General features: G+C 62.0%; 688 protein-coding genes, 8 tRNA genes, 15 pseudogenes and 1 riboswitch (1 of these 712 cut by a window edge). Of the genes and pseudogenes, 352 read left to right on the top strand and 359 right to left on the bottom strand.

Features of this window, described 5'->3' with window-relative positions:
* The 30 genes from HNQ71_RS20080 to HNQ71_RS19935 form a co-directional block, all read left to right on the top strand.
* Positions 1 to 858, top strand: an 858-nt coding sequence (locus HNQ71_RS20080; protein WP_184874356.1) for an elongation factor Tu, incomplete at its 5' end; no start/stop codon positions are given.
* Between the two features lie 69 nt (positions 859 to 927).
* A complete protein-coding gene (gene rpsJ / locus HNQ71_RS20075) occupies positions 928 to 1,236 on the top strand; it encodes a 30S ribosomal protein S10 (RefSeq protein ID WP_010909272.1) in 309 nt (102 codons plus the stop codon).
* A 61-nt stretch (positions 1,237 to 1,297) separates the two neighbouring features.
* A complete protein-coding gene (gene rplC / locus HNQ71_RS20070; protein WP_184874355.1) occupies positions 1,298 to 2,026 on the top strand; it encodes a 50S ribosomal protein L3 in 729 nt (242 codons plus the stop codon).
* Entirely contained in the window at positions 2,026 to 2,646 is a 621-nt protein-coding gene (rplD, locus tag HNQ71_RS20065) for a 50S ribosomal protein L4 (protein WP_006333366.1), read from the top strand. Before rplC ends, rplD begins: the two co-directional genes overlap by 1 nt.
* Positions 2,643 to 2,936: a 50S ribosomal protein L23 gene (locus HNQ71_RS20060; protein ID WP_010909275.1), complete on the top strand. Its 294-nt coding sequence runs from the start codon at positions 2,643 to 2,645 to the stop codon at positions 2,934 to 2,936. Before rplD ends, HNQ71_RS20060 begins: the two co-directional genes overlap by 4 nt.
* 22 nt (positions 2,937 to 2,958) lie before the next feature.
* Positions 2,959 to 3,792: a 50S ribosomal protein L2 gene (rplB, locus tag HNQ71_RS20055; RefSeq protein ID WP_184874354.1), complete on the top strand. Its 834-nt coding sequence runs from the start codon at positions 2,959 to 2,961 to the stop codon at positions 3,790 to 3,792.
* A 16-nt stretch (positions 3,793 to 3,808) separates the two neighbouring features.
* A complete protein-coding gene (gene rpsS, locus HNQ71_RS20050; RefSeq protein WP_006205463.1) occupies positions 3,809 to 4,087 on the top strand; it encodes a 30S ribosomal protein S19 in 279 nt (92 codons plus the stop codon).
* 2 nt (positions 4,088 to 4,089) lie between these two features.
* Positions 4,090 to 4,479, top strand: a complete 390-nt coding sequence (rplV, locus tag HNQ71_RS20045; protein WP_006205462.1) for a 50S ribosomal protein L22 — start codon at positions 4,090 to 4,092, stop codon at positions 4,477 to 4,479.
* Positions 4,479 to 5,204, top strand: a complete 726-nt coding sequence (gene rpsC / locus HNQ71_RS20040; protein ID WP_013895697.1) for a 30S ribosomal protein S3 — start codon at positions 4,479 to 4,481, stop codon at positions 5,202 to 5,204. The genes rplV and rpsC overlap by 1 nt, the downstream gene beginning before the upstream one ends.
* A 27-nt stretch (positions 5,205 to 5,231) precedes the next feature.
* Positions 5,232 to 5,645 (top strand): 50S ribosomal protein L16, encoded by a 414-nt coding sequence (gene rplP / locus HNQ71_RS20035; RefSeq protein WP_013531427.1) that lies wholly within the window; start codon positions 5,232 to 5,234, stop codon positions 5,643 to 5,645.
* A gap of 13 nt (positions 5,646 to 5,658) precedes the next feature.
* Positions 5,659 to 5,859: a 50S ribosomal protein L29 gene (gene rpmC, locus HNQ71_RS20030; RefSeq protein ID WP_006205459.1), complete on the top strand. Its 201-nt coding sequence runs from the start codon at positions 5,659 to 5,661 to the stop codon at positions 5,857 to 5,859.
* An 11-nt stretch (positions 5,860 to 5,870) separates the two neighbouring features.
* Positions 5,871 to 6,110 (top strand): 30S ribosomal protein S17, encoded by a 240-nt coding sequence (gene rpsQ, locus HNQ71_RS20025; protein WP_010909280.1) that lies wholly within the window; start codon positions 5,871 to 5,873, stop codon positions 6,108 to 6,110.
* Positions 6,111 to 6,182: 72 nt separating this feature from the next.
* Positions 6,183 to 6,551 carry a 50S ribosomal protein L14 gene (rplN, locus tag HNQ71_RS20020; protein ID WP_006205457.1) on the top strand — a complete coding sequence of 123 codons (369 nt, stop codon included), beginning with the start codon at positions 6,183 to 6,185 and terminating at the stop codon, positions 6,549 to 6,551.
* Between the two features lie 12 nt (positions 6,552 to 6,563).
* Positions 6,564 to 6,878, top strand: a complete 315-nt coding sequence (rplX, locus tag HNQ71_RS20015) for a 50S ribosomal protein L24 (RefSeq protein WP_006205456.1) — start codon at positions 6,564 to 6,566, stop codon at positions 6,876 to 6,878.
* Positions 6,871 to 7,470 carry a 50S ribosomal protein L5 gene (gene rplE / locus HNQ71_RS20010; RefSeq protein WP_111548980.1) on the top strand — a complete coding sequence of 200 codons (600 nt, stop codon included), beginning with the start codon at positions 6,871 to 6,873 and terminating at the stop codon, positions 7,468 to 7,470. Before rplX ends, rplE begins: the two co-directional genes overlap by 8 nt.
* 27 nt (positions 7,471 to 7,497) lie before the next feature.
* Entirely contained in the window at positions 7,498 to 7,803 is a 306-nt protein-coding gene (gene rpsN, locus HNQ71_RS20005; RefSeq protein ID WP_013895695.1) for a 30S ribosomal protein S14, read from the top strand.
* Between the two features lie 12 nt (positions 7,804 to 7,815).
* On the top strand, positions 7,816 to 8,214 hold the full coding sequence (rpsH, locus tag HNQ71_RS20000) for a 30S ribosomal protein S8 (protein ID WP_006205453.1): 399 nt from the start codon (positions 7,816 to 7,818) through the stop codon (positions 8,212 to 8,214).
* A 90-nt stretch (positions 8,215 to 8,304) separates the two neighbouring features.
* Positions 8,305 to 8,838, top strand: a complete 534-nt coding sequence (gene rplF, locus HNQ71_RS19995; RefSeq protein WP_095089683.1) for a 50S ribosomal protein L6 — start codon at positions 8,305 to 8,307, stop codon at positions 8,836 to 8,838.
* A 140-nt stretch (positions 8,839 to 8,978) separates the two neighbouring features.
* Complete coding sequence (gene rplR, locus HNQ71_RS19990; protein ID WP_023757972.1) at positions 8,979 to 9,338, top strand: 50S ribosomal protein L18; 360 nt, start codon at positions 8,979 to 8,981, stop codon at positions 9,336 to 9,338.
* Between the two features lie 81 nt (positions 9,339 to 9,419).
* Entirely contained in the window at positions 9,420 to 9,983 is a 564-nt protein-coding gene (gene rpsE / locus HNQ71_RS19985) for a 30S ribosomal protein S5 (protein WP_006333394.1), read from the top strand.
* Positions 9,984 to 10,007: 24 nt separating this feature from the next.
* Positions 10,008 to 10,205, top strand: a complete 198-nt coding sequence (gene rpmD / locus HNQ71_RS19980; protein WP_023736690.1) for a 50S ribosomal protein L30 — start codon at positions 10,008 to 10,010, stop codon at positions 10,203 to 10,205.
* Between the two features lie 22 nt (positions 10,206 to 10,227).
* The gene (rplO, locus tag HNQ71_RS19975; RefSeq protein WP_184874353.1) at positions 10,228 to 10,701 is read left to right on the top strand and encodes a 50S ribosomal protein L15; all 474 of its coding nucleotides are present in this window, start codon (positions 10,228 to 10,230) and stop codon (positions 10,699 to 10,701) included.
* A 184-nt stretch (positions 10,702 to 10,885) separates the two neighbouring features.
* Positions 10,886 to 12,226: a preprotein translocase subunit SecY gene (gene secY / locus HNQ71_RS19970; protein WP_126069209.1), complete on the top strand. Its 1,341-nt coding sequence runs from the start codon at positions 10,886 to 10,888 to the stop codon at positions 12,224 to 12,226.
* Complete coding sequence (locus HNQ71_RS19965) at positions 12,223 to 12,819, top strand: adenylate kinase (RefSeq protein ID WP_095089687.1); 597 nt, start codon at positions 12,223 to 12,225, stop codon at positions 12,817 to 12,819. The genes secY and HNQ71_RS19965 overlap by 4 nt, the downstream gene beginning before the upstream one ends.
* 192 nt (positions 12,820 to 13,011) lie before the next feature.
* Positions 13,012 to 13,380: a 30S ribosomal protein S13 gene (rpsM, locus tag HNQ71_RS19960; protein ID WP_006205445.1), complete on the top strand. Its 369-nt coding sequence runs from the start codon at positions 13,012 to 13,014 to the stop codon at positions 13,378 to 13,380.
* 125 nt (positions 13,381 to 13,505) lie between these two features.
* Positions 13,506 to 13,895, top strand: coding sequence for a 30S ribosomal protein S11 (rpsK, locus tag HNQ71_RS19955; protein WP_006205444.1), 390 nt, complete (start codon positions 13,506 to 13,508; stop codon positions 13,893 to 13,895).
* A gap of 104 nt (positions 13,896 to 13,999) precedes the next feature.
* A complete protein-coding gene (locus tag HNQ71_RS19950; RefSeq protein ID WP_013531438.1) occupies positions 14,000 to 15,010 on the top strand; it encodes a DNA-directed RNA polymerase subunit alpha in 1,011 nt (336 codons plus the stop codon).
* Between the two features lie 37 nt (positions 15,011 to 15,047).
* Positions 15,048 to 15,479 carry a 50S ribosomal protein L17 gene (rplQ, locus tag HNQ71_RS19945; RefSeq protein ID WP_056588614.1) on the top strand — a complete coding sequence of 144 codons (432 nt, stop codon included), beginning with the start codon at positions 15,048 to 15,050 and terminating at the stop codon, positions 15,477 to 15,479.
* A 198-nt stretch (positions 15,480 to 15,677) separates the two neighbouring features.
* Positions 15,678 to 17,165: a DegQ family serine endoprotease gene (locus tag HNQ71_RS19940; RefSeq protein WP_184874352.1), complete on the top strand. Its 1,488-nt coding sequence runs from the start codon at positions 15,678 to 15,680 to the stop codon at positions 17,163 to 17,165.
* 42 nt (positions 17,166 to 17,207) lie between these two features.
* Positions 17,208 to 18,515: a replication-associated recombination protein A gene (locus HNQ71_RS19935; RefSeq protein ID WP_095089693.1), complete on the top strand. Its 1,308-nt coding sequence runs from the start codon at positions 17,208 to 17,210 to the stop codon at positions 18,513 to 18,515.
* Between the two features lie 24 nt (positions 18,516 to 18,539).
* Here HNQ71_RS19935 and HNQ71_RS19930 read toward each other — a convergent pair whose 3' ends face one another.
* Positions 18,540 to 18,878, bottom strand: coding sequence for a hypothetical protein (locus HNQ71_RS19930; RefSeq protein WP_184874410.1), 339 nt, complete (start codon positions 18,876 to 18,878; stop codon positions 18,540 to 18,542).
* Here HNQ71_RS19930 and HNQ71_RS35700 point away from each other — a divergent pair.
* The 8 genes from HNQ71_RS35700 (at position 18,842) to HNQ71_RS19890 (ending at position 27,428) form a co-directional block, all read left to right on the top strand.
* Positions 18,842 to 19,066 (top strand): DUF930 domain-containing protein, encoded by a 225-nt coding sequence (locus HNQ71_RS35700; RefSeq protein WP_343068196.1) that lies wholly within the window; start codon positions 18,842 to 18,844, stop codon positions 19,064 to 19,066. The genes HNQ71_RS19930 and HNQ71_RS35700 overlap by 37 nt on opposite strands.
* A gap of 227 nt (positions 19,067 to 19,293) precedes the next feature.
* On the top strand, positions 19,294 to 20,124 hold the full coding sequence (locus HNQ71_RS19920; RefSeq protein WP_184874351.1) for an aspartyl/asparaginyl beta-hydroxylase domain-containing protein: 831 nt from the start codon (positions 19,294 to 19,296) through the stop codon (positions 20,122 to 20,124).
* A gap of 284 nt (positions 20,125 to 20,408) precedes the next feature.
* The gene (locus HNQ71_RS19915) at positions 20,409 to 22,067 is read left to right on the top strand and encodes a hypothetical protein (RefSeq protein ID WP_184874350.1); all 1,659 of its coding nucleotides are present in this window, start codon (positions 20,409 to 20,411) and stop codon (positions 22,065 to 22,067) included.
* A 140-nt stretch (positions 22,068 to 22,207) separates the two neighbouring features.
* On the top strand, positions 22,208 to 22,582 hold the full coding sequence (gene crcB, locus HNQ71_RS19910; RefSeq protein ID WP_184874349.1) for a fluoride efflux transporter CrcB: 375 nt from the start codon (positions 22,208 to 22,210) through the stop codon (positions 22,580 to 22,582).
* Positions 22,583 to 22,644: 62 nt separating this feature from the next.
* A complete protein-coding gene (locus tag HNQ71_RS19905) occupies positions 22,645 to 23,625 on the top strand; it encodes an RluA family pseudouridine synthase (RefSeq protein WP_109672261.1) in 981 nt (326 codons plus the stop codon).
* A gap of 47 nt (positions 23,626 to 23,672) precedes the next feature.
* Positions 23,673 to 24,545: a DMT family transporter gene (locus HNQ71_RS19900; protein ID WP_184874407.1), complete on the top strand. Its 873-nt coding sequence runs from the start codon at positions 23,673 to 23,675 to the stop codon at positions 24,543 to 24,545.
* 11 nt (positions 24,546 to 24,556) lie between these two features.
* The gene (locus HNQ71_RS19895; protein ID WP_184874348.1) at positions 24,557 to 25,348 is read left to right on the top strand and encodes an ATP12 family chaperone protein; all 792 of its coding nucleotides are present in this window, start codon (positions 24,557 to 24,559) and stop codon (positions 25,346 to 25,348) included.
* 190 nt (positions 25,349 to 25,538) lie between these two features.
* Positions 25,539 to 27,428 carry an MFS transporter gene (locus tag HNQ71_RS19890; protein WP_184874406.1) on the top strand — a complete coding sequence of 630 codons (1,890 nt, stop codon included), beginning with the start codon at positions 25,539 to 25,541 and terminating at the stop codon, positions 27,426 to 27,428.
* Between the two features lie 83 nt (positions 27,429 to 27,511).
* On the opposite strand, the gene HNQ71_RS19885 is transcribed toward HNQ71_RS19890, so the two are convergent.
* Positions 27,512 to 27,709: a DUF2735 domain-containing protein gene (locus HNQ71_RS19885; protein WP_184874347.1), complete on the bottom strand. Its 198-nt coding sequence runs from the start codon at positions 27,707 to 27,709 to the stop codon at positions 27,512 to 27,514.
* A gap of 316 nt (positions 27,710 to 28,025) precedes the next feature.
* Here HNQ71_RS19885 and HNQ71_RS19880 point away from each other — a divergent pair, with 316 nt between their 5' ends.
* Positions 28,026 to 29,066, top strand: coding sequence for a glutamine synthetase beta-grasp domain-containing protein (locus HNQ71_RS19880; RefSeq protein WP_184874346.1), 1,041 nt, complete (start codon positions 28,026 to 28,028; stop codon positions 29,064 to 29,066).
* 892 nt (positions 29,067 to 29,958) lie between these two features.
* On the opposite strand, the gene glnA is transcribed toward HNQ71_RS19880, so the two are convergent.
* Both glnA and HNQ71_RS19870 read right to left on the bottom strand, forming a co-directional pair.
* On the bottom strand, positions 29,959 to 31,368 hold the full coding sequence (glnA, locus tag HNQ71_RS19875) for a type I glutamate--ammonia ligase (RefSeq protein ID WP_111548994.1): 1,410 nt from the start codon (positions 31,366 to 31,368) through the stop codon (positions 29,959 to 29,961).
* Between the two features lie 66 nt (positions 31,369 to 31,434).
* Positions 31,435 to 31,773 (bottom strand): P-II family nitrogen regulator, encoded by a 339-nt coding sequence (locus HNQ71_RS19870; protein WP_006205430.1) that lies wholly within the window; start codon positions 31,771 to 31,773, stop codon positions 31,435 to 31,437.
* A gap of 359 nt (positions 31,774 to 32,132) precedes the next feature.
* Between HNQ71_RS19870 and HNQ71_RS19865 the strand changes: the two genes are divergently transcribed.
* Together HNQ71_RS19865 and HNQ71_RS19860 are read left to right on the top strand one after the other, a co-directional pair.
* The gene (locus tag HNQ71_RS19865; RefSeq protein ID WP_184874345.1) at positions 32,133 to 33,665 is read left to right on the top strand and encodes an NAD(P)H-hydrate dehydratase; all 1,533 of its coding nucleotides are present in this window, start codon (positions 32,133 to 32,135) and stop codon (positions 33,663 to 33,665) included.
* 8 nt (positions 33,666 to 33,673) lie between these two features.
* Positions 33,674 to 35,665 carry a hypothetical protein gene (locus tag HNQ71_RS19860; protein WP_246461654.1) on the top strand — a complete coding sequence of 664 codons (1,992 nt, stop codon included), beginning with the start codon at positions 33,674 to 33,676 and terminating at the stop codon, positions 35,663 to 35,665.
* Between the two features lie 32 nt (positions 35,666 to 35,697).
* Here HNQ71_RS19860 and HNQ71_RS19855 read toward each other — a convergent pair whose 3' ends face one another.
* Entirely contained in the window at positions 35,698 to 37,230 is a 1,533-nt protein-coding gene (locus HNQ71_RS19855) for an acyl-CoA carboxylase subunit beta (RefSeq protein WP_184874343.1), read from the bottom strand.
* Positions 37,231 to 37,638: 408 nt separating this feature from the next.
* Between HNQ71_RS19855 and HNQ71_RS19850 the strand changes: the two genes are divergently transcribed.
* Complete coding sequence (locus HNQ71_RS19850; RefSeq protein WP_184874342.1) at positions 37,639 to 39,060, top strand: DEAD/DEAH box helicase; 1,422 nt, start codon at positions 37,639 to 37,641, stop codon at positions 39,058 to 39,060.
* A gap of 105 nt (positions 39,061 to 39,165) precedes the next feature.
* Here HNQ71_RS19850 and HNQ71_RS19845 read toward each other — a convergent pair whose 3' ends face one another.
* Both HNQ71_RS19845 and HNQ71_RS19840 read right to left on the bottom strand, forming a co-directional pair.
* A complete protein-coding gene (locus HNQ71_RS19845; protein ID WP_184874341.1) occupies positions 39,166 to 40,140 on the bottom strand; it encodes an alpha/beta hydrolase in 975 nt (324 codons plus the stop codon).
* Between the two features lie 98 nt (positions 40,141 to 40,238).
* Positions 40,239 to 41,060, bottom strand: coding sequence for an SDR family oxidoreductase (locus HNQ71_RS19840; protein WP_184874340.1), 822 nt, complete (start codon positions 41,058 to 41,060; stop codon positions 40,239 to 40,241).
* Positions 41,061 to 41,286: 226 nt separating this feature from the next.
* On the opposite strand from HNQ71_RS19840, the gene HNQ71_RS19835 reads away from it, so the two are divergent.
* The 6 genes from HNQ71_RS19835 (at position 41,287) to HNQ71_RS19810 (ending at position 45,408) form a co-directional block, all read left to right on the top strand.
* Positions 41,287 to 42,321: a cysteine synthase A gene (locus HNQ71_RS19835; protein ID WP_184874339.1), complete on the top strand. Its 1,035-nt coding sequence runs from the start codon at positions 41,287 to 41,289 to the stop codon at positions 42,319 to 42,321.
* Entirely contained in the window at positions 42,321 to 43,064 is a 744-nt protein-coding gene (locus tag HNQ71_RS19830) for an alanyl-tRNA editing protein (RefSeq protein ID WP_184874338.1), read from the top strand. Before HNQ71_RS19835 ends, HNQ71_RS19830 begins: the two co-directional genes overlap by 1 nt.
* A 139-nt stretch (positions 43,065 to 43,203) precedes the next feature.
* Positions 43,204 to 44,055: a 3-mercaptopyruvate sulfurtransferase gene (gene sseA, locus HNQ71_RS19825; RefSeq protein WP_184874337.1), complete on the top strand. Its 852-nt coding sequence runs from the start codon at positions 43,204 to 43,206 to the stop codon at positions 44,053 to 44,055.
* A gap of 5 nt (positions 44,056 to 44,060) precedes the next feature.
* The gene (locus HNQ71_RS19820) at positions 44,061 to 44,624 is read left to right on the top strand and encodes a GNAT family N-acetyltransferase (protein ID WP_184874336.1); all 564 of its coding nucleotides are present in this window, start codon (positions 44,061 to 44,063) and stop codon (positions 44,622 to 44,624) included.
* A 100-nt stretch (positions 44,625 to 44,724) separates the two neighbouring features.
* Positions 44,725 to 45,192: a DUF1203 domain-containing protein gene (locus HNQ71_RS19815; protein WP_184874335.1), complete on the top strand. Its 468-nt coding sequence runs from the start codon at positions 44,725 to 44,727 to the stop codon at positions 45,190 to 45,192.
* Between the two features lie 63 nt (positions 45,193 to 45,255).
* The gene (locus HNQ71_RS19810; RefSeq protein WP_184874334.1) at positions 45,256 to 45,408 is read left to right on the top strand and encodes a hypothetical protein; all 153 of its coding nucleotides are present in this window, start codon (positions 45,256 to 45,258) and stop codon (positions 45,406 to 45,408) included.
* Positions 45,409 to 45,432: 24 nt separating this feature from the next.
* Here HNQ71_RS19810 and ald read toward each other — a convergent pair whose 3' ends face one another.
* A complete protein-coding gene (gene ald, locus HNQ71_RS19805) occupies positions 45,433 to 46,548 on the bottom strand; it encodes an alanine dehydrogenase (protein WP_181061911.1) in 1,116 nt (371 codons plus the stop codon).
* A 156-nt stretch (positions 46,549 to 46,704) separates the two neighbouring features.
* On the opposite strand from ald, the gene HNQ71_RS19800 reads away from it, so the two are divergent.
* Positions 46,705 to 47,178 carry an Lrp/AsnC family transcriptional regulator gene (locus HNQ71_RS19800; RefSeq protein WP_013531467.1) on the top strand — a complete coding sequence of 158 codons (474 nt, stop codon included), beginning with the start codon at positions 46,705 to 46,707 and terminating at the stop codon, positions 47,176 to 47,178.
* On the opposite strand, the gene HNQ71_RS19795 is transcribed toward HNQ71_RS19800, so the two are convergent.
* Positions 47,175 to 47,591 (bottom strand): hypothetical protein, encoded by a 417-nt coding sequence (locus tag HNQ71_RS19795; RefSeq protein ID WP_184874333.1) that lies wholly within the window; start codon positions 47,589 to 47,591, stop codon positions 47,175 to 47,177. The two genes, HNQ71_RS19800 and HNQ71_RS19795, sit on opposite strands and share 4 nt — an antisense overlap.
* A 172-nt stretch (positions 47,592 to 47,763) precedes the next feature.
* The gene (locus HNQ71_RS19790; protein ID WP_184874332.1) at positions 47,764 to 48,414 is read right to left on the bottom strand and encodes a 5-formyltetrahydrofolate cyclo-ligase; all 651 of its coding nucleotides are present in this window, start codon (positions 48,412 to 48,414) and stop codon (positions 47,764 to 47,766) included.
* A 166-nt stretch (positions 48,415 to 48,580) separates the two neighbouring features.
* Between HNQ71_RS19790 and HNQ71_RS19785 the strand changes: the two genes are divergently transcribed.
* Positions 48,581 to 49,846, top strand: a complete 1,266-nt coding sequence (locus HNQ71_RS19785; protein WP_184874331.1) for an NAD(P)/FAD-dependent oxidoreductase — start codon at positions 48,581 to 48,583, stop codon at positions 49,844 to 49,846.
* Positions 49,847 to 49,994: 148 nt separating this feature from the next.
* A complete protein-coding gene (locus HNQ71_RS19780) occupies positions 49,995 to 51,974 on the top strand; it encodes a bifunctional 2',3'-cyclic-nucleotide 2'-phosphodiesterase/3'-nucleotidase (RefSeq protein WP_184874330.1) in 1,980 nt (659 codons plus the stop codon).
* Between the two features lie 44 nt (positions 51,975 to 52,018).
* Here the strand turns inward: HNQ71_RS19780 and HNQ71_RS19775 are convergent, their stop codons facing one another.
* Positions 52,019 to 53,275 (bottom strand): SAM-dependent methyltransferase, encoded by a 1,257-nt coding sequence (locus tag HNQ71_RS19775; RefSeq protein ID WP_184874329.1) that lies wholly within the window; start codon positions 53,273 to 53,275, stop codon positions 52,019 to 52,021.
* Positions 53,276 to 53,621: 346 nt separating this feature from the next.
* On the opposite strand from HNQ71_RS19775, the gene HNQ71_RS35540 reads away from it, so the two are divergent.
* The 6 genes from HNQ71_RS35540 to HNQ71_RS19750 all read left to right on the top strand — a co-directional run bounded on the left by HNQ71_RS35540 (position 53,622) and on the right by HNQ71_RS19750 (position 56,783).
* A complete protein-coding gene (locus tag HNQ71_RS35540) occupies positions 53,622 to 53,756 on the top strand; it encodes a hypothetical protein (protein WP_281391389.1) in 135 nt (44 codons plus the stop codon).
* Between the two features lie 186 nt (positions 53,757 to 53,942).
* Positions 53,943 to 54,233: a Dabb family protein gene (locus tag HNQ71_RS19770; protein ID WP_184874328.1), complete on the top strand. Its 291-nt coding sequence runs from the start codon at positions 53,943 to 53,945 to the stop codon at positions 54,231 to 54,233.
* A 44-nt stretch (positions 54,234 to 54,277) separates the two neighbouring features.
* Entirely contained in the window at positions 54,278 to 55,168 is an 891-nt protein-coding gene (locus tag HNQ71_RS19765) for a VOC family protein (protein ID WP_184874327.1), read from the top strand.
* The gene (kdsA, locus tag HNQ71_RS19760; protein ID WP_184874326.1) at positions 55,165 to 56,010 is read left to right on the top strand and encodes a 3-deoxy-8-phosphooctulonate synthase; all 846 of its coding nucleotides are present in this window, start codon (positions 55,165 to 55,167) and stop codon (positions 56,008 to 56,010) included. The genes HNQ71_RS19765 and kdsA overlap by 4 nt, the downstream gene beginning before the upstream one ends.
* A gap of 121 nt (positions 56,011 to 56,131) precedes the next feature.
* The gene (locus tag HNQ71_RS19755; RefSeq protein ID WP_019858016.1) at positions 56,132 to 56,335 is read left to right on the top strand and encodes a dodecin family protein; all 204 of its coding nucleotides are present in this window, start codon (positions 56,132 to 56,134) and stop codon (positions 56,333 to 56,335) included.
* Positions 56,336 to 56,417: 82 nt separating this feature from the next.
* Positions 56,418 to 56,783, top strand: coding sequence for a PRC-barrel domain-containing protein (locus HNQ71_RS19750; protein ID WP_184874325.1), 366 nt, complete (start codon positions 56,418 to 56,420; stop codon positions 56,781 to 56,783).
* A 55-nt stretch (positions 56,784 to 56,838) separates the two neighbouring features.
* On the opposite strand, the gene HNQ71_RS35535 is transcribed toward HNQ71_RS19750, so the two are convergent.
* Positions 56,839 to 56,964 (bottom strand): hypothetical protein, encoded by a 126-nt coding sequence (locus tag HNQ71_RS35535; RefSeq protein ID WP_095091814.1) that lies wholly within the window; start codon positions 56,962 to 56,964, stop codon positions 56,839 to 56,841.
* 287 nt (positions 56,965 to 57,251) lie between these two features.
* Here HNQ71_RS35535 and eno point away from each other — a divergent pair, with 287 nt between their 5' ends.
* The 11 genes from eno (at position 57,252) to HNQ71_RS19695 (ending at position 67,594) form a co-directional block, all read left to right on the top strand.
* The gene (eno, locus tag HNQ71_RS19745) at positions 57,252 to 58,526 is read left to right on the top strand and encodes a phosphopyruvate hydratase (RefSeq protein ID WP_184874324.1); all 1,275 of its coding nucleotides are present in this window, start codon (positions 57,252 to 57,254) and stop codon (positions 58,524 to 58,526) included.
* A 163-nt stretch (positions 58,527 to 58,689) separates the two neighbouring features.
* Positions 58,690 to 59,013, top strand: a complete 324-nt coding sequence (locus HNQ71_RS19740; protein WP_184874323.1) for an FtsB family cell division protein — start codon at positions 58,690 to 58,692, stop codon at positions 59,011 to 59,013.
* Positions 59,014 to 59,207: 194 nt separating this feature from the next.
* The gene (gene pdhA, locus HNQ71_RS19735; protein ID WP_184874322.1) at positions 59,208 to 60,245 is read left to right on the top strand and encodes a pyruvate dehydrogenase (acetyl-transferring) E1 component subunit alpha; all 1,038 of its coding nucleotides are present in this window, start codon (positions 59,208 to 59,210) and stop codon (positions 60,243 to 60,245) included.
* 15 nt (positions 60,246 to 60,260) lie between these two features.
* Positions 60,261 to 61,646, top strand: coding sequence for a pyruvate dehydrogenase complex E1 component subunit beta (locus tag HNQ71_RS19730; protein ID WP_184874321.1), 1,386 nt, complete (start codon positions 60,261 to 60,263; stop codon positions 61,644 to 61,646).
* An 18-nt stretch (positions 61,647 to 61,664) separates the two neighbouring features.
* The gene (locus HNQ71_RS19725; RefSeq protein WP_184874320.1) at positions 61,665 to 63,035 is read left to right on the top strand and encodes a pyruvate dehydrogenase complex dihydrolipoamide acetyltransferase; all 1,371 of its coding nucleotides are present in this window, start codon (positions 61,665 to 61,667) and stop codon (positions 63,033 to 63,035) included.
* 14 nt (positions 63,036 to 63,049) lie between these two features.
* Complete coding sequence (locus HNQ71_RS19720; RefSeq protein WP_184874319.1) at positions 63,050 to 63,472, top strand: hypothetical protein; 423 nt, start codon at positions 63,050 to 63,052, stop codon at positions 63,470 to 63,472.
* Entirely contained in the window at positions 63,469 to 64,107 is a 639-nt protein-coding gene (locus HNQ71_RS19715) for an SGNH/GDSL hydrolase family protein (RefSeq protein ID WP_184874405.1), read from the top strand. The genes HNQ71_RS19720 and HNQ71_RS19715 overlap by 4 nt, the downstream gene beginning before the upstream one ends.
* Positions 64,108 to 64,123: 16 nt before the next feature.
* The gene (gene lpdA, locus HNQ71_RS19710; protein WP_184874318.1) at positions 64,124 to 65,569 is read left to right on the top strand and encodes a dihydrolipoyl dehydrogenase; all 1,446 of its coding nucleotides are present in this window, start codon (positions 64,124 to 64,126) and stop codon (positions 65,567 to 65,569) included.
* A gap of 90 nt (positions 65,570 to 65,659) precedes the next feature.
* Positions 65,660 to 65,917: a GlsB/YeaQ/YmgE family stress response membrane protein gene (locus tag HNQ71_RS19705; protein ID WP_095091622.1), complete on the top strand. Its 258-nt coding sequence runs from the start codon at positions 65,660 to 65,662 to the stop codon at positions 65,915 to 65,917.
* Between the two features lie 138 nt (positions 65,918 to 66,055).
* Positions 66,056 to 67,021 (top strand): lipoyl synthase, encoded by a 966-nt coding sequence (gene lipA, locus HNQ71_RS19700; protein ID WP_111549044.1) that lies wholly within the window; start codon positions 66,056 to 66,058, stop codon positions 67,019 to 67,021.
* A 114-nt stretch (positions 67,022 to 67,135) separates the two neighbouring features.
* Complete coding sequence (locus tag HNQ71_RS19695) at positions 67,136 to 67,594, top strand: type II toxin-antitoxin system RatA family toxin (RefSeq protein WP_184874317.1); 459 nt, start codon at positions 67,136 to 67,138, stop codon at positions 67,592 to 67,594.
* A 77-nt stretch (positions 67,595 to 67,671) separates the two neighbouring features.
* Here HNQ71_RS19695 and HNQ71_RS19690 read toward each other — a convergent pair whose 3' ends face one another.
* Together HNQ71_RS19690 and HNQ71_RS19685 are read right to left on the bottom strand one after the other, a co-directional pair.
* A complete protein-coding gene (locus tag HNQ71_RS19690) occupies positions 67,672 to 68,160 on the bottom strand; it encodes a CinA family protein (RefSeq protein ID WP_184874316.1) in 489 nt (162 codons plus the stop codon).
* Entirely contained in the window at positions 68,157 to 69,386 is a 1,230-nt protein-coding gene (locus tag HNQ71_RS19685) for a bifunctional 2-C-methyl-D-erythritol 4-phosphate cytidylyltransferase/2-C-methyl-D-erythritol 2,4-cyclodiphosphate synthase (protein WP_184874315.1), read from the bottom strand. The genes HNQ71_RS19690 and HNQ71_RS19685 overlap by 4 nt, the downstream gene beginning before the upstream one ends.
* Positions 69,387 to 69,629: 243 nt before the next feature.
* Between HNQ71_RS19685 and dusB the strand changes: the two genes are divergently transcribed.
* From dusB to hflX, 8 genes are all read left to right on the top strand, one after another.
* Positions 69,630 to 70,658: a tRNA dihydrouridine synthase DusB gene (gene dusB / locus HNQ71_RS19680; RefSeq protein ID WP_184874314.1), complete on the top strand. Its 1,029-nt coding sequence runs from the start codon at positions 69,630 to 69,632 to the stop codon at positions 70,656 to 70,658.
* Positions 70,655 to 71,797, top strand: a complete 1,143-nt coding sequence (locus tag HNQ71_RS19675) for a two-component system sensor histidine kinase NtrB (RefSeq protein ID WP_184874313.1) — start codon at positions 70,655 to 70,657, stop codon at positions 71,795 to 71,797. Before dusB ends, HNQ71_RS19675 begins: the two co-directional genes overlap by 4 nt.
* Positions 71,794 to 73,254 carry a nitrogen regulation protein NR(I) gene (gene ntrC, locus HNQ71_RS19670; RefSeq protein WP_184874312.1) on the top strand — a complete coding sequence of 487 codons (1,461 nt, stop codon included), beginning with the start codon at positions 71,794 to 71,796 and terminating at the stop codon, positions 73,252 to 73,254. The genes HNQ71_RS19675 and ntrC overlap by 4 nt, the downstream gene beginning before the upstream one ends.
* Positions 73,255 to 73,383: 129 nt before the next feature.
* Positions 73,384 to 75,669 carry a sensor histidine kinase NtrY-like gene (locus tag HNQ71_RS19665; RefSeq protein ID WP_184874311.1) on the top strand — a complete coding sequence of 762 codons (2,286 nt, stop codon included), beginning with the start codon at positions 73,384 to 73,386 and terminating at the stop codon, positions 75,667 to 75,669.
* Entirely contained in the window at positions 75,659 to 77,020 is a 1,362-nt protein-coding gene (ntrX, locus tag HNQ71_RS19660; protein WP_095091615.1) for a nitrogen assimilation response regulator NtrX, read from the top strand. The genes HNQ71_RS19665 and ntrX overlap by 11 nt, the downstream gene beginning before the upstream one ends.
* Positions 77,021 to 77,121: 101 nt before the next feature.
* Positions 77,122 to 77,985 carry a D-amino-acid transaminase gene (locus HNQ71_RS19655; RefSeq protein ID WP_184874310.1) on the top strand — a complete coding sequence of 288 codons (864 nt, stop codon included), beginning with the start codon at positions 77,122 to 77,124 and terminating at the stop codon, positions 77,983 to 77,985.
* 145 nt (positions 77,986 to 78,130) lie between these two features.
* Positions 78,131 to 78,376 carry an RNA chaperone Hfq gene (hfq, locus tag HNQ71_RS19650; RefSeq protein WP_006202172.1) on the top strand — a complete coding sequence of 82 codons (246 nt, stop codon included), beginning with the start codon at positions 78,131 to 78,133 and terminating at the stop codon, positions 78,374 to 78,376.
* Positions 78,377 to 79,768: a GTPase HflX gene (gene hflX, locus HNQ71_RS19645; RefSeq protein ID WP_184874309.1), complete on the top strand. Its 1,392-nt coding sequence runs from the start codon at positions 78,377 to 78,379 to the stop codon at positions 79,766 to 79,768. It begins immediately after the preceding gene.
* A gap of 6 nt (positions 79,769 to 79,774) precedes the next feature.
* Here hflX and mazG read toward each other — a convergent pair whose 3' ends face one another.
* Both mazG and HNQ71_RS19635 read right to left on the bottom strand, forming a co-directional pair.
* Positions 79,775 to 80,599 (bottom strand): nucleoside triphosphate pyrophosphohydrolase, encoded by an 825-nt coding sequence (gene mazG, locus HNQ71_RS19640; RefSeq protein ID WP_184874308.1) that lies wholly within the window; start codon positions 80,597 to 80,599, stop codon positions 79,775 to 79,777.
* A gap of 90 nt (positions 80,600 to 80,689) precedes the next feature.
* Positions 80,690 to 81,874: an amino acid aminotransferase gene (locus HNQ71_RS19635; protein WP_184874307.1), complete on the bottom strand. Its 1,185-nt coding sequence runs from the start codon at positions 81,872 to 81,874 to the stop codon at positions 80,690 to 80,692.
* A gap of 162 nt (positions 81,875 to 82,036) precedes the next feature.
* Here HNQ71_RS19635 and HNQ71_RS19630 point away from each other — a divergent pair, with 162 nt between their 5' ends.
* The 7 genes from HNQ71_RS19630 (at position 82,037) to HNQ71_RS19600 (ending at position 88,029) form a co-directional block, all read left to right on the top strand.
* Positions 82,037 to 83,197: a TIGR03364 family FAD-dependent oxidoreductase gene (locus HNQ71_RS19630; RefSeq protein WP_184874306.1), complete on the top strand. Its 1,161-nt coding sequence runs from the start codon at positions 82,037 to 82,039 to the stop codon at positions 83,195 to 83,197.
* Positions 83,194 to 84,009 (top strand): phosphonoacetaldehyde hydrolase, encoded by an 816-nt coding sequence (gene phnX / locus HNQ71_RS19625; protein ID WP_184874305.1) that lies wholly within the window; start codon positions 83,194 to 83,196, stop codon positions 84,007 to 84,009. Before HNQ71_RS19630 ends, phnX begins: the two co-directional genes overlap by 4 nt.
* 221 nt (positions 84,010 to 84,230) lie before the next feature.
* The gene (locus tag HNQ71_RS19620) at positions 84,231 to 84,761 is read left to right on the top strand and encodes a sigma-70 family RNA polymerase sigma factor (RefSeq protein WP_425492248.1); all 531 of its coding nucleotides are present in this window, start codon (positions 84,231 to 84,233) and stop codon (positions 84,759 to 84,761) included.
* Positions 84,761 to 85,534 (top strand): anti-sigma factor family protein, encoded by a 774-nt coding sequence (locus HNQ71_RS19615; protein WP_184874303.1) that lies wholly within the window; start codon positions 84,761 to 84,763, stop codon positions 85,532 to 85,534. Before HNQ71_RS19620 ends, HNQ71_RS19615 begins: the two co-directional genes overlap by 1 nt.
* Before the next feature lie 22 nt (positions 85,535 to 85,556).
* Complete coding sequence (locus HNQ71_RS19610) at positions 85,557 to 86,273, top strand: Bax inhibitor-1/YccA family protein (RefSeq protein ID WP_184874302.1); 717 nt, start codon at positions 85,557 to 85,559, stop codon at positions 86,271 to 86,273.
* Positions 86,274 to 86,447: 174 nt separating this feature from the next.
* The gene (locus HNQ71_RS19605) at positions 86,448 to 87,320 is read left to right on the top strand and encodes an aldose 1-epimerase family protein (RefSeq protein WP_184874301.1); all 873 of its coding nucleotides are present in this window, start codon (positions 86,448 to 86,450) and stop codon (positions 87,318 to 87,320) included.
* Positions 87,321 to 87,375: 55 nt separating this feature from the next.
* Positions 87,376 to 88,029, top strand: coding sequence for a glutathione S-transferase family protein (locus HNQ71_RS19600; RefSeq protein ID WP_184874299.1), 654 nt, complete (start codon positions 87,376 to 87,378; stop codon positions 88,027 to 88,029).
* Positions 88,030 to 88,059: 30 nt separating this feature from the next.
* Here HNQ71_RS19600 and HNQ71_RS19595 read toward each other — a convergent pair whose 3' ends face one another.
* Complete coding sequence (locus HNQ71_RS19595; RefSeq protein WP_184874297.1) at positions 88,060 to 88,968, bottom strand: agmatinase; 909 nt, start codon at positions 88,966 to 88,968, stop codon at positions 88,060 to 88,062.
* Positions 88,969 to 89,245: 277 nt separating this feature from the next.
* On the opposite strand from HNQ71_RS19595, the gene HNQ71_RS19590 reads away from it, so the two are divergent.
* Complete coding sequence (locus HNQ71_RS19590) at positions 89,246 to 91,396, top strand: mechanosensitive ion channel family protein (protein ID WP_484502680.1); 2,151 nt, start codon at positions 89,246 to 89,248, stop codon at positions 91,394 to 91,396.
* A gap of 404 nt (positions 91,397 to 91,800) precedes the next feature.
* On the opposite strand, the gene HNQ71_RS19585 is transcribed toward HNQ71_RS19590, so the two are convergent.
* The 7 genes from HNQ71_RS19585 to HNQ71_RS19555 all read right to left on the bottom strand — a co-directional run bounded on the left by HNQ71_RS19585 (position 91,801) and on the right by HNQ71_RS19555 (position 99,431).
* Positions 91,801 to 92,616 (bottom strand): MBL fold metallo-hydrolase, encoded by an 816-nt coding sequence (locus HNQ71_RS19585; protein ID WP_184874294.1) that lies wholly within the window; start codon positions 92,614 to 92,616, stop codon positions 91,801 to 91,803.
* A gap of 3 nt (positions 92,617 to 92,619) precedes the next feature.
* Positions 92,620 to 93,432, bottom strand: a complete 813-nt coding sequence (locus HNQ71_RS19580; RefSeq protein ID WP_184874293.1) for a TatD family hydrolase — start codon at positions 93,430 to 93,432, stop codon at positions 92,620 to 92,622.
* Positions 93,432 to 94,985: a methionine--tRNA ligase gene (gene metG / locus HNQ71_RS19575; protein ID WP_184874292.1), complete on the bottom strand. Its 1,554-nt coding sequence runs from the start codon at positions 94,983 to 94,985 to the stop codon at positions 93,432 to 93,434. Before metG ends, HNQ71_RS19580 begins: the two co-directional genes overlap by 1 nt.
* A 138-nt stretch (positions 94,986 to 95,123) precedes the next feature.
* Positions 95,124 to 96,179, bottom strand: coding sequence for a DNA polymerase III subunit delta' (locus HNQ71_RS19570; protein ID WP_184874291.1), 1,056 nt, complete (start codon positions 96,177 to 96,179; stop codon positions 95,124 to 95,126).
* Positions 96,176 to 96,850 (bottom strand): dTMP kinase, encoded by a 675-nt coding sequence (tmk, locus tag HNQ71_RS19565; protein WP_184874290.1) that lies wholly within the window; start codon positions 96,848 to 96,850, stop codon positions 96,176 to 96,178. The genes HNQ71_RS19570 and tmk overlap by 4 nt, the downstream gene beginning before the upstream one ends.
* A gap of 81 nt (positions 96,851 to 96,931) precedes the next feature.
* The gene (locus tag HNQ71_RS19560) at positions 96,932 to 98,098 is read right to left on the bottom strand and encodes a D-alanyl-D-alanine carboxypeptidase family protein (protein WP_184874289.1); all 1,167 of its coding nucleotides are present in this window, start codon (positions 98,096 to 98,098) and stop codon (positions 96,932 to 96,934) included.
* Between the two features lie 103 nt (positions 98,099 to 98,201).
* Positions 98,202 to 99,431 (bottom strand): septal ring lytic transglycosylase RlpA family protein, encoded by a 1,230-nt coding sequence (locus tag HNQ71_RS19555; protein WP_184874288.1) that lies wholly within the window; start codon positions 99,429 to 99,431, stop codon positions 98,202 to 98,204.
* A 1,098-nt stretch (positions 99,432 to 100,529) separates the two neighbouring features.
* On the opposite strand from HNQ71_RS19555, the gene HNQ71_RS19550 reads away from it, so the two are divergent.
* Positions 100,530 to 100,826 (top strand): adenylate cyclase, encoded by a 297-nt coding sequence (locus HNQ71_RS19550; protein WP_184874287.1) that lies wholly within the window; start codon positions 100,530 to 100,532, stop codon positions 100,824 to 100,826.
* Between the two features lie 474 nt (positions 100,827 to 101,300).
* Here the strand turns inward: HNQ71_RS19550 and HNQ71_RS19545 are convergent, their stop codons facing one another.
* Positions 101,301 to 102,254 (bottom strand): DUF4238 domain-containing protein, encoded by a 954-nt coding sequence (locus tag HNQ71_RS19545; RefSeq protein ID WP_184874286.1) that lies wholly within the window; start codon positions 102,252 to 102,254, stop codon positions 101,301 to 101,303.
* A 160-nt stretch (positions 102,255 to 102,414) separates the two neighbouring features.
* On the opposite strand from HNQ71_RS19545, the gene HNQ71_RS35695 reads away from it, so the two are divergent.
* The 4 genes from HNQ71_RS35695 (at position 102,415) to HNQ71_RS19525 (ending at position 106,473) form a co-directional block, all read left to right on the top strand.
* Positions 102,415 to 102,540 carry a hypothetical protein gene (locus HNQ71_RS35695; protein WP_343068187.1) on the top strand — a complete coding sequence of 42 codons (126 nt, stop codon included), beginning with the start codon at positions 102,415 to 102,417 and terminating at the stop codon, positions 102,538 to 102,540.
* 137 nt (positions 102,541 to 102,677) lie between these two features.
* Positions 102,678 to 103,133, top strand: a complete 456-nt coding sequence (locus HNQ71_RS19535; RefSeq protein ID WP_184874285.1) for a Ros/MucR family transcriptional regulator — start codon at positions 102,678 to 102,680, stop codon at positions 103,131 to 103,133.
* A gap of 577 nt (positions 103,134 to 103,710) precedes the next feature.
* Positions 103,711 to 103,911 (top strand): hypothetical protein, encoded by a 201-nt coding sequence (locus HNQ71_RS19530; protein ID WP_184874284.1) that lies wholly within the window; start codon positions 103,711 to 103,713, stop codon positions 103,909 to 103,911.
* Between the two features lie 2,313 nt (positions 103,912 to 106,224).
* Complete coding sequence (locus HNQ71_RS19525; RefSeq protein ID WP_184874283.1) at positions 106,225 to 106,473, top strand: DUF982 domain-containing protein; 249 nt, start codon at positions 106,225 to 106,227, stop codon at positions 106,471 to 106,473.
* Between the two features lie 564 nt (positions 106,474 to 107,037).
* On the opposite strand, the gene HNQ71_RS19520 is transcribed toward HNQ71_RS19525, so the two are convergent.
* Both HNQ71_RS19520 and HNQ71_RS19515 read right to left on the bottom strand, forming a co-directional pair.
* Positions 107,038 to 107,190: a hypothetical protein gene (locus HNQ71_RS19520; RefSeq protein ID WP_184874282.1), complete on the bottom strand. Its 153-nt coding sequence runs from the start codon at positions 107,188 to 107,190 to the stop codon at positions 107,038 to 107,040.
* A 185-nt stretch (positions 107,191 to 107,375) separates the two neighbouring features.
* Positions 107,376 to 107,771: a hypothetical protein gene (locus tag HNQ71_RS19515; protein ID WP_184874281.1), complete on the bottom strand. Its 396-nt coding sequence runs from the start codon at positions 107,769 to 107,771 to the stop codon at positions 107,376 to 107,378.
* 448 nt (positions 107,772 to 108,219) lie between these two features.
* On the opposite strand from HNQ71_RS19515, the gene HNQ71_RS19510 reads away from it, so the two are divergent.
* On the top strand, positions 108,220 to 109,593 hold the full coding sequence (locus HNQ71_RS19510; protein WP_210266332.1) for an alpha/beta fold hydrolase: 1,374 nt from the start codon (positions 108,220 to 108,222) through the stop codon (positions 109,591 to 109,593).
* Positions 109,594 to 109,804: 211 nt separating this feature from the next.
* Positions 109,805 to 110,566, top strand: coding sequence for an IS5 family transposase (locus HNQ71_RS19505; RefSeq protein WP_184874280.1), 762 nt, complete (start codon positions 109,805 to 109,807; stop codon positions 110,564 to 110,566).
* A gap of 571 nt (positions 110,567 to 111,137) precedes the next feature.
* Here the strand turns inward: HNQ71_RS19505 and HNQ71_RS19500 are convergent.
* On the bottom strand, positions 111,138 to 111,338 hold the full coding sequence (locus tag HNQ71_RS19500; RefSeq protein ID WP_184874279.1) for a DUF768 domain-containing protein: 201 nt from the start codon (positions 111,336 to 111,338) through the stop codon (positions 111,138 to 111,140).
* Positions 111,339 to 111,522: 184 nt separating this feature from the next.
* On the opposite strand from HNQ71_RS19500, the gene HNQ71_RS35530 reads away from it, so the two are divergent.
* Entirely contained in the window at positions 111,523 to 111,651 is a 129-nt protein-coding gene (locus HNQ71_RS35530) for a hypothetical protein (RefSeq protein WP_281391388.1), read from the top strand.
* Here HNQ71_RS35530 and HNQ71_RS19495 read toward each other — a convergent pair.
* From HNQ71_RS19495 to HNQ71_RS19460, 9 genes and pseudogenes are all read right to left on the bottom strand, one after another.
* On the bottom strand, positions 111,641 to 112,633 hold the full coding sequence (locus HNQ71_RS19495; protein WP_246461650.1) for an AraC family transcriptional regulator: 993 nt from the start codon (positions 112,631 to 112,633) through the stop codon (positions 111,641 to 111,643). The genes HNQ71_RS35530 and HNQ71_RS19495 overlap by 11 nt on opposite strands.
* A 1,035-nt stretch (positions 112,634 to 113,668) precedes the next feature.
* Positions 113,669 to 114,642 (bottom strand): annotated as a pseudogene (locus HNQ71_RS19490) (SphA family protein).
* Between the two features lie 51 nt (positions 114,643 to 114,693).
* Positions 114,694 to 116,148 (bottom strand): arylsulfatase, encoded by a 1,455-nt coding sequence (locus HNQ71_RS19485; protein WP_184874277.1) that lies wholly within the window; start codon positions 116,146 to 116,148, stop codon positions 114,694 to 114,696.
* Positions 116,149 to 116,267: 119 nt separating this feature from the next.
* The gene (locus HNQ71_RS19480; RefSeq protein ID WP_184874276.1) at positions 116,268 to 117,773 is read right to left on the bottom strand and encodes a DUF1254 domain-containing protein; all 1,506 of its coding nucleotides are present in this window, start codon (positions 117,771 to 117,773) and stop codon (positions 116,268 to 116,270) included.
* Between the two features lie 90 nt (positions 117,774 to 117,863).
* Positions 117,864 to 118,880 (bottom strand): HupE/UreJ family protein, encoded by a 1,017-nt coding sequence (locus HNQ71_RS19475; RefSeq protein WP_343068186.1) that lies wholly within the window; start codon positions 118,878 to 118,880, stop codon positions 117,864 to 117,866.
* Positions 118,877 to 119,737 carry a peptidyl-prolyl cis-trans isomerase gene (locus tag HNQ71_RS34920; protein ID WP_343068185.1) on the bottom strand — a complete coding sequence of 287 codons (861 nt, stop codon included), beginning with the start codon at positions 119,735 to 119,737 and terminating at the stop codon, positions 118,877 to 118,879. The genes HNQ71_RS19475 and HNQ71_RS34920 overlap by 4 nt, the downstream gene beginning before the upstream one ends.
* A gap of 12 nt (positions 119,738 to 119,749) precedes the next feature.
* Positions 119,750 to 121,657, bottom strand: coding sequence for a DUF3604 domain-containing protein (locus HNQ71_RS19470; protein WP_184874274.1), 1,908 nt, complete (start codon positions 121,655 to 121,657; stop codon positions 119,750 to 119,752).
* A 151-nt stretch (positions 121,658 to 121,808) separates the two neighbouring features.
* Positions 121,809 to 122,171, bottom strand: a pseudogene (locus HNQ71_RS19465) (hypothetical protein); the annotation flags it as partial.
* Positions 122,144 to 122,806, bottom strand: a pseudogene (locus HNQ71_RS19460) (transporter); the annotation flags it as partial. The pseudogenes HNQ71_RS19460 and HNQ71_RS19465, both read right to left, overlap by 28 nt.
* 195 nt (positions 122,807 to 123,001) lie before the next feature.
* Between HNQ71_RS19460 and HNQ71_RS19455 the strand changes: the two are divergent.
* On the top strand, positions 123,002 to 124,045 hold the full coding sequence (locus tag HNQ71_RS19455) for a helix-turn-helix domain-containing protein (RefSeq protein ID WP_210333943.1): 1,044 nt from the start codon (positions 123,002 to 123,004) through the stop codon (positions 124,043 to 124,045).
* Positions 124,046 to 124,485: 440 nt separating this feature from the next.
* Here the strand turns inward: HNQ71_RS19455 and HNQ71_RS19450 are convergent.
* Positions 124,486 to 125,374: pseudogene (locus tag HNQ71_RS19450) on the bottom strand (LysR family transcriptional regulator).
* Positions 125,375 to 125,582: 208 nt separating this feature from the next.
* On the opposite strand from HNQ71_RS19450, the gene HNQ71_RS19445 reads away from it, so the two are divergent.
* The 3 genes and pseudogenes from HNQ71_RS19445 to HNQ71_RS19435 form a co-directional block, all read left to right on the top strand.
* Positions 125,583 to 126,587: an EamA family transporter gene (locus HNQ71_RS19445; RefSeq protein ID WP_184874272.1), complete on the top strand. Its 1,005-nt coding sequence runs from the start codon at positions 125,583 to 125,585 to the stop codon at positions 126,585 to 126,587.
* A gap of 4 nt (positions 126,588 to 126,591) precedes the next feature.
* Entirely contained in the window at positions 126,592 to 127,314 is a 723-nt protein-coding gene (locus tag HNQ71_RS19440) for a haloacid dehalogenase type II (RefSeq protein WP_184874271.1), read from the top strand.
* A 321-nt stretch (positions 127,315 to 127,635) separates the two neighbouring features.
* Positions 127,636 to 127,740 (top strand): annotated as a pseudogene (locus tag HNQ71_RS19435) (transposase); the annotation flags it as partial.
* A gap of 100 nt (positions 127,741 to 127,840) precedes the next feature.
* Here HNQ71_RS19435 and HNQ71_RS19430 read toward each other — a convergent pair.
* Positions 127,841 to 128,407 (bottom strand): recombinase family protein, encoded by a 567-nt coding sequence (locus HNQ71_RS19430; protein WP_184874270.1) that lies wholly within the window; start codon positions 128,405 to 128,407, stop codon positions 127,841 to 127,843.
* Between the two features lie 402 nt (positions 128,408 to 128,809).
* Complete coding sequence (locus tag HNQ71_RS19425; RefSeq protein ID WP_183450390.1) at positions 128,810 to 129,085, bottom strand: hypothetical protein; 276 nt, start codon at positions 129,083 to 129,085, stop codon at positions 128,810 to 128,812.
* 89 nt (positions 129,086 to 129,174) lie between these two features.
* Between HNQ71_RS19425 and HNQ71_RS19420 the strand changes: the two genes are divergently transcribed.
* Together HNQ71_RS19420 and HNQ71_RS19415 are read left to right on the top strand one after the other, a co-directional pair.
* Positions 129,175 to 130,836: a winged helix-turn-helix domain-containing tetratricopeptide repeat protein gene (locus HNQ71_RS19420; RefSeq protein ID WP_184874269.1), complete on the top strand. Its 1,662-nt coding sequence runs from the start codon at positions 129,175 to 129,177 to the stop codon at positions 130,834 to 130,836.
* A gap of 568 nt (positions 130,837 to 131,404) precedes the next feature.
* Complete coding sequence (locus HNQ71_RS19415) at positions 131,405 to 133,357, top strand: tetratricopeptide repeat protein (protein ID WP_184874268.1); 1,953 nt, start codon at positions 131,405 to 131,407, stop codon at positions 133,355 to 133,357.
* 604 nt (positions 133,358 to 133,961) lie between these two features.
* Here the strand turns inward: HNQ71_RS19415 and HNQ71_RS19410 are convergent.
* Positions 133,962 to 135,344 carry an adenylate/guanylate cyclase domain-containing protein gene (locus HNQ71_RS19410; protein WP_184874267.1) on the bottom strand — a complete coding sequence of 461 codons (1,383 nt, stop codon included), beginning with the start codon at positions 135,342 to 135,344 and terminating at the stop codon, positions 133,962 to 133,964.
* A 1,360-nt stretch (positions 135,345 to 136,704) separates the two neighbouring features.
* Here HNQ71_RS19410 and HNQ71_RS19405 point away from each other — a divergent pair.
* Positions 136,705 to 137,751: a DUF4274 domain-containing protein gene (locus HNQ71_RS19405; RefSeq protein WP_184874266.1), complete on the top strand. Its 1,047-nt coding sequence runs from the start codon at positions 136,705 to 136,707 to the stop codon at positions 137,749 to 137,751.
* A 1,673-nt stretch (positions 137,752 to 139,424) separates the two neighbouring features.
* On the opposite strand, the gene HNQ71_RS19400 is transcribed toward HNQ71_RS19405, so the two are convergent.
* From HNQ71_RS19400 to HNQ71_RS34635, 3 genes are all read right to left on the bottom strand, one after another.
* Entirely contained in the window at positions 139,425 to 140,810 is a 1,386-nt protein-coding gene (locus HNQ71_RS19400; RefSeq protein ID WP_246461646.1) for an adenylate/guanylate cyclase domain-containing protein, read from the bottom strand.
* 176 nt (positions 140,811 to 140,986) lie between these two features.
* On the bottom strand, positions 140,987 to 141,598 hold the full coding sequence (locus HNQ71_RS19395) for a hypothetical protein (RefSeq protein ID WP_184874265.1): 612 nt from the start codon (positions 141,596 to 141,598) through the stop codon (positions 140,987 to 140,989).
* Between the two features lie 265 nt (positions 141,599 to 141,863).
* Positions 141,864 to 142,067 carry a hypothetical protein gene (locus HNQ71_RS34635; RefSeq protein ID WP_210333942.1) on the bottom strand — a complete coding sequence of 68 codons (204 nt, stop codon included), beginning with the start codon at positions 142,065 to 142,067 and terminating at the stop codon, positions 141,864 to 141,866.
* A 145-nt stretch (positions 142,068 to 142,212) separates the two neighbouring features.
* Between HNQ71_RS34635 and HNQ71_RS19390 the strand changes: the two genes are divergently transcribed.
* The 3 genes from HNQ71_RS19390 to HNQ71_RS19380 all read left to right on the top strand — a co-directional run bounded on the left by HNQ71_RS19390 (position 142,213) and on the right by HNQ71_RS19380 (position 143,581).
* On the top strand, positions 142,213 to 142,677 hold the full coding sequence (locus HNQ71_RS19390; RefSeq protein ID WP_184874264.1) for a hypothetical protein: 465 nt from the start codon (positions 142,213 to 142,215) through the stop codon (positions 142,675 to 142,677).
* A 305-nt stretch (positions 142,678 to 142,982) separates the two neighbouring features.
* The gene (locus HNQ71_RS19385) at positions 142,983 to 143,183 is read left to right on the top strand and encodes a hypothetical protein (RefSeq protein ID WP_184874263.1); all 201 of its coding nucleotides are present in this window, start codon (positions 142,983 to 142,985) and stop codon (positions 143,181 to 143,183) included.
* Between the two features lie 146 nt (positions 143,184 to 143,329).
* Positions 143,330 to 143,581, top strand: coding sequence for a hypothetical protein (locus tag HNQ71_RS19380; protein ID WP_184874262.1), 252 nt, complete (start codon positions 143,330 to 143,332; stop codon positions 143,579 to 143,581).
* A 154-nt stretch (positions 143,582 to 143,735) separates the two neighbouring features.
* Here the strand turns inward: HNQ71_RS19380 and HNQ71_RS19375 are convergent, their stop codons facing one another.
* Complete coding sequence (locus tag HNQ71_RS19375; RefSeq protein ID WP_184874261.1) at positions 143,736 to 144,578, bottom strand: YdaU family protein; 843 nt, start codon at positions 144,576 to 144,578, stop codon at positions 143,736 to 143,738.
* 82 nt (positions 144,579 to 144,660) lie between these two features.
* On the opposite strand from HNQ71_RS19375, the gene HNQ71_RS19370 reads away from it, so the two are divergent.
* From HNQ71_RS19370 to HNQ71_RS19355, 4 genes are all read left to right on the top strand, one after another.
* Positions 144,661 to 144,918, top strand: a complete 258-nt coding sequence (locus HNQ71_RS19370; RefSeq protein ID WP_184874260.1) for a hypothetical protein — start codon at positions 144,661 to 144,663, stop codon at positions 144,916 to 144,918.
* A gap of 239 nt (positions 144,919 to 145,157) precedes the next feature.
* Positions 145,158 to 145,661 (top strand): hypothetical protein, encoded by a 504-nt coding sequence (locus tag HNQ71_RS19365; protein ID WP_184874259.1) that lies wholly within the window; start codon positions 145,158 to 145,160, stop codon positions 145,659 to 145,661.
* Positions 145,658 to 146,863 carry a tyrosine-type recombinase/integrase gene (locus HNQ71_RS19360; RefSeq protein WP_184874258.1) on the top strand — a complete coding sequence of 402 codons (1,206 nt, stop codon included), beginning with the start codon at positions 145,658 to 145,660 and terminating at the stop codon, positions 146,861 to 146,863. The genes HNQ71_RS19365 and HNQ71_RS19360 overlap by 4 nt, the downstream gene beginning before the upstream one ends.
* 73 nt (positions 146,864 to 146,936) lie before the next feature.
* A tRNA-Ser gene (locus HNQ71_RS19355) sits at positions 146,937 to 147,026 on the top strand.
* 71 nt (positions 147,027 to 147,097) lie between these two features.
* Here HNQ71_RS19355 and HNQ71_RS19350 read toward each other — a convergent pair.
* Positions 147,098 to 147,466, bottom strand: a complete 369-nt coding sequence (locus HNQ71_RS19350; protein ID WP_184874257.1) for a hypothetical protein — start codon at positions 147,464 to 147,466, stop codon at positions 147,098 to 147,100.
* 874 nt (positions 147,467 to 148,340) lie between these two features.
* Here HNQ71_RS19350 and HNQ71_RS19345 point away from each other — a divergent pair.
* From HNQ71_RS19345 to HNQ71_RS19310, 8 genes are all read left to right on the top strand, one after another.
* A complete protein-coding gene (locus HNQ71_RS19345) occupies positions 148,341 to 148,559 on the top strand; it encodes a hypothetical protein (RefSeq protein WP_184874256.1) in 219 nt (72 codons plus the stop codon).
* An 86-nt stretch (positions 148,560 to 148,645) separates the two neighbouring features.
* Positions 148,646 to 151,339 (top strand): M10 family metallopeptidase C-terminal domain-containing protein, encoded by a 2,694-nt coding sequence (locus tag HNQ71_RS19340; RefSeq protein WP_184874255.1) that lies wholly within the window; start codon positions 148,646 to 148,648, stop codon positions 151,337 to 151,339.
* A gap of 181 nt (positions 151,340 to 151,520) precedes the next feature.
* Positions 151,521 to 154,154, top strand: a complete 2,634-nt coding sequence (locus HNQ71_RS19335) for a matrixin family metalloprotease (RefSeq protein WP_343068181.1) — start codon at positions 151,521 to 151,523, stop codon at positions 154,152 to 154,154.
* Positions 154,155 to 154,351: 197 nt separating this feature from the next.
* Complete coding sequence (locus HNQ71_RS19330) at positions 154,352 to 155,863, top strand: CAP domain-containing protein (protein WP_184874253.1); 1,512 nt, start codon at positions 154,352 to 154,354, stop codon at positions 155,861 to 155,863.
* Entirely contained in the window at positions 155,749 to 156,444 is a 696-nt protein-coding gene (locus HNQ71_RS19325) for a calcium-binding protein (RefSeq protein ID WP_184874252.1), read from the top strand. Before HNQ71_RS19330 ends, HNQ71_RS19325 begins: the two co-directional genes overlap by 115 nt.
* Before the next feature lie 167 nt (positions 156,445 to 156,611).
* Positions 156,612 to 158,102, top strand: a complete 1,491-nt coding sequence (locus HNQ71_RS19320) for a beta strand repeat-containing protein (protein WP_184874251.1) — start codon at positions 156,612 to 156,614, stop codon at positions 158,100 to 158,102.
* A gap of 17 nt (positions 158,103 to 158,119) precedes the next feature.
* Positions 158,120 to 159,913, top strand: coding sequence for a type I secretion system permease/ATPase (locus HNQ71_RS19315; RefSeq protein ID WP_425492244.1), 1,794 nt, complete (start codon positions 158,120 to 158,122; stop codon positions 159,911 to 159,913).
* Positions 159,913 to 161,277, top strand: coding sequence for an HlyD family type I secretion periplasmic adaptor subunit (locus HNQ71_RS19310; protein WP_184874249.1), 1,365 nt, complete (start codon positions 159,913 to 159,915; stop codon positions 161,275 to 161,277). The genes HNQ71_RS19315 and HNQ71_RS19310 overlap by 1 nt, the downstream gene beginning before the upstream one ends.
* A gap of 41 nt (positions 161,278 to 161,318) precedes the next feature.
* On the opposite strand, the gene HNQ71_RS19305 is transcribed toward HNQ71_RS19310, so the two are convergent.
* The 3 genes from HNQ71_RS19305 to HNQ71_RS19295 are packed head-to-tail and all read right to left on the bottom strand — an operon-like array spanning position 161,319 to position 164,769.
* Positions 161,319 to 161,972 carry a class I SAM-dependent methyltransferase gene (locus HNQ71_RS19305; protein ID WP_184874248.1) on the bottom strand — a complete coding sequence of 218 codons (654 nt, stop codon included), beginning with the start codon at positions 161,970 to 161,972 and terminating at the stop codon, positions 161,319 to 161,321.
* On the bottom strand, positions 161,969 to 163,996 hold the full coding sequence (locus tag HNQ71_RS19300) for a glycosyltransferase (protein WP_184874247.1): 2,028 nt from the start codon (positions 163,994 to 163,996) through the stop codon (positions 161,969 to 161,971). Before HNQ71_RS19300 ends, HNQ71_RS19305 begins: the two co-directional genes overlap by 4 nt.
* Before the next feature lie 14 nt (positions 163,997 to 164,010).
* A complete protein-coding gene (locus HNQ71_RS19295) occupies positions 164,011 to 164,769 on the bottom strand; it encodes a TylF/MycF/NovP-related O-methyltransferase (protein ID WP_184874246.1) in 759 nt (252 codons plus the stop codon).
* Between the two features lie 170 nt (positions 164,770 to 164,939).
* On the opposite strand from HNQ71_RS19295, the gene HNQ71_RS19290 reads away from it, so the two are divergent.
* The 7 genes from HNQ71_RS19290 to HNQ71_RS19260 all read left to right on the top strand — a co-directional run bounded on the left by HNQ71_RS19290 (position 164,940) and on the right by HNQ71_RS19260 (position 171,756).
* Positions 164,940 to 165,836 (top strand): class I SAM-dependent methyltransferase, encoded by an 897-nt coding sequence (locus HNQ71_RS19290; RefSeq protein ID WP_184874245.1) that lies wholly within the window; start codon positions 164,940 to 164,942, stop codon positions 165,834 to 165,836.
* Positions 165,837 to 165,896: 60 nt separating this feature from the next.
* Positions 165,897 to 166,700 carry a sterol desaturase family protein gene (locus HNQ71_RS19285; RefSeq protein ID WP_184874244.1) on the top strand — a complete coding sequence of 268 codons (804 nt, stop codon included), beginning with the start codon at positions 165,897 to 165,899 and terminating at the stop codon, positions 166,698 to 166,700.
* Between the two features lie 357 nt (positions 166,701 to 167,057).
* Complete coding sequence (locus tag HNQ71_RS19280) at positions 167,058 to 167,756, top strand: DUF2161 domain-containing phosphodiesterase (protein WP_184874243.1); 699 nt, start codon at positions 167,058 to 167,060, stop codon at positions 167,754 to 167,756.
* A 56-nt stretch (positions 167,757 to 167,812) separates the two neighbouring features.
* Positions 167,813 to 168,241, top strand: coding sequence for a DUF930 domain-containing protein (locus HNQ71_RS19275; protein ID WP_184874242.1), 429 nt, complete (start codon positions 167,813 to 167,815; stop codon positions 168,239 to 168,241).
* Between the two features lie 187 nt (positions 168,242 to 168,428).
* A complete protein-coding gene (locus HNQ71_RS19270) occupies positions 168,429 to 169,088 on the top strand; it encodes a TerC family protein (RefSeq protein ID WP_184874241.1) in 660 nt (219 codons plus the stop codon).
* A 146-nt stretch (positions 169,089 to 169,234) separates the two neighbouring features.
* A complete protein-coding gene (gene rimO / locus HNQ71_RS19265) occupies positions 169,235 to 170,548 on the top strand; it encodes a 30S ribosomal protein S12 methylthiotransferase RimO (RefSeq protein WP_184874240.1) in 1,314 nt (437 codons plus the stop codon).
* A gap of 86 nt (positions 170,549 to 170,634) precedes the next feature.
* Positions 170,635 to 171,756, top strand: a complete 1,122-nt coding sequence (locus HNQ71_RS19260) for an acyltransferase family protein (RefSeq protein WP_184874239.1) — start codon at positions 170,635 to 170,637, stop codon at positions 171,754 to 171,756.
* 48 nt (positions 171,757 to 171,804) lie between these two features.
* Here the strand turns inward: HNQ71_RS19260 and HNQ71_RS19255 are convergent, their stop codons facing one another.
* From HNQ71_RS19255 to HNQ71_RS19220, 8 genes are all read right to left on the bottom strand, one after another.
* Entirely contained in the window at positions 171,805 to 172,872 is a 1,068-nt protein-coding gene (locus HNQ71_RS19255) for a BMP family ABC transporter substrate-binding protein (RefSeq protein WP_184874238.1), read from the bottom strand.
* A gap of 50 nt (positions 172,873 to 172,922) precedes the next feature.
* On the bottom strand, positions 172,923 to 173,843 hold the full coding sequence (locus HNQ71_RS19250; RefSeq protein ID WP_184874237.1) for an ABC transporter permease: 921 nt from the start codon (positions 173,841 to 173,843) through the stop codon (positions 172,923 to 172,925).
* Complete coding sequence (locus HNQ71_RS19245) at positions 173,843 to 174,973, bottom strand: ABC transporter permease (protein ID WP_184874236.1); 1,131 nt, start codon at positions 174,971 to 174,973, stop codon at positions 173,843 to 173,845. The genes HNQ71_RS19250 and HNQ71_RS19245 overlap by 1 nt, the downstream gene beginning before the upstream one ends.
* Positions 174,970 to 176,547 carry an ABC transporter ATP-binding protein gene (locus HNQ71_RS19240; protein WP_184874235.1) on the bottom strand — a complete coding sequence of 526 codons (1,578 nt, stop codon included), beginning with the start codon at positions 176,545 to 176,547 and terminating at the stop codon, positions 174,970 to 174,972. The genes HNQ71_RS19245 and HNQ71_RS19240 overlap by 4 nt, the downstream gene beginning before the upstream one ends.
* Before the next feature lie 133 nt (positions 176,548 to 176,680).
* Positions 176,681 to 177,661 (bottom strand): quinone oxidoreductase family protein, encoded by a 981-nt coding sequence (locus HNQ71_RS19235; RefSeq protein ID WP_184874234.1) that lies wholly within the window; start codon positions 177,659 to 177,661, stop codon positions 176,681 to 176,683.
* 22 nt (positions 177,662 to 177,683) lie between these two features.
* Complete coding sequence (pcsA, locus tag HNQ71_RS19230) at positions 177,684 to 178,505, bottom strand: phosphatidylcholine synthase (protein ID WP_184874233.1); 822 nt, start codon at positions 178,503 to 178,505, stop codon at positions 177,684 to 177,686.
* On the bottom strand, positions 178,502 to 179,116 hold the full coding sequence (locus tag HNQ71_RS19225; RefSeq protein ID WP_184874232.1) for a DUF1326 domain-containing protein: 615 nt from the start codon (positions 179,114 to 179,116) through the stop codon (positions 178,502 to 178,504). Before HNQ71_RS19225 ends, pcsA begins: the two co-directional genes overlap by 4 nt.
* A gap of 14 nt (positions 179,117 to 179,130) precedes the next feature.
* Entirely contained in the window at positions 179,131 to 180,027 is an 897-nt protein-coding gene (locus HNQ71_RS19220; RefSeq protein ID WP_246461644.1) for a DUF2182 domain-containing protein, read from the bottom strand.
* Between the two features lie 113 nt (positions 180,028 to 180,140).
* Between HNQ71_RS19220 and HNQ71_RS19215 the strand changes: the two genes are divergently transcribed.
* Together HNQ71_RS19215 and hspQ are read left to right on the top strand one after the other, a co-directional pair.
* Positions 180,141 to 181,349, top strand: coding sequence for a UbiH/UbiF family hydroxylase (locus HNQ71_RS19215; protein ID WP_184874230.1), 1,209 nt, complete (start codon positions 180,141 to 180,143; stop codon positions 181,347 to 181,349).
* Positions 181,350 to 181,527: 178 nt separating this feature from the next.
* Positions 181,528 to 181,851, top strand: a complete 324-nt coding sequence (hspQ, locus tag HNQ71_RS19210; RefSeq protein ID WP_167392389.1) for a heat shock protein HspQ — start codon at positions 181,528 to 181,530, stop codon at positions 181,849 to 181,851.
* Between the two features lie 73 nt (positions 181,852 to 181,924).
* On the opposite strand, the gene HNQ71_RS19205 is transcribed toward hspQ, so the two are convergent.
* Positions 181,925 to 182,554 (bottom strand): invasion associated locus B family protein, encoded by a 630-nt coding sequence (locus HNQ71_RS19205; protein WP_095091562.1) that lies wholly within the window; start codon positions 182,552 to 182,554, stop codon positions 181,925 to 181,927.
* A 232-nt stretch (positions 182,555 to 182,786) separates the two neighbouring features.
* Here HNQ71_RS19205 and HNQ71_RS19200 point away from each other — a divergent pair, with 232 nt between their 5' ends.
* Entirely contained in the window at positions 182,787 to 184,607 is a 1,821-nt protein-coding gene (locus HNQ71_RS19200) for an extracellular solute-binding protein (protein WP_184874229.1), read from the top strand.
* Between the two features lie 18 nt (positions 184,608 to 184,625).
* Positions 184,626 to 185,306: a DsbA family oxidoreductase gene (locus HNQ71_RS19195; RefSeq protein ID WP_184874228.1), complete on the top strand. Its 681-nt coding sequence runs from the start codon at positions 184,626 to 184,628 to the stop codon at positions 185,304 to 185,306.
* A 36-nt stretch (positions 185,307 to 185,342) separates the two neighbouring features.
* Here the strand turns inward: HNQ71_RS19195 and HNQ71_RS19190 are convergent, their stop codons facing one another.
* Positions 185,343 to 185,771, bottom strand: a complete 429-nt coding sequence (locus HNQ71_RS19190) for a hypothetical protein (RefSeq protein ID WP_184874227.1) — start codon at positions 185,769 to 185,771, stop codon at positions 185,343 to 185,345.
* Positions 185,772 to 186,370: 599 nt separating this feature from the next.
* Here HNQ71_RS19190 and HNQ71_RS19185 point away from each other — a divergent pair.
* Positions 186,371 to 188,263, top strand: coding sequence for an ABC transporter ATP-binding protein/permease (locus HNQ71_RS19185; protein WP_184874226.1), 1,893 nt, complete (start codon positions 186,371 to 186,373; stop codon positions 188,261 to 188,263).
* A gap of 270 nt (positions 188,264 to 188,533) precedes the next feature.
* Entirely contained in the window at positions 188,534 to 189,898 is a 1,365-nt protein-coding gene (gene mgtE / locus HNQ71_RS19180; protein WP_184874225.1) for a magnesium transporter, read from the top strand.
* A gap of 67 nt (positions 189,899 to 189,965) precedes the next feature.
* On the opposite strand, the gene gor is transcribed toward mgtE, so the two are convergent.
* The 3 genes from gor to rpiA form a co-directional block, all read right to left on the bottom strand.
* Complete coding sequence (gene gor / locus HNQ71_RS19175; protein WP_184874224.1) at positions 189,966 to 191,357, bottom strand: glutathione-disulfide reductase; 1,392 nt, start codon at positions 191,355 to 191,357, stop codon at positions 189,966 to 189,968.
* A 114-nt stretch (positions 191,358 to 191,471) separates the two neighbouring features.
* Positions 191,472 to 192,080 (bottom strand): DUF2059 domain-containing protein, encoded by a 609-nt coding sequence (locus HNQ71_RS19170; protein WP_184874223.1) that lies wholly within the window; start codon positions 192,078 to 192,080, stop codon positions 191,472 to 191,474.
* Positions 192,067 to 192,798, bottom strand: coding sequence for a ribose-5-phosphate isomerase RpiA (gene rpiA, locus HNQ71_RS19165; protein WP_184874222.1), 732 nt, complete (start codon positions 192,796 to 192,798; stop codon positions 192,067 to 192,069). The genes HNQ71_RS19170 and rpiA overlap by 14 nt, the downstream gene beginning before the upstream one ends.
* A 367-nt stretch (positions 192,799 to 193,165) precedes the next feature.
* On the opposite strand from rpiA, the gene HNQ71_RS19160 reads away from it, so the two are divergent.
* The 3 genes from HNQ71_RS19160 to HNQ71_RS19150 all read left to right on the top strand — a co-directional run bounded on the left by HNQ71_RS19160 (position 193,166) and on the right by HNQ71_RS19150 (position 195,152).
* On the top strand, positions 193,166 to 193,849 hold the full coding sequence (locus HNQ71_RS19160) for a phosphoglycolate phosphatase (protein ID WP_184874221.1): 684 nt from the start codon (positions 193,166 to 193,168) through the stop codon (positions 193,847 to 193,849).
* 138 nt (positions 193,850 to 193,987) lie between these two features.
* Positions 193,988 to 194,062, top strand: a tRNA-Val gene (locus HNQ71_RS19155).
* Positions 194,063 to 194,474: 412 nt separating this feature from the next.
* A complete protein-coding gene (locus HNQ71_RS19150) occupies positions 194,475 to 195,152 on the top strand; it encodes a peroxiredoxin-like family protein (protein WP_184874220.1) in 678 nt (225 codons plus the stop codon).
* Positions 195,153 to 195,801: 649 nt separating this feature from the next.
* On the opposite strand, the gene HNQ71_RS34915 is transcribed toward HNQ71_RS19150, so the two are convergent.
* The gene (locus HNQ71_RS34915) at positions 195,802 to 196,137 is read right to left on the bottom strand and encodes a hypothetical protein (protein WP_246461643.1); all 336 of its coding nucleotides are present in this window, start codon (positions 196,135 to 196,137) and stop codon (positions 195,802 to 195,804) included.
* Between HNQ71_RS34915 and HNQ71_RS34910 the strand changes: the two are divergent.
* The 6 genes and pseudogenes from HNQ71_RS34910 to HNQ71_RS19120 all read left to right on the top strand — a co-directional run.
* Positions 196,137 to 196,427, top strand: a pseudogene (locus HNQ71_RS34910) (winged helix-turn-helix domain-containing protein); the annotation flags it as partial. The gene HNQ71_RS34915 and the pseudogene HNQ71_RS34910 sit on opposite strands and share 1 nt — an antisense overlap.
* A gap of 104 nt (positions 196,428 to 196,531) precedes the next feature.
* On the top strand, positions 196,532 to 197,365 hold the full coding sequence (locus HNQ71_RS34905; protein WP_246461682.1) for a hypothetical protein: 834 nt from the start codon (positions 196,532 to 196,534) through the stop codon (positions 197,363 to 197,365).
* Positions 197,316 to 197,654 carry a tetratricopeptide repeat protein gene (locus tag HNQ71_RS35525; protein WP_281391386.1) on the top strand — a complete coding sequence of 113 codons (339 nt, stop codon included), beginning with the start codon at positions 197,316 to 197,318 and terminating at the stop codon, positions 197,652 to 197,654. Before HNQ71_RS34905 ends, HNQ71_RS35525 begins: the two co-directional genes overlap by 50 nt.
* 186 nt (positions 197,655 to 197,840) lie before the next feature.
* The gene (locus HNQ71_RS19130; RefSeq protein WP_184874218.1) at positions 197,841 to 198,098 is read left to right on the top strand and encodes a PepSY domain-containing protein; all 258 of its coding nucleotides are present in this window, start codon (positions 197,841 to 197,843) and stop codon (positions 198,096 to 198,098) included.
* Between the two features lie 158 nt (positions 198,099 to 198,256).
* Complete coding sequence (locus HNQ71_RS19125) at positions 198,257 to 198,997, top strand: lysozyme inhibitor LprI family protein (protein WP_184874217.1); 741 nt, start codon at positions 198,257 to 198,259, stop codon at positions 198,995 to 198,997.
* A gap of 153 nt (positions 198,998 to 199,150) precedes the next feature.
* Positions 199,151 to 199,627, top strand: a complete 477-nt coding sequence (locus tag HNQ71_RS19120) for a hypothetical protein (protein ID WP_184874216.1) — start codon at positions 199,151 to 199,153, stop codon at positions 199,625 to 199,627.
* A 123-nt stretch (positions 199,628 to 199,750) separates the two neighbouring features.
* On the opposite strand, the gene HNQ71_RS19115 is transcribed toward HNQ71_RS19120, so the two are convergent.
* Together HNQ71_RS19115 and HNQ71_RS19110 are read right to left on the bottom strand one after the other, a co-directional pair.
* Positions 199,751 to 201,631, bottom strand: a complete 1,881-nt coding sequence (locus tag HNQ71_RS19115; RefSeq protein ID WP_184874215.1) for a L,D-transpeptidase family protein — start codon at positions 201,629 to 201,631, stop codon at positions 199,751 to 199,753.
* Between the two features lie 213 nt (positions 201,632 to 201,844).
* A pseudogene (locus HNQ71_RS19110) lies at positions 201,845 to 202,426 on the bottom strand (SDR family oxidoreductase); the annotation flags it as partial.
* Between HNQ71_RS19110 and HNQ71_RS19105 the strand changes: the two are divergent.
* Together HNQ71_RS19105 and HNQ71_RS19100 are read left to right on the top strand one after the other, a co-directional pair.
* Positions 202,425 to 202,718 (top strand): hypothetical protein, encoded by a 294-nt coding sequence (locus HNQ71_RS19105; RefSeq protein ID WP_425492243.1) that lies wholly within the window; start codon positions 202,425 to 202,427, stop codon positions 202,716 to 202,718. The pseudogene HNQ71_RS19110 and the gene HNQ71_RS19105 sit on opposite strands and share 2 nt — an antisense overlap.
* 67 nt (positions 202,719 to 202,785) lie before the next feature.
* Entirely contained in the window at positions 202,786 to 203,181 is a 396-nt protein-coding gene (locus tag HNQ71_RS19100) for a rhodanese-like domain-containing protein (protein ID WP_184874214.1), read from the top strand.
* A 13-nt stretch (positions 203,182 to 203,194) separates the two neighbouring features.
* On the opposite strand, the gene HNQ71_RS19095 is transcribed toward HNQ71_RS19100, so the two are convergent.
* Positions 203,195 to 204,106 (bottom strand): alpha/beta hydrolase, encoded by a 912-nt coding sequence (locus HNQ71_RS19095; protein WP_184874213.1) that lies wholly within the window; start codon positions 204,104 to 204,106, stop codon positions 203,195 to 203,197.
* Positions 204,107 to 204,153: 47 nt separating this feature from the next.
* Here HNQ71_RS19095 and HNQ71_RS19090 point away from each other — a divergent pair, with 47 nt between their 5' ends.
* Positions 204,154 to 204,606 carry a MarR family winged helix-turn-helix transcriptional regulator gene (locus tag HNQ71_RS19090; RefSeq protein WP_184874212.1) on the top strand — a complete coding sequence of 151 codons (453 nt, stop codon included), beginning with the start codon at positions 204,154 to 204,156 and terminating at the stop codon, positions 204,604 to 204,606.
* 18 nt (positions 204,607 to 204,624) lie between these two features.
* Here HNQ71_RS19090 and HNQ71_RS19085 read toward each other — a convergent pair whose 3' ends face one another.
* Both HNQ71_RS19085 and HNQ71_RS19080 read right to left on the bottom strand, forming a co-directional pair.
* Positions 204,625 to 205,236, bottom strand: coding sequence for a pyridoxamine 5'-phosphate oxidase family protein (locus tag HNQ71_RS19085; RefSeq protein WP_184874211.1), 612 nt, complete (start codon positions 205,234 to 205,236; stop codon positions 204,625 to 204,627).
* A gap of 66 nt (positions 205,237 to 205,302) precedes the next feature.
* Entirely contained in the window at positions 205,303 to 205,656 is a 354-nt protein-coding gene (locus HNQ71_RS19080; RefSeq protein WP_095091538.1) for a gamma-butyrobetaine hydroxylase family protein, read from the bottom strand.
* Between the two features lie 199 nt (positions 205,657 to 205,855).
* Here HNQ71_RS19080 and moaA point away from each other — a divergent pair, with 199 nt between their 5' ends.
* From moaA to HNQ71_RS19015, 13 genes are all read left to right on the top strand, one after another.
* Positions 205,856 to 206,851 carry a GTP 3',8-cyclase MoaA gene (gene moaA, locus HNQ71_RS19075; RefSeq protein ID WP_184874210.1) on the top strand — a complete coding sequence of 332 codons (996 nt, stop codon included), beginning with the start codon at positions 205,856 to 205,858 and terminating at the stop codon, positions 206,849 to 206,851.
* 56 nt (positions 206,852 to 206,907) lie between these two features.
* Positions 206,908 to 207,381 carry a hypothetical protein gene (locus tag HNQ71_RS19070; protein ID WP_184874209.1) on the top strand — a complete coding sequence of 158 codons (474 nt, stop codon included), beginning with the start codon at positions 206,908 to 206,910 and terminating at the stop codon, positions 207,379 to 207,381.
* A 118-nt stretch (positions 207,382 to 207,499) separates the two neighbouring features.
* Entirely contained in the window at positions 207,500 to 207,859 is a 360-nt protein-coding gene (locus HNQ71_RS19065) for a hypothetical protein (protein ID WP_184874208.1), read from the top strand.
* Positions 207,860 to 207,991: 132 nt separating this feature from the next.
* Positions 207,992 to 208,912, top strand: coding sequence for a DMT family transporter (locus HNQ71_RS19060; protein WP_184874207.1), 921 nt, complete (start codon positions 207,992 to 207,994; stop codon positions 208,910 to 208,912).
* A gap of 56 nt (positions 208,913 to 208,968) precedes the next feature.
* Positions 208,969 to 209,601, top strand: a complete 633-nt coding sequence (gene mobA, locus HNQ71_RS19055; RefSeq protein WP_184874206.1) for a molybdenum cofactor guanylyltransferase MobA — start codon at positions 208,969 to 208,971, stop codon at positions 209,599 to 209,601.
* Positions 209,598 to 210,107, top strand: coding sequence for a molybdopterin-guanine dinucleotide biosynthesis protein B (mobB, locus tag HNQ71_RS19050; protein WP_184874205.1), 510 nt, complete (start codon positions 209,598 to 209,600; stop codon positions 210,105 to 210,107). Before mobA ends, mobB begins: the two co-directional genes overlap by 4 nt.
* 157 nt (positions 210,108 to 210,264) lie before the next feature.
* A complete protein-coding gene (locus tag HNQ71_RS19045; RefSeq protein ID WP_184874204.1) occupies positions 210,265 to 211,050 on the top strand; it encodes an ABC transporter substrate-binding protein in 786 nt (261 codons plus the stop codon).
* 75 nt (positions 211,051 to 211,125) lie between these two features.
* Positions 211,126 to 211,845: an ABC transporter permease gene (locus HNQ71_RS19040; RefSeq protein WP_095091530.1), complete on the top strand. Its 720-nt coding sequence runs from the start codon at positions 211,126 to 211,128 to the stop codon at positions 211,843 to 211,845.
* On the top strand, positions 211,842 to 212,711 hold the full coding sequence (locus HNQ71_RS19035; RefSeq protein WP_184874203.1) for an ABC transporter permease: 870 nt from the start codon (positions 211,842 to 211,844) through the stop codon (positions 212,709 to 212,711). Before HNQ71_RS19040 ends, HNQ71_RS19035 begins: the two co-directional genes overlap by 4 nt.
* 209 nt (positions 212,712 to 212,920) lie before the next feature.
* The gene (locus tag HNQ71_RS19030; RefSeq protein ID WP_184874202.1) at positions 212,921 to 213,790 is read left to right on the top strand and encodes an NAD(P)-dependent oxidoreductase; all 870 of its coding nucleotides are present in this window, start codon (positions 212,921 to 212,923) and stop codon (positions 213,788 to 213,790) included.
* A 9-nt stretch (positions 213,791 to 213,799) separates the two neighbouring features.
* A complete protein-coding gene (locus HNQ71_RS19025; protein ID WP_184874201.1) occupies positions 213,800 to 214,504 on the top strand; it encodes a DNA alkylation repair protein in 705 nt (234 codons plus the stop codon).
* A complete protein-coding gene (locus HNQ71_RS19020; RefSeq protein WP_184874200.1) occupies positions 214,464 to 215,045 on the top strand; it encodes a GNAT family N-acetyltransferase in 582 nt (193 codons plus the stop codon). The genes HNQ71_RS19025 and HNQ71_RS19020 overlap by 41 nt, the downstream gene beginning before the upstream one ends.
* A 45-nt stretch (positions 215,046 to 215,090) precedes the next feature.
* Positions 215,091 to 215,660: a DUF3299 domain-containing protein gene (locus HNQ71_RS19015; RefSeq protein WP_184874199.1), complete on the top strand. Its 570-nt coding sequence runs from the start codon at positions 215,091 to 215,093 to the stop codon at positions 215,658 to 215,660.
* 14 nt (positions 215,661 to 215,674) lie between these two features.
* On the opposite strand, the gene HNQ71_RS19010 is transcribed toward HNQ71_RS19015, so the two are convergent.
* The 4 genes from HNQ71_RS19010 to HNQ71_RS18995 form a co-directional block, all read right to left on the bottom strand.
* Positions 215,675 to 216,166, bottom strand: coding sequence for an Lrp/AsnC family transcriptional regulator (locus HNQ71_RS19010; RefSeq protein WP_006205209.1), 492 nt, complete (start codon positions 216,164 to 216,166; stop codon positions 215,675 to 215,677).
* Positions 216,167 to 216,375: 209 nt separating this feature from the next.
* Positions 216,376 to 217,101 (bottom strand): uracil-DNA glycosylase family protein, encoded by a 726-nt coding sequence (locus tag HNQ71_RS19005; protein WP_184874198.1) that lies wholly within the window; start codon positions 217,099 to 217,101, stop codon positions 216,376 to 216,378.
* Positions 217,041 to 217,652: a glutathione S-transferase gene (locus HNQ71_RS19000; protein ID WP_184874197.1), complete on the bottom strand. Its 612-nt coding sequence runs from the start codon at positions 217,650 to 217,652 to the stop codon at positions 217,041 to 217,043. The genes HNQ71_RS19005 and HNQ71_RS19000 overlap by 61 nt, the downstream gene beginning before the upstream one ends.
* A gap of 51 nt (positions 217,653 to 217,703) precedes the next feature.
* On the bottom strand, positions 217,704 to 218,324 hold the full coding sequence (locus HNQ71_RS18995) for a thermonuclease family protein (protein WP_184874196.1): 621 nt from the start codon (positions 218,322 to 218,324) through the stop codon (positions 217,704 to 217,706).
* A gap of 74 nt (positions 218,325 to 218,398) precedes the next feature.
* On the opposite strand from HNQ71_RS18995, the gene HNQ71_RS18990 reads away from it, so the two are divergent.
* Entirely contained in the window at positions 218,399 to 219,919 is a 1,521-nt protein-coding gene (locus tag HNQ71_RS18990; RefSeq protein ID WP_184874195.1) for a sensor histidine kinase, read from the top strand.
* 25 nt (positions 219,920 to 219,944) lie between these two features.
* On the opposite strand, the gene HNQ71_RS18985 is transcribed toward HNQ71_RS18990, so the two are convergent.
* Positions 219,945 to 220,943 (bottom strand): nicotinate-nucleotide--dimethylbenzimidazole phosphoribosyltransferase, encoded by a 999-nt coding sequence (locus HNQ71_RS18985; protein ID WP_184874194.1) that lies wholly within the window; start codon positions 220,941 to 220,943, stop codon positions 219,945 to 219,947.
* A gap of 198 nt (positions 220,944 to 221,141) precedes the next feature.
* Between HNQ71_RS18985 and HNQ71_RS18980 the strand changes: the two genes are divergently transcribed.
* Complete coding sequence (locus HNQ71_RS18980; RefSeq protein ID WP_184874402.1) at positions 221,142 to 221,375, top strand: DUF1289 domain-containing protein; 234 nt, start codon at positions 221,142 to 221,144, stop codon at positions 221,373 to 221,375.
* A 13-nt stretch (positions 221,376 to 221,388) separates the two neighbouring features.
* Complete coding sequence (locus HNQ71_RS18975; RefSeq protein WP_184874193.1) at positions 221,389 to 222,093, top strand: TIGR02281 family clan AA aspartic protease; 705 nt, start codon at positions 221,389 to 221,391, stop codon at positions 222,091 to 222,093.
* Between the two features lie 16 nt (positions 222,094 to 222,109).
* Here the strand turns inward: HNQ71_RS18975 and dusA are convergent, their stop codons facing one another.
* The 7 genes from dusA to HNQ71_RS18940 form a co-directional block, all read right to left on the bottom strand.
* Positions 222,110 to 223,108: a tRNA dihydrouridine(20/20a) synthase DusA gene (gene dusA / locus HNQ71_RS18970; RefSeq protein ID WP_184874192.1), complete on the bottom strand. Its 999-nt coding sequence runs from the start codon at positions 223,106 to 223,108 to the stop codon at positions 222,110 to 222,112.
* Positions 223,109 to 223,413: 305 nt separating this feature from the next.
* Complete coding sequence (locus tag HNQ71_RS18965; RefSeq protein ID WP_184874191.1) at positions 223,414 to 223,833, bottom strand: Ohr family peroxiredoxin; 420 nt, start codon at positions 223,831 to 223,833, stop codon at positions 223,414 to 223,416.
* A 54-nt stretch (positions 223,834 to 223,887) separates the two neighbouring features.
* On the bottom strand, positions 223,888 to 224,925 hold the full coding sequence (locus tag HNQ71_RS18960) for an alpha/beta fold hydrolase (RefSeq protein ID WP_184874401.1): 1,038 nt from the start codon (positions 224,923 to 224,925) through the stop codon (positions 223,888 to 223,890).
* Positions 224,926 to 224,953: 28 nt separating this feature from the next.
* On the bottom strand, positions 224,954 to 226,072 hold the full coding sequence (locus tag HNQ71_RS18955) for a redoxin domain-containing protein (RefSeq protein WP_184874190.1): 1,119 nt from the start codon (positions 226,070 to 226,072) through the stop codon (positions 224,954 to 224,956).
* 71 nt (positions 226,073 to 226,143) lie between these two features.
* Positions 226,144 to 226,815, bottom strand: a complete 672-nt coding sequence (locus HNQ71_RS18950) for a VOC family protein (protein ID WP_184874189.1) — start codon at positions 226,813 to 226,815, stop codon at positions 226,144 to 226,146.
* 55 nt (positions 226,816 to 226,870) lie between these two features.
* The gene (locus HNQ71_RS18945) at positions 226,871 to 228,187 is read right to left on the bottom strand and encodes an epoxide hydrolase family protein (RefSeq protein WP_184874188.1); all 1,317 of its coding nucleotides are present in this window, start codon (positions 228,185 to 228,187) and stop codon (positions 226,871 to 226,873) included.
* 86 nt (positions 228,188 to 228,273) lie between these two features.
* Positions 228,274 to 229,635, bottom strand: a complete 1,362-nt coding sequence (locus HNQ71_RS18940; RefSeq protein ID WP_184874187.1) for an epoxide hydrolase family protein — start codon at positions 229,633 to 229,635, stop codon at positions 228,274 to 228,276.
* Between the two features lie 224 nt (positions 229,636 to 229,859).
* On the opposite strand from HNQ71_RS18940, the gene HNQ71_RS18935 reads away from it, so the two are divergent.
* A complete protein-coding gene (locus HNQ71_RS18935; RefSeq protein WP_184874186.1) occupies positions 229,860 to 232,715 on the top strand; it encodes an ATP-binding protein in 2,856 nt (951 codons plus the stop codon).
* A gap of 65 nt (positions 232,716 to 232,780) precedes the next feature.
* On the opposite strand, the gene HNQ71_RS18930 is transcribed toward HNQ71_RS18935, so the two are convergent.
* Positions 232,781 to 233,143, bottom strand: coding sequence for a hypothetical protein (locus HNQ71_RS18930; protein WP_246461639.1), 363 nt, complete (start codon positions 233,141 to 233,143; stop codon positions 232,781 to 232,783).
* A gap of 262 nt (positions 233,144 to 233,405) precedes the next feature.
* On the opposite strand from HNQ71_RS18930, the gene HNQ71_RS18925 reads away from it, so the two are divergent.
* A complete protein-coding gene (locus HNQ71_RS18925; RefSeq protein ID WP_184874184.1) occupies positions 233,406 to 233,765 on the top strand; it encodes a YybH family protein in 360 nt (119 codons plus the stop codon).
* Between the two features lie 124 nt (positions 233,766 to 233,889).
* Here the strand turns inward: HNQ71_RS18925 and HNQ71_RS18920 are convergent, their stop codons facing one another.
* Positions 233,890 to 234,291, bottom strand: a complete 402-nt coding sequence (locus HNQ71_RS18920; protein WP_425492242.1) for a DUF982 domain-containing protein — start codon at positions 234,289 to 234,291, stop codon at positions 233,890 to 233,892.
* Positions 234,292 to 234,485: 194 nt separating this feature from the next.
* Here HNQ71_RS18920 and HNQ71_RS18915 point away from each other — a divergent pair, with 194 nt between their 5' ends.
* Positions 234,486 to 235,943, top strand: a complete 1,458-nt coding sequence (locus HNQ71_RS18915) for an NCS1 family nucleobase:cation symporter-1 (RefSeq protein ID WP_184874183.1) — start codon at positions 234,486 to 234,488, stop codon at positions 235,941 to 235,943.
* Positions 235,944 to 235,981: 38 nt separating this feature from the next.
* Here HNQ71_RS18915 and HNQ71_RS18910 read toward each other — a convergent pair whose 3' ends face one another.
* The 5 genes from HNQ71_RS18910 to tpiA all read right to left on the bottom strand — a co-directional run bounded on the left by HNQ71_RS18910 (position 235,982) and on the right by tpiA (position 241,165).
* Positions 235,982 to 236,521 (bottom strand): DUF1697 domain-containing protein, encoded by a 540-nt coding sequence (locus HNQ71_RS18910; protein ID WP_184874182.1) that lies wholly within the window; start codon positions 236,519 to 236,521, stop codon positions 235,982 to 235,984.
* Positions 236,522 to 236,541: 20 nt separating this feature from the next.
* Positions 236,542 to 238,170 (bottom strand): CTP synthase, encoded by a 1,629-nt coding sequence (gene pyrG / locus HNQ71_RS18905; protein WP_184874181.1) that lies wholly within the window; start codon positions 238,168 to 238,170, stop codon positions 236,542 to 236,544.
* A gap of 250 nt (positions 238,171 to 238,420) precedes the next feature.
* Complete coding sequence (locus tag HNQ71_RS18900) at positions 238,421 to 239,539, bottom strand: L,D-transpeptidase (protein WP_184874180.1); 1,119 nt, start codon at positions 239,537 to 239,539, stop codon at positions 238,421 to 238,423.
* Positions 239,540 to 239,750: 211 nt separating this feature from the next.
* On the bottom strand, positions 239,751 to 240,227 hold the full coding sequence (gene secG, locus HNQ71_RS18895; protein WP_184874179.1) for a preprotein translocase subunit SecG: 477 nt from the start codon (positions 240,225 to 240,227) through the stop codon (positions 239,751 to 239,753).
* 170 nt (positions 240,228 to 240,397) lie between these two features.
* Complete coding sequence (gene tpiA, locus HNQ71_RS18890) at positions 240,398 to 241,165, bottom strand: triose-phosphate isomerase (protein ID WP_184874178.1); 768 nt, start codon at positions 241,163 to 241,165, stop codon at positions 240,398 to 240,400.
* A gap of 144 nt (positions 241,166 to 241,309) precedes the next feature.
* Between tpiA and HNQ71_RS18885 the strand changes: the two genes are divergently transcribed.
* The 5 genes from HNQ71_RS18885 to HNQ71_RS18865 are packed head-to-tail and all read left to right on the top strand — an operon-like array spanning position 241,310 to position 246,715.
* Entirely contained in the window at positions 241,310 to 243,202 is a 1,893-nt protein-coding gene (locus HNQ71_RS18885) for a SurA N-terminal domain-containing protein (RefSeq protein WP_184874177.1), read from the top strand.
* Positions 243,199 to 244,209, top strand: coding sequence for an anthranilate phosphoribosyltransferase (gene trpD, locus HNQ71_RS18880; RefSeq protein ID WP_184874176.1), 1,011 nt, complete (start codon positions 243,199 to 243,201; stop codon positions 244,207 to 244,209). The genes HNQ71_RS18885 and trpD overlap by 4 nt, the downstream gene beginning before the upstream one ends.
* A gap of 3 nt (positions 244,210 to 244,212) precedes the next feature.
* On the top strand, positions 244,213 to 245,025 hold the full coding sequence (trpC, locus tag HNQ71_RS18875; protein WP_184874175.1) for an indole-3-glycerol phosphate synthase TrpC: 813 nt from the start codon (positions 244,213 to 244,215) through the stop codon (positions 245,023 to 245,025).
* Between the two features lie 2 nt (positions 245,026 to 245,027).
* Complete coding sequence (gene moaC / locus HNQ71_RS18870; protein ID WP_184874174.1) at positions 245,028 to 245,510, top strand: cyclic pyranopterin monophosphate synthase MoaC; 483 nt, start codon at positions 245,028 to 245,030, stop codon at positions 245,508 to 245,510.
* The gene (locus HNQ71_RS18865) at positions 245,510 to 246,715 is read left to right on the top strand and encodes a molybdopterin molybdotransferase MoeA (protein ID WP_184874173.1); all 1,206 of its coding nucleotides are present in this window, start codon (positions 245,510 to 245,512) and stop codon (positions 246,713 to 246,715) included. The genes moaC and HNQ71_RS18865 overlap by 1 nt, the downstream gene beginning before the upstream one ends.
* Positions 246,716 to 246,762: 47 nt before the next feature.
* Here the strand turns inward: HNQ71_RS18865 and HNQ71_RS18860 are convergent, their stop codons facing one another.
* A complete protein-coding gene (locus HNQ71_RS18860) occupies positions 246,763 to 247,593 on the bottom strand; it encodes an alpha/beta hydrolase (RefSeq protein ID WP_184874172.1) in 831 nt (276 codons plus the stop codon).
* Between the two features lie 313 nt (positions 247,594 to 247,906).
* On the opposite strand from HNQ71_RS18860, the gene HNQ71_RS18855 reads away from it, so the two are divergent.
* Together HNQ71_RS18855 and kynA are read left to right on the top strand one after the other, a co-directional pair.
* Positions 247,907 to 249,532 carry an AMP-binding protein gene (locus HNQ71_RS18855; RefSeq protein WP_184874171.1) on the top strand — a complete coding sequence of 542 codons (1,626 nt, stop codon included), beginning with the start codon at positions 247,907 to 247,909 and terminating at the stop codon, positions 249,530 to 249,532.
* Positions 249,529 to 250,365, top strand: coding sequence for a tryptophan 2,3-dioxygenase (gene kynA / locus HNQ71_RS18850; RefSeq protein ID WP_246461637.1), 837 nt, complete (start codon positions 249,529 to 249,531; stop codon positions 250,363 to 250,365). The genes HNQ71_RS18855 and kynA overlap by 4 nt, the downstream gene beginning before the upstream one ends.
* A 4-nt stretch (positions 250,366 to 250,369) precedes the next feature.
* Here kynA and kynU read toward each other — a convergent pair whose 3' ends face one another.
* Complete coding sequence (gene kynU / locus HNQ71_RS18845; RefSeq protein ID WP_184874170.1) at positions 250,370 to 251,617, bottom strand: kynureninase; 1,248 nt, start codon at positions 251,615 to 251,617, stop codon at positions 250,370 to 250,372.
* Positions 251,618 to 251,775: 158 nt separating this feature from the next.
* On the opposite strand from kynU, the gene HNQ71_RS18840 reads away from it, so the two are divergent.
* Positions 251,776 to 252,513 (top strand): GntR family transcriptional regulator, encoded by a 738-nt coding sequence (locus HNQ71_RS18840; RefSeq protein WP_184874169.1) that lies wholly within the window; start codon positions 251,776 to 251,778, stop codon positions 252,511 to 252,513.
* 371 nt (positions 252,514 to 252,884) lie between these two features.
* The gene (gene lexA, locus HNQ71_RS18835; RefSeq protein WP_095081425.1) at positions 252,885 to 253,622 is read left to right on the top strand and encodes a transcriptional repressor LexA; all 738 of its coding nucleotides are present in this window, start codon (positions 252,885 to 252,887) and stop codon (positions 253,620 to 253,622) included.
* On the opposite strand, the gene HNQ71_RS18830 is transcribed toward lexA, so the two are convergent.
* Complete coding sequence (locus tag HNQ71_RS18830; RefSeq protein ID WP_184874168.1) at positions 253,616 to 256,075, bottom strand: ComEC/Rec2 family competence protein; 2,460 nt, start codon at positions 256,073 to 256,075, stop codon at positions 253,616 to 253,618. The genes lexA and HNQ71_RS18830 overlap by 7 nt on opposite strands.
* Before the next feature lie 102 nt (positions 256,076 to 256,177).
* Here HNQ71_RS18830 and gltX (HNQ71_RS18825) point away from each other — a divergent pair, with 102 nt between their 5' ends.
* Both gltX (HNQ71_RS18825) and gltA read left to right on the top strand, forming a co-directional pair.
* Positions 256,178 to 257,602 (top strand): glutamate--tRNA ligase, encoded by a 1,425-nt coding sequence (gene gltX / locus HNQ71_RS18825; protein ID WP_184874167.1) that lies wholly within the window; start codon positions 256,178 to 256,180, stop codon positions 257,600 to 257,602.
* A gap of 183 nt (positions 257,603 to 257,785) precedes the next feature.
* Positions 257,786 to 259,114, top strand: coding sequence for a citrate synthase (gene gltA / locus HNQ71_RS18820; protein WP_136617811.1), 1,329 nt, complete (start codon positions 257,786 to 257,788; stop codon positions 259,112 to 259,114).
* 30 nt (positions 259,115 to 259,144) lie between these two features.
* Here gltA and lpxB read toward each other — a convergent pair whose 3' ends face one another.
* The 13 genes from lpxB to HNQ71_RS18755 form a co-directional block, all read right to left on the bottom strand.
* On the bottom strand, positions 259,145 to 260,320 hold the full coding sequence (gene lpxB, locus HNQ71_RS18815) for a lipid-A-disaccharide synthase (RefSeq protein ID WP_184874166.1): 1,176 nt from the start codon (positions 260,318 to 260,320) through the stop codon (positions 259,145 to 259,147).
* Positions 260,313 to 261,230, bottom strand: coding sequence for an LpxI family protein (locus tag HNQ71_RS18810; RefSeq protein ID WP_184874165.1), 918 nt, complete (start codon positions 261,228 to 261,230; stop codon positions 260,313 to 260,315). The genes lpxB and HNQ71_RS18810 overlap by 8 nt, the downstream gene beginning before the upstream one ends.
* Positions 261,202 to 262,035 carry an acyl-ACP--UDP-N-acetylglucosamine O-acyltransferase gene (gene lpxA, locus HNQ71_RS18805; protein ID WP_184874164.1) on the bottom strand — a complete coding sequence of 278 codons (834 nt, stop codon included), beginning with the start codon at positions 262,033 to 262,035 and terminating at the stop codon, positions 261,202 to 261,204. The genes HNQ71_RS18810 and lpxA overlap by 29 nt, the downstream gene beginning before the upstream one ends.
* A 13-nt stretch (positions 262,036 to 262,048) precedes the next feature.
* Positions 262,049 to 262,516: a 3-hydroxyacyl-ACP dehydratase FabZ gene (gene fabZ / locus HNQ71_RS18800; RefSeq protein ID WP_184874163.1), complete on the bottom strand. Its 468-nt coding sequence runs from the start codon at positions 262,514 to 262,516 to the stop codon at positions 262,049 to 262,051.
* Entirely contained in the window at positions 262,509 to 263,567 is a 1,059-nt protein-coding gene (gene lpxD, locus HNQ71_RS18795; protein ID WP_184874162.1) for a UDP-3-O-(3-hydroxymyristoyl)glucosamine N-acyltransferase, read from the bottom strand. Before lpxD ends, fabZ begins: the two co-directional genes overlap by 8 nt.
* A gap of 75 nt (positions 263,568 to 263,642) precedes the next feature.
* Entirely contained in the window at positions 263,643 to 266,009 is a 2,367-nt protein-coding gene (gene bamA / locus HNQ71_RS18790; RefSeq protein ID WP_184874161.1) for an outer membrane protein assembly factor BamA, read from the bottom strand.
* Between the two features lie 217 nt (positions 266,010 to 266,226).
* Positions 266,227 to 267,369 (bottom strand): RIP metalloprotease RseP, encoded by a 1,143-nt coding sequence (rseP, locus tag HNQ71_RS18785; protein WP_184874160.1) that lies wholly within the window; start codon positions 267,367 to 267,369, stop codon positions 266,227 to 266,229.
* A gap of 104 nt (positions 267,370 to 267,473) precedes the next feature.
* Positions 267,474 to 268,289 (bottom strand): phosphatidate cytidylyltransferase, encoded by an 816-nt coding sequence (locus HNQ71_RS18780; RefSeq protein WP_184874159.1) that lies wholly within the window; start codon positions 268,287 to 268,289, stop codon positions 267,474 to 267,476.
* Entirely contained in the window at positions 268,286 to 269,020 is a 735-nt protein-coding gene (locus tag HNQ71_RS18775; protein ID WP_184874158.1) for an isoprenyl transferase, read from the bottom strand. The genes HNQ71_RS18780 and HNQ71_RS18775 overlap by 4 nt, the downstream gene beginning before the upstream one ends.
* Positions 269,021 to 269,054: 34 nt before the next feature.
* Positions 269,055 to 269,609: a ribosome recycling factor gene (frr, locus tag HNQ71_RS18770; protein WP_015317784.1), complete on the bottom strand. Its 555-nt coding sequence runs from the start codon at positions 269,607 to 269,609 to the stop codon at positions 269,055 to 269,057.
* Between the two features lie 109 nt (positions 269,610 to 269,718).
* A complete protein-coding gene (pyrH, locus tag HNQ71_RS18765) occupies positions 269,719 to 270,441 on the bottom strand; it encodes a UMP kinase (RefSeq protein ID WP_013895365.1) in 723 nt (240 codons plus the stop codon).
* Positions 270,442 to 270,603: 162 nt separating this feature from the next.
* Positions 270,604 to 271,710, bottom strand: a complete 1,107-nt coding sequence (locus HNQ71_RS18760; RefSeq protein ID WP_184874157.1) for an aldo/keto reductase — start codon at positions 271,708 to 271,710, stop codon at positions 270,604 to 270,606.
* 19 nt (positions 271,711 to 271,729) lie between these two features.
* Entirely contained in the window at positions 271,730 to 272,266 is a 537-nt protein-coding gene (locus HNQ71_RS18755) for a nuclear transport factor 2 family protein (protein ID WP_184874156.1), read from the bottom strand.
* 115 nt (positions 272,267 to 272,381) lie between these two features.
* Between HNQ71_RS18755 and HNQ71_RS18750 the strand changes: the two genes are divergently transcribed.
* Entirely contained in the window at positions 272,382 to 273,302 is a 921-nt protein-coding gene (locus HNQ71_RS18750; protein WP_184874155.1) for a LysR family transcriptional regulator, read from the top strand.
* Positions 273,303 to 273,333: 31 nt separating this feature from the next.
* Here the strand turns inward: HNQ71_RS18750 and tsf are convergent, their stop codons facing one another.
* The 6 genes from tsf to HNQ71_RS18720 form a co-directional block, all read right to left on the bottom strand.
* Positions 273,334 to 274,257, bottom strand: a complete 924-nt coding sequence (tsf, locus tag HNQ71_RS18745) for a translation elongation factor Ts (protein ID WP_184874154.1) — start codon at positions 274,255 to 274,257, stop codon at positions 273,334 to 273,336.
* A gap of 109 nt (positions 274,258 to 274,366) precedes the next feature.
* Positions 274,367 to 275,149 (bottom strand): 30S ribosomal protein S2, encoded by a 783-nt coding sequence (gene rpsB / locus HNQ71_RS18740; RefSeq protein WP_184874153.1) that lies wholly within the window; start codon positions 275,147 to 275,149, stop codon positions 274,367 to 274,369.
* Positions 275,150 to 275,325: 176 nt separating this feature from the next.
* Positions 275,326 to 275,937, bottom strand: a complete 612-nt coding sequence (locus HNQ71_RS18735) for a LysE family translocator (RefSeq protein ID WP_184874152.1) — start codon at positions 275,935 to 275,937, stop codon at positions 275,326 to 275,328.
* Positions 275,934 to 276,212: a DUF4031 domain-containing protein gene (locus tag HNQ71_RS18730; protein WP_184874151.1), complete on the bottom strand. Its 279-nt coding sequence runs from the start codon at positions 276,210 to 276,212 to the stop codon at positions 275,934 to 275,936. The genes HNQ71_RS18735 and HNQ71_RS18730 overlap by 4 nt, the downstream gene beginning before the upstream one ends.
* A gap of 84 nt (positions 276,213 to 276,296) precedes the next feature.
* A complete protein-coding gene (locus HNQ71_RS18725) occupies positions 276,297 to 277,595 on the bottom strand; it encodes a lysophospholipid acyltransferase family protein (protein WP_184874150.1) in 1,299 nt (432 codons plus the stop codon).
* Between the two features lie 119 nt (positions 277,596 to 277,714).
* Positions 277,715 to 278,542 carry a cell envelope integrity EipB family protein gene (locus HNQ71_RS18720; RefSeq protein ID WP_184874149.1) on the bottom strand — a complete coding sequence of 276 codons (828 nt, stop codon included), beginning with the start codon at positions 278,540 to 278,542 and terminating at the stop codon, positions 277,715 to 277,717.
* Between the two features lie 139 nt (positions 278,543 to 278,681).
* Between HNQ71_RS18720 and HNQ71_RS18715 the strand changes: the two genes are divergently transcribed.
* From HNQ71_RS18715 to HNQ71_RS18700, 4 genes are all read left to right on the top strand, one after another.
* Positions 278,682 to 279,146 carry a RidA family protein gene (locus tag HNQ71_RS18715; protein ID WP_184874148.1) on the top strand — a complete coding sequence of 155 codons (465 nt, stop codon included), beginning with the start codon at positions 278,682 to 278,684 and terminating at the stop codon, positions 279,144 to 279,146.
* A gap of 14 nt (positions 279,147 to 279,160) precedes the next feature.
* Entirely contained in the window at positions 279,161 to 279,889 is a 729-nt protein-coding gene (locus HNQ71_RS18710) for a glycerophosphodiester phosphodiesterase (protein ID WP_184874147.1), read from the top strand.
* A 55-nt stretch (positions 279,890 to 279,944) separates the two neighbouring features.
* Complete coding sequence (locus HNQ71_RS18705) at positions 279,945 to 281,159, top strand: GNAT family N-acetyltransferase (RefSeq protein ID WP_184874146.1); 1,215 nt, start codon at positions 279,945 to 279,947, stop codon at positions 281,157 to 281,159.
* 99 nt (positions 281,160 to 281,258) lie between these two features.
* On the top strand, positions 281,259 to 281,690 hold the full coding sequence (locus tag HNQ71_RS18700; protein ID WP_184874145.1) for an HIT family protein: 432 nt from the start codon (positions 281,259 to 281,261) through the stop codon (positions 281,688 to 281,690).
* 149 nt (positions 281,691 to 281,839) lie between these two features.
* On the opposite strand, the gene clpA is transcribed toward HNQ71_RS18700, so the two are convergent.
* The 3 genes from clpA to HNQ71_RS18685 form a co-directional block, all read right to left on the bottom strand.
* Positions 281,840 to 284,308 (bottom strand): ATP-dependent Clp protease ATP-binding subunit ClpA, encoded by a 2,469-nt coding sequence (clpA, locus tag HNQ71_RS18695; protein ID WP_184874144.1) that lies wholly within the window; start codon positions 284,306 to 284,308, stop codon positions 281,840 to 281,842.
* 6 nt (positions 284,309 to 284,314) lie between these two features.
* Positions 284,315 to 284,644 (bottom strand): ATP-dependent Clp protease adapter ClpS, encoded by a 330-nt coding sequence (clpS, locus tag HNQ71_RS18690; RefSeq protein WP_010909565.1) that lies wholly within the window; start codon positions 284,642 to 284,644, stop codon positions 284,315 to 284,317.
* 278 nt (positions 284,645 to 284,922) lie between these two features.
* Complete coding sequence (locus tag HNQ71_RS18685; RefSeq protein ID WP_184874143.1) at positions 284,923 to 285,252, bottom strand: phasin family protein; 330 nt, start codon at positions 285,250 to 285,252, stop codon at positions 284,923 to 284,925.
* A 284-nt stretch (positions 285,253 to 285,536) separates the two neighbouring features.
* Between HNQ71_RS18685 and HNQ71_RS18680 the strand changes: the two genes are divergently transcribed.
* Positions 285,537 to 286,991, top strand: a complete 1,455-nt coding sequence (locus HNQ71_RS18680; protein WP_184874142.1) for an SPOR domain-containing protein — start codon at positions 285,537 to 285,539, stop codon at positions 286,989 to 286,991.
* Positions 286,992 to 287,038: 47 nt separating this feature from the next.
* On the opposite strand, the gene HNQ71_RS18675 is transcribed toward HNQ71_RS18680, so the two are convergent.
* The 4 genes from HNQ71_RS18675 to HNQ71_RS18660 form a co-directional block, all read right to left on the bottom strand.
* Complete coding sequence (locus HNQ71_RS18675) at positions 287,039 to 287,737, bottom strand: DnaJ domain-containing protein (RefSeq protein WP_184874141.1); 699 nt, start codon at positions 287,735 to 287,737, stop codon at positions 287,039 to 287,041.
* On the bottom strand, positions 287,737 to 288,468 hold the full coding sequence (locus tag HNQ71_RS18670) for a vWA domain-containing protein (protein ID WP_184874140.1): 732 nt from the start codon (positions 288,466 to 288,468) through the stop codon (positions 287,737 to 287,739). Before HNQ71_RS18670 ends, HNQ71_RS18675 begins: the two co-directional genes overlap by 1 nt.
* Positions 288,469 to 288,579: 111 nt before the next feature.
* Positions 288,580 to 289,017 (bottom strand): DUF1489 family protein, encoded by a 438-nt coding sequence (locus HNQ71_RS18665; RefSeq protein WP_184874139.1) that lies wholly within the window; start codon positions 289,015 to 289,017, stop codon positions 288,580 to 288,582.
* Between the two features lie 217 nt (positions 289,018 to 289,234).
* Positions 289,235 to 290,638 (bottom strand): L-serine ammonia-lyase, encoded by a 1,404-nt coding sequence (locus HNQ71_RS18660; protein ID WP_184874138.1) that lies wholly within the window; start codon positions 290,636 to 290,638, stop codon positions 289,235 to 289,237.
* Between the two features lie 181 nt (positions 290,639 to 290,819).
* On the opposite strand from HNQ71_RS18660, the gene HNQ71_RS18655 reads away from it, so the two are divergent.
* Complete coding sequence (locus tag HNQ71_RS18655) at positions 290,820 to 291,539, top strand: DUF599 domain-containing protein (protein ID WP_184874137.1); 720 nt, start codon at positions 290,820 to 290,822, stop codon at positions 291,537 to 291,539.
* Here the strand turns inward: HNQ71_RS18655 and HNQ71_RS18650 are convergent.
* The 6 genes from HNQ71_RS18650 to HNQ71_RS18625 all read right to left on the bottom strand — a co-directional run bounded on the left by HNQ71_RS18650 (position 291,512) and on the right by HNQ71_RS18625 (position 295,928).
* Positions 291,512 to 292,309: a YdcF family protein gene (locus HNQ71_RS18650; RefSeq protein WP_184874136.1), complete on the bottom strand. Its 798-nt coding sequence runs from the start codon at positions 292,307 to 292,309 to the stop codon at positions 291,512 to 291,514. The genes HNQ71_RS18655 and HNQ71_RS18650 overlap by 28 nt on opposite strands.
* Positions 292,310 to 292,338: 29 nt before the next feature.
* Positions 292,339 to 293,904, bottom strand: a complete 1,566-nt coding sequence (locus tag HNQ71_RS18645) for an amidase (protein ID WP_184874135.1) — start codon at positions 293,902 to 293,904, stop codon at positions 292,339 to 292,341.
* Positions 293,904 to 294,359 (bottom strand): GNAT family N-acetyltransferase, encoded by a 456-nt coding sequence (locus tag HNQ71_RS18640; protein WP_184874134.1) that lies wholly within the window; start codon positions 294,357 to 294,359, stop codon positions 293,904 to 293,906. Before HNQ71_RS18640 ends, HNQ71_RS18645 begins: the two co-directional genes overlap by 1 nt.
* Positions 294,360 to 294,366: 7 nt before the next feature.
* Positions 294,367 to 294,654, bottom strand: a complete 288-nt coding sequence (gene gatC, locus HNQ71_RS18635; RefSeq protein ID WP_095200136.1) for an Asp-tRNA(Asn)/Glu-tRNA(Gln) amidotransferase subunit GatC — start codon at positions 294,652 to 294,654, stop codon at positions 294,367 to 294,369.
* 125 nt (positions 294,655 to 294,779) lie between these two features.
* Complete coding sequence (locus HNQ71_RS18630; RefSeq protein ID WP_184874133.1) at positions 294,780 to 295,196, bottom strand: hypothetical protein; 417 nt, start codon at positions 295,194 to 295,196, stop codon at positions 294,780 to 294,782.
* Positions 295,197 to 295,220: 24 nt separating this feature from the next.
* A complete protein-coding gene (locus HNQ71_RS18625) occupies positions 295,221 to 295,928 on the bottom strand; it encodes a metal-dependent hydrolase (RefSeq protein ID WP_184874132.1) in 708 nt (235 codons plus the stop codon).
* 123 nt (positions 295,929 to 296,051) lie between these two features.
* On the opposite strand from HNQ71_RS18625, the gene ruvX reads away from it, so the two are divergent.
* Positions 296,052 to 296,558, top strand: a complete 507-nt coding sequence (gene ruvX / locus HNQ71_RS18620) for a Holliday junction resolvase RuvX (protein ID WP_184874131.1) — start codon at positions 296,052 to 296,054, stop codon at positions 296,556 to 296,558.
* On the opposite strand, the gene HNQ71_RS18615 is transcribed toward ruvX, so the two are convergent.
* From HNQ71_RS18615 to HNQ71_RS18605, 3 genes are all read right to left on the bottom strand, one after another.
* Positions 296,476 to 296,817 carry a DUF6105 family protein gene (locus HNQ71_RS18615; protein ID WP_184874130.1) on the bottom strand — a complete coding sequence of 114 codons (342 nt, stop codon included), beginning with the start codon at positions 296,815 to 296,817 and terminating at the stop codon, positions 296,476 to 296,478. The two genes, ruvX and HNQ71_RS18615, sit on opposite strands and share 83 nt — an antisense overlap.
* Complete coding sequence (locus HNQ71_RS18610) at positions 296,817 to 297,371, bottom strand: hypothetical protein (protein WP_184874129.1); 555 nt, start codon at positions 297,369 to 297,371, stop codon at positions 296,817 to 296,819. Before HNQ71_RS18610 ends, HNQ71_RS18615 begins: the two co-directional genes overlap by 1 nt.
* A gap of 197 nt (positions 297,372 to 297,568) precedes the next feature.
* Positions 297,569 to 299,197, bottom strand: coding sequence for an acyl-CoA dehydrogenase family protein (locus HNQ71_RS18605; protein ID WP_184874128.1), 1,629 nt, complete (start codon positions 299,195 to 299,197; stop codon positions 297,569 to 297,571).
* A gap of 177 nt (positions 299,198 to 299,374) precedes the next feature.
* Between HNQ71_RS18605 and HNQ71_RS18600 the strand changes: the two genes are divergently transcribed.
* Genes HNQ71_RS18600 through dprA form a run of 4 tightly spaced genes read left to right on the top strand, consistent with a single transcriptional unit; the run spans position 299,375 to position 303,413 of the window.
* Positions 299,375 to 300,355, top strand: coding sequence for an aspartate carbamoyltransferase catalytic subunit (locus HNQ71_RS18600; protein WP_184874127.1), 981 nt, complete (start codon positions 299,375 to 299,377; stop codon positions 300,353 to 300,355).
* Complete coding sequence (locus HNQ71_RS18595; protein WP_184874126.1) at positions 300,352 to 301,638, top strand: dihydroorotase; 1,287 nt, start codon at positions 300,352 to 300,354, stop codon at positions 301,636 to 301,638. Before HNQ71_RS18600 ends, HNQ71_RS18595 begins: the two co-directional genes overlap by 4 nt.
* A 57-nt stretch (positions 301,639 to 301,695) precedes the next feature.
* Positions 301,696 to 302,283, top strand: coding sequence for a glycerol-3-phosphate 1-O-acyltransferase PlsY (gene plsY / locus HNQ71_RS18590; protein ID WP_184874125.1), 588 nt, complete (start codon positions 301,696 to 301,698; stop codon positions 302,281 to 302,283).
* Positions 302,280 to 303,413 carry a DNA-processing protein DprA gene (gene dprA / locus HNQ71_RS18585; protein ID WP_184874124.1) on the top strand — a complete coding sequence of 378 codons (1,134 nt, stop codon included), beginning with the start codon at positions 302,280 to 302,282 and terminating at the stop codon, positions 303,411 to 303,413. Before plsY ends, dprA begins: the two co-directional genes overlap by 4 nt.
* 54 nt (positions 303,414 to 303,467) lie before the next feature.
* On the opposite strand, the gene HNQ71_RS18580 is transcribed toward dprA, so the two are convergent.
* On the bottom strand, positions 303,468 to 304,166 hold the full coding sequence (locus HNQ71_RS18580; protein ID WP_184874123.1) for a Stf0 family sulfotransferase: 699 nt from the start codon (positions 304,164 to 304,166) through the stop codon (positions 303,468 to 303,470).
* Positions 304,167 to 304,168: 2 nt separating this feature from the next.
* Complete coding sequence (locus HNQ71_RS18575) at positions 304,169 to 305,686, bottom strand: glycosyltransferase (protein ID WP_246461633.1); 1,518 nt, start codon at positions 305,684 to 305,686, stop codon at positions 304,169 to 304,171.
* A 205-nt stretch (positions 305,687 to 305,891) separates the two neighbouring features.
* On the opposite strand from HNQ71_RS18575, the gene HNQ71_RS18570 reads away from it, so the two are divergent.
* Positions 305,892 to 306,674: a hypothetical protein gene (locus tag HNQ71_RS18570; RefSeq protein WP_246461631.1), complete on the top strand. Its 783-nt coding sequence runs from the start codon at positions 305,892 to 305,894 to the stop codon at positions 306,672 to 306,674.
* A 577-nt stretch (positions 306,675 to 307,251) separates the two neighbouring features.
* On the opposite strand, the gene HNQ71_RS18565 is transcribed toward HNQ71_RS18570, so the two are convergent.
* Positions 307,252 to 307,782, bottom strand: coding sequence for a hypothetical protein (locus tag HNQ71_RS18565; RefSeq protein WP_184874121.1), 531 nt, complete (start codon positions 307,780 to 307,782; stop codon positions 307,252 to 307,254).
* A 252-nt stretch (positions 307,783 to 308,034) separates the two neighbouring features.
* Between HNQ71_RS18565 and HNQ71_RS18560 the strand changes: the two genes are divergently transcribed.
* The 5 genes from HNQ71_RS18560 to HNQ71_RS18540 all read left to right on the top strand — a co-directional run bounded on the left by HNQ71_RS18560 (position 308,035) and on the right by HNQ71_RS18540 (position 310,891).
* Positions 308,035 to 308,328, top strand: a complete 294-nt coding sequence (locus HNQ71_RS18560; RefSeq protein ID WP_184874119.1) for a hypothetical protein — start codon at positions 308,035 to 308,037, stop codon at positions 308,326 to 308,328.
* Positions 308,329 to 308,842: 514 nt separating this feature from the next.
* Entirely contained in the window at positions 308,843 to 309,019 is a 177-nt protein-coding gene (locus HNQ71_RS18555) for a hypothetical protein (protein WP_184874116.1), read from the top strand.
* A gap of 86 nt (positions 309,020 to 309,105) precedes the next feature.
* Positions 309,106 to 309,321 (top strand): hypothetical protein, encoded by a 216-nt coding sequence (locus tag HNQ71_RS18550; protein WP_184874114.1) that lies wholly within the window; start codon positions 309,106 to 309,108, stop codon positions 309,319 to 309,321.
* A gap of 42 nt (positions 309,322 to 309,363) precedes the next feature.
* Positions 309,364 to 309,585 carry a phosphoheptose isomerase family protein gene (locus HNQ71_RS18545; RefSeq protein WP_184874112.1) on the top strand — a complete coding sequence of 74 codons (222 nt, stop codon included), beginning with the start codon at positions 309,364 to 309,366 and terminating at the stop codon, positions 309,583 to 309,585.
* 883 nt (positions 309,586 to 310,468) lie between these two features.
* A complete protein-coding gene (locus tag HNQ71_RS18540; protein ID WP_184874111.1) occupies positions 310,469 to 310,891 on the top strand; it encodes a hypothetical protein in 423 nt (140 codons plus the stop codon).
* 83 nt (positions 310,892 to 310,974) lie between these two features.
* Here the strand turns inward: HNQ71_RS18540 and HNQ71_RS18535 are convergent, their stop codons facing one another.
* The 3 genes from HNQ71_RS18535 to HNQ71_RS18525 all read right to left on the bottom strand — a co-directional run bounded on the left by HNQ71_RS18535 (position 310,975) and on the right by HNQ71_RS18525 (position 312,890).
* The gene (locus HNQ71_RS18535; protein ID WP_246461672.1) at positions 310,975 to 311,187 is read right to left on the bottom strand and encodes a hypothetical protein; all 213 of its coding nucleotides are present in this window, start codon (positions 311,185 to 311,187) and stop codon (positions 310,975 to 310,977) included.
* 933 nt (positions 311,188 to 312,120) lie between these two features.
* Entirely contained in the window at positions 312,121 to 312,423 is a 303-nt protein-coding gene (locus HNQ71_RS18530) for a hypothetical protein (protein ID WP_184874109.1), read from the bottom strand.
* 391 nt (positions 312,424 to 312,814) lie between these two features.
* Positions 312,815 to 312,890 (bottom strand) — tRNA-Lys (locus HNQ71_RS18525).
* 304 nt (positions 312,891 to 313,194) lie between these two features.
* Here HNQ71_RS18525 and HNQ71_RS18520 point away from each other — a divergent pair.
* Entirely contained in the window at positions 313,195 to 313,701 is a 507-nt protein-coding gene (locus HNQ71_RS18520; protein ID WP_184874108.1) for a BA14K family protein, read from the top strand.
* Between the two features lie 142 nt (positions 313,702 to 313,843).
* On the opposite strand, the gene glpK is transcribed toward HNQ71_RS18520, so the two are convergent.
* From glpK to HNQ71_RS18445, 15 genes are all read right to left on the bottom strand, one after another.
* The gene (gene glpK / locus HNQ71_RS18515) at positions 313,844 to 315,337 is read right to left on the bottom strand and encodes a glycerol kinase GlpK (protein ID WP_184874106.1); all 1,494 of its coding nucleotides are present in this window, start codon (positions 315,335 to 315,337) and stop codon (positions 313,844 to 313,846) included.
* A gap of 93 nt (positions 315,338 to 315,430) precedes the next feature.
* Positions 315,431 to 317,158, bottom strand: a complete 1,728-nt coding sequence (locus HNQ71_RS18510; RefSeq protein WP_184874104.1) for an ABC transporter substrate-binding protein — start codon at positions 317,156 to 317,158, stop codon at positions 315,431 to 315,433.
* 78 nt (positions 317,159 to 317,236) lie between these two features.
* The gene (locus HNQ71_RS18505) at positions 317,237 to 317,524 is read right to left on the bottom strand and encodes a DUF2160 domain-containing protein (protein ID WP_095085033.1); all 288 of its coding nucleotides are present in this window, start codon (positions 317,522 to 317,524) and stop codon (positions 317,237 to 317,239) included.
* 2 nt (positions 317,525 to 317,526) lie between these two features.
* The gene (locus HNQ71_RS18500; RefSeq protein WP_184874100.1) at positions 317,527 to 318,441 is read right to left on the bottom strand and encodes a carbohydrate ABC transporter permease; all 915 of its coding nucleotides are present in this window, start codon (positions 318,439 to 318,441) and stop codon (positions 317,527 to 317,529) included.
* A gap of 1 nt (position 318,442) precedes the next feature.
* A complete protein-coding gene (locus tag HNQ71_RS18495) occupies positions 318,443 to 319,309 on the bottom strand; it encodes a carbohydrate ABC transporter permease (protein WP_184874097.1) in 867 nt (288 codons plus the stop codon).
* A complete protein-coding gene (locus tag HNQ71_RS18490; RefSeq protein ID WP_184874095.1) occupies positions 319,310 to 320,377 on the bottom strand; it encodes an ABC transporter ATP-binding protein in 1,068 nt (355 codons plus the stop codon). It abuts the gene before it with no gap.
* A 9-nt stretch (positions 320,378 to 320,386) separates the two neighbouring features.
* Positions 320,387 to 321,466: an ABC transporter ATP-binding protein gene (locus HNQ71_RS18485; RefSeq protein WP_184874093.1), complete on the bottom strand. Its 1,080-nt coding sequence runs from the start codon at positions 321,464 to 321,466 to the stop codon at positions 320,387 to 320,389.
* Positions 321,467 to 321,508: 42 nt separating this feature from the next.
* Positions 321,509 to 323,029, bottom strand: coding sequence for a glycerol-3-phosphate dehydrogenase (glpD, locus tag HNQ71_RS18480; RefSeq protein ID WP_184874091.1), 1,521 nt, complete (start codon positions 323,027 to 323,029; stop codon positions 321,509 to 321,511).
* Positions 323,030 to 323,155: 126 nt separating this feature from the next.
* Positions 323,156 to 323,923, bottom strand: coding sequence for a DeoR/GlpR family DNA-binding transcription regulator (locus HNQ71_RS18475; RefSeq protein WP_095085039.1), 768 nt, complete (start codon positions 323,921 to 323,923; stop codon positions 323,156 to 323,158).
* A 127-nt stretch (positions 323,924 to 324,050) separates the two neighbouring features.
* Positions 324,051 to 325,463, bottom strand: a complete 1,413-nt coding sequence (locus HNQ71_RS18470; protein WP_184874089.1) for a pyridoxal phosphate-dependent decarboxylase family protein — start codon at positions 325,461 to 325,463, stop codon at positions 324,051 to 324,053.
* Positions 325,464 to 325,573: 110 nt separating this feature from the next.
* A complete protein-coding gene (locus tag HNQ71_RS18465; protein ID WP_184874087.1) occupies positions 325,574 to 326,305 on the bottom strand; it encodes a proteasome-type protease in 732 nt (243 codons plus the stop codon).
* Between the two features lie 157 nt (positions 326,306 to 326,462).
* On the bottom strand, positions 326,463 to 327,257 hold the full coding sequence (locus HNQ71_RS18460) for a transglutaminase family protein (protein ID WP_184874085.1): 795 nt from the start codon (positions 327,255 to 327,257) through the stop codon (positions 326,463 to 326,465).
* A gap of 52 nt (positions 327,258 to 327,309) precedes the next feature.
* A complete protein-coding gene (locus HNQ71_RS18455; RefSeq protein ID WP_095085042.1) occupies positions 327,310 to 328,251 on the bottom strand; it encodes an alpha-E domain-containing protein in 942 nt (313 codons plus the stop codon).
* Positions 328,252 to 328,272: 21 nt separating this feature from the next.
* A complete protein-coding gene (locus tag HNQ71_RS18450; RefSeq protein WP_184874084.1) occupies positions 328,273 to 329,685 on the bottom strand; it encodes a circularly permuted type 2 ATP-grasp protein in 1,413 nt (470 codons plus the stop codon).
* A 270-nt stretch (positions 329,686 to 329,955) separates the two neighbouring features.
* Positions 329,956 to 330,192, bottom strand: a complete 237-nt coding sequence (locus HNQ71_RS18445; protein ID WP_184874082.1) for an Lrp/AsnC ligand binding domain-containing protein — start codon at positions 330,190 to 330,192, stop codon at positions 329,956 to 329,958.
* Positions 330,193 to 330,434: 242 nt separating this feature from the next.
* On the opposite strand from HNQ71_RS18445, the gene HNQ71_RS18440 reads away from it, so the two are divergent.
* Positions 330,435 to 330,854 (top strand): DUF4864 domain-containing protein, encoded by a 420-nt coding sequence (locus HNQ71_RS18440; protein WP_184874396.1) that lies wholly within the window; start codon positions 330,435 to 330,437, stop codon positions 330,852 to 330,854.
* Between the two features lie 11 nt (positions 330,855 to 330,865).
* On the opposite strand, the gene HNQ71_RS18435 is transcribed toward HNQ71_RS18440, so the two are convergent.
* The 8 genes from HNQ71_RS18435 to coaD all read right to left on the bottom strand — a co-directional run bounded on the left by HNQ71_RS18435 (position 330,866) and on the right by coaD (position 336,247).
* Positions 330,866 to 331,591 (bottom strand): SDR family NAD(P)-dependent oxidoreductase, encoded by a 726-nt coding sequence (locus tag HNQ71_RS18435; protein WP_184874080.1) that lies wholly within the window; start codon positions 331,589 to 331,591, stop codon positions 330,866 to 330,868.
* A gap of 65 nt (positions 331,592 to 331,656) precedes the next feature.
* Positions 331,657 to 332,787: a tRNA guanosine(34) transglycosylase Tgt gene (gene tgt / locus HNQ71_RS18430; RefSeq protein ID WP_184874078.1), complete on the bottom strand. Its 1,131-nt coding sequence runs from the start codon at positions 332,785 to 332,787 to the stop codon at positions 331,657 to 331,659.
* Positions 332,780 to 333,049, bottom strand: a complete 270-nt coding sequence (locus tag HNQ71_RS18425) for a hypothetical protein (protein ID WP_184874076.1) — start codon at positions 333,047 to 333,049, stop codon at positions 332,780 to 332,782. The genes tgt and HNQ71_RS18425 overlap by 8 nt, the downstream gene beginning before the upstream one ends.
* Entirely contained in the window at positions 333,039 to 334,127 is a 1,089-nt protein-coding gene (gene queA / locus HNQ71_RS18420; RefSeq protein ID WP_184874074.1) for a tRNA preQ1(34) S-adenosylmethionine ribosyltransferase-isomerase QueA, read from the bottom strand. Before queA ends, HNQ71_RS18425 begins: the two co-directional genes overlap by 11 nt.
* Positions 334,127 to 334,576, bottom strand: coding sequence for a DMT family transporter (locus HNQ71_RS18415; protein WP_184874072.1), 450 nt, complete (start codon positions 334,574 to 334,576; stop codon positions 334,127 to 334,129). Before HNQ71_RS18415 ends, queA begins: the two co-directional genes overlap by 1 nt.
* A 12-nt stretch (positions 334,577 to 334,588) precedes the next feature.
* Positions 334,589 to 335,101 carry a peptidylprolyl isomerase gene (locus tag HNQ71_RS18410; RefSeq protein ID WP_095085051.1) on the bottom strand — a complete coding sequence of 171 codons (513 nt, stop codon included), beginning with the start codon at positions 335,099 to 335,101 and terminating at the stop codon, positions 334,589 to 334,591.
* 41 nt (positions 335,102 to 335,142) lie between these two features.
* The gene (locus tag HNQ71_RS18405) at positions 335,143 to 335,730 is read right to left on the bottom strand and encodes a peptidylprolyl isomerase (protein ID WP_184874070.1); all 588 of its coding nucleotides are present in this window, start codon (positions 335,728 to 335,730) and stop codon (positions 335,143 to 335,145) included.
* Positions 335,731 to 335,746: 16 nt separating this feature from the next.
* Positions 335,747 to 336,247: a pantetheine-phosphate adenylyltransferase gene (gene coaD / locus HNQ71_RS18400; RefSeq protein ID WP_184874069.1), complete on the bottom strand. Its 501-nt coding sequence runs from the start codon at positions 336,245 to 336,247 to the stop codon at positions 335,747 to 335,749.
* Between the two features lie 194 nt (positions 336,248 to 336,441).
* Here coaD and HNQ71_RS18395 point away from each other — a divergent pair, with 194 nt between their 5' ends.
* Positions 336,442 to 336,594 carry a hypothetical protein gene (locus tag HNQ71_RS18395; protein WP_095085054.1) on the top strand — a complete coding sequence of 51 codons (153 nt, stop codon included), beginning with the start codon at positions 336,442 to 336,444 and terminating at the stop codon, positions 336,592 to 336,594.
* Positions 336,595 to 336,651: 57 nt separating this feature from the next.
* On the opposite strand, the gene gyrA is transcribed toward HNQ71_RS18395, so the two are convergent.
* Entirely contained in the window at positions 336,652 to 339,456 is a 2,805-nt protein-coding gene (gene gyrA, locus HNQ71_RS18390; RefSeq protein WP_184874067.1) for a DNA gyrase subunit A, read from the bottom strand.
* Between the two features lie 211 nt (positions 339,457 to 339,667).
* On the opposite strand from gyrA, the gene HNQ71_RS18385 reads away from it, so the two are divergent.
* Positions 339,668 to 341,368: a SulP family inorganic anion transporter gene (locus tag HNQ71_RS18385; protein WP_184874065.1), complete on the top strand. Its 1,701-nt coding sequence runs from the start codon at positions 339,668 to 339,670 to the stop codon at positions 341,366 to 341,368.
* Entirely contained in the window at positions 341,365 to 341,985 is a 621-nt protein-coding gene (locus tag HNQ71_RS18380) for a ParB-like protein (protein ID WP_184874063.1), read from the top strand. Before HNQ71_RS18385 ends, HNQ71_RS18380 begins: the two co-directional genes overlap by 4 nt.
* Here HNQ71_RS18380 and HNQ71_RS18375 read toward each other — a convergent pair.
* Positions 341,949 to 342,848 (bottom strand): helix-turn-helix transcriptional regulator, encoded by a 900-nt coding sequence (locus HNQ71_RS18375; protein ID WP_184874061.1) that lies wholly within the window; start codon positions 342,846 to 342,848, stop codon positions 341,949 to 341,951. The two genes, HNQ71_RS18380 and HNQ71_RS18375, sit on opposite strands and share 37 nt — an antisense overlap.
* Positions 342,849 to 342,934: 86 nt before the next feature.
* Here HNQ71_RS18375 and HNQ71_RS18370 point away from each other — a divergent pair, with 86 nt between their 5' ends.
* The 3 genes from HNQ71_RS18370 (at position 342,935) to HNQ71_RS18360 (ending at position 344,674) form a co-directional block, all read left to right on the top strand.
* Positions 342,935 to 343,471, top strand: a complete 537-nt coding sequence (locus tag HNQ71_RS18370; RefSeq protein ID WP_184874059.1) for a hypothetical protein — start codon at positions 342,935 to 342,937, stop codon at positions 343,469 to 343,471.
* A gap of 32 nt (positions 343,472 to 343,503) precedes the next feature.
* Entirely contained in the window at positions 343,504 to 343,881 is a 378-nt protein-coding gene (locus HNQ71_RS18365; RefSeq protein WP_184874057.1) for a VOC family protein, read from the top strand.
* A gap of 163 nt (positions 343,882 to 344,044) precedes the next feature.
* Complete coding sequence (locus tag HNQ71_RS18360) at positions 344,045 to 344,674, top strand: MarC family protein (RefSeq protein ID WP_184874056.1); 630 nt, start codon at positions 344,045 to 344,047, stop codon at positions 344,672 to 344,674.
* Between the two features lie 26 nt (positions 344,675 to 344,700).
* Here HNQ71_RS18360 and HNQ71_RS18355 read toward each other — a convergent pair whose 3' ends face one another.
* The 3 genes from HNQ71_RS18355 to HNQ71_RS18345 are packed head-to-tail and all read right to left on the bottom strand — an operon-like array spanning position 344,701 to position 346,134.
* The gene (locus HNQ71_RS18355) at positions 344,701 to 345,126 is read right to left on the bottom strand and encodes an OsmC family protein (RefSeq protein WP_184874054.1); all 426 of its coding nucleotides are present in this window, start codon (positions 345,124 to 345,126) and stop codon (positions 344,701 to 344,703) included.
* 48 nt (positions 345,127 to 345,174) lie between these two features.
* Positions 345,175 to 345,588 (bottom strand): DUF2306 domain-containing protein, encoded by a 414-nt coding sequence (locus HNQ71_RS18350; RefSeq protein WP_184874052.1) that lies wholly within the window; start codon positions 345,586 to 345,588, stop codon positions 345,175 to 345,177.
* A 27-nt stretch (positions 345,589 to 345,615) separates the two neighbouring features.
* Positions 345,616 to 346,134 (bottom strand): single-stranded DNA-binding protein, encoded by a 519-nt coding sequence (locus HNQ71_RS18345; RefSeq protein ID WP_184874050.1) that lies wholly within the window; start codon positions 346,132 to 346,134, stop codon positions 345,616 to 345,618.
* A 274-nt stretch (positions 346,135 to 346,408) separates the two neighbouring features.
* On the opposite strand from HNQ71_RS18345, the gene HNQ71_RS18340 reads away from it, so the two are divergent.
* The 9 genes from HNQ71_RS18340 (at position 346,409) to HNQ71_RS18300 (ending at position 354,900) form a co-directional block, all read left to right on the top strand.
* Positions 346,409 to 346,735: a cupin domain-containing protein gene (locus HNQ71_RS18340; protein ID WP_246461629.1), complete on the top strand. Its 327-nt coding sequence runs from the start codon at positions 346,409 to 346,411 to the stop codon at positions 346,733 to 346,735.
* Between the two features lie 45 nt (positions 346,736 to 346,780).
* Positions 346,781 to 347,095: an ArsR/SmtB family transcription factor gene (locus tag HNQ71_RS18335; RefSeq protein WP_184874045.1), complete on the top strand. Its 315-nt coding sequence runs from the start codon at positions 346,781 to 346,783 to the stop codon at positions 347,093 to 347,095.
* Positions 347,092 to 347,610, top strand: a complete 519-nt coding sequence (locus HNQ71_RS18330) for an SRPBCC family protein (RefSeq protein ID WP_184874044.1) — start codon at positions 347,092 to 347,094, stop codon at positions 347,608 to 347,610. The genes HNQ71_RS18335 and HNQ71_RS18330 overlap by 4 nt, the downstream gene beginning before the upstream one ends.
* Positions 347,611 to 347,635: 25 nt before the next feature.
* Entirely contained in the window at positions 347,636 to 348,241 is a 606-nt protein-coding gene (locus HNQ71_RS18325; protein WP_184874042.1) for an ATP-dependent Clp protease proteolytic subunit, read from the top strand.
* 79 nt (positions 348,242 to 348,320) lie between these two features.
* A complete protein-coding gene (locus HNQ71_RS18320; RefSeq protein ID WP_184874041.1) occupies positions 348,321 to 348,623 on the top strand; it encodes a hypothetical protein in 303 nt (100 codons plus the stop codon).
* 695 nt (positions 348,624 to 349,318) lie between these two features.
* The gene (uvrA, locus tag HNQ71_RS18315; RefSeq protein ID WP_184874039.1) at positions 349,319 to 352,240 is read left to right on the top strand and encodes an excinuclease ABC subunit UvrA; all 2,922 of its coding nucleotides are present in this window, start codon (positions 349,319 to 349,321) and stop codon (positions 352,238 to 352,240) included.
* A 33-nt stretch (positions 352,241 to 352,273) separates the two neighbouring features.
* Positions 352,274 to 352,744, top strand: a complete 471-nt coding sequence (locus HNQ71_RS18310; RefSeq protein ID WP_184874037.1) for a GNAT family N-acetyltransferase — start codon at positions 352,274 to 352,276, stop codon at positions 352,742 to 352,744.
* Between the two features lie 24 nt (positions 352,745 to 352,768).
* Positions 352,769 to 353,575: a DUF72 domain-containing protein gene (locus HNQ71_RS18305; protein ID WP_184874035.1), complete on the top strand. Its 807-nt coding sequence runs from the start codon at positions 352,769 to 352,771 to the stop codon at positions 353,573 to 353,575.
* A 176-nt stretch (positions 353,576 to 353,751) separates the two neighbouring features.
* Positions 353,752 to 354,900: a GGDEF domain-containing protein gene (locus tag HNQ71_RS18300; RefSeq protein WP_184874395.1), complete on the top strand. Its 1,149-nt coding sequence runs from the start codon at positions 353,752 to 353,754 to the stop codon at positions 354,898 to 354,900.
* A 92-nt stretch (positions 354,901 to 354,992) separates the two neighbouring features.
* Here HNQ71_RS18300 and HNQ71_RS18295 read toward each other — a convergent pair whose 3' ends face one another.
* From HNQ71_RS18295 to urtA, 6 genes are all read right to left on the bottom strand, one after another.
* A complete protein-coding gene (locus HNQ71_RS18295) occupies positions 354,993 to 355,169 on the bottom strand; it encodes a hypothetical protein (protein ID WP_184874033.1) in 177 nt (58 codons plus the stop codon).
* Positions 355,170 to 355,546: 377 nt separating this feature from the next.
* On the bottom strand, positions 355,547 to 356,242 hold the full coding sequence (urtE, locus tag HNQ71_RS18290) for an urea ABC transporter ATP-binding subunit UrtE (RefSeq protein WP_184874031.1): 696 nt from the start codon (positions 356,240 to 356,242) through the stop codon (positions 355,547 to 355,549).
* Positions 356,243 to 356,311: 69 nt separating this feature from the next.
* Positions 356,312 to 357,058, bottom strand: coding sequence for an urea ABC transporter ATP-binding protein UrtD (urtD, locus tag HNQ71_RS18285; protein WP_184874029.1), 747 nt, complete (start codon positions 357,056 to 357,058; stop codon positions 356,312 to 356,314).
* A gap of 6 nt (positions 357,059 to 357,064) precedes the next feature.
* Complete coding sequence (urtC, locus tag HNQ71_RS18280; protein WP_184874027.1) at positions 357,065 to 358,297, bottom strand: urea ABC transporter permease subunit UrtC; 1,233 nt, start codon at positions 358,295 to 358,297, stop codon at positions 357,065 to 357,067.
* A complete protein-coding gene (gene urtB, locus HNQ71_RS18275; protein ID WP_184874026.1) occupies positions 358,294 to 359,910 on the bottom strand; it encodes an urea ABC transporter permease subunit UrtB in 1,617 nt (538 codons plus the stop codon). Before urtB ends, urtC begins: the two co-directional genes overlap by 4 nt.
* Positions 359,911 to 360,027: 117 nt before the next feature.
* Entirely contained in the window at positions 360,028 to 361,338 is a 1,311-nt protein-coding gene (urtA, locus tag HNQ71_RS18270) for an urea ABC transporter substrate-binding protein (RefSeq protein WP_184874024.1), read from the bottom strand.
* A gap of 313 nt (positions 361,339 to 361,651) precedes the next feature.
* Here urtA and HNQ71_RS18265 point away from each other — a divergent pair, with 313 nt between their 5' ends.
* From HNQ71_RS18265 to HNQ71_RS34885, 3 genes are all read left to right on the top strand, one after another.
* Positions 361,652 to 362,059: a hypothetical protein gene (locus HNQ71_RS18265; RefSeq protein WP_184874022.1), complete on the top strand. Its 408-nt coding sequence runs from the start codon at positions 361,652 to 361,654 to the stop codon at positions 362,057 to 362,059.
* 121 nt (positions 362,060 to 362,180) lie between these two features.
* Positions 362,181 to 363,350 (top strand): PhoX family protein, encoded by a 1,170-nt coding sequence (locus HNQ71_RS34890; protein ID WP_246461627.1) that lies wholly within the window; start codon positions 362,181 to 362,183, stop codon positions 363,348 to 363,350.
* Positions 363,311 to 364,096 carry a PhoX family protein gene (locus HNQ71_RS34885; protein WP_425492241.1) on the top strand — a complete coding sequence of 262 codons (786 nt, stop codon included), beginning with the start codon at positions 363,311 to 363,313 and terminating at the stop codon, positions 364,094 to 364,096. The genes HNQ71_RS34890 and HNQ71_RS34885 overlap by 40 nt, the downstream gene beginning before the upstream one ends.
* 103 nt (positions 364,097 to 364,199) lie before the next feature.
* Here HNQ71_RS34885 and HNQ71_RS18255 read toward each other — a convergent pair whose 3' ends face one another.
* The 3 genes from HNQ71_RS18255 to HNQ71_RS18245 form a co-directional block, all read right to left on the bottom strand.
* Positions 364,200 to 365,771, bottom strand: coding sequence for a GMC family oxidoreductase (locus HNQ71_RS18255; RefSeq protein WP_184874020.1), 1,572 nt, complete (start codon positions 365,769 to 365,771; stop codon positions 364,200 to 364,202).
* A gap of 47 nt (positions 365,772 to 365,818) precedes the next feature.
* Positions 365,819 to 366,349: a gluconate 2-dehydrogenase subunit 3 family protein gene (locus tag HNQ71_RS18250; protein WP_184874018.1), complete on the bottom strand. Its 531-nt coding sequence runs from the start codon at positions 366,347 to 366,349 to the stop codon at positions 365,819 to 365,821.
* A gap of 170 nt (positions 366,350 to 366,519) precedes the next feature.
* Positions 366,520 to 366,915: a VOC family protein gene (locus HNQ71_RS18245; protein WP_184874016.1), complete on the bottom strand. Its 396-nt coding sequence runs from the start codon at positions 366,913 to 366,915 to the stop codon at positions 366,520 to 366,522.
* Between the two features lie 230 nt (positions 366,916 to 367,145).
* Here HNQ71_RS18245 and HNQ71_RS18240 point away from each other — a divergent pair, with 230 nt between their 5' ends.
* On the top strand, positions 367,146 to 367,451 hold the full coding sequence (locus tag HNQ71_RS18240; protein WP_184874394.1) for a ribbon-helix-helix domain-containing protein: 306 nt from the start codon (positions 367,146 to 367,148) through the stop codon (positions 367,449 to 367,451).
* Here HNQ71_RS18240 and HNQ71_RS18235 read toward each other — a convergent pair.
* Together HNQ71_RS18235 and cckA are read right to left on the bottom strand one after the other, a co-directional pair.
* Positions 367,448 to 368,158 carry a purine-nucleoside phosphorylase gene (locus tag HNQ71_RS18235; protein WP_184874014.1) on the bottom strand — a complete coding sequence of 237 codons (711 nt, stop codon included), beginning with the start codon at positions 368,156 to 368,158 and terminating at the stop codon, positions 367,448 to 367,450. The two genes, HNQ71_RS18240 and HNQ71_RS18235, sit on opposite strands and share 4 nt — an antisense overlap.
* Positions 368,159 to 368,246: 88 nt before the next feature.
* Positions 368,247 to 370,820 carry a cell cycle histidine kinase CckA gene (cckA, locus tag HNQ71_RS18230; protein WP_184874012.1) on the bottom strand — a complete coding sequence of 858 codons (2,574 nt, stop codon included), beginning with the start codon at positions 370,818 to 370,820 and terminating at the stop codon, positions 368,247 to 368,249.
* Between the two features lie 222 nt (positions 370,821 to 371,042).
* Between cckA and HNQ71_RS18225 the strand changes: the two genes are divergently transcribed.
* Complete coding sequence (locus HNQ71_RS18225; RefSeq protein WP_184874010.1) at positions 371,043 to 371,801, top strand: flagellar biosynthetic protein FliO; 759 nt, start codon at positions 371,043 to 371,045, stop codon at positions 371,799 to 371,801.
* 136 nt (positions 371,802 to 371,937) lie between these two features.
* On the opposite strand, the gene dksA is transcribed toward HNQ71_RS18225, so the two are convergent.
* Positions 371,938 to 372,354: an RNA polymerase-binding protein DksA gene (gene dksA / locus HNQ71_RS18220; protein WP_184874008.1), complete on the bottom strand. Its 417-nt coding sequence runs from the start codon at positions 372,352 to 372,354 to the stop codon at positions 371,938 to 371,940.
* Between the two features lie 338 nt (positions 372,355 to 372,692).
* Here dksA and HNQ71_RS18215 point away from each other — a divergent pair, with 338 nt between their 5' ends.
* The 4 genes from HNQ71_RS18215 (at position 372,693) to HNQ71_RS18200 (ending at position 376,522) form a co-directional block, all read left to right on the top strand.
* Positions 372,693 to 373,196, top strand: coding sequence for a histidine phosphatase family protein (locus tag HNQ71_RS18215; RefSeq protein WP_184874006.1), 504 nt, complete (start codon positions 372,693 to 372,695; stop codon positions 373,194 to 373,196).
* Between the two features lie 63 nt (positions 373,197 to 373,259).
* Entirely contained in the window at positions 373,260 to 374,738 is a 1,479-nt protein-coding gene (locus tag HNQ71_RS18210) for a YcjX family GTP-binding protein (RefSeq protein WP_184874005.1), read from the top strand.
* Positions 374,735 to 375,832 carry a YcjF family protein gene (locus HNQ71_RS18205; RefSeq protein WP_184874003.1) on the top strand — a complete coding sequence of 366 codons (1,098 nt, stop codon included), beginning with the start codon at positions 374,735 to 374,737 and terminating at the stop codon, positions 375,830 to 375,832. Before HNQ71_RS18210 ends, HNQ71_RS18205 begins: the two co-directional genes overlap by 4 nt.
* A 135-nt stretch (positions 375,833 to 375,967) precedes the next feature.
* Positions 375,968 to 376,522: a hypothetical protein gene (locus HNQ71_RS18200; protein WP_184874001.1), complete on the top strand. Its 555-nt coding sequence runs from the start codon at positions 375,968 to 375,970 to the stop codon at positions 376,520 to 376,522.
* 68 nt (positions 376,523 to 376,590) lie between these two features.
* Here HNQ71_RS18200 and HNQ71_RS18195 read toward each other — a convergent pair whose 3' ends face one another.
* The gene (locus tag HNQ71_RS18195; protein ID WP_095085087.1) at positions 376,591 to 376,857 is read right to left on the bottom strand and encodes a hypothetical protein; all 267 of its coding nucleotides are present in this window, start codon (positions 376,855 to 376,857) and stop codon (positions 376,591 to 376,593) included.
* Positions 376,858 to 377,103: 246 nt separating this feature from the next.
* On the opposite strand from HNQ71_RS18195, the gene HNQ71_RS18190 reads away from it, so the two are divergent.
* Together HNQ71_RS18190 and HNQ71_RS18185 are read left to right on the top strand one after the other, a co-directional pair.
* On the top strand, positions 377,104 to 378,939 hold the full coding sequence (locus HNQ71_RS18190; RefSeq protein ID WP_184873999.1) for a monovalent cation:proton antiporter-2 (CPA2) family protein: 1,836 nt from the start codon (positions 377,104 to 377,106) through the stop codon (positions 378,937 to 378,939).
* Positions 378,940 to 378,954: 15 nt separating this feature from the next.
* Positions 378,955 to 379,500, top strand: a complete 546-nt coding sequence (locus HNQ71_RS18185) for a DUF924 family protein (RefSeq protein WP_184873997.1) — start codon at positions 378,955 to 378,957, stop codon at positions 379,498 to 379,500.
* Between the two features lie 28 nt (positions 379,501 to 379,528).
* Here the strand turns inward: HNQ71_RS18185 and folK are convergent, their stop codons facing one another.
* The 3 genes from folK to folP are packed head-to-tail and all read right to left on the bottom strand — an operon-like array spanning position 379,529 to position 381,239.
* On the bottom strand, positions 379,529 to 380,041 hold the full coding sequence (folK, locus tag HNQ71_RS18180) for a 2-amino-4-hydroxy-6-hydroxymethyldihydropteridine diphosphokinase (RefSeq protein ID WP_184873995.1): 513 nt from the start codon (positions 380,039 to 380,041) through the stop codon (positions 379,529 to 379,531).
* Entirely contained in the window at positions 380,025 to 380,384 is a 360-nt protein-coding gene (gene folB, locus HNQ71_RS18175) for a dihydroneopterin aldolase (RefSeq protein WP_184873993.1), read from the bottom strand. Before folB ends, folK begins: the two co-directional genes overlap by 17 nt.
* A 3-nt stretch (positions 380,385 to 380,387) precedes the next feature.
* Entirely contained in the window at positions 380,388 to 381,239 is an 852-nt protein-coding gene (folP, locus tag HNQ71_RS18170; RefSeq protein WP_184873991.1) for a dihydropteroate synthase, read from the bottom strand.
* A gap of 117 nt (positions 381,240 to 381,356) precedes the next feature.
* Between folP and HNQ71_RS18165 the strand changes: the two genes are divergently transcribed.
* Together HNQ71_RS18165 and HNQ71_RS18160 are read left to right on the top strand one after the other, a co-directional pair.
* Entirely contained in the window at positions 381,357 to 381,995 is a 639-nt protein-coding gene (locus HNQ71_RS18165; protein WP_246461625.1) for a DUF922 domain-containing Zn-dependent protease, read from the top strand.
* A 210-nt stretch (positions 381,996 to 382,205) separates the two neighbouring features.
* On the top strand, positions 382,206 to 383,684 hold the full coding sequence (locus HNQ71_RS18160; RefSeq protein WP_184873989.1) for an MDR family MFS transporter: 1,479 nt from the start codon (positions 382,206 to 382,208) through the stop codon (positions 383,682 to 383,684).
* Positions 383,685 to 383,717: 33 nt separating this feature from the next.
* Here the strand turns inward: HNQ71_RS18160 and HNQ71_RS18155 are convergent, their stop codons facing one another.
* The 3 genes from HNQ71_RS18155 to HNQ71_RS18145 all read right to left on the bottom strand — a co-directional run bounded on the left by HNQ71_RS18155 (position 383,718) and on the right by HNQ71_RS18145 (position 385,654).
* Positions 383,718 to 384,746, bottom strand: a complete 1,029-nt coding sequence (locus tag HNQ71_RS18155; protein ID WP_184873987.1) for an NAD(P)/FAD-dependent oxidoreductase — start codon at positions 384,744 to 384,746, stop codon at positions 383,718 to 383,720.
* An 84-nt stretch (positions 384,747 to 384,830) separates the two neighbouring features.
* Positions 384,831 to 385,151, bottom strand: a complete 321-nt coding sequence (locus tag HNQ71_RS18150) for a 2Fe-2S iron-sulfur cluster-binding protein (RefSeq protein ID WP_095085095.1) — start codon at positions 385,149 to 385,151, stop codon at positions 384,831 to 384,833.
* A gap of 134 nt (positions 385,152 to 385,285) precedes the next feature.
* Positions 385,286 to 385,654: an Hpt domain-containing protein gene (locus tag HNQ71_RS18145; RefSeq protein ID WP_184873985.1), complete on the bottom strand. Its 369-nt coding sequence runs from the start codon at positions 385,652 to 385,654 to the stop codon at positions 385,286 to 385,288.
* Between the two features lie 272 nt (positions 385,655 to 385,926).
* Between HNQ71_RS18145 and HNQ71_RS18140 the strand changes: the two genes are divergently transcribed.
* Positions 385,927 to 392,409 (top strand): kinesin, encoded by a 6,483-nt coding sequence (locus tag HNQ71_RS18140; RefSeq protein ID WP_184873983.1) that lies wholly within the window; start codon positions 385,927 to 385,929, stop codon positions 392,407 to 392,409.
* A gap of 160 nt (positions 392,410 to 392,569) precedes the next feature.
* Here the strand turns inward: HNQ71_RS18140 and HNQ71_RS18135 are convergent, their stop codons facing one another.
* From HNQ71_RS18135 to HNQ71_RS18120, 4 genes are all read right to left on the bottom strand, one after another.
* Positions 392,570 to 393,178, bottom strand: a complete 609-nt coding sequence (locus HNQ71_RS18135) for an ABC-type transport auxiliary lipoprotein family protein (RefSeq protein WP_425492240.1) — start codon at positions 393,176 to 393,178, stop codon at positions 392,570 to 392,572.
* A gap of 79 nt (positions 393,179 to 393,257) precedes the next feature.
* Positions 393,258 to 394,631, bottom strand: coding sequence for an MlaD family protein (locus tag HNQ71_RS18130; RefSeq protein ID WP_184873979.1), 1,374 nt, complete (start codon positions 394,629 to 394,631; stop codon positions 393,258 to 393,260).
* Positions 394,632 to 394,645: 14 nt separating this feature from the next.
* On the bottom strand, positions 394,646 to 395,461 hold the full coding sequence (locus HNQ71_RS18125) for an ABC transporter ATP-binding protein (RefSeq protein ID WP_184873977.1): 816 nt from the start codon (positions 395,459 to 395,461) through the stop codon (positions 394,646 to 394,648).
* A gap of 1 nt (position 395,462) precedes the next feature.
* Positions 395,463 to 396,650, bottom strand: a complete 1,188-nt coding sequence (locus HNQ71_RS18120) for an ABC transporter permease (protein WP_184873975.1) — start codon at positions 396,648 to 396,650, stop codon at positions 395,463 to 395,465.
* 78 nt (positions 396,651 to 396,728) lie between these two features.
* On the opposite strand from HNQ71_RS18120, the gene dgcA reads away from it, so the two are divergent.
* A complete protein-coding gene (gene dgcA, locus HNQ71_RS18115; protein WP_184873973.1) occupies positions 396,729 to 397,712 on the top strand; it encodes an N-acetyl-D-Glu racemase DgcA in 984 nt (327 codons plus the stop codon).
* Here the strand turns inward: dgcA and HNQ71_RS18110 are convergent.
* The gene (locus HNQ71_RS18110; protein ID WP_184873971.1) at positions 397,683 to 398,897 is read right to left on the bottom strand and encodes an MFS transporter; all 1,215 of its coding nucleotides are present in this window, start codon (positions 398,895 to 398,897) and stop codon (positions 397,683 to 397,685) included. The genes dgcA and HNQ71_RS18110 overlap by 30 nt on opposite strands.
* Before the next feature lie 126 nt (positions 398,898 to 399,023).
* A complete protein-coding gene (locus HNQ71_RS18105) occupies positions 399,024 to 399,839 on the bottom strand; it encodes a UDP-2,3-diacylglucosamine diphosphatase (protein WP_095085153.1) in 816 nt (271 codons plus the stop codon).
* A 120-nt stretch (positions 399,840 to 399,959) separates the two neighbouring features.
* Here HNQ71_RS18105 and HNQ71_RS18100 point away from each other — a divergent pair, with 120 nt between their 5' ends.
* Both HNQ71_RS18100 and HNQ71_RS18095 read left to right on the top strand, forming a co-directional pair.
* Positions 399,960 to 400,739 (top strand): SDR family oxidoreductase, encoded by a 780-nt coding sequence (locus tag HNQ71_RS18100; RefSeq protein ID WP_184873969.1) that lies wholly within the window; start codon positions 399,960 to 399,962, stop codon positions 400,737 to 400,739.
* 175 nt (positions 400,740 to 400,914) lie between these two features.
* A complete protein-coding gene (locus tag HNQ71_RS18095; protein WP_184873968.1) occupies positions 400,915 to 403,239 on the top strand; it encodes an NADP-dependent malic enzyme in 2,325 nt (774 codons plus the stop codon).
* Here HNQ71_RS18095 and HNQ71_RS18090 read toward each other — a convergent pair whose 3' ends face one another.
* Positions 403,240 to 403,824, bottom strand: a complete 585-nt coding sequence (locus HNQ71_RS18090) for a DUF1287 domain-containing protein (RefSeq protein WP_184873966.1) — start codon at positions 403,822 to 403,824, stop codon at positions 403,240 to 403,242. It lies immediately after the preceding gene.
* 203 nt (positions 403,825 to 404,027) lie between these two features.
* Between HNQ71_RS18090 and HNQ71_RS18085 the strand changes: the two genes are divergently transcribed.
* Positions 404,028 to 405,233, top strand: coding sequence for a DUF2865 domain-containing protein (locus HNQ71_RS18085; protein ID WP_184873964.1), 1,206 nt, complete (start codon positions 404,028 to 404,030; stop codon positions 405,231 to 405,233).
* Here HNQ71_RS18085 and gltX (HNQ71_RS18080) read toward each other — a convergent pair.
* The 6 genes from gltX (HNQ71_RS18080) to HNQ71_RS18055 form a co-directional block, all read right to left on the bottom strand.
* Positions 405,151 to 406,524 carry a glutamate--tRNA ligase gene (gene gltX / locus HNQ71_RS18080; protein WP_184873963.1) on the bottom strand — a complete coding sequence of 458 codons (1,374 nt, stop codon included), beginning with the start codon at positions 406,522 to 406,524 and terminating at the stop codon, positions 405,151 to 405,153. The genes HNQ71_RS18085 and gltX (HNQ71_RS18080) overlap by 83 nt on opposite strands.
* A gap of 268 nt (positions 406,525 to 406,792) precedes the next feature.
* Positions 406,793 to 407,974, bottom strand: a complete 1,182-nt coding sequence (locus HNQ71_RS18075; protein WP_184873961.1) for a hypothetical protein — start codon at positions 407,972 to 407,974, stop codon at positions 406,793 to 406,795.
* 253 nt (positions 407,975 to 408,227) lie between these two features.
* Positions 408,228 to 410,033 carry an ABC transporter ATP-binding protein gene (locus HNQ71_RS18070; RefSeq protein WP_184873959.1) on the bottom strand — a complete coding sequence of 602 codons (1,806 nt, stop codon included), beginning with the start codon at positions 410,031 to 410,033 and terminating at the stop codon, positions 408,228 to 408,230.
* 393 nt (positions 410,034 to 410,426) lie between these two features.
* Positions 410,427 to 410,837, bottom strand: coding sequence for a GNAT family N-acetyltransferase (locus HNQ71_RS18065; protein ID WP_184873957.1), 411 nt, complete (start codon positions 410,835 to 410,837; stop codon positions 410,427 to 410,429).
* Between the two features lie 51 nt (positions 410,838 to 410,888).
* Positions 410,889 to 412,565: an NAD+ synthase gene (locus HNQ71_RS18060; RefSeq protein WP_184873956.1), complete on the bottom strand. Its 1,677-nt coding sequence runs from the start codon at positions 412,563 to 412,565 to the stop codon at positions 410,889 to 410,891.
* Positions 412,566 to 412,687: 122 nt separating this feature from the next.
* Positions 412,688 to 413,404, bottom strand: coding sequence for a DNA-3-methyladenine glycosylase I (locus HNQ71_RS18055; RefSeq protein ID WP_184873954.1), 717 nt, complete (start codon positions 413,402 to 413,404; stop codon positions 412,688 to 412,690).
* A gap of 192 nt (positions 413,405 to 413,596) precedes the next feature.
* On the opposite strand from HNQ71_RS18055, the gene HNQ71_RS18050 reads away from it, so the two are divergent.
* Together HNQ71_RS18050 and HNQ71_RS18045 are read left to right on the top strand one after the other, a co-directional pair.
* Entirely contained in the window at positions 413,597 to 414,160 is a 564-nt protein-coding gene (locus HNQ71_RS18050) for a DUF1003 domain-containing protein (RefSeq protein WP_184873952.1), read from the top strand.
* A complete protein-coding gene (locus HNQ71_RS18045) occupies positions 414,157 to 414,744 on the top strand; it encodes a DedA family protein (protein ID WP_184873950.1) in 588 nt (195 codons plus the stop codon). Before HNQ71_RS18050 ends, HNQ71_RS18045 begins: the two co-directional genes overlap by 4 nt.
* A 58-nt stretch (positions 414,745 to 414,802) precedes the next feature.
* Here the strand turns inward: HNQ71_RS18045 and HNQ71_RS18040 are convergent, their stop codons facing one another.
* From HNQ71_RS18040 to HNQ71_RS18030, 3 genes are all read right to left on the bottom strand, one after another.
* Positions 414,803 to 415,390: a hemerythrin domain-containing protein gene (locus HNQ71_RS18040; protein ID WP_184873948.1), complete on the bottom strand. Its 588-nt coding sequence runs from the start codon at positions 415,388 to 415,390 to the stop codon at positions 414,803 to 414,805.
* 40 nt (positions 415,391 to 415,430) lie between these two features.
* Complete coding sequence (locus tag HNQ71_RS18035) at positions 415,431 to 415,790, bottom strand: diacylglycerol kinase (protein WP_184873946.1); 360 nt, start codon at positions 415,788 to 415,790, stop codon at positions 415,431 to 415,433.
* 81 nt (positions 415,791 to 415,871) lie between these two features.
* The gene (locus tag HNQ71_RS18030) at positions 415,872 to 416,288 is read right to left on the bottom strand and encodes a GFA family protein (RefSeq protein WP_184873945.1); all 417 of its coding nucleotides are present in this window, start codon (positions 416,286 to 416,288) and stop codon (positions 415,872 to 415,874) included.
* On the opposite strand from HNQ71_RS18030, the gene HNQ71_RS18025 reads away from it, so the two are divergent.
* Both HNQ71_RS18025 and HNQ71_RS18020 read left to right on the top strand, forming a co-directional pair.
* Entirely contained in the window at positions 416,278 to 416,544 is a 267-nt protein-coding gene (locus tag HNQ71_RS18025; protein ID WP_184873943.1) for a hypothetical protein, read from the top strand. The two genes, HNQ71_RS18030 and HNQ71_RS18025, sit on opposite strands and share 11 nt — an antisense overlap.
* Positions 416,545 to 416,710: 166 nt before the next feature.
* Complete coding sequence (locus tag HNQ71_RS18020) at positions 416,711 to 417,781, top strand: GGDEF domain-containing protein (protein WP_184873941.1); 1,071 nt, start codon at positions 416,711 to 416,713, stop codon at positions 417,779 to 417,781.
* Positions 417,782 to 417,897: 116 nt separating this feature from the next.
* Here the strand turns inward: HNQ71_RS18020 and HNQ71_RS18015 are convergent, their stop codons facing one another.
* Positions 417,898 to 419,271: a class II 3-deoxy-7-phosphoheptulonate synthase gene (locus tag HNQ71_RS18015; RefSeq protein WP_184873933.1), complete on the bottom strand. Its 1,374-nt coding sequence runs from the start codon at positions 419,269 to 419,271 to the stop codon at positions 417,898 to 417,900.
* Here HNQ71_RS18015 and HNQ71_RS18010 point away from each other — a divergent pair.
* Entirely contained in the window at positions 419,228 to 419,491 is a 264-nt protein-coding gene (locus HNQ71_RS18010) for a hypothetical protein (RefSeq protein ID WP_184874409.1), read from the top strand. The genes HNQ71_RS18015 and HNQ71_RS18010 overlap by 44 nt on opposite strands.
* On the opposite strand, the gene mfd is transcribed toward HNQ71_RS18010, so the two are convergent.
* Together mfd and HNQ71_RS18000 are read right to left on the bottom strand one after the other, a co-directional pair.
* Positions 419,488 to 422,979: a transcription-repair coupling factor gene (gene mfd / locus HNQ71_RS18005; protein ID WP_184873931.1), complete on the bottom strand. Its 3,492-nt coding sequence runs from the start codon at positions 422,977 to 422,979 to the stop codon at positions 419,488 to 419,490. The two genes, HNQ71_RS18010 and mfd, sit on opposite strands and share 4 nt — an antisense overlap.
* A 71-nt stretch (positions 422,980 to 423,050) precedes the next feature.
* On the bottom strand, positions 423,051 to 423,338 hold the full coding sequence (locus HNQ71_RS18000; protein WP_184873929.1) for a succinate dehydrogenase assembly factor 2: 288 nt from the start codon (positions 423,336 to 423,338) through the stop codon (positions 423,051 to 423,053).
* 92 nt (positions 423,339 to 423,430) lie between these two features.
* On the opposite strand from HNQ71_RS18000, the gene recG reads away from it, so the two are divergent.
* Positions 423,431 to 425,539, top strand: a complete 2,109-nt coding sequence (gene recG / locus HNQ71_RS17995) for an ATP-dependent DNA helicase RecG (protein WP_184873927.1) — start codon at positions 423,431 to 423,433, stop codon at positions 425,537 to 425,539.
* On the opposite strand, the gene HNQ71_RS17990 is transcribed toward recG, so the two are convergent.
* From HNQ71_RS17990 to HNQ71_RS17975, 4 genes are all read right to left on the bottom strand, one after another.
* Positions 425,491 to 426,243: a DUF502 domain-containing protein gene (locus tag HNQ71_RS17990; protein WP_095085130.1), complete on the bottom strand. Its 753-nt coding sequence runs from the start codon at positions 426,241 to 426,243 to the stop codon at positions 425,491 to 425,493. The genes recG and HNQ71_RS17990 overlap by 49 nt on opposite strands.
* 163 nt (positions 426,244 to 426,406) lie before the next feature.
* A complete protein-coding gene (glmS, locus tag HNQ71_RS17985; RefSeq protein WP_184873925.1) occupies positions 426,407 to 428,230 on the bottom strand; it encodes a glutamine--fructose-6-phosphate transaminase (isomerizing) in 1,824 nt (607 codons plus the stop codon).
* A 175-nt stretch (positions 428,231 to 428,405) separates the two neighbouring features.
* Entirely contained in the window at positions 428,406 to 429,764 is a 1,359-nt protein-coding gene (gene glmU, locus HNQ71_RS17980) for a bifunctional UDP-N-acetylglucosamine diphosphorylase/glucosamine-1-phosphate N-acetyltransferase GlmU (RefSeq protein ID WP_184873924.1), read from the bottom strand.
* A gap of 151 nt (positions 429,765 to 429,915) precedes the next feature.
* Positions 429,916 to 430,662 carry a cytochrome c biogenesis CcdA family protein gene (locus HNQ71_RS17975; RefSeq protein ID WP_184873922.1) on the bottom strand — a complete coding sequence of 249 codons (747 nt, stop codon included), beginning with the start codon at positions 430,660 to 430,662 and terminating at the stop codon, positions 429,916 to 429,918.
* Between the two features lie 176 nt (positions 430,663 to 430,838).
* Between HNQ71_RS17975 and HNQ71_RS17970 the strand changes: the two genes are divergently transcribed.
* The 8 genes from HNQ71_RS17970 to rpmG all read left to right on the top strand — a co-directional run bounded on the left by HNQ71_RS17970 (position 430,839) and on the right by rpmG (position 439,900).
* Complete coding sequence (locus HNQ71_RS17970) at positions 430,839 to 431,216, top strand: COG4315 family predicted lipoprotein (RefSeq protein WP_184873920.1); 378 nt, start codon at positions 430,839 to 430,841, stop codon at positions 431,214 to 431,216.
* A 365-nt stretch (positions 431,217 to 431,581) separates the two neighbouring features.
* Positions 431,582 to 434,218 carry a type I DNA topoisomerase gene (gene topA, locus HNQ71_RS17965; RefSeq protein ID WP_184873918.1) on the top strand — a complete coding sequence of 879 codons (2,637 nt, stop codon included), beginning with the start codon at positions 431,582 to 431,584 and terminating at the stop codon, positions 434,216 to 434,218.
* 3 nt (positions 434,219 to 434,221) lie between these two features.
* Positions 434,222 to 436,528, top strand: a complete 2,307-nt coding sequence (gene rnr / locus HNQ71_RS17960; protein WP_184873916.1) for a ribonuclease R — start codon at positions 434,222 to 434,224, stop codon at positions 436,526 to 436,528.
* Complete coding sequence (locus tag HNQ71_RS17955) at positions 436,528 to 436,974, top strand: DUF983 domain-containing protein (RefSeq protein ID WP_425492239.1); 447 nt, start codon at positions 436,528 to 436,530, stop codon at positions 436,972 to 436,974. Before rnr ends, HNQ71_RS17955 begins: the two co-directional genes overlap by 1 nt.
* Before the next feature lie 86 nt (positions 436,975 to 437,060).
* Positions 437,061 to 437,801 (top strand): NUDIX hydrolase, encoded by a 741-nt coding sequence (locus HNQ71_RS17950; protein WP_184873915.1) that lies wholly within the window; start codon positions 437,061 to 437,063, stop codon positions 437,799 to 437,801.
* Between the two features lie 24 nt (positions 437,802 to 437,825).
* Positions 437,826 to 439,004, top strand: a complete 1,179-nt coding sequence (locus HNQ71_RS17945) for an MFS transporter (protein ID WP_184873913.1) — start codon at positions 437,826 to 437,828, stop codon at positions 439,002 to 439,004.
* Between the two features lie 118 nt (positions 439,005 to 439,122).
* Positions 439,123 to 439,578 (top strand): YqfO family protein, encoded by a 456-nt coding sequence (locus HNQ71_RS17940; protein ID WP_184873911.1) that lies wholly within the window; start codon positions 439,123 to 439,125, stop codon positions 439,576 to 439,578.
* 154 nt (positions 439,579 to 439,732) lie between these two features.
* Positions 439,733 to 439,900 carry a 50S ribosomal protein L33 gene (gene rpmG / locus HNQ71_RS17935; RefSeq protein ID WP_006201775.1) on the top strand — a complete coding sequence of 56 codons (168 nt, stop codon included), beginning with the start codon at positions 439,733 to 439,735 and terminating at the stop codon, positions 439,898 to 439,900.
* A gap of 108 nt (positions 439,901 to 440,008) precedes the next feature.
* Here rpmG and HNQ71_RS34880 read toward each other — a convergent pair whose 3' ends face one another.
* The 11 genes and pseudogenes from HNQ71_RS34880 to HNQ71_RS17885 all read right to left on the bottom strand — a co-directional run bounded on the left by HNQ71_RS34880 (position 440,009) and on the right by HNQ71_RS17885 (position 450,925).
* On the bottom strand, positions 440,009 to 440,341 hold the full coding sequence (locus HNQ71_RS34880; protein ID WP_246461622.1) for a type 1 glutamine amidotransferase family protein: 333 nt from the start codon (positions 440,339 to 440,341) through the stop codon (positions 440,009 to 440,011).
* 56 nt (positions 440,342 to 440,397) lie between these two features.
* Positions 440,398 to 440,670, bottom strand: coding sequence for a type 1 glutamine amidotransferase family protein (locus HNQ71_RS34875; RefSeq protein ID WP_246461620.1), 273 nt, complete (start codon positions 440,668 to 440,670; stop codon positions 440,398 to 440,400).
* Between the two features lie 52 nt (positions 440,671 to 440,722).
* The gene (locus HNQ71_RS17925; RefSeq protein WP_184873909.1) at positions 440,723 to 441,790 is read right to left on the bottom strand and encodes an ABC transporter ATP-binding protein; all 1,068 of its coding nucleotides are present in this window, start codon (positions 441,788 to 441,790) and stop codon (positions 440,723 to 440,725) included.
* Between the two features lie 4 nt (positions 441,791 to 441,794).
* Positions 441,795 to 442,643, bottom strand: a complete 849-nt coding sequence (locus HNQ71_RS17920) for a carbohydrate ABC transporter permease (RefSeq protein WP_184873906.1) — start codon at positions 442,641 to 442,643, stop codon at positions 441,795 to 441,797.
* Positions 442,643 to 443,566 carry a carbohydrate ABC transporter permease gene (locus HNQ71_RS17915; RefSeq protein ID WP_184873904.1) on the bottom strand — a complete coding sequence of 308 codons (924 nt, stop codon included), beginning with the start codon at positions 443,564 to 443,566 and terminating at the stop codon, positions 442,643 to 442,645. The genes HNQ71_RS17920 and HNQ71_RS17915 overlap by 1 nt, the downstream gene beginning before the upstream one ends.
* A 179-nt stretch (positions 443,567 to 443,745) precedes the next feature.
* Entirely contained in the window at positions 443,746 to 445,023 is a 1,278-nt protein-coding gene (locus HNQ71_RS17910; protein ID WP_184873902.1) for an ABC transporter substrate-binding protein, read from the bottom strand.
* Between the two features lie 29 nt (positions 445,024 to 445,052).
* Positions 445,053 to 446,240 carry a PLP-dependent transferase gene (locus HNQ71_RS17905; protein ID WP_184873900.1) on the bottom strand — a complete coding sequence of 396 codons (1,188 nt, stop codon included), beginning with the start codon at positions 446,238 to 446,240 and terminating at the stop codon, positions 445,053 to 445,055.
* Entirely contained in the window at positions 446,237 to 446,971 is a 735-nt protein-coding gene (locus HNQ71_RS17900; protein ID WP_111546382.1) for a FadR/GntR family transcriptional regulator, read from the bottom strand. The genes HNQ71_RS17905 and HNQ71_RS17900 overlap by 4 nt, the downstream gene beginning before the upstream one ends.
* A gap of 142 nt (positions 446,972 to 447,113) precedes the next feature.
* Positions 447,114 to 448,590: pseudogene (locus HNQ71_RS17895) on the bottom strand (FAD-dependent monooxygenase).
* Between the two features lie 556 nt (positions 448,591 to 449,146).
* Entirely contained in the window at positions 449,147 to 450,520 is a 1,374-nt protein-coding gene (locus HNQ71_RS17890; protein WP_184873898.1) for a PleD family two-component system response regulator, read from the bottom strand.
* A gap of 33 nt (positions 450,521 to 450,553) precedes the next feature.
* Positions 450,554 to 450,925, bottom strand: coding sequence for a response regulator (locus HNQ71_RS17885; protein ID WP_095088146.1), 372 nt, complete (start codon positions 450,923 to 450,925; stop codon positions 450,554 to 450,556).
* Positions 450,926 to 451,150: 225 nt separating this feature from the next.
* Here HNQ71_RS17885 and HNQ71_RS17880 point away from each other — a divergent pair, with 225 nt between their 5' ends.
* Together HNQ71_RS17880 and HNQ71_RS17875 are read left to right on the top strand one after the other, a co-directional pair.
* On the top strand, positions 451,151 to 451,450 hold the full coding sequence (locus HNQ71_RS17880) for a DUF3572 domain-containing protein (RefSeq protein ID WP_184873897.1): 300 nt from the start codon (positions 451,151 to 451,153) through the stop codon (positions 451,448 to 451,450).
* Complete coding sequence (locus HNQ71_RS17875) at positions 451,447 to 452,100, top strand: hypothetical protein (RefSeq protein ID WP_184873896.1); 654 nt, start codon at positions 451,447 to 451,449, stop codon at positions 452,098 to 452,100. The genes HNQ71_RS17880 and HNQ71_RS17875 overlap by 4 nt, the downstream gene beginning before the upstream one ends.
* A gap of 74 nt (positions 452,101 to 452,174) precedes the next feature.
* On the opposite strand, the gene HNQ71_RS17870 is transcribed toward HNQ71_RS17875, so the two are convergent.
* The gene (locus tag HNQ71_RS17870; protein WP_184873894.1) at positions 452,175 to 453,701 is read right to left on the bottom strand and encodes a hypothetical protein; all 1,527 of its coding nucleotides are present in this window, start codon (positions 453,699 to 453,701) and stop codon (positions 452,175 to 452,177) included.
* A gap of 206 nt (positions 453,702 to 453,907) precedes the next feature.
* Positions 453,908 to 454,483: a GNAT family N-acetyltransferase gene (locus HNQ71_RS17865; protein ID WP_184873893.1), complete on the bottom strand. Its 576-nt coding sequence runs from the start codon at positions 454,481 to 454,483 to the stop codon at positions 453,908 to 453,910.
* 65 nt (positions 454,484 to 454,548) lie between these two features.
* Between HNQ71_RS17865 and HNQ71_RS17860 the strand changes: the two are divergent.
* Positions 454,549 to 455,874 (top strand): annotated as a pseudogene (locus HNQ71_RS17860) (DNA polymerase IV).
* Between the two features lie 132 nt (positions 455,875 to 456,006).
* On the opposite strand, the gene HNQ71_RS17855 reads toward HNQ71_RS17860, so the two are convergent.
* Positions 456,007 to 456,513, bottom strand: coding sequence for a hypothetical protein (locus HNQ71_RS17855; protein WP_184873891.1), 507 nt, complete (start codon positions 456,511 to 456,513; stop codon positions 456,007 to 456,009).
* A 201-nt stretch (positions 456,514 to 456,714) separates the two neighbouring features.
* On the opposite strand from HNQ71_RS17855, the gene HNQ71_RS17850 reads away from it, so the two are divergent.
* Entirely contained in the window at positions 456,715 to 457,596 is an 882-nt protein-coding gene (locus HNQ71_RS17850; protein ID WP_184873889.1) for a DMT family transporter, read from the top strand.
* 131 nt (positions 457,597 to 457,727) lie between these two features.
* Positions 457,728 to 458,195, top strand: coding sequence for a hypothetical protein (locus tag HNQ71_RS17845; protein ID WP_184873888.1), 468 nt, complete (start codon positions 457,728 to 457,730; stop codon positions 458,193 to 458,195).
* Positions 458,196 to 458,237: 42 nt separating this feature from the next.
* On the opposite strand, the gene HNQ71_RS17840 is transcribed toward HNQ71_RS17845, so the two are convergent.
* The 3 genes from HNQ71_RS17840 to HNQ71_RS17830 form a co-directional block, all read right to left on the bottom strand.
* Complete coding sequence (locus HNQ71_RS17840; RefSeq protein WP_343068180.1) at positions 458,238 to 459,026, bottom strand: potassium channel family protein; 789 nt, start codon at positions 459,024 to 459,026, stop codon at positions 458,238 to 458,240.
* A 67-nt stretch (positions 459,027 to 459,093) separates the two neighbouring features.
* Positions 459,094 to 462,588, bottom strand: a complete 3,495-nt coding sequence (gene dnaE / locus HNQ71_RS17835) for a DNA polymerase III subunit alpha (RefSeq protein ID WP_184874390.1) — start codon at positions 462,586 to 462,588, stop codon at positions 459,094 to 459,096.
* Positions 462,589 to 462,787: 199 nt separating this feature from the next.
* Positions 462,788 to 464,800 carry an acetyl-CoA carboxylase biotin carboxylase subunit gene (locus HNQ71_RS17830; protein WP_184873887.1) on the bottom strand — a complete coding sequence of 671 codons (2,013 nt, stop codon included), beginning with the start codon at positions 464,798 to 464,800 and terminating at the stop codon, positions 462,788 to 462,790.
* Positions 464,801 to 464,996: 196 nt separating this feature from the next.
* Here HNQ71_RS17830 and HNQ71_RS17825 point away from each other — a divergent pair, with 196 nt between their 5' ends.
* From HNQ71_RS17825 to HNQ71_RS17800, 6 genes are all read left to right on the top strand, one after another.
* Complete coding sequence (locus tag HNQ71_RS17825) at positions 464,997 to 466,124, top strand: S-(hydroxymethyl)glutathione dehydrogenase/class III alcohol dehydrogenase (protein ID WP_184873886.1); 1,128 nt, start codon at positions 464,997 to 464,999, stop codon at positions 466,122 to 466,124.
* A gap of 67 nt (positions 466,125 to 466,191) precedes the next feature.
* Complete coding sequence (gene gfa / locus HNQ71_RS17820; RefSeq protein WP_184873885.1) at positions 466,192 to 466,761, top strand: S-(hydroxymethyl)glutathione synthase; 570 nt, start codon at positions 466,192 to 466,194, stop codon at positions 466,759 to 466,761.
* A gap of 67 nt (positions 466,762 to 466,828) precedes the next feature.
* Positions 466,829 to 467,296, top strand: a complete 468-nt coding sequence (locus HNQ71_RS17815) for a YaiI/YqxD family protein (RefSeq protein WP_184873884.1) — start codon at positions 466,829 to 466,831, stop codon at positions 467,294 to 467,296.
* 26 nt (positions 467,297 to 467,322) lie between these two features.
* Positions 467,323 to 468,000: a DUF1345 domain-containing protein gene (locus HNQ71_RS17810; protein ID WP_184873883.1), complete on the top strand. Its 678-nt coding sequence runs from the start codon at positions 467,323 to 467,325 to the stop codon at positions 467,998 to 468,000.
* Between the two features lie 97 nt (positions 468,001 to 468,097).
* Positions 468,098 to 468,979, top strand: coding sequence for a cytochrome b/b6 domain-containing protein (locus tag HNQ71_RS17805; RefSeq protein ID WP_184873882.1), 882 nt, complete (start codon positions 468,098 to 468,100; stop codon positions 468,977 to 468,979).
* 1 nt (position 468,980) lies between these two features.
* Positions 468,981 to 469,772: a molybdopterin-binding protein gene (locus HNQ71_RS17800; protein ID WP_184873881.1), complete on the top strand. Its 792-nt coding sequence runs from the start codon at positions 468,981 to 468,983 to the stop codon at positions 469,770 to 469,772.
* A gap of 57 nt (positions 469,773 to 469,829) precedes the next feature.
* Here HNQ71_RS17800 and HNQ71_RS17795 read toward each other — a convergent pair whose 3' ends face one another.
* Positions 469,830 to 470,831 (bottom strand): hypothetical protein, encoded by a 1,002-nt coding sequence (locus HNQ71_RS17795; RefSeq protein ID WP_184873879.1) that lies wholly within the window; start codon positions 470,829 to 470,831, stop codon positions 469,830 to 469,832.
* 238 nt (positions 470,832 to 471,069) lie between these two features.
* A riboswitch (glycine riboswitch) is annotated at positions 471,070 to 471,156 on the top strand.
* 149 nt (positions 471,157 to 471,305) lie between these two features.
* Between HNQ71_RS17795 and gcvT the strand changes: the two genes are divergently transcribed.
* The 3 genes from gcvT to gcvP are packed head-to-tail and all read left to right on the top strand — an operon-like array spanning position 471,306 to position 475,608.
* On the top strand, positions 471,306 to 472,406 hold the full coding sequence (gcvT, locus tag HNQ71_RS17790) for a glycine cleavage system aminomethyltransferase GcvT (protein ID WP_184873876.1): 1,101 nt from the start codon (positions 471,306 to 471,308) through the stop codon (positions 472,404 to 472,406).
* A gap of 5 nt (positions 472,407 to 472,411) precedes the next feature.
* On the top strand, positions 472,412 to 472,780 hold the full coding sequence (gcvH, locus tag HNQ71_RS17785) for a glycine cleavage system protein GcvH (protein WP_184873874.1): 369 nt from the start codon (positions 472,412 to 472,414) through the stop codon (positions 472,778 to 472,780).
* Between the two features lie 17 nt (positions 472,781 to 472,797).
* Positions 472,798 to 475,608, top strand: coding sequence for an aminomethyl-transferring glycine dehydrogenase (gcvP, locus tag HNQ71_RS17780; protein ID WP_184873872.1), 2,811 nt, complete (start codon positions 472,798 to 472,800; stop codon positions 475,606 to 475,608).
* Here gcvP and HNQ71_RS17775 read toward each other — a convergent pair whose 3' ends face one another.
* The 9 genes from HNQ71_RS17775 to cpaB form a co-directional block, all read right to left on the bottom strand.
* Positions 475,609 to 476,784, bottom strand: a complete 1,176-nt coding sequence (locus HNQ71_RS17775; RefSeq protein WP_184873870.1) for a GGDEF domain-containing protein — start codon at positions 476,782 to 476,784, stop codon at positions 475,609 to 475,611.
* A gap of 184 nt (positions 476,785 to 476,968) precedes the next feature.
* On the bottom strand, positions 476,969 to 477,439 hold the full coding sequence (locus tag HNQ71_RS17770) for a tetratricopeptide repeat protein (RefSeq protein WP_184873868.1): 471 nt from the start codon (positions 477,437 to 477,439) through the stop codon (positions 476,969 to 476,971).
* 198 nt (positions 477,440 to 477,637) lie between these two features.
* Positions 477,638 to 478,603, bottom strand: coding sequence for a type II secretion system F family protein (locus HNQ71_RS17765; protein ID WP_184873866.1), 966 nt, complete (start codon positions 478,601 to 478,603; stop codon positions 477,638 to 477,640).
* Between the two features lies 1 nt (position 478,604).
* The gene (locus HNQ71_RS35690) at positions 478,605 to 479,570 is read right to left on the bottom strand and encodes a type II secretion system F family protein (protein ID WP_184873864.1); all 966 of its coding nucleotides are present in this window, start codon (positions 479,568 to 479,570) and stop codon (positions 478,605 to 478,607) included.
* A 3-nt stretch (positions 479,571 to 479,573) separates the two neighbouring features.
* Entirely contained in the window at positions 479,574 to 480,995 is a 1,422-nt protein-coding gene (locus HNQ71_RS17755; protein ID WP_184873862.1) for a TadA family conjugal transfer-associated ATPase, read from the bottom strand.
* Complete coding sequence (locus HNQ71_RS17750; RefSeq protein WP_184873860.1) at positions 480,992 to 482,206, bottom strand: CpaE/TadZ family protein; 1,215 nt, start codon at positions 482,204 to 482,206, stop codon at positions 480,992 to 480,994. The genes HNQ71_RS17755 and HNQ71_RS17750 overlap by 4 nt, the downstream gene beginning before the upstream one ends.
* A 32-nt stretch (positions 482,207 to 482,238) precedes the next feature.
* Positions 482,239 to 482,508 (bottom strand): hypothetical protein, encoded by a 270-nt coding sequence (locus tag HNQ71_RS17745; RefSeq protein WP_184873858.1) that lies wholly within the window; start codon positions 482,506 to 482,508, stop codon positions 482,239 to 482,241.
* A 4-nt stretch (positions 482,509 to 482,512) separates the two neighbouring features.
* Complete coding sequence (locus HNQ71_RS17740) at positions 482,513 to 483,931, bottom strand: type II and III secretion system protein family protein (RefSeq protein WP_425492247.1); 1,419 nt, start codon at positions 483,929 to 483,931, stop codon at positions 482,513 to 482,515.
* Between the two features lie 59 nt (positions 483,932 to 483,990).
* Positions 483,991 to 484,926 (bottom strand): Flp pilus assembly protein CpaB, encoded by a 936-nt coding sequence (cpaB, locus tag HNQ71_RS17735; RefSeq protein WP_343068179.1) that lies wholly within the window; start codon positions 484,924 to 484,926, stop codon positions 483,991 to 483,993.
* Between the two features lie 237 nt (positions 484,927 to 485,163).
* Between cpaB and parE the strand changes: the two genes are divergently transcribed.
* Positions 485,164 to 487,218, top strand: coding sequence for a DNA topoisomerase IV subunit B (parE, locus tag HNQ71_RS17730; RefSeq protein ID WP_184873854.1), 2,055 nt, complete (start codon positions 485,164 to 485,166; stop codon positions 487,216 to 487,218).
* Between the two features lie 44 nt (positions 487,219 to 487,262).
* Positions 487,263 to 489,329 carry an FUSC family protein gene (locus tag HNQ71_RS17725; RefSeq protein ID WP_184873852.1) on the top strand — a complete coding sequence of 689 codons (2,067 nt, stop codon included), beginning with the start codon at positions 487,263 to 487,265 and terminating at the stop codon, positions 489,327 to 489,329.
* On the opposite strand, the gene HNQ71_RS17720 is transcribed toward HNQ71_RS17725, so the two are convergent.
* Positions 489,326 to 490,447 (bottom strand): DUF2336 domain-containing protein, encoded by a 1,122-nt coding sequence (locus HNQ71_RS17720; RefSeq protein ID WP_184873850.1) that lies wholly within the window; start codon positions 490,445 to 490,447, stop codon positions 489,326 to 489,328. The genes HNQ71_RS17725 and HNQ71_RS17720 overlap by 4 nt on opposite strands.
* 152 nt (positions 490,448 to 490,599) lie before the next feature.
* Between HNQ71_RS17720 and HNQ71_RS17715 the strand changes: the two genes are divergently transcribed.
* Positions 490,600 to 491,052, top strand: coding sequence for a MaoC family dehydratase (locus HNQ71_RS17715; RefSeq protein ID WP_184873848.1), 453 nt, complete (start codon positions 490,600 to 490,602; stop codon positions 491,050 to 491,052).
* A pseudogene (locus HNQ71_RS17710) lies at positions 491,052 to 491,940 on the top strand (HpcH/HpaI aldolase/citrate lyase family protein). The gene HNQ71_RS17715 and the pseudogene HNQ71_RS17710 overlap by 1 nt, the downstream one beginning before the upstream one ends.
* A gap of 64 nt (positions 491,941 to 492,004) precedes the next feature.
* On the opposite strand, the gene HNQ71_RS17705 reads toward HNQ71_RS17710, so the two are convergent.
* Complete coding sequence (locus HNQ71_RS17705) at positions 492,005 to 492,679, bottom strand: methyltransferase family protein (RefSeq protein ID WP_184873847.1); 675 nt, start codon at positions 492,677 to 492,679, stop codon at positions 492,005 to 492,007.
* Between the two features lie 138 nt (positions 492,680 to 492,817).
* On the opposite strand from HNQ71_RS17705, the gene HNQ71_RS17700 reads away from it, so the two are divergent.
* Positions 492,818 to 493,534 carry a TetR/AcrR family transcriptional regulator gene (locus tag HNQ71_RS17700; protein ID WP_184873845.1) on the top strand — a complete coding sequence of 239 codons (717 nt, stop codon included), beginning with the start codon at positions 492,818 to 492,820 and terminating at the stop codon, positions 493,532 to 493,534.
* A 17-nt stretch (positions 493,535 to 493,551) separates the two neighbouring features.
* Here the strand turns inward: HNQ71_RS17700 and HNQ71_RS17695 are convergent, their stop codons facing one another.
* Together HNQ71_RS17695 and HNQ71_RS17690 are read right to left on the bottom strand one after the other, a co-directional pair.
* A complete protein-coding gene (locus HNQ71_RS17695) occupies positions 493,552 to 494,160 on the bottom strand; it encodes a flavin reductase family protein (protein ID WP_184873843.1) in 609 nt (202 codons plus the stop codon).
* Positions 494,161 to 494,745, bottom strand: a complete 585-nt coding sequence (locus HNQ71_RS17690; protein WP_184873842.1) for a nitroreductase family protein — start codon at positions 494,743 to 494,745, stop codon at positions 494,161 to 494,163.
* 158 nt (positions 494,746 to 494,903) lie between these two features.
* On the opposite strand from HNQ71_RS17690, the gene HNQ71_RS17685 reads away from it, so the two are divergent.
* Positions 494,904 to 495,869, top strand: coding sequence for a hypothetical protein (locus tag HNQ71_RS17685; protein ID WP_184873841.1), 966 nt, complete (start codon positions 494,904 to 494,906; stop codon positions 495,867 to 495,869).
* A 24-nt stretch (positions 495,870 to 495,893) separates the two neighbouring features.
* Here the strand turns inward: HNQ71_RS17685 and HNQ71_RS17680 are convergent, their stop codons facing one another.
* Together HNQ71_RS17680 and thrS are read right to left on the bottom strand one after the other, a co-directional pair.
* Complete coding sequence (locus HNQ71_RS17680; RefSeq protein ID WP_184873840.1) at positions 495,894 to 496,832, bottom strand: lysophospholipid acyltransferase family protein; 939 nt, start codon at positions 496,830 to 496,832, stop codon at positions 495,894 to 495,896.
* A gap of 84 nt (positions 496,833 to 496,916) precedes the next feature.
* Entirely contained in the window at positions 496,917 to 498,893 is a 1,977-nt protein-coding gene (thrS, locus tag HNQ71_RS17675) for a threonine--tRNA ligase (protein WP_184873838.1), read from the bottom strand.
* 248 nt (positions 498,894 to 499,141) lie between these two features.
* Between thrS and HNQ71_RS17670 the strand changes: the two genes are divergently transcribed.
* Positions 499,142 to 499,990 carry an SAM-dependent methyltransferase gene (locus tag HNQ71_RS17670; RefSeq protein ID WP_184873836.1) on the top strand — a complete coding sequence of 283 codons (849 nt, stop codon included), beginning with the start codon at positions 499,142 to 499,144 and terminating at the stop codon, positions 499,988 to 499,990.
* Here HNQ71_RS17670 and HNQ71_RS35685 read toward each other — a convergent pair.
* The 3 genes and pseudogenes from HNQ71_RS35685 to HNQ71_RS17660 form a co-directional block, all read right to left on the bottom strand.
* Positions 499,965 to 500,187: pseudogene (locus HNQ71_RS35685) on the bottom strand (class D beta-lactamase); the annotation flags it as partial. The gene HNQ71_RS17670 and the pseudogene HNQ71_RS35685 overlap by 26 nt on opposite strands.
* 135 nt (positions 500,188 to 500,322) lie before the next feature.
* Positions 500,323 to 500,691, bottom strand: a complete 369-nt coding sequence (gene yidD / locus HNQ71_RS17665; protein ID WP_184873834.1) for a membrane protein insertion efficiency factor YidD — start codon at positions 500,689 to 500,691, stop codon at positions 500,323 to 500,325.
* A gap of 162 nt (positions 500,692 to 500,853) precedes the next feature.
* On the bottom strand, positions 500,854 to 501,012 hold the full coding sequence (locus HNQ71_RS17660) for a hypothetical protein (protein ID WP_184873832.1): 159 nt from the start codon (positions 501,010 to 501,012) through the stop codon (positions 500,854 to 500,856).
* Positions 501,013 to 501,104: 92 nt separating this feature from the next.
* On the opposite strand from HNQ71_RS17660, the gene HNQ71_RS17655 reads away from it, so the two are divergent.
* Positions 501,105 to 502,001 carry a LysR substrate-binding domain-containing protein gene (locus tag HNQ71_RS17655; RefSeq protein ID WP_184873830.1) on the top strand — a complete coding sequence of 299 codons (897 nt, stop codon included), beginning with the start codon at positions 501,105 to 501,107 and terminating at the stop codon, positions 501,999 to 502,001.
* Between the two features lie 6 nt (positions 502,002 to 502,007).
* On the opposite strand, the gene HNQ71_RS17650 is transcribed toward HNQ71_RS17655, so the two are convergent.
* Positions 502,008 to 502,454, bottom strand: coding sequence for an iron-sulfur cluster assembly scaffold protein (locus HNQ71_RS17650; RefSeq protein WP_095087848.1), 447 nt, complete (start codon positions 502,452 to 502,454; stop codon positions 502,008 to 502,010).
* Positions 502,455 to 502,692: 238 nt separating this feature from the next.
* Here HNQ71_RS17650 and folE point away from each other — a divergent pair, with 238 nt between their 5' ends.
* From folE to HNQ71_RS17635, 3 genes are all read left to right on the top strand, one after another.
* Positions 502,693 to 503,328: a GTP cyclohydrolase I FolE gene (gene folE / locus HNQ71_RS17645; RefSeq protein WP_095087846.1), complete on the top strand. Its 636-nt coding sequence runs from the start codon at positions 502,693 to 502,695 to the stop codon at positions 503,326 to 503,328.
* Between the two features lie 34 nt (positions 503,329 to 503,362).
* On the top strand, positions 503,363 to 503,824 hold the full coding sequence (gene hisI, locus HNQ71_RS17640) for a phosphoribosyl-AMP cyclohydrolase (protein WP_184873827.1): 462 nt from the start codon (positions 503,363 to 503,365) through the stop codon (positions 503,822 to 503,824).
* Positions 503,825 to 503,905: 81 nt separating this feature from the next.
* A complete protein-coding gene (locus HNQ71_RS17635; RefSeq protein WP_425492238.1) occupies positions 503,906 to 504,880 on the top strand; it encodes a patatin family protein in 975 nt (324 codons plus the stop codon).
* Between the two features lie 110 nt (positions 504,881 to 504,990).
* Here the strand turns inward: HNQ71_RS17635 and recJ are convergent, their stop codons facing one another.
* The 8 genes from recJ to HNQ71_RS17595 form a co-directional block, all read right to left on the bottom strand.
* Positions 504,991 to 506,775 (bottom strand): single-stranded-DNA-specific exonuclease RecJ, encoded by a 1,785-nt coding sequence (gene recJ / locus HNQ71_RS17630; protein ID WP_184873825.1) that lies wholly within the window; start codon positions 506,773 to 506,775, stop codon positions 504,991 to 504,993.
* A gap of 153 nt (positions 506,776 to 506,928) precedes the next feature.
* Positions 506,929 to 507,153: a DUF6434 domain-containing protein gene (locus tag HNQ71_RS17625; protein ID WP_184873822.1), complete on the bottom strand. Its 225-nt coding sequence runs from the start codon at positions 507,151 to 507,153 to the stop codon at positions 506,929 to 506,931.
* Positions 507,154 to 507,249: 96 nt separating this feature from the next.
* Positions 507,250 to 508,233, bottom strand: a complete 984-nt coding sequence (glpX, locus tag HNQ71_RS17620; protein WP_184873820.1) for a class II fructose-bisphosphatase — start codon at positions 508,231 to 508,233, stop codon at positions 507,250 to 507,252.
* Between the two features lie 305 nt (positions 508,234 to 508,538).
* A complete protein-coding gene (locus tag HNQ71_RS17615; protein WP_184873818.1) occupies positions 508,539 to 508,706 on the bottom strand; it encodes a Thivi_2564 family membrane protein in 168 nt (55 codons plus the stop codon).
* 69 nt (positions 508,707 to 508,775) lie between these two features.
* The gene (locus tag HNQ71_RS17610; protein WP_184873816.1) at positions 508,776 to 509,132 is read right to left on the bottom strand and encodes a hypothetical protein; all 357 of its coding nucleotides are present in this window, start codon (positions 509,130 to 509,132) and stop codon (positions 508,776 to 508,778) included.
* Between the two features lie 136 nt (positions 509,133 to 509,268).
* On the bottom strand, positions 509,269 to 510,582 hold the full coding sequence (locus HNQ71_RS17605; RefSeq protein WP_184873815.1) for a homoserine dehydrogenase: 1,314 nt from the start codon (positions 510,580 to 510,582) through the stop codon (positions 509,269 to 509,271).
* Between the two features lie 47 nt (positions 510,583 to 510,629).
* A complete protein-coding gene (locus tag HNQ71_RS17600; protein WP_184873813.1) occupies positions 510,630 to 511,847 on the bottom strand; it encodes an LL-diaminopimelate aminotransferase in 1,218 nt (405 codons plus the stop codon).
* Positions 511,848 to 511,905: 58 nt separating this feature from the next.
* Entirely contained in the window at positions 511,906 to 512,283 is a 378-nt protein-coding gene (locus HNQ71_RS17595; protein ID WP_184873812.1) for a hypothetical protein, read from the bottom strand.
* 98 nt (positions 512,284 to 512,381) lie between these two features.
* On the opposite strand from HNQ71_RS17595, the gene phaC reads away from it, so the two are divergent.
* The 3 genes from phaC (at position 512,382) to HNQ71_RS17580 (ending at position 515,932) form a co-directional block, all read left to right on the top strand.
* On the top strand, positions 512,382 to 514,217 hold the full coding sequence (phaC, locus tag HNQ71_RS17590) for a class I poly(R)-hydroxyalkanoic acid synthase (RefSeq protein WP_184873810.1): 1,836 nt from the start codon (positions 512,382 to 512,384) through the stop codon (positions 514,215 to 514,217).
* 213 nt (positions 514,218 to 514,430) lie between these two features.
* The gene (locus tag HNQ71_RS17585; RefSeq protein WP_184873808.1) at positions 514,431 to 515,681 is read left to right on the top strand and encodes a YcbK family protein; all 1,251 of its coding nucleotides are present in this window, start codon (positions 514,431 to 514,433) and stop codon (positions 515,679 to 515,681) included.
* 176 nt (positions 515,682 to 515,857) lie between these two features.
* A tRNA-Glu gene (locus HNQ71_RS17580) sits at positions 515,858 to 515,932 on the top strand.
* Between the two features lie 124 nt (positions 515,933 to 516,056).
* Here the strand turns inward: HNQ71_RS17580 and HNQ71_RS17575 are convergent.
* From HNQ71_RS17575 to HNQ71_RS17545, 7 genes are all read right to left on the bottom strand, one after another.
* On the bottom strand, positions 516,057 to 516,461 hold the full coding sequence (locus tag HNQ71_RS17575) for a TadE/TadG family type IV pilus assembly protein (RefSeq protein ID WP_184873806.1): 405 nt from the start codon (positions 516,459 to 516,461) through the stop codon (positions 516,057 to 516,059).
* Entirely contained in the window at positions 516,451 to 516,876 is a 426-nt protein-coding gene (locus tag HNQ71_RS17570; RefSeq protein WP_246461618.1) for a TadE/TadG family type IV pilus assembly protein, read from the bottom strand. Before HNQ71_RS17570 ends, HNQ71_RS17575 begins: the two co-directional genes overlap by 11 nt.
* Positions 516,877 to 516,896: 20 nt before the next feature.
* Positions 516,897 to 518,126, bottom strand: coding sequence for a pilus assembly protein TadG-related protein (locus HNQ71_RS17565; protein ID WP_184873802.1), 1,230 nt, complete (start codon positions 518,124 to 518,126; stop codon positions 516,897 to 516,899).
* Between the two features lie 224 nt (positions 518,127 to 518,350).
* Positions 518,351 to 518,749 (bottom strand): DUF6074 family protein, encoded by a 399-nt coding sequence (locus HNQ71_RS17560; RefSeq protein WP_246461617.1) that lies wholly within the window; start codon positions 518,747 to 518,749, stop codon positions 518,351 to 518,353.
* Positions 518,750 to 518,801: 52 nt separating this feature from the next.
* Positions 518,802 to 519,098, bottom strand: coding sequence for a DUF982 domain-containing protein (locus HNQ71_RS17555; RefSeq protein WP_184873800.1), 297 nt, complete (start codon positions 519,096 to 519,098; stop codon positions 518,802 to 518,804).
* 135 nt (positions 519,099 to 519,233) lie between these two features.
* The gene (locus tag HNQ71_RS17550) at positions 519,234 to 519,473 is read right to left on the bottom strand and encodes a hypothetical protein (RefSeq protein ID WP_184873798.1); all 240 of its coding nucleotides are present in this window, start codon (positions 519,471 to 519,473) and stop codon (positions 519,234 to 519,236) included.
* A gap of 112 nt (positions 519,474 to 519,585) precedes the next feature.
* Positions 519,586 to 520,008 carry a hypothetical protein gene (locus HNQ71_RS17545; RefSeq protein ID WP_184873797.1) on the bottom strand — a complete coding sequence of 141 codons (423 nt, stop codon included), beginning with the start codon at positions 520,006 to 520,008 and terminating at the stop codon, positions 519,586 to 519,588.
* Positions 520,009 to 520,351: 343 nt separating this feature from the next.
* On the opposite strand from HNQ71_RS17545, the gene map reads away from it, so the two are divergent.
* Positions 520,352 to 521,179 (top strand): type I methionyl aminopeptidase, encoded by an 828-nt coding sequence (gene map / locus HNQ71_RS17540; protein ID WP_184873795.1) that lies wholly within the window; start codon positions 520,352 to 520,354, stop codon positions 521,177 to 521,179.
* A 59-nt stretch (positions 521,180 to 521,238) separates the two neighbouring features.
* Here map and HNQ71_RS17535 read toward each other — a convergent pair whose 3' ends face one another.
* On the bottom strand, positions 521,239 to 521,853 hold the full coding sequence (locus HNQ71_RS17535; protein ID WP_184873794.1) for a TetR/AcrR family transcriptional regulator: 615 nt from the start codon (positions 521,851 to 521,853) through the stop codon (positions 521,239 to 521,241).
* A 154-nt stretch (positions 521,854 to 522,007) separates the two neighbouring features.
* Here HNQ71_RS17535 and HNQ71_RS17530 point away from each other — a divergent pair, with 154 nt between their 5' ends.
* From HNQ71_RS17530 to radC, 3 genes are all read left to right on the top strand, one after another.
* A complete protein-coding gene (locus tag HNQ71_RS17530; protein WP_246461615.1) occupies positions 522,008 to 522,874 on the top strand; it encodes an MBL fold metallo-hydrolase in 867 nt (288 codons plus the stop codon).
* A gap of 50 nt (positions 522,875 to 522,924) precedes the next feature.
* Positions 522,925 to 523,452 carry a hypothetical protein gene (locus tag HNQ71_RS17525; protein WP_184873792.1) on the top strand — a complete coding sequence of 176 codons (528 nt, stop codon included), beginning with the start codon at positions 522,925 to 522,927 and terminating at the stop codon, positions 523,450 to 523,452.
* A gap of 134 nt (positions 523,453 to 523,586) precedes the next feature.
* Entirely contained in the window at positions 523,587 to 524,357 is a 771-nt protein-coding gene (radC, locus tag HNQ71_RS17520; protein ID WP_184873790.1) for a RadC family protein, read from the top strand.
* 108 nt (positions 524,358 to 524,465) lie between these two features.
* On the opposite strand, the gene HNQ71_RS17515 is transcribed toward radC, so the two are convergent.
* From HNQ71_RS17515 to HNQ71_RS17500, 4 genes are all read right to left on the bottom strand, one after another.
* A complete protein-coding gene (locus HNQ71_RS17515) occupies positions 524,466 to 524,846 on the bottom strand; it encodes a cupin domain-containing protein (RefSeq protein ID WP_184873788.1) in 381 nt (126 codons plus the stop codon).
* 7 nt (positions 524,847 to 524,853) lie between these two features.
* A complete protein-coding gene (locus HNQ71_RS17510) occupies positions 524,854 to 526,341 on the bottom strand; it encodes a 4-hydroxyphenylacetate 3-hydroxylase family protein (RefSeq protein ID WP_184873787.1) in 1,488 nt (495 codons plus the stop codon).
* A gap of 14 nt (positions 526,342 to 526,355) precedes the next feature.
* On the bottom strand, positions 526,356 to 526,886 hold the full coding sequence (locus HNQ71_RS17505; RefSeq protein ID WP_184873785.1) for a flavin reductase family protein: 531 nt from the start codon (positions 526,884 to 526,886) through the stop codon (positions 526,356 to 526,358).
* A gap of 131 nt (positions 526,887 to 527,017) precedes the next feature.
* Positions 527,018 to 527,740, bottom strand: a complete 723-nt coding sequence (locus HNQ71_RS17500; protein WP_184873783.1) for a GntR family transcriptional regulator — start codon at positions 527,738 to 527,740, stop codon at positions 527,018 to 527,020.
* Positions 527,741 to 528,051: 311 nt separating this feature from the next.
* Here HNQ71_RS17500 and HNQ71_RS17495 point away from each other — a divergent pair.
* Positions 528,052 to 528,201: pseudogene (locus HNQ71_RS17495) on the top strand (JAB domain-containing protein); the annotation flags it as partial.
* Between the two features lie 428 nt (positions 528,202 to 528,629).
* Positions 528,630 to 529,337, top strand: a complete 708-nt coding sequence (locus HNQ71_RS17490; protein WP_343068193.1) for a hypothetical protein — start codon at positions 528,630 to 528,632, stop codon at positions 529,335 to 529,337.
* An 80-nt stretch (positions 529,338 to 529,417) separates the two neighbouring features.
* On the opposite strand, the gene HNQ71_RS17485 is transcribed toward HNQ71_RS17490, so the two are convergent.
* Both HNQ71_RS17485 and HNQ71_RS17480 read right to left on the bottom strand, forming a co-directional pair.
* Positions 529,418 to 530,278: an NmrA family NAD(P)-binding protein gene (locus tag HNQ71_RS17485; RefSeq protein ID WP_184873779.1), complete on the bottom strand. Its 861-nt coding sequence runs from the start codon at positions 530,276 to 530,278 to the stop codon at positions 529,418 to 529,420.
* Between the two features lie 38 nt (positions 530,279 to 530,316).
* Positions 530,317 to 531,603 carry a serine hydrolase domain-containing protein gene (locus tag HNQ71_RS17480; protein ID WP_184873777.1) on the bottom strand — a complete coding sequence of 429 codons (1,287 nt, stop codon included), beginning with the start codon at positions 531,601 to 531,603 and terminating at the stop codon, positions 530,317 to 530,319.
* A gap of 192 nt (positions 531,604 to 531,795) precedes the next feature.
* Between HNQ71_RS17480 and HNQ71_RS17475 the strand changes: the two genes are divergently transcribed.
* From HNQ71_RS17475 to HNQ71_RS17445, 7 genes are all read left to right on the top strand, one after another.
* Positions 531,796 to 532,698: a LysR family transcriptional regulator gene (locus HNQ71_RS17475; RefSeq protein ID WP_184873776.1), complete on the top strand. Its 903-nt coding sequence runs from the start codon at positions 531,796 to 531,798 to the stop codon at positions 532,696 to 532,698.
* A gap of 312 nt (positions 532,699 to 533,010) precedes the next feature.
* On the top strand, positions 533,011 to 533,895 hold the full coding sequence (locus tag HNQ71_RS17470; RefSeq protein ID WP_184873775.1) for a cytochrome c oxidase subunit II: 885 nt from the start codon (positions 533,011 to 533,013) through the stop codon (positions 533,893 to 533,895).
* A 21-nt stretch (positions 533,896 to 533,916) separates the two neighbouring features.
* Entirely contained in the window at positions 533,917 to 535,686 is a 1,770-nt protein-coding gene (ctaD, locus tag HNQ71_RS17465; RefSeq protein WP_184873774.1) for a cytochrome c oxidase subunit I, read from the top strand.
* Positions 535,683 to 536,387 carry a cytochrome c oxidase subunit 3 gene (locus tag HNQ71_RS17460; RefSeq protein ID WP_184873773.1) on the top strand — a complete coding sequence of 235 codons (705 nt, stop codon included), beginning with the start codon at positions 535,683 to 535,685 and terminating at the stop codon, positions 536,385 to 536,387. Before ctaD ends, HNQ71_RS17460 begins: the two co-directional genes overlap by 4 nt.
* 13 nt (positions 536,388 to 536,400) lie before the next feature.
* Positions 536,401 to 537,120 carry a heme-copper oxidase subunit III family protein gene (locus HNQ71_RS17455; protein WP_184873772.1) on the top strand — a complete coding sequence of 240 codons (720 nt, stop codon included), beginning with the start codon at positions 536,401 to 536,403 and terminating at the stop codon, positions 537,118 to 537,120.
* 9 nt (positions 537,121 to 537,129) lie between these two features.
* The gene (locus HNQ71_RS17450; protein ID WP_095087730.1) at positions 537,130 to 537,531 is read left to right on the top strand and encodes a cytochrome C oxidase subunit IV family protein; all 402 of its coding nucleotides are present in this window, start codon (positions 537,130 to 537,132) and stop codon (positions 537,529 to 537,531) included.
* A gap of 43 nt (positions 537,532 to 537,574) precedes the next feature.
* Positions 537,575 to 538,048: an aminoacyl-tRNA deacylase gene (locus tag HNQ71_RS17445; protein ID WP_184873771.1), complete on the top strand. Its 474-nt coding sequence runs from the start codon at positions 537,575 to 537,577 to the stop codon at positions 538,046 to 538,048.
* A gap of 57 nt (positions 538,049 to 538,105) precedes the next feature.
* On the opposite strand, the gene HNQ71_RS17440 is transcribed toward HNQ71_RS17445, so the two are convergent.
* The 5 genes from HNQ71_RS17440 to tig form a co-directional block, all read right to left on the bottom strand.
* Complete coding sequence (locus HNQ71_RS17440) at positions 538,106 to 538,918, bottom strand: DUF2189 domain-containing protein (protein ID WP_184873770.1); 813 nt, start codon at positions 538,916 to 538,918, stop codon at positions 538,106 to 538,108.
* Between the two features lie 397 nt (positions 538,919 to 539,315).
* On the bottom strand, positions 539,316 to 540,251 hold the full coding sequence (locus tag HNQ71_RS17435; RefSeq protein ID WP_184873769.1) for a heme o synthase: 936 nt from the start codon (positions 540,249 to 540,251) through the stop codon (positions 539,316 to 539,318).
* Positions 540,252 to 540,317: 66 nt separating this feature from the next.
* Positions 540,318 to 540,698 (bottom strand): c-type cytochrome, encoded by a 381-nt coding sequence (locus HNQ71_RS17430; RefSeq protein ID WP_184873768.1) that lies wholly within the window; start codon positions 540,696 to 540,698, stop codon positions 540,318 to 540,320.
* Positions 540,699 to 540,891: 193 nt separating this feature from the next.
* Positions 540,892 to 541,416: a hypothetical protein gene (locus HNQ71_RS17425; protein WP_184873767.1), complete on the bottom strand. Its 525-nt coding sequence runs from the start codon at positions 541,414 to 541,416 to the stop codon at positions 540,892 to 540,894.
* A 163-nt stretch (positions 541,417 to 541,579) separates the two neighbouring features.
* Complete coding sequence (tig, locus tag HNQ71_RS17420) at positions 541,580 to 543,055, bottom strand: trigger factor (RefSeq protein ID WP_184873766.1); 1,476 nt, start codon at positions 543,053 to 543,055, stop codon at positions 541,580 to 541,582.
* A 374-nt stretch (positions 543,056 to 543,429) separates the two neighbouring features.
* Here tig and HNQ71_RS17415 point away from each other — a divergent pair.
* Positions 543,430 to 543,514, top strand: a tRNA-Leu gene (locus HNQ71_RS17415).
* 99 nt (positions 543,515 to 543,613) lie between these two features.
* Here HNQ71_RS17415 and HNQ71_RS17410 read toward each other — a convergent pair.
* The 4 genes from HNQ71_RS17410 to HNQ71_RS17395 all read right to left on the bottom strand — a co-directional run bounded on the left by HNQ71_RS17410 (position 543,614) and on the right by HNQ71_RS17395 (position 547,548).
* Entirely contained in the window at positions 543,614 to 544,024 is a 411-nt protein-coding gene (locus tag HNQ71_RS17410; RefSeq protein ID WP_184873765.1) for a Rid family hydrolase, read from the bottom strand.
* Between the two features lie 308 nt (positions 544,025 to 544,332).
* A complete protein-coding gene (locus HNQ71_RS17405) occupies positions 544,333 to 545,781 on the bottom strand; it encodes an aromatic amino acid lyase (protein ID WP_184873764.1) in 1,449 nt (482 codons plus the stop codon).
* A gap of 67 nt (positions 545,782 to 545,848) precedes the next feature.
* On the bottom strand, positions 545,849 to 546,433 hold the full coding sequence (locus HNQ71_RS17400; protein ID WP_184873763.1) for a GDYXXLXY domain-containing protein: 585 nt from the start codon (positions 546,431 to 546,433) through the stop codon (positions 545,849 to 545,851).
* Entirely contained in the window at positions 546,430 to 547,548 is a 1,119-nt protein-coding gene (locus tag HNQ71_RS17395) for a DUF2157 domain-containing protein (RefSeq protein ID WP_184873762.1), read from the bottom strand. The genes HNQ71_RS17400 and HNQ71_RS17395 overlap by 4 nt, the downstream gene beginning before the upstream one ends.
* A 238-nt stretch (positions 547,549 to 547,786) precedes the next feature.
* Here HNQ71_RS17395 and HNQ71_RS17390 point away from each other — a divergent pair, with 238 nt between their 5' ends.
* From HNQ71_RS17390 to trmFO, 3 genes are all read left to right on the top strand, one after another.
* A complete protein-coding gene (locus HNQ71_RS17390) occupies positions 547,787 to 547,927 on the top strand; it encodes a DUF1127 domain-containing protein (protein ID WP_013531315.1) in 141 nt (46 codons plus the stop codon).
* 49 nt (positions 547,928 to 547,976) lie between these two features.
* Positions 547,977 to 548,117, top strand: coding sequence for a DUF1127 domain-containing protein (locus HNQ71_RS17385; RefSeq protein WP_019858543.1), 141 nt, complete (start codon positions 547,977 to 547,979; stop codon positions 548,115 to 548,117).
* Positions 548,118 to 548,501: 384 nt separating this feature from the next.
* Complete coding sequence (gene trmFO, locus HNQ71_RS17380) at positions 548,502 to 549,911, top strand: methylenetetrahydrofolate--tRNA-(uracil(54)-C(5))-methyltransferase (FADH(2)-oxidizing) TrmFO (RefSeq protein WP_184873761.1); 1,410 nt, start codon at positions 548,502 to 548,504, stop codon at positions 549,909 to 549,911.
* 14 nt (positions 549,912 to 549,925) lie between these two features.
* Here the strand turns inward: trmFO and HNQ71_RS17375 are convergent, their stop codons facing one another.
* From HNQ71_RS17375 to yajC, 7 genes are all read right to left on the bottom strand, one after another.
* Positions 549,926 to 551,266 carry an SGNH/GDSL hydrolase family protein gene (locus HNQ71_RS17375; RefSeq protein WP_184873760.1) on the bottom strand — a complete coding sequence of 447 codons (1,341 nt, stop codon included), beginning with the start codon at positions 551,264 to 551,266 and terminating at the stop codon, positions 549,926 to 549,928.
* A gap of 117 nt (positions 551,267 to 551,383) precedes the next feature.
* Positions 551,384 to 552,334, bottom strand: coding sequence for a sterol desaturase family protein (locus HNQ71_RS17370; RefSeq protein WP_184873759.1), 951 nt, complete (start codon positions 552,332 to 552,334; stop codon positions 551,384 to 551,386).
* Positions 552,334 to 552,768 (bottom strand): hypothetical protein, encoded by a 435-nt coding sequence (locus HNQ71_RS17365; RefSeq protein WP_184873758.1) that lies wholly within the window; start codon positions 552,766 to 552,768, stop codon positions 552,334 to 552,336. The genes HNQ71_RS17370 and HNQ71_RS17365 overlap by 1 nt, the downstream gene beginning before the upstream one ends.
* An 82-nt stretch (positions 552,769 to 552,850) precedes the next feature.
* Complete coding sequence (locus tag HNQ71_RS17360; RefSeq protein ID WP_184873757.1) at positions 552,851 to 553,696, bottom strand: phytoene/squalene synthase family protein; 846 nt, start codon at positions 553,694 to 553,696, stop codon at positions 552,851 to 552,853.
* A gap of 1 nt (position 553,697) precedes the next feature.
* Positions 553,698 to 554,090, bottom strand: coding sequence for an MTH938/NDUFAF3 family protein (locus HNQ71_RS17355; RefSeq protein WP_184873756.1), 393 nt, complete (start codon positions 554,088 to 554,090; stop codon positions 553,698 to 553,700).
* A gap of 28 nt (positions 554,091 to 554,118) precedes the next feature.
* Positions 554,119 to 556,668 (bottom strand): protein translocase subunit SecDF, encoded by a 2,550-nt coding sequence (gene secDF / locus HNQ71_RS17350; protein WP_184873755.1) that lies wholly within the window; start codon positions 556,666 to 556,668, stop codon positions 554,119 to 554,121.
* Positions 556,669 to 556,719: 51 nt separating this feature from the next.
* Entirely contained in the window at positions 556,720 to 557,058 is a 339-nt protein-coding gene (yajC, locus tag HNQ71_RS17345; protein ID WP_008876289.1) for a preprotein translocase subunit YajC, read from the bottom strand.
* Positions 557,059 to 557,341: 283 nt separating this feature from the next.
* Between yajC and HNQ71_RS17340 the strand changes: the two genes are divergently transcribed.
* Complete coding sequence (locus tag HNQ71_RS17340) at positions 557,342 to 558,217, top strand: ATP-binding protein (RefSeq protein ID WP_184873754.1); 876 nt, start codon at positions 557,342 to 557,344, stop codon at positions 558,215 to 558,217.
* 118 nt (positions 558,218 to 558,335) lie between these two features.
* Here the strand turns inward: HNQ71_RS17340 and HNQ71_RS17335 are convergent, their stop codons facing one another.
* From HNQ71_RS17335 to serS, 4 genes are all read right to left on the bottom strand, one after another.
* Positions 558,336 to 559,853, bottom strand: a complete 1,518-nt coding sequence (locus HNQ71_RS17335; protein WP_184873753.1) for a peptidoglycan DD-metalloendopeptidase family protein — start codon at positions 559,851 to 559,853, stop codon at positions 558,336 to 558,338.
* A gap of 227 nt (positions 559,854 to 560,080) precedes the next feature.
* Positions 560,081 to 560,740: a protein-L-isoaspartate(D-aspartate) O-methyltransferase gene (locus HNQ71_RS17330; protein ID WP_184873752.1), complete on the bottom strand. Its 660-nt coding sequence runs from the start codon at positions 560,738 to 560,740 to the stop codon at positions 560,081 to 560,083.
* Complete coding sequence (gene surE / locus HNQ71_RS17325) at positions 560,737 to 561,495, bottom strand: 5'/3'-nucleotidase SurE (RefSeq protein ID WP_184873751.1); 759 nt, start codon at positions 561,493 to 561,495, stop codon at positions 560,737 to 560,739. Before surE ends, HNQ71_RS17330 begins: the two co-directional genes overlap by 4 nt.
* Positions 561,495 to 562,799: a serine--tRNA ligase gene (gene serS / locus HNQ71_RS17320; RefSeq protein ID WP_184873750.1), complete on the bottom strand. Its 1,305-nt coding sequence runs from the start codon at positions 562,797 to 562,799 to the stop codon at positions 561,495 to 561,497. The genes surE and serS overlap by 1 nt, the downstream gene beginning before the upstream one ends.
* Positions 562,800 to 562,821: 22 nt before the next feature.
* Between serS and HNQ71_RS17315 the strand changes: the two genes are divergently transcribed.
* Positions 562,822 to 563,085 (top strand): hypothetical protein, encoded by a 264-nt coding sequence (locus HNQ71_RS17315; protein WP_184873749.1) that lies wholly within the window; start codon positions 562,822 to 562,824, stop codon positions 563,083 to 563,085.
* A 64-nt stretch (positions 563,086 to 563,149) separates the two neighbouring features.
* On the opposite strand, the gene tatC is transcribed toward HNQ71_RS17315, so the two are convergent.
* The 9 genes from tatC to HNQ71_RS17270 all read right to left on the bottom strand — a co-directional run bounded on the left by tatC (position 563,150) and on the right by HNQ71_RS17270 (position 574,552).
* On the bottom strand, positions 563,150 to 564,001 hold the full coding sequence (gene tatC / locus HNQ71_RS17310; RefSeq protein WP_184873748.1) for a twin-arginine translocase subunit TatC: 852 nt from the start codon (positions 563,999 to 564,001) through the stop codon (positions 563,150 to 563,152).
* Positions 563,998 to 564,795, bottom strand: coding sequence for a Sec-independent protein translocase protein TatB (gene tatB / locus HNQ71_RS17305; RefSeq protein ID WP_184873747.1), 798 nt, complete (start codon positions 564,793 to 564,795; stop codon positions 563,998 to 564,000). The genes tatC and tatB overlap by 4 nt, the downstream gene beginning before the upstream one ends.
* A gap of 29 nt (positions 564,796 to 564,824) precedes the next feature.
* Positions 564,825 to 565,046, bottom strand: a complete 222-nt coding sequence (locus HNQ71_RS17300; protein WP_095087696.1) for a twin-arginine translocase TatA/TatE family subunit — start codon at positions 565,044 to 565,046, stop codon at positions 564,825 to 564,827.
* 169 nt (positions 565,047 to 565,215) lie between these two features.
* The gene (gene scpB, locus HNQ71_RS17295) at positions 565,216 to 565,980 is read right to left on the bottom strand and encodes an SMC-Scp complex subunit ScpB (protein WP_184873746.1); all 765 of its coding nucleotides are present in this window, start codon (positions 565,978 to 565,980) and stop codon (positions 565,216 to 565,218) included.
* A complete protein-coding gene (locus HNQ71_RS17290; RefSeq protein WP_184874385.1) occupies positions 565,977 to 566,777 on the bottom strand; it encodes a segregation and condensation protein A in 801 nt (266 codons plus the stop codon). The genes scpB and HNQ71_RS17290 overlap by 4 nt, the downstream gene beginning before the upstream one ends.
* A gap of 59 nt (positions 566,778 to 566,836) precedes the next feature.
* Positions 566,837 to 567,856 carry a beta-N-acetylhexosaminidase gene (nagZ, locus tag HNQ71_RS17285; RefSeq protein WP_184873745.1) on the bottom strand — a complete coding sequence of 340 codons (1,020 nt, stop codon included), beginning with the start codon at positions 567,854 to 567,856 and terminating at the stop codon, positions 566,837 to 566,839.
* A 131-nt stretch (positions 567,857 to 567,987) separates the two neighbouring features.
* Positions 567,988 to 571,413, bottom strand: coding sequence for an SPOR domain-containing protein (locus HNQ71_RS17280; RefSeq protein WP_184873744.1), 3,426 nt, complete (start codon positions 571,411 to 571,413; stop codon positions 567,988 to 567,990).
* A gap of 103 nt (positions 571,414 to 571,516) precedes the next feature.
* Entirely contained in the window at positions 571,517 to 573,274 is a 1,758-nt protein-coding gene (gene argS / locus HNQ71_RS17275) for an arginine--tRNA ligase (RefSeq protein ID WP_184873743.1), read from the bottom strand.
* Positions 573,275 to 573,337: 63 nt separating this feature from the next.
* Positions 573,338 to 574,552: a deoxyguanosinetriphosphate triphosphohydrolase gene (locus tag HNQ71_RS17270; RefSeq protein WP_184873742.1), complete on the bottom strand. Its 1,215-nt coding sequence runs from the start codon at positions 574,550 to 574,552 to the stop codon at positions 573,338 to 573,340.
* Positions 574,553 to 574,628: 76 nt separating this feature from the next.
* Here HNQ71_RS17270 and erpA point away from each other — a divergent pair, with 76 nt between their 5' ends.
* The 4 genes from erpA to HNQ71_RS17250 all read left to right on the top strand — a co-directional run bounded on the left by erpA (position 574,629) and on the right by HNQ71_RS17250 (position 576,594).
* A complete protein-coding gene (erpA, locus tag HNQ71_RS17265; RefSeq protein WP_027024881.1) occupies positions 574,629 to 574,976 on the top strand; it encodes an iron-sulfur cluster insertion protein ErpA in 348 nt (115 codons plus the stop codon).
* A 2-nt stretch (positions 574,977 to 574,978) separates the two neighbouring features.
* The gene (locus tag HNQ71_RS17260; protein ID WP_184873741.1) at positions 574,979 to 575,374 is read left to right on the top strand and encodes a VOC family protein; all 396 of its coding nucleotides are present in this window, start codon (positions 574,979 to 574,981) and stop codon (positions 575,372 to 575,374) included.
* Positions 575,375 to 575,391: 17 nt separating this feature from the next.
* Positions 575,392 to 576,186, top strand: coding sequence for an exodeoxyribonuclease III (xth, locus tag HNQ71_RS17255; protein WP_184873740.1), 795 nt, complete (start codon positions 575,392 to 575,394; stop codon positions 576,184 to 576,186).
* A gap of 90 nt (positions 576,187 to 576,276) precedes the next feature.
* Positions 576,277 to 576,594 (top strand): hypothetical protein, encoded by a 318-nt coding sequence (locus HNQ71_RS17250; RefSeq protein ID WP_184873739.1) that lies wholly within the window; start codon positions 576,277 to 576,279, stop codon positions 576,592 to 576,594.
* Positions 576,595 to 576,636: 42 nt separating this feature from the next.
* Here the strand turns inward: HNQ71_RS17250 and HNQ71_RS17245 are convergent, their stop codons facing one another.
* The 4 genes from HNQ71_RS17245 to HNQ71_RS17230 form a co-directional block, all read right to left on the bottom strand.
* The gene (locus HNQ71_RS17245; protein WP_184873738.1) at positions 576,637 to 577,476 is read right to left on the bottom strand and encodes a tetratricopeptide repeat protein; all 840 of its coding nucleotides are present in this window, start codon (positions 577,474 to 577,476) and stop codon (positions 576,637 to 576,639) included.
* Positions 577,463 to 579,187 carry a dihydroxy-acid dehydratase gene (gene ilvD, locus HNQ71_RS17240; protein ID WP_184873737.1) on the bottom strand — a complete coding sequence of 575 codons (1,725 nt, stop codon included), beginning with the start codon at positions 579,185 to 579,187 and terminating at the stop codon, positions 577,463 to 577,465. The genes HNQ71_RS17245 and ilvD overlap by 14 nt, the downstream gene beginning before the upstream one ends.
* A gap of 289 nt (positions 579,188 to 579,476) precedes the next feature.
* Positions 579,477 to 580,754 (bottom strand): OmpP1/FadL family transporter, encoded by a 1,278-nt coding sequence (locus tag HNQ71_RS17235; RefSeq protein WP_184873736.1) that lies wholly within the window; start codon positions 580,752 to 580,754, stop codon positions 579,477 to 579,479.
* Between the two features lie 357 nt (positions 580,755 to 581,111).
* Positions 581,112 to 583,895: a valine--tRNA ligase gene (locus tag HNQ71_RS17230; RefSeq protein WP_184873735.1), complete on the bottom strand. Its 2,784-nt coding sequence runs from the start codon at positions 583,893 to 583,895 to the stop codon at positions 581,112 to 581,114.
* A gap of 307 nt (positions 583,896 to 584,202) precedes the next feature.
* Here HNQ71_RS17230 and HNQ71_RS17225 point away from each other — a divergent pair, with 307 nt between their 5' ends.
* On the top strand, positions 584,203 to 584,835 hold the full coding sequence (locus HNQ71_RS17225) for a bleomycin resistance protein (protein ID WP_184873734.1): 633 nt from the start codon (positions 584,203 to 584,205) through the stop codon (positions 584,833 to 584,835).
* 59 nt (positions 584,836 to 584,894) lie between these two features.
* Here HNQ71_RS17225 and HNQ71_RS17220 read toward each other — a convergent pair whose 3' ends face one another.
* The 4 genes from HNQ71_RS17220 to HNQ71_RS17205 form a co-directional block, all read right to left on the bottom strand.
* Entirely contained in the window at positions 584,895 to 585,749 is an 855-nt protein-coding gene (locus HNQ71_RS17220; RefSeq protein ID WP_184873733.1) for a PopZ family protein, read from the bottom strand.
* 215 nt (positions 585,750 to 585,964) lie between these two features.
* Positions 585,965 to 587,356 carry a TolC family outer membrane protein gene (locus HNQ71_RS17215; protein WP_184873732.1) on the bottom strand — a complete coding sequence of 464 codons (1,392 nt, stop codon included), beginning with the start codon at positions 587,354 to 587,356 and terminating at the stop codon, positions 585,965 to 585,967.
* A 180-nt stretch (positions 587,357 to 587,536) separates the two neighbouring features.
* On the bottom strand, positions 587,537 to 588,205 hold the full coding sequence (locus tag HNQ71_RS17210; RefSeq protein WP_184873731.1) for a protein-L-isoaspartate O-methyltransferase family protein: 669 nt from the start codon (positions 588,203 to 588,205) through the stop codon (positions 587,537 to 587,539).
* Positions 588,206 to 588,294: 89 nt separating this feature from the next.
* A tRNA-Cys gene (locus HNQ71_RS17205) sits at positions 588,295 to 588,368 on the bottom strand.
* Between the two features lie 225 nt (positions 588,369 to 588,593).
* On the opposite strand from HNQ71_RS17205, the gene HNQ71_RS17200 reads away from it, so the two are divergent.
* Positions 588,594 to 588,800 (top strand): hypothetical protein, encoded by a 207-nt coding sequence (locus tag HNQ71_RS17200; RefSeq protein WP_184873730.1) that lies wholly within the window; start codon positions 588,594 to 588,596, stop codon positions 588,798 to 588,800.
* An 18-nt stretch (positions 588,801 to 588,818) separates the two neighbouring features.
* Here HNQ71_RS17200 and HNQ71_RS17195 read toward each other — a convergent pair whose 3' ends face one another.
* Entirely contained in the window at positions 588,819 to 589,076 is a 258-nt protein-coding gene (locus tag HNQ71_RS17195; protein WP_184873729.1) for a hypothetical protein, read from the bottom strand.
* 224 nt (positions 589,077 to 589,300) lie between these two features.
* On the opposite strand from HNQ71_RS17195, the gene HNQ71_RS17190 reads away from it, so the two are divergent.
* A tRNA-Asn gene (locus tag HNQ71_RS17190) sits at positions 589,301 to 589,375 on the top strand.
* Positions 589,376 to 590,283: 908 nt separating this feature from the next.
* On the opposite strand, the gene HNQ71_RS17185 is transcribed toward HNQ71_RS17190, so the two are convergent.
* The 4 genes from HNQ71_RS17185 to HNQ71_RS17170 form a co-directional block, all read right to left on the bottom strand.
* Positions 590,284 to 590,508, bottom strand: coding sequence for a hypothetical protein (locus HNQ71_RS17185; RefSeq protein WP_184873728.1), 225 nt, complete (start codon positions 590,506 to 590,508; stop codon positions 590,284 to 590,286).
* 88 nt (positions 590,509 to 590,596) lie between these two features.
* Positions 590,597 to 590,761, bottom strand: coding sequence for a hypothetical protein (locus HNQ71_RS17180; RefSeq protein WP_184873727.1), 165 nt, complete (start codon positions 590,759 to 590,761; stop codon positions 590,597 to 590,599).
* A 2-nt stretch (positions 590,762 to 590,763) separates the two neighbouring features.
* Positions 590,764 to 591,057 carry a hypothetical protein gene (locus HNQ71_RS17175; protein ID WP_184873726.1) on the bottom strand — a complete coding sequence of 98 codons (294 nt, stop codon included), beginning with the start codon at positions 591,055 to 591,057 and terminating at the stop codon, positions 590,764 to 590,766.
* Between the two features lie 38 nt (positions 591,058 to 591,095).
* Positions 591,096 to 591,572: a hypothetical protein gene (locus tag HNQ71_RS17170; protein WP_184873725.1), complete on the bottom strand. Its 477-nt coding sequence runs from the start codon at positions 591,570 to 591,572 to the stop codon at positions 591,096 to 591,098.
* Between the two features lie 523 nt (positions 591,573 to 592,095).
* Between HNQ71_RS17170 and HNQ71_RS17160 the strand changes: the two genes are divergently transcribed.
* The 6 genes from HNQ71_RS17160 (at position 592,096) to HNQ71_RS17135 (ending at position 596,220) form a co-directional block, all read left to right on the top strand.
* The gene (locus HNQ71_RS17160; RefSeq protein ID WP_184873723.1) at positions 592,096 to 592,323 is read left to right on the top strand and encodes a hypothetical protein; all 228 of its coding nucleotides are present in this window, start codon (positions 592,096 to 592,098) and stop codon (positions 592,321 to 592,323) included.
* Positions 592,324 to 592,488: 165 nt separating this feature from the next.
* Positions 592,489 to 592,968 (top strand): cytochrome C, encoded by a 480-nt coding sequence (locus HNQ71_RS17155; protein ID WP_184873719.1) that lies wholly within the window; start codon positions 592,489 to 592,491, stop codon positions 592,966 to 592,968.
* Positions 592,969 to 593,670: 702 nt separating this feature from the next.
* Entirely contained in the window at positions 593,671 to 593,844 is a 174-nt protein-coding gene (locus HNQ71_RS17150; protein WP_184873722.1) for a hypothetical protein, read from the top strand.
* Between the two features lie 165 nt (positions 593,845 to 594,009).
* Positions 594,010 to 594,156 (top strand): hypothetical protein, encoded by a 147-nt coding sequence (locus HNQ71_RS17145; protein ID WP_184873721.1) that lies wholly within the window; start codon positions 594,010 to 594,012, stop codon positions 594,154 to 594,156.
* Positions 594,157 to 594,495: 339 nt separating this feature from the next.
* Complete coding sequence (locus HNQ71_RS17140; RefSeq protein WP_184873720.1) at positions 594,496 to 594,756, top strand: hypothetical protein; 261 nt, start codon at positions 594,496 to 594,498, stop codon at positions 594,754 to 594,756.
* 984 nt (positions 594,757 to 595,740) lie between these two features.
* Positions 595,741 to 596,220: a cytochrome C gene (locus HNQ71_RS17135; RefSeq protein ID WP_184873719.1), complete on the top strand. Its 480-nt coding sequence runs from the start codon at positions 595,741 to 595,743 to the stop codon at positions 596,218 to 596,220.
* Positions 596,221 to 596,286: 66 nt separating this feature from the next.
* On the opposite strand, the gene HNQ71_RS35830 is transcribed toward HNQ71_RS17135, so the two are convergent.
* The 5 genes from HNQ71_RS35830 to HNQ71_RS17115 form a co-directional block, all read right to left on the bottom strand.
* Positions 596,287 to 596,748, bottom strand: a complete 462-nt coding sequence (locus HNQ71_RS35830; RefSeq protein ID WP_184873718.1) for a thermonuclease family protein — start codon at positions 596,746 to 596,748, stop codon at positions 596,287 to 596,289.
* Between the two features lie 121 nt (positions 596,749 to 596,869).
* Positions 596,870 to 597,016 (bottom strand): hypothetical protein, encoded by a 147-nt coding sequence (locus HNQ71_RS17125; protein WP_184874408.1) that lies wholly within the window; start codon positions 597,014 to 597,016, stop codon positions 596,870 to 596,872.
* A gap of 74 nt (positions 597,017 to 597,090) precedes the next feature.
* Positions 597,091 to 597,312: a hypothetical protein gene (locus HNQ71_RS17120; RefSeq protein WP_184873717.1), complete on the bottom strand. Its 222-nt coding sequence runs from the start codon at positions 597,310 to 597,312 to the stop codon at positions 597,091 to 597,093.
* A 777-nt stretch (positions 597,313 to 598,089) separates the two neighbouring features.
* Entirely contained in the window at positions 598,090 to 598,212 is a 123-nt protein-coding gene (locus HNQ71_RS35510) for a hypothetical protein (protein ID WP_281391384.1), read from the bottom strand.
* A 327-nt stretch (positions 598,213 to 598,539) separates the two neighbouring features.
* The gene (locus HNQ71_RS17115) at positions 598,540 to 599,136 is read right to left on the bottom strand and encodes a c-type cytochrome (RefSeq protein ID WP_184873716.1); all 597 of its coding nucleotides are present in this window, start codon (positions 599,134 to 599,136) and stop codon (positions 598,540 to 598,542) included.
* 366 nt (positions 599,137 to 599,502) lie between these two features.
* Between HNQ71_RS17115 and HNQ71_RS17110 the strand changes: the two genes are divergently transcribed.
* Together HNQ71_RS17110 and HNQ71_RS17105 are read left to right on the top strand one after the other, a co-directional pair.
* Entirely contained in the window at positions 599,503 to 600,699 is a 1,197-nt protein-coding gene (locus HNQ71_RS17110; protein ID WP_184873715.1) for an acyltransferase family protein, read from the top strand.
* Between the two features lie 1,559 nt (positions 600,700 to 602,258).
* Complete coding sequence (locus HNQ71_RS17105; RefSeq protein ID WP_184873714.1) at positions 602,259 to 602,450, top strand: hypothetical protein; 192 nt, start codon at positions 602,259 to 602,261, stop codon at positions 602,448 to 602,450.
* Between the two features lie 119 nt (positions 602,451 to 602,569).
* Here the strand turns inward: HNQ71_RS17105 and HNQ71_RS17100 are convergent, their stop codons facing one another.
* Positions 602,570 to 602,794 (bottom strand): hypothetical protein, encoded by a 225-nt coding sequence (locus HNQ71_RS17100; RefSeq protein WP_184873713.1) that lies wholly within the window; start codon positions 602,792 to 602,794, stop codon positions 602,570 to 602,572.
* Between the two features lie 214 nt (positions 602,795 to 603,008).
* On the opposite strand from HNQ71_RS17100, the gene HNQ71_RS17095 reads away from it, so the two are divergent.
* From HNQ71_RS17095 to HNQ71_RS17085, 3 genes are all read left to right on the top strand, one after another.
* Positions 603,009 to 603,920, top strand: coding sequence for an ankyrin repeat domain-containing protein (locus HNQ71_RS17095; protein ID WP_184873712.1), 912 nt, complete (start codon positions 603,009 to 603,011; stop codon positions 603,918 to 603,920).
* 187 nt (positions 603,921 to 604,107) lie between these two features.
* Complete coding sequence (locus HNQ71_RS17090; RefSeq protein WP_167392195.1) at positions 604,108 to 604,275, top strand: hypothetical protein; 168 nt, start codon at positions 604,108 to 604,110, stop codon at positions 604,273 to 604,275.
* A 536-nt stretch (positions 604,276 to 604,811) separates the two neighbouring features.
* Positions 604,812 to 604,886 (top strand) — tRNA-Gly (locus tag HNQ71_RS17085).
* Positions 604,887 to 604,932: 46 nt separating this feature from the next.
* On the opposite strand, the gene HNQ71_RS17080 is transcribed toward HNQ71_RS17085, so the two are convergent.
* Entirely contained in the window at positions 604,933 to 605,154 is a 222-nt protein-coding gene (locus HNQ71_RS17080) for a hypothetical protein (protein WP_184873711.1), read from the bottom strand.
* A 447-nt stretch (positions 605,155 to 605,601) separates the two neighbouring features.
* Here HNQ71_RS17080 and HNQ71_RS17070 point away from each other — a divergent pair, with 447 nt between their 5' ends.
* Positions 605,602 to 605,895 (top strand): hypothetical protein, encoded by a 294-nt coding sequence (locus HNQ71_RS17070; protein ID WP_210333938.1) that lies wholly within the window; start codon positions 605,602 to 605,604, stop codon positions 605,893 to 605,895.
* A 104-nt stretch (positions 605,896 to 605,999) separates the two neighbouring features.
* Here the strand turns inward: HNQ71_RS17070 and HNQ71_RS17065 are convergent, their stop codons facing one another.
* From HNQ71_RS17065 to HNQ71_RS17050, 4 genes are all read right to left on the bottom strand, one after another.
* Complete coding sequence (locus tag HNQ71_RS17065; protein WP_425492246.1) at positions 606,000 to 607,022, bottom strand: zinc-binding alcohol dehydrogenase family protein; 1,023 nt, start codon at positions 607,020 to 607,022, stop codon at positions 606,000 to 606,002.
* 103 nt (positions 607,023 to 607,125) lie between these two features.
* Complete coding sequence (locus HNQ71_RS17060) at positions 607,126 to 608,040, bottom strand: sugar ABC transporter substrate-binding protein (RefSeq protein ID WP_184873708.1); 915 nt, start codon at positions 608,038 to 608,040, stop codon at positions 607,126 to 607,128.
* A gap of 93 nt (positions 608,041 to 608,133) precedes the next feature.
* Complete coding sequence (locus HNQ71_RS17055; protein WP_184873707.1) at positions 608,134 to 608,919, bottom strand: ATP-binding cassette domain-containing protein; 786 nt, start codon at positions 608,917 to 608,919, stop codon at positions 608,134 to 608,136.
* The gene (locus HNQ71_RS17050) at positions 608,916 to 609,968 is read right to left on the bottom strand and encodes an ABC transporter permease (protein ID WP_246461611.1); all 1,053 of its coding nucleotides are present in this window, start codon (positions 609,966 to 609,968) and stop codon (positions 608,916 to 608,918) included. The genes HNQ71_RS17055 and HNQ71_RS17050 overlap by 4 nt, the downstream gene beginning before the upstream one ends.
* A 165-nt stretch (positions 609,969 to 610,133) precedes the next feature.
* On the opposite strand from HNQ71_RS17050, the gene HNQ71_RS17045 reads away from it, so the two are divergent.
* Entirely contained in the window at positions 610,134 to 611,045 is a 912-nt protein-coding gene (locus tag HNQ71_RS17045; RefSeq protein WP_184873706.1) for a GntR family transcriptional regulator, read from the top strand.
* 26 nt (positions 611,046 to 611,071) lie between these two features.
* Here the strand turns inward: HNQ71_RS17045 and HNQ71_RS17040 are convergent, their stop codons facing one another.
* From HNQ71_RS17040 to HNQ71_RS17020, 5 genes are all read right to left on the bottom strand, one after another.
* Entirely contained in the window at positions 611,072 to 612,127 is a 1,056-nt protein-coding gene (locus tag HNQ71_RS17040) for an ABC transporter ATP-binding protein (protein ID WP_184873705.1), read from the bottom strand.
* Between the two features lie 26 nt (positions 612,128 to 612,153).
* Complete coding sequence (locus tag HNQ71_RS17035; RefSeq protein WP_343068192.1) at positions 612,154 to 612,894, bottom strand: RraA family protein; 741 nt, start codon at positions 612,892 to 612,894, stop codon at positions 612,154 to 612,156.
* Between the two features lie 122 nt (positions 612,895 to 613,016).
* Positions 613,017 to 613,892: a carbohydrate ABC transporter permease gene (locus HNQ71_RS17030; RefSeq protein ID WP_184873703.1), complete on the bottom strand. Its 876-nt coding sequence runs from the start codon at positions 613,890 to 613,892 to the stop codon at positions 613,017 to 613,019.
* Positions 613,892 to 614,815: a carbohydrate ABC transporter permease gene (locus HNQ71_RS17025; RefSeq protein ID WP_184873702.1), complete on the bottom strand. Its 924-nt coding sequence runs from the start codon at positions 614,813 to 614,815 to the stop codon at positions 613,892 to 613,894. Before HNQ71_RS17025 ends, HNQ71_RS17030 begins: the two co-directional genes overlap by 1 nt.
* A 2-nt stretch (positions 614,816 to 614,817) precedes the next feature.
* Positions 614,818 to 616,098 carry an ABC transporter substrate-binding protein gene (locus HNQ71_RS17020; protein WP_184873701.1) on the bottom strand — a complete coding sequence of 427 codons (1,281 nt, stop codon included), beginning with the start codon at positions 616,096 to 616,098 and terminating at the stop codon, positions 614,818 to 614,820.
* A 492-nt stretch (positions 616,099 to 616,590) separates the two neighbouring features.
* Here HNQ71_RS17020 and HNQ71_RS17015 point away from each other — a divergent pair, with 492 nt between their 5' ends.
* A complete protein-coding gene (locus HNQ71_RS17015; RefSeq protein ID WP_246461609.1) occupies positions 616,591 to 617,292 on the top strand; it encodes a FadR/GntR family transcriptional regulator in 702 nt (233 codons plus the stop codon).
* 166 nt (positions 617,293 to 617,458) lie between these two features.
* Here the strand turns inward: HNQ71_RS17015 and HNQ71_RS17010 are convergent, their stop codons facing one another.
* Complete coding sequence (locus HNQ71_RS17010; RefSeq protein ID WP_184873699.1) at positions 617,459 to 618,499, bottom strand: aldo/keto reductase; 1,041 nt, start codon at positions 618,497 to 618,499, stop codon at positions 617,459 to 617,461.
* Positions 618,500 to 618,757: 258 nt separating this feature from the next.
* On the opposite strand from HNQ71_RS17010, the gene HNQ71_RS17005 reads away from it, so the two are divergent.
* Positions 618,758 to 619,915, top strand: a complete 1,158-nt coding sequence (locus HNQ71_RS17005; RefSeq protein WP_184873698.1) for a mandelate racemase/muconate lactonizing enzyme family protein — start codon at positions 618,758 to 618,760, stop codon at positions 619,913 to 619,915.
* A gap of 90 nt (positions 619,916 to 620,005) precedes the next feature.
* Complete coding sequence (locus HNQ71_RS17000; RefSeq protein ID WP_184873697.1) at positions 620,006 to 620,902, top strand: NAD-dependent epimerase/dehydratase family protein; 897 nt, start codon at positions 620,006 to 620,008, stop codon at positions 620,900 to 620,902.
* 63 nt (positions 620,903 to 620,965) lie between these two features.
* Here HNQ71_RS17000 and HNQ71_RS16995 read toward each other — a convergent pair whose 3' ends face one another.
* The 3 genes and pseudogenes from HNQ71_RS16995 to HNQ71_RS16985 form a co-directional block, all read right to left on the bottom strand.
* Positions 620,966 to 621,559, bottom strand: coding sequence for a DJ-1/PfpI family protein (locus HNQ71_RS16995; protein ID WP_095087573.1), 594 nt, complete (start codon positions 621,557 to 621,559; stop codon positions 620,966 to 620,968).
* 71 nt (positions 621,560 to 621,630) lie between these two features.
* Positions 621,631 to 622,095 (bottom strand): annotated as a pseudogene (locus HNQ71_RS16990) (substrate-binding domain-containing protein); the annotation flags it as partial.
* 146 nt (positions 622,096 to 622,241) lie between these two features.
* On the bottom strand, positions 622,242 to 622,940 hold the full coding sequence (locus HNQ71_RS16985) for a GntR family transcriptional regulator (RefSeq protein ID WP_184873696.1): 699 nt from the start codon (positions 622,938 to 622,940) through the stop codon (positions 622,242 to 622,244).
* 264 nt (positions 622,941 to 623,204) lie between these two features.
* Here HNQ71_RS16985 and HNQ71_RS16980 point away from each other — a divergent pair, with 264 nt between their 5' ends.
* From HNQ71_RS16980 to HNQ71_RS16970, 3 genes are read left to right on the top strand one after another with little or no spacing between them, the layout of a single operon-like run.
* Positions 623,205 to 624,452: an iron-containing alcohol dehydrogenase gene (locus tag HNQ71_RS16980; RefSeq protein ID WP_184873695.1), complete on the top strand. Its 1,248-nt coding sequence runs from the start codon at positions 623,205 to 623,207 to the stop codon at positions 624,450 to 624,452.
* Positions 624,449 to 625,936 (top strand): NAD-dependent succinate-semialdehyde dehydrogenase, encoded by a 1,488-nt coding sequence (locus HNQ71_RS16975; protein ID WP_184873694.1) that lies wholly within the window; start codon positions 624,449 to 624,451, stop codon positions 625,934 to 625,936. The genes HNQ71_RS16980 and HNQ71_RS16975 overlap by 4 nt, the downstream gene beginning before the upstream one ends.
* Positions 625,937 to 625,945: 9 nt before the next feature.
* Complete coding sequence (locus HNQ71_RS16970) at positions 625,946 to 626,761, top strand: alpha/beta hydrolase (RefSeq protein ID WP_184873693.1); 816 nt, start codon at positions 625,946 to 625,948, stop codon at positions 626,759 to 626,761.
* Positions 626,762 to 626,779: 18 nt separating this feature from the next.
* Here HNQ71_RS16970 and HNQ71_RS16965 read toward each other — a convergent pair whose 3' ends face one another.
* A complete protein-coding gene (locus HNQ71_RS16965; protein ID WP_184873692.1) occupies positions 626,780 to 627,670 on the bottom strand; it encodes an NAD-dependent epimerase/dehydratase family protein in 891 nt (296 codons plus the stop codon).
* A 51-nt stretch (positions 627,671 to 627,721) separates the two neighbouring features.
* Here HNQ71_RS16965 and HNQ71_RS16960 point away from each other — a divergent pair, with 51 nt between their 5' ends.
* The gene (locus HNQ71_RS16960) at positions 627,722 to 628,597 is read left to right on the top strand and encodes an AraC family transcriptional regulator (protein ID WP_343068178.1); all 876 of its coding nucleotides are present in this window, start codon (positions 627,722 to 627,724) and stop codon (positions 628,595 to 628,597) included.
* 18 nt (positions 628,598 to 628,615) lie between these two features.
* On the opposite strand, the gene HNQ71_RS16955 is transcribed toward HNQ71_RS16960, so the two are convergent.
* Positions 628,616 to 629,317: a GntR family transcriptional regulator gene (locus tag HNQ71_RS16955; protein WP_343068177.1), complete on the bottom strand. Its 702-nt coding sequence runs from the start codon at positions 629,315 to 629,317 to the stop codon at positions 628,616 to 628,618.
* Between the two features lie 67 nt (positions 629,318 to 629,384).
* Here HNQ71_RS16955 and HNQ71_RS16950 point away from each other — a divergent pair, with 67 nt between their 5' ends.
* The 3 genes from HNQ71_RS16950 (at position 629,385) to HNQ71_RS16940 (ending at position 631,415) form a co-directional block, all read left to right on the top strand.
* Positions 629,385 to 630,521 carry a mandelate racemase/muconate lactonizing enzyme family protein gene (locus HNQ71_RS16950; protein WP_184873690.1) on the top strand — a complete coding sequence of 379 codons (1,137 nt, stop codon included), beginning with the start codon at positions 629,385 to 629,387 and terminating at the stop codon, positions 630,519 to 630,521.
* Between the two features lie 187 nt (positions 630,522 to 630,708).
* The gene (locus HNQ71_RS16945; protein WP_184873689.1) at positions 630,709 to 631,029 is read left to right on the top strand and encodes a hypothetical protein; all 321 of its coding nucleotides are present in this window, start codon (positions 630,709 to 630,711) and stop codon (positions 631,027 to 631,029) included.
* Positions 631,026 to 631,415 (top strand): VOC family protein, encoded by a 390-nt coding sequence (locus tag HNQ71_RS16940; protein WP_184873688.1) that lies wholly within the window; start codon positions 631,026 to 631,028, stop codon positions 631,413 to 631,415. Before HNQ71_RS16945 ends, HNQ71_RS16940 begins: the two co-directional genes overlap by 4 nt.
* A 314-nt stretch (positions 631,416 to 631,729) precedes the next feature.
* Here the strand turns inward: HNQ71_RS16940 and HNQ71_RS16935 are convergent, their stop codons facing one another.
* The 4 genes from HNQ71_RS16935 to HNQ71_RS16920 all read right to left on the bottom strand — a co-directional run bounded on the left by HNQ71_RS16935 (position 631,730) and on the right by HNQ71_RS16920 (position 636,318).
* Entirely contained in the window at positions 631,730 to 632,926 is a 1,197-nt protein-coding gene (locus HNQ71_RS16935) for a mandelate racemase/muconate lactonizing enzyme family protein (RefSeq protein ID WP_184873687.1), read from the bottom strand.
* Between the two features lie 38 nt (positions 632,927 to 632,964).
* Complete coding sequence (locus tag HNQ71_RS16930) at positions 632,965 to 634,323, bottom strand: mandelate racemase/muconate lactonizing enzyme family protein (protein ID WP_184873686.1); 1,359 nt, start codon at positions 634,321 to 634,323, stop codon at positions 632,965 to 632,967.
* A 63-nt stretch (positions 634,324 to 634,386) separates the two neighbouring features.
* Positions 634,387 to 635,553, bottom strand: coding sequence for a mandelate racemase/muconate lactonizing enzyme family protein (locus HNQ71_RS16925; protein WP_184873685.1), 1,167 nt, complete (start codon positions 635,551 to 635,553; stop codon positions 634,387 to 634,389).
* A 54-nt stretch (positions 635,554 to 635,607) separates the two neighbouring features.
* Positions 635,608 to 636,318 carry a GntR family transcriptional regulator gene (locus tag HNQ71_RS16920; protein WP_184873684.1) on the bottom strand — a complete coding sequence of 237 codons (711 nt, stop codon included), beginning with the start codon at positions 636,316 to 636,318 and terminating at the stop codon, positions 635,608 to 635,610.
* Positions 636,319 to 636,533: 215 nt separating this feature from the next.
* Between HNQ71_RS16920 and HNQ71_RS16915 the strand changes: the two genes are divergently transcribed.
* The 6 genes from HNQ71_RS16915 (at position 636,534) to HNQ71_RS16890 (ending at position 643,014) form a co-directional block, all read left to right on the top strand.
* The gene (locus HNQ71_RS16915) at positions 636,534 to 638,012 is read left to right on the top strand and encodes an ABC transporter substrate-binding protein (RefSeq protein ID WP_184873683.1); all 1,479 of its coding nucleotides are present in this window, start codon (positions 636,534 to 636,536) and stop codon (positions 638,010 to 638,012) included.
* 79 nt (positions 638,013 to 638,091) lie between these two features.
* Positions 638,092 to 639,051 (top strand): ABC transporter permease subunit, encoded by a 960-nt coding sequence (locus HNQ71_RS16910; protein WP_184873682.1) that lies wholly within the window; start codon positions 638,092 to 638,094, stop codon positions 639,049 to 639,051.
* Entirely contained in the window at positions 639,048 to 639,938 is an 891-nt protein-coding gene (locus HNQ71_RS16905) for a carbohydrate ABC transporter permease (RefSeq protein ID WP_184873681.1), read from the top strand. The genes HNQ71_RS16910 and HNQ71_RS16905 overlap by 4 nt, the downstream gene beginning before the upstream one ends.
* Before the next feature lie 10 nt (positions 639,939 to 639,948).
* Positions 639,949 to 641,046: an ABC transporter ATP-binding protein gene (locus HNQ71_RS16900; RefSeq protein ID WP_184873680.1), complete on the top strand. Its 1,098-nt coding sequence runs from the start codon at positions 639,949 to 639,951 to the stop codon at positions 641,044 to 641,046.
* Positions 641,047 to 641,079: 33 nt separating this feature from the next.
* A complete protein-coding gene (locus tag HNQ71_RS16895; RefSeq protein WP_184873679.1) occupies positions 641,080 to 642,243 on the top strand; it encodes a mandelate racemase/muconate lactonizing enzyme family protein in 1,164 nt (387 codons plus the stop codon).
* Between the two features lie 21 nt (positions 642,244 to 642,264).
* Positions 642,265 to 643,014, top strand: coding sequence for a ribonuclease activity regulator RraA (locus HNQ71_RS16890; protein WP_184873678.1), 750 nt, complete (start codon positions 642,265 to 642,267; stop codon positions 643,012 to 643,014).
* A 109-nt stretch (positions 643,015 to 643,123) separates the two neighbouring features.
* On the opposite strand, the gene HNQ71_RS16885 is transcribed toward HNQ71_RS16890, so the two are convergent.
* Positions 643,124 to 643,501, bottom strand: coding sequence for a hypothetical protein (locus HNQ71_RS16885; RefSeq protein ID WP_184873677.1), 378 nt, complete (start codon positions 643,499 to 643,501; stop codon positions 643,124 to 643,126).
* A 356-nt stretch (positions 643,502 to 643,857) separates the two neighbouring features.
* On the opposite strand from HNQ71_RS16885, the gene HNQ71_RS16880 reads away from it, so the two are divergent.
* Together HNQ71_RS16880 and HNQ71_RS16875 are read left to right on the top strand one after the other, a co-directional pair.
* The gene (locus HNQ71_RS16880) at positions 643,858 to 644,613 is read left to right on the top strand and encodes a PA3715 family protein (RefSeq protein ID WP_246461607.1); all 756 of its coding nucleotides are present in this window, start codon (positions 643,858 to 643,860) and stop codon (positions 644,611 to 644,613) included.
* Between the two features lie 78 nt (positions 644,614 to 644,691).
* The gene (locus tag HNQ71_RS16875) at positions 644,692 to 645,123 is read left to right on the top strand and encodes a cupin domain-containing protein (protein WP_184873676.1); all 432 of its coding nucleotides are present in this window, start codon (positions 644,692 to 644,694) and stop codon (positions 645,121 to 645,123) included.
* Between the two features lie 78 nt (positions 645,124 to 645,201).
* Here HNQ71_RS16875 and HNQ71_RS16870 read toward each other — a convergent pair.
* Positions 645,202 to 645,657, bottom strand: a pseudogene (locus HNQ71_RS16870) (carboxymuconolactone decarboxylase family protein).
* A gap of 250 nt (positions 645,658 to 645,907) precedes the next feature.
* Here HNQ71_RS16870 and HNQ71_RS16865 point away from each other — a divergent pair.
* From HNQ71_RS16865 to HNQ71_RS16855, 3 genes are all read left to right on the top strand, one after another.
* Positions 645,908 to 646,666, top strand: a complete 759-nt coding sequence (locus HNQ71_RS16865) for a copper homeostasis protein CutC (RefSeq protein WP_246461606.1) — start codon at positions 645,908 to 645,910, stop codon at positions 646,664 to 646,666.
* Positions 646,663 to 647,160 carry a GNAT family N-acetyltransferase gene (locus HNQ71_RS16860; protein ID WP_184873674.1) on the top strand — a complete coding sequence of 166 codons (498 nt, stop codon included), beginning with the start codon at positions 646,663 to 646,665 and terminating at the stop codon, positions 647,158 to 647,160. Before HNQ71_RS16865 ends, HNQ71_RS16860 begins: the two co-directional genes overlap by 4 nt.
* Before the next feature lie 114 nt (positions 647,161 to 647,274).
* Positions 647,275 to 647,760: an SRPBCC family protein gene (locus tag HNQ71_RS16855; RefSeq protein WP_184873673.1), complete on the top strand. Its 486-nt coding sequence runs from the start codon at positions 647,275 to 647,277 to the stop codon at positions 647,758 to 647,760.
* 19 nt (positions 647,761 to 647,779) lie between these two features.
* Here the strand turns inward: HNQ71_RS16855 and HNQ71_RS16850 are convergent, their stop codons facing one another.
* From HNQ71_RS16850 to HNQ71_RS16835, 4 genes are all read right to left on the bottom strand, one after another.
* Complete coding sequence (locus HNQ71_RS16850) at positions 647,780 to 648,802, bottom strand: acyltransferase family protein (protein WP_184873672.1); 1,023 nt, start codon at positions 648,800 to 648,802, stop codon at positions 647,780 to 647,782.
* Between the two features lie 180 nt (positions 648,803 to 648,982).
* Positions 648,983 to 649,780, bottom strand: coding sequence for an FAD binding domain-containing protein (locus HNQ71_RS16845; RefSeq protein WP_184873671.1), 798 nt, complete (start codon positions 649,778 to 649,780; stop codon positions 648,983 to 648,985).
* Positions 649,781 to 649,792: 12 nt separating this feature from the next.
* Positions 649,793 to 652,144, bottom strand: a complete 2,352-nt coding sequence (locus HNQ71_RS16840) for a xanthine dehydrogenase family protein molybdopterin-binding subunit (protein WP_184873670.1) — start codon at positions 652,142 to 652,144, stop codon at positions 649,793 to 649,795.
* Between the two features lie 126 nt (positions 652,145 to 652,270).
* Positions 652,271 to 652,771 carry a (2Fe-2S)-binding protein gene (locus HNQ71_RS16835; protein ID WP_184873669.1) on the bottom strand — a complete coding sequence of 167 codons (501 nt, stop codon included), beginning with the start codon at positions 652,769 to 652,771 and terminating at the stop codon, positions 652,271 to 652,273.
* A 248-nt stretch (positions 652,772 to 653,019) separates the two neighbouring features.
* Here HNQ71_RS16835 and HNQ71_RS16830 point away from each other — a divergent pair, with 248 nt between their 5' ends.
* Positions 653,020 to 654,204: an FIST signal transduction protein gene (locus HNQ71_RS16830; protein ID WP_184873668.1), complete on the top strand. Its 1,185-nt coding sequence runs from the start codon at positions 653,020 to 653,022 to the stop codon at positions 654,202 to 654,204.
* Position 654,205: 1 nt separating this feature from the next.
* A complete protein-coding gene (locus HNQ71_RS16825) occupies positions 654,206 to 655,546 on the top strand; it encodes a hybrid sensor histidine kinase/response regulator (protein WP_184873667.1) in 1,341 nt (446 codons plus the stop codon).
* A gap of 632 nt (positions 655,547 to 656,178) precedes the next feature.
* Here the strand turns inward: HNQ71_RS16825 and HNQ71_RS16820 are convergent.
* Positions 656,179 to 656,862 (bottom strand): response regulator, encoded by a 684-nt coding sequence (locus HNQ71_RS16820; RefSeq protein ID WP_184873666.1) that lies wholly within the window; start codon positions 656,860 to 656,862, stop codon positions 656,179 to 656,181.
* Between the two features lie 173 nt (positions 656,863 to 657,035).
* Between HNQ71_RS16820 and HNQ71_RS16815 the strand changes: the two genes are divergently transcribed.
* From HNQ71_RS16815 to HNQ71_RS16805, 3 genes are all read left to right on the top strand, one after another.
* Complete coding sequence (locus HNQ71_RS16815) at positions 657,036 to 657,731, top strand: fumarylacetoacetate hydrolase family protein (protein ID WP_184873665.1); 696 nt, start codon at positions 657,036 to 657,038, stop codon at positions 657,729 to 657,731.
* 4 nt (positions 657,732 to 657,735) lie between these two features.
* On the top strand, positions 657,736 to 658,386 hold the full coding sequence (gene maiA, locus HNQ71_RS16810) for a maleylacetoacetate isomerase (protein ID WP_184873664.1): 651 nt from the start codon (positions 657,736 to 657,738) through the stop codon (positions 658,384 to 658,386).
* A gap of 103 nt (positions 658,387 to 658,489) precedes the next feature.
* Positions 658,490 to 659,530, top strand: coding sequence for a zinc-dependent alcohol dehydrogenase family protein (locus HNQ71_RS16805; protein WP_184873663.1), 1,041 nt, complete (start codon positions 658,490 to 658,492; stop codon positions 659,528 to 659,530).
* 23 nt (positions 659,531 to 659,553) lie between these two features.
* Here the strand turns inward: HNQ71_RS16805 and HNQ71_RS16800 are convergent, their stop codons facing one another.
* A complete protein-coding gene (locus HNQ71_RS16800) occupies positions 659,554 to 660,417 on the bottom strand; it encodes a DMT family transporter (protein WP_184873662.1) in 864 nt (287 codons plus the stop codon).
* A gap of 106 nt (positions 660,418 to 660,523) precedes the next feature.
* Between HNQ71_RS16800 and HNQ71_RS16795 the strand changes: the two genes are divergently transcribed.
* Positions 660,524 to 661,927, top strand: coding sequence for an aminotransferase-like domain-containing protein (locus tag HNQ71_RS16795; protein ID WP_184873661.1), 1,404 nt, complete (start codon positions 660,524 to 660,526; stop codon positions 661,925 to 661,927).
* Between the two features lie 13 nt (positions 661,928 to 661,940).
* Here the strand turns inward: HNQ71_RS16795 and HNQ71_RS16790 are convergent, their stop codons facing one another.
* On the bottom strand, positions 661,941 to 662,831 hold the full coding sequence (locus HNQ71_RS16790; RefSeq protein WP_184873660.1) for a LysR family transcriptional regulator: 891 nt from the start codon (positions 662,829 to 662,831) through the stop codon (positions 661,941 to 661,943).
* A 131-nt stretch (positions 662,832 to 662,962) separates the two neighbouring features.
* On the opposite strand from HNQ71_RS16790, the gene HNQ71_RS16785 reads away from it, so the two are divergent.
* A complete protein-coding gene (locus HNQ71_RS16785) occupies positions 662,963 to 664,402 on the top strand; it encodes an MFS transporter (protein WP_184873659.1) in 1,440 nt (479 codons plus the stop codon).
* A gap of 23 nt (positions 664,403 to 664,425) precedes the next feature.
* Here the strand turns inward: HNQ71_RS16785 and HNQ71_RS16780 are convergent, their stop codons facing one another.
* The 3 genes from HNQ71_RS16780 to HNQ71_RS16770 form a co-directional block, all read right to left on the bottom strand.
* Entirely contained in the window at positions 664,426 to 664,923 is a 498-nt protein-coding gene (locus HNQ71_RS16780; protein WP_184873658.1) for a MaoC family dehydratase, read from the bottom strand.
* Between the two features lie 191 nt (positions 664,924 to 665,114).
* Positions 665,115 to 665,543 (bottom strand): phasin family protein, encoded by a 429-nt coding sequence (locus HNQ71_RS16775; RefSeq protein ID WP_184873657.1) that lies wholly within the window; start codon positions 665,541 to 665,543, stop codon positions 665,115 to 665,117.
* 109 nt (positions 665,544 to 665,652) lie between these two features.
* Entirely contained in the window at positions 665,653 to 666,948 is a 1,296-nt protein-coding gene (locus tag HNQ71_RS16770) for a DUF445 domain-containing protein (RefSeq protein WP_184873656.1), read from the bottom strand.
* Between the two features lie 276 nt (positions 666,949 to 667,224).
* Here HNQ71_RS16770 and rirA point away from each other — a divergent pair, with 276 nt between their 5' ends.
* Positions 667,225 to 667,689 carry an iron-responsive transcriptional regulator RirA gene (gene rirA / locus HNQ71_RS16765; RefSeq protein WP_184873655.1) on the top strand — a complete coding sequence of 155 codons (465 nt, stop codon included), beginning with the start codon at positions 667,225 to 667,227 and terminating at the stop codon, positions 667,687 to 667,689.
* Positions 667,690 to 667,842: 153 nt separating this feature from the next.
* Here rirA and HNQ71_RS16760 read toward each other — a convergent pair whose 3' ends face one another.
* The 5 genes from HNQ71_RS16760 to hemP are packed head-to-tail and all read right to left on the bottom strand — an operon-like array spanning position 667,843 to position 671,976.
* Entirely contained in the window at positions 667,843 to 668,634 is a 792-nt protein-coding gene (locus HNQ71_RS16760; protein ID WP_184873654.1) for a heme ABC transporter ATP-binding protein, read from the bottom strand.
* A 16-nt stretch (positions 668,635 to 668,650) separates the two neighbouring features.
* Entirely contained in the window at positions 668,651 to 669,754 is a 1,104-nt protein-coding gene (locus HNQ71_RS16755) for a FecCD family ABC transporter permease (protein ID WP_184874381.1), read from the bottom strand.
* A gap of 11 nt (positions 669,755 to 669,765) precedes the next feature.
* Positions 669,766 to 670,680, bottom strand: a complete 915-nt coding sequence (locus HNQ71_RS16750; RefSeq protein ID WP_425492237.1) for a heme/hemin ABC transporter substrate-binding protein — start codon at positions 670,678 to 670,680, stop codon at positions 669,766 to 669,768.
* A gap of 5 nt (positions 670,681 to 670,685) precedes the next feature.
* On the bottom strand, positions 670,686 to 671,747 hold the full coding sequence (locus tag HNQ71_RS16745; protein WP_184873652.1) for a hemin-degrading factor: 1,062 nt from the start codon (positions 671,745 to 671,747) through the stop codon (positions 670,686 to 670,688).
* Positions 671,748 to 671,769: 22 nt separating this feature from the next.
* The gene (hemP, locus tag HNQ71_RS16740) at positions 671,770 to 671,976 is read right to left on the bottom strand and encodes a hemin uptake protein HemP (RefSeq protein ID WP_184873651.1); all 207 of its coding nucleotides are present in this window, start codon (positions 671,974 to 671,976) and stop codon (positions 671,770 to 671,772) included.
* A gap of 200 nt (positions 671,977 to 672,176) precedes the next feature.
* Here hemP and HNQ71_RS16735 point away from each other — a divergent pair, with 200 nt between their 5' ends.
* The 5 genes from HNQ71_RS16735 to HNQ71_RS16715 all read left to right on the top strand — a co-directional run bounded on the left by HNQ71_RS16735 (position 672,177) and on the right by HNQ71_RS16715 (position 676,695).
* The gene (locus HNQ71_RS16735; RefSeq protein ID WP_184873650.1) at positions 672,177 to 674,381 is read left to right on the top strand and encodes a TonB-dependent hemoglobin/transferrin/lactoferrin family receptor; all 2,205 of its coding nucleotides are present in this window, start codon (positions 672,177 to 672,179) and stop codon (positions 674,379 to 674,381) included.
* Between the two features lie 5 nt (positions 674,382 to 674,386).
* Positions 674,387 to 674,830 (top strand): hypothetical protein, encoded by a 444-nt coding sequence (locus HNQ71_RS16730; protein WP_184873649.1) that lies wholly within the window; start codon positions 674,387 to 674,389, stop codon positions 674,828 to 674,830.
* Position 674,831: 1 nt separating this feature from the next.
* Entirely contained in the window at positions 674,832 to 675,941 is a 1,110-nt protein-coding gene (locus HNQ71_RS16725) for a TonB family protein (RefSeq protein WP_343068176.1), read from the top strand.
* 66 nt (positions 675,942 to 676,007) lie between these two features.
* The gene (gene hmuQ / locus HNQ71_RS16720; RefSeq protein WP_184873648.1) at positions 676,008 to 676,322 is read left to right on the top strand and encodes a heme-degrading protein HmuQ; all 315 of its coding nucleotides are present in this window, start codon (positions 676,008 to 676,010) and stop codon (positions 676,320 to 676,322) included.
* A 1-nt stretch (position 676,323) separates the two neighbouring features.
* Positions 676,324 to 676,695 carry a bleomycin resistance protein gene (locus tag HNQ71_RS16715; RefSeq protein ID WP_184873647.1) on the top strand — a complete coding sequence of 124 codons (372 nt, stop codon included), beginning with the start codon at positions 676,324 to 676,326 and terminating at the stop codon, positions 676,693 to 676,695.
* A gap of 14 nt (positions 676,696 to 676,709) precedes the next feature.
* On the opposite strand, the gene putA is transcribed toward HNQ71_RS16715, so the two are convergent.
* Complete coding sequence (putA, locus tag HNQ71_RS16710) at positions 676,710 to 680,318, bottom strand: bifunctional proline dehydrogenase/L-glutamate gamma-semialdehyde dehydrogenase PutA (protein ID WP_184873646.1); 3,609 nt, start codon at positions 680,316 to 680,318, stop codon at positions 676,710 to 676,712.
* Between the two features lie 162 nt (positions 680,319 to 680,480).
* On the opposite strand from putA, the gene HNQ71_RS16705 reads away from it, so the two are divergent.
* Positions 680,481 to 680,933 carry an Lrp/AsnC family transcriptional regulator gene (locus HNQ71_RS16705; protein ID WP_056596145.1) on the top strand — a complete coding sequence of 151 codons (453 nt, stop codon included), beginning with the start codon at positions 680,481 to 680,483 and terminating at the stop codon, positions 680,931 to 680,933.
* A gap of 1 nt (position 680,934) precedes the next feature.
* On the opposite strand, the gene HNQ71_RS16700 is transcribed toward HNQ71_RS16705, so the two are convergent.
* Positions 680,935 to 682,134: a cytochrome-c peroxidase gene (locus HNQ71_RS16700; RefSeq protein ID WP_184873645.1), complete on the bottom strand. Its 1,200-nt coding sequence runs from the start codon at positions 682,132 to 682,134 to the stop codon at positions 680,935 to 680,937.
* Positions 682,135 to 682,141: 7 nt separating this feature from the next.
* Positions 682,142 to 682,591 (bottom strand): FixH family protein, encoded by a 450-nt coding sequence (locus tag HNQ71_RS16695; RefSeq protein ID WP_095088046.1) that lies wholly within the window; start codon positions 682,589 to 682,591, stop codon positions 682,142 to 682,144.
* Positions 682,592 to 682,742: 151 nt separating this feature from the next.
* On the opposite strand from HNQ71_RS16695, the gene HNQ71_RS16690 reads away from it, so the two are divergent.
* The gene (locus tag HNQ71_RS16690) at positions 682,743 to 683,666 is read left to right on the top strand and encodes a sugar kinase (RefSeq protein WP_184873644.1); all 924 of its coding nucleotides are present in this window, start codon (positions 682,743 to 682,745) and stop codon (positions 683,664 to 683,666) included.
* A 9-nt stretch (positions 683,667 to 683,675) separates the two neighbouring features.
* Here the strand turns inward: HNQ71_RS16690 and HNQ71_RS16685 are convergent, their stop codons facing one another.
* From HNQ71_RS16685 to HNQ71_RS16675, 3 genes are all read right to left on the bottom strand, one after another.
* Positions 683,676 to 684,692: an aldose epimerase family protein gene (locus HNQ71_RS16685; protein WP_184873643.1), complete on the bottom strand. Its 1,017-nt coding sequence runs from the start codon at positions 684,690 to 684,692 to the stop codon at positions 683,676 to 683,678.
* A 97-nt stretch (positions 684,693 to 684,789) separates the two neighbouring features.
* A complete protein-coding gene (locus HNQ71_RS16680; RefSeq protein WP_184873642.1) occupies positions 684,790 to 686,247 on the bottom strand; it encodes an NAD-dependent succinate-semialdehyde dehydrogenase in 1,458 nt (485 codons plus the stop codon).
* Positions 686,248 to 686,474: 227 nt separating this feature from the next.
* Positions 686,475 to 687,422 (bottom strand): AEC family transporter, encoded by a 948-nt coding sequence (locus tag HNQ71_RS16675; protein ID WP_184873641.1) that lies wholly within the window; start codon positions 687,420 to 687,422, stop codon positions 686,475 to 686,477.
* A 425-nt stretch (positions 687,423 to 687,847) separates the two neighbouring features.
* On the opposite strand from HNQ71_RS16675, the gene HNQ71_RS16670 reads away from it, so the two are divergent.
* From HNQ71_RS16670 to HNQ71_RS16640, 7 genes are all read left to right on the top strand, one after another.
* Complete coding sequence (locus tag HNQ71_RS16670) at positions 687,848 to 688,228, top strand: DUF2934 domain-containing protein (RefSeq protein WP_184873640.1); 381 nt, start codon at positions 687,848 to 687,850, stop codon at positions 688,226 to 688,228.
* A gap of 252 nt (positions 688,229 to 688,480) precedes the next feature.
* A complete protein-coding gene (locus HNQ71_RS16665) occupies positions 688,481 to 688,927 on the top strand; it encodes a Ros/MucR family transcriptional regulator (RefSeq protein WP_184873639.1) in 447 nt (148 codons plus the stop codon).
* Between the two features lie 228 nt (positions 688,928 to 689,155).
* Entirely contained in the window at positions 689,156 to 689,689 is a 534-nt protein-coding gene (locus tag HNQ71_RS16660; RefSeq protein WP_184873638.1) for a BA14K family protein, read from the top strand.
* Positions 689,690 to 690,045: 356 nt separating this feature from the next.
* Positions 690,046 to 690,234, top strand: a complete 189-nt coding sequence (locus tag HNQ71_RS16655) for a hypothetical protein (protein WP_184873637.1) — start codon at positions 690,046 to 690,048, stop codon at positions 690,232 to 690,234.
* 488 nt (positions 690,235 to 690,722) lie between these two features.
* The gene (locus tag HNQ71_RS16650) at positions 690,723 to 691,025 is read left to right on the top strand and encodes a hypothetical protein (protein WP_184873636.1); all 303 of its coding nucleotides are present in this window, start codon (positions 690,723 to 690,725) and stop codon (positions 691,023 to 691,025) included.
* A gap of 243 nt (positions 691,026 to 691,268) precedes the next feature.
* On the top strand, positions 691,269 to 691,445 hold the full coding sequence (locus HNQ71_RS16645) for a Flp family type IVb pilin (RefSeq protein WP_184873635.1): 177 nt from the start codon (positions 691,269 to 691,271) through the stop codon (positions 691,443 to 691,445).
* 1,952 nt (positions 691,446 to 693,397) lie between these two features.
* Positions 693,398 to 693,742, top strand: a complete 345-nt coding sequence (locus tag HNQ71_RS16640) for a hypothetical protein (RefSeq protein WP_184873634.1) — start codon at positions 693,398 to 693,400, stop codon at positions 693,740 to 693,742.
* A 490-nt stretch (positions 693,743 to 694,232) separates the two neighbouring features.
* On the opposite strand, the gene HNQ71_RS16635 is transcribed toward HNQ71_RS16640, so the two are convergent.
* Positions 694,233 to 695,048 carry an ATP-dependent DNA ligase gene (locus tag HNQ71_RS16635; RefSeq protein WP_184873633.1) on the bottom strand — a complete coding sequence of 272 codons (816 nt, stop codon included), beginning with the start codon at positions 695,046 to 695,048 and terminating at the stop codon, positions 694,233 to 694,235.
* 143 nt (positions 695,049 to 695,191) lie between these two features.
* Here HNQ71_RS16635 and HNQ71_RS16630 point away from each other — a divergent pair, with 143 nt between their 5' ends.
* Positions 695,192 to 695,599, top strand: coding sequence for a nuclear transport factor 2 family protein (locus HNQ71_RS16630; protein ID WP_184873632.1), 408 nt, complete (start codon positions 695,192 to 695,194; stop codon positions 695,597 to 695,599).
* Between the two features lie 16 nt (positions 695,600 to 695,615).
* Here HNQ71_RS16630 and HNQ71_RS16625 read toward each other — a convergent pair whose 3' ends face one another.
* The gene (locus HNQ71_RS16625; protein WP_184873631.1) at positions 695,616 to 695,837 is read right to left on the bottom strand and encodes a DUF768 domain-containing protein; all 222 of its coding nucleotides are present in this window, start codon (positions 695,835 to 695,837) and stop codon (positions 695,616 to 695,618) included.
* Positions 695,838 to 697,207: 1,370 nt separating this feature from the next.
* Between HNQ71_RS16625 and HNQ71_RS16620 the strand changes: the two genes are divergently transcribed.
* Both HNQ71_RS16620 and HNQ71_RS16615 read left to right on the top strand, forming a co-directional pair.
* The gene (locus tag HNQ71_RS16620) at positions 697,208 to 697,507 is read left to right on the top strand and encodes a hypothetical protein (protein WP_184873630.1); all 300 of its coding nucleotides are present in this window, start codon (positions 697,208 to 697,210) and stop codon (positions 697,505 to 697,507) included.
* A gap of 37 nt (positions 697,508 to 697,544) precedes the next feature.
* Positions 697,545 to 697,820, top strand: coding sequence for a hypothetical protein (locus HNQ71_RS16615; RefSeq protein ID WP_184873629.1), 276 nt, complete (start codon positions 697,545 to 697,547; stop codon positions 697,818 to 697,820).
* 95 nt (positions 697,821 to 697,915) lie between these two features.
* On the opposite strand, the gene HNQ71_RS16610 is transcribed toward HNQ71_RS16615, so the two are convergent.
* Together HNQ71_RS16610 and HNQ71_RS16605 are read right to left on the bottom strand one after the other, a co-directional pair.
* Positions 697,916 to 698,077 carry a hypothetical protein gene (locus tag HNQ71_RS16610; protein WP_184873628.1) on the bottom strand — a complete coding sequence of 54 codons (162 nt, stop codon included), beginning with the start codon at positions 698,075 to 698,077 and terminating at the stop codon, positions 697,916 to 697,918.
* 516 nt (positions 698,078 to 698,593) lie between these two features.
* Positions 698,594 to 698,710: pseudogene (locus HNQ71_RS16605) on the bottom strand (transposase); the annotation flags it as partial.
* A 311-nt stretch (positions 698,711 to 699,021) separates the two neighbouring features.
* Here HNQ71_RS16605 and HNQ71_RS16600 point away from each other — a divergent pair.
* The gene (locus HNQ71_RS16600) at positions 699,022 to 699,324 is read left to right on the top strand and encodes a cupredoxin domain-containing protein (RefSeq protein ID WP_184873627.1); all 303 of its coding nucleotides are present in this window, start codon (positions 699,022 to 699,024) and stop codon (positions 699,322 to 699,324) included.
* A 148-nt stretch (positions 699,325 to 699,472) separates the two neighbouring features.
* Positions 699,473 to 699,973: a cupredoxin domain-containing protein gene (locus tag HNQ71_RS16595; RefSeq protein WP_184873626.1), complete on the top strand. Its 501-nt coding sequence runs from the start codon at positions 699,473 to 699,475 to the stop codon at positions 699,971 to 699,973.
* A gap of 115 nt (positions 699,974 to 700,088) precedes the next feature.
* Here the strand turns inward: HNQ71_RS16595 and HNQ71_RS16590 are convergent, their stop codons facing one another.
* Complete coding sequence (locus HNQ71_RS16590) at positions 700,089 to 700,310, bottom strand: DUF768 domain-containing protein (RefSeq protein WP_184873625.1); 222 nt, start codon at positions 700,308 to 700,310, stop codon at positions 700,089 to 700,091.
* Between the two features lie 288 nt (positions 700,311 to 700,598).
* Between HNQ71_RS16590 and HNQ71_RS16585 the strand changes: the two genes are divergently transcribed.
* Positions 700,599 to 701,225 (top strand): DUF2062 domain-containing protein, encoded by a 627-nt coding sequence (locus tag HNQ71_RS16585; RefSeq protein WP_184873624.1) that lies wholly within the window; start codon positions 700,599 to 700,601, stop codon positions 701,223 to 701,225.
* 101 nt (positions 701,226 to 701,326) lie between these two features.
* Here the strand turns inward: HNQ71_RS16585 and HNQ71_RS16580 are convergent, their stop codons facing one another.
* The 3 genes in view from HNQ71_RS16580 to HNQ71_RS16570 are tightly spaced (each overlapping or abutting the next) and all read right to left on the bottom strand, a layout consistent with a single transcriptional unit that may run on beyond the window.
* Entirely contained in the window at positions 701,327 to 702,580 is a 1,254-nt protein-coding gene (locus HNQ71_RS16580) for a response regulator (protein ID WP_184873623.1), read from the bottom strand.
* The gene (locus HNQ71_RS16575) at positions 702,577 to 702,966 is read right to left on the bottom strand and encodes a response regulator (RefSeq protein ID WP_184873622.1); all 390 of its coding nucleotides are present in this window, start codon (positions 702,964 to 702,966) and stop codon (positions 702,577 to 702,579) included. Before HNQ71_RS16575 ends, HNQ71_RS16580 begins: the two co-directional genes overlap by 4 nt.
* Positions 702,963 to 703,624: the 3' portion of a GAF domain-containing protein gene (locus tag HNQ71_RS16570; RefSeq protein ID WP_184873621.1), read on the bottom strand. The gene runs 3,985 nt beyond the window's last position; the window shows 662 of its 4,647 coding nt (coding positions 3,986-4,647); its start codon lies off the right edge, out of view; it ends in the stop codon at positions 702,963 to 702,965. Before HNQ71_RS16570 ends, HNQ71_RS16575 begins: the two co-directional genes overlap by 4 nt.

The raw sequence follows: 703,624 nt of genomic DNA, 5'->3' as shown, positions 1-703,624 counted from the left end.
CCGATGCCGCAGACCCGCGAGCACATCCTGCTTGCCCGTCAGGTCGGCGTGCCGTCGATCGTGGTGTTCCTCAACAAGGTCGACCAGGTCGATGATGCCGAGCTGCTCGAACTGGTCGAGCTCGAGGTTCGCGAGCTTCTGACCAAGAACGAGTTCCCCGGCGACGACATTCCGATCGTCAAGGGCTCGGCTCTGGCTGCTCTGGAAGACTCGGACAAGAAGATCGGCGAGGACGCGATCCGCGAGCTGATGGCTGCGGTCGACGCCTACATCCCGACGCCGGTTCGTCCGCTCGACAAGCCGTTCCTGATGCCGATCGAAGACGTGTTCTCGATCTCGGGCCGTGGCACGGTTGTGACCGGTCGCGTCGAGCGCGGCGTGGTCAAGGTCGGCGAGGAACTCGAGATCATCGGCATCCGTCCGACGACCAAGACGACCTGCACCGGTGTCGAGATGTTCCGCAAGCTGCTCGACCAGGGCCAGGCCGGCGACAACATCGGCGCGCTGCTGCGCGGCGTTGATCGTGAAGGCGTCGAGCGCGGCCAGGTTCTGGCCAAGCCCGGCACGGTGAAGCCGCACAAGAAGTTCGTGGCCGAAGCCTACATCCTGACCAAGGACGAAGGTGGCCGTCACACGCCGTTCTTCACCAACTACCGTCCGCAGTTCTATTTCCGCACGACGGACGTGACCGGCATCGTGTCGCTGCCGGAAGGCACCGAGATGGTGATGCCGGGCGACAACATCACGGTCGATGTCGAGCTGATCGTGCCGATCGCCATGGAAGAGAAGCTGCGCTTCGCCATCCGTGAAGGCGGCCGCACCGTCGGTGCCGGCATCGTCGTCACCATCAAAGAGTAATTTGGACTTAAACCGATCTGTCGCGGGCGCAGGAGTTGCCCGCGCCGCGCCAGAACAAGGAAGTGACGCATGAACGGACAGAATATCCGCATCCGCCTGAAGGCGTTTGATCACCGCGTGCTCGACGCCTCGACGAAGGAAATCGTGTCGACGGCCAAGCGCACCGGTGCCAACGTCCGCGGCCCCATTCCGCTGCCGACGCGGATCGAGAAGTTTACGGTCAACCGGTCGCCTCACGTCGACAAGAAGAGCCGCGAGCAGTTCGAGATGCGCACGCACAAGCGTCTGCTCGACATCGTCGATCCGACCCCGCAGACGGTCGATGCTTTGATGAAGCTCGATCTGGCCGCCGGTGTGGACGTCGAGATCAAGCTCTAAGGGAATGAGAGCGCGGTAAGGGGCGGTGCCCCTGGCCCGGAACTCTAAAGGAATTGAACCGATGCGTTCAGGTGTGATTGCAAAGAAGGTGGGAATGACCCGCATCTACAACGATGCCGGGGAACATGTTCCCGTCACCGTTCTCCAGATGGAGAACTGTCAGGTCGTGGCGCAGCGCACGCAGGAGAAGAATGGCTACACTGCCGTTCAGCTCGGCGTTGGCCTTGCCAAGGTGAAGAACACGTCGAAGGCGCTGCGCGGCCATTTCGCGACCGCTTCCGTCGAGCCGAAGGCGAAGGTCGCCGAGTTCCGCGTCTCCGCCGACAACATGATCGATGTCGGCGCCGAGATCACCGTCGAGCATTTCGTCCCCGGCCAGAAGGTCGATGTGACGGGCACGACGATCGGCAAGGGTTTTCAGGGCGTCATCAAGCGCCACCACATGGGTGGTGGCCGTGCGACGCACGGCAACTCGGTCTCGCACCGTACGCACGGTTCGACCGGCCAGCGCCAGGACCCGGGCAAGGTGTTCAAGGGCAAGCATATGGCTGGCCACATGGGCGACACCCGCGTCACCACGCAGAATGTCGAGATCGTTTCGACCGACGCCGACCGCGGCCTGATCCTGATCCGCGGTGCGGTTCCCGGATCGAAGGGCGCCTGGATCCTGGTCCGCGACGCGGCCAAGGTGGCACTGCCGGCCAATGCGCCGAAGCCCGCCGCGATCCGCCCAGTTGCAGCAGGGAGTGCTGCTAAGAACGAGGCTCCGGCCACAGAGGGAGCGGAATAATGGATCTCAAGATCACAACGCTTGGCGGCAAGGACGCCGGCAAGGTGGAACTCTCCGAGGAGATTTTCGGCCTTGATCCGCGCGAGGACATCCTGCAGCGCGTCGTGCGCTGGCAGCTCGCCAAGAAGCAGCAGGGCACGCACAAGGCCAAGGGCCGCGCCGAGATCGCGCGCACCGGCGCCAAGATGTACAAGCAGAAGGGTACGGGCCGCGCCCGTCACCATTCCGCACGCGCTCCGCAGTTCCGCGGCGGCGGCAAGGCCCACGGCCCGGTCGTTCGCAGCCATGAGCACGAACTGCCGAAGAAGGTTCGCGCGCTTGGCCTCAAGCATGCTCTCTCGGCCAAGGCCAAGAGCGCGTCGATCATCATCATCGACGAGCTGAAGCTGACCGAGGCCAAGACCAAGGCGCTGATCGCGAATTTCGCGACGCTGGGCCTGACCAACGCTTTGGTGATCGGCGGTGCCGAGCTTGACAAGAACTTCAAGCTGGCGGCGACGAACATCCCCAACATCGACGTGCTGCCCATCCAGGGCATCAACGTCTACGACATTCTGCGCCGCGGCACGCTGGTCCTTTCGAAGGCCGCCGTCGAGGCTCTCGAGGAGCGCTTTAAATGACCGACCTTCGTCATTACGACGTGATCGTCTCGCCGGCGATCACCGAAAAGTCGACCATGGCCTCCGAGCAGAACCAGGTCGTCTTCAACGTCGCCAAGAAGGCGTCGAAGCCGGAAATCAAGGCCGCCGTCGAAGCGCTGTTCGGCGTCAAGGTGATGGCCGTGAACACGCTTGTCCGCAAGGGCAAGATCAAGCGCTTCCGCGGCACGATCGGCCGCCAGAGCGACGTCAAGAAGGCGATTGTGACGCTGGCCGACGGCCAGTCGATCGACGTCGCGACGGGTCTCTGAGCAAGGCCGCGAGGACAGAACAATGGCACTGAAAAAATTCAACCCGGTAACGCCGAGCACCCGCCAGCTGGTCATCGTCGATCGCTCGGGCCTCTACAAGGGCAAGCCCGTAAAGGGTCTGACCGAGGGCCTGACCAAATCGGGCGGCCGCAACAACTACGGTCGCATCACCGCCCGCTTCATCGGTGGCGGCCACAAGCGTTCGTACCGCATCATCGACTTCAAGCGCCGCAAGTTCGACGTTGTCGGCACGGTCGAGCGCATCGAATACGATCCGAACCGCACCGCCTTCATCGCGCTGATCAAGTACGACGATGGCGAGTTGTCCTACATCATCGCGCCGCAGCGTTTGGCTCCCGGCGACAAGATCGTGTCCGGTGAATCCGTCGACGTGAAGCCGGGCAATGCGATGCCGCTGGCCTCCATGCCGGTCGGCACCATCGTCCACAACATCGAGCTGAAGCCGGGCAAGGGCGCCCAGGTTGCCCGTTCGGCAGGTGGTTATGGCCAGCTGGTCGGTCGCGACCAGGGCATGGCGATCCTGCGTCTCAACTCGGGCGAGCAGCGTGTCGTGCACGGCTCCTGCATGGCCACCGTCGGTGCCGTGTCCAATCCGGACCACGGCAACATCAATGACGGCAAGGCTGGTCGTACGGTTTGGCGTGGCAAGCGTCCGCACAATCGCGGCGTGACCATGAACCCGGTCGACCATCCGCACGGCGGCGGCGAAGGCCGCACCTCGGGTGGCCGCCATCCGGTTTCGCCCTGGGGCAAGCCGACCAAGGGCAAGAAGACGCGGTCCAACAAGGCGACCGACAAGTTCATCCTGCGCTCGCGCCATCAGCGCAAGAGCTAAGAAGAGGTAACGCCAAGTGACTCGTTCTATTTGGAAAGGCCCCTTCATCGACGGCTACCTTCTCAAGAAGGTGGACAAGGTTCGTGAAGGTGGTCGCAATGAGGTGATCAAGATGTGGAGCCGTCGCTCCACCATCCTGCCGCAGTTCGTCGGCTTCACCTTCGGTGTCTACAACGGCCAGAAGCATGTTCCCGTCTCGGTGAACGAGGACATGGTCGGTCACAAGTTCGGTGAATTCGCTCCGACCCGGACCTATTACGGTCACGGCGCGGATAAGAAGGCGAAGAGGAAATAATCATGGGCAAGGCCAAAGCTCCGCGCAGGCTTGCTGACAACGAAGCGCGCGCCGTATTGCGCACTATCCGTATCAGCCCGCAGAAGCTGAACCTCGTTGCCGCGCTGATCCGCGGCAAGAAGGTCGCGACAGCGCTTTCCGATCTCGAATTCTCGGCCAAGCGGATTTCCGGCACGGTCAAGAAGACGCTGGAATCGGCAATCGCCAACGCGGAAAACAACCACGACCTCGACGTCGATGCACTGATCGTGGCGGAAGCCTATGTCGGCAAGTCGATCGTCATGAAGCGGTTCCATGCCCGTGGCCGTGGTCGCGCCAGCCGTATCGAGAAGCCGTTCTCGCACCTCACGATCGTCGTTCGTGAAGTCGAAGAAAAAGGGGAGGCCGCATAATGGGCCAGAAAGTCAATCCGATCGGTCTTCGCCTCGGCATCAACCGCACCTGGGATTCGCGCTGGTTCGCGAACACCGGTGAGTACGGCAAGCTGCTGCATGAGGACATCAAGATCCGCAAGTATCTTGAGAAGGAACTCAAGCAGGCCGCGATCTCGAAGGTCGTCATCGAGCGTCCGCACAAGAAGTGCCGCGTCACCATCCACGCCGCACGCCCGGGTCTGATCATCGGCAAGAAGGGCGCCGACATCGAGAAGCTTCGCAAGAAGCTGATGGAGATGACGAAGTCCGAGACGCACCTCAACATCGTTGAAGTGCGCAAGCCGGAAATCGACGCGACCCTGGTTGCCCAGTCGATCGCCCAGCAGCTCGAGCGTCGTATCGCGTTCCGTCGCGCCATGAAGCGCGCCGTGCAGTCGGCGATGCGCCTCGGTGCCGAAGGCATCCGCATCAACTGCGCCGGCCGTCTTGGCGGTGCTGAGATTGCGCGCATGGAATGGTACCGCGAAGGCCGCGTGCCGCTGCATACGTTGCGCGCCGATGTCGACTACGGCACGGCCGAGGCGAACACGGCGTACGGCATCTGCGGCGTCAAGGTCTGGGTGTTCAAGGGCGAGATCCTCGAGCACGACCCGATGGCTTCGGAGCGTCGTGCGACCGAGGGTGATGCTGCACATGGCGGTGGTGGTGATCGCGAACGCGGTCGTCGTCGCGAAAACGCCTGAGACATTTAGGAATTTGGAGTTAGAACGATGCTGCAGCCAAAGCGCACAAAGTTCCGCAAGCAGTTCAAGGGCCGTATCCATGGTACCGCAAAGGGCGGCACCAATCTGGATTTCGGTGGTTTCGGGCTGAAGGCGCTTGAGCCGAACCGCGTCACCGCACGTGAGATCGAGGCGGCCCGCCGCGCGATTACCCGTGAAATGAAGCGCGCCGGTCGCGTCTGGATCCGTATTTTCCCGGACGTGCCGGTCACTTCGAAGCCGACCGAAGTCCGCATGGGCAAGGGCAAGGGCGCGGTCGACTACTGGGCGGCGCGCGTCAAGCCGGGCCGCATCATGTTCGAGATCGACGGCGTCAATGAAGAAACCGCCCGTGAGGCACTGCGTCTCGGCGCGGCCAAGCTCTCGGTCAAGACGCGCTTCGTGCAGCGCATCGCAGAATAAGGACGGGCTGATCATGAAAGCCGAAGACATCCGGACCAAGACCCAGGACCAGCTGACCGACGACCTGGCCAGCCTGAAGAAGGAGCAGTTCAACCTGCGCTTCCAGAAGGCCACCGGCCAGCTCGAGAAGACCGCGCGCGTGAGACAGGTCCGTAAGGACATTGCGCGTATCAAGACCATCGCTGCGGAAAAGTCCGCGGCTAAGAAGGCTTAAGGACGAAAACCATGCCAAAGCGCATTCTGCAGGGCACCGTCGTCAGCGACAAGAACGAGAAGACGGTTGTCGTCAAGGTCGAACGGCGCTTCACGCATCCCGTGATGAAGAAGACCGTGCGCATGACCAAGAAGTACAAGGCGCACGACGAGAACAACGCCCACAAGGTTGGCGATCAGGTGTTCATCCAGGAATCGAAGCCGATTTCCAAGGATAAGCGCTGGATCGTCGTGTCTTCGGACCAGGCGTAAACAAACGAATTTTGGACAGACCGGGGAGGGGCTTAGGGCCCGTCCCGTTAGAAAAGAAGAAGGCGGCCAGTCATGATTCAGATGCAAACAAACCTCGACGTCGCGGATAATTCCGGCGCCCGTCGTGTCATGTGCATCAAGGTGCTGGGCGGCTCGAAGCGGAAATACGCTTCCGTGGGCGACATCATCGTGGTGTCGATCAAGGAAGCCATCCCGCGCGGCCGCGTGAAGAAGGGCGATGTGATGAAGGCGGTCGTGGTTCGCACGGCCAAGGACATCCGCCGCCCGGACGGCAGCGTGATCCGTTTCGACAAGAACGCAGCCGTTCTCGTCGACAACAAGAAAGAGCCGATCGGCACGCGTATCTTCGGACCGGTTCCGCGCGAACTCCGCGCCAAGAACCACATGAAGATCATCTCGCTCGCGCCAGAAGTGCTGTAAGGAGCCGGACCAATGCAAAAAATTAGAAAAGGCGACAAGGTCGTCGTGCTGGCCGGCAAGGACAAGGGCCGTTCGGGCGAAGTCCTCTCGGTTCAGCCGAAGGATGACACCGCGCTGGTGCGCGGCGTCAACATGATCCGTCGTCACCAGAAGCAGTCCCAGTCCCAAGAGGGCGGGATCATCACCAAGGAAGCGCCGATCCAGCTGTCGAACATCGCGCTGGCCGACCCCAAGGATGGCAAGCCGACCCGCGTCGGCTTCATCTTCCAGAAGGACGGCAAGAAGGTGCGCGTCGCCAAGCGCTCGGGAGAAGTCATCAATGGCTAAGGCTCAAACCACGAAGCCCAAGGCTGAAAGCAAGCAGTCCAAGGCTCAGAACACGCCGCGCCTCAAGCAGGTCTACAACGAGACCATCCGCAAGGCGCTGCAGGAGCAGTTCGGCTACGAGAACGAGATGCAGGTTCCCCGCATCGACAAGATCGTGCTGAACATGGGCGTTGGCGAAGCGACCGGCGACTCGAAGAAGCCTTCGATCGCTGCCGAGGACCTTGCGATGATCGCCGGCCAGAAGGCTGTAGTCACCCGCGCCCGCAACTCCATCGCCGGCTTCAAGGTCCGCGAGAAGATGCCGATCGGCGCCAAGGTCACGCTGCGCAAGGAACGCATGTACGAGTTCCTCGACCGCCTCGTGAACATCGCACTGCCACGCGTCCGCGACTTCCGCGGACTCAATCCGAAGAGCTTCGATGGCCGTGGCAACTATGCCATGGGCATCAAGGAACACATCGTGTTCCCGGAGATCAACTACGACAAGGTTGATCAGATCTGGGGCATGGACGTCATCGTTTGTACGACTGCGAAGACGGACGACGAAGCCAGGGCATTGCTCAAGGCTTTCAACTTCCCCTTCCGCCAGTAACGGCAGCGAGAAAAGGAAAAATCTGAAATGGCAAAGACCAGCTCAGTCGAGAAGAACAACAGGCGCCGCAAGCTTGCCGACCAGTACGGTCCCAAGCGCGCTGCGCTGAAGGCGATCATCATGGATCAGTCCAAGCCGATGGAAGAGCGCTTCCGCGCTCAGCTCAAGCTTGCCGCCATGCCGCGCAACTCGGCCAAGATCCGCATCCGCAACCGCTGCGAAGTCACCGGCCGTCCGCGCGCCTACTATCGCAAGCTCAAAGTATCGCGCATCGCGCTCCGTGATCTCGGCAACAACGGCCAGATCCCGGGCCTGGTCAAGTCGAGCTGGTAAGGAGGACATAACATGTCATTGAGCGATCCTCTCGGCGATATGCTGACCCGCATCCGCAACGCCTACGGCCGCAAGAAGTCGAGCGTCTCGACGCCGGCCTCGCGCCTGCGTACCCGCGTCCTCGACGTGCTGAAGGCTGAAGGCTATATCCGCGATTACAGCCAGACAGACTTCGACAACGGCAAGTCCGAAATCGAGATCGAGCTGAAGTATTTCGACGGCGCGCCGGTCGTGCGCGAAATAGCCCGCGTCTCGAAGCCTGGTCGCCGCGTCTATGTTTCGGCCAAGTCGATTCCGCACGTCGCCAACGGCCTCGGCATCGCCATCCTTTCGACACCGAAGGGCGTGATGGCCGACCACGAAGCGCGTGAACAGAACGTCGGTGGTGAAATCCTCTGCCAGATCTTCTGATCTGGCGTGATCGGAAAAATTGGAATCCGGTCTTCGGGGTCATGCCCGAAGACAGAGACCTGAAACAAGAGAAGTGACGAGGACAACAAAATGTCTCGTATTGGAAAGAAACCCGTTTCGCTGCCGCAGGGCGTGACCGCGACCGTCAACGGCCAGACCGTGACGGCGAAGGGCCCCAAGGGCGAGCTGAAGTTCGTGGTGAACGAAGAAGTGCTGGTCAAGATGGAAGGCAGCGAGATCGCTGTCCAGCCGCGCGACCAGACCAAGACGGCGCGCTCCAAGTGGGGCATGTCGCGCACGCAGATCGTGAACATCCTGCAGGGTGTGAAGGACGGCTTCGAGAAGAAGCTCGAGATCACCGGCGTCGGCTATCGCGCCGCCATGCAGGGCAAGAACCTGCAGCTGGCACTTGGCTTCAGCCATGACGTCGTCTACGAGACGCCGGCCGGTATCACGATCGCTGTGCCGAAGCCGACGGAAATCACCGTGACCGGCATCGACAAGCAGCAGGTCGGCCAGGTTGCCGCCGAGATCCGCGAATACCGCGGTCCCGAGCCCTACAAGGGCAAGGGCGTCCGCTACGCTGGCGAGAAGATCGTCCGCAAGGAAGGCAAGAAGAAGTAGTGGGCTTGGGCCCGAAAAGTTGCAGACTTTTCGGAAAGGACCAAGCCAAAGAAGTGTAACGCCGCGGGGAGCGGTCGCGGGAGGCGTTTTCGCCTACCGCATATGGCGGCCCCCGTTTTTTGAAGGCAAGGAAGACTATCATGGGTACCAAGGAATCCACGCAGCGCCGTGCGCAGCGCGTCCGTCGTCAGATCAAGAAGGTCGCCGGCGAGCGTCCGCGTCTGTCGGTTCACCGCACGTCGAAGAACATCTATGTGCAGGTCATCGACGACGCCAAGGGCCACACCATCGTCGCTGCCTCGACGCTCGAGAAGGACCTCAAGGGTTCGCTCAAGACCGGCGCCGACACTGCCGCTGCCGCCGCGATCGGCAAGCTGATCGCCGAGCGCGCCACCAAGGCCGGCGTCAAGGAAGTCGTCTTCGACCGCGGCGCCTACATCTATCACGGCCGCGTCAAGGCGCTCGCCGAGGCTGCCCGTGAAGGCGGCTTGAGCTTCTAAAGAACTTTCGCCCCCGGTGACCCACAGAGGCGCCGGATCTTATCAGCAACCGTGCTTCCGGAAAAAAACAAGGAACAGGATATGGCACAGGAACGTAGGGATGGCGGCCGCGGCCGCGATCGTGAGGAACGCGATGACGGCATGGTGGACAAGCTCGTCCACATCAACCGCGTCGCCAAGGTCGTCAAGGGCGGCCGTCGCTTTGGTTTTGCAGCACTCGTCGTCGTCGGCGACCAGAAGGGCCGCGTGGGCTTTGGTCACGGCAAGGCGCGCGAAGTGCCGGAAGCTATCCGCAAGGCAACTGAATCGGCCAAGCGCGACATGATCTTCGTGCCGCTGCGCTCGGGTCGTACGCTGCACCACGACGTCGAAGGACGCTGGGGCGCCGGACGTGTTCTGCTGCGCGCTGCCAAGCAAGGTACCGGCATCATCGCCGGTGGCCCGATGCGCGCCGTCTTCGAGACGCTCGGCATGCATGACGTGGTTGCCAAGTCGATGGGTTCGTCGAACCCCTACAACATGGTTCGCGCCACCTTCGACGCGCTGAAGAGCCAGATGCATCCCAAGGATGTGGCTGCTGCTCGTGGCATCAAGTATTCGACCCTTCAGGCCCGCCGCGGCACCGCCGTTGCGGCTGAAGAATAGTCGATCTGACCAGGGATTTTGACCATGGCCAAGAAAGCAACAAAGACCGTCACCGTTGAGCAGATCGGCTCGCCGATCCGCCGCCCGAAGGAACAGCGCGCGACGCTGGTCGGGCTCGGCCTCAACAAGATGCACAAGCAGCGCACGCTGGAAGATACGCCCTCCGTGCGCGGCATGATCGCTGCCGTCCAGCATCTCGTCCGCGTCGTGGACGAGGGCTGAGCCAGAGCGCAGGAGAACCCAGATGAAACTCAACGATCTGCGTGACAAGGACGGCGCGACGCACTCCAAGAAGCGTCTCGGCCGCGGCATCGGCTCCGGCTCCGGCAAGACGGCCGGTCGCGGCGTCAAGGGCCAGAAGGCGCGCTCCGGCGTCGCCATCAACGGCTTCGAGGGTGGCCAGATGCCGCTCTACAGGCGTCTGCCGAAGCGTGGCTTCAACAACATCTTCGCCAAGAGCTTCACCGTCGTCTCGCTGGCCCGTATCCAGGTGGCCATCGACGCCAAGAAGCTCGACGCCAAGGCAACCGTGACGGCTGAATCGCTGGTCGCTGCCGGCGTCATTCGCCGCCTCAAGGACGGCGTGCGCATCCTCTCGGACGGCGAGATCAAGGCGAAGCTCGCCTTCGACGTCGCCGGCGCCTCCAAGGCCGCGATCGAGAAGATCGAGAAGGCCGGCGGCTCGGTCAAGTTGCCGGAAAAGGCAGCTGCCGAGTAACGGCAATTTGAAGCGCGAGCGGGATCCGTTTTTGCTCACGATTGCGCTTTGATCTGCTCAATTAGGCGGCCGCGTCAACGCGGCCGCTTGCATGTTTAGAGCCCGGAGCTTATCTCGTGAGCTTCGGTGAAACGCGCCGCCTGACCTCAAGGGCCATCAAGCGTTACCAAGCGGAGAATCAGGCATGGCTTCGGCTGCTGAACAACTAGCCTCGAATCTGAATTTCTCGGCCTTCGCCAAAGCGGAGGACCTGAAGAAACGCATCTGGTTCACCATCGGCGCGTTGCTCGTCTATCGCCTCGGCACCTATATTCCGCTTCCCGGTATCAATCCCGACGCCTTCGCCCAGGCCTTCTCGTCGCAGAGCAAGGGCGTGCTCGGCATGTTCAACATGTTCGCCGGCGGCGCCGTGCAGCGCATGGCGATCTTTGCGCTTGGCATCATGCCGTACATCTCCGCCTCCATCATCATGCAGCTGATGACGTCGGTTATCCCGTCGCTGGAAGCGCTGAAGAAGGAAGGCGAACAGGGCCGCAAGGTCATCAACCAGTACACGCGCTACGGCACCGTGCTGCTTGCGCTGGTTCAGGCCTATGGCATTTCGGTCGGCCTGGAGGGTGGCAACGGCATCGTCAGCGATCCCGGCATGTTCTTCCGTATCTCGACCGTCGTCACGCTGGTCGGCGGCACCATGTTCCTGATGTGGCTGGGCGAACAGATCACCGCCCGCGGCATCGGCAACGGCATCTCGCTGATCATCTTCTCCGGCATCGTCGCCGGCCTGCCGCATGCCATCTCCGGCACGCTGGAGCTTGGCCGCACCGGCGCGCTGTCGACCGGCCTCATCCTGGCGATCATCGTTCTGGCCATCGTCGTCATCGCCTTGATCGTGTTCTTCGAGCGCGCCCAGCGCCGCTTGCTGATCCAGTATCCGAAGCGCCAGGTCGGCAACCGCATGTTCCAGGGCGATACCTCGCATCTGCCGCTGAAGCTCAACACGTCGGGCGTCATTCCGCCGATCTTCGCCTCGTCGCTGCTGTTGCTGCCGGCCACCGTCGCCGGCTTCTCGCAGACGACCAACATGCCGGCCTGGGCAAGCACCGTCCTGGCGTCGCTCGGCCACGGCCAGCCGCTCTACATGGCTTTCTACGCGGCGATGATCGTGTTCTTCGCCTTCTTCTACACTGCGATTGTCTTCAACCCGAAGGACACCGCCGACCAGCTCAAGAAGCATTCGGGCTTCATCCCGGGCTATCGTCCGGGCGAGCGCACCGCCGATTACATCGATTACGTTCTCACCCGCATCACCGTCGTCGGCGCCATCTATCTGGTGCTGGTGTGCCTGCTGCCGGAGTTCCTGATCTCGGCGACTGGCGTACCATTCTACCTTGGTGGCACATCGCTTCTGATCGTGGTCAGTGTCACGCTCGATACGGTTGCGCAGATTCAGGGCCACCTGATCGCGCACCAGTATGAAGGCCTGATCAAGAAGTCGAAGCTGCGCGGGGGGAAGAAAGCCAGATGAGGTTGATATTGCTTGGGCCGCCAGGGGCGGGCAAGGGGACACAAGCACAAAGACTGGTAGAAAAACACGGCATACCCCAGCTCTCGACGGGCGACATGCTGCGTGCTGCAGTCCAGGCTGGCACCGAAGTCGGCAAACGCGCCAAGGCGGTGATGGATGCCGGTGAACTGGTTTCCGACGCCATCGTCAACGCCATCGTCGCCGAACGCATCGATCAGCCGGATTGCGCGAAGGGGTTCATCCTCGACGGATATCCGCGAACCCTGGTGCAGGCGGACGCGGTAGAGCAAATGCTTTCGGACCGCTCGCAGGGCCTCGATGCGGTCATTGAACTTGTCGTCGACGACAAGGCGCTGGTTGGTCGTATCGTCAAGCGCGCCAACGAGGCGCAGGCCGCCGGCCAGCCCGTGCGCAAGGACGACAATCCGACCGTGTTCGAGGAGCGTCTGAGGGAATACTACAAGAAGACGGCGCCGCTGATTGGCTACTATTATGCCAAGGGCACGCTCCGCAGCGTCGACGGCATGGCCGATATTGATGCCGTGACGGGACAGATCGAAGCGGTGCTCAGGGACGCAACGCGGGGAATTTAAACGATTGCACTTGACGGGAGCGGTTCGCTGCGGTATGGCGGCCCGTCTTCCTATCAGGCATCGGTTTTGCTTGTCCGCAAGGGCAAGGCAGCCGCTTTGAACTGGAAACTCCCGCATGGGCCGGCCTCCACCGGACGCGGGGCAACTTAAGATAGCGCCGGTTCGTCCGGCCCACATGGAGAAGAGAAGAATATGGCTCGTATAGCCGGCGTCAACATTCCGACCAACAAGCGCGTCGTCATTGCGCTTCAGTACATTCACGGCATTGGCAAGAAGTTCGCCCAGGAGATCGTCGACAAGGTCGGCATCCCGGCCGAGCGTCGCGTCAACCAGCTCACCGACGCGGAAGTGCTGCAGATCCGCGAAACCATCGACCGCGACTATCAGGTCGAGGGCGACCTGCGCCGCGAAGTCTCGATGAACATCAAGCGGCTGATGGACCTCGGCTGCTACCGCGGCCTGCGTCACCGCCGCTCGCTGCCGGTTCGCGGCCAGCGCACGCATACCAATGCGCGCACCCGCAAGGGCCCGGCCAAGTCGATCGCCGGCAAGAAGAAGTAATTGAGCGAATAGCGATTGGTTCGTAGCGAATAGGTTTCTACCCACTATTCGCTACGCCCTACTCGCTTTTGCAAGGTGGAGCCGCTGGCATTACGGCGGTGTAGAGATCAACTGAAAGGACTATCATGGCCAAGGAAGCCGCTCGTGTTCGCCGCCGCGAACGCAAGAACATCTCGTCGGGCGTCGCCCACGTCAATTCGACCTTCAACAACACGATGATCACCATCACCGACGCACAGGGCAATTCGATTGCCTGGTCGTCGGCCGGTGCCCAGGGCTTCAAGGGTTCGCGCAAGTCGACCCCGTTCGCTGCCCAGATGGCTGCCGAGGACGTTGCCAAGAAGGCCCAGGAACACGGCATGCGCATGCTCGAAGTCGAGGTCTGCGGACCCGGCTCCGGTCGTGAATCGGCACTGCGCGCCCTGCAGGCGGCCGGCTTCACCATCACCTCGATCCGTGATGTGACGCCGATCCCGCACAATGGCTGCCGCCCGCGCAAGAAGCGCCGCGTCTAAAAAATTACCGAACGCCGCGCGAGCGCCCTTTGGGGTGCTCCTCCACGGCATTCCAGGTCGCCCGCCACGATTGGATGGTGGCGGGTCAACGGAAGGAAAGCATCATGATCCAGAAAAATTGGCAGGAACTGATCAAGCCGAACAAGATCGAGTTCTCGTCGAAGAAGAAGACGCTGACCACGCTGGTCGCCGAGCCGCTTGAGCGTGGCTTTGGCCTGACGCTCGGCAACGCGCTGCGCCGCGTGCTTCTGTCTTCGCTGCGCGGTGCGGCTGTTACCGCCGTGCAGATCGACGGCGTTCTGCATGAATTCTCGTCCATCGCCGGCGTGCGCGAGGACGTGACCGACATCGTCTTGAACATCAAGGAAATCGCCATCCGCATGGAAGGCGATGGCCCCAAGCGCATGGTCGTGCGCAAGCAGGGACCGGGTGCGGTTCTCGCCGGCGACATCCAGACGGTTGGCGATGTCGAAATCCTCAACCCCGACCACGTCATCTGCACGCTGGACGAAGGCGCTGAAATCCGCATGGAATTCACCGTCGACACCGGCAAGGGCTACGTGCCGGCCGACCGCAACCGCGCCGAAGACGCGCCGATCGGCCTGATCCCCGTCGACAGCCTGTATTCGCCGGTCAAGAAGGTCTCCTACAAGGTCGAGAACACCCGCGAGGGCCAGGTCCTCGACTATGACAAGCTGACCATGACCATCGAGACCGACGGTTCGATCACTGGCGAGGACGCGGTGGCTTTCGCTGCCCGCATCCTGCAAGACCAACTCGGCCTGTTCGTCAACTTCGACGAGCCGCAGAAGGAAGTCGCCGCCGAAGCCGTCACCGAGCTCGCCTTCAACCCGGCGCTGCTCAAGAAGGTCGACGAGCTCGAGCTTTCGGTGCGTTCGGCCAACTGCCTGAAGAACGACAACATCGTCTATATCGGCGACCTGATCCAGAAGACCGAAGCCGAGATGCTGCGCACCCCGAACTTCGGCCGCAAGTCGCTGAACGAGATCAAGGAAGTCCTGGCGGCAATGGGCCTGCACCTCGGCATGGAAGTGCCGGACTGGCCGCCGGAAAACATCGAAGACCTCGCCAAGCGTTACGAAGATCAATATTGAGGCGTTGCCTCTGAACCCGCAATGAAGGAGAAGAGCCATGCGCCACGGATTTAAGGGCCGCCGGTTCGCCCGCAGCATAAGCCACCGCAAGTCGATGTTCGCGAACCTGGCGGTGTCGCTGCTCGAGCACGAGCAGATCGTCACCACCCTGCCGAAGGCGAAGGATTTGCGTCCGATCGTCGAGAAGTTGGTGACGCTCGGCAAGCGCGGCGACCTGCACGCCCGCCGCCAGGTGATCGCGCAGATCGGCAATGAAGGCGTCGTCAAGCGCCTGTTCGATACCATCGCCCCGCGCTACGCCACCCGCAATGGCGGCTATCTGCGCATCATGAAGGCGGGCTTCCGTCACGGCGATAATGCCGCCATGGCGGTCATCGAGTTCGTCGATCGCGACACCTCGGCCAAGGGCGCCGGCGACCGCGCTCGCATCGAAGCCGAAGGCACCGACGCGGACGCCGCAGCCGCGTAAGGCTTGGTTTCCGGAATGAATTCGAAGGGGCCTGCGGGCCCCTTTTTGTTTTCTGAAAGCAGGAGATTGCAGTCAAAGCGGATCTTCAGGCCGGAACCGAGGCTCTTTGGCCAAAATAATCGGATTTCAGCGGCTTAGCCTTTCATTTTGCACAATCGTCGGGACAATGCCCCCGAACTCGCCTTGGAGGATTCGTGAATGCGCGCCAACCGACTGTCCCTTGTCCTGCTCTTCGCCATGATGGCGTTCGCAGCCGCACCGGTGGTCAGGCAGGCATTGGCCGAAGAGACCAAGACCGATCCCGGCCTGTCCGACGTGCTGACCGACCTCTTGCATGGCGTCGAAGGCGAGAACTCTACATCCGGCCCCGACAAGCGCGTGCCGTTCGGCCGCGAGGAGGTGCAGCTGTCGTTCGCACCGCTGGTCAAGCAGACGGCGCCGGCCGTGGTCAATGTCTATGCTTCGCAGACCGCCAAGGTGACGTCGCCTTTCGACGGTGATCCGTTCTTCGAGGAATTCTTCGGCCGCTCGCAGCCGCGCGCCCAGTCCTCGCTCGGCTCCGGCGTGCTGGTCGATCCGACCGGCATCGTGGTCACCAATTACCACGTCATCAAGGATGCCGACCAGGTCAAGGTGGCGACCGCGGACGGTCGTGAGTTCGACAGCAAGGTGATGCTGAAGGACGAGACACTCGACCTTGCGGTGCTCAAGATCACCTCGGACAAGCCGTTTCCGGTCATCGCCATCGGCGATTCCGACGCGCTCGAGGTCGGCGATCTAGTACTGGCCATCGGCAATCCCTTCGGTGTCGGCCAGACCACCACCAGCGGCATCGTTTCGGCACTTGCCCGCAGCCATATTGGCGTCGCCGATTCAAGCTTCTTCATCCAGACCGACGCCGCCATCAACCCCGGCAATTCCGGCGGTGCGCTGATCAACATGGGCGGCCAGCTGGTCGGCATCAACACGGCTATCTACAGCCGCAGCGGCGGCTCGATCGGCATCGGCTTTGCCATCCCCGCAAACATGGTGCGCGCCTTCGCCGATGCGGCCAAGGCCGGGCTCGATTTCTTCGAACGGCCCTATATCGGCGCCGAGTTCGAAGCGGTGACGCCGCAGATTGCCGAGTCGCTCGGCATGGAGAAGCCGACAGGTGCTTTGGTCTCGTCGGTCGAGGCGACCGGACCGGCGGCCAAGGCGGGCCTCAAGCCCGGCGACGTCGTGCTGCAGCTCAATGGCAAGCCGGTCGAGAGCATCGAAGCGCTGGATTACCGGATGGCGACGCTGTCGATCGGCACCACCGCCAATTTCGCGGTTCTGACCAAAGGCCAGCAGGCGGCGATGGACATCGCGCTGGAGCGCGCTCCCGAGGGCATGAAGGCGGCTGAAGTGACGCTGCACGGCCGCAGCCCGTTCTCGGGCGCCAAGGTCGCCGAACTGTCGCCCCGGCTCGCCCAGAAGCTTGGTCTGCGCACCGACATCAAGGGCGTGACCGTGGTCGACATCAACCGCGACTCGCCGGCCGCCGATTTCGGCTTCCAGCCGGGTGACATCGTGCGCGAAGTGAACGGCACCACCATCGATACCGCGGCGACACTGGAGCAGGCCGCCCAGGCGGATACGCGCTGGTGGCGCTTTACCGTCGAGCGCGGCGGGCAGATACTGCGTCAGGTGTTGCGTTATTAAAGCACGTCCCTTCGGGTTCATGCTCCAACCAAAAAGAAGTGCATGGCCGATCTGTTCAGCGTCGATGAACCGGAAAAGGCGTCGCCCGGGCGGCCGCTCGCCGACAGGCTGCGGCCGAAAAACCTCGGCGAGGTCGTCGGCCAGGAGCATCTGACCGGCCCTGATGGCGCGCTGACCCGGCTGATTGGTTCCGGCTCACTTGGCTCGATGATCTTCTGGGGACCGCCCGGCACCGGCAAGACCACTGTAGCGCGGTTGCTTGCCGGCGAAACCAGTCTTGCCTTCGAGCAGATATCGGCGGTGTTCTCCGGCGTCGCCGACCTGAAAAAAGTGTTCGAAGCCGCCAAGCTGCGCCGCACCAACGGTCGCCAGACCTTGTTGTTCGTTGACGAGATCCATCGCTTCAACCGCGCCCAGCAGGATTCTTTTCTTCCTGTCATGGAGGACGGGACTGTCGTGCTGGTCGGTGCCACCACCGAAAACCCGTCCTTCGAACTGAACGCGGCTCTGTTGTCGCGCGCGCGTGTGCTGGTCTTCCACTCATTGGGCGAGGAAAGCATCGCCAAGCTGATGGCGCGAGCCGAGGAGACCGAGGGCAGGGCGCTGCCGCTCGACGACGAGGCGAGGGCGATGCTCATCCGCATGAGTGATGGCGACGGCCGTGCCTCGCTGACGCTTGCTGAAGAGGTGTGGCGGGCTGCAAAGCCAGGCGAGATCTTCAACCCCGAAGGTCTGCAGCGCATCGTCCAGCGCCGCGCGCCGATCTACGACAAGGGCCAGGACGGCCACTACAATCTGATCTCGGCGCTGCACAAATCGGTGCGCGGTTCAGACCCCGACGCCGCGCTCTATTATCTGGCACGCATGTTCGATGCCGGCGAGGATCCGCTCTATCTCGGCCGCCGGCTGGTGCGCATGGCGATGGAAGACATCGGCCTTGCCGACCCGCAGGCGCTTGTCGTCGCCAATGCCGCCAAGGACGCCTACGACTACCTCGGCTCGCCCGAGGGCGAACTCGCCTTTGCCGAGGCCACCGTCTATCTCGCCACCGCGCCCAAATCCAATGCCGTCTACACCGCCTTCAAGGCAGCCACGCGTGCGGCGAAGGAGCATGGCTCGTTGCTGCCGCCGAAGCACATCCTCAACGCGCCGACCAAGCTGATGAAAGAGGAGGATTACGGCGCCGGCTATCGCTACGACCACGACGAGCCGGATGCCTTTTCGGGCCAGGACTATTTTCCCGAGAAGATGGGCCGGCAGACCTTTTATGATCCGCCTGAGCGCGGCTTCGAGCGCGACATCCGAAAGCGGCTCGACTATTGGGCGAAGCTGCGCAAAGAGCGGGAATAGTAGGCTTGCGTGGCCCGGTCGTCGTCACGCTTCCAAACCAGGCTCCGCTTCGGTCGTTCTGCACACGCTGCTGGCTGCGACGCTGGCCCTGATGCCGTTGCCGAAGCGGCCCAAGCGGCTCGAGGAGGAGCGGGTGTCGGTCGACATCCTGACGCCGCAACAGTTCGAGGCGGCGACCAGGCCACCGCCTGCTCCCGTGACGCCGGCACTGCCCAAAGCGCCTGCAGCGGTGCCTCCGCCCACTTCGAGCCCGCCCAGACCGCAACCGCCCGCCACAGCGGCCATGATCCGGCCGACCGAAATGCTGTCGGCCAAGACGCTGGCCGATCCGCGCAGCCGGCAGGCGCGCGCCGATCTCGCCACCTTCGCTTCCGACGAGCGCATGGTTCAACTGTGCAATCTCGAAGCTGGATCAGATTCGCAAATGGCGCACGGATTTCAAGCCGGAGCGGGTCGTGCCCTACGCAACGGCGGAGGAAAAAATCACTGGAACCACCATCGCCGCGAATGGCGCGGCTGGCTGGGGACGGCGAAAGCGTCGTCGGCTTTGAATTCCTGGTTGGCGATCTGGTCCCCAAGGAAAAATGGGACGAGCTTGGCCTGCCGGCGGTGCATTGACCGAAATCCGGCAGGCTTCACAAGGCAGCCAGCCGGCCGCGATACCGCGGCCGTTGTGTGGTGACCCAAAAAACCTTATCAAGGCGCACGGCCGGGCGGTGGTCGTTGCCATGATTTTGGCACCTCATTCGCAACAGGATCGCGCTTCGCGCGTGGAAAAATGACAAGAACCCTTCGCAAAACCCTTCGCAAATTCGCCATTGCCATCCCGCTTCTCGCCCTTGGCTTTTACTTCATCCCGATCCTGACGTCGGTCTTTATCGTGCTCGGCCTCATCGATGTCCTGCGCAACGACCGCAAGGACCTGTCGCTGTTCTCAGGCTATTTCCTCGGCAACGGCCTGTTCACCTGGCTGCTTTCGCCTTTCAACCTGCTGGTCGATCTCTTGTGCTACCGCAATCCCGGCGTCTGGAAACTGGAGCAGTTCCCCGCTGACTATCAGCGCGAGGTCAATGAGGTCCTGGACATCTTCAAGGCGCGCAAGGACGAGATCATCGCCGACATCGACGCCAATTTCGGTGCCGGCCGGCGCGGCATGTATGTCTATCAGTGGTACGGCAAGCACAAGATCGACAACGTCGCCGAGTTCAACAAGGATTTCAAATACATCAAGACCATCGCCGTCTCCGTCTTCAGCAAGCGCGAATCGACCTCATGGCATTTCGGCCCACTGCGGCTCAGCCTGCGCATTCTCTACAATCTGATCCCGGTGAAGTCGGAGATTTTCGTCGAATGCGGCAACGTCAAGAACTACTGGTATGACAATCCGCTGTTCATTTTCGACGACACGCTGCTGCATCGCTCGGTCAACGAATATGATGGTCGTCGCTACTGCGTGTTCATGGACATTATCAGACCATCTCCGGTTCCCGGGCTGATCGCAGGCATGCTCGCCGTCGTCTCGGTGAGTGTCGAGCGCATCAACTCGATGTTCTACAAGAACTGGAAGATGATCGGTTCGACCAAGCCGAAGAAGGTCGGGACGACCTGAGTCTAAAATCGTCAATGCTGCCGGCCCTGCCGGCGGCATTGAGGCGCTTTTAACGCGCCACTCATCCAATGCCCCGTGCATCGCTGTTCCGCCCCGTGTCTTTTGAGGGCGTTCTGAATGCTTGCGATGGCCATGCGTTCAAGTATACATCCCGCCAAGCTCTCGACAGTTCCTGACACGAATCGCGTGGGGTTCCTGATTGCCGGAACGGCTTCCTTGCTGCATCGGCGGGAGTCCCGGTTTGCCTCGACAGTCCTGTCTCTTCCCTTCCTTGGCGGCCTCAAGTGACGAAGAACGAAACCCTCGGATTCTGGCTAAAAATCTACATATGTACCGCGTTGTTGGGCGTTGCTTTCGCCGCGATATACGTATGGCTTGAGGAGCCCGTCTACTATTGGGATTTTGCCGCTTATTTCAATGGATTTGACCAGTATGGCTCGCTCCTGGCCGAGAGCCCGATCGAGTGGCTGAGCCAATTGAGGGCCTCTGTCGCGAGGGATGACTACAGTGCGGCAATTCTGGTGCCGCTTATGCCGTTTCACATGTTTTTCGGCGGTTCAAGGCTTTCCTATATCGCTGGAATAGTCATCGTTTACCTGGTCCCGACCGCCCTTTTTATGGGACGAATGAGCTACCTGGAGGCGGTCTCCGACACTCCATCGCCCCGAAGCTGGTTTGTCGTGTGGTTCGCGGCCTTTCTCTACACGCCGTTCTGGTCGGCGACGCTTCGTGGGTTGCCGGATATTGCCGGCTGCCTCGCGCTTTCTGCGGCAACTTATTTTCTCTGGAAATCGAAGCTCCTGACCCGCGAACCGGTGATCAACGGAATACGCATCGGCATATGCCTGTGGTTGGCGTTCATGCTGCGCCGTTGGTATGCATTTGCTGTCATAGGGATCGCAATTTCTGCAGCCTTCTTTTGTTTGTTGCAGGTCGCAAAAGACCGCGACTTCGCGGCATTCCGCAACGCTGTGTTAGGGGGCGTGTGCGCGCTTTTTGTCATTGCCGGAGCCGCGTTGGCCTTCCAGCAACCCCTGATCCTCAAGATTCTGGGAACCAGCTACGGTGACCTTTACAGCGGATACAAAACCAACTTCGTTTCGCAGATCGACCAGGTAGGATCGCGGCTCAGCTATGTGAACTGGCTGTTGATCGTAGTGGGCCTTTATATCTCCATCATACGCCGCAACAGTTTCGCTTTGTTCTGTGCTCTTGCCTCGGTACTCACCTTCCTCATCTTCACCCGGACGCAGGATCCGGATCGTCATCATTCGATGCCAATGTTTCTATGGCTCTTTCCTGCATATGCCCAGGCAATCGTCGCGATCGTTTCGATGCCGGCGCTGAAATCTCGATGGTCAACCGTCCTCATAGCCGTCGTCGCCGGGTTCGCGTATTTGGGTACTTTTTTCCCAATCGGCCGCCAGTTGCTGTCACCGATCGGCTATGTTTTTGCCAGGGAGGATACGCTTCCTCTTCACCTCGACAACCTTCCCGAATACAGGCGCCTCATCGACGATCTTGTTAGGGAAATACGGCCCGAGGACCGCTTCTCGGTGTTTGCCTCAGGCGCGGTCATGAATAGCTCGCTGTTGTTTGAAATGGATATGGACCTTTACCCTCGTGTCGGATGGTCTTGCCAGGTTGATAGTCGCGATCAATTCGCACCGGAAGCGTTGAAATCGAGATATGTCGTCGTAACCGACCCTCCTGTTACCCATTTGCAATCGGGTGCGCAGATCTGCGTCACGATACCGGATCAGGATATTGTCGAAGGGAAAGGTATCGGCGCCGCCTATGAGCGCATTGCGACATATCAGCTGTCCGGCGGCGTCAAGGGCTACCTCTATGAACAGCTGCGCCCGGTCAGCAAAACGGAACTCGATGCCCTTTACAGCGAGTTCAGGAAAAAATACCCAGGCTGGACAACGCCTGAGTGGTGACGATCAGGTTGACACGCTCTGACCAACTCGACGATGGCCGCGAAAGGCGGTTCGCGCTCGATTGTCTGCGCGGTCCCAACCGCATCGTCTTCACCTTCAGGGGATTGACCATGCCGCTGTGGTGGAGGCAGTAAACGGCTATGTTCAACCTGCTTCTCGTTGTGGTCGGCGGCGGCATCGGCGCCGGCATACGTCATCTCACCAATATGGGCGCGCTGCGTCTTGTCGGCCCCAACTATCCGTGGGGGACGATGGTCATCAACATCATCGGCTCGTTCGCCATGGGCCTGTTCATCGCCACCTTGGCGCGCCGCGGCGGATCGAATGAACTCAGACTGTTCGTCGCCACCGGCATCTTTGGCGGCTTCACCACCTTTTCGGCGTTCTCGCTCGATTTCGCGACCCTGTGGGAGCGAGGAGCCACGCTGCCGGCCTTTGGATATGCCCTTGCCAGCGTCATTGGCGCCATTATCGCCCTGTTTGTGGGACTTTGGCTCGCAAGAACCGTTTCATAGTGTTATTGCCGCGCCGAGAGCGGGCCGAACCCTGCTCGGGAAACGGATAAGCGAACAAAAATATGGCAGGCGTTGAACAGATCACCGTGGAGGCCGGCGAGGCGGGCATGCGGCTCGACCGCTGGTTCAAGACCCATTTCCCTGGCCTTGGCTTCGGCCATCTGCAAAAGCTGTTGCGCTCCGGCCAGATCCGTGTCGATGGCGGCCGGGTCAAGGCCGACACCCGGGTAGAGCCCGGCCAGATGGTGCGCGTTCCTCCGCTCGAGGTGGACAAGAAGGGCGAGAGCGCGCTGACCGGTCACTCTATCCGCAACCAGGGCGATGCCGACGTCCTGGCGAAAATGCTGATCCATGAAGATCCCAAGGTTTTCGTCTTCAACAAGCCGGCGGGCCTTGCGGTGCAGGGCGGATCGGGCGTTACGCGCAATGTCGACGACATGCTGGAAGCCTGGCGCAACCAGAAGGGCGAGAAGCCGCGGCTGGTCCACCGCCTCGACCGCGACACTTCGGGCGTGCTGGTCGTCGCCCGCACCCGGCTTGCCGCCATGAAGCTGTCGGAAGCGTTTCGCGCCCGCGAGACCAAGAAGACCTATTGGGCGCTGGTCAAGGGCGTGCCGCCAAAGCGCGAGGACAAGATCTCGACCTGGCTGATCAAGGAGCCGACGCCCGATGGCGATCGCGTGCGTGTTGCCGCGCATGGCGAAAAGGGCGCCGACCACGCCGTCTCCTACTACCGCATCATCGAGCAGGCGGCGCAGACGATGACATGGCTGGAAATGGAGCCCTACACCGGCCGCACGCACCAGCTTCGCGTTCACGCTGCCTATATTGGCTGCCCGATCCTCGGCGACCCGAAATATTTCGAGGCCGACACCAATTGGGACTTCCCCGGCGGCATTCAAAACCGCCTGCATCTGCATGCGCGCCGCATCATCATTCCACACCCGGACAAGGGCGTCATCGATGTCACCGCGCCGATGCCGCCGCATATGCGCCAGAGCTGGAACCTGATCGGCTTCGACGACGCCAGCGCGGAGGACTGATCGTGAGCGGCGCGACCGATACGCTCGACCGGCGCGACACGGTCGACATGGCCGCCGCCGCAATCATGGTCGGCCTGACCTTCTCCTGGGGGCTGAACTACGTTGCCGCCAAGATCTCCTACGCCGGTTACGATCCAGTCTTCCTGTCGATCGCGCGCTCGATCATCGGCGGCCTGTGTGTCTTCGCCTGGTGCCGCTGGCGCGGCATTGCGCTTTTCACGCGCGATGGAACATTGCCCGCCGGCATCGCGGTTGGCGTGCTGTTCGGCATCGAGTTCCTCTGCCTCTATGTCGGCCTGGAGCACACGACCGTCGCCCGCAACACGCTGCTGGTCAACACAATGCCGTTCTGGATGTTGGTCGGCGGCCACTTCCTGATCGGCGAGCAGATCACTTTGCGCAAGTTCCTTGGCCTGCTGCTGGCCTTTGCCGGCCTTACCGCGGTCTTTTCCGACAAGCTTGGCGGCGGCGGGGACATGCTGTTCGGCGATCTCCTGAGCCTTGGCTCCGGATTTTTCTGGGCCTTGACCAACATCCTCATCAAGCGGTCGAAGCTGGTTGAGGCGAGTGCCGAGAAGCTGCTGCTTTATCAACTCGCCGGTGCGGCAGTCGTCGGCATATTGGTGCTGCCGCTCGCCGGTTCGCCCATTCGCGACCCTGCCGTGCTGCCGACGTTGGCTCTGCTTTTCCAGGCGGTCTACATCGTTGCCTTCACCTACGTGCTTTGGTTCTGGCTGCTGAGGCGCTATCCGGCTTCAGGCCTGTCCAGCTTCACCTTCCTGTCGCCGGTTTTCGGCGTGCTGTGCGGCGCCATGTTCTTGAATGAGCCGCTGACCATGCGCATTTTCCTGGCACTTGGCCTGATTGCCGCCGGCCTGATCATCGTCAACAGGCCGTCGCGCAAGCTGGTGCCGGTTTGAGAGAGACTTCTATGCGTGATATCCTCAACGACCTCGAAGCGGGCAAGCTGCTTTCCGATCCCGATCCGGTGCGCCGCGCCCAGATCCAGATGAAGACGCCTCTGCCGAAGCGTTTCTACAAGACCGTCTCGGTGGCACCGGTGGAAGACGGCTTTGCCGTGCATCTCGACGGCAAGCCGGTGCGAACGCCGGGCAAGGCCGTGCTGACACTGCCGACCGAGGCGGCGGCTGCACTCGTCGCCGACGAATTCGCCGCACAAGGCGAAACCGTCAACCCGGTGACGATGCCGGTGATGCGCCTCGTCAACACCGCTATCGACGGTGTCGCCAGCGATCCGCAGGCGGTGCTGGAAGACATACTGCGCTTTGCCTCGTCCGATCTGCTCTGCTACCGCGCCGACGCGCCGCAAGGCTTGGTGGAGCGGCAGAACGAACGTTGGGATCCGGTCCTTGATTGGGCGCGCGGCAGCCTTGGGGCTCGCTTCAACCTCGCCGAGGGCATCATCCATGTCGAGCAGCCGCGCGAGGCGATCGCCGTGCTGGGAAGTCATCTTGCCCAGCGTGCCAAACCGCTGCGGCTCGCCGCCATCCATGTGATGACCTCGCTGACCGGTTCGGCGCTGCTGGCGCTGGCCGTCGATTTCGGCGAACTCGACGCCGAGGCGGCCTGGGCCGCCGGCCATGTCGACGAGGACTGGCAGATCGAGCATTGGGGACAGGACGCCGAAGCAGTCGCGCGCCGCTCGGCCCGCAAGCGCGACATGATGGCTGCCGCCAACCTACTGGAAGCTCTCAAGGCCTGACGGCTGCACCGCTCGCCGATTTATCCCGCAGCGCACCTAATACCAAAGTCATAATCCCAAAGACGCCCTGACGTTGGCGCGCGCTTTCTGTCATTTTTTCCGTGATCGCAGTGCATGAGTCCGTGTTCGGAGGAGAACGCGGACAATGAGGCACAGCATCGAGGAAAAGGTCTCACGGGAGGACAATTCTATGGCAATGGCATCGACCGCCGGCGGAACCAGCCGCGGCATGACGCGGGAGGAAAAGAAGGTCATCTTCGCTTCCTCGCTGGGTACCGTTTTCGAATGGTATGATTTCTATCTTTACGGCTCGCTCGCGGTGTTCATTGGTTCGACCTTTTTCAGTCCAACCATTCCGGAAGCGACGCGCAATATCTTCGCGCTGCTGGCGTTCGCCGCCGGCTTCCTGGTGCGCCCGTTCGGTGCGCTGCTGTTCGGCCGCATCGGCGACCTTGTCGGCCGCAAATATACGTTCCTCGTCACCATGACGATCATGGGCCTGTCGACCTTCCTGGTCGGCCTGCTGCCCGGATATGCGACTTTGGGCATCGCGGCTCCCGTCATCCTGATCATCCTGCGCATGTTGCAGGGCCTGGCTCTCGGTGGCGAATATGGTGGCGCGGCCACCTATGTCGCCGAGCATGCGCCTGATGACCGGCGCGGTTTCTACACGTCATGGATCCAGACGACGGCGACACTCGGCCTTTTCCTGTCGCTGATCGTCATCCTGATCGTGCAGGCGTCACTGACCAAGGAAAGCTACGCCGCCTGGGGTTGGCGCATTCCTTTCATCGTTTCCTTCCTGCTGCTTGCCGTTTCAATCTGGATCCGGCTGTCTCTCTCCGAGTCTCCGACCTTCCAGAAGATGAAGGACGAAGGCAAGGGTTCCAAGGCGCCGCTGTCGGAAGCCTTTGGCCAGTGGAAGAATGCCAAGATCGCGATCCTGGCGCTGCTCGGCCTTACCGCCGGTCAGGCCGTGGTCTGGTACAATGGCCAGTTCTACGCGCTGTTCTTCCTGCAGAACGTGCTCAAGGTCGAAGCGCAATCGGTCAACATCATGATCGCCATTGCGCTCGCCTTCGGCTCGATCTTCTTCGTCGTCTTCGGCTGGCTATCCGACAAGATCGGCCGCAAGCCGATCATCATGGCGGGCCTTGCCTTGGCGATCGTCTGCACCTTCCCGCTGTTCAAGGCATTGACCTGGGCCGCCAATCCGGCACTCGCCAAGGCCCAGCAGAACACGCGAGCGACGGTGACCGCCGCACCCGGCGACTGCAGGTTCCAGTTCAATCCGGTCGGCACGGCGAAGTTCACGACATCCTGCGACATCGCGACCTCGTTCCTGACCAAGAACTCGGTTCCCTATGACGTGGTGTCGACGGCCGCGGCCGGGACGGCCGCGTCGGTCAAGATCGGCAACGAGACGGTGGAATCCTACGATGCCATCGCCGCTGGCGATCAGGCGAAAGCCAAGGACTCCGCCTTCATCAAGGCCGTCAACATGTCGCTGCGGGACGGCGGCTATCCGCTGAAGCGCGCGGCGATCAAGATCCCGGACCAGAAGCTTGACGCGTTTGTCGCCGCCAACCCGGAGCTGAAGCTCGATGCCGCCGCGATCCGCGCCGGCGACAAGGCGACGGTCCCGACCGACCAGGCGATCAAGGACAAGCTGCTGACGGTCGACGAGGCAGCGGGTGCGCCCGAGGTTACCGTCTACAACATACCGGGCGGCGGCGCCTTCGCCATGTTCGCCGATCCGGCGGGGATCAACTGGCCGATGACGATCGGCATCCTGTTCATCCTGGTGCTGTTCGTAACCATGGTCTACGGCCCGATAGCCGCGATCCTGGTCGAGATGTTCCCGACCCGTATTCGCTACACCGGCATGTCGTTGCCCTATCACATCGGCAATGGCTGGTTCGGTGGCCTGCTGCCGGCGACCGTGTTCGCACTCAGTGCCTACAGGGGCGATATCTACTTTGGTCTGTGGTACCCGGTGGTCATCGCCGCGATGTCGCTGGTCATCGGCATGATCTTCGTCAGGGACACGCTGGGAACCGATCTGAATACCAAGCAGTAGCCGACCGCTCGGTAGCCAACAGAAAACCCGGCGCGAGCGATCGCGCCGGGTTTTTCAATGTCGACATGCGATGAGCACAGGGCCTAGCTTTGCCGGTCCTGCTTCGCGTCCTCGATCGCCGCCTCGTGATACCAGCCGTCGCCGAAATCCGCCCGGACACCGCGCAGCGAGGCAAGCTCTGCCGCAAACTTAGCCTTGCCGCTCAAATTTGAGGCAGAGACGCGCACTGCCGCCGGGAACATCAGAATTTTGGCCGACGGACGCGTGGAAATGATTTCCATTGTCGGGCTCCTTTCTTCTGCCGAACCTTGTCGATTCAACTTATCTCGAAGATAAGGTCTGCAATCAAGTTAGGCAATATGCCTACGAAAAGATCAGTATTTGCCTATTATTTGTGCGAATTGTGATTGTGATTGATCGCAACGCATTGCTTAGGCGGCTTGCCAACTTCAATCGACTGCGGCGTCAATTTTGCCGCACCCTCCAGGCCGAGAGTGGCACACGAATTGCATTTTAGTGATCCGGCAGGCCGGCTGCTGGTGGCAGACGCATGTCGACGCCGTCCAGTGTTCGGTGATCAAGCAACGAGAGGCTAGAATGACGAAATACAAGCTCGAGTACATTTGGCTCGATGGATACACCCCGGTCCCCAATCTTCGCGGCAAGACGCAGATCAAGGAGTTCGCCGAATTCCCGACGCTCGAGCAGCTTCCGCTGTGGGGCTTTGACGGCTCGTCGACGCAGCAGGCCGAAGGCCACAGCTCCGATTGCGTGCTCAAGCCGGTCGCGGTCTATCCGGATCCAGCTCGCACCAACGGCGTGCTCGTCATGTGCGAAGTCATGATGCCCGACGGCGTCACGCCGCATGCCTCCAACAAGCGCGCCACCATCCTCGACGACGAGGGCGCCTGGTTCGGTTTCGAGCAGGAATATTTCTTCTACAAGGACGGCCGTCCGCTGGGCTTCCCGGAAAGCGGCTATCCCGCGCCGCAGGGCCCGTACTACACCGGCGTCGGCTATTCCAATGTCGGCTCCGTCGCGCGCCAGATCGTCGAAGAGCATCTCGACCTCTGCCTTGCGGCCGGCATCAACCACGAAGGCATCAACGCCGAAGTGGCCAAGGGCCAGTGGGAATTCCAGATTTTCGGCAAAGGCTCCAAGAAGGCCGCCGACCAGATGTGGATGGCCCGCTACCTGATGCAGCGCCTGACCGAGAAATACGGCATCGACATCGAATACCATTGCAAGCCGCTCGGCGACACCGACTGGAACGGTTCTGGCATGCACGCCAACTTCTCGACCGCCTACATGCGCGAAGTCGGCGGCAAGGCCTATTTCGAAGCGCTGATGGCGGCCTTCGACAAGAACCTGATGGATCACATCGCCGTCTATGGTCCGGACAACGACAAGCGTTTGACCGGCAAGCATGAGACCGCGCCGTGGAACAGGTTCAGCTACGGCATCGCCGATCGCGGTGCTTCGATCCGCGTCCCGCATTCCTTCATCAAGAACGACTACAAGGGTTATCTGGAAGACCGCCGTCCGAATTCGCAGGGCGACCCCTACCAGATCGCCTCGCAGATCCTGAAGACGATCGCCTCGGTGCCGGCGAGCGCCGAGGTTTCAGCCGCCGCGTAAGCGTTTCGACATGGATGACAAGAGCCTCGGCGTTCGCGCCGGGGCTTTTTTGTTGCAGCTGCTGGATCGGGTGACGGGAATGGCGCGGCGTCTGATCTCAGCCGGGGACGATGCCGCGCGCTTTCAGTGCCGAGACGACCTTCGCATGGGGCAGGGCAGGCGTGTACGCGCCGCGCCAATATCGCATGCCGTAGTTCCCGCCCCCGGCCGTCCTCGCCCTCCTGGCGCTGATCTATGTCGCTTATCGGAACTACCTGGACGGCCTAGGCCGGAGTTCTCTTTGTGGCGATGCTCTCACCGAACAAAAGCCCCCAAAAAAAGTCAGGCGGAAAGACCACTAAGAGGGCCGTCGAGGCGGGTTGATCCAGGCTGGCGCGCGCTTCCCGCAAGGCCGCGTCGCGGGCCACGAAAACGCTGAAAAGCCCTGGAAAACCGCCTGTTTTGGTGGCTCTCGCCTGCTGGCACGCCATTGCACAAGCCTCCGTTCAAACCTCAAAATCGGCGATCTCCACCCCAGCGAGCGGCGTTGACAGATTGCAGTGCAGCATGCGTATTCGAAGCGCTTGGGGTTACGTCACGCGATGCTGTTCGGACGGGCGGGGTTTTCTTGAACGGCGGCATAGGCGTGGGCGCCGGACGAGCGGTCACTGTAGCCTGAGGCAGTGCGCCGCTCGCTCCTGGCTTTCATGTTCACCATCGACCGAACAGTTTCTGCTTGCCGATGAAACGCGGGCTGAGCAACCAGACATTCACACGCACCGAAAAGCTCAATGGCAAGGTGCGTCCATCGTGATGGATGCGGACCTGTCGGCATGCGCGGGGCCCATCGGAGCGCAGCAAAAAGCCCTTGAAAGAGGGAACTCTTTCAAGGGCTTGAATAGACTATCGAATCTTAGACCGAATAGTACATGTCGTACTCGACCGGATGCGGGGTCATTTCGAAGCGCATCACCTCGGCCATCTTCAACTCGATGTAGCTGTCGATCTGATCGTCGTCGAAGACGCCGCCGGCTTTCAGGAAGCCGCGATCCTTGTCGAGGCTCTGCAGCGCTTCGCGCAGCGAACCGCAGACGGTCGGGATCTTCTTCAGCTCCTTCGGCGGCAGGTCGTAAAGATCCTTGTCCATCGGCTGGCCGGGATGGATCTTGTTCTTGATGCCGTCGAGACCGGCCATCAGCATGGCGGCGAAAGCGAGGTAGGGGTTCGCGCCCGGATCGGGGAAGCGGACCTCGACGCGCTTGGACTTGGGCGACGAGCCGAACGGGATGCGACAGGAAGCCGAGCGGTTGCGCGCCGAATAGGCGAGCAGCACCGGCGCTTCATAACCCGGCACCAGACGCTTGTACGAGTTGGTCAGCGGGTTGGTGAACGCGTTGATCGCCTTGGCGTGCTTGATGATGCCACCAATGTAGAACAGGCAGCTTTCCGACAGGCCGGCATATTCATTGCCGGCGAAGGTCGGCTTGCCGTTCTTCCAGATCGACTGGTGGACGTGCATGCCCGAACCGTTGTCGCCGAAGATCGGCTTCGGCATGAAGGTAGCCGTCTTGCCATAGGCGTTGGCGACCTGGTGCACGACATACTTGTAGATCAGCATCTTGTCGGCGTTGCGAACAAGCGTATCGAACTTGATGCCGAGTTCGTGCTGGGCGGCCGCCACTTCGTGATGGTGCTTTTCGACCCGCACGCCCATTTCGGCGAGCACGGTCAGCATCTCGGAACGCATATCCTGCGCGGAATCGATCGGCGGCACCGGGAAATAGCCGCCCTTGATGCGCGGACGGTGGCCGAGATTGCCGGTCTCGTAGTCGGTGTCGTCGTTCGACGGCAGTTCGGTGGAATCGAGCTTGAAGCCGGTGTTGTAAGGGTCTGCCTTGTACTTCACATCGTCGAAGACGAAGAATTCGGCTTCCGGGCCGACGAAGATCTGGTCGCCGATGCCTTCCGACTTCATGTAGGCCTCGGCCTTCTTGGCCGTGCCACGCGGATCGCGGTTATAGGATTCGCCCGAAACCGGATCGAGGATGTCGCACAGGATGACCATGGTCGACTGCGCGAAGAACGGGTCCATGTGGACCGTGTCCGGATCGGGCATCAGCACCATGTCGGACTCGTTGATGGCCTTCCAGCCGGCAATCGAAGAGCCGTCGAACATGACGCCATCAGCGAACATGTCTTCCTCGACCTCGATGACATCCATCGTCACGTGTTGCAGCTTGCCCTTCGGGTCGGTGAAGCGCAGGTCGACGAATTTCACGTCGTTGTCCTTGATCTGCTTCATGATGTCTTTGGCTGTCGTCATGTCATGTATCCCTGTTTGATGACGTTTTTTGATGATGACGGTTTTCAGGCGGATGGCCGGGTCGGATCAGACCGCGTCCATGCCGGTTTCGCCAGTGCGGATTCGCACGACTTCCTCGATGTTGGAGACGAAGATCTTGCCGTCGCCGATACGGCCTGTCTGGGCCGCCTTGCGGATGGCTTCGATCGCGCCTTCGACCGCGTCGTCGCCAAGCACGACCTCGATCTTCACCTTGGGCAGAAAATCGACGACATATTCGGCGCCGCGGTAGAGCTCGGTATGGCCTTTCTGGCGCCCGAAGCCTTTGGCCTCGGTGACAGTGATGCCTTGCAGTCCGGCCTCCTGAAGCGCTTCCTTCACTTCGTCCAGCTTGAATGGCTTGATGATCGCTTCGATCTTTTTCATGTAAAAGGTGGCCTCCACTGCCAAAAAAACGGGTTGTGAACCCCCGCTTGCGCCTCCATCAAGCACGAACTGTGCCAATTGGACGGATTTAAAGCGGTCTCATACGATTTCAAAGCCGCGCCGCACCGGGAAGCAAATTCGCGTCATTCACTGCATCAGGTGCGGCACGGGCTGCTGGGGCCGACAGGGCGCCAGCATGTGCATCCGCATAATATTTAGGCATACCGCTCATTCGGCGGGCAGTTTTGTGCCTGCGATGCCTTCATCCCAACGATATGGCCGCAAATTTCGCCAACTCCCCTTTGTTTGCTTCGGATCGAAAATTGGACAATGCTTGATCGAATGCGGATCGGCAATCCATGAGCAACCAACTTCTTTCCCCGGCCGAAATGAGCGAGGCCGATCGGCTGGCGATTGCCGCCGGTCCAACCGACGGTATCGGCCTGATGCAGCGTGCCGGCGAAGCAGTCGCGGCCGTGGTGCTCAACCGCTATCCGGCGGCGACGCACGTCCATGTGCTGTGCGGCCCCGGCAACAATGGCGGCGATGGTTATGTCGTAGCTCGCATCCTGGCCGGCAGCGGCGTCGGCACGACGATCTGGGCGAGCGGCGCGCCGAGGCCGCAAAGCGATGCGGCGCTCGCTGCCGCGCAATGCCCGGTCAAGCCTCGTCCACTGTCGGATTTTGCCGCCGAGGCCGGCTCGATCGTGGTCGACGCGCTGTACGGGGCAGGGCTGTCCAAGCCGCTGTCCGGCGATGCCGGCAAAGCCGTCGACACGGCGACAGCTCTGCGCCTGCCTGTGGTCGCGGTCGACCTGCCGTCGGGTGTCTCAGGAGCCAGCGGCGCAATATTGGGCAGCGCGTTTCGCGCCGAGGTCACCGTCACCTTCGCGCGCAAAAAGCCTGGCCACCTGCTGCTCCCCGGACGCGAGCAATGCGGTGAAATCGTGCTCGCCGATATCGGCATCGACGACGGCGTCGTCGCCCAGCTCGCCGTGTCGACCTTTGAGAATGTGACGGACTTGTGGTTACGGGAATTTCCCGTGCCGGCGGTGGACGCACACAAATACAAGCGCGGCCATGTCGGCGTCTTTTCGGGCGGTCCGAGCGCCACCGGCGCGGCGCGGCTGTCGGCACTTGCCGCCGCGAGAAGCGGGGCAGGGGCGGTCACCGTTCTGTCGCCGGCCAATGCCATGCAGGTAAACGCCGCGCATCTCACCTCGATCATGCTACGCAAGGCCGATGACAGCGTCGACATCGCCTCGTTCATCGGCGAACGCCGGCCGTCGGCCTTTGTTCTCGGGCCTGGTTTTGGCGTCGGCGAAAAGACGCGGCAATTTGCACTCGCGCTGCTCAGCCCTGCCCAGCCAGGGGATACGTCAAGCCGGATTGACGGCCTCGTGTTCGACGCCGACGCGATCACCTCTTTTCGCGAGGCGCCCGACGCCTTGTTCGAAGCTTCTCGCCAACCGGTCGCTCCGGCTCTGGTGATGACACCGCACGAAGGGGAGTTCGCCAGGCTGTTTCCCGGCATCGCCGATGACGTTGCCACATCCAAACTAGACAAGGCCCGCGCAGCCGCCGTGCGTGCCAATGCTGTCATCGTCTACAAGGGCGCCGATACGGTCATCGCCGCTCCTGACGGCAGGGCGGCGATCAATGCCAATGGCGCGCCGTGGCTCGCCACCGCAGGGTCGGGCGACGTGCTGTCCGGCGTCACCGCCGGGCTGCTTGCGCAAGGCATGCCGGCGTTCGAAGCGGCCTGCGCAGGGGTATGGATCCATGCAGAAGCCGGCAGTCGGTTCGGGCCGGGGCTGATCGCCGAGGATTTGCCGCTGGCGTTGGTGCCGGTGCTGCGTGAACTTGTCGAAGCACGTACGGCCGCTCGATGAGCCGCGCCTTGGCTCTGCTCGTCGCCACACTCTTTGCTGTCTTCGTGGCGTCGGCAACGCGCGCGGAAGGTCCTGTGACGATCGTCGATGATCCGGCGGTGCTCGCCGCACTCGATGCCAAGGGCTACGGCTTTGCCGATATTTTTGGCGCGGCGGGCGCGGGCGACCTGAGAGCTCTCTACGCCAAGGCGCCGGCCTATCACGCTGTCGTCGACACTGTGGCGGCGGATGTCGCCGCGCTGCGCGCCGAGATGAAGGCCGGCGGACGTCCGCTCTACGAGGTCGCCGACGGCAATGTCGGCCGCATCATGGACATGCGCTGGCTGAAGACTGACGCCGCGCGCTTCCGGCTGGTCGGCGTCGTCAACCGGCTCGACCGTCGCGACTTTGCGGTGTTGCTGGGTGACAAGGGCTGCGGCGAGGTGCGCTTCATCTACCGCTTGGCTTACAGTTTCCGCAAAAATGGAAAGCTGCTGGCGTCGCGCCTGCCGTTCAATTTCAACGCCGTCTACAGCGCGACGCCCGATGCCGACGGCGGCTGCGTCGGCGTTGCCGGACGCTGGACGCCACAGCTTGACGAGACCGTCGATGTTGGCTGGTTGACCGGCGGACCGCTGGAGAAAGCCGGGCTGACCTTCAAGCAACTGGAACTCAACGCACAGGTGGTGCGCTTTCCCTCCGGCCAGGAAACCGAGTTCGGCGGCCAGGCCGCTTATCTCATGCGGATATTCGGCATCGAGGGCGTCGCCGTCAGCGAGAAGCCGCTGGAGAACACGCCCGACACCGCACGGCTCGCGCAAGATGCGGCACTGAAGGCAAGGCTCGCCGCCTATGTCAGCGCCAATCTGCGGGCCGTCGACGAAGGCGTCTACGAAATCCCCGACGAATTCCTGGCCAGGAAGGTCATCTCGTGGTCGACCTTCGGCAGTGCGCGGCAGGCCAACCACCCGTTCACGCCGCTGCTCAAGCCCGGGGAATTCGCATCGCTCGACTATTCCAGGCTGACACTGCTGCGGACGCCAGAAGCGCTGGTCGAGCGGCTCGACAATGGCGCCTGCCAGGGTTGCCATCAGGCTGGTTCCACCGCCGGTTTCCATTTCATCGGCCTCGACGACAACACCACCTCGCCGCTCAACCGTATCGAGGTCGGCATTTCGCCGCATCTTCATGCCGAGATTCCACGCCGCCAGGCCTGGCTGCGCGCCACGGCGCAAGGCAAGGAGCCGAACCGCTTCCGCCCGCTCTCCTTTGCACCGCCGGCTGCCTGGACGGACGCCGGCGCGGTCGACTACGCGCCGGCAGGGATGGCAATGCCGTGCCTGATGCCGGAAGATGCCGCTCGCTTCGGCAAGACCTGGCAGTGCGGCGGCGGCACCGTCTGCACGCCGCTGGCCACCGCATCGGGCGTGCGAACGAAACTGGCGCAGTGCCTGCTGCCCAAGGACAGCCCCAACATGTTTTCCGGCCATCCCTGCCTGACTGGCTCGATCGCCAGCAACGCCACGCAGCCTTTCAACGACCGCTACAGCATATCAGGCCAGTTCGCGGCCTTCGCGCCGGATGTCTCGCGCAACGCCTACACCTGCCGTCCGCCCAAAATCGGCGTGCCTGGCGGCATCGCTTATCGCGGCTGCGACGACAGGGACGGCGCCTTCGCGGCCTTCAAATCCGGCAAGCCGATGCCGAACGAGATCTGCGGGCTGGTCGGCGGCAAGAAATTCGACATCTGCGTGGCCACCAACAATTTCGACCAATGTCTTGGCGGGGCCGTTAGCCGCGGCAACCGGCCGGCCTGTTCGGCCGATCATTTCTGCCGCGAGGACTATATGTGCCAATCGCTGCCGCCCGATACGCCTGGTATCGGCAAGATCAGGGGCATCGGTTTCTGTTCGCCGACCTACTTCATCTTCCAGATGCGCATCGACAACCACACGACGCCTTGGGGCAGTTCCGTCCGTGCCACCATGGGAGCAGGATTTGGCGCGGCGGAAGAGGAGTAGCTGCTATGTTGCGACCGCGCGACATCAGCGCCTCACAGCGGAATGTTGTCGTGCTTCTTCCAGGGGTTCTGCATGTCCTTGTTGCGCAGCATCCGAAGCGCGCGCGCGATGCGGCGACGGGTCGAGTGCGGCATGATCACCTCATCGACATAGCCGCGCTCGGCGGCGACGAAGGGCGACAGGAAGCGATCTTCGTAAGCCTTTGTATGGGCTGCGATCTTCTCAGCATCGCCGATGTCCTTGCGATAGATGATCTCGACCGCGCCCCTGGCGCCCATCACGGCGATCTGCGCTGTCGGCCAGGCATAGTTCATGTCGCCACGCAGATGCTTTGACGCCATCACGTCATAGGCGCCGCCATAGGCCTTGCGGGTGATGACGGTGATCTTCGGCACGGTCGCCTCGGCATAGGCGAACAGGAGTTTTGCGCCGTGCTTGATCAGGCCACCATATTCCTGCGCCGTGCCGGGCAGGAAGCCGGGAACATCGACGAAGGTGACGATCGGGATCGAAAAGCAGTCGCAGAAGCGTACGAAACGAGCCGCCTTGCGGCTTGCGTCGGAATCGAGCACGCCGGCCAGCACCATCGGCTGGTTAGCGACGAAGCCGACGGTGCGGCCCTCGACCCGTCCGAACCCGGTGACGATGTTTTTCGCAAAGTTCTGCTGGATCTCGAAGAAATCGCCTTCGTCGGCGACCTTCAGGATCAACTCCTTGATGTCGTAGGGTTTGTTGGCGTTGTCGGGAATCAGCCGGTCGAGCGACTGATCGTGGTCGCTGACCGACTGGTAGCATTCGATCTCCGGCAACTCCGATGTGTTGGAGGCGGGCAGCAGGTCGACCAGCCGGCGCATCTGCAGCAGCGCCTCGACGTCATTGTCGTAGGCGCCGTCGGCGATCGAGGATTTCGTCGTGTGCACGGAGGCACCGCCGAGGCTCTCGGCGGTCACCGTCTCGTTGGTGACGGTCTTCACCACATCCGGACCAGTGACGAACATGTAGGAGGTGTCGCGCACCATGAAGATGAAGTCGGTCATCGCCGGCGAATAGACATCGCCGCCGGCGCAAGGACCCATGATCAGCGAAATCTGCGGAATGACACCGGAGGCAAGCACGTTGCGCTGAAAGATCTCGGCATAGCCGCCCAGTGCCGCCACCCCTTCCTGGATGCGCGCGCCGCCGGCGTCATAGAGGCCGATGATCGGCGCGCGGTTGCGCAGCGCCATCTCCTGCACCTTGATGACCTTCTCGGCATGCGCTTCCGACAGCGAGCCACCGAACACGGTGAAGTCCTTGGCGAACAGGTAAACCGGGCGGCCGTTGACGGTGCCCCAGCCGGTGACGACGCCGTCGCCGGCGATCTTGGTCTTTTCCATGCCGAAATCGGTCGAGCGGTGCTCGACATACATGTCGAATTCCTCGAACGAGCCCTCGTCGAGAAACACCTCGATGCGCTCACGCGCGGTGAGCTTGCCTTTCTTGTGCTGTGCATCGATGCGGGCCTGGCCGCCACCCATGCGGGCGATGTCGCGGCGACGCTCGAGTTCCTTCAGCACGTCCTTCATCGGTTACCTCCCAAGCCAGTGGCATTTCGTGGTAATCGTGCCGGCAAGGGAGCGCAAGCACCGCTTGCGCCATGGTTTTGTTGCGCTGCAGCATGACGCCCCTTGCATTTGGCCGCGAACTGGGCCATATGCGGCGACATAGGCGCTTGGGCCGGGACAATCCGGCCTTCTCGACAAATGAGACTGGTTGCGTCTGTTTTCCCTCTTTCCGGTATATCGGCCCATCTTTCCGGTACATCACAAAGCGGCGAAAAAGCCCCGTGGCATGATGCCTGCGGGCACGACAGCGCAGCCGAGTGGACGAAACCGTCCGCCCGCCTTGTCGTTCCATGACAATTTATCCGACGGCAGGTTGCGCCCTGCCGCCATTGATGTTTGCGGCCAGAGGCCGCGTGAAAGAAGAATATTTTGACCAACGAAAACACTTTGCTGGGTAAAGAAACTGGGGAACTCTCCGGTTTCGCAGCACTTGGAATCACCGGTGCGCTGCTCAAGGCGACCCATGCCGCCGGCTTCACCGATCCGAAGCCGATCCAGGCGCAGGCGATCCCGCCGCAGATGGAAGGCCGTGACATTTTCGGCATCGCCCAGACCGGTTCCGGCAAGACCGCGGCCTTCGCGCTGCCCATCCTGTCGAAGATCATCGCTCTCGGCACCAAGCGCCGGCCGAAGACGGCGCGTGCGCTGATCCTGGCGCCGACGCGCGAACTTGCCGTGCAGATCGAGGACACCATCAAGATCCTCGCCAAGGGCGCGCATGTCTCGACCGCACTCGTGCTGGGCGGTGTCTCGCGCTTCAGCCAGGTGAAGAAGGTTGCGCCCGGCGTCGACATCCTGATCGCAACGCCCGGTCGGTTGACTGATCTGGTGCGCGAAGGCGACCTCATGCTTGCCGACACCAAATGGCTGGTGCTGGACGAGGGCGACCGCATGCTCGACATGGGCTTCATCAATGACGTCAAGCGCATCGCCAAGGCGACCGCGCCCGACCGTCAGACGGTGCTGTTCTCCGCGACCATGCCCAATGAAATCGCCGAGCTGGCCAAGGGTCTGCTGAAGAACCCGATCCGTGTCGAAGTTGCGCCGCAAAGCACTGCGGCCGCCGAGATTGTGCAGGGTGTCGTCTTTGCCCGCACCAAGCAGAAGCGCCAGGTGCTGTCGACGATGCTCGCCGACGAGGCGATGAAGTCCGTCATCATCTTCTCGCGCACCAAGCACGGTGCCGACCGGGTGACCAAGGACCTCGAGCGCGACGGCTTCAAGGCCGCCGTTATCCACGGCAACAAGTCGCAGAACGCCCGTCAGAAGGCGCTGAACGATTTCCGTGAGGGCTCGGTGCGCATTCTTGTGGCGACCGACATTGCGGCGCGCGGCATCGATGTGCCCGGCATCAGCCATGTCGTGAATTTCGACCTGCCGGACGAAGCCGAAAGCTATGTCCACCGCATCGGCCGCACCGGCCGCAACGGCATGGACGGCATCGCCATCACGCTGTGCGATCCTTCGGAGAACAGCAAGCTGCGTCAAGTCGAACGCATAATCCGCACCAAGCTGCCGATCGTTGCCGACCATCTCGGCAGCCCAGATCCGCAGCGCAATCCGGCTGAAAAGAACGAGCGCTTCGAGCCCGCCAATGACCGCAACGACCGCAATGGTCGTCGCGACGGCAGGCGGCCGGGTGGCGAGAACAAGGGCAACGGCTTCGGCAACAAGCGCTTCGGAGACAAGCCGGCCTTCGCTGGCGAGCGCAAGCCGGAAGGCGCCAAGCCTTTCAAGGGCAACAACAAGCGCCGCTTCGGCGGCAAGCGTCCGGCGGCGCGGGCTGCGTAAGCCAGACCGCGTTGTAATCGGCCAACCTTGGGCTGGCTGATTGCCGTAACTGACAAAGAAAGGGCGGCTGAAGCGATGCCTCGGTCGCCCTTTCTCGTCAGGAGGCTACTTGGCCACCGCCTCGACCCAGACGGCAATCCTTTGCGCCAGATAGGCCGTGGTCGAAGGCGAAAGCGCGTCGCCGGCGATGACGTGGTGGTCGGTATCGCCAGTGTCGTCGACCGGAACCAGTTCATGCGGAGCGCCCCAGCGCCCGGCGATTTCGCGGGTGCGATCCTCGCGCACCACCCTGTCGGAATCCGAGAAGATGAACAGTGCCGGTATGGTCGCCTTCGCCACCGGCGCTGCGTAGGCGAGCTCCGTCAGCGCCGCCATCGGCAGTGTCGCGGCCATCGGATATTTGTGCGTCCAGAATTTCTCGTGCAGGGCGTTGCGGGTCGGAAAGCTGCGTTCCTTGCCGCCGACGAGCTCGGCAATCTGCTTGCCCCAGGGCATGGTCAGCAGTTCGGCGCCGGACGCCCTGACGCCGAAATTCGGCGAGATGAACGCGATCGCCGCCACCCCGTCCGATGCGCCCGGCTGCGTTGCCGCCCACGTCGCCAGCGAGCCGCCTGTCGAGGTCGAGATGACGACCACCTTGTCGCCGATCGCCCTGCCTATGGCGAGCGCCTCCTCATAATCGTTGATCCACGCATTGACGCTGCCTTGCGTCATCGCCGCGCCGTCCTGCCCGTGACCGGTAAGGCGGGTGTAGAACAGGTTGGCGTCGAGCTGGTCGGCCACCTCGTCCGGCAGCGGCCGGACCTCGCCCTTCGATGCGGAAAAACCGTGGATATAGACGATCGACAGTGGCGTCCGGGCATGCACCATCGGATTGGCCCAGACGATCTCCTTTTCCAGCCCGTCACGGATTCCCGGTATGGCGGCCTCTGTCTTGGCCACATAGGCCTGCGGATCGTCGCCGATCACCGAGGGGTCGAAACGGATTGTGATGTCGACGGGTACGCGCGGGCCAAGCACGAAAGCCAGTGAGAGGACAACGACAAGGCCCAGCACAGCAAGCACGATCCGTCGCCCCATCGCAGACTCCACGCAACAATTTTTCAACTTATGGCGGCGGCCACTATCAGGCAACGCCCCGCCCGGAGAGGGAGCCTGGCAATCTCGATGGCGTTGTTTTAATCGCTTTGGGGCTTGCGGTCGTAGTGCAGCGGCCGCGCCTTCCAACTGGTCATCAGGCCGATCACCCCTCTGCACAGCGGCCTCGGCAGCAGGCTGAGCAGTTTCAGGGGCCAGCTCAGCCGGCGTGGGAAGGTGACTTCGAAACCGCCGGACTTGATGCCCCGCGCCATGCGGCGCGTCGCGCGGCTGACCGGCATCAGCCCCGGCATCGGCAGCATGTTCTTCTCGGTCAGAGCGGTGTCGATGAAGCCCGGGTTGATCACCTGGACACGCACATTCATCTTATCGAAGTCATATTTCAGCGACTCGGCCAGAATGTTGATCGCCGCCTTGGTGCCGCCATAGGCGGCCGTGGTCGGCCAGCCGAAATAGGCGGTGACCGAGCCGACCAGCACGACGTGGCCGCGCGCCCGCACGCGCATGCGCTGGATGACCGGCACCAGGCCGTTGATGATGCCGAAATAGTTGACATCGAAGGACCGGCGAAAGTCGTTGACGACTAGATTTTCACCCGGCGTCGCAATGTAGTTCCCGGCATTGAAGACGGCGAGCACGATGGGCCCGAGTTCCTTCTCGATCGCGGCGACCGTTCTTGCCATGCGCGGCTCGTCGGTGACATCACAGGGAAAGGCAGTCACGCTGCCCGGCATCTGCGCGGTCTCGACGACAAGCGTGTCGATCGGGTCATCGTCGAGCGCCGTCACCGCGACGGCATAACCCTGGGCCGCAAGATCCCTGGCCAGCGAACGGCCGATACCGCTGCTGCCGCCCGTGATCCAGGCGACGCCGTGCTTCGGATTGGCCCGATAGAGTGTCATGCTGCGCCCTGTCGACTTGCTCGTACCTTGCTCTAGCGATGAAGAAATCGAATGAAAAGAGTGCTTTCATCACAGTGAGGAAATGAACTGTGGGGCATGAAGGCGATATTGAGAAGCGCCGGCGCGATAACAATGCCGCAAATGCGACTGGTCCAGACAAATTCTTGCCTTGAAACCGAAGCTTCGGGTTTCTACGGTTTCGGCACAGCTGCACAAGGAATCCTGAATGCCCCGTTCTGTGATCGACGCGATCGGCAACACGCCTCTGATCCGCCTCAACAAAGCGTCTGAACAAACCGGTTGCGAGATCCTGGGCAAGGCCGAGTTCATGAATCCGGGCCAGTCGGTCAAGGATCGCGCCGGCCTGTTCATCATCCGCGACGCCGAGCAACGCGGGCTGCTGAGGCCCGGCGGTGTGATAGTCGAGGGAACGGCCGGCAACACTGGTATCGGGTTGACACTGGTCGCCAAGGCGCTGGGATACCGCACCGTCATCGTCATTCCCGACACGCAGAGCCAGGAAAAGAAGGACACCATCAAACTGCTCGGCGCGGAACTGATCGAGGTGCCTGCGGTGCCGTACAAGAACCCCAACAATTACGTGAAATTGTCGGGGCGGTTGGCCGAGCAAATGGCGCGCACCGAGCCGAACGGCGCCATCTGGGCCAACCAGTTCGACAATGTCGCCAACCGTGACGGCCATATCCGCACCACGGCGGAGGAAATCTGGAACCAGACCGGCGGCAAGGTCGATGGCTTTGTCTCGGCGGTCGGTTCGGGTGGAACGCTGGCCGGCGTCGCCTTCGGATTGAGGGCCAGGCGCAAGGACATCAAGATCGCGCTCGCCGATCCGCTGGGGGCCGCGCTCTACAGTTTCTACACCAGCGGTGAGTTGAAGTCCGAAGGCAGTTCGATCACCGAAGGCATCGGGCAGGGGCGCATCACCGCCAATCTCGATGGCTTCACGCCGGATTTTTCGTTCCAGATCCCGGACGAGGATGCGCTGCCGATCGTCTTCGACTTGATCCAGGAAGAAGGCCTTTGCGTCGGCGGCTCGACCGGCATCAACATAGCCGGCGCGATCCGGCTGGCGCGCGAACTAGGCCCCGGCCACACCATCGTGACCGTTCTTTGCGACTATGGCACGCGCTATCAATCGAAACTGTTCAACCCGGAATTCCTGCGCGAGAAGAACCTGCCGATACCGGGCTGGATGGAGCAGCGGAGCACGATTTCGGTGCCGTTCGAAAAGGTCGCGTGATGGCGCACAGGACCGAAGCGCTGTTTCGCGACGACGCCTATCTGCGCACCGCGGACGCGACAATCATTGCCGTCAACGACCGCTGCGGCATCATTCTCGACCGGACGATCTTCTACGCCACATCGGGCGGTCAGCCGGGCGATATCGGTTACCTCGAGCGCGCCGACGGCAGCCGCATCGCCATCGCCGCCACCATTACGGGCGAAACCAAGGACGAGATCATCCATGTGCCAGCACTGGAGCAGAGGGTTCCAGAGGTCGGTGAACGCTTGAGCCTGGCGATCGACTGGGAGCGCCGGCATCTTTTGATGCGCATGCACGCGGCCTGCCACCTGCTCACTGTGGTCTGCCCGTTCCCGATCACTGGTGCGTCCGTTTCCGAGGATGACAGCCGCGTCGATTTCGATATTCCCGACGCCAGCTTCACAAGGGAAGACGTAACGGCGAGCCTGATGGACCTGGTGCGCGCCGACCACCCGATCTTCACCAGGTTGATCAGCGACGAGGATCTGGCCGCCAACCCCGGCCTGGTGAAATCCAAGAATGTCCGCCCGCCGGTTGGCACCGGCAAGATCCGCCTGGTCTGCATCGGTGACAACGCTTCGGTCGACAGCCAACCCTGCGGCGGCACCCATGTCAAAAGCACCGGCGAGGTCGGCGAAATCCATATCGGCAAGATCGAGAAGAAGGGCCGTGAAAACAGACGCTTCCGCATCCGCTTCGGCCCGATGCCGGCGACCTGATGCATGTCGCCCAAAAGCGGCCCGGTTTTGGGTCGACGACATGCATAAAAACAAAGACATAAAGCGTGTCACTTGAATCCGCCTCAACGCGACGCACTTTAATCGGACAATCACCGCCAGACGGCGAGCAGGAGATAAAATGGCCGAGGACAGTCCTTTCACCGTCGACGCGGATTGGCTGCAGCAGCGCCTCGGCGAGCCGGGCCTGACAATCATCGACGCATCCTGGTATCTCCCGGCACAAAAGCGCGATGCGCGCGGCGAATACGGCGCGGCCCACATTCCGGGCGCACGGTTTCTGGATCAGGACGCGGTTTCGGACCCGGATTCGCCGCTGCCGCATACGCTGCCGTCACCGCAGCATTTTGCCCAATATGTCGGGTCGATGGGCGTTTCGGCCGACGACACCATCGTCATCTACGATGGTCCGGGCTTCTTCTCGGCGCCTCGGGCGTGGTGGATGTTCCGGGTGATGGGCGTCTTCCAGACCTATATTCTTGACGGCGGCTTCGATGGCTGGAAAGCGGCGGGCCGGCCGGTGACGGCCGAACCGACCAAGATCGCGGCAAGTGTGTTTCATGCCGATTTCGACGCCGGTCGCGTTGCCAGCCTCGCCGACATGCGCCGGATCGTCGATACGGGGGAAAGCCAGATCGCCGACGCCCGTGGACCGGGCCGCTTTGCCGGCACGGAGCCCGAACCGCGCGCCGGTATCCGCTCCGGCCATATGCCTGGCGCGCGCAATCTGCCCTACTCGGCGCTGTCGGAAAACGGCGAGCTCTTGTCGAAGGACCGCTTGCGCAAGGTGATCGAGGCGGCCGGCATCGATCTGTCGAAACCCGTCATCACCTCGTGTGGTTCCGGCATTACAGCCGCGGTGGCGACGCTGGCGCTGGAAACGCTTGGCCATACCGACAACAGGCTCTACGACGGCTCATGGACGGAATGGGGTGGGCTCTCCGACACGCCCGTCGTGACCGGCAAGGAATGAAGACGATGGAAAACGGCGCGTTGGAAGACATCGATGTCACGGTGACGTTCCTCGAGATGCACGTGCCGCCGGCCTATTCGCCGCCGGTGCCCTACAACCGCCAGGTTGCGCTGCTGAAGACCAAGGACATTCCCCTGCATTTCTACCGCTATTTGATGGACCGGGTGGGGCGCAAATGGCACTGGGTCAATGTGCTGAGGCTCGATGACGAGGAGCTCTCGGCCGGCATCCACCGCGAGGACCGCGACATCAGGGTGCTCTACCTCGACGGCGCACCAGCCGGCTTCTTCGACCTCAAGCCGCATCTGCCGGAAGAAGTCGAGCTCGCCTATTTCGGCATGATGGAGCATGCGACCGGGCAAGGCATCGGCCGCTGGTTCCTGGGGGCGGCGATCGCAGCGGCGTGGTCGTACGGGCCGAAGCGGGTGACAGTGCAGACCTGTACGCTCGATCATCCGGCGGCTTTGCCGCTCTACCAGAAGCTCGGCTTTGCGCCGGTGGCGCAAAAGAAGGAAATCGTGCATCCGCTGCCTTTCGGGGAACGTGCCGCCAGCGTCATGCGGCCCTGACATCAGCAAAAATCCGAAGCATCCGCCAACGCGCAGGAATCGGGTGGGAAGCGTGGACTTGAAGGCATAATTTCCGGTCGACAACACCGGAGATCCTACCATGACCATCCAGTTCAAGGCCTTGCCGACCGAAGATGTCAGGGCACTGCAGCGCGGCGGCCCGGATGCCTACGGCCACACGCCCGAGCGCAAGATTTCCGACGGCGACGGCATGCCTTGCCGGCACTGTCTGAAGAACATCGCTGCTGGCGACGCTTACCTCGTCTTGGCCTACCGGCCATTCCCGGAGCTTCAGCCCTATGCCGAAACCGGGCCGATCTTCCTGCATGCCGACGAATGCGACCGCGCCGCCGAGAGCGAGGTGCTACCCGAGATTCTCGAAAGCCCTGACTACATCGTGCGCGGCTACGGCAGGGATGATCGTATCGTCTACGGCAGCGGCGGTGTCATCCCGACCGCAGCGATCACGGCGCGAGCCGAAACCTTGTTCGAACGCGACGATATCGCCTACGTGCATGTCCGCTCGGCGCGCAACAATTGCTACCAGTGCCGCATCGAGCGCTCCTGAAGTATTAGAACCGCCGGGAGGAGGCTTGTCGTACTCCCGTCGCATAGTCGCGCTAGAAAGCCATTGTCGATCGATTTGCCGACCGCGGATGAACCGGCGGCAAATCTCGATATCGAGGAAGCGGGGCTTTGGCTCCGCTTTTTTGTTGCCTCGGCCTTCGCTCAAGAAAACCCTCGCGCCCAAGAAAAAACCCGCCGGCATGAACCGGCGGGCTGACGGAGGAGTTCTGAAGAAGTAGAATCAGGCCGCGAGAACGGCCTTCGGCTCAACCAGTTCGTAGCCGAGTGCCTCGGCGACCGCACGGTTGGTGATCTTGCCCTTGTGGACATTGAGGCCGTTGCGCAGATGGTGGTCGTCGACCAGCGCCTTCAGGCCCTTGTCGGCAAGCTGCAGGCCATAATGAAGCGTCGCGTTGTTGAGCGCGTGGGCCGACGTGACCGGCACCGCGCCCGGCATGTTGGCGACGCAGTAGTGGATGACGCCATCCACCTCGTAAGTCGGCTCGGCATGGGTGGTGGCGTGCGAGGTCTCGAAGCAGCCGCCCTGATCGATGGCGACGTCGACCAGCACAGATCCCTTCTTCATGCCGGACAGCATTTCGCGCGTGACCAGCTTCGGCGCCGCGGCGCCGGGGATCAACACCGCGCCGACAACGATGTCGGCCGAAAAGCACTCTTCCTCGAGCGCCTCGACAGTCGAGTAACGGGTGTGCACGCGGCCGGTGAAGAGGTCGTCGAGCTGGCGCAGGCGCGGGATCGAGCGATCGATGATGGTGACGTCGGCGCCAAGCCCCACCGCCATCCTGGCAGCATGCAGGCCGACGACGCCGCCGCCGAGAACAGTGACCTTGCCTGGCAGCACGCCGGGCACGCCGCCGAGCAGCACGCCGCGGCCGCCATTGGCCTTCTGCAGTGCCGTGGCTCCGGCCTGGATCGACAGCCGTCCGGCGACTTCCGACATCGGCGCCAGCAGCGGCAGGCCGCCACGATCGTCGGTCACGGTCTCGTAGGCGATTGCCGTCACGCCGGAAGCGAGCAGGCCCTTGGTCTGCTCCGGATCCGGAGCCAGGTGGAGATAGGTGTACAGGATCTGGCCGTCGCGAAGCTGCGCCCATTCGTTGGGCTGCGGTTCCTTGACCTTGACGATCATGTCTGACTTGGCGAACACGTCGGCAGCCGTCTTGGCGATCGTGGCACCTGCGGCGCGGTAGGCGTTGTCATCGGCGCCGATGCCGGCGCCGGCGCCGGTCTCGACCAGCACTTCATGGCCGTGGGCGACATATTCGCGGACCGAGCCCGGCGTGAGGCCGACGCGATATTCGTGGTTCTTGATTTCCTTGGGGCAGCCGACGCGCATTTTCTTCTCCTGATCCGGCCCTTTTGGGCTCGTTCCCTGTATGGGTGGAGTGAACCACGAATCGCTGCGCAGGTGTTTGCGAATGCGCTTGCGCGAACGGGCGGTTTTCGATAATCGTTGCGCAAAATGCTGGGATATTCGCAGGATTCACGAAAAATGCCGCTCGACAGGATCGATATCGCCATTCTCGAGGCTTTGCAGAAGGATGGCCGGATACCGAATGCTGCGCTGGCCGAGAAGGTTGGCCTGTCGCAGTCGGCGTGTTCGCGCCGGCTCGACAATCTGGAGAAATCCGGAACCATTCGCGGCTACCACGCCCGGCTTTCCAATGCCGCACTGGGCCACCAGATGACGGCGATCGTGCATATCTCGCTGTCGGGACAGTTCGAAAAGACGCTGTCGGATTTCGAGGCGGCCATCAAGCGCTGCCCCAATGTGCTGTCCTGCCATCTGATGTCGGGCGAATATGATTATATTCTGCGCATCGCGGCCAAGGATCTCGTCGACTACGAGCGCATCCACAAGGAATGGCTATCGGCGATGCCGCATGTGACCAAGATCAACTCGTCGTTCGCCTTGCGTGAGATTGTCGACCGCACGGCGATGGGCATGAAGCCGGAAATGGCTTAACGCCAAAGGCACACCCGGACATCCTTCCCAACATAGCATGCGCCTTCGCGGCGAAGTTCTCCCCAATCTCCCGGTTCACCGTGAGTTGCGCGAATGTCCGAGTTTCCATAGCCTTCCCAAAGATCACCGTCCTTGTATATAACTACCCAGTAATCTTTGGACATTTCACCAGCCCCACTATTCGTATCAGGATAGTCAATGCCTGCAAAAACTTGCCGAGGCCCCTGGATATTGAAATCGCCGCCCTTCTCGATTTGATAGGAGCATCTTCCGGATATGCGAGTCTGACCGCTGACAACAAGCAGGCAGCGGCCCCATTTATAACCGCTCGGTAGACGATGCTTTGGTTGCGCATGCAAAGGTGAAACGGAAAACGCAATTGCAAGGGCAGCCGCTATGGTTCGTCCGATCATCTTATCATCCGTTGTGAAGCAGCCGATTGAAGCGCGTTGGTCCGTACCTGAGGTATTCTTACGTCCGGTGATCCCGGCCAACTGGCCTCGCTGCTGTCGTGTCCGCGTTTCGAGGGTGAATCATATTCGCGGCGGAACAGAAATCCAGCCGGTCTCATTCTCAGACAGGCTCTCAGGCCTCGGTGACGATCCGATCCATCGGGATGTCGTGCGGCTGCGGGTAGATGGTGGCGATGCGCTGCTGCTCGTAGCCGACGCCGATGACCAGCGGCTCGAACGGCATCGCGGCCAGCGTACGGTCGAAGAAGCCGCCGCCGTAGCCCAGCCGGTAGTTTCTAGGATCGATGCCGACGATCGGCGAGATGACGATGTCGGGCAGCACCGGGTCGCCCCCGGCCGGGATCGGGATGTTCCAGACACCTTTTTCCAGCCGGTCGCCCGGCGCGTACGCGCGAAAGATCAGCGGCTGCCCTTTCTCGACAACGACGGGCAGGGCGGTGCGGCCGCCGCGCGCATTGACGGAAGCCATCCATGGGCGCAGGTCCGGCTCACCGCGAAACGGCCAGTAGAGACTGACCATGCGGCCGGCGATCTCGCCGACGATCGCGTCGAGACCTTGCGCAATGCGCTGCGACATCACCGTTCGCGCGTCGGCCGAAACGGCGAGACGCGCGGCGATCAGGCGTTCGCGCTCGGCCTTACGCCAGCGCCGGACGTCGGACCAGTCGGTTAGTGGGATCTGAAACGCGGGATCGAGTTCATGCATGAAGCAGGGAGGAGAGGCATATTGCGCCGGACCTTGGTCGTCATGATCGTTAGGCATGCTTTACCTCATCGCGTATTTGATCACGCTATACCTCGTAACACGATACGACATGTGCGTTCACGACATAGAACGACGAGTCTCAGGCACCACCCCTTTCGTTGCTGCGATGCACAAAAGTACCTACATCTAGGCTAGGCAATCTTGCCCGTTAGCGGTGGATGAGATGAACCAGGCCAGCCATCATGTCGTTGTTGTCGGCGCGGGTTTCGGCGGTCTCGAATTCACCCGAGCGCTTGCCGGTGCGCCGGTTCGCATCACCATGATCGACAAGCGCAACCATCACCTCTTCCAGCCGCTACTCTACCAGGTGGCGACCACGGCGCTGGCGACGTCCGAGATTGCCTGGCCGGTTCGCCACCTCCTGCGCAAGCGCAAGGATGTGACGACGCTGCTCGCCAATGTCGTCGGCGTCGACCGCGCCGGCAAACGCGTGCTGCTCGAAGATGGCAGTGCGGTCGCCTACGACACGCTGCTGCTCGCCACTGGTGCGCGCCACGCCTATTTCGGCCACGATGAATGGGAACCTTTCGCACCCGGCCTGAAGACGCTGGAGGATGCCACCACGATTCGGCGGCGTATTCTGCTGGCCTTCGAGCAGGCCGAGCGGGAGACCGATCCCGCCAAGCGCCAGGCGTTGCTGACCATTGCGATCGTCGGTGGCGGACCGACCGGCGTCGAGCTTGCCGGCACCATCGTTGAACTGGCCCATGACACGCTGCGCGGTGAATTCCGCAACATCGATACACGGCAAACGCGCGTCGTGCTGATCGAGGCCAGCGACCGAATTCTGGCCAATTTCGCACCGAAACTTTCCGACTATGCGACGAAGGCGCTCGAGCGGCTCGGTGTGACCATCGAACTCGGCAGGGCTGTTACGCGGTGCGACGCCGAAGGCGTCGTCTTCGGCGACAAGCATTTGTCGGCAGGCACAATCCTGTGGGCGGCTGGTGTCGCCGCCTCGCCAGCCGCCGAGTGGCTCGGCGCGGCGGCGGACCGGGCGGGCATGGTACTCGTTGAGCCTGACTTGAGCGTGCCGGGCAGCCCGGAGATTTTCGTCGTCGGCGATGCCGCGCATGTCCTGCGGCCAGACGGGCGGCCCGTTCCCGGCGTGGCGCCGGCCGCCAAGCAGCAGGGCCGACATGTTGCCGCGACGCTGAAGGCGCGGCTTGCCGGCGACACCAGCCCACGGCCGTTCCGCTATCGGCATGACGGCGACCTCGCCACGATCGGCAAGCGCGCCGCCGTGATCGATTTCGGCTGGATCAAGCTGACCGGCTGGGCCGCCTGGTGGCTGTGGGGCATAGCCCACATCTATTTCCTGATCGGCTTTCGCAACCGGCTTGCGGTTTCACTGAGCTGGCTATGGATCTACGCGACGGGCCAGCGCAGCGCGCGGCTGATCACCCAGGGCGACGACGACAAGGGCTGACTTCTTCTCCCCAGACCGTTCATCCGCACGTCATCTGTTGCTGATCGAGTGGCGGCGTTATGCGCTCGACTTCTTGAATGGACTCGGATGGGTTTCAGCGCCAAGTTCGCTTCGGCGCAGGGCTTGTCACGTTGTCGAAGGAAAAAACATGTCCCGACTGCTCCATCCCGTCTCCCGCCGCGATCTGCTTGGCGGTGCCGCCGCCGCAGGAGCGTTGATCATGCTGCATCCGTTCTCCGCCCGCGCCCAGGCCAACCAGGCCCATCTTCGGATCATGGAAACCACCGACATACACGTGAACGTGCTGCCCTACGATTACTACGCCGACAAAGCGAACGACACGATGGGCCTGTCGCGCACGGCTTCGCTGATCGATGCAGTGCGCAAGGAAGCCGTCAATTCGATGCTGATCGACAATGGCGACCTGCTGCAGGGCAATCCGATGGGCGATTACATCGCCTATGAGAGGGGCATGAAGGACGGCGACCGGCATCCGATCATGAAGGCCATGAACCTGCTCGGCTACGAATGCTCGACGCTGGGCAACCACGAGTTCAACTACGGCCTGTCGTTCATGGACAAGGTGCTGGCCGGCGCCAGTTTCCCCTTCGTCTGCGCCAATTTGATCCGTGGCACCGAGCTTGCAGCGAACCCGCGCGACGATAAGCTCTATCTCAAGCCCTATGTCATCCTCGACAAGAAGATCAAGGACGGGTCAGGCGCCGAGCAGCCGATCAGGATCGGCATCATCGGCTTCGTGCCGCCGCAGATCATGGTCTGGGATCTCAAGAATCTGGAGGGCAACGTCAAGACTCGCGACATCGTCGAGGCGGCCAAGGCCTGGGTGCCACAGATGAAGGAGGAAGGCGCCGACATCGTGATTGCGCTCTCGCATTCGGGCATCGACGTGAAGCAGGGCGACATGATGGAAAACGCATCGTTCTTCGTCGCCGGTGTCGACGGCATCGATGCGGTGTTCACCGGTCACCAACATCTGGTCTTCCCCGGCAAGAAGGATTTCCAGTCGCTGGACGGCGTCGACACGCAAAAAGGTACGCTGCAGGGCAAGCCCGCCGTGATGGGCGGCTTCTGGGGCTCGCATATGGGGCTGATCGACCTGATGCTGGAGCGCGACGGGTCGAAATGGAAGGTCGTTTCCGCCACTTCCGAGGCGCGGCCGATCTTCGAACGCGTCGACAACAAGGCCAAGCCGATCGTCCCCGACGACAAGCGCATCATCGCGGCACTCGAACAGGACCACCAGGCGACGCTGGCCTATGTGCGCCGTCCCGTCGGCAAGACCTCGGCGCCGCTCTATTCCTATTTCGCCCTGGTCGCCGACGATCCGTCGGTGCAGGTCGTCAGCCAGGCGCAGACCTGGTACCTCAAGGACATTCTCAAGAACACGCAGTGGAAGGACGTGCCGCTGCTGTCGGCCGCCGCACCCTTCAAGGCCGGCGGACGCAGCGGCGCCGACTACTATACCGACGTGCCGGCAGGCGACATCGCCATCAAGAACGTCGCCGACCTCTACCTCTACCCGAACACCGTGCGGGCCGTCGAAATCACCGGCGCGCAGGTCAAGGAATGGCTGGAAATGTCGGCCGGCATCTTCAATCGGATCGAACCGGGCAAGGCCGACCAGGCCCTCATCAACACCGACTTCCCGTCCTACAATTTCGACGTCATCGACGGCGTCACCTACAAGATAGACCTGTCGCAGCCGCCGAAATACGATGCCAAGGGCGGACTGGCGAATGCCAGCGCCAATCGCATCGTCGACTTGATGTTTGCTGGCAAGCCAATTGATTCCAAGCAGAAATTCGTCGTTGCAACCAACAACTACCGGGCCGGCGGTGGCGGTAATTTTCCGGACATCAATGCCTCTAAGGTCATTTACGAGGCGCCGGACACCAATCGCGACGTCATCGTTCGCTATATCGTCAGCGAGGGCACGATCAATCCGTCGGCGGACGGCAACTGGTCGTTCGCGCCGCTGCCTGAAACCAGCGTCGTGTTCGAAACCGGCGCCGGGGCCAAGGATTTCATTGCCGAGGTGAAGTCGCTGAAGATCGAGCCGGCGGGTGAGGGCGAAGCGGGATTTGCGAAATACCGCATCCTGCTCTGACTGTTGCCTACAGGCTAGAGTGCGCGCCGCTACGGCAGCGTGGACTACGCCTCGTAAACCACCTGGCGAACGTCGATGTAACTGGCGCGGAAGCCGGCCTCGCAATAATGCAGGTAGAATTCCCAGAGCTTCTTGAAGCGGTCGTCGAAGCCGAGCGGGACGATCTTTTCCCATGATGCCCAGAACCGCTGGCGCCATTCGGCGAGCGTGCGCGCATAGTCGTCCGGAAACACACGCTCGCGCAGATGGGCAAGGCCATGATCGTTGCCGAGTGCCTTCAGGATCGACGGCGTCGGCAGCATGCCGCCCGGAAAAACATAGCGCTGGATGAAATCCGGTCTTGCACGATAGGTGTCGTAGGCGGCTTCGTTGATGGTGATGATCTGCAGGCCTGCGGTGCCGCCAGGCTTCAGGCAGGCCTTCATCTTGCCGAAGAACACCGGCCAGTACTTCTCGCCGACCGCCTCGAACATCTCGATCGAGGCGATGCGGTCATAGGTGCCGGTTTCGTCGCGATAGTCCTGCAGCTTGATGTCGACCTTGTCGGAAAGCCCGGCCTTGGCGAGGCGAGCCTTGGCGAAGTCGTGCTGCTCGCGGCTGATCGTCAGGCCGGTCACGCGGCAGCCGATCTCGCGAGCCGCGAATTCGGCAAAGCCGCCCCAGCCGCAGCCGATCTCCAGCACGTGATCCTTCGGTCCGATCCCGGTATCCTTGGCCAGTGCGCGATATTTGGCGGCCTGGGCGCTTTCGAGGTCGTTGGCGCCGGTGGCATAGAGTGCCGAGGAATAGGTCATGCTCGGATCGAGCCATTCCTTGTAGAAGGCATTGCCAAGGTCGTAGTGCGCCGAAATATTGCGCTTCGAGCCGGTGCGCGTGTTCTCGTTGAACCAGTGTCTGATGCGCTGGACGGTGTTGATGAGCCAGCTGGCGCCGCCGGCAACGCGTTCGCCGATGGCCGAATTGACCACGAACAGCTCCAGGAAGCTGGTGACGTCGGGGCTTTCCCAATCGCCGTCCATATAGGATTCGGCAACGCCGATCGTGCCGCCGGAAAAGGCGCGGCCGGGCAAGCGCCAGTTCTTGAGCACCAGTTCGGCGTCCGGGCCAGGTCCCTTGCCGCCGACCAGCACGGCGCGTCCGTCCGGCATCCGGACCTTCAGCGATCCGCGCGGCAGGTTCATCGCCGCCGACAGCACCATGCGCGCCTTCGCCGGCAAGCCCTTGACGATCTCGGCGAAATTGAATTCGTCCAGCCTGACCGCGTCGCCCGACGCCAGACCATGATGTTCCTTGTGTGCCATCTCACGCCCCTGGGCTTCCGCGGTGTCGGCGCAAATTGCCGAGCCCCGGTTCTCGCGGTTCATTCGCCAGGTTCGAACGCCAGTGCCTGATTCCGGCAGCTGACCGGTTCGGCGACAGGCGGGCTCGAACGAAAGCGCGTGCCCTTTAATCAGAGCTTCAGCGCTTCCCAGTGAATCCCTGCGACAATCTTCCACGTGAGGAGGGGGGACATCAAGAGGCAGGCTGCAAGCCGGGCTGTGCCAAGTGGAGGGCGATCGCTGGCGTGGATCCAACTTTTACACAGCAAAGGCCGAACGCGCCTAAAACGCCTATGGTTGCAACCGTGCCTGTGCGATAGCTTTAGCCATGCGTTATGTAATCGTCATCGCCGCCGTCACCTTTTTCCTGATCTGGGATGGGCTCTACAATCAGGGCCGGTACCTCGACACCGCGGTAAGGGGTGTCACGCACGTCGTGCGATCCGTCACCGGCGAGAGCTAGCGCCCAATCTCCATCACCGGCTGCCGCGACATCCTTGTCGATTGACGCGGCCGTCCTGACGTCACAAAAGACCCCGGCACTTAATGCATGTCGCCCAAAAGCGGCTCCGGTCTTGGGGCAGCGACATGCGTAAAGGCAAAGACCTGAAGCGCGTCGCCTGACGCGCTTTCGATCGAGGAGGCGGGGTTGATCCGGCATATCGTTTTCTTCAGCGCGCGGCGTAAGGAGGATGTGGAGACCGTGCGCACCGGCCTGCAGGCGCTCGGCGACATTCCCCATTCCAGCGTTTTCGAGGTGACCATCAACACCAAGGTCGACCCGCTCTCGGACGAGATCGATGTGGTCGTCTATGCCGAGTTCGCCGATGACGCGGCGTTGGCCGCCTACAAGGCGCACCCGCTCTATGCGCAGACGACCCGCAAGGTCAAACCGTTGCGCGAGCTGCGTTATTCCGCCGATGTCGTGGCCGGCGCCTGATTGAGGCTTGAACCGGTTTGCGGAATGATGCACATCGCGCCTGCATGAACCGAACAACAGCCGCCGGCACTCACCCGCTCGATCATCTGGTGCTGCCGACACAGAACCTCGATGTGGCACGAGCACGGCTCACCGCGCTCGGCTTCGTGGTTGCCCCGACCGGCATTCACCCCTTTGGGACCGAAAACTGTTGTGTCTTCCTCGCCGACGGCACCTATCTCGAGCCGCTCGCGGTCGGCGACGAACAGGCCGCGACGGCGGCCATTGCCGAGGGCAATGTTTTCGTCGCGCGCGACCGTATCTATCGCAACAGGCACGGCGACGAGGGATTTTCGGCTGTGGTCCTGGGCACCAGCAACGCAGATGCCGACCAGGCGCGCTATGTCGAAGCCGGCATCTCCGCGGGAAACATGCTGAGCTTTTCGCGCGCTTTCACCGACACGGCTGGCAAAAGCGACATCGCATCGTTCAAGCTCGCCTTTGCATCCGAAAGCAAGGCTACGGATGCTTTCCTGTTTGCCTGCGAGCGGGTCAACGCGCCCAAAGTGGACCGCGCGGCCTTGCACGCGCACGCCAACAGCGCCACGGGAATTGTCGAGATCGTGGCCGTCAGCGACCGGCCTGCCGAGCAGCATCGGCTGATTTCCTTGGCGGTGGGCGATCCGGCCGCCGGCGCGCAAGGCGGCGCGTTTCACTTGCCGAATGCAACCTTGAGCGTGCTTGCCCCTGGTTCCTTCACCACACGCTTTGGCTTGCCTGCCTGCGCGCCGACAGACCTTCGCTTCGCAGCAGTGGTCTTTTCGGTCCGCAGCGCCGATATCACCTCGAGGCTGCTTGCAGCCAACTCCGTCAAACACGATATAGCGGGCAATGATATTGTCGTGCAGCCGGCATCCGGACAGGGCGCGGCTTTCATCTTCCGGGAGATCCAATGAGCAAGCCCCTGGCGCCCAATTCGTCGGTAACCGTCGGCAATGTCGTCTTCGACAACAACGCGGCCTTGTCGCTGGTCGCTGGCCCTTGCCAGTTTGAATCGCGCCAGCATGCCTTCGACATGGCCGGCGCGCTGAAGGAACTGACCGGCAAGCTCGGAATAGGCCTCGTCTACAAGACCAGCTACGACAAAGCCAACCGCACCTCGCTGTCGGCGACACGCGGCGCAGGCATGGAAGCGGCACTTCCCGTTTTCGACGAACTGCGCAAGGAATTTTCGCTGCCGGTGCTGACCGATGTCCACACCGAGGAACAGTGCGCGATCGTCGCGCCGCACGTCGATGTCCTCCAGATTCCGGCCTTCCTCTCGCGCCAGACCGACATGCTGGTCGCCGCCGCCAGGACCGGCAAGGTGATCAACGTGAAGAAGGGACAGTTCCTGGCTCCGTGGGACATGAAGAACGTGGTTGCCAAGATCACCGGTTCCGGCAACGCCAATGTTTTGACCACGGAGCGCGGTGCGTCGTTCGGCTACAACACGCTGGTCTCCGACATGCGCGCTCTGCCTATCATGGCCGAGATCGGCGCGCCGGTGATCTTCGACGCCACGCATTCGGTTCAGCAGCCGGGCGGGCAAGGCGGCTCCACGGGTGGCGAGCGCCGTTTTGTCGAAACGCTGGCCCGAGCGGCTGTCGCCGTCGGCGTTGCCGGCGTGTTCATCGAGACCCACCAGGATCCGGATAATTCGACTTCTTCCGATGGCCCGAACATGGTGCCGCTGAAGGATATGCCTGCACTGCTGGAAAGACTGATGGCGTTCGATCGTATCGCCAAGGGTCACTGAAGCGTCCCACGGACGTTCCAGCGTCGGCAACCGACAATGGCCCCATGGCCCCGGCGCTTGTGGAAGACATAAGCCGGCTGTACGCTCGCCTCGCAAATGAGCGTTTTGGCAGGAGGAAGCCATGTCTGTCGCCCGCGTCACCGAAATCACCTCATCGTCGAAGAAGAGCTTTCAGGACGCCATCGAGAAGGGGATTGCGCGTGCCGCAAAGACGTTGAAGAACGTCGAAGGCGCCTGGATCCAGGACCAGAAGATCGTCGTCGAGGACGGCAAGATCGCTGCCTATCGCGTCAACATGAAGGTCACATTCATCCTCGCGGAGTAACCGGCTGCCGCCGAAAAAGTCGGGAACTTTCGCCCGCGCCCTCATTGTCAGAGCATGGATCAACGACAAAGAGGAGCACATCATGACAACCCAGACAGGCCACACCGAAGCCATTGCCGCTTCGCGCGTGATCGGCACGTCAGTCTACAACACCGAGGGCAGGAGCATTGGCAGCATCGAGGACATCATGCTCGACAAGACCTCGAACGGCATCATGTTCGCGGTGATCGGTTTCGGCGGTTTTCTCGGCATCGGCGAGAAGTATCACGCCATTCCGTGGGCCAGCCTCGACTATGACGAGGAGAAGGGTGGCTATGTCGTTCCGTTCTCCAAGGAACAGCTGAAGGCAGCACCCGCCTATTCGATCAATGAACTGGCCGGCGCAGATGGCGAGACGGCGCGCGACGCGTCCTACGATTATTACAAGGTCACGCCTTACTGGCATTGACGCCTGGAAACAAAAGGCCCCGTTCAGACGGGGCCTTTTGGATTCGATGCTGCGCCTATTCGCTGACATGCAAGGCCGGTAGCGGCCCTGCTGCCTTGGGTGGCGATTGCTGATTGTCGCACGACGTCAGAAACGCCGCCGCGATCAGGAACAGACTCACGATACCACTCAACTGGGACATGGCGAAACTCCTCCTGTTTCGCCCCGCGCACCCGCACCATAGCCGGAACTACATCCGCCGCACATGACTTATGATGACAGCGATTTGCGCTTCGTGAATCGTCTGATGCATGTCGCCACAAAGTAGCTCCTGCTTTTGGGAGAACGGCATGCGCCGCCTGACTCCGTTCAGGCGCGACGCGCTTTAGGCTGACGCGGCGGCAATAATTGCGAGCGGGCCGATTGCCTTTTGCAGCACTTTGGCTAAGACGTGCGCGACCCTTCTTCAGATCAATCGAGGACATCGCAATGACCGCCATCATCGACATTGTTGGGCGTGAAATCCTGGACAGCCGTGGAAATCCGACCGTCGAGGTCGATGTCGTTCTTGAAGATGGCTCGATGGGCCGCGCGGCGGTGCCGTCGGGCGCCTCGACGGGCGCCCACGAGGCTGTCGAACTGCGCGACGGCGGCGCCCGCTATCTCGGCAAAGGCGTGCTCAAGGCCGTCGAAGCCGTGAACGGCGAGCTGTTCGAGGCCATCGGCGGCATGGAAGCCGAAAACCAGATCCACATCGACCAGACTATGATCGAGCTCGACGGTACGCCCAACAAGAGCCGGCTCGGCGCCAACGCCATCCTCGGTGTCTCGCTGGCGGTGGCCAAGGCCGCGGCCGATGCCGCCGGCCTGCCGCTCTACCGTTATGTCGGCGGCACCAAGGCACACGTCCTGCCGGTGCCGATGATGAACATCATCAATGGCGGCGCCCATGCCGACAACCCGATCGACTTCCAGGAATTCATGATCCTGCCGATCGGCGCGCCGACATTGCGCGAAGGCGTTCGCTGGGGTTCGGAAATCTTCCACACGCTGCGCAAGAAGCTGAAGGATGCCGGCCACAACACCAATGTCGGCGACGAGGGCGGCTTTGCCCCGAACCTGAAGAGCGCGCCGGTGGCGCTCGACTTCATCATGGAATCGATCGAGAAGGCCGGCTTCAAGCCCGGCGAAGAGATCGCGCTCGGCCTCGACTGCGCCGCGACCGAGTTCTTCAAGGACGGCAACTACGTCTACGAGGGCGAGAAGAAGACCCGCGACCCCAAGGCCCAGGCCAAGTACCTGGCCAAGCTCGCCGCCGACTATCCGATCATCTCGATCGAGGACGGCCTTGCCGAGGACGACTGGGAAGGCTGGAAGTATCTCACCGACCTGATCGGCAAGAAGACCCAACTGGTCGGCGACGATCTGTTCGTCACCAACACGGCACGGCTGCGTGACGGCATCCGCATGGGCGTCGCCAATTCGATCCTGGTCAAGGTCAACCAGATCGGCTCGCTGACGGAAACGCTCGACGCCGTCGAGACCGCGCACAAGGCCGGCTACACCGCTGTCATGTCGCACCGCTCGGGCGAAACCGAGGATTCGACCATCGCCGATCTCGCCGTTGCCACCAATTGCGGACAGATCAAGACCGGCTCTCTGTCACGCTCGGACCGCATGGCCAAATACAACCAACTGATCCGCATCGAGGAAGAGCTCGGCAAGCAGGCGAGCTACGCCGGCAAGTCGGTGGTCAAGGGCTGATCCGCAGACACCCAGGCATGGGATGTCGATGAAATGGCGGGAGCATTTCCGCACTTTTTCATTTCGGGTCTCGCGCAGCCGGTCATCCGTAACCGTCCGTTAAGCACAATCGAGCGAAAAAGATGGGGAGCCGTAGGAGTTCGCGGCCGCGAGGACTTGGATCATGTGGACGCGTCAGCACAAGCAGAGAAACACCGGCCGGCTGATCATTCCTTCGCTCTGCGTGGCGTTCCTGGCCTATTTCGGCTTTCATGCCTACCACGGGGAATTCGGCATCAATTCGAAATATCAGCTGGAAGCCCAGACGGTTGCGCTGCAAGGTCAGCTCGACGCGATCAAGGCACGCCGGATGGAGCTCGAACGGCGCGTTCGGCTCATGCATGAAGGGTCGATCGAGAAGGACATGCTCGACGAGCAGGCGCGCAAGGCGCTCAATCTGTCCCAGGCCGACGAAATCACCATCATGTTGCCGGTCTCGGCGAAGTAACCGGTTTTCAGTTAATAGCCAATATTTTCAATGATTTTAATCGCTTAGACGCATGTGAGCTATGCAATTTCGGCATGGCGTAACGCTCTAGCGCGTGTTAGCCTCCCCAAAATCGGTGGGGAGGAGCTGATCTCCCCAGGGCGGATTTGATCCTGCCCTAATGTCCGCAAAGAGACGCCAACAGGGAGTGATGCATGGCCACCGCAGCCAGAAAAGCGCCTGCCAAATCCAAATCCGACGGCAAAATGGGGCTTTCGGCCCCCAAGCCTGCAGAATTCACCAAGGATGAAGAGCTCGCCGCCTACCGGCACATGCTGCTTATCCGCCGTTTCGAGGAAAAGGCCGGCCAGCTTTACGGCATGGGCTTCATCGGCGGCTTTTGCCATCTCTATATCGGCCAGGAAGCGGTCGTCACCGGCATGAAGATGGCGCTGATCCAAGGCGACCAGATGATCACCGCCTATCGCGACCACGGCCACATGCTGGCGATGGAGCTTTCACCGCGCGGCGTCATGGCTGAATTGACCGGGCGTCGTGGCGGCCTGTCCAGGGGCAAGGGCGGCTCCATGCACATGTTCTCCAAGGAGAAGCATTTCTATGGTGGCCACGGGATCGTCGGCGCGCAGGTGTCGCTCGGCACCGGCCTCGCCTTTGCCAATCGCTACCGCGACAACAACAACGTGTCGCTGACCTATTTCGGCGATGGTGCGGCCAATCAGGGCCAGGTCTATGAAAGCTTCAACATGGCCTCGCTGTGGAAGCTGCCGGTGATCTACATCATCGAGAACAACCGCTATGCCATGGGCACCTCGGTCTCGCGCTCGTCGGCGGAGACGGACTTTTCCCATCGCGGCGCCTCGTTCAAGATTCCCGGCCTCCAGGTCGACGGCATGGATGTCCGCGCCGTCAAGGCTGCTGGTGATCTGGCCACCGAATGGTGCCGCGCCGGCAACGGCCCGCTGATCCTCGAAATGCAGACCTATCGCTATCGCGGCCACTCGATGTCCGACCCTGCGAAGTACCGTTCCAAGGAAGAAGTGCAGAAGATGCGCTCCGAGCATGACCCGATCGAACAGGTCAAGGCGCGGCTGATCGAGAAGAAATGGGCGACCGAGGACGAATTGAAGACCGTTGACAAGGAGGTTCGCGACATCGTCGCGGACGCCGCCGAATTTGCCCAGAACGACGCGGAGCCGGATCCGTCCGAGCTCTGGACCGATATCGTATTGTAACGGGAGGGCAAGGACATGCCGATCGAAATTCTCATGCCCGCTCTCTCGCCAACCATGGAAGAGGGCAATCTTTCCAAGTGGTTGAAGAACGAGGGCGACAAGGTCGTCGCCGGTGACGTCATCGCCGAGATCGAAACCGACAAGGCGACGATGGAAGTCGAAGCCGTCGATGAAGGCACGCTTGCCAAGATCGTGGTTCCTGCCGGCACCGAAGGCGTCAAGGTCAATGCAGTGATCGCCGTGCTCGCGGTTGACGGCGAAGACGTCGACAAGGCTGGCGAAGGCATCGGCGAAGAGCCCCCCAAGGCTGAAACAGCGGCGCCTGCGCCGGCGGCAGCTAAAAGCGAGGCCTCAGCACCGGTCGCAGCCGCCCCGAGGACGGAAATCGCCGCCGATCCGGATATTCCGGCCGGGACGGAAATGGTCTCGACCACGGTGCGTGAAGCGCTGCGTGATGCGATGGCCGAGGAAATGCGCCGCGACGGCGATGTCTTCGTCATGGGCGAGGAGGTTGCCGAATACCAGGGTGCCTACAAGATCACGCAGGGACTGCTGCAGGAGTTCGGGCCGCGGCGCGTCGTCGACACGCCGATCACCGAGCATGGCTTTGCCGGCGTCGGCGTCGGCGCGGCGATGGCCGGCTTGAAGCCGATCGTCGAGTTCATGACCTTCAACTTCGCCATGCAGGCGATCGACCAGATCATCAACTCGGCTGCCAAGACGCTCTATATGTCGGGTGGCCAGATGGGCGCGCCGATTGTGTTCCGTGGACCGAATGGCGCCGCCGCTCGCGTCGCAGCCCAGCATTCGCAGTGCTATGCCGCCTGGTACAGCCACATTCCCGGCCTCAAGGTCGTGATGCCCTACACCGCTGCCGACGCCAAGGGCCTGCTCAAGGCTGCGATCCGCGATCCCAACCCGGTTATCTTCCTCGAGAACGAAATCCTCTACGGTCATTCCTTCGACGTGCCGAAGCTGGATGATTTCGTGCTGCCGATCGGCAAGGCGCGCATCCACAAGACCGGCAAGGACGTCACCATCGTCTCTTTCGGCATCGGCATGACCTATGCGATCAAGGCTGAAGCCGAGCTGCGCGGCATGGGCATCGATGCCGAGATCATCGACCTCAGGACCATCCGCCCGCTCGACCTCGACACGGTCATAGCCTCGGTCAAGAAGACCAACCGGCTGATCGTCGTTGAAGAGGGATATCCGCAGAGCTCGGTCGGCGATCACATCGCCAACCAGGTGTCGCAGCGTGCCTTCGATTTCCTTGACGCCCCGGTCATCACCATTGCCGGCAAAGACGTGCCGATGCCCTATGCGGCGAACCTCGAAAAGCTGGCGTTGCCGAATGTCGGCGAGGTCATCGAGGCGGTCAAAGCCGTCACGTATCGCTGAACCGGGCGGGAGGACAAAATGCCAATCAACATCACCATGCCGGCCCTGTCGCCCACGATGGAAGAGGGCAATCTGTCAAAGTGGTTGGTCAAGGAGGGCGACAAGGTTTCGCCCGGCGATGTCATTGCTGAGATTGAGACCGACAAGGCAACTATGGAAGTCGAAGCTGTCGACGAGGGTACGGTTGCAAAGCTCGTCGTTCTGGCCGGCACCGAGGGCGTCAAGGTCAATGCGCTGATCGCCGTGCTCGCTGCCGAAGGCGAGGACGCCGGCGCCGCTGCGAACAGCGCTGCTGCGCCAGCGAAAGCGGAAGCGCCGAAAACGGAGGCTCCGAAGGCGGAAGCACCGAAGGCTGAGGCGCCAAAGGCCGAGCCTGCGGCCGCATCCAAGGCAGTAGCGGCTCCGGTCGCCAACGGCCGTGCCGCTGGCGAGCGCACCTTTGCGTCGCCGCTCGCGCGCCGCATCGCCAGAGAAGCCGGTGTCGATGTGTCTGCCGTGACCGGCACCGGCCCGCATGGCCGGGTGGTGAAAGCCGATGTCGATGCGGCGATTGCCGGTGGCGGCGTCAAGCCTGCCGCCAAGGCAGCGCCCGGAGGCGCTCTGGCGGCTCCGGCTGCTGCTGCCGCGCCGGTTAAGGCGATGTCGGACGAGCAGGTGCTGAAACTGTTCGAGCAAGGCTCCTACGAACTCGTCCCGCATGACAATATGCGCAAGACGATCGCGCGCCGCCTGGTCGAGGCCAAGACCACAATCCCGCATTTCTACCTGACGCTCGACTGCGAACTCGACGCACTCTTGGCATTGCGCACGCAGATCAATGCGGCAGCGCCGGTTAAGAAGACCGAGAAGGGTGATGCACCGGCCTACAAGCTGTCGGTCAACGACATGGTGATCAAGGCGATGGCGCTGGCGCTGAAGGCGGTGCCGGATGCTAATGCGTCGTGGACCGAAAGCGCCATGGTCAAGCACAAGCATGCCGATGTCGGCGTTGCGGTGTCGATACCGGGCGGCCTGATCACGCCGATCATCCGCAAGGCGGACGAAAAGACGTTGTCCACCATCTCCAACGAGATGAAGGACCTGGCCAGCCGCGCCCGCAGCCGCAAGCTGAAGCCGGAAGAATATCAGGGCGGCACCACGGCGGTGTCCAACCTCGGCATGTTCGGCATCAAGGACTTTGCCGCCGTCATCAACCCGCCGCATGCGACAATCCTGGCGGTCGGCGCCGGCGAGGAGCGGGCGGTGGTCAAGAATGGCGAGATCAAGATCGCTACCGTGATGTCGGTGACGCTGTCGACCGACCATCGCGCCGTCGACGGAGCGCTGGGGGCCGAATTGCTGGTCGCCTTCAAACGCCTGATCGAGAACCCGATGAGCATGCTGGTCTAGGAAGGGAAAGGGCGGTGCGGACATTCTTCACCAGCCTTTTCGCTTTCATTCTTTCCGGTTTGGCCGGCGGGCTGGTCGCGCAGTGGTTGGCCATCGCCACTGGCGCCGAGGAAGAATACATCCTCGTTTTCATGTTCTCGGTGCTGGTGACCTTCATGGGTACCTTCGTCTTCTTCGTGGCGCAGTTCATGACGGATCCGGTTGCGGCGGTGGCCAGGACGGGTAAGTGGCTGCTGATCGTGTTTGCGGTGTTGCTTGCCCTGCTGGTCGCGCTGATCCTCTATGCCGACAGCGGTGCCGCGGTGGTGAGGAAGGACATTCCCATGGTGGTCGGATTTGGCCTGCCGGGGCTGGTGACCGTCGTTGTGCAATGGATGTTCGTGCGCTGGCGGGTGAGACGCGGTTTGACCAAGGCACAGGTGGGTGTGGGTGCATGAAGACAGTTCTGTGCTACGGCGATTCGCTGACCTGGGGACACGACCCGGAGACTTTGGGTCGACATGAACATGAAGACCAGTGGCCAACCACGCTGGCGAAAGCGCTCGGACCGAGCTTCCACGTTATTGCCGAGGGACTGGGCGGTCGCACCACGGCCTATGACGACTTCTTGTCGGGCGCGGACCGAAACGGCGCGCGGATATTGCCGACGATCCTGAGCACGCATTCGCCGGTCGATCTGATCGTCATCATGCTTGGCTCCAACGACATGAAGCCATCGATTCATGGCAGTGCAGTCATAGCTTCCTATGGCATGCGACGCCTCGTCGAAATCGTGCGGGGGCACGCCTATCCATTCGGCGGTGCCGCCCCCAAGATTATTCTGGTAGCGCCGCCGCATATCGTGGAAACCCGCAAGGCGGACTACGCCGAAATGTTGGGAACGGGTGCAATCGAGTCGCCCAAGCTCGCCGGCTTTTATCAAACCGCCGCCAACGAGATGGGCTGCGGCTTTTTTGATGCTGCGAGCGTCGCTAGATGTACACCGCTCGACGGCGTCCACCTCGATGCCGAAAACACGCGCAACATCGGCACGGCGCTAGCGCCGGTCGTGCGCGGCATGCTGGAATTGTGAATCAGGGAGAAAAACCGTGGCTGAGAACTACGACGTCATCATCATCGGCTCCGGCCCGGGAGGCTATGTCACGGCGGTGCGTTCCGCCCAGCTTGGCTTCAAGACGGCGATCGTCGAGCGCGAGCATCTCGGCGGCATCTGCCTCAACTGGGGCTGCATCCCGACCAAGGCGCTGCTGCGCTCGGCCGAGATCATGCACTATTCGGATCACCTGAAGGATTATGGGCTGAAGCTCGACGGCAAGGTCAGCGTCGACACGTCGGCCGTGGTCGACCGTTCGCGAAAAGTCTCGCTGCGGCTCAATGGCGGCGTTGCCTTCCTGATGAAGAAGAACAAGGTCGACGTCATCTGGGGCGAGGCCAAGCTCTCGAAACCGGGTGAGATCATCGTGTCCAAGACGGCCAAGACGCCAATGGAGCCACAGCCGCCGGTGCCGAAAGGCGTCAAGGGCGAGGGCACCTACACCGCCAAGCACATCATTCTGGCGACCGGCGCCCGGCCGCGCGCACTGCCCGGCATCGAGCCCGATGGCAAGCTGATCTGGACCTATTTCGAGGCGATGGTGCCGAAGGAGATGCCGAAATCGCTGCTGGTCATGGGTTCAGGCGCCATCGGCATCGAATTCGCCTCCTTCTACCGCACCATGGGGGCCGAAGTTACGGTTGTCGAACTGCTGCCGGCGGTGATGCCGGTCGAGGACGCCGAAGTCTCGAAATTCGCGCAGAAACAGTTCGAGAAGCAAGGCATGAAGATCATCCTCGAGGCCAAGGTGACCAAGGTCGAGAAGGGCGCGAACTCGGTCACCGCTCATGTCGAGATGAAGGACGGCAAGGTCGAGAAGATCACCGCCGACCGCATGATCTCGGCTGTCGGCGTGCAGGGCAACATCGAGAGCCTCGGGCTCGAGGCGCTCGGCGTGAAGACCGAACGCGGCTGCATCGTCGTCGACGGCTACGGCAAGACCAATGTGCCCGGTATCTATGCCATCGGCGATGTCGCCGGCCCGCCGATGCTTGCCCACAAGGCCGAGCATGAGGGCGTGGTGTGCGTCGAAAAGATTGCCAACTTTCCCGGCGTGCATGCCATCGACAAACTCAAGATTCCCGGCTGCACCTACTGCAATCCGCAGGTCGCCTCCGTCGGCCTGACGGAAGCCAAGGCCAAGGCCGAGGGCAAGGACATCCGCGTCGGACGTTTCCAGTTCGCCGCCAACGGCAAGGCGATTGCGCTCGGCGAGGACCAGGGCTTCGTCAAGACCATCTTCGACAAGAAGACCGGTCAGCTGCTCGGCGCGCATATGGTTGGCGCCGAAGTGACCGAGTTGATCCAGGGCTTCGTCGTGGCGATGAACCTGGAGACGACCGAGGAAGAACTGATGCACACCATCTTCCCGCATCCGACGCTCTCGGAGATGATGAAGGAAAGCGTGCTCGACGCGTATGGCCGGGCGCTGAACGCGTGATAAATCGAGCGTGCGGGTGATCGATGGAACCCGGCGGCAAGGATGTTCGTTTGCGGATGCATTTTCACCCATCACACAAGGAGAGCGCATATGCACTTGAATGGCGTCGGTTGGATAGCAGCTATCATTATCGGCGGCCTGGCAGGCTGGCTCGCCGAAATGGTCATGAAGAGCAACACCGGGATCTTCATGAATATTGTTCTGGGCATCGTCGGCGCGATCGTGCTGAACGCCATCCTGCAGGCGCTCAACGTCGGTGTCTTCGGCATCGGCTGGACCGCCTATCTGATCACCGGCTTTATCGGCGCCTGCCTGCTGATCTGGGTCGGACGCCTGGTGCGCCGCTAACATCGCCGAAGTGCTGCTATGCGAAAAAGGCTGCCGCGGCATGCACTGCGGCGGCCTTTTGCTTTGAGTTAAAAAGTCTTAGATGACGTTATGACAGCGAACGCCGGACTGGCGGTCGCCAATGAACCAGGTTTCCAGATGGTCACTGTCCTCGATACGATTGCCAATGCACCGCGCTTGCGGCACCCCGAAAAGGCGCACAAGCCCGATCAGGACGTGCTGCGCAAGCCCGACTGGATACGCGTCAAGGCGCCTGTCTCGAAGGGTTATGCCGAGACCCGCGAGATCGTGAAGTCGCACAAGCTGGTGACCGTCTGCGAAGAGGCCGGCTGCCCCAACATCGGCGAGTGCTGGGAGAAGAAGCACGCCACCTTCATGATCATGGGCGAGATCTGCACACGCGCCTGCGCGTTCTGCAACGTCGCCACCGGCATTCCGACCGCACTCGATGCCGATGAACCGGCCCGCGTCGCGCACGCGGTCAAGCAGATGGGCCTGACCCACGTCGTCATCACCTCGGTCGACCGCGACGATCTCGCCGATGGCGGTGCGCAGCATTTTGCCGAGGTCATCCGCGCCATCAGGGCGGCGACGCCGTTGACGACGATCGAAATCCTGACGCCCGATTTCCTGCGCAAGGAAGGCGCGCTGGAGATCGTCGTGGCGGCCAAGCCCGACGTCTTCAACCATAATCTCGAGACCGTGCCGTCGAACTATCTGACGGTTCGTCCGGGCGCTCGTTATTTCCATTCGATCCGGCTGTTGCAGCGGGTCAAGGAACTCGACCCGTCGATCTTCACCAAGTCCGGCATCATGGTGGGTCTGGGCGAAGAGCGGAACGAAATCCTGCAATTGATGGACGATCTGCGCTCGGCCAATGTCGACTTCATGACCATCGGCCAGTATCTGCAGCCGTCGAAGAAGCACCATCCGGTGATCCGCTTCGTCACGCCGGAGGAGTTCAAGTCCTTCGAGACGATCGGCCGGACCAAGGGTTTTCTGCTGGTGGCGTCGAGCCCGCTGACGCGCTCGTCGCACCACGCCGGCGACGATTTCGCTAGGCTGCGTGCGGCGCGGGAAGCGCTTCTTAAGAAATCGCTCTAATGCATGTCGCCCAAAAGTGACCTCGGCTTTGGGAGAACGACATGCATAACAACAAGGAATCCAAAGCGCGCCGCATGAATCAGTTTCAACGCAACGCGTTTTAGAGCCGGTTTCATGCCGAAATTCGAAGCCACCCGCCGGGTCGCCCATACGCCGCAACAGATGTTCGCACTGGTTGCCGATATCGAAACCTATCCGCAGTTCCTGCCGCTTTGCGAAGCGCTGACGGTGCGCTCGCGCAAGGAGCGGGACGGACGCACTGTTCTCGTCGCCGACATGAGCATCGGCTACAAGGCGATCCGCGAAACCTTCACCACGCAAGTGCTGCTGAAACCTGACGAGAACACCATCGACGTGAAGTACATCGATGGCCCGTTCAAATATCTGAGCAATGTCTGGCGCTTCGAACCCGATGGCGGCGGCTGTACTGTCCGCTTCTTCATCGACTACGAGTTCAAGAGCCGCATTCTGGGAGCGGTGATGGGCACCATGTTCGATCGCGCCTTCCGCATGTTCGCCGAGGCTTTCGAGAAGCGCGCCGACGTCATCTACGGTGTTGCATCCTCGGCCTGATGCATGTCGCCCAAACGTGCGCAGCGGTTTGGGAACAACGACAGGCATAACTAACAAGGGTTAAAGCGCGTCGCGCCTTAGGTCTGGCCGAGCGCACGCAGTCCCAGTTCCAGCGCATGCCCAACTGTTTCACGGCGGATGAAATCGCGACCCTTGTCGGCAAACAGCCGGCGCTCGGCGGTCACGGTCCCGCCGTCCAGGCCGACGCCGAACCAGACCAGGCCGACAGGCTTTTCCACCGAGCCGCCGCCGGGCCCGGCGATGCCGGTGACCGCGAGGGTCAGCTTGGCGCGCGAGCGGGCGAGGGCGCCCTTTGCCATTTCAATCGCCGTCTCGCGTGAAACCGCGCCATGCTCTTCAAGCGTTGTGGGGGAAACACCGAGCATGTCCATCTTGGCTTCATTCGAATAGGTGATGAAGCCGCGATCGACCACGGCGGACGAGCCGGCAATGTCGGTGAGCGCTGCGATGATCATGCCGCCGGTGCAGCTTTCCGCCGTTGCCAGCATGATGCCGCGCTGCTCACAGGCCTGAAGCAGCGCGTTTGCCAGCTCGTTGTTGGTCATTCCGGCACCTCGCCGGGAAACACCACGCTGGCGGTGGCGATGGCCGCTATGCCTTCCTCGCGGCCGACAAAGCCGAGCTTTTCGTTGGTTGTCGCCTTGATCGAGACCCGATCAGGCGAAATTGCCAGCATCTGTGACAGGGCCGCCGTCATCGCCTCGCGATGCGGGCCGACGCGGGGCGCCTCGCAGATCAGCGTGATGTCGGCGTTGGCGATGCGGCCGCCACGCTCGCGCACAAGTTTCGCCGCATGCTCGACGAAGATGCGCGAGGCGGCGCCTTTCCATTGCGGATCGGACGGCGGGAAATGCGTGCCGATGTCGCCGGCGCCACAGGTCGCCAGCAGCGCATCGGTCAAGGCATGCAGGCCGACATCGGCGTCGGAGTGGCCCGACAGTTTCTTGTCGTGCAGAATGGCGACGCCGCACAGGGTGACGTGGTCACCAGGTTCGAAGGCGTGCACGTCGTAGCCATTGCCGGTTCTGATGTCGGGGAAGCGCGCACGTTCGCCGGAAAGCCGCTGGTCCGCCATTGTAATATCCCGTGCCCAGGTGAGTTTGACATTGTCCGGTGAACCCGGAACGATCTTTACCGGAATATGCGCCCATTCGGCGATCGCGGCGTCGTCGGTGAAGTCCATTTTTCCCAGGTGATGGGCTTTCTCATGCGCGGCAAGAATGGGCCAGAACGGAAAGCCCTGTGGCGTTTGCGCCGCGTGAAGTCCATTGCGGGAAACGGTTTCTCCCACGACGCCAGTGGCCGACTCGCGCTTCAACGTATCGGCGACGGGCAGGGCGGGCAGCGCGCCCTCACGCTCGCCGATGGCGTCGATGGTGCGGTCGATCAACTCCGCATCGACAAACGGGCGGACGGCGTCGTGGATCAGAACCCGGCCCGGCGCGTGGCCTCTCAGTGCAAGCAGTCCGAGCCGCACGGAAGCCTGCCTGGTCGCCCCGCCCATGATGGCGATGACCCGCTCGGTGTTGGCGCCTGCCGCCTGCCGGAACAGCTCGTGATCGTCGGCATGGATGGCGACAACAACTTCGCTGATCCGCGGGTGGGCCAGGAAAATCTCAATCGTGTGGGCAATGACAGCGTGGCCGCCAATGCTTTGATACTGCTTGGGTCCGTTGGCCTGCCCGGCACGCGCGCCGCGACCGGCGGCGACAATCACCACGGCGACCTTGGCATCCGCACTCGAAGCGTGATTTTCACTTGCGTCAGTCATGCCGATTGGCTTAGCGCACGATCCCGAAAAGTGTAATCGGTTTTCGGAAAAGATCGTGCGCCAAACATGAACATCCAAAGCGTCCTTTGCGCGTCCCGAAAGGCCCCTGGCGCTTTGGTCGCGGCCACTGTCGAAGGCCAGCATTTTCCCAATTGCGCCTTAATGTGACGTCATTCCGCGTTGCACATTGCGCCGGTTCTGGCTAGAGAATGTGCAAAGAATGAATATGCTTGGTTTTTGTGCATGCCTGATTTGACCAAATTGGCCACGCCACTCGACGTCGGCGGCGTGCAAATCCGCAATCGCGTGTTCCTGGCGCCGATGTCGGGCATCACCGATGAGCCGTTCCGGCAGCGGGCCCACGCGCATGGCGCCGGTCTTGTCGTATCCGAAATGGTGGCCAGCGGCGAGCTTGCCAAAGGCAGGGCCGGCTGCGACCTGCGCATTCGTCATTCCGGCCTGCCGGTTCATATGGTGCAGCTTGCCGGCCGCGAGGCGGCGCACATGGCGGAAGGCGCGCGGATCGCCGCTGGCGAGGGCGCCGACATCATCGACATCAACATGGGCTGCCCGGCCAAGAAGGTCACCGGGGGCTATGCCGGCTCGGCATTGATGCTGGATCTCGACCACGCGCTGACGTTGATCGACGCCGTGGTTGGCGCGGTCAAGGTGCCGGTCACGGTCAAGATGCGGCTGGGCTGGGACGAAGGCGCGCTCAACGCCCCTATGCTGGCGCGCCGCGCCGAACAGGCCGGCGTCAGGATGGTGACGGTTCATGGCCGCACGCGCTGCCAGTTCTATAAGGGCAAGGCCGACTGGCGCGCCATTGCGCGCGTGAAGAAGGCCGTGTCGATCCCGGTCGTCGCCAATGGCGATGTGTCTTCGCCGGCGGAAGCAGCTGCCATCCTCGATCAATCCGGTGCCGATGCCGTGATGATCGGCCGCGCGCATTACGGTGCGCCTTGGATCGCCGGCAGCATCGCGGCGGCCGCGACGGGCGAGGCAGCAGCCAAGGTGCCCCAGAACCGGATGGCGCTGGCCGACTATGTCGTGGCTCACTACGAGGACATGCTGGCGCTCTATGGCGTCGAAAGTGGCCTGCGCCAGGCGCGCAAGCATCTTGGCTGGTATCTCGACCGTCATGCCGGCGGTGTCGCCGACGACAGCCGAAAGGCCCTACTGACCGCATTCGAACCGGCGCGCGTCATCGCCTTGCTGCGCGCTGTGTTTTCGCGCGATCCGCAACCCTTGAACCTGCGGAGCGCCGCATGAACGCCACCGCTGGCCAGGGTGCGAAAATGGCGGATGCCGCACAGATCGTGCTCAACACCATCCGTCGCCCGGTGATCATGATCAGTGAGCAAGGGTTCATCACCTACGCCAATGCCGATGCCGAGGACTTTTTCCGCTCAAGCGCGACCATGCTCGCCCGCAACACGCTGTCGAAACTCATTCCCTTCGGCAGCCCCCTGCTGACGCTGGTCGATCAGGTGCGCGAACGCCTCGCTCCAGTCAACGAGTACCGGGTCGACGTGTCGTCGCCGCGCCTCGGCATCGAGAAGGTCGTCGATCTCTATGTCGCGCCGGTGCCGGAATTTCCGGGCTCCGTCGTGGTGATGTTCCAGGAGCGGTCGATGGCCGACAAGATCGACCGGCAGATGACGCACCGCGGCGCCGCGCGCTCGGTGACCGGCCTGGCGGCGATGCTTGCCCATGAGATCAAGAACCCGCTGTCCGGGATCCGCGGTGCTGCCCAGTTGCTCGAACTGTCGGCTTCCGACGAGGACCGCGCGCTGACGCGGCTGATCACCGACGAGACCGATCGCATCGTGTCGCTGGTCGACCGCATGGAGGTGTTTTCCGACGAGCGGCCGATCGATCGCTACCCCGTCAACATCCATGTCGTGCTCGACCATGTGAAGGCGATTGCCAAGAACGGTTTTGCCAAGAGAATCAAGATAATGGAGGATTATGATCCTTCATTGCCTCCAGTGTTTGCCAACCGCGACCAGCTCATCCAGGTGTTCCTAAACCTGGTCAAGAACGCCGCCGAGGCGATCGGCAGCGACCCGCAGGGCGAGGTCGTGCTGTCGACCGCATTCCGGCCGGGCATCCGCGTTTCCGTTCCGGGCACGCAGGATCGCGTATCGCTGCCGCTGGAGTTCTGCGTGCGCGACAACGGCTCAGGCGTCTCGGAAGACATCCTGCCGATCCTGTTCGATCCCTTCATCACCACCAAGCCGAACGGCTCGGGCCTGGGGCTGGCGCTGGTCGCCAAGATCGTCGGCGAGCATGGCGGCATCATCGAGTGCGAATCGACGCCGCGCGGGACAACTTTCCGCATCCTGATGCCGGCCTGGAAAGAAGTGCCATACGGCGCCGATGAAGACGGCGAAGGAGACCGCAAATGACCGTTCGCGGCAATATTCTCGTCGCCGACGACGATGCGGCGATCCGCACCGTCCTCAACCAGGCGCTTTCGCGTGTCGGTCACGACGTGCGAGTCACCTCCAACGCTTCGACATTGTGGCGCTGGGTGGCGGCGGGCGAGGGCGATCTGGTTATCACCGATGTGGTGATGCCGGACGAGAACGCCTTCGACATGCTGCCGCGCATCAAGAAGGCGCGGCCGGAGCTGCCCGTCATCGTCATGAGCGCCCAGAACACCTTCATGACGGCGATCCGTGCATCCGAAACCGGCGCTTACGAATACCTGCCGAAGCCATTCGACCTGACCGAACTGCTCAACATCGTCAACCGGGCGCTTTCCGAGCCGCGGCGGCCGAAGATCGATGCGCGGCCGGAAGAGCAACCTGACGCGATGCCGCTGGTCGGCCGTTCGGCTGCCATGCAGGATATCTACCGCATGCTGGCGCGCATGATGCAGACCGACCTGACGGTGATGATCTCAGGCGAATCCGGCACCGGCAAGGAACTGGTGGCGCGTGCACTGCATGAGTATGGTCGCCGCCGTGGCGGCCCGTTCGTCGCCATCAACATGGCGGCGATCCCGCGTGACCTGATCGAATCGGAACTGTTCGGCCACGAGAAGGGCGCCTTCACCGGCGCGCAGAACCGCTCCACCGGCCGCTTTGAGCAGGCCGAGGGCGGCACGCTGTTCCTCGACGAGATCGGCGACATGCCGATGGAGGCGCAGACGCGGCTGCTGCGCGTCCTGCAGCAGGGCGAGTACACGACCGTCGGCGGACGCACGCCGATCAAGACCGATGTGCGCATCGTCGCCGCCACCAACAAGGATCTGCGTACGCTGATCAACCAGGGGCTTTTCCGGGAGGACCTTTTCTATCGCCTCAACGTCGTGCCGCTCAGGCTGCCAGCGCTGCGCGAGCGCTCCGAGGACGTGCCCGACCTCGTCCGGCACTTCTTCAAGCTCGGCGAGATGGAAGGCTTGCAGACCAAGCGCATTTCGTCGGGCGGTATCGAACTGATGAAGCGCTACCCGTGGCCGGGCAACGTCCGCGAACTGGAAAACCTCGTCCGCAGGCTCGCCGCGCTCTATTCGCAGGACGAGATTTCGGCCGAGATCATCGAGGCGGAGCTCAAGACCGGCGAGCGCCCGGTGGTGCCGGGCGGGGGCAACCTCATTCCCGACGACCTGTCCATCGGCCAGGCGGTCGAGCATTTCCTGCAGCGCTATTTCGCCTCGTTCGCCGGCGATTTGCCGCCTGCCGGTCTCTACCAGCGCATTCTGTCCGAGGTCGAATATCCGCTGGTCCTGGCCTCGATGACGGCAACCCGCGGCAACCAGATCAAGGCCGCCGAATTGCTGGGCTTGAACCGCAACACTCTGCGCAAGAAGATTCGCGACCTCGGCGTCAACGTCTACAAATCATCGCGACAGCCCTGAGCCCTGATACGAGCCCAAGTTCTTTTCAGGGGACCATCTCGCGAAAGATTTCCGTCTCGGTCGCACTTGTTGCATAATCGCCACAATGCGTTGCATACATCCGACGCAATGATGGCTTTAGACGGCGACATGGCTCCGCAGGCTCCGACACTCAACCAACCGCTTTTCAGCGAACCCGGCGCACGCGACGGGCGCAGGCTGCTTGCGCTGCCCGGCGTGGTCGCGGTCGGCGGCGCGCTGGTAACGGCAGCGATTTCGTTCACCATCCTTGTCGGCGCCACGCCGATCACGCCCAACGAGTCGACGACGCTCGCATTGATCGCCCTCAATGCCGTCTTCGTCCTGTTCCTCATCGCGCTGGTCGGACGCGAAGTGCACCGCATCCTGATGGCGCGCCGGCACGGCAAGGCTGCCTCGCGGCTGCATGTGCGCATCGTCGCCATGTTTGCCCTGGTCGCCGCAATTCCCGCCATCATGGTGGCGATCATCGCCTCGATCACGCTCGACATCGGCCTCGACCGCTGGTTCGAGATCCGCACCAAGACGATCGTCAATTCCTCATTGTCGATCGCCGATGCCTATGTCCAGGAAAACGCCCGCAACCTGCAGGGCACGACACTGTCGATGGCCTATGACCTCGACGCGTCAAGGACGCTCTATGGCCTTGATCGGACTGGCTTTCTCGACCTGATGAACAAGGAAGCCGTGGGCCGGTCGCTGGCCCATGCAGCGCTGATTAAACCCGACGGCTCTTTCGTCATGAGCGCCAAGACCGACACCGATTTCGCCATGCCCGAGCCGCCGGAAGGCGCCGTGGCCAGCGCCTCCGACGGCAAGCCGGTGCTGATCGAGCCGAAAACGCGCAACATCATGGGCGCCATCGTCAAGCTGCGCGAGATCGATGGGCTCTATCTCTACACCATTCGCCTCGTCGATCCCGAAGTGATCAAGGCGCGGCAGATCGTCAGATCCAACACCGACGAATATCGCGGGCTGGAAGACAACAGGCGCACCTCGCAGGTGGCCTTCGCGCTGCCCTATCTGTCGCTGACGCTCATCATCATCCTGTCCGCGATCTGGACCGGCATTGCCGTCGCCGACCGCCTTGTGCGGCCGATCCGCCAGCTCATCGGCGCCGCCGACGAGGTGGCGACCGGCAACCTCGACGTCGCGGTTCCCGTCAGGCCGTCGGACGGCGATGTCGCCTCGCTCGGCGACACGTTCAACAAGATGCTTCTCGAACTGAAATCACAGCGCAACGAGATCCTGTCCGCCAAGGACCTGATCGACGAACGGCGCCGTTTCTCCGAAGCGGTGTTGGCCGGTGTCACCGCCGGCGTCATCGGCGTCGACCCTTATGGCATCGTCACCATCGTCAACCGCTCGGCCGAGGCGATGCTGGCCATATCCGCCAACGCGGCGCTTGGACAGAACCTCTCCGCAGTGCTGCCGCATGTCGGCCGCGTCTTCGAGATCGGCCGCAAGTCCGGCAAACCGGTCTACCGCGAGCAGGTGACCTTCTACCGTGCCGGTGCCGAGCGGACCTTCAACGTGCAGATCACCATCGAGGCCGGCGACGACGGCGCGGAGGAAAAATCCTATGTCGTGACGGTCGACGACATCACCGATCTGGTTCAGGCGCAGCGCTCCTCCGCCTGGGCGGACGTGGCGCGGCGCATCGCGCATGAGATCAAGAACCCGCTGACGCCGATCCAGCTGTCGGCCGAGCGCATCAAGCGTCGCTACGGCAAGGTCATCACCGAGGACCGCGAGGTTTTCGACCAGTGCACCGACACCATCATCCGGCAGGTCGAGGATATCGGCCGCATGGTCGACGAGTTCTCGGCGTTTGCCCGCATGCCGAAGCCCGAAATGAAGGCCATCGACCTGCGTGAATCGCTGCGCGAGGCCTCGTTCCTGGTCGAGGTCAGCCGCTCCGACATCACCTTCGAACGGGTATTCGGCAGCGAGCCGCTCAAGGGCACGTTCGACAGCCGGCTGATGGCGCAGGCTTTCGGCAATGTGATCAAGAACGCCGCCGAAGCGATCGACGGGCTGGAACAGAAGGATGGCTCGCACGGCATAATCCGGATTCAAGCCGGCCGCCAGAATGGCGCGATTCGCATCGACGTCATCGACAATGGCAAAGGGCTGCCGCGCGAGAATCGCCAACGGCTGCTCGAGCCCTATATGACCACACGCGAGAAGGGCACCGGGCTCGGTCTCGCTATCGTCAAGAAGATAGTGGAGGACCATGGTGGCAGACTGGAACTTCATGATGCGCCCGAGGATTTCCACGGCGGGCGCGGCGCGATGATCAGCATCATCTTGCCACCTGTTGCGGTCGCGCTTCCGCGTGGCGAAAGCAGGACGGAAAACGAACGAGAAACTGAAAAGGTCGGTAATGGCGTCTGATATTCTCATCGTCGATGACGAGGAAGACATCCGTGAACTCGTCGCAGGCATCCTGAGCGACGAAGGTCACGAAACCCGCACGGCATTCGATGCCGATAGCGCATTGGCGGCGATCGCCGACCGGGCGCCGCGGCTGATTTTCCTCGACATCTGGCTGCAGGGCTCGCGGCTGGACGGCCTGGCGCTGCTCGACGAGATCAAGACGATGCACCCGACCTTGCCGGTGGTGATGATCTCCGGTCACGGCAACATCGAAACGGCCGTCTCCGCCATTCGTCGCGGCGCCTATGACTTCATCGAAAAACCGTTCAAGGCCGACAGGCTGATCCTCATTGCCGAGCGTGCGCTCGAAACCTCGAAATTGCGGCGCGAGGTTTCCGACCTCAAGCTGCGCAGCGGCGAAACCTTCGATCTGATCGGCATGTCGTCGGCGATGAGCCAGCTGCGCCAGACCATCGAGCGCGTCGCACCGACCAACAGCCGCGTCATGATCATCGGTCCGTCAGGCTCGGGCAAGGAACTGGCCGCGCGCGCCATCCACACGCTGTCGGCACGCAAGGGCGCGCCATTCGTGACATTGAGCGCCGCCAACATCACGCCCGAACGCATGGAGATCGAGCTGTTCGGCACCGAATCGAACGGTGTCGAGCGCAAGGTCGGCGCGCTCGAGGAGGCCCATCGCGGCATCCTCTACATCGACGAAGTGGCCGACATGCCGCGCGAGACGCAGAACAAGATCCTGCGCGTGCTGGTCGAGCAGCAGTTCGAGCGGGTAGGTGGCACTAAGCGGGTCAAGGTCGACGTCCGTATCATTTCCTCGACCTCGCAGAACCTCGAAGCGATGATCGCCGATGGGCGTTTCCGCGAGGATCTTTATCATCGCCTGGCGGTGGTTCCGGTCATGGTGCCGGGACTGGCCGAGCGGCGCGAGGACATTCCTTACCTTGTCGACAATTTCATGAAGCAGATCGCCCGTCAGGCCGGCATCAAGCCGCGCCGCATCGGCGATGACGCGCTGGCCGTGCTGCAGGCGCACAACTGGCCGGGCAACGTCCGCCAGCTGCGCAACAATGTCGAGCGCCTGATGATCCTGGCGCGCGGCGATGACGTCGATGCGCCGATCACCGCCGACCTGTTGCCGTCCGAGATCGGCGATGTCATGCCGCGCACGCCGAATCAATCCGACCAGCACATCATGGCGCTGCCGCTGCGCGAGGCGCGCGAACAGTTCGAGAAGGACTATCTGATCGCCCAGATCAACCGCTTTGGCGGCAACATCTCGAAAACCGCCGAGTTCATCGGCATGGAGCGCTCCGCTTTGCACCGCAAGTTGAAGTCGCTGGGCGTCTGACCGGCGCGACGTCCGGTCGGCCGCTCTTGGGCCAACCATTTGCCGGTTACGGCAGCGGCGGAATCGCATAAGAAAGCCCGAGAATTATCCAGGGGTCGCCAATGCCGCGCATTGCCTATGTCAACGGGCGCTACGTCGCTCACGCGGACGCTGCCGTGCATATCGAGGACCGCGGCTATCAGTTCGCCGATGGTGTCTACGAGGTGTGCGAGGTGGCGCGTGGCTTCATCGTCGACATGCCGCGCCATCTGGCCCGGTTGAACCGCTCGCTGACCGAACTGTCGATTGCCTGGCCGGTGACGCGCGGTGTCCTGCCGCTCATCCTGCGCGAGGTGGTCAACCGCAATCATGTCGCCAACGGCCTGGTCTATGTCCAGGTCACGCGCGGCGTCGCCATCCGAGACTTTGTCTTCCCGTCGGCGGACACCAAGTCGTCCCTGGTGGTCACAGCCAGGAAAGCCGATCCTGCCGCCGGAGCAAAGCGGGCTGAAACCGGCATTGCGGTCATAACCGTGCCGGAGAATCGCTGGGACCGGGTCGATATCAAGAGCGTCGGCCTGCTGCCTAACGTGCTTGCCAAGCAGAAGGCCAAGGAAGCCGGTGCGCAGGAGGCATGGTTCGTCGACGGCGACGGCACGGTCAAGGAAGGCGGCTCGTCGAATGCCTGGATCGTCACTAGGGATGGCGTTCTGGTCACCAGGCCGGCCGAGCACGGCATCCTGCGGGGCATCACCCGCACGACCATGTTCGAGGTGGCGGCCAGCCTCGGCCTGAAGATCGAGGAGCGTGGTTTTTCCGTCGCCGAGGCCAAGGCAGCGCGTGAGGCGTTCATCAGTTCCGCGACGACAATTGCCATGCCGGTGGTGGCCATCGATGGCGATCCGGTTGCCAATGGACACCCCGGCTCAGTAACACTTTCCTTGCGTCAGGCCTTTTTTGACATTGCGGAAAAAAGTCCAGCCTGATAACCGCACAGGTGGAATGAACATCAATTAATCTCGTTCTGCTTGTCGTTACTGACGACAAGACGGTGTTTGCGCGCTTGACATGTGCCCGTTAATTTGGCGCATTGGCTTGCAAACCGAAGGGGATCGGCGAAAGACAAGAACAATGGCGGAACGATCGCAAAACCTTCAGGACCTGTTCCTGAATTCAGTTCGCAAGAGCAAGAACCCGCTCACCATCTTCCTCATCAACGGCGTGAAGCTGACCGGCGTGGTCACTTCGTTCGACAATTTCTGTGTCCTGCTGCGCCGGGACGGTCATTCCCAGCTCGTCTACAAGCACGCCATTTCCACGATCATGCCGAGCCAGCCGGTTCAGATGTTCGATGGCGAGGAAAGCCAGGGCGCCTGATTGGCACGTGAGAGAGACGCGGACGCACCAGTTCGCGGAAAACCAGCACATCATCCCGGGACGGAAGCCAAGGGCCCGACCCGGGCCGTTGTCATCGTGCCGGTGCTTACCCGCCAGCCGCGCGGCGATGACGATACCAACCGTCCGCGGCTGACGCGTTCGGCCGACGCTCGTCATGACGAGGCCGTCGGCCTTGCCCGCGCCATCAACCTGGACCTGATCCACACGGCGGTCGTGACCGTCAACGATCCGCGCCCGGCGACGTTGCTCGGCAGCGGCAAAGTCGCCGAGTTCGCCGAAATCGTCAAAGAGGGTCATGCGGAAGTGGTCATCGTCGACCATCCGCTGACCCCGGTGCAGCAGCGCAATCTCGAAAAGGAACTGAATGCCAAAGTGCTGGACCGCACCGGGCTGATCCTTGAGATCTTTGGCGAGCGCGCGCGCACCAAGGAAGGCACGCTGCAGGTCGAGCTTGCCCATCTCAATTACCAGAAGGGCCGTCTTGTGCGCAGCTGGACCCACCTCGAGCGCCAGCGCGGCGGCGCCGGCTTCCTCGGTGGTCCCGGTGAAACGCAGATCGAATCGGACCGGCGCGTGCTTCAGGACAAGATCATCAAGCTGAAGCACGAACTGGAAACCGTGCGCCGCACCCGCGACCTGCACCGCGCCAAGCGCAAGAAGGTGCCGTTTCCGGTGGTGGCCATCGTCGGCTACACCAATGCCGGCAAGTCGACCTTGTTCAACCGGCTGACCGGAGCCGGCGTGCTGGCTCAGGACATGCTGTTCGCCACTCTCGACCCGACGCTGCGCCGCGTGCGCCTGCCGCATGGCACGCCGATCATCCTTTCCGACACCGTCGGTTTCATCTCGGACTTGCCGACGCATCTGATCGCCGCTTTCCGCGCCACTCTGGAAGAGGTGGTGGAGGCCGACCTCGTCATCCACCTGCGCGACATTTCCGATCCCGACACAGCCGCGCAGGCCGAGGATGTCGAGCGCATCCTCGCCGACCTCGGTGTCGACGCCGGCGACGCCAAGCGGGTCATCGAAGTGTGGAACAAGATCGACAGGCTCGACGAAGGCAACCGGAACCGGCTTCTTGCCGATGGCGCCGACGCCAGCAAGGCACCGCCGGTTGCGGTGTCGGCGGTGACCGGCGAGGGCATCGATGCGCTGAAGGCGATCATCGAAACGCGCATGGCGGGCGAGCTCGAAGACCTGACGGTGACGATCGAGCCGGCACAGTTCGGTCTTGTCGACTGGCTCTACCGCAATGGCGACGTCGTTTCGCGAACCGACAATGACAACGGCAGCGCCACCATCTCGCTCAAGGCGACGCAAAGCGCCCGCGACGAGATCGAAAGCAGATTGCGCGCCAAAACCAAAGGGTAACGTCGCTTACTTCGCGGTTTTTGCTTGCTGCCAGAGCGCTTCCATCTCGGCTAGGGTCGCCTTGTCCAGCGTGTTGCCGGATTTCTCCAGCGCCTGCTCGACATAGTGGAAGCGTGAGCGGAACTTCTCATTGGTGCCGCTCAGCGCGGCTTCCGAATCGAGCTTGAGGTGCCTGCCGAGATTGACGACGGCAAACAGCATGTCGCCGAATTCGTCCTTGATCGATGTGGTGTCGCCCTTGGCCAGCGCCTCGCGCAACTCGCCGATCTCTTCCTCGATCTTGTCGAGGATAGGCGCTGCCTCGCTCCAGTCGAAGCCGACGCGGGCGGCTTTCTCCTGCAGTTTCAGCGCTCGCGTCAGCGCGGGCAGGGCGACGGGAATACTGTCCAGAAACCCCTTGCCATTGTCCTCGGGGTCGAGACCGCGGGCGAGGCGGGCACTTCGTTTCTCCCCCTTTTCCTCGGCCTTGATCTTTTCCCACATGCCCTTGGCCATGCCGGCGCTGCGGGCCTTCTCGTCGCCGAAGACATGCGGGTGGCGACGGATCATCTTCGTCGTGATGGCCTGGACCACATCGCCGAAGGCAAATTCACCGGCCTCCTCGGCCATTTGCGCGTGGTAGACGACCTGCAGCAGAAGGTCGCCGAGTTCGTCGCGCAGATCGTCGAGGTCACCGCGCGCGATGGCATCCGCCACCTCATAGGCCTCCTCGATCGTATAGGGCGCGATGGTCGAGAAATCCTGCTCGATGTCCCATGGACAACCAGTCTTCGGCGCACGCAGCGCTGCCATGATCTCGATCAGGCGTGAAATGTCTTTCGATGGCGTCATGCGACCGATGCTATCGCGCTGCCGCTCGCACGGCCAACGCTGTCGGCCGGCAAGGAAGCCTTGTCCACAGGCGCTGGATGTCCAGCCCTGTCAATCAAGAACGGAAACGATCGCCTTGGCCAGTTCGTCCATCCCGTCCTCGGGCAGACCGGCGACGTTGATGCGGCTGTCGCCGACCATGTAGATACCGTGCTCGGCGCGCAGCCGCTCGACCTGCGCCTCCGTGAGGCCAAGGCGGGAGAACATGCCCCGGTGGCTGGCTACGAAATCGAAGCGGTCGGAATTGGACTGCCGGCGCAGCGCCTCGGCGAACTGCACCCGCAGCCTGAGCATGCGCAGCCGCATCTCCTCGAGTTCGGCCTCCCAGTCCGCGCGCAACGCAGCGTCTTCCAGCACGATGCGCACTGCGGCGGCACCGTGATCCGGCGGCATCGAATACATGGCGCGCGCCGCCGACAGCATTTGACCCATCGCCAGATCGGCTTGGGCTCCGTCCTTGGCCAGGATCATCGCCGCGCCGACGCGGTCGCGGTAGACGGCGAAGTTCTTCGAGCAACTCGACGCGACGACCATTTCCGGAACCTTCGCGGCCAGCAGGCGCAAGCCGAGAGCATCGGCCTCGAGGCCATCGCCAAAGCCCTGATAGGCGATGTCGACAAACGGCAGCAGGCCACGCTCGACGACCAGATCGGCAACGGCCGCCCATTGGGCGCTGTCCAGATTGGCGCCGGTCGGGTTGTGGCAGCAGCCATGCAGCAGCACTACGTCGCCGCTCTTTGCCGTCCGCAGCGCTGCCAGCATGTCGTCGAAGCGAACGGCACCCGAAGCCGCATCGAAATAGGGGTATTCGCGGATCTGCAGGCCAGCGGCGCGCATCACCGGCATGTGGTTCGGCCAGGTCGGGTCCGAAAGCCAGGTCGTCGCGTCCGAACGCGTCCGCTTCAGCAGTTCCGCCACCAGGCGCAGTGCGCCCGAGCCGCCGGGCGCCTGTGCGGCGCGGATGCGCGTCATGTCGGCGCCTGGACCGAAGGCAAGCTTGGCCATCACCACGTTGAAGCCGACATCGCCGGCCAGGCCGAGATAGGTCTTGGTGTCCTGGCCCTGCAGCAGGCGCTTTTCGGCCTCGCGCACGGCACGCATGACCGGCGTCTTGCCATTGCGATCCTTGTAGACGCCGACACCGAGATCGACCTTGTCGGGACGCGGATCGGCGCGATAGAGGCCGATCAAGGCAAGGATCTTGTCGGCGGGGGCGGGCTGCAGATCTTCAAACATTGGCAATGGTTCCATTGGCGCGGCGGAGTGATACGCAAATCGGACGTATTTCGCCAGCGCTTTAGTTGCGCCACCCCGAGACGCGGATTCTGCAGCTGCGTCGTACACGCTCCTGTCATATGGACAGAGTTTGATGAGAGACCTTTGATCCGCGTGGGGAAAATGACAAGCAGACACCAACAGTTCGACCTCGCCATCGTTGGCGCCGGCATTGTCGGTCTCGCCCATGCGCTCGCCGCCATCCGTCGCGGTCTCAGCGTCGTCGTCATAGACCGCGACGCTCAGGCCAACGGCGCTTCGGTGCGTAATTTCGGCTTTGTTACGGTCAGTGGTCAGGAACGCGGCCAGGTATGGCGACGTGCCATGCGATCTCGCGACATCTGGCTGGAACTGGCCGCGCCCGCCGGCATCAAAGTCATCCAGCGCGGCGTGGTCGTCGTCGCGCGCCGCCCGGAAGCGCGCTCGGTGGTCGAGGCGTTTCTTCAAACCGAGATGGGCGAGGGTTGTCTGCTGCTCGAACCCGATGCGCTTCGTCGCGACCATCCCGAACTGGCGGGCCGGAATTTTGCCGGCGGGCTGTGGAGCCCGCACGATGTGCGTGTCGAATCTCGCCAGGCCATCCCGCAGCTGGCAACCTTCCTCGCCGAAAAGCACGGCGTCGAATTCCGGCGCGAGACGGCGGTGCGCTCGATCGAGCCGCCCGAGATCGAGACCAGCCGGGGCCCGGTTTTCGCCGACAAGGTGATCGTCTGCCCCGGCGACGATCTGGCCACGCTTTACCCCGATCGCATCGCGCTATACGGCGTCACCCGCTGCAAATTGCAGATGATGCGCCTTGCCGATCCCGGCTTCCGGTTGCCGGCAGCGGTGATGTCGGATCTTGGGCTGGCGCGTTACAGCGGTTACGCCGCTTTGCCAGAAGCCGCCGCGTTGCGAAGCCGGCTGGAAGTAGAGCAACGCGACGCGCTCGACAACGGCGTGCATCTGATCGTCGTCCAGAGTGCCGATGGCACGCTCGTGGTGGGCGATTCCCACCATTATGCGACAACGCCCGATCCGTTCGCCTCGGGGCGTGTCGACGACCTCATCCTCGAGGAGTTCAGCGCCGTCTTTGGTGGCCCGCCGCCGCCCGTGCTGGAACGCTGGACCGGCATCTATGCCTCGGCAACCGGCCAAACGATGTTCGCCGACGCGCCTCGGGAGGGCGTGCGGCTGGTCATGATCACCAGCGGCACCGGCGCCAGCACCTCGTTCGCGATCGCCGAAGAGGTGGTCGACGAGCTTTTCGGTTCAACCACGGCGGACGCCAGGAAGATCGCATGATGCCCACCCATGGTTTGCTTCGCGCCATCGTGCTCGACTGGGCCGGCACCGTTGTCGATCACGGTTCGCTGGCGCCGATGGGTGTCTTTGTCGAGGCCTTCGCCGAATTCGGCGTGGCGATCAGCGTCGATGAGGCGAGGGGGCCGATGGGAATGGCCAAGCGCCCGCATATCGCAGCACTGCTGGCACAGCCCAGGATCGCCGCCGCCTGGACGGAGCAGCACGGGCATGCGCCGACGGAGGCCGATATCGACGCCATCTATCAGGTATTCGTGCCGAAGAACCGGGCCGTGGCGGCGCGGTTCTCGGATGTCATTCCCGGTGTTGTCGATGTGGTCAAGGCGTTGCGGAAGCGCGGCCTCAAGATCGGCACGACAACCGGCTACACGCGCGACATCATGGCGGAGATACTGCCGGTTGCTGCCGCGCAGGGCTTTTCGCCGGATTGCCTGGTCTGCACCGGCGATACGGCCGACGGCAGGCCGACGCCGTTCATGCTCTGGAAAGCGCTGACCGAACTCGGCGTCTATCCGCCGTGGCTGTGTGTCAAGGTCGATGACACCGAGGTCGGTATCGGCGAGGGGATCAATGCGGGCGCGTGGACCGTCGGCGTGGCGGTGACCGGCAATGTCTTTGGTCACACGCTGGCGGAGACGCAGGCTATGGCTGCGGATGTGTTCAGGGTGAAACGGGCCGCGGCATCGGCCAAACTCACGGCCGCCGGCGCGCATTTCGTTGTCAACGGCGTTGCCGATCTGATGCCCGTGATCGCCGCCATTGAAGGCAAGCTGCGGCGCGGCGAAAGGCCCTGATCGTTCACTCGGCCCAGTGTCACCTGCACAACGCAAGACAGGCGGCACCCCAAGGCGCGCGGCCCTTCAAATGGAATTGGGCTTGTGAACCTATCGCAGGTGGGTGTTGCGCGCCTGCGGGGTAACTGCACCGAGGGCAGTTGCGAACGATGTCCTCCAGAGATCCGCGAAAATATTGGCGCGGCAGGGATTAGGATCCCCACATGCTCCGTAAACAGGGCATGAAACGGTCGATGCCGCGTTTTGACATCATAGGGCAGCTCGGGTCGCTGCGCCGCTACGCGCGCTCGCTGACGCGTGACAGCTCGGACGCCGAGGATCTCGTGCATGACGCCCTGGTGCGCGCCTATGAGCGGCGCGCCACTTTCCGCTCTAGCGGTAATTTGCGCGCATGGCTGCTGTCGATCGTGCACAACACATTCATCGACAAAATGCGCTCCCGCAAATCCGAGGCCGCTCGCCTCGAACAGGCCGGATATCTTGCCGAGGGCAGCACACCGCCGCCGCAGGAACACTCCGTGCGCCTGGCGCAGGTGCGCGAAGCCTTTTTCAGCCTGCCGGAAGAACAGCGCTCGGCCCTGCATCTCGTCGCCATCGAAGGGCTTTCCTATCAACAGGCGGCCGATGCGAGCAGCGTGCCGCTGGGAACGCTGATGTCGCGCATCGGCAGGGCGCGTGCCGCACTGCGCGAGATGGAGGACGCGGCGCCCTCGAAGACGAAAAACCACCTCAGGATCGTTGGAGGACCGTGATGACTGGAACTGTCGATCCCGTGGCCGATGCCGACCTCGACGCCTATGTCGACGACCAGCTCGATGTCACCCGCCGCATTGAGGTCGAGGCGTTTTTGTCCACCCGTCCGGAGGCGGCGGCGCGCGTGATGTCGGACTTGCGGACCCGCGACGAGCTGCGCGTGGCGCTTGCCGGGTCCAGGGGCATGGCGCGGCCGGCGACCGCCGACGCCGCGCGGCGGCTGGAGAGGGGGCTTTTCCGCGGCCGCATCTTCGGTGTGCTGCAGCGCGCGGCGGCAGTGGCCGCTTTCGTCGCCGCCGGCTGGCTGGCAAACGGCATTATCGGGCCGATGTCGGTGACCAAGGTCGTCGCCTCGCCGCAGCCGCCCGCCTATGTCGACGAGGCGGTGCGGGCCCATAGAACGACGCTGGTGCGCGAGACCATGCCTTCGCAGCCCGAGGCACCCAACTACAATGCCGGCGAGATCCGCGCCGCCACCGCCATCGTCATGCCGTCGCTGCCCAAGGGCTGGAAGGTCCGCGACGTGCAGATCTATCCGTCGCGCTTCGGTCCGAGCGTCGAGATGGCTGTCGAGACGAAAGAGATGGGGCTGGTCTCGCTGTTTGCGATCCGGCCGGGAAATTTCGATGTCGTCAAGCCGACTGTCGCGCCTTCGGGCGACATCTCATCGGCCTATTTCCAGATCGGCGAGGTCGCCTATGCGGTGGTCGGACGAAGCGAGGTCCACGACCTCGACCGCGCTGCCGAGACGCTCGCCAAAACGCTTTACTGACCGATCCACAAGGAGAAGCCAAATGAATACCCCCAATCTGGGATACCGAGTCGGCGCCGGTGCCCAAACCGGAGCCGTCTATGACGAGGGCCTGCGCCAGCATATGCTGCGCGTCTACAACTACATGGGCGTTGGCCTCGTGGTCACCGGCCTGGTCGCCCTCATGATCTCGTCGACGCCGGCGCTCTACGTGCCGATCTTTTCCAGCCCGCTGAAATGGGTGGTGATGCTGGCGCCGCTGGCCTTTGTCATGTTGTTCTCGTTCAAGATGCAGACCATGTCGGCGGCCAGCGCCCAGGCGATGTTCTGGGCCTTCTGCGCGGTCATGGGCCTGTCGCTGGCCTCGGTGTTCCTGGTCTTCACCGGAACCAGCATCGCACGCACCTTCTTCATCGCGGCCACCATGTTCGGCGCCACCAGCCTCTACGGCTACACGACCAGACGTGACCTGACCCAGTTCTCGTCGTTCCTGATCATGGGCCTGATCGGCGTGGTGATCGCCAGCATCGTCAACATCTTCCTGGGTTCGACCGCTCTGCAGTTTGCCATCTCGGTGATCGGTATCGCCGTGTTCATCGGCCTGACCGCCTGGGACACGCAGACGATCAAGGAGCAGTATGCCGAGAATTTCGACGCGGAATCGCGCCAGAAGCTGGCTGTCTTCGGTGCTTTCTCGCTCTATCTGAACTTCATCAACATCTTCCAGCTGCTGCTGAACTTCACCGGCGAACGCGAGTAGCCGGGGCAGGGCTGGCAAGTGTCGCCGCCACCAGAACTGGACACTGAGACATGGCCGGAGGGGAGATCCTCCGGCCAACAATCGACCCGGCAAGGCCGACCACAGCTTGAGTCCGCAAGGGCTTTTGCTAAGTTGCCCGCGGCATCCGCCTGAACACCGGCCGCGCGAGGACATATGGCACAAGACAGCCAAACGCTTCAGGGCGACGGCATCTCGGCGACCGTCGTCGCGCAGGGCGCCGAACTGGTTTCGCTGCAAGGCGCAGACGGATTTGAGTTCCTGTGGCAGGCCGGGCCGGCCTGGCGGCGGCATTCGCCGGTGCTGTTTCCGATCGTCGGCCGGCTGAACGGAGATCAACTGCGCCATCGCGGCCAGAGCTATCCGATGACGCAGCACGGATTCGCGCGCGACAAGCCGTTTGCCTGGGCGCAGAGCGGGCCACGATCCTGCACGCTGGTTCTCACCGACGACGCCGATACCCGCGCGCACTATCCATTCGCCTTCCGCCTCGCCGTGACCTACACGCTGGACCGCCGGCAGCTAGGCGTGAGCTTCGACATCACCAACACCGGCGAAGAGCCGATGCCGGCGTCCATCGGGGCGCATCCTGCATTCAACTGGCCGTTGCTGCCGGATCTGGCCAAGACGGATTACCAACTGACTTTCGCCGCTGCCGAGCCTGCTCCGATCCGTCGCCTGAAAGACGGCCTGCTGCTCAAAACGCCGCAGCCGACGCCTGTCGAAGGCAACATACTCGCTCTCTCAGAGCGGCTGTTCGACGAGGACGCGGTCATTCTCGACCAGCCGGCTAGCACCAGCGTGCGTTATGCCGCCGGGCGTGGTCCGGCGATCGAGGTAGCGTGGCAGGGATTTCAGGAATTGGGCGTCTGGTCAAAGCCGGGCGGCGCACCGTTCCTTTGCATCGAGCCCTGGCACGGCATCGCAAGTCCGGTGGGCTTCGACGGCGATTTTGTCGACAAGCCGGGCCTGATGCTGGTCGCGCCGGGCGCGAGGCGCGTGCTCAGCTATCAGATCCGGCTGCTGTGACACCTGTCAACGACAGATCAGCCAAAGCGTTGGCCAGCCACACCGGAGGTGGCCAATGAAGCTTTACTTCAGCCGCAATCCCAATCCTCGGCTCGCCGTCGCGGTGGCCCGCTATCTCGATGCGAATGTCGAATTTGAATTCGCCTCGCCATTCGCCCCGGGGCAGGCAGAGAAATATCGATTGCTAAACCCCAATCTCTCTTTGCCCATACTTGTGGAAGACAGCGGAAAAAGCCTTTGGGAGGCAGACGCCATAGCCTGCCGGCTCTCGCGCGACGTGCATTCGGATTTCTGGCGCACCGGCGATGACGAGCCCGAGATGATCCGGTGGCTGAGTTGGGGCAAGGAGCACTTCGCATTCGCTTGCGACACGGTGCATTTCGAACGTGGCACCAAACAGCGGTACGGCATAGGCCCGATTGATCAGCAACGGGTGGAGGAGGGGCTGACACATTTCCGCACGGCCGCGGCAATACTCGAGACAGAGCTTTTCGCACGGGAATGGCTGGTCGGAAATTCGGTTTCCTATGCCGACTTCCGCATGGCGACCTTTCTGCCATTCAACGACGCCGCCAGACTGCCGCTCGGTGACTATCCCTCTGTCGGCCGCTGGTATCGTAGGCTTGAAGAGATCGAGGCCTGGCGCGATCCCTTTAAGGGATTGGACGCGCCAGCATTGCCGCCGGTCCCACGAACGGCGGCAGATTAGCGGGCACGTGCTCCGAGAAGAAACCGGCTTTCAAACCTGCCGGGCGATGGTGCCGACCACATTGACGAGAAGGCGTGCGGCGGTCAGAGCCGACACGCCATCGATATCGGTGGGAGGATAGAATTCGACAAGATCGAATCCTGCGATCCTGGCCCGCCTGCCGAGGCCGGCGATCAGGTCGATCACCTGCGTGTAGGTGAGGCCGCCGGGCGTACGCGCCGCCACGCCCGGCATGATGCTGGGATCGAGGGCGTCGCAGTCGAGCGTGACAACAACCCGCGATCCTTCCGGAATATGCCGCAGCGCGGCTTCGACACCCTGGGCGTGAATTTCGCGGGCGGTCACGAAGCGGCTGCCATAGCGCCGCGCTGCTTCGAACTCGGTTATGCCTGCGCTGCCAACGCTGCGAAGGCCGACCTGCACCAGGCCGGCGACATGCGGCATCTCGCTCGCGCGGCGCATCGGGCTCGAATAGCCGTGACGCTCGCCAGACACCTCGTCGCGCCAATCGATATGGGCGTCGATCTGCAGGATCCAGACCGGTCCGTGATCCGCAAAGCCGGCGAGGAAGGGAAAGGTCACGGAACAGTCGCCGCCCAGCAGGATCGGTACGGCCGGCAATGCCAGGACCTCGCGCGTCTTCGCCTCGATCCGGGTCCGGTTGCCGGCATTGTCATGCAAAATGGTCGGGATGTCGCCAGTGTCGATGCAGCAGCGCTGCTTGCCGTCGAACAGCGGGCCGCCGAGATCGAAATCCCAGTGCTCTACGAGCGCGGCATCGCCCTGGCTCGCGGCGCGGATGGCATCGGCGGCCAAGGCATGGCCGCTGCTGTCCTTGCCGGGATAGGTGCTGCCGTGACCGGCACCGAAGATCACCGCACCGGGAACGCGGCCATCGGCGAGGCGATCGGGAAAGCCGAGAAAGGGAGATGTGGTCATTTGCTCTTGATAACGGTCTTGTTGAAATTTTGTCGACTGCGGATGTATCAGGTTGGCGAAGCTCTTGGGAGCGAAACGCGCCACCCCAGTTGAATCGCGAAATTGCCTCACCTGGAGCGGGACTGGCGATTGATGGCCGAGTTCCCTTGGAACTCCGCTTCGCCGGACAATTCCGGCCCTGTTCGGGCGTATTGCATCGCTACATTATTTTGTTCGTGAGGCAGTATGTTGTGGGCATAGTGAAAGTGAGTCCATCGGGGGTCAGCAGATGAGTGTGATGGTTTTCCGGGCTGGCAGAACCGGCGTGCTGTTTGCAGTGCTGATGGCGTCCCTGATAGCATTCACTGCGATCGCCCGGGCGCAGGCGACCTCGGCGCCACCCCCTCCACCTGAAAAAGTCGAGCAGTTGCTGAAATTGCTGAACGATCCCGAAGTCAAGGCGTGGATCGCCGATAAGGGCGCGGCACCCGCGGCCGATTCGGCAATGCCAATGGGCGCTTCCGCCACTGACTTCATGGTCTGGTCCAACGCTATTCGCGAGCATTTGCGAGGCATTGGCAATGCGGTACCTGAGGTCCCCGACGAGATTTCCGGCGCAAGTTCGACAATAATGACCGAGATTCACGGGCGAGGACCGGGAGCGATCCTCGTCCTGTTCGCGGCCTTTGTGGCGCTTGGGCTAGGTGCCGAGTTCATCTTCCGCCGTATCGTCGGCAGGGCCCACCGCCGCAACCCAGCTCAAAGCGCGGAATCGGACGCACCCGCCCGACATCATGTGATCGCCCGAACGTTGTTCGTCGCCATCGCGCCGCTCGTCGTGTTCGCAATGGCCAGTGTCGGCGCCTTCTTGGCGTTTACCTGGCCACCACTGCTTTCTGCGCTGGTGCTGCCTTTGCTGGTCGCTGTCATCGCCTGGCGCGTGATCATGCGGATCACGTCAGTTATTCTCGGCACGGCGGACGGCAATTTGAACCTTGGAGACCAGCCGAAGGTCCGGCTCATTCCGATGGACGATGTCACCGCGGCTTTCTGGCGCCGCCGCGTCGCGTTGTTTGCTGGCGTATTCTTCCTTGGATGGGCGCTCGCAGGCGAGATGAACATCCTCCACTTCACGCCGAACGTCAGGAATCTCATCGTCTACATACTCGGTCTCGGTCTCCTCGCGGTGTCGATCGAATCCGTATGGCGGCGGCCGGCGGCGATCGGGCCTTCCAAGATTTATCGGCTCAAGGAATGGCTGCTGACATTCTTCCTTTGCATGCTCTGGCTCTTGTGGGTCGTGGGGATGAGCACGCTTTTGTGGATTGGCATCTATGGCTTGATCCTCCCACCAATCCTGAGATCCACCAGTTCAATCACCAAGTCGTTTTTCGCCAGCTCCGACGAGACGACGAAGTCGAACAATGCCATCTTCGAAGTGCTCGTTGAGCGTGGGGCGAGGGCGATCGTCATCGGGCTCGCTGTCGCCTGGCTTGCGACCGTCGTGCGTTTGCGCGCCAGCGGAATGATGGGCGACGAAAGTGTAGACCGCATCGTCCGAGGTGTATTGAGCGGCATCGTGGTGCTGCTCGCCGCCGATCTCATCTGGCAACTTGTGAAGGGTCTCATTGGCGGTCGCATCGACCGTGCCCGCACGGAGGGCGGCGATGAGGCAGCGCTCGCCCGCAGCGGGCGGCTTTTGACGCTGCTGCCGATCCTGAAAAATTTTCTCGCCGCACTCATTGCCGCCATTGCGGTCATGATGGTTCTTGCCGGCCTTGGCGTCGAGATTGGTCCATTGATCGCGGGCGCGGGCATCTTCGGCGTTGCCATTGGCTTCGGATCGCAGTCGCTGGTGAAGGACGTCATCAGCGGTGTGTTCTACATGACTGACGATGCGTTTCGCGTCGGGGAGTATATCCAGAGCGGCACCTACAAGGGCACGGTCGAGTCCTTCAGCATTCGCTCGGTCAAGCTGCGCCATCACCGCGGCCCGATCTTCACAGTTCCATTCGGCTCGTTGGGCGCCGTCCAGAACATGAGCCGCGACTGGGTGATCGATAAGTTCTTCATTTCCGTCAACTACGACACGGACATTGCCAAGGTGAAAAAGCTGGTCAAGGGGGTCGGCGCCGAACTGCTGGCAGATGAGGAATTCGGTCCGCAGATCATCGAGACCTTGAAGATGAAGGGCGTCGAGGCTTTCGGCGATTATGGCATCAACCTCAGTTTCGCGATGACGACCAAGCCGGGACATCAATTCACGATCCGTCGCCGGGCCTACGTCATGATCCGCGAAGCGTTCGCGGCCAACGGGGTCGAGTTCGCCTCGCCCACAGTGCAGGTCGCCGCCGGCAATGACGATCATGCGGCAAGTGCGGCTGCTGCAAGGGATGCGGTGGTACGCAAACAGGTTGCGGAAGCCAAGGCGAAGGAAGGCGAGGAATAAGAGTCGGCCGGCGGAACGGCCTGCATCGCCTGGTCAGTTGACCGGCGGCGTTCTCATTGCGCTGCGGCCAATTGCTCTGGCTTTGTGCCATACCGCACATCAGAAAGTCGCATAAGATAGATTATGGAACTAGCGCATATGACGGCAGACGAAGATTATCCCGCATTATCAGCTGCTTGGCACCCATCTGCATCAGCTGCTTGGCACCCATCTGCCTAGCAAATAGATGGTGGCGGTCACACCAACCCGCGACCTCAAGATCTCTTCGATTGAATAGCTCGGGCATCCTGTCTATCGCCGCAAGTCGATCCAGCACGCTCGGCAGGTGAAATCCGCATTGACCAGGCGATTTGGCCATGCGTCGAAATTCCGGTGCGGCCAGCGATGAAGGGTTGGCCTCATCACTATGAATCATATGGGATTTCTATCACCATGCCGTCATAGGCTGGCTCGACGTTGGCTGGTGTCTCGGCCATCACCGTGGCGTAGTCGAGCGGCACATGCATATGCGTCAGCACGGAGCGTCTAGGCGCCAGCCGCTCGATCCATTCAAGCGCCTCGCCAAGCGACAGATGGCTGGGATGAGTCCGGTACTGCAACGCGTCGATGATCAGCACGTCGAGGTCGCGCAGCAGTTCGGCCGTGGTCTCCGGAAAATCACTGATATCAGGGCAATAGGCGAGCGTGCCAATGCGGAAACCAAGCGATATGATGTCGCCATGCACCTGCGGCAGCGGCTCGAGGGTGAGGGCACCCCCCTCTCCTTTGATAACCACCGGCTTGGCGTGATCGATGATATGAGCGTCGACGATCGGCGGATAGGAACTGCCCGACGGCGTCTCGAAACAATAGCCGAATGCCTGCCGCAGGCGCAGCATTGTCGGCTGGTCGGCATGGATATCGATCAGCTGGCGCTGTTCGAGGACGAAACCGCGCAGGTCATCGATGCCGTGGATATGGTCGGCATGCGGGTGCGTATAGACGACCGCATCTATGCGCGTGACGGAGGCCATCAGCATCTGCTGGCGGAAATCCGGTCCGGTGTCGATGACGACGCTGGTGCGGCCGCCATTCATGGCAATTCGCTCGACCAGGACCGCGGCGCGCGTGCGTCGGTTCCTGGGGTTATCCGGGTCGCAATTGCCCCAGTCGCCGGTGATGCGCGGCGTACCTGGCGACGAGCCGCAGCCGAGAATGGTGAGGCGCAGCCGGTCGGTCATCGTTCAGGCGCTTTGCTCGGCCCAAGCAGTTTGCTCGGGAGGTCGCGGCATCTTGGCAAACAGACGGAAGAAATTGTTCGTCGTCAGATCAGCGATTTGAGCCTCGCTGACGCCGATCGTCTCCGCCAGCACCTTGGCCGTGTGCGCGACATAGGCCGGCTCGTTGCGCTTGCCGCGAAACGGCACGGGCGCCAGATAGGGTGCGTCGGTTTCGACCAGCAGCCTGTCGTGCGGCACATCGGCGGCAATGGCGCGCAACTCGGCTGAATTCTTGAAGGTCAGGATACCCGAGATCGACACATAGCCACCGAGCGCGACGCCGATTTCGGCCAGCCGGCGTCCGGACGAAAAACAGTGCAGGATGAAGGGGAAGGCGCCCTTCCCTGTTTCGTCCTCGAGGATGGCTGCCATATCGTCATCGGCATCGCGCGAATGGATGACCAGCGGCAGTCCCGTTTCTCGCGCTGCGGTGATGTGGGCGCGAAACCCTTGCGCCTGGGTATCGCGCGGCGCCTTGTCGTAGAAGTAATCCAGCCCTGCCTCGCCGATGGCCACCACCTTCGGATGAGCTGACAGGCGCACTAGGTCCGCGGCGGTGACGTCGAGTTCCTCGGCTGCGTTATGCGGGTGGGTGCCGACTGAACAAAACACTTCGTCGAAAGTTTCCGCGATTTCAAGGATTTGCTGAAACCGCTTCACGCGCGTCGAGATCGTCACCATGCGGCCGATACCGGCCGCCTTGGCGCGGGCGACAATGGCCGCCCGCTCTTCGGCGAAGTCTGGAAAATCCAGATGGCAATGGCTGTCGACGAGCATCAGGCGTTCGCATCCGGCTGTTCGACGTAACGCGGAAACACGCCTTCCGGTACGGGCAAGGCTACTCCCGACACAAGCGCGTGGTCCGCCGCGACATGCACGAAATTCCGGCTGTCCGCCGGCACCGCCAGCAGGTCGAGCAGTTTGTTGGCCGATCCCGGAATGAAGGGTTGGCACAACAGCGCCACGCGCCGCACGATTTCGGCGGTCGTCCACAGCACGGTTTCCATGCGCGCCGGATCGCTCTTCTTCAGCGCCCATGGCGCCTGGCCCGCGAAGTAACGATCGGCTTCCGCCACCACGCCGAAGATCGCCGCGAGCGCAAGATGGATGCCTTGCTCTGCCATGGTCTTGCGCGCCACGGCGAGCGCGGCACTTGCCTGATCGAGGATCGCGTTGTCCTCGTCCGCCAGGGTGCCGCGTTGCGGCACCACGCCGCCGCAGTTCTTGGCGATCATCGACAGCGAGCGCTGCGCCAGATTGCCGAGGCCATTGGCAAGATCGGCGTTGGTGCGGTTGACGATTGCTTCATGGCTGTAGCTGCCGTCCTGGCCGAACGGCACCTCGCGCAGGAAGAAGTAGCGCACCTGGTCCAGGCCGTAGTGCTCGATCATGGTGAACGGGTCGATGACGTTGCCGACCGATTTCGACATCTTCTCGCCGCGGTTGAACAGGAAGCCGTGGCCGAAGACACGTTTCGGCAGCGGGATGCCGGCAGACATCAGGAAGGCCGGCCAATACACCGCATGAAAGCGGACAATGTCCTTGCCGATTATGTGCGCATCCGCAGGCCAGAAATGCCAATCGTCAGCATTTGCATTGGGATAGCCGACACCGGTGATGTAATTGGTCAAGGCGTCGACCCACACATACATCACGTGCTTCTCGTCGCCCGGCACCGGCACACCCCAGTCAAAGGTGGTGCGCGAGATCGACAGATCCTTGAGGCCGGATTTGACGAAGCTCATCACCTCGTTGCGACGCTCGGCCGGGCCGACGAAGTCTGGCTGGCTTTCATAGAGCGCGATGAGCTTGTCCTGATAGGCCGAGAGGCGGAAGAAGTAACTCTCTTCCTCGACCCATTCGACGGGCGTTCCCTGTGGCCCGTAGCGGACATTGTCGGGACGGACCTCCGTCTCCTCCTCGCCGTAATAGGCTTCGTCGCGCACCGAGTACCACCCGGCATAGCCGCCCTTGTAGATGTCGCCATTGGCGGCCATTGCCTTCCAGATCGCCTGCGAGGACGCGTAATGCCGCTCTTCCGTGGTACGGATGAAATCGTCATTGGAGGCATTGAGCGCCTCCGCCATGCGCTTGAACTCGGCCGAATTGCGATCGGCCAGTTCACGCGGCGAAATGCCTTCGCGCTTGGCGGTCTGCAGCATCTTGATGCCGTGTTCGTCGGTTCCGGTGAGGAAAAAAACTTGCTTGCCGTCGAGCCGCTGGAAGCGGGCAAGCGCATCGGTTGCGATCAGTTCGTAGGCATGGCCGATATGCGGCTTGCCGTTCGGATAGGAAATCGCCGTCGTGATGTAGAACTTGTCGCGTGACATGAATGAACCGTCATGAATGTCTGAATGGAAAGGCGTGGCGGTGGATATCGCATCGGGGCGGCGATTGCCATCCCGGGGCCAATGCATGCCGCCCAAAAGTGGCCCCGGTTTTGGGGCACGGCATGCATGGAGAAACCGTCACATTCGCATTGCAGAATTCAGGCGGTCGATCATGGTCAAGGCGTGCTGCTTCTTGTCGAGATTGTAGGTGTCGGTCTCAGATATAGCGTCCAGCGCCTCATGCCAAGTGTCCGACAGTGTTTTGGCCCGTGCGAGGTCGCCCGCCAGCGCTGCTTGGCTTGCCGCATCCGACAACAGCTCCAGCGCCCGGCGGTTGAAGATGTCGAACTGGATCGCCTGGTCGCGTCCGGCGACAGCCTCGGCAAGGCGAAACGCGCCGCCGACATCGTTCTTTCTTGCCGTCACCAGCGCGTCCAGCGTCGAGGCTATCTCCAGCCCGCCATATTGCGTCAACAAGATCGCGCTGCGCGCGCTGCCCCCTGCCCGCTCGGCCAGCGCCGCGCGCGCGGCAGGATCGTCCGGCGGCGGCGGTTCGGCGGTTTCAAGCACCGCCATCAGGTCATCGGCATCGAGCGGCGTCAGTCGCACCACCTGGCAGCGCGACCGGATCGTCGGCAGCAAGCTGCCCGGCGCATGGACGATCAGGATGAACAGCGTTCGTGCCGGCGGCTCTTCGAGATTCTTCAGCAAGGCATTGGCGGCATTGGTGTTCATGTCGTCGGCCGGGTCCACGATCACGACCCGGTAGCTGCCGTCATGCGAGGTCAGCGACAGGAAGCGGCTGACTTTGCGGATCTCGTCGACGGTGACGACGGTCTTGAAGCTCTTGGTCTTGTCGTTAGGCGGACGGGTCAGGTGCAGCACCGAAGGATGCGCGCCGGTGGCTATCTGGCGAAACAGCGACGAGGCCGGATCGGGAATGGCAAGGCTTTCCGGCGCCTGTGCGAAGTCCGGGTGCTTCAAGAGATGATGCGCAAGATGGAAGGCAAGCGTCGCCTTACCGATGCCGACCGGCCCGGAGAAGATCAGCGCATGCGGCAGCTTCCCCGCACGATAGGCGGCGGTGAGCATTCCAGTTGCCTGCCGGTGTCCGACCAGACGCGGTGTCTCGGAGGGCTCGGGCACGCCATCCAGCGTGTCGTGCTGCTCGGGAGCGATGCGCTCGAAGATCATGCCGGCGTTGCCTGCCTGTTTCGCGAAGGCGTTCTTGCCTCCAGCGCCGCGAACGCGGCGGCGGTAACGACATTCTCGACTGTATCGGGATCGGCGGCGGCGTTAACGACGATACAACGTTGCGGCTCGGCCGCCGCGATTGCCAGAAAAGCCTCGCGGCGGGCCTGATGGATTGCCAGCGTCTCCTTTTCGAAGCGGTCGGCGATCGCTTCGGTGCCACGCCGCAACGTCGCGCGCCTGAGACCCTCCGCCGGATCGATGTCGAAGATCAGCGTCATGTCCGGCATCATGCCGTTGATGGCGACCTGCTCCAGCGTCTCCATGAACGCCGGGTCGATACCGCCGGTAACGCCCTGGTAGACCCGGGAGGAATCCAGGAAGCGGTCGCAAAGCACGATGGAACCACGCTCGACCGCCGGCCGGATGACCTGCTCGACATGGTCGGAGCGCGCGGCGGCAAACAGCAGCGCCTCCATCTTCGGCCCGAATGGTTCGGCAGCGCCTGAAAGCAGCACATGCCTGACCGCTTCGGCGCCAGGCGAGCCGCCAGGTTCACGGGTGAGGAGGACATCATATCCCTTGGCGCGCATCTTTCTGGCCAGCCGCTCGATCTGCGTTGACTTGCCTGCTCCTTCGCCGCCTTCGAAGGTGATGAAAAATCCGCGCGCCAATCGAAAAGCCTTTGCCATGCTTGCGGGTGGTTATAGGGCCTTAGATAGTCCGCGTCGGGGCAAACGTCTATGCCGTCCGAGCTAACGCAGCCAGCCGATCGCCAGTTCCTTGACGGCATCGAGCGCGCGCTGCGGCAACGTGCCGACGCCGATCGACTCGGCGGCAAAAAGCGGCGTCTCCTGGCTGAGCGTGTCGCCGATCCAGACGCGAAGCGCGCCGACCGGCTGCCCTTCCTCCACCGGCGCGGCAACCGGGCCTGTGTAGACGATCTTGGCCGTCAGCTTGTCGCGGTTGGTGATCGGCAGGAAGATGGCGATCGGACCCTTGGCCTTCAGCGTCACCCCGGATTTCACGCCGCCAAAAACCTGGGCTTCGCCGACCACCTCGTCCTTGGCGAAGATTTCGGTCTTCTCGAAAGAGCGAACACCCCAGTCGAGCAGTTTTCGCGCCTCTTCGGCACGCTCCTTGTCGCTGGCCAGCCCGCTCATCGCCGCGATCACCCGCGTGCCGTTGTGGTTGACCGAACCGACGATGCCGAAGCCTGACGTCTCGCTTGCGCCGACCGCCAGGCCGTCGGCGCCGATGTCCATCGCCAGAAGCGGATTGCGGTTCCGCTGCGAAATCTTGTTCCAGGTAAAATCCTTCTGGCCATAGTAGCGATAGAAATCCGGATAATCGCGCCACAGATGCACGGCCAGCAGCGCCAACTCGCGCACCGTCGTCTGCTGGCCGTCCGCCGGCAGGCCGGTCGAATTGACGAAGGTCGATGTCTTCAGCCCGATCTGACGGGCGCGTTCGGTCATCTGCGCGGCAAAATTGTCCTCAGAGCCGGCCATGCCTTCGGCAATGACAATACAGCCGTCATTGGCCGCCTGCACCGTTACGCCCTGAATGAGATCCTCGAGCCGGATCGACGATTTGAGCTTGGCAAACATCGTCGAAGTTCCCGAAGGCGCACCACCTTTGCGCCAGGCGTTTTCGCTGACCACGAATGTATCGTCGAGCTTCAGGCGTCCGGACTTTATGGCGTTGAAAACCACTTCCATGGTCATCAGCTTGGCCATCGAAGCCGGTGGTATCGGCTTGTCGGCATCTTTCGAAAACAGCACCGTCCCGGTCTCGGCGTCGATCATGAAGACCTGTGCGGCCTTGGTCTCGAAAAGCTGCGCACTGGCTGGAGCCAGGGAAAGCAATAGCAGGCAAGAAAACAGAAGCCCGGTGAAAGGCTGGAGCAAGCGAAATTGCATGAAATTCGACCCGTTGGCCGGCACGTCCGGCAAGCCCGCGAAAAGTATCAGGCTTTTTCCGCGGCGGATCAACCGCGCAGTGGAAATCCGACCTCGCTTCCGCTCAGTTGCGCACAGCCAGCGCATCCGGCGCGCCATGCGACCAGGCTGCCTGCAGCAAATCATCCAGATTGCGGTGGCCATCGGGATAGAGATTGACCGAATACCAATCCTCGCCATCGAGTTCTGAACGCTGGATCTCGATCTTGCCGAATGCGGCAAGCTGAGCGGCAACGCGCTTGGCCTCCGCCGCATCCTCGAACGAACCCGCCGCGACGTAGTCGGTGGGCGAACCGGCCGACGGCGACTGACGCTTCCACGATTGAAGCAGGTCGGCCGGTGACATGCCGTCGCCGCCCAGCGCTGCAAAGGCGTTGGAGGCACGCTCCACCCGCTCGTCCGCATAGGAGAGCGAGGCCACGGCAAAAGGCGATTGCGGCGGCAGGTTGATCTCCGGGCGCTCCGGCACGATCGGGCCGAAATCCGGCAATGCCAGATCGCCATAGGCCTGCGACTCCGCCGGCATGACCGGCTGAGCCGTCCCTGAATCAGTCAACTGGCCCGGAAACGGTACGGCGGCGGCACCAACGGGAAGACTCGGCGACGGCCCGTTCATGGCAACCATGACGCCGGTCGGCAGTCCATCCGACGGATCCGGCGCCCTGTTGCCGGGATGGTAGGAGGCCATCAGATACTGGTCGTCATCGCCGTCGAGCGGTGCGCGGCCGACATATTCGACCTTCACCTGAGCGGTGCCGATATTGGCATAATCAAGCATTTGGGCGGCGCGCTCCGACACATCGATGATGCGGCCTTCGTGATAGGGGCCGCGATCATTGACGCGCACGATGACCGAGCTGCCGGTCTTGAGATTGGTGACGCGGGCATAGCTTGGCAGCGGCATGGTCGGATGTGCCGCCGTCAGGTGCGTCATGTCGTAGACTTCGCCATTGGCGGTAAGCCGGCCGTGGAAGGCGTCGCCATACCAGGAGGCCAGACCGACCTTGGCGTAGTGCTTGTCTTCCTTGGGATAATACCACCTGCCCCGGACCTGATAGGGCTTGCCGAGCTGGTCTCGGCCGCCGCCACGCTGCAGCCGCCCGCCCATGAAGGCCACACGCGGGCTTGCCTTCACGCCATATTCGGATTCGGAGAAATATTCCTTGGAGCGGGTCTTTTTGTAGACCATCGCTTTCGGCTCAGGCGACGCGCAAGCCGCCAGCAAAGCAGCCGATGCCGCCAACAACGCGACTGTAGCAACGCGACGAAGACGCGGGTGCGTCACAGCCTGCATGTTTTCAGATGTCCCCTACAGTCTCGATGAAAGACGCCGCTATTTTAACCGTCGCAGGTGCCAGTGCACTCGCTCGACAATGCCAACGACACCGTGAACCCCGATCCTTTGTGCGCAGGAATTGTTTATCACGGTATTAATTGATTATGGCCGGAACCGGGCAATATTGTGGCACGTGCCTTGGCAGCCGGCCGACGCTTTGCACACAGTCAGGATGGCAATACGCTTTTAGCTTGTGGCGTTGCGACCTTCATAGGCTCTGGCGCGCTGGGCCTTTTTGCTTCAAAGCTTCGAGATGATCGAAAAAGGCGGTCTGTTGATTGGCGCTGCGCGACCAGCACCCTCGCCGCGGCTCTCGTTTACGCGAGTGGAGTTAGTAAAATCGAACGCCGGCCATTCAAAAAGCCCGCCACCAGAGGCAGCGGGCTTGTGCCATGTGCCTAGCGCCTCATACCTGTGATTACGCCTCAGTACCTATAATAGTGCCTGTGGTGGTAGTGGTGCCTGTGGTGGTGTCGGTAGTAGTGTCTGTAGTGATGTCGGTAATGGTGGTGGTAGTAGTATCGGTGCGGGTAGTAATGCCGGTGGTATCGGTAATACGGGCGATATGGCACTGAGTAGTACGGGTCGTCGTAGTAATAGGGGCGATAGTAGGGGCGATAGTAGCCACCATAATAACCGCCGTGATAGCCCCCGAAGAAGGGCGGGAACAGAAATTGCGCCTGCGTCGGGGACGGGACGGCGGCTGTAGTGGCAAACGCGAGCACGGATGCGAATATCAGCTTCCTCACGGTTACCTCCAACGGTGCGATGGTTCGATCGTGAATAACGAGAATACCGGCCGACTTGTTCCTTCCGAGACCCGCGGCCCACAACAAAAGGCCGCCACCCTGAGGCTTTGCGCCGGCTCAAGCCACCCTGAGGCTTTGCGCCGGCTCAAAGTGAACCAGAGAAGAAATCGGCCACCGTGAGGCAGCAACATCACGAGTTCGCGATCCTGCGGATGAGCGGTGTTTCCAAAAGCGTTTAGTTAGTTCGCCGGGTGCTCCCAAGACTCCGAGCGCCCCAACAATCAAAAAACGCTTTGGGAGAACAACGATGAAACATCGCCTCTTTCCGACAATGCTGGGCTTGCTCGTAGCCTGCGCCGGCACGGCTTTTGCTGCCAATGTCCACACCGTAACCGGTTCGCCAGGCCAGCCCAGCCAAACGATTGGAACCACTGCAACAGGAAGCGCCACCCCTGGCCACGCCAGTTCTGCTCCGGGCTCAGCCTTCAACCAAGAGGGCAATGCGGGAACACGCTACGCGGGCGAGCAACCGCAGAACTCAAACAATCCGAAGAGCGTATCTCAATACGACGTGGCTGGCTTCCAGCAGTCCCACAACCATTAAGTGAACGGCCTGGCCGCGCAAACGACAGCCCGCTGCCTCACGGTGGCGGGCTATCCCTTTGTGCTTGGCTCGGCGAACCGCCGAACGAATTGAGAAGCGCGATCACCTCGTACTGGTCGAACTCCCGGCCGATTGCTTCTTTACGCTCGCGGCGGTGGTTGACGCGGCCCTCAATGCCGAACTACAGGAATGAAGCGCGAGCCAGTCGGAACGCCCTCGGTGCCAATCCGGTGCCAACAGGCCAAAAGCGGCGGGGCAGCGTAAAGCCTAAGTGATTGAAAAATCACGATGGAGGAATGGCCGAGCGGTTTAAGGCACCGGTCTTGAAATTCGGTCGCTGCCGTCCCTCGCCTTCCCGCCTGATACCTTCAAATCCTTGTCTGTCAACGCGTTGCGCCGCTTGGGCGTGCCTATTGTGCTAGGCTGTCCCGCCTCATACCGTAGCGTTGCGTTGCAAAAATCGTAGCAACTCGTTCACTGGCTGTTCTGGCTGCCTTCCGTGCCTTTTTTCACGCCGGCATATGAGGCAAGTGACCGCGTCAGCGCCGCAGACCTGGAAGCGATCAAATTGCTCTTTGCTGCGGCTGCTTGATTTTGATATCGCACCGCAGCCCCGTCAGAAACCGATCGAAAAATCGTTTCCCCACCTCTTCCTGTCCACACCAGAGAAACGTCTGAGGAGATGGGAAACCACATCTCGACAGTCGGGTCCGAAAGCGCGGCTTTGCCGGGATGATTGAGTTTGTAAGCGGGAAAGCTCGATATGATGAACGCCTTCTTCGGATTGGAGATTGTCACGATGTTGAGGTTCATTGCCTCGATTGTCGCGACAATGGACAGGTTACCTCTTGCAATTACATCGCCGCGCACGTTTTGGAGCATTCGACGCCAGGTCTCATCCTTGCCGAAGTATTCTCTTTCGTGGTCGTCCAATGGGCGATATCGATCCTCGTACTCACGAAGAGCCTTCTCGCCATCCATCCGGAACGTTGCTAGGCTGGAGAACTGCCTAAAATTGTCCGGCACACGCTTCCACTGGTAGTAGGTATAGATCGCGAGGAGCTGACGTTCGTTTGAATGAAGCGCGGCTCCTCGGTTCTGTTTCGCCATCTCCACGATGCGCGCTATCAACGGCGCCACAATGCTCTCAAGATGGGCAAAAGCGAGCTCAAGGTCGACGTTTTTAGATAGGTCTTTGTCAATCGTGGTGTAAAGCTGTCGTTCAAAGCAAACTTTGGAAGGTGGATTGTTGAAAACGCCTCGATCAGGAGTTCGGCGATCGAACACGTGCAAAACGCCGGCATCGTCAACGAAGTTTCGGAGAAGAAACTGCGGCACGAAATGATGGTCGGCTGGCAGGTTGTTCTTGGCCATATCACGGTAGTAGCAGGCGAACAAAAAGCCCGCCACCGTGAGGCAGCAGGCCAAGAGCTACCACCGCGAATACCCGCCTTTTGATATCCGGATCTTCTTCCTCCTCCGGCTCGTACGGTTGAGGCCGACAGCTTCACGACGCTCTCCCTCGATGCGCCAATGGGAGGCACCGACCTTAGGCGAATCGAAGTGCTGGAGGCTTTGAGAGGGAAAAATGCTTACCACCGGAAACCAGTTGAAAGCAGCTCGCGCGTTGATTGGCATCGAGCAGAAGGACATTGCCAAGCTTGTTGGCATCAACGTCAACACCATTCGCAGGCTGCCGGTACTGGTCCGATAGCCGGCAGATCTCAGAACGTTCAAGCCGTGCAGCGTGCTCTAGAGGGGCCTGAACCATGGCAGGCCGGGCGTTAGGTTGCGCACGTAAGGGCGCTCTAATAAAGAGGTTGTTTGTCAGCTAAAATGAGGGATCGACAAATGACCAACGACACGGACAACCACGCCGCCGCACTAGCCGAGCTGACTGCGGAAGTTGTTTCTGCATACGTGAGCAATAACCCGTTGCCGGCCGCTTCGCTGCCAGATCTGATCGCCTCCGTGCATCTGTCACTCTCGGGTCTAACTACGCCAGCAGCAACACCAGTTGAGCCACTGGTGCCAGCGGTCAATCCGAAGCGGTCAGTGTTTCCTGATTACATCATCAGCCTAGAAGACGGCCGCAAATTCAAGTCGATGAAACGCCACCTTGGTTTGCTCGGCATGACACCAGACCAGTACCGCGCCAAGTGGAGCTTGCCGCGTGATTATCCAATGGTTGCGCCATCCTATTCCAACCGCAGATCGGCTCTAGCGAAGGCTAGTGGCCTTGGCCGCAAGGCTGAGCCTGCCGCGCCAGCCAAGAAGGCGGCTGCGAAGCGGACTGCGAAGGCTTAGTTTGCGAGGCGTGCGATATGCGCGAAAGGGAGGGGCTTTGCCTGGATGGTCGATCTAAGGGAAACGCTCAAGGCCGAGGCCGCAGAATTAGCTTCCACAGAGGAACGGAAGGCCGGGAAACTACGGCGCAAACTTGCCGGCCTCGATGAAACTAGGGCAAAACTGAAACCCGAACTCGACAACACTGCCTCTGCTGCTGCCCGTGTGCATAGATATCAGCCCGTCATTGGTGAGACGCCACAATGCCCTGGCTGTTGGATATTGCGAGCAAAGTACTCGCCCATGGTCGGCCAAGGGAGCGGTGGCGATTTGTTCAAGTGCCCCGAATGCGGCCATGAGGTGCCTTTGAAGCCCTAAAGCCACCGGGAACAACGAAAAGCCCGCCACCGTGAGGCAGCGGGCCATTGTTTAGTGTGCGGAATGATTACAGCCCTTGCCCGCCCGATATGAAGCCGGGGAAGTCGTAATCGCCGGAATCGGCCTCCCGCTCTTCCTGAAGCTCCCGGTCGTCCAAGCCCTCGCCGTCTTGGTAGCCGCGTCCATGACCAGTCCAGCCTAGATCGGGCTCGCCTTCCGGGTGGATCCAACTGTTAGTTTCGACCTTGGCGGCGAGACGCTGGTCGACGTGCTCTATCCAGCCGAGTTCGTATTCGTCGGGCTCGCGGTCGTGCGGCTCGTCAAGCAGTCGCCGCCATGTTCGTTTTCCGCTTCGCGCTCGTCATGGCTTGGGAGCGTGGCGCGGGAGCCCGCCCAATCGGCCTGTGAGTTGTTGCCGTAACGCGAGACCGTCAACTCCCCGCTGCGTCCCCACGGGCTCTTCCGTGACGTAGGATGTCGTTCGCATTGAACGGCTGGCAGCGGCCCTCGTGGAGCATCTGTCTCTATCCGGCGATCAGGTCGACACCCTCATTCGCTGAAATCGTTAAGCGCGCCCTTGCGCGGGTCGAGGTTTGCGTACGCGACGCCTCTTCCGCCTGTCCGGTTGGGTTGAGCATGTCGGCTTGGATATCGCGCCCTGAAGGAGAAGGGCGAAACGATAGACCCTCGAGGGAACAGGTCGGTAGAGCGCACGCGAAAGTGCGTCCGCAGTCCGCTGGCCAAGTTCAAGCATGACATTGTCGTATGTGTCGGAAACCCGGCAATTGGGGCAAGATAAGAGGTCGGACCCTTGCGGCTCACTGACGCTGCTAAGGGGCACCCTGCATGAATTGCAGACAAGCTTAGGAGCGTTTTCGATCATCTAGAGAGAGACGTCTCGCTGTTTTGATCCGCGATGCAATTACGGTGCCAGGCGGGATTGACCCATTGCGGGACAAATCTCCAGCAGGCCCCGCCAGCGCGTGTTCTTGCCGGCCGCTACGCAGCCGAAAGCGCCTTGCGCGCGGCCTGCGCAAACACGGTCCGGGCGTCGGCAAGGATACCGCCAACACCGTCAACGCTACCCAGAATGCCGGCGAGTGAGTTGCCACCGCCGCGAACTAGCCTGGCGGGAGCCAGCTCTGCCCAAAGTAAAACGGCCGCCATGATTGGGCGGCCTTTTCTTTTTCAGGCCGAAACACGGACGGCGTCGGAAAAATCTAGAGGGATGCTAATGTTCCCTCAAGTCGGTCCAACCCCCCGCTTTGTCCATGGTGGTTTGGCGAGTTTGTTGTTTACCTGCTGCGACGTGGTTTGGTGGCGGCCAGCTTGTCTCTCTCGCCCTCTCCAGCTCCAACAATCTGATGTAGTAGGTATCAAAGGCCTCGCTGTTCTTCCGCTCCTTTCTCAGGAGATAAGGATACGACAGCGTAAAGGCCAAAATCGTGATTAAGCAGATCGGGCCCGCCATGTGGTAGCTGCCTGCAAGCCAATAGAAAAGCGCAATCACGCTGCCGGCTAGCGCCGCCCCCGCCACACTCCCCCAGATAGGATCAAATCTTGGCGGCGGCGCTACGGTGTCTGCCCGTCGCCTGGCCTCGAAACTAACGTGTGCAGCATCCAATCTGACAATTCCCGTTTATCGACGCAAATGGCCGGCGCAGGGGTTGCTTGGGGAAGCGAAGCCGCACCGGCCACTTTTGCGAGAAAGCCCCCGCGCTGATAAATGTATATTGTATTAGAGGTCGCGCAATTAAGACTGAAGTCCCTCGTATAATGGCCCTAAAGACCCACGTAATGAGCCAACCGCTTGCAGTCAAAGAACACCGGCCGGCGGTCGCGGATCGTTAAAATTGTCTGCAACCATCCAGCCCACCGTTCATTGTAGCAAATGGCGGTCGATTTCTTAGGAATGTAGCCGCTCGCATCGAAAGCCCGCCGCCGGGTCGCACCCGTGGCGGGTTTTTTCGGTAACAATACTGGCAAAAATAGCCGGCAATGCTGCCGGATCATTGCAACGCCGACCACTTTCGCGTTTCGAAAACGGTGACCGCTGCCTAACGGTGGCGGGCCTCTTCAAGGCACGAGAGCGCGAAGTACCCACACTCATGGCACTTGAACAAATTCTGGTCTTGTCTCCCGTGGTCAACCATGGGCTCCTGCCTTGCTCGCCATATCCAGCAGCGCGGGCATTGAGGCGTATCGTCAATAAGGGGCTGATACGTATCTAAGTGGGCACACGCGGCGACCTTGTCGTCCAGATCGGATTCCAGTTTTGCCTTGGCCTCATCGTGCAGGTCCAGCCTTCGCCTTAGGTCTCCGGCCTTCTTCTTCTCGTCGAAAGCCAACCGTTCGGCGTCGCGCGTGAGGATTTCCCTGAAGCGGAACATTGCTGATGGAGTGCAAATGACGCACGCGGAATGCAAGATGGCCCTAATGAGGTACACCCGAATGAGGTACCGCGAGCCTCACGGTGGCGGGCTTTTCAGTTTAATTCGCACACGGCCATTTGAATTGCGGCGCGGACCCATGCTGATTACCTGCCCGGCATGAACAAGATGAAGCTCACGATCTGGATCGTGCTGGCGGTGCTGATCATGGTCGGCATATATCTGTTTTTACAAGCGGACGCGCCCGATTGGTCATCGCGCATTTGATTGCCGCTACCCAGCCGTAGGGGCCGCTCCGATACGGGACCTCAGGAACCCATTGTTGTTGGGGCCGTTGACCGTGTATGACCCAACAATTTGGCGGGGTGCCTATCAAAGGCATCCGTGGTGTTCGCGTCGTTCATACCGTTCTGGAAATGTGCGATATCCTTACGGACGGCGATTGGCCATCTGGCGGACCTAAGTTCCTCGCCGCTCTGGCCGCCCTGGTAGAGGAACGCGTCGGCCGATGCAGCCCGAAACAGGTTCGAATCGCATTCATTAGCGCGGCGCTGGAAGCCGACGTGCTACCTGAAGCATTCATGAAGAATTGAAGTCACTTCCCGCGCTACCGGCATGGGCGCCTACTTGCTGTTGCGCTGAGATGGCCGCTGCCGTGCCCCAGGCAGCGGGCCTTTGACCAAGCCGGACAAGGATTTTGGGAGAACACATCCGGCCGGCATTTCCAACGAGGGTGCGAAATTTTGTTCCCGCGCCGATCGTATAAATTAGCCTGCGCTATTTTGGCTCTTGTATTTTAGCTAGAATGAATGCGTGTGGGTTGTGAAAGCAGGGGCTTCATGACCACAGACCTATTCCTCGCGGGCATCGCGTCATTGGCTATGCTCGTTCCGCGCTACTTCATCCTCAAGTGACTGTGCCTCCGGCTCTTACGTCCGCAGGTACCCAAGCCAGCCATCAGGCCGATTATTTGGCAAAGCGGCCCGCTGCTCTCCTACAGCAGCGGGCCGTCACTGGCCGGAAAGGAGCGCTAGCGGGGGAAGCCAGCATACCGGCCGCCCCGCAATTATTGCGCCTTAGTGGGGGGCTGTAAGGTCAAAAGAGAACACCTAGTAGCGCGACTAGCCCCTTTGGGTGGGCCGCCCGCCACTCCGCTCTTACTTCCGCTTCGGAGTGATCTCTTCGACCCGCACCTTGTCGCCGATCTCCTTCGCTAGGGCGAACGCCTTGTCCTTGGTCGTTAGAATGGTGCGCCAGTGCGGCTTCTCAAAGACGCTCACGACGTAGGTTGTCACAGGCTTGTCGGTCATCTTAAACGGCACCCCATCCGTAGAGTAGTGGCCGGTGCGGCTGGGCTATTTAGGGATGCTGGCGGGCCGCACCGGCCACTGCGGGATCGGGCGTGTTGGGATGGTCCCCCGCATTGCTAAAGCTATAAGCATATTAGCAACTGCGCAACTAAGCCTATTGGTCGGTCCGGTCATGGATCCCGGTCTTAGCCTGCTGCAGCGCCCGCAGAGTCCCTTGTCGCGCTCGAAATCGGACGTAGTCCCTTGGCTTCTTGGCGGCAATCCAAGAATTCACGATCGCTGATTTCACCCTGTGGCACCAACCCCAGCAGCTTTCCACTTTCCTTCGCGCTGAAATTGTTAGCCATCAGTTTCTTGTAGAGCACCAGCATCTCTGCGGGGACTGCGAAGCCACGCCGAAAGTCTGCCGCGGCTTTCGGGGTGCGGGTGATGCCCAACTGGCTGGCCGTAGCCTTAACAGAAGCCACGCTACAGTTAAGCCGTGTGGCTATAACTTTCGGGCTCTCGTTGTTTGCATACCCTTCCTTGATTGCAATCCGCCGTTCTGTCATTCCAACGCGCTGACGAACGCTTCTATCCATCTGATTTCTCCGAACTTTCCAGGAGATACAACAACCGTAGAGATAGGCTGTTCCACGCCACGGGCTTGGATAAGACCATTGCGTTTTGCCGATCAGACTTAAGTCCAACGTGCCCAGCGCTCTTCCTGCAACTAGGCCGTGAACCCATAAATCTGCCAGCGCACGGCTTGCCAGAGTCCGCTATGCCTCGATAGCGACCAAATTCTGCAGCGCAGCTAAATGACGCGAAGGGCCACGAGCCGACATCACGACCGCAGTCCGGTCCAAACCCTCAACCGATTGCCGAGGGCTAGCAATTGCTGGTTCCAGCCCGCCCTGATCGTTGCGGCAGGCAATTTGAGCAGGCATCGCGGCAGTGTCCATGGTCCTGATAGCCGAAACAGCGTAAACTGTTGACCGCTTATCGTGGAGGCGCTCCGTGTCTACCAAGCGCGTGGTACGGCAGCTCATGGCGGTCGTCGCGGCCGATGTCGCCGGCTACAGTCGGCTGATGGCCGCCGACGAGGAAGGCACGCTCGCGGATATGAAATCGCATCGGCGCGCCCTTATCGATCCCAAGATTAGACAGCATCGCGGACGGATCGTGAAGACCACCGGCGACGGCATGCTCCTGGAGTTCGCGAGCGTTGTCGACGCGGTGCGCTGTGCCGTCGACGTCCAGCGCGGGATGATCGCGCGCAATGAGACCGTGGCACAAGAGAAGCGCATCGAGTTCCGCATCGGCATAAATGTCGGCGACATCATCATCGATGACGGCGATATTTATGGCGATGGCGTCAACGTGGCGGCCCGCCTGGAAGGAATTGCCGAGCCCGGCGGCATCTTCATTTCCCGTCAAGTGTTCGATCAGGTCGACGGAAAACTTGCGCTCAGAGTTCGGAAACTGGGTTCCCGGAATCTGAAAAACATCGCCAAGCCAGTCGAGGTATTTGCGATCGATCAAATGGGACGATCGGACGAGGCGCCTGAACGCGACCGCGCGGAGCAGCCCATCCAGAAGGTCAAATATTGCCGGGCACCTGACGGTGTGCGTCTCGCCTATGCGATCTCCGGCAGCGGGCCGATACTGGTGAAGTCGGCAAACTGGATGAATCACCTTGAATACGATTGGGAAAGCCCGATCTGGCGACATGTCTTTCGCGGGTTGTCGCGTGACCACACGCTGATCCGTTATGACGCAAGAGGCAACGGCATGTCCGACTGGGACGTCGATGAGCTCTCGCTTGACGCCTGGGTGAGCGACCTTGAAACGATTGTCGACGCGGCCGGCGTCCAGCGTTTCCCGCTTCTCGGAATGTCCCAGGGCTGCGCCATTTCGGTTGCGTATGCCGTGCGGTATCCGGAACGCGTGTCGCACCTTGTTCTCTATGGCGGGTTCGCGCTTGGCGGCAAGAAGCGCGCTCCGGCCGAAAAAGAACGGCGCAATGCGATGACGACTTTGATGCGCCTCGGATGGGGCGCGGACAATCCGAGCTTCCGGCAAATGTTTACCGGGCTATTCATCCCGGGGGGAACTCACGAGCAGGCGGATATTTTCAACGAGCTGCAACGTAGGACGACCTCTCCCGAGTGCGCTGCCAGATATTTCGATGTTGTGGGCGATTTCGATATCACCCATCGTCTCGCCGACGTGAAGGTGCCGACACTTGTCATGCATGCGCGGGGCGATCTCATGGTTCCAATCGAAGCCGGCCGCCAACTGGCCGCTGGGATTCCCGGCGCCCGCTTCATCGCCTTCGAGGGCCAGAACCATCTGTTTCTGGAGCATGAGCCGGCTTCCGACCGATTTTTCGAAGAGATCAGACTTTTCCTGAGCGGCTGAGAATCGGTGGCGGAGAGGATGTTACGCTCAAAGTGGATTGTCCGGATTGAGTCAATCGCGACTGGGGCGAGCCGGCAGCGGTCCGGTCGCGTCCGCTGCGCCGCCGAAAGCGGAAGTCAATTCAGAGCATTAGCGACATGGTGACGGGAGCATTGCCGGTTGATGGCGCTGCCCAAGACGTGATTCAAGCTCCGAACCGGAGCCTCGAATCATGCGCTACGAACTCAGCGACTACGAATGGACCGCCATCAAACCTATGCTGCCGGACAAACCGCGTGGTGTTCGGCGTGTAAATGACCGTCGCGTGCTCAATGGCATCTTTTGGGTCCTGCGTTCAGGTGCGCCATGGCGCGACCTGCCGGAGAACTACGGTCCCCGCACCACCTGTTACAATCGCTTCGTTCGGTGGCGACGGGCTGGCGTCTGGGACCACATCATGGACGCACTGGCTGCCGGTCATGACGCGGCGGTGCAAATGATCGACACCTCCATCGTGCGCGTGCATCAGCACGGAGCCTGTATCGCGGACAACAATCAGGAAGATATGGGTCGCTCACGGGGTGGCCTGACCAGCAAGATTCACGCGGTGGTGGACACCAATGGCCTGCCGGTCCATCTCGCCCTTACGCCCGGTGAGGCGCATGACAACCGGCTGTGTTCGGTTCTGCTCAGCGCATTGCTTCCCAAGACGATGCTGCTCGCGGATCGCGGCTACGACGCCGACTGGATCAGGGAGCTTGCCCGCCAGCAAGGAGCATGGGCGAACATTCCGCCGAAACGAAATCGCAAAGACCCGATCTGCTTCAGTGCGTATCTGTATCGCGCACGCAATTTGATCGAACGGTTCTTCAACAAGATCAAGCAATGTCGGCGTGTCGCGACCCGATACGACAAACTCGCAGCCAACTATCTTGCGTTCGTCAAACTCGCATCAATCCGAATTTGGCTACGTGCTAATGAGTCCACGCCCTAGAAGACCCGCCAGGAGGTCGAGGGTGGCTCGCGTGACCATTCACGCCGCACGCTTCTCGCCTTCGCTCTGTCTCGTTTCGGGAACAAAAATCTTGGCCCGGTTTTTCACTGAATAGATTGCCGGTGCCCTTTCCTCCCACCGGACCTGATCGGGGATCAGGAAGTAAACTTTCGCCGGGCTTGAGGGAATTGGGGTTCCTCGCCCGGCGAGTTTCTTTCAATGCAGCACCGTGCGCCAGCGCGGCTTTTCGAAAACGCTCACAACGTAGGTCGTTACGCGCTTGTCGGTCATCCGCTCTTCACCGGTCCTGTTCCGAACCATTGACTGAATGTAGCGGAGCCGAAGTTATCAACGAGTGTTGTCCTTTCACGCCGCAGTTGCGACTGAAGTCCCATGAGGATGCGCAAAGGTCCCACTCGCGAAACATTAGTAAATCCTAATCATTGAAGGAAACCGACGAGCAAAGTCCCCTCTGTCGGAAGGGTGCCCGCCATCATTTGGGCGATTGGGCGATATGGCGGGCACCCTACTGCGAAGAGCAATAGCGGCAGGGACAGAGACTGGTGTTCCACTAGCGCAACCCCTGCATGATGAATTTGTAGATCGTGCCAATTTCCTCATCAATCTCCTGGCCGGGAATGTCTTGGGTTTCCGCCGCCCGTTTTGCGTCAACAGCCATGTCGATCACCAGTAGCACCGGATCGAGTATCGGATCGTCGGGTAGGTGCTCCGATATCCAATGGTAGAGAAAATCGCTACCGCGCTTGCTCACTCCTCCCGAAAATCCTGCAGCGAAGCGTGCCGCAAATCCTCTTCGCCGCGCAAGTGTTTTACACGGCCGATCAGCCCCGGCTTGACCCATTGTGCGTCGCCGACCGCCTCATCCCTTCGGTGCGGTGCCTGCGTGGTCCTGAACGCGCTCCCAGAGACGTTCGCGCATCTCGCGGTTGAGCGTGATGAGCCGAGCCGACATAGCGGCCTGTGCCTCGCTCGGCCATCAGGGCAAAGGCGGGCTTGCCAAGCTCGCGCTCGACGCCAGCAGATCGAATTCGGCCGATTGCGGGCGCTTCGCCTTCAGCCGTTGATTGAGGCGCAGCCGCGATCGCGACCTCGTCGCTGCTCCGAAGGGCTTTTCCCAGTCCATCGACGGCACGCGTGGGTGAATGCGCTTTGCTGGCGAAAGCCAAGCAGCCAGGCGATTTGAGAGATTTGCAGTTTTGGTTCTTCGAGATAGCGTAGGGCGAGATCACGCCGCAGTTCGTCCAGTATTTCTCGAAAGCTCAACCCTGCTGCAGCCAAACGGCGGGCGAATGTCCTTTCGCTGAGCCCAAGCTGCTCGGCGACCGCTTTCGCCTGCGCTTCGGCGTGAGGCAACAAAGGCGCAATGGCGTTCTCCACAACCGTTCGGAAAGGGCTCACATTGGCCGCGCGAAGCGCCATGGCCTCCTCGCAGCTCTTGAGCATCAGCTCGTGCAGAAATGGGTCAGCTCCAACCATAGGGAGGTCCATTGATGCAGCGTCGAAACTCAGTCCGTCTGCATGGGCGTCGAACTCGACCTCGCAACTCAACAGCTTTCGTATCCGCGGCAGATGGTCTGACCTATGGTGGACGAAACTCACTGCAATCGGAACGAGCATTCGCCCGACCAGCAGCCGGCAAAGTCGCAGCACGACCAGAGTGAAGAACTCCATCTGATGCCGGTCCAGGTGCCGCGGCACCCCCGTATAAGAAAGACCCACTCGGCAGACGGTGCCGGTGTGAATCCGTGCGACCAGCCCCTCATTACCGACGCAAATGTACCGCTCAAGCCGCCTGAGAGCGTCGCCGAGCTGGTTCGATGAAGCAGCTACATAGTAAAGCAAGCTCAATTCGCGCAAGTCGACCTTCTCGGCTAGGCTGAACCCGAAAAAATCGTCTCCGACTTCGTGTGCGGCCAATTCAAGAAATTCAATTTGGGAAACGACACTGATCCGGTCGCGCCGATCAAGCGCCGCCGCAGACAGGCCTGCCCGCGCTAGCAACCGCGCGGGATCGATATTGCGTCGCTCAAGCTCTGTAGAGGCCAAGCGTGCGGCCAAACCTGCTGCAGTTGGTATCGCTGCCAGTCTTCGAACGGCCGTTGCACACTGTTCGACCACTGGCGCACACCTTTTCGGACCCGCTCGATCCTCACATTATGAACCTTGGCAGCTAAGCGCAAATACTTGTCACAGCGCCGCAAGATCGACTCAGACGAATCATCGATAGGAACGATCCGCAGGAAAAAGATCCAGCCGCAGTCGCTGAACGGCCGGCGGGAACTGGGACGTGTTTTCGCAGACCTGTTCCTGCGACTGACGGCAGGACACCTGCGGCGAGGAGGCGGCGGCGCAAGGGGATCTAACTTTGCGCCGCTGTCCTCCGAGCCGGTTAAAGCATGAAGAAATTGGCCGGGACGCGAGGTCAGACGGCGCCCAGGCGGTCGAACGGGCTATCCGCACTTAAGGATCTGCGCCTTGGCACCAATCAGCAAGATTTTGGCGTCGCGACGCAACTGGCTATGCCGCAACGTTCCCATCTAGCTGTTCATTCGAGCCAACCGAACCCAATCTTCATAGAGCTGTGACAAACTAAAATGTCAGATAGATTTCGGTTGGACGTCGCCCTCTACGTCGCACATGCGGCGCGCGTGGGACGCAAGGTCACTTATGGTGAGCTGAGTGCCAAGTTTGGCGACCTGCCAAACGGCTGGGGGTCAATCCTTGCGGTAATAGCCAGCCGGCTGCGCAAACGTGGCTGCCCGCTATTGCCTGTGCTGGTGGTTGCTGTGGACACAGGGCTGCCGTGCGAAACAATTTATCGCCAGTTTGGGCTGGAGGGTGTGGCGGCGACGCGCAGAGAACAGCAGAAGTGCTACGATTTCAACTGGTCTGAGTTCTTTTTCGGCCGGATCTCGACGGTAAGTTGGTTCATGCTCGCTAGGAACCGGGGCCTACTGCCGAAGCACCGACCTATCCGAACCCACCGACCCCCCGAGCCGCGGCAGCGCGTTCTTCGGCCTCAAGGTGGCCAACCCGAGACTTGAGCCATGATTTGCTCCGCCGCTTTCCTGCGCCCACTCGCTACTCGATCTTCTTCGGCGCCGTCGGCGACAGGGCGAAGCCGGCCCAGAAGTTCCACCCCTCGGGCCGATTTTGGGCCCCGAACTCCCAGTAGGCTTTCACGTTGAGCGCGCCCTGCATCTTGTCGCCGACGGGAAACAGGTAGCCGACCTGCGGGCCGATGCCGGCGACGCGCGACTTGAAGTCGCCGAGCGTCGCTGCGCTGCCGCTGTCGCCGGTGATCTGCTGGTAGTAGTAGCCGGCCGCCCGACGAAGAACTGCTCGTTGAGAAACTGCGCGGCGCCCCAGTCGATGTGCATGTCGACGCCGCTTTGATAGTCGGTGTCGGGGTTCTCGAGATTGTAGGTGAAGCCGAGCACCGCGGAGGCTTCGCGGCCGGTTGCCGGATTGAAGTAAGTGTAGCCGCCGCCGACATCGATTGCACCGTGCCCGATCCCGAGATTGGCGAGGCGCCCCGCCTCATAGGAGCCGACCGGAATGTCGCCAGCGACATAGGTCATGTAGTTATGAACACCGCTGTTCCACTTCAGTGTCGCGGTCGGATAAAGATCGCCGAAGGCGGTAAGCCGATCCGTTGCGCTGCCCGACAGCGTATTGCCGTTCGGTCCCGTCAGCACCGCATCGACCGAAGCCTCGTTGCGCCCCCCGACCGCCATCATGCTCAGTGTCAATTGCCCGTCGATCACGGGGGCTGCAAATGTGTAGGACGGCCCGAAGAGCACGAGGTTAGCGTTGGCATCCAGGCCGGCGTCGATCCGACCGCCGCGCGAGAACTGCTGGTCAGCACCGGCGGCAAGCGATGCATGATAATAGACCGCAGCCCAGGACCAGCCTGGCTCCGTTGGGATTGCGGCGAAGCTACCGTACTGGCCGGGCAACCAGAAGCTGATCCCGCCTTCGTCGGCGAACGCCGGTCCGGCGGGAGGCAAGGCGCTCAGCCCCAGGCCGACAGCAAGAAACCGATTGCGGAGCATAATCCCCCTCCAATGTTGCCAGGCGGCGGAACATCGCCGCTTGGTCGGCAATTAGTTGCCAAATTCCGTCAGGTTGACAGGCTTGGGATTGGGATATTTCTCCAGCGTCTTCAGATAGTCGCCGATCACCTTCAAATAGGGGCCGATCACCCAGGCGCTGGTGCCAAAAACGTTGTTCTCCTCACGCGGGTCCGCCTCGATGTTGAAGAGCGCGGGGAAGCCATTCCCCTCCTGGCGGATGCCCAGGAGGCCGTACATGGCCGGATTGCCGGACGAAGGGGCGAACTGTTTCGGGTAGATCCGATAGTTGCGCCAGCGCACCGCCGCGACCTCCGTGCCGATGAAGCTGAGCAAGCTCTCGCGGTTGGACTTCGGCTGCTTGCCGGTGAAGAACCCTCCCTGGTCCACGCCGTCTATGGGCCGGTCCGTCGGGATCTTTGCGCCGATGATTCCGGCAAGTGTCGGGAACCAGTCATGGACCGAGACCATCTCGTTGCTCGCGCGCGGCGCGATGTGTCCCGGCCACTTAATCATGCCGATGGTGCGGATCGAGCCTTCCAGAGCATCACCGAGTTCGCCGCGGAACGGACCGTTGGAACCAGCGCGTGTCTCGGACGGGCCTGACGTCGGCGCCGCCGCGTTGTCCGAGAGCCAAAGGACGATGGTGTTGTCCTCGACGCCCGCGGCCTTGATGGCGTCCAGCACCTGGCCGCTGCGGTAATCAAGTTCCATGATCGCGTCACCATAGACACCGATGCGCGACTTGCCCGCGAACTCAGGTGCCGTATGGAGCGGGTAGTGGGTGTTCGTGAAGCCCACGTACATGAAGAAAGGCTGCTTCGCTTTCGCTTCCCGCTCGATAAAGTCCACCGATGCCTTCGCGATATCCGCTTCGACTCGCGCGCGGTACTCGAGGGTGTAGGGCCGCACCTTCTTCAGGTTGCCGTTCGCTTCGGACTCCCAGATATACGGCTCGGTGGCGGCGATGGCGGCTTCCGGCATCCCGGCGCGCTGCATGCTGTCGCGATACAAGATGCCGTCGGTCGTTTCCAGCACGCCCACGTGGTACTCGTCGAAGCCCTGTCGAGTGGGCCAACTGATCTCGCTCGCCCCGAGATGCCACTTGCCGGCGGCGGCGGTGGCGTAACCCTGGCTCTTGAACAGCTCACCGAGGGTCACTTCGCCGGGCTGGAGGGTGTTCGGCGTGCCCCCGATGATGACCGTGCTGAGACCCACCCGCTGCGAATAGCGCCCGGTCATGAGCGCCGTGCGCGAGGGCGTGCAGGCCGGCTCCACCAGATATTGCGTCAGGCGCAGACCCTGGCTTGCCAGTTCATCGATGCGAGGGGTTGGCATTCCCCTGATCTCGCCGGCGCCATAGGCGCCGATGTCGCCGTAGCCGACATTGTCACCGAGCATGATGACGACGTTCGGCTTGGACGGCTCCTGAGCCATGGCACCACTGGCGGCTGTCGCCAGCAGTGCGGCAAGCAATATCCGTTTCATGCACCTTCTCCCCTAACGGCGTGAAACCTGCGCGGAAGTCTGGCGCACGGCGCGCCAGACTTAGTGGCGGTCCACATCATTGCGCGGATCGCTCTGTCGGCGAAGTATTCAACCCGTCGTCACTTCACCAACTCGATGTCCGGCAGCTTCCATGTGCCGTCGTACAAGCCTTCCTTGGGGCTGTAGAACCGCATCATCGGGTAGAAGCCTTTGCCGGGGAGGGTCTCGACCCAGTTGGCTTCCAAGCCGGCGGGGGCGCTTCCGGCAGGTCCGAAGTAAAGGTCGATCGAGCCGTCCGCATTGGTCTTGAGCTTGTCGAGGCCCGAGCGGGCCGAGTCGTTGCCCGGGTTCTTGATCATGGAGCGGGTCGCGGTGTCGTAGAGCGTCAGCGACCAGAACGCCTCGGCCGGCGGGTTCGCGGGCACGTGCAGGTGATAGGACTTTCCGCCGTCGAGGCGGTTGCCGTCCTTGTCCTTGAACGCCTGGACGTAGTTTCCGCCAGGACCGGCCTTCATGACACCCAGCGCGGGTGTGGTATAGATCGCGCCGTAGGTGTAGTGCAGCCGTTCATCGATCTGGCCGTACGTATCGGTCTTCTGAACGGGATTCACCTGGAACACCCAGTGCCATCTCGTTCCTGGAAACGGCTCGACTCCGAGACCTTCCCCGACCTGGTGGAACCGGTCGGGCCCTTCAAACAGCATCACGCGGCCCATAGCATCTCCCGTCCGGGCGGCTTCTTCGAGGATGGCCTTTTGCCGAGCGTCCGGCTTGAACTCCTTGCCCTTCTCGATGCCCAGCGGCTTGAGCATAGCCAGGTAAAACAGGTCACGTTCCTGGACAGGATTGTTGTTGATGTATCCCGAAAGACGCTCCCAGAACGCCAATCCCCCGGGCGGAATCGTGTTGGAGTCCTTCCCCGACATGGAGAAGAATTTGTTCGGCTTGGGATTGCTGCTGTCGCTCAGCGGATAGACCTTGACCTGCTTGACGTTGGCGACGGCGGCGTCCTTGTCGTCGTTCTGAACGATGCCGCGAATCATGATGTTGTGGTTGTTCGTCGTTGCCTGAACGACGAAATAGCCGGCCTGCGGAGCGTCGCCCTTGTAGCCGGGCGGGAGCAGGAGAAACTTCCCGCCTTTCCCGCGGTCGGGCCCGGGCAGGCCGACGTCGGTGAGCGATCTCTGCCAGAAGTCGTCGATGATGCCGACGATCGCGCCGGGCGGGATCTCGACGACGACCGGTCCCGACTTTCCAAGGTCAACGTTGGTCAACCCGTAAATTGTGGTGTCGTTGGCGGTGAGCCAGACGGCTTTCGGGTCGGCAAAGTTGTCGGCGATGACGAAGTCGTTGAGATCAGCGCCGAGATCGCGCAGGCTACCGATGCGGATGGACTCGAACGAAACCGCCGGATAGGCCCACAAATAGGCCTGCACGGCGCGCTGGTAGTCGAGCTCGTCGAAGACTTTCTTCGTGGTCTCCTCAGTTGGAAACCCGTGCTCGAAATTCAGTTTCCCAATGCGCGTGTCGACGCTGTCGGAAGTCGTCTGTGCGTACACGCCTGTGAGGCTCAACGCACCGAAAACTGCGGCGACGATGAGGCCTCCTGTGAAGCGATTCATCATTGCGATACTCCTCCCATGGATCGTTGCCCGTCGCTGTTTTTCACCAGCTCGAAATCGCCTGGCCTTCAGATGAGCTCATTACTCATCGGCTTATGCCCAAAAGCTGCTGACTCGCTCGACCAGCCAGAACGAAGCGACGCCGCCGATGCAGTACGCCGCGGCAAGCCGAGGCCATGCCGCAGACCAGTTCGCCTCCGGTCGGACGCGAGCAAGCCAGATGCGGCGCAGGATCACGAACAACGTCATGACCACGGCGATAAAGAGGAGCTGCCCGAGTTCGACCCCCAGGTTGAAGAATAGCAGCGCAACTGGAATGGCGTGGCCCGGCAAGCCGACCTCACTCAGCGCGCCGGCAAAGCCGAATCCGTGCAGCAGCCCGAATGCAAACGCGACGAGCCAGGGAAGCCGGGCGGTGAGGCTTTCCCTGCCGTTCGTCGAATTCACGATCTCCACAGCGACGAGTGCAATGCTGAGCGCAATCGCCGCCTCGACCGGTGGGCCCGGAACGTGGACGAAGCCGAGCGTCGCTGCCGCAAGCGTGATGCTGTGCGCGACTGTGAAGGCCGTGACGGTGAGGCCGACGCGCTTCCAGCCCCGCACCAGAATGAGCAGCGCCAGGACGAAGAGCAGATGGTCGACGCCGCTGAGGATGTGCTCCACGCCCAGCCCGAGGTAGGTGGCGGCCACCTGCACGAGCCCGGTCGACGAGGGCACCTCGAACGAGGGGCGGTCCGACGTGAGCCGCGTCGTGCTGGTTTCCCCACTCAGCCTTTCTATGCGCACCAACACATCCGTCCGGCTCGCAGGAAGGCCGTCGATCGCGATGGTCTGGCCGGCGAAGCCGGTGGGATCGCGTACCGTCCACCGTTCGACGTAGGCATCGTCCAGGAATACGCTCTCGCGCGGCGCGGCTTCGACCGCGCTCTGAGGCAACCTCGGGTAGATGGCAAGCCGGAGCTCGCCCATAGCCGGCGCCTTCCAGAGGACGGAATAGACATCCGGTGCGCTCTCGGTTATCGCGAGATAGGCAGGCCGCAGGTCATGCGCTTGCACCGGTCCGGCGACCAGGGTCAGCAGAAGCCAAACGGCAGCGAGCAGACGGGTCACTTTGCCACCTCGGCAAGCTTTGCTGCGCCGACTTCCTCCGGTGCGGCCTCGACCTTGATGACGTATCGGGACCGAAGCTTCTCGTAGAATGCGTCGTTGGCGACGACCTTGCGGGCGTGAAGCCATTCCCGCCGCGCTGCGTCGCGGACCTCCTTAAACGGAGGGTCGCGCGCCTCGACGCGTTCGCTGACGCGAACGAGATGCATACCGTAGACCGAGGTCACCGGCCCTTCCCAACGGCCGCGGCCGCCGTGGTCGATCCAGCCTGCGAAGCCGTCGCCGAACGTCTTTGCAACGTCGGATATCGCGACATCGCGGAAGTCGAAGCCCGCCATGAACTGATCGCCGACCTGCGATGCGTCTGCCGTCCCGGCATTCAGTGCCTTGATCAGGCGGTCAAGCTCCGCGGCGCTCGGGCTGCTCTTGGTGCTCGTCTGGAAATAGATGTGGCTGAAGGAGACGTGTGGCTCGGCATGGAACCAGGCTGGATGGTCGGCCACGAAGGTTTTCAGTTCGGCGTCGGTCGGTTCGGCCTGGGCAGTCAGGTCAGCAACGAACTCCATCTTCTGCCGCATGCGGCGGCGGATGATGGCATCGTCGCGGTCGAGGCCCATCGAGATGGCTTCACGGTAGAGGACTTCATCGCGGATGTAGTCCTGGACCAATGCTTCCCGTTCCCCGACCGTTGGCGGCCGCTGCCAGGTCCGGCTGAAGATCGCCTCCAGGCTGGCAATCTGGCCGGCGCTGACGATGATCTCGCCCTGCGCCGGCCCGTTGTCGGCGGCCAGTCGGAACACGCCGAACAGGACCGCGCCGATGACGAGGAAATGCAGAAGAGGTTCGCGCAGGAGCTTCACGGTGCTCACCCATCAGCCCGGCGTGTACCAGATCGGCGAGGTGTAGGCGCGCTCCTGCCCGAACATCGGCACGCCGTCAGGCATCTTGACGCCAAAGCGCACGGCGTCATAGGCAGTCCACCGCGGCGTCGGGATCTCGAGCACGCGGGCATAATAGACCGCTCGCAGAGCCGGATCGAAATCCGGGTCAGTCCATGTCTTGATCAGCTCGGAAGCGCCGATCGTATTTGTCCAGGTGGCCGTCGCCACGTCGACCGTGTTGCCGACCGGCGGCAGTTTGCCGTCGGTGCCGGGCACGCGCTTGTCCGACCACACCACGTCGTAGACCTTCTCCTGGCGAGCGCCAGCCGCGTCGACCCACCCCTTGACGATCTGGATGCGGTCGAGATTGCCGCCAAGCGGGTCCTTAAGTGCCGCGACGAGGAAGCTCGGCGACTTGCCGGCGGGTGCCGCGCGGAGGTCGCCGCCCATCGGCACACCCTTGCTGTAGCCCGCGAAAGCCGGACTGCGCGATTGCGCGTCGGCCTCGGTGAAGTCCCAGCCGCCGAAGAAGCGCACCAGCATGCGCGGGCCGGTCGTCCCATAGACCTCCTTGCGGCGCAGGGCGTCCCAGAGCGCCTCGCGCGTGTTGTCGGTCGCCCATACGCCGGCATAGCCGGAAGCGACCTGTTGCCAACCCATGAGGAACACGTCGCCATTGCGCATGAACTCGTGGGTCGCACGGTGCGGGCTCGGCTCCGCGCCGCTGTGCTTGCCGAAGAAGTTCTCCTCCTCGGCGGTGGAGAGCGAGGTGTGGCTGTCGGTTGAGCCGATCATGCCGAACTTGTACGGGTTGACCCCGAGCTTCGCATCAAGCTGGAGGCCGGTTTGCAGCGCGGTACGGGCATATTCGCTCTGCAGCATCTCGGGCTTCTTCACCTCGCTGAGGTTGAGGTTGCCCTTGTCCCACAACTCGTAGCCGGCGAACTCGTCGTTCGGCGACAAATAGGGATGTGCCTCGCCGTCGCCCTTTATCTGCGTCACCTCGTAGAGCGGTTCCCAGCGGGCGCGGGTCTCCGCATAGTCTTTGGACAGAGGCTGGCCGGTGGCGGGATTGGTCTCCGTCGGGAACATCCAGCCGTTTGAGAGATTGCCGTTGTGCGAGATGGCCAGCACCCGCCCGCCGGTCTTGTCCTCGTAAGCCGCGAGATGCTTCCACAGATCCTCCGGAGTGGTGCTGCCGGCAGGGGGATAGGTCGTGAACGGAAGGGTCTGCTTTGCCTGCTCCGCGCCGTCGCGATAGATTACGACACGATGGAGATTGTTGCCGGGCGGCACCTGCGAGGTCCATTCGTAACCGATGAAGGCGGTGAAATGTCCCGGCTCATTGTATTTTTCCGCCGCGGCAATGATCTGATCCCAGGTAGAGCGGTAACCGTCGGATCCCGGCAGGAACTGCAGCGCCGGGGGAAATGTGCCGCGCGAGAAATTGTCGATAATCTCGAGCGCCGCCTTGACGCCATCTTCGCCGCCTTTTTGCACAAGATCGTACCAGCGACGGCCGGTCGGGTCAGCGAGCATTTTCGGGTCGCCGGCAAAGAGGGCGGGGAAGAAGCCCATATTATCGGAATGGTCGGTGATGGCGAGAAAGTCCAGCGGCCGCGAGAGCTTCACGCGCTGGCCGCTAGACGAAGTCAGTTCCTCGCCGCGCGCGAAACGGTAGGCTTCCTCGAAGCCGAGCCGGTTGCCGAAGGCGCCGGCGTCCATCGATGCGCTGGTGTGAAGATGCGTGTCGCCCCAGAATACGCGGCTCGGAAAGTTGCGGCCTGCATAAGGCGAATAGCCAGGCGGCTTGCTGGGAGCAACTGTAGAAGAATCGATCGTACCGATGTCGGTGATCGTCTGGGCGGCTGCGGGTGAGACGGCAAGTGCGGTCGCCATCGCCAAAGCGTAGCTCAGGCGCGCATGTGGGCGATCTTTGCGCTTGGCAACAACTGCCGATAAACCTTCCATGCACACGGTTCGGGGAATCAGAGCTGAGGCAAGTTTCATGGCGATATCCTCCCTGGTTCGTTGGATGCAGATTCTGGATCTAAAAACGCATGACCAGTCCCATTATCGGTCCTTGCTGGACGACGTCGAAGACGAAGCCGTCATTGCGGTAGTTGACGCCGAGCGCGCGGTAGCCGGCGACCCCCGAAAACCGTTCGTTGAACCGGTAGCCCAGTGCGGCTGCGACATCCCAGTCGACATTGGCGCCGCCCGCACCAACCATGCCCCAGCCCGTCAGATAGATTTCGGGCGTGAGCGAGTAGTTCGCGCGAACGCCAACCAGCCCATCCACCCAGGTCTTTCCGTCGCTGCCGGAGGCGCCGTCAAGGATGCCGCCATGGAAGTCGAGGTCTGTCTTTACCGACCAGACCCTCATGGCACCGACCAAATCGAGACGTCCGGCGCCTCCCAATTGTAGGTGCTCTCGGTGTTCAGCGTGAAGGTCCAGGCGTCCTTGGTCGTGTAGGAGATGAAGGGCTGCAGGAAGCTGGAGTTGATGTCGCTGCGATCGCTGTCGCCGGCAAACGACCAGATGTGGTTGGCCAGCATGCCGACCGTCCAGCCATCGAATTGCTTCAGGACGACGGCTGTCGGTCCAGCTCCCCATTTTCGACCGCCAAGCAATTCGTCGGTCGCGGTGGGCAACAGGAAGACCGGGCCGACGCCCCAGATGATCCCGCTTGCGGTGGGCTTGGACGGCGAGAAGAACAGGCTTTCGGATATGTCGCCGAGGCCGAACTGGTCGCCAGATGGTCCTGCAATGTCATGCTGCCAGGCGATCGGCACGATGGTGCGCGATATCAGGTTCCAATCGTCGTTCAGCGTGAACGGGATAACCGGCTGGACATTGACATAGGCCTTTTCGCCATCGTTCGGCCCATAGCCGCTATCGTAGTTGAATTGGAACGGCACGCTGATCAGCGAAGCGATCGGGTTGGACAGCTTTTTGGCAAGGTCCTGGGTATTGTCCTCAGCCCAGGCCCCGGTGCCGAAGAGCAGTGCCGGGAGCAGGGCCGCTAGGTGACGACTGCGCGACAGGTATCCCAAGCTAACCTCCGTTTGACGCGGATCCCGATTGCGATGATCAAAACGGTTCGATACTGGCTCCTCGATCCACCCAAGACCATGGGTTGACCTTACGGTACGCCCCGCCAAGAGGGGCCGCTATCGGAATCCTGCAGCGGCGTGCCCCCGCAGATGCCGTTGCGGTAGTCGACCCAGATGAAGTCTGATATGACAGATTGGGATGATCCCGCGGAGGGGATGCGGATGGCGGGGCCGATCGGTCGAGACAATCGTCGGATAGAGATCCTGGCTTCCGTCAAGGCCCGCTATGCGGACTTCGACATGATGGCCGCGAGCGCGATCGGCTGGGATCAGAAATACGACCATATCGGCCGCGGTCGCTTCGAAGGCAGCTTGAGCATGGTCGTCCTCAACACGCTGCAGATCGGACGAGAACGCTGGAAACCGGGAATCATGCAGCGCGGCAGCGCGCCGGCGCGTTGCTGGTTCGTTGGCCTTCCGATCGTCGCGGAAGGATCGCTGCATGTGCGGGGGCGCCTAATTGCGAGCGGTCAGCCAGTCCTGGCCGGGCCGTGTGACGACATTGCTTTCACAGCAAACGGCCACACCGACCTGGCCCAGGTGGTGATTCCGGTCGACCAGATCGAGCACTGGATGCAGATTCGCAGAGGCGCTCCTGGTCTCGACAGGAAGTATCTGGACCGCCCGTTCAAGATGGCCGAGTTGGAGATCGTCCGCCGCGGGACCGCCGTGGCAAGACTTCTGCGGTCACTGCTAAACGGCGCTGATGGCGCCATCGTGCCGGATGCCTTGACGGCCATCGAAGGCCAGATTGTCGATGTTGTCCTCGGCATGGTGCCCTCAATCGATGTCGCGGAACCGCTGCACCGGCGGGCGCTTGTTGCGATGAAGCTGAGGGACATGCTTCTGGGCCATGTCGAGGCACCGGTGAACATCAGCGCAATGTGCGAAGCATTGGGAGTTAAAGAACGCACGCTTTTCGTGGCCTGCGTCGAGGCCTTTGGTCGTCCGCCCAAGGCCATGTTGCTCGAACTGCGTCTCAACGCCGCGCGCCGGGCTCTCACCCATCCTTCCTCCGAGTGGACGGTTACAGATGTGGCGTCACGGTTTGGCTTCTGGCATTTCGGCGAGTTCGCTGCCGAGTACAGGCGGCAGTTCGGCGAACTGCCCTCGGCCACGCTCGCCAGGACGCTGGGTACAAGCCAGGCGTTCGCCGCAACGCGGCACTAAATCCTTGCCCTGGTTCCCGGAGGTGCCCGCGATCTCCGAAATGAGTCGGATAGCATCCTTGGGCGGCGAATTTCCGTATGTGGGTCACGTCACGACGACACTCGCACCGACTTGAAGGTCCGCTAATGAAGATCCGAGGCCCGAAGCCGCCAGTCAGGTTTCCGCGCCATTGCAGTCATTCCCGAATTGCGTCCGATCAGCCGCTCCTAGCTAGCGCGAATTGATCGAGGCGCGATCAGCCGTATGTGATGGACCGCAAGATGGCAAAGCGGACGGCATAACGCTGGATGCAAAGGTCGGCTTTTCGCGCCAGAAGCGGCCCTTGCTTTGAGGGCGGCGGAATGCCGCGTAACCTTATTGGAAGAGCGGGCGAAACGGCCATCTATGGACGAACCGCCGGCGAGCAGCCGAAGGATTGACGTGCTCGCAGCGCGGCGCGCTCAGACGGCGATTTGAAGCGTCCCGTAACGCTTTACCTCAGCCTCGATCTCCCTGACCAGCGTCTCTAGCGCGGGGTTCCTGAGGGTGCGCGCGCGCCTGATGACATAAGCCAGGTCTGGAGGCTTGGGGAATTTGTTGTCGACAATCTCCATGTCGGGCTGCAGGTACCGCTGACTCAAGAGTGCCACGCCGAGCCCCGCTGTCACGCCTGCAATGATTCCGGCTGCGCTGGAGCATTCGAATACGGTCTCCAACACCGTATCCTCGTCCTGCCCGACGTCGATGCCCCAGCGCCGGTAAAAGCAATTTTCATCAAAGGAAAGAAATGGGACCGGCTTCCCGCTCGACAGAACCAGATCGCGGGATTTCACCCAATGCAGCGTCTCGCGGAACAGGAGGATGTCGGCGGGGCGGACCTCGTGCTGGAATACCTGGATGATGGCGGCATCAAGGGCTCCCTGGCTGAGCTGCTCCTGCAGCACGAGGCTCATGCGCACCCGAGTTCGGACGCTCACCTCCGGGTAGAGCCGGCGAAACCGGCCAAGAATGCGAGAAAGGTCCGTGCAGGTCGTATCCTCGGTCATTCCCAGCGCGATCTTGCCTTGCAAAGACCTTTTCGACAGGCTCAGGACCGCCTCGTCATGGATGCCCAGAATGCGCCGCGCATAGCCAAGCAGATCCTGTCCGGCCGTGGTGAACATCGGTGCATTTGCTTTCCGGGTGAGGATTTCGCAGTCGAGACTCGTTTCGAGTCTCTTGATCTTGTGGCTGACGGCCGACTGCGACAGGCCGAGAATTTCGGCCGCGCGCGTCACGCCGCCGTGCTTCTCGATCGACCAGTGCGCGCAAGGCGTCGACATCCAAGCGGCGGCTCATCAATCCGGCCATGACAATCCTCGCTCGAAACTAAAGAGACACGCCAATTTCTGATCCTCCGACGCCTTTCAGGCAAGCAAGTATGGCGATTTTTCTGACCGCGTCATGATCGGATCGAAATTTGTCATGTGCAAACCCCCGCTGGTACCTTCAATGGTCTGAGCCAACGTCGGCCATGCTCCGCTTCGGGGTCACGGGCCGGCTTGAATAAAGAGATTTCATGACGCTCCTGCAAACCAAGATCCATCGCCTCGTATGGCCAACAATGGCGACGGCGCTGGTCGTAAGCTGGAGTTCTGGTTTCGTCGGCATCCGCTACGCGAGCGAGAACGCCGATGTCATGCTGGTGCTGTTCTGGCGGAACTTGATGTCTGGATTGATCCTCCTGCCATTTGCTCTCCTGATCGGACCGCGCGTCAACGCCCGTGCCCTGCTCCAGCAGATTGTCTTCGGCGTGGCGACGATGTTCCTCTATCTGGGCGGATTCGCGCTTGCCATCGGCCAGCGCGTGCCGACTGGCCTTGTCGCGCTGATTTCCGATCTTGTGCCTCTCGCCATCGCCGCCTTGTCGCAGCCGGTTCTGGGTCACCGATTGACCGGGAGACAATGGATCGGAACGGCTCTCGGAGTGACGGGCGTGCTCCTCGTGTCGGTGGACAGCCTGACCCTCGGGACGGCTCCGGCCTGGGCGTATATGTTGACAGTCGCTTCCATGATGGTTCTGGCGCTGGCAACGGTGGTTCAGAAGCGGATGGGGACGATCAATATGCCCATCCATCAGAGCCTGTGCATCCAATGCTTGACGGCGGCGATCCTTTTCGCCGCTTGCGCCGGATGGAATGGCGGGCTGATGCCGCCCCTCGATGCCCGTTTCAGGTTCGGCATCGCCTGGCTGGTACTGTTTTCGACCTTCTTCTGCTACGGCACCTATTATGCAAGCCTGCGCCTCTACACGGCCTCACAGGTCAGCAGCGTGATCTATCTCAGCCCACCGGTGACGATGCTCTGGGGCTGGTCGATGTTCGGCGAGCCGCTTTCGAAGGCGATGCTGGTTGGCCTTGCGGTGACACTGTCCGGCGTCTGGTTCATCTCGTCGGGCAGCGCGCGTCGAAGGAGTTTCAGCTCCGTCAGCATCATGTCGGCTAATCGCCGGGGCGAAATCGACCTCATGATTGATGACGATCCACGTCAGCGTCGCTTCGCCCATGGACATCAAACGAGGTAGTTTCATGAAACTCACAGAATTCAAAGCCCTGACCTTCGACTGCTACGGCACCCTGATCGATTGGGAGTCCGGCATGATCGACGGCCTTAAGCCGCTGACTGAAAGGGCTGCCCGCAGCTTAAGCCGGAACGAGATTCTCGAGGCGCACGCCCGGCACGAATCCAGTCAGCAGAAATGGACGCCGGGGAAACGCTACCGCGACCTCCTGCCGATCGTTTACAAGCGACTTGCGGAGGAGTGGGGTGTCGTCGTCACTCGAGAGGAATGCGTGGCGTATGGCGAAAGCGTGAGGGATTGGCCGGCTTTTGCCGACTCCACGGAAGCCTTGCGGTATCTCAAAAAGCACTACAAGCTGATCATCCTCTCCAACGTCGACAACGAAAGCTTCTCGTTCAGCAACAAGAAGCTCGGCGTAGACTTCGACGCGATCTATACGGCGGAAGATATCGGCTCCTACAAGCCTTCCGACCGGAACTTCGACTATATGCTCGAAAAGCTCGGGACAATTGGGCTCGAGAAGCAACAGATCCTGCACACGGCGGAAAGCCTGTTCCACGATCACGCTCCCGCAAACCGCCTCGGCCTGACATCGTGCTGGATCTATCGCCGGCATGCGGATCAGGGCTTCGGCGCCACGATGAACCCCGGCGATGTACCGACGGTGGATTTTCGCTTCGACAGCATGGCTGACCTCGCGAAGGCGCACGCTGAAGAAATACGGGGCTGATGTTCGAACCGCCAAGCAGCCTATTGCGTGACACCGTCCGCCCGAACCGATCTGGAAGAAGACAGTCGCGGACCGATGGTTGCCAAGGTCCACTTCGGGAGTCTTTCAACGCAATTCGTCGAAAGCAGCCCGCCGGCTTCCGGGAAGCAGACGCTCGGAAGCAGCCACTATCTGCGGCCGATAGGCCGGCCAGGGAACTGGTGTTCCTTTAATCCTGGCCTGGGGATCGTGAAGGTAGGGTGATCTGAGCCCCGGAAACTGGACTGTTCAGATTTGGAGTTTTCCGCCGTAATTTCCTGGCTGGGAGAGGAGCGGAAGACGATGAAGGCATCGAAGTTTTCGGACGCGCAGAAGGCGTTCATTCTGAAGCAGGGAGCGTGTGGGATTCCGGTGGCGGAGATCTGCCGGCGTGCCGGGATCAGCCAGGAAATTACGGCGGAAAACTCCAAATCTGAACAGTCCAGTTTCCGGGGCTCAGATCAACGACCAGCCGAAGGATGTCCGCGCCACACTTGCATACCGAGGGCTACCTGAGGCCAGCAGCCGCAAGCGCTCGGTAGACTGACCCTCGCCCGATGCCGAGGGACGCGGCGATCTCTGACACGGACTTCTGCTGCTGGAACAAGACGACCGCCTCACCGGCCTTTGCTCGCGCCGTCGGCTTCCGCCCTTTGTATTTCTTCTCTGCCTTCGCCTTGGCGATGCCTTCCTTCTGTCGCTCTCTCATCAGGTCCCGCTCGAACTCGGCGAAAGCGGCGAACATGTTTAGCATCAGCCGACCGTAGGCTCCGGTCGTGTCCAGCGTCTCCTTGCCAAATTGCAGCACCTTCAGCCCGACGCCGCGTCCATGCAGGCCATCGACGAGTTCGCCCAAGGTGCGTGTATTGCGTGCCAGGCGGTCAATCTTCGTGACCACCAGCGTGTCGCCCTTGCGCAGGAACTTCAGAGCACGGTCCAGTTCCTTCCGATCCCCAAGAGCCGACACCTGCTCTGAAAAGACATCCTCGCAACCGTCGGCCTTAAGATCACGGACCTGTGCCTCCAACCCCGCCACCTGTTCTTCCGTTGAAGTTCTCGCGTAACCGACCTGCATCCGACCCTCCGTGTCCAATAGCACCTAGACTTTTGAGTCAGATGTGCCCAAAAGTCAATACCAACCTTATTGGACGGCACATGAGCTGCGTTTCCGAACGTCCGATAGACCCTGCCCATGTGGACAGCATGTCAATGGATTGTAGGATTGCGCAGGGCGTCCCGCCTACGCCGCCGTACCCATAAAACGAGCGGCCGGCTCAGGATCATCGTAGGATTGCACTGAACGACGGCATTTGAGGCTGTGCAGCCATGACTTCTTTGGGCCGGAAGCGGATCGGCAGCTTTGGGCTGCGCATCTTCAAGAGCGGACCTTCGCGTCTCTTGCGGTTCTTCGCTGGGGCCGCCTCAACTCGTGCCAAACATTCGCGCCACCCCCGCAAAACGCCTCGGTCATTCGTACTCAGTATGATGCCAGCGTCGCCTCTGTTTGCGCACAATATACGAAAGAAATAAAAGCAGGCGGATCCGGCGGAAGGAATTCCTTCTGATGTTTCCATGCGAGACAGAGGGCGTATGTATCGAAGGGTTTGTGTTCTCGCCGTTCTTCAATACCGCCATTTACAAATGTAAGAGAAATAACATGCGCGGTTGCATTCTCAATTTGGGAGTCCGCTTTTGCAGCAGTTTGCGCTGTCAAAAGGAGAGCGAGCGCGATGATGAACCTGGTCGGTTTCATGTCAGCCTCCTGCCGAACCCAGTGCCGCCAGGATCGCTTGGTTGCGGCGACCGAATGGGCTAGGTTAGGGAGCGCGCCATGAGGGTGAAATGTCCCGAAAGGCTCCTGAAATTGACCCGAAATCTGCCGAAACGATCGCGTTTGGCGGTTTTGTTTTCCTGACCAGATTCAACGAACTCCGAACGGTTGAAGGCAAAGCGATCGATCTCCGCAGCCAGTCCGCCGAGGTGCTCTCCGTGCTCGCGGCGCGACCGGGCGAGATCGTGTCCAAGGATGCGCTGATGCAGGCGGTTTGGCCCGATACCTTCGTGACCGACGACAGCCTTACCCAATGCATTGCCGATATCCGCCGCGCATTGGCGGACGACGCGCATGCGATCGTGGAAACCCTCCCCAGGAGAGGCTACCGGCTGAATGCCCATCCATCGGACGCAACGGACCTAAACGCCGCGGCCGTCATGGGACGAGCCAAGACGCGACGCGGGGTCATCCTTACTGCGATCGTCCTCGTCGCGGCAGCGATCGGCACATACTACGGCGCGGAAGCATGGCGAGCCACTCCGGTTCGTTCGGACGACATGCCGAGGATTGCGATCCTTCCCTTCGACGACATGAGTGCCGGTGCGGACAAGGGATATCTCAGCGATGCCGTTGCCGAGGGAATCATCACCGAGCTTGCGCGGAGCAAGACTTATGCCGTCATCGCCCGGAACTCGAGTTTCAGGTATCGCGGGAAGCCCACCGACACCAGGCAGATCGGAGATGAACTCGGGGTCGACTACCTGCTTGAGGGCAGCCAGCAGAAGATCGGAGACCGGCTGAAAGTGACGGCCCAATTGCTGAGTGCGCATGACGGATCGCATGTCTGGGCCAACACCTACAACCGCGAGATCGGCGATCTTTTCGTCGTCCAGGAGGAAATCATCCGCACGCTTGCGGAACGGGTCGGGCGCAGGATCGAGCGCCCTCTGCCACAGAGCGGTTCTGCCAGGGTCAGTGCGCTCCACTATCACCTGATGGGGATCGCCGAGATTCGAGAGAATTTCTCGGCTGCGAGGAACGAGCTGTTTCGGCAGATGGAGCTCAAGGCGATCGAAGAGGATCCGAACTCGCAGTTCGGCTATATCGGGCTGGCTTGGTCCTATCGCAACGATGCGATGTTCGGCTGGAACGAGCAGGACCGTGACGAGGCGTTGAACCGCGCGGCTGAATACGCCGACGAGGCCATCGTGCTCGGTCCTGATGACGCTGAAGCGCATAATATCCGCGCCAGCATCCACACCGAAGCCGGCGAGGTGGAGCAGGCCCTTGCGCAGTTCGATCAGGCAATCGCCCTGAACCCGAGCAACTCGGATATCCTGGTCCGCAGCACGGATCTGCTACTCTATGTTGGTCGTACAGACGAAGCGATCGATCGCATCAGGCAGGCCATGGGCATCGATCCTTTCTACCCGGACGACTTCAACTGGCAGATGGGCTGGGCGCTCTGGGAAAAGAACGATTGCGGGGCCGCGCTGGCCGCTATGCGGAAAATGTCCACAATCCCGATCGGCGCGCATCGAATGCTTGCTGGAATCCAAGCATGTCTGGGAAACAAGCGCGAGGCAAAGGAAGCACTTGCGGTTTTCCTCCAGAACACTCCCAGTGAATCCATCAGTAAAGAACGCAGGGAGTGGGGCAAGATTTGGACCGCACCCGGAAGCCTCGACCGCTGGATCGAACACATGCGGTTCGCTGGGTTGCCGGAGTGATCATCCTTCACAGGAATATTGGGTGCGGGGTGTCGGGAATTGCCGCGACTACGACTTGCCGCATGGCCATCCGCGATGTCCGCTTCTGAGCGAAGACAAATTTGCGTTAATGGCCGACATGAGGCGCAAAGCTGCCGTTCCTTCCGTGCGCGAAACTTACGGATCCGGGTCAAAAGGCGATCTTTGCCGGGGGGCGATCCATGCTGATGGTGTGCCCAATTAAACGAGCGATAAAGGGCCGAAATGGATTTTGCGACCCCATTGTCATACCGGAGCGTGGGTTAGAGCGGCCTCAAATCAATGAGGCGTCGAGACAGCTACTCAGCAACAGCATGAAGAAGCAGGCGGCGATCATCACGGCGAAGAGAGACACTCAACCCCCGAGCATTCGAGGACCGAGAGCATCGATGCAGTACTGCCATGTCCGCAATGCCCCAGCGAACGGACGTGGGGCGGATATTTCAGAAACGACGCGTATGACCCATCTCGGAAGTCGGGCCGGATAGACTCTAGGCCAGGGTACCAATACAATCCCAATTGCCCGGCTTTCTGAAAGTATTCAACCCACATGGCCGAGACTCGAACCCAACGCCGCCTTGCTGCAATTTTGGCAGCCGATGTTGTTGGTTATTCCCGCCTGATGGAACGCGATGAGGCTGGCACACTAGCCGCATTGAAATCACGTCGGCAGGCCGTGTTGTCTCCATTGGTCGTCCAGCACAATGGTCGCGTAGTCAAACTTATGGGCGACGGTGTGCTTGTCGAGTTCGCCAGTGCAGTTGATGCGGTACAATGCGCGGTTGAACTACAAAAGGGATTCACTGCTGCTAACGAAGGCATTCCCGAAGCCTCGCACATCGTCCTGCGTATCGGCATCAATCTGGGCGACGTGATCGTCGAGGGCAGTGATCTCTATGGCGACGGTGTCAACGTGGCCGCCCGGCTGGAGGGACTGGCTGAGCCCGGCGGCATCTACGTCTCCGCCACCGTGCACGATCATGTCACAGGCAAGCTGGCGTTGGCGTTCGACGATCTGGGCGAGCACACACTCAAGAACATCGCGAAGCCAGTGCGGGTTTATCGCGCCGGAACAGGCGGGACCGGCAGACGTGCGGCGCAACCGGCGACTGCACTTTCGGAGAAGCCATCGATTGCGGTCCTGCCCTTTGCGAATATGAGCGGCGATCCCGAGCAGGAGTACTTTTCCGACGGTATCACCGAGGACATTATCACCGACCTTTCGAAAGCGTCCGGACTCTCCGTCGTCGCGCGCAATACCGTCTTTACCTTCAAGGGCAAGGCGGTATTGATCGAGGAGGTGGCGAAGAAGCTGAATGTCGCCTACGTCCTGGAAGGAAGTGTACGCAAGGCTGGAGGGCGAGTGCGTATCACGGCTCAGCTAATCAATGGTCGTGGCGGTGACCATATCTGGGCCGAGCGGTATGACCGGACGCTGGACGATATCTTTGCCCTTCAGGACGAGATATCCAAAAGCATTGTCGACGTGCTCAAAGTGAAGCTGTTGCCCGAAGAACTGGCGACAATTACAAACCGCTCGACCGACAACCCAGAGGCTTACGAGACGCTGTTGATGGGCAGGTCGTTCCTCAATAGGGGAGTCGAGACCAAGTTTATCAAGACAGCGCAGCGACTGTTTGCCAGAGCTGTTGAAATTGACCCAAATTATGCGCGCGCTTATGCCGCTTTGGCTGATTGCGAGTGGCTTCTGTTGACCTGCAACGATCCCGATGCCAGCTTCGAGGCGGTTCTTTCCAACAGTACACGGGCGCTGGAACTTGAGCCAGGTCTCGCCGATGCCCACGCATCACGTGGCGGGGCCTTTTTCGTAAATGGCCGGTATGCCGAGGCGGAAGTGGAGTTCGAGCGAGCTTTAGAGTTAGACGCCAGTTCTTCCGATACCTATTTCTCTTACGGCCGGAATTGTTTCATTCAAGGTCAATACGAGAAAGCTGCCGCGCTGTACCAGCGTGCCGTATCGTTGTCACCCGATGACTATCGGGTCTGGACCAATCTAAATATGGTCTATGTTTCACTTGGCCGCAGCGACGACGCCAAGGAAGCTGCAAGGCAAGGTGTGCTGGGAGTGGAAAAGGAAGTCAAAGCGCATCCCGACAATGCCACCGCGCTATGTTACGGCGCCTCAATGCTGGCGGAAATTGGCGAGATTGAACGCGCGCTGTCGTGGGTCTCCCGTGCTGAAATGTTCGCCGGAGACAACATTGCGGTTCAGTACAACATAGGCTGTTTTTATGCGAGGCTGGGCAAGGCGGAACAGGCTATCGATTGCCTGGAACGTCAGCTAACTGCATCACATGCCTACCTCATTTTGCGCATGCCTTGGATGCGTCAGGATAGCGACCTCGACTCGCTCCGCGCTCATCCCCGTTATGTCGCGCTCGTCAATCGGATGGAGGCCCAAATAGCCGCGACTGGGGCTCGAATATCAGCAGGCCACGAGGAGAGTGAAGCAATAACCCTGAATATGAAGCCCGGAAAATGAGCTGATTGAGCGCAGGTCCGTTCCTGGCCCTGCTGCAACATGATAAGGGGCGCAGAATAGGGCTGCTGAGGGCCAGGGAGCCGACGTCGAACCGGGTCAGTTTTGCCCGGATACCAGCTGTGGGCGTTGGCATGGCTGGCCGAAACAAGACATACCCAGGCTAAATACCGCAGAAACCGACCCATGGTTTTGCCCCTCATGCTCAGCCTATAGCATATTAGTGGGAACTATGTTTGGCTGAGGTCGCATAGCTCGGCGCAGAGGTCCGACCAAAACCCGCCGCAATCACGGTATCCGCAACCCGGTGGGTCACCCATGTTGACATTGTGGCTAATTAAACGGCGCGCCGCCATCGCGGCGAAAGCGGCCCGATAGGCACAAAGCAGCTTCGCCCCTAAGGTAGATCCGGAATGAGCGCAATTGGGGCCGTTTGCGGACCGGCTGCTTCAGGCGGCAAATCTTCAGGGCCGGACATTACGGTCGCCGTGAGCATTGTCGTGACCTGACCCGATGCTGCCGTTCAGTCTCACGATCAGGAAGTCCTAGAATGTGAGAAAAGGCGACATGGGATCGCGACGGAAAACTGAAATATCGGAACGTCGCTTCACTCGAGCCCGATCCACACAAAGCCGTCCTGCTTTCGGCAGGGGTATACGATCAGTTTTGCGCGGTTTTTCGAAATGTCACCGGCGAATTCATAGCCCGGCGCAGTACCATCCTGCTGCAGCTGCGCCCACCCCCTGATTTCGCCGGTGGACAGGTCGAAACAACTCTGATGCCAGCGGCAGACCAGGCCAAGATCTGCGGTGATCGTGCTCTCCGTGTGTGGGAGCTTCAGCTTTTCGGCCTCAGTGGAACTTCGGCGTTCGTAGAGCGGCAGATGAAGATGCGGGCAAGCATTGTTGAAGGCGCAATAGTTGTCGGATCCGCGAACGACGACGATATCGTAATCTTCAAAATCGAGAATCCGACGTTCGTAGGGCCGAAGCTCGTCTTCGGCAAAAGCGCGAACCCACCTCCTGCCGCCGTGACGGATGGTTTCGCGAAGCCCCTTGGAATTCAGTTCGGCGTCAATTTCGGGCTTCAGCCTGACTATTTCAAACAGGCTTGTGCGCTCGGCGGTACCGCGAAGGCGTACCCTGACGAAGTCGCCGATTTCCACCTTGTCGGCGATCTGATCGCGGAGGGCCTCGGATATTAGCAATCGCGTACCGGCATCTTTATTGGCGGCCTCGACCCGGCTGGCCAGATTTACAACGTCGCCGATGGCCGTCAGACGTTCGTGTCCGGCGAAACCCAATGTGCCGATGACGGCTTCGCCATAGTTGAGGCCGATACGAATATCGAAATCGATGCCATACATCGAGGCAAAGAAAGGCTTCAGACGATCGACCGTGGCGAGGGTCTGAAGTGCGGCGTTCACGGCGCGGAGCGGGGCGTCTGGCTGGTCGTCGATACCGAATATTGCCATGAGCCCATCGCCGATCAGTTTGTCAATGAAACCGCCATTCTGCTCGATGACGTCCCCGACTTGGGCGAAGTAACGATTGAGCAGATACATCACGTCGTAGGGGGAAAGCCGCTCCGACAGCGCGGTGAAATCGACAATATCACTGAAGAAGACCGCAACATGCCTTGCTTCGCCGCAACGCGTCGCGGCAGAAGTGCCCAGCTGGCTAGTGATCATCATGTCGGTTTCGTCTAGCACCAGGCGTCGGACGCGAAGCTCGCCTTCCGGCCTGAGCTGACAGGCCAGCCGAACCTCATCGGCCAATCTCAACCGGTTCGCCATCAGGGTTTCGTCCGGATTCCGGTCCGGGCAAGCCTCAATGCCGTCGAGAACCCAAACGCGGCATGTCGAGCATTTCGCCCTGCCGCCGCATGCATGGGCGAACGGCACGCCCGATCTGAGAGCCGCCTCGAGCAAGGTCTCATCCGCGGCCACGTCGAAATCCACTCTGTCGGGTAAAGCGGTTACTTTGGTCATATCACCGAACACAGGTCCGTCGCGTTAACTGGCTTGTCAGTGTAGCACCAATCGGCTCAGGCAATAGAATCGTGCAAAATTCGAGTACCAACGAAGCCGAAATGGTTTCGTTGCGGGGACCGGACCACAAGACCGCTTGCATCGGCAGCGAGCGCTTGCCGAGCGGACAACGAGGGTTCATCACGGCGCGGATCGTGGTGGTGACGCTGCAGAGCAGAAACCGGCTTCGTCGAGATGCGACAACCAGGCAGCAACGATGTACGCCAACTATCAGCGCGCGAAGCAGACCATCTCGCTCTAATCGTCGAACTTTCGTCAATGGCGCAACCGCGACCTCCAGCGGGGTCGCCGGCAATGTCTGCTTTTCAGGCGGTGGCAAAGCCGACCTCAACGACCGACATAGGGCGCAAAGCAGCCACGGCACCTACGACGAATAAATTGCCGGCGGGCGCTTGTCCTGCGGCCTCTAACGACTGACGGCGAGCAGCCTGTCCGCCGCCCCAGCAAAAGCGCGCAGTGTCGCCTGCTCCTGTGCTACTGCCTTTTCGTAGAGCCTGTTATATGTCCGCCAATGCATTCCTCGAGGCTTGTCCGCAAGTCGTAGCGGGACGCTTGCGGTTCCTCCAAGGCGTTGCCGCAATTTCCGTGCCTTAGAGAGACATCGAAAGCGAGGATCTTCGCTCTGGGAGCGATAACTGAGATCCAAACACACACGGCAGCGAAAGCCGTTACCGTCGTAAAGAACTGCGCATCTACGATTGCAGGACGGGCAAATGAACCAGCGCCGCTCACCGCCGAAATGTTGTTCCGTGGAATCAAGCGCGATGACCTCGTGCACGTGCCGCCACTCCTGGGCCGGTCCTCGACGATGATAGGTCAACTCCAGGCTGCCTTCCTCCACGAAAATCCCGATCGAACCGGAAGGACGGCCGCCGACATTCCAGGTCAACTCCCCTCCGCTTCTACGGCCAGCAGCTGGCAGAGACCGCTGATGGACGGTTGTGCATTCCGGCTTTGACGGGTAGCGAGCCCGGCCGGGCAAGCACCGCCCTGATATCGATCGACCCCAAGACTGGAATGGCGGATGTCGCGAAGCTCTGTGGCTATCGGAACCATTGTTGGATCAGTCCCAAAGGTAGCCTTGCTCTTACCCCCGAGTTCACCTGCCTCCCGGTTAGAAGCGAACCGACAGGGCTGCTGAGCGCGCTCGGCTTCGGTTCCCGTAAGCGTTACTATGGCCTGCCGATGCAGCTTTGGAACGCGCAACGCGACGGCAGGTGACGACGATTGAGATTGCCCGTGTCCAGAAAACCATACGCGCGGTTGTCCAAGGGTCTCGCTAAAGGTAATCTACGCCGGCATGGATGACTATATCAGCAAGATTGTTCAGCTTCGCCCATTAATGACCCAAGCTCGAGTCGACGAGACATTTCCGCGCGAGAAGTGGTCCGAACACAGTCGTGGCGGAAAGTTCGGCGTGCAGTTCGGCTTCGGGCAAAGCGCGAACAACGATCCCAGCGGAATCGCCAGCGACCACATCGTGGAAAAGATCGACTTCAGATCCCCCTTTCCGGGTTCTATCAGCCTCTACGGCTTCGTAATCGGGATGGCTCGATCGGACGCCGACAGCGAGATCGCCAGACTCGGGCTTGCCACGATGGAGATCACCCATCCCGATGTCAGGTATCTCAGCGGCAACACGGATGACGGGTTTGAAATCATGTTGATGTTCAGGAAAGACTCGCTCGAGCAACTGACCATCTGCCAACCCGGTCATTCGAGGATCATGGACGCCCGGCAGGCGTTCTGGAAGGAGCGGTCGGAGAAGGAACAAAAGCGACGCGAACTCGCCAGCGCCTGGAAATATATAAGCGCCGACGACGACGCCATGCTCCTGACCTGGGCGAAACATTGCCAGCCATGGGACGACTACTCGCCAAGCGAATTCGTGCGCTATGCAAACTGGCTGCGCCAAGCCGATCCCGATCAACGCCATGTAGCGGCGCTGAACTGGAATTGGGATTACGGCCTGGCGCCGCTGCTCTGGATCACCCGGCGCGGAGACTGCGATCTGGCGACGGCCTTGCACGTCTTCTTTGGCACTAGCCCGGAGTTTTATCTGCAGTTCGAAGGCGACCGGTCTCGCGTTGCGGAGAAACAATCAGATTTGACGACATTCGACATGATGATGGACATCAAAGCTCGGATGGAACGCGGCTTCTATCAGCGCTCGGCGATCCAGTTCGACTTGTCACGGAACCTCGAGATCATCAGCCGGTACAAGCCAACACTCGGCCAGCTGGCCGCGGTCCTTCCGGCCAACCTTCCGACAAGCGGTGCCGGACGCCGCATCGCGCACGAAAACCGGTTCGGAGGCTTAGACATCCCAGCGTTCGGGATCAACTGATCAGCGTCGACGCGTCTCCCGGTGCGACTCTCGGCCTTGGACGACCGATCGTAAGTGGCCCCGAGCAGTTTGACTGAGCCCAAAGAGTTTTCCGTTCGAGGCAGCGGGGGTGCACTAGCTGCAACGCGAATGCCCCGCCGGCAAAACGGACAACTTGCATGTCCGGAACTGGCGCTACCGCGACCTCCAGCTTGGTCGCCGGATTGTCTGCTTTCATGCGGCTTCAGAGCTCACCTTAACGGCCGACATGAGGCGCAAAGCAGCCACGGTACCTCTGCCACCACGACGCGTAGGCCGAAGGTCCGACACCTTGAACCGGTTACTCTACTCGTCCATCAGGTTACGACCAATGAATCCGACAAGGGAGATTGGACCCGCTGGTCTTGGCGGATCCCAGGCCGACCCGACTTCATCTGCCAACCGCCGCATAGACTCTGCCCACCCTGTCAACTTGGCTGTCCATTCGGGCGTCATGCGCCGGTCAATTGCCCATCCCTCGAAAACGTCGGCCAAGTGGATCATATGACGATACCCGAGCTCCTCTCGTAGGTCCTCCGACCAGCGTACCTCGGAAGCTTCTTCAAAAATCCGGCGATGCTTGGCCTCTTCCATTCTATTCACTGCGAGAAGGTTGTTTGCAGCCCGGCGAAGCTCTATTCTTTTCTCCGAGCTCAGTCCTTCAGCCGAATCAGCGCGGCCCTCGAGCGTTCGAGCCAGTGCAATCCTTTGCTGCGGAGTCAGACGGGGCATCGTTTAACTTTCGCGCGATTCGGGCGCCAAAACCACTTCTACAAATCGAGGATTGCCGGTGTCGCTCGATTGAACTCTTGCTAGAGAAACCGCTCCAACGGCGCTAGTCCCAGAAGTACAACTATGCCTCGAGCGAGCACGAATCATTTGGGAAGTGTGAAGCAATATCCCTCACAGGTAATTTTGCCCAAGTCTGATTCTGGGACGCGCACCGGACGGAAAACGTGGACAACAGCGGGCTTATGGTCCGCGTCAACGTACACTCTCCACCCGTTTGCATAACCCTTCTGGGACCCATGACTATTGGCGCAATCAAAGTCGACGGTTGTTTTTTCACAACTGCCCCCGAAGCAGATAGTGGCGTGGGGTGGCGGCCCATCAGCTGACGCGGACTGATCGCGCTGGCCTGCCGTCCCCGCAGACACATGTCTCATCGAGGGCGCGGTACCGCGGTGGGGAGCATCGGCCTTTACGGGGCGAATTCCCTGGTCGGTGCGCGTTCAAGGGCACTTCCTCGCCAACTGCCCTGTCAATTCGCTTCCAACCGTGACCCCCTTTTCGCGTCCAATCGCGACCCCTCTGGGTGCCCAGGTTTGGGCTTATCCGGGTAGTGCATAGGAGGGACCCGCGCCCGAAGCGCAGCGCCCTCGGCGTTGCGCGGAGCGGAGGGCGTGGGAGGTTCCTGTGCACCCACGCGGGTAAGCCCGGGAGGGGGTCCGGCGGGCCATTCGGTTAACCTGGGGAATCAAACGGCCGCCAGTTATACTGGCGGCCGTCCCTTTTTTTGGATCGTCGCCCCCAGCCCGATCACCAAGTCACGAAATGACGCTTTGGCCGGACCTTCTAGGTACGAGCAGAGATCGAGATTGGATGGTGCATAGTGAATAACCGTAGCCACCAACCGCGTCTCCGAAGTCTGCGGCTTATTCAACGACGGCGAAAAGCGACCATTCACCAGGCACCCCCTTTAACGAGTACATGCCTTGGTCAATGAACCCGATCCCCGAGCCGACAACCAGGTCTTTGACCGTATTGGACACCAGGATACTGCCCGGCGACGCATTGCTGCAGATGCGTGACGCAACATGCACCGCGAGCCCACTCAGATCGGTCTCGCGCCGCTCGCATTCACCGGTATGCAGTCCAGCGCGCATGGTGAGGCCGAGACGCGACAGTTCCTGTATGATTGCCCGCGCGCACTGGATAGCCCGGGTTGGCCCGGTGAAAGCCAAAACGAAGCCATCGCCCGTGCGGTTGACTTCCTGGCCACCGAAGTTCTTCAGCTCTCGTCGCACGACACCGTCATGCGCTTGCAGAGTCTCCTTCCATTTGAGGTCTCCGATTGCCGCGAGCTTTTCGGTTGATCCAACAATATCGGTCACGAGCACGGTCAGGAGGACCCGCTCGGAGGGCGGACTATTTCGGGTTCCAGTCAGGAACTCCTGCACTTCACCTACCAGTCGTTCCTGGTCACCCCACCACGGTAAGTGATCGTCGCCGGGAAGCACGACCAACTTGGCGCCTGGAATATGATCGGCAAGATATTGGGCTTCGGGGACAGAATGCCAGCGGTCTCCGCTGCGATGCAGCACTAGAGTAGGCACCTGAACACTCGGCAAAACACCGCGTATATCGACTTCAAAACTCAGATCGTTGAGCGCTCGAACTGCACCCGGACTTGCGGAATAGCGAAGATAGGCGCCGAACCATGAGCGCGCCGCCTCATCCTTTGCCATGCTCGGCGCAGCCTGGTCGAGCTCAAAAGGCTCACCCCAATTCTCTTCCATGAGCGTGTTCCACGCGTCACGATCCTCTAGCGTTATGCCCCACGGATAGTCAGGCGCCCAGCTTTGCCTAGCATAGCTCCCGCAGAGAATAAGCGCGGCTGTACGTTCGGGATGAGTTGCGGCGAACATTGCCGCCATGTAGCCCCCCTCGGACACGCCAAGGAGGGCTGCCCGTTCCGACCCGGCAGCATCCATGACCGCCCGGATATCATCCACTCGCTCTTCGATCGTCGCGGGCCCGACATCTCGATCGGATAGACCCATGCCCCGACGATCGAACCTGATCAAGCGCGAGAAATTGGCGAGACGCCTGAAGAACCGCGCATAGTCGGGACTTTCCCATGCATACTCCAAATGGGAGACCCAACCTTGCGCATAGACAAGATCGATTGGCCCGTCACCAAGGACCTGATAGGCGATCGATAGATTGCCGCACTTCGCGTACTGGGTGCGTGGAGCCATGGCGGTTCGAATCCCGGAAACGAAGCCAATCTCAACCGTGGACTGGAGATATGCGATCAAGCACCGTTGAGCCTGCTTCGGACGCCACAATCAGGCCACCAATGGTAGCACGTGGCCAAGTTCCTAACCTTAGCAATCTGCATGCGGTTCATGCGTGCGTGAATTGAGGACTGGAAGGGCGAAGGCAGACATGCTGCGTTGATCCGCAACGAACGAATGCTACGCGAGGGTCCCGCTCAACGACTGACGGCATTCAGCTTGAGGGCTATCTCTGAGAAAGCGCGCAGCGTCGCCTGCTCCAAAGCCACCCCCTTTTCGTAGAGCGTATTGTATGTCCGCCAGTGCATTCCCGTCGGCTTGTCTAGAAGTTGGAGCGGGGTGTTTGCGGCGGCTCCCCCAAGGCGCTGTCGCAATTTCCGGGCTCTGGAAAGACACCGATAGCGATGATCTTCGCTCTGGGAGCGATAGGCGAGGTTCAGACACAAGCGGCAGCGAAATTCCTCGCCAGCGTAGAGCACTGCGCATCGTCGATCGCAGCAAGGGCAGATAAACCAACGTCGCTCACCGCCGAAATATTGATCCGCGGAATCAAGAGCGATGACCTCGAGCACGCGCTGCCACTCTTGGGCTGGCCCTAGACGGCGATAGGTCAATTCCAAGCTGTCTTCGCGCGTGAAAATATCGATCGAACGAAAAGGTCGACCGCCGACAGTCCACTCCAAATTCCCTCGGCGCCCGGGCGACAGCAGCCCGCCCTTGCTCAAATCCGAGATGCGAAGATCCAGCAGATCCTCGCACTTGCGGCGGGCTCCTGTTCGCCAGCGATTTCCCGATCCTGCGCCGCCCATGCGAGCCTCCGATTTTCCCGAAATAGTGTGCGAACTTCATACAAATCTAAGCATGCATTTTAGGTGAAAAGCTCTGACATCCAGGCGGCAAATCGGACCAGCTCAGCTCTGCTGGAAGACCCTTGCCACCTGCATGCTCGCCTGCAAAACCTTCTCCGCACTTCGGCCCACCTAAGCAGAACATCGAAGAGCTCTTCGTCTCGGCAGAAGGGAGGCAGAGGGCTGGCAGACACTCATTCCAATTTAATCAGTCAATGCCGGCCGCCTAGCGCTCGTCGAGGATGCGCTCTCGCCATTCCTCCCAGGCAGCTTCGCGCTCGGGATCACGAGGATCGGCCCAGTAACCGGCGTTCAGCAAGTCGAGGTAGGCTGGCGACATCTCCGTGGTAACGCGCACCGATGAATGCGGCCTGGCATGGCGCCGCGGCGCCTTCCTCGGTCCGTTCGACGGTTTGCCGTGCAGGCCCATTTCGGCTCCTAACGTTCATAAGTCCCAAACTAATTCTGCGCGAAACCCCGAAGCGGTTTTAGGGGTAAGGCCGCTAGAGATGCATATACCCCCTGCCGCCTTGAGGACTTGCCTGACCACTGCCAAGCGGTCGATAGTTCCTCGCATGATCGACAAGCATGACCTACCGCTGCCACCCGGATTTGCTAAAGGCATCGAAGAGACTTCGAACGATTTGACACGGCGGAAACGACGAGAGCTGGTGGTCCTTTGCTGCGTGGTCATAGCAGTCGGTCTGCTTTGCAGTTGGCGGGCCGGCAACTTCGGACCGTTCGCCCGATCAGGAGCGGCATTGACTGCTCTCAGCATTCTGCATGCCTGGCGAGCGTCGGCTTGGGCAAAGATGATGCGTGGCGGCGTTAGCGAGGCCGTTGTGGATATTTTCACGACCGTCGAGCGGCAGCGAGTATCGGGCCCCGAAGCAGATGATGAAGCCAGAGCCACGGCGCTCAAGCGCGTATCACGGGTGGTTCCGGTGATGATTGAAGCTGGGCAATATCGGTTCTTGCGCGAGCACCTTTTGGTCAGCGCTATCGGAACGCTGATCTGGGGATTCGGCGATCTGCTTTGAGGGCAAGACGCCATCGGAACCAAAGCTGTCGGCGCCGGTTGTCTTCGTGAAGGGACCAGAGGACCGATGGAATCGGTGAAATGGTCGAAATCTTTAGCTTTGAACTGGCGAAGGCCAGACAGCGTGTAAAGCGCACCGAACGCTCCCTGGACCGAGCAAACGGGCAACTGGACGACGACTGCGGCGTTGGTCTCAGCCTTGCGCTGTGCGCCAGGATCCGGGCTGACCAGGCTCGAGTGATCGACGCACGAGAGCGCTTTCGGAAGGTCGCTCCCCCTGTCCCGCATTACTGAGGATTTGGCGCCATGATGTTGTTCGAACCACTCAACTCTGACGGGCACAAGCGCAGCGTGATTTACCATGCCGCTCGGTTGACGATGATCCACGTACGAATGCTGAAGCGCTTCGATAAGGTCGACGAAGCGGCCGACAAGGTCCAGGCAGCAGCGGAAACATTCGCCGACACTGTCCGGCCCGCCGGAAGCACTGAGACGCTCGGCATGTGATCCCGTCCCCGCGATGGCGAGGCATGCGCTCATGGCAACCACCCGGCGACCACGTGTGACAGGCTGTAGCCAACTGTGACGGAACCTACACAGCCGGGAGATGTTTCACCTGCCTGTAGCTCAAACCAGCACAGCGAGGTTGTCCCGTGATCCCGAACCCGAACTTTGACGCGATTGCAGATGCCGAGGAGCGCATCCACTGCGCCGAACTCGCACTGCAGCGCACTGAAGAGATGCTGGCCGAAAACATCGCACTCCGCCGCAAGATGCGATGTCTGGTCGATACCGCAAACCGGGAGATCAATCCCCCAGCAATAAAGGGCGTCGCGCGGCTTGAACCAGGCCGCCGTCTCATTCGCTACCTTTCTGGCCAGCGCCGCCAATACTCCCGCTCATAGGCGCTCGCCACGACGTCGAGCGTGTTCGAATGCGCCTCACGGTGAATGGCTGCATGCTCGGCCATGAATTTGCATCCGCTCGATAGCCTCGGTCGCGCTGTCGAGCCCTTGGTCGAGTCAGACCACACCACCACGGATTGATAGGCGTGGCGGCTCATGAGATCGCCCTTTCGATGTCGGGCCAATCGAGTTCGCCGCGGAGCATCTTGTCGACGCATGGGTTGAATGCGGCGTCCATCGGAAGGATGCCTTGAGCGTCAAGCCACTGCCCTGCCTCTAGCTTCGATGAGACCTTGGGTATCTTCTCTCGCGCGTGCGGGTGTGCGTGTGTAAGCACTTCCTTTTCATAAGCAGAGTTCTTCATCTGGGGTTGGAGGCCATTGGCGTCTGCATTGGCTGTGTCATTGGCAGAAGGCATGGCACTGCCATCTTTGGTTATGGCAACGCCATTGGCTGTGCCATTGCGGTTGCCATTGGCTTTGCCATCGACACCCCAGCGGCCGAGAGCGCCTTTCTTGCCGGCGGCGGACTTCTTTTCACGCTGACCCGCTGCCAATGCGCGATGGTGTTCGAGCTTCTCGTGCGTCCATCGCGGCCCGAATAGGGGTTCAATCATCGCCCGAATGGCGAGCCATCTCTCGAGCGAAAGTCGCGTGATCCTGGACAGGCGCTCGTCGTCATCGGCCACCGCACCATGCTGCCACAGCGCCATCTTCAACAGCGCATAGGCGCCATATTCTTCGGTCGACAAGTGGCTTGTCTCTGCCAGTTCGTCGCCGGGAAAGACTGGCATCCAGGGTAGCGTCGTCATGCGGCCCGAGTCCTCCGCAATGTGGTTTCGCGGATGACGACGACGGCCTGGTGAGGGGTCAAGCCGAAACGACGCTGCGATGCGGGGACGATCGGCCTCGGCGCCGTAGTTGGCGGTGTAGAATTCAATGGCCTGATCGATAATAGCCGAATGCTCATGCTCGTGCGGGGAGAGGTCGGGAGTCATGCTCGCAGCCCTCCAATCTTGAAGGGACGCTTCATCCGCTCCGCCGTTTCGATCGCATCGGCGGCGGTGAGAGGACGGGACAATGCCGCATGATGAAATCTACGGTGAATTTGTGGGTGCGTTCGTGGAGAACTATTCCCTCCTCAACTATCACCTCAGAACAGATGAGAACCTTCTGCTCGAGTTCGGCGAGGGCTATATCGAGCGCGGGGGCAGTCATGCAGCCGCCCTCCCCGCTGTCGAGCGGAGGCCGAGCTTTTCGGCAATTGGCGCTACCACCGCCAGCTTCCGCCCGCCGATCTCGACGGTTGGGATGTCACCGCGTCGGGCGGCATCGTAGGAAGCATTTCGCGCAAGCCCATAAAACAGCTTGCCCGCGTCTGGGATTGAGACTGTCGCCCTAGCAAGGGCCTCTTCGAGTGTCATCGCTCTTGAACCTTGTGCTGAGTTATCGGCGCTGGTTGTGCCGATTTGCACTCTAAGTTCACAAAACGTTCCGCGCAAGCGCTACTTGTGCTTGTTGTGCCGATTTTGTTGGTGTATTGGGTTACAGTCAGGGATAGGAAGGGACGATCTGAAATGGTCAAAAAGCCGCGCGAAAATCGGATTCCGATGATGATGTCGGACGAGGAACTGAAAGCGATCGATGACTGGAGATATAAGAATCGGATTGCGACCCGTTCCGATGCGATTCGGCGGCTGGCGCAGACGTCCCTTCGGATCGATGCTCCGATTGAGACGATTTACCGGCGAACGAAAGAACTCCACCGTGTGCTTCTGAGCCGCAAGGACATCACCATTTCGCTGGTAAAAGCAGACAATGTCGATTGGGAGAGGATCGCGAAGATAGATCTCGCTACTACCGGAGAACTCATCAAACACGTATCCGAACTGAATATGGCTGTGCATGCCATGACATCTGAGGTGATGAAGATGCGAGACGCCGGCGAGGTTCCCGCTCTGAAAGCCGAAGCTGAGAAAATCAAGGCTGATGCGGCCGAGCGCACCAAGATGTTCCGGATGATGATGAAGGCATCGGAGGCCGGAATTTCACTGGATGATGATGAGGATGATCAGCCATGAAGGGTCACATCCGCGAACGCAGCCCCGGCCATTGGGCAATCGTCCTCGATGTCGGCGAGATCGACCCGAAGACGGGCAAGAAGAAACGCAAGTGGCACAGTTTCAGCGGGACGAAGCGGGAGGCGCAAAAGGAATGCTCGCGCCTCATCACCGCGCTCGACCAAGGGTCTTACGTCGAGCCGACCAAGCAGACCGTCGCCGAGTTTCTTGATGAATGGCTGACCTTCATCAAGCCATCGGTCGCGCCGAAGACCCACGAGCGGTACGCCGAGATATGTCGCAAGGGACTCGCGCCTCTCATCGGCAACGTGATGCTGTCCAAGCTGAAGACCGACCGTATAGACGTGGCCTTCACCACGGCGTTGACGGCGCCGCGTGTCGATCACCGCATCAAGAAGGACAGCGACCAGCGCGAGCCGCTCCCGCCGCTGGCGCCCCGCACGGTCCACCACTACCGCCGCGTGCTCGTGAAGGCCTTGGGCCAAGCCGTGACCTGGGAGCGGTTGTCACGCAATCCAGCCACGGCGACAACGTCGCCCAAGGTCGAGCGACAGAAGATGCTCGCCTACGATGTCAGCCAGACAGCGACGCTGCTTGAGACCCTTCGGCCGACGAGGATGTTTATCCCGATACTGTTGGCTGTGACCTGCGGCCTGCGTCGCGGCGAGATCCTTGCCCTTCGCTGGCGCCATCTGGAACTCGGAGACAATCGCCGACAGATGTCGATCGAGGAAAGCGCGGAACAGACCGACGACGGTGTGAGATACAAGGAACCGAAATCAGGGAGGGCGCGGACCGTGGCGCTGTCTGCCAGCACTGTGGCAGAGCTGAAGGCGCACCGGGTGCGGCAAGCTGAGGAACAGCTTCGCCTTGGTCTACGACCCGACGGAAACAGCTTCGTCGTGGCCCAAGTCGACGGCCAGCCGCTGCAACCCCGCTCCCTCACGCATGAGTGGGTGCGAGTGCTCGGCAAAACCTCCCTGCCCCGCATCCGATTTCACGACCTTCGGCATACGCATGCCACGCAAATGCTTTCGGCTGGCGTTCATCCGAAGATAGCAAGCGAGCGCTTGGGCCATTCGAACATCGGGATAACGCTAGACCTATATTCGCACGTCATGCCAGGAATGCAGGCGGATGCAGCGGAGCAAGTTGACGTCGCGTTGCAGGCCGCTATAAGCAGCGAACGACAAGGCAAATAGTTGCAAAGTGCGTAGCAAGCGGCTTTTTCGGGCCATTTGCAAAGAGACAAAAGCGCAATGATTGCAATCAGTTGGAGGAATGGCCGAGCGGTTTAAGGCACCGGTCTTGAAAACCGGCGTGGGTGCAAGCTCACCGTGGGTTCGAATCCCACTTCCTCCGCCAGGCTACCAATAAAATTAATTGGTTAAGTGCCATTTGGTAGATTGTCATAACCCCTGCCTTAACCACGTATGTCACCCCGGCCATGGTCTTTGTTGCGCAGCGCCGATCTCGGTATGCGGCGCAAAGAAACAGCGTGTGTCGCCCTTCCTGAAACTTCCCTGATCCAGGTTGAGAAATTCCGAGTGATAGATGCAGCGGTGGTACTGCCAATCATGGCTATGTTGCACGCGACGAAGCGGGATGAACTCGCCAGTGGGAAGATAGAGATAGCCGCCCGGCATTTCTCTGACTTCAGAGTCCGGGATCGCTGCGCACTCTGACCCTGCGCAGCAGTCGAAGCCTGTGACGGGGTCCTTCTTCCCGGTATACCATTCGTGAGCCATGGCCTCAGTCGAAACGACGGCCAAGACCGGGACGAGAATTTTGACTGATCTGCGCATTTGTCCCCCGCGCGATCCAGCTTTGGCAGTCGGCGCCATCCAGACGCAAAAGAAATGGCCGGCGGGGTGCTTGGGGTTGTTAAGCGAGCCGCACCGGCCATTGCGGGATTAAGTATTCGGGTTGTCCCCGCACCGCCTAAGTTATAGGCATATTAGCGGTAGCTCAACTAAGACTGAAGTCCCAAGAGCGCCCCTCACTGCGGGCTGGATTCATAAGGGGTAGCCGCCCCCCAGCTTGCCAGTAAGGCCCCACTTCCAAGCGAGGTAGCCTTCCATTTGCTGGCTGGGTGTCGTTCCGTCGTTTTAACTCGAGAAAACCGCCTCGGCTATCCAGCCGTTCATGTAGAAAAATGACCCGTCGCTCTGCTTTATCGAGTAGCCAAGTTTGGGCCACGTGGAGAAGCCGCGGTGTTCGAGGCCGACTGTCGGCGGTGAATTGTCGGACTTGGAGTGGATGCGATGTCCAGTCGTCGCATGACGACTGGCGCAGTCCGGGCAGCTACCTAAAGCAGTCCAGCCCGATGCCAAGAGAGTTGCACCCATGTCAACAGAGCAACGTGGTACATACGGAATTCAATCAGGAATTTTAGCTGGTCCTCAAGAACAGCGTTGAATACAGGCGTGACCGTGACATAGAGTACCAATCTAGGGGCTGGGGTACAGGATTTCGGAAACAAATATTCCGCAATGACCTGTCGGCGCGAAGCCGCGCAAAGCGATTGTATATTTTGGAAGGTGGTTGTGGCCGATCATGATGGCGACAGGCATGGGTGGCTGTCACCAAGCTGAGAATTGGACGGCCGCCTAGTCAAAGACAGACCGGTCGCGGCAAAGGCTTATGACTCGAAACTTCCTCTGCATAGGAGCTATCGTGGTGGCATCCATTATCGGACCTCTGCCAGCACAATCCTATCCTCGAAATCCGCAGCGCCCGATGAATGCCAAAACCTGCGAGCAGGCGCTGGCGCGTCTGCACGAAGCACGCCTTGGAAGCCCGATCATTTCGGCAGCGGAAAATCGGGAAGTCCTTCGGAGGGCACTCGAAGTGGCAGAACGGCTATGCGGCAAGGACAAAGTGAACGATGGCAAATAGGCCAGCCGGACATGCGGGTTGTGAGCCTCGTGCTCCGTTATCGATAATAAGCGGCGCGGCCGCAGAAAACGCAGAGGGGGAAGGCAATGCCAAACGTCACCGAAACAACGGATGCGGCATCATCCATCGCTACGAGCTACACCCTGGCGGTCGGCCAGACAGCGACTGGCCATTTGTCTTCGGCCGGCGACCATGATTGGTACCGGGTGCACCTTGTGGCGGGGCAGACCTACACTTTCGCCGAAGTCGGTGAAGGTGCGCGTGTCAGTCCGACCGTCGGCGACAATGTCGAGGATACGTTCATGGCTCTCATGAACGCATCCGGAACATTGGTTGCGTCAAACGATGACGTCATTCCGGGCCAGTACCGCTATTCGACGATCACCTACACGGCCTTGACCACGGGCGATTACTTCATCAATGCCGGCGCATATAACGATGATTACGTGGGGCAATATGGTGTTTCCGTAGTGAGCGGAACCCGGGCCAGCTACGACGAATTGATGGGGGCCGGCGCGATCCTGAGGCCCGGAAGCAGCTGGAGCACAGCGCCCGGGCAGCCGGTGAACGTGACATGGGCTGTGCGAATGACGGACGTCAATTGCACTGACTCGCAAGGGGATGCTGCCCCCTTCAGCCCGTTGAGTTCCGCGGAAATCGCTGCCGTCAAGTCCGTGCTTGCCATGTATTCGTCGGTCTGCGGCGTGACGTTCACGCAAGTCAACCCCGCTGGCACCAGCAACAACGCGACGATGCTGTTTGGAAACTACACATCGACGGCGGACCCTGCCGGAGCCTACGCAGTTTACCCGGGAACGACGGCGCCAGGCGACATTTCCGGAGACGTGCATTTGAACACCGACGCCGTCGCCACGGGAAATCTGCCGATCGGCTCTTACGACTACCAGACCATTCTGCACGAAACAGGCCACGCGCTCGGCCTTTCACATCCGGGCGAATACAATGCCGGGTCCCATCCCACCTACGGCAACGATGCCCAGTTCATCCAGGACAGTAACCAATACAGCGTGATGAGCTATTTCGACGAGACCAACACCGGCGCATCCGACTACAATGACTACCCCGACACGCTGATGTTGTACGACATTCTGGCTGTTCAGCAGCTCTACGGCGCCAATATGACGACGCGTACGGGCAATACCGTCTACGGTTTTGGTTCCAATGCGGGCAACGTGTACAACTTCGCCCTGAACCCCTCGCCGGCAATCTGCATTTGGGACGCTGGTGGTGTCGATACGCTGGATGCGTCCGGGTTCGGCCAAGCCCAAACCATCAATCTGGCCGCAGGCAGTTTCTCCGACATCGGCGGCGGCCACCGCAATGTTTCAATTGCCTTCGGCGCGTCAATCGAGAACGCCGTTGGCGGTTCCGGCATTGACACGCTGATCGGCAATTCCGGCAACAACGTGCTGGACGGCAAGGGCGGCGGCGACACGATGCGCGGCGGCGTCGGCAACGACACCTACTACGTCGACAATGCCGGCGACCATGTCATCGAGGCCAATGGCCAAGGCACCGACAATGTCCAGGCCTATGTCAGCTTCAACCTCTCCGGGCAGGCGCTGGAGAACCTGGCGCTGCGCAGCGCGGCTTCGATCAATGGCACCGGCAATTCCGCTGCCAACATCATCACCGGCAATTCCGGCAACAACGTCATCGATGGGCTCGCCGGCGCTGACACGATGAGCGGCAGCACCGGCAACGACACGTACTATGTCGACAATGCCGGCGATCATGTCACCGAGCTGAACGGCCAGGGCACCGACGGCGTCTTCAGCTCCGTCTCCTTCAACCTGTCGGGACAGGAACTGGAGAAGCTGACGCTGACCGGCGCGGGCAACATCGACGGCACTGGCAATTCCGCCGCCAACATCATCAACGGCAATTCCGGCAACAACATCATCGATGGGCTCGGCGGCGCCGACACCATGAGTGGCAGCACCGGCAACGACACCTATTACGTCGACAATGCCGGCGACCATGTCGTCGAGCTCAACGGCCAGGGCACCGACGGCGTCTTCAGCTCTGTCTCCTTCAACCTGTCGGGACAGGAACTGGAGAAGCTGACGCTGACCGGCTCAGGGAATATCAACGGCACCGGCAATTCGATCGCCAACATCATCACCGGCAACAGCGGCAACAACATCATCGACGGCCTTGCCGGTGCCGACACGATGAGTGGTGCACAAGGCAACGACACCTACTACGTCGACAATGCTGGTGATCATGTCGTCGAGCTCAACGGCCAGGGCACCGACAATGTGCAGGCCTATGTCTCCTTCAATCTTTCCGGACAGGAGCTGGAGAACCTGGCACTGAGAAGCACCGGCAACATCAACGGCATCGGCAACTCGACCGCCAACATCATCTCCGGCAATTCGGGCGCCAATGTCATCAACGGTCTCGGCGGGAACGACACCTTGAGCGGCAGCACCGGCAACGACAGTTTCGTCTTCACTACGGCGCTGAATGCTTCCACCAATGTCGACCACATCACCGACTTCTCGGTCGCCGACGACACCATTCAGGTCGACAACGCCATCTTCGCGGCGCTTGGCGGCAACGGTACGCTAACGGCGGACCAGTTTGCCGCCAACGCGTTGGGCGCCGCCACCAATGCTGACCAGCACATCATCTACGAGACGGACACCGGCTGGCTCTATTATGACAGCGACGGCAGTGCGGTTGGCAGCTCAACCCATTTCGCCACGCTTACCGCCAACCTCGCGCTGACAAACGCCGATTTCGTCGTGGTGTGAAGGTAGGAGCGGTTCATCGTTTCACTGAACGCAAAACCGCTCTTTCTCTTTGTTTGACACAATTCCGGACAGGAAACTGTTTCACACTTTTCCTGGAATTTCTCCGAGCGTAGCGGACACCGTTGTCTATGATCCATACTGTCGCCGAATATTATCGTCCAACAACCGCGGGGGGTGCGCGATGACTTTGACAAATGTGACCGTGACACAGGCTCGGAATGGGCTTGTTGACGTGGACGGTGCGAAGTGGTCCGGCTCGACGATCACTTACTCAATTCCAGGCGCCGGTTCACTCTGGGAGACAGATTATGGGTCGGGAGAGCCTTTCGACGCTCAGTCTGGACCTTTCGACAGCACCCAGGCGGCGAGCTTTCGGACCGCGTTGTCTCTTTGGGACGCGTTGATCGCGCCTTCGATAACTGAGGTATCGGACGCAATCCCCGGGAAAATCCGCGTCGCATTCACCGACGTCACAGCGCGCGAGGGCTCAGGCACAGCCGCCTATGCCTATGGCCCGCCCCTCCCCGGCAACACGGCAATGGCTGTCAACGGCGACATCTGGGTCGACGAGACCTATAAGTCATCCAGTTTCGCCCAGGATACCTCTGATTTCCAGATTCTCATCCACGAATCCGGGCATGCCCTGGGACTGAAACACCCCTTCGAGGCGCCGACGGTGCCAGCGGGGTACGACAGCAGAACCTACACGGTGATGAGCTACACCTCGGAAGACTATTTCTTCACTTGGTCAGACGGCGGCGGCGGGGGCATCGCTTACAGCGTGGAGGGAACGTCGTCCTTTACGCCAATGGTGCTCGATATCATGGCGATTCAGTCCCATTACGGCGCAGATTCGACCACTGCCACCGGTAATACCGTCTACACCTTTACCGACAATGGCTTGAATGGCAGGCAGGCGATCTACGATGCTGGCGGCACGGACACCCTAGACCTAACCGCGCTTTCACGAGGTTCGACCGTCGATTTGCGCCCCGGCGCCTATTCGGACCTCGATTACTACAATGTCGAGAATCAGATTGCTGACCTCACCGCGCAATTTGGTGGCTTTGGGGACTTTATTCGAAACACCCTGACTGATCCGACCACCCCGGCCTATGAATGGGAGCGAAATCTGGGCCTTGCGTTCTCGACAACGATCGAAAACGTCATCGGCAGCGCACATGCCGATACCGTCGTCGGGAATAATGCTGCCAATGTGATCGACGGCCGCGGTGGCGCCGACATCATGCAAGGCGGCATCGGCAACGACACCTACTATGTCGACAATGCCGGCGACCTTGTCATCGAGGCCAATGGCCAGGGCACCGACAATGTGCAGGCCTATGTCAGCTTCAATCTGTCGGGACAGGAGCTGGAGAACTTGGCGCTGCGCAGCGCGGCTTCGATCAACGGCACCGGCAATTCCGCTGCCAACATCATCAACGGCAATTCCGGCAACAACGTCATCGATGGGCTCGCCGGCGCCGATACGATGAGCGGCAGCACCGGCAACGATACCTATTACGTCGACAATGCCGGCGACCATGTCATCGAGGCGAATGGCGGCGGCATCGACAATGTCCAGGCCTACGTCTCCTTCAACCTCTCCGGCCAGGAGCTTGAGAACCTGGCGCTGCGCAGCGCGGCTTCGATCAACGGCACCGGCAACTCCATCGCCAACATCATCAACGGCAACAGCGGCAACAACATCATCAACGGCCTCGGCGGTGCCGACACGATGAGCGGCAGCACCGGCAACGACACCTATTATGTCGACAATGCCGGTGATCACGTGATCGAGCTCAACGGCCAGGGCATCGACAATGTCCAGGCCTATGTCAGCTTCAATCTTTCCGGACAGGAGCTGGAGAACCTAGCGTTGCGCAGCTCGGCTTCGATCAACGGCACCGGCAATTCAGCTGGCAACATCATCACCGGCAATACCGGCAACAACATCATCGACGGCCTCGGCGGTGCCGACACGATGAGCGGCGCGCAAGGCAACGACACCTACTACGTCGACAATGTCGGCGATCATGTCATCGAGCTCAACGGCCAGGGCACCGACAATGTGCAGGCCTATGTCAGCTTCAACCTCTCCGGCCAGGAGCTGGAGAACTTGGCGCTGCGCAGCTCGGCTTCCATCAACGGCACCGGCAATTCGACTGCCAACATCATCACCGGCAACACCGGTGACAACATCATCGACGGCCTTGCAGGCGCCGACACGATGAGCGGCGCACAAGGCAACGACACCTACTATGTTGACAATGCCGGCGACCACGTCATCGAGCTCAACGGCCAGGGCATCGACAATGTCCAGGCCTATGTCTCGTTCAATCTTTCCGGTCAGGAGCTTGAGAGTCTGGCGCTGAGAAGCACTGGCAACATCAACGGCACCGGCAACTCCATTGCCAATGTCATCACCGGCAATTCCGGCAACAACATCATCGACGGCCTCCTCGGCAACGACACGCTGTCCGGCAGCATCGGCCAGGATACCTTCGTCTTTACCACAGCGCTCAACGCCTCGACCAACGTCGACCGCATCACCGATTTCTCGGTGGTCGACGACACCATCCAGCTCGACAATGGGATCTTTGCAGCGCTTGGCGGCAACGGCACGCTGACGGCCGACCAGTTCGTCAAGAATACCACCGGCCTTGCCGGCGACGGCAACGACCACATCATCTATGAGACGGATACCGGCTGGCTCTACTATGACAGCGACGGCAGCGCCGCTGGCGGCTCAACCCACTTCGCCACGCTGACCGCCAATCTGGCGCTCACCAACGCCGATTTCGCCGTGGTCTGACCCGCTCGAATGTAGAGCTCCCCACGCAATCGCAGGCGCCCGATTACGGCGCCTGCGATTGCGTGGGCGTATCTCCTGTGCAACCCGTTCAAGCTTTGAATGGCACGGCTTTTGAGCAGGTTTTCTTCCAGCCGGCTGGTGTTTCGGCAGCATGTTGCCTAAAAATAATACTCGCCCAATACTGGATGGGATAAGTCATGGCCAATCAGAGTGCTGTCGAGCAGGCAATCCTGGAACTGATCAATCGCGCGCGGCTCGATCCCGCCGCTGAAGCCGCCCGATACGGCATAAGCCTCAATGAGGGGGTCCCGGCCAACGAGACCATCTCCACCGCGATGAAGCAGCCGCTGGCGATGAACGACACGCTGCTCGGCGTGGCGCGGGCTCATAGCCAGGACATGATCGACAACGACTACTTTTCGCACACTGATCTGAGCGGCCACGATCCATTCGCCCGGATAACGGCCGCTGGCTATGACTGGAATACTGCAGGTGAAAACATCGCGTACAGCGCTACTTCCGGTACTCTCACACCGGAGATGTCTCTGCAGCTCCATCAACTTCTGTTTGTCGATGCGAACTACCCTGGCCGCGGCCACCGGGTCAATTTGATGGATCCGGACTATCAGGAGGTCGGTGTCGGCCAGGCCCAGGGCATCTATCAAGGCCTCAACGCGACGATGCTGACCGAAGATTTCGGCCGCCCAGGCGCCAACCACCAGTTTCTCACCGGTGTCGCCTTCAACGATACCGTGACCGCCGACCAGTTCTATTCGATCGGCGAAGGCCGCGGCAACATAACTGTCTCCGTCAGCGGCGGACCGAACACGGCCAGCGGCAGTGCCGGCGGCTATTCCGAGGAACTGACGGCCGGTCTCAAGACCATCACGTTCGCCGGCGGCGACCAGGTGACGCCGGTGGTTCTCACAGCGACGATCGCTGCCGGCTTCAACGCCAAGATCGACCTGATGGGCCAGTCGACCATCCGCACGTCGGTATCCGTGACGGCGGTCAACGGCATTTCATCTATAGTCGGGCTGGGCACGAATGCCTTGACGCTGATCGGCGCCGACGGCACCCAAGCCATATATGGTTCCTCGGGCGGCGACCACTTGGATGGCAAGGCCGGCAACGACACGCTGGATGGCAAGGCAGGTGCCGACACCATGTATGGCGGGGCCGGTGACGACACATACTTCGTCGACAATGCCGGCGATATCGTCAGTGAAAGCACCGCCGGCGCCAACGGCTCGGATATCGTCAATGGCTATATTTCGATCAACCTTAGTGACGGCAACCATTTCACGGGCAACATCGAGAACGTCGCACTGCGCAGCGCGGCCTCGATCAACGCCACCGGCAACAGCCTGGCCAACGCGATGAACGGCAATTCGGGCGTCAACACGCTCATCGGCCTCGGCGGCAACGATACGCTGGACGGCAAGGAAGGCGCCGACACCATGCAAGGCGGGGCCGGTAACGACACCTATTACGTCGACAATGTCGGCGACCATGTCGTCGAGCTCACGGCCAGGGCACCGACAATGTCCAGGCCTATGTCAGCTTCAATCTTTCCGGCCAGGAGCTGGAGAACTTGGCGCTGCGGAGCTCGGCCTCCATCAACGGCACCGGCAATTCGACCGCCAACATCATCACTGGCAACAGTGGCAACAACGTCATCGACGGCCTCGGCGGCGCCGACACGATGAGTGGCAGCACCGGCAACGACACCTACTATGTCGACAATGCCGGCGACCACGTGATCGAGCTCAATGGCCAGGGCACCGACAATGTCCAGGCCTACGTCTCGTTCAACCTGTCGGGACAGGAGCTGGAGAATCTGGCGCTGCGCAGCTCGGCTTCGATCAACGGCACCGGCAATTCGACTGCCAACATCATCACCGGCAATTCCGGCAACAACATTATCGACGGCCTGCTCGGCAACGACACTCTGTCCGGCAGCACCGGCAACGATACCTTCGTCTTCACAACGGCGCTGAACGCCTCCACCAACGTCGACCGCATCACCGACTTCTCGGTGGTCGAGGATACCATCCAGGTCGACAATGCGATCTTTGCAGCGCTTGGCGGCAACGGCACACTGACGGCCGACCAGTTCGTCAAGAACACCACCGGCCTTGCCGCCGACGGCACCGACCACATCATCTACGAGACGGACACCGGCTGGCTCTATTATGACAGCAACGGCAGCGCGGCGGGTGGCTCGACCCATTTCGCCACGCTGGCCGCCAACCTGGCGCTGACCAATGCCGATTTTGTCGTGGTGTAAGGAAGTCATGCCGGCCGAAGCGGACCTTGCCGCCGCCGCCAAAGTGCATCGCAACAATTCCATCCCGAACCCTCGCCGGCTAACTGCAAGTAAGAACGGTCAGTTGTACTGTTTCAGGAAACCTCGTAAGTTTAGGTGGGGTTGTTAATCTTGGGTGGGAGAACGTCATGGCTGTGGTCAGCGGTGGTACGGTTTTTGGACTGAATTTCGATACGCTGCAGGTGGGAGCACTGCTCGACTACGACTTCGAGGACGCCCAGCCTCTCTATGCAAGGTTTTTTGACGACGCGTCGAATTACACACTCTTTCAGGGCTCTGGATTCACTTATAACGCCGGCGTCCCTACCGGTGGAACCGTCACATCCGTCCAATATGTGGTTGCTGGCAGCACGGTGCTGCAGATCACGGGCCTGAACGTAGCGGCCACCGATGTTGTGGGCTTCGTCATGAGCAATGACACGATGGGTCTGCTCAATCTTGCGCTGAGTGGCAATGACACGCTGAACGGAACGCCGCTGCACGACGTGCTCTATGGGTTCGGCGGCGCCGACACCATCAATGGCGGCGCCGGCGCCGACACGATGAGCGGTGGCACCGGCAACGACACCTACTGGGTCGACAATGCCGGCGACGTTGTCCTCGAGGCCAATGGCCAGGGCACCGATACAGTCAACAGCACGATTTCCTTCAATCTCTCCGGTCAGGAGCTGGAGAACCTGACGCTTCGAGGCGCGGCCTCGATCAACGGCATCGGCAATTCCATTGCCAACATCATCACCGGCAATTCAGGCAGCAACATCATCAACGGCCTTGCCGGTGCCGACACCATGAGCGGCGCGCAAGGCAACGACACCTATTATGTCGACAATGCCGGCGACCATGTCATCGAGGCCAATGGCGGCGGCACCGACAATGTGCAGGCCTATGTCAGCTTCAACCTGTCGGGACAGGAACTGGAGACCCTGGCGCTGCGCGGCGCGGCCTCGATCAACGGCACCGGTAATTCTGCTGCCAACATCATCACCGGCAACAGCGGCAACAACATCATCAACGGCCTTGCCGGTGCCGACACCATGAGTGGTGCTCAAGGCAACGATACCTATTACGTCGACAATGCCGGCGATCATGTCATCGAGGCCAACGGCGGCGGCACCGACAATGTCCAGGCCTATGTCAGCTTCAATCTTTCCGGCCAGGAGCTGGAGAACCTGGCGCTGCGCAGCGCGGCTTCCATCAATGGCACAGGCAACTCGACCGCCAACATCATCACCGGCAATTCAGGCAACAACATCATCAACGGCCTCCTCGGCAACGACATGCTGTCCGGCAGCACCGGGCATGACACCTTCGTCTTCACCACGGCGCTGAACGCCTCTGCCAATGTCGACCGCATCACCGACTTCTCGGTGGTCGACGACACCATCCAGGTCGATAACGCCATCTTCGCGGCGCTTGGCGGCAACGGCACGCTGACAGCGGAACAGTTCGTTAAGAACACCACCGGCCTTGCGGGTGACGGCAACGATCATATCATCTATGAGACGGATACCGGCTGGCTCACCTATGACAGCAACGGCAGTGCAGCGGGTGGTTCCACCCATTTCGCCACACTTGCCGCAAACCTGGCGCTGACCAACGCCGATTTCGTCGTAGTCTGAACATTAAGCGGGGGCACGTGGCAATTCAGATACAGAACCGCGGCGGCTCCCGTCCTGCGCCAGCGGGATTGTCCGCGCCCAGCCGTGCGCTAAGGTCGTGCGCCGCGGCACTGGTTTGCGTTGCCGTTTTCTCGGGGATGATCAACCTGCTTGGTCTGACCGGCTCGCTCTACATGCTTCAGGTCTATGACCGCGTCCTGCCTTCGCACAGCATTCCGACCCTGACAGTGCTCTCGATCGCCATGGCGGGACTTTATATCGCCTATGGTCTGCTTGATCTCCTGCGGCTCAGGCTGCTGGCGCGGATCGGCAGGCGTTTCGACACCAGCCTGCAACCCGCTGTCTTTGCTCTCTCGGTCTCGCTCCCTCTCAGGTCCGGTCAGGAAGGCACACGGCTTCAGCCGATCGGCGATCTCGACCAGATACGCAGCTTCATCTCGGGATCGGGCCCGACAGCCTTCTTCGATCTGCCCTGGCTGCCCTTCTACCTGGTCGGCATCTTTTTCCTCCATCCGCTGCTGGGGGCGCTTGCGACCGCCGGCGCGATCGTGAGCGTCTTGCTGACCCTGGTTGCCGAAGGCTTAAGCCGAGGGCCCGCCAAACGGGCGATGGAATCGTCCATTTCCCGCAAGCAGCTTTCCGATGCCGGACGCCGGAACGCGGAGGTGGTTCGTGCACTTGGCATGGGACCTCGCATCAGCGGTCTCTGGCAGGACCGGAGCGAAGCCTATCTTGCCAATCAGTTGCGAATTTCCGATGTCGTCGGCGCGACCGGGACCGTCTCGCGGACGTGGCGAATGATCCTGCAATCGCTGATGCTCGGACTTGGGGCTTACCTGGTGATCGAAGGCGAGGCATCGCCTGGCATCATGATCGCGACGTCGATCATGCTCGCCAGGGCACTGTCGCCCGTCGATCTCGTCATCGCCAACTGGCGCCCCTGGGTTTCCACCAGACAGAGCTATGGCCGGCTCAAACAGATGCTGCGCAACGCCGACGCACAAGAAGCGCCTCTTACGCTTCCACGGCCTCGGGAGACACTGTCGGTCGAGGCGGTCTCGGTCGGTGCTCCCGGCCAGCAAAAACCAATCATCCAGAATGTGGCGTTCTCCTTGCAGGCGGGAGCCGGGCTGGGCATCATCGGAGCAAGCGCGTCAGGCAAGTCCACGCTGGCGCGTGCGCTCGTCGGTGCATGGACCCCTCTCCGCGGCACTGTGCGTCTTGATGCGGCCGCACTCGATCAATTCGATGAAGAAGCGCTTGGACGCGACGTCGGCTACCTGCCGCAGGACATCGAACTGTTTGAGGGCACCGTTGCCGAGAACATCAACCGCTTCAACGCCAACGCGAGCGCGGATGCGGTTGTTGCGGCGGCCGAAGCTGCCGGGGTCAAACAGATGATCCTCCGGCTGAGCGACGGTTTCCAGACGCGCATCGGCGAAGGCGGCTCAGCACTTTCCGGAGGTCAGCGCCAGATGGTCGGTCTGGCGAGGGCATTGTATGGTGATCCCTTCCTCGTCGTTCTCGACGAGCCGAATTCCAATCTGGACGGCGAAGGCGACATCGCCCTGGGCGCAGCCATAAAGGGCGTACGCGACCGAGGTGGCATCGTCGTCGTCATCGCACATCGGCCCGCAGCACTGGCGAATATCGATACGGTTCTGGTCATGGCCGGCGGAACGGTACAGGCGATGGGACCGCGGGACGAAGTGCTGGCGAAGATGACGCGCCCAGCCAATGTGCGGCCGGAACAGGCCCCGGGCGGCGAACGCGCACCAACCGTCGTCACCTTGCATGACAGGCGGCCATGATGAGCCTCGCACCCACGCAAACGGCCGACCTGACGCGTTCGCACGCACCAACCCTGCCCGCATTGCAACGCTCGTCGATGCGTGGTGACGGAGTTCGATGGACCATTGGATCCGGCCTCGTCGTTGTCGCGGCACTTGTTGGCGGCATCGGCATCTGGGCGGGGACCACTTCCCTTGCCGGTGCGGTCATCGCCAGCGGAACGGTGGTGGTGGAATCGAATGTGAAGAAGGTGCAGGAGCAGACTGGCGGTACCGTCCGCGAAATCCTTGTGCGAAATGGCGACAAGGTTACGGCCGGCCAGGTCCTGGTTCGCTTCGACGACACGGTGGCACGCGCAAATCTCGGCATCATTGGCCAGCAGCTGGACCGCGCGCGGCTGCAGATGACCCGCCTGGAGGCGGAGACCATTGGCCGCGACGAGATGATCATCCCGGACGATCTGTCCGCCCGCGCCAGCGATCCCGCAATGGCGATCCTCATTGCGGGTGAAAACGCGCTGCATCGAAGCAACATGACGCTTCTGGAAAGCCAGAAGGCGCAGCTTGGAACCCGCAACGATCAGTATCGCGAACAGATCGAAGGCCTCAAGGCCCAGCGCGACGCGGCCCTGGAAGCTCTCGACCTGGCGACCAACGACCTCGTCATCATCCAGGATCTCTACGCCAAGAGGTTCGCATCGCTGGATCGCCTGACCGCTCTGAAAACGCAGACGATCCAGCAAAAGGGCGAGGCCGGAAGGCTCCTGGCCGCGATCGCCGAAGTGGAAGGGCGCATCAGCGAGAACGCGCTGGCCAGTATCCAGCTCGACAACGACTTCCGCAAAAGCGCCAACGCCGACCTGCGCGAGGCCGAAGGCAAAGAGGCCGAACTGGTCGAGCGCAAGCAGGTGGCCATGGACCAGCTGGACCATATGACGATAAAGGCCCCGCAATCAGGCGTCGTGCAGGAACTTGCGATCCACACGGTTGGCGGCGTTGTCGCGTCTGGCGAGACAATGATGCTGATCGTGCCTCAGACGGACGATCTGGTGATCGATGCCCAGGTTCCGCCCTTGCGCATCGATGATGTCAGCCTTGGCCAGGCGGTCGTCATCCGCTTCTCGGCCTTCGACCGCAACACCACGCCGGAGTGTCATGGAACGGTCGATCGGATCTCCCCCGATCTGGTCAAGGACACAGCCAACCGGACGGCCTATTACGAGGCCCGCATCAACATTACAGACGAGGCGGTCTGCCTGAAAACGGCAACCCGGCTCATTCCGGGCATGCCTGCAGAATTGCACATCCAGACCGGTGACCGCACTGTCTGGTCTTATCTGATGAAACCCATCACCGATCAGCTTTCCCGAGCCTTCAGGGAATAATTGCCCTCAAGATCGCAGGCGGCGAGACCTTCGAGCGGATTCTACCCCTGCCCTGTCAAGAGCGACTGACGTCTGCCCTGCGGCCGTTTTTCAAAGACGACAATGCTGTCATAGACGCAGATCGAGTCTGTTGCATGGGTGAAGGCGTTCGGCGGCAAGGCGCCGCGCGCGTGATGCGCGTTGATCTCGTCGAGCTTTCCCTTGGCGAATTCCATGAACGATCCTGGCTTGCGCAGCCCTCCGCCATAGTCATCCCAATAGCTCGTATGCGTGTCCTCGACGAAATAGACGCCGTTCGGCTGCACATGATGGTAGAGATGCTCGAAGGTCGCAATGACATGATCCATCATGTGGCTGCCATCATCGATGACGATGTCGATGGGGCCATATTTCTCGACGATCCGGTCGAGCAGTCGAGGGTCGTCCTGGCTTCCAATGAAAACCTCGACCCCTTCGGACTCGTGAGCCTTGCATGCGGGATCGATGTCTACTCCGACGATTCGCGCGCCCTCGCCGAAATAAGCACGCCACATCTCGAGCGATCCGCCCTTGTAGACGCCGATCTCAACGACGACCGGCCTCCGGTTTCTGAACCGTTCGAAGTGGCGCTCGTAGACGTCGAAATAGTGCAGCCACTTGTAAAGCTCCTTGCCGCTGTTGTTCAAAAAGTACTGATGCAGGAACCCGCCCATCATAGCCTCTTCATCAGCTTCGCAATTTGCCGCCGCCAGCCGCCTTGATCGTGGTTGCCACCCCCTTTGCCGACGAGGTTGGCCCTGATCCGTGCAAGCACCGGCTCCCATTCGTTTGCAACCAGGCCAAGCGCTTCGCCAAGGTTTGCCTCGATCTCGGCAAACTCCATGTTTGCAAAACGTTGACCGGCGTCGACGATCCATGAACGATCGTATCTGCCCTTGCCGAAGCCGGATATGACGGTGAGCCCGGTCCAGGGCGTGGCAATGGTGAACACGTCGAGATCGGGGCGCAGCGTCTTGAGCGCAGGAACCAGTTTCCAGACGTCGCCAGTGTGGAATTGCGTCGTCGGCGGAACCCTTTGCGTCGCGTCGTCCAGGGCGGCGGTGTCGTGCACGAGCAGAACCGAGCCGGCGTCGCAGTAGCGTTCAAGGTTGGCAAAGTCGCGCAGCACCTGGTCGAAAGTGTGCAGACCGTCGATGAACCCGACACCGACCGGGCGGCCGGCAAGCAGGTCGTCCGCTCCACCGCGATCGAAGAAGGCGTCACTCGTCTCCGGAAAAATGTGCGTTTGCGCGCCGAGCGCCAGCGTGGCGCGTGGATTGGGATCGATGCCTATTGCGAGGGTTGGTGCCTTCACCTTGGAAAGCGATACGCCGTCAAAGACGCCTATCTCCACCACCACGGCTGGCTTCAGTTCCGCGTAGAGACGCTCCAGCCAGTCGTAATAGGAGGGCCCCGACATCCGGATGCTGGCCAGGCCGGCATGGGCACCCACGCTATCGGCGGCAAGTGCCAATGCGTTGCGGTATTGAATGTCGGCGGTTTCGTTCTCGCCGATGACACGGTGCGCATCGCCGATCGCCGTGAAATAGGCGGCATCGCGATGCTCATTGTACCGCGAAAGAAGGCCGGCGGATAAAAGCACGCGCGACGTTGCCAGCTCGGCGGGTGCATGGCTGCTTGCCATTCGGGCGACATCTGCCGCCGCCTTGTAATTCCCGCGCTCCAACTCGACCTTGGCCAACTCGACGAGTGCGGCGGCGGCCTGGTTGGTCGGCGCGGATTCTTCCGACGGCTTCAATTGCGCCCTGAAGCCCGCGGCCGTGGCTGGCCCGGCGCCGTGTGGAGACACAATCAGGGCGCGGGCAAGGTGCGGCGCAAGCGCTGGAGGCAGCGATCCCACGAACGCCGAGGGGGCGTGAAAGCTAAAGTGCTCGCGACCCCTCAACGCGTCCCTTTCGGCCTTCCAGAGGAGCCAGTGTTTGGGCTGCTCGACGGTTGCGTTGGTGGCGACACCCCCGTGCAACTGGTGAAATGTAGCCTCCCCCAGAGTGAGGATGAGCTTTGCCTGCGGCATCTCCATCGCACGTTCCAGCGTGTCGATGTTGACGAAGCCGCCTCCCGGATAGGTGAACCGCTCATCCATTCCGCCGATCGCCTGCCAGCTCTCCCGGCTCATGAACAGGGCATTGGCTTCGGATATCGGCGTGAACCACGGATCGACCGACGACTCGTCCATCGTCCCGATCTCGAACAGCCGATACCCATCTTCCGGCCATCGGATCGATTGCAAAAGCGAATCCTCGATGGCCTTCGTATAGCCATTGCTACGGGCATTCACCTGGGTGTCGCTGCCAAGATACCAGCCAGGCGCGGCCACGACTGCCGTCGGAGCCATGCCCAGGCCGACGCGAGCGAAATGCACCAACCCGGGCGTCACGATCCGCGCGCCGTCGATCATCACGCCGATGTTGTCACCCCTCGCCTCCCTTATCCCGCGATTGACGGCAGCCGCGGGCGAAGGCAATGCGTCATCGATGCGCAGCAGGCGAAAGTTCGGCCCATAGTCCGCAACCAGCCCCTCGCCAACGACCGGTGACGATCCGTTGTCGACGACGATGACCTCGTAGTCATCCGTCGTCACGTCTTGCTGGTAGGGCGTTGCGAGCGAAAGCAAGGTTCGCGGCAGTTCTCGGGGAATGTTGTAGGCGACAACAACGACGGACAGGGTGTTCGTTTTCATCGCGATTCCGTGGCTCAGTTGTCAGCCATTGGCTTCTGCCACCAACCGCCCGTCCAGTCTATCTCGTGGATCTCGGCTTTGATGCCGTTGCGAGTGCGGTAGTCGTCGACCGCTTGCCGGCATGGCCCAAACGCCATGTCATCGATGATCGCGAACCCGCCGGGCGACAGCCTTGGATAAATCGCTTCGAGGCTGTCCATCGTCGACTCGTACATATCGCCGTCCAGTCGAATCAGGGCGAATGGACCGGCTTTCAGGCCAGGCAAGGTGTCCCCGAACAGGCCTTTGACGAAGACCACCTGGTCGTCCAGGAGGTCATAGGCGGCAAAGTTGGATTCGACCTGTGCCTGATCAATCGCAAGCTGCCGGTACTCGTGCAGCCTGTCACCCAAGTCAGCCGGAAAATTCTCGGGGTCCGGCGGTGGCAAACCGTCGAACGAGTCCGCGACATACACCTTCCTGTCCGTGATCCCGTTGGCGGCCAGCACGCCTCTCATGAGGATGCAGCAGCCACCGCGCCAGACGCCGGTCTCGATCAAATCCCCGGGCACGTTCTCATTGATGACTCGCTGGACGAGGTCGCGCACATTTGTCAGGCGCCTGACGCCCGCCATCGAGTGCGCAACCGTCGGCCAATCGCGACCCACGAGGCGATCCTCGCGATTAAAGGGGGTCGACTCTCCGATTTTCGAGGGATCGATCACCTGCGAACCAGAGCCGTAGATCGTGTTGGCGATGATCTTGATCAGGAGATCAGTATAGAGGCGGTTCATCGTCGACCTTTCAAGGCGCGCAACAGTTCCATGGCGAAATACGCTGTTGCGGATATCCAGCCGAAGTGCAACAGGATTTGCGCGATCCAACCCGTCGCGCCATGCAAGTGAGCGGCGAATAATTGTCCAATGGGAGCCCCTGAATGCTAACCGCCAATCAAGCGATGGGCATGATCGAGACGCTCGACATTGCTGTTTTCCAGGTCGATACCGGAAGCACGCTCAGTGACCGCACAAGTTTCCTGCGCGTGCAGAACTTCGCGCGATCGACGCTCGGCCGCTACGTCTATCTCGAGGTTGGTTCGGATATCGGCGGCAGCCTGTTGCCGCATTTGATCGATCCGGCCTGCGAGGCGGTGATATCGGTCGATCTGCGGCCGGCGACCCAGCCCGACGAACGTGCCGAGGTTTTTCACTACCCTGACAACACGGCGGCCCGGATGGTTGCCTTGCTGTCGGACAAGCTTCCGCCCGACGCAATGGCCAAGCTGACCACCATTGATAGCGACGTTTCCGATGTGCCGCCCCAGTCGATCGAGCCCAAGGCGACGCTCGCGCTGATCGACGCGGAGCACACCAACACGGCCTGTTTTTCGGACTTTGTCGGCGTTCTCGGGCTGATGAAGCCGGACTGCATCATTTCCTTCCACGACGCCAACCTGATCGCGGATGCCATTGTCAATGCGGAGCGCTTTCTCGATCATCTCGGCATCGAGCATGAGACGGCGTTCCTTCCCGACACCGTGGCAGTCATGGGCCTCGGCAGGCTCGCATCCGCGGTCCGGGATCAGCTCCAGCCTCATGCCTTGGACCGGGAGACGTCCCTGGACCGCTGGCAACGGCAGCTGTGGTCTCACATAGCCAGCGTGCACTCGCGGCAAAACGATGCCGAGCTGGAGCACCTGCGCTCGGACAATTCGCGGCTGGTCGAGGAGGTTGAACGTGCGCGACAGACGACCCGGGACGCGCAGGCTCGCGAGGATGCCATAACCTCCAGCACGACCTGGCGCGCATCCGCCCCGGTAAGGGCGGTGGTCGATTGCATCAAACGCGGCTTAGCGCGCTAAACTAGCGAATCACCGGCTTTCCGCGGGTGACACGAAAGCCAGGGCGATAGAGGCGGGTGAATGGATATCTTTGGTATCAAGGCGCTGTTGATCTGCGCGCTGATCTTCATTCCGTTCGAACATCTGTTTGCCGAGCGGCCGCAAAAGATCCTCCGCGATGGCTTTGCCGTCGATGTGATCTACCTGCTGTTCAACAGCTTCATCGTAAAGGCAGCCGTCGTCTTGATGGCCGCCGGTGTCCTCGGCCTCGCGGCAATGCTTGTCCCGCAATCGATAACGCAAGCCGTCGGCGGCCAGCCCGTCTGGCTACAGGTTGCGGAAATCATCCTGATCACCGATCTCGGCGTCTACTGGGCACATCGCGCCTTCCACAAAATCCCTGCGCTTTGGAAGTTCCATGCCATTCACCACGGCATCAAGGAGTTGGACTGGCTCGGTGCTTTCCACTCTCACCCGGTCGACATCATAGTCACGAAGGCAATATCACTGATGCCGGTCTTCTTCCTTGGTTTCTCGGAAGCCTCGATCGCCATCTTTTCGATCATCTATTTTTGGCACACGATGCTGGTCCATTCGAACATACGGATTTCGTTCGGCCCCTTGAAGTGGCTGATCGCCAGCCCGCAGTTCCATCGCTGGCACCATGCCAATCAGCGCGAAGCCTATGACAAGAACTTCGCCGGGCAGTTGCCCTTCCTCGACGTGATGTTCGGCACCTACAATGCCACCGGCGACAAGGTGCCGGAGAAGTACGGCGTCGATGATCCGGTCCCTTCGACCTACTTTGGCCAGGTCGGCTATCCGCTCCAGCCCCGCAGGCAGCGATCGAATCCAACAGCATCGAGCACCGAAGCGGAAGGCTGACGTCGCAAGGCATCGCGACAGGTTTGCTTCCACCTTCGCGAGCGCCGGTATGGTTCTTTGAAAAAGAAAACCCCACCGGCAGGGACCAGAGGGGTCATCTTGGGAGGACGCGCGTCACGCTGCGTTCGTCAATCGCGCATTGGTTAATTATCGCGCGATTGCGACACTGATGCGACACAAGCGCATCAGTCGTCTCTAATATTCCGGACGGCGGCCTCACTTTTTCATGATCAAAGGCTGCGGTGCCGGGCTCGCAGGCTTCCATGTCCTCAATGGAGAGCCGTTCGGCAAAGGAGACTGTCTCCTGCTGTGCGCCGGCAGGAAGGCTTTTTGCGCCGAATCGGCTAAACCTTGGCTATGAACGAGACCTCACTTTATGCGCCGGTGAAGCGGTTCCTCGAAGGCCTCGACTTCGTCGTCAAGGGCGAGATCGGTGGCTGCGACATCGTCGCGTTGCGCGACGGAGAGCCGCCCATCGTCGTCATCTGCGAGCTGAAGCTCCAGTTCAATCTTGAACTCGTGCTGCAGGGCGTGGACCGCGCGACGGCCTGCGACGAGGTGTGGCTGGCCGCGCGCATGTCGGCTCGGGGAAAGGGACGCGAAGGCGATGCGCGGTTTCGCAATCTCTGCCGCCGGCTTGGCTTCGGCCTGCTTGGCGTGACCGCGAGCGACCGGGTCGAGGTGCTTCTCAGTCCGATCGCCGTGGCGCCGCGCAAGAATGCGCGCCGGCGCTCTCGCCTGGTCGACGAGCACCAGCGCCGTCGCGGCGATCCCGTTGCGGGAGGAGGATCGCGCAATCCGATCATGACCGCCTATCGCCAAAGCGCGCTTGCCTGCGCCGCCGCCATGGCGGATGGACCCAAGCGCCCACGTGATCTGAAGGCGCTGACGCCGATCGCGCCAAAAATTCTGCGGCACAATGTCTATGGCTGGTTCGCGCGCGTCGATCGCGGCCTCTACGATCTCACGGATGCCGGCCGTGCCTCGTTGGTCCGTTGGCCGCAGCCGTCGCATGATGAATCTCGACACGCAATTTTGAACGCAACGGCCATTTGATTGAAGTCGCCTGGGGGGTTCGGGGCCCTCCCCTTGGTTGATTTTTCCGACAAAATATGATGCTTGTCCCACCCATGAAGAAGCTCTGCATGATGGGCCTGGCGTCCGTGACACTGGGTTTTGCGTCCGTGACACTGGGTTTCCCGGTCAACGCAATGGACAACGCTTTGCGCGCCGGCCTGTTGAAACTCGATCCCCAAACCCGTCTTGAACAGCGTTGTGACGCTGAGGTGCTCGACCGGATCACCCATGACGATCGCAAGTTCAAGGCGGATCGCGTCGTCGCCTACGCCTTCGCGACTCCAGAGATGGGCGCCGATGCGATCAGAAGTCCGGGTGCTGCGTTTCGCAGCAAAGGGCAATGGTACCGGCTGAAATTCAAGTGCCAGACGGCGCCCGACCATATGGAAGTCCTGCAACTCCGCTATCGGATCGGCGACGAGATTCCGGAAGCCGATTGGGCAAAGTATAATCTCTACGATTGATTTGCGGTCGGGCGCGGTGGTTCTGCCGGGCTACCCGCGAGCGCCCCGGATTCCTCAACGCGGCCTCAGTGCAAAGACAGTTTGATCACGCCATCGTGAGTGATCGCTTGACGCCAAGGGACCGCCAAGTTAGGGCCGTCCTGGATAATCGACGAACACTCGGCAAATCAGCAAGGGCTTCTGGTCGATGGACATTTTCAGCGCTGCCAGCCTGACCGCCCTGCTCCAGGTCATCGCCATCGACCTCGTGCTGGCTGGCGACAACGCGATCGTCATCGGCCTTGCCGCTGCTGGCCTGCCGGCCGAACAACGCAAGAAGGCGATCCTCATCGGTGTGCTGGCGGCAACGGTGCTGCGCATCGGTTTTGCCGCGGTTACCGTCAAGCTGCTGGCGATCGTCGGCCTGCTGCTGGCCGGCGGCATCTTGCTGCTGTGGGTCTGCTGGAAGATGTACCGCGAGCTGCGCACGTCCCATGCCGACGAGCTCGAAGCGACCGAGGCGCTGTCGAACTCCGATCTCAACAGCGACAGGATGGTGGCCGGCAAGACGAAGCGCAAGACGCTCGGCCAGGCGGCATTGCAGATCGTCGTCGCCGACGTGTCGATGTCGCTCGACAACGTTCTGGCGGTCGCGGGTGCCGCGCGCGATCATTTTCCGGTGCTGGTCATCGGCCTCGTGCTATCGATCGCGCTGATGGGGCTTGCCGCGACTTTCATTGCCAAGCTGCTGCATCGCCACCGCTGGATCGCCTATATCGGCCTGCTGATCATTCTCTATGTGGCCGTGGACATGGTCTATCGTGGTGCGGTGGAAGTCTGGCCGCATGTAAACAACGTGGTCAGCTAGGCCGCCTGCCGGCTGCTTCTTCGATCCGGAAAGCAATGTCGCGAGCGCAATCGCCGTGCGTTTTGCCGCATCGAAGGCGTGCCCATACCAATGCCGCAATAAGTGTGGTACTGCGCCGGCAATCCTGAAAAGCCCGGAAACCCTATATGTCCGCTCCTCGCGTGAGTTTTGTCAGTCTTGGATGTCCGAAAGCCCTTGTGGATTCGGAACGCATCATCACGCGCCTGCGCGCCGAGGGATATGAGATCGCGCGCAAGCATGACGGTGCCGACCTTGTCGTGGTCAACACTTGCGGTTTTCTCGATTCCGCCCGCGACGAGTCACTCAATGCCATTGGCTCGGCGCTGTCGGAAAACGGCAGGGTCATCGTCACCGGCTGCCTTGGTGCGGAGCCGGACGTCATTCGCGAGAGGCACCCTAATGTGCTGGCGATCACTGGGCCGCAGGCCTATGAGAGCGTGATGGCCGCCGTGCATGAGGCGGCGCCCCCGTCGCACGATCCCTATATCGACCTGCTGCCGCCGCAAGGCGTCAAGCTGACCCCGCGCCACTACGCCTATCTCAAGATTTCCGAAGGCTGCAATAACCGCTGCACCTTCTGCATCATCCCGGCGCTGCGTGGTGATCTCGTCTCGCGGCCCGCGGCCGATGTGCTGCGCGAGGCCGAGAAACTGGCCAAGGCCGGCGTCAAGGAGATCCTCGTCATCTCGCAGGACACCAGCGCCTACGGCATCGACATCAAGTACCAGACCAGCATGTTCGGCGACCGCGAAGTGCGGGCGAAATTCCTCGATCTTTCCGAGGAACTGGGCAAGCTCGGCATCTGGGTGCGCATGCACTACGTCTACCCCTATCCGCATGTCGCCGACGTCATCCCGCTGATGGCCGACGGCAAGATCCTTCCTTATCTGGACATCCCGTTCCAGCATGCGTCGCCGCAGGTGCTGAAGAACATGCGCCGGCCCGCCCATGGCGAAAAGACCCTCGAGCGCATCCGCGGCTGGCGCGAGGTCTGCCCGGATCTCGCCATCCGCTCGACCTTCATCGTCGGCTTTCCCGGCGAAACGGATGATGATTTCGAGATGCTGCTCGACTGGCTCGACGAGGCCAAGATCGACCGCGCCGGCTGCTTCAAATACGAGCCGGTCCGCGGCGCCCGCTCCAATGACCTTGGTCTCGAACAGGTCCCGCAGGAGATCAAGGAAGCACGCTGGCACCGCTTCATGCAGCGCCAGCAGAAGATTTCGGCAACGCAGCTTGCCAAGAAGGTCGGCAAGCGCCTGCCGGTGCTGATCGATGAGGCGCACGGCACGTCGGCAAAGGGCCGCACCAAATACGACGCGCCCGAGATCGACGGCTCGGTGCATATCCAGTCGCGCCGTCCGCTGCGCGCCGGCGACATCGTCACCGTCAAGATCGACCGCGCCGATGCCTATGACCTCTTCGGTTCGGCGGTCTGACGCGGCCCGTATTTACTACACCTGGCGATAGTTCGGCCCGCTTAGTCCGTTCAGCCGCGATCCGCAGTATGGTTTCCAGACCGTAAATGCGGAAATTTGGATGGGACGTTAGACCTGCCAGGCGGGATTACATCGCGACGCTGGACCTGCTCAGGCTGGCGGCGGCGCGGGCCGTCGTGCTGTTTCACTATTTCTTTCACGGCGCGGCCGCCGAAGGCTTCCTTGGCGAGGGATATCCACAAGCCGCGCCGTTCGGCATCCATGGCTATCTGGGCGTCAATCTGTTCTTTCTGATCAGCGGGTTCGTCATTGCCCGGTCGGCGGAAAACCGGCACGGGGACCAGTTCGCGATTGCACGCTTCGTTCGCCTCTATCCCGGTTTCATGATTTGCATGACGATCACTTTCGCGATTGTCTTGCTTGCCGGCACACCGCTGCTTCCGGCCTCTTTCGCCCAGTATGCCGCCAATCTGTCGATGTTCGCGCCAGCCTTCGGCCAGCCCTTCGTGGATGGCGTCTACTGGTCGATCGTTCTTGAACTGGTTTTCTACGGTTGTGTGACGCTGGCCCTGTTCACCGGGCTCTTCCAGAGACGCAAGCTGGAATTGATCTTCGTCTGGCTGGCGATCTCGGCCTTGAACGAAGTCTTCCTCGGCAGCGGCGCGGCGAGGCTGCTGTTCATCACCGAGTTCGCGCCGTTCTTCGCCGCCGGTGTGCTGGTCCACCACCTCCACGCACATGGCCGTTCCCCGCCCGCCTTGCTGCTGCTCGCGGCGTCGTTCCTGATCTCATGCGGCACACTGTCCGTGACGCAGCACTGGATGCAGGACCGCTATGGCATTGCCGTTTCGTCGGCCAATCTCGTCGTCGCCAATGTCGTCATGCACGCGACCTTGATCGGCGCGGTTTTGTTGCGTCATCGTGTGCGATCCTCGGCGCTTACCCCGGCGCTGGGCGGGCTGGCCTACCCGCTCTATCTCCTGCACCAGAACATCGGCTATCTCGCCATCAATGCCGCAACTCCCCTGGTCGGCAAATGGTTCGCCGCCTTTGGCTGCATCGCTCTCATGCTCATTGTTTCGTGGGCGATCTGGAGCACCTGCGAACGACCGGCTCAGCGGCTGCTCAGGATTTGGCTGGGCCGCGCGGTCGATGTCGGATTGGCGAGGTTTCGTCCCACCCAGGGCGCGACGCAACCCGCCGAATGAAAAAGGGCGCCCTGCGGCGCCCCTCTCCTATTTGGTATCTCGCACCGCTTACTGCGGCAGCTTGTCGTCGACGCCCTTCACGTAGAAGTTCATGCCGAGCAGCGTACCGTCATCGGCGACCTCGCCATCCTTCAGCCACGGCGTACCGTCCTGCTTGGCGACCGGTCCGGTGAAGGGGTTCCAGCCGCCGGCGATCTTCTTTGCGGTGGCTTCCGCCATCGCCTTCACGTCGTCGGGCATGTTGGTGAAAGGCGCGAGCTTGACCGCCCCGTCCTTGATGCCGAGCCAGACATTGTCCGGCTTCCAAGTGCCGTCGAGGGCCGCCTGGACCCGGCTGATGTAGTACGGACCCCATTCGTCGGTGAGCGAGGTCAGCGCCGCGTTCGGCGCAAACTTGATCATGTCCGAGGACTGGCCGAAGCCGTGCAGCTTGCGCTCCTCGGCCACCTGCAGGGCGGCGGTAGAATCGGTATGCTGGACGATGATGTCGGCGCCCTGGTCGAACAGCGCCTTGGCGGCGTCGGCTTCCTTGCCAGGATCGAACCACGAATTCACCCAGACGATCTTGGCCTTGAAGTTCGGGTTGATCGACTGTGCGCCGAGCATGAACGAATTGATGCCCATCACCACTTCGGGGATCGGGAAGGAAACGATGTAGCCGGCAACGCCAGCCTTCGATTCCTTGGCGGCGATCTGGCCGAGCACATAGCGGCCTTCATAGAAACGCGCATTGTAGATGCCGAGATTGTCACCGGTCTTGTAGCCGGTTGCGTGCTCGAACATCACCTTCGGGAATTTCTTGGCGACCTTCACTTCCGGGTCCATGAAGCCGAAGGAAGTGCCGAAGATGATCTTGCAGCCTTCGCGCGCCAGTCGCTCGAAAGCACGGTCGGCATCGGGGCCTTCGGAGACGTTTTCGAGATAAGCGGTTTCGACCTTGTCGCCGAGCGCCTTCTCCACCTCGAGACGACCCTGGTCGTGCTGGTAGGAATAGCCGAAATCACCGATCGGGCCGGTGTAGACCCAGCAAGCCTTCAATTTGTCGGCTGCCTCTGCGGACGCCGCCAGCGAAACTGCCGCTGTCGTGGTCATCAGGGCAATAAGCAGTTTTTTCATTGTGTTACCTCTCTGTGTTAAGCCTTGGAGCTTCCCGTTTGTTTTTATTGTCAACGATCCGGAACGAATGGCTGCCCCAAGGAAGCCGGTGTGTTCATCATCGTCAGACGCTTGTTGCGCGAGATTAGAACGAGAACCACGACGGTTGCCAGATAGGGTAGCGAAGAAAGAAACTGTGACGGCACTGGAATGCCAAAAGCCTGTGCATGAAGCTGGCCGATCCACACCGCGCCGAAGATGTAGGCGCCGGCCAGCACCCGCCATGGCCGCCACGACGCGAACACCACCAGCGCCAGCGCGATCCAGCCGCGACCGGCGGTCATGTTCTCGACCCATTGCGGCGTGTAGACCAGCGACAGATGGCCACCGGCGAGACCCGCACAGGCGCCGCCGAAGATCACGGCGAGATAGCGATAGCGGATGACCTGGATGCCCAGCGCATGGGCCGACGTATGGCTGTCGCCGATCGAGCGCAGCGTCAGTCCGGTACGTGTCTTGAACAGGAACCACATGACGGCCGCGGTCAGCGCAATCGAGATGTAGAAGATCGGATCCTGCCCGAACAGAAGCCTGCCGACGACGGGGATCGAGGTCAGGCCGGGAATCTCGAGGTTAGGCAACCGTTCGCCGGGCTGGCCGACAAAACTCGTTCCCATCATGCCGGAAAGGCCGAGGCCGAGCAGCGTCAGCGACAGGCCGGTCGCCACCTGGTTGGTGGCCAGCGACAGCGTCATCACGGCAAACAGCAACGAGAACACCGCACCCATGGCGATCGCCGCCAGCAGGCCGATCCAGGGTGATCCGGTGAGATAGCTGGCGCCGAAGCCGCCGACGGCGCCCATGATCATCATGCCTTCGACGCCAAGATTGAGCACGCCGGAGCGCTCGACCACCAGTTCGCCGATCGCGGCGATCAACAGCGGCGTTGCCGCCGTGGCGATGGTCAGAAGGATGTTTATGGTGATGTCCATCAACGGGCTTCCTTCAACTTTGGCGCGGCTTCGAGTTTCGCAGCGCTTTCCGGTTTGGTCAGCGCCAGGCCGATCAGGCGAATGCGGTAGTGAATGAGTGTGTCGCAGCCGAGCACGAAGAACAGCAGCATACCCTGGAACACCCGCGCCACCTTGTCGGAGATGCCGAGCGCGCTTTGCACCGCTTCACCGCCGAGATAGGTCAGCGCCAGCACCAGGCCGGCGGCGACGATGCCGAGTGGATTGAGGCGGCCAAGGAAGGCCACGATGATGGCGGTGAAGCCGTAACCGGGCGAAATGACAGGCTGCAGCTGGCCGATGGCGCCCGAGACTTCCGAGATGCCGGCAAGGCCCGCCAAGGCACCCGACAGCAGGAAGGCGAAGAACACCATGCGGTTGAGGCCGAAGCCGGCGAAGCGCCCTGCCCGCGGGCTTGAGCCCAGCACGCGGACTTCAAAACCCTTCAGCATGCGGCTCATCAGGATCCACACCAGCACCGCGGCGACCAGCGCGAAGACAAATCCCCAGTTTGCCCGTCCGGCATCCGGCATCAGTTCCGGCAGGACGGCCGAGTCGTTGAACTGAATGGTCTGCGGGAAACCATGGCCCTGCGGGTCGCGCCATGGTCCGCGCACCAGCCAGTCGAGGAAGAGCTGGGCGACATAGACCAGCATCAGGCTGGTCAGGATCTCGTTGGTGCCGAAGCGCGTCTTGAGCAGAGCCGGGATCGCCGCATAGGCGGCACCGCCGACCATGCCGAGCAGCAGCATCAGCGGCAGCACCAGCGGGCTTTCGAACTGCGGAAACAGCACCGGAATGATCGAGCCGACAATGCCGCCAAGGATGAACTGGCCTTCGGCGCCGATGTTCCAGATGTTGGCCTTGTAGCAGACCGACAGGCCGACAGCGATCAGGATCAGCGGCGCCGCCTTGATCGCCAGTTCATGCAGCTGCCAGACCTGGCTGACCGGCTCGATGAAATAGATCCGGAAAGCGGTCAACGGATTGACGCCGAGCAACGCGAACATGATGGCGCCGGCGATGATTGTCAGCGCGAAGGCGAGGAATGGCGACAGGGCCGAGAACAACGCGGAGCGCTGCGGGCGTTTGACGAGTTCGAGGCGCATCATGCCGTCTCCAGCGTATGTTCGGCGTGGCCGGGCTCGGCGCCGCCCATCAGCAAGCCGACCTTCTCGAAGGTCGCTTCGGCGATCGGCAACGGCTTGGACAGCTCGCCATTGTGCATGACCGCGATCGCATCCGATATCTCGAACAGCTCGTCGAGATCCTGGCTGATCACCAGCACCGCCGAGCCGCTGCGCGACAATTCGATCAACGCCTGGCGGATGTGGGCAGCGGCACCCGCGTCGACGCCCCAGGTCGGCTGGTTGACCACCATGACGCTTGGCCGGCGATCGAGTTCACGGCCGACGATGAATTTCTGCAAATTGCCGCCCGAAAGTGCCGCGGCCTCCGGATCCGGCGCGCTCTTGCGCACATCCATCGCCACGATGATGCGTTGGGCGGCGCTGTAGATGGCGGCGCTCTTGACCATTCCGCCGGCGCCGACAAACGCCTTGCCGTCGGTGGCGTGGCGCGACAGCAGCAGGTTCTCGGAAAGCTTCATGCGCGGCGCGGCACCGTGGCCGAGGCGCTCTTCCGGCACGAAGGCAGCGCCCAGCAACCGGCGTCCGGTGATGGTGAGGCCACCCGCATCCTTGCCACGGATGCGTACGGAAGCAGCATCCTGCTGCAAGACCTCGCCCGAGACGGATTCGAAGAATTCGCCCTGGCCGTTGCCGGCGACACCGGCAATGCCGATCACCTCGCCGGCGCGGACGTTCAGGCTGATGCCCTTGAGCGGTATGGAGAACGGCGTTGCCGGCTTGCGGGTGAGGTTGCGGATTTCGAGCAGCGGCTGCGCCTTGTCGATCCCCTCGACCGGCGCACGCACCACGGCCTGCACTTCGTTGCCGACCATCATGCGGGCCAGCGACGAGGCTGTTTCCTCACGCGGATTGCAGTGGCCGACCACCTTGCCATGCCGCAACACGGTGGCGCGGTCGCAGATGCGTTTGACCTCTTCAAGCCGGTGCGAAATATAGAGGATGGATTTGCCTTCCGAGCGCAGACGCTCGAGCGTCTCGAACAGCTTGTCGGCCTCCTGCGGCGTCAGCACCGAGGTCGGCTCGTCCAGGATGATGAGCTGCGGCGTTTGCAGAAGGCAGCGGATGATTTCGATGCGCTGGCGTTCGCCGACCGACAGGTCGCCGACCAGCGATTCCGGATCGAGCGGCAGGCCGTAGCTGTAGGAAAGCGCCCTCGCCTTTGCCGCGATGCTGCTGATCGGTGAACCGTCATCCAGCGACAGCGCGATGTTCTCGGCCGCGGTCAGCGCCTCGAACAGCGAGAAGTGCTGGAACACCATGCCGATGCCGAGCTTTTTCGCCGCGCCCGGGCTGGAAATCCTGACCGCCTGGCCGTTCCAGAAAATCTCGCCGGAATTGGGCTCCAGCGAACCGAACAGCATCTTGACCAGCGTCGACTTGCCGGCGCCGTTTTCGCCGAGCAAGGCGTGGATTTCACCCCTAGCGATGTCGAGATCGATGTGATCGCACGCCGTCAGGGTGCCGAATATCTTGGTAAGACCACGGACCTCGAGCAGGTTCGTGCCGTCCTGATTTGCACTCACAGTGCCTCCCATCTGGTTAGCCAGATATGTTCTGTGTTCCCGCAAGCATGGTAGGCGCGGCCTGCTCTCATCGGAAAGCGGCACACGTCTTGAAAGAGCTTCAAGAATTTCAGCGGAAATTCAAGGGATAGCAAGGCACAAGGGACTAAGGGATGAGAATGGTGGTCCCTTTTGTCCTGCGGCCCTCGAGGTCGGAATGCGCCTTGCCGGCGTCCTTGAGCGCGTAACGCTGGTTGATCTTGATCTCGATGGCGCCACTGAGCACGACCTCGAACAGGGCCGCGGCGGAGGCCTCGAGGTCCTCGCGTTTCGCATTGTAGACGAACAAGGTCGGCCTTGTGGCGAACAGCGAGCCCTTCTGGGCCAGCAATGACATGCTGAACGGCGGGATCGATCCCGAGGACTGGCCGAAGCTGACGAACATGCCGAGCGGCTTGAGGCAGTCGAGCGACGCCGGAAACGTGTCGTTGCCGACCGAATCGTAGACGACGTCGCATTTCCCGCCACCGGTGAGAGCGGCGACGCCGGCAACGAAATCCTGCTCCTTGTAGTTGATGACGTGATCGAAGCCGTGCGCCTTGGCGAGCTCGATCTTGTCGGCCGAGCTGGCCGTGCCGATGACGGTCGCGCCGAGATATCTAGCCCATTGCCCGAGGATCAGCCCGACGCCGCCGGCCGCGGCATGAAACAGGATCGTGTCGCCTGCCTTCACCTTGAAGGTGCGCCGCAGCAGATACTCGGCGGTCATGCCCTTCAGCATCATCGCGGCCGCCTGTTCGTCGCTGATGCCGTCCGGCACCTTGACCACGTAGCCGGCCGCAATGACGCGTTGCTCGGCGTAGGCGCCGCCGACATTCGTCGCATAGGCAATGCGGTCGCCCGGCTTCAGCCAGTCGACGTCCTGGCCGACTTCCAGCACCACGCCGGCAGCCTCGCTGCCCGGAACCAGTGGAAAGCCGCCAGGCGGCGGATAAAGGCCGGTGCGGTGATAGACATCGATGAAATTGAGGCCGATCGCTGTATGCCGGATCAGGATCTGCCCTGATCCCGGACGGCCGGGATCGGTGTCCTCATAGGTCAGGACTTCCGGGCCACCATTGGCGTGGATGCGGATCGCTTTGGACATGGGCTGAACTTCCTTGGACTGATCAGGCTTTTTTGGCACCGAGATTTGGAAAGAACTGCATGACGCCCCCGATGCAGGCAAGGTAGAGCCCAGTAATGCTGATGCCGATCTTGGTGAAGGTGCTGACCTGTTCGCCCAGCACGCCGATCTGATCGTAGAAGGCAGCGAGTGCCGCCTGCGCCAGCGCCAGCGCGCCGAAAGCGCACCACAAAAGCGTCATCGCGAGATTGATGCGTCGCAGCCGCACCACCCGCACCGGATGGATGAAATTGATCGGCACGAAAGTCAGAATGCCGGCCACCACCACCACCGCGAACGAAACCCATTGTCCCGGCTCGATGACGAACAACGTGAACACCACCATGTTCCAGACTACGGGGAATCCCTTGAAGAAATTCTCCTTCGTCTTCATGCCGGTGTCGGCATAGTAGATGGCGCTGGAGACGACGATGATCGCCGCCGACAGGAATGACAATCCCTCGCCCATGAAGCCGCGCTGGTAAAGCGCGAAGGCCGGGATCAGGACGTAGGTCACATAGTCGATGATGTTGTCGAGCATTTCGCCCGACCAGGTCGGCAGGATTTCCTTGACCTCGAGCTTTCTGGCGATCGGCCCGTCGATGCCGTCGACGAACAATGCCAGCCCCAGCCACCAGAACATCGCGGTCCAGCGCTGTTCGCTCGCCGCCACCAGCGACAGGAAGGCCAGGAACGAGCCCGAGGCGGTCAGCAGATGGACGGAGAACGCCCTCGCTTGCGGCCAGGTGACTTTCTTCTTCGGCCGCGGAATCCGATCCGTCAACTTCTTGGCCGTGTTCTTCCTGGCCGTTGTGTTTTTGCTCACGGGCCCCGCCAATCCAGCTTGCAGATCTCGGCCGAACGGCCGGCAAAATTCCAGTTTCGGCCGAAAGCCCGCATCTTGCTCTTGTCGGACCTGGCAACGATGATTTCAGGCGCGATCCAGTATTCCGAATTGCTGATCACCGTATCCTTGTCTCGGTCCTTACCGGGGATCGGCGTGACCGCCCCGTCGATGATCTTCGGTATCTGGAAGATGCGTGTCCTATCACGCGTCTCATAGGTGATCGGCACTTGTTCGACACCGAGGAATTTGCCGACAAGTATGGAGAGCAACGATGTGGTCCCACCCGCCTTGCCGGTGATAATCTTGGTCAGCGCCTTGACCGCATAGACCGAGGCGCGCTTGTCGATGAACAGGCCAGCGGTCCAGTTGCCGCGGCTCATATAGCCGGGGATTTCCATGATCAGTCCGAGATTGAGCCCCGACAGGTCGACCTCGCCGAAATGGCCGGCGTCGATGCGGAAGCCGGCCCAGGTCTGGCAATAGCCTTCGGTCGGCGGATGACTGCCGAGCGACAGCACGCAAGGGCAAAAAACCGTGCAATTGCAGGAGAGTACGAGCTCTCCCTTCATTGCCCAGCTCTGGTCTGACATCGATTTCCCCCCACTCATCGCGAGACTACTAGCAGCGCTGCTGCCCAGACAAGCAGTATCGCACCGGCCAGCCGGGTTGGAACCCTGCTCGCCGTCTGTTTTTCGATCAGGGTGAACAGCCCGATCAACGCCATCCAGAAGACGTTCATCACCCCAACGGCGAACATCACCAGCATCAACGCCCAGCAGCAGCCGAGGCACCACAAGCCTTGCGCGAGGCCAAGCCGGAAGACGCGGATGGGCCTCGCGCTCCAGTTCGCGAACAGGATCGAGAACGGGTTCCTGCATTTCTTCAGGCAGGCTTCCTTCAGGCCGCTGAATTGGTAGAGGCCCGCAATCAGCAGAGCGAGCGCGCCGGCAATACCGACGACGGGGTCGAGCATCCCGCTGGGCAAGGCGGATGCATGAATGGCCAAGGTCAGCACCGCGAATATCATCGAGGCAGCGAGCCAGACACCAAGGTAACCGGCAACCAGCACCAGTGGATGGACGACCGGCTCGCCCTTGATGCGAGCCGTATCGGCGATCTCGCAATAGGTGCGGATCATCGGTGCGGCCGAAGGCAGCATGGTGGCGATCGCCATCAGGAACCACATCAGGATGAGTGCGCCGGCTTTGAGGCCGAGGCTTCCGTCGAGCGGCGTCGGCGACAGGCAGAGCGCGAAGAACCGCTCCAGGAAATCCGGCAGCGGCAATCTCGGCAGGCCGCGCAGAAGCGCGTCGCCAGGGGCGCTGACGCCGGCAATCCGCCCTTCGGCGCTGCGGATTGCCATCGCGGCAAGCAACAGCCAGGCAAGCAGGATACATGCGCCGACAATGACGTTCACCGTCACGCGGGGGCTGCGGGCTATGTTCGCAATGGCGCGGCCGGCGCGGTCGAGATGGCTGAAATCGTCTTGCTGGCCGGTCATGACATCCGAATGAGCCGAATCGCCGCGTTGATCAAGCGGCATGAATTGACCTATATGCTGGATCGACTGGCAGGTCGGGTGGGCTGCCTCGCATTGCTAGCCGGAAGCCGATCTTGGAGCATCGAGAAACTGCGCGGATACTGGTTGCTGGCACGGGGCCGGCAGGGCTGATCGCGGCGCTCGCTTTCGCCGACGCCGGTTTCCCGGTGACGCTTGTCGGGCCCGAAGCTTCTGCCCCCGATGGCCGCACGACGGCCCTGATGAACCCCGCTCTGCAAGTGCTTGCGCGGCTGGGCGTGCTCGAAGACATCAAGCCCAAGGCGGCGCCCTTGAAGGTGATGCGTATCGTCGACGCGACCAGCCGGTTGATCCGCAGCCCCGTCGTCACCTTCCGCGCCAGCGAGATCGACGAAGACCAGTTCGGGCTGAACCTGCCCAACAGCGTCCTCAATCCCGCGCTCGCCAGCACCGTTGCCACGCATGCCGGCATCGACTGGCGACGGTCGATGGTGGCAAACTGGCATCTCGATGCCGAATATGCCCGTGCCGTCCTGACCGACGGCAGCACGGTAGACGCTTCCCTGGCGGTCGCCGCCGACGGACGGTTGTCACCGGCGCGGCAGGCGGCCGGCATCTCGACCTCGGCTCGCTCCTACCCGCAGGCAGCTCTTGTCCTCAATTTCCGTCACAGCGGCGATCATGCCTTCACCTCGACCGAATTCCACACCGAGACCGGTCCGTTCACGCAGGTTCCGCTGCCCGGCAATCGCTCGAGCCTGGTCTGGGTGGTGAAGCCTGAGACCGCAACGGAACTCGCCGCGTTGGACGATGCGACGCTTTCCGTGCGCGTCGAACGGCAGATGCAGTCGATGCTGGGCCGAGTGACGGTCGAGCCGGGCCGGCAGATCTATCCGCTTTCGGCGGTTACGCCGCTGCGTTTCGCGCGGGAGCGTGTGGCGCTCGTCGGCGAAGCCGCCCACGTGTTTCCGCCGATCGGTGCGCAAGGCCTCAATCTCGGTATCAGGGATATCGACGATCTGGTTGGTATCGCTGGAGAAAATCGCACCGACCCCGGCGCCGCCAAGGCCCTTGCAGCCTACGATTTCAAACGCCGCCCCGATATTCTGGCGCGCAGCAGTGCGGTCAATCTGCTCAACATGTCGCTGCTTTCCGACATGCTGCCGGCGCAGATGGCCCGTGTTGCCGGGCTCGGCGTGCTCGGTGGTTTCGCGCCGCTTCGCGCCTTTTTCATGCGCGAAGGGCTTCGTCCCGGCAGCGGCTTCGCAGCGCTGGCCGGCGGCCTGCGAAAGCCGGCGCGCTGATAGCGATCTTCCGAGCATTCCGCCAATCCGCGCCCTCGGCGAATGTCGACATCGGCGGCATGCGGCAAAACCTTTTCGCCGCGTCCTGCGTAGCTTCAAGGCGCGACCAAAACGCTTCGGGATTGAATTGATGCCCAGTGTGCGCCAAATAAGTCTAAGGAATTCAGTGGTGAGTACGATGAAAACAGCCAAATTCGCGATCGGACAGGTGGTTCGCCACCGGCTGTTTCCCTTCAGGGGCATCATTTTCGACGTCGATCCCCAGTTCGCCAACACCGACGAATGGTACGAAGCGATCCCCGCCGACGTGCGGCCGCGCAAGGATCAACCCTTCTATCACCTGCTCGCCGAGAATTCGGAAACCGAATACATCGCCTATGTGTCTGAGCAGAACCTGCTCGAGGATCAGTCGGGCGAGCCGGTCCGGCATCCGCAGATCAAGGAGATGTTCGACAAGAGGCCGGACGGGCGCTACGAGCCGAAACGGCAGTCGAGGCATTGACCCACCAAACGACAGACGCAAAAAAAGCGGGGCATGCCCCCGCTTTTTTATTAGGCCGAAAAGAATCGGCTGATCAGTTGGCGGTCTTCGCCTTGTCCTGCTCTTCCTTGAGCTTCTTGGCGAAATCCTGGTTGTTCTTGGCGACGAAGTCCTGGAGCTTCTTCTGCCGGTCTTCGATATCGGACTGCTGCAGCGGCGGGCCGTCATAGGCGCCGCTGAAACCCTGCAGGGCGATCTTGATCGGGTTCTGCTGGTTCTGGAAATTGACCGACGTCAGCGTGATCGCCTGGCCCTTCTTGAAGGCACCGACGAGCTGGTCGGTGAGCGGAACTTCGGCCACGCAACGATCCGGGAAGCAAATGACGTAATCAAGCTTCACGGCCTTGCCGGTATCGATCTGCAGGCCAATGCCGGGAGGCACCAGACGGCCGGTCGGCACCGTCACCTGGAACACCTTGCGGTTCACCTTGCCCTTCAGCTCGATCAGGCTGACGCCGGTGATCAGCTGGCCGTTGCCGGCCGTGGTGATGTTCTGGACGTTGCAGATGTCGACGTCTTCCTGCTTGGTGCAAGCCTTGAACCAGCCTTGCGGAATCTGCTGTTGCTGCTGTGCGGAAGCAGCGGGAAGCCCTGCGCCCAGAAAGCCGACCACGCCAGCGGCCATGACCGACAGGCGGTACGCGTTGCTGTTCAGGCTCGTCATGTCGTGCACTTCCTCTCAAATGATCCCGGGACCGGCTTCTTCGCGCCGTGTGGTCCAGCTACCTGTTGCCAAAATGAGGCAACAGAATGACTTCGGGGGGCGTGTTACACTGCAAGCGATGTCGAATCCAGCCCGCCACTTGTAATTCTTGATGACGCCATTGGCCGGCACGCAGTTGCCTCATGCTAGGGTGCGCACCGAATCATCAAGCCGACCCAGTAAGGAGACGGTCATGGGCCGCGTTCTTGTTTGGCTGATCACCGCGATATCGTTTCTCGCCCTTTCGCATCAGCCGGCCGCGTCGGAGCCGAAGCACGCCATCGCCATGCAGGGCGAACCGGCTTTGCCGCCCGACTACACGCATTTCGACTACGTCAATCCGGACGCGCCGAAGGGTGGCTCGATCACCTATTGCGTCGTCGGCAGCTTCGACAATCTCAATCCGTTCATCCTCAAGAGCCTGCGCACGACAGCGCGCGGCATGATGGACCAGAATTACGGCAATCTCGTCTTTGAGCCGCTGATGCAGCGCAACTACGATGAGCCCTTCAGCCTGTATGGCTTGCTCGCAGACACCGCCGACATGGATCCCGAGCGCAAGAGCATCGAGTTCCATCTCAACCCAAAGGCCAAATGGTCCGACGGCCAGCCGGTGACGCCGGAGGATGTGCTGTTCACCTACGATGTCTATACCGACAAGGGCCGCCCACCCTACAGCGCCCGGATGAGCCTGATCGCCAAGCTCGAAAAGACGGGTGACCACAGCGTGCGCTTCACTTTCAACGACAAGGCCAATCGTGAGACGCCCCTGATCATCGCGCTGACGCCGATCATACCCAAGCATGCCTTCGACAAGGAGACGTTCGACAAGACGACGCTGAAGCCATTGATCGGCAGTGGCCCCTACACCGTTGCGCAGGTACAACCTGGCCAACGCATCGTTTTCAAGCGCAACCCGGACTATTGGGGCAAGGACGTCCCGGCCAAGCGCGGCTTCGACAATTACGACCAGATCACCATCGAGTATTTCCTCAACGCCAACGCCAAGCTCGAAGCGTTCAAGAAGGGCCTTTGCGCCATCGACGACGACGGCGATCCGGTCAAGCGCGAGCGCGACCTCGATTTTCCGGCCTTCCACAAGGGCGACGTGGTCGCCGAAACCTTCGACACCGGCATTCCGCCGGTGGTGACCGGTTTCCTGTTCAACATGCGGCTGCAGAAGTTCGCCAACCCGGTGGTGCGGCGTGCACTCGGCATGCTCTACGACTTCGAATGGGCCAACAAGAACCTGTTCGGCGGCAAATACGCGCGCGCGATGAGTTATTGGCAGAATTCCGAGCTTTCCGCGCTCGGTCATCCGGCTGACGACAGGGAAAAGGCGCTTCTGGCCCCCTACCCCGGCCGTGTGCCGGCCGATGTGATGGATGGCACGTACCGGCCACCGGTCACCGATGGTTCAGGGCAGGATCGCAAGGTGCTGAAAGCGGCCTTCGATCTCTTGAAAAGCATCGGTTATCACGTGCAGGACGGGACCATGCTCGATCCCGATGGCAAACCGTTTGGCTTCGAGATTCTGGTTGCTTCGCAGGATGAGGAGCGGCTTGCCGGCATCTATCAGCGCACCCTGGAGAAGATCGGCATCGACGTCACCATTCGCAGCCTCGACGGCGACCAGATCCAGTCGCGCAAGCAGCGCTTCGATTTCGAGGCGCTGATCGGATCGAGCGGTTTCAACAATTCGCTGTCGCCCGGCATAGAACAGCTTGGACGCTGGGGATCCGAAGCGGCCAAGGCCGAAGGCTCGTTCAATCTGGCCGGCGTCGCCGATCCGGCGGTTGATGCGGCGATCGACGCGATGCTGCGCGCACGTTCAAAGGAAGACTATGTCGCGGCCGTCAGGGTTCTCGACCGGCTGCTGATCTCCGGCAACTACATGGTGCCGACGCAGTACAACACGCAGCAATGGATTGCGTACTGGAACTACCTGGAACATCCGCAAAAGACGCCCATATTTGGGTATCAACTGCCAAGCTGGTGGCGCAAGCCGAACTGAGGATTTCGGGAGATCGAGATGAGTGAGCTGAACGCCGTCACCGTCGACGTGGTGTCCGATGTCGTTTGTCCATGGTGCTTCATCGGCCAGAAGCGGCTCGACAAGGCGATATCAGCTGTCGGCGATACCGAGGTGCATGTCCGCTGGCGCCCGTTCCAGCTCGATCCGACCATTCCGCCGCAAGGCGAGGATCGCCGCGAATATATGCTGGCCAAGTTCGGCAGCGACGAGCGCATCCGCGAAATCCATGCCCGCATCGAGCCGCTGGGTGAAGCCGAAGGCATCTCGTTTGAGTTCGACGCCATCAAGGTGGCGCCGAACACGCTCGATGCGCACCGCCTGATCCGCTGGGCGGGTGCCGCCGGCGAAGCCGAGCAGAACCGGCTGGTGCGCCGCCTGTTCCAGCTGAATTTCGAGGAAGGCGTCAACATCGGCGACCATGCCGTGCTGGTCGAAGCCGCGCGCGAGGCCGGCATGGACGCATCCGTGGTGGCGACGCTTTTGCCGACCGAGGCCGACGTCGAGGAGGTTCGCACCGAGATCGCCACCGCGTCGCGCATGGGCATAACAGGCGTGCCGTGCTTCCTGCTCGAAGGCAAATACGCGGTCATGGGCGCACAGGACGCCGATACTCTGGCCGATGCCATCCGTCAGGTGGCCGCTGCCAAGGCGCGCGGCGAATTGGAAAAGGTTGGCTGAGACCGGCTATCTGCCCTTATGCGGCGAGAGCCGGCGTCACTTCACGGTCACCTTGGCCTTGCTGATGAAAAATCCATGGCCATTCGTGGCCGTGCAGGTCAGTCCCTTGGTCGACGATTCGCACGAGAATGGCCCTGCGCTCCAGCTTTTGCCGTAAGCGAGCTTGGTGGCATCGCTACAGCATGACTGCTCTCCGGGGCTCTTGATCAAAGTCGCCGGCCCCTTGGGTCCCAGGATGATGGTGACATAGCTCGGCGCGACGCGGGAGCAGCTGAGTTCCGGGCCGCCGTCCTGCGGCTCATAGGTGCTGGTGCCGCCCTTCGGGGTGTAGATGCAGCCAATGTTGCCGGACGGCGTGTTGAACTCGATCTGGCCTTCCGTGCCCGCCGGGATGTTCTGCTCGGCGGCCTGCGCCAGGGGGTGCCAGGCAAGGAGGACCAGGGTTGCGGCTGCGCGTACATGCATTGGGAAGCTTCCTTGTTGGAGAACCGGACATGCATGGGTGCCGACAGTGCCCGGCAAGGTTCAATCCTGAACGAAGCAATTGTCAAACGCGGTTCCTGACCTGACCCTACAGGGTCGGATGTGCCCGCCGGCGCCGCTGCCGCAACGACCGTTTCCAGTCACTTTTCAGCCTCTGGTCAGGTCACGAACGGAAGATTTTCCGTAGATTCGGTCAGTCCGCAGTCAGGAAATTTACCAGTCCATTAGATTTTCGAGTTCACAAACCCGTGTGAAAACCTTCCCTAAGGGAAACTTCACCGATGGCCCGCCCGCGTCCATCAACAATTTGAAATCAATAGCGATATTCCATTTTTCCCGATCGGTTTGGCGGCGTTTCGGTTCGGCAATCTGTTGCCTCATGGCAACGGTCCGCCGGGGTAATCCCTTTGGCCAGCTTTAAAAATTAATAGAAAATGATCAATTGGTGTTACCATCCGTAACAAAACAAAAAAGGTTTGGGCGGGATCGTGATTCGGGTCGGTAGACCAACGCAAGAGTCAGTACCGGAAAAAACACCTCGCGATGCCGCACGGCCATCGCTTCTGACGCCGGTATCGTCGATGCGTACCTTCTGGGGGCTGATGCGGGCCTACTGGGTCTCGGACCGGTGGAAGGAAGCCTGGACACTGACGCTGGTGATCGCGCTGCTGACGGCGCTGTCGAGCAAGGCCGGTGTCTGGTTCGCCGAAGCCTCCGGCGAGTTGGTCAACTCGATCGCCTTCTTCCACGACGCCGCCAACACCACGCCGCTTCGCACGCTGTTGGTCAACGCCGGCATCCTCGTGCTGCTGGTCCTGCTCAAGGACGCCGGCTTTACCGGCATCCGCAATCTTGTCTCGGCGACCTTGCACCGCAAATGGCGCGGTTGGCTGGACAGCCGCTTCAACGAAGCATTGCTGGACAACAATCATACGCATTTTCATGCCCAGCATGCGTCGACCGGCAGCGGCGCACCGGCGCCTGACAACATCGACCAGCGCGTCCAGGAATCCATCAAGGACATGACCGGCGGCGCCATCGGGCTCGCCATGGGCGTCCTGGGCGTCGCCACCTCGCTCTATTTCGTCGGCCAGAAGCTGCTGGAAAACTCCGTCGAGGTGAAGGGACTGGAGTTCCTCGAAAGCTACGGCAGCGCCGTCCTCGCCTTCCTGGCCGTCGCCACCTATGTGCCGCTGAACACCTGGATCGCTGTCAAGCTCGGCGGCCTGCTCGAGCGCCTCAACGTCAGGATGCAGCAGGCCGAAGGAACCTATCGCGGCGAGCTGACGACGTTCCTGCGCCGCAGCTTCCATGTCGCGGCGTCCCAGGGCGAAGGCGTGCAGAGGACCATGCATGGCCGGCTCTATGTCGACATCGACGGCACATGGACGCGGCTGAACATCGTCAACACCGTCTACATGTCGTTCGAGCTGATCTACAATTTCATCGGCGCCCGCATCGTCGCCTACGGGCCCGGCCTGGTACCGTTCATCCACAACGGCCTCGATCTCAAGGGCTACATAACCGGGTCGGAGCTGGTCAATTCGCTAATCGGTCAATGTTCGTGGTTCATCCACGTCATGCCGGCCATCGCCACGCTGCGCGCCAACAGCCAGCGCGTCACCGAACTGGCCAACGCGATCGAGAACGTCCAGCATCCGCAGGAGTTCTACAGCCAGACCGGCCGCTCCGACTTCCGTTACGCCGCCCAGAACCCGGTTTTCGGCTTGACCATCCAGAAGCTCGAACTGGCGCATCAGGGCGAGGACGCCACGCCGTTCCTCAGTGCCGCCAATCTGCGCTTCCGGCGCGGCGAATGGACGTTCCTGAAAGGCGAATCCGGTTGCGGCAAGACTTCGCTGATCAAGGCGATCAACGGCCTGTGGCCCTATGGCCGCGGCACCATCGTCTTTCCCGAAGGGGTGAAGAGTTTCTATGCCGCCCAGGAGGTCAAGCTGCAGCCGGTGTCGCTGAAACAGCTGGTCTGCCTGCCGGGCTCCGAGCACGACCATGGCGACGCGCAGGTCGCGGCGGCCCTGTACAAGGCCGGCCTTGGCGACTTCATCTCGCACATGGCCGACGAAAGCCGCGAAGGCAAAAGCTGGGATCAGGTTCTGTCGGGCGGCCAGAAGCAGAAGCTGGTGGTGGCGCGCATCGTGCTGCAGCAGCCGGGGCTGCTGTTCCTCGACGAGGCGACCGGCGCGCTCGACCCCGAGGGCAAGATCGCCTTCCACCAGGCCATCAAGGACAACTGCCCCGATGTGACCGTGATCAGCGTCATGCACGAGGCGGTGGCGCCAAGATCGCTGACCGGCAGCGAATTCTACCACAGCATCGTCGCGATCGCCGACGGCGTCGCCACCAAGAAGCCCCTGGTTCCGACCCTGCCTGTCGAACTCACCACGATTCTTGTCCAGCCAAGGCCGGTCGAGGACAAATGGCTGCGCTTCTCGCGCCGGCTGAAGCAGAAGTAGCCACGCTTTGATCTCGCTGCCGCTCTGTGTGGCTGCCAGTGATCACAGTCTCGCGAGGGGTGCCATCCGGCACCTTTTTTCGTTCCCACCGCGATTGACTCGGCAAGGCGCGCACCTATGTTGCGCCGGCTTGCCGATAGTCAAACGCGAACCCGCAAGCGGAAAGGTCACAGCGCCATGCCTGGCGACAGTCACAGTCGAACGCAACAGCCGTCCGCCTAGACGTGACCTCTAATGGTTCATGTCCTGCCGGATGGCAAGGAGTGAGCCATGAACGAATTTACCCCCGTAGCGAGCGACGAGGCCGTCGCGATCGCCCGTATCCTAGCCAACGATCACGTCGCCGACATTGTCGAGGCCCTGAACAGAGAGCCGCGAGAAAGCGCGACCGAACTGCTTTGTGAAGTGACGTTCGAGCGGCTGGTCGAGATATTCGACCAGCCTGAGTTCGACCGCGCGCCAGAACTCATGGAGGCGCTGCCGCGCGCCAAGGCGGGCAAGCTGCTCACCGCCATGTCGGAAGACCGTGCCGCCGACATCCTGCGCGAGCTGGACGAGCCGGCCCGTTCCGAGCTGCTCGGCGGCCTTGCGCCGCCGCTGCGCGCCACGCTGCTTGCCATTCTGGGCTATCCCGAAGGCAGCGCCGCATCGATCATGACGACGGAGTTCGTCAGCGTGCCCTCGGACTGGACCGTGGGCCGCACGCTCGACTACATCCGCAAGGTCGAGCGGACGCGCGAAACCGTCTACGCGATCTACATCGTCGACCCGCAAACGCACCTCCTGATGCGGTCGACGGGCCTGCGCCGGCTGATCACCGGGGAGCCGGAGGACTCGATCATGACCGTGGCGCCGGATCGCGCGCCGGTGACGGTCAGCCCGCTGACCGATCGCGAAACCCTGGCGCAAACGATCTCGAAATACGACCTGCTAGCTGTCCCGGTCGTCGACCACGGCAAGATCCTCGGCATCGTCACCATCGACGACATCATCGACGCGATGATCGAGGAGACGACCGAGGACGTGCACCGTTTCGGCGGCATGGAGGCGCTCGATGAGCCGTACATGAAGATGAGCTTCCTCGCCATGATCAAGAAGCGGGGCGGCTGGCTGTGTGCGCTGTTCATCTCAGAGATGCTGACGGCCAACGCCATGCAGAGCTATGAGGGCGAGCTGGAAAAGGCGATCGTTCTGACGCTGTTCATCCCGCTGATCATGAGCTCGGGTGGCAATTCCGGCTCGCAGGCGACCTCGCTGGTCATCCGGGCGCTGGCGCTGCGCGAAATCGGCCTTCGCGACTGGTGGCGGGTGGCGCTGCGCGAGCTCCCCACCGGCCTCGTGCTCGGCGGCATGCTCGGCGTGGTCGGTATCGGCCGCATCGCGCTCTGGCAATATATGGGCTTCTACGACTACGGGCCGCATTGGCCGCTGATCGCCACGACGGTCGGCGCCGCACTAGTCGGCATCGTCACCTTCGGCTCACTGTCGGGGTCCATGCTGCCGTTCGCCCTGAAACGCATCGGCTTCGATCCGGCCAGCGCGTCGGCCCCGTTCGTCGCCACGCTGGTCGATGTCACCGGGCTGGTGATCTATTTCTCGGTGGCGCTGGTGATCCTGCGCGGCACGCTGCTGTAGCAGTTCCTAATTTCCACCGTGGCAAGACCCTTGCCACGGTGGAAAGCTACATCCCGGCATGTGCCGGTCAATCCACCCGCACGCCGTCCTTCACGCGATAGGTCGGCTTGTACATGGTGACGAGTTCTTCCGCGGCGGTCGGATGCACCGCCATCGTGCGGTCGAAATCGTCCTTGGTCAGCCCGGCCTTCAGCGGAATGCCGAGAAGCTGCGCCATCTCGCCGGCATCCGGTCCCAGTATGTGCGCGCCGAGCACCCGCTTCGAAGCGCCGTCGACCACCAGCTTTATCAGCATCTTCTCGTCGCGGCCGGACAGCGTATGCCGCATCGGCCGGAACGTGGCGCGGTAGATCTCGATGTCGGGGAAGCGTTTGACCGCATCATCCTCCGACAGGCCGACCGTGCCGACTTCGGGCTGTGAAAAGACGGCGGTCGCGATCGTGTCGTGGTCGGGCGCCGTTGGATTTCCCTTGAAGGCGGTTTCGATGAAACACATCGCCTCGTGGATCGCCACCGGCGTCAGCTGCACGCGGTTGGTGACGTCGCCGATCGCCCAGATGTTGTCGATGTTGGTGCGCGAGTATTTGTCGACAGCGATCGCACCGGTCTTGGTCATCTCCAGCCCGATGCCTTCCAGGCCCATATTCTCGGTGTTGGGGATGCGGCCGATGGCCAGCATCACCTGGTCGACCGTCAGCACCTTGCCGCCGGTGACGAGTGCGTCGAGCCGGCCGTCCGGCCGTTTGCGGATCCATTCGGACACAGAATGGCAGAGGATCCTTATCCCCTTCTTTTCCATCGTCTCGTGCAGCATGCGCCGCAGGTCCATGTCGAAGCGGCTGAGGATCTCCTTGCCGCGATAAACGAGCGTGGTGTCGACGCCGAGGCCGTGGAAGATGTTGGCGAACTCGACGGCGATGTAGCCGCCGCCCTCGATCATGATCGCCTTGGGCAGTTGCTTGAGATCGAAAGCCTCGTTGGAGAAGATGCAGTGTTCATGGCCGGGCAGCGCCGGATGCGGCGCCGGGCGGCCGCCGGTGGCGATCAGGATCTGGTCGGCGGTGACGGTGCGATCCTCGCCCAGGAGATGCACGACATGCGGATCGACGATCATGGCGCGCGAGTGAAAGGCCTCGCCGCCGGCGCCCTCGACATTCCTCTGGTAGATCGCCCCCAGCCGGCTGATCTCGCGATCCTTGTTGGCGACCAGCGTCTGCCAGTCGAAACTCGCCTCCGGCACCGTCCAGCCATAGCCGGCGGCATCGGCGAAATGCTCGGGAAATTGCGAGGCGTAGACATAGAGCTTTTTCGGCACGCAGCCCCTGATGACGCAGGTGCCGCCATAGCGGTATTCCTCGGCGATGCCGACGCGCTTGCCAAGTGCCGCCGCGACGCGCGCCGCCCTCACCCCGCCCGAGCCGCCGCCGATGACGAAAAGATCGTAGTCGTAACCGGCCATCGGCGGCTCCTCAAGCTTCAGAAATCCAGTGACAGGTAGGCCGCCAGGCAGCAAAAGAAAAGCCCGGGCAAGCCGGGCTTCATCAATGGCCGCAAGGCCGTTAGAAACGCGCGATCAGTTCTGCGTGTCGTCGGCCGGAGCCGAACCGTCGGCGGGTGCGGCGCCATCGGCAGGCGCGGCTGCGTCCGCGGGCGCTGCGGCAGGGGCTGCCGGCGCCTTGGTCTTGGCGGCTGCGGCCAGCGTTTCGCCAACCTGCTGGGCGAGATCGCGGGCGAGGCCGTTCTGCCAGATGTCGGCTGCCTTGACCAGTTCGCGGGTCACCGCGGGGCCGCTATCGAGCAGCTTCTTGCCCGAATCGGAACTGTAGAAGGCGGCAATATCGGTCAGTTCCTTTTCGGAGAACACTTTTGCGTAGGCGAGTGCGGCTTCCTTCTCGAGGTCGGCGCGGCGCGAGGCCAGCGCCAGCGCCTTCTCGCTGATGGTCTTGCCGATCAGCTCCTGCATGTCCGGGTTCTTCTGGATGAGCTGCGATTCGAGCGCGGCAGCCGCCTGCGGCAGGATGTTGTCGAACGGGTCGGTCGCGTGGATCGCCGCGACCGCCGCGCGGGCGGCCTTCAAATGCGAGTCCGTGACATCCTGCGAAAACGCCGGCGAAGAGAAGGCGAAAACGGCCGTAGCCGCCAGAACGGCGCAAAGGCTGCGAACCCGGTTATGCAACATCATGATCGGTAGAACTCCCTGGTTTTCGGGCGGCATGGACAGTTTGGATACCGTCGCCGCCGGCGATGATGGCCGCTGACGCCAGCCCGATGAAAAGACCATGCTCGACCACGCCCGGAATGGCGTGGAGAGCATTCGAAAGCGCTCTTGTATCCGGAATGCGGCCAAAAGATGCATCGAGGATAAAATGGCCGCCGTCTGTAACAAAAGCCTGCCCCCCCGTCATCCTCAATGTGACCGGGCCGGAAAGGCCGAGTTTTTCAGCCGCCGCGCCGATCGTAATTTCGGTTGCGCGCAGGCCGAACTGGTTGACTTCGATCGGCAGTGGAAAACGGCCGAGCGTCTCGACCATCTTCGACTGGTCGGCAATGACGATCATGCGCTGGGAAGCCGCGGCAACGATCTTCTCGCGCAGCAACGCGCCGCCGCCGCCCTTGATCAAGGTCAGTTCCGGGTCGACCTCGTCGGCGCCGTCGACGGTGAGGTCGAGCTGCGGCGTTTCTTCCAGCGTCGACAGCGGCACGCCAAGCTCGCGGCAGAGCGACGCGGTGCGCTCCGAAGTCGGCACGCCGATGATCGTCATGCCGGTGGCGACCTTCTCGGCAAGCAGCCGCACGAACTCTTCGGCGGTGGTGCCGGTGCCGATGCCGAGCCGCATGCCATCGCTCACATAGGCGAGCGCTGCCCGCGCGGCTTCGACCTTCAATTGTCTTGCATCCATGCCGCTTGTTGCCCCGGAAATTCGCTGCTGGGCTCCTAGCATTTTTGCCGGTCGGGTCAAAGCCTTTGGCAGCGGCGTACTCCCCTGGTGACGAGCAGCATCGATGTTCTGGCAACGCGCGGTCAGGGGCAATGCGTCAGGGATCTCCGATAGGAATTTTTTCTTGACCTGGTGAAGGAAGCTATGCTACATTTCCATCCATGGTGCTGATTTGCGCCAACGACCCGCCGCCATGGCGGGTTTTTCATGTCTGGCGACAAGCCGCTAAATTCCTGGTCCGACGGGCCTGCTTGCCCCACCCGGCTTGCCTTGACGCGCCGCAGCCGCTATCGCCTGCCACTTGCATGAACTTGGCCCAGGACTGACCATGACTCGCCCGATCATCGTGTTCGACCTCGACGGTACGCTGGTCGATACAGCGCCGGATCTGCTCGACAGCCTGAACCACAGCCTCGCCGCCAGCCACATCGCGGCCGTCGACGAAGCCGGCTTCAGGCGCTTTGTCGGTCACGGCGGCCGCGTGATGATCGAACGGGCGCATGCCGCCCAGCAGCGATCGCTCGATGTCGAAGAGCACGACCGGCTGCTGAAACTCTTCCTCGACCACTACACCCTCAACATCCCCGGCAAATCGCGCCCCTATCCCGGCGTCGTCGAGGCGATCGCGCGCTTCGAGAACGCCGGCTATCTGCTGGCCATCTGCACCAACAAATACGAAGCCAACTCGCTGGCGCTGATCGAGGCGCTCGGCCTGACGAAGCATTTCGCGGCAATCGCCGGACAGGACACGTTCGCTTTCCGCAAGCCCGACCCGCGCCATCTGATCGAGACCATCAAGCTGGCCGGCGGCGACCCGGATCGCGCGCTGATGGTCGGCGATTCGCAGACCGACATCGACACCGCCAAGGCCGCCGGCATTCCTGTGGTGGCAGTTGATTTCGGCTACACTGACCGCCATGTGCGCGAATTCGAACCCTCGGCGGTGATCTCGCATTTCGACGCCCTGACGCTCGATCTGGCGCAAAGGCTGATCGCCGCCGCGGCGAACTGACCGGAAAGCAGCCGACGTCACTTCGGAGACGGGTCCAAAGGACAACAATCCGATCCTTGCCGGAACGCCTGACACCGCCTTGACTTCCCGCACCCGCCTCCCTTATATCGCGGCTCGCTTGGCCTTCGGGCAACGAGCGGGCGATTAGCTCAGCGGGAGAGCACACCCTTCACACGGGTGGGGTCGCAGGTTCAATCCCTGCATCGCCCACCAAAATCCCTAGGACAGTCAGCAGCTTACTAACGTGTTGGCCAAAATCGTCGATCTAGGCCTTTTTCGTTTCGCCACTAAGTCGCCAATTCGACGATTGTTTTCGACACCGGCGTCGGGAACTCAGCAAGCTGGCTTCGCCTCTTTCACGGCGGTATTCCGTCCCGAAGGCCCGAAATGCTCCGCTCGTTGGTAGGCTCCAACCTGTAATCGATTCCTTGAATGCCAGCCGTTTGCTTCTGCGCGCCAGGAGTGAGGCTCCGCAAGGCGCAGCCTTCGGTAGCGCCTCAACGTCCGCCCATTCCTGTGCTATATTGCAATTTCGACACGCTCAGGAAGTGTGTGCCGAACACGGGCTGGAGCCGAAGTACCGCCGCGCTTTCGTTACTGGATTGAGCCGCGAGGAGGATCAAGCATGTCTGACCGCGCCGACATAGGCCCTCTGCAACTGGGCGAACGAGCGCCCAATTTCGTACTCGACGCAATTACTCGCGAGGGCAAGATAGCTATCGACGATTTCCGCGGCGAAAAGCCAGTGCTGGTTGGGCTGTATCGAGGTCTGCATTGTCCGTTTTGCAGGCGTCATATCGCGACGGTTTCGCTGCTCACACCAGCCCTTAACGCAAAGGGCATCGAAAGCCTCACGGTGGTGAACACGCCCATCGAGCGGGCGCGCCTTTATCTCCGGTACCATCCGATGGTTGGTTTGCTTGCTGCATCCGATCCGGAGCGCGTTTCACACCGCGCCTTTGGATTGCCCAACATGCAAATAGTAACCGAGGGCGAGAGCGCATTGCCGCACAAGGTCTCGATGAGCGATGTGAACGCGATGCGGCTCAACGTGCCGGGCGAAATGCCTGAGCCGATGGATCCGTTTGCCACGCTCGAATATCTGAACAAAAAAGACAATTACGATATCACTGAAGCCGACGAGCAAATGATGGCGACCGGCGTGGGCCAGCTCACCGGCCAGTTCCTGCTCGACCGCAACGGCGTCGTTCGCTGGACGTTCTCCGAGGTTTTCGATGGCGGATTGGGCGCCCACCCGAACTCTGAGGCGATGATGTCGGTCGCGTCGCATATTGGTCAGTAGCAGCGCGGTTGCGGACATCGGCTGCACGGATAGCAGGTGTTATGCAAACCGTTAGTTCGAGCCGGGGGTCGCCACGCTTCGGCGAGGTGCCAGCGGCAGCCTCCCGCTGGCCGCGAGCCGGTGAAAAAGGTGCTGGAGCGGAGCGCCTGATCACGCGACAAAGGCGCTGTCAGCCGCATCCCAGTGGGCAAGTGTGGCCTTAAGTCGCAACAACTAGCCTCCGAAAGCAGCGCTTCGGGCTTCATTGATGCTGCGATCAACACCATATGGTGATCCACAGCCCTCCAAAACGAGAAAAGCTCGCCCCGAAGCTGTCGCACTGCGGCGGTCAGCCGGCAATGGCTTATGAACCAGGAACCTGAAAACCATGCCTGAAAATACCAGACTAACTTCGAGAGACGTCCCCCTTATTCAGCTGGGCGTCTATCAGTGCCGCTTCCCAGTGAGCGAAGACGCGTCGGTACCCGGCGGTTACCGTTTTTGTGCTGGGCCAACTTCGCCGGATCGCGTCTATTGCGATCATCACCACAGCATCGTGACCGCCGTCGACCCTCGTCGAACCCGTTCAGGTCTCCACCCCGCTCAACGACGCGCCGCGTAAGTTAAGCAGGCGGCCTCCCCCGACCGCAAGCGCGACAACGGGAGAGATTCAGCAGAATTTCAGAAATCTTCCGGTACGCGACCGTTCCTTGGCCTCATTGTTCCGAAGAACGAACCGGATGAGGTCGAACATGTCGCTGAATGAGAACACGCGCCAAGCCGCCCGGCAGGAACTGCTGGAATTTGCATCCAGCGTCATGGTTGGGTCCCCTTGTGCGCCGATGCCTGGAACAATGTTCGAAATGCTGGAGATCATCGCGATGGAGAGGCGGATGACTTCCAGCCAAGGCGAAGGCAGGTCAAATTCCTCTGATCCCTTGACGTCCGAGCCGATTGAGACCCCAATCAGGCTGCGTGTGGTCGAGCTGGTCAGATCGGCATTCAATGTCGCAAGAGAACGGTGGGCACATACTGGCACTTGGCAGTTGCGAGCTTGATCTTGCCCGCGGGCTGCTCGTCCGCGATGGAAAACCTGTTGCCCTGCGCTGCAAGGCGTTTGATCTGTTAACTTATCTCAGCAGGAATGTTGGGCGTGTCGCGACCAAGTCTGAACTGATGTCAGCGGTATGGCCCGATGTCTTCGTGACCGAGGACTCACTGACGCAGGCGGTCAGGGAGTTGCGAAAGGCGCTGCAGGACGAAAGCCAAACCATTATCCGCACGGTTGCCAAACGCGGCTACGTCCTCTCCCCCCCGATACGCCAAAGCAAGAGCGCTCTGGACAGCCGAGCGTTGCGGTACTGCGTTTCAGCAATGAAGGTGCGCCGGACGACGCCCCTTTGGTCGATGGTTTCGCCGAGGACATTGTCAATGCTTTGGCTCGCTTTGGAACGGTCGTTGTGCAGGCGCGCAATTCCGGATTTGCATTTGTCTCGGATTCCGCTTCCGATTGGCGTGCCGTTGGCGACAGCCTTGGCGCAACCTATCTGGTCCGCGGCAGGGCTACGACCCGCACAGGCGGCATGCGGGTCACCGTCAGTCTCATGACCGCTTCGACGGGTGAAGTCCTCTGGAGCGATACCTTTTCTGCTTCTGGCGGCCAGATCTTCGAGATGCAGGAAGAAATCGCCAGTCGTGTGGTGAACCGGCTGGTCGCTCGGCTCGACGACGCGGGTGTCAAGCAGGCAACCCCGAAGCCTCCCGATAGCCTGGCCGCATATGAGCTTCTCTTGCGTGGACTGGCTCGGCTGCGCGGCTATGGCGATGACGACAATCAGGCCGCGCGCGATCTCTTTCAGGCTGCGGTCGACAAGGACCCGACCTACGCTTTGGCGCATTCCTACGCCGCGCTCGCCGATCTCATTATCGGTGGCTATGCCGAGGCATCCCCGGCGTTGCTTGCTTCATTGATCGACCGCGCGGAGTGTGCGGTGACCCTGGCGCCGGAAGAGCCACGCTGCCATCGCGTGCTTGCCCAGGCTTTGATCTCTGCCCGTCGGTTCGAAGCGGCCGAACATCACCTTCAACGCGCGTTCGACCTCAATCCATACGACGCCGATACGATTGCGCAAATGGGGTACTTGCTCACGATGAGAGGCAGGCCGCTCGAAGCACTCGCGGCGATTGACAGCGCGATACGGATCAACCCGATCCATCCTGATTGGTACCTATGATCGCGCCATCGCCCAATACTCAGCTGGAGATTACAAGGCCGCGCTTGTCAGCATGTCCAAGGTCCCCCCGAGGACCCCCTGGCGACTGGCAAGGCTGGCGGGGTGTCACGCTCAACTCGGCGAACTGAAGGAAGCTCAGCGCATTATGGCAGAGGTCAAGCGGATAGCGCCTGATTACTCGCCACTTGAGTTTGCACAAACCGGAATCGCCTTCGAACACGCGAGTGATGCTGAACACCTCATTGCCGGCGTCGCCAAGGCACTCGCAGCCTATGAGGACCAAGGCTAGGGCCGCCATCCGGGCCGACGTGGACGCCAACAAGAAATCCATCGATGCTGTGGTAACTGCTGGGCTGTAGCGTTCAGGTTCCAGCGCCCTGGCTTTCAATCGGTGAACTCAATTGCCCGCACTTCAGCGGCGGAACAAACCGGCATGGCAGCGAGTTTCTGTCCAAGGAAAACTTGAGGGAAAGCCATGTCCAGATTTCTGCTGGCGACGAGCGTCGCCGTTCTTCTCGCCGGCGGGCCGGCCTTTGCCGCGGATGAGCCCCCGCTGCCGCCGCCCAACGCCAAGAAACTGTCGGAGATCCTCGCCAAGGTCGAACAGCGCGATGGCTTTCGCTATGTGAAGGAAGTCGACTGGGACAGCGGCGCCTACGTCGTCACCTACTACACGTCCGACAAGGCCAAGGTCGAAATCACCTACGATCCCGTGACCGCCGAGCCCAAATAGGTTCTCCGGCGGGCGCTCATATCCGACGGGAATGAGCCGGCCAGTTCCGTGCATTCTCATTGGCCAGTGGTTTGCCCAAAATTGTCCATCCTTGAGGTATGACATGCATGCTAGGGCGTGGGCTGCGCCTTGGGCAATGCTCGGCTTGGGGGGCAATCATGCGATCTTCCGTTCGAATCCGTCTTCTGGCCGTGCTCGCCACCATCCTGGCCGGCGGCATCGTTGGGACCGCTCCTGCGCGGGCTGACGGACCATCCTTCGATTGCGGCAAGGCAACCCTGCCGGCGGAAAAGGCGATCTGCGCCGATCCGCAGCTGTCGGCCATCGATCTGCTGGTCTCCAAGGCGTTCAAGGGTTTCGAGCCGGCGTTCGGCGGCGACAAGCGCAAGATCGCCCGCGGGTTGAATGCCGACCGCAATGCCTGCAAGAGCGACACCGCTTGCATCGTCAGCGCGCTGAACAACGCGCTGCAAACCTATGGCGCCGCGCCGCCATGGGTGCAAGACTACAACATCGCGCTGATCGGCAAGAAGGCGCTGGAGGCCGCAGCGCGAAACCCGAAAGAGACGGACAAGCCGCTGCCCTCGGCAATCGGCCGATGCGCGTCCACCCATATCAAGACGCTGACCACGCGACTTGGCGACGATCCGCTGGAAACCGCCAACCCGGATGGTGGCAGCGCCGCGACATTCACCAATGACGGCGGCGCCGTCTCCTATGATCGCGACCCTGGCCTGGCCGCCTCGAAGGTCGGCGACGCAGCCGTCATGTGTCTGATCTCCATTCCCAGGGATTGCCCCAAGGGCGATGAGCGCGGCCGCGTCTACTACGGCATCGATCTCGCGATCAAAGCGTCGTGGGCGCTGCCGGACTCTGAGCATATGTGCGGCGGCGCCTGAGCTGCGGCGCCGACTTCGGCAATTGGTGGTCTCCGCCACAAGTCGAGCTTGTCATTGGTCTGAAGCGATTACCCTGCGCCATCCGCCTTCCCCTTGCGTCAGTCTCGCTTTGATGGCTGACTGCGGCTTATAGGCGCCGCATGGGGGGTGGGCATGGCGACGGCGAAGCACGTGCTGAAGCGTATATTGATGATGTTGGCCGGCTACCTTGTGTCGGTGCTGGTCGGCTTGATCGCCGTCGTGGCGATCTACGCCGCGCTCAGTGCCCTGCCCAACGCGTCCGCCTATTTCGACGTCATGGGCGTCTCGCCGATCGCCGTCCTAGTGGTTCCGCCGCTCGGCATGTTCGTCTATTTCCTGACCATTGTCGTGACCGCACTGCAAACGCTCATCTTCGCGCTGATTGCCGAACTCTTCTCGTTGCGCAATGTCCTGCTGCACATGCTTTTCGGCGCCGCGGCGGCCGCCGGCGGTTTCTTCCTGATCTGGCCAAGTTCAGCGGAGGACATGGACCCCGAGCGCTGGGCCGACATCGGCATCATCGCCGCTGCCGGCCTTGTCGCCGGATTGGTCTATTGGCTGATCGCTGGACGCGACGCGGGTTTCCGCCGCCCCCTGTTTGAGCGTTGATGCCTGTCGCCCAAAAGCGCGCAACGGTTTTGGGACAACGACATGCATAAAAACAAAGCCTTAAAGCGCCTCGGCTGAACCTGTTTCAGCCGACGCGCTTTGGAAGCCGAGAAAGGTCGCTGCTCAACTCGACGGCGAGCGCACCGCCTCGGTGGCGTCCAACGCCTGCTTCAGCCGCGTATCGCGATCGTAGATGTCGCCGAAATATTCGACCTTGCCGGACATATCAGGCCAGGCGGTGAAATAGGCGACGTAGACCGGGATCTTGCGCGTCACGTCCTCGGTCGAGTGTCCGTGCTTCAGCTTCTCGGCGATATCGTCGACCGAGGTGCCCAGCACGGCGGCCGCCATGCCGCGCGGATCCTGCAGCCGCACGCAGCCATGGCTGAGCGCGCGCATATCCTGCTTGAAGAACGATTTCTGCGGCGTGTCGTGCATGTAGATCGCGTGCTTGTTGGGGAACAGGATCTTCAGCTCGCCCAGCGCATTGGCCTCGCTTGGCTGCTGGCGCACGCTATAGGGAATGTTGGCGCCATACGCGCCCCAGTCGACCGCCGACGAAGGGATGCGCTTGCCGCGCGAATCGGTGACCTCGTAACCGGCCCGGTCGAGATAGCCGGGATCGCTACGCAGCCTGGGCAGCATCTCGTTGACGATGATCGACTGCGGCACGCCCCAATAGGGATGGAAGTCGACCTGCTTGATCTGGTTGTAGAAGAAGGCGGTCTGGTTGGTGGTCCGGCCGATGACCGCACGCGTCTTCAGCTTTTCCTCGCCATTGTCGATGTAGCTCGCGGTGAAGGCCGGCTGGTTGATGAAGACACGTGGGCTGCCGAGATCGGAAGGCAGCCAGCGCAGTTCTTCCAGCGCCACCTCGACCTTCAGCAGCCTGTCGGCCTTGGACGTTCCGGCCAGCGTTGCGACGGTGCGCGGTCCGATGACGCCGTCGCCCTTCATGCCGGCTTTCTTCTGCACGGCCTCGATCACCGGAACCAGTTCCGGGACATAGACTTCGCTGGTGGCCAGCCTGGAAAGGATCTCGCCATAGGCGCCACCCGTCTCATCATCGAGATTGCGGGCGATCAGGGTCAGCAGCTTCGGCAGTTCGGGGCTGGTTTCGCCCGGCTTCAGCAGCAGCTTCGGGTCGACGACGATCTCGTTCTCGGCGCTGGCCTGCAACGCTTCCAATTCGACGCGCAACGCCTGGTATTCCGCATTCTGCGGATGACGCGATTCGAGATAGGTGCGCACCTCTTGGGTATGCGCCAGCGTTTTCAATACGCCTTGCAGGTCGAGCGGCTTTGCCGGGAAATCATAGTAGCCGGTCATGCGATTGGGCTCGACGCGGCCGTTCTGGGCATCATGGGCATAGCGCAGCACGCGTGCCGAGAGCGCCATCTCGAAGCGGACGAGCTCTTTCATCTGTGCATTGGCGTCGGCCGGCGAGGCGTTGGCGGCAGGCACGTTGACCGTGTAGTCGGCCGGCTCAAGGCCGTAGCTCGCTGCCTCCCCCAGCACCCGCACCGCATCCTGCGCGCGGCTGTTAAGGCCAGTGCCGGTCACCCAGATGAAATCCGGATTGGCCGAGTAATAGGCGATCAGCGCCTTGGCGATATCGGGCTCGGCATAGAGCTCGTAGTCGCTCAAGCCGGCAATGGCGTCGTGGAAGGCAGCCCCCGTGGCCGACGGCACGAAAGCGGCGTCCTGCGCCGCCGCCGGCTGTGGAGCCGCGGCCAGCGCCGAAAAGTCGATGCGCACCAGCCGATCGGCCTTGTAGGTGTAGTAGGACGGGCTGCTGATTTTTACGCCGCCGCCGCCACCCGGCACTTTCGGCTTGTGCTTGGGCGGCGCGGGTGGAAACTCACCTTGCGGCTCATGCCTGACGCCACCTCCGAAAAGCATTTCGAAGAGCCCTTGCGCGCCTGCCTGTGGCACACCGAAGGCCAGCGTTGCCGAGATCGCCACCAGCGGCATCACGGTTGCCTTGTTTCGGAGGAATTTCATGAATCACCCGCCCGGCTGTAACCGGTTCCCGTTCCGCACCGTTAAGACGATCTCGCTCACCGCATGGCGGATGTAAGGCGCGACTATACTGATTCATACTGATTTCGTTAAGCTTCCATAAATTTTGGAACGCTTGTTGCAGAACGGTTTCACAACATCGTGACGGCCGGAGCGAGGTGTCTCCGCTCCGGCCGGCGGGAAATCCCCCGGGAATCAGGCGTTGGCGCCGCCGTCGATGGTCAGCGCCGCGCCGGTGACGAATCGGCCTTCCGGCCCCGCGAGCCAGGCGACCATGCCGGCAATGTCCTCGGCTTTGCCAAAGCGCGGCGTTGCCATCTTCTGGCGCTGGTGTTCGGCATGCGGGCCATCGGCCGGATTCATGTCGGTGTCGGTCGAACCGGGGTGGACGACATTGGCGGTGATGCCGCGCGCGCCAAGGTCGCGCGCCAGCGCCTTGGTCAGGCCGACGAGTGCCGCCTTGCTGGCCGAATAGGCGCCCAGACTTGTGTCGGTCACCCGCTCGGCAAGATTGCTGCCGATCGAGATGATCCTGCCGCCCTCGCCCATATGCACTGCCGCCGCCTTCGAAGCGATGAACGGGGCTCTGAGATTGACCGACATGGTCTCGTCGAAATCGGCGAGCGACAGGGTGTCGATGGGTGCGGCGCGCCAGATGCCGGCGCTGTTGACCAGGATGTCGAGCCGGCCAAATGCGGTCGCTGCGTCATCGACGGCCTTGTCTATGGCCGCGGCGTCGCGGTTGTCGGCCTTGATGGCGATGGCGCGGCCGCCCTTGATAACGCTCGGCGCGCTGCACCAGGACTCCAGCCGCGGCGCCATCTGCGACGACCTGCGCCGTCGTCGCGCCGAGAATCATGCCGCCCTGCGCAAGCGTCTCGAACGCGGCGTTGCCGAGGGCGAACTGCCGGTTGGGTTCGACTGTGGCGCTGCCGCCACCTTCTACGCCACGGTTCAGCACGGCATGTCGATCCAGGCCCGCGACGGCGCCTCGCATTCGGATCTTCTGGCAACCGTGGCCGGCGCGATGGCGGCGTGGCAGACGATGGCCGGCACGGACAGAGCGTGACAAATGCCGGCCGTTGTGCTGCAAATCCACACACACCAGCCAAATGCGCGGTCGGGAGGACAAGCCTGTGAAAAAAGGGTATCGCGAACTGCTGGACGAGGCGAATGCCGAGATCGAGGTGGTGTCGCCGGAGGAAGCAGCCGGGCTGCTTGACGATGAAGACACCATCTTCGTCGACCTGCGCGATCCGCGCGAGGTCGAACGCGACGGCAGGATCCCCGGCGCCAAGCATGTCACCCGCGGCATGCTGGAATTCTGGATCGACCCCGAGAGCCCCTATCACAAGCCGTTCTTCGCTTCGGGGAAGAGCTTCGTCTTTTTCTGCGCCGGCGGCTGGCGCTCGGCGCTGGCCACCAAGACGGCGCAGGATATGGGGCTTTCGCCGGTCAAGCACATCCTCGGCGGCTACACCGCCTGGAAGGCTGCCGGACTGCCGGTCGAACCCGGCGGGAAGAAGAAATAGCCTCGATTGCCGTTTAGTGCAGCAGCGACGGCTCGTGATGCTCGCCGACGAAGCCGACCGCACGTCCGACCACGCCCTTGTCCGCAAGAATGCGACGGTGCCCCAGCCCGTCGGCCCAGTGGAGCCGCACATGGCCGCCGGCGCCGGCATAGCGTGTTGCATGGTCGGCCGGAACTTCACGGTCGTCCGGTGCGTGGATGACCAGGGTCGGCACCGGCGCATCGGCGAGCTGGCGGTCGCCGGTGAATTCGTGCAGCGGCCGGCCGGAAAGATGTTCGACACGGTCCGCCATGGCGGCCTGCGAGCGCGGGCCGACGTTGAGCATGCGGCTGAAGTCGGCGAAGATCGCCGGCAGGGAACTGGGCGCTGCGATCAGCACCAGGCGTTCGGCCACCAGCGGCGGGATGTTCTTGACCGAGCCGGCGAGAGCATTGGCCGCGACGGCGCCGCCGAAGGAATGACCGACAACAGCCACGAATGGGCCGAACCATTCGCCGGCGACCCGCACCGCATCCACGGCATTGACCATGTTCAGCCGTCGGCCCTGCGACTGGCCGTGGCCAGGCAGGTCAAGCGAAACCACCCTGTAGCCGGCCGCGCGATAGCCTTCGATCAGCGCACGCATATATTCGGTGCGCGAACGCCAGCCATGCACGACAAGCACCGTGCCGGCCGCCGCCCTGCCCGGCTCCGGCCGGAATTCGTGCACCATGACGCAGCCGGTCGCTGTCTTCAGCCGATGATGGCGTGCCTCGGACATGAACGCGGCCGCACGGTCGACGGCGCGGCGCTCGCCATCGCTGAGCGCCTTCACATTCGGCGTGCGGCAGAACAGTTCGAAAGCCGCGCGTCCGGTCAGGCGCGGCGCAATACGCTCAGCTGCACCAAACACCCGCCGGATGACCTTCAGCCCGATTGATGCCATAGTTAGAATCCATCCATACGTTCAAGCATGAACATAATAGTTCAAAGATGAACAATAAACAAGAGTTACCTTGGGACAACCCGCGTTTTCGCAACTGGGTGGCGGTGGCGCGCGCCTGCCATGTGCTTGAACGCACGCTTGCGACAAAACTGGCGCCGCTCGACCTGAAGCCGGCGCAGCTCGACGTGCTGATGAACCTCTACCGTCACCCAGGCATGTCGCAGCACGACCTTGCCCGCAAGCTGCTCGTCGGCCGCTCCAACATCACCATGCTCCTGCCGCAGCTGGAGGCGCGCGGCCTGCTGCGCCGCGAAGGCGACGAGAAGGACAAGCGCATCCTGCGGCTCGCCTTGACCGAAGCCGGCGAGGCGCTGCTGATGCAGGCGCTGAAAGTGCACATGGCGCTCATCGAGAAGGCCATGAGCCAGTCGACACCGGAACAATGCGACATGATCGGCGAGCAGATGCGCAAGATCTATGAGGTGCTGAAAGACGCCTAGCCCTTTCAGCTAGGAAAACTACCACATCGTCTTCTTCGCCCGCTCCGGCCATTCCTTGTCGTAGGTCTCGCCGTCGATATTCTTGTGGCTGGTGATTTCCAGGATCTGTCCGGGCGTCGGCAGCGACTTCGGGTCGACATGCCTCGCCGGGTTCCACAGCTCGGAGCGGACAATGGCGCGGGCGCATTGGAAATAGACCGAATCGATCTCGACGACGGTGACCGAGCGCGCCGCCTTGCCGTCGACGGTGAATGACGCGCACAGCGCTGTATCCGTCGTGATATGGGCCCGGCCGTTGATGCGAAGCGTCGTGCCGGAACCCGGCACGAGAAACAAAAGACCGACGCGTGGGTCGCGGATGATGTTTTTCAGCGAATCGGCGCGGTTGTTGCCGCGACGGTCCGGCATCATCAGCGTTTTCGGATCGACGATGCGCTCGAAGCCGGCGAGATCGCCGCGCGGCGAACAGTCCAGCCCCTCCGGTCCACTGGTCGCCAGCGCGACGAAGGGCGAGGCCTCGATGAAGGCTGCGTATTCGGGAATGACGCGGTCGAGTTCCTTGACCAGCGAAGCCTCGCCCGGAACGCCATAGAGCGCCTCGAGCTGCTCGACCGTGGTGATGACCGACATTGTCTTCGTCTCCAAACCTTTGCCGGCGCTACCCCACATCGATGACGTTTTGACGACAGCGACGGCCTAGCGGTCCCGGCTCAGGCCCTTTTCCGCAAGCTCGGCGAGATAGGCATTCCAGCGCTCATCCTTCTCGTGGCCCAGCGTGTGCAGGTAATTCCAGGTGAAGATGCCGGTGTCGTGGAAATCATCGAAGGTGATGCGCACCGCATAATTGCCGACCGGCTCGATCTTCAGGATCGCCACATTGCGCTTGCCGGGAACCGTGACCCGCTGGTCTGGCGAATGGCCCTGCACTTCGGCCGATGGCGAAGCGACACGCAACAGCTCCGCCGGCAGTTCGAACGGCCGATGATCGGGAAAGGTGACGGACAGCAGTTTGCGGTCCTTCGAGACCCTGAGTTCCCTGGGTGCGGTCATGGTGTTCGATCCCGTGGCAATCCCCCTTCCCTACGCTGCTTCTCCGGAAGGGAAAAGGCCGTTTGAGGTGAGCCGACATGCGATGTCGGCCAGGGAATGTTACCAAAGATCGAGAAGCGGTATCTTGAATGACAGGCCGGATCGTATCACATAGCGGTATATAACGATGCCGCTCACGGCCACGGGAATTGCTTGAAGCATGGACATGATCGATCCTTTTGGGCGCACCATCAGCTATCTCAGGGTGTCGGTGACCGACCGCTGCGACTTCCGCTGCACCTATTGCATGGCCGAGGACATGGCCTTCTTGCCGAAGAAGGACCTGCTGTCGCTGGAAGAACTCGACCGGCTGTGCACGGTGTTCATCGAAAAAGGTGTCAGGAAATTGCGCCTCACCGGCGGCGAACCGCTGGTTCGCAAGAACATCATGCACCTCGTGCGCCAGCTGTCGCGGCATCTCAACAGCGGCGCGCTGGAAGAATTGACGCTGACCACCAACGGCTCGCAGCTGTCGCGCTTCGCCGCCGAGCTCGCCGATTGCGGCGTCAAGCGCATCAACGTCTCGCTCGACACGCTCGATGCCGACAAGTTCCACAAGATCACCCGCTGGGGCCATCTCGACAAGGTCATGCAAGGCATCGATGCGGCACTTGCGGCCGGGCTGAAGGTCAAGCTCAACACGGTGGCACTGCGGGATTTCAACGACGCCGAACTGCCAGACATGATGCGTTGGGCGCATGGCCGCGGCATGGACCTGACGGTCATCGAAACCATGCCGATGGGCGAGATCGACGGCGACCGCACCGACCAGTACCTGCCGCTGTCGCTACTGCGCGCGTCGCTGGAACGCCAGTTCACGTTGACCGACATTCCCTTCAAGACCGGCGGCCCGGCCCGCTACGTGCATGTCGCCGAGACCGGCGGACGGCTCGGCTTCATCACACCGATGACGCATAATTTCTGCGAGAGCTGCAACCGCGTCCGGCTGACCTGCACCGGCACGCTCTATATGTGCCTCGGCCAGGAGGATGCCGCCGACCTGCGCGCGCCCTTGCGTGCGTCCGAGGGCAATGAGCTGGTTGCCGAAGCCATCGACGAAGCGATCGGTCGCAAGCCGAAGGGCCATGATTTCATCATCGACCGCCGCACCAGCCGCCCCTCCGTTTCGCGGCACATGAGCGTCACCGGCGGCTGATCTTTTCGCGAAATTGATGCAGGATCGCCTCCGGGTCATTGGCTTCGAGGCAGGATATGCTGAGTCGTTCCTCATTTCTGGCGGCTGTCGCGACGATTGCCGCGACCAACGCCGTTGCCGCGCCATTCACTTACACCAATGAGCGCTTCGGCACCGTCTGCACCTTTCCCGACGACATCTTCACCGACCGCCAGCCCGAGCCGGACAATGGCGACGGCCAGGAATGGCTGAGTGCCGACGGCGCCAGCCTGATCTGCTCGGGCATCCTCAACATCGACGACGACACGCCGAAGCGTTTCGTGGCGGCCGAGAAGGCCAGCGGTGAACCCGGCTACAAGGTCACCTACAGCAAGGCTGGCAAGGACTGGGCGGTGCTGTCGGGCTTGAAGGATGGAAAGATCTTCTACGAGCGACGCCTGTTCGGCCGGGATGGCGTCATCCGCACGGTCTGGGTCGATTACCCACCGGCGCTGAAGTCGAAATACGATCCGCTGGTCGGCGCCATCGCCAGCAGTCTCAAGGGACCATGAGCATTTTCGGCCACACCGCCGACAAATCTCCGTACGCGAATGTCCGCCTGATTTACCGGTGGCGTTTTCCCGCTTAGCCTCCGTCTCGTAGCGGTCTTTCGCTCTGGGGGAATATACCATGCGCAAACTTCTTCTTTCGTTCGCATTGCTTGGCCTCACGGCCTTTCCCGCTACGGCCCAGTCGATTGGCGGCACCTATACCGTCGCCGGCACCAATTTCGACGGCTCTGCCTATGATGGCGAAGCCACCATCACGCTGACCAGCGGGACGACCTGCGCGATCCATTGGGAGACGGGCGGCTCGTCCTCCGACGGTATCTGCATGCGCAACGACGACGCCTTCTCGGCCGGCTATGTGATGGGCAAGGACATCGGCCTTGTCGTCTACAAGGTCGAGGATGACGGGTCGCTGCACGGCCTGTGGACGATCGCCGGCAAGGAAGGCAACGGCACCGAAATTCTGACGCCGAAGAAATGAAGAAATAAGGTCTGCCGCGTTGCGGGCGATCGATCTTCTGGGCTACGGCCAAGCCCGTGGCCCAGCCCTTTGCTGTTGCTGTTTCATGCCCGGCTGGTACAGGCTTGCTGCAAAGCAGAACCGGTAGTCGTCTTGCCCCTTTCTCCAAACCTTCGCGGCGCGTTGTTCATGGTGGTGGCGATGGCCGGCTTCACCCTCAACGACGCCATCACCAAATACTCGTCGCAATCGATGAACATGGCGCAAGTCATGCTGATCAGGGGAGCGTTTGCGACCCTGTTCGTCGGCACGCTTGCCTGGCAGCGCGGTGCCCTCGTCCGGCTACGCTCGATGCTCGAGCCAATGGTGGCGCTGCGCGTCCTCGGCGAAGCCGGCGGCACGGTGACGTTTCTGATCGCGCTCGCCCATTTGCCGATCGCCAGTGTCTCGGCTGTCCTCCAGGCGCTGCCGCTGGCGGTGACGATGGGCGCGGCGCTGGTCTTCAATGAGGGTGTCGGCTGGCGGCGCTGGCTGGCCATCGCCATCGGATTTGCCGGTGTGCTGGTCATCGTGCGGCCAGGTTTCGAAGGGTTCAGCGTCTACTCGCTGGTGGCGCTGGCCTGCGTTGCCTGTTGTGCGGTGCGCGATCTTGCCACCAAGCGGATTCCCAAGGCCATTCCGACGCTGCTGGTGTCGACCGCCACCGCGCTTGCCATGACAATCCTGGGAGCCGCGTTGCTTTCACCGATGGGGGGCTGGACTCCGATGACGGGGAACAGCACAGCCTTGTTGGCGCTGGCCGCGGTGCTGGTGCTCATCGGCTACCAGTTCATCATCATGGCGATGCGGGCGGGCGACATCTCCTTCATCGCGCCGTTCCGCTACACGGCCCTGATCTGGTCGATCCTGCTTGGTCTGTTCGTCTTCGCCGACATTCCAGATCTGCCGATGATCGTCGGGGCCACGATCATCATCGGCTCCGGCCTCTATGCGCTTTACCGCGAGCGGGTCGTCGGCCGGCGCAAGATCGTCGCCGAAAGCACCGGGCCAAGCATGGTCCCGGATGGAATCTAGCCGAACATCCTGAAGGTTCTTGTGATTTCCGACGGCTGGCGTACAGGCTCGGTGGCATGAAGCGAGATGTTGCAGGGATCATTCTGGCCGGCGGCCAGTCCAGACGAATGGGCGGTGGCGACAAGAGCCTGTTGCCGCTTGGCGGCGGTCGCGTGCTTGACCAGGTCGTGTTGCGCTTTGGCCCGCAGATCGAACCCCTGGTGCTCAGCGCCAACGGTGATCCGTCGCGGTTCTCGCGCTTTGGGCTGCCAGTGCTTGCAGACACGGTGATGGGCTTTGCCGGACCGCTTGCCGGAATCCTGACCGGCCTCGAATGGGCAGCCGCCAAGACGGCTTGCAAGGCGATCGTCACCGCTGCCGGCGACACGCCCTTCCTGCCGCTTGACCTTGTCGAACGGCTGGCGGCAGCAACCGATCAGCGTCCCGGTTCGATTGCCGTCGCTTGCTCGGCCGGCAAGCGGCATCCGACCTTCGCGCTGTGGCCGACGGACTGCCGCGATGCCTTGCGGCACTTTCTGGTCGATGAGGATATCAGGCGGGTTTCGGCCTTCATCGAACGGCATGAATTTGTCGAGGTGGAATTCCCGGATCCGCAATCCGCGGGCCAACCGGTCGACCCTTTCTTCAACATCAACGTGCCCGACGATCTTGTTCAGGCAGAACGTCTGTTGCGGAGCATGAAATCATGAACAGACGCGTCTTCGGCATCACCGGCTGGAAGAATTCCGGCAAGACGACATTGACCGAAAGGCTGGTCACCGAACTCGTCCGGCGTGGCTGGAAGGTGTCGACGGTGAAACACGCCCATCATGACTTCGACATCGACAAACCGGGCGCCGACAGCTTCCGCCACCGGCAGGCCGGCGCCACCGAAGTCGCGATCGTATCCGGCAATCGTTGGGCGCTGATGCACGAACTGCGCGGTGAGGATGAGCCGAAACTGGAGGCGATTCTGTCACGGCTTGCACCGTGCGATCTGGTGCTGGTCGAAGGCTACAAGCGCGAAGCCCACCGCAAGATCGAAACCCGCCGGCTGGACGCGAAGGACCGTACGCCGCTTTCGGCAACGGATCCGAACATCGTCGCCGTCGCCGCCGATTTTGCGGCCGAAGGCGAGCCGCTGCCGGTGTTCGATCTCGACGACGTGGGATCAATAGCCGACTTCATCGAGCGGGCCACCGGGCTCGTTGCTTGAGAGCTAACGCAGCGGCAGAATAGTCTTGCCCATTTTTGTGGTTTTGCAGTTGCTTTTTTCTTGGAAAGAGTGGGAGTATCGCGCCAGCGGGCGGTCAAAAGCACCGCCCCACAGAGCCGTTAGGAACGACGGCCGGGACAATAAAGAGAGGACTATCATGCGTATTGCACTGCGTATCGCGCTTGCCGCATCGGCTGCGCTGCTGACGCTCGGCGTAGCCCAGGCCCAGGAAAAGACCCTGAGGATCGGCACCGAAGGCGCCTACCCACCCTTCAACAACCTCACCGCCGATGGCCAGCTCGTCGGTTTCGACATCGACATCGCCAAGGCGCTTTGTGACCAGATGAAGGTCAAGTGCACCTTCGTCGCCCAGGATTGGGACGGCATCATTCCAGCCCTCCAGGCCGGCAAGTTCGACGCCATCGTCGCCTCGATGTCGATCACGCCCGAGCGCAAGGAGAAGGTCGACTTCACCAACAAATATTACAACACGCCGTCGGCCCTGGCCGTGCCTAAGGACAGCACGCTGAAAGGCGTGACCAAGGCAGATCTCGCTGGCAAGACCATCGGTGTCGCCACCACCACCACGCATTTCAACTATGCCTCGAAGACCTACACCGACAGCACCGTCAAGGGCTATCCGAGCAGCCCCGAGGAGCAGGCAGATCTTGCCAATGGTCGTCTCGACGCCATCGAGGACGATATTGTTGTGCTTCAGCAGTGGCTGGATTCGCCTGATGGCGCATGCTGCAAGATTCTCGGCCAGCCGTCGCCGCAACCGGTCGACATCTTCGGACCCGGCGCCGGCATTGCCGTGCGCAAGGGCGAGACCGATCTCGTCAACAAGTTCAATGCGGCCATTGATGCTATTCGCGCCAACGGAAAGTACAAGGAAATCAACGACAAGTACTTCAAGTTCGACGTCTTCGGCGCCGAATCCTGATAATATGACAAAGGCGGCGGGGGTCTCCCGCCGCCTTCCGGTCTTCTGTGATCGCCGTGGAGACAAGACCAGTCAATGCCAGCCCAGAGCTTATGGACACTTCTCAGTTGGGGACCCGATGGCTGGCTTGATGATATCGCTTATGGCGCCCTGGTTACCGTCGCGCTCGCACTCGCCACGCTGCCGATCGGGCTGACAATCGGCTTTTTCATTGCATACGCCAAACAGTCCGAAGAACCCTCGCTGCGCCTCGCCGCCAACATCTACACCACTGTCTTCCGCGGCCTGCCGGAACTGGTGACGCTTTTCCTGTTTTTCTTCGGCGTGCCAATTCTGCTGCAGCATCTCATCCGGTATTTCCGGCCCGACGCGACCATCGACGTCAACGGCTTCGTCGCCGGCATGATCGTGCTTTCCCTGATCTTCTCGTCCTATGCCAGCGAAGTTTTCCTGTCGGCATTCCGCGCCATACCGAAAGGCCAGTATGAGGGCGGCTATGCCATTGGCCTTTCCAACTGGTTGACCATGCGCAAGGTGATCTTGCCGCAACTGCTTCGCATCGCCTTCCCCGGACTTGAGAACTGCTGGCTCAGTCTGCTCAAGGACACGTCGCTCGTGTCGGTCGTCGGTCTCGCCGAGACTTTGCGCAACGCCGGTGTGGCGGCTCGCGTCACCAAGCACTCGTTCCTGTTTTACAGCGTGGCGGCGCTGGTCTTTCTCGGCCTGGCCATCGTCTCGTCCTTCGCCACCAGCGCCATCCTGCGCTCGCTCGGCCGGCGGGAGGCACAACGATGAGCGCTACAGCGACCATGGTCGAGCGGCCACCGCCACGGGCGCGGGGCTGGCCGCGTCCCCGCGTCGCGGGCTACGCGCTCGTCTGCCTGTGGATAGCCTTCGGGCTGGGCATAGTTGCCTATCTCGTCCTTGCCTGGAATCCGGCCTTCTTTGCCAAATATGCGCCGGCCTATCTGAGAGGGCTTGGGGTCACCCTGTCGCTGGTCGCCATAGCGATGGTGCTTGGTGCGATACTGTCGCTCCCCGTCGCCTACGGCCGTATGTCCAGCAACCGGATCCTGTCCGGCCTCGCCTATTGCTATGTCTACTTTTTCCGTGGCACGCCGTTGCTGGTCCAGACTTTTCTCGTCTATTACGGCGTTGGCTCTTTCCGCCCGCAACTCAGCGAATTCGGCATCTTCCTTCCCGTGTTTAGCGATGGGCTGACTCTCGCCCGATTCACGCTTTGGGATTTTTTCAAGGACGCCTTCAATTGCGGCGTCTTTGCCTTTGCGCTCAACACCGCCGCGTACCAAGCCGAAATCCTGCGCGGCGCCATCGAGAGCGTGCCCAAGGGCCAATGGGAAGGTGCTGCATCCCTTGGCCTGCACAAATTGCAGACGTTGCGCAAGATCATCCTGCCGCAGGCCTTGATTGTCGCCTTGCGGCCTTACGGCAACGAACTCATCTTGATGATCAAGGCTTCGGCCATCGTCGCCATCATTACGGTCTACGACCTGATGGGTAACGCAAAGCTCGCCTTCGCCAACTCCTTCGACATTCAGGCCTATATCTGGGTCGCCGTCGTCTACCTCGTCATGGTCGAGATATTGCGTCATGGCATTGAATGGATCGAACGCCGGATCACCATTCATCTGAAGCGCTGACTGAATCCACACTGGCTGTACCAGTCGATCAGCCCACAGGCGTCTTGACGTGAGCGCAGAGCCTAATGCATGTGCCCAAAAGTGGCCCCGGTCTTGGGGCAACGACATGCATGAAACCAAGACCTAAAGCGCGTCGCCTGAATCCGTTTCAACGAGACGCGCTTTAGAGCTTTCGAAGCAAATTTCGTTTCCGTCTGAAGGGTAAAATCATGGCATCTGTGGCATTTCTCGGTCTTGGCGTGATGGGTTATCCGATGGCCGGGCACCTCAGGAACAAGCGTGGCCATGACGTCACCGTCTACAACCGCACCAAGGCCAAGGCAGAGCAATGGGTTGGCCAGCATGGCGGCAGCCTCGCACTGACGCCGGCGGATGCGGCCGAGGGCAAGGATTTCGTCTTCTCTTGCGTCGGCAACGATGACGATCTGCGTTCGGTGACGATAGGTCCCGAAGGTGCCTTCAAATCGATGAAGAAAGGCTCGGTCTTCATCGACAACACGACGGCCTCGGCCGAGGTCGCGCGCGAACTGGCGGCGGCCGCGCAGGCCGGTGGCTTTTCGTTTCTCGATGCGCCGGTCTCCGGCGGCCAGGCAGGCGCCGAGAACGGCGTGCTGACTGTCATGGTCGGCGGTGAGCAGGAAGCTTTCGACAGGGCCAGGCCCGTCATCGATGCCTATGCCCGCATGGTCGGCTTGATGGGATCGGCAGGTGCTGGCCAACTCACCAAGATGATCAACCAGATCACCATCGCCGGCCTCGTCCAGGGTCTGGCCGAAGGCATCCATTTCGGCAAGAAGGCCGGGCTCGACATCGAGAAGGTGATCGAGGTGATTTCCAAGGGTGCGGCCGGTTCCTGGCAGATGGAGAACCGGCACAAGACGATGAATGCCGGCAAATATGATTTCGGCTTCGCCGTCGATTGGATGCGCAAGGACCTTGGCATCTGCCTGACCGAGGCCGACCGCAACGGCGCCAAACTGCCGGTTACCGCACTTGTCGACCAGTTCTACAAGGATGTGCAGGCGATGGGCGGCAAGCGCTGGGATACGTCCTCGCTGCTGGCGCGCCTGGAAAAATAAGGGTTCGCGATGGCCGAGCTTTCGCCCCAATCCACTGCCGAAGAAATCGTCGCGCATCTGCGCTCGATCGGCTCGGAGGAAAATCGCCTCGGCATGCTGCGCTACGGCATCAAGATCGAACGTGCGCTCGGCATCTCGCACGGCGTGCAGCGGCAGATTGCCAAAAAAATCAAGCGCAACCATGAGCGCGCTTTCGCGCTTTGGCAGACAGGGATCATGGAGGCGCAGTTCGTCGCTTCCGTCACGGCCGACCCGAAGCGGTTTTCTGCAGCGGATGCAAGGCAATGGGCGTCGAGTTTCGACTCCTGGGATATCGTCGACGGCGTCTCCGATCTCTTCGTCGACACGGACGCCTGGAAAGAACTGATCGGTGATTTCGCGGCAGATGAACGGGAATTCGTTCGACGCACGGCTTTTGCCATGATGGCTTGGTCAGTCGTCCACCGGAAGAAAGAGCCGGAGGCGACCTTTCTCGCCTTCCTGCCGATCATCGAAGCGCATGCCACCGACGGCCGAAACTTCGTGAAGAAGGGCGTCAACTGGGCCCTTCGCTCGATCGGCAAGCGATCGATGGATATGCACGGTGCTGCCCTTGCTGTCGCCGAAAGGCTCGCGCAATCGACCGACAAGACGGCGCGCTGGATCGGCAAGGATGCTGTGAAGGAACTGTCGGATGCCAGGACGCTCGAGCGCCTCGCCGCCAGGAAAGCGTGACGGACCTGAAATCCACTTCACGGAAGTGACGCGCTCGCCGCGCGCCGATTTCGAAAACCTGTTCGAACGGCCGGGCGCCCCGAAATATTGCTGGTGCATGGCCTGGCGCCATCTGCCCAGCCGCGAGCATGTCGAGAGCGACCAGAAAAAGCGGGCCATGATGGCGCTCGTCGACGCCGGCACGCCGGTCGGCATCCTCGCCCTGATTGACGGCAAGACCGTCGGTTGGTGCTCGGTCGCGCCACGCCGGACCTATCGCAGGCTGTCACGCCAACAGGACGACAGCGAGACCGATATCTGGTCGATCGTTTGTTTTTACGTGCCAAGGGCCTTGCGTGGCGGCGGGTTGGCTGCCGCACTGCTCGACGCGGCCATCGAACACGCCTTCGCCAAAGGGGCCAGAACGATCGAGGCCTATCCGGTCGATCAGGCATCGCCGTGCTACAGCTTCATGGGCCTTCGCAACATGTTTGTGGCGCGCGGGTTCCACGAGATCGGCATGGCCGGTTCTCGCAGACATGTGATGCGGCTCGAGCGTTGACGTCATTGGCAACGGCGTCTCTACTCGGGTCCAAAGGAAGCGGCCATGAGCAACCACATCAGATCAACCATAGCGCTCGCAGTGTCGTTTGTGTCCGTGGCCGCCGCCAGCGCTTCGGCCGAGACCGCATACATTTTCTGGAAGGACCTGCGCCCGGCAACGCAGACCGCAGCCGAAAACGTCGGGCTGCCGATGATCGCGGCAAAATTGCCCGACCATGGCGAGACGCTGTCCCTGAACCTGCAGGACAAGACCATCCAGTTGGCAGGCTATGCATTGCCCGTCGATCGCGACGGCGACCTTGTCTATCAGTTCCTGCTGGTGCCGTGGACGGGCGCCTGCAGCCACATGCCGACACCGCCGCCCAACCAGATCGTGCTGGTTACGCCGGCTCATCCCTACAAGATGTCGGAGGCCTATCAGCCGGTTGCCGTCACCGGCGCGCTTAAGCCGGACATGGAGAAAAGTCAGCTCTTCATTCTCGATGGCGTCAGCGTCATCCAGTCAGGTTACGCCGTGCGCAAGGCCGATGTGGTGAGCGTCGACAGCGTGCCGGACACGATCACGCTGCCGGTGAACTCGCCCTGGAGTTTCCTCAACAAGAAAAAGAACTGAGAGCCCCGGTCAACTCAAGCGGCGTTGGCGCCCGATTCCTTGTCCAGCACCATGTAGTCGAGCGGGATCTCGGTCGTGTACTTGATCTGCTCCATGGCGAAGGACGACGACACGTCGCGGATCTCGATCTTGGCGATCAGCCGTTTGTAGAAGGCGTCGTAGGCGGCGATGTCGGGCACCACGACGCGCAAGAGATAGTCGACATCGCCGCTCATGCGGTAGAACTCGACCACTTCGGGAAATTCCTGGATGACCTCGGAAAACCGCCGCAGCCATTCATGGCTGTGCGAATTGGTGCGGATCGACACGAAGACGGTGACGCGCACATTGACCTTTTCATGGTCGAGGATGGCGACCCGCCGCTTGATGACGCCCTCTTCCTCAAGCTTCTGGATGCGCCGCCAGCAAGGTGTCGTCGACAGCCCGACTTTCTTGGCGACGTCGGCGACCGCGAGTGTCGCGTCCTCCTGCAAGAGGCGGAGAATTTTTCTGTCGAGGCGGTCCATTTTTTGCTCCTGATGCATGTCGCCCAAAAGTGCGCAGCGGTTTTGGGGTAACGATATGCGGAAAACAAGAATTCACAGCGCGTCACGGCTTCCCGTCAGCCGTAGTGCGCTTTGGGGAATAGATTGGCTATATTCCGCCTTATCATGGCCTTTCACAAGAAAGAAATTCTGCCGATCGGGCAAAAAGCGAGTGATTTCTTGCTGAAAGTTCAATCGAGGCGATAGCGGATTTCCGATCTCAGGAACGGCAGCAAATCCATTTCAAACCATGGATTCTTCTTCAGCCAGCCGGTGTTGCGCCACGAAGGATGCGGCAGCGGCAGCACCTTACGGCCGCCGGGCTGATCCCAGATGGCACGCCAGTCCATTACCGTTTCGGTCAACGAGGGTCGGCGAGCGGCACCCATGTGCCAGGACTGCGCATAGATGCCGATCGTCAGCACCAGATCGATCCGCGGCATCAAGGCCATCAAGGGCGCGCGCCATGCCGGCGCGCATTCGCGCCTTGGCGGCAAGTCTCCCCCCTTTGCATCCTGGCCGGGAAAGCAAAAGCCCATCGGCACGATGGCGAACTTGTCGATGTCGTAGAATTCCTCGCTTGTCACCCCGAGCCAGCTGCGCAAGCGGTCGCCGGAGGCGTCTGTGAACGGCATGCCTGTGATATGCACCTTGGTTCCCGGCGCCTGGCTGGCGATCAGGATGCGGGCGCTGGACGATGGTCGCAACACCGGTCGCGGTTCGTGCGGCAGTGGCTTGCCGATCGGATTTTCGACGCAGATGCGGCAAGCGCGAATCGTCGCGGCGAAGCTTTCGAGAGCATCTTCGTCGACCATGATCTCGTCCGAAAACCGGCTTCCACTTTTCGGGATCATGGTCAGGCGGAGGCGCTCGGCCGGCTGGAAACTGCCTGATGCCAGCGCAACACATTGGCGCATTCGTCCGGCACCTTGATGCGCGCCGGCTTCATGAAGTCGACAGCGATCAGGCCGGTGATGTCGGCAATCGAATAGCTGTCACCGGCGATGAACTCCCGGCTGCCCAGCTCATCGTCCAGCAGCCTGAGGAACGCCACGGCCTTGGGCTTGTTGGCCTCGCCCCATTCGGGAATCTGCGGAATCTCCCATTCTTTCATGGCTGGATGGATGTGACGGAAGGCCTGTGCGACGCAGCCGAGCAGATTGAATTCCATCCGTCTCTGCCACATCTCGACCTGTGCCTCGCCGAGCGCGCCGTGCCCGAACAGGGCCGGCTCTGGCTGCAGCTCCTCGAAATACCGGCAGATGGCGACGGATTCGGTGAGGATGGTGCCGTCGTCGAGTTCAAGCACCGGTAGACGTTGCAAAGGGTTGCGCGAACTGACCGACTGCTTCCTGTGCTCCAGCGCGCCCATGTCGATGGGCACCAGCGGAACAGTAATGCCCTTCTCGGCTAGGAAAACGCGGACCCGCCTCGGATTGGGTGCGCGGCCACCGTTGAACAACTTCATTCCCATCCTCCCGGTTTCCCAACAACCATAGATTTCAGCCCCTTACGGGCTTTACCAGAACCGAAAAATCTCGCGCACGGCGTCGCCGATCGACGCCAGCGTGCCGTGCTTTCTCTCGACGACTTCGCCGTGATGGCTGTCGCGCCAGTCCTGCGGCCGGTCGAACGTACCCGCCCAGATTCCGACCCTTGCCGCACGGGCTATCGCCTCCTCGCTCTCGAAGCCGCCAAACGCAACCGCCCAGCCCGCCTCCACCTGCGCACGGTTGAGGTCCATGCCGCCGGCGGTGCAGTCGCCAAGCAATCGGCCGTAACGGTCTCGCTGCCAGCCGGTACAGGAGACGGGCCTGCCGGCGATCAGCCGCACCAGTGCCTGGCGCGCCAGCGTGCCGCAGGGATAGTCGGCGCCATTCCTACGGCAGGTCTGCGTATATTCCGGAGCATCGATGCCGCGCATGCGGATGCGCTCGGCGCCAAGCGTGATGGAATCGCCATCGTTGACGATTGCCGCACCTTCCGCCTTGCGTGTCTCCACCCTGTCGAGACGAGCCGCCAGCAGGATCAGCAACCCGAGAATGATGACGGTAAGCCCGTAATCCATCAGACGGCGCCACAGGCTTCGGGGCGGCGCAGCGTATCCTCGGCGCGGCCTCGTGCCCCAGGAACGGCTCATATGGCAAACGGTTGGTTAATCATTCGAACGTAGCTTAACACTTGGAAACCGCTGCTCGCATAAATTGAAGTTTCATGCCCTTGCAACGCTCGAACACAGCGGACAAGTTCATTGTGGACCGCCGGAAACCTCATCGCAACAGCGATGTCGCGCGCGCGGTGCGCAAGACGCGCGACCGTCTTTCGCAGCAGGCCGGCAATCCCGATTTTGACCGCGAACTCCTGAAGCTCCACGCCCGCGCGATGACAAGCGGCGCCATCGCCATCCCGCTGCTCGTCCTGGCGATCGCGGCAGCCGGCAGATTTGCCGGCGTCGGCAACGAGATCGGCCTCTGGGCGCTGTTCACGCTCGCCTGCTACACCATCGTCACATTCCTGGCGCGGCGCATCGAGCGCACCGAAGCTTCCGTGCTCAACCCTCTGCAAACACAAAGAGAATTGCTGATCGGCCATTTCCTTTGCGGTCTCGGCTGGGGGTGGTTCGTCTGGCTTGGCTGCAGCACTTGCCTGCCCGACCAGTTCCAAGTTGTCAAAGCGGTGGTGCTGCTGGTCGCCATGGCAGCCACCGCTGTCATGACCTCCTCCCTGGGCGGCGCCTTGCTGGCGACCTTTGCGGTTCCGGTGGCGCTCTATGCCTATGCCGGTGTCAAGCCGTGGATGCCGGTCGGGGCGATCATGGCGGGACTGCTGGTCGTGTCGTTGCCCTTCTTCGCCTATGTCGCCCGCCACCTCAACCGCGCGTCCCTGATGCTGTTATCCTTCCGCTCCGAAAAGGATGCGCTGGTCGCCGAACTGGAGACGGCGAAATCGATGTCCGACGAAGCACGGCGGCGGGCGGAAGACGCCAATCTGGCGAAGTCGCGGTTCCTCGCTTCGATGAGCCACGAATTGCGCACGCCGCTCAATGCCATTCTCGGCTTCTCCGAGGTGATGTCCAACGAGGTGCTCGGACCGATGAGCAACCCGACCTATCGCGACTACGCCCATGACGTGCACGAGTCCGGCCAGCACCTGCTCGACCTGATCAACGAGATCCTCGACCTGTCGCGCATCGAGGCCGGCCGCTACCAGCTCAACGAGGAGCCGGTGATGCTGCTCAACATCGTCGAGGATTGCTGTCACATGATGGAATTGAGGGCGCGCAACAAGGATATCCGCATTGTCCAGGATTTCGAGCATGAGTTGCTGCGCCTGTTCGCCGACGAGCGGGCGGTGCGGCAGATCACGCTCAACCTTCTGTCGAACGCCATCAAGTTCACCGCCACCGGCGGCGAAATCCGCGTTCGCGTCGGCTGGACGGCGGGTGGCGGACAGTACATTTCGGTCAAGGACAATGGTCCCGGCATCCCCGAAGACGAAATCCCGGTGGTGCTCTCGGCCTTCGGCCAGGGCTCGATCGCGATCAAGAGCGCCGAGCAAGGCACCGGACTCGGCCTGCCGATCGTGCAAGGCCTGCTCGCAATGCATGGCGGCACGTTCGAACTGCATTCCAAGCTGCGCGAAGGCACCGAGGCGATCGCCATCTTCCCGCTGAGCCGGGTGATGGAAGAACTGCCGGCGCTGCCGACCGCGGCGGTGGCGGCGCGGCGGCGCTAGCAGACTTCGCTCGTGTGTCTGGCGTCTAACCCCGCACAGCCGCCGCCATGCCCGAACTGGTCAGCGCCGCTGCTTTGACCAGGCCTGCGGCAAGAGCGGCCCCTGCCCCCTCGCCATGGCCGATGCCCAGATCGAGCAACGGGCGAAGACCGAGGCGCTCGGCGGCCCTGGCATGCGCGGGGTCTGGCGACAGGCTGGCAAGAAGGCAGTGGTCGAGTGCCGTGGGGTTGGCGGCATGCAGCACCGCTGCAGCCGCCGTTGCCGCAAATCCGTCGAGCAGCACCGGTATCTTCTGCATCCGTGCGGCGAGGATGGCGCCGGCGATCGCCGCGAACTCGCGGCCGCCGACCCGGCGCAGCGCCTCCAACGGGTCGCCGAGATGGCCGCCGTGAAAGGCCAGTGCCGCATCGACCACTTGCGCCTTGCGTGCCTGCATCGCCGCCCCGGCGCCGGATCCCGGGCCGACCCAGTCGGCGCCCTTGCCTCCGAACAGCGCCGCAAACAGGGCCGCGGCGACAGTGGAGTTGCCGACGCCGAGATCGCCGAGGCAAAGCAGGTCGGTGCCGCCGGCGATCGCTTCCATGCCGAAGGCCATGGTGGCGGCGCAACCGCGCTCGTCCAATGCGTCATCCTCGGTGATGTCGGCGGTCGGGATGTGCAGGGCGAGATCGAAAACCTTCAGCCCGAGATCATTGGCAATGCAGATCTGGTTGATGGCAGCACCTCCGGCGGCACAAAGCTCGACCGCGTTGGCGGTCGCCGCCACCGGCCGTGGCGAAATGCCATGTCGGGTGACGCCATGGTTGCCGGCAAAGACCGCCATCAACGGCCTTGTCACGGCGGGCGGAGCCCGCCCGCTCCAGGCGGCCAGCCAGGCGGCGATGTCCTCGATGCGGCCAAGCGAGTTGACGGGCTTGTCGGCCTTGGCAAACAGCGTGCGCACACGGGCTTCGGCTGTCGTGTCGGCCGCCGGCAAGTTGGCCAGCAGGTTGCGAAAATCGTCGAAAGGCAGCGCGCTGGTCATGTCGTCGGCAATCATTCCCTGGAGTTGGTGAGCGGCATAGCCGCCTTGCGTGGTTGGCACAACCTCCTGGATCGTGCTCGTGCATTTGCCGCAAAGATCGCCGCGAAGGCGCAATTGCGAGGGCTTGCATTGGCTTTGCGGTTGCACCATGTGGAGATGGAACAAGGGATTCCGGACGGAAACCCTCAAGAGAAAGACATGACGGTCATCGAATCCCCTTGCATCCTGGTCTGTTCGATCGACATGAAAACCGGCTTCTGTTTCGGTTGCGGCCGCACGCGCGAGGAAATCGGCGCCTGGATCGAAATGACGCCCGAAACGCGCCGCTCCGTCATGGCTGAATTGCCTGCCCGGCTGGAAGCGGTCGAGCGCCGGCCGCGGCGGGAAACACGCCGTGCTCGCATGACGCGCGAACGCGACGCGCTTTCGTGAGGCGACCACACAGATGAACCGGCTGTTCTGGATACTGATTGCCGCGATCGGGATGGGAGCAGTCCTGCTCATGCTCAACGATTCCGGCGGCAGCACGCTTGGCGTCGAGAACTACGATTTCGGCCGGCTGATCTGGCTTGGCGCCTTCGGCGCGCTGGTCGGCGCCGGCCTGCTTCGCTCAGGCAGGCCCTTGGGCGCCATGGCCCGCAACCTCGGCGCCTGGGCGGCCATCGCGCTCGCGCTTATCGCCGGCTACCAGTATCGTTACGAACTGCAGGATGTCGCCAGTCGGGTCACCGCAGGCCTTGTTCCCGGCAGCCCGCTGGCTCTGGGCGTCGAGGACGGCCACGCCACGGTGACACTCGACAAGGCGGACAACGGCCATTTCGAAGCCCGCATCCTGGTCAACGGCAATCCAGTGCGAGCCGTGGTCGATACCGGCGCGACCAGCACCGTGCTGACGTCCGAGGACGCCCAGGCAGCTGGATTCAATCCAGCGGCGCTCAACTACACAATACCGGTCTCGACCGCCAACGGCATGGCGCGCGCCGCGGCCGTCAAGACCGATCAGCTGGCGATCGGCGGCATCGTGCGCAAGGACATGCCGGTGATGATCGCAGCACCCGGCATGCTCAGCCAGAGCCTGCTTGGCATGAACTTCATCGGCTCGTTGTCGGGCTTCGATGTGCGCGGCGACCGCATGATCCTCAGGGATTGACCCCGACCCGAACGCGTCAGGCCGCTTCGGCCGCCGCTCCACCGAACTCGACGGCTGCGAAGGCCGTCTTCAGCACGTCCGGTCCGGCGCCGGGCCGGGTCGCATCGGTGGACAGGATCTGGCGGTAGCGGCGCGCGCCGGGCAAGCCATGGAACAGTCCGACCATATGGCGGGTGACATGGCCAAGCCGCCCGCCCTGTTCGATATGGTGGGCCGCGTACTCTGCCATGGCATCGATCACCGCGGCGAAATCGAACGCGTCGGACTTGACGCCGTAGAAGGCGGTGTCGACGCCGGCCAGAATGCCAGGCGTGTGGTAGGCGGCGCGGCCAAGCATGGCGCCGTCGACGTGGTCGAGATGAGCCCGCGCCTCCTCGATCGACTGAATGCCGCCGTTGATGCCAATGAATTCGTTTCGTTTTCTGGCCTTAAGCCGATAGACGCGGCCATAGTCCAGCGGCGGGATGTCACGGTTTTCCTTGGGGCTCAGCCCTTCCAGCCACGCCTTGCGCGCATGCACCCACAGCGCGTCGGCGCAGGCTTCGAAGACACCGTCCGCCAGCGTATCGAGCGCCGGCTCGGGGTCTTGCTCGTCGACGCCGATGCGGCATTTGACAGTGACGGGAATCGCCACCGCCGCTTTCATCGCGGCGACGCAGTCGGCGACGAGGTCAGGCACTTTCATCAGGCAGGCGCCGAAGGCGCCCGACTGGACGCGGTCGGACGGGCAGCCGACATTGAGGTTGATCTCGTCATAGCCAATGGCTTCGCCGATGCGCGCCGCCTCTGCGAGTTTTCCGGGATTCGAGCCGCCGAGCTGCAAGGCGACCGGATGCTCCGCCGCATCGAAGCCGAGCAGCCGCTCGCGCGCGCCGTGGATGACCGCGTCGGCCACCACCATCTCGGTGTAAAGCAGCGCACGGCTGGTCAGTTGGCGATGGAAGAACCGGCAATGCCGATCCGTCCAATCCATCATGGGTGCAATAGCCAGTCTATGATCTTGATTTTTCAGCATTTTTTCTTTAACGTCAAATCGTTCGCCGAGACGACGCACGGCGCTGGGCAACCGAAACCGAGCGCCAAATCGATCGCGGTTAGACGCCGACTAAGTCCCGTATAGCGCGCCTGAAAGCGTTCGGCGAACTCATCGACCTTCATATCGACGACATGTGCGATGTAGGCAAGTCCCCTCGCCGCTCCAAGGCCGCACCCCTCGATATGCTCCAAAGACATCCGGGAAGTGCAATATCGCAGCCCTTGATCGCACGCTAATCGCTCACTTCGATCCAAACCCTTTTCAGATAGTGTCGGTTGGTCAGGTCAGACGATCCTCGTCATGACATCGATGTTGCCCCGTGTCGCTCTGGAGTAAGGACAAATCTCGTGCGCTTCATCCACCAGAATTTGTACGACATCACGCTCCAGATCCGGCACCGCAATATCCAGCTGGACGCTGAGAAAGTGGCCGTTTTCTCCGTGGTTCAGATTCACCTCGGCCTCGATGCTCACCCCTGCAGGCAGCGCGATTTTTCGTTCGTGGGCCGCAGATGCGATTGCGCTTGCGAAGCTGGCCGACCAGCCGGCCGCGAGCAACTGCTCCGGATTGGTGCCTATGCGCGCCGATCCGGGCGCCGAAAGCCAGATGTCCAGAAGGCCGTCGGAACTGCGCGAGGCGCCATTTTCACGGCCGCCCGTAGTTGCGGTCCTGGCCGTGTAGACAACCCTTGCGATGCGGCTCATGGGCATTCTTTTTGCTGGCAGCGGTAACCGCCGGGGCGGTTACCGCGAACTCGATCAGGCGTCGACCTCGACAACGGCATCAACGAAGGCCTGCGGTGCTTCCTGGGGCAGGTTGTGTCCGATGCCTCCGGTGACAACCCGATGCGCGTATCTCCCTGAGAACATCTTGGCGTATGCGCTGGCGTCCGGATGCGGCGCCCCATTGGCGTCGCCCTCGAGCGTGACCGTCGGCACGCCGATGACCGGTGCCTGCGCGAGTCGCTCCTCAAACGCGTCGTAGTGCTTCTCGCCGGCGGCCAGTCCGAGCCGCCAGCGATAGTTGTGGACCACAATTGCCACGTGATCGGGATTGTCCAAGGCAGCAGCGCTGCGCTCGAATGTGGCATCGTCGAAATTCCACTGGGGGGACGCGAGTTGCCAGATCAGCCTGGCGAAATCCCGTGTGTATTTCTCGTAGCCAGCGCGGCCGCGATCGGTGGCCAAGTAAAATTGATACCACCATTGCAACTCGTCCTTGGGTGGCAGCGGCAGCTTGCCGGCTTGCTGGTTGCCGATGAGGTATCCGCTCACCGAGACCATCGCCTTGCAACGTTCAGGCCATAGCGCGGCAATGATGTTCGCGGTCCGGGCGCCCCAGTCGCAGCCTCCCATCGTCGCTTTTTCGATGCCCAGTGCGTCCATCAGGGCGACAATGTCGGCGGCGATCGCCGACTGCTGGCCGTTGCGCATCGAATCGTCCGACAGGAAACGCGTTGGCCCGTAGCCGCGCAGGTACGGAACGATCACGCGGTGGCCTTTCGCCGCCAGCCGAGGCGCGACATTGGCATAGGTGTGGATGTCATACGGCCAGCCATGCAGCAGGATGACGGGTGGGCCGTCGGCGGGTCCAAGCTCGGCATAGCCGACGCTCAGCACGCCGGCATCGATCTGCTTCAAGGGCCCGAAGGACGCTGCCACGGGCTCTCCGGTCGCCTCTTGCGCTTGTGCCGGGCCCATCAGGCCGAACTGAGTGGCGGCGAGAGCCATCGCGGTGGCGCCAAAGAACCGTCGGCGTTCTTGGTCGATCTCATCAGGGGTATTGAGCGAATGCATTTGAGAACCTCTTTCCTTGTCCGGACGATCAGCCAAACGTGAAGGCAAAGACCTCCACGCCCGAGTCGAGAAACTCGATCTCGAACTGGCGATCGACGATGGGTTTCGATTGTCGAATCAGCTGGTACAGGCGCTGCTCTGTCACTGCACCTTCGCCCTTTTCATTGACGTCGATGCCGTGAGCCGAGCCTGGTGGCTGTCCGTCGATCAGCACGCGAAATCTCACGGACGTTCCCGGCGATGCCGGACCCATGACCAGATGAAGGTCGCGTGCGTGGAAATGGTAGACGATGCGGCCGTCGGACTTGTTCAGTACGGCTTTTTCTTTCCTTACCGTCCAATCGCCAGACAGCCCCCACTCATTCAGGCGTAATCGCGCCGGCAATTCGTAGGCATGCGGCTCGTCCAAGACTAGCTCGCCGCTGGACGCAAAGTTCTGGGTGCGTTCATATCCGGAATAGTTTTCAGGAGAGTTGAGGCTCTCCCAATCGGCCGCCGCTTCGATGCCGCGGGCATCTACCGACACAGGCTCACGATCGAATCCACCAGCGCCAGCCTCGGCCAGCAATTCCTGGATGACCATTTCCGATTGTTGGTATGACCCCTCGCCAAAATGATGATACCGGACACGTCCCTGCGAATCGATGAAATAGAGTGCCGGCCAATACTGGTTGCTGAAGGCCCGCCATATGAGATGGTCGTTGTCGACGCCGACCGGATAATCGATCCGCAGGTCTTTCGCCGCCCGGTGCACGTTGTTCAGGTCTTTTTCGAATGCGAACTCCGGCGCGTGGATTCCGATCACCACCAAACCATGCTTCCGGTATTTCTCGTCCCAGGCCTGGACGTAGGGAAGCGTGCGCAGCCAATTGATGCAGGTGTAAGTCCAGAAATCGACGAGGACGACCTTGCCATGCAAAGCCGACGCCGTCAGCGGCGGTGAATTTATCCACTCTTGCGCCCCTTCGAGCGAAGCAAGCTCCGATTTTTCCTCAAGCCGGTAGGTAGAGAGTTCGTGGAGAAACGGAACCCGCATTGGTGTGGAGATTATGGACTGCGCCATATTCGTGCCCCCTAGAAAACCGGCAATCGGAGCCCCGATTGCCATTGCGAGCGCCGCGGCGAACAGCAGCTTGGTTGCTTTCATCAACGACGCCTTCTAGTTCGATCGATGTCGTCGCGCGAACGGTTCGAATGCGCACTGCGCGCCCAACCGCTTCACAGCGGAAGTTCGTTGCCAGCCTGCTCAGCCACCATGTATTCCGCGTACCAGTCCGGCCAGTTCTCATCGCGCTGGCCGCCTGTCCGCTGCTCGTGCTCGCCATGAGCCACAGAGGCACGCCGAAGCGCGGCTGCGAGCTCGGCCGACGAGACAAATGTGGCGCCGCCACCGTCGACGCGGCCTGGCGCTCGCGCAGTGACCTCCTGCAAGAGCCAGTTGTTTCCGGCCGGATCGCTGAAGGAAGCCCACGAGGCGTAGCTGCGTCTTTCCGGATCGGGCCCGCTGACGCGCCCTTTGTCACCGGCATAATGGTACACTTCGCTTACGTCGACCCCACGATCGGCGAGTTCGGCGCGTGCTGCCTCGATGTCCGACACGACGAGTTCACCAGCGGTTTCGAGGATGTCGAGCTCGATACGAGCATAAGGACCCGGTGCAACGCCTGAGCCGAAGACAACCGAACACTGGGAGCCAGGCGGCGTAAACTGGATGATATGAAATTCGTCGCCTACGAGGTCGGCGTCCAGCCGCCAACCCAAGCCTGCATAGAACAGCTTGGCGCGGTCGACATCGGAAACTGGAATGACTACGACCTCGAGCTTCATATCGTGGGGTCGCGGCTTTTGCGTCTCGACTGCGGTGTTGCTGCGGGTGGTGGCAATCGCCATGTCTGCGTCCTCCGTTGAGTTTGATGGGAATGCTTGGTGTGCCCCTCCGGTCAGTTCAGTTTCTTTGCCGCAGCGACCTGAAGGCAGCGCGCAACTCGGCGGAGAAGAGCTCCGGCTGCTCCCACGCGGCGAAGTGGCCGCCCTTGTCGACCTCATGGAAGTAGATCAGGTTGGGATAGGCGCGCCGGGCCCACGTCTCGGGGGCCCGATAGCCTTCCCCCGGAAAGACCGTGATGGCGACCGGCAGCTTGACTTCGTTGGTCTTTTCAGGGTCGGCAAAAACGGGACTGCGCCCGCCGCCGTACTCCCAGTAAATTCGCCCGGACGAGGTGGCGGTGTTCGTCAACCAGTACAGAGTTATGTCGTCCAGCACTTCGTCCGGCGACTTTTCAGGGTCGCTATCGTCGTAGGTCCAGCCTGAAAAGCCCGGATGCCCGAGCATCCATGCTGCGAGCCCCGCAGGGGAATCATTGATGGCGTAACCTATCGTCTGCGGTCGGGTGCCCATCATCGTGGCGTAGGATCTATTCCCCATCTTGGCGGCCATGCTGAGCGCGTCGAATGCCGTGCGCTCCTTACCCGTCAGGCCTGCCGGCACTGGTCCGCCGGTGGCGAGCACAGCAGCTATCTCAGGTGGTACGACAGCCGGCAGGTTGACATGGATGCCAAGAAGTCCTGCAGGGGCCAGGCGGCCCATCGCATTCGACACGGGGGAGCCCCAGTCGCCGCCTTGGGCGACGTATTTTGTGTAGCCGAGGCGCTTCATCAGCTCTGCCCAGGCGCGCGCAATGCGCTCTGTATTCCAGCCGGTCTCAGTCGGCTTGCCGGAGAAGCCGAAACCCGGCAACGACGGCAATACGAGGTCGAACGCGTCCTCAGGGCTGCCGCCATCCGCGGTGGGATCGGTGAGCGGACCGACCGTTTTGAGCAGTTCCAGCACCGAGCCAGGCCAGCCATGCGTCATGATCAGCGGCAGCGCATGGGGATGTTTCGAGCGAACGTGGATGAAGTAAATGTCCACGCCGTCGATCGTGGTCATGAACTGAGGCAGGGAATTCAGCTTCGCTTCCGCTGTCCGCCAGTCGTAGGCCCTGCCCCAATACTCGACGAGCGGCCTGATCTTCGCGAGCTGAATGCCCTGCGACTGGTCACCGACGGTCTCCCGGTCGGGCCACCGTGTTGCTGCAATACGACCGCGAAGGTCGTCGAGCGCCGTTTGCGGCACCTGAATTTTGAAGGGCCGGATCGAGCGATCCTCGACCGGATTTGCGAAGGCGGGCGCGGAGAGGGTGCAAAGCCCTAACACCAGCGCAGCGGTAGCGAGCGCGGTGCATGCCGCAACTGCGGCAAGCGTCTTGATGAGAGGGTTCATTGCAGTCGCTCCCTTCGGAAGTTCGCTATGCAGGAGTCGCAGGCGGAAGATGGCCCACGTCCGGCGCGCCGTCCCCCGCCAACACGTCAGGTCTGGATCGTCTTGAATGTTGCGCGCACCTCATCGGTGAAGGTCTTCGGCTGTTCCCAGGCAGCGAAATGGCAACCCTTGTCTGTGCGCCCGTAATGCAGAAGCTTCGGGAACGCGCGTTCAGTCCAGCTCTTCGGCGCTGTGTAGATTTCGCTGGGGTTCGCAGTGGCTCCGACAGGAATTGTGATGCCCTTGGCGTCGAAGAAGCCGGCCTTCGCCGTTTGCGTGTGTTCCCAATAGAGACGTGCCGACGAGATCGCCGTGTGGGTCAGCCAATAGAACGTGATGTTGTCGAGGATGTCGTCGCGGGTAAGGCCCTCCGGCTCTCCGTCGAAGGAGCGGGCGATCAACGCATAGCTATCCGCATCGTGATCGAGGATCCACGCCGCCAGGCCGGCCGGTGAATCGACGATCCCGTAGAGCGTTTGCGGACGAAGCGCCATTTCGTTGGCGTAGCCCAGGCCGTTCTTGTAGAAAAACGCCACCTGCTCGTAGGCGCGCTTCTCGTCGGGGCCGAGATCGGCAGGGGGCGGGCCGCCAGAGGCAAGCGCCTTCACGATCTCGGGCGGAATGGTCCCCGGCATGTTTGTGTGGATGGCGGCCAGCTCGGGAGGTGCGATCAGAGCCATCTGTTCGGTGATAAGTGCTCCCCAATCGCCGCCCTGCGCGACGTACCGGTCGTAGCCGAGGCGCTTCATCAGCACGATCCACGCCCGCGCGATGCGCGCTGAATCCCAACCGGTTTCGGTGGGCTTGCCGGAAAAGCCGTAGCCCGGCATCGACGGGATCACCACGTCGAACGCGTCGGCCTCGGCACCGCCGTGCGCAGTGGGATTGGTGAACGGATCGATGATCTTCAGGAGTTCGATGACCGAACCGGGCCAGCCATGTGTGATGATGATAGGCAGGGCGCCCTGATGCTTGGATTTCACGTGGATGAAGTGGATGTCGAGGCCGTCGATCTCGGTGACGAAATTGGGCAGCGCCTTCAACCGCGCCTCGCATTTGCTCCAATCATATTCCGTTCCCCAGTAGTGCATGAGCTTCTGCATCGTGGCGAGTTGCACGCCCTGCGTTGGCCCTACCGTCGCCGGGGTCGACCAGATCCGCCGGGAGGCCTCGTCGGAGACGAGCTCGCGCTCCGGCCAGCGCGTAGCGACGATGCGCCGGCGAAGCTCGGTGAGCTCTTCCTGCGGGAAGCTAACGGTGAAGGGGCGGATGCCATCGTTGGTTGATGCGGCGGCCTTTTGTGACGGGAGCAGGCTCGCGGCGCCCGCGGCGGCGATGCCGACCGCGGCAGTGCCCAAAAGTCGCCGGCGATCCTGGTCGATTGTTTCGGAGGTTCTGGTCGTGTCCATGGGACTCTCCTGGGGTTGATGGATGCGATCTGCACTGCTTGACGTACCCCCGGGAGATGGGATTAGCCCGTTATGTGTCGTGAGCTCTTGTTAGTCGCTGCCCGCCTGCCGCTTTTTTGAGCAGATAGGAGGCGCCAGACAGTGGAGACTCCCTATGGTGCGGGAGCGCGCCTTGACTTAAACTGAGGCGCTGGGTGCAGGCGGCTCCCAAAAGAAGAGACGCCATGACGATAACGGCAAGTCAGGCCAAAGACAGGTTGTCGTTTGGCCCTTTCTGTTTGGCTGCGGGTGAAAGGCTCCTGACAAGAGAAGGCGCTCCCGTAGAGCTGGGCTCGCGCGCCCTTGAAATTCTCATCGTCCTGACTTCCGCGCCGAATGAAGTCGTCAGCAAGAAGGATCTGATGTCGCGGGTCTGGCCCGATGTGGTTGTCGAGGAAGGCAGCCTGCGGTTCCACATGACAGGGCTGCGCAAGGCGCTGGGCGATGGAAAGCATGGCGCGCGTTACATCGCGACGCTTCCGGGGCGCGGCTATTGCTTCGTTGCACCGGTCTCGCGATTAAGCAGCCCACACGACGAAGCCCCATTTATCGCCGCCGGGTTTCCGCATGCGAATCTTCCAAACCGCTTGAGCAGAATGGTCGGGCGGGATGAGGACGTTCTCAAGCTGTCGGCGCAGCTGAATGCTTCGCGGTTCGTCACCATCGTTGGCGCCGGCGGTGTCGGCAAAACCACCGTTGCGATCGCAGTCGGGCATCATCTGATCGACGCATTTTATGGGGCAGTTCTGTTCGTCGATCTGGGAATGATCGGTGATCCCGGTCTGGTGGCGACAGCCGTCGCCTCGATGCTTGGGCTATCCGTTCAAACAGAAGATGCCACGCCCAACCTGATCGCTTACTTGCGCAACAAGCGGATTCTCTTGATCCTCGATACCTGTGAGCATCTCTTGGATGCGGTGGCGCCTTTGGCAGCAAGCATCGTCGATGCGGCGTCACAGGTCCACATTCTGGCGACGAGCCGCGAGGTGCTTCGGGTTGAGGGTGAGCATATCTATCGATTGGATGCGCTTGCCTATCCGCCCGACGAACCTGGACTAACGGCGGCCATTGTCCAGACCTTCCCGGCCACCCAACTGTTCGTCGAACGAGCGGTGGCAGGCGGCGCTCGTTTGGACGTCAGCGATGCGGAGGCCCTGCTCATCGCGAGCATCTGTCGAAAGCTCGACGGAGTGGCGCTCTCCATCGAACTGGCGGCCAGGCGCGTCGAATCCTATGGGCTGCAACAGACCGCCGCACTTCTTGATCAACGCCTGACACTGCTGTGGCTCGGTTCGCGGACCGCGCCGCCGCGTCAGCAGACCCTCCAAGCGACACTGGACTGGAGTTTTGGGCTCTTGACCGACCTTGAGCGCATGGTGTTGCGCAGGCTCGCTGTGTTCGTCGGTCATTTCACGCTCGATGCCGCACTGGAGGTGGTGACGAGCGCGACCCTCGATCGATCGACCGTCCTGGGCGCCATGGACAGTCTCGTCGCCAAATCGATTGTAGCGACGCGTCCGGTCGGAGCGATGATACGCTACCGGCTCCTCGATACCACGCGCGCCTACGTTCTCGATATCCGGATCGATGACGCGGAGGCTGCCGATCTGTCAGTGCGCCACGCCGCCTACTATCGGAGATGGCTGGAGCAGACAGGGATCGGATGGCCAAAACTGGCGACCGGTGAGGAACGGGCTCCTCACTTCGCCGCCATCAACAATGTCCGAGCTGCCCTGGAATGGTGCTTCGGCAACAACGGAAACGCCGACATCGGCATGGGACTCGCCATCGCTGCCGCGCCGGTTTTCCTGGCGATGTCCTTGTTGCCGGAGTGTCATCGCTGGTCTGAAAGAGCAATACTGGCTTCCGACGGTGCCGCCCTTGGCGGACTTGACGAGATGCATCTTCAGGCCGCTCTCGGCGTATCCTTCATGTTCATGCGGGGAGGACGCGACAGGGCGCGCGTAGCCCTGCAGAGAAGCCTGGCGATCGCCGAGGAGCGCGGCGATCCGCTGGATCAGGTGCGTCTGTTAGGTCCGCTCAACATGTTCCATCTGCGGACGGGCAATTTCGTAACCGCGCTCGAAATTGCAAGACGTTGTTCAGCCACAGCCGCCGGTCTGGAGGATTCGGTCGCGATCGCACTTGCGCATTCGATCCTGGGTATCTCGCTTCACTTGCGAGGCGACCTCGCGGCGGCGCGCGCAGAGCTGGAGGCGGCGCTCGACCGTGGGCCGCGCTCTCAGCGGACCACAACGATCTATCTGGGCTTCGAAGGCAAAATCCTGGCTAGGGCAATTCTGGCGAGGAACCTTTGGCTGCAAGGCCATCCGGATCAAGCCATGGCGCATGCTCGGCAGGCCGTCGAAGAGGCTGCCGCCATGGATCATTCTCTAACGCTGGCGATCGCGTTGATCTGGGCGACATCCGTCTTCCTGTGGACGGGCGACCTGAAGAGCGCCGAGGCGTACATCGACATGCTCATCGCCCGCGCGGAATCCCATTCCATGACCCCTTACCTGCTGGTCGGTCGGGGATTCAAAAGCGAAGTCGCGATCCGTCAAGGCGATGCAAGAGGCGGTGTCGAGGGCCTGCAGACTTCTCTTCAGAAGCTGCACGCGGCACCTTACGAATTGCTCACGACTCCGCTCAACCTCTCTCTGGTCAGGGGATTGTCCACAATCGGTCAGGTCGATGAAGCAATTGCGCTGATCGACGAGTCGCTTGGCCTCGTCGAAAAGAACGGCGACCAACTGTACCTCCCGGAGTTGCTGCGGATGAAGGGAAACCTCCTTCTCCAGTCGCAACGCAACCGCGACGAAGCTGCCGCCTACCTCATGCAGGCACTGGAGTTGAGCCGCAGTCAGCACGCGCGGGCATGGGAGTTGCGAACCGCAATCGACATGACCACGCTGATGACCGGGCGCGGAGAGATCAACAGCGCTCGCGAGCTCTTGCAACCGGTTGCGGCGCATTTTGTGGAGGGCCTGAATACGGCGGATGTTAAGGCTGCCGAACACCTGCTGGCGACGCTAAGCTAGAACTTTCTATGCCACCGCCGCCCCCACTGGCGTCGTCCGCTGTCCGCGTCTGCGGGACGATCGTATCATCCCTCCCACATCGTCGATCGGAGAAGTGCCTGCATATGCTCGGCCAGGTCGAGTTCGCCGCGCGCCTCGATCTCTAAAAGAAATCGGGACTTGGCCAGGCGATCGCCTTCCTTGACCGCAGCATAGGCGCAGATGGCCAGTAACGCCCTCTCCTCCTCCCGGCCGGCCTTGACGAGGTGGCGGCTACCCCAGTCCGTTTCGTGCAGGGCTTTGCTAAAGGACGCATATGCTGCCTTGTGCGCCCCAATCAGCACTTGCAGATCGTTGGACGGTTCCCGATCTCGGCCCAGCGGCTCTGTGCCGAGAGCCTTTGCAGCAGCCGTCGAGGCGACGACTGCGCTGCCGGAGTGGAAGAGCAAGGCGCGGCGATTGATCCTGGACGTGGTGAATTCCCCCCTTTGCTTGGTCGCACCGTAACACGACGGTTCGCGCATTCATGTCAGGATGGATAGCCCACCCCCGGAAGAGTTCCAGGCAGACATCCCGCCCCCACGATTGGGGCCTCCCTCAACTGCCGAGCCTCGTCAGTCAACAACTGCGCTGATCCAGAAAATTCCTTCTCCTGCCACGGATGGGAGCTTTTGCGGTAAGGTTCCGGCTGGATGACGCGCGGAGGCCAGCATGGACGACACAGCAGACAGAAAACCTGTCTACGATCCCCAGCAACTGGAGCCGTTGCTGATTTCGCGGCAGCACGCAGGCGACGTCGACGGCATGACGGCTCTGTTCGAACCCGATGCCGTGATCGACTGTGGTGGCGGAAATCTGCTGTGCGGCGAGCAGGCCATCCGCAGCTACTATGCCGAGATCGTCGCGTCCGGACGGAAGTTTGCCGTGGGCGAGCAGCGGCCGGCGCTCATTTGCGGCGACCTTGCCCTCACATCGACCCGACTTCCCGATGGCGACGTGACCAGCGAGGTTGCCCGGAGGCAAAGCGATGGCAGCTGGCTTTGGGTGATCGACCGATATTCCGTCACCTGAAGCACCTGAGACAAGCGCCTGATCGGGAGGAATTTTCGACGCCAAGCATTCTCGGAGCGCGTCTCAAACTCGACCCGCGCCGCAGCGGCGCGAGACCCCGCATCAACCGTCAATCAACAGGCGCTTACCGCCGCAACGCGTATACCTTTGCCATGCTTTCGCTGGCTGCCGGCAACATCATGTCATCGTCGAGAAGGCGCGTAATGCGGGCAAAGCCTGTAAACGCTTTCCTTGCTTCCTCGGGCGACATCTGGCCCGACAAGGCGGCCGAGCAGCAATTCAGCGCGCACTGATAGACCGGACCGCGCCGTCCCGTCGGCCATTTTCTCAAGAACACCATGGCCTCGGCAACACTATCGATTTCTTCTACAGGATGTCCCTGCCCGCGCGAAATGCGCACGGGCGAAAAGAAGTGCAGATAATCCATCATTTCCTCCCGGTCGACCGCTGCACGATCGAACCTTATGAAACGCGCCATCCTCAGGTTGGTTCCGTGTAAAGAACCGGAATTATAAAAAATCGCCATATGCCGAAATTCGAATCATTCGACCGGCAAACGCAAAACGGCCCACCATCGCGCCCCGTCGATAATCGCAGTCCTCATTGAATATCTTTAAGGCCAAAGCCGGCAAATAGGTTGCTTGTCCGTTCCCCAGCGTCAGGCTTACCCTGCATTCGGCCAACGCGTGAGGGCGCGTGCTGCAAAAGGGGACCATTGCAATGACAATACAGGGTGCTTCACCTGATCTGTACAACGAGGATCTGGCTCCGGCCAAAATTCGAAACTGGGGACCATTCTCGATCTTCAACGTCTGGACGTCGGACGTTCACAGCCTCTGGGGCTACTACCTGGCTGCCAGCCTGTTCCTGTTCTGTGGCGGCTTCGTCAACTTCATCATCGCCATCGGCATCGGTTCGCTGATCATCTACGCGCTGATGAACATGGTCGGCTATGCCGGCGTGAAGACTGGCGTGCCCTATCCCGTGCTTGCCCGCGCCTCATTCGGCATCTGGGGCGCCAACATACCGGCGCTGGTGCGCGCCATCGTCGCCTGCTTCTGGTACGGCGCGCAGACGGCGGCCGCCTCCGGCGCCATCGTGGCACTCTTGATCCGCTCGCAATGGTTCGCCGATTTCAACGCCAACTCGCATTTCCTCGGTCATTCCGGCCTGGAGGTGATCTGCTTCGTCGTCATCTGGGCGCTGCAGCTTCTGATCATCCAGCGCGGCATGGAGACGGTGCGCCGCTTCCAGGATTGGGCGGGTCCGGCGGTCTGGGTGATGATGCTGATCCTGGCAATTTACCTCTGCGTCAAATCCGGAACCTTCGCCTTCACCAGCGACATCCCGATGGACGTGCTGTTGGAGAAGACCAAGGATGCCGGCGTGCCAGGCACGCCGGGCTCGTGGACCGCGCTGTTTGCGGTGGCCGCGATCTGGGTGACCTATTTTTCGGCGCTCTATCTCAACTTCTGCGATTTCGCCCGCTATGCGCCCGATCAGGCGTCGCTGCGCAAAGGCAACATCTGGGGCCTGCCGGTCAACCTCATCCTGTTCTCGCTGGTTGCCGGCGTCACCACCATTGCCGCTTACGACGTCTATCACGAGGTGCTGCTGCATCCCGACCAGATCTCGGCGAAATTCGACAGCTGGTTCCTGGCAGCCCTTGCGGCCCTGACCTTCGCCGTGGCGACGCTTGGCATCAACGTCGTCGCCAACTTCGTGTCGCCGGCCTTCGACTTCTCAAACGTCTTTCCCAGGCAGATCGACTTCAAGAAGGGCGGCTATATCGCCGCGTTGATCGCGCTGGTGCTCTACCCCTTCGCGCCGTGGGAAGGCAGTGCCGCCTCCTTCGTCAACATCATCGGCGCGACGATGGGACCGATCTTCGGGGTTATGATGGTCGATTACTATCTGATCCGCAAAGGTGAGGTCGACGTCGAAGCGCTCTACCGCGAGGACGGCGAGTTCCGCTTCCAGGGCGGCTGGCACGTCAATGCCTTCATCGCCGCCGGCATCGGCGCCATCTTCTCGTCGATCCTGCCCAACTTCACCAACTGGCTGCCGTCCTGGTGGGGTGTCTATGGCTGGTTCTTCGGCGTTGGCATCGCCGGCACCATCTACTACGTGCTGCGCTCAGCGGCTTTGGGCGCTGGCGCCAAGACCGCGAAGGCCTGACGGGCATCGTCCGGGGCGGCGCAAAGCCGCCCCGGATCCTATGCGCCGACCATCTCGGCCAGTTTGCGCACCGTGTTCCAGTTGCGCGACGTGCCGATACCGAGACGTTTGTGGCTCGTTGCCGCCAGAAGACGCGAACTGGGCCTCTCACGCGAAAAGACAACCCAGATGTCGCCGCCGACCGACAGCACCTTCTCGTCCGCAGCGGCATAGGCCTGGAGCACCGCTACAGCATCCACTGCCGCAGGTTTGCGCATCACGCGGACCGCCACCTGGTCGCCAGCTTCGGCGGACTCGCCCGGGAACGGATTGCCGGCGGCAAGCGTCCGCCAGTCCTCGGCACCGCGCACGATGATATCGACATGCCGGCCGAAGGTCTTTTCGAAGGCTGCTTCCAGCCGCTGCTCCAGATCAGCGATCGCCGTTGCCGACGTCTCGAAGACCAGGTTTCCGGTCGCCACCAAGGTGCGAACATTCTTCAGGCCGAGGTCTTCCGCCATCGCCTTTAGGTCGGCCATGACGAGCCGCCGTCCCTCGCCCAGGATGATGCTGTAGAGGAGCGCGACATAGGTCTGCATGCCCGGCCCGCCGGTGGTCGTTAGACCAGCCTGCTCTGTTCCACCGCGGCCTCGATGAAGCTGGCAAACAGAGGATGCGGTTCGAGCGGCCGGCTTTTCAGTTCCGGATGATACTGCACGCCGATGAACCACGGATGGTCGGGGTATTCGACCGTCTCCGGCAACACGCCATCGGGCGACATGCCGGCAAACACCAGGCCGCAATCCTCGAGCCGCTCCTTGTAATCGACATTGACCTCATAGCGGTGGCGATGGCGCTCGGAAATCTGCGTATCGCCATAGATCTCGGCGATCTTGGAACCCTTGGCGAGATCGGCCTGATAGGCGCCGAGCCGCATCGTGCCGCCGAGATCGCCGGTTTCCCGGCGCTTCTCCAGCATGTTGCCTTTTAGCCATTCGGTCATCAGGCCGACCACCGGTTCGTCGGTTGGGCCGAATTCGGTCGATGAGGCGTGCTCGACGCCGGCCAGCGACCGCGCGGCCTCGATGCAGGCCATCTGCATGCCGAAGCAGATGCCGAAATACGGCACCTTGCGTTCACGCGCGAACTTCGCCGCCAGGATCTTGCCTTCGGAGCCGCGCTCGCCAAAGCCGCCGGGAACCAGGATGCCATGCACCTTTTCCAGCCAGGGCGTCGGATCTTCCTTTTCGAAAATCTCCGATTCGATCCAGTCGAGCTTGACCTTGACGTGATTGGCCAGGCCGCCATGCGAAAGCGCCTCGATCAACGATTTGTAGGCATCCTTGAGGCCGGTGTATTTGCCGACCACGGCGATGGTAACCTCGCCTTCCGGATTGTGGATGCGGTTGGACACCGCCTGCCAGGGTTCCATGCGCGGCTTCGGCGCCGGATCGATACCGAACGCGGCCAGCACTTCCGAATCAAGCCCTTCCTTGTGATAGGCCATCGGCACGTCGTAGATATGCGGCACGTCGAGCGCCTGGATCACAGCACTTTCGCGCACATTGCAGAACAGCGACAGTTTTCTGCGCTCTTCCTTCGGAATGGCGCGGTCGGCGCGAACCAGCAGAATGTCAGGCGCGATGCCGATGCCGCGCAGTTCCTTGACCGAATGCTGGGTCGGCTTGGTCTTCAGTTCACCCGCCGTCGGGATGTAGGGCATCAGCGTCAGATGCACGTAGACGGCGTTGTTGCGCGGCAGGTCGTTGCCAAGCTGACGGATCGCCTCGAGGAACGGCATCGCCTCGATATCGCCGACCGTGCCGCCGATCTCGCACAGCACGAAATCATAGTCATCGTTGCCGTTGAGGACGAAATTCTTGATCTCGTCGGTAACGTGCGGAATGACCTGCACGGTGGCACCGAGATAGTCGCCGCGCCGCTCGCGCTCGATGATGTTCTTGTAGATGCGGCCGGTGGTGATGTTGTCCTGCTGGTTGGCCGAGCGGCCGGTGAAGCGCTCATAGTGGCCAAGATCGAGATCGGTCTCCGCACCGTCATCGGTGACGAAAACCTCGCCATGCTGGTACGGCGACATCGTGCCTGGATCGACATTGAGGTAGGGGTCGAGTTTTTTGATGCGTGCGCGATAGCCTCGCGCCTGCAAGAGAGCCCCAAGGGCCGCTGCGGCAATGCCTTTTCCAAGTGAGGAAACCACGCCGCCTGTGATGAATACATATCGCGCCATGGGAGTCATCGCTTAACGCGGCCGGATTGATTCCGCCAGAGAAAAAACCGCCGCAAAGGTTTTTTCCCAAGAAGGCGCGATACCCCTATGCATGTCGCCCAAAATCACGAAGCAGTTTTGGGACAACGACATGCACAAAACAAAGAACCAAAGCGCGTCGATTGAATCCGTTTCAACGCGACGCGCTTAGGGGCAAGTCAAAACAAAAGGGCCGGCAAAGGCCGGCCCTTCGGCATTATGGATGCAGGAGTCAGATGATGACGACCTTGGTGCCAACCCTGACGCGGCTGTAGAGATCCATGACGTGCTCGTTGATCATGCGGAAGCAGCCGTTGGAGGCGCTGGTTCCGATCGACTGCGGCGCGATGGTGCCGTGGATGCGCAGATGCGTGTCCTTCTTGCCGTCATAGAGATAGATGGCGCGGGCGCCGAGCGGGTTCTGGCCACCGCCAGGCATGCCGTCCTTGTACTGGCCATAGTGCTTCGGCTCGCGCTTTTGCATATCCAGCGTCGGGATCCAGCGCGGCCATTCCTGCTTGTCGCCGACCGCGACCGTGCCCTTGAACTGCAGGCCCTCGCGGCCGACCGCAATGGCGTAGCGCCGAGCGGTGGAAGACGATTCGACGAGATAGAGGCGGCGGGCGCTGGTGTCGATGACGATGGTGCCGGCTTCATAGCCAGTGAATTCCACGTCCTGCGGCACGAACTCCGGCTTCACCTTGAACTGCTTCTTGGCTTCCTTCTTGGCGAGAGCCTGGTCCAGCGCACGTGTCTCGGGGAGATATGAGATCGAAGACGAGGAGCTGCCGCCGAAGAGACCGGCGAACAGGCCACCGCTCGACTGCTTCTGGCCGATGACTTCGCTGCGCAACTCGCCATTGTTTCCGCTCAAAGCGACATTCATCGCTTCGGCCGGGAGCGGCTCAGCCGACTGGATAGGCTCGATCGGCGCAATCGGCTCGATGATATTGACGGTCTTCTTGGCAGGCTTGGCGTCGGCCACTTCGGTTGCCGAAGCGGTCTTGCCTCTCTTGGCGAGGAACGCTTGCCGTTCCGCCTCGGCCTTGGCCTTGGCCGCTTCGCGCATCGCCAGCTTCCTGGCTTCCAGTGCCTTGGCCTTGGCCGCTTCCTTGTCGGCAACGATCTTGGCCTCGATCTTCTTGATCTGGGCGAGATCGTCCGGTGTCGGGCTTTTCTTCTTCTTGAGAAGCTTCAATTGCGCCGCATCGCTCTTGACGGCGACGTTGATGGCACTGGTTGTGTCAGCGGATTGATTTGCGGCCATATTGGCCGGCATGCCGGCGAAAGCCGGTGAACTCATACCGAGTACGGCGCAGAGTCCCATGAAAATGAAGCTGCGAAGCTGCATGGCGAAGATCCGATCGTTCTATGCTTGTTGCCCACGGCGTCGCCCAGCACCCCCCAAGGGCGCCGGAAATGCCGCGCGCAATCTATAGTCGAATAAGCGCGGACGCCTCAAGCGTCACGCCACATTGCAGACACTCGAATCTTCGTGATCGTGCTGCATTTGCCGCGACTGTGTTCAAACGACAACAGATCGCGGCTTCAGGCGCTGGAGACTACTGGTTCGGGACCTGCGGGGTCGCCGGTGCAGCGGGCGTGGTGCCGTTGGTCGCCGGCTGAGTCGAGCCGGCGGCAGGCGCCGTGGCCGGGGCAGTCGCCGGGGGCTTTGCCGCGGCGTCGTTGCCGGAAGGCGGCGTCGGCGCGGTGTTGCCGGCGGGCGCCGGAGTGGTCGTGCCGGGCAATTGGTTGAGCACGCCCTTGCCGGCGCCGTCGGATGTCGCGGGCACGCGATCGAGGATGTCGATCGGCTTCTCGCCGTAGCGAGCGACGATCGACAGTGTCAGCGAGGTGGCGAAGAAGGCGGCCGCCAGGATCGCCGTCGCACGTGTCAGCGCATTGGCAGCGCCGCGCGCGGTCATGAAGCCGGATCCGCCGCCGATGCCAAGGCCGCCGCCTTCGGAGCGCTGCAGCAGCACCACGCCGACAAGGGCGAGCACGACCATGAGATGGATGACGATCAGTACGGTTTCCATAGTTTATCCTGGCAAGGCCTTGCCCGGTCGCGGACACGACCGGTGAATTGGAGGCGGCTCAATACAATGCTTTGATGGCATTTCCAAGCCCGTGGCCGGAATATGGGAAGCAACGATCCCTTTGCAACGATTCCGGCGCCGTCGACCCCGCTTGTTGCAGCCCATATCCCTTAGGAGATGTTGCGATAAGCCTCGGCGATGGCAAGGAAGTCCGCCGCTTTCAGGCTGGCGCCGCCGACCAGCGCGCCGTCGACATTCTTGACACCGAGCAACTCGACCGCGTTGGAGGGCTTGACCGAGCCGCCATAGAGAATGCGCATCTTCGCGGCGACACCGTCGAGCTTTTCCGACAGCTTTTCGCGGATATGTGCGTGTGCTTCGGCCACATCGGTCGCGGTCGGCGTCAGGCCGGTGCCGATCGCCCACACCGGCTCATAGGCAATGATGGTGTTCGATGGCGTGGCGCTTGGCGGCACCGAGCCGGCGACCTGCCGCGCCAGCACATCGAGCGTCGCGCCCGCTTCACGCTGCTGCTGCGTCTCGCCAATGCAAATGATGGCCACAAGCCCGGCGCGCCAGGCCGCCGAGGCCTTGGCCTGGACCGTCGCATCGTCCTCGCCGCGCTGCTCGCGGCATTCGGAATGGCCGACGATGACATGGCTCGCGCCGGCATCCTTCAGCATTTCCGCCGAGATGCAGCCGGTGTAGGCGCCGCTTTCCTTGGTGTGGCAATCCTCGCCGCCGGCGTGGACCGGCGTCCGGGACAGGATCTCGGCTGCGTGGGCAAGCAGAGTCGCGGGAACGCAAACCAGCGCTTCGGTCTCCGCATCGAGCCCACTCATGAAACCGTTGCCGATCATCCTGAGCTCGTTGAGCGAGGCACTGGTGCCGTTCATTTTCCAGTTGCCGGCGACGAGCGGGCGAATTCCTGGCGTCATGGGTCTGCTTCTCCGGGCGATATCAGGCTCTGGCCCTCACTACCAAAATCAGGCCACAAAGCAATCGACAGTGGACCGGAAGGGCGCTATTGCGCTTGTTTCAGACTCGGCGCATGCGAAAATGCGCATAAATCGGAAGTAACGATGCTTGGTGTATTGAGAAGCGCGGCGGGTACCTGGGTCGCGAAGGGTCTACTAGTGTTGCTGGTGCTCAGCTTTTTGGTCTGGGGCATTTCCGGGCGGCTGATGGGCGGTTTCGCCGGCCACGATTCGGTTATTTTCGCCGGCGGCACCAAGGTGTCGATCAACGAGTACCGCCTCGCCTATGACCGCCAGCTCGCCGTCATGTCGCAGCAGTTCGGCCAGCGCCTCACCCACGAGCAGGCAAAGGCGCTCGGCATCGACAACCAGGTGCTGGCGCAGCTCGTCTCAGGAGCCGTTCTCGACGAACAGGCCCGCAAGCTGGGCCTCGGCCTCTCCAAGGACCGGCTGGCCGAGCTGACGCGCGAAGATCCGGCCTTCAAGGGTCCCGGCGGCCAGTTCGACAGGCGAACCTTCGAATATATGTTGCAGCAGATCGGCATGCGGCCTGCGGATTATCTGAAGAACCGTGCCCAGGTGGCGGTGCGCCAGCAGATCGTCGAGGCGGTCTCGGATGGCCTCAAGGCGCCGGACACTTTCTTCAAGGCTGTCGCTCTCTATCGCGGCGAAGACCGCACCATCGACTATTTGACGCTGCCCAAGGCACTGGTCGAGCCGATCGGGGCGCCGTCCGACAGCGTGCTCTCGGCCTATTTCGACGCCAACAAGAAGACGTACGCGGCACCCGAATACCGCAAATTCTCCTACGTCCGCCTCGAGCCGGTCGACATCATGGATACGACCGCAGTCACCGACCAACAGGTCAGCGACGACTACAACAAGAACAAGGCGCGCTACACGACGCCGGAGCTGCGCACCATCGAGCAGCTTGTGTTCAAGACGCCTGACGCGGCCAAGGCCGCGCTCGATTCGCTCAAGGCCGGCGCCACCTTCGACAAGCTTGTCACGGCGGAAGGCAAGACCCCGGCCGATACGTTGCTCGGCACGCTGGCCAAGGACAAGGTCGCCGACAAGGCGGTCGCCGACGCGGCCTTCGCACTCAATGCGAATGAAGTCAGCCAGGTCGTGCAGGGTGCCTTTGGTCCTGTGCTGCTGCGCGTCACCGAAATCAAACCCCAGGTGGTGAAGCCGCTGACCGAAGTGTCCGACCAGATCCGCAAGGATCTGGCGCTGGGCGAGGCAAGTCGCATCCTTCTGGACGTACGCGACAATTACGAAGACACCCGCGCCGCTGGCGGCTCGCTGGCCGACGCCGCCACCAAGTTGAAGCTGAAGATCGTCACCATCGATGCCATCGATCGCAGTGGCCTGAGACCTGACGCAAGCATCGTCAAGGACCTGCCGCAATCGCCGGAACTGATCAAGGCTGTCTTCGACGCTGAACCCAACACGGAAAACGACGCTTTGACCACGGCGGACAACGGTTTCGTTTTCTACGAAGTGGCTTCCATCACACCGGCTCGCGACCGCACACTGGACGAGGCTCGCCAGAAGGTCGTCGCCGACTGGACCGCGGCCGAAACAACCAAGCGGCTCACCGCCAAGGCAGATGAACTCGAAAAGCGGCTCAAGGCCGGCGCCACGCTCGACGTCATCGCCGGCGAACTGAAGCTGGAAAAGCAGACCAAGCGCGGCGTCAAGCGCGAGGCCGACGATGTCGACTTCGGCAAGGAGGGCGCCGCGGCGATGTTCGGCGTCGGCGAAGGCGGCACCGGGCTGATCCCCTCGCCCACCGGCGACGGACAGATCCTGTACAAGGTCGCCGAAGTGTTCGAGCCCGCCGGAGCTGACGCCAGCTCCGTGCCGGACGAGGCACAGAAATCCTTCACCTCCGGCATGTCGGACGATCTGCTCGACCAGTTGGTGGCGCAGTTGCAGACGCAATTCGACGTTCGCATCGACCAGGCCGCCGTTGCCCAAGCCTCGACAAGATGAGCGCGCTGAAAACCCATATCGCCAAGGTCGCGACCGGAAGCGCGCTTTCCTTCGAGGAAGCGCGCGAGGCCTTCGACATCATCATGTCGGGTGACGCAACGCCCGGCCAGATCGGCGGCTTCCTGATGGCGCTGCGCGTGCGCGGCGAGACGGTGAGCGAGATTTCCGGCGCCGTCGCCACCATGCGCGCCAAGATGCTGCGCGTCGACGCACCGGCCGGCGCCATCGATATCGTCGGCACCGGCGGTGACAATTCCCACAGCGTCAACATCTCGACGGGGTCGGCGTTTGTTATCGCCGGCAGCGGTGTGCCAGTTGCCAAGCATGGCAATCGCGGGCTGTCGTCGCTGACCGGGGCCGCCGACGTGCTGGTCGCACTCGGGGTCAAGATCGATATCTCGCCCGAATTCATCGGCCGCTGCATCCATGAGGCGGGCGTCGGCTTCATGTTTGCGCCCGCGCACCATCCGGCGATGAAGCATGTCGGCCCGACCCGTGTCGAACTCGGCACCCGCACCATATTCAACCTGCTTGGGCCCCTCTCCAATCCGGCTGGCGTCAAGCGGCAGATGGTGGGTGTGTTCCTGCCGGAATGGATCCTGCCGGTGGCCGAGACGCTGAAGGCGCTGGGTGCCGAGCATGCCTGGGTTGCCCATGGCGACGGCTATGACGAGATCACCACCACCGGCGAGACCCATGTCGCCGAACTGATCGGCGGCGAGATCCGCAGCTTCACGCTAACCCCGGAAGCGGTCGGGCTGGCGCGCCACACCAAGGATGAATTGCGTGGTGGCGACGCAGCCTACAACGCCGACGCATTGCGCGATATGCTGAGTGGCGCTGCCGGCGCCTATCGCGATACCGTGCTGATGAATGCCGGCGCCGGACTTGTGGTCGCGGGCAAGGCGACGACACTTGGCGACGGCATCGCGGCGGCAGCACAAGCCATCGACAGCGGCCGGGCGCTGCAAGTGCTTGACCGGCTGATCGAGATTTCGAACGGGTAGAGCGTGTCTGACATTCTTCGCAAGATCGAGGCCTACAAGCGCGACGAGATCGCAACGGCGAAGGCGCGCGTGCCGCTGGCCGAGATCAAGGCGCGGGCCAAGGATGCCGAGGCACCACGCGGCTTTCTTGCCGCGCTCGAGACCAGGCGCAAATCCGGTGCCTTCGCGCTGATCGCCGAGATCAAGAAGGCAAGTCCCTCCAAGGGCCTGATCCGCGCCGATTTCGACCCGCCGGCATTGGCGCAGGCCTATGCGAAAGGGGGCGCCGCCTGTCTTTCGGTGTTGACCGACGCGCCGTCTTTCCAGGGTGCGCCCGAATTTCTCACCAGGGCGCGAGCCGCCGTCGCCCTGCCCGCACTGCGCAAGGATTTTCTGTTCGACCCGTATCAGGTCTACGAAGCCCGCGCCTGGGGCGCAGACGCCATCCTGATCATCATGGCCAGCGTCGACGATGCATTGGCCAGCGATCTCGAATCGACGGCGTTTGAACTCGGCATGGATGCGCTGGTCGAAGTGCACGACGAAGCCGAGACGCAGCGCGCGCTGAAACTGTCGTCGCGGCTGATCGGGATCAACAACCGCAATCTCAGGACATTCGAGACCAGTCTCGAAACGTCCGAGCGGCTGGCGTCGATGGTGCCGGCCGACCGCCTGCTGGTCAGCGAAAGCGGCATTTTCTCGCATGACGATTGCCTCAGGCTGCAAAGGAGCGACATCGGCACCTTCCTTGTCGGCGAAAGCCTGATGCGGCAACAGGACGTCACCACGGCGACGCGCTTGCTTCTGACGGGCAAGGCGCCGGCCGAGGCCATCTGACGATGACGGCCGCCCTCACCCATCTCGGCGCACAGGGCGAGGCCAACATGGTCGACGTCGGCGACAAGGCGGAGACCACGCGTACAGCAATCGCCGAGGGTTTTGTCGCGATGCAGCCCGAGACGCTGACCATGATCCTCGAAGGCAACGCCAAGAAGGGCGATGTGCTTGGCACGGCGCGCATCGCCGGCATCATGGCGGCGAAGAAGACCCATGAGCTGATCCCGCTCTGCCATCCGCTGCTCCTGACCAAGATTTCCGTCGACATTCAGCCGGACCATGCTTTGCCCGGCCTGAAGGTCACCGCGCTGGCGCGTGTCACCGGCAAGACGGGCGTCGAGATGGAAGCGCTGACCGCCGCTTCGGTGGCTTGCCTGACCATCTACGACATGGCCAAGGCGGTGGACCGCGCCATGGTCATCTCCGGCATCCGATTGGTCGAAAAGACCGGCGGCAAGTCGGGCGACTACAAAGTGGGCGCCTGATGGCGCTGGTTCCGGTCGCCGAGGCGCTCGAACGCCTGCTTGAGGGTGCAGCACCTTTGGCGGGCGAAAGCGTTCCGCTGTTCGAGGCCGTGGACCGCGTGCTGGCCGAGCCCGTCATCGCGCTCCGCACCCAGCCACCTTTCAACGCTTCCGCCATGGATGGCTACGCGGTGCGCGCCGTCGATGTGGCGTCGGTGCCGTCGAGACTTTCCGTGATCGGCATGGCGCCTGCCGGGCGTGGCTTTGACGGCACGGTCGGCAAGGCACAAGCCGTGCGTATCTTCACCGGTGCGCCGCTGCCCCAAGGCGCTGACACCATCGTCATTCAGGAGAATGTCCGCGACCTCGGTGGTGGCGACGTCGAAGTAACCGAACCGACGGCGGAGTGGCGCAACATCCGCCGCGTCGGCCTCGACTTCTCCAAGGGCGATATCCTGCTGGAGAAAGGCCGCGTGCTCGATCCCGCGGCATTGTCACTGACGGCATCGGCCAACCATCCAAGGGTCAACGTGGTAAAGCGCCCGCTGGTCGCCATCATCGCCACCGGCGACGAATTGTTGCCGCCCGGCAGCGAACTCGGGCCGGACCAGATCATCTCATCCAATGCCTATGGTGTAGCAGCGGCGGCGCAGTCGGTCGGTGCACGTGCGCTCGATCTCGGCATTGCCGCCGACCGCAGGGAGGCCATCGCCGCGCTGGTGCAGAAAGCGGTCGCGGCCGGCGCGGACGTCATCGTTACGCTGGGCGGGGCCTCGGTCGGCGACCACGATCTGATCCACGACGTGCTGACCGGAGAAGGCATGACGCTCGGCTTCTGGAAGATCGCCATGCGCCCCGGCAAGCCGCTGATGTTCGGCCGTCTCGGCGACATCAGATGCATCGGCCTGCCCGGCAATCCGGTGGCAAGCCTGGTCTGCTCGCAATTGTTCCTGAAGCCGCTGCTGGCGCGACTCGGTGGCCGCGAGCACCGGCAGGACATTCGTCCGGCGCGATTGGGCTCGGCAATGCCGGCCAATGATTTGCGCCAGGACTATGTGCGGGCGGTGGTCCGGGACGACAACGGCGCGCTGGTGGCGACGCCGTTCAGCATCCAGGATTCGTCGATGCTGAGAATGCTGGCCGATGCCAACGGGCTGATCGTGCGGTCACCATTTGCCCCCGCGGCGGCCGTTGGCGAAGCTTGCAGCGTGCTGATGTTGCGCTGAAGATTCGCCGGCAAGCCATTGATAACAAGCCGAAAATGAACTCGGCGCTATTCCGAGATCAAGGTCCGTGTCAGCGGATGCGCTGGATCGGCAAGGCCGTCGATAATGCTGTAGTGATGCCGGTCGGGCTCGACCACCGTGCTGGTCGTGGCATCGAGGCCGGTCCAGATATTGGCAAGCAAGGCGTTCTGGCGCAGGAACTCTGCGCGTTCACCACCACCGGCCCAGCAGGTGATGCGGGCACCATCCATGGGACGCAGCAGCGCCGGGCTTTCGGCCAGCGCCTCCTGCTCGTCGATTGCCAGTGTCGCGTTCATCTCGGTGCGCATGATCGGGCGCAGGTCATGGAGGCCGGAAATCGAAACGACGTGGCGTATGCGCCGCGCCACATCGGCCGCCAGAGGCGTTGTCGCCGACACCATGCGGCTGGCGAGATGTCCCCCGGCCGAATGGCCGGTCAACATCAGCGGCCCGTCGACCAGCCCTGCCGCCTTGGCGATCGCCGTGCCGATCTCCTGGACGATGCCGGCGATACGGATTTCGGGGCAAAGAGTGTAGGAGGGCATCGCCACAGCGAAGCCGCTGCTGACCGCACCATTGGCGAGATGCGACCAGAAACTCTTGTCGAACGCCATCCAGTAACCGCCATGGATGAACACCACCAATCCCTTGGGCGTGGCACTGGGTAGGAAAAGATCAAGGCGATTGCGCCGTCCGCCACCATAGGCGATGTCGAGCCGTGCCCGGCCCTCTGCCGAAAGCGCGTCACGAAACGCTTGCGCCGGCTCCACCCACGCGGCCGGCCAGCGGTCGCTGCCGGCGATGTTTGCGCTGTTCGCATAGGCATTGTCCCAATCGGCAATGCGATGTCTCGGCATCGGCACTCTCCCCCAAAACGGCATCGCTTCTGCGCTAGCAATGGCCACCATCACGCAATGCGTCAATGCTCCACGGCAAAAACATTTTAGGCTTGAAACAAATTTCGACTGGTGCGATCCTGCTCTCACGAACAGCCGACAATGGGAGGTCTGCTGTGCTGCTCAAAACCTGGAGATGTCCGTCCTTTCGGGTGGCGTCGAGCAAGGTGCGACTGGCAGCACGAAAACCTCCTCAAAAGCAGGACCTTGAGATCCACCCCATCAGGCCAGGCGTCTCGCGCACTGGCCAGGCAGCAGACAGGATAGCGGCGACATGCTTGGGCCCTCAGCGCATATCGACACGTTCACGCGCGATCACCTGCCGCCGCTTGAGCAATGGCCGGACTTCCTGCTCGACGGTTTCGACTATCCCGAACATCTCAACGCCGGCGTCGAACTCACCGACAGGCTGGTCGAGAAGGGCCTGGGTGACCACACCGCCCTGATCGGCAATGGCCGCCGCCGCACCTACAAGGAACTGTCAGACTGGACGAACAGGCTGGCCCACGCGCTGGTCGAGAACTACGGCGTCAAGCCGGGCAACCGGGTGCTGATACGCTCGGCCAACAACCCCGCCATGGTCGCTTGCTGGCTGGCCGCCACCAAGGTCGGCGCCGTGGTCGTCAACACCATGCCGATGCTGCGCGCTGGCGAGCTTGCCAAGATCGTCGACAAGGCGGAAATCACAATCGCGCTCTGCGACACCAGGCTGATGGACGAGATGACGGCTTGTGCCAAGGACAGCGCGTTCCTCAAACAGGTCATTGGTTTCGACGGCACCGCCAACCATGATGCCGAACTCGATCGCGCCGCCCTCGACAAATCGGTTGTTTTCAGCGCCGTCAACACTGGCCGCGATGACGTCGCGCTGCTCGGCTTCACTTCGGGCACGACAGGCGTGCCGAAGGCGACGATGCATTTCCACCGCGACCTCCTGATCATCGCCGACGCCTATGCCCGCGAAATCCTCCAGGTGACGCCGGACGACATCTTCGTCGGCTCGCCACCGCTGGCTTTCACCTTCGGCCTTGGCGGCCTCGCCATCTTTCCCCTGCGCTTCGGGGCGGCGGCGACGCTGCTCGAACAGGCGACGCCACCCAACATGATCCATATCATCGAGACCTACAAAGCGACCATCTCCTTCACCGCGCCGACCGCCTATCGCGCCATGCTGAAGGCCATGGATGAGGGAGCGGACCTGTCATCGCTGCGCGTCGCCGTTTCGGCCGGCGAGACTTTGCCGGCTCCGGTCTTCGAGGAGTGGACGCAAAAGACAGGCAAGCCCATCCTCGACGGCATCGGCGCCACCGAAATGCTGCACATCTTCATCTCCAACCGCTTCGACGACATGAAGCCGGCGTCGACCGGCAAGCCGGTGGGCGGCTACGAAGCTCGCATCGTCGATGACGAGATGCACGAGGTGCCGCGCGGCGCGACCGGCAGGCTGGCGGTGCGCGGCCCGACAGGCTGTCGCTACATGGCTGACGACAGGCAGAAAGAATACGTTCGCGACGGCTGGAACCTCACTGGCGACACCTTCACCCAAGACGAGAACGGCTTCTTCCATTTCGCCGCGCGCTCGGACGACATGATCGTCAGCGCCGGCTACAACATTGCCGGCCCCGAGGTTGAGGCGGCGCTGCTGGCGCACCCGGACGTCACCGAATGCGCTGTCATCGGCGCTGAGGATCCCGAACGCGGCCAGATCGTCGAGGCGCATGTCGTGCTTGTGCAAGGCGTGGCGCCTGACGCAAAGACCATCAAGCGCCTGCAGGACCATGTCAAAGCGACGATCGCGCCCTACAAGTATCCGCGATCGGTGAAATTCATTGCTGCGTTGCCCAAGACTCAGACCGGCAAGATCCAGCGCTTCCGGCTGCGCACGGAGAAAATCAATTGAGCGAGCCATACGATCCGGCGTCCGAAGGCGCACAGATGTCGTTCAAGGAGCGCATGTCCTACAGCGACTATCTGCATCTGGAGAAAGTGTTGGAGGCCCAGACCCCGCTGTCGTCAGCGCACGACGAGATGCTGTTCATCATCCAGCATCAGACCTCCGAGCTCTGGATGAAGCTTGCTCTGCACGAGATCGGTGCCGCTATCCGCTCGATCCGCGCCGACCGCCTCGAGCCGAGCTTCAAGATGCTGTCGCGCGTCGCCCGCATCTTCGAGCAGTTGAACAACGCCTGGGACGTGCTGCGGACGATGACACCCAGCGAGTACACCGAGTTCCGCGACGCTCTCGGCCAGTCCTCGGGTTTCCAGTCCTGGCAGTATCGCGCCATCGAGTTCATGGCCGGCAACCGCAACCTCGCCATGCTCGGCCCACACAAGCACCGGCCGGACCTCAGCGGGAAGCTTGAGGCGATCCTGGCCGAGCCGTCGCTCTACGACGAAGCGCTGCTGCTTTTGGCACGCAACGGATTCGACATCGGTGCCGACGCCAGGCGTACCGACTGGCGCGAGACGCGCGCAGAGAATGAAGAAGTCCTGGTTGCCTGGCAGACAGTCTACCGCGACCCGCAGCGCTACTGGATGTTCTACGAACTGGCTGAAAAACTGGTCGACTTCGAGGATTATTTCCGCCGCTGGCGCTTCAACCACGTGACCACGGTCGAACGCATCATCGGCCTGAAGCGCGGCACCGGTGGCACGTCGGGTGCGTCCTACCTGAAGAAGATGCTCGAGGTCGTCCTGTTTCCGGAACTCTGGACAGTTCGCACCCGGCTCTAGCTTCTCAGGTCACTGCGGTTTTGACCGCGAAACGCGCGTCCTGCCAGGCGCCCGTGCGCAGGATGTCCTCCAGCACCTCGACCGCCTGCCAGACATCCTTGTACCCGACATAGAGCGGAGTGAAGCCGAAGCGGATGGTCGAAGGCGCGCGGAAATCGCCGATCACGCCGCGCTCGATCAAGGCCCGCATCACCTGGTAGCCGTTGGAGTGGATGAATGACACTTGGCTGCCGCGCTCGTTGCCGTTACGCGGACTTTCAAGCTCAAGCCCGTAGGCCCCGCACCTTGCTTCGACCAGATGGATGAACAGATCGGTCAGCGCGATGCTCTTCTGGCGCACCGCCGCCATGTCGACGTTGTTCCAGAGGTCCAGGGCGCCCTTGAGCGCCCGCATCGACAACACCGGCTGCGTGCCGCACAGGAACCGACGGATGCCGGTGCCGGCGGCGTAGGCCTGTTCGAAGGCGAACGGCCGCGCATGCCCCCACCAGCCGCTGAGCGGCTGATAGACATCACCGTGGTGCCGCTCTGCGGCATAGATGAAGGCTGGCGAACCCGGGCCGCCATTGAGGTACTTGTAGGTGCAGCCGATGGCGAAATCGGCATTGGCGCCGTCGAGTTCGACCGGCAGCGCACCGGCGGTGTGGCAGAGATCCCAGACGATCAGCGCACCAGCCTGATGGGCCCTGCGCGTCAGCGCCGCCATGTCGCGCAACTGGCCGGATTTGTAGTTGACGTGGTTGACCAGGATAACGGCGACGCGCTCATCGATCAGTTCCTCTATATCAGGCGCGTCGACGCCCTCGAGCCGCAGCACCGTACCCGGCCGCGTCGAGGCAACGCCCTCGGCCATATAGAGATCGGTCGGAAAGCTGTCGCCCTCGGCGACGATGACTGACCGGTCCGGACGCATCGCGAGCGCCGCATGCAGCACCTTGTAGATATTGATCGACGTCGTATCGCAGACCACAGTCTGGCCGGCCGCGGCGCCGATCAGGCGTCCGAGCTGGTCGCCGAGTTCGACCGGCATGTCGAACCAGCCGGCGGTGTTCCAGGCACGGATGAGATCCTGCGCCCATTCCTGTGTGGCGGCCTTGTTCAGTTCGTCGAAGACGGCGGGAGAAGCCGCGCCAAGCGAATTGCCGTCGAGGTAGATCACCCCTTGCGGCAAGACGAAACGATCGCGCATGGAACGCAGCGGATCCGCGGCGTCCATCGCCTCGATTGCAGCGAGATCGAGAGTTGCGTTCATGGTCGACTATCTCCGCGCATGAGCGTGCTCAGATGAACACAGTGAACCTTGGGCCGATCATGGGCAGTCCCTTGGGCACTGTCAAACATTATATATAATTTACGCAATGTGAGGCTTTCATATATAATCACCATTCCAAGCAGTGCGGATGGACGACGATGCTGGACGACGAGCACTTCTCGAAGACGGAAGCAGCCTACAGGCTGCTGCGTCGCGATATCCTCAGCACCCGTCTGAAGCCCGGCGCTCCGCTCAAGCTCAGCGCGTTGCGCAACAGCTATGGCATCGGCTGGACGCCGTTGCGCGAGGCGCTGTCGCGCCTGGAGGCCGAGCGCCTGGTGACCGCCATCAGCAATCGCGGCTTTGCCGTCGCTCCGGTCTCGCGCAACGAGCTGGAAGACCTGTCACGCGCCAGGTTGGTGGTTGAATTGCCTCTGCTCCAGGAATCGATCGAGAAGGGCAGCCGTGAATGGGAGGACGCTGTCGTTGCCGCCCACTACCGGCTGTCGCGCAGCAGGACCGCGGTCGACGACCCGTCAGACAACGTTGTCGACGAATGGGATGAAAAGCACGAGGCTTTCCACGCGGCACTGCTTAGCGCAGCAACCTCCCCCTGGCTGCTGACCTTCCACTCCACGATCGCGGATCAGTTGCGTCGCCATCACCGCTTTCTTGGCCTGGCGCCCACCTTGCGGGCGGCCGCCGGTCTCCAGCATGGCCATGAAGAGGCCATGGAAGCGCTGCGCCAGGCCGTCGCGATCGAACATCATACCGCGCTCATGGAAGCGGCGCTGGATCGCAACATCGAGCGCGCGAAAACCCTGATGGTTACCCACATCGGCTATACGCTGCATGTCTATGTCCATGCCGGCGACGGCAGCACGAACAAGCGGTAATGCAAAGAGGAACAAGGCAAAACCGATATGTGTAATTCCTCTGCCAAAGTTGGCATTTTGGCTCCGTTTCGTTCACGGGAGCCAACGACCGGTGAAGTGAACCGAGCTCACTTGTCGAGCTTCAAGTTTTAACCGAGGCCAAGCCCGACACAGGGTGGGCCACAGGCCATTAACCATAGGAATTTCAATCAACCAAACGCGCGGCGGTGGCGGGCAGCGTCGACCGCGACCCACTGCCGGGGCGCCAATTAATTTCAGCGGCCTTAACAAGTTCATTAAACTTTAAACGGTTGCGGAACACAACTGGAACAGATAGTGTTTGTTCTGGGTTTGTTTTTACGATTCTGGTTTTAGGTAACCTGGGGGCTGCCATGCTGACGCGCAAACAACATGAACTGCTGATGTTCATTCATGAACGGCTCAAGGAAAGCGGCATTCCGCCATCCTTCGACGAGATGAAGGAAGCGCTCGACCTCGCTTCCAAATCCGGCATCCACCGGCTGATCACGGCGCTGGAAGAGCGCGGCTTCATTCGCCGGCTGCCCAACCGGGCGCGCGCGCTGGAAGTGCTGCGGCTGCCGGATTCGATCGCGCCAGGCCTCAACGCGGCAAAGAAGTTCTCGCCAAGTGTCATCCAGGGCAGCCTCGGTCAAGGCGGCCTTGGCCGGCAACTCAAGCCGGCGTCTTCGCGGATGCCTTCGGCCGGCAATGACGACGACGTGGTTTCCGCTGTGTCGATCCCGGTCATGGGACGCATCGCCGCCGGTGTGCCGATCGACGCCATCCAGCATCAGACGCATTCGATCTCGGTGCCGCCGGACATGATCATGGGCGGCGAACACTATGCCCTGGAGGTCAAGGGCGACTCGATGATCGAGGCCGGCATCTTCGACGGCGATACCGTCATCATCCGCAACGCCGATACAGCCAGCCCGGGTGAGATCATCGTGGCGCTGGTGGATGAAGAGGAAGCGACGCTGAAGCGGTTCCGCCGCAAGGGCGCCTCGATTGCTCTCGAAGCCGCCAACCCGGCCTATGAAACCCGCATTTTCGGACCGGACAGGGTCAAGGTGCAAGGCAAGCTCGTCGGGCTGATCAGGCGCTACTGAGCCGGGATTGCGACCGGGTTTTCGGGTTTGCGGTAGGGTGGCAGGCCCCTCGCCTCGCGCGAGAATTTGCGTTGCTTGTGCCAGGGCCGGTATGACCCGTCCACCGCGAAGCTGATCGTTGCAGGCGTGGTCGCCGATTGGCGATCCAAGAAGACGGCCGCGCTACCCTTGCGAGCCAGTTGCCGCTTGGTGATGACGAGCACCAGCGGATTGTGACAGGGGTCATAGGCCGTGGCGTCATTGATGACGATCAGGTCGGCGAAGCCGCAGGCTTTCCAGGCGTCCTTTCGGTCTTCGACATGCGCGATGATCGCACCGGATGGATGCTTGGCGAGGCAAACGCCTGATGTGCAATAGAAAGGCGCGCCCGGCGGCAGTTCAGAGGCGTCGGCTATCTCGAATTGCCCGTCGCCTTTGCTGAACACCTCCGGCGTGACGATGGTTTCGGATGTCAGAGCGCGTTTCCAGTTGTCGACCGTGAATTCGTTCGGACGTGGCCGGCTGACGGCGAGCTCGCCACCCCCGATCGGCAGCGCAACCAGCCTGGCGTCCTCCGAAATCAGCACGTCCGGTACGCGCGTGTCCGAGACGGTCAACAGGCCGGCAAGCGCGAACGGAAGGGCTGCGAGCCGCAGCCATGTCGTCGCCATCGTCGCGATGACCAAGGCAATCGCCACCAGCAGGACGGACTGCTGCGAAATCAGCCCGACCGCATCGACAGGCGAACGTTCGGAAATCCAGGCCGATATGGCGATCATTGCTGTCAGTCCCTTGCCCATCAGGTAGAGGAATGGCCCGTCGAGTCCGAACGGCATCAGCAAGGCGCTGGCAACCGCCAGGAACATGACGACGGACACGATCGGCATGATGGCCAGATTGGCGAACAGGCTGAGCGGTGACACCCGCTGAAAATGCCAGATGGCAAACAGCGCGGTGGCGCTGCCGGCGATGATGGAGGTCATGGCAAGGCCACCCATCGCCAACAGGAATTTTCGCGTGAGAAAGCCAGGCAGAGATCGCCGTGGCGGCGGCGGTCTCGTTTTCGCCGCACGATGATCAGACCAGCCGGCATAGGCACCGACCAGCGCCGCGGTCGCGGCGAACGACATCTGGAAACTTGGGCCGACCACTTCATGCGGCGACACCACAATGACCGCGATTGCCGAGATCGCCAGATTGCGCATGGTCAGCGCCGCCCGATCGAACAGCACCGCAATCAGCATCACCGCCAGCATGATGAAGCTGCGCTCGGCGGCAACGACGATACCTGAGATGACGAGATAGGCGGCGATCGAGACAAGTGCCGCGGCGGCCGCGTATTTCTTGACCGGCCGACGCGCTGAAAAGTCCGGAAACAGGGCGAAGGCGCTGCGCATCAGCATCATAATGGTGCCGGCCACCAGTGCCATGTGCAGCCCCGAAATGGAGATGATGTGGTAGATGCCGGTGCGCCGCATCGCTTCGTTGATCTCATCGGGAATGCCGGCGCGCACGCCGACGATCAGGGCCGCGGCGATCTCGCCTTCGGCGCCACCGACACTGCCTCTGATATGGTCGGCAATGGCTTCACGGGCATTCTCTATCCCCGAGGCAAGCCGGGCCGACAGCGGCATGTCGTCGTCATCGCCGGCGACAAGCTTTGGATTGCCGAGGAAAAACCCGCTGCCGCCGATGCCGGCGAAATAGCTGTCGAAGGAGAAGTCGTAGCTGTCCGGCCGCACCGGGCCGGTGGGCGGCAACAGCTTGGCGTAGCCGGTGACCAGGGAGCCGGCGGTTATCTCCGCCGGGATCTTTCGCGCCGAAAGCCGAACCCGCTCTGGCGCATAGCGCAATTTCGGCCTAGCGGTCGACGTCACGTCGATGGTCAGCCGGATGCGGCCGGTCTCCATTTGGTCAAGCGAGACGACGCGGCCGGTCACTTGGGTCGAGATTTCCGAACCCAGCATCTGCGTTCCCGCTCGCCATGTCTCGACCTTGCCGGCGAGCAGGCCGAGCGTGCACAGCAGCGCAGCCATGAAGCACAGATGGGTTTTCGGCCAGGAACGCGAGACGAACGCGCACAGCCCCGTCAGAACGACGACCGCGACAACCTTTGCAAAATCAGGCTCCGCCGCCAGCGAGAAATAGCCGATCGCTCCGATCGCGAGGCAGACCGGCACCAGCAGGAAGGCCACGCCTCGGTCGAGTTCCAGATCCGCTGCCGTGGCCACGCCGTGCCGCAGCCGAGGCAGCGATATCCGGCCGATTTGCCGGCGCACGCGCACGATCCTGCCGGCCTCGGCAACAGGGACGGGGGCGGAGACATCCGCTTGCAACGGCGGGTTGCCGGGGGCCGGCACGAGGGGCGATGGCGGCGGCAACGAAGCCGGCAGCGGCATCGCAAACAGGGATCGTTCGCTGACGCCAATTGTGGCGTCCTCGCCCTGATCCGAGCCCCGGCCCCGTCCAGCCATCGGGTCTGCCCCTTGCGCCCTCGACACCCTATGCTACATGAACGCGCAACGCGCGAAAGTCCGCGCAACCACACCCCGCTTCAGATGGTTTCCGAGAGTTTCATGTCCGACAAGGTCGTCACCCGTTTTGCCCCCTCGCCCACCGGTTACCTGCACATAGGCGGCGCGCGCACGGCGCTGTTCAACTGGCTGTACGCAAAGCACACCGACGGCACGATGCTGCTGCGCATCGAGGACACCGATCGCGAGCGCTCCAACGATGCCGCGACCGCAGCCATTCTCGACGGGCTTTCCTGGCTCGGCCTCTCCTGGGATGGCCAGGCCGTCTCGCAGTTCGAGCGCGCACCGCGTCATCGCGAGGTGGCCGAGGAGCTCGTGCGCATGGGCAAGGCCTACTACAGCTACGAGACGCCGGCCGAGCTGGAGGCGATGCGCGAGGCAGCACGCGCCAAGGGGCTGCCGCCTCGCTATGATGGCCGCTGGCGTGACCGGGATCCCTCCGAGGCGCCCGTAGGCGCCAAGGGCGCCATCCGCATCAAGGCGCCGACCGCGGGCGAGACGGTGGTGCACGACCGTGTCCAGGGCGAGGTGCGCTTCCCCAACAAGGATCTCGACGACTTCATCATCCTGCGTTCGGACGGCAACCCGACCTACATGCATGCCGTCGTCGTCGACGACCACGACATGGGCGTCACCCACATCATTCGTGGCGACGACCATTTGACCAACGCGGCCCGCCAGACGGTGATCTACGACGCCATGGGCTGGGAGGTGCCGTCTATGTCGCATATCCCGCTGATCCACGGCGCCGATGGCGCCAAGCTGTCGAAGCGGCACGGCGCGCTCGGCGTCGAGGCCTATCGCGCCATGGGCTACCTGCCGGAGGCGCTGCTCAACTACCTGGCGCGCCTTGGCTGGAGCCATGGCGACGACGAGATCATGTCGATCAGGGACATGATCTCCTGGTTCGATATCGGCGATGTCAACAAGGGCGCCGCCCGCTTCGACTTCGCCAAGCTCGAGGCGCTGAACGGCGTCCATATGCGCCGCATGAGCGATGCCGAACTGTTCGACATCTTCATCGCCACCCTGCCTTATCTCGAGGGTGGTCAGGCGATGGCCGCGCGCCTCGACGGCAAGAACAAGGCGCAGTTGCTCGCCGCACTGCCGGGCCTGAAGGAGCGCGCCAAGACACTGGTCGAGCTTGTCGACGGCGCCGCCTTCCTGTTTGCCACCCGGCCGCTGCCGATCGACGACAAGGCGGCACTGCTGCTCAATGAAGACGCGCGCAAGATCCTGCGCGGCGCTCGCGAAGCTTTGACCGCCCTGTCAGGTGACTGGACGGCCACTGCGGCTGAAGCCGCGGTGCGCGACTATGCACAGGCCGGCGGCCACAAGCTTGGCGCCGTGGCCCAGCCTTTGCGCGCCGCCCTGACTGGCAAAAGCACCTCACCGGGCGTGTTCGACGTGCTTGCAGTACTCGGCCGCGAGGAAAGCCTGGCGCGCATAGCGGATCAAATCGATTAGGAGCAAACTGGCCCAAGAAGATTGGCATTGAAAGGCGCGTTTCGCAGTGCAACATTAGGCCTTGGCCCAATCTGGCACGCACCTCCTATAATGCGGTGGCGAATACGCGCATTGCGGTGATTTCGACGTGTCGCTCTGCGGAATTTGCCTTTGCCGGCATGAGGAAACAAGAAGGAGTTTGCAATGACCGAAGCTGCGAAAAAACTGGATTTGGGCGGCAAGACCCAAGAGGCCACGGCAACGCTTGAATTCGCCGGCAAAACCCACGAGTTCAAGGTGCGAAGCGGCTCTGTCGGGCCCGATGTCATCGACATCGCCTCGCTCTACAGCACCACCGGCGCCTTCACCTATGATCCCGGCTTCACCTCGACGGCAAGCTGCGAGTCCGAGATCACCTTCATCGACGGCGATGCCGGCATCCTCTTGCACCGCGGCTATCCGATCGACCAGTTGGCCGAACACGGCGACTTCCTCGAGGTCTGCTATCTCCTGCTCTACGGCGAATTACCGACCAAGGCGCAGAAGGACGATTTCGATTACCGCGTGACGCGCCACACCATGGTGCACGAGCAGATGTCGCGTTTCTTCACCGGCTTCCGCCGCGACGCGCATCCGATGGCAGTGATGTGCGGCGTGGTTGGCGCGCTGTCGGCCTTCTATCACGACTCCACCGACATCTCCGACCCCTACCAGCGCATGGTTGCCTCGATGCGGCTGATCGCCAAGATGCCGACGATCGCGGCGATGGCCTACAAATACCATATCGGCCAGCCCTTCATTTACCCGAAGAACGAGCTGAACTTCGCCGCCAACTTCCTGCATATGTGCTTTGCCGTGCCGTGCGAGGAGTACAAGATCAACCCGGTGCTGGCTCGCGCCATGGAGCGCATCTTCATCCTGCATGCCGACCACGAGCAGAACGCCTCGACCTCGACCGTGCGTCTTGCTGGCTCATCGGGCGCGAACCCGTTCGCCTGCATCGCCGCCGGCATCGCTTGCCTGTGGGGCCCAGCCCATGGCGGCGCCAATGAAGCGGCGCTCAACATGCTGGGCGAGATCGGTCATGTCGACCACATCCCGGAGTTCATCGCCCGCGCCAAGGACAAGAACGACCCCTTCCGGCTGATGGGCTTTGGCCACCGCGTCTACAAGAACTACGATCCGCGCGCCAAGATCATGCAGAAGACCGCGCATGAGGTACTTGGTGAGCTCGGCATCAAGGACGATCCGCTGCTCGATATCGCCATGGAGCTGGAAAAGATCGCGCTGACCGATCCCTATTTCATCGAGAAGAAGCTCTACCCGAATGTCGACTTCTATTCCGGCATCACGCTGAAGGCGCTGGGCTTCCCCACCACCATGTTCACGGTGCTGTTCGCGGTTGCCCGCACCGTCGGCTGGATCGCGCAGTGGAAGGAAATGATCGAGGACCCGCGCCAGAAGATCGGCCGTCCGCGCCAGCTCTATACCGGCGCGCCGGAGCGTGACTACGTGCCGATCGCCAAGCGGTGATCGAGGCTTTCCGGATTGAAAAGGCGCCCGTTAGGGCGCTTTTTTTATGTGACGAAGCACGACGCCAGCCGCGATCTCGCCGGACGGCTTGTCGGTCGCCATGCGCCGGGTAATCTCGGCAAAACCCTGCTTCTGCCAGGCGCGCATCCCGCTGTCGGTGAACAGCGCTTCCAATTGCCGGGTCAGATTGTTCGGCTTGACGTACTCATTGTAGAACTCCGGAACCAGCGCCCGATCCGCGATCAGGTTGGGCAACAGCGCCGACCAGACGGACAACAGGTAAGGCGCCACGACGCGCGCGACGGGATCGAGCCTGTAACAGGAGACCATCGGCACACCCACCAGCGCCAGCTCCAGCGATACTGTTCCGGACGCGATCAGCGCCGCGTCGGCCTTGCCGAAAGCCTGCCATTTGCGTTGGGGATCAACTATGATCTCGGGTTTTTCGTCCCACCGCGTGACCGAGGCCCTGACCAGGTCGGCGACATGCGGGACTGTTGGCAGTAGCAGGCGCAGGCGGTGCCCGCGTGCATGCAGCATCGACACCGTCTCGCCGAACGGCTCGAGCAGCCTTCGCACCTCGCCGCGCCGGGAACCAGGCAAGACAAGTAGTGTTTTGACGCGATCCGGAGAAGCAAGGTCGCGCGGCAGATCCTGCGCCTTGGCAGCACCGAGCACGCCTGCATCATGGGTGAGGCGATGCCCGACATAGGTTCCGGGCGGGCCGCCCAGTCGTTCGAGTTCCTTCACCTCGAACGGCAGGATACAGAGGATATGGTCGACATAGGGCTTCATTGCCACCGCCCTGCCCGGCCGCCATGCCCACACGCTAGGGCAGACATAGTGGATGATCGGGATCGACGGATTGGCCGCACGCACCTTCCTGGCGACGCGCAACGAAAAGTCCGGACTGTCGATGGTGACGAGGCAATCGGGCTTCTCGTCCGCAACGGTTTTGGCTAGCTGGTTGATCCGCCGCATCAGGCGCGGCAGGTCGCGCAGGATGGCGCTGAATCCCATCAGGGCGATCTCGCCGGCATCGAATGGCGACACCAGTCCCAGCGCTTGCAAATGGCGACCGCCGAGACCGGCGATCTGCACCTCCCGCCCGGTAGCCTGCTTGAGCGAACGCACGATGTCGGCGCCAAGCAGATCGCCGGACTCTTCGCCTGCAATAATCGCGATCTTCAATGCCCTGTCAGGCATGATGCGGCTCCGTGGCGGCAGGCAGACCGATGACGAACAGGCCGAGGGCGTTGGCGCGCGCGACGGTTTCGGGGCCTTCGAGAACCAGCGAACGTCCCGCCTCGACAGCAATGCCGGCAAGCCCGGCCGCATGCACCGCCTCGATCGTCTGCGGACCGATGGAAGGAAGATCCGCGCGCAGTTCCTGGCCAGGCTTGGCGCATTTGACCAGCACGCCGCGGGTCTTGCCGGCGATACGGCCGTGGCCACGCAACAGCTTCGCGCGATCGAGCAGTCCGGCCGTTCCCTCGATGCCTTCGAGCGCAATGGTGCGGCCACCGACCGCGATCGCCGCCTGGCCAATATCCAGCGCGCCTATCGCCTTTGCCGCTGCAAGGCCTGCCTCGATGTCGAGCCAGTCCGACTTGCGTGGCGTGGCCTTCGTCAGGACACCCTCGGCGGCGACGAGGTCCGGCACGATTTCGTGGGCGCCGACGATCTTTATGCCTCGTGCTTCGAGGCCTCGTGCCACGACCTTCAGTAAGCCGTCGTCACCGCGCGCCAGCGCCATGACCACCAGGGGTATCACCGCGAGCAGGCTGAGACTGGGGCGCAGCGCAAGCAATCGTGGCCTGCGCTTGATCTCGCCCGCAAGCACCAGATGCGTAATCCGGTGCCGCCTCAACAAGGGTATCAGCGAGCCGATGCCTTCCAGAGCGAGGCCTTCATGCTCATACCGGGAGAGCTCCGCAATGCGGTCCACCTCGCCTTCCATCAGGATGACAAAGGGAGGGTAGCCTCGTTGTGCCGAACCGGCCGCGACTTCGACCGGCAGGCTGCCGCCCCCGGCGATGATGCCGACCCTGGCGCCCGACGGGAGATCAAGACCTGCTGCCGCGGTCTCAGTCTTCGTCATCGACATCGTCGCCATCGCCGCCCTTCAGCGACGGCACCGCATAATGCCGCTTGCCGCGACTGGTGATGAAATCGACGATCTTCATGGCGGTCGGCGACGACGCGAATTCGGCCTTGGCGAATTCGATGTTCTCACCGACGGTGCGGGAGCGATCGAAGATCATCCTGTAGGCCTTGCGCAGCAGATGGATCTCAGACCTCGGCAGGCCGGAACGCTTCAGGCCAATGATGTTGAGGCCACGCAGACTGGCGCGGTTGCCGACCGCGATGGCATAGGGAATGACATCGCCCACGATCGCGGAGCAGCCGCCCAGAAAGGCATTGTCGCCGACGCGGACAAACTGATGAACTGCGGTCAGGCCGCCAATATAGACGTTGTTGCCGATCTCGCAGTGGCCGCCCAGCGTCGCTCCGTTGGCGAACGTCGCATTGTTGCCGACGACGCAATCATGGGCGATGTGGGCGTAGGCAAGGAAATTGCCATTGTCGCCGATCGTCGTCTCGCCACGGCTGGAATCGGTGCCGAGATGCATGGTCACGCCTTCGCGGATCGTGCAGTTCTCGCCGATGACCAAAGTGGTGCGGCCGCCCTTGTGCTTGGTGTTCTGCGGCGGCCCGCCCAGTATCGCCATCGGGTAGACCTTGGTCGAGGCACCGATGGTGGTCGCGCCCATCACCGAGACGTGGCTGACCAGTTCGACGCCGTCGTGGATCACCGCATCGGCGCCGACATGGCAAAACGGGCCAATGCGCACGCCTTGGCCGATCTGGGCGCCTTCCTCCACGACAGCGGAAGCATGGATAGATGTCTTGATTTTCATAAGCATTCGATCGTCAGTCGCTGGTGACCATCATGGCTGAAATCTCGGCCTCGGCCGCCTTGGCGCCGTCGACCATGGCTTCACAAGCGAATTTCAGCAGGTTGCCGCGTTTCTTGATTTTCTTGACATGGATCCTCAACTGGTCGCCGGGAACGACCGGTTTGCGGAATTTGGCATTGTCGATGGTCAGGAAATAGACCAATGACGGCTTTTCAGTGCGCAGGCTGCGGATGCAGATGGCGCCGGCCGTCTGCGCCATCGCCTCGACGATGAGCACACCCGGCATCACCGGCTGCTCGGGAAAATGGCCCTGAAAATGCGGCTCGTTTATGGTCACGTTCTTGATGCCGACAGCTGACTCGTCGCCATCGATATCGACGATGCGATCGATCATCAGGAACGGATAGCGGTGCGGCAGGAGCTTCATCAGCCCCATGATGTCGACCACTTCCAGCGTCGTCGACGCGATCATGTCAGCCATTGCCTCCCTCACCCTGTTTGCGGGTCCTGGCGAGCTTGCGCAGCATGGCTATCTCCCGCATGGCTTCCGCCATCGGCTGTGCCGGATAACCACCCCAGATCTCGCCTGCAGGGACATTGCTCATAAACCCACTTCTGGCGGCAAGCTTGGCCCCGGACCCGATGGTCAGATGATCCGCAAGCCCGACGCCGCCGCCCATGGTGACATTGTCACCCACAATCACGGAACCCGAAATACCCGAAAGCCCGGCTATTATGCAATTGCGGCCGATGCGGACGTTATGGGCGATCTGCACGAGATTGTCGATCTTGGTGCCCTGGCCGATGATCGTATCGGACATGGCGCCGCGATCGACCGTGGTGTTGGAGCCGATCTCGACGTCGTCCTGGATGACGACACGGCCGACCTGCGGCACGCGTTCGGGTCCCTTGGCGCCGCCGACGAAGCCAAAACCATCCTGGCCGATCCTGGCGCCGCCATGGATGATGACGCGATTGCCGATCAAGGCATACTGGATGCTGGCGCCTGGACCGACATAGCCGTCGCGGCCGATCTGGCAGGATTGTCCGATGACCGCGTTGGGCGCGATGACGGTACCGCCGCCGATCGAAGCACCCGGCCCGATGACGGCACCTGCCTCGATGACAGCACCTGCCTCGACATGCGCGGTCGGATCGATATGAGCATGCGGCGAGACACCGGTTTCACTGGTCATTGGTCCCGGTGTCGCGGCCGTCGGGAAGAGCAGACGGCCGACCAGCGCGAATGCCTGTTGCGGACGCGGATGAACGAGTACCGCGATGCCGGCCGGCGCCTTGCTGGCGAATTCCGCCGGACAAAGGACCGCGGCCGCTCGCAGCGACAGCATCAGCGCGGAATTGCGTTTGCCATCGACGAAAACGAGCGCATTCTCGCCGCCCTCATTGGCCGGCGCGAGCGCTTCGATCGAGATATGGGATTGGCCGGAATCGACAAGCACCGAGCCGGTCAGATTCGCGACTTCGCCCGCCGTATACCGGCGTGATGGCGCGAAGAACACCGGATCGGTCATTCCAGAAGCTATATCCAGCTAGGTCGGAACATTTCTCCCGGACCTGAAAAATCCGGGAGCATCATTGGCGGCCGATCAGAAGCGGGTCGATATGCCGAAGTTGAATTCCTGCACGTTGTCGGTCGCTTCCTTCTTGACCGGGATCGCATAGTCGATACGGATCGGACCGAACGGCGATGCCCACATCAAGCCGAGGCCGACCGAGGCGCGCAGTTTCAAGTCAGTCGAAGTCTGAGTGGCGACGGTGTCGCTGATCTTGGTGCCATAGAGCGTTGCAGCGTCAGCAAACACGGCACCGCGCAGACCGAAGCTTTCCGGAACGACCGGCAACGGGAACTGGGCTTCCGCTGAGGCGTTGAAATAGGTCGTACCACCCAGATGGTCGCCCGTCTTACTGTCTGCCGGGCCAATACCACCATATTCAAAACCGCGGATCATGCGGTCCGTGCTCTGGAACTGATCGAAGATACGCAAATCGCCGCCGCTGTAACCCTCGACATGACCCGCGCCGGCCGAAACGAGGCCGACTAGATCAAACTGCTCCGAAAGCGTCTGGTACACGCTGCCGCGCCCGGTCAACTTTACGTACTTGGCATCGCCGCCAAGGCCGGCAAACTCGGCCGTCGTGGTAGCGTAGATGCCTTCGTGCGGGTTCTTCATGTCGTCGATGGTGTTGTAAACCAGCCCAAGGCTGACCGACGATTTGATCCACGGACTTTGATCGATACCATCCAGGATGGCCGTGGAAACACTACATTTTGTAGGATCGTAAACCCCAGCGGTCTCACAACCATCGTCGAGTTTGTACTTCTCCTGCGAGATATTATACGCCACTTGGGTCGAGATGCTGTTGGTGATCGGCAAGCCGAAGCGCACCGTGGCGCCAAGGGTATCACTGTCGTAGTGATCATAGTTCCTCGTCTGCTTGAAGACGTCGAAGCCGGCTGCGATGCGCCGTCCGAGGAAATAGGGTTCGGTGAAGGACAGGCTGTAGTCGCGCGAATTTTTGCCGCCGCCTGCCGACACCTTGATGAACTGGCCGCGGCCGAGGAAGTTGCGCTCGGTAATCGATCCTTCGACGGACGGACCTGCCGTGTCGCCACCGGTCGAGTAGCCGGCACCGACCGAGAATTCGCCGGTCGATTTTTCCACAACGTCGACCACCAGCACGACTTGGTCGGGCTGCGAACCCGGAACGGTCGAGATATCGACTTTGTCAAAGTAATTCAGGTTTTCCAGGCGCTTCTTCGCGCGTTGGATGAGAACTTGATTGAAGGCGTCACCTTCGCTGACATCGAACTCGCGACGAATGACATAGTCACGCGTGCGATCGTTGCCGCGGATCTCGATGCGTTCGATATAGGCTTTGGTGCCCTGGTCGATGGTGTAGACCACCGAAATGGTGTGGTTCTCGAAATTGCGGTCGCCGCGCGGCGTCACCTGCGCGAAGGCATAGCCGGAACCGGCCACCTTCTCGGTCAGCGCGATGATGGTGTCCTCAACGTCCTTGGCATTGTAGACGTCGCCCTTGCGGGTCTCGACCACCGATTCCAGCGACTTCGAGTCGACTTCCGGGATTGTGCTTTCGACGCTGACATCGCCGAACGTGTAGCGGTCGCCTTCCTGGACGGTGATGGTGACCGTGTACTTGTTCGTCGCGTTGTCGAGTTCGCCGACGGCGGACACGACCTGGAAATCGGCATAGCCGTGATTGTAGTAGAAGCGGCGCAGCAGCTCCTGGTCAGCGCGCAGCTTATCGTCGTCATAGACGTCGTCGCGCAGAATGAAGGAAACCCAGGACGAACGCTTGGTATTGATCACATCCGACAGGCGGCGGCTGGAATAGGCGCTGTTGCCGACGAAATTGATCGCCGCGATCTGAGTGCGATCGCCTTCACTGATGTTGAAGACAACGTTCACGCGGTTGTCGCCAAGCTGCATGACCTGCGTGGTCACTGTCACATCGTCGCGACCGATGCGCCTGTAGGCAGCCTTGACCGCCTCGACGTCGGAATCGAGCGTCGCCTGCGAAAACGTTCCGCGCGGCTTCAACTGCACCGCCATCGCAAGCGCGTTGTCCTTGAGCTTCTTGTTGTTCTGGAACAGCACCTGGTTGACGACCTGGTATTCGGAGACCTTGACCACCAGCGTCGAGCCGACCTGGTTGATCTGCACATCCGAGAACAGGCCGGTGCCGAACAGCGCCTTGACCGCACTGTCGATATCGGAGCTGGAGAAGGCTTTGCCCGGCTTGATGGTAATGTAATTGCGGATGGTTTCAGCGTCGATACGCTGGTTGCCGCTCACTTCGACTCTGCTGACTACAGCGGCTTCGGCCGCCGATGTGGCAACGAACTGCACTGCGAGCGCGCCTGGCACGACAAGAGCCGCAGACAGGGTCACCGCGGACGCGGCGCTCAGAAACTTGGATGCTGCCTTCATCGGGCTTAATAACCTTTTCTCGTAGTCCCCACGGCGAGAAAACCGGACGTGCGGTGATTTCTCCTACCGTATTAACCGGATTTTCCCTACACGCAAGGCTTCTGGTTAATTTGAATTTACTTAACCTCGCGGCGTGGCTTTCGCGTCACTCATATCCCCGGGCATGGTAAACGGCGTCTCAACATCGTCCATGCCAAAGCCAAATTTCTTCATGATTTCAGCATCCAAACAGATCGTTCCAGAAAACGAACCCCATGAAGCACAGCACCAGAAGCAACCCGGCCCGATAGGCCATTTCCATCATCCGATCCGACACCGGACGGCGAATGACGGCCTCCACCCCGTAGAACAAGAGATGGCCACCGTCGAGGGGGGGAATCGGCAAAAGGTTCAGAAACCCGATGCCCACCGACAGCAGTGCAATCAGTTGCACGAGCCATTCGAACCCCAGTTTCGCTGCCTTGCCCGCCATGTCGGCGATCTTCACCGGGCCGCCCAGCTGACACTTGTCCTCGCGCCCGACAACGAAACGCTGCAGGAACTGACCGGTGCGCTGAATGACATGCCCAGTCTCCTCGACTGCCGCTGCAACTGCCCCGACGGGCGTGTAGGTGACGAGGCGAGGCTGGCCGAGTTCCTTGTTGTTGACGACGCCGATCACGGCGACCTTGACCTTGTTGCCGAGCGCGTCTTCCTGTTCCATCAGCCGCGGTGCCGCGGTCACCGTGACCTCCTTGCCGTCGCGCAGCATCACGAAGGTGATGGCGTCGCCGGCCCGGCCGGAAACCAGGCGCTGGACGTCACCAAAGGTTTCGACCTTGCTGCCGTCGACGCTGACGAATCGGTCACCGGGCAGGATGCCGGCTTTCGCCGCCGGGCTGTCAGCCGTTACCTCTGCGACCATCGGCTCGGCGACATAACGGCCATAGGCGGAAAACAACACGGTAAAGACGACGATCGTCAGCAAGAAATTGAACAGCGGCCCGGCGACCACCGTCGCCGCGCGCTTCCAGATCGGCTGCGTGTGAAAAGCGACCTTGCGCTCCTCCTCGGTCAGCGTCTCGATCTCTTCCGAAGTCGGCTGACTCGATGTGGCGTTCATGTCGCCGACGAATTTGACATAGCCGCCAAGCGGTATCGCGCACAGTTTCCAGCGCGTGCCGTGGCTGTCGTTGAAGCCGAAAAGTTCCGGGCCGAAGCCGATCGAGAAGGCCTTGACCCCGATGCCACACCAGCGCCCGATGAGGTAGTGGCCCATTTCATGGACGAACACGACCACGGTCAGCACAAAGAGGAACGGCACGAGCGTGCCAAGTACGAAGCCTTGTGTGCTGAAAAGCGCGTGAAGAATCTCGTTCAAGATAAACCCTCAAATTCTTCCGCGGCGCGGATAGCGCCGTGACTGTGGCATCAATCCAGGCGAATCCAAGGCGCAGTGCGCATCGGACCCTGAAATGACGCCTCTCAAACCGGAAACAGCCCCTGCGCCGGATGATCGGCGGTCGCCGAAATCCAGCCGATGACGTATAGGGCGAAAGCCGCCGCGACAAGCCCGTCGACACGGTCCATGACGCCGCCGTGGCCGGGGATGAGCGCACCCGAATCCTTGCAACCGTGGCGGCGCTTGATCCAGGATTCAAACAGGTCGCCAGCCTGGGCGACAATCGACAGCACGAGCGCAACCAGGCCGAGGAACGCCAGATTGCCGACGCCGGCAACCGCGGCCAGGATGAGGCCGGCCACAACACCGCCGACAGCGCCGCCGAGCGCGCCGCTGCGTGTCTTGCCGGGAGAGATCGAAGGCGCCAGTTTTGGGCCGCCAACCGTACGGCCAACGAAGTAGGCAAAGATATCGGTGGCCCAGACGACCGCGAACAGGAACAGGATGGCGACGAGGCCTGAACGATCACCATCGCGCAACAGGGCAAGCGACAGGCCGGAAACGCTGGCATAGGCAAGACCGGCCGCGTCCCATTGCCCGGTCTTGCGAACCGAGGCGGCAATCGCCGCTGCAGCAACCACGACCACGACAAGCGCCAGCAGCCACGATGCAGCAAGGCCGGCAATCAGGGCGCCAATCAAAACAACCAGCAGCGCTTCCGGCAGGAAACCCAGGCCCGTGGCCTCCGCTGGGCGCGACATGCGTGTCCATTCATAGAAGATCACCGCCGCCATCACCGCACACAACAACCGGAACGGCAGCCCCCCAAACCAGGTCAAGCTAAGGGTGATGATGGCAAGCACGACTGCCGAAATGACGCGAAGCTGGAGATTGCTCATCCTGCGGCCGGTCGCGAGGCAACGTCCTGCGGGCCAAGTCCGCCGAAACGGCGTTCGCGGCTGGCAAATTCGCGCAAGGCCTCGGCAAGATGCTCGCGGCTGAAGTCGGGCCAGTAGCAAGGCAGGAAGACGAGCTCGCTATAGGCAGCCTGCCACAGGAGGAAGTTCGACAGCCGCAGCTCACCACTGGTGCGGATCACCAGTTCCGGGTCAGGAATGCCTTGCGTGTCGAGAGCGCCGGCAAAGCTTTCGGCGGTGATCGCTTCGCTGTCGAGTTCGCCACGCGCCACGGCTGCGGCAAGCTTGCGCGCTGTGCGCACGATCTCGTCGCGTCCGCCATAGTTGAAGGCAATGACCAGCGTCAGCGCTTCATTTGCGGCGGTCAGCGATTCGGCCTCGTCGAGCAGGCCTCTGATGTCGGATTGCAGCCCTGCCCTGTCGCCGATGATTCGGACCCGCACACCGCTCTGGTGCAAATCGGCGAGATCACGGCGGATGAACAGTTTCAGCAGGCCCATCAGGTCGCTGACCTCGGACTTCGGCCGCGACCAGTTCTCCGACGAGAAGGCATAGACAGTCAGGAACGAGATGCCGAGCCCGGGTGCGGCGCGCACCGTCTTGCGCAGCGCCTCGACGCCGGCACGATGGCCAGCAAGACGAGGCAGCCCGCGCGCCTTGGCCCAGCGTCCGTTTCCGTCCATGATGATCGCGACATGCGCGGGCGTTGCCATGTTCTCGCTTTCGGGTCAGCCGATGGCCAAAACCCTAAACCTGCATGATTTCAGCTTCCTTATCGGAAAGCAGGTGGTCGATGGTGCTGATCGTTTCGTCGGTAAGTTTCTGGACCTGGTCGGAACGCTTGCGCTGGTCGTCCTCGCTGATGTCGCCGTCCTTTTCCGCCTTCTTCAGGAAGTCCATGCCGTCGCGGCGCACATGGCGCGCGGCGACCCGGGCGTTCTCGGCGTAGCCGTGCGAGATCTTGACCAGTTCCTTGCGGCGCTGTTCGTTGAGCTCCGGCAGCGGAATCCTGAGATTGGTGCCGTCGACGATCGGGTTGAAGCCCAGATTGGATTCGCGAATGGCGCGGTCGACCGCACCGACCATTGACTTGTCCCAGACCGACACCGAAATCATGCGCGGCTCCGGCACCGAGACGTTGGCGACCTGGTTGATCGGCATGGTGGTGCCATAGGCCTGCACCTGGATCGCGTCGAGCAGATTGCTGGAGGCGCGACCGGTCCGCAGCGAGGCCAGGTCATGTTTGAACGCGGCGATTGCCCCGTCCATGCGCCGCTTGAGATCGTCGTACTCACCACTCATCTTAATCTCCTCGACCCGTCTAGCGCGGGTTCACTGCTTCGGGGCAAGGCCCCGTGTTCGAGCCTGATTGTCGAAAACCGGGATCCCCTTTTTCGGGACCAGGCCCGGATCAATCGTCCGCGACGACCGTGCAGCGGCCGCCGCCCCTTAGAATATCGCCAAACCCACCTTTTTCGTGGATCGAATAGACGATTATCGGAATGTTGTTTTCGCGCGCAAGTGCAATCGCAGCCGTATCCATGATGGAGAGGCCGCGTTTTATGACTTCGCCATGGCTGATGCGCTCGAAACGCGTCGCATCCGGGTCCTTCTTCGGGTCGGCCGAGTAGACACCGTCGACCTGAGTGCCCTTGAACAGCGCGTCGGCACCGATTTCAGCCGCGCGAAGTGCAGCCGCCGAATCAGTGGTGAAGAACGGATTGCCAGTGCCGCCGGCAAAGATCACCACCTTGCCCTGGTTCATGTAGGCGGTTGCCTGGCGCTGTGAGAAACTCTCGCAGAGTTCGGGCATGGCGATCGCAGAGAGCACCACGGCGTCGACCCCGATCTTGTTCAATGACGTGCGCAGCGCCAGCGAATTGATGACCGTGGCAAGCATGCCCATGTGGTCGCCGGTGACGCGGTCACCGCCCTTGGAGGCAACGGCCACGCCGCGAAAGATGTTGCCGCCGCCGATGACGACGCCAACCTCGATGCCCAGTGCGCGGGCTTCGGCGATATCGGCGGCGATGCGGTCCACCACCGAAACGTCGATGCCGAAATGCTGTTCGCCCATCAACGCTTCGCCCGACGCTTTCAACAAGACACGTCGGTAGAGGGGCTTCACCGTCATATGGTCCTCGTCAATTTGCATGTGACGCGTTCTGGGTGGCTACCCTCGCGCAGGCGCCGCCCCCAAAACATGGCGCGATGCCGTGTTCCGATACACGAAGGGCGCCGCGATGTCACGCGGCGCCCGAGCCGGATATTCGAGATCGAGACGCTCTGCCAATCACTAGCTGACGCCGGCAAAAGCGCCTTCCATGAGCAGGTCCGGAAAGTAGCCCGCCGGCTTGTCGGCGACCGCCTGGCCCCCGGTGAGGCCACCTTGGATTTCCGGCCCGAAGAACGAATATGGGAATGGCGTGACTGGCCGGCTGACCGCGTCGAGCCGTGCCAAAAGTTCCCGCGGAATCTCGAAATCGAGCGCGCCGAGATTGTCCTTGAGCTGATCCAGCCTGGTCGCACCGATGATCACCGAGGCGACACCGGGTCTTGTCGCCGCCCAGTTCAAGGCGATTTGGGCCATGCCGCGGCCAAGCTCGCGGGCAACCTTTTCCAGTTCGGCAACGATTGCCCAGTTGCGGTCGGTAAATTTCTGGAAGCCCGGATTGCTCGAACCGCGCATTGTCTCCAGCCTGCCGCCGGCCTTATTGATTGTATCCGAACGATATTTGCCACTCAGCAGGCCGCTTGCCAGCGGGCTCCAGACCATGATGCCGGCGCCATAGCGCGTGCCGAACGGCACGAATTCATGCTCGATGTTGCGCTCGGCCAGCGAATATTCGAGCTGCAGCGCCGAAACCGGTTCATAGCCGCGTTGCTCGGCGACGGATTGCGCCCTGCTTGCGTACCAGGCGGGGATGTCGGACAACCCGACATGGCGGATCTTTCCGGCGCGCACCAGATCGTCAAGCGTCCGCATCACCTCTTCCGGCGACGTCAGCCTGTCCCAGGCATGCAGGATATAGAGATCGATGTAATCGGTACCGAGTCGCTTCAGTGAGCTTTCGACGGCGCGGATGATGTTCTTGCGGCCATTGCCGCCGGCATTTGGATTGCCCTGCTCCAGATTCATGCTGAATTTGGTGCTGATCACCGCCTTGTCGCGCAGGCCGCGCTCGGCGATGAACTCGCCAAGCCAGGTCTCGGAGGTGCCGCCGGTGTAGGCGTCGGCGGTGTCGAAGAAATTCCCGCCTGCCTCGACATAGGCATCGACCAGGGCGCGCGCCGTTTCCTTGTTGGCACCCCAGCCCCATTCGGTGCCGAAGGTCATGGTCCCGAGCGCCAGCCGGGTGACTCGCAGCCCGCTGTTGCCAAGGGTGTAGTAGGACATGGTCATGGTGTCGTTCCGATCCTGTTCAATGCCGATCCTGTCCGGGGGTCGTCTTGACCCACGGATTGCCGCGCTCATGCGTCATGCGGAATGTGAAGCCGTCCACTATCCAGCCGGCGCCCGAACGGGTCAGATGGTGTTCGTAGGTGCCCCAGACTTCCCAGAGCGGGTCGCCATTGCCTTCCATCCGGTTCCAGGCATAGCCGTTGGAGGAGACGGTCGCGGCGTTGCCGTCAATGGCGACCTGGTGGTTGGTGCGCAGATGCAGGCTGGTCTTGCTGCCCCTGAGATTCGCTGCCCAGCTTCCAATCAGATCGTCTGAGGCGATGGTGGCCGAGGGCTGTCCGCTCAGGCTGCTGAAGTCGACAGTGACGCGGTCAGCGAAGTAGCTGCGGGCCAGCCGCCAATCCTGTGCATCCACGGCGCGATCGATGGCATCGGCGATGCGGATGACCGCGCGCTCATCAGCGAGCGTGATTTCGCGGGATGGCTCGGCTCCGCCGGCGTCGACTGGCGCCAGCGCAATACCCGCCGCGAAGGTAGCGCACTTCAATGCATTCATATCTCTTCTCCTTTGGGCATCGGCCCGTCGCCGATCTGTTGGCGACAATGTGGGCCAGCGCGCCGGCGTCGGGAAGATTGCATTATCAGTATGGACTATGCGATATCATGCATGAATGGATCGAGACCTGCTCAGCCATCTTCCCGTCATCGTCGCCGTGGCGCGGCGCGGCGGCTTTGCGTCGGCCGCCGCGGAACTTGGCATGAGCCCTTCGGCGGTCAGCCACGCGGTGCGCCTTGTCGAAGAGCGGATCGGCCAGCCGCTGTTTGCCCGCACCACGCGCAGCGTTGCTTTGACCGAGGCCGGTGAGGCGCTCGTTGCGGCGGCGGAACCGGCATTGGAAGACATCGCCGACAGGATCGAGCGCATTCGCTCGGTGAAAGGCAGGGCGAGCGGCCTGCTCAAGATCAACGTGCCGCGCCTGGCGCTGCCGCTCGCCTTGATGCCCATCCTGGCGGCAATGGCCGAGCGCTATCCCGAAGTGACGGTGGAAGTGTTCACCGATGAGCGCCTGAGCGACATTGTCGGCGAAGGCTTCGACACCGGCATAAGGCTGGGCGAGATGATTGCCGAGGATATGGTGACGGTGCGGCTGACCGAGCCGTTCCGAACGATCATCGTCGCCTCCCCCGCCTATGTCGGACGCCACGGAAAGCCGCGAACGCTGGCTGATCTCTCCAGCCACAATTGCATCGGCTATCGGCTGTTGCGATCGCGCGCGCTCTACCGCTGGGATCTGTCCGACCAGGGCAAGGATATCGGCGTCGAAACGCGTGGCAGCGTCGTCGTCACCGATCCGCTGTCGGCGCGCGACATGGCGCTGGCCGGCATCGGGCTGGCCTATCTGTTCGAGCCGCTGGTGCGAGCCGACATCCAGGCCGGCCGGCTGGTCGAGGTGCTGCCTGAAGCCGCGATCGACGAGCCTGGGCTGTTCCTCTATTTTCCCCGCAGGGCGTCGATGGCGCCGAAACTCAGGGCCTTCATCGACACCGCACAAGAAATCGGCCGGGCATCCCTGCGGACGCCCGGCCGATAAAATTCGTTAGAAGGATAGCTGCCGCGGCAGCTTACTTCTTGACCGCCGCCGCGACTTCCGCCGCGAAATCGGTCTCTTCCTTCTCGATGCCTTCGCCCAGCGCAAAGCGCAGATAGGCGGTGATCTTGGCCGGGGCGCCGATGTCCTTCTCGGCATCCTTCAGCGCCTTCTCGACGGTGATGTCGGGATTGAGCACGAAGGCCTGCTTCAGAAGGACGACTTCCTCGTAGAACTTGCGCAGACGGCCCTCGACCATCTTCTCGATGATCGCTTCCGGCTTGCCGGACTGGCGCGCCTGATCGGAGAAGATCGCCTTCTCGCGCTCGATTGCCGCCGGATCGAGTTCTTCGGTGGTCAGCGCCATCGGGCTGGTGGCGGCAACATGCATGGCAACCTGGCGCGCAAAGGCGTTGGCGGCATGCTCGTTGCCCGTTGTCTCGATCGCGACCAGCACGCCGAGCTTGCCGAGGCCATCGGCAACGGCGTTGTGGACGTAGGTGGCGACGGCGCCATGCGGAACGGTCAGCTTGGCCGAACGGCGGAAGCCCAGGTTCTCCCCGATGGTGCCGACGGCGTCCTTGATGGTGTCGGTGACCGACTTGTCCGAACCCGGATATTTGGCCGCTGCAACCGCCTCGGTCTTGCCGCCATAAGCGAGCGCGACCTTGGCCACATTGGCAACGATCTCCTGGAACGCAGCATTACGAGCAACGAAGTCGGTCTCGGAATTGACTTCGACGACGGCGGCTTCGCGCGGGCCGGAATCGACGCCGATGAGGCCCTCAGCCGCGGTGCGGCCGGCCTTCTTGTCGGCCTTGGAAATACCCTTCTTGCGCAGCCAGTCGACGGCCTCTTCCATGTTGCCGTTGGTTTCGTTCAACGCCGCCTTGCAGTCCATCATGCCCGCGCCGGTCAAGTCGCGGAGTTCTTTGACCTGTGCAGCCGAAATGCTCATTGTCGCCTCTTTGTTTTAAATGCACCAACGCACCATCGAACCTCGATGGTGCGTCTGTTTAGCGTGCCAAAATATGAGAATGATGAAGGCCGCAACCGGCCTTCGATTATTAAGCTTCGGGGGCTTCCAATGCCGGAGCCGGATCGAGTGCCGGTTCGATCGGAGCTTCGATCGAAGCGCCGATGTCGACGCCGAGTGCACCCTGCTGGCGGGCGATGCCGTCGATCGCAGCCTTGGCGATCAGGTCGCAATAGAGCTGGATGGCGCGGGCAGCGTCGTCATTGCCGGGAATCGGGAAGTCGATCTTGTCCGGGTCGCAGTTCGAATCGATGATGGCGACGACCGGAATGCCGAGGCGCTTGGCCTCGAGGATGGCGATCGCTTCCTTGTTGGTGTCGATGACGAACATCAGGTCGGGCGTCGAGCCCATGTCCTTGATGCCGCCCAACGCCTTGTCGAGCTTCTCGCGCTCGCGGTCGAGGTTGAGGCGCTCCTTCTTGGTGAGGCCCTGGGCCTCGCCGGCCAGCATCTCGTCGAGTTTGCGCAGGCGCTGGATCGAGTTCGAGATCGTCTTCCAGTTGGTCAGCATGCCGCCGAGCCAACGCGAATTGACATAGTACTGGGCCGAACGCTGTGCCGCATCGGCGACGATGTCGGACGCCTGACGCTTGGTGCCGACGAACAGCACGCGGCCGCCCTTGGCGACAGTGTCGGAAACCTGCTTCAGCGCCTGGTGCAGCAAAGGCACCGTCTGCGAGAGGTCAATGATGTGGATGTTGTTACGGGCGCCATAGATGTAAGGCGCCATTTTCGGGTTCCAGCGGTGGGTCTGGTGGCCGAAGTGAATGCCAGCTTCCAAAAGCTGGCGCATGCTGAAATCAGGCAGAGCCATTCTTAGTTCCTTTCCGGTTAGCCTCCACGGACACAGGCATTTTTGGACTTTGTCCTCGAACGCCACCGGAGGTTTCAGCCGGATTTCTCCCGGGCAGACACCAAAGTCCGTGTGTGGAATGAGCGCGCATATAGAGGGGATGCGCGACAAACGCAAGTCGTGTGGCGTTTCACCACTCAGCGTGCGGCAATGAGCGCTCCGGTGCCGATCATCGCGCTGCCGGCAAACCTGTTCATCAGCCGCATGCGTCTCGGCGTCCTGAACCAGCCCGAAGCCCGCCCGGCAAGTGCAGCATAAATACCCATGGTGAGGATGTTGACGCTGACGACGACCGCGACCACCAGCAGTCCGTCGGCAAGGGTCATGGTGTTGAGGTTCAGGATCAGCGGCATGATCGAAGCATGGAACAGGATCGCCTTCGGATTGCCCAGCGCAATGGATGCACCGAGGAAGAACGACCGTGACAATCGTGCCTGCGACGCCTGCGGTTCATCCGATTGCGTGGCGGCGGCTCGCCACATCCTGATGCCGAGAAAAACCAGATAGGTGGCGCCCGCGTATTTCAGCAGGAGAAAAACCCATTCGAAAGTCTGGGCCAACGCCACCAGTCCAAGCAACGCCAGGGTGACCAGCACGGCATCGCCGGCGGCGACGCCGACCCCGGCCACGAACGCACGAAGAAACCCGCGCGACACGCCGTTGGTGATGACCGCGAACATCGCCGGTCCGGGTGTTGCGGCTGCAAGCGTGATCGCGGCGCAATAAGCCAGAAATGCCGTTGGTGTCATCGCCGAGCCTTTCCATTGGGCACCCGCACCCGCCGGAAGATCGCGACGATCTCCTCGCGGCTGCATTCGAAAGCGCCGAGCCGCACCGCACGGTCGCGCTCGAAGCCGGTTATGTCATAGTGCGGCGCCGATGTCTTGGGCGGCCCCTGGTAGGATGAGTGCTTGACGCCGAGTTGCGCGGCGAAGCGATGCAACTCATCGGTGTCGTCAGCCATCAGATGGCACCAGCGATGGCCAGCCCAGTTCCAGATCGCCGCGTCGACATAGACCGCCATGAAGCTTGCCGTCTGCCTTCCATTCTTCGCAATCCGCCATTCTTCGCAACTGAATGACGATCGGCCACATGGCCCGTTTGAATGTCAGTGACGATAGAATGGATTCGGATAGAAAATGAAGCTGCCACTGGCCGCAAGCTCGGCCACCGTGCTGGCGACTGTGGTCTGCATGCGACGGTGCAACTCGGCAACCGCATCGTCGGCCGAGCCGGCATGCTCATGCAGGCCAAGTGGATCGGGTACCCGAATGTGGGCGCAACGCGGCCCGGCCGGCTGCGGAATGAGTCGGTTCATCGTGTCGCGCAGTCCGCTCCGGCAATAGTCGTTGCGGATCCGCTTCAAGTGCTCGGCGATCTCCTCCTGCGTGACACGCGGATTGGCCGAGGCCCAGGGCCCGACGCGTTGCAACCTCTGAATCGTGTCGGCGAGCACGCGGACCTTTTCTTGCCCTTCCGCATGGCCGGTGTGTTCGCGCTGCCAACGACGCGCCCGCCGCAAAACCTCGGTGGTCTCGGGGACGGCGGTGTCGGGAGAAATGCCCTGGCCAAGCCGGCGGCTGAGCTCGGCGACCAAAGCCTTCTGGCGCTCGGCATAGGTTGCACCCTCTTCGGATGACAGGCTCCACGCGGCTTCGTCGCGGGCCAGCAGCGCCGAATAGATATGGTGGATGCGCTGCGGCAGCGTGTCGGTCGCTTGGCGTTCTATTTTCAGGTTTTTCTCGACATAGGTGCATTCCTTCGCCAGCGCCGCTTCGACATTCCTGGTGAAGACCAGTTTCCAGACGACCGGCGCGATCCAGACCTTGAAATCTGGATCTGTGGCTCTCCCCCGCTTGAGTGCCTCAAGCCCCATCTCGACGGCCCCCGGCAGCAACGGCGCCACGATGTTGGCATGCCAGCCGACGCCGCCTTCGGGGTGCAGCAGTACGCCATGGCCTTTCAAGGCCCAGGCGACGGAGTGTTCCTTGGCTGCCCCGCTGTTGCCGGGAATCTGGGCGATCAGGTTGTTGGCCAGCCAGAATTTCTGCATCAGCCGGCCAAGGCCGTTGACGACGCCATTCGTTGCCCAGGAGGCGGCAAGCGGGCTGACCTGCGACACGATCTCCTTGTCGATCATCCAGTCGGTGAAGAACTCTGGATGATTGGGCGTGATGAAGGTCGCCTTCCCCGCCCCGCAACTGGCGTTCAGGCGCTCGAGGCCTGCGTCCGGAAAGTCGATATGGCGGATATTGGCGACGCCGCGCAGCCCGGCCAGGCGGTTGAAGGGCAAGATATCACGAAAACCCGGTATCCCCCGCAGCATGACGATCCGGTTGACTGATGTCATGGCCCTGATCAGCGCCGGATTTGGCCTCGGCGCCACGAAGACATCGATCCTGCTCAAGCTGCTCCCCCCTATTGCGCCTCGATGCTGGGGAGGAAGTTGGGAGGTGATTGCGGCGCGTTCAAGTCGTTCACCACGACAACGCCCTGTCGTGGTGAATCAACTGGCCAGTTGAAGCACTATTTGGTCGGGCAGGTCTTCGACTGGTCGAACAGCGAAAGATTGACCAGTTTGCCGGTCATCGAGAAGTCGCCATAGTCCATGACGAGGTCGCGGGTGATGCCGTTGTCGTGCAGCTTGAAGCTGATCCGGTATTCCGGCACCTCTTCGCCTGTCTTGTCGGTGTCGTCGAAATAGGCGATGTCGACCGGCCAGTATTTGTCGGTAGCGAGCTTCGCCAATGCCGGAGCCTCCGGGTCTGCCTTGTCCGCATCGGTTTTCTTGCCGACGACGACAGTGGTGGTCATCACCTTGTTGGCGTCTTCGGAACCGTCGAACAGGTTGGTTTCGTAGAAGTTCTCGCCCTTTTCAGCCTTGCCGATCAGTTCGACCAGATGCTGGGTCGGAAATTGGGTCATAGCCAGTTCAAGGCTGTTCTTTTCGGGCTTGTCGATATCGACCTTCAAGCCCTTGGTCCCTTTCGTGGCGATGCCCTTGACCTCCTTGTCGAGATTCTGGTCAACGAAGGACTTCGTCACGAATGAAAAGGTCTTGCCTTCGGCGTCCTCGAAAGTGGTCGTCTGCTGGTCGGTCAGCTTCGTGTTCTCGTTGGTGACGATCTGGGTGACGAAACGGAATTTTACCGTATAGCCTTCACAGGCCGAGCCGTTGAACTCATAGACCATGCGGCCGGATATGCCCGTGATGCCGGATTGATCGGATGCCTTGTTGAGGGTGAGATCGTAAACAGCGCGGTGGGCTTGCAGCGCCGGCACGGCGAAAGCAGGGCCTATCGAGAACACCGCCGACAACAGGACGGCATGGAATGCAAGGCGCGTTGCGCGCATGTGGTACTCCGATCGTCGCGGCTGATGGCAGGCCGCAGGGAAAGATGGTCCAGCTTAAAAAAAGTCGTGGCGGAAGCGAGGCAAAAATAGCAATTTCGGCCCGGCCAGCGCGGCGTCACCCAAGCAATAGGGAAATACCATGAGTGAAACAATCGAAAAGCGGCTAAGCGATCTGGGCGTGACGCTTCCTGTCGCCGCCGCGCCCGCTGCCAACTATGTGCCCTATTGCAGGTCCGGCAACCTCTTGTTCACAGCCGGGCAGTTGCCGCTCAAGGACGGCAAGCTGCAGGCGAGCGGCCTGCTCGGTCGCGACGTCGACACCGCGGCCGGCAAGGACGCGGCAAAATACTGCGCGATCAACATCCTGGCGCAGGCCAAGGCCGCACTCGGCGACCTCGAAAAAATCCGCCGCCTGGTGAAGATCACCGTCTTCGTCGCCTCGACACCGGATTTTGTCGAACAGCATCTGGTTGCCAACGGTGGCTCCGATTTCCTGGTTGCGGCACTTGGCGAGCGCGGCAAGCATGCCCGCTCCGCTGTCGGCACCGCCTCGCTGCCACTTAATGCCGCAGTCGAAATCGAAGCGATCTTCGAAGTCGAGTGAGCCAGGAGACGACCATGACCGACCTATCCTGGCTGACCGCCCGGCCTGTCGCCCATCGCGGGTTCCACGACATGAACAAGACGCGCTGGGAAAACACGCTTTCCGCCTTCGCGGCTGCGGCCGAGCGCGGCTACGCCGTCGAATGCGACGTGCACCTGTCGTTGGACGGCGTTCCCGTCATCATTCACGACGACGACCTGCAAAGGCTGACCGGTCAGGACGGTTTCGTCTGGCAACGCACCGCGGCGGAACTCACGGCGCTGAAGGTCGGCGGCACCTCGGATCATCTGCCGACGCTGCAGGAAGCGCTCGACCTGGTCGACGGCCGCGTGCCGATGGTCGTTGAGCTGAAAGGCATCCCAGGCCGCGACGAGGGCCTCGTAGCTATCGTCGGCAAGATGCTCAAACACTACAAGGGCAAGTCGGCGATCATGTCGTTCGACCACTGGCTGATCCGTGATTTTCCGAAACACGCGCCGGGCATTCCGGCCGGACTGACCGCCTACGGCAAGGATGTCAAGCTGATCGAGGCACATTTCGCCATGCTGGCGCATGAGATCGACTTCACCTCCTATGCCGCCGGCGATCTGCCGAACCGGTTCGTCAGTTTCGTCCGCGAGAAGCTGAAAATGCCGGTCATCACCTGGACGGTACATGACCAGCCGGCGGTCGACCTGACCTATAGATATGCCGACCAGATGACATTCGAAGGGTTCGACCCCGACCTGGTCAAAGTCGCCTGAAGTCGGTGTCTGAAACGTGACTTGTACCCAGCCGGACGGAGCTTAAATAAGCCCCATGGATCAAGGCGACGACGGCGATGACCAGACAGCGAATGCGGACTATTTGATCCGCATCGCCGCAGGCATCGGTGCTTTCACCCCGGATGAGTGGAAAAGCCTCAGCGGGACCACGTCTGGTGACTCAGAAAATGGCTACAACCCGATCGTTTCATTTGCTTTTCTGAGCGCACTCGAAGAGTCCGGCTGCGCCGTGCGGCGCACCGGGTGGCAAGGTCATCATTTGCGACTGGAGACCGCGCAGGGCAAGCTGCTCGGGGCGGTCCCGTCCTATCTCAAGTCGCACAGCCAGGGCGAATATGTCTTCGATCATGGCTGGTCGGATGCCTTCGAACGCGCCGGCGGCCGCTACTATCCAAAACTGCAATGCGCGGTGCCGTTCACACCGGTTACCGGCCCTCGCCTGCTGGTCACCAAGGGCGAGGATGTCGGCGCCGTCAAGGCCGGGCTGGCGGCGGGCCTGAAGGCGGTCACGCAAAAACTCGGCGTCTCTTCCGCGCATGTCACCTTCGCCCAGGAAAGCGACGTCGACGTGCTGGAAGCGGCAGGGTTCCTGCATCGCACCGACCAGCAGTTCCATTTCTTCAACGAAGGCTTTTCAACCTATGACGACTTCCTCGCCACTCTTGCCTCGCGCAAGCGCAAGGCGATGAAGAAGGAAAGGCGCGAGGCGCTGGCCAACGGCATCTCGATCGACTGGCTGACCGGCAAGGACCTCACTGAAAAGGCCTGGGACGACTTCTTCGCCTTCTACATGGACACCGGCAGCCGCAAATGGGGCCGGCCCTATCTCAGCCGTCAGTTCTTCTCGCTGATCGGCGAACGCATGGCCGACGACATCCTGCTGGTGATGGCCAAACGCAACGGGCGCTACATTGCCGGCGCCATCAATTTCATCGGCTCCGACGCACTCTACGGCCGCAACTGGGGCTGCATCGAGGACCATCCCTTCCTGCATTTCGAGGTCTGCTACCATCAGGCGATCGACTTCGCCATCGAGCGCAAGCTCAGGGTTGTCGAGGCAGGCGCTCAAGGTGAGCACAAGCTGGCGCGCGGCTACCGGCCGGTGACCATGCATTCCGCGCACTACATAGCGCATCCCGGCTTGCGCAACGCCGTTGCCGACTATCTCAGGCGCGAACGGCACGAGGTGGAGCGGATGAGCGAATATCTGGAAGGGCACACCCCATTCCGCAAGGATCTGGAGGAGTAGCGACCGGGCTGCTCCGATGGCGGGGGCGACTTTACCCGATCGTCTTGCCGACTTTCGACGGCTTCGCTACACGAAATGGCACAATCCGGAGCGTTCGCCATGGCTGAGACCCCCTATGACACCGACAACATCTTCGCAAAGATCCTTCGCGGTGAAATTCCCTCGCACCGCGTCTACGAGGACGAAGCGGTCGTCGCCTTCATGGATGTGATGCCGCAGGGGCCGGGCCATACGCTGGTGGTGCCGAAGGCGCCGTCGCGCAACCTGCTCGACGCCGACCCGTCAACGTTCGGCCCGCTTTTCACGGTCGTCCAGAAAGTGGCGCGGGCCGTCAAACGAGGGTTTGGCGCCGACGGCGTCACCGTCATGCAGTTCAACGAGCCTGCCTCGGGGCAGACCGTCTACCATCTGCATGTGCATGTCATCCCGCGCTTCGACGGCATTCCCCTCAAGCCGCACACGGGCGGGATGGAGAAGCCGGAAGTGCTGGCGCAGAACGCCGAAAAGATCCGGGCGGCGCTGCGAAGCTGACGCAGCACGTCGCTTTGCGACGGCCTGGACGATGCCTGATTTTCCCGATCGCGGCTTACCGTTGAGGGTGACGATCCGCCCGGCCATGCGTCCCTCATTGCTGCAATGAAAAAGCCCCGTCTCCGGGGCTTTTTCGACTTTTGTGAGGGTCAGTTCTTTCTGGGCAATTGCGGCACCAGGCTGCGCTTGCCACCATCCTTGCCCTTGGCTTCGGGCTTCTGCGCCACCAGCTTCTTGGCCGCGGGCTTTTTCGCGACGGCCTTCGTGGCCTTCGGCGTTTCTTCCGGCTCTTCCTTCTTCGGCTTCACCGGCGCCTCGTCGGCGAGCGATTCGAGCTTTAGGCCGGTCTCGCCGGTTTCCTTCTTCTCGACGGTGACACGCACCGTGCCGCCCTTCTTGAGCTTGCCGAACAGCACCTCGTCAGCCAACGGCTTCTTGATGTGCTCCTGGATGACACGGCCGAGCGGCCGCGCACCCATGCGCTCGTCATAACCCTTGTCGGCGAGCCAGGCGATGGCATCGGGCGACAGATCGAAGGTGACGCCGCGCTCGGAAAGCTGGGCCTCGAGCTGCATGACGAACTTCTGCACCACCTGGTGGATCACCGGCACCGGCAGCGAGCCGAACGGGATGATCGCATCGAGACGGTTGCGGAATTCCGGCGTGAACAGCCGGTTGATCGCCTCGACGTCGTCGCCTTCGCGCTTGGTCGAACCGAATCCGATCGCCGCACGCTGCGCATCCGACGCGCCCGCATTGGTGGTCATGATCAGGATCACATTGCGGAAGTCGATCTGCTTGCCGTTATGGTCGGTCAGCTTGCCGTGGTCCATCACCTGCAACAGGATGTTGAACAGGTCCGGATGCGCCTTCTCGACTTCGTCCAGCAACAGCACGCAGTGCGGATGCTGGTCGACGCCGTCGGTCAATAGACCGCCCTGGTCGAAGCCGACATAGCCGGGAGGCGCGCCGATCAGCCGCGATACGGTGTGGCGTTCCATATATTCCGACATGTCGAAGCGGATCAGCTCGACGCCAAGCGATGCAGCCAATTGCTTGGCGACTTCGGTCTTGCCGACGCCGGTCGGGCCCGAGAACAGGTAGGAGCCGATCGGCTTCTCCGGTTCGCGCAGGCCGGCACGCGCCAGCTTGATCGCCGAGGTCAGCGCGGTGATCGCGGTATCCTGGCCATAGACGACGCGCTTGAGCTCGATATCGAGACCCTGCAGCACCTTCTCGTCGTCGGCCGAAACCGTCTTCGGCGGGATGCGGGCCATGGTGGCGATCGTCGCTTCGATCTCCTTGATGCCGATCGTCTTCTTGCGCTTGGCTTCCGGCACCAGCATCTGCGAGGCACCGGTCTCGTCGATCACGTCGATCGCCTTGTCCGGCAGCTTGCGGTCGTTGATGTAGCGCGCCGACAGCTCCACCGAGGCCTTGATCGCCTCGTTGGTGAACTTCACCTTGTGGAACTCCTCATAATAGGGCTTGAGGCCCTTCATGATCTCGATGGCGTCCTCGATGGTCGGCTCGTTGACGTCGATCTTCTGGAAACGCCGCACCAAGGCACGGTCCTTCTCGAAGAACTGGCGGAATTCCTTGTAGGTGGTCGAGCCGATGCAGCGGATCGCACCCGACGACAGAGCCGGCTTCAACAGGTTCGACGCGTCCATAGCGCCGCCCGACGTGGCCCCTGCCCCGATCACCGTGTGGATCTCGTCGATGAACAGCACCGCGCCGGGATAGTCCTCGAGTTCCTTGACGACCTGCTTCAGCCGCTCCTCGAAATCGCCGCGATAGCGCGTGCCGGCGAGCAGCGTGCCCATGTCGAGCGCGAAGATCGTGGCATTGTGCAGCACTTCGGGAACGTCGCCCTCGACGATGCGCTTGGCGAGGCCTTCGGCGATCGCCGTCTTGCCGACGCCGGGATCACCGACATAGAGCGGATTGTTCTTGGAGCGGCGGCACAGGACCTGGATGGTGCGGTTGATCTCGGACTCGCGGCCGATCAGCGGATCGATCTTACCGGCCTTGGCCTTGTTGTTGAGGTTGACGCAATAAGCGGTCAGCGCGTCCTGCTGCTGCTTCTTCTTGCCGCCTTCCTCTTGCGGCTCGGCGCCGTTCTGGCCGCCCTGCTCGTCATCGGCGCCGCGCGGGGAACGCGTTTCCGACGCGCCCGGACGCTTGGCAATACCGTGCGAGATATAGTTGACCGCGTCGTAGCGGGTCATCTGCTGTTCCTGCAGGAAATAAGCAGCATGGCTCTCGCGCTCGGCGAAGATGGCGACGAGCACGTTGGCGCCTGATACTTCCTCGCGGCCCGACGACTGCACATGGATCACCGCGCGCTGGATGACGCGCTGGAAACCAGCGGTCGGCTTGGAGTCCTCGTCGTAGCCGGTGACCAGATTGTCGAGTTCGGTGTCGATGTAGGTGAGAACCGTGTGCTTCAGTTCGTCGAGATCGACATTGCAGGCGCGCATGACGGCGGCCGCCTCGGTGTCGTCGATGAGTGCGAGCAGCAAATGTTCAAGGGTTGCATATTCATGGTGCCGCTCATTGGCGAGCGTCAGCGCCTGGTGAAGCGCCTTTTCCAGGCCTTGGGAGAAAGCCGGCATGTTACCTCACTTCTTCTCCATCACGCATTGCAGCGGATGCTGATTCTGTCGGGCGAAATCCATGACCTGAGACACTTTGGTCTCGGCCACCTCGAATGTATAGACCCCGCACTCGCCCACTCCATGATTGTGAACATGAAGCATGATGCGTGTGGCGGCTTCGCGGTCCTTCTGGAAAAAACGCTCCAGCACGTGAACCACGAACTCCATGGGCGTGTAGTCGTCGTTGAGGATGAGGACCCGGTAAAGGCTGGGCTTCTTGGTCTTGGTTTTGGTGCGCGTGATAACGGCCGTCCCGCGGCCGGCCTCATTGCCGTCGCCGCCGCCGTTTTGCATCCGCGCCACGCGTCTCGTGGCAGTCAAATCGATCGTCACGTATTCCTGCCTCTTTCGAATCCCCATGCGAGTTCGACATGTAGGTGTTCGATGGACGATTTTAAGCCCTTCTGTTTAGCTGACAATATGGCTAGGTGACCAAACTTGGCCGATTTTCGCAATCGTGAAGCGGCGCGAGCCCTTGGAGCGGAAATTGACATGAAAAAACCCGGCCACGCTTCCGTGACCGGGTTTTGTCCCGCGCCCAAAGGGCCGGATCTCGCTCACGTCAGGCGAAATTACTTCGCCTTGGCAACGATCGATTCGAACGGCTTGTAGGCCTCCTTGGCGAGTTCGGCATAGAGGTCGCCAATCTTGGTGGCCTCGGCTACGAACGCCTCATAGGATTGCTTGGCATAATCGGACTGGATCTCGATCGCCTTTTCCAGCGACTTGGCCGAAAACATCTTCTCGACGGCAGCGCTGCCTGCTTCGAAGCTCTTCTTGGTGTATTCGCCAGCTTCGGTGGCGATCGCCTGGGCTCCCTTGGAGAGCGAAGCGAAGCTCTTCAATCCGGTATCGGCAAACTCTTTGCCGTATTTGCTGAAGTCCTCATAGGTCTGGGTCATTTCACGCATTCCCTTGGGTTGAAGCGTCCTTCTTCGGGGCGCTCTTGTGCAATGCACGCTAATATATTGTGCGCCGCACAAAAGTCAACATTTCGCCAGCGTCCAGACGCCGCCTGCGCAGTCAATGGCTAAAAATCGAATAAAGAGAGCTTCAAGCCCGAAGAAAATGGTGAACGCGGCGGTTACCATAAACGGATTGGTAACGCTGCCCCGGTAGCTTGACCGGAAGTGAGGCAGGACCCTTTGCCGCCTCCAGCGCAACGAAGAATCCAAGGGAAATACAAGTGCGTCAGGCGTTGTTGGGCATCGTTTCCAAATCCACCTCCCCTCTCAAAACGATGATGATCTTCGCCCTGGCGATGACAGTCGTCTGCGGCGACGTTGCCTCGTCGCTGGCGGCGAGGTCCGCGGCAATCGTCGTCGACGCCAAGACGGGCAAGGTGCTCTATTCGGCAGACGCAGATGGCAGGCGCTATCCGGCCTCGCTCACCAAAATGATGACGCTCTATTTGACCTTCGAGGCACTGGCGAAAGGCAAGATCAGCCGGAACTCGCAAGTCGTGTTTTCGGCCAATGCCGCCGCTGAGCCGCCGACGAAGCTTGGCGTGAAGCCGGGCGGCTCGGTCACGGTCGAGACGGCGATCCTGTCGATGGTCACCAAATCGGCGAACGACTCGGCGACCGCGCTCGGCGAAATGCTCGGTGGCAATGAAACCAATTTCGCGCGCATGATGACCGCCAAGGCGCGTGCGCTCGGCATGAACGGCACCGTGTTCCGCAACGCCAACGGCCTGCCCAATCCCGGCCAATTCACCACCGCGCGCGACATGGCGACACTCGGCATCGCACTGCGCGAGCATTTCCCCCAGTATTACGGCTATTTCTCGCAGCGTTCCTTTCTCTATGGGCGCCAGCGCATCAATGGCCACAACCGCCTGCTTGGGCGTATCAAAGGCGTCGACGGCATCAAGACCGGCTACACCCGGGCCTCCGGCTTCAATCTTGTCTCGTCGGTTTCCGACGGCAATCGCCGCATCGTCGGCGTCGTCATGGGTGGCACGTCGGGCGGCAGCCGCGACAACCAGATGGCTGCGTTGATCAACACCTATATGCCGCGCGCATCGACCCGTGGCGGCGGCGATCTGGTCGCCAAGGCCGGCGGCAGCAACCCGATCACCGCCCTTGCCAAGGTCCTGCTGCCCAAGCACGACGCGCCGACGCCGGACGATAAGCCGGTGGTGGCGCAGGATGATGCGACCCAGGACGATCCGACCGTTGCCGAGGACGCCACGGTGGCGGAAGACAGCACCGCGCAGAACGAGCCGAGCGAAGAGGCTGCCGAAGAGACCGCCCCTGTCGTCAAGGCGAAAAAGGTCAAGACCGTCATTGTATCGGCGCCGCAAGTGGCCACGGCCCAGGTCGTGGCGGCCTATGCCGAACCGACACCGGCGCCGACGCCGACTGTCGACCCGGTCAATACCGCATCGGTGCCGTCGGGCTGGGCCATCCAGGTTGCCTCGTCGCCCAAGCAGTCCGAAGCCCAGGCCTTCCTCGACAAGACCACCAAGCAGGCACCCAAGGTGCTGGCCGATGCTTCCGGCTTCACCGTCGCCTTCGCCAAGGACGGCGTCACCTATTACCGCGCCCGCTTCGGTGGCTTTGGTTCCAAGACCGCCGCCTGGAAGGCATGCACCGCGTTGAAGAAGAAGAACATCGAGTGCTACGCCGTCCAGCAGTAGGACGGCGTGGAAGCAATCTCCCGGAAAATTTCTGCGTCGAAGGAGAACTAATTGTGATTGGAGAGCAAGACGTCCTTGGCTTCATTGATCCGCGCCGCCAGGAAAGACGTGCCGCCGATATCGGGGTGCAGGCGCTGCATCAGGCGGCGGTGCGCCTTGCGGACATCCGCCGCGGCGGCCCCCGCTTCAAGACCAAGGACCTTGTAGGCCTCCTCCTTAGTCATGGCGCCCGAACCTGGCGAAACACCCAGCCCTTCGCCACCGTTCGTCTCAGCGTTTTTGCGCCAGATGGGAAATCTGCCGTCAAGATACGTCTCTAGCAGTTGCCGGCTCTCCGGATCGCCGGAGAGTTCGCGATAGAGATGCTGCAATTCGGCCAGCCCCATCGCGCCAAGCATCTTGCCTTCGTGGCGGCCAGCCAGGACCAGCCCTTCGAGGCCGCCGGTATCGTGATCAAGCTCCATTTCGAGTGCTGCGGTGCGCACCGTCGAACGCTTTCCGGGCGCTAGCTTTGCCGTCGGCTGCTTCATCCGCATCGAACCATACCAGGCGATTGCCGCCGACAGAATCATGCCGCCAATGCCTTCGCGCCCGACCGCAACCAAAGCGACGCCGACCAGCCCCAGAAGGACCGGCCCGAGTGTCTTCATGCCGCTGGCCAATTTCGCTGGGTCGGCGCGAAGGAAGATCGTGGCCACGCCGAAAAGCACCAAAAGCAATGCCACCAATGCGATGATTGCGCCCATCAGTTCCCGCCACCCCGCAGATGCTCAATCATAAGCCGGTCCTCCGGCTTGCCCCTGGCTTCGAGCGCCTTCAACCCGCCGGTTGCAAACACCGCAACCGCAGAAAGCAGTCCTGCCAAGGTCGCGGCAGCTCGCCGATCAAATCGGAACCAAGCCCCTTTGGACAACCGCGCGATTTCCTTAAACGCCTTTTCTGCGCCGGAATCATGACCTTCCTGGAAGACGAACACAGGAACGCCATGCAGGCCGAGGCTGCCGGCCTTTTCAGCCAGATCGTCGATGTTCTCTTCCATCGCATCGCCGATATAGACCAGCGCATTGACCTTGGCCGTGGCTGTCTGCTTCAGCGCATGCGCCAGCACCTTGCCGATCTGGGTGTTGCCGCTGCGGCATTCGATTCGCGTCATCAGCTGCTTCAAGGCATTGGTATCGGTCACGAAAGCGGAGGAACGGCACTCGCCCAGGCCGCGAAAATAGACCAGTTGGACGCTAAGGGTTCCGGCCTTGCCGACGGCATCGAACATCTGGCCCTGCAGCTCGCAAGCCAGATCCCAAGTCGGCTGGCGGCTCATCGTCGCGTCGAGCGAAAGGATCAGCCTGCCCGAACCCATCGCCGACGCAGCCAGCGTCCTTGCCTGGCGAAGAAACGCTTCGATCTCGCCGGCATTGGATTGAGGTTTGACCGGCGCAGGATTGGCCCTTGCGGGCACGGGCTGCTTTTTGTCGCTCATGAAAACAAGATGTGGCGTTGTCGCGCCGCTTGCAAGTCCAGTGCGACGCAAGTTTGAGGGCCAGCAAACCAGCCGTAATTGAAGCAGACAACCCCCTTGGGAGTGCGACGGCTACAGCAGGCCGAGATCGGCAAGCTCACGCCTGAGCTTCGGCGGCATCTCGATCAGCCCGGCCTTGCCCTTGCCGATATCGGCCGGCACGTCCGACGGTTTCAGATAGCGCCAGCCCTGGAAGGCCCGGCGCGGCTGCCAGTCAGTGCGCACGACCTGAGGATCGAGAATGAGGTGACAGCGGCCGATGCCCTCACCGTCGGTGAACGGCCGGATCTCGGTGATCAGCTGCCGGCACTGCACATTACCCTTGATCACCCAGTAGAGCGAACCGCCGTCGGTGATCTCGGCGCCGCGCGTCGGCACCATTCGCGTCGTGTGATACTGCTCGACCGGCTCACCGGCGCGGCGCCGCTCGTCGAGACGAAAGGCGATCCACTCTTCGAGATCCTCGACGCTGTCGCAGCCGACACAGAGTTTTATGAGATTGAGAGACATCGCCTAAGGTTTAGTCCGGCGCGCGGATGCGTCAACGGCCTGATCGACTTCTCCACAGTGCCAATCCACACTTAGAGACCGTTTCGAAATTTGCTCCGGCGAGTCATATGGTGGTGGCTTCGAGAACCGGAGCGCAGCGGACATTTGGGTCCGTGAGCACCGGAAGCGCAGAAAACGCCGCCAGATGGCCGCCGGAGGAGCATTTCCAAACGGCCTCTCAGCACTCCACGACATTGACGGCGAGCCCGCCAAGGCTGGTTTCCTTGTACTTCTCGTTCATGTCGAGGCCGGTCTGGCGCATCGTCTCGATGGCCGCGTCGAGCGGCACGAAATGGATGCCGTCGCCCTTGATCGCCAGTGACGCAGCCGTCACCGCCTTGACCGCACCCAGCGCATTGCGCTCGATGCAAGGCACCTGGACCAGCCCGCCGACCGGATCGCAGGTCATGCCGAGATGGTGCTCGAGCGCGATCTCGGCGGCATTCTCGACCTGTTCTGGCGTGCCGCCCATCACGGCGCACAGCCCGGCCGCGGCCATCGCGGATGCCGAACCGACCTCGCCCTGGCAGCCGACCTCGGCGCCGGAGATCGAGGCATTGGTCTTGATGATGCCGCCAACCGCGGCGGCCGTCAGCAAGAAGTCGCGGATGCTCGGCTGATCGGCCTCGGGATGGAAATGCAGCCAGTAGCGCAGCACCGCCGGCAGCGTGCCGGCAGCACCGTTGGTCGGCGCGGTGACGACGCGGCCGCCGGCGGCATTCTCCTCGTTGACCGCCATGGCGTAGATCGACAGCCAGTCATTGGCGAGCAATGGATTGGGTCTGTTCTGCTGCCATTGCTCCTGCAGCTTGTCATGCAGCATGCGCGCGCGCCGGCGCACCTTCAGCCCGCCCGGCATGATGCCGTCTTGCGACAGGCCACGGTCGATGCAGCCCTTCATGGCGCTCCAGATGCCGTCGAGGCCGGCGTCGAGCTCCTCGCGCGACATCTGCGTCTCTTCGTTGACGCGCTTCATGTCGGCGATGGAAAGGCCGCTTTTGCCGGCCATCGCCAGCATCTCGACCGCATTCTTGAAGGGATACGGCACCTTCTTGCCTTCGGTCGTCACCGACCCCTTGGCCTTCATTCGCTGCAGCTCTTCTTCCGAAACCACGAAACCGCCGCCGATCGAATAGTAGATGCGCTTGAGCAGCAGACGGTCGCCCGCATCATAAGCATAGAACGCCATGCCGTTGGCGTGGCCGGTGAGCGGCGTCTTGCGGTCCAGCACCAGATCGGTGGCCGGGTCGAAACGATAGGAGGGATGGCCGGGCGGCGAAATGCGCTTCTCCGCGGTGATGCGGCTGGCAATGCCGTCAGCCTGATCGGGATCGACAGTCTGTGGCGTCAGGCCGGCAAGGCCGAGCACGACGGCGCGATCGCTGCCGTGGCCGATGCCTGTGTAGGCGAGCGAGCCATGCAGGCTGGCGGCGAGACGGTCGACCTTGACGCCCGCCGGACGCGGCCAGTCATTTCCCGCGACCTCGTCGAGAAACCGCGCCGCGGCGGTCATCGGCCCCATCGTGTGCGAACTCGAGGGCCCTATGCCGATCTTGAACAGGTCGAAAACCGAAAGGAACACGCGGCGCTGTCTCCTGGAGTCACGTCAACGACTACATATAGGAATTCCCAGAGGATGTTTCCGCTCTTTTGGCAATCACGGCGCATCGCCTGCCGACCTCGTTTGCTCCGGCAGCGACATTGGTTCGATCGCTCTCTGGCGGGCATCGAAGCGATCGCACTGAATGTGATAAATTCGGACTATGGGCGATTCCCTCGATCTTTCGACAGCCGATCTCGCGGCGCTGGCTTTCTTCCTCGTTGCGTGGCTGCTGCACACGCTCGCCTCCGACGGCAAGCTGGTCAGCCGCATATCGCTGACGACGGCGATGAACGCGCAGCGGCGAGCCTGGATGCGCACCATGGCCGAGCGCGAGATTCGCATCGTCGACACCGCCATCATGAGCGGGTTGCAACAGGGAACCGCCTTCTTCGCGTCCAGCTCCCTGATCGCGATCGGCGGCTGCTTTGCCTTGCTGGGCGCATCCGACCGGGTTCTTGAAGTACTGAGCGACCTGCCGCTGGGCGACGCCCCGTCGCGCGCGGCCTTTCAGATAAAGGTGTTCGGACTGGTCCTGATCCTGGCGTTTTCGTTCTTCAAGTTCGGCTGGGCCTACCGGCTGTTCAACTATTGCACGATCCTGATCGGCGCGGTGCCGATCCAGCATGGCGAAGCGTCACGCAACCCGGTCACCGAAACAGCGGTCTGGCGTGCGACGCAAATGAACATGCTGGCCGGAAAACATTTCAATTCCGGCTTGCGCGGCGTGTTCTTCTCGATCGGCTATCTCGGCTGGTTCGTCGATCCTACGGTGTTCGTGCTGTCGACGCTGTTGCTCTTGGCCGTGCTGGTGCGGCGCCAGTTCTTCTCGGCGGCCAGACACGCGGTGATCGGTCAGCCACCGGGCGCGGGAAAAGGCTGATCGATCCGGCCCGACAGCCAGTAGGCGAAGAGCCCGATCCATTCACGGATGGCCATGGTGGTGGCCTGTAGCGAATCGGCTGGATTGTCTCGGAACAGGCCGATGTCTTCCCGCCCCGTGGTGCGGTAGTCGACCGGCCAGGGAATGGTTGCAAAGCCGGCCTTGTCGAACAGCGCCTTGGCGCGCGGCATATGGAATGCCGAGGTCACCAGCAGCCAGGTCTCGCCGGGCTTCGGTGTGATCAGCTCCTTGGTGAAGACGGCATTCTCATAGGTGTTGCGGGACTTGTTCTCGAGGATCAGGCGATCGGCCGTCACCCCGAGCGCGGTGAGCAGTCGGGGTGCCGTGGCCGCGTCGCCTTCGCCTTCGAGGAACAGTTCGCCGGTGCCGCCGGAGACGACCACTTTGGCGGTTGGAAAGCGCCGGGCGAGAATTGCGGTCTCAACCATCCGGTCGCCGCCGCTGTTCAGCTCATAGCCGCCGCGCACCAGGTTGATGGCGCCTTCGAAGCCGCCGCCGAGCACGACGATGCCGTCGACCTTTTCCGGCAGTGGCGGGCGCGCGAAACGCTCCTCCAGCGGGTTGAGCATCATCGCACCAAGCGACGTCCAGGCCGACAGCGCAAGGATCAGAAACGCCAGCACGCTGCCGGTGGCGGCGAGCCGCCGTCGGCTCAACATTGCGGCGACCAATCCCGCCAGCAGCAGGAAGATCGTCAGGTTAAGCGGCTGGATAAAGAACCAGAAGACCTTGGAAAGATAGAAGAACATCGCTCAACCCCGTTGGATGAGCGACATCCTTACCACCACTTTTCCGGCTGGAATGTGCCGGACGCCTGCTCGATGACGGCGGCGGTCTGGAACAGCGTCTCCTCATCGAACGGCCGGCCGATCAGCTGCAGACCGAGCGGCAGGCCCTTGCCGTCGAGCCCCGCGGGCACGGCGATGCCCGGCAGGCCGGCCATGTTCACGGTGACGGTGAAGATGTCGTTCAGATACATCTTGACCGGGTCGGCGGCCATGTCCTCGTCGGCAATGCCGAAGGCGGCGGATGGTGTCGCCGGGGTCAGGATGACATCGACGCCGGCGGCGAAGACATTCTCGAAGTCGCGCTTGATCAGATTGCGCACCTTCTGCGCCTGCAGATAGTAGGCGTCGTAATAGCCGGCTGACAGCACATAGGTGCCGATCATGATGCGACGCTTGACCTCGCGGCCGAAACCGGCGGCGCGGGTCTTCTCATACATGTCGACGATGTCCTTGCCCGGCACGCGCAGCCCATAACGGACGCCGTCGTAGCGGGCGAGATTGGAGGACGCCTCGGCTGGGGCCACGATGTAATAGGCCGGCAGCGCGTATTTGGTGTGCGGCAGGGAAATATCGACGATCTCGGCGCCGGCGTCCTTCAGCCAGGCAATGCCCTTCTGCCACAGCGCCTCGATCTCTTCGGGCATGCCGTCGACGCGGTATTCCTTTGGAATGCCGACCTTCATGCCCTTGATCGGCTTGCCGATCGCCGCCTCATAGTCCGGCACTGGCCGGTCGACCGAGGTCGTGTCCTTCGGGTCGACGGAGGCCATCGACTTCAGCAGGATCGCGGCATCGCGCACGTCGCGGGCGATCGGTCCGGCCTGGTCGAGCGACGACGCAAAGGCGACGATGCCCCAGCGCGAGCAGCGGCCATAGGTCGGCTTGATGCCCACAGTGCCGGTGAAGGCGGCCGGCTGGCGGATCGAGCCGCCAGTGTCGGTGGCCGTAGCACCTGCGCACAGGAAGGCCGAGACTGCTGTCGCCGAACCGCCGGAAGAACCACCGGGCACCAGTTGCGCATTGTCCAGGCTGCGCGCGGTCCTGGTGCCGCCAGCAGAGACGAAGCCGCCGTCGCCCTGATGCGTCGTCGGCATCACCACGGTGTCGAGGCGCGAGCGCCGCCACGGGTTGATGACCGGGCCATAATAGGACGTCTCGTTGGACGATCCCATTGCGAACTCGTCCATGTTGAGCTTGCCCAGCATGACCGCGCCGTCGGCCCACAAATTGGTGGTGACGGTCGATTCGTAGCGCGGCTTGAACCCGTCGAGCACATGGCTGCAGGCCTGGGTATGGACGCCTTCGGTGCCGAACAGGTCCTTGATGCCGAGCGGGATGCCTTCCAGCGCACCGCCCTCGCCCTTCGCCAGTTTGGCGTCGGACGCCTTCGCCATGTCGCGCGCCTTGTCCCCGGTCACCGCCACATAGGCATTGAGCGCCGGATTGGCGCGATCGATGGCCGCGAGATAGGCCTCGGTGATCTCGGTCGCGGTGATCTCCTTGCCGCGCAACTTGGTGCGGGCCTGCGAAATCGTCAGCTGGGTCAGGTCGCTCATCAAAGGCTCTTTTCGTAAAACACCGACCACTCGGAATCGGGATAATCCAGCACCGGGCCGCAGCGCGAAAACCCGGCGCGTTCGTAGACGGTCCACGCGGCTGGATGGCGATCGCCCGTCTCCAGCACCAGACGCTTCAATCCCTCTTTGCGCGCCAGCGCCTCGACCTGCTCGACGATCCCAGCGCCGATCTTGCGGCCGCGATGCGAGGGCCGCGTGTACATGCGCTTGACCTCGCCGATGGCGCCGTCATGGCGCTTCAGCGCACCGCAGCCGATGGCCAGGCCGTCGTCGCGGGCGATGAAGACGGTCGTATCCTCACCCGCCATCTGCTCGACCGTCAGGTGGTAGCAATGCTCCGGCGGCGTCAGTTCGAGCAACGTTTGGTTGAGTTCGTTGACTAACCCGCGCACATCGTCCTGCAGCGGCGTTTCAACGGCGATCTCAATAGCCATCGGCGCGCTACTCCACGACCTTCGGCACGAGGAAGAAATTCTCTTCGGTCGCCGGAGCGTTGGCTACGATATCGGCGGCCTTGTTGCCGTCGGTGACGACATCCCTGCGCTTCTTCATGTCCATAGGCGTCACCGAGGTCATTGGCTCGACGCCGGAAACGTCGACCTCGTTCAACTGCTCGACGAAGCCGAGGATGGCGTTCAGCTCGCCGGTCATGCGTTCGGCATCTTCTTCGCTCACCGCAATGCGGGCGAGACGCGCGACGCGCTTCACTGTCTTGACGTCAACGGACATGTTTTGCCTCGGGGAAAACCAGTTCGGGCTATAGCGGCGCCGCGCGCGCGGCGCAACATGCATCGTGCGAGAGAACCAGGCGTCGGCCTGGCTCTTCTGCCATCGGTCCGCGGACAAGATGCTGCCTATGGCAGGGCAACTCCCTCGCACCGATAGTAGCTGCCGCTGTTTCCGCTCGCCTCGCTTTCGTCGCCGGCCGGCCGGACCGAGACGAGATCGATCTGCGTCGGGCTCATTTGCGTCACTGAAAGGACGTCGGGAAAGACATAACCCGGTTCCTGGCAGATGGCTGTCACCGCCCAGCTTGGCGAAGCTTTCGCCTTGCTGATCTGAACGAACTCGCAATTGTATTCGACACCTTGCAGGCCGCGCGCCGAAAGCACGACGTTTCCGGCGTCGATCAGCGTCTGCAGCGTAGCCTTCCTGGCCTGTGTGCAGAGGTCCTCGGACTGGAGGTAGACGCCTTCGATGAAATCATCCGCGGCGAGCGCGGGCGACGCCGCGACCAACATGGAAACGCAAAGAGACTGCCTCAAGGTCATGGTTTCATTCCGCTTTAGCAGCTTCTAAATCGTAATCGTCTCACCGATCTTCGGCAATGCCACTTTCAAGCCGGATCCTTCCAGGCCCGCCTCGAACTTATCGGCGGTCGGATCGATCATCGGAAAAGTGCCGAAATGACAGGGAACCACGGTTTCGAATTTGAAGAAGCGGCGGCAGGCGAGCGCGGCCACCGCACCGCCCATGGTGAAGCGGTCGCCGATCGGCACGATGCCGATCTTCGGTTCATGCAACTCGTTGATCAGCGCCATGTCGGAAAAGATGTCGGTGTCGCCCATGTGATAGAGAGTCCGGTCTTTCGGGAAATGCAGGACGAGGCCGCCCGGATTGCCGAGATAGGTGTTCTGGCCGCCATCACCCGGGAACGAGGAGGAGTGCAGCGCCTGGACGAAGGTGGTGGTGAAGCCGCCGCAATCGACGGTGCCGCCGATATTTCCCGGGTTGATCTTCTTGTCGCTGGCGCCCTTGCCGACCAGGTACATGCAGATCTCGAAATTGGCGACCAACTGGGCGCCGCTTTTGCCGAGCACTTCCAGCGCGCCGCTGATGTGGTCGCTATGTCCATGCGTCAGCAACACATGCGTGATCCCCTCGGCCGGCCCTTCCCAGCCGCCCGTCCACGACGGATTGCCGATCAGATAGGGGTCGATGAGGATCTTGGCGTCAGCGGTTTCGATGCGAAACGCCGAGTGGCCGTACCAGGTCATTTTCATGAATGCTTTCCTCGATTTTTGCCTTGCCAAAGGATAGAACGCCGATAGCCCTGAGATCAAAGGGTTACTGTGTCCGTTGTGTGTTTGAGTGAACACATGGCGGTGAACGGCGAAGGACGGCCATTGGGCATTATCACGATCGAGGACTTGCCGGCGCGGCTTGCCGGCGGCAAGACGCTGGCAGGGCTTGACCTCGGCGACAAGACGATTGGCGTTGCCGTCTCGGACCAGAGGTTCTCCTTCGCCCATCCGCGCCCGGTCATCATGCGAAGGAAATTCTCGCTCGACGCTGTCGCGCTGTTAGCCTTGCTGCAGAAGGAGAATGCCGGCGCGGTGGTGATCGGACTGCCGATCAACATGGACGGTTCGGAAGGGCCGCGCGCGCAGAAATCGCGCGCCTTCGTCCGCAACATGGCGCAGGTGAGCGACCTGCCCTTCGTGCTCTGGGATGAAAGGCTATCGACGGTCGCGGCCGAAAGGACGCTGATCGAAATGGATTTCTCGCGCCGCAAACGCGCCGGCAAGATCGATTCGGCGGCAGCCGCGTTTATTCTGCAGGGAGTTTTGGACCGGCTTCAGTCGCTCCACGCATCCGGTCGAACGGAACCGGACCCGCCCACCGCCGCTTGATCCAGCCGCCGATTTCTCGGCGGCGGCGAAACGCCCACAGCGCCATCAGCAGAAACCCGTCGAAGACACAGGCCTTTGCCACCATGCCGGGGATGGTCGCCGGATCGATACCGAGCATCTGGCCATAGAGCTGGAAGACGAAGTCGTGCAGCCGCCGGCTCAGCATGACATAACCGAAGTTCATGTCGTTGAGCGACAGGTAGAACCAGCCCCAGAACAGCGCCATCGGGGCCGCCCACAATGCGAAGATGTAGCGCATCAGCGGCCTCCCCCGAGATTCGGGCCTGTCCGGCCAGATATGAGCGAAAGCAGCAAATTGTGGGCCGCGGCCTCGGCCATGCCGTGCGCGGCGACGCGGATTTCGCTTTCGCCCTGGGCAACCGCCGCAACAGACCGTCGCTCGGCAAGCATGGCGACATAGGATGCCAGAAGTGCCGCCAGCTGCACGGCCACAACCATGAACAGCCCGTTGATACCTTGCGCGGCGCCGCCGATAACGATCAGCGACAACACGCCGGACGCGGAGATGAAAGCGATGCGGGCAACGCTGTCGACACCCTGGCTGGTCGCGTCATTGATCAGGGTTTCGATGAAGGCCCAGAAGAACAGCACCGCGACGACCAGCAAGGCGGTGGCGAGTGGGGCCACGACGATGGCGTTGTCGAGGTCGATGAAACCAGTGCCCTCGATTGTGGCACCCAACACGCCCAGCGCCGCCGCCACACCACGGTTTCCGTCGATGCAGATGAACGCAAGCAGGGCGAAAACGATCGCCCAGTGCAAGGCCAGAAAAGAGGTCAGTACGTGTCGCATCGGCATTCCTGGTTAGCAAAGCAGGGATTTGGCCAATTTGAACCATTCCTTGCTCTCGCCGCGACAGTGGGCTTTGCCGCCGGCCACCGCAACGGAAACCATTTGTTAAGGTTAACGGCCATTAATGACGCGCGTGTGGAAGCACGCCAGCGCCTCAAAATGATCGATGGCGCCGGTTTTTGCGCAACGCTCGCGGCTTAGTTCACAGGCGGATAGAGCGTGTCGATGATCATGCGCGCATCGTGGCGCGAATCGAGCATGCCATAGGTGTTGCGCCACTGGCCGGCGAGCCGCGTCTCGACGAACGCGTCGGCGATTCGCCCTGCCCCCAGCCGGCGCAGTTCCGCCGCAGCCGCCGACAGCGCCAGCTGTTCGGTAAGCAGCCGGGCCGAGCCGTCGTCGGTTGCGGCAACCTGCATCGCCGCCTTCAGCACGCCGATCGTGCCGCGCCCGCCGGCGCCGAGATCACGGTCGATACCGGCCAGCACATCCTCGAACAGCCCAGGCGCTCGGCCGAGCACGCGCAGCACGTCGAGCGCCATGACATTGCCGGACCCTTCCCAGATCGCATTGACCGGGGCCTCGCGATAGTAGCGGGCGAGCGGCGCCTCCTCGACATAACCATTGCCGCCGAGACACTCCATCGCCTCGTAGAGCAAAGGCGGAGCGATCTTGCACACCCAGTATTTGACGACCGGCGTCATGGCGCGGGCGAATGCCGCTTCACCGCGATCGCTCGCAGCCTCGTCGAAGGACCGCGCCAGCCGGAACGACAGCGCCGTGGCGGCGGCGACATCGAGCGCCATGTCGGCCAGCACGCGCTGCATCAGCGGCTGCTCGATCAGATTGGTGCCGAACACCTGTCGGTGGCGGGCATGATGAACGGCTTCGGCAAGGCCCGCACGCATGATCGCTGACGACGCGACAGCACAGTCGAGCCGGGTCAAGGTCACCATGTCCATGATCGTCTTCACGCCCGCACCCGGTTCGCCGACCATCTCGCCAATGGCGTTGACGAATTCCACCTCCGAAGAGGCGTTGGAACGGTTGCCGAGCTTGTCCTTCAGCCGCTGGAAGCGGAACCCGTTGCCCGAGCCGTCGCCGAGGACACGCGGCACGAGGAAGCAGGACAGCCCCTCCGGCGCCTGTGCGAGCACCAGGAACGCATCCGACATCGGCGCCGACATGAACCATTTGTGCCCGGTCAGGCGATAGAATCCGCTGCCGGCGCGTTCCGCCCTTGTCACATTGGCGCGCACATCCGTGCCGCCCTGCTTCTCGGTCATGCCCATGCCGAGCGTCAGCCCGGTCTTTTCGACCGGTGGCTTCTGGCCCTGGTCGTATTTGCGCGTCGTCACCCGCGGCGCCCATTCGCGAAACAGTTTTGGGCTGGCCATCAACGCCGCCAAGGAGGCGTTGGTCATGGTGATCGGGCACAGATGCCCGGTCTCGAGCTCCGCCGTCAGATAGAACCGCGCGGCGCGGACCTGATGGCGGCGGCCAATCTCGGCGTCGCCATTTTCCCACACCGAGGAATGCAGCCCATTGGCCACCGAGCGGCGCATCAAGGCATGATAGGCGGGATGGAACTCGACCACATCGATCCGCCGTCCCTGGCGGTCATGCGTTCTGAGCTTCGGCGTCTCGACATTGGCGAGGCGGGCGAGTTCCTGCGCCTCCTGCGTCAGCACGAAACGGCCGAGCCCGTCGAGGTCCTTGCGCACCGGATCGGAAAAGCGCTCCGCAAGCTGGATCAGCAACGGATCGCCCCGCCAGGCGTTGCCGCCCGTCAGCGGCGGCGGCTGGTTCGTCACGTCGTCGGTCACGCCCAATCCTTTTGTCGGGAGAAAGGTCCCTATCGTCAGAAAACCACGAATCCGAGGCCATCGGCTAGATATAGCCAAGCCATACAACGCGCGCGATGAAAATACCGGGGAGAACGGCTCCAATGCAAAGCTGGCGCTTGCAGCCGCAAAATCTCCACCCTATAGCAGCGCCTTGAGATGACCGACGCTTCGTCCCTGCCACTCTACCCTCACCGCCATCTTCTGGGCATCCGCGATCTTTCCTCCGCCGACATCGAGCTTCTGCTCGACCGGGCGGACCGCGCCGTCGCGATTTCACGGCAGTCCGAGAAGAAGACCTCGACGCTGCGCGGCCGCACCCAGATCAACCTCTTCTATGAAGCCTCGACGCGCACGCAATCGTCGTTCGAGCTAGCCGGAAAGCGGCTCGGCGCCGATGTCATGAACATGTCGGTGGCGAGTTCATCGGTGAAGAAGGGCGAGACGCTCATCGACACGGCGATGACGCTGAATGCCATGCGGCCCGATATCTTGATCATCCGCCACCAGTCGGCGGGCGCTGCGGCCCTTCTGGCCCAGAAAGTCGGCTGCTCGGTGGTCAATGCCGGTGACGGCGCGCATGAACACCCGACACAGGCTCTGCTCGATGCGCTGACCATCCGTCGCGCCAAGGGTCCACTGTCGAAGCTGATCGTAGCGATCTGCGGCGACATCCTGCACTCGCGGGTGGCGCGCTCCAACATCATGCTGCTCAACGCGTTCGGCGCGCAGGTGCGGGTCGTCGCACCGTCGACCCTGTTGCCGAGTGGCATTGAGAAAATGGGCGTGATCGTCACCCGCTCGATGGCCGAAGGCCTCAAGGGCGCCGACGTGGTGATGATGCTGCGCCTGCAGCGCGAGCGCATGGAAGGCGCCTTCGTGCCTTCAGTGCGCGAATATTTCCGCTATTTCGGCCTCGATGCCGAAAAGCTGAAGGCCGCCAAGGACGACGCGCTGGTGATGCATCCCGGCCCGATGAACCGCGGCGTCGAGATCGCCTCGGAAATCGCCGACGGCCCGCAGAGCGTCATCCAGGAACAGGTCGAGATGGGCGTCGCCGTGCGCATGGCGGTGATGGAAGCCCTGCTCGACCCCCGTCGCAATCAAGAAGGCCGCAATCAAGAGGGCCGCGGCGCATGAGCATAACGGTCTTTGAGCGCGCTCGCATTGTCGACCCATCGCGCGGTGTCGACGAAATCGGCTCCGTCATCATCGATGGCCGCAAGATCGTCGCGGCCGGCAAGGCAGCGCTGAACCAGGGCGCGCCCGGAGGGGCGACCGTCATCGACTGCGCCGGCAAGGCGATCATTCCAGGCTTGGTCGATGGCCGCGTCTTCATCGGCGAGCCGGGGGGCGAGCATCGCGAAACCATCGCTTCGGCCAGTGTCGCTGCGGCGGCCGGCGGCGTCACTTCCATTGTGATGATGCCCGATACCGACCCAGTGATCGACAATGTGGCATTGGTCGAATTCGTGCTGCGCACCGCCAAGGACACCGCAAGCGTCAACGTCTTTCCGGCGGCGGCGATCACCAAGGGCCTCGACGGCCGCGAGATGACCGAGTTCGGCCTGCTGCGCGAAGCAGGCGCCGTCGCCTTCACCGACGGCCGCCACACCATATCGAGCGCGCTGGTGATGCGCCGCGCGCTGACCTATGCGCGCGACTTCGGCGCCACCATCGTGCATGAAACGCAGGACGCCGACCTCGGTTCGTCCGGCGTCATGAACGAAGGCCTATACGCCAGCTGGCTCGGCCTTTCCGGCATCCCGCGTGAAGCCGAATCCATCCCGCTGGAGCGCGACCTTGCGCTGGCACGGCTAACGCGCGGTTCGTACCATGCGGCGAAGATCTCGACCGCCATGGCGGCAAACGCCGTGACGCGGGCGAAAGCCGACGGCGCGACCGTGACATCGGGCGTGGCGATCCACAATCTGTCGCTCAACGAAAATGATGTCGGCGAATACCGCACCTTCTTCCGCCTGACGCCGCCGTTGCGCGCCGAGGAAGACCGGCTGGCGATGATCGAGGCGGTCAGGGACGGCACCATCGATATCATCGTCTCCTCGCACGATCCGCAGGATGTCGACACCAAGCGCCTGCCCTTTGCCGATGCGGCGGCCGGCGCCGTCGGGCTCGAAACCCTGCTTGGCGCGGCATTGCGGCTCTACCATAACGGTGACGTGCCATTGCTCAGGCTGATCGAGATGCTATCGACGGCACCGGCAAGGCTGTTCGGCCTGCCCGGCGGCACGCTGAAGCCGGGGGCGGTTGCCGATCTCGCGCTGGTCGATCTGGACGAACCCTGGATCGTCGCCGAGAGCGGCATTCGTTCGCGTTCGAAAAACACCTGTTTCGAAGGCGCGCGGTTGCAGGGCAAGGTCTTGCAAACGCTGGTGGCGGGCCGCACAGTGTTCTCAATCTGAGCTGGCCACCGCGCACCGCGCCTGATCCGGCCATTTTGGGGAAATGCGGGGGAAACAATGACTTACAGCCTCATCCCGGCGCTGGTGTTCGGCTACCTCCTGGGCTCGATTCCCTTCGGACTTCTGCTCACCCGCGCGGCCGGCCTTGGCGATGTGCGCAAGATCGGCTCGGGCAACATCGGCGCCACCAATGTGCTGCGCACCGGCAACAAGGGACTTGCCGCCGCAACTCTGCTGCTCGACGCACTGAAGGGCACCGCCGCCGTGTTGATAACAGGCCATTTCGCCCCTGAATTGGCGATTTGGGCCGGTCTCGGCGCCTTTCTCGGTCATCTCTTCCCGGCATGGCTGGGATTCAAGGGCGGCAAGGGCGTCGCGACCTATCTCGGCGTGCTCATCGGCCTTGCCTGGCAGGTGGCGCTGATCTTCGCCGTCGTCTGGCTGGTCATAGCCTTCCTATTCCGATACTCCTCGCTGGCAGCACTGACGGCGGCCATCGTCGTGCCGATCGCGCTCTATTTCCTGAGCACGCCGCAGATCGCCACCCTGTTCCTGGTGATGAGCATCATCGTCTTCATCAAGCACAGGGAAAACATTTCACGCCTGTTCGCCGGCACCGAGGGCAAGATCGGAGCCAAGACGTGAGCGAACCCGCCGCCGGGCCGCGGCTCAGCGACCGGCAGCGGGTGAGCTGGCTGCGGCTAATCCGCACCCAGAATGTCGGTCCAGCCTCCTTTCGCGACCTGATCAACCGCTTCGGTTCCGCCGAGGTGGCGCTGGAAATCCTTCCGGAATTGATGATTTCGGGCGGCGCCAACCGCATTGCCCGCATCCCGTCGATCGCCGAAGCCGAGGCCGAATTGGAGACGGCCCGAAAGGCCGGCGCGCGCTTTGTCGGCATCGGTGAATCAGACTATCCACCGCTGTTGCGCAGCATGGACAATCCGCCGCCACTTTTGGCGGTCAAGGGCAATGCCGCCGTGTTCCGGCTGCCGGGGGTCGCCATCGTCGGTGCTCGCAACGCATCGCTGGCCGGCATCAAGATGGCGCGCATGCTGGCTGCCGAACTTGGCGGCGACGGCTACGGCATCGTCTCGGGACTGGCGCGCGGCATCGACACGGCGGCGCATCAGGGCAGTCTGTCGACCGGCACGATCGGTGTGCTGGCCGGAGGGCTCGACCTGCCCTATCCGCCCGAAAACGCCGGCTTGTGCGAGGAAATTGCCGAGCGCGGCGCCGTCATCTCGGAAATGCCATTCGGCTGGCAGCCGCGCGCCCAGGATTTTCCGCGCCGCAACCGCCTTGTCGCGGGCGCCGCCCTCGGGCTGGTGGTGGTCGAGGCAGCGCAGCGCTCTGGATCACTGATCAGCGCCAGGCTTGCCGGCGAAATGGGCCGGCTGGTCTTCGCCGTACCAGGCTCGCCGCTCGATCCGCGCGCCGCCGGCACCAACGGCCTGCTCAAGGACGGCGCCACCCTGGTCACCGAGGCTTCGGACATTTCCCGGGCGATCGCGCCACTGACCGGTTTGCGGGCGCCGGATGTGCCGCCGTTTCAAGACCCACCCGACTTCTCGGTCACGCCGCCGCCCGGCGAAATCGATCGCGCCCGCGTCATCGAGGCGCTCGGCCCGACGCCAGTGTCGGTCGACGAGATCATTCGCCACACCGGTCTGCATCCGGCCCAAGTCTTCATGGTGCTCCTGGAACTTGACCTCGCCGGTCGGCTCGAGCGGCATGCCGGCGGACATGTTTCGCTGGTGTTCGAAGGTCGCTGAAGGGCAGCGTCGATCGCCGACCCGTTCGATGTTCGTCACCGCATGCAGGCAGCCCTACACAAAGTCCAGCGTATTTGGATTGCCCCGCTCGCGCCTGAAACGATCGGCCCATTCGAAGCTGATTGAGTCTCGCTGTTGCTGGATCACGATGCCGGTCGAATCCGGGCTGCGTTGGAGCGTCACACCCATCATGTCCGCGACTTGACGGATGGCATCCATTGGATCCGCGACGATCGACTCGTATTCAATCCTGAGAGGATCAATCCCGGTCCGGGCAAAGAACATCTCCCAACGCGCCCTCTCCCGAACCAGCGCATCGAGTTGCCTCTGGATCAGTTCGGCATCGAAAACCGTTTCTTGGCTCACCGGTTGAGTAGAGCGGTACTGACCGGTTTGGAGGGCCCTCGCCCAGGATATTGCCTGACCGAGAATGTCTCGCCTTGATAGGAATATGAACCGAAGATTCGGAAGCGCGTCGAACCAGCCTGTTTCGCTTGAAATCCAATCATGCTGGTGGGCAAAGATTTTCAAACCATAGATACGATTGGCGGTTGCGCCCATGGTGAGAATTTTTTCGACCTGCCCGGCTACATCTTCGGGAAAATTTGGATCGTCGAAAATTCGGCGTCCCCTCCAATTGAAATACTCGAGCGGATGCCCGAGCATTCCCGTGCTGCTGAGATGCTGGCACAGGTAATTGCTGCCGGACCTTGGCGATGTGCAAATTGAATAGCCACGAACGCCGCCAGACACGCTCAACCCCGTCCGCGAGCCCGACGAAACATCTTTCTTATGAAAAGCGGTATCATGCCGTTGTAGAGCCGTTTGCTCTCATTGACGAAATTTGAAAGGCGCGAAAGCTCTTCGTCAATTCGTTGCAATGCAGCCTCACGGTCCTTGGTTGCGCTGTTGAGAGAACCGTCGGTGACAGAGGTTGAAAGACCGGATAGCTGCCCCTCCAGTCGATGCAATCTGGACTGGCTATCATGGGCCACGTTGTGGAGCGAAGCGGCGCTGTCAACGACAGAGCTTGAAAGGACGGACAACTGCCCTTCAAGTCGATATAGCCTGGTTTGGCTATCGTGGGCCACGTTGAGGAGCGCAGCAGAGCTTTTTGCAATTTCAGGTCCAATGGATTTGACCCGTTCGCCAAGGTCCGTCAGAGCTGCGGCACCACTCTCCAAGGTTTTTGTGTTCGACCTGACCAGATCGAGAAGCGTCGCTTGCTCCGAGGAATCACGCCAGGCACCACCAATTTCGTTGGCGACACTGAACCATCTGCGGCGTTCGCGCGAAACGCCTATCTCTTCGATCCAGGATGCGGTGGCAAGCGATCGCTCATCGTCCGTCGTTTGGACATTTGTCTCAATGGCCTGACTGTAGGTGCGAAGATGCTCGTCAATGAAATGCTCGGCACCCGCCACCTTTCGAAAGTAGGCACAGACCTCCGCGGCGTCGTCAGCGTCGAATTTCGACAATGCCTCCATCAGGTTTTCGACAGTGGTCGGCCTGGTCAGAAGGCCGACGCCGAGGTTCATTCGCCGCCACGCCTCCATATTTGCCGTGTCGAGCAAACCGGCGAAACCACGCGCGTCGCAGACCACGACCGAGCATCCCACCGCCGCGGCTTCAATGGCCATCCGGGCGGTTGCGAACACGACATCGTATTGCAGCAGATCCTTTTCGAGTTGATTTGAAAACCGGCCCGTGGCGGGTCCCAACTCATCCAGTTGCATGTTGCTCCTGGCGCAGGCTTCGCGCACCGCTTGCTGATGTTCGAAATTCTTGGTCAGCAGAAGCCCCTTCAGAGGCTTCGATGGCAGGGGCGGACGCTGTTTGAAGCGTTCAAGGTCAATTGCATTGTAGATGAGGTCCAATCTGTCCGCCGGCACACCCCGCGACAGGCATTTGGCCTTGCACGCTTCGTCGACTGCGATCCAGCGGCGTATCTGCGGATGAAGCATCGGAGCTTCGACCTCGAAGAAAGCGCTGTGGCAGGAAAACACGGCTGGTACATCGGGAAACCGCGCCAGCGCGGTCAAGCAAGGCGTCAAATGCTGGGCGTGAATTATGTCGGGTTTTTCGACGATCTCCGCAATTCGGTCCACCACATGGTGTCCGCGCAAGCGCATTCTATCGGCCATCTCGCCGAGCGTTGGAGCCAGCAACATAGTTTGGTGACCGCCACGGCGAAGCCCGTCGGCCAGCAATTCAACAACGGCTTCGGTACCGCTGTTGTACGACACGAACAGATTGGTGATCAGAACCCGCAAATGCCGCCTCCTTAGCTGTTTCACAACCTCCGCATTGGCGGCGAGGATAACAGATGCTAGGCAGCGTTCTTAGTTTGAAGGCCCCGACCAGACAAGTTGCAAGGATGGCCGGCGCCAACTCATGTGAGAAACCCTTTGATGCCTAGTCGCCTTGGCTGCGGTCTAAAAGGCGGATATATGCCGAAACCTGGATTGGAGCCGTTTTTTGCCCGAAAAGTTGCAACATGTGCTGATCCTTGCCCATCCGGGGCATGAACTCAGGATCCATCACTGGCTTGAGCTCAAGAAACCGCGAATCTACCTTTTGACGGACGGTTCCGGGGGACGCCACTCTTCCCGAACCCAGTATTCACGCGACTTGGTGGAAGCTGCCGGCGCAACAGCAGGCGCGGTGTTCGGCGATATTCCGGACGCCACCTGGTATAAGGCGCTTTTGGCTGGGGATAGTGGCGTCTTTGCCGATGTGCTGAGGCGAATCCGCGCCGATCTGTCTGACATGCAGGACGTGCAAATCGTCTCGGACGCGGTCGATGGCTACAATCCGATGCATGATCTGGCCTTTGCATTCGGCAATGCCTTCAACAGGCGTCTGCAAGGCACGAAGCCAGGGCGCAAGCAGCTTTGCTCTGCCGCGGTTCCCAACGTTTCGGGGGCCGTCGAAGTGGAAATCCAACTGGATTCGGCTGCTCGCGCCAGAAAGATGGCCGCGGTCCAGGCCTATACGCCATTGGCCGATGAAGCCCGCCAGATTTTGGATCGGGATCCGCAGTGCTTTGACCGAGAACTGCTCATCTCGCAGCAGTTTGACTGGGATGCGCCCTGGACACCGGAATGGGAGCGCATTGGCAAGGACCGCGTGGCCAAGAAGGTCTACGACAGGTGCATCACCTATAAGGAAAATGTGCAGCCGGTTGCGCAGCAACTCATGTCGGAGAGCGCCCGGGAGCCTGCGTCGCGGAAAGTCGAGCTTCTGCCGTCCAGCGCCTAGGCGCTGGACCTCGACCACTATCTGCGCTGATCTTGAAACAATGGTGAGCGCGATGGGATTCGAACCCATGACCTACTGATTAAAAGGGCTTAGATAACCCTTATAGCATAAGGCTTTCCGGCGAATATGCGCCATTTATGCGCCAAGGAACATACGGCAATCGCCGTTAATTCGCGTAAAGTGTTGCCGCGATCTTATCCATTGCCTCTGCGTGATCGTCGCTTGGGAACATGTGCCCATAGCGGTTCATGGTGATCGCAAAGGTAGCATGCCCGGCCAGTGTCTGAATGGTCTTTGGCGAAGGCCAGCCTCTATCCATGTGCTGACCGCGAAGTGGCGCAGCGCATGCCAGCCTCGGCTTTCTCGAGGATTGGTTTCCATTTCCGTTTCGTGAAATTTGTGTGGCGCGTGAAGTTGCCGAACGCATCGGGGAACACGAAGTCCTCGTCGCTGCTGTGCTCAGAAGCCTTTCGCTTTGCGGCTAACTCCTCGGAAAGCGCCTTGCTCATAGGTACGGTACGCACGCCTGCGTCACTCTTTGTGGTGTCAAACTCGCCGAACGCGTCGACACGAGTTTCTACTGTGACCTTGCCATCCGCGATATGTCGCCAGCGCACTGCCCATTGCTCAGAGGCTCGCATGTGGCGGCAGCGAACTTGATGCGCAACGGAAGATCATTATCAGCGCGGCTCTTTTTGAACTTGGCGTCGGCTTCGATGCTATGGCCGCGCGGCGGTTCGGGCTCATAGTCCTTTGCTGCCTTCAGGATGGCCGTCAGCGCAGCTTTCGAGGGCGGCACGACCTTCTCACTACCCTGCCCGCGCTTCGCTGTGACACGCACGCCCTGTGCGGCGTTCGTGGCCACCCAATCGTGCGCATGCTTCAGCGTGCGCGCTAGTGCGCCGACGACGCGCCTAATCGTCGGAATGCCTACCTCGGCATCCTTCAACTTATCCACGAGATCCTCGATAACGCGGGTAGTGAGTTCCGACAGCTTAGTAGTCCCTAACTCTGGCTCCACCTGAGTGCGAAGCTGCCCACTGGTGTTGCGTAAATACATTGTGGTGACTTGCTCGCCCTTGCCGTGTCGCTTTTCGAGTTGCTTCACGTAGGCGTCGATCGGTGGTCGGCGGACGGCAGGAACGCGCGCTGGCTGGCCTGAGAGCCGCCAGCCATCCCCGAAACCAACCCCTCCGCCGCTCGTTGACTCATTGCTGGTTGATCCCAGCGCACTCCAGACCCTGCCCGCCCGTATCCCATTTCGGGCGGGCCTTTTTCGCTAAGCGGAGAAACTATTTCCGAAGAGCGAAGTTGATTCAAGAAGCTGCCGCTATGGCAGCCTTAATTGGGAGAAATTTCCATGAACCTCAAGATGCTCACGATGGGCGCGATGGCGCTTGCGATGATGACTGGTTCCGCACTTGCCGGCACCGGCGCCGGAACATCCGCGCTCGACGATCCGGCAAAGATGTCGCCGTTCTTCACCGATGCCGGCATGAAGACCATGAAGTCCGAGGCGGAATTCAAGGCCGCCTGGATGGCGATGAAGGAAGATGAACGCGCCGGGATTATGAAGGAATGCGGCGACGAGGCCATCGCCAAAGAGCACGACAATTTCTGCAAGATGACCAAACAACTCGGCGGCGCCAACTAGCCGCATGCCACCTTCCGGCCAGCATAACCCGTCCCGGCCGGTATCTAAGGAGCCCGTCACCTACCAACGTGGCGGGCTTTTGCGTGTCTGGGCGTCCGTACCAGCCGCACCGGCCATTTACCCTTACGGGTGGTGCCGTTTGGTTTCCAGTCCTTTGCGATGCCGTCGAGAGCCATCCAAATTTCGTCTGGACTGTCGATGCCGCCGCTGAAAAGGGCAATCAGGCGCCGTGCCAAGTGCTCGCGTGCAGGGTGCGAGCCCTCGTGCCGGCTTGCTCGCAATATTCGTCTAGAATTCTGGTTAGTGTCGCCAACTGTACGTCGTCGGCCATGCCACGATTGATCATCGCGCGTCTCCCTGTCCGGGCGAAAGCGTGATCGACTCTTTCAAGCGCTCGTTGCAGTGCTAGATCGAGCGACAAAGGAATTGTACGCTTTCGGACGGGATTAGCGAGTCAATTCCCGCGAAGGAACCATGCCTCTACCCTGTCGTTGCGTCATCAAGGGACATGATGATGACTGACGAACAGGGCAAAGCGCCTAACAATCCGGTCGATTCTGTCGTGCGCCGTCTGGTCGATGAAACCGGCATTACCGAGGCGCAGGCCCGCGAGTTAATCGCACTTCTTGGTGCGCTTAGCTGGTCCTCTCTGCTGCGGGAAGCCCGCATTATGTCGGCCCGAGAACGGTAGCCGGTCTAATCGCCGCCGGGGCAACATCTTGATCCTGTAAGGAACATTTCAGCCAGACGAGAATTTCAGGTGCTATGGAGGCCTGAATGATTCAACGACGCGTCGACAAGGAACGGATTGAGCGCGCTGATCGCGAATCGAAACTGGCGATCGAGGCTGAGCGTGTAGCTAGAGATGCCAAGACGGCGCGACTGCGAGAGCAGCGCCTTTCCGTGGAGATATCTGCCAAGCAACCCTCTCCGGTCAAACGTCGTCGAACGGCCGCCAAGAAGCCAGGTCGGAAGATTATCGAGGTCAACTAGCGCACGTGCGGAACTGAAAGCGAAGCACGAGCTTGTGGCGAGATGAGCAAGCGCGGGATCGACTTCCTCGAAAAATGGATGGCAGAGCATTTGCCGAACGCCATGACCGACGATCCTGTCGCCATCAGCGACCTTGCCGACCGGGCGATCAAGGCCGCGGACAAGGAAGGCATCCGTACCGATGAGATCAGCGAGGAGGTCGGAAGCGTGTTCGGGGTCATCGCCGAGGCCATGCTGCACCGCGAAGGCGGCTTGGCGGGCTGACGAGGAGCGGATGACCGACAAGCCCGTCACAGGTAGGCAGGCAGCGTCCAAACCGCAATTCACATGGTTGTGGTGCGGGCGCCCCAGACTAGGCGGCCCGGCATTTCCGCAAGGCGGGGGGGCCAGCAGATTGTCGGGCCTAACCGGCGGGGGGTTGGGGGACCGCGCCGGCTAGCAAATCATAGGCGATTTCATGCATCCTTGAAATCTAGCGATGCGGCGCGGACCCTACTTCCATTGCAGGTGCCGATACGCCCAATCTCCAAGTTGATCAAACGACACATGATCCTTTAGCCTACCAAAATGTTGGGGGCAAAACTGGGGGGCCTCGCCGCTTCGCAAAAAGGAGCAGCGAGGCTTTTTTTGCGTTCGCTGGTACGAGAAGCCCGCTTTCTGACTAGAGACACTAACCGCGCGGTCTGCCTTTAGGTCCTGGCGAACTTTCCGCCGGGTTTGCAGCCAATTTGGCGGATCGCCGGTCTTTCAGCCAAAGGGACTTCTTTTTTATTGCCAGTAGCTCAGCTCGAGCGCCGTCATCAGTGGTCGCTTGGCCACGCTTCGCCGCAATCACATAGTCGGCTCTATTCGTTCGATAGTCTTCCTTTTGCACCGCCATCGTTGCTCCTCCCGCCGCGGCCTCCCCTCCATGGCCTGACGAGTTGCACTAACTGCCTGTGCACGGCGAGAGTCTAGCAATTGGGGATTGTATTAAAATGATACAGGTCGCAGACGGGAGCGGGGACCGCGACTGGAAGCCGACTTTCGATAGCGTCAAGCGAGAGCGTTAAGAAGACAAACCAAATGGCAAGCGCCAGTTAGATGCTTACCTGCTAAAATGCGAGCCGTCCCGCACATTCAAGCGTGACCAACATGGGAGGATGCGATGAAAACTATGAATCGCAGGTCTGCAATTGCGCTCGGTATAACAGCCGCAGCGGCGACGCCTCTGTTCACCCTGGTAGCATCGGCGAAGACCAAGAAATATGGCCCGAAGGAAGGCAAGGAGATTGCCCCCGGCGTCAGGGTCGTGGAGGTCGGCACAGGAAACTCCGACATTCCTGCGTACAAGAGCATCTCAATCGTCGATGTCGTGTTTCAGCCGGGTGCGCACGCTCCCGCGATGATGATGGACAACGACATGGTCTGCACGATCACCGCTGGTGCATTCACGATCAAGAAAGCGGACAAGGAATTCAAGCTCGAGGAAGGCGGCATATACACATGCAGCAAGGGCAAGACCGACGAGGCGACTAATACAAGCAAGGTGGTCGGCATACATCGTATCGCCGTTTTGATACCTGCCTAGGATTCATACTTTCCCGGTCAGGCAAATCGAGTCCTGGCCGGGGCTTCCCCGACCGAAGGTGAAGAGGCGCTAAACCGGATTTCTCACCGGAGGTGCCATTCCAGGTTCGGCAACGTTCGCCATTCATCCTTGAGGAACGAAGCGTCGTCGACCTTCATCGGCAAAACTATGGACGCCGCGAACGTGACGTTTTCGTCTGCCGTGTGCCCGTAAAGAATGACCGTGCGGCCATCTTCGGCAAGTACGGCGTCGACCTGTTCAATCGATTCTGGCGTTGCGGTCATAAACGGCAGCATCGCGCGCAAGCCGGCTCCCCGCAAGGCCGCGCTTTGACGATTTCTGCCAGAGGAAAAAGCCGGCGCCGCTCGCTGGAGGTTGCCTGAAGGGCGCCGGCCAGGTGGAAAAAGGTCCGCCGCGGCGTTAGGCTAACTGAGTCTTGACGTAGCGTCATGGCCGCAAGTGTCCCGTATCGGGAATAACAGACTGGCATCCATCTTGCTGCGGTGAAGCTTGCCGGCTGACCCCGGTCCTGATCGCGTACTCTGATCAGGTGTAGGCTCGCCGGGTTTGAGGTGTTGGGGTCCTTGCCCGGCGAGTTTGCCAGCCCCTCGCTTGCGCCATCATATCAGACAAGCCTAATGTAAATCATGATCTGGCCATGGAGCGGGCGCTGTGGCGCATCCGGGTTGGGCGCTGTCATCGCCGCAGCCTGCGCTTTCGGAATGCCGTTGGCATCGGCACATAGCTGGTACGAAAAACAGTGCTGTCAGGACGAGCATTGCGAGCCGATGGCAGAGGGTGCCGTTCGCGAAACAAGCAAGGGCTTCAAGGTGCCGTCCGGCGAGTTGCTACCTTACGCGGACGGCAGGGTGCGTCAGTCACACGACATGCGTTTCCATTGGTGCCATGCCAAAAAGGCTGGCCGGCATCGTCAAAAACCACCTAGCAACCCTGACATTACGATCTGCCTGTACGTGCCGCCTAAGTCATTCTGACATTCGTCAACCGGCCAGCGGACTTATGTTTTCCGCAGCCTCAAGCACGGCTCCGCCGTCGACCGTCTCGCCAATCAGCAAGTAGGCGTTTTCGCCTAGCAACTTGTGTAAACGCCTTTTTTGGACAAAAAATGTGAAAACGCCTAGTACTGATTGGAGATAAAATTTGTGTACTGGACGCCAGTCTAAGTATCTATGAAAGATACCACTTGCGCTAAACCCGATTATCGGCAACTATTGCTGGCAAGGGGAAGGGGTTTCCTGCACATAATCGAACGGCAACCGATACTTTGGCCGGGATGGCATGCTATGTCCAAGGCCTAAGCCCAAAAGCTTGCCGGCGATCTCCAGATCGTCTCGCGTCCCCGGCAGCCGGGATTTTCCGGCATTGGCCCGCGAGGCCAAACCTGGGAGTGATTTGAAATGAACGCTCTTACTGACATTGTCGCTGATGCCGCCATTGTCGTCGCCGATACCGCCATTGTCGCCGAACCAATGCCTCCTGTTGAGACCTGGCTGTTCCGGCGATTGGATCACACATCGAAGCCAGTGACTGCCGTCGCTAGTTATGGGGCGGGTTAGAACGACAAAGGGCCGCGAGGTGTACCGCGTGCGGTCCTTTAAGGACGTGGATCCTTGCCGAGACAGGATGATCCTTGGCGAGGCTCTGGTCTTGATGGATAACCACCATCACGATTGGAGCGACTGCCTTTTGACGCCAGAAATGGCTGCCAAACTCGCAACCTGACCGCTCGGACCGCAACTAAAAGCCCGCCCCGGCGGGCTTTTTTCATGTGCCGCGTGCGCCATTTGTGCGCCAACGAATCCCGGCTAACGTCAAGAAACACACGAAAAAACATGGGAAATCCGGGCAAATCCTGTAAACCCGAATGGCGCATGAATTCTAGTGCTAAGTAGTTGATTTTGTTGGTGAGCGCGATGGGATTCGAACCCATGACCTACTGATTAAAAGTCAGTTGCTCTACCGGCTGAGCTACGCGCTCCCGCGGGCTCGAAACGCTGCCCTCGAAATTGCGCGGAACATAGGGAGAGTGCCTCGACCGGTCAACCGGAAAAAGAGCATGGGCAAGCCAAGCTTTCCCGGCACTGCGATGTTGTCTGCCTGGCTGCTTCGAGCAGGGCATCAAGGGCCGTCCGGAGCAGCCGAACGAACGGCCCCTGGCGCCACCGCCAGGCCAGAGAAACATTAAAAATCAGCAACTTGATATTTTAGCGCGGAACTATTGCCCGGCTCGCCCGTTCTCCAAGCACAAGGGACGTCAATCACCCTTTCGAAGGAGAAGAACAATGAACAAGATCGTATCGGGTATACTGGCGACCACTTTGTCAGTTTCGTTCGCCGCGGCTGCCATGCCGGCCAATGCCGCTCAGATGCTCGTGCCACAGGCGTCTGACTCGTCGAATATTCTGAATGTCGGAGAGTCACGCTACGGCCCTTCGCAGTGGCGTCACAACCGCCATTTCAAAGGTAACCGCAACTTCAGCAACCGCGATTTCGGCAACCGTCGCAACTTTGCCCGAAACAACGACGGCGGCGCCTATTGGAATGGTCATCGCGGCTACCGCGAGTACCATCGCGGCTATCGTCGCCACGGCGACAACTGGTTCCCGCTGGCTGCCTTCGCCACCGGCGCCCTGATCACGGGTGCCATCATTAATAACGAAAACAACCGTGTCTATGAAGGCAATTCGCATGTGCAGTGGTGCTATGACCGCTATCGCAGCTACCGCGCTTCGGACAACACGTTCCAGCCGAACTACGGTCCTCGCCAGGAGTGCCGTTCGCCCTATTGATCACGGGTGAGTAGCTGTAACCGATAGTGCCGCGTAGAAAGGCCCGCGCCATGGCGCGGGCCTTTTTTCATTCGACGTATCGAAGGAGCATCCGCCTACCCAGCTGATGCTCTTTGTCTCGTCCCAAGACCCTGATGATTGCTTATGGCACACTCAGTGTCCTGCGCACCGCATCGCGCCAGCCCGCCAGCTTGATGGAGCGCGTCGGCGTGTCCATGTCCGGCTGGAACCGTCGTTCGAGCGCCCAGCTTTTCGCAAACTTCCTGGCATCCGGCCAGACGCCGGCCCTCGAGCCGGCCAGCCATGCGGCGCCGAGTGCGGTCGTCTCCAGAATGGTCGGGCGGTCGACCGGCGCATCGAGGATGTCCGCCAAGCGCTGCATGGTCCAGTCCGACGCCACCATGCCGCCGTCGACCCGAAGCACGGTCTTGACCGACGCGCCCTTCCAGTCCTTGTGCATGGCATCGAGCAGGTCGCGCGTCTGGTAGGCGACGGATTCCAGGGCAGCGCGTGCAAATTCCGCAGGACCGGAATTGCGCGTCAGCCCGAAAATGGCGCCGCGAGCCTCGGCATCCCAATGCGGTGCGCCGAGCCCGACAAAGGCCGGCACTAGATAGACGTTCTGCGTCGGGTCGGCCTCGGCCGCCAGTTTTCCGCTCTGATCTGCCTTGCCTATCACCTTGATGCCATCGCGCAGCCATTGCACGGCAGCCCCGGCGATGAAGATCGAGCCCTCCAGCGCATAGGTCGTCTTGCCGTTCAGCCGGTAAGCAATGGTGGTCAGCAGCCGGTTCTTCGAGCGCACCAGGTCGCTGCCCGTGTTGAGCAGCGCAAAACAGCCGGTGCCGTAGGTCGACTTCATCATGCCCGGCTCGAAGCAGGCCTGGCCAATAGTCGCGGCATGCTGGTCGCCCGCAACGCCGAGGATTCTTATCTCCGCCCCAAAGAGATTTTTCTCCGTGATTCCATAGTCATCGGCGCAATCTTTTACCTCAGGAAGCATTTTTGCCGGGATGTTGAGAATGGCCAGCAGCTCGTCGTCCCAGGCGTTTTTCTCGATGTTGTAAACCAGCGTGCGCGATGCGTTGGTCGCATCCGTGGCATGGACCTTGCCGCCGGTCAGCCGCCAGATCAGGAAGCTGTCGATGGTGCCGGCCAGCAATTCGCCCTTCTCGGCGCGTTTTCTCGCGCCTTTCACCTTGTCGAGCATCCACGCGATCTTGGTGCCTGAGAAATAGGGATCGAGCAGCAGGCCGGTCTTTCTGGTGAATTTCTTCTCAAGCCCCTGTTTCTTTAGCTTCTGGCAGAGTTGCGCGGTGCGGCGATCCTGCCAGACGATGGCATTGTGGATCGGCTTGCCGGTCGCCCTGTCCCAGATGACGACGGTCTCGCGCTGATTGGTGATGCCGATGGCCGTGACATCCGAAGCGGCGCGGCCGGCTTCCTTCAGCGCAGCCTTTACCGTCGTCACGACGCTCGCCCAGATTTCCTCGGGATCGTGCTCGACCCAGCCGGACGCGGGATAATGCTGGGCGAATTCCTTCTGCCCGCTGCCGACGACCTTCATATGACCATCGAACAGGATCGCCCGGGTCGAAGTCGTTCCCTGGTCGATTGCCAGCACAAAACCGCTCATTCAGATGTCCTCCGCCTTGATACAAACAGGGGAGACGGCAACATGCCGCCTCCCCCAATGTCACACGGGCGCGAACGCCCGCATAGGACAGTCCTATTTCTGCCAGCTCTTCACCAGTTCGTCGTAGTTGATGGTGATCGGCTTTTCCTTCTCGTTCTCGATCTTGAGCTGAGGCGCGAGATTGCCTTTCTTGACCGCGTCGGCGTTCCAGTAGGCGAGGTCATGCTCTTCCGCCATCTTCGGGCCGATATCGCCCTGGACGCCCGACTTCTCGATGCGGCTCATCACCTTTTCCTGCTCGCCGCAGAGCGAGTCCATCGCTTCCTGCGCGGTCTTGGCACCCGACGACGCATCGCCGATCGCCTGCCACCAGAGCTGTGCCAGCTTCGGATAGTCAGGCACGTTGGTGCCGGTCGGCGACCACTGGACGCGGGCCGGCGAGCGATAGAACTCGATCAAGCCGCCGAGTTTCGGCGCACGCTCGGTGAAGCTCTTGTCGTGGATGGAACTCTCGCGGATGAAGGTCAAGCCGACATGGCTCTTCTTCACGTCCACGGTCTTCGAGGTGACGAACTGCGCGTAGAGCCAGGCGGCCTTGGCGCGGTCGGTCGGCGTCGACTTCATCAGCGTCCAGGAACCGACGTCCTGATAGCCGAGCTTCATGCCGTCCTTCCAGTAGACGCCATGCGGCGACGGTGCCATGCGCCATTTCGGCGTGCCGTCGTCGTTCAGCACCGCCTTGGCGCCGGCGTCGACCATCGAGGCGGTGAAGGCGGTGTACCAGAAGATCTGCTGGGCAACCGCGCCCTGCGCCGGCACCGGTCCGGATTCAGAGAAGGTCATGCCCTGGGCCTCCGCCGGGGCGTAGGCCTTCAGCCAGTCGAGATATTTCTGGATCGAGTAGACGGCGGCCGGGCCATTGGTGTCGCCGCCGCGTGCCGTGCAGGAGCCCACGGGCCGCGAATTCTCGTCGACCTTGATGCCCCATTCGTCGACCGGCAGACCGTTCGGAATGCCCTTGTCGCCGTTGCCGGCCATCGACAGCCAGGCGTCGGTGAACCGCCAGCCGAGCGACGGGTCCTTCTTGCCGTAGTCCATGTGGCCATAGACTTTCTTGCCGTCGATCTCGCGGCCGGTGAAGAATTCGGCGATGTCCTCATAGGCCGACCAGTTGACCGGCACGCCGAGGTCGTAGCCGTACTTGGCCTTGAAGTCGGCCTTGTTCTTCTCGTCGTTGAACCAGTCGTAACGGAACCAGTAGAGGTTGGCGAACTGCTGGTCGGGAAGCTGGTAGAGCTTCTTGTCGGGCGCCGTCGTGAACGAGGTGCCGATGAAGTCCTTCAGGTCGAGGTTCGGGTTGGTGACATCCTTGCCGTCGCCCGCCATCCAGTCGGTCAGGTTGCGCACCTGCTGGTAGCGCCAGTGGGTGCCGATCAGATCGGAATCGTTGACCCAGCCGTCATAGAGGTTCTGGCCAGTCTGCATCTGGGTCTGGATCTTCTCGACGACGTCGCCTTCCTGGATGACGTCGTGCGTGACCTTGATGCCGGTGATGGCGGTAAAGGCCGGCGCCAGCACCTGCGATTCATACTGGTGCGTGGCGATGGTTTCGGAGACGACCTTGATGTCCATGCCGGCGAACGGCTTGGCTGCGTCAATAAACCACTGCATTTCGGCTTCCTGGTCGGCGCGCGAAAGCGTCGAGAGCGGACCTATCTCCTTGTCCAGAAAGGCTTTTGCCTCGTCCATCCCGGCGTAGGCGTTGCCCACGCCGAGCAATAGGACAAGGGCAGTCGTTGATGTTAAAAATTGCCGTCGCATAAGTTTCCTCCACTGTTTCAGGTTTCAAGTGCGATCTGGAGCGGCCGCCGGCACGCGGTCGCTCCGACAGTTCCCCCTCTATACGTAGCGGAACACGCCGATGGCGTAGACCACGGAGAGAGCGAGAGCCCACCAGAGGCTGGGTCCGACAAGACCCAGCCAAGCGAGATGGATAAAGGCGCTGCCAAGCAGCGATAGGAAGAGACGGTCGCCGCGCGTTGTCTCGAAGCGCAGGATGCCGACGCGCGGATTGCCGCCCGGCGAGGCGTATTCCCACACCGCCATGCCGCACAGCAGCAGCAGAATCGTTGCGAAGAAGGCAGCCGTCGGCCACGTCCAGGCCATCCAGGAGAGGTCGAAGTTCATTGTCATACCCTCCCCAGGGCGAAGCCCTTGGCGATATAGTTGCGCACGAACCAGATGACGAGCGCGCCGGGGATCAGCGTCAGCACGCCGGCTGCGGCGAGCAGACCCCAATCCATGCCGGCGGCCGAAACCGTGCGGGTCATGGTGGCGGCGATCGGCTTGGCATAGGTGGTCGTCAGCGTGCGGGCGATCAGCAGTTCCACCCATGAGAACATGAAGCAGAAGAAGCAGGCCACACCGATGCCGCTGGCGATCAACGGCATGAAGATCTTGACGAAGAAACGCGGGAACGAATAGCCGTCGATATAGGCGGTCTCGTCGATTTCCTTTGGCACGCCCGACATGAAGCCTTCGAGAATCCACACCGCCAAAGGCACGTTGAACAGGCAGTGTGCCAGCGCCACCGCGATATGCGTGTCGATCAGCCCGAAGGCCGAGTAGAGCTGGAAGAACGGCAGCGCGAACACCGCCGGCGGTGCCATGCGGTTGGTCAAAAGCCAGAAGAACAGATGCTTGTCGCCGAGGAAACGGTAGCGCGAGAATGCGTAGGCCGCCGGCAACGCCGCGGTCACCGAAATCACCATGTTCATCACCACATAGGTGATCGAATTGATGTAGCCCGAGTACCAGGATGCATCGGTGAAGATGGTGACGTAATTGGCGATCGTCGGGGCGTGCGGATAAAGGGTAAGCGAGGAGACGATCTCGGCATTGGTCTTGAAGCTCATGTTGATGAGCCAGTAGATCGGCAGCAAGAGCACGATGATGTAGATCGTCGGCACGATCCACCACCAGCGCGATTCCTCGCCGCGGCGCCGCATCAGCCGGGCAACCTCATCCTGCGACAGCGTGCTGGCCAATTCTCCCGAAGCTGTCGTCTCGCTCACTCTATCCGCTCTTTCGTTGGCGCCACTCATCTCAGCGCTCCGCGTCGTAATTGGTCATCACGGTGTAGAACACCCACGACAACAACAGAATGATGAGGAAGTAGACCAGCGACATGGCCGCGGCCGGACCGAGGTCGAACTGGCCGAGCGCGGTCTTGACGAGGTCGATCGACAGGAACGTCGTCGAATTGCCTGGGCCGCCGCCGGTGACAACGAAAGGTTCGGTGTAGATCATGAAACTATCCATGAAACGCAGCAGCACGGCGATCAAAAGCACACGCTGCATCTTGGGCAGCTGGATGTAGCGGAACACCGCCCAGCGCGAAGCGCCGTCGATCTTGGCCGCCTGGTAGAAGGCATCGGGAATGGAGACCAGGCCGGCATAGCAAAGCAGCACGACCAGACTCGTCCAGTGCCAGACATCCATTATGATGATGGTGACCCAGGCGTCGAACGGATCCTGGACATAGTTGTAGTCGATGCCGAGCGCGTTGATGTAGTAGCCGAGCAGGCCGATGTCGTTGCGGCCGAAGACCTGCCAGATGGTGCCGACGACGTTCCACGGGATCAGCAGCGGCAGCGCCATCAGCACCAGGCAGACTGGCACGCCCCATCCCTTTTTCGGCATGTTGAGCGCAATGAAGATGCCGAGCGGCACTTCGATAGCCAGGATGATGAAGGAGAAGATCAGGTTGCGGACCATCGCTTCCCAGAAGCGGCTGGAGGACAGCAACTCTTCGAACCATTCGGTTCCGGCCCAGAAGAAGACATTGTTGCCGAACGTGTCCTGCACCGAATAGTTGACGACCGTCATCAGCGGAATGACCGCCGAGAACGCCACCAGCACCAGCACCGGCAGCACCAGGAACCAGGCCTTGTTGTTCCAGGTCTTTTCCATCTATGCCCCCATCTCGACGCGCCAGGAATCGGCATAGATGTTGATGCCGGCCGGGTCGAACCGCACTTTCGGTTCGGCGGGCACGGTCTCGTCCTCGCCGATGACAGCCGCGATGTCGCGGCCTTCCAGCTTCGCGCGCACCACCTTGTGGCGGCCGACATCCTCGACCTTGCTGATCGAGACGGCCATGCCGTCGCGGCCAAGCCGCACATATTCGGGACGAATGCCAAGCTCGATGGCGCCACTGCCTGCCTTCGGCGCGCCCGGCAGTTCGATCCGCTGCGAGCCGAGCGTTGCGGTCTTGCCGTCGATCGCCACCGGCATGACGTTCATGCCGGGCGAGCCGATGAAATAGCCAACAAAAGTGTGGCGCGGCCGCTCGAACAGTTCGGCCGGCGTGCCGATCTGCACGATGCCGCCGTCATACATCACCACGACCTGGTCGGCGAAAGTCAGCGCCTCGGTCTGGTCGTGGGTGACATAGACCATGGTGTAGCCGAAGCGGCGGTGTAGTTGTTTCAGCTGCGAGCGCAGCACCCACTTCATGTGCGGGTCGATGACGGTCAGCGGCTCGTCGAACAGAATGGCGTTGACGTCGGAGCGCACCAGTCCGCGGCCAAGCGAAATCTTCTGCTTCTGGTCGGCGGTCAGGCCCCTCGCCTTCTTCTTCGCCCAGGACGCCAGATCGATCATCTCCAGCGTCTCACGCACTTTGCGGTCGACATCGGCTTCCGGCACGCCGCGATTGCGCAGCGGGAAGGCCAGATTGTCGTAGACCGTCATGGTGTCGTAGATGACCGGGAACTGGAACACCTGTGCGATGTTGCGCTCCTGCGTCGACAGTTTGGTCACGTCCCTGCCGTTGAACAGCAACTGGCCATGCGAGGGATGAAGCAGGCCCGAAATGATGTTGAGCAGCGTGGTCTTGCCGCAGCCGGACGGACCGAGCAGCGCATAGGCGCCGCCATCCTCGAAAGTGTGATGCACTTCGCGCAGTGCGAAATCGGCATCCGTCCGCGGGTTCGGCAGATAGGAATGCCTGACATGATTGACGTCGATGCGCGCCATATCGCCCTCCTATGCCGCCAGCTTCGGCGCGCTGACGGCGCGGCCGTGCTCGTCGAAAACCATGATGTGGCGCGGATCGATGAACACCTCCACCACCTCGTCGGGCTCGAAATGGCGGATGCCGTGGGTCAGCATGACCCAGCGCACGTCGGCGAAATCGAGATGGATGAAGCTCTCCGACCCGGTGATCTCGGTGATCGTGACCTTTGCACGCACCGGCACGGCCAACGCATTGGGCCGTTCGAGCGACAGATGATGCGGCTGGAAGCCGATCGTATAATTGGCATCGGCAATGCCCGAGAGCTCGGCCGGCACCGGCAATTTCACGCCGCCGTCGAGCAGGAAATCCAGGCCCTTCTTGGCGAGCACGATGGTGTTGAGCGGCGGATCGGCGAAGGTCCTTGCCGTCACCAGGTCGGCTGGCTTGCGGAACACCTCGATGGTCGGGCCGAACTGGGTGATGCGTCCTTCGGAAAGTGTCGCTGTATTGCCGCCGAGCAGCAGCGCCTCATGCGGCTCGGTCGTGGCATAGACGAAGATGGTGCCGGCGGCGGCGAAGATCTTCGGCAGTTCAGCGCGCAATTCCTCGCGCAATTTGTAGTCGAGATTGGCGAGCGGCTCGTCGAGCAGCACCAGGCTGGCATTCTTGACGATGGCGCGCGCCAGCGCGGTGCGCTGCTGCTGCCCGCCCGATAGGCTGAGCGGCGTGCGGTCGAGATAGGGCGTCAGCTTGAGCAGGGCCGCGGCATTGCGCACTTCCTTGTCGATCTTGGCCTGCTCGGTTCCGGCCACCCGCAGCGGCGAGGCGATGTTCTCATAGACGGTCATCGCCGGATAGTTGATGAACTGCTGGTAGACCATGGCGATCTTGCGCTTTTGCACCGGCACGCCGGTGACATTCTGGCCGTCGAACCAGACCGAGCCGGAGGTCGGCACATCGAGACCCGCCATCAGCCGCATCAGGCTGGTCTTGCCCGAAAGCGTGGGCCCGAGCAGGACGTTGAGCGAGCCATGCTGAAGCGTCAGCGACACGTCGCGGATATGCTCGGCCGCACCGACCGTCTTGGTGACGTTTCTCAGTTCCAGCATGACGCCTCCTCCCAGGCTTTCCGCATCAGCTCAAACCCCTCTTCATTCGGCAGCCGCGACATGCCGCCGGCTTATGCCGCGCATGAATTCATCAAGCGATGCCACCTGCTCGCGGCTAAGGTGCAGGCCGCGCTTGGTCCTGCGCCATAGCACATCCTGGGCGGTGACCGCCCATTCGTTCTCAACGAGGTAGCGTATCTCGGCCTCGTAGAGATCAGCACCGAAACTGCGGCCGAGATCGGCATTCGACTTGGCCAGGCCCAGCAGAACCTGCGCCCGCGTCCCGTAAAGCCGGGTCAGCCTGCGGGCCAGGCGTGCGTCGAGGAAGGGATAGGCCGACTTCAGCTTCGTCACTTGCGCATCGAAACCGGTGGCCGGGAAATCTCCGCCCGGCAGCGGCGCGTTTGCCGTCCATGGCTTGCCGCGCTTGCCGAGGAAGCTCTCGATCTTTTCCAGCATCGATTCCGACAGCCGGCGATAGGTGGTGATCTTGCCGCCGAAGGCATTGACGATCGGCGCAGCGCCCTCGCCGCCATCGGCCTTGATCACATAGTCGCGCGTCGCTTCCTGCGCCTTCGAGGCGCCGTCATCGTAGAGTGGACGGACAGCTGAATAGGTCCAGACGATGTCCTGGCGCTTGACCGGTTGCGCGAAATATTCGCTTGCCGCGGCACAGAGGTAGTCGATCTCGGTGTCGCTGATTTTCACGTCATGCGGGTCGCCGGGATAATCCTGGTCGGTGGTGCCGATCAGGGTGAACTCCTCCTCGTAGGGAATGGCGAAGATGATGCGGCCATCCTTGTTCTGGAAGAAATAGGCGCGCGGATCGTCGAATTTCTTGGCGATGACGATGTGGCTGCCCTGCACGAGGCGGACATTGTGCACATCGTTGAGGCCGACGACGCCGGACAGCACGTGATCGACCCAGGGCCCGGCGGCATTGACCAGCAGCCTTGCCTTGATCTCCTCGGTCTCGCCGGTCTGCAGGTTCTCGATCTTGATTGTCCACAGCCCGTCTTCGCGGCGAGCTTCGACCACTTTCGTGCGGGTGCGGATGCTTGCGCCGCGATCGGCGGCATCACGCGCGTTCAGCGCCACCAGCCGCGCATCATTGACCCAGCCATCCGAATATTCGAACGCCCTTTTGAACAGCGGCTTCAAAGGCTTGCCGGCCGGATCCCTGGTCATGTCCAGCGTCCTGGTCGCCGGCAGCAATTTGCGCCCGCCAATGTGATCGTAGAGAAAAAGGCCGAGCCTGATCAGCCAGGCCGGACGCAGGCCCTTGGCATAGGGCAGGACGAAGCGCATCGGCCAGATGATATGCGGCGCGTTCTTCCACAGAACCTCGCGCTCCATCAGCGCCTCGCGCACCAGGCGGAATTCATAGAATTCGAGGTAGCGCAGGCCGCCATGGATCAACTTGGTCGAGCCTGAAGAGGTCCCGCTGGCGAGGTCGTTCATCTCGGCGAGAAAGACCGAAAAGCCACGCCCGACGGCATCGCGGGCAATGCCGCAACCATTGATGCCGCCACCGATGACGAAGATGTCCCGGACTGCGTCCAAAAAGCCCTCCCGCGATTTCGCATTGCAGCATTTTTAGGTTTTTACGAAACCGTATCGGGATTATTTCGAAATAAGAACGAATGTCAAACGAAATATCACAGGCGCGTGATGATAGACCGATGCCGCTTAGCCGAGCGACGTCTCGATCAGTTGAACCTCGGCCTCCTGGCAGATCTTGCGCACCGACGGAATGTCGCAACGGTCGGTAATGAAGGTGTTGACCTGCGACAGATGGCCGATGCGCACCGGCGCGGTGCGCTCGAATTTGGTCTGGTCGGAAACCAGGATGACATGACGCGCATTGGCGATGATCGCCTGCGCCACCTTGACCTCGCGGAAATCGAAGTCGAGCAAGGCGCCGTCATGGTCGATGGCCGAAGCACCAATCACGGCATAGTCAACCTTGAACTGCCGGATGAAATCAACCGCGGCTTCGCCGACCACGCCGCCATCGGAACCGCGCACAACCCCACCGGCGATCACCACCTCGATCGAAGGATATATGCGCATCCTGTTGGCAACATTGATGTTATTGGTGATGACCATAAGCCCGTTGTGATCGAGCAACGCCTTGCTGACCGACTCCGTCGTGGTGCCGATGTTGATGAACAGCGAAGCATTGTCGGGGATCAGCCTGGCTGCCGCACGGCCGATCGCTTCCTTCTCGTCGGCGGCGATCTTGCGCCTGGCCTCATACTCCATGTTCTCGATGCCGGACGGGAACAACGCACCGCCATGGATGCGCGAAAGCAACCGCTGATCGCACAGGTCGTTGAGATCCTTGCGTATGGTCTGCGGCGTCACATTGAAGTGGGTGGCCAGATCGTCCACCAGCACGCGACCATGATCCTTGGCCATCTGGATGATTTCGGCATGGCGTGGCGACAGATACATGGGCGACCTCCCGTTTTCGTTTTTCTTGTCTATAGTCGAAAACGAAACCGATGAAAAGGCATAAGCCGGCTAATAGAAATTACCTGATTGCAAAGCCAAAGCCCTACGCAACCTCATCAAGGCAGGTTCAGCCTATGCTGCGCGCGATTTCGGTGATGACGACGAAGGCGGCATCGACATCGCCGGCGGTCGCCTCGAACTGTCCGACCTGGAAGCGGATTGCCACTCGTCCGTCGACTCTCGTCTGCGTCAGGTAGATCCGGCCATCGTCATTGATCGCATTGACCAGCCGCAAATTGTGCTCGTCCGCATCGGCGCCGGTGGCAGCCTTGTGCCGGAACGAAAACAGCGACAGCATCGGTTCGCTGACGATCTCGAAATCCGGCTCCTTTGCCAACTGCGCGGCAAGGCCCTCGCTCCAGGCAACATGGTTGCGGATCATCGTCCGAAGGTTTTCCAGCCCATGGGCGCGCAGCAGGAACCACAATTTCAGCGCCCGGAACCGACGACCGAGCGGCACCGACCATTCGGAATAGTTGATGATGCCGTCATGGCCATGGGTCTTCAGATAGTCCGGCTTGATGGCCAGCGTCCGCACATGGCTTTCGGGGTCGCGCAGGAACTGGATCGAGCAATCGAACTGGGCGCCGAGCCATTTGTGGGGATTGAAGACAACGGAATCCGCCGCTTCGACACCGCTCCAGAAATGCCGGTATTCCGGGCAGATCATCGCCGAGCCGGCCCAGGCCGCATCGACATGAAGATAAAGGCCATGCCGCCGCGCCACCTCGGCAACCGAAGCGATGTCGTCGGTGCCCCCCGTGCTGGTGCCGCCAACGCAAGCGATGATGCCGGCCGGCAGCATGCCGGCTTCCCGGTCGGCAATGATTGCCGCCTCAAGCGCTGCATTGTCCATGGCGCGAAAGCGGCCACCGACGGGAATGCGCACGAGATTGTCCTCGCCGATACCACACACCCAGATCGCCCGGTCGATCGAGGTATGCACCTGGTCGGAGGAATAGATGCGCAACCGCGGCTGCCCCGCCAGTCCCTTTTTGTTGCCTTGCCAGTCGAGCGCGCGCTCGCGCATGGTCAGCACCGCGGCCAGCGTCGCCGAGGATGCCGAATCCTGGATCACGCCTGAGAACCCTTCCGGCAGGGCAAGCGCCTGACGCATCCAGTCGACTGTGCGCGTTTCGAGCTCGGTCGCCGCCGGCGAGGTCTGCCAAAGCATGCACTGCGCGGCCATTGCCGAGACCAGATATTCCGCCACCACCGAGACCGGCGCCGCATTGGCCGGGAAATAGGCGAAGAAGCGCGGATGCTGCCAATGCGTCATCCCCGGCAGGATCTTCTCTTCGAAGTCGGCGAAAATCCTGTCCATCGGTTCGGCGTCTTCGGGCGGCGAAGCTTCTATGCTTCTGAAAATGTCGCCCGGCTCGACCAGCGGTCGCACCGGACGGTCGCGCAGCGTGTCGCGGTAGTCGGCGCCCCAGTCGGCGGCGCGCCGCGACCATTGCCGGAAATCATCGTTGTTCATCGTGTCCTCCCGACAAGATTCCTCGCCCCTGCCCCGTCACGGCTGGCTCTTTAGGATTCGATATTATTTAACATGTGAAATATACGCAACCGCCATCTGGCGCCGCGCGCCTACCCTGGAAAATCGGGCAGGCTGGCAAAAGCTGTCTTCAGCGCATTCGACCAGCCATCCGAGATCGTGCGGTAGTACTGGTCGTCCTGGCCGATGCGTTTCTTCAGCCCAACCTTGAAACTGTCCTTCTCCAGGAAGAGCAGGTCGAGCGGCAAGCCCACCGACAGGTTCGACTTCAATGTCGAATCGAACGACACCAGAAGCAGCTTCACCGTCTCTGCAAGGCTCATCGTCCTTTCGTAGGCGCGAATGATGATCGGCTTGCCATATTTGGTCTCGCCGATCTGGAAGAATGGCGTGTCGTCGGTCGATTCGATGAAATTGCCTTCGGGATAGATCATGAACAGGCGCGGCTCGCTGCCCTTGATCTGGCCGCCGAGGATGAAGGAAGCATTGAAGTAGGAATCTGCCTTCTCGCCCGCGGGTGACGAACTGGCAATGACCTCCTTGACCGTATCGCCGACCAGCCGCACCGTCTGGTACATCGACGGCGTCTCCAGCAGCGTGGCGTGACGGTCGGCAATTGCCTTGGTGCGTTCGTCGAGCAGGCTGACCACCGCCTGCGTCGTCGCCAGATTACCGGCCGACATCAGCACGATGACGCGCTCGCCCGGCTGCTCCCAGACATGCATCTTGCGGAAGGTGGAAATCGAATCCATGCCGGCATTGGTGCGCGTGTCCGACATGAACACGAGCCCGTGATCGATCTTTAGGCCGACGCAATAGGTCATGGAATCTCTTCTAGAGCGATTCATCGTTTCACGGAAACGCAGAACCGCTCTATCTCCTTGTTTCGACGCAATTCCCAAGGGAAAACGCTATGCGCTTTTCCCGGGAAAACCGTTTCATGCTTTTTCCTGGAATTGCTCCGGCGGCAATCCTGGCGGATTACTGCTCCACCGTGACGGTGACCGCAAGCTGTTCTTCCGCCTGTCCCAGCCGAATTCCCGACACCGGCGTGGCGTCGCGGTAGTCGCGGCCGATAGCCACTTTTACATAGCGCTCGTCTGGAGAGATTCCGTTTGCGGCATCGAAGGCGACCCAGCCGAGACCGGCGACATGTGCTTCGGCCCAGGCATGGCTTGCGGCCTGCTCGACGGCCGCATCCAGCATCAGATAGCCGCTGACATAGCGGGCCGGAAAGCCCATGGCGCGCGCGGCTGCGGCAAAGATGTGGGTGTGATCCTGGCAGACACCGGTCTTGAGCGCCAAGGCTTCCTCTGCCGGCGTCGCCGCATTGGTGGTGCCGGGCGTGTAGGCGACGCGCTCGCCGATGACCGCCATCAGCCGGTGCAGCCTTTCGATGTCGGTGCCCTTGCCGACCGATGCGGCGAGTTCGCGAACACCGCTGCCGATCGCCGTCAACGGCGTTTCATGGCTGTACAGCCAAAGCGGCGTAAAACCCTGGTGTGGTCCGGAGACGCCCGCGGTATCACGCGTCACCACTTCGCCGGCCGCTTCCACGGTGATGAAGTCTCGCTCGCCCTCGACGCTCAACAACCTGGTGTCATTGCCGAAATGGTCGACAAAGCGAACCTCTTCGCGCGCGCCTTCGATGGTCAGTGCCCAGGACAAAACGGTCTGCGTCGATCCGCTGACCGGAAGCAGCCGCAGCCGCTGCAACAGATAATGCACCGGTGCATCGTAGCGGTATTCGGTCCTGTGGGTGATCTTCAGCCGCATGCGCTATGTCCCGTTTGTGAGCACGATCTTGTCCCACTTTTCGTGATCATGCTCAATTGAACCGGTAGTCCTGCGCGATCTCGTCGCCCAGCCTGGTGTTGTCGCGAATGAAATTCGCCAGGAATTCATGCAGACCGGCGTCGAATATGTCCTTGATCGACCCGGCTCTCAGCATGGCCTGCGTCTTGTCGGCCGTCGCATGGCAAGCATGGCGTTCGCCGTAGTCGTCGCCGAGGAATTTCAGATGCTCGGCCAGGAAGCGGTAGCAGAAGGTAAGCGAACGCGGCATGCGGACATTGAGGATCAGATAGTCGGCAATGTTGGTCGGCTTGTAGTCTGCATCATAGACCCAGCGGTAGGAGCGATGCGCCGACACCGAGCGCAGGATCGATTCCCACTGGTAGTTGTCGAGTGTCGAGCCGACCCAGGAGATCGAGGGCAACAGCACGTAGTATTTCACATCGAGGATGCGCGCCGTATTGTCGGCGCGCTCGACATAGGTGCCGAGCTGCGAGAAATCGAAGATCTCGTTGCGCAGCATAGTGCCGTAGAACGAGCCGCGGATCAACGCCGTCTCGCGCTTGATCGCATCGAGCACGCTCGGCAGGTCGCGTTCGTCGATCGGCCTTGCCAGCATCCGCTTCAGCGACATCCAGGCTTCGTTGATGCTTTCCCACGTCTCGCGCGTCAGCGCGGTGCGCACCATGCGGGCGTTGTTGCGGGCCGTCTCGATCGCCGCCATCGTGCTCGACGGGTTCGACGTGTCGCGCAACAGGAAGTCGGCGACATTGGCGGCGGTATAATCCTGGTATTTCTGCGTGAAGGCGACGTCCGAGCCGGCGCTGAGCAGCACCGAATTCCATTCCTCCGAGGCGCTCTGGGTGCGGGTCAGCGCCATGCGCAGCCCGGCATCGACAAGGCGCGCCATGTTTTCCGCTCGCTCGATATAGCGGTTCATCCAATAGAGCCCGTTGGCGGTGCGGCCTAAAAGCATCAAAAACCCTTCAAGTGAAAATCAATCATCCAGCACCCACGTATCCTTGGTGCCGCCGCCTTGCGAGGAATTGACGACCAGCGACCCCTCCTTCAGCGCGACGCGCGTCAGCCCTCCGGGCACGATCTGGATGCGGTCGGAAACCAGCACATAGGGTCTGAGATCGACGTGGCGCGGCGCCAAGCCCTTATCGGTCAGGATCGGACACGTCGACAGCGCCAGCGTCGGCTGGGCGATGTAGTTCGACGGTTTTGCCGCGAGTTTCTTGGAAAAATCCTCGCACTCCTTCTTGGTCGCCGCCGGCCCGACCAGCATGCCGTAGCCGCCGGAACCGTGGACCTCCTTGATCACCAGTTCGTCGATGTGCTCGAGCACGTATTTCAGGCTGTCCGCCTCCGAACACCGCCAGGTCGGAATGTTGCCGAGGATCGCCTTGCGGCCGGTGTAGAACTCGACGATCTCGGGCATGTAGGAATAGATCGCCTTATCATCGGCAATGCCGGTGCCCGGCGCATTGGCGATGGTGATATTGCCGGCACGGTAGACATCCATGATGCCGGGTATGCCAAGTGCGGAGTCCGGCCGGAAGGTCAGCGGGTCGAGGAAAGAATCGTCGACACGGCGGTAAAGCACATCGATCTGCTTGTAGCCTTCGGTGGTGCGCATCGCGACATGGCCGTCGACAACGCGCAGATCCTGCCCTTCGACAAGCTGTACGCCCATCTGGTCGGCAAGGAAGGCGTGTTCGAAATAGGCGGAGTTGAAGCTGCCGGGCGTAAGCACCGCGATGGTCGGCGTGCCCTTGGTGCTCTGCGGCCGTACCGCCGCCAGCGACTGGCGCAGGAGCTGCGGATAGTTTTCCACCGGCCGCACCTTGATCTTTTGGAACAGCTCGGGGAACAGCTGCATCATCGTCTCGCGGTTCTCCAGCATGTAGGAGACACCCGACGGCGTGCGCGCATTGTCCTCCAGCACGTAGAATTCGTCCTCGCTGATGCGGACGATATCGACGCCGATGATATGGGTGTAGACGCCGGCTGGCGGCCTGACCCCGATCATTTCCGGCAAGAACGCCTCGTTCTTGGCGATCAATTCCTTGGGGACGCGCCCTGCCCGCAGGATCTCCTGGCGATGGTAGATATCGTCGAGGAAAGCGTTCAGCGCCTGCACGCGCTGCTCGATGCCTTGCGTCAGGCGTCGCCACTCATTGCCCGAGATGATGCGGGGAACGATGTCGAACGGAATCAGCCGCTCGGAAGCTTCCTGCTCGCCGTAGACGGCGAAGGTGATGCCGGTCTTGCGGAAGACGCGTTCGGCGTCCTGCATCTTCTCGGTAAGCCTGGCCGGATCCTGCTCCTTCAGCCAGCGATCATAAGCCGAATACGGTCTTCTCAATCCGGAGACTTCCGGAAGCATTTCATCGAACGCTGCCAATCGCATACTCCCCTGTGACACCATTTCACTGGCGTCGCCGGAGAAAATCAAGCGCAATCGGTGATTTGAGGGAGACGGACGACCAGTATGTGGCGGCTGCCCAAAATTAAGGCAGCTAAAATATGACCTTGGTCAGGCTCTGCCTCGTGGCCGGGCAGGTGCGTTCAGAAGCTGAAGCATGGTCCCCAAAAAGTGGAATCCGGCTTTTGCAGAATGTCATGCTCAAACACTGCGATAGAGCCCCATCCCGATTCTGTCGGGGAACGGGCTCTAGAAGGCGCGGAACGTGACGACGGTGAAAGTGTCCTTGATACCGGGGAGAACCTGCACCTTCTCGTTGACGAAATGGCCGACGTCTTCCTCATCGTCGACGTAGAATTTGGCGAGCAGATCGTAATTGCCGGCGGTCGAGTAGATTTCCGAAGCGATCTCGGCGTCGGCAAGCGCGCTGGCAACCTCATAGGATTTGCCCAGCTCGCATTTGATCTGCACGAAAAACGCCCTCATGGCTTCGTCCCTAAACGTCCAAGTCCAAGCGGCCCTTCTGACAGACTGGAGGCGGGCTTTCAAGCCACCGGAATGCGTACTTAGCCGGCCCGGGCCTGGGCCACAGCTTCCCGCAGCGCGTGGGGGCCACACGAATGTTCGCCATCGATGAAACCGTGAAGCGCCGCCAAGCGTATGTTAAGATGCCTCCTGGAACAGTTTTGGGGAGAGGCAGCTTTCTCGAGGGGCAACGGAGGCCGGCCATGCGCCGCTTGTTTTTCGCATTCGCGTTCGTTCCACTCATCCTGGCGTCGTCTGCGTTTGCCGGCGATGCCGAGGTCAAGGCGGCGCAAGCAGCCATCGACGGCCAGCTGAAGGCGTTCATCGCCGATGACGGCGTCGCCGCCTACAGCTTCGCCGCACCCAACGTGAAACAGATCTTCCCGACTGTCGACACCTTCATGAACATGGTGACCAACGGCTATCCGCCGGTGCGCAAGCCGCAGACCTATTCTTTCGGCAAGGTCGAGGAGACGAGCCCGACATCGATCGTCCAACAGGTGCTGATCGTCGGCCCCGACGGCAAAGACTACGAGGCGGTCTATACGCTGCAGTTACAGCCGGATGGCCACTACCAGATCACCGGCTGCAGCCTGCGCGCGTCGAATTCGCTGAGCACCTGATACGGCCGATATCAGTAGCGCGCCCTGCCGCCCGACATGTCGAATACAGCGCCAGTGTTGAAGCTGCTCGAATCGGAACACAGCCAGAGCACCAACGCAGCCACTTCTTCGGCGGAGCCGAGCCGTTTCAGCGGGCTGGCGCCGATCATATCGCTGACGACTTCATTGCCAAGGCGCCTGATAAGGTCGGTATCGATCGGGCCGGGCGCTACGCAATTCACGCGGATGCCGGTGTCGCAAACCTCCCGCGACAATGCCTTGGTAAAAGCGATAATGCCTGCGCTTGCCGCAGAGTAGGCGGCAAGGTTCGGCAAGCCTTCCTTGCCTGCAAGCGATCCCATGTTGACGATGCGGCCAGTGCCAGCCTTGCGCATAATTGGCAGAACCTGATGCGTGACCTCGAACGTTCCGAGGAGATTGACACCGATAATTCGCTGCCACTCAACCGGCTCGAAGGCCTCAAAGCCGAGGTAGGGACCGAGATAGCCAGCATTGTTGACGAGGATGTCGACCCGGCCCGCCCCGGCGACAACGTCAGCCAAGGCTTCCCTTATTTCGAACGCCTTGGTAGCGTCGACCGTCTGGCTGCGGATTCCGGCAGCCGGCACTGGATCGGCATCCCAGACCCAGACGTCGGCGCCAGACCCTGCCAGCTGAGTGGCCACGGCTCTGCCGATGCCCCTCGAACCACCGGTTACGATCGCCGTCTTGCCGGCAAAGTCGTATGTCACGGCCATGGCCAATCCCTCGATTACAAATCTGCTCTTGGGCAGCCGATCCGTCAATCGCTGGAGACGCTGGACTAAATGGCCGGGATATCGCCCCGAGCCCAACCTTCCGAAATCTCCGCCGCGCGTGCTTCGAAGGCATGTGCCTCGATGGCGGTGCGGATGTCCTGCATATGCTTCTGGTAATACGAGAGATTGTTCCAGGTCAAAAGCATCGCACCAAGCGCTTCCTGCGAGCGCACCAGATGGTGAAGATAGGCGCGTGAGTAGTCCCTCGCCGCCGGGCAGTCGCTTTCCTCGTCGAGAGGGCGCGGATCGTCGGCATGGCGGGCGTTGCGCAGATTGACCTTGCCGCGCCTGGTGTAGGCAAGGCCGTGCCGGCCGGCCCGCGTCGGCATCACGCAGTCGAACATGTCGACGCCGCGCGCCACCGATTTCAGGATATCGTCAGGAGTGCCGACGCCCATCAGATAGCGCGGCTTGCCTTCAGGCAGTTCCGGACAGGTAATGTCGAGCATCTCGAGCATCACGGCTTGCGGCTCGCCGACGGCCAGGCCACCGACCGCATACCCCTTCAGTTCCATCGCGCTCAGCGCCTGCGCCGAGCGCACCCGGAGCGCCGCGTTGTCGCCGCCCTGCACGATGCCGAACATCGCCTTGCCCGGCTGATCGCCGAACGCCGTCTTGCAGCGCTCTGCCCAGCGCAGCGACAGTTCCATGGCGCGCTCGATCTCCTTCATCTCGGCCGGCAGCGCGGTGCATTCGTCGAGCTGCATCTGGATATCGGAATCGAGCAAGCCCTGGATTTCGATCGAGCGCTCCGGCGACATCTCGTAGGCGGCGCCGTCGATATGCGAGCGGAAGGTGACGCCCTTTTCAGTCAGCTTTCTAAGCTTCGACAGCGACATCACCTGGAAGCCGCCGCTGTCGGTCAGGATCGGATGCGGCCAGCGGGCGAATTCGTGCAAGCCCCCGAGCCGCGCCACGCGCTCGGCGCCGGGCCGCAGCATCAAATGGTAGGTGTTGCCCAGGATGATGTCGGCGCCAAGGCCGCGCACCTGGTCCATATACATTGTCTTGACCGTGCCGCCGGTGCCGACCGGCATGAAGGCAGGCGTGCGGATTTCGCCGCGCGGCATGTCGATCACGCCGCGCCGCGCGCTGCCGTCCGTCGCCAGAACCTTGAAGCTGAACGGCTTAGCCATTGAATTCCTTGTCATGAACCGGGGCGCCAGGTGCCTGTTTGTCGAGTGACTGGCGGTATTGGATGCAGCCCCGCATGAATTTCGGCCAGGGCGGCACGGCGATCGACGGCTCGGTCTTCTCCGGCAGCAGATCCCACAGATCCGGGTGGTGCCAGCACAGATCATGGCCCGTAGCGTCGCGATGCTGGCGAATGCCGGTTCGCAATCTTTTCACTTCCGCGATCAGCGCATCGCGGTCCAGGCTCTCGAGATCATCGTCCATCGCTCATCTCCGCTCGATAAAGCAGGCTTGCATCACCATAGGAGTAGAACCTGTAACGGTTCTCGACGGCATGCGCATAGGCCGCACGCATCGTGTCGAGGCCGCTGAAGGCCGAGACCAGCATGAACAGCGTCGAGCGCGGCAGGTGAAAATTGGTCATCAGCATGTCGGCGGTACGAAAGCGATAGCCGGGCGTGATGAAGATGTCGGTCGGACCGGACCACGCAACCAGGGTGCCGTCCGCACGCGCCGCGCTTTCCAGCAGGCGCAGCGATGTCGTGCCGACAGCGATGATGCGCCCGCCCCTCGCCCTGGCCGCATTGAGCGCGGCGGCGGTCGCCTCGCTGACCGAACCGGTCTCGGCATGCATCTTGTGGTCGGCGGTGTCGTCTGCCTTCACCGGCAGGAACGTGCCGGCGCCGACATGCAAGGTGACGAAACGGCGCTCGACACCCCCGGCGTCGAGTGCCGCAAAAAGCTCCGGCGTGAAATGCAGGCCTGCCGTGGGCGCGGCAACGGCGCCTTCCTCCCGGGCATAGATGGTCTGGTAGTCGGCCCGGTCGCGTTCGTCATCGTCGCGCTTCGAGGCGATATAAGGCGGCAGTGGAATGTGACCGACAGCGCGCAGCGCTTCGTCGAGGAAGGGCCCCGACAGGTCGAAGCCAAGCAGCGCCTCGCCGCCCTCGCCTTTCTCGATCACGGTGGCGTCGAGCTGGCCGAGGAAACAGGAATTGCCGTCATGGCCGAAATGGATGCGATCGCCCGCGGCAATGCGCTTGCCCGGCCGCATAAAGGCCAGCCAGCGGTCCGGCGCCATGCGCATATGCAGCGTGGCTTCGACTTGCGCCTGTGCCTCGCCGCGCCGTCGGATACCCTTCAGCTGCGCCGGAATGACCTTGGTGTCGTTGAACACCAGCACATCGCCGGCCCTGAGCAGGGACAGCAGGTCGCCAACCGTCCGGTCTTCGAGCCCTTCACCAGGCTTGACCACCAGCATCTTGGCGCTGTCGCGCGGCTCTGCCGGGCGAAGCGCGATACGCTCCTCCGGCAAGTCGAAGTCAAACAGATCGACGCGCATCAGTAGAGCCGGACGAGCAGCGCTCCGGCCAGCAGCAGCACCGCGCCGGCGACGCGGCCGAGCGAGATCTCGCGCACCGCAACGCCGAGGAAGCCGATGCGGTCGATGAGCATGCCGGCCAGCAACTGGCCAGCCACCAGAAACGCCATCAGCGCGGCAGCGCCGATGCGCGGTGTCAGGATGGTCGACAGCGTGACATAGAAACCGCCAAGCATGCCGCCGGCGACGAACAGCCACGGCGCCGGCGCCTTCCAGTCGAGCGCGACGCCTTGCAGCTTCACCACGGCGACGGAGATGATGCCGAGCACCACCGCGCCCGACAGGAACGAAAACGCAGCCGCCGCGACCGGGAGGCCCAGGCCGCGTGCCAGCTGCGAATTGATCGGCGCCTGAATGGCAATGAAGGCGCCGGACAGGATGCCGAGAAGCGACCAGACGACGCCCATCATTGAAGTTTTACCTTACTTGACGTCGGCCGCGACCTTCAGCGACACGATCTTGTCGGGATCCGGCACCGGCTCGCCGCGCTTGATCTTGTCGACATTGTCCATGCCTTCGATGACCTGGCCCCAGACCGTGTACTGACGGTTGAGGAAGGCGGCATCGTCAAAGCAGATGAAGAACTGCGAATTGGCCGAGTTCGGGTTCTGCGAACGAGCCATCGAACAGGTGCCGCGGCCATGGTTGGCGTTGGAGAATTCAGCCTTGAGGTCCGGCTTGTCGGAGCCACCCATGCCGGCACGCGACGGAGCAAAGGAGGGCTTGCTGGAATTGCCGAACTTGACGTCGCCGGTCTGCGCCATGAAGCCGTCGATAACGCGGTGGAACACCACGCCGTCATAGGCGCCTTCGCGTGCCAGTTCCTTGATGCGGGCGACATGGCCGGGCGCCAGGTCGGGGAACAGTTCGATGACGACGTTGCCCTTGGTCGTCTCCATGATGAGCGCGTTTTCGCGGTCCTTGATCTCGGCCATGTCAGATATCCTTTTTCAGAAAACAGAGTTATTTGACAACTTTACTTGTCTGCGGCGATGCGCACCTTGATCATCCGGTCGGGGTCGGTGACCGTGCCATTGTCCGCTTCGTCGCCCTTCTTGATATGGTCCACCAGTTCCATGCCGCTGACGACGTTGCCGACGATTGTATACTGGCCATCGAGCGGCGGCGCCGGCGCGAACATGATGAAAAACTGCGAATTGGCGGAGTTGGGGTCCTTCGAGCGGGCCATGCCTACCACGCCGCGCTTGTAGTGCTCGGTCTGCGAGAATTCGGCCGGCAGGTCGGGCTGATCGGAACCGCCGGTGCCGACGGCCTCGGCGCTATAACCCTTTTTCATGTTGCCGAACTTGACGTCGCCGGTCTGCGCCATGAAGCCGTCGATGACGCGGTGGAACGCCACGTTGTCATAGGCGCCCTGGCGCACCAGCTTCTTGATCTGCGCGACGTTCTTCGGCGCGAGATCGGGCCGAAGCGCGATGGTGACGTCGCCGTCCTTCAGCGTGATGATCATGGTGTTTTCCGGCTCGGCGGCGAAGGCCGAGACAGACAGGGTCACAAGACCAGCAAGCACAATGAGGAACGAGGCAAGCCTTTTCAGCTGCATAACTATCTCCGGGATCTTATTTCGCGAATTTGGCGGTGAGCGCACCGGCAACCGCCGCCGGCACGAAGGGGCGGATGTCGCCTCCCATCGAGGCAATCTGGCGGACAAGTGTGGCGGTAATGGTGCGCACGGACGGGCTGGCGGGCAGAAAAACCGTCTGCAGTTCAGGCGCCATGGTCTCGTTCATGCCGGCCATCTGCATCTCATAGTCGAGGTCGGTGCCGTCGCGCAGGCCGCGGATCATGATCGAGGCGCCCTGCTTCCTGGCCGCGTCGATGACCAGCCCGTCGAAGGCGACGACCTTGATGCGCGCGCTGTCGTGGCCAAACAAGGTCTTCGTCGCACTCTCGATCAGCGCAACCCGTTCCTCGAAGGAAAACAGGGGCTGCTTGCCCGGGTGGATGCCGATCGCCGCATAGACGACGTCGGCCACCGCCAGCGACGCTTTCAGTACGTCGAGATGGCCGTTGGTCAGCGGGTCGAAGGAGCCCGCATAGAGGGCGATGCGTTCAGTCATGGCTGGTGCTTCTAACGAGCCTCTCTCGCAAAGGCAAATCCGATTGGCGAACCGGTCGTGAACCTTTTCCGCCGCATGAACGACAGATGAACACGCTGATCACGAAGCCTTCACGCAGCGTTCACTAGGTTGCACCTTAATAAGATGAAACCAAACTCCCATCTATCCGTTGTTAGGCGCAGGAGAACACGCACATGCTGATCTACATGCTTGCCACCGCAATGACCGTCGCCATGCTGATCGCCACCGTATTCGGGTTGCATCAAGAGGCTCAGCGCATCCGCATCAAGGCCAACACCAAGCGCTTCGAAGGTTTCGGCCCACGCAAGCCATATCGCCACTACTAAGTTTCGCTTGAACTTGCCGCCGCGCCGGCCAATGGGCCGGCGTTGCTATGTCAGAACCTATTCTAGGACATCCGGGCCGGTATCCGCAGCCGGATTGGACTCAGCACCGCCCTCGATACCGTCCTCGGCTTCCTCGTCCGCCTGCGGTTCCGATATCCGCTCGACCGAGACCACCTTTTCACCTTCAGCCGTGTTGAAGATCGTCACGCCCTTGGTGGCGCGGCTGGCGAAACGGATGCCGTTGACCGGCACCCGAATGACTGTGCCGCCGTCAGACACCAGCATGATCTGGTCGTCATTGCCGACCGGGAAGGTCGCCACCAGCCTGCCGATCTCGGCTACCTTCGAAACGTCGGTGGCACGAATGCCCTTGCCGCCACGCCCGGTCAGCCGGAAATCATAGGACGACGACCGCTTGCCGTAGCCATATTCGGTCACCGTCAGCACGTACTGCTCGTGTTGCCTGAGGAACTCGTAGCGCTCGTCGGAAAGCTCGGTCTCCTCGCCGACCTCTTCATTGGTCAGCGCGATCTCTTCCTCTTCGCCGGCCACGATGCCGGCGGCGAGCCGCCGTTCGGCCGCTGCCCGCTTGAGATAGGCGGCGCGTTCAGCCGGCGGCGCATCGACATTCTCGATCACCGCCATGGAAATCACCCGGTCTGTCTCGGCCATGGCGATACCGCGCACACCGACCGAATTGCGGCTTTGGAAGACGCGCACGTCGCCGACCGAAAAGCGGATGCACTGGCCGGAGCTGGCGGTGAGCAGCACGTCGTCATTGTCGGTGCAGGTTTCGACGCCGAGGATCTCGTCGCCCTCCTCCTCCAGCTTCATGGCGATCTTGCCATTGCGATTGACCTGGACGAAGTCGGAAAGCTTGTTGCGCCGCACGGTGCCGCGCGTGGTGGCGAACATCACGTCGAGCTCGCCCCAGCTGGTTTCGTCCTCGGGCAGCGGCATGATGGTGGTGATGCGCTCGCCCTGCTCGAGCGGCAGCATGTTGATCAGTGCCTTGCCGCGCGATTGCGGGTTGCCAATCGGCAGCCGCCAGACCTTCTCCTTGTAGACGATGCCGCGCGAGGAGAAGAACAGCACCGGCGTGTGCGTGTTGGCGACGAACAGCCTTGTGACGAAATCCTCTTCCTTGGTCGACATGCCAGAGCGGCCCTTGCCGCCGCGGCGCTGCGCCCGGTAGAGCGACAGCGGCACGCGCTTGATGTAGCCGGAATGGCTCACCGTCACGACCATGTCCTCGCGCTGGATCAGGTCCTCGTCTTCCATGTCCGCGCCACCGTCGGTGAGCTCGGTGCGGCGTGGCGTGCCGAACTCGTCGCGCACAGCGGCAAGCTCATCCTTGACGATCTGCTGGACCCGCGCACGGGAAGACAAAATGTCCAGATAATCAATGATTTCGGCGCCGATCGTGTTCAACTCGTCGGCGATCTCGTCGCGGCCCAGCGCGGTCAGGCGCTGCAGACGCAGCTCGAGAATGGCGCGCGCCTGCTCCTCGGAGAGATTGTAGGTGCCGTCCTCATTGATGCGATGGCGCGGATCGTCGATCAACAGGATCAACGATTCCACATCGCCGGACGGCCAGCGCCGCTCCATCAACTGCTCGCGCGCCGTCTGCGGATCCGGCGCGGTGCGGATGAGCTTGATCACTTCGTCGATGTTGGCGACGGCGATGGCGAGACCGACCAGCACATGGGCGCGGTCGCGCGCCTTGCGCAGCAGGAATTTCGTGCGCCGGGTGATCACTTCCTCGCGGAAGGCGACGAACGCCTTCAGCATGTCGGTCAGCGTCAGCAGTTCCGGCTTGCCGCCGTTGAGCGCCACCATATTGGCGCCGAAGGAGGTCTGCAGCGGCGTGAAGCGGTAAAGCTGGTTGAGGATGACGTCGGCGACTGCATCGCGCTTCAACTCGATGACGACGCGGTAGCCCTGGCGGTCGCTCTCGTCGCGGATGTCGGAAATGCCCTCGATGCGCTTGTCGCGCACCAGTTCGGCCATCTTCTCAATCATCGACGACTTGTTCACCTGGTAGGGAACCTCGGTGATGATGATCGACTCGCGGTCATTACCACGCGCCTCGATGTTGACCTTGCCCCGCATGACAATGGAGCCGCGCCCGGTCGAATAGGCGCTGTAGATGCCCGAGCGGCCAAGCACGATGCCGCCGGTCGGGAAATCCGGCCCCGGGATGATCTCCATCAGCGCCGGCAGGTCGATCGCCGGATTGTCGATGATGGCGATGGCGCCGTTGCAGACTTCGCCGAGATTGTGCGGCGGGATGTTGGTCGCCATGCCGACGGCGATGCCGCCGGAGCCGTTGACCAGCAGATTGGGGAACCGTGCCGGCAGAACCTTGGGCTCGCTGCCGGACGCATCATAAGTGTCCTGGAAATCGACGGTGTCCTTGTCGATATCCTCCAGCAACTCATGCGCGACCTTGGTCAGCCGAGATTCGGTGTAGCGCATCGCCGCCGGCGGATCGCCGTCAATGGAGCCGAAATTGCCCTGTCCGTCGATCAGCGGCACGCGCAGCGACCAGTCCTGCGCCATGCGCACCAAGGCGTCATAGATCGAGGCGTCGCCATGCGGATGGTATTTACCCATCACGTCGGCGACCGGGCGCGCCGACTTCACATATTTGCGGTTCCAGTGGTAGCCGCTCTCATGCGAGGCGAAGAGAATGCGGCGATGCACAGGCTTCAGGCCGTCTCTTACGTCCGGCAGCGCACGGCTGACGATCACGCTCATGGCGTAATCGAGATAGGAGCGCTGCATCTCCTCGACGATGGATATCGGCTCGATGCCGGTGGGGCCGCCGTCGGCGCCGCGCGGTGTCTTTTGGTCGGTCAAATCGGATCACAATCTAATCAGGAATCACTTGCTGTATATATAGGAAGCAAGCCCGAAACTCCAATATCCGCGACACTTTTCCAGTGTCAATTTTGGTGGTAATTTCAAAAGGATACCACTGATTGCGACGATATGGCCAAAGCGGTTTTCGCCGCCACCAAGGCAAAAGCCTGCGATGGACCGTTTTCCCCGAGCGAAAGCCCCGAGCGCGATGAATTGGACCCCTTGGCTGCCTTTGCGAGCCCTGAGCGGTTGGACGCCGAGGGATCTCAACCGCGATCTGGTCGCTGGCCTGACACTGGCAGCGATCGCCATTCCCGAACAGATGGCCACCGCCCGCCTCGGCGGTTTTGCTCCCGAGATCGGCTTCTTCGCTTTTGTCGCCGGGTCGGTGGCGTTCGCCCTGTTCGGGGCCAACCGGCATCTGTCGGTCGGCGCGGATTCGACAATCACGCCTCTATTTGCCGGCGGTCTCGCCGTGCTCGCCGCATCCGGGTCACCGCACTATCTGGCATTGGCTTCCGTGCTGGCTTTGATGGTCGGGCTGATCGTGATTCTAAGCGGTCTCTTTCGCCTTGGCTGGGTCGCCGACCTCCTTTCGGTGCCGGTCACGACGGGTTTTCTGGCCGGCATCGCCGTCCACATCTTGGTTTCGCAATTGCCCGGACTGCTCGGCCTGCCCGCCGAGAACGGTGAAACCTTGCGGCGCATCGGTGAGATCGCCGGCAGCCTGCATCTCACCAATCCCTGGAGCCTCGCGCTCGGCCTCGGCGTGTTCGCAACCGTATTCTGCGCCGAACGCATCAGCGCCCGCATCCCAGGCGCGTTGATCGGCATGGTGCTCGCCACCTCTGCGGTTGCCGTCTTCGGGCTCAAGCATCGCGGCGTCGAGGTGCTCGGCGCCTTGCCCAATGGCCTGCCACGGGCCGGCCTGCCGCTTGCCAGCCCCAGCGATGTGCAGGCGCTGGTCCCGCTGGCGTTGCTGATCGCCATCGTCGTCATGGTGCAGACGGCGGCCACCTCCCGCTCCTTCGCGCCGCAACCGGGCGACACTCCTGACGTCAATCGCGATTTCGTCGGCGTCGGTGCCGGCAGCATCGCATCGGGGTTGTTCGGCGCCTTTGCGGTCAACGCCAGCCCGCCGCGCACGGCAATCGTCTCCCAGTCGGGCGGCCGCTCACAGGTCTCGGGCCTCATTGCAGCGGCCATCGTGCTGGCGCTGGGTGCTTTCGGTGGCGGCCTGCTTGCCAATGTTCCACAGGCCGCCCTTGCCGGCGTTCTGCTGTTCGTCGCTCAGCATATTCTGCGCTGGAAGGTGTTCGCCAATGTCTACCGGCAGGCGCCGGTTGAATTCGGATTGATCCTCATCACCATGGCAGCCATCGTCGTGCTGCCCATCGAGACCGGCGTTGCGATCGGCATCGGCCTGTCTCTGCTGCATGGAATCTGGACCGCAACCCGCACGCAGCTGATCGAACTGGAACAGGTGCCGGGCACTTCGGTGTGGTGGCCGCCCAGCGAGCCAGTTGCCGGCAAACAGCTCCCCGGCGTGCTGGTCGCGGCATTCCAGGCGCCGCTCTCATTCGTCAATGCCGACGGCTTCAAGCGCGGCTTTGTCGATCTTGTCGATGCCAGGCGTGAGGGCGTGAAGCTGGTCGTGCTGGAGGCCAGCAACATCGTCGAGATCGACTACACTGCCGCGCAAGCCTTGATCGACACCATCACCCATTGCCGCAGGGCGGGCGCGATCTTCGCCATTGCGCGGATGGAATCGTTGCGCGCCCAGGCGGCGCTGGAACGATTTGGCATCGCCGACCTGATCGGCCCGCAGCGGATATTTCACAGTGTCGATGCCGCCATCAGGGCGCTCGCTCCGGACCAGCATCCGCAACAACAGGACAAAGCCAAATGACGACCCAGCGGGAACCCTTGTTGACCCCCGTCGCAGTCAGAGATTTGCGGCCGACGCAGATCACCGTCGGCATGCGGGAAGTCGCCTTGAAGCGCCAGATGCTCCGCTCGCAGAGCGCCAGGAAGACCGGCACTTTTCTCGGCACACACATGGTCCCCGTCGTGTTGGGGCCGAAGAAGCGCAACTATGTCACCGATCACCACCATCTCGCCCGCGCCCTGCTCGAGGAAGGCATCGGGGATGTTCTGGTAACGGTGATGAGCGACCTGTCGGACCTCGACAAGGACGCCTTCTTCTTCGTGCTCGACAATCGCGCCTGGATGCATCCGTTCGACGAGAACGGCAAGCGCCGAGGCTATAACGCCATTCCCAAGACCATGGCCGGACTCGTCGACGACCCCTACAGGAGCATGGCCGGCGAACTGCGCCGGCAAGGTGGTTTCGCCAAGGACACCACCCCGTTCAGCGAATTCCTGTGGGCGGACTTTTTGCGCCGGCGCATTGACCGGGATGCGGTGGCGAAGAATTTCGACAAGGCGATGAAGGAGGCCCTGAACCTGGCCAAGGCCAAGGACGCCGACTACCTGCCCGGCTGGTGCGGGCCGACATCGGACTGACGCAGCAAGGCCGCAGCGACGAACAAAGCCGGCACAACGCCGCTCGCCCGGCGGGCGCGATACTGGCCCGGCGTCTCGCCCATGACGCATCGAAACCGGCGATTGAACGTCGACAGATCGTTGAAGCCTGCATCGAAGGCGATCGCCGAGACCGGATCGTCTGACAGGCGCAGCCGCACCGCCGCGCGGTGCAGCCTCGTCTTGAGCAGGAACTGGTAGGGCGTCATGCCCGCGACTTGCCGGAAAATGCGCAGGAAATGATAGGGACTGGTCGCGGTCTCGTCGGCAAGCGCTGAAAGCGACACCGGCCTCTCGGCATCGAGTTCGATTCGCCGCACCGCTTCGGCAACCCGCTTCTGATCGCGGCGGCTTGGCGCGCGCCCGACAGGCGTCGTGTCAGCGACTGTTGCCACCGCGGCACCCGCAATGCGCAGCCCGAGTTCCTCGAAGGCGTTAATGTCGGCCATTTCGCGAGCGGTTTCCGCCTCGGCGAGCAAGGATGCCAGGGCCGGCAAGGGTGGCAGGCGCGGCGCCTCGAAGGCCAGTTTTTTCGCGCCGGGCACGCCAGCCACGATCCGCTCCATGTAGCCCGGCCCGAAATGGAACGAGAGGCAACGGTCGCCGCTGCCATGTTCATGCCCGCATTCGTAGCATGTGGCGGGATTGCCGAGCAGGAGGGCGCCGGGCGCCAGCATCGCCGTGCCTTGTTGCGCGCGATAGCGGAAGGTGCCGCCGGTGACCACGGCGACGCAGAAATCCCGATGGGCTTCCTCGAACGGCCTCTCACCGGCGCTGGCCGTGCAGATCACATCCGCCACGTGCCAGCCGGCCCCTGATGCGAGAGTACGCGTTGTCGCTGTCATGACCGAAATATAGCAATTTTTCCCAAGCCCAGAACCCCATCAGGGCCTACCCCTCACGGTCTCCTGACAAGAAGAGACCGGAACCCATGTTCGACCAATCCTCCTTTGCCGAAGCCTTGCACAGTCCCGGACCAATCGACGGACTTGCCGAAAAACTGAACCTTTATGGCCGTTTCGTCGGCGCCTGGACTTTTGACGCCTCGCGCCACCTTGAGGACGGCACGGTGCTGACCGGGCGTGGCGAGGTGCATTTCGGCTGGGTGCTGGAAGGCCGCGCGATCCAGGACGTCTGGATCCTCCCCGCACGGGACGCCGGCCCCTCGCCTTCCCTCGGCAAATGGACGTTCTATGGCACCACATTGCGCGTCTACGACCCCACGGCCGACGCCTGGCACATCTTCTGGAGCGACCCGCGCAACCAGTACTACAGCCGCCAACTTGGTCGCGCCGAAGGCGATATGATCGTGCAAGTGGGCGCCGATGGCACTGGCTCCTCGGTGCGCTGGAGCTTCTCGCGGATCACCGAGAATTCCTTCCGCTGGCTCGGCGAGCGCTCGCAAGACAATGGCGCGACATGGCGGCTGGAAGTCGAATTCGTGGCGCGCCGAACGGCAGGAATGTGACGTCACAAGACATTGTAAGAATGGAGAAAAACATGTTCGACCATATTTCGATCGGCGTTCGCGACGCCGCCACTTCCAAGCGCTTTTACGATGCTGCACTGAAGCCACTCGGCTATAGCTGCCTCAGCCAGTCGCCGAGCTCGTTGGGTTATGGCGCGCAGGGCGTCGTGCTGTGGGTCAACGAGGCCGCGCGGCCGGTGCCGTCAGACGCACAATCCGGCCTGCATTTCAGCTTCGCGGCGCCGACGCGGGCCAGCGTCGACGCCTTCCATGCCGGCGGCTTGCGCGAAGGCGGCAGCGACAATGGCGCACCGGGCCTGCGTGCCGACTATGGCGAAAACTACTATGCCGCCTTCCTCGTCGATCCGGACGGCTATCGTATCGAAGCCTATTGCGGCACTGCCGGCTGAAGCAAGCAATTCGGGAAAAGTCTGAAACGGCTATCCCTCCGTTATTGCGTCACGACGAAGGTCGTCGAAGTCTTCGGTTTCGTCCCTCCGACAGTTCCCACCGACCGGGCTTTGCTCTACCAATATCGTGGTGCGGGCACGGCCCGGCGGGAGGGGGTCAGAGATGCCGAGTTTCGACAGCCTGTTCAACGCCTTCGTCACCATTCTCGTGACCATCGATCCACCTGGCCTGGCGCCGCTGTTCCTCGCCGTGACACGCGGCATGAACCGCGAGGAGCGCCAGCAGGTTTCCGTCCGCGCCTCGATCATCGGTTTCCTGGTGATGGCACTGTTTGCGGTTGCCGGCGCCTCGATCCTGTCGGTGTTCGGCATCACGCTGCCGGCCTTCCGCGTCGCCGGTGGTTTTCTCCTGTTCTTCATCGCTTTCGAAATGGTGTTCGAGCGTCGGCAGGACCGCAAGGAGAAGATCGGCGACGTCGCCATCACCAAGGACATGATCCACAACATAGCCGCCTTCCCCTTAGCGATCCCGCTGATCGCCGGCCCTGGCGCCATTTCGGCGACGGTGCTTTTGTCCGGTTCGTTCCAGGGGTTCGCCGCGCAGGCGGCGCTGGTCGGCATCATCTTCGTCTGCCTCGCCATCACCTATCTGGTGTTCGTGCTGTCGGAACGCATCGACCGCATCCTCGGCCAGACCGGGCGTTCGATCCTGACCCGGCTGCTCGGCGTCATCCTGGCGGCACTTGCCGTGCAGTTCGTCGCCGACGGCATCCGCGCGCTGATGGCGAGCTGACGCGCGACAAGCCGGCGAAGCCGGCCCTACTTCGCCGTCTTATCGATGACTTCGAAATCGTGGGTGATCGTGGCGGTCTTGGCCATCATCGCGGAGGCCGAGCAGTATTTTTCGATCGAAAGATCGATCGCCCGCTTGACCTTGTCGGTGGAGAGCGACCGGCCCTTGACGACGAAATGCATATGGATGCGGGTGAACACCCTGGGCTCGGTTTCGGCCCGGTCGGCGTCGAGCTCGACCACGCAATCCTCGATCGCCTCGCGTCCCTTTTCGAGGATATGGACGACATCATAGGCCGAGCAGCCGCCGGTGCCGATCAGCACAAGTTCCATTGGGCTAGGTCCTGGCGTCTTGCCTTCCGGTCCGAAGGCCGTTCCCAGCACCACCTTGTGGCCGCTGCCGGATTCGCCGACGAAGGTGCGCTCCTCGACCCACTTTACACGTGCTTTCACCTGATATTCCTTCCACTTGGGGTCATCCGCCTCACGGATCAAATAGGATCATGGTCCGGCTCGCGCGACGCCAAAGACGACATCGTGCATGACCCTGCCCGGCAACAGCGTGAAGATGCCGGCCCCGACCAGCGCAAAGACATACAGCGCGATCATCGACTTGCGATGCTTGGCGACGCGATGATTGTGAGCGTGCCACACCGCCAGCGGTACAGTCACCAGCACCAGGATCGACAGGAGATGGATCGGACTGAAAGGGCCGATGAGGCGGATCTGATGAATCCAGAAACTCGAGACGGCAATGACCAGCATCAGCGCGGCCCAGACGTAACCCACGATGCGATGGCGCGACGTTCCCTTCGGCAGCACCAGCTGCGTGGCTCCTAGCGCCAGTGCGGCGAAGGCCGCAAAGGCATGCCAGGGAACAGGAGAGGGTGCGGCAAGCAGCGGTTGCAGCGACATTGCCGCCTCTCCGGTGGTTGATTGTCCTCAGAACGGGATTTCGTCGTCCAGTTCGCGCGACGAACCGCCGCCACCGCCGCTCTTGGCGCCGCCGCCACGATTGAAGCTTTCGCTCGGGCTGGACTGGCCGAAATCGGAACCGCGGCTGCTGCCGCCACCGGCATAACCGCCGACCTGCCCGCCCTCACCCTGGCCGCGCGCGTCGAGCATCTGCAACTCGCCGCGGAATTTCTGCAGCACGACTTCCGTCGTGTACTTGTCGTTGCCGGTCTGGTCCTGCCATTTGCGCGTCTGCAACTGGCCCTCGACATAGACCTTCATGCCTTTCTTCAGATACTGCTCGGCCACCTTGGCGAGCTGGTCGTTGAAGATGACGACGTTGTGCCACTCGGTCTTTTCCTTGCGCTCGCCGGAATTCTTGTCGCGCCAGCTTTCCGACGTTGCAATGCGAATGTTGACGACCGGCTCGCCCGAGTTCAGGCGACGGACTTCCGGGTCCGCACCGAGGTTGCCGACCAGAATGACCTTGTTGACGCTACCCGCCATGATATTTCTCCGCGCTCATCCGAAACAAATTTTTGTCGCAGCACCTTACAGGCTGCCGACAATCGCCGCCTGCCAAGGCTGGCTTTTCCCACAAGGTTTTTGTTCCCTTTTCGTTCTATAGTGCCGATGGCTTTCTTGTCAATGTTTGTCAGCAAGATGTAGTGTTCCGGTCCGAAATTTCCATGAAATCGGGAATGGGTCGGGGCAATCAATGAACTCCGTCACACATGAGGACCAGCCGCGCGAACAATGGCGAACAGGTGTGGGAACGCGTATGCATGTGTCGGCCAGCAACGGTGCATCGCAACTTTGCATATTCGAGCAATGGGTCGAGCCCACGGTCGGCGCCCCAACGCATTGGCATCCCGTCGAGGAAGTGCTGACTGTTATCGCTGGCAGGGCCGAGATGTGGATCGACGATGAGCACAACGTCCTGACCTCGGGCCAGTCTCTCGTTGTTCCCGCGAACAGGAAACACGGGTTCAAGAACGTCGGCACCGGAACGCTTCACATCCACGCTGTGCTTGCGTCGCCAATCTTCGAGGCGACGTTTGACGGCCCTGCCGGGATGGTGAGGCGCTGGCTTCCGGCAAACTCGTAAAAACAGCACTTGCCAAATCAATAAGTATCGACTTATGCTTTCTCCATGATCGAAGCAGAGATTTTTCGCGCCCTTGCCGACCCGACGCGCCGCGCCGTCTTTGAGCGGCTCGCCGCTGGCGAAATGAGCGTCTCGGAACTGCGCAGCGGCATGACCGTCTCGCAACCCGCTGTGTCGCAGCATCTGGCGGTGTTACGCGGCGCCGGCCTGGTGGTCGAGCGGCGCGCGGGCCGCAACGCCTATTATCGCGCCGATCCGCAAGGGCTTGCCCCCTTGCTCTCCTGGATCGAACGCTACCGGACCTTCTGGCCGGAACGCATCGAAAGGCTGAAGGCGGTTTTGAAGGACATGGATCAATGAAGAATATGGGCTCAATAACACACCAGAACCACGCTGACACCGAGACCGCGCCTGACGCGATCGAGTTTGAGTGCGACCTGCCGGAACCGCCGGAAAAGGTGTGGCGGGCGCTGACCGTGCCGGAGCTGCTCGCCGCCTGGATGATGCCGAACGACATCAGCCCCGAGACCGGCAGCCGTTTTGCCTTCGCCGGGCCGGATGCGGCGATCGAATGCGAGATCATCGACGCCGAGCCCGAACGGCTGCTGCGCTATTCCTGGCGCGAGTGGCCACAGCCGGGCGATGCCGCGCGGCAGGATCCGCTCGCCAACCCGCTGGACAGCATTGTCACATTCACACTCGCGCGCACCGTTTCCGGCGGTACGCATCTGCGCATTGTCCATGACGGTTTTGCCCGAACGGTAATGCCCGTTGTCGCCATGGCCGGCGCCGGCTGTAGGCTTTCGCTGGGGTTGCGCAATCCAAGGCAGCCGATCGCCGCGAACGCGCCTTTGCTGTTGCTGCGCGCAGCCTGAACAACGAAACGGACGGAGACAAACAATGAGCGGCCTTGCCAATCTGGTTCCCATGGTGATCGAGCAATCGAGCCGCGGCGAACGCGCCTTCGACATTTTCTCGCGACTGCTGCGCGAGCGCATCATCTTCATCAACGGCGAAATCAACGACGACATCTCGGCGCTGGTCTGCGCGCAGTTGCTGTCGCTGGAATCGGACAATCCCGACAAGGAGATTTCGCTTTACATCAACTCGCCTGGCGGCGTGGTGACCAGCGGATTCGCCATCTACGACACCATGCAATACATCAGCTGCCCGGTGTCGACGGTGTGTATGGGCTTTGCCGCGTCGATGGCCTCGTTCCTGTTGATGGCGGGCACGTCCGGCCGTCGCATCTCGCTGCCGAACGCCACCATCCTGCTGCATCAGCCGCTGGGCGGATTCCAGGGTCAAGCCTCCGACATCCAGCGCCATGCCGAGCGCATCGGCCAGACAAAGCGGCATATGGCCGAACTCTATGCGCAGCATTGCGGCCGCACCTATGAAGAGGTCGAGCGCACGCTGGACCGCGACCACTTCATGACGGCCCGCGAGGCTCAGGCCTGGGGTCTGGTCGACCATGTTTTCGATACGCGCAAACAGGCCGCGTGAGGTAAGGCGCGTCGCCGGCTGTCGAAGATTTGACGACGCCGGTCTGGTCGCGTTGTCGACGCGTCACTATAACTTGGCAATGACCGACGCTCATCCGTCCAGAACATTGCATCGCATCGTCGCCGTAGTCGTGGTCGCTCTTGCCGGCTCCATAAGCAGCACGGCACTTGCCGACGACAGCTCACCGTCGGCGCGCAAAGGCGCCCTGCCCGGCGTGACCAGCGACTATCGCATCGCCAAGCCGGCTCCGCAGCCCGAACCCGACGACGCATTCCCCAGCAATGGGAACGGCCAGTACAAGATCGGCAACACGGATGTCAGGATTTCCGGCAGCATCACAGTTGACGTCGGCGCTGGCGCCACCGGGCTGCCGCGTCACTGATATTGCGTACCGGTCTAGCGCGTCGCGCATGAAAACGGCCCCGCCGTGCTTTGCGCAAACGGACAGGGCCTTTTTTGGATCTCAAATCCAATTTTTGCCGGGAGTGTACTGCCGGCGTCTGATTTCGGATGCTTCGCGGCATTCAGCCGACGATCCGACTAGCAGTCTCTGATTTTTGTGGGATATGGCAGGTCACGGTTTGTCGGGTGGCGCAAACGCTAGACCCTGACACTTATGCCTGCCACGGCTCCAGCGACACGTGGAGCCTCAAGGGACTGTCCGGTGGCGTCATGCTCCGCTCCATTGTCCGTTGCGACGTTGTCGTCCCGAAGCACAAATCGCGACTGCCTGCGGCGTCTCGCAGGCCGCCTCTGGGCGGCGAGGCCATCGAAAGACGGCCGGCTTCGTTGACTAACGAAGTCTGCTCCCCTGAGTCGGTGGCGTCAACCATCAATAGCCGGTTACCGAAAAACGTGATCGCCGGGAGGTTACGTACAAGTCAGGTTCTGCACAGCTTTGTCAGGAGCGTGTTCGGCCTTTGTTCTTTCCGCTTGCCCGTTCATGCGAAAGACGGTTAAACGCTTTTGTCGGGAATTGTGGCGTCTCTCGACGTGGCGGTAAAATTACCTACATAGGGGATGGCCGGGAAAACCCGCCATTCCAGGAAATTCCAGCTTCTGAGGCGGCGACCGGCCATGGCCGACCATAAATACCTTTCCATTCGCGGGGCGCGCGAACACAATCTGAAGAATGTCGATCTCGACCTGCCGCGTGACAGCCTGATCGTCATGACCGGCCTGTCGGGGTCCGGCAAATCGTCGCTTGCCTTCGATACCATCTACGCCGAAGGCCAGCGCCGCTATGTCGAGAGCCTGTCGGCCTATGCGCGGCAATTCCTCGAAATGATGCAGAAGCCGGACGTCGACCAGATCGACGGCCTGTCGCCGGCCATCTCGATCGAGCAGAAGACGACCTCGAAGAACCCGCGTTCGACCGTCGGGACCGTCACCGAAATCTACGACTACATGCGGCTTCTCTTCGCGCGCGTCGGCATCCCCTATTCGCCGGCCACCGGCCTGCCGATCGAAAGCCAGACGGTCAGCCAGATGGTCGACCGTGTGCTGGCGGTCGACGAAGGCACCCGCCTGTTCATCCTGGCGCCGATGGTGCGCGGCCGCAAAGGCGAGTACCGCAAGGAATTGCTGGAGCTGCAGAAGAAGGGCTTTCAGCGCGTCAAGGTCGACGGCGTCTTCTATGAAATCGCCGATGTGCCGGCGCTGGACAAGAAGTACAAGCATGACCTCGACGTCGTCGTCGACCGCATCGTCGTGCGCGGCGATCTCGCCACCCGGCTAGCCGATTCCATCGAGACGGCGCTGAGGCTCGCCGATGGGCTGGCGGTCGCCGAATTCGCCGACAAGCCGCTCGACGCCAGCCAGACCGGCGAGGATTCGGTCAACAAGTCGAAGAACGAGACGCATGAGCGCATCCTGTTCTCGGAAAAATTCGCCTGTCCGGTCTCCGGCTTCACCATTCCGGAAATCGAGCCCCGTCTTTTCTCCTTCAACAATCCATTTGGCGCCTGCCCGACCTGCGACGGGCTCGGCAGCCAGCGCGCCATCGACCCCAATCTGGTCGTTCCCGACGAGAACGTCTCGCTGCGCGATGGCGCCGTCAGCCCGTGGGCGAAATCGACCTCACCCTACTACGCGCAGACGCTGGAAGCGCTGGGCAAGGCCTATGGCTTCAAGCTCGGCGACAAGTTCAGGGATTTGAGCGCGGAAGCCCAGGAAGCCATCTTGCGCGGCACTGGCGAGCGGGAAATCACCTTCCAGTATGATGACGGCCTGCGCTCCTACAAGACCACAAAGACTTTTGAGGGCGTCATCCCTAATCTCGAGCGCCGCTGGAAAGAAACCGAATCCGCCTGGATGCGCGAGGAGATCGAGCGCTTCATGTCGGCGACGCCTTGCCCGGTCTGCAAAGGCTATCGGCTGAAGCCCGAGTCACTGGCGGTGAAGATCGCCGGCAAGCATATCGGCGAAGTCACAGAACAGTCGATCCGCAACGCCGACAAATGGTTCACCGACCTGCCCGCGTCGCTCAACGACAAGCAGAACGAGATCGCCGTGCGCGTCCTGAAGGAGATCCGCGAGCGGCTGCGCTTCCTCAACGATGTCGGGCTCGATTACCTGACGCTGTCGCGCAATTCCGGCACGCTGTCGGGCGGCGAGAGCCAGCGCATTCGCCTGGCTTCGCAGATCGGCTCAGGCCTCACCGGCGTGCTCTATGTTCTGGATGAGCCGTCGATCGGCCTGCACCAGCGCGACAATGCACGCCTGCTCGACACGCTGAAGCACTTGCGCGACATCGGCAACACGGTGATCGTCGTCGAGCATGACGAGGACGCCATCCTGCACGCAGACTATGTCGTCGACATGGGTCCGGCCGCCGGCATCCATGGCGGCGAGATCATTGCCCAGGGCACGCCGCAGCAGGTGATGGCCAATCCCAATTCGATCACCGGCAAATATCTATCGGGCGCGCTCGAAGTGGCGACGCCTGGCGTGCGGCGTGAGGCCAAGAAGAACCGGCGCCTGAAGATCGTCGGCGCGCGCGGCAACAATTTGAAGAACGTCACCGCGGAAATCCCGCTCGGCACCTTCACCGCCGTCACCGGCGTGTCGGGCGGCGGCAAGTCGACCTTCCTGATCGAGACGCTGTTCAAGGCGGCGTCGCGCCGCATCATGGGTTCGCGCGAGCATCCGGCCGACCACGACCGAATCGAGGGCCTCGAATTCCTCGACAAGGTCATCGACATCGACCAGTCGCCGATCGGGCGCACGCCGCGTTCAAACCCCGCCACCTACACCGGCGCTTTCACGCCGATCCGCGACTGGTTCGCCGGGCTGCCGGAAGCCAAGGCGCGCGGCTATCAGCCCGGCCGCTTCTCCTTCAACGTCAAGGGCGGCCGCTGCGAGGCCTGCCAGGGCGACGGCGTCATCAAGATCGAGATGCACTTTTTGCCCGACGTCTACGTCACCTGCGACGTCTGCCACGGCAAGCGCTACAACCGCGAGACGCTCGACGTCCTGTTCAAGGGCAAGTCGATCGCCGACGTGCTCGACATGACGGTCGAGGAAGGCGTCGATTTCTTCGCCGCCGTGCCCGGCGTCCGCGACAAGCTCGACACGCTGAAGCAGGTCGGTCTCGGCTATATCCATATCGGCCAGCAGGCGACGACGCTGTCGGGCGGCGAGGCGCAACGCATCAAGCTCGCCAAGGAACTGTCGCGCAAGGCGACCGGCAAGACGCTCTATATCCTCGACGAGCCGACCACCGGCCTGCACTTCCACGACGTCGCCAAGCTATTGGAAGTGCTGCACGAACTGGTCGACCAGGGAAACACGGTGGTGGTCATCGAGCACAATCTTGAGGTGATAAAGACCGCCGACTGGGTGCTCGACCTCGGCCCCGAAGGCGGCGACGGCGGCGGTGAACTGGTCGCATCCGGAACGCCGGAAGCGATCGTGCGTGAAAAGCGCAGCTACACCGGCCAGTTCCTCAAGGAGCTGCTGGAGCGGCGCCCCGGAGGCAAGCGCGAAGCGGCGGAGTGATGGCGAACCAGTCGGCGCTTGGAGAGCTTCTGAATGACAATCCGAAGAGCGCTTGCTGGTGATCTCGAAACTGTCGTCTCGCTGACGGAAGCCGCCTACGCGCCCTATTCCGCGCTGTTCGGCGCGCCGCCGATCCCGGTTACCGAGGACTACGCGCCGCGCATCGCGCGCGGCGAGGTTTGGCTTCTGGAGCGTGACGGCGAGCTCGCCGGTCTGCTCACTTTGGAACGGCACGACGACCACGCGATGATCTTCTCCGTCGCCGTCGCGCCAGGATTTCAGGGCAAGGGCTCTGGCATCGCCCTGCTCAAACACGCGGATGACCAGACGCTGGCGTGGGGATTGCCAGAGGTGCGGCTCTACACCAACGCAAAAATGGAGCGGAACATCGCGCTCTATCTGGCCTATGGTTTTCACGAAACGGGTCGCCGGCCCAATCCATACCGGCCAGGATGGGTGCTCGTCGACATGGCGAAGCCGGTCGACAAGGTCACGACGGGCTGATTTTTCTGAATCGGGAGGAAGGCAGTGAGTAAATCGGGAACAATCCGCTCCGGCATGGGCGGCTGGACGTTCGAACCCTGGGATACGTCCTTTTATCCCGAAAAGCTATCCAAGGCCAAGCAACTGCAATATGCCAGCCGGCAGGTGACGAGCATCGAGGTCAACGGCACCTATTATTCCAGCTTCAAGGAGCCGACCTTCGTGAAATGGGAGAGCGAAGCGCCAGACGGTTTTGTCTATTCGCTCAAGGGCAACCGCTTCGTCACCAACCGGCGCGTGCTCGGCGAGGCCGGTGAATCGATGATGCGCTTCCTCGGCTCGGGGGTGACGGCGCTTGGTGAAAAGCTCGGACCGATCCTGTGGCAGTTTGCGCCCACGAAAAAGTTCGATCCGGACGATTTCGAAGCCTTCCTCAAGCTGCTCCCGGAAAAGCAGGACAGCGTTGCGCTGCGCCACGCAGTCGAGGTCCGCAACGACAGTTTCATCGTGCCGGAATTCGCCGCGCTGGTGCGCAAATACAAAGCGGCGATCGTCTATGCCGACCACGCCAAATATCCGGCGATCGCCGACGTCACCGGCGATTTCATCTATGCCCGGCTGCAGACCGGCAGCGACGACAATCCCGACTGCTACACGCCCAAAGGCCTGGATGAATGGGCCGCGCGCGCCAGGACGTGGGCAGAAGGCAAGGTGCCGGCCGACCTGCCGCGCGCCGATCCCTCGACCGAAGCGCCGGTCAAACCGCGCGACGTGTTCGTCTACTTCATCACCGAGGGCAAGGTGCGCGCACCGTTCGGCGCCATGGCGCTGTTGAAGCGGTTGGCCGACTAAGAACATCGGCATAAGACTTTCACGCGAAACGCCTTTCCAAAGCGTTTTTGGCGCAGCAAGGCGTCCAATCGTGGCAATTTCGGCACCTTCGTAACCTTATCGATACCTCCTTGCTGCATGAATCCAGCCTGGCCAAGCCGCAGAGCTGGGATCGCCGCCGGCAAGGAACGAGGGGCATGTCGCTCGACTACACTTCACTTCTGCTGGCTGTCGGTTTTTCCGCCACCTGTCTGGGCCTGACACTGTTTGGCATGTGGTTGACCGCCCGCTCAGAGAAATTCCTGCTGACATGGGCGGTCAGCCTGCTGTTGGTTGTCGCCGACATTTTTGCCTATGACGCCTATATCGACATGCCCGGGCGCCTGCTCGGCATTGCGACACTTGCCCTGCTCCTGCTTGGTTTCTCAGCCATGCTGGGCGCGGCCTACCAGTTCAGAACCGGCGGCTCGCCGATCCCGCGAGCGGTGTTTGGCAGCATTTCGCTGGCCATCGCGCTACCTGCCATGGCTCTCGGCTATGACGGTCTCGGCTTCATGTTCGAGAACCTGTTCGCCGCCTTGCTTCTGTTCGCAACGGCGTTCGAATACTGGAAGGGCCGCAACGAAGCCCCAGCGCTTACGATCGGCATCACCGCACTCTATTCGGCCACGGCCGCGTCCTTCGCTCTTTGCGCCATCGTTCTCGCCTGGGACGGAAAGCTGATACTGGGGCATGCGCCGAGCAATTGGGCCGAAGAGTTGAGCCTCATCATTGTCATCGCCAGCATGACCGGCATTGGCGCGCTGTCACTGGCGCTCAATCAAGGGCGTCTGGCCAGGCATCACCGCCACAACGCCCTGACCGACCCGCTGACGGGTCTGCTCAACCGGCGCGCGCTGTTCGACCTGCACGGCAATGCTCCGGTCGGCGCCTTCACCGCCGTGGTTGTGTTCGACCTCGACGGCTTCAAGGCCATCAACGACGAATTCGGCCACGCCGCGGGCGACGAGGTGCTGAGGGTGTTCGCCAGGGAACTCGCCGGCAATCTTCGCCCGACCGACGTCGCCGCGCGCATGGGCGGCGAGGAATTCGCGCTGGTGCTGAAGCGGACCTTGCCCGAAACGGTGGAGGCCACGGCCGAGGCCATACGGGCCGCCTTCGCCGCGTGCCGCATCGAAACCGAGACGGGTTCCCTGACATGCACGGTCAGTGCCGGATTTGCTTTCGGCACCAAGGAGGGCCTCAGCTTCGACAAGGTGCTCAGCGCCGCCGACAACGCGCTCTACGCCGCCAAGCGTGGCGGCCGCAACCGCGTCACCGCCTCGCCACTCCGGCGCGTGGGTTAGCTGCGATCCTGATATGTTGACCATAATATGTTGACCATATCGTCGGGACAGCCTTGCCGGTTTCGGCAAGACCATCGTGAGTGAAGGCAGCCCTACGCCGCCATGACGATTTCGTTGAAAGCATCGAGATCGACATAGAAGACCTTGGTGATCTCCTCGATCAGTTCGTCGCGATCGTACCCTTGCGACCTTAATATGTTGATGGCTGTCATGATGTCGACGCGCTCGGTTAGCCGCCGCTTCTGGTAGTCCTCGACGTAACGTTCCATGGCTGTCCCTTAGCCTGTGTGCCCAAACGCGTTGAACGACAATCAGATCGCAGGAGGGAAGCTAGGAATGCATGCTTGCGTGGAACTTGCCCGGCCTTCGCCGCGCCCCTCGATCTGCGATAGAACCAGACTGATACGGAAACGGCCGACTCACAAAAGCCAAGAAAAGACTAGCACGCAGCCGCCGCTACGCCAGAGACGCGGATTGTCGGGTCGGAGAAATATTGGGCTTGCGAAAGACTTCGGACCATCACCGGAAGTCCAGTACTGATTCTAGTGCATGTCGCCCAAAAGTGCGCAACGGTTTTGGGACAACGACATGCACAAAAACACAGATCTAAAACGTATCGTTTGACTCCGTTTGGATGCGACGCGCTTTAGACGGTCAGGAATTTGCGGACATCCGCCCTGTCGAGATCTTCCGCCGGGCCGGTGTGGACGATCAGGCCGCGGTCCATGATGTTGACCTCGTCGGCAAGCTCGCGGCAGAAATCGAGATATTGTTCGACCAAGAGCACGGCAATGCCCGCCTGGTCGCGCAGGTAGCGGATGGCGCGGCCGATATCCTTGATGATCGACGGCTGGATGCCTTCCGTCGGTTCGTCGAGCACCAACAGCTTCGGCCGCATCACCAGCGCTCTGCCGATGGCGAGTTGCTGCTGCTGGCCGCCGGAAAGGTCGCCGCCACGGCGGCCCAGCATCTGCTTCAGCACCGGGAACAACTCGAAGACATGGGTGGGCACGTTGCGGTCGGCACGCTTCAGCGGCGCGAAGCCCGATTCCAAGTTTTCCCGCACCGTGAGCAGCGGAAAGATCTCCCTGCCCTGCGGTACGAATGCGATGCCCGACCGGGCGCGGTCATACGCCGCGCTCCGGTCGAGCGCCTTCCCCTCGAAGGCAACGCTTCCGCTCGTCAGCCGATGGTGGCCAACGATCGATCTCATCAAACTGGTCTTGCCGACGCCGTTGCGGCCGAGCACGCAGGTGATCTTGCCGGCACCCGCCTTCAGCGACACGCCACGCAGCGCCTGAGCGGCGCCGTAGTGGAGCGTGGCATCGGAAACTTCGAGCATGTCAGCGCCTTCTCCAGAACCGCAGGAAGGACAAATCGAAGCGATGGAATTGAACCCGCCAGACCATGCTCATCTCCCTAGATAGACTTCGACGACGCGCTCGTCGGCAGACACGAAATCGAGCGTGCCCTCGGACAGCACCGAGCCTTCGTGCAGGCAGGTGACCTTGACGCCCAGCTCGCGCACGAAATGCATGTCATGCTCGACGACGATGACCGAATGGTCGCGCGCGATCTCCTTGAGCAGCCGCGCGGTTTCCTCGGTCTCTGCATCGGTCATGCCGGCGACCGGCTCGTCGACCAGCAGCAGCTTCGGGTCCTGCGCGAGCAGCATGCCGATCTCCAGCCACTGCTTTTGTCCATGGCTCAAATTTGCCGCCAGTTGGTCGCGTTTGTCACCGAGCCGGATGATGCCGAGAATGTCGTCGATCTGCCGCGCTTCGGCGGTCGAGCGACGATGGAGCAGCGCCGGGAAGATCGAACGCGGCCCCTTCAGCGCCAGCATCAGATTCTCCTCGATCGTGTGGTTTTCGAAGACCGTCGGCTTCTGGAATTTGCGGCCGATGCCCATCATGGCGATCTCGGCTTCATCATGCCTGGTCAGGTCGATCTGGCCGTCGAAAAACACCTCGCCCTCGTCGGGCCGCGTCTTGCCGGTGACGATGTCCATCATCGTCGTCTTGCCGGCCCCGTTGGGGCCGATGATGGCGCGCATCTCACCCTTGTCGAGCACCAGCGACAAATTGTTGATGGCGCGAAACCCGTCGAAGGAAACCGAGACGCCGTCGAGATAGAGGATCGTGTGCGACTTGTTCATGATCGCTCACTCCGCCGGCTGCGGTTCGGGGCTGGACGAGGACCAGTCGCCCGGCTTTGTCGCCGCGCTGCGAACGATCTTCTGCGGCGGCGGGGCGACGGGGTCGGTGCCGGCCTCCTCGGCCAGAGATGCTGCCCGCAGCGCCTTTGCGTTGCCGCGCCAGGAATCCCACATGCCGACGATGCCTTTGGGCAGCAAAAGCGTGACGGCAACGAACAGGCCGCCGAGTGCGAACAGCCAGAATTCCGGCAGCACGCCGGTGAACCAGGATTTGCCGGCATTGACCAGCAAAGCGCCGATGATCGGCCCGACAATGGTGCCGCGCCCGCCGACGGCCGCCCAGATCACCACCTCGATCGAATTGGACGGTTCAAACTCGCCGGGATTGATGATGCCGACCTGCGGCACATAGAGGGCGCCGGCGATGCCGGCCATGACCGCCGACACGGTGAAGGCGAACAGCTTCACATTCTCCGCCCGCCAGCCGAGGAAGCGGGTGCGGCTCTCGGCGTCGCGCACCGCCATCAGGAGCTTGCCGTATTTGGAACCGACGGTCGCCCAGGTGACGAAGACGGCGAGCGCGAGCGTCACCGCACTGGCGGCGAACAGCGCCGAACGCGTCGCGTCGGCCTGCACATTGAAGCCCAGAATATCCTTGAAATCGGTCAGGCCATTGTTGCCGCCGAAACCCATGTCGTTGCGGAAGAAGGCGAGCAGCAGCGCATAGGTCATGGCCTGGGTGATAATGGAGAGGTAGACGCCGGTGACACGGCTGCGGAAGGCGAACCAGCCGAAGACGAAAGCGAGCAGGCCGGGCACCGTCAGCACCATGAGGCCGGCGAACCAGAAATGGTCGAAACCATACCAGAACCAGGGCAATTCCTTGTAGTTGAGGAACACCATGAAGTCCGGCAGGATGGGATTGCCATAGACGCCCCGCGCACCGATCTGGCGCATCAGATACATGCCCATCGCATAGCCGCCGAGCGCGAAGAAGGCGCCGTGGCCGAGCGAGAGAATGCCGCAATAGCCCCAGACAAGGTCGAGCGCCAAGGCGAGCAGCGCATAGCAGAGATATTTGCCGGTGAGCGCGACGATGTAGGACGGCACGTAGAAGGCCCTGGTCGGCGACACTGCGAGGTTAAGCAGCGGCACGATGACGGCCACCGCCAAGAGGATGAGAATCGTGATGGCGATGCGGCGGTCCGCACCCGCGGCGAAGAAGCGTCCGGTGATCATGCTTCCACCGCCCTGCCCTTGAGCGCGAACAGGCCGCGCGGGCGCTTCTGGATGAACAGGATGATCAGGACCAGCACGACGATCTTGCCGAGCACCGCGCCGGCATAGGGCTCGAGGAACTTGTTGACGATGCCGAGCGAGAAGGCGCCGACCAGCGTGCCCCACAGATTGCCGACACCGCCGAAGACGACGACCATGAAGCTGTCGATGATGTAGCCGCGGCCGAGGTTGGGCGAGACATTGTCGATCTGGCTGAGCGCGACACCGGCGATGCCGGCAATGCCGGAACCGAGCGCGAAGGTCAGCGCGTCGACCCAGGGCGTCCTGATGCCCATCGAGGCGGCCATGCGCCTGTTGGCGGTGACGGCACGCATCTGCAGCCCCCAGGGCGTGCGCTTCATCACATAGAGCAGCACGGCAAAGACGGTGAGCGCGAAAACCAGGATCCAGAGGCGGTTCCAGGTGATCGCGAGTTGGCCAACATTGAACGAGCCCGACATCCAGGAGGGATTGCCGACTTCCTGGTTGGTCGGCCCAAAGATGCTGCGCACCGCCTGCTGCAGGATCAGCGACACGCCCCACGTCGCCAGCAGCGTCTCCAGCGGCCGCCCGTAGAGGAAGCGGATGACGCCGCGCTCGATGGCCAGACCGACAAGCGCCGCGACGAGGAAGGCGAGCGGCAGCGCGATCACCAGCGACCAGTCGAACAGGCCGGGAAAGGATGTGCGGATCACCTGCTGGACGACGAAGGTCGTGTAGGCGCCGAGCATGACCATCTCGCCATGCGCCATGTTAATGACGCCCATGACGCCGAAGGTGATGGCAAGCCCGATTGCCGCCAGCAGCAGCACAGAGCCCAGCGAAATCCCGTACCAGATGTTCTGGCCGGCATCCCAGAATGCCAGCGTCGAATTGATGTTGGCAATTGCGGCCGTCGCCGCCTCCTGGACCGCACCCGAGGCGTTCGCCTCGACCGAGGTGAGCATCGAAACGGCATTGCGGTCGCTCCGTGCGCCGATCAGCGCGATGGCGGCGAGCTTGTCGGCATCTGGCCGATCCGAGACGAGAACCGAAGCGGCACGGGCCTGTTCGAGCAGGGCCTTGACGCTCGCCACGGACTCGCTGGCGATCGCGGTATCGAGCGGCCCGATGTTTGCGGCATCGGGTGTCTTGAACATGGTGTCGGCGGCGGCGATGCGCACGGCCGGATCCTTGGCGCCGAGCGTCAGCGTGCCCAGCGCATCGCGGATGACGCGTCGCAGCGTGTTGTTGACCTTGATCTTGGTGATGTCGTCCTTGGCGGCATCCGCCGACTTTTCGCCGCTCAGCGGATCGAACAGCTCGACACTGTCGCCCGCTTCCTTGCCGACGAAGACCAGCGAATCCGCCTTGCGGATATAGAGGTTGCCGTCGGCAAGTGCCGCAAGCGGCCATTCGACAGCCGGATCACCTGTAGCCGCAAGGTCGTGGACGACAGTGCCTGTCTCCGAAAAGCCCTTGGCCGTCGCGAAGTTGGCGATGATGCCACGCAAATCGGCTTCGCCAGCACCCGACGACGACAGCGTCGCCAGCAGGAACAAAAGCGTCAGGCCAATCGCGCGCAACAGGTTCATCGGCTTCAGGCGACCCTTGAACGTTTGAATTGGGCGTCCGGACGGCGGAGGAAACCGTCCGGACGCTGCGGTCTGAGGTCATGGACCTGCGGTCCAGACCTGGTCAGCCCGGGAGGATCAGTTTGTGCCCTTGCCGCCGCATTTGCCGGTGGCGACATTGAAGTTGCCGCAGGACAGAGGCGCGCGCCAATCGGAGATCAGGTCCTTGGAGTCAGGCAGGTAGTCGGACCATTCGTCGCCCATCACCAGTCCCGGCGTGCGAGAAACCGTCTCGAACTGGCCGTCGGCCTGGATTTCACCGATCAGCACCGGCTTGGTGATGTGGTGGTTCGGCATCATCGTCGAATAGCCGCCGGTCAGGTTGGGCACCGAGACGCCGATCATGGCGTCGATGACCTTGTCCGGATCGGTGGTGCCGGCCTTCTCAACCGCCTTCACCCACATGTTGAAGCCGATGTAATGGGCTTCCATCGGGTCGTTGGTGGTGCGCTTGTCGTTCTTGATGAACTTGTGCCAGTCGGCGATGAACTTCTTGTTCTCGGGCGTATCGACGCTCTCAAAATAGTTCCAGGCGGCGAGATGGCCGACCAGCGGCGCCGTGTCGAGACCGGCAAGCTCTTCCTCGCCGACCGAGAAGGCCATGACGGGAATGTCCTCGGCCTTGATGCCCTGGTTGCCGAGTTCCTTGTAGAACGGCACGTTGGCGTCGCCGTTGACGGTCGAGACGACGGCGGTCTTCTTGCCTGCCGAACCAAATTTCTTGATTGCCGAAACTTCGGTCTGCCAGTCGGAGAAGCCGAACGGCGTGTAGTTGACCATGATGTCTTCCGCCGCGACGCCCTTGGCCTTCAGATAGGCCTCGAGGATCTTGTTGGTGGTGCGCGGATAAACGTAGTCCGTGCCTTCAAGCACCCAGCGCTTCACCGAACCGCCGTCCTCGCTCATCAGATAGTCGACGGCCGGAATGGCCTGCTGGTTGGGCGCGGCACCCGTGTAGAACACGTTGCGCTCGCTTTCCTCGCCCTCATACTGGACGGGGTAGAACAGGATGTTGTCGAGCTCGGAGAACACCGGCAGCACCGATTTGCGCGACACCGAGGTCCAGCAGCCGAACACCGCGGCGACCTTGTCCTTGGAGATCAGCTCGCGCGCCTTTTCGGCGAACAGCGGCCAGTTGGAAGCCGGATCGACGACCACGGCTTCGAGCTTCTTGCCAAGCAGTCCACCCTTGGCGTTCTGCTCGTCGATGAGCATCAGCATGGCGTCCTTCAGCGTCGTCTCCGAGATCGCCATGGTCCCCGACAGCGAATGGAGAATGCCGACCTTGATCGTGTCGTCGGCCGCCCTGGCAGGCGCGGACATCAACAGGCCGGCGGCAACGACGCTCGCCGAAAACATTTTTGTTATTGTCGAGAAATTACCCCTCATGCCTAACACTCCCAGGCTGGTTGATTGCACCGCACCAATACAATGCAACCCCCATGCCAATCGCCGGGGAGAGGCTAAACAACAGACGATAGTTCAATATTATCAGTCGTTTGGTATATTAGCCTTATGAAAACTAAGAGGATTCGTTAAAAATTGATTGAGAGAAATTTGCGCAGCGCACAAGGGTTTTGCCTAATTTTTGTCCAAATTGGCAACGTGCCTAGTTTTTGAACTTCGCCAGCGGATCGCGGACGACACAGGTTGCGGCTCGGCGCAGAAATAGGGCAAGCTCGCCCCTCAAACGAGCGACGTCATGGCATCCGGCATTTCACACATTTTTATCGGCATATTGCTTCTGGCGGCAGCGACCGGCACTGCCCGAGCCGACTTCAGCGACGGCAAGATGCCCGACGGCACCTACCACTGCGAAGTGTACCTGCTTGGCATGTTCCTCGACCTCGGCGATATCACCATCAAGGGCAACGTCTACAGCGGCCCGGTCACCTTCGGGACCGCCCAGCAGGGCTACAATTACCAGATGGATGCAAACGGCGTGATCTCGTGGCTTGGACCACTGGGTGGCTATACCACTGGCGGCAACTCGCTGTCGCTGACCCAGGCAACGCTGGACGGCCAGAGTGCGCCCTCCTTCGACATCATCATGAAGCAGCCCGACGGCGCCTTCACCGCCTCGACGTGCACCAAAGGAACCGATCAATAAGCTATTCCCTGGCAATGGCAGCCGCCTCGGCGGGCCTGCCTGTCTCTCATGTCATCTGGATGTTGCCGAAACTGGATAGGCAGCGGTGCGCCGTCACCATCCACCTTGAGAGGCAGACACAATGGCCAACTCCCCGTCTTCATCCTCCCCTGTCATTCGCGACGTCATAGCCGAGCGCGTCTCGCGCCGTAGTCTCCTGAAGGGCAGCCTCGCATCGGGTGCCTTGATTGCCGGCGGCAGCTTCGTCGGTTCGTTGTTTGCCGGCGAAACACATGCCGCGGCGGCGCTTTCCACACTTGGCTTTCCCGAGTTGAAGCGCGTCTACGACAAGACCCACGCCGCCGCCGAGGGCTATGAGACCACGATCGTGGCACGCTGGGGCGACCCGCTCGTCGCGGGTCTGCCGGATTTCGACGGCAACAAGGTCGCCGCCGCCGAGCAGGAGAAGCGCTTTGGTTATAACTGCGACTACATCGCCTTCTTGCCGCTGCCGAAAGGCACGGTCAATTCCGACCACGGCCTGCTCTGCGTCAACAACGAATACATCTCGCCAAACGTCATGTTTCCCGGCATGACCGAGGATGACGCCGGCAAGACGATGAGCAAGGAACAGGTCGATCTCGGCATGGCCGCCATGGGCCACTCGATCGTCGAAGTGCTGTTGAAGGACGGCAAGTGGTCGTTGGTCGAGGACAGCCCGCTCAACCGCCGCATCACCGTCAACACCGAAATGACCGTCTCCGGCCCGGTTGCCGGCCACGCCTTGATGCAGACCTCGGCCGATGCCACCGGCACGAAAGTGTTCGGCACCAGCTACAATTGCAGCGGCGGTTTCACCCCGTGGGGTACCGTGCTGACCTGCGAGGAGGGTGTTTCCGACCTGTTCGGCGGCGATCCGAAGAAGGCGCCGACCGCAGACATCCTCGATCGTTATGGCTTCGACGGTTCCGACATCTACGGCCGCGGCCGCTTCCACGACCGCTTCAACATCGACAAGGAGCCGAACGAGGCCAACCGTTTCGACTGGGTGGTCGAGATCGATCCCTATGATCCCCGGTCCAAGCCGGTCAAGCGCACCGCGCTTGGCCGCATGTCGCATGAGGCGTCGACGGTCGTCCTCAACAAGGACGGCCGCGTCGTCGTCTACATGGGCGACGACGATTATTTCGAATACATGTACCGCTTCGCGTCTCGAGCAAGGCCTACGATCCGGCCAAGCCGGCCTCCGGCAACGACCTGCTGGACGATGGCGTGCTTTCGGTCGCGCGCTACGACGCCGACGGCTCCATGACATGGTTGCCGCTGGTTCACGGCCAGGGCAAGCTTACGGCTGAAAACGGCTTTGCCGATCAGGCCGAAGTACTGTTGAAAACGCGTCTCGCGGCGGATGCGCTGGGTGCAACGCCGATGGACCGTCCCGAGGACATCGAGACCAATCCGGTGACCGGCCGCGTCTATGCGGTGATGACCAAGAACAAGAAGCGCGACCAGTCGAAGATCAATCCGGCCAACACGCGTCCGGAAAACCTCTGGGGCCACATCGTTGAACTGATCCCGCCAGGCGGCCGCGGCGCCGACGCCGACCATACCGCCGACAAATATGCCTGGGATCTGTTCGTGCTGTGCGGCAATCCGAAGGACGCCGCGGTCGGCGCAACCTTCCATCCGGACACATCGGACAATGGCTGGTTCGTCTGCCCCGACAACATCACCTTCGATCCGGCCGGCCGGCTGTGGGTGGCGACCGACGGCGCCAATGACTTCGACCTGCCGGACGGCGTCTATGGCGTCGACACCGAAGGCCCGGCGCGTGGTCTGCCGAAGCTGCTGTTCACGTGCCCGCATGGCGCCGAAGCGACCGGCCCCTGCTTCACCCCCGACGGCACGACCTTGTTCCTGTCGGTCCAGCACCCGGCCGAGGACGCCGAGACGCTCGACAAGGTGCAGACACTGTGGCCCGACTTCAAGGACGGCCAGTTGCCCCGCCCGTCCGTGGTCGCCATCCGCCGCAAGGACGGGCAGCCGGTCGGCGCCTAGCTCGATCGAAAAAAGCGGAACGCGCGTTACGCGTTCCGCTTGGCGGTCCGGGAGGACGTCAGGATTTCGCATCGCCCCGGCTACGGGGCGATGTCTTGCCGGCTCAGATCGTCTTGGCCGACATCTGCGCGGCGATGTAATCGGCCTGGCGGATCGCCAGCGACACAATCGTCAGGGTCGGGTTTTCAGCGGCACCCGTCGTGAACTGGCTGCCGTCCGACACGAACAGGTTCTTGATGTCGTGCGACTGGCCATGCTTGTTGACGACGCCGTCGGCCGCCTTCTCGCTCATCCGGTTGGTGCCGAGATTGTGGGTCGACGGATAGGGCGGCGTCGGGAAGGTGCGCGTGGCGCCGACCGCGGCGTAAAGCGCAGAGGCCTGCTTGTAGGCATGGTTGCGCATCGCAGTGTCGTTCGGGTGATCGTCGAAATGCACTTCGGCGATCGGCATGCCGTGCTCGTCCTTCATGTCGGCATGCAGTGTGACGCGGTTCTCCGCGCGTGGCATGTCCTCGCCGACGATCCACAGCCCGGCCATGTGGTCGTAGTGGTCGAGCGCCGTGGTGAACGAGCGGCCCCAGGCCCCTGGATCGAGGAAGGCCGCCATGAACGGCAAGCCGAGCGACAGCGTCTCGAACTCATAGCCGCCGACGAAGCCGCGTGACGGATCATGGCGCGCCTCGTCGCGGATGATGCCGGCCATGGTGGTGCCGCGATACATGTGCACCGGTTTGTCGAAGATGGCATAGACCGAGCCCGTGGTGTGGCGCATGTAGTTCTTGCCCACCTGGCCGGATGAGTTGGCGAGGCCGTCGGGGAATTTGCCCGACGACGAATTGAGCAGCAGCCGCGGGCTTTCGATCGAGTTGCCGGCGACGGCGACGATACGGGCTTTCTGCTCCTGCAGCTTGCCGTCCTTGTCGGCATAAACCACACCGGTCACCTTTCCCGAGGCGTCATGGTTGATCTTGATCGCCATTGCGTTCGGCCTGACCTCGAGATGGCCTGTCGCCTCGCCCTTGGGGATCTCGGTGTAGAGCGTCGACCATTTGGCGCCCCATTTGCAGCCCTGGAAGCAGAAGCCGGTCTGCTGGCAGGACAAGCGGTCGTCGCGCTCGACCGAGTTGATCGCCATGTTGCCGGTGTGGCATTCCTTGTAGCCGAGCTTGTCGGCGCCCGCCTTCAACACCTTGAAATTGTTGTTGCCCGGCAATCTCGGCCAGTCATTGGTCCCGGTGACGCCCATCTTGGCTTCGGCCTTGGCATAGTAAGGCTCCATCTCTGCCAGCGTGATCGGCCAGTCGAGCAGGGTGGCACTTTCCACTTTGCCGTAGGTCGACAGCGCCTTGAACTCGTGCTCCTGGAAACGCAGCGACGCTCCGGCCCAATGAGTCGTCGAACCGCCGACCGACTTGACGATCCAGGCCGGCAGGTTCGGAAAATCCTTGGCCACGCGCCAGTCGCCGGAGGTGGTGCGCTTGTCCTTCCAGGCGAGTTGGGTGAAGGAATCCCACTCGTCGTTGATAAAATCCTCATATTCGTGGCGCGCACCCGCCTCCAGGATGACGACGTCGACACCCTTCTGGGCAAGTTCGTTGCCGAGCGTACCGCCGCCGGCGCCCGAGCCGATAATGACGACCACGCCGTCGTTGTTCAGGTCAAAAGCTGTTGCCATGGTTTCCTCCCATGATTTTCTGTTTGCGGGTTCAAGAACGACGGGACTCAAAGCCACTCGATGTCGTTGAAACCGCGCGCGATGTAGCCGCCCTTGGAAAAGGACTCGCCCTCGTAGCCGAAGATCGGCCAGACCTCTTTCTGGTTGTAGAGGCTGACGACGAGGCCGCCACGGATCGCCTGGAAGAACGGCGTCGCCTCGATCTGCTTCAGCACCGCGACGCGCTGCTCCTCCCAGCCAAGGCCCCGGTAGCCTCCATCCCCCGACTTCTTGTCGAGTTCGGCGATGCCATCTTCGATCATCGTCTTGTAGGCGGAGTCCTTGCCGGCCTGCTCGTCATGGCCTTTCACGGCGATGGCGTAGTATTTGTCGGGAACCTGATCGTGCGGATAGATGTCGCGCGCCATCTGGATCAGCGTCGCCATGGTTTCGGGCTTGAGCGCCGATGTCTCGAGCCCCCAGGCATGTTCGGGGCTGATGACCGCGCTGCCGGAAATGACGAGCAACGCACCGATGCCCCCGCGTTTGAGAAGCTCACGACGTGAAAGTCCAGGCTTCCCGTCATAGATCGTGACCATAATATTCCTCCCTGCTTGCTATTTGCGCCCCTTGAAGCGCGTCACAATTGATGTGCTTCAAGACCTTGTTTGTGCATCTCGTTGTCCCAAAATCGCTGCGCACTTTTGGGCGAAACGCTTGAGAGCGCCGTTACTGGCGCAGCACCCCCGCCGGTGCGGCCGCATGTCTCCTATTGGAAGCGGCCTCCTCGTTGCAGAACTTCGATCTTGTAGCCGTCCGGATCCTCGATGAAGAAGAAGCGGGCGATCGGCGAACCGTCATGGTTGAACTCGACGATCTTCTTCGGGTTGAAGCCGAGAGCACCGAGGCGGTCATGTTCGCTGTCGAGGTCGGCGATCGAAACCGCGAGGTGGCCGTAACCATCGCCGAGCTCGTAGGGCTCGTCTCTGCCCTTGTTCACGGTCAATTCGAGCTCGAACCCGGTTTCGGCGTTGCTGAGGTAAATGAGTGTGAACGTCTCGAAGTCCAACCTGTCGGCAACATCGAGCCCGAAGGCATTCCTGTAGAAATCGACGGATCGGGCCTCGTCGAGAACCCGGATCATGGAATGAATCGCTTTGGCCAAATCAGTCTCCGCCCTTGTGTGGAGCCAATTATGGGCAGAGCGGGGAAAAGGTGGTGGCAGCCGGTTACCACGCCCAAAACCGTGAACTGGCGACGCGCTTTAGGGGACAGGGACGAAAGTCCGATTGCCGTTCCGGCAATTTTGCCCGAGAATGCGGATGGGGACAGGTCGAGCAGTATCAGACCGTACGCCTGCCCGCCCAAGACCAACAAGCATGGGAGGTTTGTCGGATGTGCAGGGTATTTGCGGGCCAGGACCCCGAAGGCTATCGCCAGATCAACCGGTCAATTCGCATTGACGGCCACTCGACCAGCATCCAGCTTGAGGCGACATTTTGGGCGTTGCTCGATGAAATCGCCGAAAACCAGGGCCTGACGACGCCGAAATTCATCTCCAAGCTTTACGACGAAGCCATCGAGATCAATGGCGCCATTCCAAACTTTGCCTCCATGCTGCGCACCACCTGCGCGCTCTATTTGCGCGGGCATCGGCCAGGCATCGATGAGCAGGCGATGCCGAAGCGGCAAGCAGCCTAGCTGTCGACCGCGATTTCGAGCGCCAGCCGGCTCATGTCGGTGAACAACTCCTGGCGCTCTCGGTAGTCGGTCAGTTCATCCGTCTCGATGTTGTCGACCACAGTGCACATCGATAGCGCCCGGGCTCCGAAATGCCCGGCGATGCGATAAAGCGCGCTGGTTTCCATATCCACTGCTAGAGCTCCGGCAGCCTGCGCGTCGGCAAAGCGGACGCGTCCTTCGGGATGGTAGAAGATGTCGCTGCAAACCGTCAGGCCGGCACAATGGTCGATGCCAAGTTCGGCTGCCTTGGTCAGCGCGCTTGCGAGAAGTGCTGGATCCGGGCCGGCGACAGCTTTGTAGAGGCCGAAAACCTGACCGCTTTGGGCGCTTTCCGCCTGTGCCGATTGCGAGATGACAAGGCTGCGCAGCTTGGCCTTGGCAGTCAGGCTGCCACAGGTGCCCGTGCGGATCAACGTCCGGGCGCCATAATAGTCAAGCAATTCATGCACATAGATCAGAAACGACGAGACGCCGATGCCTGTCGCCTGAATGCTGATGGGTCTGCCGCGAAACAGTCCGGTAAAGCCGAGGGCGCCACGTCGGCGATTGATGCAGCGCGGCGCTTCCAGAAAAGTTTGCGCCATCCATTCGGCGCGCTGCGGGTCACCCGGCAACAACACGGTGTCGGCGTAGGCACCCTTGTCTGCTTCGTTGTGTGGTGTCAACCGCTGCTCCCCCAAGCCCGCCTGCCGTTTCACCCCTCAATCATGGCGTTGTCACGGCGTCTTGCAAGGAAAAGAACATCAGGAAACGCTAAGACTCCAGCACATCCTTGACGATCGTCGCCAGTTGCTTGAGCGAAAACGGCTTTGGCAGGAAGCCGAAATGCGCATCAGCCGGCAGGTTTCTGGCGAATGCGTCCTCGGCATAGCCGGACACGAAGACGAATTTGATGTCCGGCTGGCGCTTGCGCAATTCACCGAGCAGCGTCGGCCCATCCATTTCAGGCATCACCACGTCCGAGACGACGATGTCGACCTTGCCGCCCAGCGCCTCGAACACTTCCAGCGCCTCGACGCCCGAGGATGCCTCGTGCACGGTATAGCCGCGCGACACCAGCGCCCGCATGCCACCCATGCGCACGGCGTCCTCGTCCTCGACGAGCAGCACCGTGGCCGAGCCGGACAGATCCTTGGCCGCATCGGCCACCTTCGCCGGTGCCGCCGGCAGATCGTCGGGCTGGCCAGCTTTTTTCGCTTCGGCGATATGACGCGGCAGGAAAATGCGGAAAGTCGAGCCCTTGCCGACCTCGGAATCGCAGAAGATGAAGCCGCCGGTCTGCTTGATGATGCCGTAGACCATCGACAGGCCAAGCCCGGTACCCTTGCCAACCTCCTTGGTGGTGAAGAATGGCTCGAAAATCTTCTTCAGCACATCGGGCGCGATGCCGCTGCCGGTATCCTCGACCTCGACCACGACATAGTCGGCCGGAGTGAGCTCACGATAGGAGAAGGCCTTGCATTCCTCTGCGGTCACATTGCGCGTGCGCACGGTGAGATCGCCGCCGGCCGGCATGGCATCGCGGGCGTTGACCGCAAGGTTGACCACCACCTGTTCGAACTGCCCGATATCGACCTTGACCGGCCACAGGTCGCGGCCATGGTCGACCTTCAGCTTGATGTCGTTGCCGACAAGGCGGGCCAGCAGCATCCTGAGATCGGCGAGCACGTCGGTCAGGTTGAGCACTTCCGGCCGCAGCGTCTGCTTGCGCGAGAAGGCCAGCAATTGCCGCACCAGCGAGGCCGCCCGGTTGGCATTCTGCTTGATGTTCATGATGTCGGGGAAGGACGGGTCCGACGGGCGGTGGTTGGTCAACAAAAGATCGGACGCCATGATGATGGCGGTCAGCACATTGTTGAAGTCGTGCGCGATGCCGCCGGCAAGCTGGCCGACCGCCTGCATTTTCTGGCTTTGCGCCATCTGCCCTTCGAGCGCCTTCTGCTCCGTCGTCTCGACGGCGTAGACGATGGCCGATTCCTCGGCACCCTCGCCGCCGGTGCCGTCGGCGACCGCGTTGACGTAGAAACGGATATGCCGGTCATCGTTGCCGGGCAGCAAGGTATCGATCGGCTCGATGTCGGCCTGCCGCTGTTGCGCCTTCTCGAAAGCCGCCGCGAAGGCCGGCCGGTCGCGCTCATGGATCACCGTGTCGAGCCGCACACGACGATCGACGGCGTCCCGGTCGACGACGGACGAAAACAGCGACAGGAACGGCGCATTGGTACGCAGGATGCGCCCGCTGTGGTCGACGCCGGCAATCGCCATCGGTGTCGAGTTGAAGAAGCGGGTGAACCGCACCTCCGAAGCACGCAGGTCGGCCGAGGCGTCCTCGCCTTGCGTGCGGTTGAGCACGATCGTGCGCGTCGGCCCGTTGAGGCCTTCGCGGCTGGCCGAAACGCGGTGCATGAAGCGCACCGGCAGCGCTTCGCCCGTCATCGTCGTCAGGTCGAGATCGATGACCGCGTTGCGTGTCGTTCCGGGGTCGGCTTTGACCGAGCGGACCAGTGCCATGCCGTCGCCGGCCACGATCTCCGGCAGGCTGACGGAGCCGGGCGTGAAGCTGGTGAGGTCGATACCCAGCCATTCGGCAAGCGTGGCGTTGATGTAGGTGACGCGGCCATCCTGGTCGGCCGAAAAGAAGCCGGCCGGTGCGTGATCGAGGTGATCGATCGCCTTCTGCAGGTCGAGAAAGAAACGCTCCTGCTCGGCCCGCTCCTGCGAGATGTCGGCAAGCTGCCAGGCCAGCATCGGCAGCCGCTGGCCCGGAACGCTGAAGGCGCGGGCACGCGCCCGGTACCAGCGGGCGCCGGGCTCGGCGCCCGGCCGAATGGACTGCGCGAGACGAAACTCGCCGTCGCCCGACTGGCCGTCGCGCAGGCCGGACGCCAGCCGATAGATTGTCACCGAGGCTTCGGGGACGTCCGAGAGCAACCCTTCGACCGTCTTCAGGTCGGCCGCCGACGTCGCTCCGGTCATGTCGGCATAGGCCCGATTGGCGTAGACGACGCGGCCCTTGGCGTCGGTGACCAGAAGGCCCTGCGACATCGAATCGACGAATGCCTTCGACAGTTCGTCACCGGTCGAGCGCGGCGTGACCTGCACGAAGCCGATCGCCGTGGCGAACAGGAAGCCGACGCCGATCATCGCCAGCACACCGAGCATGCCGAGCAGGAAAGGGTCGCCGAGGCGTTCACGGAAAAGGCCGAAGACGATGGCGGCCCCGGTCAGAACGACGATGAAAATGATGAGCCGGGTGACCGCGCCCGGTCGCGTATTCTGGTCGACGATCGGTACCGGATAGAAATCGCCGCGCGCTTCCTTGGCCATGTGCCCCCTGCTCGTGAATTCCGGTGTTCCGACACCCGCCCCTAGCGGGTTGAATCATATTCTCCTAGTCCGGAAAAGGCCTGGGCGGCAAATGTCGGATAAAAATGATATCTTCCGGCCTTCGGAGTTTTCAAGCTGTTCATCAAGCGCGAAACGCATTGCGGTAGCCCGCCGCAACGGTCTAGTGTCGCGTCACCTTCCAAGGGCAATCAGGGAAAACCAATGCAATGGCTGGATAGCGTGGCGGGCCCCGGTTATGCCGCAGCACTGTTGTGGACGTTTGCAGCGCTTGTCCTGCTGGTCATCGTTCTCGTCATCATCAAGCTTGTGCGCAACTTGACGTTCGGAACCTTCGTTGCCGGCGGCAGGAACCGCAAGACACGGCTGGCCGTCATGGATGCCACCGCCGTCGACAGCCATCGCCGGCTGGTGCTGATACGCCGCGATGATATCGAACATCTGCTGCTGATCGGCGGTCCAACCGATGTTGTCGTCGAACGGGACATCAGGCTTTCGGCGCCACGCCGCCCGGCACTCACCGGAGATGGCGGCTTGCAGCCGGTCCCGGCTGCCGCGGCCCCAGCGGCGAAACCGCGTGCACCTCAACCCGCGCCTCCGCCACCGGCCAGGCAGGCGCCTGCTCCGCAGCCGGTGAACGCGGCGCCGCCCGCACGCCCGCGCCAGGCAGCGCCGGCGCCAACACCGGTGCCGGCACCGGCACCGCTACCAAAGCCGCAAAGTTACCAGCCGACCAATGTCACGCCGCTGCCCGCCTATGGATCCGCGAATGCCAATACCGTCAGGCAAGCGCCGCCGCCGAAGCAGGACAGCATCGACGACGAGCTGATGAAGGAACTCGAAGTATCTCTCGACCAGCCGCGTTCGAGCAGCCCAGTGAGCAAACCGGCGGCGAAGGCACCGCAGTCGCTCGACGACGAAATGACGAAGCTTCTGGGCGAACTCTCCAGCCAGAAGAGATGATCAGATCCTGATCTGCCCAGCGGGCCGGGAAATGAACCGGTCAAGGTCCTGGGCAACAAAAAATGGCCGGCAAACCGGCCATTTTGACTATCAACATCGCTGCAGATCGCCTTGAGCACGGCCCATCGGCGCCGCTTCAGTCGTCGCGATAGACCTTTTCGCGGCGCTCGTGCCGCTCCTGCGCTTCGATCGACAACGTCGCGATCGGACGCGCATCGAGCCGCTTCAGCGCGATCGGCTCGCCAGTCTCCTCGCAATAGCCGTAAGTGCCTTCGTCGATGCGCTGCAGGGCGGAATCGATCTTTGCGATCAGCTTGCGCTGACGGTCGCGGGCCCTGAGCTCGATAGCGCGGTCGGTTTCCGAAGAAGCGCGGTCGGCGAGATCGGGGTGGTTGGCGTTTTCCTGTTGCAGGATTTCGAGAGTTTCGCGCGCTTCGCGCAATATGTCATTCTTCCAGGTGACGAGCTTTTGGCGGAAGTAGGATTTCTGCCGCTCGTTCATGAACGGCTCGTCTTCGGAGGGTATGTAATCGGCGGTAACGACGTCGTTCATTCGACTCACCCAAACTGCCCCAATTTTTGCGCCTATATATTCGCGGTCCGACGCCTGCACAAGCGCAATCGGCCGCTGTCTCACGCAATTGTTAATGTTCGGTGGCGGGCGCCTTTGCAGCAGCGAATGGTCGTTTTGATACCAAACTACGCTTCGACACTTTGGATCCCGTGCAACATGCTTTTCGAAGACCGGCATGATCTTGGCGCCGAAGCACAAGCGCCTTTTGCGGCACCGCACATCGATGATTCGCTGTGTTTGGAGAACACGGGGCATTGCGCGGCGGCTTTCTCGTGGCTAATCCAGGAAGTTCGGCATTCGGCGTCAGCGGAGGTTGGGTGGGCACGCTTTATCTGTTGCGACATGCCAAGGCCGGCTGGGCACTGCCCGGCATGCGCGATTTCGACCGCCCGCTCGACGCATCCGGTCGCGCCGATGCCGAAATGATGGGCGCCGCCATGCGGTCCCGCTGCTATGTTCCGGACCTGACCATCTGCTCCAACGCCAAACGCGCCAAGGAGACGCTGGAAGGCCTGGCCGGTCAGACCGACACCGGACGAGTCCTGTTCTTCGACACGCTCTACAGCGAAGACGCCGCCTGTTACCTCCGCCTCATCCGCGACAATGGCGGATCGGGTTCGTTGCTGGTCATTGGCCACAACCCGATGACGGAGGATCTCGCCATGGCGGTTTCGGGCGACGGCGACGAGACGGCGCGGGCCACGCTCAACCACGGCTTCCCAACCACGGGTCTGGCGGTCGTCCGTTTCGGCGGCGATCTGGCCAAAGCCGCCCAAGGCACCGGTTATCTCGAAGCGTTCCTGACGCCGGCCGATCTCTAACGCCATTTCAAAGCCGGGTTCCACAGCCTATATCGGGCGGACCGAAGCCCGAGAGAGCATATTTTGGCATCATCGCTGACCACCTTCACCGACGAGGCGAGGATTGCCCTCGACACGCTGTCGGGCCGCGCCACCGGGCTTTTCTCTCCATCGCTGCGTTTGGGTGTCACCGGCCTTTCCCGCGCCGGCAAGACGGTGTTCATATCGGCTTTTGTCCACAATCTGATCCATGGCGGGCGCCTGCCGTTGTTCGAGGCCCAGAAATCCGGGCGCATCGCCCGTGCCTTCCTCGAACAGCAGCCCGACGACGCCGTGCCGCGGTTCCAGTACGAGGACCACATCGCCGCTCTGGTCAACGATCGCGCCTGGCCCGATTCGACGCGGGCTATTTCCGAACTGCGGCTGACCATCGAATATGAATCGGCCTCCGGCTGGAGCCGTATGTTCTCCGCCGGCAAACTGTCGGTCGATATCGTCGACTATCCCGGCGAATGGCTGCTCGACCTGCCGCTGCTCGGCAAATCCTTCGGCGATTTTTCCCGCGAAGCCTTCGAGATGGCCGTTTTGCCGGTGCGCGAGGACCTGTCGCAAGGCTGGCGGGCGCTGTCGGCGGAGATCGACCCGAACGCCGATGCCGACGAGATGACGGCGCGCCGCCTGGCCGAAAGTTTCGCCGCCTATCTGAAGGCGTGCAAGCTCGACGAGCGGGCGCTTTCGACCTTGCCGCCCGGCCGCTTCCTGATGCCTGGCGATCTCGAAGGCTCGCCCGCACTCACCTTCGCTCCCCTGGCTGGGCTCGGCGACAGGCGTCCGCGCCCGGGATCGCTGCACGCCATGATGGACAGGCGTTACGAGGCCTACAAGACGCATGTCGTCAAACCGTTCTTCCGCGAACACATCACACGCCTCGATCGCCAGATCGTGCTCATCGATGCCATGCAGGCGCTGAACGCCGGCCCCGGCGCCATGGCCGACCTGGAACGCGCGGTGACCGAGATCCTCAGTTGTTTCCGACCCGGCCGCGGCAGCTTCCTCACCGACCTGTTTTCACGGCGCATCGACCGCATCCTGGTTGCCGCTACCAAGGCCGACCACCTGCATCACGAAAGCCATGACCGCTTGCAGGCGATCGTGCGGCGTCTTGCCGACCGTGCCGTGGCCCGGGCGAATTTCACCGGCGCCGATGTCGATGTGGTCGCGATGGCGGCGGTGCGCGCAACCCGCGAAGGCACCGTCAAGCAGGGCCGGGAGACGCTTCCCGTCATCATCGGCACGCCGATCGCCGGCGAGAAGATCAACGGCGAGACCTTTGACGGCAAAACGGAAACTGCCATATTTCCCGGTGATTTACCGGAGAATATTGATGCTGTGTTCGATGTTTCGGTGCCCGATCACAAGCCGGACTCCGAGGATCCGGCAATCCGCTTCGTCCGTTTCCGTCCACCAAAGCTCGAACGCACCGCCGAAGGTGTCACGCTGTCGCTGCCGCACATCCGGCTCGACCGTGCCTTGCAGTTCCTGATTGGAGATCGTCTGGCATGACCGCGTCCCGCAAGCCGGCCGCATTTCGTATCGAGCCGGAAGCCGAATCGAAACAAGAAGCACCTGAGGCACGCCGTGCCCAGGCCCAGGTTGACTCCCAGCGGAAGCCCCGCGCGATGAAGACCGATGTCGCGACGCTCATCCCGGCGGAAGTCGATGTCTTCGACGAGCCCGACATCGTTGCCGCCGAACCGCCGCCGGCGATCGCCCCAAGAAGGCGGTCGCTGCTCGGCAGCATCTTCTTCGGCGCCTTTGGTGTGCTGGTTTCTCTGGCTGTCGGCCTGTGGACCGACCAGCTCATACGCGACCTCTTTGCGCGCGCCGAATGGCTGGGCTGGCTGGCTGCCGGCATGGCGGCCATCGCCGTGCTGGCGCTGCTGGTCATCCTGATCCGCGAATTCCTGGCCATCGCCCGCCTCGCCGAGGTCGTAAAGCTGCAGAAGCGGGCGCTCGATGCGATTGCGCGCGACGATCCCAAGGCGGCACGATCGGTGGTCGACGAGCTGTCGGCCTTCGTCGCGGCCAAGCCCGAGACCGCTGCCGGCCGGCGCGCGCTGGCCGAACTGCGCGGCGAAATCATCGACGGCGGCAATCTGGTGCGCCTGGCCGAAACCGAAATTCTCGGCCCCCTCGATGCCAGGGCAAAGGTGATGATTCTCGAGGCCGCCAAACGCGTCTCGCTGGTGACCGCGGTCAGCCCGCGCGCGCTGGTCGATGTCGCCTATGTCGTGTTCGAGGCCGGACGCCTCATTCGGCGCCTGTCTGAACTTTATGGCGGGCGGCCTGGAACGCTCGGTTTCTTCCGCCTGGCCCGCAACGTGCTGGCGCATCTGGCGGTCACCGGCTCGATCGCCGTCGGCGACAGTTTCGTCCAGCAGATCGTCGGCCACGGCCTGGCGGCGCGCCTTTCGGCCAAGCTTGGCGAGGGTGTCGTCAATGGCATGATGACGGCGCGCATCGGCATCGCGGCGATGGAGACAACGCGTCCCCTACCGTTCAGCGCCGCGAAGCGTCCGGGACTGGGCGATTTCCTCTCGGCGCTGACATCGTTTGCAACCAGGAAAGATGCCGAAACGACCCCATCCGGCAAGTGAACCGGGCAGCAGCTTTTGGATCTTCGGAATTGTTACCGGACTGCTTTACGGCGGCCCCGTAGTGACGAAGCATTAACCAATCTTGTTCATGGTCAGACGGGTTCCAAACAGCCTCTTTGTTGCCGGGTGTCGTCGATGAAAAGTGTAATTCTGTCCAGCGTCTTGCCCCTGGCAACCGTGATAACAGCACTCGTCGGCATTGCCGGAGCGGCTTCCGCCGCGGAGCCGGACAAGCAGTTCTTCCAGTCGGCCGAAGGCAAATGGATCGGACCCGGCGAAATCGTCGCCGGCAAGTACAAAGGCACCAAATTCAACTGTAGCTTCACCGGCTCGACGCCGGACGGCAAGGTCGGCATGACACTCGACGGCGGTTGCCGGGTCGGCATGTTCACCCAGCAAATGTCGGCCACTATCGAACGCAAGGGCCGCGAGGGCTACAAGGGTAGCTTCATGGGCGGCGCGACCGCTTCCGGCCTCGACATCATCGGCGGCAATGTCGTCGATGCCCGCAAGGTCGTCTTCACCATCAACCGCAACCAGCTGCGCGGCGTGATGCAGGCCCGCATCCCCGACGACAATTCGATGACGGTGACCATTGCCGTGCGCGTCGACGACCAGTTGGTGCCGGTGATCGGCATGAGCCTGAAGCGCGTCGATTCCATCGAAGTCGGCTCCATCGCCCCGAATTGATCCGCACGTAACAAAAAAGGCGGCGACCCATGGGTCGCCGCCTCGTTCAAACCGCTTCAATCCTGCGCTTAGCCCTTGATCGCGGCCGTCACCTCGTCATAGGCCTTGCAGGCGTCGGCCAATGTCGTGGTGCCCTGATATTTGGTGGTCACCGCCTGCACCTTGGCCGTCAGATCAGCCGCCTTGGACGGGTCCTTGGTGATAGCCTCCTGCAGCGCGGCAGCCATGTCCTGCGCTTTTTTGGTTGCGATCTCGGCCGTGCACTCGGGTGCCTTCGAGCAAGCCGAACCGGCTAGCACCGCCAGGCCGACGGCAACAAACAAAAACTTCTTCATGTCAGTCATCTCCTCAAAAGGGCTCGACTTGATCGTCGCTCACCCTCCAATGGCCGAAGCCGAGCGTCCTTAGCCTTCGATTGTGGCAAGATGCAACGCGTTCCCAGCGTCAACTTGTGTAACGCGCCCGCAACATCGCCGGTGATCCGGATTCGGGCTGTTCGATCCCCACCGAAGCCCCTATCTTCGCCGCTTGTCAAAGCACTTCGAAATCGGAATCGGTCCTCAAACGAGCGGAATGGCGGAATGGCGGTAGAGGCATCGAGCAACGATCTGGTTCAGGTGGTGGCGCTGCTTGCAGCCGGCGTTGTCGCCGTTCCGATCTTCAAGCGCATGGGCCTCGGCTCGATTCTCGGCTATCTGGCCGCCGGTGTGGTGATCGGCCCGTTTGGCCTGCGCGTCTTTTCCGAATCGGAAGCCATCCTTCATGTCGCTGAGCTCGGCGTGGTGATGTTCCTGTTCATCATCGGGCTGGAAATGCAGCCGTCGCGGCTATGGGGCCTGCGCCGCGAGATATTTGGCCTCGGTGCACTGCAGGTCGGCGTCTGCGCGGTCTTGCTGACCGCTGTTGGCGTTGCGGGAGGGTTTCCGATCTCGCAATCCTTCGTCGCCGGCGCCGGCTTCGTGCTGACCTCGACAGCGATCGTCATGCAGCTTCTCGAGGAACGCGGTGAAATCGCCGAGCCGAAAGGCCAGCGCATAGTGTCGGTGCTGCTGCTCGAGGACCTAGCCATCGTACCGCTGCTGGCCCTGATCGCTTTCCTGGCGCCTGGCGGCGCCGACACCAGCCTGGCAGAGCGCTTCACCGAGGTCGGGATCGGCCTTGCCGCGATCGTCGGATTGGTGCTGGCCGGCCGTTATCTGCTCAATCCGTTCTTCCGCATCCTGGCGGATGCCCGTGCCCGCGAGGTGATGACGGCTGCCGCCCTTCTGGTCGTCCTCGGTTCGGCGCTCGCCATGCAGCTCAGCGGGCTGTCGATGGCGATGGGTGCATTCCTGGCCGGCGTACTGCTGTCGGAATCGACCTTCCGCCATCAGCTTGAAGCCGACATCGAACCGTTCCGCGGCATCCTGCTCGGCTTGTTCTTCCTGGCCGTCGGCATGTCGCTCGACCTGCATGTGGTGGTCGCGAACTGGCGGCTGATTGCCATCTATGTCGTCGCCTACATGGTGATGAAGGCGCTCGGCATCTACATCGTCGCCCGGGTTCTGAAAACTCGCCATCGTGAAGCGTTGGAGCGGGCCGTCTTCATGGCGCAAGGCGGCGAATTCGCCTTCGTCCTTTATTCGGCGGCCGCCGCGGTCGGCATCATCGACAATCAGGCCAACGCGATGCTGACGGCGATCGTCATCATCTCGATGGTGCTGACGCCGCTGGCGATTATCGCCTTGCGGTATCTCACGCCGCGCGACGCGCAGTCGCTCGACGGGGTCGAGATTGCCGCTGGCCTGACCGGCAGCGTGTTGATCATCGGCTTCGGCCGCTTCGGTCAGATCGCCAGCCAGCCGCTGCTGCTGCGCGGCATCGATGTCTCGATCATCGACAATGATGTCGAAATGATCCAGGCGGCGGCCGATTTCGGCTTCAAGGTCTATTATGGCGATGGCACGCGGCTGGACATCCTGCATGCGGCCGGCGCGGGTCGCGCGCGCGCCGTGCTGGTCTGCGTCGACAAGCCGGATGTGGCCGTTCGTATCGCCCAGCTGATCAAGGCCGAATTTCCACTCCTCACCGTGCTCGCCCGGGCTTACGACCGCGGCACAGCCCTGCAGCTCATTCGTGCCGGCGTCGACTTCCAGCTGCGCGAAACCTTCGAATCGGCGCTGGTTTTCGGCGGTTCGGCGCTGGAATCGCTCGGCGTCGATCCCGAAGACGTGGCAGAGGTGATCGAGGATGTGCGGCGCCGCGATACCGCCCGTTTCGAAACCCAACTCGCCGAAGGTGTGCGTGCCGGACAACGATTCCTGAGGGGTAATATCGGGACGCCCATTCCCACACCCCTCACCCAGCCCCGCCGTACCGGCCAGGCACTCAATGAAGAGACGGCCGATGTTTTGCACAAATCCGAACCCGCGGATTGAAACGAGGAACTTTGCATGGAATTGGATAGCAGGGCCCTGTCGGTCACCAAATTCTGGCGCGACGCCGGCGAGGATGCCTGGTTCGAGAAGAACGAGGCTTTCGATACGGACTTCCGCAACCGCTTTCTCAATCTCCACTATGCCGCCGCACGGCGTGAATGCGACGACTGGTCGGCACACGCCGAAGGTTCGCTGGCGCTGATGATCCTGCTCGACCAGTTTCCGCGGAACTGCTTTCGCGGCACCGGCCATATGTGCGCGACCGATCCGCTGGCGAAGTATTTTGCTCAAAAGGCCGTCGCAGCCGGCCATGATCTGGCATTGGAACCTGAAGTCCGCGTGTTCCTGTATTTGCCGTTCGAGCATTCGGAGAACCTTGCCGACCAGGAGATATCGGTCGAGCTGCACAAGGCCAAAGCCGAGTTCAACCTTAAATATGCGCTCGAGCACCGCGACATTATCCAGAATTTTGGCCGTTTTCCGCACCGAAACAGGATGCTTGGCCGCGAGACCACACCCCAGGAGCAGGCGTTCCTGGATGGCGGCGGCTTCTCCGGTTAAAGGGTCCTGCTGCCGCCCCGCTCAGGCGTCAGACCAGCCACCAGTCCCGGCCGGACGGCAATCGCTCGATACCGGAAGTGTCGACCGCGACCAGCCGGTCCGCGACGCTGCGGCCACCGACAACCAGGCCCGGCGCGATCTCCGCCAGCGGCGCCAGCACGAAGGCGCGCTCCAGCATGCGCGGATGCGGCACTTCCAGTCCGGTCTGGTGAATGACGCGGTCGCCGAACACCAGAATGTCGATGTCGATCAGCCGCGGCCCCCAGCGCTCCTCGCGCACCCGCTTCAGCCGGCGTTCGGCATCGAGACAGAGGTCGAGCAAGGCGCGCGGCGCCAGTCCGGTGGAAATCTCGGCAGCCGCATTGAGAAAATCCGGCTGATCGAGCTTGCCCCAGGGTGGTGTGCGATAGAGAGAGGAGACGCCAGTGACGCGGGTATCTGCGTCGGCATCCAGCATGCGCAAAGCCGCACCCATCGATTTCGCCGGGTCGCCAAGATTGCCGCCAAGGCTGAGATAGACCGTGCTATTCGGGCCAGACAACGGTCACCTCGACGTAATCGAGCACACCGGGGACCGGGGCGTTTGGCTTGCGCACCGTGATCTCGGCTTTTTTGATCTGCGGAAAACGCGCCGTCAGCGCACGGGCCACCTCGAGTGCCAGGGATTCGATCAGAAAGCGGCGCTGCCCAGTGATGATCTTTTCGATCTCCGTGAAAGCGATACCGTAGTTGACCGTGTCCTCGATGGAATCCTCGACAAGCGCCCGGCCGGGATCGACGGTGAGAGCGGCATCGACATAGAAGCGCTGGCCAAGCCTTTCCTCCTCGTCCAGCACGCCGTGCCGGGCAAAGAACGCGCAATTTTTCATGCGGATGACATACATAACTCAGTTTCTCGCCCGGTCGGTTTGACGCGCCAGCATAGCATCTGCGAGCGCCAACGCGTCCACGTTGAATGCGACATCGTGGACGCGAAACAGATCGGCGCCCTTGAGCCGCAGGATGACGCTGGTCGCCGCTGTTCCGACACCCCTGCCAGCCGCGTCGCGGCCGGTGACGGTGCCGATGAAGCGCTTGCGCGAGGTGCCGGCCATCAGCGGCAAGCCAAGTGCACTGAGCTCGGAAAAGCGCGCCATCAGATCGAGATTTTCCTCCGCCGTCTCCTTGGCGAAGCCGAATCCGGGATCGAGCACGATATGGTCGTCGGCGATGCCATACCGGCGGGCGATTTCCAGCGATTTTCGCAGGAACGCCAACTGATCGGCAATTACGTCCGGCAGCTTCTCGCGGTCCCGCCCGGTATGCATGATGACAAGGCCGGCGCCGGTGTCGGCGGCGACGCGGGCAATGTCGGGCTCGCGCTGCAACCCCCAGACATCGTTGACGATATGTGCGCCGGCGGCGACCGCGAGCCGGGCGGTGTCGGCGCGGTAGGTATCGACCGATATCAGCACCCCGCCGGCGCTCGCCAGCGCTTCGATCACGGGCAGGATGCGGGCCTGTTCGTCGCTCGCCGATATCGCGGCGGCGCCCGGGCGAGTTGATTCCCCTCCCACATCGACGACCAGTGCCCCTTCCCCCATCATGCGCCGCGCCTGGGCCAGCGCCTTTTCGGGGGCGTCGAACAGTCCGCCGTCGGAAAAGCTGTCGGGGGTGACATTGAGGATGCCGACGACCACGGCTTTGCCGCCAAGGTCGAGATGGCGTCCATGCGCCAACTGCCATCGCCTAGCCGTCATTGCTCAGCAACCATGGGCTCATCAACCAAGAGGTCATCAACGATGTGTGATCCGCTGCGGATCAAATCCGTTGCGCTGGCAACGGCCGTAAAGCAAGGTGGTCGAAGAGGCAACATGATGAACCGATCCATGCTTGGCGTGAAACCATCCCTGCTCTGTGTGCTGCTGCTTGCCGCCACGGCCGTCCCGGCCGGTGCGGCCAATCTCGTCAAGACGTACAGCTATTTCGCCATTGGCGGCAGCACCCTCGACGACATCGAGGCACAACTCTCCAAACGCGGGCCGGAGGTGAAAAGCACGGGCACGCGGCACCCGGGCGCCACGCAGATGGCCTTCACCACCCGCATCAGCTACGCCAAGACATCGAACTCCTGCCGGATCGCCGACGCGGTGGTGACCGTCAAGGTGAAGGTGATCCTTCCCGAATGGCGCCGCCCGCGCAAGGCCGATGCCGATGTCAGGCTGTTCTGGGACACGCTGGCCGCCGACATCAGGCGTCATGAAGAGCGCCATGTCGAGATTGCCAAGAACCATGGCCGCGAACTCGAAGAGGACCTGAAAGCCGCCTACCCGCAAAAGAATTGCGACGCCGCCAAGGCCAAGGCCGCCGAAATCACCGCGGCCGTTCTGGCCAGGCATGACCGGGCGCAGCTGCAGTTCGACCGTGTCGAAAGCGTCAATTTCGAAAGCCGCATCCTGAGGCTGCTGCGCTATCGCATCGAACGCATCGAGAACGGTCAGCTGCCGCCGGCCTGACTCGAAACCAGCGGTGCCGGCGCAAGCCAAATCCACCGAAGCGTAGTACCAGTCTTGAAAAACTTTCGGGGGACTGTCGAAATCGGCCTATTACGGCACGACATATAGCAAGCTCGCCAGCCGCGGGCTTCAAATGCCAATGCGATCAAAACGGTCAAACCGGGACGGCCGGACAGTGCCGGTCAATCGCAAGCTTACGGACGAACGATCATGGACCAGGCTGTCGACAAGCAGACGATGGTGGAAACGGCCACGCCACTGAGCGAAACCGAAAAGAACGCCATCATCGCCGGCGTGCTCCTGTCAATGCTGCTGGCGGCACTCGATCAGACCATCGTGGCACCTGCCATGCCGACCATCGGGCATGCGCTCGGCCATGCGCAATACCTGCCGTGGATCGTCACCGGTTACCTCTTGACCGCGACCGCCATGGCGCCGCTCTACGGTAAGATTTCCGACGTCTATGGCCGCCGGCCCACCGTTTATGCGGCGATCCTTATCTTTCTCCTGGGTTCGCTGGTCAGCGCCATGGCGCCCAACATGTTCGTGCTGATTGTCGGGCGGGCGATCCAGGGCGCTGGTGGTGGAGGCCTGTTCACCTTGACACAGACTGTCATCGGCGACCTTGTTCCGCCACGCGAGCGGGCGCGCTACGCCGCCTGGATCTCCGGCACCTGGGCGGTCGCCAGCATCGCCGGTCCGCTGCTCGGTGGCACTTTCGCTGAACATCTGCACTGGTCGCTGATTTTCTGGATCAACATTCCCCTCGGCCTGCTGGCCATGGCGATCATCAACAACCCGCTCAAGAAGCTGCCTATCGCCGCAAAGCAGCATCGCATCGACGCCCTCGGCGCGCTGCTGCTTGTCGTGGCCACGGCATTGCTGCTGCTGGCGCTGAACTGGGGCGGCAGCGAATATCCATGGCTGTCGCGCGAAATTCTTGGGCTGCTGGCCGTCTCGGTGGTTTTCTGGGTGGCGTTTGCCTTGCGGCTGCTGCGCGCGGCCGAACCACTCATCTCGCTTGAAGTGCTAAGCAACCCGATCGTTCTCGCCGGCACTTCGTCGATGTTCCTCTTGCAGGCCGCCAACATAGGTCTGGCGGTCTATCTGCCTGTCTATCTGCAGTCGATCGTCGGTCTCTCGGTCAGCGAGTCGGGTCTGGCGATGCTGGGCCTGCTGCTCGGCACCGTGGCCGGCGCCACGTTCAGCGGACGAACAATACCGCGCTTCGTCCACTACAAGCGGATCGCAATGGTGGGCGTGTTCTTCTCCATCCTATGTCTCGGGCTGCTTGCTCTGGTTGCCGGGCACGCCTCGCTGCTGGTCGTCGAGATCCTGACGATCTGCATCGGCCTGGGCAGCGGGACCACCTTCCCCGTCGCCACCGTATCGGTTCAGAATGCCGTCGATCGTGCGCACCTTGGCGTCGCAACCGGCGTTCTGACCTTCCTGCGCTCGCTGGGCAGCGCGCTCGGCGTCGCCATGCTCGGCGCTGTGGCGCTTGGCTATGGCCTGCCGCTTGCCGGTGAAGGCACGCTTGCCGTCGGACAGGTTATTTCAGTGGTGCCCTTCGTGATGATCTTCCTTGTCGCCGCTGCAACGCTGCTGCTGGCGCTGATCACGCTCGGCCTGATGCCGGAAAAGCCACTTCGCGGCCAGGCCGACCATGCGACGGTGATGGCGGAATAGAAGCGGTCGGCGAAACTGAGCCGATCCAGCGGCTCAGTCGACGACGCCGAGCTTCTTCTGCAGGCTGGTCGATGAGGTCGTGTACTGGAACACGATGCGCTCACCGGGGCTGATGATGCGCTTGGCTGCCTGCGCCATCAGCGCCACCTCGTGGAAGCCCGACAGGATCAGCTTCAGCTTCCCGGGATACCAGTTGATGTCACCGACCGCGAAGATGCCGGGCACCGATGTCTGGAACTTCTCGGTATCGACCGGAATGAGATTCTCGTGAAGATTGAGCCCCCATTCCGCGATCGGCCCGAGCTTCATGGTGAGGCCGAAGAACGGCAACATGCGCGTGCAAGGCACTTCGACATCGCCGTCCGGTCCCTTGATGACAGCCGATGAGAGCTGGCCGTCGGCGCCGGTCAGTCCGGTCACTTGCCCGACCTGGAAATCCAGTTGCTTCATCTCCTGCATGGCATACATCTTGTTGACGCTGTCGGGTGCGGCGCGGAATTCGGGCCGGCGGTGCACCAGCGTCACGCTCTTGGCCACCGGCTGCAGGTTGAGCGTCCAGTCGAGCGCCGAATCGCCGCCGCCGACAATAACGAGGTCGTGGCCGCGAAAATCTTCCATCCTGCGTACCGAATAGAAGACGCTTTTGCCTTCATAGGGTTCGATGCCCGGGATCGGCGGCCGCTTGGGCTGGAAGGAACCGCCGCCGGCGGCAATCACCACCACCTTGGCTTCGAACACCTCATTCTCGTCGGTGGTGACGCGAAAGCTGCCGTCCTCCAGCTTTTCAAGGCTGGAAACCATGCGGTTGTAGGTGAAGTCAGGCTTGAATGGCGCGATCTGCTCGAGCAGTTTGTCGACCAGTCCCTGCGCCGAGATCGAAGGCCAGCCTGGAATGTCGTAGATCGGCTTTTCCGGATAGAGTTCCGCGCATTGGCCGCCCGGCCGGTCGAGGATGTCGATCAGGTGGCACTTCATGTCGAACAGACCAAGCTCGAACACGGCAAACAGGCCGACCGGCCCTGCCCCGACAATGAGAACGTCCGTCTTGGTGATGTCGGTCATACCGTGTGCCTCGCTGCGAAAAACAGCGTGACACTGCATGAGCAATCCGCCGCTGCCAAGCAGCAGCCGGCGAAAATCAGTGTCTCAGCCCTGGCGGGCCGGCACCCGCACGACCAGACCGTCTAGCGCGTCGCGCACCTTGATCTGGCAGGACAGCCGCGAGTTCGGCTGGACGTCATAGGCGAAGTCCAGCATGTCCTCTTCCATCGCTTCCGGCTCGCCGACTTGCGCCGTCCATGCCTCGTCGACATAGACGTGGCAGGTCGCGCAGGCGCAGGCGCCGCCGCACTCCGCCTCGATCCCCGGCACCGCGTTGCGAATCGCGTTCTCCATGACCGTCGAGCCGTTTTCGGCGTCCATGTCGAATTGTGTGCCGTCATGGGCGATAAAAGTCAGTTTGGTCATTTGTCACCTGAACGGAGTCACAGCCGAGATAATCACTCCGGCTGACAAGTCAACTGCGCGCGAAAGCGCCGCTCCTTGACGTTTTTCCGCAAACAGGGTTCAGCGGCTGATTGACGTTTTTCCGCAAACAGGGTTCAGCGGCTGATGGCGGCGATGAAATCGCGCACTTCGTCGATCAGTAAGCCAAGCCGCCCGAGCGTCTGGTTGTCGTCCGGCCGGTGCTCGATCTCGGTGGCGCAATCGGCGATGGCAAAGGCACCGACACCGCGGGCCGAACCCTTCAGCCCATGCGCCAGCAGAAGCCGGTCCTTGATGTCGGCATCGACTATTTTCTCGCGCACCGACAGGGCCTGTTGTACAAACAGTGCCAGCACCTCTTGCTCGAGGCTGCGGTCCCCCATGGTCTGGCGGGCAAGGTGTGCCAAATCGACCGGCCGTGACCGCCTAGGTCCGGATACGTCGCCCCCGGGCATTGAGAAGGCAATGCCGCTTTCGCCACGCATGAACTCTAACTCCGTTTCTTCGGTCGCCCCAAAACGCTAGGCGATTCCAGTGGACAACGGGTTAATGAGTGGCGGGGAAAAATGTTGCGAAAGCGGCGCCGATATCACGCTTCCGTTAACCTTATATTTAAAGTTTTACGTATCTCGCGGAATGCATGTTTTCTTTACCCCCCTGTGTCATTACGATACGAGGGGTCCATTTTCAGCCTCCTGCGCGGGGTACGATAAAAACAGAATTATAAGCCCGCGGCAGCTAGTACAGGGTAGAAGGCATGGCAAAGAAAACAACGACGACGAGAACTCTCGACAACGATGTGGCCAGGGAGCTGGAAAAGGCGCTTGATCTAGACCTCAGCAGTGATGCCGGCGACGGCGACCTCGACATCGCGGCTTCGATGGAAGATCTGGAAGCGCAGATATCGCAGGCTGCCGACGAACTGGCGCGCGAGGGACGCAACGATAAGCCGGCGCCACCAGTCAATCAGAGCCAGGCCGCGCGCAGTGAGGCCGCGAAACCCACGCCCCCGCCCAAGCCTGCCGAGTTACGCCCCGTCGAAACACGCAATGGTGCCCAGCCCGCCGGATTTGCGCCGGCCAACGACGATCGCCAGAAGGACTACAAGACGCTGCTGCACAGCCTGAACAGGCGTGCCTCGAACACCATTTACTGGGTCGTCGCCTTTGTCTCGCTCGCCTGGTTCGCCGGTGCGGGCGGTCTGGCCAACCTCCTCTTCGGACCGAGCATCTGGAGAATCCGCACGCTCGACCAGTTTCTTGCCCGTCCCGAACTGATCGGTCTGGCGGTTGCGGCGATTGTGCCCGTCATCCTGTTCTGGGCCTTCGCGGCGATGATCCGCCGTGCCCAGGAAATGCGCATTGCCGCCCAGTCGATGACCGAAGTGGCCTTCCGCCTGACAGAGCCGGAAAACCTTGCCCAGGATCGCGTCATGATGATCGGCCAGGCCGTTCGTCGCGAGGTCGCCGCCATGGGCGAAGGCATCGAGCGCACGCTTGCCCGCGCCGTCGAACTGGAAACGCTGGTCCACAGCGAGGTCAACCAGATCGAGCGCTCCTATTCGGAGAACGAATCCCGCATCCGTTCGCTGGTCGATGGGCTCGGCAGCGAGCGTGAAGCCGTCGTCACCCATGCCGAGCGCGTCCGCGCCTCGATCACCGGCGCGCATGAGACGCTGAAGGACGAGATCGGCGCTGCCTCCGACATCATCCGCGACAGCATCCTCAATGCGTCGACCAAGCTGTCGATGACGATCACCAATTCCGGCGACACGCTCATCGACCGCATCAATGAAAGCTCTTTGTCGATCTTCGATTCGGTGGAAGGCCGGCTCGATACGATCACCGACAAGCTGTCGACCTCCGGCGAGGCCTTCGCCAGCCTTCTCGACACCCGCATAGCCAAACTGACGGACACCACCGACGGCCTGACGCGGTCGTTGACCGATCTCCTCGACGATCGCACCACCGGCATGGTGTCTCTGCTCGGCGGTGCCGCGCGCACCCTCAATTCTGAATTCGAGGCCAGCCTCAACGGCATAGAGCGGACGCTCGCCGAACGCGGCCAGGCGCTGATCAGCGAGTTCCAGACCCGCGCCGAGGCGCTCGACACCGGAACGCAGAAGCTCAACGCGGCGCTCGAGGCCCGCGCCCGCCAGATCAATGAGACGCTGGTCGAGCGTGCCCGCGAAATCGCGCACACCTTTGCCGAGAGCAAGGACACGCTGTCGGCGATGATCGATCAGGGCAAGACCCAGATCGGCGCCGATATGGCCGACATCGTCACCTCGACCTCCTCTATGCTCGAAGCCCGCGCCAGCGACTTCGCCGGCCGTATGGAAGCCGCGCGTCATGTCGTATCGCGTTCGTTCGATAGCGATATTCAGCGGCTTGCCGACGCCCGCGCTGGCATCGAGGAGGCCGTCGAAAACCACAGCCGCAAGCTTTCGGAAAGCCGTGATCGCATGGCCGAGGCCATGCAGGCCGACCTGGCGAAGTTCGACGAAGGTCGCGCCGGCATTGATGCGGCGGTGACCAACCAGGTGCAGAAGCTGGCCGAAGGCCGCAGCCTGATCGCGCGCGCCCTCGAAGAGGATCTGCGCAAGGTCAATGAATCGCGGGCGGCCATCGATGCGTCGCTCGGCGGCCATCTTGAAAGGCTGGAAGAAGGCCGCAACAGGCTCTCCGCTGCCTTGAACGAAGACTCCGGGAAACTGGTGCAAGCTCGCACAATCATTGATGAAATGGTTGCCGGACACGTCGGAAAGCTGGCCGAGGGCCGCAGCATCCTGTCGCGCGCCCTGGAAGCCGATCTTGGCAAACTGTCCGACAGCCGCGCCAGCATCGACGGTCTGGTCGCCGGCCAGGTCGAGAAGATCGCCGAGGGTCGCGCCGTGCTCGCCAAGGCACTGGAAAACGACATCAGCGGTATCAAGAGCCTGATCGAAGCCCATTCCGCCAAGCTGGCGGACGACCGCACGCAGCTTTCCCAGTCGCTCGACAACGATCTGTCCAGCATACGCGGACTGATCGACAGCCATTCGGGACGGCTGGTCGAGGATCGCAGTCTGCTGTCGCAGACGCTCGAGGCTGATCTTGCCAAATTGGCCGAAAGCCGCTCGAGCATCGATGGTCTGGTTGCCGGCCAGGTCGAGAAGCTCGCCGAAGGCCGCGACATTCTCAAGCGGGCGCTGGAATCCGATCTGAACACGATCAAGGGCGTTATAGCCAGCCAGTCGGAAAGGCTGGCCGAGGATCGCGGGCAGCTTTCACGGGTGCTGGAAGCCGACCTGCAGAATGTGAACAGCGTCATCGCCGACCACATGAACAAGCTCGTTCAGGATCGTTCGACCTTGTCGAAGGCGCTTGAAGATGACCTCGCCAAGCTGGCGGAGAGCCGCTCCAGCATCGACGGGCTGGTCGCCGGTCAGGTCGAGAAGTTGTCGGAAGGCCGCAACATCCTGCGGCGTGCGTTGGAAGCCGACCTTAATGCGATCCAGAGCACCGTAGCCGACCAGTCGCAGAAACTGGTCGATGACCGGGCGCAGTTCGCCCGTGCGCTCGAGGCCGATCTCGAAAGCGTCAACAGCCTTGTCAACAGCCACTCCGAGCGGCTCGCCCAGGATCGTTCGACGTTGTCGAAGGCACTCGAGGCTGATCTCGAAAACGTCAGTGGCCTGGTAGGCAGCCATGCGGAACGGCTTGTCGGAGAGCGCTCGACCCTGTCGAAGGCGCTCGAAGACGATCTTGCCAAGCTGGCCGAAAGCCGTTCCAGCATCGACGGGCTGGTAGCCGGTCAAGTCGAGAAGCTGTCGCAAGGCCGTGACATCCTGCGGCGCGCGCTGGAAGCCGACCTCAATGCGATTACGAGCACCGTTGCCGACCAGTCGCAGAAACTGGTCGATGACCGGGCGCAGTTCGCCCGGGCACTCGAGGCTGATCTCCAAAACGTCAGCGGCCTGGTGAACAGCCATTCGGATAGACTTGTCGGCGAGCGCTCGGCCCTGACGAAGGCGCTCGAAGACGATCTTGCCAAGCTGGCGGAAAGTCGCTCCAGCATCGACGGACTGGTCGCCGGCCAGGTCGAGAAGCTCGCCGAAGGTCGCGATATCCTCAAGCGTGCGCTGGAAGCCGACCTGCAGAAGCTTTCCGCAAGCCGCAGCGATATCGACGACATCATCGCCAGCCATGTCGGCAAGCTGTCGGAAGGCCGCAACATGCTGGCCCGTGCCCTGGAAGACGATCTCGGCAAGCTCGCCGAGACCCGCCAGGACGTCGACCGCTCGCTCTCGGGCCATATCGACCAGATCGCCGCCAGGAGCACTGATATCTCAGCCGCGATCGCTGCCGATGTCGAGAAGATCGAGCAGGCATTCAGTCGCCAGACCGGCGTCATCGAGGAGCGCGCCGGCACCATGGAGCGGGCGCTCTCGACAGGCGTCGACAACGTCCGAGCCGTGCTCGAGAAGAGTGCGGTCTTCGTTGCCGGCGCGTTGCGCGAAAAGGTCCTCGAAGTCACCAGCACGCTGCATGAGCAGGCCGGTGCCGCGTTCAGCGACGCCGACCGCAAGATCGCCGAGCGCGCCGAGCAGACCTCCGCCGCCCTGCTGGCGAGGGCCGAAGACATCGCTCGCACCTTCGAGGAAGCCGATCGTCGCCTCCACACCCGTGCGGAAGATACGTCGAACGCCTTGCTTGCCCGCGCTGATGACACCTCCAGCTCCCTGCTGGCCCGCGCCCATGAAACCGCTGACCAGCTGGCCGCTCGTGCAAGCGAGATCGCCGGCACCTTCGACGTGGCGGACCAGAGGATCGCCGCCCGCGCCCAGGAAACCGCCGATCAGCTTGCCGCCCGGGCTCAGGACACCGCCGACCATATGGCCACCCGTGCAGCCGAGATTGCCGGCGCGTTCGATGCGGCAGACCAGAAGCTGGTCGCCCGCGCTGTCGAAACCGCACAGTCGCTCGCAGCCCGCGCCGGCGACATCCTGCGCAACTTCGAAGGCGCCGACCAGCGGCTCGGTATGCGCATCGGCGAATCCGCCGAGGCGCTTGCCGCACGAGCATCGGACCTCGGCCGTATCTTCGATGCCGCCGACCAGCAATTGGTCTCGCGCATCGCCGAAGGTTCGGAAGCGCTGTCGAGCCGTGCGTCGGAAATCGGCCGCATCTTCGACGAAGCCGATCAGCGTCTGGTGTCGCGCATCGCCAGCAGCTCGTCGACGATCGGCGAACATGCCGAGACCATCGTCGGCGCCTTTGCCGACACCGAGCAGAGGGTCGCCGAACGTGCAAGGCGGACCGGTCAGGAAATGGCCGTGCATGCCCGCGAAATCGAACAGGCGCTTACCGGCGCCGACGAGCGGCTCGCATCGAGCGCGGCGGCTGCGGCCGCCCGTGTCGAAGAGCAGGTCTCAGGCGTCGAGAACCGCCTCGCCTACACGGCCGAGACGATGGGCCAAAGGATCAACGAACAGGTGGCGAATGCCGAGGCGCAACTCGTCTCGCGCGCCAATGTTATCGCGGAGACCTTCACCGCGGTTGGCCAGCATATCGGCCAGAGCACCAACGACGCCGCCAAGACGATCGGCGCCAACACCCGCGAGCTCAACACCATGCTCGCGGCGCGTTCGGCCGAAATGTCGAAGATCCTCGACGAGACCGCGCGGCCGCTGGTCGAGCGCTTCGCCCAGGGCGGTTCTGAACTGCAAAAGAGCATGGAAGAGGTCACCGAACGCGCCACCGAGAAGCTGCGCAGCGAGAATGCCGCACTTGTCAACGCGCTCGCCAACCGCACCGCCGAGACCTTGTCGGCGGTCGAAGGCGCCCGCTCGTCGCTGTCCGACAGCGTCGCCGATCTCATTGGCCGCATGACCACGTCCAGCTCGCAGCTCGGTCAATTGATCGAGCAGGCCGCGGTCAACCTCGGCCAGGTCGACGAACGTCTGAGCGGCAGCACGCAAAGCTTCGCCGCCACCACCGAGAAGGCCGCGCAAACCTTCGCCAGCTCGGCACGGCTGGTCGATTCGAACACGACAAGGCTGACGGAACTGTCGTCGTCCACCTTGCGCGAGGTCGCTTCGATCGCCACCAAGTTCGACGAACACAGCCGCCTGCTGGCCAGCGCCTCGGACCTGCTGAGCTCGGCTCAGAGCAACCTCGAGCACACGCTCGAAAGGCAGTCGTCGCTCGAGGATCTCGCCGTCGGCCTGGTCAAGAAGTCGGAAGATCTCGAAAGGGTCATGCGCTCGTTCGAAAATCTCGTCGGCCAGACGCTGCAGAACGCCGAGGGCAAGACGATGGAGTCGGCCGACAAGATCCGCAACGCCATCACCGATGTCGTCGATTCGGCGACCAAGCGCTTCGCCGATGCGACCGAAGAGATGCGGCGCACCGCGGGCTCGATCAAGAGCGAGCTCGACCTGACACGCGCCGAGCTCAAGAAGGGCGTCATCGAGATGCCGGAAGAGGCAAAGGAATCGACCTCGGCCATCCGCCGTGCCGTTTCCGAGCAGATCAACGCCCTGAAAGAGCTTTCGGAGATCGTTGCGAAGTCGGGCCGCGGCGGCGGCGATGCCTCCGAGCAGCGCAATCTGCGCCCGGCGCCGCAAGCGCCGGCCGCACGCCCTGCCGAGCCACCACGGCGTGCACCACCGGCGCCGCAGCCGGAGCTGCGCACACCCCAGGCACCGTTGGGCGGCACCCCATTGCGCGGCACGCTCGATCTGGAGCGTCCGGCCGAGGCGGCACCGCGCCAGCGTGCCGATGCCGGCGCCCGTACACCACAGGGCGGCTGGGTGCGCGATCTCCTGACCGGGGCATCGCGCGAAGAGGACGCCAGACCGGCAACGCCCGCGGAAGCACCGCGCGCGGCTCCTGCCCAGCGCTCGCCGCTGCATGTCGTGGAATCGCTGAACTCGCTCTCCGTCGACATCGCGCGGGCCATCGACCACGATGCTTCGATCGAACTGTGGAACCGCTACCGGCGTGGCGAGCGTGACGTGTTCACGCGGCGGCTGTACACGCTGAAGGGCCAGCAGACGTTCGACGAGATCCGTCGCAAGTATCAGGCGGAGGCCGAGTTCCGCACTGCCGTCGACCGCTACTGCGACGATTTCGAGAAGCTGCTCAAGGATGTCTCGCGCAACGACCGCGACAACATCATGGCGCAGACCTACCTGACGTCGGACACGGGCAAGGTCTACACCATGCTGGCCCACGCCAGCGGTCGCCTGCATTGATCACCCGGTAGGGCAAAAGAAAAAAGGCGGGAAACATCCCGCCTTTTTTCGTTTCAGCCGATTTTGTGCTCGTCGGCGCGTCCGCAAGCGCCGCGTCCCTTGCACGGCTTCAGGCGCCAGCATTTTCAGAAACGTTGGGCGATCAAAGCTTTTACGGCGATCAGATGATCGTATCCGTCCAACGCACGATCTGCTTGGCGGTATCTCCAAACGCGCTGTCGAGCGCGCTGACATAGGCAGGATTGCCGCTGCCTGAAACTGGCGCCGATGCGGTGAAGCTCTTGGAGGCACGCACCTCTCCATTGCGGTCGTTCAATATCCGCACGAACAGGTTAACCTCTGCGTGCTCGCCGCCGTCGACGCGGACTTCGAAAGACCGGACCTCGACGATCACCTGGTAGTCGATCGCCAGGCCCTCGCCCGGCTTGCCGACGCCGGCAAAGCTGCCCGAACGCTGGAATGTCTCGGCCAGCCGCGCCTGCACGATCAGCGGCAGCCGGTCGGCCCATTGCGCGCCCTTGAGATACTGGATCGAGCGATCCGACGGCTTGATGACGATGTTCTGGCTATCCAGCGCCTTGAGCGCCGATGGTTGCGCGATCAGGATTTGTCGGCGGCTGTGGCCATGCGCGTCGACCGAAGGCGCCGACAGCTCGAAGGTATCGAGCGGCGCAGGCTTGCCGCCCAGCACCGCGCAACCCGCGAGTGTCAGGGCAAACAGTGCCGCAGCCGATGTCAACCCGCCCGTTCTCACCCACACAGACTTCACGCGCGATCCCCGTTGTCCCCGGATCGTAAGATCAACCCGCTTTCTTGGCTCATGTTCTTGGGGCGTGCCGAGCCCGAAGTCAACGCCGCGCCCTGCCATCGAATTGCCGGACCTCGCCATCGCCACCCGAAAGGATGCGCTGCGGATTGCGGCTGAGATCCGTTACGGCTTCCTCGATGCGGCTGATCGAACGACGGCTGTCCTGCACCAGCGCCTCGACATTCGAAAGCCCCTGGCCCGAGAAGCGTGCCAGATTGTCGGTAATGACGCCCAGGCGCGAATTCAAAGTGTCGGCAACCTGCTTGAACGACTTCAGCGTATTCCTGGCGTCGGCCATCACGCCGTCGGCCTGCCCTGACCCGAGCAAGGTGTCGACCTTGGCGAGGATGCCGTCGACACGCACCGAGGCATCGTTGAGCCGCTGCGCCAGTTGCTTGGCATCCTTGATCGTCTGGTCGATGTCGTCGGCCCGGTTGGCGAATTTGTCGGTCACCTCGGCGATGTCGGCGGCGGCCTTGTCGGCGTTTTCGCTGGCTTTCTGGATGTTGGCCAGTGCGGAGCGTACCTGCGCCGGATCGATGCCATCGAGCACGCCGTCTACCTTGGCCAGCGTGCCTTGCGTCTTCTTGGCGAAATCGTTTACCGACCCGACCGCGGTGTCGACATTCTTGATCACGCCGTCGAGCTGCGTCGACGTCTGCTTGAGATTCGCGGTTGCCGCATCGACGTTGGCGACGATGCTCTTGATCTTGTCCTTGTCGACGGCGTTGAGCAGCCCTTCGGCTGCTTTCAGCGTGCCGTCGAGCTTGCCGGAAACGCCTTTCAGCTCGTCGGAAAGCGCACTGACGCTGGACAGGAACTTGTCGATGCCGTCCGAATTCTTGGCCAGCGCATCGGAGAAGGTCTGCGCGTTCTTGACGGTTTGCGTCAGCGGCCCTCGAACGTCCTTGGTGAAGCCTTCAAGCTCCGAAAGCACCTTGTCGGCGCGGCTGAAGATGTTCTGCGCCGTCTGCAGCAGATTGGTCACCGCCGATGGGTTGGCAACGATCTCGGCGACCTTGCCTTCCTTCTCGGCCTGGTCGAGGAGCTTTATTTCCTTAGGGTCAGCGCCCTTGAGTTCAATATTGGCCTGTCCGGTGAGGCCGGCGAGGCCGATATCGGCCTGCGTCGACTTGGTGATCGGCGTCAGGCGATCGATCTCGGTGTCGGCGATGGCGACGGTCGGATTGTCGACATCGATATAGACGCGCCTGACGTCACCGACCTTGACGCCGTTGAACAGCACGAAACTGCCGCGGCCAAGCCCGGAAGCAGAGCCCGGGATACGCACGCGCAGCAACGTGGTCTCGCCCTTGTCGCCGATCGCCGCCGTCCAGTAAACGAAGGCAAACGCCGCCAGGATCGCGGCCAGCGTGAAAATGCCGACAATAACGTAGTTGGCTCTGGTTTCCATTGTCCCACTTATGGCTATGCGCGCGCCGCAAGATCAAGTTGCCGGGCGCGTTTTCCGCGGAAATAGGACTTTACCCACGGCTCCTCGCTCTTCAGCATGTCGTCTATGGCGCCTTCGACCAGCACTCTCTTCTTGCCGAGCACAGCCACGCGATCGCAAGCGGTGAAAAGCGTGTCGAGATCGTGCGTCACCATGTAAACAGTCAGGTCCATCGTATCGCGCAGCTTGACGACCAGTTCGTCGAACTCCGCCGCGCTGATCGGATCGAGGCCGGATGTTGGCTCGTCGAGGAAGACGATGTCGGGGTCGAGCGCCAGCGCCCGTGCCAGCGCCGCCCGCTTGATCATGCCCCCGGAAAGTTCGGACGGGAATTTCTGCGCGGCGTCCGGCGGCAGCCCGACCAGCTCGACCTTGAGCATCGCCAGTTCGTCCATCAGCTTTCGCGGCAGGTCGAGATATTCGCGCATCGGCACCTGGACGTTTTCCAGCACCGTCAGCGCCGAAAACAGGGCGCCGTGCTGGAACAGCACTCCAAGCCGCATGTCAATGCGCAGACGCTCCACATCGCTCGCCTTCTCGACATCGACGCCGAACAGCTTGATCGTGCCCGACTGCTTGCGCGTCAGGCCGAGAATGGTGCGCAGCAGAACGGATTTGCCGGCGCCCGAGGCGCCGACAAAGCCGAGGATCTCACCTCGCCGGATATCGAGCGACAGCTTGTCGAGTATGAGCTTGTCGGCGAAGGAGACGGTGATGTCGTGCGCCGAAAGCACGATGTCGCCCTCGCCCGTTTCGTCCGCGACCGCCCTTGTCCTGCTGCGCAACGTCATCTCAGAACTCGATCGCTGCGTAGAAGATGGCGAAAAGCCCATCGAGGATGATGACGACGAAGATCGACTTCACCACCGAGGCGGTGACGTGCTGGCCGAGCGATTCGGCGCTGCCGCCGACCTTCATGCCTTCGACCGAGGCAATCGTGCCGATGATCATGGCCATGAACGGCGCCTTGATCAGGCCGGCGAAAATGGTGCTGAGATCGATGGCGACGCGCAGCCGGTCGATGAAGGCGGCAGGCGCTATATCGGAGTACAGCCACGCCGCGACGATGCCGCCGCCGAGTGCCGCGAAATTGGCGATGATGGTGAGGCACGGCAAGGCGATGACCAGCGCAACCAGGCGCGGAAAGACCAGCACGCCGATCGGGTTGAGGCCGATGACCTTTAGCGCATCGACCTCCTCGCGCATCTTCATCGAGCCGATCTCGGCGGTGATCGCGCTGCCGGAGCGGCCAGCGATCATGATCGCCGTCATCAGCACGCCGAGCTCGCGCAGGATCAGCACGCCAACCAGGTCGACGACGAAGATATCGGCGCCGAAGTAGCTGAGCTGATAGGCGCCTTGCTGGGCAACGATGGCGCCGACGATCGCCGACATCAGCACCACCACCGGTATGGCGCCGACGCCCATGCGATCGATCTGGTTGAAGATCGCCGCCGGGTTGACGGCATGGCCGCGGCCGAGCTTCATCTGCGCGCCGCGGATGGTGGCGCCGAGGATGTTCATCGAGGCGAGGAAGTCGTCGCGCATCTCATATACGCGCCGGCCGACGGCCTCCAGCGCGCGAATGATGATGTTGGGTGGCCGCGCCGGACCGGATTCGGGTTCGCGCCGGACGGCCTCGCCCACTGCGTCGAGCAGGATGTTGGCAATCTCGCTCTGGCCTTGCAGGCTGATCTTGACGCCCTTCTTCTCGAAGGCACTGACCAGCCGGTCGATCAGCCAGGCGCCGGCGGTGTCCATCTTCTCGATCTTCGAAAGATCGAGCGCCAAAGTCTTGAAACCACTTCGTTTCTCGATCTTGCGCATATCGGCGTCAATCAGCGCGACGGTCCGTGTCGTCCAGACTCCAGAGAAGGCGCAGCCGAGAATGCCGTCCTCCTCGCCGATCGCCACGCGCGGTTCGTGGTCAGCCTCTCCCGCGGTCGTGCCGCTTGCGTCGCGCTTGCCGATGGTCAACATGGCGTCCTGTTTAGCCTGACGGAGCCAAGCTGTCGATTTGCCGACTCGCCCGTTGTTGCATAGCCGGAGCAGAAAAAAATGGCGCGTGTCATTTCGGTTGAGGCAGAACGTTTCCCGATCGCCGGAACCTTCACCATTTCACGCGGTTCCAAGACCGAGGCCGAGGTCATCACCTGCACGATCAGCGAGGACGGCCACGCTGGTCGCGGCGAATGCGTTCCCTACAAACGCTATGGCGAGACCATGGATGGCGTCCGTGAGGCGATAGAGGCCATGTGGGACCGGATCGCCGGTGGGATCAGCCGGATCGCGCTGCTCGATGCCATGCCGGCTGGAGCCGCCCGCAACGCTATCGACTGCGCCCTGTGGGACCTGGAGGCAAAGCTCAGCGGAACATCGGTGGCTGCTGCCATTGGCGCTCAACCGTTAAGGGCACTTGAAACGGCCTACACGTTGTCGTTGGGCGAACCGGAGGCGATGGCGGCGCAGGCGCGTGCCAATGCGGCGCGACCGCTGCTCAAGGTCAAGATCGGCGGCGACAACGACATCGCCCGGATCAGCGCCGTCAGGCAGGCCGCCCCCAAAAGCCGCATCGTCCTCGACGCCAACGAGGGCTGGACCGACGACAACATCGTCGCCAACCTCGCCTTTGCCGCCGAGCTGGGCATCGCGCTTATCGAACAGCCGCTGCCGGCCGGCAAAGACGAGATCCTGCGCCATATCGCGCATCCCGTGCCGATCTGCGCCGATGAAAGCGTGCATGAGGCTGACAATCTCGAAGCGCTGGTCGGCTTCTACGATGCCGTCAACATCAAGCTCGACAAATCGGGCGGGCTGACAGCGGCGTTGGTGCTGCGCGGTCGCGCCCGCGAACTCGGTTTCGGCGTGATGGTCGGCTGCATGGTCGGCACGTCGCTGGCGATGGCGCCTGCGGTGCTGCTCGCCCAGGATGCCGATTTCGTCGACCTCGACGGTCCGCTGCTACTTGCCGGCGACCGTGTGCCCGGCCTTGTCTATCAAGGATCGCTGATGTCACCGCCTGATACGGCGCTGTGGGGCTGAGCGCGCCGCAAGCCCGATCAGCACCAGTCCGATCAATGCGATCGGGATCATGGCAAAAAAGCCGTCGACGCCGAAACGGTGGTAAAGCGGGCCGGACGCCAGCGTCACCACCGCCATGAAGAAGCCGTTGGAGAAATAAGCGATGCCTTGGGCAGCACCCGTCCGCTCCTCGGACACCGTTTCGCCAATCATCTTCTGCAGGCCGATCAACACCAGCGCCACCGAGACCGAATGCAGCGTCTGGACGCCGAAAAAACCGGCAACGCCGAGGCCGAGCGGCCACACAAGCGGAAAGGCGATCCAACGCACGATGGCCCCGATACCCGCCATCACCATGATCGAGACGACGGAGAACGAGCTGAAATAGCGGGTGAACATCATGAACATGCAGACTTCCGCTACCACGCCCCAGGCCCATAAAAGGCCGACAACCGAATCGCTGAGGCCGATCGATTTCCAGTAGATGGAGACGAAGCCGTACAGGAATGCGTGGCTGGCGGTGATGACGCCGACACCGATCGAAAAATACAGGAAATATGGGTTGAGAAGCTTCGGCGCGACATGCTGGATGTCGGTGGCCGACAGCGGCGAGGCGCGTCGCGGACGGCCGAGACGCGGCGCCAGCAAGCCGGCGGCAAGGGCCGCGGCAAGTGATACGAAAATGATCACCGGAACAGCCCCGGAGCCGGTTGCCGACAGGATGAAGCCACCGGCGACATTGGCGAACAGATAGGAGATCGAGCCCCATTTGCGCATGCTCGTATAGTTCGAGCCAAACCGGCGCACACCAGAAAGCGCCAGGGAATCCGCGAGCGGCGAATGCGGCGTCCAGACGATGGTCAGCGCCAGCGACACCGCCAGCACCATGGCGTAGCTCGGCGTCAGGAAATAACCGGCCGACAGTAGCAGCGACGCCGCCACCAGCGCGATGTAGACATTGGCACGGTCCCTGGCCCTGTCGGCAAGTGATGTCAGCAATGGCGTCGTCACCACGCGCAGGAACATCGGGGCCGCCAGAATGACGGCGATCTGCTCCGCGTGGAAACCCTGGGCCTCCAGCCACAGCGGAAAATACGGCACATGCGTTCCGAGCGGCACGAACAACGTCGCGAAGATCAGGCTCATGCGCAGTTCGAAATGGCGCGGCTTGACGAGTTGTTCGGGCGACAGCGGCGGCAGCGACATGAATCGATCCAATAACGCTGCACTCGACCGGACGGCAACGTGTATCGATCCCTTAACATGGGTGAAAACCGGGCGAAACCGGTTGGCCTAATCGATTGATCTCCCAAAACCCGCCGTGAGGTCGCGTCAGGCCGCCTGCCCGACCCGGTCTTCGAGGAGCAACGGGATAAAGGGTTCGTCCGGCGCCTCGGGCAGCACCTGCGCCCAGGTCAGGATTTCCATCCGGCCGTCAAAATGCTCGACCACCGCCGTACAGCTTTCCACCCAGTCGCCGGTGTTGATGTATTGGACGTCGCCAAAATTCTCGATGGCGGCGTGATGGATATGACCGCAAATGATGCCGTCGACATGCGAGCGGCGCGCCTCTTCCGCAAGCATGGTCTGGAACGAGCCGATGAAGTTCACCGCCTTCTTGACGTTGACCTTGGCCCAGGACGAGAACGACCAGTATGGCAGGCCAAGCAGTTGGCGCAGCCGCGTCACCACGCGGTTGACCAGCATGGCCGCGTCATAGGCGTGATCGCCGAGATAGGCGAGCCAGCGCGCATTGTGGACGACGGTGTCGAACTGGTCGCCATGGATGACGAGCAGCCGCTTGCCGTCGGCGGTCTCGTGTATGGCGCGGTCGGCGACCACGATGCCGCCGAAATGCACGCCCTGGAACTGGCGCGCGAACTCGTCATGATTGCCGGCGATGTAGGTGATGTTGGCGCCCTTGCGCGCCTTGCGCAGCAATTTCTGCACGACGTCATTGTGGCTTTGCGGCCAGTGCCAGCTTCGCCGCAGCCGCCAGCCATCGACGATATCGCCGACCAGATAGATGATGTCGGCGTCGTGATATCTAAGGAAATCGATCAGGAATTCGGCCTTGGCCGCCTTCGAGCCGAGATGGACGTCGGAAATGAACATGCTGCGGAAAGTGCGGGGCTCTTGGCCGGACATCGCGATTTCACCCTTGCTTTCGCGCAGGCTATGCCCCGATTCATGCAACAACCGTATGACGGTTGCGATTGGTCCAGCCAAAGGACTAGCTTGCCGCCGGCTCACAAGGAGAAAATCATCATGGATCTCGGCATTCGCGGAAAGAAAGCCATCGTCTGCGCTTCGAGCAAGGGGCTTGGGCGCGGCTGCGCCATGGCCCTGGCCGAGGCCGGTTGCGACATCGTCGTCAACGGGCGCAATGCCGAGCTGGTGGCCAAGACCGCCGCCGAGCTGCGCGAGCGCTACGGCGTGACGGTGACCGAGGTCGTCGGCGACGTTTCGAAGCCGGAGGTGCAGAAGGCATTGCTCGCCGCGTGTCCTGAGCCGGATATCCTCGTCAACAACAATGGCGGCCCGCCACTGCGTGATTTCCGTGAACTCGATCGGGCGAAGATCCTTGAAGGCGTGACCCAGAACATGGTGACGCCGGTGGAACTGGTTCAGGCCGTCATCGACGGCATGGCGGCGCGCGGCTTCGGCCGCATCGTCAACATCACCTCGCTGTCGGTCTACGTCCCCATTCCCGGCCTCGACCTGTCGTCGGGCGCGCGCGCCGGCCTGACCTCGTTCCTCGCCGGCGTGGCGCGAACGGTGATCGCCCGCAACGTCACCATCAACAACATGCTGCCGGGAAAACTCGACACCGACCGGCTGCGTGGCCCGCATGAGGCCGGCACACCGGAGGACCCAGCAGCCGCCGCCGCGCGCAAGACCCGCATCAGCGCCGATGTGCCGGCCAAGCGGCTTGGCACGCCGGAGGAATTCGGCCAGATCTGCGCGTTCCTGTGCTCGGTCCATGCCGGTTATCTGACCGGTCAGAACATACCGGTCGACGGCGGCCTATATGTCAGCGCCTTTTGATCGACGCGCCTGCGCGCAGCAGGACTCACATGCGATGAAATCAGCATAAATATTTGATATAATGGTGTTTTAGGCGCGCCGGCGGGTAAAGCTGCCGGCGCGTCATTTAGCGTCGCGACAAACCTTGGCCGCATGCTAAAAGGACTCTCCAGGCAGATTTCGAGGGAGCGGCCGCATGGAAGGCGAGACCAAGAAGACGGCACGTTCGGACCTCGACGAAGCCGCCCTCTACTTCCACAAGCACCCAAGGCCGGGGAAGCTCGAGATCCAGGCGACCAAGCCGCTCGGCAACCAGCGCGACCTCGCGCTCGCCTATTCGCCAGGCGTCGCCGCCCCTTGCCTGGAAATCCGCGACGATCCGGCGACCGCCGCCGACTATACGGCGCGCGCCAATCTGGTCGGCGTCGTCTCCAACGGATCGGCCGTGCTCGGCCTCGGCAATATCGGCCCGCTCGCGTCCAAGCCGGTTATGGAAGGCAAGGCTGTCCTGTTCAAGAAGTTCGCCGGCATCGACGTCTTCGACATCGAGATCGACGCGCCGGGCATCGAGCGCATGGTCGAGACGATCTCGGCGCTGGAACCGACCTTCGGCGGCATCAACCTCGAAGACATCAAGGCACCGGAATGCTTCGAAGTGGAAGAACAGCTGAAGGCCCGCATGGGCATTCCGGTGTTCCATGACGACCAGCACGGCACCGCCATCATCGTCGCCGCAGCCGTGCTCAACGGCTTGGAATTCGCCGGCAAGACGATCTCGGACATCAAGATCGTCACGTCGGGCGCCGGTGCGGCCGCCCTTGCCTGCCTCAATCTGCTGGTCTCGCTTGGTGCGCGGATCGAAAACATCTGGGTCACCGACCGTTTCGGCGTCGCCTACAAGGGCCGCATCGACGAGATGGACCGCTGGAAAGACCCCTATGTGAAGGACACCGATGCGCGCACGCTGGCTGACGTGATCCCCGGCGCCGATGTGTTCCTCGGCCTGTCGGCGGCAGGCGTACTGAAGCCGGAACTGCTGCAGCACATGGCGCCGAAACCGCTGATCCTGGCGCTGGCCAACCCCAATCCGGAGATCATGCCGGAGGCGGCGCGCGCCGCCCGTCCCGATGCGATGATCTGTACGGGGAGGTCCGATTTTCCCAATCAGGTCAACAATGTACTGTGTTTTCCTTACATCTTTCGTGGTGCGCTCGACTGCGGCGCCAGCGCCATCAACGAGGAGATGAAGATGGCGGCGGTGCGGGCGATCGCGGCGCTTGCGCGCGAAGAACCCTCCGATGTCGCGGCGCGCGCCTATTCCGGCGAGACGCCGATCTTCGGACCCGAGTTCCTGATCCCCTCGCCCTTCGATCCGCGCCTGATCCTGCGCATCGCCCCGGCTGTCGCCAAGGCAGCCTGCGACACCGGCGTCGCGACAAGGCCGATCACCGACTTCGCCGCCTATATCGACAAGCTCAACCGCTTCGTCTTCCGCTCCGGCCTGGTGATGAAGCCGGTGTTCTCGTCGGCCAAGGCGTCGACCGCCAAGCGCGTCATCTATGCCGATGGCGAGGACGAGCGCGTGCTGCGCGCCGCCCAGGTCGTGCTCGAGGAAGGCATCGCCGAACCGATCCTGATCGGCCGCCCGCATGTCATCGAAGTGCGCCTGAAGCGTTACGGCTTGCGCATCAAGCCCGGTGTCGACTTCGGCCTGATCAATCCGGAGGACGATCCGCGCTATCGCAACTATGTCGACCTCTTGATCGAACTCGCCGGCCGCCGCGGCGTGACGACGGAAGCAGCCCGCACCATGGTGCGCACCGACAACACGGTGATCGCCGCCCTGGCGCTGAAGCGTGGCGATGCCGATGCCATGATCTGCGGCCTCGAAGGTCGTTTCGAGCGGCATCTGCGCAACGTCACCCTGATCATCGGCCCCCGCCTCGGCATCAAGGACCACGACCTGTCGACGCTTTCGATGCTGATCTCGCAGCGAGGCATCATCTTCCTTACCGACACGCACGTCTCGGTCGACCCGACGGCCGAGGAGATCGCCGAGATGACGGTGCTGGCGGCGGAAGAAATCCAGCGCTTCGGTATTGAGCCCAAGGCAGCGCTGCTGTCGCATTCGGATTTCGGCTCGCGCGATTCGCCGAGCGCGCTCAAGATGCGGCAAGCAGCGGCGATCCTGGCGCGCATCGCGCCCGAACTGGAGTGCGACGGCGAGATGCATGCGGACACAGCCTTGTCCGAACATCTGCGCCAGCGCGTGTATCCTCACTCCAGACTGAAGGGCGAAGCCAATCTGCTGGTGTTCCCCAACCTCGATTCGGCCAACATCACGCTGACTGCGCTCAGGACCATGATGGACGCGCTGCATGTCGGGCCGATCCTGCTCGGAACCGACATGCCGGCGCATATATTGACGCCGTCGGTCACCTCGCGCGGCGTCGTCAACATGACGGCGCTTGCCGTAGTGGAAGCCGCGCACAAGGCACAGGCGGTCGTCAATCTGGGCTGATCAGACCGGCAACGTGTCGGCCTCGCGGGCGCCCTGGCCGATATTGTGGATGACCAGCGCCCTTTCCGGCACTTCCGCTGAACGATTTGATGAGACGATGGCGATATGCGGCAGGTTGCCGGGCAGCATCTGAGTAACGAGGTCGCCCGGTTGAAAGTCGACCGGATCCTGGCTGACCGGCAAGGAAACACCACGCCGTCCAAAAAAGACGGCAAGGTTCTGCACCCGGCGGTGATCGATGTTGCGGTCGGGCGCTTTCAGGCCCCAGATCTTCGGATAGGCCGCGAAATCAGCCAGCATATCCTCATGCACCAGCCTTTGCAGGTCGAGCCCGAAGGCGCGGCGATAGGCGCGGACCACGACATCGGTACACACACCCCGCTCCGGCGCGACATCGCCACCCGGATAGGTCAAGCGCATGTAGGTTGGGTCGTAGAGGGTGGTGACACCGATCTGCTCACGCGCGGCATCGACCAATCGACCGCGCCAGTCCGGCGCATCGGGCTCCTCCTGCGCCAACGCAGCAGGCGCCGCCAGGCACAAGAGAGCAAGCTGTAGCGCGGTTCGACGGGTAATGGCGGTCATGCCAAGCCTCCGGGCTTCGCTGGATTCAAGCATTTTTCTAGGGAAATACGCCATTTTCATGCAGCGTCGGAATCTCACGGCAGTAACTAAACCCGAACATCCGCGACGGCGCGTCTCTGGGCTAAGACCATCTTTGGTTGTAGATTGAGGAAACCGCGAATCCGGTAGCATCGCGCAGGGCAGGCAGGCGGGGTTTTCGGACTATGACGGGCGAAAGGTGGAAGCTGACGCATGTTGCTGCGCTGCTTGGCGCGCTCGTGTTTTCAGCCATCGCGGTCACCGAGCCGCAGGCCGCCTCGCGCGTCTGCCGCCAGTTGGAAGCCGATCTTGCCGCTGCCTCGCGTGGCGGCGGTGGTGGCCCGGCGTTGATCCGCAAATACGACGCGGCAATCGACAGGCAGCGCGAACAGATCTCCAGGGCCCGCAGCCGATCCAGCAGCGCCGGTTGCGGCTTTTCGCTGTTCAGCCGCAATGTCAGGGAATGCGCCGGGCTCAACGCCACCATCGATCGCATGAATGCCAATCTAGATGGCCTGCAGGCCAAGCGCGCGCAGCTCGCCAGCGGTGGCTCGCGCCGCGACCGAGGCCGCATCCTGGCGGCGCTCGAGGCCAAGGGCTGCCGCGACGACACCGTTGCCCCGCGGCACGCTCCGTTACAGGAGGCGAACCGCGAAGACGGTAACGCAAACCTGTTCGACCAGCTTTTCGGCGGCAACAGCCAGCAGCTCGATGCGCTCGATCAGCCTGACGATCCGGGCGAGGAGAGCGATGTCAGCAGGGTGCTCAACCGGCCCGGCGTACCGGATTTTCCGAGCGTCGGCGGCGGCGAGTTCCACACCACATGCGTGCGCACCTGCGACGGCTATTTCTTCCCGATGTCGAATTCGGCTTCCACGAGCGATTTCGAACGCGACCAGAAGAATTGCGAATCAAGCTGCCCTGGCACCGAGATGCAGGTTTTCTATTCGCGGGGTATGGATGGCGATTCGGCTTCGATGACGTCATCGGTCACCGGCCGGCCCTACAGCGAATTGCCGACCGCCTATCTCTACAAGCAGTCCAACATGCCGCGGCCGCCGGCTTGCGGCTGTAATGCCGCGCAGAATTTCCAGATCATCGCCGGCAACCCGCCCAATCCTCAGCAGTCGCAGCCCGAAATGGACGCGGCACCGCTCATTCCGGTTCCGGCTTCCAAGCCCGACCCGGGTACCGATCCGGAAACCCTGGCCAATGTGGAAGGCGGACTTGACCGCGAGGCAATCAAACGGCTTTCCGCCAAGCCGGTGACGTCGCCGGTGTCGGCCTTGCCACCGGAACAGCGCAAGGTCAGGGTCGTCGGGCCATCGTTCCTTCCCGACCCAACAGCGGCAATAGATCTGCAAGCTCCGGCCCCGAAGACAGTCCCGTAAGCGCGAGCCTGAGCGGCATGAACAGCGCCTTGCCCTTGCGGCCGGTCGCTTCCCTGATCTTGCCCGTCCAGTCCTTCCAGACTGTCCCGCTCCAGGGTTCCTCCGGCAGCAGGTCGAAGGCTTGACCGAGGAAATCGCGGTCGTCATCGGAAAATTCCGGCCTCTCCTGCGGGCCTTCGCGCAAGGTACGCCACCAGCTCGCCGCCTCGGCCAGCCTGTCGAGATTGCCCCGCACCGCCAGCCAGAACGGTTCGGCCTGGTCACCCGAGACGCCGAGAACGATCAGCCGGTCTTGTGCCTCGGAGAACGGCATATGGTGCAACAGCGCCCGGTTCAGCACGAAGAGCTCGTCCGGATCGAACTTGGCCGCCGATTTCGACGTCGCCGCCGGATCGAAGCGTTCGGCGAGTTCAGCCATATCAGGCACCGCCGCGACGTTCTCCGAGGTGCCGACCAGCACGGCGAGCGAAGCGACGGCCATCGGCTCGATGCCATCCTCGCGCAGGCTTTCGATGGAGAGCGCGCCGGTGCGTTTCGACAGCCCCTCGCCCGATGCGGTGGTCAGGAGGTTGTGGTGGCCGAACACCGGCGGCTGGGCAGCCAGCGCCTGGAACAGGGCGATTTGCACACCAGTATTGGTGACATGGTCGTCGCCGCGGATGACGTGGCTGACGCCCATCTCGATGTCGTCGACCACCGAAGGCAGCGTGTAGAGATAGGTGCCGTCCTCGCGCACCAGAACCGGGTCGGAAAGCGAGGCAAGGTCGACGGTTTCGTCGCCGCGCACGAGGTCGTTCCAATGGATTTCAGTACGTTCGGGCTGCAGCGGATCGCCAGAGAAATTGGGCAACAGGAAGCGCCAGTGCGGTCGGCGGCCATCGGCCTGGTATTCGGCGATTTGCTCCGGCGAAAGCGCCAGCGCCTCGCGGCCGTAGACCGGCGGCAGGCCACGCGTGCGACGCACCTTGCGCCTGAGGTCGAGTTCCTCCGGCGTCTCGTAGCAGGCGTAGAGAACGCCGGCCGCCTTCAGTCTCTCGACCGCCGCGTCATAGACGTCGAAACGCCGCGACTGGTATTCGGTGGCATCGGGGAAAATGCCGAGCCAATGCAAATCGTAGAGGATGGCGTCGGAGTATTCCTGCTTCGAGCGGGCAATGTCGGTGTCGTCGAAGCGCTGGATGAAACGACCCTTGTTGTTCATGGCAAACAGCCAGTTGAACAAGGCGGTGCGCGCATTGCCGATATGAATGCGGCCGGTTGGCGAAGGGGCGAAACGAACGGTAACTGTCATGAGCGGGGCGTACCGGATGCTTTTGTGATTGACAAGACGCGCCCCCGCGCGGTGCGGCAGACATAGAACAGGACGCGCGCAATGAAAAGACCGGGGGGCGTGCGCGTCTGGCGGCGCGTAGGCGGGGTCCGCCATGACCGAGCAGTGCCCGCCGGTGGAGTCGACGCCGACCGAGACAATGATGCCGCTCGGGCCTGCCGCCACGGATCAACTCGTGGCGTGTCCAGACATGGGGTGCTGTCGCCGACCAACAGGTAGTCGAAGGCGATCAGCGGCCGAAGTCATCGGAGCTGAGGCGGGTCCAGCGGTCACCCATCAACCCACCGATAAAGATGTCGCCCGAGCGGACCGCTTCCGTGACCTCAGCGATCCGCGAGCGGACCATCGTCCCCCCGGCATAGCGAAAGAAGACATTCCTGTAGCCGAAGAGTTGAGGCATGAATCTGCTCTGCGTCTGCCCGGTGATCCCCGCGCAGCCCATATCCCACGCGGCCGCGATAAGGCCATCCAGCGTCGCGCCCCAGTGGGATCCGGACGCCTGGATTTGCAACAGGCTCGCGATGCCGCCGGCTTGACCGTAGAAGGCGTAGCAACCGAGCATCTTGCCCGCTTCGTCGTAAGTCCCACCGAAATGAAGTGGGCCGTCGGCCCGCTTCTCGGCCGCCAGCGCGAGCAGTCGTGGCAGCTCGCCATCCTTCCAACTCGGCCGAAGGGCGTATTCGGACAGAAGCGTCGGCAGCCGCTCGGCAAATTGCGCGGCATCGATCGACTCTCGGTGGACCCGTTGCGACGGTGAAAGCGGGACCGGGGGCCCGAACCTTCTTTTCGCAAGAGCATCGAATGCTCTCGCGCAGGGATCGAGTACCGGACGAGGCAGGCCAGGCCATTTACGGTGCAGCGCCGCGGCGGCCATCGCGGCCGGCCGGAAAACACAGGTCCAACCCAGGCAATGCACCGGCAGCAGCTGATATTTCATCGGGCGCGCGAACGGCAGGGATGTCCGGTTGGCGGAATCGGTCAGCTGCAGATCGAATTCGCCTTGGCTCAGGGCACGCAGCAATTGCGGTCCGGCCGAGCCATGATCGGTGCCGGGGTCAGCCATGAGCGGACCGATGATCGCCGCATTCAATGCCGTTCCGTTGAGCTCGTAGCGGGCTTTCAGCACGCCGAGGAACCCGCCCAGACGGCCTTGCGGGGTAATCTGGACCAGAGCGTTGCTCTCACCGGGCTGGCCGGCAGGCCCAAGATAAATCTTTCTCATATATTCGGCCGTCTCCATGATCGCGCGATCGAGGAGATGACGCCGCCGCCGGCGAAACTTCGTCAGGAAGAGCGCGGCGACGTGCTCGAGATCTTCGGCCGCGAGCGGCCGTACCGACCCGTGCTGAGTTTCCAGCACCGACGGCGCAGCCACCTTTCCCGGACCGGCATTTGCGGAAACAAGATGCATCGTGAAGCCTATCTGCCGCAGAGCGAATCCTGCGCAGATTAATCGGATTCCAGGATATGCATAGACCGCCTCTGGGTTGCTTGGAGCAGATGTATACCAACCAGTAGTAGAAACAACGTAAACAAGACGTCTCAAACTCAGGATCTGGAAAGGCAATGGATACCGCTTCGCGACTGACGAAAGCGGGCGCTGTTGCAACCGCAACAACGACCGATGGAGGTGGCCTCCGGCCGAAGCCGGAGGCCGCCTCAGGTCATATGACAAGGCCCTTGGTCAGTTCGAGCGCCTGTCGCTCGAACAGCCGGCGGTAGATGCCGCCCTTCAGCCGGATCAGCTCGTCATGCGAGCCTTCCTCGACGATCTTGCCGCGATCGAAGACCAGCAGCCTGTCGAGTGCCCGCACTGTCGAAAGCCGGTGCGCAATGACCAGCGTCGTGCGGCCGACCATTAGCCGTTCCATCGCCTGCTGGATCAGCACCTCGGATTCCGAATCGAGGCTCGACGTCGCCTCGTCGAGGATCAGGATGCGCGCATCGGCAAGGAAAGCGCGCGCGATCGCCACACGCTGACGCTCGCCGCCCGACAGTTTCACGCCGCGCTCGCCGACCAGGGTGCCGTAGCCCTTGGGCAGGTTGGCGATGAAATCGTGCGCGCTCGCGAGTTTCGCGGCGTGCTCGATCTCATCTTGCGTCGCTGTCGGCCGGGCATAGGCAATGTTCTCGGCCAGTGACCGGTGGAACAGGATCGGTTCCTGCTGGACGATGGCGATCTGCCCGCGCAGCGACGCTTGCGCCACCTGCGAGATGTCGTGGCCGTCGACCAGGATTTTTCCCGCATTCACGTCATAGAGCCGCTGGATCAGCTTGACGAAGGTCGTCTTGCCCGAACCCGAATGGCCAACGAGCCCGACGCGTTCACCCGGCGCGATATCGACCGAAAAGCCGCGGTAAAGCGGCGATCGGTGGTTGCCGTAGTGAAAGGTGACATCGTCGAAACCTATGCGTCCTTGCGTGATCCGGATCGGCTTGGCGCCAGGCCGGTCTTCGATGCCGAGCGGTTCGGACTGGAAGTCGACCAGCTCCTCCATGTCGTTGATCGAGCGTTGCAGGTTGCGGATGTGGGTGCCGATATCTCTGAGATAGCCCTGCAGCACGAAGAACGACGTCAGCACGAAGGCGACGTCACCGGCGCTCGCTTGCCCCCACGACCACAGCATCAACGCCAGGCCGATCACCGCGGCTCTCATGACCACCAGCAGCGCCCCTTGCGTGGTGGCATTGATGGTGCCGCGCACCCAGGTGCGCCGAGTGCGCGCACGCCATTTGGCGACAACCCTGGCGAGACGGCGCTCTTCACGCTCCTCGGCGCCAAACCCCTTGACCACGGCGTTACAGCTCACCGCGTCGGCCAGCGAGCCGCCGAGGCGCGTGTCCCAGGTGTTGGCGAGCCGTGCCGCCGGTGCGACATAGCCGAGCGACAGCATCGCCGTCACCGCGATGAACAGTACCGACCCGGCGGCAACGACCACGCCCATCAGTGGCCAGAACCAGCCAAGCAGCAGCGTCGAGCCGACCAGCATGACGACCGACGGCAGCAGCGCGATCAGGATCGTGTCGTTGAGCAGGTCGAGCGCCCACATGCCGCGCGTCACCTTGCGCACGGTCGAGCCAGCAAAGCTGTTTGCATGCCAGTCGGTCGAAAAGCGCTGGACGCGATGGAAGGCGTCAGCGGCGATATCCGCCATCATCTTCAGCGTCAGCTCGACGATCCCCATGAAGGCAACGTTGCGCAGCACGACGCCACTCAGGGCCAGGGCCATCAGCATCGAAAACGCCGTCATCGCTGCATTCCAGGCGATGGCGTCGGCGCCGGCACTGCTGGCGACGGAGTCGACCAGCCGGCCGGAATAGAGCGGTGTCAAAACGTCGGCCAGCGTCGACAACAGGAAGCCGCCCATGATCAGCGAAAGCCGCCACGGCTGACGCTGCCAATGGCTGAGCGTGAAACCAAGAACGCTGCGAAAGGCGCTTGCGCGCAAATCGATTCTAAAACGAGCCATGATGTCATTCGGGCGCAAACGAGCCCGATCCCAGTAAGGTCGAAAATTGAAGAAGCCGCGCAAGGGGCGAATGATTGCCCAGAATGCGGAGTGGCGTATTTTGGCGTCTCGCCCGTAATCGGGCGGCGACCGGCATCGGCATAAGCCTGCGCTCGATCCGGCATCAGCGCGAGGACAAACCCCCAGCCCAACGCCTGAGGAGACCTAGGCTTCGCGGCCTCGCATTACCATTTGAAATACTGCCATTCGGACCTCCCGCAAATGAATCGCGGAACGGTCCTTATAAAGACGCCCCGATGCATCGCCAAGATCGGCTCACGCCGAAAGTCTAACTGGTCCAAGCACTGAGGTTATTTTGCAACAACGGCGGATGTCGCCATGGTCGCGCATTCTTCATTGTGGAATGCGATCGAGGCGCATGTATCGACCATCCGTCGATGCCTTGAAGCCCAGTTTCTCATAGACGCCATGTGCGTCGCTGGTCGAAAGGCTCCAGTGCGAAACCGTCCTGAGTTCGGTGTGGTCGATGAGTGCCTGGACCAGTCGCAACCCTATGCCCTGCCCGCGATGCTCCGGCCAGATGATGATGTCGGCAAGATAGGCAAACACCACGCGGTCGGTGATCGCCCGGCCGAAACCGACTTGTTTTCCATCCAGATAGGCGCCGACACAAAACGAATTGGCAAAGGCTCGCCGATGGAACTCATCGTTGCGTCCAGCGCCCCAATAGCTGGCCATCAACAGGTCGGATGTCGCCCGGAAATCGATCCGTGAAATGTCGAAGCTGATTTCACAGTCGGGCATGGCTGTACCTTGCCCGCGAGACGGCGCGAGCTTTCGGTCCGCAACCGGCATCTAGCTGCGGTCCCTGAAACGGTTGGTGATGGGATAGCGGCGGTCGCGGCCAAAATTCTTCCTGGTGATCTTCACGCCGGGTGCTGCCTGACGGCGCTTGTATTCGGCGATGTAGAGCAGGTGCTCGATGCGTGTCACCGTCGCCCGGTCGTGACCGCGCGCGACGATGTCGTCGACCCCCATCTCGTTCTCGACCAGGCATTCGAGGATATCGTCCAGCACCGGATAGGGCGGCAGCGAATCCTGGTCGGTCTGGTTCTCGCGCAATTCCGCCGACGGCGCCTTGTCGATGATGTTCTTCGGGATGACCTCGCCCGAGGGCCCGAGCGCACCCGGCGGCACGTGGCTGTTGCGCCAGCGCGACAGCGCGTAGACCTGCATCTTGTAGAGGTCCTTGATCGGATTGAAGCCGCCGTTCATATCGCCGTAGAGCGTGGCGTAGCCGACCGACATCTCGCTCTTGTTGCCGGTGGTGACGACCATCGAGCCGAACTTGTTGGAGATCGCCATCAGGATGGTGCCGCGCGCGCGGCTCTGCAAATTCTCCTCGGTGATGCCTTCCTTGGTGCCCTCGAACAGCTGCGTCAGCGTGTGCAGAAAGCCCTCGACCGGCTCGAAGATCGGCACGATGTCATAGCGGCAGCCGAGCGCGCGCGCGCAATCCTCGGCGTCTTTAAGCGAGTCCTTCGAGGTGTAGCGATAGGGCATCATCACCGCGCGCAGGCGTTCCTCACCGAGCGCATCGACGGCCAACGCCGCGCAGATCGCCGAATCGATACCGCCGGACAGGCCAAGCACGACGTTCTTGAAACCGTTCTTGTTGACGTAGTCGCGCAGGCCAAGCATGCAGGCGCGGTAGTCGGCCTCCTCCCTGTCTGGGATCTTCGACATCGGCCCTTCAGAACAGATCCAGCCGCCATCCGTACGTTTCCAGGTGGTGACGTCGACCGCGTCCTCGAATTGGCTCATCTGGAAGGCCAGCGTCTTGTCGGCGCCGATGGCAAACGACGCGCCGTCGAAGATCAGCTCGTCCTGACCGCCAAGCTGGTTGGCATAGATCATCGGCAGCCCGCATTCGATGACCTGGCGGATGACGACCTGATGGCGGACATCGATCTTGGCGCGATAATAGGGCGAGCCGTTCGGCACCAGCAAGATTTCGGCCCCGCTTTCGGCCAGCGTCTCGCAGATGCCGACATCGCCCCAGATGTCCTCGCAGATCGGAATCCCGATCCGCACGCCACGGAAATTGACAGGCCCCTGGATCTCGGGTCCGGCCTGGAAGACGCGCTTTTCGTCGAATTCGCCGTAGTTCGGCAAATCCAGCTTGTAGCGCTCGGCGATGATCTTGCCGCCATCGGCGAAGATGATCGAATTGTGCGTGCCGCTTTTGCGCTTCAGCGGCGTGCCGATGATCACGCCCGGGCCGCCATCGGCGGTATCGGCGGCAAAGTCCTGCGCTGCTTTTTCGCAGGCCTTCAGGAAGGCCGGCTTCAGCACCAGATCCTCCGGCGGATAGCCGGCGAGGAAAAGCTCGGTATAGAGCACGACATCGGCGCCCTGGCGGGCGGCATCCGCCCTCGCCTCCCGCGCCTTGGCGAGATTGCCTGATATGTCGCCAACAGTCGGATTGAGCTGGGCGACGGCGATGCGCAGGGTGTCGAGCTTCTTGGTCATGCTGCTGACTTAGCGCGGCAATTTTGCCCGAGCAATGGCGTTCGTTTGGACCAATCCAGACCGAATGACATATGTCATTCGTGTCCGGACCGAATGTCAGATCGTGGCTGGGCGACCGGGAATCAGTCGTCGCCCATATATTCGCGCAGCGCTTCCGGCGAATGGTTGTCGCCGATCGACATCGCCAGGATGCGCGAAATGTGTCGGCGCGGCAGGCCTGTCTCCGTCGCCCATTGATTGACCTGCTTTTGGATCTTGTCGAGATCCTTTTTCGAGGACGGGCTTTCGGCGATGTCGAGGCCGGCATCGCGCAGTGCCGCCGCCATATCACCCGAAATGACGAAGGCATCCCAGCCCAACCAGCGCAGGAAGTACTGGCCGGTGTTGCCGCCAAGCCGGCTGCCATGCTTACCGAGATAGGCCATCAAGCCGACCTGGTCGTCATCAGGCCATTCCGCGAGGAATTTGCCGAAGCCGCCGTGTTCCTTCGAGACGCGCTCGACGAAGGCAGCATTGTCGCGCACCGATTTGATCTTCTGCGGATTGCGCACGATGCGTTGGTCGGCCGTCAGATCGTGCCAGAAATCATCTGGCTGGAACAACAGCCGCTTCGGCTCGAAGTGGAGGAAGGCCTCTTCGAAGCCCGGCCATTTCTGTTCGATGACGCGCCAGACGAAACCGGCGGCAAAGACGCGCTCGGCCATAACAGACAGAATGCGATCGTCCGCGATTTCGGCCACGGCGGCATTGTCGGGCGCCGGCCCCAAAAGTGACGAAAGCTCCGCCTCGCCGCCCTTGCGTTTTGCCGCACGCAGGCGAATTTTCTGAAAATCGACCATCGATCCCTCGCTGTTCGCGACAATGTAACACTTCCCGTGAGAGCCAGCAGCCTCTACCTCTTAGTGCATGTCGCTCAAAAGTGGCCCCGGTTTTGAGACAACGACATGCATGAGAACAAAGACCTAAAGCGCGTCGCTTGAATCCGTTTCAACGCGACGCGATTTAGGCAAGGCAAGACCCTGGAGACGGCCATGAACAAGACAATCGACGACCTGGCGAACCGCTGGCTCAAGCGACGGCCGGACGGCCTCAGCCAGCTCGAAAGCCGCGTGCTGCAATCGACGCTCGAACGCACCACCATCTCGCGGGACACCAACAAGGCCGTCGCCTTCCATCAGACCTTTGGCGACCGCCTAGCCGACACGATTGCCCGTATCGGCGGCTCGTGGTCCTTCATCCTGACCTTCATCGCGTTCCTGGTCCTGTGGACCGCCGGCAATGTCTGGCTCCTGTCGCGCGACGCCTTCGACCCCTACCCGTTCATCTTCCTCAACCTCGTGCTGTCGATGATCGCCGCCTTGCAGGCGCCGGTGATCATGATGGCGCAGAACCGGCAGACCGAACGCGACCGCATCGACGCCGCCCACGATTACGAGGTCAATTTGAAGGCCGAGATCGAGATCATGGCGCTGCATGAAAAGCTGGACGAACTCCGCCACGGACAGATCCTCGGCATGCGCGACGAGATCGTGCGGCTGGCCGACCTCGTCAAGCGGATCGACGAAAGGCTGTCGCAGCAGCAACGGTCTTCATGACCGAAACGATCCATCACCTCATCGAACAATATGGACTGCTTGCCGTCTTCCTCGGCTGTGTCGCGGAGGGTGAAAGTGCGGCCATCCTCGGTGGCTTCTTCGCGCACCAGCAAGTCTTCGTGCCGTGGCATACCGTCCTGGCGGCCGCCCTTGGCGCTTTTGTCGGCGACACCTTCTTCTTCATTCTTGGACGAAGCTTTGCCGACCATCCCTACGTCGTCAGATTGCGCAAGCGGCCTGGTTTCCGGCGGGCCTTTCGCCTGCTCAACACCCATCCCGACATTTTCGTGCTGTCGAACCGCTACGTCTACGGCATGCGCCTTGTCGGCGGCATCGCGGCCGGCCTCTCCAACATCGCGGCGCCGCGTTTCGTCATCCTCAACGCCATTTCATCGGTGATCTGGGCCGTGCTGTTCAGCACGGTTGGCTATGTCTTTGGATTGGGCGCCGAACACTTCATCGGCCAGGCGTTGATGCACCACGAGCGGTTGCTGGTCGGGCTTGGCATTGGTCTGACGGTGGCCGTGTTTGCCTGGCTGATCGCCCGCCACATCGCCAGGAAGGAACGGACCAGGGAAAGCTGAGATCGGGTTCCAGGCATGTCGTTGCCCCAAAGCCGCCAGGCACTTTGAGCGCCATGCATCAGTCAATACCAAGCGCGACATCACCCCGATCGAGGATAAGCGGGATGATCAGGTCTTCCTCGTCGGCAAGGTGCCGGGTCAGCATGGCGATCAGCCGGCTGTTTTCGTCGGCATAGGCGTCGGCGGCGAAGCGCTGTCTGTCCTCGCTCTCCTGAAGCGTCTTGACGAAGGCGTTGGCCGCCTCGGCATTGCGCTCCAGCCCCTCATGGATGGTGTGATGGTCGGCATCGAGGATCTCGAAGCCACGCTTCAGCCGCGACTCCGCCTTGGCGAAGACCGGAAAATAATGATGATCCTCGACATTGTGGTGACCATCGAGATTGCCGAGAAAATGGTTGAGACGCGGCGCGAACCAGCGCGCGAAGTCGGGCGCCGTCAGCCTGCCCTCGCGGTAGTCGCCAATGCCGTTGGTCAGCATGCCGCCGAGTTCGCGGAACATGTCGTGCCGCTGCAGCCACATATTGGCGACGCCGTGGATGTTGGCGTGGCCCTGCCAGTTTTCGCGCGGGTATTTCTCGGCCAGCCAGCGCAGATCGTCCGGCAGACCGGCTCGCTCAAGCAGGGAAAAATCGGCGGCGTCCGACATGACAGTCTCCTTTGGTAACCGTCATATAGGAGCTGGCACGCTAGATCGGTAGACCGGTGATCCGTTCGATGATCGCGATGCCCCAGACGCCGGCGACGATGACCACCGAAATCAGCACCGCCAGCGAACCGCAGTCCTTCGCCAACTGGATATCGACATTGAACTCGCGGCTGAAGGCGTCGCAGGCCGCCTCGATGCCGGTGTTCAGCACTTCGACCATGATCAGAAGCAGTACCGCGCCGATCAGCAAGGCATAACCACGCCACGAGATCGAAACGAACCAGCCAAGCGGCAAAGCGAGCGCGAGCAGCATCAGCTCCTGCTGAAAAGCCTTCTCGCTGACCGCCAGCTTGCGAAACGCCCGCACTGAATTGAAAAAAGCGTCGATCAGCCGCTGCATGCCAAACCCCTTTCCGAATCACCGGCACGGGATAATGCAATGGCTGGCCAGATCAATGGAATAAGGCGATTTATCCAAGAATCATTCAGCGACCGGTATGGACGGCGTCGACTTTTCAAACTGCGGCAGCCCGTCGTCGATCGAATAATAGTCGCCCTTGTCACCAACGAAGATATGGCATTCGGCCTCTAGGCCCGTCGGCACGTCGAACGATCCCGCCATGACCGAAACGTAGCCCTGGTCCCGTGGCTTCCAGAACAGCAGCGACCCGCACGCCTTGCAAAAACCGCGCCTGGCGAAGGAAGACGCTTCGTACCAGGTGATGCTTTCGCCACCCTCGATGACGATGTCTGCGTCCGCAACATTGGTCGCGGCATAGAAATGTCCGCTCTGCTTCCTGCATTGCGAGCAGTGGCAGTAGACGACGCCGCGCAGCGCTCCGTGCGTTCTGAAGCGAACCGCTCCGCACAGACACGATCCGCGGTGAGTGTCGCTCATTTCGCCCTCCTTGAAGAACCTCTGCCCGGCATCGGCTTCGTCCTCAGGATTCCAGCTTTATGGCAGCCATACGCAAGCAAATGCGACATTTGCTGGTGTGGCGAAGCCGAAATCCAGCCTCCCTTTTTTGCAGCGCGAGATGCGCGAATTTCGTAACCAAAGCCACCAAACTGGCGTTCACCCCGGTTTGCTGGTGCGCAAATTGCCGCCTCTACAGCGCAAGACAGAGAAAAACCGTGCAACCTCAGCGAATTAAGGAAACTTTAGCGCTCCCGCACTTATGGTCATGGTGAGCGAATGTCGCAGGTGGGGACGCGTCTGTTCGCAAGTTGGTCTGGGTTATCGGGTTAGTCTTCCCCGGTTGGCGACAAATGGAAACCGCAAGTTCTGAGGCGGGATCCGAGGGGAAGAGTGATTAGAACATGCAGCCGGCAGCTGTCCCGACCGAACGAAGCACCGATATTGCGGCCACGGTCGTCACAACAATGCGCCAGTTGGGCGTGCTCGGCCTTCCCCGCAACTACGAGATTTTCTACGAGGCACTGAGCGGCACCAATCGCGAGCTCAGCCTTGCCGTCGTTTCGCTGAGCAACCGGCCAACACAGGATGAGCTGGACCAGATCGGCCGTGCCTTTTTTGCCCACAACCATGGCCCCGGCATCGTCGAGCATGCCAGGGAAGTCATTGCCAGGGAGCTCGAGGAGGTCGCTTCGCTGTTGAGGAGCGAGCGCAGCCACATCGAGAAATACGGCAGGATCCTCGATGAGACATCGAGCGGACTAAGCAACCGCAGCCTTCTCTCCCAGGATCTTTTGCAGAAGATCGCCAACGCCATGGCGATTGCCACCAATTCGACGATCGATCACGGCCGGCAGGTGGCCTCGACGCTCAGCGACAAGACGGCCGAACTCGAGAGCGTCAAGTCGAAGCTCGAGGAATACAAGCGGCTGGCCGACACCGATCCGTTGACGCACATCTGGAATCGCCGCGCCTTCGACAAGGAAATCACCAGTATCTACAACAGCAACAAGGGTATCCTGTTCAACGCCCTGATCCTTGCCGACATCGATCGCTTCAAGGACATCAACGACCGCTACGGCCATCCGGTCGGCGACAAGATCATCCAGATCATCGCCGATATTTTCCAGACCAGCATTCGCGGTGACATGTTCGTCGCTCGCACCGGAGGCGAGGAGTTCGCGCTGATCATCGAGGGCGCCAGCGAGGACGCAACCTACGAGATCGCGGAGCGCATCCGCGCCCTGATCGAGCAGACGCCGTTCACCAGCAGCCAGACCGGCACGAACTACGGCACCGTCACCGTCTCGATGGGCATCTGCATGGCATCCGAAGCCGAGGGGCCGGAAGATCTCTACACCAAGGCCGACCGGGCGCTCTATCGCTCCAAGGTCAGCGGCCGCAACCGCGTCACCAGGCATTCGACGATGGCCGGCCGCGCCGGCAAAAGCTGGCTGCTCTACAAGAAGGACTAAGCGTCCCATCCGCCTCGGCCCGGACTCGCCGGCCTGCGCTGGGAACGCGGACGCTGAAAAGAAAAGCGCCGGATTTCTCCAGCGCTTTTCCCTGAACGTTCAGGCCGAAATCAAGCTCAGCCGTTAACGGCCTGCTTGTGCTGCACCGGATGGCTCTTCTTCAACAGGTCCGAGACCAGGAAAGCCAGTTCGATCGCCTGGTCGGCGTTGAGACGTGGATCGCAATGCGTGTGGTAGCGATCCTGCAATTCCTCGGCGGTGATGGCGCGCGCACCACCGGTGCATTCGGTGACGTTCTTGCCGGTCATTTCGACATGGATGCCGCCCGGATGTGTGCCTTCGGCGCGATGCACCTCGAAGAAGGTCTGCACCTCCTTCAGGATGCGGTCGAACGGCCGCGTCTTGTAGCCGGCAGCCTCGATTGTGTTGCCATGCATCGGGTCCGACGACCACACCACGCTGCGGCCTTCCTTCTGCACCGCACGCACCAGCTTCGGCAGATGGTCGGCGACCTTGTCGGAGCCGAAGCGCGCGATCAGCGTCAGCCGGCCCGGCTCGTTTTCGGGGTTGAGCAGGTCGATCAACTCCAGCAACCCATCCGGCGTCAGCGACGGACCGCATTTCAGGCCAAGCGGGTTCTTGATGCCACGACAATATTCGACATGCGCATGGTCGGGCTGGCGCGTGCGATCACCGATCCAGATCATGTGACCCGACGTGGCGTACCAGTCTCCGGAGGTCGAATCGACGCGGGTCAGCGCTTCCTCATAGCCGAGCAGCAGCGCTTCGTGACTGGTATAGAAATCGGTCTCGCGCAGCGCATAGTTGGTTTCCGAGGTGATGCCGACGGCCTTCATGAAGTCCATCGTCTCGGTGATGCGGTTGGCGAGCTCACCGTACTTCTCGCCTTGCGGGCTGTCGGACACGAAGCCGAGCATCCAGCTATGCACATTCTCCAGGCTGGCGTACCCGCCCTGCGCGAAGGCGCGCAGAAGGTTGAGCGTCGCCGCCGACTGGCGGTATGCCATCTCCTGGCGGGCAGGATCTGGAATGCGCGACTTGGCGTCGAACTCGATGCCGTTGATGATGTCGCCGCGATAGCTCGGCAGCGTCACATCGCCCTTGGTCTCGTTGTCGGACGAGCGCGGCTTGGCAAATTGGCCAGCAACGCGGCCGACCTTCACCACCGGCTGCGCGCCGGCGAAGGTCAGCACCACCGACATCTGCAGGAAGACGCGGAAGAAGTCGCGGATATTGTCCGCGCCATGTTCGGCAAAACTCTCGGCGCAATCGCCGCCCTGGAGAAGGAATGCATCACCGGCAGCGACAGCCGCCAACTGCTTCTTCAGCTTGCGCGCCTCACCTGCAAAAACCAGCGGCGGAAAGGTGGCGAGCTGGGCTTCCGTGTTCTTCAGCGCGGCAAGGTCCGGATAGGCAGGAACCTGCTTGATCGGCATCGCTCTCCACGAATTCGGCGACCATTTCGTCATCGCTGCACCCAACGCTCTTTCCGAGCAATTCCAGGAAAAGCGTGAAACGGCTTCCGTCTGGAATTGCGTCAAACAACAGGGGCGAGCGCCATCGCCCGCCGATCCGCCCCATTTGGGGATCGCGGCTCCATACACGAAGCCGATTTCCTATTCTAGACCGGATTTGGCCGCCTGGCGAATGGCGGCGCCCGGCCAGCCGGTGTCCCTATCCCTGCCCTAAGCCGCCACCAGCCGCGCCAACTGCGTCATGACGACCGCCGAACCCGCCAGCCGCTTCTCGGCCGTCGGCCAGTCGCGCACGAACACGACGCTGTGGTCGGGCCGGATCTTGGCCAGCGAACCCTGCTCGCCGATGAACTGGACCAGGCCAACCGGGTTGGAGAATTCGCGTTTGCGAAAATGGATGACGACACCCTTCGGCCCGGCGTCCAGCTTTTCGACATTGGCCTTGCGGCAGAGCGCCTTGATGAAGACGATCTTCAAGAGATGCTTGACCTCTTCCGGCAGCGGACCGAACCGGTCGATCAGTTCGGCGCCGAAGGCGTCGATCTCCTCGGTGTTTTCGAGGTCGCCGAGGCGGCGGTAGAGCGCCAGCCTGAGTTGCAGGTCCGGCACATAGCTTTCCGGGATCATCACCGCCGTACCGACGGAGATCTGCGGCGACCAACCGCCATCCTGGACCTCGCCGGAATCCTTCACCTCGGCGACGGCCTCCTCCAGCATCTGCTGGTAGAGTTCGAAGCCGACCTCCTTGATGTGGCCGGATTGCTCTTCACCGAGAAGGTTGCCGGCACCTCTGATATCGAGGTCGTGGCTGGCCAGCTGGAAGCCGGCGCCCAGCGTGTCGAGCGACTGCAGCACCTTCAGCCGGCGCTCGGCGGTGTCGGTCAGCTTGCGGTTGGCCGGCAGCGTGAACAGCGCATAGGCGCGCACCTTCGAGCGGCCGACGCGGCCCCGCAGCTGATAGAGCTGCGACAGGCCGAACATGTCGGCGCGATGGATGATCAGCGTGTTGGCGGTCGGGATGTCGAGACCGGATTCGACGATGGTTGTCGACAACAGCACATCGTACTGGCCGTCGTAGAAGGCATTCATGATGTCGTCGAGTTCGCCCGGCGGCATCTGGCCGTGCGCCACCGCCACTTTCAGCTCCGGTACGGATTCCCTCAGGAAATCATGGATTTCCGCCAAGTCACTAATGCGCGGAACGACATAGAAGGAGTGACCGCCGCGATAGCGCTCGCGAAGCAGCGTCTCGCGGATGACCAGCGGATCGAAGGGCGAGATGAAGGTGCGCACCGCCATGCGGTCGACCGGCGGCGTGGCGATCAGCGACAGCTCGCGCACCCCGGTCAGCGCCAGTTGCAGCGTGCGAGGGATCGGTGTCGCCGACAGCGTCAGCACATGCACATCGGTCTTCAGGTCCTTCAGCCGCTCCTTGTGCTTGACGCCAAAGTGCTGCTCCTCGTCAATGATCAATAGGCCAAGGTTCTTGAACGAGATCGCGGACCCAAGCAGCGCGTGGGTACCGATGACGATGTCCACCTGGCCCTCGGCGATGCCTTTCTTGGTCTCGGCCAGTTCCTTGGCCCCGACCAGCCGCGATGCCTGGGCGACGCGGATCGGCAGGCCGGAAAAGCGCTGAGAAAAGGTCTTGAAATGCTGGCGCGACAACAGCGTCGTCGGCACCACGACGGCCACCTGGAATCCTTCCATGGCCGCGATGAAGGCGGCACGCAGCGCCACTTCGGTCTTCCCGAAGCCGACATCGCCGCAGATCAGCCGGTCCATCGGCTTGCCGGCGGCAAGGTCGTCCCGAACCGAGTCGATCGCCGTCTGCTGGTCGTCGGTCTCCTCATAGGGAAAGCGGGCCGAGAACTCGCCATAGAGACCGTCCGCTGGCACCAACGCGGGCGCGGCGCGCATCTGCCGTTCGGCGGCGATGCGGATCAATTGCCCGGCCATGTCGAGCAGGCGTTTCTTCAGCCGCGCCTTGCGCGATTGCCACGCGCCGCCGCCGAGCTTGTCCAAGGTCGCCTCGGCCGAATCCGAACCATAGCGTGACAGAAGCTCGATGTTTTCGACCGGCAGGAACAGCCGGTCGTCGCCGGCATAGTGGATTTCCAGGCAGTCATGCGGCGCGCCGACCGCTTCGATGGTGCGCAGGCCGATGAAGCGGCCGATGCCATGGTCGGCATGGACGACGATGTCGCCGGCCGACAGCGCCGAGGCTTCGGCGATGAAGTCCGAGGCGCGCTTCTTGCGTTTCGAACGCCGGATCAGTCTGTCGCCGAGAATGTCCTGTTCAGCGACGACGACCAGTCTTTCGGTCTCGAATCCGGATTCCAGCGGCAGCACGGCCAATGCCGCCTGCCCCGGCTCGAGCTGTTCCGCTTCCGCCAGCGTGGCGACCTGCTTGAGATTGCCGAGATGGTGCTCGCTGAGGATCTGGCCAAGCCGGTCGAGCGAACCCTCTGTCCAGCCGGCAATGACGATGCGGCGGCGCGCCGCACGCTCGTCGGCGATGTGCCTGACGACGATATCGAAGACGTTGATGCTGGGGTCGGCACGTTCCCCAGCAAAACTGCGGCCGTGCCGCGAACCGGCATGGAACACTTTCTTGGCGCCGGCATCGGGCGCGTCGAAAGGCGTGAAATCGATCGCTTCGCGCGGCCCGAGCGACGCAATCAGGTTTTCCGGCGAGAGGTAGAGCAGGTCCGGCGGCACCGGCTTGTAGGGCACTGCATCCTTCAGCGCGCCGTCGGCCTGCTTCTTGCGCGCTTCGTAGTGGTCGAGGATCAGAGTGTGACGCTCGGCCAGCGCCTCATGCGCCAGATGATCGAAGACAACAGGCGTGTCCGGCAGATAGTCGAACACGGTCTCCAGCCGTTGGTAGAAGAACGGCAGCCAGTGCTCCATGCCGGCGAAGCGTCGCCCTTCGCTGACCGCCGCATAGAGCCCGTCGTCGCGCTGGGGCGCGCCGAAGGCTTCGATATAGGAGCGGCGGAAACGGCTGATGGTTTCCGGCGTCAGCGCCACTTCGCTCATCGCCTGCAACGCCATCGACTTGCGCTGGCCGGTGGTACGCTGCGTGGCGGCATCGAACGCGCGGATCGACTCCAGCGTGTCGCCGAAGAAATCGAGCCTGAGCGCTTCTGTCCAGCCGGGCGCGAACAGGTCGAGAATGCCGCCGCGCACGGCGAATTCACCGATGCCGCGCACGGTCGGCACGCGTTCGAACCCGGACGTCTCCAGCCGCGACACCAGCGCATTCATGTCGATCTGGTTGCCGGGCCTGGCATGAAACGTCTGCGCCTCGACCAAATCGGCCGGCGGAATGCGCTGCAGCAGCGCATTGGCGGTGGTCAGGATGACGGCGCGGTGCGGCTTCTTCGCCAGCGCGATCATGGCGGTCAACGCATCGAGCCGCTTGGCGGCGGCGTCAGAACCGGGCGAGACCCGGTCATAGGGCAGGCAATCCCAGGCCGGCAGTTCCAGTACGGGAAGGCCGGGCGCCGCGAAGGACAGGGCCTCGATGATCGCCGGTAGGCGCTGGCCGTCGCGCGCCACGAACAGAACCGGCTTGTCGGGCGCGATCTCCAGCGCCGCCTGCACCAGCGCGAAGGCTTCGTAGCCGTCGGCGACGCCATCGACGATGAACTGGCCGGCGCGGCCTTTCGGCAGGCCTATGGTGGGAATGAGGCTCATGAAATCACGGTCTTGTTTGTCGCAATTCCGGACGGAAAACCGCTTCGCACTTTTCCTGGAATTGCTTGTGTTCAAAATGTCATGGAATGGCGGAAAGCCAGGATCTTTTGCAGGACGGCACAGTCGATATCCAGGGGAACCGGGCGTTCGCCGGTGACCATGGGCAGGAATTCGGTGTCGGGAATGTCGAGGAGCCTCTCATATTGGTCGATTTCCTCGCCGGTCAAGGCGCCGATCTCGGCGTCGGCGAAGGTGCCGAGGATCAGGTCCATCTCGCGCATGCCGCGATGCCAGGAACGAAACAGAAGCTTGCGGCGGCGGGTGTCCAGCCCCTCGCTTGATCTCGTCGTCCCGGTCATTGTGCCGCATCCTCACTTGCTGCGGCGCATATAGCGTGGATAGAAGGGGCTGTCAGCCTTGCGCTGCGGCCGTCGCGACATAAGCTGACATCATGCGTCCTTCCATCCTCGATCCGTTGTTCGTCCCGATCACCTCGCTTGCCGGCGTGGGACCGAAGGTTGGCGCGCTGATCGAGAAAGTGGTCACGGCCGATCTCGGTGATCGCGCCGCGCGCGCCGGCGACCTTCTGTTCGTGCTGCCGCACACCGTCATCGACCGGCGCAACCGCCCGGGCATCGCGCTCGCCGCCGAAGGCGCGATCGTCACGCTTGAGGTGCGCATCGACCGCCACCAGCCGCCGCCGCGCGGCAACAGGTCGGTGCCCTACCGCGTCTACGCCCATGACGACACCGGCGAGATCGCACTGACCTTCTTCCATGCCCATGCCTCCTATCTCGAAAAGGCGATGCCCGAGGGCGAGCATGTCGTGGTCTCGGGTCGCATGGAATGGTTCAACGGCCGCCCGACCATGGTCCACCCCGATCACATCGCGCTGGCCAGCGAGGCGGAAAACCTGCCGCTGGTCGAGCCGGTCTATCCGCTCACCGCCGGGCTCTCGGGCAAGGTGCTGCGCCGGGCGATCGGCCAGGCGCTGGCGCGCTTGCCCATTTTCGCCGAATGGCAGGACGGCGCCTTCATGCGCCGGCACACCTTTCCCACCTTTGGCGATGCGCTCGCACGCATCCACAATCCGGCCGACCCGATCGATGTCTCCATCGATGGTGCCGCGTGGCGCCGCCTCGCCTATGACGAGTTGCTGGCGGGCCAGGTCTCGCTGGCGCTGGTGCGGACAAAAATCCGCCGCCTGTCCGGCCGTCCTTTGGTCGGTGACGGCAGCATCGTCGAGAAACTGCGCGCCGCGCTCCCCTACTCGCTGACCGCGAGCCAGGAATTCGCGCTCGCCGAAATCAATGCCGATCTCGCCGATCCCGAGCGCATGCTGCGGCTCCTGCAGGGCGATGTCGGCTCCGGCAAGACGGTCGTCGCGCTGCTGGCCATGGCGCGTGCTGTCGAGGCCGGCGGCCAGGCTGCACTGATGGCGCCAACCGAAATCCTGGCACGCCAGCATCTGGCGACGATCGCGCCGCTTGCCGCCAAGGTCGGGCTGCGCATCGCCATCCTCACCGGCCGCGAGAAAGGCCGCGAGCGCACCGATACACTGGCTGGCCTGGCGAGCGGTGAGATCGACATCGTCGTCGGCACCCACGCGCTGTTCCAGGAGACGGTCACCTTCCACGACCTGGTCTTCGCCGTCATCGACGAGCAGCATCGCTTCGGCGTCCACCAGCGGCTCGCCATCACCGCCAAGGGTGACGCACCCGACATGCTGGTGATGACGGCCACGCCCATCCCGCGCACCCTGGTGCTGACCGCCTTCGGCGACATGGACGTGTCGAAGCTGACGGAAAAACCGGCCGGCCGCCAGCCGATCCGCACCGTCACGCTGCCGCTCGAGCGGCTCGACGAGCTGGTCGGCCGCATGGTCGAAGCCGTCGCCGGTGGCCAGAAGATCTACTGGATCTGTCCGCTGGTCGAGGAATCCGAAGAGATCAAGCTGATGTCGGCCGAGGATCGTTTTGCGTCCCTGAAACCGCTCTTCGGCGATCGCATCGGCCTCGTCCACGGCCGCATGAAAGGCACCGAGAAGGACGAAGCAATGCGCGCCTTCAAGCAGGGCGAGACACGTATCCTGATCGCCACCACGGTCATTGAGGTCGGCGTCGACGTGCCGGACGCCACGGTCATGGTCATCGAACATGCCGAGCGCTTTGGCCTTGCCCAGTTGCACCAGTTGCGCGGTCGCGTCGGGCGGGGCGACAAGCCCTCCTCCTGCGTGCTGCTCTACAAGGACCCGCTCGGCGAGACCGCAAAACGCCGGCTGTCGGTGATGCGCGAAACCGAGGACGGGTTCCTGATCGCCGAAGAAGATCTGAAGCTGCGCGGCGAAGGCGAACTTCTGGGCACCCGCCAGTCCGGCACGCCGGGTTTTCAGGTAGCGCGCATCGAGGCGCATGCCGACCTTCTGGAGGCCGCCCGCGACGACGCCAGGCTGATCCTGTCACGTGACCCGGAGCTGCAATCCGGGCGCGGCGAGGCGTTGCGCCTGTTGCTTTACTTGTTCGGGCGCGACGAAGCGGTCCGGCTCCTGCGCGCCGGCTGAGCCAAGGCGGCAACCGATGGGTTGGCAAGCACATCGATCGGCTCGCCGTTCACGACGACCATTGGCTTGACTTCGGGCGCCACCAGCCCGGCTGAGACGATCAGCTTGGCGCCGTCCTCGATCGTCATGTCGAGCAGCACGATGTCGGACTTCGGCACATACATCAGGAATCCGGTGGTCGGATTGGGCGTGCAAGGCATGAACACGGCGATCAGCGGATCGCCCTCCTGGTCGAGTTTCTGGTTGATCTCGGTCTCCTTCTCGCTGGCGACGAACACCAGCGACCAGACGCCCTTGCGCGGATATTCGACGAGCCCGACCTGGCGAAACATGTCGCCCTTGTTCGACAGCACGGTCTCGAAAATCTGCTTCAGCGAGCCATAGATGCCGCGAACCAGCGGCATGCGGCCAAGCAGGCGCTCGCCGAAATTGACGATGGCGCGGCCGACAATGTTGGCCGTCAGGAAACCAATCAGCGTGATCAGGATCAGCGCGACGATCAGCCCGAAGCCCGGGACCGGAAACGGCAGGTAGCTGTCGGGGCTATAGCGTGCCGGAATATAGGGCTTTACCCAGGAATCGACCCAGCCGATGAACGACCAGGCGATATAGGCGGTGATCGCCAGCGGCGCGCAGACGACGAAGCCCGTGAGGAAATAGTTCCTCAGCCGGGTCATGCCGGAGGTCTTGGGAGCATCGGACATGGTTCACCGGGGACACGCGTTGCAGCGCAACATTAGAGCATGATCCCGAAAAGTGGGAACCGGCTTTCGCAAAAAAAAGAAAAAGTGCCGCTGTGATACAAATGCCATTGCAGCGGCCTGTGACCCGTAAGGCGCTTTTGAATTTTGAAGTCTTAGACGATGCCTACTCCACCGTCACCGATTTCGCCAGGTTGCGCGGCTGGTCGACATCGGTGCCCATGAAAACGGCGGTGAAATAGGCGAGCATCTGTATCGGCAGCGCGTAAATGATCGGCGAGATGATTTCCGGCACGTCCGGCAGCACGATCGTCTCCATCGTCTTGACGCTGGCAAGTGCCGCCCCCTTGCTGTCGGTGATCAGGATGATCTTGCCGCCGCGCGCCGCCACTTCCTGCATGTTCGACACGGTCTTTTCGAAGATCCGGTCGTGCGGTGCGATGACGATGACAGGCATGTTCTCGTCAATCAGTGCGATCGGCCCATGCTTCAGCTCGCCCGCGGCATAGCCCTCGGCGTGGATATAGGAGATTTCCTTGAGTTTCAGCGCGCCTTCCATGGCCAGCGGGAAATTGGTGTCGCGGCCGAGATAAAGCACGTTCTTGTAGTGCGCGAGGTCGCGCGCGATCTTTTCGATCTGATGGTCGAGCTTCAGCACCTGGTTGGCGTAACGCGGCGCCTCCGACAACTCGCGCACGAAGGTCTTTTCCTGCTCGCGCGAAATCGTGCCGCGCGCCACGCCGGCGCGCACGGCAAGCGATGCCAGCACCGAAAGCTGGCATGTGAAGGCCTTGGTGGAGGCAACGCCGATCTCCGGGCCGGCGAGCGTCGGCAGCACGACGTCGGATTCGCGCGCCATGGTCGATTCACGGACATTGACGAGCGCGCCGATCTTCATCCCCGCCTTACGACAATAGCGCAGCGAGGCCAGCGTGTCGGCGGTCTCGCCCGATTGCGAGATGAAAAAGGCGGCATCGTTCGCAGACAGCGGCATTTCGCGATAGCGGAATTCGGAGGCGACATCGATGTCGACCGGCAGCCGCGCGTAGCGCTCGAACCAGTACTTGCCGATCAGGCCGGCGAGATACGCGGTGCCGCAGGCCGAAATCGCCAGCCGGTCGATCTTGGCAAAATCGAACGGCAGGTCGAGCGGCTTGGACACGCCACCAACGAAGTCGAGATAATTCGCCAGCGTATGCGAGATCACTTCGGGCTGTTCATGGATTTCCTTCTCCATGAAATGGCGCCGGTTGCCCTTATCGACCATGAAGCTGGTCGAGAGCGACTGCTGCCGCTTGCGGTCGACCTTGTTGCCGTCGATGTCGAAGATCGTGACGCCGTCGCGGCGCACCACCGCCCAATCGCCATCTTCGAGATAGGTGATCGAATTGGTGAACGGGGCGAGCGCGATGGCGTCGGAACCCAGGAACATCTCGCCGTCGCCATGGCCGACAGCCAGCGGCGGGCCATTACGGGCGCCGACGATCAGGTCCTCGTCGCCTTTGAACATGATGGCCAGCGCGAAGGCGCCTTCCAGCCGCTTCAGCGCCTGGTGCGCGGCCTCGACCGGCTTCAGCCCCCTGGCCAGTTCACGCGCCACCAGATGGGCGACGACCTCGGTGTCGGTCTGCGAAGAAAAGCTGTAGCCGTCACGCTTCAGTTCGTCGCGCAATTCAGCGAAGTTCTCGATGATGCCATTGTGGACGATAGCGACGCCGTCGGAAAAATGCGGATGCGCATTGGTCTCGTTCGGCACGCCATGCGTTGCCCAGCGCGTGTGGCCAATGCCGATCGTGCCATCGAGCGGATCGTCCTTGAGCCGGCGCTCGAGGTTGATCAGCTTGCCTTCGGCGCGCCGGCGGGCGAGCTCACCATGTTCGATGGTGGCGACACCGGCCGAGTCGTAGCCGCGATATTCGAGCCGTTTCAGCGCGTCGACGATGAGCGGCGCAACCTGCGAGTGGCCGACGATTCCAACGATACCGCACATGCAGACAGCCCCCAATTCCCCATGGAAAACCAGCACTATTTAGGGATGGCCGGCCTGCCGCGAAAGTCACATTGCATTTCGTCCCGTGTAACGGAACGCTTCTGCACGCATGCACCATGACAGACCGCTCTTGCAATCCGGTTACTGCAATCATTCGGTTTTTTGCCGGCCGGTTTTACTTTTTCTTCGCGGCCGCAGCCGAAGCAAAGCGCTCGCGCAATTCCTTGGCCTTGCCGGGGATGGTCTTCTGGCGGGCGCGACCGAAGGCCAGTGCGTCGTCCGGCACGCTTTCGGTGATGACGCTGCCCGAGGCGATGTAGCCGCGCTTGCCGATGGTGACAGGCGCCACCAGCGAGGAGTTCGAGCCGATAAAGGCGCCCTCGCCGATGTCGGTGAAGAATTTCGAGTAGCCGTCATAATTGCAGGTGATGGCGCCGGCACCGATGTTGGCGCCCGCGCCGACGCGGGCATCGCCGATATAGGTCAGGTGATTGACCTTGGCGCCGTCCTCGATGGTCGCCTGCTTGACCTCGCAGAAATTGCCGACCTTGGCCTTGTTCTTGAGATCGGCCCCCGGTCGCAGCCGAGCGAATGGCCCAACTTCGCAATTCGAGGCGATGGTGGCACCCTCGAAATGGCTGAAGGCATGGATCTTGGCGCCGGTGGCGATCTTCACACCCGGACCGAACCAGACATTGGGCTCGACGATCGTGTCGGCGCCGATTTCGGTATCATGCGAGAAATACACGGTCTCCGGCGCGATCAGCGTCACGCCCGACAGCATCGCCTCATGGCGGCGGCGCGCCTGCCAGAAGCCTTCGGCCTGCGCCAATTCGGCGCGGTTGTTGATGCCGAGCGCGCTTTCGAAGCTGGCCTCGGTGGCCACGACATCGAGGCCTTTCGCGGTGGCAATCTCGACGATGTCGGTGAGGTAATACTCGCCCTTGGCGTTCTTGTTGCCGACCGCATCGAGCAGCGTCAGCGCCTGGCTGCCGGTCACCGCCATCATGCCGGCATTGCAAAAGCCGATCTTCCTTTCCTCCGCACTGCAGTCCTTCTCCTCGCGGACGGCAATCAGCTTGCCGCCCTTTTCGATCAGCCTGCCATAGCCGGCCGGATTGGGCGGGCGGAAACCGATGACCACGACGGCGGCACCTTCCGCCAGTTTCAGCCGCGCCACGGTGAGTGCGTCGGCGTCGATCAACGGTGTGTCGCCGAACATCACCAGGATATCGTTGTAACCCTTTGATATCGCTTCACGCGCGGCAAGCACCGCATGCGCGGTGCCAAGGCGCTTTTCCTGCACGAAGGTCTCGGCCTTCGGCGCGAATTTAGCGGCTGCCTTGCGCATCTCGTCGGCGCCATGACCGATCACCAGCGCCTGGCTGCCGGCACCGGCGGCCTCGGCCGCCTTCACCACATGGGCGACCATCGGCAGCCCGGCGATCTGGTGCAGCACCTTCGGCAGCGCGCTCTTCATGCGCGTGCCTTCGCCAGCGGCGAGAATGACGGACAGGCAGGATCTCTGGCTCATGGACGAACAACCATATGAAAAGGGTTGGGAATCAGGACAGAATAGCAGTGGCGCCTTGCTGCACCAATGCGGTTAAATTCCGGTAAGATGGTAGAGCAACTGACTTTTAATCAGCGGGTCCACGGCGCGCATTGCGCATTTCGGCACGAGATTATCCCAGCCGCCCCAGCACCGGGAAATTCTCGAGCAGCCAGTAGGACACGGTCTGCACGCCGCCGGTGAGGAAAAACACCCCGGCGACGACCAGCAGGGCGCCAATGGCTTTCTCGACACGGCCGAGATGGACTCGGAATTTGCCGAGGAAGCGCATGAAGGCGCCGGAAAACAGCGCCGCGATCAGGAACGGGATGCCGAGGCCGAGCGAATAGGCGGCAAGCAGCAGCGCGCCCTCGCCCACCGTTTCACGGCCGCCGGCCAGCGTCAGGATCGGTCCCAGCACCGGGCCGATGCAGGGCGTCCAGCCGAAGGCAAAGGCCAGTCCCATGACATAGGCGGCGATCGCACTTGCCGGCTTGCCCTGCGACTGGAAGCGCGCCTCGCGCGACAACAGCGGAATGCGCAAGATGCCGAGGAAATTCAGGCCCATCAGGATGATCAGCACACCGGCGGCCATCGCCAGCGGCTCCTGCCAGACCCGCAGCCAATGGCCGATGGTCGAGGCGCCGGCGCCAAGCGCCACGAACACGGTCGAGAAGCCGAGCACGAAAGCGATCGAGGCATAGAGCAGCGCGCCCCGCGCGCCCTCGCGAGCCGTCACGCCCGCATTGCCGCGAAAATCGTCGACCGAGACGCCGGCCATATAGCAGAGATAGGGCGGCACCAGCGGCAGCACGCAGGGTGACAGGAACGAGATCGCACCCGCCCCGACCGCGCTGACATAGCCGATGTCCAATGCCATTCCAAAGCTCCGACCGTTCCGGCGCCGATATAGGCTCGACGTTGCTTCTCCACCAATCACCATTTTGTGGCAAGTCGTCGCCGCATGTGAAGGTCGGGGACGAAACGACGGCTCGCCGGCGTTTATACAGCGAGGCCGCGATTTCCCGCGCGTCTCCAGATATCAGGGAGATTTCGATGAAAACCATAACCGTAGGGCTGGCCGCGCTTTTGCTCAGCACCGCAGCATCCTTCGCCGCCGACGCGTGGAAGGAAGCCGAGGTCAATGGCACCAAGATCTATACCGACGCCAACGGCATGACGCTTTATACCTATGACAAGGATGAGAAGGGCAAGACCAATTGCTACGACAAATGCGCCACCAACTGGCCGCCGCTGAAGGCCGAGGCCGGCGCCAAGGCGGATGACGAATGGAGCGTCGTCGACCGCACCGACGGCACCAAGATGTGGGCCTATGACGGCAAGCCGGTCTATACCTTCGTCAAGGACAAGAAGGCGGGCGACATATCCGGCGATGGCGTCGCCGGCGTCTGGCACATCGTCAAGGCCGACTAAGTTCTCAATTCGGGTCCTGCCGCTGGCGGGACTTCGGCCGGCTGCCGGGTATCCCTCCAAACCCGGCGGCCAGGACCAAACAAACCCTCATAGCGTCTACCCCTGCGATATCCGGCCGGCTTTCCTCGACTCGGCGGAACAATGAATCGGGTCATTTGCGCTAACTCGGGACTGCCATCTCCCATTGCCAAAATACTGTGATTTTCTCCATACACTCTAAGAGTGTATTGCTGCCGACAGCCCTGCAATTTGGGCGCTTCCCCTTGACCAGATGCAAAAGCGCGGCCATGTGAGCGGCAAATAGAACGAGATTTCGTCGCGCGCAGCGGAATTCTTCTGCCGCATCACAGCTGATATGAGACCTCATGGACGTCGTCGTCGTCGAATCGCCGGCCAAGGCCAAGACAATCAACAAATACCTCGGCAAGAACTACAAGGTTCTGGCGTCGTTCGGCCATGTCCGCGATTTGCCGGCCAAGGATGGCTCAGTGCGCCCGGATGAGGATTTCGCCATGTCCTGGGCGGTTGACACCGCCTCGGGCAAACGGCTTGCCGACATCGCCAAGGCGGTCAAGGATGCCGACGGCCTGATCCTCGCCACCGACCCGGATCGTGAAGGTGAAGCCATTTCCTGGCATGTGCTGGAAGTGCTGAAGCAGAAGCGCGCGCTGAAGGACAAGCCGGTCAGCCGCGTCGTCTTCAACGCCATCACCAAATCGTCGGTGCTGGAGGCGATGGCCAATCCGCGCCAGATCGACGCGCCGCTGGTCGATGCCTATCTCGCTCGCCGCGCGCTCGACTATCTCGTCGGCTTCACGCTGTCGCCGGTTCTGTGGCGCAAACTGCCGGGCGCCCGTTCGGCCGGCCGCGTCCAGTCTGTCGCATTGCGTCTGGTCTGCGACCGCGAATCCGAGATCGAGCGCTTCATCCGCGAGGAATACTGGCAAATCGCTGCCCTCCTCGGCACGCCGCGCAACGAGAATTTCGAAGCGCGGCTGACCGCCTTCGATCGCAAGAAGCTGCAAAAGCTCGACATTTCCAACAAGGCGCAGGCCGACGACATCAAGTCGATGCTCGAAGGCGCGACCTTCAAGGCGGTGTCGGTCGAAGCCAAGCCGACCAAGCGCAATCCCGGCCCGCCCTTCACCACCTCGACGCTGCAGCAGGCCGCCTCATCGGGCCTCGGCTTCTCGGCCAGCCGCACCATGCAGGTGGCGCAGCGCCTCTATGAAGGCATGGAAATCGGCGGCGAGACGACCGGCCTGATCACCTATATGCGAACCGACGGCGTGCAGATGGCGCCGGAGGCTATCTCGGCCGCCCGTGACGCCATCGCCAAGGAATTCGGGCCCAAATACCTTCCGGAAAAGCCGCGTTTGTATACCACCAAGGCCAAGAACGCCCAGGAGGCGCACGAAGCGATCCGCCCGACGGATTTCATGCGCACCCCGGCTTCGGTCAGGCAATATCTCGATTCCGACCAGATGCGGCTTTATGAGTTGATCTGGAAGCGCGCCATCGCCAGCCAGATGCAACCGGCCGAGATCGAACGCACCACGGCCGAGATCGAGGCGGTCAACGGTGCCCGCACCGCCGAGCTTCGCGCCATCGGGTCGGTCGTTCGCTTCGATGGCTTCATTGCCGCCTACACGGACCAGAAGGACGACGATGCGGAGGATGAGGAAAATCGCCGCCTGCCCGAAATACGCGCCGGCGAGCAGCTTGCCCGCCAGGCGATCAACGCCACCCAGCACACCACCGAGCCGCCGCCGCGTTACTCCGAAGCGTCGCTGATCAAGAAGCTGGAAGAGCTCGGCATCGGTCGGCCGTCGACCTATACGGCGATCCTGAAGACGCTCGAGGACCGCGACTACGTCACCATCGACAAACGCCGGCTGGTGCCGCAGGCCAAGGGCCGTTTGCTGTCGGCCTTCCTCGAAAGTTTCTTCAAGCGCTATGTCGAATATGACTTCACCGCATCTCTAGAAGAAAAGCTCGACGAGATTTCCGACGGCAAGCTCGCCTGGAAGGACGTGCTGCGCGATTTCTGGAAGGATTTTTCGGGCGCCGTCGCCGACATCAAGGAATTGCGCGTCACCGACGTGCTCGATGCGCTCAACGAGGAACTGGCTCCGCTGGTGTTTCCGACGCGTGAGGACGGCTCCAATCCGCGCATCTGCCCGAAATGCGGCACCGGCAATCTGTCGCTGAAGCTCGGCAAATTCGGCGCCTTTGTCGGCTGCTCGAACTATCCCGAATGCTCCTTCACCCGCCAGCTCGGCGATGCCGCCAACCCCAATGGCGAGAACGGCAATGGCGAGGACGGCACCAAGGTCATCGGCAAGGACCCCTATACGTCAGAGGAAATCACGCTGCGCAGCGGCCGCTTCGGCCCCTATCTGCAGCGCGGCGACGGCAAGGAGGCCAAGCGCTCCAGCCTGCCGAAGGGCTGGACGGCTGAAACCATTGACCATGAGAAGGCGCTCGCCCTGCTGTCGCTGCCGCGCGATGTCGGCCAGCACCCGGAATCCGGCAAGATGATCTCCGCTGGGCTCGGCCGCTATGGTCCGTTCGTGCTGCATGATGGCACCTACGCCAATCTCGACAGCATCGAGGACGTGTTCTCGATCGGCCTCAATCGCGCCGTGTCGGTGATCGCCGAAAAGCAGTTGAAGGGCAAGGGCGGTCGCAATGGCGGCACAGCCGCCGCCTTGAAGGAGCTTGGCGACCATCCCGATGGCGGCGGCAAGATCGTCGTGCGTGACGGCAAATACGGGCCTTATGTGAATTTCGGCAAGGTCAATGCCACCCTGCCCAAGGGCAAGGATCCGCAATCGGTGACGGTTGAGGACGCGCTGGCGCTGATTGCCGAGAAGGAAGCCAAGGGCGGCGGCGGTAAGAAGCCGTTCCGCAAGGCGGCAGCGGCCAAGGCGCCGGCAACCGGAAAAACGGCGGCCAAGAAAACGGCGGCCAAGAAGCCGGCCGCGAAGAAAAAAGGGTAGGACGTGGCGCGCAGGATCACCGGTAGAAGCCACGGCGATCCGCGCACCGCCGACACGAGGGCCAAGGTCAAGGACGACTATCGGCCCTCGCGTGACGAAATCCTGCGCTACATCGCCGAAAATCCCGATCGCGCCGGCAAACGCGACATCGCCAAGGCGTTCGCGCTGCGCGGCGACGACCGCATCTGGCTGAAGGATATTTTGCGCGACCTGCAGGACGAAGGCGTCCTGACCAAGGAGCGCAAGAAACTCGCCCGCGTCGGCGCCCTGCCCCATGTCGCCGTGCTCGACATTTTTGGCCGTGACGGCGACGGCATCTTGCTGGCGCATCCGGCGGAAGCCGTCGGCACCGGGGAACCGCCGGTCGTCTCGATCCGGGTGTCGCGCAGCGGCAATGGCCCGGCACCGGGCATCGGCGATCGCGTACTGGCCAAGACCTTTCCGACCAACGAAGCGACAGGCCCCGCCTATACCGGGCGAGTGATGAAGATCTTCGAGAAGCGCAGCGATGCGGTTCTCGGTGTCTTTCGTATCCTGCAGGACGGCACCTTCCGCATCGAGCCGGTGGAGCGGCGCCAGCCCGAACTAATCGTCGACAAGGAATTCCAGAACGGCGCCAGGAACGGCGACCTGGTCGAGGTCGAGCCCGCGCGCGCCTCCCGCTATGGGCTGCCGAGAGCCAAGGTGCTCAACGTGCTGGGCTCGCTGACCAGCGAAAAGGCGGTCTCGATGATCGCCATCCATGCGCATGACATTCCGCATATTTTTCCAGCCGACGTCATTGCCGAGTCCGAAGCTGTCAAGCCCGCAACGATGGATCACCGCGAGGACTGGCGCGACTTGCCGCTGGTCACCATCGATCCGGCCGACGCCAAGGACCACGACGACGCCGTCTTCGCCACCCCAGATCTCGACGAGAAGAACCCCGGCGGCGTGGTCGCCACGGTGGCGATCGCCGATGTCGCCGCCTATATCCGCTATGGCACCGCACTCGACCGCGAAGCGCTGAAACGCGGCAATTCGGTCTATTTCCCGGACCGCGTCGTACCGATGCTGCCCGAGCGCATCTCCAACGATCTCTGCTCGCTGCGCGAAGGCCAGGACAGGCCGGCGCTGGCCGTGCGCATGGTTTTTTCGGCCGGAGGCCGCAAGCTCAGGCACTCCTTCCATCGTGTGATGATGAAGTCGGCGGCGAAACTTGCCTACCAACAAGCCCAGGCCGCGATCGACGGCGTGCCGGACGAGAAGACCGGTCCGATCCTCGACACCGTGCTGAAGCCGCTGTGGGACGCCTATGCGATCCTGAAGCGCGGGCGCGACGGCCGCCAGCCGCTCGAGCTCGACCTGCCGGAGCGCAAGATCCTGCTCAAGCCCGATGGCACCGTCGATCGCGTCATCGTGCCCGAGCGGCTCGATGCTCACAAGCTGATCGAAGAATTCATGATTCAGGCCAATGTCGCCGCGGCCGAGACGCTGGAGGCGAAGAAGCAGGCGCTGGTCTACCGCGTCCATGACGCGCCTTCGCTGGCCAAGCAGGAATCGCTGCGCGAATTCCTGCAGACGCTTGGCCTGTCGCTGGCGCGCGGCGCACAGATGCGGCCAAGCCAGTTCAACGGCATTCTGGAGGGCGTGCGCGGCGCCGACAATGAGGGTCTGGTCAACGAGGTGGTGCTGCGCTCGCAGAGCCAGGCCGAATATTCGCCCAAGAACATCGGCCATTTCGGCCTCAACCTCAGGCGCTACGCGCATTTCACCTCGCCGATCCGCCGCTACGCCGACCTGATCGTGCATCGCGGACTTATTGCCGCACTCGGCCTCGGTCCGGGCGGGCTGACGCAGGACGAGGAGGCGCGGCTCGAAGACATTGGCGTGCTGATCTCGGCCACGGAACGGCGCGCAATGGCGGCCGAGCGCGACACAGTCGATCGGTTGATCGCCGCCTATCTCGCCGAGCGCATCGACGACCGGTTCGACGCCCGCATCTCCGGCGTCACCAAATCGGGACTATTTGTCCAATTGCCGCAGTATGGCGCAGATGGTTTCATCCCGGTGTCAACTTTGAATGGCGATTACTATATATACGACGAAGCGGCCCGCTCCCTGTTCGGAGAACGTTCGGGCAAAGGCTACCAGCTCGCGGATCGCGTTGAGGTCCGGCTCGTCGAGGTGGCACCAATGGCCGGCGCGATGCGCTTCGAGATGTTGACCGACCCGAAGCCTTTGCCAGGTTCCAAGCGGTCGTTTCACAAGGCCAAGGGCCGCGCCCGCGCGTCGCAATCGCGACCAGGTTTCCGCGGCAGGAGAAGATGATGGCAACAGCCATGGAAAAACAGGTTTTCGGCGGCGAACATCACTCGGGTCGGGCCGCACGCCCTCTATGGACGGCGATGAAACGCGGCATGCTCGGCCGCTGCCCGCATTGCGGCGAAGGCAAGCTGTTTTGCGCCTTCACCAAGACCGTCGATAAATGCAGCGTCTGCGGCGAGGAATTGTATCACCACCGCGCCGACGACCTTCCGGCCTATCTCGTCATCGTCATCGTCGGCCACATCGTGCTTGGCGCCTTCATGGCCGTCGAGGCGACATCGACACTGTCCACCTGGCAGCACATCGCCATCTGGGTACCACTGACCATCATTCTGGCGGTGGGGCTGCTACAGCCGGTCAAGGGCGCCGTCATCGGACTGCAATGGGCCTTCTATATGCACGGATTCGGCGGCGAGCATGACGTGATCGACCCCCATAGCGGGGTCTAGGTCAAAGTTGGCTACGCCCGCTGGTGCAACATACCGACCGTGAAAGGCCACTTTCGCTTGCCAGAAGTTTCCGCTAGGTCCTGCGCATGGACGGTATGACCAAGGCGGAAGTCGACAGGATCGAGCGGAGCATGATCGCTCAAAGCGACCAGCCAATTCGTCCGCGCGACGCGGCGACCCTGATCCTGCTCGACCGCGAGGGCGACGAAGTGCTGGTCCTGATGGGCCGTCGTCATGCCGGCCACGCCTTCATGCCAGGCAAATTCGTCTTTCCCGGCGGCCGCACCGATCCGGCCGACAGCCGCATCGCGGTCGCCGCCGCATTGCATCCGGAGCAGGAAGCAAAGTTGATCGCAGGGCCGGGCCGCACAAGTGTTGCGCGAGCCCGCGCCATTGCCCTGTCGGCCATTCGCGAGACCTATGAGGAAGCCGGGCTGCTGATCGGCCGCAAAGGTGCTTTCGCCACCGCCAGACCCGATTGGCAGGGCTTTGCCGAACACGGCGTGCAACCCTCTCTCGACATGCTGCGCTTCGTCGCGCGCGCCATCACGCCGCCCAACCGGGTGCGCCGCTTCGACACACGTTTCTTCAGCGCCTGGCGCGACGATGTCGCCGTCGAACTGCCGGGTGGCGGCCCGACCAATGAACTCGAGCAACTGGTCTGGCTGCCGCTGGCCAAGGCCAGGGAAGCCGACATACCCGACATCACCCGAATGATCCTGGACGAGCTGGAAAAGCGGCTCGCCCATGATCCGCAGTTGCGTCCGGGCGGTCCCGTGCCCTTCTACCGGCTTGTCCGCAACCGCTTCACCCGCGAAATTCTGTAGAACATCGAGTATTCAGACATCCCCATGACGGTCGATACCCAACCACAGGGCGACGAACGCGTACACTGGCTGCCGATGGTGGCGGCGATCTCGTCGATCAGCGTCGTCGGCATCGCCATCGGCCTCGGCATGCCGCTGCTCAGCGTCATTCTCGAAACGCGCGGCCATTCGGCTTCGATGATCGGCCTCAACACGGCCGTCGCCGGCCTGGCCTCGATCGCCGGTGCCCCACTGGCAACCCCACTCGCCATGCGCTTCGGCGTTGCCTGGACAATGATTGCCATGATTGCCACCGGCGCCCTGGCCTTCGTCGGCTTCCACTTCGCACCGGATTTCTGGATGTGGTTTCCGCTGCGCATCGTGCTGCACATCGCGCTGACGGTGCTGTTCATCCTGTCGGAATTCTGGATCAGCACCTCGGCGCCGCCGCATCGTCGTGGTCTTGTGCTCGGCATCTACGCCACTGTCCTGTCGCTCGGCTTTGCCGCGGGGCCGTGGCTGTTCGCCCATCTCGGCAGTTCGGGCTTCAGGCCATTTGGCGTCATCATCGCATTGGTGACGCTGGCCGCCATTCCGGTGCTGGCGGCGCGCAACGAGAGCCCGACCATCGCCTCCGATGGCGAAACCAGCAATTTCCTGCGCTACATCTGGCTGGTGCCGTCGGCAACCGCCGCCGTGCTGGTGTTCGGCGCGGTCGAAACCGGCGGCTTTGCCCTGTTCCCGGTCTATGGCAACCGCATCGGCTACTCCGAGGCTGACGCGGCCCTCCTGCTGACCATGATCGGCCTCGGCAATGTGCTGCTGCAGATCCCGATCGGCATGATCAGCGACCGCGTCAGCGACCGCCGCTATCTGCTGATTGCCTGCGCCACTGTCGGCCTTGCCGGCACGGTCTTCATGCCCTTCTTCGCGCAGAACTGGCACCTGATGGCGGCCCTTCTGTTCGTCTGGGGCGGCGTCGTCGCAGCCATGTACACGATCGGCCTTGCCCATCTCGGCTCGCAGCTCTCCGGCCACGAACTGGCGTCGGCCAACGCCGCCTTCGTGCTCTGCTACGGCGTCGGCATGGTGCTCGGGCCGCAAGCGATCGGCATCGGCATGGATGCGTTCGGTCCGTCGGGCTTCGGCTGGTCGCTCGGCCTGTTCTTCGCCGCCTACATCGGCCTGGTCAGCGTCAGGCTCATCCGCAAGATCCTCCTGTAGCGCGATGCTGCTTCCAGCCTGCATTTCACGCGGCGACACGACAGGCTGCTGACAGAACCGTGTCAGCAGCCCCCGGCTATAAGGTTGCCTCAAAATATCTGAAGTTGAGGATCCTCCCATGATCGACAGCGGCTTTGAAACCACTTCGTTGCGAATGACATTGCTCCTGCTGGTGACCTTTCAGGCGCCGGCCGCCGATGTCGATCGCATAATGGATGCGGTGGTGGCGATAGCGCCGCTGGCGATGGGCAAATATGACCGCAACGCCTACCAGTCGGCGCATGGCATCGAACGCTACAGGCCGCTCGACGGTGCGGTCGCCGGCGCCGAGACCGAGTTGCGGCGACGCCCCGGCACGGTCGAGGTTTCGTTCGAACTGCCCGACGACCAGGCGCTGGCCGCGCGCGTCGCCGAGGCTATTTTCCAGGCGCACTCCTACCAGGAGCCGGTGATCCGCATCCAGCCGATCCTGGCCAGCCGTTCCAAGGGGCTGGACGACCGCGCGAATCCGAATCGCTGGAACACCACCGGAGACTGGAAGAAGGCTGCGGCGCCCGCGAGAGAAAGCGCATGATTTGAGGCCGATGGCCAGTTCCGGCGGGTGGTATGAGCTTCGCCGGGCTTGACTTTCCAGGCACGTTCTTTATGTGTCGCGCCAAGTTTCCCGCGTCCGGGTGTTTCCCCGTGCTCCAGCGGCCAAAACCCCACGAACATAACGGACTGAAATCATGGCCAAAGCCGCAAACATCAAGATCAAGCTTCTGTCGACCGCCGACACCGGTTTCTTCTACGTGACCAGCAAGAACAGCCGCACCAAGACCGACAAGCTGTCGTTCCGCAAGTACGACCCGGTCGCCAAGAAGCACGTCGAGTTCAAGGAAACCAAGATCAAGTAATCTGGTTTCTCCAAAAATGCCGAAACGCCGCCCATTGGGCGGCGTTTTCGTTTGCAGACCATCGGACGGCAATCTCCGTTGAGGCGTTACGCTTTTCCCGAAATTTCTTCAGAATTGCCGTGATGGTGCGGTCGCCTGGATCGCCATTGTACCGGGCAAGCTGGCGTGGCTGGAATTTTGCCAGTCACCGGAGGGCGCGGAAAATACTGCGTGGTGACCTGCACCCGCCTCGGCCGTCGCCTCATCGAACAGCAGCGCGATCAGCTCCAAGGCCTCGTCGAGGCCTGATGAAATGCCTCCACCGGTCAGCCGGTTGCCGGATTTGACGAAACGCGCATGCGTCGTATCGACCTCGATCTTGGGGAAACTCTGCAGGCATTTGACGAACGCCCAATGGGTCGTGGCTTTGTGACCGTCGAGCAGTCCGGCGCGTGCGAGCAACAATGCCCCCCGCATACGGAGCAAACCCAGAGCGCATCCGCCGCCACCTGTCGGAGCTAGGCGAGAAAAGGCGAATTGGCATCCGACATGATTGCGCTCAACGCTTCCGGCGCACCGCCTGGGATCCACAGGACATTGAGCGTTGGCGTTTCGGCAAAGCTGGCATGGGCTTCGAAACGCAGCCCGTTTACGGTCGTGACCGGGCCACCATCGGCGGAGAGGATCTGGCATTCGAGACCCGTCGCCGAGTCGACCCATTTGGACATCTCGTAAGGCCCGGCCACGTCGAGCAGATCCACGCCGTCATAGACCGGAATTCCGAGTTTCATGGCCGCCCCTCCTCCTGCTTCCGCAAATCACCATGCAGCAGCCGGCACCGGTTTAGCCAATGCGATCGCCGCTTTTCGGATCGAACAGATGCAGTAACGCCGGGTCGGCCGACAGCCGTACCACGTCGCCGGTTTTCACGCCGGCGCGGCCCATGGCGAACACGCAAAGCTGCTGGCCACCCAGCTTGACGTAGAACTGGGTCGAAAGCCCGAGCGGCTCCACCACCCCCACCTCGCCCTGCAATTCGCCGTCATCGGCCAGCCTGACGTGCTCGGGCCGCAGACCGACGGTGATGACGTCGCCGTCCTTCAGCGGCAGGCCATCCGGCAGGCGCAACGCCTGGCCGTCGGCCAGCACGGCCTCCGAGGTGCCGCCCTTGCGAACGGTCGCAGGCAGGAAATTCATGCCCGGTGAGCCGATGAAGCCGGCGACGAATATGTTTGCCGGCCGGTCATAGAGATCCAGCGGCGCGCCAACCTGCTGGATCAGCCCGTCATGCATGACGACGATCCTGTCGGCCATGGTCATGGCCTCGATCTGGTCGTGGGTGACGTAGACCGAAGTGGTCTTCAACTGCTGGTGCAGCGCCTTGATCTCGGCGCGCATATGGACGCGCAGCTTGGCGTCGAGGTTCGACAGCGGCTCATCGAACAGAAACACCTTGGGATCGCGCACAATCGCGCGGCCCATGGCGACGCGCTGGCGCTGGCCGCCGGACAATTGCCGCGGCAGGCGTTGCAGGAAAGTGTCGAGCCCGAGCCGCTTGGCCGCACCGTCCACCCTTGCGTCGATGGCCGGCTTGTCGGCCCTGCGCAGCATCAGGCTGAAACCCATATTCTTCGACACGTCCATATGCGGATAGAGCGCGTAGGACTGGAACACCATGGCGATGTCGCGGTCCTTCGGCGCGACGTCGTTGACCAGTCGCTCGCCGATGCGGATCTCACCGCCGGAAGCCTCCTCCAGCCCGGCGATCATGCGCAAAAGCGTGGACTTGCCGCAGCCTGACGGACCGACCAGGACGACGAACTCGCCATCGGCGATTTCAAGGTCGACCGCATGCAGGACGCGGACAGTGCCATAATCCTTACGGACCTTATCGAGCGTAACAGAGGCCATCGATCTATCCTTTGACGGCGCCGGCGGTCAGGCCGGTGACGAGATAGCGTTGCAGGAAAGCGAAGAAGATGCAGACCGGGATCAGCGCCAGGATCGACGCCGCCATCATCTGTCCCCAGTCGACGGCGAACTTGCCGATGAAGGTGAGCAGGCCGACCGCGAAGGTCTTCTGGTCGTCGCTGGATATCAGCATCAGCGCGAACAGTAGCTCGCTCCAGGCGGCAGTGAAGACGAAGCCGAGCGTCGCACCCATGCCTGGCAGCGTCAGCGGCACGATCACCTTGCGCATCGCCTGCGCGCGCGTGCAGCCGTCGATCATCGCCGCCTCTTCCAGGTCCTTCGGGATGCCGTCGAAGAAGGATTGCATCAGGAAGGTGGCGAAGGCGGTGTTGAAGGCGGTGTAGATGATGATCAGCCCGGTCAGGCTGTTGATCAAGCCGATCTGCCCCATGACGCGGTAGATCGGCGGAATGACCATCACCAGCGGAAACGTTTGGGTCAACAATAGCATCAGAGCCAGAGCCGCCTTGCCGCGAAAGGTGAAGCGCGACATGGCGTAGCCGGCGAGCGTGGCGATGACCGTCACCAATGCCGCCGTCGACACCGAGACGATGACGCTGTTGAGGAAATAGCGCGGGAAATCGGTGGCCTCGAGCACGGTGACGAAATTCTGCAATGTCATCTGCGAGGGCCAGAAGGTGATGCCTTCGGAATAGAGAAGCCGCTCCGGAGTGACCGAGATCTTCAGCGTCCAGTAGATCGGGAACAGCGCAAAGATCACGTAAGCCGCGACGGCGGCGTAGAGGCCGATGCCGCCGAAGAAGCGCTGCGAGGCTGAGCGTCCTGCGATCATCAGACGTGCCTCACCAGGGAGCGGCGAATGCCGATCAGTGCGATCGCATAGGCAATGAGCAGGACGAGCAGCAGCACGGCCACCGCCGAGGCATAGCCCTTGTCCAGCGACTTGAAGGCGCTGACATAGATGTAGACCGGCACCGTGTTGGTCGAGCCTGCCGGTCCGCCCTCGGTCATGACGAAGATGAGGTCGGCGAAGGTGGCGATCCAGATGGTGCGCAGCATCACCGTGATGGCAATGGTCGGCGCCAGGAACGGCAGCGTCACTTTGGTGAAGCGCTGCCAGGGCGAAGCGCCGTCGATCGCCGCCGCCTCATGCAATTCCGATGGAATGGATTTCAGCGCCGCCAGCAGCGTGATGGCGAAGAATGGAATGCCGAACCAGATATTGGCGACGATCGGCCCCCACATTGCGGTCGAGGGATCGGACAGAACATTGGTCGGTTCGGCCTTCAGCCCCAATGCATACAGCCAGTGCGGCAATGGGCCGATGATCGGATTGAACAGCCAGGCCCAGGTCAGGCCTGACAGGAAGGACGGCACCGCCCAGGGCAGGAACACCAGGGCCTGCACCACCTTGCGGCCTGGGAATGGCTTGTCGAGCAGCAGCGCCAGGCCAAGACCGAGGAAGAACTGGAAGAACAGACTGGCGACTGTCCACCAGAGCGTGTTGACCAGTGCCTGCCCGAGCACCGGGTCCGACAGCATCGCCCGATACTGTCCGAGCCCGACATATTCCGACTTGAAAGCCGAGAATTTGCGGAAGGAGTAGCTGATGCCGATGACCAGCGGTACCAGAAGCACCACGACCAGAAGGATGATCGCCGGGCTGAGATAGAGCCAGGGCTCGATGGCGGCGTGCGATCGCCACTTGCGACGCGGCTTGCCGGCGGATCGTATTTCGGACACGGCATATGTCATTGGGGCTCTACGGTGAATGGTGGATGCCGGCGTCGGCGACGGCGGCCTTCTCCCCGTTTCATGGGGAGAAGATGCCGGCAGGCAGATGACGGGCTGCGCGAACCTTCAAACGATGGCGCCGCCCCTCATCCGTCATTTCGTGACAGCTTCTCGCCGTGAACGGGGAGAAGGGAACAAAACTACTTCTTGTTCTTCGCCAGCCAGTCCTGCTGTTCCTTGGTCAGGAAGGCAGCCCATTGGTCGGCGACGTCCTTGGCCGTCTTCTGGCCAAGCAGCACTTCCTGGAAATTCTTGATCGCCACTTGGTCGACGAAATTGCCGAGGTTCTCCAGATGCGTCGGTGGCGTCACCATTTCATACTTGGAGGTGTCGCTCAGCTCCGTGAACCAGCCCTTGAACTGTTCGGTCTTGAAATGGGGATCCTGGTCGGCGCCATTGTGGATCGGGACGACGCCGACCTCCTTGGCCCATTCCAGATTGTCCTTGGGCGACAGCAGCGTCGCCATCAGCTTCCAGGCGTCGTCCTTGTGCTGCGAGTTGGCGAACATCGCCCAGCCGGCATAGCCGAGCGTCGGATACGACTTGCCGCTCGGCCCGACCGGCAATGGCGCCACCGCGAAGTCGTCGGCGCTCATCTTGTCGGCGATGCCGAGCAGCGCGTCCGGATCCTGGTTGAGCATGGCGCAGGTGCCGGAATAAAAGCCGGTGACCGTCTCGTTGAAGCCCCAGCTCACCGCATCCTTCGGCGCCAGCCCGTTCTTGTACATGTCGGCCAGCATCTGCAGACCCTTGACCGAGCCTTCGTCGTTGATGGTCGAGGTGCCATCCTCGTTGAAATAGCCGCCCTTGCCGGCGGCGATATTCATGAACATGTGCATGCCGTTGAAGGCACCCGGGCCGCCGCGCAGGCAGTAGCCGTATTTGCCGGGAAGAGCCGAGATCTTCTTGGAGTCGGTTACGAAATCGTCGAGCGTCGCCGGCGGGCCATCGAGGCCGGCTTCCTTGAACAGCTTCTTGTTCCAGAACAGCGCGTTCACATAGTAGCCGTACGGGATCATGAACTGCGTGTTGTTGACGGTCGAGCCGAACTGCTTGGCGCGCTCGCCGAGCGTCTTGGCGTCGTCCCACTTGGCCATGTAGGGGCCGAGGTCCTCGAGCTGGGCATTGTTGGCATAGAGGCCCATCCAGCGTTCCGGCATCTCGACCACGTCGGGCGTGTCGCCGGCCTGCACCATGGTCAGGAATTTTTCGAAGGCCTGGCCCCAGGGCAGCGAGATCAGTTCGACCTTGACGCCGGGATTGGCGGTTTCGAATTCGGCGATCTGTTTCTTCAGGAATTCGGTGCGCGGCGGGCTGGTGATGACTTCGACCATCTTGAGGGTCGAATCGGCCGCAGCGCTTCCGGCTGAAATCGCCAGCCCCGCAACGGTGGCAAGCATGACGGTCAGTTTTTTCATGTTCAAGACTCCCATTTTGAACCCGCTTGTTATTTTCTGGCTTTTTCGAAGGCCTGGGCGACGTCCGCCCACAGGTCTTCGACACTTTCCAATCCGACATTGAAGCGGATGGTTCGGGGGCTGACGCCGAAGCGCGCCATCGAATTCAGGCCCGGCGTCTGCTCGAGCGACGCCTTGGCAGGCACGACCAGGCTCTCATGCCCGCCCCAGCTGACGCCGATGCGGAAATAGTTGAGCGCGTCGACGAAGACGGGGATGTCGATATCGTCCGCCACCTCGAAGGAGAACAGCCCGGCATAGCCGGCCAGCGTCGCCTTGCCGGGATGGTTCGAATAGGCTGGATGGTTGACGCGCTCGACATTGGCATGCGCCTTCAGCCGCTCGGCGAGGGTCAGGCCGCTTTTCATGTGGTGCGGCAGGCGCAGCGGCAGCGTGCGCAAGCCGCGCAGCAGCAGCCAGGCCTCGAACGGCGACAGCTTGCCGCCGAGATAGGAATAGGTCTGCTCGTTGATATGCTTGATATGGGCGGCAGATCCCGCCACTACGCCGGCCACGGTGTCGCTGTGGCCACCGAGATATTTCGAGGCCGAGTGCAGCACTAGGTCGACGCCGTGCGTGATCGGCTTCTGGAACACCGGCGTCGCCCAGGAATTATCGATGCTTGTGATGATGCCCTGCTCCTTGGCCAATCGCGTCAGATGCGCGATGTCCTGCAGCTCGAACATCATCGAGGTCGGGCTTTCCAGGTAGAGCAGCTTGGCGCCGGGAAGTGCCGCCGCGACCGCGTCCGGGTCTGAGCCATCGACGTAGTCGACCTTTATGTTGAGCCGCGGCAAGAGCCGCTCGAAAAGCCGGTACGCATCGCCGTAGCAGTTGCGCACCGCCACGATGCGCTCGCCGGCACCGACGAAAGCAAGCACCGTGGCGCTGATCGCGGCCATGCCGCTAGAAAAGCCGCGCGCTGCCTCAGCGCCCTCGAGCGCCGCCACCCGCGCCTCGAATTCCATCACCGTCGGATTGTCGCCGCGCGAATAGATCGGCTGCTTTCGTTTGCCGGCGAAGGTGTCGGCCATCTCGGCATAGTTGGCAAAGGTGAACAGCGAGGTCTGGTAGATCGGCGGCACCACCGCGCCGCCCGGGAACGGCTCGTCATGCGCCAGCAGCGTTGCCGCCTCGGCGAGATAATCGTGGTCGAAACCGGATGGCTGCTCGTTCATGTCTGGCTCGAAAGTTTGAGTTTGGCGGCACCGCGCTTCAGATCGTCCTCGACAGTGGCGATCAGCTTGAGCGCCTCGGCGCGGGCGCCCTGCGGGTCGCGCGCGGCAATGCATTCGTAGATGGTGCGGTGATAGGGAAAGCTGGCATGGCCGAAGTCGCGCACGCCGAGCGGATGCTCCCAGAACCGGTGGAACAGTTCGTGCATGGCGGCGATGATCTGCTCGAACAGCGGATTGCCCGAGACCCGGTAGATCGCCTGGTGGAACTCCCAGTCCTCTTCTGACGACATGCCGTCGCGCGTGCGAAACGCCTGCTCCATGATGTCGAGCTTGCGCGCGATCTCGGCAATGTCGGTCTGGCTTGCCCGCTCGGCACAGAGTGCGGCGGCCTCAGCCTCCAGTGCGCGGCGGATTTCCAGCGTCTGCATCAGGCTGGTGAAATCATTGCCGCCCGCCAGCGTCAGCGGCATATGCAGCATGTCGGGTGAGACGGCCGCCTTGAGATAGGTGCCGCTGCCCTGCCGGCGCTCGACCAGACCGAGCCCTTCCCAGCGCGTCAGCGCCTCACGCACCGTGTTACGGCTGACCTTCAGCCGTTCGGCCAGAATGCGCTCGGTCGGAAGTCGCTCGCCGGGCTGCAAGGCTTCGGCGCGAACAAACCCGACCAACGCCTTCAGCACGGCGTCATCGCGCGCCGTCGTCTGAATGGGTGGCAGGCTGTTCTGGTCCACGCTCTCTCCAAGTGGTTCAATGGTCCAACCAATTTCTGCATGGATAAAAGGTCCTGTCAATCGGTTGTCAGCAGAACGCGCCACAGCAAGCGGCAACGCGATGCATTTCAGAAGGTATTTCAGAAAGTTATGTGGGCCGGCTTCATTGTGGCTGTGGCGCCACGGCAGGCGGGCCGAACCATGCGGTCAGCGCGTCGGCAAGTCCAATACGGGTTCCGTCCCCTACCCAGGCCACATGGCCATCGGGCCGGATCAACGCGGCGGTCGGAGCGGCGACGGGACCAAGGACCGGAAGCTCCCATGGTCCGGAATATGTGGCGTCGATCTGCTTGACCCGATCCGCCCACGGTGTGATGTCGAAGCCGCCTGGCTGACCGAAGTTGAGCATCACCGGCCGGGCATGGTGCAGCAGGGCAAAGACCCGCATCGGGCCGCTGGCGGTGAGCAAGTCGAGGTCGGGCATTCGACGGCCGAGCAGGGGATGCCCTTGGCCGAGATTGTAGTGAACGCCCAGACCGGACATCTCGCCGGCCATCCGCCTGCGCGGTTCGTCCATCCCGAGCAGTTCCGCAACGATGTCGGCCATCGCCTTGCCGCGGTCGTCCATACGCCGAAGCGCAACCTGCGCCATCGTGTTCTGCAAGACACGGGCGGCGACCGGGTGGCGCTCCGCATGGTAGGTATCGAGGAGGCTCTCCGGTGAGATGCGCTTGACCACCTGCGCCAGCTTCCAGCCGAGGTTCACCGCATCCTGTACACCGATGTTGAGGCCCTGCCCGCCCATCGGGGGATGGATGTGCGCGGCATCGCCCGCCAACAGGACCCGTCCGTCGCGATAAGTCGCGGCTTGCCTTGTCATATCGGTGAAGCGCGAGAGCCAGGTCGGACTGTGGACACCAAAGTCGGTCCCATAGATGGCAACCAGCGCCTCGCTGAGATCGCGAAGCGTGGGCTCTCCGCCGGTCTTCAGTCGCGGTTCTGTCAGCACGACGCCGACTGTCCCACCCTCCCCGGTCTTGCCCAAAGCGTGGATACCGGAGTTGGTGTCCCGAAAGCCCAATGACGGCTCCTCAGACATCTCGACCTCGGCGATCATCCAGCTCATCGTCGGATCCCATCCGGCGAATTCGATGCCGGCTGCTTTTCGGATGATGCTTCGCCCCCCGTCACAGCCCACCAGATAATGTGTCTTCATACGTTGGCCACTGGCCAACTCGATGATGACCCCGCTGTCGTCTGCGCGAACCTCGCTACCTCTTGCCGCGATAGATCGGCACTTTCAACTTCTCGACCCAGCCGGCCAATATCCGTTCAATGTGGTTTTGACGCAGCCCGAGCAGGCAGTTGTGCCGCGTTGGAAAGTCGCTGATGTCCAGCCGGATCACATGGAAGCCGACGGCCTGAAAGCGTTGTCCTTGCGACAAAAACCGGTCGGCGATCCCACGCTGATCCAGAACCTCGATCGTGCGTGCATGCAGGCCGCCCGCACGCAAGCCAACAAGCTCCTGGTTGGGACGCCGCTCGACAATGGCAACGTCGACATTCGCCAGCGCGAGTTCTGCTGCCAGCATCAACCCTGTCGGGCCGCCTCCGGCGATCACCACCGCATGATCGGTCATTATAGGCATTATGGTCACTCCCGTTCCTTACCGTTGTTCAGGCCGACGGTTTTACGGGAGGAGCCGGGTCTTGCCGCAATCCCCTTGTGCGCCATATGTATGAAGTGGAGAGAGTACTCTTCCCTTCAGGTCGCCAGCCACCAACAAAACTGCTCGCGCAGTGACAAGGGCGCCATAAGGCTCGCCGTTGATCCAAGAGAGGCGGACCCGGATTTTTCACACGAAAAGAGCAGAGCAATCCGTGCCTCGGCACGCGGCTCTGATGTTCTGTCTGGAGAGGGGCCGGTCGGCGTTTGGCAGCGGTACGAGGAGGCCACTATGTGCCAGCGCCGGCCGGCCGACCCCACGGACCCAGGAGATGCGGCGGACCTGAGCATCATGGGGTATTTCTAGGGATCAAGCCGGCTGTCTGTCCTCGTGCCGGCTTCGTCTTGGCCTGCACACTTGCGCAAGAGCTTATGAAAATCAACCATTTCTTAACCAAGGCTCGCGAATCGCTTGGATTAAGGTAAACGGGTAACCCTATCGGGTTGACTGGATAATCGGCCTTTGCGGTTTACGCCGCCTTGGCGACGACGCGGTTGCGGCCGCCGCTCTTGGCTTCGTAGAGCGCGAGGTCGGCACGTTTCATCAGCGCCGCCACCGTGTCCACCCCCTTCAGCACCGACGACACGCCGACACTGACGGTGACTTCGGTCGTCTTGCCGTCCGGGCCGATGGCAAAAGGCGCCTGGGCGATTTCGGCGCGAATGCGTTCGGCCACCTTTTCGGCAACCGTACCCTCGGTGTCCGGCATCACCACGACGAACTCCTCGCCGCCAAAGCGGCAGGCAAGGTCGATACCCCTGACATTCTTGCGCAGCCGCCGCGCGAATTCCCGCAACACCTCGTCGCCGCCGTCATGGCCGTGTGCGTCGTTGATCGACTTGAAACGGTCGAGATCGGTGATCATCACCGACAGCGGCCGCCGCCGCGCAACGGCGCGATCGAACAGCGTCTGCAGATGGCTGTCGAGATAGCGGCGGTTGTGCAGCCCGGTCAGCCCGTCGGTCACCGCCATCTCGATGGTTTGGGTGACGCTGGCGCGCAGCTGGTCGTTGTAGCGCTTGCGGCGCACCTGGGTGCGCAGCCGCGCCGTCAGTTCCTGCTGGTCGATCGGCCGCATCAGATAGTCGTTGATGCCGAGCTCCAGGCCACGAATGATGCGCTCGTCCTCTCCCGCCTCCGCCAGCAGGATGATCGGGACGAAACGGGTGCGGTCGAGCGACCGCAACTGCGAACAGAGCCGGAGCGGATCGAAATCCGCAAAGGCCGTCGAGATCATCACGCATTCGTAGGGCGTCTCGGCGGCCTGGAAGAAGCCGGCATGCGGATCGCTGGTGACGTCGAGGTCGGCACGGTCGCGCAGCATCTTCTGGATGCGCTCGACCGAGGATTTGCGCTCGTCGATCAAAAGCACTTTCGGCGTCGTGTCCTCGGAGGCGAAATTGCGGCTCAGCAGTTCTTCGATACCAATGTTGCGCGTCGTCGAAGCGCGCAGCCGCAACTCGTCGGTGAGCGACTTCAGCCGGACCAGGCTCTTGACGCGCGTCATCAGTTGCAGGTCGTTGACCGGTTTGGTCAGGAAATCATCGGCGCCGGCTTCGAGCCCGCGCACGCGGTCGGAAACCTGGTCGAGCGCGGTGATCATCACCACCGGAATGTGCGACGTCGCCGGGTCGCTCTTCAGCCGTCGGCAGACTTCGAACCCGTCCATGTCGGGCATCATCACGTCGAGCAGCACGACATCGACCTTGCCATTCTCGCAGGTCTCGATGGCGTCCGGCCCGTTTGTGGCGGTCAACACCTCGAAATATTCGGCCAGCAGCCGAACCTCCAGCAGCCGCACATTGGCAGGGATGTCGTCGACGACGAGGATCCGTGCAGTCATGTCACAAGGCTCCGGCTTGGCTGGAAGGGCGCATCACGCATCGCCCAAATAGGATTTGATGGTTTCGATGAAACGCGGCACCGAGATCGGCTTGGAGATATAGGCCTCGCAGCCACCCTGGCGGATGCGTTCCTCGTCGCCTTTCATTGCGAAGGCGGTCACCGCGATGACTGGGATGACGTGCAGCTCGTCATCCTCCTTCAGCCATTTGGTCACTTCCAGCCCCGACACTTCAGGCAACTGGATATCCATCAGGATGAGATCCGGCCGGTGCTTGCGCGCCAGATCGAGCGCTTCCAGGCCGTTGCGGGTGCGCACAGTCTCGTAACCGCTTGCTTCGATGAGGTCCCGAAAGAGCTTCATGTTGAGCTCATTGTCCTCGACGATCATGACCTTCTTCGGCATCGATATCCCGTCCCGGCCGTCCTTCCGCTCGAAGGTGACCGTCATGCGTCCATCTGAAAGACGCACCAAACCCTGCTTCACTCTACGGCAATATCATTGACGAAACGGAAATCCGTGGGGCAAAAAGCTGTCTGGATTCCACCTCGGGCGCCGCTCTAATGGCTTGCCGCAAGCATCTCTTGCCATTACTGCGGGAGAGACTCATTCCACACACCGAAGGTAGTGATGGCAAACGCAGCGTCAATGCGTGAAGAAGCGGAATCGATTGCGGTGAAGGCCCTGGGCTTCGTCGCCTCCGATCCGGAGCTGTTGCCGCGCTTTCTGGCAATCACCGGTATCGAGGCGCATTCGATCCGCAAGGCTGCCGGCGAACCAGGATTCCTGGCTGGCGTCCTGCAGTTCATTCTCGCCCATGAGCCGACGCTGATCCGCTTTGCCGACGAAACCGGCACGCCGCCGGCAGCTGTCGGCAAGGCCCTGCGGGCGCTGCCGCTGGGCGACGACAACCATGAGCATTCCATATGAGCGATGATCCCGAAACCGCGCGCCAGATCGAGGAACTGGCGGCGGACAGCCGCCCGCTGCTGGTGCTCGATGTCGACGACGTGGTGCTCGAATTCATCCGCCCGTTCCCGAATTTCCTCAAGGCGCGCGGTTTCGGCCTGACGCTGGCCTCGTTCCGGCTGACCGGCAACATTGCCGAGACGGCGAGCGGTCGCCTGATCGAACAGCCCGAAGTCACGGCACTTCTGAGCGATTTCTTCGATGCCCAGGCAGACTGGCAGGGCATCACTGACGGTGCCGCGGATGCCCTGGCGGGACTGGGCGATCGCGCCGAGATCATTCTGCTGACGGCCATGCCCCACAAGCACCGTGCCGTGCGTCGCGCCCATCTCGATGCACTCGGACTGAGCTACCCGCTTCTGACCACTGAAATGGCCAAGGGACCGGCAGTGGCCAGGCTTCGCGGCAAGACCGGCCGGCCGGTGGTCTTCGTCGACGATCAGCCGCACAATCTGGCATCGGTGCGGGTATCCGTCGCCGATGCCGGTCTGTTCCATCTGATGGCCGACAATTCGCTGCGCGCATTCCTGCCGCCGGTGCCGGACGACATCATCGTCGTGCAGGACTGGCACGAAGCAGCGCCGAAGATTGCGAACGCGCTGGGGCTCTAGCCCAATTCCAGGAATAAGTGTGAAACGGTTTTCCGCCCCGAATTGCGCCAAAACAGAGAGATAGAGGCCAGCCCTCAGGGATTCAGCTTCGCTCCCGCCCCGCCGCTGTCGTCCCCACTGTCATCGACACTGTCATCGACACTGTCATCCACGGCCGGATCAGCCGGCTTGACCATGACGCCGTTGACCATGACCGAACCGTCGGCCTTGGCGTTGACTACCCATTCGATGCGTCCATCTGGCAGCGTCTTGCCAAAACCCTTCACCATGAGAGCGGCAGGTACGTACTGCGCCACCTCCGGCTCCGACTTTGCCGCTGTCTGCAGGCCCTCGACGAGCTTGTCGAAGCCAGTGACGTCGACCGTCAAGCTTGCCTCCGGCTTCTCGTCGGGGAAGGTCATTTCGCCTTCCAGGGCGATCTCCGTATCCTTGTTCTTCACGCTGCTGTGGCCGATCACGACCTTCGGCGTCTTGGCCATGAAGTCGGCTTTGAGCTGGTCGCCGAAATCAGCTGTCAGCGGCGGATTCTTATTGAGATCAAAGGCTTCGATCGCCTTCTTCGCCATGCTGTCGAGATCGATATTGGCGCCGCCGAAGTTCAGGTCGAGATCTGTGGGCAACAGCCCCACGCTCCAGCTCGGCAGAAGCTGTTGCGGCACGGTCAGCCCCGAAGCCTTGATGGCATAGTTGATCTTGCCGTTCTGGGCGACGCCATCGGACCCGAACGCAGTGCTGAGCTGCGTCGCGCCGAAATTGCCGACCGGGCTTTCCACCGTGAAATCCTTGAAGCCGTAGGTTCCCTCGACACGCTCCCAAACCGGCAAGGCGGCGAGCAGAAGCGCTTTGAGTTGCGCCTGGTTTGCCTTCAGCGTCGCCTCGTCTTCATTGGCCACGGCAAATGCCAGGAGATCGAGCAGCGGCTTCGTCCGCACCCCCTTGCCGCTGGCCTCGACCGACAGCTCCGGCGATTTGACGTTGACCGGGAATTTCAGTCCGCTTTCGGGATCGTCGAAATTGATCGTTTCGACGAAATCAGACACCTTTTGCGAGGTTGTGAAATCGACGCCCCCGGTCGCGGCCTTGCTCGCGGTGATCGTTGCTGTACCGGCGCCGATGCTCGCTTCCATATGCTGTTTGGCATCCTTCGATGCCATCGTCATGCCGGCCATCGAGCTGCTGCCGCTGGTGAAGGCCGCCAGATTGGGGTCGTAGACCCCGGAACCCTTGCCGTCCTTGATCGAAAACTGCGTGCTTTGCAGACCCTCGGGCCCGTTGAACTCGAAGGAGGCTCTCTGCGAAAAATCCATCGAGACATCCCAGGATCCGTCGCTACGCGGCTTGACCATAAGGGCATAGGGCGCAACGTCGACTTTCAGCAGCTTTTGATCTGGCAGTGATCCGGCAAGCGCCTTGAAATCAAACAGGATCTTGTATGCATCGCCTTCCAGCGACACCTTCAGAATGCCTTTGTCGAGCGCCTGTTTGCCGACATAGCGGGCCAGGTCTTCAGACAGTTGCTTGGCACCCTGACTGTCGACGGTCTGGCCGAAAGCAGGCGCGCTCAACGCAAGAAGGAAAACGAATGGCAGGGCACGGTTCACGCGAATTCTCCGTTTGACCTAATGTTGCCCAACAGCGCGCAGCGGTTTGGGGACAACGACATGCATAAAACAAAAGCCCAAAGCGCGTCGACCGAATCCGTTTCCGTGCAACGCGTTTTGGAAGGAACGCCTCGTTCGTCTGGTATGAAATTACCGCCACAACCGCAAGGTGAGATCAACAACCGCCGCCAAGGCGTAAGAACTGATTATAGCACAAGCCGCATCAACGGCCGGCCGGCCTTGCGCTCGACAAGCCGCTCGAAACCGGCCTTCTCGAAGACCCGCGACGAGCCGACGAACAGGCCGATCGAACGCGAATCCCGGGACAGGTCTATCGGGCAGGCCTCGACCAGCCGGGCGCCATTCCTGCGGGCGAAATCGATACCGCCTTCGACCAGGCGATGCGTGATACCCCTGCCGCGCGCCTTGGTGCGGATGAAGAAGCAAGAGATCGCCCATACGGCCGGGTCCATGGCGTCGGCGGGATCGATTGGTGCCGACCCCCTGCCCTGATTGTTCCATTCGGGAACGTCGGCGCGTGGCCCGATCTGCATCCAGCCGACCGCCTTGCCGTCTTCGAATGCCAGCAGGCCAGGCGGCGGGCCGGCTTCGATGCGCGCCTTGATGTGGTCCTTGTTGCGTTCGCGGCTGCTCTCGCGGCGCACTGCCGGCGCCAGCCGGAAATGCGTGCACCAGCAGCCATAACAGGCCCCCTGCTTGCCGAAGAGGTCCTCGAAATCCGCCCAGAGTTCGGGGGCCAGCGGCGCTATGGTCGTGCTCATGCGTTCTCCCCAGGCCAGCCTTGTCGCAGGCCTTGCACTGTCGTACCATTGCTTCTGTTCTCTTTATGTTCGCAGCGATGGCGGCCCCTGTCAACAATCCCGATCACGGTTTTTGCCGCGACTGCCTGACGTTTCAGCGCAGCCAGACGCGCCGCTGCGAACGCTGCGGCAGCCCCCGGCTGGCGCGCCACCCCGAGCTTTACCGGCTGCATCTGGCCCATATCGACTGCGACGCCTTTTATGCAGCGATCGAAAAGCGCGACAATCCAGCGCTCAAGGACAAGCCGCTGATCATCGGCGGCGGCAAACGCGGCGTCGTCTCCACCGCTTGCTACATCGCCCGCATCCAGGGCGTGCGCTCGGCAATGCCGATGTTCAAGGCGCTCGAAGCCTGTCCCGAGGCGGTCGTCATCAGCCCCAACATGGAAAAATACGTGCGCGTCGGCCGCGAGGTGCGCGCCATGATGCAGGCGCTGACGCCGCTGGTCGAGCCGCTCTCGATCGACGAGGCATTTCTCGACCTCGCCGGCACCGAACGGCTGCACGGCCTGCCGCCGGCAGTGGTGCTGGCGCGCTTCGCGCTGGCGGTCGAGAAGGAGATCGGCATCACGGTTTCGGCCGGCCTGTCCTACTGCAAGTTCCTCGCCAAGATAGCGTCGGATTTCCGCAAGCCGCGGGGCTTCTCGGTCATTGGCGAGGCCGAAGCGGTCGGCTTCCTGGCGGTCCAACCGGTAACGATGATCTGGGGCGTCGGCAAAGCGTTCAACGCCACGCTGGAGCGCGACGGCATCCGCACCATCGGTCAGTTGCAGCAGATGGATCGTGGCGACCTGATGCGCCGCTACGGCACGATGGGCGACCGGCTCTTCCGCCTTTCGCGCGGCGAGGACGTCCGCCGCGTCGATCCCTACCAGGATGCCAAGAGCGTGTCGGCCGAAACCACCTTCGACACCGACATCGCTTCGCTCGATGAACTGGTCGCGGTGCTGAGGGGGCTTTCGGAAAAGGTTTCGGCGCGGCTGAAGAAATCCGGTATCGCCGGACGCACTGTGGTGCTGAAGCTCAAGACCCAGGATTTCAAGCTGCGCACGCGCAATCGCCAGCTCAACGACCCGACCCGGCTCGCCGATCGCATCTTCCAGTGAGTGGAACTCCTGCGCAAGGAAACCGACGGCACGAAGTATCGGCTGCTCGGCATCGGCGTCAGCGACCTCTCGGACGACGACAAGGCCGACCCGCCCGACCTGGTCGACGTCCAGTCGCGCAAACGCGCCATGGCCGAAAGCGCCATCGATACCTTGCGCGACAAGTTCGGCCGCAGGGCGGTGGAAACCGGCTATACGTTCGGCAAGGGCCGCGACGCCCACCCGCCGGAGCCGATCGAGGACTGACCTTGCAGATCGAGTGTCTTGAGATTGAGGTCAGGCCGAACCGAGAATGACGGTTTCGAGAGCCGGGACGAAGCGCACTTAAAGTACGGAGCACCGGAAACGCAGGAAATCACCTGAATATCGGCCCATCCGTCAGGTGCGCTGCAGATCGATCCTGCTGGTCACCACGCTCTTGCCGGTTTTCGGGTCGGTGTCGGTGACACTCAGCAGGATGCCGTTCTCACCCTTTTTCTCGACCGTCATCCGCGCCTTTCGATCCCCATTGACCTCCTTGGCCCAGCCAATGCCGAGGTTGATCGCGTTGCCGGAGCGGCTGCCATTCAGCTGTGCCGGCCCGGTGCGAGACCCGACATAGACGCCGTTGTACGTCGCACCTGTGACCCTCAAGTTGGCGCTGATAGCCCGCGTCACCAAGACGAGACCGCGGCAATTGCCATCCAGCGAGAGTGAGGTTGAGGTCGCATTCGACTTGAAGCTGCAGGATACATTAACGTTCGGCACATCGGTGGTTACCTGGACAGTGCCCTTGCCAGCGAAATTGCCGTTGAACGACTGGAGGAACTTGGCTTCGTCGGCATGTGCCGTGCCAGCCGCGGCCAACAGACAGCCAGCAAGCCCGAATTGCGCGAATGATCTCATCGAAGCTCTCCTTGTCGATTTGGAAAAGGCAGGACCGCCTGCAAGGCATGGCAAGGCGGAATCTCGAGACTCAACGCCTGTTGCCGTATCAGGTTCCGCCCGCAGCATGACTGTTTTGCAACATCCAGCCATCGCGACTGGCCCAGAAGAATGCAGCCTCTAGCGATTGCGGCAAGGGCTCCGGCCTGCGAGATAGCGGGCATGGTCCCTACCCCCTCCATCCCCAAGGCCGCATTCTGGATGGCGCTGTCGATCGCCTCGTTCCTGGCGATGTCTGTCGCCGGACGCGCCACGACTGCCGAGCTCAACGTCTTCCAGGTGTTGGAACTTCGCTCGGTGATCGGCTTTTTCATCCTTCTGCCGCTGGTGATGATGAACGGCGGCTTTGCAGCCATGCGCACGCAGCGCCCCGTCGCCCATATCGCCCGCAACGTCATCCACTATACCGGCCAGGCGGCCTGGCTCTACGCGCTGACGCTGATCCCGCTGGCGGTGTTGATCTCGATCGAATTCACCACACCGATCTGGACGGCTATCCTGGCGGTGACTTTTCTTGGCGAAAGGCTCTCCCGGCCCAGGCTTGCGGCGATCGTGCTGGGGCTGATCGGCGTGGTGATTATCGTGCGCCCTGGCGTCGGCGCCGTCGATCCGGGACATCTCGTCGTGCTCGGTGCCGCCGTCTGTTTCGGCGTATCGCTGGTGTTGGTCAAGTCGCTGACGCGCACGGACAGCGTGGTGCGCATCATCTTCTGGATGCTGATCATTCAGTCGGCACTCGGCCTCGTCCCGGCGCTCTATGAGTGGCGCAACCCGCCGCTGGAGCTGTGGCCCTGGATTCTGCTGATCGCCTTCACTGGCATGTCGTCGCATTTCTGCATGGCCCGGGCGCTTGCCTATGCCGACGCCACCGTCATTTCGCCGATGGATTTCCTGCGCGTGCCGCTGTCGGCGCTGATCGGCTGGCTGCTCTATCAGGAGCAGATCGACGCCTTCACCGCCGGTGGCGCACTGCTGATCCTGATGGGCAATCTGCTCAATCTGCAGCGAAAAGCGCCACAACCGGCGAAGATCGCCGCGTCCTAGACCCTGATCCAGTCCGGGGGAGATTGAGTCTACGAGAATTTCGTGCCCTGATCCGTCGTTGCCGCCTTGTAGCTGGGGCGGCGGGATGAGACGCTCCTGGAAACAGAGAGCAAGCGTGAGATGGTGCAACGATGCCTTCTGTGATCGTCGCTGTTTTACTGATGTCGACGCTGGTAGCCACCGGCAAAGCGGAAGCCGAAGCGGGAACGCACCTTCTCGAGTCGGATGGCCCCATGGCTTCCTCCTATGGCCCGACGGTCGTGGCAGACTATTCCGCGTCCATGGCGCACTATCGAACAAGCTTGCGCGCGCATTCCGGGACCGGCGGCCTTGTCGGCGATTTCGTTTCCTCGTTGCGCATTCCCTGGACTTGGCGTTCCGATGACGGAAGTACCGTTCGCCGCCTGGGCAACAGCCTGTTCTTGCTCACCGAGGGCGATTGCCTGAGCCGAATGTGCCGCGAGATACCTTGTAAACAGACGGAGTGGCCCGTGTTCGACTGCCGCGATGGCCACAAGCGCAAGATGGCGGCTCCCGGCCTGACCGGCATCAGCTTCGGCGGCATCAACTACAGCCAGATAGGTGGCCCGCAGTTTTGAGCGGATAGCCTCCGGACTCCGGCGGGATGGGCCTCCAGTTCGTCAATTGCCGTCGTCGGGTATGTTGAGGAGGTGGCCGCAGGCCTTGCAATGGACGGCGTCGGGCTCGTGCCGTTGCAGCCCGCATTGCGGACAGAGAAAGAATACCTTGCTGGGACGGAACAGCGCCTGCGCCAACCTGACGAACAGCGAAATGCCGATGATCATGGTGGCAATCGCGGTCAGCTTGCCGGCCATGCCCGGCAGGACGATGTCGCCGAAGCCCGTCGTGGTCACTGTAGCGACGGTGAAATAAAGGGCGTCGATATAGTTTCCGAGCCCCGTCCCGGTGCGGAAGAAGAAGGTGTAGACGAAGCCGGTGATGACGAACAGGAAGGTCAAGAGATTGATGGCCGCCTGGCTCGCCTCGCGCCAGGGTCGCAGTCCGCGCATTTCGAAATGCCGCCACAGCGACCCGCTGCGCGACAGCGACCACAGCCGCAGGATGCGCAGGAAGCCGAGATTGGCGAGCGCCGTCGGCATCAGCAGCGTCAACAGGATGAAGGCATCGACCCACGATGTCGGCTGTTTCATCAGCCGCAACATGTCGTTCGACGCCAGCAGGCGGGCGGCCATGTCTGCAGCAACCAGCGCGGCCACCGCATAGTCGAGCCAGAGGAACGACGGCTTGTCCTGAAGAACCGGCGTCGCGATGAAGAAAGCAATGATGGCGAGGTCGATGACGACAGCCACCAGTTGGAACCGGAAAGCTGCCGGGGTGCGTCCGTGATAGAGCTTGCGCAGCCTGTCACGCAGCTGTGCGATTGCTGAACCGTCTTCGGCCACTTTCACGATGATTGCAGCCGCGTTCGCAGCAAGGGCGGCCCGGCAGGCTGCCGCCGGCCTGCAAGAGCGGGCGTCACACCAGCTCCACTTCGACCACGCCCGGCACGGCCCGCATCGCCGAGGCGATCTGCGGCGAGATACGGTAGCGATTGGGCAGCTCGATCTCGATTTCCCCCTCGCCATCTTCCTTGATCAGCACGAAGCTGACCTGGCCTTCGCCCCTGACCGACAGCTGGCCGGCCAGCGTGCCGATCGGCGCCGCATTGCGTACGAAAATGCGCAACGCCTTCTGGATGCGGCTTGCCTCGTCCTCCAGCGACTGCACCGAGTTGATGCGCAAATTGACGCCTTCCGGCCTGTCCTCGGCCGCAACGGTGATGACGACGGAGCGGCCGGGCTCGAGCAGGTCGCGATACTGCGCCAGTCCTTCGGAAAACAGCACGGCTTCATACTGGCCGGACGTATCGGAAAAGGCGACGACGCCCATCTTGTTGCCGGTGCGCGTCTTGCGCTCCTGCTTGGAGGTGACCGTGCCGGCCAGCCGTCCGGCGGCGGCACCGCGCTTGACGGCCGTCGAAAACTCGGCCCAGTTCTGCACCCGCATCTTCTGCAAGGCCGCCTTGTACTCGTCGAGCGGATGGGCGGAGAGGTAGAAGCCGACCACCTGGAATTCGCGGTGCAGCCGGTCGGCGGCAAGCCATGGGTCGGTCGCCGGCAGATTGAGCGCCTGCGACTGGGCGCCGAGCGAGGCGCCGAAGATATCGTGCTGGCCGGAGACCGCGTTCTGCTGCGCCAGCGATGCCAGCCCCATCATGCGCTCGACGCCCGCCATCATTGAAGCACGGTCATGGCCGAAGCAATCGAGCGCGCCGGCCATGATCAGGCTTTCGAAGACGCGCTTGCCGACAATCTTGGGATCGACCCTCTCGCAGAAATCGGCGAGGTTCTTGAACGGCTTCTCGCCGCGCTGGGCAACGATATGCTCGACCGCCGCGTCGCCGACGCCCTTCAGCGCGGCCAGCGAATAGTAGATACGGTTCTCGCCGACCTCGAAAGCGCGGAAGCTTGATATCACCGACGGAGCCAGAACCTCGATGCCAAGGCGCAGCGCGTCCTGGCGGAAGTCGGCGAGCTTGTCGGTGTTGCCCATGTCGAGCGTCATCGATGCCGCGAGGAACTCGACCGGATAGTGCGCCTTGAGATAGGCGGTCTGGTACGAAACCACCGCGTAGGCGGCGGCATGCGACTTGTTGAAACCATAGTCGGCGAACTTGGCCAGCAGGTCGAAAATGAAGTCGGCTTGGGGCTTGCCGACGCCGCGTTCGACCGCACCCGAGACGAAGCGCTCGCGCTGCTTGTCCATCTCGGCGCGGATCTTCTTGCCCATGGCGCGGCGCAACAGATCGGCTTCGCCGAGCGAATAGCCGGCAAGCTCCTGCGCGATCTGCATCACCTGTTCCTGGTAGACGATGACGCCCTGCGTCTCCTTCACCAGATGGTCGATCTTGGGATGGATCGACGCCATCTCCTCCTCGCCATGCTTTCTGGCGTTGTAGGTCGGGATGTTCTCCATCGGTCCCGGCCGGTACAGCGCGACCAGCGCGATGATGTCCTCGATACAGTCGGGCCGCATGCCGATCAGCGCCTTGCGCATGCCAGCGCTTTCCACCTGGAACACGCCGACCACCTCGCCGCGTGACAGCATGGCGTAGGTCTCGGGATCGTCGAGCGGGATCGTCGCCAGGTCGATCTCGATGCCGCGCCGGCGGATCAGCTTGACCGCCGTTTCGAGCACGGTCAGCGTCTTCAGGCCGAGGAAGTCGAACTTCACCAGCCCGGCCTGCTCGACATATTTCATGTTGAACTGGGTGACCGGCATGTCCGAGCGCGGATCGCGGTACATCGGCACCAGTTCCGACAGCGGCCGGTCGCCGATGACGATGCCGGCTGCGTGCGTCGAGGCGTGGCGATAGAGACCCTCCAGCTTCTGCGCCATGTCGAGCAGCGTCTGGACGATCGGCTCCCTCTCGGCCTCTTCGGCAAAGCGTGGCTCGTTGGCGATGGCGTCGGCGAGCTTGACCGGATTGGCCGGGTTCTGCGGCACCATCTTGGAGAGCTTGTCGACCTGGCCGTAGGGCATCTGCAGCACGCGGCCGACGTCGCGCAACACGGCGCGCGCCTGCAGCGTACCGAAGGTGATGATCTGGCCGACCTGGTCGCGACCGTATTTCTGCTGGACGTAGCGGATCACCTCCTCGCGGCGATCCTGGCAAAAATCGATGTCGAAGTCGGGCATCGAGACGCGGTCGGGGTTGAGGAAGCGTTCGAACAGCAGGGAGAAGCGCAGCGGATCGATGTCGGTGATGGTCGTCGAATAGGCGACCAGGGAGCCGGCGCCCGACCCGCGGCCCGGCCCGACAGGAATGCCTTGCGCCTTGGCCCATTTGATGAAGTCGGCAACGATCAGGAAGTAGCCGGGGAACTTCATCTTGGTGATGATGCCAAGCTCGAAATTCAACCGCTCCCGATATTGCTCGACCGTGTAGCCAGGGGTCGGCCCGTGCGCGGCCAGACGCGCGTCGAGCCCTTCATGCGCCTGCCGGGTCAGTTCGTCGGCTTCCGCCTGCACGGCGGCGTCATTGTCGGCGACATCGCCGCCCGTGAATCGCGGCAGGATCGGATTGCGGTTTTTCGGATAGTAGGAACAGCGCAGCGCGATCTCGACCGTGTTGTCGATCGCCTCCGGCAGGTCGGCGAACAGCCTGGCCATGTCGGCCTGGCTGCGCAGGAAATTGTCAGGTGACAGCCGGCGGCGGTTGTCGGCGGCTACGACCGAGCCCTCGGCAATGGCGATCAGCGCGTCATGCGCGTCATAATCGTCGCGCGCCGAGAAGAACGCCTCGTTGGTGGCGACCAGCGGCAATTCATGGGCATAGGCGAGATCGATCGAGGATTTCTCGATCACGCGATCATAACCGGAGACCCGGTCCAGTTCGACATAGAGCCGGTCGCCGAACATCCTCTTCAGTGTCAAAAGCCGTACCTCGGCAAGATCGCGGCGATCTTCCTTGAGCGCAATGCCGATCGGGCCGCGCGGCCCGCCGCTGAGGCAGATCAGCCCTTCGCAATAGCCCTCCATCATTTCGGTGGTCAGGTGCACCGCCTCGCCCGGCGGCGTCTCGAGATAGACGCGGCTGACCAGCCTCACCAGATTGGCGTAGCCGGCCTCGGTCGCCGCGATCAGGACTACCGGCCGCATATCCGGGCCTTGCCGCCTGCGGTCGCGCTGGCCATCGCTGTTCTCGCCTGAAAAGGCGACCGCGACCTGGCAGCCGATGATCGGCTGGATGCCGTCCTTCACCGCCTTCTGCGCGAATTCGAGCGCGCCGAACAGATTGTTGGTGTCGGTGACGGCAATCGCCGGGGCTTCGTCCTTGACCGCGTGGGCCACCACCTTGCCGATCTGCAAGGCGCCCTCCAGCAGCGAATAGGCCGAATGCACGCGCAGGTGGACGAACGGCCGCGCCGGCGCCTCCGGCCGCGCCGCCGCAATCGCGGCTTCGCGCATCAGGGGATCGCGTGGAAGTCTGTCATCTGCCATGGTTTTTCGCGCTGCCCGGAGGACTTGAGTCGATGGAGATGTATTGTCCGGGACCGGGCGATACCAGTCCAGCACAAACCACCGCTGACCACAGGCTTGCCGCGGCCTGCCCGGCAGGTCTGTTGAGATTCCGGCCAGGCCGGCCTCACCTGAATATCAACAGACCTCAGGCAAATTCCATGATCACCGCATCCACGGCCAGGCTGTCGCCAGGCTTTGCGTTGAGTTTCGCCACGACTAGATCGCGTTCGGCGCGCAACACGTTTTCCATCTTCATCGCCTCGACGACAGCCAGCGTCTCGCCAGCCTTGACCTCCTGGCCTTCGGCAACGGCAATCGACACGACAAGGCCGGGCATCGGGCAAAGCAGCAGTTTCGACGTATCCGGCGCCACCTTCTCCGGCATCAGCCTTTCCAGTTCGGCGATGCGTGGCAGCATGGTCCGCGCGGTCACCGACATGCCTTTCCAGGCGATGCGAAGGCCATTGGCAACCGGCCTGATCTGAGCGACGACCTTGCGGGTGCCGACCGTGCCGCGCCAGATCAGGTCGCCCGGACGCCAGTCGGAGGCGACGGTCAGCGCCTTGCCGCCCTCGATCGACAGATCGATTTCCATCGGAATCGAGATCATGCCTTCGAGGATGGACGCCGACAGATAGTCTTCACCGATCTTCACCACCCAGTCGCGCTTCAGAGCCCCCGAATGCGGCGCCAGGCGCCCGCCCAGCCGGTCGAGCCGGTCGCGGCGCAGCAGTTCCACCGCGGTCGCAATCGACGCCAGCACGGCTTGTTCATCGTTGTTCGGCACGATTGGCGCAAAGCCGTCGGGATATTCCTCGGCGATGAAACCGGTCGATATCCGCCCTTCCCGCCAGCGCGGATGCTGCATCAGGGCGGCGAGGAACGGAATGTTGTGCTCGATGCCGTCGACGACAAAGCTGTCGAGCGCTTCCGACATGGCATCGATGGCCTGGATGCGCGTCGGTGCCCAGGTGCACAGCTTGGCGAGCATCGGATCGTAGAACATCGAAATTTCCGAGCCTTCGGTGACGCCGGTGTCGTTGCGGATGACGATATCGCCGAATTGTCCTTCTTCCGGCGGCCGGTAGCGCGTTAGCCGGCCGATCGAGGGCAGGAAATTGCGGTACGGGTCCTCGGCATAGAGCCGGCTTTCCACCGCCCAGCCGTTCAACTTCACATCACTTTGCGTCAAGACGAGCTTCTCACCGGCGGCGACGCGAATCATCTGCTCGACCAGATCGATGTCGGTGACGAGCTCCGTCACCGGATGCTCGACCTGCAATCGTGTATTCATTTCAAGGAAATAGAAGTTCTTGTCCTTGTCGACGATGAACTCCACCGTGCCGGCGCTCTGATAGTCGACAGCCCTTGCCAGCGCCACCGACTGCTCGCCCATGGCCTTGCGTGTCTTGGCGTCGAGGAACGGCGATGGCGCCTCTTCGGCGACCTTCTGGTTGCGGCGCTGGATCGAACATTCGCGTTCGCCGAGATAGAGCGCGTTGCCATGCGCGTCGGCCAGCACCTGGATTTCGATATGCCGCGGATCGACGACGAATTTCTCTATGAAGACGCGGTCGTCGCCGAACGAGCTCTTGGCTTCCGAGCGCGCCCGGCCGAAGCCGTCGCGCACCTCCGATTGGCTCCAGGCGATGCGCATGCCCTTGCCGCCACCGCCGGCCGAGGCCTTGATCATAACGGGATAGCCAATCTCGCCGGCGATCTTTTCGGCATGGTCGGCATTCTCGATGACGCCAAGCCAGCCGGGCACGGTGGAAACCTTGGCGGCGTTGGCGAATTTCTTCGATTCGATCTTGTCGCCCATCGCCTTGATCGCCTTGGGCTTCGGGCCGATGAAGATGATGCCTTGCGCTTCCAGCGCCTCGCAAAAGGCCGCCCGCTCTGACAGGAAGCCGTAACCGGGGTGCACGGCCTGCGCTCCTGTCTCCTTGCAGGCGGCGATGATCTTCTCCGGTACGAGATAACTCTGCGCGGCTGGCGAAGGCCCGATATGCACCGCCTCGTCGGCCATCTCGACATGCACGGCATCACGATCGGCATCGGAATAGACCGCGACGGTGGCGATGCCCATCTTGCGTGCCGTCCTGATGACACGGCAGGCAATCTCGCCGCGATTGGCGATGAGGATCTTGGTGAACATGCGAAATATCCCTCGGGTCGGCCGTTCCTTTTATGGCCTGTGTCGGCGCGGTCAAGCCGGCCGGGTCAATCGCGGTCTTTCAATCGATTTGGGATAAAATTCTCCGCACTGGCCCAAGCCTGGAACCAGCTTCCAGTTGATCGCATCATTAAAACCTGAAAGCTTGGGCAAAAATCGCCTATGGAGGAATTGCCTGATGAAAACGCGCGCCGCTGTCGCTGTCGCCGCCGGAAAGCCGCTGGAGATCATGGAGGTCGACCTCGACGGTCCGCGCGACGGCGAGGTGCTGGTCGAGATCAAGGCGACGGGCATCTGCCACACCGACGAATTTACGCTGTCGGGCGCCGATCCCGAAGGCCTGTTTCCGGCTATCCTCGGCCATGAGGGCGCCGGCGTCGTCGTCGATGTCGGCAGGGGCGTCACCTCGGTCAAGAAGGGCGACCACGTCATCCCGCTCTATACGCCCGAATGCCGACAGTGCCCGTCCTGCCTGTCCAGAAAAACCAACCTATGCACGGCGATCCGCGCCACGCAGGGGCAAGGCCTGATGCCGGACGGTTCGTCGCGCTTCTCGATCGGCAAGGACAAGATTTTTCACTACATGGGCTGCTCGACCTTCTCCAACTTCACCGTGTTGCCCGAGATCGCGGTGGCCAAGGTCAATCCCGACGCCCCCTTCGACAAGATCTGCTACATCGGCTGCGGCGTCACCACCGGCATCGGTGCTGTGATCAACACCGCCAAGGTCGAGCAAGGCGCGACTGCCGTCGTCTTCGGCCTCGGCGGCATCGGCCTCAACGTCATCCAGGGGCTAAAACTTGCCGGCGCCGACATGATCATCGGCGTCGACTTGAACAACGACAAGAAGGCCTGGGGCGAAAAATTCGGCATGACGCATTTTGTCAATCCGAAGGAGATCGACGGCGATGTGGTGCCTCACCTCGTCAACATGACCAAGCGCGGCGCCGACCAGATCGGTGGCGCCGACTACACGTTCGACTGCACCGGCAACACCAAGGTGATGCGCCAGGCGCTGGAAGCCTCGCATCGCGGCTGGGGCAAGTCGGTCGTTATCGGCGTCGCCGGTGCCGGCCAGGAGATCTCGACGCGGCCGTTCCAGCTCGTCACCGGGCGCACCTGGATGGGCACCGCCTTCGGCGGCGCGCGCGGCCGCACCGACGTGCCGAAGATCGTCGACTGGTACATGGACGGCAAGATCCAGATCGATCCGATGATCACCCACACGCTGAAGCTTGAGGACATCAACAAGGGGTTCGACCTCATGCATGAGGGCAAGTCGATCCGAAGCGTCGTCGTTTATTGAAGAAGGCCACGAGCCGCCGACCAACCGGCCTGCGACCTTTGTGGTTCACAACTGGGAGGAGAAAAGAATGCCGGAAAAACTGCATCCGAAAATCGACAATGGCTTGCCCAGGGAAAGCGCGAGCTTTGCCGGCGGCACGCTGGTCTGCGCCTGCACCAGCAAGCCGGTCAAGGTGAAGGTCAAGGGCCAGATCGCCCACAACCATGCTTGCGGCTGCACCAAATGCTGGAAGCCGGAGGGTGCGCTGTTCTCGGTCGTTGCCGTGGCCGGCACCGCCGACGTCACCGTCACCGAGAACGGCGACAAGCTGAAGGTGGTCGATCCCAGCGCGCTGATCCAACGCCATGCCTGCACGGGCTGCGGCGTCCACATGCACGGGCCGGTCGAGCGCGACCACCCGTTCAAGGGCCTGTCCTTCATCCACCCCGAGCGCTTCGAGGAAGACGGCTGGTCGCCGCCGGGCTTCACTGCCTTCGTCTCGTCGATCATCGAATCCGGTGTCGACCCGAAGCGAATGGACGGCATCCGCGCGCAGCTGAGGTCAATCGGGCTGGAACCCTATGACTGCCTCAATCCCGGCCTGATGGATTATATGGCGACCTGGACTGCGAAGAAGTCCGGGGCCTTGCCGGCGTAACAACCGATCAGATTATCTCCATGGGGCCGGCCGAAATCGCCCGGCCCCATGCTTTTTGGAACAGTAAATGCCTGCACCCGCCATCCTCGTCGACGCCGATGCCTGCCCGGTCAAGGCCGAGGTGGAAAAGGTCGCCGAGCGGCATGGCGTCGTCGTTACCTACGTCTCCAATGGCGGCCTGCGGCCATCGCGCGATCCGATGATCCGCAACGTCGTGGTGTCCAAGGGCGCCGACGCCGCCGATGACTGGATCGTCGATAATGCGCGGACCAACGACATCGTGATCACATCAGACATTCCGCTGGCCGCCCGCGCGGTGGCGCTCGGCGCCCATGTGCTCGGGCCCACCGGGCGTCTGTTCACACCCGAAACGATCGGCATGGCGGTGGCCATGCGCGATCTCAAGCAGCATCTGCGCGAGACCGGCGAAAGCAAGGGCTACAATGCCAGCTTTGCGCCGCAGGACCGTTCGCGGTTTCTCGGCGAACTTGACCGCATCTTGCGGCGGGCGCTCAAATCCGCCACACCGGACTGATCCGGGCGCTTCTCGAGAGCTGGGCCATGGTCACCGACACCTCGATCAATTCACCGATGCATCGGCACAAGCAATTCGTCGTGGCGGCCGGCATAGGGGCCGTCGCACTGGTGGTTGCGCTGCTGTTGCGCGCGCCACTCCCTTATTCGATCGGCACCAATGCGTTCTTCGCCGTCTATGTCATTTTGGTCGTCGCCCAGATGCCAAGGCTTACCGGTCGCTACCTCAGCAAGAACGCGCGTGCCACCGACCAGCCGGTGCTGGTTATCTTCGCTGTAACGCTGGTCGTGGTCGTCGTTGCAATTGTTTCACTGTTCCTGCTGATCAATCAGAAGGACAGAGGCCATCCCGTCGAGCTCGGCTTCGCGCTGTTGTCGATTCCGCTCGGCTGGTTCACCATGCATGCCATGGCAGCGCTCCACTATGCCCATGTCTACTGGATGGATGGCGATGCGGTCGACGCTGAGACCAAGAAGACAATCCCGGTCGGCGGGCTGCTGTTCCCCGGCGACAAGCGGCCGGAAGGCTGGGATTTCCTATACTTCTCGGCGGTCATAGGCATGACCGCGCAGACTGCCGACACCAACATCTCGACGACGCATATGCGTTGTGTCGTACTCGTCCATTCGATCCTGTCGTTTTTCTTCAACACGGTCATCGTCGCCGCGGCCGTGAATCTCGCCGTCAGCCTGGGCAGCCCGTAATAATTCCGTGATCGGATGAAACATCGGTTTGGTTGGCGACGTATCAGGAGGACAATGAGCGTGTAGGTCACGCCGCGAGGCCGGGAGACGAGACAAGATGGAATCGGTTGCCAGAAGCCAACCCACCGCCGGAGCGGACCCCGCCGCGCGGAAGGATGAAACGCTGATCTACCGCCAGTCGCGCTGGACGCGGCTGACGCACTGGATCTGGGCCATTTCGCTGTTCTTCATGCTGCTTTCCGGCCTGCAGATCTTCAACGCCCGCCCGCAGCTATACATCGGCAAGCAGTCGGGCTTCGACTACAACAACACCATCTTCGCCATTGGCGCCGAGAACACAAACGCCGGTGCCCGTGGCTATACCGAAATCTTCGGGCATCGCTTCGACACCACGGGCGTGCTCGGCTGGTCGGGTCCGGCAGGCCAGGAAACGGCGCGCGGCTTCCCGTCTTGGGCGACCATCCCTTCCTACTATGATCTGGGCACCGCTCGCGTCATCCATTTCTTCTTTGCCTGGATACTGACCACGACCTTGATCGTCTGGCTGGTCGCAAGCACCGTGAACGGCCATCTGCGCCGTGATCTGGCGCCGCGCCTCGACGATCTCAAGCGACTGCCGCAAGATTTCATCGACCACGCCAAGCTCAAATTCCACCACACGCGGGAATACAACACCCTGCAGAAGATGGCCTACGGCGGCGTGCTGTTCGTGCTGCTGCCGCTGATGATTATCACCGGCCTGGCGATGTCGCCCAGCATGGACTCGGTGCTGCCGTTCCTCAACGATCTGCTCGGTGGCCGGCAGACGGCGCGCACCATCCATTTCACCGTCATGGTGCTGCTGGTCGCTTTCTTCATCGTCCACATCCTGATGATCCTGGCTGCCGGCCCGATCAACGAACTGCGCTCGATCATCACCGGCTGGTACCGCACCGATCCTCCCGCACAGGACGACAATTCCACCGAGAGGAGTGCGTGACATGGCAAAGTTCGAGATCAGCCGCCGGAAATTCCTGACGGGCGCCAGCCTTGGCGCCTCCGGCATCATGCTGTCGGGCTGCGATGCCTTCGACAGCCAGTTGAGCATTGGCAGCGGCCTGCGCAGTTTCCTCGAAAACGCCAATGGCCTGACATACCGGGCGCAACGCCTGCTTGCCGGACGCGACGCGCTGGCGCCGGAGTTCACCGAGGCCGACATCCGCCAGCCGCAGCGGCCGAACGGCGTCACGGCTCCCGACGACGACGTCTACAAGGGCTTGCTCGCCAACAATTTCGCCGATTGGCGGCTGGAGGTTTCGGGCCTTGTCGAAAAGCCGCTGTCGCTCAGCCGCGAGCAGTTGATGAACATGCCGAGCCGCACCCAGATCACCCGCCATGACTGCGTCGAAGGCTGGAGCTGCATCGCCAAATGGACCGGCACGCCGCTGTCGCTGGTGCTCGACCAGGCAGTGGTCAAGCCGCAGGCGCGCTACGTCATGTTCCATTGCCTCGACACGATCGACCGCAGCCTGTCGGGCGACATCAAATATTACGGCACCATCGACCTGATCGATGCCCGCCACCCGCAGACGATCCTCGCCTATGGCCTGAACGGCAAGCCGCTGCCGGTCGAGAACGGCGCCCCGCTGCGCGCCCGCGTCGAGCGTCAGCTCGGCTACAAGATGCCGAAATTTCTCTACAAGATCGAGCTGGTCGACGGCTTCGCCAATGTCGGCGGCGGCAGGGGCGGCTATTGGGAAGACAATGGCTACGACTGGTACGGAGGAATCTGAACCGCACACCGCAAAATGATGATCGGCCCGGGGGCGTAGCGGGCGCTGCCCGCCGGTTCAGGCAACCTTGTCGAGCAGCGGCTTGAGCGCCGGATGGATTTCCGGCGAGGCATGCTTGATCAGGGTCAGCAGCGCACGTTCGTTCTCGTACAAAGGCCTGTCTACCCCGATGTGCTCGATCAGCCAGCCGGCTTCGCCGGCATCGATCGTCTCGGCGCGGCGGGCCAGGGCCTCGGCCGCCCTGTTCTTGGCTTCCCACTCGGCCTCGATGTCGTCGGGGGAGCGATAGGCCTCCATGATGCCGGCGAGGCCGCCGGAGACCATGCGGCTGAAGAAGCCGCCGATTTCCGGATCGGCGTGTTCGACGAAGGCGTCACGGCGCAGCGCCACATCGCGTGTCGGCGCCTCATAACCGGCCGAGCACATGACGAAATTGGCGATCGCCTTGACGAACAGATCGTTCCAGGTCGGATCGTTTTGTCCTTGAGCGGTACGCTCGTTGATCTTGACCAGCACCTCGGCCTCGGCGCGGGTGATTGCGATGTTGCCGTCGCCGCCATGGGCATGCAGGATCCGGCGCAACAGCTCGACCTCCGCCTTGGCGATCAGTCCGGCAACCAGCGCACCACCGAGCATCAGCGGCCCCTTGCCGTCGATGACGGCGTGGGCGACCTGCTCCAGCGCATAGACGCAAAGCTGGCTCGGCGATGATCTTGCTTCTTCCAGCACATGGACCAGCAATTCGAGTTCGGTCCGGCTGTCGACCATGCCGTCGCGCGAGATCGTGCGGATCAGCCAGTCGGCATTGTCCTGCGAGATGTAGCCCGACGGCTTCTCCTGGTGGACGATGTAGTCGGTGACCGCCTCGACAAAGAACGGCGGCCATTCCTGGCACTTGTCCTTGGCTGTGGCATCGAGCGCGAACAGCGCCTCGGCCTCGCCGCGCGTCACCACGCCGTCACCGAACACTTCATGGCGCAACATGGCCACGTCTTCCCTGGTGATGCGGCTTTTCGAGGTCAGCCCCGCCACCGGCGCGCTCATGATCAATTCGCCCATTTGTCGTCCCCGTCCACTGCCGGCAAGCGCCGGCCCAACGCCTCACAGAAGCCACCATATCAGCAGTGTCTTGAAAATCCGGCAAACGGCGTGGTTAGCGAAGACTTGTCAGCCAATACATTTCTCCCAAAAGTGTGCAGCGGCTTTGGGAAAACGACATGCATCAAAGACGTCGCTGACAGGTGACAATGTGTCGTCGACAGGCTATGGATGACGAGTCGAGGGCTCTTGCGAGTCCTACCTGTTTGCGGGAGAGAACAGCGAAAGCTGTCGCCGAAGGGGAAATCGCCCGAAATCTCTCAGGCAAAAGAACCGTAGACGGGAAAGACACTCTGGAAAGTCGGGGCTTGCCCCCGCGCCGAAGGTGTAAGCGCCGCTGACAGAGTTCCGGTTGCGCGAGTCTCTCAGGCTTCAGACAGAGGGGCACGGACTGGTCGCCATTCGCGACCGATTGCGTGCGACTCTGGAGATGACATGACGGGCGACGACACCAAACACCTTCCCCTCGAAGATATCCATGTGGCCGCTGGTGCGCGCTTTGGCGCCTTTGCCGGCTGGTCGATGCCGCTGACCTATCCGGCCGGCGTCATGAAGGAGCATCTTCACACTCGCGAGCATGCCGGCCTCTTCGACATCTCGCATATGAAGCTGTTCGAGGTCAGTGGGCCGGAGGCGGTTGCGATGCTCAACCGCGCCTGTCCCCTGGATGCCGGCGCGCTCGAAGTCTCGCAGTCCAAACTATCCTTCTTCCTCAATGAGGCTGGCGGCATCCTGGACGACCTGATCGTCACCAGGCTGGGCGATATCAGGTTCATGGTGGTCGCCAACGCTGGCAACGCCGTGGCCGACGAAAAGCATTTGCGGGCGCTTGCCGCGGATTTTGACGCCAAGGTCGAACCACTCGACCGTGTCTTCCTGGCCATCCAGGGCCCTGAAGCCTGGGCCGCCCTTTCCCGCGCCGGCATCGAGACCGGCTCGCTGCTGTTCATGCATGGTGTCGAGCCTCGGCAGAACTGGTTCATGAGCCGCTCCGGCTATACCGGCGAGGACGGTTTCGAGATCGGCCTGCCGGAGGCCGATGCGCGGGACCTCGTCGCCAAACTGCTCGGCGATGAGCGCGTGCTGTGGATCGGCCTTGCCGCACGCGACAGCTTGCGGCTGGAGGCCGGGCTCTGCCTGCATGGCCAGGACATCACGCCGGAGACCGACCCAGCCAGCGCCGGATTGATGTGGGCGATCCCAAAGGAGATCCGCGCTACCGGCGCCTTCATCGGCGCCGACGCCCTGCGCGCGGCCGTTGAGCGAGGACCCGCGCAAAAGCGGGTCGGGCTGAAGCCTGACGGCCGCCAGCCGGTGCGCGCCGGCGCCGCGCTCTTTGATGTCGACGGCAATCCCGCCGGCCATGTCACATCGGGCGGCTTCGGCCCCTCGGCCGGCCATCCGGTCGCCATGGGTTATGTTGCAACGCCACTGGGAAAGCCCGGCACTCGGGTTTTCGCCGATGTGCGCGGCACGAGGATCCCAGTCGATATCAATTCCCTGCCCTTCACACCGCATCGCTACCGCAAAGGATGAATTCGATGGCAACGACCTATTTCACCGAAGATCACGAATGGCTCCGTGTCGAGGGCGGCATCGCCACCGTCGGCATCACCGACTACGCCCAGGAGCAGCTCGGCGACCTCGTCTTCGTCGAACTGCCCGCGACGGGAAAGAAGCTGGCCAAGGGCGATACCGCCGTGGTGGTCGAATCCGTCAAGGCGGCCTCCGACGTCTATGCGCCCGTCGACGGCGAAATCACCGAGGCCAACGGCACGCTGTCGTCGGACCCGTCGCTGGTCAATTCGGCGGCAACCGGCGCCGGCTGGCTGTGGAAGATGAAGCTCGCCGACGAAAGCCAGCTCGCCGGCCTCATGGATGAGGCCGCCTACAAAGCCCATATCGGTTGACATCAGGACCTCGACACATGACCGCAGCACCCTACCCCTTCATGGCCCGCCACATCGGCCCCGGCGTCAACGACACCAGAGCGATGCTCGCCGTCATCGGCGTTCCCTCGATCGAGACGCTGATCAGCCAGGCCGTGCCGAGATCGATCCGCCTCGACCAGCCGCTCGCCTTGCCAGCTCCGGCCAGCGAAGCGGAAGCGCTCGCCGAACTGTCGGCGATCATGGCGAAAAATACGGTGCTGAAGAGCTTCATCGGCGCCGGCTACCACGGCGTCCACGTGCCTCCGGTCATCCAGCGCAACCTGTTCGAGAACCCGGCCTGGTACACGGCCTACACGCCCTACCAGGCCGAGATCAGCCAGGGCCGGCTCGAAATGCTGTTCAATTTCCAGACACTGGTCGCCGAACTGACCGGCCTGCCGGTGGCGTCGGCCTCGCTGCTCGATGAAGCAACGGCGGTCGCCGAAGCGGTCGGCATCGCCTTGCGGCACCACCGCAACAAGCGCACCAAGGTGGCGCTTGCCGGCACGCCGCATCCGCAGACGCTGGACGTGGTACGCACCCGCGCCGAACCGCTCGGCATTGAGATCGATGGCGAGGCGATCGACGACAACACCGCCGCGCTGCTTGTCTCCTGGCCGGACACGTTCGGCGTCTACGGCGACCACAAGGCAGCGATCGACAAGGCGCGCGCCACCGGCGCACTGGTCGTGTTCATCGCCGACCCGCTCGGCCTGACGCTGACCGACGCGCCGGCAAAGCTCGGCGCCGACATTGCCGTGGGACCGATGCAGCGCTTTGGCGTACCTATGGGCTTTGGCGGCCCGCACGCCGCCTATTGCGCCGTCGCCGACAGGCTGACGCGATTGATGCCCGGCCGCCTGGTCGGCCAGTCGACCGACAGCAAGGGTCGGCCCGGCTACCGGCTTGCCCTGCAGACACGCGAACAGCATATCCGCCGCGACAAGGCGACCTCCAACATCTGCACCGCACAGGCGCTGCTTGCCAACATGGCAACCGCCTACGCCATCTGGCACGGCCCCGCCGGGCTGCAGGCGATTGCCGGGCGCATCCACGCGCTGGCCAATCGTCTGGCACGCGGCCTTGAGGCGGCGGGCGTGTCGGTGATCGGCGCCAGCCGCTTCGATACCGTGACCGTGGAGACGAAGGGCAAGGCGGCGCAGATCGCCGCTGCGGCCGAAAAGACCGGCCGCCTGCTGCGCGTCATCGATGCCGACCGTGTCGGCATCAGCTTCGACGAGACCTCGACCGATGCCGATCTCGACGCAATTGCGGCATTGTTCGGTGCCAAGGCTGGTTCCTCGGCTGACAGCACGGTGCCCGGAAAACCGCGCGGCAAGGAATTCCTGACCCAGCCTGTGTTCCACGAGAACAAGTCGGAAACCGAGATGATGCGCTTCCTGCGCCGGCTGGCCGACAAGGATCTGGCGCTCGACCGTGCCATGATCCCGCTGGGATCCTGCACCATGAAGCTCAACGCCGCCGCCGAGATGATGCCGGTGAGTTGGCCAAGCGTTGCCAACCTGCATCCGTTCGCGCCGGCCAGCCATTCGGCCGGCTACCGAGCCATGGCCGGCGAACTGGAAGGCTGGCTGTCGGAGATCACCGGTTTCGACGCGGTCAGCCTGCAGCCCAATGCCGGCAGCCAGGGCGAGTATGCCGGATTGCTTGCCATCCGCGCCTATCATCGCTCGCGCGGCGAAGGCCATCGCACCATCTGCCTTATCCCATCGTCCGCGCATGGCACCAACCCGGCGAGTGCGGCGATGGTCGGCATGAGCGTCGTCGTCGTGCGCTGCTTGGAGGACGGCAATATCGACATGGACGATATGAGGGCCAAGGCCAATGAGCATTCCAAGAATCTCGCGGCGCTGATGTTCACCTATCCCTCGACGCATGGCGTGTATGAGGAAGGCGCGCGCCATCTCTGCGCCCTCATCCATGAGCATGGTGGACAGGTCTATTTCGACGGCGCCAACCTCAACGCCCTGGTCGGCCTCGCGCGCCCCGGCGACATCGGCGCCGATGTCTGCCACATGAACCTGCACAAGACCTTCTGCATTCCGCATGGCGGCGGCGGCCCAGGCGTCGGCCCGATCGGTGTGAGGGCGCACCTCAAGCCCTATCTACCGGGTCATGTCACCGAAGGCTCGGCGCATGCCGTGTCGGCCGCACCCTTCGGCAGTGCTTCCATCCTGCCGATCACCTGGATGTACATCCGCATGATGGGCGGTTCCGGCCTGAAGCAGGCGACCGAGACGGCGATCGTTTCGGCAAACTACGTGGCGACGCGGCTCGCACCGCACTTCCCGCTCCTCTACAAGGGCAGGCACGATCGCATTGCCCATGAGTGCATCCTGGACACGCGTGTGCTCAAGGAGAGCGCCGGCATCAGTGTCGACGATATCGCCAAGCGCCTGATCGACTATGGTTTCCATGCGCCGACCATGTCGTTTCCGGTCGCCGGCACGCTGATGGTGGAACCGACCGAGTCCGAGCCCAAGCGGGAACTCGACCGCTTCTGCGAGGCGATGATCGCCATCGCCGGAGAGGCAGCGAAAGTCGCCAAGGGCGAATGGCCTTTGGCCGACAATCCGTTGGTCAACGCACCGCACACCGCCGCCGAGGCGCTGGCCGGCCAGTGGACCCATCCCTATTCGCGCCTGGAGGCGGCCTATCCCGCCGGTGACGCGGACACGGCAGCAAAATACTGGCCGCCGGTGTCGCGTATCGACAATGTTGCAGGCGACCGCAACCTGGTCTGCTCCTGCCCGCCTCTGTCGGATTATCTGGGTGCGGCCGAATAATTACGCCGAGCGCAAGGCCGGCTCGACCGGTTCGGCCTTGCTCGTCTTTTTGCCGCTGATGACGCAATTTCGCCCGGCGCGCTTGGCGACATAGAGTGCTATGTCGGCCTCGGTCAGCACCTCGTCGAGGCTGCGGCCGTTGACCTCTCCAAAGCCGATGCCGCCGCTGACCGTGCTGCGCAACGGCCCGAGCGGGGTGGCAACGATTTCGGTACCGAAGGCAACGCCGATCTTGCTGGCGAGGTCGTAGGCCCTTTCGTCCGTCATCCGCGACATGACGACGGCGAATTCCTCGCCGCCCAGGCGAAATGCGTCGACGCCAGTCCGGGCATATTTCTTGATAACCGCGGCGAAGCGGCACAGGACCTGATCACCGACCGGGTGACCGTAGACATCGTTCGTCCGCTTGAAATGGTCGAGGTCGAACATGACGACGGACATGAAGGGACCGAAACGCTTTTCGCCGTAGAGCGACATCAATCCCCGGCGGTTCATCAACCCGGTCAGCGGGTCGGTCATGGTCTCCGCCTTCAGCTCGATCTGCGCCTGCAGATGGTGGAGGGAGAGCGTCAAGGCGCCAAGCGCGGTCATGCAGGCCACCGCCACCACGGAGTTCAGCCGTTCGGCCCAGTTGTCGGGCGCGACCGCGAGCGTCCATTGCCCTCGGGCCAAGAGGACCATGCCGCAAAGCGCAAACGACACCGCACAGGTGCCGCTCAGAAACGAAACCACCAGCAGGATCCGGCGGTCATGGCTGCCGTTGATCCAGAACATGGCGCCGATCGCCGAGAGCAGCGCTGTCACCGTCGTGTAGGTAATGATGAAGCCGACACCATCGAGGCCGATGAAGGTCACCGCCGCACAAATAGCCATCGCGGCAAGCGTCGGTGCGACGGCACGCCTGTAACCGGGCACGCCGAGATACTGCATGGCCGACAGGCACATGATCAGGAATCCCAGGCTGAGCAGAACAAGCACGATCTGGCAGAGCAGTGGGTCGGGATCCTTGGTGTATCGCCAGAACAGGATCACATGCGCGACGAGCACCAGAATGCCGCACGCGACGGTCAGCACAAAGCCTGCCTTGGGCGCGGTGAGCCAGATCGCAAACATGGTGACACTGAGGCATGTGCCCGACAGCGCGGCTGCGAGCAGGAGCGAACTGAAGTCAAGCATGTTGGGCAAGTGCCTCTTGAGCGTCGGCGGTTGCACTGCATTCTAGGTCAGCGGTAGCCCTCGGATACGGGTTTTCGGCCGGTCTTCCGAGGCAACCTGCGCATAGGGTTTACAAAGCGTCCATGGCCTGTGTCCCGAAACAGCACCCTAGAGCATGATCCGGCTCCAGGACGCGACGACCAGATCAACCCTTGTTCAAGAGCGCGAGATTGGCGTTGACGACCGTCGGATCCGCCATGCCGGCCCGCGCTTCGAGCAGCAGCGCCTTGGCCTTCTTGCGATTGCCACGCAACAGTTGCGAATAGCCCATGTTGTTGACGATCTGCGGCTTGCGGCCGGCGACTTTCAAAAGCTGGTCGTAGGCTCGGTCGGCGAAGTCGAAGCGGCCAAGTTCGTCATAGGAAGCGGCGAGCCCCATCCAGGCTTCGGCATTGTCGGCCTTCAACTCGACGGCCTTGCGGAAGTGCTGTTCGGCGAGTCCATAATTGGCGTCGCGAAATTGCGCCTTGCCTTGCGCCAGTTCGGAAGTGTCGATGGCCTTTGCCGCCGGTTGGATGGCGGTGGTCTTGGTGGTGTCGACGCCACTCGTCGTACAACCAGACATCATCAAGACGACCGCTATCGCGGCCATTGCCGTGAAATTACTGTGACGCATGCCCCTGCCTCATCGCCCGATTTGCCGGGTCGTTCTTCAGGAAACACATTACAGGAAAGGCGATTAAACTTCGGTGCCGAAACACGCTCAAAATTAAGCTTTGGGCACACCAGCCATTAACCACGAGGCGCAGACCAAAGGACCTTGACCAGGCCGTGTGCAAGACACGACTTGGACCGACTTTCGTGGAGCCGCTCCCTAGCGCTCCGTCATCATTTTGACGATGATCGGGATGACGGCGATCATCAGCACCACCGGCAGGATACACACCGTCACCGGCACCGACATCTTGGCCGGTAGGGCGTGCGCCTTTTCCTCGGCCAGCGACATGCGCTTGTGGCGCATTTCATCGGAAAAGACGCGTAGCGCTCCAGACAGGCTGGTGCCGAGTTCCTTCGACTGCTGCAGCAGCGTGGCGAAGGAACGCACCTCGTCCAGGCTAAGGCGGTCGGCAAGCGCCTTCAGCGCATCGTCGAGGCTGCGCCCTGCCCTTAGTTCGAGCGACACAAGCTGCAGGTTCTGGCTGAGCGCGGGATAGGTCTTGGCGAGTTCCTTGGAAACGCGCTCGATGCCGGCCTCCATGCTCATGCCAGCATCCGAGCAAACGATCATCAGGTCCATGAAATCGGGAAACCCGTTGCGATATTCGCGCCGCTTTTCCCGCACCTTCTGGCTCAGCACCAGGCCAGGCAGGAAGTAGCCGGCCGCTCCCGACAGGATGACGAACGTCCACCGACTGGCCATCGTCGCGTCTGGGCTGGCCATCCACTGGTTGAGCACAAAGACACCGATGGCCGTGCCGATCATCGCGATGAACCGGACGAGGAAAAACATGCCGACGGCGCGCGGCTCCATGTAGCCCGCCTGGATGAGCGTCATACGCAGCCGGGCGACATTTTCCGGATCGCTCTTGGCATAGAATTCCTGCGCCCTCTTCACCGCCTTCTCGCGCACGATGCTGGTATTCTTCTTCGGCACCGGCTCGGGCTTCGCGGCCACCGGACCGTGATCCACCTTGAGCCGGCGCATGACGTCGTTGCGGTCGCCCTTCGCCGCCACCATCGGCCAGGCCACCGCGACGGCGCCAACAGCCAGCAACAGGATGGCTACCGGCATCAACGAGTTCGGCGCAAGCGAGGCCAGGAATTCGATGAAGGCTTGCATGTCAGAACCTGAAATTCGACATCTTGAACATCATCAGATTGCCCAGCATCAGCCAAGCGACCGAGCCGCCAATCAGGTACCAGGTCAGCGGCTCACCCCAGACGTTGCGGTAGAAGGCTGGCATCAGTGCCATGATGGCGGCAAACAACAGCGCCGGTATCGCCGTCAGAATGTAGGCCGACATGCGGCCTTCGGTCGAAATGGCGCGCACCTTGCGGCGCAGCTTGCCACGCTCGCGGATCGTCAACGCCAGGCCGTCGAGGATCTCGCGCAGATTACCGCCCGAACTGCTCTGGATCGAGACGGCGGTGACGAACAGCGGCAGGTCCTCATGGCCGACCCGGTCGAACAGCGAGTTCAAGGCCGAAACCAGGTCCGATCCATAGGTCACCTCGTCGGCGATGACGCCGAATTCGCTGCCGATCGGGTCGGGCATCTCGCGCGCCACCATGGCGATCGCCACCGGCACCGGATGGCCGGCCTTCAGGCCACGCGTGATCAGTTCCAGTGCCTCCGGCAGTTGCGCGCCGAACCGCTTCAGACGGCGGCCGCGTTTGAAGCGCAGCGTCATTACCGGCAGTATCGGCACAAGCATGACAAACAGGACGAGCCCGAGCAGCGGCGGCAAGCCGTACCACATGGCTGCCAGTGCCGCTGCGAATGCCACGCCGCAGGTGGTCATCACGAATTTCGGCAGCGGCATGACCATGCCAGACTGGGTTCGCAAGGCGCGGAACCGTTCCGGCGAGAACAGCGACGTACCCGCGTCAAGGCCGCGCTCCTTGCGCAGTTGCACAAGCACTTGCTCCTGGCTGATGGTGTTTTCCTGCAGTTTCATGCGCCTGTTGATGGCGGTGCGCTTGTCGCTGCGGCCGGCGTAAAGCAGGTAGCAGGCCTCGGCGATCAGGATGCCGGTAAGTGCTGCCGCGGCATAGACGACATAGATCGCGCTGAGCCCGTCGAACACTGGCTACTCCTGCGGCCGGCCGGGTTCGAAGTATCGCCCGGGGAACTCGATGCCCATGGCGCGCAGATCCTCGAGAAAACGCGGCCGAATGCCGGTCGCCTCGTAGTGGCCGAGGATCTTGCCGTCGGCGTCCATGCCGGTGCGCACGAAGCGGAAAATCTCCTGCATCTGGATGACATCGCCTTCCATGCCGGTCACCTCGGCGACGCTGGTCACCTTGCGCTTGCCGTCGGACAGGCGCGTCAGTTGCACGATAAGGTCGAGCGCGCTGGCGATCTGGCTACGGATCGACTGCACCGTCATCGGCATGCCGGTCATGCCAAGCATCTGCTCGAGCCGGGAAATGGCGTCGCGCGGCGTGTTGGCATGGATGGTCGCCATCGATCCTTCGTGGCCGGTGTTCATCGCCTGCAGCATGTCGAAAGCCTCCTCGCCGCGGCACTCGCCGAGGATGACGCGGTCGGGGCGCATGCGCAGCGCGTTCTTGACCAGATCGCGCTGCTTCAGTTCGCCATTGCCCTCGATGTTGGCTGGGCGCGTCTCCATGCGAGCGACATGCGGCTGCTGCAGCTGCAGTTCGGCCGCGTCCTCGATGGTGATCAGCCGCTCATCTTCCGGGATGAAAGCCGACAACGCATTGAGCATGGTCGTCTTGCCGGTGCCTGTGCCGCCCGAAATGATCGTCGTTTTGCGGGCATGCACGGCCGCCGCCAGCACCTCGGCCATGTTCTGGGTGATGGCGCCGAACTCGACCAGCTTGTGCAGGCCGAGCTTGTTCTTGGAGAACTTGCGGATCGACACCAGCGGCCCGTCGACCGCAACCGGGCGGATGGCCGCGTTGAAACGCGAGCCGTCCAGCATGCGCGCGTCGACCATCGGCTGCGATTCGTCGACACGGCGGCCGACCGCGGCGACGATCTTGTTGACGATGCGCAGCAGATGCGCCTCGTCCTTGAACGGAATATGGACGGGCTGCAGCTTGCCCTTCTTTTCGACAAAGCAGTTCTGGTGGCCGTTGATCAGGATGTCGTTGATGTCGGGATCCTTGAGCAACGGCTCCAGCGGACCGAGGCCGACCATCTCGTCGACGATGTCGTCGACCAGCGCGTCAAGCTCGACTGTGTTGATCGCCATCCGCTCTTGCTTGGTCTTTTCCGACACGAAATCAAATACTTGCCGGCGCATCTCATCCTTGGGCAAACGCTCCAGCGCGACAAGGTTGATCTCCTCGAGCAGCAGCCGGTGGATACGAACGCGCGCATCGAGCACCTTGTTGGCGTTCTTTGCCGGTGCGGCTTCCGGCTTTGCCGTCAAAGCCTTTCTGTTCGTCGGAATGACGACGGGATGATGCGCGACTGGCATCGGCTCGGCAGCGCGCTGCGGACGCGCATCGCGGTTCTGCAGGGTAGAAAAGCGACTGGTCATCCGGCCTTCCTCTTCAGCAATCCCCGGCCCATGCCAAACAGCGAGCGCGATTTCGCCCGCGGTTGGACTGCTTCCTCCGGCAGGATGATCTTCTTCAGATCGTTGACGACATTGGCGTTCGGGTCGATCTCGTGCAGCGGCACGCCGCGGTCGACCGCCTCGCGCACCAGCCGGTAGTTGTTGGCAATGCCGCCGACGAAATGCTCGCCGAGGATTTCCTGCACGTCCGCCTGCTTGATGCCGTTGTCGAACATCTTTTGCTCGAAACGGTTGACGATGACGTTGGGCTTCACTTCCTTGCCGGCCGTTTCGTAGACCGCCTGGATCAGGCGCTGCGTGTGGCGCAGGCACGGCACCGTCATTTCGGCGACGATGTAGAGTTTGTTGGAACCGAGCAGCACCGTCTCCGTCCACGGAAACCAGGTGCGCGGCATGTCGATGACGACATTGTCGAAATAAGCCGAAACGAGGTCCAGCATCCGCACCACGACATCGGTCTTGAACGAGCGCATTTCCGCTGGATGCGTCGGCGCCGCCAGCACGCATAGCCCGCTGGCATGCTTCGACAGCATCACGTCGAGCAGTTGCCGGTCGAGGCGTTCGGGCTGGTTCTCGATCTCGGTGATGTCGAAACGCGGTTCGAGGTCGAGATATTCGGCACAGGCGCCCTGCTGGAAGTTGAGGTCGACCACGCAAGTCGACGCGCCGCGCGCCACCGAGTGATGCAGCTGGAAGGCGGTCTGCAGCGCCAGCGTCGTGGTGCCGACGCCGCCGGCGGCCGGCATGAAGGTGTAGATCTGCGACTCGGTGTTTTCCTCGCGCCCGGGCCCTTGCAGAGCCCGCACGACGGAGCGTACCAGGTCGGCGGTGGTGATCGGCTTGACCAGGAAATCCGCGACCTTGAGCTGCACCAGGATGCGCACCGCGGCGGCATTGAACTCCTGGGTGACGACGACGACCGGCACCTTGTCCTCCAGCCGGCGCATGATGCGCTGCAGCGACTCGACCTCCTCCAGCCTTGCCGCATCCATGTCGACGATGATGGCGCCGAAATCGGCTTCCTGGATCTCGCCGCGCAGCTCCGTGACATTCTTTTCCACTGTCGACAGCTGGATGACTTCGGAGGCGGCGAATGCAGTCCGCGTGTCCTGCACAAAGGTCCTGTCGGTCGATACGAGCAGGATCTTCCTGGTCTTGATGCCGTTTGCCATTCTGTCAGCCTGTCCGGTCGCCGCCTGTTGGATCAGTTGCCTGTCGTGGATTGCGACGCCTTCGCGCCGGCCGCCTGATCGGGAGTGATGGCCACCGCGTCGCCGCGCTGGGCTGGAACGAGAAGTTTTGTGTTCTGGACACCGTATTTCCAGGGATCGACCATCTGCATGACGGTGTCGGCGGCTTGCGCATTGCCAGCGGCCGGCGTCACCCCTTCGGTGCGCACATAGTCGTCGCTGGTGCAGCCGGCGGCGAAGCCGGCCAGCAGCAAGGCGATGCTCGATCTCGAGACCAGACGCATGGTTTCAGTCCTTCGGCAGGTCAAGGAAATGCCCGACCGTGGTTACGGCAGCCGGTTGCGCGACTGTGCCGCCGGCCATTGCCAACGCGCGATTGGTGTCGGAGGTCTTCACTTCGTCGGTGTTGTTGAGAAAATAGTCGGCGTTGCTGGCCGCCTGCGTACCGTCGGTCGGCACGATTAGTTTCTTCGACGGATCGACCGGCTTGACCAGATAGGGCGTGACGATCATGACCAGGTCGGTCTCGCGCCGCTGATAGGATTTCGACGAAAACAGCGCCCCAAGCACCGGCATTTTGCCAAGCCCGGGAATGCGCGACGTGGTGATGTCGTTTTGCGACTGCAGCAATCCGGCGATCATGAAGCTCTGGCCATTCTTCAGGTCGACCGACGTCCTGGCGCGGCGCACGATGAAGCCGGGCACCGATATGCTGCCGATATTGTAGGAGGCCGACGCGTCGATCGAAGAGACTTCCGGCGCGATGTCCAGACTGACCAACCCGTCCTTCAGCACCGTCGGCGTGAAATCCAGGCTGACGCCGTATTTCTTGTAGGTGACCGAAATCTTGCCGTTGTCCTCGGAGACCGGGATCGGAAATTCGCCGCCGGCGAGAAAGCTTGCCGTCTGGCCGGAACGGGCGATCAGGTTCGGTTCGGCCAACCGGCGGGCCAGGCCGCGCTCTTCCAGCGCCTTGATGGCGATATCGATCGACACACCGTTCGACAGCAACCGGCCGATGATCTCGCCGGTCCCGGCCCCCGGCAGGGTACCCGGATCGATGGTGACGTCGCGCCCGCCGAGGCCGTAGGCGAAATTGGCGCTGTATTTGGCGCCGAGATCCTGACCTGCCTGGCGGTTGATCTCGACGAAGCGGACGTTGAGCTGGACTTGCTGCGACGACGAGATGTTGACCGAGTTGATCACCTCCTCGGCGCCGGAAAAACGCGTCGCGATCTTGTTTGCCTTTTCGGCGGCGACCGCGTCATCAGCCTCGCCCGACAGCACGACACGGCCATTGGCCGAGCCGACCTTGATCCTGGCGTCCGGCACGCTGGCGCGGATGGTGCTGGCCAGTTGGTCGGTGTCGAGCGTCACCTCGATGTCGACGGTGCCGACAAGCTGCTTCTTCTCATTGAACAGCGCGATGCCGGTGGTGCCGAGGTTGTTGCCGAGCACGTAGAAGGATTTGTCTGTCAGCGGATTGACGTTGGCGATCTCCGGATCGCCGATGACGATCTGGTAGAAAGCGGCGCTGGTCATGATCGTCTTCGGCTTGCCCTTGGCCACCTTGATCGACGCATTCTTGGTCGTCGACACATAGACTATGTCGTTGTCGGCCCTTGCCGAGGTGCCGAAGGCCAGCATCGCTGCGGCAGCCAGTAAAGCCGCCACAGCCACGGTGCGCAACACGCGCAACCGTCCCATGACCCGATATGTAATCAGCCCGAACATTGTCCCGTCCCTCACCCAGTCCCCACTGGTTTCTATTTCTGGTCCGGCGAATCCGGCGAAGGAACCTGGTATTCCTCTGCCTTCGTGCCGCGTGTCACGATGACCGTCTTGAATTTCGGTTTCTCCGGCTCTTTCGCCACGGCATTGAACAACGAACTGGCCGCGGCCTGCACGTTGGAGGCGACCGATCCGCCGAACGAAGAGATGGTGGTGACGCCGTTCTTGCCGTCACCGCCATCGCTGGAGGAGCGCAACGACAGCGACAGCGTGCCGACGGTGCGGGCAAGCGCCACTTTCTTGGCGCCTTCTGTCGTCACCTCGATGGTCACCGAATTGGCGATCTGCGGCGTCGTCTGGCGCTCGTCGGCGCCCTGCCCGACGCTCAGCACCTTGGCATCGGAGACGACAATCTCGGAGGTGATGGTCGAACCGGCGGCGCCTTGCGCGTTCTTGGCCACCTCCTGGATCTCGCCGGCATCGCGCGTCAGCACGACGTCGACCCGGTCGCCCGGCGTGACGAAGCCGCCGACACCGGCAATCTCGTCGGTACGGATGGTCACCGCCCGCATTCCGGCCGTCAGCATGTTGGAGAGCGTCGCGCGGCCATTTGGCCCCGACAGCTTGGTGAGCAGCACCGGCTCGTTGACCTCGATGGGCGTCAGCACCACGCGATTGCCATCGCCAAGCAATCCATCGATGGTCGGGAAGGCGCCCTGCGGCAGGGAATCCTGCGGCCAGGGAATCTCACTGAGCTTCGTGCGGTCGAGCTCCATGCCATAGCGCAAGGGGGCATTGGCCACCACGATGGTCTTGAACTCGATCTTGGGTGCAACTGGCGCGGGGATCGACGCCGTCTTCGCTTCGCTATCTGCCCTGGCCTGGCTCTTGACCCAGAAATCCGCGGCAAAGATCGATATCGCGCCAAAAACGGCGGCGATGCCGATCATCGATATGGCCTTGCCCCTCACGCCCGAAACCCCTGATACCCGCAGTTTCTTGTTTTGTTGGGTTCATGCTAGGCGGCATTGTTAAAGAATCAGGAATCCAACGCGGTGGCATTTGACCTATTTCCGCCGGATTGGTTATCGAATGGTTCTGGGTTAGGACGGGCAATTCCCTGAACGGAACAGGAACCTCGGTCGCTTGGCGCTAAAAAGCGTGCCAGTATCGCGAGGTGATTCGCAGCATTGGACTCTATGGCAGGCATGGACGACAACAACGATCTTTTCGGCAATCTGGACAAGCAGCCGCAACCGGTGCGCACGCCGGCGCGTCCGGCGGATCCGCTGGTGCAGGCGACCAGGCGTCCCGCCGCGACCAAGGATGGCAGCGAAGGCTATAGCGCCGCCGACATCGAGGTTCTGGAAGGGCTGGAGCCGGTGCGCCGCCGGCCAGGCATGTATATCGGCGGCACCGACGACAAGGCGATGCACCACCTGTTCGCCGAGGTCATCGACAATTCGATGGACGAGGCGGTCGCCGGCCATGCCACCTTCATCGATGTCGAGCTCTCTGCCGACGGCTATCTCGCTGTCACCGACAACGGTCGCGGCATCCCGGTCGATCCGCATCCGAAATTCAAGAAGCCGGCGCTCGAAGTGATCATGACGACGCTGCATTCGGGCGGCAAGTTCGACTCGAAGGTCTACGAGACCTCAGGCGGCCTGCATGGCGTTGGCGTCTCCGTGGTCAACGCGCTGTCGGACCATCTTGAGGTCGAGGTCGCGCGGGGCCGTCAGCTTTATCGCCAGCGCTTTTCGCGCGGCGTCCCGGTGACAGGCCTGGAGCAACTGGGCGAGGTTCACAACCGGCGCGGCACGAAAATCCGCTTCCACCCCGACGAGCAGATTTTCGGCAAGGGCGCTGCGTTCGAGCCGGCGCGGCTCTATCGCATGACGCGATCGAAAGCCTATCTGTTCGGCGGCGTCGAAATCCGCTGGACCTGCGATCCATCGCTGATCAAGGAAAAGGACCCGACTCCGGCCAAGGCCGAGTTCCATTTTCCCGGCGGCCTCAAGGACTATCTCAAGGCATCGCTTGGCGACGAGTTCCAGGTGACGCGCGAAATCTTCGCCGGCAAGAGCGACAGGCAAGGCGGCCATGGCTCGCTCGAATGGGCGGTGACCTGGTTCGGCGGCGACGGCTTCATCAATTCCTACTGCAACACCATCCCGACCGGCGAAGGCGGCACCCACGAGGCCGGCTTCCGCAACGTGTTGACGCGCGGCCTGCGCGCCTATGCCGATCTCGTCGGCAACAAGCGCGCCTCGATCGTCACCTCGGAAGACGTCATGATCTCGGCGGCAGGCATGCTGTCGGTGTTCATCCGGGAGCCCGAATTCGTCGGCCAGACCAAGGACAGGCTGGCGACGATCGAGGCAATCCGCATCGTCGAGACCGCGATCCGCGATCCGTTCGATCATTGGCTGGCCGACAATCCGCAGGAAGCCTCGAAGCTGCTCGAATGGGTGATCGCGCGCGCCGACGAGCGGGTGCGCCGGCGCCAGGAAAAAGAAGTGTCGCGCAAGAGCGCGGTGCGCAAATTGCGGCTGCCGGGCAAGCTCGCCGACTGCACGCAGAACGCTGCGGCCGGCGCCGAGCTGTTCATCGTCGAAGGGGACTCGGCCGGCGGCTCGGCCAAACAGGCACGCGACCGTGCCAGCCAGGCCGTGTTGCCCCTGCGCGGCAAGATTCTCAACGTCGCCAGCGCCGGCAATGACAAGCTTGCCGGCAACCAGCAGATTTCGGACCTGATCCAGGCGCTGGGCTGCGGCACGAGGTCGAAATATCGCGACGAGGATTTGCGCTACGACCGCGTCATCATCATGACCGACGCCGACGTCGACGGCGCCCACATCGCCTCGCTGCTGATTACCTTCTTCTACCAGGAGATGCCGGCCCTGGTGCGTGGCGGTCATCTCTATCTGGCGGTGCCGCCGCTCTACTCGATCCGGCAAGGCGGCAAGGTCGCCTATGCCCGCGACGACGCACACAAGGACGAGCTTCTGCGCACCGAGTTCACCGGGCGCGGCAAGGTCGAACTTGGCCGCTTCAAGGGCCTGGGCGAGATGATGGCCGCGCAGCTCAAGGAAACCACCATGGATCCGAGGAAGCGCACGCTGCTTCGCATCGATGTCATCGACGCCGAGGCCGCCACCAAGGACGCGGTCGACGCGCTGATGGGCACCAAGCCGGAAGCCCGCTTCCGCTTCATTCAGGAACGCGCCGAATTCGCCGAGACGGAAGTGCTGGATATCTAGCCGCCAGCCGGTCCATAACAGGCTCGACTTGCGGAGACCGGCATGTGACCTGGGCGCGGCTGAAAGGCTATTTCGAGACCAGTTTGGCCGGGCTGACGCAACCGACGCGTTCGGACTGGATTTTCTCGCTGCGCACCGTTTCGGCCGGCTTGATCGCGCTCCTAGTCGCCTATGCCCTTGAGCTCGATCACCCGCAATGGGCGATGATGACGGTGTTCATCGTCGCCCAGCCCGTCGCCGGCATGGTGCTGGCGAAAGGCTTCTACCGGCTGCTCGGCACACTTGCCGGCGGCATGGCGGCGATTGGCATCACCACGATCTTCGGCACCGGTCCGTGGGTGCTGGTGACCGTGCTTGCCGTCTGGATCGGCATCTGCACTTTCGTCTCGTCGCTGCTGCGCAACCCCGAAGCCTATGGTGCTGCCCTTGCCGGCTACACCGCGATGATCATCGGCCTGCCTGCCTTCGGACAGCCGCACCTCGTCGTCGACCTCGCGGTCGCACGCTGTGCCGAGATCGTGCTCGGCATTGTCTGCGCCGGCCTGACCAGTCGCCTGATCCTGCCCAAACTGGCCAGCGACGCCATCATTTCGCGGTTGAAGCGCTGCATCCTCGATCTTGCCACCTATGCCGGCGGCGCATTCTCTGGCGGCGATCCTGCGATCCTGTCGGGCCTGCACCGAAAGCTGGTCGCCGACATCCAGACGCTTGGCGAAATGCGCGCCTATGCCAGGCTCGAAACGGCGAGCTTCGCGCCGCGCGCCCATCCGGTCCGGCGCACCATCGGGCAACTGCTCTCGGCCCTGTCGGCGGCGCGCGCGCTGCATTCGCACGCTGCCCCGAAGAACGCCGCGCTCATTCCGGTGCGCTCGGAGTTGCAGGTCCTCGTGAGCGAACTGGCGACCAAACCCGGCGCGTTGGACGACACCGCACCATGGGTGGCCCGGCTCGACGGGATCTCGGTCAAGGCACGGCAAATGCCCGACGCCTCGGCCGATCAGGGCGACGACAGGGTCGGCACCATCACTCGGCTCACCATCGCCGCCGATTTCGCCGAGGCGCTCAAGCAGGTGCTGCGCGGCCTCGACGCCTTGCGGGCGCCTATCACGCGCCCTGCCCGGGGCAGCAGGCAGCCCGCGCTGGTCGTGCACCGCGACTACGCCGGCGCATCGCGCAACGCCGTGCGCGCTGCCCTTGCCACCTTGCTGGTCGCGGCCTTCTGGCTGACGACGAAATGGTCAGAAGCCGCAGGCACAGTCATTCTCGTTGCCGTCGTGTCGAGCCTGTTTGCCGCTCGCCCCGATCCAGTGCAAGTGTCCTGGGGTTTCTTCAAGGGAACGCTGCTGGCGCTTCCCTTTGCCTTTCTCGTTGGTCAGGTCGCGTTGCCCGCTTTGCACGGCTTCGGCTGGTTCATGCTGTTCGTGGTACCGATCCTGGTGCCCACGGCGCTGGCCATGGCCAATCCGCGCTATGTCGGCGTAGCGACGGCCTTCGCCATCAACTTCCTCGCCTTCCTCAGTCCGCACCAGGCGATGACCTACGATCCCGGGCCGTTCTTCGCTGGCTCGGCATCGATCCTGGTCGGCATCCTGCTGGCGATCGGTGTCTTCATCCTCGTGCTGCCGGCCGACCCATGGCTTGCGGCCAACCGCATCGTGCGCTCTATGCGCGAAGATCTGGCGCGGCTTTGCCTGCATGAGCGCGTGCCGAGGCGTTCGGCCTTCGAGAGCCTCGCCTACGACCGCATCAACCAGTTGATGCCGCTGGTGCAGAATGCCGGCAGGAAAGGCGATGCGGTTCTGGGCGGCAGCGTTGCCGCCGTCACCGTCGGCTTGGAGATCCTGCGGCTGCGCGACGCAAGCCAAGGCCATGCCATCCCATCCGAGACCGCGCTTTCAATCGCCAACTTTCTGAGGGGGCTGGCGCGCGAACTGCTCTTCCGCGCTCCCGGCGATCCGCAGACGTCGACCGTCGCCGTCGCCCGGCAATATGCGACGAGCATCGCGCAGCGGAACGGGACCGGCGAGATGCTGCAGATCGCGGCATCGCTGCGCATCATTGCCGCGGCGATGGAAGATTTCCCCGATTTCTTTGCGAGGGATAAAGGCTAGGCCGCAGCGATCGCAAGCGCATGACCACGAGCATTCTCACGCAGCGCATCGAGATGGATCGACTTGACCAGTGTGGCGAGATCGCTCTGCGCCGACTGTCCGCCCAATTCCTTCAGCATCAGCCAGCTGACCTCCTGAACGCCGGCGACCCGCTTGCCGTTGGCCACCTCGCGCCAGATTTTCAGCGCGCGCAAGATGATGGCATGCGTGACGGCAGCGAGGCCGGCGCTGCGAAACAGCGCCTGCAAGGCCACATCGTGCCCCCCCGCCAGCAGCGCCCTCACCCTTTGTTCGGATTGCTGGCTGAGCGCGACCAGCGCCGAGCCGAAGAAATCGACCTTGCCATGCGCGATGGTGCGGATGAGGAAGCTCGCGGTGAGATCGCCGCGCAGCCTGAGATGCTCGATCAGCGCCGCATGTTCTTCCTGGCGCGTACCTTCGATCAGCGTCACCGAAGCCTTGACGCAGGCGTCACGCGTCACGCGGTCGGCTCGCGCCGCGCCCATCAAGGCCATGACCAGCGGCGACGTTTTCAGCATCTCGCCGAGCTTGACGAGCAGCATGTGCCGGCAGTCGGCAGGCAGGCGGGCGTCCGATATCAGGGCCTCGCGCACCAGGGGCAGATGGCCGTGGCGTTCGGCCATGCGGCGAAAGCTGAGCGAGGCGATGTCGGCGCCGCTGTTGGCGAGCAACACGGCGCAGGCTTCCGCCTCGCCGATCTCGGCAATGGCCGCCGACAGTGCCATCGAGACGAACGGCCGGTCGGCGATCAACTTTTGCGTCACCTTCGGGCTGCTGGCCACGCGGTTGATCAGATCGGCATCGGTAAGCAGCGGCGAACGTGCCAGCACCACGCCGGCGACTTCCGGCTGGTCGGAGGCCAGCGCGCTGATGATCTGCAACGGCGCGTGCTGGCTCATCGACAGCGCCTCGGCCATCGCCAGCCGCACCTTCGACGAAGCGTCGTCAAGCAACAGCGTCAGCGCCGCCTCGGCGGCGCAGCGGTCCTCGAAAGGCAGGTCGGAATTGACGTAGGCTCGAGCCAGCGCATTGGCCGCGGCGGCGCGCTCCGAGACCCTGGCGGTGCAAATCCATCTCAAAAAATGCGAAACAACCATTGCCGCCTGCTTACGCCCCTTGCCAGAACGTTTCCTGGCCCCGTGCAGACGGTAGGCAGAAAAGGTTTACGAACGGTTCACCATGTTCATTAACTGGCTTGCGAGCCCTGAAGGCAGCGCCTATCAACCCACAGACGGTAGAGGAGCAGGATATGGCCGGGCTTTATTTGGAAGAGTTCGTCGTCGGCCATGTCTTCCAGCACACGCTGCGCAAGACCGTCACCGAAAGCGACAACATGTTGTTTTCGGTGATGACGCTGAACCCACAGCCGCTGCATATCGACTTCGATTTTGCCGCCAAGAGCGAATGGGGCAAGCCGCTCGTCAACTCGCTGTTCACGCTCGGGCTGATGATCGGCATCTCGGTCAACGACATCACCGTCGGCACCACCGTCGCCAATCTCGGCATGAAGGAAACGGTGTTTCCGCACCCGGTCTTCCATGGCGACACCATCCGTGTCGAAACGACGGTGATTTCGGTGCGCGAGTCCAGATCGAAACCCGACCGCGGCATCGTTGAATTCGAACATCGCGCCTACAACCAGAACGGCGATCTCGTCGCCAAATGCACCAGGCAAGCGATGATGCTGAAGAAGGCGCCCTGATGCGTTCGCTGCTGTTCGTCCCCGGTGATTCCGAGCGCAAACTGGAAAAGGGTTTTGGCGCCGGCGCCGACGTGGTCATCGTCGATCTTGAGGATTCCGTGGCGCCGCACAACAAGGCGTTGGCCCGCGAAATCGCGGCGCGCTTCATCGCCGAACGTAGGGCGCAAAACCGGGTCCGGGATCTATGTGCGGGTCAACGATCTGTCGACCGGCATGACGGATGACGATCTGACGGCTGTTGTTTCAGCCAAGCCCGACGGCATCATGCTGCCAAAATCGAACAGCGGCCAGGATGTGCAGCATCTCTCGGCAAAGCTCAGGGTTCACGAGGCCGAAAATGGTCTCGCCGACGGCGCGATCAAGATCCTTCCGATCATTACCGAAACCCCGGCAGGCGTGCTGGCGGCAGCCACCTATGCCGGGACAAGCGTACGGCTAGCCGGTCTCACCTGGGGCGCCGAGGATCTGTCGGCGGCGATCGGCGCGCGCACGGCCCGCGATGAGCGCGGCGGCTACACCGACGTGTTCCGCCTAGCCCGCACCATGACCATCCTTGCCGCGGGTGCGGCGGAGGTCGCGGCGATCGACACCGTATTCCCGAATTTTCGCGACATGGCCGCCTTCGAAGTGGAATGCGCCGAAGCCGAACGCGACGGCTTCACTGGCAAGATGGCGATCCACCCCGACCAGGTGCCCGTCATCAACGCCGCTTTCACGCCTTCGGCGGAGGCCGTGAGACAATCGGCGGCAATCGTCGCGGCGTTCGCGGCGGCGGGAAATCCCGGCGTCGTCGGCATCGACGGCAAGATGTACGACCGCCCGCATCTGCGGCTGGCCGAAAGGCTTCTGGCGCGGGCCAAGGCAGCCGGCAGTCAGTCAAGGCCGTGAGACAGGGCGATCGTCGCTGCGGGAAACCTTGGCATCGTCGTCGACCCGCGGAAACGCAGAATCACTACCAGACCAGCGGAACCAGACGGTAGCGGACTTGGGCCGCATAGTTGTCATACCCTCGCAGGCCAGTCCGAAGCGTTCTCTCTTCGATGAATATGCGGACGGCCAGGAGAGCGACGAACACGAGCACCGATGCCAGCCCCCACCAGGAGCCAAGCAGGAGCGCCGTACCGGCGAAGAAGAAAATAGCGCCGGCATACATCGGATGACGGACGTAGCTGTAGGGACCCGTGCTGATCACACGCTGTCCGCGCTCGTCCTGGATCTTCACGACGGGCGCCGCGAAACTGTTCTCCAGCATCGTAAGGTAGCAAATCCAGATTCCGAGCAGCAGGAGCAGCGCGCCGATCGCACGCACCCAAACGGGAACCGCGGACCACCCGAAACGAAAGTCGAACCCAATCAGGGCCAGCCAACCAAAGATAGCGGCCAGCAGTACGGTCAACAGGACCTTGTCGGCCGCGGTCTGGTTCTTCTGGATGGGTGGGCCTAGCCGCTCATTCATCAGCCCGGGATCGCGCCTGGCCAACGCCACACCCATGGTTAGGCTGAGCCCCACCATCACCACCAGGAACACCCACGCCCCCGGCCAGTTCAGCGTGCCAGCCGACAGGAAGAGCATGGCGCCCATGACGCCAAACCACACGAACGTCTGGAGAATCAACCTCGAGATCATGACTACCTTCCGCGATATGCCCCGCCAGCTTGGCCAAACTAGACCATCGGTCTATTATACCGACCGATGGTCTGTCGTTCAAGCGAGCGTCGATACCGCACTGGACGACAACGGCCATCGCGTGCAGAAGGTCTGGTCATGCCCCGTGTCATCAAGCATCCGGAAATCAGGCGAGAAGAACTTCTGGACCACGCCCAGGCCCTGTTCCTGACGCTTGGCTATGAAAAAGCCAGCCTCAACGAGGTCATCACAGCTGCCGGCGCGTCCAAAGGCGCTTTCTATCACTACTTCCCTTCCAAGGAGGCTCTTCTGGAAGCGCTTGCCGAGCGCTTCGCCAGACAGGCTCTGGCTGGCGTGCAAGACGTACTCGACGATCCCGGCCTCGATCCGCTCGGCCGCCTGAATGGCCTGCTTGCCCAGTCGCGGCGGGCCAAGATCGATACCGCGCCCGAAGCCTGGGCTCTTTTCGAGACGCTGTTTCGACCCGATAACCTTGTGCTTTTCTACCGTATCAATCTGGCGGCCAGCGCGTCGTTTTCGCCCTTGCTGGTCAAGATCATCAGGCAAGGTGTCGAAGACGGCACCTTCAGGACATTCGACCCGGAAGGCGTCGCCGACATCGTCATGCAGTTCGGCATGGCCACGCAGGGCGTTATCGCCAAGGCGATCGCCGGCGGCAGCGACGCCGACATGGACGTCGCGATCGAAGCCCTTGAGAATCGTGTCCGGCTCTACGAGATCGCGCTCGACCGCATACTCGGCCTCCCCGACGGAAGCATTTGCATTGGCGAGCCCGGTTACGTGCGCGCCGCCATGACAGCCAGGCGGCGAACGAATAGCGGCAAGGCGCAATGACTGCAGGGCCTGGGTGTTTAGCCCTTGTCCCAGCGAGGCCGGCGCATCGGAAACACCTCGTTGACGCTGGCATAGTCCATGTAGCCGAGACGAGCGACATTGCCAGCCTTCGTGATGTCGAACAGGCCATCCTTCAGGAAGGCATCGTCGATGTGCACGCCGACCACTTCGCCGGCGACGACGACAGCGCTCGTCGCCGATCCGTCCAGCGCCTTTGGCCGAAAGACTTCGGTCACCCGGCATTCGAGCGCGGCCGGTGCTGCCGCCACGCGCGGTGGCGCGACGAGGCGTGACGGCGCCATGGCAAGGTCTGCATAGGCGAACTCATTGACGCCGCGCGGCGCGTCGACCGACGTGCTGTTCATTTTCTCGGCGAGATCGCGGCTGACCAGATTGGCGACAAACTCGCCGGTTTCCTGCGCGAAGGTGGCGCTGTCCTTTTCGCCTTCGGAGGAAAACCAGACGATGAAGGGCCGCGTCGAAAAGGCGTTGAAGAACGAGTATGGCGCGAGATTGATCTCGCCCGCCGCGTTCAGCGTCGATATCCAGCCGATCGGACGCGGCGCCACGATCGCCTTGGAAGGATCGTGCGGCAGCCCGTGGCCCTTTGAAGGTTCGTAGAACATTCAGCCCGCCCACGGCCCCGAATAATCGGCATAGAGCTTCGCCGGATCGGGCCGGGGCCTCTCCGGCGCCGGGCCGGCGTAGGAGCCGATATGGACGAAGCCAATGACGCGCTCCTGCGGTGCCAGCCCCAGCAGCGCCCTGCCCTCGGGCACATCCGAATACCAGTTGCTGATCATATTGGTACCATAGCCCAAAGCATTGGCTGATATCATCAGGTTCATCGCCGCCATGCCGCCTGACAGGAACATCTCCCATTGCGGGATCTTTGGATTCTCCCTGGGGATCGACACCACGCCGATCACCAGCGGCGCACGCGAGAACCGCGCCAGTTCCTGGTTGCGGCGGCCTTCCGGCAACGGCCCCTCCCGTTGCTCGGCAAGCGCGGCCAGTTGTCTGCCGATCTCGACGCGGGCGTCGCCGCGATAGAGGATGAAGCGCCAGGGTTCGAGCCGGCCATGGTCGGGCACCCGCGAGGCAGCACTGATCATCGTCGCGATCTCCGCATCGCTCGGCGCCGGCTCCTTCAAATCAGGGATCGGTGCGGAGTTTCGGGTCAGCAGGAAATCGATGATCGGCGACGCCATGGGCGCATGTCTCCTAAAACACTCTGTTTTGAGTTGAAGCGCACCATCGGGAATTCGGGCGGCTCGGGCAATAGCGCGGGGCGCGCCGGACGGAAGAGTCGTATCAGTTGGACTCTTAAGCCTTGAAATTGCCACCGCCATGGGCTTCAACGCAAGGCATGTTTGAGGGGACACTGCGTCTTTTCCTGGTCTGGTTGGTCGCCTTGCTGGTCACGGCGCCGGTTTCGTTCGCCATGGCACAGAACGCGGATGGCGTTGGCAATCTCAAGCTTCCCGGAATTTCGAGCTACGCGACGCCGAAAAGCGAGAGGTCGCTGGCGACCGGAAGCGCCGGCGCCATTACCCTGTCCGCCCAATTGACCGACAAGGGCGCCGATATCACCCGCGGCATCGTCTGGCGTGTCTTCAAGCCCGAGGCCGTCAACGGCAAATTGCCGATGGTCGCCTCCGCGCATGGCGGCACCGCCGTCTTCCAGCTCGAACCCGGCAGTTACCTGGTTCATGCCTCCTATGGCCGGGCCGGCGCCACCAAGCGCATCACCGTTGTCGGCAAGGACGCCAAACGCGAAAGCCTCGTGCTCGACGCCGGCGGCCTCAAGCTCGACGCGGTCCTGTCCGGCGGGGTGCGCATTCCACCGAAGAACCTGCGCTTCTCGATCTACGAAGGCACCGCCGCGCCGAATGGCGAGCGCGCGCTGATCATACCCGATGTCGAGCCCAACAGTGTCGTGCGGCTCAACGCCGGCACCTACCATGTCGTCTCGACCTATGGCGCGGTCAACGCGGTCATCCGCTCCGACATCCGCGTCGAGGCCGGCAAGCTGACCGAAGCCACCGTCGAGCATCATGCCGCCGAGATCACGATGAAGCTGGTGCGCGAAACCGGTGGCGAGGCGATCGCCGACACGTCCTGGTCGCTGCTCAACGAATCCGGCGATCCGATCAAGGAATCCGTCGGCGCTTTCGCCTCGATGGTGCTCGCCGAGGGCGACTACACCATCATCGCCAAGAACCGCGACCGCATCTATCAGAAGGATTTTACGGTCGTTGCCGGACAGAACCAGGAAATCGAGGTTCTGGCCACCGAGGCCGCGGCGATTGATCCTGAAGAAGGTGCCGATTAACCGTCCGCCGCAGGCTTGCCGACTTCAGGCCGCCAGCTTGGTCCGTGCCGGCAGAAACGGAAGCCGGCGACGCGCCACGTTTGGCGCCAGGTCAAAGACGCCGCGATGAAGGCGGTCGAGCAATGTCTTGCGGTCGCGCAGTGGCTCCAACTCGCTCCAGCTCAGCACATCGCCGACGCGAACCTCGATCGCCTTGCCGGACAATCGCGCGAATTCGCGGATGAGCAGCGATGTGCGCAGCGTCAGCGACGCCTTGCCGACGAATTTCGCCAGGCGGCCATCGCTTTCGGCCATGTTCATCGGGCCGCTGACCAGATGGAACAGCCGGCCGTTCTGTCCGGAAAAATGCAACGGAATGACCGACGCCTTGGCATCCTGGACGAGACGGGCCGGAAACATCTTCCACGGCAGGTCGCGCGCCCGGCCAAAGCCCTTCGGCGCGGTGGCGACGCCGCCGGCCGGAAACACCACGATGGTGACTCCCTCTTTCAAAAGCCGGACCGCCTCGTGGCGCACGGCCATGTTGTTCTTCAGCGCGTCCTTGGTCTCGGAAAAGTCGATCGGCAGCGAATAGGGCTCCATCTCCCGGATCTTGAGCAGATCCTTGTGGATCATCACCCGGAACGGCCGCCCCAACTGCTCTGCCAGCGACAGCACGGCAATGCCGTCGCCGATGCCGAACGGATGGTTGGCGACGATCACCAACGGTGTATCCGGCAATTGCGCCGGCGGCCATTGATCCGCTGTCCGCACCCGGACGTCGATCAGGTCGAGCATGCGGCTGAACACGCGCTCGCCGGTCGGCACCACCTGGCGGCGCCAGAAATCATAAAGCGCGGTGTAACGGTCGCGGCCAGACAGGCCCTCGATCGAATGAATGAACCAGCGCGTCAGCGCCGGCTGGCGCGGATTGGCATAGGAAAGCTCGGGAAAGGACCGTTCGCGCAATTTCAGCTTGAGCATAAGGGCTCGTTACAAGGTTGGCGTGACAGGGATATGAAAATGGCGGTGGATCGCTCCACCGCCATGGCTTCGGAACCATGCAGATCAGGCAGCGCGCTTGCGCCTGCGGTCCGGCGTGACCGCTTCTTCGGTCAGTTGCGCGATTGCCTGGGCAAGGCCAAGCGATTCCTGGTCGCGCGAGCCCAGCCGACGCATGTTGACCGTCTGCTCCTCCGCCTCGCGCTTGCCGCAGACGAGGATGACCGGAACCTTGGCCAGCGAATGCTCGCGGACCTTGTAGTTGATCTTCTCGTTGCGCAGATCCGCCTCCGCCAACAGTCCGGCGGCCTTGAGCTTTGCCACCACCTCGGCCGCATAATCGTCGGCGTCCGAGGTGATCGTCGCGACCACCACCTGCAGCGGCGCGAACCACAGCGGGAAATGACCGGAATAGTTCTCGATCAGGATGCCGAGAAAACGCTCCATCGAACCGCAGATGGCGCGATGCACCATGACAGGCTGCTTCTTCTCCGAATCCGAGCCGATGTAGAAGGCGCCAAACCGCTCCGGCAGGTTGAAGTCGACCTGCGTCGTGCCGCACTGCCATTCGCGACCGATGGCATCCTTCAGCACATACTCGAACTTCGGCCCGTAGAAGGCGCCCTCGCCCGGGTTGATCGAGGTCTTGATGCGATTGCCGGACCGCGTCCTGATCGTCTCCAGCACGCTGCCCATGATCGCCTCGGCGTGATCCCACGCCTCGTCGGTGCCGACGCGCTTGTCCGGCCGCGTCGACAGCTTGACGCTGATCTCGTCGAAACCGAAATCGGCATAGGTCGACAGGATCAAATCGTTGATGCGCAGGCATTCCGACGCCAGCTGCTCCTCGGTACAGAAGATATGCGCATCGTCCTGCGTGAAGCCGCGCACGCGCATCAGCCCGTGCAGCGCGCCCGATGGCTCGTAGCGATGCACATTGCCGAATTCTGCAAGCTTTACGGGTAGATCGCGATAAGACTTCAACCCATGCTTGAAAATCTGCACATGGCCCGGACAGTTCATCGGCTTCAGTGCGAAGACGCGGTCGTCGTCGGTATCGTCACCGGCGACCGTCACCTTGAACATGGCGTCGCGGTACCAGCCCCAATGGCCCGAGGTCTCCCACAGGCTCTTGTCGAGCACCTGCGGCGCGTTGACCTCCTGATAGCCCTGCTCGTCGAGCCGGCGGCGCATGTAGTTGACCAGGTTCTGGAACATCTTCCAGCCCTTGGCGTGCCAGAAGACGACGCCCGGCCCCTCTTCCTGGAAATGGAACAGGTCCATCTCGCGGCCAAGTTTCCGGTGGTCGCGCTTCTCGGCCTCCTCCAGCATCGTCTGGTAGGCATCGAGTTGCGCCTGGTCGGCCCAGGCGGTGCCGTAGATGCGCGTCAGCATCGGATTGTTGCTGTCGCCGCGCCAATAGGCACCGGCAACCTTCATTAGCTTGAACGCATTGCCGATCTGCCCCGTCGAGGCCATGTGCGGCCCACGGCAAAGGTCGAACCAATCGCCTTGCGCATAGATCTTGAGGTCCTGGTCCTCGGGAATGGCGTCGATCAGTTCCAGTTTGTAGCGCTCGCCCTTGTCGGCGAACACTTTTTTCGCCTTGTCGCGCGACCAGACTTCCTTGGTGAACGGCTTGTTGCGCGCGATGATGTCGCGCATCTTCTTCTCGATCACCGGGAAATCGTCGGGCGTGAACGGCTCGTTGCGGGCGAAATCATAGTAGAAGCCGTTCTCGATCACCGGCCCGATGGTCACCTGCGTCCCCGGCCACAATTCCTGCACGGCTTCCGCCAGCACATGTGCGGTGTCGTGGCGGATGAGTTCCAGCGCGCGCGGATCGTCGCGGGTGACGATCTCGACCTTGCCGGATTTGCCCAGCGGATCACTGAGGTCGCGCACGACGCCGTCGATGCTGTAGGCGACCGCCTTCTTGGCCAGCGATTTCGAGATCGATTCGGCAAGCCCGGCACCGCTCATCGCCGCGTCATATTCGCGGACGGAGCCATCGGGAAATGTCAGGGAAACGGAATTCAGCATGTGGTTCTCCTATCCAGTCCCGCAAACGAGCGCGGGTGGTCAACTGCATGTCGTTCAGAGTGAGCAACGCTTTTGGCGACATGCATGGGGTAAAGCCGGATGCGTCCGGCGGCGGGCGGGTTTTAGAGGCAGCGCCGCGCCAGGTAAAGAGCGCTGATTGGCCTGGCCGTCAGGAAATGTCGCCAGAGATGTCGTAGGCCGGGCGTCAAGGCTTGCGAATATCGCCGGCATGTTCTGGAATCCCCGACATGGAAGACGCATCCCCCAGCCGAACCGCCCTGCGCGTAGCGCGTTTGAGGGCTCTTCATCAGATTTCACCCGAGGCTCCGCTGTTTCGCGACCCATACGCGATTGCGATCCTCGGTGAAGGTGCTCCCGGCGAGCAACAGCTTGCGCAAGAGGACACCCACAGCCAGCGTATGCGCCTGTTCGTGGCGGCGCGCGCCCGCATTGCCGAGGATTGGCTGGCGGCGGCGGTGCATCGTGGCATCCGCCAGCTCGTCGTGCTCGGTGCCGGCCTCGACACGTTTTCGCTGCGCAATCCTTATCCGGATCTCTCGGTGTTCGAGGTCGATCATCCGGCAACCCAAGCCTGGAAACGCAGGTGCATCGCCGATGCCGGCCTAGCCGAACCGCCCACCACCACATTCGTGCCGGTCAATTTCGAGCGGCAGCGTCTGCCAGAGGAGCTGGCATCGGCCGGCTTGAAGTCGACCGAACCGAGCTTCTTCATCTGGCTGGGGGTCGTGCCATACCTGACGAAAGACGCGATCTTCAGCACGCTGTCCTACATCGCCACCACTCCGGGTTCGGAGGTGGTGTTCGACTATAGCGAACCGTATGAGAATCGCGGTGCGGCAGGACGGGCCGCCCTGGCTTTCTACGCGGCGCGCGTCGCTTCTGTAGGCGAGCCGTGGATCAGCTTCTTCGTCGCTGGCGAACTGGCGAAATCACTCTCCGGTCTCGGATTCGATGAGATCGAAGATATCGAAAGCGGCGATATCGCCGCCCGTTTTTCCAGGGCACCAAGGCGAGTGCCGACCAACTCCGGCGGCCACATCATTCGTGCGCGCCGATCACCGGCAACAGCCCCTTGAACGTCCAAGCCGGGCTGAACCTCTGGTCGCACACACCATCCTGTTAAAGCGTCTTGCCGCCTCGCGGCGTCGAGGATCGGCGTACACTGCACATCCCCAAGCGGCGCCGATTGCGCGCGCAACGGAAATCCCAGCAGCCAGGCGAGCAGGAACAGGATCGCGGCAAAGATGAAGGGAAGACGGTCGATATTGCGCATTTGATGCTCGCTCCAGAGGGGGTCCGCGAGCGGCTTAGCGAGGTCTCTTGTCTCGATTTTGTCTCAAATGCGCAGTCTTTGTGCAGCTTCGCGTTAACCCTACCGGATCGTAAACAGAAAGCTTGCCAGGCTCGATCAGCCCTGCGGCTGGCCGCGCTTGTTGCCGATCCGCCAATACCGCCACGGCGCGAACCAGACGTAGCGATCCGCCAGCACCTCCGGCACGAGGTCGATGCCATGCGTCCCGAAGGGTCCACAGCGCAGCACCCGGAAAAATCCCATCCAGCCGCCGGCCCACAGGCCATGGCGGGCGATCGCCTCGTGCGCATATTCAGAACAGGTCGGCAGGTGTCGGCAGGAATTGCCGATAAAGCCTGACAGCGTCAGTTGGTACAGGCGCACGAGCGATGTGCCCAGGAGCCGGCCGGGTGTCTTGCGCCACGGGCCAGCCCAGTTGCGGCCGTGCTTTGGCGCTCCGGCAATATGCCCATGCTGGTGGCCCACCGCAGTCTCCGCTCCAGAGCATGATCCCGAAAGTCGGAACCGGTTTCCTCGGACAAACGGAAACCGTTTGTCCAGAGATCATGCTCGATACAATCGCGTTCCCACCCGATAGATGTGGGCTCCGGCTGGAGAAGGCAATCCCTTCTGCACCTCGCCATGCCATCAGGGTCGGGAACGGCGAAACGGCTCCCGGCCGGCCGAGGGCGCCCACCGATCGGGACTGACCGGCTCTTCGCGGCGCTTTGCATGCCGTCTGTCGTCACGCCATTGAAACGTTACGATCCGCATGACATCGCCGAAGATGCTCAGGATCTGGATCATGACCGTGTCTCCTTTGACACGGATTAGACCGCCGCTGGCCTTCGCCTTCAAACGAGTATAATTTCCACTTCGGATAATCTAAGGTTATGCGAATGAAGCGCGGACGCCTGCCGCTGACGGCACTGAGGAGCTTCGAGGCGGCGGGCCGGCATCTGAGCTTCAGCAAGGCCGCCGAGGAGCTTTTCGTCTCGCAGGCGGCGATCAGCCGGCAGATAAGAGAACTAGAGGTTCTGATCGGCAGGCCGCTGTTCGAGCGGCTTCATCGCAGGGTTGAACTGACGGAAACAGGGCAAACTCTCCTAACTCAGTTAACCACCAGCTTTGACGACATCGATCGCCAGCTATCACAGGTTCTCAGCAAGCCGGCTCAGAGCCCGTTGCGGGTCAGCGTCGAACCGTCCTTTGCTGGCGAATTTCTGATACAGCGACTGAATTCGTTTCAGCAGCGCCACCCGGAGATCGACATTTCAGTCGACGCGGACTCACGGCTCATAGAGTTTCGCGGACACGAAGCAGAGATCGCGATTCGATACGGAGCCAATGCCCGGTCTTGGCCGCGCACACAAGCGCGGCATCTGGTCGACGTTTTGGTCACCCCGGTCCTGGCAAAGGAGTTGCTCTCGTCGGGCGTCCCTCTGACATCGCCGGCCGACCTGCGGCACTATACCTTGCTCCATGACTACAATCGCGATGGCTGGGCGACATGGTTTCAGGCATTGGGCCTTCCAGATCTCGCCCAGCAGAGAGGACCACTTTATACCGACGCAGCGCTTGCCATGCAGGCCGCGAAACTCGGGCACGGCGTCGCTTTGGGCGACCGCATCCTGAACGGCGCAGACCTTCGGGCCGGTCTCTTGGTTCGTCCATTTGAGATGGAAATCCCTTATGGCGCGTATTGGCTTGTCGCGCCTGATTTCCAGCGCCTCAGCCGACAGGCGGAGATATTTGCGGACTGGCTTGTCGAAGAGCTCCGCGGGACCGAGGGATAGCGAAATCTAGGCCGCTTCTTCGGCGCGCTTCTTCTCGATCTGGCCGATCGCGTCGACCACTGCGTCGAAGGTCAGCATGGTCGAGGCATGCCGCGCCTTGTAGTCGCGCACCGGTTCCAGATATTTCAGGTCCGCGAAGCGGCCGTCAGGCGGGGCGCCATTTTCCTTCAGCATCTTCAGCATAGTGTCGCGCACCGCGCGCAATTCCTCGGCACTCGCGCCGACGACATGCTGCGCCATGATCGAGGATGACGCCTGGCCGAGCGCGCAGGCCTTCACGTCGTGGGCGAAGTCGGTGACGACGCCGTCCTCCATCGTGAGGTCGACGGTGACTGTCGAGCCGCACAGCTTGGAATGCGCCTTTGCGGTCGCGTCAGGATGGTCGAGGCGGCCGATGCGGGCGATGTTTCCGGCAAAACCGAGAATTTTCGCATTGTAGACATCGTTGATCATTATTTTCCAATCCGTCGCCGCCAAGCGAACAGCGATTGCCGCTGTCGTGTCTTCCTTTCGCGCGTCATGACCTTATATAATGCTGGCAGTCCGGTATCGACAAGACAACGAAAGCCAGTGTCCTTGCCGGGAAGTTCACGCCACTTACGGGCTGGAAACCGGGCAAGTTTCCGACACCGAAAGGTCGTGGTCCGTTCAACTCGTTCCTCCGCCGAGAGGGACTACGGGAGACGCCTTTATGGATGCCGTCATCAAGAAGCTCATGCCCCAGTCAGCCTATATGGAGAAGCCGGTCACCGACCGGCCGAGCGAAGCCGAAGTCGAGGCCGCCGTGCACACGCTTTTGCGCTGGACCGGCGACAATCCGGACCGCGAAGGGCTGGTCGACACGCCGAAGCGGGTGGCCAAGGCCTTCCGCGAAATGTTCGGCGGCTACGACATGTGCCCGTCGGAAGAGCTCGGCCGCACCTTCGAGGAGGTCGCCGGCTATGACGACCTGGTCATCGTCAAGGACATCCAGTTCCACTCGCATTGCGAACACCACATGGTGCCGATCATCGGCAAGGCGCATGTCGGCTACCTGCCGGACGGCAAGGTCGTCGGCCTGTCGAAGATCGCGCGCGTGGTCGATATCTTTGCCCACCGCCTGCAGACCCAGGAGGCGCTGACGGCGCAGATCGCCGGCGTCATCCAGGATGTGCTCAATCCGCGCGGCGTCGCCGTCATGATCGAGGCCGAGCACATGTGCATGGCCATGCGCGGCATCCGCAAGCAGGGCTCAACCACCCTCACCTCGACCTTCACCGGCGTCTTCAAGGACACGCCCGAAGAGCAGGTTCGTTTCGTCACAATGGTGCGCGGCGGCGGGCTGTAAACCCCTAGCCAATATCGCTAGATAAGGACCGGCGATGTCGGCACTGGAATTTCCGAAAGCTCCGTCGGACAAGAAAGCGTTGGAGGAAGGCGCGGTGTTTTCACCGCGCTTCGACGCGACCGGTCTCGTCACGGTCGTCGTCACCGATGCCGAAGACGGCGTGCTGCTGATGGTTGCGCACATGAATGCGCAAGCGCTGGCGCTGACGTTGGAGACCGGCATCGCCCACTACTGGTCGCGCTCGCGCAACGCGCTGTGGAAGAAGGGCGAAACCTCCGGCAATTTTCAGCATGTCGTCGAGATGCGCACCGATTGCGATCAGGATGCATTGTGGCTGCGCGTCAAAGTGTTGGGCCACGACGCAACCTGTCACACGGGCCGACGTTCATGCTTTTATCGGACGGTGGGGCTGGTCGACGGCAAGGGGACGCTTGTTGACGACGGCAGTAAGCCGCTGTTCGATACGGAAACCACGTATCGGAAACCATCAGCTTGAACCTTCTGCCTGATCCAAGTCACATAGATTCACCATTTCGATACGGCCCGCCTTTATATTAGCCGTGGGACAAGGGAGATCATGATGCTCGAGTGGGCGTCATTGCGTAACAAACCGGATGTCAGGGAGGCCAATGGCCTGTCCTCGTCGGGCGGCGCATCCGAAACAAAACCACCAAGGAAGACCGGTATTTCGCTCGCTTTGGGCGGCGGCTGCGCGAGAGGCTGGGCGCATATCGGCGTGCTGCGCGCGCTCGATGAAGCCGGCATCGAAGTCTCGATGATCGCCGGCACGTCGATCGGCGCGCTGGTCGGCGGCTGCTATCTCTCAGGCAAACTGAACGAATTGGAAGAATTCGCCCGCAGCCTGACCAAGCGACGCATTTTTGGCCTGCTCGATCTCAACCTGCGCGGCAGCGGCCTGTTCGGCGGCATGAAGCTCGACGCCCGGCTGCGCGAGCACATGGCCGGCATTCGTTTCGAGGACCTGGCCAAACCGTTCGTCGCAGTCACCTCCGAAATCCGCACCGGCCACGAAATCTGGCTGTCGAGCGGCTCATTGATCACAGCCATGCGCGCCTCTTATGCGCTGCCCGGCGTGTTCGAGCCGGTGAATTGCAACGGCCGCGTCTTGGTCGACGGAGCGCTGGTCAACCCGGTGCCGGTTTCGGTCTGCCGCGCCTATGAGCAGCCGCTCGTGGTGGCGGTCAATCTTCATTATGACCTGTTCGGCCGCGCCGCCGTCATCAAGCACAGCGCCGGCGAATTGGTGGTCGAAAAGGATGCGCCGCGTCCCGGCCGGGTCGATGCCGAGCACCAGTCGCATCAGACGCGACTCGGCATAACCGGCGTCATGGTCGAGGCCTTCAACATCATCCAGGACCGCATCTCGCGCGCCAGGCTTGCCGGCGATCCGCCCGACATGTCGCTGCAGCCGAAGCTCAGCCATATCGGCCTGACCGAATTCCACCGCGCCGACGAGGCGATCAGCCTCGGCTATCAGGCAACGATGGCGCAGATCGGCGAACTGACACGGCTGCAGTCCGTTCTCGCCTGATGCAGGTCTCCCAAGGCAGAGAAACAGGCGCTTGAAGCGCGCCGACCAACGCGAATGGCGCCGGGCGAATTTCGGAAGCAAATACGATCCTAGGCCGCCCCATGGTGACCTTACGCACGCGCCGCGTCGATGATGCGGAACTGCACCGTGCGGTTACCGTTCCAGTAATTGCCCGACAGCGAGCCGGCGACATGCACCGTCTTGCCCCGGTTCTTGAACAGGAACTCGCCAAGTGCGGTATCGACGGCGCGAAAGGCGATCGCCTGGATGCGGCCGCCGCTTTCCGACTGCAGCTCGACGCGGATGTGGTTGGTGCCAACCGGCCGCGCATCGGCCAGTCGGTGACGCGGCAGCACGAAAACCGGGGCAGCGTGCCCCGCGCCGAACGGTCCGGCTTTCTCCAGCGCGTCGAGAAGGCCGAGTGTCGCGCCTTCGGCGGCAAGCGCCCCATCGATCGCCAGGCTTTCCTCGCCTTGCAGGCGGAACACATCGGCCGCCGCCCGCTCTTCGAAAAACGCCCTGAGATCGCCTAGCTTCGCCCGTTCCACGGTGATGCCGGCCGCCATGCCGTGGCCGCCGCCCTTGATGATCAGCCCGGCATCGGCCGCCTCGCGCACCAGCCGGCCGAGGTCGAAGCCCGATACGGAGCGGCCCGAGCCGGTACCGGTGCCGCTGGCATTGAAGGCGATGGCGAAGGCAGGCCGGCGCGCATGGTCCTTCAGCCGTGAAGCAAGCAGGCCGACAATGCCCGGGTGCCAGTTGTTGCTGGCGGTGACGACGATGGCAGGGCCGTTGCCGCCGGCAAGCTCGGCGTCGGCCTCGGCGCGTGCCGCCGCCAGCATCTCCTGCTCCATCTGCTGCCGTTCCTGGTTTAGCCGGTCGAGCGTCTCGGCAATGGTGCGGGCCTCGACCGGATCGTCGGTGGCAAGCAGGCGACTGCCAAGTGCGGCATCGCCGATCCGTCCGCCGGCATTGATGCGCGGGCCGATCAGATAGGCGAGATGGAAGGTGCTGATCGGCTCGCCGATGCGCGACACCCGTGCCAGCGCGGCCAGCCCTTCGTTCTTCTGCTGGCGCGCCATCTGCAGTCCCTTGACCACGAAAGCGCGGTTGACGCCGGTCAGCGGCACCACGTCACAGACGGTGGCAAGTGCGGCGAGATCGAGCAGGGAAAGCAGGTCCGGTGGCGTGGCATCGACTATCCGCCCGCGCAGGATCTTGGCTGTCTGCACAAGGGCGAGGAAGACCACACCGGCGGCGCAGAGATGGCCCTGCCCCGAAAGGTCGTCGTCGCGGTTGGGATTGACGACGGCAATTGCCGCCGGCAAGGCACCACCGACCTGATGGTGGTCGAGCACGACGACATCGGCGCCGGCTGCATTGGCGGCGTCGATGGAAACGGCGCTGTTGGTACCGCAATCGACAGTGACGATCAGCGTCGCGCCGCGCGAAACCAATTCGCGCATGGCATCCGGATTGGGACCATAGCCTTCGAAAATACGGTCAGGGATGTAGATCTCCGACGGCACCGAGAAATGCGCCAGGAACCGTTTCAGCAAGGCCGACGAGGCAGCGCCGTCGACATCATAGTCGCCGAAGATCGCCACCTTTTCCCTGGCCATCACCGCGGCGGCGATGCGGGCCGCCGCTTTGTCCATGTCGGTCAGCGACGCCGGGTCCGGCAGCAGGTCACGGATCGTCGGGTCAAGAAACCGCTCGGTCTGCTCGGCGGTGACGCCGCGACCGGCAAGCACCCGCGCGACGATGTCGGGTACGCCATGGCCTTGCGCGATGGCGAGCGCGACCATGTCCTGCCGCTCGGTCAGCCGGTGCTCCCAGGAAACCCCGGTAGCCGACTGCCTGACATCGAGGAAGAGGCGTTTGTCGCCGGTCATGCGGTTTGCCAACTCATGGTTGGCCGCAGGATAGTGTATGTCGCCCAAAAGTGTGCAGCGGTTTTGGGACAACGACATGCACAAGCAACAAGCTAAGGCAGGCAAAGCCAAGCGGTTCGCGGTGATGCACCGTCGCGGGAGATATCAAGAAAACTACGCTTTCCGCTTTTCAGCCTGACGCCGAAGCCATTCGTCGGCCGCATCGCCCATGGTCTTTTCCGCACCGTCCTTGAGCCAGGCCATGAATGGCCGGTCGAACCTGAACCCATCGCCACATTCGCGGGTGAAAAAGCGTCGCACGTTCTGCGTGTTGCGATAGGACTTCGTGACGGCGGTGGCACGCGAAATCGCATCCGCGTGCCAGTCGAACGGTTTCATCGTCAAATCCTTGCAGCCAGCATCATCCAATGTAGCCACAGGGCTAACAACTGCAATGCTGGTCCGCAAGCACCCAGGCCGACAACGGAAAGAAACCTAGAACTTGTCCAGATCCTGGTGCCTGGCCTTGATCTCGCGCACCGTCCGCGACGACGAGCGCAGCACGATCGTGTGGGTGGTGATGGTGTTGCGGCCGAACTTGACGCCGGCCAGCATGTTGCCGTCGGTGACACCGGTGGCCGCGAACAGCACGTCGCCGCGCGCCATGTCTTCTGTCCGATAGACCCGTTTCGGATCGGAAATACCCATCTTGGCGGCGCGTGCCACCTTTTCCGGCGTGTCGAGGATCAGCCGGCCCTGCATCTGGCCGCCGGTGCAGCGCAACGCCGCCGCTGCCAGCACGCCCTCCGGAGCACCGCCGGTGCCGAGATAGATGTCGATGCCGGTTTCCTCTGGATCGGTCGTGTGGATGACGCCGGCGACATCGCCGTCGCCGATCAGCCGGATCGCGGCACCCGTGGCGCGCACGGCGTCGATCAGCTTGGTGTGGCGTGGCCGGTCGAGGATACAGGCGGTGATATCAGACACCGCGACGCCCTTGGCGCGGGCAAGGCTGGCGATGTTGTCGGCCGGCGAGGCATCGATGTCGATGACGCCGTCGGCATAGCCCGGGCCGATGGCGATCTTGTCCATGTAGACGTCGGGCGCGAACAGCAGGCTGCCTTTCTCGGCGATCGCGATGACGGCGAGCGCATTGGGCAGGTTCTTGGCGCAGATCGTCGTGCCTTCGAGCGGATCGAGCGCTATGTCGACCGCCGGGCCTTTGCCTGAGCCGACTTCCTCGCCGATATAGAGCATCGGCGCCTCGTCCCGCTCGCCGTCGCCGATCACCACCGTGCCCTTGATGGCAAGCCGGTTGAGCTCCTGGCGCATGGCATCGACGGCGACCTGGTCGGCCGCCTTTTCGTCGCCGCGCCCGCGCAGCCTGGCGGCCGCGACGGCGGCCCGTTCGGTGACGCGCACCAGCTCCATGGTGAGTATCCGGTCAAGGCCGGCGACAATGTTGTGGGCCACATTCATCTGGCAATTTTCCTCGTTGATATGCGGCCTCCCGCCGGAGGCGCGTCTCTTTTGTCAAACGAGCATGACAACGGCAAGACCTCTCGGGAGTTTTATCGAATAGCCAGCAATATCAATCGATTAAACCGCATTCTTGAAACGAGGTCGGCCCGGTCGCAAAGAACCGGACCGGCTTGTAAAGCGGAAAATCGCGCCGCTGCGGCGCAAAGCAATTCCAGGAAAAGTGTGCAACGGTTTTCCGTCCGGAATTGCGTCAAAACAAAGAGATAGAGCGGTTCTGCGTTTCCGTGAAACGATGAACCGCTCTAGAAAACCGCAAGGTATTTGAGCAATGAAATGATGCCGATGATGAGGACGATGATCTGGGCGATCTGTCTCATCCGGGCGTCCAGCGGCAGGCGCTGAACCAGATAGAGAACGAGGATAATGACGAGGAACGTGATCAGGATGCTGATCAACATCGACGAAGCCATGGTGCCCTCCTGGCAATGATGTGCTGAAACAAGGACTGTGCCGGCAAAGCCGGCTTCGGCACGACGCGATTAATACCAGCGGCGCGAGTTGTCGTTCATCGACTGGCCAATGGCGAGGCCGGCCAGAAAGCCGAGCAGGCCGATCACGCCGATCACGGCCGTCGTCGTACCGGGATTTTCGCGCGCGACGTCCGACACCGCCTGCGCCTGGCTGCGCAACTGCTGTGCGGTTCGCGACGCGCGGGCCGCGGCTGTATCGTACAAATCCGAAGCCTGCTCGCTGGCATCGTCGAGCAGTTCCGCGCTCCGCGCCGAAATGCTCTTGTTGATCTTGGTGATCTCCTTGCGCAGTTCGGCGATCTGCTTTTCCAGCGTCTTCTGGATGTCGTCGATGTGGGGGCTGTCGGACTTGTTGGTATCGGCCATGAAGCGGTTCCTTTGGTTGCTGACCAAGAGAACGGCGCCAAGGCGAATTCGTTCCGGTCGATCGGGGCGGCTTGCCATCGGATCGACGCACAATGCCGGCGGGATTCCTGTCCCGCGGCGACCAGAAGATGGGAAGCTACCCTGCCCGCTCGATGCGGATGACCTGCGGCTTGTCGGTCAGATGGCCATCCTTGGTGATGCCGTCGACGGCCTTGCGCACGGCGGCCTCGGTCGTCTCGTGCGTCACCAGGATCACCGTCTTCTGCTCCGCCGCCTCGCCGTTGACCGCGTGCTGGACGATCGATTCCAGCGAAATGTCGTTGTCGGCCATGCGCTTGGCGATCGCGGCAAAGACGCCGATGCGGTCATGCACGGTCAGCCGGATGAAGTAGCCGCCGGCATGGCTGCGCATCTGCGCCTTCTTGTAGGGTTTCAGTTCCTTCGCTGGCCGGCCGAAGACCGGACCGTGCTGGAAGCCGGGCCGGCTCTTGGCGATGTCGGCAATGTCGCCGATCACCGCCGAGGCGGTGGCGTTGCCGCCGGCGCCGGGACCGGAAAGCAGCAGTTCGCCCAATATGTCGGTCTCGATCGCCACCGCATTGGTGACGCCGTGCACCTGTGCGATGACCGAGGCGGTCGGCACCATGGTCGGGTGCACGCGCTGCTCGATGCCGCTGTCGGTGAGTTGGGCAACGCCCAGCAGCTTGATCCGGTAGCCGAGATCGCCGGCCGCACGGATATCGGCCTGGGTGATGTTGGAAATGCCTTCCATATAGATGTCGTTGGCGGCGATTTTCGTGCCGAAGGCGAGGCTGGTCAGGATCGACAGCTTGTGCGCGGTGTCGTGGCCCTCGATGTCGAAGGTCGGATCGGCCTCGGCATAGCCGAGCCGCTGGGCGTCCTTCAGGCAGGCATCGAACGAGATGCCCTCCGCCTCCATGCGGGTCAGGATGTAGTTGCAGGTGCCATTGAGGATGCCGAACACACGGGTGACCGAATTGCCGGCCATCGCCTCGCGCATGGTCTTGATGACGGGAATGCCGCCCGCCACCGCCGCCTCGTAGTTGAGGAGCACGCCGCGCTTCTCGGCGATCTCGGCCAGCGCCACGCCATGCTTGGCCAGCAGCGCCTTGTTGGCGGTGACGACATGATGGCTGGCTTCGAGTGCCGCCTTCACCGACGACCGCGCCGGCCCCTCGTCGCCGCCGATCAGTTCTACGAACACGTCGATATCGGCTGTCTGCGCCATCTTGACCGGATCGTCGAACCACTTTGCCGAGCTGACATCGATGCCGCGATCGCGTTTCTGGTCACGCGCCGAAACCGCGGTGACAACGATGTCGCGCCCGCATTGCCGGGTCAGTTCCGCCGCCTTGTCGCGCAGCACGCGCGCCACAGACGCGCCAACCGTGCCAAGACCGGCAATTCCAACACGCAATGCTTCAGCCATGGCCGGCGACGTCCCTCAAGTCAGATCGAAATTGTCTGCGGCAAACTTTACCGGTGAGCGGAAAGCGGCACCACATTGTTGGGTTGCTTGGCGCTGGCCGACAGGAAGCGCTTGATGTTGCGCGCCGCCTGCCGGATCCGGTGCTCATTCTCGACCAGCGCCACGCGCACGAAATCATCGCCATGTTCGCCGAAGCCGACACCGGGCGCCACCGCCACGTCGGCGTGTTCGATAAGCAGCTTGGAGAATTCGAGCGAGCCGAGATGACGGAACGGCTCCGGGATCGGAGCCCAGGCAAACATCGATGCCGCTGGTGCCGGAATGGTCCAGCCGGCGCGGCCGAAGGCGTCGACCATCACGTCGCGGCGCTTGTGGTAGATGTCGCGCACTTCGGCTATGTCGGCGCCGTCGCCGTTGAGCGCATGTGCCGCCGCCACCTGGATCGGCGTGAAGGCGCCGTAGTCGAGATAGGACTTCACTCGGGTCAGCGCCGAGATCAGCCGCTCGTTGCCGACCGCAAAGCCCATGCGCCAGCCGGGCATGGAGAAGGTCTTCGACATCGAGGTGAACTCGACGCAGACGTCGATGGCGCCCGGCACCTGCAGCACCGAGGGCGGCGGATTGCCGTCGAAATAGATCTCCGAATAGGCAAGGTCGGACAGGATGATGATGTCGTTCTTCTTGGCGAAAGCGACAACATCCTTGTAGAAATCAAGCGAAGCGACCAGTGCCGTCGGGTTCGACGGATAGTTGAGGATCAGCGCCAGCGGCTTCGGGATCGAGTGACGCACGCCGCGCTCGAGCGCCGGAATGAAGCCATCGTCCGGCTCGACCTGCAGGGAGCGGATGACGCCGCCCGACATGATGAAGCCGAAGGCGTGGATCGGATAGGTCGGATTGGGGCACAGGATCACGTCGCCAGGCGCAGTGATCGCCTGCGCCATGTTGGCAAAGCCCTCTTTCGAGCCGAGCGTCGCCACCACCTGCGTGTCGGGGTTGAGCTTCACGCCGAAGCGCCTGCCATAGTACGCGGCCTGGGCGCGGCGCAGGCCCGGAATGCCGCGCGACGAGGAATAGCGATGCGTACGCGGATCGCGCACGACCTCGCACAATTTGTCGACGATGGCCTTGGGTGTCGGCAGATCCGGATTGCCCATGCCGAGGTCGATGATGTCGGCGCCGCGCGAACGGGCGCTGGCCTTGAGCCGGTTGACCTGCTCGAAGACGTAGGGCGGAAGCCGGCGAACCTTGTGAAATTCTTCCATGGCAGTTCCAGACAGAAAGGGGCCAGATATCGAAGGGCTTTGGGCGCGCGCTATATACTTATTTGCAGGTAGGGTCGAGGGCAGGGTCGCATTTGCCTTCGATCTGCTTCAGCGTTTCGTCGCCATGCTTTTTGGCAAGCTCCGTGAGCGCCGCCTGGTCGGCCACGTCGGGCTTGCCGTTTTTTGCCGCCTGCGCGCTCTCATCCGCCTTCAATTGCGCAAGCTTGGCGTTCTTCTCGGCATCGGTGAACTGAGGCGCCGCCACCTGCGGCTTGATGTTCAGGTTCGGAAAGGTGCCGGTATCCTTGGCTCCCGTGACAGGCGCCGGGCCGCTGGTGCTCGAGCAGCCGGCAATCCCCAGGAGGACGATTGCCGCCCCAATGCAGCAAAAACGTCCAGCACCAAAAAAAACAGTCTCGCCAATGTTAATCGTCATATTGTTTCCTTGGCAGCCGCGGTAGAGCGAGATTGGACCCCGTCGGATGTCCCATGTTAATATGTCAAGAAAACGCCTCGGGAGGAACCCCGCGAACCATGTCCAAGACACCCGATTCGGGCAAAGCGGAAGATGACGAGCCTTCGACCGTCGAGCAATATCTGGTGAAGGACCCGGAACGCTTCGCCCTGAACATGGCGCGCATGATCGAGCAAGCCGGCAAAGCGGCCTCTGCGTGGGCCGAGCCGCGCGAAAAAGGCGATGTGCGCGATCACGTCGCCGAGCCTGTCGTCGACATGGTGAAGACCTTCTCCAAGCTCAGCGAATACTGGCTCTCCGATCCGCAGCGCGCGCTGGAAGCGCAGACGCGGCTGTTCTCCGGCTACATGACCGTCTGGGCCAACGCCATTCAGCGCACAAGCAACGCCGCGGAAGCCACCGAAGATGCAGTGAAGCCGGAACGTGGCGACAAGCGCTTCCTCGATCCCGAGTGGGGCCGCAACGCCTTCTTCGATTTTCTCAAGCAGGCCTATCTCGTCACCTCGCGCTGGGCGGCCGACCTGGTCGAGCACGCCGATGGTCTGGACGAGCACACCCGCCACAAGGCCGGCTTCTACGTCAAGCAGGTGGCCAACGCCATCTCGCCGTCGAATTTCATCCTGACCAACCCGGAACTGTTTCGCGAAACCGTCGCCTCGAACGGCGAGAACCTGGTGCGCGGCATGAAGATGCTGGCCGAGGACATCGCCGCCGGCAAGGGCGACCTGAAGCTGCGCCAGGCCGACTACTCGCCCTTCGAGATCGGCAGGAACATCGCCACCACTCCTGGCAAGGTGGTTGGCCGCAGCGATGTCGCGGAGATCATCCAGTACGATCCGACGACCGAAACTGTGCTCAAGCGACCGCTGCTGATCTGCCCACCATGGATCAACAAGTTCTACATCCTTGACCTCAACCCGCAGAAATCCTTCATCCGCTGGGCGATCGAACAGGGCCACACCGTCTTCGTCATCTCCTGGATCAATCCCGACGAGCGCCACGGCACCAAGGGTTGGGAAGCCTATATCCGCGAGGGCCTGCAATACGGCCTCGACATGGTCGAGAAGGCCACCGGCGAACGGGATGTCAACGCGATCGGCTATTGCGTCGGCGGCACGCTTTTGGCGGCGGCACTGGCGCTGATGGCGCGGGAAGGCGACGACCGCATTAAGTCGGCCACCTTCTTCACCACGCAGGTCGACTTCACCTATGCAGGCGACCTGAAAGTGTTCGTCGACGAAGAGCAGGTCGCGGCGGTAGAAAAATCGATGAGCGAAAAGGGCTACCTCGACGGCACCAAGATGGCGACCGCCTTCAACATGCTGCGTTCAGGCGACCTGATCTGGCCCTATGTCGTCAACAACTACATGCGCGGCAAGGATCCCCTGCCCTTCGACCTGCTTTACTGGAATGCCGATTCGACGCGCATGGGCGCGGCCAATCATTCGTTCTACCTGCGTAACTGCTACCTCGAGAACAACCTCTCGCAAGGCATGATGGAACTGGCGGGCCACACGGTCTCGCTCGGCGATATCACCATCCCGATCTACAACCTCGCCTCCAAGGAAGATCACATCGCGCCGGCGCTTTCGGTGTTCCTCGGCTCGAAATATTTCGGCGGCAAGGTCGAATACGTGATGGCGGGATCGGGCCATATCGCCGGGGTCGTTAATCCGCCGGCATCCAACAAGTACGAGTACTGGACCGGTGGGACGCCGACCGGTGATTTCGGCGAGTGGATAGCCAAGGCCACCGACCATCCCGGATCGTGGTGGCCGCACTGGCAAAGCTGGATAGAGGCCAAGGAGAACACCCGCGTGCCGGCCCGCAAACCCGGCAAGCATATGAAAACCTTGGGCGATGCCCCCGGCACCTATGTGAAAGTGCGTGTGTAACGGACTGTAATGTCTGGTGAGTTGACGGGCCGGTAAAAGCGGGCGAAATGGTGTCGTCAACCACCGCGCGGCCGTAATTCGGCAATAACTGCAAAAATACTTCCAGGCTTGCGGATTTGACACAGGTCTCGTTTCCGGATCGGAGACAACGGTCACTTGGCACCGATATCAGGGCCGCGCCAAGGACATACCGACCGGACATCGAGGGGGAATTTGACTTTGAAATCAGCAGGATGGAGCCTCGCAAAGGGAGAACGCCGCGCCATCGTGGCAGCGCTCTGCTCCCTGCTTCTGGCCTCCTGCACCTCGGCCGGCGACCCGACGATGTCGGTTGGAATGCCCGGCTACAATGCCACCGCATCGGACATAAGCGCTGCCTCGAATGGCAAGTCGACCACCGTCGTCGATTCGACGCAGACCACGACCGAGCAGACGACCGTGATGACGGCAAGCGATACGGCCCTCCCCGAAAAGGTCGCTTATGTGCCGGTGGCCAAGCCGCAGGCCGCCTTTCCGCTGACCACGCCGGCTGGCACCGAGACGATCACGGGACAAACCCCGCAGTCCCTGCAGCAGCCGGCGCAGACGGCGCAGCAGAACGACGCGGTTGCCCAGCAGATTGCCGCCGCCGATGCCGGCGTGAACGCGCCGAAGCCAGCTGCCGCGCCAGTGATGGACAATGCGGTCTACGTGACGTCAGGCGAGATGCCGCAGGCCGACGCGCCGAGGAAAAAAGGCTTCCTGGCCTCGATGTTTGGCGCCACGGCCGCCTCGGCCGCGCCTTCGCCGCTCATCAACACAAGGTCGGGCGAGCAGCCTGCGGCGCAGGCCAAGCCGGCGCCAGCAGCGGCAAAACCGATCATCACGCTGGCCTCGGCCGATTCCACGGCAAAGCCGCTGCAACTGGCCTCGACCGGCGGCGAGAGCGGCCACATCACTGGTAGCGATGCGCTGCCGGGCGTGCGCCAGACAGCCCTGTTCGAAATCAAGCGCAAATCCGGCCTCGATGACGAGAGCGACGTCGACCTCAACGAGGACGAGGGTCCAATCGGCGGCTCCTATCAGGTCGCGTCCGCTGCCGGCATGGCCCGGCTTGCGCCCAACGGCTTGCTCAAGCAGAACGAGAGCGTCGATGTGGCTTGCCTGAAGCCGTCGCTGGTCCGCGTGCTGAAGACGATCGAAGGCCACTACGGCCGCAAGATGATGGTGACATCAGGCTATCGCGATCCGGCCCGCAACCGCCGCGCCAACGGCGCCAAGAATTCGCTGCACATGTATTGCGCCGCCGCCGACATCCAGGTCCCCGGCGTTTCGAAATGGGAGCTGGCGAACTACATCAGAAGCATGCCCGGCCGCGGTGGCGTCGGCACCTACTGCCACACCGAATCCGTCCACGTCGACGTCGGCCCCGAGCGCGACTGGAACTGGCGCTGCCGTAGGCGCAGCGGTGGCGGCGACGGCTAGTCCTCTCCTGCTCCGCCTAGATCAGCAGGCCGCCACTCGGCATGACGGGCGTCACTCCGGAACCTTGCCAGTCTTGGCGAAATCCCTGTTTGAAAAGCTGGAAAAAAGTTGTCCAAGACGGCACCTGACGGGTTGCCGGTTGCGCACAACGCCAGTATAAGCCGCTTCGTCTGAGCGCGCCCATCGTCTAGCGGTTAGGACACCGCCCTTTCACGGCGGTAACAGGGGTTCGATTCCCCTTGGGCGTACCAGCAATTTCAAATATTTGACGGATGACCTCCTTTCCCTGTCCGATCTTTGGCCAGTAGCCCTGAGAATCGTACCCGGCTTGCGTCACTTCCGCTGCCAAAAGCCGATACCAGGCAGACCACGCGCCTAACTGCCGACCAGCGGCACGGTAACGGTGGTCGCGTAGTTGATCGGGAAATCGCTGAAGTAGGGGAAGTTGATGACGAAGGCATAGGTGGCGGTCAGATGCGCCATGCGGAAGCCGCCGCTCACCGGATCGATGGCGATCGTGACGTTCACATCCTTCAATCCCAGAGCCTGCAATTTCTGAGTGGCGATGGATTGGATGTCGGCCTGGGTCAGCGTGTTCTGAAGCTGCAGCGAGCGTGATGATGTCTCCAACGTATAGCGAACGCTCGACACCGAGTTCATGGCCCAGCCGAAGGCGAAGATCCCGAACAGCAGCGTGATGAGGAAGGGCGCGATCAGCGCGAATTCCAACCCGGCGCCACCCGATCGATCCCGTCTGAATGCGCCTGCCCTAGCGGACACGGATAACCTCCGAGTGGCCGATGACGCTGGAGCCGGAAAAAACGCCGAAGGTGAAGGGCGGCACCCAGGTGGCCGATGCCTGGATCTGAACATAGACCGATGGCACCTTCGGCCCACTGCACAAGGCCGAAGCGTCGACCACGGTCGTCCCGCACATGTAAATCCGGCTTAGCGTGACCTGGCCATCCGAGGGCCGCTTCTCCCAGCTCGAAATGGCAACGGCCTGGGTCGCCGTATCATTGGTCGATCCTCCCATGACCAGGTTCGCGGCGGTCTTCACGCCAGCGCGCATCGACATCGAGTTCGTCATATAGGACCAGCCATCGGCGATGCCGAGCAGCGCCACACACAGGAACGGCAGGACCATCGCGAACTCGACCGCAGCAACCCCGGCTTTATCGCGCAGCATCGGCATCGATCGGCGTTCCATGGAGGCTACTCGACCAGCGCCACGGACTGCGTGGCCGGAATGTCGCGCATTCCGAGGCTCGTGCAATCCTGATTGATGCTTGAGTTGCCGGACCATTGGATCGTGTCCGCAACGACCTGGGTGCATCCGTTCTGGCCGGAGAAGTTGCCGAGATAGTTGACCTGCTGCTTGGGGAAATAAAGCGCGCCCGTCAGCAGCGAAGCCGCCGTGCCGTTGAAAGTGCTCTGTCCGCCTATACTTGTTCTGTCACCATACATCAGCACGCCGGAATAGGTACCGGACGTCGGGGCGCTCAGGGAGACGTTGGCGTTGCCGTTCATCGACACACGCGAGGAGCCGGCGAGGTAAATGGTGACGCCGTCGCCGGAGACGTTGGCGTTCGCATTCACCTTGAGATCGCCACTCTGGATGACATAGACGCCGGGCTGAAGCGTAACGGTGCCGCTGAGGCTGAGCCCGTTGCAGTAGGTTCCGGGTTTTAGCGTCGACTTGTTGGCGTTCTGGCAAGGGTTCGAGGCTGCCGGAGCCGGCAGGTCGGCAAATGGATCGGCGGCGGGCAGAGCCTGGGTGATCGGGGCCGCGCACACGGTCGTGACGGGGTTGCTGAGAGAGACACCGCCGGCCGTTATCAGGCAATCGGCCTGGAGCGCAGCCGAGCCCTGAAGCTTGATGGCGTCCGAGGCGATCGAATTGGCCATCACCGAGCAGCCGATGAGCTTGACGCTGGTGTTGCCGGAAAACAGCGCCGCCTGCGATGCCGATGGATCGAGCGCGAGCACGCAGGCCTTCGAAGCATTGGTGATGAGGGCCACCGCCCTCGCCTGTTCGGGAACCTGGCCCTGCGTGAAGAGCGAGGTGAACATCCGGTCGAGGTTCTGGCCGACGATGACCTCGACCGCCTTCTTCGCCGTGTTCGGCCCGGATGCTGGTGGCGTATTGACGACGATCGTGCCGGAGCCCAGCCCGTTTGATGCGGCCGACTGGGTTGCGGCCGCGACGATCGTCGGCTTGTCGGAACCTGAGATCTGTTCGAGCGCGCCGGCATAGGCAGCGGCGTCGGCGGTCGCCTGCAATCTCAGGCTGTTGTAGTACCAGTAGGAGGTTTCCACCCCGAAGCCTGCAGCACCGACGACGATCGGCAAGGTCAGGGCGAAGATGGTGGCGACGTTTGCGTTCGTACCCCGGCATAAGCCGTTCGCTCTGAGCCGAATTCGGGTAAAGCAACTGAGGGTCATGAAATAGATTAGAAAACATGCATATATGAACGAAGGCCTAAAAAGTTCGGTTCATTTTTGAGCAGTGATCTATTGGCTTCCAAAACAAGCTGTTTGTTGGCTAATCAACGCGCCCAGGAAAGCTCGGTGAGCAAAAAACTCGCGCCCGGAGATAGTTTACCATTTGCTAACAGGGCAACTGCGCAGCAAGTTACCCGTGCCCTGCTTGCCGGAAGGCCCGGACTTCAAGCGGAAAGAACTGGTGTCGACCCGGCGGCCTCTCTGGCCGACATCTCCCGCTGTACCGCAAGGAAGAACCTTCGCACTTCATCGCTGGCCGCTATTTTGTCTCTGCCGGATCCGACAACGAGATCGAGCAACTCCGACGCCTTGGCCCTCCAGAACGAAGTGGCGGTATCGCCATGCAGATGGTCGAGTTTGGCGGCGACTTCTCTCACCAAGAACATTTGACGATCGATCGGGAATGCGCGGACTTTTTCTGGAGACATCTTCCGAACCATGAACTGACGCAACGAATCAACCATTGCTGAACAAGCAATGGCGTAGCCGCGAATGTGGAAACGGAAGCTTAACGGAGCTGGCATTGACGCGTCCAGATCCGCCCACGGCATCGCCGTGTCCATTCAAACGCGATCGCCGGCATTTCAATCGGGACAGGTGAAGCGGTCGCTGGCCTCAAGCCTGCAGAGTTCTCGCCTCGCCGCCACGCTTGCGCGGCGTCATCATGTCCTTGGCAATCAGTCCGCTTGCACGACAAAACGCCATGAATGCACGGCAGGCATCTTCGGTCTTGACCACGTCCACCGTGGCGCCAAAGCAGGCGTTGAACGCCTTCTGATAGATCGGGCCCTGACGGCGCACAGGCCAGCCCTGAAGAATATCGAGCGCCTGTTCGACGCTGTAGATCTCCTCGACTGGCAGGCCGGGCGCGGGTGCTATGCGCACCGGAACCTCGAATTGCAGTCTGTCCATGTCCCTATCTCCCGAACCGGCGTCCCAACGCTGTTCGTCGTCAAAAGTTGCTTCGACCGCCTTTGGCGCAGAAATGTGTCGTCACTGCGGTCGCGACCCTTTCGGGGCCGCGACCCGCGCCAGGGGCCGCCAGGCTTACTGGTTCGCCGGATCTGTCTCCGCGTCGAAAGCCATGCGGGTGGCGGTGATCAGCACAAATACGGTCGGCGCGGCGAAGATGCCGCCCAGAACAAGTGCCGCAATCGCCGACAGGCCGAGCGTCTCGGCAACCGCCCAATAGACGGTTCCGATGCAGATGAGCGCCTGGACGGAGAGAAACGCGGCAGCCGAGGCGGCACGCGACAGGGTTTTGAATGTCTTGATGCGTTGTTGCATTGAAATGGTTCCGGAAACGACGCGCCGCGCGACCGGTGCGCGGCCGACAGCCGCCGCACGGTCACGACGCGATCAGGGATAGGTCTGGGGTGAAGCTGCGGTCCTGGACCGCTCAGGCCGCGATGGTCGGCGGTGCGCGCGGCTGATGGGTATTTGCCCTGGGGCTCGGGGGCGCCTCGTATCCCGAAACAGCGGCCTTCGGCGAAGTCCGCTCAAGCCAAGAAAAGACGGCGTCGACAACCGGCAAAACGGGATGGCCGCACGCGAACTTGACCACAGCCGGCCGCCCGGCGCGAACCTCCAGTGCATGCGCCTTGCCGGTGACACGCAGAAGCGCCGCCGCTTCTGCAGACCGTTCCAGGCCGATGCTGGCGCGGCCCGATGCAGCATCCGCGAAGGCTGGCGCGTCCGGGCGCCCGAGGCACAGCATCGCCAGCAGCACCATGCCCATCAGGCATGAGCAGGCTGTCGTCAGCGGCGCGTCGAACAATCTGGTGCGCTTGGCCGCCGTGAAGGGACCCAGTCTCGAAAACATCACCCGCCCTAACGCACGATGGCCGGAAAGGAAAGCAAGCCGGGCAAAACCGGCAAGACATAACCCCATTCCAAGGTGTGTTGAGATTCAGGTCAGGCCGAGTCGAAAACGCTGGTTTTCGAGAACCGGAGCGGAGCGTACTTAAAGTACGTGAGCACCGGAAGCGCAGAAAAACCAGCGTTTGCAGGCCGGCATCACCTGAATATCAAGACGCCTTGGGCGAATATCCCGAACTGTGCGGCTGCATCAAGCAGTTCGTCCTTGAACCTTTTGCCCCCAAGTGCCAAATCTGGGGAGATTTTCACGTCGGCCTCTGCAGGGCCTACCCGGCTATACGGACAAAATGGTCACCTATCTCGACGCCGCCACCGCACCACTCAGGAACACCGGCCAGATCCGCCTCTATGGCGAGGAAGGCTTTGCCGGCATGCGCAAGGCATGCGATCTCACCGCGCGCTGCCTCGACGAACTGGTGCCGATGGTCGAGCCTGGCGTCACCACCGAAACCATCGACCGCTTCGTCTTCGAATTCGGCATGGATCACGGCGCGCTGCCGGCAACGCTCAACTATCGAGGCTACACGAAATCGTCCTGCACCTCGATCAACCATGTCGTCTGCCATGGCATTCCCGACAACAAGCCGCTCAAGGATGGCGACATCGTCAACATCGACGTCACCTACATCCTCGACGGCTGGCACGGCGATTCCTCGCGCATGTACCCGGTCGGGACGATCAAGCGCGCCGCCGAGCGCTTGCTCGAGGTCACCCATGAATGCCTGATGCGCGGCATTGCGGCGATCAGGCCCGGCGCCCGCACCGGCGCCATCGGCGCCGCCATCCAGACCTATGCCGAGGCCGAGCGCTGCTCGGTGGTGCGCGACTTCTGCGGCCACGGCGTCGGCCAGCTCTTTCATGACGCGCCGAACATCCTGCACTATGGCAGCGCCAATGAGGGCGTCGAGATGCGTCCCGGGATGATCTTCACCGTCGAGCCGATGATCAATCTCGGCCGGCCTCACGTGAAGGTGCTGTCGGATGGCTGGACCGCGGTGACACGCGACCGCTCGCTGTCGGCGCAGTACGAGCACACAATCGGCGTCACCGACACCGGCTGCGAGATTTTCACCCTGTCGCCCAACAAGCTCGACCGCCCCGGCCTGCCAGCCTAGGAGCCGCGTCCATGGGGGCTGGGTTGCGATTGTCCGGTCGAGTGTTAATCACGGCTGCATCAGCTGAGAAGCCTGCCAAAGACGACCTGCTTGAACTCGATCAAGGGAGCGTCGCTCTTTTCGGCGCGCATGCGCAGCAGTGCGCCCTCCCAGCTATTTAGAACGAACCGCCCCAGCACGGCCGCCGGAATCGCGCTGGCGACGGCTCCATGTTCCTGCGCCTCGGCAATGCAATTCTCTAAGAATCGGCTCCAGGCATCGAAATAGCCGGCGAGGCGCTCCCGCACGAGCGGGCTATGGTCGGCCACCTCGGCGCTGAGATTTCCGAGTAGGCATCCCTTCGCGTAACCGAGAGTTCTAAACGCTTCGATCCGGTCGTCGAAATAGGCTTCTAACCGCGCCAGCGGCGCAGCGCCCGCATTGCCGAAGGTGGCGAGCAACTTGTTCTCGTTGCGATCGAAGTAGGCATCGATCACCTTCGCGCCGAACGCCTCCTTGCTGGGAAAATGATTGTAGAACGAGCCCTTGGGAACATTGGCGCTCTCGACGATCCCCTGGACGCCCGTAGCGGCATATCCCTCCGCATGAATCATTCGCAGGCCCGCCTCGACGAGATTGCGGCGAGTGGCCGGGTTCGGCTTTGGGCCTCTTCTGGCGGCTGGGCGAGATTCCATGTGCAACCCCTATTGACTAATTAATTCTGACCGGTCAGTGTTAATTGTGATTGGGCGAGGGCATTATGTCAAGCGAACTGTTTGGATTGCTCGCTTGGGATCGAACGTTTTGCGCAGGCCTTTGTCGCAACCTCACAACCATGAGAAAGCTCTAATGATGAATGCAACAGGCACCCCCTCCAAGCTTCAATGGAAAACCCTTACTAAAAAGCGCCCTGGCATCGGTCGCGGTCTGCCGGCCGGCAAGGAAAACCTGATGTGGGTCGCGAATTCGTCGACGCTCATCTACGGCGAACGAGACGCCGTCCTGGTGGATACCTTTCTCACGACCGAGCAGTCACAAACCTTGTTGGACTGGGTGGTGGCGAGCGGCAAGAACCTCACTGCCATTTATGTGACGCATGGGCACGGCGACCATTTCTTCGGCCTCGCACCGCTTCTGGAGCGCTTCCCTCAGGCAAGAGCTCTCGCGGTGCCCGAGGTGGTCACGGCCATGCACGACAATCTCTCGCCGGCCTGGCTGGATGATTTCTGGAGGCGGCTTTTCCCAGGCGAGATTCCCGACCGCCTGCTCGTCGCCGAGCCGCTCGAAAACAACGAACTGCAACTGGAGGGACACAAACTCGTCGTGGTGGATGCTGGGCGGACCGACACCGCCCACTCAACCTGCCTACACGTCCCTTCAATCGGCCTCATCGTCGGCGGCGATGCCGTCTACAACGGCATCCATCCATTTCTTGGCGAGACCGATGCACAGAGCCGGATCGAGTGGATCGAAACTCTTGACAAGCTGGAAGCGCTGAAGCCGAGCGCGGTGATCGCCGGGCACAAGGTGCCGGAGAACGACGATGACCCTCGCATCATCGCCGAGACGCGACAATATCTGCGCGATTTCGATCGGCTGAACGCTGCCACGACGACCGCGCGGCAGCTCTACGACGCGATGCTCGAACTCTATCCCAATCACGTCAACCCGGGCTCGCTGTGGGGTGCGGCCAACACTGCCAAGAAGCACCCGTAAAGTCACTGCATCCGACGACACCGACATCGAACCCACAAAGGAATGCCAAGATGCGCAAGACATTGTTCGCCGCGGTCATCGCCTTGACCGTTTCCGGCGGATCACTCGCGGCTGCTCCCAGCGCCGAAAGGGAGCCGCTCAACGCTCAGACGTTGAACACGATCAAATCAGAGTTCGGCAAGCTCATGGATCTGGCCAACCGGCACGACTTCAAGGCTCTGCACGAGATGTTCTGGCAGTCTCCCTCGGCCCTCCTTGTCGCCAAAAGCTCCATCCCCGCTGAGGGAAACTGGGCTGGCTTCTGGGGCAACGAGGCGATCGATCAGAAGCTGCACGACATCGGCACCTCCGGCCCGGTCGTGCTCCAGCCTGACTATTCGAAGCTGAAGGTCGTCGGTCTGACGCGAGATATTGCGGAGTCCTATGTCCCCATGAATATCACGGTTTCCTATGCGGGGCAGGACGGAACACCCAAGCCATTCCTAATGACTATCAATTGGATAAAAGTCGGGAAGGACTGGAAGGTCGCCTCCGAGATCATTTTGCCAGTGCCTCCCGCGCCCGCTACCAAGGGGTAGCAACACCCGAGGCCTACGGGCCACACCGTCTCGCGGAATGTCGCCGTGACGCCTCCCACACTTGCACAACAGAACGGTTTCAATCCAAGCCAGAACGGCTTTAAATGTCTGCGTCAAAGGAGTGTGGGCGGCATATGGGGAACGCAAGCGACGACGAGCGAGGGTTCTTTCCGCAAAGGCCGATCCAGCCTCTTGCGAAGGCCAAGTCGAGCAAGGAAGAGCCGAGCGAGGAAAAGCCGCACTATCTCGGCCACCGCGACCGCTTGCGCGAGCGCTTTGCCGCGGCCGGTGCGGACGCCCTGCCCGACTACGAATTGCTGGAACTTCTGCTCTTTCGCCTGATCCCTCGCGCCGACACCAAACCGGTCGCCAAAGCGCTGCTGGCGCGCTTCGGCACGCTGGCCGAAGTGCTTGGCGCGCCGATTGCATTGCTGCAGGAGGTCAAGGGCATCGGCCCCGCGGTGGCGCTCGACCTGAAGGTCGTCGCGGCGACCGGGCAGCGCATGGCGCGCGGCGAGGTCCGTGGCCGCGAGGTCCTCTCCTCATGGACGCAGCTTCTCGACTATTGCCGCTCGGCAATGGCCTTCGAGGAGCGCGAGCAGTTCCGCATCCTGTTCCTCGACAAGAAGAACGCGCTGATCGCCGACGAGGTGCAACAGGTCGGCACCGTCGACCACACGCCTGTCTACCCGCGCGAGGTGATCAAGCGCGCTCTCGACCTCTCTGCGACCGCGATCATTCTGGTCCACAACCATCCGTCAGGCGATCCGACGCCGTCGCGCGCCGACATCGAGATGACGAAGGAGATCGTCGACGCGGCAAAACGGCTGGGCATCGCCGTGCATGACCACATCATCATCGGGCGCAAAGGCTATTCCAGCATGAAGGGCCTGTTGCTGATTTAGGTCCGGTCCTGAACCGACGATCTGGCGCACCTGTCGTCGGTCAGCCAGGAAATCACCGGCGCCTCGCCGGACCTGGCGGTCGCACCATCTGCCGCTGCCAGCAACGCGCTAAGCCTCGTAGTAGTGAAGCTCGAGGAGGAGGCACCCGGTCTGCGACCGGAAGGGACCGTGATGGACGCCAGGTGGGCGGCAGGCGTAGGTGTTCGGGGCAAAACTCAGCGACGGCTCTTCGACCGAACAACCGCCGACGATGAGGTCTCCCGATACCAGATAGACCTCTTCCCAGTACTCATGCACGAACGGCACCGTCGTATAGGCGCCCGGCGCAAACCGCAGCAGCCGCGTGCGGTTCCCGGTCTTGCCTGCCTCGTCGAGCCGGCCGGCAAGAATCTTCTGCTCGATGCCGGGCGGGTACCCAGGGGGCGTATGCCAGCCCTCGCCGGTCATGTCGATCGTGTGGAATTCCTTGTGTTCCTTGCGGATCGGCATGGCAACCTCAAGCGGCAACGAGAGCGCCGCGGGCCACTTCGTCGTCCAACGAATAGCTGTCCAGCATGTGATCGACGAGCTGTGTGCAACGGTCCCAGTCGAAGGTGCGGAAGCTGTGCCCCTTGGTTACGAAGGTGGCACCGGCATAGAACATCTCATACTGCGTGTGGCGCGAGGCGTACTCCGAGCCGACTGCGTCCCAGGCGAGCTTGAAGAATTTTACCCGGCCCTCCGACGAGGCAACTGGCGATTGCTGCGTCTTTTCAATCAGACCGCGCAACTCCGGATCGGCGAAATCCTGGATGGAGGACGGCAGCATGATCAGTCCGCCGCCCGCAAGCTCGCGCAAGGCGAGGATCACCCCGGCATAGAGTTGCTGTGTCAGCACCTGAGCCGAATAGAGCGTATGGGCGTCGGGCACGAAATAGGCGCCATGCATGTGACCTTTCACCTCCATAGCGTGCACCAGCGCGTCGACCATGGTGTTCTGCGCCGCCAGCGCTCCGAGCGTCTCGCGCACCTGCGGGAAGTTGATGACGCCGTTGGTCTCGGCGATGCGCCGGGCAATGCCGACGAGGAAGCGCATCTTCACCATCAGGCGGATCTGCGCCTGGTAGTTCTGGAAGACATGCGCCGGCGTGGCGTGGAACTGCCGTTGGCACATGGCGATGTCCTGGCTGACGAAGACGCGGTCCCAGGAAACTTTCACATCGTCGAAGTAAAGCACGGCATCGTTCTCGTCGAAGCGGCTGGCGAGCGGATTGTCGAAGACGCTGACGGCACTCTCCTCATAAGATTTGCGCGACAGTATCTTCAGCCCCTTGGTATCCATCGGCACGGCGAAGGACACCGCATAGGGTTCGTCCCCCTCGCGCAGTGGCTGAATGCAGGTGACGAACACCTCGTTTGCCATGATGCCGCCGGTCGCCAGCATCTTGGCGCCGCGGATCGTCAGGCCTGCGGCGTCCTGGTCGACGATGCCGGCGGTCAGGAAGCGGTCCTGCTGCTCACCCGCAGACTTCGAGCGATCGGCCTGCGGATTGAGAATGGCATAGGTGAGATAGAGTTCATTGTCCCGGGCGTAACGATAATAGTCGGCAAGTGCCGCGGCGCGCGCCTTGTCATAGGCCTCGAAGACCTCGATCCCCATGAACATGCCGGAAATGCAGGAGGCGACATGGTCCGGCGCGCGGCCAAGAAAGCCATAATGAAGCTCCGTCCAGGCTTCCAGCGCCTTGCGCCGCTCGACGAGGTCGGCATAGCTGCGCGGCAACTGCCAGATGCGGTTGGCCCGCTGCCCGCCACTTTCGGGCACCTCGAAGGTCATCAGTTCCCGGTTGTCTGGCCGCGCCTGGAAGTCGTAGAGCGTGCCGACCGACCGGATCGTCTGGCGAAAGGCCGGATGCGCACTGACGTCGCCGGCCGCCTGGCCGTTGATATAGACCTGCCTGCCGTCTTTCAGCATCTCGATATGCTGCGCCCCGGTCTTGATCATCTTACCCTCCGCGATCAGTAGTGGATGTCGAGCGGCCAAAGCGGCGCCGTGAACTCCGTTGGCTGCAATGATGCGTAGCGCCCCTTGCTGAAAACCAGCGGCTGCCGTTCGGCGAAGGACCGGAAATGTTTCACCCTGGCGATGAACAGCACGTGGTCGCCGGCTTCGTGCCTGGCCCACGGCTCACAATCGAACAGCGCCGCCGCGCCGGGCAGCACCGGGCCACCAGAGCGGCCCTGCTCGAACCGCACCCCTTCCCACTTGTTGGAAAGCGGCCTGGCGAAGCGGTTGGAAATGTCCTTCTGGTTTTCGGAAAGAACATTGACCGCGTAGGTGGCGGCCTGCTGCCATAGTGGCAGGCTCGCTGAACGACGGTCGATGCTGAACAGGACGAGGGGCGGGTCGAGAGGCAGCGAGTTGAACGAACTCATCGTCATGCCGAGCTGCTCGCCATCGGCCAGACAGGTGACGACGCAGACGCCGGTCGGAAACTGTCCCAACGCCTGCCGGAACGCGCGCACGTCGAAAGCCGCCTCGATGTTCATGCCCCGGCCCTTTCGGCACCGATCTGTTAAGTCACCAAATCAATTCACCCAAATCCGTTGCCGCACTGCCTGCCGCCACTGTGTTTCGGCCGCTCGACCGCATCGCCGATGCGGAACGCCGCGGCCTTCCCTCACTGCGCCGCCGCCGCCGGGCTGCGGGCTGTTGCAACCGAGCCAAACCCTGCCATCATCGGCAGCCGCAAGGCGACGAGCGTCCGCGCCAGATGCTCGGCGACGGCTGCCGACGCTTGTTCGGGCCGCCCGCAGCGTATGCCCTCGACGATCGCGGCATGCTCGGCGAGCACGCTGTCGCCGCGCTCGCCGAAGATCATGATAGTGTGCACGCCCATCCGCAACTGGCGATCCCGCAGGCTCTCATAGAAGTCAGCGAGCACCGGATTGCCAGCAGCGCGCACGATTGTGCGATGAAACTCCCGGTCACACTCGATGAACGCAACGGGATCGTGTCGCACCTCCACCTGTCGGGCGATGAGCCTGTCGAGTTCCGCCGCAAGCATGTCGCCGAAGCCGGCTGCCCGCCCTGCGCACCACTCTTCCACCAGGCCACGCGCCTGCATCACCGCTTCGATCTCGGCCTCGGTGATCGGCGGTACATAGGCGCCCTTCTTCGGCACGATCTGGAGGAGGCCGTCGGCTTCGAGCCGCAACAGCGCTTCGCGCACCGGCGTCCGTGACGTTCCCGTCTCGCGGCAAACCTCCGCCTCGGTAAGGAACGTTCCCTCGCGGCTGGGCAGGGTAAGCACATGCTGCTTCAGCCAGCGGTAGACGATGTCCTGCGCAGCATCTGCGCGTCGCCCTATGGCAGGGCGTTGTGATGGATCCCGATCGCTCATAGACAGAATGTATACATCTTGTCGCCACGAGATTCAAGCCCGAACTGCTGCTGGAAAGTGCGCCTCCACCAGAATAGCAGAGAAGCCCGTTCAGCCGCTGCAAGCGACGGTAGAGAGAAAGGTGAGTGTTCGGTATCTGCGGTTGGTCGGGACGTCAGAGTAGCGAGAAAATGTGACCAATGCCCAAGCGGGAAAATCACGAGTAGTCACTTGATACATACCCCAGCTAGTGCCCCAGCCCTCCGCAACAAGCGCACAAGTATTTGATATATTTGACGATTTTTTTGGTCATATTTTGATGCGCAACCACCCCGTCAGGCGACCCCACACCGTCGCGCGCCGACATCGAGATGACCAAGGAAATCGTCGACGCCGCCAAGCGGCTGGGCATCGCGGTGCACGACCACATGATCATCGGGCGCAAAGGTTATTCCAGCATGAAGGGCCTGCTACTGATCTAATTCGATGACCTGTACGCTGGCGAAGTCGCGTACGCCGCGAGAAAGCCAGGCACTCGCGCGTGACGCGTCGGGCGCCGCCGCACCTGGATCGCACCCACCGACTTCCCTTGTTTCAACGCCTTTCCGACAACCACTCGACGACCGTTACCGTGCCGCTGGTGGGCAGGCTAGGACCATGGTCTGGCCGGTATGGGACTTCAGTGCCGAGACGGTCTAATCGCGTTGATTTATATTGTAATATCAAATGGTTATGGAGTACGTTGGTTGTCAGGTTCGCGCATTGAAACCGTATTTGTCTAAAGTTTATTGCGCACGATTAGTGAATCCTCATATGACGCTGCTCTAGCGGTTGGGCGGAGGTTCCTCAAGGAGGAGATATCATGACAAACCGAAAAACTCTGTTCGCGGCGCTCGCCGCATTGGCGCTTGTGGTGTCTCCGGCGCTCGCCGGAAACGGGCACGGCAACGGCGGCGGCAATGGTGGAGGCAACGGCGGTGGCAACGGGCACGGCCATGCCGGTGGCAATGGCAAGAGCGGGGCTTCGCATGGCAAGTCTGCGTCGGCCCCGGGGCGGGCGGCCAAGGCGGTAACGGACACAACGACCGACACCACGGTCAATACGAAGTCCGTGCACAAGGACAAGAACATCCATGCCAAGCTTGGCCGGCTGAACTCGCTACAGCGCAACATCAACGCCTACATGAACTCCAAGAGCAAGAAGTTCGCCGGCATTCAGGCCTTCGTGACGCAGTCCGCGATAGCCAAGAACGCCCAGATCGCGGCTGACGAGGCGGCCGCCGCGGCGGCCGACGCCCAGGATAAGCTGAATGCCCTGAATGCGCAGATGACCACGCTGCAGGCGGACCCGTCCGCCACGCCTGAACAAATCCAGGACCTGAACGATCAGATCGCTGCTCAGCAGGCTGTTGTCGCCGCCGACAACGCGACGGCCGCCCAGGCCCAGGCGGCTGCTGACGCGGCAACGGTCGGCACCGATCAGGCATCGCTCGACGCGGCGCTGACGGACATGGCCAACAAGCCGGTCGACGCCGATGTCACAGATTGGGCCGAGGGCGTCCTCGCCGACAAGATCGACCAAACGGCCGACGCGCTCCAGAAGGCGGGGACACCGTAGGTATCGCGACCCAAAACAGCAGTCTAGGAAGACGCCGCCGGGCCCGGCCTGGCGGCGTTGCTGTTTCCTGGTCTCGACTTTCACGTTGAACAAAGCGTCGCGATAATTTCCTCGGGGCCAATGCGTCCCTTGACAGCATTTGCGCCTTCATCGGCGAAGTCGATCCAACCCTCGTTGAAGCCGTCCAACATGCGCATGCGCGGCCCCGGATTTTTCATGCCATGGGAGCGGAACAGGCCCTCCCAAGTATTCCGGGGAACCGTTTCGACCCGCACCGGCCGCCCCAACGCCTTGGTGAAGGCGATTGCCAGGTCGTTGGGCGAGACACGGCGCGGGCCTTCGAGTTCGACCACGCGCCTGCCCGTCCAATGCTCCTGGATCAGTTCCGCAGCGACCCGCCCCACATCGCTCGTCGCGACCATTGCGAACGGCTTGTCGGCAGGCATGAGGAAGCTCGAGATGACACCTGTGTCGCGCGCGGAGGCGACATCCCACATTGCGTTTTCGAGGAACCAGCCCGGTCTCAGGAAGGTCACCGAAAGCGGCAGTGCCGAGAGCGCCTCTTCCATCATCGTGCGTTGCGACAAGAGATTGTCCTGCGCAGCATCTGCTCCGATCGTCGACAGGCAAAGCACTCTGCCCGGCTTCGCGGCCTTCAGCGCTTCGACGATGGCGGCGATGACCTTGCGCGCCTCGGGATAGCCGGGCTCAGGGTCGAACTCCGATGGCGGCAGGATGAAGACCCCCTCGGTGCCGGCGAACGCAGCCGTCAGAGCCGCGGCGTCCTCAAGTCCGGCAAGCGCGACCTCGCAGCCGCGCGCCGCCCATTCTTCGCCTTTGTTGGCGTCCCTGAGCACGGCGCGGACAGGCTGGCCCTGTTCCAGCAAGGCGCGGCCGAGCGCGCCGCCGACTTTTCCAGTGATTCCGGTGATGGCATACATCTTCGTTTTCCAATCTCTCGTTTGTCTGGGGTAGTGGATCAGGCGAGATCGAGCCCGTGATAGAGACCGCGCTCGAATTCGCCGTAGAGCGCGACGATCCGCTCGTCGAAAAAGGGCAGCACCTGGGTGAACAGCGCGCCGGTGATGTGCTTCACCGGGTCGAGCCAGAAGTAGCAGTTGAGCAGGCCTGCCCAGGCGATGCTGCCGGCGGAGCGCCCGTTCGGTCCCGGCTGCGTGTTGATGTCGAAAGACAGGCCCCATTTATGCGGCTGTTCCGGGAACTGGTCGAAGCTGCGGGAATAGGACGGCTGCGCCGAGCGCATCGCCTGGACGTTCAGCTCGCCGATCTGGTTCTGCATCATCATGGCGACCGTCGCCGGACGCAGGATTCGGACGCCATGCAGCGTGCCTCCGTTCAGCAGCGCCTGGAGGAATGCCATGTAGTCCCGCGGCGTCGAGAAAGCACCGCCACCGCCCATGAAGAACTCCGGCCGCTGCGGCATCTCGAAGGGCGCCGGCTCCAGCCCGCCATCGGCGCCGCGATTGTGGAAGGTGGCGAGGCGCCGCTTCTGCCCGGTCCCGATCAGAAAGCCGGAATCCTTCATGCCGAGCGGCGCGAAGATATTCTCGCGGAAGTAGATCTCGAGTGACTGATCCGACACCGCCTCGACCAGCTTGCCGACCCAGTCCATGCTGATACCGTATTCCCACCGCTCGCCAGGCTCGAATTCGAGCGGAGCCGTGAAGGCAGCATTTTTGCAGGTCGCGATGTCGGGCATGCCCGTCGCCTTCTCGTAGCGGGTCAGAGCCTCGCTCCAGATCGAGTAGGTGTAGCCGGAGGTATGCGTCAGCAGATGGCGCACCTTGATCGCGCGCCGGGCCGGTCGCAGTCGCGGCGTTCCGTCCTTTGCAAAGCCGTCGAGGACCTGCGGTGAGGCCAGTTCAGGCAGGTATTTCGCCGCGTCGTCGTCCAGATGCAGGCGGCCCTGCTCGATCAGCTGCATGCAGGCCATCGCCGTGAAGGCCTTGGTCATCGACAGCAGCCAGAACACCGTGTCGAGCGTCATCGGCGCGCCCGTTGCGACGTTCGCCTTGCCGAAGGCACCCTCGTAGACGATGCCTTTCGGCGTCGCCGCAACGGCGATGACACCGGCCACGTCATTCTTCGAGACGCCTTCCCGCAAGGCGGCGTCGATTGCCTTGAACCGCACTGACGAACCGGCAGCCGTTGTTCTGGCCAAAGCGGGGCTGACCGTATCGAGAGCCAGAATGGCTCCCAGCATTCCGCCGCGCTGAAGCATCGTCCTGCGTGTGAGGTGGTCCATGGCCAACTCCTTTCCGGTTCGAAGGAAATCCGATTTGCTCGGCCGCTCGCCCTGGCGCTGCCAGGGACGCCACCCTTGTAAGTCGTGCCATGACGTGATTCACGCGCATAAGGATCAGTGCTACAGTGACTCAGATTCACTGCTCGTTGCGTTAGGCTCCGGCGGAGACCTGCAGGGTGAAGGGGAGATCGAATGGTTTTCGATACGCGGCTTCTGACCGGTGTCGGTGTCCTGGCAGCGGTCACGGAGGCAGGGAATTTCGCCCGCGCCGCCGAGATGCTCGGCCTGACGCCGTCAGCGGTGAGCCGGGCCGTCGCGCGTCTGGAAGCGCGGGTCGGTGTGCGGCTTTTCGATCGCAATCCACGCGAGGTCAGCCTCACCGAGGAAGGCCACCGCTTCCACGCGCAGGTGCTGCCGCTTCTGGCTGGCCTGGACGAGGCGGCCGCCGAGGCCGCGGGCGCGGCGGCGGTCGTGCGCGGCCGACTGCGCGTCTCGGTGGACCCGTGGTTCGCGCGAATGGTGCTGGCGTCGAAGCTGCAGGAGTTTCTGGTCCGCTATCCCCTGCTGTCGGTCGATTTCCTCACCAGCAACTATCGCCAGGAGATGATGACCGGCGTCGACGTGGCAGTGCGCTTCGGGCCTCCCGACGAGTCGTCCCTCATCGTGCGCAAGCTGCTTGAGACCCGCATACTGACGGTCGCCGCTCCGGCCTATCTCGAAAAGCACGGCGAGCCGCGGTCACCCGATGATCTCGTCCGTCACGAAGCGCTTCTCTTCCGCGATCCCCAGACCGGCCTGCCCTTTCCCTGGGAGTTCCGGCGCGGCCGGGAGGTCAAGGAGGTCAAGGTCTCCAGTCGCCTCGTGATGGATGACCCTTCGGTCGCGATCTCCGCTTGCCTGGCCGGTCAAGGCATTTTCCAGAGCCTCGCGATCGGCCTAGCGCCTCTGCTGTCGCGAGGCGAGCTTGTTCAGATCCTGCCGGAATGGTCGGAGGAACTCTATCCGCTCTATGCCTATCATCCCTCGCGCCACCTCCCGCCGGCGAAGGTCCGGGCGCTTCTGGATTTCATCCAGGAGATTGCTGTCGGCGCCTAATCGATCCGCACGGTTTCGCAGAACTTTGGGCCTCCCGGAGCTGCAACTGATTTAAGCGTCATTCACGCCTGCGCTACGGATCAAGGCGAATCGGTGTCGCAACGGCCGATAACCACCAGGCGGAAAGGCTCCTCCAGCGTAACGGCCTGCTGCTGATCCGGAAACGGCCTTTTCGAAGGGTCGCGGCGACAGAAGGCGGCATTTTTCCCATCCAGATAGTCGGCTCTGGAATTTCGATCGCAAATCAAGCATGATGACCTTGGCATTCGCCGGGACAGCTTCGCGCGCCCTCGAATGCCGGGAGGACGGGACATGGCCGTAGCGCTTGTACTCGTTTTGGTCGTCGTGGGCTCGGTGTTGTTTCACCTCCTGAGCCCATGGTGGTGGACGCCGATTGCCTCCAACTGGAGCTATATCGACAACACCATCATCATTACCTTCTGGATCACCGGCGTCGTCTTCGCCGCCGTGGTTCTATTCATGGCCTATTGCGTCTTCCGCTTCCGTCATCGGGACGGAAACCGGGCTGCCTACGAACCGGAGAACAAACGGCTCGAATCGTGGCTGACGATCGTCACCGCGGTTGGGGTCACGGCGTTGCTGGTTCCCGGCCTGTTCGTCTGGAGCCGGTTTGTCAACGTCCCGAGCGACGCAACCGACGTCGAAGTCGTGGGCCAGCAGTGGCAGTGGAGTTTCCGCCTGCCCGGCAAGGATGGCAAGCTCGGCACATCCGACACCCGCGACGTCACCGCCGACAATCCGCTGGGCGTGATCGCGAGCGATCCCAATGGTCAGGACGATGTCGTCGTCGAAGCGGCTGATCTGCATCTGCCGGTCGGCAAGCCGGTCAAGATGCTGCTCCGCTCGATCGATGTGCTGCACGATTTCTATGTGCCGGAATTCCGCGCCAAGATGGACATGATCCCGGGTTCGGTCACCTATTTCTGGTTCACCCCGACCAAGACCGGAACCTTTCAGGTCTTGTGCGCCGAACTTTGCGGCCAAGGCCATCCTTTGATGCATGGTGTGGTCATGGTCGACACCCAGCAAGACTACCTGGCCTGGCTTGGCCAGCAGCAGACTTTCGCCCAGTTGTCGGCACCCCAGCAAACGGGCTCGGCAGACCAGGCGCCGGGCAAGACGACGGCGTCAGGTTTGAAAATTGCAGCAAAGCTCGAAACGGTCGGGTCTCGCTGAAAAGGACACGGAGGTGTTCCTATGGTCGACATCACGCCTGCAGATGGCATCCCGCCGGCCGAAGTCGCGGAAGTCGAACTGTACCATCCGCACAGTTGGTGGACGAAATACGTCTTCTCGCAGGACGCCAAGGTCATCGCCATCCAGTATTCGGCGACGGCGACGGGAATAGGCCTGGTCGCCCTGGTGCTGTCCTGGCTGATGCGGCTGCAGCTCGGCTTCCCCGGTACGTTCGACTTCATCACACCGGAAGCCTACTACCAGTTCATTACCATGCACGGCATGATCATGGTGATCTACCTGCTCACCGCCCTCTTTCTCGGCGGCTTTGGCAACTATCTGATCCCATTGATGGTCGGCGCGCGTGACATGGTCTTTCCCTATGTCAACATGCTGAGCTACTGGATCTACCTGCTCGCCGTGCTGGTTCTGGTGTCGAGCTTCTTTGCGCCCGGCGGACCGACGGGGGCCGGCTGGACGCTCTACCCGCCGCAAGCCATCATGAGCGGCACACCAGGCGGCCAGGACTGGGGCATCATCCTGATGCTGTCCTCGCTGATCCTGTTCATCATCGGCTTCACGATGGGCGGCCTGAACTATGTGGTGACGGTGCTGCAGGGCCGCACGCGCGGCATGACAATGATGCGCCTGCCGCTGACCGTCTGGGGCATCTTCACCGCGACCGTCATGGCGCTGCTCGCCTTCCCGGCGCTGTTCGTCGCTTGTGTGATGATGCTGCTCGACCGCGCCCTCGGGACCAGCTTCTTCATGCCGGCGATCTCCGAGATGGGTGAGCAACTGCAGCACAATGGCGGCAGCCCGATCCTGTTCCAGCACCTGTTCTGGTTCTTCGGCCATCCCGAGGTCTACATCGTGGCGCTGCCGGCGTTCGGCATCGTATCCGACCTGATCAGCACCCACGCACGGAAGAATATCTTCGGCTACCGGATGATGGTCTGGGCCATCGTCGGCATTGGCGCGCTGAGCTTCGTGGTCTGGGCGCACCACATGTATGTCAGCGGCATGGACCCCTATTTTGGCTTCTTCTTCGCCACCACGACGCTGATCATCGCCGTTCCGACCGCCATCAAGGTCTACAACTGGGTACTGACCCTATGGCGGGGCGACATCCATCTCACCATACCCATGCTCTTTGCCCTGGCGTTCATCGTCACGTTTGTAAATGGCGGGCTGACCGGGTTGTTTCTCGGCAATGTCGTCGTCGATGTTCCGCTGTCCGACACGATGTTCGTCGTCGCCCATTTCCATATGGTCATGGGTGTCGCCCCGATCCTCGTGGTTTTTGGCGCGATCTACCATTGGTACCCGAAGGTCACCGGCCGGATGCTCGACGAGATGTTGGGCCGGTTCCATTTCTGGGTCACGTTCCTCGGCGCCTACCTGATTTTCTTCCCCATGCACTACCTCGGCCTGATGGGCGTGCCGCGGCGCTACGCTGAACTGACCGACATGACCATCATGACGGAGTCGGCGCACCACCTGAACTCGTTCATCAGCATCATGGCCTTCATCGTCGGCTTTGCCCAAATGGTGTTCCTGTTCAACCTGATCTGGAGCATCCGCCATGGCCGCGAGGCCGGCGGCAATCCGTGGCGGGCCACGACCCTCGAATGGCAGACGCCGCATACACCGCCGACCCACGGAAATTTCGGCAAGGACCTGCCGATCGTCTATCGCTGGGCCTACGACTACAGCGTACCGGGCGCCAAGGAGGATTTCATCCCGCAGAACATGCCGGGCTCCTTCGGCCCTTCAAGGGAGCCGGCATGAGCGTCATCCTGGTCTTCCTGCTCGTCATCGCCGGCTTTGCCGGGTGGTGGCTTTCGCACCAGCGGCTGACGACCAAGCCATGGCTCGAACAAGGTGTGGCCGGCGATTTTGTCGGCCTCGACCGGTCGGCGTTGCCTACCGCCAAGATCGGCCTCGGCGTCTTCCTCGCCGTCGTCGGCTGCCTGTTTTCGCTGTTCACCAGCGCCTACTTCATGCGCATGGGGCTGTCGGACTGGCGGCCTCTGCCGCTGCCGCGCCTGCTCTGGCTGAACACGGGCGTGCTGGTCCTGAGCAGCATTGCGCTGCAATGCGCCGTGGTGGCGGCACGCCAGGGTCAGATCGACATGGTCAGGCTAGGCCTCGCGACGGCCGGCCTCACGGCGCTTGCCTTCCTGGTCGGACAACTCATGGCATGGCGGCAGATGACCGACGATGGCTATCTGCTGAGCTCCAATCCGGCCAACAGCTTTTTCTACCTGATCACCGGCATGCATGGCCTGCACATACTGGGCGGGTTGGTGGGCCTGGGCAGAACAACCGTCGGTGCATGGAACGGAGCACGACCCGGGCGGCTTCGCCTCGGCGTCGAACTGTGCGCCATGTACTGGCATTTCCTGCTCTTCGTCTGGCTCGCCATCTTTGCGCTGCTGGCCGGTTGGGCCGCTACGTTCATCGACATTTGCCGACAGTTGCTGACCTGAAGGGATCAAGCGGATGGCAGAGACACTGACGCAAATCGGCAAGACGGAGCCACGGCCCTCAGGCTGGCAAGGCATTGCCGCCGACTGGTCCTCGGATCAGCGTGCGTTCAAGAACGTGTCCTGGGGCAAGGCCATGATGTGGATCTTCCTGCTCAGCGACACCTTCATCTTCGGCTGCTTCCTGCTCTCCTACATGACCGCGCGTATGTCGACACGCGTGCCGTGGCCCAATCCGAGCGAAGTCTTTGCGCTTCGCATCGGCGGCTCGGATATCCCGCTGATCCTGATCGCCATCATGACCTTCGTGCTGATCTCAAGCAGCGGAACGATGGCCATGGCGGTCAATTTCGGCTATCGCCGCGACCGCCGCAAGACGGCAATCCTCATGCTTCTGACCGCGGCACTCGGCGCGACCTTTGTCGGCATGCAGGCCTTCGAATGGACCAAGCTGATCACTGAAGGGGTGCGGCCCTGGGGCAATCCCTGGGGTGCTGCACAATTCGGTTCGTCTTTCTTCATGATCACCGGTTTCCACGGCACCCATGTGACGATCGGGGTGATCTTCCTGATCATCGTGGCGCGAAAGGTCTGGCGGGGCGATTTCGACACCGGACGGCGCGGTTTCTTCACCAGCCGCACGGGCCGCTACGAGAACGTCGAGATCATGGGGCTGTACTGGCACTTCGTTGACCTGGTCTGGGTGTTCATCTTCGCATTCTTCTATCTTTGGTGAGAGGCAGACATGGCAGAAGCAACCGCAAACGGCCTCGGACAACACGCACTTCATGCTGGTCATGCACATGAGGCGCCGGCGGCAGTCGCCCACGCCGACCAGCACCAGGAACATCCCATCAAGCTCTATCTGGTGGTCTGGGCTTGGCTGTTCATCCTCAGCACCTGCTCCTACCTGGTCGACTATTTTGGCCTGCAGGGCTATCTCAGGTGGTCGCTGATCCTGATCTTCATGATCCTCAAGGCAGGGCTGATCGTGGCCGTCTTCATGCACATGGCCTGGGAGCGGCTGGCGCTGGCCTATGCGATCATCCTGCCGCCGATACTGGTGCTGGTGTTCACGACAATGATGGTCTTCGAAGCCGACTACACCCTTTTCACCAGGCTGGCGTTTTTCGGATCCGGGCACTGACGCGCAAACCCGTGCGTCGCTCACTCCGGCAAGGGAGGCCAAGATGACGATCGCAAACAGACTGAAGGACTTCATCGACGGCAAGGGAATTTCCTACGACACCGTCGCTCATCATCGCACGTCAACAAGCCGGCAGTCGGCCATAGCCGCGCATGTGCCCGGCAGCATCATGGCGAAATCCGTGGTCGTTCACCACGAGCTTGGCTACACGCTGGCCGTGGTTCCAAGCACCCACAGGATCGAACTTGGCAGGTTGCAAGACGTCATGGACAAGCGTCTCGGACTCGCCTCCGAAGACGAGGTGATTTCGCTCTTCGACGATTGCGATACCGGCGCCATACCGCCGATCGGCGCAGCCTATGACGTGCCGGTGATTGTCGATGAAAGCCTTGGCGATGCCGCCGATATCTACTTCGAAGGCGGCGACCATAGAACGCTGGTGCATGTCAGCGGCAAGGATTTCCGCAGCCTGACCATGGGCGCATATCAGGCCAGCTTCAGTCACCCGGCCTACTGACGGTTTCGATCGAACTGCACCGGCCCTTCGCCGGTGCAGTCCGGCAGAACCTTCCTCTCAACTCGCCTGTCTGGCCGGCGGCTCCACGACCTTGCGATAGACATGCCAGGTGGCGTGGCCGAGGATCGGCAGCACGACGGCCAGCCCGGCGAACACCGGCAGCGAGCCGATGATCAGGGCAACGGCGACGATCAGTCCCCAGACAGCCATGGTGATCGGGTTCGCCAGCACCGCACGCACCGAAGTGTGGATGGCTTCGTAGGCGCCGACGTCGCGGTCGAGCAACAATGGGAAGGCGACAACCGTTGTGCACAACACCACCACGGCGAAGACGAAGCCGATGACGTGCCCAAGGATAATCAGCGTCCAGCCGCGGCCGGTGGCAAATATTTCATTGATGAAGCCGGATATCGATTCCGGCGGAGCCGGGCCGAAAAGATATTGGTAGAACATCTGCGCCGTCAAAAGCCAGGTGATGAAGATCGCAAACAGCATGATTCCGACCGCCGCGATGGCCGGCAGCGCCGGAGAATTCCTGACCTCGAAGGCGTGCCTCCAGGAAGTGTCGAGTCCCGCTTCCCGCCTGCGGCTGATTTCATAGAGGCCGATGGCCGCGAAGGGGCCAATCAGCGCAAAACCGGAGACCAGCGGAAACAACAACGGCAACGCATTGGCGCCCGAAGTCCAGGCGGCGAGCACCACGCCCACGAGCGGATAGATCAGGCAGAGAAAAACGATGTGCGATGGTTTGACCATGAAATCGTCGACGCCCCGTTTGAGCGCGTCGAAAAGGTCGGAAACACCGATTTTTCGAATTTTGGTATGTTCCAGCGTCTCGCTGGCGCCTGCGATCACATGAAAGCTTGCCATGACCATTTCCCTCCAGACCAGGTCCGGTAAGGTCGCGGTTTAGCGGTGCTGTCGTTCTGCGAGACTGGCCACGCAAAACCGCGACCTGCACCGGAATCAACATACTCTCTTGCCAGGGACTTGTCGCCCTTTGTCAGAACAGCTCCAGCGGTCTGGCTAGCTCTGGTGGTCTTTTTTCGCTATTCTTATGCAGCGCTGCGCGCCCTTTTGGGCGCGCAAAGGTTGAAGGTCATGGACGGAAGGACGCTTCTCATACTCGGCCTTGGCATAGTCGCCCTGCTGATCCTGGGATTCTGTGCAATACCATCGTGATGTTCGAGCAGGCCCTGGTCTGCAACGTCTTCAATGCAGCAACTTCAGTTCGGCCATCTCGATCCGCCGGGTTTTCTTTATGCCGTCAACCTCCGGCTGACATGAACGCTCGCATTGCGATGGTGTCGGCAAGCAGTATGGCAAAGATCGCGAAAAGATAGAAAATCGAGAAGGCAAACAGCGCCTTTGCAGGCTTCATCTCCTTGTCTGGAACGACCAGAACCTTCCAGGCATGCCAGATGAAACCCACGCCCAATGCAGCCGAAACAATTCCATAGAATCCGCTCGCGAATCCGAACGCCCAGGGCAGCACGCCGATTGGCGCCAGCAGTAGTGAATAGGCGAACATCTGTTTTCTGGTCGAGGCCTGGCCGGCCACGTTCGGCATCATCGGGATGCCTGCAGCGGCGTAGTCGCCGACCTTGAACAGCGCGAGCGCCCAGAAATGCGGCGGCGTCCACAGAAAGATGATCAGAAACAGGATGACGCTTTCAGCGCTGACGGCGCCGGTTGCGGCCGCCCAGCCAATGACAGGAGGAAGAGCACCCGCCGCGCCGCCGATGACGATGTTCTGTGGCGTCGAGCGCTTCAGCCACATCGTGTAGATGACGACATAGAAGAAGATGGTGAAGGCCAGCAGCGATGCGGCAAGCCAGTCCACCAGCACGCCGAGGGTCATGACCGAAAGCGCTGAAAGCACCAGGCCGAAGCCGAGAGCTTCACCCGGCGTGACGCGGCCCGACGGCACCGGCCGCTTTGATGTGCGCGACATCAGCGCGTCGATGTCGGCGTCGTACCACATGTTGAGGGCCCCGGCCGCTCCCGCTCCAATCGCGATCGCACCGATTGCAATCACGGCGATGACCGGATTCATCGCGCCAGGAGCCGCCATCAGCCCAACGAAAGCCGTGAATACGGCAAGGGCCATGACCCGCGGCTTCAAAAGCGCGAAGAAATCACCCGCCGTCGCTTCCGAGAGACGGATGCCGGTATCCTTGAGGCGGTTTTCCCTAGTCGACATCCCAGACCGATGGAAGCAGGCAACCCACGCGATGATCCTGAACCGAAGGCGCGCGAGCCAGCCAGGTCACTTGGAGAACGTTTTCAGATAGGCAATGACGTTGGCCACGTCCGCGTCGTTCTTGAGGCCGGGAAACGCCATCTTGGTCCCTTTGACCATGGCCTTGGGATCGTGAAGATAGGTCGTCAGTGTTGGTTCGTCCCATTTGACGCCGGATTTGCCGGCCGCAATCATGGCATCGGAATATTTGAAATCCGGATGCGTACCGGCAACGCGGCCGATGACGCCATGCAGCGATGGACCGATCTTGTTCTTGTCCTCGTCCGCGACGTGGCAGACCTTGCATTTGGTGAAGACCTTCTCGCCAGCCGCGGCATCCTGAGCCTGCGATGGATTGGCAACGAAGGTTGCAACAGATACGACGGCGAAAAACGCGACCAAACGCATGACTTTTCCTCCCTGATCGTCAAATGTGCCTGAAATAATCTGCGCACACCGGTGCCACCAGCAACGCGCCTCGCACGGCAGAACAGATTATCCGCTTCTCCCCCAAATGGAATTGCGGCACCTATGTACCACGGAATCTGGGCCACGGGTAGAAGAGGTCGGCCGTACAAAGGTTTATGCAGTCAGCTGCTGCTCAAGGGACATTCGTGTTGCAGCTGCCGGCAACCTGACTGACGGCTTCATCGAACCCCGCGAGGTCGAAATCGGCCTCCCCTCGCCCCGACAGCAACCCGAACCGCCAGGAAAGCCGGAGCCGGTTCGCGGCGCCGAGCCGTTTGATGCCGTCGGCGCCGTCGCGCATCAGCCTGCGGCCGCGCGGCCCGACGGACCAGCTTTCATCGAACTTGCCGCCCTGGTCGAGCGTGACCGACACGGTGATCTTGCGGCTGGCCGAGACGGTGTCGTTCAGTTGCAGCCATTCGGTCCAACGCGGTTCGCTGTTGGCCCGGCAACCAATGGTCAGGATCGGGCTGTAGCTCAACGCCCCGCCGCCGGTGATCAGCTTGTTGGTGGCGTAGAGCGATGCCGTGACGAGGCCGTCTTCGGCCGTTTCGAACCGCCAATTGTCAGGCACCGTATCGGCGCGGGCAATGCCGCAGACCGAAACGAGGACCAGCGCCATTGCCGAGGCGTGTCCCACTTCGACGAACAGTCTCAACGCGCGTCTCCGACATCCCAAGCGGCTTGCGATAGAAGATAATTATCAAGGCTTCGTATCGCCACTGGCCACCACCCGCGAAGTGTTCCGGCTGTTGCAGTTTAGCAACGAAAAAGGCCGCCTCAAAGGGCGGCCTTCGTCGATTACACGGAAAGCGCCGGGCTTATTCGGCGTCCTTGGCAGCCTTCTTTTTCGGCGCGGCCTTCTTCTTGGGCTCTTCCGCGTCGTCGGCCTTCTTGTCGTCAGCCTTCTTGGCGGCGGCTTTCTTCGCCGGCTTCGCCTTGACAGCGGTATCGGCCTCCTCGTCGTCGGCCATCAGCTCTTCCTTGCTGACCTTGACGTCGGTGACCGAGATCTGGCCGAGCAGATGGTCGACCACCTTCTCCTCGAACATCGGCGCCCGCAGCGTGTTCAACGCTTCCGGGTTGTTGCGGTAGAACTCGAAGACTTCCTGCTGCTGGTTGCCCGGATAGCGGCGTACCTGCTCGAACAGCCCGCGCTGCAGCTCCTCGTCCGATACCGTGACGCCGGCCTTCTCGCCGATTTCAGCCAGCACCAGGCCAAGACGCACGCGGCGCTCGGCAAGACGCAGATATTCGGCACGCGCCTCTTCTTCCGTCGTCTCTTCGTCGGCGAACGTGCGGCCCGCCGCTTCCAGGTCGCGATTGACCTGGGCCCAGATATTGTTGAACTCGGCGTCGACGAGCTTCGACGGCGCCTCGAACGAGTAGGACGCGTCGAGCTGGTCGAGCAGCTGGCGCTTGACCTTCTGGCGCGTCATGGCGCCGAACTGGTTTTCGATCTGGCCGCGCACGACGTCGCGCAGGCGCTCCAGCGACTCCAGGCCAAGGTTCTTGGCCGTCTCGTCGTTGATTTCCAGTTCGCCGGGCTGGGACACTTCCTTGACGGTGACGTCGAAGGTCGCTTCCTTGCCGGCAAGATGCGCCGCCTGGTAGTTGTCAGGGAAAGTTACGGTGATCTGCTTTTCGTCGCCGGCCTTGGCGCCGACCAGTTGATCCTCGAAGCCCGGGATGAACTCCTTCGAACCCAGCACCAGCGGCTGATCGGTGCCGGCGCCGCCATTGAAGGCCTCGCCGTCGATCTTGCCGACATAGTCGATGGTGACGCGGTCGCCATTGGCGGCCTTGCCGGTCTTCGGCTCATAGCTGCGCGCCGATTCGGCAACGCGCTGGACCTGCTCGTCGATCTCGCTGTCCGGCACGTCGAACACCTGCCGCGTCACCTTGATGTCGGAGAAATCCTTGATCTCGATCGCCGGAATGATCTCGTAGTTGAGGCGGAACTCGAAGTCGGCGCCGCCGGCCAGGATCTTCTCGGCCTCCTTCTCGTCCTCGGTCATGATGACTTCGGGCTGCATCGCAGCCTTTTCGCCGCGCCCGGTAATGATCGTGCGGGTCGAGTCATTGAGGATTTCGTTGACCACTTCGGCCATGAACGACTTGCCATAGACCTTGCGCAGGTGCTGCACCGGCACCTTGCCGGGGCGGAAGCCGTTGATGCGGACCTTGTTCCTGGCGTCCGAAAGCCGCGCCATCAGCTTGGCTTCCATGTCACCGGCCGGCACGGTGACCTTGATCTCGCGCTTGAGACCGGAGTTGAGTGTTTCGGTGACCTGCATCGTAAAACCTTTGTTTTCACCAATGAGACTGCCACGGCCTCTGCCGTTCACAGCCTGCCGGTATAATCTTGCCGGGAATGGCTTTTGGTACGGAACCTGGCGATTTGACCGAAAATACGGCTCAAACTCTCCAAAACTGCGTTCCAAAATGTGAATAAGTTCTTGTTTTTCCTACTTCTTATCACATTTTGCAGAAGCGGATCGTCGCGTCCCGTCACATTCGACACGCCTTTTGTCACAGGCGGGGCTATTTTTCAACCATCTTCGCATTTCGGCGAACAACCAACATTTTGGCCCTGACCCGACCTTGTTCCTGAGCCCAACCTTGTTCCTGACATTGACAGAACGATGGCTACATGGGATTGCCGGTCCATGCGGATGTGGCGGAACTGGTAGACGCCCTGGATTTAGGTTCCAGTGCCGAAAGGCGTGGGGGTTCGAGTCCCTTCATCCGCACCACCCCGCCCTTCGGGCTTCAGGCCACCTGAAGCTCCTCGTTACATGAAGGTGTCTCCTCCGAAAGCCTTGGCGAAGGAGGAAAATGGCATTGTAGCGACGCTAGCTTCTGATGGCTTCGTCAATGACCGCTATCGCATCGACCTCTATCAGGTAGCCTGGCGACATTATCGCTACCCCGACCACCACATTGGCTGGTTTGTGACCTCCAAATAGCGAAATCTGTGCTTCTTCGATGATCGGAACGTGTTCATCGCGCTTGTAATCGACAATGTAGATCGTGATCTTGCAAACGTGCTCGGGCCGTGCACCTGCCGCCCTGAGCGCTCGTCCGAGATTGCCGAATGCCAGACGCGCTTGTGCCGCAAAATCACCATGCCCAACGAGCTTGCCGTGTATGTCTTCGGGCTGCTGACCTGAGACGAATACCAGCTTGGATCCAGTCGCGACGACAACCTGCGTGTACATCTCTGGAATTGGCAGATCATCGGGGTTGATGAGTTCGAGCGACACCAAACAATCTCCTACTTCGTTCGACTGAAATCGATATTTGCGAATACCGCGTCGCTGGCACAGGGCGATAGAAGGCGGCGGTGCGCGTGGCGATCAGCGGCATGGCCCACGCGAACTCTTCCAGGGCGACGCGCTGGCGCCGGCGAGCCGATTGGGCTTAACGCCGTCCATCCGGCTGACGCACTGCATCTCGCATGGGGTGTCCGGCGATGATTGATCAATTGACAATGTGCTGTCAATTGATCCGGCCGGCGCGCGGCGGTGGTAGGCGCGGCCAGATCTTGTCACAGAGGCACCGCCATGCTCGTCTACGCGTCGAACGCTCTCCCTGTGAACCAGTCGGCCAGGTTCGCCAGTTCAGGCCCCAGCACGCGATCGTCGCCGACAGGCGGCACGATGGCTCTGATGTCATCGACAAATGGCTGCAGCGCCGGCGGCGGCGCGCGTTCGGTGACGTGCAGCGCCTGCGAGGCCATCATCGCCAGCATCGCCATTGCCGCATCGACGCAGCGGCCCGCGGTCGCCTCCTTGGTCCATGCGAAGAACGCCGTGGTGGCGACATCGTCCTGCCCGGCACCGGCTGATTCCGTTCCCGGAATGAAGGTGCGTTGCGCTGCGAGCTTGGCCTGCTCGAGATAGCCGGTGATCGCCATCGGCACATAGCCGACACTGCCGTGGCCATCGCTGTCGGCCCAGTGCCGGCCGGTCATCAAAAGATCGGGCAGCAGCGACACCTTGCCGTTCAAAAGCTTGGAGGCATGGCGGTCGCAAAGCAGGCAGATATCGGCCCATATCGCCGCCAGATCGTCCAGCGCCGGTGTCGCCATGGCATTGTGATAGCCGCCGGTGCTGATGCAGCGGCCGAGCGGATATGCATCGTCGGGCGGGATAAAGACCGGATTGTCGGATATCGCGGCCAGCGAGACGGTAGCCGCCCGCTCGGCGGACGACAGCGCACGATGCGCCTGGCCGAGGACGCGCGGCACGATCCGATAGCTGACCGGCGCCTGGTAATTGCGCCGCCCGTCTCCGGCGCCGACCAGGAATTCCCGCAGCCCCTGGAGGGCCGCGGCTTCATGGTCGTCACCCCAGAGCGTGTCGAGTGCCGCGTCGTAGTGCTCGAGCGGGGCGCGAAACGCTTCGATCGACAATGCGAACACCTTGTGCGCCATGCGGATGCGGCGGCGTGCCGCAAGCGCTGCGTCGGCCACCAGCGCGGCGGCGCAGGGCGAGCCGTTGATCAGCGAGCCCCGCTCCTTGACCTCGAGGTCGAAGCGCGCCGAGAGCTCGGCAAACAGCGGATAGAGCGCCAGGATCTCGCCCGCGCCACCCTGGCCGGAGGCCGGTACCGTTGGCATCGGGCCATCGTCGAGCATCGCGGCAACGGCGAGCGCGATGCGCGGCGTGGTGGCGGCGTTGCCCTCGATGAAGTTCGTCAGCCGGGCAAGCACGATCGCCCGGACCACCCGATCGGGCAAGGGATCACCGAACGAGGTGGCGGCGGCGAACGCCTTGATCCGCGCATGGCGATCCCGCTCGTCAAGTTCGAGTTTGCGGCTCGCCAACTCCCCCATGGCGGTGGTGACGCCATAGATGACCGGCGGCGGATCGGATTCGATGAGCTTCAGGAACGAGGCCCGGCATTCGGCGATGCGCTGCAAGGCCTTCTCGCTGATCTTCACCGTCTCCTTCTTCCAGGCGACGCGAAAAACCGTGTCGAGGTTGATGTCTTCACGCGTCGACAGGGTGATTGGCATGCTTCTTACCGTCCAAGTGGGAGACCGCCGAGGGCGTCCGTCGACCGTCCCGATCGACATCATTGGTTTAATAGAGCGGTTCCTCGAACAGCGTCTTGTCGCCGTCCACCAGCGCCTTGATCTGCGCCGTGCCGTCGTCGGCCAGCGCGAGGCGGATGCCGAACGGGCGGACCCGCATGTCGTTCTGGATCGCCGTCCCCTCGCCTTCCGGCAGATAGAAGCGCTCGATGCCGTAATCCGGCGCGATGGTCATGCCTTCGCTGCGAAGATCCCAGCCCTCGGCGACATGGCCTGATATGTCGGCCTCGTCGGCAGCGGCCGGCGTCGGCGCCTTGCCGAACCAGGCGGTGGTGGGCGTCCAGTACCCGTCGGCACCCTTCTTCAACCGGACGACGATCGGCGTGTCGTCGCTCGAAAATTTGTCGGCCGGAATGTTGGCGATCATCTTCACCGGTATCCGCGAAATCGCGTAGCCGAGGATAATGTAGTCGCCGCGCAGGAGATCGCGCGGATCGACGGGTTCAATCTTGAGCAGCACTTCCTTGCCTTTGCGCAGGATCGCCGCCCTGCCGGCGATGATCCAGCTCAGGAAACCTACCTGGACGAGCGCCAGCACCAGCGCCGAGATGATCAGCCTCTTTCCGGTCATCATGCCGTGGCTCCCTTGGCGGCTGGGCCCTTCATGCGTTTTTCGATGCGGATGATGACGAGCGCAAGGATGCCGAGCAGCACCGCGGCGGCAAGGAAGAAGCCTGCGGTGTCGAGCATCGATTGCAACATCACCACATAGATGATGGCGATTTCAAAGGCGAAACCGGCATAGGCAAGCCAGCGCAACCCGCGGCTCTCCCTTCCTGCCAGCACGATTGCCGCGACGATGCCGGCCAACGCAATCACCGAAGCGATGGCGAACCCGCTGTCGTAGGTGCTTTCATCGGCCAGTTCGAACTGGATCATTGCCAGGCCGGTGAGAAAGCCGAGCAAAGCGTGCAACGGCAAGCGGCCGCCGAGTTGGACGATCCGGTCGACCGGCTCCGGCGCGAAGACGGAAGCCGCGAACAGCAGTGCCGATGCGGCGACGAGCGGGATCGCCACCTGCAGTGTGTTGTGGCTTGTCACCAGCAGCACCAAATAGAAGAGCAGCGACAGGATGATCAGGTGCCGCGCCGGCTGGCTGCGGGTCCAGAACGAGACGGCAAAGAGCACGATCGCCATGACCACGAAGAGATGCGGAAAATCGCTGCGGCTGTAATAGTCGAAGCCTTTCAGGAACAGCCAGGCATCGGCGATGCCGACCGCGGCCACGGTCAGCGGGTTCGAACGCAGCGCGACCGCCGCCAATGCCGTGCCCGCGCCCCAGGTGACCAAGGCCGACGTCTCGTCGCCGGAGAGATGATACATCTGGCCGATCAGCGCGATCGAGCCGCCGAAGGCCGCCGCGGCCACGATCCACAACGCCTCGCCGATCGCCGCATGGTCGCGCGTCTTCAACAGCGCACCGCCGACATAGCCGCCAAGGATGATGGCAAAGAGTGCCGCGACCCGCGCCAGCCTTGGAATCGCATCCCAGTTGGCGGCGACGAAAATCAGGATGGCGGCGCCGAACAGCAAGGCGGCCATCATCGCCAGGATCGAGCCGAAGCTGAGCGATTTGCGCTCGTTGGCCTCGACATCGCGCGTTAGGGAATCGGCGGTGGCGGCGTCGATCAGGCCAGCCTGCTGCCAGCGCGCGATATCCGACCTCACTCGTGACGAATAGCCCGCCATGCCGCTTCTCCCCCAGCTTGGTCTTTTATTCAGCCGATCCGGTCAAACCGTTGACGCAACGGCATTTTCCGATTCGGGCTTCTTTGTGTCAGGTCCGTGAACGCGCGTTAATGCTGCATTGCACAATTTGCATTGCTGCCATGCAGCCATAGCGCTTTTAAATCGATATAGGCCCGCCTATCTATGCTTCGTACACAAAGACGGAATGATCCGGAAGAAAGACGAAACGAGAAATACCATGAACCTGATCCGCAACTACCGCAACTGGCGCCGCTACAGGGACACCGTGTCCGAACTGAGCCGCCTGAGCAACCGTGAACTGACCGACCTCGGCATCAGCCGCAGCGACATTCCTTACGTCGCTCGCAAGGCGGTCTAATTTCTTCGGACCGCAAATGGTCCGAACAAGTTTTGAAAAGAGAACGACAATGAACCTGATCCGCAACTATCGTAACTGGCGCGTTTATCGCGAGACGGTTACCGAGCTGGGTCGCCTTTCGAACCGTCAGCTGCATGATCTCGGTATCGTCCGCGACGAAATCAAGATCATCGCCCGCCGGGCGATCTAACCAGAATTTCGCCAGGGTCGACCTCCTCCCCGACCCTGACGGATCCGGTCAACCTTCACCTCCTCCCGAGGGTTGACCAACAAAACGGCGCCCGCCGCACCTCCTCCCGCGGCGGGCGTTGTTCCCCCGGAGCAAAACGAATTTTGCCCCAGAGGTTTCGCCCCTTTCAAAAATGGCGAAAGAGATTTCGTCAAAGCCGACCTCCTCCCCGGCGATGACGAATACGGTCGGCCTTCACCTCCTCCCGAGGGTCGACCCCAAAAACGACACCCGCCGGACCTCCTCCCCCGGCGGGTGTTGTTGTTGTCAGCGGTTGGTTCCGCCGCAGCCGCTCGCCATGCGCGGCAATTGCAATCACCGCTCCAAGCGATTATTCCGGCGCTCATGAGCAAAAATCCCATCCACATCATCGGCGGCGGCCTCGCCGGTTCTGAAGCCGCCTGGCAGGCAGCCGAGGCGGGCGTGCCGGTCATCCTGCACGAAATGCGGCCCGTTCGCGGCACCGATGCGCACAAGACCGATGGCCTGGCCGAACTGGTCTGCTCCAATTCCTTCCGCTCCGACGACGCTGAAAACAACGCCGTCGGCCTGCTGCATGCCGAAATGCGGCTGGCCGGCTCGCTGATCATGAGTGCCGGTGACGCCAACCAGGTGCCGGCCGGCGGTGCGCTTGCCGTCGACCGGGACGGTTTCTCCGACGCCGTGACGAAAAAGCTCGAAGGCCATCCGCTGATCACCATCCAGCGCGAGGAAGTGCCGGGCTTGCCGCCGGCGGAATGGGACCAGGCGATCATCGCCACCGGCCCGCTGACCGCGCCTTCGCTTGCCCAGTCGATCGCTGAGGCGACGGGCGCCGATGCGCTGGCTTTCTTCGACGCCATCGCGCCGATCATCCACTTCGACACGATCGACATGGACATTTGCTGGTTCCAGTCGCGCTATGACAAGGTCGGGCCGGGCGGCACCGGCAAGGACTACATCAATTGCCCGATGGACAAGGAGCAATATCTCGCCTTCGTGCAGGCGCTGGTCGACGGCCAGAAGACCGAATTCAAGCAATGGGAAGGCACGCCCTATTTCGACGGCTGCCTGCCGATCGAGATCATGGCCGAACGTGGCGTCGAGACGCTGCGTTATGGGCCGATGAAGCCGATGGGGCTGACCAATGCGCACAATCCAACGGTCAAGGCCTATGCCGTCGTCCAGCTGCGGCAGGACAATGCGCTGGGCACGCTCTACAACATGGTCGGTTTTCAGACCAAGCTGAAGCATGCCGAGCAGGTGCGCGTGTTCCGCATCATACCGGGCCTCGAAAACGCCGATTTCGCCCGCCTCGGCGGCCTGCACCGCAACACCTACATCAACTCGCCGACCTTGCTCGACGCCTCGCTACAGCTGAAGTCGCGCCCCGGCCTGCGCTTCGCCGGCCAGATAACCGGTTGCGAGGGCTATGTCGAAAGTGCCGCGATCGGCCTGCTCGCCGGACGCTTCGCCGCCGCCGAGCGGCTCGGCCAGGCACCATCGCTGCCGCCGCTCACCACGGCCTTCGGTGCCTTGCTCAACCACATCACCGGTGGCCACATCGTGTCCGATGATGAACCGGGAAAGCGCTCCTTCCAGCCGATGAACGTCAATTTCGGCCTGTTCCCGCCAATGGAAGCGCCGAAGTCAGAAGGCAAGCGCCTGCGCGGCAAGGACAAGACCGTCGCCAAGCGGCAGGGCATAACCGCACGGGCGCGCGCCGATTGCCGGCAGTGGCTGGGGCTGGCGGCGCAAGCGGAAGCAGCCGAGTAGCCCTGCTCTTCCCTTCAGTGCGGTCGCACATCCGCGACCGTTGGCCGTGGCAAGTTGAGCATCGTGGTTGCTGCCGCGAACACCGCGTCGGCGATGTGGGCATGGCCTTCCGCGGTCGGATGGAACGGACCGCCCAGGCAAACCTCAACCAGATCGAGCAACGCCCAATCTTGCGGCGGCGGTGGCGTGCCGCTTGCCTTGGACTGCACGAAAAGGCAGATGTCGTTGATGGTGCGGAACCAGCGCTCGCGCGGCGCGTAGGCACGCGTGTCGCGAGAAGCCTTGAAATCGGCTTCGCGATAAGCGGAAAAAGGCTCGAATTCCGACCATTTGTCCGGTCGCGGCCCGTCCGCATGGTAGTAGGGCAGCATCAGGCTCTCGGCGGCCGTGACGCCGCTCGACGAGCTCTTTTGCGCGCAGATCCCATGCTTGGCGAACGCGGCACGCTGGGCATCGACGAAATGCCAGTTTCCCGCGTGGGCGGCGTCGCGCGTCGCCGGGTAGAGCACATTGTTGGCGAAATCGCTGATGGGACGCAGCGTCGGCACGTCGATCGACAGCACCCCACCGACGTTGAAGCCTTCCAGCCTTTCACGCGGCGTGGCTTCGCCACAGAGCCTTCCGTCCTGGTTGAATTCGATCTTGGGAAACGCGGTCAGCACAATGTTGGGCGTTCCATTGCTGCTGGCGATGGGCAGCGGCGCCAACGCCTTTCGCAAGGCGGCAAAGCGCGCCGGCAACTCCTTTGCGCGGATTCGCGCCGTGGCGACATCATGTGCCTTGGCGATCCGCGCGACAGTTCGAATGACTGACGCGCCGAGGGCGTCGGCGCGCAACCTGCTGTTCACGTTTGCGTATGGAGGCCTTGTCTTGGTCAGCGCTTCCACGATGAGCGGTGTGAAGCCGACATCGTTTCCACCGATGGACACGATCAGCATGTCGATCGTCCGCAGGAACCGCCCCGGTTTGCAGTCAAGGAGTTTGGCGCTGCGCAATGCGCGGCCTTGCTCGTCGGTGAGCGGCGTGTCGAAAGCCACTGTACGGGTTGCATGGGTGCGCAGCAGATCATCGCGGCACAGTTCGATCATCAGGCGATCGATCTGCGGCAAGTTGCGACGCAGTTTGCCGCCCGACGAAAAATAGGAATTGTTGACTGCCTCGACCCCGGCATAGGGGAAAAGCAGCCCTTCCGTCACTTCGGCCCCTGAGCAGGCAAAGCCGAGAAATGTCACCGCGCTGTGCTTGGGATCGGCAAGAGCGACCTGCAAGGCAGTGCGCAGATGATAGCTATAGGCCGAACGATGGCATTTGCGGTCGAGCCAGCCAGCCGGCGCATTCTGATAGCGGACCGGCAACGAATAGGCTGGTACCGATTTGATCGCTTGAGTGTCGGGGTCATAGACGAAGGAGATGTCAAAAACAGTACCAAGCCATCATGCTGTCAAATTGACACTAGATCGTATTTTACTTAACTATTCGGCTGGCTCGACACTCGCCGCCGGCAACCCGGGCTTGCCCGCTTCACCCGGATTGCGCCTGACATAGGCGGCCTTCAGGGTCTCCGAGGTTTCGCGCGAGCCGTCATGGCTCCAGCCCGGCGGCTTGATCAGGTAGTTCAGCCGATCGCTCAAGCTCAGCCCCGGTGCAAAGGCATCCCTGAACATGCCGATCCATTCGTGGAACGCCACTTTCAGCGGATTGAAGGTGCCCAGATTCTTGACGATGCCGTAGCGCGGCCGGTCCTCTTCCAGCTCTTCGACGAAGCTGCCGAACAGGCGATCCCAGATGATCAGCGTGCCGGCATAGTTGGCGTCGAGATAACGCGGATTGGTGGCGTGGTGGACACGGTGGTGCGACGGCGTGTTGAAGACCAATTCGAACCAGCCCCACATCTTGCCGATCGTCTCGGTGTGGATCCAGAACTGCCAGACCAGGTTGAAGCCGAAGGTGAAGGCAATCACCGCCGGATGGAAGCCAAGCAGCACCAGCGGCGCCTGCAGCACGAACATGAAGGTGAACAGGCTGGTCCAGCTTTGCCTCAGCGCCGTCGACAGATTGTAGTGCTGGCTGGAATGGTGGTTGACGTGTTCGGCCCACACCCAGCGCACCCGGTGCGCGATGCGGTGGTAGACATAGTAGCGCAGGTCATCGAGCAGGAAGGCGGCCAGGAACACCCAGACCGACAGGCCGAGATTGAAAATGCGGAACTGCCACAGCCACAGCAGCGCCCAATAGGACACCACGCCAAGCAGCAGCCCGGCAACGACGTTGCCGGTGCCCATCATCAGGCTGGTCAGCGTGTCACGCGTCTCGAACGAGCCGTTGGCGCGGCCGGTGCGCACCAGCCAAAGCTCGATCAGGATCGCGGCAACGAAGAACGGAATAGCCAGCTGGGTGACCTGCGGAAAGTTGTAGCTGTCCATCACGCGGCCTCCCCAATGGAATTTGAATGTCGCGGCTCGAGCGCTTTCAGCAAGCCTTGCGCATCTATTGCGCTGGCAAAGTGGAAGCGGCCGCCCCTCCAGGTGAAATCGGCAAGCCGAAACGAGACCGTGTTTGCATCGCCTGCAGCCAAAGCCATGACGTCCCCTGATGAGACGATGCGGGTCAAAAAACAGTCGCCAATGCTGTGAACGATGCCGGTGCGCCCTCGCCCGAGATCCAGGAACGCCGTCCCGGCATCCGCCGTCAGGCGAACCGTCGTGGCCACCTCGTCGGGAAAATCCTCGGCGAAACGGCTCAGCGCCTGATCCGCGCCCGCAAGCGTCGCCGACTTGCTGCCACCGGTGAAATGTACGGCGGCGACCGACAGCGCAATGCCAAGGGCGACGATCGCGACCAGCAAAGGCAAGCTCATGGATGGGTATCTCCTCCGGCCAGCCTGTCGTCTATGGCAACAGTTTTGGCCGGGAGACTCCTTAACATGATTGACGTTTACGTCAAAGTGCAGGCCAGCCTTTGCCCGCGCGACGCAGCAGCAGCCAATGCCGGCGCAAAGCCGACAGCCGCACCACGCCATCGAGCGGCGAGCCACTCTCCATTTTCGCCAGATAGGCACGCGACAGGGCCAGCGGCAGAAATGCCGGGCGCAGCGAGACCGGCAGCGCCGATGCGCCCTGTTCGAAGGCGGAAAGATGGTCGCGCGCCAGCGCCATCATCGCTGCCACCGCACGCTTCGCACCAGGGCCGCCATCGCCGGCAACGAACTCCTCCGGTGACGATCCAGCCGCGGCCAGGATATCGGCCGGGACAAAACACTGTCCGCGTTTGCGGTGCAGCGGCAGCAGAAGCAGCAGGCCGGTCATCGCCTGCGCGCAGCCTGCCCGGCCCGCCAGCTCGGCAAACCGTGGCGCCTCGACGGGATCAAGCACCATCGCCGCAAGCTGGATGAGTGCGGCGGCCGTTTCGCCGCAATAGCCTTCCAGGTCGGTGCGCGACGGCATCGGATCGTCGTAGAGGTCGAAAATACGCGCTTCGAGCATGTTGTCGAAGGCCGGCTTCGGCAGGCCGCAAGCGGAAATCGTCGCCTTCAGCGCGTCGGCAACGGGGTGGCCTATGCCCGCGCCGTCGTCTTCGGCGGCAACGACATCGCGCCACCATTGCACCCGCACCTCGCCAGGCAGCGCTTCGTGGATTCGATCGCGAATGCCGGCGATCTCGGCATTGAAGGCGTAGAGCGAAAACAGCGCATCCCGCTTGTCGGCCGGCGCGTAGAGTGCGGTGAGAAAGCGGTCGTGGTCGGCGGCGCGCACCGCATCCATGACGATTTTGGCATTCTGAGACATGTCAATCGACGGCGATGAGCGCGGCGGCCACGGCGCGGTCTTCCGCCAGCAGGACATTGTAGGTCCGCACCGCGGCACCCGTCGACATCGGATCGGACGCAACGCCTGCCGCTTTCAGGGCGGCCCGCAGTGCTGCCGGCAAAGGCCTGAGTTCCCTGCCCATACCGACCAGCAGGATCTCGACCTTGTCGGCTTCGGCCAGCAGCCTGTCGAAATCCGCCACCGTCAGCGCCAGGGGATCCGCCGGCTCCCAGCCATGGATGCCGGATGGCAGGCAGAGCAGCGAGCCGCGATGCGACATGTCGGCGAAGCGGAACCCGCCATTGCCATAGGCCTCGATCGGCGCGCGGCCGGGGAAATGCGCCTCGCGGATGACGATGCCTTTGCCGGTCACCGCTCTGTCACCCCTTCGGGGCCGCGCGTCAGGTCGCGACCGCCTTGCTGCCGTTGACCGGCTTTTCCTCGTCGGCCGAAGCCTGCGGCCGCAACTTGAACAGGATCAGCAGCGGTGCCGCGATGAAGATCGACGAATAGGTACCGAAGATGACGCCGAACAGCATGGCCATGGTGAACGAGCGGATCACCTCGCCGCCGAACAGCACCAGCGCCAACAGCGCCAGGATTGTCGTCACCGAGGTCAGCGTCGTTCTCGACAGCGTCTCGTTGATGGCGTTGTTCAGGAGTTGCGGCAGCGGCATGCGCTTATATTTTCGCAGATCCTCGCGAACGCGGTCATAGACCACGATCGTATCGTTCAGCGAATAGCCGATGATGGTCAGGATCGCCGCCAGCGATGACTGGTTGAACTCAAGCCCGGTGATGACGAAGAAGCCGATGGTCATGACCACGTCGTGCACCGTCGCGATGATGGCGCCGACCGCGAACTGCCATTCGAAGCGGAACCAGACATAGACCAGGATGCCGAGCAGCGCGATCAACATGGCGATCGTGCCTTGCTTGGCGAGTTCGCCCGAAACCGTCGGCCCCACCACTTCGACGCGGCGGAAGTCATAATTGTCCTGCAGTTCGCCGCGCACCTTATCGATGACCGTCTGCTCGGCATTCTCGCCGCCATCCTGCGTACCGACGCGGATCAGCACGTCATTCGGCGCACCGAACTGCTGCACCTGGACCTCACCGATGTTGAGTTCCGACAACCGGCCTCTTATGTCGGCGATATCCGCATTGCCACTTTTGGCCTGCACCTCGATCAGCGAACCGCCCTTGAAATCGATGCCGTAGTTGATGCCGACGGTCATGAACAGCACCACGGACAGGATCGACAGTGCGCTCGACAGCGTGAACGTCCAGCGGCGGATGCCCATGAAGGGGATCTTGGTGCCCGGCGGAACGAATGTGACTGGAGCGCGCGGCATTTCCTTCGGGCGCGCGCGGCGCAACCAGATCGAGACCAGCATCCGGGTGAAGGTGAAGGCGGTGAAGACCGTGGTCAGGATGCCGATGGCATAGGTGATGGCAAAGCCCTTGACCGGTCCCGTACCGAGATAGAACAGCACCACCGTGGCGATCAACGAGGTGACGTTGGAATCGACGATGGTTGCCAGCGCCTTCGAGAAGCCGGTGTCGATCGCTTGGATCACGGAGCGGCCGTTTCGTCGCTCCTCGCGGATGCGTTCGTAGATCAGCACGTTGGAATCGACCGCCATGCCGATGGTCAGCACGATACCGGCGATACCAGGCAAGGTCAGTGTTGCGCCAAGGAGTGACAGCAGCCCGACGATCATCGCCACGTGCACCGCCAGCGCGATGTTGGCGAGGAAGCCGAGGAAGCCGTAGGCGACGAACATGAAAGCCACGACGAGGACCGAGCCGATGATGCCGGCAACCTTGCCGGCATGGATGGAATCCTGGCCGAGGCCCGGGCCAACCGTGCGCTCTTCGATCACCGTCAGCGTCGCGGGCAACGCGCCGGCGCGCAGCAGCACGGCGAGATCGTTGGCGCTTTGGGCAGTGAAATTGCCCGAAATCTGGCCAGTGCCGCCAAGGATCGGCTCGCGGATCTGCGGCGCCGATATCACCTGATTGTCGAGGATGATGGCAAACAGCTTGCCGACATTCTGTGCCGTGGCCTGGCCGAAGCGCGCCGCGCCTTTCGAATCGAAGCGGAACGAAACCACCGGCTCGTTGTTCTGCGAATTGTATGTCGCCTGGGCATCGACGAGATTTTCGCCCGAAACGATGACGCGGTTTTCGATCAGATAGGGAACCGGCGGATCGTCCTGCGAATACAGCACCGAAGATCCGGCAGGCGGGCGGCCATTGAGCGCGTCCTGCACCGGCATCGACTGGTCGACCATCTGGAAGGTCAGCTTGGCGGTCTGGCCGAGGATTTCCTTCAGCCTTTGCGGGTCCTGAAGGCCCGGCACCTGGACAAGGATACGGTCGTCGCCCTGCCGCTGCACGATGGGCTCGGTCGTGCCGAGTTCGTTGACGCGGCGCTCGACCACTTCGATCGACTGCGTCAGGGCGGTCGATGTGCGGTATTTGATGCCGGCATCGGTGACGTTGAACTTGAGCAGGCCGGGCTCGGAATCGTCGAGCGTCATTTCCTGGATCGAACCACCGGTGAACAGTCCGGCAGCGACCGGGTCGGTCAGCGACTTCAGCGCTTTCTTGGCGGCGTCGAGCTGGGCGGGATCGGTGATGCGGACCTGCAAGGTCCGCCCCGTGCCGGCAAGGCCGGTATAGCCGATCTTGGCGTCACGCAGCAGCGTGCGGATTTCGTCGCGCGTCGTCTCCAGCCGGTCCTTGATCAGGTCGTTCTGGTTCATCTCCAGCAGGATGTGCGAGCCGCCCTGCAGATCGAGGCCGAGCGTCATCTGGCGCTTCGGCACCCAGCTGGGGAGTTGGGCCAGCGTGCTGGCGGAGAACAGATTGGGCGCGGCGAGGATCACTGTGATGGCCACGGCCACCCAGATCAGGATCATCTTGAAGCGCGAAAAATAAAGCATATGGCGTCGTCCGTCAGAGCGTGTCCGCGGATCGCTCCGCCTGAAATTCGGTTATTTCTTGGCGTTCTGGTTCGCCACCGGCTCGCCCTTGACGCGCACATCGGCGATCGTCGAACGCAGCGCCGTCACCTTGGTGCCACCGCCCAGGTCGATCTCGAGTTCGTTGTCGTCGATCACCTTGGTCACCTTGCCGACGAAGCCGCCGCCAGTGACGACCGTGTCGCCACGACGAACCGCGGCCAGCATCTCGCCGCGCTTCTTCAGCTGCGTGCGCTGCGGCCGGATGATCAGAAAATACATGATCACGAAAATCAGGACAAACGGCAAAATGCTGATGAACATGTCGGGAGAAGCCCCAACGCCTTGGGCGTATGCCGGTGTCACGAACATCGAGGTACTCCTGAATTTTGAAAACAGCCGCCACCCGTCCTTGTGGAGTTTGGCGGCCCCTTGAAATTTGGCCGGAATATAGTCGGTAAAGTTGCCAATGCAACTGCGTGGCCCGCCAAATCGGCCGCTTTTCCGGCCTGTTGAGCCGTGTTAGAGCATGATCGCCAACAGCAGGAGCCGGTTTTCGGAAAAGATCACGCTCGAACAAAAGGTTGCAACCGGTTTCGACCCCGACGGAATCGGCACGCTCCCCACTTCAAAACGCGAAAAACAAAAGACCGACATGACCGACAGCAGCATTGACGCCCTCAACAACAAGCTCGACAGCCTGATCGAAGCGGTTAGCCGCCTCGCCCCGCCACCGGTACCTGAAACGGACATCGGCGTGGCCGACTGCTTCGTCTGGCAGGCGGATCCCGGCTATCTGGAGCCGGTGCGCAAGGTCAACCGCGTCGACATCGGCCTGATCCGTGGCGTCGACCGCGTCCGCGATATCCTTGTCGACAACACCGAACGCTTCGCTGCCGGATACGCAGCCAACAACGTGTTGTTGTGGGGCGCGCGCGGCATGGGCAAATCGTCGCTGGTCAAGGCCGTGCATGCCGAGATCAACGCCAGGGCCAAGTCCGACCTGCCGCTGAAGCTGATCGAAATCCACCGCGAGGACATCGACACGCTGCCGAAGCTGATGGGGTTGGTGAAGTCAGCCCCCTTCCGCTTCATCCTGTTTTGCGACGACCTCTCCTTCGACCACGACGACACCTCCTACAAGTCGCTGAAGGCGGCGCTCGAAGGCGGCGTCGAGGGCCGCCCGGCCAACGTCATCTTCTACGCCACCTCGAACCGGCGTCACCTCTTGCCGCGCGACATGATCGACAATGAGCGCTCGACCGCCATCAACCCGTCCGAAGCGGTCGAGGAAAAGGTCTCGCTGTCCGACCGGTTCGGCCTGTGGCTCGGCTTCCACAAATGTTCGCAGGACGAGTATCTCGACATGATCGACGGCTATGTCCGCCATCACGACCTCGCCATCGATCCTGAGACGTTGCGCGCCGAAGCACTGGAATGGGCAACAACGCGCGGCAGCCGCTCGGGCCGCGTCGCCTGGCAGTTCACCCAGGACCTGGCTGGGCGGCTCGGTAAGCAGCTCAAGGATTAGGGTCGGGGAAAAGCAACTGAAAAAGCCCGCTCCTTGCGGGGCGGGCTGAGCCGGCGGGCCGGACTGGAGGTCAGGCAGCCCGCAAAATCGCTTTCTTGTTCTATTCGAGACAGCCCGGCTACTCGAGATAGCCAGAGGGGTCGACCGGGGCGGAGTTCTTGCGCACTTCGAAGTGCAGCTTCGGCGAGTCCGTCGTGCCGCTCATGCCCGACAGCGCGATCTCCTGGCCGCGCTTGACCTTCTGGCCGCGCTGCACCTCGATCGAGCTGGCATGGCCGTAGACGGTGACCAGGCCGTTCTCGTGGCGGACCAGCACCGTATTGCCGAATTCCTTGAGGCCGTCGCCGGCATAGATGACTACGCCGTTCTCGGCCGCCTTGACCGGCGTTCCCGTCGGCACGGCGATGTCGACACCGTCCTTGCCTGACCCGAAACCGGAGATCACCCGGCCGCGCACCGGCCAGCGCATCTTGCCGATGCCGGTTGCGTCCGGTGCAACCGCCTCGTCGTCCTCGGCCTGCTGGATGACCTTGGAATCTTTCTTTGGTGGCGTGTAGGACGCCAGCGTTTCCGACGGCGTGGTCTTTGCCGCGGGCTGCGTGGTGGCCGTCGTCACCGGATCGACCTTCGCCGGCTTGGCGCTGGCGACGGTCGCGGTTCCGCCGGCCGGCACCTTCAAGGTCTGGCCGATCTTGAGCAAGCCGTCCTTCATGCCGTTGGCCTGCTTCAGCGCAACGGTGCCGACACCGGTCTTCCTGGCGATCGAAGAAAGCGTGTCGCCCGACTGGACCGTGTAGGTGCCGGCAGCGCCGGTTGCCTTGGCTGCGGCCACCTGCTGCTTGGGCTCCTTGGGCTGGCTTGCGGCGGCCGAAGTATCGACCTGAGCGGCGGACTTGCCCTCCTTAGGCTTGGGCTGTTGCGGCAGGACGGCGACCTTGTCCGGCGCGGTGGCCGGCAGGTCGTGCTTGCCGTTTTTCGCTGGCTTGGCGTCGGCGACTTTCGGCTCCGATTTGCTGGAGTAGGCGTAGGCCGGGATGACCAGCTTCTGGCCGGTCTTCAGCGCCTTGGTCGCGCTCAGCCCGTTGACCTTCATGATCACGTCGGCCGGCACCTTATAGTGCTGCGCCAGGCCGGAAATCGTTTCGCCATCCCTGACGACGATCTCGGTTGCATGCGGCGTTCCGGCCGCGGCGACGCGCGGCGCGTCGGGCTGCGCAACCTTGAACGGCGATGCCGCCGGAGCGACTGTGCCGGTCGTGGTCCGGTCGACATGCGGCGCCGGGGCCAATGCGGTGCGGACCGGCTTTGCGGCAGGCGCGAGTGCCGGAGCCGGCTGTGCCTGGGCAACGGGCGGAGGCAGCGGCCGCGTCGAGACCGGTTCGAGACTGGAGCGGCTGACCGATTGCGTATGGCTGCCGTCGACCGGAGCGGCCGCGACATCGCCCGGATAGGGCTGCACGGCGTCCTGCTTGTTGATGATGGCGCGCTGGTTGTTGGTCGACGAGGTAAAGACGTCATCGACGCTGTTGAAGCGTGAAGCCTGGGAGCTGCACCCTGCCGCAGCGCCTGCGATCATGAGTACGGCACAACCACGCATCAGGTTGCGTCCGTTTGTCTTCAAAACACTGAGTTGCATCGCACTAACCCGCACATACCCGGTACAAACTAGGCATGATTAAAGCGCGTTAATGTTACTCGTCGGTTAACCCCATAGAATCCGATGCGAATTTTCTTAAAATATTTGAGATCGCTTGCAGAGTGCCGAAGCTATGCTCAGGACGGGCTGGCTAGTCGACCCGCCGAACCGGATGCAGCGGATTGCGGCCCCACAATTCGCAGGCCGCCACCGCATAAAAGATCACTCTAAATGACGGCGGCGACGCTGCGCAGGATCGGCTGCAGGCGCACGAGACCGATGTCTTCGCGTTCGAACCGGCTGCCGACCTTGGTCAGCTTGGCCAGCACCTGTTCGCCCTCTTCCGGTCCGATCGGGGCGATGACGATGCCGCCGCTCGACAATTGGTCGAGCAGGAAGCGCGGCAGGCTGTCGAAGGCAGCCCAGGCGACGATGCGATCGAACGGCCCTTCGTTCGGCAGGCCACCGGAACCGTCCGCCTGGCGCACGATGACATTGCCGATGCCGAGCGCCTCGAAGCGCTGCCTGGCCTGCTCGACAAGCGTCTTGTAGCGGTCGGCGGTGACGACCCGAGCCGCCAGCCGCGATATCACCGCCGCCGTGTAGCCCGAACCCGTGCCGATCTCGAGCACACGGTTGCCCTGCTCGATGGCAAGGGCTGAGATCACCGCCGCCTGCAGATCAGCCCCTTCGATCGCCTCGCCGCATTCGATCGGCAGCATACGGTCCGACCAGGCGATCGGATGGTATTGGGCGCCAAGGAAACCGCGCCGCGGTGTCGCCTCGAAAGCCGCGATCAGCGCCTTCGGCACCGTCCCCCTGCCGCGCAAACGCAGCAGAAAGGCGGCAAAACCTTCGCGGTCGTCGATTGGGAGGCCCTGGTTCATGCAAGCGCCTTGCTCAGTTGGTCACGGATTTCATGCGCTGTGAGGTCGAGCTGCAATGGCGTCACCGACACCAACCTGTTGCGCAAGGCATGGAGGTCGGTGCCTTGCTTGCCTTCGACTGGCTCGCGGCCGAAGCGCAGCCAGTAGTAAGGCAGGCCGCGCCCGTCGCGGCGCTCGTCGACCCACAGGCTGTGCACGAGTTTGCCTTGTGAGGTCACCACCGTGCCTGCGACCTCTTCAGGAAGGCAGTTCGGAAAATTGACGTTGAGCAGCACGCCGTCCGGCAGCGGCGCCGCCACCAGTTTCTGCAGCAGTGCAGGCGCCAGCGCTTCGGTCGTCTCGTAGGGGACAATCCGATCCTCGCCGACATAGCTGTAGCCCTGGCTGAGCGCGATCGAGCGGATGCCGAGCAGCGCGCCCTCCATGGCGCCGGCGACAGTTCCCGAATAGGTGACGTCGTCGGCGATGTTGGCGCCGGAATTGATGCCGGACAGGATCAGGTCGGGGGCACCGGGCAGGATCTTCTTGACGCCCATGATGACGCAATCGGTCGGCGTGCCGCGCACGGCAAAATGCTTCTCGCCGATCTTGCGCAGCCGCAGCGGCTCCGAGATCGACAGCGAGTGCGCATAGCCGGACTGGTCCTGCTCCGGCGCCACCACCCAGACATCGTCGGACAGCGTGCGCGCAACCCGTTCGAGCGAGGCCAGGCCCTCGGCATGAATGCCGTCGTCATTGGTCAGGAGGATGCGCATTATTTCGATTCGATCTTTTCCCGGCCGCCCATGTAAGGCCGCAGCACTTCAGGAATGGTTACGCTGCCATCCTCATTCTGGTAGTTTTCGATGACGGCTATGAGCGCGCGGCCGACCGCGGTGCCTGAACCGTTGAGCGTATGGACGAAGCGGTTGCCCTTGCCGTCCTTGTCCTTGTAGCGGGCGTCCATGCGGCGCGCCTGGAAATCGCCGCACACCGAACAGGACGAGATCTCGCGATAGGCGTTCTGGCCGGGCAGCCAGACTTCGATGTCATAGGTCTTGCGCGCGCCAAAACCCATGTCGCCGGTGCACAGCGTCATGGTGCGGAACGGCAGCTCAAGCCTCTTCAGCACTTCCTCGGCGCATTGCGTCATCCGCTCGTGCTCGGCGAGCGACGATTCCTGATCGGTGATCGACACCAGCTCGACCTTGTAGAACTGGTGCTGGCGCAGCATGCCGCGCGTGTCGCGCCCGGCCGAGCCAGCCTCCGACCGGAAGCACGGCGTCAGTGCGGTATAGCGCAGCGGCAGTTTTTCATGCGCGGTGATTTCTTCGCGCACGAGGTTGGTGAGCGGCACTTCGGCGGTGGGGATCAGGCCAAGCCTGCCCTCCCCGTGCAGCGTGAAGAAAAGATCCTCCTCGAATTTCGGCAACTGGTTGGTGCCGAAAAGAACGTCGTCCTTGACCATCAATGGCGGGATGACTTCCTCATAGCCATGCTCGGTCGTGTGCAGGTCGAGCATGAACTGGCCGAGCGCCCGTTCCATCCGCGCCAGCCCGCTCTTCAGCACCGTGAAGCGCGAGCCAGACAGCTTCGCCGCGCGCTCGAAATCCATCATGCCGAGCGCTTCGCCGATCTCGAAATGCTCCTTCACCCAGTTCGGACGCGTCGGCAGCTTGCCAACGATGTGCTTGACGACGTTGTCGTGCTCGTCCTTGCCGACCGGCACATCGTCGAGCGGCACGTTGGGCAGGACCGCCAGCGCATCGTTGAGCGCCTTGTCAAGTTCGCGTTCGCGCGCCTCGCCATTCTGGATGAAAATCTTGATCTCGCCGACTTCGGCTTTCAGTCTTTCGGCAAGCGCCGCATCGCCCGAACGCATGGCGTTGCCGATCTCCTTCGAGGCGGCGTTGCGGCGCTCCTGCTTGGTCTGCAGCTCGGTGACGTGTTCGCGCCGCGCTTCGTCCGAGGCGATCAGCCCGTCGACCGTGGACTGCGCCTCGCCGGCCGACCACGAGCGCTTCACGAGCGCCTCGACAAGGGCCTTCGGATTGTCGCGAATCCATTTGATATCAAGCATGGTTTGAACGCTCCTGGGTAGCATGTCGCCCAAAAGTGCGCAGCGGTTTTGGGATAACGACCTGCTTAAAACAAAAACTGAAACGCATCGCTTTGATGGCGATGCGTTTCAGCCAGAGGGCGTAAACCGCATCGTTGATCGATGCAAGATCGGGCGTGATGAAGCCAGGGCTGCGAGCTCGCTTTCGAGCGCTTTACCAGGGATGGCGCGAGAGCCTGAAACTAAAAACCCGCCTTGCGGCGGGTCGCTGGCGCAAATCAGCACCATGCCTGAATTAATAGCATAATTGCCGTCACAAAGCAATCGATTCCGAGGCCGCCGACCCCGTGGCGGGGGCGCCGCGCCATAGCCTATGTGGATGACTTTTCGGCCACCTCTTCCGCCGCGTCCTGCTTCTCGCGCGCCACCCGCTGCTTTTCCTGATCGCGCTCGATCAGCCGCGCAGCCCAGATGGAGACCTCGTAGAGCAGGATCGTCGGAATGGCCAAGCCGATCTGGCTCATCGGGTCGGGCGGCGTCAGCACCGCCGCGACGACGAAGGCAATGACGATCGCCCATTTGCGCTTCTCGGCCAGCGCCTTCGACGACAGCATGCCGACGCGCGTCATCAGGCTGGTCACCACCGGCAACTGGAACACCAGGCCAAAGGAGAAGATCAGCGTCATGATCAGGCTGAGATATTCCGACACTTTCGGCAGCAGCGAAATCTGCACCTGATCGTCGGTGCCGGCCTGCTGCATGGCGAGGAAGAACCACATCACCATCGGCGTGAAGAAGAAATAGACCAGCGATGCGCCCATCAGGAACAGGACCGGCGATGCGATCAGGAACGGCAGGAAAGCGTTGCGTTCGTTCTTGTAGAGGCCGGGCGCGATGAACTTGTAGATCTGCGTGGCGATCAGCGGGAAGGCGATGACCATGCCGCCGAACATGGCGAGCTTGACCTGCGTGAAGAAGAATTCCTGCGGCGCGGTGTAGATTAGCTCGACCTTGTGCGGATCAAGCCCGGCCCATTTCGTCGCCCATTTGAACGGGACGACCAGAAGGTTGAAAAGCCTCTTGGCGAAGAAGAAGCAGACCAGGAAGGCGACGAAGAAGCCGCCGAGCGACCAGATCAGCCGCCGGCGCAGCTCGATCAGATGCTCCATCAGCGGCGCCGACGATTTCTCGATCTCGTCTCTTTCCTTGTCCGAAACGCTCACTTGGCGGCTCCAGCCGTCTTCTTGGCCGCAGGCTTCTTCGCCGCGGCAGGCTTCGGTTCGGCTTTCGTCCCCGTCTTGGACACGATTGGCTTGGTCGCGATTGGCTTGGTCGCGACCGTCTTGGTCGCAGTGGGCTTCGTAGCTTTTTCAGGCTTTGCCGCCGCCTTGGACGCAGGTGTGGCCTTGGCGGTCATCGCTTTTGCCGGCGCGGAAGCCGTCGTGCCATTGGCCGACGTGGCAGGCGCTTTCGCAGCCGCTTTCGCGGGCACAGCCTTGGCCACTTTCTTCACCGCCGACGTCTTCGCCGCGACCGGTTCGGCCGGCACTGCCGCCGTCACCACCGATTCATCGGTCATTGCCGGAAAAATCGGCGCTGCCGGTGCTGCTTCCGGCCCACTGACGCCAGGCATGGTCGTCGCGCCGTTCTTCAACGGTTCGGCCGCCTGCGGCGTCGAAGCGGCTGGCGCTGTCGGATCATCTGCCGGCTTCGGCTTCATCACCGCGTCGACGCCGGAGCGCACATCGGCCGCCGCCTGTTCGAACGGATTGAGCTGCTTCCTGATCTCGGACATCGGGCTGAGGCCCCTGAGCTCGTCGACCGACTTCTTGACGTCGTCGAGCTCGGCTTCCTTCAGCGCCTCGTTGAATTGCTTCTGAAAGTCGGACGCCATGGCACGCAGCTTGGCCGTCGTGCGGCCGAAGGTGCGCAGCATATTGGGCAAATCCTTGGGCCCGACGACCACGATCATGACGATCGCGATGACCAGCATTTCGGTCCAGCCGACTTCAAACATGGCACTCTGTTCCGACTAGAACCTTTGGCTCAGCTCTTGCTGGCTTTTTCCTTCGCGGCCGAAACGGTCTCGTCGGCGCGGTGCTCGACGGTGCGCTTGTCTTCGGCAACATCGTCGTCCGCCATGCCCTTCTTGAAGCTCTTGATGCCCTTGGCCATGTCTCCCATCAACTCGGGGATCTTGCCGCGGCCGAACACCAGCAGCACGATCACGAGCACGATCATCCAGTGCCAAATCGAAAACGAACCCATAGCAAATCTCTCTCGAATGTTTTCCCTGGCGATGATCTATGCGTTTTCGCGTTGGGATTCAAACACAACTGCGACAGAGTTTATGAAAGGGTGGCGGATGTCACGCATTTTCGGCGTGATGGCCCGCTACGAATCCGCGCATCCTCGACAGATTGGCCGCGATTGCCAGTCAATCTTCCGTGACGCGCGGCGTCAGCAGGCCGAGTTCCTCGAGGTCGATGTCGGTCAGCGCATCCTCGTCGTCGGCCAGCGCATCGGGGTCGGCAGGCGGCTGCGGAATGGAGAAATTCGACGGCATGCGGCCCGAAAGCAGGCCTGCCCCCTTCAGCTCCTCCATGCCGGGAAGATCGCGGATTTCCTCCAGCGCGAAATGGTCGAGGAAGGTCTCGGTCGTGCCATAGGTCACAGGGCGTCCCGGCGTTTTGCGCCGGCCGCGCATGCGCACCCATTCCGTTTCCAGCAGCGTGTCGAGCGTGCCCTTCGAGGTTTCGACGCCTCTGATGTCCTCGATCTCGGCCCGCGTCACCGGCTGGTGGTAGGCGATGATCGCCAGCACTTCGAGCGCGGCGCGCGACAGCTTGCGCTGCTGCACCGTGTCGCGGCTCATCAGGAAGGCCAGGTCGCCGGCGGTGCGGAACGCCCAGGCGTCGCCGACGCGCACCAGATTGACACCGCGCCGCGCATAGATCTGCTGCAGGTCGGCCATCGCCAGGGCGATGTTGATGCCGTCTGGAAGGCGCGCGGCAAGCTGCTTTTCGCTGACCGGCTCGGCGCTGGCGAACACGATCGCCTCAGCCATCCGGACGGCTTCCGCCATGTGCAACCGCTCGGCCGGGTTCTGGACCTGCTCGGCCGGTTCCTGGGGAAACAACTCCCCTTCCATTTCGTCATCGACCTTGAACGGGATTACCGAAGCGTTGCCGCGTTCGCTCATGATGCCACCTCGACTGCCTTTATTGCCTGTGCGCGGCCGCGCAGGTAGATCGGCGCGAACACGTCATCCTGCCGCATGTCCATCTTGCCTTCGCGCACCAGTTCCAGCGTGGCCGCGAACGAACTTGCGATCGCCGTGCGCCGCTCCTCGGGGCTGGTCATGTAATCGATCAGAAAACTCTCCAGCGCCGTCCAGTCACGCACCGCGCCGACCAGCCGGGTCAGGATGTCGCGCGCGTCCTTGAGCGACCAGACACCGCGCCTGGCGATCGTCACATTGTTGATCGCCTGTTTCTGCCGCTGCTGGGCATAGGCGGTCAGGAGATCGTAGAGCGAAGCCGAATAGGCGTTGCGCTTTTCGACGATGACCATTTCCGGCATGCCGCGCGCGAACACGTCGCGGCCGAGCCGGTTGCGGTTGACTAGACGCGCCGAGGCGTCGCGCATCGCTTCCAGCCGCTTCAGCCGGAACTGCAGCACCGCCGCCAGTTCCTCGCCGCTCTCGCCCTCGTCGCCAGGCTGCTTGGGAATGAGCAGCTTCGACTTGAGGAAGGCCAGCCACGCAGCCATCACCAGATAGTCCGCGGCAAGCTCGAGCCTGAGCGCCCTCGCCGTCTCCACAAAGATCAGATATTGCTCGACCAGCGCCAGGATCGAAATCCGTGCCAGATCGACCTTCTGGGTGCGGGCCAGATGCAGCAGAAGATCGAGAGGACCTTCGAAGCCGGCCACGTCGACGACCAGCGACGGATCACCGGTGACGCGTGAATCGTCGTTCTCGGCCCAAAGACGGTCCATCGGTGCGGCCTTCGAGGCCTTGCTTTCCAATGTTTCCGCCACTTCTCTCGCTTCCTTTGTCAGGCCACCGCGTCGAAATAGGTGGCGAATTCTGCACGTATCTCGGTTTCTTCAGCCGCGTCGTGTTTCCTAATATAGGTCAGCGCGCGTTTTGCGCGCTCCAGCGACTTGCCCTCAAGCCCCGTGGTGCGCGATGCGATGCCGGCCATTTCCTCGAAAACGCCGTTGCAGTGAAGGACCAGATCGCAGCCCGCCGCAAGGATCGAGGCCGCCTTTGTCGGGAAATCCCCAGAAAGTGCCTTCATCGAAGTGTCGTCGCTCATCAGCAGCCCGTCGAAGCCGATTTCACGACGGATGATCTCGTCGATGACCTTGCCGGAGGTCGTCGCCGGGTTCTTCGGGTCAATGGCGCTGTAGACGACATGCGCCGTCATCGCCATCGGCAGATGGTTGAGCTCCCGGAACGGGGCGAAATCATGCCGTTGCAGATCGCTGAGCGACGCATTCACCGTCGGCAATTCGAAATGCGTGTCGGCAAGGGCGCGCCCATGGCCGGGAATATGCTTCATCACAGGCAGCACGCCGCCCGACATCAGCCCTTCGGCGGCGGCGCGGCCGAGTTCGATCACCGGTCGCGGCTCCTTGCCATAGGCACGCGCGCCGATGACGTCGCTGGCGCCTTCGATCGGCACGTCGAGCACCGGCAGGCAATCCGCCGTGATGCCGTAGCGCAGCAGGTCGAAGGCATGCAGGCGCGCCATCAGCCAGGCCGCGCGGGCGCCGGCATCGTGATCGTCGCGCCACAGCGCACCGAGCGCGCCGCCGGCCGGATAGTTCGGCGCCAGTGGCGGCCGCAGGCGTTGCACCCGGCCGCCTTCCTGATCGATGAACACCAGCGCGTCCGGGCGCCCGATACAGTCGCGCATCTCGGCGACCAGATCGCGGATCTGCTCCGTCTCGCCGATGTTGCGCGCAAACAAGATGAAGGCCCACGGGCATTCATTGCGATAGAAATTGATTTCTTCGCGAGTGAGCGATTTCCCGGCACAGCCGAGGATCATGGATTTTGATTCGGTCATGACGAGAGCTTAGGGCTTCGCGCGGTCAAAGGGAATCATCCCCCGCCGCACGTGCTTGAAGACACATCTCTTCCACATGAAAAAGCCGGCGCGGTCTGAGACCGCGCCGGCTTGATTGGTTGCTTCAGTTGCTAGCGCGAGACGAAGCAATTGCCGCCGGCAGCCTTGTAGCTGGTGCACAGGTTGATCGCGTCGTTGCGCGACTTTGCTGGCACGCGCACACGGTAGAACGTACCTTTGCCGGCAATCTCCGCCTTGACGATGTTGGCGGTGCGGCCGGAAAGCACGCTGCCGTAGCGGCGCTGCAGATCCTGGTAGCTGGACTGGGCGCTCTCGACCGTCGGCTGCGAAGCGATCTGCATCGACCACGAACCACCGCCGGTCGCGGTCGATCCCGAATCGATGGATGCAACCTGGTCCGGCTTGACCTCGCCGACGACATCAACCGGCTGGTCGGACGGGCGCTGCGGCGCGACCGGAACCTTGGCCGGCGTGTTTGCCGATTGGGCCTTGGCCTCGGCCTTGGGCGCCGCTGCCGGTTTGGCTGCCGGCTTGAGGGCCGGCTCGTCGTCTGCCTGGGCTGTGGCGGGCGTCACGGTGCCGGTCTGGTCTGCATCGGGCTGGGTCGACGGGGTAACTTGCTGCGGCGCCGGGTCGGCCGGCTCAGCGGCCGCCACTTGCGGCGCCGCGGGCGCCGGATCCTCACGCGGCACCAGCGAACCGTCTGACTTGACCACCATGGTCCTCACCTTGCGCGGCGCAACGGCGACGACTTCGGCGTTGGTGCCCTTGTCGGCCTCCTGCAGCACCTGCGCGATGCGATCCTCGGATTTCGGTGCCGGCGCCGCGTTATCGGCGGGCGCCGCGTTGGCTGCCGGCGCGGCGTTCGCGACCGGCGCGGCGTTACCGTCGTCCGCTCCACCTGCCGCGGCGTTCTGGTCAGCCGAAAGATCGATCGCGCGAGCGGGATCCTTGGCCTGCACATCCACCGGCTCTTCAACGTTGGTGACCAGTTTATCCTGGACAGGCTCGGCCGGCTTGGTCCCCTTGACCACTGCGTCGTAAACCTTGTTGTCCTGGTTCGGCACAACGGTGCCGCCCGGATTTTCCGGCTTGACCTTGATCGGTGCGTTGTCGGCCTTGACGATCACCGGTGCATCGCTGCCGCCCTTGCCGCCAAAAGACAGCGCAAAGGCACCGAGGCCGCCAGCCACCGCCACCGCGCCGACAACAGCGGCAATAAACAGGCCACGCCTGCGCGAGGGCCTCGCGGCCTCCCGCTCGCCGAGACCCGGAACAGCCATCGCCTCATCCAGATCGGGATCGTAGTCGAGTTCGTCGACTGTGAAATCGTCAGCCTGGGAAGCCGGCTGGCTGCCGGGCAGATTGTCGAGGTCGAAGCTGGCGGCATCCGCATAACCGGCCGACGCTGTCGCGCGGGCAGGCGTTTCCGCTGGCCGCGCGGCATAGGTCCGCGCTTCCGGCTGATAGGTCGGCTTGACACCGTCATAGCCCGGTTTAACCGCGTCATAGGTCGGCTTGACGGCATCATAGGCCGGCTTGGGCTCGTCATAGCCGGAATTGAGCCCGGCATTGTAGGATTCACCGCTATAAGCGGTGCTGCTTGCGGGAGCAGGAGCGACCTCCACCGAATTCATCTCGGTGAGAAGGCTTGAGAATTCCGCGTCGAGATCGTCATAGGCAGGCGTCGCCGGCTTGTCTTCCTCGAAGTGCAGTTCCGGGATGTCGAGATCGTCCGCCAGCGCCACGACACGCTCGGGCACGTCGACTGTCTCGACATCGGGCATGTCTTCGTAGTGCGAGGACTGTCGCGGTTGCGGCACAGATACCGGGGCAGCAGGGGCGACGGTCTCGACCGGCTCGATCAAGCGGTAGGGCGGCACTGCGGCAACTGCCGGCGCCGCGGCGTGGGGTGTTATCGAAGCGGTCGGCTGAGCATTAAACGCCGGCTGCTGCGGAACCGGCGTCACGCGGCTCCACGAACGGGTCGGCTCCGTCGGCTCGGCCCGTTCCGCCAGCCGATCGGAAGCGGCCGCGTCGCGCGAATCCAGGCTGTTGGCCAAAGCCGCGTCGAACGCATCATCGTCGAAATCGACTTCGCCTTGCGCGGTAACGTCCGAACGCTCATCCAACCCCTGAAGGTCATCGAGTTGCAGAACGTCGAGATCCGCATTAGCGGCTTGGGCAGCGTCAAGGCGATGCTTCTCCTCAGGCGCCTGTCCGTCGAGATCCCAATCGAAGTCGGCCGGATCCTCAGTGGTCTTTGCACCTGCGGCGACGGGCGGGTGAGCGGCCACAGCCGGATGAGCCGTGACGGGCTCCCTCGCCACCGGCACCGGGCGCGCGGTCATTGCACCCAGCAGCGCATTCAACTCGTCTTCCAGGCTTCGTTCGTCCGCGATCGGCGAGTCCAACGGCTCGGCCGCAACGGCGGCTGGCGCCAGCGGCTCGACCGCAGCGGCGGCAACCACGGCGACCGGCTCTTCGGCCGTTTCGGCAAACCCGTCGTCCAGGTTCAGGTCGAACCCATCGTCCAGCGAGCCCTCAGGGCCGGGAATCTCGCCCTTCGCGTCCGCGGTATCAGCAAGCGCATCATGCGCTTCCGGCTCCTCATAGGCGACCGGCTCATCCGCACGATCCTCATAGGCGACCGGCTCATCGGCACGACTGGCAAAATCCATATCTACATCGGCCATGGCGTCGTCGAAATGGTCGGCAAAATCCTCGCTCGAGATTGCCTGGGCATCACGCGCGGTCGTTTGCGCCGGCATGGGGTACTCGACCGGTTCCGAAGCCGCCGGTTCCGCAGCCGCGTAGGACTGCTCCGCCGCCCAATGGTCGTCGAGCATCATCTCGTCTTCGAGCGAGATCGCAACCGCATCGTCGAATTCAGGCTCGGACGCCGGCCCGACGGCAGCAGGTTCGACAGCAGCAGGCGCGTCGGCAACGGCCGCGGTGTGCCGCACTTCGTCGGCTTCGTCGTCGATCCGGAAGTCCTGATCGAGCGACGCTGCTAGCTCGTCCTCTATCGGCTGGTCGTCCTCGAAGGGCGAAACGTCTTCGAGCGAACTGGCGGCGGCGTTGTCGAAATCAGAATCGAAAGCCGGCTCTACCGCTGGCGCGGTTTCGGCAGCGTCGATATCGGCATGGCTGGCGACATCCGCATGGCTGGCGACGGGTGCGTGGTCTTCGAGATCCGCCATGTCCAGGTGGAAATCGTCGTCGAGCGACATCGCAAGATCGTCGTCCGTCGGGCCGGCCTTGGCCGTTTCGAACGTCGGCTCATGCGCCTCGGCGACCGGAGCGGCGTCGCTGTCGCCAGCGCCGAACTCGCCCATCAGTTCCTTCTCGAGATCGATCTCGAAATCGTCCTCTTGCGCCGGCTGGTCGGCGACGGGCGCTTTCGGCTGGACGGGCGCTTGCGGCTTGACCGGCTGGCGCGGGTCGAATCCCATGATCCTGGTCAGTTCCGCGAACGGATCGTCATCAACGATGTCGTTGTTGTCGGCTACTCTCAGCTGGGTTCTGTCTGCCATTATTGTTCCCGAACTCGCACTCATTCGGACGCCATGGACGTCGCGTAGGGTTGGCCCTTACCAGCGCAATGTGGGCAAAAGGTGACAGGTTTTTTAGTCAAACCTAACGCATTTCGGTGGGCGCAGCGGCTCCGATCAACGTCAGGCCGGACGTCAGAACGTCCGAGACAGCCTGCACCAGCCCTAGTCTGGCATGCGTCAATTGTCGGTCGTTAACCTTAACAAAACGTAAGTCTGGATTTTCTGTGCCACGGTTCCAGTGTCCGTGGAAACTAGAAGCCAGATCATAAAGGTAAAATGCCAGCCTGTGGGGCTCGAGCGCAAGTGCCGCCGACTCGATCAGACGCGGGTATTCTGCAAGCTTGCGGATCAGGCCGATCTCGCCCTCGTCGGTCAGCAAGGCCACGGCGGACGCCAGGCTGTTGCGATCGAAATTGACCTCGCCCAGCTGCTCGCTCGCCTGCCGGAACACCGAATGGCAGCGCGCCGAGGCGTACTGCACATAGAACACCGGATTGTCCTTGGACTGCTCGGTGACCTTGGCGAAGTCGAAATCGAGCGGCGCGTCGTTCTTGCGGTAGAGCATCATGAATCGGATCGCGTCGCGGCCGACCTCCTCCACCACTTCGCGCAGCGTCACGAAATCACCCGACCGCTTCGACATGCGAACGGGTTCGCCCTCGCGAAACAGCTTCACCAACTGGCAAAGCAGCACGGTAAGCTTCACCCTGTCGCCGGCAATCGCGCGCGCCAAGGCCTCCAGCCGCTTGACATAACCACCATGGTCGGCGCCGAGCACATAGATCAGGTCGACGAAGCCGCGATCGATCTTGTCCTTGAGATAGGCGACGTCGGCGGCAAAATAGGTGAACGAGCCGTCGGACTTGACCAGCGCCCGGTCCATGTCGTCGCCGACCGCGGTCGAACGGAACAGCGTCTGCTCGCGATCCTCCCAATCGTCGGGCTTCTCACCCTTGGGTGGCGGCAGCTTGCCCTTGTAGATGTGACCCTTCAACGTCAGGTCGCTGATCGCCGACCGGATCTTCTTGGCGTTGTCGGCGTGCAGCGTACGTTCCGAGAAAAACACGTCGTGATGCACGTTGAGCATCGCCAGATCCTCGCGGATCATCGCCATCATCGCATCGATGGTGCGGTCCTTGACGATGGCCAACGCCTCGTCATCCGGCATCTCCAGCAGCGAGCGGCCGAACTCCCTGGCCAGCGCCTGCCCGACAGGAACCAGATAGTCGCCGGGGTAAAGCCCGGCCGGAATTTCGCCGATATCGTCGCCAAGCGCCTCGCGGTAGCGAAGCATGACCGAGCGGCCGAGCACGTCGATCTGCGAGCCGGCGTCGTTGATGACGTATTCCTTGGTCACGTCGTAGCCGGCGAAGGCCATCAGGTTGGCAAGCGCGTCGCCAACCACCGCGCCCCGGCAATGGCCGACATGCATCGGGCCTGTCGGATTGGCCGAGACATATTCGACATTGGTTTTCCTGCCACCGCCAACCGTCGAGCGGCCATAGTTGCGGCCCTCTCCAAGCAGCGTCGTCAGATGCGCCTGCCAGAAACCGTCCCTGAGCCTGAGATTGACGAAGCCGGGCCCCGCGACCTCTGCGGCGGCAACGTCCTTGTCCCCACGCAGCGCCTGGGTCAGTCTTTCGGCCAGCGCCCGCGGATTCTGGCCGGTCGGTTTGGCCAGCACCATCGCCGCATTGGTCGCCAAGTCGCCATGGCTGGCATCGCGCGGCGGCTCGACGGCAATGCGCGACAGGTCCGGCGAAACGCCATTATTGTCTTTCAGATCAAGCGCTTCGACGGCTTTTATGATTCGCGCGGTGAAATCGGCGAAGATGTTCATTTGGACTGGCTCTGGCGGCTTTGTGGCGAATCCGGCTCGTTGGCCGGCAAAATCGAGCCCGCCCTAGCTCAAATCCGGGGTTCGGTCAAACAAACGCCGATGTTCCTTGAGCGCGTAGGTGTCGGTCATGCCGGCCAGGAAGTCGGCCACGCTGCGCGCCTTGATGCGATCGTCGGCCCGATCGAGCCCCTCGCGCCAGCCGTCCGGCATCGCGCGTGGATCGGCGAAATAGACGTCGAACAGATCCCTGACGATCTGCTCGGCGTCGGCGCGCACCCGCATCACCTCCGCGTGCCGGTAGAGGTGCTTGTAGAGAAAGGCCTTCAGCTCTTTCTCGAAGGCAGCCATTTCGGTTGAAAAAGTCACCATCGTCTCCCCGGCTGCCCTCACCGCGTCAGCGCTCTGCGGCCTGATCCGCTCCAGATTGGCAGTGGTCGAAACAATGACATCCTCGACCATCGCGGTGATCTGGCGCCGCATCAGTTCGTGGCCGGTGCGCATGTCCTCGAGCGCCGGATAGCGGGCGCGCACGCCCTTCAGGATCGTTCCCGGCAGCGAGACCGTTTCCAGCATATCCAGCGTCAGCACCCCTGCCCGCAAGCCGTCGTCGATATCATGTGTGTTGTAGGCGATATCGTCGGCGATCGCCGCGCATTGCGCCTCGATGCCGGCGAACCGGTCCAGTTCGAGATCGTGCAGCTCGGAATAATCGCGGATCGCCTGAGGCACCGGCCCTTTCAAGCCATGGCCATTGCCGTCGGTCAGCGGCCCATTGTGCTTGACCAGGCCTTCCAGCGTTTCCCAGGTCAGGTTGAGCCCGTCGAATTCGGCGTAGCGCGCCTCCAGCCTTGTCACGATGCGCAGCGATTGCGCATTGTGGTCGAAGCCGCCCCAGGCGGCCATCTTCTCGTTCAGCGCGTCCTCGCCGGTGTGGCCGAACGGCGTGTGGCCGAAATCATGCACCAGCGCCACGGCTTCAGCCAGATCCTCGTCGCCGCGGAGCGCCCGCGCCAGCGCACGCGCGATCTGCGCCACTTCTATCGAGTGGGTCAGACGGGTGCGATAGTGGTCGCCTTCATGCGCGATGAAGACCTGCGTCTTGTGCTTCAGCCGCCGGAACGCCGTCGAATGGATGATGCGGTCACGATCGCGCTGGAACGGCGTGCGCGTCGGGCTCTCGACCTCATCGAAAAGCCGCCCGCGCGACTTTGCCGGATCGCAGGCATAGGCCGCGCGCGGTCGATAGCCGAATCCGATGTCGCCCAACTCATTGGTCATGGCTTATGCTGCCGCAGTTGACTTGGCCCCTCGCGCTTCATACCTATCATGTGAAACCGAAAGCAAGGTGACGCCCATGGGCGCTGACGCCAAGACTGCCATGAAAGTCGACATGACCGAGGCCGCCGCCAGGCGGATCGCCAAGATTGTTTCGGGCGAGGCCGGCAAGACGGCGCTGCGCGTCTCCGTCGAGGGCGGCGGTTGCTCCGGCTTTTCCTACAAGTTCGATCTGGTCGACACGCGCAACGACGACGACGTCGCCATTGAGAAAGACGGCGCCACGGTGCTCATCGACGATCTGTCGCTGGTCTATATGGGCGGCTCGGTCATCGATTTCGTCGACGATTTGATGGGTCAGTCGTTCCAGATCCGGAACCCGAATGCCGTCGCTTCCTGCGGTTGCGGCACGAGCTTTTCCATATAGAAATGTCTGCAATCGGTGCGGTCCGCCAGATCGCGCTGTCGGCTGGACGCGACCTCGACGTGACGCTGGCGTTCTGGCGCGATGTGCTCGGCATGGCCGTGCACGCGCGCTTCGATCCGCCGGGCATCGCCTTTATCATGGCCGGCGATGTGCGCTTGCTGTTCACCGACGGCATACCGGCCGGCACGGTCTATCTCGACATGTCGGGCCTCGATGATTTCCATGCCGAGGCAAGAGCCGCGGGCGTCCCCTTCACAGCGCCGCCAATGCTCGTGCACAACGACACCGAAGGCCAATTCGGTCCGGCGGGGGAAAGCGAATGGATGGCCTTTCTAAAGGACCCGGCAGGCAATACGATCGGCCTGGTCGAACGCCATCCGCCGCAAGAACCCCACTGAACAGCATCGAGACCGTCATGAAAATCGTCACCTGGAACATCAACGGCGTGCGCGCCCGCATCGGCAACCTGACCCACTGGCTGACCGAGAGCGCGCCCGACATCGTCTGTCTGCAGGAGATCAAGACGCTCGACGACCAGTTCCCGCGCGCCGAGATCGAGGCGCTTGGCTACAATGTCGAGACCCATGGCCAGAAGGGCTTCAACGGTGTCGCCATCTTGTCGAAACTGCGCTTCGACGAAGTTACCAGAGGTCTGCCCGGCGACGATTCCGACGAGCAGGCGCGTTTCATCGAAGGCGTTTTCTCGACCGACAAGGGCGCGCTGCGCATCGCCTCGCTCTATCTGCCGAACGGCAACCCGATCGATGACGACAAGAAGTTCCCCTACAAGCTGTCCTGGATGGAGCGGCTGGAGCGCTGGGCACAGGAGCGGTTGAGGCTGGAAGAGGCCCTGGTTCTGGCCGGCGACTACAACGTCATTCCCGAGCCGATCGACGCCAGGTTTCCGGAGAACTGGCTGGGCGACGCGCTGTTCCAGCCGCAGACCCGGCAGGCCTTCCGCCGGTTGCTCAATCTTGGTTTCACCGAGGCGGTCCGCGCGGTCACGGACAAGCCCGACACCTATACTTTCTGGGACTATCAAGCCGGCGCCTGGCAGAAGAACAATGGCATCCGCATCGACCATCTTCTGCTGTCGCCGGAAGCCGCCAACCGGTTTTCGGCGGCCTCGATCGAAAAGCATGTGCGCGCGTGGGAAAAGCCGTCCGACCACGTGCCGGTGGCGATCGATCTCGCGCTGCAGCCGGCATGACAAGAGAACCCTGTCCACAGGCCCTGACGCCGGGCACGCAAGGCGTTTGACCTCATATAGCCACATTCCGGCGCATGATGGGGGATCATCATGGCGGCCGGGGTTCCCATGACCATTCGAATTGTTCTTTGTCCGATCGGCTTGGCATTTGCCATGGCCGCGGTCGTGCCGGCTTTCGCCGCCCCCGAATGTCTTGCCAATGGAAAATCGTATCCGGTTGGTCAGGTCGCCTGCCTGACGGTCGCCGACCAGAGCCATCTTGCCCGCTGCGACATGGTGCTCAACAACACGTCGTGGACCAAGGTCGGGGACAGTTGCCCTGAAAACACGATGGCGCCCCATCTCCATGTGACGCCGATCTCAACGCCGGCCCCCAGCATGGTGCCGACGGAACCGACCGAGAACTGATCAAAATCAAGCGCTTCCGGTAAGGCCAGCGCAGCCGCGAGACTACTGGTCCGCGCTGCCGCCCTTGGTGAGGATGTCATCGGCCAGCGAGATCGCGGTGCGGCGGTCGGCTTCGCCGGCGGTGGCGAATGCCTCTTCCTGCATGCCGCGGATCCACGGCTGATCGGCCGGCGAAGCGCGTTCGAGCGCAGCCGTCATCATCGCCAGGCCGCGAACGATCTTGCCGCTCTGGAACAACAAGTGGCCGAGCGTCGCCTGGGCGCCGGCATGGCCCTTCTCGGCAGCAAGCTGGAACCAGCGTCCGGCCTGCTTGACGCTGGCCTTCACGCCGCCCTCGCCCTTCAGGAACATCTGACCCATCTCGAACTGCGCGTTCGGATTGCGGTAGTTGGCGGCGGCGCGCATGTAATATTCCTGGGCCGCCACCTCGTTCTCGGTGACCGGGCTGCCGGGAATGCCCTTGCGCAGATAATCGCCAAGCGCCACCAGCGCGTCCGAGACATAGCTTTCCTCGGGTGAGCCGGGCTCGACATCCTGGTCGACGATCTCCGAGAAGAACTTGAACGCCTCATAGTCATCGCGCGCCACGCCGTCGCCCTCGGCATACATGCGGGCAAGCTTCCAGGTGGCGCCGATCTGACCGTTCTCGGCGGCGTATTTGTAGGCCTCGGCGGCCTGTTCCTTGTGGCCGTTCTTGTAGGCGGAAAAGCCGAACTGGAACACCGCCCATGGGCTGGATTGCGGCTTCACGCCGGTCTTGTCGTCGAACACCTTGTCGTCAAAGGCCATAGCCTGACCCACGGCGCCAAAGGTCGCGCCAAAAGTGGCGAACACGACCAGTGCCGGAAAGACAGACGACCTCAACAACTCAGATGTCCGCATAGCAGTGTGTTTCTTTCGCACCGCCCGGATGGGTGACCGCGCCATCGCGCGCCGGCCCAACCGTCTGTGCATATTTCCATATCGCGCCCGACTGATAGTCGGTCGTGCGCGCCTTCCAGGTCTTTGCCCTCGCCACCAGTTCGCCATCGGACAGTGCCACCTCGATCGTGCCGTTCACCGCGTCGATCGAGATCACGTCGCCATCCCTCAGCAGCCCGATCGGCCCACCCACGGCTGCCTCGGGTCCGACATGGCCGATGCAGAAACCGCGCGTCGCGCCCGAAAAACGCCCGTCTGTGATCAGCGCCACCTTGCCGCCCATGCCCTGGCCGTAGAGGGCTGCTGTCGTCGACAGCATCTCGCGCATGCCTGGGCCGCCGCGCGGCCCCTCGTAACGGATGACGAGCACCTCGCCTTCCCTGTAATTGCGCTTCGTCACCGCCTCGAAACATTCCTCTTCCGAATCGAAGCAACGCGCCGGGCCGGAGAACTTCAGCTCCGACATGCCGGCGACCTTCACGATCGCGCCTTCGGGGGCAAGGTTTCCCTTCAACCCCACGACACCACCGGTTTGGGTAATGGGTGTGTTGGCCGGGCGGACCACATCCTGGTGTTCATTCCAGGCAACGTGCTCCATATTTTCGGCCAAAGTACGGCCAGTCACCGTCAGGCAGTCGCCATGCAAATATCCGTGGTCGAGCAACGTCTTCATCAGGAGCGGAATGCCGCCGGCCTCGAACATGTCCTTGGCGACATATTTGCCGCCCGGCTTGAGGTCGGCGATGTAAGGCGTCTTCTCGAAGATTTTCGCCACGTCGAACAGGTCGAACTTGATGCCGGCCTCGTGGGCGATCGCCGGCAGGTGAAGTGCTGCGTTGGTCGAGCCGCCGGTGGCCGAAACCACGGTCGCCGCATTCTCCAGCGCCTTCAGCGTGACGATGTCGCGCGGCCGGATGTTCTTGGCGATCAGTTCCATGATCTTTTCGCCCGAGGCGAAGTTGAAACGGTCGCGCATTTCGTAAGGCGCCGGCGCGCCGCAGGAATAGGGCAGCGCCAGGCCGATTGCCTCGGCAACGGTGGCCATGGTGTTGGCGGTGAACTGGGCGCCGCAGGAGCCGGCCGACGGACAGGCGGCCTGCTCGATTTCAAGCAGCTCGGAATCACCGATCGCGCCGACCGAATGCTGGCCGACCGCCTCGAACACGTCCTGCACGGTGATCTGGCGGCCACGATAGCTGCCGGGCAGGATCGAGCCGCCATAGATGAAGATCGACGGCACGTTGAGACGCACCATGGCCATCATCATGCCGGGCAGCGACTTGTCGCAGCCGGCCAGGCCAACCAGCGCGTCGTAGCAGTGGCCGCGCATGGTGAGTTCGACTGAATCGGCGATGACCTCGCGCGACACCAGCGACGACTTCATGCCCTGGTGGCCCATGGCGATGCCGTCGGTAACGGTGATGGTGCAGAATTCGCGCGGCGTACCGTTGGCGGCCGCGACGCCCTTCTTGACCACTTGCGCCTGGCGCATCAGCGAAATGTTGCAGGGCGCGGCCTCGTTCCAGCAAGACGCGACGCCGACCAGCGGCTGCGCGATCTCGGCCGCCGACAATCCCATCGCATAGAGATAAGAACGGTGCGGCGCACGCGCCGGACCGACGGTCACATGGCGGCTCGGTAGCTTGTCCTTGGAAATAACTTTGGCGTCCATACTCTTCCTTGCCGCGGGCGGTGCGGCCTGCCCATCGCCGAGCCTTTTGGCGCGTGTCCCGAGACAAGATCGAGGTGCGCCGGGTTTATGGCGGGAAATGGGCAATTTCCTTAGCCTGACTTTTAGCGCAGGGGTTGTTCAGAAAGTGTTGCCAAAACGTCACAATCGCAAGAGGCGAAAGCGGTGCGGCTTATCTGCAACGCAGCTTGGATAGCAGGGCACAAACGGCGCAGGTCCAAACAAAAAAGGCCGGGCAATGCCAGGCATTTTTTCGTTTCGCTTCAGATGGTTACCACTTGACCTTCAAGGAAGTGGAGACCGCCGAAACAAGATCATTGCCAAAGTCGGCTGTGTAGTCGGTACCGTAGGTAACACCATCGCTGCCGACGACCGAATGGATTGATCCGCTGGTAAGCACGCCCAGCGCGCCACCGAGACGAATTTCGATGTTCTGGGTTGGCGTGTAGGCCACGCCGCCGCTCACCGTCCAGGTGTCGGTCTGCGCGCTCAGGCCGGTGGTCGTGCCACGATCCCAGGTGAGAACCGCCGCCCCGCTCCACTGATCGTTGAATTTATGGCCGATGCCACCGGAAACCGTCCAACCGTCGCGATAGAGCAAATCAAGCGAGGTGGCGCGCACAGGGCTGGTCGTCGTGCAGGCAACGAGCCCCTGGGTCGAGGTCGGGCAGAACGGAATGCTTTGCAGCTCGCTCCAATTCACCCACTTGATGGATCCAAAAGCCAACCAGCCGGGAGCGATGCCTGACTGAAGCTTGAGTTCAACAGAATCCGGAACCTGCGAGGCCCCATAGACGTCAGTGACGTTGCCCAGAAGCGGATTTGCAGGATTGATAAGCCCAGGCACCTGGGTCAAATCAAGCGTTCCGCTCAAATTGTCGAGCTTGACCGACGAGTTGTAGACCAGGCTGGCGCGCAAGGCGATGTCCGGGATCTCATAGGCGACACCGGCACGCCATCCCCATCCATCCCCTTCGAGATCAAGGCGGCCAATGCCTGTGCCGAGAAAGGCGGGAATGGGAGCAACCAACTGTTCCTTGAAGCCCGAAACATCCTCATGGAACACGCCGCCAATGAAGCGAAACTGACCTTTGCTGAGGTCCATCTTGTAAGAACAGGTCGCGCTAAAGGCTTTGCTCTCTACCTTCGTCTCGACATTGCTTTGTGCACCCGCCCAGTTCGCACCAGGATTGCTGAAGGCACCAATCGGCTGGGAGTAGTCGCCCAGGCAATCGACCGGTCCCATGCCGATCTTGATGCCACCGTAGGGCACCCAATAGCTTTCGGTATCGCGCGCCGTGCTGGATTTACCCAGCGCATTGAGATTGCCGTCGGTTGGATCCGTATCCTTTGCATTCTTCAGGTCTCGCTGCGGCATCACATAGGTGCCTGAAAGCTCGCCTGTGACCTGCGCCGGATCGAACAGCAAGTCGATGTCGTAGCCGCCGCGCTCCAGGCCGCCAGCATGCGCCGAATTCATCGCCGTCCCGATCAAAGCAAGCGAAAAGCACCCCGCCCCCAGCAGTGCTTTATGTCGCAAAATAGTCATAAATGTCCTCCCCGAATTCGAGTGCGGCAAGCTAGAACCAATTCAGGTTAACGGTGCAATAACGAATTCATGCGGCGTACATGTACATGTTCGCCACGCGCATTTTCGACACAAAACAAGCCACTGCCGTTAGGCCAAAAAGCCGCCTCCGGAGTGTGTGTCGCCCTCAAAACGCGAGAAAAACCCGCCCAAAAGGCTCAAAAATATATGTTTTTGGGAGTCCAGGGCCCCATTGTTACATTATGGCAACAATGGGGCTAAAACTTTCCGTTTACGTCAACATTAACGCAGCGGAATGCCTATTTTGCAGGCAAAAAGGTCCGATTTCGAAGCCGCCGAAGGGCAACGAATCTACCCTCAACCGGCGTCGCGAACCCTCGTCAACGCCACCGAAAGCTTGTCCTGCGCGTCGCGGTACTCAGCGAGCTTTTCACGCTCGGCATCGACGATCTCGGCCGGCGCACTGGCGACGAATCTTTCGTTCGACAGCTTCTTGTGCAGGCGCGCGATTTCTTCGGTCACCTTGGCCAGTTCCTTCTGCAGCCGTGCCGCTTCGGCGGCGAGATCGATCAGGCTGCCAAGCGGCAGGCAGATCGTCGCCTCGTTGAGCACGATCTGCGCCGAGCCTTTTGGGGCGACATCGGCCAGCGAGATGTCGCCGACCCGCGCCAGCCGCTTGATCGCCGAGTCCTCGCGAACGAGCCGTTCCCGGGTCACCTCGTTGGCGCCGACCACCACCAGCGGCGCGATCGCCGCCGGCGGCACGTTCATCTCCGAGCGCACCGAGCGGATGCCGGAGACGAGATCGACCAGCCAGTTGATGTCGGCGGCAGCCTCTGTGTCCTCGAAATCCGGCGACGGCCACGCTGCATGGCACAGCAGCGAGGCGCGTTCCTTGCCTTCGCCAGCCGTCTGCGCCCACAGTTCCTCGGTCATGAACGGCATCATCGGATGCAAGAGCTTGTAGATCTCGTCGAGCACGAAGGCGACGCAGGCACGGCTTTCGGCTTTTGCCGCCTCGTCCGTGCCCATGAACACCGGCTTCAGCAGTTCCAGGTACCAGTCGCAGAACAGGTTCCAGACAAACCGGTAGGCGGCACCGGCCGCCTCGTTGAAACGGTATGAGGTGATGCCGTCCGTGATCTCACGCGCCGCCCGCGTCAGTTCGGTGAGGATCCAGCGGTTGACCGCAAGCTTGGCATCGTTAAGCCAGAAATCGTCATTGCGCGCGACTTCGTTCATCTCGGCAAAGCGCGTCGCATTCCACAGCTTGGTGCCGAAATTGCGGTAGCCGGCGATGCGCGACGGATCGAGCTTCACGTCGCGGCCTTGCGCCGCCATGACCGTCAGGGTGAAACGCAACGCGTCGGCGCCGTATTCGTCGATGAGGTCGAGCGGATCGATGGCGTTGCCTTTCGACTTCGACATCTTCTGCCCGTTCTTGTCGCGCACCAGCGCATGGACATAGACGGTGTGGAACGGCTCCTCGTCCATGAAATGCAGGCCCATCATCATCATGCGGGCGACCCAGAAGAAGATGATGTCGAAGCCGGTGACCAGCACGTCGGTCTGGTAGTAGGTCTTCAGCTCGGGCGTCTCATCGGGCCAGCCCAACGTCGAGAACGGCCACAGCGCCGACGAAAACCAGGTATCGAGCACGTCCTCGTCGCGGATCAGGATCTCGCCCGGCTTGAAGTTCTCGAGCTTGTCTTCGACCCAGGCCTTCCATGGCCCTTCCAACGCCAGATAATATTCGATCGCCGCACCCAGCGCTTCTTCTTCGGTCTTTTCGACAAAGACACGCCCGTCCGGCCCATACCAGGCCGGAATCTGGTGACCCCACCACAGCTGGCGCGAGATGCACCAGGGCTGGATGTTTTCCATCCAGTCGAAATAGGTCTTCTCCCAGTTCTTCGGCACGAAATTGGTTCGCCCCTCGCGCACCGAGGCGATCGCCGGCTTGGCCAGTTCCGCCGCGTTGGCATACCACTGCTCGGTCAGGAACGGCTCGATCGGCACGCCGCCGCGGTCGCCGTGCGGCACCGCGTGGCGATGCGGTTCGACCTTTTCCAGGAAGCCGCCTTCTTCCATCAGCTCGACGACCTTCTTGCGCGCGACGAAGCGATCGAGGCCATTGAGTTCATCCCAGACTGCCTGCCGCTCCGGCGTCACCTCGAGACCGGCGAGAAAATCCTCATTGTCCTTGAGGCTTATCGCCGCCTCGACGGTGAGGATATTGATCGCCGGCAGCTTGTGGCGCTTGCCGACCTCGAAATCGTTGAAGTCGTGTGCGGGCGTGATCTTGACCGCGCCAGAGCCCTTCTCCGGATCGGAGTACTCATCCGCCACCACCGGGATCTTGCGGCCGACGATCGGCAGGACGATGTTCTTCCCAACCAGATGCCGGAAACGCTCGTCATCAGGGTGCACGGCGACGGCGGTGTCGCCCAGCATCGTTTCGGGGCGCGTCGTCGCCACGGTGATGAAGGTTTTCGGATTTTCCGGGTCGAAGACCTCGCCCTCGATGGGATAGCGGAAGTGCCAGAGATTGCCGTTGACCTCGTGCTGCTCGACCTCGAGATCGGAGATCGCGGTGAGCAGCTTGGGATCCCAGTTCACAAGGCGCTTGTCCTTGTAGATCAGCCCTTCCTTGTAGAGCGTGACGAACACTTCGAGCACCGCCTTGGACAGGCCCTCGTCCATGGTGAAGCGTTCGCGTGACCAGTCGGCGGAGGCGCCGAGCCGCTTCAGCTGGTTGAAGATCGCCCCGCCCGATTCGTCCTTCCACTCCCACACTTTCTCGATGAACTGCTCGCGCGTCAGGTCGCGGCGGTGGATCTGCTTTTCCATCAGCTGGCGCTCGACCACCATCTGCGTGGCGATGCCGGCATGGTCCATGCCCGGCTGCCACAGCACGTTCTTGCCGCGCATGCGCTCGAAGCGCACCAATATGTCCTGCAGCGTGTTGTTGAGCGCGTGGCCCATATGCAGCGAGCCGGTCACGTTCGGCGGCGGGATGACGATGGTGAAGGCTTCCGCCCCCTCCTCGGCCCCGGCGCCGGCGCGGAAAGCGTCGGCCTCTTCCCAGACTTTGGCGATCTTCGGCTCGACGGTTTTTGCGTCGTAGGTCTTTTCAAGCATGGGAAAATGGTCCGCGCTGTCGGGTTTTGCTGGTCCGGTGTAAATCGGAAGGTTTTGGCCAAGTCAACCGCAGGGGCTGCCTCGGAACCTCAACGTCAAATAGATACGGCCTGGATCAGGTCAAGGAGACCCACTTGCGCTCCATCGATCAGATTGGCAGGTGCCTGTTGCTCGGGAAAAGCCGTAGCGCTCGCGCCTTGACCGGCAGAGGCCACCACAATACGATGCCAACGCTGCTGTAGGGCGCATCGGCTTCCGGCCGGAGGGGCATTGCCCGCCTACGCCACCTCAACCCCGCAATGCGCCGATGCCGACCCTCGAACACCACAAGAAGCAGGCCAAGCTCTATCTCAAATGGCACCGCGAGCGGTATTATCCCGTCGCCGCTGTGATTGGATGGCTCTTGCCGCGTTTTCGCGATCTCAGCGACAGCCAGATCCTCGATCACGGCTTCAAGCTTGCCGATGCCCAGGAACTCGTCGCCAGGAAGTCAGGTTTCGAGAGCTGGCAGGCGCTGAAGGAAGGCCTTCAAACCGTGACCGATCGTGCAGCAACAGACGCCGCAAAGCCGTTCCTCGCCCTTGCCGAACCGCAGCTCTTTGTCTCCGATATTGGAGCTGCCTGTGATTTCTACCGGCAAAAGCTCGGCTTCGAGACGCGCTTCACCTATGGCGAGCCGCCCTTCTACGCACAGATCATCCGCGATGGCGCAAGGCTCAACCTGCGCCATGTCGACAAGCCGCCATTAGCCGCCAATTCGACCGATGACCTGCTGGCGGCGACCGTCATACTAGACAACGTAAAGGCGCTGTTCCTGGAGTATCAGGCGGCCATGGCCCCGTTCCACCAGACATTGCGAACCGAACCCTGGGGCGCCCGCACGTTCATCGTCAGGGATCCCGACGGCAACCTCATTTGCTTCGCGACCAGCCCGAGCTGACCTCATCGACAAAAACGCCGCCTCACGGGCGGCGTTTCGAGGGTGATTGTTAAAAGAGATTACTGCGCCCCGCGCGCCACGCGCTCGATTTCCTCCCGCACCAGCCTTTCGACCAGTGTCGGCAGGTTGTTGTCGAGCCAATCCTGCAGCATCGGCCGCAGCATCTCTTCGGCCATCTCGTCGAATGTCTTCTTGCTGCGGCTGGCAAACGCATCGGAAAGCTCGCCAAAGGCGGCGGCAACCTGCCGGCCCGTGTGCTCGGAAACGATGGCCGGACGTGGCGCGTCGCTGGCCGCGGCCGGTCGCGCCACGCCTGCGCCTGGATGAGCCGGCTCGGCGGCTGCTTGGGCAATCGGTTCGTCTCTTGCAGTTTCCATCGGCGGTTCGACTACCGGCATGCGGGCCTCGCTTTTGTCGGGCACAGCTTTGGCCTGCTCGCCGACGGCGGCGATATCGCGCCGCCAATCGGCAACGGGGGCGTCGGCGGCAGGACGGACTGCCGGCGCGTCGGCGATAGGACGCACTGCCGGCGCGTCGGCCATGACCGGCGGCGTCGGCTCGGCAGCGACCCGGGCGCTGACTTCTGCAAGTGTCATCGATGGCTTTGCCGGGGTGGGCTCCGGGCGCATCGGCGTTTCCATCCGCGCGATCACCGGCTCGACGGCCGGCATTTGTGCCTGGACTTCCGCCAGCGTCACCGGCTTCTTGACCTCTGGGGCGGCCTGCAGGTCGGCTCGAAATGCCTCGACGTCGGCAACTGCACCGGCGCTCGCTGCCGGCTCCAGATCCTGGCGCAGCTCATCGGCGTCGCCCGGCTGCTTGCGGCCGCCGTCGCTGTCCTCGATGATCCTCCTGATGGAAGCCAGTATCTCTTCCATGGAAGGTTCGCGCTGTGCGCTGCTTGCCGTTGCCATCGTCACATCCGCCGCCCTTGTGACCCGTTGCAGATTTCCGCTCCGGCAAGGCCGGATCGAATCATGACGACAGCGTAACCGACGGATCGCCGCACGAGAATCCCCAATCTGGGGACTTGTGGGATTTCAACAGATTAGACCAGACCCCGAACGATGGGCAGCGAGGCCGAAGAGCTAGCTCAGGCAGGAGGACCGAAAAGTCCGGGCCGAAACTCTCAGCGGCCGTCCGGCGTGCGCAGGCCGATCCATTTGTCCTTGACCGCGTTGTAGTGCTCTTCAGGTCTGTACTTCGTCACCTGCAAGCCAAGGCGGTCGACGGACAGGCGGCCAGTCGCCTGCAGGATGGCGTAGCTCGCCACCACCACATCATGTTCAAAGCCGGCCTGGTTGATCTCGGCGGTGATGACCGTCGCCTGTGCGTTGAGGACATCGAGCGTGGTGCGCTGGCCGACATTGCGTTCTTCGATGACGCCGCTCAGTGCCAGCTTCGCGGCCTCGATCACTTGCCTGTTGGCCGTGACCTGTTGCTGCGCGGCAGTGTACTCGGTCCAGGCGGCGGTGACGGCCTGGCGCACCTGGTCGCGGCTGACGTCGACCTCGATGCGGGCCTGGCTGAGCGATTCCTTGTCCTGGCGCACGATCGCCGATTTACGGCCACCGGAATAGATCGGGATGCTCAGCGTTGCACCGATGTTGGCCGAATTGGTGGTGCCGTCCTGCGACGCGAAGGCGCCCGGTACAGTGTTGCGATAAGCGCTCGAAACACCCGCGCTTGCAGTCAGCTGCGGCAGCAGCGCGCCTTCGGCCGACTTCACCGAAAACGCGGCAGCGTCGACCAGATGCTGGGTGGCAAGGATGGCCGGGTGCTCGTTCGCGGCCACCTCGACGGCAGCTGAGAGGCTCGACGGCAACAGCTTTGCCACCGGGGAAGCGGCTTTGAGCTTGCCCGGTTCGTCGCCGACGATCTGGCGATAGCTTGCGGCACTGGCCAGCGCTTGCGCACGGGCGGCGCTCAACGATGCCACGGCGGCGGCCCGCGAAGCGTCGGCCTGCGCGACGTCGGTACGCGTCCCTTCACCAACCTCAAAACGCGAACGCGCCGCGCGCGCCGTCTCGGTCAGGAATTGCAGGTTCTGCTCGGTCAACACGGCGATCTGGCGGTCGCGAATCACGTTCATATACGCCTGTGCCGCGCTGAACAGGGTGTTCTCTTCCGTGTTGCGCAGGGTTTCGACAGAAGCGCGGACCTGCGCTTCGGCGGCGGCGACATTGTTCCTGGTCTGAAAACCGTCGAACAGCGTCTGATTGATCTGGACGCCAAAATTGCCGGTGGTCAGCCGCACGCTTGAGTTCGTGCCGTTGAGATGGCTGCTGGAATAGTCGATGTCCGCCGACCCGTTGATGGTCGGGCGCCATCCAGACTTGGCGATGGCGACGCTCTCGTCGGTGACGCGGACGCCGGCCCGGGCCGAATTCAGCGAAGAATTGTACTGATAGGCCTTTGCCAGCGCACCAAGGATGGATTCCGCCGAGGCCGAGAATGGAGAAAGCGCGGTCGCGGAAACGAGGACGGCGGCGAAAAGACTCTTGCGTATAGGCAGGACCATGTATCCCTCATTCGTTGTCCATGGGAACCACGCCACACCGGCTTCTCCTTCTTGAGCAGCCGGCGCCGCGTGTTCAATGTTCCCTGCTGCTCAGCCCCAAAGTGCCCCCAGTTTTGCGGATCAGCAACGATTTCAAACACAAGCGACCATGACAACGCCTATCCTGCAAGGCAAAATCATTCAGAATTCGAAGGCGCGAATACGTTCAAACCCCGGTAGTGGCTTAATTGCCGCATTAAATGCGCGTCTTCCGGTTACAACCCCCCCCGCTTTAAAAAAAAGCCGGGCCACGCCGGAATTGCCCTGGCCTTCGACGGCGACGAGTCGGCCGCCTTCGGCAAGCTGGTCGAGCAGCGGGGCCGGCACATCCGCGACGCTGCCGCCGATGAAGATGACGTCGTAGGGCGCGTGGGCGGCATGTCCTTGCGGCAACGCCCCCTGGACAACGGTCACATTGCCGCAGCCGAGCGATGAAAGCGTCGATCTGGCGGTATCGGCCAGCGCCGAATCGCTTTCGAGCGCCACAACGGACTTCGCGAGCCGAGACAGGATAGCCGAGGCATAGCCGGTGCCGCAGCCGACATCGAGCGCCGAATCGGCCGGGCTGATCTCGGCCAGTTGCATGAGCTTGGCCAGCGGCGAGGCTTCCATGAGATAGCGCGCGCCGTCCGCGCCGGCGGCAATGCGGATGTCCTCGTCGATATAGGCGAGATCGCGCTGGTCGGCGCCGACAAAGATTTCCCTCGGCACGACAAGCATCGCTTCGAGCAATGGCGCGCTGGTCACATCGGTGGTGCGAACCTGGCCGTCGACCATCTTGACGCGAAGCTCGGAGAAATCAGCGCTCATGTTCCAACCAATCCGCTTGCCGCGCCAGAACCGCGGTTCATTACGATCGGAACTTCAGGCCCCAGCGCTGGTGCGCGGGGCCCGGGCATTGGAGGCCTCGCCCGGAATCGAACCGGGGTGCAAGGATTTGCAGTCCTCTGCGTAACCACTCCGCCACGAGGCCTCATTGCTCCCGGCGTTCCACCCGGTTCCAATAGGTTGCGGCGAAAATGCCGTCAAGCGGCCACCCGTGCATTCCGAACGGTTTCCTCTCGCCGGTTTGGGCAGCATCCCGCCAAATCCCGAGCCCGGGCCTCACGACGATACGTTAGCTGCTCGTTAAGCATGGCTCAACGCCGGAAGAAACTTATTCAGCAGCCCATACGTTGGACACGCCGGGAGACATGCCATGCGTTGGACAATGGCGGCAAAGGGCAAGAATGCGGCATCCGGCCTGTCGCTGCCGCAGTGCGAAGAGCTTTTGCGCTACGCCATCGACCGCCTGTGCATCGGCAGTGCGAGCAGCCTGTTGCCGCATGACCGGGCAAAGCTCGCCTCGGCGGCTGCGATTCTCAAGCAGATCCGCGAAGCGCTGGAAGAGCACGCCGGCCGCTGAGGCCGCGCGCTGTCGGCCTCAATCCGGTCGACGGCGCCGTTCCCACCAGACAACGAAGCGGCGCCGGTGGCGGCGGACCATGGCGAATTCATAGGACAGCACAAGCAATCCGAGCGGCACCATCCAGAAGCCGAGGATCGGCAGGAAACCGAGAATGCCGCCGATGGTCAGAACGATGCCGATGGTGATTCTGAGCCCGCGCGAGCGCGGCATTTTGAACTCGCGCCCGAAAACCGAGATTTTCCGCGCTGGCATCTGGTTGTCTTGTGCTGTCATCGTCTCGAAAGATTAACCCTTTTGACCGTTCAGGAGCATCGTTGAATCTAAGCCGCAACCGCGCTTTCGGTTCCATATCCCCAGCAAGACGGCTAATATGAGGGCACCCGCGAACGATTGCGAGAAACCCCTGAGCGAAAAGGCCTCGGAAAAATGCGAAATGCTTCTTTGCAAAGCGGAAAAGGGTTTGCTATAGGCTGCGCCACTCACATGAGAGCCTCTGTTCCCCGGTAGCTCAGTGGTAGAGCAACCGGCTGTTAACCGGTTGGTCGCTGGTTCGAATCCGGCCCGGGGAGCCAAATCTTTTCAAGCACTTAGCAACGCAGCAAAATCGCCGATTTTGGCGATAGGTACGGTATAGGTACCCGCCAGACCCATGCTTTCCTGGGAATCGGGCCCTACGGCGCCTCCGACGCCGACCGTTGAAATCGAGTGAGCTTCTCGCGGCTCCAGTCTCGCAATAGCCGAACCGGCGACTGAGCCTGAACGATCGGAATGCAAATCTCTTCCATCTCGCCTATAGCGGCTTGCATAAGAGGCCCAATCTTATCCTGGGCCGAGGGGTGTCCCTAAATTGCGGAATCAAACTCCATTCGCAAGTCCTGATCCTCTGTTCCAACTCTATCGCCCCTAATACTCTCGTACCGCACTGAGGCTGAAGCGGTGAATGTTCGGAGCGCCTCGTCGACCTTGTCGAACGGCTTAGCAGCTTGTGGTCCGAACAGAGCCTTCATCCGAAACTTGTAGGAGAAGAAGTCCTTCCAGAATTCCCTTTGCGCCTGCCATCGAGCAATCGGCACATAGTGCGAATCTCGAAGTCGCGCCTCTGATTCAGACTCGTTTTCTCGCTTCGCCCGGTCTGCAGATTCAATGTATGGGTACGACATCGGCATCCGAAGTTCGCGTACCTTTTCTTCGCCTTCGTAAAAAAGAGCTATAACGTGCTGGCAGAGCTCGATGTCTCGGCGACCATGCTTACCATTGCAAGATCTGCGGCTTCAAAGAAACCGACGATGGGCAATAGAAAAAGCCCGCCACCCAGGGAAGAGGCAGCGGGCGCTAGTTCGGGAGGAGTCGGGGCAGCCCCTTTTTGCCCGTGAACAACGGTACGCCTCGCTTAGCTGGATAATAAGCTCGCGCTGGTTGAAGCTCTGCATATTCAAGCTGCGTGACTTTTCTGCCACAAGATAGAGAAAGCCCGCCACCGTTAGGCAGCGGGCTCGATCGTTTCGTGTGCGGAATGATTAGAGGTGGTCGCAGTGATCAAGCTCTCGCGATCATCCATGGCGCGCCGATCAAAGCCGGCGTGGTCGGGCTCAAGATTCTCGTCGCCGTCGATCTCGTCGAGCAGCGAGAGCAGGTTCTCGATCGTCGTCTCTATCCGTAGGCGTAGAGTCGGCGTCATGCCAATGAATACGGTCTGGCGCCTCATGACCGGACCGCCTTTCTGACGCCCAAGGCGTCGCCTTCCTCGCTGTTCAACTGCTCCCGGACAGGCTGGAGAAGATCCTGAGCGTAGATCAGGACGTAGCCGATAAACGCCATTTCCTTCTCTGAAACGTTGGTCGGTCGGCTTCGAAGGCGTTGATCGCAAGCCGCGCGACGCGGATCAGGTCCATTGCATGGTCCATGACGTCGACCGCCAACATGCCGGGATATTGCGGGTTGATGATTCTCCGAGCCATCGTCAGGCATCCCCTGCCAAGCGAAGGACGGACGCGGCGAGATCCTGCCCCCAAGTGCTGGCGCCAGGGGTCATCATCATCGCCACCAGATCGGCATGGCGTGACCATGTATCGAGCGCCAGCGCCTTGATGACCACGCCGCCCATGGTCGATGCGTCATGCCCCATGGTTTCCATGACAGTATCGGCAAGCCTTTCGAAGGCAGCGCGCCGCGCCTCTTTTGCCGCGACGATGCCGGATGCCTTGGTGACAGCAGCGCGCTTGGCTTCGAGTTTCGCAGCGGCCTTCTGCTGCACTAGCAGGGACGACAGGTATTCCTGCCATTCTGCCCTTGTCAGGCCCCTGATCTTGCCTTGTCAGGCCCCTGATCTCGTGCTTGTCGATGGTTCGGCCTTTCAAGACACGGCGGCAAAAGTCGATACTCCATTGCAGGCCATCGACCGTTGCAATGGGTCTGAGGCCGGTCTTCCCAATACTTGTTCTTGCTGTAAATGGCATGCCCGGCGAAGGTGACATCCTGTTTGTTGAAGCCGCTCTCGATCAAGACCTTTGGAGCGGCAGGCCAGCGAGCGGACCATTCCTTGATGATGGCCGTGACGGTATCGCGAGTCGCGACATAGCGGGCTTCGACATCGGGCAGCGCGTTGCCGAGCTGAACCAAAGTCGGGTTTTCGGCGAGCGGTGCAGAGTGAGCATCAGGCGCGACCGTTATGGCAGCGGCGGTTGAAGCAGCCGCGAGGCCAAGCAAGAGGCGGCGGCGGTTGATCTCGGGCATACCTTCGGCGGCTGCCCGAACTGAGGTGTTCGGCATTGTGGTTGCTCCTAGAGCCAGTTGTTGATACAATTAGAACAATAGCACTATTGTTCTAATTAGGTCAACACCGCATGGCATCACCCGATCAGCTTCGAGCGGCGCGAGCGATTCTTGGGCTCTCTCAGCCTGAAGTCGCCGCTGCCGCAAACGTATCGTCGATGACGGTGAAACGTGCAGAAGGTTCGGGAAAGCCTGCCGCCTCCGCAGATGCAATGTCTGCCATCCGCCGCGCCCTCGAAACGGCCGGCGTCGAGTTCATCCCCGAGAATGGCGGCGGCGCCGGGGTGAGGCTGAGGAAATAATCGACGCAACCAAGTCTTAACGATTATTCAATTCATCTACTTTAGAAACCTCTAATGCGCTTCTCCATTCTGCTTTTTGGCTGGGCGGCATTCTTCGGTTGGGACTTTGCCGCCAACGATGGCAACTTCACAATTCGCCTAGGTGTGCGAGTTGCCCACCTAATCCACATGTTCGGTCTTATGTGACCGCGCGGCCGCGGCGCGAGGCTTCAGAAGCTGTGATCGCCAAGGTGATCCTTTGGTTGTGGCTGACGATCGTAGGTTTCGCCGCGATTCCAAATCCAACGATCGCGATCGCATTGCTTGCCAAGGGCAACATAAGCGGTTGTTTGGAGTTCGGGTTATTCAGCATCGTTTCCTGGGCAGCGCTCAGAGCGACATGGAAGGACATCGGCCCGCGTTGGCGTAAAAAACTGCTTGGCAAATGGCTGGCGAGGAAGAAATAGACGCAAAGCGCGCGTTTGCCACCGGCCTATATTAGGAGCACATTATAGACGGGCTTGGGAGATACACCCGTCTCTCCGGTCCAAGGGCCCGGCGTCTCGGAGTTCCCAAACCCCAAAGGTCGTCGGGCCCGCCTTGGTGCAATCACTCATGGGGAGGCAGCGAACGTGCGAACAATCGATCTTTGTGCGGCCGTTGCTCTGTGCATCGTGCCATCCAGCCTACTGGCGGCAGACGAAGTTTCCGTCGAACGCGGTTTGTATATTTCGATCATCGGCGGCTGCCATTTCTGCCACACCGAAGGATACCGGGAAGCCGATGGGAAGATCGATCCGGCCAAGGCGCTCAAAGGCTCCTCCATTGGCTGGCGGGGTCCCTGGGGCACGACCTACGCTGTAAATCTCAGGGATTCGGCAATGGGATTTGATGAGGACGCTTGGGTCGACCACCTCAAGAGCAAGGTCCAATTGCCGCCAATGCCCTGGTACCAAATCCAAGCCATGACGGAAAGCGACATGCGTTCGGTGTATCTTTACATCAAATCGCTCGGACCACCCGGCGAGTCGGCACCGTTTTACCGGGAGCCAGGCAAGGAGCCGAGGACACCTTATGTCACACTAGTGCCACCTCAGACACCGAAGAAGTAACGACCCTATCGCCTCTTCGGCGTGCTCATCCAAACCAGCCGAACGTATGGCTAACCATCGCCACCGCGATCAGGATCGAGAGCGGTTTCTTTGTCACTGAACATTAGGCGCGCGCCTTATGCTGCTTCGTTGAATGCTAAGAAGCTGCGAACCCGGATTCGGTTCCAAAGCGCGTTGGCGTCAAGGTCGGCAGCAACGACCAGAAATGAAAAAAGCCCGCTGCCTGTCCAAAAGAGGGGTAACGGGCTGAGTGTTATGGAGGGCAATTAAGCCCACCCTAATATTAGATCGGGAAGGCGCGCTTGTCGTTAAGTCATTGCCCGTCGTCTACGGGTGTGGACTACCTGTGGATAACTCACAAGCGTTAGCGCCTGTCTCGTTTCGGGACAAAAATGCTGGCACCGGTTTTGCACTGCATAGATTGCCGGTGTCCTCCCACCGGTCCTGATCGGGGATCAGGAAGTAAACTTTCGCCGGGCTTGAGGGAATTGGGGCCTTCGCCCGGCGAGTTTTCTTTGGCCATCCAGCGCGATCACGCCCTCAGCGCAGGCAAATCGGCGGGCCAGCTGCTGGCGCTGGTATTTTTCGTGCCAGCATGCCGCGCTCGCCCATTATCCTTAATATTAGCAACCGCTTTGTCTTTCTTCAGAACCGGATCACCATGCAAGGTGCTTTGTCGGAAACTCTGAGGGAGGTCTTCCGATGCGATTGGTGCTCGTCTTCATTGCCTTGGCGGTCGGCTTCGTCATCTGGGACAGGCTGGCGAACGAAGGTCGGTACACGGCCGCTGTGGAACATAGTTTCCGGCTGGCGATGGCCGACCTACCGAGCGGTTACGGCACCGGGATAACATTCGACGGTCTCGGCAAGCGTTGATGGGCGTTCCTATGGACTCTCGCCCGCAAGCGGCCAGTTAGCGAAAGTCGGGGCGATGAAGCGCGTTTGCCTGGCAGCATTATTCGCAACGGCGGCTCTGTCTGTCACGCCGATGTGCGCTGGAGCATGACGGCGGCGTGCGACTCGGCAGTGAGGATGATAGTCATGATCAATACGGGCGTCATGATCGTTCACCCGTATTTCGGCTATCGGTTCCTACCCGCCGAAGACGATTTCGCAGCGCGTACCGCAAGGATTGAGTACGCGATGAGCATCGACGGCGATGTCGAGGGACCCATTCACATAGACTGACCCGCAGCCTTTAAGGCCACCAAGCCAGCGCCAGAACGACGCCAGCGTCAGCGGGTCGAGGCGGGACAACGTTGTGAGCGAACTTGTGCTTCCGCGCGATCTCCCAATCTATGTAAGCCACACCGTCCACGACCTTAGTGCTTTGCTGTTCCTGTTCTGTCATTGGCAAACCCCTCCCTCTAGAACCATCCACCAAACCACCGAAAGTCATAAGCGGCAAGTTGACGGCGGCGTCGGGGTGAGATTGAGGGAAAACCCTAAGCGCTACTCCTTTCGGGGAGCCTGCTTGCGCGTGCCCTCTAGTTGCGCGATGTTGGCACTCAACAAATGGGGGCAAAAATGATCTCAAAATCTCACGAGTACACAACGCCAGAAATATTAATTGCTAACACAGCTCTTATCCGATCGCTTTTTCTTATCTTAACGCACCGTGGCGTCTTGAACGATCAAATTCTCGATGCGGTGTTCGCGATGACAAAGGAAGATATGAACCTCGGCGTGGGCGTGGATTCCCAGTTCACCAAGGGGGCTTGCGCCTTCGTAGACATGATGCGGGACAACATGAAGCCGAGCGCGCCCAGCCTGAAGACCAAGATGTAAACGTGCTTCCGATCTACATCGCCGCAATCACCGCCTCGATGCTCGCCAAGCGAGACAGACGGAAGCGCTTGTAGCCACTCCAAAAGCCCGCCGCAGGTCGCTCCAGTGGCGGGCTTTTCAATCCGAGACTAGTATTCGGGCGGAGCCCACTCGCTAGTATCCACGGGGATAATAACCCCAAGCACTCCTGCGGTAGCATCGAACGCGCCAACGACCATGTCGCCAAAAACTACGGCAGACCCTTCTCCAACCTCGGCGGGGGTAGCGACGGTAGTAGCGGCGGTGGTAGCGCCGATAGTGCACCTGATCCACTTCTGCCGGAGCACCTTCGTCGTCAAAGGTCTCGGCCTCTGGCGCATCGAGTTCATCGAGAATGTCGCTTCCGGCGCCGGGAACGCCGGCCACCGCATTCATAGGCCGAACTGCGGTTGCAATAACAGCTGCACCTGCAACCCCAAACATTGCTGTCAAGAAGGATCGCCGATCCATAGAAAACCTCCCGCTCGCTCGCCTGCAGGAAGAGCAGGCATTCCCACTCAACGCATCTAGGTCAGGCGTAGTTCCCGATCACTCCTTACAGGTCTTCGCGCTTCATAATCCGATTGATTGCATGGTTAATTTTGTCACGATCGGCGCTCGTTCTTCACCTTGGGCGTGATCTCCTCGATCCGCACCTTGTCAAAAGGTGGCCCGCTGCCAGGGCACGGCAACGGGCCTTTGACACAAGCCGGACATGGATTTCGGGACGGGCATCCGGCGCGAAATTTTGTTCCCGCGGCGATCGCAAAATAGATCGGGCCGAGGCACTGATCGACAGGCTCGGACGCTGATCATCCCGCCGGGCCGGGGTATGGCTGCGGAAGTGAAATTGCCACCGGCTTATATTAGGAGCACATTATAGACGGGGATCAGGGCCTAAGGGCCCGGCGTCTCGGAGTTCCCAAAAACCCAAAGGTTGTCGGGTCCGCCAGGGAGGGGGCGAATATGCGAACAATCGATCTTTGTGCGGCCGTTGCTCTGTGCATCGTGCCATCCAGCCTACTGGCGGCAGACGAAGTTTCCGTCGAACGCGGTTTGTATATTTCGATCATCGGCGGCTGCCATTTCTGCCACACCGAAGGATACCGGGAAGCCGATGGGAAGATCGATCCGGCCAAGGCGCTCAAAGGCTCCTCCATTGGCTGGCGGGGTCCCTGGGGCACGACCTACGCTGTAAATCTCAGGGATTCGGCAATGGGATTTGATGAGGACGCTTGGGTCGACCACCTCAAGAGCAAGGTCCAATTGCCGCCAATGCCCTGGTACCAAATCCAAGCCATGACGGAAAGCGACATGCGTTCGGTGTATCTTTACATCAAATCGCTCGGACCACCCGGCGAGTCGGCACCGTTTTACCGGGAGCCAGGCAAGGAGCCGAGGACACCTTATGTCACACTAGTGCCACCTCAGACGCCGAAGAAGTAACGACCTTATCGCCTCTTCGGCTTTGCATCTTTGCGCCGGCGGAAGCGATGTAGGCTGGCACCAAGCCTATCGGCGTCCACCCCGTCTATATTCGCCGGGATCGATAAAATGCCCTGCCCACAAGTTGCGTTTGGCAATGCGGGCTTCGCGCTCTTCGGCAAGGTATCGAGGCGATTGTTTATCGGCGACCGCCAATCCGTGTTTCACCAGATCGCGTGCGAGATCGATGCCTCCCACGAAGCAGACGCCGACATCGTTGTCATAGCGGTCCTTGCCTTCGATGGTGCAAGATACATCCCCGGAGGCAATGAGATGGCGAATGTGGTCACGCGCATACCTGCCGCAGGGCCAGATTTTGTCAGCGGCATCAAAACACGGCTGCGAAAGTTCGGGGGCATCGATACCGAGCAACTGAACGCGTTTTTTGTCATGCCAAAGCGTGTCGCCGTCATGAGCAAACCAATGCTCTACTGCGGACACGGCGCCACAGGTGAGCACGAAGGCGAGAGCGAGGATCAACCTGCACATGGCTAAGCCCAAATGTGATTATTGCGCCTTCTCGTCGTATTGTTAAGCTTGGATCACGCGAACCGATGGCAAAGATGAGGGCTTAACATCAGGCCACGGATGATTCCGTAAATGAACCGCCTCAACGCTTCGCCTTCGGCGTGATCTCCTCAACCTGCACCTTGTCGCCGATCTCCTTGGCCAGCGCGAACGCTTTTTCCTTGTCCTTGGTTGTTAGAACGGTCCACCAATGCGGCATCTCGAAAGCGCTCACGACGTAGCTCGTCACCAGCTTATCTGACATCGCTAAAATATAGCCTGCGCCCGCCTGTGTAGCCAGGACTACGAGCAGGCCGGCGCCCCTTAATTGTGGTTGTCCAATAGGATGGCAAGCTTTCTGGCTGCGGCGCTTTCTACAATCAGCTCCTCCAGACACATATCGCCGACGCTCGATTTGTTGACGCGACGCCTGACTACACGGAGCGCTTCAGATATCGAAACTGCGGTGGTCTTCGCGTGATCATCAAGATACCGGCCGACTGCAATCACGGCATCTGCATCGATGTCGAATGGCAATTCTCGCATGGCACCCTCCCGCCATCTTGGCACCCAAACCCTGTGCGCCCGAAATTATCGCGCTAAATCAACCAGAGTCTTGCACCGGCATTCGGTCTCTGGGTTCATCCGATTTGATGGCGACAGAACCGAACACCGCCGTTTTGCCACCTTTAGCAGCGATGCATATTCGGCGTATAATTTGCCAGCCGGCGAGCCCCAACCCCGGGCCGGTCAGGCCCGGTGGTCAAACCCCGGCCCCCTACCCTTGGCCGCTGGGCCGCCGGTAGCCTCGCGAAGAAATCCGCACCTTGTTACCGGCCCAGCCAAGTTTTTCTCTCTTGCCCTCTCTAGTTCTAAAAATCTGATGTAATAGGTATCAAAGGCCTCACTGTTCTTCCGCTCCTTTCTCCGGAGATAAAGATACGGCAGCGCAAACGCCGAAATGGTGACGACGCCGATCGGACCCACCATGTGATTGCTGCCTGCAAGCCAATAGAAAACAGCAACCACGCTGCCGGCTATCGCCGCCCCCGCCACACTTCCCCAGATAGGATCAAATCTTGGCGGCGGCGAAACAGAGTCTGCCCGTTGCCTGGCCTCGAAGCTAACGCGTGCAGCATCCAATCTGACAATTCCCGATATCGACGCAAATGGCCGGCGCAGGGGATGCTTGGGGAAGCTAAGCCGCACCGGCCACCTTGACGGGAAAAGCCCCCGCCCGATAAATCTACATTACATTAGAGATCGCGCAATTAAGACTGAAGTCCCTCGTTTGCTGGCCCTAAAGACCCACGTTGGAATGAGCTAACTGAAAGTCGGCTTCCAATCCCGGTTGCGCTGCGCCTGGATGCCCTCATAGTCAGGAACGACAGTGAAGAACACAGGCCGGCGGTCGCGGCCGGCGGTGTCTGCGAGGGTCTTGGGCATGGCGATCTCCGTTGAAGGGTCGCCGCAACGAGAAGACTATATTCCTGGTATAGGTCACGCCCGCAAGCGCTATTCATTCGATGGGTACGGGACCGGCCCCTGAAAGGATGATGGCCACCCGCACTTAGCCTTAATTGAGCGACGTCTGAAGTGGTTGTAGATTCACTTGAGCGGGAGATCTGACCTCCCCCGCAATGGCCGGTGCAAGCTTTTAAGTCCGGCACCCGTCGTCGACTGCGGATGTACCAGCGACGGCGGGAGCAGCGGCAAGCGCCGGCCTTCTTCAGGGCAAAGTAGCGCACCACCAGCGCGATTCGTGGACGACCGTTATCGAATTTTTTGGCGGAACCTGGAGTGGCAACTGGTGCAATCCTGCAAAATCATGTGCACCAAGTGTTCTGCGGGCAGCGTCGCCGGGTCGGGCTCAGCCGCGTTGGTGCGCTTCCCCAGCAGACTTCCGCCGTCCATCATCATCGTTCCAGGCCCCATCCGCATTTCGGCGTTGATTTGCGGGGGCGCATTCGCAGCCTCCTTTGCCAGTGCAGTTGCGAGCGTGGCGATGTGGTGAGCCAGTGCTTCAAAACTTCGTCGGTCTTGGTCGATTTCCGGTTTGGCACCGGACAGTGGACCGAGCGATCCGAATGGAAACTCGCCAAGGAGGCTCCCGGTTCGATCTCGTAGGGTTTCGGCAGCGTCTCGAAACTCAGCAGCATCATAAGGGACTTTGCCGTTAAACATCCCAGCAAGCGATTTTGCAGCCGTTGCCATTTGTTTCATGGACGCTTGGCGGGCCTCAATGAGTGCTTCACTGCCAACCTTGGCAGCGGCCAGGCCTGAAACACAAGCCAGTGCAAGCCCCACCGCAAGGACGATGCGTTTGTTGTGCGCTCCCCAGTGCGGGCAGGCCGCAACTTCAATGTTCATGCGCCTACCTCCAAGTCACCCTTCGGCCGTACACCTTCCAGCACATGGAAGGTCAAGCCGTGTGATCTCGCACCTAGCCAAGTCAGCTACCACCAGCCGGCCTTGGATTTTGCCCACTCTTTTAGCAGACCAATCCCGACATCCTTAACGACGCTAAGCTGCAAACCCGAGAGCTCGGCAGGAGCGCGAAGTTGCGGCCCATGGGTTCTCCCTTCCGCCCTCGCGGGCAGGTTGTTCAAGTATCCGATTGTAGGTATGGTTGGCGCTCGGGGCCGACGGGGATTGCTTCGACTGCCAAACAGACTGGCGGTGTGAGTTATCGTCTACGGCGGAAGCGGCCTTAAGGTCTGTGGAAGTCTATCAAATATGGCAACTCCACGCATTTCTGCCTTGGATGGCCTGCGAGGTTACGCGGCTGTTGTCGTTCTGATTTGCCACGCCATAGTTGGTTACAATTGGGACCTTACAAAGTTCCTTGCGACGCCTGTCCAGTCTGTTCCTCGGGACTTGATATGGAGTAAGTTCTGGCTGACGGCACTGGACGGTGAGAGCGCCGTCATAATCTTCTTCTTGCTTAGCGGATGCGTTCTCACCAAATCGGCCGCCAGCGATACCGAGCGGTTCGGTGCGTTCAGGTCGTTTATCGCCTTTTCAGTCCGGCGCGGCCTGCGCGTTTTTCCTGCTGTCATAGTCTGCGTGCTGGCATGCGCGGCGGCGACGGGCGCTCTGAAGTTTCTTGATTTGTCTGCACCCGCTTTCGATGCTCGCGCAGTCTTGGACAACTTGCTTCTTCTTGGGAGTGACGTCATCAGGCCGACTTGGACGCTCCAGGTCGAAATGGCCGCTGTCCCTCTGATATTCCTGGGTGGTTGGGCCCTTGCTCGCCATGGGTACATCGGCCCAGTCCTGTTCCTTGTCGCCAGCCTTGTCGCGCATGAGTTGCCATGGCTGGTGCTAAACTACGCCTCATTGAGTCAGTTCCTGCTTTGTTTGGCGCTGGGTGCGGTGGTTCCCACAGAGATTGGGGCGGGGTCCAGCCGCATGGCTGAACGCATCGGTTGGCCTGCGCTCCTCCTCGGCTTCATTTTCATCCGCATGTTTCTGCCGTTCGGCCCCATTGGGATGCTGCTGCAAGCCGCGTTCGGATATCTCTTCCTTTGCCTTCTGATGTATGTGAAACCCGCGAAAATAACAGCGTTTCTGAACAACCCAGTGTCTCAATTTCTGGGCAAGGTGAGCTTCGGGTTCTACCTGTGGAACGTGTTTTTTCTAACACTCCTTTGGGGATTTCGAGACGATTATTACCCGCCCCTTCTAAAAGACTATGCCGTCGAATTCGGTTTGGTCACCGGGATAGCATTGGCCTTTCCATCGCTGGCGATGGCGGCCCTATCCGAGAAATATATTGAACGGCCGTTCATCAACCTCGGTAGAACAATCTCCGATCGAATATTCAACCGCTCTGCGATCGTAGTTCCGGCCAAGATTTCTACGCCGGTCCCGACGACGGAATTGCTTGGCGGGCTACGAAGCGCCCCTGCCGGCGCAGATGCGTTGTCTTGACCGACGAATCCAGAGTTGAGGTGCGGATCGATCCGTGTCGATCGAACAGCACTGCATGCTGATGGTAGGCAACTAAATCTGGGCCTGCCACCGTAAGGCAGCGGGCTCGATCGTTTGAACCATTCCGCAGTCTCAGCATTGAGGCTATATTGGGTGGCGGAGGCGAAGGGCGATGGATACGGTAACGTCTGCCATTATGGTGCTGTTGTCGTGCAGTCCCGATTTGATGCTATGCCGAGCGGCGGCCGCAAGGCCCATGATCTTTTCGACCACGTCGCAATGCGAAGAGGCGCTGGCTGATCAGATATCGAGAGTGCCGCACGCTGGTCAAAAAACGGTCGGACGTTGCCAGGTGATCAGAGATGAGAATGACATCACGAGATGGGGCGTCTCGCCGAATGGCGAGCTGTTCTACGCCAGCGCCACAGACGTGATCGGGATAGTCGCTTCGACCGCAACCCCTGCCCCTGCAAAGAGCCGGCCTGCTACAGTGCGCGTCACGCGTGGTAACGGTTCCGGGGCGGTGACAACGTCGTCGTACACTGTACTTAGCACCGGCTCAAAGTGAACCAGAGAAAAAGCCCGCCACCTAAGGCGGAGCCTTCCGACACGCAAGAAGTCACTGTCAGACATGGTCGACTAAGCGAGAATGGCGTATAATTCGCCAGCCGGCGAGCCCCAACCCCGCGCCGGTTAGGCCCGGTGGTCAAACCCCAGCCCCCCGCCCTTGGCCGCTGGGCCGCTAGTCGCCTCGCGAAGGAATGGCCGGTGCAGACGACGAGGGGTTGTAAGCGAGCACCGGCCATCGCGAGAAAGCCCCCGCTGGTGATAAGTCTATATTACATTAGCAATCACGCAATTGAGACTGAAGTCCTTGGCTTGCCGGCCCTAAAGACCCACGCCGTAATGAGCTATCCGAAAGTCGGCTTCCAGTCGGGGTTGCTCAGCGCCTGCGGCAAGCGGCGGGCGTTCTTCGAGGATCAGGCTGCTATCAGGACGGCGATGCGATGCACCGTCATCAAGCGCTTAGGAAGGTGCTCGGGATTGATGAGCAAAGCGAAACCGACGGGAGCGCTTACGCCAAGGGTTCCGCGATCACACCATAGGCGTCTGCATCTCGATTATATTAGCTTGTGCTTGTAGTGCCTTTTCCGCCTGGGCCGGCGTCCTCCATCCCAACATCCTGCCCAACGGTGCGCCGGCGGAAAGTGAGGAAGCATGAGCAGCTTGGGCGTATGGGTCGTACTCGCTACGGCGACCATCGCGATCATTTACCTGTTGTCGTATGTCTCGATCAGGATGTAGGGCAGCAGCGGCCATCATCCTAAAGGTTGTATTCCGACAACTCTAGCGAGAGCGCTATGCTCACTTCTCGGCGCCGCTTCCCTCAAAGCGCCGCCGGTGAAGGCTCGGCGCCCTTTTGGTTTGTTCAGTGTAAAAAACAGGGCGCCGAGCTGGCCGCACCGGTTGGCTAATTGCAACCACATTTGATATTGAAATTCGTCTCGGACGAGCTTTATAAAAATGGACGTTCCCCATTGCTTTCTAGGGAGGCTGCGATGGATAGCGTAACGTCGAACGGCAAGGTTTGCCCTTGCGTTGAAGTGGTCGAAGCCTGCGGAGAATGGTTCGTCCGCGTGGTCGAAGACGACCAGGAACTAACCCGATCATTCGAACTGGAATCTTTCGCTCTCGCCTATGCAGAAGGCCAGCGGCTACGCTTAGGGCTTGCCGAATTCACGCGACTGTAGCGCTGGATGCAAAAAGAAATGGCCGGCGCGAGGGTGCTTAGTTGTGAGCGCACCGGTCATTGCGGCACAGGCCTTTTTTTTTATAGCCTGTCCGTGTTGATAGCACCTAAGGGCACACCTCACAGACCGCCAGATCCACCCCCAGCCCAGGTGACTATCTGGGAAAGACCGGCGACGTCGCCATAGATCATCGAACCTTTGACGAGAAAACATTTGTCACCCAGGACTTCGTCGAGTGAGCTTGACGCGGTGCAAACCGGCAGGTGCACCTTGCGGCCCTTGGCATCGGCATGGCCGATGCTGGTCGCGAGGATAGCGATAGCAATGAGAGTCGTATTGCTCATATTTAGCCCCCCTAGAGCTAGCAGGCCCCTTGGGCAGCAAAACCGGGTTGCCGCCATTTGCCTTGCCATCAAGTGGAGCAGCGGGGTAAGTCGCGCCATCCCTCGATTGGATGACGCGGGCTCATCTATATTAGCTAACGCTGAATGACGCCGCTGGTCGTGAGAATTGATCGGGTGTAGTGTTTTCTATCCGTATCGGCGGAGGGACAGCCGAATGCGTGGTCTGATCGGCAGCTTGCTCATTTGTCTGGGTGCGCTCTCAACCACCCAGGCCGGTCCGCTTCATGATGCGGCCAAGAGCGGCGATCTAAATGCAATCGCGTCGGCGCTTGATGCCGGCGCCGATATTGAGGAGCAGGAGAAGGGCGCCACACCGCTCTTCCTGGCGGTGCGCAGCGGCCACGCGGAGGCCGCGGAACTGCTGATCAAACGCGGCGCCGATGTCAACAAGGAGTCGGCGCTTGGCCTGCCGATGACTGTTGCCGTGCTGAAGAACGCCGCCGACATGATCCGGCTGCTGCTGGGGCATGGGGCCGACGCCAATGGCACGACGCGGGGCGAGCCGATGCTGACCCTCGCCGTCGCCAACGGCTGTCTCGACTGCGTCAAGGTGCTGGTCGAGGCCGGCGCCGACGTCAACGCCGTCTGGATCCAGGGTGACCCCGCGCAGCGGCCGAGCATCATCACGCCTTACCACCTTGCTAGGCACGACGACCATGCCGACATCGCTGCCTACCTCAAGGCCCATGGCGTCGTCATCCTGAAACCGGAGCCGATTTCCGCCAAACTGGCGGCCGGCGACCCTGCAAAGGGCGCGACGTTCTTTGCCTCCACCTGCGCCCCCTGCCATGTCGTACGGCCAAAGGACAATTCAACCATAGGGCCGAACCTGTGGGACGTCGTCGGACGCGACAAGGCCTCAACGAAGTTCGACCGCTACTCCAAGACCCTGCTGGCCTGGGATGGGTCTTGGACCTACGAGGATCTCAACACTTTCCTCGCCGGTCCGACGCTGACCACGCCCGGCGTCAACATGGAATTCCGCGGCGTGCCCAATGAAGCCGACCGGCTGAACGTGATCGCCTATCTGCGAACGCTGTCCGACTCGCCGGTTCCGCTGCCCTGATCTGCACGACCTCGCCAGTCTTGCGGCCCACCAGACCTTTTCGATATCGACATCGCCAGAACCCCCTTTCCAGGCCGTGGCCCGGCCGCTCTATCAGTTCGCTGTCACGCCATCGTCCACGCTGGCGCATATTGGCAACAGGCTGTATTATGCGTTCCGGAACTCTTTGAGGGAGCTTCCGATGCGAATGGTGCTCGTCGTCATCGCCTTAGCTGTCGCCTTCGTCATTTGGGATAGGCTGGCGAATGACGGCCGGTACACAGCTGCCGTAGAACGCAGTTTCCGGGAGGCAACCGCCGATCTACCAAGCGGTTATGGCACCGGGATCACATTTGACGACCTCGCGAAGCGCTAAACGGTACCAGGATGCCCGCCGTAAGTTTCACTCGCCGGCTAGAGCATCGCTGCTTTTCGGTGCGTCGGGGCCTAATGCAACGAGCACCTCCACATAGCCGGCATGTCACTTTCACGTTGGCGATCGAAAGGTTCTCCGCGCAAAGTGACCTTTCCATTCCTTAGATCGTCTCACCTATGATGCTGAAATGAGGTTGTTCCTTGCTCTGGCGGTGGTTTCGGCCTTGGCTGGCTGCGCGCCCGAGGCTGATGACTCCAAAACCTATACGCTGTACCGAAGCTCCGCTGCCGCCGAAATGCGTATCCATGTGGCCACGTTCGATGCGACCGAGGCGGAGGCGTACAACAGAGAGAATTGTCAACTCGCGGCCAGTCTGTTTCGGGCGCAACCGGGTGTCGTTGTTCGATATTGGTGCGAGAAAGGGCGATACAGAGGATAGCTCGGTCTCCCCTCTCGACCTACTTCCAATGCATGTGTCGGCTATCCCAATCGCTAATTTGATCCAATGGGCCCGTTCTACTAGCCTGCCAAAATTGGCGCTCGTAGCTCAATCTAGGACAGAGCGGGACCTTCCCGGGCAGATGCAGGTTCGAGCCCTGCCGAGTGCACCAAACCCGCCTCTGGTGCGGCTGCGGGCCGAGCGCCTTGTCAATAAGATCAGTGCCGCCAATGCTCTCCCCCCGGCGTCAGAGCGTTGATGAACTGGACCTGGTCAAAGTCATTCCATTCGATGGATGTCCTGCACGATGCCATGAACTCGCCTTTGCGCGCAGCTTCGGCCATGTTCGTTGGCGCGACCGCTACGATGGCGGCGGTTGAAGCAGCCGCGGCGGTTGAGAGCGGGCGGCCTTCGGCTGCCCGAACAATGGTGTTCGGCATCGGATCTTCGCCAATTCGGTTTTAGTTTGAGGTTCCAGTGCTTCCGCAAGGACAAGAATTCTGATATCACGGTTCTTATGCCAAAGCAGGAAACCGTGGTATCAAAGAAACGGCGAGGCCCGGCCCCGACTGGCAAGGGCGTGCCAATCATGGTCCGCCTTCAACCGGACATGCTCGCGGGCGTGGATCAATTTGTTGCCGAACATGATGTTTCGCGACCTGAGGCCGTCCGACTGATCATTCGTGACTGGCTGATCAGATTCCAGGTACTGAAGGCAGAGTGAAACTCCGGACAACTTCCCGCGTGCCCTCGAAGCAGCTGGGGTCGATGTCATTGCCGAGAATGGCGGCGGCGCCGAAGTGGTGCTCAAGAAGGTGACGGGACGTAGATAGCGGAGGCCAAGGTTAGTGGTCCGGCAGGTAATTCTTCGAAGATGGTGCGGGACGGTGCGCACGCAGATGGCCGCCGAATACGCGCGCTACGTGGCCGGGACAGGTGGCGACGAGCTTGGCGCCACCAAAGGCAATCTCGGTCACCAGATCACGCTGCGCGACCTCAGCGACGGCGTTACGGAGATATGCGCTCTGAGTTGGTGGACCGATATGGAAGCGGTAAAGGCCTATGCGGGCGAACAACCTGAGCGGGCCCACTACTATCCCAAGGACGATCAGTACCTGATCAACAAGCCTGAATTCGTCGAGCATCACGTCGTCGTCTATGGCGACCTCCTCAGCCCGTAGGAATCTTACCGGGGTATCCCTGCCCAGTCAGGCTGGTCCTTCTATCCACGCAGATGTCTCACGCGCTCCGGAGAGACTTTCTCGCATGACTGCGTTTGGCAAAATCAGCCAGGTCCCGCCACATCGATAACAGCCTTGATCAGACCGGACTTCTGCTGCGCCCAGATCGCAATATCGCGAGGGCTGTTACGCAGGGTCGTACGATGCGTGACGAGTTCGTCGATTGGTATTGTTCCAGCGCGGATCGAAGCCATGACGTGCTGAAAGTCGGCGCGCGTCGCGTTGCGACTGCCGATCAGCATCATTTCCCGCTTGTGGAACTCTGGGTCGGAGAAGGTTATGTCGTCCTGTACGACGCTGACCATCACCATGACGCCGCCATGGGCAACATAGGCAAACGCAGACCGCATCGAACGGCTGTTTCCCGTAGCGTCGAAGACCACATCGAAACCTGTCCTTGCAGTTCGCTCCGCTATCGTCTCGACGATCGAACCCTTCGACCCGTCGATCACCAGAAAACCTTGCCTTGCGGCAAAAGCCAGCCGCTCGGCATCGACGTCCATCACGGTCACGCACTGCCGCGCTATGCGGGCAAAAAGCGCGGTACCGAGGCCGATTGGCCCTGCGCCGATAACCAAGGTGCGGCTGCTCGGCCCGGCCATGGATCTGCCGACCGCGTGCGCACCGATGGCCAGAAACTCGACCGTAGCCGCTTCGACCAATGACAGACCGGTCGCTGCAATCAGGTTCTGCGCCGGCACGAGAATCTGCTCGCTCATGGCACCGTCACGGTGCACGCCGAGCACCTCGATCGCGAGGCAGCAGTTCGGCTTGCCCAGGCGGCAGGCGGGACAATTGCCGCAGGCAAGATAGGGGTTGACGACGACTTGTTGCCCGACCGCCATGTCCACGGGCCCGTTGATTGCCGCAATTGTTCCCGAAACCTCATGGCCCATGACGCGTGGGTAGGCGAGGTACGGATGCTTGCCCTGGAAGATGTGGTAATCGGTTCCGCAGATGCCGACATGGGCGACGTTGACCAGCACCCAGCCTTCCGGCGGAGCGCCTGGCGCTGCCTGTTCCTCGAACGCCAGCCTGCCAGGCTCGGCGCATCGCACGATCTTGATGGTGGCGTCCATAAGCGTAATTCCACCCCTTCGCTACGGTGTAATCCTGGCGCCCGGAAACAGGAAGTGATCCGGCGGTGCAATCCACCGGACCACTGGTGGATCACTCGAAGTCCTTGACGTTCTGCAGCGTCACGAGACCGGCGCCGGTATCCACGTTGGCCTCGACGGCTTCCCCGCGGATCGCCTTGACGACCGTGTCGATGCCAAGCTCACCCATTTTTGCTGGAAATTGCGCAACACTGGCATCTTCCGCGCCCGACTTGATCGCTTCGATCTCACCGCAGCAGGCGTCGAAGCCGACCAGGATGATCTTGTCGTTGGCGATGCCCGCATTGCTGATCGATTTGACGGCGCCCGGGATCGGCGGGCCGCAAGCCGAGTAGATCGCCTTGAGATCGGGATTGGCGGTCAGGATGTCTTCGGTCACCGACGTGCCAAGTTCTAATGTGCAATTGGTTGCACCCTTGCCGACGACGTCGATCTTGACGTCGCCGAGACCCTCCATCATGCCGGTCACCCGGTCGTCGAGTGCCGGCACTCCGGGCACACCTTGCAGGATGCCGACCTTGTCGCCGCTTTTGAGCACGGTCTTCAGGTACTCTCCGGCGATCTTGCCGCCGTTGAGGTTGTTGGTCGAAACCAGCGCTGTCTGGCCTTTCCAGTCCGGGATGCTGTTGTCGACGAGAACCACCTTGATGCCGGCCGCGACCGCCTTGTCGAGCGCCGGCGCAACGGTCGGATCGACCGGCGTGATCGCAAGCCCCTTGACGCCTTGCGTGATCATGGACTCGATCAGCGCGATCTGGCCTTCGATGTCGGTGGCCGCCTGGCCCTGGCCGGTAACCAGCTCGATCTCTGGATGGGCGGCTGCGTATTTCTTGGCTGCATCCTCCATGGTCGAGTAGAACGGCACCGGGAATTTCGTAATCAGGCCGACCTTGATCTTGTCGGCGGCCGAAGCCGGCATCGCAAACGCAACGGCGATCGCCAGCCCAGCGAACAGTTTTCGGTTCATTGGCATTCCATTCCTCCCTTGGATCGAGGCGTCTTCCGGCGGAAGTCGCTTCAGGCATTTGCGGACCGGAACAGTCCCCAAATTTCGAGCGAGTCAGGCTCCAACGATCATGGAGACCAGCTCCTGCTTGTTGTCCTTGGTCGGCACCAACTCGCCGACTTTGCGGCCCTGGCGAAGCACCACGGCGCGGTCGGCAAGCTCAGTGACGTGTTCCATGTTATGGGTGATCAGGATGACGGCGTTGCCCTGGTCGCGCAGCGTCGCGACCAGGTTGAGCACTTGCCGCGATTCACGCAGGCCGAGTGCGGCGGTCGGTTCGTCCAGGATCACGACCTTGCGAGCAAACACGGTCGACCGTGCCACGGCGATGGCTTGCCTTTGACCGCCCGACATCATGGCGACGACGGCGTCCAGCCTCGGCAAAGTGACTTTCAGATTGGCGAGCAGAATGCGCGTTTCGGCATCCATCCTGCGCTGTTGGAGAAATCGCATGCCGCGAGGAAGCCATCGCGGCCAGGCCAACTCGCGACCTGCGAAGAAGTTCTGTCCCGGCGTCAGATTGTCGAACAGCGCCAGATCCTGATAGACGGTCTCGATGCCGGCGAAGCGCGCATCCGCAGGGGAGCGTATCTGCGTTGGCGCACCGTCCAGAAAGATCGCGCCGGCATCGAGTTGGTGCACCCCGCTGATACATTTGGTCAATGTCGACTTGCCGGCGCCGTTGTCGCCGAGAAGCCCGAGGATCTCGCCGCGTCGGACCTCGATGCTGACATCGTCCAGCGCCACAACCGAGCCGAACCGCTTGGTAGCACCGCGCACCGCCAGGACGGGATGATCCACGGTGGGTGCAGATTCGACGTTGGCCGCTACGGCGCTCATGACTGCCTCCCGGCCTGCAGGACACGCATGCGCCCTTCGAGATAGTTGCGCAGCACGTCGGACTCGACCGCGATGACGATGACCACGCCGATGACGATGAGCTGGAAGAAGACGTTGACGTTGAGCAGGTTGAGCGCGTTGCGGATGACGCCGATCATGATGGCGCCGATCAAGGCATGGCCAAGATGGCCGCGGCCGCCGAGAAAACTGGCACCGCCGATGATCACCGCCGCGATCGTATCCAGTTCCAGCAGATTGCCGAACAAGGGCGAACCGGCGTCGGTGCGGCCGGCAAGGATGACCGCGCCGATGCCGGCGCAGAGCCCCGAGATCACATAGACCGAAACCAGGACCCAGGACACGGGAATGCCCATGCGCAGGGCAGCGTCGGGCCGGCCGCCGACGGCATAAATCCAGCGCCCCCAGACCATCGTCTTGGCCATGACGAAAAGTACCGCGGCAACGCCCGCGACCACAAAAACCGATCCAGGCAGGCCCCAGACCGCCTCGCGGCCAAGCGCATCGATGGCATCCGGCATTCCAGGGATGGCGCGCCCATCGGCCAGTTGGAGCGCCAACCCCTTGGCGATGCTCAAGGTCGCCAGCGTGATGATGAAAGGATGCGGCAACCGGCCGAAGACGTAGAAAAGCCCGTTGATGGTGCCGACCGCCGCACCGCAGCCAACCATCACCGCGATCACCACGGAGGCGGGAGCGCCGGCATGAAAGCTGAGCGCGCCGACGACCGAAGCCAGTGCCACGTTCGAGCCGACGGAGAGATCGATCCCTCGTGTCAGAATGACCAGATGCTGGCCCATCGCCACCACCGAGATGACGGCGGTTTGGGCCAGGATGTTGCTGAGGTTGCGCCCTGTCAGGAGATAGGGCGACAGAAAACTGAGAACAACGATCAGCAACACCAGGATGACGACCGGACCGGCGCTCAGCAGGGCCAGCCCAAGCGCGAGGCCGGGAACGGCTTCTTGCTTCTTGGGTGCTGACATTGCCGCGTCGCCGACAGTGGTGCCGGTGCCTCGCGTTTCAGGCAAAGTTCCCTCCCCGCCGCGGCCCGTGCAAGCCGCGTCGTCAAAAACTCATGCTGTATTTTAGTTCCCTCTTATCGATAAAAAACAACCTGCATGACTTGGTCAAGTTGTTTTTTATGGATAAAGTTCATGGTAGAAAGGACAAGGTCTTGCTCAGAGGAAGATCCGATGCGAACCGACACTGTCTACAAGAAGGCTTTCAATCGCGTCGCAAGTATGCTGCGCGACGGACAATTGACCGGCGAACTCCCTTCCGAAAATGAGCTTAGACGGAAAATGGGAGTCAGCCGCACGACTGTCCGAAAGGTCTTGGGAGAACTTGTCCACCGTGAGCTTATCGCCGAGCGCAGCGGTGTCAGGACGACAGGCCGTGCGGTCGAGGATAGCGATTACTATCCCGACGCCGAAACCACCTCGCGGGCCAAGCATGTGGAACAGCAGTTCATGGAATGGATGCTGCGAGGTGACACCAGACCCGGTACCAGCATCAATGAACTCGAACTTGCGCGGCAGTTCGGCGTCGCGACCAATGGAATTCGCGAGTTCCTGATCCGCTTCAGCCGGTTTGGACTGCTCGAGAAGAGGCCGAATACGGGCTGGCTGTTCAAGGGCTTTACGGAAGATTTCGCACTTGAGCTGTTCGAGATCCGGGTGATGTTCGAGCTGCGCTCGGCGCATCTGTTTTCACGACAGCCCGACATGTCTCCGCTGTGGGAGAAGCTCGCCGCGCTCAAGGTTGCGCATACCGAACTGCTGAAGCAGATTGAAAGCCGCTTTCACGACTTCTCCAGTCTCGACAACCGGTTTCACCGGCTCATAAACGAGGCTTCGCCGAACCGCTTCATCGACGATTTCTACGATATTATCAGCTTCGTTTTCCACTACCACTATCAGTGGAACAAGCATGACGAAAAACAGCGCAATCAGGCGGCGATCCTGGAGCATCTCGCCTATATCGATGCGCTCGAAAGCCGCGATTCCGAGCGGCTCGAGCGGGCCTGCCGAGCCCATTTGGCTTCGGCAAGGGAGACCCTGATGCGTTCGCTGATTGTATTCGACGGGATGGATACCAACGCCTAGCAAGACGTTCCGATCGCACAAGCGATCTAGTTTATCCTGGTGCCGCTCTGGGCGTCGAACAGATGCACCTTATGCACCATAATCCCCAACTCCACCTCCTGATCAGGTTTGAAAAGGGGCTGTTCCCGGATTTCGGCGATCAGTTCAACGCCATTCGCATTTAGGGTAAGTTCCTGGGCCTCGCCGGTCGGTTCCACCACCTGAACCGTTGCCTTTGCGTGGGTCCCGCCGACCGTGATGTGCTGTGGGCGAATCCCATATACCACACCTTCCCTGTCACTGATCCGAGCGTCATCAGGCAAGGGCAAGCGCAGGCCCTGCTCGGCGGCGAATGCGCCATTGTCGATTCGGCCCTTGATCAGGTTCATCTCCGGAGAGCCGATAAAGCTCGCGACGAACAGGTTGGCAGGGTTCTCGTAGAGCTCGGAAGGGGTCCCGATCTGCTCAACCTGACCTCGGTCCAGCACCACTATGCGGTCGGCAAGCGTCATCGCCTCGGTCTGATCGTGCGTGACGTAGATGCTGGTGCGCCCGAGCCGTTGGTGCAGTTTCTTGATCTCGGCACGCATCTTGACACGCAACTTTGCGTCGAGATTGCTGAGCGGCTCGTCAAACAGGAAGGCTGCCGGGTCGCGCACGATCGCGCGGCCCATGGCGACCCGCTGGCGCTGGCCGCCAGACAACTGGCGCGGCATACGACGCAGCAGATCCTGCAAGCCGAGGATTTCGGCGGCTGCCTTCACCCTTGAAACGATCTCTTCCCTGGGGACCTTGGCCAGTCGAAGGGCGAAGCTCATATTGTCTGCCACGCTCATATGCGGATAGAGCGCGTAGCTCTGGAAGACCATCGCTATGTCGCGCGACTTGGCGGGCATCTCGTCGACGACGCGCCCGCCTATGCGGATCTCGCCCGTGGTCTGTTCTTCCAGGCCGGCGATCATCCGCAGAAGAGTTGACTTGCCGCAGCCCGAGGGGCCGACAAGGACGACGAACTCGCCGCTGGCGATTTCAATGTTCACGTCGCGCAGAACTTCCACGGCGCCGAAGCTCTTGCCGAGCTGTTCTATCTGGATTGCAGACATCTATTTTCCTCCCGTGCAGGCCCTGCTCATTTTCGCTGAGCGTGCCGCCATGCGCGGTATTCGGTCTCGCCCTCTGGGCTCAACGGGTAGTATTTTCGCAAATCCCCTCCTTCGGCCAAGCGCGCGCGGGTAAATTCTTCCCACTCGATATGCTCGCCGGCGAGCGCGACCAGCTTGGGCGCAAGCGCGATCGGCACGACGACCACGCCGTCGTCGTCAGCCACTATGATGTCACCGGGGATGACGAGCACATTCGAGCAGGCGATGGGGACGTTGACGGCGAAGGGAACAATGTTGGTCTGGGCGTGGAAATTCGGCGTCGTCCCCCTCACCCAGATGCCGATGTCCAGGGCCGCGGCCTGGGCAGAATCGCGGATGCAGCCGTCGACGACCACCCCGGCCCCGCCGCGGCCAGCGAAATAGGTGAGCATCATCTCGCCGAAGATGCCGCTACCCAGATCGCCGCGCGCATCGACGACCACCATGTCGCCTGGCTGCGTGGGGTAGAGAACGTGACGATGGAGCTGTCGCTCCGGGTCCTCATACTCTGTTTCGTTGTAGAGATCTTCGCGCTTCGGCATGCATTGGAGCGTGAGAGCCGGGCCTACCGCCGTGCGGCCGGGCCTCAACGGCCGAGGACCCCGGATGTGCGGATCACGAATTCCCATCTTATGATAGAGCTCACTGGCCAGTGTCGCCGAACCGATCGCTGCAAGCGCGTCGACCAATTGCCTCGGTGGCCGGGAAATGTCTGATATCACCGGTATTTGATCCGCTTCCACTCGTCATCCTCCCTTAGCGCAGCACCAATTTTATCCACCGCGCCGGTCTTGCTTGCCTAACCAACTGTAGTCGAAAGCATCGAGCGCATTCCTGCCTTGCCCGCCGCTCAGCCACGGACCGCACCGGTGGTCAGGCCTTTGACCAACAGGCCTTGGGCAAACCAGACAAACACCAAGGTCGGGATGACCATGAGAACGCCGGCAGCTGACATGGCCCCCCAGTCGATGCCGAACTGCGAAACGAAGTTGGTGAGCCCGACCGGCAGGGTCTGCGCGGCCTTGCTCGACGTCAGGGTCAGTGCGAGCAGCAAATCGTTCCAGGTGAAAAGGAAGGTGATCACCGCGCTGGCCCCGATGCCAGGCGCAATCAGGGGCGTGACGATCTGGACCAGCGTGCGCATCGTGCCGGCGCCATCCGATTGGGCAGCTTCCTCGATCTCTCTCGGGACATCCTGGATGAAGCCCAGCAGAAGCCAGATGGCGACAGGCAGTTTGGCAGCCGTATGGGCGAGGATCAGCGCCCAGATCGAGTCCAGCAGGCCCATTGCCGCGAACACGGCGAAGAGCGGAATGGCGAGTGCGATGACCGGAATCATCCGCATGATCAAGAGCAGGCCGAAGATCAGCATGACGCCCGGCATCCTGAAGCGTGACAGCGCATAGGCGCAGGGGATGGCCAGCAAATGGACCAAGATGACCGTCACGAACGATACGATGATGGTGTTCCAGACATAATCCATGGTGTCGTATTCGCCGAAAACCGACACATATTGCGTCAACGTCGCAGTCACGGGGATGATGTGGACCGGCACAGAGAAGATGTCGGCCGAGCTGCGGATCGACGTCAGGAACAGCCACACCAACGGAAAAATGGTGAAGGCGATGGTCAGGAAGAGAGCGAGGTAGCGTCCGGCAATGCCGGCTGTGAACCTGCGGCGTCGGCGTCTTGGCTTGCGATGCGTGCTCACGGCCACGGTATCCATCAAATGGCCCTCCGCTTTGCGATCAGCCACGGCACTCCGTAGAGCAGGCCGAGCACGACCAGGGACATCCCCAGGGCAATGTAGGAAACCGCCGCCGCGTGTCCGAAATCCACCGCCTGGAATGCCAGCAGGTAGGCATAGACGGTAAGCAGGTTGGAAGCGCCCCCCGGCCCGCCCTGCGTCATCAGCCAGACGACGTCGAAGGTCCGGAACGTGTCTATGATACGCAGCATCAGCGCGATCATGATGACCGGACGCATCAACGGCAGAACAATGTGCCAGAAGCGCTGCCAAGGGCCCGCGCCGTCCACCGTCGCGGCTTCGAGGGGCTCCTGTGGCAAGGATTGCAGGCCGGCCAGGAACAGCAGCACCATCAGCGGCGTGTTCTGCCAGACATCGGCGATAATGACCGAGACCAGAGCCCAGGTCGGGTCACTGAGCCAGGGAATGTTGGGCAGGTTGAACATGCGCAGCAACGCATCAACAAGACCGTATTGCGTATTGAAAAGCCACCGAAAATTGAGGCCGACGACGGCGGGAGCGATCATTGGTGGCACCAACAGCAGCGTGCGGGCGAGCCGCATGCCGCGCAATTCTCCGTTGACCAGCACAGCGATCGCCATTCCGGCCACCACCTCGACCGTAATGGAGACGACGCTGAAGATGATCTGGTTTCGAAGGGCCTGGTTGAACTGGCGGCCAAACAGCTCGTCTGTGTAGTTTCCTGTCCCGATGAACGGCGCGGAGCCGCTCAGATCCCACCGGAAGAAACTCATGAGAAACGAGTACCCCAGGGGATAGACGAAGATGGCGAGCATGACGACGAATGCCGGGCCGGCCAGAAGGTACCCCTTCTGCCAGGTGTAGGGCAGCGGCGAACGGCGCCGACGCCCCGACACCCGGTTCTGCGGGATGGACGACATCCTCAGTCGTAGGCTCCGGCCCGACGCATGGTGTCTTCCGCTTCCACTGCCGCTTGATTGAGCGAATCGCTTGGCGAAACCTGGTCGGTGAGCGCCTGTTCGATGGCGGAGAACATCAGGGTGCAGACTTTCGAGAAGCCAGGCAGCTTGGGCCATTCCTTGCCGTTCGCGATCGTCGTCTCGAGCTGCTGCAGCCATGTGGCTTGCGGGCCTTTCGCCGCCGCGATCACCTCCTTGGCGATCGCCTGGCTGCTGGGGAAGTTTGTGAACTGGTCGAACTGCAGGCGCTGCGCCTCGGGGCCGACCGTAAACTTGATGAATTCGACGGCGGGATCCTTGCGGCCCGATTGGCCGTTGAGGGCCATGGCGTGCGAGATGGCGCAGGAGATTGACGCTTTGTCCCGCACATAGGGCGCGGTCGACCACTTGCCGACAACGCGGGAGGTATCTGGATTGGAGAGAGTGGCAAAAGCGCCCGGCCAATCAAAATTGGCGTAGACCGTTCCAGACGAGAATTCGGTCGAATTCTCGTTCCACTGATAGCCGACCGCATCCGGCGGAACGATTTTGTGCTTCTGGACGAGGTCGCGGTAGAATGTGAGGGCCTTGATACCGGCTTCGGAATTGAAGGCCGGCTTGTTGGCCTGATCGACCCAATCCCCACCGGCCTGCCACAGCAGATCGCTGAAGGTGCGCTGGGCCGGATCGCCCTGTCCCGGGACAACCAACCCGTAGTGGCCATTGCCAGTGAGTTTCAGGCCGACGTCGACGAGTTCTTCCCAGGTCTCGGCCGGCTTAAGGCCTTTCTCCTGATAGATGTCGCTGCGGTAATATTGAACGCGCGCATCCATGTTGCGCGGAATGGCCGCCAGATTGCCGTTTTTGGGATCGCGCAGATATTTGACCGCGACCGGATAGAAGTCCGCCAATTCGGACTCGCTGAAATAGCTGTTCAGCGGCGCAAAATGGCTGAAGTAAGAGTCAATCTGCGCCGTGTGGGTGCTGTAGACGTCATATTGGCTCGATCGCGCGGCGCTCAACGTGACGACCTTCGATGTCAGTGGCGTGAATTCCAGCAGATCATAGCGTACCTTGATGCCGGTCTTCGCCGTGAAATCCTGGACTATCTTCTCCCAATATTTGGGATAGAGCGGGCCGCCCGTGATCAGCAGCGCCGTAATCTCGTTTGCCTGCGCCCTGGCGATCCATGGCGCCGCGAGCGAGCCTGCCGCCACCGTGGCGCCAGCCGCCAGGAATTTGCGTCTCGATAAGTTTCCGGACATCACAATTTCCTCCTTGGTCATGATTGGTCGGCCCTTTGGGTCGAGCGACGACGTTCAGCATTCCCGTCAAAGTCCGCGGCGGCTTGCTCCTCCCGCCAGGAGACTGTCTGGATCACTCCCGTGCAGACACCACCTTTGCCCTGCAGTGGGCCTTTGGCCCTCGCCGGCTTCTGGCGGAGATTCTGTCATTCTCTTGTCAGTCTTCCGGTGTTCCGTTTGTTCCGGCGCGCTTTGCTACGCGCATACGTTTCTCCTCACGGAAACCAGGCGACCCTTGCGAGCCCGCTGGGCGATTGAGCAACGATGGCCGCCGCGTTCAGCGACAGTATATCGATCCTCATCTCGGGTGGCGAACGCCGGGGTTGGATATCTCCAACGTCCAAACCTCCCTTCCCGCGGCACGAGTTATAGGCTAGTGAGCATTTTTATGAGATAGTTGACTGCATATCTAGCCATCAGCCTATAAGCTTATCAGACAAGTGGATTTTAATGATGGATGCCATGGAGGTCAAGCTTCAAACTTTGCCCAAGCAGGTGGCAGGCGTGCTCGCGCGTCGCATCGCCACCGACGGTGTTTCCGGGGGCCAAGGACCGTCGGAGCAACAGATCCTGCAAGAATTCGGGGTATCGCGCGCGGTGGCACGCGAGGCGTTGAAGATTCTGGCTTCCCTCGACATGATCGAGATCGCACAGGGACGGCGCGTGGTGCTGCGTCCGGCCGAGGAATGGGACTATCTCAGTCCATTGCTCATCGACTGGCTGCCGCCCGAGCAGATCCGGCAACTGCTGGCGGAAGCACACGCGACGCGAATTATCATCGAACCTGCCATCGCCGCCATCGCTGCCAAGCACATGACGAAGGAAACCCTTGAGCGTCTTGGCATACTGCTGGCCGCCATGTCCGCGACCGAGGACAATCCGGATGCCTATCTGAAGCTAGACCTCGACTTCCACATGGAGATTTGCCGGTCTACCCAAAACAGGATCCTCGACCGCTTCATGTACTCGTCGCGATGGTGGCAGGCGGCGAGCCGGCGCGTCAGCAATCAGATGCCTCATGCCCTGACCTTCGCGACGGAAGATCACAGGGCAATCTATGAGGCACTCGTTGCGCGCGACGCAAAACGTGCGGAAGAAGCGATGCGCCGGCACCTGAAGGCAACCACCGCCGTCGGGTTACCGTATAAGGATTAGCCGTTTGACCATCCCTGGTGCGGCGCGGCCAGCAAACGCACTGGCCGCGCCGTGGCGTGTTGGGAGGACACGGCCGGATTCAATGCATGTCGCCTAGAACTGGCCCCGGTCTTGGGGCAACGACATGCAAAAGCGCATCGCCTGAATCCTTTCAACGCGGCGCGCTTTAAGCCCTTTTCGCTTCCCGCTCCTGGCGCTGCCGGGCGCGAAAACCAAACATATCGCCCTTGTCCTTGATTTCCGCCCAGATAGGCGCGGTATGCTTGTCAATGGCGGCGACGTCCGCGTCGGAAATCGTCCAGCCTACGCTCTCGATGTTTTCCTCCAATTCCCTGACAGTACGCGCGCCGACCAGCGGCGAACTCACGCCTGGCCTGCTGGTAAGCCACTGGATCGCAAGCTGTGGCACCGTCTTGCCGTAACTGGCCGCAATCGGCTTGAGGGCTTCGACAGCGGCGACGGCTCGCTCGTAGGTGCCCGGCTGGAACAGCACGGTGGTGCGCCGCTCGTCTCCCTCGACGAACTTGGTATCCGGCGAGAGCAGGCCGGTAAGCAGCCCCTGGGCAAGACCACTGTAGGGCATGACGCCGATATTGTGCTTGCGGCAATAGGGCAGCGTTTCCGCCTCAACCTCGCGCCACAGCATGTTGTAGGGAGGCTGGAGCACGTCGATGACGCCATACTGGCGTGCGCTGTTCATATCAGCAGTGCTGAAATTGGAAACGCCGACCGCCTTGATCCGCCCGGATGACCGCAGCTGTTCCATCATTTCTATGGTCGGGCCAATCGGGAAGTCCGCGTTCGGCCAGTGGACGAAATAGATGTCCACATAGTCCGTCTGCATCCGTCTCAGCGAGCCGTCGAGCGCCGCCTCGAGCGCCGCGGGTTCGAGATGGTTCGGGGCAACCTTGGTCGCGATCACCGCTTTTTCCCGGTTGCCGGCGAGCGCCTTGCCGACAACCTGCTCGGCATGGCCATGCCCATAGGCTTCGGCCGTGTCGATCAAGGTAATGCCGAGTTCCATGGCGCGTTGAATCACCCGTATCGATTCCTTGTCATTGGCCGCGCCCCAGAACGCGCCCGACATACCCCAGGTACCCAGGCCAATCTTGGATACCTTGACCGACGACGATCCTAACTGTCGCTGTTGCATTTGTTCCTCCTGATCGGCGGCATGCCCGTCTTGGCACGTCGCCCAGTTTGTCACTATATTTATAGACTTATATGCTCGTCTGACAAGTCAATCGTGACGTGCTCCTTATTTTTGATCGGAGATAGAAATTTCCACCATCCGGGCCGGTAAACCGTCCTGCGCCGGCGCAACTGCCAAAAACACATTCGGCAAAACGGTCGGAAAAGGGGGTTTACGTTTCATCTTCTCTTCTTATATGCTCATCGGACAAGTTGAGGCCTACCCGCAAGGTGAGTGCACAGGTATGGGTGAGCCACCTCGGGAGGAGCTTCGATGAAGATCGTGGACATCAAGACGGCGGTCGTCGCCTATCACGGCAAGGCGACCCTGATCCGTATCGATACCGACGCCGGTATCTCCGGCTATGGCGAGGCAAATCCCGACGCGGGCGCGGCCGCGATCGTCGGACTTATTTCGGAATTGAAGTCGGAACTCATTGGCCAGGATCCCCGCAACGTCGAATATTGCTGGGACAAGATCCGTCGCGACCATGTCTTTTCCGGTGCGCAGGCCGGCGTCTTTCTCATCGCGCTAACCGGGCTTGAAATGGCGCTGTGGGACGTGGCGGCGAAGGCGGCGGGGCAGCCGCTCTATCGCATGTTCGGCGGCAAGTTCCGCGACCGGATAAGGCTTTATGCCGATTGCGGCGACGGCGATGACGAAGCGGGATCGTCGCAGGGATGCGCGACGCGCGCCCGCCGCATGGTGGCCGAGGGCTTCACGGCGGTGAAATTCGACATCGACAACATGCGCCATCCGGCAAAGTTCGATGCGGTGAACCACACCATCAACGGCGCGGAGCTCCGCTCCATGGTCGAGCGCGTCGCGGCGGTGCGCGACGCGATCGGTCCTGACGTCGATCTCTGCATCGACCTGCACGCGCGCTATGACGTACTCAGCGCCAGCCGCATAGCGTCGGAGATGGAGCGGTTCAACCTTCTGTGGCTGGAAGAGCCTATTCCGGCTGAGAACGTCGAGGCCCTGAAACAGATTCGCATGCGAACCAAGACGCCAATCTGCGTCGGCGAAAATCTCTACCTGCGCTGGGGTTTCCGGGAGCTGTTCCAGAATTACGGCGCCGACGTCATCATGCCCGACGTGCCGAAATGCGGCGGCCTTGCCGAAAGCCGCAAGATCGCGAACCTCGCTGAAATGTACTATGTGCCATTCGCACCGCATCTTGTGTCGACACCGCTGGGCACGATGGCGACATGCCATGTGTGCGCGAGCGTTGCGAACTTCCTTGTGCTGGAGTGGCATGCCCTCGAAGAGCGGGAAGCGTGGGATAGCTATGTGCGCCTGCCCGGTGGCGCCAAGTCGATCGTCGAGGATGGCCACATCGTCATACCCGACACGCCCGGCATCGGTGTCGAGCTCAACATGGACGGCGTGCACAAATACGCCGTGCCTGGCTACGGCATCTTTGAATAGGCGCTGACCGGACAACATGCGGCTAAGGCGGAAGTGCGTTTTGGCCACGTTTCTGCCGCTCGACGAAATGAGGTCCGTTGGGAGGAAACCATGGGCAAGCGGATCGTTTTCACTGGTGGCAGCGGCAAGATCGGCCGCCACGTCATACCCTACCTGCTCGAACGTGGGCATCAGATTCTGAACCTCGACCTGACGCCTCTCTATGTGCCTGGCGTGGACACTGTCCTCACCAACCTTGCGGATGCCGGCGAGACCTACAATGCGCTGACGCTGCATTTCGGGTTCAAGGAATATTTCGGTGGAAAGGGCCGCGGCCCGGTCGATGCCGTGGTCCATTTCGCGGCGATCCCGCGGATATTCCTGCGACCGGACAACGCCATGTTCGCCGCCAACGTGCAGTCGACCTACAATGTGATCGAGGCCGCCACCAAACTCGGCATCCGCAAGATCGTCACAGCTTCCAGCGAAACGGTCTATGGCGTGTGCTTTGCCGAAGGCAACCGCGACTTCACATCGTTTCCGGTGGAAGAGGACTACGACACCGATCCGACCGACAGCTATGGCCTTTCAAAAGTCCTGGGCGAGAAGATCGCACGCTCCTTCGCTTCCCGAACGGGAAGCGATATCTACGCTCTGAGGATCGGCGGCGTTGTCGAACCACAGGACTACGCCCGGTTTCCGGAGTTCCTGGCGGACCCCTCAAAGCGGCGGCGCGACGGCTGGACCTATATGGACGCGCGCGATCTGGGCCAGATCGTGCATTTGTGCATCGAGAAGGACGGTTTGGGATTCCAGGTATTCAACGCCGTCAACGACAACATCGTCGCGGACACACCAACGGCAGAATTTCTCAAGAAGCATGCGCCCGGCACGCCAATTACGCGCTCCATGGACGTGTTCGAGGGGCCAATCTCAAATCGAAAGCTGCGCGAAGTCCTGGGGTTCAGGCAGGAACATGATTGGCGAACGCGACCAGTGGGTTCGTGACGGCGCACGACGTGGCCCATCGAGGGAACCGACGCATCCCCTGAGGAATGCGTCGGGCCAGGCTCACGTGTGGCGTATTTCCGTTCCCAGCACCTTCAGGCATTCGCGAATGAAGGCCGCCAGCGCCGTCCAACCTTTGGCCGAAACCATCGTCCCATCCACATAGGCATCGGTCGGAGACAGATCGATGTAAGTGCCGCCAGCAAGCGTCACCTCCGGCTCGCAAGCCCCTAGCGCGCCAACCTTCTTGCCACGGACGACGCCGTCCACGGCGACCAGGATCTGGACACCGTGGCAGATCGTAAATATCGGTTTGTTCGCCTCGTGGAAGTGGCGCACCATCGCCTGCACGCGCTTGTCGGTGCGGATATATTCCGGTCCGCGCCCGCCGGCGCAGTACACAGCATGATACTGATCAAGCTGCTTCTCGGCCTCGGAGAAAGTCTTGTTGATCAGTGCGTTGTGACCGGGTTTTTCTGTGTAGGTCTGGTCGCCTTCGAAGTCGTGCAGCGAGGTCTTGATCAAGTCGCCGGCGTTTTTGTCGGGGCAGACGACATGGACAGTGTGGCCGACGGCCTCCATAGCCTGCTGGTAGACGAAGATTTCATATTCCTCGGTGAACTCACCTGTCAGCATCAGGATTTTTTTGCCTGGCATGGCTCTTCCTCTCGGTTGTGTGATGGGCAAGGCGCACCCCGCGTCATGCCCCTAAGGGATCGAAGTCGGGATCAGAACGGGGAGTCGGGGAAGTAGTATTCCTTGGCGTTGGCCTGGGTGATCAGCGGTGCGTCGAGCTTGACCGTGCCGCGGACCGGCGCCTGGCCAATCAGATTGGCGACGGTCATGTAGATTGCCGTCTTGATCATCGACGGCGGGTATGGCGTCTCGACCGGCGTCATTGCATCGCCGTCGATCACCTTCTCGACGATATCCTTCATGCCGTTGCCGCCGAGCGCCAGCTTGATGTCCGTCCGGCCTGACTGCTTCACGGCCTCCAGCACGCCGAGCAGCATGTCGTCATCATTGGCCCAGACCGCGTCGATATGCGGATACTTGGCCAGGTAGTCCTGCATAAGCTTGAAGGCTTCATCGTCGTCGATGACGGTCGGAATTCCGCGAAGCACGACAAGGTCACCCTTGTCGCCCAGCTTGTCGATCATGAACTTCGCTGTGTTGGTGCGCACAGCGATATCCAGCGTCACATCAGACAGTACTGTGACCGGGCCGTATTTCCTTGAAAGGCCTTCGGCGCGCAGCAGGGTCTCAGCTTGCCGTTCAGGCCGCGCCGGCAAGGTGCCGGTATCTGTCTCAAATCGCTTGGCAAGGGACATCGCAACAGCTACTCGAACGCCGGCAGGAGACGGTCCCGCGAATTCTCGATGTGCACACGCATCGCCTTTTCGGAGGCGTCCGGGTCACCCGCGGCGAAGGCGGCGAGAATTGCCTCGTGCTCGTCGAGCGCCTCTTCCGTCACTCGCGAGTGGTACATCAGGCGGAAGATGTGGAAGTGGGTATGCTGGTGATTCAGGGTCTCGCGAATGAGCTCGTTCTGAGCGAACTCCACGATCTTGTCGTGGAAGATCGCATCCTGGCGGGCGAAGTTCGAATAGCGCAGGCGTTCGTCCTTCCCCACACGCCGGGCCATGACACCAGCCGCCTCCTGCAGCACGGCCAGACGCTCGTCATCGAGCGTTGCGGTGGCTTTAGCCGCCGCGGCGGGCTCAAGCAGAAGACGCAGCTCATAGAGCTCATCAAAGCGGCGGCGGGTGATCTGCGGTGCGGCCCGAAAGCCGATCAGGTGGGTCTTGACCACCAGCCCCTCGCCTTCCAGCCGGCCAAGCGCTTCGCGAATGGGCGTATGCGAGACGTTGAATTCCTTGACGAGATTATCGACGGTGATGCGCGATCCCGGAGCAATCCGCAGCGACATCAATTGCCCGAAGATCGCCTCGTACACGTCGCCAGCCAGGCTGTTGGCACGCTGAATGCGGCCGCTCGAGCGGGCTTCATTGTCAACCGTCAGGTCGGGCTTCTGCATTGGTTTTACCTCTTGACAGGAGCACCCACTAACATGATGCTCCGGCCAATTCAATACTATATCCTATACGATTTTATCGGGGATATCCGTGAAACCAACCCAATGCGCCGCGAGAGCATATCCCGCGCGTCGAGGCATCGTCCCCGGCGACGGGGCGTCCGGCAGGCGCGCTCGCGCTTTGAATGACGGCTTCGAGATCGGGGCCGGTCTCTGGGCCGAACTCGATTCACTTAGCTCTCAACCTCTCTTCGAAGGATGCTGTCCATGACGTTGTTCGCAGCCGTGCGCCTGCCGCGCGAGATCCTGTTCGGCAAAGGCCAGCGCCATGTGCTGCCTGCCGTTGCCGCCAGGTATGGACGACGTGCGTTCGTCTGCACCGATGAGCGTTTCGCGACGACAACGCAGTTCGCGGAGATTCTTGCTGGCTTGCGCGCCGCCGCGGTGGAGACGCTGGTCTACGACCGAACGCTGCCCGATGTGCCCCGCGATAGCGTCGCCGCCTGCATTGCGGAGGCGATGGATTACAAGCCGGACATGGTCATCGGGATCGGCGGCGGCAGCTGCCTCGACATGGCAAAATGCGCCGCGCTTTTGCTCAGCCACGGCGGCAGACTTCAGGACTACTATGGCGAGTTCAAGGTACCAGGCCCCACCCTTCCCTTGATCGCTGTGCCGACAACGGCTGGCACCGGCTCGGAGGTGACCCCCGTCGCCGTGATATCCGATCCGGAGCGAACGCTGAAAGTCGGCATCTCGAGTCCTCATCTCATCGCCACCGTGGCGCTTTGCGATCCGGATCTCACGGCCACATGTCCACCTTCCCTGACGGCGATCGCCGGTGCCGACGCGCTGACGCATGCAATCGAAGCTTTCACAGCGGCCAAACGCGGCACCGATCCGAATTTGCCGCAACAGCATGTCTTCGTCGGCAAGAGCGCCCTGACCGACCATTTCGCGCTTCTGGCCATCAGATTGCTGGGCCGCAGTCTGGAAATGGCATATCGCGACGGATCGGACGAAGATGCGCGCGCCGACGTCATGATGGGAGCGCTGGCAGCAGGCTGCGCCTTCGGCACGGCTGGAACGGCTGCCGCTCATGCGGTGCAGTATCCCGTCGGCGCGCTCACCCACACGCCGCATGGGCTCGGCGTCGCGACCATGATGCCTTATGTGATGACATACAATCTTGCGGCAGCTGCTCCGGAGATTGCTGAAGTCGGCGCCGCACTCGGCCTGTCCGATCGGAACAGCAGCGGACCTGATGCGCTGGCGCATGCCACCATCAGAGAGGTGAGCCGGCTGTTCGGTGCCATCGGCATCACGCCGACATTGGCCGAACTTGGTCTTCCCGAGGACAGGATCGACTGGACGGCCGAGCAGGCGCTCGGCATCGACCGGCTGATCAAGAACAATCCCCGCCCCTTCGACCTCACCGCCATGCGACGGCTGATCAGAGCCGCTTACGACGGCGATATGTCTGCAGCCACGATGCGACAGGAGCAGGTCCAATGAACATTTCCGCAGACATATTCGACGAGGATGAAGGCATGTCCGACTACGCCACGTTTTCGCACGGCCTCTACATTGGTGGCCGCTGGCAGCCCTCGTCGGATGGCCGTGTGATCGAAGTGATCGACCCATCGACCGAGGCGGTGATCGCGGCGGTTCCCGACGCCACGCTCGCCGATGCTGCCCTCGCCGTCGACGCGGCTGCAAAGGCAGCGGCCGGCTGGCGCGAAACCCCGCCGCGCAGGCGTTCGGAAATCCTGCGGCGTTGCTTCGAACTGATGAGCGAACGGGCGGAGACGTTGGCGGCGCTGACCTCGCTGGAAAACGGCAAGGCGCTGCGCGATGCGCGCGGCGAAGTCGCCTACGCGGCGGAATTTTTTCGCTGGAACGCCGAGGAGGCGGTTCGCATCAGCGGCGAGTTCGGTCTCGCCCCCTCGGGCGCGAACCGGATCGTCGTCGACTATCAGCCCATCGGCATTTGCGTGCTCATCACGCCATGGAATTTCCCCGCGGCCATGGCGACGCGCAAGATCGCGCCGGCGCTCGCGGCAGGCTGCACGGTGATCCTGAAGCCCGCCAGCGAGACGCCGCTGACGGCCTACGCGCTTGCAGCCCTCTATGAGGAAGCCGGCGTGCCGCCTGGCGTCGTCAACGTCCTGACGACCTCGAGCCCCGGGCCGGTGACGGCCGCCATGCTTGCCGACCCAAGAGTGCGAAAACTGTCATTCACCGGCTCGACCGGCATCGGCCGCGTGTTGTTGGCCGAAGCCGCAAAACACGTCATCTCCTGTTCGATGGAACTTGGCGGCAACGCACCGTTCGTTGTGTTCGACGATGCCGACCTGGAGGCAGCGCTCGACGGTGCGATGGTTGCCAAGATGCGCAATGCCGGCGAAGCCTGCACTGCCGCCAACCGGTTTTACGTCCAGGCCGGCATCCATGATGCCTTCGCCGATGGATTGCGCAAACGCATGGCTGCCCTCCAAGTAGGCCCTGGCACAGACTCGGAAACCGAATGCGGCCCAATGATCACCAGGAAGGCCGTGGACAAGATCGATCGGCTCGTCCAGGACGCAGTTGCCCGTGGCGCCAAGGTTCTGTGCGGAGGGACGATTCTCGAAGGCAGAGGCTACTTTTACCCGCCGACAGTGCTTCGCGACGTGCCCCCTGACGCCGTCATGACCCAGGAGGAGATATTCGGTCCGGTGGCGCCGCTTCTGAGCTTCGACAGCGAGGCGGAAGTGATCGCAAAGGCCAACGACACCGAATACGGTCTCGCCGCCTACATCTACACGCGCGACCTGGCCAGGGGGATGCGTGTGGCATCGAAGATCGAGTCGGGCATGATCGCCCTGAACCGCGGCCTGATGTCGGATCCTGCGGCGCCCTTTGGCGGGGTCAAACAGAGCGGACTGGGCCGCGAAGGTGGGCAGAAGCACGGCGTTGCCGAGTTTATGGAGGCGAAGTACATCGCCGTGACCATCTGAGCAGATACGATGCAAAAAGATCCGTTCCGCATTCGTGATCACGTGGCCGAGTTCGACGACATCGTCGCCGAGATTGTTCGCCGCAGCACACAAAGCAGGGCGAACATACCCATGGTCGCAGACGTAGCCTATGGACCTGATGCAACTGAAACCGTTGATCTGTTCTTCCCGAAAGGCAAACGCGAGCGCCTGCCGGTGCACATGTTCATCCACGGTGGCTACTGGAGGATGTTCTCCAAACGCGACTATTCCTATGTCGCCGAGACCGTCGCCAATGCAGGTGCGATCGCGGTCATCGTCGATTACGCCCTCATGCCCGCCGTTAGGATGGCGGTGATCGTTGGCCAAATACGCCGCGCCAGACAGTGGGTAGCCGAACACATCGCGGACTATGGGGGCGATCCCGGCCTGCTGACCATTAGCGGTCATTCGGCCGGAGCGCATCTGGCAACGATGCTTTTTGAGGACGATAGCCGGCCATCCGGCATCAAGGCCGCCCTGCTGCTTGGGGGCCTCTATGACCTCAAACCATTGCAGACCTCATTCCTTGCCGGCGAAATTGCGATCACAGACGAAGAGGTCCACCTGTTCTCGCCCATCAGCAAAACCTGCGATCCATCGGTGGCTGTCGAAATCTCGGTCGGAGCCGATGAAACGCCCCCCTTCCACAGCCAGGCCGCAATCTATACGGACCACCTCGAGCGACAAGGACTGGATGTCTCACGCACGACCCTTGCAGCGGCCAACCACATGAGCAGCGTCCGCGACCTTGGCGTGGCTGGCACCGATGCCGCGTCGCTGCTGGCCCGCCTCGTGGCAGCCTGAAACCGGGCCGCCATGCAACTAGATATGTTCGCGAAGCGTGTCGGCGATCATGACTTCGATAGTCTGAGCCGACACTCCGAGGATTGCCTCGGAATCGGAGGAATCGACAATTAGCGGACTTTCGAAGAGGTAGCTCATTTCCACGAGTTCGTGCATCCCCAACGCGTCCATCTGGGCATGCGAGTAGGTGCTGACCTCGGGAAGTTTTTTTCCCAGCATCGCCGAGGTCCTCCGCATGATTTCCCTGGGCGAAGCATGCTGGGACGGAACGTGAAATGCACGGCCCCATTCTCCAGCATAGGATGAGGCAGCTACAAGTGTTCTGGCCACGTCCTTCGTGAAGGTCCAGGCATGATCCGCATCAAGATTGCCCAGGAAGGTAACGGGTTTCGCCTCCAAGAGAGAGGGCAATGCCAAGATCGAGAAGTAGGTGACTGCGCCGTATCCAAGGTAATCGCTGGAACGAACCTCAATGGCGGGAACACCGGCGCCAAGGGCTCGCTGCCACATGATGGTTCGCACGGTGCCCTTGCGCGAGGTGGGATCGAGCGGCAGATCGGGGCGAAGCTGGCCCTTGGCATTTGCGCCATATCCATAGAGATTTCCCAGAACGATCAGTTTTGTGCTGACCATCTCGGCTGCGCGCGTGACCCCTTCCATGATCGGGAAAAAATCGGTTGGCCAACGGTCATAGGGGGCCATGGCGCACATGAAAATGGCGTCCGCGCCCCGGCTAATCCGCGCAAGCGCACCGGCGTCCGTGGCATCCGCCTGGACCGCGCGCACCTGCTTCAGATCAATGGAGCCGACACCGCGGCTTGTGAGAACAACGTCATGTCCGTCTTCTCCAAGCAGGCGGGCGGTTTCGAGCCCCACCGGACCGGCGCCCACAACAACATAGGTACTCATGTCAAATTCCTTCGAACGTTGCGATAGCGTCAACGTTAGCGAGGCAACGCATTGAAAATCGCACGGCATTCGCCAAATGTTCAGCATGTTTCGCCAATCGTTGAGCCCGCCATGCATCCACAATCTGCTTCGTCTGCGGCCAACGCCGTTACCATCGCGGCATTGCAGGTTGAGGCCGGCAGCTTCCAATCGCCTCAAGCCCATCGGCACCGCGTCTTCGTCCACGCAAGCGCGGCGACGCGTTCCTATTGCAGCCAGGTTGGGAAGTATTTCGTACGGCGCGCCGGCGATATCGATCTCGTGCCCGCGGGAGAAGAAGGAGGATTTGAAGCCGAGACGCGGTTCAACACCATTGAACTCAGCCTCTCGCCAGCTTTGATGGAGAACGTCGCAGCGGAACTGGGTTCGGGAAGCCTTCGACGGCTTGAGACGCGTCACCTTCTCCGTGACGAACGGATCGAGCATCTCGCTCGGGCGCTCGAGAACGATTTCCGCTCAGGCACTCCGAGCGGATCGCTGTTCGCGGACAGCATCGGCGTTGCGCTGGCGGTTCGCTTGCTGGGTCTTGACGAAAAGGAGACCGAGCGACCGGGCCGTTTGTCCGAAATCCAACTAAAGCGTGTAGTCGACTTCATCGAAGCTCAAATCCAAACACCGCTGTCCTTGGAAACATTGAGCAGGGTCGCTGGGGTCAGCAATTCACACCTGAGAACCTGGTTCAAAGCTGCGACGGGACTGACAGTTCATCGCTATGTGCTTCGTCGCCGGGTTGAGAGAGCGCGTTTGTTGCTGTTGGCGAGCGCCTTCAGCATCAGCGAGGTGGCGCATCTAACGGGCTTTGCTCACCAATCCCACCTTTCCCATTGGATGCGGCGCGAGATCGGCGAAACGCCTCGCGGCATCAAGCGGTCGCGCTCCGTGGCCTGACGCGTCAGGGTCCTGAGCCTAGTAGCCGTAGTAAAGCCCCAGGCCCCGCTGCAGGGCCGATGCCAGATGCGCCTGCATCGCGGCCGCTGCTGCCTCCGGGTCGCGTGCCTTGCATGCCAGGATGACCTGCATGTGCTCGCGCAGGGATTGCAACACGAGTGGCACGGTGACTTTTCTGTCCAGCCGGATCAGCCGAACGTAGTTGTGCAGCCGCTTGTAGGAACTCTCGATCAATGGATTGTTCAGGCTGGCAATGATGGAGTGATGCAGCAAGGTCTCGAGTTCCTCGAGGTCGGCTCTGACATGGTCGGTGAGCCCGGTGCGCTCGATCTCTTCGATGGTCGAGAGGTGTTGTCGTTCCAGTTCCGCTAACTCCGCTTCTTCGGCGGTTTGCGCGTAAACACCTGTCGCCGCCCGTTCCAGAATGCTGCGAAACTGATAGGTCGATCTGGTCAATTCGAACCCGGGCTTCACGAACTGGATGCCCGACCGCGAGTGGATGATGACGATTCCCTCCGCCTCGAGCAGCTTGAGTGCATCGCGCAGCGGCGCAACCGGGATCTGGAGCATTTTGACAAGATCGCCTTGCGACAGAAAGGCCCCTGCGGGGATCTTTCGCTCAAACAGCGTTTCGAGAATTCGCGTGTAGGCACGATCGCCAAGGCGTTGGCCCGCTGCCACTCCGTCGTTCCCGTCGGGCTTCCTTTCGCGCTCAGCCACTTGCTTCACCTCTCTGAATCTGAAATATCTAAACAACATTCTGGCATATCAGATCAGAGACTTTAATATGCGCATCGCAGAATACCGCATCACTCGTTATCAATTCGCTCGTGACCGTATCATAGGCGACAGTCAGGTGCGCATCGATGCGGTCCATGTAGCCGCGCTCGAGCTCGTTGGCGAGGATGGCCAAATCGGACTGGGCTTTGTGCAGAGCTTGTTTCACCCTTTACCCGCCCAGGCGGAGATCGTCCGCGTTTTTGAGGAAGAGGTCTGGCCCGGTCTTGTCGGACAATCGCCTTTGGCGCTCGTGCACCGGGTCCAGCGGCCGCGCGGTGGCAACCGGCGCCTCTTCGGCTTGCCTTTCGAAGAGGCCCTTCAGGTTGCGTTGTGGGATCTCAGCGCCAAGCAGGCCGGCCTGCCGTTGCACAGCCTGCTGGGAAGCCGCCGCAAGCGCGTCAGAGCCTACGCCTCAGGTCTCGATTTCCACCTTGGCGACGACGAGTTCCAAGCGTTTTTTGCCCATGCCGACGCCCTCGGGTACCGCGCCTTCAAGATCAAGGTGGGGCACTCCGATTTCGACCGGGACTTGTCCAGGCTGGAGCTGTTGAGAAAGACGGTGCGGCCGGGCGCATCGATCATGATCGATGCGAACGAGGCCTGGGGCGCAAAGGAAGCATCGGTAAAACTGCATAAAATTCATAATCTTGGCTATGAACTCCTATGGGTTGAGGATCCGATTCTGCGCCATGACTTCGAAGGCCTGCGGATGCTCAAGGCGGCAACCCCCCAAACCATGATCAATTCAGGCGAATATCTCGATGCCGCCGGCAAGCGCTTGTTGATGCAGGCCGGGGCGACCGACATGATGAATGTTCATGGACAGGTGACCGACGTGATGCGCATCGGCTGGCTGGCGGCTGAACTCGGCATCCCGGTGACCCTCGGCAATACGTTTCTTGAAATCGGGGTGCACATGGCCTGCGCCCTGCCCGAAGTCGAGTGGCTCGAATATTCCTTCCAAAACCTGAACCACCTTGTCGATGAGCCTATGGCGATCGTCGATGGGTGGATTCAGGCTCCAGAGCGCCCGGGCCATGGCCTTGTCCTCTCCGAAGGGGCCCGCAGGCAATGGGCGCGGCCAGAAGTGCTGCCGCACGATCGACTCGACAGGCCGCCCGTCGACGCGCGAACCGCGCTGTAACCGCAACGCCTGTTCCGAAACAGCCTGACCTGTCGGCTAGATGACGTTAACGCTGTTGTGATGTTTCAGATTATATGATTAATATCTCAGACAGACGACAGTCGCTGCCAATGGATAATATTGATGTACCACACACGGCCGCGCATTTATTGATGCACCACCGCGGCGCGTCGTCTCGGAGGCCTCCATGGATTGCTACACTTCTGTCGGTCCCGCATCGCATGCGATCGGTGCCGCACTTAAGAGCGATGCGCAAATGGATGCCTATCAACGAGAGATGATCGAGGGGCACGTCGCGTTCTACGTCGAGGTGCTGGAGCCGCTGTCACCGCTTCCTCAGGAGGATGTCCGCCGTCGCTGCGTCGGCATCATCGGCGCGGCTGAGGCGCTGTCGGCTGAGATGGTTCGCGGCGCCGCCACGAAGGAAGAGGGGGCGCGAAGTCTGGCTACCCCCATCATAAGCTGGCTGTCGGCGCCCACCCCGTCCTACGCGCCGGAACTGCCATGAGCGGACCCCTGTTTCAGAAGATCGATTGCGTGATGCTCAAGGTGGCGGACCTGGATGCCGCTCTGGGATTCTACTCCGAAGCCCTTGGGCATCCACTTCTCTGGCGATCGCCAGAGGCAGTTGGGCTGGGAATGCCAGGAACGGACGCGGAGCTTGTCTTGCATACCGATCTGGGTCCCGAGGTGGATCTGCTTGTGGACAGTGTCGACGCCGCGCTGGAGCGCTTCGTCGACGCGGGCGGTGCGATTATCAAGAAGCCATTCGACATCTCGATCGGCCGTTGCGCCGTCGTTCGTGATCCGTTTGGCAATGCCCTGGTGATCCTTGACCAAACCAAGGGCACCTTCGTCACCGATGCGACAGGGCAAGTGCTGCGCGTCGAGTAAATCCTGGCGACAGGAGGTCGGCGGACGTTACAAAAACCGGCGTGGATTCCTCTGGGTCCACAGCTGACTATTGGGCCCAAAAAGGACAGGGCGTCAGGACGATTTTCCCCGGCTCGATGGCACATTGATTAACGGTGCTGACGAGACAAATGGCAAGCCTCGTGCCGCAGCGATGGTTGATGTCCTGATCATGGGACTATGACGAGTATGTCAGCGGCTTCGGAAGGCGTGGCGGCCACGTAAGGCGCGGTCTCGCTCAATCGGGCAGATCTGCGCCACCCGTCTCACGACGTCGAGGTGGCGAAAGAGGTGGATCAGTCGAAGAACCCGGCGTCCTCTTCGAGCAGATACTTCTTGGCGGCCTTGGCGTCGATGTCGAGACCAAGCCCGGGGGCTTCGAGCAGATCAATCATCGAATCCTTCACAATCTGCTTAGGCAGGCCGATGACGATGTCGTTCCACCAAGGGTCCGACGCGCTCGGGTATTCGAAGGCGATGTAGTTGGCGGGCAAGGTGGCGCAAACATTGATCAGCGCGCCGAGACCGAGGAGACCGTTCGCCGTGCCGTGCGGCGCCATCAGGATCGAGTGCATATAGGCATGCTCGGCCACCCATTTGAGCTCGGCGATGCCGCCGATATCGGCGGGATCCGGACCGATGATGCGCACCGCCTGCGTCTCGATCAGTTCCTTGAAGTTGTGACGCAGGTAGATCTGCTCACCCGTGTGGATGGGGGTGGATGTGGATGTCGTGAGTTCGCGATAAGCCTGCGGATTGACCCATGGCACATAGTCGCCCGTCAGCATGTCCTCGAGCCACATGAGATTGTATTTTTCCACCGCCTGCGCGAAACGGATGGCGTCGGGCAAGAACCAGCCGGGACCGCAATCCAGCGCGAGCGAAACCTTGTCGCCGAGCACTTCCTTCATGGCGATGACGCAGTCGATCATATGCGCCATGCCGCGCTCGCTGATCTGCCCCTGGTCCATCGCGCCGTGATAGGTCGGCGGCTGCCGGACACCGTAATGGAAGTCGGGTACGCTCGTCTTCATGTTGGAGTGGAAGCTGATCCCCTGCTTCACCATGAAGAAGTTTTGCGGTTGCTCCATCATCCATTTGACATCCGCCGCATAGTCCTCGGGCCTGTCGCCGGTCCTTTTTTTGCGGATGGAGCCGTTATAAACCCGCACCTTGTCGCGGACCTTGCCGCCGAGCAATTTGTAAACCGGAACGCCTACCGCCTTGCCGGCGATATCCCACAGGGCATGTTCGATGGCGGAGACGGCGGCGCCATAGGGCTTGAACGAGCCGCGCTGGCGGATCTTCAGCATGCAGCGCTCGACGTCCGTCGGGTCCTCGCCGATCAGTGCGTCGCGGAAATGCAGCACCCAGGGCTTGAGATAAGGTTTGGTGTACTCAACCTCGCCAAGGCCATAAAGACCTTCGTCGGTGACGATGCGGACGATGGGATGTTTGCCGATGACAGCGCACCGGAGGTCGGTGATCTTCATGCTTTCCCTTTCCTACACTGCCTCAAAAGCCAAGGCGGTCAGCTCCAGGTCCGGTCCCAGGAATATTCGTCGTCCCAGTGATCGGTCGGCTGCCAGATACCTTTGACCCCGTCCTGCAGGTGTTGGCTGATGACTTCATCAACCACGTCGTCGATGCCCAGGCCCGGCTTGTCCGGCACTGTGATGAACCCGTCCTTGACCAGCGGCTTGGGCAAGCCCGTGACGATGTCGTCCCACCAGTCCACTTCCACGCTGTGATATTCGAGCGCCATGAAGTTTTCCGTGGCCACCGCGACATGCGCGGCGGCCATTGCCGCAATCGGGCTTTCCGCCATGTGAATGGCCATGGCAACGCCGTGGTCCTGCGCCGCGTCGCCGATCTTCTTGGTCTCGAGGATGCCGCCGGTGGTAAGCAAGTCCGGATGGATGACCGAAATGCCTGAGTTGAGCAGCGGCTCGAAGCCTTCCTTGAGGTAGATGTCCTCACCCGTGCAGATCGGCACCGACGTTGCCTCCTGCAAACGCCGATACTGCTCGGTGTACTGCCAGGGGATCACGTCCTCGAGCCAGGCGGGTGCATATTTCTCGATCCGCCGGGCGAGACGGATGCCGTCCTGCAGCGAGACGTGGCCGACATGGTCGATGGCGAGCGGGATCTCATAGCCGATCACCTCGCGGACCTCGTGGATATACTGATCGAGCAGGTCGATGCCCTTTTCGGTGAAGTGGAGGCCGGTAAAGGGATGCGGCACGTTCTGCGCGTCGTAGGCGGCATTGCGCGCCCGGCGCTCGTCGGGCGTGCCTGCTCGCCCGCGACCGGCATGCGTGCGGAAACCTTCGAGCACACCGGCCGGCGCCACCACCGCGCCTGGGATGTGAGAGATCTGTGCCAGCCCGAGGTCCATCTTGAGGAAGGTGAAACCGAGGTCCATCCGCGCCTTGAGCCGCTTTCCGGTCTCGGTGCCACTGGGCCTCTCCGCGTCGGTGTCGCAATAGACACGCACCTTGTCGCGGAACCGTCCTCCGAGCATCTGGTAGATCGGCACGCCATAGGCCTTGCCGGCGAGGTCCCAGAGGGCGATCTCGATCGCCGAGACACCACCACCCTGCCGCCCATGACCGCCAAACTGCTTGATGCGGCGGAACAGTCGATCGATGTCGCAAGGGTTCTCGCCAAGCAACCTACTTTTCAGCATCAGCGCGTAGGTCGCGCTGGCGCCGTCGCGCACCTCGCCCAGGCCGACAATGCCCTGGTTGGTGTAGATCTTGATAAGCGCCGAGGTGAACGGCGCGCCGACGATTTCGGCGACGCGCAGGTCGGTGATGCGCAGGTCACTCGGCTTGGAATTCGTGTTCACCCGATCGAGCGCCCCGTCGGCTCCACCTGTCTTTGGCATGACTATCCTCATTCTGGTCGGCGGGGTTTGTCGAAAGCAGCCTGGGCGGCATGGAGCGCGTTGCTAGCCCAGCTCTATTTCGTTGGCCTGCAGGTAGTCGCGGTTCATCTCAACGCCGAGACCAGGCTTCGACGTCAGCTTGAGGTTGCCGTTCGAAACGTCGAGCGGTCTGTCGATGAGGTGATCGTATTTGCCCAGGTTCCACTCCGACGTTTCGAGCTTGTAGAAGTTAGGCACCGTCATCATCACCTGCGCTCCCGCAACCACGTTGATCGGCCCGGCGGCGTCATGCGGCGAGACCGGGATGTAGTAGGCTTCGCACAGGGCGGAAATCTTCTTCAGTTCGGTAATGCCGCCGGTCCAGGTGACGTCCGGCATGATGTAGTCGGCGAGCTTGTTCTCGAGCACCGGCACGAAATCCCACTTCGTATGGCCGCGCTCGCCCCACGAGATAGCGGCACTGACCTTCTCACGCACCTGCTTGAGGGCGTTGAGGCTCTCTGGCGGGCAAGGCTCCTCAAACCAGTCGATCTGGCCGGCTTCCTCTAGGCTCCGGCACAGGCGAATGGCGGTGGGAACGTCGAAGCGGCCATGCGCGTCGATCAGGATGTCGACGTCGGGGCCCGCCGTTTCGCGGATCAGCGCCGTGAGTTCGGCCGCTTCGCGCTCATCCTTGCGGGTCATGCTGCCGTCGAGGTAGCCATCCCGCTGTTCGCGGGACAGGCCATCGGCGGTGCGACCCTGGTGGGGGAAAGGGTCGAACTTGAGCCCGGTGTGCCCGGATTCGACGATGTCTCGAATTTCGCGGACCACGGCCTCCTTGCTGGTAAATTTGGCCTGGTTGGGATGGGTGTAGAGCGCGATTTCGTCACGTACCGGTCCGCCCAGCAGTTCGTAAATCGGCTTGCCAAGGACTTTGCCGCGGATATCCCAGAGGGCGATGTCGATGGCACTGACGCATTCGACGGCGGCGCCACGGCTGCCCATGTAGGTGAAGCTGCGGAAAATCTTGTGCCAGAGGTGCTCGATCCGCGCCGGATCCTCGCCCGTCACGGCGATGCCGATCTGCCGAAGGATCGTACAGAGAGCGCGGTTGGCGAGCCTGGTGGTGGTTGTGATCTCTCCCCAGCCGCTCACCCCCTCATCGGTCGTCACTTCGACGAACAGGTACTCTCCCCAATATGAGGCATCGGACTTGATCAGCCACGGCCGAACGCTCGTGATTTTCATTTATCAACTACCCTTATCTGATTGTCAGGCTAACGATGTTCCAGACTGGAAATTCTATCCGGCCCGAGCGGCGTTGCGCGCACGCATCTGTTCGAGAACATGCCGGCCGGAACCCTCGACATGGCGGGAAATGAGGTCGGCGGCCTTGTCTGCCTCTCCCGCCTTCACGAGTGCGATGAGTTCGCGGTGCTCGCGAAGGATTGCGGCCCGCCGTGCGAGCGTGAAATTGAAACGCCGGCTCACGGCTCGCAGCACTTCGCGATGCTTCCACCAGAGCTCGGCGGCATGGCGGTTGTAATGCCGCTGGTACATCACGGTGTGAAAGGCGGTATCCAGTTCACTGTGCCTGTACGTGTCGGCAAAGTTGTTCTCTTCAATCAGGCCTTGGATACGTTCGAGTTCGGCAATGTCTTCGACGGTCGCCATATTCACAAACCATCGCGTCAGGGCTGGCTCGATCAGGACTCCGATCTCGTAGATATCCCGGACAAAATCCTGATCTATGGGCCGGACTCGCGCCCCGCGGTTGGCGACGAAGGTGACGAAGCCCTCCCCGCGCAACAGCTGCAGAGCCTCGCGCACGGGGTTGGTCGAGGTGCCGTGACGCCGGGCGAGATCGGTCACCACAAGCCGCTCGTTGGCGGCGAGCCGCCCCTCAATGATGTCTTCCCTGATCAGCTCATAAAGCGAGGCGCCCTCGCTGGAGGCTCCGATGGAGTCAATCCCCGCGGGTGGCTCTGCTTTAAAATCGCTAGTTTCGGCCAAGGCCGGCTCCCCAATTCAATACACACATTAATCGATATCACGCACGGTTTCTATAAACAATGTACGATTTATCGCGTTGACAGACAATCCGCGATCTGAAAACGTACAAAATGCTCGAAGGGATACACAGAACAGGACAACGTTCCGCGATCGAACGAGCAAAAGACCGCTTGCCTCGACGCAGAGCGGCATGGGAGAGAACCTGGAGGATACCTATGACGAGGATTACACTCGGTGGTGCCGTCCTGCGCGGCACCGTCTCCACTGCTTTAGTGGTATCGCTGTCCGCATCGGCGCTGGGTGCGCCGCCGGTCGATTTGAGCAAGTGGTCGCCGGAATATGTGCGTTCCATCGCGGGCACACAGGATTTTGATACGGCCGCCGATTGCGGCAAAGTCACCCCGCTCGACTACAAGGGGCGACTGACTTTCTGGTATCAGGGCGTGTTCGAGGGCGATCCCGACCTGCTGCGCCAGTACTACAAGGAATTCTTCGAGACCTTCCGCAAGACCTATCCGAACATCCAGCTCGAGGAACAAGCCCTCACCTACAACGACCTTCTCGACAAGTTCCGCACGGCGCTCCTGGGCAATGCCGCGCCGATGGCGGTCCGCCTGCAAATTCTGGGTGGTACCGAGTTCGCCGCAAAGGGGTATCTGCAGCCGCTCAAGCCCGAGGATGTGGGCTATTCGACCGAGGATTTCTGGCCCGGCGCCATGAAGGCGGTGACCTGGGACGGGGTAACCTACGGCATTCCGACCAACAACGAGACGATGGCGTTCATCTGGAACGCCGACATCTTCAAGCGTGCGGGCCTCGATCCGGACAAGGCTCCGGCGACCTGGGATGACGTGGTCAAGTATTCCAAGCAAATCCACGACAAGCTCGGCATTTCCGGCTACGGCCTCGTGGCTCGCAAGAATGCCGGCAACACGCCATACCGCTTCATGCCGCAACTGTGGGCCTATGGCGGCGGCGTCTTCGACGAAGCCACTGCAAACCCGACCTATAAGGAGGTCGAACTCAATAGTCCGCAGAGCAAGGCGGCGCTGCAAGCCTCGTACAATATGTATGTTCGCGACAAGTCGGTCCCGGTTTCGGCGCTCACCAACCAGCAGGCCGATAACCAGCCGCTGTTCCTAGCCGGCCAACTGGGCATGATGGTCTCGCACCCGTCCGATTACAACGTCATGCTAGACCTGCAGAAAAAAGCGACGGGGACCGACAAGGACAAGGCGCAGACCGTCATCGACAACATGCGCTACGGGCTGATTCCGACTGGCCCAGACGGCAAGCGCGCCGTTGTGTTCGGCGGCTCGAATATTCACATCCTGAAGCCCGAATATGTCGAGGGCGGCAAGGTGGACGAGCCGGCTGCAAAGGCCATCATCTGCATGTGGACGAGCCCTGAATGGTCGCTGAAGATGGCATACGCCGGATCGAACCCCGGCAACCTCAACGGCTTCAAGACCAAATGGATGAAGGAACGCCTGGACAGCATCAAGTTCCTTGATGTCACGACGTCGATGCTGCCATACGGCATCCCGTTTCCAGCACTGCCGCAGTCACCCGAGATCATGAACATCATCGTCCCGGACATGCTGCAGAACGCCCTGACCGGAGCGATGACCGTCGACCAGGCAGCGGACGACGCGGCCGAAAAGGTGAAGAGCCTGGTAGAGGGCAAACTCTAGTTTGAACCTGACTTACGATCCGACCGGCCGCACCAACGGTGCAGCCGGTTCGTTCCAAAGAAAATAAGGGCGCGCCACAGTGACGATCGTGACCGGTAAGGCCGAGGCTCGCCGAAGATTGCAATCCGGTTGGTCCGGCGTGCTGTGGAAGATGTGGGAACATCGCGCCGACTACGCGTACGTGCTCCCGGCGATCGCCGTAATGCTCATCGTCATCGCCTATCCGATCTATTACACAATCGAGCTGTCGTTTTTTAAGACGCCGCCTGGCCTGCAGCTGCGCGACAAGATCTACGTCGGCTTCGACAACTACACGAACATCCTCACCAGTCCGGTGTTCTGGAAAGTCACCTGGAACACGATGATCTGGACACTGGCATCGACCTTCATCTCCTTCGTCCTGGGGTTTGGCTCCGCGCTGGCGCTCCACCGCGACTTTATCGGCCGTGGCGTCCTGCGCGCTATCCTGATCATTCCCTGGGTTATCAGCGCCGTCGCCGCCTCCTACATCTGGAAGTGGATCTACCATTCGGATTTCGGGGTCATCGGTGCGGTGCTGGTCGGTCTCGGTTGGGCCGACCGGCCGCCGAATTTCATCGACAACGTCAGCACGGTGCTGCCCTCCCTGATCGTCGTCAACATCTGGCGTGAGTTTCCGTTTGCCATGATCATGATGATGGCCGGCCTGCAGACAGTCCCCGAACAGCTGCTGAGCGCCGCAAAAGTCGACGGCGCCAGTGCGTGGCAGCGCTTCTGGCACGTAACCTTCCCGCATCTGAGCAGCGTCTCGACGGTGACCATCCTGCTGCTCGCAGTGGCCAACTTCAATTCCTTCATCATCCCCTGGATCATGACCGGCGGCGGGCCGTCCAACGCATCGCATATCTGGATCACGCACATTTATGAGCTCGCCTTCGGACGACAGCTCTGGGGCGTGGCATCGGCCTATTCGGTGCTCCTGTTCCTCATCCTGATGACGCTGGGCTACTTCTATGTCCGTGCGCTAAGCGGCAACGAACGCAAAGAGGGGCGCGCATGAGCACGATTGCCGAGACAGCCCCTCGGCGTCAGACCCGTCGCCGCATGCGCGTCGACGGATGGCGGTGGGGCGGGCGCATCTTCCTTGTATTCATGCTGTTTTACACCGCGCTGCCGATGATCTGGATGCTGCTCACTTCGATCAAGTCCGGCTTTGCGGCGATGCAATTCCCGCCGCAATGGTGGCCAGATGAGCCCACCCTCGCCAGCTACCAGAAGCTGCTCGATCCGCAGAACAGCGTCGGCCAGGACTTCCTCCGCTTCTTCTGGAACAGCCTTTTCGTGTCGACCGCCACGACGATCCTTTCGGTGATCGTGGCTGTCCCGGCGGCCTACGCGTTTTCGCGTTTCCGTTTTCCCGGCCGGAACTTCCTGTTCTTCGCCGTGCTGCTGCGCAACATGTTCCCGGCGGTGATCTTTCTCGTGCCGCTGTTCATACTGATGCGCATGCTCGGGCTGGTGAACACGCATGGCTCGCTGATCCTCACCTATCTCACTTTCGGCCTGCCACTGGCGATCTGGCTGCTCAAGGGCTTCTACGACAACATCCCGGTGCAGCTCGAGCAGGCGGCGCGGATCGACGGGGCAACGCGGTTCCAGGCCTTCATCCTGATCGTGATGCCGCTTTCGACGCCGGGAATCATCGCCACAGCGATCTATTCCTTCATCGGCGCGTGGAACGAGTACATCTACGCCTACACCTTCCTCTCCAAGAACGAGCAGTTGACCCTGCCGGTCGGCATCCAGCGCTTCTTCTCGGAAAACACGACGGACTTTCCGGGCCTGATGGCGGCCAGCTTTATGATGAGCGTGCCCGTCGTCGTGCTGTTCCTCGTCCTGCAACGATACTTCGTACGCGCCCTTACAGAAGGCGCGGTCAAACACTAGGGAGTTGCCGATGGCCCACGTGGTCCTCAAAGATCTCGTCAAGACCTATGGCGGCTTCAAAGCTGTCAACAATGTTTCGCTGACGGTCAATGACGGCGAGTTCGTTGCGCTCGTCGGTCCTTCAGGCTGCGGCAAGACAACCACGCTCAATCTCGTCGCCGGGCTGATCCCGATCACGTCGGGCGACATCGTCATCGGCGACCGGGTGGTCAACGACCTCGACCCCAAGGACCGGGACATCGCGATGGTGTTCCAGAACTACGCGCTCTATCCGCAGAAATCGGTCTATAAGAACCTGGCGTTCCCGCTGCAGATGCGAAAACTGCCCAGGGACGAGATCGACAAGAAGGTCAAGGACGCGGCGCGAGTGCTCGACATGACGCACCTGCTCGAGCGCAAGCCGCGCGAACTTTCCGGTGGGCAGCAGCAGCGTGTAGCCCTGGGCCGTGCCCTCGTCCGCGACCCGGCCGTGTTCCTCATGGACGAGCCGCTCTCCAACCTCGATGCCAAGCTGCGCGTGCAGATGCGGTCGGAGATCAAGCGTTTCCACCAGGACCTCAAGGCGACGATCATCTATGTGACGCACGACCAGCTCGAAGCCGTGACCATGGCCGACAAGATGGCGGTGATGAATGGGGGCTTCCTGCAGCAATACGATTCACCGGCGCAGGTCTTTGCCCATCCGATGAACATGTTCGTCGCAAGCTTCATCGGCAGCCCGGCGATGAGCCTTATTCCGCTGCAGGCATCGACAGCGAACGGCAACACCGTGCTGACCAGCGCGGAGGGCTGGACCCTCAAGCTCTCGCCGCGCAACGCCCGGAAAGTCGCGGGGGCAACGACCAAGAAAGTCGTGCTCGGCGCGCGTCACTCGACGATCAAGCTCCACAAGAGCGCGGTACCTGGCAGCATCCCGGCAAAGGCCTACACGGTGGAACCGACCGGAGACGTCACCTTCGTTCAGGCGTTCCTGTCCGGCGCCATCGTCAATGTCAGCGTGCCGCCGACCATTACCGTCGCGCCCGACGAGCAGATCTGGCTCGAGTTCGACCAGGAGCGCATGCATCTGTTCGACGGCGAAACTGAAATGGCCCTGAAGGCCGATTGAGACCGGGCGGATGCCTGTGGAACATGGGCGTGGATGACAACGAAGCTTAAGATCACCGCGATCAAGCCCTATCCGGCGTGGGTGGGAACGCGCAACCAGATGCTCGTCAAGGTCGAGACCGACCATGGCATTTTCGGCTGGGGCGAGAGTGGCTTGAGCGGCCGCGAGAGGGCCGTGGCCGGCGCGGTCGAGCACTATCGTGAGTTTCTCATCGGCCGCGATCCCATGCAGATCGGGCGGATCTGGCAGGAAGTCTATCGCAGCCAGTACTTCGAAGGCGGGCGCGTTCTGCAGGCGGCGATTTCCGCCATCGACATCGCCCTTCACGACATCAAGGGCAAGGCGCTGGGAGTGCCGGTCTACCAACTGCTCGGCGGCAAGCAGCGCGACCGCATCCCCACCTTCGCCTCGACCGGAGACGAGGCCGAGGGCGATGTTGCCATCGAACGAGCCCGCGAACTGCGCGAACAGGGGTGGCAGGCGATCCGCTTCTTCCCCGTCGGGCAAAGCAGCAGGGACATCTTCGAGCCCCGCGAGTCGATCGGCGTTACCGCGAGCATGTTGAACAAGGCGCGCGAAACGCTGGGCGACGACGTCGTCCTCGGCATCGACTATCACCATCGGCTGTCGGTGGCAGAGGCGGCGAGCTTCTGCAACAAGCTCGGCCGTGGCGTGCTTGATTTCCTTGAGGAGCCGATACGCGACGAGACACCGGAGGCCTACGAATCCCTGCGGACGATGACCGACATCCCCTTTGCCATCGGCGAGGAATTTGCCAGCAAGTGGCAATTCCTTCCCTACATCGAGCGCGGCATCCATCAGTTCAACCGGCTCGATATCTGCAATGTCGGCGGGTTCACCGAGGCGATGAAAGTCGCTGGCTGGAGCGAGGCGCACTATGTGGACCTGATGCCGCACAATCCCCTTGGCCCAGTGTGCACAGCCGCAACCGTGCATCTCGCTGCCGCTGTACCCAACTTCGCGTGGCTCGAGACCCGGGCGCCCGAAAGAAAGCTGGGCTTCAACAATTCCGACTTCTTCCCTGTGCAGCCACAGCTCGACGGCCCCGATTATCCGGTCAGCGATCTGCCGGGGCTTGGCGTCGAGGTCAACGAAGAGGCAGTCCAGGCGGAGAGCTTTCGTTTTTGGGAAGCGCCTCACCTTAAGCGCCGCGACGGTTCTGTTACGAACTGGTAGTTCCATCCACCGGAGTCTAAAATGACGCATACCCCCGACATTACGCGACCGCCTAAAGACCTGATCGACGCGCTAAGGGAAATCGGCGCCGCCACGGTTGCCGGCACGCTTGGCCATATGGGCTTCCGCAATCCGCACATGGTTGGTCCCGTGCCGCAAAACCACGGGAAGTCGATCGTCGGGCCGGCGCTGACGCTGCAGTTCCTGCCGCAGCGGCCGGACCTCTTCAACGAGGGAGAATATGCCGATCCGGAGACGCAATTGCACCGGCACGTGCTCTATCACGCGCAGGAGGGCGACGTAGTGGTGGTCGACGCGCGCGGCGACATGAGCTCGGGCGTCTTCGGCGATATGATGTCGACGTATTTCAAGGGCAGAGGCGGCGCGGGCATCGTCATCGATGGATGCATGCGCGACCGGCCCAATGTCGAAAAGCTCGATCTGCCGCTATGGCTGCGCGGCTGGACGCCAAATTATCATGTACAGACCAGCATCTATCCCAATGCCGTCAACGTTCCGATTGCCTGTGGCGGTGTCACGGTGATCCCCGGCGACATCATCGTCGCCGACGACGACGGGGTGGTGGTGCTTCCCGTCGCAATGGCCGCTAAAGTGATCGATGAATCACAGAAGCATCACGATTGGGAGGAGTTCTCGCGAGCGAAGCTCATGGAGGGCGGGTCGTTGCAACGCTATTATCCGCTGCATGACGATGCCCGCGGGGAGTACGAGGCGTGGCGCAAAACCAACCGCTTGCAGAACCCCAGTTAGCGCATGGATTGCCTGCGGTGGGCAGTTGACCTTCTGGCGGTAGCGCTGGCGCAACAACCGAGAGTCGAATTTCGCCGTCAGGCGTCTGGCTTCGATCTGCCAGCTGGGATTAGCGCGATCCAACCCCGGAAGTCCGCCGAATGTCGCGCCAAATTGGCGACACCAATGAAGCGGCGGCGCTAGGCGTGGTGACAGTCTCCTGGCTACCAAAATGGCGTGCTGGCAGCGGGCGGTCGGCGCTTCGCTCTTGGTCTGATTCACAACCCACTTCAATGATTCCGACCAGTGCGCGAACAAATTCGACCATATCGTTTGCCGTGATGGCTGCCTTGTCGGGACTTTGCCCAACGTTCTCGGCAGCTTCGCAACATGAGCGGCGAATGAGATCGTAGTGTAGATCCCTTTCATCCTCCGGCAACGCGGCCAATTTCATCGCCCTGCGATGAATCAATCGCAGCAATTGTTCGAGAGCTGTTCCGACACTCATGCGTTTGCTCCGCATTGGTCGAGCGTCCCGCGGCTCCAAGGGCGCGCGTTGGAACGTCGATGAGGAGGGTGTTCCCCATCCCCATGGAGGAAAGGTGCATCAGAGCTGTTAATATATCGTTGCTGGCTAATATAAGACGATTCGGTCCATCGACCCGCAGGGGGGCGGAGACTGATCTTGTTGATGAAGGTAACGTTGCAAAATCCAGCCCGTCCAAACGCAACAGCTGTGGTACACGCGGATCGCCAAGCTAACTCGGCCCTGCAACGTGAGAATCCCATGCGAATAGTGTTGCGCACCCTTTTCCTCGGCCTCGCCGCAGCCAGTCTGTCGCCCGCCTGGGCCGCCGCCGGCGATTGCGGCGATGTTGTCGCCCTGGTGCAGCAGGCCTACCCAAGGCCAAGAGGAGCGTCGACGGCGCCTCGCTGACCCTCGAACCCCATATCAGCATCCCCCTGACGCTTACGGACTACGAAACCCCAATTGGCCTGGCCTGCAAGATCTGGCCTGCGCATGATGACCTGCTGCTGGTCGCGGTGCCGCTGATCGACAGCGCCGTTTCCAGCGATGACGGGCATGTTGGCGATATCGAGCTTCTGGTTGTCGACAGGAACAGCCTGGGCGTACGCCAGCGCCTGCTGCAGCCCGGCCTGATGACCGATGACGCCATCGCCATCCGCAAAGTCGAATTCGATACCGGTCGCTATCGGCTAGCACCCGATGTCTCCGCCTTTGGCCTGCGCATCGAACTGGCAACCCATTCGCAGGCCAATCCATTCAACGAAACCGGCCTGCGGCTCTATGCCGTCGCCGGCGATACCCTGCGCTTGGTGCTTGGCGGCCTTGCCGTGGTCGGCCATGGCGGCGAAGGCGACGCCAGTTGCGCCGGATCCTTTCATTCCAGCCAGGTCAGCCTGACGATGGGCGCGGCGAGCCACCACGGCTATCACGACATCACAGCGGTCGAGCAGACGGGTACCGACGAACCCTTGCCCGACAAGGATGGCGAGTGCCAGTCTCATCCCGGCAAGTCTGTGAAGCGGACCTACCGGCTGCGCTACGACGGCAGCCTCTATCCGGTTCCGGCGGCGCTCAAGGCAATGGAGCCGTGAGAACGCCGCTCGCGTCGACAAGGCGTGCTTGCACGCGGCGGGCCGTCGCGCGATAGATGTGTTGCTTCGGGAGGATTCATGCGGAAAATCTTGGCATCGGCATTGCTGCTGGCGGTCGCGTCATTTGCACACCCCGCCCTCGCGCTGGACAGCAGTGGCACGCCCGTCGTCGTGACGCCGCTGGCATCGCGCACGACGACCGCTTCCGGCCAGCCGATCACGCTGCCGCAGAAGAACGTGCAGGTTCTGGTGTCGACCTATGACATCGCGCCGAGTGCGACCTTGCCGGTCCACAGGCACCCCTTCCCGCGCTACGCCTATGTCCAGGCCGGGACGCTGAAGGTCACCAATGTCGAGACCGGCAACAGCAACACCTACAAGACCGGAGATTTCATCATCGAGATGATCGGCCAATGGCACCAAGCCACCAATATCGGCGACGGTCCGGTCAGGCTGCTGGTGATCGACCAGGTCGAGGAAGGCGCCAAGAACACGGAGTTGCGCCAGTAGCGGCCAAGGCCGACATCTCCGCCCAATGGCCGGCATAGCCCTGCCGTGCCACCGGATGGCAGCGCCCCCGCTCTAAGACTAGCCCCAGGCGCCGACCATCTGCCGTGTCGTGGCGTTCAGCCGATTGAAGGCATTGATCAGGGCGATCTGGATGACCAGGGCGGCAAGCGCCTTTTCGTCATAATACCGGGCGGCTTCGTCCCAGACATCGTCCGGCACCGCGTCGGGCCGGTCTGCGAGCCGTGTGCCAGCCTCGGCCAGCGCCAGGGCGGCGCGTTCGGCATCGGTGAAGTACGGCGTCTCCCGCCAAGCCGCGAGGGCGAAGATGCGCTCGTCCTTTTCGCCGGCCTTCTTCAACTCGCGCGCATGCATGTCGACGCAGAGGCTGCAGGCATTGATCTGGCTGGCGCGCAGATGGATGAGCTTGCGCGTCACGTAGGGCAATTAGGCCGCTTCGGTCGACCTGTCCAGCGCCAGCAGCGCCTGCAGGGATCCGGGAACGAGCACCACCGGATTCTTGATTCTTGCTTGCATGGTCTTCTCCTTTTTGAAGGGTTTCGTCAGGGCGTGTCTCGTCGGGCCCGGATGCCGCGCATCCAGCCTTTCTGAGTTCGGTTAGTGCAATTAATAACCATCCGGTTATGATTATTCCATAACCCAACGGTTATTTGACTGTCAAGCGCTGAGTTTGCCGTCTGGCCCAAATGGCCGCGCGCTGTTCACGCTTTCGCGCCAACCGGCCCGATGCTAGGGCTTGCGGCGACATCATCGATTGGATTGCCCCTTGACCAAAGAAACTCGCCTGCCGTTGATCGAAATCTGTGTCGAAGGCATTGACGGCCTGCTGGCCGCGCAGGCTGCCGGCGCCGACCGGGTCGAGCTGTGCGCCAGCCTCATTGAAGGCGGCATCACGCCGAGCCTCGGCACCGTGCGCGCCGCCCTCGACCAGGCGACCGTGCCGTTCCACGTCATGGTGCGGCCGCGCGGCGGCGATTTTCTTTACAGCGAAACCGAGTACGCCTCGATGCTCGCCGATGTCATGGCGCTGCGCGACCTCGGCGTACCTGGCGTGGTATTCGGCTGCCTGAACGCCGATGGCACCATCGACGAGGCGCGCATGAGTGAATTGACGCAAGCCGCCGGCTCCTTGAACGTGACCTGCCACCGTGCCTTCGACATGACCCGCGACCCCGCCGAGGCGCTCGAAGCGCTGATCCGCAGCAAGGTTGGCCGCGTGCTCACCAGCGGCCAGCGGGATACGGCGGTCGAGGGCATGTCGCTGTTGGCGGATCTGGTGCGACAGGCCGGCGACCGCATCGTCATCCTTGGCTGTGGCGGGCTTGATCTCGGCAACATTGCCGAAGTGCGCGGAAGGACCGGGTTGTCAGAAATGCATTTCGCCGCCCTCAAGGACGTGCCGAGCGCCATGGATTACCGCAACCCGCATGTCGGCATGGGTGGCTCCGACCTCGACCGCGAATACCGCAACACCTTGACCGACACAGACCTGGTGGCGGCCACCATTGCGGCTGCCAAGGCATGAGCGTAACCCCTGCCCCGATCAGCCTCGTATCGGCCGAAGACGAAGCGGCGATCCTCGCGCTCAACAACGAGCACGCAGCCGAACTGTCATGGCTGGAGCCCGAACGCCTGTCTTTCCTGCTCGGCGAGGCGTTCTACACGCGGCGCATTGGCGATCTCGAAGCCTTCATCATGACCTTCGACCAGGACGCCCGTTACGACAGCCCGAATTTCGTCTGGTTCCGCGAACGCTACCCCCGCTTCGTCTATGTCGACCGTGTCGTCGTGGCGGCGCAAGCGCGTGGCCGCGGCCATGCCCGCCGGCTCTATCAGGATCTGTTCGGCCACGTTGAGCGCGCCGGCCACATGCTGGTCACCTGCGAAGTCAACACCGACCCGCCGAACCCCGCCTCGGATGCCTTCCACGCCGCGCTTGGCTTCACTGAGGCCGGCGACGCCGTCATCCACGGCGGCAAGAAGGCGGTGCGCTACTACATCAGACGGATTTCCGTCTGATGCATCAGGCGAATCTAGCCTGATACTGGCAGATCACCGCCTGAACCTGCTGACGCTGGCCACACAAAGAAGCCGCAGCTAATATGAATGTTTCCGCCAAACGGAGGAAACGCGATGCCGAGCAACGTCTTCCGCTTCGACGAAAGCTGGCACATTCCCGAAGGCACGCCGCAGGAAGTGTGGGAGGTGCTCTCGGATGCCGAATTGCTGCCGCTATGGTGGGGCGACGTCTACAAGGAGGTGGTGCCGCTCGACAGGAAGGGCAAGGCGACCATCGGTTCGCGCGCAAAGGCAAGGGCTCGCGGCGCCCTGCCCTACGAGCTGAACTTCATCATCGAGGCTGCAGAGCTCGAACCCGGCCGGCTGGTGGTGGTGAAGACCCTTGGCGATTTCGACGGGCTGTGGCGGGCGGAATTGTCGCCCTCCGGCACCGGCACCCATGTGCAATTGACCTGGCAGGTCACGGTGCTGCGGCCGATCCTCAAATTCCTCGCACCGCTGCTGCGGCAGGCCTTCGCCTGGAACCATCGCTGGACGACGCCGCGCGGCGAAGCCGGCCTCAAGCGGTATCTGACGGAAAAGAAGCGCCGATCGGCTTAGCGCCGACAGGGCTGCGGCGCTACCAGTTGCGGTTGAGCCATTCCCGTGCCGGTCGCTCGATGACGTAGTAGCTGCAGAGCGCGCAGACAAAGACCCCGGCCAGCATCGGGATCGGCGCGCTGCCTTGCTCATAGACGAATTTGTAGAACGGCTGCTGCCACAGATACAGCGAGTACGACCACAGTCCGAGCGTCGCCATCGGCCAGGAGGACAGCAATCCGGTCAGATAGCGCGGGCTGAAATCGAGTGCGTTGACGGCCAGCGCCAGCAGCGGCACCGCGAAGAGATAGTGGATCGGCGTTGGCACCAGATCGAGGAACAACAGAACGGCGCAGACCGATGCCGCCAGCGCCACATGCTTGCCGATGAACACCGCCGGCAGCCGGCCATCGGCCTTGAGCAGGCAGATCGAGGCCGACAGCAGGATCGACGCGATATGCACATCGGTGCGCCAGTAGGTGGTTTCGTAGTCCATCCCGAACACCCAGTACGAAACCGCGCCGTTGGCCATGGCAAGCAAGGCCAGCGTCAGGAGCAGCACGACGACGCGAGAGCGGCTTGAGATAACGACGCTGATCAGCGCCAGGATGATATAGGCGTGCTCCTCGATGCAGAGCGACCAGATATGGTCGAGCGCTCCCGCCCGCGTGACGAGGATGCCGGCATAATTGTAGGTGAATGTCAGCGCGGTCAGCGCCGCCTTCCATTTGAAGGCGATGAATGTGCCGGAGAGCGCAATCATGGCGACGACCACGAAGACCAGAAGTGCTGGATAAATGCGCGAGAAACGGCGCTTGAAGAATTTCTTCAGCGGGTAGCGCTCGATGAACAGGATCTCGCCCATCAGCCGGCCGCTGAGCACGAAGAAGAACTCGACGCCCAGCACGCCGAGATTGATCCCGGGAACGGGAAAGAAATGGCCGATCAGCACCAGGGCAATCGACAGGCCGCGCCAGCCATCTAGATAGGCCAGTCTTGTTCTGACCGCTCTGTCGGCGACGGATCGGGACGGAACGACATGCGTCGCGGAGATGTCGGTCATGCCGGCTCCCTTCGCATTGAAATATGCGAAAGGGGTCGCAGTTCGTAATGAACATTCCGAACCCGGCTCGCGTTTGATCACCGGCATATTGCAGTGCAATATCGCTTTGTGCAAGTGCGAGATTGCCACATGCGAAAAGGGGCCACATGGGCCCCTTCACGCAACAGTATCCGCAGGGCGTCAGGCGTTGGCGGCAGCCACGGCGCGCTTTGCCATCACCGCGATCAGATTGGCGCGGTAATCGGCCGAGGCGTGGATATCGGTCATCAAATTCTTCGCCGGCACCTTCACGCCTTCGAGCGCCGAGGCGGCGAAATTCTTGGCCAGTGCCGCCTCGATCTCCTTCGAACGGAAGACGCCGTCGTCGCCGGCGCCGGTGACGGCGACGCTGACGCCATCCTTGCCCTTGGCCACGAACACGCCGACGATCGCATAGCGCGATGCCGGGTTGCGGAATTTTTCATAGGCCGCCTTAGCCGGCGCCGTGAAGGTGACGGCGGTAACGATCTCGCCTTCCTTCAGCGACGTCTCGAACAGGCCCATGAAGAACTTGTCGGCTGCGATCTGGCGCTTGTTGGTGACGATGGTGGCGCCGAGCGCCAGCAGCGCCGCCGGATAGTCGGCCGCCGGATCGTTGTTGGCGATCGAGCCGCCGATCGTTCCCCGGTGGCGCACCGCCGGATCGCCGATCAGCGACGCCAGATGGACAAGCGCCGGGCAGGCCTTCTTCAGCTTCTCGTCATTGGCAACGTCGAAATGCGTGGTTGCGGCACCGATGGTGACCGTCTTGCCCGACACCTTGACACCCTGCAGTTCCTTGATCTTCGACAGGTCGACAAGGTCGGATGGCGCGGCAAGCCGTGTCTTCATCGCCGGGATCAGCGTCATGCCGCCAGAAAGCAGCTTCGCATCGCCCGCCTTGACCAGCTTGGCGGCGTCGGCGACCGAGGCGGCGCGGTGATAGTTGACCGAATACATGCTCGTTCCTCCTCAGTGTTTAGTCGTCGCGCGGATTGCTGCCCACACTGTGGACGGCGATGCCGGCATGGCAAGATCGTTGCTGCCGATGGCGTCGGTGATGGCGTTGATCACCGCCGGCGGCGAGCCGATGGCGCCGGCCTCGCCGCAGCCCTTGATGCCGAGCGGATTGCCCGGGCATGGCGTGTTCGAGGTCGAGACCTTGAACGACGGCAGGTCGCCGGCCCGCGGCATCGTGTAGTCCATGTAGCTCGCGGTCAGCAGCTGGCCGCCATTGTCATAGTGGGCGCCTTCGAGCAGCGCCTGGCCGATACCTTGCGCCAGCCCGCCATGCACCTGGCCCTCGACGATCATCGGATTGATGATGTTGCCGAAATCATCGGCGGCCACGAACTGGATGATCTCGGTCATGCCGGTTTCCGGATCGACCTCGACCTCGCAGATGTAGCAGCCCGCCGGGAAGGTGAAATTCGACGGATCATAAAACGCCGTTTCCTTCAGCCCGGGCTCCATGCCGCCCGGCAGATTGTGGGCGGTGTAGGCGGCGAGCGCCATCTGGAACCATGGCACGTTCTTGTCGGTGCCGGCGACCTTCAGCGCGCCGTTCTCGATGACGATGTCGCCCTCGTCCGCCTCGAGCAAATGGGCGGCGATCTTCTTGGCCTTGGCCTCGACCTTGTCGAGCGCCTTGACGATGGCCGACATGCCGACAGCACCCGAGCGCGAGCCATAGGTGCCCATGCCCATCTGCACCTTGTCGGTGTCGCCATGGACGATCGAGACAGAATCGAGCGGCACGCCGAAGCGCTCGTTGACCAGTTGCGCGAAGGTCGTCTCATGGCCCTGGCCATGGCTGTGCGAGCCGGTCAGCACCTCGATCGTGCCGACGGCATTGACCCGCACCTCCGCCGATTCCCACAAGCCGACGCCGGCACCAAGACTGCCGACAGCCGCCGACGGCGCGATGCCGCAGGCCTCGATGTAGCAGCTCATGCCGATGCCGCGCAGCAGCCCCTTCTTGGCTGCGGCAGCCTTGCGCTTGGCAAAGCCGGCATAGTCCGACGCCTTCATCGCCGCGTCGAGCGAAGCGGCATAGTCGCCGGCGTCGTAGCACATGATGACCGGCGTCTGGTGCGGGAACGAGGTGATGAAGTTCTTGCGGCGTAACTCGGCGGGTGAGACGCCGAATTGGCGCGCGGCGGTCTCCATCATGCGTTCCATGACAAAGGTTGCTTCCGGCCGCCCTGCGCCGCGATAGGCATCGACGGGTGCTGTGTTGGTGTAGATCGCCTTCACATTGGCGTGGATGGCCGGGATGTTGTACTGGCCCGACAGCAGCGTCGCATAGAGGTAGGTCGGCGTCGCCGACGAGAACAGCGACATGTAGGCGCCAAGGTTGGCCTTGGTTTCGACCTTCAGGCCAAGGATCTTGTGATCGCTGTCGAAAGCCATTTCGGCATGAGTGTGATGGTCGCGGCCATGCGCGTCGGTCAGAAAACTCTCGGTGCGGTCGGCCACCCATTTGACCGGCACCCCGGTCTTCTTCGATGCCCACAGGCAGACGATCTCTTCGGGATAGATGTAGATCTTCGAGCCGAAGCCGCCGCCGACATCGGGCGCTATGACGCGCAGCTTGTTTTCCGGCGCGACATTGTAGAAGGCGCTCATCACCAGCCGCGCCACATGCGGGTTCTGTGACGTCGTCCAGCAGGTGTAGTGGTCCTCGGCCTTGTCGTAGTGGCCAAGAGCCGCGCGCGGCTCCATGGCGTTGGGCACGAGGCGATTGTTGATGATATCCATCTTGACGACATGGGCCGCCTTCTTGAACGCCGCGGCCGTCTCGTCGGCATTGCCGATGTCCCAGTCGAAGATCAGATTGTTGTCGGCCTCGGGGTGGATCTGCGGCGCGCCCTTGTCCATCGCCTTCGAGGCATCGACGACGGCCTTCAGTTCCTTGTAGGTGATCTCGACCGCTTCGGCGGCATCACGCGCCTGCCCCTTGGTCTCGGCCACGACGATGACGACGGCATCGCCGACGTAGCGGACCCGGTCGAAAGCGAGTGGCGACCACGCCCCCATCTTCATCGGCGAGCCATCCTTGGAGTGGATCATCCAGCCACAGATGAGGTTGCCGATGCCGTCGGCCTTGAGCTCCTTGCCGGTCAGCACGCCGATGACGCCGGGCATGGCTTGAGCCTTTTTGACGTCGATCTTCTTGATCTGCGCATGCGCGTGCGGGCTGCGCACGAAGGCTGCGTGCTTCATGCCGGGAACCACCATGTCGTCGACATAACGGCCGGCGCCGGTGATGAATCGTTTGTCTTCCTTGCGCGCGACCCGAGCGCCAACGCCTTCAATGCCCATCAGAAATTCCTCCCGAAATGCTGAAATAGCGAATAGTGAGTAGCAAATAGCGGGTAGTGAAGGTGAGTTGGCGTTTCGTCAGACTGCTGACTATCCGCTACTCCCTGTTCGCTACTCGCTTCCTTCTCACGCCGCTTGCCTGGCCTTGCCCTTCGACCCCTTGGACATCGTCTTCGATGCGGCAAGGATCGCCTTTACGATGTTGTGGTAGCCGGTGCAGCGGCAGATGTTGCCTTCGAGCTCTGTGCGCACCGTCGCTTCGTCGAGGCCTTCGGGGTGGCGGTTGATCATGTCGGTCGCCGTCATGATCATGCCCGGCGTGCAGAAGCCGCACTGCAGCCCGTGATGTTCCCTGAAGGCGGCCTGCACCGGATGCAGATCGGCGCCGTTGGCCAGGCCCTCGATCGTCACCACGGTCGAGCCGGAGGCCTGTACCGCGAGCATCGAGCAGGATTTGACCGCCTTGCCGTCGACATGGACGACGCAGGCACCGCATTGCGAGGTGTCGCAACCGACATGCGTTCCGGTAAGGCCGAGATTTTCGCGCAGGAAGTGAACCAGAAGCGTTCGGTCCTCGGCAGCGCCGCTGACCCGTTTTCCGTTCACAATCAACGAAACGTCCGACATGCTTCCTCCCTGGGTATCAACCTTGGTCATCACGCTGCCGATGCGGTGTTGGCGCTTCGGCCATGCGTTATTCGTACACTGCACAATGGACAAAAAACAGCACGTCGCAAACTCGTTACATTGTACTTTCGGTCATGGGCCGAGCCCAAACGCGCGGCCCCGGTCGCCCATTGCCAAAACAGGGTTTGAGGGCAACAATGTTATCAGACGCCCGCGCGCCCGACGCGCATAAAACAGCGTCGGAGGAAATGCGGAGAACACCGCTGGCCAGTTCACGGACGCGCTATGCATGCGGCCTGTCGGCGCTCACCACTGATGAGCCCGACATGGACGCATTCGCCAAAGCGATCGCGTTGGAGGCCGCGGCAATCGACGCCGGCTTCGCGCTGCTGTTTTTTTCCCAGAGCCTCGTCGAGGCCGACACCCTTTCCCGGGCGCTGATGACCCACGCACCGGCGCTTCATCACGCGGGCTGCTCGACCGCCGGCGAGATCACGCCGCAGGGTCTCGAGGACGGCCACGTGCTCGCCATGCTGCTTCCGTCCGCCGCGTTCACCGCCGTCAGCGTGATGGTCGACAATCTGTCCTCGTCGGGCATGGACAGGATCACCAGCGAGGTCGAGGCCTTGCGGCGGTCGCTGCGCGCGCGCCTGGGTTGCGACCGCACCAAAGGCACCTTCGCGCTCTGCTTCATCGACGGGCTCTCCTATGCCGAGGAAGCCGTGAGTTCGGCCATCCATTGGGGCCTCGACGACATACCGCTGCTCGGCGGCTCGGCCGGCGACGACCTGAAGTTCGAGACGACGCGCCTGATCTCGAACGGCAACGTCACCTCCGACAGCGCCATCATCGTGCTGATCGCCACCGAAATCCCTTTCCACGTCTTCAAGACCGACAACTTCGTTCCCACCGATGAAAAGCTGGTGGTGACGGCGGCCGATCCCGATCACCGCATCGTGCGCGAGTTCAACGCCACCAATGCGGCGGAGGAATATGCCGCGTCCGTCGGCATCGTCGCGCAGACGCTGACCCCGCTGAGTTTCGCCTCGCATCCGGTGGTGGTGAAGGTGGGCGGCGAATATTACTGCAGGTCGATCCAGAAGATGCATCCCGATGGCTCGCTGTCGTTCTTCTGCGCCATAGACGACGGGGTCGTGCTGTCGATCGCCCAACCCAAGGACATGGTCGAATCGACGCGCGCCGCGCTCAGGGATGTCGAGGAGCGGCTTGGCGGCATCGACATGATTCTCGGCTTCGACTGCGTGCTGCGCCGGCTGGATGCACGCAACCGCCAGGTGTTTCGCGATATCTCGGAGCTCTACCGGGTCAACAATGTCATCGGCTTCGGCACCTATGGCGAACAATACCGGTCGATGCATTTGAACCAGACCTTCACCGGCATCGCCTTTGGCGAACGACAGGCGGCGGAATAAGATGCCGCTCAGGGACATTAACGATCTTGAGAAGCTGAAGAAGATCAACGCCGCGCTTGTCAGCCGTGTCGAGCGGTCGATGGACCAGCAAGGCAATGCCTTCTCGCTGTTCCAGACAGCGATTTCGCTTGAGAACCGCGTGCGCACGCGCACCGAGGAGCTGCATTCGACTTTGCGCCGGCTGGAGCAGTCGAACATCGACCTCAGCGCTGCCAAGGAAAACGCCGAACTGGCGAACCTGTCGAAGACCCGCTTCCTCGCCGCCGCCAGCCACGACGTGCTGCAGCCGCTGAACGCGGCACACCTCTCGGTTTCGGCGCTGGCCGAAGTGCAGACCAGCGACGAGGGCAGGAAGCTGGTGCGGCAGGTCGAGCGCTCGCTGGAGACGATGGAGGATCTGCTGCGCACGCTGCTCGACATCTCCAAGCTCGACGCCGGCGTGGTGCAACCCGACACCGGCGACGTCAGCCTGGAGGCGCTGTTCTCGTCACTGCGCTCGGATTTCCTGCCGGTGGCGGAACTGAAGGGACTGTCGCTGAAATTCCGGCCGGTCAACGCCGTGGTCCGCTCCGACCGCACGTTGCTGCGCCGCATCCTGCAGAACATTCTCTCCAATGCGCTGGGCTACACTCGCTCGGGCGGTGTGTTGGTCGGCACCAGGCATCGCGGCGATACCATCCGCATCGACGTCGCCGATACCGGCTGCGGCATTCCCGAAGACCAGCGCGAGGCGGTGTTCGAGGAATTCCACCGCGGCACCTCGTCGGCCAATGCGGAGCTGGACGGCGGCGGTCTCGGGCTCGGACTTGCCATCGTGCGCCGCATGGCCAGCGCGCTCGGCCATCCCGTAACATTTTCATCGAAGGTCGGGCGCGGCACGATCTTCCACATCGACGTTCCGGTCGGCATCGGCGCCCCGGCCGACACCATCGCCAACAGCGCCGACATGGAACGGCCGCGCGGCTACGGCCTGTTCGGCACCAAGGTGCTGCTGATCGAGAACGATGTCGAGGTGCTGCAGGCCATGACCTTCCTGCTCGAGCGCTGGCAATGCCTGGTGCGGGCCGCGACCTCGACCGACGACGCCCTAGACATGCTGGGCGACACCGACTGGGTGCCGGACATCGTCATTGCCGACCAGCATCTCGACGGCGGCGATCTCGGTACAGCCACGATCGCCGAGGTCCGCGACTATCTCGGCCGCGCCGTGCCGGCGCTGATCGTCACCGCCGACAGTTCCGAAGCCGTCGCCAAGGCGGCGCGGGCCGGCGGCATCGAACTGATGCGCAAGCCGCTGAAGCCGGCGCAACTGAGGGCACTGCTGGCGCATCTGTTGGCTTAGCCCTCTCCACGAAAGGAACGGTGGGTGTATTGTACCGGAATGACCAGTACGATTCTTAGCTATCTGGGACAACCGGCGACGTCTCTCTTGACGTCACCTCCGTTTGCATCCTGGAATTTCAAAAACTGTTGATGATGATCTTTCAGAAATACGAATAAATTGCGTTTCTGCACGCAATAAGTTTTCTATTACCTGCGATGGCGATGAAAAAATAAATACCATATTTATTGAATCTGATAATTTTGATCGAAAACTCTTTGGCGTTTTTTTTCATCTAGTCTCAACGACGTGCTGAGTGTCTTTGGCATGCCTTTAAAAAGCGGCGAGGCACGGAGAGACCCTATTCTGGGTGAATATGGCCCTTGGGACCGATTTGATAGAACGGACTATTCGATACATATTCTGTATCACGTTCATGTTGATAGAATAAGAAGAGTGACGTTGGCGCGCGTTGACGCAGTCTCAAGATAATAATTTAAGATACGAATTGCGGCGGCAGTGCCCTTTTTATCGAGGCAATTGCGGTGACAGTGCACTTTCATCATATTCGCCACTCGTCCTGACAAATCACCCGGCCCAAAGAAACGACAATGATAGTACAGTTCTATGGCGTCACCTCGCTCCGCTTCGCCTCAAAACCCTGCCTGATCCCTGAACAGCTCCGCATTGTCCAGCTTCGACACCTCGATCACCGCTTGCGTGCGGCTGTAGACATTGAGTTTGCGCAGGATTTCGGAGACGTGCGCCTTGACCGTGGTTTCGCCGACCTGCAGCTCGTAGGCGATCTGCTTGTTGAGCAGGCCCTGGCGCAGCATCTGCAGCACGCGCAATTGTTGCGGCGTCAGCGTCGACAGGCGCTGCACCATGTCGGCGCGGTCGACGCTGTCGGCGTCGGGCGTGCGGGCTTCATAGGTTTCCGGCACATAGATCGCGCCTTCCATCACCGAGCGTATGGCGGCGGCGAGGTCGCTCTTGCGCGCCGATTTCGGAATGAAGCCGGCCGCACCATAGGACAGAGCCTCGGAAATGATCTTCGGTTCCTCATAGCCCGAGACGATGACCACCGGCAGGCGCGGATAGCGGGTTCGCAGCTGCAGCAGCCCGTCGAAGCCGTGCACGTCGGGCATGCTGAGGTCGAGCAGCGCCAGATCGAACGGCTTGGCGCCGGCCAGAAGATCGAGCGCCTCGCTGATCGAGCGCGCCTCCACCGTGTCGACTTCCGGATAGGCCATCTGCACCGCGCTGTGCAGCGCCTCGCGAAACAGCGGATGGTCGTCGATGATGAGGAACCGGGCGCGATCGTGGATTGCGGTCATGGGGTTCATTTCGGTTCAGGGGCGATTAGAATAGCCTCGCGACCTTGGCCAGATTATTGCCAAATAGTACATCGCTATCTCCGTCGGAAAGCGCGGCCGCGCCTTCTCGACCCATTCGCCTTGCCCGGGCGCCCAAATCGGACGAATGTTCCGGCAACCAAGCAGAGACCCACATGACCGCCTTCGTCCTACCCTCGCCCGCGACATCATCGGTGGCCGTTGCAGGTTCGCCCGAGCGTTTTGCGGTGCGCCGCATCTTCTGCGTTGGCCGCAACTACGCGGCGCATGCCCGCGAATTCGGCAATGACGAGCGCGATCCGCCCTTCTTCTTCACCAAGCCGGCCGATGCGGTGGTCGATTCCGGCGCCACCATCCCCTACCCGCCCCTGACCGGCAATCTGCACCACGAGATCGAACTGGTCGCTGCGATCGGCAGGTCGGGCTTCCGCATCGCGCGTGAGCAGGCCCTAGATCATGTCTGGGGTTATGGCGTCGGCATCGACCTCACCCGTCGCGACCTGCAGGATGAAGCCAAGAAGACGGCGCGGCCCTGGGACTGGTCGAAGGCGTTCGACCGCTCCGCGCCTTGCGGCCCGCTGATCCCTGCGGCGAAATCCGGCCATCCGCAAAAGGGCCGCATCTGGCTCGCCGTCAACGGCAAGGTCAGGCAGGACGCCGACCTCGCCGAGCTGATCTGGCCGATCGCCGATATCGTGTCGATCTGCAGCGAGGCGGTGGAACTGGAACCCGGCGACCTGATCTTCACCGGCACGCCTGCCGGTGTCGGCGCGGTTCGTGCCGGCGACACGATGACTGGCGGCGTCGACGGCATCGGCACGATCGAAATCACCATCGGCCAACCGAAGTGAGCGCATGAGCGACATCGTCCTGCACAACTACTATCGCTCCTCCACCTCCTATCGGGTGCGGATCGCACTGGAGATGAAGGGGCTGAGCTATGACTATGTCCCGCATCACCTGCGCCATGGCGAGCATCTGGAGCCCGCCTATCTCGCGGTCAATCCGCAGGGTCTGGTGCCGGCGCTGATCCTGGACGACGGAACGCTCTTGACGCAATCGCTGGCGATCATCGAATTCCTCGACGAGACCACCCCAGAACCACCGCTGCTGCCGAAGGACGCGGCTGGCCGGGCGCGGGTCAGGATGCTGGCGCAGATGATCGCCTGCGACATCCATCCGGTGAACAATCTGCGCGTGCTGACTTCGCTGCGCACTTTGTTCAGCGCCGGCGACCAGGACATCACCAACTGGTTCCGCCACTGGGTGAACGAAGGCTTCCAGCCGCTGGAAAAGATCCTGGCTGCCTCGGCCGAGACCGGAGCATTCTGCCATGGCGACATGCCGGGCCTGGCCGACATCTGCCTGGCTGCGCAGGTCACCAGCAATGCCCGCTTCGGCGTCGACATGACGCCCTACCCGACGATCGCGCGCATCAACGCCGCCTGCATGGCACTACCCGCCTTCCAGAGAGCGGCGCCACAGAACCAGATCGATGCCGAGTAAGGCCGCCGACGCGTAGCCTGCCTTGGCGGAATCGATTTCCGCTTGACCGCACAGGGAATCGGCTATCGTTTCCTGCAGGCCGTTTGAAGGTTGGGAGTTGCCAATGAAAGCCGTCGTCTTCGAGAAATTCGGCGAAGCGCCGACGATCCAGACCGTTCCCGATCCGAAACCGGCTGCCGATGGCGTCGTCATCAAGGTCGAGGCGACCGGGCTGTGCCGCAGCGACTGGCATGGCTGGATGGGTCACGACGACGGCATCCGCCTGCCGCATGTGCCGGGTCATGAGCTGGCCGGTGTCGTTGTCGCCGCCGGCAAGCAGGTGACCCGCTGGAAGGCCGGCGAGCGCGTCACGGTGCCGTTCGCCGTCGGTTGCGGCCATTGCTTCGAATGCACCTCGGGCAATCACCAGGTCTGCGAACATCAGACGCAGCCCGGCTTCACTGGCTGGGGCTCGTTCGCCGAATATGTCGCCATCGAACACGCCGACACCAATCTCGTACGCTTGCCCGACGAGATGGAATTCGCCACCGCCGCCAGCCTCGGCTGCCGCTTCGTCACCTCGTTTCGCGCCATCGTCGACCAGGGTCGGGTGACGCCGGGCGAATGGGTGGCCGTGCATGGCTGCGGCGGCGTCGGTCTGTCGGCGATCATGATCGCCAGCGCCATGGGCGCCAATGTCATCGCCATCGACCTTACCGACGAGAAGCTCGATTTCGCCACGAAGATCGGCGCCGTCGCCACCATCAACGCGTCGAAAACGCCGAATGTGGTCAAGGCGGTCAAGCAGATCACCAATGGCGGCGCGCACATGTCGATGGACGCGCTCGGCCATCCTACCACCTCGTTCAACTCGATTGCCAACCTTCGCCGTCGCGGCCGCCATGTGCAGGTCGGCCTGATGTTGGGCGAGCACGCCCGCCCGCAGGTGCCGATGGACAAGGTGATCGCCTTCGAGCTGGAAATCCTCGGCAGCCACGGCATGCAGGCCTATCGCTACCAGGCGATGATGGAGATGATCCGCAACGGCAAGCTCAAGCCCGAACTTCTGGTCGGCAAGAAGATCAGCCTCGACGAGGCGCCCGCGGCCTTGATGGCCATGGGCGGCTTCGAAGGCATCGGCATCGGGGTGGTGACGAAGTTCTAGGGACAGGAGCCGCCGCCCCGAGACTATCTCGCGAATTTCTTCGCCCCGAACACGCATAGCACCACGCCGAGCGTGACGACGACCATCAGCGAACTGACCTGCTCGTGCAGCAGCGTCGCCGCCAGCGCCAGGCCAAAGAACGGCTGCAGCAACTGCAACTGTCCGACGGCGGCGATGCCGCCTTGAGCAAGGCCGCGATACCAGAACACGAACCCGATCAGCATGCTGAACAGCGAGACATAGGCGAGCCCGATCCAGGCGTTGGAGCCGACGGCCGCAAAGGATGGTGGCAGCGTCGCGAAAGTCAGCACCAGCATGATCGGCAGCGACAGCACCAACGCCCAGCAGATCACTTGCCAGCCGCCGAGCCCGCGCGACAGCGCGGCACCCTCGGCATAGCCCAGGCCGCAGACGACGATGGCGGCCAGCATCAGACCATCGCCGACCGGCGAGGCGGTCACGCCCTGCATCAGGGCAAAGCCCGCGACCAGCGCGCTGCCCACGCACGAGAACAGCCAGAACGCCGGGCGAGGACGTTCACCGCCGCGCAGAACGCCGAAAATCGCCGTCGCCAGCGGCAGCAGGCCGACGAAGATGATGGAGTGGGCCGAGGTGACGTGCTTGAGCGCCAGTGCCGTCAGCAACGGAAAGCCGACCACCACGCCGAGCGCAACGATTACCAGCGACAGCAGATCCCCCTGCTCCGGGCGCTTTTGGCGGAACACCAGCAGCAGCGCGAGACCAAGCAGTCCGGCAATCGCCGCGCGGGCTGATGTCACGAAGGTTGGATCGAAATCCATCACGGCGACGCGCGTTGCCGGAAGCGAACCGCTGAAGATCAGCACGCCAACGAATCCGTTCACCCAGCCGCTCGCCATCTTGTCCATCAAAGGCTCCGTTTGTTTCGCCCTCTATCGGGCCTGCGCCTATGGCGTCGCCAGAGACAAAAGGGTACAATTTCGCAAAACTGTAATGGTCAAATAGGCAGTACAGATGACGGTAGCAGCGCTGGAGACTGAAGACGCGGTCACTTTGGTCGAGAGCGTGATGGCGACTGTCCGCCAGCGGATCGCCGCGCGCAGCCTGACGCCGGGAGCGCGATTGCCGTCGATCCGCGCCTTCGCCAAATCCATGCAGGTTTCCAAATCCACCGTGGTCGAGGCCTATGAGCGGCTCGCCGCCGAAGGCGCGATCCGTTCCCGGCCGGGCTCAGGCTTCTATGCCGCCGGCTCGCTGGCTCCGCTGTCTCTGGCCGAGATCGGTCCCCGGCTCGACCGCGCCGTCGATCCGCTCTGGATCTCGCGCCAGTCTTTGGAAGCAGGCGATGACAGTCTGAAACCCGGCTGCGGCTGGCTGCCGGCCGCGTGGATGCCCCAGGCAGCGTTGCGCCGTGCGCTGCGCACGGTGGCGCGTGCAGATGATGTCGCGCTCGCCGACTACGGCACGCCGCTCGGCCTGCCACCGCTGCGGAACCTACTGGCGCGGCGCATGGCCGAACATGGCATCGAAGCCTCTCCCGAACAGATCATGCTGACGGAATCGGGCACGCAGGCCATCGACCTCCTGTGCCGCTTCCTGATCGAGCCCGGCGACACCGTGCTGGTCGACGACCCCTGCTTTTTCAATTTTCATGCTTTGCTGCGCGCCCACCGCGCCAAGGTCGTCAGCGTTCCCTACACACCGTCCGGGCCGGATATCGAACTGTTCGCGCAGGCGTTGGCCGAACACCGGCCTCGCCTCTACATCACCAATTCGGCCATCCACAATCCGACCGGCGCGATCCTGTCGCCAGTCACCGCCCACCGGCTGCTCAAGCTCGCCGATCAATCCGACCTGACCATCGTCGAGGACGATATCTTTGCCGATTTCGAACATGCCCCCGCCCCCAGGCTGGCGGCATTCGATGGCCTGAGCCGGGTCGTCCAAATCGGCAGTTTCTCAAAGACACTGTCGGCGTCGGTTCGCTGCGGCTTCATCGCAGCGCCCCGCGACTGGATCGAGCGCCTGATCGATCTCAAGATCGCCACCACCTTTGGCGGCGGGCGGCTTGCGGCCGAACTGGTGCTGACGCTGCTGAAGGACGGCAGCTACCGCAAGCACATGGATCTGCTGCGGGCACGGCTTTCGCGCGCCATGGGCGAGACGAGTACCCGCCTGAAGGCAATCGGCATCACGCCCTGGATCGACCAGCCGGCCGGGCTGTTCCTGTGGTGCAGCCTGCCGGATGGCGTGGATGCGGCCGAAGTCGCCCGCCGCGCACTCACCGACAACATCGTGCTGGCGCCCGGCAATGCGTTCAGCCTGTCGCAGACAGCAAGCCGCTTCCTGCGCTTCAACGTTGCTCAGTGCGCCGACGAGCGGATTTTCAAGATGCTTGAGGCGGCAACGGCGCGTTGATGTTGCGAGGTGGTCAGCGAGCCGCACAGACCTCCCGCACACACTCGCGCAACCATCGCTGCGCCGGATCGGCATCGAGACGCGGATGCCAGAGCATGGAGATGGTGACCTCGACGGTGGCGACCGGCAGCGGAAAGCTGTGCATGCCGGCGCGCGCGCCTTCCGTGTGACGCGCAGGCACGCTGGCGATCAGGTCGGATGCGCGCGCCATGGCAAGCGTGGCCGAGAAGCCGGAAACCATGCACACGACAGTCCGCTGGAGTCCAAGCCGCTCCAGGGCTTCATCGATCGGCCCTTTCTCGCGGCCACGCCGCGAAACACTGATGTGGCGGCCGGCCGCGTAGCGCTCGGGCGTCACGACGCCCCCGCTCAAGGGATGGCCAGCGCGCACGGCGCCGATGAAGCGGTCGCGAAACAGAGCCTGAATGCGCATCTCGGGTCCGGTTTCACCGGCGACGCCGATTTCCAGGTCAACCGCCGCCCCGCGCAGCGGCGTGACATCCTTGTCGGACTTCGGTGCGAAACGGAGTCGCACGCCAGGCGCCTCCGCTTCGATGCGAGCGACAAGGCGCGGCGCGAACTCTTCCACGAAGCTTTCATTGGTGCGCAGCGTGAAAGTCCTGGCGAGATCCGAAAGGTTGAGGAGCGTGGCAGGGCGCAGGAGTGCTTCCGCATCCTGGACGACGCGACCAGCCTGCTGCCGCAACTCCTGCGCGCGCGGTGTCGGAACCAAGCCGCGGCCGGCGCGAACCAGCAGGGGGTCGCCCGTCGCCTCGCGCAGCCGTGCCAGCGTCCGGCTCATCGCCGAGGGGCTGAGACCAAAACGATTGGCGGCGCGCGCCACGCTGCCTTCGGTCAGCAGAACGTCGAGAGCGACGAGCAAATTGAGATCGGGCGATGCCATCGGTGGATCATAGCACGTGATATGGCGTTTGGTGCATGAATAACATGCAAATGCTGCGTCTTCCGCCATATCCGCCAAGAGACTAGGTCTCCGATAGCTCCGGTTATGGAGCCGATGGAAAGGAGATCGCCTTGGCAATCGCAGAGCAAAATGAGCGCGTATCGGCGCCGCCCCAGGTCCAATCCGCCCGCTGGGCGCTGGTGAGCCTTTCGCTCGCCACCCTGCTGTCGTCGCTGGGAACCAGCATTGCCAGCGTCGGCCTGCCGTCGCTGATGCAGGCATTCGGCGCATCGTTCCAGTCCGTGCAGTGGGTTGTTCTGGCCTATCTGCTCGCTATCACCACATTGATCGTCAGCGCCGGAAGGTTGGCCGACATGTTCGGGCGCCGGCCGTTGCTGCTTGGCGGCATCGCGCTGTTCACGCTGGCATCCATACTCTGCGGCCTGGCGCCGACACTCTGGCTGCTGATCGCCGCGCGGGCCGTGCAAGGGCTTGGCGCGGCGCTGATGATGGCGCTGACACTGGCATTTGTCGCCGAAACGATGAGCAAGTCCAAAACCGGCAGTGCCATGGGCCTGCTCGGCGCCATGTCCGCGATCGGCACGACACTTGGGCCCTCGCTCGGCGGTCTTCTGATCGCTGGCTTCGGCTGGCGGGCGATTTTCCTCGTCAACGTGCCGCTGGGCGTGCTGACCTTCGCTCTCGCCTATCGTGCCTTGCCGGCGTGCGGCAAGCCAGCCCAGGCTGATCGGGGCAAGTTCGACGCCGTTGGCACCGCCCTGCTGGCCCTGACGCTGGCCGCCTATGCGCTGGCCATGACGCTTGGCAGGGGCAATTTCGGCGCACTCAACCTCGGCCTGCTGATAGCTGCCGGCATCGGCATCGCCCTGTTCGCCGCCGCGCAGGCGAAAGTGAAGAACCCCTTGATCAAGCTTGCCAGCTTTTGTGACCTCCAGCTGAGCGCCAGCCTGGCCATGAGCCTCGTCGTCGCCACTGTGATGATGGCGACCCTGGTGGTTGCCCCGTTCTACCTGTCGCGCGGACTCGGGCTTGATGCCGCAAGGGTCGGCCTCGTGCTGTCGACCGGCCCACTCGTCTCGGCCCTGTCGGCGCTGCTGGCCGGACGCCTGACCGATCGCTTCGGGGCCCACAGGATGATGGTTGCCGGCTTGGCCAGCCTTGCCACCGGCACGTTCGTGCTGTCGCTCGCCATGACGAAACTCGGCATTGCCAGCTATGTCGTGCCGATCACCGTCACCTGCATCGGCTACGCGCTGTTCCAGACGTCCAACAATGCAGCGATCATGACCGGTGTCGGCGCCGGCGAGCGCGGCGTCGTCTCCGGCCTGCTCAACCTGTCGCGCAATCTCGGCCTCATCACCGGCGCATCGTTGATGGGTGCCGTCTTCGCCGTCGCATCGGCCGGGGAACAAGACATTCTGAGTTCCGTGGCTGCCGCCCGGGGAATGCAGGTCACCTTTCAGACGGCGACAGCGCTGGCGTTGGTCGCGCTATCCCTTGCGCTGCTCTCAACCCGCGCCGCTAGCCGCGCGGAAGCCAGCGTTTCGTAAGGCGCAACTTGATTGGCGGTCGTTCAGCCCCCAGCCCGCTTGCGGCGCTCGTAGAGCATGACCAGCGTTTCAGCGGTGAGCGCCGGCTTCTCCTCGCCTTCGATCTCGACCGTGTTGGCCGCCTTCATCAGATACTGGCCGGGGCCTCTGTCCTCCATGGACAGCAGCGTGGTCCGCAGCCTGATGCGCGCGCCGACCTTGACCGGAGCCAGGAAGCGCACCTTGTCGAAGCCATAGTTGAAGGCAGCCTGGGTGTTTTCGGGCACGATACCCATGCCGAGCGCCAGCGCGCCGATGATCGACAGCGTCAGGTAGCCGTGCGCGATCGTCGTGCGGAACGGGCTTTGCCGTCGCGCCCTCACGGGGTCGACATGGATCCATTGATGGTCGCCGGTGCATTCGGCGAACTGGTCGATACGATGCTGGTCGACCGTCGTCCACTCAGACACGCCAAGCTCCCGCCCGGCCATCGTCCTCAATTGCTCGTAGGTCGGCGGCGTCTTGGGCCGTATTTCAGTCATTCCTGGTATCCCGATAGCTTCCAACGCCTCCGGACCACGAACTGGCGGCCCCTGTCAATTCGCCCTGCACGAATCCGTTCCGCCAATTTCAGCCGCGATCGTGCCATGCCGCCCGTCGTAACGGCAGGGCAAATCGGGATTTCTTGGGCTTTCGGGCTGCCGGAGGCAACAACCGCCTTGGCCGGAGACCGCTACTTCCTGTCGTAACCGGCGCGGATTTCCTCCATCGCCTCCTTGATGCGCGTACGCAGGATGTCGACCGATTCGGTGCCGGATTTCTTGACCAGTTCAGCCACTTCGCCGGCGTTCTTCAACGCAGCCTCGAAGGATTTGCGGGCGAATTCCGTCTGTTTGGCCATCAATTCCTGCGGATTGCCCGGCGCTCTGTAGCTTTGTGCCATCTCGGTGACTTCGCGCAGCGTGTCCTTCAGCATTTCGCGCTGCCTGGACAACAGCGACGACGCGCCGGCAGCACTGGCTCGGGCCGATTTCTCCAGCGCTTCGAGGTTCTTGCGATGATGCGCAAGGATTGCCTCGACATCGACGTTGGGCACTTTCAGGTCTCGGCCGAACTTGCCGAACATATCCATGAAGGAATCGGAATCCGGTTGCTTGGCCATGATGGTCTCTCCCCTGTCGCCGCCGATTGGGCTCCCGGACGAGAGAATAGCACCGGAGCGCTGCGTGTCCATTCGAACGCAGCGGAATTGGCCGAGGTGCGAATGCGCGTCAGCCGACGAGGAACAGCCGTTCGGCGACATGGAGCACGACACCGGCAAGCCCACCGATGATCATGCCGTTGAAGCGGATGTATTGCAGGTCCTTGCCGATGTTCATCTCGATCAGCCGCGTCAGCTGCGCCAGATCCCAGCGCTTGACCTGGTCGGCGATAAATTTCGACACGCCACTCTTCTGGCTCTCCACGAACGAAGCGAGCGCCACCACGAAGCCTTGGTTCATGTCGGCCCGGATCTGCGCATCGCCGGCAAGATGGCGGCCGATCTCGACGAACATGTTGGCGAGATGCGTGCGGATGATCGACTCGGGTGCCTTGGAGTCCTGCTCGATGAATTGGCTGAGGCTCGCCCACATGTCGCCGGCTAATCCCTTGACCTCCGGCCGGGCGAGGAAATCGCGTTTCAGCTTCTCGGCGCGTTTGGCATATTGCTTCGATGTCCTGAGCTTTTCGATGAAGGCTTGAGCGAAACGGTCGAATTCGGCGCGCATCGGATGGTCGGGATCGGCCCTCACCTCGTCGAGCAGCGAACCGGCCGAGGCGACGATCTTCTTCAGCAGGTAGGCATCGGCGCGGAACAGGTTGAACAGCGACGGCAACTCCTCGCGGATCTTCTCGCGCATCGTCGCCAACGCCTGCTCGTCGTTGAGGAACCGGCCGATCACCTTGGTGAATTCGTCGAACAGTTTCTGGTGGCGACGGTCGTCGGTGAGCGCCGACAACAGCTCGGCGGCCAGCGGCGCCAGCGGCACCTTTTCGATCTGCTCGAGCATGCGGCTGGTGACGAAGCCACGCAGGCCGGATTGCTCGACGGCGACAAGCGTCTGCGGCACCAGCCGCACGACGAAGCGCGACAGGCCGGCCGCACGTTCGGCATCGGCCAGCCAGTCGGCGACGAGCGCCGAGAAATCGACCTCTGCAAGCTTTTCACGCACCGGCTCAGGCGCCAGGAAGTTGACCTCGATGAAGCGGCCGAGATTGTCGGCGATGCGGTTCTGGTTCTCGGGGATGATGGCGGTGTGCGGGATCGGCAGCCCCAGCGGCCGCCTGAACAACGCCACCACCGCGTACCAATCGGCCAGGCCGCCGATGGTCGCGGCCTCCGCAAAGGCAGCGACGAAGCCTAGCCACGGATAGATATGCTCGAACGACTTGGCGAGCGCAAACACCAGCACGCAAAGCGCCAGCGCCGCCGCTGCGATGAACTTTGTCCACCGCAACGCCGAGAGCTTGGCCTCCGCGTCGGCATCGAAACGGGCAGGCGCCAGGGACTGGGCCAATTGTGACATGGATGAGCCGCTCCTCGTCAATCTCGGGCCTATTTAGTGTTTCATCAGGCGAAATGCCCGTAACAGCCGGTTTCACCCGCGCCTTGCCCGGATGCACACACAAAGTTGACGAGAATATTCATCTATTGTGCCCGGCTAGTCTGGAATTGTTCCAAGGTATAGGCCATATTCCGCCCAGGCCAATGTGGCGAATCCGAAATTTCGGGGTCAAAGCCGCATCAGTAAAGTTTTGAAATCTGGCGTGGTTCTACCGCACCAGCGCGTTGTGAGGACAAAATGCGGCTTACGCGCCAGACCAACTATGCCATGCGCATCCTGATGTATTGCGCCGCCAACAATGACCGATTGAGCCGCATCCCCGAGATCGCGGCCGCCTACTCGGTGTCGGAGCTGTTCCTGTTCAAGATCCTGCAGCCGCTGGTCGAGCACGGCCTGGTCGAGACCGTGCGTGGCAGGAATGGCGGCGTCAGGCTTGGCCGCGCCGCCGAATCCATCAGCGTTTTCGATGTCGTGCGCGTGACCGAAGAGAGCTTCGCCATGGCCGAATGCTTCGAGAACGATGCCGCCGAATGCCCGCTGGTCGACAGCTGTGCGCTGAACTCGGCATTGCGCGAAGCGCTGAATGCATTCTTCGCGGTGTTGGAGCGCTACACCATCGCCGATCTCGTGGCGGCGCGGCCGAATGTGCGCAACCTGCTCGGCATCGACATGCTGGTGGAACGCCGCGCACCCGCTGCCTGAGCAAATCTCCCGCGTCTGAGTAGGTCTGTTGAGATTCAGGTCAGGCCGAGTCGAGAATGGCGAGGTCCAAGAACCGTAACACAGCGTACTTTCGGGTACGTGAGTACCGGAAGCGTAGGAAACCGCCATTCGCAGGCCGGCCTCACCAGAATATCAATAGACCGCTGATTGCGGCAACACGAACGGCACGTTGCCGGCCGGCAGCACGCCGACCCTGAGCCGGCAGTCGAACACTTTTTCGATCAGATCGTCGCTCAGTACGTCCCGCGGCGACCCGGTGGCGGCAAGCCTGCCGCGGTGCATCGCAAAGATCCGGTCAGCAAACATGGCCGTCAGGTTGAGGTCGTGCAGGATGGCGACCACGCCGCCGCCCCTCCTGGCGAAGTCGCGGGCGATGGTCATGATGATCAGCTGGTGCTTGATGTCGAGGCTGGAAACCGGCTCATCGAGGAACAGGTAACGCGGCCTGCCGTCGAGCACCGGCGTCCAGACCTGACACAGCACGCGCGCAAGCTGGACACGCTGTTGCTCGCCGCCCGAAAGCTCCTGGTAGAAACGCCCGGCAAAGCCGTCGAGGTCGACGCGCGCCAGCGCCCGTTCCGGCAGCCGCGCGTCCTCGCCCGGCAAGACGCCCGAGCGGCCGCCGACAAGGCCAAGCTTGACCACCTCCCGCACCGTGAACGGAAACGACAGCGTCGTCGCCTGCGGCAGCACGGCCCGATGGACGGCGATCTCGACCGGCTTCATCGCCAAGAGATCGCGGCTGTTGAGGACAACATGTCCGGTGTAGGCAAGTTCGCCGGAAAGCGCCATGAGGAAGGTCGTCTTGCCGGACCCATTGGGGCCGACGATTGCCGCCACTTCGCCGGGGTATGCAGCGAAATCGACACCGGCAACGATGCGCTTGCCGGCGATCGCCACGGAAACGTCCCTTGCCTCGATCATCCGACAGGTCCCCAAATCACAGATCAACGACGCCGCGCTTGCGCAGCAGGATCCACAGGAAGAACGGCGCACCAGTGATCGCGGTGACGATGCCGATCGGCAGTTCGGCCGGCGCCACGACGGTGCGCGCGACGGCGTCGGCCAACAGCAGCAGCGATGCACCGAGCAGCGCCGATGCCGGCAGCAGGTAGCGATTATCGGGACCGATCAGCAGGCGCAGCAGATGCGGCACGACGATGCCCACGAAACCGATGCCGCCGCTGACGGCGACAGACGCGCCGACCGCCGCCGAAACGCCGATGATGGCCGTGTATTTCAGCCGCTGCACCGAAATGCCCAGATGGCCGGCGGTCGCCTCGCCCAGCGCCAGTGCGTTGAGGCCGCGAGCCAGGAAAGGCATCGCCGCCAGCGCAAGCACGATGATCGGCCCGACCGAGGCGATCTTCGTCCAGGTCGCGCCGCCGAGCGATCCGAGTTGCCAGAAGGTCAGGTCGCGCAACTGGCGGTCGTCGGCCGTGAAGATCAGGATGCCGGTCAGCGCCATGGCAAGCGCCGCCAGCGCGATGCCGGCGAGCAGCATGGTGGCGACCGAGGTTTGTCCCCGTCGCGTCGCAACCTGGTAGAGCAGCAGCGTCGTGGCGAGCCCGCCACAGAATGCAGCCAGCGGCAGCGCAAGCGTGCCGAGCCAGGCCGTCAGCGGCGCCAGCACCGTGGCGCCGAGCACGATGATCGCAACCGCACCGAGACTGGAGCCGGCCGATACGCCGATCAGGCCGGGATCGGCGAGCGGATTGCGGAACAGCCCCTGCATGACCGCGCCGGAGACGGCAAGTGCTGCGCCAACCAGCATGCCGAGGATGATGCGCGGCAGGCGGATGTCGTAGACGATCAGGCTGTCGCGAGCGCTCAGCACGGCGTCATCCGGCACGATGCCGAACAGCCGGACGCTGATGACGTTGACGGCCGACGCGTCCGATGCTCCCGACGTCAGCGACAGCAGCACGGCAATGACGAGCCCCAGGCACAGCAGAAGGATGACGATGCGGGCGCGGCCTGAGCGGTCGCCTTCGGATGCACCCGCCAACCCCTTCACTGGGCCGGCGATCGATTGATCGACCATGATCTGCCCGCTCAATCCGTGACCTGCCCGCCATAAAGCGAGACGGCGAGGTCGTGGATGGCGTCGGCCGTGCGCGGCCCGAAGCCGAGCAGATAGGCGCCGTCGATGCGGATCAGCTTGCGCGCGGTGCCCGCTGGCGTCGAGGCGATCGACGGGTTGGAGAACAGTTCGTCGTCGGATACTGGAGGCCCGGCATTGCTCATCATCAGGATCACGTCCGGCCTGGCGGTGATGATCGCCTCGTCGGAGATTTGCTTGTAGCCGGAAAAGCCTTCGACCGCATTGAACCCGCCGGCGAGCTTGACCATGCCGTCGGCGGCGGTCTCGCTGCCGGCCGCCAGGATCTTGCCGCCCTGTATCGACAGCACGAACAGGATGCGCTTGCGCTCCTTGATCGAGGCCGTCTGCTTTTCGGCGGCCGTGAGCTTGGCATCAAGCTCCCTGGCCAGCATCTCGGCCTTGGCGTCGACGCCAAGCGCCTTGCCGACGATGCGGACCTTCTCCAGGACGCCTTCGTGGCTATAGTGTTCGGGCACTTCGATGAACGGGACGCTCGCCTTCTTCAGCACGTCGACGGCTTCCTTGGGACCGCTGCCATGCAGCGCGAGGATGCCGGTCGGGTTGACCGACAGCACGCCTTCCGGCGACAGCTGGCGCATGTAGCCGACATCAGGCAGATCAAGCGCGGCTTTCGGATACCGGCTGGTGGAGTCGCGAGCCACCAGATGCTTTTCCTCGCCGAGCGCATAGACGATCTCGGTGATGGAGCCGCCAATAGCGGCGATCTTCGAGGGATCGGCAAAGACCGTCGCGCCCTCAGTGGCATTGCCGGGTTGCAGCGCGACAAAACCAAGGGAAAGCGCGATTGCCGGTCCAAGCGCCAGCCTGAGAACAGGCGCCAGTCTGGAAAAGGAAACCATGGCCATAGTCCTCAGGCTGCGGTCGGGCTTGGGATGCGCGGCAGGTGTTCCGCCAAGAATCGCCAGTCGTCGCGCTCGCTCTCGCCCTCATGGCGCTTGCCGAAGAACTGGATGATCATCTTGCCGTCGGCGTCATAGACTTCGAGCGAGGTGACATGACCGTCCTTGGTCGGCTTGCGCACCGCCCAGACCTCGTGGATGTGGTCGGTGCGCAGGTGCAGGTGGAAGGTCTCGTCCAGCACGTTGATCCATGGCCCCATCGGCTTGATGGATTTGACTGGACCGGAATGGATCTGGATGCAGCCGCGATTGCCGACAAAGCACATAATCGGCATCTCGCCTTCGGCGGCATGATGGAACATGGCACGGACGGCGTCATTGTCGAGCAGCCAGGCATAGTCCTGGCCGACCATGCGCACCGCTTGCCGGCGACTAAGCTTCAGCGTCTTCAGCATGCCGAAGAACTGGTGCACGTCGGTCAGCCGGCTCCAGCGGTCGCGCAGATCGTCGAGATTGGCGGTGGTTTCGCCGCCATGTACCTCGTCGTCGGGAATGTGTCCTGAAACGACGATTGTCGGCTCCTGGTTCGACGATTCCAGCGCGGCGACCAGCCTCTGATAGGCATAGAGACTGGAGGCCGGCCGCAGATGCACCTTGTGCACCGCCTCGCCGGCCGCGTCGAAGAACTGCAGGCTGCGGCGGATGTCGTCGCCATCGCGCTTTTCCACGGCAAAGCCGTGCGCCCAGACTTTGGGGAAGATGCGCAGATCGATGTTTTCGCCGAGCACCATGGCATTGTGGTTGCCGGTGACGATTTTGTCGTAGACGCCGACCTTCTCGTGCACCGCACTTTCGTTGCGGGTCAAAGCCATGACTTCGCCGACGGCTTCAAGGCCGGTCAGGAGATCGTTGACGCGCGGCTCGATGCGGACGACCCCGTCGCCGCAATGCGCGGCGATGAGCTCGGCTTCCGAAATGCCAAGCTGGGCAGCCAGATCACGCTCGCGCGTCTTCGCATTCTCTGTCCGTGCCCGCCGGATTTCATGTGGGGCAGGTTTTACGCGCTGGTCCATGTCTCGTCCCTACTGCCTTGCCTTACTTGTTGAGAATGAGCTTGCCCTGGCGGGTGATCTTCAGCCGGTAGAGCGCGCCATGATGCTCGATGCCGATCTCGTGCTCGCCCTGGAACAGGGTGTTGCTGGACAGCGTTCGCACCGCCAGCGGAACCCGGTCGAAACGGGTGGAGGGATCGTCGGAACGGCGCACGCGATAGCGAAAGTCATTGGGATTGTGTGTGTTCATCTGGATCGATCCCTTTCCTGTGCCGGGCGTCTGGCTAGGCGTTGCATAAATGCCGATTCATTTCTTGACTTGAATAATCATGTTTACTAGTCAGTGCAATACCGGAGTAAACGAGTCAACATTTAAGACGCCGGACACGATCAAAAGCGCCAGCGAGCCCCAGGCCAGCCAGCAACGAACCTGGACTTTGGAGTTGGGGCATGGGGTTGATGAATTGGGAATGGCGTGGCCGGTTTGACATCGGCCGGTCTGATGAGGGTCTTGGCGGGCGATCCACGCCACGCGGAATGGCGGCCTTGCTGGCAAGCGTCGCTGCAGTCGCCTTGCTGGCACCACCGGCCAGCGCCCAGCAAGCGGCGCAATCACCGAAGGCCGAAGAGGCCAAGGCTGCCCCGCCGGGCGCAACGCTTCTCGACAAGATCCTGGTGCTGAGCCGTACCGGCGAGACGGCGATCGAATCGCTGGCTTCGGCGAGCCATATCGACCAGGAACAGCTCGACCGCCGCATGGCGACGACGCCAAACGAGATGCTGCTCGGTGTGCCCGGTATCGCGGCACAGGCCGACGCCAGGCGCGTCGGCACCAGCATCAACATCCGCGGCCTGCAGGATTTCGGTCGCGTCGCGGTTATCGTCGACGGCGCCCGCCAGAATTTCCAGCGTTCCGACCACGGCACGCAGTCGACCGTCTACATCGATCCGGAGCTCGTCAAATCCGTCGATGTGATCCGCGGTCCTGTCGCCAACACCTATGGCTCGGGCGCCATCGGCGGCGTGGTTTTCTTCGACACCAAGGATGCCGAGGATTTCCTCAAGCCGAACGAGACATGGGCTGGTTCCGTCACCGGGCGCTACGAGAGCAACGGCAAGGGCTGGACCACCAGCGCATCCGGTGCCTATCGCTTCAACGAGAACTGGGACGCGCTCGGCAACATCGTCTATCGCAACTATGACGACTACAAGGACGGCGATGGCGACGCCGTCAAGGGCACTGGCTTCGACGTGCTCAGCGGCCTGCTCAAGACCACCATCCGGCCGACCGACAACAGTGCGCTGAAGCTCGGCTGGGTCGGCTCAAGCGATGGCTGGAACGAGATCAGCGGCGGCGCACCGGTGAATGATGTCGACCTGAAGTCGAACACCTTCACGGCCCGCTACAACGTCACCGATGAAGACAAGAGCTGGCTCGATCTTCACATCAACACATCCTACAACAAGACCAATCTCGACCTGACAAGCCTCGTCCCCCTAAAACGCTTCGATCCGGTCACCGGCCTGTCCGTGGTGTTGCCGACAGGTTCGACCTCGACCTTCGATGTCGGCACGACCAGCATCGACATTTGGAACACATCCAGGTTCGAGACTGCCGGCGTCGCGCACGAACTCACCTATGGCGGTGACTGGGCGGGTGACAACGTCAAGACCGACGGCACGGCCGGCGGCGACAGTTTCTACACGCCTTCGGGCAAGCGCAACGTTTCCGGCGCCTATGTCCAGGACAAGCTCACCTGGGACTGGCTCGAAGTCATCGCCGGGCTGCGTTACGACAATTACAGCCTCAAGGATGATACCCACCAGACATCAGGCGATAGAGTGTCGCCGCGCGTCACCGTCGGCGTCTCGCCCTTCGAAAGCGCTGGCCTTGCCGGCGTGCAGTTCTATGGCACCTACGCGGAAGGCTACCGTTCGCCCTCGCTTACGGAGACGCTGATTAGCGGCAACCATCCGGCCGGCGTTTCCTTCCCGTTCCTACCCAATCCCAATTTGCGTCCTGAAACCGGCAAGACGACGGAATTTGGCGTCAACTACAAGCAAAATGACATCTTGGAGGCCGGTGACGCGGTCCGCATCAAGGCGGCCTATTTCAACAACAATGTCGATGATTACATCGACGGCGTGACACTCTCGCCGTTCGACCCGACCAGCGGCTGCCCGTTCGGCCCAGGCATCCCGATCTGCTTCCAGTACCAGAATTTCGCCAAGGCCAAGATCAACGGCTTCGAGATGGAGGGCGTCTACGATGCTTCATGGGGTTATGCCGGACTTTCCGCGTCCATCATCAATGGTCACACCATATCCTATGAAGGCGACCAGGCAGACCTTGCCACCATTCCGTCGTCGCAGGTCACGGCCCAGCTCGGCCTGCGCTTCCTCGAGGACAAGCTGACCGTCGGTGGCGAAGTGCAGTACAATGGCAAGCCAAAGGGCAATGCGGTGGCCAAGAATTATACGCTGGTCAATGCCTTCGCCAGCTATCAGGCGACCGACAATCTGAAGGTCGATTTCCGCGCCGACAATCTGTTCGATGTCAAATACGCCAACCCGTTGAACGGCAGCACGACGGTTGCGGTCTATGAACCGGGCATAACGCTGAAGCTGGCGGCAACGATGCGATTTGGAGGCTGACGGCAATGACGAGCTTGAGGACATCGCTTCGTCTGCTGACCTCGACGTTGGCGATGTCGCTTGCGATGGTTCCGGTGTGGGCTGAGCAGTCCGCGCCGGTTCCCGCGCTGGCCCTCGAACTCAACGGCGCGCAAGCCTCCGACAAGGGCTGCCGTCTGACCTTCGTGGTCAGCAACAATCTCGGCGCCGACCTCTCCAAGGCGGCGTTCGAGATCGCCCTATTCAACAAGATGGGCGTCGTCGACCGGCTGACCGTGCTCGACTTCAAGGAATTGCCGGCGGGCAAGACCAAGGTGACACGCTTCGATCTGGCCGGCACCGACTGCGCCTGGGTCAGCCGTGTGCTGATCAACAGCGCAACAGAATGCGCCGGCACAGGCGTCGAACCGAACGCCTGCATGCGCAGCCTGAAGACCGACACCAAGACCGGTATCGCTTTCGGCGTCTGAGGTGGGACTGCATCCCGCATTCCTGCAAAGCGCAGTGGCATGGCCTTTGGCCGGCCACGGCCGACTGCCGCTGACAGCAAACGAACTTGATTTGACAATTCTGTTAGGGTCGCAGCAGGTCTCGCCGCGAGACATGCAGGATATCAACCCCCTCTCCGAAGCCAGCGCTGCCGAGCTGGCTATCACGCCAACTGAGGCGCTTGCACCGCTACGGCCATCGGCCTGGAACCGCAAATGGACGGCCGCGATCGCCGCCTCCTGCCTGCTCCATGCGGCGGTGGCTGCGGGTTTTCTGATTTCGCCCCCGGAGATATTCGATTCCCAGGACGCCATGCAGTCGGAAGGCAGCGATCAGTCCGGGGACAAGGTGGTCGGCAGCGCACTGGACCAGGATCCGACGGCGGTGAATGTCACGCTGGTGCCGAATACGCAGCCGGCCAAACCAGAACCGGAAAAGGCGGCCAAGCCGGCGCCAGCAACGCAGCGTTCCGAGCCGGAAACGGCGAAGCCACCAGTCAAGCCTTTGCCGGAAGCGGTCAAACAGCCAGCGGCGGCGCCGGATATACTGGTGGCAGGCGCGCCCCGCCTCGATGACCAGAGTGTGGCTCCAAAGACTGAAACACCGGCACAGCCGACCGTTCAAGCCGAAAGTCTCGAGGCGCCCGCCGCTGTTCCACAGCAGCCACCGGTTCCCAGCGCCAGGCCAACTCCGGCAGTTGCGCCAGCAACTGCAGGCCAAGCATATGAGAAGCGCGGCGCGGCGAATGGCCGGGAAATCAAGGCCGCGATTGCCAGCAAAGGCAGAAAACAAACCGATGCCGGCAATGCTGCGGCGTCTCGCTATAGCGGCGCCGTGGCCAGCAAGTTGGCTCGCGCCAATCGCCGTGTATCGAAATCCGCGCAAACGACAGCCCGCAACAACGCTCTGGTCGCATTTGAGGTGCTGGCCGACGGGAGCATCGTCGACCTGCACCTTGCCAAAAGCTCTGGCTCTCAGGAGCTCGATCAATTCGCCCTGGACCTTGTGCGAAAACAGGCGCCGTTCCCTCCCATCCCCCCAGAAACCGGCCTGCTAAGCTGGCGATTCAAGGCACCAATCGGACCGTTCTGAGCTGGCGCCGCTCTAGCCAACTCGTCAATCAATCATCAATGTTCAAGACCGCTGAAAGGAACCTCCATGTACATCGCCATGAACCGCTTCAAGGTGCAGACTGGCTCGGAAGCCGATTTCGAAGCCGTCTGGAAGAACCGCGATTCCAGCCTTGCGCAGATGAAAGGCTTCCGGGAGTTCCATCTGCTGCGTGGCCCGGTCAACGAGGCTGAAGGCTACACGCTGTTTGCCTCGCACAGGGTGTGGGCGAGCCACGATGATTTCGTCGCCTGGACCAAGTCGGAGAGTTTTCGCGCTGCCCACAGAAATGTCGGCACCACGAAAGTCCATTATCTCGGACATCCGCAGTTCGAGGGCTTTTCCGTCGTGGAGGGTGCCTGAGATGGCAACGCCTGCCGAAGACCCTGCGCGCAGCATCCCGATCCTGCCCTCGCCTGACGTCGAGGCAACGCGCGATTTCTATCGCGACGAGCTCGGCTTCGGTGTCGTCGAGCCGGAGATGGACGACTATCTGATCGTGCGCCGGGGCGACATCGAAATCCATTTCTGGAAGAGCGACGACCGCAAACTTCCCGAAGTCTCGTCCTGCTATATCAGGGGCGGCGAGGTGCCGGCACTGTATGCCGAATTTTCGGCGCGCCGGGTGAGGCAACTCAGTCCGTTCACCGTGCGGCCGTGGAACATGAAGGAATTCCATATCCGAGACCCGCACGGCAATCTGCTGAAATTCGGCTGCGCACCCGAAGAGGTGTAAGCAGCCGGCCGGGCTCAAGCCCCGGCCAGCAGGCTGGCATTGCCGCCCGCCGCGGTAGTGTCGACGCAGACGGCGCGCTCATGCGCATAGGCCGCCGGGTTGAGCACCTCGCTGACCAGCGGCACGATTGGCCCTGAGCGGTCGGCGATGACCTTGCGCACGATGCGGGCAGCCTCCGGTGTGCCAGAGAAAGCGACGACGTCGACGTGCAGCGAGCGCGCTTCGATCGGATCGGGCCGGCCATCTATTGCGGCCAGCGGCAGGCCCTTGCCGGTCAACGCCGAGAGCGCCGCCGGTGCGCCCGGCGCGACAGCCAGCACCGCGTTGCCGGCGGCGAGCGCCTGGATCGCCTGGGCAAGCAGGGTGTCGCCATCGGGGCCGAGACAGAGCACCCGCCCGCGCGGCGACAGCGACAGCGTGTTGGCCTCGCCGGTTGGCCCGGGCAGGTCGACCTGACCGAAATCGATGCCGGCGGCGGCACCAATGGCTGCCGCACCCTTGCCGCGCAGATGCTTCCTCAGGATGGCGACCCGGTCCGGCCGCGTCGACCAGCCACCCAGCGTCGGGTCGGGCAGATTATCGGCAAGCTCAGTCGCCGTCACCTTGTGGCCTTCGGCAATGTGCGTGCCCGCCTCCGGCCCCTTGCGGAAGCGACGGAGGTAGTGCGGACCGCCGGCCTTCGGCCCGGTCCCTGACAGCCCCTCGCCGCCGAACGGCTGCGAACCGACGACGGCGCCGATCTGGTTGCGGTTGACGTAGATGTTGCCTGCATGGATGCCGTCGACGAAATGCTGCACGCGGCCCTCGATGCGGGTGTGCAGGCCGAAGGTTAGCCCATAGCCCTTGCGGTTGATGGCGGCGATGACCGCGTCGATCTCGTCGGCGTCGAACGAGGCGACATGCAGCACCGGCCCGAACACCTCGCGCTCCATGTCCTCGATGCCCTTGACCCGGAAGACGTGCGGCGCGACGAAGCGGCCATCTTTCGGCGCCTCGAGCTTGGCGATCAGCCGGCCCTGCAGGCCCATCTTCGTGCAGTACTCGCGGATCGAAGCCTGCGCTTCGTCGTCGATGACCGGGCCGACATCGGTCGAAATCCGCCAGGGGTCGCCGATGCTGAGCGCCTCCATGGCGCCTTTCAGCATTTCCAGCATCTTCTTCTCGACGTCCTTTTGCACATAAAGCACGCGCAGCGCCGAACAGCGCTGCCCGGCGCTCTGGAAAGCCGAGGCCAGGATGTCGCGCACTGCCTGTTCGGGCAGCGCGGTGGAATCGACGATCATCGCATTCAACCCGCCGGTCTCGGCGATCAGCATGGCGTCGGGCGCGGCCGTGTCGGCCAGTTGCTTCTCGATCAGCTTGGCGACTTCGGTCGAGCCGGTGAAGCAGACACCGGCGATGCGCGGATCGGCGGTCAGCGGGCCGCCGACCGAGGGACCGTCGCCGGGCAGAAGCTGGATGACATCTTCCGGCACGCCGGCCTCGCGCAGCATTTCGACAGCGCGGAAGGCGATAAGCGGCGTCTGCTCGGCCGGCTTGGCGATCACCGAATTGCCGGTCACGAGTGCAGCCGCGATCTGGCCGGTGAAAATGGCGAGCGGAAAATTCCACGGCGAAATGCAGACGATGGCGCCGCGCGCCTGCGTGCCCGGTTCGGCATTGGCCGCCTCGGCCGCGTAGTACCGCAGGAAGTCGACGGCCTCGCGCACTTCGGCCACACCGTCGGCCAGCGATTTGCCGGCTTCCCGGGTGGCCAGCGCGAAGAACTCGACGGCGTTGGCCTCATAGAGATCGGCGGCGCGATTGAGGATGGCGGCGCGCTCGGCGACAGGACGCTTTGCCCAGGCTGGCTGCGCCTCCACCGCGATGCGCACTGCGGTCGTAACCTGCTTGGCGGTGGCTTCGCTGACCGTGCCGACGACTTCGGCGGGCTTGGCCGGATTGACGACAGGGCGCTGCTTGCCATAGCCGGCGGCCCGCGTGATCGGCTTCGCATGCCAGCGGTCGGGACCTGCGAACGCAGCCTTGGCCTTGTCGATCGCCGCCAGCGTCACCGTGTCGGTGATGTCAAAACCTTTCGAATTGCGGCGACCGGCGCCGAAGATCAGGGAAGGCCGGGCAATCGCCGGATTGGCGGCGGGGCCCTGGCTTTCGACCGTTTCGAGCGGATCGCGGGCGATGTCCTCCGGCTCGACCTCCTCGTCCGTCAGTTGATGTACAAAGGAGGAATTGGCGCCGTTCTCCAGCAGCCGCCGAACCAGATAGGCAAGCAGATCGGAATGCGCCCCGACCGGCGCATAGATGCGGCAGCGCGTTCCTTCGGCCTTGCGCACCGTCTCGTGCAGGGCCTCGCCCATGCCGTGCAGGCGCTGAAATTCGAAGGAATCGCGGTCCCCGGCCATCGACAGGATCGCGGCGACGGTGTGGGCGTTATGGGTGGCGAATTGCGGATAGATGCGGTCGGTCATCGACAGCAGCTTTTTGGCGCAAGCCATGTAGGAAACGTCGGTGTTGGCCTTGCGGGTGAAGACGGGATAGCCTGACAGTCCGAGCGTCTGCGCCCGCTTGATCTCGGTGTCCCAATAGGCGCCCTTGACCAGCCGCACCATGATGGTGCGGTCGTATTTCTTGGCCAACGCGTAGAGCCAGTCGATCGCAAACGCCGCGCGCGGGCCATAGGCCTGGACGACGACGCCAAAGCCGTTCCAGCCGGCGAGCTCCGGCTCGGCCAGCACCCGCTCGATGACGTCGAGCGACAAATCGAGGCGGTCAGCCTCCTCGGCGTCGATATTGAGACCCATGCGCGAATGTCGTGCGGCCAGCGCCAGCGACAACAGCCGCTCGGCCATGACAGGCAGCACCTCGTCCTTCTGCGCTACCTCGTAGCGCGGATGCAGCGCCGAAAGCTTGACCGAGATGCCGTGATTCTGGCGGATATCAGGGCCGTTGGAACCGGCATCGAGCGAAGAAATCGCGTCGGCATAGGCCTTGTGATAACGCAACGCGTCGGCCTCGGTGCGTGCGGCTTCGCCCAGCATGTCGAAGGAATAGAGATAGCCCTTCTGCGTCATCGGCCGGCCGCGCTTGACGGCCTCGGTGATGGTGCGGCCGAGCACGAACTGCTCGCCCATCTCACGCATGGCGGCCGCCACCGCCTTGCGGATGACCGGCTCGCCCAGCCGACGCACCATCGAGCGCAGCGTGCCTTCGATGCCGCCCTCGCCTTCATCGAGGACACGACCGGTCAGCATCAGCGCCCAGGTCGAGGCATTGACGAAGATGGAGCTCGAACCACCGGAATGCGCCGACCAGTCATGCGGGGCGATCTTGTCGGCGATGAGATCGTCCATCGTCTCGGTGTCAGGCACGCGCAGGAGCGCCTCGGCCAGGCACATCAGCGCCACGCCTTCCTTGGTGGAGAGACCGTAGGCAGAGAGGAACACTTCCATCAATCGCGGATCGGAAGAGCCGCGCACGGCCCGTACCAAATCGGCGGCCCGGGCCGAGATCGCGTTGCGGTCTTTCGCGGAAAGCCCCGTCGCCTCGGCCAGTCGCCTCATGGCCTCGTCTTCGTCGGGCAGATAGTTGGCGCGGATCTGCTGGCGGATGGAATCTAGCGGCATGGCGGTCCCGTGGATCGAACAAAAGGGAGCGGGCCGGCGGTCACCGGACCGAATGGCGCAAGCTAGCACAGGTACGAATTTCAGTCGGTCCGAAGAAATCGACATTTTAGGTCATTCGATCTATCATTGTTATCCAGAATTGGCATATGGACTGCGCTTTTGATGACAGAAGACCAATTGGACCGCATAGACCGGAATATCCTGGCGGCGCTGGCAAGCGATGGCCGGCTTTCGATGTCTGAACTGGCGGCAAAGGTCGGGCTGTCGAAGACGCCGGTGCAGGCGCGGGTGAAGCGGCTGGAAAAGGACGGCTATATCAGGGGCTACCAGGCGATCATCGACCGCGAGCGCATGGGCGAAGGCCATGTCGCCTTCGTCCAGGTGAAATTGTCCGACACCCGATCCGCAGCGCTCGATGCCTTCAACCGGTCCGTGCAAGCGGTGCCGGAGATCGAGCAGTGCCACATGATGGCGTCGAGCTTCGACTATCTGCTGAAGGTCCGCACCAGGGACATCGCCGCCTATCGCCGCGTGCTTGGCGAACGCATCTCGGCCCTGCCCCATGTCGCCCAGACCTCGACCTTCGTGGCGATGGAGACGGTCAAGGACCGGTAGATCACTCCGCCAGCGTCTTCAGGAACGCCACCAGCGCCGCACGTTCGCGGTCCGACAGCTCCAGCGGATGGACTTCGGATGTTCCCTCGACACTGGGCGCGGCCTTGGCGTAATGCGCGACCACCTCGTCGAGGGACGAGAACTGCCCGGCATGCATATAGGGTGGGCGCGTGGCGGCGCCGCGCAACGAGGGCGTCTTGTAGGCCCGCATCAGCTGCGGCCCATCCTTGACCATGAAACGCAGCTCGCCGCAGGCACGGGCGTCGCCATCACGATAGGCGCCCAGGCAGTTGAACGGGTCGGCCTCTACCTGCGCCACCGCGTCGATGCGGCCGCGATCCGGCGGCAGATCCGCGACGGGCGGCACGCCGGTGTTGTGAAAACTGTTGTCGGTGAAGCGCGGCCCATTGTGGCATGTCACGCAATTGGCCTTGCCGATGAACAGTTTCAGTCCGAGGATTTCCTCCTGGGAAAAGGCGGCATCTCCTTTCGCCTCGGCGCCGGTGGCGAGGTCCAGCGCAAAACGATCGAAGCGTGTCGGCACCGGCTCGATCGACCGTTCGAAGGCGGCGATCGCCTTGCCGATATTGGCATAGACGCCGTTGATGGCATCGCGCTGCGCGCCGCTCATCGCGTTCCAAGCGGCCTTCTCGGCGTCATTTCCAAGCGGACTGGCATTCAACGGCATGCCGGAAAATTCGGGCAGCGGCCCGAAGATGCGCTCGTAGCGTTCGCCGAAGCGCGCCTTCATGTAGTGCGCGTAGGCGGTACGGTTTCCCGCCTGCTCCAGCGGATTTTCGAGCGGTGTCAGCGCCTGCGCCCACAGGCTGTCGCGGCGGCCATCCCAGAAGAACCAGGGATCGCGCGCCACGCCCGCCAGCGGCATCGTGCGCCGGTTGGTGTGGCCGACGCCGACTGCTTGCGGAAGGTCGTCCTGGAACTGGCGGTCGATCTTGTGGCAGGTCGAGCAGGACACCGTGCCGTCGCGGCTCATCCCCTGGTCGAAGAACAGCGTCGAGCCGAGTGCGGCGGCCGCCGGCACGTCGGCAAAGCGGTTGGTGGTGTCGGGCTTCAGCGACGGCAGCGCCGACAGCGCCAGCGAGGCGACGGTCCTCTTCTCGGCGTCGGAAAAATCCGGTTTGCCGCAACCGGCAAGGACAACGGCTGCCAACAGCGCCAGAAAACGCGGAAAGTGCCTCATCGGTCGCTCACAGCACCACGTTGAACAGCACCGTGTCGGAACCGGCCGTGGCCGAGATGGCGAAATGCAGCTGCCACCAGCCACTCATCGTGAATTTCACCCCTTCGATCCGATAGCGCCCGTCGCCGAGATAGTCGGTCGCCTGCGGGCTGGTAGGCAGGCCGTGATTGTGCTGCGGCATGCCGCCGGAAATCGCGATCGCGGCCCCCTCCACCGGCGCGCCGGCCTTTGTCTTCAGGGTCAGCAGCCAGGATTCCAGTTCGCCTTGCCGCACGACGCCCCGCTCCGGCAAAAAACTTGCCACGAAAAGCCCGTTGTCGGTGTTCTTCGTCCGAGAGACATCCGGGCCGGCAGGCTGCGACGATCGCGGCGCCGTCAGATAGACGACCGCGAGAATGCCGACCAGCAGGGCAGCCAGACCAAGACCCGCCAGAAGATAACGCCATAACGATGCCAAACCGGTTCCTCTTCTGCAGACAACGTTTTGCCGGACGGATCGCATCCCGCCAGCCTGTGGGAAAACGCTGTGGCGGAAAAAACCCTGCTTGCCAAGCATGGCGCTGCCCGTTGCAAAAAGCTACAGCACCGGGATCACTGGAGGATTGCAGATGGCGGGAAACGGCGTCGCCTCGATCGGCGAATGCATGCTCGAACTGTCGGGCCAGACAGGCCCGAACTGGCGCATGGGTTTTGCCGGCGACACGTTCAACACGCTGTGGGCGCTGCACGCGTTGAGCGGCGACCGGCCGGCAACCTATGTCTCGGCCTTCGGCGACGACCCCTTCTCGCAAGACCAGATCGGCTTCTTCGCTGAAAACGGCATCGGTATCGGCTCCAGCCCGGTCATAGCCGGGGCGCGGCCCGGCCTCTATGCGATCACGCTCACCGGCGCAGAGCGTTCCTTCACTTACTGGCGCGGCGACGCCGCCGCCCGGCAGCTCGCCTCCGATCCGGCTGTATTGTCGAAAAACCTGGAAAATCAAGCGCTTATCTACTTCAGCGGAATCACTTTGGCAATTCTGGGCGATGCCCCGCGGGCTGCGCTGTTGGCGGCCGTAGCCGGCGCGCGGGCGGCAGGCTCGACTGTCGCCTTTGACCCCAACTACCGGCCGCGGCTCTGGCGCCGGCGCGAGGATGCGCAGGCAGCGATCGCCGAGGCGCTTGCCGTCACCGACATCGCCTTGCCGACCTTTCCCGACGAGCAGATGCTGTTCGGTGATGCAAACCCGCAAGCGACCGCCGAACGGCTCGGACAAGTGGTCCGCGAGGTTGTCGTCAAGAACGGCGAGGCGCCGGCACTGATTGCCGACAACGGAACATTGCACGACGTGCCGGCGATCCATGTCGCCGCACCCGTCGACACAACCGGCGCCGGCGATTCCTTCAATGGCGCCTATCTGGCCGCACGCCTCGCCGCCCACGCCCCGGTGGATGCCGTATTGCGCGCGCACCGCGTCGCCGCCGCAGTGGTGCAGGTGCGCGGCGCTTTGGCCCCGTTCGAGACGTTGCGGAGGGCGTTCGAGAACGAATGACCTGAAATACTAAGGGAGCCGGAACCGATATTCCGTCACATGATGGTAGATCGCGCCCGGCCACAGCGTCGCCTGCGGGAAATACGGCCGGTTCGGCGCATCCGGCCAGACCTGCGGCTCGAGGCAGAAACCGCAGAAGGCCCTGTAGTCTCGTCCTTCCAGCCCCTTGCGCGGTGTCACGTACTGGCCGGTATAGAGCTGGACGCCGGGCTCCGTGGTCCAGACCTCCATCTCGACACCGGAACTCGCCCCTTGCGTCCAAGCCGCCTGCTTGAGCGGCCCACGCGTCGGAGCGAGGCAGAAATTCTGGTCGTAGGGCAGCTGTTCGCCCTCGGTCTCCATGCGCAGCGGCCGCGCCTGGCGGAAATCGAAGGGCGTGCCGTCAACCGGCTTGACCACGCCGGTCGGGATCATGTCGCCATCGACGGGCAGATAGGCGCCGGCATTCAGTATCATCCTGTGGTCGAGGATGTCGCCAGCGCCACCATCGTCGAGGTTGAAATAGGAATGCTGGGTGAGATTGCACAGCGTCGGCTCCTCGCAGGTCGCGGTCAGCTCGACGCTGAGCGTGCCGGGGATCTTCAGCCGGTAGGTGCAGGTGACGTCGAGCGCTCCGGGAAAGCCCATTGTGCCGTCGGGATCATGCAGCGTCAGCGTGACGAAATCCCTGCCATGCAGCGAAACCGTCCACGGCCGGTGGAAATAGCCCTGCGAGCCGCCATGCAATGTATGCTTGTCGAGGAAGTTGCGTTCGGTCTGGTAGCGCTGGCCGGCGATGGTGAAGCGGCCGTCACGGATGCGATTGGCGTAGCGGCCGACGACCGCGCCGAAGAAGGCGGTGTCGGTCTCATAGGCTTTCAAATTGTTGTAGCCGAGCACCAATGGCGCATCATGTCCGGTAAGGCGCAAATCCTGGACGATCGCGCCGAGCCCGATGATGTTGGCGGTGAGACCGCCACCCCTGATCGCGAAGCGACGCACCGGCTCGCCCGCCTGCGTCGTGCCGAAAACCTCACCGTCCTTCATTCGCCATTCCCGCAAACGCCAGTTGAATCAGAGGATTTCGGCTGGTTTCTCGACTGAGGCGGGCAGGTCGCAGACCTGCCCCCACAGAGCCAGTCTATCAGAGGCCGAGGCCGCCGATGCAGACATATTTGGTGTCGAGGTAATCCTCGATGCCCTGATGTCCGCCTTCCTTGCCGAGGCCCGATTCCTTGACGCCGCCAAACGGCGCCTCGGGCGTGGTGATGAGGCCTTCATTGACGCCGACCATGCCGTATTTCAGCCCTTCCATGACGCGGAAGGCGCGGCCGAGATCGCCGGTGTAGAAATAGCAGGCGAGGCCGAATTCGGTGTCGTTGGCAAGCGCGATTGCCTCTTCCTCGGTCTCGAACTTGAACACCGGTGCGACCGGGCCAAAGATCTCTTCCTTCATGAAGCGCATCTTGGGCGTGGCATTGGCAATGACCGTCGGCTGGAAGAACGAACCGCCGAGCGCATGGCGCTTGCCGCCGGCGACGATCTTGCCGCCCTTGGCGGTGGCGTCGGCAATCAGTTCCTCGACCTTCTCGACCGCCTTCTCGTCGATCAGCGGCCCCTGCTGGACGCCGTCCTCGAGGCCGGAGCCGACCTTCAACCCGTTGCTTGCGGCAGCGAGCTTTTCGACGAACTTGTCGTAGACGCCGGCCTGAACCAGGAAGCGGTTGGTGCAAACGCAGGTCTGCCCGGAATTGCGGTATTTGGCGGTGATCGCGCCGGCGACGGCACGCTCGATATCGGCGTCGTCGAAGACGATGAACGGCGCGTTGCCGCCGAGCTCCATCGACACTTTCTTGACGGTGACCGAGGACTTCTGGATGAGAAGCTTGCCGACCTCTGTCGATCCGGTGAAGGTGATCTTCGACACCAGCGGATTGGCGCAGATCTCGTCGCCGATCTCGCTGGCCGAACCGGTCAGGATGTTGATGACGCCCTTGGGGAAACCGACTTCCTCGGCGAGCGCGCCCCAGGCGAGACCTGAATACGGCGTCTGCGAGGCCGGCTTGACGACGGCGGTGCAGCCGGCGGCAAGTGCCGGTCCGAGCTTGCGGGCCAGCATCGAGGACGGGAAATTCCACGGCGTGATGGCGGCGATGACCCCGACCGGCTCCTTGGTCACCAGGATACGGCGGTCCGCCCATGGCGAGGGTACGACATCACCGTAGGTGCGGCGGCCTTCCTCGGCGAACCACAGGATGTAGGAAGCGGCGGAGCCGATCTCGCCCTTGGACTCGAACAGCGACTTGCCCTGCTCGATGGTGAGCAGTTCGGCCAGAACGTCCTGATTGTCCATCATCGCGTCGTGCAGCTTGCGCAGCAGCTTCGAACGCTCGAGCGCAGTCGTCTTGCGCCACGACTTGAAGGCAGCTTCGGCGGCCTCGATGGCACGGCGGGTCTCGGTCTTGCCCGACTTCGGCACAGTGCCGATCTTGAGACCGGTGGCCGGGTTGTTGACATCGACCGTCTGGCCGCTATCGGCCTGCACCCACTCGCCGTTGATGAGATTGGCCTGCCGCATGAAATGGCTGGTTTTCTGAAGCATGGTCTATCCTCCGTTTGGCGCACTGACGGGCCGGTCTGTGAAGTCTTCGGTGAGCGTGCGCCATGGAATTGAAGCCGGCACGCCGGAGCCACTGCTCTTTACCTAGGGCAAGGCCCGCAAGCAATCGCTACATGGCATATAGGGGTTGGGCCAGCCGGAGGCGAGAGCAGGTCGACATTTGGCATGCCGATCGCAGGCCGGCATAATCTGGATATCTTCGTACCCGATCAGAAAACGTGGAGCACCACCGTCAGCCAGAAAGCAGTCGTCACGGCGGCGCAGGCTGTGGCGATGGTCATCTGGTTGGATGCCAGCGCCTGGCCGGTGTTGAACTGTACGGCGATGAGATAGGAGTTGATGCCGGACGGCAGCGCCGCGATCACGACCGCCACCTTGGCCGTCAAGGGCGGTAGGCCGAGCAGCCAGACGAAGACAAGAACCAGCGCCGGCATCAGGAACAGCTTCAGCACCGAAAGTGCCAGCGCCGGCCGGACATTGCCGGAAATGCCGAAGCGGCGCAGGCTGAGCCCCATGGCAAACAGCGCCACCGGCCCGGCCGTATCGGCCAGCGCATCGACAAGCCGCATGGCAAGGTCGGGCAGCGGCACGCCGCTGAGGCGCCATGCCAGTCCCGCCAGAATGCCGATGATCAGCGGATTGATGAACAGCCGCCTCAGGAAACTGCGGATGATGCGCAAGGGGTGCATGGGCTCGCTGCCACTCCGGCCGAACATCTCGAACAGGACGATCGATGCCATCATCATGATCGGCAGATGCACGGAGACGAGCAGCGACAGCACTTCGAAGCCGCTCGGGCCGAATATGCCGAGAATGAAGGGGGCACCGAGCAGCACGACATTGGAGTAGGCCGACGACACGCCGCCGACGACCCCTGCACGCGCATCCCGTCCGAAGAACCGCGTGGTGACGAGATGACCGGCGGCCCAGGTGATCGCTACCGCCGCGAAATAGGCGCCCCACAGGGACCATGGCGCGACGCCGTGGAAATCGGCGTTCACCATGGTCTGGAACAACAGCAGCGGCATCGCCACGCTGACCGCAAAATCGGATATCCCCTCGCCGCTCGCCGGTCTGAGATAGCCTGTGAACCCGGCGAGATAGCCGAGCGCGACAAGGCTGAAGACGAAAAGGACGGTTTCGGTAAGCGGAGACATAAGCCTGCTGTAGTGATTTGAAATAAAAGGATAATTATTTCGGATGCAATACGCTTTCCAAAGCGTCTTCCAAAGAATGGATGGAACTTATCTGGCATCCATTCCAGCGCCACCACCAAACCCCGCCCTTTTGCGTAGGCCCCTAGCACCTTCGCGTATGACGGCGATACCCTTGTGCAATTGTGGGGTGGCCTAGCCGTGGGGTAGTTTTCTAGCCGTCGGCCATCTACTTGCACAGCCTGTGGTCGGCGCCAAGCTAGCCACGCATCCTCCCTGTCTGGGTTAGCTAATAAAAGAAACCCGCTGCTCACCCCCCCCGGCAGCGGGTTTTTCTTGGTGGGGCCATACAAGAAAAAATCACCATTCCGTGCTGGATCATTCCGTCCCGCTCAGCGTTGGTTGATATTCCAACGCGGAGCATCACCATGGACGACGAACGGGACGAAAAAATTCGGCGACGCGCGTTTCAGATTTGGGAACGCGAAGGCGGGGTCCATGGTGATGACCCGGAAAAACACTGGCACCGAGCTGAAGCCGAAATTGACCGCGAGGCTGCACTGGAGGCCCGCCAAGGCACCACCGAACCAAGTGCCATTGGAGCTACGGTGTTATCAGGCAAGGCGAAGAAGCCGCGGCGCGGCGAGACCTCCATTTCCGACGTCATGTCCGTCGAGGTCCTGGCGATGCGAACCGGCATCACGGGCGATCAGGCACAAGACCTTATAGACCGGCTGGGCGATGACCGGGTGGCAATAGAGGATGCGGCGGCGAGCTTGGCCGCTGGGCAGCAGAATTTCAGCAAATAGAAACCCCGCCGAAGCGGGGTTCTGTCGTTGTTTGCGGAACGGTCAGGCGGCAATGAGCGACCCCGAAATCATCATCAGAAGGTTGCCTGTCCTCTTAGGAGCGTTGTCCAGCCGGAGGCACGTCATCTCGAAGCTGCAGGAGTGATTTTCCTCGCCGATAGTGAAACGGTCGACGGCGGCGCTGGGGTGAGGTTGCGCATTTTAGACAGCCCTAATAGATAGGTATTTGTCAGCTAACAGGGGGACCGACAAATGACCAACGAAACCGACAACCACGCCGCCGCACTGGCCGAGCTGACTGCGGAGGTTGTCTCTGCATACGTGACCAATAACCCATTGCCAGCCGCTTCACTGCCTGACCTGATCGCCTCAGTGCATCTTTCGCTCTCAGGCCTTATCCTGCCGGCGACCCTGCCAGCAGAGCCTCTCGTGCCGGCGGTAAATCCGAAGAGGTCGGTGTTTCCCGACTACATCGTGAGCTTGGAAGACGGCCGCAAATTCAAGTCGATGAAACGCCACCTTGGTTTGCTTGGTATGACGCCTGATCAATACCGCGCCAAGTGGGGCTTGCCGCATGACTACCCAATGGTCGCGCCATCCTATTCCAACCGCAGATCGGCTCTAGCGAAGGCTAGTGGTTTAGGTCGTAAGGCTGAGCCTGTTAAGAAGGCGCCAGCCAAGCGGAAGGCGAAGGCTTAAACGTAAGGTCAAGACTCAGCTATCAGAAAACTGCGGCGGACCTGCCGTCCGCTTTTGGCCGGCGCCTTTCAGGCAACCTCCCCATCAGGCGCCGGCCTTCTCCCCCTACTGAAATCGTCAAGCGCCTTTGCGGGGGCTGGCATAGGCTCATCAAGTCTGGGAACAATTTCGCATCAACGACGTTCGGGATAACGAGAAATAGTGCCCAAATTCAGGGAGGACTTGATCATGAAGTTCCTGTCCGGCATGGCGGCTGCCTTGATATCATCGTTAGGGCTAACGAGCACTGCTCCAGTTGATGCCGCACCAATTTTCGTGCCTCAGACGCAAAGCGCACAGCCCGACGTCATCCAAGTTCGGGGCGGCGCCAGATGGCGCAACAATTATTGGGGAGGCGGCCATTACAGGCGACACGGGGGTTACTATGGCCACCGCTACTATGGGGGTGGATACGGCGGCTACAACGACTTCTTTCCAGGAGGACTTATCACCGGAGCCCTGATCGGAAGCATGTTCAACAACGGTTACTACGGTGGTGGGTATTACGGAGGCGGGTATTACGGCGGCGGGTATTATGCTGACCCGTATTACGGCGGGGGCTATTACCGCCCTGTGTACTACCACAGGCACTACTACCATAGACATTATTACCACCACAGGTACTATCACCACAGGCACTACTATCATTACAGGCACTACTATCACTACAGGCACTACTACCACCACAGGTATCACCACCGTAGGCACTATTACCGCTACTGAAATACGGCATGCTGTCGCGTTTAGCCCGCTGCCTCACGGTGGCGGGCTTTTTGGTTCGCCTTCTGAGCGCCCGGCGAATTAGTCGTCATTGTGCCGGCGTGATCCCTCCTCGATCCGCACTTTTGGGCTTCCGCGATCACACCATAGGCTAACGCGATCCCGCAGTTCACAATACAACTACAACCGGTTGATTCCTTTGGGATGCAGCCGCTCCCATCAGAGGTCCGTCGCGTGGGGGCACGCGGCGGACTGCTGGTGGCCGGCGGCGCCGGGGTGAGGCGGAAAGCGGCTTTGAACGCATTAGTGAATCCCGGAGTCACCATTCTGTTTCCAGCCCTTGGATGGGAGGTTGCACCATGGATAAGCTGGGTGTTTCGGTATCGTCTTTCGACTGCGATATCATTCGCAGCGCCTTCGTAAAATCCGTCATCGAAAAGAACATTCCAGAAGACCAATGGCGGGCCGCAGCCGCGCTTTTGATCCGCGACTATGCCGGCAGCGATGAGATCGAAACCGACTTGCTTGAATGGATCGTGCGGAAGTAGGTCTAGCCTTGTTGAGCGGCCATAATGCGGGCCTCTCGCACGAGCGATGACCAACTATGCGCGCCAAGAATGGCGATAAGCGCCGGAGCTTGCTCTTCGGAAATTCCCGCCTCAGCCGCCAACCGCCTAACGATAAAATCGTCCGGTCTGGTGCGTGCTTCGTCCCGTTCGTCGGCCATCGGCACATTCCACTAGAGGGCCTAAACGAACTTGCCGGGCGCTTGTTCCGGCAGGAATTGTAAAATTCGTACAGACAGGTTGGCGCTATCAGCCATGGGGAATGGCCGGTGCAGCTGGGGCTCTTAGGGGCTACTACGGACCACACCGGCCACTACGGGGAAGGGTCGAATTTCCCCGCAGCGCTTGATTTGTTAGCAATCGCGCAATTGGCCTATAGGCGCTAACCCAGCCTTAGATTTCTCGATCACGCCGCCGTCGATATATTAGCAGTCTCTTGATACCAGACGCGCCGCTCCAGAGTCTTATCCATGGCGCGGAACATCAAAATCGGTGACAGAGTGGCGATCAGCGCCACGGTGGGCAAACGCATTGACGATCGCGTCACCCTGCACATCCTCACGGCCAACAATCCCTCTTCGATTATCGATCCAAAGGCGAAGCCGGGCGACAGGATGAGATTCGAGGGTGAAGTGATCTACGTCGACGAGGATCTTGGCCGTGTCACCGTGCAGGTGCTTGGGCGCGTCACGGTCGAAGCCAGTACGGTGGAACTGGTCAGGAAGTACCTGCCGCCGACCCGCAAGAAGCCCCTGCGAGACATGGTCGACTAAGCGAGAACGGCGTACAATCCGCCAGCCGGCACCCCTCTCCTTTGCCGGTTGGGCCCAGTGGTCAAAAACCCAGCCCGCCCACCCTTGGCCGCTGGGCCGCTAGTAGCCTCGCGCCGGGCAATCGTCGCGTGAATTTCAAAAGTCTGGTAAAATTTAACCGACCCTCAACTTAGAAACTTAACGCACCTGCAACTCGCGGTGATCTATTAGGATTATCTTATAGAAGCAGGCAGGGGTCCTGACATGCAAAATGTGATTGCTCGTTTCATCCAAGACGAATCTGGGGTGACCGCCATCGAATATGCTCTGATCGCCAGCCTGATTGCGCTAGCCATTATCACCGGCGCCGGTGCGCTCGGCAATTCGGTCAACGGCAAATACAAGTTTATTGGCAACACGCTCAACACCAGCGGGTCGTAATTCGGTCTGATCGAAAGTCGGTTTCCAGTCGCGGTTGCGCCGAGCCTGTATGCCTGCATAGTCGGGAACCACAGTGAAGAACACCGGCCGGCGGTCGCGCCCTGCGACCTTACACGACGAGCAGCGGAAGATGCCGACCAGATCCCAGTGCATGGAACCATGGTCCGGCCCGAGCCGGTCAATAAGTGCCTGGACGTCGAGCTTTGTCGACCTGCAGCATGCCGGATGTCCGCAATTGACGTGAAGCGAATCTTTGGCAGCCAGGGTGTCGGCGAGGGTCTTGGACATGGCGATCTCCGTTGAAGGGGTTTCGCCGCAATGGAGGATTTTATTCCTGATCTCGATGGCGCCGGCAAGTGGCGAATGGTCACTCGGCAAGCCAGGCTCATAGGCGCAAATAGCATCGAGGATTGGCCTGAATCATCAGCCAATGCCGGCGGCGCCCTCCTGGCCCGGCGCCGCGGCCGGCCGGATCGGCGCCTGTCGGAAATTGACCATGCCGCGAGCGCGCCGAGCACGGTCCAGAATCCATACGCTCCCATCACGACAGGCTCGAACATTACCGCGCCTGTGCCGCCTTTCGGGTCAGTGCCCTCGCCGTGCGCTTCTACGGCCGGCGCAGGCGAGGTCTCATCGGCCCAGTCTGCTTCCTGCGCCTTGCGCCGCGCAGCCGCCTCCTCCAGCTCCCGACGGGCCAGCTCCTGACTGAGACTTTTGAGAACCTCTGGGGACAACTGAGTACCGGGTACGCCCTGCTGACCCCAGAGACCCCAAAGAGCCCGATCCGTCGTCTCTGGGGTCTCTTGGGTCAGCGTGTTGCGCATCTCACGGCGTGCATACTCCGACAGGGCTGTGTCAAGGTCACTCTTCTCCTTGGCTGACAACTGACGACCGGGTGCGCCCGATAGCTGACTGTCCCTGGGAGAGTCGAACAGCCACTTGAGCCATGGCTGTCGGATCACTTGATGCACTATTCGCTCCATAGACTCTGTGTGCCACGGCATGAAAAGTTCTTTGCTCGCGGCCACCTTCTGCATGTCCCGGAAAATCTCCTCCGATGGGGCCACGGTAGTCTGGACGCTGACGAGGCTCAGCAGCAGCAATCCTGCGATCACCGCAATAATCGACCACGGCCATTCCCTGTCGTTCCGCCACATCAGGACGAAGCCGACGCAAACGAGAGCAAGCGCGAGGTACCCAAAAACCATCTGACCTCGCACCCACCACAGAAGGATCGTCATCAACGCCATACCGAATGCGACATAGCCCCAGTACCGAGGAGCGGATGAAGCTCTCTTCAGGAAAGGGAGCACCAGACCGAGCGCCAGTAATGGTGCAAACCAGATAACTGCAGTTGTTGCGAGCACCGCCAGGATCTGGACGGCAACGGGGGCAAAGATGAACAGGGCCGGCGGCAGGATGATGAAAGCAACGACCACCCACCGGTGTTCACCGCGCGTGATCGCAGACACAAGCACCCAAACCCAGACCAGCAGGGGAAGGGCGGCCCCAAGCGCAGGGAGCAGGTTGCCCGCCCTCATTTCGCTGAACGCGGACTGGGCAGATGCGGCCATATTCCGGAACAGCGGAATTACTTCAACTTCCTTCCACGCGCTTGCGGCACTGCCGGGTGCTCCGGCGATCAGACCCGGCAACACAACCAACCGAGCCACGATCATATAGAGGGTAACTGCCCCCATCACGATCATCAGGCCGACCGCGCTGCCTATGAGGGACAACCCCAGCCCCTCCTTCAAGCTTTTGGCCGCAGCTATGTACCAGACGGCGACGGCCAACGATGCTGAGGCCGCCGCCCCGATCGCTAACCAGAGCAATACAATGATGAAGACCGGAGCGTAGCCCCGCCCCTTATGCCCGGAGGTCACGCCCAGGATTTCCTCCGTCGAGCTACTGAAGAAGATTTTCTCGGCTTCGGAGATCGTCTCAGGCAGATGGTCCAGCGCCACCGCGAAAATGCCGAACAGCATGAGGGTACCGGCCATTTCGAATCCCCGCCTCTTCCAACCCAGCCGCTCACCGTCGTGGATGGCGTCCCGTATCAATTCGAAGACGAAGCCCCCTATGGCCCCGGTGAGCAGGCCCACGCACGTCCTCTGTGCCATTTCAGCCCAGTTGAAAGTCCCGTCTTTAACAAAGTGAAGCAGGAAGAAATACAGCGCAAAGCCGCTGACCACCCCGAAGCCGCCGGCTATGGCCGCTATCACCGCAATGGTTATCGGAAATTCAGGTTCAAACTTGGCAGCGGTGCTGGAACGATGGAATCCCTCTGTTGCTAGTCCGGTCGCCATGGCGCCCGCCCTCCCTGGGCCTCCTCGTCCGGGGGAGCCCCGGCAGACTAATAACTAAGGGGGATCTCCTTCAGCCGGCGCTATATGGCGAAGGGGTTAAGCCGCGCCACGCATCAAAGTAGCATCGGCCCATGGCGGGCTCCATTCCATCGATTGGATGACGCGGGCTCATCTATATTAGCTAGGGCTTGACGAAGCCGCCACAGCGCCAAAATACCATCCATGGCGGCGCCGGCAAGGCCATAAGAGCAGAGGGAGCCATCTGGTTTATTTCGCTACGAGGGCGAACCGCTCGCAGCGGGTTTTGGAATGGTTGAGCTCCACGCCTGTTCCGGTGAAAATTGGCACGCGAACAAGCCCGATACTTCCTTTTCCTCATGGATCAGCAGTTGGGTGGACGTAGCTATCAACGCTATAGTGGTTCCCGCTGCACTTAAGACTATCAGGACAACGAGACCGGTGATTCAATTGCATCTCCTTACTCCTCCCGAAAATCCTGCAGCGATGCGTGCCGCAAGTCATCCTCGCCGCGCAGGTGCTTCACACGTCCGATCAGCCCCGGCTTGACCCACTGCGTCGCCGCCCGCTTCATACCGTCGCGGATCGCACGGCTGGAATTGATGAAAGCCGAGCCGACATACTTCCCGGTCGCCCGATCCGCCATCAGTGCGAACGCAGGCTTACCTGCCTCGCGCTCGACGCCAAGCAGTTCATATTCGTCGATCGAGTAGCATTTCGCCTTCAGCCAGTTGGTCGACGGACCGCTTCGGTATTTGCTGTCCTTGCGCTTTGAAACCAAGCCTTCAAGGCCGGCCTGATCGACCAAACGGAAAATGCTTGCGGCATCGCCCGGCAACGCCTGGCTGAATTGAATGCGACCGCCGGCGGGGATCATTGCCTGCAGGATCTCGCGCCGGTCCTCCAACGGCATGTCGCGAAGATCATGACCGTTGAGATGCAGCAGATCGAAGGCGACAAAATAGAGGTCTTGCTGCCGACTGGTGATGGCCTTGCGCAACCCCCTGAAGTCGGACAATCCGGCCTCATTGGTGACGATCACCTCGCCGTCGATGACGGCATCCTCGACATCGAGCTCGCCCGCGGCTTTGGCAAGGTCGCGATATTCGGATGTCCAGTCGAGACCGCGGCGGGTGAAGATGCGCACGCCGTCGGCATCCCTGATGATCAACTGCGACCGGTAGCCGTCGAACTTGACCTCATGAATCCATCCGTCGCCCTCAGGAGGTTTCTCCACCAAGGTCGGCATTAGCGGCTCGATGAACTTCAAACGCATGCACATGCTCACGGAATCGCGATTCAAGGAGTGGTGCCCTTATTAGTTCCTAAGAATTTTAGCAAAATTGAATATTCGAATGAACGGCCTATGATTTGCCAACCGGCAAACCTACCCGTTCGCCCGGTTAAGGGGAGGAAGTCATGGCAGACGTGACGCCAAGAAATCAGAACTCCGATCTCGTACGGCGCGGTTATGCAGCGTTCGAAGCAGGAGACATGGACACGCTCAAGCAAACGAACGACGAGTCCTGCACGTGGCACGGTCCGGGGAAGAGTTCGCTCGCCGGAGATTACAAGGGGCACGAAGCGATTTTTGGCTACTTCAGCAGGTTGGGAAGCGAAACTCACGTGACGTTTAATTCCCACCTTTTGCACGTAACGGAGAGCGAGGACGGATCCGTTGTCGCCGTACATCGCGATACCGGGGAGCGGAACGGCAAACGGCTGGATGTACTCACTTGCATCGTCTTCGAAATCAAGAACGGCAAGGTGATGGACGGCCGGGAGTTTGTCTACGATCTCTACGCCTGGGACACATTTTGGGATTAAGCCCTGGCGGCGTCGATCAGTCCGCCACGCCGACGTCATGATGTACGATCGCGTCCAGAATTGCTTCGTAGACGCTGCCGGTGTCTTCCTCAATCTCGGTGCTGGAGATGCCTATCGACCTGGCGTCGGCGAGCAGCTTTTGCGTGAGGTCGGCAACTGAGATGACATCTTCGCCAGCCGTCTCAGGGACGTTGGACGCCATCCATTTGTACAAAAAGTCGGTTCCGCGCGTGCTCATCCAAACCAGCCGAACGTAAGGCTAACCATCGCCACCGCGATCAGGATAGATAGCGGCACGGCAGCGAACAGCCCTGCTTCTAAAAATCGTGTTTCTTTGTCACTGAACATTAGGCGCGCCTTATGCATTCATTCGTTGAATGCTAACAAGCTGCAAACTCTGATTTGGTTCCAAAAGGGGAGCAGCGCCCTGCCGTAAGGGTAAAGGCCGGTGCTTAGGGGGGCCTGGTATTCCGGGGACCGCGCAGGCCACCTGCCCGGCATCCCAACAATGTCCGGCGCAGGCCCGGCCCCGCAATCCTGCGTCACCATGAAGGCCGGTCGGGCCTCCCCGCTACCAAAATTGGCCAACGAAGGTAGAGCACTGCGCATTGAGTGCCTATTAGCCCGCTGCCTCGGGGAGAAGCATCGGGCAAATGCAAGGCCGGAAGGGCCTGGGTGCAAGTTTCGGGCAGCGCCCGACACAAACGGCGCGGCTGGAGGTTGGTTCCGCGATCACACCGTAGCCGTCTGCATCTCGATTATTTCAGCTTGTGCTTGTAGTACCTTTTCCGCCTGGGCCGGCGTCCTCCATCCCAACGCCTTGCCAGAGCGAGGAAGCATGAGCAGCTTGGGCGTATGGGTCGTACTCGCTACGGCGACCATCGCGATCATTTACCTGTTGTCGTATGTCTCGATCAGGATGTAGGCAGCAGCGGCCATCATCCTAAAGGTTGTATTCCGACAACTCTAGCGAGAGCGCTATGCTCACTTCTCGGCGCCGCTTCCCTCAAAGCGCCGCCGGTAAAGACTCGGCGCCCTTGGTTTGTTCAGTGTCAAAAGAGGGGCGCCGGGTCGCACCGTTCTCGGTGGAAAGTCGGCTTCCAGTCACTATTACATGGCGAGCTTTGTTTGCCGGAAGCGACTTGGTCTGGCGGCAGCCAAGCTTTCCTCTCTTGCCCTCGGCACGAGAGGGACCATCCTTCTTCCGCCTGACCCGCATTCGCATATGTTGACGATGTAGGTTGTGGCCGGTTTGTAGATCATCCTGTTCCTCACTGAAGCCCGCGCCGCTTGCGGGCTAGCGCGGGCCGATCAGGAGGACACCCGATCTTCGGCAAGCGATGGAGGGCACCGCCTTCCGTAAGCGAGAATATTTAGAAGTCGCTAATGTTCCGTCAAGTCATCCAGATCACGCGCGTCACACCACGCCGTGCGCCCGGCACGGCCCCATTGAAACGCACAAAGGGCCCCTTGGGGTGAAACATCAGGCGGAAACAATTCTCTACAATCCAGAAACAATTCAGAAACATCGCAGACAAATACGGAGCGCATCATGGCTCGCGGCCACACCACGGGCCGCCGAAAGTCGTTGAGGGCTCTTCGGACCTGATGACAAAAATTTCGACCAGCTTGATGAGTGCGGTGTTCGCCATGTCGCTCGTGGCAGCGGCGGTCGAACAGTCGGATGCAAAGCCCGCCCTTACCCGGAGCGAGCGTTGCACCAATCTCAGCCACCAGCTTGATGAAGCCCTCGAAACTCATGCCACGGCAACGAAGGTCACCGCGGCAAAGGCACTTCAGAGAAAGGGCAATCGGTACTGCGCCGCCAAGAAACAGGCACAGGGTATCCGGATGCTCGCCAACGCTCTGAAGCTGCTTGGTGTCACACCGAACGACCCGGTTCAGTAACACTCAAACTCGACCCGCATACAAAGGAAACGAAGCCATGAAAAAGTCTCTCCTCTCCGCAACCGGTCTCGCCGTCGCGCTCGCCTTCTCGATGCCGGCTCTCGGCAACGCCGCCGCCACCACGACCGCTGCTCCGGCTGCTTCGACCACCACCGCGCCGGCAGCTACTGCTCCGGCCACCGCAGCTCCGATGAAGGCAGCTCCGAAAAAGGCCTCCAAGAAGACCGCGTCCTGCAAGCCGACCAAGACGCACAAGTGCCCGGTCAAGAAGGCACCTAAGAAGGCTGTGAAGAAAGACGCCCCCAAGACCTGATCTTAGCGCGCATAATTCAAACCAGTAACAGACACGTAAAGGAACACGTTATGAAAAAGCCCCTGATGTACGCCCTCGCAGCGGCACTCTCCCTCTCATTGCCACTGGCCGTGGGCGTGGCAAACGCCGCCAACCCGCATCGCCTTCACGACAAGCAGCCGGCAAACTACCATCATCACCATCATTACCACCACATCCATCATTACCACCATCATTACCACCACATCCACCACATCCACCACGTCCACCACGTCCATCACAGTGCATAACGTACTCAGTTTGCGCGAGCTTTTTCGGCTGCGGACAAGCCGGTCTTTATTGGGCCGGCTTGTCCGCTTTAGGCTCGGCAGTACATTGGAGGGTGATGGTGGCCTACACAGTGATTTGGTACACGAAGACAGGCATCTTGGGACAGACGCCGTTCAACGACTATAAGACCGCCAAGGGCCATGCGACCAGCATGCTCCCGGCGAGACGCCGGAACGATGGCGTGGTCTCAGTAGAAGTCCGCAAAGACGACGGAACGGTCGTGTTCAGCCAAGGCTGGTGACAAGTAATGCCACAGGACCCGCGCCATTCACGTCATGCGCATTGGTCATTAGCTGCGGCCAGACGGTCGACATGCCCGATCTGCGTCAAGTCATTTGGCACGAACGGCCGAAGCACAAACCGTTCATCGTGCTAGTTGATTAGACGCGGCGTCTGGAGAATAGCCGTTTCCGTTCCATTAGCAGCTAGGACGCGGACTCATTTAATGCGCAGCCATAGCCTGATTAGAGTTGAACGAAGGCAAGGTAGTTGGCGGCAAGCCTATCGTAGCGCGTTGCCACCCAACGACATTGCTTGATCTTGTTGAAGAACCGCTCTACGCGGTTGCGTGCGCGGTAGAGATATGGGCTGAAGCAGATCGGAGCGCTGCGATCTTAGCCGCTATTGAACGCGCCCTCGAAACGGCTGGCGTAGAGTTCATCCCCGAGAATGGCGGCGGCGCCGGGGTGAGGCTGCGGAAGGCGCGACCGCAGGATGGTTAGCTGCGCGAAGGCGAAGCGGCATCATCGACGGCAACGAGATGCAGGGCTCGCGGAGGAACCTCAACGCCCGCACGACGCGTGCGCAAAAAAAGTTTCGGCTTCGTGGGCATAACAGGCCTTACGCCAGCGTTAGCGTAGGATGAGGGTTCGCGCTCAGGAGGAAATCCATCATGCGCACCATGCTCGTTCTTGCTCTTCTTGCCTTTGCCATGCCAGCCTACGCCGCGAATCATGCGGTCCAGATCAAGGGCATGAAATTCAACCCGTCGAAAATCTCGATCGCCGTTGGCGATACCATCACCTTCACCAATGCCGACTCGATGACGCATACCGCCACCGCGCTCGACGGCTCCTTCGACACTGGCCATCTCGCCACAGGCAAGAGTGCCAAGGTCAAGATATCAGCTGCCGGCGCACACGCATTCCATTGTGCGATCCACAGCTCGATGAAGGGCACGGTCGCGACGAAATAGCGGCATCTCGAGCCCGAGCATCCGAGCCGTCGCAAGGCGCATGGTGGCGCGCGGTTTGATCTGGCGCAAGGACGGTGGGTGACCTTCATGAACGAATAGTGACGGGGACGTAGAGCGCCTCCGCTGCCGTCCCGATGGAGAGATCGTCATGAAAAGTATATTGAGAAGGGCAGCGCTCGGGCTCGCTGCTGCCACAATACTGATGGCCGGCCATGCCGGCGCCGTCCAGGCTGCTTCGCTTGTCCAGATATCGCTGTGGGACAAGGGCGCGAGCACTGAGATGGCAATGGGGCTCGCCTATGCAACACAAGGACTCGATATCGCCAAAGCGACCATGGGCATCAAGGCTTCGCCGGGTGCTGTGAAGGCCGGGGAGGTCACATTCAAAGTGATCAATGACTCCAAGGACACGGTCCACGAAATGATCGTGATGTACCTTGCCGAACCTGGCAAGCCGCTTCCCTATCTTGAGAACGAGAACCGGGTCGACGAAGACAAGGCTGGCGACAAGGGCGAAGTTTCGGAACTCGATCCCGGCAAATCAGGCACATTGACCGTCGATCTGAAGGCTGGAAAATACCTGCTTATCTGCAACGTGCCTGGTCACTATGGAGCCGGCATGTGGGCCGAATTCACCGTCGATCCATAAGGAAGGCCGTTGTTTCTGCAGAATCTCTTAGTGCTTCGCCTTCGGCGTACGCCAATGCGGCTTTTCGAAAACGCTCACGACGTAGGTTGTTACGGGCTTGTCGGTCATCCGCTCGTCAATCCGCCACGCCAGCTTCGTGATGCACGATGGCGTCAACGATTGTCTTATAGACGCTGCCGCTGTCTTCCTCGATCTCTGTGCTTGAGATGCCTATCGACTTGGCGTCGGCGAACAGCTTTTGCGTGAGCTCGGCAACTGAAATGATGTCTGCGCCCGCCGCTTCTGTAACGTTTGCGCAATATCCATTTGTACAAAAGTCGTTGCCACGCGTGCTCATCCAAGAGCAGCCATTTTCAAACTGATCCACAGCAGCGCGCGTGACCCAGCTATGTTGACACGAACATTTGCGCAAGGTGGCGGGCGGCCAGAGCGCTTGCTAGGCTCTTGGGTTTGCCAGAGCCGCGCGGGGCGACGAGGGATTAGTCATTGCTATCCGCGTTTACCGTTTTCTATTGGTCTCGCGGCTAATAAGAAATTCGGAACAAAGCAGCACAGGCTGCGTTTTTTTTGAGAGAGACGACATCAATCCGTTCAACTCCAGACTGCGTTGTAAGGGGGCAAGAGAGTGCTCTTTAGACGCCGAAATCCTGATGGTCGCTTCGAGCGCTTACGCATTTATATGTGGCCGCGCCGCTCGTTCTCGCGCTCGCTTCAATATTTTTCAAAGCGCATCCTCCGGCTGAACGCCACTCCGCACGCCGTCGCGGCTGGGGTCGCGGCGGGCGTTTTCGCGTCATTCTTTCCGGTAGGATCCCATTTCGCCATTGCCGCCATTGTGTGCTGGCTGATCTCAGGAAACATGGTGGCGGGAGGGTTAGGAACATTTGTCTTTGGCAATCCGCTGACCTTCCCACTTGTTGTAGGAGCGTCCTGGGAGACCGGCAAGATCATGTTGAACAACCACCTGCGACGTCACGGCCCGCCAGCCCATCTGAGTGAGATGTTGCAAACCCTTTCAATTTCGCAACTGTGGGAACCGGTGCTAAAGCCCATGCTGTTCGGCGCGGTGCCACTCGGGCTGATTTTTGGCCTGTTGTTCTATGGCATCACGCGCTATGGCATGACAGCCTTCCGCGAACAGAGGCGTAAGCGACTGGCCGAAAAGGGGAGCCGGCCCGTTCAGCAAGAAGACAACGCGTTATCGCCCCCTCTGCCTGCTCTACATCGCCGTTCTGGTGCGATCCTGCCCTGATGTTCGACGATCTTAGCGTCCACCAGTTCCTGGCGATGCGCGCCTTGAACGCCGAAAGGGCTCAGCTCTCGTCGAGACCCAGAGCTTGGTAGCTGACCACATCAGTCGAGGCTGATCCGCGTTCCCTTGGCGCCGTTGAGCAGCCGCTTAAGATGGAAGCTGGCGAGCTGGTCGTCCGGACATTTGCCGATCTGCGCGGCGAAAGCCGTAACCGCGTTTGCATCGCCCGCCTCCAATCTGCCGAAGGCTTCGAGATAGCTCGCCGTCGAAGGATCATCATACTGTTTTGACGACAAAGGCTCGAACGCGCGCAGCGCCTCGGCCCTGCCGCGCAGTATCAGATCGCCGACCGGCCGTCCGCGGAAGCCGTCGACCCTTGCAGCCGCGCTCCCGCTGACGCAGATACGCGTGCCCAGCTGCTTGTTGGCGCTTTCCAGCCGCGCCGCGATATTGATAGTGTCGCCATAGGCCGTGTAGTCGAAGAAGCGGCCTCCGCCGAAATTTCCGACCAGCGCCGGACCTGCATGGACGCCGATGCGGGTCGTACCGACCGCGACGCCCTTGTCGCGCCAGCTATCGCGGAACGATTGCGACAGCGCGTCGAGCTCGAGCGCGCAGGCAACCGCGCGCGCCGCATGGTCCTGCTGCTCGCCAGGAGCGCCGAAGAGCACATGTAGTGCATCGCCGACGATCTTGGCGACGGTGCCTTCATGCGCGAACACGACGTCAGTCATGCCGGCCAAATAGTCGTTGAGGAGCGCGCCTAGCGTGGCGGGGTCGATCGTTTCCACCAGCGTGGTGAAGCTGGTAATGTCGGTGAACAGCGAGGCGACCTCGCGCCACTGCCCGGCTAGCGCCAACCCGTCGGCGTCGCCGGCCAGCCGCTCGGCAAGATTGGGCGAGAAGTAGCGCGACAGCGATGCATGCGCGCGCTCCGCGACCGCTTGCCGCCGATGCGCCTCGTGCAGCACCTCGCGATGCTTCAAGGTCTTGGCAATCGTGGTCTCCAAGTCGGCAAAGTCGATCGGCTTGGTGATGAAGTCGAAGGCGCCGCGGTTCATCGCAGTGCGGATGTTGGCCATGTCACCGTAAGCGGAGACGATGACCGTCGAGAGCTGCTGCCCCTCGGCCTGCTGCAGCTTCTCCAGCAGCGAAAGACCGTCCATACGGGGCATGTTGATGTCGCACAGCACCATGTCGATGTCGCTGTTGCCGTCGATGACGGACAGGGCGTCCACACCATCGCTGGCAAACAGGAAAATGACCGCGCCGTCGCGGATCTGACGCCGGAACTTCTGGACGATCAAGACCTCAAGGTCCGGCTCGTCGTCGACCACAAGGATGCGCGCCGTCACGCCACCATTCCCAGCCGTGTTTCGATCTGTTGCCTGAGCGCCGCAAAGTCGATCGGCTTGGTCAGCAGCGCTTCGGCGCCGTTCTCCAAGACCTTGCGCTTGGTTTCGGCGTCGCCATAAGCGGTGATCATGATGACCGGGACGTCCGGCCGCTGCACCTTGATCTTCGGCAGGAGCTCGAGCCCGCTCATGCCGGGCATGTTGATGTCGGACAGCACCAGGATCAGTGTCACCCCTTCGGCGTGGTCTATCTGCTCCAACGCATCCACCGCCGATTGCGCGAACTCCATGGTGAAGCGGCTGGCTCGGATGTCGCGGCGGAACTGCTGGCGAAACAGCGGCTCGACGTCGGGCTCGTCGTCGACGACCAGGATGAGGAGGTTCATTCTTCACCTCCCGATTTTGCGAGCGAGGCCGCAGCGCGCGGCAGCACAATCCGAAACTCGGTGAACTCGCCTGGCTGGCTGATGACGTCGATCGTGCCAGCATGCTGTTTGACGATGATGTCGTGGCTGAGCGACAGGCCGAGCCCGGTACCCTCGCCGGCTGGCTTGGTCGTGAAGAATGGATTGAACATCTTCTCCTTCACCTCCGGCGGAATGCCGGTGCCGTTGTCGCGGATCCTGATTTCGACACGGTCGCCGAGACTCATGGTGGTGGCGGAGAGCGTCGGCTCATAGCCCGCGCCATTCGCCGCGGCGCTGCGCTTGGCTGTTGCATAAAAGCCGTTGGAGATGAGGTTGAGAAGCACCCGCGTGATCTCCTGCGGGTAGAGATCGACATCCCCCGCCTGCGGGTCGAAATTCCGCGTCAGCGTGACGTTGAATCCCGGCTTTTCGGCGCGCGCCCCGTGATAGGCAAGGTTCAGGCTCTCCTCCACGATGGCATTGATGTCAATCGCACGATGCTCTCCTGAACCTGCGCGCGAATGCAGCAGCATGTTCCTGACAATGGAATCGGCCCGCTTGCCGTGCTGGACCACCTTGTCGAGATTGCTCTTGAGAATGGCTGTCAGCTCGCCGACCTCTTCGCGCACGGATGCCT

The organism is Mesorhizobium sangaii (assembly GCF_014207355.1).
In the GTDB taxonomy this organism is placed as follows: Bacteria; Pseudomonadota; Alphaproteobacteria; order Rhizobiales; family Rhizobiaceae; genus Mesorhizobium; species Mesorhizobium sangaii.
This window is presented reverse-complemented; position numbering and strand designations above follow the sequence as displayed.

Bases quoted from the DNA above. Each gene is read 5' to 3' on its own strand.
- HNQ71_RS19370 (WP_184874260.1), top strand. From the start codon at position 144,661: ATGCCGCATGATGAAATCTACGGTGAATTTGTGGGTGCGTTCGTGGAG.
- HNQ71_RS17005 (WP_184873698.1), top strand. From the start codon at position 618,758: ATGAAGATCGTGGACATCAAGACGGCGGTCGTCGCCTATCACGGCAAG.
- rpsK (WP_006205444.1), top strand. From the start codon at position 13,506: ATGGCCAAGGAAGCCGCTCGTGTTCGCCGCCGCGAACGCAAGAACATC.
- HNQ71_RS18365 (WP_184874057.1), top strand. From the start codon at position 343,504: ATGTTCGACCATATTTCGATCGGCGTTCGCGACGCCGCCACTTCCAAG.
- HNQ71_RS17695 (WP_184873843.1), bottom strand. From the start codon at position 494,160: ATGTTCTACGAACCTTCAAAGGGCCACGGGCTGCCGCACGATCCTTCC.
- HNQ71_RS17440 (WP_184873770.1), bottom strand. From the start codon at position 538,918: ATGGCAAGCTTTCATGTGATCGCAGGCGCCAGCGAGACGCTGGAACAT.
- HNQ71_RS18710 (WP_184874147.1), top strand. From the start codon at position 279,161: ATGACCGACCTATCCTGGCTGACCGCCCGGCCTGTCGCCCATCGCGGG.
- HNQ71_RS18240 (WP_184874394.1), top strand. From the start codon at position 367,146: ATGTGCAGGGTATTTGCGGGCCAGGACCCCGAAGGCTATCGCCAGATC.
- HNQ71_RS16875 (WP_184873676.1), top strand. From the start codon at position 644,692: ATGCGGAAAATCTTGGCATCGGCATTGCTGCTGGCGGTCGCGTCATTT.
- HNQ71_RS18445 (WP_184874082.1), bottom strand. From the start codon at position 330,192: ATGAGGGCGTTTTTCGTGCAGATCAAATGCGAGCTGGGCAAATCCTAT.
- HNQ71_RS18255 (WP_184874020.1), bottom strand. From the start codon at position 365,771: ATGGCAACAGCTTTTGACCTGAACAACGACGGCGTGGTCGTCATTATC.
- rpsJ (WP_010909272.1), top strand. From the start codon at position 928: ATGAACGGACAGAATATCCGCATCCGCCTGAAGGCGTTTGATCACCGC.
- HNQ71_RS19430 (WP_184874270.1), bottom strand. From the start codon at position 128,407: ATGCAGGTCGGTTACGCGAGAACTTCAACGGAAGAACAGGTGGCGGGG.
- HNQ71_RS18910 (WP_184874182.1), bottom strand. From the start codon at position 236,521: ATGCAGACCTATGTCGCGCTCCTCTACAGCATCATCCTGGGCGAGGGA.
- dgcA (WP_184873973.1), top strand. From the start codon at position 396,729: ATGGCGCGTGTCATTTCGGTTGAGGCAGAACGTTTCCCGATCGCCGGA.
- HNQ71_RS16640 (WP_184873634.1), top strand. From the start codon at position 693,398: ATGGTCCAGCGCCACCGCGAAAATGCCGAACAGCATGAGGGTACCGGC.
- HNQ71_RS16610 (WP_184873628.1), bottom strand. From the start codon at position 698,077: ATGGACGTGGTGGACGTGGTGGATGTGGTGGATGTGGTGGTAATGATG.
- HNQ71_RS16775 (WP_184873657.1), bottom strand. From the start codon at position 665,543: ATGGCCAAGCAACCGGATTCCGATTCCTTCATGGATATGTTCGGCAAG.
- HNQ71_RS17685 (WP_184873841.1), top strand. From the start codon at position 494,904: ATGTTTGAGGGGACACTGCGTCTTTTCCTGGTCTGGTTGGTCGCCTTG.
- HNQ71_RS19255 (WP_184874238.1), bottom strand. From the start codon at position 172,872: ATGAAAAAACTGCTTATTGCCCTGATGACCACGACAGCGGCAGTTTCG.
- HNQ71_RS17095 (WP_184873712.1), top strand. From the start codon at position 603,009: ATGCGTGGTCTGATCGGCAGCTTGCTCATTTGTCTGGGTGCGCTCTCA.
- HNQ71_RS17300 (WP_095087696.1), bottom strand. From the start codon at position 565,046: ATGGGTTCGTTTTCGATTTGGCACTGGATGATCGTGCTCGTGATCGTG.
- recG (WP_184873927.1), top strand. From the start codon at position 423,431: ATGCGTCCTTCCATCCTCGATCCGTTGTTCGTCCCGATCACCTCGCTT.
- HNQ71_RS16715 (WP_184873647.1), top strand. From the start codon at position 676,324: ATGGCAACGCCTGCCGAAGACCCTGCGCGCAGCATCCCGATCCTGCCC.
- HNQ71_RS17485 (WP_184873779.1), bottom strand. From the start codon at position 530,278: ATGTATGCCATCACCGGAATCACTGGAAAAGTCGGCGGCGCGCTCGGC.
- HNQ71_RS19250 (WP_184874237.1), bottom strand. From the start codon at position 173,843: ATGGACATCACCATAAACATCCTTCTGACCATCGCCACGGCGGCAACG.
- HNQ71_RS16675 (WP_184873641.1), bottom strand. From the start codon at position 687,422: ATGTCTCCGCTTACCGAAACCGTCCTTTTCGTCTTCAGCCTTGTCGCG.
- HNQ71_RS18370 (WP_184874059.1), top strand. From the start codon at position 342,935: ATGTTCGACCAATCCTCCTTTGCCGAAGCCTTGCACAGTCCCGGACCA.
- HNQ71_RS18670 (WP_184874140.1), bottom strand. From the start codon at position 288,468: ATGAGCGACAAAAAGCAGCCCGTGCCCGCAAGGGCCAATCCTGCGCCG.
- tgt (WP_184874078.1), bottom strand. From the start codon at position 332,787: ATGGCTAAGCCGTTCAGCTTCAAGGTTCTGGCGACGGACGGCAGCGCG.
- HNQ71_RS18030 (WP_184873945.1), bottom strand. From the start codon at position 416,288: ATGAGCGACACTCACCGCGGATCGTGTCTGTGCGGAGCGGTTCGCTTC.
- rplR (WP_023757972.1), top strand. From the start codon at position 8,979: ATGGGTACCAAGGAATCCACGCAGCGCCGTGCGCAGCGCGTCCGTCGT.
- HNQ71_RS17400 (WP_184873763.1), bottom strand. From the start codon at position 546,433: ATGATGACCGGAAAGAGGCTGATCATCTCGGCGCTGGTGCTGGCGCTC.
- HNQ71_RS19920 (WP_184874351.1), top strand. From the start codon at position 19,294: ATGACAAGAACCCTTCGCAAAACCCTTCGCAAATTCGCCATTGCCATC.
- gcvT (WP_184873876.1), top strand. From the start codon at position 471,306: ATGACGGGCGACGACACCAAACACCTTCCCCTCGAAGATATCCATGTG.
- rplV (WP_006205462.1), top strand. From the start codon at position 4,090: ATGGGCAAGGCCAAAGCTCCGCGCAGGCTTGCTGACAACGAAGCGCGC.
- trmFO (WP_184873761.1), top strand. From the start codon at position 548,502: ATGAGCAAAAATCCCATCCACATCATCGGCGGCGGCCTCGCCGGTTCT.
- urtB (WP_184874026.1), bottom strand. From the start codon at position 359,910: ATGAACCTGTTGCGCGCGATTGGCCTGACGCTTTTGTTCCTGCTGGCG.
- HNQ71_RS19705 (WP_095091622.1), top strand. From the start codon at position 65,660: ATGCACTTGAATGGCGTCGGTTGGATAGCAGCTATCATTATCGGCGGC.
- HNQ71_RS17365 (WP_184873758.1), bottom strand. From the start codon at position 552,768: ATGAGCTTGCCTTTGCTGGTCGCGATCGTCGCCCTTGGCATTGCGCTG.
- HNQ71_RS16680 (WP_184873642.1), bottom strand. From the start codon at position 686,247: ATGCTTCAGAAAACCAGCCATTTCATGCGGCAGGCCAATCTCATCAAC.
- HNQ71_RS18440 (WP_184874396.1), top strand. From the start codon at position 330,435: ATGCGCCGCTTGTTTTTCGCATTCGCGTTCGTTCCACTCATCCTGGCG.
- clpS (WP_010909565.1), bottom strand. From the start codon at position 284,644: ATGCAAAACGGCGGCGGCGACGGCAATGAGGCCGGCCGCGGGACGGCC.
- HNQ71_RS17145 (WP_184873721.1), top strand. From the start codon at position 594,010: ATGATCAATACGGGCGTCATGATCGTTCACCCGTATTTCGGCTATCGG.
- HNQ71_RS17225 (WP_184873734.1), top strand. From the start codon at position 584,203: ATGCCGACCCTCGAACACCACAAGAAGCAGGCCAAGCTCTATCTCAAA.
- HNQ71_RS19790 (WP_184874332.1), bottom strand. From the start codon at position 48,414: ATGCCTAACGATCATGACGACCAAGGTCCGGCGCAATATGCCTCTCCT.
- HNQ71_RS17445 (WP_184873771.1), top strand. From the start codon at position 537,575: ATGACGATCGCAAACAGACTGAAGGACTTCATCGACGGCAAGGGAATT.
- HNQ71_RS17515 (WP_184873788.1), bottom strand. From the start codon at position 524,846: ATGCCGATCCGCAAGGAACACAAGGAATTCCACACGATCGACATGACC.
- HNQ71_RS16735 (WP_184873650.1), top strand. From the start codon at position 672,177: ATGGGGTTGATGAATTGGGAATGGCGTGGCCGGTTTGACATCGGCCGG.
- HNQ71_RS19025 (WP_184874201.1), top strand. From the start codon at position 213,800: ATGGCCGAGCTTTCGCCCCAATCCACTGCCGAAGAAATCGTCGCGCAT.
- HNQ71_RS18060 (WP_184873956.1), bottom strand. From the start codon at position 412,565: ATGACCAAGAAGCTCGACACCCTGCGCATCGCCGTCGCCCAGCTCAAT.
- HNQ71_RS16860 (WP_184873674.1), top strand. From the start codon at position 646,663: ATGAGCGTAACCCCTGCCCCGATCAGCCTCGTATCGGCCGAAGACGAA.
- HNQ71_RS19205 (WP_095091562.1), bottom strand. From the start codon at position 182,554: ATGACGAGCCTGAACAGCAACGCGTACCGCCTGTCGGTCATGGCCGCT.
- rpsN (WP_013895695.1), top strand. From the start codon at position 7,498: ATGGCAAAGACCAGCTCAGTCGAGAAGAACAACAGGCGCCGCAAGCTT.
- HNQ71_RS19595 (WP_184874297.1), bottom strand. From the start codon at position 88,968: ATGACCACATCTCCCTTTCTCGGCTTTCCCGATCGCCTCGCCGATGGC.
- HNQ71_RS19485 (WP_184874277.1), bottom strand. From the start codon at position 116,148: ATGAAACGGATATTGCTTGCCGCACTGCTGGCGACAGCCGCCAGTGGT.
- HNQ71_RS16770 (WP_184873656.1), bottom strand. From the start codon at position 666,948: ATGTCACAATTGGCCCAGTCCCTGGCGCCTGCCCGTTTCGATGCCGAC.
- HNQ71_RS18145 (WP_184873985.1), bottom strand. From the start codon at position 385,654: ATGCGTGGCGAAAGCGGCATTGCCTTCTCAATGCCCGGGGGCGACGTA.
- HNQ71_RS18065 (WP_184873957.1), bottom strand. From the start codon at position 410,837: ATGCCCGACTGTGAAATCAGCTTCGACATTTCACGGATCGATTTCCGG.
- HNQ71_RS18915 (WP_184874183.1), top strand. From the start codon at position 234,486: ATGACAATACAGGGTGCTTCACCTGATCTGTACAACGAGGATCTGGCT.
- HNQ71_RS19470 (WP_184874274.1), bottom strand. From the start codon at position 121,657: ATGGCGACCGCACTTGCCGTCTCACCCGCAGCCGCCCAGACGATCACC.
- HNQ71_RS17890 (WP_184873898.1), bottom strand. From the start codon at position 450,520: ATGACTGCACGGATCCTCGTCGTCGACGACATCCCTGCCAATGTGCGG.
- HNQ71_RS16890 (WP_184873678.1), top strand. From the start codon at position 642,265: ATGACGCATACCCCCGACATTACGCGACCGCCTAAAGACCTGATCGAC.
- HNQ71_RS16820 (WP_184873666.1), bottom strand. From the start codon at position 656,862: ATGACCGCAATCCACGATCGCGCCCGGTTCCTCATCATCGACGACCAT.
- rpsE (WP_006333394.1), top strand. From the start codon at position 9,420: ATGGCACAGGAACGTAGGGATGGCGGCCGCGGCCGCGATCGTGAGGAA.
- HNQ71_RS16985 (WP_184873696.1), bottom strand. From the start codon at position 622,940: ATGCAGAAGCCCGACCTGACGGTTGACAATGAAGCCCGCTCGAGCGGC.
- HNQ71_RS16645 (WP_184873635.1), top strand. From the start codon at position 691,269: ATGCAAAATGTGATTGCTCGTTTCATCCAAGACGAATCTGGGGTGACC.
- HNQ71_RS17660 (WP_184873832.1), bottom strand. From the start codon at position 501,012: ATGATCCAGATCCTGAGCATCTTCGGCGATGTCATGCGGATCGTAACG.
- HNQ71_RS18250 (WP_184874018.1), bottom strand. From the start codon at position 366,349: ATGGTCACGATCTATGACGGGAAGCCTGGACTTTCACGTCGTGAGCTT.
- HNQ71_RS18045 (WP_184873950.1), top strand. From the start codon at position 414,157: ATGACCGAAACGATCCATCACCTCATCGAACAATATGGACTGCTTGCC.
- HNQ71_RS17030 (WP_184873703.1), bottom strand. From the start codon at position 613,892: ATGGATACCGTGGCCGTGAGCACGCATCGCAAGCCAAGACGCCGACGC.
- HNQ71_RS17855 (WP_184873891.1), bottom strand. From the start codon at position 456,513: ATGAGATCATTCGCGCAATTCGGGCTTGCTGGCTGTCTGTTGGCCGCG.
- argS (WP_184873743.1), bottom strand. From the start codon at position 573,274: ATGAACATCTTCGCCGATTTCACCGCGCGAATCATAAAAGCCGTCGAA.
- HNQ71_RS18350 (WP_184874052.1), bottom strand. From the start codon at position 345,588: ATGTCGCTGCAACCGCTGCTTGCCGCACCCTCTCCTGTTCCCTGGCAT.
- queA (WP_184874074.1), bottom strand. From the start codon at position 334,127: ATGCGCGTCGATCTGTTTGACTTCGACTTGCCGGAGGAGCGTATCGCG.
- HNQ71_RS18410 (WP_095085051.1), bottom strand. From the start codon at position 335,101: ATGGCCGAGATCAAGGACCGCGAAAACGCGCTCATCATGGAGACGACC.
- urtD (WP_184874029.1), bottom strand. From the start codon at position 357,058: ATGAACAAGTCGCACACGATCCTCTATCTCGACGGCGTCTCGGTTTCC.
- HNQ71_RS18090 (WP_184873966.1), bottom strand. From the start codon at position 403,824: ATGACCGCCATTACCCGTCGAACCGCGCTACAGCTTGCTCTCTTGTGC.
- HNQ71_RS19665 (WP_184874311.1), top strand. From the start codon at position 73,384: ATGGCTCCGCAGGCTCCGACACTCAACCAACCGCTTTTCAGCGAACCC.
- rplQ (WP_056588614.1), top strand. From the start codon at position 15,048: ATGCGCCACGGATTTAAGGGCCGCCGGTTCGCCCGCAGCATAAGCCAC.
- HNQ71_RS19010 (WP_006205209.1), bottom strand. From the start codon at position 216,166: ATGGACCGCCTCGACAGAAAAATTCTCCGCCTCTTGCAGGAGGACGCG.
- HNQ71_RS16995 (WP_095087573.1), bottom strand. From the start codon at position 621,559: ATGCCAGGCAAAAAAATCCTGATGCTGACAGGTGAGTTCACCGAGGAA.
- HNQ71_RS17610 (WP_184873816.1), bottom strand. From the start codon at position 509,132: ATGGCCGATACCAACAAGTCCGACAGCCCCCACATCGACGACATCCAG.
- lipA (WP_111549044.1), top strand. From the start codon at position 66,056: ATGGTCACTGTCCTCGATACGATTGCCAATGCACCGCGCTTGCGGCAC.
- HNQ71_RS18465 (WP_184874087.1), bottom strand. From the start codon at position 326,305: ATGACCTATTGCGTCGGCCTAAAGATCGATCACGGGCTCGTGTTCATG.
- HNQ71_RS18165 (WP_246461625.1), top strand. From the start codon at position 381,357: ATGAACCGATCCATGCTTGGCGTGAAACCATCCCTGCTCTGTGTGCTG.
- HNQ71_RS18985 (WP_184874194.1), bottom strand. From the start codon at position 220,943: ATGACCAGCGCGCTGCCTTTCGACGATTTTCGCAACCTGCTGGCCAAC.
- HNQ71_RS19620 (WP_425492248.1), top strand. From the start codon at position 84,231: ATGAAACGGTCGATGCCGCGTTTTGACATCATAGGGCAGCTCGGGTCG.
- HNQ71_RS19015 (WP_184874199.1), top strand. From the start codon at position 215,091: ATGAGCAACCACATCAGATCAACCATAGCGCTCGCAGTGTCGTTTGTG.
- HNQ71_RS19375 (WP_184874261.1), bottom strand. From the start codon at position 144,578: ATGACTCCCGACCTCTCCCCGCACGAGCATGAGCATTCGGCTATTATC.
- HNQ71_RS18920 (WP_425492242.1), bottom strand. From the start codon at position 234,291: ATGGCGATTTTTTATAATTCCGGTTCTTTACACGGAACCAACCTGAGG.
- HNQ71_RS16615 (WP_184873629.1), top strand. From the start codon at position 697,545: ATGAAAAAGTCTCTCCTCTCCGCAACCGGTCTCGCCGTCGCGCTCGCC.
- HNQ71_RS18685 (WP_184874143.1), bottom strand. From the start codon at position 285,252: ATGACCCAGACCTATGAGGACTTCAGCAAATACGGCAAAGAGTTTGCC.
- HNQ71_RS18650 (WP_184874136.1), bottom strand. From the start codon at position 292,309: ATGTTCTTCTATCTTTCCAAGGTCTTCTGGTTCTTTATCCAGCCGCTT.
- HNQ71_RS18900 (WP_184874180.1), bottom strand. From the start codon at position 239,539: ATGCAGCTTCGCAGCTTCATTTTCATGGGACTCTGCGCCGTACTCGGT.
- HNQ71_RS16845 (WP_184873671.1), bottom strand. From the start codon at position 649,780: ATGTATTCGGTCAACTATCACCGCGCCGCCTCGGTCGCCGACGCCGCC.
- HNQ71_RS19740 (WP_184874323.1), top strand. From the start codon at position 58,690: ATGTGGACGCGTCAGCACAAGCAGAGAAACACCGGCCGGCTGATCATT.
- HNQ71_RS19120 (WP_184874216.1), top strand. From the start codon at position 199,151: ATGGCGACGGCGAAGCACGTGCTGAAGCGTATATTGATGATGTTGGCC.
- HNQ71_RS19195 (WP_184874228.1), top strand. From the start codon at position 184,626: ATGAGTGAGCTGAACGCCGTCACCGTCGACGTGGTGTCCGATGTCGTT.
- HNQ71_RS18630 (WP_184874133.1), bottom strand. From the start codon at position 295,196: ATGACCTTGAGGCAGTCTCTTTGCGTTTCCATGTTGGTCGCGGCGTCG.
- HNQ71_RS16705 (WP_056596145.1), top strand. From the start codon at position 680,481: ATGACAGAAGACCAATTGGACCGCATAGACCGGAATATCCTGGCGGCG.
- HNQ71_RS17505 (WP_184873785.1), bottom strand. From the start codon at position 526,886: ATGAACATCGAGGCGGCTTTCGACGTGCGCGCGTTCCGGCAGGCGTTG.
- HNQ71_RS17705 (WP_184873847.1), bottom strand. From the start codon at position 492,679: ATGATCTCGAGGTTGATTCTCCAGACGTTCGTGTGGTTTGGCGTCATG.
- HNQ71_RS19365 (WP_184874259.1), top strand. From the start codon at position 145,158: ATGGTCAAAAAGCCGCGCGAAAATCGGATTCCGATGATGATGTCGGAC.
- xth (WP_184873740.1), top strand. From the start codon at position 575,392: ATGAAAATCGTCACCTGGAACATCAACGGCGTGCGCGCCCGCATCGGC.
- HNQ71_RS18075 (WP_184873961.1), bottom strand. From the start codon at position 407,974: ATGCATCTTGTTTCCGCAAATGCCGGTCCGGGAAAGGTGGCTGCGCCG.
- HNQ71_RS17460 (WP_184873773.1), top strand. From the start codon at position 535,683: ATGAGCGTCATCCTGGTCTTCCTGCTCGTCATCGCCGGCTTTGCCGGG.
- HNQ71_RS18110 (WP_184873971.1), bottom strand. From the start codon at position 398,897: ATGTCGCTGCCGCCGCTGTCGCCCGAACAACTCGTCAAGCCGCGCCAT.
- HNQ71_RS17185 (WP_184873728.1), bottom strand. From the start codon at position 590,508: ATGAGGCGCCAGACCGTATTCATTGGCATGACGCCGACTCTACGCCTA.
- HNQ71_RS19285 (WP_184874244.1), top strand. From the start codon at position 165,897: ATGGATATCTTTGGTATCAAGGCGCTGTTGATCTGCGCGCTGATCTTC.
- HNQ71_RS35540 (WP_281391389.1), top strand. From the start codon at position 53,622: ATGCGTTATGTAATCGTCATCGCCGCCGTCACCTTTTTCCTGATCTGG.
- HNQ71_RS19510 (WP_210266332.1), top strand. From the start codon at position 108,220: ATGGCGGTCGTCGCGGCCGATGTCGCCGGCTACAGTCGGCTGATGGCC.
- HNQ71_RS17405 (WP_184873764.1), bottom strand. From the start codon at position 545,781: ATGCCAATCACCCTGTCGACGCGTGAAGACATCAACCTCGACACGGTT.
- HNQ71_RS19335 (WP_343068181.1), top strand. From the start codon at position 151,521: ATGACTTTGACAAATGTGACCGTGACACAGGCTCGGAATGGGCTTGTT.
- rplO (WP_184874353.1), top strand. From the start codon at position 10,228: ATGAAACTCAACGATCTGCGTGACAAGGACGGCGCGACGCACTCCAAG.
- HNQ71_RS19200 (WP_184874229.1), top strand. From the start codon at position 182,787: ATGGGCCGCGTTCTTGTTTGGCTGATCACCGCGATATCGTTTCTCGCC.
- rimO (WP_184874240.1), top strand. From the start codon at position 169,235: ATGTCCGCTCCTCGCGTGAGTTTTGTCAGTCTTGGATGTCCGAAAGCC.
- HNQ71_RS17745 (WP_184873858.1), bottom strand. From the start codon at position 482,508: ATGCGTCTGGTCTCGAGATCGAGCATCGCCTTGCTGCTGGCCGGCTTC.
- HNQ71_RS18980 (WP_184874402.1), top strand. From the start codon at position 221,142: ATGACGGTCATCGAATCCCCTTGCATCCTGGTCTGTTCGATCGACATG.
- topA (WP_184873918.1), top strand. From the start codon at position 431,582: ATGGACGTCGTCGTCGTCGAATCGCCGGCCAAGGCCAAGACAATCAAC.
- HNQ71_RS17390 (WP_013531315.1), top strand. From the start codon at position 547,787: ATGAACCTGATCCGCAACTACCGCAACTGGCGCCGCTACAGGGACACC.
- HNQ71_RS34890 (WP_246461627.1), top strand. From the start codon at position 362,181: ATGGCCAACTCCCCGTCTTCATCCTCCCCTGTCATTCGCGACGTCATA.
- HNQ71_RS17045 (WP_184873706.1), top strand. From the start codon at position 610,134: ATGCGAACCGACACTGTCTACAAGAAGGCTTTCAATCGCGTCGCAAGT.
- HNQ71_RS17055 (WP_184873707.1), bottom strand. From the start codon at position 608,919: ATGAGCGCCGTAGCGGCCAACGTCGAATCTGCACCCACCGTGGATCAT.
- HNQ71_RS19750 (WP_184874325.1), top strand. From the start codon at position 56,418: ATGACAACCCAGACAGGCCACACCGAAGCCATTGCCGCTTCGCGCGTG.
- HNQ71_RS18840 (WP_184874169.1), top strand. From the start codon at position 251,776: ATGCTGGACGACGAGCACTTCTCGAAGACGGAAGCAGCCTACAGGCTG.
- HNQ71_RS19065 (WP_184874208.1), top strand. From the start codon at position 207,500: ATGCGCAAACTTCTTCTTTCGTTCGCATTGCTTGGCCTCACGGCCTTT.
- HNQ71_RS19260 (WP_184874239.1), top strand. From the start codon at position 170,635: ATGCGGAAATTTGGATGGGACGTTAGACCTGCCAGGCGGGATTACATC.
- clpA (WP_184874144.1), bottom strand. From the start codon at position 284,308: ATGCCGGCTTTCTCCCAAGGCCTGGAAAAGGCGCTTCACCAGGCGCTG.
- HNQ71_RS18265 (WP_184874022.1), top strand. From the start codon at position 361,652: ATGGCATCCGGCATTTCACACATTTTTATCGGCATATTGCTTCTGGCG.
- HNQ71_RS19780 (WP_184874330.1), top strand. From the start codon at position 49,995: ATGTCCCGACTGCTCCATCCCGTCTCCCGCCGCGATCTGCTTGGCGGT.
- HNQ71_RS19560 (WP_184874289.1), bottom strand. From the start codon at position 98,098: ATGCAATTTCGCTTGCTCCAGCCTTTCACCGGGCTTCTGTTTTCTTGC.
- rpsQ (WP_010909280.1), top strand. From the start codon at position 5,871: ATGCCAAAGCGCATTCTGCAGGGCACCGTCGTCAGCGACAAGAACGAG.
- putA (WP_184873646.1), bottom strand. From the start codon at position 680,318: ATGCCGCTAGATTCCATCCGCCAGCAGATCCGCGCCAACTATCTGCCC.
- HNQ71_RS16750 (WP_425492237.1), bottom strand. From the start codon at position 670,680: ATGGCCATGGTTTCCTTTTCCAGACTGGCGCCTGTTCTCAGGCTGGCG.
- rpmG (WP_006201775.1), top strand. From the start codon at position 439,733: ATGGCCAAAGCCGCAAACATCAAGATCAAGCTTCTGTCGACCGCCGAC.
- HNQ71_RS17815 (WP_184873884.1), top strand. From the start codon at position 466,829: ATGCCTGCACCCGCCATCCTCGTCGACGCCGATGCCTGCCCGGTCAAG.
- HNQ71_RS19725 (WP_184874320.1), top strand. From the start codon at position 61,665: ATGCCAATCAACATCACCATGCCGGCCCTGTCGCCCACGATGGAAGAG.
- HNQ71_RS18050 (WP_184873952.1), top strand. From the start codon at position 413,597: ATGAACAAGACAATCGACGACCTGGCGAACCGCTGGCTCAAGCGACGG.
- mobA (WP_184874206.1), top strand. From the start codon at position 208,969: ATGAAGCGAGATGTTGCAGGGATCATTCTGGCCGGCGGCCAGTCCAGA.
- HNQ71_RS19070 (WP_184874209.1), top strand. From the start codon at position 206,908: ATGCTGAGTCGTTCCTCATTTCTGGCGGCTGTCGCGACGATTGCCGCG.
- HNQ71_RS18855 (WP_184874171.1), top strand. From the start codon at position 247,907: ATGCTTGGGCCCTCAGCGCATATCGACACGTTCACGCGCGATCACCTG.
- HNQ71_RS19045 (WP_184874204.1), top strand. From the start codon at position 210,265: ATGCGTATTGCACTGCGTATCGCGCTTGCCGCATCGGCTGCGCTGCTG.
- HNQ71_RS18015 (WP_184873933.1), bottom strand. From the start codon at position 419,271: ATGACGAAATGGTCGCCGAATTCGTGGAGAGCGATGCCGATCAAGCAG.
- HNQ71_RS19415 (WP_184874268.1), top strand. From the start codon at position 131,405: ATGGCCGAGACTCGAACCCAACGCCGCCTTGCTGCAATTTTGGCAGCC.
- HNQ71_RS17690 (WP_184873842.1), bottom strand. From the start codon at position 494,745: ATGGCGTCGCCGATCATCGATTTCCTGCTGACCCGAAACTCCGCACCG.
- HNQ71_RS17955 (WP_425492239.1), top strand. From the start codon at position 436,528: ATGGCAACAGCCATGGAAAAACAGGTTTTCGGCGGCGAACATCACTCG.
- HNQ71_RS18810 (WP_184874165.1), bottom strand. From the start codon at position 261,230: ATGGCGACGATGTCGATGACGAAGACTGAGACCGCGGCAGCAGGTCTT.
- HNQ71_RS17430 (WP_184873768.1), bottom strand. From the start codon at position 540,698: ATGCGTTTGGTCGCGTTTTTCGCCGTCGTATCTGTTGCAACCTTCGTT.
- HNQ71_RS17680 (WP_184873840.1), bottom strand. From the start codon at position 496,832: ATGCTCAAGCTGAAATTGCGCGAACGGTCCTTTCCCGAGCTTTCCTAT.
- HNQ71_RS17015 (WP_246461609.1), top strand. From the start codon at position 616,591: ATGGATGCCATGGAGGTCAAGCTTCAAACTTTGCCCAAGCAGGTGGCA.
- HNQ71_RS17220 (WP_184873733.1), bottom strand. From the start codon at position 585,749: ATGGCAACGGCAAGCAGCGCACAGCGCGAACCTTCCATGGAAGAGATA.
- scpB (WP_184873746.1), bottom strand. From the start codon at position 565,980: ATGAGCGAACGCGGCAACGCTTCGGTAATCCCGTTCAAGGTCGATGAC.
- HNQ71_RS17615 (WP_184873818.1), bottom strand. From the start codon at position 508,706: ATGGCTTCGTCGATGTTGATCAGCATCCTGATCACGTTCCTCGTCATT.
- HNQ71_RS17150 (WP_184873722.1), top strand. From the start codon at position 593,671: ATGCGATTGGTGCTCGTCTTCATTGCCTTGGCGGTCGGCTTCGTCATC.
- HNQ71_RS19895 (WP_184874348.1), top strand. From the start codon at position 24,557: ATGCGTGATATCCTCAACGACCTCGAAGCGGGCAAGCTGCTTTCCGAT.
- HNQ71_RS18325 (WP_184874042.1), top strand. From the start codon at position 347,636: ATGAGCGGCCTTGCCAATCTGGTTCCCATGGTGATCGAGCAATCGAGC.
- HNQ71_RS19040 (WP_095091530.1), top strand. From the start codon at position 211,126: ATGCCAGCCCAGAGCTTATGGACACTTCTCAGTTGGGGACCCGATGGC.
- hmuQ (WP_184873648.1), top strand. From the start codon at position 676,008: ATGTACATCGCCATGAACCGCTTCAAGGTGCAGACTGGCTCGGAAGCC.
- rpmD (WP_023736690.1), top strand. From the start codon at position 10,008: ATGGCCAAGAAAGCAACAAAGACCGTCACCGTTGAGCAGATCGGCTCG.
- pyrH (WP_013895365.1), bottom strand. From the start codon at position 270,441: ATGACGGTGAAGCCCCTCTACCGACGTGTCTTGTTGAAAGCGTCGGGC.
- HNQ71_RS18095 (WP_184873968.1), top strand. From the start codon at position 400,915: ATGGAAGGCGAGACCAAGAAGACGGCACGTTCGGACCTCGACGAAGCC.
- rpsB (WP_184874153.1), bottom strand. From the start codon at position 275,149: ATGGCTCTGCCTGATTTCAGCATGCGCCAGCTTTTGGAAGCTGGCATT.
- HNQ71_RS17750 (WP_184873860.1), bottom strand. From the start codon at position 482,206: ATGGCAAACGGCATCAAGACCAGGAAGATCCTGCTCGTATCGACCGAC.
- HNQ71_RS19350 (WP_184874257.1), bottom strand. From the start codon at position 147,466: ATGCGCAGATCAGTCAAAATTCTCGTCCCGGTCTTGGCCGTCGTTTCG.
- HNQ71_RS18885 (WP_184874177.1), top strand. From the start codon at position 241,310: ATGCTTGGTGTATTGAGAAGCGCGGCGGGTACCTGGGTCGCGAAGGGT.
- HNQ71_RS18550 (WP_184874114.1), top strand. From the start codon at position 309,106: ATGATTCAACGACGCGTCGACAAGGAACGGATTGAGCGCGCTGATCGC.
- glpX (WP_184873820.1), bottom strand. From the start codon at position 508,233: ATGAATGTGGCCCACAACATTGTCGCCGGCCTTGACCGGATACTCACC.
- HNQ71_RS18385 (WP_184874065.1), top strand. From the start codon at position 339,668: ATGAATTGGACCCCTTGGCTGCCTTTGCGAGCCCTGAGCGGTTGGACG.
- thrS (WP_184873838.1), bottom strand. From the start codon at position 498,893: ATGCTGAATTCCGTTTCCCTGACATTTCCCGATGGCTCCGTCCGCGAA.
- rplN (WP_006205457.1), top strand. From the start codon at position 6,183: ATGATTCAGATGCAAACAAACCTCGACGTCGCGGATAATTCCGGCGCC.
- gltA (WP_136617811.1), top strand. From the start codon at position 257,786: ATGACCGAAGCTGCGAAAAAACTGGATTTGGGCGGCAAGACCCAAGAG.
- HNQ71_RS19280 (WP_184874243.1), top strand. From the start codon at position 167,058: ATGAACGAGACCTCACTTTATGCGCCGGTGAAGCGGTTCCTCGAAGGC.
- HNQ71_RS18020 (WP_184873941.1), top strand. From the start codon at position 416,711: ATGCAGCCGGCAGCTGTCCCGACCGAACGAAGCACCGATATTGCGGCC.
- HNQ71_RS19235 (WP_184874234.1), bottom strand. From the start codon at position 177,661: ATGTCCAAAGCGATCCGCATCCACGCCAATGGTGGCCCGGAAGTCCTG.
- HNQ71_RS18055 (WP_184873954.1), bottom strand. From the start codon at position 413,404: ATGGTCGATTTTCAGAAAATTCGCCTGCGTGCGGCAAAACGCAAGGGC.
- rplB (WP_184874354.1), top strand. From the start codon at position 2,959: ATGGCACTGAAAAAATTCAACCCGGTAACGCCGAGCACCCGCCAGCTG.
- HNQ71_RS17385 (WP_019858543.1), top strand. From the start codon at position 547,977: ATGAACCTGATCCGCAACTATCGTAACTGGCGCGTTTATCGCGAGACG.
- HNQ71_RS19340 (WP_184874255.1), top strand. From the start codon at position 148,646: ATGCCAAACGTCACCGAAACAACGGATGCGGCATCATCCATCGCTACG.
- HNQ71_RS17925 (WP_184873909.1), bottom strand. From the start codon at position 441,790: ATGGCCTCTGTTACGCTCGATAAGGTCCGTAAGGATTATGGCACTGTC.
- crcB (WP_184874349.1), top strand. From the start codon at position 22,208: ATGTTCAACCTGCTTCTCGTTGTGGTCGGCGGCGGCATCGGCGCCGGC.
- HNQ71_RS19420 (WP_184874269.1), top strand. From the start codon at position 129,175: ATGTCCCGAAAGGCTCCTGAAATTGACCCGAAATCTGCCGAAACGATC.
- HNQ71_RS19880 (WP_184874346.1), top strand. From the start codon at position 28,026: ATGACGAAATACAAGCTCGAGTACATTTGGCTCGATGGATACACCCCG.
- gltX (WP_184874167.1), top strand. From the start codon at position 256,178: ATGTCCGACAAGGTCGTCACCCGTTTTGCCCCCTCGCCCACCGGTTAC.
- rplE (WP_111548980.1), top strand. From the start codon at position 6,871: ATGGCTAAGGCTCAAACCACGAAGCCCAAGGCTGAAAGCAAGCAGTCC.
- HNQ71_RS17500 (WP_184873783.1), bottom strand. From the start codon at position 527,740: ATGAGCGATCGGGATCCATCACAACGCCCTGCCATAGGGCGACGCGCA.
- HNQ71_RS16660 (WP_184873638.1), top strand. From the start codon at position 689,156: ATGAAGTTCCTGTCCGGCATGGCGGCTGCCTTGATATCATCGTTAGGG.
- HNQ71_RS18485 (WP_184874093.1), bottom strand. From the start codon at position 321,466: ATGCTGGAACTGAGAAACGTCACCAAGACGGTCGGTGCGGCCGAGCAT.
- HNQ71_RS18780 (WP_184874159.1), bottom strand. From the start codon at position 268,289: ATGAGCAATCTCCAGCTTCGCGTCATTTCGGCAGTCGTGCTTGCCATC.
- HNQ71_RS19405 (WP_184874266.1), top strand. From the start codon at position 136,705: ATGGATGACTATATCAGCAAGATTGTTCAGCTTCGCCCATTAATGACC.
- HNQ71_RS17940 (WP_184873911.1), top strand. From the start codon at position 439,123: ATGATCGACAGCGGCTTTGAAACCACTTCGTTGCGAATGACATTGCTC.
- HNQ71_RS19715 (WP_184874405.1), top strand. From the start codon at position 63,469: ATGAAGACAGTTCTGTGCTACGGCGATTCGCTGACCTGGGGACACGAC.
- HNQ71_RS18300 (WP_184874395.1), top strand. From the start codon at position 353,752: ATGTCGCTCGACTACACTTCACTTCTGCTGGCTGTCGGTTTTTCCGCC.
- gor (WP_184874224.1), bottom strand. From the start codon at position 191,357: ATGGCCGGTTACGACTACGATCTTTTCGTCATCGGCGGCGGCTCGGGC.
- HNQ71_RS19020 (WP_184874200.1), top strand. From the start codon at position 214,464: ATGCCAGGACGCTCGAGCGCCTCGCCGCCAGGAAAGCGTGACGGACCT.
- HNQ71_RS18085 (WP_184873964.1), top strand. From the start codon at position 404,028: ATGACGGGCGAAAGGTGGAAGCTGACGCATGTTGCTGCGCTGCTTGGC.
- HNQ71_RS18750 (WP_184874155.1), top strand. From the start codon at position 272,382: ATGGATCGAGACCTGCTCAGCCATCTTCCCGTCATCGTCGCCGTGGCG.
- HNQ71_RS19820 (WP_184874336.1), top strand. From the start codon at position 44,061: ATGGAAAACGGCGCGTTGGAAGACATCGATGTCACGGTGACGTTCCTC.
- HNQ71_RS18755 (WP_184874156.1), bottom strand. From the start codon at position 272,266: ATGAATGCATTGAAGTGCGCTACCTTCGCGGCGGGTATTGCGCTGGCG.
- gatC (WP_095200136.1), bottom strand. From the start codon at position 294,654: ATGTCCGTTGACGTCAAGACAGTGAAGCGCGTCGCGCGTCTCGCCCGC.
- HNQ71_RS17830 (WP_184873887.1), bottom strand. From the start codon at position 464,800: ATGTTCACCAAGATCCTCATCGCCAATCGCGGCGAGATTGCCTGCCGT.
- HNQ71_RS18070 (WP_184873959.1), bottom strand. From the start codon at position 410,033: ATGGCTCGTTTTAGAATCGATTTGCGCGCAAGCGCCTTTCGCAGCGTT.
- HNQ71_RS18455 (WP_095085042.1), bottom strand. From the start codon at position 328,251: ATGCTTTTAGGCCGCACCGCCAACGGGCTCTATTGGATGAACCGCTAT.
- HNQ71_RS19030 (WP_184874202.1), top strand. From the start codon at position 212,921: ATGGCATCTGTGGCATTTCTCGGTCTTGGCGTGATGGGTTATCCGATG.
- moaA (WP_184874210.1), top strand. From the start codon at position 205,856: ATGGACATGATCGATCCTTTTGGGCGCACCATCAGCTATCTCAGGGTG.
- HNQ71_RS16575 (WP_184873622.1), bottom strand. From the start codon at position 702,966: ATGAACCTCCTCATCCTGGTCGTCGACGACGAGCCCGACGTCGAGCCG.
- HNQ71_RS19755 (WP_019858016.1), top strand. From the start codon at position 56,132: ATGTCTGTCGCCCGCGTCACCGAAATCACCTCATCGTCGAAGAAGAGC.
- HNQ71_RS19515 (WP_184874281.1), bottom strand. From the start codon at position 107,771: ATGGATAGAAGCGTTCGTCAGCGCGTTGGAATGACAGAACGGCGGATT.
- pdhA (WP_184874322.1), top strand. From the start codon at position 59,208: ATGGCCACCGCAGCCAGAAAAGCGCCTGCCAAATCCAAATCCGACGGC.
- HNQ71_RS19815 (WP_184874335.1), top strand. From the start codon at position 44,725: ATGACCATCCAGTTCAAGGCCTTGCCGACCGAAGATGTCAGGGCACTG.
- HNQ71_RS17120 (WP_184873717.1), bottom strand. From the start codon at position 597,312: ATGCGAGAATTGCCATTCGACATCGATGCAGATGCCGTGATTGCAGTC.
- kynU (WP_184874170.1), bottom strand. From the start codon at position 251,617: ATGAACGCAACTCTCGATCTCGCTGCAATCGAGGCGATGGACGCCGCG.
- HNQ71_RS18140 (WP_184873983.1), top strand. From the start codon at position 385,927: ATGGCAAAGAAAACAACGACGACGAGAACTCTCGACAACGATGTGGCC.
- HNQ71_RS18600 (WP_184874127.1), top strand. From the start codon at position 299,375: ATGACCGACGCTTCGTCCCTGCCACTCTACCCTCACCGCCATCTTCTG.
- HNQ71_RS19550 (WP_184874287.1), top strand. From the start codon at position 100,530: ATGAAACATCGCCTCTTTCCGACAATGCTGGGCTTGCTCGTAGCCTGC.
- HNQ71_RS16965 (WP_184873692.1), bottom strand. From the start codon at position 627,670: ATGAGTACCTATGTTGTTGTGGGCGCCGGTCCGGTGGGGCTCGAAACC.
- HNQ71_RS17105 (WP_184873714.1), top strand. From the start codon at position 602,259: ATGGATAGCGTAACGTCGAACGGCAAGGTTTGCCCTTGCGTTGAAGTG.
- HNQ71_RS19885 (WP_184874347.1), bottom strand. From the start codon at position 27,709: ATGGAAATCATTTCCACGCGTCCGTCGGCCAAAATTCTGATGTTCCCG.
- HNQ71_RS17825 (WP_184873886.1), top strand. From the start codon at position 464,997: ATGAAAACGCGCGCCGCTGTCGCTGTCGCCGCCGGAAAGCCGCTGGAG.
- HNQ71_RS17625 (WP_184873822.1), bottom strand. From the start codon at position 507,153: ATGAAACCGTTCGACTGGCACGCGGATGCGATTTCGCGTGCCACCGCC.
- HNQ71_RS19035 (WP_184874203.1), top strand. From the start codon at position 211,842: ATGAGCGCTACAGCGACCATGGTCGAGCGGCCACCGCCACGGGCGCGG.
- HNQ71_RS19685 (WP_184874315.1), bottom strand. From the start codon at position 69,386: ATGACTGACGCAAGTGAAAATCACGCTTCGAGTGCGGATGCCAAGGTC.
- HNQ71_RS19585 (WP_184874294.1), bottom strand. From the start codon at position 92,616: ATGACCGACCGGCTGCGCCTCACCATTCTCGGCTGCGGCTCGTCGCCA.
- gltX (WP_184873963.1), bottom strand. From the start codon at position 406,524: ATGACAGTTACCGTTCGTTTCGCCCCTTCGCCAACCGGCCGCATTCAT.
- HNQ71_RS18595 (WP_184874126.1), top strand. From the start codon at position 300,352: ATGAGCATAACGGTCTTTGAGCGCGCTCGCATTGTCGACCCATCGCGC.
- HNQ71_RS17970 (WP_184873920.1), top strand. From the start codon at position 430,839: ATGAAAACCATAACCGTAGGGCTGGCCGCGCTTTTGCTCAGCACCGCA.
- HNQ71_RS16930 (WP_184873686.1), bottom strand. From the start codon at position 634,323: ATGCCAAAGACAGGTGGAGCCGACGGGGCGCTCGATCGGGTGAACACG.
- HNQ71_RS16830 (WP_184873668.1), top strand. From the start codon at position 653,020: ATGCGGAGAACACCGCTGGCCAGTTCACGGACGCGCTATGCATGCGGC.
- HNQ71_RS19570 (WP_184874291.1), bottom strand. From the start codon at position 96,179: ATGATCTTCGAGCGCATCGCTCCCGAGCAGCACGACACGCTGGATGGC.
- HNQ71_RS35830 (WP_184873718.1), bottom strand. From the start codon at position 596,748: ATGTGCAGGTTGATCCTCGCTCTCGCCTTCGTGCTCACCTGTGGCGCC.
- HNQ71_RS19305 (WP_184874248.1), bottom strand. From the start codon at position 161,972: ATGATGGGCGGGTTCCTGCATCAGTACTTTTTGAACAACAGCGGCAAG.
- HNQ71_RS17020 (WP_184873701.1), bottom strand. From the start codon at position 616,098: ATGTCCGGAAACTTATCGAGACGCAAATTCCTGGCGGCTGGCGCCACG.
- HNQ71_RS19220 (WP_246461644.1), bottom strand. From the start codon at position 180,027: ATGACCGGCCAGCAAGACGATTTCAGCCATCTCGACCGCGCCGGCCGC.
- HNQ71_RS17230 (WP_184873735.1), bottom strand. From the start codon at position 583,895: ATGCTTGAAAAGACCTACGACGCAAAAACCGTCGAGCCGAAGATCGCC.
- dksA (WP_184874008.1), bottom strand. From the start codon at position 372,354: ATGAACGACGTCGTTACCGCCGATTACATACCCTCCGAAGACGAGCCG.
- mfd (WP_184873931.1), bottom strand. From the start codon at position 422,979: ATGAGCCTCATTCCCACCATAGGCCTGCCGAAAGGCCGCGCCGGCCAG.
- HNQ71_RS18505 (WP_095085033.1), bottom strand. From the start codon at position 317,524: ATGAACTTCGACCTCTCCTGGATGGCCTGGACGTGGCCGACGGCTGCC.
- HNQ71_RS16795 (WP_184873661.1), top strand. From the start codon at position 660,524: ATGACGGTAGCAGCGCTGGAGACTGAAGACGCGGTCACTTTGGTCGAG.
- surE (WP_184873751.1), bottom strand. From the start codon at position 561,495: ATGCGCATCCTCCTGACCAATGACGACGGCATTCATGCCGAGGGCCTG.
- HNQ71_RS18435 (WP_184874080.1), bottom strand. From the start codon at position 331,591: ATGGCCGTGACATACGACTTTGCCGGCAAGACGGCGATCGTAACCGGT.
- gcvH (WP_184873874.1), top strand. From the start codon at position 472,412: ATGGCAACGACCTATTTCACCGAAGATCACGAATGGCTCCGTGTCGAG.
- HNQ71_RS18330 (WP_184874044.1), top strand. From the start codon at position 347,092: ATGAAGAATATGGGCTCAATAACACACCAGAACCACGCTGACACCGAG.
- HNQ71_RS18955 (WP_184874190.1), bottom strand. From the start codon at position 226,072: ATGAAAGCAACCAAGCTGCTGTTCGCCGCGGCGCTCGCAATGGCAATC.
- HNQ71_RS19270 (WP_184874241.1), top strand. From the start codon at position 168,429: ATGGACATTTTCAGCGCTGCCAGCCTGACCGCCCTGCTCCAGGTCATC.
- HNQ71_RS16940 (WP_184873688.1), top strand. From the start codon at position 631,026: ATGAGCGGACCCCTGTTTCAGAAGATCGATTGCGTGATGCTCAAGGTG.
- HNQ71_RS17920 (WP_184873906.1), bottom strand. From the start codon at position 442,643: ATGATCGCAGGACGCTCAGCCTCGCAGCGCTTCTTCGGCGGCATCGGC.
- HNQ71_RS17330 (WP_184873752.1), bottom strand. From the start codon at position 560,740: ATGAACCAGGGCCTCCCAATCGACGACCGCGAAGGTTTTGCCGCCTTT.
- HNQ71_RS17140 (WP_184873720.1), top strand. From the start codon at position 594,496: ATGATCTCAAAATCTCACGAGTACACAACGCCAGAAATATTAATTGCT.
- HNQ71_RS17560 (WP_246461617.1), bottom strand. From the start codon at position 518,749: ATGGACACGGCGATGCCGTGGGCGGATCTGGACGCGTCAATGCCAGCT.
- HNQ71_RS19320 (WP_184874251.1), top strand. From the start codon at position 156,612: ATGGCTGTGGTCAGCGGTGGTACGGTTTTTGGACTGAATTTCGATACG.
- HNQ71_RS17765 (WP_184873866.1), bottom strand. From the start codon at position 478,603: ATGCAAGCCTTCATCGAATTCCTGGCCTCGCTTGCGCCGAACTCGTTG.
- HNQ71_RS17635 (WP_425492238.1), top strand. From the start codon at position 503,906: ATGATGCTCGAGTGGGCGTCATTGCGTAACAAACCGGATGTCAGGGAG.
- HNQ71_RS17720 (WP_184873850.1), bottom strand. From the start codon at position 490,447: ATGGTTGTTTCGCATTTTTTGAGATGGATTTGCACCGCCAGGGTCTCG.
- hspQ (WP_167392389.1), top strand. From the start codon at position 181,528: ATGAAAACAGCCAAATTCGCGATCGGACAGGTGGTTCGCCACCGGCTG.
- ald (WP_181061911.1), bottom strand. From the start codon at position 46,548: ATGCGCGTCGGCTGCCCCAAGGAAATCAAGAACCACGAATATCGCGTC.
- HNQ71_RS19900 (WP_184874407.1), top strand. From the start codon at position 23,673: ATGGCCGCCGCCGCAATCATGGTCGGCCTGACCTTCTCCTGGGGGCTG.
- HNQ71_RS19185 (WP_184874226.1), top strand. From the start codon at position 186,371: ATGCGTACCTTCTGGGGGCTGATGCGGGCCTACTGGGTCTCGGACCGG.
- HNQ71_RS16790 (WP_184873660.1), bottom strand. From the start codon at position 662,831: ATGGCATCGCCCGATCTCAATTTGCTCGTCGCTCTCGACGTTCTGCTG.
- HNQ71_RS18425 (WP_184874076.1), bottom strand. From the start codon at position 333,049: ATGGACGATGATCTCGAGAGCCTGGACCGCGATGCGCTGATCGCGGAA.
- HNQ71_RS17135 (WP_184873719.1), top strand. From the start codon at position 595,741: ATGCGAACAATCGATCTTTGTGCGGCCGTTGCTCTGTGCATCGTGCCA.
- HNQ71_RS19390 (WP_184874264.1), top strand. From the start codon at position 142,213: ATGATCGACAAGCATGACCTACCGCTGCCACCCGGATTTGCTAAAGGC.
- phaC (WP_184873810.1), top strand. From the start codon at position 512,382: ATGTCCAAGACACCCGATTCGGGCAAAGCGGAAGATGACGAGCCTTCG.
- HNQ71_RS18715 (WP_184874148.1), top strand. From the start codon at position 278,682: ATGAGTGAAACAATCGAAAAGCGGCTAAGCGATCTGGGCGTGACGCTT.
- urtC (WP_184874027.1), bottom strand. From the start codon at position 358,297: ATGATCACCGGACGCTTCTTCGCCGCGGGTGCGGACCGCCGCATCGCC.
- HNQ71_RS18040 (WP_184873948.1), bottom strand. From the start codon at position 415,390: ATGTCGGACGCCGCCGATTTTTCCCTGCTTGAGCGAGCCGGTCTGCCG.
- HNQ71_RS18100 (WP_184873969.1), top strand. From the start codon at position 399,960: ATGGATCTCGGCATTCGCGGAAAGAAAGCCATCGTCTGCGCTTCGAGC.
- HNQ71_RS16935 (WP_184873687.1), bottom strand. From the start codon at position 632,926: ATGAAGATCACCGACCTCCGGTGCGCTGTCATCGGCAAACATCCCATC.
- HNQ71_RS18615 (WP_184874130.1), bottom strand. From the start codon at position 296,817: ATGCGCTACATCTTCGCATTGTGGGCGGCCCCGATGGCGCTGTTCTGG.
- HNQ71_RS19630 (WP_184874306.1), top strand. From the start codon at position 82,037: ATGACAAGCAGACACCAACAGTTCGACCTCGCCATCGTTGGCGCCGGC.
- HNQ71_RS16650 (WP_184873636.1), top strand. From the start codon at position 690,723: ATGGCGCGGAACATCAAAATCGGTGACAGAGTGGCGATCAGCGCCACG.
- HNQ71_RS19150 (WP_184874220.1), top strand. From the start codon at position 194,475: ATGTCTGACCGCGCCGACATAGGCCCTCTGCAACTGGGCGAACGAGCG.
- fabZ (WP_184874163.1), bottom strand. From the start codon at position 262,516: ATGGCTGACATGATCGCGTCGACGACGCTGGAAGTGGTCGACATCATG.
- glmS (WP_184873925.1), bottom strand. From the start codon at position 428,230: ATGTGCGGTATCGTTGGAATCGTCGGCCACTCGCAGGTTGCGCCGCTC.
- ilvD (WP_184873737.1), bottom strand. From the start codon at position 579,187: ATGGACGCCAAAGTTATTTCCAAGGACAAGCTACCGAGCCGCCATGTG.
- HNQ71_RS16730 (WP_184873649.1), top strand. From the start codon at position 674,387: ATGACGAGCTTGAGGACATCGCTTCGTCTGCTGACCTCGACGTTGGCG.
- rplF (WP_095089683.1), top strand. From the start codon at position 8,305: ATGTCTCGTATTGGAAAGAAACCCGTTTCGCTGCCGCAGGGCGTGACC.
- HNQ71_RS19240 (WP_184874235.1), bottom strand. From the start codon at position 176,547: ATGGGAGGCACTGTGAGTGCAAATCAGGACGGCACGAACCTGCTCGAG.
- HNQ71_RS18960 (WP_184874401.1), bottom strand. From the start codon at position 224,925: ATGCATTCGCTCAATACCCCTGATGAGATCGACCAAGAACGCCGACGG.
- HNQ71_RS18380 (WP_184874063.1), top strand. From the start codon at position 341,365: ATGACGACCCAGCGGGAACCCTTGTTGACCCCCGTCGCAGTCAGAGAT.
- HNQ71_RS19950 (WP_013531438.1), top strand. From the start codon at position 14,000: ATGATCCAGAAAAATTGGCAGGAACTGATCAAGCCGAACAAGATCGAG.
- HNQ71_RS18995 (WP_184874196.1), bottom strand. From the start codon at position 218,324: ATGAGCCGTTCCTGGGGCACGAGGCCGCGCCGAGGATACGCTGCGCCG.
- dusA (WP_184874192.1), bottom strand. From the start codon at position 223,108: ATGCTGAAAAATCAAGATCATAGACTGGCTATTGCACCCATGATGGAT.
- HNQ71_RS17115 (WP_184873716.1), bottom strand. From the start codon at position 599,136: ATGAACATTGAAGTTGCGGCCTGCCCGCACTGGGGAGCGCACAACAAA.
- HNQ71_RS18735 (WP_184874152.1), bottom strand. From the start codon at position 275,937: ATGACACCAACGGCATTTCTGGCTTATTGCGCCGCGATCACGCTTGCA.
- gcvP (WP_184873872.1), top strand. From the start codon at position 472,798: ATGACCGCAGCACCCTACCCCTTCATGGCCCGCCACATCGGCCCCGGC.
- HNQ71_RS17525 (WP_184873792.1), top strand. From the start codon at position 522,925: ATGCGCAAGACATTGTTCGCCGCGGTCATCGCCTTGACCGTTTCCGGC.
- bamA (WP_184874161.1), bottom strand. From the start codon at position 266,009: ATGAAGGCAGCATCCAAGTTTCTGAGCGCCGCGTCCGCGGTGACCCTG.
- HNQ71_RS19555 (WP_184874288.1), bottom strand. From the start codon at position 99,431: ATGCAGGCTGTGACGCACCCGCGTCTTCGTCGCGTTGCTACAGTCGCG.
- HNQ71_RS18950 (WP_184874189.1), bottom strand. From the start codon at position 226,815: ATGGCGATTGCCACCACCCGCAGCAACACCGCAGTCGAGACGCAAAAG.
- HNQ71_RS18655 (WP_184874137.1), top strand. From the start codon at position 290,820: ATGGGCGATTCCCTCGATCTTTCGACAGCCGATCTCGCGGCGCTGGCT.
- HNQ71_RS18545 (WP_184874112.1), top strand. From the start codon at position 309,364: ATGAGCAAGCGCGGGATCGACTTCCTCGAAAAATGGATGGCAGAGCAT.
- HNQ71_RS18975 (WP_184874193.1), top strand. From the start codon at position 221,389: ATGAACCGGCTGTTCTGGATACTGATTGCCGCGATCGGGATGGGAGCA.
- HNQ71_RS18555 (WP_184874116.1), top strand. From the start codon at position 308,843: ATGACTGACGAACAGGGCAAAGCGCCTAACAATCCGGTCGATTCTGTC.
- HNQ71_RS17650 (WP_095087848.1), bottom strand. From the start codon at position 502,454: ATGATCAACGATGTCTACAATGCGAAAATTCTCGGTTTTGCCGGAAAC.
- HNQ71_RS16780 (WP_184873658.1), bottom strand. From the start codon at position 664,923: ATGACTGAAATACGGCCCAAGACGCCGCCGACCTACGAGCAATTGAGG.
- lpxB (WP_184874166.1), bottom strand. From the start codon at position 260,320: ATGCCTGACAGGGCATTGAAGATCGCGATTATTGCAGGCGAAGAGTCC.
- HNQ71_RS19775 (WP_184874329.1), bottom strand. From the start codon at position 53,275: ATGGCACACAAGGAACATCATGGTCTGGCGTCGGGCGACGCGGTCAGG.
- HNQ71_RS19290 (WP_184874245.1), top strand. From the start codon at position 164,940: ATGATCGAGACGCTCGACATTGCTGTTTTCCAGGTCGATACCGGAAGC.
- HNQ71_RS17470 (WP_184873775.1), top strand. From the start codon at position 533,011: ATGGCCGTAGCGCTTGTACTCGTTTTGGTCGTCGTGGGCTCGGTGTTG.
- HNQ71_RS17110 (WP_184873715.1), top strand. From the start codon at position 599,503: ATGGCAACTCCACGCATTTCTGCCTTGGATGGCCTGCGAGGTTACGCG.
- HNQ71_RS19865 (WP_184874345.1), top strand. From the start codon at position 32,133: ATGAGCAACCAACTTCTTTCCCCGGCCGAAATGAGCGAGGCCGATCGG.
- gfa (WP_184873885.1), top strand. From the start codon at position 466,192: ATGCCGGAAAAACTGCATCCGAAAATCGACAATGGCTTGCCCAGGGAA.
- HNQ71_RS17040 (WP_184873705.1), bottom strand. From the start codon at position 612,127: ATGTCTGCAATCCAGATAGAACAGCTCGGCAAGAGCTTCGGCGCCGTG.
- HNQ71_RS19480 (WP_184874276.1), bottom strand. From the start codon at position 117,773: ATGATGAATCGCTTCACAGGAGGCCTCATCGTCGCCGCAGTTTTCGGT.
- HNQ71_RS19300 (WP_184874247.1), bottom strand. From the start codon at position 163,996: ATGAAAACGAACACCCTGTCCGTCGTTGTTGTCGCCTACAACATTCCC.
- HNQ71_RS17455 (WP_184873772.1), top strand. From the start codon at position 536,401: ATGGCAGAGACACTGACGCAAATCGGCAAGACGGAGCCACGGCCCTCA.
- HNQ71_RS16850 (WP_184873672.1), bottom strand. From the start codon at position 648,802: ATGACCGACATCTCCGCGACGCATGTCGTTCCGTCCCGATCCGTCGCC.
- HNQ71_RS18560 (WP_184874119.1), top strand. From the start codon at position 308,035: ATGAACCTCAAGATGCTCACGATGGGCGCGATGGCGCTTGCGATGATG.
- rplP (WP_013531427.1), top strand. From the start codon at position 5,232: ATGCTGCAGCCAAAGCGCACAAAGTTCCGCAAGCAGTTCAAGGGCCGT.
- HNQ71_RS19855 (WP_184874343.1), bottom strand. From the start codon at position 37,230: ATGAAGGACGTGCTGAAGGAACTCGAGCGTCGCCGCGACATCGCCCGC.
- HNQ71_RS16975 (WP_184873694.1), top strand. From the start codon at position 624,449: ATGAACATTTCCGCAGACATATTCGACGAGGATGAAGGCATGTCCGAC.
- HNQ71_RS18495 (WP_184874097.1), bottom strand. From the start codon at position 319,309: ATGGAAAAGACCTGGAACAACAAGGCCTGGTTCCTGGTGCTGCCGGTG.
- HNQ71_RS17370 (WP_184873759.1), bottom strand. From the start codon at position 552,334: ATGGACAGCTACAACTTTCCGCAGGTCACCCAGCTGGCTATTCCGTTC.
- HNQ71_RS17800 (WP_184873881.1), top strand. From the start codon at position 468,981: ATGGCAAAGTTCGAGATCAGCCGCCGGAAATTCCTGACGGGCGCCAGC.
- HNQ71_RS16670 (WP_184873640.1), top strand. From the start codon at position 687,848: ATGGACGACGAACGGGACGAAAAAATTCGGCGACGCGCGTTTCAGATT.
- HNQ71_RS18540 (WP_184874111.1), top strand. From the start codon at position 310,469: ATGAAAACTATGAATCGCAGGTCTGCAATTGCGCTCGGTATAACAGCC.
- serS (WP_184873750.1), bottom strand. From the start codon at position 562,799: ATGCTTGATATCAAATGGATTCGCGACAATCCGAAGGCCCTTGTCGAG.
- HNQ71_RS17475 (WP_184873776.1), top strand. From the start codon at position 531,796: ATGGTTTTCGATACGCGGCTTCTGACCGGTGTCGGTGTCCTGGCAGCG.
- HNQ71_RS18945 (WP_184874188.1), bottom strand. From the start codon at position 228,187: ATGAACCCTCTCATCAAGACGCTTGCCGCAGTTGCGGCATGCACCGCG.
- HNQ71_RS17315 (WP_184873749.1), top strand. From the start codon at position 562,822: ATGTCGCCCAAAAGTGCGCAGCGGTTTTGGGATAACGACCTGCTTAAA.
- rirA (WP_184873655.1), top strand. From the start codon at position 667,225: ATGCGGCTTACGCGCCAGACCAACTATGCCATGCGCATCCTGATGTAT.
- maiA (WP_184873664.1), top strand. From the start codon at position 657,736: ATGAGCGACATCGTCCTGCACAACTACTATCGCTCCTCCACCTCCTAT.
- ntrX (WP_095091615.1), top strand. From the start codon at position 75,659: ATGGCGTCTGATATTCTCATCGTCGATGACGAGGAAGACATCCGTGAA.
- rpsM (WP_006205445.1), top strand. From the start codon at position 13,012: ATGGCTCGTATAGCCGGCGTCAACATTCCGACCAACAAGCGCGTCGTC.
- HNQ71_RS16950 (WP_184873690.1), top strand. From the start codon at position 629,385: ATGCGCATCGCAGAATACCGCATCACTCGTTATCAATTCGCTCGTGAC.
- HNQ71_RS17850 (WP_184873889.1), top strand. From the start codon at position 456,715: ATGGTCCCTACCCCCTCCATCCCCAAGGCCGCATTCTGGATGGCGCTG.
- HNQ71_RS18925 (WP_184874184.1), top strand. From the start codon at position 233,406: ATGGACGACACAGCAGACAGAAAACCTGTCTACGATCCCCAGCAACTG.
- HNQ71_RS17270 (WP_184873742.1), bottom strand. From the start codon at position 574,552: ATGACCAATGAGTTGGGCGACATCGGATTCGGCTATCGACCGCGCGCG.
- HNQ71_RS16655 (WP_184873637.1), top strand. From the start codon at position 690,046: ATGGATAAGCTGGGTGTTTCGGTATCGTCTTTCGACTGCGATATCATT.
- parE (WP_184873854.1), top strand. From the start codon at position 485,164: ATGGACGACAACAACGATCTTTTCGGCAATCTGGACAAGCAGCCGCAA.
- HNQ71_RS17915 (WP_184873904.1), bottom strand. From the start codon at position 443,566: ATGACATATGCCGTGTCCGAAATACGATCCGCCGGCAAGCCGCGTCGC.
- HNQ71_RS18510 (WP_184874104.1), bottom strand. From the start codon at position 317,158: ATGCGACGGCAATTTTTAACATCAACGACTGCCCTTGTCCTATTGCTC.
- HNQ71_RS17945 (WP_184873913.1), top strand. From the start codon at position 437,826: ATGACGGTCGATACCCAACCACAGGGCGACGAACGCGTACACTGGCTG.
- HNQ71_RS19170 (WP_184874223.1), bottom strand. From the start codon at position 192,080: ATGATGTTGCATAACCGGGTTCGCAGCCTTTGCGCCGTTCTGGCGGCT.
- HNQ71_RS19005 (WP_184874198.1), bottom strand. From the start codon at position 217,101: ATGCGCCAATGTGTTGCGCTGGCATCAGGCAGTTTCCAGCCGGCCGAG.
- HNQ71_RS18940 (WP_184874187.1), bottom strand. From the start codon at position 229,635: ATGGACACGACCAGAACCTCCGAAACAATCGACCAGGATCGCCGGCGA.
- HNQ71_RS19965 (WP_095089687.1), top strand. From the start codon at position 12,223: ATGAGGTTGATATTGCTTGGGCCGCCAGGGGCGGGCAAGGGGACACAA.
- HNQ71_RS18675 (WP_184874141.1), bottom strand. From the start codon at position 287,737: ATGGGCGCAATCATCGCATTGGTGGCATTGCTTTTGGTGCTTTTCGGC.
- HNQ71_RS19425 (WP_183450390.1), bottom strand. From the start codon at position 129,085: ATGAAACCGACCAGGTTCATCATCGCGCTCGCTCTCCTTTTGACAGCG.
- HNQ71_RS19675 (WP_184874313.1), top strand. From the start codon at position 70,655: ATGAACGCCACCGCTGGCCAGGGTGCGAAAATGGCGGATGCCGCACAG.
- lpxA (WP_184874164.1), bottom strand. From the start codon at position 262,035: ATGAAAATCAAGACATCTATCCATGCTTCCGCTGTCGTGGAGGAAGGC.
- HNQ71_RS17885 (WP_095088146.1), bottom strand. From the start codon at position 450,925: ATGCCGAAGAAGGTCATGATCGTCGAGGACAATGAGCTCAACATGAAG.
- HNQ71_RS16895 (WP_184873679.1), top strand. From the start codon at position 641,080: ATGACAACGAAGCTTAAGATCACCGCGATCAAGCCCTATCCGGCGTGG.
- HNQ71_RS19690 (WP_184874316.1), bottom strand. From the start codon at position 68,160: ATGACCAACAACGAGCTGGCAAACGCGCTGCTTCAGGCCTGTGAGCAG.
- HNQ71_RS17245 (WP_184873738.1), bottom strand. From the start codon at position 577,476: ATGCGGACATCTGAGTTGTTGAGGTCGTCTGTCTTTCCGGCACTGGTC.
- kdsA (WP_184874326.1), top strand. From the start codon at position 55,165: ATGAGCAAGCCCCTGGCGCCCAATTCGTCGGTAACCGTCGGCAATGTC.
- HNQ71_RS18535 (WP_246461672.1), bottom strand. From the start codon at position 311,187: ATGCTGCCGTTTATGACCGCAACGCCAGAATCGATTGAACAGGTCGAC.
- HNQ71_RS17910 (WP_184873902.1), bottom strand. From the start codon at position 445,023: ATGAAAAAACTGACCGTCATGCTTGCCACCGTTGCGGGGCTGGCGATT.
- HNQ71_RS16815 (WP_184873665.1), top strand. From the start codon at position 657,036: ATGACCGCCTTCGTCCTACCCTCGCCCGCGACATCATCGGTGGCCGTT.
- HNQ71_RS35530 (WP_281391388.1), top strand. From the start codon at position 111,523: ATGAGCCGAGCCGACATAGCGGCCTGTGCCTCGCTCGGCCATCAGGGC.
- HNQ71_RS16635 (WP_184873633.1), bottom strand. From the start codon at position 695,048: ATGCGTTTGAAGTTCATCGAGCCGCTAATGCCGACCTTGGTGGAGAAA.
- frr (WP_015317784.1), bottom strand. From the start codon at position 269,609: ATGAGTGGTGAGTACGACGATCTCAAGCGGCGCATGGACGGGGCAATC.
- HNQ71_RS19935 (WP_095089693.1), top strand. From the start codon at position 17,208: ATGGCCGATCTGTTCAGCGTCGATGAACCGGAAAAGGCGTCGCCCGGG.
- HNQ71_RS16925 (WP_184873685.1), bottom strand. From the start codon at position 635,553: ATGAAAATCACGAGCGTTCGGCCGTGGCTGATCAAGTCCGATGCCTCA.
- HNQ71_RS19765 (WP_184874327.1), top strand. From the start codon at position 54,278: ATGAACCGAACAACAGCCGCCGGCACTCACCCGCTCGATCATCTGGTG.
- HNQ71_RS18415 (WP_184874072.1), bottom strand. From the start codon at position 334,576: ATGATGGGCGTCGTCTGGTCGCTTCTCGGCATCCTGTCCGGCGCCTTC.
- HNQ71_RS34635 (WP_210333942.1), bottom strand. From the start codon at position 142,067: ATGGGCCTGCACGGCAAACCGTCGAACGGACCGAGGAAGGCGCCGCGG.
- plsY (WP_184874125.1), top strand. From the start codon at position 301,696: ATGACTTACAGCCTCATCCCGGCGCTGGTGTTCGGCTACCTCCTGGGC.
- rpiA (WP_184874222.1), bottom strand. From the start codon at position 192,798: ATGGATGCAAGACAATTGAAGGTCGAAGCCGCGCGGGCAGCGCTCGCC.
- mgtE (WP_184874225.1), top strand. From the start codon at position 188,534: ATGAACGAATTTACCCCCGTAGCGAGCGACGAGGCCGTCGCGATCGCC.
- HNQ71_RS17755 (WP_184873862.1), bottom strand. From the start codon at position 480,995: ATGACCAGTCGCTTTTCTACCCTGCAGAACCGCGATGCGCGTCCGCAG.
- yajC (WP_008876289.1), bottom strand. From the start codon at position 557,058: ATGTTCGTGACACCGGCATACGCCCAAGGCGTTGGGGCTTCTCCCGAC.
- urtA (WP_184874024.1), bottom strand. From the start codon at position 361,338: ATGAGGGGTAATTTCTCGACAATAACAAAAATGTTTTCGGCGAGCGTC.
- HNQ71_RS19410 (WP_184874267.1), bottom strand. From the start codon at position 135,344: ATGACCAAAGTAACCGCTTTACCCGACAGAGTGGATTTCGACGTGGCC.
- HNQ71_RS19330 (WP_184874253.1), top strand. From the start codon at position 154,352: ATGGCCAATCAGAGTGCTGTCGAGCAGGCAATCCTGGAACTGATCAAT.
- HNQ71_RS19505 (WP_184874280.1), top strand. From the start codon at position 109,805: ATGCGCTACGAACTCAGCGACTACGAATGGACCGCCATCAAACCTATG.
- HNQ71_RS18700 (WP_184874145.1), top strand. From the start codon at position 281,259: ATGGCTGAGACCCCCTATGACACCGACAACATCTTCGCAAAGATCCTT.
- HNQ71_RS19905 (WP_109672261.1), top strand. From the start codon at position 22,645: ATGGCAGGCGTTGAACAGATCACCGTGGAGGCCGGCGAGGCGGGCATG.
- HNQ71_RS18520 (WP_184874108.1), top strand. From the start codon at position 313,195: ATGAACAAGATCGTATCGGGTATACTGGCGACCACTTTGTCAGTTTCG.
- HNQ71_RS17360 (WP_184873757.1), bottom strand. From the start codon at position 553,696: ATGTCTCAGAATGCCAAAATCGTCATGGATGCGGTGCGCGCCGCCGAC.
- HNQ71_RS19245 (WP_184874236.1), bottom strand. From the start codon at position 174,973: ATGATGCGCCTCGAACTCGTCAAACGCCCGCAGCGCTCCGCGTTGTTC.
- tsf (WP_184874154.1), bottom strand. From the start codon at position 274,257: ATGAGCATTTCGGCTGCACAGGTCAAAGAACTCCGCGACTTGACCGGC.
- HNQ71_RS19000 (WP_184874197.1), bottom strand. From the start codon at position 217,652: ATGAAGTTGTTCAACGGTGGCCGCGCACCCAATCCGAGGCGGGTCCGC.
- HNQ71_RS19800 (WP_013531467.1), top strand. From the start codon at position 46,705: ATGCCGCTCGACAGGATCGATATCGCCATTCTCGAGGCTTTGCAGAAG.
- HNQ71_RS18990 (WP_184874195.1), top strand. From the start codon at position 218,399: ATGCCCTTGCAACGCTCGAACACAGCGGACAAGTTCATTGTGGACCGC.
- HNQ71_RS17210 (WP_184873731.1), bottom strand. From the start codon at position 588,205: ATGAGCGCTGATTTCTCCGAGCTTCGCGTCAAGATGGTCGACGGCCAG.
- HNQ71_RS16855 (WP_184873673.1), top strand. From the start codon at position 647,275: ATGCCGAGCAACGTCTTCCGCTTCGACGAAAGCTGGCACATTCCCGAA.
- HNQ71_RS35510 (WP_281391384.1), bottom strand. From the start codon at position 598,212: ATGCCCAAGACCCTCGCAGACACCGCCGGCCGCGACCGCCGGCCTGTG.
- HNQ71_RS16900 (WP_184873680.1), top strand. From the start codon at position 639,949: ATGGCCCACGTGGTCCTCAAAGATCTCGTCAAGACCTATGGCGGCTTC.
- HNQ71_RS19520 (WP_184874282.1), bottom strand. From the start codon at position 107,190: ATGACCGACAAGCCTGTGACAACCTACGTCGTGAGCGTCTTTGAGAAG.
- HNQ71_RS17395 (WP_184873762.1), bottom strand. From the start codon at position 547,548: ATGGCGGGCTATTCGTCACGAGTGAGGTCGGATATCGCGCGCTGGCAG.
- HNQ71_RS18475 (WP_095085039.1), bottom strand. From the start codon at position 323,923: ATGTATCTGTCGCCACGCCATGCCGAAATCATCCAGATGGCCAAGGAT.
- hfq (WP_006202172.1), top strand. From the start codon at position 78,131: ATGGCGGAACGATCGCAAAACCTTCAGGACCTGTTCCTGAATTCAGTT.
- urtE (WP_184874031.1), bottom strand. From the start codon at position 356,242: ATGCTCGAAGTTTCCGATGCCACGCTCCACTACGGCGCCGCTCAGGCG.
- HNQ71_RS16905 (WP_184873681.1), top strand. From the start codon at position 639,048: ATGAGCACGATTGCCGAGACAGCCCCTCGGCGTCAGACCCGTCGCCGC.
- HNQ71_RS18775 (WP_184874158.1), bottom strand. From the start codon at position 269,020: ATGGCAACGCCCGCGCATGTCGCGATCATCATGGACGGAAACGGACGC.
- HNQ71_RS19795 (WP_184874333.1), bottom strand. From the start codon at position 47,591: ATGATCGGACGAACCATAGCGGCTGCCCTTGCAATTGCGTTTTCCGTT.
- secY (WP_126069209.1), top strand. From the start codon at position 10,886: ATGGCTTCGGCTGCTGAACAACTAGCCTCGAATCTGAATTTCTCGGCC.
- HNQ71_RS17555 (WP_184873800.1), bottom strand. From the start codon at position 519,098: ATGGACAGACTGCAATTCGAGGTTCCGGTGCGCATAGCACCCGCGCCC.
- HNQ71_RS19870 (WP_006205430.1), bottom strand. From the start codon at position 31,773: ATGAAAAAGATCGAAGCGATCATCAAGCCATTCAAGCTGGACGAAGTG.
- HNQ71_RS35535 (WP_095091814.1), bottom strand. From the start codon at position 56,964: ATGTCCCAGTTGAGTGGTATCGTGAGTCTGTTCCTGATCGCGGCGGCG.
- HNQ71_RS16755 (WP_184874381.1), bottom strand. From the start codon at position 669,754: ATGGTCGATCAATCGATCGCCGGCCCAGTGAAGGGGTTGGCGGGTGCA.
- HNQ71_RS19310 (WP_184874249.1), top strand. From the start codon at position 159,913: ATGAGCCTCGCACCCACGCAAACGGCCGACCTGACGCGTTCGCACGCA.
- HNQ71_RS17845 (WP_184873888.1), top strand. From the start codon at position 457,728: ATGCCTTCTGTGATCGTCGCTGTTTTACTGATGTCGACGCTGGTAGCC.
- HNQ71_RS16690 (WP_184873644.1), top strand. From the start codon at position 682,743: ATGGCGGGAAACGGCGTCGCCTCGATCGGCGAATGCATGCTCGAACTG.
- HNQ71_RS17655 (WP_184873830.1), top strand. From the start codon at position 501,105: ATGAAGCGCGGACGCCTGCCGCTGACGGCACTGAGGAGCTTCGAGGCG.
- HNQ71_RS17510 (WP_184873787.1), bottom strand. From the start codon at position 526,341: ATGATCAAGACCGGGGCGCAGCATATCGAGATGCTGAAAGACGGCAGG.
- HNQ71_RS17335 (WP_184873753.1), bottom strand. From the start codon at position 559,853: ATGCAACTCAGTGTTTTGAAGACAAACGGACGCAACCTGATGCGTGGT.
- HNQ71_RS16885 (WP_184873677.1), bottom strand. From the start codon at position 643,501: ATGAGTGTCGGAACAGCTCTCGAACAATTGCTGCGATTGATTCATCGC.
- HNQ71_RS18705 (WP_184874146.1), top strand. From the start codon at position 279,945: ATGGATCAAGGCGACGACGGCGATGACCAGACAGCGAATGCGGACTAT.
- HNQ71_RS16800 (WP_184873662.1), bottom strand. From the start codon at position 660,417: ATGGACAAGATGGCGAGCGGCTGGGTGAACGGATTCGTTGGCGTGCTG.
- HNQ71_RS17700 (WP_184873845.1), top strand. From the start codon at position 492,818: ATGCCCCGTGTCATCAAGCATCCGGAAATCAGGCGAGAAGAACTTCTG.
- pyrG (WP_184874181.1), bottom strand. From the start codon at position 238,170: ATGGCGCGATATGTATTCATCACAGGCGGCGTGGTTTCCTCACTTGGA.
- dnaE (WP_184874390.1), bottom strand. From the start codon at position 462,588: ATGCGCGAAGCCGCGATTGCGGCGGCGCGGCCGGAGGCGCCGGCGCGG.
- HNQ71_RS19395 (WP_184874265.1), bottom strand. From the start codon at position 141,598: ATGGGCGGCGCAGGATCGGGAAATCGCTGGCGAACAGGAGCCCGCCGC.
- HNQ71_RS18105 (WP_095085153.1), bottom strand. From the start codon at position 399,839: ATGTCCGGCCAAGAGCCCCGCACTTTCCGCAGCATGTTCATTTCCGAC.
- HNQ71_RS34875 (WP_246461620.1), bottom strand. From the start codon at position 440,670: ATGAAACTCGGAATTCCGGTCTATGACGGCGTGGATCTGCTCGACGTG.
- HNQ71_RS17740 (WP_425492247.1), bottom strand. From the start codon at position 483,931: ATGGGACGGTTGCGCGTGTTGCGCACCGTGGCTGTGGCGGCTTTACTG.
- HNQ71_RS18665 (WP_184874139.1), bottom strand. From the start codon at position 289,017: ATGTCTCTCAATCTCATAAAACTCTGTGTCGGCTGCGACAGCGTCGAG.
- HNQ71_RS20060 (WP_010909275.1), top strand. From the start codon at position 2,643: ATGACCGACCTTCGTCATTACGACGTGATCGTCTCGCCGGCGATCACC.
- HNQ71_RS17235 (WP_184873736.1), bottom strand. From the start codon at position 580,754: ATGACTATTTTGCGACATAAAGCACTGCTGGGGGCGGGGTGCTTTTCG.
- HNQ71_RS17570 (WP_246461618.1), bottom strand. From the start codon at position 516,876: ATGCCGATGCTGCGCGATAAAGCCGGGGTTGCTGCGGTCGAGTTCGCG.
- HNQ71_RS17775 (WP_184873870.1), bottom strand. From the start codon at position 476,784: ATGCTTGACTTCAGTTCGCTCCTGCTCGCAGCCGCGCTGTCGGGCACA.
- HNQ71_RS18865 (WP_184874173.1), top strand. From the start codon at position 245,510: ATGGCGCTGGTTCCGGTCGCCGAGGCGCTCGAACGCCTGCTTGAGGGT.
- sseA (WP_184874337.1), top strand. From the start codon at position 43,204: ATGGCCGAGGACAGTCCTTTCACCGTCGACGCGGATTGGCTGCAGCAG.
- HNQ71_RS18125 (WP_184873977.1), bottom strand. From the start codon at position 395,461: ATGACGTTGCGCAGCAGGACAAGGGCGGTCGCGGACGAAACGGGCGAG.
- rpsC (WP_013895697.1), top strand. From the start codon at position 4,479: ATGGGCCAGAAAGTCAATCCGATCGGTCTTCGCCTCGGCATCAACCGC.
- HNQ71_RS17450 (WP_095087730.1), top strand. From the start codon at position 537,130: ATGGCAGAAGCAACCGCAAACGGCCTCGGACAACACGCACTTCATGCT.
- trpD (WP_184874176.1), top strand. From the start codon at position 243,199: ATGAGCGCGCTGAAAACCCATATCGCCAAGGTCGCGACCGGAAGCGCG.
- HNQ71_RS19940 (WP_184874352.1), top strand. From the start codon at position 15,678: ATGCGCGCCAACCGACTGTCCCTTGTCCTGCTCTTCGCCATGATGGCG.
- HNQ71_RS19160 (WP_184874221.1), top strand. From the start codon at position 193,166: ATGACTCGCCCGATCATCGTGTTCGACCTCGACGGTACGCTGGTCGAT.
- HNQ71_RS17605 (WP_184873815.1), bottom strand. From the start codon at position 510,582: ATGGCTGAAGCATTGCGTGTTGGAATTGCCGGTCTTGGCACGGTTGGC.
- ctaD (WP_184873774.1), top strand. From the start codon at position 533,917: ATGGTCGACATCACGCCTGCAGATGGCATCCCGCCGGCCGAAGTCGCG.
- moaC (WP_184874174.1), top strand. From the start codon at position 245,028: ATGACGGCCGCCCTCACCCATCTCGGCGCACAGGGCGAGGCCAACATG.
- glpK (WP_184874106.1), bottom strand. From the start codon at position 315,337: ATGAGCGGTTTTGTGCTGGCAATCGACCAGGGAACGACTTCGACCCGG.
- secG (WP_184874179.1), bottom strand. From the start codon at position 240,227: ATGGAAACCGTACTGATCGTCATCCATCTCATGGTCGTGCTCGCCCTT.
- ntrC (WP_184874312.1), top strand. From the start codon at position 71,794: ATGACCGTTCGCGGCAATATTCTCGTCGCCGACGACGATGCGGCGATC.
- HNQ71_RS18195 (WP_095085087.1), bottom strand. From the start codon at position 376,857: ATGAAGAAGTTTTTGTTTGTTGCCGTCGGCCTGGCGGTGCTAGCCGGT.
- HNQ71_RS17950 (WP_184873915.1), top strand. From the start codon at position 437,061: ATGGACGGTATGACCAAGGCGGAAGTCGACAGGATCGAGCGGAGCATG.
- HNQ71_RS16825 (WP_184873667.1), top strand. From the start codon at position 654,206: ATGCCGCTCAGGGACATTAACGATCTTGAGAAGCTGAAGAAGATCAAC.
- HNQ71_RS19830 (WP_184874338.1), top strand. From the start codon at position 42,321: ATGGCGCACAGGACCGAAGCGCTGTTTCGCGACGACGCCTATCTGCGC.
- HNQ71_RS18035 (WP_184873946.1), bottom strand. From the start codon at position 415,790: ATGCAGCGGCTGATCGACGCTTTTTTCAATTCAGTGCGGGCGTTTCGC.
- lpxD (WP_184874162.1), bottom strand. From the start codon at position 263,567: ATGACCGATCCGGTGTTCTTCGCGCCATCACGCCGGTATACGGCGGGC.
- HNQ71_RS18185 (WP_184873997.1), top strand. From the start codon at position 378,955: ATGGAATTGGATAGCAGGGCCCTGTCGGTCACCAAATTCTGGCGCGAC.
- HNQ71_RS16595 (WP_184873626.1), top strand. From the start codon at position 699,473: ATGAAAAGTATATTGAGAAGGGCAGCGCTCGGGCTCGCTGCTGCCACA.
- HNQ71_RS18830 (WP_184874168.1), bottom strand. From the start codon at position 256,075: ATGGCTGGACGGGGCCGGGGCTCGGATCAGGGCGAGGACGCCACAATT.
- HNQ71_RS18470 (WP_184874089.1), bottom strand. From the start codon at position 325,463: ATGAACAACGATGATTTCCGGCAATGGTCGCGGCGCGCCGCCGACTGG.
- HNQ71_RS16835 (WP_184873669.1), bottom strand. From the start codon at position 652,771: ATGTCGGACGTTTCGTTGATTGTGAACGGAAAACGGGTCAGCGGCGCT.
- HNQ71_RS16630 (WP_184873632.1), top strand. From the start codon at position 695,192: ATGGCAGACGTGACGCCAAGAAATCAGAACTCCGATCTCGTACGGCGC.
- HNQ71_RS17865 (WP_184873893.1), bottom strand. From the start codon at position 454,483: ATGAGCACGACCATAGCGCCGCTGGCCCCCGAACTCTGGGCGGATTTC.
- HNQ71_RS18965 (WP_184874191.1), bottom strand. From the start codon at position 223,833: ATGAGCCGCATCGCAAGGGTTGTCTACACGGCCAGGACCGCAACTACG.
- HNQ71_RS18360 (WP_184874056.1), top strand. From the start codon at position 344,045: ATGCCGAGTTTCGACAGCCTGTTCAACGCCTTCGTCACCATTCTCGTG.
- HNQ71_RS19615 (WP_184874303.1), top strand. From the start codon at position 84,761: ATGACTGGAACTGTCGATCCCGTGGCCGATGCCGACCTCGACGCCTAT.
- HNQ71_RS18310 (WP_184874037.1), top strand. From the start codon at position 352,274: ATGACAATCCGAAGAGCGCTTGCTGGTGATCTCGAAACTGTCGTCTCG.
- HNQ71_RS19600 (WP_184874299.1), top strand. From the start codon at position 87,376: ATGAAGCTTTACTTCAGCCGCAATCCCAATCCTCGGCTCGCCGTCGCG.
- HNQ71_RS18190 (WP_184873999.1), top strand. From the start codon at position 377,104: ATGGCGGTAGAGGCATCGAGCAACGATCTGGTTCAGGTGGTGGCGCTG.
- HNQ71_RS16760 (WP_184873654.1), bottom strand. From the start codon at position 668,634: ATGATCGAGGCAAGGGACGTTTCCGTGGCGATCGCCGGCAAGCGCATC.
- HNQ71_RS17715 (WP_184873848.1), top strand. From the start codon at position 490,600: ATGGCCGGGCTTTATTTGGAAGAGTTCGTCGTCGGCCATGTCTTCCAG.
- HNQ71_RS17565 (WP_184873802.1), bottom strand. From the start codon at position 518,126: ATGACCCTCAGTTGCTTTACCCGAATTCGGCTCAGAGCGAACGGCTTA.
- map (WP_184873795.1), top strand. From the start codon at position 520,352: ATGGTCACCTATCTCGACGCCGCCACCGCACCACTCAGGAACACCGGC.
- HNQ71_RS18335 (WP_184874045.1), top strand. From the start codon at position 346,781: ATGATCGAAGCAGAGATTTTTCGCGCCCTTGCCGACCCGACGCGCCGC.
- HNQ71_RS19655 (WP_184874310.1), top strand. From the start codon at position 77,122: ATGCCGCGCATTGCCTATGTCAACGGGCGCTACGTCGCTCACGCGGAC.
- mobB (WP_184874205.1), top strand. From the start codon at position 209,598: ATGAACAGACGCGTCTTCGGCATCACCGGCTGGAAGAATTCCGGCAAG.
- HNQ71_RS19610 (WP_184874302.1), top strand. From the start codon at position 85,557: ATGAATACCCCCAATCTGGGATACCGAGTCGGCGCCGGTGCCCAAACC.
- HNQ71_RS19130 (WP_184874218.1), top strand. From the start codon at position 197,841: ATGTCCAGATTTCTGCTGGCGACGAGCGTCGCCGTTCTTCTCGCCGGC.
- uvrA (WP_184874039.1), top strand. From the start codon at position 349,319: ATGGCCGACCATAAATACCTTTCCATTCGCGGGGCGCGCGAACACAAT.
- HNQ71_RS19535 (WP_184874285.1), top strand. From the start codon at position 102,678: ATGACCAACGACACGGACAACCACGCCGCCGCACTAGCCGAGCTGACT.
- rplX (WP_006205456.1), top strand. From the start codon at position 6,564: ATGCAAAAAATTAGAAAAGGCGACAAGGTCGTCGTGCTGGCCGGCAAG.
- folB (WP_184873993.1), bottom strand. From the start codon at position 380,384: ATGTATGTCATCCGCATGAAAAATTGCGCGTTCTTTGCCCGGCACGGC.
- HNQ71_RS19580 (WP_184874293.1), bottom strand. From the start codon at position 93,432: ATGCTCGTCGACAGCCATTGCCATCTGGATTTTCCAGACTTCGCCGAA.
- HNQ71_RS16600 (WP_184873627.1), top strand. From the start codon at position 699,022: ATGCGCACCATGCTCGTTCTTGCTCTTCTTGCCTTTGCCATGCCAGCC.
- HNQ71_RS16840 (WP_184873670.1), bottom strand. From the start codon at position 652,144: ATGGGCATTGAAGGCGTTGGCGCTCGGGTCGCGCGCAAGGAAGACAAA.
- phnX (WP_184874305.1), top strand. From the start codon at position 83,194: ATGATGCCCACCCATGGTTTGCTTCGCGCCATCGTGCTCGACTGGGCC.
- HNQ71_RS19190 (WP_184874227.1), bottom strand. From the start codon at position 185,771: ATGCATGTACGCGCAGCCGCAACCCTGGTCCTCCTTGCCTGGCACCCC.
- glmU (WP_184873924.1), bottom strand. From the start codon at position 429,764: ATGAGCCAGAGATCCTGCCTGTCCGTCATTCTCGCCGCTGGCGAAGGC.
- HNQ71_RS18460 (WP_184874085.1), bottom strand. From the start codon at position 327,257: ATGCGGCTGAAGATCACCCACAGGACCGAATACCGCTACGATGCACCG.
- HNQ71_RS35695 (WP_343068187.1), top strand. From the start codon at position 102,415: ATGCTTACCACCGGAAACCAGTTGAAAGCAGCTCGCGCGTTGATTGGC.
- tig (WP_184873766.1), bottom strand. From the start codon at position 543,055: ATGCAGGTCACCGAAACACTCAACTCCGGTCTCAAGCGCGAGATCAAG.
- HNQ71_RS18720 (WP_184874149.1), bottom strand. From the start codon at position 278,542: ATGCGCGCAACGCGCCTTGCATTCCATGCCGTCCTGTTGTCGGCGGTG.
- HNQ71_RS18860 (WP_184874172.1), bottom strand. From the start codon at position 247,593: ATGCCGAGACATCGCATTGCCGATTGGGACAATGCCTATGCGAACAGC.
- HNQ71_RS17600 (WP_184873813.1), bottom strand. From the start codon at position 511,847: ATGGAAGAATTTCACAAGGTTCGCCGGCTTCCGCCCTACGTCTTCGAG.
- tatB (WP_184873747.1), bottom strand. From the start codon at position 564,795: ATGTTTGAAGTCGGCTGGACCGAAATGCTGGTCATCGCGATCGTCATG.
- erpA (WP_027024881.1), top strand. From the start codon at position 574,629: ATGGGCGCTGACGCCAAGACTGCCATGAAAGTCGACATGACCGAGGCC.
- HNQ71_RS19275 (WP_184874242.1), top strand. From the start codon at position 167,813: ATGATGCTTGTCCCACCCATGAAGAAGCTCTGCATGATGGGCCTGGCG.
- HNQ71_RS18205 (WP_184874003.1), top strand. From the start codon at position 374,735: ATGACCGCGTCCCGCAAGCCGGCCGCATTTCGTATCGAGCCGGAAGCC.
- HNQ71_RS16970 (WP_184873693.1), top strand. From the start codon at position 625,946: ATGCAAAAAGATCCGTTCCGCATTCGTGATCACGTGGCCGAGTTCGAC.
- HNQ71_RS18295 (WP_184874033.1), bottom strand. From the start codon at position 355,169: ATGGAACGTTACGTCGAGGACTACCAGAAGCGGCGGCTAACCGAGCGC.
- HNQ71_RS19845 (WP_184874341.1), bottom strand. From the start codon at position 40,140: ATGGGGCGACGGATCGTGCTTGCTGTGCTGGGCCTTGTCGTTGTCCTC.
- HNQ71_RS16665 (WP_184873639.1), top strand. From the start codon at position 688,481: ATGACCAACGAAACCGACAACCACGCCGCCGCACTGGCCGAGCTGACT.
- HNQ71_RS16745 (WP_184873652.1), bottom strand. From the start codon at position 671,747: ATGGACCAGCGCGTAAAACCTGCCCCACATGAAATCCGGCGGGCACGG.
- HNQ71_RS19730 (WP_184874321.1), top strand. From the start codon at position 60,261: ATGCCGATCGAAATTCTCATGCCCGCTCTCTCGCCAACCATGGAAGAG.
- HNQ71_RS19080 (WP_095091538.1), bottom strand. From the start codon at position 205,656: ATGACCGCACCCAGGGAACTCAGGGTCTCGAAGGACCGCAAACTGCTG.
- HNQ71_RS16700 (WP_184873645.1), bottom strand. From the start codon at position 682,134: ATGAGGCACTTTCCGCGTTTTCTGGCGCTGTTGGCAGCCGTTGTCCTT.
- HNQ71_RS17975 (WP_184873922.1), bottom strand. From the start codon at position 430,662: ATGGCATTGGACATCGGCTATGTCAGCGCGGTCGGGGCGGGTGCGATC.
- HNQ71_RS19085 (WP_184874211.1), bottom strand. From the start codon at position 205,236: ATGTCGGTCATCACCACGGTCGAGCAGCTCGAGGCGCTCTATGGCGTT.
- HNQ71_RS16590 (WP_184873625.1), bottom strand. From the start codon at position 700,310: ATGAGCACGCGTGGCAACGACTTTTGTACAAATGGATATTGCGCAAAC.
- HNQ71_RS17535 (WP_184873794.1), bottom strand. From the start codon at position 521,853: ATGGAATCTCGCCCAGCCGCCAGAAGAGGCCCAAAGCCGAACCCGGCC.
- HNQ71_RS18120 (WP_184873975.1), bottom strand. From the start codon at position 396,650: ATGTTGACCATCGGCAAGCGCGACGCAAGCGGCACGACCGCGGGAGAG.
- HNQ71_RS17990 (WP_095085130.1), bottom strand. From the start codon at position 426,243: ATGTCCGATGCTCCCAAGACCTCCGGCATGACCCGGCTGAGGAACTAT.
- HNQ71_RS17195 (WP_184873729.1), bottom strand. From the start codon at position 589,076: ATGACAGCACAAGACAACCAGATGCCAGCGCGGAAAATCTCGGTTTTC.
- metG (WP_184874292.1), bottom strand. From the start codon at position 94,985: ATGTCACGCGACAAGTTCTACATCACGACGGCGATTTCCTATCCGAAC.
- HNQ71_RS17550 (WP_184873798.1), bottom strand. From the start codon at position 519,473: ATGCAACAACGCATCAAGACATTCAAAACCCTGTCGCGTGCCGCCTCG.
- HNQ71_RS19635 (WP_184874307.1), bottom strand. From the start codon at position 81,874: ATGTTTGAAGATCTGCAGCCCGCCCCCGCCGACAAGATCCTTGCCTTG.
- eno (WP_184874324.1), top strand. From the start codon at position 57,252: ATGACCGCCATCATCGACATTGTTGGGCGTGAAATCCTGGACAGCCGT.
- HNQ71_RS17260 (WP_184873741.1), top strand. From the start codon at position 574,979: ATGTCTGCAATCGGTGCGGTCCGCCAGATCGCGCTGTCGGCTGGACGC.
- HNQ71_RS18375 (WP_184874061.1), bottom strand. From the start codon at position 342,848: ATGACAGCGACAACGCGTACTCTCGCATCAGGGGCCGGCTGGCACGTG.
- HNQ71_RS17200 (WP_184873730.1), top strand. From the start codon at position 588,594: ATGCGTTGGACAATGGCGGCAAAGGGCAAGAATGCGGCATCCGGCCTG.
- HNQ71_RS16945 (WP_184873689.1), top strand. From the start codon at position 630,709: ATGGATTGCTACACTTCTGTCGGTCCCGCATCGCATGCGATCGGTGCC.
- rpsH (WP_006205453.1), top strand. From the start codon at position 7,816: ATGTCATTGAGCGATCCTCTCGGCGATATGCTGACCCGCATCCGCAAC.
- HNQ71_RS17290 (WP_184874385.1), bottom strand. From the start codon at position 566,777: ATGGACCGTCTTTGGGCCGAGAACGACGATTCACGCGTCACCGGTGAT.
- HNQ71_RS19525 (WP_184874283.1), top strand. From the start codon at position 106,225: ATGACCCAACAATTTGGCGGGGTGCCTATCAAAGGCATCCGTGGTGTT.
- radC (WP_184873790.1), top strand. From the start codon at position 523,587: ATGGGGAACGCAAGCGACGACGAGCGAGGGTTCTTTCCGCAAAGGCCG.
- HNQ71_RS18645 (WP_184874135.1), bottom strand. From the start codon at position 293,904: ATGAGCGACCTGACCCAGCTGACGATTTCGCAGGCCCGCACCAAGTTG.
- HNQ71_RS18760 (WP_184874157.1), bottom strand. From the start codon at position 271,710: ATGACCATGTCCTACTACACCCTTGGCAACAGCGGGCTGCGAGTCACC.
- mazG (WP_184874308.1), bottom strand. From the start codon at position 80,599: ATGACGCCATCGAAAGACATTTCACGCCTGATCGAGATCATGGCAGCG.
- HNQ71_RS17215 (WP_184873732.1), bottom strand. From the start codon at position 587,356: ATGGTCCTGCCTATACGCAAGAGTCTTTTCGCCGCCGTCCTCGTTTCC.
- HNQ71_RS19115 (WP_184874215.1), bottom strand. From the start codon at position 201,631: ATGAAATTCCTCCGAAACAAGGCAACCGTGATGCCGCTGGTGGCGATC.
- HNQ71_RS19840 (WP_184874340.1), bottom strand. From the start codon at position 41,060: ATGACACTCTATCGGGCCAATCCGAAGCACGGCGTCGCCTGGATCACG.
- nagZ (WP_184873745.1), bottom strand. From the start codon at position 567,856: ATGACCGAATCAAAATCCATGATCCTCGGCTGTGCCGGGAAATCGCTC.
- HNQ71_RS17530 (WP_246461615.1), top strand. From the start codon at position 522,008: ATGATGAATGCAACAGGCACCCCCTCCAAGCTTCAATGGAAAACCCTT.
- HNQ71_RS18935 (WP_184874186.1), top strand. From the start codon at position 229,860: ATGACGATAACGGCAAGTCAGGCCAAAGACAGGTTGTCGTTTGGCCCT.
- rpmC (WP_006205459.1), top strand. From the start codon at position 5,659: ATGAAAGCCGAAGACATCCGGACCAAGACCCAGGACCAGCTGACCGAC.
- HNQ71_RS19360 (WP_184874258.1), top strand. From the start codon at position 145,658: ATGAAGGGTCACATCCGCGAACGCAGCCCCGGCCATTGGGCAATCGTC.
- rplD (WP_006333366.1), top strand. From the start codon at position 2,026: ATGGATCTCAAGATCACAACGCTTGGCGGCAAGGACGCCGGCAAGGTG.
- HNQ71_RS18625 (WP_184874132.1), bottom strand. From the start codon at position 295,928: ATGAAAATGACCTGGTACGGCCACTCGGCGTTTCGCATCGAAACCGCT.
- HNQ71_RS18345 (WP_184874050.1), bottom strand. From the start codon at position 346,134: ATGGCGGGTAGCGTCAACAAGGTCATTCTGGTCGGCAACCTCGGTGCG.
- HNQ71_RS18200 (WP_184874001.1), top strand. From the start codon at position 375,968: ATGAAAAGTGTAATTCTGTCCAGCGTCTTGCCCCTGGCAACCGTGATA.
- HNQ71_RS19225 (WP_184874232.1), bottom strand. From the start codon at position 179,116: ATGTCAGACCAGAGCTGGGCAATGAAGGGAGAGCTCGTACTCTCCTGC.
- HNQ71_RS19890 (WP_184874406.1), top strand. From the start codon at position 25,539: ATGGCAATGGCATCGACCGCCGGCGGAACCAGCCGCGGCATGACGCGG.
- HNQ71_RS18000 (WP_184873929.1), bottom strand. From the start codon at position 423,338: ATGACCGGGACGACGAGATCAAGCGAGGGGCTGGACACCCGCCGCCGC.
- HNQ71_RS17250 (WP_184873739.1), top strand. From the start codon at position 576,277: ATGGCGGCCGGGGTTCCCATGACCATTCGAATTGTTCTTTGTCCGATC.
- HNQ71_RS17670 (WP_184873836.1), top strand. From the start codon at position 499,142: ATGGAAGACGCATCCCCCAGCCGAACCGCCCTGCGCGTAGCGCGTTTG.
- HNQ71_RS16915 (WP_184873683.1), top strand. From the start codon at position 636,534: ATGACGAGGATTACACTCGGTGGTGCCGTCCTGCGCGGCACCGTCTCC.
- HNQ71_RS19440 (WP_184874271.1), top strand. From the start codon at position 126,592: ATGAAACTCACAGAATTCAAAGCCCTGACCTTCGACTGCTACGGCACC.
- HNQ71_RS19605 (WP_184874301.1), top strand. From the start codon at position 86,448: ATGGCACAAGACAGCCAAACGCTTCAGGGCGACGGCATCTCGGCGACC.
- HNQ71_RS17595 (WP_184873812.1), bottom strand. From the start codon at position 512,283: ATGACGATTAACATTGGCGAGACTGTTTTTTTTGGTGCTGGACGTTTT.
- HNQ71_RS19125 (WP_184874217.1), top strand. From the start codon at position 198,257: ATGCGATCTTCCGTTCGAATCCGTCTTCTGGCCGTGCTCGCCACCATC.
- HNQ71_RS19385 (WP_184874263.1), top strand. From the start codon at position 142,983: ATGATGTTGTTCGAACCACTCAACTCTGACGGGCACAAGCGCAGCGTG.
- dusB (WP_184874314.1), top strand. From the start codon at position 69,630: ATGCCTGATTTGACCAAATTGGCCACGCCACTCGACGTCGGCGGCGTG.
- HNQ71_RS19090 (WP_184874212.1), top strand. From the start codon at position 204,154: ATGAACAATAAACAAGAGTTACCTTGGGACAACCCGCGTTTTCGCAAC.
- HNQ71_RS17545 (WP_184873797.1), bottom strand. From the start codon at position 520,008: ATGTTTTCGAGACTGGGTCCCTTCACGGCGGCCAAGCGCACCAGATTG.
- rplC (WP_184874355.1), top strand. From the start codon at position 1,298: ATGCGTTCAGGTGTGATTGCAAAGAAGGTGGGAATGACCCGCATCTAC.
- HNQ71_RS19295 (WP_184874246.1), bottom strand. From the start codon at position 164,769: ATGAACCGCCTCTATACTGATCTCCTGATCAAGATCATCGCCAACACG.
- HNQ71_RS16620 (WP_184873630.1), top strand. From the start codon at position 697,208: ATGACAAAAATTTCGACCAGCTTGATGAGTGCGGTGTTCGCCATGTCG.
- HNQ71_RS18155 (WP_184873987.1), bottom strand. From the start codon at position 384,746: ATGACCGACATCACCAAGACGGACGTTCTCATTGTCGGGGCAGGGCCG.
- HNQ71_RS17180 (WP_184873727.1), bottom strand. From the start codon at position 590,761: ATGGCTCGGAGAATCATCAACCCGCAATATCCCGGCATGTTGGCGGTC.
- HNQ71_RS17905 (WP_184873900.1), bottom strand. From the start codon at position 446,240: ATGAACGAGCAGCCATCCGGTTTCGACCACGATTATCTCGCCGAGGCG.
- HNQ71_RS18490 (WP_184874095.1), bottom strand. From the start codon at position 320,377: ATGGCGCGCATCGACGTCAATCATGTCAGGCATTCCTATCTGCCGAAC.
- HNQ71_RS17340 (WP_184873754.1), top strand. From the start codon at position 557,342: ATGACCGACAGCAGCATTGACGCCCTCAACAACAAGCTCGACAGCCTG.
- HNQ71_RS17770 (WP_184873868.1), bottom strand. From the start codon at position 477,439: ATGCGTCACAGTAATTTCACGGCAATGGCCGCGATAGCGGTCGTCTTG.
- HNQ71_RS19835 (WP_184874339.1), top strand. From the start codon at position 41,287: ATGCCCCGTTCTGTGATCGACGCGATCGGCAACACGCCTCTGATCCGC.
- hemP (WP_184873651.1), bottom strand. From the start codon at position 671,976: ATGAACACACACAATCCCAATGACTTTCGCTATCGCGTGCGCCGTTCC.
- hisI (WP_184873827.1), top strand. From the start codon at position 503,363: ATGTCGGCACTGGAATTTCCGAAAGCTCCGTCGGACAAGAAAGCGTTG.
- HNQ71_RS17090 (WP_167392195.1), top strand. From the start codon at position 604,108: ATGGTGCTCGTCGTCATCGCCTTAGCTGTCGCCTTCGTCATTTGGGAT.
- HNQ71_RS17480 (WP_184873777.1), bottom strand. From the start codon at position 531,603: ATGGACCACCTCACACGCAGGACGATGCTTCAGCGCGGCGGAATGCTG.
- HNQ71_RS16805 (WP_184873663.1), top strand. From the start codon at position 658,490: ATGAAAGCCGTCGTCTTCGAGAAATTCGGCGAAGCGCCGACGATCCAG.
- HNQ71_RS17280 (WP_184873744.1), bottom strand. From the start codon at position 571,413: ATGGCAGACAGAACCCAGCTGAGAGTAGCCGACAACAACGACATCGTT.
- HNQ71_RS17435 (WP_184873769.1), bottom strand. From the start codon at position 540,251: ATGTCGACTAGGGAAAACCGCCTCAAGGATACCGGCATCCGTCTCTCG.
- HNQ71_RS16980 (WP_184873695.1), top strand. From the start codon at position 623,205: ATGACGTTGTTCGCAGCCGTGCGCCTGCCGCGCGAGATCCTGTTCGGC.
- HNQ71_RS17170 (WP_184873725.1), bottom strand. From the start codon at position 591,572: ATGCCGAACACCTCAGTTCGGGCAGCCGCCGAAGGTATGCCCGAGATC.
- HNQ71_RS19455 (WP_210333943.1), top strand. From the start codon at position 123,002: ATGACAGATTGGGATGATCCCGCGGAGGGGATGCGGATGGCGGGGCCG.
- HNQ71_RS17080 (WP_184873711.1), bottom strand. From the start codon at position 605,154: ATGCCGAACACCATTGTTCGGGCAGCCGAAGGCCGCCCGCTCTCAACC.
- HNQ71_RS17880 (WP_184873897.1), top strand. From the start codon at position 451,151: ATGGCAAACGCAGCGTCAATGCGTGAAGAAGCGGAATCGATTGCGGTG.
- HNQ71_RS17100 (WP_184873713.1), bottom strand. From the start codon at position 602,794: ATGAGCAATACGACTCTCATTGCTATCGCTATCCTCGCGACCAGCATC.
- HNQ71_RS17805 (WP_184873882.1), top strand. From the start codon at position 468,098: ATGGAATCGGTTGCCAGAAGCCAACCCACCGCCGGAGCGGACCCCGCC.
- HNQ71_RS19445 (WP_184874272.1), top strand. From the start codon at position 125,583: ATGACGCTCCTGCAAACCAAGATCCATCGCCTCGTATGGCCAACAATG.
- secDF (WP_184873755.1), bottom strand. From the start codon at position 556,668: ATGCTTTATTTTTCGCGCTTCAAGATGATCCTGATCTGGGTGGCCGTG.
- HNQ71_RS18500 (WP_184874100.1), bottom strand. From the start codon at position 318,441: ATGAGTGGCGCCAACGAAAGAGCGGATAGAGTGAGCGAGACGACAGCT.
- HNQ71_RS17060 (WP_184873708.1), bottom strand. From the start codon at position 608,040: ATGAACCGAAAACTGTTCGCTGGGCTGGCGATCGCCGTTGCGTTTGCG.
- HNQ71_RS17875 (WP_184873896.1), top strand. From the start codon at position 451,447: ATGAGCGATGATCCCGAAACCGCGCGCCAGATCGAGGAACTGGCGGCG.
- HNQ71_RS18405 (WP_184874070.1), bottom strand. From the start codon at position 335,730: ATGCAGCTGAAAAGGCTTGCCTCGTTCCTCATTGTGCTTGCTGGTCTT.
- HNQ71_RS18150 (WP_095085095.1), bottom strand. From the start codon at position 385,151: ATGACCAAACTGACTTTTATCGCCCATGACGGCACACAATTCGACATG.
- HNQ71_RS17810 (WP_184873883.1), top strand. From the start codon at position 467,323: ATGGTCACCGACACCTCGATCAATTCACCGATGCATCGGCACAAGCAA.
- HNQ71_RS16625 (WP_184873631.1), bottom strand. From the start codon at position 695,837: ATGAGCACGCGCGGAACCGACTTTTTGTACAAATGGATGGCGTCCAAC.
- HNQ71_RS18340 (WP_246461629.1), top strand. From the start codon at position 346,409: ATGCATGTGTCGGCCAGCAACGGTGCATCGCAACTTTGCATATTCGAG.
- coaD (WP_184874069.1), bottom strand. From the start codon at position 336,247: ATGACTGAACGCATCGCCCTCTATGCGGGCTCCTTCGACCCGCTGACC.
- HNQ71_RS16685 (WP_184873643.1), bottom strand. From the start codon at position 684,692: ATGAAGGACGGTGAGGTTTTCGGCACGACGCAGGCGGGCGAGCCGGTG.
- HNQ71_RS18225 (WP_184874010.1), top strand. From the start codon at position 371,043: ATGCAATGGCTGGATAGCGTGGCGGGCCCCGGTTATGCCGCAGCACTG.
- HNQ71_RS19695 (WP_184874317.1), top strand. From the start codon at position 67,136: ATGCCGAAATTCGAAGCCACCCGCCGGGTCGCCCATACGCCGCAACAG.
- tpiA (WP_184874178.1), bottom strand. From the start codon at position 241,165: ATGACGCCAGGAATTCGCCCGCTCGTCGCCGGCAACTGGAAAATGAAC.
- recJ (WP_184873825.1), bottom strand. From the start codon at position 506,775: ATGACCGGCGACAAACGCCTCTTCCTCGATGTCAGGCAGTCGGCTACC.
- HNQ71_RS19095 (WP_184874213.1), bottom strand. From the start codon at position 204,106: ATGGCATCAATCGGGCTGAAGGTCATCCGGCGGGTGTTTGGTGCAGCT.
- HNQ71_RS18320 (WP_184874041.1), top strand. From the start codon at position 348,321: ATGACCGACGCTCATCCGTCCAGAACATTGCATCGCATCGTCGCCGTA.
- HNQ71_RS18130 (WP_184873979.1), bottom strand. From the start codon at position 394,631: ATGGAAACCAGAGCCAACTACGTTATTGTCGGCATTTTCACGCTGGCC.
- folP (WP_184873991.1), bottom strand. From the start codon at position 381,239: ATGACGGCTAGGCGATGGCAGTTGGCGCATGGACGCCATCTCGACCTT.
- folE (WP_095087846.1), top strand. From the start codon at position 502,693: ATGGATGCCGTCATCAAGAAGCTCATGCCCCAGTCAGCCTATATGGAG.
- cckA (WP_184874012.1), bottom strand. From the start codon at position 370,820: ATGGCCAAGGAAGCGCGCGGCGATTTCTATCCGGTACCGATCGTCGAC.
- HNQ71_RS19785 (WP_184874331.1), top strand. From the start codon at position 48,581: ATGAACCAGGCCAGCCATCATGTCGTTGTTGTCGGCGCGGGTTTCGGC.
- HNQ71_RS17795 (WP_184873879.1), bottom strand. From the start codon at position 470,831: ATGGGCGAATTGATCATGAGCGCGCCGGTGGCGGGGCTGACCTCGAAA.
- glnA (WP_111548994.1), bottom strand. From the start codon at position 31,368: ATGACGACAGCCAAAGACATCATGAAGCAGATCAAGGACAACGACGTG.
- HNQ71_RS18610 (WP_184874129.1), bottom strand. From the start codon at position 297,371: ATGCGACACGTACTGACCTCTTTTCTGGCCTTGCACTGGGCGATCGTT.
- HNQ71_RS19590 (WP_484502680.1), top strand. From the start codon at position 89,246: ATGGTTTTCCGGGCTGGCAGAACCGGCGTGCTGTTTGCAGTGCTGATG.
- HNQ71_RS18640 (WP_184874134.1), bottom strand. From the start codon at position 294,359: ATGGCTATTGAGATCGCCGTTGAAACGCCGCTGCAGGACGATGTGCGC.
- HNQ71_RS17000 (WP_184873697.1), top strand. From the start codon at position 620,006: ATGGGCAAGCGGATCGTTTTCACTGGTGGCAGCGGCAAGATCGGCCGC.
- HNQ71_RS18730 (WP_184874151.1), bottom strand. From the start codon at position 276,212: ATGGCGGTCTATGTCGACGCGGCGATCTGGAACTGGGCTGGCCATCGC.
- HNQ71_RS17025 (WP_184873702.1), bottom strand. From the start codon at position 614,815: ATGTCGTCCATCCCGCAGAACCGGGTGTCGGGGCGTCGGCGCCGTTCG.
- HNQ71_RS18160 (WP_184873989.1), top strand. From the start codon at position 382,206: ATGGACCAGGCTGTCGACAAGCAGACGATGGTGGAAACGGCCACGCCA.
- lexA (WP_095081425.1), top strand. From the start codon at position 252,885: ATGCTGACGCGCAAACAACATGAACTGCTGATGTTCATTCATGAACGG.
- HNQ71_RS18395 (WP_095085054.1), top strand. From the start codon at position 336,442: ATGCTGATCTACATGCTTGCCACCGCAATGACCGTCGCCATGCTGATC.